At 51.9% G+C, this 922,746-nt stretch carries 823 protein-coding genes, 3 tRNA genes, 1 other RNA gene, 18 pseudogenes and 3 riboswitches (2 of these 848 running past the window's edge); of the genes and pseudogenes, 365 read left to right on the plus strand and 480 right to left on the minus strand.

What is annotated here, in order from left to right:
* The 3 genes from GN111_RS22740 to GN111_RS22750 form a co-directional block, all read right to left on the minus strand.
* Positions 1 to 57, minus strand: partial view of a long-chain-fatty-acid--CoA ligase gene (locus tag GN111_RS22740; RefSeq protein WP_155305951.1) — the 5' end (the start) only. 1,554 nt of this gene lie to the left of the window's left edge; the window shows 57 of its 1,611 coding nt (coding positions 1–57); the start codon lies at positions 55 to 57; the stop codon falls past the left edge of the window.
* 366 nt (positions 58 to 423) lie between these two features.
* Entirely contained in the window at positions 424 to 1,086 is a 663-nt protein-coding gene (locus GN111_RS22745) for a response regulator transcription factor (RefSeq protein ID WP_155305952.1), read from the minus strand.
* A gap of 4 nt (positions 1,087 to 1,090) precedes the next feature.
* A complete protein-coding gene (locus GN111_RS22750; protein ID WP_155305953.1) occupies positions 1,091 to 3,289 on the minus strand; it encodes a cache domain-containing protein in 2,199 nt (732 codons plus the stop codon).
* 369 nt (positions 3,290 to 3,658) lie between these two features.
* Here GN111_RS22750 and GN111_RS22755 point away from each other — a divergent pair, with 369 nt between their 5' ends.
* Positions 3,659 to 3,919: a tetratricopeptide repeat protein gene (locus GN111_RS22755; RefSeq protein ID WP_155305954.1), complete on the plus strand. Its 261-nt coding sequence runs from the start codon at positions 3,659 to 3,661 to the stop codon at positions 3,917 to 3,919.
* 174 nt (positions 3,920 to 4,093) lie between these two features.
* On the opposite strand, the gene lipA is transcribed toward GN111_RS22755, so the two are convergent.
* The 8 genes from lipA to GN111_RS22795 form a co-directional block, all read right to left on the minus strand.
* Entirely contained in the window at positions 4,094 to 5,065 is a 972-nt protein-coding gene (gene lipA, locus GN111_RS22760; RefSeq protein ID WP_155305955.1) for a lipoyl synthase, read from the minus strand.
* On the minus strand, positions 5,040 to 5,738 hold the full coding sequence (lipB, locus tag GN111_RS22765) for a lipoyl(octanoyl) transferase LipB (RefSeq protein WP_155305956.1): 699 nt from the start codon (positions 5,736 to 5,738) through the stop codon (positions 5,040 to 5,042). Before lipB ends, lipA begins: the two co-directional genes overlap by 26 nt.
* Before the next feature lie 270 nt (positions 5,739 to 6,008).
* On the minus strand, positions 6,009 to 7,475 hold the full coding sequence (gene gcvPB, locus GN111_RS22770; protein WP_155305957.1) for an aminomethyl-transferring glycine dehydrogenase subunit GcvPB: 1,467 nt from the start codon (positions 7,473 to 7,475) through the stop codon (positions 6,009 to 6,011).
* Complete coding sequence (gene gcvPA / locus GN111_RS22775; protein WP_155305958.1) at positions 7,472 to 8,806, minus strand: aminomethyl-transferring glycine dehydrogenase subunit GcvPA; 1,335 nt, start codon at positions 8,804 to 8,806, stop codon at positions 7,472 to 7,474. Before gcvPA ends, gcvPB begins: the two co-directional genes overlap by 4 nt.
* A gap of 5 nt (positions 8,807 to 8,811) precedes the next feature.
* Positions 8,812 to 9,210, minus strand: coding sequence for a glycine cleavage system protein GcvH (gene gcvH, locus GN111_RS22780; protein ID WP_155305959.1), 399 nt, complete (start codon positions 9,208 to 9,210; stop codon positions 8,812 to 8,814).
* A gap of 44 nt (positions 9,211 to 9,254) precedes the next feature.
* Positions 9,255 to 10,535, minus strand: a complete 1,281-nt coding sequence (locus GN111_RS22785) for an aminomethyltransferase family protein (RefSeq protein ID WP_155305960.1) — start codon at positions 10,533 to 10,535, stop codon at positions 9,255 to 9,257.
* 25 nt (positions 10,536 to 10,560) lie between these two features.
* Positions 10,561 to 11,004, minus strand: coding sequence for an Lrp/AsnC family transcriptional regulator (locus GN111_RS22790; protein WP_155305961.1), 444 nt, complete (start codon positions 11,002 to 11,004; stop codon positions 10,561 to 10,563).
* A gap of 314 nt (positions 11,005 to 11,318) precedes the next feature.
* Complete coding sequence (locus GN111_RS22795; RefSeq protein ID WP_155305962.1) at positions 11,319 to 12,164, minus strand: EamA family transporter; 846 nt, start codon at positions 12,162 to 12,164, stop codon at positions 11,319 to 11,321.
* A gap of 201 nt (positions 12,165 to 12,365) precedes the next feature.
* Here GN111_RS22795 and GN111_RS22800 point away from each other — a divergent pair, with 201 nt between their 5' ends.
* Both GN111_RS22800 and GN111_RS22805 read left to right on the plus strand, forming a co-directional pair.
* On the plus strand, positions 12,366 to 13,193 hold the full coding sequence (locus tag GN111_RS22800) for a motility protein A (protein ID WP_155305963.1): 828 nt from the start codon (positions 12,366 to 12,368) through the stop codon (positions 13,191 to 13,193).
* A 98-nt stretch (positions 13,194 to 13,291) separates the two neighbouring features.
* Positions 13,292 to 14,044, plus strand: coding sequence for an OmpA/MotB family protein (locus GN111_RS22805; RefSeq protein ID WP_170302419.1), 753 nt, complete (start codon positions 13,292 to 13,294; stop codon positions 14,042 to 14,044).
* 13 nt (positions 14,045 to 14,057) lie between these two features.
* Here the strand turns inward: GN111_RS22805 and GN111_RS22810 are convergent, their stop codons facing one another.
* Complete coding sequence (locus GN111_RS22810) at positions 14,058 to 14,519, minus strand: DUF4124 domain-containing protein (protein WP_155305965.1); 462 nt, start codon at positions 14,517 to 14,519, stop codon at positions 14,058 to 14,060.
* 385 nt (positions 14,520 to 14,904) lie between these two features.
* On the opposite strand from GN111_RS22810, the gene ftsH reads away from it, so the two are divergent.
* The 5 genes from ftsH (at position 14,905) to GN111_RS22835 (ending at position 19,572) form a co-directional block, all read left to right on the plus strand.
* Positions 14,905 to 16,722, plus strand: coding sequence for an ATP-dependent zinc metalloprotease FtsH (gene ftsH / locus GN111_RS22815; protein ID WP_155305966.1), 1,818 nt, complete (start codon positions 14,905 to 14,907; stop codon positions 16,720 to 16,722).
* Between the two features lie 17 nt (positions 16,723 to 16,739).
* Positions 16,740 to 18,176 carry a cardiolipin synthase gene (cls, locus tag GN111_RS22820; protein ID WP_155305967.1) on the plus strand — a complete coding sequence of 479 codons (1,437 nt, stop codon included), beginning with the start codon at positions 16,740 to 16,742 and terminating at the stop codon, positions 18,174 to 18,176.
* 57 nt (positions 18,177 to 18,233) lie between these two features.
* Positions 18,234 to 18,575, plus strand: coding sequence for a DsrE family protein (locus GN111_RS22825; protein ID WP_155305968.1), 342 nt, complete (start codon positions 18,234 to 18,236; stop codon positions 18,573 to 18,575).
* Between the two features lie 26 nt (positions 18,576 to 18,601).
* Positions 18,602 to 19,105 (plus strand): P-loop nucleotide/nucleoside kinase family protein, encoded by a 504-nt coding sequence (locus tag GN111_RS22830; RefSeq protein WP_155305969.1) that lies wholly within the window; start codon positions 18,602 to 18,604, stop codon positions 19,103 to 19,105.
* Positions 19,106 to 19,371: 266 nt separating this feature from the next.
* Positions 19,372 to 19,572 (plus strand): hypothetical protein, encoded by a 201-nt coding sequence (locus tag GN111_RS22835; protein ID WP_155305970.1) that lies wholly within the window; start codon positions 19,372 to 19,374, stop codon positions 19,570 to 19,572.
* A 22-nt stretch (positions 19,573 to 19,594) separates the two neighbouring features.
* On the opposite strand, the gene GN111_RS22840 is transcribed toward GN111_RS22835, so the two are convergent.
* Together GN111_RS22840 and GN111_RS22845 are read right to left on the minus strand one after the other, a co-directional pair.
* Entirely contained in the window at positions 19,595 to 20,575 is a 981-nt protein-coding gene (locus GN111_RS22840; RefSeq protein ID WP_155305971.1) for a patatin-like phospholipase family protein, read from the minus strand.
* Between the two features lie 6 nt (positions 20,576 to 20,581).
* Entirely contained in the window at positions 20,582 to 21,133 is a 552-nt protein-coding gene (locus GN111_RS22845; protein ID WP_155305972.1) for a DJ-1 family glyoxalase III, read from the minus strand.
* A 186-nt stretch (positions 21,134 to 21,319) separates the two neighbouring features.
* Between GN111_RS22845 and GN111_RS22850 the strand changes: the two genes are divergently transcribed.
* From GN111_RS22850 to GN111_RS22875, 6 genes are all read left to right on the plus strand, one after another.
* Complete coding sequence (locus tag GN111_RS22850) at positions 21,320 to 21,841, plus strand: hypothetical protein (RefSeq protein WP_155305973.1); 522 nt, start codon at positions 21,320 to 21,322, stop codon at positions 21,839 to 21,841.
* Positions 21,819 to 22,409 (plus strand): MerR family transcriptional regulator, encoded by a 591-nt coding sequence (locus GN111_RS22855; RefSeq protein ID WP_155305974.1) that lies wholly within the window; start codon positions 21,819 to 21,821, stop codon positions 22,407 to 22,409. Before GN111_RS22850 ends, GN111_RS22855 begins: the two co-directional genes overlap by 23 nt.
* 59 nt (positions 22,410 to 22,468) lie before the next feature.
* Complete coding sequence (locus GN111_RS22860) at positions 22,469 to 23,074, plus strand: LysE family translocator (RefSeq protein WP_231715536.1); 606 nt, start codon at positions 22,469 to 22,471, stop codon at positions 23,072 to 23,074.
* 294 nt (positions 23,075 to 23,368) lie between these two features.
* Positions 23,369 to 23,836: a CBS domain-containing protein gene (locus tag GN111_RS22865; protein ID WP_155305976.1), complete on the plus strand. Its 468-nt coding sequence runs from the start codon at positions 23,369 to 23,371 to the stop codon at positions 23,834 to 23,836.
* Positions 23,837 to 24,233: 397 nt separating this feature from the next.
* Entirely contained in the window at positions 24,234 to 27,581 is a 3,348-nt protein-coding gene (locus GN111_RS22870; RefSeq protein WP_155305977.1) for an adenylate/guanylate cyclase domain-containing protein, read from the plus strand.
* A 23-nt stretch (positions 27,582 to 27,604) separates the two neighbouring features.
* Complete coding sequence (locus tag GN111_RS22875) at positions 27,605 to 28,690, plus strand: class I SAM-dependent methyltransferase (RefSeq protein ID WP_155305978.1); 1,086 nt, start codon at positions 27,605 to 27,607, stop codon at positions 28,688 to 28,690.
* 55 nt (positions 28,691 to 28,745) lie between these two features.
* Here GN111_RS22875 and GN111_RS22880 read toward each other — a convergent pair whose 3' ends face one another.
* The 8 genes from GN111_RS22880 to GN111_RS22915 all read right to left on the minus strand — a co-directional run bounded on the left by GN111_RS22880 (position 28,746) and on the right by GN111_RS22915 (position 35,017).
* Positions 28,746 to 29,204, minus strand: coding sequence for a hypothetical protein (locus GN111_RS22880; protein ID WP_155305979.1), 459 nt, complete (start codon positions 29,202 to 29,204; stop codon positions 28,746 to 28,748).
* 33 nt (positions 29,205 to 29,237) lie between these two features.
* Entirely contained in the window at positions 29,238 to 29,696 is a 459-nt protein-coding gene (locus GN111_RS22885) for a tellurite resistance TerB family protein (protein ID WP_155305980.1), read from the minus strand.
* A 308-nt stretch (positions 29,697 to 30,004) separates the two neighbouring features.
* Positions 30,005 to 30,355, minus strand: coding sequence for a DVU0259 family response regulator domain-containing protein (gene divK, locus GN111_RS22890; protein ID WP_155305981.1), 351 nt, complete (start codon positions 30,353 to 30,355; stop codon positions 30,005 to 30,007).
* Between the two features lie 52 nt (positions 30,356 to 30,407).
* Positions 30,408 to 30,788, minus strand: coding sequence for an acidic tetraheme cytochrome c3 TmcA (tmcA, locus tag GN111_RS22895; protein WP_155305982.1), 381 nt, complete (start codon positions 30,786 to 30,788; stop codon positions 30,408 to 30,410).
* Between the two features lie 18 nt (positions 30,789 to 30,806).
* Positions 30,807 to 32,141 carry an electron transfer complex ferredoxin TmcB gene (gene tmcB, locus GN111_RS22900; RefSeq protein ID WP_155305983.1) on the minus strand — a complete coding sequence of 445 codons (1,335 nt, stop codon included), beginning with the start codon at positions 32,139 to 32,141 and terminating at the stop codon, positions 30,807 to 30,809.
* Between the two features lie 48 nt (positions 32,142 to 32,189).
* Entirely contained in the window at positions 32,190 to 32,849 is a 660-nt protein-coding gene (tmcC, locus tag GN111_RS22905) for a TmcC family electron transfer complex membrane anchor subunit (protein WP_155305984.1), read from the minus strand.
* Between the two features lie 9 nt (positions 32,850 to 32,858).
* Positions 32,859 to 34,124: an electron transfer complex subunit TmcD gene (tmcD, locus tag GN111_RS22910; RefSeq protein WP_155305985.1), complete on the minus strand. Its 1,266-nt coding sequence runs from the start codon at positions 34,122 to 34,124 to the stop codon at positions 32,859 to 32,861.
* A 164-nt stretch (positions 34,125 to 34,288) separates the two neighbouring features.
* Positions 34,289 to 35,017 (minus strand): response regulator, encoded by a 729-nt coding sequence (locus GN111_RS22915; RefSeq protein ID WP_155305986.1) that lies wholly within the window; start codon positions 35,015 to 35,017, stop codon positions 34,289 to 34,291.
* 279 nt (positions 35,018 to 35,296) lie between these two features.
* Between GN111_RS22915 and GN111_RS22920 the strand changes: the two genes are divergently transcribed.
* The 4 genes from GN111_RS22920 to GN111_RS22935 all read left to right on the plus strand — a co-directional run bounded on the left by GN111_RS22920 (position 35,297) and on the right by GN111_RS22935 (position 43,712).
* Positions 35,297 to 38,596: an AfsR/SARP family transcriptional regulator gene (locus tag GN111_RS22920; RefSeq protein ID WP_155305987.1), complete on the plus strand. Its 3,300-nt coding sequence runs from the start codon at positions 35,297 to 35,299 to the stop codon at positions 38,594 to 38,596.
* Between the two features lie 283 nt (positions 38,597 to 38,879).
* On the plus strand, positions 38,880 to 41,969 hold the full coding sequence (fdnG, locus tag GN111_RS22925; RefSeq protein ID WP_155305988.1) for a formate dehydrogenase-N subunit alpha: 3,090 nt from the start codon (positions 38,880 to 38,882) through the stop codon (positions 41,967 to 41,969).
* Positions 41,970 to 41,984: 15 nt separating this feature from the next.
* Entirely contained in the window at positions 41,985 to 42,704 is a 720-nt protein-coding gene (locus tag GN111_RS22930; protein ID WP_155305989.1) for a 4Fe-4S dicluster domain-containing protein, read from the plus strand.
* Positions 42,705 to 42,833: 129 nt separating this feature from the next.
* On the plus strand, positions 42,834 to 43,712 hold the full coding sequence (locus GN111_RS22935) for a formate dehydrogenase accessory protein FdhE (protein WP_155305990.1): 879 nt from the start codon (positions 42,834 to 42,836) through the stop codon (positions 43,710 to 43,712).
* Between the two features lie 68 nt (positions 43,713 to 43,780).
* Here the strand turns inward: GN111_RS22935 and GN111_RS22940 are convergent, their stop codons facing one another.
* Positions 43,781 to 45,214: a sigma-54 interaction domain-containing protein gene (locus tag GN111_RS22940; RefSeq protein WP_331457730.1), complete on the minus strand. Its 1,434-nt coding sequence runs from the start codon at positions 45,212 to 45,214 to the stop codon at positions 43,781 to 43,783.
* Positions 45,215 to 45,450: 236 nt separating this feature from the next.
* On the opposite strand from GN111_RS22940, the gene GN111_RS22945 reads away from it, so the two are divergent.
* The 7 genes from GN111_RS22945 (at position 45,451) to GN111_RS22975 (ending at position 51,126) form a co-directional block, all read left to right on the plus strand.
* Complete coding sequence (locus GN111_RS22945) at positions 45,451 to 45,783, plus strand: c-type cytochrome (protein WP_155305991.1); 333 nt, start codon at positions 45,451 to 45,453, stop codon at positions 45,781 to 45,783.
* A gap of 49 nt (positions 45,784 to 45,832) precedes the next feature.
* On the plus strand, positions 45,833 to 46,930 hold the full coding sequence (locus tag GN111_RS22950; protein WP_155305992.1) for an MBL fold metallo-hydrolase: 1,098 nt from the start codon (positions 45,833 to 45,835) through the stop codon (positions 46,928 to 46,930).
* 100 nt (positions 46,931 to 47,030) lie between these two features.
* Positions 47,031 to 48,254 (plus strand): hypothetical protein, encoded by a 1,224-nt coding sequence (locus tag GN111_RS22955; RefSeq protein WP_155305993.1) that lies wholly within the window; start codon positions 47,031 to 47,033, stop codon positions 48,252 to 48,254.
* A gap of 12 nt (positions 48,255 to 48,266) precedes the next feature.
* Positions 48,267 to 48,539: a hypothetical protein gene (locus GN111_RS22960; protein ID WP_155305994.1), complete on the plus strand. Its 273-nt coding sequence runs from the start codon at positions 48,267 to 48,269 to the stop codon at positions 48,537 to 48,539.
* A gap of 40 nt (positions 48,540 to 48,579) precedes the next feature.
* Positions 48,580 to 49,485: a hypothetical protein gene (locus tag GN111_RS22965; RefSeq protein ID WP_155305995.1), complete on the plus strand. Its 906-nt coding sequence runs from the start codon at positions 48,580 to 48,582 to the stop codon at positions 49,483 to 49,485.
* Between the two features lie 69 nt (positions 49,486 to 49,554).
* Positions 49,555 to 49,911: a NifB/NifX family molybdenum-iron cluster-binding protein gene (locus GN111_RS22970; protein WP_155305996.1), complete on the plus strand. Its 357-nt coding sequence runs from the start codon at positions 49,555 to 49,557 to the stop codon at positions 49,909 to 49,911.
* Between the two features lie 489 nt (positions 49,912 to 50,400).
* Positions 50,401 to 51,126 (plus strand): substrate-binding periplasmic protein, encoded by a 726-nt coding sequence (locus GN111_RS22975; RefSeq protein WP_170302420.1) that lies wholly within the window; start codon positions 50,401 to 50,403, stop codon positions 51,124 to 51,126.
* Here the strand turns inward: GN111_RS22975 and GN111_RS22980 are convergent.
* The 6 genes from GN111_RS22980 to GN111_RS23005 all read right to left on the minus strand — a co-directional run bounded on the left by GN111_RS22980 (position 51,012) and on the right by GN111_RS23005 (position 57,030).
* On the minus strand, positions 51,012 to 51,593 hold the full coding sequence (locus tag GN111_RS22980) for a hypothetical protein (protein WP_155305998.1): 582 nt from the start codon (positions 51,591 to 51,593) through the stop codon (positions 51,012 to 51,014). The genes GN111_RS22975 and GN111_RS22980 overlap by 115 nt on opposite strands.
* 435 nt (positions 51,594 to 52,028) lie before the next feature.
* The gene (locus tag GN111_RS22985; protein WP_155305999.1) at positions 52,029 to 52,346 is read right to left on the minus strand and encodes a carboxymuconolactone decarboxylase family protein; all 318 of its coding nucleotides are present in this window, start codon (positions 52,344 to 52,346) and stop codon (positions 52,029 to 52,031) included.
* Positions 52,347 to 52,376: 30 nt separating this feature from the next.
* The gene (locus tag GN111_RS22990; protein ID WP_155306000.1) at positions 52,377 to 54,215 is read right to left on the minus strand and encodes an ATP-binding protein; all 1,839 of its coding nucleotides are present in this window, start codon (positions 54,213 to 54,215) and stop codon (positions 52,377 to 52,379) included.
* A gap of 87 nt (positions 54,216 to 54,302) precedes the next feature.
* Positions 54,303 to 55,505, minus strand: coding sequence for an ABC transporter substrate-binding protein (locus tag GN111_RS22995; protein WP_155306001.1), 1,203 nt, complete (start codon positions 55,503 to 55,505; stop codon positions 54,303 to 54,305).
* A gap of 39 nt (positions 55,506 to 55,544) precedes the next feature.
* The gene (locus GN111_RS23000) at positions 55,545 to 56,615 is read right to left on the minus strand and encodes a sodium/calcium exchanger protein (protein ID WP_197740404.1); all 1,071 of its coding nucleotides are present in this window, start codon (positions 56,613 to 56,615) and stop codon (positions 55,545 to 55,547) included.
* Positions 56,608 to 57,030, minus strand: a complete 423-nt coding sequence (locus GN111_RS23005; RefSeq protein ID WP_155306002.1) for a hypothetical protein — start codon at positions 57,028 to 57,030, stop codon at positions 56,608 to 56,610. Before GN111_RS23005 ends, GN111_RS23000 begins: the two co-directional genes overlap by 8 nt.
* 250 nt (positions 57,031 to 57,280) lie before the next feature.
* Between GN111_RS23005 and GN111_RS23010 the strand changes: the two genes are divergently transcribed.
* A complete protein-coding gene (locus GN111_RS23010; RefSeq protein ID WP_155306003.1) occupies positions 57,281 to 60,907 on the plus strand; it encodes a DUF3683 domain-containing protein in 3,627 nt (1,208 codons plus the stop codon).
* A 15-nt stretch (positions 60,908 to 60,922) separates the two neighbouring features.
* Positions 60,923 to 61,657: an acyl-[acyl-carrier-protein] thioesterase gene (locus GN111_RS23015; RefSeq protein WP_155306004.1), complete on the plus strand. Its 735-nt coding sequence runs from the start codon at positions 60,923 to 60,925 to the stop codon at positions 61,655 to 61,657.
* Positions 61,658 to 61,666: 9 nt separating this feature from the next.
* On the opposite strand, the gene GN111_RS23020 is transcribed toward GN111_RS23015, so the two are convergent.
* The 4 genes from GN111_RS23020 to GN111_RS23035 form a co-directional block, all read right to left on the minus strand.
* The gene (locus GN111_RS23020; protein WP_155306005.1) at positions 61,667 to 62,443 is read right to left on the minus strand and encodes a hypothetical protein; all 777 of its coding nucleotides are present in this window, start codon (positions 62,441 to 62,443) and stop codon (positions 61,667 to 61,669) included.
* 88 nt (positions 62,444 to 62,531) lie between these two features.
* On the minus strand, positions 62,532 to 63,005 hold the full coding sequence (locus tag GN111_RS23025; RefSeq protein ID WP_155306006.1) for an EVE domain-containing protein: 474 nt from the start codon (positions 63,003 to 63,005) through the stop codon (positions 62,532 to 62,534).
* Positions 63,006 to 63,019: 14 nt separating this feature from the next.
* Entirely contained in the window at positions 63,020 to 63,790 is a 771-nt protein-coding gene (locus tag GN111_RS23030; protein WP_155306007.1) for a substrate-binding periplasmic protein, read from the minus strand.
* 14 nt (positions 63,791 to 63,804) lie between these two features.
* On the minus strand, positions 63,805 to 66,435 hold the full coding sequence (locus GN111_RS23035) for a PocR ligand-binding domain-containing protein (RefSeq protein WP_155306008.1): 2,631 nt from the start codon (positions 66,433 to 66,435) through the stop codon (positions 63,805 to 63,807).
* A gap of 299 nt (positions 66,436 to 66,734) precedes the next feature.
* Here GN111_RS23035 and GN111_RS23040 point away from each other — a divergent pair, with 299 nt between their 5' ends.
* Positions 66,735 to 68,009: an amidohydrolase family protein gene (locus GN111_RS23040; protein ID WP_155306009.1), complete on the plus strand. Its 1,275-nt coding sequence runs from the start codon at positions 66,735 to 66,737 to the stop codon at positions 68,007 to 68,009.
* A 9-nt stretch (positions 68,010 to 68,018) separates the two neighbouring features.
* On the opposite strand, the gene GN111_RS23045 is transcribed toward GN111_RS23040, so the two are convergent.
* The 4 genes from GN111_RS23045 to GN111_RS23060 all read right to left on the minus strand — a co-directional run bounded on the left by GN111_RS23045 (position 68,019) and on the right by GN111_RS23060 (position 70,341).
* A complete protein-coding gene (locus GN111_RS23045) occupies positions 68,019 to 68,993 on the minus strand; it encodes an NAD(P)-dependent alcohol dehydrogenase (protein WP_155306010.1) in 975 nt (324 codons plus the stop codon).
* 205 nt (positions 68,994 to 69,198) lie between these two features.
* Positions 69,199 to 69,564, minus strand: coding sequence for a cupin domain-containing protein (locus GN111_RS23050; protein ID WP_197740405.1), 366 nt, complete (start codon positions 69,562 to 69,564; stop codon positions 69,199 to 69,201).
* 19 nt (positions 69,565 to 69,583) lie between these two features.
* A complete protein-coding gene (locus GN111_RS23055; protein WP_155306012.1) occupies positions 69,584 to 70,117 on the minus strand; it encodes a hypothetical protein in 534 nt (177 codons plus the stop codon).
* A 32-nt stretch (positions 70,118 to 70,149) separates the two neighbouring features.
* Positions 70,150 to 70,341, minus strand: a complete 192-nt coding sequence (locus tag GN111_RS23060) for a hypothetical protein (protein WP_155306013.1) — start codon at positions 70,339 to 70,341, stop codon at positions 70,150 to 70,152.
* 172 nt (positions 70,342 to 70,513) lie between these two features.
* Between GN111_RS23060 and GN111_RS23065 the strand changes: the two genes are divergently transcribed.
* The gene (locus GN111_RS23065) at positions 70,514 to 71,392 is read left to right on the plus strand and encodes a LysR family transcriptional regulator (RefSeq protein WP_170302421.1); all 879 of its coding nucleotides are present in this window, start codon (positions 70,514 to 70,516) and stop codon (positions 71,390 to 71,392) included.
* A gap of 19 nt (positions 71,393 to 71,411) precedes the next feature.
* Here GN111_RS23065 and GN111_RS23070 read toward each other — a convergent pair whose 3' ends face one another.
* On the minus strand, positions 71,412 to 72,230 hold the full coding sequence (locus GN111_RS23070) for a hypothetical protein (RefSeq protein WP_155306015.1): 819 nt from the start codon (positions 72,228 to 72,230) through the stop codon (positions 71,412 to 71,414).
* A gap of 313 nt (positions 72,231 to 72,543) precedes the next feature.
* On the opposite strand from GN111_RS23070, the gene ubiG reads away from it, so the two are divergent.
* Both ubiG and ubiE read left to right on the plus strand, forming a co-directional pair.
* Positions 72,544 to 73,257 (plus strand): bifunctional 2-polyprenyl-6-hydroxyphenol methylase/3-demethylubiquinol 3-O-methyltransferase UbiG, encoded by a 714-nt coding sequence (gene ubiG / locus GN111_RS23075; RefSeq protein ID WP_155306016.1) that lies wholly within the window; start codon positions 72,544 to 72,546, stop codon positions 73,255 to 73,257.
* Positions 73,258 to 73,286: 29 nt separating this feature from the next.
* Positions 73,287 to 74,099 (plus strand): bifunctional demethylmenaquinone methyltransferase/2-methoxy-6-polyprenyl-1,4-benzoquinol methylase UbiE, encoded by an 813-nt coding sequence (gene ubiE, locus GN111_RS23080; protein ID WP_155306017.1) that lies wholly within the window; start codon positions 73,287 to 73,289, stop codon positions 74,097 to 74,099.
* Between the two features lie 11 nt (positions 74,100 to 74,110).
* On the opposite strand, the gene GN111_RS23085 is transcribed toward ubiE, so the two are convergent.
* Both GN111_RS23085 and GN111_RS23090 read right to left on the minus strand, forming a co-directional pair.
* Positions 74,111 to 74,932, minus strand: a complete 822-nt coding sequence (locus GN111_RS23085; protein WP_155306018.1) for a substrate-binding periplasmic protein — start codon at positions 74,930 to 74,932, stop codon at positions 74,111 to 74,113.
* Positions 74,933 to 75,039: 107 nt separating this feature from the next.
* Complete coding sequence (locus GN111_RS23090) at positions 75,040 to 75,972, minus strand: UbiA family prenyltransferase (protein ID WP_155306019.1); 933 nt, start codon at positions 75,970 to 75,972, stop codon at positions 75,040 to 75,042.
* Positions 75,973 to 76,196: 224 nt separating this feature from the next.
* Positions 76,197 to 76,295, plus strand: a riboswitch (SAM riboswitch).
* Positions 76,296 to 76,387: 92 nt separating this feature from the next.
* On the opposite strand from GN111_RS23090, the gene GN111_RS23095 reads away from it, so the two are divergent.
* Genes GN111_RS23095 through metW form a run of 3 tightly spaced genes read left to right on the plus strand, consistent with a single transcriptional unit; the run spans position 76,388 to position 79,492 of the window.
* A complete protein-coding gene (locus tag GN111_RS23095) occupies positions 76,388 to 77,686 on the plus strand; it encodes an O-acetylhomoserine aminocarboxypropyltransferase/cysteine synthase family protein (protein ID WP_155306020.1) in 1,299 nt (432 codons plus the stop codon).
* A gap of 22 nt (positions 77,687 to 77,708) precedes the next feature.
* Positions 77,709 to 78,848, plus strand: a complete 1,140-nt coding sequence (gene metX, locus GN111_RS23100) for a homoserine O-acetyltransferase MetX (protein ID WP_155306021.1) — start codon at positions 77,709 to 77,711, stop codon at positions 78,846 to 78,848.
* Positions 78,845 to 79,492 carry a methionine biosynthesis protein MetW gene (metW, locus tag GN111_RS23105; RefSeq protein ID WP_155306022.1) on the plus strand — a complete coding sequence of 216 codons (648 nt, stop codon included), beginning with the start codon at positions 78,845 to 78,847 and terminating at the stop codon, positions 79,490 to 79,492. The genes metX and metW overlap by 4 nt, the downstream gene beginning before the upstream one ends.
* A 90-nt stretch (positions 79,493 to 79,582) precedes the next feature.
* Here metW and GN111_RS23110 read toward each other — a convergent pair whose 3' ends face one another.
* Genes GN111_RS23110 through GN111_RS23120 form a run of 3 tightly spaced genes read right to left on the minus strand, consistent with a single transcriptional unit; the run spans position 79,583 to position 81,612 of the window.
* Positions 79,583 to 80,266, minus strand: a complete 684-nt coding sequence (locus tag GN111_RS23110) for an amino acid ABC transporter permease (protein WP_155306023.1) — start codon at positions 80,264 to 80,266, stop codon at positions 79,583 to 79,585.
* A 9-nt stretch (positions 80,267 to 80,275) separates the two neighbouring features.
* On the minus strand, positions 80,276 to 81,061 hold the full coding sequence (locus GN111_RS23115) for an ABC transporter substrate-binding protein (protein WP_155306024.1): 786 nt from the start codon (positions 81,059 to 81,061) through the stop codon (positions 80,276 to 80,278).
* A gap of 14 nt (positions 81,062 to 81,075) precedes the next feature.
* A complete protein-coding gene (locus tag GN111_RS23120) occupies positions 81,076 to 81,612 on the minus strand; it encodes a CD3072 family TudS-related putative desulfidase (RefSeq protein WP_155306025.1) in 537 nt (178 codons plus the stop codon).
* Positions 81,613 to 82,019: 407 nt separating this feature from the next.
* On the opposite strand from GN111_RS23120, the gene GN111_RS23125 reads away from it, so the two are divergent.
* The gene (locus GN111_RS23125; protein ID WP_155306026.1) at positions 82,020 to 82,793 is read left to right on the plus strand and encodes a substrate-binding periplasmic protein; all 774 of its coding nucleotides are present in this window, start codon (positions 82,020 to 82,022) and stop codon (positions 82,791 to 82,793) included.
* A 27-nt stretch (positions 82,794 to 82,820) separates the two neighbouring features.
* Here GN111_RS23125 and GN111_RS23130 read toward each other — a convergent pair whose 3' ends face one another.
* The gene (locus tag GN111_RS23130; RefSeq protein WP_155306027.1) at positions 82,821 to 83,708 is read right to left on the minus strand and encodes a hypothetical protein; all 888 of its coding nucleotides are present in this window, start codon (positions 83,706 to 83,708) and stop codon (positions 82,821 to 82,823) included.
* Between the two features lie 111 nt (positions 83,709 to 83,819).
* Positions 83,820 to 83,987: a hypothetical protein gene (locus tag GN111_RS23135; protein ID WP_155306028.1), complete on the minus strand. Its 168-nt coding sequence runs from the start codon at positions 83,985 to 83,987 to the stop codon at positions 83,820 to 83,822.
* Positions 83,988 to 84,195: 208 nt separating this feature from the next.
* Here GN111_RS23135 and GN111_RS23140 point away from each other — a divergent pair, with 208 nt between their 5' ends.
* A complete protein-coding gene (locus tag GN111_RS23140) occupies positions 84,196 to 85,047 on the plus strand; it encodes a substrate-binding periplasmic protein (protein ID WP_155306029.1) in 852 nt (283 codons plus the stop codon).
* Between the two features lie 282 nt (positions 85,048 to 85,329).
* Here GN111_RS23140 and GN111_RS23145 read toward each other — a convergent pair whose 3' ends face one another.
* The 18 genes from GN111_RS23145 to GN111_RS23220 all read right to left on the minus strand — a co-directional run bounded on the left by GN111_RS23145 (position 85,330) and on the right by GN111_RS23220 (position 104,687).
* The gene (locus GN111_RS23145; RefSeq protein WP_155306030.1) at positions 85,330 to 87,030 is read right to left on the minus strand and encodes an FAD-dependent oxidoreductase; all 1,701 of its coding nucleotides are present in this window, start codon (positions 87,028 to 87,030) and stop codon (positions 85,330 to 85,332) included.
* A 178-nt stretch (positions 87,031 to 87,208) separates the two neighbouring features.
* Entirely contained in the window at positions 87,209 to 89,692 is a 2,484-nt protein-coding gene (locus GN111_RS23150) for a heavy metal translocating P-type ATPase (protein WP_155306031.1), read from the minus strand.
* Between the two features lie 12 nt (positions 89,693 to 89,704).
* Entirely contained in the window at positions 89,705 to 90,220 is a 516-nt protein-coding gene (locus GN111_RS23155) for a c-type cytochrome (RefSeq protein ID WP_170302422.1), read from the minus strand.
* Positions 90,220 to 90,444, minus strand: a complete 225-nt coding sequence (locus GN111_RS33405) for a hypothetical protein (protein WP_170302423.1) — start codon at positions 90,442 to 90,444, stop codon at positions 90,220 to 90,222. The genes GN111_RS23155 and GN111_RS33405 overlap by 1 nt, the downstream gene beginning before the upstream one ends.
* 1 nt (position 90,445) lies before the next feature.
* The gene (locus GN111_RS23160; RefSeq protein ID WP_155306033.1) at positions 90,446 to 90,721 is read right to left on the minus strand and encodes a cbb3-type cytochrome c oxidase N-terminal domain-containing protein; all 276 of its coding nucleotides are present in this window, start codon (positions 90,719 to 90,721) and stop codon (positions 90,446 to 90,448) included.
* Positions 90,722 to 90,858: 137 nt separating this feature from the next.
* On the minus strand, positions 90,859 to 91,119 hold the full coding sequence (locus GN111_RS23165; RefSeq protein WP_155306034.1) for a hypothetical protein: 261 nt from the start codon (positions 91,117 to 91,119) through the stop codon (positions 90,859 to 90,861).
* Between the two features lie 106 nt (positions 91,120 to 91,225).
* Complete coding sequence (locus tag GN111_RS23170; protein ID WP_155306035.1) at positions 91,226 to 92,161, minus strand: cbb3-type cytochrome c oxidase subunit II; 936 nt, start codon at positions 92,159 to 92,161, stop codon at positions 91,226 to 91,228.
* A complete protein-coding gene (locus GN111_RS23175) occupies positions 92,158 to 93,528 on the minus strand; it encodes a cbb3-type cytochrome c oxidase subunit I (protein WP_231715537.1) in 1,371 nt (456 codons plus the stop codon). The genes GN111_RS23170 and GN111_RS23175 overlap by 4 nt, the downstream gene beginning before the upstream one ends.
* A gap of 189 nt (positions 93,529 to 93,717) precedes the next feature.
* Positions 93,718 to 94,347, minus strand: a complete 630-nt coding sequence (locus GN111_RS23180; protein ID WP_231715538.1) for a cytochrome c3 family protein — start codon at positions 94,345 to 94,347, stop codon at positions 93,718 to 93,720.
* 119 nt (positions 94,348 to 94,466) lie between these two features.
* A complete protein-coding gene (locus tag GN111_RS23185) occupies positions 94,467 to 95,672 on the minus strand; it encodes a hypothetical protein (RefSeq protein ID WP_155306036.1) in 1,206 nt (401 codons plus the stop codon).
* Positions 95,673 to 95,677: 5 nt separating this feature from the next.
* Positions 95,678 to 96,190 (minus strand): DUF3341 domain-containing protein, encoded by a 513-nt coding sequence (locus GN111_RS23190; RefSeq protein WP_155306037.1) that lies wholly within the window; start codon positions 96,188 to 96,190, stop codon positions 95,678 to 95,680.
* A complete protein-coding gene (gene nrfD / locus GN111_RS23195; protein ID WP_155306038.1) occupies positions 96,180 to 97,499 on the minus strand; it encodes an NrfD/PsrC family molybdoenzyme membrane anchor subunit in 1,320 nt (439 codons plus the stop codon). The genes GN111_RS23190 and nrfD overlap by 11 nt, the downstream gene beginning before the upstream one ends.
* Before the next feature lie 216 nt (positions 97,500 to 97,715).
* Positions 97,716 to 100,661 (minus strand): 4Fe-4S dicluster domain-containing protein, encoded by a 2,946-nt coding sequence (locus GN111_RS23200; protein ID WP_155306039.1) that lies wholly within the window; start codon positions 100,659 to 100,661, stop codon positions 97,716 to 97,718.
* Positions 100,662 to 100,972: 311 nt separating this feature from the next.
* The gene (locus GN111_RS23205) at positions 100,973 to 102,007 is read right to left on the minus strand and encodes a hypothetical protein (protein WP_155306040.1); all 1,035 of its coding nucleotides are present in this window, start codon (positions 102,005 to 102,007) and stop codon (positions 100,973 to 100,975) included.
* A complete protein-coding gene (locus GN111_RS33410) occupies positions 102,004 to 102,699 on the minus strand; it encodes an ATP-binding cassette domain-containing protein (protein ID WP_170302424.1) in 696 nt (231 codons plus the stop codon). Before GN111_RS33410 ends, GN111_RS23205 begins: the two co-directional genes overlap by 4 nt.
* Positions 102,690 to 103,847, minus strand: coding sequence for an ABC transporter permease family protein (locus GN111_RS33415; RefSeq protein ID WP_170302425.1), 1,158 nt, complete (start codon positions 103,845 to 103,847; stop codon positions 102,690 to 102,692). Before GN111_RS33415 ends, GN111_RS33410 begins: the two co-directional genes overlap by 10 nt.
* Complete coding sequence (locus GN111_RS23215; RefSeq protein ID WP_155306042.1) at positions 103,844 to 104,131, minus strand: hypothetical protein; 288 nt, start codon at positions 104,129 to 104,131, stop codon at positions 103,844 to 103,846. The genes GN111_RS33415 and GN111_RS23215 overlap by 4 nt, the downstream gene beginning before the upstream one ends.
* 1 nt (position 104,132) lies before the next feature.
* Entirely contained in the window at positions 104,133 to 104,687 is a 555-nt protein-coding gene (locus GN111_RS23220; protein ID WP_170302426.1) for a nitrous oxide reductase accessory protein NosL, read from the minus strand.
* A gap of 149 nt (positions 104,688 to 104,836) precedes the next feature.
* Here GN111_RS23220 and GN111_RS23225 point away from each other — a divergent pair, with 149 nt between their 5' ends.
* From GN111_RS23225 to GN111_RS23235, 3 genes are all read left to right on the plus strand, one after another.
* Positions 104,837 to 105,532, plus strand: coding sequence for a sulfite exporter TauE/SafE family protein (locus GN111_RS23225; RefSeq protein WP_170302427.1), 696 nt, complete (start codon positions 104,837 to 104,839; stop codon positions 105,530 to 105,532).
* A 112-nt stretch (positions 105,533 to 105,644) separates the two neighbouring features.
* Entirely contained in the window at positions 105,645 to 106,811 is a 1,167-nt protein-coding gene (gene ercA / locus GN111_RS23230) for an alcohol dehydrogenase-like regulatory protein ErcA (protein ID WP_155306045.1), read from the plus strand.
* 57 nt (positions 106,812 to 106,868) lie between these two features.
* On the plus strand, positions 106,869 to 108,884 hold the full coding sequence (locus GN111_RS23235; RefSeq protein ID WP_155306046.1) for a hybrid sensor histidine kinase/response regulator: 2,016 nt from the start codon (positions 106,869 to 106,871) through the stop codon (positions 108,882 to 108,884).
* A gap of 4 nt (positions 108,885 to 108,888) precedes the next feature.
* Here GN111_RS23235 and GN111_RS23240 read toward each other — a convergent pair whose 3' ends face one another.
* The 3 genes from GN111_RS23240 to GN111_RS23250 form a co-directional block, all read right to left on the minus strand.
* The gene (locus tag GN111_RS23240) at positions 108,889 to 109,734 is read right to left on the minus strand and encodes a sugar phosphate isomerase/epimerase family protein (RefSeq protein ID WP_155306047.1); all 846 of its coding nucleotides are present in this window, start codon (positions 109,732 to 109,734) and stop codon (positions 108,889 to 108,891) included.
* 72 nt (positions 109,735 to 109,806) lie between these two features.
* Positions 109,807 to 110,991 (minus strand): inositol-3-phosphate synthase, encoded by a 1,185-nt coding sequence (locus GN111_RS23245; protein ID WP_155306048.1) that lies wholly within the window; start codon positions 110,989 to 110,991, stop codon positions 109,807 to 109,809.
* 49 nt (positions 110,992 to 111,040) lie between these two features.
* Complete coding sequence (locus GN111_RS23250; protein ID WP_155306049.1) at positions 111,041 to 111,502, minus strand: ferritin-like domain-containing protein; 462 nt, start codon at positions 111,500 to 111,502, stop codon at positions 111,041 to 111,043.
* A 375-nt stretch (positions 111,503 to 111,877) separates the two neighbouring features.
* Between GN111_RS23250 and GN111_RS23255 the strand changes: the two genes are divergently transcribed.
* Entirely contained in the window at positions 111,878 to 112,429 is a 552-nt protein-coding gene (locus GN111_RS23255) for a CBS domain-containing protein (protein ID WP_155306050.1), read from the plus strand.
* Positions 112,430 to 112,478: 49 nt separating this feature from the next.
* Here the strand turns inward: GN111_RS23255 and GN111_RS23260 are convergent, their stop codons facing one another.
* The 5 genes from GN111_RS23260 to GN111_RS23280 form a co-directional block, all read right to left on the minus strand.
* Positions 112,479 to 113,054 (minus strand): 2-oxoacid:acceptor oxidoreductase family protein, encoded by a 576-nt coding sequence (locus GN111_RS23260; RefSeq protein WP_155306051.1) that lies wholly within the window; start codon positions 113,052 to 113,054, stop codon positions 112,479 to 112,481.
* Positions 113,054 to 114,880 (minus strand): thiamine pyrophosphate-dependent enzyme, encoded by a 1,827-nt coding sequence (locus tag GN111_RS23265; RefSeq protein ID WP_155306052.1) that lies wholly within the window; start codon positions 114,878 to 114,880, stop codon positions 113,054 to 113,056. The genes GN111_RS23260 and GN111_RS23265 overlap by 1 nt, the downstream gene beginning before the upstream one ends.
* Before the next feature lie 106 nt (positions 114,881 to 114,986).
* On the minus strand, positions 114,987 to 115,631 hold the full coding sequence (locus tag GN111_RS23270) for a PAS domain-containing protein (RefSeq protein ID WP_155306053.1): 645 nt from the start codon (positions 115,629 to 115,631) through the stop codon (positions 114,987 to 114,989).
* A 121-nt stretch (positions 115,632 to 115,752) separates the two neighbouring features.
* Positions 115,753 to 118,911, minus strand: a complete 3,159-nt coding sequence (locus GN111_RS23275) for a PAS domain S-box protein (protein ID WP_155306054.1) — start codon at positions 118,909 to 118,911, stop codon at positions 115,753 to 115,755.
* A 137-nt stretch (positions 118,912 to 119,048) separates the two neighbouring features.
* Positions 119,049 to 123,008 carry a PAS domain S-box protein gene (locus GN111_RS23280; RefSeq protein WP_155306055.1) on the minus strand — a complete coding sequence of 1,320 codons (3,960 nt, stop codon included), beginning with the start codon at positions 123,006 to 123,008 and terminating at the stop codon, positions 119,049 to 119,051.
* Positions 123,009 to 123,302: 294 nt separating this feature from the next.
* Between GN111_RS23280 and GN111_RS23285 the strand changes: the two genes are divergently transcribed.
* The 5 genes from GN111_RS23285 to GN111_RS23305 all read left to right on the plus strand — a co-directional run bounded on the left by GN111_RS23285 (position 123,303) and on the right by GN111_RS23305 (position 129,664).
* Complete coding sequence (locus tag GN111_RS23285) at positions 123,303 to 124,169, plus strand: branched-chain amino acid ABC transporter permease (RefSeq protein WP_155306056.1); 867 nt, start codon at positions 123,303 to 123,305, stop codon at positions 124,167 to 124,169.
* Positions 124,170 to 124,380: 211 nt separating this feature from the next.
* A complete protein-coding gene (locus GN111_RS23290) occupies positions 124,381 to 125,373 on the plus strand; it encodes a branched-chain amino acid ABC transporter permease (protein WP_197740406.1) in 993 nt (330 codons plus the stop codon).
* A gap of 138 nt (positions 125,374 to 125,511) precedes the next feature.
* Positions 125,512 to 126,276 (plus strand): ABC transporter ATP-binding protein, encoded by a 765-nt coding sequence (locus GN111_RS23295; RefSeq protein WP_155306057.1) that lies wholly within the window; start codon positions 125,512 to 125,514, stop codon positions 126,274 to 126,276.
* A gap of 1 nt (position 126,277) precedes the next feature.
* Positions 126,278 to 128,383 carry an ATP-binding cassette domain-containing protein gene (locus GN111_RS33975; RefSeq protein WP_155306058.1) on the plus strand — a complete coding sequence of 702 codons (2,106 nt, stop codon included), beginning with the start codon at positions 126,278 to 126,280 and terminating at the stop codon, positions 128,381 to 128,383.
* A 108-nt stretch (positions 128,384 to 128,491) separates the two neighbouring features.
* The gene (locus tag GN111_RS23305) at positions 128,492 to 129,664 is read left to right on the plus strand and encodes an ABC transporter substrate-binding protein (RefSeq protein WP_155306059.1); all 1,173 of its coding nucleotides are present in this window, start codon (positions 128,492 to 128,494) and stop codon (positions 129,662 to 129,664) included.
* 373 nt (positions 129,665 to 130,037) lie between these two features.
* Here the strand turns inward: GN111_RS23305 and GN111_RS23310 are convergent, their stop codons facing one another.
* Together GN111_RS23310 and GN111_RS23315 are read right to left on the minus strand one after the other, a co-directional pair.
* Complete coding sequence (locus tag GN111_RS23310) at positions 130,038 to 130,529, minus strand: DUF3795 domain-containing protein (RefSeq protein WP_155306060.1); 492 nt, start codon at positions 130,527 to 130,529, stop codon at positions 130,038 to 130,040.
* Between the two features lie 167 nt (positions 130,530 to 130,696).
* The gene (locus tag GN111_RS23315; protein WP_155306061.1) at positions 130,697 to 131,566 is read right to left on the minus strand and encodes an RNA polymerase sigma factor; all 870 of its coding nucleotides are present in this window, start codon (positions 131,564 to 131,566) and stop codon (positions 130,697 to 130,699) included.
* 656 nt (positions 131,567 to 132,222) lie between these two features.
* Here GN111_RS23315 and rsgA point away from each other — a divergent pair.
* Entirely contained in the window at positions 132,223 to 133,317 is a 1,095-nt protein-coding gene (rsgA, locus tag GN111_RS23320) for a ribosome small subunit-dependent GTPase A (RefSeq protein WP_155306062.1), read from the plus strand.
* A 113-nt stretch (positions 133,318 to 133,430) separates the two neighbouring features.
* Here the strand turns inward: rsgA and GN111_RS23325 are convergent, their stop codons facing one another.
* The 4 genes from GN111_RS23325 to GN111_RS23340 all read right to left on the minus strand — a co-directional run bounded on the left by GN111_RS23325 (position 133,431) and on the right by GN111_RS23340 (position 137,875).
* A complete protein-coding gene (locus GN111_RS23325) occupies positions 133,431 to 134,771 on the minus strand; it encodes an L-lactate MFS transporter (RefSeq protein WP_155306063.1) in 1,341 nt (446 codons plus the stop codon).
* 522 nt (positions 134,772 to 135,293) lie between these two features.
* On the minus strand, positions 135,294 to 136,184 hold the full coding sequence (locus GN111_RS23330; RefSeq protein WP_155306064.1) for an amino acid ABC transporter permease: 891 nt from the start codon (positions 136,182 to 136,184) through the stop codon (positions 135,294 to 135,296).
* A complete protein-coding gene (locus GN111_RS23335) occupies positions 136,181 to 137,005 on the minus strand; it encodes a transporter substrate-binding domain-containing protein (RefSeq protein WP_155306065.1) in 825 nt (274 codons plus the stop codon). Before GN111_RS23335 ends, GN111_RS23330 begins: the two co-directional genes overlap by 4 nt.
* Positions 137,006 to 137,047: 42 nt before the next feature.
* On the minus strand, positions 137,048 to 137,875 hold the full coding sequence (locus GN111_RS23340; protein ID WP_231715539.1) for an amino acid ABC transporter permease: 828 nt from the start codon (positions 137,873 to 137,875) through the stop codon (positions 137,048 to 137,050).
* Positions 137,876 to 138,397: 522 nt separating this feature from the next.
* On the opposite strand from GN111_RS23340, the gene GN111_RS23345 reads away from it, so the two are divergent.
* A complete protein-coding gene (locus GN111_RS23345; protein WP_155306066.1) occupies positions 138,398 to 138,757 on the plus strand; it encodes a DVU0772 family protein in 360 nt (119 codons plus the stop codon).
* 251 nt (positions 138,758 to 139,008) lie between these two features.
* Here GN111_RS23345 and GN111_RS23350 read toward each other — a convergent pair whose 3' ends face one another.
* Positions 139,009 to 139,212 carry a YgaP family membrane protein gene (locus GN111_RS23350; RefSeq protein ID WP_155306067.1) on the minus strand — a complete coding sequence of 68 codons (204 nt, stop codon included), beginning with the start codon at positions 139,210 to 139,212 and terminating at the stop codon, positions 139,009 to 139,011.
* A 296-nt stretch (positions 139,213 to 139,508) separates the two neighbouring features.
* Here GN111_RS23350 and GN111_RS23355 point away from each other — a divergent pair, with 296 nt between their 5' ends.
* Positions 139,509 to 139,970, plus strand: a complete 462-nt coding sequence (locus tag GN111_RS23355; protein ID WP_155306068.1) for a ferritin-like domain-containing protein — start codon at positions 139,509 to 139,511, stop codon at positions 139,968 to 139,970.
* Positions 139,971 to 139,999: 29 nt separating this feature from the next.
* Positions 140,000 to 140,494 (plus strand): universal stress protein, encoded by a 495-nt coding sequence (locus tag GN111_RS23360; RefSeq protein ID WP_155306069.1) that lies wholly within the window; start codon positions 140,000 to 140,002, stop codon positions 140,492 to 140,494.
* Between the two features lie 166 nt (positions 140,495 to 140,660).
* On the opposite strand, the gene GN111_RS23365 is transcribed toward GN111_RS23360, so the two are convergent.
* Entirely contained in the window at positions 140,661 to 140,822 is a 162-nt protein-coding gene (locus tag GN111_RS23365; protein WP_155306070.1) for a hypothetical protein, read from the minus strand.
* A gap of 293 nt (positions 140,823 to 141,115) precedes the next feature.
* Here GN111_RS23365 and GN111_RS23370 point away from each other — a divergent pair, with 293 nt between their 5' ends.
* Positions 141,116 to 142,366, plus strand: coding sequence for an ATP-binding protein (locus tag GN111_RS23370; RefSeq protein ID WP_155306071.1), 1,251 nt, complete (start codon positions 141,116 to 141,118; stop codon positions 142,364 to 142,366).
* A 178-nt stretch (positions 142,367 to 142,544) separates the two neighbouring features.
* Here GN111_RS23370 and GN111_RS23375 read toward each other — a convergent pair whose 3' ends face one another.
* The 7 genes from GN111_RS23375 to GN111_RS23405 form a co-directional block, all read right to left on the minus strand.
* Complete coding sequence (locus GN111_RS23375) at positions 142,545 to 143,477, minus strand: aminoglycoside phosphotransferase family protein (RefSeq protein ID WP_170302429.1); 933 nt, start codon at positions 143,475 to 143,477, stop codon at positions 142,545 to 142,547.
* Entirely contained in the window at positions 143,474 to 143,947 is a 474-nt protein-coding gene (gene bcp, locus GN111_RS23380) for a thioredoxin-dependent thiol peroxidase (RefSeq protein WP_155306073.1), read from the minus strand. The genes GN111_RS23375 and bcp overlap by 4 nt, the downstream gene beginning before the upstream one ends.
* A gap of 9 nt (positions 143,948 to 143,956) precedes the next feature.
* Complete coding sequence (locus GN111_RS23385) at positions 143,957 to 144,502, minus strand: acyl-CoA thioesterase (protein ID WP_155306074.1); 546 nt, start codon at positions 144,500 to 144,502, stop codon at positions 143,957 to 143,959.
* Entirely contained in the window at positions 144,499 to 146,109 is a 1,611-nt protein-coding gene (locus tag GN111_RS23390; protein ID WP_155306075.1) for an FAD-dependent oxidoreductase, read from the minus strand. Before GN111_RS23390 ends, GN111_RS23385 begins: the two co-directional genes overlap by 4 nt.
* Before the next feature lie 162 nt (positions 146,110 to 146,271).
* Entirely contained in the window at positions 146,272 to 146,964 is a 693-nt protein-coding gene (locus tag GN111_RS34245; RefSeq protein WP_155306076.1) for a rubredoxin-like domain-containing protein, read from the minus strand.
* Between the two features lie 40 nt (positions 146,965 to 147,004).
* Positions 147,005 to 148,186: a citrate/2-methylcitrate synthase gene (locus tag GN111_RS23400; RefSeq protein WP_155306077.1), complete on the minus strand. Its 1,182-nt coding sequence runs from the start codon at positions 148,184 to 148,186 to the stop codon at positions 147,005 to 147,007.
* Between the two features lie 375 nt (positions 148,187 to 148,561).
* Positions 148,562 to 148,957: a Fur family transcriptional regulator gene (locus GN111_RS23405; RefSeq protein ID WP_155306078.1), complete on the minus strand. Its 396-nt coding sequence runs from the start codon at positions 148,955 to 148,957 to the stop codon at positions 148,562 to 148,564.
* Between the two features lie 439 nt (positions 148,958 to 149,396).
* Between GN111_RS23405 and GN111_RS23410 the strand changes: the two genes are divergently transcribed.
* The 6 genes from GN111_RS23410 (at position 149,397) to nqrF (ending at position 155,574) form a co-directional block, all read left to right on the plus strand.
* Positions 149,397 to 150,740 (plus strand): 4Fe-4S dicluster domain-containing protein, encoded by a 1,344-nt coding sequence (locus GN111_RS23410; RefSeq protein ID WP_155306079.1) that lies wholly within the window; start codon positions 149,397 to 149,399, stop codon positions 150,738 to 150,740.
* Between the two features lie 6 nt (positions 150,741 to 150,746).
* Positions 150,747 to 151,940, plus strand: coding sequence for an NADH:ubiquinone reductase (Na(+)-transporting) subunit B (locus tag GN111_RS23415; protein WP_155306080.1), 1,194 nt, complete (start codon positions 150,747 to 150,749; stop codon positions 151,938 to 151,940).
* The gene (locus GN111_RS23420) at positions 151,933 to 152,643 is read left to right on the plus strand and encodes an FMN-binding protein (protein ID WP_155306081.1); all 711 of its coding nucleotides are present in this window, start codon (positions 151,933 to 151,935) and stop codon (positions 152,641 to 152,643) included. Before GN111_RS23415 ends, GN111_RS23420 begins: the two co-directional genes overlap by 8 nt.
* Before the next feature lie 37 nt (positions 152,644 to 152,680).
* Complete coding sequence (locus tag GN111_RS23425; RefSeq protein ID WP_155306082.1) at positions 152,681 to 153,298, plus strand: NADH:ubiquinone reductase (Na(+)-transporting) subunit D; 618 nt, start codon at positions 152,681 to 152,683, stop codon at positions 153,296 to 153,298.
* A 379-nt stretch (positions 153,299 to 153,677) separates the two neighbouring features.
* Positions 153,678 to 154,286: an NADH:ubiquinone reductase (Na(+)-transporting) subunit E gene (gene nqrE, locus GN111_RS23430; RefSeq protein ID WP_155306083.1), complete on the plus strand. Its 609-nt coding sequence runs from the start codon at positions 153,678 to 153,680 to the stop codon at positions 154,284 to 154,286.
* 61 nt (positions 154,287 to 154,347) lie between these two features.
* A complete protein-coding gene (gene nqrF, locus GN111_RS23435) occupies positions 154,348 to 155,574 on the plus strand; it encodes an NADH:ubiquinone reductase (Na(+)-transporting) subunit F (protein ID WP_155306084.1) in 1,227 nt (408 codons plus the stop codon).
* Positions 155,575 to 155,596: 22 nt separating this feature from the next.
* On the opposite strand, the gene GN111_RS23440 is transcribed toward nqrF, so the two are convergent.
* Genes GN111_RS23440 through GN111_RS23460 form a run of 5 tightly spaced genes read right to left on the minus strand, consistent with a single transcriptional unit; the run spans position 155,597 to position 160,298 of the window.
* Positions 155,597 to 156,376 (minus strand): hypothetical protein, encoded by a 780-nt coding sequence (locus GN111_RS23440; RefSeq protein WP_155306085.1) that lies wholly within the window; start codon positions 156,374 to 156,376, stop codon positions 155,597 to 155,599.
* Between the two features lie 2 nt (positions 156,377 to 156,378).
* Complete coding sequence (locus tag GN111_RS23445; RefSeq protein WP_155306086.1) at positions 156,379 to 157,389, minus strand: transketolase family protein; 1,011 nt, start codon at positions 157,387 to 157,389, stop codon at positions 156,379 to 156,381.
* Between the two features lie 27 nt (positions 157,390 to 157,416).
* Positions 157,417 to 158,259, minus strand: coding sequence for a transketolase (locus GN111_RS23450; RefSeq protein ID WP_155306087.1), 843 nt, complete (start codon positions 158,257 to 158,259; stop codon positions 157,417 to 157,419).
* 15 nt (positions 158,260 to 158,274) lie between these two features.
* Positions 158,275 to 159,525: an aminotransferase class III-fold pyridoxal phosphate-dependent enzyme gene (locus GN111_RS23455; protein ID WP_155306088.1), complete on the minus strand. Its 1,251-nt coding sequence runs from the start codon at positions 159,523 to 159,525 to the stop codon at positions 158,275 to 158,277.
* A gap of 11 nt (positions 159,526 to 159,536) precedes the next feature.
* Positions 159,537 to 160,298, minus strand: coding sequence for a hypothetical protein (locus GN111_RS23460; RefSeq protein ID WP_155306089.1), 762 nt, complete (start codon positions 160,296 to 160,298; stop codon positions 159,537 to 159,539).
* A gap of 234 nt (positions 160,299 to 160,532) precedes the next feature.
* Between GN111_RS23460 and GN111_RS23465 the strand changes: the two genes are divergently transcribed.
* Positions 160,533 to 161,195: a TetR/AcrR family transcriptional regulator gene (locus tag GN111_RS23465; protein ID WP_155306090.1), complete on the plus strand. Its 663-nt coding sequence runs from the start codon at positions 160,533 to 160,535 to the stop codon at positions 161,193 to 161,195.
* A 3-nt stretch (positions 161,196 to 161,198) separates the two neighbouring features.
* On the opposite strand, the gene GN111_RS23470 is transcribed toward GN111_RS23465, so the two are convergent.
* Together GN111_RS23470 and GN111_RS23475 are read right to left on the minus strand one after the other, a co-directional pair.
* Positions 161,199 to 161,531, minus strand: coding sequence for a ferredoxin-thioredoxin reductase catalytic domain-containing protein (locus tag GN111_RS23470; RefSeq protein ID WP_155306091.1), 333 nt, complete (start codon positions 161,529 to 161,531; stop codon positions 161,199 to 161,201).
* Entirely contained in the window at positions 161,531 to 161,785 is a 255-nt protein-coding gene (locus tag GN111_RS23475) for a glutaredoxin family protein (RefSeq protein ID WP_155306092.1), read from the minus strand. Before GN111_RS23475 ends, GN111_RS23470 begins: the two co-directional genes overlap by 1 nt.
* Before the next feature lie 246 nt (positions 161,786 to 162,031).
* Between GN111_RS23475 and GN111_RS23480 the strand changes: the two genes are divergently transcribed.
* Entirely contained in the window at positions 162,032 to 162,232 is a 201-nt protein-coding gene (locus GN111_RS23480) for a hypothetical protein (RefSeq protein WP_155306093.1), read from the plus strand.
* Positions 162,204 to 164,165: an anaerobic carbon-monoxide dehydrogenase catalytic subunit gene (gene cooS, locus GN111_RS23485; RefSeq protein WP_155306094.1), complete on the plus strand. Its 1,962-nt coding sequence runs from the start codon at positions 162,204 to 162,206 to the stop codon at positions 164,163 to 164,165. Before GN111_RS23480 ends, cooS begins: the two co-directional genes overlap by 29 nt.
* 83 nt (positions 164,166 to 164,248) lie before the next feature.
* Here the strand turns inward: cooS and GN111_RS23490 are convergent, their stop codons facing one another.
* Positions 164,249 to 165,598 (minus strand): sigma-54 interaction domain-containing protein, encoded by a 1,350-nt coding sequence (locus GN111_RS23490; RefSeq protein WP_155306095.1) that lies wholly within the window; start codon positions 165,596 to 165,598, stop codon positions 164,249 to 164,251.
* Positions 165,599 to 166,139: 541 nt separating this feature from the next.
* Between GN111_RS23490 and GN111_RS23495 the strand changes: the two genes are divergently transcribed.
* The 5 genes from GN111_RS23495 to GN111_RS23515 all read left to right on the plus strand — a co-directional run bounded on the left by GN111_RS23495 (position 166,140) and on the right by GN111_RS23515 (position 174,087).
* Positions 166,140 to 170,594 carry an FAD-dependent oxidoreductase gene (locus tag GN111_RS23495; RefSeq protein ID WP_155306096.1) on the plus strand — a complete coding sequence of 1,485 codons (4,455 nt, stop codon included), beginning with the start codon at positions 166,140 to 166,142 and terminating at the stop codon, positions 170,592 to 170,594.
* Positions 170,595 to 170,766: 172 nt separating this feature from the next.
* Positions 170,767 to 171,204, plus strand: coding sequence for a hydrogenase iron-sulfur subunit (locus GN111_RS23500; RefSeq protein ID WP_155306097.1), 438 nt, complete (start codon positions 170,767 to 170,769; stop codon positions 171,202 to 171,204).
* 1 nt (position 171,205) lies between these two features.
* Positions 171,206 to 172,153, plus strand: a complete 948-nt coding sequence (locus GN111_RS23505) for a 4Fe-4S dicluster domain-containing protein (protein WP_155306098.1) — start codon at positions 171,206 to 171,208, stop codon at positions 172,151 to 172,153.
* Positions 172,154 to 172,165: 12 nt separating this feature from the next.
* On the plus strand, positions 172,166 to 173,230 hold the full coding sequence (locus GN111_RS23510; RefSeq protein WP_155306099.1) for a 4Fe-4S dicluster domain-containing protein: 1,065 nt from the start codon (positions 172,166 to 172,168) through the stop codon (positions 173,228 to 173,230).
* An 11-nt stretch (positions 173,231 to 173,241) separates the two neighbouring features.
* Positions 173,242 to 174,087, plus strand: a complete 846-nt coding sequence (locus GN111_RS23515) for an FAD/NAD(P)-binding protein (RefSeq protein WP_155306100.1) — start codon at positions 173,242 to 173,244, stop codon at positions 174,085 to 174,087.
* Here GN111_RS23515 and GN111_RS23520 read toward each other — a convergent pair whose 3' ends face one another.
* Entirely contained in the window at positions 174,088 to 175,155 is a 1,068-nt protein-coding gene (locus GN111_RS23520; RefSeq protein WP_231715540.1) for a molybdopterin-binding protein, read from the minus strand.
* A 34-nt stretch (positions 175,156 to 175,189) separates the two neighbouring features.
* Positions 175,190 to 175,804, minus strand: coding sequence for an FmdE family protein (locus tag GN111_RS23525; protein WP_155306101.1), 615 nt, complete (start codon positions 175,802 to 175,804; stop codon positions 175,190 to 175,192).
* Between the two features lie 367 nt (positions 175,805 to 176,171).
* Between GN111_RS23525 and resB (GN111_RS23530) the strand changes: the two genes are divergently transcribed.
* The 3 genes from resB (GN111_RS23530) (at position 176,172) to ahbA (ending at position 179,067) form a co-directional block, all read left to right on the plus strand.
* Positions 176,172 to 177,593 carry a cytochrome c biogenesis protein ResB gene (gene resB, locus GN111_RS23530; RefSeq protein WP_170302430.1) on the plus strand — a complete coding sequence of 474 codons (1,422 nt, stop codon included), beginning with the start codon at positions 176,172 to 176,174 and terminating at the stop codon, positions 177,591 to 177,593.
* A gap of 48 nt (positions 177,594 to 177,641) precedes the next feature.
* Positions 177,642 to 178,481 carry a c-type cytochrome biogenesis protein CcsB gene (ccsB, locus tag GN111_RS23535; RefSeq protein ID WP_155306103.1) on the plus strand — a complete coding sequence of 280 codons (840 nt, stop codon included), beginning with the start codon at positions 177,642 to 177,644 and terminating at the stop codon, positions 178,479 to 178,481.
* A gap of 127 nt (positions 178,482 to 178,608) precedes the next feature.
* Positions 178,609 to 179,067 carry a siroheme decarboxylase subunit alpha gene (gene ahbA, locus GN111_RS23540; protein WP_231715541.1) on the plus strand — a complete coding sequence of 153 codons (459 nt, stop codon included), beginning with the start codon at positions 178,609 to 178,611 and terminating at the stop codon, positions 179,065 to 179,067.
* Positions 179,068 to 179,115: 48 nt separating this feature from the next.
* Here the strand turns inward: ahbA and GN111_RS23545 are convergent, their stop codons facing one another.
* Both GN111_RS23545 and sfsA read right to left on the minus strand, forming a co-directional pair.
* Positions 179,116 to 179,526, minus strand: coding sequence for a response regulator (locus GN111_RS23545; protein ID WP_155306104.1), 411 nt, complete (start codon positions 179,524 to 179,526; stop codon positions 179,116 to 179,118).
* Positions 179,527 to 179,644: 118 nt separating this feature from the next.
* A complete protein-coding gene (gene sfsA, locus GN111_RS23550; protein ID WP_155306105.1) occupies positions 179,645 to 180,376 on the minus strand; it encodes a DNA/RNA nuclease SfsA in 732 nt (243 codons plus the stop codon).
* A 407-nt stretch (positions 180,377 to 180,783) separates the two neighbouring features.
* Here sfsA and GN111_RS23555 point away from each other — a divergent pair, with 407 nt between their 5' ends.
* Positions 180,784 to 182,478 carry an acyl-CoA dehydrogenase family protein gene (locus tag GN111_RS23555; RefSeq protein ID WP_231715542.1) on the plus strand — a complete coding sequence of 565 codons (1,695 nt, stop codon included), beginning with the start codon at positions 180,784 to 180,786 and terminating at the stop codon, positions 182,476 to 182,478.
* Positions 182,479 to 182,580: 102 nt separating this feature from the next.
* Here the strand turns inward: GN111_RS23555 and GN111_RS23560 are convergent, their stop codons facing one another.
* Positions 182,581 to 182,994, minus strand: a complete 414-nt coding sequence (locus tag GN111_RS23560) for a YkgJ family cysteine cluster protein (protein ID WP_155306106.1) — start codon at positions 182,992 to 182,994, stop codon at positions 182,581 to 182,583.
* A 126-nt stretch (positions 182,995 to 183,120) separates the two neighbouring features.
* On the minus strand, positions 183,121 to 183,663 hold the full coding sequence (locus tag GN111_RS23565; RefSeq protein ID WP_155306107.1) for a Spy/CpxP family protein refolding chaperone: 543 nt from the start codon (positions 183,661 to 183,663) through the stop codon (positions 183,121 to 183,123).
* Between the two features lie 349 nt (positions 183,664 to 184,012).
* On the opposite strand from GN111_RS23565, the gene GN111_RS23570 reads away from it, so the two are divergent.
* The 7 genes from GN111_RS23570 to nadA all read left to right on the plus strand — a co-directional run bounded on the left by GN111_RS23570 (position 184,013) and on the right by nadA (position 192,560).
* Entirely contained in the window at positions 184,013 to 185,755 is a 1,743-nt protein-coding gene (locus GN111_RS23570) for an ATP-binding protein (protein WP_155306108.1), read from the plus strand.
* Complete coding sequence (locus GN111_RS23575; RefSeq protein WP_155306109.1) at positions 185,755 to 187,116, plus strand: sigma-54-dependent transcriptional regulator; 1,362 nt, start codon at positions 185,755 to 185,757, stop codon at positions 187,114 to 187,116. The genes GN111_RS23570 and GN111_RS23575 overlap by 1 nt, the downstream gene beginning before the upstream one ends.
* A gap of 301 nt (positions 187,117 to 187,417) precedes the next feature.
* Positions 187,418 to 189,493, plus strand: coding sequence for a response regulator (locus tag GN111_RS23580; protein ID WP_155306110.1), 2,076 nt, complete (start codon positions 187,418 to 187,420; stop codon positions 189,491 to 189,493).
* On the plus strand, positions 189,490 to 189,807 hold the full coding sequence (locus GN111_RS23585; protein WP_155306111.1) for an Hpt domain-containing protein: 318 nt from the start codon (positions 189,490 to 189,492) through the stop codon (positions 189,805 to 189,807). Before GN111_RS23580 ends, GN111_RS23585 begins: the two co-directional genes overlap by 4 nt.
* Before the next feature lie 78 nt (positions 189,808 to 189,885).
* Positions 189,886 to 190,803 carry a hypothetical protein gene (locus tag GN111_RS23590; protein ID WP_155306112.1) on the plus strand — a complete coding sequence of 306 codons (918 nt, stop codon included), beginning with the start codon at positions 189,886 to 189,888 and terminating at the stop codon, positions 190,801 to 190,803.
* Positions 190,804 to 190,958: 155 nt separating this feature from the next.
* A complete protein-coding gene (lolA, locus tag GN111_RS23595) occupies positions 190,959 to 191,651 on the plus strand; it encodes an outer membrane lipoprotein periplasmic chaperone LolA (RefSeq protein WP_170302431.1) in 693 nt (230 codons plus the stop codon).
* A gap of 12 nt (positions 191,652 to 191,663) precedes the next feature.
* Complete coding sequence (nadA, locus tag GN111_RS23600) at positions 191,664 to 192,560, plus strand: quinolinate synthase NadA (protein WP_155306114.1); 897 nt, start codon at positions 191,664 to 191,666, stop codon at positions 192,558 to 192,560.
* Between the two features lie 110 nt (positions 192,561 to 192,670).
* On the opposite strand, the gene GN111_RS23605 is transcribed toward nadA, so the two are convergent.
* The 3 genes from GN111_RS23605 to radA all read right to left on the minus strand — a co-directional run bounded on the left by GN111_RS23605 (position 192,671) and on the right by radA (position 195,608).
* Positions 192,671 to 193,414, minus strand: a complete 744-nt coding sequence (locus tag GN111_RS23605) for a YebC/PmpR family DNA-binding transcriptional regulator (RefSeq protein WP_155306115.1) — start codon at positions 193,412 to 193,414, stop codon at positions 192,671 to 192,673.
* Between the two features lie 122 nt (positions 193,415 to 193,536).
* The gene (locus GN111_RS23610) at positions 193,537 to 194,139 is read right to left on the minus strand and encodes an RlmE family RNA methyltransferase (RefSeq protein ID WP_155306116.1); all 603 of its coding nucleotides are present in this window, start codon (positions 194,137 to 194,139) and stop codon (positions 193,537 to 193,539) included.
* A 104-nt stretch (positions 194,140 to 194,243) separates the two neighbouring features.
* Positions 194,244 to 195,608 (minus strand): DNA repair protein RadA, encoded by a 1,365-nt coding sequence (radA, locus tag GN111_RS23615; RefSeq protein WP_155306117.1) that lies wholly within the window; start codon positions 195,606 to 195,608, stop codon positions 194,244 to 194,246.
* 28 nt (positions 195,609 to 195,636) lie between these two features.
* On the opposite strand from radA, the gene GN111_RS23620 reads away from it, so the two are divergent.
* From GN111_RS23620 to GN111_RS23635, 4 genes are all read left to right on the plus strand, one after another.
* The gene (locus GN111_RS23620) at positions 195,637 to 196,425 is read left to right on the plus strand and encodes a histidinol-phosphatase (protein ID WP_155306118.1); all 789 of its coding nucleotides are present in this window, start codon (positions 195,637 to 195,639) and stop codon (positions 196,423 to 196,425) included.
* 107 nt (positions 196,426 to 196,532) lie between these two features.
* Entirely contained in the window at positions 196,533 to 197,435 is a 903-nt protein-coding gene (locus tag GN111_RS23625; protein WP_155306119.1) for a lytic murein transglycosylase, read from the plus strand.
* 6 nt (positions 197,436 to 197,441) lie between these two features.
* Entirely contained in the window at positions 197,442 to 197,660 is a 219-nt protein-coding gene (locus tag GN111_RS23630; RefSeq protein ID WP_155306120.1) for a PLD nuclease N-terminal domain-containing protein, read from the plus strand.
* Positions 197,661 to 198,048: 388 nt separating this feature from the next.
* Positions 198,049 to 198,124 (plus strand) — tRNA-Glu (locus tag GN111_RS23635).
* Positions 198,125 to 198,438: 314 nt separating this feature from the next.
* Here the strand turns inward: GN111_RS23635 and GN111_RS23640 are convergent.
* Complete coding sequence (locus GN111_RS23640) at positions 198,439 to 199,542, minus strand: tyrosine-type recombinase/integrase (protein ID WP_155306121.1); 1,104 nt, start codon at positions 199,540 to 199,542, stop codon at positions 198,439 to 198,441.
* A gap of 678 nt (positions 199,543 to 200,220) precedes the next feature.
* Here GN111_RS23640 and GN111_RS23645 point away from each other — a divergent pair.
* Complete coding sequence (locus GN111_RS23645; RefSeq protein ID WP_155306122.1) at positions 200,221 to 200,790, plus strand: helix-turn-helix domain-containing protein; 570 nt, start codon at positions 200,221 to 200,223, stop codon at positions 200,788 to 200,790.
* 59 nt (positions 200,791 to 200,849) lie between these two features.
* Positions 200,850 to 201,125 (plus strand): HU family DNA-binding protein, encoded by a 276-nt coding sequence (locus tag GN111_RS23650; protein ID WP_155306123.1) that lies wholly within the window; start codon positions 200,850 to 200,852, stop codon positions 201,123 to 201,125.
* Between the two features lie 53 nt (positions 201,126 to 201,178).
* On the opposite strand, the gene GN111_RS23655 is transcribed toward GN111_RS23650, so the two are convergent.
* The 5 genes and pseudogenes from GN111_RS23655 to GN111_RS34490 all read right to left on the minus strand — a co-directional run bounded on the left by GN111_RS23655 (position 201,179) and on the right by GN111_RS34490 (position 206,417).
* A complete protein-coding gene (locus tag GN111_RS23655) occupies positions 201,179 to 202,132 on the minus strand; it encodes a tyrosine-type recombinase/integrase (protein ID WP_155306124.1) in 954 nt (317 codons plus the stop codon).
* Between the two features lie 1,230 nt (positions 202,133 to 203,362).
* Positions 203,363 to 203,638 (minus strand): annotated as a pseudogene (locus GN111_RS34485) (metallophosphoesterase family protein); the annotation flags it as partial.
* A 65-nt stretch (positions 203,639 to 203,703) separates the two neighbouring features.
* Complete coding sequence (locus tag GN111_RS23665) at positions 203,704 to 205,680, minus strand: bifunctional serine/threonine-protein kinase/formylglycine-generating enzyme family protein (protein ID WP_155306125.1); 1,977 nt, start codon at positions 205,678 to 205,680, stop codon at positions 203,704 to 203,706.
* 54 nt (positions 205,681 to 205,734) lie between these two features.
* Positions 205,735 to 206,097 (minus strand): hypothetical protein, encoded by a 363-nt coding sequence (locus GN111_RS23670; RefSeq protein ID WP_155306126.1) that lies wholly within the window; start codon positions 206,095 to 206,097, stop codon positions 205,735 to 205,737.
* A gap of 50 nt (positions 206,098 to 206,147) precedes the next feature.
* Positions 206,148 to 206,417 carry an SHOCT domain-containing protein gene (locus GN111_RS34490; RefSeq protein ID WP_353740190.1) on the minus strand — a complete coding sequence of 90 codons (270 nt, stop codon included), beginning with the start codon at positions 206,415 to 206,417 and terminating at the stop codon, positions 206,148 to 206,150.
* Between the two features lie 313 nt (positions 206,418 to 206,730).
* On the opposite strand from GN111_RS34490, the gene GN111_RS23680 reads away from it, so the two are divergent.
* From GN111_RS23680 to GN111_RS23720, 9 genes and pseudogenes are all read left to right on the plus strand, one after another.
* Positions 206,731 to 208,512: an ATP-binding protein gene (locus GN111_RS23680; RefSeq protein WP_155306128.1), complete on the plus strand. Its 1,782-nt coding sequence runs from the start codon at positions 206,731 to 206,733 to the stop codon at positions 208,510 to 208,512.
* Between the two features lie 10 nt (positions 208,513 to 208,522).
* On the plus strand, positions 208,523 to 209,899 hold the full coding sequence (locus GN111_RS23685) for a sigma-54-dependent transcriptional regulator (RefSeq protein ID WP_155306129.1): 1,377 nt from the start codon (positions 208,523 to 208,525) through the stop codon (positions 209,897 to 209,899).
* Positions 209,900 to 210,258: 359 nt separating this feature from the next.
* A complete protein-coding gene (locus GN111_RS23690; protein ID WP_155306130.1) occupies positions 210,259 to 210,750 on the plus strand; it encodes a periplasmic heavy metal sensor in 492 nt (163 codons plus the stop codon).
* 115 nt (positions 210,751 to 210,865) lie between these two features.
* On the plus strand, positions 210,866 to 211,141 hold the full coding sequence (locus GN111_RS23695; RefSeq protein ID WP_155306131.1) for a hypothetical protein: 276 nt from the start codon (positions 210,866 to 210,868) through the stop codon (positions 211,139 to 211,141).
* 49 nt (positions 211,142 to 211,190) lie between these two features.
* Positions 211,191 to 211,556 carry an SHOCT domain-containing protein gene (locus tag GN111_RS33690; RefSeq protein ID WP_197740407.1) on the plus strand — a complete coding sequence of 122 codons (366 nt, stop codon included), beginning with the start codon at positions 211,191 to 211,193 and terminating at the stop codon, positions 211,554 to 211,556.
* A 20-nt stretch (positions 211,557 to 211,576) separates the two neighbouring features.
* Positions 211,577 to 213,193 (plus strand): multicopper oxidase family protein, encoded by a 1,617-nt coding sequence (locus tag GN111_RS23705; RefSeq protein WP_155306132.1) that lies wholly within the window; start codon positions 211,577 to 211,579, stop codon positions 213,191 to 213,193.
* A gap of 135 nt (positions 213,194 to 213,328) precedes the next feature.
* A pseudogene (locus GN111_RS34680) lies at positions 213,329 to 214,135 on the plus strand (IS1595 family transposase).
* A 165-nt stretch (positions 214,136 to 214,300) separates the two neighbouring features.
* The gene (locus GN111_RS34685) at positions 214,301 to 214,390 is read left to right on the plus strand and encodes an IS1634 family transposase N-terminal domain-related protein (RefSeq protein ID WP_492207409.1); all 90 of its coding nucleotides are present in this window, start codon (positions 214,301 to 214,303) and stop codon (positions 214,388 to 214,390) included.
* 17 nt (positions 214,391 to 214,407) lie between these two features.
* On the plus strand, positions 214,408 to 215,937 hold the full coding sequence (locus tag GN111_RS23720) for an IS1634 family transposase (RefSeq protein ID WP_435050921.1): 1,530 nt from the start codon (positions 214,408 to 214,410) through the stop codon (positions 215,935 to 215,937).
* A 526-nt stretch (positions 215,938 to 216,463) separates the two neighbouring features.
* Here GN111_RS23720 and GN111_RS23725 read toward each other — a convergent pair.
* The 10 genes from GN111_RS23725 to GN111_RS23790 form a co-directional block, all read right to left on the minus strand.
* Positions 216,464 to 217,066: a DJ-1/PfpI family protein gene (locus GN111_RS23725; RefSeq protein ID WP_155306135.1), complete on the minus strand. Its 603-nt coding sequence runs from the start codon at positions 217,064 to 217,066 to the stop codon at positions 216,464 to 216,466.
* Positions 217,067 to 217,089: 23 nt separating this feature from the next.
* Complete coding sequence (locus GN111_RS34615) at positions 217,090 to 218,466, minus strand: arsenite methyltransferase/DUF2284 domain selenoprotein (protein WP_272482928.1); 1,377 nt, start codon at positions 218,464 to 218,466, stop codon at positions 217,090 to 217,092.
* Positions 218,467 to 218,478: 12 nt separating this feature from the next.
* Entirely contained in the window at positions 218,479 to 218,835 is a 357-nt protein-coding gene (locus GN111_RS23745; RefSeq protein ID WP_197740409.1) for an SHOCT domain-containing protein, read from the minus strand.
* Between the two features lie 72 nt (positions 218,836 to 218,907).
* Complete coding sequence (tsoA, locus tag GN111_RS34295; RefSeq protein WP_337833580.1) at positions 218,908 to 219,357, minus strand: LULAXC motif selenoprotein TsoA; 450 nt, start codon at positions 219,355 to 219,357, stop codon at positions 218,908 to 218,910.
* Between the two features lie 23 nt (positions 219,358 to 219,380).
* The gene (tsoR, locus tag GN111_RS23760) at positions 219,381 to 219,725 is read right to left on the minus strand and encodes an ArsR/SmtB-type metalloregulator TsoR (RefSeq protein WP_197740410.1); all 345 of its coding nucleotides are present in this window, start codon (positions 219,723 to 219,725) and stop codon (positions 219,381 to 219,383) included.
* A 513-nt stretch (positions 219,726 to 220,238) separates the two neighbouring features.
* Complete coding sequence (locus GN111_RS23765; RefSeq protein ID WP_170302433.1) at positions 220,239 to 220,598, minus strand: carboxymuconolactone decarboxylase family protein; 360 nt, start codon at positions 220,596 to 220,598, stop codon at positions 220,239 to 220,241.
* Between the two features lie 348 nt (positions 220,599 to 220,946).
* Positions 220,947 to 221,282, minus strand: a complete 336-nt coding sequence (locus GN111_RS23775) for a mercuric transporter MerT family protein (RefSeq protein WP_155306142.1) — start codon at positions 221,280 to 221,282, stop codon at positions 220,947 to 220,949.
* A complete protein-coding gene (locus GN111_RS33995; protein ID WP_331457732.1) occupies positions 221,279 to 221,476 on the minus strand; it encodes a mercury resistance system transport protein MerF in 198 nt (65 codons plus the stop codon). The genes GN111_RS23775 and GN111_RS33995 overlap by 4 nt, the downstream gene beginning before the upstream one ends.
* Before the next feature lie 129 nt (positions 221,477 to 221,605).
* Positions 221,606 to 221,875 (minus strand): thioredoxin family protein, encoded by a 270-nt coding sequence (locus GN111_RS23785; protein ID WP_155306143.1) that lies wholly within the window; start codon positions 221,873 to 221,875, stop codon positions 221,606 to 221,608.
* 13 nt (positions 221,876 to 221,888) lie between these two features.
* Positions 221,889 to 222,287 carry a MerR family transcriptional regulator gene (locus tag GN111_RS23790; RefSeq protein ID WP_155306144.1) on the minus strand — a complete coding sequence of 133 codons (399 nt, stop codon included), beginning with the start codon at positions 222,285 to 222,287 and terminating at the stop codon, positions 221,889 to 221,891.
* A gap of 325 nt (positions 222,288 to 222,612) precedes the next feature.
* On the opposite strand from GN111_RS23790, the gene GN111_RS23795 reads away from it, so the two are divergent.
* Positions 222,613 to 222,999 (plus strand): multicopper oxidase domain-containing protein, encoded by a 387-nt coding sequence (locus tag GN111_RS23795; RefSeq protein ID WP_231715544.1) that lies wholly within the window; start codon positions 222,613 to 222,615, stop codon positions 222,997 to 222,999.
* Between the two features lie 33 nt (positions 223,000 to 223,032).
* Here the strand turns inward: GN111_RS23795 and GN111_RS23800 are convergent, their stop codons facing one another.
* The 4 genes from GN111_RS23800 to GN111_RS23815 form a co-directional block, all read right to left on the minus strand.
* Positions 223,033 to 223,848: a ZIP family metal transporter gene (locus GN111_RS23800; RefSeq protein WP_197740411.1), complete on the minus strand. Its 816-nt coding sequence runs from the start codon at positions 223,846 to 223,848 to the stop codon at positions 223,033 to 223,035.
* A 105-nt stretch (positions 223,849 to 223,953) separates the two neighbouring features.
* A complete protein-coding gene (locus GN111_RS23805; protein ID WP_155306145.1) occupies positions 223,954 to 224,571 on the minus strand; it encodes a methyltransferase family protein in 618 nt (205 codons plus the stop codon).
* Positions 224,572 to 224,588: 17 nt separating this feature from the next.
* Complete coding sequence (locus GN111_RS23810; protein ID WP_155306146.1) at positions 224,589 to 226,739, minus strand: heavy metal translocating P-type ATPase; 2,151 nt, start codon at positions 226,737 to 226,739, stop codon at positions 224,589 to 224,591.
* Between the two features lie 21 nt (positions 226,740 to 226,760).
* Positions 226,761 to 227,144 carry an ArsR/SmtB family transcription factor gene (locus tag GN111_RS23815; protein ID WP_231715545.1) on the minus strand — a complete coding sequence of 128 codons (384 nt, stop codon included), beginning with the start codon at positions 227,142 to 227,144 and terminating at the stop codon, positions 226,761 to 226,763.
* Positions 227,145 to 227,349: 205 nt separating this feature from the next.
* Between GN111_RS23815 and GN111_RS23820 the strand changes: the two genes are divergently transcribed.
* From GN111_RS23820 to GN111_RS33695, 17 genes are all read left to right on the plus strand, one after another.
* Positions 227,350 to 227,877: a hypothetical protein gene (locus GN111_RS23820; protein WP_155306147.1), complete on the plus strand. Its 528-nt coding sequence runs from the start codon at positions 227,350 to 227,352 to the stop codon at positions 227,875 to 227,877.
* A gap of 187 nt (positions 227,878 to 228,064) precedes the next feature.
* The gene (locus GN111_RS23825) at positions 228,065 to 228,661 is read left to right on the plus strand and encodes a tetratricopeptide repeat protein (protein ID WP_170302434.1); all 597 of its coding nucleotides are present in this window, start codon (positions 228,065 to 228,067) and stop codon (positions 228,659 to 228,661) included.
* A 25-nt stretch (positions 228,662 to 228,686) separates the two neighbouring features.
* On the plus strand, positions 228,687 to 230,048 hold the full coding sequence (resB, locus tag GN111_RS23830; protein WP_170302435.1) for a cytochrome c biogenesis protein ResB: 1,362 nt from the start codon (positions 228,687 to 228,689) through the stop codon (positions 230,046 to 230,048).
* 9 nt (positions 230,049 to 230,057) lie between these two features.
* Positions 230,058 to 230,900 carry a c-type cytochrome biogenesis protein CcsB gene (ccsB, locus tag GN111_RS23835; RefSeq protein WP_155306150.1) on the plus strand — a complete coding sequence of 281 codons (843 nt, stop codon included), beginning with the start codon at positions 230,058 to 230,060 and terminating at the stop codon, positions 230,898 to 230,900.
* Positions 230,901 to 230,961: 61 nt separating this feature from the next.
* The gene (locus tag GN111_RS23840) at positions 230,962 to 231,534 is read left to right on the plus strand and encodes a TlpA disulfide reductase family protein (protein WP_155306151.1); all 573 of its coding nucleotides are present in this window, start codon (positions 230,962 to 230,964) and stop codon (positions 231,532 to 231,534) included.
* 72 nt (positions 231,535 to 231,606) lie between these two features.
* Positions 231,607 to 232,044: a disulfide bond formation protein B gene (locus GN111_RS23845; RefSeq protein WP_155306152.1), complete on the plus strand. Its 438-nt coding sequence runs from the start codon at positions 231,607 to 231,609 to the stop codon at positions 232,042 to 232,044.
* Positions 232,041 to 232,691 carry a DsbA family protein gene (locus GN111_RS23850; protein ID WP_155306153.1) on the plus strand — a complete coding sequence of 217 codons (651 nt, stop codon included), beginning with the start codon at positions 232,041 to 232,043 and terminating at the stop codon, positions 232,689 to 232,691. Before GN111_RS23845 ends, GN111_RS23850 begins: the two co-directional genes overlap by 4 nt.
* Positions 232,692 to 232,693: 2 nt before the next feature.
* A complete protein-coding gene (locus GN111_RS23855) occupies positions 232,694 to 233,422 on the plus strand; it encodes a cytochrome c biogenesis CcdA family protein (protein WP_155306154.1) in 729 nt (242 codons plus the stop codon).
* 761 nt (positions 233,423 to 234,183) lie between these two features.
* On the plus strand, positions 234,184 to 234,678 hold the full coding sequence (locus tag GN111_RS23860; protein WP_155306155.1) for a periplasmic heavy metal sensor: 495 nt from the start codon (positions 234,184 to 234,186) through the stop codon (positions 234,676 to 234,678).
* 75 nt (positions 234,679 to 234,753) lie between these two features.
* A complete protein-coding gene (locus GN111_RS23865) occupies positions 234,754 to 235,110 on the plus strand; it encodes an SHOCT domain-containing protein (RefSeq protein ID WP_155306156.1) in 357 nt (118 codons plus the stop codon).
* A gap of 36 nt (positions 235,111 to 235,146) precedes the next feature.
* Complete coding sequence (locus tag GN111_RS23870) at positions 235,147 to 235,395, plus strand: YHS domain-containing protein (protein WP_155306157.1); 249 nt, start codon at positions 235,147 to 235,149, stop codon at positions 235,393 to 235,395.
* A 309-nt stretch (positions 235,396 to 235,704) separates the two neighbouring features.
* Entirely contained in the window at positions 235,705 to 236,484 is a 780-nt protein-coding gene (locus GN111_RS23875; protein ID WP_155306158.1) for a PP2C family protein-serine/threonine phosphatase, read from the plus strand.
* Between the two features lie 103 nt (positions 236,485 to 236,587).
* Positions 236,588 to 236,920, plus strand: a complete 333-nt coding sequence (locus GN111_RS23880; protein WP_155306159.1) for a hypothetical protein — start codon at positions 236,588 to 236,590, stop codon at positions 236,918 to 236,920.
* 206 nt (positions 236,921 to 237,126) lie between these two features.
* Positions 237,127 to 239,580, plus strand: coding sequence for a heavy metal translocating P-type ATPase (locus GN111_RS23885; RefSeq protein ID WP_155306160.1), 2,454 nt, complete (start codon positions 237,127 to 237,129; stop codon positions 239,578 to 239,580).
* A 136-nt stretch (positions 239,581 to 239,716) separates the two neighbouring features.
* Positions 239,717 to 241,585: a copper resistance system multicopper oxidase gene (locus tag GN111_RS23890; protein WP_197740412.1), complete on the plus strand. Its 1,869-nt coding sequence runs from the start codon at positions 239,717 to 239,719 to the stop codon at positions 241,583 to 241,585.
* Positions 241,572 to 242,486 (plus strand): copper resistance protein B, encoded by a 915-nt coding sequence (locus tag GN111_RS23895; protein WP_155306161.1) that lies wholly within the window; start codon positions 241,572 to 241,574, stop codon positions 242,484 to 242,486. Before GN111_RS23890 ends, GN111_RS23895 begins: the two co-directional genes overlap by 14 nt.
* A gap of 214 nt (positions 242,487 to 242,700) precedes the next feature.
* Positions 242,701 to 243,018: a hypothetical protein gene (locus GN111_RS33695; protein ID WP_197740413.1), complete on the plus strand. Its 318-nt coding sequence runs from the start codon at positions 242,701 to 242,703 to the stop codon at positions 243,016 to 243,018.
* A gap of 630 nt (positions 243,019 to 243,648) precedes the next feature.
* Here GN111_RS33695 and GN111_RS23905 read toward each other — a convergent pair.
* The 4 genes from GN111_RS23905 to GN111_RS23920 form a co-directional block, all read right to left on the minus strand.
* The gene (locus GN111_RS23905) at positions 243,649 to 244,800 is read right to left on the minus strand and encodes an ABC transporter substrate-binding protein (RefSeq protein ID WP_155306162.1); all 1,152 of its coding nucleotides are present in this window, start codon (positions 244,798 to 244,800) and stop codon (positions 243,649 to 243,651) included.
* Positions 244,801 to 244,803: 3 nt separating this feature from the next.
* A complete protein-coding gene (locus GN111_RS23910) occupies positions 244,804 to 246,693 on the minus strand; it encodes a bifunctional serine/threonine-protein kinase/formylglycine-generating enzyme family protein (RefSeq protein ID WP_155306163.1) in 1,890 nt (629 codons plus the stop codon).
* A gap of 23 nt (positions 246,694 to 246,716) precedes the next feature.
* Positions 246,717 to 247,484, minus strand: coding sequence for a Stp1/IreP family PP2C-type Ser/Thr phosphatase (locus GN111_RS23915; protein ID WP_155306164.1), 768 nt, complete (start codon positions 247,482 to 247,484; stop codon positions 246,717 to 246,719).
* 262 nt (positions 247,485 to 247,746) lie between these two features.
* A complete protein-coding gene (locus GN111_RS23920) occupies positions 247,747 to 247,965 on the minus strand; it encodes a hypothetical protein (RefSeq protein ID WP_155306165.1) in 219 nt (72 codons plus the stop codon).
* A 529-nt stretch (positions 247,966 to 248,494) separates the two neighbouring features.
* Here GN111_RS23920 and GN111_RS23925 point away from each other — a divergent pair.
* From GN111_RS23925 to GN111_RS23940, 3 genes are all read left to right on the plus strand, one after another.
* Positions 248,495 to 248,872: a hypothetical protein gene (locus GN111_RS23925; RefSeq protein ID WP_155306166.1), complete on the plus strand. Its 378-nt coding sequence runs from the start codon at positions 248,495 to 248,497 to the stop codon at positions 248,870 to 248,872.
* 442 nt (positions 248,873 to 249,314) lie between these two features.
* Positions 249,315 to 249,986, plus strand: a complete 672-nt coding sequence (locus tag GN111_RS23935) for a class I SAM-dependent methyltransferase (protein ID WP_155306167.1) — start codon at positions 249,315 to 249,317, stop codon at positions 249,984 to 249,986.
* A gap of 123 nt (positions 249,987 to 250,109) precedes the next feature.
* On the plus strand, positions 250,110 to 250,697 hold the full coding sequence (locus GN111_RS23940) for a hypothetical protein (RefSeq protein ID WP_155306168.1): 588 nt from the start codon (positions 250,110 to 250,112) through the stop codon (positions 250,695 to 250,697).
* Positions 250,698 to 250,873: 176 nt separating this feature from the next.
* Here the strand turns inward: GN111_RS23940 and GN111_RS23945 are convergent, their stop codons facing one another.
* From GN111_RS23945 to GN111_RS23955, 3 genes are all read right to left on the minus strand, one after another.
* Complete coding sequence (locus tag GN111_RS23945) at positions 250,874 to 251,221, minus strand: hypothetical protein (protein WP_155306169.1); 348 nt, start codon at positions 251,219 to 251,221, stop codon at positions 250,874 to 250,876.
* A 122-nt stretch (positions 251,222 to 251,343) separates the two neighbouring features.
* Positions 251,344 to 251,814 (minus strand): hypothetical protein, encoded by a 471-nt coding sequence (locus GN111_RS23950; protein WP_155306170.1) that lies wholly within the window; start codon positions 251,812 to 251,814, stop codon positions 251,344 to 251,346.
* Positions 251,807 to 252,262 (minus strand): PilZ domain-containing protein, encoded by a 456-nt coding sequence (locus GN111_RS23955; protein WP_155306171.1) that lies wholly within the window; start codon positions 252,260 to 252,262, stop codon positions 251,807 to 251,809. The genes GN111_RS23950 and GN111_RS23955 overlap by 8 nt, the downstream gene beginning before the upstream one ends.
* 440 nt (positions 252,263 to 252,702) lie before the next feature.
* Here GN111_RS23955 and GN111_RS23960 point away from each other — a divergent pair, with 440 nt between their 5' ends.
* The 9 genes from GN111_RS23960 (at position 252,703) to GN111_RS24000 (ending at position 265,743) form a co-directional block, all read left to right on the plus strand.
* Complete coding sequence (locus tag GN111_RS23960) at positions 252,703 to 254,016, plus strand: hypothetical protein (protein ID WP_155306172.1); 1,314 nt, start codon at positions 252,703 to 252,705, stop codon at positions 254,014 to 254,016.
* 595 nt (positions 254,017 to 254,611) lie between these two features.
* On the plus strand, positions 254,612 to 255,811 hold the full coding sequence (locus GN111_RS23965; RefSeq protein WP_155306173.1) for a porin: 1,200 nt from the start codon (positions 254,612 to 254,614) through the stop codon (positions 255,809 to 255,811).
* 120 nt (positions 255,812 to 255,931) lie between these two features.
* Positions 255,932 to 256,489: a hypothetical protein gene (locus tag GN111_RS23970; RefSeq protein WP_155306174.1), complete on the plus strand. Its 558-nt coding sequence runs from the start codon at positions 255,932 to 255,934 to the stop codon at positions 256,487 to 256,489.
* 613 nt (positions 256,490 to 257,102) lie between these two features.
* A complete protein-coding gene (locus GN111_RS23975) occupies positions 257,103 to 257,561 on the plus strand; it encodes a hypothetical protein (protein ID WP_155306175.1) in 459 nt (152 codons plus the stop codon).
* 154 nt (positions 257,562 to 257,715) lie between these two features.
* The gene (locus GN111_RS23980; protein ID WP_155306176.1) at positions 257,716 to 258,726 is read left to right on the plus strand and encodes an ATP-grasp domain-containing protein; all 1,011 of its coding nucleotides are present in this window, start codon (positions 257,716 to 257,718) and stop codon (positions 258,724 to 258,726) included.
* 265 nt (positions 258,727 to 258,991) lie between these two features.
* On the plus strand, positions 258,992 to 260,977 hold the full coding sequence (locus GN111_RS23985; protein WP_155306177.1) for a B12-binding domain-containing radical SAM protein: 1,986 nt from the start codon (positions 258,992 to 258,994) through the stop codon (positions 260,975 to 260,977).
* A gap of 247 nt (positions 260,978 to 261,224) precedes the next feature.
* Complete coding sequence (locus GN111_RS23990; protein WP_155306178.1) at positions 261,225 to 262,196, plus strand: formylglycine-generating enzyme family protein; 972 nt, start codon at positions 261,225 to 261,227, stop codon at positions 262,194 to 262,196.
* A 106-nt stretch (positions 262,197 to 262,302) separates the two neighbouring features.
* Positions 262,303 to 265,506, plus strand: a complete 3,204-nt coding sequence (locus GN111_RS23995; RefSeq protein WP_155306179.1) for an Npt1/Npt2 family nucleotide transporter — start codon at positions 262,303 to 262,305, stop codon at positions 265,504 to 265,506.
* 96 nt (positions 265,507 to 265,602) lie between these two features.
* Positions 265,603 to 265,743, plus strand: a complete 141-nt coding sequence (locus GN111_RS24000; RefSeq protein WP_155306180.1) for a hypothetical protein — start codon at positions 265,603 to 265,605, stop codon at positions 265,741 to 265,743.
* Between the two features lie 269 nt (positions 265,744 to 266,012).
* On the opposite strand, the gene GN111_RS24005 is transcribed toward GN111_RS24000, so the two are convergent.
* The 7 genes from GN111_RS24005 to GN111_RS24035 form a co-directional block, all read right to left on the minus strand.
* Positions 266,013 to 266,417: a hypothetical protein gene (locus GN111_RS24005; protein WP_155306181.1), complete on the minus strand. Its 405-nt coding sequence runs from the start codon at positions 266,415 to 266,417 to the stop codon at positions 266,013 to 266,015.
* 509 nt (positions 266,418 to 266,926) lie between these two features.
* Positions 266,927 to 267,406, minus strand: a complete 480-nt coding sequence (locus tag GN111_RS24010; RefSeq protein WP_155306182.1) for a hypothetical protein — start codon at positions 267,404 to 267,406, stop codon at positions 266,927 to 266,929.
* 473 nt (positions 267,407 to 267,879) lie between these two features.
* Positions 267,880 to 269,493 (minus strand): HD domain-containing phosphohydrolase, encoded by a 1,614-nt coding sequence (locus tag GN111_RS24015; RefSeq protein WP_155306183.1) that lies wholly within the window; start codon positions 269,491 to 269,493, stop codon positions 267,880 to 267,882.
* Positions 269,494 to 269,564: 71 nt separating this feature from the next.
* Positions 269,565 to 270,920, minus strand: a complete 1,356-nt coding sequence (locus tag GN111_RS24020) for a sigma-54-dependent transcriptional regulator (RefSeq protein ID WP_155306184.1) — start codon at positions 270,918 to 270,920, stop codon at positions 269,565 to 269,567.
* 48 nt (positions 270,921 to 270,968) lie between these two features.
* The gene (locus tag GN111_RS24025; protein WP_155306185.1) at positions 270,969 to 272,684 is read right to left on the minus strand and encodes a two-component system sensor histidine kinase NtrB; all 1,716 of its coding nucleotides are present in this window, start codon (positions 272,682 to 272,684) and stop codon (positions 270,969 to 270,971) included.
* Positions 272,685 to 272,745: 61 nt separating this feature from the next.
* A complete protein-coding gene (locus GN111_RS24030; protein ID WP_155306186.1) occupies positions 272,746 to 273,363 on the minus strand; it encodes an Aq_1264-related membrane protein in 618 nt (205 codons plus the stop codon).
* Between the two features lie 12 nt (positions 273,364 to 273,375).
* Positions 273,376 to 273,744 carry a DUF6488 family protein gene (locus GN111_RS24035; RefSeq protein WP_155306187.1) on the minus strand — a complete coding sequence of 123 codons (369 nt, stop codon included), beginning with the start codon at positions 273,742 to 273,744 and terminating at the stop codon, positions 273,376 to 273,378.
* An 892-nt stretch (positions 273,745 to 274,636) separates the two neighbouring features.
* On the opposite strand from GN111_RS24035, the gene GN111_RS24040 reads away from it, so the two are divergent.
* The 6 genes from GN111_RS24040 (at position 274,637) to GN111_RS24065 (ending at position 283,942) form a co-directional block, all read left to right on the plus strand.
* Complete coding sequence (locus GN111_RS24040; protein WP_231715546.1) at positions 274,637 to 276,046, plus strand: TolC family protein; 1,410 nt, start codon at positions 274,637 to 274,639, stop codon at positions 276,044 to 276,046.
* The gene (locus GN111_RS24045; RefSeq protein WP_155306188.1) at positions 276,043 to 277,581 is read left to right on the plus strand and encodes a TolC family protein; all 1,539 of its coding nucleotides are present in this window, start codon (positions 276,043 to 276,045) and stop codon (positions 277,579 to 277,581) included. The genes GN111_RS24040 and GN111_RS24045 overlap by 4 nt, the downstream gene beginning before the upstream one ends.
* 20 nt (positions 277,582 to 277,601) lie before the next feature.
* A complete protein-coding gene (locus tag GN111_RS24050) occupies positions 277,602 to 279,053 on the plus strand; it encodes an efflux RND transporter periplasmic adaptor subunit (RefSeq protein WP_155306189.1) in 1,452 nt (483 codons plus the stop codon).
* Positions 279,050 to 282,184 (plus strand): efflux RND transporter permease subunit, encoded by a 3,135-nt coding sequence (locus GN111_RS24055; protein WP_155306190.1) that lies wholly within the window; start codon positions 279,050 to 279,052, stop codon positions 282,182 to 282,184. Before GN111_RS24050 ends, GN111_RS24055 begins: the two co-directional genes overlap by 4 nt.
* 45 nt (positions 282,185 to 282,229) lie before the next feature.
* Positions 282,230 to 282,739 (plus strand): hypothetical protein, encoded by a 510-nt coding sequence (locus GN111_RS24060; protein ID WP_155306191.1) that lies wholly within the window; start codon positions 282,230 to 282,232, stop codon positions 282,737 to 282,739.
* A 132-nt stretch (positions 282,740 to 282,871) separates the two neighbouring features.
* Positions 282,872 to 283,942, plus strand: coding sequence for an adenylate/guanylate cyclase domain-containing protein (locus GN111_RS24065; protein ID WP_155306192.1), 1,071 nt, complete (start codon positions 282,872 to 282,874; stop codon positions 283,940 to 283,942).
* On the opposite strand, the gene GN111_RS24070 is transcribed toward GN111_RS24065, so the two are convergent.
* Positions 283,939 to 284,487 carry a hypothetical protein gene (locus GN111_RS24070; protein ID WP_155306193.1) on the minus strand — a complete coding sequence of 183 codons (549 nt, stop codon included), beginning with the start codon at positions 284,485 to 284,487 and terminating at the stop codon, positions 283,939 to 283,941. The genes GN111_RS24065 and GN111_RS24070 overlap by 4 nt on opposite strands.
* Before the next feature lie 1,281 nt (positions 284,488 to 285,768).
* On the opposite strand from GN111_RS24070, the pseudogene GN111_RS34620 reads away from it, so the two are divergent.
* The 8 genes and pseudogenes from GN111_RS34620 to GN111_RS33705 form a co-directional block, all read left to right on the plus strand.
* A pseudogene (locus GN111_RS34620) lies at positions 285,769 to 286,118 on the plus strand (IS1634 family transposase); the annotation flags it as partial.
* Positions 286,119 to 286,402: 284 nt separating this feature from the next.
* Positions 286,403 to 286,963 carry a recombinase family protein gene (locus GN111_RS24075; RefSeq protein WP_155306194.1) on the plus strand — a complete coding sequence of 187 codons (561 nt, stop codon included), beginning with the start codon at positions 286,403 to 286,405 and terminating at the stop codon, positions 286,961 to 286,963.
* A 257-nt stretch (positions 286,964 to 287,220) separates the two neighbouring features.
* Complete coding sequence (locus GN111_RS24080) at positions 287,221 to 292,419, plus strand: DEAD/DEAH box helicase (protein ID WP_155306195.1); 5,199 nt, start codon at positions 287,221 to 287,223, stop codon at positions 292,417 to 292,419.
* The gene (locus GN111_RS24085; protein WP_155306196.1) at positions 292,416 to 295,268 is read left to right on the plus strand and encodes a DUF8741 domain-containing protein; all 2,853 of its coding nucleotides are present in this window, start codon (positions 292,416 to 292,418) and stop codon (positions 295,266 to 295,268) included. The genes GN111_RS24080 and GN111_RS24085 overlap by 4 nt, the downstream gene beginning before the upstream one ends.
* On the plus strand, positions 295,265 to 300,253 hold the full coding sequence (locus GN111_RS24090) for an Eco57I restriction-modification methylase domain-containing protein (RefSeq protein ID WP_155306197.1): 4,989 nt from the start codon (positions 295,265 to 295,267) through the stop codon (positions 300,251 to 300,253). Before GN111_RS24085 ends, GN111_RS24090 begins: the two co-directional genes overlap by 4 nt.
* Before the next feature lie 20 nt (positions 300,254 to 300,273).
* Positions 300,274 to 302,271, plus strand: coding sequence for a coiled-coil domain-containing protein (locus GN111_RS24095; protein ID WP_155306198.1), 1,998 nt, complete (start codon positions 300,274 to 300,276; stop codon positions 302,269 to 302,271).
* A 94-nt stretch (positions 302,272 to 302,365) separates the two neighbouring features.
* A complete protein-coding gene (locus GN111_RS33700) occupies positions 302,366 to 302,797 on the plus strand; it encodes a hypothetical protein (protein ID WP_197740414.1) in 432 nt (143 codons plus the stop codon).
* A 6-nt stretch (positions 302,798 to 302,803) separates the two neighbouring features.
* Positions 302,804 to 303,076 carry a hypothetical protein gene (locus tag GN111_RS33705; protein WP_197740415.1) on the plus strand — a complete coding sequence of 91 codons (273 nt, stop codon included), beginning with the start codon at positions 302,804 to 302,806 and terminating at the stop codon, positions 303,074 to 303,076.
* Positions 303,077 to 303,230: 154 nt separating this feature from the next.
* Here the strand turns inward: GN111_RS33705 and GN111_RS24105 are convergent, their stop codons facing one another.
* From GN111_RS24105 to GN111_RS24130, 6 genes are all read right to left on the minus strand, one after another.
* Positions 303,231 to 303,416 carry a hypothetical protein gene (locus tag GN111_RS24105; protein WP_155306199.1) on the minus strand — a complete coding sequence of 62 codons (186 nt, stop codon included), beginning with the start codon at positions 303,414 to 303,416 and terminating at the stop codon, positions 303,231 to 303,233.
* A 132-nt stretch (positions 303,417 to 303,548) separates the two neighbouring features.
* The gene (locus GN111_RS24110; protein ID WP_155306200.1) at positions 303,549 to 305,117 is read right to left on the minus strand and encodes a hypothetical protein; all 1,569 of its coding nucleotides are present in this window, start codon (positions 305,115 to 305,117) and stop codon (positions 303,549 to 303,551) included.
* Positions 305,118 to 305,432: 315 nt separating this feature from the next.
* Positions 305,433 to 306,173 carry an IS21-like element helper ATPase IstB gene (gene istB / locus GN111_RS24115; protein WP_197740416.1) on the minus strand — a complete coding sequence of 247 codons (741 nt, stop codon included), beginning with the start codon at positions 306,171 to 306,173 and terminating at the stop codon, positions 305,433 to 305,435.
* Positions 306,173 to 307,639, minus strand: a complete 1,467-nt coding sequence (istA, locus tag GN111_RS24120) for an IS21 family transposase (protein ID WP_155306201.1) — start codon at positions 307,637 to 307,639, stop codon at positions 306,173 to 306,175. The genes istB (GN111_RS24115) and istA (GN111_RS24120) overlap by 1 nt, the downstream gene beginning before the upstream one ends.
* Positions 307,636 to 308,019, minus strand: coding sequence for a helix-turn-helix domain-containing protein (locus GN111_RS24125; protein ID WP_155306202.1), 384 nt, complete (start codon positions 308,017 to 308,019; stop codon positions 307,636 to 307,638). Before GN111_RS24125 ends, istA (GN111_RS24120) begins: the two co-directional genes overlap by 4 nt.
* A gap of 77 nt (positions 308,020 to 308,096) precedes the next feature.
* Positions 308,097 to 308,528, minus strand: a complete 432-nt coding sequence (locus GN111_RS24130; RefSeq protein WP_155306203.1) for a hypothetical protein — start codon at positions 308,526 to 308,528, stop codon at positions 308,097 to 308,099.
* 289 nt (positions 308,529 to 308,817) lie between these two features.
* On the opposite strand from GN111_RS24130, the gene GN111_RS24135 reads away from it, so the two are divergent.
* Positions 308,818 to 309,201 (plus strand): helix-turn-helix domain-containing protein, encoded by a 384-nt coding sequence (locus GN111_RS24135; RefSeq protein ID WP_155306204.1) that lies wholly within the window; start codon positions 308,818 to 308,820, stop codon positions 309,199 to 309,201.
* Positions 309,202 to 309,400: 199 nt separating this feature from the next.
* Entirely contained in the window at positions 309,401 to 309,988 is a 588-nt protein-coding gene (locus GN111_RS24140) for an integrase core domain-containing protein (RefSeq protein ID WP_231715547.1), read from the plus strand.
* Positions 309,989 to 310,173: 185 nt separating this feature from the next.
* Here GN111_RS24140 and GN111_RS34495 read toward each other — a convergent pair whose 3' ends face one another.
* The 4 genes from GN111_RS34495 to GN111_RS33710 form a co-directional block, all read right to left on the minus strand.
* Positions 310,174 to 310,527 (minus strand): ubiquitination-like system serine protease family protein, encoded by a 354-nt coding sequence (locus tag GN111_RS34495; protein ID WP_353740191.1) that lies wholly within the window; start codon positions 310,525 to 310,527, stop codon positions 310,174 to 310,176.
* Between the two features lie 20 nt (positions 310,528 to 310,547).
* Positions 310,548 to 311,717, minus strand: a complete 1,170-nt coding sequence (locus GN111_RS24145) for an IS4 family transposase (RefSeq protein ID WP_155306206.1) — start codon at positions 311,715 to 311,717, stop codon at positions 310,548 to 310,550.
* Between the two features lie 142 nt (positions 311,718 to 311,859).
* Positions 311,860 to 313,263 (minus strand): ThiF family adenylyltransferase, encoded by a 1,404-nt coding sequence (locus GN111_RS24150; protein ID WP_155306207.1) that lies wholly within the window; start codon positions 313,261 to 313,263, stop codon positions 311,860 to 311,862.
* 6 nt (positions 313,264 to 313,269) lie between these two features.
* Positions 313,270 to 313,998, minus strand: coding sequence for a multiubiquitin domain-containing protein (locus GN111_RS33710; RefSeq protein WP_197740417.1), 729 nt, complete (start codon positions 313,996 to 313,998; stop codon positions 313,270 to 313,272).
* Positions 313,999 to 314,402: 404 nt separating this feature from the next.
* Here GN111_RS33710 and GN111_RS24160 point away from each other — a divergent pair, with 404 nt between their 5' ends.
* Both GN111_RS24160 and GN111_RS24165 read left to right on the plus strand, forming a co-directional pair.
* Entirely contained in the window at positions 314,403 to 314,780 is a 378-nt protein-coding gene (locus GN111_RS24160; RefSeq protein ID WP_155306208.1) for a helix-turn-helix domain-containing protein, read from the plus strand.
* Entirely contained in the window at positions 314,764 to 315,684 is a 921-nt protein-coding gene (locus tag GN111_RS24165; RefSeq protein ID WP_155306209.1) for an ImmA/IrrE family metallo-endopeptidase, read from the plus strand. Before GN111_RS24160 ends, GN111_RS24165 begins: the two co-directional genes overlap by 17 nt.
* 159 nt (positions 315,685 to 315,843) lie before the next feature.
* On the opposite strand, the gene GN111_RS24170 is transcribed toward GN111_RS24165, so the two are convergent.
* Entirely contained in the window at positions 315,844 to 317,163 is a 1,320-nt protein-coding gene (locus GN111_RS24170) for an IS1380 family transposase (RefSeq protein WP_170302436.1), read from the minus strand.
* Between the two features lie 306 nt (positions 317,164 to 317,469).
* Here GN111_RS24170 and GN111_RS24175 point away from each other — a divergent pair, with 306 nt between their 5' ends.
* Positions 317,470 to 317,976, plus strand: coding sequence for an ORF6N domain-containing protein (locus GN111_RS24175; protein ID WP_155306211.1), 507 nt, complete (start codon positions 317,470 to 317,472; stop codon positions 317,974 to 317,976).
* Positions 317,977 to 318,110: 134 nt separating this feature from the next.
* Here the strand turns inward: GN111_RS24175 and GN111_RS24180 are convergent, their stop codons facing one another.
* The 6 genes from GN111_RS24180 to GN111_RS24205 form a co-directional block, all read right to left on the minus strand.
* Positions 318,111 to 319,217 (minus strand): vWA domain-containing protein, encoded by a 1,107-nt coding sequence (locus tag GN111_RS24180; protein ID WP_155306212.1) that lies wholly within the window; start codon positions 319,215 to 319,217, stop codon positions 318,111 to 318,113.
* Positions 319,210 to 320,061 carry a hypothetical protein gene (locus GN111_RS24185; RefSeq protein ID WP_155306213.1) on the minus strand — a complete coding sequence of 284 codons (852 nt, stop codon included), beginning with the start codon at positions 320,059 to 320,061 and terminating at the stop codon, positions 319,210 to 319,212. Before GN111_RS24185 ends, GN111_RS24180 begins: the two co-directional genes overlap by 8 nt.
* A gap of 18 nt (positions 320,062 to 320,079) precedes the next feature.
* Complete coding sequence (locus GN111_RS24190) at positions 320,080 to 321,063, minus strand: AAA family ATPase (RefSeq protein ID WP_155306214.1); 984 nt, start codon at positions 321,061 to 321,063, stop codon at positions 320,080 to 320,082.
* A gap of 109 nt (positions 321,064 to 321,172) precedes the next feature.
* Positions 321,173 to 321,691: a JAB domain-containing protein gene (locus GN111_RS24195; protein ID WP_155306215.1), complete on the minus strand. Its 519-nt coding sequence runs from the start codon at positions 321,689 to 321,691 to the stop codon at positions 321,173 to 321,175.
* 109 nt (positions 321,692 to 321,800) lie between these two features.
* Positions 321,801 to 322,616 (minus strand): DNA-primase RepB domain-containing protein, encoded by an 816-nt coding sequence (locus GN111_RS24200; protein ID WP_231715811.1) that lies wholly within the window; start codon positions 322,614 to 322,616, stop codon positions 321,801 to 321,803.
* Between the two features lie 34 nt (positions 322,617 to 322,650).
* Complete coding sequence (locus GN111_RS24205; RefSeq protein ID WP_155306217.1) at positions 322,651 to 323,355, minus strand: single-stranded DNA-binding protein; 705 nt, start codon at positions 323,353 to 323,355, stop codon at positions 322,651 to 322,653.
* Positions 323,356 to 324,391: 1,036 nt separating this feature from the next.
* Between GN111_RS24205 and GN111_RS24210 the strand changes: the two genes are divergently transcribed.
* Together GN111_RS24210 and GN111_RS24215 are read left to right on the plus strand one after the other, a co-directional pair.
* Entirely contained in the window at positions 324,392 to 324,625 is a 234-nt protein-coding gene (locus GN111_RS24210) for a type II toxin-antitoxin system RelE family toxin (RefSeq protein WP_231715548.1), read from the plus strand.
* Positions 324,603 to 324,941: a helix-turn-helix domain-containing protein gene (locus GN111_RS24215; protein ID WP_155306219.1), complete on the plus strand. Its 339-nt coding sequence runs from the start codon at positions 324,603 to 324,605 to the stop codon at positions 324,939 to 324,941. Before GN111_RS24210 ends, GN111_RS24215 begins: the two co-directional genes overlap by 23 nt.
* Before the next feature lie 41 nt (positions 324,942 to 324,982).
* Here GN111_RS24215 and GN111_RS24220 read toward each other — a convergent pair whose 3' ends face one another.
* From GN111_RS24220 to GN111_RS24365, 30 genes are all read right to left on the minus strand, one after another.
* Positions 324,983 to 325,933, minus strand: a complete 951-nt coding sequence (locus GN111_RS24220) for a ParB/RepB/Spo0J family partition protein (protein ID WP_170302438.1) — start codon at positions 325,931 to 325,933, stop codon at positions 324,983 to 324,985.
* Entirely contained in the window at positions 325,926 to 326,684 is a 759-nt protein-coding gene (locus GN111_RS24225) for a ParA family protein (protein WP_155306221.1), read from the minus strand. Before GN111_RS24225 ends, GN111_RS24220 begins: the two co-directional genes overlap by 8 nt.
* A 68-nt stretch (positions 326,685 to 326,752) precedes the next feature.
* Positions 326,753 to 328,084 carry a type IV secretory system conjugative DNA transfer family protein gene (locus tag GN111_RS24230; RefSeq protein ID WP_155306222.1) on the minus strand — a complete coding sequence of 444 codons (1,332 nt, stop codon included), beginning with the start codon at positions 328,082 to 328,084 and terminating at the stop codon, positions 326,753 to 326,755.
* Positions 328,084 to 328,815, minus strand: a complete 732-nt coding sequence (locus GN111_RS24235) for a hypothetical protein (RefSeq protein ID WP_155306223.1) — start codon at positions 328,813 to 328,815, stop codon at positions 328,084 to 328,086. The genes GN111_RS24230 and GN111_RS24235 overlap by 1 nt, the downstream gene beginning before the upstream one ends.
* A 37-nt stretch (positions 328,816 to 328,852) precedes the next feature.
* The gene (locus tag GN111_RS24240) at positions 328,853 to 329,110 is read right to left on the minus strand and encodes a hypothetical protein (RefSeq protein WP_155306224.1); all 258 of its coding nucleotides are present in this window, start codon (positions 329,108 to 329,110) and stop codon (positions 328,853 to 328,855) included.
* On the minus strand, positions 329,107 to 329,718 hold the full coding sequence (locus GN111_RS24245; RefSeq protein WP_155306225.1) for a hypothetical protein: 612 nt from the start codon (positions 329,716 to 329,718) through the stop codon (positions 329,107 to 329,109). The genes GN111_RS24240 and GN111_RS24245 overlap by 4 nt, the downstream gene beginning before the upstream one ends.
* Before the next feature lie 14 nt (positions 329,719 to 329,732).
* Positions 329,733 to 330,104: a hypothetical protein gene (locus tag GN111_RS24250; RefSeq protein WP_155306226.1), complete on the minus strand. Its 372-nt coding sequence runs from the start codon at positions 330,102 to 330,104 to the stop codon at positions 329,733 to 329,735.
* Between the two features lie 16 nt (positions 330,105 to 330,120).
* Positions 330,121 to 330,834 (minus strand): hypothetical protein, encoded by a 714-nt coding sequence (locus GN111_RS24255; RefSeq protein WP_155306227.1) that lies wholly within the window; start codon positions 330,832 to 330,834, stop codon positions 330,121 to 330,123.
* Between the two features lie 45 nt (positions 330,835 to 330,879).
* Entirely contained in the window at positions 330,880 to 331,296 is a 417-nt protein-coding gene (locus GN111_RS24260) for a hypothetical protein (RefSeq protein ID WP_155306228.1), read from the minus strand.
* A gap of 16 nt (positions 331,297 to 331,312) precedes the next feature.
* Entirely contained in the window at positions 331,313 to 331,555 is a 243-nt protein-coding gene (locus tag GN111_RS24265) for a hypothetical protein (protein ID WP_170302439.1), read from the minus strand.
* On the minus strand, positions 331,545 to 331,787 hold the full coding sequence (locus GN111_RS24270; RefSeq protein ID WP_155306230.1) for a hypothetical protein: 243 nt from the start codon (positions 331,785 to 331,787) through the stop codon (positions 331,545 to 331,547). The genes GN111_RS24265 and GN111_RS24270 overlap by 11 nt, the downstream gene beginning before the upstream one ends.
* 53 nt (positions 331,788 to 331,840) lie before the next feature.
* On the minus strand, positions 331,841 to 334,999 hold the full coding sequence (locus GN111_RS24275) for a conjugal transfer protein TraG N-terminal domain-containing protein (RefSeq protein WP_155306231.1): 3,159 nt from the start codon (positions 334,997 to 334,999) through the stop codon (positions 331,841 to 331,843).
* Positions 334,996 to 336,411 (minus strand): conjugal transfer protein TraH, encoded by a 1,416-nt coding sequence (locus GN111_RS24280; protein WP_155306232.1) that lies wholly within the window; start codon positions 336,409 to 336,411, stop codon positions 334,996 to 334,998. Before GN111_RS24280 ends, GN111_RS24275 begins: the two co-directional genes overlap by 4 nt.
* A 13-nt stretch (positions 336,412 to 336,424) precedes the next feature.
* Positions 336,425 to 337,213, minus strand: coding sequence for a conjugal transfer protein TraF (gene traF, locus GN111_RS24285; protein WP_170302440.1), 789 nt, complete (start codon positions 337,211 to 337,213; stop codon positions 336,425 to 336,427).
* A gap of 7 nt (positions 337,214 to 337,220) precedes the next feature.
* Entirely contained in the window at positions 337,221 to 337,685 is a 465-nt protein-coding gene (locus GN111_RS24290) for a S26 family signal peptidase (RefSeq protein ID WP_155306234.1), read from the minus strand.
* Positions 337,682 to 338,362, minus strand: a complete 681-nt coding sequence (locus tag GN111_RS24295; protein WP_170302441.1) for a TrbC family F-type conjugative pilus assembly protein — start codon at positions 338,360 to 338,362, stop codon at positions 337,682 to 337,684. Before GN111_RS24295 ends, GN111_RS24290 begins: the two co-directional genes overlap by 4 nt.
* 37 nt (positions 338,363 to 338,399) lie before the next feature.
* A complete protein-coding gene (locus tag GN111_RS24300) occupies positions 338,400 to 339,263 on the minus strand; it encodes a TraU family protein (RefSeq protein ID WP_155306236.1) in 864 nt (287 codons plus the stop codon).
* A 46-nt stretch (positions 339,264 to 339,309) separates the two neighbouring features.
* Positions 339,310 to 339,897 (minus strand): hypothetical protein, encoded by a 588-nt coding sequence (locus tag GN111_RS24305; protein WP_155306237.1) that lies wholly within the window; start codon positions 339,895 to 339,897, stop codon positions 339,310 to 339,312.
* Positions 339,857 to 342,352 carry a TraC family protein gene (locus GN111_RS24310; RefSeq protein ID WP_155306238.1) on the minus strand — a complete coding sequence of 832 codons (2,496 nt, stop codon included), beginning with the start codon at positions 342,350 to 342,352 and terminating at the stop codon, positions 339,857 to 339,859. Before GN111_RS24310 ends, GN111_RS24305 begins: the two co-directional genes overlap by 41 nt.
* Before the next feature lie 5 nt (positions 342,353 to 342,357).
* Positions 342,358 to 342,810 carry a TraV family lipoprotein gene (locus GN111_RS24315; protein ID WP_155306239.1) on the minus strand — a complete coding sequence of 151 codons (453 nt, stop codon included), beginning with the start codon at positions 342,808 to 342,810 and terminating at the stop codon, positions 342,358 to 342,360.
* Entirely contained in the window at positions 342,811 to 344,082 is a 1,272-nt protein-coding gene (locus GN111_RS24320; RefSeq protein ID WP_170302442.1) for a TraB/VirB10 family protein, read from the minus strand.
* A 9-nt stretch (positions 344,083 to 344,091) separates the two neighbouring features.
* A complete protein-coding gene (locus GN111_RS24325; RefSeq protein ID WP_155306241.1) occupies positions 344,092 to 344,886 on the minus strand; it encodes a TraK domain-containing protein in 795 nt (264 codons plus the stop codon).
* On the minus strand, positions 344,876 to 345,436 hold the full coding sequence (locus GN111_RS24330; RefSeq protein WP_155306242.1) for a TraE/TraK family type IV conjugative transfer system protein: 561 nt from the start codon (positions 345,434 to 345,436) through the stop codon (positions 344,876 to 344,878). Before GN111_RS24330 ends, GN111_RS24325 begins: the two co-directional genes overlap by 11 nt.
* Positions 345,433 to 345,705, minus strand: a complete 273-nt coding sequence (traL, locus tag GN111_RS24335) for a type IV conjugative transfer system protein TraL (protein WP_155306243.1) — start codon at positions 345,703 to 345,705, stop codon at positions 345,433 to 345,435. The genes GN111_RS24330 and traL overlap by 4 nt, the downstream gene beginning before the upstream one ends.
* 26 nt (positions 345,706 to 345,731) lie before the next feature.
* Positions 345,732 to 346,082 (minus strand): hypothetical protein, encoded by a 351-nt coding sequence (locus GN111_RS24340; protein ID WP_155306244.1) that lies wholly within the window; start codon positions 346,080 to 346,082, stop codon positions 345,732 to 345,734.
* Between the two features lie 27 nt (positions 346,083 to 346,109).
* Positions 346,110 to 346,262: a hypothetical protein gene (locus GN111_RS24345; protein ID WP_155306245.1), complete on the minus strand. Its 153-nt coding sequence runs from the start codon at positions 346,260 to 346,262 to the stop codon at positions 346,110 to 346,112.
* Positions 346,259 to 347,686 (minus strand): cell envelope integrity TolA family protein, encoded by a 1,428-nt coding sequence (locus tag GN111_RS24350; protein WP_155306246.1) that lies wholly within the window; start codon positions 347,684 to 347,686, stop codon positions 346,259 to 346,261. Before GN111_RS24350 ends, GN111_RS24345 begins: the two co-directional genes overlap by 4 nt.
* 791 nt (positions 347,687 to 348,477) lie before the next feature.
* Complete coding sequence (locus tag GN111_RS24355) at positions 348,478 to 348,894, minus strand: ester cyclase (protein ID WP_197740419.1); 417 nt, start codon at positions 348,892 to 348,894, stop codon at positions 348,478 to 348,480.
* Between the two features lie 104 nt (positions 348,895 to 348,998).
* Complete coding sequence (locus GN111_RS24360) at positions 348,999 to 349,493, minus strand: anthrone oxygenase family protein (RefSeq protein ID WP_155306247.1); 495 nt, start codon at positions 349,491 to 349,493, stop codon at positions 348,999 to 349,001.
* A 224-nt stretch (positions 349,494 to 349,717) separates the two neighbouring features.
* Positions 349,718 to 350,215: a hypothetical protein gene (locus GN111_RS24365; RefSeq protein WP_155306248.1), complete on the minus strand. Its 498-nt coding sequence runs from the start codon at positions 350,213 to 350,215 to the stop codon at positions 349,718 to 349,720.
* A 108-nt stretch (positions 350,216 to 350,323) separates the two neighbouring features.
* A riboswitch (TPP riboswitch) is annotated at positions 350,324 to 350,416 on the plus strand.
* Between the two features lie 241 nt (positions 350,417 to 350,657).
* Between GN111_RS24365 and GN111_RS24370 the strand changes: the two genes are divergently transcribed.
* Together GN111_RS24370 and GN111_RS24375 are read left to right on the plus strand one after the other, a co-directional pair.
* Positions 350,658 to 351,443 carry an enoyl-CoA hydratase gene (locus GN111_RS24370; RefSeq protein WP_155306249.1) on the plus strand — a complete coding sequence of 262 codons (786 nt, stop codon included), beginning with the start codon at positions 350,658 to 350,660 and terminating at the stop codon, positions 351,441 to 351,443.
* Positions 351,444 to 351,538: 95 nt separating this feature from the next.
* A complete protein-coding gene (locus tag GN111_RS24375) occupies positions 351,539 to 352,012 on the plus strand; it encodes a PaaI family thioesterase (RefSeq protein WP_155306250.1) in 474 nt (157 codons plus the stop codon).
* A 30-nt stretch (positions 352,013 to 352,042) separates the two neighbouring features.
* Here the strand turns inward: GN111_RS24375 and GN111_RS24380 are convergent, their stop codons facing one another.
* Both GN111_RS24380 and GN111_RS24385 read right to left on the minus strand, forming a co-directional pair.
* Complete coding sequence (locus tag GN111_RS24380) at positions 352,043 to 352,432, minus strand: hypothetical protein (protein WP_155306251.1); 390 nt, start codon at positions 352,430 to 352,432, stop codon at positions 352,043 to 352,045.
* A 335-nt stretch (positions 352,433 to 352,767) separates the two neighbouring features.
* Positions 352,768 to 353,337 carry a hypothetical protein gene (locus GN111_RS24385; protein WP_155306252.1) on the minus strand — a complete coding sequence of 190 codons (570 nt, stop codon included), beginning with the start codon at positions 353,335 to 353,337 and terminating at the stop codon, positions 352,768 to 352,770.
* 218 nt (positions 353,338 to 353,555) lie between these two features.
* Here GN111_RS24385 and GN111_RS24390 point away from each other — a divergent pair, with 218 nt between their 5' ends.
* The 6 genes from GN111_RS24390 to GN111_RS24415 all read left to right on the plus strand — a co-directional run bounded on the left by GN111_RS24390 (position 353,556) and on the right by GN111_RS24415 (position 358,774).
* Complete coding sequence (locus tag GN111_RS24390) at positions 353,556 to 354,362, plus strand: DUF169 domain-containing protein (protein WP_155306253.1); 807 nt, start codon at positions 353,556 to 353,558, stop codon at positions 354,360 to 354,362.
* A 98-nt stretch (positions 354,363 to 354,460) separates the two neighbouring features.
* Positions 354,461 to 354,931, plus strand: coding sequence for a PaaI family thioesterase (locus GN111_RS24395; protein ID WP_231715549.1), 471 nt, complete (start codon positions 354,461 to 354,463; stop codon positions 354,929 to 354,931).
* 264 nt (positions 354,932 to 355,195) lie between these two features.
* A complete protein-coding gene (locus GN111_RS24400) occupies positions 355,196 to 355,906 on the plus strand; it encodes a substrate-binding periplasmic protein (protein WP_170302443.1) in 711 nt (236 codons plus the stop codon).
* A 70-nt stretch (positions 355,907 to 355,976) separates the two neighbouring features.
* The gene (locus GN111_RS24405; RefSeq protein ID WP_155306255.1) at positions 355,977 to 356,468 is read left to right on the plus strand and encodes a GFA family protein; all 492 of its coding nucleotides are present in this window, start codon (positions 355,977 to 355,979) and stop codon (positions 356,466 to 356,468) included.
* A gap of 51 nt (positions 356,469 to 356,519) precedes the next feature.
* Positions 356,520 to 357,452, plus strand: coding sequence for a PAS domain-containing protein (locus GN111_RS24410; protein ID WP_155306256.1), 933 nt, complete (start codon positions 356,520 to 356,522; stop codon positions 357,450 to 357,452).
* Positions 357,453 to 357,592: 140 nt separating this feature from the next.
* Entirely contained in the window at positions 357,593 to 358,774 is a 1,182-nt protein-coding gene (locus tag GN111_RS24415; RefSeq protein WP_155306257.1) for a class-III pyridoxal-phosphate-dependent aminotransferase, read from the plus strand.
* A gap of 18 nt (positions 358,775 to 358,792) precedes the next feature.
* Here the strand turns inward: GN111_RS24415 and GN111_RS24420 are convergent, their stop codons facing one another.
* The gene (locus tag GN111_RS24420) at positions 358,793 to 360,088 is read right to left on the minus strand and encodes an N-acetylmuramoyl-L-alanine amidase (protein WP_155306258.1); all 1,296 of its coding nucleotides are present in this window, start codon (positions 360,086 to 360,088) and stop codon (positions 358,793 to 358,795) included.
* A 373-nt stretch (positions 360,089 to 360,461) separates the two neighbouring features.
* Positions 360,462 to 360,551, plus strand: a riboswitch (cyclic di-GMP riboswitch).
* 61 nt (positions 360,552 to 360,612) lie between these two features.
* Between GN111_RS24420 and GN111_RS24425 the strand changes: the two genes are divergently transcribed.
* From GN111_RS24425 to GN111_RS24470, 10 genes are all read left to right on the plus strand, one after another.
* Entirely contained in the window at positions 360,613 to 362,511 is a 1,899-nt protein-coding gene (locus GN111_RS24425; protein ID WP_155306259.1) for a fibronectin type III domain-containing protein, read from the plus strand.
* Between the two features lie 263 nt (positions 362,512 to 362,774).
* Complete coding sequence (locus tag GN111_RS24430) at positions 362,775 to 363,362, plus strand: TetR/AcrR family transcriptional regulator (RefSeq protein ID WP_331457675.1); 588 nt, start codon at positions 362,775 to 362,777, stop codon at positions 363,360 to 363,362.
* Positions 363,363 to 363,415: 53 nt separating this feature from the next.
* Positions 363,416 to 364,570, plus strand: a complete 1,155-nt coding sequence (locus tag GN111_RS24435) for an acyl-CoA dehydrogenase family protein (RefSeq protein ID WP_155306261.1) — start codon at positions 363,416 to 363,418, stop codon at positions 364,568 to 364,570.
* Between the two features lie 222 nt (positions 364,571 to 364,792).
* Complete coding sequence (icmF, locus tag GN111_RS24440; RefSeq protein WP_155306262.1) at positions 364,793 to 368,080, plus strand: fused isobutyryl-CoA mutase/GTPase IcmF; 3,288 nt, start codon at positions 364,793 to 364,795, stop codon at positions 368,078 to 368,080.
* A gap of 19 nt (positions 368,081 to 368,099) precedes the next feature.
* A complete protein-coding gene (locus GN111_RS24445; RefSeq protein ID WP_155306263.1) occupies positions 368,100 to 369,275 on the plus strand; it encodes an acetyl-CoA C-acetyltransferase in 1,176 nt (391 codons plus the stop codon).
* Positions 369,276 to 369,365: 90 nt separating this feature from the next.
* Positions 369,366 to 370,214, plus strand: a complete 849-nt coding sequence (locus tag GN111_RS24450; protein WP_155306264.1) for a 3-hydroxybutyryl-CoA dehydrogenase — start codon at positions 369,366 to 369,368, stop codon at positions 370,212 to 370,214.
* A 21-nt stretch (positions 370,215 to 370,235) separates the two neighbouring features.
* Positions 370,236 to 370,787, plus strand: a complete 552-nt coding sequence (locus GN111_RS24455) for a helix-turn-helix domain-containing protein (protein ID WP_155306265.1) — start codon at positions 370,236 to 370,238, stop codon at positions 370,785 to 370,787.
* Positions 370,788 to 370,798: 11 nt separating this feature from the next.
* On the plus strand, positions 370,799 to 371,956 hold the full coding sequence (locus GN111_RS24460) for an acyl-CoA dehydrogenase (RefSeq protein WP_155306266.1): 1,158 nt from the start codon (positions 370,799 to 370,801) through the stop codon (positions 371,954 to 371,956).
* An 11-nt stretch (positions 371,957 to 371,967) separates the two neighbouring features.
* Entirely contained in the window at positions 371,968 to 372,471 is a 504-nt protein-coding gene (locus GN111_RS24465) for an amino acid-binding protein (RefSeq protein ID WP_155306267.1), read from the plus strand.
* 286 nt (positions 372,472 to 372,757) lie between these two features.
* Positions 372,758 to 372,970, plus strand: a complete 213-nt coding sequence (locus tag GN111_RS24470; RefSeq protein ID WP_155306268.1) for a hypothetical protein — start codon at positions 372,758 to 372,760, stop codon at positions 372,968 to 372,970.
* Positions 372,971 to 373,087: 117 nt separating this feature from the next.
* Here GN111_RS24470 and acs read toward each other — a convergent pair whose 3' ends face one another.
* From acs to GN111_RS24485, 3 genes are all read right to left on the minus strand, one after another.
* Positions 373,088 to 375,073 carry an acetate--CoA ligase gene (gene acs, locus GN111_RS24475; RefSeq protein ID WP_176603301.1) on the minus strand — a complete coding sequence of 662 codons (1,986 nt, stop codon included), beginning with the start codon at positions 375,071 to 375,073 and terminating at the stop codon, positions 373,088 to 373,090.
* Between the two features lie 481 nt (positions 375,074 to 375,554).
* Positions 375,555 to 375,758 (minus strand): DUF6485 family protein, encoded by a 204-nt coding sequence (locus GN111_RS24480; RefSeq protein ID WP_155306269.1) that lies wholly within the window; start codon positions 375,756 to 375,758, stop codon positions 375,555 to 375,557.
* A gap of 1 nt (position 375,759) precedes the next feature.
* Complete coding sequence (locus GN111_RS24485) at positions 375,760 to 376,341, minus strand: HD domain-containing protein (RefSeq protein ID WP_331457676.1); 582 nt, start codon at positions 376,339 to 376,341, stop codon at positions 375,760 to 375,762.
* 246 nt (positions 376,342 to 376,587) lie between these two features.
* Between GN111_RS24485 and GN111_RS24490 the strand changes: the two genes are divergently transcribed.
* From GN111_RS24490 to GN111_RS24505, 4 genes are all read left to right on the plus strand, one after another.
* Positions 376,588 to 378,108 carry a hypothetical protein gene (locus tag GN111_RS24490; RefSeq protein ID WP_155306270.1) on the plus strand — a complete coding sequence of 507 codons (1,521 nt, stop codon included), beginning with the start codon at positions 376,588 to 376,590 and terminating at the stop codon, positions 378,106 to 378,108.
* 112 nt (positions 378,109 to 378,220) lie between these two features.
* The gene (surE, locus tag GN111_RS24495; RefSeq protein WP_155306271.1) at positions 378,221 to 378,904 is read left to right on the plus strand and encodes a 5'/3'-nucleotidase SurE; all 684 of its coding nucleotides are present in this window, start codon (positions 378,221 to 378,223) and stop codon (positions 378,902 to 378,904) included.
* Positions 378,905 to 378,908: 4 nt separating this feature from the next.
* On the plus strand, positions 378,909 to 379,466 hold the full coding sequence (locus GN111_RS24500) for an NUDIX hydrolase (protein WP_155306272.1): 558 nt from the start codon (positions 378,909 to 378,911) through the stop codon (positions 379,464 to 379,466).
* Positions 379,467 to 379,594: 128 nt separating this feature from the next.
* The gene (locus GN111_RS24505) at positions 379,595 to 382,042 is read left to right on the plus strand and encodes a FapA family protein (RefSeq protein ID WP_155306273.1); all 2,448 of its coding nucleotides are present in this window, start codon (positions 379,595 to 379,597) and stop codon (positions 382,040 to 382,042) included.
* A 208-nt stretch (positions 382,043 to 382,250) separates the two neighbouring features.
* Here GN111_RS24505 and GN111_RS24510 read toward each other — a convergent pair whose 3' ends face one another.
* Positions 382,251 to 383,414: a 4Fe-4S binding protein gene (locus GN111_RS24510; RefSeq protein WP_170302444.1), complete on the minus strand. Its 1,164-nt coding sequence runs from the start codon at positions 383,412 to 383,414 to the stop codon at positions 382,251 to 382,253.
* A gap of 476 nt (positions 383,415 to 383,890) precedes the next feature.
* Between GN111_RS24510 and GN111_RS24515 the strand changes: the two genes are divergently transcribed.
* A complete protein-coding gene (locus GN111_RS24515; RefSeq protein WP_170302445.1) occupies positions 383,891 to 385,225 on the plus strand; it encodes a pentapeptide repeat-containing protein in 1,335 nt (444 codons plus the stop codon).
* A gap of 61 nt (positions 385,226 to 385,286) precedes the next feature.
* Complete coding sequence (locus GN111_RS24520) at positions 385,287 to 385,763, plus strand: hypothetical protein (protein WP_155306276.1); 477 nt, start codon at positions 385,287 to 385,289, stop codon at positions 385,761 to 385,763.
* Positions 385,764 to 385,833: 70 nt separating this feature from the next.
* Here GN111_RS24520 and GN111_RS24525 read toward each other — a convergent pair whose 3' ends face one another.
* The 23 genes from GN111_RS24525 to GN111_RS24630 form a co-directional block, all read right to left on the minus strand.
* Entirely contained in the window at positions 385,834 to 389,103 is a 3,270-nt protein-coding gene (locus tag GN111_RS24525) for an efflux RND transporter permease subunit (RefSeq protein ID WP_155306277.1), read from the minus strand.
* Positions 389,100 to 390,242 (minus strand): efflux RND transporter periplasmic adaptor subunit, encoded by a 1,143-nt coding sequence (locus GN111_RS24530; protein WP_170302446.1) that lies wholly within the window; start codon positions 390,240 to 390,242, stop codon positions 389,100 to 389,102. The genes GN111_RS24525 and GN111_RS24530 overlap by 4 nt, the downstream gene beginning before the upstream one ends.
* A gap of 339 nt (positions 390,243 to 390,581) precedes the next feature.
* Entirely contained in the window at positions 390,582 to 392,042 is a 1,461-nt protein-coding gene (locus GN111_RS24535; RefSeq protein ID WP_155306279.1) for a TolC family protein, read from the minus strand.
* 74 nt (positions 392,043 to 392,116) lie between these two features.
* On the minus strand, positions 392,117 to 392,812 hold the full coding sequence (locus GN111_RS24540; RefSeq protein ID WP_155306280.1) for a DVU0298 family protein: 696 nt from the start codon (positions 392,810 to 392,812) through the stop codon (positions 392,117 to 392,119).
* Positions 392,813 to 392,959: 147 nt separating this feature from the next.
* The gene (locus GN111_RS24545) at positions 392,960 to 393,307 is read right to left on the minus strand and encodes a DsrE family protein (protein WP_155306281.1); all 348 of its coding nucleotides are present in this window, start codon (positions 393,305 to 393,307) and stop codon (positions 392,960 to 392,962) included.
* Positions 393,304 to 393,501, minus strand: a complete 198-nt coding sequence (locus GN111_RS24550) for a ferredoxin (protein ID WP_155306282.1) — start codon at positions 393,499 to 393,501, stop codon at positions 393,304 to 393,306. Before GN111_RS24550 ends, GN111_RS24545 begins: the two co-directional genes overlap by 4 nt.
* A gap of 5 nt (positions 393,502 to 393,506) precedes the next feature.
* A complete protein-coding gene (locus GN111_RS24555) occupies positions 393,507 to 394,697 on the minus strand; it encodes an FprA family A-type flavoprotein (protein WP_155306283.1) in 1,191 nt (396 codons plus the stop codon).
* A gap of 110 nt (positions 394,698 to 394,807) precedes the next feature.
* Positions 394,808 to 394,969, minus strand: a complete 162-nt coding sequence (gene rd / locus GN111_RS24560) for a rubredoxin (RefSeq protein WP_155306284.1) — start codon at positions 394,967 to 394,969, stop codon at positions 394,808 to 394,810.
* Between the two features lie 103 nt (positions 394,970 to 395,072).
* Entirely contained in the window at positions 395,073 to 395,252 is a 180-nt protein-coding gene (locus tag GN111_RS24565) for a rubredoxin (RefSeq protein WP_155306285.1), read from the minus strand.
* 21 nt (positions 395,253 to 395,273) lie between these two features.
* The gene (locus GN111_RS24570) at positions 395,274 to 396,248 is read right to left on the minus strand and encodes a flavodoxin family protein (protein ID WP_170302447.1); all 975 of its coding nucleotides are present in this window, start codon (positions 396,246 to 396,248) and stop codon (positions 395,274 to 395,276) included.
* Positions 396,249 to 396,250: 2 nt separating this feature from the next.
* Complete coding sequence (locus tag GN111_RS24575) at positions 396,251 to 396,601, minus strand: cytochrome c3 family protein (RefSeq protein ID WP_170302448.1); 351 nt, start codon at positions 396,599 to 396,601, stop codon at positions 396,251 to 396,253.
* 85 nt (positions 396,602 to 396,686) lie between these two features.
* Complete coding sequence (cydB, locus tag GN111_RS24580) at positions 396,687 to 397,715, minus strand: cytochrome d ubiquinol oxidase subunit II (RefSeq protein WP_155306288.1); 1,029 nt, start codon at positions 397,713 to 397,715, stop codon at positions 396,687 to 396,689.
* Between the two features lie 47 nt (positions 397,716 to 397,762).
* Positions 397,763 to 399,079, minus strand: a complete 1,317-nt coding sequence (locus tag GN111_RS24585) for a cytochrome ubiquinol oxidase subunit I (RefSeq protein WP_155306289.1) — start codon at positions 399,077 to 399,079, stop codon at positions 397,763 to 397,765.
* Between the two features lie 202 nt (positions 399,080 to 399,281).
* On the minus strand, positions 399,282 to 399,467 hold the full coding sequence (locus tag GN111_RS24590) for a hypothetical protein (RefSeq protein ID WP_155306290.1): 186 nt from the start codon (positions 399,465 to 399,467) through the stop codon (positions 399,282 to 399,284).
* 73 nt (positions 399,468 to 399,540) lie between these two features.
* Complete coding sequence (locus tag GN111_RS24595) at positions 399,541 to 399,975, minus strand: flavodoxin domain-containing protein (protein ID WP_155306291.1); 435 nt, start codon at positions 399,973 to 399,975, stop codon at positions 399,541 to 399,543.
* 17 nt (positions 399,976 to 399,992) lie between these two features.
* Positions 399,993 to 400,148: a rubredoxin-like domain-containing protein gene (locus GN111_RS33420; RefSeq protein ID WP_170302449.1), complete on the minus strand. Its 156-nt coding sequence runs from the start codon at positions 400,146 to 400,148 to the stop codon at positions 399,993 to 399,995.
* Positions 400,149 to 400,314: 166 nt separating this feature from the next.
* Complete coding sequence (locus GN111_RS24600; RefSeq protein WP_155306292.1) at positions 400,315 to 400,689, minus strand: desulfoferrodoxin; 375 nt, start codon at positions 400,687 to 400,689, stop codon at positions 400,315 to 400,317.
* A 57-nt stretch (positions 400,690 to 400,746) separates the two neighbouring features.
* Positions 400,747 to 401,322 carry a rubrerythrin gene (gene rbr / locus GN111_RS24605; protein WP_155306293.1) on the minus strand — a complete coding sequence of 192 codons (576 nt, stop codon included), beginning with the start codon at positions 401,320 to 401,322 and terminating at the stop codon, positions 400,747 to 400,749.
* A gap of 66 nt (positions 401,323 to 401,388) precedes the next feature.
* The gene (locus GN111_RS24610) at positions 401,389 to 401,598 is read right to left on the minus strand and encodes a hypothetical protein (protein WP_155306294.1); all 210 of its coding nucleotides are present in this window, start codon (positions 401,596 to 401,598) and stop codon (positions 401,389 to 401,391) included.
* Between the two features lie 344 nt (positions 401,599 to 401,942).
* Positions 401,943 to 402,566: a peroxiredoxin gene (locus tag GN111_RS24615; RefSeq protein ID WP_231715550.1), complete on the minus strand. Its 624-nt coding sequence runs from the start codon at positions 402,564 to 402,566 to the stop codon at positions 401,943 to 401,945.
* Positions 402,563 to 403,138: a TlpA family protein disulfide reductase gene (locus GN111_RS24620; RefSeq protein ID WP_155306295.1), complete on the minus strand. Its 576-nt coding sequence runs from the start codon at positions 403,136 to 403,138 to the stop codon at positions 402,563 to 402,565. The genes GN111_RS24615 and GN111_RS24620 overlap by 4 nt, the downstream gene beginning before the upstream one ends.
* Positions 403,139 to 403,201: 63 nt before the next feature.
* Positions 403,202 to 403,675 (minus strand): ferritin-like domain-containing protein, encoded by a 474-nt coding sequence (locus GN111_RS24625; protein WP_155306296.1) that lies wholly within the window; start codon positions 403,673 to 403,675, stop codon positions 403,202 to 403,204.
* 121 nt (positions 403,676 to 403,796) lie between these two features.
* Positions 403,797 to 404,012 (minus strand): hypothetical protein, encoded by a 216-nt coding sequence (locus tag GN111_RS24630; protein ID WP_155306297.1) that lies wholly within the window; start codon positions 404,010 to 404,012, stop codon positions 403,797 to 403,799.
* A 478-nt stretch (positions 404,013 to 404,490) separates the two neighbouring features.
* Between GN111_RS24630 and tpx the strand changes: the two genes are divergently transcribed.
* The 8 genes from tpx (at position 404,491) to GN111_RS24670 (ending at position 411,304) form a co-directional block, all read left to right on the plus strand.
* Positions 404,491 to 405,090: a thiol peroxidase gene (tpx, locus tag GN111_RS24635; protein WP_155306298.1), complete on the plus strand. Its 600-nt coding sequence runs from the start codon at positions 404,491 to 404,493 to the stop codon at positions 405,088 to 405,090.
* Between the two features lie 191 nt (positions 405,091 to 405,281).
* Positions 405,282 to 405,875 (plus strand): VOC family protein, encoded by a 594-nt coding sequence (locus GN111_RS24640; RefSeq protein ID WP_155306299.1) that lies wholly within the window; start codon positions 405,282 to 405,284, stop codon positions 405,873 to 405,875.
* Between the two features lie 43 nt (positions 405,876 to 405,918).
* The gene (gene trxA, locus GN111_RS24645; protein ID WP_155306300.1) at positions 405,919 to 406,374 is read left to right on the plus strand and encodes a thioredoxin; all 456 of its coding nucleotides are present in this window, start codon (positions 405,919 to 405,921) and stop codon (positions 406,372 to 406,374) included.
* Positions 406,375 to 406,427: 53 nt separating this feature from the next.
* Positions 406,428 to 407,333, plus strand: coding sequence for a TIGR01777 family oxidoreductase (locus GN111_RS24650; RefSeq protein WP_155306301.1), 906 nt, complete (start codon positions 406,428 to 406,430; stop codon positions 407,331 to 407,333).
* A complete protein-coding gene (locus tag GN111_RS24655; RefSeq protein ID WP_155306302.1) occupies positions 407,330 to 408,856 on the plus strand; it encodes a SagB/ThcOx family dehydrogenase in 1,527 nt (508 codons plus the stop codon). The genes GN111_RS24650 and GN111_RS24655 overlap by 4 nt, the downstream gene beginning before the upstream one ends.
* Positions 408,857 to 408,912: 56 nt before the next feature.
* Entirely contained in the window at positions 408,913 to 409,854 is a 942-nt protein-coding gene (locus GN111_RS24660; RefSeq protein WP_155306303.1) for a ribose-phosphate diphosphokinase, read from the plus strand.
* A gap of 246 nt (positions 409,855 to 410,100) precedes the next feature.
* On the plus strand, positions 410,101 to 410,760 hold the full coding sequence (locus GN111_RS24665) for an MBL fold metallo-hydrolase (protein WP_197740420.1): 660 nt from the start codon (positions 410,101 to 410,103) through the stop codon (positions 410,758 to 410,760).
* Positions 410,761 to 410,770: 10 nt separating this feature from the next.
* Positions 410,771 to 411,304, plus strand: a complete 534-nt coding sequence (locus GN111_RS24670) for a PIN domain-containing protein (protein WP_155306305.1) — start codon at positions 410,771 to 410,773, stop codon at positions 411,302 to 411,304.
* A 15-nt stretch (positions 411,305 to 411,319) separates the two neighbouring features.
* Here the strand turns inward: GN111_RS24670 and GN111_RS24675 are convergent, their stop codons facing one another.
* A complete protein-coding gene (locus tag GN111_RS24675; RefSeq protein ID WP_155306306.1) occupies positions 411,320 to 411,496 on the minus strand; it encodes a hypothetical protein in 177 nt (58 codons plus the stop codon).
* Between the two features lie 127 nt (positions 411,497 to 411,623).
* Here GN111_RS24675 and GN111_RS24680 point away from each other — a divergent pair, with 127 nt between their 5' ends.
* The 5 genes from GN111_RS24680 (at position 411,624) to amrS (ending at position 417,762) form a co-directional block, all read left to right on the plus strand.
* Positions 411,624 to 411,827, plus strand: coding sequence for a hypothetical protein (locus GN111_RS24680; protein WP_155306307.1), 204 nt, complete (start codon positions 411,624 to 411,626; stop codon positions 411,825 to 411,827).
* 136 nt (positions 411,828 to 411,963) lie between these two features.
* The gene (locus tag GN111_RS24685) at positions 411,964 to 413,007 is read left to right on the plus strand and encodes a zinc-dependent alcohol dehydrogenase family protein (RefSeq protein ID WP_231715551.1); all 1,044 of its coding nucleotides are present in this window, start codon (positions 411,964 to 411,966) and stop codon (positions 413,005 to 413,007) included.
* 22 nt (positions 413,008 to 413,029) lie between these two features.
* On the plus strand, positions 413,030 to 414,520 hold the full coding sequence (gene amrB / locus GN111_RS24690) for an AmmeMemoRadiSam system protein B (protein WP_231715812.1): 1,491 nt from the start codon (positions 413,030 to 413,032) through the stop codon (positions 414,518 to 414,520).
* On the plus strand, positions 414,489 to 416,603 hold the full coding sequence (locus GN111_RS24695) for a spermine/spermidine synthase domain-containing protein (RefSeq protein ID WP_155306309.1): 2,115 nt from the start codon (positions 414,489 to 414,491) through the stop codon (positions 416,601 to 416,603). The genes amrB and GN111_RS24695 overlap by 32 nt, the downstream gene beginning before the upstream one ends.
* Entirely contained in the window at positions 416,590 to 417,762 is a 1,173-nt protein-coding gene (gene amrS, locus GN111_RS24700) for an AmmeMemoRadiSam system radical SAM enzyme (RefSeq protein ID WP_155306310.1), read from the plus strand. The genes GN111_RS24695 and amrS overlap by 14 nt, the downstream gene beginning before the upstream one ends.
* Positions 417,763 to 417,789: 27 nt before the next feature.
* Here the strand turns inward: amrS and GN111_RS24705 are convergent, their stop codons facing one another.
* From GN111_RS24705 to GN111_RS24740, 8 genes are all read right to left on the minus strand, one after another.
* Entirely contained in the window at positions 417,790 to 419,712 is a 1,923-nt protein-coding gene (locus GN111_RS24705) for a response regulator (RefSeq protein ID WP_155306311.1), read from the minus strand.
* Positions 419,713 to 419,751: 39 nt separating this feature from the next.
* Positions 419,752 to 421,899 carry an HDOD domain-containing protein gene (locus GN111_RS24710; RefSeq protein ID WP_155306312.1) on the minus strand — a complete coding sequence of 716 codons (2,148 nt, stop codon included), beginning with the start codon at positions 421,897 to 421,899 and terminating at the stop codon, positions 419,752 to 419,754.
* A gap of 421 nt (positions 421,900 to 422,320) precedes the next feature.
* The gene (locus GN111_RS24715) at positions 422,321 to 422,590 is read right to left on the minus strand and encodes an anti-sigma factor family protein (protein WP_155306313.1); all 270 of its coding nucleotides are present in this window, start codon (positions 422,588 to 422,590) and stop codon (positions 422,321 to 422,323) included.
* The gene (locus GN111_RS24720) at positions 422,577 to 423,188 is read right to left on the minus strand and encodes an RNA polymerase sigma factor (RefSeq protein ID WP_155306314.1); all 612 of its coding nucleotides are present in this window, start codon (positions 423,186 to 423,188) and stop codon (positions 422,577 to 422,579) included. The genes GN111_RS24715 and GN111_RS24720 overlap by 14 nt, the downstream gene beginning before the upstream one ends.
* Before the next feature lie 379 nt (positions 423,189 to 423,567).
* Positions 423,568 to 424,944, minus strand: coding sequence for a sigma-54-dependent transcriptional regulator (locus GN111_RS24725; RefSeq protein WP_155306315.1), 1,377 nt, complete (start codon positions 424,942 to 424,944; stop codon positions 423,568 to 423,570).
* A 12-nt stretch (positions 424,945 to 424,956) separates the two neighbouring features.
* Positions 424,957 to 425,661 carry a hypothetical protein gene (locus GN111_RS24730; protein ID WP_155306316.1) on the minus strand — a complete coding sequence of 235 codons (705 nt, stop codon included), beginning with the start codon at positions 425,659 to 425,661 and terminating at the stop codon, positions 424,957 to 424,959.
* Positions 425,662 to 425,809: 148 nt separating this feature from the next.
* Positions 425,810 to 427,279, minus strand: a complete 1,470-nt coding sequence (locus GN111_RS24735) for a sensor histidine kinase (protein ID WP_155306317.1) — start codon at positions 427,277 to 427,279, stop codon at positions 425,810 to 425,812.
* Between the two features lie 241 nt (positions 427,280 to 427,520).
* A complete protein-coding gene (locus tag GN111_RS24740) occupies positions 427,521 to 427,850 on the minus strand; it encodes a hypothetical protein (protein WP_155306318.1) in 330 nt (109 codons plus the stop codon).
* Positions 427,851 to 428,146: 296 nt separating this feature from the next.
* On the opposite strand from GN111_RS24740, the gene GN111_RS24745 reads away from it, so the two are divergent.
* Entirely contained in the window at positions 428,147 to 429,409 is a 1,263-nt protein-coding gene (locus GN111_RS24745; RefSeq protein ID WP_155306319.1) for a fibronectin type III domain-containing protein, read from the plus strand.
* A gap of 7 nt (positions 429,410 to 429,416) precedes the next feature.
* Here the strand turns inward: GN111_RS24745 and mobB are convergent, their stop codons facing one another.
* Positions 429,417 to 429,941: a molybdopterin-guanine dinucleotide biosynthesis protein B gene (gene mobB, locus GN111_RS24750; protein ID WP_155306320.1), complete on the minus strand. Its 525-nt coding sequence runs from the start codon at positions 429,939 to 429,941 to the stop codon at positions 429,417 to 429,419.
* Between the two features lie 288 nt (positions 429,942 to 430,229).
* Here mobB and GN111_RS24755 point away from each other — a divergent pair, with 288 nt between their 5' ends.
* Positions 430,230 to 430,616 (plus strand): response regulator, encoded by a 387-nt coding sequence (locus GN111_RS24755; protein WP_170302450.1) that lies wholly within the window; start codon positions 430,230 to 430,232, stop codon positions 430,614 to 430,616.
* Here the strand turns inward: GN111_RS24755 and GN111_RS24760 are convergent.
* Positions 430,531 to 432,144, minus strand: coding sequence for a hypothetical protein (locus tag GN111_RS24760; protein WP_155306322.1), 1,614 nt, complete (start codon positions 432,142 to 432,144; stop codon positions 430,531 to 430,533). The genes GN111_RS24755 and GN111_RS24760 overlap by 86 nt on opposite strands.
* 289 nt (positions 432,145 to 432,433) lie before the next feature.
* On the opposite strand from GN111_RS24760, the gene GN111_RS24765 reads away from it, so the two are divergent.
* On the plus strand, positions 432,434 to 440,206 hold the full coding sequence (locus GN111_RS24765) for a type I polyketide synthase (protein WP_155306323.1): 7,773 nt from the start codon (positions 432,434 to 432,436) through the stop codon (positions 440,204 to 440,206).
* 3 nt (positions 440,207 to 440,209) lie between these two features.
* On the opposite strand, the gene ade is transcribed toward GN111_RS24765, so the two are convergent.
* Genes ade through GN111_RS24785 form a run of 4 tightly spaced genes read right to left on the minus strand, consistent with a single transcriptional unit; the run spans position 440,210 to position 445,374 of the window.
* Complete coding sequence (gene ade / locus GN111_RS24770; protein ID WP_155306324.1) at positions 440,210 to 441,919, minus strand: adenine deaminase; 1,710 nt, start codon at positions 441,917 to 441,919, stop codon at positions 440,210 to 440,212.
* Positions 441,910 to 443,223 carry an amidohydrolase gene (locus tag GN111_RS24775; RefSeq protein ID WP_155306325.1) on the minus strand — a complete coding sequence of 438 codons (1,314 nt, stop codon included), beginning with the start codon at positions 443,221 to 443,223 and terminating at the stop codon, positions 441,910 to 441,912. The genes ade and GN111_RS24775 overlap by 10 nt, the downstream gene beginning before the upstream one ends.
* A gap of 1 nt (position 443,224) precedes the next feature.
* Positions 443,225 to 444,538: an amidohydrolase gene (locus GN111_RS24780; protein WP_155306326.1), complete on the minus strand. Its 1,314-nt coding sequence runs from the start codon at positions 444,536 to 444,538 to the stop codon at positions 443,225 to 443,227.
* Positions 444,535 to 445,374, minus strand: a complete 840-nt coding sequence (locus GN111_RS24785) for a purine-nucleoside phosphorylase (protein ID WP_155306327.1) — start codon at positions 445,372 to 445,374, stop codon at positions 444,535 to 444,537. Before GN111_RS24785 ends, GN111_RS24780 begins: the two co-directional genes overlap by 4 nt.
* A gap of 232 nt (positions 445,375 to 445,606) precedes the next feature.
* Here GN111_RS24785 and GN111_RS24790 point away from each other — a divergent pair, with 232 nt between their 5' ends.
* The 10 genes from GN111_RS24790 to GN111_RS24835 all read left to right on the plus strand — a co-directional run bounded on the left by GN111_RS24790 (position 445,607) and on the right by GN111_RS24835 (position 453,348).
* Entirely contained in the window at positions 445,607 to 445,960 is a 354-nt protein-coding gene (locus GN111_RS24790) for a DRTGG domain-containing protein (RefSeq protein ID WP_155306328.1), read from the plus strand.
* Positions 445,961 to 446,040: 80 nt separating this feature from the next.
* Positions 446,041 to 446,178 carry a hypothetical protein gene (locus GN111_RS24795; RefSeq protein WP_155306329.1) on the plus strand — a complete coding sequence of 46 codons (138 nt, stop codon included), beginning with the start codon at positions 446,041 to 446,043 and terminating at the stop codon, positions 446,176 to 446,178.
* Between the two features lie 55 nt (positions 446,179 to 446,233).
* Positions 446,234 to 448,288, plus strand: coding sequence for a (Fe-S)-binding protein (locus GN111_RS24800; protein WP_155306330.1), 2,055 nt, complete (start codon positions 446,234 to 446,236; stop codon positions 448,286 to 448,288).
* 44 nt (positions 448,289 to 448,332) lie between these two features.
* A complete protein-coding gene (locus GN111_RS24805; protein WP_155306331.1) occupies positions 448,333 to 448,821 on the plus strand; it encodes a SoxR reducing system RseC family protein in 489 nt (162 codons plus the stop codon).
* The gene (locus GN111_RS24810; RefSeq protein ID WP_155306332.1) at positions 448,822 to 449,301 is read left to right on the plus strand and encodes a PilZ domain-containing protein; all 480 of its coding nucleotides are present in this window, start codon (positions 448,822 to 448,824) and stop codon (positions 449,299 to 449,301) included. It abuts the gene before it with no gap.
* Positions 449,302 to 449,399: 98 nt separating this feature from the next.
* The gene (locus GN111_RS24815) at positions 449,400 to 450,377 is read left to right on the plus strand and encodes an iron transporter (RefSeq protein ID WP_155306333.1); all 978 of its coding nucleotides are present in this window, start codon (positions 449,400 to 449,402) and stop codon (positions 450,375 to 450,377) included.
* Positions 450,374 to 451,261, plus strand: a complete 888-nt coding sequence (locus GN111_RS24820) for a DUF3108 domain-containing protein (RefSeq protein WP_155306334.1) — start codon at positions 450,374 to 450,376, stop codon at positions 451,259 to 451,261. Before GN111_RS24815 ends, GN111_RS24820 begins: the two co-directional genes overlap by 4 nt.
* A 25-nt stretch (positions 451,262 to 451,286) precedes the next feature.
* The gene (locus GN111_RS24825; protein ID WP_155306335.1) at positions 451,287 to 451,931 is read left to right on the plus strand and encodes a lactate utilization protein; all 645 of its coding nucleotides are present in this window, start codon (positions 451,287 to 451,289) and stop codon (positions 451,929 to 451,931) included.
* 26 nt (positions 451,932 to 451,957) lie between these two features.
* On the plus strand, positions 451,958 to 452,965 hold the full coding sequence (locus tag GN111_RS24830) for a peptidylprolyl isomerase (protein WP_269433793.1): 1,008 nt from the start codon (positions 451,958 to 451,960) through the stop codon (positions 452,963 to 452,965).
* Positions 452,966 to 453,144: 179 nt separating this feature from the next.
* Positions 453,145 to 453,348 (plus strand): cold-shock protein, encoded by a 204-nt coding sequence (locus GN111_RS24835; protein WP_155306337.1) that lies wholly within the window; start codon positions 453,145 to 453,147, stop codon positions 453,346 to 453,348.
* Positions 453,349 to 453,603: 255 nt separating this feature from the next.
* On the opposite strand, the gene GN111_RS24840 is transcribed toward GN111_RS24835, so the two are convergent.
* A complete protein-coding gene (locus GN111_RS24840) occupies positions 453,604 to 454,482 on the minus strand; it encodes a diacylglycerol/lipid kinase family protein (RefSeq protein ID WP_155306338.1) in 879 nt (292 codons plus the stop codon).
* A gap of 312 nt (positions 454,483 to 454,794) precedes the next feature.
* Here GN111_RS24840 and GN111_RS24845 point away from each other — a divergent pair, with 312 nt between their 5' ends.
* On the plus strand, positions 454,795 to 457,821 hold the full coding sequence (locus GN111_RS24845; protein ID WP_155306339.1) for a polysaccharide deacetylase family protein: 3,027 nt from the start codon (positions 454,795 to 454,797) through the stop codon (positions 457,819 to 457,821).
* Here the strand turns inward: GN111_RS24845 and GN111_RS24850 are convergent.
* The 6 genes from GN111_RS24850 to GN111_RS24875 all read right to left on the minus strand — a co-directional run bounded on the left by GN111_RS24850 (position 457,816) and on the right by GN111_RS24875 (position 463,016).
* Entirely contained in the window at positions 457,816 to 458,139 is a 324-nt protein-coding gene (locus GN111_RS24850) for an IS1/IS1595 family N-terminal zinc-binding domain-containing protein (protein WP_155306340.1), read from the minus strand. The genes GN111_RS24845 and GN111_RS24850 overlap by 6 nt on opposite strands.
* 113 nt (positions 458,140 to 458,252) lie before the next feature.
* A complete protein-coding gene (locus tag GN111_RS24855) occupies positions 458,253 to 459,038 on the minus strand; it encodes an ABC transporter permease (RefSeq protein ID WP_155306341.1) in 786 nt (261 codons plus the stop codon).
* On the minus strand, positions 459,035 to 459,904 hold the full coding sequence (locus tag GN111_RS24860; RefSeq protein WP_155306342.1) for an ABC transporter permease: 870 nt from the start codon (positions 459,902 to 459,904) through the stop codon (positions 459,035 to 459,037). Before GN111_RS24860 ends, GN111_RS24855 begins: the two co-directional genes overlap by 4 nt.
* Positions 459,888 to 461,111 (minus strand): ABC transporter substrate-binding protein, encoded by a 1,224-nt coding sequence (locus GN111_RS24865; protein ID WP_155306343.1) that lies wholly within the window; start codon positions 461,109 to 461,111, stop codon positions 459,888 to 459,890. Before GN111_RS24865 ends, GN111_RS24860 begins: the two co-directional genes overlap by 17 nt.
* A gap of 10 nt (positions 461,112 to 461,121) precedes the next feature.
* A complete protein-coding gene (locus GN111_RS24870; protein WP_155306344.1) occupies positions 461,122 to 462,066 on the minus strand; it encodes an ABC transporter ATP-binding protein in 945 nt (314 codons plus the stop codon).
* A complete protein-coding gene (locus GN111_RS24875) occupies positions 462,042 to 463,016 on the minus strand; it encodes a phosphotransferase (RefSeq protein ID WP_155306345.1) in 975 nt (324 codons plus the stop codon). The genes GN111_RS24870 and GN111_RS24875 overlap by 25 nt, the downstream gene beginning before the upstream one ends.
* Positions 463,017 to 463,364: 348 nt before the next feature.
* On the opposite strand from GN111_RS24875, the gene GN111_RS24880 reads away from it, so the two are divergent.
* From GN111_RS24880 to GN111_RS24905, 6 genes are all read left to right on the plus strand, one after another.
* Positions 463,365 to 465,140, plus strand: a complete 1,776-nt coding sequence (locus tag GN111_RS24880; protein ID WP_155306346.1) for an AMP-dependent synthetase/ligase — start codon at positions 463,365 to 463,367, stop codon at positions 465,138 to 465,140.
* Positions 465,141 to 465,497: 357 nt separating this feature from the next.
* Complete coding sequence (locus GN111_RS24885; protein WP_170302451.1) at positions 465,498 to 466,781, plus strand: LssY C-terminal domain-containing protein; 1,284 nt, start codon at positions 465,498 to 465,500, stop codon at positions 466,779 to 466,781.
* Positions 466,782 to 466,811: 30 nt separating this feature from the next.
* Positions 466,812 to 467,795 (plus strand): TAXI family TRAP transporter solute-binding subunit, encoded by a 984-nt coding sequence (locus GN111_RS24890; protein WP_197740421.1) that lies wholly within the window; start codon positions 466,812 to 466,814, stop codon positions 467,793 to 467,795.
* 149 nt (positions 467,796 to 467,944) lie between these two features.
* Positions 467,945 to 469,414: a phospholipase D-like domain-containing protein gene (locus tag GN111_RS24895; protein WP_170302452.1), complete on the plus strand. Its 1,470-nt coding sequence runs from the start codon at positions 467,945 to 467,947 to the stop codon at positions 469,412 to 469,414.
* Positions 469,398 to 470,453 (plus strand): lipase family protein, encoded by a 1,056-nt coding sequence (locus GN111_RS24900; RefSeq protein WP_155306349.1) that lies wholly within the window; start codon positions 469,398 to 469,400, stop codon positions 470,451 to 470,453. The genes GN111_RS24895 and GN111_RS24900 overlap by 17 nt, the downstream gene beginning before the upstream one ends.
* Before the next feature lie 2 nt (positions 470,454 to 470,455).
* Positions 470,456 to 471,901 carry a DUF362 domain-containing protein gene (locus GN111_RS24905; protein ID WP_155306350.1) on the plus strand — a complete coding sequence of 482 codons (1,446 nt, stop codon included), beginning with the start codon at positions 470,456 to 470,458 and terminating at the stop codon, positions 471,899 to 471,901.
* Between the two features lie 58 nt (positions 471,902 to 471,959).
* On the opposite strand, the gene GN111_RS24910 is transcribed toward GN111_RS24905, so the two are convergent.
* The 4 genes from GN111_RS24910 to GN111_RS24930 all read right to left on the minus strand — a co-directional run bounded on the left by GN111_RS24910 (position 471,960) and on the right by GN111_RS24930 (position 476,237).
* Entirely contained in the window at positions 471,960 to 473,063 is a 1,104-nt protein-coding gene (locus GN111_RS24910; RefSeq protein ID WP_170302453.1) for a GGDEF domain-containing protein, read from the minus strand.
* Positions 473,064 to 473,485: 422 nt separating this feature from the next.
* Complete coding sequence (locus GN111_RS24915; RefSeq protein WP_155306352.1) at positions 473,486 to 474,430, minus strand: DUF6268 family outer membrane beta-barrel protein; 945 nt, start codon at positions 474,428 to 474,430, stop codon at positions 473,486 to 473,488.
* A 373-nt stretch (positions 474,431 to 474,803) separates the two neighbouring features.
* Positions 474,804 to 475,412, minus strand: coding sequence for a DUF3786 domain-containing protein (locus GN111_RS24925; protein WP_155306354.1), 609 nt, complete (start codon positions 475,410 to 475,412; stop codon positions 474,804 to 474,806).
* Positions 475,413 to 475,427: 15 nt separating this feature from the next.
* On the minus strand, positions 475,428 to 476,237 hold the full coding sequence (locus tag GN111_RS24930; protein WP_155306355.1) for a DUF3786 domain-containing protein: 810 nt from the start codon (positions 476,235 to 476,237) through the stop codon (positions 475,428 to 475,430).
* 304 nt (positions 476,238 to 476,541) lie between these two features.
* Between GN111_RS24930 and GN111_RS24935 the strand changes: the two genes are divergently transcribed.
* Together GN111_RS24935 and GN111_RS24940 are read left to right on the plus strand one after the other, a co-directional pair.
* Entirely contained in the window at positions 476,542 to 477,483 is a 942-nt protein-coding gene (locus GN111_RS24935; protein WP_170302454.1) for a LuxR C-terminal-related transcriptional regulator, read from the plus strand.
* A gap of 318 nt (positions 477,484 to 477,801) precedes the next feature.
* Positions 477,802 to 478,104 (plus strand): hypothetical protein, encoded by a 303-nt coding sequence (locus GN111_RS24940; RefSeq protein ID WP_155306357.1) that lies wholly within the window; start codon positions 477,802 to 477,804, stop codon positions 478,102 to 478,104.
* 145 nt (positions 478,105 to 478,249) lie between these two features.
* On the opposite strand, the gene GN111_RS24945 is transcribed toward GN111_RS24940, so the two are convergent.
* The 47 genes from GN111_RS24945 to GN111_RS25175 all read right to left on the minus strand — a co-directional run bounded on the left by GN111_RS24945 (position 478,250) and on the right by GN111_RS25175 (position 540,291).
* On the minus strand, positions 478,250 to 479,908 hold the full coding sequence (locus tag GN111_RS24945) for a fibronectin type III domain-containing protein (RefSeq protein WP_155306358.1): 1,659 nt from the start codon (positions 479,906 to 479,908) through the stop codon (positions 478,250 to 478,252).
* A gap of 527 nt (positions 479,909 to 480,435) precedes the next feature.
* Positions 480,436 to 481,560, minus strand: coding sequence for a non-hydrolyzing UDP-N-acetylglucosamine 2-epimerase (gene wecB, locus GN111_RS24950; RefSeq protein ID WP_155306359.1), 1,125 nt, complete (start codon positions 481,558 to 481,560; stop codon positions 480,436 to 480,438).
* 239 nt (positions 481,561 to 481,799) lie between these two features.
* Positions 481,800 to 482,843: a GDP-L-fucose synthase family protein gene (locus GN111_RS24955; RefSeq protein ID WP_155306360.1), complete on the minus strand. Its 1,044-nt coding sequence runs from the start codon at positions 482,841 to 482,843 to the stop codon at positions 481,800 to 481,802.
* Entirely contained in the window at positions 482,836 to 483,927 is a 1,092-nt protein-coding gene (gmd, locus tag GN111_RS24960) for a GDP-mannose 4,6-dehydratase (protein WP_155306361.1), read from the minus strand. The genes GN111_RS24955 and gmd overlap by 8 nt, the downstream gene beginning before the upstream one ends.
* Before the next feature lie 75 nt (positions 483,928 to 484,002).
* Positions 484,003 to 485,001 (minus strand): hypothetical protein, encoded by a 999-nt coding sequence (locus GN111_RS24965; protein WP_155306362.1) that lies wholly within the window; start codon positions 484,999 to 485,001, stop codon positions 484,003 to 484,005.
* 483 nt (positions 485,002 to 485,484) lie between these two features.
* Positions 485,485 to 486,750, minus strand: a complete 1,266-nt coding sequence (locus GN111_RS24970; RefSeq protein WP_155306363.1) for a polysaccharide biosynthesis tyrosine autokinase — start codon at positions 486,748 to 486,750, stop codon at positions 485,485 to 485,487.
* 29 nt (positions 486,751 to 486,779) lie between these two features.
* A complete protein-coding gene (locus GN111_RS24975; protein WP_155306364.1) occupies positions 486,780 to 488,552 on the minus strand; it encodes a hypothetical protein in 1,773 nt (590 codons plus the stop codon).
* Positions 488,553 to 488,773: 221 nt separating this feature from the next.
* Positions 488,774 to 489,328 carry a polysaccharide biosynthesis/export family protein gene (locus GN111_RS24980; RefSeq protein WP_155306365.1) on the minus strand — a complete coding sequence of 185 codons (555 nt, stop codon included), beginning with the start codon at positions 489,326 to 489,328 and terminating at the stop codon, positions 488,774 to 488,776.
* A 71-nt stretch (positions 489,329 to 489,399) separates the two neighbouring features.
* Positions 489,400 to 491,037, minus strand: coding sequence for a glycosyltransferase family 4 protein (locus tag GN111_RS24985; RefSeq protein ID WP_155306366.1), 1,638 nt, complete (start codon positions 491,035 to 491,037; stop codon positions 489,400 to 489,402).
* Between the two features lie 394 nt (positions 491,038 to 491,431).
* Positions 491,432 to 492,184: a WecB/TagA/CpsF family glycosyltransferase gene (locus tag GN111_RS24990; RefSeq protein ID WP_492207413.1), complete on the minus strand. Its 753-nt coding sequence runs from the start codon at positions 492,182 to 492,184 to the stop codon at positions 491,432 to 491,434.
* Between the two features lie 5 nt (positions 492,185 to 492,189).
* On the minus strand, positions 492,190 to 493,932 hold the full coding sequence (locus tag GN111_RS24995; protein WP_155306368.1) for a heparinase II/III family protein: 1,743 nt from the start codon (positions 493,930 to 493,932) through the stop codon (positions 492,190 to 492,192).
* 94 nt (positions 493,933 to 494,026) lie between these two features.
* A complete protein-coding gene (locus tag GN111_RS25000) occupies positions 494,027 to 496,774 on the minus strand; it encodes a golvesin C-terminal-like domain-containing protein (protein WP_170302455.1) in 2,748 nt (915 codons plus the stop codon).
* 164 nt (positions 496,775 to 496,938) lie between these two features.
* Complete coding sequence (locus GN111_RS25005) at positions 496,939 to 497,748, minus strand: hypothetical protein (RefSeq protein WP_155306370.1); 810 nt, start codon at positions 497,746 to 497,748, stop codon at positions 496,939 to 496,941.
* Positions 497,749 to 497,750: 2 nt separating this feature from the next.
* Complete coding sequence (locus GN111_RS25010; protein ID WP_155306371.1) at positions 497,751 to 498,863, minus strand: sugar-transfer associated ATP-grasp domain-containing protein; 1,113 nt, start codon at positions 498,861 to 498,863, stop codon at positions 497,751 to 497,753.
* Positions 498,864 to 498,924: 61 nt separating this feature from the next.
* Positions 498,925 to 499,542 (minus strand): GNAT family N-acetyltransferase, encoded by a 618-nt coding sequence (locus GN111_RS25015; RefSeq protein ID WP_155306372.1) that lies wholly within the window; start codon positions 499,540 to 499,542, stop codon positions 498,925 to 498,927.
* 277 nt (positions 499,543 to 499,819) lie between these two features.
* Complete coding sequence (locus tag GN111_RS25020) at positions 499,820 to 501,004, minus strand: sugar-transfer associated ATP-grasp domain-containing protein (protein ID WP_170302456.1); 1,185 nt, start codon at positions 501,002 to 501,004, stop codon at positions 499,820 to 499,822.
* A 552-nt stretch (positions 501,005 to 501,556) separates the two neighbouring features.
* Complete coding sequence (locus GN111_RS25025; RefSeq protein WP_155306374.1) at positions 501,557 to 503,038, minus strand: polysaccharide deacetylase family protein; 1,482 nt, start codon at positions 503,036 to 503,038, stop codon at positions 501,557 to 501,559.
* Positions 503,035 to 504,336, minus strand: coding sequence for a CapA family protein (locus GN111_RS25030; RefSeq protein ID WP_155306375.1), 1,302 nt, complete (start codon positions 504,334 to 504,336; stop codon positions 503,035 to 503,037). Before GN111_RS25030 ends, GN111_RS25025 begins: the two co-directional genes overlap by 4 nt.
* A gap of 90 nt (positions 504,337 to 504,426) precedes the next feature.
* Positions 504,427 to 506,646: a Gfo/Idh/MocA family oxidoreductase gene (locus GN111_RS25035; protein WP_155306376.1), complete on the minus strand. Its 2,220-nt coding sequence runs from the start codon at positions 506,644 to 506,646 to the stop codon at positions 504,427 to 504,429.
* A gap of 92 nt (positions 506,647 to 506,738) precedes the next feature.
* Positions 506,739 to 507,683 carry an NAD-dependent epimerase/dehydratase family protein gene (locus tag GN111_RS25040; protein WP_155306377.1) on the minus strand — a complete coding sequence of 315 codons (945 nt, stop codon included), beginning with the start codon at positions 507,681 to 507,683 and terminating at the stop codon, positions 506,739 to 506,741.
* Position 507,684: 1 nt separating this feature from the next.
* Positions 507,685 to 508,401, minus strand: coding sequence for a sugar phosphate nucleotidyltransferase (locus GN111_RS25045; protein ID WP_155306378.1), 717 nt, complete (start codon positions 508,399 to 508,401; stop codon positions 507,685 to 507,687).
* Between the two features lie 209 nt (positions 508,402 to 508,610).
* The gene (locus GN111_RS25050; protein ID WP_155306379.1) at positions 508,611 to 509,603 is read right to left on the minus strand and encodes a GDP-mannose 4,6-dehydratase; all 993 of its coding nucleotides are present in this window, start codon (positions 509,601 to 509,603) and stop codon (positions 508,611 to 508,613) included.
* Positions 509,604 to 509,605: 2 nt separating this feature from the next.
* A complete protein-coding gene (locus GN111_RS25055; RefSeq protein WP_155306380.1) occupies positions 509,606 to 510,709 on the minus strand; it encodes a glycosyltransferase family 4 protein in 1,104 nt (367 codons plus the stop codon).
* A 35-nt stretch (positions 510,710 to 510,744) separates the two neighbouring features.
* Complete coding sequence (locus GN111_RS25060; protein ID WP_155306381.1) at positions 510,745 to 511,590, minus strand: sulfotransferase family protein; 846 nt, start codon at positions 511,588 to 511,590, stop codon at positions 510,745 to 510,747.
* 76 nt (positions 511,591 to 511,666) lie between these two features.
* Complete coding sequence (locus GN111_RS25065) at positions 511,667 to 513,091, minus strand: phenylacetate--CoA ligase family protein (RefSeq protein ID WP_155306382.1); 1,425 nt, start codon at positions 513,089 to 513,091, stop codon at positions 511,667 to 511,669.
* Positions 513,092 to 513,385: 294 nt separating this feature from the next.
* The gene (locus GN111_RS25070) at positions 513,386 to 515,317 is read right to left on the minus strand and encodes a hypothetical protein (protein ID WP_155306383.1); all 1,932 of its coding nucleotides are present in this window, start codon (positions 515,315 to 515,317) and stop codon (positions 513,386 to 513,388) included.
* Positions 515,318 to 515,816: 499 nt separating this feature from the next.
* Entirely contained in the window at positions 515,817 to 517,016 is a 1,200-nt protein-coding gene (locus GN111_RS25075) for an O-antigen ligase family protein (RefSeq protein WP_155306384.1), read from the minus strand.
* Positions 517,017 to 517,113: 97 nt separating this feature from the next.
* Positions 517,114 to 518,082, minus strand: a complete 969-nt coding sequence (locus GN111_RS25080) for a glycosyltransferase (protein ID WP_155306385.1) — start codon at positions 518,080 to 518,082, stop codon at positions 517,114 to 517,116.
* A 60-nt stretch (positions 518,083 to 518,142) separates the two neighbouring features.
* Positions 518,143 to 519,057, minus strand: coding sequence for a glycosyltransferase family 2 protein (locus tag GN111_RS25085; RefSeq protein ID WP_155306386.1), 915 nt, complete (start codon positions 519,055 to 519,057; stop codon positions 518,143 to 518,145).
* A gap of 89 nt (positions 519,058 to 519,146) precedes the next feature.
* Positions 519,147 to 520,055: a glycosyltransferase family 2 protein gene (locus tag GN111_RS25090; RefSeq protein ID WP_170302457.1), complete on the minus strand. Its 909-nt coding sequence runs from the start codon at positions 520,053 to 520,055 to the stop codon at positions 519,147 to 519,149.
* The gene (locus GN111_RS25095) at positions 520,042 to 521,283 is read right to left on the minus strand and encodes a glycosyltransferase (protein WP_155306388.1); all 1,242 of its coding nucleotides are present in this window, start codon (positions 521,281 to 521,283) and stop codon (positions 520,042 to 520,044) included. Before GN111_RS25095 ends, GN111_RS25090 begins: the two co-directional genes overlap by 14 nt.
* A gap of 113 nt (positions 521,284 to 521,396) precedes the next feature.
* Positions 521,397 to 522,353: a glycosyltransferase family 2 protein gene (locus GN111_RS25100; protein WP_170302458.1), complete on the minus strand. Its 957-nt coding sequence runs from the start codon at positions 522,351 to 522,353 to the stop codon at positions 521,397 to 521,399.
* Between the two features lie 39 nt (positions 522,354 to 522,392).
* On the minus strand, positions 522,393 to 523,334 hold the full coding sequence (locus tag GN111_RS25105; RefSeq protein WP_155306390.1) for a glycosyltransferase family 2 protein: 942 nt from the start codon (positions 523,332 to 523,334) through the stop codon (positions 522,393 to 522,395).
* A 59-nt stretch (positions 523,335 to 523,393) separates the two neighbouring features.
* Positions 523,394 to 524,029, minus strand: a complete 636-nt coding sequence (locus GN111_RS25110; protein ID WP_155306391.1) for a 4Fe-4S dicluster domain-containing protein — start codon at positions 524,027 to 524,029, stop codon at positions 523,394 to 523,396.
* A gap of 48 nt (positions 524,030 to 524,077) precedes the next feature.
* Positions 524,078 to 525,721, minus strand: coding sequence for a GMC oxidoreductase (locus GN111_RS25115; RefSeq protein ID WP_155306392.1), 1,644 nt, complete (start codon positions 525,719 to 525,721; stop codon positions 524,078 to 524,080).
* A gap of 126 nt (positions 525,722 to 525,847) precedes the next feature.
* Positions 525,848 to 526,576, minus strand: a complete 729-nt coding sequence (locus tag GN111_RS25120) for an acyltransferase (RefSeq protein ID WP_197740422.1) — start codon at positions 526,574 to 526,576, stop codon at positions 525,848 to 525,850.
* 49 nt (positions 526,577 to 526,625) lie between these two features.
* A complete protein-coding gene (locus tag GN111_RS25125) occupies positions 526,626 to 527,510 on the minus strand; it encodes a dimethyl sulfoxide reductase anchor subunit (protein WP_155306393.1) in 885 nt (294 codons plus the stop codon).
* A gap of 194 nt (positions 527,511 to 527,704) precedes the next feature.
* Complete coding sequence (locus tag GN111_RS25130; protein WP_155306394.1) at positions 527,705 to 529,288, minus strand: hypothetical protein; 1,584 nt, start codon at positions 529,286 to 529,288, stop codon at positions 527,705 to 527,707.
* 392 nt (positions 529,289 to 529,680) lie between these two features.
* Positions 529,681 to 531,039, minus strand: a complete 1,359-nt coding sequence (locus GN111_RS25135) for an ABC transporter ATP-binding protein (protein ID WP_231715553.1) — start codon at positions 531,037 to 531,039, stop codon at positions 529,681 to 529,683.
* Positions 531,040 to 531,111: 72 nt separating this feature from the next.
* Complete coding sequence (locus GN111_RS25140) at positions 531,112 to 531,999, minus strand: ABC transporter permease (protein WP_231715554.1); 888 nt, start codon at positions 531,997 to 531,999, stop codon at positions 531,112 to 531,114.
* A 153-nt stretch (positions 532,000 to 532,152) separates the two neighbouring features.
* Positions 532,153 to 533,433, minus strand: coding sequence for an NAD(P)H-dependent oxidoreductase (locus tag GN111_RS25145; RefSeq protein ID WP_155306396.1), 1,281 nt, complete (start codon positions 533,431 to 533,433; stop codon positions 532,153 to 532,155).
* Entirely contained in the window at positions 533,430 to 534,275 is an 846-nt protein-coding gene (locus tag GN111_RS25150) for a nucleotidyltransferase family protein (protein ID WP_155306397.1), read from the minus strand. Before GN111_RS25150 ends, GN111_RS25145 begins: the two co-directional genes overlap by 4 nt.
* A gap of 29 nt (positions 534,276 to 534,304) precedes the next feature.
* Complete coding sequence (rfbC, locus tag GN111_RS25155) at positions 534,305 to 534,838, minus strand: dTDP-4-dehydrorhamnose 3,5-epimerase (protein ID WP_155306398.1); 534 nt, start codon at positions 534,836 to 534,838, stop codon at positions 534,305 to 534,307.
* Entirely contained in the window at positions 534,835 to 536,184 is a 1,350-nt protein-coding gene (locus GN111_RS25160; RefSeq protein ID WP_155306399.1) for a UDP-glucose dehydrogenase family protein, read from the minus strand. The genes rfbC and GN111_RS25160 overlap by 4 nt, the downstream gene beginning before the upstream one ends.
* On the minus strand, positions 536,184 to 537,302 hold the full coding sequence (locus GN111_RS25165; RefSeq protein ID WP_155306400.1) for an NAD-dependent epimerase/dehydratase family protein: 1,119 nt from the start codon (positions 537,300 to 537,302) through the stop codon (positions 536,184 to 536,186). Before GN111_RS25165 ends, GN111_RS25160 begins: the two co-directional genes overlap by 1 nt.
* Before the next feature lie 54 nt (positions 537,303 to 537,356).
* Complete coding sequence (gene rfbF, locus GN111_RS25170) at positions 537,357 to 538,208, minus strand: glucose-1-phosphate cytidylyltransferase (protein ID WP_269433794.1); 852 nt, start codon at positions 538,206 to 538,208, stop codon at positions 537,357 to 537,359.
* Between the two features lie 505 nt (positions 538,209 to 538,713).
* Positions 538,714 to 540,291, minus strand: a complete 1,578-nt coding sequence (locus GN111_RS25175; protein WP_170302459.1) for a LamG domain-containing protein — start codon at positions 540,289 to 540,291, stop codon at positions 538,714 to 538,716.
* Between the two features lie 823 nt (positions 540,292 to 541,114).
* Here GN111_RS25175 and GN111_RS25180 point away from each other — a divergent pair.
* Positions 541,115 to 542,701, plus strand: a complete 1,587-nt coding sequence (locus GN111_RS25180) for a GDSL-type esterase/lipase family protein (protein WP_170302460.1) — start codon at positions 541,115 to 541,117, stop codon at positions 542,699 to 542,701.
* 398 nt (positions 542,702 to 543,099) lie between these two features.
* Here GN111_RS25180 and GN111_RS25185 read toward each other — a convergent pair whose 3' ends face one another.
* The 3 genes from GN111_RS25185 to GN111_RS25195 form a co-directional block, all read right to left on the minus strand.
* Positions 543,100 to 543,804: a HEAT repeat domain-containing protein gene (locus GN111_RS25185; protein ID WP_155306403.1), complete on the minus strand. Its 705-nt coding sequence runs from the start codon at positions 543,802 to 543,804 to the stop codon at positions 543,100 to 543,102.
* A gap of 139 nt (positions 543,805 to 543,943) precedes the next feature.
* Positions 543,944 to 548,353, minus strand: a complete 4,410-nt coding sequence (locus tag GN111_RS25190) for a golvesin C-terminal-like domain-containing protein (RefSeq protein ID WP_155306404.1) — start codon at positions 548,351 to 548,353, stop codon at positions 543,944 to 543,946.
* Between the two features lie 1,368 nt (positions 548,354 to 549,721).
* A complete protein-coding gene (locus tag GN111_RS25195) occupies positions 549,722 to 551,386 on the minus strand; it encodes an AAA family ATPase (protein WP_170302462.1) in 1,665 nt (554 codons plus the stop codon).
* A 1,403-nt stretch (positions 551,387 to 552,789) separates the two neighbouring features.
* Here GN111_RS25195 and GN111_RS25200 point away from each other — a divergent pair.
* The 4 genes from GN111_RS25200 (at position 552,790) to GN111_RS25215 (ending at position 557,645) form a co-directional block, all read left to right on the plus strand.
* The gene (locus GN111_RS25200; RefSeq protein ID WP_155306406.1) at positions 552,790 to 553,680 is read left to right on the plus strand and encodes a carbohydrate deacetylase; all 891 of its coding nucleotides are present in this window, start codon (positions 552,790 to 552,792) and stop codon (positions 553,678 to 553,680) included.
* A 12-nt stretch (positions 553,681 to 553,692) separates the two neighbouring features.
* Positions 553,693 to 554,697, plus strand: a complete 1,005-nt coding sequence (locus GN111_RS25205) for a glycosyltransferase family 2 protein (RefSeq protein ID WP_155306407.1) — start codon at positions 553,693 to 553,695, stop codon at positions 554,695 to 554,697.
* 19 nt (positions 554,698 to 554,716) lie between these two features.
* Positions 554,717 to 555,817 carry a lysylphosphatidylglycerol synthase transmembrane domain-containing protein gene (locus GN111_RS25210; protein ID WP_155306408.1) on the plus strand — a complete coding sequence of 367 codons (1,101 nt, stop codon included), beginning with the start codon at positions 554,717 to 554,719 and terminating at the stop codon, positions 555,815 to 555,817.
* Positions 555,818 to 556,007: 190 nt separating this feature from the next.
* Positions 556,008 to 557,645: a hypothetical protein gene (locus GN111_RS25215; RefSeq protein ID WP_155306409.1), complete on the plus strand. Its 1,638-nt coding sequence runs from the start codon at positions 556,008 to 556,010 to the stop codon at positions 557,643 to 557,645.
* A 379-nt stretch (positions 557,646 to 558,024) separates the two neighbouring features.
* On the opposite strand, the gene GN111_RS25220 is transcribed toward GN111_RS25215, so the two are convergent.
* The 4 genes from GN111_RS25220 to GN111_RS25235 form a co-directional block, all read right to left on the minus strand.
* Positions 558,025 to 558,591 carry a hypothetical protein gene (locus tag GN111_RS25220; protein WP_155306410.1) on the minus strand — a complete coding sequence of 189 codons (567 nt, stop codon included), beginning with the start codon at positions 558,589 to 558,591 and terminating at the stop codon, positions 558,025 to 558,027.
* A 945-nt stretch (positions 558,592 to 559,536) separates the two neighbouring features.
* Positions 559,537 to 560,163 (minus strand): recombinase family protein, encoded by a 627-nt coding sequence (locus tag GN111_RS25225; RefSeq protein WP_197740423.1) that lies wholly within the window; start codon positions 560,161 to 560,163, stop codon positions 559,537 to 559,539.
* A gap of 155 nt (positions 560,164 to 560,318) precedes the next feature.
* Positions 560,319 to 560,519, minus strand: coding sequence for a hypothetical protein (locus GN111_RS25230; protein WP_155306411.1), 201 nt, complete (start codon positions 560,517 to 560,519; stop codon positions 560,319 to 560,321).
* Positions 560,520 to 560,653: 134 nt separating this feature from the next.
* Entirely contained in the window at positions 560,654 to 560,809 is a 156-nt protein-coding gene (locus GN111_RS25235; RefSeq protein ID WP_155306412.1) for a hypothetical protein, read from the minus strand.
* 373 nt (positions 560,810 to 561,182) lie between these two features.
* Here GN111_RS25235 and GN111_RS25240 point away from each other — a divergent pair, with 373 nt between their 5' ends.
* The 5 genes from GN111_RS25240 to GN111_RS25260 all read left to right on the plus strand — a co-directional run bounded on the left by GN111_RS25240 (position 561,183) and on the right by GN111_RS25260 (position 567,072).
* Positions 561,183 to 561,884 carry a hypothetical protein gene (locus GN111_RS25240; protein WP_155306413.1) on the plus strand — a complete coding sequence of 234 codons (702 nt, stop codon included), beginning with the start codon at positions 561,183 to 561,185 and terminating at the stop codon, positions 561,882 to 561,884.
* A gap of 139 nt (positions 561,885 to 562,023) precedes the next feature.
* Positions 562,024 to 562,938: a hypothetical protein gene (locus GN111_RS25245; RefSeq protein ID WP_155306414.1), complete on the plus strand. Its 915-nt coding sequence runs from the start codon at positions 562,024 to 562,026 to the stop codon at positions 562,936 to 562,938.
* Positions 562,939 to 563,204: 266 nt separating this feature from the next.
* Entirely contained in the window at positions 563,205 to 564,356 is a 1,152-nt protein-coding gene (locus tag GN111_RS25250) for a hypothetical protein (RefSeq protein ID WP_155306415.1), read from the plus strand.
* A gap of 983 nt (positions 564,357 to 565,339) precedes the next feature.
* A complete protein-coding gene (locus GN111_RS25255; RefSeq protein WP_155306416.1) occupies positions 565,340 to 565,567 on the plus strand; it encodes an HTH domain-containing protein in 228 nt (75 codons plus the stop codon).
* 305 nt (positions 565,568 to 565,872) lie between these two features.
* Positions 565,873 to 567,072: a site-specific integrase gene (locus tag GN111_RS25260; protein ID WP_170302463.1), complete on the plus strand. Its 1,200-nt coding sequence runs from the start codon at positions 565,873 to 565,875 to the stop codon at positions 567,070 to 567,072.
* A 759-nt stretch (positions 567,073 to 567,831) separates the two neighbouring features.
* On the opposite strand, the gene GN111_RS25265 is transcribed toward GN111_RS25260, so the two are convergent.
* The 62 genes from GN111_RS25265 to GN111_RS33565 all read right to left on the minus strand — a co-directional run bounded on the left by GN111_RS25265 (position 567,832) and on the right by GN111_RS33565 (position 635,617).
* On the minus strand, positions 567,832 to 569,526 hold the full coding sequence (locus tag GN111_RS25265) for an ABC1 kinase family protein (protein WP_231715555.1): 1,695 nt from the start codon (positions 569,524 to 569,526) through the stop codon (positions 567,832 to 567,834).
* Between the two features lie 43 nt (positions 569,527 to 569,569).
* Positions 569,570 to 570,574 carry a lipid A deacylase LpxR family protein gene (locus tag GN111_RS25270; RefSeq protein WP_155306418.1) on the minus strand — a complete coding sequence of 335 codons (1,005 nt, stop codon included), beginning with the start codon at positions 570,572 to 570,574 and terminating at the stop codon, positions 569,570 to 569,572.
* Between the two features lie 105 nt (positions 570,575 to 570,679).
* Positions 570,680 to 571,666: a DUF6781 family protein gene (locus tag GN111_RS25275; RefSeq protein ID WP_155306419.1), complete on the minus strand. Its 987-nt coding sequence runs from the start codon at positions 571,664 to 571,666 to the stop codon at positions 570,680 to 570,682.
* 195 nt (positions 571,667 to 571,861) lie between these two features.
* Positions 571,862 to 576,373: an acyl-CoA dehydratase activase gene (locus tag GN111_RS25280; RefSeq protein WP_155306420.1), complete on the minus strand. Its 4,512-nt coding sequence runs from the start codon at positions 576,371 to 576,373 to the stop codon at positions 571,862 to 571,864.
* Positions 576,370 to 577,398: a putative ABC transporter permease gene (locus GN111_RS25285; RefSeq protein WP_155306421.1), complete on the minus strand. Its 1,029-nt coding sequence runs from the start codon at positions 577,396 to 577,398 to the stop codon at positions 576,370 to 576,372. The genes GN111_RS25280 and GN111_RS25285 overlap by 4 nt, the downstream gene beginning before the upstream one ends.
* Positions 577,395 to 580,469 (minus strand): efflux RND transporter permease subunit, encoded by a 3,075-nt coding sequence (locus GN111_RS25290; protein WP_155306422.1) that lies wholly within the window; start codon positions 580,467 to 580,469, stop codon positions 577,395 to 577,397. The genes GN111_RS25285 and GN111_RS25290 overlap by 4 nt, the downstream gene beginning before the upstream one ends.
* The gene (locus GN111_RS25295; protein WP_155306423.1) at positions 580,466 to 580,960 is read right to left on the minus strand and encodes a hypothetical protein; all 495 of its coding nucleotides are present in this window, start codon (positions 580,958 to 580,960) and stop codon (positions 580,466 to 580,468) included. The genes GN111_RS25290 and GN111_RS25295 overlap by 4 nt, the downstream gene beginning before the upstream one ends.
* Positions 580,950 to 581,957 (minus strand): patatin-like phospholipase family protein, encoded by a 1,008-nt coding sequence (locus GN111_RS25300; RefSeq protein ID WP_155306424.1) that lies wholly within the window; start codon positions 581,955 to 581,957, stop codon positions 580,950 to 580,952. Before GN111_RS25300 ends, GN111_RS25295 begins: the two co-directional genes overlap by 11 nt.
* Positions 581,944 to 583,161: an efflux RND transporter periplasmic adaptor subunit gene (locus GN111_RS25305; RefSeq protein WP_155306425.1), complete on the minus strand. Its 1,218-nt coding sequence runs from the start codon at positions 583,159 to 583,161 to the stop codon at positions 581,944 to 581,946. Before GN111_RS25305 ends, GN111_RS25300 begins: the two co-directional genes overlap by 14 nt.
* On the minus strand, positions 583,158 to 584,633 hold the full coding sequence (locus GN111_RS25310) for a TolC family protein (protein WP_155306426.1): 1,476 nt from the start codon (positions 584,631 to 584,633) through the stop codon (positions 583,158 to 583,160). Before GN111_RS25310 ends, GN111_RS25305 begins: the two co-directional genes overlap by 4 nt.
* Positions 584,630 to 585,250, minus strand: coding sequence for a TetR/AcrR family transcriptional regulator (locus GN111_RS25315; RefSeq protein ID WP_155306427.1), 621 nt, complete (start codon positions 585,248 to 585,250; stop codon positions 584,630 to 584,632). The genes GN111_RS25310 and GN111_RS25315 overlap by 4 nt, the downstream gene beginning before the upstream one ends.
* A gap of 184 nt (positions 585,251 to 585,434) precedes the next feature.
* Positions 585,435 to 585,716, minus strand: a complete 282-nt coding sequence (locus GN111_RS25320) for a hypothetical protein (RefSeq protein WP_176603302.1) — start codon at positions 585,714 to 585,716, stop codon at positions 585,435 to 585,437.
* Between the two features lie 80 nt (positions 585,717 to 585,796).
* On the minus strand, positions 585,797 to 586,495 hold the full coding sequence (locus tag GN111_RS25325) for an acetate--CoA ligase family protein (RefSeq protein WP_155306428.1): 699 nt from the start codon (positions 586,493 to 586,495) through the stop codon (positions 585,797 to 585,799).
* A gap of 96 nt (positions 586,496 to 586,591) precedes the next feature.
* Positions 586,592 to 587,665 (minus strand): butyrate kinase, encoded by a 1,074-nt coding sequence (gene buk / locus GN111_RS25330; RefSeq protein WP_170302464.1) that lies wholly within the window; start codon positions 587,663 to 587,665, stop codon positions 586,592 to 586,594.
* Between the two features lie 11 nt (positions 587,666 to 587,676).
* A complete protein-coding gene (locus GN111_RS25335; protein ID WP_155306430.1) occupies positions 587,677 to 588,522 on the minus strand; it encodes a phosphate acyltransferase in 846 nt (281 codons plus the stop codon).
* A gap of 20 nt (positions 588,523 to 588,542) precedes the next feature.
* Positions 588,543 to 589,442, minus strand: coding sequence for a phosphate acyltransferase (locus tag GN111_RS25340; RefSeq protein WP_155306431.1), 900 nt, complete (start codon positions 589,440 to 589,442; stop codon positions 588,543 to 588,545).
* 54 nt (positions 589,443 to 589,496) lie between these two features.
* Entirely contained in the window at positions 589,497 to 590,885 is a 1,389-nt protein-coding gene (locus GN111_RS25345) for an acetate--CoA ligase family protein (RefSeq protein WP_155306432.1), read from the minus strand.
* 39 nt (positions 590,886 to 590,924) lie between these two features.
* Entirely contained in the window at positions 590,925 to 592,304 is a 1,380-nt protein-coding gene (locus GN111_RS25350; protein WP_155306433.1) for a CoA-binding protein, read from the minus strand.
* Positions 592,301 to 593,077 carry an IclR family transcriptional regulator gene (locus tag GN111_RS25355; protein WP_155306434.1) on the minus strand — a complete coding sequence of 259 codons (777 nt, stop codon included), beginning with the start codon at positions 593,075 to 593,077 and terminating at the stop codon, positions 592,301 to 592,303. The genes GN111_RS25350 and GN111_RS25355 overlap by 4 nt, the downstream gene beginning before the upstream one ends.
* Positions 593,078 to 593,427: 350 nt before the next feature.
* Positions 593,428 to 594,540, minus strand: a complete 1,113-nt coding sequence (locus tag GN111_RS25360) for a DEAD/DEAH box helicase (protein ID WP_155306435.1) — start codon at positions 594,538 to 594,540, stop codon at positions 593,428 to 593,430.
* 172 nt (positions 594,541 to 594,712) lie between these two features.
* Positions 594,713 to 594,937 carry a methylation-associated defense system helix-turn-helix domain-containing protein MAD1 gene (gene mads1 / locus GN111_RS25365; RefSeq protein WP_435050922.1) on the minus strand — a complete coding sequence of 75 codons (225 nt, stop codon included), beginning with the start codon at positions 594,935 to 594,937 and terminating at the stop codon, positions 594,713 to 594,715.
* A gap of 195 nt (positions 594,938 to 595,132) precedes the next feature.
* Positions 595,133 to 595,693, minus strand: a complete 561-nt coding sequence (locus GN111_RS25370) for a gamma-glutamylcyclotransferase family protein (protein ID WP_155306436.1) — start codon at positions 595,691 to 595,693, stop codon at positions 595,133 to 595,135.
* On the minus strand, positions 595,690 to 596,472 hold the full coding sequence (locus GN111_RS25375; protein ID WP_155306437.1) for a class II glutamine amidotransferase: 783 nt from the start codon (positions 596,470 to 596,472) through the stop codon (positions 595,690 to 595,692). The genes GN111_RS25370 and GN111_RS25375 overlap by 4 nt, the downstream gene beginning before the upstream one ends.
* Complete coding sequence (locus GN111_RS33715; protein ID WP_197740424.1) at positions 596,472 to 596,975, minus strand: DUF5049 domain-containing protein; 504 nt, start codon at positions 596,973 to 596,975, stop codon at positions 596,472 to 596,474. The genes GN111_RS25375 and GN111_RS33715 overlap by 1 nt, the downstream gene beginning before the upstream one ends.
* Complete coding sequence (locus tag GN111_RS25385; protein ID WP_155306438.1) at positions 596,972 to 597,970, minus strand: amidoligase family protein; 999 nt, start codon at positions 597,968 to 597,970, stop codon at positions 596,972 to 596,974. Before GN111_RS25385 ends, GN111_RS33715 begins: the two co-directional genes overlap by 4 nt.
* Before the next feature lie 235 nt (positions 597,971 to 598,205).
* Complete coding sequence (locus GN111_RS25390; RefSeq protein WP_155306439.1) at positions 598,206 to 598,472, minus strand: VrlD; 267 nt, start codon at positions 598,470 to 598,472, stop codon at positions 598,206 to 598,208.
* A 13-nt stretch (positions 598,473 to 598,485) separates the two neighbouring features.
* On the minus strand, positions 598,486 to 602,079 hold the full coding sequence (locus GN111_RS25395) for a DUF4815 domain-containing protein (RefSeq protein ID WP_155306440.1): 3,594 nt from the start codon (positions 602,077 to 602,079) through the stop codon (positions 598,486 to 598,488).
* Between the two features lie 11 nt (positions 602,080 to 602,090).
* A complete protein-coding gene (locus GN111_RS25400; protein WP_155306441.1) occupies positions 602,091 to 602,624 on the minus strand; it encodes a BW3TFN family phage tail fiber component in 534 nt (177 codons plus the stop codon).
* A gap of 13 nt (positions 602,625 to 602,637) precedes the next feature.
* On the minus strand, positions 602,638 to 602,970 hold the full coding sequence (locus tag GN111_RS25405) for a hypothetical protein (RefSeq protein ID WP_155306442.1): 333 nt from the start codon (positions 602,968 to 602,970) through the stop codon (positions 602,638 to 602,640).
* 10 nt (positions 602,971 to 602,980) lie between these two features.
* Entirely contained in the window at positions 602,981 to 603,574 is a 594-nt protein-coding gene (locus GN111_RS25410) for a hypothetical protein (RefSeq protein WP_155306443.1), read from the minus strand.
* A 9-nt stretch (positions 603,575 to 603,583) separates the two neighbouring features.
* Positions 603,584 to 605,155: a phage tail protein gene (locus tag GN111_RS25415; RefSeq protein ID WP_155306444.1), complete on the minus strand. Its 1,572-nt coding sequence runs from the start codon at positions 605,153 to 605,155 to the stop codon at positions 603,584 to 603,586.
* The gene (locus tag GN111_RS25420; protein ID WP_197740425.1) at positions 605,155 to 606,603 is read right to left on the minus strand and encodes a baseplate J/gp47 family protein; all 1,449 of its coding nucleotides are present in this window, start codon (positions 606,601 to 606,603) and stop codon (positions 605,155 to 605,157) included. Before GN111_RS25420 ends, GN111_RS25415 begins: the two co-directional genes overlap by 1 nt.
* Before the next feature lie 60 nt (positions 606,604 to 606,663).
* The gene (locus GN111_RS25425) at positions 606,664 to 607,581 is read right to left on the minus strand and encodes a GPW/gp25 family protein (protein WP_155306445.1); all 918 of its coding nucleotides are present in this window, start codon (positions 607,579 to 607,581) and stop codon (positions 606,664 to 606,666) included.
* Positions 607,581 to 608,438, minus strand: coding sequence for a hypothetical protein (locus GN111_RS25430; RefSeq protein ID WP_155306446.1), 858 nt, complete (start codon positions 608,436 to 608,438; stop codon positions 607,581 to 607,583). Before GN111_RS25430 ends, GN111_RS25425 begins: the two co-directional genes overlap by 1 nt.
* A 108-nt stretch (positions 608,439 to 608,546) precedes the next feature.
* Positions 608,547 to 608,849, minus strand: a complete 303-nt coding sequence (locus GN111_RS25435) for a hypothetical protein (RefSeq protein ID WP_155306447.1) — start codon at positions 608,847 to 608,849, stop codon at positions 608,547 to 608,549.
* Positions 608,850 to 608,859: 10 nt separating this feature from the next.
* Positions 608,860 to 609,126, minus strand: a complete 267-nt coding sequence (locus GN111_RS25440) for a PAAR domain-containing protein (protein ID WP_155306448.1) — start codon at positions 609,124 to 609,126, stop codon at positions 608,860 to 608,862.
* A gap of 2 nt (positions 609,127 to 609,128) precedes the next feature.
* Complete coding sequence (locus tag GN111_RS25445; protein ID WP_155306449.1) at positions 609,129 to 609,503, minus strand: hypothetical protein; 375 nt, start codon at positions 609,501 to 609,503, stop codon at positions 609,129 to 609,131.
* A complete protein-coding gene (locus GN111_RS25450; protein WP_155306450.1) occupies positions 609,496 to 610,263 on the minus strand; it encodes a glycosyltransferase in 768 nt (255 codons plus the stop codon). The genes GN111_RS25445 and GN111_RS25450 overlap by 8 nt, the downstream gene beginning before the upstream one ends.
* An 11-nt stretch (positions 610,264 to 610,274) precedes the next feature.
* On the minus strand, positions 610,275 to 611,324 hold the full coding sequence (locus tag GN111_RS25455) for a phage baseplate assembly protein V (RefSeq protein WP_155306451.1): 1,050 nt from the start codon (positions 611,322 to 611,324) through the stop codon (positions 610,275 to 610,277).
* A gap of 15 nt (positions 611,325 to 611,339) precedes the next feature.
* Complete coding sequence (locus GN111_RS25460; protein ID WP_155306452.1) at positions 611,340 to 611,666, minus strand: hypothetical protein; 327 nt, start codon at positions 611,664 to 611,666, stop codon at positions 611,340 to 611,342.
* The gene (locus tag GN111_RS25465) at positions 611,653 to 612,084 is read right to left on the minus strand and encodes a YcbK family protein (protein WP_155306453.1); all 432 of its coding nucleotides are present in this window, start codon (positions 612,082 to 612,084) and stop codon (positions 611,653 to 611,655) included. Before GN111_RS25465 ends, GN111_RS25460 begins: the two co-directional genes overlap by 14 nt.
* Positions 612,085 to 612,097: 13 nt before the next feature.
* Positions 612,098 to 613,363 carry a phage late control D family protein gene (locus tag GN111_RS25470; protein ID WP_155306454.1) on the minus strand — a complete coding sequence of 422 codons (1,266 nt, stop codon included), beginning with the start codon at positions 613,361 to 613,363 and terminating at the stop codon, positions 612,098 to 612,100.
* A 99-nt stretch (positions 613,364 to 613,462) separates the two neighbouring features.
* Positions 613,463 to 613,753 (minus strand): LysM peptidoglycan-binding domain-containing protein, encoded by a 291-nt coding sequence (locus GN111_RS25475; RefSeq protein WP_155306455.1) that lies wholly within the window; start codon positions 613,751 to 613,753, stop codon positions 613,463 to 613,465.
* Positions 613,750 to 614,220 (minus strand): CIS tube protein, encoded by a 471-nt coding sequence (locus tag GN111_RS25480; RefSeq protein ID WP_155306456.1) that lies wholly within the window; start codon positions 614,218 to 614,220, stop codon positions 613,750 to 613,752. Before GN111_RS25480 ends, GN111_RS25475 begins: the two co-directional genes overlap by 4 nt.
* A 2-nt stretch (positions 614,221 to 614,222) precedes the next feature.
* Positions 614,223 to 614,534 (minus strand): DUF7768 domain-containing protein, encoded by a 312-nt coding sequence (locus tag GN111_RS25485; protein WP_155306457.1) that lies wholly within the window; start codon positions 614,532 to 614,534, stop codon positions 614,223 to 614,225.
* A 7-nt stretch (positions 614,535 to 614,541) separates the two neighbouring features.
* Entirely contained in the window at positions 614,542 to 615,594 is a 1,053-nt protein-coding gene (locus GN111_RS25490) for a phage tail protein (RefSeq protein ID WP_155306458.1), read from the minus strand.
* A gap of 16 nt (positions 615,595 to 615,610) precedes the next feature.
* The gene (locus tag GN111_RS25495; RefSeq protein ID WP_155306459.1) at positions 615,611 to 616,072 is read right to left on the minus strand and encodes a phage tail protein; all 462 of its coding nucleotides are present in this window, start codon (positions 616,070 to 616,072) and stop codon (positions 615,611 to 615,613) included.
* 11 nt (positions 616,073 to 616,083) lie between these two features.
* Positions 616,084 to 617,940 (minus strand): phage tail sheath C-terminal domain-containing protein, encoded by a 1,857-nt coding sequence (locus GN111_RS25500; protein ID WP_155306460.1) that lies wholly within the window; start codon positions 617,938 to 617,940, stop codon positions 616,084 to 616,086.
* 3 nt (positions 617,941 to 617,943) lie between these two features.
* Entirely contained in the window at positions 617,944 to 618,222 is a 279-nt protein-coding gene (locus tag GN111_RS25505; RefSeq protein WP_155306461.1) for a hypothetical protein, read from the minus strand.
* A gap of 16 nt (positions 618,223 to 618,238) precedes the next feature.
* Positions 618,239 to 618,787: a hypothetical protein gene (locus tag GN111_RS25510; RefSeq protein ID WP_155306462.1), complete on the minus strand. Its 549-nt coding sequence runs from the start codon at positions 618,785 to 618,787 to the stop codon at positions 618,239 to 618,241.
* Between the two features lie 71 nt (positions 618,788 to 618,858).
* Entirely contained in the window at positions 618,859 to 619,344 is a 486-nt protein-coding gene (locus GN111_RS25515; protein ID WP_155306463.1) for a phage virion morphogenesis protein, read from the minus strand.
* Positions 619,334 to 619,696, minus strand: a complete 363-nt coding sequence (locus GN111_RS25520) for a hypothetical protein (RefSeq protein WP_155306464.1) — start codon at positions 619,694 to 619,696, stop codon at positions 619,334 to 619,336. The genes GN111_RS25515 and GN111_RS25520 overlap by 11 nt, the downstream gene beginning before the upstream one ends.
* Positions 619,693 to 620,145, minus strand: a complete 453-nt coding sequence (locus GN111_RS25525) for a hypothetical protein (RefSeq protein ID WP_155306465.1) — start codon at positions 620,143 to 620,145, stop codon at positions 619,693 to 619,695. The genes GN111_RS25520 and GN111_RS25525 overlap by 4 nt, the downstream gene beginning before the upstream one ends.
* Positions 620,132 to 620,503: a hypothetical protein gene (locus tag GN111_RS25530; protein ID WP_155306466.1), complete on the minus strand. Its 372-nt coding sequence runs from the start codon at positions 620,501 to 620,503 to the stop codon at positions 620,132 to 620,134. Before GN111_RS25530 ends, GN111_RS25525 begins: the two co-directional genes overlap by 14 nt.
* Positions 620,504 to 620,519: 16 nt before the next feature.
* The gene (locus GN111_RS25535) at positions 620,520 to 621,383 is read right to left on the minus strand and encodes an HK97-fold major capsid protein (RefSeq protein WP_155306467.1); all 864 of its coding nucleotides are present in this window, start codon (positions 621,381 to 621,383) and stop codon (positions 620,520 to 620,522) included.
* A gap of 19 nt (positions 621,384 to 621,402) precedes the next feature.
* Positions 621,403 to 621,765 (minus strand): hypothetical protein, encoded by a 363-nt coding sequence (locus tag GN111_RS25540; RefSeq protein WP_155306468.1) that lies wholly within the window; start codon positions 621,763 to 621,765, stop codon positions 621,403 to 621,405.
* A 15-nt stretch (positions 621,766 to 621,780) separates the two neighbouring features.
* On the minus strand, positions 621,781 to 625,635 hold the full coding sequence (locus GN111_RS25545; RefSeq protein WP_155306469.1) for a DNA adenine methylase: 3,855 nt from the start codon (positions 625,633 to 625,635) through the stop codon (positions 621,781 to 621,783).
* 115 nt (positions 625,636 to 625,750) lie between these two features.
* Positions 625,751 to 626,095 carry a hypothetical protein gene (locus GN111_RS25550; RefSeq protein ID WP_155306470.1) on the minus strand — a complete coding sequence of 115 codons (345 nt, stop codon included), beginning with the start codon at positions 626,093 to 626,095 and terminating at the stop codon, positions 625,751 to 625,753.
* Positions 626,092 to 626,562 carry a hypothetical protein gene (locus GN111_RS25555; RefSeq protein ID WP_155306471.1) on the minus strand — a complete coding sequence of 157 codons (471 nt, stop codon included), beginning with the start codon at positions 626,560 to 626,562 and terminating at the stop codon, positions 626,092 to 626,094. The genes GN111_RS25550 and GN111_RS25555 overlap by 4 nt, the downstream gene beginning before the upstream one ends.
* Before the next feature lie 2 nt (positions 626,563 to 626,564).
* Positions 626,565 to 631,121 carry a phage minor head protein gene (locus GN111_RS25560; protein ID WP_155306472.1) on the minus strand — a complete coding sequence of 1,519 codons (4,557 nt, stop codon included), beginning with the start codon at positions 631,119 to 631,121 and terminating at the stop codon, positions 626,565 to 626,567.
* Positions 631,118 to 632,734 (minus strand): hypothetical protein, encoded by a 1,617-nt coding sequence (locus GN111_RS25565; protein ID WP_231715557.1) that lies wholly within the window; start codon positions 632,732 to 632,734, stop codon positions 631,118 to 631,120. The genes GN111_RS25560 and GN111_RS25565 overlap by 4 nt, the downstream gene beginning before the upstream one ends.
* A 126-nt stretch (positions 632,735 to 632,860) precedes the next feature.
* Positions 632,861 to 635,617 carry an LAGLIDADG family homing endonuclease gene (locus GN111_RS33565; RefSeq protein ID WP_155306473.1) on the minus strand — a complete coding sequence of 919 codons (2,757 nt, stop codon included), beginning with the start codon at positions 635,615 to 635,617 and terminating at the stop codon, positions 632,861 to 632,863.
* A gap of 271 nt (positions 635,618 to 635,888) precedes the next feature.
* On the opposite strand from GN111_RS33565, the gene GN111_RS25575 reads away from it, so the two are divergent.
* From GN111_RS25575 to GN111_RS25585, 3 genes are read left to right on the plus strand one after another with little or no spacing between them, the layout of a single operon-like run.
* Entirely contained in the window at positions 635,889 to 636,080 is a 192-nt protein-coding gene (locus GN111_RS25575; RefSeq protein WP_155306474.1) for a hypothetical protein, read from the plus strand.
* Positions 636,081 to 636,110: 30 nt separating this feature from the next.
* Positions 636,111 to 636,515: a hypothetical protein gene (locus GN111_RS25580; protein ID WP_155306475.1), complete on the plus strand. Its 405-nt coding sequence runs from the start codon at positions 636,111 to 636,113 to the stop codon at positions 636,513 to 636,515.
* On the plus strand, positions 636,469 to 637,410 hold the full coding sequence (locus tag GN111_RS25585; protein ID WP_155306476.1) for a tyrosine-type recombinase/integrase: 942 nt from the start codon (positions 636,469 to 636,471) through the stop codon (positions 637,408 to 637,410). The genes GN111_RS25580 and GN111_RS25585 overlap by 47 nt, the downstream gene beginning before the upstream one ends.
* Before the next feature lie 82 nt (positions 637,411 to 637,492).
* Here GN111_RS25585 and GN111_RS25590 read toward each other — a convergent pair whose 3' ends face one another.
* The 8 genes from GN111_RS25590 to GN111_RS25625 all read right to left on the minus strand — a co-directional run bounded on the left by GN111_RS25590 (position 637,493) and on the right by GN111_RS25625 (position 642,189).
* Positions 637,493 to 637,771, minus strand: coding sequence for a hypothetical protein (locus GN111_RS25590; protein ID WP_155306477.1), 279 nt, complete (start codon positions 637,769 to 637,771; stop codon positions 637,493 to 637,495).
* 51 nt (positions 637,772 to 637,822) lie between these two features.
* Complete coding sequence (locus tag GN111_RS25595) at positions 637,823 to 638,152, minus strand: hypothetical protein (RefSeq protein WP_231715558.1); 330 nt, start codon at positions 638,150 to 638,152, stop codon at positions 637,823 to 637,825.
* 10 nt (positions 638,153 to 638,162) lie between these two features.
* Positions 638,163 to 638,540: a sigma factor gene (locus tag GN111_RS25600; protein WP_155306478.1), complete on the minus strand. Its 378-nt coding sequence runs from the start codon at positions 638,538 to 638,540 to the stop codon at positions 638,163 to 638,165.
* Positions 638,541 to 638,715: 175 nt separating this feature from the next.
* Positions 638,716 to 639,048 carry a hypothetical protein gene (locus GN111_RS25605; protein WP_155306479.1) on the minus strand — a complete coding sequence of 111 codons (333 nt, stop codon included), beginning with the start codon at positions 639,046 to 639,048 and terminating at the stop codon, positions 638,716 to 638,718.
* A gap of 334 nt (positions 639,049 to 639,382) precedes the next feature.
* Positions 639,383 to 639,805, minus strand: a complete 423-nt coding sequence (locus GN111_RS25610) for a hypothetical protein (RefSeq protein ID WP_155306480.1) — start codon at positions 639,803 to 639,805, stop codon at positions 639,383 to 639,385.
* Positions 639,802 to 641,388: a recombinase family protein gene (locus tag GN111_RS25615; RefSeq protein WP_155306481.1), complete on the minus strand. Its 1,587-nt coding sequence runs from the start codon at positions 641,386 to 641,388 to the stop codon at positions 639,802 to 639,804. The genes GN111_RS25610 and GN111_RS25615 overlap by 4 nt, the downstream gene beginning before the upstream one ends.
* Positions 641,378 to 641,905, minus strand: a complete 528-nt coding sequence (locus GN111_RS25620) for a DUF2924 domain-containing protein (protein WP_155306482.1) — start codon at positions 641,903 to 641,905, stop codon at positions 641,378 to 641,380. Before GN111_RS25620 ends, GN111_RS25615 begins: the two co-directional genes overlap by 11 nt.
* Positions 641,906 to 641,967: 62 nt before the next feature.
* Positions 641,968 to 642,189 carry a hypothetical protein gene (locus GN111_RS25625; RefSeq protein WP_155306483.1) on the minus strand — a complete coding sequence of 74 codons (222 nt, stop codon included), beginning with the start codon at positions 642,187 to 642,189 and terminating at the stop codon, positions 641,968 to 641,970.
* Between the two features lie 303 nt (positions 642,190 to 642,492).
* On the opposite strand from GN111_RS25625, the gene lexA reads away from it, so the two are divergent.
* The 13 genes from lexA (at position 642,493) to GN111_RS25690 (ending at position 661,218) form a co-directional block, all read left to right on the plus strand.
* A complete protein-coding gene (gene lexA / locus GN111_RS25630) occupies positions 642,493 to 643,116 on the plus strand; it encodes a transcriptional repressor LexA (RefSeq protein ID WP_155306484.1) in 624 nt (207 codons plus the stop codon).
* Positions 643,117 to 643,163: 47 nt separating this feature from the next.
* The gene (locus GN111_RS25635; RefSeq protein ID WP_155306485.1) at positions 643,164 to 644,330 is read left to right on the plus strand and encodes a hypothetical protein; all 1,167 of its coding nucleotides are present in this window, start codon (positions 643,164 to 643,166) and stop codon (positions 644,328 to 644,330) included.
* A gap of 19 nt (positions 644,331 to 644,349) precedes the next feature.
* Positions 644,350 to 645,426, plus strand: a complete 1,077-nt coding sequence (locus GN111_RS25640) for a hypothetical protein (RefSeq protein WP_155306486.1) — start codon at positions 644,350 to 644,352, stop codon at positions 645,424 to 645,426.
* Between the two features lie 698 nt (positions 645,427 to 646,124).
* Complete coding sequence (locus tag GN111_RS25645) at positions 646,125 to 647,501, plus strand: hypothetical protein (RefSeq protein ID WP_155306487.1); 1,377 nt, start codon at positions 646,125 to 646,127, stop codon at positions 647,499 to 647,501.
* A gap of 271 nt (positions 647,502 to 647,772) precedes the next feature.
* On the plus strand, positions 647,773 to 648,492 hold the full coding sequence (locus GN111_RS25650) for a DUF5131 family protein (protein ID WP_155306488.1): 720 nt from the start codon (positions 647,773 to 647,775) through the stop codon (positions 648,490 to 648,492).
* Positions 648,493 to 648,548: 56 nt separating this feature from the next.
* Complete coding sequence (locus GN111_RS25655; protein ID WP_155306489.1) at positions 648,549 to 649,850, plus strand: hypothetical protein; 1,302 nt, start codon at positions 648,549 to 648,551, stop codon at positions 649,848 to 649,850.
* Complete coding sequence (locus GN111_RS25660; protein WP_155306490.1) at positions 649,841 to 651,016, plus strand: hypothetical protein; 1,176 nt, start codon at positions 649,841 to 649,843, stop codon at positions 651,014 to 651,016. Before GN111_RS25655 ends, GN111_RS25660 begins: the two co-directional genes overlap by 10 nt.
* 964 nt (positions 651,017 to 651,980) lie before the next feature.
* Positions 651,981 to 652,976 carry a hypothetical protein gene (locus GN111_RS25665; RefSeq protein WP_155306491.1) on the plus strand — a complete coding sequence of 332 codons (996 nt, stop codon included), beginning with the start codon at positions 651,981 to 651,983 and terminating at the stop codon, positions 652,974 to 652,976.
* 132 nt (positions 652,977 to 653,108) lie between these two features.
* Positions 653,109 to 655,013, plus strand: a complete 1,905-nt coding sequence (locus GN111_RS25670) for a UvrD-helicase domain-containing protein (protein WP_155306492.1) — start codon at positions 653,109 to 653,111, stop codon at positions 655,011 to 655,013.
* A 100-nt stretch (positions 655,014 to 655,113) separates the two neighbouring features.
* Positions 655,114 to 655,368 (plus strand): helix-turn-helix domain-containing protein, encoded by a 255-nt coding sequence (locus GN111_RS25675; RefSeq protein WP_435050923.1) that lies wholly within the window; start codon positions 655,114 to 655,116, stop codon positions 655,366 to 655,368.
* A gap of 129 nt (positions 655,369 to 655,497) precedes the next feature.
* Complete coding sequence (locus tag GN111_RS25680) at positions 655,498 to 657,738, plus strand: tellurite resistance TerB family protein (RefSeq protein WP_155306493.1); 2,241 nt, start codon at positions 655,498 to 655,500, stop codon at positions 657,736 to 657,738.
* The gene (locus tag GN111_RS25685; RefSeq protein ID WP_155306494.1) at positions 657,725 to 659,044 is read left to right on the plus strand and encodes an ATP-binding protein; all 1,320 of its coding nucleotides are present in this window, start codon (positions 657,725 to 657,727) and stop codon (positions 659,042 to 659,044) included. Before GN111_RS25680 ends, GN111_RS25685 begins: the two co-directional genes overlap by 14 nt.
* Before the next feature lie 8 nt (positions 659,045 to 659,052).
* Complete coding sequence (locus GN111_RS25690; RefSeq protein WP_155306495.1) at positions 659,053 to 661,218, plus strand: DEAD/DEAH box helicase; 2,166 nt, start codon at positions 659,053 to 659,055, stop codon at positions 661,216 to 661,218.
* Positions 661,219 to 661,242: 24 nt separating this feature from the next.
* On the opposite strand, the pseudogene GN111_RS34500 reads toward GN111_RS25690, so the two are convergent.
* The 4 genes and pseudogenes from GN111_RS34500 to GN111_RS25710 all read right to left on the minus strand — a co-directional run.
* Positions 661,243 to 661,446 (minus strand): annotated as a pseudogene (locus GN111_RS34500) (TIR domain-containing protein); the annotation flags it as partial.
* A 25-nt stretch (positions 661,447 to 661,471) separates the two neighbouring features.
* Entirely contained in the window at positions 661,472 to 661,915 is a 444-nt protein-coding gene (locus GN111_RS25700; RefSeq protein ID WP_155306496.1) for a TIR domain-containing protein, read from the minus strand.
* A gap of 97 nt (positions 661,916 to 662,012) precedes the next feature.
* A complete protein-coding gene (locus tag GN111_RS25705) occupies positions 662,013 to 663,176 on the minus strand; it encodes a helix-turn-helix domain-containing protein (protein WP_155306497.1) in 1,164 nt (387 codons plus the stop codon).
* Positions 663,173 to 663,838, minus strand: a complete 666-nt coding sequence (locus GN111_RS25710; protein WP_155306498.1) for a hypothetical protein — start codon at positions 663,836 to 663,838, stop codon at positions 663,173 to 663,175. The genes GN111_RS25705 and GN111_RS25710 overlap by 4 nt, the downstream gene beginning before the upstream one ends.
* A 325-nt stretch (positions 663,839 to 664,163) precedes the next feature.
* Here GN111_RS25710 and GN111_RS25715 point away from each other — a divergent pair, with 325 nt between their 5' ends.
* The 7 genes from GN111_RS25715 (at position 664,164) to GN111_RS25745 (ending at position 668,396) form a co-directional block, all read left to right on the plus strand.
* On the plus strand, positions 664,164 to 665,111 hold the full coding sequence (locus GN111_RS25715; RefSeq protein WP_155306499.1) for a hypothetical protein: 948 nt from the start codon (positions 664,164 to 664,166) through the stop codon (positions 665,109 to 665,111).
* Positions 665,112 to 665,227: 116 nt separating this feature from the next.
* Positions 665,228 to 665,938: a tyrosine-type recombinase/integrase gene (locus GN111_RS25720; protein WP_155306500.1), complete on the plus strand. Its 711-nt coding sequence runs from the start codon at positions 665,228 to 665,230 to the stop codon at positions 665,936 to 665,938.
* Between the two features lie 121 nt (positions 665,939 to 666,059).
* Positions 666,060 to 666,257: a hypothetical protein gene (locus GN111_RS25725; RefSeq protein ID WP_155306501.1), complete on the plus strand. Its 198-nt coding sequence runs from the start codon at positions 666,060 to 666,062 to the stop codon at positions 666,255 to 666,257.
* Positions 666,258 to 666,389: 132 nt separating this feature from the next.
* The gene (locus GN111_RS25730) at positions 666,390 to 666,779 is read left to right on the plus strand and encodes a hypothetical protein (RefSeq protein WP_155306502.1); all 390 of its coding nucleotides are present in this window, start codon (positions 666,390 to 666,392) and stop codon (positions 666,777 to 666,779) included.
* On the plus strand, positions 666,776 to 666,976 hold the full coding sequence (locus GN111_RS25735) for a DUF4314 domain-containing protein (protein WP_155306503.1): 201 nt from the start codon (positions 666,776 to 666,778) through the stop codon (positions 666,974 to 666,976). The genes GN111_RS25730 and GN111_RS25735 overlap by 4 nt, the downstream gene beginning before the upstream one ends.
* Before the next feature lie 498 nt (positions 666,977 to 667,474).
* Complete coding sequence (locus GN111_RS25740) at positions 667,475 to 668,053, plus strand: zincin-like metallopeptidase domain-containing protein (protein ID WP_231715559.1); 579 nt, start codon at positions 667,475 to 667,477, stop codon at positions 668,051 to 668,053.
* A gap of 1 nt (position 668,054) precedes the next feature.
* Positions 668,055 to 668,396, plus strand: coding sequence for a DUF2958 domain-containing protein (locus tag GN111_RS25745; RefSeq protein WP_155306505.1), 342 nt, complete (start codon positions 668,055 to 668,057; stop codon positions 668,394 to 668,396).
* Positions 668,397 to 668,460: 64 nt separating this feature from the next.
* On the opposite strand, the gene GN111_RS25750 is transcribed toward GN111_RS25745, so the two are convergent.
* Positions 668,461 to 668,625, minus strand: a complete 165-nt coding sequence (locus tag GN111_RS25750; RefSeq protein WP_155306506.1) for a hypothetical protein — start codon at positions 668,623 to 668,625, stop codon at positions 668,461 to 668,463.
* Between the two features lie 136 nt (positions 668,626 to 668,761).
* Between GN111_RS25750 and GN111_RS25755 the strand changes: the two genes are divergently transcribed.
* The 4 genes and pseudogenes from GN111_RS25755 (at position 668,762) to GN111_RS34635 (ending at position 670,038) form a co-directional block, all read left to right on the plus strand.
* Positions 668,762 to 669,064, plus strand: a complete 303-nt coding sequence (locus GN111_RS25755; RefSeq protein WP_155306507.1) for a hypothetical protein — start codon at positions 668,762 to 668,764, stop codon at positions 669,062 to 669,064.
* Positions 669,065 to 669,144: 80 nt separating this feature from the next.
* A pseudogene (locus GN111_RS34625) lies at positions 669,145 to 669,330 on the plus strand (transposase family protein); the annotation flags it as partial.
* Positions 669,331 to 669,366: 36 nt separating this feature from the next.
* Complete coding sequence (locus GN111_RS34630) at positions 669,367 to 669,657, plus strand: IS1595 family transposase (RefSeq protein WP_435050936.1); 291 nt, start codon at positions 669,367 to 669,369, stop codon at positions 669,655 to 669,657.
* A gap of 15 nt (positions 669,658 to 669,672) precedes the next feature.
* Positions 669,673 to 670,038, plus strand: a complete 366-nt coding sequence (locus tag GN111_RS34635) for a transposase (protein WP_155306509.1) — start codon at positions 669,673 to 669,675, stop codon at positions 670,036 to 670,038.
* A 171-nt stretch (positions 670,039 to 670,209) separates the two neighbouring features.
* Here the strand turns inward: GN111_RS34635 and GN111_RS25770 are convergent, their stop codons facing one another.
* Complete coding sequence (locus GN111_RS25770; RefSeq protein WP_170302465.1) at positions 670,210 to 671,529, minus strand: IS1380 family transposase; 1,320 nt, start codon at positions 671,527 to 671,529, stop codon at positions 670,210 to 670,212.
* A gap of 634 nt (positions 671,530 to 672,163) precedes the next feature.
* On the opposite strand from GN111_RS25770, the gene GN111_RS34005 reads away from it, so the two are divergent.
* The 4 genes and pseudogenes from GN111_RS34005 to GN111_RS25785 form a co-directional block, all read left to right on the plus strand.
* Positions 672,164 to 672,295 (plus strand): CpXC domain-containing protein, encoded by a 132-nt coding sequence (locus tag GN111_RS34005; RefSeq protein ID WP_231715560.1) that lies wholly within the window; start codon positions 672,164 to 672,166, stop codon positions 672,293 to 672,295.
* Between the two features lie 173 nt (positions 672,296 to 672,468).
* On the plus strand, positions 672,469 to 674,034 hold the full coding sequence (gene istA, locus GN111_RS25775; protein WP_155306511.1) for an IS21 family transposase: 1,566 nt from the start codon (positions 672,469 to 672,471) through the stop codon (positions 674,032 to 674,034).
* The gene (gene istB, locus GN111_RS25780; protein ID WP_155306512.1) at positions 674,028 to 674,786 is read left to right on the plus strand and encodes an IS21-like element helper ATPase IstB; all 759 of its coding nucleotides are present in this window, start codon (positions 674,028 to 674,030) and stop codon (positions 674,784 to 674,786) included. The genes istA (GN111_RS25775) and istB (GN111_RS25780) overlap by 7 nt, the downstream gene beginning before the upstream one ends.
* A gap of 123 nt (positions 674,787 to 674,909) precedes the next feature.
* Positions 674,910 to 675,287: pseudogene (locus GN111_RS25785) on the plus strand (transposase); the annotation flags it as partial.
* A 40-nt stretch (positions 675,288 to 675,327) separates the two neighbouring features.
* Here GN111_RS25785 and GN111_RS25790 read toward each other — a convergent pair.
* The 5 genes from GN111_RS25790 to GN111_RS25810 form a co-directional block, all read right to left on the minus strand.
* On the minus strand, positions 675,328 to 676,248 hold the full coding sequence (locus tag GN111_RS25790) for an IS1595 family transposase (RefSeq protein ID WP_155306514.1): 921 nt from the start codon (positions 676,246 to 676,248) through the stop codon (positions 675,328 to 675,330).
* A gap of 89 nt (positions 676,249 to 676,337) precedes the next feature.
* Positions 676,338 to 676,643 carry a hypothetical protein gene (locus GN111_RS25795; RefSeq protein WP_155306515.1) on the minus strand — a complete coding sequence of 102 codons (306 nt, stop codon included), beginning with the start codon at positions 676,641 to 676,643 and terminating at the stop codon, positions 676,338 to 676,340.
* A gap of 23 nt (positions 676,644 to 676,666) precedes the next feature.
* The gene (locus GN111_RS25800) at positions 676,667 to 677,143 is read right to left on the minus strand and encodes a helix-turn-helix transcriptional regulator (RefSeq protein WP_155306516.1); all 477 of its coding nucleotides are present in this window, start codon (positions 677,141 to 677,143) and stop codon (positions 676,667 to 676,669) included.
* Between the two features lie 359 nt (positions 677,144 to 677,502).
* Positions 677,503 to 678,141 carry a TetR/AcrR family transcriptional regulator gene (locus GN111_RS25805; protein WP_155306517.1) on the minus strand — a complete coding sequence of 213 codons (639 nt, stop codon included), beginning with the start codon at positions 678,139 to 678,141 and terminating at the stop codon, positions 677,503 to 677,505.
* A gap of 105 nt (positions 678,142 to 678,246) precedes the next feature.
* The gene (locus GN111_RS25810; RefSeq protein ID WP_155306518.1) at positions 678,247 to 679,413 is read right to left on the minus strand and encodes an MFS transporter; all 1,167 of its coding nucleotides are present in this window, start codon (positions 679,411 to 679,413) and stop codon (positions 678,247 to 678,249) included.
* Between GN111_RS25810 and GN111_RS33450 the strand changes: the two genes are divergently transcribed.
* On the plus strand, positions 679,309 to 679,530 hold the full coding sequence (locus GN111_RS33450; protein WP_170302053.1) for a hypothetical protein: 222 nt from the start codon (positions 679,309 to 679,311) through the stop codon (positions 679,528 to 679,530). The two genes, GN111_RS25810 and GN111_RS33450, sit on opposite strands and share 105 nt — an antisense overlap.
* A gap of 31 nt (positions 679,531 to 679,561) precedes the next feature.
* On the opposite strand, the gene panC (GN111_RS25815) is transcribed toward GN111_RS33450, so the two are convergent.
* From panC (GN111_RS25815) to GN111_RS25835, 5 genes and pseudogenes are all read right to left on the minus strand, one after another.
* Positions 679,562 to 680,440 (minus strand): pantoate--beta-alanine ligase, encoded by an 879-nt coding sequence (gene panC / locus GN111_RS25815; RefSeq protein WP_155306519.1) that lies wholly within the window; start codon positions 680,438 to 680,440, stop codon positions 679,562 to 679,564.
* Entirely contained in the window at positions 680,385 to 681,371 is a 987-nt protein-coding gene (locus tag GN111_RS25820) for a ketopantoate reductase family protein (RefSeq protein ID WP_155306520.1), read from the minus strand. The genes panC (GN111_RS25815) and GN111_RS25820 overlap by 56 nt, the downstream gene beginning before the upstream one ends.
* 11 nt (positions 681,372 to 681,382) lie before the next feature.
* Positions 681,383 to 681,907: a universal stress protein gene (locus GN111_RS25825; protein WP_155306521.1), complete on the minus strand. Its 525-nt coding sequence runs from the start codon at positions 681,905 to 681,907 to the stop codon at positions 681,383 to 681,385.
* 42 nt (positions 681,908 to 681,949) lie between these two features.
* Positions 681,950 to 682,576 (minus strand): annotated as a pseudogene (locus GN111_RS25830) (electron transfer flavoprotein subunit alpha/FixB family protein); the annotation flags it as partial.
* 132 nt (positions 682,577 to 682,708) lie between these two features.
* Complete coding sequence (locus tag GN111_RS25835) at positions 682,709 to 685,867, minus strand: sigma 54-interacting transcriptional regulator (protein ID WP_155306522.1); 3,159 nt, start codon at positions 685,865 to 685,867, stop codon at positions 682,709 to 682,711.
* 418 nt (positions 685,868 to 686,285) lie between these two features.
* Here GN111_RS25835 and GN111_RS25840 point away from each other — a divergent pair, with 418 nt between their 5' ends.
* The 19 genes and pseudogenes from GN111_RS25840 (at position 686,286) to GN111_RS25930 (ending at position 706,727) form a co-directional block, all read left to right on the plus strand.
* Positions 686,286 to 687,053: an acyl-CoA dehydratase activase gene (locus GN111_RS25840; protein ID WP_170302466.1), complete on the plus strand. Its 768-nt coding sequence runs from the start codon at positions 686,286 to 686,288 to the stop codon at positions 687,051 to 687,053.
* 15 nt (positions 687,054 to 687,068) lie between these two features.
* Positions 687,069 to 688,013: an acyl-CoA dehydratase activase gene (locus tag GN111_RS25845; protein ID WP_155306524.1), complete on the plus strand. Its 945-nt coding sequence runs from the start codon at positions 687,069 to 687,071 to the stop codon at positions 688,011 to 688,013.
* An 8-nt stretch (positions 688,014 to 688,021) separates the two neighbouring features.
* On the plus strand, positions 688,022 to 688,360 hold the full coding sequence (locus GN111_RS34505; RefSeq protein WP_353740208.1) for a 4Fe-4S dicluster domain-containing protein: 339 nt from the start codon (positions 688,022 to 688,024) through the stop codon (positions 688,358 to 688,360).
* A gap of 20 nt (positions 688,361 to 688,380) precedes the next feature.
* On the plus strand, positions 688,381 to 690,876 hold the full coding sequence (locus GN111_RS25855) for an FAD-dependent oxidoreductase (RefSeq protein WP_170302467.1): 2,496 nt from the start codon (positions 688,381 to 688,383) through the stop codon (positions 690,874 to 690,876).
* Positions 690,877 to 690,909: 33 nt separating this feature from the next.
* Positions 690,910 to 692,052, plus strand: coding sequence for a 2-hydroxyacyl-CoA dehydratase (locus GN111_RS25860; protein ID WP_197740426.1), 1,143 nt, complete (start codon positions 690,910 to 690,912; stop codon positions 692,050 to 692,052).
* Between the two features lie 23 nt (positions 692,053 to 692,075).
* Positions 692,076 to 693,428: a 2-hydroxyacyl-CoA dehydratase subunit D gene (locus GN111_RS25865; protein ID WP_155306527.1), complete on the plus strand. Its 1,353-nt coding sequence runs from the start codon at positions 692,076 to 692,078 to the stop codon at positions 693,426 to 693,428.
* Positions 693,429 to 693,451: 23 nt separating this feature from the next.
* Positions 693,452 to 694,561, plus strand: coding sequence for a 6-hydroxycyclohex-1-ene-1-carbonyl-CoA dehydrogenase (had, locus tag GN111_RS25870; protein WP_155306528.1), 1,110 nt, complete (start codon positions 693,452 to 693,454; stop codon positions 694,559 to 694,561).
* A 21-nt stretch (positions 694,562 to 694,582) separates the two neighbouring features.
* Complete coding sequence (oah, locus tag GN111_RS25875; RefSeq protein WP_155306529.1) at positions 694,583 to 695,716, plus strand: 6-oxocyclohex-1-ene-1-carbonyl-CoA hydratase; 1,134 nt, start codon at positions 694,583 to 694,585, stop codon at positions 695,714 to 695,716.
* 112 nt (positions 695,717 to 695,828) lie between these two features.
* Positions 695,829 to 696,611 carry an enoyl-CoA hydratase/isomerase family protein gene (locus tag GN111_RS25880; RefSeq protein ID WP_170302468.1) on the plus strand — a complete coding sequence of 261 codons (783 nt, stop codon included), beginning with the start codon at positions 695,829 to 695,831 and terminating at the stop codon, positions 696,609 to 696,611.
* Positions 696,612 to 696,647: 36 nt separating this feature from the next.
* Positions 696,648 to 697,397 (plus strand): SDR family NAD(P)-dependent oxidoreductase, encoded by a 750-nt coding sequence (locus tag GN111_RS25885; protein WP_155306531.1) that lies wholly within the window; start codon positions 696,648 to 696,650, stop codon positions 697,395 to 697,397.
* Between the two features lie 104 nt (positions 697,398 to 697,501).
* Positions 697,502 to 698,692, plus strand: a complete 1,191-nt coding sequence (locus GN111_RS25890; RefSeq protein WP_155306532.1) for a thiolase family protein — start codon at positions 697,502 to 697,504, stop codon at positions 698,690 to 698,692.
* Positions 698,693 to 698,919: 227 nt separating this feature from the next.
* On the plus strand, positions 698,920 to 700,452 hold the full coding sequence (locus GN111_RS25895; RefSeq protein ID WP_155306533.1) for a class I adenylate-forming enzyme family protein: 1,533 nt from the start codon (positions 698,920 to 698,922) through the stop codon (positions 700,450 to 700,452).
* 240 nt (positions 700,453 to 700,692) lie between these two features.
* Entirely contained in the window at positions 700,693 to 700,872 is a 180-nt protein-coding gene (locus GN111_RS25900; protein WP_155306534.1) for a hypothetical protein, read from the plus strand.
* A gap of 38 nt (positions 700,873 to 700,910) precedes the next feature.
* Complete coding sequence (locus GN111_RS25905) at positions 700,911 to 702,146, plus strand: FAS1-like dehydratase domain-containing protein (protein ID WP_155306535.1); 1,236 nt, start codon at positions 700,911 to 700,913, stop codon at positions 702,144 to 702,146.
* A 177-nt stretch (positions 702,147 to 702,323) separates the two neighbouring features.
* Positions 702,324 to 703,129 (plus strand): annotated as a pseudogene (locus GN111_RS25910) (IS5 family transposase).
* A 75-nt stretch (positions 703,130 to 703,204) separates the two neighbouring features.
* Positions 703,205 to 703,629, plus strand: a pseudogene (gene tnpA, locus GN111_RS25915) (IS200/IS605 family transposase).
* A 109-nt stretch (positions 703,630 to 703,738) separates the two neighbouring features.
* Entirely contained in the window at positions 703,739 to 705,289 is a 1,551-nt protein-coding gene (locus GN111_RS25920; protein WP_155306536.1) for an acetate--CoA ligase, read from the plus strand.
* Between the two features lie 23 nt (positions 705,290 to 705,312).
* Positions 705,313 to 705,771, plus strand: a complete 459-nt coding sequence (locus tag GN111_RS25925) for a GNAT family N-acetyltransferase (protein WP_155306537.1) — start codon at positions 705,313 to 705,315, stop codon at positions 705,769 to 705,771.
* 164 nt (positions 705,772 to 705,935) lie between these two features.
* Entirely contained in the window at positions 705,936 to 706,727 is a 792-nt protein-coding gene (locus GN111_RS25930; RefSeq protein ID WP_155306538.1) for an enoyl-CoA hydratase/isomerase family protein, read from the plus strand.
* A 151-nt stretch (positions 706,728 to 706,878) separates the two neighbouring features.
* On the opposite strand, the pseudogene tnpA (GN111_RS34510) reads toward GN111_RS25930, so the two are convergent.
* A pseudogene (gene tnpA, locus GN111_RS34510) lies at positions 706,879 to 707,313 on the minus strand (IS200/IS605 family transposase).
* 166 nt (positions 707,314 to 707,479) lie between these two features.
* Positions 707,480 to 708,679 (minus strand): IS4 family transposase, encoded by a 1,200-nt coding sequence (locus GN111_RS25940; RefSeq protein WP_155306539.1) that lies wholly within the window; start codon positions 708,677 to 708,679, stop codon positions 707,480 to 707,482.
* 373 nt (positions 708,680 to 709,052) lie between these two features.
* Between GN111_RS25940 and GN111_RS34010 the strand changes: the two genes are divergently transcribed.
* From GN111_RS34010 to GN111_RS26000, 12 genes are all read left to right on the plus strand, one after another.
* Positions 709,053 to 709,658, plus strand: coding sequence for a hypothetical protein (locus GN111_RS34010; RefSeq protein WP_231715561.1), 606 nt, complete (start codon positions 709,053 to 709,055; stop codon positions 709,656 to 709,658).
* Positions 709,659 to 709,693: 35 nt separating this feature from the next.
* The gene (locus GN111_RS25950) at positions 709,694 to 710,347 is read left to right on the plus strand and encodes a flavodoxin family protein (RefSeq protein WP_155306540.1); all 654 of its coding nucleotides are present in this window, start codon (positions 709,694 to 709,696) and stop codon (positions 710,345 to 710,347) included.
* Positions 710,319 to 711,191 (plus strand): SDR family NAD(P)-dependent oxidoreductase, encoded by an 873-nt coding sequence (locus GN111_RS25955; protein WP_155306541.1) that lies wholly within the window; start codon positions 710,319 to 710,321, stop codon positions 711,189 to 711,191. The genes GN111_RS25950 and GN111_RS25955 overlap by 29 nt, the downstream gene beginning before the upstream one ends.
* Before the next feature lie 10 nt (positions 711,192 to 711,201).
* On the plus strand, positions 711,202 to 712,059 hold the full coding sequence (locus GN111_RS25960; RefSeq protein WP_155306542.1) for an amidohydrolase family protein: 858 nt from the start codon (positions 711,202 to 711,204) through the stop codon (positions 712,057 to 712,059).
* Between the two features lie 89 nt (positions 712,060 to 712,148).
* On the plus strand, positions 712,149 to 712,913 hold the full coding sequence (locus tag GN111_RS25965; protein WP_155306543.1) for an enoyl-CoA hydratase/isomerase family protein: 765 nt from the start codon (positions 712,149 to 712,151) through the stop codon (positions 712,911 to 712,913).
* A 3-nt stretch (positions 712,914 to 712,916) separates the two neighbouring features.
* Positions 712,917 to 713,813 (plus strand): amidohydrolase family protein, encoded by an 897-nt coding sequence (locus GN111_RS25970; RefSeq protein ID WP_155306544.1) that lies wholly within the window; start codon positions 712,917 to 712,919, stop codon positions 713,811 to 713,813.
* Between the two features lie 43 nt (positions 713,814 to 713,856).
* A complete protein-coding gene (locus tag GN111_RS25975; protein WP_155306545.1) occupies positions 713,857 to 714,459 on the plus strand; it encodes a cysteine hydrolase family protein in 603 nt (200 codons plus the stop codon).
* Between the two features lie 62 nt (positions 714,460 to 714,521).
* Positions 714,522 to 715,382 (plus strand): 3-hydroxyacyl-CoA dehydrogenase NAD-binding domain-containing protein, encoded by an 861-nt coding sequence (locus tag GN111_RS25980; RefSeq protein WP_155306546.1) that lies wholly within the window; start codon positions 714,522 to 714,524, stop codon positions 715,380 to 715,382.
* A gap of 59 nt (positions 715,383 to 715,441) precedes the next feature.
* Positions 715,442 to 716,977, plus strand: a complete 1,536-nt coding sequence (locus GN111_RS25985) for a class I adenylate-forming enzyme family protein (protein WP_155306547.1) — start codon at positions 715,442 to 715,444, stop codon at positions 716,975 to 716,977.
* Positions 716,978 to 717,190: 213 nt separating this feature from the next.
* Positions 717,191 to 718,147, plus strand: a complete 957-nt coding sequence (locus GN111_RS25990; protein ID WP_170302469.1) for an IS1595 family transposase — start codon at positions 717,191 to 717,193, stop codon at positions 718,145 to 718,147.
* A gap of 61 nt (positions 718,148 to 718,208) precedes the next feature.
* Entirely contained in the window at positions 718,209 to 719,477 is a 1,269-nt protein-coding gene (locus GN111_RS25995; protein ID WP_155306549.1) for a thiolase C-terminal domain-containing protein, read from the plus strand.
* 119 nt (positions 719,478 to 719,596) lie between these two features.
* Positions 719,597 to 720,517 (plus strand): IS1595 family transposase, encoded by a 921-nt coding sequence (locus GN111_RS26000; protein WP_155306514.1) that lies wholly within the window; start codon positions 719,597 to 719,599, stop codon positions 720,515 to 720,517.
* Between the two features lie 40 nt (positions 720,518 to 720,557).
* Here the strand turns inward: GN111_RS26000 and GN111_RS26005 are convergent.
* From GN111_RS26005 to GN111_RS26025, 5 genes and pseudogenes are all read right to left on the minus strand, one after another.
* A pseudogene (locus GN111_RS26005) lies at positions 720,558 to 720,935 on the minus strand (transposase); the annotation flags it as partial.
* Positions 720,936 to 721,058: 123 nt separating this feature from the next.
* Positions 721,059 to 721,817, minus strand: a complete 759-nt coding sequence (gene istB, locus GN111_RS26010) for an IS21-like element helper ATPase IstB (protein ID WP_155306512.1) — start codon at positions 721,815 to 721,817, stop codon at positions 721,059 to 721,061.
* Entirely contained in the window at positions 721,811 to 723,376 is a 1,566-nt protein-coding gene (istA, locus tag GN111_RS26015; RefSeq protein WP_155306511.1) for an IS21 family transposase, read from the minus strand. The genes istB (GN111_RS26010) and istA (GN111_RS26015) overlap by 7 nt, the downstream gene beginning before the upstream one ends.
* A gap of 127 nt (positions 723,377 to 723,503) precedes the next feature.
* Positions 723,504 to 724,034, minus strand: coding sequence for an IS3 family transposase (locus GN111_RS26020; protein ID WP_155306550.1), 531 nt, complete (start codon positions 724,032 to 724,034; stop codon positions 723,504 to 723,506).
* A 20-nt stretch (positions 724,035 to 724,054) separates the two neighbouring features.
* Positions 724,055 to 724,405 carry a transposase gene (locus GN111_RS26025; protein ID WP_155306551.1) on the minus strand — a complete coding sequence of 117 codons (351 nt, stop codon included), beginning with the start codon at positions 724,403 to 724,405 and terminating at the stop codon, positions 724,055 to 724,057.
* 82 nt (positions 724,406 to 724,487) lie between these two features.
* Between GN111_RS26025 and GN111_RS26030 the strand changes: the two genes are divergently transcribed.
* A complete protein-coding gene (locus GN111_RS26030) occupies positions 724,488 to 725,687 on the plus strand; it encodes an IS4 family transposase (RefSeq protein ID WP_155306539.1) in 1,200 nt (399 codons plus the stop codon).
* A gap of 325 nt (positions 725,688 to 726,012) precedes the next feature.
* Here the strand turns inward: GN111_RS26030 and GN111_RS26035 are convergent, their stop codons facing one another.
* From GN111_RS26035 to GN111_RS26075, 9 genes are all read right to left on the minus strand, one after another.
* Positions 726,013 to 727,383, minus strand: coding sequence for an MmgE/PrpD family protein (locus GN111_RS26035; RefSeq protein ID WP_231715562.1), 1,371 nt, complete (start codon positions 727,381 to 727,383; stop codon positions 726,013 to 726,015).
* Positions 727,384 to 727,481: 98 nt separating this feature from the next.
* The gene (locus tag GN111_RS26040) at positions 727,482 to 727,943 is read right to left on the minus strand and encodes a cyclic nucleotide-binding domain-containing protein (RefSeq protein WP_155306552.1); all 462 of its coding nucleotides are present in this window, start codon (positions 727,941 to 727,943) and stop codon (positions 727,482 to 727,484) included.
* Between the two features lie 61 nt (positions 727,944 to 728,004).
* Positions 728,005 to 728,577, minus strand: coding sequence for a DUF4125 family protein (locus GN111_RS26045; protein WP_155306553.1), 573 nt, complete (start codon positions 728,575 to 728,577; stop codon positions 728,005 to 728,007).
* A 1-nt stretch (position 728,578) separates the two neighbouring features.
* Positions 728,579 to 730,297 carry a vWA domain-containing protein gene (locus tag GN111_RS26050; protein ID WP_155306554.1) on the minus strand — a complete coding sequence of 573 codons (1,719 nt, stop codon included), beginning with the start codon at positions 730,295 to 730,297 and terminating at the stop codon, positions 728,579 to 728,581.
* A 3-nt stretch (positions 730,298 to 730,300) separates the two neighbouring features.
* Entirely contained in the window at positions 730,301 to 731,188 is an 888-nt protein-coding gene (locus tag GN111_RS26055) for an AAA family ATPase (protein WP_155306555.1), read from the minus strand.
* Positions 731,189 to 731,365: 177 nt separating this feature from the next.
* On the minus strand, positions 731,366 to 731,593 hold the full coding sequence (locus GN111_RS26060) for a benzylsuccinate synthase beta subunit family protein (RefSeq protein WP_170302470.1): 228 nt from the start codon (positions 731,591 to 731,593) through the stop codon (positions 731,366 to 731,368).
* Positions 731,594 to 731,728: 135 nt separating this feature from the next.
* On the minus strand, positions 731,729 to 734,308 hold the full coding sequence (locus GN111_RS26065; protein ID WP_155306556.1) for a pyruvate formate lyase family protein: 2,580 nt from the start codon (positions 734,306 to 734,308) through the stop codon (positions 731,729 to 731,731).
* 98 nt (positions 734,309 to 734,406) lie between these two features.
* Positions 734,407 to 734,640 carry a benzylsuccinate synthase gamma subunit family protein gene (locus GN111_RS26070; RefSeq protein ID WP_331457682.1) on the minus strand — a complete coding sequence of 78 codons (234 nt, stop codon included), beginning with the start codon at positions 734,638 to 734,640 and terminating at the stop codon, positions 734,407 to 734,409.
* 44 nt (positions 734,641 to 734,684) lie between these two features.
* Positions 734,685 to 735,674 (minus strand): glycyl-radical enzyme activating protein, encoded by a 990-nt coding sequence (locus GN111_RS26075; protein ID WP_155306557.1) that lies wholly within the window; start codon positions 735,672 to 735,674, stop codon positions 734,685 to 734,687.
* Positions 735,675 to 736,143: 469 nt separating this feature from the next.
* Here GN111_RS26075 and GN111_RS26080 point away from each other — a divergent pair, with 469 nt between their 5' ends.
* The 10 genes from GN111_RS26080 to GN111_RS26125 all read left to right on the plus strand — a co-directional run bounded on the left by GN111_RS26080 (position 736,144) and on the right by GN111_RS26125 (position 745,034).
* Positions 736,144 to 737,397: a TetR/AcrR family transcriptional regulator gene (locus GN111_RS26080; protein ID WP_155306558.1), complete on the plus strand. Its 1,254-nt coding sequence runs from the start codon at positions 736,144 to 736,146 to the stop codon at positions 737,395 to 737,397.
* Positions 737,398 to 737,490: 93 nt separating this feature from the next.
* Positions 737,491 to 738,024, plus strand: a complete 534-nt coding sequence (locus GN111_RS26085; protein WP_155306559.1) for a hypothetical protein — start codon at positions 737,491 to 737,493, stop codon at positions 738,022 to 738,024.
* Positions 738,025 to 738,036: 12 nt separating this feature from the next.
* The gene (locus tag GN111_RS26090; RefSeq protein ID WP_155306560.1) at positions 738,037 to 738,309 is read left to right on the plus strand and encodes a MoaD/ThiS family protein; all 273 of its coding nucleotides are present in this window, start codon (positions 738,037 to 738,039) and stop codon (positions 738,307 to 738,309) included.
* 7 nt (positions 738,310 to 738,316) lie between these two features.
* Positions 738,317 to 739,081, plus strand: coding sequence for a HesA/MoeB/ThiF family protein (locus tag GN111_RS26095; protein ID WP_197740427.1), 765 nt, complete (start codon positions 738,317 to 738,319; stop codon positions 739,079 to 739,081).
* A 388-nt stretch (positions 739,082 to 739,469) separates the two neighbouring features.
* Complete coding sequence (gene tnpA, locus GN111_RS26100; protein ID WP_155306561.1) at positions 739,470 to 739,796, plus strand: IS66 family insertion sequence element accessory protein TnpA; 327 nt, start codon at positions 739,470 to 739,472, stop codon at positions 739,794 to 739,796.
* Positions 739,793 to 740,140 (plus strand): IS66 family insertion sequence element accessory protein TnpB, encoded by a 348-nt coding sequence (gene tnpB, locus GN111_RS26105; protein WP_155306562.1) that lies wholly within the window; start codon positions 739,793 to 739,795, stop codon positions 740,138 to 740,140. Before tnpA (GN111_RS26100) ends, tnpB (GN111_RS26105) begins: the two co-directional genes overlap by 4 nt.
* 62 nt (positions 740,141 to 740,202) lie before the next feature.
* Positions 740,203 to 741,762: an IS66 family transposase gene (gene tnpC / locus GN111_RS26110; protein ID WP_155306563.1), complete on the plus strand. Its 1,560-nt coding sequence runs from the start codon at positions 740,203 to 740,205 to the stop codon at positions 741,760 to 741,762.
* A gap of 412 nt (positions 741,763 to 742,174) precedes the next feature.
* Positions 742,175 to 742,834 carry a benzoylsuccinyl-CoA thiolase subunit BbsA gene (bbsA, locus tag GN111_RS26115; RefSeq protein ID WP_231715563.1) on the plus strand — a complete coding sequence of 220 codons (660 nt, stop codon included), beginning with the start codon at positions 742,175 to 742,177 and terminating at the stop codon, positions 742,832 to 742,834.
* A gap of 126 nt (positions 742,835 to 742,960) precedes the next feature.
* Positions 742,961 to 744,130, plus strand: coding sequence for a benzoylsuccinyl-CoA thiolase subunit BbsB (bbsB, locus tag GN111_RS26120; protein ID WP_155306564.1), 1,170 nt, complete (start codon positions 742,961 to 742,963; stop codon positions 744,128 to 744,130).
* A gap of 154 nt (positions 744,131 to 744,284) precedes the next feature.
* Positions 744,285 to 745,034: an SDR family NAD(P)-dependent oxidoreductase gene (locus GN111_RS26125; RefSeq protein ID WP_155306565.1), complete on the plus strand. Its 750-nt coding sequence runs from the start codon at positions 744,285 to 744,287 to the stop codon at positions 745,032 to 745,034.
* A 64-nt stretch (positions 745,035 to 745,098) separates the two neighbouring features.
* Here the strand turns inward: GN111_RS26125 and GN111_RS26130 are convergent, their stop codons facing one another.
* Positions 745,099 to 746,055, minus strand: coding sequence for an IS1595 family transposase (locus GN111_RS26130; RefSeq protein WP_170302469.1), 957 nt, complete (start codon positions 746,053 to 746,055; stop codon positions 745,099 to 745,101).
* 137 nt (positions 746,056 to 746,192) lie between these two features.
* Here GN111_RS26130 and GN111_RS26135 point away from each other — a divergent pair, with 137 nt between their 5' ends.
* From GN111_RS26135 to GN111_RS26170, 8 genes are all read left to right on the plus strand, one after another.
* Positions 746,193 to 746,939 (plus strand): SDR family NAD(P)-dependent oxidoreductase, encoded by a 747-nt coding sequence (locus tag GN111_RS26135; protein ID WP_155306567.1) that lies wholly within the window; start codon positions 746,193 to 746,195, stop codon positions 746,937 to 746,939.
* 24 nt (positions 746,940 to 746,963) lie between these two features.
* Complete coding sequence (locus GN111_RS26140) at positions 746,964 to 748,202, plus strand: CaiB/BaiF CoA transferase family protein (RefSeq protein ID WP_155306568.1); 1,239 nt, start codon at positions 746,964 to 746,966, stop codon at positions 748,200 to 748,202.
* Entirely contained in the window at positions 748,186 to 749,415 is a 1,230-nt protein-coding gene (locus GN111_RS26145; RefSeq protein WP_155306569.1) for a CaiB/BaiF CoA transferase family protein, read from the plus strand. The genes GN111_RS26140 and GN111_RS26145 overlap by 17 nt, the downstream gene beginning before the upstream one ends.
* Before the next feature lie 104 nt (positions 749,416 to 749,519).
* On the plus strand, positions 749,520 to 750,749 hold the full coding sequence (locus GN111_RS26150; protein ID WP_155306570.1) for an acyl-CoA dehydrogenase family protein: 1,230 nt from the start codon (positions 749,520 to 749,522) through the stop codon (positions 750,747 to 750,749).
* Positions 750,750 to 750,887: 138 nt separating this feature from the next.
* Positions 750,888 to 751,658, plus strand: a complete 771-nt coding sequence (locus GN111_RS26155; protein ID WP_155306571.1) for an enoyl-CoA hydratase/isomerase family protein — start codon at positions 750,888 to 750,890, stop codon at positions 751,656 to 751,658.
* A gap of 93 nt (positions 751,659 to 751,751) precedes the next feature.
* Complete coding sequence (locus GN111_RS26160) at positions 751,752 to 752,510, plus strand: electron transfer flavoprotein subunit beta/FixA family protein (protein ID WP_155306572.1); 759 nt, start codon at positions 751,752 to 751,754, stop codon at positions 752,508 to 752,510.
* Complete coding sequence (locus tag GN111_RS26165; RefSeq protein ID WP_155306573.1) at positions 752,507 to 753,394, plus strand: electron transfer flavoprotein subunit alpha/FixB family protein; 888 nt, start codon at positions 752,507 to 752,509, stop codon at positions 753,392 to 753,394. Before GN111_RS26160 ends, GN111_RS26165 begins: the two co-directional genes overlap by 4 nt.
* Positions 753,395 to 755,356: a (Fe-S)-binding protein gene (locus GN111_RS26170; protein WP_155306574.1), complete on the plus strand. Its 1,962-nt coding sequence runs from the start codon at positions 753,395 to 753,397 to the stop codon at positions 755,354 to 755,356. It begins immediately after the preceding gene.
* A 349-nt stretch (positions 755,357 to 755,705) separates the two neighbouring features.
* Here the strand turns inward: GN111_RS26170 and GN111_RS26175 are convergent, their stop codons facing one another.
* Positions 755,706 to 757,076 (minus strand): IS701 family transposase, encoded by a 1,371-nt coding sequence (locus GN111_RS26175; protein WP_155306575.1) that lies wholly within the window; start codon positions 757,074 to 757,076, stop codon positions 755,706 to 755,708.
* A gap of 146 nt (positions 757,077 to 757,222) precedes the next feature.
* Between GN111_RS26175 and GN111_RS26180 the strand changes: the two genes are divergently transcribed.
* The 11 genes and pseudogenes from GN111_RS26180 to GN111_RS33455 all read left to right on the plus strand — a co-directional run.
* Positions 757,223 to 758,536: an OmpP1/FadL family transporter gene (locus GN111_RS26180; RefSeq protein ID WP_155306576.1), complete on the plus strand. Its 1,314-nt coding sequence runs from the start codon at positions 757,223 to 757,225 to the stop codon at positions 758,534 to 758,536.
* A gap of 263 nt (positions 758,537 to 758,799) precedes the next feature.
* The gene (locus GN111_RS26185; RefSeq protein WP_155306577.1) at positions 758,800 to 759,846 is read left to right on the plus strand and encodes a TRAP transporter substrate-binding protein; all 1,047 of its coding nucleotides are present in this window, start codon (positions 758,800 to 758,802) and stop codon (positions 759,844 to 759,846) included.
* 140 nt (positions 759,847 to 759,986) lie between these two features.
* Positions 759,987 to 761,876, plus strand: a complete 1,890-nt coding sequence (locus GN111_RS26190; protein ID WP_155306578.1) for a TRAP transporter large permease — start codon at positions 759,987 to 759,989, stop codon at positions 761,874 to 761,876.
* Between the two features lie 76 nt (positions 761,877 to 761,952).
* The gene (locus tag GN111_RS26195) at positions 761,953 to 762,987 is read left to right on the plus strand and encodes an IS630 family transposase (protein WP_155306579.1); all 1,035 of its coding nucleotides are present in this window, start codon (positions 761,953 to 761,955) and stop codon (positions 762,985 to 762,987) included.
* Between the two features lie 158 nt (positions 762,988 to 763,145).
* On the plus strand, positions 763,146 to 763,802 hold the full coding sequence (gene elbB, locus GN111_RS26200) for an isoprenoid biosynthesis glyoxalase ElbB (RefSeq protein WP_155306580.1): 657 nt from the start codon (positions 763,146 to 763,148) through the stop codon (positions 763,800 to 763,802).
* Between the two features lie 522 nt (positions 763,803 to 764,324).
* Complete coding sequence (locus GN111_RS26205; RefSeq protein ID WP_155306581.1) at positions 764,325 to 764,774, plus strand: Crp/Fnr family transcriptional regulator; 450 nt, start codon at positions 764,325 to 764,327, stop codon at positions 764,772 to 764,774.
* Between the two features lie 151 nt (positions 764,775 to 764,925).
* Positions 764,926 to 766,086, plus strand: a complete 1,161-nt coding sequence (locus GN111_RS26210; RefSeq protein ID WP_170302471.1) for an IS4 family transposase — start codon at positions 764,926 to 764,928, stop codon at positions 766,084 to 766,086.
* Between the two features lie 58 nt (positions 766,087 to 766,144).
* Positions 766,145 to 767,914, plus strand: a complete 1,770-nt coding sequence (locus GN111_RS26215) for a histidine kinase (RefSeq protein WP_155306583.1) — start codon at positions 766,145 to 766,147, stop codon at positions 767,912 to 767,914.
* A complete protein-coding gene (locus tag GN111_RS26220; RefSeq protein WP_155306584.1) occupies positions 767,889 to 768,410 on the plus strand; it encodes a DNA-binding transcriptional response regulator in 522 nt (173 codons plus the stop codon). The genes GN111_RS26215 and GN111_RS26220 overlap by 26 nt, the downstream gene beginning before the upstream one ends.
* 227 nt (positions 768,411 to 768,637) lie before the next feature.
* Positions 768,638 to 769,708 (plus strand): annotated as a pseudogene (locus GN111_RS34015) (ISL3 family transposase); the annotation flags it as partial.
* Positions 769,709 to 769,778: 70 nt separating this feature from the next.
* Positions 769,779 to 769,913, plus strand: a pseudogene (locus tag GN111_RS33455) (IS4 family transposase); the annotation flags it as partial.
* A gap of 149 nt (positions 769,914 to 770,062) precedes the next feature.
* Here GN111_RS33455 and GN111_RS26230 read toward each other — a convergent pair.
* The gene (locus GN111_RS26230) at positions 770,063 to 771,031 is read right to left on the minus strand and encodes an IS110 family RNA-guided transposase (protein WP_155306586.1); all 969 of its coding nucleotides are present in this window, start codon (positions 771,029 to 771,031) and stop codon (positions 770,063 to 770,065) included.
* A gap of 270 nt (positions 771,032 to 771,301) precedes the next feature.
* Between GN111_RS26230 and GN111_RS26235 the strand changes: the two genes are divergently transcribed.
* On the plus strand, positions 771,302 to 772,375 hold the full coding sequence (locus GN111_RS26235) for an IS5 family transposase (RefSeq protein WP_155306587.1): 1,074 nt from the start codon (positions 771,302 to 771,304) through the stop codon (positions 772,373 to 772,375).
* Between the two features lie 168 nt (positions 772,376 to 772,543).
* Here the strand turns inward: GN111_RS26235 and GN111_RS26240 are convergent.
* A pseudogene (locus GN111_RS26240) lies at positions 772,544 to 772,831 on the minus strand (transposase); the annotation flags it as partial.
* Positions 772,832 to 773,060: 229 nt separating this feature from the next.
* Entirely contained in the window at positions 773,061 to 774,377 is a 1,317-nt protein-coding gene (locus tag GN111_RS26245) for an IS4 family transposase (RefSeq protein WP_231715564.1), read from the minus strand.
* Between the two features lie 449 nt (positions 774,378 to 774,826).
* Here GN111_RS26245 and GN111_RS26250 point away from each other — a divergent pair.
* From GN111_RS26250 to GN111_RS26270, 5 genes and pseudogenes are all read left to right on the plus strand, one after another.
* A pseudogene (locus tag GN111_RS26250) lies at positions 774,827 to 775,611 on the plus strand (IS5 family transposase).
* Between the two features lie 40 nt (positions 775,612 to 775,651).
* Positions 775,652 to 775,840 (plus strand): hypothetical protein, encoded by a 189-nt coding sequence (locus GN111_RS26255; RefSeq protein ID WP_155306590.1) that lies wholly within the window; start codon positions 775,652 to 775,654, stop codon positions 775,838 to 775,840.
* Positions 775,841 to 776,199: 359 nt separating this feature from the next.
* On the plus strand, positions 776,200 to 776,430 hold the full coding sequence (locus GN111_RS26260) for a hypothetical protein (RefSeq protein ID WP_155306591.1): 231 nt from the start codon (positions 776,200 to 776,202) through the stop codon (positions 776,428 to 776,430).
* Entirely contained in the window at positions 776,387 to 776,677 is a 291-nt protein-coding gene (locus GN111_RS26265) for a helix-turn-helix transcriptional regulator (RefSeq protein ID WP_231715565.1), read from the plus strand. The genes GN111_RS26260 and GN111_RS26265 overlap by 44 nt, the downstream gene beginning before the upstream one ends.
* 23 nt (positions 776,678 to 776,700) lie before the next feature.
* Positions 776,701 to 777,222 carry a universal stress protein gene (locus GN111_RS26270; protein WP_155306593.1) on the plus strand — a complete coding sequence of 174 codons (522 nt, stop codon included), beginning with the start codon at positions 776,701 to 776,703 and terminating at the stop codon, positions 777,220 to 777,222.
* A gap of 26 nt (positions 777,223 to 777,248) precedes the next feature.
* Here GN111_RS26270 and GN111_RS26275 read toward each other — a convergent pair.
* Positions 777,249 to 777,336, minus strand: a tRNA-Leu gene (locus GN111_RS26275).
* 364 nt (positions 777,337 to 777,700) lie between these two features.
* Here GN111_RS26275 and GN111_RS26280 point away from each other — a divergent pair.
* From GN111_RS26280 to GN111_RS26355, 16 genes are all read left to right on the plus strand, one after another.
* A complete protein-coding gene (locus tag GN111_RS26280; RefSeq protein WP_155306594.1) occupies positions 777,701 to 777,943 on the plus strand; it encodes a hypothetical protein in 243 nt (80 codons plus the stop codon).
* Between the two features lie 96 nt (positions 777,944 to 778,039).
* Positions 778,040 to 779,968 carry a hybrid sensor histidine kinase/response regulator gene (locus tag GN111_RS26285; RefSeq protein WP_170302473.1) on the plus strand — a complete coding sequence of 643 codons (1,929 nt, stop codon included), beginning with the start codon at positions 778,040 to 778,042 and terminating at the stop codon, positions 779,966 to 779,968.
* Between the two features lie 136 nt (positions 779,969 to 780,104).
* Positions 780,105 to 780,380, plus strand: coding sequence for an HU family DNA-binding protein (locus tag GN111_RS26290; RefSeq protein WP_155306596.1), 276 nt, complete (start codon positions 780,105 to 780,107; stop codon positions 780,378 to 780,380).
* Positions 780,381 to 780,477: 97 nt separating this feature from the next.
* Complete coding sequence (locus GN111_RS26295; protein WP_155306597.1) at positions 780,478 to 781,062, plus strand: cysteine hydrolase family protein; 585 nt, start codon at positions 780,478 to 780,480, stop codon at positions 781,060 to 781,062.
* A gap of 123 nt (positions 781,063 to 781,185) precedes the next feature.
* A complete protein-coding gene (locus tag GN111_RS26300; protein ID WP_155306598.1) occupies positions 781,186 to 782,031 on the plus strand; it encodes an alpha/beta fold hydrolase in 846 nt (281 codons plus the stop codon).
* 357 nt (positions 782,032 to 782,388) lie between these two features.
* Complete coding sequence (locus GN111_RS26305; protein WP_155306599.1) at positions 782,389 to 783,099, plus strand: hypothetical protein; 711 nt, start codon at positions 782,389 to 782,391, stop codon at positions 783,097 to 783,099.
* A gap of 446 nt (positions 783,100 to 783,545) precedes the next feature.
* On the plus strand, positions 783,546 to 783,767 hold the full coding sequence (locus GN111_RS26310) for a hypothetical protein (RefSeq protein WP_155306600.1): 222 nt from the start codon (positions 783,546 to 783,548) through the stop codon (positions 783,765 to 783,767).
* Between the two features lie 311 nt (positions 783,768 to 784,078).
* Positions 784,079 to 785,077: an NAD(P)H-dependent flavin oxidoreductase gene (locus GN111_RS26315; protein ID WP_155306601.1), complete on the plus strand. Its 999-nt coding sequence runs from the start codon at positions 784,079 to 784,081 to the stop codon at positions 785,075 to 785,077.
* An 80-nt stretch (positions 785,078 to 785,157) separates the two neighbouring features.
* Positions 785,158 to 785,937, plus strand: coding sequence for a pantoate--beta-alanine ligase (gene panC, locus GN111_RS26320; protein ID WP_155306602.1), 780 nt, complete (start codon positions 785,158 to 785,160; stop codon positions 785,935 to 785,937).
* A 53-nt stretch (positions 785,938 to 785,990) separates the two neighbouring features.
* On the plus strand, positions 785,991 to 786,350 hold the full coding sequence (panD, locus tag GN111_RS26325; RefSeq protein ID WP_155306603.1) for an aspartate 1-decarboxylase: 360 nt from the start codon (positions 785,991 to 785,993) through the stop codon (positions 786,348 to 786,350).
* Positions 786,351 to 786,415: 65 nt separating this feature from the next.
* Positions 786,416 to 787,327 carry a ketopantoate reductase family protein gene (locus GN111_RS26330; RefSeq protein ID WP_155306604.1) on the plus strand — a complete coding sequence of 304 codons (912 nt, stop codon included), beginning with the start codon at positions 786,416 to 786,418 and terminating at the stop codon, positions 787,325 to 787,327.
* A 155-nt stretch (positions 787,328 to 787,482) separates the two neighbouring features.
* Positions 787,483 to 788,349: a 3-methyl-2-oxobutanoate hydroxymethyltransferase gene (gene panB / locus GN111_RS26335; protein WP_155306605.1), complete on the plus strand. Its 867-nt coding sequence runs from the start codon at positions 787,483 to 787,485 to the stop codon at positions 788,347 to 788,349.
* A gap of 131 nt (positions 788,350 to 788,480) precedes the next feature.
* Positions 788,481 to 789,155 carry a hypothetical protein gene (locus GN111_RS26340; protein ID WP_155306606.1) on the plus strand — a complete coding sequence of 225 codons (675 nt, stop codon included), beginning with the start codon at positions 788,481 to 788,483 and terminating at the stop codon, positions 789,153 to 789,155.
* 101 nt (positions 789,156 to 789,256) lie between these two features.
* Positions 789,257 to 789,568, plus strand: a complete 312-nt coding sequence (locus GN111_RS34020) for a 4Fe-4S dicluster domain-containing protein (protein WP_269433861.1) — start codon at positions 789,257 to 789,259, stop codon at positions 789,566 to 789,568.
* A gap of 72 nt (positions 789,569 to 789,640) precedes the next feature.
* Positions 789,641 to 790,084: a cytochrome c3 family protein gene (locus GN111_RS26350; protein ID WP_155306608.1), complete on the plus strand. Its 444-nt coding sequence runs from the start codon at positions 789,641 to 789,643 to the stop codon at positions 790,082 to 790,084.
* A gap of 42 nt (positions 790,085 to 790,126) precedes the next feature.
* Positions 790,127 to 790,789, plus strand: a complete 663-nt coding sequence (locus GN111_RS26355; protein WP_155306609.1) for a methylenetetrahydrofolate reductase C-terminal domain-containing protein — start codon at positions 790,127 to 790,129, stop codon at positions 790,787 to 790,789.
* 126 nt (positions 790,790 to 790,915) lie between these two features.
* Here the strand turns inward: GN111_RS26355 and GN111_RS26360 are convergent.
* Positions 790,916 to 790,988, minus strand: a tRNA-Ile gene (locus GN111_RS26360).
* Positions 790,989 to 791,411: 423 nt separating this feature from the next.
* Between GN111_RS26360 and GN111_RS26365 the strand changes: the two genes are divergently transcribed.
* From GN111_RS26365 to GN111_RS26385, 5 genes and pseudogenes are all read left to right on the plus strand, one after another.
* Positions 791,412 to 791,744, plus strand: a complete 333-nt coding sequence (locus tag GN111_RS26365) for a hypothetical protein (protein WP_155306610.1) — start codon at positions 791,412 to 791,414, stop codon at positions 791,742 to 791,744.
* A gap of 229 nt (positions 791,745 to 791,973) precedes the next feature.
* Complete coding sequence (gene tnpA / locus GN111_RS26370; protein ID WP_155306561.1) at positions 791,974 to 792,300, plus strand: IS66 family insertion sequence element accessory protein TnpA; 327 nt, start codon at positions 791,974 to 791,976, stop codon at positions 792,298 to 792,300.
* On the plus strand, positions 792,297 to 792,644 hold the full coding sequence (gene tnpB / locus GN111_RS26375; RefSeq protein ID WP_155306562.1) for an IS66 family insertion sequence element accessory protein TnpB: 348 nt from the start codon (positions 792,297 to 792,299) through the stop codon (positions 792,642 to 792,644). The genes tnpA (GN111_RS26370) and tnpB (GN111_RS26375) overlap by 4 nt, the downstream gene beginning before the upstream one ends.
* 62 nt (positions 792,645 to 792,706) lie before the next feature.
* A complete protein-coding gene (tnpC, locus tag GN111_RS26380) occupies positions 792,707 to 794,266 on the plus strand; it encodes an IS66 family transposase (protein WP_155306563.1) in 1,560 nt (519 codons plus the stop codon).
* A gap of 24 nt (positions 794,267 to 794,290) precedes the next feature.
* Positions 794,291 to 794,503 (plus strand): annotated as a pseudogene (locus GN111_RS26385) (integration host factor subunit alpha); the annotation flags it as partial.
* A 30-nt stretch (positions 794,504 to 794,533) separates the two neighbouring features.
* On the opposite strand, the gene GN111_RS26390 reads toward GN111_RS26385, so the two are convergent.
* The 11 genes and pseudogenes from GN111_RS26390 to GN111_RS26440 all read right to left on the minus strand — a co-directional run bounded on the left by GN111_RS26390 (position 794,534) and on the right by GN111_RS26440 (position 804,569).
* The gene (locus GN111_RS26390) at positions 794,534 to 794,773 is read right to left on the minus strand and encodes a hypothetical protein (RefSeq protein WP_155306612.1); all 240 of its coding nucleotides are present in this window, start codon (positions 794,771 to 794,773) and stop codon (positions 794,534 to 794,536) included.
* A 127-nt stretch (positions 794,774 to 794,900) separates the two neighbouring features.
* Positions 794,901 to 795,659, minus strand: a complete 759-nt coding sequence (istB, locus tag GN111_RS26395; protein WP_155306512.1) for an IS21-like element helper ATPase IstB — start codon at positions 795,657 to 795,659, stop codon at positions 794,901 to 794,903.
* On the minus strand, positions 795,653 to 797,218 hold the full coding sequence (gene istA, locus GN111_RS26400) for an IS21 family transposase (protein ID WP_155306511.1): 1,566 nt from the start codon (positions 797,216 to 797,218) through the stop codon (positions 795,653 to 795,655). The genes istB (GN111_RS26395) and istA (GN111_RS26400) overlap by 7 nt, the downstream gene beginning before the upstream one ends.
* A 241-nt stretch (positions 797,219 to 797,459) precedes the next feature.
* On the minus strand, positions 797,460 to 797,936 hold the full coding sequence (locus GN111_RS26405) for a GNAT family N-acetyltransferase (RefSeq protein ID WP_155306613.1): 477 nt from the start codon (positions 797,934 to 797,936) through the stop codon (positions 797,460 to 797,462).
* A 302-nt stretch (positions 797,937 to 798,238) separates the two neighbouring features.
* Entirely contained in the window at positions 798,239 to 798,529 is a 291-nt protein-coding gene (locus GN111_RS26410; protein WP_155306614.1) for an isoamylase early set domain-containing protein, read from the minus strand.
* 420 nt (positions 798,530 to 798,949) lie between these two features.
* Positions 798,950 to 799,153, minus strand: a complete 204-nt coding sequence (merB, locus tag GN111_RS34515; protein ID WP_170302474.1) for an organomercurial lyase — start codon at positions 799,151 to 799,153, stop codon at positions 798,950 to 798,952.
* 32 nt (positions 799,154 to 799,185) lie between these two features.
* Positions 799,186 to 800,217: a hypothetical protein gene (locus GN111_RS26420; RefSeq protein ID WP_197740429.1), complete on the minus strand. Its 1,032-nt coding sequence runs from the start codon at positions 800,215 to 800,217 to the stop codon at positions 799,186 to 799,188.
* Complete coding sequence (locus GN111_RS26425; RefSeq protein WP_170302475.1) at positions 800,214 to 801,467, minus strand: hypothetical protein; 1,254 nt, start codon at positions 801,465 to 801,467, stop codon at positions 800,214 to 800,216. Before GN111_RS26425 ends, GN111_RS26420 begins: the two co-directional genes overlap by 4 nt.
* A gap of 97 nt (positions 801,468 to 801,564) precedes the next feature.
* A pseudogene (locus tag GN111_RS26430) lies at positions 801,565 to 802,300 on the minus strand (IS5 family transposase).
* Positions 802,301 to 802,417: 117 nt separating this feature from the next.
* Positions 802,418 to 803,626, minus strand: a complete 1,209-nt coding sequence (locus GN111_RS26435; RefSeq protein ID WP_155306615.1) for a hypothetical protein — start codon at positions 803,624 to 803,626, stop codon at positions 802,418 to 802,420.
* A 79-nt stretch (positions 803,627 to 803,705) separates the two neighbouring features.
* Complete coding sequence (locus GN111_RS26440; RefSeq protein ID WP_155306616.1) at positions 803,706 to 804,569, minus strand: serine/threonine protein kinase; 864 nt, start codon at positions 804,567 to 804,569, stop codon at positions 803,706 to 803,708.
* A gap of 980 nt (positions 804,570 to 805,549) precedes the next feature.
* Here GN111_RS26440 and GN111_RS26445 point away from each other — a divergent pair.
* The 4 genes from GN111_RS26445 (at position 805,550) to GN111_RS26460 (ending at position 810,681) form a co-directional block, all read left to right on the plus strand.
* Positions 805,550 to 806,089, plus strand: coding sequence for a hypothetical protein (locus tag GN111_RS26445; protein ID WP_155306617.1), 540 nt, complete (start codon positions 805,550 to 805,552; stop codon positions 806,087 to 806,089).
* Positions 806,090 to 807,055: 966 nt separating this feature from the next.
* On the plus strand, positions 807,056 to 808,219 hold the full coding sequence (locus GN111_RS26450) for a hypothetical protein (protein ID WP_155306618.1): 1,164 nt from the start codon (positions 807,056 to 807,058) through the stop codon (positions 808,217 to 808,219).
* A gap of 849 nt (positions 808,220 to 809,068) precedes the next feature.
* Positions 809,069 to 809,368 carry a MerR family transcriptional regulator gene (locus GN111_RS26455; protein WP_155306619.1) on the plus strand — a complete coding sequence of 100 codons (300 nt, stop codon included), beginning with the start codon at positions 809,069 to 809,071 and terminating at the stop codon, positions 809,366 to 809,368.
* A 77-nt stretch (positions 809,369 to 809,445) separates the two neighbouring features.
* On the plus strand, positions 809,446 to 810,681 hold the full coding sequence (locus GN111_RS26460) for a tyrosine-type recombinase/integrase (RefSeq protein WP_155306620.1): 1,236 nt from the start codon (positions 809,446 to 809,448) through the stop codon (positions 810,679 to 810,681).
* A gap of 98 nt (positions 810,682 to 810,779) precedes the next feature.
* Here the strand turns inward: GN111_RS26460 and ssrA are convergent.
* The 21 genes from ssrA to ppdK form a co-directional block, all read right to left on the minus strand.
* Positions 810,780 to 811,132: a transfer-messenger RNA gene (ssrA, locus tag GN111_RS26465) on the minus strand.
* Between the two features lie 445 nt (positions 811,133 to 811,577).
* Positions 811,578 to 812,300, minus strand: a complete 723-nt coding sequence (locus GN111_RS26470) for an ABC transporter ATP-binding protein (protein ID WP_155306621.1) — start codon at positions 812,298 to 812,300, stop codon at positions 811,578 to 811,580.
* Complete coding sequence (gene livM, locus GN111_RS26475; protein WP_155306622.1) at positions 812,301 to 813,530, minus strand: high-affinity branched-chain amino acid ABC transporter permease LivM; 1,230 nt, start codon at positions 813,528 to 813,530, stop codon at positions 812,301 to 812,303.
* Positions 813,514 to 814,425 carry a branched-chain amino acid ABC transporter permease gene (locus GN111_RS26480; protein WP_155306623.1) on the minus strand — a complete coding sequence of 304 codons (912 nt, stop codon included), beginning with the start codon at positions 814,423 to 814,425 and terminating at the stop codon, positions 813,514 to 813,516. The genes livM and GN111_RS26480 overlap by 17 nt, the downstream gene beginning before the upstream one ends.
* Positions 814,426 to 814,533: 108 nt before the next feature.
* Positions 814,534 to 815,670 (minus strand): branched-chain amino acid ABC transporter substrate-binding protein, encoded by a 1,137-nt coding sequence (locus GN111_RS26485; protein WP_155306624.1) that lies wholly within the window; start codon positions 815,668 to 815,670, stop codon positions 814,534 to 814,536.
* A 28-nt stretch (positions 815,671 to 815,698) separates the two neighbouring features.
* Positions 815,699 to 816,463, minus strand: coding sequence for an ABC transporter ATP-binding protein (locus GN111_RS26490; protein ID WP_155306625.1), 765 nt, complete (start codon positions 816,461 to 816,463; stop codon positions 815,699 to 815,701).
* Positions 816,464 to 816,534: 71 nt separating this feature from the next.
* Positions 816,535 to 817,269 carry a FadR/GntR family transcriptional regulator gene (locus GN111_RS26495; RefSeq protein WP_155306626.1) on the minus strand — a complete coding sequence of 245 codons (735 nt, stop codon included), beginning with the start codon at positions 817,267 to 817,269 and terminating at the stop codon, positions 816,535 to 816,537.
* 736 nt (positions 817,270 to 818,005) lie between these two features.
* A complete protein-coding gene (gene ald / locus GN111_RS26500; RefSeq protein WP_155306627.1) occupies positions 818,006 to 819,121 on the minus strand; it encodes an alanine dehydrogenase in 1,116 nt (371 codons plus the stop codon).
* A gap of 405 nt (positions 819,122 to 819,526) precedes the next feature.
* Positions 819,527 to 820,465 (minus strand): SDR family oxidoreductase, encoded by a 939-nt coding sequence (locus GN111_RS26505; RefSeq protein WP_170302476.1) that lies wholly within the window; start codon positions 820,463 to 820,465, stop codon positions 819,527 to 819,529.
* A 137-nt stretch (positions 820,466 to 820,602) separates the two neighbouring features.
* Positions 820,603 to 821,394: an SDR family oxidoreductase gene (locus GN111_RS26510; protein WP_155306629.1), complete on the minus strand. Its 792-nt coding sequence runs from the start codon at positions 821,392 to 821,394 to the stop codon at positions 820,603 to 820,605.
* Positions 821,391 to 822,626 (minus strand): thiolase family protein, encoded by a 1,236-nt coding sequence (locus tag GN111_RS26515; protein ID WP_155306630.1) that lies wholly within the window; start codon positions 822,624 to 822,626, stop codon positions 821,391 to 821,393. Before GN111_RS26515 ends, GN111_RS26510 begins: the two co-directional genes overlap by 4 nt.
* 20 nt (positions 822,627 to 822,646) lie before the next feature.
* Positions 822,647 to 823,870: an acyl-CoA dehydrogenase family protein gene (locus GN111_RS26520; protein ID WP_155306631.1), complete on the minus strand. Its 1,224-nt coding sequence runs from the start codon at positions 823,868 to 823,870 to the stop codon at positions 822,647 to 822,649.
* Between the two features lie 9 nt (positions 823,871 to 823,879).
* On the minus strand, positions 823,880 to 825,484 hold the full coding sequence (locus GN111_RS26525; RefSeq protein ID WP_155306632.1) for an AMP-binding protein: 1,605 nt from the start codon (positions 825,482 to 825,484) through the stop codon (positions 823,880 to 823,882).
* A 5-nt stretch (positions 825,485 to 825,489) separates the two neighbouring features.
* Positions 825,490 to 826,140, minus strand: a complete 651-nt coding sequence (locus GN111_RS26530; RefSeq protein ID WP_155306633.1) for a DUF2148 domain-containing protein — start codon at positions 826,138 to 826,140, stop codon at positions 825,490 to 825,492.
* 14 nt (positions 826,141 to 826,154) lie between these two features.
* Positions 826,155 to 826,826, minus strand: coding sequence for a DUF2148 domain-containing protein (locus tag GN111_RS26535; protein ID WP_155306634.1), 672 nt, complete (start codon positions 826,824 to 826,826; stop codon positions 826,155 to 826,157).
* 186 nt (positions 826,827 to 827,012) lie between these two features.
* The gene (locus GN111_RS26540; protein WP_155306635.1) at positions 827,013 to 827,417 is read right to left on the minus strand and encodes an SCP2 sterol-binding domain-containing protein; all 405 of its coding nucleotides are present in this window, start codon (positions 827,415 to 827,417) and stop codon (positions 827,013 to 827,015) included.
* A gap of 33 nt (positions 827,418 to 827,450) precedes the next feature.
* Entirely contained in the window at positions 827,451 to 828,074 is a 624-nt protein-coding gene (locus GN111_RS26545) for a TetR/AcrR family transcriptional regulator (protein WP_155306636.1), read from the minus strand.
* A 381-nt stretch (positions 828,075 to 828,455) separates the two neighbouring features.
* The gene (locus tag GN111_RS26550) at positions 828,456 to 829,064 is read right to left on the minus strand and encodes a hypothetical protein (protein ID WP_155306637.1); all 609 of its coding nucleotides are present in this window, start codon (positions 829,062 to 829,064) and stop codon (positions 828,456 to 828,458) included.
* 9 nt (positions 829,065 to 829,073) lie between these two features.
* A complete protein-coding gene (locus tag GN111_RS26555) occupies positions 829,074 to 829,865 on the minus strand; it encodes a substrate-binding domain-containing protein (RefSeq protein WP_155306638.1) in 792 nt (263 codons plus the stop codon).
* A gap of 90 nt (positions 829,866 to 829,955) precedes the next feature.
* On the minus strand, positions 829,956 to 834,038 hold the full coding sequence (locus tag GN111_RS26560; RefSeq protein WP_155306639.1) for a hypothetical protein: 4,083 nt from the start codon (positions 834,036 to 834,038) through the stop codon (positions 829,956 to 829,958).
* On the minus strand, positions 834,038 to 836,758 hold the full coding sequence (gene ppdK / locus GN111_RS26565) for a pyruvate, phosphate dikinase (protein WP_155306640.1): 2,721 nt from the start codon (positions 836,756 to 836,758) through the stop codon (positions 834,038 to 834,040). The genes GN111_RS26560 and ppdK overlap by 1 nt, the downstream gene beginning before the upstream one ends.
* 1,180 nt (positions 836,759 to 837,938) lie before the next feature.
* On the opposite strand from ppdK, the gene htpG reads away from it, so the two are divergent.
* A complete protein-coding gene (gene htpG, locus GN111_RS26570) occupies positions 837,939 to 839,873 on the plus strand; it encodes a molecular chaperone HtpG (protein ID WP_155306641.1) in 1,935 nt (644 codons plus the stop codon).
* A gap of 55 nt (positions 839,874 to 839,928) precedes the next feature.
* Here the strand turns inward: htpG and GN111_RS26575 are convergent, their stop codons facing one another.
* Positions 839,929 to 840,141, minus strand: coding sequence for a dodecin family protein (locus GN111_RS26575; RefSeq protein WP_155306642.1), 213 nt, complete (start codon positions 840,139 to 840,141; stop codon positions 839,929 to 839,931).
* 342 nt (positions 840,142 to 840,483) lie between these two features.
* Here GN111_RS26575 and GN111_RS26580 point away from each other — a divergent pair, with 342 nt between their 5' ends.
* Together GN111_RS26580 and GN111_RS26585 are read left to right on the plus strand one after the other, a co-directional pair.
* Positions 840,484 to 841,437 carry a sensor histidine kinase gene (locus GN111_RS26580; RefSeq protein WP_155306643.1) on the plus strand — a complete coding sequence of 318 codons (954 nt, stop codon included), beginning with the start codon at positions 840,484 to 840,486 and terminating at the stop codon, positions 841,435 to 841,437.
* A 48-nt stretch (positions 841,438 to 841,485) separates the two neighbouring features.
* Positions 841,486 to 842,205, plus strand: a complete 720-nt coding sequence (locus GN111_RS26585) for a response regulator transcription factor (RefSeq protein ID WP_155306644.1) — start codon at positions 841,486 to 841,488, stop codon at positions 842,203 to 842,205.
* Between the two features lie 102 nt (positions 842,206 to 842,307).
* Here GN111_RS26585 and GN111_RS26590 read toward each other — a convergent pair whose 3' ends face one another.
* Positions 842,308 to 842,724: a hypothetical protein gene (locus tag GN111_RS26590; RefSeq protein WP_155306645.1), complete on the minus strand. Its 417-nt coding sequence runs from the start codon at positions 842,722 to 842,724 to the stop codon at positions 842,308 to 842,310.
* Between the two features lie 298 nt (positions 842,725 to 843,022).
* Positions 843,023 to 843,436 (minus strand): hypothetical protein, encoded by a 414-nt coding sequence (locus tag GN111_RS26595; protein WP_155306646.1) that lies wholly within the window; start codon positions 843,434 to 843,436, stop codon positions 843,023 to 843,025.
* A 168-nt stretch (positions 843,437 to 843,604) separates the two neighbouring features.
* On the opposite strand from GN111_RS26595, the gene GN111_RS26600 reads away from it, so the two are divergent.
* Positions 843,605 to 844,213 carry a TetR/AcrR family transcriptional regulator gene (locus tag GN111_RS26600; RefSeq protein ID WP_170302477.1) on the plus strand — a complete coding sequence of 203 codons (609 nt, stop codon included), beginning with the start codon at positions 843,605 to 843,607 and terminating at the stop codon, positions 844,211 to 844,213.
* Between the two features lie 44 nt (positions 844,214 to 844,257).
* Here GN111_RS26600 and GN111_RS26605 read toward each other — a convergent pair whose 3' ends face one another.
* The 6 genes from GN111_RS26605 to GN111_RS26630 form a co-directional block, all read right to left on the minus strand.
* Positions 844,258 to 845,145, minus strand: coding sequence for a DMT family transporter (locus GN111_RS26605; protein WP_231715566.1), 888 nt, complete (start codon positions 845,143 to 845,145; stop codon positions 844,258 to 844,260).
* A gap of 70 nt (positions 845,146 to 845,215) precedes the next feature.
* On the minus strand, positions 845,216 to 846,964 hold the full coding sequence (locus tag GN111_RS26610; RefSeq protein WP_155306648.1) for a DUF6178 family protein: 1,749 nt from the start codon (positions 846,962 to 846,964) through the stop codon (positions 845,216 to 845,218).
* 135 nt (positions 846,965 to 847,099) lie between these two features.
* A complete protein-coding gene (locus GN111_RS26615) occupies positions 847,100 to 848,314 on the minus strand; it encodes an AmpG family muropeptide MFS transporter (protein ID WP_155306649.1) in 1,215 nt (404 codons plus the stop codon).
* Between the two features lie 124 nt (positions 848,315 to 848,438).
* Entirely contained in the window at positions 848,439 to 850,400 is a 1,962-nt protein-coding gene (locus GN111_RS26620; RefSeq protein WP_155306650.1) for a phosphoenolpyruvate carboxykinase (GTP), read from the minus strand.
* A gap of 45 nt (positions 850,401 to 850,445) precedes the next feature.
* Entirely contained in the window at positions 850,446 to 851,108 is a 663-nt protein-coding gene (locus GN111_RS26625) for an XTP/dITP diphosphatase (RefSeq protein ID WP_155306651.1), read from the minus strand.
* Positions 851,109 to 851,246: 138 nt separating this feature from the next.
* Positions 851,247 to 852,224 carry a quinone oxidoreductase family protein gene (locus GN111_RS26630; protein ID WP_155306652.1) on the minus strand — a complete coding sequence of 326 codons (978 nt, stop codon included), beginning with the start codon at positions 852,222 to 852,224 and terminating at the stop codon, positions 851,247 to 851,249.
* Positions 852,225 to 852,510: 286 nt separating this feature from the next.
* On the opposite strand from GN111_RS26630, the gene GN111_RS26635 reads away from it, so the two are divergent.
* Positions 852,511 to 854,388 (plus strand): ATP-binding protein, encoded by a 1,878-nt coding sequence (locus tag GN111_RS26635; RefSeq protein ID WP_155306653.1) that lies wholly within the window; start codon positions 852,511 to 852,513, stop codon positions 854,386 to 854,388.
* Here the strand turns inward: GN111_RS26635 and GN111_RS26640 are convergent.
* The 3 genes from GN111_RS26640 to GN111_RS26650 form a co-directional block, all read right to left on the minus strand.
* Entirely contained in the window at positions 854,354 to 855,961 is a 1,608-nt protein-coding gene (locus GN111_RS26640; RefSeq protein ID WP_155306654.1) for a B12-binding domain-containing radical SAM protein, read from the minus strand. The genes GN111_RS26635 and GN111_RS26640 overlap by 35 nt on opposite strands.
* Before the next feature lie 12 nt (positions 855,962 to 855,973).
* Positions 855,974 to 856,732 (minus strand): HD domain-containing protein, encoded by a 759-nt coding sequence (locus GN111_RS26645; protein ID WP_155306655.1) that lies wholly within the window; start codon positions 856,730 to 856,732, stop codon positions 855,974 to 855,976.
* Positions 856,733 to 856,874: 142 nt separating this feature from the next.
* Positions 856,875 to 857,372 carry a hypothetical protein gene (locus GN111_RS26650; RefSeq protein ID WP_155306656.1) on the minus strand — a complete coding sequence of 166 codons (498 nt, stop codon included), beginning with the start codon at positions 857,370 to 857,372 and terminating at the stop codon, positions 856,875 to 856,877.
* Positions 857,373 to 857,899: 527 nt separating this feature from the next.
* Here GN111_RS26650 and GN111_RS26655 point away from each other — a divergent pair.
* From GN111_RS26655 to GN111_RS26665, 3 genes are all read left to right on the plus strand, one after another.
* Positions 857,900 to 859,579, plus strand: a complete 1,680-nt coding sequence (locus tag GN111_RS26655; RefSeq protein ID WP_155306657.1) for an electron transfer flavoprotein-ubiquinone oxidoreductase — start codon at positions 857,900 to 857,902, stop codon at positions 859,577 to 859,579.
* Positions 859,580 to 859,598: 19 nt separating this feature from the next.
* The gene (locus tag GN111_RS26660; protein WP_269433862.1) at positions 859,599 to 860,804 is read left to right on the plus strand and encodes an NAD(P)/FAD-dependent oxidoreductase; all 1,206 of its coding nucleotides are present in this window, start codon (positions 859,599 to 859,601) and stop codon (positions 860,802 to 860,804) included.
* 207 nt (positions 860,805 to 861,011) lie between these two features.
* Positions 861,012 to 862,343, plus strand: a complete 1,332-nt coding sequence (locus GN111_RS26665) for an aminotransferase class I/II-fold pyridoxal phosphate-dependent enzyme (RefSeq protein ID WP_155306659.1) — start codon at positions 861,012 to 861,014, stop codon at positions 862,341 to 862,343.
* Between the two features lie 15 nt (positions 862,344 to 862,358).
* Here GN111_RS26665 and GN111_RS26670 read toward each other — a convergent pair whose 3' ends face one another.
* From GN111_RS26670 to GN111_RS26705, 8 genes are all read right to left on the minus strand, one after another.
* On the minus strand, positions 862,359 to 863,447 hold the full coding sequence (locus GN111_RS26670) for a GGDEF domain-containing protein (RefSeq protein ID WP_155306660.1): 1,089 nt from the start codon (positions 863,445 to 863,447) through the stop codon (positions 862,359 to 862,361).
* Between the two features lie 124 nt (positions 863,448 to 863,571).
* On the minus strand, positions 863,572 to 864,615 hold the full coding sequence (locus GN111_RS26675) for an ABC transporter ATP-binding protein (RefSeq protein ID WP_155306661.1): 1,044 nt from the start codon (positions 864,613 to 864,615) through the stop codon (positions 863,572 to 863,574).
* Positions 864,612 to 865,601, minus strand: a complete 990-nt coding sequence (locus tag GN111_RS26680) for an ABC transporter ATP-binding protein (RefSeq protein WP_155306662.1) — start codon at positions 865,599 to 865,601, stop codon at positions 864,612 to 864,614. The genes GN111_RS26675 and GN111_RS26680 overlap by 4 nt, the downstream gene beginning before the upstream one ends.
* Positions 865,602 to 865,612: 11 nt before the next feature.
* Positions 865,613 to 866,533 (minus strand): ABC transporter permease, encoded by a 921-nt coding sequence (locus GN111_RS26685; protein ID WP_155306663.1) that lies wholly within the window; start codon positions 866,531 to 866,533, stop codon positions 865,613 to 865,615.
* Positions 866,530 to 867,504, minus strand: coding sequence for an ABC transporter permease (locus tag GN111_RS26690; protein WP_155306664.1), 975 nt, complete (start codon positions 867,502 to 867,504; stop codon positions 866,530 to 866,532). The genes GN111_RS26685 and GN111_RS26690 overlap by 4 nt, the downstream gene beginning before the upstream one ends.
* 180 nt (positions 867,505 to 867,684) lie before the next feature.
* Positions 867,685 to 869,238, minus strand: a complete 1,554-nt coding sequence (locus GN111_RS26695; RefSeq protein ID WP_155306665.1) for an ABC transporter substrate-binding protein — start codon at positions 869,236 to 869,238, stop codon at positions 867,685 to 867,687.
* A 353-nt stretch (positions 869,239 to 869,591) separates the two neighbouring features.
* Positions 869,592 to 869,936 (minus strand): hypothetical protein, encoded by a 345-nt coding sequence (locus GN111_RS26700; protein WP_155306666.1) that lies wholly within the window; start codon positions 869,934 to 869,936, stop codon positions 869,592 to 869,594.
* A gap of 24 nt (positions 869,937 to 869,960) precedes the next feature.
* Positions 869,961 to 870,809 carry an HDOD domain-containing protein gene (locus GN111_RS26705; RefSeq protein ID WP_170302478.1) on the minus strand — a complete coding sequence of 283 codons (849 nt, stop codon included), beginning with the start codon at positions 870,807 to 870,809 and terminating at the stop codon, positions 869,961 to 869,963.
* Between the two features lie 317 nt (positions 870,810 to 871,126).
* On the opposite strand from GN111_RS26705, the gene GN111_RS26710 reads away from it, so the two are divergent.
* Both GN111_RS26710 and GN111_RS26715 read left to right on the plus strand, forming a co-directional pair.
* Complete coding sequence (locus GN111_RS26710; protein ID WP_155306668.1) at positions 871,127 to 871,414, plus strand: hypothetical protein; 288 nt, start codon at positions 871,127 to 871,129, stop codon at positions 871,412 to 871,414.
* A gap of 709 nt (positions 871,415 to 872,123) precedes the next feature.
* Entirely contained in the window at positions 872,124 to 872,885 is a 762-nt protein-coding gene (locus GN111_RS26715; RefSeq protein WP_155306669.1) for a TSUP family transporter, read from the plus strand.
* Here the strand turns inward: GN111_RS26715 and GN111_RS26720 are convergent.
* On the minus strand, positions 872,879 to 873,901 hold the full coding sequence (locus GN111_RS26720) for a tRNA dihydrouridine synthase (RefSeq protein WP_197740430.1): 1,023 nt from the start codon (positions 873,899 to 873,901) through the stop codon (positions 872,879 to 872,881). The genes GN111_RS26715 and GN111_RS26720 overlap by 7 nt on opposite strands.
* A 22-nt stretch (positions 873,902 to 873,923) precedes the next feature.
* Entirely contained in the window at positions 873,924 to 874,727 is an 804-nt protein-coding gene (gene fdhD, locus GN111_RS26725) for a formate dehydrogenase accessory sulfurtransferase FdhD (protein ID WP_231715567.1), read from the minus strand.
* 196 nt (positions 874,728 to 874,923) lie between these two features.
* Here fdhD and rplU point away from each other — a divergent pair, with 196 nt between their 5' ends.
* The 8 genes from rplU (at position 874,924) to gpmI (ending at position 881,844) form a co-directional block, all read left to right on the plus strand.
* A complete protein-coding gene (gene rplU / locus GN111_RS26730) occupies positions 874,924 to 875,235 on the plus strand; it encodes a 50S ribosomal protein L21 (RefSeq protein WP_155306671.1) in 312 nt (103 codons plus the stop codon).
* A 56-nt stretch (positions 875,236 to 875,291) separates the two neighbouring features.
* The gene (rpmA, locus tag GN111_RS26735) at positions 875,292 to 875,546 is read left to right on the plus strand and encodes a 50S ribosomal protein L27 (RefSeq protein ID WP_155306672.1); all 255 of its coding nucleotides are present in this window, start codon (positions 875,292 to 875,294) and stop codon (positions 875,544 to 875,546) included.
* On the plus strand, positions 875,543 to 876,565 hold the full coding sequence (gene obgE / locus GN111_RS26740) for a GTPase ObgE (RefSeq protein WP_155306673.1): 1,023 nt from the start codon (positions 875,543 to 875,545) through the stop codon (positions 876,563 to 876,565). Before rpmA ends, obgE begins: the two co-directional genes overlap by 4 nt.
* Positions 876,537 to 877,682, plus strand: a complete 1,146-nt coding sequence (gene proB, locus GN111_RS26745) for a glutamate 5-kinase (protein WP_155306674.1) — start codon at positions 876,537 to 876,539, stop codon at positions 877,680 to 877,682. Before obgE ends, proB begins: the two co-directional genes overlap by 29 nt.
* Positions 877,683 to 877,692: 10 nt before the next feature.
* The gene (locus GN111_RS26750) at positions 877,693 to 878,949 is read left to right on the plus strand and encodes a glutamate-5-semialdehyde dehydrogenase (RefSeq protein ID WP_155306675.1); all 1,257 of its coding nucleotides are present in this window, start codon (positions 877,693 to 877,695) and stop codon (positions 878,947 to 878,949) included.
* A 187-nt stretch (positions 878,950 to 879,136) separates the two neighbouring features.
* Positions 879,137 to 879,802: a nicotinate-nucleotide adenylyltransferase gene (gene nadD / locus GN111_RS26755; RefSeq protein WP_155306676.1), complete on the plus strand. Its 666-nt coding sequence runs from the start codon at positions 879,137 to 879,139 to the stop codon at positions 879,800 to 879,802.
* The gene (gene rsfS / locus GN111_RS26760) at positions 879,799 to 880,218 is read left to right on the plus strand and encodes a ribosome silencing factor (RefSeq protein ID WP_155306677.1); all 420 of its coding nucleotides are present in this window, start codon (positions 879,799 to 879,801) and stop codon (positions 880,216 to 880,218) included. Before nadD ends, rsfS begins: the two co-directional genes overlap by 4 nt.
* A gap of 81 nt (positions 880,219 to 880,299) precedes the next feature.
* Positions 880,300 to 881,844 (plus strand): 2,3-bisphosphoglycerate-independent phosphoglycerate mutase, encoded by a 1,545-nt coding sequence (gene gpmI, locus GN111_RS26765; RefSeq protein WP_155306678.1) that lies wholly within the window; start codon positions 880,300 to 880,302, stop codon positions 881,842 to 881,844.
* Between the two features lie 66 nt (positions 881,845 to 881,910).
* Here the strand turns inward: gpmI and GN111_RS26770 are convergent, their stop codons facing one another.
* Positions 881,911 to 882,444 carry a glycine cleavage system transcriptional repressor gene (locus GN111_RS26770; RefSeq protein ID WP_155306679.1) on the minus strand — a complete coding sequence of 178 codons (534 nt, stop codon included), beginning with the start codon at positions 882,442 to 882,444 and terminating at the stop codon, positions 881,911 to 881,913.
* A 95-nt stretch (positions 882,445 to 882,539) separates the two neighbouring features.
* Here GN111_RS26770 and GN111_RS26775 point away from each other — a divergent pair, with 95 nt between their 5' ends.
* On the plus strand, positions 882,540 to 883,034 hold the full coding sequence (locus tag GN111_RS26775; RefSeq protein ID WP_155306680.1) for a regulatory protein RecX: 495 nt from the start codon (positions 882,540 to 882,542) through the stop codon (positions 883,032 to 883,034).
* A gap of 13 nt (positions 883,035 to 883,047) precedes the next feature.
* On the opposite strand, the gene GN111_RS26780 is transcribed toward GN111_RS26775, so the two are convergent.
* The 10 genes and pseudogenes from GN111_RS26780 to GN111_RS26825 form a co-directional block, all read right to left on the minus strand.
* Positions 883,048 to 883,920: a hypothetical protein gene (locus GN111_RS26780; RefSeq protein ID WP_155306681.1), complete on the minus strand. Its 873-nt coding sequence runs from the start codon at positions 883,918 to 883,920 to the stop codon at positions 883,048 to 883,050.
* 7 nt (positions 883,921 to 883,927) lie between these two features.
* A pseudogene (locus GN111_RS26785) lies at positions 883,928 to 884,512 on the minus strand (DsbA family oxidoreductase); the annotation flags it as partial.
* Positions 884,513 to 884,655: 143 nt separating this feature from the next.
* Entirely contained in the window at positions 884,656 to 885,753 is a 1,098-nt protein-coding gene (locus GN111_RS26790) for a tyrosine-type recombinase/integrase (RefSeq protein ID WP_155306683.1), read from the minus strand.
* A gap of 605 nt (positions 885,754 to 886,358) precedes the next feature.
* A complete protein-coding gene (locus GN111_RS26795) occupies positions 886,359 to 887,033 on the minus strand; it encodes a hypothetical protein (RefSeq protein WP_155306684.1) in 675 nt (224 codons plus the stop codon).
* Positions 887,034 to 887,119: 86 nt separating this feature from the next.
* Positions 887,120 to 887,434 carry an HIRAN domain-containing protein gene (locus GN111_RS26800; protein ID WP_155306685.1) on the minus strand — a complete coding sequence of 105 codons (315 nt, stop codon included), beginning with the start codon at positions 887,432 to 887,434 and terminating at the stop codon, positions 887,120 to 887,122.
* Positions 887,435 to 887,828: 394 nt separating this feature from the next.
* Complete coding sequence (locus GN111_RS26805; RefSeq protein WP_155306686.1) at positions 887,829 to 888,059, minus strand: hypothetical protein; 231 nt, start codon at positions 888,057 to 888,059, stop codon at positions 887,829 to 887,831.
* 39 nt (positions 888,060 to 888,098) lie between these two features.
* Entirely contained in the window at positions 888,099 to 888,575 is a 477-nt protein-coding gene (locus GN111_RS26810) for a hypothetical protein (RefSeq protein WP_155306687.1), read from the minus strand.
* Between the two features lie 3 nt (positions 888,576 to 888,578).
* Positions 888,579 to 888,767, minus strand: a complete 189-nt coding sequence (locus GN111_RS26815) for a hypothetical protein (protein ID WP_155306688.1) — start codon at positions 888,765 to 888,767, stop codon at positions 888,579 to 888,581.
* A gap of 286 nt (positions 888,768 to 889,053) precedes the next feature.
* Entirely contained in the window at positions 889,054 to 889,860 is an 807-nt protein-coding gene (locus GN111_RS26820) for a zincin-like metallopeptidase domain-containing protein (protein ID WP_155306689.1), read from the minus strand.
* A gap of 127 nt (positions 889,861 to 889,987) precedes the next feature.
* Positions 889,988 to 890,275 (minus strand): hypothetical protein, encoded by a 288-nt coding sequence (locus tag GN111_RS26825; RefSeq protein WP_155306690.1) that lies wholly within the window; start codon positions 890,273 to 890,275, stop codon positions 889,988 to 889,990.
* 316 nt (positions 890,276 to 890,591) lie between these two features.
* Between GN111_RS26825 and GN111_RS26830 the strand changes: the two genes are divergently transcribed.
* Genes GN111_RS26830 through GN111_RS26840 form a run of 3 tightly spaced genes read left to right on the plus strand, consistent with a single transcriptional unit; the run spans position 890,592 to position 891,852 of the window.
* Complete coding sequence (locus GN111_RS26830) at positions 890,592 to 891,269, plus strand: hypothetical protein (RefSeq protein ID WP_155306691.1); 678 nt, start codon at positions 890,592 to 890,594, stop codon at positions 891,267 to 891,269.
* Positions 891,270 to 891,281: 12 nt separating this feature from the next.
* Positions 891,282 to 891,536, plus strand: a complete 255-nt coding sequence (locus GN111_RS26835) for a DUF4258 domain-containing protein (protein WP_155306692.1) — start codon at positions 891,282 to 891,284, stop codon at positions 891,534 to 891,536.
* A gap of 10 nt (positions 891,537 to 891,546) precedes the next feature.
* Entirely contained in the window at positions 891,547 to 891,852 is a 306-nt protein-coding gene (locus GN111_RS26840; RefSeq protein ID WP_155306693.1) for a winged helix-turn-helix domain-containing protein, read from the plus strand.
* Positions 891,853 to 892,169: 317 nt separating this feature from the next.
* Here the strand turns inward: GN111_RS26840 and GN111_RS26845 are convergent, their stop codons facing one another.
* From GN111_RS26845 to GN111_RS26860, 4 genes are all read right to left on the minus strand, one after another.
* On the minus strand, positions 892,170 to 893,672 hold the full coding sequence (locus GN111_RS26845) for a hypothetical protein (RefSeq protein WP_155306694.1): 1,503 nt from the start codon (positions 893,670 to 893,672) through the stop codon (positions 892,170 to 892,172).
* Between the two features lie 732 nt (positions 893,673 to 894,404).
* On the minus strand, positions 894,405 to 894,842 hold the full coding sequence (locus tag GN111_RS26850; RefSeq protein WP_197740431.1) for a methylglyoxal synthase: 438 nt from the start codon (positions 894,840 to 894,842) through the stop codon (positions 894,405 to 894,407).
* A 72-nt stretch (positions 894,843 to 894,914) separates the two neighbouring features.
* Positions 894,915 to 895,826 carry a proline dehydrogenase family protein gene (locus tag GN111_RS26855; RefSeq protein ID WP_155306696.1) on the minus strand — a complete coding sequence of 304 codons (912 nt, stop codon included), beginning with the start codon at positions 895,824 to 895,826 and terminating at the stop codon, positions 894,915 to 894,917.
* Between the two features lie 6 nt (positions 895,827 to 895,832).
* Positions 895,833 to 897,095: a GAF and HD-GYP domain-containing protein gene (locus tag GN111_RS26860; protein ID WP_155306697.1), complete on the minus strand. Its 1,263-nt coding sequence runs from the start codon at positions 897,093 to 897,095 to the stop codon at positions 895,833 to 895,835.
* A 278-nt stretch (positions 897,096 to 897,373) separates the two neighbouring features.
* Here GN111_RS26860 and GN111_RS26865 point away from each other — a divergent pair, with 278 nt between their 5' ends.
* The 6 genes from GN111_RS26865 (at position 897,374) to GN111_RS26890 (ending at position 902,967) form a co-directional block, all read left to right on the plus strand.
* Complete coding sequence (locus GN111_RS26865) at positions 897,374 to 898,312, plus strand: substrate-binding domain-containing protein (RefSeq protein ID WP_155306698.1); 939 nt, start codon at positions 897,374 to 897,376, stop codon at positions 898,310 to 898,312.
* A gap of 180 nt (positions 898,313 to 898,492) precedes the next feature.
* Entirely contained in the window at positions 898,493 to 899,329 is an 837-nt protein-coding gene (locus GN111_RS26870; protein WP_155306699.1) for an ABC transporter substrate-binding protein, read from the plus strand.
* On the plus strand, positions 899,330 to 900,016 hold the full coding sequence (locus tag GN111_RS26875) for an ABC transporter permease (protein ID WP_155306700.1): 687 nt from the start codon (positions 899,330 to 899,332) through the stop codon (positions 900,014 to 900,016).
* Position 900,017: 1 nt separating this feature from the next.
* Complete coding sequence (locus GN111_RS26880) at positions 900,018 to 901,073, plus strand: ATP-binding cassette domain-containing protein (protein WP_155306701.1); 1,056 nt, start codon at positions 900,018 to 900,020, stop codon at positions 901,071 to 901,073.
* A gap of 22 nt (positions 901,074 to 901,095) precedes the next feature.
* Entirely contained in the window at positions 901,096 to 902,013 is a 918-nt protein-coding gene (locus GN111_RS26885; protein ID WP_155306702.1) for a DMT family transporter, read from the plus strand.
* 186 nt (positions 902,014 to 902,199) lie between these two features.
* A complete protein-coding gene (locus GN111_RS26890) occupies positions 902,200 to 902,967 on the plus strand; it encodes an SH3 domain-containing protein (RefSeq protein ID WP_170302479.1) in 768 nt (255 codons plus the stop codon).
* On the opposite strand, the gene GN111_RS26895 is transcribed toward GN111_RS26890, so the two are convergent.
* From GN111_RS26895 to gdhA, 4 genes are all read right to left on the minus strand, one after another.
* Positions 902,954 to 904,639 carry a sensor domain-containing diguanylate cyclase gene (locus tag GN111_RS26895; protein ID WP_170302480.1) on the minus strand — a complete coding sequence of 562 codons (1,686 nt, stop codon included), beginning with the start codon at positions 904,637 to 904,639 and terminating at the stop codon, positions 902,954 to 902,956. The two genes, GN111_RS26890 and GN111_RS26895, sit on opposite strands and share 14 nt — an antisense overlap.
* Positions 904,640 to 904,874: 235 nt before the next feature.
* Positions 904,875 to 907,700 carry an outer membrane protein assembly factor BamA gene (gene bamA / locus GN111_RS26900; RefSeq protein ID WP_155306705.1) on the minus strand — a complete coding sequence of 942 codons (2,826 nt, stop codon included), beginning with the start codon at positions 907,698 to 907,700 and terminating at the stop codon, positions 904,875 to 904,877.
* Between the two features lie 8 nt (positions 907,701 to 907,708).
* The gene (locus GN111_RS26905; protein WP_155306706.1) at positions 907,709 to 911,926 is read right to left on the minus strand and encodes a translocation/assembly module TamB domain-containing protein; all 4,218 of its coding nucleotides are present in this window, start codon (positions 911,924 to 911,926) and stop codon (positions 907,709 to 907,711) included.
* Positions 911,927 to 911,994: 68 nt separating this feature from the next.
* Positions 911,995 to 913,344 (minus strand): NADP-specific glutamate dehydrogenase, encoded by a 1,350-nt coding sequence (gene gdhA, locus GN111_RS26910; protein WP_155306707.1) that lies wholly within the window; start codon positions 913,342 to 913,344, stop codon positions 911,995 to 911,997.
* 269 nt (positions 913,345 to 913,613) lie between these two features.
* Here gdhA and flgM point away from each other — a divergent pair, with 269 nt between their 5' ends.
* Entirely contained in the window at positions 913,614 to 913,934 is a 321-nt protein-coding gene (gene flgM, locus GN111_RS26915; protein WP_155306708.1) for a flagellar biosynthesis anti-sigma factor FlgM, read from the plus strand.
* Between the two features lie 73 nt (positions 913,935 to 914,007).
* Here flgM and GN111_RS26920 read toward each other — a convergent pair whose 3' ends face one another.
* From GN111_RS26920 to GN111_RS26930, 3 genes are all read right to left on the minus strand, one after another.
* Positions 914,008 to 916,944, minus strand: a complete 2,937-nt coding sequence (locus GN111_RS26920) for a PAS domain S-box protein (protein ID WP_155306709.1) — start codon at positions 916,942 to 916,944, stop codon at positions 914,008 to 914,010.
* A 136-nt stretch (positions 916,945 to 917,080) separates the two neighbouring features.
* Positions 917,081 to 920,056: an insulinase family protein gene (locus GN111_RS26925; RefSeq protein WP_155306710.1), complete on the minus strand. Its 2,976-nt coding sequence runs from the start codon at positions 920,054 to 920,056 to the stop codon at positions 917,081 to 917,083.
* 42 nt (positions 920,057 to 920,098) lie between these two features.
* Positions 920,099 to 920,467 (minus strand): hypothetical protein, encoded by a 369-nt coding sequence (locus GN111_RS26930; protein ID WP_231715568.1) that lies wholly within the window; start codon positions 920,465 to 920,467, stop codon positions 920,099 to 920,101.
* Between the two features lie 399 nt (positions 920,468 to 920,866).
* Between GN111_RS26930 and GN111_RS26935 the strand changes: the two genes are divergently transcribed.
* Both GN111_RS26935 and hypD read left to right on the plus strand, forming a co-directional pair.
* Positions 920,867 to 921,652: a glycyl-radical enzyme activating protein gene (locus GN111_RS26935; protein ID WP_155306711.1), complete on the plus strand. Its 786-nt coding sequence runs from the start codon at positions 920,867 to 920,869 to the stop codon at positions 921,650 to 921,652.
* 3 nt (positions 921,653 to 921,655) lie between these two features.
* A protein-coding gene (hypD, locus tag GN111_RS26940) for a trans-4-hydroxy-L-proline dehydratase (protein WP_155306712.1) crosses the window boundary here: on the plus strand, positions 921,656 to 922,746 show its beginning. The gene runs 1,273 nt beyond the window's last position; the window shows 1,091 of its 2,364 coding nt (coding positions 1–1,091); its start codon is at positions 921,656 to 921,658; the stop codon falls past the right edge of the window.

A 922,746-nucleotide genomic window follows, 5' to 3' on the forward strand; every position in this document is an offset into this window, starting at 1 on the left:
GCGCAGCAGGAATTTTACCGGGCTGAGAACATCGTAGTTGACGGAGGATTCACTCATGGCTTCTTTCCTTTTCTTGAGATGAATGAACTAAATAAATGAGGGATTAAGAGATGAATGATATTTATGCGCAGGGGCGAGAGAAAACAATCGGGTGAGAACGGATTTTGATATTGCCACCGATCTGAAGGGATCTAATCTTTTAACCTACAGGAAAATAGGTCCGGAAAAACAATAATTGGAAAAAGGCAGCATCCGGGGGGACAGCGGCGAATTCGTTCGTGTCCGTTCAGAAATAGTCAAATTGGTTTGAGATCAAGGCTTTCGAAAAATTTTTCCGGAGGTATATGGGTTGATATTCCGAGGGAAAATTTTTCGTATAACGCAGATATCGGACTAATTGGGCATTTATGGATGGACACGATGTTATTTTGACGTTTTTTGCAGCCAATAAACGGCAACCTTGACCAGTTCGGTGTAATGCTTGAGATTGAGCTTCTCTTTGATCCGTTCCCGGTAGGTGCCGATGGTCTTGATGCTCAGTTTCATGCGGCTGGCGATCTCGCGGGTCGACATGCCTTCGCCGATGTAGCGAAAGACTTCAAGCTCCCTTCCGGTCAACTGGTCCAGGGGCGAGGTGTCGACCGGAGCGTTGGGGGACATCAAGCGTTGAAACACTTTTTCCTTGACCTTGTCGCTGGCGTAAAGTTTGCCGTCGAGCACCTGGTGAATGGCCTCCACTGCAACGGGAATGGCTTCCTGCTTCATCAGATAGCCCCGTGCACCGGCCAGAAGCGCCCGCTCGGCGTAAAGCGATTCGTCGTACATGGACACCACCAGTACGGGCAACCCCTGGAACCGGCTGCTGATATCCTGGATCAGATCGATGCCGCTGCTTTCTTTGAGGGAAATGTCGGCAATGACCAGGTCGGGTTGAAGCGCTTTAATGGCGCGGATCGCTTTTTTGTGGGTATCCTCGCTGCCGCAGACCACCAGGTCCTCGGCCTTGTTGATCAGTTCGCTCATCCCCAGGCAAAAAATCGGGTGATCGTCGACAATGAGAATTTTTTTTCGCCGTTCGGTCGCCATGTACTTATAGTCCTTCGCTGACAAAGGGCGCTGTTTTCAAAAAAACGTCAATGGCAGTGCCCGTTTCGCTATTGCTGTCGATGCGAAACGTTGCCTGAATAATTTTGGCACGGTACTGCATGATTTGCAAACCGATTCCACCCGATTTCATCTCTTTGGGCAACCCTTTGCCATTGTCGACCACTTTCAGGTGGATGCGGCCATCCTCCCTGAGCAGATGAATCTCGATCCGGTCGGCTTCCGCGTGTTTGACCGCATTTTGAATGGCTTCCTGAGCGATGTAGTAGAGATGGGTGGCCACGGTATTGTCCGCCACGACGACCTGATCGTCGCCCTTGAACCTGCAGTCAGTGGCAAAGACCGCTTCGGTTTGCCGGGCGACGTCTTCCAGAGCGGCGTTCAGTCCGTGTGCAACCAGATGAACCGGGCAAAGCCCCCGGGAAAGGGTGCGGGCCTTTTCGGTGGCCGATTCCATCAGATCGACCACCTTCTGGGCCAGGGGAACATCCGGTGAAGCACATTCGCGGAGGTTTTCGGCCAGTACGGTGTTCAACCCATGAATCCCGATCAAATGCGGGCATAGATCGTCGTGCAGGTCCTGGCCGATGCGGCGTCGGACCTGGTCGCCGATGTCCATCACCTGCTGCTGGAGTTGCTGGGACAGGGTGACGTCCCTGAGGATGATGACGCTTCCTTCCAGTTCCCCCCTGCGATTTCGGAAGGTGGCCCCGCTGATGCTGACATCCACGATGCGCCCGCTTTTGTTGTAGCGCCGTGTGGGGACGCTGGACAGGGTCTCGCCGGCGATCATGGTGGCGATCATGCGATGGGTTTCCTCCCAGTTTTCCTCGGGGACAAAGTGGTCCATTTTATGACCGAGGCAGGATTCCAGGGGCCATCCAAAAATTTTCGTGAAGGCCGGATTAAAGTAGGTAACCAGGCCCTGCATGTCATAGACGACAATGGGGTCGGGAGCAGCCTCCATGACGGACCGGTAGCGCGCTTCGCTCTCTTTTAACGCCTCTTCGACCTGGCGCCGCTGGTCCATCTGTTTTTCCAGGTCGTTGCGGTAGGCTTCGATGCGGTCCGCAAAGCGATTGTAGTAAAGGGCCAACTGGCCCATCTCGTCTTCGGACGCGGGAACCATGCGCGAAGAAAAATCCCCCGTCATCATGAGATTGAAATGGTGAATCAGGTTTTTCAACGGCCGGGTGATGGAACTGCTGATCTTAAACGAGATGGGAAGCAGCAGCAGAAAGGTCAACACCGCCGTTGCCAGGATCATGCTGCGGATCGTCCGCAAGGGGGCGTAAAATTCGTCCAGATAGCTGCAGGCCCCCACGATCCAGTCAAATTCGGGAATATGGTCGAACATGACCAGCTTGTACCTGGCTTTACTTTCGTCGGGATTCTTCCACGGATAGCTTATTTTTCCGGATTTCTCGTGCTGCATTTGAACCAGGTACTGGTTGGGCAGATCGTCGCTTTCCAGTATGTTGACCCCCTGGATTTTGGGATGGATGATGGCCTTGCCGTTTCCATCGATGACAAAGGAATATCCGGTTTCTCCAAAACGCATTTCCAGAACGCTTTTCTCGAAATCTTCCACATTGACCAGGCTCATGAACTCGCTGCGGTAGCTGGAGACCGAAACGATCCAATCCCAGGGTTCGAAATAAAGCATATACAGGGCCTTGGGCCTGGCGTCGGACTCGCCCGGATTTTTCCAGTCATACTCCACATACCCCTTTTTCCTGGCCATCTGGGTCCTGACGAAGGCAAAATCGGCAACATTGGCCGAAAGAAGCTCCTGTCGGGGATGAAGGGTCACATTCCCGGCACTGTCGAGGCAGTAGATATATCCCGAGTCCCCGATCTTCTGGGCCAGCAAAAGGGGGGTGACGGTTTCCTTGGCCTGGCTTTCGGAAAGGTTCCCTTTTTGCTGCAGGTCGTAATAGTGCCGGATGATATCGATGTTTTTCTCGGCCACGGCCCGCAGATGATTCTTGATCGAAACGGAAACGGACGTGCGCACAAGATTCTGGATGGAGCGGGTCGTATTGTTCAACTCGTTTTCCAGGCTGACCGTCAATTGATTGCGAACGAAGAAATAGATGAAAGCGCTGCCCATGGAGATGGAAAGAATCAGGACCAGGCTGTAACCGAACAGCAATTTGTGCCGAATGCGGATTTTTTTAAACATGGCGGTCTTGTCTCTTTTATAAGCGGGTATACGGAAGTTATCCCGATACGATGGTGGTTTTGGATAGCACGCCACCCTCGGGCACTCAATTGGTTTTTTTCGGAAGGGGCGTGCGTGCGAAGAGACGGAAAAATAGAGGAAAGGCGGAAAATCAAGTGGTATATAGAACCTGTCATTGCTTTGCCCAGACCAGGCTGAATGCTGGATCCGGCTAACCGGCATGGACGAATCGATCCGTTTGACAAACCGGCAACCCCGGTGAGCGGCCGCCCTCTTTTTTGTTCAGCAGTCTCTGTAAATACCGACCTTTGAGACGGGATTTGTAAGGCTATCCGCCTTAATCCAGTTACACCTATAACTTACCTAAATATGTTAGCATGGGCCTATTTTCATAATGAACAGTATGAAGAAGCGATACCGCTATGGAATAAGATTATAGAGCTTAATCCCGATTATCTCTTTGCGTATCAAATGTCAGGTGATGAGATCAAAGCACGTGAATCTGTTGTTGAAATTTTAAGGATTAAACCAGCTTACTCTATGGAATGGGTAAAAAAATTGACTATTAAAAATGACGAACGTAAAAAGCGCATAGTTGAGGCATATCGCAAGGCTGGAATCCCGGAGTAGCAACTGTAAAAAGCTCCCATTAATGCAGGGTTTGCAATTCTAAAACCTGTTATACCTCCAACGATCCTGCGATAATCCTTAAGATCGCCGAACGCCTCCGTTTTGGGCATGTTCCCGCGCAATTACGATTTTCTATGGTCTTCAGCCTTAATGGATAGCGGCAAGGGGACGGGGTTATGGCTGCTTGTCGGAGTACATCTCTCCGGCGTGGTAGGAACTTCTCACGAAAGGGCCAGAGGCGACTTTGTCGAAGCCGATTTCCAGGGCGACCCGGCGCCAGCGGTCGAAGGCTTCCGGCGGTACAAACTCGACCACGGGCAGATGGTTTGCGGTGGGTTGCAGGTACTGGCCGATGGTCAGCATGCGGCAGCCGGTGGCGTGAATGTCGGCGATGGCCTGCCGGACCTCGTCCTCCGATTCGCCCAAACCCAGCATAATGCCGGACTTGGCCGGGATGGCCGAATCGATCTGTTTGACGCGGGCCAGCAGATCCAGGGAACGGCGGTAGTCGGCTTCAGGGCGAACCGTCGGGTAAAGGCGCGCGACGGTTTCCATGTTGTGGTTGAGCACCTCTGGGCGGGCGGCCATGACGGTTTCCAGGGCCTTCCGGTCACCCTGAAAATCCGGAATGAGAACTTCCACCTGAACGCCGGTGATCTTTTCCTTCAGGGCGCGGATGGTGGCGGAAAAATGAGCGGCCCCACCGTCCGGCAGGTCGTCCCGGGTCACCGAGGTAACGACCACGTAGCGCAGCTTCATGTCGGCGGCGGCTTGGGCCACTCGCCGGGGTTCGTCGGGGTCCAGGGGGCCCGGTTGGCCGCCGTCGATGTTGCAGAAGCGGCAGTTGCGGGTGCAGGTGCCCCCCATGATCAGAAAGGTGGCCGTGTGGGCGGAGAAGCATTCGAACTGGTTGGGGCAGTTGGCCTCCTGACACACGGTGTGAAGCCGGCCCTTGTCGATCATGGACCGGATGCGCTCGTACGCCGGGCCCGATGGAAGTTTTCTTCTCAGCCAGGCAGGCTTGCCGGTGCGGATGGATGTGGGTTTTGGGTTTGTTGAGTTCATTGAGTTTTGGGTTTGTTGCGTTTGTCGGGTTGAATGGTTTTCCGCTGCCGACTTTCTACATCTTGAATGCGATCTTCCCATACAATTGTTCTGCGGGCAGGGTTGTCAATGAAATTCCGAAAACGACCGACAGGTGCCGGGCCATTTCCCCGCATGCCTCCTCCATGGGAACGGGGCCGCCCATGTGGCGTTCGAAAGAGGTCATGCGCACCCGGTCGAGGCCGCAGGGATTGATCCAATCGAAGGGTTCCATGTCCGTGTTGACGTTCAGGGCCAGGCCATGGAAGCTGACGCCCCGGCGGACGGTGATGCCGATGCTGCCCAGTTTGTTGCCGCCCAGCCAGACACCGCGGTTGGCCGGATCGGTACCGGCAGGGATATCCCAGTGGGCGGCGGTGCGGATCATGGCCTGCTCCAGGCCGGAAACAAAGTCCACCACCTTGATGCGCCGGCGCTTGATGTCGATGATGGGGTAAACCACCAATTGGCCGGGTCCGTGGTAGGTGATGTTGCCGCCCCGGTCGGTGGGCATCACGGCCACCTTTTTCTCCGAGAGAAAATCGTCCGAGACGCACAGGTTTTCCCGGCCGCCGCGCCGGCCCAGAGTAAACACCCGGGGGTGTTCCAGGCACAGAATTACGTCGGCCTCCAACCGGCCGGAATTTTTTGATTCGACGACGGCCAGTTGGAGGTCGAGGGCCTTCTGGTACTTGGTTTCCGGCAGTTCGACCCACCAGCAGGGGATTTCTCGCATCTCTTTTTTCTCAGGTGAATTGGGCACCGTTCAACATTGATAAACTCGTAAAATTTACCAGATGCGTCATGCCGGACTTGATCCGGTATCCAGAACCCATTGAGATTACTGGACTCCGGCCTACGCCGGAAGGACGAAAAGATGAGGCTTTCGATTTTTTAAGAGACTGTCAACCTTACCTTAGATACTTCCCGGCAATCGCGGGAGCGGCTTCCAGCCGCGATTCGTGCCGGCCCATTTTTTCGCGGCAAGATGCCGCTATTACGTACGTCAACCCTGCAGGCAAGGATGTCTGGCCGCCGCCGTCTCGTCCAGACGACGCACCTTGGGAAACTGGGGCGATTCGTGCAGACATTCGGGGCACGTCCTGGCTTCCTCGGCGATCTGCTTCAGGGCTTCGATGAACAGGTCAAGCGTCTCCTTGGATTCGGATTCGGTAGGCTCGATCATGATAGCCCCGCTGACCACCAGCGGGAAGTAGATCGTGGGCGGATGAAATCCATGGTCCATAAGCCGCTTGGCAATGTCCAGGGTGGCCACGTGGTATTCCTGTTGGTGCTTGTCGGTGAAGACGCACTCGTGCATACAGGGCCGGTCGTAGGGCAGATGATAATGCCCTTTGAGGCTTTCCTTGATATAATTGGCGTTGAGCACCGCGTACTGGCTGACCTGCTTGAGCTGCCTGCCCAGACTGAGGATATAGCTGTAGGCCCGAACCAGGATGCCGAAGTTGCCGTGAAAGGCATGCACCTTGCCCACGGAAAGCGGGCAGTCCTCATCGAGACGATAGCGATCACCGTCTTTTACCACCCGCGGAACGGGGAGAAACGGCTCCAGTTCCTCGGTTACGCACACCGGGCCGGCACCCGGACCGCCGCCGCCGTGGGGAGTGGAAAAGGTTTTGTGCAGGTTCAGGTGCAACACATCCACTCCGATGTCGCCGACATCCACAATTCCCATGATGGCATTCATGTTGGCCCCGTCGCCGTAAACCAGTCCGCCCTTTGCGTGGACGATGTCGGCAACCTGGCGGATATTGCTTTCGAAGAGCCCCAGGGTGTTGGGATTGGTGATCATGATGCCGGCGGTCTCTTCATCCATCAGATCGGCCACCGTTTCAGGCAGCAGAACGCCGTCCGGTCCGGATTGGACCGCAACGGGCTTGAAACCGCACAGGGCCGCACTGGCCGGATTGGTGCCGTGGGCAGTGTCCGGGATGAGAACTTTGCTGCGCGGCTTGCCTTTGTTTTTATGATAGGCGGCGAAAATCAGCATGCCGGTCAGCTCTCCGTGGGAGCCTGCGGCCGGCTGCAGGGTCACGGCCGGCAGTCCGGTGATTTCTCCCAGAAAATGCTGCAGGTCGAACATGAGGGTCAGGGCGCCCTGGGAGAGGCTTTCCGGCAGCAACGGATGGGCGCCGGCAAATCCGGGAATGGCTGCCTGGCGCTCGTTGGTTTTGGGGTTGTATTTCATGGTGCAGGAGCCCAGCGGGTACATGCCGCTGTCCACACCGAAGTTCCATTGGGAGAGTTTGGTGAAGTGCCGGATCACGTCGGGCTCGGACAGGTCCGGGAAATCGGGGCCGTCGCCCACCAGTTTTTCGTCCAGCGGGGCCTTTTCCACGTCGCGGCGGGGCAGGGAGATTCCCGTGCGGCCCGGGGAGCCTTTCTCCCAGAGCAGGGGTTCGTTGAAAATCAGGCCGGTGGTTCCCATCTTATCTTTTATTTGGTCTTTCATCGGGTCACCTCCTTTACCAGGGCATCCAGGTCCTCTTTGGACAGCGTTTCGGTGACGCACATGAGCCAGCAGTCGGCCAGCTCCGGGTAGTAGGGCGCCAGGTTCAAACCGGCAACGATCTTCTTTTCCAGCAGGGCCTGCCAGGTATCGGCAAACCCATCGGGAAAACGGACCACGAATTCGTTGAAGGTCGGCGCACTGAACGGCGAGGCGCATCCGGCGTCGGCCAGGGCGGCTTTGAGATACTCGGCCCGGTCGCGGTTTAGATTCGAAAGTTCACGAATGCCCGTACCGCCCAGGGCCGCCATGTACATGGTGGCAGCGGTGGCGCACAGGCCCTGATTGGAACAGATATTGGACGTGGCTTTTTCCCGACGGATATGCTGCTCGCGGGTGGCCAGGGTCAGCACGAAGCCGGTCTTGCCGTCCTTGTCCGTGGTTTTTCCGATGAGCCGGCCCGGCATGGTGCGCACATATTTCTGGCGGGCGGCGAACATGCCCAAACCGGGGCCGCCGAAGCTTTGGGGAATGCCCAAGCTCTGGCCTTCGCCGCAGGCGATGTCTGCTCCGCAGGCTCCGGGACTCTTGAGCAGTCCGTAGGCCAAGGGTTCGCTGAATGCCACCACGAAGAGGGTTTTCGGGTCGGCGTGGATGGTCTGGCCGGCCGCTTCCAGATCCTCGATACAGCCGAAGAAGTTGGGACTTTGCAGGGCCACACCGGCCAATTCGCCCAGATCGGACAGGCCGGAGAAATCGGTCAGGCCGTCAGCGCCGACGGGCAGTTCGATCACTTCAAAATCCGTGGGCGCAAAATAGGTCTCGACCACCTTGCGGTACAGGGGGTGCACGGCCCGGGAAACGGCCACCCGCTTGCGGCGGGAGGCCCGGATCGTCATCAGCAGGGCTTCGGCCAGTCCCGAAGCCCCGTCGTACATGGAGGCGTTGGCCACCTCCATGCCCAGCAGCCGGCAGACCAGGGTCTGGTATTCGTAGATGGTCTGCAGGGTCCCCTGGCTGATTTCCGGCTGGTAGGGTGTATAGGCGGTGAAGATCTCGCCCCGGAGCAGCAACTGGCGGGTGGTCTCAGGAATGTAATGATTGTAGCTGCCGGCCCCGAGAAATACCTTATAGGCCGAAGAGGCCCCCATGCCGGCGGCCAGGCGGTCCATGTGCCCGTTGAGTTCCCATTCGGTCAAGGGGTCGGGCAGGTTCATTTCGTCCTTCCGGCGGCAGTCGTCGGGAATGCTGGAAAAAAGCGCCTCCAGATCCGCCGCGCCCGCCACCTGGAGCATCTGTTGAATGTCTTCCTGGGTGTGGGGCAGGTATCGCATGGTTGCTATCCTTTCAACATTTCGAGGTAGTCGGCCTTGGGTTTGAGGGCGTCGAATTCGCCCGCATCGCTGGCCTCGATTTCGATCATCCAGCCGCCGTCGTAAGGATCGTTGTTGACCCGCTCGGGTTCGTCGGCCAGGCTTTCGTTGACGGCCGTTACCTTACCGCCCATGGGCATGTACAGCTCGGATACGGCCTTGACCGACTCCACGGTGCCGAATTCCGCGCCTTTGTCGAAGGTGCTGCCGACCTCGGGCAACTCGACGAAGACGATGTCGCCCAACTGGTCCTGGGCGTAATCGGAAATGCCGATGCGGACGGTATCGCCATCGGGTTTGGCCCACTCGTGGTCATCGGTGTAGCGAACGTTATCCGGCAGTTTCAATTCGCTGATCGCTTTCATTGATTTCCTCCCTGGTATCGTTGTTGCGATTCAAAGCGCGGCAATTACCGCGACAATAACATTTCTGAAAATGGTTTACGGGCGGTGCGGTCGGGGCGTACATCGTCCGTGATGGTGACGGTAATTTTGCGGCGGCTGTCGGCCAGATCCACATGTTCGCCCGGGGACAATTTCCGATCGACTTTCACAAAGCCGCAGCACAGCCCCCGGGCCTTGAAGGCCTCCGGCCGGTCCGGACTGGCAACGCTGAAAATCCTGCCATCGGCACGTCCGATGCCCATGTCCGTTGCGCAGGTAAGTACGGTGCCGATGCTGCGGCCGTCGGCATCAAGTACGCGGGATTCTTCGCCGGCCGTTATTTTGCGCAAATCCTTTCCCACGAAGGCTTGGGTGAAGAGGACTTCGGCGGGATTTTCCAGGGCGGGCCTACCGATGAAATCCTTGGTGAACCCGGTCTGGTCGGCCGTAAAAGGCAGGGCAAAGGGCCAGGGGTGGTTGATGAACGGCCAGTGGCCGATGTCCTGATGGGAAAGGGGCAGCACGGCGCCGGCCCGCAGGCTGTCCCTTGCGGCCAGACCGCAGGGTTTGATGCCGTAGGCATAACCGGCGGCAAGCAGGTTTTCCCACAGACTTTCGATTTTATCCGGCGCCAGAAAAATTTCAAAGCCGAACTCTCCGGTATAGCCGGTGCGGGACAGCAGGATTGGTGTGCCGTCGTTTAAACGAACGGCATCGGCCACAGGAGAGGCCGGGTCGAAATGTCCCTTGAAGGAAAAGTAAGGCATGCCGGTAAATACGGCATCCGGATCGGCAAGCAGCGGGGCGAGAATTCTGGCCGCCGCCGGTCCCTGGATGTCCATTTTTCCCAATCGGTCCGTCAGGTCGACCACTACCGCGTGCCGGCCGCCCCGGTTCTTCTCAAGGTGGTCGGCAATGGCCCCGCCCATGCCGGCATTGACCACCACGAAATAGCTTTCCGCCGCCATGAAAAAAACGATGGCGTCATCGATGCTGTGGCCTTTTTCGTCCAGAAAGGCGCCGTAGACGGCGCGCCCCGGCCACAGCGGCTTTCTGGACGGTCCCATACAGGCGTTAAGGTCATTGGTAAAGCAGTGCTGCAGCAGGTCTGATGCATCCGGTCCGGTGACCGTAACGGCCGCCATATGGCTGGTATCGAACATGCCGGCCGCGGTGAGGACGGCCAGATGTTCGTCCTTCACTGACGCGTACCACAGGGGCATGTCGTAGCCGCCGAAATCGGCCATGTTGGCGCCCTGCTTTTTATGCCAACTGTTGAGGGGGGTGGTTTTGATGGTGGTTGGCATGATGCCTCCTAATCAATGCGGTATCTCAAAATATATACGGAACCTTCAAGTTGTAGCTTTTATAAACCACGAACGTTTCCACGGACTGCACGCCGTCCAGCTTGGAAACCTCTTCGGTATAAAATTCCAGGAGTCCGAAGCCTTCTTTGAGCAGGACCACCAGGATCAGGTCGAAGCGCCCGGTGACCACGCTGACCGATACCACCCCGCGAATCTGGCTGAACTCGGCGCCTTTTTTTACCAGATCCATGGTGCTCAGTTTGACGCCTACCATCACAACCCGGTGCCGGGGAACGGTTTCCGGGTCCACCAGGCCGACGATTTCCAGCACGCCCTCCTCTTCGAGCTTGCTGACCCGCGACCGGACCGTATTTTCGGAAACGCCGAGTTCATCGGCGATGATTTTGTAGGACTTCCGCCCTTCGCGCAGATGGCGGACAATGGAAACATTAAGATCGTCAATTTTCATCGGTAGCCTTTCGATCGAGCCTTATCTTTTGTTCTAATTGTATATGTGGAATCTGTCAAACAAAATTTATAAAACCGATGAAAACATCAAAAATATTTTAAAAAAGCGATGGAAAAATAAATTAGCTCGTTTGTGAAGAACCAAATACGATGGTCTCGTAAAAAGTACCAAATTCGTCATGCCGGACTTGATCCGGCATCCAGAACACATTGAAATAACTGGATTCCGGCCTGCGCCGGAATGACATCAATGGGCCAATTCGACTTCTAAGGAAGTGGTATCTATTGAGGGCATTTTTTTCGTTTGAGCGGCTTTTAAATCGCAATCAGAATCAATGCCCCGCCTGCGGCTGCCACCCCGATCCATTGCTGGCGGCCAAGCCGCTCGTGGAACACCAGCCAGGCCAGCATTACGGTAGCGGCCGGATAGAGCGAAGCCAGAATGGCGGCGATGTCCAGGCGGCCGACGTGGGCGGCCATGGCAAAGGCGGCATTGCCGGTCGTGTCCAGGATGCCTGCCAGGGCAATGGCGGTGAATTGGCCCCGGAACGGTTTGGTCAACTGCCGGCGGGCAGCCAACAGGACGAACATCGTCCCGATGGCCGCCGCACGGGCGGTCACCAGGGGCCACAAGATGGCCTGGCTGCTGGCATGATCCAGGAAGATGAAGAACAGGCCGAATCCCAGGCCTGCCAAAAGAGACAATTGCAGTTCTCTGCGTTCGATTTTTAAATGGCCTCCCGGAGAAGAAAGCAGCCATACCGCTGCCATGGCAATGGCAAATCCGATGATTCTCGGCAGCCCGGGAAAGCCTTCTACCAGAATTGAAAAAGACAACGGAATCAGGGCGGTCACTACTGCGGACAGGGGCGCCACCAGGCCCATGCGTCCCAGGGCCAGCCCTTTATACAGGAAGATCAATCCCAGCACGCCGAAAACACCGGCCAGACAGCCGGATAAAAGATGGGCAGCCGGCGGCAGGCTGCGGGAAAAAAGCATCGCCAGGACGAACAGGAGGGTGCCGCCGATCAACTGGGAAAAGAACACCACGGTGAGAGCGCTGCCCCGCCGGGAGGCCAACCCGCCGGCAAAATCCCCGGCTCCCCAGGCCAGGGCGCTGGCCAGCCCGCAGACGATGGACATGGATTCGGCAGCGATCATTTTTTCTCTTTTCGGCTTCCCGTTTTTTTGACGCATAAAATTCAGACCGGAAATTATTACCAACCCGGCAATTTTTTCTCAAGCGGACAGACATTCGAAAAGCAAAAAAATCAACAATTGCGCTGATTTTCTCTTTGAATGGGAATGGCATAAAATCTGCTTAACCGTGAACGTGAAATCACCAAGCGGAGGGAAGCAGACATGTTCAAAGGTTCCATTTTGTGGGCGGGAATCATGGTTTTCGGTATTGTTGCCGGTGACGCCATCGGCGATATTCCCGTGCTGGTTAACCTGAAGAGTGCGGTTCTGGTTCTTGTGGGAACCCTTATCGGAGGCTTGCTTTCGGCACCCGTCAACACGGTTGGAGGCTTCATTCACAATATATCCGCCAGCCTGAAAAGAAAACCGTCGGATCCGGAGGAATTGATCCGACAGATTGCCTCTCTGGGCCGCCTGCGACGGACGATGGGCATCCGGGAATTGAGCGTTCGTTATGAGGCCGTGGAAAATCCCTTTTTACGCCAGGGGTTGCTGCAGGTTCTCGATCAACGCAATCGGCAGCAGGTCGAAGAGGGCATGGAAAAAAAGATTTCTCTCTATCTGTCCGGACTGCAATCCCACCTTGCGGTGATCCAGTATTTTGTCAAACTTGCGCCGGTCTTCGGGTTTGTCGGCACCATTATCGGGCTGATCAATGTCTTGAATCATATGGGGGACGCCTCGCAGATCGGCTATGGCATGGCGATTTCGCTGCTGACAACGTTTTACGGGCTACTTCTGGCCAACTTCCTTTTCGCACCCCTGGCCGGAAAACTGGCCGTCCATATCCAGCGGGAAACCGTGACGTTGAATATCGTCATCGAAGGCGTGATGGCCATTTTCGACGAGTGCGCCTCGCTGGAAATCACCCACAGGCTGCTTTCCTATGTCGAAGCCGGGAACTCTTCCGGGATGCGGGAAGATACGGTAGGAACGCGCCCGTGGCAAAAATGGTTTGCCGCAACAAAGCAAAGCGGCATCGCCAGGTAGTGTAGATCCAGAAACAGGCAGCCATGATGATTCCGAATCGACATCATTCAACCTGGCGGGTATCCAAAACGCCGAATTGGAGGCGCAGGGGAAAACTGTTGCGTGCCGGTCAGGGCATGACCGTGGAAACGGATTCTTTTTTGTGGAGCCTGGCTGATCTGATGACGCTCATGCTCATCTTTTTCATCATGCTTTATGCCAACGCCGTTCAGCGTCCAACGCAGGCGGTCGTACAATCCGCGGCAACCGGAACCGCCGAAAGCGAAGCAAAGCCCGCAACCGATGATCGCATGGATGGGGTTTTTTCGGAAAACAGCGCTGAAATGGCGGTCCAGAAGGTTGACGGAATCAACGTGCAGCCGATTGAAGCTTCTGAGCAAAAGGCGCCCCGGGTCGAAAAGCATTCGCCGGACGAAGACCTGAACCATCGATTGATCGATGACCTGGCGGATCGTTTCACAGAGGATTTTTACGTTCGGTGGGAGGATCGACAGCCGGTGTTCGTGCTGGGTGAGCGGATTACCTTCAATGTCGGCCAGGCGGGACTGCTGGATGAGGCAAGGGGAACGCTGAGACGGGTGGCCCGGCTGATTTCCCGGATGAGCGTTTGTCAGGTCGTGATCACCGGCCATACCGACGACCTGCCGATTCATACCAAGGCGTTCCCCTCCAATTGGGAGCTGTCTGCCGGTCGCGCGGCCAGTGTGGCCAGGGCGCTGATCGAAAGCGGTGTGTCTCCCCGCCAACTGGTCATCCAGGGGCAATCCCAGTTCAAGCCACTCGTAAACAATACGAACGACACAGATCGGCGCACCAATCGGCGGGTGGAAATTTCCCTGATCTCCGGTTGAAAAAGGGGCCGGACTATTTCAACTGGTCGATTTTCTCCTGAAGCTGCCGGATCAGATTGTCCTTCATTCCTTGGGTAAAATTCGGACCCAAAGCTCTGTTGCGGACGGCTTCGATCTCTTTTTCCAGACGGTCCCGCTGCTCGGCGATCCGGCGATCCTTTTCCTCTTGCTGCTGCTGCTGGCGTTCTTCTTCCTGGCGGGCCTTTTTTTGAGCCTGCTGGTCAAAGTGCCGATCCGCCTCCTCGCTGGCCTCTTCCACCATGCGGTCATATTCCTGTCGTTTCTGGTCGGCGCCTGCCTGATCGTACTGTACCTCTTCGATGGTCTGGACCTTATCGATGCCTTCAGGCGGCTGCTCGTTGGAATAGTGCTTGACGCCATCAGCGTCCGTCCATGTATAGATCGTTCCGGCCGGGACCGTATTGCTAACCAACAGTAAACAAGCGGTCAGGGCGATAAGGGATATCCAGCGCATACGCACCTCCTGATGCGGACCAGCGGGGTTGTCTCCATCAGTCGCTATGGCTGCGACCGCAGAGGAGAAAAATCATCGATTCGTACTTAACGTACGGAAAATACCTGTAAAATATATAATTATTTTCGCGCAAGTCAACCCATAAGTCGTTCCCGAACCTCTCCGAAGGGTGTGGGGTCGAGTTTCGTTGCACATCAAGGGAGTCCTATGCTAAATAAAAATACTTGTGCCGATTTTTTGTTCCCAAACCGGGTGCAATGCTCCCCGTACCAACCGCAACGTTTCAACTTCCGGTGTGTATTGGTTTCTTCGGCCGATGGTCGGAAAGCAGACCGCCTGTTTTGCGGATGGCTGTTGTTTCCCATAAAGACAAAGAGAGCTGACCATGGAAAAAAAACATCAGTTTAACCTCTCCTACATCCTGATGGCCATCCTGGGAGTACTGATCCTGCAAAATTTGCTCATGGGGCAGTTCAGACCCCGGGTCATTCCTTACAGCGAGTTTGTGCAGGCGGTTATGGATGATCGGGTCAAGGAGGTTTCAATCGGTTCGACGGCCATTCACGGTAAAATGAAGGATGCCGGCGGTGATGAATTTCTTTTTAAAACCGTCCGGGTGGACAACGATCTGTCCACAAAACTCTCCGAACACAATGTTAAATACTCCGGTCAGGTGGAGAACACGTTTTTTCAGACTCTTTTTTCATGGCTGATTCCCATTTCCATTTTTTATTTCATCTGGTTTTTCCTCATGCGTCGCATGCAGGCGGGGGCTGCCGGCATGATGACGCTTGGAAAGAACAAGGCCAAGCTGGTTGGCGAACACGATATCGAAACGCGGTTTGCGGATGTGGCAGGTGCCGATGAGGCCAAGGAGGAACTCCAGGAGGTTGTCAGTTTTCTCACCGAACCGGAGCGCTACCAGAATCTGGGCGGCCGGATGCCGAAAGGTATTTTGCTGGTGGGCCCGCCGGGAACCGGCAAGACGTTGCTGGCCCGGGCTGTGGCCGGCGAGGCCGGTGCACCGTTTTTTTCCATCAGCGGCTCCGATTTTGTGGAGATGTTTGTGGGAATGGGGGCCGCCCGAGTACGCGACCTGTTCACCCAGGCCCGGGAAAAAGCGCCCTGCATCATTTTCATCGACGAGTTGGATGCATTGGGCAAAGCCCGGGGCGCAGGCATGGTTGCTGGACACGACGAGCGCGAGCAGACATTGAACCAGTTGCTGGTGGAAATGGACGGATTTGATTCCAGAAAAGGCGTGGTCATCATGGGAGCAACCAACCGTCCGGAGGTGCTGGATCCTGCGCTGCTGCGCTCCGGTCGATTCGACCGGCAGGTTTTGGTGGACCGCCCCGATGTAAATGGGCGCAAAGCGATTTTAGAGATTCATGCCAAAAACATCAAGCTGGCCGCGGATGCGGACCTGGAGGTGATTGCCCAGAAAACACCCGGATTTTCCGGCGCGGATCTGGCCAACGTGGTGAATGAAGCGGCGCTGCTGGCAGCCCGCAGGCACAAGGATGCCGTGGGACTGGCCGAATTGGACGAGGCGGTGGACCGTCTCATCGGCGGGCTGGAAAAGAAGAACCGGGTGATCAATCCCAAGGAAAAAAAGATCGTGGCCTACCACGAAGTGGGCCACGCCCTGGTGGCCGCACTGACGCCGGGATGCGATGCCGTGCACAAAATTTCCATTATTCCAAGGGGTCTGGCGGCGCTGGGATACACCCAGCAGCGGCCCACCGAGGATCGCTACCTGATGAGCCAAAAAGAGCTGGAGGCTAAGATCGACGTGCTTTTAGGGGGACGGGTGGCGGAAAAGATTATGTTTCAGGATGTGACCACCGGCGCCCACAATGACCTCCAGCGGGCCACCGATATTGCCAGGGCCATGGTTTCCGAATACGGCATGGGCGAGACGCTGGGACTTTCCACCTATCCGCGCAACCAGGGGCCGGGCTTTCTTGGGCAGTCCGCATTCGGCGCAACACGGGAATACAGTGAAAAAACCGCTGCCCACCTGGACGAAGAGGTCCGTCAGATCCTCGATCAACGGGAAAACCGGGTCACCGAACTGATCATGAATAAAAAAGAAACCCTCATTGCGGTGGCCACGCGCCTGCTGGAAAAAGAAGTCCTCATGGAGGACGAGTTTATGGCCATGGTCGATGCTGGTATGAATGAAGACAGCGGCGAATAAGTGCGGGAGATGGTAACGTGCATTCCATACAGTTGGTGATCGATTACTGGGTGCTTCTGGTGCCCTTGCTGCTGCACGGCCTGGGCATCCTGTTCATATTCGACGTTCTCATGCACGGCCGAACCAGCCAGGGCACCATCGCCTGGGTGATGGCACTATTCTTTTTTCCTTACCTGGCTGTCTTTCTCTACATGATGTTCGGCGCCCGACGCATTGAGGATTACACGGCCGCCCATCAACACGGGACCACGGATATTCATCAACTTGGCAAGCAACTGCGTCAGGATAAAAAACTGCGGGAACTCATGGTACGGGAGACGCCGCAGATCGACGTGCTCAGCGACATTTACCAGCTGCCCGTCATGAAAGGCAACCGCTGCACGATTCTGGTCAATGGGCCGGCCACCTTCGAATCCATTCTCCAGGGGATTGCCGAGGCGCGCCATTACATCCTGATTCAGTTTTTCATCGTACACGCCGATGGTATCGGAAACCGCCTCAAGGATGCCCTGATCGAGCGGGCCAGGGCTGGTGTCCGGGTCTATTTTCTCTATGACCGAGTCGGTTCCGTCCGCCTGGCCCGGGCCTATACGAATGCATTGAGAGCGGCAGGCGTGCACATCGGCGTTTTCCGGGTGGGGCGCGGATGGCTCAACCGGTTCCGGATCAATTTCCGCAACCATCGCAAGATCGTGGTGGTGGATGGAGAAAAAAGCTGGGTCGGGGGGCACAATGTCGGCGACATGTACCTGGGAAAAAGCCGACGCTTTTCGGGTTGGCGGGATACGCACGTGAAGATGGCCGGCCCGGTTACTCTCGGTGTGCAGCTTTCCTTTGTGGAGGATTGGCACTGGGCCTGCGGTCGGCTGCCGGAAGTGTCCTGGGAACCGCCGCCTACGTTTGGCAGCGAACCGGTCCTGTGTATTCCCACCGGCCCCGGCGATATGGTGGAAAGCTGTTCGTTGATGATGGTGCAGGCCATCAATGCCGCCACCCGGCGCTGCTGGATGATCAGCCCCTATTTCGTACCCGATGTGGCGGTAATCAAGGCCTTGCAGCTGGCCGCCATGCGGGGGGTGGATGTACGCATTCTCATCCCCGCCAATCCGGACAAGCGAGTAGTATGGTGGGCGGCGCACAGCTACCTGTTCGAGGTGGCTGTAGCCGGTGTGCGCATGTACACCTACCGTGAAGGGTTCTTGCACCAGAAGGTATTTCTTGTCGACGACTGCCTGGCTGGCATCGGCACGGCCAATTTGGACAATCGTTCCCTGCGCATCAACTTCGAGATCACCATGACCTTTACCGATGCCGATTTTATCCGTCGGGTGGAAGCCATGTGCCTGGATGACTTTGCCCTGTCCGACCCCTTGACCACCGATGATGTTTACCGCCGTTCGCTGGCGTTTCGGTTGGCCATCCGTTCGGCGCGATTGTTCTCGCCCATTTTGTAGCCGCGATATCGTCGAAAATAACGAAAACGGCGAAAGAACGCCACAGGGAGAAAATAAATGGAAAAAGATCACCTTTATGTGCTCTGGACAAACGACAATCCCATAACGGCTGAGAAGATGGTATTCATGTACACCATCAATTCTCTTGCCCAAGGCTGGTGGGAAAAGGTTACGCTGATCGTCTGGGGAGCCACCCCGAAACTGGTTGCCGAGGACGCTGCGATGCAGGCCAAGATCAAGGAAGCGCAACAGGCCGGTGTGCATGTAACGGCCTGCAAGGCCTGTGCGGACCAACTCGGTGTGACGCAAACTCTTCTAGATTTGCAGATCGAAGTCAAATACTGGGGCCAGCCGTTGACCGATCTGTTGAAGAATAATGAGCGGCTTTTAACCATATGAAAAACGTTGAGAAAAAAGAGGCGTAGATGCCCCGGGCCATCATCGTCTGCGGAAGTCCCGGCTCCGGAAAGACCACCTACGGGAAACGATTGGCAGCGGCATCAGGGGCGGTCTTTTTAGATATCGATACCGCAACCGAGCGACTGGTCCGACTGAGCTTGCGGCAATCGGGCGGCGACCCCGACGACAGGGACAGCACCGCTTTCAAGCAGACATACAGGGACCCGATCTACGAGCAACTGTTCGATATTGCCTGCGACAACCTGCCGTTCAACAGCGTCGTGATCACGGGGCCTTTCACCCGCGAACTTCAGGATGCCGATTGGCCCCGAAAAGTCTCCCGACGGCTCGGCGTGCCGGCTGAAATCCACTATGTCTTCTGCCGACCGGAGGTGAGAAAAAAGCGCCTGCTGGCACGGGCCAACGCCAGGGATCGGTCGAAACTGGAGAACTGGAACAGCTACCTGAAATATTACGCAGACGAAGCACCCCCGTGCTTCGATCATGTTTTCGTAGAGGGCGATGGGTAGATCCCGGCATGGATCCACGGGTGTCATCCCGTCACATCTTTCCTGTCCCCCGATAGTACAACCATTTTGGTAAGGATTTTCCAGATTGTGGAATCTGTTTCATACCTTTTTTTCCGTGCTTATCCGTTGCCGAATCTATTTCTCCTTGATTTCATAGTGGATTTTAGCATTTTTGCCATCAGGCACGTGTTTTGCTCTCTTTTTTTGCGGAACACGAAAAATTTGACCCATATGAAACCAATAACCGATTACTGATAGGCCATACCATGATTGATCGAATCGAGACGCACCCGACAGCGGAGGGATACAACAACATCAATCTGCGCAGCGGCAAGGATCGGCGCAAAGGATACAGCGTGATTGACCCGGACATGGACCGGCGCAAAAGGGAACGGCGCAAAAACGACAAGCCGTCCGGAGGCCAGGAATCCGCATGGAGTTTCTTGAAGGATTCGGCATTCCGGTAGTGGGCCCGCGACGGAACTTGCTTTACTCCTCTATCGGCTTTCGGATGGGCATTTCCAACAGGGCCCTGATATCTTCCAACTTCTCCTTGACCCCGATATATCCCTCTTCGATGGCCAGCTCCACTTGGTCGAAATCCATCATTTTCAGCGCACCGAGACGCGGCTGAATGAGGACGTCCGGCGGGTCTACGGCCAGGTTGATACGGGTGATGCGCTCCTGCATGATGTTGATGGAGGTCATGACCGTATCGATAATGTAAGGCATATCCTCCTCCCGCCCAAGCAGTTCGTTGACCTTGGCTTTGAAGCTGGCCTCTGCCGTCTCGTAGTAGTCGGTTAGTTTGGTGAGCAGTTCGCTTTTGGCTTCAGCATCTTCAGGCACCGTCATTTCGGCTTCCTCCACTACAGGCTTGCGCATCCGCCGGGAAGTGATTCCGCTGTTCAGGTCAACGGCGATGACCACATCGGCCTCGGTGGCCCGCGCCGGACCCACCGGCACAGGATCCACCACCCCGCCGTCAACCAGCCAGCGGCCCTTGACACGGGCCGGCGCAAAAAGACCCGGTACGCTCATGGTGGCCCGCAATGCGGGCAGCAATTGGCCGGATCGCAGCACCACCTTTTCTCCGTGATGCAGGTCGGTTGCCACCATCGACATCGGGATGTTCAATTGAGAAAAGTCCTTCACGTCGGTGTGCATGGAGAAAAGTTCGGCCACTTTTTTGGCGCCGTCCAGCAGCCCCGAGCGGGGAAAGACGACATCAAAGTAGGAAAAGACTTTTTTGCCGTTCATGCGCAGCACGAAGTCCTTGAGGCTGCCCAGACTGCCGCTGGCGTATATGGCGCCCACGTAAGAACCTACGCTGCACCCCGAGATGAAATCGATGGGAATATCCTCTTCTTCCAATGCTTCGATGGCACCGATGTGAGCCCATCCACGGGAAGATCCGCTTCCCAGAACCAGGGCCACTGTTTTGCGCCTCCGTTGGCTTTTTGTTTTCATAGGAGTTTAAATAGCCAGGGATCCGGCCACCTCGTCGCGTTTTTCCTTGCTGTAAAGCCTTTCCACCAGCGCCAGTGCGAACATTACGGCGGTTCCCGCCCCCCGGCTGGTAAGGCAGTTGCCGTCCATCACCACGGGTTCGTCGATTCGCGTCTTGTCGGACAAGCCGCCTGTGAATCCCGGATGGCAGGTGGCCTGATGACCGGCCAATAGCCCATGGTGCTCCAGAACGATGGCCGGGCTGGCGCATATCGCCCCATAGAGGCGCTCCTTTTCCCGCTGGCGAATCAATATCTGTTTCAGCAGGTCGGAATCGCGCAGGTTCTGGGCGCCGGGAATACCGCCGGGCAGCACCACCAGGTCGTAATCCTTTTCCAAACACGCCTCGATCAGGTCGTCAGCGACGATGACCACTTCACGAGATGCCGTGATCTGTCGATTGCCGCTTACCGAAGCCATGGTAACGGCCGCGCCGGCCCGGCGAAGCACGTCGATAATGGCAACGGCTTCCAACTCTTCGGTGCCGTCGGCGACGGGCACCAGTACGCTTTTTTCCATAACTTTGTCTCCTTGTTTGGTTAGAGGGGGCAACGAGGGGTTTTTCGAATATACACCAGCAGCGGCCGCTTGGAAAGGGTCCCAAAAAATTCGCGAAACGGGAATTCAGCGCTTGACCCGTCTACGGCTTCACAGTTTATGCAGGTGGACAGAAGCCAAATGACCCATCACCAAGGAGATGCAACGATGAACGACTTTGCCGCCGAACGGATTGTCAAAAGCTACACCATGCACCTTTGCGCCCCACCTGCCGAGGTATTTCCGCTACTGTGCCCTGTGCGCGAATACGAGTGGATCGAACCCTGGTCCTGTGATATGGTTTTTTCGATCGGCGGCATGGCCGAGAACAACGCCGTTTTTACCACCGATTTCGAGACCCAGGGCGGCGCGGAAATTTGGGTGGTGTGCCGCTACGAAAAGGACCGGGCCATCGAATTCATCCGGGTCACCCCGGGGCTGAAGGTCAACCGGCTGGATATATCCCTGGCTGCCGCAAATAACGCCACCCGGTCGATCTGGACCAATACGTTCACCGGACTGAGCGAAGCCGGCAACCAGTGGATCCGGAACCTTACGGAAGAGGCTTTTGAACTGGAAAAATCCGCTGTCGAAAAGATGCTCAATCACTATCTGAAAACCGGGGCCATGCTCAAGATGGCCGACCTGAATATCGAAACCCGATACTATGGCCAAGACAGCCGCCATTGAGCCGGTCTACCGCATATCTCAACTGGGCCGTCTGCACGGATTGTCCCGCAGTACCCTGCTTCACTATGACCGCATCGGACTGCTGCGGCCGTCGCAGCGCAACCGTGCCAACTACCGGGTATACAGCGCAGCCGACCGCCGGCGGCTGGCGCAGATCTGCCGTTACCGCAGCGCAGGACTCTCCTTGCAGGAGATCAAGTCCATTCTGGCAGCACCTCGGCACAAAACTGTGCAGGCCCTGGAGCGCAGGCTGGAAGCCCTGAACCGGGAGATCAAGGCCCTGCGCACCCAGCAGCGGGTGATCGTTGACCTGCTCAAGGACCGTTCGCTACTGGCCGGGACCCGTATGCTGGACAAAGCGCGTTGGGTGGCGGTGCTGCGCGACGGCGGTCTGGACGAGGCGGCCATGGGGCAATGGCATGTGGCCTTCGAACGCATGTCTCCCGAGGCCCACCAGGATTTTCTGGAGTCGTTGGGGATGAGCGCCCCTGAAATCAAAGAGATCCGATCATGGTCCGCCGGAAAAATCTTTGACATCTGCCAAAAAAACGAGTTTCCAGATGGCTGAAACTATTCTGGAAATGTGATTTTAATTCGCATGCCGGGAGGGCATAAACGATGTTCAGTATGGAATTTCTGACAACATCCTTGATCGTGGTTCTCGTTCCGGGGACCGGGGTGATCTACACGGTGTCCAATGGTCTTTTCTCGGGTTGGAAAGCCAGCGTCGCCGCCGCCATCGGCTGCACGGCCGGTATCCTGCCTCACCTGTCGGCCAGCATCCTCGGGCTTTCGGCCATTTTGCACACCAGCGCGATCCTGTATCAGGGAATCAAATACGCGGGCGCGGTCTATCTGCTTTATCTGGCCTGGAACATGTGGCGCGAGACCGGTTCGTTAACACTGGACGCATCCGGGTTGAAAACCGGATGGTGGCCGATTGTCAAAAGGGGATTTCTGATCAACATCCTGAACCCCAAGCTGTCCATTTTCTTCCTGGCGTTCCTGCCGCTTTTCGTCCCGCCCGGCACGGCGTCGCCAACCGTTCAAATGATTTTTTTGAGCATCATGTTCATGGCCATGACCCTGATTATCTTTGTCCTGTACGGAATCTTCGCCAATGGGGTCCGCAAGTATGTTGCCCACTCGCCGAGACTGATTGGCCGGCTGCAGCGCACCTTTGCAGCAACGTTTGCAGTGCTGGGCGTTAAGCTTGCCATGACGGATCAATAGGTAGTGTACATCCGGAAATGGCCATGCCGATCTTACCCTTGGCCGATATCTTTGTTGCTCGAAAAAAGCGCCTTGGAATATCGACCCGATGCACCCGACACCTGCGGATGCATTTTTCATTCTCCTTTCGCGGTTGGTTCCCAACGTTGCCGTTGTTGACAGCTATCGTTTGCAAGCCTACTTTACCCGAAAGGCATCTTTCGACAGCTGACTTCCTGCCAGACAAAATCCCGTGCCGTCGGGGGATGCACCGGTGGCGGCGATGACAACCCATTTCCAAAACGCAGGTGACGTATGAAAACAGCCCATGACATGATTCAGGAAAAAGGAAGGGATCTCCTCTGTGTTCCGGAGGGGGCCACGATTCGGGAGGCCTTGGAGAAGATGAACGCCGGCAAGGTGGGGGCGATTCTGGTTACCCGGAAAGAGAAGCCGGTGGGTATCTGGACGGAACGGGATCTGCTGCATAATATTCTCGATGAGACCTTCGACCCCGGACGTTCCCGAATCGAGGCCTTCATGACCCGCGAACTCATTCTGGCACCGCACACGGATACGGTCTATAACCTGATGGACAAGTTCCTCGGGCGGCGGGTCCGCCATCTGCTTATCGAAAAAGATGGGGAAATCATCGGCATGGTTTCCGCGGGCGATGTGATGAAGGCGTCCATTCAGGAAAAAGACAGCGAACTCAAGCAGTTGAACTCCATGGTAGGTTGGGACTACTATGAGAACTGGTGCTGGAGGCCCGAATCGAAATAACGACCCCGAAAATGGCCGATAGGAGCGGCTTCCCACCGCAACGCGTCCTTCTGCATCGCGGGTGGGAAAGCGCCTTGTCCGCCCGAATTCAATACCACAATTTTTATAGGAGGCTTTGGACGGCCGGGGGGGACTGACCAGCGCTTCGCCCTCCAGCACCTTGACACCCTTCTGATTCGTGCAGATGGTCTTCAGCCGGATTCTTTTTTTCTCATCCAGCTTTTCAATTACTTCCACCGTTCAAGATTCGTTTACCGTCAAATCAACCGAATTGCAACGGGCCGACCGAACGCCATTCGCGTGCGGGTCCAATGAGGGTTTGACTTGCATCGGCGTGTCGGGTATCAGTTGATTCATTCCCGCAACCAACGATTTTTTCAGGAAAGAGCTGCCATCGATGATCTGTCCCAAGTGCCACCGTGAGGCCGGCAGACAGGCTTTATCCTGCAGCAACTGTGGCTCGGTGCTGGTGCCGATGAAAGTATGCCCCCATTGCCGGAATTCGAACCCACCGGAGAGTCGATACTGCGATCAGTGCGGCACGCCGCTGAAGGACGATCCCACCAAGGAAGTCGAGAAGCTCAAAAGCGAACGCAAGCATGTTACCGTCCTGTTTTCGGACATCAACCGGTATCGGGAGATCGTCAACCGGGTCGATCCGGAAGAGATCCGGGAGGTCACCCGCCAGCTTTTCGAAGAGACGGTAAAAATTATCGCCCGTTACGACGGCCATGTCGACCGCATTTTATGGGACGGCGTCCTGGCCGTTTTCGGTATGCCGCATGCGCATGAAGACGATGCTATCCGGGCCGTCCGGGCGGCCATGGAGATCCATCGAATGGTTGCACAATTAGAGAGCCGTCTCACCGACCGGATCGGCGTTGCATTGGCCATGCGCTCCGGCGTTGCCACCGGTCTGGTGGTTACCGGATCCGCGGAAGAGCGAACCGGCCGGCACGGCATCACCGGTGAAACCGTGAACCTGGCCGCCCGCATCCGGGACATGGCCCGCCCGGGCGAGGTCCTGGTGGAAAGCAGCGTTTATTCGGCCGCCGCTGGCTTTTTCCGTTTTGCCCCGCGTAAACCGGTGTCGGTTAAAGGACGAACCCTTCCGGTGCTGGTGCATAGCGTGCAATCGTTGATTTCCCGGCCGGACAAGGTGCGGCGTATCCATGGGCTGAAGGCCAGGCTGGTGGGCAGAGAGCGGGAACTGAAGACAATGGAGGACGCCGCGCTCCGGCTGCAGCGCAGAGAAGGCACGGTCATCACCATATGCGGGGATGCGGGCACCGGCAAAAGCCGTTTGATCGCGGACTTCAAACGCTCCTATTGTGCACGCGACATCCGCTGGCTGGATGGCTACGCCTATGCTTACAACGGCGGTGTTCCGTACTACCCGTTTATCGACATGCTTTCGCGACTTTTCGATATCAGCGATGTCGATGGACAGGCCATTATCGAGGCCAAGCTCCGTACCGGCATCGGTCCGCTGCTGGACGACCTGGAAGCGGTCGTTCCCTTTCTGGCCGGCTTGTATGCCATTTCTCCTTCCGAAGCCCTGCAGGCCGGTCCCGAAGTTTATAAAGCCCAGCTTCAAAATGCCTTCATCGCTTTGTTTTCGGCGCTGGCCCGCCAGGGGCCGACCATTGTCTGCATCGAGGATCTGCATTGGGCGGATCCGTCCTCCCTGGCCCTGCTGCGGTTTATTCTCAGGGAATCTGGGCTGCCCATCTTGTTTGTCATCAGCCACCGGCCGATCCTCGATTTTCTTGGAGATCGTCACGGCCAGCGGTTGTCCTACGAACACAAAAGCATACTGCTCAAAGACCTGGATGCCCCTTCGTCAAGGGAAATGGTGCGCTCTTTGATGAACACACGGACCATACCGGCGGCATTCGAGCGGTATATTTTCTCACGTGTGGAAGGCAATCCTTTCTACCTGGAAGAGGTCGTCAACTCCCTGCTTGACAACCGCTGCCTCAAACGGATCGACGGAGGTTGGCATTTCGACGAGACCTTCGATATTTCAGATATCTCTTCCACCATCAACGGCATTATCCACGGTCGCCTGGATCGGCTGGGGGGCGAGGCCAAGACCTTATTGCAGGAGGCATCGGTCATCGGCCGGGTGTTCCGGATCGACCTGCTGAAACGAATCACCGCTTTCCCCCAAGCCTGTTCCGGCTGCATCGCCGCCATCGAACGCATGAACCTTATTCATCGGATACCGGAGCATAAAGAACCGACATACGGTTTCAAACATGCCATTGTCCAGGAAGTGGTATACAAGAGCTTGCTGAAAAAGGATCGGCGCATTATCCATGGGAAGATCGCCATCACACTGGAATCCCGGTTCCAGGGCCGCCAGGACAGCATTCCCGAGCTTTTGGCGCTTCACTACGCAAACAGCGATCAGTCGCAAAAAGCGGCGGAATATCTGATCCTTTCCGGAGAGAAGAGCCTCAAAAAATACTCGGTGGAAGAATCTCACCGCTACTATGAAAAAGCATATCGGCTGTTGAGCCGAATCGAATCGCCCTCTGCCGACGAGCAGGCCATGCTCATCGATCTGATTGTCAAATGGTACTTTACCTTTAACAAACAGGGCCTGTTTCGTGAGATGCTGGACCTGTTGCGCACTCACGAATCCGATGTTCGAGCCTTCGGCGATGCCAGAAGAACGGGCATGTACGAGGTCTGTCTGGGATGGGCGCTGCAGCGCAGGGAATTGTTGATCGAATCCTACGACTATCTGACACGGGCTCTGGCCGCCGGCTGGAAACTCGGAGACGATTCGCTGATCGCCTACAGCAGCGCCTGCCTGTGCTGGACGTGTGCCGACTTGGGGCGCATGGAGGAAGCCGTGGCGTTCGGGCATCAGGCGGCCGAAATTGCCCGGCGGATCGAAACCGACCATGAGTTAACCCGGTTTAATTTGACCGGTATGGGGGTGGCGTTTATTCACGGCGGGAACCTTGCCGCCTGCTGGAAGACCGGCGAACAATTGCTCGAGTTCGGTGACGCTGTGGGAGATGTGCGAACCTTTTCCGAGGGCTACCTGCTGATGGGCAATGTCCGGATGGCAGCAGCAGATTTCGTACAGGCGGAGTTTTACCTCAAAAAGGCCATCGAGGTTGCCGTCGATCCCATTTATAGCCTCAATGCCCGTTTCTGCCTCAGTTACGTCTATTTTTCCCAGGGTAATGCGGCCCTTGCCGCCCAGACCCTCGAAACCGTCATCGACGCCACCAGAAAATCCGGCTATGAATTTGTCGGCACATCGGCCACGGCCTTTTACGGCATCGTCTCGGCCGCTATGGGCGACATGGAAAAGGGCATCTCCCTGGTCTGCGAACAGATCCGCAAACAACGCAAACGGGGCAAACGCAACCACGATATGATTTTTACGTACATGCTGGGCCGGTTCTACCTGGATCTGGCTCGGAAAAAGGTGCCGTTGGGAATCCGGTGCGCCGTGAAAAATGCCCGGTTTCTATTGCGCTCCCTGCCGGCGGCTTCCAGACTGGCCGAACGGTATTTGCGGGAGGCCATCGACATCGGTACCCGGATCGATGCCCGTATCCGACTGGCCCAGGCGCATTTGGATCTCGGGCGGCTCTATATGCACAAAAAACGTTTCGGCGATGCCCGGTCCCATATTGAACAAAGCATCTCCCTGTTCGACCGCTGCGACGCCCCTATCCTGCTTGCCGAAGCTCAGGCGTTGCTGGGCAGCCTTTCCTGACAGCTACACGAAAAGGAACAGTAATGACGGAAGAAGTAAAATCATTTCAGGAAAAGATGATCGCCATTCTCAATTATGGCTCGTTGAACCTGGCCATTGGGCTGGGGTATCGTGTCGGCCTTTTCGACGTCATGGATGCCGAAAATCGGCCCCGCACCGCGGCCGAAATCGCCGCCGCGGCGAACCTGGCGCCCCGCTATGTCAGGGAATGGCTGGGGGTGATGGTGTGTGGGGACATCGTGGAATTGGTTCCCGGCGACGACGGCCAGCCCTGCTTCCTGTTGCCCGAAGCCCATGGAGATCTTCTGGCCCGCCGAGCCGGTAATGGCAATCTAGGCGTTTACACCCAGGAAATTCCACTGCTGACCGCCAGCGCCATGGAGCCGGTCGTTCAGGGATTTTTCAGCGGCGAAGGGGTTTCCTACAGCCACTATCCCGAATTCCATGATTTCATGGCACAATTGGGGGATGCCAAGCATCGCCAGGTGCTGGTCGATGTTTTTTTGCCGTCGGTTGACGATGGGTGCCTGGTGCGGGCGCTGCAACGGGGCATTGATGTATGCGATCTGGGATGTGCACAGGGTGTGGCCACGATCATCATGGCCCAGGCCTTTCCAGCCAGCCGGTTTACCGGAATCGACATCAGCACCGAGGCTCTCGATACCGCCCGATCCGATGCCCGTGAGCAGGGCCTGGACAACATCCGCTTCGAACGCAGAGATGCGGCCGAACTGCGCCGTCCCAACACCCTGTCGGGCCGGTTCGATTACGTCACGGCCTTCGATGCCATTCACGACCAGACCCGCCCTATGGAAGCGCTTCAGGGCGTTGTCGAGCTGTTGAAGGACGACGGCGCCTTTTCCATGATCGACATCGCCGCGGAAAGTGAAATCGAAGGCAATCGCGACCATCCCATGGGGGCCTTTTTGTACACGGTCAGCCTGATGCACTGCATGCCCGTAGGGCTTCTGGATGGCGGGGCCGGTCTGGGCATGATGTGGGGGCGACAGCTGGCCGAACGGATGCTGCGACAAGCGGGATTCAGCCGGGTGGCCGTCGCACCGATCCCCAACGATCCTTTCAATCTGCACTTTTTCTGCAGAAAATAACTTTGATGAACGCGTGAAAAGTCGCTTTTCCGACCGACTCGTAAAAAAAGCTCGTCTACTCCGAACGAAATTTTCGATATCCCACATCGTCATAGTACTTGAGCTTTACCGGTTTCTTGGACTCATGGGATTCGATGGCATCCGCCAAAGGGTCGTCATCGAGTCCCTCGCTAGCGGATTCGGTCGCTTCCCGTGACTCCATCACCCTGAACTCTTTCGAATGAATCAAAGAGAGGCTGCCAGGGGCTTTCGGTGCATGCAGTAGGTAGGGTTCCGCAAGCGTGGTCATGTCCGACTCGTTGCCGTTTTTATCGATTGCCGTCACTCCGAACAGGATCGGACGATCCGGCAGGGCAACATCATCAGGCAGGTCGATTTCCGTGGCATTGCCAACGTCGATGAATTCGGAATCGTAGCCGATATTCGTGCCTTCCGACCAATACAGTCTATATCCGGTAACCGTGTCGGAATCCGAATCGTTCCAGGACAATTTGAGTTTGCGGATTTTTGCCATTTGAGGTCGCTCCCCTGTCAGATGGTTAAGTGGTTATCCATGCAAGACCTTGAGCTTGGCGTCGATGAGCTGTTTGTGCGACAGACGAAGCAGTTTGGAGAGTTTGTTCATCAGGTAGTGCTCATGGCTGTCCATTTTCCCGTCCAGAAAGACAATTCGCCACAGGCGTTCGATCAGTTTTTCTTTTTGCGGAACGCTATAATGATCGTTGATGACACGGGCAAACTGCCATAAATCGACGCTCTCCTCCAGTTCCCGGTCCGCTTCCTTGATCAGGGCATCGGCATGGTCTCGGGAGAGACCGTATTTTTCCGTCAGCAAAGAGAGTACCTGCTGCATTTCCTCTTGAGTGAAGGTTTCATCGATGCGGCCCATTTCCAGGAACAGGGCGCAAACCGCTATCATGGCTGCCTGCTCCTCGTCCTGAGCGGCCGGGTTGCCGTTGCTGTTGGTGGTGATGTTGCCGATCAGCTGTTTGAAAAGATTGATCATGATATCCTTCTATGGCGGGTGAAAAGATTGTTCGTTCAAACCATGCGTTTCCCCGTCCTCTTTATTGGTTTTTGAACATAAAAACAAGATGGCACCCTGACATTGAAAGGCATTCAGCCTGCTGTTTTTTGGCTTTTGATGGGGTGTACAGGGGTATCTCTGGTCTGGTCGGGAAATCGATAGGAAAGCCATGTTGCCAGGCCTAAAGTGGAAAAACGTAAAGCGCCAGAGACGAAGAAATGGCACGCAAGAATATTGGAACCGGTCTCTATGGGCAGGAATCGGAAACGGTTGCTGAACTAAATCCGCTATCCGATCGTATTTTTCACGATCCCTACCAGTTTTTCCGGATCGAAGGGCTTTTTGACGAAGGCGATGGCGTCCTTGATGGCGTGGTCGCCATCGATGCCGCTGACGACGATGACCGGTATGTCGCGCAGTTCCTTGTCCTTGCGCAGTTTGCGATAGAAGCGGGGGCCCCACTCGCCGGGCATCTGCAAATCCAGAGTGATGAGGTCGGGTTTTTCCTGCTTGACCACGTCGAGGCCTTCCATGGTGCTGGAAGCGGAGCAGGTTTCATAGCCGTTGTCGCTGAAAACGGCTTCCAGATATTTTACCACGATGGGGTCGTCGTCGATGATAAGAATTTTTTTAGGCATGGATACCGTCCCCCCTTTTATTGGCTATCGTTGTACTTCAGGAGCGTTTATACTATCTTTTGTGGCATTCTCCGCATAGTACCGGCCCCTTCCCCTCCGCCTGATGGCACCCCTTGCAATTGGCGTGAAAGGCGTTCATCAGCGACGGCTGGCCGTCTCCTCCCTCCAGGCTGTGACAGTCCGAACAACTGGAGTCCTCCGAAGACTCGTCTTCCACGAGTTCACCGTCCTCGTAGACGTGGTGGCAAGTGGCGCAGTCGTCGATGCCGGCAATTTCGTTGTGTTCGTCGTGGACGAAAACCGAGGGTGTTCGCTGGGGATTGTCGAAGACCGAATTGTCTACGGCGGTCATGTCTTCCTGTGCCCATGTCGCGGTAATGGCCAGAACGCTTGCAATCAGAAGCGGCAGGGTGATCCGGGTGACGTTTCTCATTTCTCCTCCTGGCCTTGCTTACTCGGGTTTTTCCATGACTTCATAAATGATGTCCCCGAAAAACTTGATATCCAATCCAATTTCGTAGTGATGAACGATGTCTTCCAGCCCGCTGTGGCAGTTGTGGCAGGGCGCCACTAAGACCTCGGCACCTTTGGTTTTGGCTTCGAAGAGCTGTTCGGCCTTGACCCGGTTGCCTTCGATTCTTGTCATCTTGAACGGCGGGCCGGTGTTGATTACTCCCCCGCCGGCGCAGCAGCAGTAATTGTGTTCGCGATTGGGAATCATTTCGATCACGGTTTCGCACAGAGCATGGGCCACATAACGGGCCTTTTCATGCAAACCGCCGCCGCGCACGACGTTGCAGGGGTCGTGCAACGTAATGGGTTGCTGGTATTTTTTGGCGATCTTGATGCGGCCTTCTTTGATCAGGTCATAATACAACTCGATTGCATGGACGATGGTGAAAGGCGGCGTGGCCCATCCCAGCCAGCGGTTGCCCACATCGTAAACCGAGCGAAAGGCATGGCCGCATTCCCCCATGACGATCTTTTTGACTTTAAGCCGTTCGGCCGTTTCGAAGTGGGCTCGCTTGATCCGGCCCATGATTTCGTTGTCTCCGGTGAACATGGCCATGTCGCTGTTGTCCCAACCCACCGAGGCCGGCATGGTCCAGTTGAGGCCGGCCACATGAAGGATCACCGCGGCTTGGTAGATCAACTGGGCCTGGAACTTGGGCTCCGGGGCGATGACGCTGTACATGATGTCGGCACCCTCCTTTTCTAAGGGGATGCGCAGATCGGGAATTTCGGCCTGAGCCTCTTCTTCCTGCCATTGCAGGGTGTCCGGCCATTCGTCGCCCTTGACCCACATCTGGTTCATGGTCACGGAATGGCTGTGGGCCGTGTCCTGAATATACAGCGGGGTGACGCCCAATCGGTGAATGATCCGCCGCACCACGAGCATGAGGTAGGCGATGTCGATACCGAAAGGGCAGTACTGGGCGCAGCGTTTGCACAGGTTGCACTGGGTGTGGGCGATGATGGCCGCCTGCCGGATGAATTCCGGGCTTACCCGACCCTTTTTCTTGAGCATTTCCCAGATGGTCTGCTTGACCTTGCCCACTGGGGAGTAGTGCGGGTCGTTGTCGTGGGAAAGGTAATAGTGGCAGGCTTCCGAGCACAGACCGCAGTGGATGCAGGTGTCCACGTAGGTTTTCAACCGGGCTCCGGTTTCCGTGTCGATGACGCTGTTGATGACTTCCTGGATCTTCTCTTCGGTGAGCCGGGATATGCCGACATCGATCCCATCGTCGACGACTTCGTTTGCTTCTTTTTTTGACGGTTCCGCCATATCGAGAACTCCTTTTACGCTGACCGCTGGTTCAAAGGGGTAAATCGGCTACCAGTCCCGTGCGTGTCTCACACCCCCGAACTCCGATCCCATGTACGCCCGGGTAAAGGGCGAGAAGAGCATGTGGCTGAGCCGGGTGAAGGGAATGGCCGCCAGCATGATATCCCCGGCCAGAACGTGCAGACCCATCATCAGTGGATAATTGAACCACTGGTGATAGGCGATGAATCCGGTAACGAAAGGGGCCGCCACGATGGCCAGGATTACGTAATCCGATGCCGTGGTGACAAATTTGACTTCAGGCTGCGTGATTCTCCGGATCAGAAAGTAAACGCCCCCCAGGATGACGATCACGGTCATCCAATCGGCCACGGCGTCGGGAAGGGACCACCAGCTGATGCCGAAGGCTTCGTCCCAGAGCACCGCATGGGAGAGCAGAAACAGGGGAACGGCGAACAGGCAGATGTGGAAGGCAAAGGTCACCACGGTGAGTACGGGCTGGCGCCGCCAGTTTACCGTTGCAAAGGGGATGATCCAGTGGAAAATGGAGCGCAGGCTGTAGCGCCAGCTCATGTAGGTGAAGATGAATCTTTCCTTTTGGGCCACCAGCCTCAACATGCTGACGATTCGGTAAATGCTGCCGCCGAAAAAGAGCAGGAAGGCCACCCATGCCAGCGGACCGCTCACGAAGTTGTAGAAGCTATGCATGACAATCTCCTAACCGGTGATATCCGTAGCCGGCACGATACGCCGGACGTAATCGCTGCCTTCGATGGTGCGCAGCATCAGATGGGTCCCGTCGGGGCTGAATACCGGCTCCCATGCGCCGTCGCAGGCGGTTGACCAGACGCTGCCGTTTACCGTGTATGTATACTTGCCGTCTTTTTCAACCTTGGCCGCCACCATTTGGCCGTCAGGGCTGAATACCGGTTTCCAGGCCATGTCCCAGGTATCCTTCCAGGGGATGCCGTCCACCACCACTCGGAAAGTTTCGTCGTCCTTGGCCAAGGCGGCGATGCGGCGGTTGTCGGGACTGAACACGACATCGGTGACCAGTTTGGTGAAGGTGGCCGGCCAGGGCTCGCCGTCCACGGCCACGGTCCAGCGTCCGTAGGAAGGCGCTACGACTGCGGCCAAGCGGCTGGCATCGGGGCTGAACTGCTGGTGCCAGGCCTGGACAAAAGAGCGGTCCCACAGCGGTTTCCCGTTTTCGGCCAGCGTCCACAGCCCTTTTTCCCGCACCGGAGCCACCACAGCTCCGCTGACCGGGTTGAACACCGGCTCCCAGACCGTCGAGTAGCACGTTTCCCACGGTATGCCGTCCACGGCAATGGTGTACTCCTGCAGGTTGAGCCGCACCTCGGCGGCCAGATGAAGGCCGTCCTGGCTGATGGCCAGATTCCAGACGTTGACGAAGCGGGCGTCCCAGGCCTGGCCGTCCAGGGCGGCGGAAAAGCTGCCTTCCTGGAACTTGTGGATTTCGCCCGAATCCACATCTTCCACTTGAACGGCGCCGGCGGTGTGCTTCCCGTCCGGGCTGAGGGCGAAATAGGTCATGTTGGCGTACATCTGTTCCCATGGCGTCCCGTCGAGAACCATGGCGTACTGCATGTCCTGCTGGACGGCGGCGGCGATATGGGCGCCGTCGGCGCTGAACCGGGGCTCCCAGATGTAGCCGAACTTGTTTTCCCAGGCCGTGCCGTCGACGGCCATGGTCCACTCACCCATTTCGGAAACGATGGCGGCGAGGCGTCCGTCCGGCGAGAAGCGCAGGTGCCAGATCTTATCGAATACCGTTTCTCCCCAGGGCTGGCCATTGACGCAGACATTGAACTCGCCTTCGTCCAGATTGACGATATTGGCAACCCTTTCGCCGTCCGGGCTGACGTAGGGCTCCTCGACCCATTGGTAGTTTTCTTTCCAGGAATCCAGAGGAATCTTTTTTTCCCCGGGTTCCCAATCCCATTTGCGGGAATCAACCATGATGCCTCCTCGTAGCCACGCGGATGCTCAGATGCGTTAATGGTTTCATTCGATTGAGGTTGTTCAGGATATTAGCAAAAGTCGATCTTAATACTGATTGCATTTCGAATTCGCAAGGGGATTTTGGTCTTTTGTTTCGAAACCACGGTCTAAAAACCCGTGAATCAGCAATCGTTGCAAACATCGGCATCGGTCGCGATATCGATGCACGGAGCGATGCGCGTAATTCCAAGCATGTCAAAGATGGTCCTAAAATTTTCCGAAAGCCCGGCGATGCGAACCTCTTTTCCTGCGGACCGGATGTTCGACAGCAGGCGGGTGAGCATGGCGATACCCGTACCATTCACCGCCGAATGGTGGTCAAAACGGATTTCCACGGCTTTGCATTCCGAACCCAATACATGATCGAAGCAGGCTGTGAGGGTTTCTTTGTGGCGGCCGGAAAGGGTGTCGCGGATGAAGATGGTTCCCGTCTCCGACGATAGGTCCGCTTCTACAGGCGCTTTATCGGCCCTGTCATTGGCCAGCCGGGCCTCGGCCCTTTTGAGGGCGGCGTCCAGGGCATTGCGGCCGATGGGTTTGTTGATGAAATCGGTGGCCTCCAGGTTCAGGGCCTGGACCACATGGTCCATGTCGCCATGGCCGGTAATCACGATCACTTCGGTCTGCGGCGCCTCTTTTTTAATCTCTTTGAGCACCGAGAAACCATCCATCCCGGGCATTTTAAGGTCGGTGAAAACGATTCCCGGCCGATGGTCGCGCGCCAGTTGGAGCCCGGTTTCCCCGTTTTCGGCGGTGAGAACGGCGTATCCGTAGGCATTGAGAAACAGGCGGAACATGGTCAACGTAGCGGCTTCATCGTCAATGACCAGAACCGTTTGCCGTGCGTTCATGGGACATTTTCCCCATTAGGATTTTGAACGGATGGTGTCGCCTGCTCGTTTTTGAACGGCCACGGCCTGTTCCCATACAGGCCCCGTCAGGCTCATCGCTGCTTTCAACCACTTTGAATCATGATACCTAAAACCGGAACATTTGCAACGATTTCCTTGCCATTGCGTTTGCACGGTCATCTTGCTGTGGTATACATAATATTCTAAGGAAAGTGCGATCCTTTTGTTATGTTGCCCGGTGTTTCCCTTTGACACCTCAATGATCGATGGGTTGGCAAAATGGTCGATGTCCGTACCACAGCCAAAACCACCCTGCCGGATCTGACAAGGGCCATCTTTCGCCAGCGGCTGATCCAGCGCATAACCGCGGCAAACAGCGCCCGCGTGATCCTGATTACCGGCCAGGCCGCCCAGGGGAAAACCACTCTGGCCGCGGGACTGGCCCGCCAGCCCGGTCCCGCCTGCGCCTGGATGCACCTTGATGCCTCGGACCGGGACCCGATGAATCTTTTTCGTCTGCTGGCCCATGCCCTGGCAACATCCCTGGCGGAAACGGATGTTTCGGCCTTTTTGAAAAATCCGGCTATCTCTTTCGGGTCCAAAACTGGATCCGGGAGGATTGCCGAAATGGCCGGTGCACTTCTGGAAGAAATAACCGCCAGGGGACCGGTACGTGTCGTCATGGACGGAATCGATGCGCTTGGCGGCAATGCGGACAGTTTGGCGATTGTGGAACGGGTTCTCGATGCCGTCGCCCCGCCCGGCTGCCTGATCCTGGTGTCGCGGGAAACGTTACCGCTGAAGCTGGAATCCATGCGCATCCGCCGGGAACTTTTCGAACTGACCAACGACGATCTGGCCTTTTCTCCCGAGGAGATCCACCGTTTCTTTCTTGATTTGTATGGGCTGCGGCTGGAAGATTCCCAACTGACGAGAATCAGCCAGCTCACGGATGGTTGGGCCGGCGGTCTGGTGCTGGTGTGGGAGGCTTTGCGCCACATTTCCGAAAACCAGCGCGGGGCATTTATTGAAAACGGCCTGCCCGAGGCCCTGCGGGGAGAACGGCTGAACTATTTTTCCGAAGCGGTTTTTTCGGGGCTGAATGCGGCCACCCGGGCGTTTCTGATCCGTTCGGCCATTTTCGACACCATCGATTCACGCATCGCGCTTCGATGTCTACAGGAACAACCTGCGGAAGATGCGGCCGCTATTTTAAACGGCCTGGTGCGGCAAAACCTTTTCATCCAACAGCTTTATGATCCCAAAACCGGCTGGGGATATCGCTACAACCAGCTTTTCCGCGACTTTCTGCTCGACAAATTCCACCATACCATAGACAGCCAGACCCAGCGGACGTTTTTGGTCCGGGCGGCAAATCTGGCCTGGGATGAAGGCAACTTCGAAGAGGCCATCCGCTTTTTTTTGAAAGCCGGTGCTTTTGACAAGGCGGCGGCGGGGATCAAAAAAATAGCCATGGGGCTGTCGGCCCAGGGCCGTTTTGCCGACCTGTCCGGGTGGATTGAAATCCTGCCCGATCGCATGGTTGATGACGATACCTGGCTGGTTTTCTACAAGGCCATGGGGCAGCGCATCAGCGGCGGGCGCAAAAACATTGACGCCTTTTCGAGCGCCTACCATCGCTTCAAGGAAGAAGGGGAACGCAGGGGGCAGCTTCTGTCCCTGGCTTATCTAATCGAAGCTGCCGTTTTTCTCGGCCACCCGACCGCCGACCTGAAACGCTGGCTGAAAGCGGCCTGGACCCTGCTGGAAACGGTAAGCGGCAACCGTTACTACCCCTTCGCCAAAACCGTGTTGTGGACGCAGGTGGCCTTCGGCTCACTTTCCGTGGCCGGGGATCTTCAAAAGGGCCTGTCCGCCTGCCGCAACGCGTTGCTGCTGGCCAACACCATCGGCGATGACACCCTGACGGTGAATGCCACCATCATCCATGTTTTCGGTCTGGCACTTACCGGCGAGTTCGCTGCCGCGGAAAAAGAACTCGCCGCCATCGACCGGTTGGTGGGGGCGGCCTACCCGGAGTATCGGGCCCTGAAAAATGTTGTGCATATGGACCTGGCTTTGTCCCAAGGGGATCTGGCCGGTGCCCAGCGCCTGCTGGACATCAACCAAGAAGATATCGACACGTTCGGCCTGCTCTTCCTTTATCCGATTCACGTGGATCTGTCCGGCCAGCTTCAGATTCATCAACGGCGTTTCGATGACCTGGCACAGACCACCCGCCATCTCCAGGATGTGGCTACGCTGGCAGCCAATCCTTTTTACCATGGACTGGCCCAGCGCCTTCGGTCCCTGAACGCCTACCACCAGGGCCGATTTGAATTGGCTCACAAATGGGCGCAAAAGGCGGCCCGAAAAATTGATCGAAGTCTCGGGGACAGCGTCCATCTGTTTCGCTGCCGTCTGATCGAAGGCATGGCAGCCTATCATCTCGACGACCCGGCAGATGCGCGCAGGGCGCTGGAATCGGCCCGGGAATTATTCAGTCGTGTTTCAAGCAACCTCTCCCTGGTCGAGGCCTGTCTAGGCCTGTCCCTGGTTGAACGGGCACAGGGCAATACGGCGGAAGCGGACCGTCTGCTGGAGTCCGCCCTGACCATGGCGGCCTCACGGGGGTACCGGACCCTGCCGATTCTGGCGGCCCCCGACATTTTGGCCGCGTGTTCGCCGGCCCATGGGAACGAACGCCCGGAATTGGCCCGCATGGCCCGCTTGCTGACGGAGACCCTGCCCGCCGAAAAGACAACGCCGCCTCGGCCAGCAGAAACGGTGGATACGGTCGAGGCAGCCGGAGCGCAGATCCACATCCACACCCTGGGCCGGTTCGAAGTTCGCCGCGAAAACGATGACGTGATTTCCGATGGTCAATGGGGTGGAAATCGCCAGAAGCTGATGCTCAAGGCCATTGTCGTCAACGGCTGCCGGGAGATTCCCAAAGATATCCTCATGGATGCTATCTGGCCGGACAGCGGCACCGATGCCGCCCTCGGGCGCTTCAAGGTCACCCTTCACCGGTTGCGCAAAATCCTGGAGCCCGATATGAACGGCCGCAAGGGCGCGTCCTGCATTTCCCTGAAAGATAATCGGGTCAGCCTGGACAGCGAGCGCTGCCGGGTAGACGTTAACGATTTTCTGGCCGCATGCGACGAGGTCCGCCAGGTCAAACAGGAAGACGATGACGGCCGGAGCCTGTCGGCCTGCCAGCGGGCCATTGAAATTTACGGCGGCGATTTTCTTCCCGAAGAGCCCTATTTGAGCTGGGCCGAAATGAAGCGCTCGGCGTTGCGGGATCAGTACCTCGGGGTTTTGATGGAAATGGCAATACTTTTCGAGCGCAAAAACGATCTTGAACAGGCGGTGAACTGCTGCCGAAGGGCGATCCAGACCGATCCCTTGGCCGAACACTTTCACCAGCGGCTGATGCGGCTGTTGCGGCGCCAGGGACTGAATAGTGCCGTTGTCAAAGTCTATCGGGATTTGACGGCCAAACTCGCCGTCGAACTGGACACCATGCCCGACCCCGCCACGACCCGGATTTATGAGGATATGATAAAAAAATAGGCTGCAGGTTGAAGTCGGACAGATGAATTCCTAAATTTTTTAATTCTCAATCCCATCAATTCTTTTTCTGTAACTCCCACTGTATCCCCATTGTAACCCTGCCCATGGTAACCATTATCCACGCGGGGCCAGTTTTCAAGGCCGCCGTGTTTCCAATTTTCAGGGTGTTCGGGTCTTCATCTGCTGAGTCGGCACCTCCGGGTGGGGACCCGAACAATCCATTTCATGCGGATTCTTTCCAATCATAAGATTTTATAACCGGTTACAGAAAAGGAGAAGGATTATGGATGTCAACCGCAGGCAGTTTATCCAGATCACCGGCGCCGGTGCGGCCGGCCTGGCCGTGGGCGGGCTGGGCTTCGACCTGAAACCGGTCAGGGCCCATGCCGGTATGCTGAAAACCAAGTACGCCAAGGAAACCACCACGATCTGCTGCTATTGTGCGGTGGGCTGCGGGGCCATCGTGCACACCAGCAAACGGGGCGACGGACGGGTGATCAATATCGAAGGCGATCCCGGCCATGTCATCAACCGCGGGGCACTGTGCTCCAAGGGCGCGTCCTTGAAGCAACTGGCCGAGAACGAAAAACGGCTGACCGAGCCCATGTACCGGGCACCCTATTCGGATAAATGGCAGTCGGTATCCTGGGAATGGGCTCTGGAGAAAATCGCCCATCGCGTCAAGGAGACCCGCGACGCAAATTTCACCTTCAAAAACGACAAAGGCCAGGTCGTCAACCGCACCACGGCCATCGCCTCGGTGGGCAGCGCGGCCATGGACAATGAAGAGTGCTGGGTCTACCAGGCCCTCATGCGATCCCTGGGACTGGTGTATATCGAACATCAGGCACGCATCTGACACAGCGCCACAGTTGCGGCTCTGGCAGAGTCGTTCGGACGCGGTGCGATGACCAACCACTGGATCGATCTCAAGAACAGCGACTGCATCCTGATCATGGGGAGCAACGCTGCCGAAAACCACCCGGTCTCGTTCAAGTATGTTACCGAGGCCATGGAAAAGGGGGCCACCCTCATCAATGTGGATCCCCGCTTCACAAGGACCTCCGCCAAGGCGGACATCTATACCGCGTTGCGCTCGGGGACCGATATCGCCTTTCTCGGAGGCATGATCAAATACATCCTGGACAACGATCTCTACAACCAGGAGTATGTCTCCCTTTACACCAATGCGCCGTTTATCGTCGGCAAGAAATACGGTTTCAAGGACGGCCTTTTCTCGGGCTACGAGAAAACGCCCAAAGGCCCGGCCATGGGGAAGTATGACAAAAGCCAGTGGGCCTTCGAGATGGACAGCAACGGCGTACCCAAGATGGACCGCTCGCTGAAGCACAGACGCAGCGTTTTTCAACTGCTGAAAAAGCATTTCAGCCGCTACGATCTGAAAACCGTATCGATGGTGACGGGAACCTCCGAAGCCGACCTGAAGAAGGTGTACAGCACCTATAGCGCCACCGGAAAACGGGGCCAGGCCGGAACCATCATGTACGCCATGGGTTGGACCCAGCACACCGTCGGCACCCAGAACATCCGCACCATGGCCATGATCCAGCTGCTGCTGGGCAACATGGGCGTGGCCGGCGGTGGCGTCAACGCCCTGCGCGGCGAATCCAACGTCCAGGGCTCCACGGATCACTGCCTGCTGTGGCATATCTGGCCCGGCTATCTGAAGACCGCCAGGGCTTCCAACACCACGCTGGCGGCCTATAACGAAAAGTGGACGCCGATCAGCAAGGACCCCCTGTCTGCCAACTGGTGGCAGAACTATCCCAAGTACAGTGTTTCCCTGCTGAAATCCTACTTTGGCAAGGCGGCCGGATCGGCCAACGAATTCGGCTATTCGTGGCTGCCCAAAGTGGACGACGGAGTGGCCTACTCCTGGTTCGATCTGTTCGACGCCATGTACAAAGAGAAGATCAAGGGTTTTTTCGCCTGGGGCCAGAACCCGGCCTGCAGCGGGGCCAACTCCAACAAGACCCGCGAGGCCATGGCCAACCTGGACTGGATGGTCAACGTCAACCTTTTCGACAACGAGACCGGTTCGTTCTGGCGGGGGCCGGGAATGGATCCGGGCGCCGTCAAAACCGAAGTGTTCATGCTTCCGGCCTGTGTCTCCGTGGAGAAGGAAGGGTCGATTACCAACAGCGGCCGCTGGATGCAGTGGCGCTACCAGGGCCCCAAGCCACTGGGCAACAGCCGGCCGGACGGAGACATCATCCTGGAACTCGGAGAGAAAATCAAGGAGGTGTACAAGTCCGGCGGAGTTTTTCCCGAGCCGATTCTCAATCTTAAATGGGATTATGCCACCGAAGGCGCCTACGATCCCCACAAGGTGGCCAAGGAGATCAACGGCTATTTTGTCCAGGATGTCACCATCAAGGACAAAATCTACAAAAAGGGCACCCTGGTGCCCAGCTTCGCTTTTCTCCAGGACGACGGGTCCACCTCTTCGGGCAACTGGCTGTACTGCAACAGCTACACCGAAAAAGGCAACATGGCCGCCCGCCGCGGCCAAGAGGACGCGGTCAACAAGATCGGCCTGTATCCCGAATTCGCCTGGTGCTGGCCGGTCAACCGGCGCATCATCTACAACCGGGCTTCGGTGGATGCCAAGGGCATTCCCTGGGACCGCAAGGACTGGGTGATCTACTTCAAGGGAGAAGAGCAGGGCGGCAAGTACGTTTCACGCAAATGGCTGGGGGACGTGCCCGACGGCGGCTGGTATCCGATGCAGAATCCGGACGGCTCCTGGCGCAAAGACACCAAGTACCCCTTTATCATGCGCAAGCACGGCCATGCCCAGATCTTCGGACCGGGGCTGAATGACGGCCCCTTCCCAGAGCATTACGAACCCCTGGAATGCCCCATCGAGAAAAATTACTTCAGCTCCCAGATGGTCAATCCAACCGCGGCGGTCTATTCTTCCGAGGCCGATACCCATTTCACCTGCGATCCGCGCTTTCCCTATGTGGGGACCACCTACCGGGTGTCGGAACACTGGCAGACGGGTCTGATGACACGTCCCCAGGAATGGCTCATGGAACTGCAGCCTCAGATGTTCGTGGAGATGAGCGAAGAGCTGGCCAGGCTCAAGGGCATCCGCGGCGGCGAACGGGTCCTTGTAAAATCGGCTCGCGGTCAGGTGGAGTGCAGCGCCATCGTCACCAAACGCTTCAAGCCGTTTATCATCGGCGGGCTGACAATCCACCAGGTGGGCGTCCCCTGGCATTACGGATGGCGCTGGCCAGCCAGCGGTAAGGAGGAGAGCGCCAACCTGCTGACCCCGTCGGCCGGGGATGCCAACACCCGTATTCCGGAAACCAAGGCCTTCATGGTCAATGTGGTCAAAGCCTAAAAGGAGGGAATCGGCATGAGCTACTCATTTTTCATTGACACTGAACGGTGCACCGCATGCCGGGCCTGTCAGGTGGCCTGCAAGCAGTGGCATGACCTGCCCGCCGAAAAGACCCAGAACTGGGGCACCTTCCAGAACCCGCCGGACCTCTCTTTTATGACCTACAAGCTGGTCCGCATGAAGGAAGAGGTGATCGACGGCAAGCTGCGATGGCTTTTTCTGCCCGAACAGTGCAGGCACTGCATCGAACCCCCGTGCCTGGAAACCGCGGACGACCCACAGGCCATTTACAAGGATGAGAAAACCGGCGCGGTGATTTTTACGGCCAATACCAAAAATCTGGATGCGAACGAGATCATCGAGTCCTGTCCATACAATATTCCGCGCAAGGCCGCCGACGGCACCCTGGCCAAGTGCGACATGTGCAACGACCGGGTGACCAACGGCCTTTTGCCGGCCTGCGTGCAGACCTGCCCGACCGGTGCCATGAATTTCGGTGAGCGGGAGGATATGCTTTCCCTGGCCGACCAGCGGTTGGCGCAGGTTAGAAAAAAGTATTCCAAGGCCCAACTGGTGGATTCGGACGATGTCAACGTGATTTACCTGATCACGGCAGCCCCGTCCGATTATCATCGGAATCTGATGGCCGCCGCCGGCGTCCACGGGTTTACGCGCCAGATGGCCCTGAAAAAAATGATGCGGCCGTTTGGCCGGGCGATACGCCAGTTGGCATAGCTTCAACGCCAAGAAGGAAAAAGAAGGGAAGGAGAGGTTCTTCACTTGTGGGGCCTCTCCTTTCTTTGTTATATTTCCGTGAATTAATAAAGCACTTCACCGCGGAATAACATAGAAAGGAACCCTCCAATGACCCATACGCCATTGTGGGATGAATCTGCCGTAGAAAAAGCCGTGGCCCAAATGACGGCCAAACGCCCTGCCTATGCTTCCATACTGGGTTTTTACGGTCCGGTTTTCATTGCACAGATCAAAGCGGGTGCGCACGTTTCTCCTGCCGCCATTGCAGTGGATGAGTCCATCCTGAAGATAAAAATCAAGGAAGGGTTTTCACTGATTGCCCCGGCGGACTTCACGATTGACCTTCCCGCAGCCGAAAAACTGTTGGCGGATATCTGCAGCATTGCCGCAGTATCGGGCGAGAAACTGTCGGGGGCCGGCAAGGAACTGGCCCTGGCCATGGCAGAGCGAGAATCATTGGAGGATCTATTTCATGATGTGCTGGACAACAAGGGCCGCCTGGATGCCATGGCCGGAAAAAGCAATGTCCCGGCGGACATGCTCTCCCTGCTGCTCTACCTCTCTATAAAGCCCAGCATCGAGTCCGGCTCCCGGCAACTGGCGGCGTTTTTGGAAGAGAATGCCGACGGTCATGGGAACTGCCCGATTTGCGGCAGTGCTCCGATCATCGGTGAGCTGGATGCCGACGGCCGGCTATGGGTCCACTGCAGCCTGTGCGGTCATCGCTGGTCGATCGAGCGCATGGTTTGTCTGTTTTGCGGCAACCGGGACAGCGCCTCCCTGGAATACCTGTACAGCGAGAATGAACCCGAGTACCGCGTGTACCTGTGCAATGAATGCCGGCATTATCTGAAAGTCGTGGATACCCGCAAACTGGCGCGCGTTTTTTACCCTCCCCTGGAGCAGGTGGTTTCCCTGCATCTGGATCTGATGGCTTCCGAGAAGGGGTTTACGCATGTTTTGGGAGCCGGAACGGCAATGGCGTAAACGATAGAAACGATTGCCGATAAAAATGGTGTATGCGGTTTTGTGTCGCCGATCAGGTGATTTCTATTTTACGAAACGTTAAAACGGATTATTTTGCGTCGCAATGTATTTTTATGAATGCCGAGTTCTCTGGCTGTTTTGCTTTTGTTCCATTGGTTTCGCTCCAATGCTTGGGTGATGGCTTCTTTTTCGATATCCTTAAGCACCCGACTTGGAGGGTCTTTAATTTTTTTGTCTAAAGGCAAAAACCTTTCTGGCAAGTGCTCTCGGCGGATGAGCTTTTCACGGCACATGACAAAAGCATGCTCGATGGCATTTTCGAGCTCTCTCACATTTCCCTGCCAATCGTATAACATCAGCAAGGCCAATGCCTCCTGTGATACGCCCAAGATCTCTTTCCCATTGAGAACATTGAAGCGCTCAATGAAATGATCGATCAGTGATGGGATATCTTCTTTGCGGTTCCGTAGCGGTGGCAGCACCAGCCGGACAATGTTGATGCGATAATACAGATCTTCCCGGAAGTTCCCATTTTGTACCATTTGATACAGGTTGTGGTGAGTGGCGGCAATAACCCTGGCATTGGTGCGAACCGGTTCGACAGAACCCAGGGGTTCGTATACTTTTTGTTCCAGTACACGAAGCAATTTGGCCTGAACAGCCAAAGAGATGTCGCCGATTTCATCCAATAAAATCGTTCCCTTATGAGCCTGGTCGAAGCGACCGGGCTTGTCTTTTTTCGCGTCCGTAAAGGCACCGACCTTATATCCGAACAATTCGGACTCAAACAGGTTGTCCGGCAATGCACTGCAGTTCACAGCCACAAAAGGGCCTTTTGCCTGGAAGCTGCTATTATGAATCGCCCGTGCAACAAGCTCTTTTCCGGTGCCGCTTTCTCCCTCGATCAAGACCGTGCTCCTGCTCTGGGCGATCTGGGGGAGAATGGCGAAAATTTTCTGCATTTGCTTGTTTTTACTAATGATGTCTTCAAATGTATGCTGCTTTTGGAGTTCTTTATGGAGTGTATTGATGTCGGATAAATCTCGGAAGGACATCACACCGCCGATGATCCTGTTTTCCGCATTTCTTAAAATGCCGGTCGTCATGTTAATGGGAATTTGTTTCTGGTCTGCACGGATAATGTAAATTGGACGGTTAGGAACGGTTTTTCGGTCTTCCATGACCTGTTTCAGGGTGCATTGATCTTCGCACATGCTGCTTCGCAGCACCTCGAAACATTTGCGCCCGATCGCCTCTTCATTGCTGATCCCTGTGATCCTTTCGGCTGCTTTGTTGAAAGACGTCACTCGCCAGTTCAAATCAACCGTATAGACACCATCGGCAATGGAATCCAGAATGCTTCGATACAATCTGGGAAAGGGTTTGTCCAACTCGAACATACTGTTGCGTCCTTTCCGCTGATGGTTTGCAGACAGGTGCAAATTGGTACCCACCGCACATAAAATGGCTGCATTTTGTTCTACTTTCGCCTTAATAATCACAGAAGGCAAATATCTGTCAAATAATAAATTAGCTTTATTATATTAGAATAATTAAAAAAAATATAAAATTCATATAAATTGGAATGCATTTTGCCCCATTGGTCCTGTCGAATAGGGCTATCATTAAATTTCACACCATTTTTCACCCCCGAACATTTCGTCTTAAAAAGCTGCAAGCGGGTTCCCACGTAAGATTCCTTGCAGCCCAAACAGGGAAAAGAAAAGAGGAGGGCTTTATGAAGAAAAGGCATGTGGGTTGGTGGCGGGTATCTACCTTTTTTATTTGTGCGCTTTTTTTGCTGGGGGGACTTTGCATCATGGCGAATCAGAGCATGGCAAAAAACAAGTCCGTTGCCCATAAGGCGGCGTTCGCCCTTTATGCAAAAAAATGCCTTGGCTGCCACGACTCGGTCGCCGACCCCGAAAAACCGGGTCGTACGCGCGATGACTGGCACCTTGTGGTCAACGTCATGCACAAATACGGCATGGACCTGACAGCAGATGAAGCGGATATGATTGTCGACCTGCTTTACGATCTAAGGCAGGGAATGGAAAGAGAAGCTGGATAAATAAAATAGTCCACAGATATCGATTATTCTTACTTAAAAAGGAGAACTCATGAAACGAAGGACTTTTCTTAAATCAATGGCGGCCACCGGGATAGCCTCTTCCATGACAGGGGCTGTGATTCCAAGCAGTGCTGAAGCAGCCAAAAAGCTGGATATCGGTGAAATCAAGGGACTTAAAATCGATGTGCTGACGGAAACGAGCTGGTTCGACAACGATGTTTTCAAAAAAGATATCATGGATTACGGCGGGGCCATGACCAACCAATACACGATTCCCTGGAAATGGGACAATGCCGGTGGGTATGCGGTTTTGATTACGGTCACCACGCTCGAAGGCCAGGAACGCAAATTCATGATGGACTTCGGTTGGAACAATGAGTGGATGGATTATATCTACGAAGAAAAAAGCGATGTCGCTTCCTTGATCAGCAAAGATGAAATCGAATTCTGGGTTCTGTCTCACTGGCATCTGGATCATTATTGGGGCGTCGAATCCACGTTGAAACGCAAACAGGATATCACTTTGTATGCGCCGGCAACCTACTACCCCGAAGATATGGCGCTGCTCAAGGACAAGGCCCATCACAAAGCGAAGAACAAAGAAACCGGCCAGATGGATCATATCTGCAAGAACGATTACCCCCATACGGGAAAACTGGTTCTGTGCGATCCCAAAGGTGAAAACGGGGAAGGGATTTATCGAATGATGCCCGGCGTGGCGGTTCGAAATTTCGATGTGCCGATTCTTTTGAGGGTTCGGGGTGAAAACGTTCTCTATTTCAACGTAAAAGACAAAGGCGTGGTTACGGTAACCGGCTGCTGCCATCCCGGAATTCTTTCACTGTTTTCCTATGCGAGAAGGAACTTCCAGGGATATAAACCCTATGGCTGTTATGGCGGACTGCACATCAGTCTGTTTGAGACCTGGGATCCCAAATTTGACGATATCATCAAAGGCGTAAAGTCCTTCAAGATTCAAAAGCTCGGCTGCAACCACTGCACCGGCTGGATATGGGCTGAAAAGGCGGCCGCATCAGGCGTTCCGGTAGTTAAAGGGACGGATAAATATAAATCCTACAAGAAATTTTCAACGGTGGCCAAGGCCAGCAATGTTTTCCTCACCAATGGGGATACTGTCACGTTTTGATCATTCGCTCTGCCTTTAGGGTCAATGTGGTGAATGGAAGGAAAGGGGATGTCCTGTCCCAAGGCTCCCCTTTTTCCCCTAAAAGCGTAAGGAGGCTTGTATGACCGAGGAGAGTTCGGATTTCAAATTCAACTATTTTTTCGGACTGGTTAATCTTGTTGCCGTGTTTTTGATCGTCTGGTTCCTCTGGTATATTTTTATGAATCCAAATACGGTCATGAAATTGTATACGCCCATGTATGGCTTTTCGTTGATCGTGGTATTTTTATCGGGCATTATTCTCATGGCAAAAGTTCTCAAATGGCCTGCATGGTATAATCGACTATTCCAGAAAGACAAGCCGATCACCAAAGGAATCCTGTTGACGATCATCGCTTTTTTATTAATGATCGGGTTGAATTACATCGTTTTCTGGGGCTTTATCGGAAAATTCGGTATCGCCTATTTCAGTCCGGATTCCATTGTGGCTTCCGGCGGTATCGGGGCAGAGCCCTTTGTGGCGCGGGAAAACGCCTCCACGGCCATTGTCTACTTTTTTACAGCATTTCTTTGGATGGCGCTGTTCTGGGATCTTGGTTTCGGGCGCTGGCCCTGGCAGAATGACACTTATGGCGTACAGGCATGGTCCAAGTTGTTTGCGATCCTTTTTTTTGTAGTACTTTTCTATATTCTCCTTTTCCATTCCCATGTCTGCTATCTTTTTTATCCCGCGCAGGATAAAGCTGCCGTGACTCCCTGGTGGGAGGAATTAGCCGGCACCGGCAGCGCCTTTTTCAGCCTGGGGCTCATTCTCTGTACGCTTGTTTGGATCGTCTTTTCCGACCTCTTGTGGGAGGGCAAACCCTGGAATCGGTATGAAGTGGACGGCGAAAGCACCTTCGGCAAAGGGTTTGTCGTATTTTTCAGCACCCTGACCTTCGGCATTATCCTGATATTTATTCTACTGATGATTTTTAATTATGTGTGGATGGAGCCGTTCGTGGGCGGTCAGTATACGGATGGCCCGGACTGGCGATATATCCACGCCGGTGAAATTGCCGGTTTTTTTATTTTAGCGGCATTTATCTGGAAAAACTATTTTAACAATTTTCCCAACCTTGACAGCCTGTGGCTGCGAGCTCTGATCCGAAGTATCATCGCTGTTGTCTTAGGATTGCTCATTTACTGGTTTTACTATTCACCGCTGGCCACCTTTTTTCTGGCCAAAGTGGAAGGTTTTGCCCAACCGGGGGATACTCCGTTGGTTTGGGCATTGCTGTTTTTAAGTATCATTTTGGTACAGAGCGAATTCTTTGATGGATGGCCGTTAAAAAGAAAGAAATAGACAGGACGAACCATGGCGGATAGCAGCAGACGGCGGTTTCTGAGCGATTATTTTCTGCATCAGGCGGGTCGATGTTTGCAGGGATTTGAAGACGGCTTGGAAGAAGCGCGACAGAAAGCCGAGTTCGACCAATTCTTCGATTCCTATGAATCGAGCTATGCCCTGACACTGGCGTATCCGGATGATATCCTGCTTGAAACCGCCAGAAAGTACGATATTGAAACAGAAGGCCGTCCGAAAAAAGATATCGTGAAGGAACTTTTTATTAAAAAAGGGGGATTTTAACATCGAACTCGAAAGCTTTTTCAGAAGCCGGATCGAAGGGATGCTGATTGTTTCGTCCTGGAGCGAGCAATTCAGGGCCGATGTCGGTCTAAAGGGTTTCAGCCAGGTATGGGGAGGCCCGCCTGCGTGGTACATCTGGCTGGCAGATGCCCCCGGTGTTTATCATTTAGCGCTTATAGATACCGAAGAAGAGAAACACAAAGGTAAGGCTTTCAGTAAAGCCGTTTTTGCCGTCAAATGTTATCCGTATCCTGATAACGCGTGTTATTCATCGTTTTCTTTCATTGAGCAAAAACTTATTCAAAGCAGCTTTTTCGATGAAACACATACACCGGTTTTCGAGTGCAAAGAAAAAATCCCTTCGGATCTTTTTAATATAGCGATGCTTGAAATTACTATGGATGACGAGGCAAATATGGCCAGCTTCTGTGTTGAAACGCTGGACATCCTTCGAAGCCGCTATGCTTCCAAAACAGATCAAATCTTTCCAGTCCTGGATATTGCCCGAAAGTTTGTCGTGGACGAGATCGATCGGGATATTCCGGGATTGGAAATCGCTTACCCCTTGTTTGACTGTTTAATGTGCCTGTATGCCAATGCCGGCAAACAGGCACCTGTTCAGGTTCAATGTTCCAAAACACCTGGTTTTGAAGTCGTTATCGAACGTGGCAAAGTGAGTGCCAAGCCGAACAAGGCCATCAACGGTTACAGGTTGACCGTCCTTTATGCTGCAGCTGATTGTCATGAGCAGATAAATACTGAACCCATGCAGATCGATATAGAAGAATGCGGAGAATCGCCTTTCTACAGGCGAATATTCGCCTGTGGTCATTTTCATGATGAAGAAGTGGATGGAAACCTGCCGATAACCATCAACAAGAATTGGTGGTCCCTTGCGCACAGGCACTATGTTTCTGAATTAGCCTCGTCATGCGGTTGTCACTGATAAAAGTAACTTTATGAATAGCGATGCAAATACAAAGGCTATTTGCGCTAAGAATAAAGAATCTTTAAAATGACAAAGATTGCCATCCCGACATTTCGGAAGCGGGTATCACCGGTATTTGATACATGCAAGCATATGCTGGTGATCAATTGTAAAAATGGATCTGAAGTCGGTCGCGAAAGTATCTTCCTCGACAATATGACCTTGAACGAAAGGTGTCGTATTATCGAAAATTTGGGAGTTACCGTTATTATTTGTGGTGGTATCAGTGAGGCTTTCGGGAAAATTCTCAAGTGCGTCAAGATCGAATTGACCAATGGAATAGCCGGTGAGGTTGAGGACGTGCTATCGGCGTATTTGGATGGCTGCCTGGATACTCCGAAATTCTACATGCCGGGTTTTAACCCAAACGGCGAGCGGAAGTAAACGCTTTCTCAATATCAACGATGCCTTACGGTAAAGCTCTGGATCTGACAACCAAGCTCAAACGGATTGATAATGCTGGCTCAACCGTCGCGCCGGCAAACATGATTTTACGTCCATTCGACATCGCGCTTCAAGTGCGTTTGCATCTGCAACGATACCCAATTTGCTCAAGTCCTGCGTCTTTCCTCAAGAGACCGTGCCTCCCTGGAATACCTGTACAGTGATAATGAACACGAGTACCGCGTGTAGCTGGAATCGTTTTGCCTAAAATTGAACGGATTCTATTTTTTTAGCCTTGGCGTATCGAACAAGGATTGGTTGAATTAACGATATATTATGTGGTAGCTTAAAACATTCGTTTGCTTCCAACTCTCTATTATGCCCCAACTTGACGCTATTGATAGTGGAGATTGTTGCAAACAAAGTGAAGGACAGCATAAATGCCGATGTGCTGGCTTAGGTGAACTTTATTCAGCTTATGTGTCTAAGATGCGAGTGATCTTAATTTTTCTATTATTGCTTCCCACGCTCGTTTTGGCTGAAGAACCAATGCGTTTTGTGTATTATGACGATTATCGACCGCGTTCATGGAGTGAAAATGGCACAGTCCGTGGCATCCTTGTTGATATTGTAGATGAGGCCGTTGGAAAACGATTGGGCATTCCAGTTTCCCATCTTGGATATCCATGGAAGCGTGCTCAAGAAATGGTAAAAACTGGTCTGGCCGATGCGTTTGTTACCCTGCCAACTCAAGAGCGGCGCAGCTACACGGTGGTTGGAAATGAACCAATCATCGTATTTACACTTAAACTTGCTACTCGGCGAAATCATCCAAGGATTAGCGAAATAGAACAAATAGCGACCATTGAGCAACTCAAAGATTATAAGGTTGTTGACTATCTCGGAGATGGATGGGCCCAGCAGCATTTAAAAAATATGAATGTCCATTGGCTGTCGGATATCGATAGTATCTTCCCTTTCTTAATTCAAGGTCGAGCTGATGTTGTTATTTTATCCAACCGGACCATTTTTGAAATGCACCGCCAAGGCTACGACCCTCTAATTAAAATTTTGCCTAATAATTTGTCTTCAGTATCTTTTTATTTGTGCGTAAGTAAACATTCGTCATACAAAGACGAGTGGTCCCGCCTTAATCCCTTGATTTCTCGCCAGGTTGTGCCAAAGGCCCCTGGACGTTCATGGACTTCAATATAATAATCCCAGCTCTCGGACTTGGCGGTTTCCCACTCCTGATAAGTGATATGCCCCACCGAGGTGGAAAAACGAAACCGCTGCCCCTGTGAAGTCCGACCTTTTAGGAAATAGTTCCAGTATCCCGGCTTTGAACCGGCATCTTCGTACTCTTTGCCTTTGGCTGTCACATAGTATTTTTTCACTGCCGGGCTGTGCCAGTCCAGCATGCCGTTGCCCATAAAGTAGAAACCGGTCAGCAAAAAAAATCCTCCCAATGCCAGCATGATGCTTTGAAAAATATCACCTGTCCACAGAACGCCCAGCAGCGCGCTCAGAATCAATGCGCTGAAAACCACCAGCCAGTGGTCCGCTATCATGGTTGCGGGGTTAAAGGGGGATGTGGGGCAGAAATGCACGAAACAGAAAATGCCGAAGGCGCACATGCCTGCGGTCAGACCGGAAACTATAAAAGGATTTTTACGTTTCATGGGCAAATCAACTTCCGTTATGGTACTTATCTATGAATGATTTATTGATAGGTGTATTCATCGCATCTCACGGCCCGATAAGCGGAACGCAGCACCGCTTATCCTAGTTTAGACGGCCTAATAGCCGCTTTATAGTACGACCATTTTGCAGACCTAATCGGGTTAGAAGCCCAATTGGCCTTCTAATCCAATCATATACCGGATTAGGAGCCGAATTGGGCTTCTAATTATTTGGCTATTGGGAAAAGTTACTTAAAGATCGGGTCGCCTATCTCAACCACTTGTAATTAAATAAAAAATGTCGCGAATCATGACCTGAAAGGGTGCTATATTGCGATTTTCAGAGCTAAAAATCGAATTATAGGCCCAGTTTTATCGCGAAGCAGCGGTTCTAATACCCAGCTACTTGCGGCGGTGTAGTTCATTGAAATGAAATCAGCTTTTCGTTTCTGCCAACACTTCCTGCACCCAGCTCAAAGCCGCAATTGTGTTGGGAAAACCGGTGGTGGTCATCGCCAGAAGAATGGCATGTTCTACTTCTTCAACCACTGCGCCAGCGGCCATGGCTTTGCGGGTATTAGACATCACGCCCCCACGCGAGTTTGCACCCGCAGCGATGCCCAGTTTGATCAGGTCCTGGGTTTTCTCGTCCAGGGGGCCCGCCTCCCTGGTCGCTTTGCCGAGCTGTTTGAAATGGTTGAAGACTTCAGGGAACCGTTCCTGGAATTGCTGGTAGACTTTTGGAAGATACATATTGTCTCCTTTCATTTTTCTCATAATCTGTTACCCTGCGGCCGGAAAAGTGAGAACGAAGGCGGTGCCGCCATGGATGCCGCTGCCGATCCGGATGGTGCCGCCGTAATCCTCGACGATCTCATTGGTGATGGACAGCCCCAGCCCCATGCCTTCGCCCATCTGCTTGGTGGTAAAAAAAGCTTCGAAGATCCGATCCTTGACCGTATCCGAAATGCCCACTCCAGTATCGGATACGGTCAGGCGAACATGCCTGTTGTCCTGTCCGCTGGAGATGCGGATGCAATGATCGAGGTCTTCGTCTCCGCTTTCCTGCCGCTGAACGATCGCATCGCGTGCGTTGGTGAGCAGGTTGAAAATCACCTGCTCCAGGCGATTGTTGTGGGCCATCACCGGCGCGATCCCTTCCGAAAGCTCAAGGTCCAGGCGAATGTTCTGCAGGGTCAACTGCCGGCCGATGATCTCTATAACGCTCCGTACACAGTCGTTAATCTGCACCTGGTTTTTACTGAAATCCGATTTGCGTCCGAAATCCCGCAGCCGCTGAATGATGGCCACGGCCCGATCCACCTGTCCGCTGATTTCCGCCACCACGTGTAACAGATCTGCCTGGGGAATCTTTTTTCCGGACTGGGCCATGAATTCCAGAAATTCGCTGCCCATTTTTATGGCGTTGAGGGGTTGGTTGACCTCGTGAGCGATGCCCGCGGACATCTCCCCCAGGGTGGTCATTTTGCTGGCCTGAATCAGTTGGCTGTCTTTTTCGACCATTTCGCTGATGTCCGTGGTGGCCACAATCAGGGCATCAACGGATTCGTAACGGGCCGGGATGGCATGCACGTTGACGTGGATGGGGCTGCCGTCCTTTTTCGCATATTGTACCTTGGAAATGGCCACCTCTTCGTTTTTCCCGCCAAAGCACTGCTGCCCCGAATCGTCAATGGGGCCCAAGTCCGAAAAGGGCCGTCCGATAAGTTCTTCCCGCGAGTAGCCGAACACGGCCTCGGCCCTGGGATTGGCATCCAGTATGCGATGCCGGTTCTGATCCAGAGCGAAAATGGGGTTGGGGCCGCTGTTGAAGAGGGACCGGTATTTGGCCTCTGACTCCTGCAGGCGAACCTGGGATTCTTTGATCCGCTGGGCCATGTTCATGAAGGAACTGGCCAACTGGCGAACCTCGTCTTCACCGCTCATGCGGTTTTCCAATGGCACGGAAAAATTGAAATTCCCCCGGCTGATTTCATCGGAAACCCGGGTAAGCTGCGAAATCGGGCGGGTGATGTAGCGCGCCAGGCCGTGGCTGATGACGAAAAAAATGATGGTTACCGTGGAAACAAACCCCAAAAAGGTGGTGCGCAGTTTTCCGATCAACTGATCGATATGGTTTTTATCCACCCCCAGGTGAACGTTTCCGATCCGGTAGATTCCCTCCAGCACCGGGATGGCCACGTCATAAACGGAGCTGCCCGTCATCTTCAGCAAGCGGATGGCGTGGGGCTGATCGGGAGGCAGGGGGTTGGCATCGATCAGGCCCTGGGGAAAAGGACGGGTGAAGGTGTGGGCCAGCACACGGTCCTTTTTATCCTGAATGTAGACATAGACGATAAGAAGCTTACGTTCGCCCAGGCGGGCGTCGAACAGGAGGCTGGTGAGCTGTGGAATGTCTTCCGTAAGAATAGGACCCCGACAACTTTCGGCGATGCTCTGGCCGATTCCCAGCCCCCGCCGTTTGAGTTCGGATGTCAGGCTGGAGATAAGCACCCATCGGGTAAAAAGGGCGATCAGCACGCTGATGAGAAGAATCACCAATGTGATGGAGAAGAAGATTTTGTTCTTCAAAGAGGAGCGTTTAATCTTTTCCAGTGGCATAGGGCTCCAGGTGAATTGACCGCTCTTTTTCGATGTTTTGGTCAACGACGTTCAAACCGGTCAGTGCCGGGGCTATGAACGAAACACTCAGTCTTCCAGCAGTACGAACCGCCCTCCCTCTATCTTTGTAAAATAAACCCGCTCCAGGCCCTGATGGTCCTGGGGACTGAAGGAAAGCGGATTGGCGATGCCCAAATCGTAATCTCGAATCGACTCGATGGCCCGGACAAAGGATTCCCGGTCCAATTGCCGGCCGGCACGCCTCAGCCCTTCCACCAGCACGCGGGCGTTGATATACCCTTCGAGGCCGACGAAGTTGGGGCGGTCTTCCGGATAGTAGGCCGCCAGAAGCTTGACGTATTCTTCGGCCCCCCAAAGCGGTTTGTCTTCTCCGATGGTTTCGGGAGGAGGCACCACCTGAGAGACAATAACGCCTTCCCCTTTTTTGCCCAGCAGGCGGGCCAGTGCATCCGCTCCCACGAAAGAGACATTGTAAAACACCGGATCATAGCCGCCTTCCCTGGCCATGCGGATAAACTTGGCGCAGGGTTCGTAGGTGCCGATCATTACCACGGAACGCGCCCCGCTGGCGCGGATACGATCCAGACCGGCTTCCACATCCAGGGTTCCCCGGACATAACTGCCATTGGCAACCGGCACCAGACCGTGCGCCTTCAATGCCAGTTCGGTACCGCGCAATCCGTCGAATCCATAGGCGTCGTACTGGTAGAAAACGGCGATCTCCCTGATGTGCAGGCGTTCGACCAGGTAGCGGACAGCGGCGGCGGTTTCCTGGTAGTAAGACGCCCTGACATTGATCAAATAGGGATTCAACGGTTCCCGCAGGGCATTCGCGCCGGTGAACATCCCCACCAGGGGGATGCGGGCCTCTTCGATCAGAGGAAGTACCCTTACGGTGGTGGGGGTGCCCACATAACAAAAAAGGGCAAAGACGCGGTCTTCGATGAGCAGGCGCTGGGTGTTCACCAGGCAGTGGGGCGGATCGTAGCCGTCGTCGTAGGCCACGACCCGGATGCGGCGGCCGTTGACGCCGCCGGCGCCATTGATGTGCCGCAGATAAGCCATGGCTCCGTGCAGGGTCTGGGTGCCCAGATATCCGGCGTGCCCTCCCATGGCCAGCGATGACCCAATCAAAATTTCGTCATCGGTGATGCCGGTTTGCAGATCGGCCGTCAACTGATCCCTGCCGGCGTCCTGGCAGGCGCCAAGAAGCAGAACAGCGGTCAGGGCAATCCATAAAATGATGAATTGGGTCTGGTTGTTTTTCATTGGAACGGCAGCGCAGATTTTAGACTTCCTGCGATATGTTTATCCCATGAATCCGGTGTACAGGAACACCCCATAGGCAATGGTCAGCAATGCCCCCATGAACCGGGGAAGCCGGCCGATAATGGCGACGAAAAATAGATGCAGCAGTCCGGCCCCGAGAATCACCAGGATGCCCAGAACCATTCGGTCCGGTACCTGGATGACGGAAAAGAGGGCAAAAAGGCCGATGCACATGGGGATGCAGATATGGCCGTCTCCCACTTGGGAGCTGTAAACAATATCCGCCCGTCGGGCCCAGGCATAGTACATCGCCAGAACCGCGTTGGGCAGCACCATGAGGCAGCCGCTGAGAATGCCCAGCTGATCGTAGAGAATAAAGCCGGGACCCAGGGCCATGACCCAAACCACCAGCCGGTCGATGCCGGAAAGCACACCGGCCCCGAGAACCACCACCAGCAGGACGTCCACGAAGACAGTCCACGGCAGCGAGCGCCGCTGGTGGATGTTGTATTTGAGAACGTCGAATACGTGCAGGACCTGCCAGAAGAGAAAAAGGCCCACCAGCACCAGACCGTCGCCGAAATCCAGGCGGCCGTCACGCCCCAATGCCCACAGGGCGCCGGTAAAAAAAAACAGGGCCACGAGGGTGAGCATCAAAGAAAGGGTGTTAAGCTGCTGGAGTTTGGATGCGGAAGGGCGCACATTGCGCACAGACCGGTTCGTCGCGATGTTCAGGCCCCAGATCAGGGCCGGCAGCCCGATGAGCAGGGTCAGGTTGGTGACGTTGTTGACGATGCAGTTCTCGACGATGACCGCGCCGCTGCCGCCCTGGCGGCCCAGGGAAAAGGCAAACACCAGGTTGGGGAATCCGGAGGCATAGGGCATGACCAGCGTGCCCAGGACAGTGCCTTCGAGGCCCTTGCGCTCTAAAACGTTGAGGCGGTAGACCATGAGCATGGAGCAGGCCAGAAACAGGATCAGCGAAAACCAGGGGTCCAGCGACGAAAGAAACTGCCATAGACCGTCCAGCCGCGTAAGAACCGCCTTCAGATTGGCCGACACCGAGTTGAGGATACCCATAAGGGAGTCGAGAAATCCGTCGTTATTCATCAGTGTGCCCGGCTACCAAATCCTTCCATCGCTCATCCAGCGCTTTCAACTCGCCGACGAGAACTTCAAGGGTGTCCACATCGGTGCGGGGAATGTCCAATCTTTCCGCATAGGTATAGATTTTCTGCTTTTCGGGCAGAGTGAAGTTGCCGTCCATGGAGGCGATCATGATAGCATCTTTGAGAACGCGCATGGCGGTCAGGCGGGAGACTTTATGGGTGCCGATGTCAAAATTCGGGTCCGTTTCCCGGAGGACCTTTTCGTAGTTGACGCCCATCTGGATGGCCTGTTTGCGGATAAAACGGTACTCCGGCGGGCCGTTTTCCTTGTCAGCCCGGGCAATGGCGATCAGCATTTTCACGTAGGTTTCGCGGTCGAATGAAGCGGAGCTTTTTTCCTGACTTTCGCCTGACATGCCTTTCCTCCCCCTGCCGATTCCGGCTGAATGATGCTGAACGAACAGGATCGATCAAGCAATGTGATGGCTATGAACGAAGTTAACCGTTTTCTATAACACATTCTGCCCATCGTTGCATAAAAAACATTTTAAAATTATTATACTCATTTGAAATGATTGATGAATAAAGCCATCAGACCGCAGCGGTTGCCAATTGCGCCGAATTGTGATTTGAAAACCGCTTTCCCGTGAGACAGAAAGAGTGCCCATGGCAGCAAGCGACATCCGGAAAATTCCGTACAATTACACCAGCGCCGACGACAGTCAGATCGTGCGTCTGATCATCGGGGACCGTGGATACCGGCGCCTGCAGAAAAGCCGGCTGCTCAAAGGCAGCGGTCCGGCCCTGCACCCCCTGATGCGTTTTTTCGGCGACATGTTCATGCTGCGGCGCAATCCCTTCGTACGCAACGAGTTGATCGTTTCCCCCCGACGCCATCGACGGTTTTTCGAGGCCGCAGCCCTGGATCTGGAAATGGCGGCCGCTGCCGTGCCCGATCAATCTGACGGGCATCCCGAAGGATCGGCGGTGCTGGAGGACTGCCGCCGCTGCCTGGAAGCGACCGACACCGACATCCGGCAGATTGGCAACCGCCAGCGGCGGATTCACAAACGCCTGGCCGTTTTGATCGGCAAGGACAACATTTTCACCGACCCGTTCACACTCAATGCCCATGTGACCGACGCCACCAACTGGCGCCTGCACCTGCCGCTGGCCGTGGTGCGCCCCACCCGTGAAGATCAGATCCCTGAATTGATCCGGGGATTGGCTGCCGAGGGCTTCAAGGTTATCCCCAGGGGCGGGGGTACCGGATTGACCGGCGGCAGCGTACCCCTGGACAACGGATGCGTGATCGTCAACACTGAAGGGCTCAACCGCATCCACGGCATCGAAACCGTTGAAATGGGGACCGCGGAGGGGCGGCAGGCGGTTCCCGTCATTCACCTGGAGGCCGGGGTGATCACCCAGGCGGCCATGACCGCCGCCAAGGCACAGGGCCTGGTCTTTGCCACCGATCCCACCAGCGCCTGGGCCTGCACCATCGGGGGCAACATTGCCGAAAATGCCGGCGGCAAGACCGCCGTGCTCTGGGGCACGGCCATCGACAACCTGCTCTCTTTTTCCATTGCCATGCCCGACGGCCGGCTTTACACGGTCCGGCGGAGCGCCCACAGCCTGCGCCGCATCCGGCCCGAAGACCGCATCGATTTCGATGTGCTGGACGATGCCGGCGCCACCGTGCGCAAGATCTCCCTGGACGGACTTCAGATCCGGCAGGCCGGTCTGGGCAAGGACATCACCAACAAGGCCCTTTCCGGGTTGCCCGGCATCCAGAAAGAGGGCACCGACGGCATCATCACGTCGGCGCGCTTCATTCTCCACCGGGCTTACAAAGCGAAGGCCACCTGCTGCCTGGAGTTTTTCGGCGCGGACATGGACGAGGCCAGCCGGGCCATCGCCGCCATCTGCGAGGCGTTTGCCAACCGGGGAGAAGAGACCCTCATGGCCCTGGAGCATTTCGACGATGCCTACGTGCGGGCCATCGGTTACAAGGTCAAGGCCCCCCGCCAGGATCTGCCCAAGGCGGTGCTGCTCATGGACATGGTGGGGCACGATCGCGCCCAGATTGAACGGGGGCTGGTGCGACTCAAGCAATTGATGTCGCTCTACCCCAACACGCATCTCTTTGTGGCCGATTCCGAGAGCGAGGCCGAGCGCTTCTGGCGGGACCGTAAACGGCTGGGGGCCATCGCCCGCCGGACCCGGTCGTTCAAGCTCAACGAAGATATCGTGCTGCCCATCGATGCCCTGGCCGAGTTCGCCCAGTTCGCCGACGACGTCAACGCCGAAGAGCAGCGCCGCAACCAGAAGGACCTGGTTTTTCGCCTGGGCGCCCATCTGGAAACGGCCCAGCCCCTGGAAGATCCCGAGTGGCTGGCCGCCAAACGTCCCGCCGCCAAGGAATTGTTCATGGCTGCCTTGGAGCGTCTCCGGCTGGCCGGCAAGCACCACCTCCAGGAGGAAACCCACATCCGGCGGCTCAAGGAAGATCTGGCCGAACTGTTCAGCGGCTACGTCAAGATCAACAGCGAAATCGAGGAGATCTATGCGGATACGCGTTCGCGCCTGATCGTCATCGCCACCCACATGCACGCCGGGGACGGAAATATTCACGTCAACGTTCCGGTGTTTTCCAATGACCGGGAGATGATGATCCGGGCCGCCGAAACCGCCGATGCGGTCATGGCCAAGGCGGTGGAACTGGACGGGGTTGTCAGCGGGGAGCATGGCATTGGGTTCACCAAGTTCAAGTACCTAGATCCGGACCGCCTCGAGGAACTGGCCCGCTATCGAGAGCAGGTGGACCCGGACGGAATCATGAATCCGGGCAAGCTCAGCGATCCGCAGGCGCCGGGTTTGGTCTTCGCGCCCTCGTTCAACCTGCTGGAACTGGAGGCCGGCATCCTGCGCCATGCCGAGCTGGAGGCCCTGGCCGAGAAAATTTCCGGCTGTGTGCGCTGCGGCCGCTGCAAGACCCCCTGCTGCGTGTTTCATCCTCAGAAAAATCTGTTTTACCACCCGCGCAACAAGAACCTGGCCGTGGTGGCCCTTATCGAAGCGATCCTTTACGAGACCCAGCGCTTCCGCTCCACCGGACTCAACGCTTTAAAATATCTGGGCCAGGTGGCCGACCACTGCACCATTTGCCACAAATGCCAGCCGCCCTGCCCGGTGGACATCGACAGCGGTGAAGTCGCGATTCTGGAGCGCAAGATCCTCGCCGCCCGCCGCTATTGCAAGACCAAAGCGGCCACCAGCATGGCGTTGACCTACCTGGACAGCCGTTCGCCGGTGTTCAACGCCGTGGTGCGGCCCACGGCCCTGTGGGCGGGCAGCCGGCTTCAGCGGACCGGCGCCTGGATGCTCCGGCATCTGCCGGGTGCAGGAACGCCGCGGCCGGCAGATCCGCTGGCGCTGCTGCGAACGCCCATGCCGCAGGTGCCTTCCGGAACGCTTTTCGATCGCCTGCCGGCCTGCGGCAGGAATCAGGCGGTGATCGTCGAACCGTCCGGCGACATCCGGCGCACGGTTTTCTATTTTCCCGGCTGCGGTTCCGAACGCCTCTATTCACGGGTGGCCCTGGCCTCCATCCATGTTATGCTGTCCACGGGCGCCCGTGTGATTCTGCCGCCGCCGTTTCTGTGCTGCGGCTTTCCGGCGCGGGTCAACGCCAAAACCGATCTGCATCGCCGCCAGGCCATGCGCACGGCGGTGATTCTGAACCAGATCCGTGAGCGGCTGGGCCACCTGCGTTTCGATGCCCTGGCCGTCAGCTGCGGCACCTGCATGGAATCCCTGGTCGATATGCAGGCCCCCGCCATATTCGGCTGTTCGATTGTCGATGTCAGCCGGCTGGCCGTGGATCACGGCCTTACGGTCGAAATTCCGGGGCCCCGGATGTATCATGCGCCCTGCCACGATTCTCTGGAAGGGGAGGGAGAAGTCTTACTGGGCCGCCTGGGAAGCCCGGTTGTCGCCGTGCCCCACTGCTGCGGCGAGGCCGGCACCCTGGCCTTGAGCCGGCCCGATATTGCCGCGGCCATGCGGGCGCGTAAACAGGATGCGCTGCTAAATGCGATGGGCGAGTCGGTGGACGTGGAGAAGATCGTCCTCACCAACTGCCCCTCCTGCCTGTCCGGTCTCGGTCGGCAGGAAACCCTGGGAATCCGGGTCCGGCACCTGGCAGAGGAGTTGGCCGAGGGGCTGGACGGGGAGAAATGGTTCGAGGAAACGCTTGCGTGGCGCAAACGGGCGCGGGCCCTCGACTTTTAAGACAATGAGGATTGCATGAAAATCGAGCAGACATCCATTGTGGAATACGAAGAAGTGGACACCGATTTTCGCATGAAGCTGCCGGCGCTGTTCCAGCGGCTCCAGCGGGCGGCCCTGAACCATTCGGATTCGGTGGGCCTGGATACGCAGACCATGGTCGCCGCCGGTGCGGTCTGGATCCTGAACAGGATACGGGTTAAGATCCAGCGGATGCCCGGATACCGGGAACCGCTCACCGTGAGGACCTGGCACAAGGGATCGGCCGGATTCCGGGCCGGCAGGGATTTTTTCGTTCTGTGCGGGGACGAGCAGGTTGCCGCCGCTGCCAGTCAATGGCTCTACTACGATATCGGCCGCAAGCGTATTGCCAAGATTCCGGAGCGGGTATCGGCACCCTACACCGATGAACGGGACGAAGCGCTGGAACCCGGTGCCATCGATTTTGCCGTGGACAAGACCTTCGAACCCGAAGAGACGCTGGCCCTGACCACCCGTGAGGGGGATTACGACCCCAACGGCCATGTGAACAATACGGTTTACCTGGATTACCTGGACACCCTGATCAAACGTTCGGGCATTGCCGGCGGCAGCATCGGAGAAGTAGGCATCCAGTACCTGAAGGAGATCGACCGTCATGTCCAGGCCATTCAGGGCGGGCTGGTAAAGGACAACGATGTGATCCATTTCCGGTTTTTTCAGCAGGAGACGGTCTTTGCCGCCGGTTTTGTCCGCACGAAGGATGCGCTGTGAAATAAAAGGTTAGATTTCTTTTGGATCATCGAAGCCCGGTCGTTTAACGGCTCTTGCATTTGGGAAGCCGAGTTCAGTTCTTTTTCTCAGATCCTTCAGGTGCAATATTTTTTGAATTACTTCTTTTCTTTGTTCAGGAAAGTTGTTCAATAGTATATGCCAAGCCGCCATCGATTTTTCTATGCCGATTAGCGCAACTTTGGCCGATCCATCGGAATCATCAGGAAGATCGTCTTCTTTTGTGACGATATCCTCGCATTGATTTTCGCTGGCCCTCTTAATCTTGACACCAATCTGAAACAGGTACCATTTGATTACTTCAATGGAGTCTTTTATATTCGCAAATTCTTTTTCAGGATTTTCTTCCGAAGAAAGAAGACGGATTCGCGTCATTTGATCTTGTGTCCGATGCAGCAGATCCTTGTTGGACTGGAGCCACCTCCGCGCCGAAACGGCGTATTCCTCTGCCAGATGGAATAACATATTCGATATTCGATTTTCACTTTGTTTTGATACTAAATTTTTCTGATTTTCATTTTCGAACGAATTTAAATCGATACCTTTTTGCAGCGCTAACTCGGCAATCATTTCCATTGTGTCTCGAAACAACCCGGACAGCTTTTCCCAGAATTCTTTATTCCGAATATCGATCTCTTCGAGATTGCCGAACGTCTCTTCCGTCAAGGCGCAATTCAAGCACCTGGAAGTAAATTGGCAGCGTTCACACCAACGATCACAGTAATTGTAAATACCTCGAATATACTTCGGATCCTTGGCTTGTTTCAATAGAATTTCCTTTTTCATTATGGATGGGTGTCGTATTCACCGCGAGAGGTATTCGTCCGATGCGAGTACTGCCACAGGTGAAATCGACCTACCGCTCCGGCCGATCCTCAAGGGACAGAATGAAGTCCCACTCGTTTTTGGACACAGGCATGATTGAAAGCCGGTTGCCCTTGCGCACCAGGGGCATGTTTTCAAGCGATGCATGGTCCTTGATTTCGGCCAGGGAGATAACCCGCCTGGTGTGCCGCAGGTATTTGATGTCCACCATGTACCAGCGCGGGTTGTTTGGATCGCTTTTTTCATCGAAATACTTGCTGTCGGGTTCGAAGGCGGTATGGTCCGGGTAGCCTTCGCGCACCACTTCCATCAATCCGACAATCCCCGGCACTTTGCAGTTGGAGTGATAAAAAAAGGCACGGTCGCCGACCTTCATCGTATCGCGCATCATGTTGCGGGCCTGGTAATTGCGCACGCCGTCCCAGTGTTCCGTCCGGTTTGGCATCGATTTCAGATCATCGATGCTGAATGCCGAAGGCTCGGATTTCATCAGCCAATAGTTCATATGCCTCTCCATAATCATTTAGAAGAATACTTCTCAAAATACGCTTTCTTTATTTTGTCGACAATCCCAGTTTCCAATAACTGCCCATGAATTCGATTGAATTCGGCGAACCGGGACGCCAGCGGAGATTTTTTACTCACCGTGATATAAGACTCGTTATGACTTGCCGGACACCTGTAAGACGTCTCTTCAAACGCCCCCTGCAACCCCATTTCGGAAATGATATAATTTAAAGGCTCTTTGTATCCGATGACACCGTCAATGCGTTCCGCATTCAGCAGGTTTAGAAGCTTGTTGTATGTATGCCAGGGGACTTTTTTCAGCTTTGTGTCATTGTCAAAGCGGTTAAAGTAAACGGCTCCTCGCTCGTAACCGATTGTGTAATTGTAAAGGTCCTCATAGGTTCTGACAGCACGTCCTTTCCCTTTTTTGAAATAGAAAACAATAGGAAAATCGGTAAGAAAAGGCTTATCACAGTAGAGCATATATTTTTCTCTGTCCGGCTTTTTTACCGCATTGGTCAGGACGTCGACGGTACCTACTTCCATGCTTTTCAGGCAGCGCTTCCATGGGCATCTGTATAAAGAAACATCGAGATTCATTCTTCCGGCGATTTCCTTTACCACATCGACATCGACTCCGCTTATCCAGTCGTCCTTTTCCGCAGCAATGACATAAGGCGGATAATGATAAATGGACAGTTTCAGTTCTTCTGCCCTCAGGTCAAAAGGCTGAATGACGAAAACAGTAAATAAGAAAACGGCTGCAAACAGACTTTTTCTCATTATTTCCCCATGCTCTATTCGCTTGTTATCGCCTCGCTGACTTTCTGAGCCAGTTCACGCGTGGAAAAGGGCTTCTGGATAAAATTCACGCCCTCATCCAACACACCGCGATGGGCGATCACATTGGCGGTGTAGCCGGACATGAAGAGGTATTTGATGTCGGGGTAAAGCTTTTTAAGGCGTTCGGCCAGTTCCCGTCCGTTCAGCTCGGGCATAGCCACATCGGTGACGACCAACTCGATATCGCCGGTGTGCGCCTCGGCCAACTGCAGCGCTTTCTTGGGACTGTCCGCCGGGAGAACCGAATAACCGAGGGTTTTCAGCATTTTTTCAGCCAGCGTCAAAATCAGCGGTTCGTCCTCTACGATGAGCACTACTTCCCCGCTGCCGCGGGGAATCGTCTCAGCTTCCCGTTTTATATCCTCAACTGCCTCTCCCATATAGCTCGGCAGGTAGATCCGAAACGTGGTCCCTTGGCCCGGTTCACTGTAAACGTTGATAAAACCGTTGTTCTGTTTGACGATCCCGTAGACCGTGGAGAGCCCCAATCCGGTGCCTTGCCGAGACCCTTTGGTGGTGAAAAACGGTTCGAAAATTTTGTCCTGGGTCTCCTTGTCCATGCCGCAGCCGTCGTCGCTGACCGCCAGCATGATATACTCCCCGGGAAGAAATCCCCGGTGCTGCCTGCAATACGCTTCGTCCAGGATCTGCGTGCCCGTTTCGATGACGATTTTGCCCACATTCTCGATTGCATCACGGGCGTTTACACAAAGATTGGTCAGCAACTGGTCGACCTGGGAGGCGTCCAGCTTGACGGGCAAGAGATTTCCTTCCGACTGCCAGATCAGATCGATATCTTCTCCCAGAAGGCGGCGCAGCATTTTCAGCATACCCTCCAGGGTCTTGTTCAGATCGAGCACTTTGGGGGTGACGGTCTGCTTACGGGCGAAGGCCAAAAGCTGCCGGGTGAGATCGGCCGAACGGCTGGCTGCCTTGCGGATTTCCTTCAGGCTCCTGAAAAGCGGTTGGGTCTCGTCCAGTTTTGCCAACTCCAGCTCGGTATAGCCGAGGATCACACTGAGCATGTTGTTGAAGTCATGGGCCACCCCTCCGGCCAATCGGCCCACGGATTCCATCTTCTGAGCCTGCAGGAGCTGCGCTTCGGTCTGTTTCACCTGGGTGACATCCCGGAGAAAGACGACGATTCCGGCGCGGTTGCCCGTATCGTCGTCGTAACAGGAAGAACTGAGCAGGACATCCAGTATGCGGCCGTCCTTGGTAGACCGGCGAGTTTCCATGCTGAAAACGGGCTCGCCACCGAGCACCTGTCTGATGCCGGCTGTCGATCTTTCCCTTTCTTCTTCGGGAACGAAGGGGATGCGCCGACCCTTGACGTCTTGCATGGTAAACCCGAAGGTACTTGTAAACGCCGGGTTGACATAAATCGCCTGGCCGTCGAGGTTGTATATCACCAGAGGCATGGGAACGGATTTAAGCAGGGATTCGTATAGCCGCGTCCGTTTCAGGGATTCCTGGTAAAGCGACTGATATCTCACGCGGGAGCGCTGCAGCCTTGTTTCGGCTTTTTTTCGGTCGGTGGTGTCGCGGCCGATCCCCAGCACCCCTATGAGTCGGCCGTCGCTGCGGTACATGGGAGTCTTGATGGTTTCGAGAATTTCGCGATGGCCATCGCTGGCGAAAATAAACTCGCTTTCATTCCGGATCGGGCCTCCTTTTTCAAGGACCTGCCGATCCTCCTTGCGATAAAGTTCAGCTTTTTTTTTACTGAGAAAGTCGTAATCTGTTTTGCCGACGATGTCCTTTTCCCTGGCCCCGAAATGCGCTTCGAAGCGCGGGTTGCAGGAAAGATAGACGCTCTGGGGATCTTTCAACCAGATCAGGTCGGGAAGGGTCCGGATCAAGGTCTGCAGGCGAGCCTCGCTCTCTTTCAGGGCCTCTTCCGTCTGCTTGAGGTCGGCGATGAACCGGACCTGTTGAATGTTCTGATAGGCGATGGCAGACAACTGGTTGGCCAGGGTGAAGAGCATCCGGGCAATATTTGTGAACGTCTCGACGGACATGGACGGCACCTCCCGGAAAGCCTCGATCACGGTCGCCTCGTCGATCTCGATCTCACGCGCGTACCTGCGCATATTCTCCTCGGTTTGTGTTTCGTCGCGAACCTGCCCGATGAGCCAGTTGGCAATGTGTCTTCCGCTGATCGAGATGCCGGCACCCGCATCCCAGAGACCGCCGCTCATGCAGGGCTGGATGATCGGTCCGTCGGAACTCAGCTTGCCGAGAGCCGCATCGGATTTGCAGCAGTTGGCAAACCCCTTGTCCGTTTTGCGAATAATTTTTTCGCATAGCCTGCAAAAATTGCTCGGCCGAGTGATCGGGCTGCCATCCACCCGGGTGATAATCGAAGCTACGCCGGTGGCCCTGGCAAATTCATCCTGGAGGCGCTGGATATCCTCCATATCGAACAGGTCTTCCAGTTCGAGCCCCTCGGCATTGTCACGGGGCTGGGTCAGCGCAAGGATCCGCCGATTCAGGGCCTTTTCTGTGCGATCTTTTTCGGCCAGGGAGTTCTCCAGTTCCCGGACCTGTTGGAGCAAAGCTTCGTACGTTGGTTTTCCGGCCATGATGATTCGGTCTCCTCCAGGTGCGCTATACCTGATATTATTGGAAACTGATCGTAAACAGAGCGTCGAGAACTGCCAGGATGTGCATGAGGACTGCAACGTCAGGAAAGTGCATTAGTGTAAAAAGTTAAGATGAAAAGCCATTTGTGTCAACACGTCCGGCTTGATCTCCTTTTTTCTTGGCAACCCGAACGACAACCGGTAAGATTGCCGGAAAAAGGGGCCAGGCCGCCGATGCCGGATGTTGGCTACCCCCATTTTTTGACTTTTAATCCCCCAGCTTCGCTAATATATCGTAAATGCCATACCTTAAGACCAGCCGCAGACGTTTTCTCAAAACGGTGGGTAACAGCGCCGTTGCATTTCCTTTTCTTCTGAATGCAGGCTTGCTTTCGGGGTGCGGCAAGCGGTCATCGCGTACCGGCGTCATGGTCCGACACCCTGTCTATCTCCTCAAAAATGGATCGGTTTTTCTGAACGGAAGCTTCGAAAAAGCGGACCTGGTCGTAGAAAACGGCCTCATTACAAAGATTGGAAAGGAGAAGGGTGGTTCCGGGGTTGCGGACGCCAAGGTCATCGACTGTTCGCGTTTTTTCATATCGCCGGGATGGATTGACTTTCACTGCCACCTGGGCGGCATCGGCGTCGATTTCGATCTTTTGGGCCCCGAAATGGGCATTACGGCGATGGTGGAAGCGGGAACATATGGTCCCGAAACATTTGACGCGTTCATGAACCGGTTCTGCAAGCACGCCAAGATCCCGGTTTATGTTTTTCTCAATGTCAGGAAAAACGGCATCCAAATTAAAAACATTTTCTTTAAAAGCAAGCCCGGCATAGAGGATGTCGATGGCGCACGTCGTCTCATCGATCAACATCCAGATGTCATCAAGGGATTGAAAGTACGTCTGGATTCAATGAACGCGCCGGACGAGAATCCGGCTTATCTGGCGGATGTGACGGCGAAACTGGGGAGAGAACGGCAACTGCCGGTGATGTACCATCTTGGCAATCCGAAACCGTCGATCACCGATTTTCTGAAAATGTCCAAACCCGGAGACATCATCACCCATTGTTTCAGAAAAAGTAATAATTCCGTTGTCGATGCCTCCGGAAATATGAGGGGCGAAGCCCTTCACGCAAAAGCCGAAGGAATCCTTTTCGATGTCGGTCATGGCGTGGGAAGTTTTGAATTCGACTCCGCAAAAAGGGCGTTCGACCGGGATTTCATGGATTTCACGATCAGTTCGGACTTGTGGCTGCTGCCCTCCTGGTTCAAAAGCCGAACCTTGGCCAATGTCGCTTCGAAATTTTTCGCCCTGGGATTGAGCCTCGAAGAGGTGACCTCGCGAATTTCCTCCCGGCCAAGGCGGCTGCTGACGGTAGAATCTGAAATACAAATCGGAAGGCCCATGGATTTGACGATTTTTTCCATTGCCGACGGCACGTTTGAATACGTCGATACCGGTGGCCATGCATTGACCTGCGGCAGACGAATCCTTCCTGAATATACCATCGTCGGGGGCAATCTGATCCGGGCGGGGGATCGTGACAGAAGGTTGTTTATGTCCTGATTTTAAGACTCAAGGAAACATCGTGATGACGACGTTTCCCTTTTTGCGGCCGGTATCGACGTAGCGGTGCGCATCGACGATCTGTTCCAGGGGGTATTGCCGGTCGATCACCGGCTTGAATTCTCCAGCCTCGGCCAACCCCGCGAGGAAATGCAGATCTTCTCCGCTCCCGCTTGCCGCGCCGGCAATGATTCGCCGACTACCGGTCATAGCCGCCCTTGGGATCTGAAGCATGTCCGGTAATCCGCCTACAATCAGAAGCAGGCGGCCGCCTTCCTTCAGTGAACCCCTGCTCCGGGAGAAACCGGCCGTACCGGCAGTATCGACGATAACGTCATAGGTGTCATCCGTTTTCGTGAAATCCTCCCGAGTATAGTCGATTATCCGTTCGACGCCCAGAGATTTCACCAGCGCCACGTTGGCGGTGCTGCACACCCCGGTTACCTCTGTACCGAAATGCCTGGCAAGCTGCACCGCAGCGATGCCCACGCTGCCGGAAGCGCCGTTTACCAGCACTTTTTCTCCACGTTTCAGCGATGCTTTTTTCAAAAAATACAAGGCGGCCGTCCCGCCAAAGGGGATCGCCGCAGCTTGGTCCCAGGTCAGGTTGGATGGCTTGGCAGCGATGGCCTGGTCCGCCCGCATACATTTGTATTGAGCATGGGCCGCCATTTCAGCGCCGCATAGGGCGAACACGGCATCGTCCGGTTTGAATCGATTCACGTCTTTTCCAATCGCTTCGATCCTGCCGGCCAATTCCATGCCGAGAATTTTCCTCCTCGGCCGCATCAGTCCGAAAGCCAGGCGCGATATGAGCCGAAACCCGGCCGGCACGTCCATGCTGCGCAACCGCCGATCCCCGGATGTCACTGTCGTCGCCTTCACCTTGATGAGAACCTCGTTGCCCTTGGGTACCGGTATGGCAACTTCCTTGATTTCGAGAACATCCGGCGGACCGTATCTTTCGTAGACAACTGCTTTCATATTTCGCCTGCTACTCCAGGGAGAGAATGTCTTTTCCAAACAACTTCGCACAATCCCGGTCAGCATATCGACTTGTCAGGATTGCAGCCTGATCGGGCAACAATACCAAAACAACCGTGTTGTGCAATTGTTTTTAGGTGATCGGCTTGCGCCTTTGTGTCAATGCCGAATCATGACCTGGTCCCAAGCGGTTCCGTTTTATGGACTAGATCCATTCTACGTCGCTATCCGTCATTTCTCCGCCCGCATGCCCGGTGTTGACTGTCTTAGCAGGTTCGATGAGAAGGATTTTGCACTCGCTTTGGCTGGCAGGTTTGTGTTCGACGCCTTTGGAGATGACGACCATTTCTCCCTTTTCAAGATGCAGGGTTTTGTTCCGAAGATGAATTTGCAGGCTGCCGTCGATGAACATGAAGACTTCATCGGTCTCCGGATGCTTGTGCCAGATGAATTCTCTTTTCATACGCACCAGCTTAAAATCGACCTCGTTCATTCGGGCGATGCGTTTATACTTGTGAAGCTCGTCGATTTTGCTGAGTTTGTCCTTGATGTTGACCACCGAGATACTCACGTTACGCCTCCTATTGTTTTCATGCGTTTGCTTTCTTGCCCAACACGCCCGTAGCGACGGCCACGCCCTGCCCATTGAGAGGCAGCCGGCCGACGATGACGCTGACGAAACCGGCTGAAACCAGAAGACTGTCGATCCGTTCCGAGTCGACCTGCCGGTTGTAAAAGTTTTCGGAAGCGATCCCCAACACCAGCCGGCCGCCCGGTCGCAGGCTGTGTCGCAGGTTTGCCAGGAACCGAACCGGATTGTCCCGCAGGAAACCACCCACAGCCCAGAGAATGGCGTCGATACAGGCATCTTTTTTACGCCGCAATTTTCGTCCCCAACCGGCACCGGAGGCCGTCGAGATTGTCCGGATAAGGGCACCTCTGGCGGATAACGCCTCTTCCACAAAGGCACGCTCGCCATCCAGGCACGCCACCGCATCGCCTGCGCCAATGCCGGCAATGTTGAGGATGCGATTGTAAAAGTCGCTGGTGCGGACCGCCGGGAGGCAAGGGCCCTGCGTTCCGGAAGTTTTGTCGCGGTCCGGGTCAATGGCTGCAGGATTCATGATGATATTCCTTTCCTTTCATTTGGCGCTCGCTAATTCAGCTGCCCGATGGCCAGGCCGGCAGCGATGGATGCCACAACCCAGAACAGGGCTTTGATCGAAACGGGCCCCACATGCTGATAAGACCGGATGATAGGAACCGGCGTGCATTTTTCGCAGGACATTTGCAGGGAATGCTCCGGTCGGAAGAGGTCGGCTATCATTGATAGCTTTCTGGTGCCCATGATGGTCCTCCTTGTCCTGGCTTTACTCGGGTCGATGATGGGAACGTAAAGCGGAGGCAGGCAAAAATCCAATCGTAAGAATGGATAAGGGCCTTCACAAAAGCTGATTGACAGGGACTTCTCCGATCGCTAAAGTCCAATTTCTTTCCCCACCCGAGCGATGTCGATTGCCATGGAACTCTATCAGTTGAAAACATTCGTTACCGTAGCCGAAGAGGGTCACTTGGCCTGTGCGGCCCAGCGGTTGAACACAAGCCAGCCGGCTGTCAGCGCCCACATCAATAACCTGGAGGAGGAGCTGGGTTTGAGTCTGTTTACGCGCACGCCCAAGGGCATGCGCCTGGCCGAGGAAGGCGCCGTAGTGAAAGCCCAGGCCGTCGAGGCGCTCTCCATGATCGACACCATTCGCGATCAGGCGGGGGCGCTCAAGGAGGAGATCTCCGGCACGCTGCGGTTGGGGCTGCACATCGATCCGCGCTACCTGCGCATCGACCGGCTGCTTTCCCACCTGCAGCGCACCCATAGCCGTCTGGATATCCACCTGCTCCAGCGCTGGACCTGGCAGCAGTTCGACGACCTTGCCAGGGGCCGCATCGATGCCGGATTCGTTTACAGAGATCCGCCGCACAAAAAGATCGCGGCCCTTTTGCTCAAGCGCTGCAACATCCGCGTGGTAGGGCTGGCCGCCTGGGAGGATCGCCTGCGCGGTGCCGACTGGTCGCAGATGTCAGCCATGCCGTGGGTTTGGACGCCGCCCAACTGCGCCTTCTGCGCCATTGCCGAAGAGGCCTTCGCGAAGCACAACCTCAAACCGGTCAAGGTGACCATTGCCGACCAGGAGCCGGTGGTGGCCGTTCTTGTGGCTTCGGGTATCGGCCTTGCCATCATGATCGAAGAGGAAGCCCTGTATTACCGGGATGCCGGGAAGATGGCCGTCTGGGATGAGGTGGTCGGCAGCATCGATTTGAACTTCGTTTACAACCGCAAGCGGGAAAAAGAGGCCATGGTCTGTGCGGCCATCGAAAGCGTCCGGAAGGTCTGGGAAAACTGATTTATCCGATTGAGGATGTTTAGGGAGTGCTTTTTTTCACGATAATTTTTCTTACGGATGAGCAGCTTTTTTCGCTGATACCCCCTTCTTCGGCGGCAGATAGAAAGTCTTGCCAGGCCTCGGAGGAATCCTTTTTCAAAGCCGCTTCCAGTGCCGGAATCCATTCCGGCGGTTGTGCAGCATTGTTTCTGTTTGCCTCCCCCACCAGATACGGGAAGGTATGATACGGTGCTTTTTCGGTGATTTGATAGGTAACCTGATATACGTGTTCCTCATCGCTTTCCGATAGAATATTCAGCCTGTATTCCACCTGGCCGCCTGATCTGCTTTTGGTAAGCCAGCCATTGTACCGGCCTACGCCTTTGTAAGCGGCAACGATGTCAGGTCCGTCGATTTCCTTCATGATCAAGGCGACAACCTTTCCCATTTCCTCTTCGCCTCTTTCAGCGCAGCAGGTGATCTCTTCGGGTGTGGATTCGTAGGCGAGCATCATCAATTCTGAAAATCGGACAGCGCCCCCATACATGGCTTTGGTCGCGGCAATCCCTTCCGCCGTGGTGATCATTTCAGGCTCTCCGATATCCGAAACGGCAAATACGTCCTCAAACGCGTCATTTTTATTGGCAAGCAGGCTGATTCGGATATCATCGGCCGCGGCCAGATGAAGGAGGTATCGGCCATCTGAATCTTTAAAGAGGAACACATGCTCAAACGCTGCAGGGGGCAGGATGACATCGATTCCGTTCCAGGTGAATACCCAGAAATTGTTATCATGGGATACTTCGGGCCTTTCGGTAAAGGTGACATTTAGAAAGTCCGCTGAAAGGTGTTCCTGCATAAAGGTTTCGCAAGGAATTCCATCGCGGAATGTATAATGGGTTTTGCATTGGGAATGCAGCTCCGTTGAATTTGAACAGGAAACGCATAGCGTGAGAAGAAGACAGGAGATGAGAATGATGCCTTTGTTCATCGATGTCACCTTAACGGTTTTATGATACGGATATATCCTTTGCGTAACCCGGTTGGGCATCGACGGTCAAGGCCCTTCCAAAAATCCAAATGCGGTAACCCTGTTGAAACGGCGCATCGACCTTGATCCGCAACCTTCGATCTGATATTCCATTTCGATTCGGAAGGCGAAGCCAAAAACCATGAATCGAAACGACAATATCGACGCCGGCGAAATCGCCCGTTTTTCGGCCATGGCCGACATCTGGTGGGATCGCAACGGCGAGTTCAAAGCACTGCACGACATCAATCCCGTGCGCCTGGCCTATGTGTGCGATCGCGTCGATCTCAACGGCAAACAGGTGCTGGACGTGGGCTGCGGCGGCGGGCTGCTTTCCGAGGGCCTGGCCGCCGCCGGAGGCCGGGTGACCGGCATCGACATGGTCGAGGCTTCCCTGATGCTGGCCCGGGCGCATACGCGGGCAGGCGGTCTACCTATCGACTACCGGCAGACCACGGCTGAAAGTTTGGCGGAAGAAGAGCCGGGCCGCTACGATGTGGTCGTCTGCATGGAACTGATAGAACATGTGCCCCGGCCGGCATCCATTCTCGACGCCTGCGGCCGGCTGGTAAAATCCGGCGGGGACGTTTTTTTCGCGACGGTCAACCGAACCTGGCTTTCCTGGCTGCTGGTGATCGTGGCTGCCGAGCATGTCATGGGCATTGTGAGAAAAGGCACCCATGCATACAGAAAATTGGTCAGGCCAGAAGAGTTGAAACAATGGGGACAGGCGGCCGGTTTGCATTTCGAAAATATTTCCGGGCTGCGCTATATCCCTTTGGGAGGATATGCGGCGCTGTGCCGCAGCACGATGATGAATTATCTGATGCATTTCAAAAAAAGGACAACACCGTAAAAAATCCAAATCAACCGGAAGGGACGGAAATGGCTTTTTGGCAAAACCCGAACTGGTTCGACGATAAAAAACGCAAAGAACAGTTGGACGATCACATTCGCGCCACCGGCAAGGCCCGTTTCGGCATCCGCGAGTTCGACGAAGAGAAGAAAGCTGACGCCGTGAGGGTGCATTTCGATCGGGTGGCACCCAAATACGACTTTATGAACTCCCTTCTCAGTTTCGGCATTCAACATGCCTGGAAACGGTCGGCCGTACGCATGCTCGGCGTAAAAAAGGGAGACAGGGTGCTGGATGTGTGCGGCGGCACCGGCGACCTGGCAATGCTGGCTGCCCGGCGCACCGGATCCGTCGGCCAGGTGACCATTTACGACATCAACTACGCCATGATCGCGGCCGGCCGCCACAAGATCGATCCCCGGCCGGCATACCGCCACATCGGCTACGTCCAAGGGGATGCCGAGCGGATCGCCTTTCCCGACAACAGCTTCGACTGTGCCATGGTGGGCTTCGGTATTCGCAATTTGACCCATCTGAAACAGGGTTTTTCCGAGATGGTCCGGGTACTCAAGCCCGGTGGGCGCTTTCTCTGCCTGGAGTTCTCACGACCCACAAATCCATTGTTTCGCGGCCTGTACGACTTTTACTCCTTCAACATCATGCCGGCGCTGGGGCAGCTGCTGGTGGGTTCGGCCGAATCCTACGCCTGTTTGCCGGAAACCATCCGCATGTTTCCCTTACCCGACGAACTGGCAGACATGCTGACCGGCTTGGGGCTGCGCGACGTGCGCTGGAAATCGATGACCAATGGGATCAGTGTGGCCCACGTGGGGGTGAAATGAGTTGGCTGCTTTTACTTCAGCCACTTGTCGATAATTTCTTGTAGGGTTCCCGCAAGGGTTTCTTTTTCGATGGCTCTGTTGAAGGCCTCAACGATTTTCGGATCTACGGATTTTTTGCTGAACACAAAGTAAATCCGATCCGAGTAAATCGTCATGGGATGTATTTCCACCTTTTGGGTGTCGCCCAGGGACCGCAAGGTGGCTGCGGCGACATACGTATCTGAGAGAACCCCGTCGATTCGTTTGAGAATCAGTTTTCTGAAATTGGCGTCGCCGGCCTCGATTTCTTCGATATGCTCCAGAAAGCGTGCCTTGCCTTTGAGCGATTCATACAAGGGCCCATAATAGTAGCTGGCCTGAACGCCTATAACAAAAGGCGATTCGATCAGGTCGGCCAATGATGTCAGCTGCATGGCCCCGGTTTCTCCCCTGCGGACATACAACCGCACGGTTTCCAATCGGTAGGGTCTGGAGTAGAAAAGGAATTTTGCGCGCTTGGCTGTATAGGAAATCCCGGCGGCAACCTGGACGCTGCCCCGCTTCAGGTGCTCCATGTGGCGCTCCCAGGGCAGTTTTCGGAATTTCATGCGGTAGCCCGCACTGGCCGCAACGGCCTCGAGGAGTTCGACATCGAGCCCCGTGAGACGGTTGTCCGCGTTCAGGTACTGATAAGGCGGCCACGGCTCCCATGCGGTGGTGAGGGTCGGAAAATCCTGCGCCGCTGCCCCCATGGCCGGTAGAAGCACAAGCCCAACGGCAAACGCTGCTGCCAGGCGTTTTTTCCCCTGTATAAGAAGCCTGGCAAAAAAATGGATTGGCGATTTTTTTGTCATCGTGATTTCGACCGAATGTGTCCACTTTATGAACGGTCACCAACTAATACAGCACAGCGAGCGCTGTATGGCAACCTTTGACGGATGCGTAAAAAGACCAATATCTGTTATAGAATCAGAAGGCGCACCACAACGACCGCAAGTATGCTCAAGGGAAAGTGGCTGGCCCTGTTGAACAGATTCATGGCCTGGATGCGGTCGCTGGCATCCACCAACCGCATGGCGGGCAGCAGCAAAAGCCAGATGCCCAGGCCGGCGACGGCCAGCAGGTGGATCGTGCCGGAAACCAGCGGTGATACCCACAGGAGCAGAAAGGTCAGGAAAAAGGCCGCCACCAGGCAGGCCAGGGCCAACAGACCGGCCCGCTTGAGCCCCAGTTTTACGGGAATGGTTTTCGCATTGAACCGGCGGTCTTCTTCGATGTCGGTCCAGTCGGCGGGGATGTTCTGGCCGCCGATCTCCCAGAAAAAGATCCAGAGGAAAAGGATGATGATAAAAGCAATGGAGGGTTGCGGATCGACAGCGTACACGGCGGCGATGGAACCCAGGGTCTTGACGATGCCGTTGACCAGCGCCCTGAAGGGCGTCACCCGCCACAGCAGGCAGTAGACAACTTCCAGCAGACCGCCGACTAGGAAGATGGCAAGGCACACCGGATTGAGCAGCCAGGCGCCGATCATGGCCACCAGAGACCACCCCCCGGCCCACAGAAGGCCCTCAGGCAGGCTCAGCACGCCCTTGGCCAGCGGGTGGCGCACCAGTACCCCGTCGAGATAGTCTTCGCCGTCTTCGTACCCCCCGGTACGGACCTTTTCCCTGTCCGTGTGATAGTCAACCAGATCATTGAGGGCGTAAACGGCCGTGTAGCCGGCAAAAACGGTGATCATCCCCAGCAGGATCGTGGTCGGCGAGGGAAAATGTCCCAGGCATAAAAGGGCGGCCAGCATTGGCGTGGCGATATCGATTACCCCGTGGGGCGTGCGGGACAGCGCGAGAAAGAGTTTTAGACGCGGATGGGTCAGGATGGTTTGTAAGGTCATGAGATCGGTGTTGCCGGCATAAAGGGGCCGTTGTCTTGGGGGTTGATGGTTTGGTACGATTAGGATCGTTGCAACTTGTCAGAATCGCGGCAATTTGTCAATTTATAGCAGGATGCTGTCTTTGGCGCCTTGGATTGGACTCCGGCCTGCACGTAAACTTAGCAGAGAAAAAAACGTTTCAGCTTGACAAGCGATAGCATCAGCCTTACCTCTTTTTGAAAATTGATTCATGTGGAGTGGCGTGAGGGAACTGGCCCGTTGACCGCCCGGCAACCTGACCACAAGGTGCCAAATCCAGCCCATCCCTTTGGGAAACATGAGGTCGTGCAGCGGCAACCGGCCGAGAATCCTCTCTCCCTTACAAGGTGAGAGGTTTTTTATTTTGCTGCCGGCCAACGATGAAAGGAGTACAGCCATGAATGATAAATATAACGGTTTTGCAACCAAAGCCGTCCACTGGGGACACACCCCGGACCAGGACACCCGGTCCCGAGCCGTACCGCTTTACCAGACCACCTCTTACACCTTCGACAATACCACCCACGCGGCCGATCTGTTCGGCTTGCGACAATCCGGCAACATCTATACCCGCATCATGAATCCCACCACCGATGTCCTGGAGCAGCGCCTGGCCGCCCTGGAAGGCGGTGCGGCGGCCCTGGCCACGGCTTCCGGGCAGGCTGCCGAAACCCTGACCATCCTGACCCTTGCCAAGGCCGGCGATGAAATCGTGGCTTCCACGGACCTGTACGGCGGGACAGTCAGTCTCTTCAGCCATACGCTGGCCCGGCTCGGCATCACCGTGCGTTTTGTGGCCCCCAACGACATGGACGCCTGGGAGGCGGTGATTACGGATAAAACCAAAGCCTTCTTCGTCGAGAGCATCGGCAACCCCAAACTGGACATCATCGATATCGAAAAGATTGCTGCAGTCGGCAACCGCCACGGGATTCCCCTGGTGGTGGACAACACCGTCACCACGCCTTTCCTGCTCAACCCCATCGCCCACGGCGCCGCCATCGTGGTCCATTCGGCCACCAAGTTCATCGGCGGACACGGGACCTCCATCGGCGGCATCATCGTCGATTCCGGCACGTTCGACTGGAGCGGTTCGGGACGCTTTGCCGACTTCCTGGAGCCCGATCCGTCCTATCACGGACTCAAATTCCACGAGACCTTTGGAAACCTCGCCTTCATTCTGCGTGCCCGCGTACTGGGACTGCGGGACATGGGGGCGGCCATGAGCCCCTTCAACGCCTGGCTGTTTCTCCAGGGGCTGGAAACCCTGGCCCTGCGCATGCAGCGGCACAGCGAAAATGGCCTGGCCGTGGCACGGTTTCTGGAAAACCATTCCTGCGTGGCCTGGGTGCGCTATCCGGGCCTCGAATCGTCGACCACCTTCAATCTCAAAGAGAAATACCTGCCCCAGGGCCAGGGCGCCATGGTGGGATTCGGCATCCGGGGCGGGCGGCAGGCCGCCGTCAAATTCATCGAAAGCTGCAAGCTGTTCAGCCACCTGGCCAATATCGGGGATGCCAAGAGCCTGGTGATTCATCCGGCCTCCACCACCCACGAACAGCTCAGTGAGGACGAGCAGCGTGCCGCCGGGGTGACGCCGGATTTCATCCGGCTGAGCGTGGGCATCGAGGATATCGAGGATATCCTGGCCGATCTGGACCAGGCCCTGGAGACCGGCGTGGCCTGTACGTCCTGACGGCAGAGGGGAGAGGACACGGATGGAGAGACAATCGGTCGGGCAAGTCACCCCGGAAGTTTTTGTCTTCGGCAGCCGGGAAAAGCCGCTGGAACTGGAGTCGGGCTATACCCTGGGGCCTGTCGAGATCGCCTACGAGACCTACGGCCAGCCCAACGAGGATCGCAGCAACGCCATTCTGATCTGCCACGCCCTTTCCGGCGACCACCACGCCGCCGGCGTTCACAGCCCCCATGACCGCTACACGGGTTGGTGGGACGGCATGATCGGGCCGGGCAAGGCCTTCGATACCGAACGCTTCTGGGTGATTTGCTCCAATATCATCGGCGGGTGCCGAGGGTCCACCGGACCGGGCAGCATCAATCCGGAAACCGGTGCGCCCTACGGCCTGGATTTTCCCGTGGTAACCATCGGTGACATGGTGGCGGCCCAGAAGCGGCTGATCGACCACCTGGGCATCACCCGGCTCTACGGTGTTGCCGGCGGCTCCATGGGGGGCTTTCAGGTGCTGGAGTGGAGCCTGCGTTATCCTGAAATGGTGCGGTCGGCCATCTGCATCGCTTCGGCGGCGCGGCTGTCCACCCAGGCGATTGCCTTCAATGCCGTGGGGCGCAGCGCCATCACCCGTGATCCGGAGTGGCAGGGCGGCAAATACAACGACAAGGGGCCGGAAAAGGGGCTGGCCATCGCCCGCATGGTGGGCCACATCACCTACCTGTCCGAACTGCTGCTGGATGAGAAGTTCGGCCGGCGCCTGCAGTCGGCCAACCGCCTCAGCTACAACTTTTCCACCGAGTTTGCCATCGAATCCTACCTGGATCACCAGGGCAGCGCCTTTACCAAGCGCTTCGACGCCAACAGCTACCTGTACATTACCAAGGCCATGGACTATTTCGACATTGCCCGCACATACGGCCCCCTGAAAGATGCCTTTGCCGATGCCCGGGCACGCTATCTGTTCGTCTCCTACTCCACGGACTGGCTGTTTCCAACGGACCAGAGCCGGGAAATCGTGCGGGCCCTGCTTTCCCGTGGCAAGGATGTCTCTTTTATCGATATCGAATCCCCCCATGGGCACGATGCCTTTTTGCTGGAAGAGGAGAAACTGACCCGCATCGTTTCCGGATTTCTCACCGGCGTGAGCGAGGAGGTGCCCCCATGACATCCCAATACGTGGACCGGCTCAGCCGCACCGACCGGGATATGATCCTGACCCTGGTACCCGAAGGGGCGCGGGTACTGGATCTGGGCTGCGGAGACTGCAGCCTGCTCAATCAACTGGTGCGTGAAAAGCAGATTCGGGGTACGGGGCTGGACATCGACGGCATGCAACTGTTCAACGGCCTGGCCTCCGGCTTGAACGTCTACCAGGGCAACCTGGACGACGGCCTGTCCGATTTTCCCGACCAGTCCTACGACTACGTAATTCTCAACCAGACCCTGCAGGTGGTCAAGCATCCCATGCTGGTTCTCGAAGAGGTCCTGCGAATCGGGCGCTATGGCATTCTGGGATTTCCCAATTTCGCCCAGTGGCAGCTTCGCCGGGGTTTGTTCTTCGGCGGTCGGGCGCCCAAGTCGCCGGCCCTGCCCTTCGAATGGTACGACACCCCCAATATCCGGGTGCTCTCCATCCAGGATTTCTTCGATTATTGCCGAAGAGAGAAGATTGCCATCGTTCACCAGCGCTACCTCATGGGCGGTCGCTGGGTGAAGCGGCTTTACTGGAAGCGGGCCGTCAACCTGCTGGCCCATATCGGGCTGTTCGTGATCACGCGCAGCGGCAGCGATGCATCGACAGCCCCATGAAGAATGCCCCATACCTTTGAATCCACGGTCAATGCCACGTGATTCCTTGAATTGTTAATTGAATCCCTCTAAAAAAGATTCAATTTTCTCCTACCCGTTTCGTTGTTCGGCGGAAACCCGGCCGCTGACGTGAAACACCCTTTCCAGACGGCGGGACAGCAGGGAGACGCTGAAGGTCATGACGAAATAGATGACGGCTACGGCGGTATAGATTTCAAAGGGCCGGAAAGTTCTCGAATAGACCATCTGGCCGCAGCGGGTCAGTTCGTTGATGGCCAGCACGGAAACCAGGGAGGTCTCCTTGAGCTGGGCGGAAAAGGCGTTCATCAGCGGTGGGATGGCCACGCGCATGGCCTGGGGGAGAATCACGTGAACCATGGCCTGAACCGGTGACAGTCCTAAGGAGAGCGCAGCTTCGCGCTGCCCGCTTTCGACACTGTACAGTGCGCCCCGGACGATCTCCGAAATGTAAGCGCCCCCGCACAACCCAACCCCCACGTAGGCGGCAACCAGGTTGTCCATGGTGATGCCTGCCACGGGCAGGGCGTAGTAGATGAAAAAGAGCTGAATCAGAAGCGGCGTCCCCCGGAAGACCTCAACATAGGGGGTGAACAGCCACCTGCGCAGACCGGGGCGGGAACGGGCGATCCCCACGACGGCCCCAATGACAAGGGCCAGGATAAAGGAGATCGCCGTTATTTTAAGCGTAATGGCCGCACCGGCAAGCAGTTCCCGGTGGTTGTCGAAGATGATCGACAATTGGAAATCGTTCATTGATGTCTTTTAATCCAGGCGAATCCAGGTGTTATAAATCTTGTCGTAGGTGCCGTCGGCCTTGATCTCCGCCAGAGCGCCGTTGATCTTCTCGGTCAGTGCGTCGGCATCTTTAGGCAGCGCCATGACGATGGGCGTAGCGTTGAGCGGTTCGCCCACGATTTTGAACGAAGGGTCTTTCTTGATCTGAACGATGGCATAGGCAATACCGCAAACCACGGCGTCGATGCGCTTGAATTTGAGGTCCAGCAACGCTTCGGTGGTGTAGTTGTACTTTTTGATGTTGCCCACCAGGTCGGCCATGCCGTCCAAGACACGCTCGCTGCTGGTCGCAACCTGGGCGCCGACGGTCTTTCCTGCAAGATTCGCCTTGGATTGAATCCTGGTATCGTCCTTGTGCACTACGATCACCTCGGTCAGGTCGATATACACATCGCTGAAATTGACGTTTTTCTTCCTTGCCGTGGTCTCCCCCATGCAGGTGATCAGCATGTCGTAGTCGCCCTTATTCATTCCGGCGATCAGTCCCTGCCACTCGCCGTCCTTGAACACGATGTCGATCCCCAGTTTTTTGCCGATGGCATTGCCCAGTTCCACGTCGAAGCCCTCGAACTGACCTTTTTCGTTTTTGAATTCAAAGGGAGGGTACTGGGCGCAGAAACCCACGACCAGCGATTTTTTGGCTTCAACAGACTGCCATGAATTGTCGGCGGCCGAGACCTGGACGGCCATGGAAGCCAGAACGACGGCCGAGGTTGCCCATACCACCATTTTGCGAAATAAGCGCTGTTTCATTTTTTCTCCTCCTTTTAAGTTTCTGTCCTCATTTCTCCGGGATTTTTCTCGTCTATGGCCATAAAGGTCGTAGTGATGTTCTTTTCCGCGAGCATCTGCTTAAGCTCTTTCATGAACACACCCGTACCCGCTGACAAGTGAACGCCGCCGATCTGCTCCTCAACCGGTTCCGAAGCGCCGATCACTCCTCCGTTATATCCCATGGGCGTCTGATGGATTCCGCAGTTCGGGCTGCCGTCGGCGCCCACGACCCCGATAATCTCGCAACCCGATGCGCAATAGGTTTCCACTTGATCCAGAACCGGGGTGAGAATATGGCGGCAATGGCGCCTGAAGTGAGGGTGATCGTATTGCTCCTTGCTCATCCCCCAGCGGTTGATACCCAGATAGGAAGATTCGGGGCAGGGCAGCTGAACGATTCCCACTCCCTGCCGGAGATAAGGCTCCAAAGCGTCCATCAGGACACCCGGATAAGTGGCCAGCGGGCGAACCTTGGCGTTGGCATTCAGCAGGCAGTGGCACAGGATAAGGATCTTCCGACTTCGTTTCAAAACATCCTCCTTTGGCTGATATGATGGTTGGCAAAACAATACACCATCAGCGCAAAGCATCCGGTATTAAACTAAAAAGGTTTCCGAACGCAGACGCGGTTATATGGATCTGTAGATTGACGAATGACGACGTTTCCGATGCTCAGCCAACCTGGCCGGTAAGGGCGTGTTTCTCTCAGTGCGATGGAAATTGGTTGGGCATGCAATCTCCGGGGAAAAGAATGAGGTTAGGAGAAATCATAAGAACAGGAAACAGTCAAACAGGAAATTTCTATAACATTTCGTCGATACAATAGAAAATTACAATGAGAAGCGGACTGACGCTGAAGAGGAAGCTTGCTATTGAGCGTTCTCTATTTTAAATAGAACATATACACAAAAAGGGGGGGGCTGAAAGGGTCGCATCGGTGCAAGAATTTTACGATAAGCTGAAAGTCATTTTTGGATTGGGGCAAATCCTGATCCTGGCTTTCGTCAGTACTTGTGTGGCCTTTGCCGAAGAAAATAAAATTTCGACAATTGATATTGTTACGCCAGTCTGGGAGGGCATAACCAATAGAGACGGGACAGGATTGTATTTTGAGTTGCTGCAAATGGTATACGAGCCGGTTGGAATCGAGGTTAAAATCGAGTTTGTCCCCTGGGCACGAGCCGTTAAAAGGGTGGATTCGAAAAGCAGCGATGCCATGTTGGGCTCATACAATACCGTCGATGCCCTTTTTGCAAAATATCCATTGGATACTGAATACACAGCCGTTGTCTACAAAGCGGACTCTTTGGAGAAATGGAAGGGGGTAAATACTATTGAAAACAAGGCGGTTGTCTGGGTAAGGGGCTACAATTATCATAAATACCTACCCGTGAAAGTAAATTATCATGAAGTCAACAGAAGCGAGCAAGGCTGGAAGATGCTGGTTTTGGGTCGAGTCGATTTTTTTATGAATTCCCTGAGTGCAATCAACAGGTACGTCAATCGGAACAAGATCGATTTGACTGATTTTCGGATAAAGATCGTGTTGGTAAAAAATTTGTTCGTTCGATTTGCAAAGACTGAAAAGTCGAAAAAACTTATTGAGATTTATGATAGCCGAATGAAGGAATTGGTAGAAAAAGATTCACTCAGAAAACTGTACGAAAAATGGAATGCCTTTTATCCTGACTTTCAATCGATAGAAAAGTAGAAAAATAGCCCTCCCTTCAGTGATGGGTCACACCGTGTTTTCGATTCGGCTCCAGAACTCCGCCTCTTTGGCCTTTACGGCCTTCCACCGGACAGGATCAAAAAAGTTTTTGTACAGTTCGCTTTGCTTGTCGACCGGCTGACCGGCAATTTTGTTTTCGATGAGAGCAAGGGCTTCGATGGATTTGTCGCACACGGGGTACCCTTTTTCATCCAGGAGGATGGACCCGTCGAAATCGACCGGCGAGATATTGTTGATATCCACAAGGCGGATTTCGCCGGATGCGGTTGCGATTAGATTGCCCGCCCCGGCCAGGTCGGGTATGGTCGCAGCCTCGACGATCATGCGTTTGATTCGCGTTACGAACTCGGCGCCGTTTTGCCGCACGGTCCAAATCCATCGGTTCCTGGGCGGGGCATCCCCATCGGCAGATCCTGCCGCGCCATCGTAAAGCGCCGGCAGCAGATCGGACTGATCGAGGATCGTCCACGGGTCCACAATGCCGCCGGCCACATATTCCTGAAAACCACACAGCAAGAGATCCCTGCCTTGCGGTCCCTGATAGTCCACGATGCACTCTACGGAGGTGGCCATGAAATCGGGGGCCAGGTAGCGCTCGACGGTTTTCACCCGCCCGATTTCCTTCAGGGCATCGTCGAGGGTGCGCAGCCGCGAACGGAAGATGCGCAGCATGCGCCGGGGCCGGGCCATGGGAAACCGGCGCATCCCGTCGGCGGAGATGGTTCCGTTCCGTTCGGTTTCTACGTCCCGTGGAGCGAGAATTTCCATGATGTGGGAACGCAGACCCTGCCGGAAATGCTTTCTGAACACATAGGGTGCCGCAGGATTGATGAAGTTCAGGCCCAGGACCTCGTCATGGCCGATGGATGGTTGGTCTCGTATGTCGGTGGGCATCGTTCGACATTTCCTTTCGGTTCGTTTGAGTACCATAGCGAATCCTGCGCATGGAGGCAAAATAGAAAACCACCCCCGGCAATTTGTCGGCGGTGGTTTTTTGTGGTCGGTTTACAGTTTTTCAGGGTTGCAGAGATTCTGGTCGCGTACCGCGCTCCTGCCGCAGTTTTTGCAAAAATGCGCGGCCGGTTGAATCAGTTTTTTAAAAGCCTCGGTTTCAGATTCGATATAACCCTCCTCCTGAAGTGCGCAGAGCGTTTTTTCGGTTGCTGTTTCCATGGGGGATTCCTTTCTTATATGCACCCAGCGATTCTGCTGAGTTTGAAGGGTTCACTTTATGATTTGTATCCACCTTAATTTTATAGTAGGTAGGATTTTAACATTCTCAAGGCACCATTCCCAAAAGATGCCGATTTTTAAAGGAAACAGATAGTTATTTAAAAACATAATCGCAGGTTTAGACCAACCGCGGTAAAACGGAGGTGCCATGCAGACACCCAAATGCCTGGCCAGCCGAAATCCGTCTCCCCGATCAAATTGTACTTCAGCGACCCACCCGGCTAAGCTGTTTTTTCTTTCGAACCTCTTTTTTATAGTCCTTTTTCTGTGGCTGCCGGGTCCCGCTGCCGGGGCCGATTATATCGATATCGTTACCCCGCAGTGGGACGGGCAGACCAACGCCGACGGTACCGGCCTTTTTTTCGAGATTGTCAGACGGGTCTATTCTCCCGAAGGCATTGCGATGAAATACCGGTTCGTTCCCTGGAAGCGGGCCCAGAAAATGGTCAGCGGCAAAAAAGCGGACGCCATGCTCTGCGTCTGGTGCGAACATGCCAGAGAGGAAGGGCAGCGTATCCCCCGCTGGCCTTTTTTTGTGGAATATACCGCTGTGGTTTTCAAAAAAGATCGGATCGCATCCTGGGCCGGGTTGAAAACCCTGGACGGCAAAAGCGCCGTCTGGCTCCGCGGCTATGACTACCATACCTTTAACCATTTCAAGCCCATCCATTTTTCGCAGTGGACGGAAGTGGACGATTATGCGCGGGCGTGGCTGCTGCTGAAAAGCGGGCATTACGACGTATACATCGACGCTCTCATCGATCTCGAACATTATATCGCGGAGCAATCCGTGGACATGAAGCCCTACCAGTTGGAGATCCTCTGGGGCGAGAATGCCTATGTGGCGTTCGCCCCCAATGAAAAATCCGTTCGGCTGATACGCATTTTCGACCAGCGCATCCTGGAATTGGCTGCATCCGGAGAATTGAAGGCAATCTACGATAAATGGGGGGTGCGCTATCCGCAGGAGGCCTGGGAGCCAGGAAAGAAACGATTATGATTTTGCATCGAAAGCGGATGTAGCATTAAAAATTGGACCCAGGATCAAAAAGGGCCCGGGCTTCAACTCCGGTTGTATTCGGAAAAGTTGAAACCCGGGCCGCACACGTGAATTAATGACGGTCTCGTAAAAAGTTGCAGCGTCGTCATGCCGGACTTGATCCGGCATCCAGAAACCATTGAGATCACTGGATTCCGGCCTGCGCCGGAATGACGAAAAAATGAGAATTTCGACTTTTTACGGTTTCATCAATTGATGGCAAAAAAGGTTTTTCAGGACGTCTTACAAATCCAGCCCGCACTCCTTCAAGGTAACGATCCCGCCTTGGACGCTGACCGGATTCTCCACGCCCAACTCCCTGAGGTTCAACTGGGCCTCGTAGGAGCGCACCCCGGTGTTGCACAGCAGGATCAGATCCTTGTCCCGGGGAACTTCCCCGAAACGCTGCCGCAGTTCGTCCTGGGGGATATTGATCCATCGCTCGGGGTATTTCTCGGCAAAGGCCTCGCCATCCTGGCGGGCGCGGCAGTCGAGAATCATGAGATCGCCGTTTCCCTGGGACCATTTCTGTGCGAAACCCTCGGCGTCGATGGGCTGAAAACGCCCGTCCAGCATGTTTTCGGCCGCATTGGCAAGGGCGTTGAGAGCATCCATGGCCGAGGAGAAGGGGGGCGAATAGGCCAGCTCCACGTTGCTGAGCCGATCGATGGTGGGGTGGTCCTCCAGTATGGCGGCCACCGCGTTGATCCGTCCGACCACGGCATCGCCGTCCTTGCCGAACCCCTGAACGCCGAGTATGCGCCGTGAATGGCGATCCACGACCAGTTCCAGGTGCAGCATGGATTTTTTCGGATAAAAATGGGCCCGGTCGAGTTGAGCTGCCTGAACGCTGACGGCGTCGTAACCGGCCTTGCGCGCGCTCTCGATGCTCAGTCCGGCGCCGGCCAGGGCGGCATCGAAGGTTTTGACTGCGAAGGCGCCCACGGCCCCCTTGAACAGGGCTTTTCCACCGGCCAGGTTGGTGCCGATCACCCGGCCCTGGCGGTTGGCCATGGAGCCTAAGGGAAAGTAGCCCGGCTGGTCGGTTACCAGGTTGCGGATCTCCGCACAGTCGCCGCCGGCATAGATTGCGGGGTCGGATGTTCGCAGATGCTCGTCCACCGCAATGGCGCCCGTGGGGCCGATGGTCAGGCCGGCGTCCCGGGCCAGTTCCATATTGGGGGTAACGCCTACGGCCATGACCACCAGATCGGCATCCAGCCGGCGTTTATCCGTCACCACGGTCTTTACGGAATCGGCTCCTTCCAGGGCCTGGACCTGTTCGCCGAGATAGAAGCGAACTCCGTTTTTTTCCATCTCGCGCTGGGCCATGCGGGCGAACATGGAACTCACGAATCCCGGCATGATCTGACGGGTATACTCGACGATGGAGGTTTCCACCTCCCACATGTCAGCCAGGGCCTCGGCCATTTCCAGCCCGATGAATCCTCCGCCGATGACGACTGCGCGCTCGACCTTGCCGTTGGTCACCAGTTCCTTGATGGCCTGGGCGTCGTTGAGGTTGGACGCCGTGTGCACCATGGGCAGGTCTGCGCCGGGGATGGGCAGGCGCCGGGGGCGGCTTCCCGTTCCCAGGACCAACTGGTCGTAGGGCAGAGCATCGGTGGAGCCATCTTCCCGAAGGATATGGATCTGCCGGTTTTCCCGGTCGATGCGCTCGACGCGGGTTCGGGTGAGCACTTCTATGTCCTTGCAATTTTTGAAAAAGGCTTCGTCGCGCAGCATGTGAAAGCTGGTTTTGCGCAGATCGTTCACATCGCTGACATCGCCGGAAACGTAAAAGGGAATGCCGCACCCGCCGTAGGAGACAAAGCGATCCTGATCGATGATCGTAACGCGGGAGCCGGGTTCCAGCCGTTTAAACCGGCAGGCAGCTTTGGATCCAAGGGCCACACCGCCGACGATGATTACGTTTTGAGCCATTTCAACCTCTCTTGTGAATCGTTTTTTTCAATACCATTTTTCTTCAGGATAATTGCCGTTTTTACGTCATTGTTTCGTCTGTCATGCAATATTTCGGCATAAACCGTTATAAAATGATCTTTTTAAAGGCGTTGTCAAGACCCATTTGCCCGCAGCAGCGCCATTGCCGGGTGTGTTCTCAGGGATCGGATCCATCGCGTCGAACCAGCAGCAGGGTGTTGCCGATGACGGTGAGGCTGGAAAGCAGCATGGCCGTGGCAGCCACCAGGGGCGTGAGCAGGCCGCTCATGGCAACGGGGATGCTGATCAGGTTATAGATCCAGGCGCACCATAGGTTTTGGGCGACTTTTGCGTTGACCTGGTGGGAGAGGGGGAAAAAATCAAGCAGTTGGGCGGGGTCGCCGCGCATGAGGGTAACGTGGGCGGCCTCTTTGGCCAGTCCGAGACCCGATTGAACCGCCACCGCCAGGTGGGAGCGGGCCATGGCCGCGGCATCGTTGACGCCGTCGCCCACCATGGCCACCTGCTGCCCGCTGTCGATGAGCGCTTTGACGTAGTCCGCTTTGTCCGCCGGCATCAATCCGCCCCTGGCATGGGGCATATCGACAAAGCAGGCCACCTCCCGTGTGGCGGCATCCCCGTCACCGGAAATCAAATGAAGGTCAGCGATTTTGTGTTTCAGGTCCGCGACCAGGGCCGGCACTGACGGCCGCACCGCGTCACCGAAGAAGAGGATGGCTGCCGGACGGCCGTCGATGCTGAAAAAGACCCTCGACGTGGGCGCCCCTTGGGCCAGTTCGTCGGAGATGTCGTCGGGGATGTTTTCGGGAAAAGCGTCTTTCCAGGCGAATGCCCGGGTGCCGATGCACAGGACTTTTTCGCCGGTACGACCCTGTACCCCCTCCGGAAAGATCGCCGTATCGACAACGGCTGCCGGTTCGATGCCTTTTTTTTGGGCATCTGCTTTTATGGCTCGGGCGATTTCGTGGTCGTAGTTCTGCTCCAGGCCGGCGGCCAGGGAAACGATGGCCTCTTCTTCGCACCCCGGCCGGCATCGGATGCCGCTGGCCTGCCAGCGTCCTCGGGTCAGAGTCCCGGTTTTGTCGAAGACGATGCTGTCAATGGTACCGGCCCGTTCGAAGGCCTCGATCTCGCGAACCAGGATGCCTTTGCGGCCCGCCAGGGAGATACCGGCCAGGCGCGCCATGGGTATGGCCACGCCCAAGGCGCAGGGACAGGAGATGACCATTACGGTCACGGCCCGCACCATCGCCTGTTCGGCGGGCATGCCGACAGCCAGGCAGGCCAGTCCCGTCGAGCAGGCCAGGCCCACGACAATGGGAACGAACCACCGGAGCATGCGGTCCGTGCGGCCTTCGAAGCGGCTTTTCTGTTCCAGGCTGCGGGACATGATGGCAATCATGCGGCCCAGTACGGTATCCGTTCCCACCGTTTCAGCGGTTGCCACGATCCGGCCTGCTATGACCCGGGTGCCGCTTTTTACGGTGTCTCCCTCTGAAACCCGGACCGGTCGGGGTTCGCCGGTGAGGGAAGACTCGTCCAGTTCCGCTTTGCCGGATTCCACTCTTCCGTCCGCCGGAAGAATTTCATCGTCCTCCACAGCAAAGCGATCTCCGTCCGAAAGCTGTCCGATGGCCACATATTTTCCTTGGGGCCAGGCGTCGGCGATCAGGCGCACTTTGGCTGGCTGCAGGGCAAAAAAAGCGTCCAGGTCGCGGCGGACGCGACCGCGGGCCTGCTGTTCCAGGAATTTTCCCAAAAGAACCAGGGTAATGAGCATACAGGCCGTGTCGAAGTAGAGGTGAATGCTTCCGCTCAGCCAGTTGATTAGACTGTAAACGAAGGCGCAGCCGGCTGCCAGTCCCACCAGGGTTTCCATTCCCGGCGACCGATGAATCAGGCCGAACCAGGCTTTTCGCAGCATGGGGCCGCCGCCGTAGACAAACACCACCAGCGCCATGGCCACGATGGGAAAAGAGATTTTGGATACGGCATCGGCGGGCAGGTCGGTAAAGAAACCGGCATACAGGGCCCAGGAGAGCATCATGACATTGGCGGACAGCAGGCCGGTAACGATCAGGCGGGTCAATTCCCTGCGCAAACCGGTGCGGTCGGCATCCGTCGAACCGGCTTCGCGACTCTGGTATCCCAGACGGCTCAGAGCCCGGTGAATCTGGTCCGGCGCCACCCGGTCGGGGCGGTAGCGGCAGTGCAGGCGATCCGTGGAAAAGTGGCAGTGGGCCTCCTCTACGCCGTCCAATCCGGCCACCGTTTTTTCGATCACCCAGGCGCAGGCCGTGCACCACATGCCCTCAACGGTCAGGTTGAATGCCAGGGTTTCTGTACCGTTTTGTTCGTCGCGGCCGCTATCTGCAGCGGTGGACGGCGTCGAAGGCTTCTCCCGGTGGATGCGCTTCAGATCCTCTTCGTCAGCCGGTATCACCCCGGCTGCCACGCACTGCCGGTAAAGGTCGGACTCTTTGAACCGGGCGGGATCGTTGATTTCGGCGGATTCCAGCAGCATGGTGTAAACCATGCTGCAGCCCTGGCAGCAGAATTTCAGGGGGCGGCCTTGGATGGTTTGGTGAACCGTTGCGTATCGCAGAGGGAGACCGCAGAGATCACAGTTGGCAGGCGTCATGGAAATTGGGTATCATCTTTCCCCGAGGCTTTTGACATAGGCGATGACGTTCCAGCGGTCTTCCACGGCCACGGTGGTGGCCAGGGCCGGTTGACGCCCGTCGGGGATGCCGAAGCTGATCTCCTTGAACAGTGCGCCGGCAGGCATGGTTTGGACCTTGGCGCTGCGCAGGTCGCCGGGCGGGGGTGCAAAGCTCTGGCCCACGGTACCGTAGCCGTCAAAGTTTTTTCCGTGGCAGTGGATACAGTAACGGGCGTAGGCGGTTTGGCCGGCCCGGATGGCAGCCGGTTCGGTAAGTGCAAAAGGTGCGGCCAGGTCCCCGGCGTCGACAGCGTGATAGAGGGCTTCTCCGCCGTGAACGGGCACACTGCCGGGTGCCATCACCGGAATGGGATTCTCATGGGGCTTGACGGCCGGGGTTTGCCACATGCGGCCGACCGACATGAACTCGTCGTAGCCGGTGAGTACGCCCCAGGCAACCAGCAGTACCGTTGCTGCAATCAATCCGACGGACAGGATGCGAACCATTATTCTCCTCCGGCTCCCCTGACGTGCTGCTGATGGGGCAGCCGTTGATAGACCGCATAGGGCGACGAAGCCGGCACGTCCTTCACCGGCCGGTAGGCCCAGGTGGGCTGGCCCATATCCGAAACCACATAAAAGGATAGAAAGCCTTTGAACAGGATGATGCCCAGCATGACGCCGAGCCATATCCAGGTTCTAAGCGATGATTCTTGATGGTGGTCGTTCATTTCAGATTTTCACTCCCAAGAGGCCATGCATGACGATGTAGAAAAAGCCCCAAATAAAGGTTCCAGCAACGATCAGCATCATGATCAGCGGAAAGGGGGCGTTGCGCTCCTCGATGCCGTCGGCATAGTGGCCGGTGATGGTGTTTTTGCGCGTCTCGCTGTCCTTGCTGCGCAGGTGAGCATAGGCCAGCCCAACGCCGAACACCACCATGAAGATCAGGGTGGGAAACAGCCAGGCCATGGTGTGCTGAAAGTTGAGCAGTTCGAAAAATCGCATGATGGCTACCTTATCCTTGACGATTGCGTAAAAAGCCTGAGACCTCCTGCTAAACAACAGACGGGACAAGAAGGCTTGCGAGTCCCAAGGGATTAAGCGTAACGCGGATATCGGGTTCTTTACGCAATCGTCACCTCTTATTTGCTGAAATAAAGCGCATAGGCCAGTACCGCCGCCGTAGCACTGAGTCCGCCCACCGCCAGCAGAAAAAGACCATAGATTTCAAGCCGGTGGATCCGGGTGGTCTTCACCGGTGGTTGATCCTCATTGTCCCGCAGAGGCAGAAAGCGGGCCCGCTGCTGCTCGCTGAACTGGCCGGTTTTAAAGGCCCAGTAGAACACGACCAGGCTGAGGATTATGCCGATGGCGATATAGGCGATGAAGTAGGGGTAGTACATGATTAGGCCTTTAGGCTATAGTGGTTTAGGTGTATAGTCTTTAGAGTCAAATTTTTTTTCCTACAGTCTAAACCGCTTCAGCCTAAGCCCCTGGCGCGCATGCGCCTTACGGCTCATACGCCGCATCGATTCCCTTCGGTGCCATATTGGCGTCGCTGTCATTGATAAAATAAACGGCCACGTAGTTGCCCACATCCCAGATTTTCTCCGACTCCAGTTCCCGCTTGAAGTACGGCATGGCCGTGCCGGTGATGCCGTTCATGATCTGGTAGTAGAGAATGCCGCCGCTGATCTCCCGGTTTTTCAGAATCGTGAAGTTGAGCGGCGGAGGATAGATATACGGCTGGGCCGGCCCCATGCCGTCGCCCACCGGGCCGTGGCATCCCAGGCAGAAATCCTGGTAGATCTTGTGGCCCCGTGCCAGTCCCGCCTCGGTGGTGGGATAGGGATTGGGCAGGTCGCGCCATCCCTGGGGCACGTGTTCGTTGATCCAGGCCACATTGGCATCCGGCCCGGCTTCGTAGGCCGTAATGGCCTCCGCTTTCCATTTGTGCTGGCGCTGCATGCGCCGGTCGGCATCCTTCATGCCAAGGCCCTGGACGTAGCGGATGAGGTGGCCCATGTTCTCATCGCCCAGGAATTTGAACGCCGGCATGATGGACAGCGGGCGCGTATACCTCGGGTTCGTAAAATGGGCCACATGCCAGTCGTCGGGGTGCTCGCCGCCGTCCTGGGAAAGATCCGGTCCGGTGCGCTGGGAACCCAGCAGGATGGGGTAGTCCGCCACGTAGTCACCGGCCTGGGCGATGCGCTCAGCCCCCAGGCCCCAGTCGATGGTGCGGATGGATTGGCTGTGACAGTAGACGCAGCCGTTGGCGATATACAATTTCCGGCCGGCCGCCTCCTCGTCGGACCGCTGGCGGAAGATTTCCGATGGCGTTGTGCGGCTGGTATGCACATAGGGCAGCAGGATTACCACAAAGACGATGGCGGCCAGAATCAGCAAAGAGCCGGTAACCACGGCAAGGGGAGTCATTTTCATGATGACGCTCCGGTTTTTCCGAACAGGGTGCGGACGATGTTGTAAAATCCCAGCACCGCACTGGAGAAAATCATCAGGCCCAGGCCGGCGCGGACCACATAGTAGATGTGGATTTCGGGCAGCACCCGATAGACCGTTTCGCCGTTCAGCCAGGCATGGCCCTGAATCAGACCGGCGATGGTCAGGACGATGGTGAAACCAACCATGCCGATGAGGACCATCCAGTATTGAAAATCGGCCAGAAACCGGCTGAACAGCGGCTTGCCGGAGAGTTTCGGTACGGTGTAGTACAGCCCGCCCAGTGCGATCATACCGGCGAATCCCAGCACACCGAGATGGGCGTGGGCCACGACCCAGTTGTTGAAGTGGGTCACGCGCTGGACATCGGGCAGGGCCATGAGCGACCCCTGGATGCTGACGAAAAAATACATGATGGTGCCGGTAAAGACGAATTTTGCGCCGATGTCGGCGTGAATCTCGCCCAGGCGGCCCTTGGCCGTGTACCAGATGTTGATCAGAAAGGCCATGACCGGGATCACCATGGCCACGCTGTCCACAATGGCCACCACCTTGAGCCAGGTGGGTACCGGTACCTGCAGCAGGTGATGGGTGCCGATGTGGGTGTAGACCACGATCAGGGCCCAGAATCCAAGCAGGGATAGGGTGTGGCTGTAAAGTGGCGCCCGGCAGGCCCGGGGAATCACGTAATAGGCCACGGCTGCGGAAAGGGGCGTCAGCAGCAGCCCGAAGACGTTGTGCCCGTAAAACCACAGCAAAATGGCGTCGGGGATGCCCACCAGCGCGCCGCTGTCCGGCCGCCAGATCACGTTGCCCAGGGCGAAGGTGCAGGCCGTCAGGATGACGCCGGCCAGCACATACCACACCGAGACATACAGAATCGGCTCCTGGCGGTTTTTGACGGTCATGATGAAGTTATAGAAAACCAGGCCGAAGGCGGCCACCACCATAATGTCGAGATACCAGATCAGTTCGGCATATTCGCGGCCCTGGGTGAAGCCGGCGGCCAGGCTGGCCACCGCTCCGACAAGGGCGATGTTCCAGGCGACGACGGTAAAGACGCCCAGCCGTTCGCTGAACAGGCGGGTTCGCAGCAGCCGGGGAACCAGATAGAAGGCCGCCGAGAGCAGTCCCGGGGTAACGAAGCCGAACAGCACCAGGTTGACGTGGGTGGGGCGAACGCGGCCGAAGACGATGCCGCCCATGTTTTCGGTCAGGTCCGGCGCCACGAGTTCCGTTGCCCCGAGAAGCCCGTAAAAGGTGGCCACCATCATCCAGAAGGCGGATGTCAGGGCAAACCCCTTGGCGGTGGTGTAGCTGGATTCAAGGGTTTGGGGTTCAGCGGACAATGATCGCTCCTTGGGGTTTGTTTGCTGATATTTTTTGCTTAAACAATCCTGGTATCATTTTCGTGTGAATGTACTGAAATCAGACGTCAGAAGACAGAATTCAGAAATTCATCAGTGTCGCTTCGCTCCGTCTTCAGAATCCAGACCTCCGGCCTCTGACCTCTGTCCTCCGTCCTCCGACTTCCGGCATCAGCTATGGCATGCCAGCCAGCAGCCCAGGTTGACCTTCCTTTCCCGGTGGCATTCGATGCAAAAGCCCATCTTGAAGCGTTTGCCTTTGAGGCGGTCCATATCCCGGACTTCTCCGTGGCAGGACTCGCAGGCGACCTCTTTTTTGATGTGCCGCTGGTGATTGAACAGCACATGCTCTGCCAGTTCGTATACTTTCACCCACGGCGTGGGGGTGTCGCTGTTAAAGTAGTCGTGCTCTTTCTGGATTTCCGGGTGGTTGGCGATGATGTAGTTGTGGCAGTGCAGGCACTTTTCCACTGGTGGCAGGCCCGGATGAATGGAACGCCCCACATAGGGGTGGCAGTAGTAGCATTCGATGGCCTTGTGGCCGGCATGCAGCCGATGGCTGAAGGGAATGGGCTGGGCTGCCCCGATGCGCGTGGCCGGCGAGGCGTAAAAGAAGAATAAAAATCCCAGTACCAGGACGCCACAAATGGCCATCCATGCCACGGGGCCGCGGTTACTCCATATCCGTATCAGGGTTTCACCGAAGGCGGTAAAAAAGCGCATGGGCCGCCCCCGGGTACCGATGAGAATCACGATTACCGTGAGGGTAAGCAGCGAAAAGGAGGTAATCAGAATTTCCATTATAAACGCTCAGGGTGATAGAGGTTTAAGCTGAAGGCTGAAAGGGTGCCGCCTGACGCCGTTCTTCTGCCGCATACGTTCATCATTTTCGTTTGGAATCGCATTTTCACTGGTTGTTCTTAAACATCTTCCGTCTTCAGTCCATTCGCCTCGATTAACTCCGGAAACTGCTTGAAATAGCCGGTAACGGCCGCGGCCAGCAAACCGAAAAATCCCACGGCCACGGCAATTTCCACCCACCCCAAAGGCAGGTGGTGGATGTGGTGGTTGAAGGCCGGGCCGAGCAGCAGATAGTGTTCCAGCCAGATCCCCGCCATGACGGCCAGGCAGATAACGACCATGGCCCGGGGTATCATTTTGATCCTGCGGTTGATCAGGATCAGAAATGGTGCGACGAAACAGCCGATGAAGATGGTCCAGGCCAGTTTGTCCCAGGGTGCGGCCATGGTGCGTTCGATGATGTAGGCGGTCTCCTCGGGAATGTTGCCGTACCAGATGACTACGAACTGGGCGTAGAAAAAGTCGGCCCACACCAGGCAGAAGGCGAAAAAGAGTTTGCCGATGTCGTGGAACTGGTTCTCCTCGACGTGATAGCCGTTGTTTTCGCTCATATGCAGCAGGGCGCTGAGGACGATCAGTGCTCCGAAGCCGATATAGATGGCTTTGACGAAGCTGTAGGCGCCGAAGAGGGTCGAAAACCAGTGCGGATCGGCGGCCATCACCAGGTCGTAGCCCACCAGGGAGAGCACAAGGGCAAAGGCCAGCAGATAGAGGATGCCGAAGACGGTGGCGCGGGCGGCCATACGCTCCTCGTCCGGCGGCCGGCGGTCCCAGCGGGCCTGCAGTCGGCGTCCCACAGGCCCGGAGGCGCCGAGATCTTTAAGGGTAAAATAGAGCCGATGGTAAAGAAAGGCCAGGCCAAAGCCATACAGCAGAATCAGCCCGGCCAGGTCCCGGCCGAACAGAAAGGGAACGTTGAGCCAGACCTCCTTGCCGTGCAGGTCCTCGTGCAGCCAGGGGAAAACGTGCTGCTGGCCGAGAAAGAGGATGACGAACAGGGCCAGCGAAATGGGGAAAAAGGCGGCGAAGGATTCGGCCACGTTGGCCAGAGGCGCACTCCAGCGGGCTTTGACCGTGTGCATGAGGGCCGAGAAGAGCACTGCGCCCTGAGCAATGGCCGAGAAGAAGAGGAAATTCAGCAGATAGGCCTGCCAGGCCCGGGCCGGATTGCCGATCAAAGCGACGGTGATGAAAATCAGGGCCCCGATGGCGGCCAGGCCATAGAAGATTTTCATCAGCTGCGGTGGTTTTTTTATGTTTGCCATGGTTTTCATTCGTCCGCGGTTTTTATTTCCGCACCGTTTTCTTCAAAAAAGCGGGTCAGTTTTTCCTTCTCGCCGATGGGGCAGCGGGCCAGCACCCCGAAGCAATCCCCGGTAAAGCGCTCGTCATAGAGCGGTTGGGTATCGAAGCGGGGCAGACGGGCCTGGGAGATCAGCCCCAGGACATTTCCGAAGACGGCGAACAGGATGGTGAATTCGAATCCCACGATGAAAAAAGGCACCAGCGCCACGACCGGTTTGCCGCTGACGATCAGCGACCAGCGGGTGGCGGTAAAAGCGGCCAGGGAAAACCCGGCGAAAAACCCGACGATGCCGCCGACCAGGGTAAACCAGCCCACCTTGCTCTTGGGCGGCTGAAGGGCATCCTCAATCTCATGGCTGGGGATGGGGCTGTGCACCCGCTCGATGGCCCAGGAGGTCTCCCGCAGCCGGTCGATGGCGTCGGCGGCGCCGCGCTGGCTGGAAAAGACCCCCATGATGGAAATGGTATCAGCCGTCATGGGACCCTCCTTCGTGCAGGGTTTCTTTCATCTCGGTCATGGAGACCGACGGCAGATGTTTGACGAAGAGCACGAACAGGAAAAAGAAGAGGCAGAAGCTGCCGACCATGATGCCGTATTCAACCCAGGTCGGGGCGTAAAGCCCCCAGGCGTGGGGCAGAAAATCATGGGCCACCGACCCGATGATGATCACGAAGCGTTCGTACCACATGCCCACGTTAACCAGCAGGGAGATGACGAAAAGTACCCGGATGTTGGTGCGCACTTTTTTAAAAAACAGCAGCAGCGGAATGAGGACGTTGCACGAGACCATGATCCAGTATTCCAGGGCATAGTCGCCAAAGGCCCGCCAGCGAAAGGATTCTATCTCCACGGGGTTGTGGCTGTACCAGGCGATGAAGATTTCGGTGGCATAGGCGAATCCCACAATGAGACCGGTGAAGATAATGGTTTTGGCTACACTTTCCAGGACCCGGTCGGTGATAATGGCTTCGTATTTGAAGATGATGCGCAAGGGGATCATCAGGGTCACCACCATGGCCAGGCCCGAATGTATGGCCCCGGCCACGAAATACGGCGCAAAAATGGTGGTGTGCCATCCGGGAACCACACTCAGGGCGAAATCCCAGGAAACCACGCTGTGCACCGAGATGACCAGGGGGGTGGCCAGAGCGGCGAAAAAGAGGTAGCCGCGGGCGTAGTGGCGCCAGATTTCATACTCTCCGGTCCACCCCAGCGAAATCACGGTAAAGATCTTGCGGCGCACCCCCACGGCGCGGTCGCGGATGGTGGCCAGATCGGGCAGCATGCCGGTATACCAGAACAGGCTGCTGACCGTCAGGTAGGTGGAAATGGCCACCACGTCGAACATCAGCGGCGACTGGAAGTTGGGCCACAGGGTCCGCTGGTTGGGGATCGGCAGCATGTAGTAGACCATCCAGACCCTTCCAAGATGGATGAAGGGATAGAGTCCGGCTGTGCACACGGCGAAAACGGTCATGGTTTCGGCGGCCCGGGCGATGGGATTGCGCCACGGCGCCCGGAACAGGTGCAGGATGGCGGAGATCAGGGTGCCGGAATGGGCGATTCCCACCCAGAAAACGAAGTTGATCAGATAGGTGCCCCAGTGCACCGGATTGTTCTGACCGGCGACACCGATGCCCACCAGGATCTGGTAGAGCCAGCATCCGGCTCCCATGAGCACTCCGGCGAAGAGCAGGGTCACGGTGACCCAGTAGCTGCGCGGCGGCGGGTCCAGCGTATCGAGTACGGTATTATCGATGGTTTGATAGGTGAGTGTTTGCTCCATCGGATCCTTTGTCCTATTCCGGATGAATCGGAATAAACAAATCACAAGCACCAAATTTCAAATAAATTCCAAATTCCAATATCCAAATCGCAAACAGAACCGGACCTGTGGTTTGGAATTTTTTTATTGGGATTTATTTGTGATTTGTATTTTGGTTATTGTGATTTCTCCTCCAATATCATGACCTGCAAACGAGTCGTGCACCAATTATTTAATTTAAACGGTTTGGGTCACCTTCTTCAAATAAATCACCGCCGGTTTGGTGTTGAGATAACCCATCACCTGATAGGCTCGCGGATCCTTGATCAGCTGGCTCACCCGGCTGTTTTTGTCCATCAGGCTGCCGAAGGTCAACGCGCCGGTGGGGCAGGTCTGGGCGCAGGCCGGCACCACCTCACCATCGCGGATGGGTCGCTTTTCGTTCTTGGCCGTGTTGTGCGCTTTTTTGATACGCTGGATGCAGAAAGAGCATTTTTCCATGACACCCTTGCTGCGCACGGTGACGTTGGGGTTGAGCTGCATGTTCAGCGGTTTGGGCCACTGCCAGTCGAACCAGTTGAAACGTCGCACCTTATATGGGCAGTTCTGGGCACAGAAGCGTGTACCGATGCAGCGGTTGTAAATCTGGTTGTTGAGCCCTTCTTTGGAGTGATGGGGCGCATAGACCGGGCAGACCGCCTCGCAGGGGGCGTTGTCGCAGTGCTGACACATCATGGGAAGAAAGGTCATGCGGGCCATGTCGTCCGGATCGTGGTAGCGCTGGATCTGCAGCCAGGCCATCTCGCGACCCTCCAGGATGCGCTGCTCACCGACAATGCCGATGTTGTTTTCGGCGTAGCAGGCCGCCACGCAGGCCGTGCAGCCAATGCAGCGGTCCATGTCCACGACCATGGCCCAGCGGTAGCCGTCGTGGTCGTGGGGCGGGTAGAGATCGCGCTTGGGATCGTAGCCTTCTGGGGTCGGCGGCGTCAGGGGAAAGGTGTCCATGGTCAGCCCTTCCTTGCCGTGGCCGCTTTTGTGTCCGATCTGCTCGACGGCCACGGTGGGGACGATTTTGCGGTGATACGCCACCCGGCTGCCCGATGTGGTGGCCAGTTGAACGGCCCGGCCGGTTTTCTGCATGTTCTTCAGCGCGGCAACGAATGACGGGGCGCCGGTGTCGGCATGGGTCGATGGATCCAGGAGGGACAGCGGGTTTGTGCCCTGGCCGCTGGCCCAGCGTCCGTAATCGGTGTGCCCCTGTCCGGCGGGCACGACGACAGTGCCCGGAAACACCCCCTCGTAGGCATAAGCCGGCACCTCGATTTCGCCGTTTGCGGTTTTCAGGAGAAGGACTTCTCCTTCCCGAACCCCGGAAGCGTTCAACGTGTCCGGGTGGACCAGGGCCGTGGTCTGCCACGGAATCTGGGTCAGGGTGTCCGGCGTTTCGATCAGCCAGGGCCGGTTGGCGCCGCGGCCGTCGAAAAAACGGATCGATGGCGGTGCCAGCAGTGTCGGCGCTTCTTTCGGCGCCGGCAGGGATTCCAGGCTGCGTTTGAGCGCTGCCGTGGCCCTGAGGTTGATTCGGGGGGAGCTGCCTTTTGGGCTTGTTTCGGGAAAGCGGCCGCCTTTCTGGATGGTTTGCAGCCAGTCGGTGGAACTGCTGCTGCCCAGTTTTTCCAGCACCACCCGGGTGACCCATTCCTGATAGCTGGCGGCCGGGCGCTGGTCCTCGGGAAGCAGACCGATCATCAGGTCTCCCAGTGCCGGGGCCTGGGTAATTTTGCCCATGGCCGGCTGCAAGGTGGCCAGGGTGGCGGTGTTGCCTTCATACATATCCCAGGTTTCCAGGGCCAGTTGAACGGGCACGACGAGATCGGCATGGGCGGTTGTCTCGTCCATGAAATTGGCAAAGGCCACAACGAAACGGTCTCTGGCTTTCAGTGTATTGGCGATGCGCTCGCCGCCGGGAATGGAGAAGACGGGATTGACGTTGTTGAGAAATACCAGCTCAACGGACCGGTCGTCCATGCCATCGAAGGCACCAAGAACCGCCGCTCGCGAATCGGCGATTTCCACCCGGTGGCGGTTTTCGAAATCGAACAGGGAAAGATCGGGGTCCAGCACCCGATTCAACAGCAGTGCAGCCAGCTCTGCGGCCACGGCTGAACCGTTTTCGCCGGTATTGCCGGTCCCCAATACGAGGGGACGGCGGGCGGCGAGAAGTCGCCGGGTGATGACGGCCTGATCCTCGGTGGAGACGCCGGACATGAGGGCCACCGTTTCCGGGGTGTAATCCTCAATCATATCCTTGAGCAATTTGCCAAGATTGCCGCCGACCTTGGGCCTGTCTTCCGCGGCCATCACCGATCGGATTTGTCCCATGATCACCACCGCTTCGGTGCCCGGGCGACAGCCGATCCAGCGGTCGGCATTGGCCCCGGTGAGGGACTGAAAGGGGCTTACCTGAATGAACAGACCCTTGGTGCCGTTGCTCAGCAGGTGCATGGCCTTGAATTTGCGGGCGTATTCCACCGGCGACAGCCAGGTTTCCAGGAAATCGGCGCCAAAACCCAGCAGCAGATCGGCCCGGTCCATGTTCAGGCCGGGCAGTATTGGGCTGCCAAAAAGCTGCTGGCAGGCGAATTTGAGCGATTCGTAGGCCAGGGGTTCGAAGACCACCGGGTCCGGGCCGCCAAAGTGATCCATGACACGGGCAAACAGGTCCAACTGGGTCTGCCCCACGGTCTCGGTGATCAGGGCCACCCGTTCTTTTCCGTGATCGGCCGCGGTTTCGGCCTTTTTCCGGATCAGGTTGCCGGCTTCGTAAAAGGAGAGCGTCTGCCAGCCGTCCGGCGTTTTCAGGCAGGGTTGCTGCAGACGGTCGGGATTGTAAATTCCCTGCAGTGCTGCCTGTCCCCGGATGCAAAGGGCGCCGCGATTGGTCGGATGCAGCGGATTTCCCTCCAGCTTGATGACCCGTCCTTCCCGGTTTTTGGCCAGCACTCCGCATCCTGCCGGGCACTCTCGGCAGGTCGAGGCATACCAGGCTGCCTCGCCGGTGACCATGTCCTCGGTGGCCTGGACCATTGTAAAGAGATTGCTTTCCGATTTGGAAGAACAGCCGGCGGCAAAGGCGACGCTGCCCATGGATGCAATTTTGAGAAAGGTTCTGCGGTTCATACAGGTTGCCTGTCAATGCCGGGGTTTCCATGCCGGTGACATGGATCGGTCGGTTCAGCGGTTCGTCGTACAGTCGATGGACGGGCAAAAATCTGAGAAAATCTCGCGTCGCCTTGGCGGTACGATGGTGGAGCAAAGGGGGACCAGCAGACGCGAATTGTGGTAAATGAAATCAACGATAGCAAAAGGCCAAAGGGGTGTCAATTGCCGAATACGGCAAAAACAATATAAGCATATGATTAATAATGGGATATAGCTATCAGGGGGTGGGGTGGGCACCCGGATCCTATCCGGTTTGGCGCCAGGCGATTTTAAAAAGGGTTGGTCATCCAGACGCCGGTTCGCAGACGCCAGACCAGAGCCGGCCCGGCCGTCAGGGTCGTGAAAAGGATGATGGCAGCCAAAAGCTGCCATGCTGAATGATGAATGCGTTTGACCGCCGGCTTTGACAGGATCGGGTGGCGGCTGCGGACGCGGTCGGCGGTCCACAAAGAGATCGAGGAGAGAACGACGACCGCAATGCAGCCGAAAATGAGAAATCCGGCCCCGTAGTAATCCGAAAGGAAGAGGCACCAGGGGCAGGGGTGGGAAAGCACCTGGTAATAGTACACCGACCAGAAATGTTTGATACAGATCGATGCCGCAGGGGCCCAGAGTATCATGATCGCGGCCGGCAGGATGCCCGACCCGTGTTCGGGGAGGTGAATTCTTCGGACTGCCAGGATCAGCAAACTGACGGATCCTGCCAGGTGCCCCCAAAAGGAGGCCGCCAGGAGTCGTCCGGTGACGGCCGCTGCCGATGTTTCCTCGAGTACTTGATCGTAAACCGCCGCACAGCAGCTTACCGGCGGGGTCGATTCGACTTGCATCAGGGCCAGCCAGGAATAGATAAAGGCTGCAAGGAGAAACGGTGCGGCGGTGAGCCAGATACGAGCGGCCTGCCACGTCAATCCTCCCATGGGATCAAAGCGGTTCAACCGCTCCAGCACCCACCAGGCGTAAAGGATGACCAGGGCCAGACCCCAGAAAATCAAAGCTCGGCTGCCGTAGCTCCCCATGGCCTGCAAGACGCCGGTGCCGCACATGGCGCCGGGGACCACCCGGTGCCAGGCCACGGCAATGCCGATCAGACCCAGCAAGGCCGCTGACGCCAGACAGGCCAATGCTCCCCTGGCCAGCAGGGCGGCGACTTCAGCGTCGCGTTCCCTGAGGAGCTGGCGGCTGTCGGTACGATTCGGTTGCCAGTCGAGAAAAACATTGACTGATCGAAGGGCAGCCAGCCCGTAAATCAAAAGTCCGGTGAAGGCCGCCGACCAGAAGGCCCACGTCAGCGGATGCCAGATCACGTCGGATTTCCCCGAGTCAGGCGGCCGGATGCCAGGTGGTAGCGCAGATGAAAGGCGACGGATGTCTTTAGCCGCGGATCCTGGGAACAGACCACCGTGACGGCGCCGGCATCGGCGGCAGCCCGCAGTTGTGCGATTATTTGCCGGGCATGATCATCGTCCTGAAAGGCCGTGGGCTCGTCGGCCAGGATGAAGCGGGGCTCTCCGCTCAGGGCCCGGGCCACGGCCAAACGCTGGCGCTGGCCGCCGGAAAGCTCCCTGGCTGGGAACCGGCCTAAGTCGGCCAGGTCGTTCTCTACGAGTCGTTTTTGAATTTGCGCTTGCATGCGGGACCAGGAAATTTTTCTGGGGATCAGGGGGAGAAGAAGATTTTCCGCGGCACTGATATCCGGGACCAGGGCCAGATGCTGGAAAACGATGCCCACATTGCGTCTCCACGGGTCGCGATGGTTTGCCGGCCAGCGGGAGATGGGCTGGCCGTCGGCATGAATTTCTCCGCCGGTGGGGCGCAGCAGTCCGCCCAGAAGGTTCAGCAGCGTGCTTTTGCCAGCGCCGGTTTCACCGGTGACCAGGGTGAGTGTGCCGGGGGCGAACCGAGCGTCCACCGATTCCAGGACAGGCCTTTTTGCGCTGCAACGCCCCGGCCAGTGAAAGCCGAGCCGGTGGCAGACGAATCCGGGGATCAGTTCCATGGGTCGGCCATCAGCAGGTGCCAGGGTTCGTTGGCCACCTGTTTGACGGTGGCCAGAAATACTGCCGCCAGGTAAGGGATGATTACCAAAGCGGAGATTTCCAGCAGGGCGATCAGCGCGCCGGAACGGCTGAGGACCAGGGCGGGCAGGTGCTGGCCGCCGGTGAGCCACCACGCGGCGATGCCGGCGGCCGGCGGGTAGAATACCACCGAGTAGGCCGATGCCAGCCCGGCCGCCAATGCGGGCGTCCCGAGCAGAGCGGCCTGGAAGATTTGCAGCCGCACCAGATCGCCGGTTGTCCATCCGAGGGACTTGAGCAGACCCCAGTGGGCCTGCCGGCTGCTGCCGGTTGCGGCGGTACCGGCAACGATCCATACCAGTGCGAGGATGGCCGGCACACAGGCTACCACGGAGATGCCGCCCCTATGCACCGCTCGCTGGTGGTGCCGAAGGACACCGTCGCTGCGTCCGGTGATGTGGACCGGCCAGGGAAAGGCATCGGCCAGATCCGCCTGGATGGCAGGTTCTTCCTCTTCGTGGAAGAGACTGACGGCCAGATCGCTGGCCTCACCCGGTAACAGGCCCAGCAGCCGCCGGGCATCGTTCGGCGCCATCCAGACCAGGTCATGGGTGGCCAGACAGGTTTGGGCGGGAAAGGTGCCGACAATGGTCAATTGCAGGCGCTCCTGGCCGACGAGAATCAGGCGCCCGTCCTGAAGCGTCTCGACCACACCCCGGCCTACCACTGCCTGACCGCTGACGGGAGGCGTCAACCCTTGCAGGATGGTTTCGGGAATCACCCCCGGCGAGGCTACCACCGTCACCGGTCCCCGGGGCCCTGTTGCGACACCCCACAGCCGGGGGGTGGGGGTCAGGGCGCCGGGGACGGATGCCGCTGCTGCCACGGCTGTCTCAGCAGGCATGGGCGCCCAGCCGCCGGCATTGATGCGTCGGACGATCAGGTCCGGCGCCTGGACCATGAGCTGGTTCCAGGTGGTCTCCATTGCCTGACTGAACAGCAGTGCTACGGCGATCAGGAAGCTCACGCTGGCCAAGCAGGCCGATACGAGAAGTCCCCGGCCGGGGCGGCGCAGAATGTCCCGCGCGGCCCAGACGAGCAGAGGGTATTCCTTGAGACCAGATTTCATCGCGTGGTCTCCACACCGACGGTGTAGCGTAAATCGATTCCCGGATGCAAGGTTTCCGGGTGGCGCAGCGGCGTACCGGCACTCCAGAGGGCTGGCGCAGAAAGGGCCAGGGACATCATCCATCGGCTCGCTTCGGTAGCCCCCTTATCCTTCCGGATCAGCAGATCGGCAGCAATGGAAAAAGCGATCAGCGCCACAACGGAAAAGGCAATCGCCACCAGAAGGCCGGCTCCCTTGCAAGGTGCCGGCACATCCGTTCTATTTTGGATGAAAGCGGATTTCATGCTACTGTTCCGGCAGTTCTCTATGACTGATTTTCCGCCACAGCGCGTCGTCGATCTGGTTAAAACGAAATATGGTTTGGCCGCCATGACGTTTTGTAAAGGCGTCCAACTGACCGGCATCGCCCAAGGCGATGATGGCCGGCCCCATGGGGCCCACCACATCGGAGCCGGAAATCCAGGTGGCCTTGCGGGCGTCGATGGGTTTGCCGGAGAAGTAGTCCAGGACCATCAGGCGGTCAATGGCCGCTTTTTCTTTCCCTAAATAGGCCTTCGGCCGCAGCCATGCGCGCAGCAGACAGCCGTTGCTGCAAAAATAATAGGTCTCTCCGCTTTTCAGCGTAATGGCGGCGGCCGACCGGGGCCGCCGGGCGGGAAACATGGCGCAGACCGGGCAGCGGTCGGACGCGCTGAGGTTCAGTGACCCTTCGGAAGCTAAGGGGCGCAATGCCGGTGCCGGCCCGCTTTCAGCGCCGTATATCGTGGCGGCGGTCAGCATCAGTGCGAGTATTGAGAAAATGGCCGTCATCATGCGATCAGGTCGCAGAGAAAAGGGCAAACCGAACCTCCTTTGGGGCGACTTGTGAAAATCGTTTGGGTCGAGCAGCCAGAAGAGAATGTCAATTTAGATGGTTTTATGCCAAACTGCAAGGGAGACGTGACAAAGACAAGTCCAAGACTTCGTTTTACATTTTCGGGAAAGGATCCATGCCGATATCATCGACTGAACTGACGGCCCTGTTCATGCTGGGGCTTTTGGGCACCGGCCATTGCATCGGCATGTGCGGCCCGTTGATTGTGGCGCTGCCCGGACAGGCTGGACGCTTTTCGGCCCACCTGGCCTACCATGCCGGCCGACTGATCACCTACACCCTGATTGGCGCCCTGATGGGGGGCTTGGGCAGCGGCTTGATTCGTCTGGCTTCGGTACTTGGCAGGGACCCCATGGTCTGGATGGCCAGGACGCAGATGGGAATCGGCCTTCTGGCGGGACTTTTCCTTTTGTTTTTCGGTCTCTCCCGGCTGGGTTTCGTTGCCGAGCCCAACTGGCTGGCGGTGGCCAACCCTGCCGCTATGCCCGGTTGGCGGGGCCTGATGGGCCGGGTTGCCGACCGGCGCAGCAACGGGGATCTTTTTCTCATGGGATTGATCCTGGGGGGGCTGCCCTGCGGTCTTTCCTATGCCGCATTCGCCAAGTCCCTGTCCGCCGGGGGAACGTTGGCCGGAGCGGCGATGGCCCTGGTTTTCGGTCTCGGCACCCTGCCGGGCCTTCTGGCTGTCGGTGCCGGGGCCGCAGCTCTTTTAAGGCGTTATCGACGGCAGGCCGACCTGCTGGCCGGACTCATCATGATAGGCATGGCAGCCTTGCTGCTGGTAAACGTGATCACGGCCTTCGGCAAATGAAAATCATTTGTTGAAGCCCTCCAATTTTTTATGATACTTTAATTACAATGTTTTTTTGTAGCCTGCTGCCAGCCGTTTGAAAATTGGAACGTTTGCCACAGGAGCCGATTGTATGGATTCGTCTACGCTTCTGAACCTGAGAAAATTCCTGGTGCCGGAAATCGTCTACGGCCCCGGTGCGCTCGGGCTGGCTGGCCGTCATGTTGCGAATTTCGGTGCGACCCAGGTGCTGATCGTAACCGATCCGGGAGTCGTCGCTGCCGGGTGGACGGGAAAAGTTGAGGCCAGCCTGAAGGAAGCCGGCATTGCTTACCGGGTTTTCAGTGGGGTTTCGTCCAATCCCAAGGATCATGAGGTCATGGCGGGGGCAGAGATCTGCCGCCGCCAGAGCTGCGATCTGATTCTGGCCGTGGGGGGTGGAAGCCCCATGGACTGCGCCAAGGGGATCGGCGTCATGGTGGGCAATCCAGGCCATGTCGTCGATTTCGAAGGTGTGGATGCCGTCCCCAGTCCGGGCCCGCCCCTGATCTTCATCCCCACGACAGCGGGATCGTCGGCCGATGTTTCCCAGTTCGCCATCATCACCGACACGAAACGGGGAGGCAAGATTGCCATCATCAGCAAGATGGTGATTCCCGATATCGCCCTGGTCGATCCCGAAACCACGCTGACCATGCCGGCGGATCTGACGGCCGCCACCGGAATGGATGCCTTGTGCCACGCCTTTGAGGCCTATGTATCTACGGCCGCCTCGCCGCTAACCGACATGGCCGCCAGGCAGGCCGTCCGGTTGGTCTTCGATAATCTGGGAGGAGCTTACCGGGAACCGGCCAACATGATGTTCAGGGAGAACATGATGATGGCCAGCCTCATGGCCGGTCTGGCCTTTTCCAATGCCAGCCTGGGACTGGTCCATGCCATGGCCCACAGTTTGGGCGGAGTAAAGGATTTAAACCATGGAGAGTGCAATGCGCTCTTATTGGAAAAGGTGGTGCGCTTCAATTTTCCAGCCGCAGCCGATAAATACATTCAGCTTGCCGGGGCCATGGGGTTGGTAGCCAGCGATCAGCAACCCGAAAAAGCCGTCGCGGCGATTGTGGATCGGATTGCCTCTTTGCGCAGCAGCCTGGGGATCACGCAACGGCTTCTGGATATGGGTGTGGCTTCAACCGAATTGCCCCAACTGGCCGGGTTCGCATTTCATGATCCCTGCCTGGCGACCAACCCGCGCCAGGCCCGACCCGATGAGATCGCCTCGATTTATCGAGAAATCTATTAAACCCGAACGAAGCTTCGAGAACAAAACCAAAGTTCTCGGCAGCCGGCTCAAACGATCATGTGCAAATCCGACCAGACGGCTAAATCCAAACAGGCCCGTGAGAAATTTCTAGGCCTGAGCCTGGAATCCACCCGCAAGAGCTACTACCCCCAGCTACAGGCCCAATTGTCCGCCCTGCGTGAAAATGAACGGCGGTTGCGCCTTTTGACCGACAACCTGCCGGCCCGTATTTCTTACGTCGATGCAGATCGGCGGTTCCAGTTTGTGAACCGCGAATATGAACGGGTCTTGGGACTCAGCCGAAACGCCATTGTCGGCCGCCATCTGCGTGATGTCCTGGGAGAAGACCACTACGGCAAGATAGAGAAACAGGTCCATAACGTACTGGCGGGAAATCATGTCCGTTTCGAGGTAATGCTGTCCGAAAAGGACAAAGGTACCATCTGGCTTGAGGCCAACTATGTACCCTATTTGGCAGAAGATGGCATAGTGCTCGGCTTTTACGGTCTTACCCATGACCTGACCGAACGCAAACGGGCGGAGAACGCGCTGCGGGAAAGCGAGGCCAAAAACAGAGAATTGGTTCAGCACGCGCCTGCCGGCATCTGCGAGTTCGACCTCGAGAAGCGAGGTTTTACCAGCGTGAACGAGGTCATGTGCAAGTATACCGGCTACAGCGAAGATGAATTTTTATCCCTCGATCCCAACATACTGCTGACCGATGAGAGTAAAAGCACCCTTGATCGGATGATCGCAGACGTGTTGGCGGGTGACCGCCGCCCGGCTCCCGCCGAATTTTCGTTCCGATGCAAAGACGGCCGAATCATCCGTGTCCTGGTCCATGCCCGGTTTTTTTTCGAAGGCGCCCTTCCCAAGCGGGCCATGGCGGTGGCCCATGACGTGACGGCCCTCCGGGAAGCCGAGGAGGCTAGAAAGCAACTGGAAGCCACGCTTCAGCGGACCCAGAAACTGGAATCTCTGGGAACCCTGGCCGGTGGGATCGCCCACGATTTCAACAACCTCCTCATGGGCATCCAGGGCAATGCCTCCCTGGCCCTGATGGAAAACGATCCGGGATCTTCGGACCACAAACATCTGAAAAACATCGAAACCTACGTCCAGCGGGGCGTCGGTCTGACCCGCCAGTTGCTGGGATTGACCAGGGGCGGTAAATACGAAGTCAAACCAACCGATTTGAAAAAGCTGATCGCCAACGGTGCGGATATGTTCGGGCGCACAAAAAAGGAGATTCAGATCGAACTGGCCGTGGAGGAGGATTTGTGGTCGGCGGAAGTGGATCGCGGGCAAATCGATCAGGTTCTGCTCAACCTGTACATCAACGCTTCGCATGCGATGCCAAGGGGCGGGCGTTTGACCATCGGTGCTCGCAACGTGCGCCTTGCGGAAGACGTTGCGGCCGCTTACGGCATCCAACCGGGCAGGTACGTCCGTGTTTCCGTGACGGATACGGGCACGGGCATCGATCCTGCGGTCCGCAAGAAGATTTTCGATCCTTTTTTTACCACCAAAGAAGTCGGCAAGGGCAGCGGGCTCGGATTGGCGTCCGCCTTCGGCATCCTCAAGAACCATAACGGCGCCATCGATGTTGACAGCGAACCGGCTTGCGGCAGCACATTCTTCTTCTATCTTCCCATTTCACAGAAAAGCGCCCGAAAAGAAACCAAACGGTACGAAACGCTGGCTTCGGGGCATGGGACCGTACTGCTGGTTGACGACGAATCCATGGTGCTGGATGTGGGCGAAAAACTGCTCAAAAAGATCGGCTACACGGTCCTCACCGCTAGTTCGGGAGAGTCCGCCCTGGACATTTATGCACAAAACGCGGATCGGATCGACCTGGTGATTCTGGATATAATCATGCCGCAGATGGACGGCGGCGAAGTCTTCGATCGATTGAAAACCATCAATCCCGATGTCGCGGTGCTGCTGGCCAGCGGATACAGCATCGACGGCCAGGCCGAGAGTATTATGGCCCGGGGTTGTCGTTCCTTTATCCAAAAACCCTTTACGATCGTCGAGTTGTCCAAACGGTTGCGGGAGGTGCTTGGCTAATCGGCTAGGATGTCAACCCCGACTCCTGCATCATGGGCAGCAGGTGCGCCAGGCTTTCCCGGCCGGCTTCCTCGGGACGGTCGGTATAGGGGTAAAGTTCCAGGCTCATGTCGTGGCTGTATCCCAGCCGCTGCATGGCGTCGAAAACCGATGGAAAATCGATGGCGCCCAAGCCGGCGATGAGGTGATTGTGTTCGCGGGTAGGGGCGATGTCCTCGATGTGAATGTGGCCCACCCAGGGAAAGAGTTCTTCGAAGGCGGCCGCCGGATCTTCGCCGGCACAGAAAAAGTGGCCGATGTCGAAGTTGACGCCGACAACGGAGGACTGGATGGCTGCCACGAAAGGTTTGATCTCCGAGGTGCGTTCCATGAGCAGGTCCGGCTCGGGTTCGACGAGCAGCCGGACGCCCAGTTCCTCGGCCCTGGGAATGACCTGATCCATGCCCCGGTGAAACAGGCGCAAGGCTTCCTGCCGGGTCATGCCGGCGGGCAGGGGACCGCCCGGCGGGATCGAGATATTGCCGCATCCGATAAATGCGGCGATATCCAGGCAGGCCAGGGTGTGGTCCACGCGGATATTCCGGCGGTCTTCCTCCGGTTCGATCCAGGAAGGCAGATAGGTGTCGCCCACGGCAAAAAGGGTGAAGCTGTTCAGGTTCGTGGGTTTCAGCCCGTTTTTCTCAAGGTTGGCCTTGACCGTTTTCAATCTCTCGTCGTCATACTCCGGGGGATAGAGATGGGGCTGGTCGCACATGATCTCGACGCCCTTGAAACCCAGCCGGGCGATGCGGTCGAATGAATCCAGCAGCGAGAATTTCACGAAGGCGTTGGTGCTGTAACCAAAAACCATTCAAACATCCTTTCTATTCGGCGTATTCTATACGCCTTGTAATGCAAAGACATATAGCGAAATGAAAAATGGTTAACCCTTAACGGCTCCGTTGATGCGTGTTTCGATGCGGATCTCCAGATTTTTCAGGGCCGCCAACTGCTCTTCGAAGGTTAACGGGACGTTGCCCCCCACCGGTTTTTTAAAATAAAAGCCCAGGTCGGAAACCGGACCGCCGATTCCTGCCGCTTGCAGGGCCGCCGCCCAGCGGGCCAGATCCAGGGCCATGGGGGCGGCCAGGATGGAGTCCCGGCCCTGGAGGTTGAGGCGCAGGCTCATGGGCAGGCCAAAGATGCCGGCGATGTCGATGACGTCCCAGGCTTCCTTGGCATCGCCTCGGGGCGGGTAGTAGTCGATGTGCACCTTATGGGTGGACCGTCCGTGACGTTCGCCCACCGGATACCCGAGAATGTCGTCCAGAAGACGGGTTTTGTTGTTCAGCTTGCCGCAGGCGTTGTCCGGGTCCATCAGGTTGAGACCGTCGGCGTTGCCCAGAATGTTGAGGCTGTACCAGCCGTCCACATAAAGTCCACGCGCCTTGAGAGCCGAGGCCAGCACCACCTTGAAATAGGTCTGGCCGGTCTTGCCGTCGCGTCCGGCGATGGGCACGCTCTTCTCGTTGGCCAGGCTGCAGATGACCGGCAGTTCCACGGAGTTGGGGGTGAAGTTGACCACGGGGATGCCGACGTCGATGGCGGCAGCGACATAGGCCAGATCCGGAAGGACGGCTTCGGCGTCTTCGGCCAAGAGGGCTTTCAGGTCCGGGTAGCGGTCCGGCTCGGCCACGTCGCAGGCCGCCGGCAGCAGGTTGATCAATACCGGTCGGCTTTCCGGAAAACGGTTGCGGCAGCGGCCGATATCGTCGCCAATTTGCTTTGCCTGGTCACCGATGGATCCTTTGGCGGCCGGAGCGGTGAAGACGGTCATCTCTTCCAGACGGTCCACGTGGGGCCGATATACGTCCTCGGGCAGCACACCGTGGCGGGAAATGGCATCGGAGACGGTTTCGTCTGAACAATCCCATCCGGCCATGGCTACCGACGGAACGTCGCCCATAAAGGCGAACCTGTTGCCGGTGGTAAGCCCCGGTAGGATCAGTTGCGGGTCGTTTTGCATGGCCGCGATGGAGGCGGCCAGGGTGCTGCCGATTGCGCCTTTGGCTCCTGCCACCAGCAGCAGCAATTCGGGATGCGTTTCCAGCTTTCTTACCATGGACATCAATATTCCTTATTCCGTAAGCGTTTCAAAAACCAACATTGAATGCAACTCAGGGAGAAGAGAGCAGTGCCTTGAACTGGGCGATGTGCTTTTTCTCCTCGGCAACAATCTGGTCCAGATTTGCGGCGATGGTCGGGTCGTCGACGAAGGTCCTGAGGATGTTGTAAAAGGCGATGGTGTCCTCTTCGAAGCCGATGAAGGTGCGGATCATTTCGTCGGGGTTGGCGATGGCCTCGAAATCCACCTCCTGCAGGGAAAAGGCCTGCTCCCGGACCACGTCTTCGGCCAGGGCTTTGCTCATTTCCGCCAGCAGGTGGTCGTCCTCGCCCTTGGAAAGTCGATCTCTCAATTCGGCGAACCAGCGGCCATGGTGCCGCTCTTCCCGGGCGATCCATTCCAGCAGCGATTTCAGATCCTCATTTTCCGTATGCCCGCGGGCATCCCGGTAGGTTTTCTCACCGTTGCTTTCCAGCCGGATGGCGATATCGAGGATATCCTGGGCGGTAAACATGGGCGCTCCCAATCGTATAAAGTCAACATCAATGTTCAGACCGGGACAGGTGTAATAGATTCCCGGCTAAGGATCAACCCAGTTTTGACGGTTCCGAAAAAAGTTAAGAATGTCATCTATACATCTTTCCGGCAGAGTTGCCGGGCGCAACACTATCCATTTATTTCAATTTTAATACGTGACCGCAACCGGGGGTTGCAGCCTTTCAAATGTATTCAGCTATTCACGTTTCGATCAATTCCGGTGTGTTGGAATTCACCCTGGACAAAAACGTCATCGCTTCGTTATTGTTATAGTAATAAAATACTATTTAACAGTACCAGCGACAAAAGTATATGAGAGACCCCCACCTCAAACACAAGGAGTGACGACAACATGGAAAAAATGAAAGTGCTGGACCTCATGGTCACGAAGGATCGATTCCCAAAGATATCCGACGACACAACTTTTTTCGATGCGCTTGTCACCCTGGAAAAGGCACAGGAAAAATATCTGGCCGGGAAAGCCGAGCAGAGAATTCTGCTTGTCGAAGATGAGCACGGAAAGATTGTCTCCAAAATATCACCCATCGATCTGATGCGGGGGCTTGAAAAACAGTACGAGCAGATCAACCTGGGTGAAATTATACGGCGGTCCGGACTTACCTATATCTGGACGGCCATGCAGAAAGACTACCGGCTGTGGGAAGACCCGTTCAACGATCTTTGCCGCAAAGCCATCGAGGTAAAAATACGAAACTTCATCAAGGCACCGGGTGAAGGCCAGATTGTCGGAGCTGAAGATGCTCTTGCCAAATGCTTCCACCTTTTTGTTATGAACCGCCACGACTCGCTTTTCGTTGTCGAGGACGATGAAATTATCGGCCTGCTGCGGTTTTCGGATGTGTACAAAAAGGTTTCGAAGATTATGAAGGCCTGCGCCTTATAATTCGTTTTTATCAATCGGCTGGCGGCTGAATCGCAGACCCATAAAGAATCTATGCTGTTCCAGCGACGGCCGATGCGCCCGCCTCGAGGGCCCGGATAGCGTTCTGTAGCAGTTGGACCTTCCCCTTGAGTCGGGTTTTCAAAACTGCAGCGACATCGTCCACATCGCAGTGCAGCCAGCCCTTAACAAAATTCGTTTCGGATATCCGGCGGAGCGTGAACCCCAGCATCAGCAGGTTCAGGGTTTTGGGGTCGTCCATCTGCCGGGCCAACCGGTCCGCGTCGAGAAAAAAGAGTCGTCCGGTTGCCGCAGCCTCCATGGGTGCGGGGCTGTTGACAGTCGCCCAGCCGTTTTTTTTGAGGTAGCCTCCATGTTGGGAGAGGTTTTCGGCTTTCAGGGCGATGAGACCGTCGGCCTGGCCGGGATTGATCAGCGGGCTGCTGAATTCCCCTACCTTGAGATGGGAGATCACCGTGCCGCCGCGCTGGGCCATGCCGTGGGTTTCGGAAGTAAACACCGGCAGCCCCTTGGCGATGGCCGCCTCGGCCAGCAGGCGGGTGACAAACAGCACCCCCTGGCCGCCCACGCCGCTGATGACAATCTGGTTTCGGGGTTTGTCTTTCATTATTTTTCTTTCTTCTCCACGATGGCTCCCTTGGGACAGACGTTCAGGCAGACCCCGCATCCGATGCACACCAGCGGGTCCACCTGGGTGCGACCGCCGTCGTCCACCGCGATCAGTCCCGGACACTCGAAGTGCTGGTGGCAGTATCCGCAGCCGTCGCAATCCTCGGTCACCTCGATTTGGACGGGTTCTGGAGTTTTGCCCTGGCGCACCAGGTCGAGGATGCAGGGATGGCGGGCGATGACAACGGCCGGTCCCGTGTCACGGCTGTAGGCCACCGCCTTTTTAAGGGTCGCTATGAAGGTTTGGGTGTCGTAGGGATCTCCGGTTTCGAGAAACCCCACCCCACAGCCCCGCACGATGGCTTCCAGGTCCACTTTCGCCAAGTCTTCGCCGGTGATGCCTTTTCCTGTGGCCGGTGTGGGCTGGCTGCCGGTCATGGCTGTGGTGCGGTTGTCCAGGATGGCCAGCACGAAACCGACGTTCTGAACCACGGCATCGATCAGGGCCGGCACACCGGCGTGGAAAAAGGTGGAGTCGCCGATGGTCGCCACGACATCGGGCCGTTTTTCGGCGCCTTCATAGGCGTGGAAAAAACCGGCAGCCTGGCTGACGGCCGCACCCATGCAAAGTACTGTGTCCACGGCTTTGAGGTTCAGCCCCAGGGTGTAGCAACCGATGTCACTGGTGTAGATGCCCCGCGGGGCCGCTTTCTTGATCGCATAGAAACTGGCCCGGTGGGGACATCCGGCGCACAGTGTCGGCCGCCGTCCGGGCACCAGGGGCATCTCGGGAATATTGACGCCGACGCCGGCAAAGTTGGCCAGCAACGCTTCGGCTTTTTCGGGCAGCAGTTCGCCGACCCGCGGAACCACGGCGTTCAATTTGCCCTGGACGCGTCCACGGTCGGCCAGCTGCATCTCGATGATTCCGGTGGTTTCTTCCAACACCAGGATCTTATCGTAGGTGTTCAACAGGTGCTCGATAAAAGGGGTGTGCAGGGGAAAGGGTTGCAGCACCTGGTAGAACGGCAGCCGGTCCCACAGGCCGAGGTTTTTGAGCGCCTCGGCCGTATATGCCGCGGCGACGCCCGAGGCGACCACGGCCTGGGGTGCATCGGCGTTGGGGTTGTGAAACAGGGGCGCGGTATCCGGGTGTTTGGCGATACGGGCCAGCTTTTCTTCCAACTCCCGATGAAGCTGGAAACGGAATTTGGGGGTTGCCGCCCAGCGCAGTGGATCTTTTTTGAAATCGGGTTTCGATTCCAGTGGAAGAATTTCACCCGGGCGCACATCCTGCCTGGAGTGGCACACCCTGGTGGTGGGGCGCAGCATCACCGGAGTCTTGAAGGCCTCGGAAAGGCCATAGGCCAGGGCGACCATATCTTTGGCCTGGCGGGGGGAATCCGGGTCCAATACGGGGATTTTGGCCATCATGGCCATCATTCGGCTGTCCTGCTCCGTTTGGGACGAGTGGGGGCCGGGATCGTCAGCGCTGACGATCACGAATCCGCCCGCCGAGCCCATGTACGCTGCGCTCATCAGCGGATCCGAGGCCACGTTGAGGCCTACCTGTTTCATGCTCACCGCCGTTCGCAGACCGGCCTGGCAGCCGGCATAGGCGATTTCGAAGGCCACCTTTTCGTTCACGGCCCACTGGATGTGCATCCGTCTGTCTAAGCTACGGGCGGTTTTTGCCACCGCAGCCAGAATTTCCGAAGAGGGGGTGCCCGGATAGGCCGTGGCCATGGCACACCCGTTTTCGATCAATCCGCGGGCAATGGCTTCGTTGCCCATCATCAGCTCTTTTGCGACTGCCTGTTGCATGCTTTCCTCATCTGAACATCAAGATAGATTATCCCGTTGCTCATACACGGTAATGGGACAATTGTCGAGTGCCGGCTGTTTTCGGAAGGGTCGATGCCGGGGGGGGTCAAGTCTGGTTTTTAAGATCGGGGTAATAAATATCTTTGCAGGGCGGGCAGATGGTATGGGTGAAATTCGTATCGGTATGCGCTCTGACGTATTCATCCAGGGGCCACCATTGATTATCTTCGTCCCGGATTCGCCGGCAGCCACTGCAGATCGGCAACAGCTTGCGCAGCTCTTTTATCTCCTTCAACAATTCCTCTTTTTCCGCCAAAGCCTTGGCCAATTCTTGATTCTGATTTTCCAGTTCCAGTTCGGCGTTCTTTCGATTTGAAATATCGCGGGTAACGCCAACGATTTTGGGCGGGCCGTCAGGCTCTTCGACTTGTTTGACCCTGACTTCGGCCCAGCAGGTCTCGCCGTTTTTTTTGTTCAGTTCCAGTTCCATCGAATGGGAGGTCTGTGTGCCATCCTGATCCGCCGCTTTGATATCGGCGATCATAGCGACGGCGCGTCGAGCGGATCCCGGTGTCAGGCGTTCCAGGATCGAGGTGCCGATGGTTTCGTCGGCTCCGAATCCACTGATTCTGGAAATGGAGGGTGTGATGTACTCGAACTTTAAGCTTACGGGATCGATTAGCCAGACGGCATCCACCAGGTTTTCGGTAATCAGGCGATGCGTTCGTTCCAGTTCTTTGATTTGTCTTATTAGGAATCGATACCCCGCGGCTTGCCGCGGGGTATTTCACTTTCCAGCGGCAATAGATGATGGGTCAGAGAAACAGACCGCCTATGATAAGTTTCGCTGCCATGGCGATGGCAACTCATTTTCATCCGTCCAGCACGTCCCGGATCTTGACCGCCAGATCCTTCAGCGAAAACGGCTTCTGGATGAAGTTTACCCCTTCATCCAGTACGCCGCGATGGGCGATGACATCGGCGGTGTAGCCGGACATGAACAGGTGCTTCAATCCCGGTCGGATCTCCAGCAGCCGGTTGGCCAGTTCTCGTCCGTTCATTTCTGGCATGACCACATCGGTAATGAACAGCTGGATATCGGTGCTTTCGCCTTCGATTATTCGGAGGGCCTCATTGGGGGTTGCCGCTATGAGTACATTGTATTCCAGCCGCTGAAGCATCATTCGTCCCATTTCCCGCATGGTCGGATCGTCTTCCACCATGAGGATCGTCTCACCCTGGCTGTGGGGGATTGTTGCCTCGGCAGCTGTCTTTTCATCTTCCACGCTTGCAGCCTGCCGGGGAAGGTAAAGATCAAAGGTCGTGCCGATGCCGGGTTCGCTGGAAAGCTGGATGAATCCATCGCTCTGTTTGACGATGCCGTAAACCGTAGCCAGTCCCAGACCCGTTCCCTGGCCGACGCCTTTGGTGGTATAAAACGGTTCAAAGACGTGCATCTGGGTTTCCCGATCCATGCCGCGGCCGTTGTCATTTACGGAGAGCCGCACATAATCTCCCGGCAGGCAATCGGCATATGCGCTGCAGGAGTTTTCATCGAAGGATACGGTTTCGGTCTGTATGGTTATTTTGCCGACATCGGCAATGGCATCCCGTGCATTGACGCACAGGTTGGCCAGGATTTGATCCATATGGGAGGGGTCCATTTTAACGCTGCATTGGCCGGTCGATGGGTTCCAGGTCAACTCGATGTTTTCGCCGATGAGCCGGCGCAGCATTTTGAGCGTCCCCTCCACCGAGGTATTAAGGTCGAAAACTACCGGCTCTACGGTCTGCTTGCGGGCGAAGGCCAGAAGCTGACGGGTGAGATTGGCCGAGCGCTGGGCAGCGTCGAGGATCTTACTGAAACTTTTACGAATGGGATCAGAGGCATCCAGCGTTTGCATGGCCAGTTCGGAATAGCCAATGATGGCCCCCAGCATGTTGTTGAAATCGTGAGCCACCCCGCCGGCCAGAACACCTACCGCCTCCAGCTTCTGGGACTGGTTCAACTGCTCTTCCAGCTTGCGGCGCTCCTCTTCCAAACGCTTTCGGTCCGTTATATCCTGCATGGCGAAGATCAGATAGTCTTCGTCCGATATGCTGATTACTCTTGCAGAGTAAATGCCGGTGCGCACCGCTCCGTCCTTGCACCGGAAACGAATTTCACGATGGGACACTTCTTTTTGGTCTTTCAGATCCTTGACCATGCGCATTCGTTCCGAAGGATCGAACCAGAATTGAATGTCGACAGATGTGCGCCCGATGACCTCGTCTCTTTTCCAGCCGGTGGTCTCCTCGAAGCCGATATTTACATCGGCGAAAAGGCCATCCTCCAGGCGGGTGATCGTGATGAAATCCGGCGCCATCATAAAAACTTTGGAGAATTTTTCTTCGGACAGGCGCAGCATCTCTTCGGCTCTTTTGCGCTCGGTGATGTCCACCGCGATCTCCAGCCGCACGTCGCGGCCATCCGGCCAGCGAATGATTTGATCGACGATGGCGACATCCGAGTCCATCGTGGGGTTGTGGTATTCCCACCGGTGGGCCTGCCCATTGTTGTTGAGAATGATGTCGTTGGTGCAGAAATCACACGGATGGTCAAGGCCCTGGAGCGCTTCGTAGCATTGCTTTCCAGTCGGATCACTGCCGAGCAGTTCACGCAGACGGCGGTTGGCGAAGATGATTTTGTTGGTAACCGGATCGGAAACATAGATGAACTCATCGATGCTGTTGAAAACGGAGAGCAACTGTTGCCGTTCAAAATCGATGGACGCTTCCTCGCGCTTGCGTTCCGAGATATCCCGGAAATCCCATACGCGTCCGATTTCCTTTCCGTTGATGACCATTGGGGTGGTATGGCACTCGAAAACCCGTCCGTCTTTAAAGGGAATTTCGTACATGTCCTGGATCCCGCTGTGATAGAGCCGGTCGACGACCTCCTGGAAGCCGGTCGGGTTCGCCAATTGGTCTCGAACAAATTCTCTCAAGGTGGCATCGTCATCGGTTTCCCTGAGTTCGGGTGGCACCCGCCACATCCGGTAGAACTGCCGGTTGGCCTGGATGACCTTCAAATCGTTGTTGACGACCAGGATGCCGTCGGTGGTTGAATCAAAGGTTGCCCGCAGCAGCTCCATGCTTTCCTGAAGGGCCGTTTCCTTCTGACGCCGTTCGGTGATATCCACGGTCATGGATAGAATCTGCCTGCGCCCCTCTAGTTCCAGCAATACGGCCGAGTAGATGATATGGGCGGGTGTTCCGTCACTCTTAAGGACCGTAGCTTCGAGATTTTTCAAGGAGCCTTGTTTCGCAAGCGTCTTAAGGAGGGCTTCAACCTCTTCATCCGTGATGAGGGTGTAATCCTTCGGCCGGATAGTGCCCAACTGCTCTTTTGTGAGGCCCCGACTCTCGAGATACGCCTGGTTGGCGTCAATAATGGTCCCATCCTCGAAGCTGTTGATGGCAATTGCATAGGGGGCGTGGTCGAAAATGGCACGGAATTTGGCTTCGCTCTGGGCTGTCTTGCCTTGGTCCTCCTTTATGGACTGGATATTTACATCCAAGCCGGTGATTCTCGTCGGAAAGCCCTCTTCATCCCATTCGACGGCTTTGCTTTTTGAAAGCACCCAGCACCAGGTTCCGTCCGCCTGCCGGATGCGGAGTTCCGCCTCATACATCCCTTTTTCATCTTTGCGGATATAGTCTTCGAAAAAACAGATGACGTTCGGTCGGTCTTCCGGATGCACGAGAAGCAGGTGTTCGTCGAGGGGGACGATTTTTTCCTGTGGGGGATAGCCGAGCATGGCATACCATTGCGCACTCAGATAAATTGTTGTTTTTTCCGGATGGGATTCCCAGATTCCCGCCTGGGTGGCCTCGGTGGCCAATTGCAGCAGCTCGGTCTGATGGGTTACTTTCCGTTGGATTTTTTCCAGACTGGCTACTTTTTCGCTGAGCCTGCGTTTGAGCAGAAAATTGACGCACGCCAACGTCAGCAAAAAGATCGTGCCCAGGATAGTGATAAATATCATCATGCAGAGCACCCCGTTTCCATGTGGCACCTGATTCGGTTTAATATTATAGCGATTTTGTCTTCCATGCTGATGCTGAAAGAATCAAAGCGGGTACGTTTGAGCGGACTGCCCGGGAGGCGCTTCCCTGCCATGGCCGCTTATTCCGATCCATCCAGCACTTCCCGGATTTTGAAGGCCAGATCCTTCAGCGAAAACGGCTTCTGGATGAAGTTGACCCCTTCATCCAGCACGCCGCGGTGGGCGATGACGTCGGCGGTGTAGCCGGACATGAACAGGTGCTTCATTCCCGGCCGGACCTCCAGCAGCAGGTCGGCCAGTTCGCGGCCGTTCATTTCGGGCATGACCACGTCGGTGACGAACAGATGAATGTCGCTGCCATCTTTCTCGACCATCCGGATGGCTTCGCCCGGAGTTGCCGCTGGAAGGACGTTGTATCCCAGACGCTGGAGCATCATCAGCCCCATTTCCCGCATGGTCATGTCGTCTTCCACCATGAGGACCGTTTCGCCCCGGCTGCGTGGTATTGTCTCACCGGTGGCGTCGCTGCCTGCGATTTCAGCCTTGGCGGACTGCCGGGGCAGGTAAATATCGAAGGTCGTGCCGATGCCGGGCTCGCTGGTTAGCTGGATGAAGCCCTCGTTCTGCTTGACGATACCGTAGACCGTGGCCATGCCCAAGCCCGTGCCCTGGCCGATTCCCTTGGTGGTGAAAAAGGGTTCGAAAATATGGTCCTGGGTTTCCCGGTCCATGCCGCAGCCGTCGTCGCTGACGGAAAGCCGCACATATTCTCCCGGCAGGCAGTCGGCAAAGGCCATGCAGGAGTCCTCGTCAAACATGGCGGTGCCGGTTTTTATGGTGACCTTGCCGACCTCTTCGATGGCATCCCGGGCGTTGACGCACAGGTTGGCCAGGATCTGATCCAGTTGGGAGGGATCCATGCGTACAGTGCATTGCCCGGTGGCGGGCATCCAGGCCAGTTCGATGTTTTCACCGATGATCCGGCGCAGCATCTTGAGGATGCCTTCGATAGCTTCGTTGAGATCGAGTACCACCGGTTCGACGGTCTGTTTGCGGGCGAAGGCCAGAAGCTGGCGGGTGAGATTGGCCGAACGCTGGCCGGCGTCGAGGATCTTATGGAAATGTTTGCGCACGGGATCGGAAGAATCCAGCGTTTGCATGGCCAGTTCGGCATAGCCAATGATGGCCCCCAGCATGTTGTTGAAATCATGGGCCACCCCACCGGCCAGAACGCCGATGGCCTCCAGCTTCTGCGATTGCTGCAACTGGGCTTCCAGTTTGCGGCGCTCTGCTTCCAGACGTCTGCTTCGGGTAGTATCCTGAAGGACGAAAATCAACGTCAATTCATCGGATATGCGGATCATGCGTGCGGAATAAATGCCCGTCCGCCTGGTGCCGTCTTTGCGGAGAAATTCCATTTCACGATCCAGGACATCCCGGCCGGCCACCAGTTCTGCCACCATGTCCGCCCGGGCCGAGGGATCGGCCCAGAAATGGATGTCGGTCGATGTCCGCCCGATCACCTCATCTCTTTTCCAGCCGGTGGTCTCTTCGAAGCCGATATTGACATCGATGATTTTTCCATCTTTCAAGCGTGTGATGGCGATGACATCCGGCGCCATGGTAAAAATCTTGGAGAATTTCTCCTCGGACAGGCGTATCCTCTCTTCGAACCGCTTGCGGTTGGTGATGTCCCGGGCAATACCCAGCACGCCGATAATGTTGCCCTGGTCGTCAACCATCGGAGTTTTTATGGTTTCCACGAGTTCGCGGTGGCCATCGTCGGCAAAGGTATGCTCTTCCTCATTCACGCAGGCTTCGCCCGCCGCCATGGCAGTTTGGTCTTTTTCCCTGAAGAAATCAGCCAGTTCCCGGTCCAGGAAATCGTAGTCGGTTTTGCCGACAATGTCGGCCTCCTCGACTCCAAATAATCGTTCGAGTCGCTTGTTGCAGAACAGAAAAACACCCTGGGGATCTTTAAGCCAGACCAGGTCAGGCAGAGTGTCGATGAGCGTTCGCAGGCGTGCTTCGCTGGCCTGCAGCGCTTCCTTGACCTTGCGGTGCGTGGTGGTGTTCAGACATGTTCCGCAGACACGCAGCGGTTTGCCGTCCGGACTCCGCTCGATCACGCGGCCCTTGGCGAGCACCCAGATATCGTGTCCCGCCTCATGCCGCAACCGGTGTTCGATTTCGTAAAAATCTGTCCGGCCTTTCAGGTGCAGGTCCATTGCCTGAAGTGCCGCAGGTCGGTCCTCGGGTGGAATCAACGCTTTCCAGTTTTCGAGAAGCGGTGCGATTTCGTCCAACCGGTATCCCATCATATTTGCCCAACTTTCGTTGACGATCATCTTGTCCGATGGAATATGCCAGTCCCAGGTGCCCAGATCGGCGCCGTGCAGGGCCAGTTCCATACGATTTTTGGTGTCGACCAAGTCGCGGGTCCGTTCGTCGATCAGCAGTTCGAGCTGCTCCCTTTTATTATGGACAACGCCGAACCAGCCTGCCAGCAGAAAGGTGAGCACCAAACCGGCTATGGCAACCGGCCAGGCCGGGTAGACAGGATAGAGGTCGAAAAAGCCGGTGGCTGCCCGGGCGGTGACCAAAAAGGCCTTGCCGAAAACGAAGATGGGGTATTTTACGGTGAACCGGATATCCGCAAGGCTGTCGTGTTCCCCGGACACGGCGATGGGTTGGATGGTCGTCTGCGAAAAGCCGATCGCCAGTTCCAGGAACATTGTCTGGGTTGGGTTTGCGCTTTTCAGAAGAGCGGCCGGTTGAAGATCGGCCAGCGCGAACCCACGCAGGCGCGAGGCATCGCCGTGGGCAAAGACAGGACGAAAGACTTGAACGACGGCCGGGTGGTCCGGCTTCATCGGATTGCCGATGGGAACGGTACAGGTGGTCAGACCGCTGCGTGCGGCCGTTTCCAGAGCCCTTCTTCGCAACGGATCGGAAGACAGATCGAATCCCAGGGTGTTTCGCTTTTCTTCCGCGGGAGCTGTAAGGACGATGGGGCAGTAGCTGCCGGTACGCTCCGGAACGGGGATACGTTTTCTTTTCTCGTCCCACTGCCAGATCGTAAATTTCGGAAGCTCCTCGGCCCGGATTTTTTTCTCCATGGGCTGCCGGTCCAAAGCCGGCACCCATTGAGCCCAGGACCAGGCCTGGATCACAGGATTGTTCACCAGATAATCGGTATAATTGTCGAACTCTCCGGGATTCACGTGCTCGCTGGCTTCGAAAAAACGCGCCAATGCTTCCAGTTCGATATGATGAAGGGTGTGCAGGATCATCGTGATGGCAGCGGTTTTCTCCTGGGCCAGTTGCCGAAAGGCATGTTGACGGGTGTGCAGGGTAACTGTCCGGATGGTCCAGGATGCTGCCAGGCTCAGGAAAAATCCGGCGAGAACGATCACCAGCAGCATTTCCTGGTATGGCTGTCGGTGGAAGGCCAGGCCTGCGGAAAAGGAGCGGCGGTTGATCAAGCAGGCGCCGACGACCCACAGTGCTATCGTTACCAGGGTGAGGAGGGCCGGCGGCAGCGCAGTTTGCGCCAGCTTCCGCTGCCAGTCGCGGGCAGCAAAATCCATCCCCAGGACCGCAACCATATCGCCAGAGTCGGGGTCGATCAAAGGCACCAGTGCGCTGATCCACGTCCCCCATCGGTCGCTGGCAGGACCTGTGGCCAGGGCCCTCTTCTCTTTAAAAACCTTCAAGTCTTCGTCGGATATCTCTTCATAAAGTTGTCCGGCCGGGGATTCGTCTTTAGAGCCGGGTGGTTCGCTGTCCACAAAGAAGAAGACGGCGCCATTTTCCCGGCGCCCCAGCAAGTAAATGAATTTGCAGTCTGTGATGGTTTTCCCGGTAAAGGCCAGCTGTTCCTTGAGCTGGAGATAGTCGGCGGCGGTCAGATCGGCATCGGAGCCTGAAAGCGACAGGATTCGTCGGACATCCACTGCTTGAGCCACGAGTTGGGCCTGGTAAAGCAGGTCTCCGCGCATTAAGCGGTCCGATTGCCGGATCGTCCACCAGGTGAAAAGAAAACCTCCCAGAAGAATACCGACGAGAGCACCGATCATGGTACGACTCGTCCATGCACGCCTGACGGTCGGTTTGTTTTCATTCGTAGGCACAGGCTTCCTCTGTCGTGAATGCCGATTCAATATTCGCAATAAATATCAACCTGTCTCAATGGTATTGTTTCGGCGAAACGCACTAAAACACAAGTAAAAAAAGAAGCACTTGCTGCACTGCAAACCGGGTTGGCGGACAGAATCTTTAGAGCGTCTTTGGATTTATGGTCTTGACCTGAGCTTGCGGCTGGCATAGTCTGAGCCTCTTTAAAATCAATTTTGTTTCTATTCGGAGGAACATTGTACGGTTTCCAGGACCTGTTGCAGTTCACGTTTGCGGGGATTACCAGCGGCGCGATTTACGCCCTGATCGCCCTGGGTTTCTGCGTGGTGCACAACACCATCGGGATCGTTAACTTCGCCCAGGTGGATTTCGTTTCCCTGGGCGGCATGTTCCTGTTCAGCGGCTTGTTCTGGAGCGGTCTGCCCATGGTGGCAGCCCTGCCGTGCGCTGTGGCGGCCGTCACGGTGGTGGGCATCGTCGTGGAGCGGCTCGGGGTCCGGCCGTCGCGCTCCCAGAATCATCTGGTGCTGATTTTTTTGACCATTGGCATTTCCATCATTTTGCGCGGCGGCATGAAGCTGATCTGGGGCAAAAACCGCATGGCCGTTCCGTCGCTGGCGGGTGATGAACCCCTGCGCATTGCCGGAGCCGCGATTTTGCCCCAGGCGGTGGCCATCCTGGTGATTACCGCTGTCGCCATCGGCCTGCTGGTGTTTTTCTTTCACGGCACCCGGTTGGGGCTGGCCATGCGCGCCGTGGCCTCCAACCCGACCGCGGCGTCGGTGGTGGGGCTTTCTGTGGGCCGCGTCAAGGCGGCCAGCTTCGCCTTGGCCGGCGGATTGGGCGGTCTGGCCGGCGTGCTGGTGACTCCCATCACCACCTTGAGCTACGACGTGGGCGTCCTGCTGGGGCTCAAGGGTTTTGCCGCCGCCATTTTAGGGGGCTTCGGCTCGTTTCCCGGCGCCGTGATCGGAGGCGTGATGCTGGGCCTGCTGGAATCGCTGTCGGCGGGATACTGGAGCAGTGCGTATAAGGATGTGGCGGCGTTTGTGGTGTTGTTGCTTGTTTTGTTTGTCAGGCCGAAGGGATTGTTGGGAAAATGACGGTGATCAGCCAGAGCAGGCATCTTATGGCCCGGGCCGGCGTTCTCACTCGGTCGAAATCCTCAACGTAGCGCTGCTACGCCTGCGGTTTCAACCTCGCTGCGGCCTTGTCCTGAACCATAAGCTACCTACTCTGGTTGATCACCTGAAAGAAAAAATTAGAAGCCAGAATAGACCAGACTGGAATTGATCGGCGCTCTGTTGAACAGCCATGCTGACAACTAAAGACAACATCTTCTATTTCATCTACCTTCACCGAACCGGGCTGACGGTGACCGCCCTGTCCGCAGTCCTGCTGGTCTGGCCGCTGATCGAAAGCAATCCTTACAACCTGGGGCTGTCCAACCTGATCGCCATTTATACCATGGTGGTGCTGGGCCTGAATTTGTTCATCGGGTATGCAGGACAGATCAGCCTGGGGCATGCCGCCTTTTTTGCCATCGGCGCCTACGGGACGGCCATCGGCACCACCACCCTGGGCGGGCCGGCTTGGCCGGTGATGGCGGCCGTGGCCTTGATTGCCGCAATCGTCGCCCTGGCCGTGGGCCTGCCGGCGCTCAAACTCAGCGGCCATTACCTGGCCATGGCCACGCTGGGCTTCAATATCGTTATATACACCATCCTGGTTCAGTGGGACACCGTCACCGGCGGCCCCAGCGGTTTTTCCGGCATTCCCTACCTGTCCATCGGGTCGGTGATTTTCGACAACGAAATCTATTTTCACTATCTGGTGTGGAGTTTTGCCGTGCTGGCCCTGCTGCTGTGTCTCAACCTGGTGCGCAGCGGTGTGGGGCGGGGTCTGGCGGCCCTGGCCGAAGATGAGACCGCGGCATCGGCACTGGGGGTGGACATTCGTAGGGCCAAGGTGAAAGTGTTCGTTCTTTCGGCGGTATTGGCTTCTGTCGCTGGCAGCCTGTTCGCACACTGCTATGCTTTCGTCAGCCCGGATTCTTTCAACATCTTTGTCTCCGTGGACTTTGTGATCATGGTGGTGGTGGGTGGCATGGGCTCCATCTGGGGCACTTTATTCGGTACGGCCCTGATTACCCTGCTGCCCGAATGGATTGAGGCTTTGGAAGCATTCAAAGACGTCATTCACGGCCTGATTCTGGTGGTCATCCTGCTGTTTCTGCCCCAGGGACTGGTGACCGGCATTGTGGATGCGGTGCGGACCAAGATTGCATTGAGGCGCAATCATGCTTGACGGATTCGTAAGAAGCCCGATATCCGCCCCTCGTCACTGCGGAGTATTTTCATATACGCCTTGTTCCTCGGGGCTCGCAAGCCTTGATCTCGGGCTTCCTACGAATCCGCTGGAAGCGCCAATGGTTTTGCAAATACAATGCTTTTACTGAAAAATGTAAGCAAATGGTTCGGCGGCCTGCCGGCCCTGCAGGATGTCTCCTTCGGCGTTCCGCGGGGGCGGATCACGGCACTGATCGGCCCCAACGGTGCCGGCAAGTCGACCCTGATCAACTGCATCAGCGGCGTGGACACGACCGCAAGCGGCCAGATCCTGTTGGAAACCCGCCCCATCGAGCGGCTGCCGGCCCACGGCATCGCCGATTTGGGGGTGGCCCGCACCTTTCAGAACCTGAAGCTGTTCGCCCGTCTTTCCGTGCTGGACAATGTCCTGACCGGTCTTACGGTAGCGGCCGAGCGTTCTTTTTTCCGTTCCATGCTGCGGCTGCCGGCCCTGCGCACCCAGGAGCGGCAACTGCGGCTGAAGGCGTTGGAGGCGCTGGATGATTTCGGCCTGGCCGAAAAGGCCAACTGGCCGGCAGGGGCCCTTTCCTACGGTGAGAAGAAGCGGGTGGAGATGGCGCGCGCCTTCGTCGGTGATCCCAGGCTGGTGCTGCTGGATGAACCGGTGGCCGGATTGAACGCCGATGAGACGGCACGTATCGCCCGCCACATCCGCCAGAAGCGCGGCGCAGGTCACACAATGCTGTTGGTGGAACACGACATGGAACTGGTGATGGATGTGGCCGACCAGGTCGTGGTGCTGGACAGCGGCCGCTGCATCGCCGGCGGAAGCCCCGAGGCGGTGCGCAGCAACCCGTTGGTGCTGGATGCCTACCTGGGGCGCATGGAGGCGACGGCGTAAGATGAGTGCACCTCACTTGCTGGCCATCGAGAATTTAACGGCCCACTACGGTGCGGCCCAGGCCCTGTTCGGGGTGGATTTGACCGTCGATGCGGGTCAGACGGTGGCCTTGGTGGGTGCCAACGGCGCCGGCAAGACCACTTTGCTCAAATGCATTATGGGCCTGATGCGCGCCTCGAATGGCCGGGTACTATTAGATGGCCAAAAAGTCACCGGCTCCTCGCCGGCCAAAATGGTGCGCAGCGGGCTGGCCCTGACGCCTGAAGGACGCGAAGTCTTTCCCGATCTGAGTGTGGCCGAAAACCTGGAGCTGGGCGCGGTGGCCCTGAAAGCCGGCCGCCGGGAAGTTGTCCGACGCATGGAAGCGGTGTATGAGCGTTTCGGCCGACTGGCAGAACGCCGGGAACAGCCGGCGGGAACCCTGTCCGGCGGCGAGCAGCAGATGCTGGCAATGGGACGCGCCCTGATGGCCAAACCGCGGCTGCTGCTGCTGGACGAACCCAGTCTGGGTCTGGCCCCTTTGATCACCGATGAGATTTTTACCATTATTCACCAGTTGGCCCGATCCGGAGTCACCATCCTGCTGGTGGAGCAGAATGCCGCCCGCGCGCTTTCGGCTTCCCACAAGGCCTTCCTGATGGCCGGCGGACGTATCGTCCAGCAGGGCAACAGCGACGATCTGCTGGTGGATCCCCGGTTGCGCGCCGCCTTTTTAGGCGCTGCCAGCCATGAAAAACCCGAGGCCAGCCGGCTGGGTGCCGCCGGCCTGACCAACATCCGTTTGGAGAAACCCGACATGCATCAAAAAAGTTTTATGCCTGCCTTTACCGATGAACAGGCCCTGGCCGAACACCAGCTCAAGGGGCTGCAGTGGACGGTCCGCCACGCCTTCGAAGGCTCCGCTTTTTACCGGGAGCGTCTGGAGGCGGCTGACGTTTCGCCGGAATCCATTCAGCGTCTGGAGGATATCACCCGACTGCCCTTCACCACCGCCGACGACCTGCGCGAATTCTATCCCTTTCCCCTGCGGTCGGTGCCCTTCGAGCAGATCGTGCGCATTCACGCCAGTTCGGGAACTACCGGCAAGCGCAAGATCATCGGCTACACCCAGAAAGACCTGGACGACTGGATTCACTTCTTCGCCCGCTGCTATGAGATGGCCGGCGTGACGCCCCTGGACCGGGTGCAGATTGCCGTGGGATACGGGATCTGGACGGCCGGCATGGGCTTCCAGCTCGGCTGCGAGAAGATCGGCGCCATGGCCGTTCCCGTGGGGCCAGGCAATGTGGACATGCACCTGCAGTTCATGCAGGATGTCCGCTCCACGGTATTTTGCAGCACGGCCTCCATGGCCCTGTTGATGGCCGAAGAGATCCAACGCCGGGGCATCGCCGACAAGATCAGCATCAATAAAATCATCTACGGCTCCGAGCGCAGTTCGCGCTCCATGCGCCGCAAGATTTCCGAATTGTTTGGCGGGGCCGAGCTGTTCGACATCACCGGTCTGACCGAATTGTACGGCCCAGGTACCGGCATCGAATGCCCGGACCACGACTGCATCCACTACTGGGGCGATTACTACATTCTGGAGATCATCGATCCGGTGACCCTGCAGCCGGTGCCAAATGGCGAATGGGGCGAGATGGTGGTGACCACGTTGTGCAAGGAGGCGGCCCCGCTGATCCGCTATAGAACACGGGACATCACCCGTATGATTCCCGGCCCCTGTACCTGCGGATCGCTTCTGCCCCGCCACTCGCGCATCAAGGGGCGCAGCGACGACACGATCAAATTCAGGGGAGTCAACATCTACCCTTCCACCATCGACACCATCCTGTCGGCCATTCCCGGCCTGGGCTCCGAATACCAGATCCACCTGACCCGCGACGAGGATTCCGGCAAGGATTTCATGAAGCTGAAGATCGAACGGGGCGAGGGCGTGGACGCCGGCCGCACCGCCGAGCTGGTTCACGAGATCGGCTACCAGGTCAAAAAGCAACTGCTTGTGTCCATCCAGGCGGAATTGGTGGACTATGGGGCGCTGCCGCGCACGGAGCGCAAGAGTCAGCGGGTGTTTGACAGTAGAATTACAGACGAAATCGTCTGATGCCGGCTTATGTTGTTACTATTGATAGAAATATCCTTGTTAAAATCCTTATTTTTGTATAGTCTCTCCTGAACGTAACTAACCGGATCGAAGGAAGGAGAGGATGAGATGAATAAGGTTCAAAAGCTTTTAGTATCGGCTGCATTGTTGGCTTTGACGTTGTCCGGAGGAAATGTTTTTGCCGAGGATACCATCAAGATCGGCGCCTTTTTTGACCTGTCCGGCCCGGCGGCCTTCATCGGTACACCCACCAAGCTGGTGGCCGACATGGTGGTGGACAAGATCAACAAAGAGGGCGGGGTCAATGGGAAAGAGATCGAACTGGTTATCGGCGACACCGAGGGCGACCCTGCCAAGGCGGTCAACATTGCCAAGAAGTTCATATACAAGGACAAGGTGGCGGCCATCATCGGCCCCACGCGCACCGGCACCGGCATGGCGGTGAAGAAGATCATCCATGGCGGCAAGATCCCGGCTTTCATGACCGTGGGCGGCGATCCGGTGATCATGGGCGGTGAAAAACTGGGTCCCTTCGACTGGGTGTTCAAGTCTCCCCAGCGTTCGTCGGTGGCGGTCAAGCGCCTGTACATGTATCTCAAGGAAAAGGGCCTCAACAAGATCGCTCTGCTGACCGCATCCGACGGGTTCGGGAAGGACGGCAGCCGCTGGCTGACCAAGCTGGCACCTGAATATGGGCTGACCATTGTAGCCCAGGAAGCTTTCGGCCCCAGGGACACGGACATGACCGCCCAACTGACCAACGCCAAGAACGCCAATCCTTCGGCCCTGGTGGTGTGGACCATCGGTCCGGCCGGTTCCATCGTCTCCAAGAACAAGGCGCAGCTTGGCATCGACCTGCCCCTGTTTCAGTGCCACGGCCTGCCCGATCCCAAGTACATCGAGCTGGCCGGCAAGGCCTCTGAGGGCGACCGCATGCCGGCCACCAAGCTGATGGTTGTCGATGCCCTGCCCGACAGCGATCCCCAGAAGCCGGTCATCCAGGAGTTCGTCAGGCTCTACACCGACAAATACCATTTCGATAAGCAGTTTCCCATCAACACCCACTCCGGCTATGCCTGGGACGCGATCATGATCGTGGCCAACGCCATGAAAAAAGCCGGGACAGACGCGGACGCCCTGCGGGCAGCCATCGAGACGACCAAGGGGTACGTCGGGGTCTCCGGCGTTTACAACCTTACGCCCGAGGACCACAACGGCCTGGATGTGGATTCGATGGTGATCGTGCAGGTGAAGGACGGAAAGTTTGTCATGGCCCAGTAGAACAAATTTCAACAAGCGTCTAAGTGCCCATGGCGGCGTTACGCAAAGGAGACAAATGCTCACATACTACATGTATGCTCCGCTTTATCGCCTTTGCAAGCCTTGCCATGAACCCTGATCCACTTGTTGAGATCCGTTCTGGTAGCGTTCACCAGAAATGGCCAATTTGCTCGATATCGGCGTTGCGCGAAAAATTAGCTGCTCGAAATATCAACTATATGCCTCTGGGCTAACCCAAGCTAAAACGGGTCGTGCGCCTTGATCTCGAACAAATTTGCCGATTTCTGGAAGAACGTCAGGAAAACAATGATTGAATTCGTTGGGGCGGTCCTTGGGGACCGCCCTTCCTTATCGCGTCTCTCCCTGAGCACCCCTAATCCAAATCCAATTCCGCCTTACATCGGTTGCATCGCATCGCCCCTCGGAACACCGTATTGCCGCAGTCGGGGCAGTGATAGCGGGCCTCTTCGTCTTCGACCCACTTCCCGGTGCCGTGTTCGCGCCGGTAGGGAACCGAGCGTAAGATAACCTTCTTGCCCACGGTCATGGGAAAATTCTCGATGTGCGCACAGGGAAAGTCGTCGCAATGGTGGCAGCCGGAGATTCCCTTCTCTTGTGTACAGTTGCGGATGTCGCACTGCTGGCAGTGCATGAACAGGCAGCCGGAAAGACAGCCGTCGCATCGGATGTCTTCGGTGGAAAGATTTTCGCTGTTGGGCAGGGCGCCTTTTCCGGCCACACCGCCTTTGTACAGATTCAACAGCCTTTGCTTCAACTTCCTATTGTCGTCCCGATGGGCGATGTGGATGGCGCAGACGCCACAGTATAGGCCGCAAGGGGATAGGTAATCGGGGTTGACGTTCATCGTTTTCTCCTTTCGGTGCCATACAATTCGTTTGGGGAAACATATGAATGGCAGACCCACAAAATCGAAATCGATATCGAAATCGAGAAACAACTCGGTGATGGATTGTTCAATACCGATTCGGATTTCGATTTCGAAGCGGCGATGTTTTCAATGTCAAAGGCTCGCTAATAATGGCCGGCTCCGATTTGAAGATCTGCAAGAATCCGGTAGCGGCGATCATCGTATACCTTTTTTACCATGGAGACAAAGTCGGGCGATGATGCTGCGACGGATCGATACAGGGTGGTCAATTGGCCGAGTTCATCCATTTCCCGGAGGTAATCCCCGAGGCGGACCGGTTCTTCCTTTGTGCCTGGGGTTTCGTTGAACATGGGCTTGTCCGGGTGGATCCATCCCGATTTTACATAGACGGGCAGGATGTAGCCGCAGCGACAGCGGTTGGCATCGCCGATTATCCCGCAGTTGTTGATCAGAAATCCCTGGATACGCGTTCGGGCCCGGGACAGTCGCTGGCGATAGGCGGCCGGTGAGATATCCAGTATCTGAGACCCTTCCTGGCTGTCGACGCCGATCACCACGCCCAGGATGAACGCCAGGCGGTGGGAGCGATTCAGGGCGCTGAGGATTGCATGGATGCAGATTGCCCGGGTCTCTGCCTCAAGGTAGGGTTCCGGTGCTTCCAGCGGCCTGGCAAGCCAGCCCCGGGCTTCATGGCGGTCCAGAATGCCGTCCAGGTCCTCGATGGAAGCCATTTTCTTTTCCGCAAACGTTTTGCGGACCGTCAGGAGTTTGTTGACCGCGATGCGCAGCACCCAGGCACGAAAGGAGCCTTCGAAGCGGTAGGTCCGCAGATTGGTGATTACCCGGATGATGATCTCCTGGGCCGCGTCCTCGGCGTCCTGCCGGTTGAGCAGCATTCGCAGGGAGAGCGAATAAACCGGCTGCTGGATTCGGCGGACGAGTTCCTCCAGGGCATCCCGGGAGCCCTGGACGGCAGATTTCACCAAGTCATCCGTCTGTTTGTCCGTTTTCATCCCTGCCTTCCTGGAGAGTAGTGTAGTCTGGACGATGCCTGTTGTACACCATTACAGCGATTTTTAGCGTTCTGATAATAATGACCGATGATTTTGCCGTTTGTGACAAAAATTTTGATTTTTGTCGGTCATGCGGACTTCTTTTTTGGGCATTTCTATAAACTTCTTGACTACAGCCGATTGTTTTTAGTACTCGCAGCCATCCAGATCGTCATCTTGCAAGGAGTTTTTTTTGCGTAACCAACCAGCGGATATTGTGCCATCGTTGCCGACGAGTAAACGACGCTAACGGCGGCTGATTGAAAATATCGTTCGTACTGAATCAGATCGTTTTCTTTTGGTCTGTTCCACGGCAGATTTCTGCCTGAACCCCACCGTTACTGTTGTTTTCCCTGTCTGCAACCCATCATACCTTGACAGGCTCGTAAAAAGTCACCCGACATGCCATTCCAGTGGCGGCCTTTAGGGGCGAAAAATTTTTCGCCCTTACCCCGACTTGAGCAGAATGATGCCAATATGCCGATTTTGGCTTTTTACGAAGCCGTCACACACTGAACTGTCAATGATTTTTACCATCGGCTCCGGACGTCCCGTAAGGGCGTCATGCGCCGAGGCACACAAAAAAACTGAATCGGTATACGGAGTATTAACCAGTGATGACACAGAAACGAGAAAAAAATATCTACCAAAATCTTTCAGCTTTGGGATGGACTTCCTTCTTTCAGGATCAATTGGAAAACAGGCATTCGGATCGGGTGGCGACGGCGCGGGTTGTCGGGGTCCGAAAAAACAGTTTTGCTATCAGCGATGGACAAACAGAATGGCTTGCCACGGCAGCAGGAAAACTCCAGCAGGCCAACCGTCGCTACCCAGTTGTTGGAGACTGGGTGCTGGTGACCGATACGGTCATTCATGAAGTGCTGGAGCGGAAAAATAGGTTGACCCGCGGGGCCGCGGGCGGACATGGGAAATTGGAAGCGGTGCCGACGCGGCAACAGGTGATTGCCGCCAACCTCGACACCGTTTTTATCGTTTGCGGTCTGGATCGGGACTACAACCTGCGCCGCATCGAACGCTACCTGACCCTGGTCTATAACTGCGACCTGACGCCGGCCATCATTCTTACTAAGGCCGACCTGCAGCCGGACCCGGAAGCATTCGTCCAGGAAGTGGAAACGATCGCTTTCGGGGTGCCGGTCCATCTGGTTTCCGCCAGGGACGCCACCGGTCTGGTCCGACTGGAAGAAACCATTGCACCCGGCCGGACGATCACCATGATCGGCTCATCTGGGGCCGGGAAATCCACGCTGTTGAACCGGCTCTACGGAAAGTCCGTCCAGGCCACCAATGCGACAAGCGAAAAGGTAGGGAAGGGGACACATACGACCACCAGCCGGGACCTGATCGTGATGCCACAGGGCGGCATGATCATCGACAACCCCGGCATCCGGGAGATTTCTTTCTGGGATGCTGACAAGGGGGTCGAAAGCGCGTTCCCGGAAATCGAACGTCTTGCCGCCGGCTGCCGATTCTCCGACTGCAACCATGCCCACGAACCCGGATGCCGGGTCCTGCAGGCGGTCGCCAACGGAGAGATTGCTCAAGAGCGGCTGGACAGCTACCACAAGATGAATCGCGAATTGACCTACCTGGCCGAAAGGCAGCACAAGAGTGCCGACCGGATGGAAAAGGAGCGCTGGAAGGATGTGGCGCTGAAAATAAAATCCATGAAAAAGAACATGAAAAAATGAACCCACAAAAAAGCCGGGACCCGCGTCCCGGCTTTTTCAAGGATTGTGTATGGCGATCCGGTCTTTGTATCCCATTTACGAACAGAGATATTTCTGGACCGATTCTCCCGGTATTAGTCGACCGCCTTTTCGGTGACCATGGCTTTGGCCACGACGGGAGCCTTTTCCTCGGCATGCTTGGGCCGGTTGGTCAGATAGGCGATGACCACGCCCAGCATCAGCAGACCGGCCGACATGTAAAAGGCCCAGCGCAGGCTGCCGGTCAGATCCTCGATGGTGCCGCCCAGACTGGTCATGAAGAATCCCAGGCCCCAGCCCAGAAATACCAGGCCGTAATTGAATCCGAGGTACTTGGATCCGTAAAAATCGGCGGTGAAGGAGGGCATCAGGGAAAGCCCGCCGCCGTACTGCCAGTAGGCGACCCCGACCACCATGAACAGTAGAACGATATTCTGTTCAGCGATCACATAGGGCAGGATGAACATGCAGCCCGCGGAAATGGCGCAATTCAGGCAGTAGGCGTTTACTCGGCCGATCTTATCGGAATAAAAGCCGGTTCCCACCCGTCCCGAGGCATTGATCAACCCGCCGAAGGAGACGAGGATCCAGGCATTGGCCGCGAAAAAAGGCACATCGGCGGCCGCTTTTTTCAACAGCCCGGCGGCGTTGGCGATAATCAACAGTCCGGATTGGGTGGAAATGGTAAACATGAGGACCAGGGCGTAAAACTGCCAGGATTTGAAAATTTCCTTGGGAGTCCAGTCGTGTTTGGTGCTGTCCTGATTGGCGGCTGAATTGGCGTTGGCCGGCATGGGCGGCACATAATCTTTGGGGGGGGTGAAGAGGAGCTGGCCGCACAAAATGGTGACAACGGCGAAAATCAGGCCCAATGCGAAAAAGCTTCCGCTGATGCCGTAATGGTCGATGAAGTACTGGCCCAGCCCGCCGATGTAGATAGCGGCGCCGCCGTATCCGGCGACCACTGCACCGGCGATCAATCCACGTTTATGGGGGCCGAACCACTTCAGGGCCGCCGGTGTGGGCGCCGCGTACCCCAATCCCATACCGGTGCCGCCAAGGATGCCGAAGCCGATAATCAGCCCCAGTTGGCTTTTCATCAAGGCGGCGACAACGCAGCCCAGGGCCAGAAAGAGACCGCCGGCGGTCGCCCCGACCTTGGGGCCGAATCGATCCTGGATCCGCCCGCCGGGGATCATGAGCACGGCAAAAAGGATGACGCAGATGGCAAAGGGGGTGGCTGCCTGGGCGTTGGTGAGATAGGTCCAGCCCGCATTGGCGCCGGTCATGACTTCACCGGCCCGGTCTACGTCGACCAATGCCTTTTTCCATATGCTCCATGCATACAGGATGCCCAGGCACAGGTTGATGGTGGTTCCGGCAAACGTCGTGATCCATCCCTTCAGGGGAACTTTTGCTGCTGGCTGTACCGACATTCTTCCTCCCTTTTTTTTGCAAAATGAATAGTATTCATCGAACTAAATCTTTCATTTTGCTGGTTGAGAATATTAAAATAAATGGAATTCAGTAAATGGGATCATCAATAAGCGTGCCACAATAGATAAAATACTCCCACAAGGGGGGCTTAAAGCGGATTTTCAGTTGGGGAATTCCGATAAATGAGGTGTTTATTCAAATTGTTATCGGTTTGATTGGAGACAGCAGGAAATTAGGTCGAAGGGGCTTTTATAGCGATTTTCCAAAGTCAGGGGATAAGAAATGCGGCCCGAAAATCACAAACAATGTTGTGAAAAAGGCTCGATTTTTTTTATAACTGATTGATATCGAATTTAATCCAGGTAGATCACAACTCCGGTTGATCCAACAAATAAAGTTGTAGTTGTTTGCATGGCGCGATCAAGCGATTTCCGAGGATGGGGTCTCTGTTCGGGGGCAGTTTTTCTGTTGTACGGCCATGGGTGCTGGAAAAGCTTTTTAAGACGTCACTACCATTGGAATTAGGCCGGTCGGGCTTCCCTCTTGAGGTGCAGTTCGAACCGTTCCACCAGCAGGGAGCAGGCAAGGCAAAGGATGAAATAGATAGCCAGAATAGTGATCCAGACTTCGAAGGTGAGAAAGGTTGCGGCCATCAGTTCCATGCCCTGGAAGGTCAGCTCCTGGATGGAGATGACCGAGACGATGGCCGAATCCTTGATGGTGGAGATGAACTGACCGGCCAGGGGCGGCATCACCCGCCGCAGGGCCTGCGGGAAGATCACATGACGCAGCTGCTGGGCGCGGGTGAACCCCAATCCGGAAGACGCTTCCCACTGGCCTTTGTCGATGGATTGAATGCCGGCGCGGATAATTTCGGTAATATAGGCGCCTTCATATACGGCCAGGGCCACGGCTCCGGAAATGAAAACGGGGATTCTCGCTGGCTCGGCCATGATCAGGCTCAGGATGCCGGACAACGGGCCGCCGTCCATAAGCACGACCTGATTGATACCCAACGCAGGCAGAAGCCGGTCGCCGACGAAATAATAGAAAATAAAGATCCACACCAATACCGGAATGTTGCGGATTACCTCCACGTATCCGCTGCCCAGCATCCGTCGGTAGCGGCTGCAACTGGTGCGGAAAAGCCCCATGATTGTTCCAATGATCAGGGCCAGAACTGTGGCCCAGAAACTGAGCCGCAGGGTGACCAGTACGCCTTGGAGGATCAGGCCGGGAACCCATTTGCCGGTGTTTTCATCCACCCGCAGCAGGTATTGGGGGATGGCCTGCCAGTTCCAGTGGTACTGGGCCTTTTGGGCGGCGAGGTAAAGCAGGCCTGCCGCCACGGCCCCGATCCCGGAAAGCAGGACCAGGTCCGTGGCGGTGATTTTGCCTTTTTTTGCGATCACTGGATCTGCGATTCCCAATCCCTGGTTTCAAACCAGTAGGTCTTGCGTTCCTTGAGCCAGCCTTCGGCGGCCACATAGCCGATCCAGTTGTTGAAAAAATTCAATGTGTCCACGTCGCCCTTGCGCACGGCGAATCCGATCGGCTCTCGGGTAAACGTGCCCTTGAACGGCATAAATAGCTTGTCCGGGTTCTTGATGGCCTGGAACGCCGGCGTCGGTGCGGAACCGACCACGGCATGCACACGGCCGTTGATGACCTCCTGATACGCCTGGGCCTCGTCGTCGAACATACGAATCTCGGCCTTGGGCAGGTATTTCTTGGTGGCGGTGACAGCAGTGGAACCCAGCCGGGCAGCGATGACCACACCGGGTTTGTTGTAGTCCTCGAGGGATGTCATGCCGGCCGCCATTTTCTTGCTGGCCACCATGGACATTCCAGTGTAATCGTAGGGATCGGTGAAATTGACCTTGAGATTCCGGCTGGGCAAGATGCCCATGCCACCGATGATCACATCGAATTTTCCGGTGAGCAGGGCCGGAATGATACCGGACCATTTGGTGGGAACGAATTCGACCTTGACCCCCATGTCCTCGGCCAGGCGGGTCGCCACATCGATCTCGAATCCGATGAGCTTGCCGGTCTTGTCTTTCATTGCCCAGGGAACGAAGGTGGACATACCCACGCGTAACACGCCACGTTGGATCACCTGTTCCACAACGCTGTCGTTGCTGCTGGCGGCCATGGTTCCGGTGGCGCCAATCAGACTGAACGTCAGAATCGCCATAATTACCAAATGGGTTGTTCGTGTCGCAGCTTTCATAAATCCACTCCTTTCTTTTTTCTCTTTTCCCACGTTTCGGAATTAGTATTTGGCCAGCGCCATCCGTTTCTCCATGGCCTGGGTCACCAGGGACAGCGAGAAGGTCAACAGCAGGTAGATGGCCGCAATGGTAAACCATAGTTCGAACACCAGGTAGGTTTCGGCAATGATCTCCTGGCCTTTCATGGTCAGGTCATAGATCGCGATGGTGCTGACCAGGGCCGAATCCTTGATCAAGGACACCGCCTGGCTGATCAGCGGCGGCGTCATGTGGCGCAGGGCCTGGGGCAATACGACGTGGCGGTAGATATGCCAGGGACTCAGCCCGATGCTTTGAGCGGCCTCCCACTGCCCCCGGGGAACAGCCATGATCCCGGCCCGAATAATTTCAGAGGCATAGGCCCCTTCGAACAAACTTAAAGCCAACACCGCCGAGGCAAAACGCGAAAGCCCCACCAGCGGCGAAAAAACGAAATAGATGAAAAACAATTGCACCAGCAGCGGCGTGTTGCGAATCGATTCGAGATAGATCCGGGCGATGGCGCGGGCAGTAAAGGATGCGGACAGGCGGCCGATGGCGGTAACCACGCCGAAAAGGCTGGAAAATACCAAAGACACAGCCGATACCTTCAGGGTTATAACGAGGCCTTTCAGCAGGGGGCCGGCCAGAAAATGACCCTCGGAAAAGGTAAATAAATAGCGCGGTACCCGATACCACTGCCAGTTATAGCCCAGCCCGGCGCCGCCGGCATAAACGAACCAGATCAGGAGTCCGGCAGTGGCAATGGCGCCAAGCCAGTCACGTAGAAGGCTTTTCCAGCCGGTTCGGGCGTCGTCGCCAGAAAGTGGGATGTCACACGCATTCATCATGAGAAATCAAATGGTGTCGTCGTGCCGGGCAAACGGCAACCCGCCAAAGCATTATGTTTGCAGCAACCTTTTATTGAATTTCAGTTTTGCGTCAATCCGATAAAAGCCGGGCACAGTTTTACGATTGTAGGCTTACGAAACAGCTATCTACAGATTACATGCCAGATCATTACCGATATGAAATCGGTATATGTAAACATGCACCATTTCGCGAAAAATGCAAGGTCTGCCGGTTTTGGGTTTAACCGAAAGGTGAGAACCATCGCCACCGCATCTTGCAGAATTCGTTTCAATAATTATCGTTGAGAGAGACACAAGTGTATCGTTTGTTGCAAGGCGGACACATTGCCATTCTCCCTCTGGAAGCGATGCTGCACGCAAGCGATGCCCGGATCATGCGCAGCCGCAAGGCTATATAGTCTCAGTTGCCGTTTTGGCACGGTTTTGGCTATTTTGACATGTAATGCTCAAGAGGCATTGCAACTTGTTTTGAACGAGATGAAAAAATTCTGGAGGTTTGAAATGATGAACCTTGACGAAATCAAAGACAACAGGGATCTGGTCAATGCCATCGACTGGGAAATGACTCCTGAAGAGGCGGTCCGGCTCTATCTGGAGTGGGGCAACAACTGGGCTCGGGGAAATTATGTTATCCGATCCAAGGATGACGTGTCCCATTACTTCGTGGTCAATACATGGAAAGACGAACCGGTGATCTATTTTATCCGCCGCAACAGCGAAGAAGCCGTGGAACTGGCCAAAATTCCGCTGCCCGCCGCTCTTAGAAAGCGTTTTTTGCATTCCGGGGGACGTCACAAAGGGGTCTGGGCGCCGGATGGCGAGGTCAAGGACTGGCTCAAGAAGAAACTCGAAGTCCATTGACCCGGCTGCACCGGGTATCTTCCCTCGAACGGATCGTTTGCGTCCCTGCCGCCCCGGTTTACGGCGGCGGAAGAGTAGATGCGTCGCACCCGTTCACGGGGTTGAAATGCCCAATGTGCTGCAACTGCCTGACCACTAAGCGTTCAAAGGGTGCCGCAGATGTGAGGCGCCGGGCACGCAGACGTTTTGGTCAACCTTCAACCGCCCGGGAACAAAGCAGATGCAGCACCCTGTGAACGCTTACGCTGCGTTTAATCGAAGGCTTTTCCCGGTTTGACCCCCAGAGGTTTGAGAATTTTAACCAGCGGGCAGAACCCCGTGAAACTGGACTGCAAAAGGTTGGCACCCACGAAGGCGGTAAACCACAACCAGTAAGGGGAGTGAAATTGAGCCAATATGAGAGAGATCAGTATCATAGATCCGGCAAAGCCAAGAACGATTCGGTCGATGTTCATTTTACAATCCTCCGTATATAAACAATTTTCAAGATTACGTCGTCATTGACCGTTAAGAGATTCCCAACGGCCGGAGTGTTACATTTTTTTTAAAATTTCCGCAGCCGGGCGATTCCCCCGATGATTCACCGCAACCTTTACATCGAAAAAAACAAATGGCAAGTCCGCCGTTTTTTTAGTATGCTCAATGATGCCTGTGCAGTGGTTCGGAAATAGCTCCACCGGCGTCGCCCCACACGACTCAGTCCGTTCGTCGTCGTATCATCGATTATCAATTTGCCTATCAGGGAGGTACCATGAATTTCAATTCCTTCGAAGAGATCCTCGACTTTGCCATTGAACGGGAAAAACAGGCGGTCAATTTTTACCAGAAACTGGTGGATGCGGAGACCTTTCCTGCTTCCAAACAGACCCTGGCCGAATTTGTGGAAGAGGAGAAAAAGCACCAGACGTTGCTCGAGGAATTCAAAAAGGGCAATCGCTCCATTGTGGAGTACGACTGGAAATGGATCCCGGATATCAAGCGCAGCGACTATCTCGTGGATATGAAGTACGAGCCGGGTATGGATTTCGCCGAAATTCTTCGGCTGGCCATGAAGCGCGAGGAAAAGGCCCTGCGTCTGTACAATGCCCTGGCCACCAAAACCGATGATGCCGACTGTATCAAGCTCTTCAAGCTGCTTGCCCAGGAAGAGGCCAAACACAAACAGACCTTCGAGACCCTCTATGACGATCATATGGCTAAACTGGGAGACTGATTCGGTGCAACCCTTATAAAGGAGGCGCTATGCTGCCGCAAATCAAGAATATCCTGTATGCCACCGACTTGTCGGAAAATGCGCGCTATGCTTACAAATATGCCGCCAGCATAGCCCAGCAGTACAACGCGCGAATTACCATTCTGCACGTCATCGAACATTTGACCACGGAAACGTTTCTGCAGATTCATGGCTTTGTCGGCGAAGAGAAGTGGAATCAGCTCCAGGAGGAAAAACGCGAGGATTTTGTTACGCGCATCCAGGGGCGCCTGGCCAATTTCTGCGACGAGATCAACAGCGAAGTGGATGCCTGCACCTTTCAGGTGGATAAAATTCTCGTAAAGGACGGCATCGCCGCCGATGAAATACTCCAGCAGGCCGACCTCAACGGCGCCGATCTGATTATCATGGGTACCAGGGGTTACGGCATGTTCAAGGACGCCCTCATGGGGGGCACGGCCCGCCGGGTGGTGAGAAGGAGTATTATTCCGGTGATGGTGGTGCGCCTGCCGGAAGAGGAGTGACGTTATCCTAAGATTGACAGAATCGTAAAAAGACACAACGGCGTCATGCCGGACTTGATCCGGTATCCAGGACTTATTGAAAAGACTGGATAGCGCTAAAGCTTCACTCCGTGCGCCGGCCTTCGCCGGAATGGCGAAGAAATGGAATTTTTCACTTTTTACGGAATCATAGCAAGCACAGTGAGTACAATTCCGGCCCGCGATCCAACAGGAGCGACATATAGTCGGCCTCCAATTGGATCATGGGCCGGTCGTTTTTGCGCATCCATTCGCTGAGCCAGGCAAAGCGGATCGCCAGCATCAGCAGGTTGCCGACATGAACCAGCAATGACGATTCGGGCGACAGGCTCCTGTGTCGAATCGTTTTTCAGATAAGCAGCGAAGAAGTCTCAGAAGGATGTGTGCCAGGCCATGCTATCTCCAGGAGTTGATCCGGTTACACAGAGATATATCAGCCTTTTGGGGGCTATTGCCTTTTGACCGGAAACCGCAAACAGATGTTTTGGAGTTAATTGGTTTTTCAATTGGACGAAGGAAGGATTACAATTAGACGGTAAAATATTTTCAATTAGACGAGATAAAATTTGCAATCAGACGAAAAATGATTTACAAATAGCCGCTATGCAAGAAGCAATTTTATATCCCCGTTATCTCCGCCCGCGTATTGTTGAGGCGTTGGCAGACTCGCCGGTGATCCTGCTCCACGGCCCCCGGCAATGCGGCAAGACAACCTTGGCCCGGCTGGTGGGGGATGAGGCGGGGTTTGCCTATTTCACTTTTGACGATGACGTGCAGCGGGCGGCGGCCCAAGCCGATCCGGTTGGCTATGTGGCTGATCTGCCGCGGCGGGCAGTGCTGGACGAGGTCCAACGGGTTCCGGAACTGTTTACCTCCCTGAAAAAGGCGGTGGATTCCCGGCGGGAACCCGGCCGGTTTATTCTGACTGGGTCGGCAAATGTTCTGCTGTTACCGAAATTGGCGGATTCGTTGGCCGGTCGGATGGAAATCCTGCGGTTGCATCCATTGTCTCAAGCGGAACTTGCTGGCGAGGCATCCGGTTTTTTGTCAATGCTGTTCAAAACCGGTTTCAAGTCGGAAAAATCGGGACGGCGCCTGGGCATGGCCCTGGCGGAGCGGGTGGCGGCCGGAGGGTATCCCGCCGCTCTCGCACGCGCCAAAGCCCGGCGGCGTATGGCATGGTATCGGGATTATGCGGAAACGTTGATTCAGCGCGATATCCTTGACCTGGCCCGTATCAGCGCGCTGGATGCCCTGCCGCGGCTATTGACGCTGGTTGCGGGGCAGACAGCATGCCTGATGAACGTATCCGAACTCGCCGCCCCTTTTCAATTGAGTCGGCCGACCATTCGCGAATATATGACGCTGCTGTCGCGAATCTTTTTGCTGGAAGAGCTGTCGTCCTGGCATAGCAATCGGATGAAGCGCCTGGTCAAGACGCCGAAGCTGCATATGGGAGATACCGGTCTATCCTGTACGCTACTGGGGATGGATGCCGAGTCGTTGTGGAAAGATCGTGTTGTCTATGGAAAGCTCTTGGAAACGTTTATCTATCAGGAGTTGAGGCGGCAGGCGAGTTGGGAAGAGGAGACGTTTGCCTTCAGCCATTTTCGCGACAAGGATAAAGTCGAAGTGGATATCATTCTGGAATCCGGCGGTAAAGTTGCCGGTGTTGAAGTCAAGGCCGCTTCGACTGTGACCAGCGATGATTTCAAGGGATTGCGCAAGCTTCAGAATGCCGTTCAAACACGGTTCACCGAAGGCGTTGTACTTTATGACGGTGATGCTGTCGCGGGTTTTGGCGATCATTTGTATGCCGTGCCGATATCCAGTCTCTGGAAGGCTAGGCGATAGACTGCACAACTCGCTCGCATGCTCAGCGTGGTAGCGTATATGGCTTTCTTCTGACTGGGTGTGGCCTCTATCTCTATAGCGTGGTGGCTATGCAAACAGGCATGGCCGGCAATATAGTCGAAACTGTCAAGGCTACCGATGCAAGAATTTGCCTGAAATCATTCCTTAAATGTAACGGCTAAAGAGATAATTCATCCAGCAGAATCGACATATAGTCGGCCTCCAATTGGATCATGGGCCGGTCGTTTTTGCGCATCCATTCGCTGAGCCAGGCAAAGCGGGTCGCCAAGATCAAGTCCGGCAGGGTCTTCCAACTCTCCTCTGTATAAATTCCAGAATCGCGCAACCTGCAGACAAGCCGGGATACAAATGGTCCCGATAAACTACAGGGATCTTCCATTCCCAGACAGCCGATCAAATTGGCCGTATCGTAGGCTTCGGTCTTGATCCCGCAAAACTCCCAATCGATGACGGCCCGGATCGTTCGCCGCCCCCAGATGATGTTCAACGGATGATAGTCTCCGTGGCAAAAGCCGAGGGGCAGCTTGTCCATCGTCGGGAACAGCTTTCGTTCGAGGTGATCCAGAAAGGGACGATAGTGCGTCGCGGTTACCGGGTCGTTTTTGGACAGCACTGCAAACAGATCCCGGATGTAGCCGGACAGCGAGAAAACCGGTGGAGACGGAACCAGGCGTTGCTGCGAAAGGATTCCGTTCAGCCGGATGAGAAAGTCCGCCGCCGCGTCTCCCCGCCATTTCTCCATGGCATAGGCAGGCCGGTCCAGATCGATGCCCAACACGTAGGGGCATAGCTGCCACAGGCCATGGCTGATCAGGGGGATCGTTTCGCCGTTGATATCCGGCAAGTAAGGCGCGATGGGAGTCAGGCCGAAAGCGTCGAGCTGCTGCAGGGTGCTGAGGATGCGTCGTTTGCGGTCATACACCCGGGATGCGATTTTTTCCAGCACGTACAGCCGGCCGTCTCTGTTTTCGACAACACACCGCCAACTGGTGCGTTCGGGACTGCCGGCCAGTGGCAGGTCTTCCCGCCAGCGGACCAGTTCAAGACCCCATTGGCGGGAGATGTTTGCCAGCAGATTCAAGGCATTCAAAGGAGGCTGCAAAGGGCCTGATGCACCGTTTCGGCGTGCGCCTTGACTTTGACCTTTTCCCAGATCTGTTGGATGATGCCGTCCGGATCGATGAGGAAGGTGGTCCGAACGATGCCCATATACTCGCGTCCGGCCATCTTTTTTTTCTGCCAGACGCCGTAGGCCTCCAGCGCACGGTGCCCGGGGTCGCTGAGCAGTGTGACGGTAAGGTCGTGCTTGGCGGCGAATTTGGCGTGGGAGGCTTCGGAATCGCCGCTGATGCCGATCACAGCAGCATCTTTGGCCTTGAAAGCGGGCAGCAGGGCGCTGAAATCCTTGGCTTCGGTCGTGCATCCCGAAGTGTTGTCACGCGGATAGAAGTACAGCGCCACCCACTTTCCTCGAAAATCTGCAAGGGACACGGAATTGCCGTCTTTGTCGTTGAGGGTGAAGTCCGGCGCCGGATCACCTGAGGATAGTATCTTGGTCATTTTTTTAATTCACTCCGTCGATTGTCCGCAATCATCCGGTCCATTTCGGCAGGATTTCTCGTGGGTTTTTTCCGTCAGGCGCACCCTCCGTCTGTCGCTGGCCTGACGGTTGCGGCGGCGGTCCTCATCGGTTTCCAGTACCAGAGGCGGTACAGACCGGGGCCGAAAGTTCTCGTCCAGGGCCACGAAGGTCAGGTAGGCTGATGCCGTATGCCGGATTTCTCCGGTTCTAAGGTCCTCGGTCTCTACTCGTACGCCGACTTCCATGGAGGTAGTGCCCACCAGGTTCATACTGGCCTTGAGGCTGAGCAGGTTGCCGATGAAAGCCGGGTTGTGGAAGTCAAGGCGGTCAATGGAGGCGGTCACCACGTTGCATCGGGTATGCCGCAGGGCAACCACCCCGGCGGCATCGTCGATATGCTTCATAACGACGCCGCCGTGGACGATGCCGGCCGGATTGGCGTCCTGGGGCTGCATCATGATGGACATAGTCACCCGACTGTAGGCCGCCGTTTTGGCGCCCGGGGGCTTGTCGGGCGGCGGTTTGGCGGTCATTTCTTTTTCCAGTAGGGATTGATGATGTCTTCGAAAACGGCCAGGGCCGCTTCCGAACCGTAACCCGCCGCAGTGACGATCTGTTTGGTTCCCCCGCCGACATCCCCGGCCACATAAAATCCGGGAATGTTGGTGCGGAAGTTCTCATGTTTGATGAAGCCTTCTTCGGTCAGCTCCAGGCCCACCTTTTGGGCCAGATCGACGGCCGGGTCGTAGCCGATGGCCAGAAATACGCCGTCAGCCGGCTGCGACGCGGTCACACCGGTCTTGTTGTCCAGCAGGACCACCTCGGTTACGCGGTTCTCACCGATAATTTCCTTGACTTCGGTGTTGTAGAGGATCGGGATGTTATTGGACAAAAGCTGATTGACCAGCACTTCCTGGGCCTTGAGGCGGTCACGGCGGTGGACCAGCGTGACCTGCACCCCCATGTTGTGCAGGTGCAGTGCTTCTGTCACGGCGCTGTTGCCGCCGCCCACCATGAAAACGCGTTTGCCTCTATAGAGCGGACCGTCGCAGGTGGCACAGTAGCTGACGCCGCGGCCGGAAAAGCGCGCTTCGCCCGGAACGCCCAAGTTGCGATGAGTTGCGCCGGTGGCCAGAAGCACGGCCTTGGTTTTGAACTTGCGGCGTGACGTCTGAACGACGATGGGTTCGCCCGGCGCGATGTCCACCACCTCTTCTCCGGGAAAGATCTGCACGTATTCAAGAGCATGGGTCACCATAATATCCACCAGGGTCTTGCCGCCGACTTCCTTCATGCCCGGGTAGTTCTCCACGATCGGTGTCAAGGCCACCTGTCCGCCAAGCACCCCTTTTTCCACCACCACGGAGTCGAGGCCGCTGCGGGCGGCGTAAATACCGGCGGTGAGGCCGGCCGGTCCGCCGCCGACGATGACCAACTGACATTCCACTTCTTCCGCGTCGCTTTCAGGGATGAAAACCGTCTGCTGCTCCATTTTGTCGACGGAAGCCATAAACAGCTCTTCGGTCTGGGCCCCTAAAGCGGTCAGCACGTCATTGGCAAAGGTCTGGGGGACCGAATGGGCACCGTACTGGTCGGCCAGTTCGGCGTTGGCCTGAATGTCGATGATTTCAAGGGAAATCGTGTCGGGCTTGGCAACGGCGGCCTTGAGAGCGTTTAAGGCCTGCTGCGGGCAATAGGGGCACGATGCGCTGACGAAAACCTTCAAATGCCGGGGTTGGTCGATTTTTTTCAGTACCCCCATGGCGGATTCGTTGAGATCGCTTTTTCCGGTGCCGATGCGCAGCAGGGCTTCCAGAAAAATGCGCCCCTCTTCACCCATGGGCGCCCCCAGCCAGCGAATATTGTAGCGATCCGGGTCAAACACCAGGGTTGGAGAGTCGTCGATGCCCATCTTCCGTGCCATCTCATGGCCGAGGTCATATTCCCGCAAAACAATTTTATCGGTCAGTTGCCGAAAAAAGCGCAGGGCCTGCCGGGCGGCGTCGTTGAAAACTTCGTTTTTCCCGCCACGGGTGAACAGGAAAATGGGGACCTCGTGCTTCAGGCCACTGAGAATTCGTGACAGTTCCATCTGCGCCTGCCGCATTTGCGCATCATCCATCTGATCGGCTTGATTCATGTTCTCTTTCTCCTATCCGATGTTCATTCAGAAATAGGCAAATTTGGTCGAGATCGAGGCGCACGAAAAATTTTACCGCAGGCATATTGCAGGCATATTCCGAGGATAAAATTTTTCGCGCAACAAAGATATCGGGCAAATTGGCCATTTCTGGATGGACATCTAATCTCTGAACACCAACTTACCGCCATACCACCCGGCAGTACCAGCTGCTGCCAGCATGATAAGATTGATTGCGAAAAAGGCAACCCGCGAGGTCTGGGGTGTGGTAACCACCTGCGGGTTTACCAGCAGCCAGATGAACAGAAACCAGGCGGTGACGGTGACGACGATGCCACAGGCGATCTTGACGATGAATACGTCCGTGACGGCTCCGTTGAAACGGTTTTGCCAATCCACCCATCCGGAGAACAGCACCAGCGGCATGGACAGGGCCACGACGCCCAGGTTGTAGGTGGCCGCCCTGGCCATTCCATGGAGTCCGAAGATCGCCGACAGGAAAATGAACAGGACGCAGACCGGCAGCAGTCCATTGGGGATGTGCACGCTGATGGGATGACCGTGGAACCGGGTCATGGTTTCAAACAGCCGGCGATAGCGCGAATCCTTGAACGGAGAGGTGGGTTCAGGCTCTTCGGGTTGGGCCGCTTTGGGAGGCTCGGCTGTTTTGGCAGGTTCCGGCTCCGGTGAAGGCTCAGCTTCCGGCTTTGGCGCTGCCGCAGGTTCCGGTTTCGGGGATTCGGGTTCCGTGACCTCGACAAACCGACTTTTGGGGGCTCCGCAAACCGGACATTTGTCCGGGGGTTCATCTCCTGTGTGGATGTAGCCGCAAACCGTACATTTCCATTTTTTCATTTCTCTTGTCGTTCCTCAAGTTGGTGGGTGAATTGAAGGATTATCGCTTGTCCAGCGGCACGAAGGCGCATTCGTCCGGTCCGCAGTAATCGCCAATATAGTCTGATTCCGGCCGGTACAGGGCCGGTTTGGCTGCCGCCCCGCCGTACTGCTCCTCGATGACGTGGGCGGTCCATCCGGCGATGCGCGAAATGGCGAAGATGGGCGTGAAAAGATCCACCGCAATACCCATGTAGTAGTACAAAGAGGCGCTGTAAAAATCGACATTGACGAAAATATCCTTGCCTTTTCTCTCCTTGAAGGCAGCTTTTCCCTTGACTTCCAAGGCCTTGGAGAGATCGTACCAGCGGGTGTCTCCGGCGCGTTTTCCCAATGCCTGGGACATGGGGGCCAGGATATGGGCTCGGGGGTCGTCCACCTGGTAGACGGCATGGCCTAGCCCCATGATGACCCCACCGGTGTCAAGGATGTTGGCGACATAATCGTCCACCTTGTCCACATCGCCGATTTCCAGCAGCATCTGCATCACGCGGGTATTGGCCCCGCCGTGTAGCGGACCGGAAAGGGAGCCGACGCCGGCAGCCACGGCCGCGTACATGTGGGCCTTGGTGGAGGCGACTTCGCGGGCGGCGAAAGTGGACGCGTTGAAAGAGTGTTCGGCGTGCAGCACCAGGCAGGCATCGAAAAAGCCGGCCAGTTCGTCGTCGGGTACCTCGCCATTGAGCATGTAGAGAAAATTGGCGGCCTGGCTCAGTTCGGGGTCCGGGGCGATCGGCGCCTTGCCGTTGCGAATCCGGTCCCAGGCGGCCACGATGGTGGCGAACTTGGCCGTCAGTCTCACGGCCATGCGGCCGGCGCCTTCTATGCTGGTGTCGCGGATGTCGGGATCGTAAGCGGCCAGCATGGGGACCGCGGCCTGAAGAACGTCCATGGGCAGGGCATCTTTGGGCATGGCCTGCATGGCGGCAATAATTTGCTCCGGCACCTCCCGCTGTTCGGCAATCTGCTGTTGGAAAGCCTTCAACTGGTCTCTGTCGGGAAGCTTTTCGAACAGGAGCAGATAGACCACCTCTTCGAAGGAGGTATTTCCGGCCAGGTCCTTGGCCAGATATCCCCGATAGACCAGTTTTCCCTCGGCACCGTTGACATCGCTGATTTTGGTACTGGCGATGGTCACCCCTCTTAATCCTGTGTTGAGAACCGTTTGGCAGGTATCGTCCATGGGTCACCTCTTTTGTTATGGGTGGAGAAGGAATGGGTTTCGCGGAACCGGGCCGGTTGTCTGCCGGGATCCGATCAAGATCGAATTCAATCCGATTCGCTCAATTCGGACTCAATGAATCTAACGAATCTTCCATAATTCAATTCGCATGCCAAGAGGAAATGGTGCGGCATCGGCGGCCCTCCGCCTAGCGGGACTGACGGCAACCATTCCCGTTGAAGTCGGGTTTTCTTCGATCTGACAGCTATAGGCAAGAATTTTAGCGGCCGCAGGCAGGCGAAACCAATCCGGTTTGTCTCGGGTTTAACTTGATACAGGACTGTATCGCAATACAACCATTTGGAATGAATAGGATATTAAATGTCCGTCGCCGGGTTAGCCGGCTTCCTGCCGCGCGCCGTGAAGCCTGGAGCATTGCGGGCAAAGCCCGGTGAATTCAAGATTGTGCCCGATAATCTCGTAGACAGTGGTTCCGTAAAGATCGTCCTCGATCTGGTTGAGCGGCGCAATGGGAGCATCGTCGACCCGGCCGCACTCGACACAGCGGATGTGGTAGTGCTTGTTGGGGACACCGTCATAGCGCTTCGTGCTTCCGGAAAGCTCCAGCCGCTGAATTTCTCCCAATTCGCAGAGCACCTCCAGGTTCCGATAGACGGTGCCCAAGCTGATTTTCGGCAGCCGTTTGCGGACCCGTCGGTAGATTTCGTCGGCCGCCGGGTGATCGTTGACCCTTCGAAGCTCTTCCAGAATGACCCGCCGCTGAGGGGTCATTCTCATTTTCTTAACACATGCCACACCCTTGATCTCCATATATAGTATGATCTTTTCCTAAGCCGAAAGCGAGACGATGTCAAGAGGCGGGGCGCTGCGCAGCGTCCCGCCATACGCTTCAGGCGCCCAATTCACGGCTTGCGGATCCAATGAAAACATGGCAGAATAGCATTTTAAGATCCCGCCCGATATCGCGGATAATTTCAGCTTTGACCATCTATAAAGGTCCGTTAACCGAATCCGGGTAAAGGTGGGGTTGCGACCCGCATCCCCCGATCCAGAAAGAGAGGCGAGTCAGTAGGAACACCCGCCCTTACGGTATGATTGTTGCAGAGTTTTGAGCATCGCTGGCGGTTTCTTCCGAACGATGCCGCCGCTGCGACCTGGTCGGTACCATTTCCAATTTCGCACCATTGTGTGCCACAACCAAGGCTAAGGGATGAAGACCATACACCTGAAAAAGGGGTTTTCCTTGCGCATTGCGGGCAAGCCCGGGCGTGAGCTGCGGCAGCTTGAACAGCCGCGTCAAGTAGGATTGGTTCCCGAGCGAATTCCTTTCATCAAGCCCCGTCTGCTGGTGGAAGAGGGAAGCCCGGTGGCTGTCGGCACCCCTCTTTTCGAAGACAAACGAGACACACGCATCCGTTTTCCCTCTCCCGGCGGCGGACGGGTAACGCGCATCGCTTTCGGCCCGCGGCGGGTCATTCAAAAGATTGTCATCGACCTGGACGAAAGCGAGGAATTCGCGACCGTGGACATTCCGGCGCAGGACCAATTGGACGCTGCACCGCGGCAGGCCCTGGTTGATTGCCTGCTTGACGGCGGCATGTGGCCTTTTCTGCGGGCATTGCCGTTCATGGATATTGCCGATCCCGATGTCACACCGCCGGCGATTCTGGTTCGCCTGGGGGACGACGAACCTTTTGCACCGGATCCGGCGATCTATCTCGATGGCCGCAACGATCTGTTCGCTGTCGGCATCAAGGTGCTCGGCCGGCTCTGCGACCGGGTCGTGGTCAACCTGGCCGGAGACGAAGCCCTCGGTAAATCGCTGCCCGGCGGAGTCGAGATCCAGTGCTTTACCGGTCCCTACCCTTCGGGAAATGCCTGTGTCCAATTGTATCATACCAAAACCGGGCCGGAGCTGAACCGCGCCTGGGTCATCGACGGGCAGGACGTCGTCCTGCTGGGGGAATTTATCCGCACCGGACGCTTTCCCGTCGGGCGGATCATGACCGTGGGGGGCAGCCTGGCTGCCGATCCTGGTCATGTTGAGACTCGGGCGGGGGTGCCGCTGGGACACCTTGGCCACCATGCGTTGGCGGGAGAAGCAGTCGCCCGTTATGTTGCCGGAGGCGTCTTCACCGGTTTTGCCGGCGATGTCGACAGCTTCATGGGGATTTACCAGAATGCCCTGAATCTGATCGACGACGGCAACCGGGAAGAGCTTCTGGCTTTCATCCGGCCGGGTTTCGGCAAGCCCAGCTACTCTACGGCTTTTTTGTCCTCTTTTCACCGCCAGCCCTTTCCCATGGACTGCGGCCAGCACGGCGAAGTGCGGGCCTGTGTCAATTGCGGCACCTGCGCCAAAATCTGCCCGGTGGACATCCTGCCCCAGTTTACCATGAAATGCCTTGTGGCGGATGAGGTGGAAGAGGCCTTGGCCCACGGCTTGCTGGACTGCGCCGAATGCGGCCTGTGCACCTATGCCTGCCCGTCCAAGATCGAACTGCGTGAGGTTTTTCGCACGGCCAAAGCCCAATATTACAAGGAGATAGCCTGATTTCCGATGAAAGCGCTTAAACGCCTGTTCGATACCACCCGGCCCCATTTCGAGAGCGGCGGTCGACTGGAAAAACTTCATCCCCTTTTCGATGCCATCGAAACGGTCGCCTTCGCACCTGCCCTGCCCACGGCGAAGGACGCCCATGTGCGGGACAGCCTGGACCTCAAACGGTTCATGACCTTTGTTATCATTGCCCTGCTGCCGCCGTTTTTCTATGGTATCTATAATTCCGGCTATCAAGCGGCAGCGGCCTCGGGTCTGGATGCAGGTTTTGTTTCATCCATGCTGCGCGGCGCCTGGATCGTGCTGCCCATGCTGATTGTCTCTTACGCCGTGGGGCTGTTCTGGGAAATTCTCTTTGCATCGGTGCGCGGGCACAAGATCAGTGAGGGGTTTCTAGTGACGGGGCTGCTTTTCCCCATGACCCTGCCGCCCACGATGCCGTTGTGGCAGGTAGCCGTGGGCATCTCCTTCGGTGTGGTGATCGGAAAGGAGATCTTTGGCGGGACGGGCCGCAATATCCTCAACCCGGCGCTGACCGGCAGGGCCTTTCTCTTTTTCGCCTATCCGGTCAACATGTCTGGCGATCGGGTCTGGACGGCCGTGGTGCAGACCGGCCAGCAGGCCGTGGATGCGGTCACGGCGGCGACGCCCTTGGCCCTGGCGCCTCTGGCCGCCTCCGGTGAAAGCGTCGCCCGGATTTTTTCCGAGGCGGGCTACACCTTCCAGCGGCTTTTCATCGGAAACATCCCGGGCAGCGTGGGCGAGACTTCGACCCTGATGATTCTTCTGGGAGCAGCGTTTCTGGTGATCACCGGGGTGGCCAACTACCGGATCATGCTCGGCGGCGTCATCGGTGTGCTGGCCGTGGCCTACCCCGGCTACCTGATCCACCTGTCTTCCGGCGGCGAGGCGGCCCGTATGTTCTCCATACATCCCGCCTGGCATCTGGTCATGGGAAGTTTCGCCTTCGGCATCGTCTACATGGCCACGGACCCGGTCTCCGCGCCGGGCATGAACCTTTCCCGATGGATCTACGGCATTCTCATCGGCGCGCTTACCGTGATGATCCGTGTGTTTAACCCGGCGTACCCGGAAGGGGTGATGCTGGCCATCCTTTTTATGAACATATTCGCTCCGTTGATTGACCATTTCATCATCAAGGCGCGGCTGAGTAAACGGGTGCCCAATGTCTGATCAACTCAAATCCATTGCCTTTACCGCCGTTGTCGCCCTGGTGTGCAGCCTGATGCTCACCGCTGCCGCTTCGGGCCTCAAAGAACGCAAATTGCGCAATGTCGCAGTGGATCGACAAAAGAACATCCTCAAATCGGTGGGGCTCGTCGATCCCAACGAAAAAGTGGCCGTCAATCGGATCGAACAGCTCTACAAGGAGAACATCCGCTGCTATACCCTGGACGGAACCGGACGAATTGTGGAGGGTCATTCCAAGGAAGGCGGGCTGCCGGTATGCTTCTACGTTAAAGAGGGAGATCCTGCGGCCTATATCCTTCCGGTGGATTCCCGCGGGCTGTGGGGTAAAATCCACGGGTACCTGGCCATCGAAAACGACGGCAAAACCGTGGCCGGATTTTCCGTTTACAGCCACAACGAAACACCGGGACTGGGAGGAGAAATCGAAAAACCCTGGTTCCAGAAAAATTTTATCGGCAAAAAAATCGTGGACGCGTCGGGAAACTTTGCCCCCGTGCGCATTGCCAAGGGCAAGGCTGCCGAGGTGGTTGCGCCGGACAAGCTGCCCAATGTGGTGGACGGCATTTCCGGGGCCACGCTGACCGGCAAGTATTTATCCGGCGGGCTGAAGGATCTGCTTCAGGAATACGAGGTTCTTTCCAAGCAGTTTCGGGCCGGTGCGGTGACCCTGCCGGCGGGCAGTTGACGGCCATTTTTCCGATTATTAAACGAGGACGCTCGACATGAAGTTTACGCATTCTCCAACGTTCAAGGCATTTTCCGAACCGTTGGCCAAGAACAACCCGGTTTTCATTCAAAGCCTGGGCATCTGTTCGGCCCTGGCCGTAACGGTGCAACTGAAAACCGCCATTGTCATGGCCCTTGCCATGACGTCGGTCACCGCCTTTTCCAGCCTGACCATCTCCGCCATGCGCAATGTGATCCCGAGAAACGTGCGCATGATTGTTGAGTTGTCGGTGATCGCCTCACTGGTCATCCTCGCCGACGAGTTGTTGCGGGCCTATTTATACGACATCAGCAAGCAGCTTTCCGTTTTTGTGGGGCTGATCATCACCAATTGCATCGTCATGGGGCGGGCTGAGACGTATGCCCTGGGAAATCCCCCGTTGCGGTCGTTCATGGACGGTCTGGGCAATGGCGCCGGCTACGGCATGGTGCTGATTACCGTGGCCTTTATCCGCGAACTGCTCGGGGCCGGAAGAATCTTAGGGTTTCCCGTGGTTCCCCAATTTTTTTATAACCACGGTTACATGAATATGGGGTTCATGCAACTGGCTCCGGCGGCGTTTATTATCATTGGGTTGCTGGTGTGGCTGCAAAAGACCCTAATGAAAAATTAGGTGTCCATCCACAAACGGCATCTTTCGGCCCAGGCCGGCGTTCTCTCTCGGCTGAAATCCTCAACGTAGCGCTGCTACGCCTGCGGTTTCAACCTCGCTGCGGCCTTGGCCTGAGCCGAAATCTACCATTTGTGAATGGACACCGACTGAATCAATCTTGACATACTTGTAATAAGTGTCAGGCTCGTCATGCCGGACTTGATCCGGCATCCAGAAGAAATTGAAATCATTGGATTCCGGCTTTAGCCGGAATGACGCAAGCCTTTTTGTCCCGTCTGATGTTTAGCGGGAGATCTCGAACTTCATACAAAGCCGTCCTTGGAAGTTCAATGATAGCGATTACCATAAAACGGCCGATGACGGCCGGGAAGTAAAACGTATGGAAAACCTGATCGGTCTGTTTCTCAATTCGGTGTTTGTGGGCAACATCCTGCTCTCTTACTTCCTGGGGATGTGCTCTTTTGTAGCGGTGTCCAAGAACATGGATACGGCAATCGGGCTGGGCTTCGCCGTGGTGTTCGTGCTTTCCATCACCGCGCCGGTGAACTGGCTCGTGTTTCAGTATTTGCTGTCGCCCGGCGCGCTGCGGTGGGCCGGCCTGGAGGGCGTCGATCTGAGTTTTTTGAAATTCATCACTTTCATTGCCGTGATCGCTGCCATCGTCCAGATGGTGGAAATGGTGATCGACCGCTATTCTCCCGGACTCTATATGGCATTGGGCGTGTTTCTGCCGCTGATCGCGGTCAACTGCGCCATCTTGGGCGCATCCCTGTTCATGGTTGAGCGCAGCTATACTTTTGTCGAAACGGTGGTCTTCGGTTTCGGGTCCGGGGTGGGCTGGCTCATGGCCATTGTTTCCATGGCCGCCATCCGGGTCAAGATGCGCTACGCCAATGTTCCCCGGGGTCTGGACGGCTTCGGCATCATCATGATCGTGACCGGCCTGATGGCCATGGGTTTTATGTTGTTTTCGGGCATCACGTTATAGCCTGTTTGAAAAGCCTGTCTGATCCAGACTTTTCAAATCGGCTATAAAAAAGGAGCTTGCGTTGATCTATCTCATAGCAACTGCCGTTTTTCTCTCGGTGATCATGATTCTCGTCGGGCTGCTGCTCTTGGTGGAGGGCAAGGTCGTTCAGAAGGGAACCAACCATGTCGTCATCAATAACGACGAGGAGAAGAGCATTGACGCACCGTCGGGCAAGACTCTCCTGTCGGCCTTGTCGGCCAACGGCATTTTCCTCCCGTCCGGCTGCGGGGGCGGCGGGTCCTGCGGCATGTGCAAGTGCAAGGTGACGGAGGGTTCCCGCGGACCGCTGCCGACCGAACTGGCGCACTTGTCCCGCAAGGAAAGAAAAGAAGATATCCGCCTGGCCTGTCAGATGAAGGTTAAGGAGGATCTGAAGATCCGTATTCCGGACGACATCCTTTCCGTCAAGAAATACTCGGCCACGGTGGTTTCCAATGAGAACGTGGCGACCTTCATCAAGGATCTTATCCTGGAACTGGACGACGGCGAGCAGTTGGATTTCACCGCCGGCGCCTATATCCAGATCGATATCCCCGAATATGAAATTCCCTTCGAGCTTTTACGGGTTCGGGTGGCCGAGCGCTACCGGCCCGATTGGGACCGGTTCAACCTTTGGGGACTGAGGGGCAGAAATCTGGCACCGGTTTTTCGGGCCTACTCGCTGGCCAACCCACCGGCGGAGCCTGCTCGGCTGCGCTTCACCGTTCGTATAGCCACTCCTCCTCCGGGCACCGAGGGACTGCCGCCGGGCACCGGTTCCACCTATATTTTCAGCCTCAAACCCGGAGACAAGGTGACGCTCAGCGGTCCGTTCGGCGAATTTGCCATTAAAGAGAGCGACCGGGAGATGTGCTTTGTGGGCGGCGGCGCCGGCATGGCGCCTTTGCGCAGCCAGATTCTGGATCAGTTGTTGCGGGTCAAGACGGATCGGAAGATGACCTTCTGGTACGGGGCGCGCTCCAAGCTGGAGCTTTTTTTCGAACAAGAGTTTAAGGAACTGGCGGAGAAATATCCCAACTTTTCCTACTACGCGGCCCTGTCCAATCCCATGCCCGAGGACAACTGGGAAGGCATGACCGGCTACATTCACCAGCAGCTTCACGACCATTATCTGTCCGACCACGAGGACCCGACCGAGATCGAGTACTACCTGTGCGGCCCGCCCATGATGGTACAGGCCATTGAAGACATGCTGGACAATCTGGGAGTGGAGCCGGAGATGATCGCCTACGACAAGTTTTCCTGATTAACCGGCCATGCGTTCTCGCCTAAGTGATCAGGTCCTGAATCCGCACCATGAAGTCGCCCATGTTGCCGGCGTACTCCGGCGAACCGTCGATGGTCAGCAACCCCTGACGCACGGCATCCACCATGCCCACTTGGTTCATGACGATGGGGTAGGCGCCCTCCACACCGTTGAAACGCATGTGCACGAAGGGACGGCGGCGTTTGTAAGTCCCCCGGCCGGCTTTGGAACGTCCGGCCTTGACGCGCACGTAGGCGGCAATGTCTTCATCCACCGTAATCTGGTAGATCCGTTCGGGCTGGCGGGAGGTCCACTTGACCATTTCCGGATCGCCGCCCTTGTTGTATTGGCTCAGGGCCGTGGTGATCATGTAAAAGGTCATCTTGACTTTCAGGCGGCGTTTGGCCGGATCCTTGGGGTCGGCTTCGGGCATGAGAATTTTCAGGCCCATGAGCAGTCCCACCACCTTGAGCAGCAGGCCCAGCCGCCACCATCCCCGGATTTTCGGTACCACCGGCTTGCCGGCGAAAAAGGCGTTCATCTTGGCCAGGCTGCCGAAGGCGAAGGTGATGTCCGCATCGTTGCAGGCGTCAAAGCCGATGGTAAAGTCGCCCCGGTCAAAGGCAATCCAGGCTTGGGCCGGATCGCCGTCCCCGTTGTCCGGCGCCGTAAAGGCCACCCGGGCGGTGACGCCGGCAAAACGGGCCTTTGTTTTCGGGTCTTCATTCAGCAGCACCTTCATTACCGGCAGCACTGCGCGCAGAAATACGCGCGCGGCCATCTGGTCTCGATCGACGGTCATAGCTACACCTCGTCTTCCCAGTCGTCATCTTCCTCGAAATCCCGCCCCATGACCTCGCGTACTTTTTCGACGATGCCGTCGGTGTCGAGTTTGTAGTGGCTGTAGAGATCTTCGGGATAGCCCACCTCGCAGAAGCAGTCTGGAATGCCCACCTTCTCGAAGGCGCAGCCCTTGCCGCTGGCGGCGATGACGTCGGCCACGGCGCTGCCCAGCCCCCCGTGAACGTTGTGATCCTCGAAGGTGATCAGGCGGCGGGTATCGGTCACCGCGGACAAGATGGCCGCCTCGTCAATGGGCTTGATGGTGTGCATGTTGATGACCCGCACGCTCAAATCGTCGTTGGCCTGGAGGAATTTGGCCGCCTCCACGGCCTGCAGCACGGCAATGCCGCAGCAGATCAGGGTGACGTCCGTGCCGGGATGCAGCTCAACGGATTTTCCGATGGCGAACCCATAGTCTTCGCTTTCGTAAAACGGCGGCTCGAATCCGCGACCAATGCGGATGTAAACCGGGCCCGGCCAGTCGATGGCTGCCCGCACGGCATTGGCGGTTTCGATGCCGTCGGCCGGTACGATGACCGTCATGTTGGCGAAACTGCGCATGATGGACAGATCTTCGGTGCAGTGATGGGTGGTCCCTGCCTGACCGAAGGAAGATCCCCCGTGGGTGGCGATGATTTTGCAGTTCAGATTCTGGTAACAGATATCGGTGCGCACCTGTTCGCAGGCCCGCATGGCGGTAAAGGCCGCCATGGTTGATACTACGGGCGTCAGGCCGGATTTGGCCATGCCGGCGGCCACGCCGAAAAGGTTCTGCTCGGCGATGCCGACGTTGAAAAAGCGCTCGGGAAATTTCTTGCCGAAACGGCCGATTTTGGTCGAGTTGGCCATGTCGGCGCTCAGGGCGACAATCTCGGGGTGTTGTTCGCCCAACTGGCAGAGCACCTCGCCGTAAATCTCCGCCTGGGTCATGGTGTCCGCGTCGTAGACGGTCCAGGTCAATCCTTCACTCATTGCGTTTTCTCCCGACTGCCATAAAGGTTAATCGTGGCCGGCCATGCGGTCGACGGAATCCTTGGCGCGGGCGATCAGATCGGTGTCCAACCCCCCGTAATGCCAGCGCACGTCATTTTCCATGAAGTCGACGCCCTTGCCCTTGATCGTGTTGGCGATGACGATCACCGGCTTTTCGGTTGCGGCCAGGGCCGCGTCGATCGATTCCGTCAGTTGGCCGAAGCTGTGGCCGTCCACCTCGCGGACATCGAAACCGAAGGCCCGCCATTTATCGGCAAAGGGTTCCAGGGACATCACCTCCTCGGTCTGGCCGTCGATCATCAGGCGGTTGCGGTCCACGAAGGTGATCAGGTTGGTGGTCTTGAAATGGCCGGCGGCCATGGCCGCCTCCCAGACCGAGCCTTCGTTGCACTCCCCGTCGCCCAGGATGCAGAAGGTTTTCCAGTCCTGCTTTTGGACCCGGGCGCCTAAGGCCAGCCCCACGGCCATGGGCAGGCCATGGCCCAGAGAGCCGGTGGAAACGTCCACCCCGCGCACCTTGGCGGAGTCCAGGTGCATGCCGAAGGGGGATTTGAATTTGTTGAAATCCTTCAGCAGGTCGAATTCGAAGTAGCCTTTGTCCGCCAGCATGGCGGCATAGCCGACGCCGCCGTGCCCCTTGCTGACCACGATGCGGTCCCTCTCGGGCGCTTCCGGTTGGGACGGGTCCAGCCGGGCGACCTTGAAATAGAGCAGGGTGAGCATTTCCACCATGCTCATTGCGCCGCCGATGTGAGCGCCTCCGGACCAGCCGGTGATGTCGATGATGTCTTTGCGGATTTTCTTCGCTTTTTCTTCCAGGAACCGGATTTCCTGTTCGGTGATGGGCATGGTGTTCTCCTCAATTTAAAAGCGGTCGCCATATATTTTTTTTACGGCCTTGAAGGCGTCGTCCACGATATCCAGGGTTCGTTGGATATCGTCATCGGTATGGGCCGTTGAGACAAACCAGTTGTGATGGGATGTAAAATAGGCTCCCCGCCGGGTGCATTCGGCGCACCACTGCTGGTGAAGCATCAGGGAGGGGTCGTTGGTAATGCGCAAGTAGGGCATGGACGGCGCGCCGGTCACCTTGAGATCGAAACCGTAAGTCTTGGCGATGTCCACCATGGCGGTCAGCAGCTTGTCGCCGGTTTCCAGCATGATCCGGGGAGCATTCATGGCCTTCATCAGTTTGAGGTTGGCCAGGGCCGCGGCCATGGGCACGGCGGAAAACCAGTAGCTGCCGGTGTAAAAAACCCGTGCCGTCACATCCTTGAGGGCGGCACTGCCCACCAGGGCGGAGATCGGGTATCCGTTGGCCAGGGCCTTGCAGAAACAGATCAGGTCGGGCTTGAACCCAAAATACTCGCAGGACCCGCCCATGTCCAGGCGGAATCCGTGGCGGATGTCGTCGATGATAAGGACGATGCCATGTTTGCGGCACAGGGCTTCCACTTTGTTCCAGAAGCCCTCGGCGGGCATCTCGCTGTCGGCGAAGGTCGGCACGTGGTAGGGCGTGGCGATAAGCCCGGCAATGTCGTCGCCGTGCCGATCGACCACGGCTTCCAGGGCGGCGAAATCGTTCCAGTCCACGCGAAGGATATTCTCATGGTCCTGGTCCATCACCCCGTGATGACCCGGGGCCTGCATCCAGGCAGCCACGCCGTGGTAGCCGCCCTTGAACATCACGATCTTGCTGCGGCCGGTGGCATCGCGGGCGATCATGGTGGCGTAATTGGTGATGTCCCCCCCGTTCTTGGCGAAAAAGGCCCAGTCGGCCGTCGGGATCAGGTCCACCAGGTATTCGGCCAACTCGACCATCACGGGCGCTGCGCTGGTGGTGCAGTTGCCCCGCTTCAACTGGTCGAGGGCGGCTGCGTCCACCTCGGGGTTGTTGTAGCCGGTGACCATGGGACCGTAACCGCACATGTAATCGATGAATTCGTTGCCGTCGATATCAAAGAATCGGGCGTCTTTGGCCTTGGCGGTGAAAAAGGGGTAATGCTCGGGCGGGATCAGGGGTGCGGGACTGAAGTGGCCGTAAATGCCGCAGGGCATGACCCGGGAGGCCCGCTGGAACAGCGCCTGGGATTCTGGATAGCTGTAGGTCTGCATGCGATTTCTCCCTAGGAAAGGTAGTGGGGCACCCGGTCGAGGACGGTGCCCAGGGCATCGATCATCGGGATCTGCCCGCGGATGCGAACGCGGCCGTCGGTGATGGCCGCATAGGTATCCAGGTGACTGTTGAGAAAGTCATGGGCGATGGCCATGCTGCCCAGTTGGATGAGGGCATGGGGGGCATCGACGCCGGATTTCAAAACGTCGATGCGTCCGTGATCGAAGGATAGCGTAACTTCCGGTCCGTCCGGTAAAATGGCCAGGCTGATGGCACCGTCGGGGATGGAAGGAGCGATGAGCCGACCGACCTTGTCGTAAAGGAGTAGCTCCCGGGCCGCGTAAGCCGCCGTGTACAGCGTCATGCGGGTGTTCAACGCCAGAACGTCGGGGTCGCGCAATTGCTCTTCGCCGGCTTTCAGGATCGCTTCCAGCCGGTCGGTCAGTTTCGGAAACTCTTTTGAAAGGAAGCCCAACCGGGTAAAGCCCTTGACGGGAATCGGATTGGCCTTGCCGTCCATCATGCGGTTCAGATGGTCGGGCGAGGTGAAAAAAAGTTTGACGTTGGGCTTTGCATGATTGCCTCGATTCACGGTGCATCGCCCCCGGTCAAAAGCAACACACGCTGTCGGGCCGTTGCGCGCAAGGAACTGGATGCGGATGTCCCAGTTTTTCGACAGACGGGCGGATTCGGGGTCGTGAGCGACCAGTTCTTCGAGATTCGGCAGTACGGCATGCAAGTTCAGGCAGGCTTTTACGTAAGCGGCATCCATAACGACCTCTTTAGGTGCGACAGGATTAGAAGGGTGATGAGTGACTGCTCACTCACTTGACCTTTTTAAGGGTAAGCCGCTAACTTGTCAAGGTTTTTTTAAAGGGAGCGGATTTATTCGTAAGAATCTTTTGTTGACTTGCCGAAGGTGAGCGGGTAGTCACCATTCCCATGGCGTCCTTTGCTCGACGGGGCGTTCTTACCAGTGGTTGTCACAGGGGCCGGGGCATCGAAGATGGAAACCTATCACAAGTCAGTGTTCACGCGCATTCCCGAAGAAAAGCAGCGGCGAATTCTGGATGCTGGCATATCCGAATTTGCCGCCAGGGGGTTCCCCGGTGCCAACATCAACGTCATCGCCCGCAAGGCCGGCATCAGCATCGGTTCCATGTACAAGTATTTCGGCTCCAAGGAGGACCTGTTTCTGACGATCATCGAGCAGGCCCATGGGTTGCTGGCCAGTGCCCTGGAGGAGATCGACGGGTCGTCCGGCGACATTTTCGAGAAGATCGAGAAGATGGTGCGGGCCGCCCAGAACTATGCCAGGCAATATCCGGAGCTGCATCAGATCTACCTGGACATGACTTCCGAGGGGCTCTCGCATTTGTCCAGAAAATTATCGGGCAAAATGGAAACCGTATCGGTGAATTTTTACGAAAGGATGATCCGGGAGGCCATGGCGCAGGGTCTAATCGACAGTCGGCAAAATCCTCGCTGGATCGCCCTGTTTATCGACAACCTGATTCTTATGCTTCAGTACTCCTACACGTCCGATTACTTCAAGGAGCGCATGAAAATTTTTCTCGGACCGAACGCCCTGGACGACGATGAGAAGATGGCTGCCAGTCTGCTGCAATTTATTCACGGCGCCCTTAAAGGGGAGGGTTCGTTGAAGTAGCCTTCAAAAACCCATCTTTTCGGGGGGCCTGCGTTCAGGCACGTACTGCTTTTCGATTTTCCCCTCGTTCCACTCCTTGGAAACGTAAAGGTTGCAGTAGCAGGAACCGAATTCGGCCACATCGGGTTCCCGGTAGACGCAGGGGCAGATAATATCGCGGTCCTTCTCCCGGTCTTCAGCGGCCAGGCGGCAAGGGCAGGCCATATAGCCATAGCGGTCCTTGTTGATCAGCAGTGCATCCAACAGTTCCATGACCCGCTCGTGGTCGTTGGAGAAATAATACCCCTTCGGCTCATGGATTTTTCTCAGTTTCTCGTACAGCTCACTGGTATCCATTACAGTCCCAGCGCCTCCTTGATTTTATCTTCTTTATAGCCCACGACGACCGTATCCCCGATAACCACGGTGGGAAACGAACACCTCGGGTTGAATTTTTTAACATCTTCCAATATCGCTTTGCGTTCTTCCCCTTCCAGCAGGTCGACATCCACAAAATCGTAATGAACGGTGCATTCGTCCAGAAGCCGTTTGGTTGCCTTGCAGTGGCTGCAGGTGCTCAGGGAGAATATTTTTACGGGTTTGTCAGACATGTTACCATCCTTTCCGTAGATATGAGGCGTAGAGAACCAGTATCAGCGCCCATTGGGTCAAAAGTGGTCGGCAAGACCTCTACATTAAAGATCCACCGGGGATCGGTCAAGGGAAAACCGTTTCCCCCGACTATAAATGCGAATTTAGCGAATCATTCCTGTATGTTTTGTATACGGATAATATTTTTTCGATAAAAACGGTCAAGAATTTGAATCGGGTCTTGACAGGCAGGAATAATTTAATTAATGAAAATAGTAATTATTCCTGATAAGAATAAAGAGGCACCGATTCGGACAACCCTGCCCGATCAGGATTTTAGAAAGATTGAAGCCATTACATCCAGGCGAGGCAATATCTCTCATCGTCAACAGCCTATCGCCGAAAACCTAAAGTTAACCTTTCCACGAAGGAGGGAACATGGTCGAGAAAGCCAAAAAAGAGCTTAACATCAAGGATATCACGATTTGTGACGCCACGCAGCAGATGCTCGCCAAAGCGCGCCGCGAAGGTGTGGAGACCGCGTTCGATCGTGCGGCGAACATGAAAGCCTGCCCCATCGGTGCCGATTCGGCCTGCTGCAAGCACTGCGCAATGGGGCCGTGCCGACTCAATGCCAAGGATCCATATGGAAAGGTCGGTGTTTGCGGCGCCACCATTGATACTATCCAGGCCCGTAATTTTGCCCGCATGGTGGCATCCGGTGCCGCTGCCCACACTGACCACGGCATGGCTATGGTGGATCTGTTCCGCGAGGTGGTCAACGGTCACATCAAAGAATACCGGATCAAGGATGTCAACAAACTGGTCCAGGTGGCCGAGTCCATCGGAATCGAAACCGAGGATCGTTCGGTAAAGGAAATCGCCACCGATTTGTATAAGGAATTGGAGCGAACCTACACCCAGGTGGAAGGCGAGATTCCCTTTGCCAAACGTGTTCCGGAAAAAACCCTGGAGGTGTGGCGCAAAATGGGAATCGTTCCCCGCGGTGCCATGCGTGAGATCATGGAATTGATGCATCGCACGCACATTGGTGTGGATCAGCATTACGAAAACATCACCAAGCAGAGCAGCCGCACTGCGCTGGCCGATGGCTGGGGTGGCTCCATGGTGGCCACCGAAATTTCTGACATCCTTTTCGGCACCCCCACCCCGATTGCGGTGGATGTGAACATGGGCGTGCTCAAAGAAGACCAGGTCAACGTGATCGTCCACGGTCACGAGCCCAACATGTTCGAATCCATGCTGGTCTCCGTCAACGAGCCTTCCCTGGTCCAGGCGGCCAAGGATGCCGGTGCCCAGGGAATCAACCTGGTGGGCATGTGCTGTTCCGGCGCCGAAATGATGTCCCGCCACGGCGTACCCCATGCCGGCAACTTCATGTCCACCGAGGCGATTCTCGTCACCGGTGCCGTGGATGCCATGTGCGTGGACATCCAGTGTATCAAGCAGGGCCTGGTCAGTGTGGCCGACTGCTACAAAACACCGTTGATCACCACCAATACGCGCGCCCATATCGAAGGCGCCACGCATATCGAATTCGACGATCACGAACCTCAGAAATGTACCGACGAAGTGGTGATCAAGGCGATCCAGCGCTTCAAAAACCGAACCGCAGCTATCGAGATTCCCGATATCCGCAACACCGGAATCCACGGCTTTTCCCATGAGTATATCAACTACATGCTGGGCGGTTCCTTCCGGGCATCCTACGCACCGTTGAACGACAACATCATCAACGGCCGCATCCGCGGTGTGGCCGGTGTCGTCGGCTGCACCAATCCGAGGATCAAACAGGATTGGGCGCATGTGGAACTGGTCAAGGAACTGATCAAGAAAGATGTGCTCGTGCTGCAGACCGGTTGTTCCCAGATTTCCCTGGCCAAAGAGGGTTTTCTGACGCCGGAAGCGGCCTACCTGGCTGGTCCGGGTCTGAAGGAGGTCTGTGAAACTGTCGGGATGCCTCCGGTGCTTGGATTAGGCTCCTGTGTGGACAACAGCCGTATCCTCATCGCCGCTTCTGAAATGGTGCGGGTGGGCGGATTGGGCAACAGCATCGCAGACCTGCCGGCAGCGGGTGCAGCCCCGGAATGGATGAGCGAGAAGGCCATCTCCATCGGCCAGTATTTCGTCGCTTCCGGTGTGTATACGGTCTTCGGAACCACTTTTCCCATCGTCGAAGAGACCAAGTTCCACAAGCTGCTTTTCGACGGACTGGAGCAGCAGGGATTGGGCAAGTGGGGATTCAGTGCCGATCCGTACGAAATGGCCCGCATGATGGTTGACCACATCGACAAGAAACGAAAAGCCCTGGGCATCGACAAGTCCCGAGAGCGTGTGCTCATGGATATGTCCGACCGGCGTGACATCGAAGCCGCCTGATCGGCGCAGCAATCAAGCGAACAATAACGAAAGGGGCTCGATATCGAGCCCCTTTTTTCGTCTCCAAACAAGTCCCGCTAAATTTAATCTTCCTTCATTAATTCAGGATGGTCGCCCAAAAACCGGTATAAGGTGGCCCGGCCGACGCCCAGAACTTTGGATGCCTTGGCCTTGTTGCCCCCGGTCTTTTTCAGGGCGGCTTTGACCGATTCGACATCGAGTTTTCGCGAGGGACCTCGTTTGGGTTTTTCAATGCAAACGTCCCTCAATTCCAGCGGCAGGTCCTCCGGCTGGATAATTTTTCCCCTGCAGCGAACGATGGCGAATTGAACAGCATTTTGCAGTTCGCGTACGTTGCCCGGCCATGCGTAGTCCATGAGGCTGTTAAGGGCCTCCCGGGAGATGCGTACCGGCCGCTGTCCTTTGATTTTGGGGGCTTTAGATAGAAAGTGATCCACCAGCAGGGGAATATCGGACTTGCGCTCCCGGATCGGAGGGATGTGGATGGGAATGACGTTGAGGCGGTAAAACAGGTCTTCCCGAAAGCTGCCCTTCTGGACCTCTTTTTTAAGGTCTTTGTTGGTTGCACTGATTACGCGAACATTTACGGAGACGGTTTTTTCCCCGCCCACTTTTTCAAAGGTGCCTTCCTGAAGGAAACGCAGAAGTTTTACCTGCAGCATTTTGGGCAGTTCGGCGATTTCATCCAGAAAAATAGTGCCGTTGTTCGCAAGCTCGAAACGGCCTTTTTTGTCCCGGATGGCGCCCGAAAAAGCGCCTTTGACATGCCCGAAAAGTTCGCTTTCAATGAGACCTTCAGGGAGAGCGCCGCAGTTGATTGGGACGAAGGGGTGTCCGCCGCGCAGACTCTCGCTGTGGATGGCATTGGCCACCAGTTCCTTGCCGGTGCCGGTTTCGCCGGAGATGTGAACCGGATAATCGTAGCCGGAAACGTCCTTGATCTGGCGGAACACTTCGACCATTTTATCGTCGCAGCCGATGATGTTGGAAAACCCGGTCATTTCCTTGGTTTTGAGCTGCAATTCGAAAAGATCGGTAACGTCCCTGAACGTGGCCAGCACGCCGATCTGGCGGTCGTCGCTGTCGCGCATCATGGTCGCGGTCATTTCGATCCGCCGGATCTCACCGTCGCGTGTTGAGATGTTGACAGGATACTCGGCCGTGTCGAGAAAAAGGGGCGGACCGTCACAAAAAGAGCAACGACTGCCGCAAAACGGGCTTCCGAAGGCCTCGTGGCAATCCTTGCCGAGAACTTCCTCCCGGCGATATCCGGTAACTTTTTCAGCGGTTCGATTGAAATAGAAGATGCGGCGCTCCAGATCGTGGGCGATAATGCCTTCCTTCAAATTGTCCAGAATCCGCTCCAAATTTTTATGGATGGAAAAAATATTGTCTATGGTCGGGGTGCTCATACTCGCTCTGCGCTTGATTTAAATTCGGAACTGTCTGGAATTGAGATGGAATTTATCCACGATCAGGAAACAGGCGCAGAATAGCACCAATGCTTAAAATGTTCAACCATTCCGGTTTCTATCGACAAAGTTGATTGGTCGACTGCAGAGTCCTATAGATAAATACAATTAAAGATCGATCCGAGATAGAAAATTAAACTTTGACATTTGTTTGCGTGCCAATTAGTGAGTATATTCTTATTTTAAACTCATCAAAAGTAATCGTTGTATGCTCTCCTTATATCGCCACATAGGCTTTACCTGAGAGATTCGGAATTGGCTGCCCGTGCTGGCAGGCCGGCGGTAAAGCGATTGGTGGCGGCACATAGAAAGCTTCCTTTCTTTTTGCCCCTGTAACGACCGTCCCAAGAGGTTTTTTGAGCAATCTCCGCGAGAGGTGCGTTGCCCCATTTGTTCGGCAGTCTCGCACATCTGCGGGTAAAGATACGATAGGCTCTGCCTTACAATGCAGATTCTAAGTTGCGACAGGGAGAAAATAAGCATGAAAGAAAATGTGAATGGTTCCGTTTTGATCGTTGGCGGAGGAATTGCAGGCATGCAAAGCGCCCTGGATCTGGCAAACTCCGGCTACTATGTCTACCTCCTTGAAAAATCCCCGGCCATCGGCGGGGTGATGGCCCAACTGGACAAGACCTTCCCCACCAACGATTGCGCCATGTGCATTATGAGTCCGATTCTGGTGGAAGTCGGCCGGCATGTGAACATTGAACTCATCACCTATGCGGATCTGGAACGGGTCGATGGTAATCCGGGTAATTTTCATGTCACCATCAATAAACGGGCTGCGTACATCGATGCCGACTTGTGCACCGGCTGCGGGGAATGTTCACAGAACTGCCCGGTTTCCCTGCCCGACGAGTACAACCTGAGCCTCATTGACCGCAAGGCCACCTACAAACAGTATGCCCAGGCCATTCCCATCAATTATACCATCCAGAAAGTCGACAAGGCGCCCTGCCGTCTGGCCTGTCCGGCGGGGATCAACGTCCAGGGCTACGTGCAGATGGTGGGTCAGGGCAAATACGAAGAGGCCCTTTCCATCATCATGGAAGACCTGCCCCTGCCCGGCGTGCTGGGCCGCATCTGTCCCCATGGCTGCGAGGACGCCTGCCGCCGCTGCGAGGTGGACCAGCCCGTGGCCATCCGCGACCTGAAGCGCCTGGCCGCCGACCAGTTCGATGCCCGCAATATCGAGATCCCCATGGCGGAAAAGCGCGACGAGCGCGTGGCCATCATCGGCAGCGGCCCGGCCGGACTTTCCGCGGCCTATCAGCTGGCCCGCCGGGGCATCATGAGTACGATCTACGAAGCCCTGCCCAAGGCCGGCGGCATGCTGCGGGTGGGCATCCCGGATCACCGCCTGCCGCCCGAGGTGCTGGACCGGGACATCGAGATCATCACCAACCTGGGCGTGGAGATCAAAACCGATACCCCGCTGGGCGGGGACCTGACCGTGGACAGCCTGTTCGACCAGGGGTTCAAGGCGGTCTATCTGGCCCTGGGCGCCCACAAGGGCATCACCCTGGGCGTACCCGGCGAACAGGCCGATGGCGTGCGCCAGGGCGTGGACTTTCTGCGGGAGGTCAACCTCACCGGCAAGGCTCCGGTGGGCAAGCACGTGGCCATCGTCGGCGGCGGCAACGTGGCCATCGACGTGGCCCGCTCGGCGGTGCGCCTGGGTGCCGAGACGGTCCAGATCGTCTACCGCCGGACCCGTGCCGAAATGCCGGCCTGGGAAGAAGAGATCCAGGCCGCCGAGACCGAAGGCGTCTCTTTGACCTACCTGGCCGCGCCCCAGGAGATCCTGGTCACGGACGGCAAGGTTTCCGGCATGCGCTGCATCCGCATGGAGCTGGGCGAACCGGACTCTTCCGGCCGCCGGCGTCCCGTGCCGGTGCCGGGCAGCGAATACGATCTTGAGATCGACCAGCTGATTCCGGCCATCGGTCAGCGTCCGGACCTGTCTTGCATCGACGAGGTCGATGGGCTGGAGTTCACCCGCTGGAGCACCACCGAAGTGGATCCCATCACTTACGCCACCGGCCGCGAAGGCGTCTTTGCCGGCGGCGATCTGCAGACCGGTCCCTGGGTGGCCATCGGGGCCATTGCCGCGGGCAAGGAGGCGGCCGAATCCATCGTGCGCTACCTGGACGGGGCCGACATGGCCGCGGGCCGGGAGCCCATCGAGCGGGAAGACCCGGTCTACCGTCCGGTGCCCGAAGGCGAGCCAGCCAAGGCCCGCGCCAGGGTCCGCGAGCTTGAACCCGAAGCCCGCCGGGGCAACTTCGACGAAGTGGAGCTGGGCCTGGACGAGGAAGCCGGCAAGGCCGAAGCCCAGCGCTGCCTGAACTGCGGCTACTGCTGCGAATGCTACCAGTGCGTGGAGGCCTGCGGGGCCGGGGCCGTCACCCTGGAAACCCACCAGATGAAGGATCGCAAGATCGCCTTGGATGTGGGTTCGGTGATCCTCTCCCCCGGTTTCACGCCCTATAATCCGTCCGGGCTCGATTTCTACGCCTACGACAAAAACCCCAATGTGATGACTTCCATCGAGTTTGAGCGCATTCTGGGCGCCTCCGGACCCACCACCGGCCATCTGGTGCGCCTGTCCGACCACAAGGAGCCCAAGAAGATCGCCTGGCTGCAATGCGTGGGATCGCGGGACCAGAATCGCTGCGACAATGCCTACTGCTCGTCGGTCTGCTGCATGTACGCCATAAAAGAGGCCGTCATCGCCAAGGAACACTCGGCCCAGCCCCTGGACTGCGCCATTTTCTACATGGACATGCGCACCCACGGCAAGGACTTCGAGCGGGCCTACAACGACGCCAAGGGGAAGCACGGCATCCGCTTCGTCCGCAGCCGGGTGCACACCGTGGATACCGTACCGGGAACGCAGGATGTCCTGGTGCGCTACGTGCTCGAAGATGGCCAAACGGTTCAAGAGCAGTTCGACATGTTGATCCTCTCGGTGGGCCTGGAAATATCCCGGGACCTGGTCGATCTGGCCGAGAGGCTCGAGATTTCACTCACGCCCGGTAAATTCTGCGCCACCTCCAGCTTCTCGCCGGTGGCCACATCGAAGCCCGGCGTCTTTGTCTGCGGCGCCTTCCAGGGGCCGCGAGACATCCCCCAGTCGGTGGTCGATGCCAGTGCCGCTGCGGTGGCGGCAGGAGAACTGCTCAGCGACGCCAAGTTCACCCTTACCAAAACCAAAGAAACGGTTCCCCAGATCAACGTGGCCGGGGAACGGCCGCGGGTAGGCGTGTTCGTCTGCCATTGCGGCATCAACATCGGCGGCATCGTGGATGTGCCTGCGGTTCGGGACTACGCGGCCACGCTGCCCTACGTGGAATACGTGGCCGACAACCTTTACACCTGCTCCCAGGACACCCAGGACATCATGACCGAGATCATCGCCGAGAAAAAACTCAACCGGGTCGTGGTGGCCGCCTGCACCCCCAAAACTCACGAACCGCTCTTTCAGGAAACCCTGATCAACGCGGGTCTCAACAAATACCTGTTCGAGTTCGTCAACATCCGCAACCACGACTCCTGGGTGCATCGCAACAATCCGGATCTGGCCACGGCCAAGGCCAACGATCTGGTTCGCATGGCCATTGCCAAGGTGGCCCTGATGGAACCGTTGGAAGAGGCCGAGTTGACCATCGGACAGTCGGCCATGGTCATCGGCGGCGGCATTTCCGGTATGGCCGCGGCCCTGAGTCTGGCCAATCAAGGTTATGAAACCCATCTCGTGGAGCAGACCGACCGGCTCGGCGGACAGGCCCTGAATCTCTTCCGCACCGCCGACGGAGAAGACATCGGCGCCCGACTGCGCCAGATGGTGGCCGACGTGGAGCAGAACAATAACATTCGTGTGCATTATGATTCGACCCTGAGCCAGGTGGACGGTTTTGTCGGCAGCTTCGTTTCCACCTTGAACGCCAAAGACGCTGAGACCTCCGTCGATCACGGAGTCACCGTCATCGCCACCGGCGCGCAGGCCCTGGTTCCCAATGAATACGGCTACGGCAGCAGTTCGAAAATTCTCACCAGCTTGGAACTGGATCGCCGGTTCATCGAAAAAGATTCGGCTCTCGATGCCATGGGCACGGCGGTTTTCATCCAGTGTGTAGGATCGCGGGAGACGGAGCGGCCCTACTGCAGCCGGGTCTGCTGCACCCATTCCATCGACAATGCCCTGCTGCTCAAACAGCGCAATCCGAAAATGAACGTGTTTATCCTCTACCGCGACATCCGCACCTATGGCGAGCGGGAGTACTTGTACAAGGAGGCGCGTGAGAAGGGGATCATTTTCATTCGCTATCAGGTCGATGACAAGCCGCAAGTCAAGGTGGACAGGGATACGGTCAGCGTGACGGTGAAGGATCATGTGCTCGGCCGTCCCATTGAAATCGAGACCGACTTGTTGACCCTGGCAACGGCCATCGTCCCCCCCAACAACGAAGCCCTGGCCCAGTTTTTCAAGATTCCGGTCAATGACGACGGCTTTTTCGTGGAGAAGCACGCCAAGCTGGGGCCATCGGACTTTGCCACCGACGGGGTGTTCCTCTGCGGGCTGGCCCACTATCCCAAACCCATCGACGAGGCCATTGCCCAGGGCAAGGCCGCGGCTTCTCGGGCCACGACGCTGTTGGCCCAAAAATCAATCAATACCAGCGGTCAGGTTGCCAAGACCGATCCGATGCTGTGCAGCGCCTGCGGGGTGTGCGTGTCCATCTGCCCCTATTCGGCGCCTTCGTTTATCGATGCCGAGGCGCGCATGCATGCGGGTAAGGCCCAGATCAATCCCGTGCTTTGCAAGGGCTGCGGCCTGTGCGTGGCCGCTTGCCGGTCCGGGGCCATTCATTTGAAGGGCTTCGACAATGACCAGATCTTTGCGCAGATATTCGAGCTTAACCAAGCGGTATAGTGCCCATCCAGAAACGGACAATTTGCCCGATATCGGCGTTGCCCAAAAAATTTTATCCTCGGAATATCGACTATATGCCTCCGGTAAAATTTTTCGGGCGCCTTGATCTCGACCAAATTTACCTGTTTCTGGAAGCGCACCAAAAACACGTATTTCAATTTGGAGAAAGACTATGAATGTTGATTCTTGGGAACCCAAAATTGTGAGTTTTTTCTGTAACTGGTGTACCTATGGTGCCGCCGACCTGGCCGGCGTGAGCCGCTTCCAGCATCCCCCCAACACGCGGGTGATCCGGGTGCCATGCTCGGGGCGCGTCAGCCCCAAATTCATTCTGGCCGCGTTCATGAACGGTGCCGACGGGGTGTGGGTGTCCGGGTGCCATCCTGGAGACTGTCACTACATCGAAGGAAATTTATACGCCCGACGCCGGTTCACCCTTTTAAAGAACCAGATGGAATATATGGGTCTGGAACCCGGCCGGCTGCACTTCTCATGGATATCGTCGGCCGAAGCCTCGAAGTACATTGAAGTCATTACCGAGGTGATCGACGCGGTCCGCGCCCTGGGCCCGAACACCCGATTTGTCAAACCACAGGCGAAGGTAGCGTAACATGTTAGGATACAGCGAAAAAATGAGGGAGATTGCCGGTCGCCTTCTCAGCGAGTGCAGTGTGGAGATGGTCATCGGATTTCGCAAAGGGACGATGCCGATGATGAACGAGCCGTGCTTCGTGACCCGGGAGGAAGACGTTTCCTCCCTGATCTGGGACAGCAACTGCGGCATCAACCTGGCGAACTACCTGACCAACCGCAAGGAGAAGATCGCGGTCTTCGCCAAGGGCTGCGATTCGCGCAACATCGTCAACCACATCGTCGAGAACAAGATCGGGCGCGATCAGCTGCACATCGTCGGCGTGCCCTGCACGGGCATGATCGACAGGCGCAGGATCGCTTCCCTGGTGGAGGGTGAGATCCTGGAGGTCTCCGAGACCGACACCACGGTCAAGGTCAAAACCGCGGCCGCAGAGAGCCTGTTCGACAAGGCCGAGGTGCTGCAGCAAAACTGTGCGTTGTGCATCCACCGCAATCCGGTGATCCATGACGAAATGGTGGCCGATCCGGTCGAAGAGCAAAAGGACATCGACCGCTACGCGGACATCCGCAAGATCGAGGAGATGGACGCCGCGGACAAGTGGCAGTTTTTCGAGGACCTGTTGTCCCCGTGCATTCGCTGCTACGCCTGCCGCAATGCCTGTCCGTTGTGCTACTGTCCCACCTGTTTCGTGGACGAGTCCAAGCCCCAGTGGGTGGGCAAGGGCCAGGACCCCATCGACGTGCGCACCTTCCATTTTCTGCGGGCCTATCACTGCGCCGGCCGCTGCACCGACTGCGGGGCCTGCCAGCGGGCCTGTCCGGTAGGCATCGACATGCGGATTTTGACCCGCAAACTGGAAAAAGACTGCCAGGAGCAGTTCGGCTGGGAAGCCGGTCTCTCTCTGGAACAGCGTCCGGCCCTGGATGTTTATCAGCCCAATGACCCCGGGGCTTTTATCAAATAAAGGATGAACGCTATGACGCTCGTTGCAATCGACAAAAAGAACTGGGCCGAGGGATTGACGGCGGCGGCCGACAGCTACCGGCTGTTCGGGCCGGTCAAGGAAAAGGACTGCCACCAGTTCAAGGCCTTGGAAAAAGGGCAGGCCCCGGATCTGGACATGGTCAACACCCGCCTGTCGCCCAAAGAACTGTTGTTTCCCCAGTCCGAGGTGATGCTCGAATACTCCCTGGACGAAAGCCGGGACGACCACCACATCATGAAGGAGGCGGCCAAGGATTATTCGCCCAGGGCCGTGGTGGGCATCCGGCCCTGCGACGCCAAGGCCGTTCAACTGGTGAAACTGAACTTCGACACCCCGGACGTCAAGGACCCTTACTGGCTGCGGGCCTTCGAGGCGACCACCTTCATCGGCATGGCCTGCGACGCGCCGCTGTCCACCTGCTTTTGCACCAGCACCGGCTGCGGACCTTATAACGCGGAGGGTCTGGACATTCTCGTGGCAGCCCACGACGACGGCTACCTGGCCAAAATATTCACCGAAAAAGGCCAGGCCTTTGCCGATGCGGCCGGCTGGAACCAGGCCACGCCCGAGGCGGCGGATGCCTTCATGGCGGCCAAGCAGGCCGCCGAGGCCAAAATCGTCTCCTCGGTGCCGACCGACAAGCTGGCCGATACGGATCTGCTGGCCCTGCACGGAGCGCCGTTCTGGGACGATCTGGCCTTTGCCTGCCTGAACTGCGGGACCTGTACCTTCACCTGCCCCACCTGCTGGTGCTTCGACATCCAGGACGAGGTGCACGGTACGTCCGGCGTGCGCACGAAGAACTGGGACAGCTGCATGTTCCCCATATTCACCGTGCATACCACCGGCCACAATCCGAGGGACACCAAAACCCAGCGCGTGCGCCAGCGGTTCATGCACAAGCTCAAGTACTTCGTGGACAAGTACCAGGCCGGTATCATGTGCGTGGGCTGCGGCCGGTGTGTGCGCCAGTGCCCGGTCAACATCGACATCCGCCGGGTGTGCGAAAAGATGAACAGTTTTGCGCCGGCAGACGCCTGCGTTGCGCAGAGCTAGGGAGATAAACAATGCAAAATCCATATTTACCCTATCCGGTCCGCATCGACGACATCACGGTCGAGGCCGAAGACAAGAGCCTGAAGACCTTCAAGTTCGTCTTTCTCAACGACGGTGACGAGGAAAAATACGCATACAAGGCCGGCCAGTTCGGCGAACTCTCCATTCCCGGCAAGGGCGAGATCCCCATCGGCATCGCCTCGTCCCCGGTGGAAAAGGGGTTCGTCAAGTTCACCGTCAACCGCGCCGGGGTGGTCACCACCCACCTGCACAACATGAAGGTCGGAGACATCATGGGCCTGCGGGGGCCTCTGGGCAACTGGTATCCCTGGGAACTTCTGGAGGGCAAGAACATCCTCATCGTGGGCGGCGGGTTCGCCTTCACCACCTTGCGTTCGTCCATCGTCTACATGCTGGACCCGGCCAACCGGCCCAGGTTCGGCAACATCGACGTGGTCTACGGGGCCAGATCTCCGGGCATGCTTTTGTACAAGGACGAACTGGTGGAGTGGGAAAAGCGCGATGACATCAACATGCACATCACCGTGGATGCCACCGACGATCCGGACTGGAAATACAACGTGGGGTTCGTGCCGCCGATCACCGAGCAGAAAGCGCCCTCGGGCGGAGACGACACCTATGCCATCGTCTGCGGCCCGCCGATCATGATCAAATTCACCCAGCCGGTACTGGAAAAGCTTGGCTACGCCCACGACCACATCATCATGAGCCTGGAAAACCGGATGAAATGCGGGTTCGGGATGTGCGGCCGCTGCGGCATCGGCAAGGAACTGGTCTGCAAGGACGGACCGGTCTTCACCCTGGATCAGATCAACAAGACCCCCCGGGAATATTGATCAGCAGGCTTTGCCCATAGGACAGGCCGGATACCGGCACACCTTACAGTTCAGACAAAAGCCGCCCACGGCCAGACGTGCCAAATCCCGCTCGTCGAGCCGTTCGCCGGCCAGCAGGCGGGGCAGCACCAAGTCGAAGATGGTGGTTTCGTGGTAGATGCCGCAGGCAGGTATCCCGACGATGGGCATGTCCCCGATGTAGGCCAACTGGAACATGGCGCCGGGCAGCACCGCTGATCCGTAATACAAGGTGTCCACGCCGGCCTCCCGGATACCGTGACGGGTCACGTCGTCGGGATCCACCGACATGCCGCCGGTGGTAACGATCATGTCCGTGTCGGCTTTTGAAAACTGGCGAACGGTAGCGGCGATGCGTTCAGCGTCATCGGGCAGGATTACGGTTTCCAGGAGGGATGCGCCAAAGGCGGTCAATTTTTTTTTGACGATGGCTTCGAAGCGGTCTTCGATCAGTCCGTCATAGACCTCGCTGCCGGTGATGAGCAACCTGATTTTTTTGCGGTGATAGGTTTTGATGCTGAAAATTGGGGCCTGATCCTGGGCTATCGCCACGGCCCGGTTAAGGGCTTCACGTTCGATCACCAGGGGAATGGCCCGGGTTCCGGCCACCTTCTGACCGCGGGTGACCGGCACGTTGTTGTGCATGGCGGCGCACATGACATCCGGAACCAGATTGAACTCCACCAAACCCCGGGTATTGACTTTGAGCAGTCCATCGTAAGCTGCCGTGAGCTGCAGCTTCCCTTCTTTGGGATCATTGCCGAAACTGACCCCGGGTCCGGCCAGTGCCGCGGCCAGTTCCATCACCGCGTCATCCTCATGGACCTGCCCCTCTTTCAAATCGAGAACATACAGGTGGCGTTTGCCCAGCCGCATGAGATGGCAGACATCCTGTTCCTGAACCTGATGCCCCCGTCGAAAAGAGGGCCCTTTGAATTCGCCGGGGCGGATCTCGGTAATGTCGTGGGCCAGGCGTGTTCCAATCGCTTCTTCGATTTTAATTTTGGTCATGCCGCCATTTGGTTGAGGGGCGTCCTGGGATTTGTACATGGAGTTTTCCTTCCATCGATAGGAATGTTGCGCTTCAGGCGATTTTCCGGCGTTCTTCGTCTTCCAGTTCCTGGTAGAACGATCCGTAGGCACAGGACCGGCAGAGCACCCGGTCGTTGAGCAGGACTTCCTTTTTGTCCCTGACCATGGCGCCGCAGGCTTCGCAGTGGACTTTGAACCGCGAGGGGCCCGGCATGTCGTGGATGGGCACGTTTACCCGGACCGGGGTCACCTTGAACAGAACCTCGTCAGGCATTTTGATGTAGCCTTCGATCTGCTGCTGGCGTTTATCGGTGCAGCCCGAAGAAGTGTACACATGGGCCAGATCACGGGACGTTTCGGTGGAGACAATGCGAAACGCAACGCCGGTTTCCAGGTTGACGAAGGTGGCGGCCATGATCCCGTTGTCGATGAATTTCAGGGATCGCCGGCCCAGCTTGACGCCGGTGACATAAGCGATGGCATCCGTGGCGCAGCGGTCGATCTCCACGTAGACAATCAGTTTTTTGATCTGGGGCAGCTCACGGGGATTGTCCAGGCCGATGAGCCGGCAGCCCAGCATGGCCATGCGTACGCCCACCACCTGACCGGGGCACAGGTGCCCGTGGGCCTCGGCCGAACCTTGCAGGAGGGTATTGAAATCATCCATAATGCTTTACCTGACATATATGTTAGATTGAGCATAACAACCGGCCGTAAAAACGCCGTTTCCCCGGATGGGATCGGCGGTAGCCGGCAACGTGGTCGATACTGAACCTCTTATAGCACATCATTTTATAACTGCAAGGGGAAATTGGCGAGGCGGGAACAGGCGCCGGCGATCCGGAACGGGGAAGATTTAGAACATATTCTCGCTCAGAAAAAATGGCCTTTTGTAAACGTCCATTTTCTGGTTAAATAGCCTCCTGGCTGGATTTCAGGGCTTGTCATCAAGCCAGGTGTCCTTATTTTTAGGATTCGACCCAACACCCGGCAGACAAAAGCGAACAGCGCTGCCGGTGGATAAGGAGCTGTTATTGAAAAACGCGAATCCCCTCTGGAAATTTTTCTGTTCTGTCAAACTGACTGTAGTTCTGCTGCTGTCGCTGGCATTCACGTCCGTCATCGGCACCGTCATCCCCCAGAATGAAAGTCCGGATGTTTACCTGCAAGCTTACGGTGCCTTCCGCTACCAGTTGCTGAGTGCCCTTGGCATTTTCGATATGTATCATTCCTGGTGGTTTCAGGGCTTGCTGCTCCTGTTGACCGTCAATATCGTGGTTTGTTCTATCGATCGGTTGCAGGGAAGCTGGAAGGTCATTTTCAACCGTAATCCGCGGGTGAATCCTCAGCGCTTCAGCAAGCGCTCCGATGCTCGCAGCTTTACTGACAAGCGCGATGTCGACGAACTGGTCAAGGCCTACGAGCCGGTGATCGCCCGCCGATTCGGATATTGCCGGGTCACCCGCGCCGACGGCGGCGCCGCGATTTACGGGGAAAAGGGGCGCCTGTCCCGTCTGGGCGTCTATATCGTTCATCTGAGCGTGATTTTTCTGCTCGTCGGCGGCCTGGTAGGCTCCTTTTTCGGCTTTGAAGGGTTTGTCAACATTCCCGAAGGAGAGGCCACGGATACCATTCGCCTGCGAAACACCGGTGCGATCCATCGCCTCGATTTTCAGATCCGTTGCGACGACTTCAATCTGGAACTATACGAAAATGGCGCGCCCAAGGAGTATCGCTCCTCCCTGTCTATCGTCGAAGGGGGCCGGGCGGTCAAACAGAAAGATATTGTCGTCAACGATCCCATTCGCTACCGGGGGATCAATATATTTCAGTCCAGTTACGGCAAGCTGCCGCCTGAGCACATGGCCCGCGAGAAGACTTCGCCTTCAGGACCCGAGGAGACCTACACACTGAGTTTTACCAGCCGGTCTTCGGGTATGCAGTATACCCAAAAGGCAAAGGTGGGAGAGCCCGTGGAGATCCCCGAGGGGCTGGGGCGCTTCGTCATCATGGCTTACGAATCCACGGCATCGTTTCGCGGGATGGATGTGGGCGAGGCCCTGAAGGGAATTCTCACGCCGCCCGAAGGGGAGCCGGTTGAAGTTCTGCTGCCCTTGAAATTCGGCAATTTCGACAAAATGCGCGGCGGCGAGATCATCATTGCCGTGGAAAACCAGGACCGGGAAAAATTTACGCCCCAGTCATCGGAAACACGCTACTACACCGGCCTTCAGGTGACTCGCGATCCCGGTGTATGGCTGGTCTATTCCGGGTTTATCCTCATGATTGCCGGCTGTTTCGTAACCTTCTATCTCTCCCACCAGCAGGTTTGCCTGGTCATCGAGCCGCTGCGCCAGAGCAGTCGGGTGATCCTTGCCGGCATCGCCAACCGCAACAAGCTGGCCATGAAAAACAGCATTGAGAAGATGTTCGCCGACATGACCGAGCGGCAATAGAGTCCAATGCGATGACGCTTTGACAAAAAAAGGAGCAGGACAACGCCCATGAGCAGTTCTCAGTTACTCTCCATATCCACTTTTGTTTTTGGCCTGGCGGCGGTGTTTTACCTGGCCGCCCTGATTTTCAGAAAACCGCGCTGGACCCGGCCTGCGCGCTGGATCGTGGCTGCGGCGGTGGTGGTGACCACCGTGGGGATTATCCTGCGTTGGATAGAATCCTACCAGTTGGGCATTGGACACGCCCCCTTGTCCAACCTTTATGAATCCCTGGTGTTTTTTTCCTGGACGGCGGGAGTCATCTACCTGTTTGTAGAGTTCAAATACAAAAATGCGCTGATCGGCGCCTTTGCCACCCCCATCGCTTTTCTGGCCATGGCCTACGCCTCTTTGTCGCCCAATATCAGCGACAGGATCCAGCCCCTGGTTCCGGCCCTGAAAAGCAATTGGCTGATCGCCCATGTAGTCACCTGCTTTTTCGGCTATGCCGCCTTTGCCATCGCCTTCGGCATGAGTATCATGTATCTGATGAAGGCCCGAAACCCCCAGCGCACCGAAGGAATCGTCGGGCACCTTCCTAAACTGGATGTCCTGGACGAGCTTACCCACCGCATGGTGCTGTTCGGTTTTCTTTTTCTCACCGTCGGCATCATCACCGGTTCGGTATGGGCCAATTCCGCCTGGGGCAGCTACTGGTCGTGGGACCCCAAGGAGACCTGGTCTCTTATTACCTGGTTTGTCTACGCCGGCCTGTTGCATGCCCGCCTGATGCGCGGCTGGCAGGGAAGGCAGATCGCCTACCTGTCCATTTTGGGATTTGCCGCGGTGCTTTTTACTTATTTCGGGGTGAACTTGTTGCCGGGGTTGCACAGCTACGGGAAGGTATGATTGTCCGGCGTCAATTTTTAACGATCCAATCAAGGGCACGGCGCGCCGTGCCCTTACGTAAACCACCGGCGCTGTTTAAAAGGAAAATAGGGAATAGAATGCGAACCAAGGAAAGGTCGCTGCCGCCATGAGTACACAGATGGACAAACTGGACAAAACGATTTTGAATCGCATTCAAACGCGCTTCCCGCTGACATCCAAACCGTTTGCGGTCATCGCCGAAGAGTTGGGCACCACGGAGGCGGAGGTACTCAAGCGGGTGTCCCGCCTAAAGGAAAGCGGAATTATCCGCAGGATCGGTGGAAATTTCGTGCCCGGCAAGGTAGGGTTTGTCAGCACCCTGTGTGCCGCCCGGGTACCGGAAAAGGATGTCGAGGCCTTTGCCCGTGCGGTGAACGCGTTTCCCGGGGTGACCCACAATTATCTGCGGGAAAATTCGTTTAACGTCTGGTTCACCTTCATTGCCCCTTCCATGGAGGTGATCCGGGAGAATCTGGTTCGTATTGCCCGCAAAACGGGGGTCAGCAGAATTTTAAACCTGCCGGCGACACGGGTATTCAAGATCAAGGCGAAGTTCGACCTATAAAAGACGACTTTTCAAAAGCAATCACCTTTAAGGATGAACACCGATTCGTCAGGCATTTTTTTTGAGAATACTCTGGATGGTGGATGAAAGTTCGGCTACCTGGTAGGGTTTTTGGATGAAGGCGGTTGTCGGACCGTCTTCGAATTGCGCGGACACCTGCTCGGCGGAGAGGCCGCTGGAGATGATGATCGGCAAACCGGGAGCCAGGTCGCGAAGCCTGCTGAAGGTCTCTTTGCCGTCCATCCCAGGCATGGTCAGGTCCAGCACCACACATCCGATGGCATCTTGATGGTGATCGAATTTTTCCAGGGCCTCCTCACCGCTTTCCGCCGTGACGACCTCGTGTCCCAGTCGCTGGAGAATCGCCTTGCCCACCTCCAGCACCATCTGCTCATCGTCGACCAGAAGCACCGTTTGGCTGTCGGTTTGCTGTGATTGGCTGCTTGCATCGGTATTCATGGTTGTTCCCTCGAATGCTTTGCGTAGTTTTCGATTACCATTAAAATATTTATATTAGTTTATGTAACAAAGAAATTCAAATCTATTTTTATTAGCGCTCCCGTAGAACGAAACCCAATCAAGAAAACTCGCAGGGCACACGACTTCTCAGCCGGATGCCGGTAAGATCGATGCAAACATCGTAGACCAGGACTTCTACGCCATTTTGCATGGCCTGGCGCAGTTTTTTACCGTATTCGGCATCGATATCGTCGGCAGGGGCGAATGTGCGGGCATCCATGCGCTGAATCAGAAAAAACATGGCGCAGCGAAATCCGGCGGCCACCAGTTCCTGCAGTTCCAAAAGGTGTTTTTGTCCCCGCACCGTCACAGCATCGGGAAAGGTGGCCACCGCTTCGTTCACCAGCGTGCAGTTTTTCACCTCCACATAGCAGGGCCGGCGGTTCGAGGAATCCAGCCGAATGTCGATGCGCGAGTGTTCGCCCACTTTCACTTCGCGTTTGAGCGCTTCGTACCCAGCCAGTTCCGCCACGTCTCCCGACGCGATGGCATGGGCGGTGAGCCGGTTGGGGATCTGGGTGTTGACCCCCACCAGCGAATCGGGCATGTGGATCAGCTCCCAGGTATAGGCGAGTTTGCGCTTGGGGTTGTCGTGATGGGAAAGGAATACCGGTCGCCCCGGCTCACAGCAGGCCTTCATGCTGCCCGAATTGGGACAGTGGGCGGTCACGATCTCCCCGGTTTCCAGGCGGACATCGGCCAGAAAACGTTTGTAGCGCCGGACCAGCGTTCCACGGATCAGCTGGGGCCATGCAATAATTCCTTTGGCGTCAATTTCACCTCTCGCCATTGTTCCTCCAGTGCTGTTGTGATCGATGCCGCTGGAAAATAGCACCTAAAGCAGGCGATTGTCGAGCTTGCCGCAGATTCAAGGCAGCCGCCGTGGCGCTATCGTGGGCTATGCGCCGTGGCGGCTGACGCCGAAGATGCGGCCAACGGTACAATCAGATCGGTAATCCCGGAGGTTTTCGCCTTTTGAGAGAAAAAAACCTCGAATAACACCATGAAATAATGGCTTTCCTCTGTTTCTCGAAAAAAGCGAAACGCCTGCTTAGGTAACAGAAGATGAAGCGTTTGAACAGGAATCCATTGACAGACCCGATTTGGATAGGATAGGGACGATGTTAACGTTGACAACATAGCCGGTGGCCCGTCGGGGAAGCATTGACGGCCAAAAACGTTATAAGGAGGGCAATCATGCTGTTCAATCCGAAACAGGCATCCTTCGACCACCTGGATGAACGGTCCAGGGAAATCATGCAGAAAACCATCGACTTTTTCGAAACCAAGGGAAAGCGAAAGCTCAAGGAAGACGACCACGAACGGGTCTGGTACGACGATTTTTTGCAGTTCGTCAAGAAGGAAAAGATTTTTTCCGATCTGCTGACGCCTACCGCTTATGGTAAAGAGAACTGCCGGTGGGATACCTTCCGCAACATGGATTTCAATGAGATCCTGGGCTTTTACAGCCTTTCCTACTGGTACACCTGGCAGGTGACCATTTTGGGACTGGGCCCCATCTGGATGGGCGACAACGAGGCGGTCAAAAACAAAACTGCCAGGCTGCTGGAAGAGGGCGGCATCTTCGCTTTCGGTCTTTCGGAGAAAACGCACGGGGCCGATCTGTACGCCAGCGATATGGCCCTGACGCCCATGGGCGACGGCCAGTACCGGGCCGACGGCGGCAAATATTACATCGGCAACGGCAACAAGGCGGCCCTGGTCTCTACGTTCGCCAAAAATTCCGAAACCGACGAATATGTCTTTTTCGTGGTGGATTCCCAGCATGAGAATTACGAATGCGTCCAGAACGTGGTCAATTCCCAGATGTACGTCTCCGAATACGCTCTGCAAGGCTATCCCATTACCGATGGCGACATCCTCACTACGGGCAGCCGGGCTTGGGATTCGTCTTTGAACACCATCAATGTCGGCAAGTACAACCTGGGATGGGCCTCCATCGGGATCTGCACCCACGCCTTTTACGAAGCCATTGACCACGCCGCCGGCCGCTACCTGTTCAAACATTACGTGACCGATTTCCCCCATATCCGTCAATTGTTCGTGGATGCCTATGCCCGGCTGTGCGCCATGCGGATGTTCGCCACGCGGGCGGCTGATTACATGCGCAGCGCCTCGGCCGAGGACCGGCGTTATCTGCTTTACAACCCCATGGTGAAGATGAAGGTGACCACCCAGGGCGAGGAGGTGATCAACCTGCTTTGGGACGTGATTGCAGCCAAAGGATTCGAAAAGGACACCTATTTCGAGATGGCGGCCCGGGACATCCGCGCCCTGCCCAAGCTGGAAGGTACGGTGCATGTCAATATGGCCCTGATCATCAAGTTCATGGCCAACTACTTTTTCAATCCCGGTCAGTTCCCGGAGATCGGAAAAGTCGATGCCGCCGTCAACGACGATTTCCTGTTCAACCAGGGCCCCACCCGCGGGTTGGGCCAAATTCAATTCCACGATTATAACATTGCTTACAAGAGCCTGGACCTTCCCAACATCGGCGTATTTCGGGAGCAGATCGCCCTGCTGGTTGAACTGCTGATGACGGCCGCCCCGGACAAGGAGCAGGCCAAGGACATCGATTTTCTGCTCAATTTGGGAGAGTTGTTCACCCTTGTAGCCTATGGCCAGTTGCTCATCGAAAAGGCGGGTATCGAAAAGGTGGGCGACGATCTGATGGACCAGATTTTCGATTTCATGGTGCGGGATTTCTCCAAGTTTGCCCTGCAGCTTTACAGCAAGACCAGCAGCACAGCCAAGCAGATGGAGATCTGTATGCGCATGATCAAGAAACCGGTGGCCAACCCGCAGCGCTTCAACCGCATTTGGGAGGAGCAGGTATATGCCCTTAAAGGGGTCTACCGGATGAACGACTAAAGTTCAAGCGTGGCACAAAGGCAGGGTAGGGGTGAAAAATTTTTCGCCCCTGCGAACCCAATGGGTTGCCGCTTAGCCAATGAATGGACCGGCCGCTGTCGTTTACTTGCCTTCCAGAATATCCAGAATCTCACATTTCTTATACAAGTACCCTTTGCCGATCCCCGGGCAATCTCTGCGGATGGAATCCCAGCGGGTTTGGGAACGCAGGATGGCGGTCCAGAAAGGGAAGGTGCGGCATTGCCGGGGCCGCACCGGGTAGATCCGGCAGCCTTCATCGTAAAAAAGGCAGCGGCCGTCGCCATCCTCCCGGATGCTGTGTCCGTTTTCCCAGGGGTACAAAAAGGTGTCGATGGCTTCCTGAACCGGCAGGCCTAAGAAATCGGCAATAGCCTTTGCCTCCTCATCGGTGACCCGGATGACACCGGGCGCACCGGTACAGCAGGCGCCGCAGCGCTGGCATTGAAAACGGATCCCGGAATCGAAAAAATAGCGATGCTGATCCAGTTCGTTCATCGATAATGAATCTCCGTCAGCAAGGGAGACAAACCATAGCAGCTCGATGGCCTCAGCGCCAATAAAAAGAAAGCGCCGGGCGGTTGCCGCCCGGCGCTTTGCATCTATTGGTTCCGTTGACCCGGTTTAATTGTCGGTCTGGTTATGGGGACAGTCTGCGGGACCGTCTCCCATTCCCATCCCGCGGCCCTTGCCGAAGTGGTGCCCGGATCCGCGATGCCCATTGCCCCAGCCCTTTCCGAAAAAGCCGCGGCCGGCATCGGGATCGATTTTACGAACGTTCACAATGTGGTCCAGCCGCTTCAAGTCAAGATCGGCCTGCATTTTGGAGATTTCTTTTTGCAGTCCCTTGGCTGCGTTGATATCCAACTCGCTTTTGGCGATTTCCGATCTCAAGGCCAACCGCTTGGCGCGAAGATCCTGACGGGCCTTTTGGGTACCTTCGAAAAATGCTTTCCGCTCGGCGTCCAATTGTTCGCGCTGTTCGGGGGTCAGATTGGGGTTCCGGTCCGCATACCGGCAACCACCATCACGATACTGCTGTCCGTATTCTCCTCCGCGCTGGCCATCCTGACGGTATCCTTTGCCTGCAATGGCGGTGCTTCCCATGGTAATCACGGCAACGGCGGCCAGACCTGCGATAACGGCTTTGGATTTAATGGTTCTCATGGTGAACTCCTTTCGTTTGGTGATATGAGGTTATTGAACCGCTTGTTTTCTCTTTCGACAGCCTGTATGAGCAAGGCCGATGCCAAATTCGATTGCCATTGGGTCAAAAAAATCGTAACTTATTCAATCCAAAGGTGATAATAACGATGGTGCCGGGTTTGCCGAACGTGAACATCTTGGTGCCGGTCGAACCGGGCGGGTAGAAGGGACCCACTGTGGGCGCCAGGACCGGGTAAAAAAGTGCCACTTTTCTTCAGCCGCCGGATCACCGGACCGATATCGGCGGCCGCCGGCCGGGCCGCTGCCGGGAAATCGTTTTTTTGGCAGCATTTTTGTATATTATTTCAAAATGATGAAAGACAAAGCATCCTATAGACCGTTTCTATCCGGCTTTTCGCCCTGGATCGTGCTGGGCGCTCTTGCGGTCCTTTTGCCCGTTGTGGCCATGATGACGATAGAGACCCTCAATCGTCAGAAACGTCAGAGCACGCAGCTTTTAATGGAAAAGGGGGCCGCCCTGATCCGTTCATTCGAGGCCGGAACGCGCATGGGCATGCATGGCGGCCATGGCCGCGACTTCAAGCTGCAGCGCCTTTTGGCCGAGACCGCCGCCCAACCCGACATCGCCTATCTGTTGGTGGTCCGTACCGACGGCGTGGTTATCGCCCACAGCCAGATAGACAAGGTGGGCTCCAGCTACGGTTCCGACTTGGATCTGCCAGCCATTCATGCTTCCGCCGCGCTGAGGTCGCGACAGGGCGTTTCGGAGGATGGCAGCGGGGTGTTCGAAGTGTTCGGCCGGTTCGCTCCCTTGGCCAGACCGCCGGTATGGATGCGGCGCAGCCACAGGATGGGACGTGGGGAGATGATCACCGATCTGCCGACCCCGCCGGAAATGGTCATTTTCGTGGGGCTTCGCACCGATTCGGTGGATGCGGCCCGCGCCGCCGACACCCGGCACACCATCGTAATGGCCGCCGTGCTGCTTCTGGCGGGATGCGCCGGAGTGCTCCTGCTTTTGCTGGCCCAGAACTATCGCTCGGCGCGGACATCCCTGGTGCGGGTGCAGGCTTTTTCGGACAACCTGGTGACCCGGATGCCCATCGGCCTGGTGGCCCTGGACCGGGACAACCGGGTGACTGCCGTCAATTCGGTGGCCCGGGCCACCCTGGGGCTGGATGCGGACGAGGCTGTCGGCCAGCCCGCGGACAGGGTGATTCCGGCGGAATTGCTGAATCCCCTCGACGATACCGACGAGCCGGTGCAACGGGAGGTGGTCTGCCCGGTGGCTGACGGCCGTCAGATTCCCCTGGACGTGAATGCCGCCACCCTGACCGATGACAGCGGCGAACGTTTCGGCAGAGTCATCCTTTTCAAGGACCTCAGCGAGATCCGCACCCTGCGCCTGGAATTGGAAAAAAACAGGCGTCTGGCGTCGGTGGGCCGCCTGGCCGCCGGCGTGGCCCACGAAATCCGCAATCCCTTGAGTTCGATCAAGGGCTTTGCCACCTATTTCAAGGAGAAATACCGGCAGGAGGAAAAGGATCAGGAGATTGCCGCCATTATGATCCAGGAGGTGGACCGCCTGAACCGGGTGGTGGGTCAGCTTTTGGAATTCGCGCGCCCGCTTCGGCTTGTTTGCCAGTCGGTGGCCGTAAAACCGCTTCTCGAAGACGCCATCCAACTGGTGGCGCAGCAGAGCAAAGAAGCCAATGTAGAGTTGATACCGAATCTCTCCGATGCGACCCTTCATGCGACCATGGACGCTGACAAGATGCGACAGGTGGTCCTTAACCTGCTGCTCAACGCCCTGGATGCGATGCCGGAGGGCGGAACCCTGCACGTCAGCGCGGCGGGTGTCGGGAAAAACGGCTTGCAGCTCACCGTCGCCGACACGGGCAAGGGCATCGACCCCGATGATCGGCCCCATATTTTCGAACCCTACTTTTCCACCAAGAAGACCGGTACCGGGCTGGGGCTGGCCATCGTTCACAACATCGTCAAGGCCCACAACGGAGAAATCCGGGTAAAGAGCCGTTCCGGGGAAGGAACCACGGTTTCCATCACCCTGCCGGAGAACATGGAGGCATAATGACCAGACCGTATCGGGTGATGGTCGTGGATGACGACAGCGCCCATCGCACCATGCTGCATACCCTGGTGGGAGGCTGGGGATACGAGATTATAGAGGCCGATGACGGAGAATCCGCCGTTGCCGCCGTGGGCGACCAGGCCGTGGACCTGGTCCTGATGGATATCCACATGGTACGGGTATCCGGAATCGAGGCCCTGGAGAGGATCAAGAGCATCAACCCGGCCATTCCCATCGTCTTGATGACAGCTTACGCGTCCATCGAGATGGCAGTGGATGCCCTCAAAAAAGGGGCTTACGACTACCTGACCAAACCACTGGACTTCGAAAAGCTGAAACTGACCATGGATCGGGCGTTGGAGCACATCCGCCTCAAAAATGAGAATCGTGCGCTCAAAGAGCGGCTGGAGGGAGAATTCCAGTCGTCGGACATCATCGGCAGCAGCCCGTTAATGATGCGCCTGATGGCCACGTCGGCGCAGGTGGCCGCCTCCGAGGCCACGGTGATGATCACCGGCGAATCGGGAACCGGAAAGGAGCTGGTTGCCGCGGCCATCCACCACAACAGCCCCAGAAAAGAGGGTCCCTTTGTCAAGGTCAATTGTGCCGCCATTACCGAGACATTGCTGGAATCCGAGCTTTTCGGCCATGAAAAGGGCGCCTTTACCGGGGCGGAACGCCGCAGGGAGGGCCGGTTCGTTCAGGCCAACGGCGGCAGCCTGTTTCTGGATGAAGTCGGCGAGATGCCCGTTGCTATGCAGGTGAAACTGCTTCGGGTGCTCCAGGAGCGGGAACTGACCCGGGTGGGCGGCGAGCAGGTGCTGCCCGTGGATGTCCGGCTGATCGTGGCCACCAACCGGAACCTGGCCCAAATGGTCGAGGACGGCGAATTTCGGGGAGACCTTTTCTACCGCCTGAATGTCGTCGAACTCAAAACGCCGCCCTTGCGGGAGCGCCGGGAAGACATACCCCTACTGGCCACCCATTTTCTCAAACGTTTTGCAGAAAAAAACCGCAAGAAAGTCGATCGTTTCGCCCCTCGGGCCATGGACATGCTGATTCGGCATACCTGGCCCGGAAACGTACGCGAATTGATGAACACCATCGAGCGCGCGGTGGTGCTGGCCGCGTCGGACTGTCTCGTAGAAGAGGATTTTGCCATGTTGGCCCCCGCTTCGGAGTCGATCGACAGGATTGCCAGCAGCGCGTTCCCGGCCGATGTGCCCCTGGAGCAGATTGAGCGCGAGGCCATCGTCAGCACCCTGGCGTCGGCCGGAGGGAACAAGAGCGAAGCGGCCCGGCGTCTGGGCATCACCCGCAAGACATTGCGGGAAAAACTCAAACGCTACGATTTGAGTTAACCTGCCGATACAGCCCTATCGATTTTTACCGAATTTATTGCCGGCAGGAAACGCCTTCCTTTCTAACCTTCCGATATCCATATTAATACAAAATCTTTTGAGGCCGCACCCTCGATCCGGCAAAATTAAAGTCAAGGGGGGTGGCGGCCGATATAGAGTCAAACGCTTAAGACGGAATTTCAGTGGATTGGAGTTGTGATGGATTCGGGGCGGACCACTTTCTTGCGACGGTTCGCCCAATTTTTTCGATAGACAACAATTGCCCCTTATCGGGCGATGCGCAAATAGATGAGAACGCCCTATGCCCAGTGCTGCAACCATCCTTGAACTGGTAAAGAAAAACAAGGCTCTGGAGGACGAGAACAAGCGCTACCGCCAGGCACGCGAAGAGAGCCAGGACAGCGAAGAGCGCTTCCGGGTGATTTCAGAAACGATCCATATCGGCGTCTTCGAGATCGACGAGCAGGGCAGCTGCCTGTATACCAATACCAGCTTTCAGGAGATTTTCGGCATCAGCCTGGTGGACAGCCTGACCCGAGATTGGCGCGAGTTTTTGCACGAAGAGGATAAGGAGGCCGTATCCGGACGATGGGAACATGCCATCACGGAAATGGATACCTTTTCCATGGACTGCCGCATCGTCCGTCCGGACGGCGACCGCCGATGGGTCCATGTGCATTCGCAGCCGGTATTTTCCGATGCAGGAAGTCGGTATACCGGAACCGTGGAAGACATTACCGAGCGTAAAACGGCCGAGGAGGAGTTTAAAAAGGCCAAGGAGGCGGCCGAGAGTGCCAACATGGCCAAGAGCCAGTTTCTGGCCAACATGAGCCACGAGATCCGGACCCCCATGAACGGGGTGATCGGCTTTACCGATCTGCTCATGGACACCGAGCTTGACGACATTCAAATCGATTATACGCAGACGATCAAACGCAGCGGTACGGCGCTGCTTTCCCTGATTAACGACATCCTCGATTTTTCCAAAATCGAATCCGGCGAGCTGGATTTCGAGGAGATCGAATTCGATCCCGAACTGCTGGCTTACGACGTCTGTGACCTGGTCCGGCCGAAAATTGGTAAACAGCCGGTTGAACTGCTATGCCGGATTGACGACAACATCCCTGCCATGGTCAATGGCGATCCGCTGCGTTTCCGCCAGGTCATCACCAACCTGCTGGGCAATGCGCCCAAATTCACCGAATCCGGCGAAATCGAGCTGTCCATGGACCTGGACGAAGAGACCGATGAAGCCGTCAAGCTGCACGCCACGATCCGGGACACGGGTATCGGCATCCCCGAAAACAAGCAGGCCACGATTTTCGAACCTTTTCAGCAGGCCGATGGCTCCACGACCCGCAAATATGGAGGCACCGGCCTGGGCCTTTCCATTTGCAAGCAGATCTCCAACCTTATGGGGGGCGACGTCTGGGTGGAAAGTACTCCTGGCGTGGGCAGTCGCTTTCATTTTACCGCCTGGCTTAAAAAAGGTGACGAAACCGAGTCCCGATGGATGGCGCCGGTATCGCTCAAGCAAAAGCGCGTCCTGGTGGTGGACGACAATGTCGCCAATGCGAAAATTCTCAAACAGATTCTGGAGGTGGCCGGCATGCAGGCGGTCTGTGTGCACCGGGGAGACGAAGTACTGCCGGCGCTGCATGCCGCCCTGGAGGAAAAGGTGTCTTTCGACCTTTGTATTTCCGATATTCTCATGCCGGACACCGACGGCTTCAAGGTTGCCGCCGAGATCCGGTCTTCGGATGCCCCTTTCTCTGCGCTGCCCCTGATCGCGCTTTCCAGTTCCCTGGAGCGTGATGCCCAGAAATGCGAAAAGGCGGGGTTCAACGGCTTTTTGAGCAAGCCGGCCCGGCGCGAGAAACTATTGCAGATGGTGGGGCGGGTGCTGGGGGACAAGGACAAGCCCGCCCGATCGTCATCCGATAAAAAGGGCAAGAAAATTCATACCCAGTATTCCGTACGGGAAGACCTCAAGCATTCGGTGCGTATTCTTTTGGCGGAAGACAACCTGGTCAACCAGAAATTGGCCAAACTGATGCTGGGCAAGGCCGGGTATCAGGTGGAGGTGGCCAATAACGGGATCGAGGCAGTGGAGAAATATTCCGCCGATCCGGACGCTTTCGATCTGATTTTCATGGATGTCCAGATGCCGGAAATGGATGGTAAGGAAGCCACCCAGACCATCCGCCAGAAAGGCTTCGAAGACGTGCCCATTATCGCCATGACCGCCCACGCCATGAAAGGCGACCGGGAGATGTGCCTGGAAGTGGGCATGAACGACTATATCACCAAACCTATCAAACGCGAGGCGGTATTCGCCATTATCGAAAAGAATATATTCAACAAGGAGGCGGCATGAATTTCCAAGAGTTGGCAGAAGAACTCGGTCTGGAAGAAGAAGATTACCGCGAATTGATCGAGCTTTTCATGGAAACGGGTCAGGCCGATTTGAGCCAGTTGAAAACCGCTCTGGATGCCGGGGATGCCGAAACAGTGTCCAGAAGGGCGCATACCTTGTGCGGGTCCTCCGGCAATATGAGACTCATGAAACTGCACGAAACGGCCAAGAGGATCGAACTGGCCGCCGATGACGGTCGGCTGGACAACTTGTCCGACGACCTGAACGCCCTTGAGGAGGGCTTCGCAAATATCGCTCGGAGTCTCCAGGGCTGACCGGTGACCGTTTTTTTCTGATATTCCGGCCACAAATCAACCTCGACAAGCCTTCCGGTCCGGTGTTAGGGTGCGACCATGACACCCGCATTGGCCCCATCGCAGCAAGCTCTGTTCTCACGGATCGTCGATGCCCTGAAAAAGGGAGGGGCTCTTAACGACGAGATCCTGGATTATGTCGACGCCGCGCTGTTCACTCCTGAACCCGACCGCCTCAGCGCCTTTCTCGCCGATGACGAAGACAGCGAACGGGACACGCTGCTGGACCTGATCTTTTATCCGGATCGAATGGTTCAGATCGACCTGGAGCCGATTCTGGCGTCCGGACGGTATTCGGCCGAAGACGAACGGACGATCCTGGAAAGCCTGCTGGCCATCACCATCGAACCCTTCATCCGATTACCCGATGGCAGACTGCTGACCCGCATCCAGTTGCCGGACTTCATCAGAACCCGTTATCTGGAGCGGCTGAATATCACCTGGCAGTTGCCTGCCGGACTGGCTGCGGCCATCGACAAAGGGGTGTCGGCGGTCATGGGGCCGGTGGTTCGCGTACGGCTCAGAAATGCCGGAATGCAGTTTTCGGCCGGCCAGGTGACGTTTCTGTGCCGATTCTTCGAACGCATGGACGACAGCCATCCCGATTATCCGGCCTGCCTGGATCTGGCCCTTGCGCTGCTGGACAAGAAGGGATCGGCAGCCATGGTGTACGACCTGCTGGTGGATTACAAGCGGGTCTGCTTTCGCGCGATGGAGCAGGCCCGGCGTTTTACGGCCCTGTTGCGCCGATCCAACATGGAAACCCTCATGCTTCAGGGCTTTCAGCCGCCCCGCGAGTCGCCGGAAGTGCTGCTGCACCGCATGGGTCTGATCGACCGGATCTGTTTTTCCGTGTTCGGCAGAACTGAGCCCATGGCACCGGCCATGGAAGAGCCCCCGCGCCAGGGACCGGATCTGGACGATCCTGCGGCGGCCGTTCAGTGGCTGCTGCGTTGATCCCCGTATTTACAAACCGCATGAAATAAGATACGCAGATCGGCACCGCTTCACCGGGATCGGTATGCCTATTATGAAAGGACCGGAAACGGCCATTCAGTCTAAACCGGAGAGCGGTTTCCAGTGGATTCATGGCAGGTATGAGAGAGGAAATCATGAAGAGCTTTAAAAGCGATGGACGATTGATCATGGTGACGGTCGCGGCTGCGTTGCTGCTGATCGCATGCGGCCTGGCGGTTCCCGGATGGGCGTCTGCTGCCGACGAGGCCGTGATCGATAAGATCCTTGCCGGCGTGGAAAAGCGCTACAATGTGCCCGGTTTTACAGCGGATTTCGACCAGGAGTCCATATTAAAGGCCATGGAGGTCACCGACACGGCTGCCGGCCGCCTGATGGTCCGCCAGCCGGGCAAGATGCGCTGGGAGTACCTGGTTCCCGATCCCCAGACCATTATCACCGACGGCAACGACCTGTGGGTCTATCGTCCCGAGGAAAACCAGGTCCTGGTGGGCAAAGCCCCCGCGCTGTTCGGAGAAGGCAAGGGCGCCGGATTTCTTTCCAACATCAAGATGGTCCGCGAATCGTTCCAGATCTCGCTGATGCCGGATGCGGCGCCCGGACAATACCGCCTCAAACTGGTACCCAATCGCTCCACGGTGGACCTCATGGAGGTGGAACTGAATCTTGACCGGAAGACCTTCAATCTGGTTGAAATCGCCACCTTCAATGTTTACGGCGACGAAACCCGAATCCGGTTGAGCAACATTGATTTCAGTGATCCGCCTGATGAGAAGCTTTTCCGGTTTGAGGTGCCGGAGGGGGCGGAAGTGCTGCAAATGAACCCCTGAAGGAAATGACCGATGCAAGATGCCATTAGAAAAATGCTTAAAGAGCGCAACGCCGTCATGCTGGCCCACAACTACCAACCTCCCGAGATTCAGGATCTGGCCGACATGTGCGGCGATTCCCTGGAGTTGAGCATCCGGGCGGCCGACACGGATGCCGAGGTGATCGTCTTCTGCGGCGTCCATTTCATGGCCGAAAGCGCCTCGATTCTCTCTCCGGACAAAACCGTGCTGCTGCCGCGCAGCGAAGCCGGCTGCCCCATGGCCGACATGATCACCGCCGAAGCATTGCAGGCCCGAAAGCGGGAACTGCCCGACATGCCCGTGGTGACCTACGTGAACTCCCCGGCCACCGTCAAGGCCCTGTCCACGATCTGCTGCACATCGGCCAACGCCCTCGAGGTGGTCGAAAGCCTGGACGCCGACGAACTGCTCATGACGCCGGACCGCAACCTGGCCCGCAACACCGCCAAACGCACCGACAAGAAGATTCACCTGTGGGACGGCTGCTGCCCCATTCATGATCGGCTGACTGCGGCGGATGTCGAGGCCGTCCGGAAGGCCCATCCCGATGCCGTGTTCATGGCCCATCCCGAATGCCGGCCCGAAGTGATAGAGATGGCCGACGCCGCCTTGAGCACGTCGGGGATGATCCGTTTTGCCGGTGAGTCCGATGCAACCGAATTCATCGTGGGAACCGAGGTGGGGTTGATCTACCCGCTGGCGCAAAAATATCCCGGCAAGACCTTTTACCCGGCCTCGGACAAGATGATCTGCCCGGACATGAAGGTGATCACCCCCAAGGACATTCTCACCTGCCTTCAAGAGATGTCCGGCCAGGTCAAGGTCCCCGAGGAGATTCGTGTTCCGGCCCTGGCGGCGGTGGAGAGAATGATCGCGTTGTCGCGTTAATATAGCATTCAAGATCATAAAAAAAGCCGGCATCCGCGCAAGTGCGGGAGCCGGCTTTTTTGTTCTTCGATCGGATGGCCCGATTTACCCCAACATTGCAACTATGGGGTTTACGCGGCATCCACCATATCTTCGGGAATGTCCGCGTTGGTGTAGACTTTCTGGACGTCGTCGCAGTCGTCCATGGCATCCATGAGCTTGAGCATGCGTTCGGCATCCTTGCCTTCCAGGGGGCTCATGTTCTGCGGCAGCATGGTTACCTCGGCGTCGCTGAAGGGGATCTCGGCACCTTCCAAAGCCTCCTTGACCGCGTCGAAATCCTCCGGTGCGGTAATGACTTCGAAACTGTCGTCTTCCTCGCGCACATCCTCGGCCCCGGCTTCCAGGGCGATCTCCATGAGTTTCTCTTCGTCCACGGCGGCCTTGTCCACATTGAAGTAGCCTTTTTTGTCGAACATCCAGGCCACGCAGCCGTTCTCCCCCATGTTGCCGCCGTATTTGTTGAAGATGTGGCGGATTTCGGCCACGGCGCGGTTCTTGTTGTCGGTCAACGATTCCACCAGGATGGCGGCGCCGCCAGGGCCGTAGCCCTCGTAGGAACTCTCCTCGTAGTTGACCCCGTCCAACTCGCCCGTGCCTTTTTTGATGGCCCGCTCGATGTTGTCTTTGGGCATGTTTTCCGCCTTGGCCGCGGCCACGGCGGTCCGCAGGCGTGGATTGGCGTCAATGTCGCCGCCGCCGGTGCGGGCGGCCACGGTGATTTCCTTGATCAGTTTGGTGAAAATCTTCCCGCGCTTGGCGTCCTGGGCGCCTTTCTTGTGTTTGATGGTTGACCATTTGCTATGTCCGGACATGTGTTTCTCCTCTTCGTCGCGAAGGCTTTCTAAAAAGCCCGATATCTGCGAACCGCCTTATTTTTCGGTATTCGCAAGTCTTTTTATTGTCCCGTATTTTGTCCAGCGGGAGATCTCGGTTCTCACCGCTTTTGCAGGCCGATGATAAATACTTCCCGGCTTGTCTTGCGCGTGCTTTTGGGGCGTAGCGCGTTCTGTCGCTGAAAGCGGCTTTTGACCGCCTCGGTAAATGTCTTGGTGTCCCCGCTCTGAAAAATCTTGCATACGAAATGGCCGCCGGGCACCAGGTGATTTTCGGCGATATAAAGGGCCATTTCGCACAAACCCAGGGAGCGGGCCTGATCCACGTGCCGGTTGCCTGTCGTGGCCGGCGCCATGTCGCTGAGGACCGCATCGAAACGGGCCTGTCCCAGTTCGGCCAGGTGTCCCTCCAGGTTGGCCACATCGCCGGTAATTACGGTCACGGTTTCCGGCAATTGGATGGTGACCGGCGTCAGGTCGATGCCGACCACCAGGCCCCCTGGGCCGACCTGCCGGGCGGCGAACTGCAGCCACGATCCCGGTGCGCAGCCCAGATCCAGGACGCGCGCGCCCCGGCTGAGGATGCTGTACTTTTTCTGGATCTCCTGAAGCTTGTAGACCGAGCGGGCCGCGAAATTTTCTTTTTTGGCCTGACGGGTGTAGTGATCCGCCCAGGTATTCTTCTTGCGACTGGTTTGCTTCATATCTTTTCGCCCTGTTCAAGTCAAGACCAACCGCGTCCGGATGAAGGGCAATCGTCAATATTATGAACGTGTTGGCATGAACGGGGTTTTGGTCCCGTCGGGATTCAGAACAGCAGTTCGACCGCCGCACCAACCGTTTCCACGCCTTCCAGGGTTACCGGGTCGGATTGGCGCAGCCGCGCCAGGCTGCCGGCCGGGCCCACGATGCGGGTAAAGCCCATTTTCCGGGCTTCGGAGATTCGGATGTCCACATTGCCCACGGCGCGTACCTCGCCGGCCAGGCCGACTTCGCCGATCACCAGGGTGTCCTTGCGGATGGGCCTGTCCAAAAAACTGGAGGCGATGGCCGACACGATGCCCATGTCCACGGCAGGCTCCATAATCTTCACCCCGCCGGCCACGTTCATGAAGATGTCGTGTCCCATCAGGTGCATGCCCAGTTGTTTTTCCATTACGGCCACCAGCAGGGCCACCCGGTTGGGGTCCAGACCCAGGATGGTTCGCCGGGGGGTGCCCAGGCTGGTGCTCGACGCCAGGGCCTGCAGCTCTACCAGGATGGGCCGGGTGCCTTCCATGCTGGCGGTGACCACGGACCCGGCGGCGTTTTCGGGCCGTTCGGACAAAAAGACCGCCGAAGGATTGACCACCTGCTGCAGTCCGATCTCCTTCATTTCGAAGACGCCGATTTCGTTGGTGGAGCCGAAACGGTTTTTCACCGCCCGCAGGATGCGAAACACGTGGTTTCGGTCGCCCTCGAAGTAGAGCACCGTGTCGACCATGTGCTCCAGCAGCCGCGGTCCGGCGATGGCGCCCTCCTTGGTCACGTGGCCAACCAGAAAGGTGGGGATGCCCGTGCGTTTGGCCATGAGCATCAGCCGCATGGTGGATTCGCGCACCTGGCTGACGCTGCCCGGGGCCGAGGTGATTTCCGGACTGAACACGGTCTGGATCGAATCCACCACCAGCACATCCGGTTTTTCGTTTTCCACCATGGTCATGACGGCGTCGATGTCGATCTCCGACACCACCAGCAGATTGGGCGACACGGTCTTAAGGCGGCGGCTGCGCAGACGAAGCTGGCGGACCGATTCCTCTCCGGACACGTAAAGGACCTTGCGCCCGGTGTCGGCAATGCCGTGCAGGGCCTGGAGCATCAGGGTGGACTTTCCGATGCCGGGGTCGCCGCCGATGAGGACCAGGGTACCGTCAACCAGTCCGCCGCCCAGCACCCTGTCGAATTCGGCGATGCCGGTTGACTGGCGCTGTTCGTCGACGAGTTCGACGGCGTCGATGGGCACCGGGCGGTTGCCCTTGGCCGCCATGGTTTGCTTGCCGGCCTTCGCCGGCCGTCGAACCTCTTCGGCAAAGCTGTCCCAGGCGCCGCATTCGGTGCAGCGGCCCATCCATTTGGGAGATTCGTAGCCGCAGGCCTGGCAGACGAAAAGAGTTTTTGAGATTTTACGTGGCATAGGTGGTGATCGTGTTTATGTTTTAAAAATGATTGATTACCACGTCCATACAAGCCTTTGCAACCACGCCACAGGCACCATGGAAGAATACGTCCAGGCCGCGGTGGAAAAGAAATTAAAGACCCTGTGCTTTCTCGACCACCTGACCTTCCAGAAGGCCGGACGCCACAACGCCATGGACCCCCGGCAGGTGCCCGGGTATGTCGATGAGGCACGTCGGCTGCGCCGGACTTACCGGGACCGTATCGATGTCCGCGTAGGACTGGAGGTCGATTTTTCACCCCGTTACGTGGATCGCAGCATCGAAACCGTTGACGCCCTGGACCTGGACGTGGTGGGTGGTTCCGTGCATTTTCTGGACGGCGAGGATGTGGTCAGCCGGCGCTCGGCGTGGTTCCGTGGAGAACTGGATTCCGACTGGGTTTACCAGGCCTATCTGGCGACCCTGGAATCTATGCTGGATTATGATTACTTCGATGTGGTATGTCACATGGATCTGCCGAAAAAATACGGCATTCGTCCGTCATCGCCCGCGATGGAAGGCTTTGTGAGGGTGCTGGAAAAGATCCGGCAAAAAGACCGGGTCGTGGAACTGAATACCAGCGGCTTTCACTGCCCGATTGAAGAAGCCTTTCCGTCGCCGGAGCTGCTCGGCCAGTGCGCCCGGCTGGGCATCCCCGTGACATTCGGCTCCGACGCCCACGCCCCCGAAACGGTGGGTAGGGATTTCGAGCGCGCCCGGGATTTGCTCAAAGCCGCCGGCTATCGGCATCTGACGGAATTTCGCCATCGTCGGCGGGAAACCCTGGCCATCTGAAGCGATCCGCAGCAAATGGCCGAAACGATGGGACTCGATGGTGCGGCAGCCGGGGTACAAGGGTTTTCAACTTTCAATCCACATCCGCTTACAGGAGACGTTGTTTCATGCTTGACGATCGACTGCGGCCTGCCCGGGAACGATTCAAACGCCATTGCCCGATATTCCTGCTTGTCCTGCTGACCGTGCTCGCCGTTTTGACGATCCCGGCGGCAGCGGAAGATTCTTCCTCTCCATTTCAGCCCCTTGTGAAGCGGTTGGTTGCCGACGGTTTCGACAGCCAGCGCATGGAAGCCGTATTCAGCAGCCCGGAGGTCTCCTTTGCAAAGCGCGGGGTCAGCGCCTATTTCATGCACAACGAGGCCAAGCTGAACTACAAGCAGTTTACCCGCACATGGAATATCAATTCGGCAAAAAAATACATGCAGGCGCACCAGCAATGGCTGGATGCCGCCGAAAAGACTTACGGGGTGGACAAGGAAGTCATTACCGCCATTATCCTCGTGGAGACCAAACTGGGCACGTATACAGGAAAAAGCTCCGTGATCAACATCCTGGCCACCCTCTCCGCCATGGCCGACGATGATCCACGCCAGGTCATCTGGGACAACCTGCCCGACAATGACCGGCGCATGTCGCGCCAACAGTTCGAAAAAAAGGCCGACCGCAAGTCCAGTTGGGCTTACCGGGAACTCAAGGCCTTTTTGACCTACACGGAAGAACAGGGCATGGATCCCACGACCATCAGAGGCTCTTATGCCGGGGCCATGGGGATTTCCCAGTTCATGCCCAGCAACATCGGCCGGTACGCCCAGGACGGTGACGCCGACGGAAAGATAGACCTTTTCGTGCATGCCGACGCCATTTCCAGCATCGCCAGTTACCTGAAGCACTACGGCTGGAAGCCGGGCATCTCGCGGGAGAAGGCCTTCAAGGTGGTTTACCATTACAACCACAGCAAGTATTACGTGAACACCATCCTCGACATCGCGGACAAATTGAAAGGCTGATCCACCATGAGCACCGGCATGATCATTGTGCTGACCGGCGTTGCATTCTTCCTGCTGACCTGCGTGGCGATTTTAGACATCGCCCGCAAGGATTTCGGTTCCATCGAGATGAAAGCCCTGTGGGCCTTTATCGTGGCCCTGGTGCCCTTCATCGGCGTCCTTGTCTACATCTTCATCGGCCGCACCAAGGGCCGACTCCCTGATGCCGACGCTGCGGCAGAGTGAGGCTCAACGGGTGCGGTTGATACAACTAAAGTAGGCGTTTCGCCTTTTTCGAAAAATAGACGAACTGCATGATTTCAGCAGTTTATTTTCAGTTCTCCGTCTCAAAAGGCGAAACCCTCCGGGATCGCCGATCACACCGTATCTTCGGCGTTAGCCAACTATAGCGCCGCGGCGGCTGCCCTGAATCTGCGGCAAGCTCGACAACCGCCTACTCTAGTTAAGTCGGCACATCGGTGTCATTCCCGTGAAGACGGGACTCCATGGGTTTCTCCGTTTTATCCGCCCTGCAAGGTACAGACGCCTGAATGACCGGCATTTCTGCGGAACACCATTAAATATCATTGACAAAAGGTGGCCTATTCTATATTGAACCTCTGTTTTTCCATATGGTCCCATCGTCTAGTGGTTTAGGACGCCGGCCTCTCACGCCGGTAACGCGGGTTCGAATCCCGCTGGGATCACCAAATAAAAACAAGGAGTTATAATTTGGAAAATGAAAACTTAACTCCTGGACATAAATTGTGGACATAAAATCGCTCTCAGAATTCATTTCTTGAGAGCGATTTCTTTGTTCTGAGGTCATCATTTTGATCCTCCTTCCCAAGTAATTGGAATGTCTTTTAACCGGTTCTTCGACCACCCACCTTGAAACATGTCGATTACCAATACCACCGTGGATCCATGATGAAACCTGCTTTTAGCGCCATTTTCAACATTTAACCCAACTGACCTCATCCATTTGTCCTTTGGACACCATTTGTGGACATAAAAAACACCATCAATGTAGTGAAGGTTCATCGTCTCCGGATGGGTTGAATGACATTTGAAGCGATTTCCTGATGGTCTCAAGTCCGAGGGATTTGAGGTACCGCTCAGTGGTCCGTGGGCTCTGATGCCGGAGAAGCTGTTGGATATGGCCGAGGTAAACATTTCTCCGCCACAGCCGGGATGCAAACAGGTGACGGATCGAATGAAACCCAAATGTTTTTACCCCGGCCTTCTTGCAGTGCTTCTCCATGAAATGCTGCCGTTTTTGAAATGGCTTCCCAAAATAATCGTCGCAAAACGCGGTCTTTGACAAACAGACGAATACATGTTCCTGGTCAATCCCCGCTATCGCTTTTCGCTCTTCGGACCACGCCGTCAGTTCCTGGCAGAGTTGTTGGGTCATGGGGACCCAATCCCCCTCCAAACCGCCGTCTCGCTTGCGGGTTTGCAAGTAAACCTGTTCCCGAATAAAATCGACCTCTGACCATTTCAAACTGAACAGCTCGTTCCGACGCGCACCGAGATGGAAAAAAGCCAGCAGCATCACTTGATCCTGCCTTTCGCAAGTGTGGTACACTTTCCAAAAATTTTCTTCAGGGGGAACATAACGCACTGTTTTTTTCTCCTTGAATCGCTCGCATGTTAAAAAGAGATTGGGCATATAAGGCCACCCCTCGATGTTGCGTTCCCCCCAGCGCCAGGCGGCGCCTAAATTCTTCCGTGCCTTGTTGGCCGCGTGGCCGCTGATCTTTTTGGATAGGTGCCGGAGAAATCCTCGGACTGCATTCCGCTTAATTTCTTCAACCGGAGTTTCCATGGCATAACCGCTATGTTTTATGAAGCGGGAAAAGGCTTTTCTTTTTTCGTCGTAGGTTTTTTGCGAATAGCGGGCTTGGACCTCATCGAGATATTCATCGATCCATACGATGATCGACAAACATCTTGTGGCGATCGATTCCTGTTCGAGACGCTTTCTGGTTTCGAGTTCCCACTGCATGGCGGCGCGTTTGGACGCCATGCTGGTGTCCGGAAACAGTTTGGCCCTTTTGACGCCATTGACCATGATCTGGCTTAGGAAGCGCCGCTTGCCCCGCTTCTCGATGATCGTAGCCATTTTCAAATACCCTTTTGATCGATTTTTCAAAAAACCGATATCGATTGGGTGACACCTCAATGCCTCCCCACCTGTTCGCGTACCGATTGACCGTACGGGGATCGACGCGCAAAAGCTGGGCAAGCTCTTTTGCGGTTAGCGATCGGCCGAATTCCTGTTCGAGTTCGTCGAGGACATCCATTTTTTTGTTTCCCAAGTTGTGGTTATTCAATTCATATGGAAAACAGTTTAATTTGGGCAATACATTTCGGTCATTACTACGAGCCTGGTTATTTGGTGCCCGTCAGATTCCGGATGACCGGATGGATCCACACCAAGGGAAGCCTGAATGGCGTAAGGCTTCAATGTTCGTCCGCCCGACTTCAAAGCTATTCCTATTTGATTTCATAATGTTCTTGATGTAATTGAATACTAAACCCATCAATAGGGAGCATCCATAAAAGCATCTGGTCTCTGAGGTCACATAGTGTATTGGGTTGCGCACAATAATTACATTATATATTAAATCATGGTTCCTGTTGCTGCCACCTTCGGCTTTGTCAGTGATTTATCATTTTAATCGAATGATTATAGGAGCTTCAGTTCAGAAAAATCAGCGGGAGTTAGGCGTTTGAATGGTGTCTTAATTTAAAAATACATAAATAAAGAATTTTTTGTCAAGATAAAAATTCAGTTAATATGAAAAAAATAAACGTCGACATCAATTTTAAAAAAGTTCTTCGTCGTATCGAAAAGGAAATGGAGGGCTATTCCAGAACGGCATGGGCTGAAAAGGTTGGTGTAAAAATCAATGTCGTATCCAATATTCATAGTGCCAACGCAAAGCAAAACCCTTCTCTAAATTACATATTAGCTGTATCTGTGGCCACCCGCAAACCGATGGACTATTTTTTATGGGGCCAGGCATCTTACCAACCGTCCGATCTTCCGGATATGATGGTAAAAGAGGCTGTAAGAACATATCCGGTTGCCCTAGATAATGACATCCCCATGATTCCGGACCCTGAAATGGGCAAGCGGGTTCGCTATTGGCGCGAGGATATGGGGCTAAGCATCGCGGAGGTTTCAAATCGGACGGAACTGCCCATTAATCTTATCGAAAGTATCGAAAACGGCCATCACACAAGGACGGATGTAATGGTTAAGCTGGCCGATGTATTGCGGTGTTCCATCGATTTTCTATTGGGATGCGGTGGCGCCTCTGTTGTCCACCAGAGGCGAATCGAAAAACGTAGTAAAAACCGGTAACACATTGGTTATAAGGCAAGATTTTTGATAATCAGACATTAAAAAATAGCGAGTATATATTGAACAAGCAAGAGTTGATTATGCAGCTTCGCCAAAAGGCTGAAGTTTCCAAATATGAAGCCAAAGCTGTTGTGGATTCGTTTTTTGACATAGTGGCCGATGCTTTGTCCCGGGATGAGCGGGTGGAAATACGCGGACTGTGTTCATTTTTTGTTAAGAAGTACAAAGGGTATACGGGGCGTAACCCGAAAACAGGTCAGAAGGTGAAAATCAAACCGAAAAAGCTACCTTTCTTCAAGTGCAGCAAGGAATTGAAGGAAAGGGTTGATCAATAAAAAAGCCCGAGGCCTCGAAGACCCCGGGCTTTAGAATCTGGATTAATCCCGTGCTATATCGCTCCTAAATATTGACTGACCACATCGTCTCGATCCGGACCGTGGCCCAATTCCGCTTTGATGATTTGTCGGGCATCCTGGTTGAGTTCACGCCATGTTGGTCCTGCTATATTTTTCGCGTTTTGCCGAAACTCTGTTTTGGTTTCAAATTTACACGGTGCCTTGAATCCAGTAATTGATTCATAACGATCCTGGGCGTAGGCATGGCGACAACCGTGGCTGGATGCGCCACAAGCTCTTTTACTTATTCCTTTTCCGCGGATGATCCGATAATATTTCTGAATCCATTGCCTTTCGCTTTGGTTATTGGGGATAAGATTATTTTTTCCTGAAATTTTCCGAGCATATTGGATCGCAGCCATACCTTCGACCGTTACTTCATGAATGATCCGTTCCCGTCCCCCTTTGGTTCCGTGTTGGATAAATACCCGCCTGTCATCCATCAAAGCTTGGTGGGCATTGAATTTACATCCTTCTTCTGCCCTTAATCCCAAATACCGTTCCAATTGCAGCTGAGCGGCTATTCTTCGGTCATCGGTATTGGAGCTGTCCTTCAGTTCGGAGACTACCCGTTGGAACACTTCCTGGGGTAATGATTTATCCCGATTATCAACGAACACGCGGTTCTCGATACCGAATACGTCGTTAGTCGGAGCGATACGGTCGTTGCCGTACATCCGGCAAACGGTACGCACCCCGGACAGATATTCTTTAACGGTGGCCACCTGCAATCCTTCCTCTTTCCATTTATTTACGGCTTCCTGAACATGTTTATTGGTGATATTTTTCCAGCGTTTGACCCCATAGCCCAACTCCCGGATCGTATCGACAAATCGACGGGCTTCTTTAATGTGATTATGACGGGTTTTGGCTGATCCAAATCTGCTTTTCTGGATAATGCGAATTGCCTGCATCACCAACGTATCGGTGCGGGTTGAGTTGCTCATAATCAAACCACCTCCCTTCGGTAAACTTATGTAGCGATGGATTAATCTGAATTTCAAATTAATCGGAAGGTTAGGTTAATGCGATTTTACCCGTCATCGCCACAGGCGGCGCTCCGCAGAACGGATAAAGGGTAAGGATAATCGCTTTATTTGAACGCTGATGAAAATCAGCGGTTACAAAGGGTAGGATGTTGGCAGGCTTTATTTCCCTCTCTTTTCCCCCCGTGTGTCATAAAAATTTAGCCTGTCAGTCGCTAATTTGTTTTTATTTGGAGATTTCAGGAAATATCAATTGGAAGGGATTAGTGATAATTGGCAAAATATCAATTTGTTAGATGATGACACATACTCGCCGGCAATACCATTTAGTCGACCGTCTGTTTTTTTTGACCTGCCTAAAAAACAGACGGTCGGGCCGGCGCGCTGTCTATTTATAGTTTGTAATAAATTAGCGCTATGGTATCAGCACTGATTCGTTGTCGTTGCCATTATTAATTCTTAAAAACGATTATAACCGGTTAGTTGGCCCAAGAACTGAACCAGTCCAACTCGCGACTGGCGTCTCAGCCATTGTAAGAAATCCGTAGTTGACATCAATGATGTAGTCTAAAACCATTTTTTCCAAGTTCATATTCTGAATTGGGAGGACGAAATAGATCGGGGGAGGGTCTTACTGATGAAATATTTTTATGGGTTGGATGATATGGATAAATCACCGTCGCCGGTGAACAGACCTACTATCTGGCTTGGCCGTTGCAGATCTTTTATCCCACAATGTTTGGCTTAAGCCGTTGTGCGGGGAGTGGCCGATTCGTGAGCACCGATCCATACAAAGATTGATTGGATCTAAAAGTAGGATTGTTCAGGTTAAAAACCTGTCATCCTGATGTCCGATCCGAGGCAGAGAGAACAATGAAATGAGATTTCATTGAGCAAATAAGTGCCTATATTTTAGATTAAAACTGAAAAGAGTCAAGTAAAAAAAATGACACACTGGGGTGAATAACAGGTCCCGGATTACGTCCAGGAATACCTGGAGTGTTATAACCACCTGGTAGTTGGTAGTTACTGCCAACAGCCGTATCAGGAGATCCAAAAAAAAGGAGGGGCTGAAGGCTAAGAATTGTTTGCTGTACCGTGCTCGCCGAATTAATCTGCAGCAGGTGTCACGAATATTGGAATCTTCCAAGATAATGTTTGGATATATGAAACATAGAAAAATATTAATAACTACAGAGATAGCAGCATATGGAGCTCGGACAACCGTGTATTATGAATCGGATACTCCAATGAAGCAGGCCATAAGCTTACAGCACCTCGCATGAAACTCTGCCGGTAGGTTTTTTCCAATATTGCCTGTTCATGGTTTCCAAGGATATTAATGATGTTTCGTTTTTCGATCAGATTTAGAACCTCTTCTGGTTCAGGACCATATCCAATGCTATCTCCCAAGTTAACAATGCGGTCTATTTCAGAATGATCAATATCCCTTAAAACCTCCTCGAAAGCTTCAAGATTTCAATGAATATCTGACATCACCGCTATTCTCATCAGGCACCGCCTCATATAATTTATTTTTCGGTTGAATCGCTTTTAACAGTTCTGAATCCTACCTCTTCAAAACCTTCCCAAGGGAATCGAGATAAAATTGGTGGAGGGGAGTTATTGCCATTGTTATGTTGCTCTAAGGTTCCCATGACGACAAAAAGATTATCTTGTAGTTTGTCTTTCGAGATACTGGATAAAGTTCGAAGTCCCCATTCTCCGATTCCCTTGTTTAGGGCACGGAGGTCGAATTTATTTTGTTTAAAGAATGCCGCTGACGGGGGTTCTTTCGAAGTGTGGATTTCGGTTTTTGAGTTGTTATTTTCGAGTTGACCGTCTTGATCCATGCTTATATTTTTCTCGGACCAATCACTTCCCATCATGCTGTTCATCATACCTTTCATGTTCGTCGAATCAGAATTGTTAGTGGTGCCTTTCAATTCAGCTGGCTGGATGGTGGCCCCCTTTGTAGCCGCATATAGCCACTCCACTTCGGTCGGCAATCGTCTGTCAAAAAAACTGGCAAAAGCAGATGCGCCATATCCAGTCACACGCAGCGCCGGACTCGAAGCATAGGCAGGGTCACTCACATGAAATTCTTTTCTTCCGTATACAATCGGCTCATAGCCTTCATGCACTTCGCCAAGAAGATACCAGTTCGCACCATCACCTTTTACAACTCCGTTTTCCAGGTTGATTCTTGACAAATTATGGTTCAGAAAATCAACAAACTGTTGATTGGTTACCAGAAATTCATCCATGTAAAAAGAAACTATCTCAACCGACTGTCCCGAGACCGTTTCTAATGTTGTCGGCAATGCCAGCCTGCCTTCAGGTATCAGGCGTTGTTTCCCGACGTGTTCCGTTATTTCAGAATTGTTCGCAGGATTTGCTGTGAGCCCATTGCGACTGTTTGTAGATTGAACAACCTTTTCATGTTGTAGATTGCCCGGAGGCAGGTTTGGTTCGCCAAGCAGGTGCCAGAGGGTCATTAGAATTACTGAAAGGGTTGCTGTAATAATGCCTGCCCAAATCCACTTGGGATTGGAAAAAGACTTGCCGTTTTGTTGTTTTTCGGCACTCTGAGTTTGTTGGGCAACATTTTCATCACGTATTAGTTCAATAAGCTGATCATGCAGATCCCTTACAGACTTGGTTCTTTTTAAACGGTTTTCCTCAGTAGATTCAGAAATAATACGATCCAGCCGCTTAAAAAAAGGCGATTCCGCTTCAGAAAGGTTGACACTTTTAAACGGGGTGGTTCCCGTCGTTATTTTACCATCAACAGTTTCAAACAATATCTTCCCAAGAGAATAGACGTCGGCTCTTTGATCCGCTCTTTTAAAGTCAAAAAAATGTTCAGGGGACATATAGTGAGGCGAGCCTTTCACATCTATGGATTGGGTTATCGGTTTTAACCTGTGTGATCGAGACAGTCCAAAATCTGCTATCTTCGGAGTTCGGTTATCCATTAAAATATTTTCTGGCTTTAGATCACGATGTATAATTCCAATACTATGCAAGGCTTCGACACCTGATAGGACCGGCAAAAAAAATTCCTCAATCCAGTCCTTGAGGGTATCGGTTTCAGGATAAAAACCCTCCTCAGACATAGTTGCGCGTAAAGATCCGCCCGGTATATACTCCATGGCAATATATTCAACCGGTGTATCCACACCGCACTTATTTATCGAAATGGAATCGTGATCAAAAACCTGCAAAACGTTTGGATTACGGATTTGCGCCATGGATTGCACTTCGCGCTTAAACCGTTGAACTAAGGTCCCAGCCTCTTCATCTCCTTCGTCAATCGAATCAAGCCACTCCCTTGAAATGACCTTGATGGCGACATCACGATTAAGATTAGTCTGATGGGCTCGATAAACCTCGCCCATGCCGCCTTTATCGATAAACTCAAGGATAACCCATTTTTGGTTTAGTACGTCGCCTACCTTCAACGTATTGTTGCAGGATGTCGTCATATTTTTAGCCGTTTGCACCATTGGATTAATTCTCGTTTCTTGAATAAGTTGGCTATTCGATAGAATCACAAGAACTTAGGACATAGACCTGGCGGTAGCTTTTCGGCTAAGGGATCGTATCATTCCGTTCTGCTTATCTACCATAAGTGTGTGGATGATACTCCCGTTAGCCTCGCTCACATGGGCTATATAGTAACGACCCGTATTCTCAAGATCAGTGATACCGTATTCGTCAATATCATTTTGATCGATACGTCGCTTAATAATCTCAGTTGCAGTGGCTGATCCCATACCATCAAAAAAGCTTGGTTCAACCATTTCCTCTTCAAGATTTTCATCCAGATTTGTTGATCTGAGTTTGTTGACAACGTTTCCATCATTATTCAATTTGTTTTTAACTATTATGCTAAAATCTTTAAAAACATTAAATAGCTTCATGGCAACTCCTTGTGGTGGACTTTTGGTTATATTTCAGTTTTATTGGCCAGCTATAAGAGGACCTGTTTCATCTTGTTAAACTCTTCGTTATTTATTTCGCCTTTCGCATAGCGCATTTTTAATATCTCCAATGAATCGTTCCTGTCGGTGGTTACTGATTCTTTTGAGTAGTCGTTTTTTCTGCTTATTGTTTTGATGAAGAAAATTATTGCGAATATAATTAAACTCCAGAATATTAAGGAAATAATTCCACGAGAGAACAGGAACCCTATGAACGGTATATTGCCGTAATAACTGCAGCCCCACATTTTTAACCTCATTCTTTTTCAATATTTTTTGGATATTCTAAAATGTCTCAAACCAATTAAGCGTAATACTGAGCAACTTCTGTGCCGCGTATCAATACAATCCATATCATTAAGGAATCATTAATAAATACTGGCATGCTTATTGTTAATTCTACAGAATATAGGCTTGCAACAGCTATAAGTGGGGTTATTTTACCCATGCAGGCGTATTTTCAGACAGCAACTGTTTACAAATTACCCAGTCTCCCCTAAGGTTTCCTTTAACGGAGGTTACCAGGTTGAAACTTGAACCGACTTTCAAACTGATCAAATAGGTGATGTTTAGATGAATAAGAGCAGCGAAAACCGTTTTGGGCACAACCTACACGCTTCACCCTGGATAATTGTTGGTTCAGTCGTGATTTTGCTAATCACTGTTGTTGTGCTGGCAGTGCAGAACCACAACCGCGAAAAACAGTACATGTCTCGTATTTTGAACGAGAAAGGCGCTGCTCTTATCAAAGCGATAGAGGCAGGAACTCGAACAGGGATGATGGGAATGATGTGGGGAGGGAAGCAAATTCAAACCCTAATCGAAGAGACTGCTCTCCTGCAAGATGTCCTTTATATAACGATAACAGACATCCATGGCCTTGTTCTGGCCAGCAGCCGAAGCGCATCAATTGGCACTCAATTGAGAGATAGCCCTTCCTTAGAGGGGATTGACCCATCTGATAAAGTCAACTGGAGGATTATAAGCCTCGATAATCAGCGGCGCTCATTTGAAGTATACAGAAACTTCAGACCCATTTCTAACCGCGATGACTGGATGAACAATCGCATGCGCCAAATGATGGGCAGGCATGGCATGATGATGGGAACAGATAACGACTGGTGTTTCCCGTCAGGAAAAACCGACGATGAGAACGTCATACTGATCGGTTTAGATCCCGAACCTTTTGAGGATGCACGCAAAGAGGATGTTCGCAACACGGTTATAATCTCAGGGGTACTGGTTGTATTGGGACTGGCCGGTTTCATTTCTATGTTCTGGATGCAAAGCTACCGTTCAACCAAAAAATCACTCCAGGATACCAGTGCAATTGCTGATGAAGTCGTCAGAAGTCTTCCGGTAGGCCTGATAGCCACAGATAGAGACGGGAGGGTCGCCTTCTACAACAGCACTGCTGAGCGGATCACCGGGCTTAATTTGTTTGACGCACGTGGAAAAGATCCAGAAACCATTCTGCCAAGCTATTTTTGTGGATTAAAAAAGATGTTGGATCAAGGTGAATCCATTTTCGAAAAAGAGATGGAATGTGAATTTGTTAAAGATACGATCGTCCCAGTCAGTGTTAGTGCATCAAAAATTATCAATGAAGAAGGGCAATTTGTCGGCCAGGTCCTTATCCTTCGAGACCTTGGCGAAGTCCGTCGCCTGCAGGATGAAGTTCGTCGAAAAGAAAAACTGGCGGCAATCGGGGGCCTTGCTGCAGGTGTCGCTCATGAAATCAGAAATCCGTTAAGTTCAATTAAAGGCATCGCATCCTATTTTAAGAATAAGTTTGATGAAGACAGTGGTGATAAAGAGATGGCTGGTGTTATGATTGAGGAAGTGGACCGCATGAACCGGGTCATCAGCGAATTGCTGGAGTTTGCCAGACCGACAGATTTAAACCTTAAAAGATCGGATGTGAATTCATTAATTGAGCATTCGGTACGGCTTATAGAAAAAGAAGCTCATACGAAGGATATTTCGATTAAATTGTATTTAACCAAACAGCCTTTAACAACCGAAATTGATTCGGATCGATTTTCTCAATGCCTTCTGAATTTGTATTTAAACGCTCTTCAGGCGATGGAGAAAGGTGGTCAGCTAAGTATTAAAAATTCCTTGTCCGATGATAGCCTCATAGTCATTGAAATTGGAGATACCGGATCAGGAATTGAGGCTCAAAATATGCACAAAATATTTGATCCTTATTATACCACGAAAACCAAAGGCACCGGTTTAGGGCTGGCGATAGTCCACAAAATAATCGAAGCCCACAACGGGAGTGTAAAGGTTCGTAGTGCTCCTGATCAAGGTACTACCTTTACAATCAGCATTCCAGCAAAGAAGCTTTGATGAGGGATATATGAGCAACGAAAAGCTATTTCACATATTGGTGGTCGAAGATGATCGCAGCCATTTGAAGACTCTGAAAACAATTATTACAAGCTGGGGCTACAAAACCACTGAGGTAGATGATGGAACGAAGGCGGTTCAGCATGTTAGAGAGCGCCCCTATGATCTTATCTTGATGGATATTCGAATGGCTGAAATGAGCGGAATAGAAGCTTTAAAACAAATCAAAGAATACAATCCAGCCATTCCGATACTTATCATGACCGCTTATTCATCGGTCGATTCAGCAGTTGAAGCCCTAAAAGCCGGAGCATACGATTATTTGACCAAGCCGCTTGATTTTGATGTGTTGAAGCTGACCCTTGAACGGGCATTGGAGCATACCAGTCTCAAAGTAGAAAATAGAGATCTGAAAGACAAACTGAGCGCTGATTACGATTTAAAAAATATCGTCGGAAAAAGCAAGGCGATGAAAGATTTGGTTGATATGCTGGCGATGATCGCACCCTCTGAAGCCACTGCGTTAATTACTGGGGAAAGCGGAACGGGCAAGGAGCTGATCGCCAAGTCGATCCATCACAACAGCAGCCGAAAGAATCATCCGCTGGTGGTTGTAAACTGTGCAGCGCTGACTGAAACGCTGCTGGAATCTGAACTCTTTGGTCATGAAAAAGGGTCATTCACAGGAGCCGATAAACGTCGTGAAGGACGGTTTATGCAAGCCAATAAGGGGACAATTTTCCTGGATGAGATCGGAGAAACTTCAGCAATGATGCAGGCTAAACTGCTGCGTGTCATTCAGGAAAGAGAGATTCAAAGAGTGGGTGGCGATGAAACCTTAAACGTGGATGTGCGTATATTAGCCGCAACCAACAAGAACCTGGGAGAAGAAGTCGCCAAGGAAAGATTCAGAGAAGATCTGTATTATCGCCTGAATGTTGTTACGCTGGATGTGCCACCCCTCAGGGAGCGGCAAGATGACATCCCTTTGCTTGCGCAGCATTTTCTAAAAAAATATGCTAAAAAAAACCGCAAGAGGGTTAAGGTATTTTCCCCGTTGGCGATGGATATGCTTTTAAAATATGAGTGGCCAGGAAACGTCAGGGAACTCGAAAACACAGTTGAGCGAGCCGTGATTTTGTTAACCGGTGATAACATCACAGAAAAAGAGCTGGCTTCAAATATCACCGAACCCTATTCAAAGGTTAGTGATTGGGTTGAACGGCCGAAGCCTGTTGCAGCTAACCGTCCCTTGGAAGACATTGAAAAAGAGGCGATACTTGCCACCCTTGAAGCGACTGGTGGCAATAAAAGTGAAACCGCACGGAGGTTAAAGATCAATCGGAAAACCCTTCACAACAAACTGAAAGAGTACGGTGTCGATTGATCTCTACCAACTGGTTGAAAGATTTTGTTTAAAAGCTATTCCTGCCCACTACCCCCTGATCCAATTCCATTTCCTATCATTTTTCTGGCTGGTTATTTATACCCCACTATCAAATAATATCCGCCTGAAGGTGTGTAAAAACACCACAGATTCAATGATAGGCTATCGACCGTACTGATCGCCTAAGCAACATACTTTTTTCCATAATACTCATATTTACGTATAGTTATGTATGTACAAGATTGCTTCGACCAAAGTCTGGCATAGCCATTGCTCTATCATGTTTTTAACATTGCGGGGTTTTAAAAAAAGCTATTTTTAAAACCAAACGAAAATCAACTAATTTTACGGAGGCACAAATGAAAAAGAAAACAAAAGGAATCATCGTATTAACGGTTGTGGCGATCTTTGGCTTTACTACCCTGGCGTTTGCCGGTTGGGGTAATGGCTGCAATTACGGAATGCGGCGAGGCAATAACAGTGCAAATTGGAATCACGGGGATGGATCTATGCATGGCCAAGGCCAATATTACGGCAATCTTTCTGAACAGGAAATAGCCAAAATAGAGAAACAGCGTAATGAATTTTTTAAGGCCACTGAGAATAACCGGCAAATGCTTTACGAAAAAGAGCTGGCATTGAGAAGCGAGCTGGCAAAGGAAAACCCTGACACCAGCAAGGCTTCCAATTTGCAGAGTGAAATTTCCAAGCTTCAAAGTGATTTGGATCAAACACGACTGGATTATCAAATCCAGGCCAGAAAATCAGTACCAAACTATGGACGTGGCGATAGCGGATACGGCCATATGATGGGCAACGGTCCTCGTGGTGACAGATATTGCATGTGGTAGGCTCAAAAGCCGTATTGAAAACACTTGTGATGGGGCGGTGCTCACCGCCCCACTCATTTAAAATGAATTCTTGGACTACCTAAAAAGACCAATAGATCAGAAGAAAGGTGCTCCGATGAAAATCGAATCTTTGAAAAAGGCTGTAAGACCAATCTTGATTGTTGCAGTTGTTGGTATTGCTTTAACAGCATTGGCAGGTTGTGGCATAGGCCATGGTCCTTACCGACATGGTTACGATGGGCAAAAGTACTATAATAATGCAGACCATTACAGAAGCGGCTATAGTGACTCGGGCCACGATTTTACTTCGCGAAAATACAATCAAAACCACAGAGGCAACGGTTACATGATGGGATATGGCCCTGGTCGAAGTGGATATTGTGGGTGGTAAGTTATCAGCCTTATTTCGGTATTTCGACAAATCGATTGGGAAGTGTAACATGACTTACAAAAACGGGCTTCAAAAGGGGTTTACGTGGTCATTGGCCATATTGATCCTAAGCAACATTTACTTAAGTCCTGCATTGGCCCAATCCGGCAGGTACAGTAACTGGCACATGGGTCGATGGATGATGGGCGATTGGGGTATGGGAAGGTTCGGTATGATATTAATGATTATTTTTTGGGGTCTAATTATCGTAGGGATAGTTTCTTTTGTTAAATGGTTGATTCAAACCAAGGGCAGCAGAGGCGGTTCTATTGTCAGCAATGGTTCCAAGCCAATGGATATTTTGAAGGAACGCTATGCCAAAGGTGAAATAGCCCATGATGAATTCGAATCGATGAAAAAAGATATACTCCAATAGCTCACACATGGTGATCTTCAATGAAAAAACGAAGCAAGGAATTCTGGACTTACTGCGAGAATGATAGAAGGCAATTCCTGAAACTGGCCGGTTACGGAACGCTGGGCTTGATAACAGGTGGGTTCTGGCCTCTATCAGATTATTCAGCTGCAGCGCAAAGCCCAAAGACGCTTGCAGACACAGAATTTCTCCCGGACTTAGATATTTCCCTTACGGCTCGACCGAGTGAAGTTGCCATCTTTCCTGGAGACCCCACTCAAATTTGGCAGTACCAAGCGGTTGTGCATAGGGGCAATAAAAACCGAGTGGTTGAAATTCCACGCAGCTATCTTGGCCCGACCATAAGAGTGCGTCAGGGGGAGAAAATACGAATTCGTTTTAAAAACCTATTACCTGAAGAGTCGATTGTGCATTGGCATGGCCTGCATGTCCCTGCGATTATGGACGGGCATCCGCGCTATGTAATTCCGCAAGGGCAATCCTACCTATACGAATTCGAGGTCAATAACAGAGCCGGTACGTACTGGTACCACCCTCACCCCCACGGAAGAACCGGCCCACAGGTTTATCGAGGTCTGGCAGGTCTTTTTATAGTGTCCGATGAAGAAGAGCGAGCCGTGGGATTGCCAGACGATGAATATGATGTGCCTCTGGTACTACAGGACCGAACGTTTGGCACAGACAATCAGCTCATATACACCTCTGGCCATAGGATGGAACAGATGGCTGGTTTTTTGGGTGATATGATAATGGTCAATGGATTACCTGATTTTACCTTGCCGGTATCGACCTGTGCGTATCGATTACGCCTGTTAAATGGCTCCAATTCGCGAATATATAAACTGGCGTGGAAAGATGGTCGCCCCCTTACCATCATCGGCACAGATGGTGGATTGTTGGAAAGACCAGTCCGCCGTCAGTATGTGTTTTTAAGCCCTGGGGAAAGGATAGAGCTCTGGACCGATTTTTATGATAGCCAAGTCGGATATGAGACATCCCTGATAAGCCTTCCTTTCGACACCGGAGGCATGGGGGGCAGACGAATGGGACGTGGAATGATGATGGGTGGAATGGGTCAGAATCAAAACCTTCCAAACGGTGCTGGTTTTTCTGTATTCAACATTAAAGTTACGCAGCGTGTGGAAAAAGACCAACCGCTTCCGGAGCAGCTTTCTGAAATTAGCCCCCTTCAGCAAGATGAAGCCGTTAATTTTCTTAATCCCAGGCAATTTTTTCTCACGATGCAGCATATGCAATGGTCGATCAATGGTCGGGTATTTCAGATGGAAGAGGTAGCAGATGACGAGATTGTTCAATTAGGTTCGAAGGAGATTTGGGAATTTCACAATACTGGGGGTGGAATGATGAACATGATGAATATGCCACATCCCATTCATCTCCATGGTAAGCAGTTTCGAGTTATTGAACGAAGTGGTGTCATGCATGAAGGCTATGTGGACGAAGGTTGGAAAGACACTGTCTTGATTATGCCCGGCGAGCGAATCAGATTCTTAGTCGAATTTGATGATTACCCAGGCTTGTTTTTGTACCATTGTCACAACTTGGAGCATGAGGATATGGGGATGATGCGTAATTATTTTGTAAGGGACACCATCAGTTCTGATCGGCACATTTAAAATGTGCGCAAAAAACACAAAAATTTGAATTCATTTATGCGGTTCTCTATGAAACTCCAGTGAGTTCAGGTGTGACCGGATCTGTCACACCGCTGAGTTATGATGGCCTCACAACCAACCAAAAAGGAGGCCGCCATGACAGACTTTACCATTACCGAGGATTTTCCAAGATCCGAAATCGAATTCGATGCCCGTTTCTCCAATCCGGGTGCCTGTTACCAGTACCTGTTTCAGCTCAAGTGGCCCGATGGCTTTGTGTGCAAAAGATGCAGTTGCCAACAGTACTGGCTAAGTTCAAGGAACCTTTATATCTGTACCCAGTGTGAACACCAGCATTCTCTGACGGCCGGAACGATTATGGACAGTTCCAAAAAGCCGGTCACCTACTGGTTCAAAGCCATGTGGTGGTTCACCACCCGTAAATCAGGCATCAGTGCCACGAACCTGAAGGAACTGCTGGGCTTTGGCAGTTACGGCACCGCCTGGACCTGGCTTCAAAAGCTCCGGCGTTGCACTGTGCGTCATGAGCGTGAAAAGCTGTCCGGCCGCGTCGAGGTCGATGAGTTCTTCATCGGTGGTCAACGTTCTGGCAAGCGAGGTCGAGGGGCCGAAGGAAAAACCATCGTAGCGGTTGCCGTTGAGCGCTGAGACATAGAAAAGCGAATGGGTCGCATTCGTTTGCATGTCGCCCTGGACTGCTCCGGGTACTCTCTGGAAACCTTCGTTCTCGACAATATCGAGCCCGGCGCAACCATTGCTACAGATGACTGGCAAAGCTACAACATCATTGATAAAGAACAGTTTGGACGCGAAATTACCAAACAAAGCAAGACCAAAAACTATGACAAGCTCTATGGTGCTCATTTGGTGACGACCCTGCTCAAGCGATTGATCCGAGGAACGTATCAGGGCCGATTCGAACCGAGATACCTCCAGACTTAAGTTGAACAGTTGGTGAGCCTATTGGCCTCATAACCGATTGAATTTATTATATGCGACTCCAGAAAATCGCAAAAAGGTAGTGCCACAGAATATGCACATAGTTATTGTCAATATTGATCTTTGATAATAAAATGGGGGTGTCTTCAAACAAACGGAGGCCTTCCCATGTTCGCGCGTGTCAAAAAGTCCGGCAAGTACCAATATCTGCAGATCGTTGAAAACCGAAAAGAGAAGGGCCGTGTAAAGCAGGCGTAATTGCCACCGTCGGCCGCATGGATCAGCTTCAGGATAAAGGCCGTATCGAGACGTTGATCCGCTCGCTTTCCAGGTTTTCTGAAAAAGCGTTGCTGATTCTTTCCGGCCAGAGCGATGTCAGCGCTCATGCCATGACCATCGGGCCGGCCCTTGTCTTCGATCGCCTGTGGAAAGAAAGCGGAATTCAGGATTGTATCAACGAACTTCTTAAAGGGCGTAAGTTCGAGTTCGATGTGGAGCGGGCGATCTTCTTGACCGTCCTGCACCGGTTGATGGTATCCGGCTCGGATCGATTCTGTGAAAAATGGCAGCGCGATCATTTGATTCCCGGCACAGAGACGCTTGCTCTGCATCATCTTTATCGGGCCATGACTTTCTTGGGTGAAGTCGTTCCCGAGGAGCATGCGGCAGGCAAATTTGGCCCTCGCCGAAACAAAGATCTGATCGAAGAGATGCTCTTTTACAAAAACCGCGATCTCTTCTCGAATCTGGATCTGGTCTTTTTCGATACGACCTCGATCTACTTCCAGGGCCAGGGGGGCGAGCACTTCGGTCGTAGAGGCTTTAGCAAGGATCACAGACCGGATCTTTTCCAAATGGTCGTTGGGGCGGTTCTCGATGAAACCGGTCGTCCCATCTGCTGCGAGATGTGGCCAGGTAACACGACGGATGTCACTACCTTGCTGCCTGAGTTGGAGCGGTTGCAAAGCCGCTTTAGCGTCGGCGAATGTTGTATCGTTGCCGACCGTGGAATGATCAGCGCGGGTACCCTTGAAAAGCTTGATGAGGACGAAACGCCCTACATCCTTGGCACCCGCATGCGTAAGGTCAAAAGGATCAATACCAAGATTCTCACCCGCGCAGGACGCTACAGCGAAGTTTATCCGGAAAGCGCCGATCGGCGAAAGCCAGCCCCACTGAAGGTAAAGGAAGTGATTCATGAGGGCACCCGGTATATCGTCTGCTTAAATGAGCGCCAGGCACGAAAAGATGCCGCCGACCGAGAGGCTATTCTCGAATCGTTGAAGCGCAAGTTGAAACAAGGGGCAACCTCTTTAGTCGGCAATCGAGGCTACCGAAGGTATCTCAAGGTCGCCAAAGACAGTACCCGAATCGACCCGGCAAAGGTAAAAGCCGATGCGCGTTTTGACGGCAAGTGGGTCTTGACGACCAACACGAAACTGCCTGCCGACAAGGTAGCTCTCAAGTACAAGGAACTGTGGCGCGTGGAGCGCGTGTTTAGGGATATGAAGTCCCTATTGGAAACCAGACCTGTTTATCATCAAAAGGATGAAAATATTGCCGGCCATGTCTTCTGCAGCTTTCTGGCACTTGTGCTTCGAAAAGAACTCGATCAGCGTCTGGCTGATAACAAACACCGGTTTGAGTGGTCCGACATCAAGCAGGATCTGAAAGCGCTCAAGCAGGTCGAGATTGAAGAAAACGGCAAATGCTTTGCCATTCGAACCGAATGCAAGGGTGTTTGTGGCAAGGTCTTTCAATCAGTTCGAGTGGCGCTTCCGCCCACTATCAAAGCAGTCGCTTAACCGCACATCCTCAGGAAAGGTAGTGCCAAGACCAATTTGCATAACTGTATTATGCTGAAATTAAATAAGATCCAAAAATCAACTGTTCAAAATAAGCCAGAATTACCTGGACGAGTATGTCTTTCGATTCAATCGTCGCAAATCCAAGAGCATCGGAAAAAAGTTCATGCGCATCGTTCAGCAGGCGCTAAAAACGCCCGGGATAACCTGGCCAGAGATTCCCTGGGATCTGGACCCGCTATCCGAGTATTTTGCGACAACTGGAGCTTCATAGAGAACCGCATTCATTTAATATAAATGGACGGTGGATGTATGAGTTATTATCTTAACACCAGAGTCGCGGGCACTTTTGAAGATGTTGTTCAAAAATCCACATGGAGACTCAAGAAAAAGGGGTTTGGGGTCCTCACGGAATTTTAACTAAATTCCATTTACACTGAAGCTCTGCCAAGCTTCTTAAAAAACATTTTTACGCCAAGACATCGTATAAAAAAAGCATCGATTCTTAACGACCATTCACGCTTTCTTACTTATATACCATGTACTTTTTTACTTCATTTGCGACAGAAGAACCCATTAAGCATTCCATCAATAAGAATGCAACCTCAAGTGACGAACCGGGTCCTTTGCAGGAAATGATTCGATTATCTATTACAATATTTTCTTCTTGCGTGATGACACCATTGGTTTTTAATCGGCTGAAATTATAATGATTTTTGCTGTACGGGTATGTAGTGGCTTTTTTCCCTTCAAGAAGCCCGGCGTCTGCAATAGGCAAAACCCCAACGCACATTGTTGCGATAAAACCGCAGTTTTGATGAATATTGCGAGCCAGTTCATGAATTCGAGGATCGTAAGCTTCATCAAAGCCATGACTATGGAATCCACCCGGTAACACCAATGCTTTGTAATCTGAAGGATAAATTTCATTAAATTGGATATCCGGAGCTATCTTGATACCGTATCGTCCCGTTACCGTTGGATGAAAACCGGTTGTTATAACCTTAGTATCAGGGATATGATCCCTGTATTGAGTCCATCCAAAGACATCAATTACGCTAACCGCCTCAAGATCTTCGAATCCCTGGGCCAAAAAAAGTAAAATGTCCATAGAATCACTTATGGTCATTTTTCCTAACAGTGCCTATACAGTTACTCAATTAATACCAAAGCAAAAAAATTCCATCGCCCGTACGTCTCTTTTTGTGTGTCAATATCAAACCCATTATTTCTGGCTGTTCGGAAGACGTCAATACCACAAGCTTCCATCATGGGTCTTACTTTATTTTTTGCTTCCTCAGGTTTTTGAAGGTCGCACGGACCTTCATCTTCGCCAGAGGGTCAGGTAGCACCTGAATTAGCTTCGCCGCCAGCACCTGAGGGCAGAGCTGTAAGCGCAAAGGCTTTATAAAAGCCCATTTTGTAGGCTTCGCCCTCAAGCCTAACAGCAATATCCGTCAGGGCTTTCCCTTTTGGCCCTTTCAACAATATTGCTTTAGTGAACTCGCTTAAGACCTCTTTTGTTTCATTTGCACCGGGAGCAAATGGCGGGTGAAATCCATCTTTGTTGTAAAAGGGACATCCATATAGGCACTTCCACCGAACCCATTTTTCGACAATTACTGTTCTGGTGTCGATAATCTTTGCCTCTTCACACCCAATGGCATGAGCTCTTTCAAGTACCCTATCTATAGCGGGCGGTGATTTTTTTCCCATAGGAGGCACCTTTCTATCGCTGTGCACAGTATTGGCTACCGGTTTTATAAGTTTTGTTGATAATGCAGGTTTTTCTGCGCGGAACAAGGTTCCCTTGGTTTTTGGGGTACTATTAAATCCTGTGTCACCAATGAGTTCACACTTCTGAAAACCAACTTTTTCCAATAAAGCCAGGAAATCCTTTCCCGGTATGGCTCCACCCTCTCATTGGAACCAACTATCTATTCTGGCTTTCAGGTCTTTTTCCAACTGGCCAACCATAATTTGATCTGCGATCATCAGCCGTCCGCCAGGTTTCAACACCCGCAGAGCCTCTTTTAAAGTGGCGGTCTTATCGGGAATCAGGTTGATTGCCCCGTTGGAAACCACAACATCGAAGCTGTTGTCTTCAAAAGGCAGCTTCTCGCCGGAGGACTTTTTAAAGGTAACGTTTTTAAGATCCGTTAGATTAAGATTTTTTTCTGCCCGTTCCAACATCTCTGCAGTCAGGTCGATTCCAACTGCTGTCCCCGTGGGTCCTGTCATCATAGCGGCTATCAAAGTGTCTACACCGGCTCCACAGCCAATGTCCAGCACCGCCTCACCATTGTTTATTGGCCCAATGGAAAAAGGATTGCCCACTCCGCAATATGAGGCTGCCACAGAGCTCGGTAGCGCCTGTATCAGCACGGGGTTATATTTTAAGGCCTCAAGCCCATTCTTGCCCGTAGGGTATTTGAAAAGCCCTTCAGGGTCTTTGGCGACTTTCGTATATTTTCCTTGAATACCAGCTTCAATCCGATCTTTGTCTTTCTTAGAAATCTGAGTTTCCAATTTCCCACCTCTTTAACTTGTTAGGTCTATTCTTATCTGCTCAAATTCCTTCCTATTGATTTCACCTATTGCATATCGTTCTTTGACGATATCAAGGGCACTATAACTGCCCAGGATTACGTCCTTCTCGCCTTTTGAGGCCGGTATCAACCGTTTGATGAGGAAGACCAAGCCCACGATAAGCAACCCCCAAAAAATTATCATGAAAACCATACCAAACCATCCTATACCCCAGCCGCCCATCATCCAAGGGCCTGGGCACCAGCTGCTATAGTTACTCCCATCCTGTGCAATAACTTTATCCAGTCCCAAGAGGAATAACACTGGGCTTAGCAGCAAAGTCCATTTTGTATGTATACGTGATCCCATATTATTTCCCTTCGTTCATTCGCAAGCAGAGCGATCCAATTGGTATTTATTTTTTGATGCCCGAAAAACCACTTAAATACGCCCCTCTCTTTTTAGTTTGGTAATGATAAAATCCGCTCCGGATCTGGATAAACCAGTTTTTTCGGCAATGGAAACATGATCATCGGAACCACTTTTCTTGATGGAGGAAATGACTTCGTTTTCAATTTCATCCAACCAGTCTTCAAACAAAACCAGGATTTCTGGATTGGTGACAGCCTGCAGTTGTTTCGATTGGGCTACCTTATTCATCAAATTCTGGCACATTTTCGTTGGATCGACACCTTCGTCCATGCATGTAGCCAGTCACAAATGAACGAGATCAGCGGCATTCCTTTTCCCGGCGTCACCGGTGAGAGCGTACACAAATTTGAGCCGTGATTGTTCGCTGGCCTGTGAAAATATTTTTTTAACGGTGGTTGCCAAAACCTCCATTGCGTTTTCCAGGTCCATTTGATCAATCAGCTGTTCAATTTCTTTCATATATTTATCGCCTCCCATGAAATCTAAAAACCATTTCGATTGGTAATTAGGTCTTTAGCCAGTCCACTCATTTTTTCAACGATTCCAACTATGCGGTTGTCGGCCATCTTATAAAAAACGAAAGGACCGTTTCTTTCAACAGTGACCAATAATGTCCGCCTCAGTTCTTTAAGGTGATGAGAAACCAGTGGCTGAGACAGCTCAAGCTCCTCGACAATCGCAGACACCGATTTTTGGCCTTCACTGATCGAGAGCAAAATCCGCAGCCGATTTTCATCACTCAAACATTTCGCAAGAAAAGCAGACGCCTGGAGATCTATCGGGTGGCTTGTAGTGCAACTCTTTTTTGCAGCGATCGCTTTATTCAAATTGCAGCTCTCCTATCGCCTTCAGTTTCTATAATGCAAAGATTTGTAAATCAGCATATAAATATATATTTATATATTGATTGCCAAGATGTCAAGCTCGATTTTTAGTAGAAAATATAACGGGTTGGATCAGCGGGGCATTTGAACAGAAACCTTCGATTTCAACTTTTAGTCCATATATTTACCAAACTATTCGAGGTTTTGTGCAAAGAATCCATAATATCATTTGATTTATTTTCAGTTATCATTTTGGGCACCTTTCGAGGATCATATTATCAGCCAATCACGTTTAATACTGGTTTGCCTTTTAATTTAACCACCACCTGGTGGACATCGCCTAAGCATCACTTCCCTTTGGGATTTTTCGTTGCACACTGGCAACTCCCAACCTTTTTCTCCATCTGGATTTTTTCCATTATCGTTGACTTACCATTCTCCATGTAATCCTTTTGGATATCGTCTTCGGAGTATCCGAAACAGTAACAGATTAAATCACCCACAATTTCATTCCTTTCAATTTTCATGCTCATCATGGCAGCATATATCAGCCTCAACCTTGATGCCTGCGTCCAGATCGCTATAGGTTTTTAAAGCGAGCATGGCCCATTGTTCACCTGGGCAGCCCGATTCGGTGATTGCCACATTTAAAAATTCAACGAGTTCATTTTTTATAGCTCCTGTATCATAAGCCATTTTCGTGTAGCCTTTAATGCATGGTTCACATTTAGTGGCAACAACAATGGACAGCGCTGCCAAAATCTTGTATTTGGCAGGCACCGCTTCATCTTTAAAGGTTTCCGAACGCATCCTTACAAGACCACCGGTTACTTTAGGACTCAATCTTCGTAATTCATCGTACATATTGCCAGTCATGGCATGGTCTCCTCTTCGGCATTTATTTATTACGCTCATTTGATGGATCGTTTCTCAACTACTTTCCCTTTGTAGGGTCCGGTTTTTGAAACCGCATTTATTAAAGCCTGGTCCTCAAACGTTTCATCAACGATCAACCATGCTTTGCCTTTTTCATAAGAAATCTCAACGTTTTTAACCCCCTCTGTCGCCGACAGAGATTTTCTAATGGCGAGCGGTCAAAGCTTACAATTCATGCCTACGATTTCCATAATAATCTGCTGGTCAGCGTTAACACTGACAGAGACGATCAAGGTAAAAATGGCGAATGTAAATATTTTCAATAATTGTCTCATGGTCATTTGCGCTCTATTGATACAGATGGATGAGCAGACTTTGAAAAGATGCAGAAAAAATGATGGCTACGGCACCAACCCAGAGTATCCAGCGGGCCATTTTTCTGGTTTTAATATCCTCTGCACATTTGCACTCAGACTTCTTAAGATACAATTTCCAGAACGAAAAGCCGAACAGTAATAGAGCTGATGCGAGAAGATAAGGACGCATCGACTCCATATAGGACAGGCCACCTAAGAAACTGGCTGATGTCCCAAATACGATGAAGATCGCAGGACCGATGCAACAAGAGGCTGCTAAAAACGAAGCGAATATAGTTCCAAAACTTGACAGGTTTTCAATTTTCATTTCTTCGCACCGTGGTATTTTGAGCCAATATTATCAACATAGCGACACTTCGATTGTTTTTGGGCCGCCTTGCGCCATCGCAGGTAGGATAGAATGGCTAATACAATCATGATGCCCAAGGCAGGCAACAGCGCCAAATCAAGATATGGCGTTAATGCACTTAACCCTACGGCACCCATTAGCATCACCAGAATCGGTGTAAAACATCACAATGCGACCAGTACAGTCCCAGACAGGGCCGCAAACAGGCTCTTTTTTGATGCATTAGATGAAGTCTTATCCATTCGTACCGCCCCGATTTCCGTAATGATAGATGATCAGGGCTACGATAAGGGTACGCCCAAACCGGCAGCTTTAAGAACCTCGATATCCGGACCGCACCCTGAACAGCATTCGGCAAGTTGCCCGTCAATGACAATTGCAGGTACCGACTCGACACCAAGACGCTTGGCTCGATCAGCCACATTCGGATCGTTCATATCAAGGATAGTCACTTCACAAGATGGGCAGGCATTATCCTGTATGGTACTAATCGCCTCCTGGCAAACAGGGCACCCAGCACTATATATCTCGATATTGCGTTTTGCACTCATATGATTATCTCCTTTATTGGTAGAGTTCCTCCAAGATCGGGCATTTGCCAATTGGACCACCACCGGTGCATTTTTTTTCCAGGCGGGTAAGCGCATCACGAATTTGGATCAATTCATTTATTTTCTTTTCAACGGTGGCCAGTTTTTCAGTCACCCTCAATTTCATATCCGCACAGGTAGATTGCTGTGTCATTCGTAATTCCAGAATGTCTTGTATTTCATTGAGGGAAAACCCAAGTGATTGACATCGCTTAATAAATTCTGTGCGTCTAACCGCTTCTGTTGAGTACTGCCTATGTCCGCTTTTGTTCCGAGGTGGAACTGCTATGAGCCCTCTACGCTCATAGTAGCGAATCGTTTCGATGTTCACTTTGGCTTGCTTAGCAAGTTCACCAATTGAGATTCTTTCCATTTTTGCCTCCTACAAACAATAAGACCTGTACCTTGGTACAGGTCAAGGGGGCAATTGAATCTTTTTCACTTTTTCTTAAAATAATCCCACTTGATCACTCAAGAATACCCAGCAGCTTATTGGCCTATCATACCGATTCGGGATGCTTTGCTGGTGTTGTAATATAGATGGGCGGTTACTGGTTTTTCCATATTCAACATTAAAGTTACGCAGCGTTGGAAAAAACCAACCGCTTCCAAAGAAGCTTTCTGAAATTAGCCCCCTTCAGCAAGATGAAGCCGTTAATTTTCTTAATCCCAGGCAATTTTTTCTCACGATGCAGCATATGCAATGGTCGATCAATGGTCGGGTATTTCAGATGGAAGAGGTAGCAGATGACGAGATTGTTCAATTAGGTTCGAAGGAGATTTGGGAATTTCACAATACTGGGGGTGGAATGATGAACATGATGAATATGCCACATCCCATTCATCTCCATGGTAAGCAGTTTCGAGTTATTGAACGAAGTGGTGTCATGCATGAAGGCTATGTGGACGAAGGTTGGAAAGACACTGTCTTGATTATGCCCGGCGAGCGGATCAGATTCTTAGTCGAATTTGATGATTACCCAGGCTTGTTTTTGTACCATTGTCACAACTTGGAGCATGAGGATATGGGGATGATGCGTAATTATTTTGTAAGGGACACCGATAGCACTGGACAACGCATTTAAAATGCACGTACGAAGATAATGAGTGTTATAATATTACCCAAGAGCCACATCCAAGGTCATCATTACCGCAAAACCTAACATCGCGCCGATGGTGGCCACGTCAGAATGTTTTTCAAGCTGGGATTCTGGAATCAACTCTTCGACCACCACATAAATCATCGCGCCCGCCGCAAAAGCAAGTGCATATGGAAGGATCGGTCGCATGTATATGACGGCGACGGCTCCCAACACACCAGCCATCGGCTCCACCACGCCGGATAATTGGCCGTACCAGAAGCTTTTCAATCTTGAGAAACCTTCTCGGCGGAGAGGGACAGATACCGCCGTTCCTTCGGGAAAATTTTGAATCCCTATTCCTAAGGCCAATGCGATTGCACCACCCAGCGTGGCCGATGGTAGGTCGGCCGCCAGTGCACCGAACGCGACTCCCACAGCAAGACCCTCAGGAATATTGTGAATCGTGATTGCCAAAACCAACAGAACGCTCCTCCGCCAGCTGGTGCTGATCCCTTCGGCTTCTTCCGTTGGAAATCCCGGATGCAGATGAGGAAGGAGTTTGTCAACGATCCAAAGAAAAGCGCCACCTAAAAGAAAACCGGAGGTAGCAGGGACCCAGGCAGGCAAACTTGACTCTTCAGCCATTTCGATCGCAGGGGCAAGCAAAGACCAATATGATGCTGCTATCATAACACCTGCAGCAAATCCAAGCATTGCATCTAAAACTTTTCGATTGATGGTTTTAAAAAAGAAAACCAGCCCCGAACCCAGCGCAGTCATGAACCAGGTAAACAACGTCGCAATAAAAGCCTGGAGAACCGGACTCAAGCCTAAAAAGAAATCTATATTCATATAAAGTTCTCCAATTTTTGACCTGTTAGGAAAAAAAGACAACTAAATCATCAAATATTGTTTCACTCCAATAGCGTCATATCTTACCTGTCCCAATGTATCAATTCAGTACAAATAGGGGAAATATCTTTTTGTGGTTTTCAGATAGTCAATATACGCTTGACCATGGGTTTCCATGAGATGTTCTTCTTCTATTCTTACTTGAAATTCAATCGATATATAGAACGTCACTACCCATAATAGGATGAGAGTATTATGAATAATCATCAGAGTTCCCAAACATATCAAGAAAAGTCCACTATAAGTTGGGTTGCGAATTTTTTTAAAAACACCAGTGGTGATCAATTCGGTCCTTTTTCTATCAATACCAACCCGCCACGATCTGCCCATCTCCTTCTGTGCTCTCCAGCATAGCAAAAGTCCGAAAATGCCAATTGCATATCCACTAAGATATAAATATTTGTGTTTTATAGTAAATAGTACGCCATTTTCGAAATGCCCGTTGAAACCTGTTATTTGAAGAAAAATCAACAATCCGATGAACAATGACAGCAATCGAGATAATTTGGCGAATAGTTTTTGTGAGGGGCGTTCGTCACGATATATTACATCTGGATCAGTACTGCTATCGATCAGCATAATCATCCTTTTTTGCCACCATAGATAAAGGTATCCGAGAAACAAGGTGAGCACTAATAGACCTTCAACTTGCCCTACGTTCATATTAACCACCACCCTGACTAAATTCGATCCTGTTCTGATGGATCGATTTTTCTAATAATTCTTGTTGAGTTGACGACCGCTAACAATGCAGTACCCATATCTGCGAAGACAGCTTCCCACATTGTTGCCAAACCCATGGCTCCAAATATAATAAAGATTCCTTTAACAAAAAATGCCAGCATAATATTTTGCCAGACAATATTTCGCGTCTGTTTGGCAATGGATACAGCTTCTGCCATTTTCATTGGGGAATCGTCCATCAAAACGACATCCGCCGTTTCAACAGCTGCATCGCTTCCGAGCGCACCCATTGCCACGCCAACATCAGCACGAGCAAGTACGGGCGCATCATTGACTCCATCCCCAACAAAAGCAATTTTCCCGTCCTTCGCCGTATGTTCGATTATCTTCTCAAACATACTTACCTTATCTTCAGGAAGGAGTCCTGCATGATAGCTGTCGATTCCTAAACTATTTGCTACAGAACTGGCGGCGCAAGCATTATCCCCGGTCAACATTGATAGATGCCTAATGCCTTGCTGTTTGAGTAATACAAGTGCTTTTTTCGCGTCCGGCTTAATTTCATCTCCAATTAATATGTAGCCTGCGTACACGTCATCGATTACAATGTGAGCTACAGTGTCGCTGAATTCGCATTTGGGGTGCTCAATTGACTCAAGGTGTAAGATACTATCGTTACCCACCAAAACTGAATGATCCTTATAGCGGGCCTTGACGCCTTGACCGGAGATCTCTGTGTGGCTAAGAACTTCGGCAGGGTTCAATTTATGTTCACTTTTGTTAAATTCATCTACAATGGAAACAGCAATGGGGTGATTCGAATGCAGTTCCGCTGCGGCTGCAAATTCAAGCAATTGATCTTTTGAAAAACCGTTCAAATTTACAATTTCTTTTACCTTAAAAGACCCTTTGGTTAACGTCCCGGTTTTGTCGAACACTACTGTTTTCACGGCAGCTAATGCATCAATAAAGTTTGATCCTTTTACAAGGATACCATTGCGTGAAGCTTTTCCAATCCCTCCGAAATAGCCCAATGGGATGCTCACGACCAGTGCGCATGGGCAGGAAATTACCAATAACACAAGTGCACGGTAGATCCAGGTCTCGAAAGAGGCCTCAGTTAGTATGGGCGGAATAAAAGCGATGCCCGCTGCAATCAACACTACAGCTGGGGTATAATAACGGGCAAATGTTGTCATGAACTTTTCGGTTTTTGCTTTTCGGGCTGTGGCGTTTTCGACAAGATCCATTATCCTGGAGATTGAGGATTCGCTAAAAGGGCGGGAAACTCGAACTGTTAACGCACCGCTTTTATTAATTTGTCCGGCCAATACAGTATCTCCGGGTTTTGCATTGGCTGGCACAAATTCTCCGGTTATCGCAGAGGAGTCTAATTGAGAGGTTCCGGCAATTATTTCGCCATCCAGCGGGACCTTTTCGCCTGGCTTAATAAGTATGAATTCACCAACCTCCACAGATTCCGGGGCGACCTCTTTGTATCCATCAGAGGTTTTTATGTTGGCTTTATCTGGTTTTGCTGCCAATAGTGCTCTAACTGAACGGCGTGATCTGGAAACGGCCAAATCCTGAAGCAGTTCACCAACTTTATAGAAAATCATGACTCCCACTGCTTCTGAATATGCATGAATTGCTATGGCACCGCCAGTGGCGATCACCATCAGCACATTTTCATCGAATAGCATCCCTCTGCGGATCGTCCTCATAGCGCCGAGCAGAACATTCCACCCAGCAATTAGATAGGCTGTAACTACGATGGTTATTTCTAATATTGATATTGGGTGAAGATGAAACCAGTCTTCAAAAACCAAATGCACGATGAACAAGACTGCAGCGACTATCAGAAATGCAAGCTCTTTTTTAAACTTTGTTTTTTCGTTTTCCTCATCATGATCATATTGGGCAGTTTTTTTGGATTTGGGTATTAACTCCACTTCAGGCTCAATTTTGTGGACTTCTTCTATAATTTGCGAAATGTCCTTCGCTTTCACATGAAGGGTAAGGCTGGCGAAGTCGAGCACGGCATCGTTGACCCCACTGACGGCTTTAAGCCCATTTTCAATTTTTGCCGCACACGCGGCGCAATCGAGGTTTTTTACACTATATTTTTCTGTCTGTAGTTGTCCCATTATTTATATCTTTCAAGGGTGTTATGGCTCTTGCGTATGTTCCATCCCCAAATTTAATAATTCACGGATGTGTTCATCTTCCAGGCTGTAATATACGATCTTTCCATCACGCCGGGCTTTTACAATTCGTGACTGCTTTAAATTCTTTAGTTGATGAGAAACTGCTGGTTGTTTCATCTTTAACAGCGCACAAAGGTCACACACACACATTTCGGATTCGCTCAAGGCCCATAAGATCCCAAGCCTAGTGCTGTCTCCGAAAAGCTTGAACAGATCAGAGAGTTCATAGAGTGCTACGGGATCAGGCATTTTTCGTTTTACCGACTTAACGATTTCACCATGAATTCCCTTTGTCATGCAGGTTTCAACTGTTGTAAGCTTTGGTTTTTGCTGAACCGAGGTCATGATGTTGCCTCTCTTTGATGATTTGTATCAATATATGTACATATAATAATATATACATGCGTTGTCAAGGCCTTCTTGGTTCCCACTTTCGCTGGAACCGCACGTTGTCAAATGGGGTAACCACCCGTAATAAATTCAATAAAATTGTGTATCAAAGAAAAGGTTGAACATAATAATTGGAGCGCAAGATACTATTGGAACATGAGTGGCTATATGGGATTCTGCGGTTGACAGTGATGTCACAATGTGGGATATGGCGTGCGAAGGGCAAATAGATACAATGAAAAAAGTTATTCTAAAATTCATTTACACAAGTTTGGCCATGGTGGGTGCATTTGTCGCACTGCACAGTTTGGTTGCCGCACAACAGGCATGCTGTGTCAAAATTGACAATGCTTATCTTTCTGCATCAAATCGATTTTCAGTGAATCCTAATAGCCGTGAAGTTTGCCTACCTTCGCCGTCCCACCACTATAAAAGCAGTTCAGACCTGCAAAGTAGTAAGAATGATTTAGGGGGGGGAACAACCTGCTGCGAGTCCAAGGATTGTGCGGCATCTGGCCAATCTACTTATATAGGAGCGTCTTTTTCCTACGACACGGATTTTTTTAACGAAGCAGCATTCGATGAAGATGTAAAAAATACCACCCTAACCACCTATCGACTCAATGATCTACAGACAAGTCCGGTAACTGCACCGATCTATATCCTAACGCAATCAATTCTCTGTTGATTCTCCATCACTAAGGCAAGCCAATAACGATGCTGCCATTGTTGCTTAATCGCAACCGTGGCATCAGACATATGACTCGCCTTCGTTTTTATCCCAGTCTTCACACATTAATGCATCTCCTGCAATCCTATCAGAGTGGACGATCACTTGCTGGTAGTAGCGACCAATTATGTTTGTGCGGTGTACTATGAAAAATCAGGGCGCTGTCCAATCTAAAAAAATCGGACAACGGAAAACGATAATTATAGCAGGAGCAATGTTCGTTCTTGGATTCTTTACAGGTATATGTGTGGCTGTTTATCAAACCGGAAACTTTTCGACTACCATTTCAAAGCCTGCAAACACGGACAATGACAATAGGCAACGGGCTGAAACTCTAAATCAGAAAGTGGGAGATAATCCCGGCAATACCAGTGCGTGGATTCAATTGGGCCATACTTATTTCGACATGAATGAATATGATCAGGCTATTGCCGCATATGAAAAAGCGCTTGAGCAAAACCCTAACAATGCTGACGTATTAACAGACTTGGGGATCATGTATCGCCGAAGCGGTCAACCCAGAGAGGCAATAAAAAAATTTGATATGGCCATTGCCATAAACTCGAACCATGAAACTGCAAGATTCAACAAGGGAATCGTGCTGATGCACGATTTGGGTGACCGTGAGGGGGCAATACAGGCGTGGGTAGAGTTGCTGGAGATCAATCCGGTCGCTATGGCTGGCAATAATCAAAGTGTGGACCAGATGATCAAGCATTACAAAGACGGTCATGACCGATAAAATTCTAAATGAGGAAGTTCATTTAATGAAAACTGCTGACCAGTCCAAGCGGATGCTTGACGCGCTTTGGGATTTTTTTGCGTCCGTGAAGCTTACCGTTGTGATCCTTACCCTTTTAGCGGCGACTTCAGTGCTTGGAACCTTTATTCCCCAGAAAGCAGATCCATCATTTTATATTCGGGCCTACGGTGAATTCGCCTATCGTTTGATGCAAGTCTTCGACATCTTAGACATGTATTATTCCTGGTGGTTCCAGACCCTCATCGGAATATTGGCGATTAACATAACGGTATGTACGATTAAACGATGGCCTGCGATCTGGAAAATTGTCTCGTCGAAAAATCTTCGGGTAGAATCGATCAAGAAAAAAAGACCGATTGGGGAATTTTCCGATTCACGCAATCCGGATAAGTTGTTGCCGCTCTACAAAGCTTACATTGGGAAAAAATACAGACGAGTAGAAATAAGCGCGGAGAAGCCTGGCATGACGATCATCGCTGAAAAAGGACGCTGGACAAGGCTTGGCGTTCCGGCTGTGCATTTAAGCATTGTCATCATCTTAGCCGGTGCGCTGATTGGATCGTTTTTGGGTTTCGATGGGTTCGTCAACATACCAGAGGGAGAAAGTGCCAGCTACATCCGATTGCGTAACAGCGATGCAACTTTGCCATTGGGTTTTGAAGTCCGATGCGAAGATTTCGATGTCAGCTTTTACGATTCCGGTTCTCCCAAAGAGTTTCGATCAAGCCTGACCATTTTGGAAAATGGAGAGAAAGTAGCTGAGAAGGATATTATTGTAAATGACCCATTGCGATACAAAGGGGTTAATTTCTTTCAATCCAGTTACGGCCAAACACCTCCACAGAAAGTCCAGATTAGGTTCACATCATCAAATTCAGACGAAAGCCAGCAACACAGTCTTTCTATGGGACAAACTGTGGGCCTGCCTGATGAAACAGGACAGTTCACTTTTTTAAGGTACACTGGAAACTACAGTTTCCGTGGCAAGATGATAGGTGAGGCAATTGTGGGAATTCTGGAAAAACCTGAAAAAGAACCAGAAGAAGTTGCTTTGCCGCTTCGTTTTCCAACCTTTGATAAGATGCGTAAAGACGCTTGGTTCATATCTGTCGATGGGTATGAAGATGCATATTACACCGGCCTGCAGGTAACCAAAGACCCTGGCGTTCCCATCGTGTATTTCGGTTTTGTTCTGTTAATTGTCGGTTGCTGGATAGCATTTTTCATGTCTCATCAAAAGATCGTTGTTGACTTGCAGCCGAGCACCAACAGCAGCCGTGTCAGCGTATACGGTGCCACCAATCGAAACCGGGTCGGATTTGAAATGGCGAGTCATCAATTTAGCGAAGAACTCAGCAAATTATAGGAATTTATCATGAATAGCTCCCTCGTATTGTCGATCACTACCTTCGTGTATGGCCTTGCAGCGACCCTTTATCTCGTTGCGTGGATCTTCCACAAACCTCATTTAAACCGGTGGGCAACCTGGGGCGCATCTGCAGGCGTAATCGGAAACGCCGCTGGCTTTGTAATGAGATGGATGGAATCCTATACGATGGGCATAGGCCGGATACCGCTTTCCAATCTCTATGAGTCACTGGTATTCTTCGCTTTAATGATTGCCGTTATTTATCTGGTGATAGAACGAAAATATCGTCATCAGACTATCGGCGTATTCGCCATGCCCCTTGCATTTCTATCGATCGCCTATGCATCGTTATCGCCGAACATCAGCGATCGTATCCAACCCTTATTACCGGCATTGAAAAGCAACTGGCTGACGGTTCATGTTGTCACTTGTTTCATTGGCTATGCAGCCTTTGCCATCGCCTTCGGCCTCGCTCTAATGTATTTGGCCAAAAAGAACGACCAGGCGCCTGTTGGCACATTGCGTTCAAGACTTCCCAAGCAACGCCTTTTAGATGAACTCACTCACCAAATGGTTCTGTTCGGATTCCTCTTTTTGACCGCCGGAATCATATCGGGTGCAGTTTGGGCAAATTCTGCATGGGGTCGCTATTGGGGCTGGGACCCGAAAGAGACCTGGTCCCTGATAACCTGGTTCGTTTATGCAACGTTATTGCATGCAAGGCTGATGAGAGGCTGGCGCGGCAAACGAATTGCCGTCTTTTCGATGATCGGTTTTGCTGCCGTATTGTTTACCTATTTTGGCGTCAATTACTTGCCGGGCCTTCACAGCTATGGATCGGCAGGGTGATTGGCAAATGTTGATTGTGTGTATCAATTATTTAGGTCCGAGATTCTGAGGCTAAAATGACATGAGTGAAAATTCAGAGCATGGTACGGGGATAAAATTCCAGAATGTAATTCTACTTGGATTGATCGTGGCAGGTATTGGTATCGTTATTATGCTGCAATCCAAAGATACTTTGTTCAACCCTACCTCCACACCGTTGCTAAAGAAAGGCACTCCTGCGCCGGATTTTACTTTGCCCGGCCTTGACGGAGAAATGGTCCGTCTGGCTGACCGGAAAGGCAAGGTGGTCTTTCTCAATATCTGGGCCACCTGGTGCCCGCCCTGTGTGCAGGAGATGCCCTCCATGGAAAAGCTATACCAGCAGCTCAAGGGTGAGGACTTCGAGATTCTGGCGGTCAGCATCGACAAGAAAGGCGCCGAAGCCGTACTCCCTTTCATGAAGAAGCACAACCTGAGCTTCACCGCTCTGATCGACGCCAAGGAATCAATGAAATATAAATATCAAACCACGGGCGTGCCAGAAACCTTCATCATCGACAAGAACGGGATTATTGTCGAAAAAGTGATCGGTGCCAGGGACTGGGCGACACCCGATGCTATTGGTTTTTTGCGGAATTTAATTCAGAGAAATTAACGAAAAAAAATCTGCTCTGAAGAATGACCGGATCAATTCCGAATCACGCTACCTAATATAAAAGAGAGTCATATGCCTCAAAAAGATCAAACGTCCAATGCGAACTGGACGATCATTTTCATATGCTGGTTGATCGCTGCGATCTCATCACTGGGCAGCCTGTTCTTCAGTGAAGTCATGGAGTTTGCACCCTGTGCCTTGTGCTGGTATCAGCGCATCTTCATGTTCCCGTTGGTGCTTGTATTCCTGAGCGGATTGTTCCCTCTGGATCAAAAGGTCTTCAAGTATGCACTGCCGATATCGACGGTGGGCTGGGCCTTCGCTTTCTATCACTTCCTAGTCTACTCCGGGTTTATCCCAGAGCGACTGCAGCCCTGCGGTGAGGGTGTACCATGTTCGGAGACCTATATCGATTTGTTCGGATTCTTGACAATCCCAATGCTGTCGCTGTTGTCGTTCACGGCGATTATCGTACTGTTGTTTGTCTATAAAAGGAGGCTTGCCATATGAAAAAACAGTATGTTGTTATAATTTCGAGCGTTTTACTTGTGCTTTTATTTGTTGTCGGCGTCCAGATTTACAAAGGACAGCAAAATAAAAAATACGGATTTTTGGCCGCTAACAATGCATCCCTTTTTGTCCGGGAGCATTCGCCGACTTTAGGAAGCGACGACGCCAAGGTCTACCTGATCAAATTTACCGATCCGGCCTGCGAAACCTGCAGTGCGTTCCATCCTTACGTCAAAAAGCTGATGGACGCCCATCCAGGTAAGATCAAGCTGGTCATTCGCTACAACCCTCTGCATGAAGGCGCGGATTACCCCGTCAAGATACTGGAGGCGGCACGGAAACAGGGCAAATTCTGGGAGACAATAGATATCCTATACCGCACCCAAGGACACTGGACCAGCCATCACACAGTCCAACCCCAGAAACTTTGGCGCATACTGCCCATGGCCGGGATAGATGTTGAAAAGATCAAAAAGGATATGAACGATCCGGCCATAGAGAAACTGATCAAGCAGGACCTGGCCGATGCAGAGGCACTCGGGGTCAACAAAACGCCGGGATTCTTTGTCAACGGCAAACCACTGACCAGTTTTGGCCGCAGCCAATTAAGGCAACTGGTGGAATCTGAAATCAAGGAAAATTATTAACCATGCAACCGGAATTATCATTGCTAATTGTATTTTCGGCAGGGCTTTTGTCATTTCTGTCTCCATGTGTGCTTCCGATTATCCCTGGATATATCGCATTTGTGTCCGGTCTCTCTATTGACGACATGACCGGCCATGGTTCTACAGATAAAAATATGGCTCCAGCCATGCTTAACTCCCTAATGTTCGTGCTTGGTTTTTCTGCTGTCTTCGTAGTGTTGGGAGCATCTGCGACATGGTTGGGCGGATTTTTAATCCAAAGGCTTCCGCTACTAGTAAATCTCGCTGGTGTTGTTATTATAATTTTTGGACTTCAGCAGATCGGTCTGTTCAGATTTGGTTTTTTGCTGACGACAAAGCAAATTGACCTGCCAGCAGAAAAGCTGGGTTCTTTTAAAGCGCCATTGCTCGGAGCAGCCTTTGCCTTCGGGTGGACGCCTTGTGTTGGGCCGATACTTGCCGCCATATTGACCTACGCGGCCACCATGGATACGGTGGGAAAAGGAGTAGGGCTGTTGATTGTATATTCTGCCGGTCTGGGGATTCCTTTTTTGTTAACCACCGTGGCTATGAAAGGATTTTTCAGGATTTTTTCTAAAATCAAAAAGTATATGGGTCTTATCCAAAAGATTAGCGGTTCGATATTGGTGCTTTTAGGAATACTGATGATAACCGGCAAGTTGACTTTAATAACTTCTAAATTGGGGTTTCTAAACACGCTGGCCTGGTAGCCTAATTTCCGTCCACCTGGTGGTAGACTCCCGTATTGCTGAATTCAATTTATGAGGCATTGTAAACAATCCTCTTCGGCAAATTTTATTGCGCTCATTTGATGGATCGTTTCTCAACTGCTCTCCCTTTGTAGGGTCCTACTTTTGACACGACAGGACGTATGGCCCCATAGAATTTTGGGCAAACCTTCAAAAAATTACTTTTGTCCTTTTTAATCACCCAACATTACCCTTGATCAGTGCAATAATTCTTGATCGGATAATAGATCACCGGAAACAATTGATATAGTGCATCTTCACTAAATTCCGCAGCCTAACTGGCCCTGATCATTGGCCCCATTTCTGAACTATATAACCAATGCACCACCGATCTCCCTGAAGATTTCTTGAAGCAAGAGTTAATCAGTCCGTCCCAAAAATATCACGCCAAAACTCCTAAACAACAAGCTTAAGAGGTGTAATATTGGCTAATCAGAGGTAAGCTTCTGACCTGATCTATCCTTGTGCGTTGTTTTTTCACACATATCTTTCGCAGACGAGGTTGAACTGTTTAATTTTTACCCGGTTATTGCCTGACGGACTTGTCACATTTCTCCACACCACCCTCCTGAATGCAATAAAAGTTAGTAATTTATGACATTTATAAAAATTATAAAACATTTTTTGCAGCTGGCACATGCTTTGCCCTTATTCAGGTCATCAATACAGTTCCGCGCTTAGCGGATCATAAAAGCTCATTCAAGAGAGAAAGGAGAAATTTCATGAAGATCAACAAGAATTTCATTTTCGGATTGGTAGCTGTTTCGATTTTTGGAATTGCGGCTGTCGCCTTTGCTCACGGTGGTCGGGGATACAGATCGCATATGGGCAATTACGAAAACCACATGATGGGTCCCGGCTACGGCGTTCACATGATGAGATTGGATGCCTATGAGGGATCTTATCGTCGCGGTTATGGCGCCTGGGGCGATCTGTCCGACGAAGACGCGGCCCGGCTAAGTGCATCCCGAGAAAAATTCTACAAATATACGCGGGAACTGCGCGATCGAATCGAAGAGAATGAGATTGCCCTTCGCAAGGAATGGGACCAGGTCGATCCAGATCAGGACAAGATCTTCGATCTGCAGAAGGAAATCTCCTCCGTGCGTGGTGACTTAGACGAGCAGGCCCTGGCCCACCAGTTCGAAGTCCGCAAGCTGCTGCCGGCAAACTACCGGGGAACCGGATATGATTATAGTCGTGGATATTGCTGGTAATTTGGACGGCTGCTCTGGGGCGGCTAAATCTAACCGTCCCGTAAAATAACGGTTTTACATGCTGAGGAGGCTAATGTGAGAAGACAAACCGTTACCCTGCTGAACTTGGGCATCTCCATCGCACTGATTGCAGGTACCATCTGGTTTCTGGTCAACCATCAAAACAGCTTCGGCTTTGGCAATGCACACTGGATCATGCCGCATCACATGACGATAGGAGGCGGTGGCATGGGGATCATCATGACTTTTTTCTGGATTTCCGTGATCGCCGCTATCGCCATAGTCGTTTCCAGTCTCGTTACCGGAAGGCGGTCCGAGGGAAGTCAAAAAAACAAAAAACCATTCGATGTCTTGGAGATATTAAAGAACCGTTACTACCGGGGTGAAATCGACTATGCACCATATCAGACCATGAAACGGGAGCTGGAGTAGCCTTAACATTCCTCAATTCACAAAGGCAGGTGTCTAATGACAACTCAAACACAACTCACTACAATTATCGATCCGGTTTGCGGGATGTCGTTGGACCCGGCAACGGCGGCAGCCAAAACGTGCCACAACGGTGTTGAGGTGTATTTTTGTGCGCAAAGATGCAAGCAAGCCTTCGACACCCATCCCCAAAAGTATGCCGGAACCAAGAAAAAGAAGGGACTCTGGAAACGCTATCTTGACCGGCTGAACAAAGCCACCGGAGGACGGCCTCCGGCATGTCACTAAGAATCCGACAGTAAAATTTACAAGAATGATTCAGCAGCATCGATTGAGGTAAAATTTTTGCTGACCGAATTGGTTTTGTCGTTAAATCAGAGCCCAACAGCTATATCCAATTGGCAAACGATTGCAAAGGAGCTAATGGCGGATTCCAATCGACATCAATTGTTGCCGAAGCCATCTGTCAAGCATCGGGATGGAATGACATGTCTCTAATCGCTTTGATGCTAAAGCTGTTGATACGGACCACTACGAGGGCCGTTAAGCAGAAAGCTGGGATGCCAAGTCATAAAGGCGTATTCTGCGGTGGTTAATATGACTGCCCACCCCCACAATCAGGCATTAAATCCCAACTTTTTATCCATTGAATGTGGAGTATGCACGCATATCGGGAGGAGGCCACAGAATCAAGACAAGACGCTCACTGTATGCAAAGCGTGGGGACGTCTATTTGCTGTCGCAGACGGAATGGGCGGCCATCCGGGCGGGGAACTCGCTAGCCAATTGGCCTGTGAATACCTCAAAGAATATTTTACCAATAAGCGCATAGTAGATAAGAAAAAGCCTTATTCGTACCGTAATCGTCTGGTCGATGCGATTATCCGTGTCGATCGGTACATCCGGTTACACGGACGACGTCATAAAGCCATGACGGATATGGGAACCACGCTTTCCTGCCTCCTGATTGACGGTACCCACAGCATTATCGCCCACGTCGGCGACAGTCGAATCTACCGGCACAGGAATGGACGTCTAAGCCAACTGACCACCGATCACACCTTTGTCCAGGACATGATCTTCGAGGGGGAAGTGGATCCTTCGCAGGCTTACCGGCATCCTCTCCGTCACTTGCTTACACGTGTCGTGGGGACCGAGGAAGTTTTAGAATTCGTCGATTCACGCATTGACGATATTAAACTTGGAGACCAATTTTTACTGTGCACCGATGGATTGACTGGTTCGTTGAATGAAGACTCAATTATCGAGGCAATGAAAGAACAGTCAACTGCGGCTGACACGGCAGCTCGATTGGTTAAAATCGCGCTGCGAAATGGCGCCCGCGACAATATTACGGCAATCGTTGTCACATGTTGACGTATTAGCCGCCACTAACCGGACATCAAGCAATGAATGCAACCATGGCTTCAACACAATCATCCCAGCAAATGATTTACACCCTAAAATAGGAGTTCGTATCATGAATCTCAAAAAACAGATTCTCAAGTTTTTCCAAACAACCTATGCTGACATATTGCCTTCCGATGATTCAGACGCAACTAAGGCATCTAAAGCCCATGATCCGCGTCATGAGGTTGTTCAAGAAATGTTCGACGGGATGAGCACTGGTACGGCGCGAATAATAATAGAAAAGCAAATCAGCCAAGAAATCCGGGAAAAATTCAAAATCGACCAGGTCGAAAACCAGGGCAGATATTATCTGGCCAGAATAGTGCGTCATGACGGCTCCACCATTCAACGACTGTTGGTGGATAAACAGACGGGAAATATTCGTATGGTAGGAATGGCATAGTAATGGTGATCTCTTAGATAAATAGGTACTACACTTGATTTTTTAAATGTTTTTTCGAATGTATCCTTATTTATTTAAGGCTCCTAAAAATATCAATCTGATCGACAGACCAAAACACTATTTCCACGAAAAAATAGCCATCCATTGATTGCAGACATGAAAATTGGCGTTAAATTACCAACTATATGAAGCGCCGGGAGGAAACAATGGAACAAACGGACGAAGCTGTTGCAGTTGAAGAGAAGGTAACCGATCCGGTTTGTGGTATGAGCACCAAATCGCCTGACGAGTACATCCCCCACGATCACGAGGGAACAACTTTTTATTTTTGTAGTGACCACTGCCTGGAAAAGTTCAAGGCGGAGCCGGATGGTTATCTGTCTTCTAAGGCAGAGAGCAAACGTAGAGCTTCGGAAGCGGTTAGCGCAAAGGGTGCCGTCTACACCTGCCCCATGCATCCGGAAATCCGCCAGAACGGCCCAGGAGACTGCCCCAAGTGTGGTATGGCGTTAGAGCCAGACACACCCGCCATCCAATCAGAAAAGGTGCAATACACGTGTCCGATGCATCCGGAGGTAGTTCAGGATGAGCCTGGGGAATGCCCTAAGTGCGGCATGTCCCTGGAACCGAAAACCATGGCGACTGACGAGGAAGAGAGCCATGAATACCGGTTCATGCGCAACCGCTTCTGGTTTTCGGCGGCACTTTCGCTGCCGGTGATGATCATCGCCATGAGGGATTTCTTTGGTCTGGGCAATTTGGAGCAGGTCTTCGGAAGCGTTTTCCTACACTGGGCAGAATTCGCGTTGGCCACGCCGGTGGTGTTGTGGGCAGGATGGGTATTTTACGTGCGGGCCTGGAAGTCAGTCGTTTCCTGGAATCTGAACATGTTTACCCTCATCGGTCTGGGTACCGCCGTAGCCTATGTATACAGCGTCGTGGCGGTAATGTTTCCTGATATTTTCCCTGGTGCTTTCAGGGCGGATGACGGCACAGTGGGGGTCTATTTCGAGGCATCAGCGGTGATCGTCACCCTGGTGTTGCTCGGCCAGATGCTCGAACAAAGGGCGCGCAGCCGCACTGGCGCCGCCATCAAGGCGTTGCTCGGGCTGGCGCCCAAGACCGCACGGCGCATTGAGGAAGACGGTACAGAAAAGGACGTGCCCTTGGACGAAATCCGGGTAGATGACCGGCTGAGGGTACGGCCTGGTGAGAAAGTACCGGTGGACGGCACGGTGATCGAGGGTAAAAGCAACGTAGATGAGTCGATGATCACGGGAGAACCGATACCCATCGAAAAAAAAGAGGGCGATTCGGTGATCGGGGCCACGGTCAACGATAAAGGGGCACTGGTCATCCGGGCGGAGAAGGTCGGTACGGACACCGTATTGTCCCAGATCGTCAAGATGGTGGCCGAGGCCCAACGGAGCCGGGCCCCCATTCAGAAAATAGCCGATGTCGTCGCCGCCTATTTCGTTCCGGCGGTCATCGGCATTGCGGTCGTCTCCTTTCTGGTGTGGTCGTGGGTTGGACCGAAACCCAGCGTGGCCTACGCCCTTATAGCGGCCGTGTCGGTGCTGATCATCGCCTGCCCTTGTGCATTGGGTCTTGCCACCCCCATGTCGATCATGGTGGCAACCGGAAAAGGTGCCATGTTGGGTGTCCTGTTTAAAAACGCCGAGGCCATCGAGACGATGCGCATGGTTGACACCCTTGTGGTAGACAAAACCGGGACCCTTACCGAGGGCAAGCCGAAGCTGACAAACGTCATCGCCGCCGACGGGTGGAACGAAAAAGATCTACTCGCTTATGCCGGCGGTCTGGAACGCAGCAGCGAGCATCCGCTGGCCGCCGCCATCGTCTCCGGTGCCGAGGAACGTGGGGTGGATTTGAAAAAGGCGGAAGATTTCGCATCCCACACCGGTAAAGGGGTTTCCGGAATGATAGACGCAAAAAAAGTGCTGCTGGGAAATCGAAGACTGCTCGAGGAATTCGAAGTTGTTCCCGACAACTTGGACGACGAGGTCCGGAAACTGCGCGATGAAGGTAAGACAGCCATGTTCGTGGCCATCGATGGTGAGGCTGCGGGGATCGTCAGCGTGTCCGACCCAATCAAGGAAACGACCTCCGAAGCCATGGAAAAGCTCCACGAGGAAGGCATCCGTATCGTTATGCTCACCGGTGACAGTGAGGTCACTGCGGCTGCTGTTGCCAAGAAGCTGGGGATCGACGACGTTGTCGCCGAAGTAATGCCCGAAGACAAGGCCAATGCCGTCAAACGTCTCCAGGATCAAGGTAACATCGTCGCCATGGCCGGCGACGGGATCAATGACGCTCCAGCATTGGCGCAGGCCCAGGTCGGCATCGCCATGGGGACTGGCACTGATGTGGCCATGGAGAGCGCGAGCGTAACGCTGGTCAAAGGAGATCTTCGGGGAATTGTCAGAGCCATAAAGCTTTCCAAGGCTACTATGCGTAACATCAAACAAAACCTGTTTTTCGCGTTTTTCTATAATGCACTCGGTGTTCCCATCGCCGCAGGGGTCCTCTATCCGTTTTTTGGTTTGTTGCTATCGCCGATGATTGCCGCAGCGGCTATGAGTCTGAGTTCGGTATCCGTGGTGGGCAATGCCCTTCGACTGAGGCGGGTTAAGCTGTAGCGATGCGAATATACAAGCAAACTTTCTATCTATTTCGGTGTTGCATTTAAATTGGTTGATCGCTGATTTCAGTGGACTGCAAGCTTTCCAGCCGCTGAATCAGGCTGTTATTCACTCCATGCAAAAGGAGATTAAATTGAAATATTATCCCGGAAATCATCCGCTGGGCACCATGACACGGCGCCGATTTCTCACGACGACGGGTTCGGCTGCCCTGACCGGCTACTTGTCTTTGATTGGACCGGCTTGGGCCGCACGTCCCGGGATCGAGAAGGCAGGCCAGTTCGGTGAGTTGGACGCTACCGCAGCCGGCGGCATCGACCTCTATATCGAAAACCGCGAGGTGCTTGTGGGAGGTCGCCCCGGCCGCGGTATCGCCATCAACGGCTCAATCCCCGGCCCGGTTATTCGCATGCAGGAGGGCAAGAACGCGCTGATCCGCGTTCACAATCGCCTGTCGGAATCGACCTCGATCCATTGGCACGGCATCCTGCTCCCGTTTACCATGGATGGGGTGCCGGGCATCAGCTTCGCCGGAATTCCTCCAGGCGAAACCTTCACCTACCGCTACCGCGTCCGCCAGAACGGCACATACTGGTATCATAGCCACTCAGGCATGCAGGAGCAGCTCGGGCATTACGGCCAACTCATCCTCGAACCGGCTGAACCCGATCCGGTCGACTACGACGTGGAGCATTCGATCATCCTGTCCGACTGGACGTTCGAGAATCCTCATCGCGTGCTGTGGAAGCTCAAGACCATGGAGGGCTATTACAACTTCCAGCGCCCGACCCTGGCCAACCTCGACGACCAGATGAGCGCGATCGGCATGTCGCTGACCGAGGCAGTCGGCAAACGATTGGCGTGGGATCGAATGCGCATGGACCCGACCGACATCGCCGACGTCACGGGAGCGACATACACTTACCTGATGAATGGCAAGGCGGCGCACGAGAACCCGACATTTGTTGCCAGAGCCGGCCAAAAGGTGCGACTTCGAATCGTCAATGCCTCGGCACTGACCTTCTATGACTTCCGGATTCCCGGCTTGCCGATGACGGTTGTGCAGGCCGACGGGCAGAACGTCAAGCCGGTGGAGACCGACGAGCTTCGCATCGGCGTGGCCGAGACATACGACGTGGTGGTAACGCCGCCGGATGATCGGGCGTACACGCTTTTCGCTGAGACGATGGACCGCAGCGGGTATGCAAGAGGCACGCTGGCGCCACGCGAGGGAATGTCTGCCGCCGTGCCGATGCAGCGACACCGGCCCATGCTGACGATGGCCGACATGGGCATGATGATGCACGGGGGTATGCAGAGCATGCAAGACAACGGAAAGGGCGGAATGGATCACGACATGTCGATGCCTGACGAGCACAACATGGCCGACAAGCCGCACCATGCGACCATCGGCAGCGAACTGCCCACCGAAAATCTGCCCGATCGCATCGCGCACGGTTCGGACCATCATGGCCCGGCCAGTATTACCATGGCCCAGACGGCCTACCGGCGAATCGACTACCCCGGCGCGGGGCTCGGAGACGACGGCTGGCGGGTTCTGACTTACAGCCAGTTGCGTGCTCTGGATCGGCCGTACGGCCGGCGGCCGCCCACCCGCCAATTCGACCTGCACCTTACCGGCAACATGCACAAATACATCTGGGGGTTCGACGGTAAGAAATGGTCCGAGTCGGACATGATCAGTTTTCAGTATGGCGAACGTCTGCGGATTAACATGATCAACGACACGATGATGAGCCATCCGATTCACCTACACGGTATGTGGATGGACCTCTACGCAGGCGGCACGCTGGATGACAATCCCCGCAAGCATACGGTCAATGTCCAGCCATCTGAATTGCTGACCGTGGACATCACCGTTGATGCGCCGGGTCAGTGGGCGTTTCACTGCCATATACTCTACCATATGGAAGCGGGCATGTTCCGTACCGTTGCTGTGGTCCGCTCGCTGAAAGGAGGCCCCATCGATGTCGACGCTTAAACTTCAAAGCATACTTGTGGCGACCATCATCGCACTGAACGTACCGTCTTTTGCCCAGGAAGAATCGAACCTGCCGATCGCCGCGAATCGCCCGATGCACCAGGAATCGGCCGCGCAACACGAAAGTCAGCCTTCGCCGTTCCCGGGAGGCGAAGCGCCGCCGCTGCCAGAAGGTATGACACTGGACGAGGTACTTGACTACTCGGCCAGCCCGCCGCCGGATGATTTTCCCGAACCCGTCCCCGATGATCAGTTGTATGTCTTCACGCTTTTTGAACAGTTGGAGTATCGCCTATCCGCCGACGGTACACCCGACCAGCTCGGCTGGAAGGCGCAGGGATGGATCGGCGGCGACTTCAACAAGTTCTGGTGGAAAAACGAGGGTGAGGCTATCTTCGAGGGACCTGATGAAGGCGAGACCGAAACCGACCTGCTATACGCCCGCCTGATCTCGCCGTTTTGGAACTTTCAAATCGGGGCGCAGTACGCGAACGGTTGGAACCCGAATGATTATGAAGATCGCTGGTCCGGCGTGATCGGTCTTCAGGGGCTGGCACCCTACAAGTTCGAGCTGGACAACTCACTATACATCTCCGAGGACGGTGATGTGACGTTTGAACTCGAAGCCGAGTACGACCTGCGCCTTACCCAGCGGCTGGTGCTTCAGCCCCGCACTGAACTTGGCTTCGCGTTTCAGGACATCTCGGAGCGAAATCTTGGAGCAGGTATGACCGATGTCAATCTCGATATGCGACTGCGCTATGAAATCAAGCGCCAACTGGCTCCCTACATCGGCCTCCGATACCGGTTTCTTGTCGGCGAAACCGACAACATCGCCAAGTCTACCGGAGCAGACACCGAGCAGCTGTTCTTTGTGACAGGGATTCGCTTCGCCTTTTGAGTACAATGGGTGTGGGATAAGCGATAAAACTCGAATGCTCAAAACGCATTCGGCAACCGGGCGCAGATCGTTCTAAGATTATCGGAATATATCACTTATAATTCTCGCGAGATAGTATTCTTCGACATGGCGTGGGTTGCCTGAAAGAAAAACCGGAGACTGAAAATCATGAATCTTTTCCTGCAATCATGGGTCGATGCGGCCTGGACGAGCGTTGGCTTCTTCTGGATGGCCCTCTGGGCTATCGGCCTTCTTCACCTTCATTGGCTCGATGGGCAACATCCTTTTGGCAGCGCTTTTATATGATCGCGGCGTTATTTTCGCTGGCGTGATGGCGTTCATTTTCTCTGATCTGGTTGTGTTGCCGGTGCTAAGGATAAACGCCGAATATTATGGCTGGAAGATGGCACTGTACATCATGGGACTGCTGCTGTCGTGTTTGGTGTTCACCTCGCTGCTGATGCACTATGGCTTCCAACTCTGGGGCCTATTGCCCGACAGTAGCAGGGGAAAAGCGATCACTGACAAATAGTTTTTCAAACTGAACTACGGTTTGGTGCTCAATATACCTTTCATCGTTTCGAGCGCAGTGCTCGGTTGGCTCTGGTGGCGTCAACAAGCGGGGAATGACCACCATCACAGCGACGCGGAAGCGTCGTTGACCGACCGGATTCTTCAGGCCCTCTCCGTACTCGCCGCTATTTGGCTGGCAGGCGGTCTTGTCGTTAAAGCTATCGGCCTATATAGTGGTTAGGGCGGTTTCTGACGAATGCGAGCATGGTTATGGGAATTGGATCGACCTCTATTCTTTGATGGCCTCGTAAAAAGTCCCGGATGTGTCATTTCCGCGAGGTGGGAATCTATAACTATTCGAATTTTCAGGATTCCCGTTTTCTCGGGAATGAAAAAATGCCTGAGATTTAGACATTTTACGAGTTCATTATCCTTTAACAGGTAACGATTTTCGACTTTGAAAATAATAATATTATCATGGCAATATGAAAATGGTAAGCGTATTCGGAGTCATTTGATACCGCCATGTTACAGATCGGATCGTTGTGTTTTTATCTGAATTTAGGATTATCTTCACAGTTCAATCCCCTTGGATGGTTTGCTAAAAACGATCATGCCAGCCAAAAAAACCCCAGTACCCGTTCAAACACTATTTATAAACCTCATCAGTGGCTTGCATTATCTCTTCAGCGGGAGCGTATCCAATCATCTTGGCCGTTTTCATGTTTATAGCTAGTCTTAACGGATCATTGAAAACCAGTGGTAGATCACCTGGAGAAGCTCCATTGAAAATGTTAGCGATTATTTTAGCATAAAAAAGGCCCACAGGTTGATAGACGGTTTCTGAATTTCCCATAAGCACTCCATTTTGGACAGCCATTGATATCGATTGGGAAAAACTGGGAACTTTATTTTCTATAATAGGTTCTAATATCTTTTGCAGGCTTCTTTCAGTCAAACCGCGATGTTCGGTTAAATACACTGCGTCAACTTTTGGAGCTAACTCTTTATAGCACTCTATAGCGGTTTTTTCTGCATACCCTATAGGAACTTGAACCGACGGTGCATAACATGAAACGATAGTAAAATTTCGATCCGCAGCAACTTTCTCAATTTGTTCAATCCCTGCATAGTTTCTACCTGATGAAGAATATTTATCAAACACAATTCCCAACCGTTTGAATCTGAAAATATTATGGAATTTTCGGACTTGCCGTTCATAACGATTTGGGTCAACACGCGCATGAATGTGATCGAATCCTGATTCATCACTGCTTTTAATGATTCCCGAAAGCACAGGATTCCTCGCAGCGACGACTACTGTGGGTACTGAATGCTCGTAGTTGGCTAGATCTTTTCCAGCCCACGTACCCATAGCGATCATCAAATCAATGTCCTGTATCTGGTTAAGTCGTTGGATGACCTTTTTTTTAGTCTCTAATCTTAGATTGCTTTTATCCCAATTACTGGACCAGTATGCGTCAGCTACAAATTCTATATAAGGACTTTCAACATTTCTTGATATCCAGCGCCACAATTTTTCAGTGTCTGTGTTATTGTCAAGGTCGGGAAATTGAATTTCATTTAACCAACCAAGCTCAATTAGTCCTTGTATTAAGGCTATCAGAGTTTTGGGATAACCGGAAAAAGGACCGCCTTCGAAATAGCCAATACGCCACTTTTTTCCATTGTTGGTTAGAGGTTGAGTATTAAATTTGTCATTACTTAATAAACAAGCTGACAATAATAAAATTATCATAGTACCAAAAAGGAGTCCAAATAAAGTATATTTTTTTACCATGGCCTACTCCTGAGAAGTCTTAACGTTTTCAATTGGTAATACAGTTCGAAATCCAACATTGCTGAATGCTTCCCAAGCCTCACGATGAATGGGAGGAAGTATTGATTCGTGATCTTTTAAATTTGCCTGATATTTTCCACCAAGTAATAAATACTGGATCTCCCATAATTTTTCTTTTGTAGGTGACTCCAAGTTTCTAAATCCCCATTCACCGACACTGTTATTTAAGCCTCTGATTCCAAGCGCGTTTGCTTCAAAAAGAATAACCGGTGTAGGAATTGGAAAAAGGAGCTGCGCAACCTCGGCGTCCTTTCCTTCTGGTTCTTCTATCGGTTCAGCTCCTTGTTGGACCGCATACAACCACTCCACATCGGTGGGCAACCGTTTACCATAATAATGGGCATAGGCAGTTGCGCCATATGCTGTCACTCGAAGAACTGCGCACGAGGCATGCCCGGAGTGAGTGATTTGAAATTGACCATTGTGAAAAACAATCGGTTCATAGCCCTCCTGCACTTCCCCAAGCATCAGCCAGATCTCACCATCTCCCTCAACAACGTTCTTATCAACTCGGATTCTTGAAATCTCATGATTTAAAAACTCAACGTACTGGTGGTTAGTGACCTGCGTTTCGTCAATGTAAAAGGCCTTTACGCGGACTTTTTTTTCAGCCTCCTTTCGAAAAGCCTCCGGCAGGATGATTTCTCCTCCAGGGACAAATTTCAGGGTCATTTCGTCTTTAGACTGAATCGATGCGGGAAGAGGTGACTGCAGAGGGATTTGGCGCTGAAAAGATTCCAGATTCTCTGGCCTCACCTCTTCATGAATGAACAGAGGGGCAGGTTTTGAATCCGGCCTCAACCGCCAGGAATCACCCAGCCATTGCCAGAACGGAACAGAAATCACGGCAGTGATCAAAATCAATGCACCTATCCAAATAAAGCCACGTTTGTGCAAAACGAAAAATGATTTATTTGACCTTAAACGATAGATATTGGGCACTTTTTTCTGTGTTGGACCAATGGCCTCTACTAGGGCGCTCTCCAACTCTTCCAAAGAATCTAAACGCAAATCTAATTTTTCAGCCGTCGCGGAACGAATAATCCGATCAAGTCTTTTAAAAAACGGAGTTTCTGGGTTATCGAGGCCGGCGCTTTTAAAGGGCAATGTTTCTTGGGTTATCTTTCCTGTGACTGCCTCAAAAAGTATTTTTCCAAGCGCGTAAATGTCAGCTCTTCCGTCCGCTCTTTTAAAATCAAAAAAATGCTCCGGCGACATATAGGCAGGCGTGCCTTTTACATCCATTGATTGGGTAACGGGTTTTAACCGGCAGGATCGCACCAGACCGAAATCAGCAATCTTGGGTGTATCTCCATCCATCAGGACATTTTCAGGTTTTAGATCACGGTGGATGATTTTCTGTTCGTGCAGCGCTTGAATACCTTTTAATGTCGGCAAAAAATGTTTTCGAAGCCACTCCTTGGTGAGATTCTCTTCGGGATAAAACCCTTCTTCTGACATAGTGTCCCGCAAAATTCCTCCGGGAACATATTCCATGGCAATATACTCAATTTCGATCTCTTGGCGATCCTTTTGTTTTAACGACACGGATCCATAGTCGAATATTTGAACCACATTAGGGTGCCGCAGTTGCGCCATGGCTTGAACTTCGCGCCGAAACCGTCCCAGACCCGTTTCGCGTTCATCGTCATTATCATCGCAGGACTCCAACCATTCCCGGGAGATGACCTTTATGGCAACATCACGCTTTAAATTTAATTGATGGGCACGGTAAACCTCTCCCATTCCTCCTCGGGCAATAAACTCGAGAACGACCCATTTGTCGTTGAGAACAGTACCGATTTCGAGGGTGATATTTGTTGGATTATCCATTATTTTTATATTCTAAAGTTGTTCTACACTTTCACAACAATTACCGTCACATTATCTTTACCACCGTTTTTAATCGCAGATTCCAGCAGTTGGTCACAAACTGCCTGCGCATTAGAAGGCGCAATCAGAATTTTTAACATGTCATCATCGGCTAACATGTCGTACATTCCGTCACTGCAAAGCAAGAAAAGGTCACCCGGCTGGAGCTTTTCAATCCGTGTATCGACTTCATCAATATTGGAACCCAGAACCTGAGTCAGGATGTGTCGAGCGGGGTGCTTGACAGCATCCTCCGGCGTGATCTCCCCTTCTTCTACTAAAAACTGAGCCATGGTATGATCTACTGTTAGCTGCTCTAGGTGCCCTTGCCGCAACCGGTAGATCCGGCTATCGCCGACGTGGGCGATCAGTGCTTTTCCTTTTATTAGCACAAGCACTGACAGCGTGGTTCCCATTCCCTCAAATATTTGGTTACGTTCGCTGGCTCTCAAAATTTGGTTGTTCGCGAAACGAATCGTCCTTATCAGGTGATGAAGCCTGGATTGGTGAAAATCCAATCCAAGGCTCGGACTTTGTTTTTTCTTGTAATATTCTGACAACCCCTCGCAGACCATCTTGCTGGCGACTTCACCAAAGGCGTGTCCCCCCATGCCATCAGCGACCGCGAAGAGCATCCCGTAATCCTGGACGTTTTGGCCGTTGGTTACTATCAGATACGTGTCCTCATTGTTTTTACGCTTAAGACCGATATCTGTTTTAGCACATATTTTTATTTTGTTATGGGATTCCATTTTGTGGCGGTATTATTGGATGCTTTGTTTTTTAAAGGGCGATGAGGCAGAGAAAAGATGCCGAAAAACCGGGGGGGTATTCATTTCCCCAAATACCGTTTTGCTTATCACCAAACTTTTCTGACGAAAAGTGTTGTGAACTCTCTTCGATATATTTTATTTAGTAATAATTACAATAACATAATAACAATAATTGAACAAGTCAATACTTACGGTGCATTATCGGTCCGATCGCGCACTTCTGGCTGCAGAGCAAAAGCGGTTAAAAAAATTTAACAGCTTCCGAATAGGCAATTCTGTTGGCAACTCGATCAGTGTGCTGCCATAAGTCGTTTGGCTTAATAATATTTTTGACCCAACGCAGCAACCAGCTTGCCAAAGAAATGTCTGGGCTTTTCTCTTGCCTTTGTTTTGCATTTAACTTGAGATCATTGTTAAATTCAAAATTGTGAAACATAGAGACAGAAAGTACGTCATTCATTGAGTTTATTTCCAGTGATCGTGACATCTTCTACCCCTTTTCTGCATTATTATGATTTGTATGAATCTAATCAATCATTGTTGGTATGTTAAAAATGCATCATTAATGCCAAACAAGGATTCATTCACCAATGAAACGTTATTGCCCATCTATTCAGGTAGGTTTCTTAAAGTAAAAAATGCCAAATCATAAAAAAGGTTGCACGATGTGAAAATATCAACCAATCTACGGATATCTATGGAAGCAATACAGCGCAAATAATTCACTCCTTGAAGCAGAAAATTGGTCTAACCTTTCCTGAAATAATTTTTTAACATTAAATTTCAGATCAAATTACTTCTAATTGGTAATAGTTATTGAGATGAAAATTGTATCTGGTGTCAAGGTTGGAGTTGTGGCCTGAGATTTGCTCTTGATTGACTTAGCACCGTTAGGTTTGAGCTTTCACTTGGAAGCCGAGGTCAAAATGAAGATTGATTTGAGAACCTTTTTTTCAAATTAATAAAACTTCTGGAAAGGAAAGCGAATCATGAAAAGAATTAAAACTTCAATAATCGTAATTGGCGTTGTGAGCGGTTGCCTGATTCTCGCTGTAATCGGCTATGCAGGGATGGGCGGCGGTAATCATGGATCTACTGATCGCTTCGACGGCAGGTATGGCGATAATCATGGCAATGGATCTTACCATGACAGCAATTACAACGATCACCATTGGGACTACGATAACTATCAGGGATATAGCCGCTCAAACCGTCACAGAAACAGGCCACCTTATGAACACCATAACAACGAGATAATGGATCACGAAATGAATATTGGGAATGGCATTGATCGGTACCCTGGTAACGGTATACTGCATCGCAAAGGATCAGTACGCGAGCGTTATAACCATACGAGAATTGATTAATAATTCTCTTTCCGTTCAGACATCTTGTTGATCATGATTCAAGTAAATTGATGTCTGGGGCATACGCTGAGATAGAGAGAGTCGCCGGTGTGATGATTGCTTACCCTGAGACGACGATTACCATAGAGGTTACACGGACGCCAACGGTGCGGCAGAATATAACTATAAATTGTCTGAAAGGAGAGCGGTGACCGTAAAAAAATGCGTTGGTAAACGCTGGAATTGATCCGAAGCGGATCAAGACGGTCGGGTTTGGCGAGTCAATGCTGATTTCATCTATCTATCCATGCACGAAATCGGCGTGTGAATATCGTGATTAATCCCTTTCAGCAGGGGTAAGAGGTTTGGCCAATCCAAAGTAGGCATGTAAATAATTGCTACGCATGGAATTGTTAACTGACGTGTCGGACGGCTTTTACATATAATTGCGGGACCAATCGATATGAAAGATGTGATAAAAAAGTGGTATGAAAAAAATGTATTTCCAAACTTGGAAACATTGGCAACGAGAAATCTTCAAAGAGAACGGCGACGGTTGTTGGCCCAGGCACAAGGTCACCTGATGGAAATTGGTGCGGGTGCCGGCCAAAATGCTGTCTATCTGCCACCAGCAGTTAAACGTTATGTTGCTCTTGAACCATCAATACCATTTATTAAACGATTGCGAAATAATCCTGCACGCAGAAACGGTGATTTTGATTACCTGGTGCTTCAGGGCAAAGCAGAGGCGATTCCCCATCCCTCTGATATATTTGATACCGTCGTGAGTTTCCTGGTCCTTTGTTCGGTAATCGACCCAGTGGCGTCGTTAAGTGAGATATTCCGGATTTTGAAGCCAGGCGGACGCTTTCTTTTTTTTGAACACGTCCTGGCGGAGCGTCCTGAAACCTTTCGAAAACAACAATTTTTCAACCCCTTGTGGAAACACATTGCATGTGGCTGCGAATTGGTGCGCAACACACCCCGGGCCATTGAGTCAGCCGGGTTTGAATACCAACGATTTAACCGTTATCGTTCCTCCCACATGGGTTTGTCCATAACTGCTCAGGTAATTGAAGGTATGGCCATTAAGCCTTTCCATTTTAAAAAAATGTTTCTCGAGGTTGCCTGCTGAAAAAAGTTGTCTCGTAAGGGCAGCGTCCCAAACTCTTAACTCGTCTGTTTTTTTGGATTTACTCTGAGGGTACGGATAGAGAAAGCAACACCAAACGTTAATCGGGATATAGGCTTATCAAAAATGGAGAACCCAATTAAAAACAGCAAGCTTCATCAATTTTTGATCGCGACTACAGTTTTTGTGGTTGGTGGCAGCGCAGTCCATTTGTTCGTTATGATTATTGATTACCTCCTTATGCCTTCCTTCTCCCACATGGATTTGCGATCAGATTTTTTCGGTAGTGTGATGGCGTTAGCCATGTTGCCGATGGCAATAACATATGGTACCTGTCTCCTGGGTGTTTATTTTTTCTGGCGAAAAGCAAAAAATGCGTTGGCGCTTGCTTATAAAAAAGAAGCTCTACGAAGAGAGGCTGAAGAAGTTGTTCAAACCATGCAACGGCTCACCGGTATTTTGGCGGAACATTTGTCGAGTCATAATGCAGAAATCCTGCATTGGGTGGAGAACCGTGTACAAAAAACAGGAGCTGCTCCCCCAAGTATCGAACGATCCAGTCATAAAATTGCAGAAGCAATGAAAGCCTTGACCGAGGTCTCATTCGTTTCGCCTTATGTAGGAAAGCAGCCACTGACGGTCTGTGAGTTCGAAACAGCTTTTCAAAAAAAGTTGAAAAATCAATCCTTCACATCTGGCTGCGAAGACTTTTAGACAGTTGGACATGTGAGACTTCGATAGAACTTTTAATGCTGCCCGACCTGTCACGATCGGACAGGGTGTAGAGCCTATCGAAGAAATTTGCCATCCTATTGGCGTTTCGGATTATGATGTTGAAGCAGGTATTGATTTTTTGGAGTCCAGCTTTAATTGAGGCCGTCATGGATTGGCTATTTGGTTGGTTTCCGGGAAAGGAATCGTACCATACCATTCTGCTTATCCACCAGCAGTGAATGGCTGATGCAGCCATTAGCTTCACTCACTCTGGCTATGTAGTATCGTCCCGTATTCTTAAGCTCATCTATGCCGTATTCATTAATGATATTCTCGTCGATGCGTTCCTTGACAATCTCAGTTGCCGTGACCAACCCCATACCACCAAAGAAGGTCTCTTTAGAATTTTCCCCATCAAAAGGATTTTCCGAACCGGATAGCCGATGCTGGTTGCCATTATTGTTATGATTGAATCTGTTTTTAACTGCTAGGCTAAAATCCTTTAGGACATTTAATAATTTCATGGCACATCCTCAATATTGACTTTTTGGTTTTTCGGGTGGCGATAATATGAGATGATGCTTTCAAGGGTGATCTTCGTCTTGGTAACGACGTCTTCTATCTTATATTCTGGCAAACCTATCTATCAGGCCACAAAGGGGTAAGGTATCAAGCCATTAAAGTGACTCGACCGGATATCTCGCACCTTGAAACATTGATAAATAACGGCCGGGGTGCTTACCACATCGTAAACCATATCAAAACCACTTTCTACGGCAACAGCCTTACAGGCTTCATTGGCGTTATTTATCCCAAAAACAAAGGCTGGCCGTTTTTCCTTCAGAACAATACCTAAGGCGATCCCACTAATTTCGTCGATGAGCAGGTCTGTGATAAGAATGGTGTAGTGTGCTGACGAAGTGATTTGTTTTAAGGCGTCGAAACTCGAAGTAGTATAATATACTGAACCCACCCTCAGCGATAGAACATTAGTAATGTACTGCCCCATTACTCTGTTCTTGGTTATCACCAGCGCACATTGCTCTAAATTGACGCACGCTGGCACAATGTTGGTGCGGCCGTCTATGCAGATTGATTGCTTGCAGGGTTTACGCATTGCAGGCCTCCGTATTGCAAATTTTCCCTTCCAGCAATTGATGAAACAGCGCCTCTTTGTGACCGTCTGCAAGCGGCAGGTCGAATTTGATGGCTACTCCGATGGCTGCCGCCCTGGCGATACTGGCGGTGGTTTTGAAAATACCCCCACCAAATAAAGTCAAAACGAAAACCAGCTTTTGTCCGACGGGAAAACGGTTACGGGTGTTAATAAGTGCGCCGGACAAGCTGAGGTTACAGACAAAATCCCTGTAGACCCGATTTTCGATTACATAATCGGCAACCAGAAAACATGTGCGTCGACTGTAACGATGCGGATCCTGCATGACAGATTTCCGCAAGCGGTTTTTCTTCGATGAGGGGCTAATATTTCCGGGCGCGACAGCATGGGTAACCCGTTTTGCCTGAGAGATTTTGTCAGATCCTGTATTTAGCTTTCGGGCTGTCATTAACACTCCCTCCTTTTATTAGTCGATTAAATACATTGAAGCAAAAAAGATACCAGCGATGATTAAATCACAATAGTCATATTTTTCACCACTTAAGAAATAGTGGAATGCAGGCTGGTGCAAAAAACCTACGCGGTAAGATGCCCTATCGACTCCCCGTACTGTGAAATTTCTACACGACATCTGAACGAAACACGCGAAAAGCGATTGGTTCGAAGGGAACCGCCAAAATGCTTTAAAGTTCTCTAACCATTCAAATTCAATAGTAATCGCCTACTGTCACTCATTATTTAGATTGCTACCACCGCTTGGTACCATCGAATTAGTGCTTTTATGGCACATCCATTGCTCAATGTAGTTTCAGACGTCGACCTGGTGATAGACAGATAAATAACCAAAGCCATCTAATAACCATCAACAAGCACCGGAGGATAATCGAAATGATACTTCTAGAGGGAAAGAAGCATCAGAGCAATAACAACAGGAAAAATGTAGCAATAAGTGCGGTGAAAAATTATTGCAGTAGTTTGTTGTGGGTGTCACTTGTACTGACCATGACAACAGTACTTGTAACCGGTTGTGGCGGAGGGAGTGGCCACACGGATGCTGGCATGGGGACTGGAACGGGATCAGGCTTGGTATCGGGGACTTTTCTCGACAGCGCAGTAGAGGGCCTGCATTATCAAACCGCAACCCAATCCGGATTTACCGATATGAACGGTACCTTCTTTTATAATCAAGGCGAAACCATTCGCTTTTTTATGGGCGATGTTATGCTTGGTGAAGCGCCGGCAGACCAATATATGACACCGGTAGATCTAGTGCCCGATGCTATCGACGAAATGCATCCCATGGTCACCAATATGAGCCGCTTGCTGCAAACTGCCGATGAAGACGGAGATCCTTCCAACGGCATCTTTATCCCGGCAGCCGTTGATCAAGCAATGATGGGCAGCAGCCTTTCGTTTGACATGCCGATTGAAGATTTTGCCAATCACGCAGATGTTGTCATGTTCATGGACGCATTGGATACGATAGGTGGAGGCTATGCAGGTCGTACGATGACCGCGGCGGAAGATGCCCAGGCTCACATGCGCAGCACCCTTGCTGATATGATGCGGATGATGGGTGGTAGGCGTTCGGTTAACACTGGTGTTTTTCTGGACAGTGCGGTGGAAGGACTTTCCTATGAAACCGCCACTCAGTCCGGCGTTACGGACATGGATGGTACATTTTCCTACATGGACGGTGAATACGTTCGATTTTACATGGCGGATGTCTTGCTCGGCGAGGCCCCGGCCGAATCATTTATGACTCCGTTGAATCTGGTTCCGGGCGCGTTAGATGAAACCCACCCGACAGTGACTAACATCAGCAGATTTTTACAGACCATGGATATTGACGCCGATCCTTCCAACGGTATTTTTATCCCTGGAACCGTGATTACCGAAATGCAGGGTCGTCATATCGATTTTAATATGTCCCCAGACGCCTTTGGAATTGACGCAGAGGTGAGCATGCTGATGGACACCCTCGGTGCCATGGATCCAGCTTATGCTGGACGGATGATGGTCTCCACTGATGCTGCGCAAACACATATGGGCAATACGTTGGACGGGATGCCTGGTGACAATGGCGACACAATGAACAGTGGCAACGCAGGCAACGGCATGCCTGGAGGAAATGGCAATGTCTCTAATGGTGGTGGCATGATGAACGGCGGCAATTTCTCGAACGAGGGCAGCATGATGTAACTAACGTTCCCGGCCGATGGTCGGCAATATATATCTCCCCTGCTGGCGGTTGACAGCACATATCTTCCTTTACTGTCAGGCAATCAGCACAATCCACAAGATGCTGGGCCTGGGTTTGAACCCTGGCCCAGGGCATCATTGTAACCACTATAAAAAATATTGACACAGAGTGGTATATTTTGCAATGTTTAGTAAGCGTTTTCATTATCTCATACTATATCTACATCCCCGCGAATTATGTAATCAGCAGAATTTTGAATGCCATTGTAAGCGAGAAGAAACTACGCGCCAACGCATAAATATTTCACACTTGAAATTGTTCCTTTGAGAAATTTAATAAAAAGGTTGCTACCTTTTTAAGTTCCTCGCAAAAATGGATGATTGACAGAACCATCCAAAAAGAACGCAGGTACCTGCATACTGAATTGTTGCTTAAATCGTAATTCAATCCAAACTGTTATCCATTTTCCATTTTGGTCGATTATTCTTCCAATCGCATGACTAATCTTAAACCCAACTAAATCCGTCCGTCGAAAGGAGGTTATTGCTGACGGAAAATATCGAAAAATCTATAATCAATCAAAAGGAGGATCCGATGAAAAGAAGACGATTCATTATCATTTTGATATTGATTCTTGTTCCAACCATTTCCTTTGCAGGAGTAAAAATGAAAATTGGAGACGAAACCGAAATCGATCTTGGCTTCAGGCTTCAGACCCAGTTTATTTCATGGGACAATAAGGGCGGTACTACGGGTGACAGCGAACAATTATTTAATGTCCGCAGGGCGCGTTTGCGTCTTGGTGGCAAGGTCACCAAATGGATGAATTTTTTTCTGCAGACTGAAAAGGGCGGAGGTGCGGATGGATCAGGCTATGATATGCGGTTGATCGATGCCTTCGTCACTTTGAATTTGCATCCGTTGGCCCATATTTATATGGGTGAAAACATGGCGCCGGCTGGTCGGCAACACACAACCTCTTCCGGTGCGCTCATGGCTATCGACCGTCCCGGCATCACCAACTACAACCTGACCTGGGGCCTCAACGGGCGGTTCGGTTTCAACAACGCCAGCCTGACGGATGGCAACCTAGCCTTGTCCAACGACGAGTCTGTCCGCGACAACGGCGCCACGTTGTTCGGATCTTCATCTGTTGCTGAAATGTTTCACTTCAAATATTATTTTGGCGTATATGATGGTATCCAAGCCTCAGGAGAGGATAAAGAACGATACACTGCTCGATTGCAAGTTAACTTGTTTGATGCCGAACCGGGCTATTACAATTCATCGACATATTTAGGTAAAAAGCGTACGGTCGGACTAGGAGTTTCCTATGATACGCAGGACGACATTGCCACTGATGCCGTGCAGGGAGCTACCGGTTATACATGGTATTCTGTTGATGTTTTCGCTGATTTGCCCTTAGGGCCGGGTGCGGCAACCCTTGAGGCCGCATACAGCGATCTGGATTTGGACGATGCTACCCAGCTTAATGATGGTACAGGTTCCCAGAATGCCCTGGAAACCCAGGGTAACGGCTGGTATGCTCAGGCTGGTTATTATTTTGAAAGTCTAAAGCTGCAGCCATGGGTAGGATATGAGAAATGGGAGTCCGATGCGGCTGACGGTACTGGTGGCTGGGACGGTTGGAAGGCCGGCTTGACCTATTTCTTTGATGGTCACAACGCCAATATCAAAGCGGGATACGAAAGCGTAAAAACAGAACAGCCGATTGGCGGTTCGAATGAAGACACTATCAACTCCTTCATAGTTGGTTTTTATATTACCTATTAAACGGCGTACTCCATGGTAATGTCGGTGCCGGGAGCGTTTCAACGCCTCAGCACCGGCATCACTTGATTCTGGTGACACGAAGCCTAATATATGTGCTGACGATTTGAAAGGAGTTTTACAATGATCATTTCTTGTACAAGCGATCATCGACTCTTCTTTTGGAGCCTGCTTTTGTCCTTTTTTATTTTCTTTGGTGATGTGAGTGATCGCATTACCGTACAGGCGGCTGAAGAAGTGACTCTATCTGATAAAAAAGTGAATGTTGCGGATTTGATAGAACAGTTATACATTGAGATTATCGAGCAAGTGGACCAGAAAAAATTACCGAAGAAACGTCGTTCCAGGGCCGAAATGTTGAAGCGATCTTATGAAAAACGGCAAATTCAACTTGCCGCAGATTTGGAAATTCTAAAAATCGACGCCTTGGCCGCATCGGATGACAAGATCGAGATTATAGAAAAACTTATTAATACCGCTATTAACAAAGAACGGGTGACGTTTGAATATCTAATTAATTTGCAAATACTGCGCAATCCATCCGCCAAATTTGAACCGATAACCGTTACACATCTGCCTCCATCAACATTCGATCAACCACATGTAAATAATAGCGGAGACAAATCGGAATTTACTATCAAATGGGTTCCTGATGATGTTAATTCCGGGGTACATGATTAGCCGATTATTTGATAGCTTTTAATAAAGATGTGGCCCAAAATGCCTTGAGAATATCATGATTTAAGAGCAAATGTTTTCTTTCGCGCATCGGCCATGAAAATCTCAAGTCTCACTATTCTTCCAACATGATTTCCATCCAAGCAACCTATTTTAACTATGCAAGACTCAAAACCTTTCTTCGCTGAAATCTACAAATAATGCTGTTGATGAACTTTCGGAATCTGTTCACTGTTCCTGTGGAAGTTGAGGCAAGTGCGATGTGTCCAAGACACTTGCTTTTCGAAGGCACCGGTAACGTCGGTACGGATATCGAAGAGAAAGCGATGGACGGCCTGTTTCTAATCCGTGATTAATCTAACATCACGAGCCGGTCCTTCTTTTTTTGGCCAAGTGTGTAAAAAAGATTCACTTGTGCTGACGGTCTGCAATTATACTGTGTAACTATTTCGCCCTTCATTTTATATGCTGGTTGTAAATCCAGAAAATCTACTAATGTAATCAGTAATACGTTTATAAACGGATAGTTACTTGTAGGAAACCAACTTGGCATCTACCTTGCTGTCACTATTGGTAGGATTACTGACATGGTTCATTCTTAATGGAGGGACGAAAAATGAAAAAATATAACTCTATATTATTCAATATGTTTCTAATCAGTTTTGTATTCTTTTTTACTGATGCCGTTGCTGAACAGCGGATGATCACCTTCGAAATGGGAGAAAGTGGCCAAACCGTATCTTTCCCCATGTCTCAGGAAGAAATAGCTTATGCAGATAGTGTGACTGCTTATTCAAATTCGTTTAAAAAAGCGGATGACACTATGGGGAAAGACTGGGTTAATAGAATAGAATTGCCAGAAAGCGGACAATTTGTTGAATTTCCAATGACAGAAGAGGAGATCCAAGAAGCGAAAGAAAAGGCGGCAAAAGAAAAGTCTAATATCAATCGTCGAAAATTGAATGAACCTAACGTTCGCGGGAGCAAAGCTGAAATTGTTGAAATGGCCGATGGGTACACAATTGTATTTTACGATGATAAACCTGCTAAATGGGGTTATTATCCAATTCAATAGCCTGAGCTTCTATTAGTAGACGGACGGTCCAATCAAACCATTTAAAGAAACGATTCATTCAATTTTTTTAAAATGATTCTATGTGATCATACTAAATTTAATAAAAAACAAAATAAAACTTTCAACAGGTCGAAAGCAAAGGTCAGGCTTCACTATGAAAATTGCATACTTGATGGATCCACTGGTAAAGATACAGCCTGAAAACGAGACCACCAGTCACCTGATGTATGAGTGCAATGAGCGGGGACACACGGTCTTTTTTCTGGAACCCCATGACGTATACATCCGCAAGGATCAGGTAGTCGCCCGTATGCGTAACATAACGGTAAAACCGGGTCTCGGAATGACTAAATACTGGCAGGCGATCATCCGTTGCACCAGGCAGGACAACCTTATTTTCGAAGCCATCACTGATCTCGATGCCTTGTTTTTACGCAGCAATCCCCCACTCAATTACCAGACAATGGAGTTCTTGCAGACCGTCAATAATCACGTTTTTATCCTGAATAACACCACAGGTCAGATTTTAGGTAACAGCAAGCTTTACATCCTCAACTTTCCTGAAATAATTCCTGAAACCCATGTGTCCAGGGACCCCACCCGTCTGCGCAAAATTATCGATGATTTCGGTGGGGCCATGGTTGTTAAGCCCCTGCAGCGTTTCGGAGGTGAAGGGGTGATCAAGGTAAGCACCCGCGACCGGATGAACCTGAACTCGCTTATCCACTACTACGTGCGTGCCTATGAATCATATGCCCGCCGTGAACCCATCATGGTTCAAGAATACATCAAAAGCGTCAAGCAAGAAGGTGACATCCGCATAATGCTTCTCAACGGTGAAATCCTCGGCGCCATGCGCCGCAAACCCAAAAAAGGGGACTTTCGTACCAATGTGCATGCCGGCGGGGAGGTGTTCGCTCACCGGGTGACAGCGCGTGAAATGCGGATCTGTGAGGTTATCAAGGACAAACTGATCGCCGATGGACTTTATTTTGTAGGTATTGACATCATTGACGGCAAGCTGGTTGAGGTCAACTGTGTCAGTCCCGGCGGTATCCCCAGGATCAACCAGTTGAACAATGACCGCCTCGAGCATAAAGTCATCGATTTCATCGAGCACCGCATCGACGCCGTCACCCACTTTTCCCACAGGAATGAGGCCTGAGCATGAGATCTTTAATAAGGTATTGTATGAACAATACTTGTTTAGTTTAAATTTAAACTTAGAACACTATTTAAACCTATTCAACATTTTTGATTAATGCTTAATTAAGTGGGGTTAGATTAACTTGGTCGGAAACCACAATTATTAAAGGTTCTTTCGTGGCTGATCATACATTTTTTATGCGCAATATTTACACAATTGTTTTTTGACAAAAAATGAACATTAAATAGAGCAAATGGCATATCGATTGCCGTAAATGTAAAGCATGAAGAAACTTGATACAATCATAATATTTCCTCCTCCAATGGATAGAATATCCCGTGTTTATCCAGCGCCCCATTTTTTATCTTCATACATGAGTAGGAATGGCTTTTCTGCTGAACCATTAGATTTAAATATTATTGCACTCAGCAGGCTCACAAGTAAATATTTTATAGATGAAAAACTTAAGCTGTGTGAACATACAAAAAAGAGGTTAGAAAACGTAGGTATTGATTCCAGGTTGAAAAAAGATCAATACTTTTCCTGTTTAAGGTCGATTGGAAGGCTTAAGTACGGCAATCAGATGGAATTTAATAATTGTCGAATAAAGAATTTGATGGAGATGGAGATATCCGGAATACGTTATACAAGGATATATATTGATATATTTCGAGAAGTATTTGGCGTCTTCTATAAAAATAAAATACCGGCTCTGAATGACATCGAAACCTATTTTAAAAATCATGAAGCACGTATATTGAAGGATTTATTAAAGGATCAAATACAAAAAAAAATAATTGACAGAGGTGTCCCGATTGTAGGTTTTTCTATCCCATTTGCGCAGCAGTTTATTCCAGCCCTGATACTGGCTTATGAAATCAAAAATAAAATGCATGATGTTCATATTTGTTTTGGTGGTCCAGTTATAACCTTGCTTTCTGATCAATATCTGAAAGACTTAATTAGAACATCACCTATTGACTCCTGTGTTAAATATGATGGGGAAATACCTTTACTTAAATTGTTAAATTTTATATTACACGGTAAACCGATTGATGAACCAAATTGCTTTCTATCCAATAAATCATCTGTGTTAACTCCAATCGTATTTAAGTCATTTCGCGTAAGAACAGCGTCTCAGCGCCATAAGCACAATAGATTACAAAAGAAAAATATTAAACAATTACCAATGGAAACACCAATACCAATTGCGCAGTCAACAGGTTGCTATTGGGGGCAATGTTCATTTTGTGACTATATTAATCTCCATGTTGACAAAGTATATCGGTCTAGGCCAGTTAAAGATATTATAGACGATATCAAGTACTATATAGATATGGGTTTTTCAAACTTTCGTATGTTGGCAGAAGCAATCCCTCCGCGGCACGCAAACGAAATTGCAAACAACTTGACAACTAATAATATTGATATTAAATGGCATTCTTTTTTGAGAGTGGATAACGGTTTTTCAATTAATATGTTAGAAGCAATGAATAAAAGTGGTTTCAGCTGCACTGTAGGAATGGAACATTCAAATAATTGTGCTTTGAAAATCCTCAACAAAGGATACAATCAAAAAATTATCAGGAAATTCTTTGAAAAAATTCGCATAGCATCTCTATCGGAAAATCATTTGAATATTATAGTTGGAATGCCCGGCATAACGTATGCGCAAGAAATGGAAACCTTAGAGTTCTGCAAGGAATATACAGATATTTTCAATCAATTCAAATGTAGCATTTTCACTTTAACCAATACATCTGAAATGGGTAAAAACCCACAAAAATATGGTATAATAATAAATGAAGATGGTAAAGCAAACAAATTTAATTCTCATGGGCGAATATCGTCAATCAATTTTTATGACCCAAATGGAATGACAAGTGAGGAAAAGCATGAAATTCTTAAACTCTATGAACAATTGAATCAGGAATTACGATCTCAAATACGTTTTAATGGATATCGTAATCTAATTCTAACTGCTCGGACCGGTGCTTATTTGGAAGACATATACTTTATTTTCGATAGACTATCGTTACAACAAATGGTCAATTTAAATACTAACAATAACGATGGCTATTTCGTCGTTAATATGTCTGCGTCACGACGTCACCAAGTCATTATAGATAAAAAATTGTCTGATATGATAAATATCTTTAAAGACAAGAAATTTAACTTCAAGGATATCATTGAATTTACGACCGATGAAAATATTGCACTGCAATACCTAAAAGAAATGGTCAATGGATCTTTGGTTAATGTTGTTTAGGAACAATATACTATTATGTTTTAACTCAATAACATAAAAATGGGAACGGCACATTCAAACTGTAACATTTAGAAGAATTTTTCAACATATTATTCTCGATACGGAAAAACAGTCTTGTGAAGTTAGGCACTCAATAAAAGTCTATTATATAATATACTTTTGGGTGCCAGCATCTATTTATTTTTGAGATGCAACCATTAAAAATTTAAGACAGTGTATGTTATAATAACAATATATAGGATAAACGATGCAGATTTACCATGTTATTCCAATATCAATAAGACAGGACTTGATGGTTAAACCCCAATGTATAGCTGTGAGCTTAAAAACCTTCCTGTCGGGATTTATCATTACGATGATCGGCTCCTTAAAAACAAATATTAAAGGGCTTTTTTTAGTCTGTTTGTTTTTGATCAGTACGCTGCCGGCAATTGCGTCCGAAAAGATGGAAATCAGGGTTGTGAACACTATCGGTATGGAGTTTGTCCTCATTCCTCCCGGTGCATTTGTCATGGGCAGCCCTGCTGAGGAAGCACATCGAGACGTCTCAGAACTTCAGCATCCAGTGACTATCAGTCGTCCGTTTTATATGCAGACCTCCGAGGTCACAGTTGAACAGTGGCAGACAGTAATGGGTAAGCGGTTCATTGGTCGAAAAAAGGGGACAGGAGATATGCCGGTGGTCAAGGTTTCCTGGCATGATTGTATTAAATTTATAGATAAACTTAATCAGATCACGGGTGATCGTTATATGCTGCCGACCGAAGCGCAATGGGAGTACGCTGCCCGGGCGGGTGCTGCAACAGCTTATTTTTGGGGGGACCAGATTGAGTGTTCCCAAGCTATGTTTGCTAACAACCCCAAGAAATATGATCATTGTGTCTCCGCTAACGTCGTTGCAGGGCTGGAACCCGGGCAACCGGCGCCCGTGAAGAGCTATCTGCCCAATGCATGGGGGCTATACGACATGCACGGGAATGTGTGGGAGTGGTGCGTGGATCTTTTCAGCCGCTATCATGCTTCCCCGGTCGTCGACCCTCGCGAAACTCACTCTGGGCATCATCGGGTGCGCCGCGGAGGCAGTTGGTTCGGACCGGGCTATTCAATCCGCAGTGCCAACCGCGCCCACGGCCACCCCATGAGCCGGTTACAAAACACTGGTTTTCGACTCGTGATGGTCCCCCCTGGCCTGCCAGAGAAAGCCGATCAGTCCCCATAACCTGGCTTCAGCCCCATGAGCATATTTTGTTTTTGCCATGCTCACCCCGGGCACAAGGCGCTGAAAGGGATTACACACATTGGCAATTCATGGAACAATAGGCCGCTTGTTTAACATCTACGATGAGGAGATTGACCTACTCCTCTGGACGGTTGCCTTGCTGTTCCTGGTTCGCAGTTCCGGGATTTTCCTGAACAACTACGCTGAAACAGCCTTCCTGAAACGTTATGGTGTCGAGTACATGCCCCTCGTGAACATGGTCAACGCGGTGTTGACCTTCTTTGTTATGGGGGCCATGACCGGGTTCATGACCCGTCTGCCCGGCGCCAGGCTCATGGCTCGGCTTTTCAATTTTTGCGGACTGTCTGTCGCTGGGATTTGGGCGGTTATTCCCTTTGGGATTGATCTGGTATATCCTGCTCTGTTCATGCTCAAATCCCAGTACGAGGTCCTCTTAGCGCTGCTGTTCTGGAACCTGGCCAACGATCTATTCAACACGCGACAGTCCAAGCGGCTCTTCCCGCTGATCACCGCAGGCGGGGTTATCGGACAAATCTTGAGTAGTTTTGCAACCCCTGTGGTGGCGCGCTGGCTAAACTTGGACAACCTGCTTTTGGTATACATGGGTACCGTTTTGATCGGAGCCTGGGTCGTACACGCCATGGGACGACGTTTCCCCACGCTGCTGTTCCAACAAACCACAGCGAGTGAAAAACACACACACCGCTCCCTAATCGAGGAATTTAAAACGGTTCTACCACTGTTGAAATCTTCAGTTTTGGTGAAAATATTAGTGGTAGTCGCCTTCATGGCCAACGTGGTGATTCCTATAATGAACTACCAGTTCAACTATGCTGTAAATGAACAGTTTGCCACAGAAGCAAGTTTGATCGAATTTTTCGGCTATTTTAGGGGTGTGCTGAACATTGTCAGTCTAGTGATCCTGCTCTTCATGGGTAAACTCTATGACCGATTCGGGTTGCCAGTGGCCCTGATGTTCCACCCCTTCAACTATCTGCTGGTGTTTTTTGCCTTCCTTTTTCGGTTTGATGCCGTTGCAGCCATGTATGCTCGCATGTCCGCCAACATCATCCGTACCACCATTAATATCCCGGCTATGGCGGTAGTGACTGGCCTGTTCCCGGAATCCTACCGGGCCATGATCCGGCCTTTTCTGCGGGGTACGGTTGTTCGTATCGGCCTGTTTTTAGGATCCGGCTTCATTTTACTTTCGAGTGACCTGTTCCACCCGCGCTACCTTTCCCTGGTGGCGATGCCCTTTGTCCTCGCCTGGGTTGTCGCTATCTATATCCTCAAGCGCCAATATGCCGGAATCCTATTAGGCCTGGTTTCCGATAACAGAATCGATTTCCGCTCCCTGGATGCCAGTGAACTGAGCCAGGTGTTTCGGGATAAACAAATTCAAGAAAACTTTGTCCAGCGATTCCATCAAGCATCGGGAGAAAACCGCCTATGGCACGGCCGACTACTACGATCCATCTCAATCCCGAATTTTGACACCCACCTCATCGCGACCTTACGCGAAGAGCAAGACATGCAAACCCGTATTGGACTTATCGAACTGCTCTCCAATCAGGCGGGGCCGGTGGCTGTTGAGGTGTTCAACGAACTGATTGAGACAGGGGAGCCTGATCTGGCCGTGGCTTTGATCGAGGCCGGCCACCGAATTTCACCTAAAACGTTTGCCCCTTTTAACCGGCGCATTTTCGAATCGTCTCTTCCCATTGAAATCAAGGCCCGTGCAGTAGGCTCTCTCTACACCTTGGAACAGGCCCGGTTCGGCCCGCTTATCGAGACTTGGTTGGTATCTGAAGATGCCGGCACATGCAGCGCGGGTGTCATCGCTGCCGGGGTATGCCGGGATATGCGTTTTGCTGAGCAGCTGAAGACGCTATTGAGGAGCCGCGATGATGATGCCATGTTGCTTCTGATCTTGAACAGTCTCCGCTCCATCCATGTGAGCGGACTCAATCCCCTATTGGTGCATCGGTTATGGGACCCCGATCCGCGGATGCGGCGTGCCGTGCTAGAGGTTTACCTGATCGAAGATGAGGCCTCCCTGAAAAACGTGATTGCGCTACTGGGGGATGATTCTGAGGATATCGTCAAGGTTGCCCGTGAAAAAATTAAGTCCGCTGACTACCAGAACAATCTGCGGTTGATAAAATCTCTATCACTGCCACAGAAAAAGGTGAGAGAATCCCTTTTTGACCTGCTGAAGGATATGGCCATCAAAGATTTGGACGTCTATCGCTTTGTCCAGCTTCAAGCCCGGACCTGCTATCAACTGACCGCTCAGGCCAAGGGGATCAGGCAGCTCTCCGATGAAGCCCTGAATGAGTTGTTGGCTCTCCATCTGGACGAACGGGTCTGGTTTACCCTTCAGACGACCATACGGGTGCTGGCGACACAAGACCGTTCAGGCCAGATGAACCAGCTTGCACAAGGCATCTTCTCTACCGATCAACGCCAGCGGGCGAACAGCCTTGAGGCGATGGATGACATTCTGGATAAAAGCATCGTCCGTTATCTAATGCCTTTGTTGGAACACACCGATCCAGCCGAACGTATAGCTGCCGGCAGGCGGCTATTCCCCGACGATGTGGAGGAACAATCTAAGCTGGCTCTTTTTGAGAGCCTGCTGAAGAGTAGAAACTGGGTGACTTTGGCGCTGACGCTCACCATGATGCGAAAACTAAAGATCTCACCGAAAACTGCTACCCGAATTGAGATCTTGGCTGGGGATTCCAACCCACATGTGGCGCTGCTGGCCAGACAGTTAATGGGAAAGAGGTCTGACCACCGATCCGGAGAGGAGAATGAAATGGAAACGACAGGTTCGATTCCACTGACTGATAAGATCATGCACCTTAAAGGGATTGAAATTTTCGCCGATCTGTCTGTCAACGAGTTGGCCAGCTTGGCCACGGTAACCAAAGAGGTGACCGTTGACGCAGGTAGGCAGGTGTTCATGGAAGGTGAACGGGGTGACACGCTTTATCTGGTGTTGGAAGGTGATGTAGCCGTGATCAAAGGCCGTAAACTGGAAAAAGAGATCGAACTGGACAGTATTGGTGCCGGAGACTACTTCGGTGAAATGGCTTTGTTCGGTGATGATCGCAGGTCGGCAACCATCCGGACAAAAAAGAAGTCCCGGTTTTTGACTCTGCACAAAGTGGAACTCCAGGATATTGTACGCGAATATCCCCAGATCGCGATGCATGTATGCCGAATTCTCAGTATACGAATACGACATCTACATAGTAAGATCGTCGATCAAATCTGTTAATCCTGAAAATATGATCGTGTTAGAAAGATCCTATTGAAATCGCGCTGTTTCCTCAGTTTCAACATGATTTCATTCGTCCCTAATGCTTTCTGTTTTTTGACGAGCTCTCCTCGGCTAAACCGACTGGTTCCTGATGCCGACCGCTGGCATCAGCCGCAGACCACACCGCAGCCGGTGGATGCCGTGGTGGTCAACATCCGCGATCCCGACCTGTTGTGCCTCTCCGGCTGCGTCTAGAAACCGAAAAGGAAATCATCGATTAATTTTATAATTCAGTATGCTTTATTGACTTAAAGACAGAAACCCGGTTGATTACAGCAATGTAAATGAAGGCAGGATGAAAGCAGGCCAACTGATGAAAATGCTGTTAGAAGCCAAAGGCGATATACCTATAAAGCCCAGTTCACCAAAGATAAAGGCCCGAAGAATACGCCTCGCGCAACTGCAGGCCTTCATGCAATCGATAAAATTGATTATCTGGGACCAGTCATTTTGAACAACTGCGATCATGGACAGATAAAAGTAAATCCAGCAATCTGGTTTGCGCTGTTGTTGGCCACCAATTTGTTTAAATCGCAAAATTCACTGGTTGACATGGATCCGGTACCGATATCCACCGTGCTTTTATTCGTTAATACTAGTTTATGGTTTTGCTCCACTGCCCTGGCTACCATCACTTGCCGGATAGCTTGAACATCAGCCCAGTTGAATTCGGCGACCCGTACTTCTCTGGGCCTTTCCGTGGCTATAGAAGCAGGTGGTTGATAATCTCCACTGACCATTTGCTTCAGGGTGTCAAACTCGGATTGATCCATCCTTCCCAAACCAATATCCACGCTTCCTGCCATGGCGACTCCCGCCACCATCATGATTGCCATCGTGGTTGCTACTATATGAAATGAGCTATTCATGGTAACCCTCCTTTGTTAGCAGTTAATAGAAGCTCTTGAAAAAATCCGCTTTGACTGGGCGCCTTCTATGTATTCTCTTTTACTTTAAATAGAGCATTAAATATGCCAACACAGGAAAGTATTTACTTATTCTTCTTTAAGCTGCCAAAATTATGGCTCTATGTTCATAGTTTAGGATTCATAACTACAACAAAACGATAAAACAATCCTGTGAAAAATCCTCTCGGTATAGCCAGCAATCACTGGGATATAGTGAGTAATTTTTTCACATCTATTCTCGCATTCCACCATACCGTCCTCCTCTTTAATTCAAACCCTACCTACGACATCTTAAACAGCAGATAACATGAGCTCCTGGCTGTTTCGTGAAGAAAGGCGTCAAGTGTCCTTTGGCGACCAAACATAGGAAGAGGTTTGCTACGGCTTGCTTCATCCTAATGCTGAGGCAACCTGGTGCCTTTTTCTTTTTAAACAGTCTTTCGATTTATCCAACCCATCAGACTGTCCAGTCAACGGGGCCCACCTCCGCGGTTTTCTGGATTTCTATACAGCACTTCCACCGTCCGGTTTTGCTGATCAACACTCACGCTGTATTGGTTGACGGTGGAAAACCAGACGCCGATAATATTTCCGTCAGGGTCTAAAATGTTGTAACCAGCGGGATAGTAACGGTAATTACCGTATATGTTCCCGGCCATCTTCCTGAGTTGTTTTGGTTCCGGTTCAAAAGGGACCCAATATCGCGATGGAACCGCGTATCTACGATCAATACCGATAATAGCATAAGGCCTGGTATTCCTGCCCGCATAGAAATACTGGTAATCGGGTTGGTAATCACCTTGACGAAAAGCCAGACCCACTTCGGCATTCTTTTCGAACCGGCCATAATTTTTCGTACATCCGGCAACCACCACCATCAATGCGGCGATAATAATCAACCCGGCAACGCGGGAATTGATATTTAAACTGTTGGGTTTAGAAATTGACATGATGACCTCCTTTGTCATAAGGACGAACTACCATCTGACCGCAATAAATAGGCACTAAGGTTAGCATGTACTTTGCTCTATTTATGGTGAAAAATACCAACCTCCTTTGCGTTAGAGTTCGGGTTCAGAATATTGGAGAGCAATTAATGTACCATTAGAAAAGTCAGATTTATTATGCACACTTATTTAGCCTTCATGGATATAATCACCTAAGGATTTTAATACCTTTTGGAACATTCTATATTGAAACGATATTTTGTTGAATATATTGGATTGATTTTTTAAAGCAATTCAACAATTACTGCAAAATAAGTTCGCACCTATGGTGGCTACAATCGCAACTTGACGTGCAGTTATTGAGCGATGGGCCAAAGTACTTAGGACGGATTATAAGAAAGTTTTGATAGGGTTTCGTTAAAGCAGAAGGATAAATATAGGACGGTTACATATTCGGCATTTGGATTAGGACTTCGTTAAATCCAACTTAATCCATTTTGCGTATTCTTATAATCATTATATAAAAGTTTTGAAAACATTTTTTCGATGGTTAAAAAAGCGTTCACAATATCTGGATCAAAATGTTTGCCACTCTCAGATTTTATTTTATTTATCACTTCAATGTGGCTAAGTGATTGTTTGTAAGGCCTTTCAGACCTAAGTGCATCATATACATCGGCGAGAGCGAAAATTCGTGCTTCCAACGGTATATTTTCCCCTTTCAAGCCTTCAGGATACCCTGTTCCATCGAATCTTTCATGATGAAATGCGGCTATATTTTTGGCCATGATGATAAATGGCTGGTGTATTCCATATTGATCAATAATGTCTTGAAGCACTTTGCCCCCTATTAACGGGTGTTGACGCATTTCTTGAATCTCTTCGTAGTCCAGTTTGCCCGCTTTCAATAAAATTGAATCTTGAATTCCAACCTTTCCGATATCGTGTAAGGGTGCCGTTTCATAAATATTCTCTATAAACTCTTTGCTAATTATGTTTGCATATTTATTACTTTTCTTAAGCTGTTTTGCCAATTGCATGGCAAAGGTCTTTGTGCGCAATAGATGTGCTCCGGTCTGTGGGTCTCTTGAGTCAGTCAACTCCACTAACGAAGTGACAATTGCCATTTGTGCACGGTTTCTTTCGTTGAGTCGTCTAATGTCAATGTTACTGAGAACTATTACCAGCCCAATAAAAATGATAAACAGCATTGCAGACAACCATATCAGTCGCTGGAGCGCTGTCTTTAGTCCGATGTGGTGGTGGTAGAGTCCAATAACCAATTGTCGTCCGGAAAACAGGTTTACTGTTGAGTAATGAATGGTTTCCGTATCCGAAACCACAAGCTTTCCTTCTTGAGTGTCGAGATGGTAGCCTTGCGTCTTTGCCGTTAACGACCCATCGGCTCGTAATGAAAGGACCATACCCGATTTGGTCTGAACAAACATGTTTTTGGGTAAAATCTGAAAAAGTTTGGAAACATCAACTGTTACAATTAGAAGGCCTCTTTGCTTTCCATTATTATCAAATAGTGAAGAAACAATACGAATCACAGCAGATGCGGAATCTTCAACGGTGCCGTGGTCCACATTCAAATCGATCAGCGATATGTAGATATGATCTTTACGGTATATGGCTTCTTGAAAAAAGTTTTTACGTTCTTCGTTATTCAGGTTTTCTGGGGCAACTGTAAGAGGTTTGCCGTCCGGTTTGGTATCGATTCTGAAAACTTCCCGACTGTCGGCGTCGAGAATGCGAATCTGATAGATCTCTTCAGATGCTCTGGAAAAATTATGGATTAATCCTTGAACCTCGGTTTGGTACCGCTCGGATTTAAAGTCGCTGTTGGCAAAATTTCGGACACTGGTCATATCACGTATGAAGAACAGGTGGTGCTTGAAATTGGCGAAAAAGGACTGGACGATTATCTTACCAACATCTAGCTCAAGAGACGCGGTTTCATGTCGCCACCGGCTTTCCCTATCATAGATTCGACTGACACCAAGATAAAGCACAACTGAAAAAAAAATAGCGATCAAAAGTACTATTGCGAAAAAGACCTTGTTTTGTCGCAAAATATTTTTGATCACACCTACAATCCTCCATATTCTTTTTTTAGGCAGAGTTAAAAAAATCTGGGGGCCTTAGACTCCTGTTAGAGTCAAGTTATTCCATAATCCTTAAGCTTTAATTGAAGCGTTCTTCGGCTTATACCCAATGTCTTGGCGGCATGTGTTCGATTACCATTGTGTTCCTCCAATGTCCTTAATATCATTTCTTTTTCAACATCTTTTAGGGACCTTCCAGGAGTTAGGTCAACAGGCTCTGTTACCTTATCTAAATCTTCACCTCTCAGTGTTGCGGGGAGGTCTGTCGATTTTATTGTATTGCTACGTGTCATAATAACCGATCGTTCAATGATATTTTCCAGTTCGCGAACGTTTCCCGGCCAATCATGTCGCATTAATAAATCCATAGCCATGGGAGTGAATCCAGAAATTTGGCGTTTGTTTTTCTTGGTGTATTTTGCCAAAAAATAATTAGATAGAGGAAGGATATCGTCACTTCTTTCTCGCAATGGCGGTACTTTCAATTCAACGACATTCAATCGGTAAAAAAGATCTTCACGAAAGTTACCTTCTTCGACCTCTTTTTTTAGCACTCGGTTGGTGGCAGCGATGATTCTGGTGTCGACTTTAATTGATGAGGTGCCGCCGACTGGTTCAAACTCTTGCTCCTGAATTACTCTTAGAATTTTCGCTTGTGTCGGTGGCGCCATTTCGGCAATTTCATCAAGAAATATCGATCCTTTATCGGCCAATTTGAAGCGCCCCATTTTTTTACCGATAGCACCTGTGAAAGCACCTTTTTCATGTCCGAAGAGTTCGCTTTCAAGCAGAGTGTCCGGAAGTGCAGCGCAATTGATTTTAATAAACGGTTTATCTTTTCGGTAGCTGTTTTGATGAATTGCATTCGCAATAAGTTCCTTGCCGGTTCCACTTTCACCCAAAATCAAAACATTGGCATCCGATGGTGCCACCATACTAATCGATTCAAGAAGACGTTTCATCGGTTTACTTCTACCGATGATGCCAGCGATGTCAAATTTTTCGCCAAGTCTTTCCTTAAGCAAAGCGTTTTCTTCAGTTATTTGTTGGCTGGTCAATGCTTTATCAATTGATATCTTTAGGATGTCTATATCGATTGGTTTAGTGATATAATCAATAGCACCCGATTTCATGGCTTTTACAGCAGAATCAACAGATCCGTATGCTGTCATGATTATAATAGGTAGTTGAGGGCTGATTTTTAGGATTTGTTGTAGAGCTTTGATACCATCAATCCTTTTCATTCGGACATCCATCAGGATCAGATTAAAAAACTGATTTCCGACCAATTCAATGGCTTCATCTCCATCTTCCGCTTGAATGACGTTATACCCCTCTGCGGACAATACTGTGTCAAGCATTGCTCGGTGAGGCGTTTCATCGTCGACGATTAAAATATTTGGTTTCATAGTGCGACCACGCCTTTTCTCCCAATGACTTGATCGGTGATTAAATTATCACCCTTTTTGGACAATCGGGATTTCTATTGATATATTGCACCCTGTATTCTTACCATGAGGTGGACTGATGATATGTATAGATCCCTCATGGCTTTCTATAATCTTATGAACGATCGGTAAACCCAATCCGGTACCATTTTCATGCGTTGTAAAATACGGATCAAAAATTCTTCCTTTAGCATCGTCACTGATTCCGGGGCCATCATCTTCAACTGACACCAATATGTGTGTGCCATTCTTAATCAAATTTGTGGTGACTGTTAATCTTCCATCCAAGCCTGTGGCTTGTATGGCGTTAAGAAGAATATTCAGGAGTGCTTGAGTAATTTGCCCTTCATCCATCGAAATTTCAGGCAAGTCTGGTTTAAAATCAGTATCAATGACAATTTTCTGAGCCTTTGCGTCAGCCTCAACGAGGCGAAGTGTATGGGTTATGAGCAGGTTTATATCTGCTGGTTGGAAGTCAGGTTCCATCGGGTTGGAAAAGCAAATCAAATCAGATACGACATTATTAATTCTATCAATTTCCTTAATGACAATATCAGAGCACTTCTTCTCGGAGCTTTCCGAATCAAAGCCCCGACCTAAATATTGCGTAAAACCACGAATGGAGCTTAACGGGTTTCTGATCTCATGAGCGACGCCGGCAGCCAGCTCACCAACGGCGGCCAGTTTTTCTGAGCGCCTAACCAGTTCCTCCAGTTTTTTTATTTCACTGAGGTCCCTAATTTGTATAACGGCTCCGCCCAAGCTGCCGGTTTCCTTGGTTAGCGGTGTCACGCTTATTGACAGTGGTCTTGATCTTGACTCGCCACAAACAAAGTTGATCTCCTTATCTAAAACGGTGATGCCGTTAGACAGTGTCTGATCGACTCCAATGAATGTAAAGTCCAGAACCTCTTCCAAACGCACGTCTTTGATATCTTTCCTGTCGATTTCCAACAGTTTTAATGCTCTCTCGTTGTACGCAGTGATATTTAGCTTATTATCGATACTGACAATACCAGAAGAGAGGCTCGAAATTACCTGGCTGGTGTAGTCTTGGGTCTGTCTTAACGTCTTTTCTACGAGATAATAATTTTGAATAATGAATGTAAAAAAAATGGCAGCTGACCCGAGGGCGATGACGATTCCAGCCATCATCATGGCATGGTGGCTGTCGGATTCTTTGGCTATTTGCAGGTAATCCATTTTTAAACCCAGAACAATGCGTTCTCCGACGTGATCCGATCGATTTGTGCTGCCCATCATCATATGGTGGCCGGTAACAGCTGAAGCTGTAAATTGTTTTGACAGTTCGTAGATTTTTTCACCATTTTCCAGCTTTCGAATCTTTGCATGGAGCTGAGCGTTATCAAATGATTCGGGGGGAAGCCCCATTATGCTGTAATCCTCAGGATTGGAATGATGAGAAATTCGTCCGCGCTTGTCGACCATATAGATATAGGCGATGTCTTTATTGCTACCGACCTCATTAATCAGGCTCTTGATAGAATCTTCCTGCCACATATGCATTGCCATGCCTGCTCTGGCACCTGCCTCTACCGCATCAAGAATGGCGACTCCCTGGCGATGAAGGAAATCTATCGCCACCGAAGCTTGTCGGTCCAGGTTTCGATAGGTGGAGATGCCCATAAGAACCAGCAGAATGATTACGATGGCCAATATCGATAGGGCTGGAACGTAAAGTTGTTTTTTAAGCACATGAATCATTATTGATAAGCTCCCATCTCACCAGAAAAGGAAGTTGATTATACGCTGTTTTTAACAGGTCTTAATGCTTGGGTTTGAGCCACATCTCCCAGATCGCCCGAAGGGAGACGTAGGCGAATATCCCGGCAAACAATCCCCCGCCGGGCACATGCAGCCAGAAAAAGGCGGGTGATACAAAGGCTTTCAGCCACATGGCCAGGATATCGACCAGCACCCCGATAAAAGGTAGCACTACCAGCCAGGTGCGCAGGGCCGAACCAACATCCAGCCAAATGGTGATGGCTCCCACAAAGATGAAGATCATGCTCATGCCGAAAAGGTGAATGTGAGTCCACTTCAGGGTCCAGACAAATTGTTCCTGCTGGTAGAACGGTTTGACTGTTTTCTTTTCAACGGTTGACAGGTCAGCAAATAAGTCGCCCCGGTCAAGCTTAGATGTGGCCGGGGCGCTGTGATCCATACCTGCTTGGCCGTCCCTTGCCTGAGACGCAGTGTCGTCATTGCCGGCTTGAGAAAAAAAAGTGGGAATGATGTCATGGACGACGATCTGACCCAGTGCCCCCAGCATGCCGATGGCCAGAACCATAATAATACAGGTGGCCAGAGCTTTGGCGGGGATGGGCATCAGTGCCAGCGTTATCCTTCTGCGGGGGTGGTGGTCGGTTAGAGTTGAGTCCATGTGTGCATCTCCTTATTTTCCCGTGAAATTCGATCCCGAATATTCCCCACGGTGATCGAAATAAAAATAAAGGCTCTCCGGGTCGCCGCCTGTCCGTTTAAACTGAACCACGGTTTCGCGGCTGGTTTCATCCCCGCGTGCTGATATATGGATTGATACCAGGTCGGTTTCCCAGTCTTCCGGCAGTTTACCGGAGACGATCAGGCGATCATAAAGCTGTGTCGCCTTCTGAACAGCTTGAAATGCGGTGAAGGCTTCTTCGCCATGGGTTTTTCCACCGTGGCTATTAGCGATTTCTGTCCCTGAGACAATTACCCCTAAGGTTATCAATGCAATGGTTATCACGAACCATATATGGCGACGAGTTGTATATGAGTTCATTGTACCCTCCGAATTTTAGAGTTAAGATCTTCATGAGCCACATTATCTTCAATATCCGTACCATGTGCAAATACGATAGTCGTGATTACAGTTTAACGATGAATGATTTTGGACATTCTTGTCAGCAGTCCTACCTTCAATCTAAGGTACCAAACAATGCCGCCAGCTGGTCTATGTTCAGCCAGAACGCTTGTAGCGTGCGATGGCAATAAATTAATGATGAACTATTACAAAATGTTGGCAGAATTGGCAGAAAGTGATTGCCAAGAAAGCAATCAAAATGTCTTCACCATTTAAGGCATTGACCGTACAAGAAACATTGATCTATAAAAAAAAGTACCAGTCGTGCGTTACGCGTACCCTCTTTTTCATGCGCTTGATTCGTACTGGGAAAAATATGCGCAGTTCGTTTGGTTCATGGATCTGGATATCAAGATCCTATTCCTTCTTGATGAAAAGCGCATAGTCCATGACGATAGAGTGGAAAATTATTCTGTTACTATTTGTACCTTCCTGTAATAATACGGGTTTTGTAAAATCAAAAAACTGAATGTATTCGTAACTTCTATCGATTTTCTTTCCTGTTCAGGGGGGCTCTATCTTTATTTATCTCTCAAGGCCTCGTTCATAACATATTGATTTAGAACTAGCTAACTTGCTGCAAAAACTATGTATTTCAAGTTGATGAAAAGTTATTGCGCACTTTTGTCTTTGGACCCGGTAAAGTGAGTTGTTTTTACGCACTTTTTTTAAACCTTATTGGGCCAACCTATTTTATTTTAATTATAACAGTAGGATATTCTTTTGGCATGGTAATTGATATCTTCAAACCATGTAAATCGGCGCGTCCCATGAAATGGTACCGCCTATTAATCAACGTCAGGAGATCAGAATGAAATATCCATTTCCCCGAATGCGCGTCAAGGCTGCTATTATGCCATTGCTTTGGATGCCGTGCAGGATTGCCCTTACCCTGATCCTGGGAGTCGCTTTTTATCTAGTCCCAAATGCCAGCGCCAGCGATCCTGACATTCAGCCCACCGGCGATAGCCAGGATTTACCCGAGAGTATCCGCCTTGCCGACCTGATCGAGCATGCTTATGCTCACAACCCGTCGATTCAACAGGCTCGGGAGGCGTGGCGGGAGACCGTGGAACAGTACCGAATCACAACCGGTTATCCGGACCCCCAGCTGATGGTCACCTGGTTTCCAGAGCCCATCGAGACACGCCTGGGCCCCCAAGACTGGAACGCCCAGATTTCCCAGCAGATCCCTTTTCCTGGCAAGCTGTCAAAGGCCGGTGAACTGGTGGCTGCCGACGCCCGCATCGCCCGACTCAAGCTGGACAAAACAATCAAGGAAACACTTATGACGGTCCAGGAATCCTATTATGAACTGTGGTATATCCGGCAAGCTAAGACGGTTACCAAGCATAACACCCGCCTGCTAAACCATCTTCGAAAACTCGCCGAGACCGCCCATGCCGACAGCCGGACCACGCTTACGGACGTGGTTAAGGCCCAGTCCCAGACCGGTCAGCTGCAATACGACACCCTCCTATTGGAGGAACTGGAACAGACCGAAATCACCCGTCTGAACGGCCTTTTGAACCGTCTTCCCGAGTCAACGGTGGGTATCCTTGCCCCCCCGGTCTTCCGGCCTATCACGACTGATCTGGAGACCATCTACCAGCTGGCTGAATCTAACCAGGAAGATATCCTGATGGCCCAGGTGGGAGTAGATAAAGGCGACACAAAAGTGTCGTTGGCGCGTTTCCAGAACCTGCCGGATTTCAAGGTAGGGCTCTTTTACGCCGGCATCGGTGAGCCTGATGTGCCTGTCCAACCCCGGGATGCCGGACGGGATGCTATCGGTATTCAGGCAGGTATTTCCATTCCCTTGTGGTTCGGCAAGAACAACAGCCGTGTGGATAAGGCTATGGCGGAAAAATCAAAGGCTAGAGCGGAAAAGGAGGTGCGTGTTAACGATGTCCGAACCAAAATTCGCACCCTCTATTTCAAAGCCCGCAATGCCGAGCGTATCGTAACCCTTTATGAGACTGACCTTGTTCCCCAGGCCGCCCGATCCATGGAAATCGCTGAGGTCTGGTATCGGGAGGGGGAGTCGTCATTTACTGATTTTATCGAAACCCAGTCGGTCTGGTACAATTTTCAGCTTGCCCTGGCCCGAGCCAAGGCAGACTACGGCATCAACCTGGCGCGGCTTGAAAGACTGGCGGGGAAGCGTCTGAACGATGACGCGGCGGTTTCGGTAGAACCTGCCGGAAAGGAGCAGCAATGAAGAAGACCTTGTCGCTTATAATTACTGGTGTAGCACTGATCGGGACAATCGGTCCGGCACTGGGCGGATACAGAGATCTGAAGCGCGACATGGAGGCCTATGCACCACCGGCCATGCTCCATCAACCGGAAATGTCGGAAGCTATTGCCGATAGTGAGCCGGATGCTTTTGATGTCGAAACAAAAACCATCGAAGATGCTCGGCGCCGTTGGGAAAAAATCGTAGACAGCAAAGTGGTCCCCACTGGTGATATCGTTATCTCCCCGGAAATATTCGATGCAGCCTCCGATGATGCGCAAACCCTTGCCATGCTCCGCCCCCGGTTATCCCTCCAGACGACTATGGCCCTGATCGTGTTGCGCAACCCGTCAATTAAAGGTGCGAAGGACCGCTTACAAGCTGCCTTGGAAGGCTTTGACCAGGTTGCTCAACTGGACGAAATCTTGCGGCAGTACTCGGCATTCACGGAAAGCGTGATGGCCGGGGTGGGGCCCATGCGAGGTCTCGACAACATCCAGATGAAATTTCCATTTCCAGGTGTGACCGCTTTGAAAGGGCAAGTGGCGGAATTGAATGTGGAAGCCGAAAAGCAGGCATTTGATCTGGTCCAGCGTGATATCTTGGCCCAGGGCAGCAAGGCCTACTGGAATCTGCTTTACACCCATCAGGCGCTTCGGATTACCCGCGAAATGCTTGATCGGTTGAACCAACTGGAATCGGTGGCCACTACTCGTTACGGTGCCGGAAAAACCAGTTACCAGGATGTGATCAAGATCCGTATTGGCCGTGAGAAGTTGGAGGAACAGGTCAGAACCTTGAATGAGCAGCGGATCAATCTGGAAACTGAACTGTTGTCCCTGATGGACCTTGAACCTAAAAATTCTATCGGTTGGCCCGACACCTTTACTCCTGACACATCGCCGCTCAAATTGGATGCACTTTATCCCCTGGCACTAGAAAACCGCCAGGAGCTGAATCGCATGCGGGCCATGGTGGGCAGGATGGAACGCATGATAGAGATGGCCGAGACAATGATTCAACCGGCTTTTACCCAGAACTATTCGCTCTACACGGACGAAGCCGTTCTCCAATCGGGTAGCGCCGGGATGAAGCCGACCTTTGCCACCACGGTCTCGCCAACCCGGGCCGCAGGACTGCCTAAAAATGCCTGGTTTGGCGCCGAAGACACATACCTTCGCGAAACCCGCCGAAAGTTAGATGCTCTGCGGGCTGATCTTGACGATGCCGAGGCACGCACCCGTCTTATGGTACGGAAAAGCTGGTTCGATCTGGACCGAGCCATACGGGAACGGGCACTGTACAATGACCGGTTGCTGGAACTGTCCCAGACATCCCTGGATGTGTCCACCCGTGCGTATGAATCCGGCAATATCTCCTTTGCCGATGTCATCACTTCCTATACTGATTGGCTGGATGTGAGCCTGGCCAGTCGACGACGGAATAGTGATGTCGGCGTCACACGAGCAGAATTGGTACGCTGGGTGGGTGTCCCCTTACCCTGGCCCAAGGGATAAACCAGAAAGGACAACGTCTCATGTATTCAAAACCAATCATCATCGCCTTTACCGCAGCGGTTATCAGTGTTGCACTGAACATACCGGCGGAATTGATTCAGGACAGGATAACTCTTTCAACCTTATTGGGGCCGGCTACCGCTTATGCTGAAGAAGCGCTCAAAGCTGGCATGGTGGACCCCAAGACCGGCAAGAAGATCAAATACTGGGCAGCGCCCATGGACCCCACCTACATCCGCAACGAGCCGGGCAAATCGCCCATGGGTATGGACCTGGTGCCGGTGTACGAGGAAGAAGGAGAGGGAAAGGAACCCAGCTCCACCATTCGCATCGATCCTGTGACCGAGCAGAATATGGGTGTGCGACTGGGTCGGGTGCAGAAGAAAGCCTTCTCGAAATCGATCCGCACCTTCGGCACCATCACCTACGACGAAACCGGACTTTATTCGGTGAATACCAAATTCAACGGCTGGATCGAAACGCTCTACGTAGATTTTGTGGGCGAGCGAGTGAAAGAAGGGCAGCCGCTGTTCGACATCTACAGTCCCGATCTACTCACTGCCCAACAGGAATACCTCATCGCCGTTCAACAGCGAAAAGGACTAAATGGAAAGCGGGGAAGGGACGCCACCAAGGGAACCGACCGGTTTCTGGATGCTTCGCGTACCCGCCTGGCCTACTGGGATTTCACCGACGAACAGATCGCCCAGTTGGAAACCGCCGATGAAATCCAGAAAACAATCACGATTTTCTCACCGGCCTCGGGTGTGGTCGTCAAGAAAACCGCCTTGGAGGGCCACTACGTCAAAGCCGGTGAACATCAATATGAAATCGCCGACCTGTCCACCGTGTGGGTGGATGTAGACATATATGAATACGAATTGCCCTGGGTTCGCAAAGGCATGCCTGCTGAAATGGACCTGGCCTACATTCCCGGTAAACGATACCTGGGTGAAGTGCTCTTCATCTACCCCTTCCTGGATCCGAAGACCCGGACGGCCCGGCTAAGGCTTTCATTCCCCAATCCTGGAGACGAACTCAAGCCGGGGATGTACGCCAATGTCTATCTACAGAGCGTCCTGCCCGGCAAGCGGCTGGTGGTACCCCAGGAGGCGGTGATCGACAGCGGCGTGAAAAAGCGGGTGTTTGTTTCTCGTGGCAAGGGAAAATTTGAACCCAGGGAAGTAATCATTGGTGCAGAAGGAAACGATTATGAATTCGAAGTCATCGACGGCTTGGTCGAAGGTGAGGAGGTTGTCCTTTCAGGCCAATTCATGTTGGATTCGGAAAGCCGCTTGAAGGAGGCCATCGCAAAGATGCTCGAGGTTCGTAGCCCAGAAGCAGACAGTAGCGACGATCTGGATATGGACAGCATGACCATGGAGGAGGACGACCTGGACATGAAAGACCTGACCATGGATTCAGACGGTCCAGCAGAAACGCAAGGCCAGGAAAAGGAAACCAAGCCATGATTGCAAATATCATCGAACTGTCCATCAAAAACAAGTTCCTGGTGATCCTGGCGACCTTGTTCGTCATTGCCGCCGGAATATATGCCATCGCCCGCACACCCCTGGATGCGATTCCCGACCTGTCCGACGTTCAAGTGATTATTTTCACTGAATACCCCGGCCAGGCTCCGCAGGTGGTAGAAGACCAGGTTACCTATCCGCTAACCACAGCCATGCTGTCGGTGCCGTTTGCCAAAGTGGTTCGGGGGTATTCCTTTTTCGGTCTTTCTTTCGTCTACATTATTTTCGATGACGGTACCGATCTTTACTGGGCTCGCAGTCGCGTGCTGGAGTACCTGAACTTTGTGGCCGGCCGCCTGCCCCAGGGTGTTACGCCCTCTTTGGGCCCAGATGCCACCGGTGTGGGCTGGGTTTACGAGTACACCCTTGAGAGCGACCGCCACGACCTGGCCCAGCTGCGTTCCATCCAGGACTGGTTCCTGCGCTACGAACTGGCCAGCGTGCCGGGTGTGTCTGAGGTGGCGTCCATCGGTGGATATGTCAAGCAGTATCAGGTGGTCGTGGACCCCAATAAGCTGCGGGCCTACAACATCCCCATCCAGAAGATCCGCATGGCCATCCAACGCAGCAACAACGACGTGGGCGGCCGGCTGGTGGAGATGGGCGAGACCGAGTTCATGGTGCGGGGGTTGGGCTATATAAAGAGCATCGAGGATCTGAACAGCGTGCCGCTAGGCGTGAATGACAGGGGCATCCCCATCCTGTTGCGCAACGTGGCCACGGTGAGGATCGGACCGGAGCTGCGGCGGGGTATCGCCGACTACAACGGGCAGGGAGAAGTGGTGGGCGGTGTGGTCATCATGCGCTATGGGGAAAACGCCCTGCAGGTGATCGACAACGTCAAAAAGCGCCTGGAAGAACTCAAGTCCGGCCTGCCCGAAGGGGTAAGGGTCAAAGCGGTATACGACCGGTCAGGGCTTATCCTGCGTGCCGTTGACAACCTGAAGACCACGCTGATCGAGGAAAGCATCATCGTGGCAATCGTGTGCATCGTTTTTCTCTTTCACTTCCGCAGTGCCCTGGTGGGTATCTTCACCCTTCCAGTGGGAGTGTTCATCAGTTTTATCATCATGCACGCCCAGGGTATCAACGCCAACATCATGAGCCTGGGCGGCATCGCCATCGCCATCGGCGCCATGGTCGACGGTGCCATCGTCATGATCGAAAATGCCCACAAGCACATCGAGCACGACGGCGGTAAAAAGCCCCACTGGGAGCTGATCACCGACGCCGCCAAGGAGGTGGGGCCGGCCCTGTTTTTCTCCCTGTTGATCATCGCCGTGAGCTTTCTGCCGGTGTTCACCCTCGAAGCCCAGGAAGGACGGATGTTCAAACCTCTAGCCTACACTAAAACATATTCCATGATGGGTGCTGCGCTATTGGCAATTACCATTGTGCCGATTCTCATGGGCTACCTGATCCGCGGAAAGATCAAGCCCGAAAACGAAAACCCGGTGAACCGGTTTCTCATCTGGATCTATCATCCCATTATCAAGGTGGTGCTCAAGAAAAAAGCCATTGTGCTGGTTGCCGCAGTGATCGTCCTGGCCCTCACATGGATTCCGATCAAACGTATGGGGTCCGAATTCATGCCGCCCCTGAACGAGGGTGACCTGCTGTACATGCCCACAACCTTGCCGGGCATCTCCATCACCAAGGCCAAAGAACTGCTCCAGCAGACCGACCGGATCATCGCCTCTTTTCCGGAGGTACACCATACGTTCGGCAAAATCGGGCGGGCGGAAACGGCCACCGATCCGGCACCCTTGAGCATGATTGAAACCACCATCATGCTTCGACCCGAATCCGAATGGCGGGATGGCATGACCATCGAGAAACTGGTGGATGAACTGGACAAGGCCATTCAGTTTCCCGGCCTGACCAACGCCTGGACCATGCCGATCAAGACCCGCACCGACATGCTTTCCACCGGCATCAAGACGCCGGTGGGGATCAAGATCATGGGTGAAGACCTCCAGGTGCTTTCCGATATCGGTGAAAAGGTGGAAGCCGTCATCCGGGAAGTCCCGGGAACGCTGAGCGTCTATGCGGAACGGGTAACCGGGGGAAATTTTCTCGATTATGAAATCAGGAGAGAAGATGCGGCTCGCTACGGCCTCACCGTAGGCGATGTTCAGGACATCATCATGACCGCCGTGGGTGGGATGAACATCACCCAGACCGTGGAAGGACTGGAACGCTATCCCGTAAATCTGCGCTACGGTAGTGAACTGCGCGACACGCCGGAGAAACTGCGCCGGATCCTAGTCCCAACCCCCACCGGCGCCCAGGTGCCCATCGCCCAGCTGGCAGACATCCGCATCGTCAAGGGACCTCCGGTGATCAAGAGCGAGAATGCCCGCAATAACGCTTGGGTCTACGTGGACCTGCGGGGAATCGACGTGGGCACCTATGTCCAGGTGGCCCAGAAAATCCTTCAGGAAAAAATCGATTTGCCGCCGGGCTACAGCCTGGTGTGGAGCGGACAGTACGAATACATGGTTCGGGCCCAGAAGCGATTGATGATCGTGGTCCCGGTGACCCTGCTGGTAATCTTTCTGCTACTATACTTTAATTTCAAAAATATGGCTGAAAGCATGCTGGTGATGCTCAGTGTGCCCTTTTCCCTGACCGGCGGGTTCTGGTTGATGTATCTGCTGGGATACAACATGAGTGTGGCCGTGGGCGTGGGGTTTATCGCCCTGGCCGGCGTGGCTGCCGAAACCGGGGTGGTCATGCTGATCTATCTGGATATCTCCTACCGCAAGTTCAAGGAGAAATACGGAGACCGGTTCAACCGGCGCCATCTCAATGAGGCTATTGAAGAGGGTGCAGCCCTGCGAGTTCGACCCAAGATGATGACCGTGGTGGCCATCATGGCGGGTCTGGCCCCGATCATGTGGAGCCACGGATCCGGTTCCGAGGTGATGAAGCGCATCGCCGCGCCCATGATCGGCGGTATGGTCAGTGCGACCATACTCACTTTGGTCGTGGTGCCCGTCATCTATGGGATCTGGAAGGGGTGGCGGCTGACCGAAGGTGATAAAACATCAACGGAAAAATCAACTTAACCGCCGCTAATACTGCGGCATCAATTCAACCCTGGAGGATTTATCATGAAAAAGCGGACAATTCTTATTTTGGCAGTTATTTTCGCCCTGCTCACGGTTCCGGCCATGGCCATGCAGGGACATGACAGCAGTGGAACTTCCGATGGACACGACATGAAATCCACTGACAATATGGACCACGGTTCCCAAGGCACGCAGATGGATCAATCGAGCATGGGTGGCACGTTCAAACATCATGATATGAAGGACGGCATGAACGCGGATTTTCAGGTGATGAGTTTGGCAAGTATGAACATGGCCTCGGACAAGGGCGAAACCCATCACATCATGGTCAATCTGTCCCAAGCAGACGGCGGGGCTCCCATTAAAGACGCCGTGGGTAAAATCAAAGTGGTGGGGCCTGACGGCAAGGAGCAGATTAGTTCGCTAAAGAACTACAACGGAATTTTAGCCGGCAACTTCACTTTCAAGGAACCGGGCAAATACGGAGTGATCTGCCTGCTTAAAAATGGGGATAAAAAACCGGTGTTCAAGTTCTGGTACCATCATATGTAACCAATAGCAGTCCGGCATCGGAGAACCATCGGCATGAATAGCGCAGGCGGCGGCTCTCCGATGTCGCGCTCACAATCATTCCCTGGGACCGCATTTGGCCATGTTGCGTTAAAAATATAAGGGCAGGCTAAGATGGATCATGCCGACAAAATAAAGATAGCGATCATTTTTTTTCTTTTGGCAGTGGTGACTGTGGTCCACCACATGCCGATCGCCGGCTTTTTTGGCGCGCACATTTTTCACCGGGAGATGTTTTTTTTTCCCATCGTCCTTGCCGGACTGTGGTTTGGCCTCAAGACCGCACTTACTACTTCTGTTGTGGTGAGTTTTGTTTATGCTCATTATTTTATCCAAAAAACCGACATCAAGACCATATCAGCTTCGCTAGTTGGACTTCAAGTGGTTGGTTTTAACCTCATGGCGCTGCTCACTGGCTGGATGGTGGACCGCCAGCGGCGTCAGCAGCGGGAACGTGATTTTCTCAATGACACCTTCGGAAAATATGTCTCCAGGCAGGTACGTGATGAAATTCTGGCTGGACGCGTGTCCCTGAAAGGAGAACTCAAAGAGGTAACAGTGTTGTTTGCCGATCTTAGAGACTTTACCCGACTGGTTGAAACAATCCCCCCGCGTGAGGTGGTTACGATCATCAACACTTACTTCGAAGCCATGTCCGGGGCGATTGTATCCAACCATGGCCTTGTACTCCAATTTATCGGTGACGAGATCGAAGCTGTCTTCGGGGCGCCAGTCGCACTTAATAACCATCAGCAGTACGCGATTGATGCAGCCCTGGAGATGAGAACGCGCCTATCCCAAGTCAATTTGAGTTTATCAAACCAGGGATTTCCCCCGCTTCGGCACGGAATTGGCCTTCACACTGGCAAGGTCGTGGCGGCTAACATTGGCAGCACCCAGCGGCTATCTTATGCTATGGTTGGCGAGACAGTGAATATCGCCTCAAGGATTCAGGACCTAAACAAGGACTTTGATACCGACATCCTATTCAGCGAGGCGGTTCGTCAGGGTCTTAGCCGGGAGAACATAAAGATGAATTCGCTCGCGCCGGTTGCCGTCAAGGGTGTCCGCGAGCAACTTCATTTGTACAGCCTCGATAAACAGCCTATGGGAAAAAGGGCAGGTAATGATAATGATAATGGACGTGATTATACGTACTACCATCGCTCCGATTCGAGTGGTTAAGAGTAAATCTCATCAGATTGCAATTGCATAGCACCAGAGTCCTGTTGAAAAGGTTTCTGATGGAAAACATAATTTAATAAGTAATTATTGCCGTATATTTTTAGTTGTACGAATAATGAAAAATGAGAGATGTTTTTAAGACGCTCATCTTTAGCATAAATAACTTCGCCCTTCGGTTTTAGCCTCCACTGCCTTTTTGCTCTTCTTGATCCGGACGGGTAAGATTTAATAGCCGGATTTTTAAACATAATCATTTCAAATTTTGAATTAGGCAATATTAACTTAGCTTTAGTAGTCTTAGCGCGAACAATTTTTACAGGTTGATTGTTAGCGTCAAAAAAATCGATTAATATAATGCCGGCATTCTTATCATATTCCATAATTGAATTGTATTTATCCCCATTAATGTAGATGGATTGTGACGTTATTGATTCTTTTGGGACGGGTTGCAGCGGCATACTATCAAGTGGAATGCCTTTGGTACACGCCGACAAAATAATAGCCATAAATACAATGTATAGTTTCAAATAAATATTAGGTTTCATAACGCCTCCGAAATACATAAATTTGCATTACTATCAGTCCTTATTTTTCTTTCTTAAACCTTTCCTCTGCCCTTTACATTTTCAGTCGATATATTTCATCCCTATCCCAAATTGGATAGTGTTTTCGTGCGATAATCTTTGGGACCATTTAACCTTCGCCAAACAGATGGACCGCGGCTGTTCTCTGTCGGCCATGGATTGCTGTGTGGGGGAGTAACTGACGATTCGCACAACAAGGATAGTATCGGATTTGAAATTTTGAGATGTTTCGATATATAATCCTTCACTTGAATAATTACACATGACGCCATCCGATACTCGAACGGCAGCGTCGCTAGTGTATGGTTGGCACTTGACGGTCGCCATAGTTTGATTGCGCGAATACGCGCGTCTTGCCTTTTCTTTGGTTGCGATGTCTTCCATTTCTTCACCATTGGCCAGAATTTTTATGATGAACCTGGTTTAATCAGTTGCCGTGATCAGGTTGGGCATCAACATGGTCGCTGTTGGCAGGAGTATCTGAATAGGGCGAAGAACATCGGAGTTGGAATTATTATGATTAACCTGAGACTATTTTATTCATCAGCTTAGAATAGACCGAAGTAAAGTATACCAAAACTTGGATAATACAAACCAAACATGCTCAGAGACGATCCATACGGATAACCGTACCAGTGAGCAAAAGAATTTGATCCAGAAGCTATAACAAGGGTAATGGCCAATATCGGTATTAAGATGGTTTTAATTTTATTCATTTGTTGACTCCTTTGTTAGCGGTTAACAACGATTTGAAATAGTCCGTTTTGACTTGATTCTTTCTAAAACTTCTCTATTATTTTTAATTGAGCAATGTATGTGCCAAGACAGAGATATGCTTGTGTAAGACAGACATAATAGGCTGAAAATATACCTTATTAATTAATTGTGGTGACCTAAGCAAATTAAGCGATGATATAAAGCTGATAAATATTTTATCACTTAATCAGCAGTATCTTTTTAACAAGCGAATAATAATTTCACATCTATTTCAGACTTTTTTGTTTGCGCTACTCCCAAACCAACGGATAATATATAATATTTTTCGTACATTTGAGGCGGTGGCCTCGATATGGTTAAATAGCCGTTGCAAAACAAATCGTTTAAGCTGGGAAGGAAGACACTATGTCAGAAAGAATACCGCAAACGCTTTGCAAAGTATCATACCAATACATCCCGAATAAGCACTTGATCCAAACGTTTTGCTGGCTTTCTATTTTCTTGTGCAGAACCGGACATGCCGATCAGGTGGCGCTGAAGTACAAAGAACTGTGGCGAGTAGAGAAAGTCTTCCGGGACGTCAAGTCGTTACTTACGACCCGTCCGATCTTCCACCAGAAAGACCGGACGATCCGAGGCCATGTCTTTTGCAGCTTCCTGGACTGGTCCTTCGCAAAAAGCTTGATCGGCGTCTGTCGAAAACGGGCCACCGTTTTGAGTGAGCCGAGATCAAGCAGGACTTGAAATCCCTGCAACAGGTAACCATTGAAGAGGATGGCAGGCGCCTTCCCATCAGGAGCCAAAGCAAGGGCGTATGCGGTAAGATCTTCCAGGCAGTTGGCGTGGCAATGCCGCCGACGATACAGGACGCTTAAGCCGCGTCTGAAATTTCAAAAGGTAGTGCCAAGAACAATATTGCATCCTGTTACATATTGAAATGACGCAATATTTAAAAAACGACTGTTAAACTTGAGTTTAAATTATCACTCTAAAAGCCACGGTCTCAATAAACGACCGTTTAATGAGACCAGAAACCCACAATCAAATATATTGCGTTTTCCCAGCCAAAAAAGTATCATTCCGCAGTCTCTTTTTCTAAGTTTCATTATTTCCAAAAACACGACATTTTTTGAGACCACCGCGGTCTGTTGGAGAAGCCATGGGCAGAATGATAGGCTACGCTAGGGTCAGCACCCCAGATCAGTCTCTGGATCTTCAGATTGACGACTTGAAAGCCGCCGGCTGCAAAAAAATATTCACAGACAAGATAAGCGGAGCCAGAGCTGAACGCCCAGGGCTTGATGGTTGCATTAAAACGCTGAGGGGAGGGGATACCTTAATGGTGTGGCGTTTGGATCGTTTGGGGCGATCCATGCCGCATCTTGTGACTGTTGTGACCGAACTCAGGGATAAAAAGATAGGCTTCATATCCCTGCGAGACGGTGTGATAGACACCACAACAGCTTCTGGTGAGCTGATTTTCAACATCTTTGCCGCACTCGCCCAGTTCGACCGAGAATTGATCAGGGAAAGAACGCGGGCAGGTCTAAAAGCAGCCAGGGCCAGAGGTCGAAGCGGCGGCCGGAAGCCAGTGGCCAGGGAGGATCCACGTGTCATTGCGGCTAAAAAGATGCATGCGGACATGGACCTGAGCATTTCTGAGATCTGTAAAACACTAAAAATATCCAAAGCAACGCTATATCGCTATATTAAGATGTGATAAGAGTTATCTTAAAAAAAACAAATACGCCATTGTGTTTGATTGGCATAGAACATAGTTGCTTAAAGAACTGTACGAACATGTAGAGTAGCAACGTTGAAAGATAGTTGCGCTGGATCTTATTGTTATGGTGGAGATTTGGCGCTTATGGTAATGCCGAAGAGTACAATGGCCCTTGCAAAACACATGGTTAAGATTGTCGGTCATCTGAAATAACAACCTATGGATAAGAATGAGTATAATTAAGGGGGACCATCATGGACGTGTTCGGGTTGCGTGACCGTCTCATTGAAGATTACTCTGATTTTGTAAAAGGCTTCATCCATATCCTTGACGCGCGCATATCCCAACAGGTTGAAGAGGAACTGAATACCGGGCTTTTGTGGCCGGACCCCTTGATCCAACTCAATCCATCGTTTGAACTCGGGGAAACGGTTGACGAATTGGTGAAAGACGGAATCCTTCACGAGATTTGTTCCAAGATCTTCCGCAAGGGTAAAAGCGATACAGGGATTGACCGAGATGGAGTGTCCCTGTGGCTTCACAAACACCAAGCCGAGGCCACAAAGGTTGCATCCAAAGGCCACAACTATGTTCTGACAACAGGTACAGGTTCCGGCAAAAGCCTGGCCTATATTATTCCCATCGTAAACCACATCCTGAATAATGGCCCAGGTCGGGGAATCCAAGCGATTATCGTCTATCCCATGAATGCCTTGGCAAACAGCCAGGAGGGGGAGCTGAGAAAATTTCTCTGCCACGGTTTTCCAGATGGAAAAGGGCCTGTCTCATTTGCACGTTATACCGGTCAGGAATCTGATGAACGGAAACAGGAAATTATTTCAAGCCCGCCGGATATTCTATTAACAAACTACGTTATGCTTGAACTTCTTCTGACTCGAAATCAGGAAAAACCTTTGATCGAAGGAGGCAAACATCTTCGTTTTCTGGTTTTTGATGAGTTACATACATATAGAGGGCGGCAAGGGGCCGATGTCTCCATGCTGGTTCGCAGGACCAAGGATGCCTTTGCCTCCAAGAAAATACAATGTGTTGGTACATCTGCAACTTTATCAACGAGTGGAACCTATGCCCAACAAATGAAAGAAGTTGCGAAAGTTGCATCAACAATTTTCGGAGATGAAGTGCAGTCTGAACATGTAATAGGAGAAACTTTAAGACGCGCCACAAAAGAAGAAAATGATTCTGATGCGGAGTTCCTCAATAGATTGCGGCAGAGGTTGGAAGATAATGAAATTGAACCTCCTTGTGATTACAATGGATACGTTGTTGATGCCTTGTCATCTTGGATAGAAACTGTCTTTGGTATAGCGCACGAAACAGAATCGGGCCGTCTTGTAAGGGCAAAACCATTAAGTATCACAGGGGAAAAAGGTGCAGCGAGAACCCTATCCGAACTTACCGGTGTGCCGGAGGTTAGGTGTATTCAGGCCATACAAAAGCAACTCCTGGCAAGTTATTATTGTGAACCAAATCCCGATACTGGCTTCCCGGTTTTTGCTTTCCGACTACACCAATTCATTAGTCGCGGCGATACTATCTACGCCTCCCTGGAGTCAGAAGATGATCGCCACCTTACTTTTCAGGCCCAGCAGTTTGTCCCTGGCGACAGAGGGAAAATCCTTTTGCCACTCGTTTTTTGCCGGGAATGTGGCCAAGAATACTATTGCGTCAGGAAAGAACGAGACCAGGAAACTCACGTCTCGATTTACACCTCCCGGGAACTTTCCGACCGTTTGAACGATGAAAATACTGAACCCGGATTCTTGTTTACCAGTTCGACGGACCCATGGCCGGAAGGGGGTGAACAACTCCTGGAAAGGCTTCCTGATGACTGGATTGAAGATCATAGGGGTATCCGCAGGGTAAAACCATCACGAAGGAAGAACCTACCTGATTCGATACGTGTTTCCACCAAAGGCGAGGAAAGCGAAAAGGGGATTGATATGCAATACCTTCCCGCGCCTTTTCGATTTTGCCTCAAGTGCGGTGTGGCCTATAACTTCAGGCAGACTTCAGACTTCGGAAAACTCGCCTCTTTGGGTACGGAAGGTCGAAGCACCGCTACCACGATCCTGAGCCTTGCATCGACAAGATACCTTCAAAAAGATGAATCCCTTGATCCCAGAGCCAGAAAACTGCTCAGTTTCACGGACAACCGACAGGACGCTTCACTCCAGGCGGGTCATTTTAACGACTTTGTGGAAGTTGGTCTTCTGCGGTCAGCCCTGCATAAGGCTGTGAAGGGGGCTGGAGCTTCGGGGCTTAACCATGACACTTTGGTTCAAATGGTCTTCAATGCTCTCGATTTGCCAAAGACCCTATATGCATCCGACCCTGATGTCCGTTTCCGCGCATTGGAGGACACTGAAAAGGCACTTCGCCAAGTAATCGGCTACCGCCTGTATCGGGATCTGAAAAGAGGATGGCGAATTACGGCCCCCAATTTGGAGCAGTGCGGTCTCCTAGTCATTGACTATCTTTCCCTTGATGATGTTTGCCACGCCGAAGACGTTTGGGAAGACTGTCATCCGGTTTTGCAAAATGCTGAGCCAGACGTTCGCAAGAAGGTTGCAAAGACACTTCTCGATTTCATGAGACGGGAACTGGCCATCAAAGTCACCTACCTGGATCCGGAAACCCATGAAAGAATCAAACTACAAAGCTCCCAAAGGCTCCGCGCCCCTTGGGCGATAGATGATACCGAAAAGATGGAGACATCCTCCATCCTTTACCCACGTCCCAAACGCCAAGGCCAAGATTACAGTGGAAACGTATTTTTATCCCCACGCGGCGGTTTTGGCCAATATCTTGGCCGCCCAAATACTTTTGGACAGGGCCATCCCCTATCCTTGGATGATAAACAAGAGATTTGCCGAGACCTTTTGGAGGCCCTCCGCGTAGCAGGCCTGGCCGAAGTCGTTTCGGAACCAAGTGACACGGATGACGTGCCCGGTTACCAGTTACCGGCTGCTGGATTGGTCTGGCTCCCTGGAGACGCCAGCACGCCCTTTCATGATCCTATTCGGGTTCCCAGAGTTTCTGAAACAGGTGGAAGAACCAACCCCTTTTTCATACGGTATTATGAACAGATCGCTAACGATGGAAAGGGTATGGAGGCCAGAGAACACACGGCCCAGGTCCGCTATGAAGACCGGATTGATCGGGAGGAAAGGTTCCGCAAAGGCCATCTGCCTATTCTGTATTGTTCGCCCACCATGGAACTTGGTGTGGACATCGCGGAATTGAACTGTGTGAACATGCGAAACGTTCCACCCACTCCGGCAAATTACGCGCAGAGAAGCGGCAGAGCGGGCAGGAGTGGGCAACCGGCCCTGGTTTTTTCGTATTGTTCCACTTTCCGTCCCCATGACCAATATTTTTTCAAGCGGCCTCACTTGATGGTGGCCGGTTCCGTTACCCCTCCACGGTTGGACCTTGCCAACGAAGACCTCATCAAAACCCATGTCCATGCCGTTTGGTTGGCAGAGGCAGGAATCCACTTGGGTACATCTTTGAAAGACGTTCTGGACCTTTCAGGTGAAAATCCGAGCCTCGCTCTTCAAGACCATGTGAGGGATGACATCGCCGCAATATCCCCTCGGGAACGAGCGGTGAAAAGAGCCAAGGACGTTCTGTCGGATATTGAAGATTGGTTGAGGGAAACTGATTGGTTCAGCGATCAATGGATTTCGGAAGTCATCAGTCAAGTGGGCACTGAATTTGAAAGGGCCTGTGAAAGGTGGCGTGGATTGTACCGTGCTGCGGCCCGTCAAGTGGATGCAATGCACCGAATCGTCAATGACCACCACAAATCCCATGATGAAAAGGAAAAAGCCAAACGACTCCGGGCCGAGGCTGAAGCCCAACTGGACCTTTTGACGGAATCCCAAAACGTGGTCGCCTCCGACTTCTACAGCTACCGGTACTTTGCAAGTGAGGGTTTTCTGCCAGGCTATAATTTCCCACGTTTACCACTGTCCGCGTTCATCCCCGGTCGCAGAAGACAAAAGGGTGTGGATGAATTTCTTTCCAGACCGCGTTTCTTGGCCATTGCCGAGTTCGGTCCACGTGCCATCGTTTATCACGAGGGGTCACGGTTCAGAATCAACAAAGTCATTCTTCCGGTGGAGGACCGTGGTGACGGAGAGGACATCGTTACCAACGCGGCCAAGCAATGTGAGACCTGCGGCTATCTGCATCCTATTCACTCGGGGGATGGTCCTGATTTATGTGAACGATGTGGACAGCCTTTATCCATACCTTTAAGGAATCTGTTCCGTCTGCAAAACGTGGCTACCAAGAGAGTGGAGAGGATCAATTCCGATGAGGAAGAAAGACTTCGCCTCGGCTACGAAATCAAAACGGGCATCCGTTTTTCACGCAAGAGCGGAGGACTTTCATGTAAAACCGCATCTGTTAAGGATGGAGAAAATGTCATAGCCACTTTGGTATATGGGCACTCTTCAACTCTTTGGAGGATCAACCTTGGATGGACCCGGCGCGCTAACAAGGATCAGCATGGGTTTGTTCTGGATACCGAGAGGGGATATTGGGCAACCAACCAGCAGGATGCCGATGATGCAGAAGACCCCTTGTCCAAAAGAAAACGGCGTGTGGTCCCCTTTGTTGAGGATACGAAAAACGCGCTCCTGTTTGAGCCTGTCCAAGATTGGGATGACACGGTAATGGCCTCCCTCCAAGCGGCTCTTAAGAATGCGATCCAGATTGAATATCAACTGGAGGATTCAGAACTTGCGGCAGAACCTCTTCCCGGAAGGGACTCACGGCATTGCCTTCTGTTCTATGAGGCCGCAGAGGGTGGAGCGGGTGTTTTACGACTTTTGTTGGAAGATGCTACCGCCTTCAATCGTGTTGCAAGACAGGCTCTTTCTCTTTGCCATTTCGATCCGGATACCGGTGAAGACTTGAGACGCCCCCCGGAAGGGAAGGAAGACTGCGAAGCGGCTTGCTACGACTGCCTTCTTTCCTATTTTAACCAGGGCGACCACGCCATTTTGGACCGCAAGGCCATCCGCGATTTCCTTTTGCGGTTCAGGGATGCAAAGGTGGACCTATCTCCTGCGGTGCCTCCCCGTGCCATTCACTTGGAGTTGTTGAGAAATCAATGCCAATCTGGTCTGGAGAAAAACTGGCTTCAATTCCTGGAGGAGGCGGGATACAATCTGCCATCAAAGGCGCAGTTATTTCTTGAGAAATGCAAAACTCGCCCGGATTTCCTATACGATGACAAAATGGTGGCCATCTACGTGGATGGACCGCACCACGAATACCCGGAAAGGAAAGATCGGGACGCCCAGCAGATGGACTGCCTTGCCGATGTTCTGACCTACCAGGTCATTCGTTTCGGTCACCGGGATGATTGGGAACAAATTATCGCAAGACACCCGCATATATTCGGAAGAAGATTATGAGCTACGCCGTAGGCTCCCTTGTGCAAGTCAGAGGCCGGGAATGGGTGGTTCTCCCGGAATCAAAGGATGACCTCCTGGTTCTTCGCCCGCTTGGAGGATTGGACGAAGAGGTCACCGGCATTCTTCCCTCCTTGGAGGAAATCCAGCCGGCTCATTTTGATCTCCCCAATCCCGAAGATGTGGGCGATCATCGTTCCTGCCGCATCTTGAGAGACGCTGTTCGGCTATCCACCCGTGCCAGTGCGGGACCATTCCGCTCATTTGGTCGTATCGCGTTTTCCCCCCGTCCCTACCAGTTAGTTCCTTTGTTGATGGCATTGAAGCTGGACCCGATCCGGATGCTCATCGCCGATGACGTTGGCGTGGGCAAGACCATCGAGGCCTTAATGGTGGCCAGGGAACTTCTTGATCGCGGGGAAATCCAACGCACGGCTATCCTATGCCCTCCGCATTTAGCCGAACAGTGGCAGGGAGAATTGGCATCCAAGTTCCAGATTGAAGCCGAACTGGTTTTGTCTAGCACGGTACGACAACTGGAACGTCGGTGCCGTGTTGGCCAATCCCTCTTTGATCTTTACCCTCATGTGGTCGTTTCCATGGATTTTGTTAAAAGCGACCGCCGTCGGGATGAGTTCGTCAACAAGTGCCCGGAAATGGTGATCGTGGATGAGGCCCACACTTGCGCCTACGGATACGAAGGCCATGGGGGTCGCCACCAGCGCCATCAAATGGTGAAAAGCCTGTGTGCCAACCTATCACGCCATATGATTTTCGTTACTGCCACCCCGCACAGTGGAAAGGAAGAACCTTTCCGAGCACTGTTAGGCTTTCTGGATCCAGGATACGCACATTTCCCTTCAGATTTGACCGGACCCGCCAATGAATCTCATCGAAGAAAACTGGCACGTCATTTTGTCCAACGAAGAAGGGCAGACATTCGCCACTTCATGCAGACGGAGACCCCTTTCCCGAAACGCCTGGAAAGGGAGGATACGTACAAACTCTCCGAAAATTACCGCAAGCTTATCGAAAAAGTGCTCAAGTACACCCAGGAAATCGTCCGAGAGGCTGCGGGAGGCAAATTTCAACAAAGGGTGCGATGGTGGGGTGCGCTGGCGCTATTACGTTCTGTAGCGTCCAGCCCTGCGGCGGCAATTTCAACCCTCCGGAAAAGAACGGCCACACAAGACGCCGCAACGCTGGAGGAAGTAGACGAAATAGGAAGAAAGACGGTTCTGGATTTGGGAGTGGAAGATCAGACCGAGGGCGTGGACCTTGTACCCGGTTCCGATACATCTAATGACTCAGAAGAAAGCCAATCCGAAGAAAAGGCGAATCACAAACGTCTCCTTGCCATGGCGCGGGATGCGGAAAAGCTCATGGGCAAGTCGGATGTAAAACTATTACAGGTTACAAAAGTCGTGAAGGGTCTGCTGGATGAAGGCTTTTCCCCCATTGTTTTTTGTCGGTTTATCCCCACCGCCGACTACGTTGCTGAGGCATTACAATCAACTATTGGCAAGGATGTGAAAATCATTTCAGTCACCGGACTCATGCCACCTGCGGATCGGGAAGAGCGTGTCTCTGCGCTTTCCACCCATCCAAAACGTGTCCTTGTGGCCACGGATTGCCTCAGTGAAGGCATCAACTTACAGGAATGGTTCGACGCGGTCATCCACTACGATCTTTCTTGGAGTCCCACACGTCACGAACAACGGGAGGGCCGGGTGGACCGATACGGTCAACCATCGGACGAGGTCCGCGTCATCACTTACTATGGTCTGGACAACCCCATTGATGGCATCGTCCTGGAAGCCCTGCTCCGCAAACACAAGAAAATCCGAAGTTCCCTTGGTATTTCTGTTCCTGTGCCCGTGGATTCGGACGCGGTCTTGGAGGCGATCTTCGAGGGCCTGTTAATGAGGGAAAAGCCGGGTCATAAACAAATGAGTCTTTTCGATGAATTAACAGCTCCCATGGCCTCCAAAAAAGCAGAACTGGAAGACCAATGGGAAGACGCCGCCGAAAAGGAAAAACGATCCAGGACCATCTTTGCCCAAGAAACGATCAAGGCGGAAGAGGTGGCCCTCGAATTGGCCATCGTGGAAAAAGCCATCGGTTCCGGCCAGAACCTTGAGGAGTTCGTCAAGGAATCCCTTCATTCTCTTGGAGCCGTGGTTTCCCAAAAAAGCAGACACGTTGAGTTTCATCTTTCAGAGACCCCACGGGCCTTACGGGACGCCATGGGGGTGATGGAAAAACTCAAAGCTCGGTTTGACCGGACCGGTTCCAATGGCGTCATTCAACTGACAAGGACGCATCCCATAGCCGAGGGCCTTGCCAATTTCGTCATGGATACGGCCCTGGACTCCAAGGTCACCGGTATCGCCAAAAGAGCCGGTGCCATCCGAACTCGTGCCGTTTCCCAAAGGACAGTGCTTTTCCTTGTGCGGTATCGTTACGACATCATCACCACCAGGAGCCGCGCCACATCCAGTCAGCTTGTGGAAGAATGCACCCTCATGGCGTTCTCCGGCAGTGGAAATTCCATCAAATGGCTTAGCGAGGACGAATGCTCAGCCCTCTTGGGAATCCGGCCGGACGAAAACATTGTTCCTGAACAGGCATCCTTTTTTGTGCAAAGGGTCGTGGACGTTTTTGATTCCTTTAGTCCCCATTTAGAAGAGGAAGGCCGGAAAAGGGCCGGGTTCCTCTTGGAAAGCCACAAACGAGTAAGAGACGCAGCCAAAATCAAAGGTCTGGCCTACAAAGTAGAACCCAAACTACCTCCGGATGTCCTGGGCATCTATGTGTACCTACCGCAAGCAGGCGCAGGAGGTGCCCAATGAAGAAGCATGGGGCATTTTCCACGGTCACTACGGAAGGCGGTTTGTTGCCGTCAGGTCTTTTAAAAGCGGTCACATCCGGCCAGGGAGATCTTGCTGGAACAAAGCCCACCGATTACCATCTGGGGGACGGGGAACGCATCAACGAAGCCGTCAGCCGTTCCTACAGCCGCCTTGCCAATGCCTGGAAAGGGTTCCAAAAGGGATTGGGAGCGTTGCCTGAAAGTGACCCTGCCACCACACAAACTCGCGAACGCTGGCTTTTGATCCTGTTTCAGGAATTGGGTTACGGACGCCTGATGACTTCTTCCGCCTCCGAGATAGAAGGCAAATCCTATCCCCTTTCTCATTTCTGGCACAAAAGCCCCATCCACCTGGTTGGGGCGCGGGTGAACATGGACCGGCGCACCGCGAAAGTTGCCGGAGCCGCCCGCACAAGCCCCCATAGCCTTGTTCAGGAGTTTTTAAACCGAAGCGAGGAACACCTTTGGGGTTTTGTTTCAAATGGATTTACCCTGCGCATACTTCGCGACAACGCTTCCATGACACGGCAATCCTACGTAGAGTTCGATCTTGCCGCCATGATGGAAGGCGAGGTTTATGCCGATTTCGCCCTATTGTGGATGCTTTGCCACCAAAGCCGGGTGGAGGCGGTAAATGTCCACGAATGTTGGCTGGAGCAATGGGCCAAACAGGCGCAGGATCAGGGTTCCCGCGTTCTAGAAAAACTGCGGGAGGGCGTGGAAAGCGCCATTTCCTGTTTGGGTTCGGGATTTTTGGCCCACCCGGCAAACGGGAAACTAAAAGATTCTTTGCGTTCCGGCCACCTCTCTACTCAGGACTATTACCGCCAGCTTCTTCGTTTGGTGTATCGGTTCTTGTTTCTCTTTGTTGCCGAGGACCGCAATCTCCTCCTTTCCCCCAAGGCGGAAAACGCGACACGGGAAATCTACGAACGGTTCTATTCCATGTCCCGCCTTCGCAACATGGCCGGGAAAAGAAAGGGCACTCGCCACGCAGACCTGTATGAGGGGGTGAAACAGGTCATGGGAAAATTGGCGGACGATGCCGGTTGCCCAGAATTGGGTTTGGCCTGTCTTGGTGGGTTCCTTTGGTCGGAAGAAAGTATCCCGGACCTTTTTCTGTCCCACATCATGAATCAGGATCTCTTGGACTCTGTCCGCGCTCTCGCGTTTTTTGTGGACGCCAACGTCCTGATGCCCGTGGATTATAAAAACCTGGGTTCCGAGGAATTGGGCAGCATCTACGAATCCCTGTTGGAACTCCATGCTGAGGCCAACGCGGATTCTGCCACGTTTGTCCTGCAAACGGCCGGGGGCAACGAACGAAAGACCACGGGGTCATACTATACCCATCCCAGCCTGGTTCAATGCCTGTTGGATTCCGCACTGGAACCCGTTATCGCGGAGGCGATCAAGAGACCAAACCCAGAAGAGGCAATACTGTCCCTAAAAATCTGTGATCCGGCCTGTGGTAGCGGTCATTTTTTGGTTGCCGCCAGTCATCGCATTGCCAAAAAGCTGGCCATGATCCGCACCGAGGATGAGGAACCGGCTCCTGAACAGATTCAGACCGCGCTTCGGGATGTGATCGGCCGATGCATATACGGCGTGGACATTAACCCCATGGCCGTGGAGTTGTGTAAGGTCAGTTTGTGGATGGAAGCCTTGGAGCCGGGTAAACCCCTGTCCTTTCTGGATCACCGCATTTTATGCGGCAATAGTCTGCTGGGGGCGACACCGGCCCTTATCAAGGAAGGGATACCGGATGCGGCTTTCAAACCCATCGAGGGCGATGACAAGGACTTCTGCAAGGCTTTCAAGAAAGAAAACAAAGACGAACGCACAGGCCAAAAAAGCCTGTTTGGTCCGGGAGGAAAAGCGTGGTACGGGCTGGGCGACTGCCATGTGGTCATGGCCCATGTGGACACCATCGAAGACAGTACACCCAAAGGTATTCATGAAAAAGAGGAACAATACAGACGGTGTGTGACATCGGAAGGTTTTCAACATGCAAAATTGGTGGCAGATGCCTGGTGTGCGGCCTTCGTATGGAAAAAGAAGGCACGCCCGAACTTGCCCGAACCAATCACTCATGAGTTGTTCAAGGAATTGGAGAACAACCCTCAGGTTCTGCCGGAGCCCATGGCACGGGAAACCTATCGCCTTGCCGGGGAATACGCCTTTTTCCATTGGCACTTGGCTTTCCCGGAAGTGTTCTCAATCCCCGAGATGGATGAAAAACCGGAAAACGATCAAACCGGGTGGTCCGGCGGGTTTGATTGTGTATTGGGAAATCCGCCATGGGAAAGGATCAAGCTTCAGGAAAAAGAGTGGTTCGCCACCCGCGATCCTGATATTGCCAATGCATCCAACGCGGCAGCACGTCGGAAAAAAATCAACAGACTTATAGAAAATGACCCTGACATGTACGCAGCCTTCACTGATGCCCGGAGAAGGGCGGAGGGGGAAAGCAAATTGGTCCGGGACACTGGATTGTTTCCCCTTTGTGGGCGAGGGGATGTAAACACTTATTCAATTTTTTCTGAACTCAAGAGAGGTTTACTGAATCCTTTTGGCCGTGTGGGTTGTATCGTTCCATCGGGTATTGCTACCGACGACACGACCAAATTCTTTTTCCAAAGCCTGATGGATACCAGTTCACTCATGAGTCTTTACAGCTTTGAGAATGAAGAGTTTATTTTTCCATCCGTTCACCACGCGACTAAATTTTGTCTTCTTACGATGGGTTCCCCTGGATTGAGATTGCAACGCGCCATGGACTTTGTGTTTTTCGCTCGACAAGTCAAACAACTCGACGAAAAGGAACGCCACTTCACGCTTACTGCCAACGATATTGCCATTCTGAATCCCAACACGCGCACTTGCCCCATTTTTAAATACAAGCAAGATGCTGAGTTGACCAAGTATATTTATGGCCGTGTTCCCGTTTTGCTTAAAGAAATAACGAAAAAAGAACCCGAGGAGAATCCATGGGGCATTAAATTCGCAACAATGTTTCATATGGCCAATGATTCAGGACTGTTCCGGACAAAAGAGCAGTTGGAGTTGGAAGGCTATAACCTGATTGGGAACATCTTTAGACAGGAAAAGCATATTTATTTACCCCTCTATGAGGGGAAGATGTTTTGGCATTTCGATCATCGTTTTGGAACCTATGAAGGTCAGACCCAGGCGCAGGCCAATCAAGGGAAACTGCCTGAGCTTAGCGCAGAACAGCACCTGAACCCGGAATTTTTTTCTATACCGCGATACTGGGTGGCAGAGGAACACGTTAAAGCGCGGGTACCAAAGCGCCCGGAATTGCTTGCCTCTGCTCTGGACCTGCCGGAGGAAGGGCGTGAGGAGGCCGTAAAAAAAGCGTTTTGCTACTGGGCTGCCGGATATTGGAAAAAGGCGGGAGATGAGGAACAGGCTAAGAAACTCCTTGAAGTTGCCATTCATCCGTCAATTTCAGATAGCCAAATCGATATACTCAATAAATGGCTTTTAGACATGAAGTGCGAGAGGATGCAGGAGCGCTTCCCGTTGACGCATGTCGACGTGGATCGTATGACTGATTCCTCGTACGACCTTTTCCCGCTTGCCGAGGAACTATTGGACAGATTCTCGCCCAAATGTTTTGTTGCTTTCCGGGATGTTACGAGTGCTGTGGTGCTGCGCACAGCAGTTTTCAGTATCGTGCCCTTTGTCGCCGTAGGCCATACTGCCCCATTGGTGTTTTTTGACAACATAAAAGTGAAAAATTTTTCAAATTTTCTCGCTTGTATGAACTCCCTGGTGTTGGACTATTGCGCACGGCAAAGCGTCGGAGGTAGTCATCTTACCTATTCCTATTTAAAACAGTTGCCTGTCCCTGTTCCTAATGTGTTCGATGAGATTTGTCCTTGGGACACCAAGACCTCCATTGGGGATTGGTGTTTTCAGCGAGTAACCGAATTGACCTTCACAGCATGGGATTCCGAACCGTTTTCAATGGATGGGGACTACTTTCAGCCCCCATTCTGTTGGGATAACGACCGAAGGTTCATAATCCGAGCTGAACTCGATGCTGCTTTATTCTATCTCTACCTCGGTGGTGAAGAGAGATGGAGCCAGGATGGGTCTAATAAACTACTGGTTACATTCCCAACCCCACGCCATGCAGTGGAGTATATTTTGAACACATTTCGCATTTTGAGAGAGCGAGACGAAAAAGCTCATGGATACTTTCGAACTAAGGACACCATCCTTGAGATCTATGATGAGATGGCCTTGGTTATGGTCGCTAATCAGGCCACTATTTCTGAGGGTCGGGAGCCCAACGCATTGTATCAAACACGCATAGATCCGCCTCCAGGTCCACTATTCGATCAAAATGGTGACTTCGTCCCTATGGAGCAATGGGACCAGAACAGTTGGCCGCCCCACATTCATCGGCCAAGGGGTTGGCAGGATAAAACCAAACCGATTCCGGTTACAGTGCCATACAAGGAAGACCCGCAAGTTTTTCCATGGAAGGGCCGGGAACAATTTATCCAAGATTTGATTCCCCATCTGGTCAATGAGCAGCCTGGCTTACTCTTTGAAACCTATCGAACTATTGCTTTTCTGGCAACCTGGCCGGGAAAACTTCGTGACATTCTCTCGGAAGGTACGGCAATCAAATTTGGCGCATTGTCCCGACAAACCCTGAATGCGTGCACCTTCCCTGATTCCCATCATTTTCGTCCCTGGCAAATCCGAAATAGTCTGGAAGAAAGGAAACGATATGTCACTATTGATCCGCAATCCGGAGCCGCCACCGTTCCTGATAATATAGAACTTCCAGAACTGCCGATAAATATAAAACCCCTGGTCCCATTTGTTCTCATTGCAGCCATAGAACTGGACAGAATGAAACAAGATGCTACCGAAAAGGTAAAGTTGGATACTATCAAAGCCTTTGAATCATCCTTCGCGGCGTGACGACACAGGAGGGAGGAAAGTTGGAAATTCAAGCAGCACGCGAAAAACCACGCCTCTGGATTGAACGTCTAATAATTTTCGCCGATACAACAGATCCTGTTGTTCTTCGGGAAATCTCCTTTACCCAGGGCCTAAATGTAATTTGGGGGATAGCTCAACAGGTGATAGGTGACGAGGACATTCCGGGTATTCTCACCGGCCATTCCGTTGGAAAGACGCTTCTGTGCCGACTTATCCGTTATTGCCTTGGTGAGCATGCTTTTGGCCGCAAAGATACCATGGAGGCTATCCGCCATGCCTTTCCAAGAGGGGCAGTTGGTGCAACCATCCATATTGATGATGTACCGTGGTCCGTGGTGCGCTCGATTGGCATATCTGAAGATTCATCCGCTTCTTCCGTTTTGGCTCTTGAGGAACTGATTGTCAAACCGCAGACGGAATATCCCTATTCCGGTTTCAGAAAGGGTCTGGACAAAGCGTTCTTGACATCCCTTCCATCTCCCAAACCGCCGGAAGACAAGGAACCATATCTTTGGGACCACATCCTCGCCTGGCTCACCCGGGATCAGGAAACCCGTTACCAGAACCTTTGGCAATGGCGTTCCGGGCGCAGTGACTCCCAAACACCAACTTTTACGAGACGAAAACAAAATGCTTTGTTTTTGATCAGAATGGTATTGGGTATTGCGGACGAACGGGAAAGCAAACTCATCGAGGAAATCGAAAATCTGAAACTTGCTATTAAGGAGAAGGAATCGCGCCAAAAGGAATTGAGCCAGGAACCGGAAAACCGTATCCGATATGCTGAACATGCCCTGCTTGACCTGATAGGACCGCCAGAAAAGTGGATGGATAATGGTGAAGGGCTATTTGGGTTTTCAACAAGAGTGGAATCTTTCAAGGTTTCCCGTACTAAAGAGTTGGAGAGGCTTAAACATAAACGTCACTTACTGGATAAATCCCTTACCGAAAACAAATCTGTTGTCCGGCAGATGGAACGTGAAATCAAGAAAATTGTCGCAGCCATCCAAGGCATTGAAGAGTCCCGAGAACAACCCGATGAAAAAGACGAAATGCGGCAAAAACTTGAATCCGCCTGGGAGATTGAGTGTACATACGGAAACATTGAGTTCAAGAAGTGCTCCCATTATCGTGCTTATTTGGGTGAATTGCGCGGAAAATGGATAGCGCTTGAAAAGGTACGCAGGGAAAAACGCGTTCAATTGACCACCGATGAAGAGAACCAAGCAATCGAACAGATGGTGATAGATGAAACCCGGAATCGCGAAACTCTTGAACGTCGTCGATCGGAAATTCGGCGATTAGAAATCCAGATTCAGAATGTGGAAAAGGAAATCGAACGGGCGACATTGAACTTGAAACTCGCCGAATATCACATTGCCCAAAGACGGGAGGCGCAGGATCTCAAGGACGGGAAAAGAGAGGACTCGGAACTGAAAGCCATAGCCGGTCAGTTGAAAAAAGACAGGCAGAATTTAAGGGCATTGGAAACTTCTCTCGGGAGCGCACAAATTAAACAGTACCATCGGGTCATGGATCTGAAACAGCTTTACGACAAGGTCCTGAAATCCATTTTATCTGAAAACTACACCGGGGAAATTCTACTACCTCCGAAAGATGATTTGGCATTTGTTATTCGGGAAACCGTTGGTAACATGACAGGAGAGGCGGTGGAGAGCCTCGCCCTCGTTCTTGCAGACGTGACGGCAATGCTTTGGGCCGTTGAAGGAAACGGCCACCATCCATGTTTCCTGTTGCACGACAGTCCCCGGGAAGCGGACCTCGACCGGCACATCTACAGCCGGTTCCTATGCCGCGTTCATGAGATTTCAAAGGGCTTAGGCGGGCGTCAGGCGCCCTTTCAGTACATTCTAACCACCACCACCGTTCCGCCACTGCCATTGCGGAAGGACGAAACCATCCGCTTAGAATTGGAGGCACACCCCGAGGACAGATTGCTTTTCAAACGGTTCTTGCGGAAACCGGAAATGTTTTAATCATGACAAAGTATAATCGGGTTGGCCAATTAGAAGGGGTGCCCATTAAAGGGTTTGTCACCCCACGACACCACAACGCAGACCACTACATACAATGCGTGGAAGGGCACCCGATGCCTCTCTTGGGCTTTATGAAACTGACTGCAAATGGCTGACCCAGGTCTATGAATCTGTAAAGCCACCGAGTGGTAACGGCAATCTGCTCTGGCACGCTCTCGGGGCCAAAACAATAGAGTTGGTCCACGAAAATGTTCATCTTGAGGCTGTACGTGATGACCTGGATACCCTGGTGATGGATGCTGATGTGCTCGAAGGGTTACTTGGTGCGAAGGACCCTATCAGAAAGTCCAAGGAGGTTGAGATAAAGCTTATTGCCCGGTTGCGCAAGCACAAGGATAATCCGATATTCGTCACTCTGGGCGAACGGCTGGAAAAACTTAAGGAGAAGCATGAGCAGGGACTGTTGCACAGTCTCGACTTTCTAAAGGAGCCGCTGACCCTCGCCAAGGAGGTCGTCCATGCTTAGAAACAAGTGGACCCTGTTGATGCGCAAGCCAAAGCCAAGGCGGCTCTTTCGGAGCTGCTATCAGAGGTTAAGAATGGTAAGACTCCCATAGCTATTGAGCGAATCGTAAATGATATTGACAAGAATGTTCGGCTTGCCCGCTTCCCAGGCTGGCAAAACACCAGGGCCAGAGAACGTGAGGTCCAGAAAGCTTTGCGCAAGGTGGTCTATGTGAAATACAAGATTAAGAATCAGGATCTGTTCGACAAGGCATATGGGTACATTGTGCAGTACTATTAGGATGGAGGTACGGGACCAATTCTAGCAAAATTACGCGCCTGGGCCTTGAGCCTAATGATGGGGGCACATTTATTTAGGGCCATCAAACTATCTGGAAACAAATAACTATTGCCGTAGCTTTATGTTTCCTGGCCCCTATTATTTGGAATATAAACTAGATATCAAAAGTTGCGGTCAACATTTCGTTATCAACCAAAAGCGCCTTTTTCAATTCGCTGATGGCTGAAGACGAGCTCTCTTTGGCACTTTCCAGTTCTTTTTGGCCGTTTGGGGTACAGGCCCAATCGATAATTTCTCGTGACCAATCAACTTTTTTAGGGGTTTGTGTTTTCTTGGTCATCTTTAGTGCCTTTCGCCGTATAAACATTATAATAAAAACATAACCTTGCAATAACGCTATCGGCTATTTCAAAAAAAAATTTTACCGCAAGGGCAGCACATTAGCAATTATGCTAAAAATATCAAGTAAAAATTATATTTTTTGGTTAGAGAACCATTCTAAGATTCTCAAAAACATCGGATCCTTAAGCACTGCTGGTAAATCATCTTGACGAGATAAATCAATTAATGTTTCGAAAAAATCTTCATCATAACCAACAGCATTAAACAATAGTGGGCTTTGTTCCAAGTCGGTGGCATCGAATAAGAGATCTATTACATATTGTCCTTTACAAAAAGCGGTTGCTCTCCAAATAAATCGTGGCATGCTTTGCATAAGAACTTGCAGTCGGAGTTTATTTCTCCATTTTTTGGAAGAGAGCATTCCGGATTTAACTTCATTAACCGTTGTAAGGTATATATCCCATACGAGCCTTTCCTTGAATGGTAGCACTTTGTTCAGTCTAAATGTTTCGATTATACGGTCAAAGTGAGTAATGGTTTCCTGAATGGTTTGAAATGTAATGCGGATCTTGTTGTAAACGGGAATAAGCAAAATGGTTGGTATTGCTCTGATTCTATCCAGTTTTCTGTCGCTACCTCCCCAAGATGAAAGAATTGTTTTGACAGCATTTCCATTATCCATCTTTATCGTATCATAATTCAGTACCATTCGAGAAAAGGGGCCGACCTGATCGTCGTGCGAATATACTTTATCAATCCGGGACGCGATTGATAAAAAACCAGTTCGCCCATAAGGAATAGGCGCCGGTTCGCCTAAACTAAATCCAGTGATGGCAACTGCATGAAGGCCCAAAGGCATAGGTTCTTTGCCTGATTTGTCCATCAATAAAAATCCAAATAACATCGGAATCTTACATTTTAGATAAGCATAGGTGGCGGCCTTTAATAATTCCTGATCTTCTACTTTAATAAGGTAGGGTTCAAGCCCTATGGCGCGAATCGCTTGAGCCATTTGTGCAGAGGACAGCCCAGGATTCGGGAAAAAACGAGATTCCAGCGGTAGTGAGGAACAAGCTGCCTCGGATATTTCGACCGGAGATAATATTTTATGCTGAAACAAACGGCCAGTGCTGTTAAATACAGACCATAGAGAACTGGTCGCACATGCAGCAACAACATTATCCTGCTCTTGATAAGCAAGCGAGTTAACCGTGAGCTTTATCCCAAATAAATTGGCTTCATACTCTCTTAGCGGAGGGAATTGTCTTCTATCCTTATCGCTTGGGTATGTCTTGATACAGGTCCTGCCAATGATTGTTTTTGGCAGTGGTTTCAAGACTATAAACCCGAGATAAGCCTTTTGTAAGATCTCTTCCTTCAGGTTAGAATTCCCGCCGTTTAGAAAACCATCAAATTCTTCTTTCGAGAATGAAATATCAAAAAAATGTAGCCGGGCGCATTTCCGACTATATCGCTTAAAACACTTCACATAATAAAATGAAAAATCTTCAAGAAAATCATGGTCAATATAATCATACTCGACAATGATCGTTGATGCTCTAAGTACCCTAAAATACTCCTGAAAATAGAACGTGTGTGATTTAGAATCGATATATGCTTCTGAGACCGAATCAGCTTCAGCTATTATTTGTTTAAATATTTGAGTGCTATATTCATGAATTCGGTATGCAGGATTCATTCAACCAATCTCGGCATGTCACCAATAATTACCTGATATTATAATATTTGCTATGATTGTGCAATACAAAATTCTGTACAGGCCTAATTGTTGAATTATGGGGGCCGAATTTAGATCGATGGAACTGACTGTATAGGATTAAAGCCTAGATGATGGATGCCAAGACATCGATTACCCAAAAATGTTATCAGCGGTTTAAAAACCAGCCAAAATCATCGTTTTAAAACCAACCACGCATATCAATAGCCGCAGGTATTCATCTCAGGTTCCGTAAAAAAGGCGGAACACTGCCAGATCATCTTCGATTTTTTGAGTTTACGGATTATTCGGCTTTGTCCTCTTTCGATAGCTGGGTCCCTCCAAGATAAAGATCTGCGAGTTGTAGACAAGTCGGTCAGCAATGGCTGTGGCAACAGTGGTGGAATCAAATATTTTTCCCCAGTCGGCAAACGGCAAGTTGGTCGTAATGGCGGTGGACTTGGCTTCGTGCCGTTGGCTGATTACCTGGAAGAAAAGATTCGAGCCCTGTTTGCCCAGTCCAAGATAACCGATCTCGTCGATAACCAGCAGTTCCGGTGATTGATAGTAGTGGAGTTTTTTCAAAAGGGAGTGGTCAGCATCGGCTGCAATCAAGTGATTGATCATGTCCATGGCGGTGGTGAAAAGGACTTTTACACCGGCCTGGGTGGCAGCATAGGCGGCAGCTTTGGCCAGAAAGCTTTTTCCGACACCGGGATTGCCAATCAAAATGATATCCATCTTCTCTTTCAAAAACACCAGGGACATCAGATTAAGGATGCGGGTCTTCTGTTTTTTCCGGGAACTGTGGTGGTTAAAGTCAAATTGATCGATGGTGAGTTTTTCGTTCAATTTGGACTGACGGTAACAAAGCGCGATGCGGTTTTGCCTGCGGGTCTCGATTTCCAGGTCGAACAGATGGGCGATGGTCTTTGAAAATGGCCAGTTGTTGCTTTCGGCGGTCTCTACGATGGGAGGCAATTGATCGGCAATGGTTTTCAGACGTAATGTTTTTGCCTTTTCGCAAATTTCTTCCATTATTTTTTCTCCCTTTTAAGCGCATGTGCATCGTATTCTGCCAGAGACGGCTGGTTTAGGCGGATGCGGTTTAACTGCTCATTTTTCAGCCGTACCGGAGGCTGATCGTTTTTCGGAGCCATTTCCTGATGAACAATGTTTTCGACATAGTCAGCCCCCAAGGCCTTATGAGCCATGGATTTGTTGAGTGCATAGACCAGGGCCTCGGCTCCGTATTTGTCTTTCAGGACAAGCAGTCGTTTGACTTGTTTTGCAATCGGCTGTCCGGCGTCCAGCAGGCCGTTTATATAATCGACGGCAATGGTTCCCAATGACATCAATGCCGCTACCTGGCGGTCATGCCATAATTTCTTGCGGAGTTTTTTGACCTGCTGCCGATGGGAAGGCGTTTCGATCCGCTGTTTCCGCTGCCAACATCGTGGATGGACAGCGATGCGTTTGTCGTTCAGATACAATGAAACAAAGGCGGTATCTGCTTTTACCACCACCGTTTTTCCGATGGCCCAGGGCGGGGCAGTATAGGTGTTACCATCGAATCGAACGGCAAAGTCTTTGTGCACCAAAAGCGATTGCGTTTGTCGTGTGTCCGGTAAACGTTGTGGCAGTGATCGCAACTGTACTTTTTCAAACCGATCCACGGGTCGTTGCCCCATTGTCTGATGGGTGCGAACGTTGGCGACGGTGTTCAGCCAGTCAAGGGCCTGGTGCTGAACATCGTCCAGATCGACAAAGGATCGCAGCGGCATGAAATTGCGACGCAGATATTTTACGCCCGATTCCACTTTTCCCTTTTCATAGGGAGATCCCGGACTGCAGGCGATCGGTTCGATGGCAAAACGGCATAAGAAATCCAGGAAGGTGTCGTTGAACCGAACCACCGATCCCAGCCGTTCGACAACGGCTGTGGCCATATTATCGATTACCAGTTGTTTCGGGCAGCCGCCAAACCAGGTAAATGCTTCGAGCAGACAGCTGTGCAGACAATACTGCTTTTGACTGTGCGTAAACCGAACGAACAGCATACGGCTGAAGGCTTCGATGACGACCAGGGCATACAGTTTACGCCGGGTGTCACCATATTCCAATGAGCCGAAGTGGCCCCAATCGACCTGCATCTGCTCACCGGGAGCGGACTCGAAACGGGTATAGGCAATCCGTTGTTTTCGTTTTCCCCTCAATTGGCGCAAGTAATCGCGAACGATGGTGATTTTGCCGGTAAAACTTTCCAATTGCTGCAATACGACCGGGGCACTGACTGTGGGGTCTTTGTCCACAAGCGCTTTGATCTGGCCCCGATATGGATCGAGTTTGGAGATTCGGTTCGGTCGTTTTTGAACGACTTTGGGATTGCTTACATATTTTTTCACCGACCCCCTGTCGATGCGAAGGTGACGGGCGACCTTTCTGTCCGACCAGCCCAGGTGCTTCAATCGGTGGATTTCGAAAATGGTCCGCTTGTCGATCATGAGGCCACCTCTTTAAACATGTTTTGGGCAATCTGATCTAAAGGATGTGGCTGCTGGTGGTTTGATTTTTTCGGGGGTTGAGGTAGTGCGAGTACCTGAAAAAGAGTTCCGTCAAAAGCGATCAGCTCTTTTTTGATCAACGCGCACCGGGCCTCGACATACTGATCCAGGCTCATTTCCAAAAGTGTGCAAATCTTGTCGTAGCTGTAAAAGGAAAGACCAAAGCGGTCTGCCGCAAGGATCAGAAAGAAATAGAGCAGCAACTGATCGGGAGAAAGATCGTTGACGAAGCCGCCGGTGAGAAAACGATGGGGGATAAATGCAAAGCCGCCGTCAATACGCCGGATGCGTTCTTTGTCGATAATCTTTTTTTTGATCATGGCCGCCTCCTGGTTATCGGTTTTACAACCTGCGTACCATGATCGATTCGGTGCTGTCCTCAAGTCCATCTTTGCAATCACTGCCAGGTATCCGTAATCGTGAAGATATTGACTTTTGTCGCGTCCATCTTTGCAATCAACGGAACCAGCCAAAATTGTCCAACTGGCTGAAAATCCATATTGATCCTCGCGTCCATCTTTGCAATCGGGTTGTCATTGGATTTTTTATTAGCTGATCTGCGGCGGTTGCGGATCGTCTGAAGCATCCGGTTTCTTTCGGCTTTTTCCGGATTTTTGTCTCTGTATGTTTTCCAGTAACCTGGGATTTTAGCAGCCCATTTTTGGTTGCTGAGTTTTTGTGCGGTTCGATAGTCCGGATCGGTCTTCATTTTGATTCGTTGCCAACTGGCTTTCCTGGCTTTCTGGCATTCGGGGCGGCTACAGCAATATTGCTTCTTATTTCGTGGAATAAACATCGTCGCGCAATGGAAACACGGCACCGGCTCCATAGCTCCTCTCCTGGCTGGAAGTCCTTTTTGAACTGGCGAATTAGAGGAACTATATGGAATTTTTAGAAATTGAGGGAATCAAATAACAAATGGCGGATTGGTTCCGATGATTTTGGCGGGAATTAAAGTCGGTGGAATTGGAGGGGAATTAAATCGGCGGTCACAACCCAAAAATGCCGAGACATCGGTTACCTTAAGGCTCAATTGTGCCAGGAGATCGATTACCCTGCCACTTCAACCTATATTTTGATACCCTGTATCGATAACAAATTCGATAGGAGGGTAACAAATGGAACAGAACCTCAGGAAACAGGCCATTTATCGGTATCTGAAAGGAGAATCACCCAAATCAATATACACCGATCTCCATCGTTCAAAGAACTGGTTTTTTAAATGGCTAAAACGCTATCAAACAGGCGATAGTAATTGGTACAAAGGACGGTCTAGAGCACCCAAACGAATGCCAACAGCCATCGGTGAACTCGAAAAGCAACGGATTATTTCAGTAAGGTCGCAACTTGAATCACAAAAATTTGCTCAAATAGGCGCATCTGCTATCAAGTGGGAACTGAGCAAATCCGGTTTTGATTTTCCGTCTGATCGGACAATCAATCGCGTCTTAAAGCGTGAAGGACTGATTAAAAAAAAGCACGTACGTTCCCAAAGGCGTTGAGTACCCGTATTTTAGAGAGCCGCTTGGCGTTAACAACATTCATCAGGCCGATCTTGTCGGCCCACGATACATAAAAGGTGACGGCAAATTTTATTCGTTCAATGTGATGGATGTATTTTCCCATCAAGTATACATCGAATCACAGCGCAGCAAACAGGATCAGAAAGTTGCCAATAGTCTATTGCGGTGCTGGAAGGCCATGGGACTCCCCGATTACCTGCAGATGGACAACGAGCTGAGTTTTCGCGGCAGCAACAAGTACCCCAGGTCCTTTGGCCTGGTTATTCGGCTTTGTCTTCATTTTGGCGTCCAGCCGGTGTTTATTCCAATTGGCGAACCATGGCGCAATGGAGTGGTTGAAAAGTTCAACGATACATACAACAAGAAATTTTTCCGCCGTCAGTGGTTTGCCAGTTACACCACATTGAAACGGCAGAGTAAAAACTTTCAGCGGTTTCACAACAAGCATCATCGATACAGCTGTTTGAAAGGAAAAACGCCCCATGAAGTGTTGAAGGTCTCGAATCACAATCCTTCAACGATCGGGGCAAATACCAAATTGCCCCAGTTAGATTCAATTGCCGATGGGAACATCATCTTGATCCGTTTCATTCGAAGCAATCGATTACTTGATATTTTCGGCGAAAAGTTCCTGGTTTCCAAAGATCTGGTATATTCTTATGTGAAGGCGATAATCGTGACCAAAATTCATCGAATGCAATTGTATCTTGGTGACGAGCTGATTGATGCATTTGATTACCATTTGCCGGTGATATCTCGGCAATGAATCCGCAAAAAAGCATCCTGGTCTCCGACGAGCATTTTGAGGGCCCATTCTCGCCCAGGATGATTTTTTGCTACCGCTGTACCTGAGAATACCTATATAGCGTTTGCTGCCAGAGTAATCGATGTCTTGGTCTTTTTCACCGTTAGACTTGGGTCATCGATGTCCTGGCATTTGACACCTAGAACCTATCCTTTGTGCCGAATGATGCAACCATTTCTTAGCCAAAAATGGGTTTTGCATCCAACCTTTCGCCAAACAGAGGGAAAGAGACTCACACTGTTATCATGGTGAACTGTAACACTCCACTTGGGCTTTTGGTCGGGCATCAATCCCATGTAAAGGATATGACCGCAATCGCAAGGGCACATCATCGCCGCGAACCATAAATAATCGCCTTCGCCTACAAGGTAAAGTTTGTTTGTATCAAGCTTATTAGGCAATTCTTCAACCCTGATCGCGGTGAGGCGAGCTCTGCGGCAAGTGACCCATCTCCAAAAGCGCTTAAAATAGCGCCATAATGTTCTCCATGCACTATTCATTCATTCTCATTAGTGTCCGGTTAAGAATCAAATAAATTCAGTTGGATATGACCGGAAGCAAATTTGTTATTGTAATTACTTCCTGTCATTGCCCATGAAATAAGGGTTTTTTCAAAAATAGTAATACTCAGGACCTGTAAAATTGTGTAGAGGCTCTGTTCAAGCTTCAAGCGCTTCTTCATGATGGCAACCAGCACGTAGACTGAGATAGCGATCCAAATCTGCGTTTTAACGGCAGGCTCAGAAATGCCAAAAAATTTCTTGATCCTTAGATGCTGTTTGATCCATTTGAAGAACAGTTCCACTTGCCATCGGCACTTGTACAAGTCTGCAACGGTTCGGGCCTCCAATTCAAAATGGTTGGTCAAAAACGTCAGGCGCTTTTCGGTTTCAAGGTCATAGTACTTGATCCGCCTCAGTTTACCCGGATAAGCATTTGCCGAATTTATTCTGACGGGTCGTACCGTCTGGTCACAGATGACGCCAGTGGACTTATCGACCGGTGCCGAGTACAAACGACGTAGTTGCGTGTTGGATTTGCTTCTTAGAATGAAGAAGGATAATCCACGGTGCAGCCTATAAAGCCTTTCGAAATCGAGATAGGCGCGGTCCATCACATAAATTGATCCAGGTTCCGGGAACAGCTCATCAAGAATGTTGACATCATGAACCTTGGCATCGGTGATGGATACAAAAGAGGGGATATTGCCCCTCAGATCAAGCAGCGTATGGACCTTTATCCCACTTTTCGTTGATCGAAACCGCGCCCACGGGAATACCGAACGGCAAAGGTCAATCGTTGATGCGTCCAGAGCGTAAACGGTTTCATCAAGTTGGAGACCAAAGTCATCATCAGCATAGAGTTTTCTGGCTTGACCGATCAGTACCTGTGCAAAGTCACAGTAGATACGCCAATCCCGCTTTTCGTTGGCATCGGCAAGGGTGCTTTTGGCAACCTTATTCTGAATGCCGATGTGATGAAGTTTGTTATGCATGGCCCGTAAACATAGTACCGTATCGCGAAGGATCTCACGATAGGTCAACTGAGCGAAGGCCATACAAAGGAACTGTTCATAGCATGTCAAAGAACGGATTCGGTAGTTGCCGCCGTAACGGTTAACGCATGTACGAAAACTCTTTTTGGGTAGAAAATCTAACAGCTGAGAAAAAACAATTCGCCCCTGATGCATCGCCGTTTCCCTTCGTTAAAATGTGCTGTGAAGGGATCTATAGAGCAATTTTAGCAAATTCAAAAGGTTGCCCATAGAAAGTTGGCGATTTTCGTTTTTATTTCAAAGATCTATAACGTTTTATGACGATCTAAACCGGACACTAATGATTCATTCTGTCTTCTTCCGAGCTAAGTGACGGCATACCTAAAAGCGGAATTATATCACCGCGACCAACCCACTTATTCAATGTAGCGCAAGGTTGTCCATCAGGTTCGTTGAAAAACGTTCCGGCATGCAATCCAATTCGGTTCACCGAAAAGGCCGAATTCGGGTCATCACGAAAAGGGTGTATACGAGCTAATAATTCGTTGACCCCGAGGGATGCAAAAAGCATGTTTACCGAAATAACGGCGGGCTTTTCCTCATCAACCCCTTCGATATACCCGGCCTTGAGCTGTTCCTTGTAAGCGATAGGATCCGCGCGCTTCATCGATGCGGCGCGTAGCTGTTCATGGGTATAGACCCCCCTGCTAAGAAGGCTCGATCCACCTGGTTGAAGGTAGTGAACGCTTCCGCAAATCTGGTCAATGCCGCCAGCTCCGTCTGCGGCAAGTTTTACACCAATATCAAAGTAGGGGATAAGATAAGCTGTTGATAGTTTATTCAGCAGGTGTCTTCCGTCAATGCCGTCCATGCAGCCAAACAAAACATCGCATTCCGATAGAGCCTTAACGGCATGGAAGCTGTAAAGGTCGTCGGCAATGGTTCTTACTTGAGTGCCGAAACGCATTTCGTCGACACTGCGGGCAAGGACATTGGCTTTGTATTCTTTGTTCAAGGCATCAGCCATGGTTGCTTGAGGAATCCGATTGAGGTTCTTAATTTCGATCCGCTCAGGATCAACGAGAACAAGATTGCCGACGCAATTCCTTGCGAGTTGTTCCACCACGAGACTACCGGTGCCAGAGCATCCGACGACACCAATCTTCAAAGCTTTCAGCAATTGATACGTCCCCTGGCCAAAGGCCTGCGCAACCCGGATACCATATTCATCCAAATGGGTGAGCTTTTTCCTTGAAAACCAGAATTTAAGATCATCGCCTACAAATTTTATGCATGCAATGGGCTGGAAATCATTATCGTCAGATAGGGTTCTACCCTTCATACTTCCATCTCGAAACATAATTACGCTTGCATGGAGAGCCATGTTGTCAGTCCAATCGCGGGCATAAGCGAAAAAATCCTTGTCGGACCTATCATCAACACGCGAAAAGGTATCAAAGCCATTCGGATGGCTGTGGATCTTGACAACCGAAAAATCCTTTATTGTTGCACGATCGAGGATTTCGGGTATTTTTTCGGTACGCCATCTGATGTAATCCGGCCCACGTTCACAAAACTCGTAGGGTATAGGCAGGACTTCATGAACGAGCAGACCATGAGAATCGACACCTTGTCGGCGACCACACAGGGCAAACGCGATCGCCTCCAAACCATCGTCAGGGAAGAGATGGGTCCGAAGCTGCTCGTGATGGCTTTGCGTCAATGATAAAGCTATATTCATAGTTAGTTAGACCTTTTTGAGCTCTTGCACAAGCCATTCTCCAACCAAGGCAATGTGAGTTGAAAGGTCGTCGATTCCGATTCGCCAGGGATTAGATGGAGTTCGATGCCTAGACCATTGTTGCCAGGTTTTTCCGTCAAAATTTTGATTGGAGATGGCCTTAATTGGTTTCCCATTCTTGCGTGACAGATGGGGGTAAAAATATACCATGTCGATTTGTGTATCAGGGTAGGTACTGCCGAGGCGAACATGCAGGTCGACACTTTTTATATTATATCCGTCGGGGATGCGGCTATATCCATAGATAACGACAAACTGGTTTTTCCCTTCGGCAACAGTTTCCCATGGAAGGTCCAATGCATCGAGAAATTCAATATCCTCTTCCGGGAGATCAAAGTGGTAACGAGGGGATGAGGTTGCAGCAGCCGGCATGGCTCCTTCTGTCTGGTCAAGCGGCAAGGTCATGAATCGTTCGACACCCGGGGTCCGGAAATCGACCACCGCATCGAGTTCAATTTTTACTGGTTGCCCTCCTTGCAGCTTCTGGTATAGCGCGAAACGTTCAACAGGTTTTTTTCCGGCCAATTCTAAAAGAGCGCGGCCCGTTATTTCGGGAACATTTACAACATAGTGATCCTTATCAATTCGTATGCGATATTTTACGGCGTGGGGTATTTTTCTACCTTCTTTTGCATGCTGCTCGATGTCAACAATATCATTGCATATTTCGTTCATGGTGCGATCTCCTGATTTACATTGATGTTTGGGCTCGCCATAAGGCGGGCCCAGATTTATTACTTTTCTTTTCGAACGCCTTTGAATGGTTTGTCATCAGCTTTTTGATCGATGAATCGACCGCTATCTGTGTCGCGTTTCGTCCACTTGTCGTTTTTCGGGTTATAGACCTGAGAACGGTCTCTTACGGCGCCTTTCCGGTGGCCATCACCAGTGGGAGGGTTAGTTGCCATTTTGCTTTAGCTCCTTTCGTTATGTTGTAGGAAAAATCAAATACCAACTTTGGTGCTAATCATAATGAGCATTGCAAAGTTTGTCAAGCACATATTTAGATTTGCTTGACATTATTAGCACGTGTGGTATTGTTATAATATCGCTTGAATTAGTCTTAAGGAGGTGAAATTATGACAGATAAAGAAAAAAAGGAGGGCGAAAGAAACCTGCTGGCTCAATACCTATCTGATATCAGAGCGTCCAAAGGATTAAAACTGCGCGAGGTTGAAGAGGCCACAGACAGAGAAGTCTCGAATGCATATTTAAGCCAGCTTGAGAATGGTAAGATCAAAAAGCCTTCCCCGAACATTTTGTACACCCTATCTACAGTTTATGATGTTAGTTATGAAAGCTTAATGGAAAAGGCGGGCTACATAGTTCCAGCCGGTAAAGGGAAAAAAGTTCCAAAGCGGGCAATCAGTGACCTTACTTCAGAGGAAGAGAAAGCGCTTCTTGAGTATTTGGCTTTCTACAGAACCAGAAAGAGGGGAAATGTTAAAAAAGGATGACTGCACCCTGTCGCATTCTGTTTATGAGAAGATCAGGAGAGAAGCGAAGCGCATTTTAATTGAATCCAACGCTATTGGTCGTTTCCCAACACCAGTAGCGGACATTATGGATGTCGCAAAAGTTGAGGTCGTAGATGACAATATTTTGGATGAGGGCTTTTTATCAAAAATAAGAAAAAAAGCCGGAAGGGCACTGAAAAAAGCGATATCTGTGACGCTGGGGGTGCTTGATGTGAAAGGCCGTTTTGTGTTCGTCGATAAGACTGTTCATGCGGTGAGACAGACATTTATCAAGATTCACGAAGCAGGCCATTTCATAATGGCTTGGCAGCGAAAATTGTATTCAATTGTAGAGGATTGCGAAAAGACCATCTCCACTGAAATTGAAGATCATTTCGATAGAGAAGCAAACGTGTTTACATCTGAAGTCTTGTTTCAGCTAGATACCTTTTCAGAGGAAGCTGAAAATCATGGATTTGGGATTCAGGTGCCTATCCGGTTGAGCAAAAAATATGGGGCATCCATTTACGCATCGATCCGGAGATATGTTTCTAAAAATTGGAGAGCATGCGCAGTTCTTGTGCTTGATCCTCCAGAGTTAATGGCTGGATGCGGGTTCAAAGCCGGACTTAGAAGAGTCGTTTATTCCGACAAATTCATTGAAGTGTTTGGCAAGATTAATTGGCCGGAACAGTATACGCCGGATGATGAAATCGGTTCAATGGTACCTGTCGGGGGACGAAGAATGTCAGCACCCAGGGAAATAGGGCTTAAAAACGACAATGGGGAATTATGCGAATGTATTGCAGAGGCATTTACGCAGACATATCAGGTTTTTATATTGATTCATGCAGTTAAAACACTTAAACCCGGATATTGCATCTGCGTTCTGACAGTAAGTTAAAAGACCAGTTTTAGGTTTTACAGACTCGATTTATAATCACGGTCGACGTTTCTTTGTTTCAGCAGCGGATAGAGCCGCAAGTTTAGAAGGAAAAAGCAGCCAGTCCTGTCAATTTGAACGCACCTCACCAGCGGTTGTTCGATCTGCGGTTGATTATCTCTACTGCAGGGCGGCCATCGCCCGGTAAAAGATCAATCGCATGGGGTGATCCCGTCGGATCTTGATCTGCCACTGACGGCTGCGGTAAAGCACATTGGCCGGCAGATGCAGCAATAATAAACCCAGGCGTTTGATCCGGGCCGTGCGCAAGGCCTTGGGCAGCGTCAGGCGACGGATGCAGTTGAGCAGGTTGTAGGCGATCAGGCCGGTCAAAAAGAGCGCATCGTTGGCCCAAAAGCCTTTGGTGCGGATGCCCGTGGCGGCAAAGTCGTTTTTCAACTCCTCGATGATCTGTTCCACCACGGTGCCGCGATTGTAAAGCCGCCAGATGTTTTCGGCATTGAGATGCAGGTTGGTGACCACGACTTCGTAGCGGCCCTCCATCATCTCGAACAGCGGCAGCTGCGGTGACTGTTCTTCCGCCGGCAGGTATCTCTCGATCACGGCCATGCGGCGGGGATGCGACCAGCCGTCCAGCTGGCAACGCATGTTGGCGGCAAAGTGACCGTTGCCGATGGCCCGCCACTTCTTGATCTTTGAGATCTTGCCGACCACGTTGGCGGTCAGCTTGACCTTGGCCACGTAGCCGGCCCCAAACTGTTCGATGGTGTCGAGCACCTTGCCGGCGGTCAAGCCCTTGTCCAAGCGAAAAACGGTCTGATCCATCGGATGGCTGCTTTCAGCCGCTATCTTGTGGATAAAGTCGTCCAGGCCATGACCGGAAGCACATGATCCGGGCCGCAGATAACCGTCGACCACTGAACGGGCCTTAACGTCTACGGCCAGCAGCGGATGGTAGGAATCGCGTCCGGGCTTATGGGGGTTGTAACCGCGGTCAGCACCCTCGATCTGTTGGCCGAATACACTGGCTACCGTGGAATCGATGGCCACCAACCGCATTCCGGGCTGGGCGACCTGATCACTCAAGCCGGTGACGATACCCTCAAGGCCCAGGTTGTGAAGCCAGCGCAGGTCGCCCAAGCGCCGTCCGAAGGTGGCTGGATGGGCAATCGCATCCCATTCAAACAGGGCTTTCAGGGCGGGATCGTCCAGTAACGCCGTATCGCTGACCGCTTCACCGCCAAGCAAACGAAGGGTGATCAATTGTTCGAGCACATGGCGCATTTGATGATGTCTGCATTCATCCAGCTCAGCGGTAAGGTGTTTCAAATCTTCTCGCACGCGGAAATAATCGAGTGCGCGGGAAACCACTGCCATACCGCCGTAGGAAGTGACGTTTTTGCCGGTAAACGAAAGATGGGCTTTTCCTTGCTTGATGACTTTACGCGGACGGCCTTTCTTGCTATTTTGTTTTCGCACCCTTTTGATGATTCCTTTCTCGTGGATTGGCCACGCTTAAGACTCCAGAATCATTATTAAAGGGTGCTTTCTTTTGGGTCAACCGTTTTCTCAGATGCAATATCCGGGTTAAAAGCACAAGAATGTTTTTATAGAATCCATAGATGAAATATTCCTCGAACCAGGAATTTAAAACTTTCTTTAAGCGCTTGCCCTAATGGATACTTTGGCTGACTCTACTGATACTGTTTGGACTGTTGTAAAAAAACCTTAGCGTAACTTTTCATTCCATTAATGGCCCACACCCCAGTTAAAAGGACTTTAACTGTGAGTCAGCTTGTTGAGGTTAATGATATCACTCAGCGGATCTACACTGTTCGTGGCGTAAAAGTCATGCTGGATCGGGATTTAGCTGATCTATATGGAGTTGAGACCAAAAGATTGAAAGAGCAGGTCAGAAGGAACATCGATCGGTTCCCGAAAGATTTTATGTTTGAGCTGTCCAATCTAGAGTTTAGAAACTTGAGGTCGCAAATTGCGACCTCAAGTTGGGGTGGCCCTCGATATGTTCCAATGGCCTTTACCGAGCAAGGGGTCGCCATGCTCTCAAGCGTTCTTCATAGTAAAAAAGCGATTCAAATCAACGTACAGATCATGCGGGCTTTCGTGCAACTTCGCCACCTGGTCTTAGACCATGCTGAACTTAAGCGTGAAGTAGCGGCGCTGCGCAGCCAGACTGAAGAACGGTTTGAGGTGGTTTTCACAGTTCTGGATAAACTGATGTCCGATGATAATGAATCAAAAAATAAGATTGGCTTTGTCAAAAAAGACTAATTGAATCAGATCGATACAAACTTGAGGTCGCAATTTGCGATCTCAAATAAAAAAGCCCCCGGTCCCGGGAGATCCGGAGCCGAGGGCGTTTAATATCGAACTTATTGTCCTTAATTAATAAAATGTTTGTCTGGTCAGTATTCAGCAACGGTCAGACATTCCCCAAACGGAGGAGTTGTCCCTCCCATACCCAACTTCGCCCACAATACCGGATAACCGGGATCATCGGGAAATCGGGTTCCTGCCAGGTCGGTTAGATAAACCAAATATGCGGGGCGCAGTCCCTTTTCATCAACCCATTCGAAGGGCGGTCGAAAATTCGTCCCCCCGCCGCCGATGGGATGGATCTTTATCGGCATATCGTGTCGACAAAAAGTCTCCACGCTCTTAACCCGGGTGTCGCAGTAAACCACCTTGACATTGGTTTCCACGGCTTCCACGATGGCCGTTATTTCGGATGCGAACTGTGCCACTTGCCGATCTCCTATAGATCCGGAAGTATCCACCGCGATAACCCCCTCTCCGATGGCCATGGAAGCCAGGGCCGGCAGATAGAGTCCCAGGTGGACATATCTTCGATTGGGCGGCGTCCATGAATAATCGTTGGACGTAACCTGCTGCATGAATCGCCTGAGAACCTCTCGCCAATCGACCCGGGGACGGGTGATCGTTTGCACCAAACGCTCCAGTCCGCCCGGCATATTCCCCATGGCCTTGGCCTGGGTGTAGGCTTGGGCAACCATTACCTTGACCTCTTGCAGGGCTTGAGCCATTTCCGCAGGAGTTGCCTTTTTACCGTCCTTGCCCGGATAGTCCCGGACCTCCCCGAATTCATCCGGACCGTTGGACTTAACTTTTACTTCCGGCAGTCGTTTGTAAATCGCTTCCGCTGACTGGTCTGTGCCCATGCCGCCCAGCACTCCCGCAGGTAAGACAAATCCGCTCTCTTTTAAAATGTCATTGATCGCGTAATCACAGGCAGCGTTCCAATTGCCGAACTCTCGAGCGCCTCGCCTTAAATGATGAGCCAGGGCCACATGCATCACCTCGTGGGCAAACAATCCCTTGATTTGGTCGGTACTGAGGCTGTTTACAAAGTCCGGGTTATAGGCAATGACAATCCCGTTGGTATAAGCGGTTTGACAATCCGGATCGGCAACCAGTCCCATGCGCAAGGCCAGGCTACCGAAAAAGGGATGATCGAGGGTCACGGCGATCCGTGCCTTGTTCATTTTATCCATGTCCGATGTATCCTTTCATGGTTTCCAGAATGGCCGACGCATCGGTGGCCACCTGGGAGCGTTTTTTCAGGTTGGTACGCAACTCATCCGGTTCAAAGCGGCAGAGCTTATCCTCGACTTGATGGCGCATATCTTCCAGTTCCTTGGAGTCGCTGAGGTTCAGTCTGGGAAGGAGCGCACACAACTCACACAGGTTGTTCACCAGGGAATTGCGAAACACCGCATCAGCCTGGTGGAGCTTGTCAGCCATGTGTTTGACGCTCTGGTAGAGCCGGTTCCACACATCCCGCATGGCCTCCTCAAAGGCTGACCGGTTGCGCTCCTGTATCCGCTTTCGGATTTGATCGATCTCTTCCGCCTGGAGGGTTACGCGAAAATCCGCTGCCGAGGGCAGGGGATCTATGAACACCTCAAGGCCATATTTGTTTTCGATTTGTGCACCATCAGGGTAATCTCCGCGGTTGAACATGCTATTTAAACGTACCCGGGCATCTTCAACCAGGTCCTTGTAGTCGGCAATGAACCGCGCTACGGCTTCCTCGAAGCTGGCCTTCAACCTCCTCATCTCGCTGGTATAGGGCAGATAGTTCTTCGACAGCAGGATTCTGGATCCATCGTCGCCCCAGGGCAGGGTGTTTTCATAGTGAAAACTACGGGCCGCATTGGCTGTTTTGGAGACTGTTTTAATGGCATCTTCAGCTACCAGCCGCTTGTTGAAACTCCCCGAATTTGTAGCGTTGTAAGCCTTCTCAATCTTGTGGGTTACCTGTTTGTCCTGCTTCCTGGCGCCCCATTGTTTGATGTGCAGGCGCACCAGCATAGCTTTTTGTGTAATCTCTGTCATTTTTCCTCTCCCCCCTTTTTAAATCAGCACGTCCTGATGATTGGCCGACCATTCGATAAACGCCCGCGTGTTTTGAACCTCGGGTGCGTAATGAATCGCATCGCGAACCAGCAGAACTGAAAATTCCGCCGGCAGCCGCAGGGCATACGCAATCAGACGCCCGAAGTTATTGTCGCTGGCCTTTTTTGCCAGGGCGCCACACAAGGCATAGAGGGCGGCCGGATCTTCAGGCACGATTGCCCCGGATGGATTTATCAAGACAGCATCCGGGCTTGGCAGGGACCGAAAAATCCGCAGAAAACCAAGCATTTCGATGGCCGCCCCTTCACCGACGGTGCCGGCTAAAAGATCGTATTCCACATCCGAGGAGGGGTTTTGCCCCAATACATTGGAGACAAACTCCCAGGACCTGGGGCTTGGAAAGGCTTTTTCGTCCGCCCGGCCTTCGAACTGATGCAGCAGTTCCGGACGGAATCTTATAAATGCGATGACTTCGTTCTTTATCCCACGCCTCAATGCCCAGGCGGTCCAGTCTTCGACGTCAGCATCAAAATTGATATGGACGAACCGGTTGGCCAGGGCGGAAGGCATCCGGTGGGTGACGGCACGATCACTTTCCCGATTCCCGGCTGCAATGACAGCCCAGCCTTCAGGCAATATGTACTCACCGATGCGCCGGTCAAGGACGAGCTGATAGCAGGCCGCCTGTACTAAGGGCGGTGCTGCGTTCAGTTCGTCCAAAAAGAGCACACCCTTTCCATCTTGGGGCAGGAAATCGGGTGTGGCCCAATGAGCGCGATGATCGCCGTTGATGTGGGGCAGGCCTCTCAGGTCCACGGGATCGAGCAGAACGGCGCGGACATCGGTGCAATCTACCTCAAGTTCTCTTGTTATCTGTTGAACAACCTGTGATTTGCCGACCCCGGGAGGACCCCACAGAAAGACGGGTTGCCGGCACTTGATGAGGATTTTTAAACTGGTCTGTACGTTGGATGGTTTCATTGATGACCTCCCTTTGGGCAGCCGCAAAGGTTCCTGTTGGGAGGACACCCCCCGTCGGGGAACCTATACGGCTTCCCCTGATTGAGGGTTTGATTGGGACTTGGCTGATTTACAATCTTGAAATTTGATCCATTACGCCACGCACTTTGTGTTTCGTGTCTTCGATTATTTTTTCATCTGCAAACGATTGATACGCATCCGAATCCATGTCCACGATGAGATGATCCAGAATCTGCACATCGAACAGGTGTGCGGAAGCCATGATCATGAGGGTGATCAATTTATCTTCCACGGAGGGCGATGGATCTCCCGACGGGTGATTGTGGCCGAGGATCAAGGCCTTGCAGGGCATGTTCAGCGCGGCTTTAATGATTTCCCGGGGTTGTACCATGCATTGGGCAAGGCTCCCTGTAGATACCAGATTGGCGCCGATGGGTTTGAGTTTGGTATTCAGCATCACCACAACGAAATTTTCACGATCCGTTTGCCCGAGTTCCCTGATTACTTTTTTGATCAGCTTGGAACTCGAGGCACTGTTGTTGATTGAGTCGCCACCCAGGAAAAGGATCTCCTGTTCCTTCACCATGTGCAGTTTATACGCGTAAAATCGATATTCTTTCCTATTCATGGGGCACCTCCCTATTTTTGACCGTAAAGGTCTCTCGCATCAGGGAGGACAACCCCTATCGGGAAACCTTTACGGCTTCCCCGAATTGGGGATGCAATTCATGTGTCAGTTAGTCGTTAATAATCTCCACGGCTTTTCTGATCGTCCTTTTAAGGTAAGCGGTTTGGCGCCGTTCACCTTTGTGATGGGTCCAATCTTCCCGTTCATTTAATAATCGCTCGGTAATTATCTCCGGGTCCACGCCCTGCCGCAGCAAAGCGAGGACATAGGCAAAATCGGTGGCCGAGTCGTCCCCGCGCTCGTAATCGCAGCGCTGGACGTGTTTACCCGACCGATTATGCTTTTTAATACATACCTTCGCAATTTGTAGACATACCGGTTTCTTTGGAAGGGTTATTGTAGGTACTTGGGCAACTTTTTGCCAATCCACCCAGATGAGGCGGGAGAGGGGATAGTGTCCATCCTGTTCGTATTTGTTCTTGCGGTTCCGGAACCCCGGACAGCGGCCCCAGCGTGAATTTGGGTCACAAGCGGTATCGGAGTTGAAATATCTGATCCAATACCTTTTCTCCGGATTGCTGATACTGCGGCCGGCCTTGACCCAGACCTGAAAGTTGCCCGGGCTGGTTTCGACCACCAGGCGTCCGGGCTTAAAGCGGTCCTGCTCTTTTTGGTACTTCAACCTATCTTCCGGGATGTCATCTAAAAGTAGAAAGCGCCGCTCATCTTCAGGCTTCATAAAAATATGATACCCTCTGGCATTCATTGCCCTTAGATACCCAATTTTATTGCTTGAAGGTGTAAGCGACCACAGCCCATTATCCGGATTCATGACACCGATCTTCCAAAAGCCAAAATATCGACCAAGTTTTTTAAATATCCGCTCCATCGATACCCCCATAAAAAAGTAGAGCCCCTGGATCACGCGGCTCAATTCATATGTGATCCAGGGGCGCTGGTTAAAACGGAATATCGTTATCCGCATAATCATAGGACGCGGACTCGGGATACTCCGCCATTTCCTGTTTCTTGGGTTTGGCGTCAAGCGCTCGCCACTTGTGCGCGACAACGCCCGTGGCATAACGGGTTTGACCCTCCTTGTCATATTTTCTTGTTCGCACTTTCCCTTCCACATAGACCAGACGGCCTTTGCTCAATATTTTGGCCGCATTGTCGGATAAACCGTTAAATGTGGCAACGCTGATCCATTGGGTGGTCTCTTCGCCTTTGAAATATTCGTTACATGCCAGGGAAAAGTGGGTAATCCCTTCTCTGGGTGTCAGAGGATCCTGGCCGAGGCGACCGATCAGGGTCATTTCGTTTTGGTCAAATTCCTTGTACCTTTGTTTTTCTCCTTCGCCCAGGATCCCAAGCCGTTTGGCCCGGATCTCGAAATAATAGCGGATCTCGTCTTCCTTTTTATAGCTGCCGGTGTTGGCCGATCCTTGAACAAAAACGAGCGCGCCCTTGGCAACGCCTTTCATCTGTTCGGCAACCGGCCCGAAAGCAGCCACATTCACCCACTCAGTGCGCTCATTCAATTCGTTGTCTTTGCTTTTCCATGTCTCCTTTACCGCCAATTGAAATCGACACGCGGTTTGCTCACCGCCATTTAGAAAATTGGCCTCTTTTCCCAACCGTCCGATGATGATTGCTTTGTTCATGCGATGCTCCTTTCGTTTAGCGGGAACAAAAAACACCTGTAGCGCCAAGGTGCGCTCAAGTGCTTTGGTCCCTTGTTAATGGATGTCTATTGAAAAGTTATGGATGAATTGTGTGGGGGTGTGGGGTGTGGGTATGACATTGTCGCCGGCAAACAGTTCCGCTTCTTGGCTTGGCCGTTGCAGAGCGTGTTCTCCCAAGGTTTGGCTGATGCCGTCTGGGGTGTGGCGACTAGTGGTTCGTGGACACCGATCCGTTCAAGGAATGAATGGATCTGAGGTAAGGATTGTTCAGGGTAGAAACCTGTCATCCCGAGGTTCGCGAGAAGGCGAAGGGAACAATGAAAAGACTTTTCATTGAGCAGATAATTACTAAAATTCTATAGAAAAAATAAAAAGTCGTCAAGTAAAATTTTACTTCCCGATGTAGCATGCATGAACCAGGATTTGGGCTTTCATATTTAAGTTCTGGATCTCATATCTTGACCATATATCATAGGCTCAGCTCCACCCTGAAATCTGTCGCCTTCACCACAGGCCTTACCGCCCCTTTTTCGCGGAGCAGATCCACAATGCCATAGTTCGAAAGCGTTTTTAGTGTTCTTGAAAGGCTGGATTTTTTTTCAACCGGATATCTGATATCATTTCAAGGTCTGATAGGGAATTCGGATGGCGATCCCGGATGATCCTTAAAAGCTGCTGGTATTGCCCACTTAAAATTTGACCAAGGGATTCCATGGACTCAAACCATACTTTGGGTTAATCTTTTCGGGACTTGTCAGCCGGCGCTTAACAGCGCCTGCAACCCGGATGATAAGCGCACGAAGGCTCCTGATAAGCGCACGAAAGCTCCTGATGAGTCTTGGAAATATTTCACTGTTTTTGGTGGCCACCGCGCCTATCAGGAAAGTTCAGACGTCTGAACCATGTGCCTGGCCTCAACTGACAACCTGCTATTCAACAACAATTTATAAGAAATATATTGAAAAGCTTATATTTATAACTTATGTTGGATCATATGAAGCAGATCCAATGGAGAATGAAAGCGCTGCGCCAACTTCGTAAGATCAAGAACAAACGGCAGCAGGCGAAAATCTATGACGCCGTCGATGGCTTGAAGGATTTTCCCAACTGCCCGAATGTAAAAAAACTAAAGAATCGTTCAGAGTATCGTCTTAGGATTGGTTCCTGGCGAGTGCTGTTCACAGAAACATTGGAAATCATCAGCATTGAAGAGGTTAGGAAACGCAATGAGCGCACATACTCCGAATAGTGTCCAAATTATTGAAAAAGACGGTCATCCTATGTTTGCGGTGATCCCCTATGAGGATTACCTGGATCTTTTGCCGAAAGATGAAAGGGCGACTGTTCCCCATGAGGTAGTGGGCCTGGTGGTCAAAGAGGGAATGAACCTGGTCAAAGCATGGCGGAAATACCTGGGCCTTACCCAAGCAGAAGTTTCCCGCCGGGCCGGAATCTCCCAAGCAGCCCTATCTCAGATGGAGCGGACCGATAACAAACTTCAAAATGCAACTCTGGAGAAACTGGCCCGGGCAATTGGCCTATCCATAGATCAGCTCACAGACTGATTCTTTCGTTCTCATTGGCACACACCTCCTTCTCTGGCAGCTCACCGGCGGGTTCCTTCTCGCTTGCCCGAGATCTGATTGACCGCATCCATTAAAGCCGCCCGGACCATTTTGGTCTTGTTTTCGAGGGGATGCTTCTCCAAAAACTGTACCGACACGGTAAACCGTCCCTGCTTTGATGTCCACGTCCACTGGCTGAAAGTCTCATTTTTAGCTGGTTGTGTACCCGGTTTATTCCGGTTTGTATTAAAAGAGTTCGAATCGATATTTTTATCCGAATGTTGGACCCCAACCGGTTTGGTCTGATTGCGGATATCCCGAACGGTCTTATTCCCATCGGAAGCCATCTTTAAGATTTCAATCTGCTTTTCAGGCTCCGTTTCCCGGGAGGCTTGGATTTGAACCTCTTTGGAAAGTTCAGACGTCTGAACCTTTTTCTTGGCCTCATCGGAGAGCCGCTCCAGGCCCAGGACCTGACTGACATAGCTTTTTGACTTATTGATCAGTTTTGCGATGTCGTGTTGGGTGAACCCGTAGGTCTGAATCAATATCCGAATGGCTGCGGCCTCTTCCAGGGGCGGGATATCTTCCCGTTGGATGTTGGCAATAAACTGCATGAGAAAGCGGGTCTTGTCATCGGGTTGTTTGATGATACAGGGAAGCGTGTCGAGACCGGCGATCTTGGCGGCCCGATAGCGCCGCTCTCCACTAATGATCAGGAAACAATCCTCATTTTCAGAATATTGGACCGTTATCGGATCGATGATCCCGCCGATCTGTCGGATGGACCGGGCAAGGGACTCAAGGGTTTCCTGAACAAATGTTTTTCTGGGTTGATTCGGGTCCGGCTGGATACGCTGGATCTCAATCAACCTTGCCGCCCGGATCGGGCGGGTATCTGCCCGGTCGCCCCTCTTTGTAGCTGTATCCAAGGTCGGAGGGACCAGGAAGCTGGATCGATCCCGGGCATTTTGGGAAAAGTCTTTAGCCATACATGACCTTCCTGCCAAGCTGGCGAAACGCCTCGGCATGCTCGCTTTTGGGATAAAGCATGGTAACGGGTTTTCCCAAAGTGACGGCTTCCGCATACACAACGGCGTCTTTCAGCACCTGGTCAAACACCCGCTTGCCCAGGTGGTTTTGGATCATGGCCTTGAAATCCTGTTCGATACGTCGGCGGCCATCGTATCTGTTGATCAGGTAACCCAAAATCTCCAGCCGGGGATTGGCCCGCTTTTTCACCTTGTGGATCAAGGCGTGGACATACCCCGTGCCTTTGACACTGTAATCCTGGGCCTCCAAAGGGATGATTAGACCGTCAACGGCCGTTAATACCGACCATGTGGCCATCCCTAAATTGGGAGGAGAATCAATAATGACTACATCGTATTGACCATTGATTTCATCAAGCTTGTCGGCCAGATAATAGTGAGCGTCCCGCTCGGATTGAAGCTCGCTTTCCAGTTTGGCCAGACTCAAATTGGAAGGAACGATTTTGATGTTGGCATATTGGGTCCGATGAACGGCCGCTTCGATGGATACCCCATCATCCCGGATTACATCCGTGACCACCAACGGCAGGTTGTGGATATCCGGCAAAAAGGAGGAACTTAAGGATCCTTGCTGATCCATGTCCACTAAGAGCACTTTCAGATCCATCTCGGCCAGGGCTCCGGCCAGACATAGGGTGATGGTGGTTTTGCCCACACCGCCCTTATTGTTGCAGATACCGATCTTTTTCATGGAAGATTCCTTTTTATAGCGTTTCCCAGGCTATTTTCAAAAAAAAGATTATCGAAGGGGTGCCCTGTTTAAACCGCCTTGGAGATAATGTCGGGGTACTCCACCTTTAACCTGGACGGTTTGACCAGTTCGGTTTTTCCCTTGTAGCGACCATTGATTCCAAAAAGATAGAAGATGCGTTTTCTCAAATTGAGTACATCTTCCGGACGCACCGCGGCTTCCTCGGCACAGCGCATAGTGATGCCGCCGCCCAGTTGAAGAAAGGGGTCGTATTTCTTGCGGGTGCCCGACGATTCACTCACATATCTGGCTGTCTGGGGATCGTTGACCCGCATAAAGATCTTGGTGTTCAGGTTGTCCAGAATCTTGCGGGCCATCTGCTCACCGATGGCTGCAGTGATATCGGCCAGCGATTGGGTAAATACATTTACCATTGCGCCGGCGCCGCCGGCCTTGTTGAACAGGTCTTCGATGCCGATGTAGCAGGCATTGGAAAACTCATCGATGTAGATGGCCAACGGGGGGTCGATCTTTTGACCAGAAGCAAAGCGCCGGCCGATGAAGCTTTGAATCATGGAGATCAGGATCCGGGCCATCATGTCGCTGACCTTGCCGGACAGCATACTGCCGGTTTGAACCACCAGGATGACCCGTTGGCCGTTTTCCAGGCGCTTGACGAAGCGATTGGATCTGGCCCGACCGATAATCCGGCCCATATTGCCGATGGACAGAGCGGTAAGGACCGTGCGCAAAGACGATGTCACTTTGCCGAAAAATTCTTCCCGGGCCTGCAGGATCTTATTGGCAATATGGACGATCTCCCTGGCGCCGGGATCTTCGATTTTTGATAGGGTAGCCGTCAAATCCTCGATCTCCTGGGCTCCGCAGCGCCTGCCGATCTCCGCGAAGTTGATGGACAGGTCGGGCGTCGCTTTCTCTTTCAAGGCCAGCAAGCCCAGGACGATCACGAGGGTGGTTTCATAAGCCACATTGTGAAAATAGGCGTCCTTGGCCTGAACTCCGGAGACCACATGATTGACGATCTCTTCCGGGCTGAAATAGTAGGCCAATGGGTTGATGGTGGCAGAAAAGTCAGGATAGATGGGATTGATCAGGCATAACTCATTGGCTCTTTCGTTATCGTAAGCGGTCTGTACGATTTTGGAGAACAGCTCCAGGTCGCCTTTGGGGTCGACCACCACCACGCTATAGCCCTTGGCGATGTCCTGGGTCACCATGTGTTCAATCATTTTGGATTTGCCGATGCGGGTGGTACCGAAGCACCCGATGTGTCCGATCCGGTCCGTGTCGGGGATCTCGATCCTGCGGATGGGCCCCTTGAGATCGTTAAGGAGAACGCCCCGTCCGATTGTGGTGGCAGGCTTGCGTAACCAGAACATTATTCCATCCAAAAGCGTTCGGCATGTTTGCGCTGGTAGCCGCGATAGAGGGAAACCAGCCAAATGGTTAAAAAAGGGGTCGCCACCGCCCCGGTGAAAATGGCCAGAATCCGAAAAGCGGTGATCAGAAGGTGCTCTTTCATATTGACGATGGTCATGAAAACGCCGCTGCCAAAACCATGATGGATTTTAGCCAAGGCGCTTCCCAGCCCATGAGCGATGACCGCGTTGTAATTGTGAAGGGCGATCAGCAAGACGAAAATAATGATCGCCTTGATGATCAGGCTGAACATGCGCCCCACCAACAGTGCGTCAACGGCACGTTTGGTTATTCTGCCGATCCGGTAGCGGCTCAGATAGGAACAGAGCGCCACTGCAATGATGATGGGCAAGAGGTTTAGCATCCAAAGGAAGGTGCGGGACCGGGCCAGGGGGAAGCGAAGCGCGACCGACTCCATGAGATAGTCGCTGTGCATGAGCGGCATGATGATGGCCAGCAGGAGGGCAAACACCATGCCTTCGACAAAGCCGTTGCCAAAACCGATACTGAAAAAGTTCAGTTCCCCGCGAATGGTGAGAAAATCCTGGGGAATTTCATAATCCGATCTCTCCATGACGGCAAATTGTTGAATCTGTGCAATGGCGTCGATGATATTCTTGAAATAGGTGCGCGTGCCTGCATCGCTGCTACTTGAAATGGGAATCGCGTTGACGGTTTCGTCTTTCGTCATTTTGCAACCCAAGGCATCCAGGGCAGGGGAGGGGAAATCAATAGGGCCAGTAGTCCACCACCCACTGTTTTAATAAAGGGATCGCCACGGTGACGGTAATCACGATAAAGGCGATGATGAGATTGCGGTCCATGACAGCAAAGATCATCCCCGCGAAAAAAAGAACGCCCGTGAACCATAGTGTCGGGTCAAACCCTGGATACCGCCGTCTGATCTCCATTTGAAAATAGAACCCGGCCACCAGAAATAAAAGAACGACGAGGCTGGTTACGGTCTTTAAAATATACGCGGTCATGGTCTATGCGCTTTGATAGACTTTAAACTTTTCAGGCGGCGCCCGGTTTCATCGACGGGGCGGTTTCTGCCCGAATCTTCGGTTTCTGGATAAAGGTGCGAGTAGAGGTAGGTCTTCGTGGGCAACCCCGCATCGAACCGCATCGCATACTTGCCGCTCTCCAGCCCGCGGTCCGATTCGAAAAATTCGATCACGGCCCGGGGGTCCAAGAGTTCGAGGTTTTTTACCCTGCGTTGACCGTTTAATGCCTCAGCAACGGTGTCAAGGGTGTAGTATGCCCTTCCATTGTATTGGAAAGCCGTGGTGCGACCGGCTTTTAAATGGGTTTTCAGGGTGGCCAATAGGCCTTTTTCATCAAACCACGGATCGTTACGATTTAACGGACGATTCGCCGTAGGGTCTAAATTGGGACTTGTTCCCCTATGTTTGGAAGCAACCGCTCCTGGGAATTTGCTGTTTCGTAGCCCTTTTTGTGCATCATCCCCAGCGTTGCCGTCGACGGCGACAACGTCATTGGTATCACGCCACAAAGGCGCCAGATCCGCGATGGGTATGGTGCGGATACCCGAGGGATGCAGCTTCTTTTTCCTTGAGAAAAATCCAAACATGTCGTGGTTATTCTTTATGATGCCGTTTGGGGTGGACTATCCAGCGACGCTTGATTTTGATTCTTCTTGATGGATTTGTAGGTACGTGATTGGCGATAGTCGATACCCACCTTGGAGCCGATGAATTTCAGGTGATCTTCGAGGCTGAAGATGATTTTATAGTACTCATCCATATAACCGGTGAAGTCTTCGATATTGATTGAGCGCATCAACTCGTCCCTGAGCCTGCTGATGATAATGTCCCCCTGGCGGGTGATGTCGGCCATCATGTAGGTGTCCGAGGTGTTGGCCATGATGACCCGGGATCGGGGGTGTTTGGCCATTTCGATAAAAAAATCTCTTCCCCTTGCCGGTGCGCCGTTGTCACCTTTTTTTGTCTCAGTCATCGTGTGCTCCTTTTTTTCAAGGATAAAATTGCAAATACTCTCCTGCCAGGGGTTGGCGAATCTCTTTGGAAAGAAACAAACCCCACCGATAGCTGGGGGCCGTGGTCCGAATCCACGATTTGACACCCGGCAGGCGCCGATAGCAGCGGAATTTGTACTTGGGAAATTTACTCGATAGCACATATTCCGGAAGCGTTTTGGATCTGCGCGAAAGATGAATTCGGACATTTTCCCCTTCCATTCTGACCCGTTTAATATGGAATAAATGGGTTGCGCCGAGGGTATAGTGTTCCTTTTTTATTCCATCCCTATGGTTCAGTATGCCTGTTCCGCCTTTCAAGCTGATCTTGAAATGGGTTTGGGACATTTCGGTGATCGTTCCGGGCACGATTTTGCGCTCACGGGGTTTCCATTTGAGATAAGATGCCAGCGCTTCCTGCTCAGCCATTAGACGTTCTAAAATGGGCCGGGCCAGTTGTTTGATTTGGGGCGGCAATTGCTCCAACGGGATTGAGAGGGGGATATCTTTCGAACCATTGGGCTCAGCATGGCCATTGAACCGCGCGATCCATTTTTTATGAGCAATGGGGTCGAAAAGGACGCAAACGCTATGGGTATCCAGATTAACGATGCAATCCCTTACCTGAAAATACTCGATCACGGCTGTTTCAATGGCTTGATGCGCCGCGCGTTCCTCAATTTCGTTCAGATGGATTGATAGCTGCTGCATATGATCGACAACCTGTCTGTTCCGGGTAATCCGGAAAGGGTTCACCTATCGAGCCAAAACTATCGGTTCATCGTATGCACCACACTCCTCGGCGTATAATTGGCCGCTAATGGCATTCTCGCCGTCGAATTCGCCATTGATACTCAAAAAAACATAGCGTTGTTGATTGTCGTCATAGCCGCTGCATAGAATCTCAACATTGCTGCTAAAATGAACGGTAGTACCGGAATCACTCGTAAAGCAGTCGTCGCTTGTATCCCAGGCTGCGGCATAGGTGTTTCCCCGACCGCTGATGGTGATGGTATGCGTGACGCCATTGGCTGATCCGATCCAGGTGCCCGCCAACGGACCGCCTTTTTCCTCAACTGAAGATCCTGAATCCGAAGAGCCCGATGATCCTCCGCAACCGGCCAGGCCAAGCAGACAGCACACAGTCACGACAATCATCAGGTTTTTTAACATTGGTATCAGCACCTTGTTAAAAACTATCAAAATAGACCTTCAAGCGCTCGATATAGCGGATGACATCCTTTTTTACCGGATCGCTTAACGCGGTCAGGGGCTTGCCCGAGCGGTAGCAGGCGATGGCTTCGATCAGCTGGGGCGGAATACCATAGGTTTGGCCGGCACGTTCAAAGCAGAATGGAAAGGCGTTTTTAGGGCACATTACCGCTAAAATAAGCAAAACCATTGTGACCATATGAAGGCTCTTAATCCCCATCGCCATAGCGGTCTTTGTGGAAAATATTACTTTTTAGAGAGGAATATCCTGGATTAATGATTGGATCATCATCAAATTCCCTTTCCATATCCAACGTAGAAGGAAGTTCAGCTTTGTCTTTTTTCTTTTCACTCTTCGGTTTGTAGCGAATAGATAACAACCGATAAATGCCACCCAGAATGAAGAGTGCTCCGAAAAGGATCATTATTAAAAAATATGTTTCGTCACTCATTGCAGGCCTCCAAATCGATCTATTGTGTTGTTTCCCTTTTCTTACCCCATGTGTCACATGCCCACATCATCCCAATCCTTAAGACGTTCTTGCATGTTTTTTTTGTTCTTATCAAAATCTTTAAGCCCGTTTCGCATTTTATCCGCCGTATCCTGGGCCATGTCCTTGATGTGATTTTGACTATACTCATTGATGGCTGATTTCATGTATCTGTAGTTATTGGCTGTCATGGATCTGATTTCATTTTGTAGTGCTTCTCTGGCGGCTTCATTGGTCGTTGCATTAGCGGTTACATCCATGAGGCGCTGGGTAATCACGTTTTGGGATAACTCGGTTAAATCTCGTTTGGAGAAGGATACACCGGTGTTACCGGAAGCACCTATGCCTTTACTGATCCCCCCACTGACGGAACCGCCCCATGATGAAGCCACCTGATCAAGATAGTTCTGATTGGCAGATACAAAATTGGAAGAAACGGCCTTGGCAATCTGCGGGACCACTTCGGCGCGTTGGGATGCCTCTGTCAGATCGATGCCCCTGATCATCGTATCGATTCCCTGACTCAACCGGGAAAGCACATAGGGTGACCCAAACCCGTTGAACCGCTCACCCAATGTCATGCGGTCCATCGTGTGGCCATCGGAAGATCCCAGCGTAACGGGCGTGCCGTCGGACATGAACCCCTCGGCCTGCTGGTAAACCCCAGACTGCCCGTAAACCCGGCCCGAGGTCATGGTTACGGGTTCCCCCGAGGATGGGTTGGTCAAGAAGTAGGGACTGTCGGGCGTGATGGGGCGCTCAAAGTATTGGCCGATCTCGTGATAGCCGGCACCGGACGATACATTGATGTTGGATGGCACCACATCGCCGCTTTCCGGATTGTAAGCCATTTTAAAACTCACTTGGGAACCCTGGAGCATTTCCGGTGAAAAATGGTGCCCGTGGGCGCCAAAATAAGTTGCCAGGGCGCTGGCTTCATCGGCGTCCGGAGATACGTCCATACGGGCGGCGGTCTGAATGTGGCCTTTAAGATCGGGGTTATCGTTCATCCGATTGAGCAGATCACGGTTTGCAGGGCTGACGGAGCCTTTTTGGAGAATATCCCTGGCCGCGACATTGGCCACGATGGAATGGGCGCTGTGGCGGGCGCTATCGGTGTAGGCGGTCTGGTAGACGCCCTGGGGGCCCAGATCGCGGTTGGCATCCAATGTACCCCGCTGCTGGGTGCCCTGAATAGTGCCAACCTGGGCTTGCCGGTCATTGAGATTGCCACCTTCACCCAAAGCTCTGAGAGCGGCATCTCTTTTTGTCATTTCCGTACTGGTCCGGTCGTAATGTTGCTCCATACCGAGGCTTTCGGCTCTTTCGGCGGATGACAAGCCGCTGGCCACCTGATTTTCCTGCATCAGGTCCCTGGCGTCCTGTCCCTGCATGCCTTTGATCCCGGCCTGCTTGTTGACGGCAGTGTATCTGGCCGAGCCATCCAGCGTGCGGTTGGTCATCTCCCGGCCTTGGTGAGTTGCAGCCCCCGGGAACGATCCCCCGCTGTCGGCAATCAGTTGCCCGCCGCCCGCGACGTTGCCGGCATAGGCGAGACTCGAAAGCCGCACCATCTCGTGATAGCCTTGGTTGCGATGGGTCTCCAATGGGATCGGCGCTTTGGCGTAGGACTCCAAGGTGTTGGCCTGTTGGGAGGGATCATTAACCTGGGTTGCCGCCGCTATACCAAGATGACCAAATTGCATCGTATTGGCAAAGTGGGCCAGGGCGGCCCCGCCGAACTTGGCGATCACCCCGGAGATCACCCCGGCCAGGATCATGGTGGCGGCGCGGGTTTTGCCGAACATCAGCATGGATCGGTGACTTTGGTTTTCAATCATGCCGATGGATTTGAAACTCAGCCCGTTGCGCCTGATTTCATCGAAGAAGTTGACAGTATGGTCCATGGCATAACTGTGGATCAGGGCATCGCACACCTCCCAGGCCGTCAGGAAACAGAAAAAGCCGATGATCAGCCCCCCCACGCGACCCAAAAGGGGGGTTGGCAATAATATGACCAAAAACGGCACCAACCCCAAATAGATCGCGGTCATCACCTCTTTGATCAGCGGCAGCCAGCGATCCGTTGAGATGGCTTCACCGGTCAGCGCAGTGCCGATTTTGTAATCCCCCAGAGTGCCGATATCGGCGCTTAAGGCTGCGTTCCAGAGTTCCCGGGCGATCAGGATATTGCGGGTCACCTCAGAAGGGGCCACATCGCCTTCGGTGATGTAGGATAAAAATTCCGTGGTACGCTCGATACAGCGTTCGATCTGATCCTGGCCAACCATCCCCTCGCTGTTGTGATAGCCGGCCTCGGTACACTTGGTGCGCCAGAAGTTCATGTTCTCTGCGGAGATGTCGGTGATGCCGTTCAAGTCGCCCACGATCAGATCATAGGCCTCGGCGCAGCTTACCGTGGCTCCGGTTCTGAACTCATCGCTGAAATAGACCGTAAAGACCGACGGGTTTTGCGCCGCTGCCAAAAGCTCGGTTAGATCTGAACTGGTGGCGAACAGATTGACGTTCAGTTCGCTTTCCGGCCGCAGGATCTCAAAAGTGACGCAATCCTCACAAAAGCGCCGCAAAGAGGCGTTTAGATAGCGTCCATTGCCGGTGTCGCTGGAGATGTCGACCTGCCCGTTATAGATCTGGCGCAGGATATTATAGACATCCCCGTTGGCGTTCTCCCGGTAGTCGTAAACCCCGGGCGCCGCGGATGTCCATATAATGTCGGTCATGGTACGGGTAAAACTGTTTTGCATGCCGGCTAAAAGGACCACCCCTTCGGGGACCTCGGCCACCTCCTGGTGGATATTCAGCAGTTCGTCATAGACCACCATGGTGGTTGTGGGTCGGAGCAGGGCGATGTAAACAATGCACCCGGCCAGTATGGTAAAGGCCATATAAATGAATCCCAACACGCTGCCGTTGCGAAAAAAGCCGATGGCGCCCCAGGCCAGCCAGAAGGTCAGGGCTACTACCAGAAACGCCACAAAGAGCCCCTCATAGGAGTTGTCCGAGAAACTGAGGGCAATCCGGCTCAAGGCATTGTGAATCGAATGAAACCCCCCATAGGTCACATACTCCCTAAACGAGTCCGGAACCTGGGCCATGGCATATCCCGGCTCGATTAAAACCAGCAGGGGGAGTAGCTTCAAGGGATGTTTCATGGTTGAATCCCCGATCGGTCAAAGGACGTTTGGGCCAGCCGGTCGCTTCGGGCCTGGACCAGACGTTCTTGCTCCAGATCGTTGGTGATACGCTGCATGGCAACGGCATAGGCCCCGTCGAGATAGCTGTACATGCTGTCCAGCCGGCCCAGGATCGCTTCAACATAGCTGGCCGGCTGTTCAACCAGTTGTTGGAGACAATTGCCGGCGGCATCCGGCCCCAACTGGTTCTGGGCGATGCGCATGGCGTCGTGATAAAGATTATAGGTGTTGAACAAAAGCGACTTGCTCATGTAGTAGGCGTAAGAGAGGGCACATACATAGGCCATCCGACCCGAGATCTCTTCCACGTTATCCAGATTGCCCACAGCCTTGATGTCGTTGAGCACCAGCATATAGACCGGTGAGGGCATAATTTCGATAAACGCCCGGGCCGGTTCGGAAAGCTCCGCTTTGGTGCCAATGGCCGTGATAATCTCACGAATCATGGCAAACGACCAATTATAGAGAGATTCATAGTTGACTCCGCCGATACGAATATAGTCCAAATGCGCACACTCGCTTTCGGCGTTACGGGTGATCAGATCCCCATAAATCAGCGCATCCACATCCCCCGGATCGTTATAGCACGGCCCCACCATGAAATAGCGACCATCTTCGATAACCACATCCCCGACAAATGCTGACATGATCCGGGTTTGGGATTCGGGAATGTCGTTCTCTCTGGCAACGTTGGCCAACAGCGAGCCGTTTCTGAAAAAGACCCGCCGCATCGCTTCCGGACAACCGGCGGTCATGGCGCCAACGGTAACCCCGGTTTCTCCTCTGACCTGGTCGGTGTTGGCCCTGCTGTATTCATCCTGAGAGCTTTGATAGAACCCGTTGATACCGCTTTCGACCAGGAATTTCTGGAGGGCCTCGGACTGATCTTCGCCCGAGGAGGTGCTTTTCAAATAGGTTGCAACACCCTTGGCGGCCTTGCAATCGTCGAGTTGCAGCTGGTTGAGCCGATCCACCAGGGCTTCCAGGGACTTCATCGATTTTTGGATCGGCTCGGAAAGTACCGACATGGCAATGTCGTAGACAAAGGTGGCCATCCCCCCCTCAACGATGCGTTCCAGCTTTTCCATCAGATACTCCGCCTCCAGGTAGGAAACACTTCCCAGGAACATATCGATGCCGCCGCACCCGGCACGAAAGCGCGGTGGGGCGTAGTTGACCAGATAATCCTTTTCGTTGCGATAGCGAAGGGACAAGCTGCCGGCCGAGGCATAGCCCCGTTTCTGGCTTTCGAACATATTGGGTCCGCTGGTCGTCGCTTGTTGAATCCAGTTGTCGATCCAGTCGTCGGCAAACGCTACACCGGACGTCATGAGGACAATGGTGATGGTAAGCAACAATCGCTTGTGCATGAAAACCCCCTGGCTAATTTGCGGCCTCAAAAAAATCCATGTGGTAGAATTGTTGCGGATCGGCGCGGCCTTCCATCAGGCGTACCAGCTGGTAAATCCGTTTATTCAGCTGATCCAGCGCGATGACACCCGAGGAGATGATTTGAGATTCTTGGGTGGCGCGAGATACCAGAAGCAGGGTCGGCGTCATCTCAACCTTAAATTTTGCAGCCAGCGCCGGGTTCTGGCCGATATCGATCCGCCGTACGGCCCAGCGGTTCAAATATTCGAAATGGGCCAATATCTCATCCTGGGCCTCACAATGCCCGCACCCCGCTTGATTGAAGGCAATGATGGCATATCGATCCCTGAAGTTCTCTAAACTGGCTTGTATATCTTTGCTGCGTTGCTGGAGATAGGCGCTGCGGCCGGGCTGTGAATAGGGATACCGGGATTCACCGGTCAAACGGGGATTCTGCATGGCCACATAGCCGGCGACATTGGCCATCATGCGGCTCTTTTTTTTGGCCACGTCGGTGGCCTCTAAAAACCTCAGCACATTTTTTTCGGTGGGGCGGTGCACCGCGTGTTTGAGCCGCGCGTCGATCACTACCTCAAACCGGTCCGGATGCAGGTCGAACAGATCCTCATAGCTGTAATTGTCCGGTGATGCATCCCCTTCGGGTTGTATCATAACGGGTTGATCTGTAACCGTTGGATCTTGATCCCGGGGCGCCTGCCAAATCGGATCGTCGTACCAGAAATAGCCCCGTTTGCGATCCTCCCAGAAGGTGTCCCCTGCCAATGCCGATGATGCCAGCATCAACAGGTTAAAAAAGAGGAAGCAGCACCGTTTCGATATCGGCAATCTGTTTGAACCCGAAATACCGTGAATCATAACTGTTATCCCTATCCCCAACCAGAAAAACCATGCCCGGAGGCACCGTTCCGCTGAATTGAAATGGCGCTATGTTTTTTCCTGTCTTGCACTGACCCAAATACTCACCATTGCAGTAGTATTTAATGCCCTCACTGACCAACCGATCTCCTGGCAGACACCCAACACGTTTGACGATGCTGCATGGTGCACAACCAATCTTTTGTTCGTATAGCGGGAGACGCACATAATCTCCCTTTTGCGGTGTCTTGCCATGAATCTCCCAAAACAGATGGTACTTGACGCTATGGGTTTTGGTGATGGTCAGGCGTCTTGGTATGGCCATGCCGATCAGCAGCGAGATGCCAAGCATCACCAGACACCATAAAATGTTGGTGTTCAGCTTCGAATACTTCAATTGTGGGCAACCCGATTGGCGGCAATTTTAAATTCATGCTGGCCCGACTCTTCGTAAAAAAGGGTCAATGCTTCTTTTAAAGGCACCGCGCCATACACAAGCAGCCAGTTGTTATTCGTATGGGTCGTGTCGGGATCAAAGACCACCGCCGGCACCTGAGTTACTGCGTAGCGCTGAAAGAGGCGGTCGCTGATGATAATCTTGGCTTTGACCACGCAATCGTCGGCCATACAGTCCGGGTCCTTTCTTAAAAATGAGCCCAAAAAGTTGCTGGGAAAATACCTGAACACGAAGCAAAGGTTTTCTTTTCCAAGGGATTCGATGCCGGCGGCATAGGCTTTGAGCGTATCCAGGGGAACCGAGCGGGACACGAAAATGAAAATCCTCGACTCGGCTCCGAACAGCGCGTCGTGATCGTTGCTCTCGGTTCTTCCGGATTCAACGGTTTCACTCAACATCCTTCCGTAAAGGGCATCGATGGTAGCCTTTTTTTCTGCGACCTTTTGCCTTACCCGTCGATTCAACTCTTCTTCGATCCTTTCGGCGAATTGTTTGGCCCGTTCATAATGGGGACTTTTCCCGATGTCCTTGGCGATTTTTTCAACATCCTGTGCGTTTGCCTGGGGGGTTAGCCATACTATTAATGAAACTGATATCACCCCATTGATAAATCTCATGGCAGCCCGTTTCATGGTTAATATTTTCAATTATATGTCAGCTGGCACAGCAAATACGCAACCTCCAGAGCAGCCAGGCGAAGTTGTCGCCTCCTTGGCCGATATTGTTCAGGTTGCCACTCCACAGTAAGGGGGCCAGGCCGATGGGAATTTTTGCCGATCGCTCGGTCGGCCTTAGCGGTTGCAGCCTGAAATAGCTTTTTATCCAGATAGGCATCGGTATCGCGTAGCAGGTTGTTGAAGCCGCGTCCATCAGGTAACCACGGCGGCCCATATGGGCGATGGTCCGCGCCGCTAAGCCGGCATTACCTGTCGTGTATTCATCCTGGTTCATGTGACCGTTCATGTTAAAGAGCATCCCCCAGGCGCCCATACACCAGTAAAGCGCATCGACAGGAGCGCCAAACTGTGCGGTTGCGGCATCGACCATGCATGTCTCCACCAGTGACAGGTTCGCGAACATATCCGCTTCGGGCCACCACATGGAGCTATGGATATCCTGCCATTCGTCGTCACTCTCGGATATATATTCCATCCCGGTATCGGAGTATTCCCAGCACAAATCGTCAAACTCATCGATTATCGCATCCAGTATGGGGTGCGTAAGATAATGTACTTGTGCGAAAACAGTCGCATCTTCGGTATTGGAATGATCGGAATGGGTGCCGCTCAGCTGCAATTGTTCCAGCGCATCGATCACGACGGAGGAGTCGCTCAACAAAAAGGAGCTGGAATCGGTTGGCGAGCAATATGGGTCCTTGACTGTCTCGATGATCCGATGAGGCTCCCAGAATGCGACTAGCGCGCCGGTTCTGCAATAGTACTCGCTGTAACAACATTGACAGACCCCGAGTACCTGAAATTCAAAGTCAAACCCGCCCGGGTTCCATTCGCGTTCCACTCACGTCGCGCCCACCAGGGAGGGAATCATGAAGATCAACACCCAACTAATTGACAGGTATGGTTGTAACCGCAAGGACCGCTCCTTTCTGCTTAACGATGGCGGGGATGCTGGTGATGCGATAGCGCTCGGCCACCTGGGGATGCAAGCGATAGACTTTCCGTTTGAACCGTTGGGATACGGCGGTCTTGTCTCCTCGGGTAATCACGATCCGGGTCATGGGATCGGCGGCATCTTCAAGGTTATCGGCCCAGTCCACCTGCTTTGCATCGCTCCCGTCGATGACGACCATGGTGCGAAAACGGCGATGCTCCAGAGGGTTGAAGCGATACCCCTTGAAATAGAGCACCTTGCCTTCGGCGTCGGTAATGTCCCGGGGCACCGTATAGCTCAGATCCAGATGTTGTTCCGTTTCAGCCAATGAAACCGGCAGAGATAAAGGGGCAAACGTATGGGAACGGCGCTTTTGGTCGGGCTCCTGACGCTGCCTAACGCTCGTTTCAACGATCGGGTACACCGGCCCCGCCTGGCCCAGGTTCTTGGCCTGGGCAGGGGCCAGCGCGCCTATCAGGCACCCGGCCAACAGGCCGATCCTAATAGCCCCTTTGATCGGCCAGTTTTTGAATCGCTTCATGATATGGGTATCCTTGTCTTAAAAGCGCATCGATGCGGGCATTGTCCTGGGGATCGGAAGTAAACGCATAATAGGTCACCGGATCGAGTGAGAGCCGTGCCACGCCCGAGCCATTTGGCGTCTCCATTAAAAACTCGGAGTATTTGGGTTTGACCAGGCGTACCGAATTTAAAATCGATCCCATGAATTCGCCGTATTCGATGATCTTCTCCCCGATGGCCTGGGGGTAATCCCTGGATTGCAGGTAAAATTTATAGGCCGAGTTGGAGTTGATCACCCGGCCCACCTTGCCAAAATTGGCGATGTCCAAGGGCGATTGCAGCACCGTGATGAACGATCCGTAATATTTGCGGGCCAGGCGATAGCCGGCCTCGATCACCATGGCGATGAAACTGTCTTTACTGACCCATTGAGCGGTCTCTTCAAAGACAATCACCCGTGGCCGCTGGCGGTCGGAGAGATAGAGATTCTGGGTGATGTAGTGGATAATCTGCATGCAGACCACCCGGAACAGAGAATCCATATCCTTGAGGGAATCGACTTCCAGGACCACGAATTCGTCGTTGCGGATATCCAGGGTGGCCGGCCCTGCGAACCACTTGCCATAGGGACCCTTGGTGGTGAAGTCTTTCAGATTGAAGCCCAGTTCAGCGGCAACGGAGTCGATATCCTTGATCCTGCCAAGGTCGATTTCGGATTCCATCTGTTTTGATACTTCAGTGAAGCGATTCAAGAACCGGTAAATGGTATCGATACCGGTGTCGTTGCCCTCCACCTCCCAGGCGGCCCGCGCCGTGTTTTTCAAAATGGTCATCTTGGTTTCGGTGGGCATTTGCCCGGTGGCCGAGTAGCACATTTGATAGAGGATCGCCGAAAGGGAGTCGATGGATTCGTCGATACGCCGGATATGCGTGAAGGGGTTGAGGGACACATTGGAATTTTCGGTAAACTCGATGAAATTGCCGCCCAGGATTTTGGTCAGCTTTTCGTAGCTGCGGCCCAGATCGAAGATCCGGATCAAGCCTCCATTGGAATAGATCTCCTTTAACAGATAGTTCATCAGGTAGGATTTGCCCGCCCCGGTGGTGGCGGCCACCACCGCGTTGTTGTTGGTCGATCCTTCATTGAACATTCCGTAGGAGACCACCTGACCTTTGCGGCCCAGGAAAAGGGCCGTGGGCTGCCCGGAACCGGTAAAATCGCCCTGGATAGGCAAAAGCCGCAAGGCGGTTTCAGCGGGCATGATTTTGTCGCGATCCATGAAATCGACGTTGGTGCTGATGTTGTAAAGACCCAGGGGCATTGAGGCGATCAACAGCGGCGTTAAAATCCCCATATCCTCCTGGAGCACGAACCCGCCCCCCTGGGAATGCCAGATCCGACTGATCTGGGCGCAGTTGTTATCGACTTCCTCTTTTGAACGGCCGACATTCCAGATGATGGGGGTGACCCGCACAAACAAATTGCCGCTGATCAATTCCTTGGCTGCCCAGCGATACTCGGCCTCCCGCTCGTTCTCTTTCTGGCCGCGCACGCCCCTTTTTTCCTGGCGCATCATCAATTCGGTTTTGGAGCGGATGCGCCTGGACAGCTCGCCGAAGACAACATTGACCGTGACCCAAAACGGGCAGGTAATCTGGTTGGTATCGTCATTGGCCCCCATGATACCGCCCATGATGCGGTTCATGACAAGGGGTTCGATCTCACCGATGGGCCACCCCTTGACGGTCTGGGCTTTCAGGTATTTGGAATCGGATCCACCTGCAATTTCCACATGGGTGAATTTGGCATCGATCACGCCGGCGCGGATGATTTGTTTGCGAATCTCCAGATCGGGATCGTAATGGACCGCCTGGCTGTTGGACCGGCTATTGAGCATCTTGGATAGAAGGCCAATAAGGCCGTCAGGATCGAGGGGGAGGGGGTTCAAACCGGACCCCTTGAGGGCTTCGGCCACCGACAGGGCGGCAAATTCAAACTTGTCGCTCAGTTCACCGCCCGGCGGGAATTTGAGGCTCACCAACAGGCGGAAATTGCGCACGGGGATGTTGTTGGTGCTCTTTAATCCGAACTCGGCATCGGATAGGTGGCAGAGCATGTTGTCGGTGAGGGTGTCCAAAAAGGGATTATGGCGGGTTTTAAGGGCCTGGTAATGGGCGAAAAGGCTCTTGCAATCCGGATCGGCGTACATCATGAACTGCAGGACGCTTCCATAAGGAATCCCGCTATGGATACAACCCTTGAGGGTATCAAAGACATCCGTCCCGGCGTAAACCAACGGGGTGCACTCCCACACATAGCCGAATGTGTCGTCGACACTATGGTAGGCTTTGCTATGGCTGTCCCAGGCCTGGTAGGGCAGGTACACCGAAAGTTTATCCCGATCCACCAGGCGTCTGAAACGCTGGGCGTTCAGGGCGTCGCCCACGCCCAATATTTTATCCAGTAGCAGCATGGTTATTACTCGATGATGTTTAAGATCCAGCGGGGTTTGTCGCTTTCGAAAAATACATAGCGATGGCTGTAAAAGCGATCCTCGCGGTCATATCCTAAAATCAGGACCCGCATGAGCTTGGCGGATATTCGCACAGGCGTTATGGGCTGTTTCACCAGCCCGGCGATCTCCTGATAGAGTTCCTGTTTGTAAACCGAATCACCTTCTATCGGGATAGGGGCGTTCTCATTCGTTTGGGGTCGATCCTTGATGAGGGGCGAATCGTGCCGGGGATCAATTTTTTGGATTTCGCTATTTTTTGGATCGGCCTTGGATCGCCGGTAGGCCGTCTCCATGGAGACGCAATCGCCATTATAGGGATCCGGGCAGTCGCTGGAGGCATCATAGGGATTGAGGATCTGACACCCTGCAAGGGGCAGGATCGAGATTAGAAGCATCGATAACCATTTGGTTTTCATTTATCCTTCAAGCTCCACTTTTGAGGTTTCCTGTTTCCTGATGGCGATGTCCACCCCTTCGCTGATCACGATGGTGATGTTTTTGGTGGGGTGTACTTCGATGACCGGCAGGGATTGTTCGGCCAGCTTAAGGTAGAACTTTTGAAGATCCTCGGCCACATTGACAATGCCCTGGCCGATACCGGCCTTGGCCAGGGTATCCGGATCGGTGTTTTTGAACTGGCTGCTACGCACCCCGGTATTGGCGCCGTAGGTAAACTCCTGTTGACCCAGGGTCATGGCGTCGCCCAAGCCTTCTAAAAATCCGGCGATGGCCACCCGGGCGATCTGTTGGCCGAACTTGGCAAAAACATGACCCTTCATACCCTCTTTGCCGTCGGTATCGACCACAAACCCCTTGATTGCTTGGTCGATGACCGTGCCCCCTTTCTGGTTGATGCAGGATAAGGACAGCAGGCGGGCGTGAACCCGTTCGTCGGCCAGGCTGCCGTACCCTTCGGCCACCACGAAACAGCCCTTGGTGTTGCTTTTGACGTTGTTGGGCAGAACCGCCAGGTTGTTGACCCGGATCAGCATGGGGATGGGGTTGTTTTTTCCTACATCCGTGGCCGGTGCGGTGACCCCATTGAGCAGGTTGGCCTCCATGAAGGAGGGCGGCAGATGGACTCTGATATCTTCGCTTTCCTGCAAATCGCCCTGGGTTGCATGGGGGTTTTCAAAAACCGCAATCTGTTTGATGGGCTGATCTTGCTCGGTGAGATTCGAGCGTCCCCGCCGCGGGCTGCGCTCCTTGATGAGGTTTTTTTTAGGTTGGGGAACGTCATTGAATTGAAACTTATCGATCACAGGCAGCGGCGCTGTCAGGGATAGTTTTTGGGTGGGAATTCTTCTGATCGATTTTGGGTCGGCGGGTTTATCCGGGAAATTGTTTGGTACCGTATTTTTGCCACTGTAACGTCCTGTTTTTTCGACCTCCTGGATTTTCTGGGAGAGCATGTCCCGCATCTCCTTTTTAAAATCGACCAGTTCCTGGCGCAGGCCTTCGACATCGGCCCGGGTTTTGTTGTAGATCGTCTTCTCGAAGGTCCGTTCGTCGAACTGCAAGGTGTTTTGTTTGATATCGGTGCGGGTTTTTATGCGGTTATCTTTGTTTTTGGTGAATTGATAGGCGCTCATCACCAGGATGACTGCCGCCACGCCGATGACTGCCTTGACGATCCGGCTCTTGTCTTTGCTTTTTAAATTCCTGAACCACGCTTTGAGTTGATTCATTGGATTCATTCAATTGTGTGAGTGTTCGACGATAAATAGGCGCAGGTATTGACCCGGACGCAACACTGCCTTGCCGTCCACAAACTGTTTCAAATCCTTGCCCAGGGCGATGGCCGTTGGTTTGCGGGTCAGCTTCGGAACCAGAAAGGCGCTTTCATCCACCTTCATCTCGGCAAGGCCCGAGAAAGGCGCGATGCTGACCCGGTATTCGTTTAGCGCCAGGGGCACCCCATCGATGCTGACTGTTCGCCGCAAGGTTATCCGTAGATGTTTGATCGCCTCTATTTCCTGGTGGCTTGGGGTCACGTTAAAGTTGTCGCCAATGGTGTCGGCAAAAGCGTTGCGGATCAAATCAACGGCAGCCGTTTCAGGGTCTAGTCTGGCAAACTTGACCTGATTGTCCTTGGCCTTGCGGCTTTGTGAATCCAAATGGATGACCCTGGCCTTGAGACCCTTTTTAGGGATGATCTCCAGTGAAAAAACGTCACCACTTTGGGTAATGATGTAAACCACCCCCTGTTTGGCTTTCCTGCCGAGGGTGACAAAAGCATTGTTTCCCTGGTACTCCACTTCCAGGCTGAGCGCTTGGGGTGCGTTGATTTTTTGGATTGGCTCGCTGCTGTGGATGCGGTTTATGGCTTCCGGGGCCAGTTCGATCAACGTCAGCTTTTCCGATACCCGGTAATTGTCTGGGTCTTCGGAAGCCTTTGTTGTCTGGGTTGGTTGAGATGCCTGGGACAGGATCGGGAAAAGCAGAACGACCAGCCCTGCGACAACCCATTTGGATAGTGGTTTACGCGCCATTTTTTTGTGACACTCCTGTTACCCTGAAGGTTCCTTCATCGATGTCGTATTCGATGAAGTGGTGCTCGATTGCACTTTCGATGCGCACGTCATCGGCATGCTTGGACCGCAGGCCGACAAGTTCGATTCGGTTGGTGCTGCCCAATTTTTTGATGGTGTGGATGTGAAAGGAGGAACTGACCCGCAGGCGGATCACCTCTTCGATGATTTTATTCAGGCCGGTGCGCATGGAACTGAAAACGCCCGGCGAGGTCAGTTTAAGAAAATCGGAAAAGTTTTGTTCAACATTGCTGGGGGTATAATCCAAAATCAGCTTAATCGCGTATCGACCCATCATCTTGAGGTACTCATCGTCGGCGTCGTTGCCTCGGATCGCGATTTTATGATCCACCATCGGCGGCAATATAACCACCTTCTGGTTGTTCATTGCGCGGTAAGCCACGATGGCGTTGAAAAGGGTGATGGCTGTCAGCAGAATCAGACAAAACTTGAGCAGGGCGTTTTCGGCCATGGCATTGGCCAGTTTATCGCCGTAAATTTTAAGTTTCATTCCACAAACCTGTTGGCAAAGAATTCTGGATAGTGGGCGAATTTATAAAAGCCGCTGAAATAGGCGACATGCCGGATAAAGCCCCTGGGAAAATTGCGGTTCAGCCAGACGAATGCGGCCACCATGGATAGGTTCAGCAACAGCACCATCCATTGAAAGCGAAAGATGGCGCAAAAATAGAAAGACAGAAGCACGATAATAAATTCGTCACTTTGCAGCCCGACAAACCTTACCTGTTCGTTCAAATAGCGTGGTATTCGATATCTCATTGGGTGTCCTTAATAGAGCAACGTCGTTAAAACAGACCGGTGACCGTAAAGGTTTCGATATCCGTAATGGTTATCCCCAAGGAGATGACGACCTCTTCGATGAAGATGATCAGCCCGGCGCAGATGGCGCAAACGATGGTGCCGAAAACGTTGCTGCGCACCGCCCAGAAAATGGCGTAGAGGATCAACCCGGCGGCGATGACAAAACCGATGGCGCCAGTCAAGATGTCGTTCATGAAAAGATCGTAGACGCTGAAGGCGAAGCTTCCTTCGGCCGGGGCCTCGAAAGCAAAGGCCGGGGCTGGGCAAAGCCCGATGATCAAACCCCCGAGGATCAAAACATAGACAACGACACTCATTTTGCTGATGGTTTGCATGATCGACTCCTTCCTTGGTGGTGCTGTTTATGGGATTTTCTTGCAATCGACGATGGTACTGCCTTGAAATTCTCTTGGCTCGGCGACTTTTGGCGGGTCAACTCTTCTGACGGGAGTTGCCTCCCCGCAGCAGCCGAACAACAAAGCGGCAATGACAATCTTGCAAAAAAGCCGTTTCATGTGGTTTCCTCGGCCCTGTCGATCTTTAACAGGCCGTGACTGTGGATGATGATGGTTTTTAAGATGCGTTGGGCCTCTGTCTTGACCCGCTCCTTCCGCAGGCTGGCCAGCGGTGTTTTAAGGGGGTACCTTTGCTGGATTTCTCTGAGCACCTGGTTATCGACCGCCCGCTGGAATCCGGGATGATTTTCTCCCAATAGACCACCGATGGCGGCGCGCACAGACGCTTTGGCGACCTCAAAGAGCGAATCGCGTTCATGACCCGGCAGGGTGGATAGCTTCTCCTTTGCCGCCGCCAACATCTGACCTTGCTGCCCTTTGAGCTCGGGGGTTTTTTGCTCGGCTTCGGCCCAGGCTTCTGATTCGATACGGCCAAGTTCCGAAGGTGTAAGGCGCTCAAGCGCTTCCTGAAATTTTTGATCGATCTGCCGATCCCGCTTTTCGATGTCGGCCAGGCGCTGTTGTTCGGTGCGTCTATCCTCAAGCTCTTTTTCCCTTTGTCGGCGCTGCCGAATGAGCTGTTCGGTTTGGGCGGCCTGCTGAATCTTCAGGTTCTCGGTTCCCCAGCCGTTTTCAAGCGAGCGCCTTAAGAATGCCGGAAACCCGCCATCCTTGGTCGAATGGGCGGCGGCATAGCCGAGTTCGGTTATGACATAAGGCTCGCCGTGGGATTGCAGGTACGTTTCGAGGTTTGCCAACACGTCTTTATGATCTTGGTAGATTTCGGGGATGCCGGATCGGATGGGTTCCGGAATACAATTTTCCAAAGTAACAGCCGCCGCCTCGCATGCTGTTGTGGTGGTTGTTGTATTCTCTGTAGAATTCTTTGTAGTAATCTTTGTATACGTCCCCCCATTTTTTGGGGGGAGGTCCCCTGACTTTTTAGGGGGAGGTCCCCCATTTTTTTGGGGGGATATCCCCTCACTTTTTACTGGGATATCCCCCAACTTTTTAGGGGGATATCCCCTATCTTTTTGGGGGGATCTGATTTTATTGGATATTTTGACGATATTGTCGAAAATTGGCTCGATATACATCACGTTGGTGATCGCAAGGCCGCTCCCGGTTTTGATATGACGAAACTCGCGGGTGATCAGGTCCTGGTTGCATAAATTATCGATGGCGTTCTTGATCTGGTTTTTGGAAAAGCCGAAGATGTCGGCATATTCCTGGTAGGTCTTCTGGAGTTTGTCGGCTTGGAATTTTTGTTGAATGCCGATCACATCGCCGGTGTGCTCATCACGCGTCATCATCGGCGTGTACCAATAGACGATATCCGACAAAATGATGATGGCCACCACATCAGGTTTGCCGGAGTCGGTTAATATGTTACGAAACCAACTGATGGGGGTGATGTTACCGGTCAGCCGACAATTTAACATCTGCTGACAAACGGGATTGATTGGGGTTGGGTTTTCACTCATGGGAATCTCCTCCGTGCGGACATAAACGCGGACATAAAGTGCCCATGAGCTTAAGGCTTTGAAGTCAGATGTTGCGTTGCATGATACGGTACTTTCAGTATGTTACAGTATGGATAAGGGTACAGGGACGCGCCTCTCACGCCGGTAACCCGGGTTCGAATCCCGGTGGGATCACCAATAATAAAAACGGGGACTTAGATGAAATTCTATGTCCCTTTTTTATTGGGTAAAATTCTTGTTCCCCACATTATACCCCACAATGAGCAAGTAAATGGGTGAAAAACGACGAATCGAGAAAATAGTCTCTGGGTGGGATTTGCCGGGATTCGGTGGGAATTGGTGGGACGTTAGCCGATTTAGTCTTTATGGCCGGTTTAACGAATGGGTAGAAATCAACCAACCTATACCTGGATACAAGGCGCCGGAGATAAGCGAATCAAAAGCATACAGATTATGGTCTGAAAGCCCATTTTGCATTCCCAACGCGTGCCTCAAAATAGGCCATTTTTGACATCATTTTATCTTGGACGGCAACCGTTTGCAAAATTTTCAAGCAATGACAGCAAGGCAAGCTTCATCCGTCAAACCCCTCACGGCATTTTAGAAGGGTTGAGCCAAGCAACATCGGCCAAAAAAACATGGTAGCCAGTTCGAACATCACCGAATGGCAAAGTTGGGAGACGAAGGGGTAATCTGCAGTTTGGAGGAACGTCCCGCATCAGCGGCGCGGCATTGCCGCGTCCGACTGTATGCGCTTGTTAGGCAGGTGCTCTCGACCAATAGAGCTTGCCTCACGGGGGAAGCGAAACAACGCCCAACTGGGTGAGTATGGCCAGCTGATCAAGAACTTCCCACTCTTCCACGATTCTACCTTCCTCGAAACGGCTGCGAACCACTCCGTGGGCTCGCATTTCCTTGCCGGTCGGCGCAATTCCCATTAGTGGGCCTTCGTGCGTGCCGGTGAGAGTGAAGAAGATCACCGCCGTGTCGTTCGCCACGACCAACTCGTCGATGGCCATTCGCAAATCCGGGAAGGCGGTACGGTAGCGGGCCAGGAAACCCTTGAGCGCTTCCGTGCCGTGCAGTTCTTCGTCCGGGCTCCGATAGACGTAGTTCGGATCAGCGATCTCGTCCACCACGTCGAAGTTGCCTTGGTTAATCACCTCGGAAACGAACCGAAGCATATTATCTTCGATAGTTTGAGACACGATTTCCTCCTACTGGATCCATCCGCCAGTGCCAAGGTTTATGGGGTCTGTGCGACTGCGTTTCAATTTGGATCATACGTGACGCCATCCCCTGCCGCTACCCTCTAAAGTCTGAGTAACAGTATCAGGAGCAATATGGACACCAGGCTCGCCAAGACCGTCCTGGTCACATTCGAACGGTTCCAACGCGATTCGAACTCTCGGCGAGCCGCGTTCTGGGCCCTCTCATCCATGTCGGAAATCGTGAGAGTCTGAATCATATTATTCAACGGAATGTTGATGATGGCCGTCGGTAGCTGAACGCCGAGCAGGTAAACGAGTACCGCTGCGATGACGAGAGACCGCCCGACTCCATCCAATTGCCCGAAGCCAAGAGCGGCCGAAGCAAGAAGCGCGACAACCGAACCAATCCAGACCAGAATAAAAACCGGCTGGCTTCTCTGGATCACGCGGTCCATTACCTGGAACGCTCTTAGAAACTCGCCGTCACCGAGGCTCCGTATACCCGGCATCACAACCACGGCGAAAGCAAATACAAACCCGGCCACCAAAGTGCATAGTAAGGTCGCTATAAATAGCGCGATCTGAAAGGTCTCCATTAGCTCATCCTCGCATTTTCTACCGTGCTTCTCCAATTGGGCGCCCACGGACACTATCGCCAAGCCGCTTGAAAAAGGTTTGCTCGTAGAATCTCTCAGCTGCCTAACATTTGTTGCTCACCGCAATACGATGAGTACCCCAGGTTATCCGCTGTCATCTGTTCCAACTGGCCGCGCAATATCGTCCCCCGGGGATAATTAAGATGTGGCCGTAAGCTTTGTTCTCATTCATTCTGAAATTGAAATAGGTTAATGTATCGTGGCGTTATTCTCTCTAAGGAAAATTTCTTTTCATCAATGAAGAAGCCTTTTCTGGCTTCCGATTTGCTGAATCGTTGCGTGTAGGTGACACCGGTATCCAAGCTCTGAATTTTAATATCCAAACGAAAATTATCGGAGCCTACCATCCCCTGGTACACTATTTCCAATCCGTCAATGATCAATGGTTGATTCAACGGCATGATGATCCGATTTCCAGTCTTTTTTGCCGGCCAGGGCCATGGTTTTCCACCGAACCTTCCGGGATCTTGCATCGCCCCTTCATAATCGTATTCCCAACCCCAATTGAAACCAGGTGAGGCGCTTCTGTATTCATTTGGAATCGCATCCGATAGCAGCCATACACGCACAAACAAAAAGATTCCTGCCATCAAAACAGAGAAAAGGACTGCTAACTCGAAAGGGCGAATCGTATTCATTTTCAATATCCATTGTTCTAACATTCATTGCTCGAATGTAATTCCCAATTTTGTGTGTGCAAGTTATGACAAGTGGGAGGTCACTCATTTCTCCTTTTTGCTTGACACGAAGCCCCCCGACAATTAAATCAATCCGTCAAGCAGGGGTGGTCAAAATGGCCTGAGATGATACCCTTTGAACCTGACCTGGATAACACCGGCATAGGGAACTGGAGCAAGCTATTCTTATCTCAACGTCGATTCCTACCGGAATCGACGTTTTTTTTGCCTTTCCGCCTTTGCATTTGGCCCTTCAGCCTGTTTTTAAACATTCTTTCAACTATTTTTCCCCAAATGAGGATCGGGATGTTAAACGAAGTCACCATCAACAGAGGCATTATCAATGCGTATTCAAAGAAATTGAGCGATGCGCTCGAACTCGAGAATAAATAGGGGGTCACCCATTAAAAGGAAAGGGAACCGATTGATGACTGATACGGATTACACAGAAATCACCTTTGACCGCGAGGATGCCGTCGGTATTCTGACCCTGAACAATGCTGGCAAGGTCAACGCGCTCTCCAGGCAGATGATCGGAGAGATCCTCGACCTGTTGGACCGCGTAATCGTTGATGAGACCCTGAAGGTGTTGATCCTCAAAGCGGCGGGAAAACACTTTTGCGCCGGTCACTACCTGGCCGAAATGGTCGACACCGGCGTAAAGGAATACAAATTCATCTTCGACCAGTGCACCCGCATGATGATGCGCATTCACGAAATTCCCCAGGTGGTCATCGCTCAGGTTCAGGGCATCGCCACGGCCGCCGGATGCCAGTTGGCCGCCTGGTGCGATCTGGTGGTGGCCGAGGAGGGCGCACGATTCTCCACCCCGGGGGTCAAGATCGGTCTTTTCTGCACGACGCCCATGGTGGCCATTACCCGCGCCATCGGACGCAAAGCCGCCATGGAGATGCTCGTCACCGGTCGGGAGTTCCCGGCCGCCGAGGCCAAAAACATCGGCCTGGTCAACCGTGTCGTTCCACTGGAAAAGTTGGAAGAGACTACACGCGAACTGGCCTACCAGATCTCAGAGGCCAGTGGCTTCGCTCTATCCATCGGCAAACAGGGGCTCTATGCCCAGGCTGACATGAGTGATGCACAGGCCCTGCACTATGCCAAACACACCATCGTGATGAACAACATGGCCGAAGACGCCCAAAACGGTATTAAGGCGTTTCTGGAAAAACGAACGCCGGAATGGAAGAATCGATGATCCATCGGGCCATTACCGAAAAGTATACAGAGGCTGAATCATTCCCCTTGATGGATCCCGAAATCCTGATTGTCTGAAAAGAGGAGTCGAGTGCTATGAGCGCGTTTCCCGATAATGTTCTGGAACTGATCAATGCAAACCTCGGTGGATTCAATAACTCGTTGGGACTTCATTTTACGAAAGCTGCCGAGGACGAATATGTAGCTGAAATCGAGGTTGCCGACCATCACCTTCAACCCTATGGCCTGGTACATGGCGGCGTTTATGCCAGTATGGTCGAGACATTGTGTTCCACCGGTGCGGCTTTGACCGTCTGGGGAGAGAATAAAAACACGGTCGGTCTGGAAAACAACACCTCATTTCTCAGGGCTGTTCGCGGCGGCCGACTGCGTTGCACGGCCAGGCCGATGGTGCTTGGGAAGCGGTCACACGTCTGGGAAGCCAGCATTCACGATGATCAGGACCGCCTGGTGGCCTCGGGTCGGGTCCGCCTGATGGTCCTGGAACCCGGGGCAGCCGTTGCTGGAAGGGAGGTCGGCCTGCAGGGACAAAACGGTTCCGAAGAATGATTTTGGACGTGCGACCCTCAAATTTTTACTTCAAGCGATTTCCTCGGAGAGCCATTCAACGGCATGCTCAAACTCGGTAAAAAACTTGTACGGAACATTTTTTATGGTCATGCATGCTTCAAATTGTTTCGCGATGGAAACACGGTCCGCGTCATTGGGAATCAGGTTTGCTATTTTGTTTTTAAATGATGGCGCAAATTGAACGAATTCCATAACAATCTTCATCAAATCGTCTATCATTACCCTATCGGTCGGAATCGTCGTCTCTCTGAGATCAATCAGAATATTATGGTCGGCATGAAAATTGGCTGCTACTGAAAGCTCCCGTACCAATTGAATCGACCTTTCGGAATCGATCTCTCCTGACGCGTTCTTCCGAATAAAATCTTTCATGGAATATATTTTTATTCTTGAATCCAAAATTATTATCCTCTGTTAACGGCCTGAGTCACTTTTATTGCCGGTGTGCCGTTGAGCAAAAATAAAGTACGGTAAATGGCTATGTGCTGCACACGGCATGTCTTTTTAAAGAGTGCGGCACGCCACCATACCCTTTGTTTTAAAGCTCATCAAGTCCCAAACCAAAACCAATTGAGGTGAAGGGTATCGAGGTATGTCAATCCCGACGTCCGGATGACGGTATTGGGAAAAAGGCGACACGAGGTCGCCTTATGATTACAGGCAGTCTTGTGGTTTCGGAGACGGAAAAAAGCGAATACCGGGACAAGCAGAGTAGATGCTATGGACCCGGAGCGTTACAGTATATTCATGGAGCGCATCGTTCGGAAGGTGTTGCGCATAACATCCTCCTTGAACTGATAGGCGTTTCCGTTGACCAGGATTTCCGGCTGATTTTCGGACTGGTCAAAATTCTCGTCGATGGTGAACGCAATCGATTCGACCTTGCCGCCCGCAAACGCCAGATCGAATTCGAAGACCATTTGGAAATCATTGGCGCCCTTTTTGATGCTGCCCTCGAATTGGTAATTGATCTGCCCGTTGATCGTATTCCCTGAAGCGGCGTCGACAAAATCATAGAACGAGCAGATACCTTCAAAGGTGAGGTAACGCGCCTCGGTATCCAAAGACACCGTCACATCCTGGGTGATCGTCTCGTCGGCATTGGCGTCATATAGATCGGCGGTATTGCTGTAACGAAACTGGTCGGCATCCAACTTCTCGGAAAAGGGTACCGTCATCATTCCTTTGACAGCGGCGTCGATTGCATTTTTGACGTCTTCATCGGACGGACCGAAAAGACCGCTGCAGTTCACGGTGGCAGAAATCACAAATCCAGCTAAAACAACCGCAATTAAACGTTTCATGTTCATTCCTCATTTCTCCGATGATAGCTGTTGAAGTGCGTCGGCGGCTTTTAATGATTGAAATGGAACCTGAATCTCTTACGAAAACCCACTGTGTCCATAACCCGAACGGAGAAAGCCTACATGGAATCTATCGGTTATGGGGTGACAACCTTGAGAAAATTCGGTACAAAATTGACTATCGACTCTTGATGAGGGGATAAACATAGGAGGACAAAATGGATTCAAAAATCGCAGCGGCAATCGATCTGAAGTATCGTCCTGTGGCCGTGATACGAGCCGACCAAAAGCCGGAAAAGGCCATGCAGTTTAAAAAAGGCAAGTGGGGTTGCGTGATGTTCATGTTCGCCAATGCGGCCAGGGGCAAAACCGCAGCATTCGATGCCGGAACCTACGGCTGCTGGGGCGGTGGCGTGGGGCTTGGATTCGGCAACACATACCTGGATTTTCCGGGCGGTGTGGATTGCTTTGCCCACTTTCTTTCATCCGGCAACAGGCAATGGGAAACGGGCCGGAAGGTGGCCATCGGCGTCGAGCAGAATGCCGGAAAGGAATTCGCCGAAAATTTCCTCGAAGGCGAGCGATATGTGAAGAACCCAGACCTGGTAAAGCAGTGGATTGACGAACTTCCCATTAAAGAAGCCGAGTCCCGGTACGTGCTCTTCAAACCGCTCGATGAAATCAATCCGGATCGGGAAACACCGGCTACGGTTGTTTTGGTCGCCAATGCGGACCAGATTTCAGCCCTGGTGATCCTGGCCAATTACGCCCGGCAGGGAATGGAAAACGTGATTATTCCCTGGGCGGCGGGCTGCCAGACCATCGGTTTGCTGCCCTTTCGGGAAGGTCAATCAAAAAAGCCCCGGGCTGTGGTGGGCCTCACGGACATCTCGGCCAGAAAATACGTCCGCAAACTTCTCGGCGCGGAATACCTTTCCTTCGCCATGCCCTGGCCCCTCTTTCTGGAAATGGAAGCGAACGTGGAAGGCAGCTTCCTTGAGCGGCCGCCCTGGACCAGCCTGTAAATATTTTTCGAGCCAGTGTGTAGAATCAGGTGCCGGGAATGTCGTTACTGGTGCCTGCTATGCGTTCTTGTTTATCCGTACGTCAAGGAGACATGTTGATGAAGGTCAATCCGGCTTATGTTGAAGCATTGAAAGCGCTGGTGAAGAAAAGCCCCTATCCCAGTCATATGCGTATGGTACTGGATCATATCGAAATCGACAGGGCAGAGGTCATTATCGATCTGGGAACGTGCCATTTGCAGCCCTACGGTATCGTTCATGGCGGGGTGGTGGCTACGATCATCGATACGGCCACTTTCTGGGCCGGCTTTCTCAGGCTGCCGGAGGATGTCGGGCTCGTCAATGTGGATTTGAAACTGAACTACCTTCAACAGGTGGTCGATGGAAAAATAAGGGCGAAAGGCTCCTGCATGCGTCACGGACGGTCGCTCAGCTATACGGAGGCCAGCGTTTTCGATGAGGATGAAAACCTGATCGCCCATGGTACCTCCACGCTCATGTCACTGCCGGGGAAATCGCTGAATTTGGGTCTCAAGAAATTTCTGGAAACGGGCGATAAGGAAGATTGAAACCGCGTATCCTTGGCATCCAAGCATTTTTTGTTGGACGCTGATTTTGATGGCTTTGTAAAAAGTGTCAGGCGAGTCATGCCGGACTTGATCCGGCATCCAGAAGATATTGAAAAGACAGGATAGCGCTGAAGCTTCACTTCGTGCCCGGTCTACGCCGGAATGACGCCAAACTGGCATTTTGACTTTTTACGAAACCATCAATTTTTATCGGATTTCCGGCAAGCGCGGCAAACGTTCAACCGATACGGGCATGAGAGCACGATGAAGCTGATCCTGCATATAAGTTTTCTGCTATTGCTGATTATGAACAGTCCGGTTTGGGCTCATGGCGGAAAAACACTGACTTTTGCAATATCCGATGCGGCCACTGAGGTCGTTCAGGCCTACCATCAATTTTGTCGGCAAGCGTACCATGAGATCGGATATGAAGTTGAACTGAAAGAATATCCGATAAAGCGAAGCCTTGTACAAGCGGATCTTGAACAAATCGACGGCATTCTTATCTCTACCGAGTCCATTTTAAAAAAGTATAATAACTTGCAAGTGGTTCCGGTGGAGCTGGCCCGGGTTGACCTCGTCGTCTATTCGATTACCAAAGATTTCGCGGTGGATGGGCCTTCAAGCTTGCAGCCATACAAGATCGGACTCATGCGGGGTTATCTTCAATCGCATGCCCTTACGGAGGGAATGGCGCGACAGACCGTCGATAGTTATAAGGCATTGTTCAGTTTGCTAAAAATCGGACGGGTGGATGTTGTCATCGCATTAAAAAGAGAAACGGAACGGTTTCTGGCGGCCAACCCCAAGTTCAGTGAAGTAAAGGCGCTGTCTCCGCCTCTTTTTTCAGTCCCCATGTACAATTTTCTGAATAAAAGGCATCACGAATTGATCCCCAGGATTGTGCCGGTAATGCAACGTCTGATAGATGACAAGGTCCTCGAACGACTTTATGAACCCTATCGGACCGACTGATCCACGCCTCTTACGCCTTCCTGATCTGTGCGGTAAAGGCTTAAAATAAACTGCAGAAAGCGGGTTGACGATGAAAAGGGAATTCGGTCCCGATTATGCTGTTATTGACGATCCCGACTTCGTACCCAAGTATCGTGCGCGGTGCCATTGCGGTGCCGTTCAATATGAGGTGTGTGCGGATCCGGTGGACGCCAAACTCTGCCACTGCCTGAACTGCCAGAAATTACACGGCGCGCCGATGCAGTGGGCGGCCATTTTCCATAAACGCGATGTCCGAATGATTGCCGGGATCGAGCACCTGAGGTTTTTCAACAGTGAATACCAAAGGCATGAGCGGATCCTGCCGTGCAAGGTAAGCTGCGGCCACTGCGGGACGCTGATCGCCGATGAAGGCCGCAGAATGTGGCTCGCTTTTCCTTCCCTTTTCGACTTCGGTTCTGCTGCCAACGTCCCGCCTGCATTCAGGCCCACCTGCCACATTTTCTACGGCCTGCGGGTGATCGACATGAACGACGATTTGCCCAAGTGGTCCGGTCATAAGAATCACTCGGTCCGTTTGTAGTTGGTTGGCGGGTACGGATGGAGTTTTCGCCCACTTTCGGGAGCCAAAAAGATGAAAATAAATCAATGCAACGCTTCTACATCGAAAACAAACGATCCTCCCCCGATTTCCGACAATCCCTTAAGGATCTTATGTTACGTTGCCGTTACAATTTTTATCGTAGAATTTGTTCTTATGGTTCTGCTGGATTATATGCCTTCGATCCCTCATTATCAGGAGGCGTTCATCGATGCATTTGTTTTGACGATGCTTGTTTTCCCGACGCTATACATTTTTGTTGTAAAACCGTTGACCCAAAATATCTCCATGCGAGAACGCCTGGAAAAGGAGAATATCCGACTGGTTGCCGATCTTAAAAAAGCAATAGCACAACTCCAGCTCTCCGAAAAAAAATTGAAGGGGTATTTCGATCACGCAACAGATTCCATATTTATTATCGATCCCGATACGGATCGCATTTTGGACTGCAATATTGTCGCTTATGAAAAGCTTGGTTACAGCAAGGAAGAAATGCTTCAATTGACAGTAGGCGATTTGAATAAAAAGGTACAACTGAACGAACGGAAAAAGCTCTTCGAACGGCAGATATCAGGGGAGAACATCTGCTTCGAAACCTGTCATACGAGAAAAGATGGGTCCGATTTTCCTGTCGAGGTAACCTCAGCAATGCTGGTCGACGAAGGAAAAAAGGTACTGCAATCCATTGTGAGGGATATCAGTGAAAGACGTGAAAGAGAAGAAGAAAGGGAGCAACTGATTGCCGAACTTAAAAATGCTCTCGATGAAATAAAGACATTGCGGGGGATACTGCCGATATGCTCTTTCTGTAAGAAAATCAGGAACGATAAAGGATACTGGGAACAAGTCGAAGTGTATATCAGTAAAAATTCATCAGCGGATATCAGCCATAGCATTTGTCCGGAATGTTTAAAAAAGGAGTATCCCGAATTCAGCCAGGATGTCCTCTCGAAGATTTCCACGTAATCCCTTGCCTCCTCGTTCAAGCCATTGTAAATCTTGCAGCAGGCTCATTGCACGAGCGCTGCGATTAAAAACGTCTACTCGCCAGTTCATGAACAGGAAATAAAAACGCGTTGGGAATTGAACCAGAAAGGGAGAAATCAATGGACTGCCTGTTCCGATACCCCGGTTACGAACTGCCCCTGAGAGATATAGTACGAGCGGAAAATTGCTGCCTCTACGATGCCGACGGCAATCGCTATGTGGACCTGGAGTCGGGCGTCTGGTGCACGGCCATCGGACATGGCCACCCACGGGTCCTGAAGCTGATGAACGAGCAGGCCGGCCGGATTGCCCATACCGGCTTTTCCTATACCAGCCGGATTGTCGACGATGCGGCCCATACGATCTTGGCCCTGCATAGTTTTGAAAACGGCAAATGCGTGTTTCTCTCTTCGGGCAGCGAAGCCGTCGAGTACGGTGTTCGCCTGGCGCAGGCAATCAATCGCCGTCCGACGATGCTGACCATGGCGGACTCCTATTTCGGCGCATACGGCGCTGCCAGTGTAAGGCCTGCGGAAACGTGGTTCTGTTTCGACTGGATGGCGTGCGAAAATTGCGCTTCCGGCGGAGATTGCAGCGATTCATGTGAACGTTGGGCAGCCATTCCCTTTGACCGGATCGGTGGCTTTCTTTTCGAACCGGGCAGCTCGTCGGGACTGGTTCGTTTTCCGCCCGAAAAACTGATTCGCAGCATTGCCGCGGCTATTACGGCCCTCGATGGACTGATCATGGTCAATGAAGTGACCACCGGTGTGGGGCGCACCGGCAAATGGTTCGGATACCAGCATTACGGCATCCAGCCTGACATCGTGGCCATGGGCAAAGGCATCGGCAACGGCTACCCGGTCAGCGTGACAGCCGTTTCCAGGCAGGCATCCGAACGGGTGGCTTCCAGCGACTTTAAATATGCCCAGTCTCATCAGAACGATCCTTTGGGGGCCGCCATCGCCCTGGAAGTGGTACGAACCATCGGTGAAGAAGACCTTGTCGAACGCGGGAAGGAAATGGGGGCGATCCTATTCGATGGCCTCCAAACCATCCAAGCACGAACAAATTCGATCCGGTCCATCCGCGGCCGCGGCTTGATGCAGGCCGTCGATCTTGAAGACAATGATAATTTTGACGTCACCCGGGAGGTTCAACAGGAGCTGGTCCGTAAGGGATACATTCTGGCTCGTCGGCCGGGGGTGAATACATTGAGGATCGATCCCAGTCTCACCATCGAGAAGTCGGATATTGAAAACTTTCTGGCTGTGTTGGAAAAGCTTCTGGTTAAATTTTAAAATGCGCGATGACAGCCATCACAACGCTGCAGGCAGAAAGATGAGCGTTCCGGCCTGCAGTCGGCTGAAGTCTTCGATTTTGTTGCCGCCGAGAAGCCGCTTGGAGGGCAGGTAGTAGATGGTTTTGGGATCCTTGTAGCCGGCTCCGGCGATGCGATAGGCCGACCGCTTTTTGTCTACTGCAAACGGACCCTTGTAGCCGATAATCAGCCGGGTCTTGACCGGCAAGTCGTCCCAGTCGGATATCATCGTTCCGTTCTTGATGCCACCTGTGGGTAAAAAATAGATGGTCGTCCGATGATTGTACGATTTCCCCGCCAGGGACCACGCCGTTATCCCGCCGGCGATGGTTTTTACCGGGCCGTCGCTTTTCAGGCTTTCCATACTGCCGGTCTGGTTGAGCAGTACAACCGTTTTGGCCGGTATCCGATCCCAACCGATCCTTTTCCCGATTTGATCCCCGGAGAAAAGACGCCCGTCCGGGAATTGATACACCGTCTCGCGGCTGTCGAAATCCTCTCCGGCGATCAACCAGGCAGTGTTGCTTTTTGAGATGACGTTGCTTTCCTCGACTGCGGCAACCCTGGTATGGCGACCATAGAACACGTCCGCCAACTGGGCGTCCGCGACAATCCGGCCGGCGCGCACATCGGGATCATGGCTCCAGGTCGGCCCCAGTTGCGCCTTGGCACGGATAAAATTCCTGGCGCAGCGTTTCCTGCCGCGATGGTCCCTTTTATGCCAGCGGTTGGGCCGTCCATAGGCGATCTGGCTGTGGGTCAGAACGGCCTTGTCGTCCAGATGGTACACATCCTGCAGAATGTCGATCAAAAGGCCGACCGCTCGATACTGTTTGTCGGTCAACGGCGCATAGTGATAGCCCACCAGTTCGATGCCAATGGAGACGCGGCTCAGATCGGTCTGGCCATTCCACATGCTGCGCCCGGCATGATCGGCGATCCAGCGCTTGTCCATAATCCGATAGGTTCGGCCGTCGCGGGCGATGACATAGTGGGTGTGGCCGCCGTGGGTGCGCCGTCCGTTGCGAAAGCATTTGCCTTTGGAAACGACCCTCAAGGTAAGATCGCGCCCCAGTTCAGACGTGTGGACGATAATGTAGTCGGTGCGCTTGCGTTCTATTTTCTTGTAATCGGGATTGAGCCGGGCGCGATGGTCGATAATGGACCGCTGAAAGCTGGCACGCTCAGTGCGGGAAAAAGCGGTTGCGGGGCACGGCGACGCCAAAAAAAAGGCCAGGATAAAAAGAGCCGCCAGCATCCCCCGTTTTTTGAGTGTAACCTGTAAATCTACCATGGTAGGGCCTCTATACGAACCGGTCGGGCAAGCTGTCAACCGGAGATTGGCTTGCCCGCCATTTCAATCCGACCGATCCCGCCGCAATCGCCTCTTCCGCATAAGCCGTCATAGGCCTTTTCGATCTTACCGTTCACATTACTGCACATTTTATTCGGGGTGATTTGTGCATTTTTAAACACGTTTACGAAGGAAGGCCGCCGGTCCAGGGGGCAGGGGCGTGCGTATGGAATGAATCGAAACCATTAGATAGAAAAACATTTTTGAAAACAGTGGGATACCGACCTCAACGCCCTGGCGGTGATGGAAAACATCAGGGCGCAAAAATATGGCACGGGTCGTGCTTAAAAAGAAGGCAACGCTTTTTGAAATAGCTTGACAAAGGCAAACCACCCGAAAGGGTGCGACGCAAAGCCAACGGCCTCACCCCCTGGAATCAGGGAAAGGCGGCAGGGCTGCCGAGCGAACACAGCATCTTCCGAATCCGCTGCTGGTCGCACGGAAAAATACACGGGAGATGCAACATGAAAGCAACCTTACGATCCACCTTCACGATCCTGTTTCGTACCATCGCGACTTTACTTTTCAGTGCGACGTTGGCGCTGGGCGCCAACGTCACCCTGCAGTGGGACGCCAACGACCCCGAACCCGAAGGCTACCGGGTCTTCGCACGGGAAAGCGGCGCCAGCTACAATTACGCCAACCCCATCTGGGAAAGCGATGCGGCCAGCGAGACCACCTGCACCCTGATCGGCCTGACCGAAGGCACGACCTACTATTTTGTGGTTCGGGCCTATGAAGGCGATCTGGAAAGCGCCGACTCCGAAGAAGTGAGCTACACGCCGGCCGCCGCTGCGGTTAACCAGGCACCGGTGGCCGAAGCCGGCGGCAGCCAGAGCGTCTACGAAGAAGCGGCCATAACCCTGGACGGCTCGGCTTCCAGCGACGCCGACGGCAGCATCGCGAGCTACCTGTGGGCGCAGACCGGCGGAACCGCGGTTGCGCTGAGCGGTGCCGCAACGGTCCAGGCTTCCTTTACCGCCCCCATCGTCGACCTTGCCGGAGAAACCCTGACCTTCAGCCTGACGGTAACCGACGACGAAGGCGAAAGCGACACGGATACCGTCACGGTCAGCGTACTCAAGTCCTCGAGCACCGACGTGGACGGCGACAACGTACCCGACGTGCTGGACCTTTTCCCCAACGATCCTGCGGAATGGGCCGACAATGACGGCGACGGCATCGGCGACAACGCCGATACCGACGACGACAACGACGGCATGAGCGACACCTGGGAAGAAAATTACGGCCTGGATCCGCTGACCGACGACGCCGATCTGGATGCCGACGGCGACGGCGTGACCAACCTGGACGAGTACAGCGCGGACAGCGATCCGACAACCGTGCCGGGCAACACCGCACCCGATGCACCGACCATCGAAGAGGTCTCTCCGGCCGAAACGGTTTCGCTGACCCCGGTACTGGTGACCGCGGCCTACTTCGATGCCGACAACGACGCCCACTTCAAATCCCAGTGGCAGATCAGCACGGACAGCGATTTCGCCACCCTGATCCTGGACAAGACCAGCAAGGTTCAGTTGACCGCCTACGAAGTCGGCAAGATGGTGCTGGATGTCGATACGGTCTACTACTGGCGGGTGCGCTTCATCGATACGGACAACGGCGTCTCCGAGTGGTCCGAGACCGCCACCTTCACCACCATTGCCCCGGAGACGGCCGGCGATGCGGACCTCGACGGCATCCCCGACAGCCAGGAAGTGGATGCCGCCGCGGACGTCAATGAAGACGGCGTGGCCGACAGCCTGGAAGGCGACATCATGAGCCTCAATACGGTGGAAGGCCAGACCATGGTGGGTGTGGAACCGTCCTCCGACGGGATCACCCTGGTTTCGGTGGAATCCATCGCTTCCGATACGATCTCCGACCCGTCGGTGAAGATGGGTTTCGGGCTGATCGGATTCCGGTTGTACCTGGCCGACGGCGTGACCACGGCCACGGTGAAGATCTCCTTTAACACCCGCGTGCCCGCCGATGCCCAGCTGTACAAGTACACCGAGGAAAACGGCTGGCAGGTATACGCCAATGCCGTGTTCGCGGCCAACCGCAAATCGGTGACCCTGTTGCTGGAAGACGGTGGCGCGGGCGATGAGGACGGTGTGGTCAACGGCGTGATCGTGGACCCCTCGGGGATTTCCTATACGACTGAATCCACCGAATCCGACAGCGCGGCCCTGTCCACGGGCGCCTCCTCCTCCGGCAGCGGCGGCGGCGGCTGTTTCATCGGCACCGCAACCGGCCCCAACACGGTTTCCGGACCCGCTGCATGGATGAGTATGATCCTGCTGGGAATGGGGTTTGCCCTTGCTGCCACCGTGAAGGCTGCGAAGGCCGACCTTAAGTAAACTTCAATCCAGTCGGTCCCGGTCTCTCCCGTCCGGCGTCACCGGCTACTCTAACCACCCCCTGCTGCCATAGCAGCAGGGGGTGGTTTTTTTTGCATTGACAAACCGACCGGTCTGATTTAAAAGAAGAAAAAATGACTGAGCGTTCGCTCGGATTTCATGTCAAAACGAATCATATCTTTTTTTAAAACAGAATGTTGAATGCAAAGCAACAAATCGCCGATCATCGGGTAATTCCGACACAGGTAAAAAATAAGGCCTTGGTGGCCCAACGCCGAAGGCAGATCGTGGATGCGTCGGTCAACCTGTTCATCGAAAAGGGATTCCACAAGACCACCACCCGTCAGATCGCCAAAGCCTCCGGCATTTCCATCGGCTCTCTCTACGAATACATTGCCACCAAGGAGGACGTGCTCTATCTGGTGTGCGATGCCATCCATGCCGAGATCGAGCGTGGTGTGGCCGATGCGTTGAAGCGGGCCAGAAACGGCAGAAATCCCCTGGCAGAGGTGATTCGTGAATACTTCATGGTTTGTCACCGCATGAACGACCATATTCTGCTGATCTACCAGGAAACCCAATCGCTGCCCAACAAATATCAGCGCGCGGTGCTGGAAAATGAAATCCGTATCACCGGTATTTTTACCGGTGTGCTGGCCGGGCTGATCGAATCCGGCGACCTGCCGCGCATATCCCCGCGGCAACTGGACCTGGTGGCCCATAACATTTCGGTGCTGGGGCACATGTGGACGTTCCGGCGCTGGTTTCTGGCCAACCATTACAGCATCGACGAGTATATCGATTTCCAGACCCGCAGCATCCTGGGCATGTGCCGGGAGAATGCGGGGTAGATAAGGATACGGAATGGACAGAACCCATTATTTATCAATTCAGGAGGGATCGAATGGATTTTGAACTGAACAAAACCCAGAAGGACATTCAAAAAGCGGTCAGGGATTTCGTTAAAGGTGAATTCGATAAGGAGTTGGCCTACGAACTGGAAAAGAAGCACGAGTTTCCGCGTAAAATCTGGAAGAAAGCCTGCGACCTGGGCCTCATCGGTGTGCATTATCCCGAAGAGTATTCCGGCCAGAGTCTCGGTTCGCTTGAAGATATCCTGGTGGTCGAAGAGCTGTGCCGGGGGGATTCCACCATCGGCAGCGCCATCGCCCTTTCCTCTTTCGCCTCCGAAATCATCATGCATTACGGCACTGACGAACAGAAAAAGAAATACCTGCCGGCCGTGGCCGAAGGGGAGATGCTTTCCGCCGGCGCCTTCACCGAGCCGGACCACGGATCGGATATTACCTATATGAACACTACTGCCGTAAAAGACGGCGACGAGTGGGTGGTCAATGGGGGCAAAACCTTCATCACCAACGGCGGGCTGGCCGGTTTTTACAATGTATTGTGCCAGACCGATCCTGATGCAAAACCCGGTTACCGCGGCCAGAGCCTGATCCTGGTCGAAGCCGACCGAGAGGGCCTATCCACTTCCGATGTCGGTGACAAAATGGGCATCCGGATGATGGCCACCGCCGAAGTGACCTTCAAGGACGTTCGGGTTCCCTTGAAAAATCTCATCGGCGAGGAGGGCAAGGGCTTTTATCACGTGCTGCATTTCTTCGACGAAAGCCGCATTCAGATTGCCGCCCAGGCCCTGGGAACGGCTCAGGGGGCATACGACCGGGCCCTGGCCTACGTCAAGCAGCGTGAGCAGTTCGGCAAGAAAATCGCCCAGTTCCAGGTGACCCAGCACAAACTGGCCGACATGGCCACCAAGATCGAACTGGCCCGCCTGATTACATATAAGGCCGCCTGGAATTTCGATCAGGGGCGCATCGATCCCAAGCTGACCTCGATGGCCAAGATGTACGCGGCCCGCACCGCCGTGGAGGTCGCCGACGAGGCCATCCAGCTTCTGGGCGGCTACGGGTACATGACCGAATACGAAGTGGAACGATTTTATCGCGATGCCAAGATCACCGAGATTTACGAAGGCACCAAGGAAATCCAGAAAAATACCATTGCCAGTGCGTTGATTGGCAAATTGAAGTAAAAACGACAGCTCCCCGGAAGGCATCTTTTCCCTCAACATCAGCCGAAGCCTTCCGGGGACAACCCCAACATCAGTTTCGTTGATGCTGCGACCTGAGCATTACGACCGCTACCACAGCATCTTTCCCGATATGTTCGCCGGTTAATCACCGACCCGGGACGAACAGGGGGAAGCCACCCGCTTGGCGGCCGCCAACATCCAGGACCAGCCACAGGAGGACGCATGAACGACGACATCCAGATCTACCATCCCAAGAACAATGTGAGAATCGTAACGGCAACTTCCCTTTTCGACGGGCACGATGCCTCGATCAATATCTTCAGACGCATTTTGCAAAGTTCCGGCGCCGAAGTGATCCATCTGGGGCACAACCGTTCCGTCAAAGAGGTGGTCGATGCCGCCATCGAAGAGGACGCCCAGGGCATTGCCATCTCGAGCTACCAGGGCGGCCATATGGAATTTTTCACCTACATGGTGGATCTGCTCAAGGAGGGCGGCGCCGACCACATCAAGGTTTTCGGAGGCGGCGGAGGTGTCATCGTTCCGGAGGAGATCAAGGAACTGGAGGCCTACGGGGTGGCCAAGATCTACTCGCCCGAGGACGGTGCCCGCATGGGGTTGCAGGGCATCATCAACCATATGATCGAGTCGATGGACTACTCCCGGGCCGATCAGGCTTCCATGGACCTGACGGACCTGGCCCCGGACAACAAGCTGCGGGTGGCCAACATGATCACGGCCCTGGAGCAGGCCAAAGCCAAGGAAAACGGTCACCTGGCCAAATTCCGCCAGGAGCTGCAAGCCAAAATCGGCGACCGGGTCGTACCCGTTCTGGGCATCACCGGCACCGGCGGCGCCGGCAAGTCCTCTTTGACTGACGAACTGATTCTGCGCATGCTGCACGACCTCAAGGATATCCGCATCGCCATCATCAGTGCCGATCCCTCGCGGCGCAAGACCGGCGGGGCCCTGCTGGGCGACCGCATCCGCATGAACGCCATCGGCAGCCCCCGGGTGTATATGCGGTCCATCGCCACCCGCAGATCCCATACGGAAATTCCCGAAGCCCTGGGCGAGGTGCTGGATGTGGTCAAAGCGGCCGGCTACGATCTGGTGATCGCCGAAACCGCAGGCATCGGGCAGGGGGATTCTCACATTATCGATCTGGTGGACGTCTCCATGTACGTCATGACCAGCGACTTCGGCGCTGCTTCCCAGTTGGAGAAGATCGACATGCTGGATTTCGCCGATCTGGTGGTGGTCAATAAATATGAGAAGCGCGGCGGCGAGGATGCCGTCCGCGATGTTCGCAAGCAGGTCCAGCGCAATCGAAATGCCTTCGATAAAATCCCGGACGATATGCCGGTTTTCGGGACCATCGCATCCAAGTTCAACGACGACGGGGTCACCGCCCTGTACCACGCCCTGCTGGATACCATCAAAGAGAAAAGCGGGGTCGGATTCGAATCCAGCCTGCCCCGCGTGGATACCAAGCAGTCCACCTCCAAGACCATTATCATTCCGCCGGAGCGCACCCGCTACCTGGCCGAGATTGCCGATACGATTCGGCAGTACCACCGTGAGACCAGCGAACAGGCCGATGCCATTCGGCGGGTCTGGCACCTGGAAGAGAGCGCCAATGCCTTGACCGAAGGCGAACTTCAAGGCGATGCGGCCGTTTTGCTGGACCGCCTTAAAAAGGAAATCGTCAAGGCCCGCGAGGAACTGGACGCCGAAACCGAGAAGCTGGTCAACGACTGGAAAGAGACCAAAGCGGCCTATGCCGGCGACGAACTGGTCTACACTGTTCGGGGCAATGAAATTCGGGTGCCCCTGACCACCGAGTCGCTTTCCCGCCAGAAAATACCCAAAATTTCCCTGCCGCGTTTCGAGGACCCCGGCGAGATTTACACCTGGTTGAGAAGAGAGAATCTTCCGGGATACTTTCCTTACACCGCGGGCGTATTTCCCATGAAGCGGGTGGGCGAAGATCCCACGCGCATGTTTGCCGGCGAAGGGGACCCGGCGCGCACCAACCGCCGCTTCAAGATGCTTTCGGCCAACAGCGAGGCCAAGCGGCTTTCCACGGCGTTCGACTCGGTGACCCTATACGGCTACGATCCGGACCGGCGCCCCGACATCTACGGCAAGGTGGGCAACTCCGGGGTGAGCGTCTGCACCCTGGACGATGTCAAGGTGCTGTACGGTGGTTTCGAACTCTGCGCCCCCAGCACCTCGGTCTCCATGACCATCAACGGACCGGCGCCCATCATGCTGGCCATGTTCCTCAACACGGCCATCGACCAGCAGGTGGACAAAACCGCCGCGGAAAAAGGAAAGCAGCCCTCTGCTGAAGAATATGAGCACATCAAGACCAAAGTTTTGGAGAACGTGCGCGGCACTGTTCAGGCCGACATTCTCAAAGAGGACCAGGGACAGAACACCTGCATTTTTTCCATCGACTTCGCCCTGAAGATGATGGGGGATATCCAGGAGTACTTTATCGAAAAGAACGTGCGCAACTTCTATTCAGTCTCGATCTCCGGATACCATATTGCCGAGGCCGGGGCCAATCCCATCAGCCAGTTGGCCTTTACCCTGGCCAACGGCTTTACCTACCTGGAATACTACCTCTCCCGCGGCATGCCGCTGGACAGCTTTGCGCCCAACTTGTCCTTCTTCTTCTCAAATGGTATGGACCCCGAATATACGGTCATCGGCCGGGTGGCCCGCCGCATCTGGTCCATCGCCCTTCGGGAAAAGTACGGCGCTTCGGTGCGCAGCCAGATGCTCAAGTACCATATCCAGACCTCCGGCCGCAGCCTGCACAGCCAGGATATCCAGTTCAACGATATCCGCACGACCCTGCAGGCCCTGTGCGCCATTTACGACAACGCCCAGAGTCTTCACACCAACGCCTTCGACGAGGCCATCACCACACCCACGGAGGAGTCGGTGCGGCGTGCGCTGGCGATCCAATTGATTATCAACCGAGAGTGGGGGCTGGCCAAAAACGAAAATCCCTACCAGGGCAGCTTCATCGTCGACGATCTGACCGATCTGGTGGAAGAAGCCGTGCTCATGGAATACGACCGGATTACCGCCCGCGGCGGTGTGCTGGGCGCCATGGAAACCGGCTACCAGCGCAGCAAGATCCAGGAAGAGTCCATCTACTACGAAATACTCAAACATTCCGGAAAGTATCCCATCGTGGGCGTCAACACATTCCGCGATCCACACGCCGACGGTGACGACATGCTGGAAGGCATCTCCTGTATCGACCTGGCCCGGGCCACGACAGAGGAAAAGGAGTCCCAACTCACCCGTTTGAAAGACTTCCAGGCCCGCAACGCGGACAAGGCGCCCGAGGCATTGGAGCGGCTGCAGAAAGTGGCCCTGTCCGGCGACAACATCTTCGCCGAACTGATGGAGACCGTTAAAACGTGCAGCCTGGGGCAGATTACCGGGGCGTTGTATGATGTGGGTGGGCAATATCGGAGGAATATGTAACAGAAACAGGAGAGATTATATGAAAGAAGCAGTGATTGTCAGCGCCGTGCGCACGCCGTTGGGCAGTTTCAATGGTTCTCTGGCCGGCATCGGAGCGACCGATCTGGGCGCTATCGTCATTGAGGAGGCCATCCGACGGGCCGGTATCGAAAAAAACAAGGTCGATGAAGTCCTCATGGGCCAGGTACTGCCCTGCGGCTACGGTCAAAACCCGGCCAAACAGGCGGCCGTGAAAGCCGGCATGCCCTGGGAGGCGGAATGCATCACGGTCAACAAGGTGTGCGGATCGGCCCTGAAAACCGTCATGCTGGCGGCCCAGGCCATCCAGTTGGGGGATGCCGAAGTGGCGGTGGCCGGCGGTATGGAAAACATGAGTATGGCGCCTTACTATCTGGAAAAGGCCCGCTTCGGCTATCGCATGGGACCCGGCCAACTCCAGGATTCCATGATTCACGACGGGCTGTGGGACATCGTCAACGACTTCCACATGGGCATCTCCAACGAGCTGTGCTCTGAACGCTACGATGTCAGCCGGGAAGATCAGGACCGCTACGCCGCTGAATCCTACCAAAGGGCCCTCGAAGCCATTGAAAGCGGTCGCTTCGACGATCAGATCGTTCCGGTTTCTATTCCCCAGCGCAAGGGCGATCCCAAGATTTTTGGTAGAGACGAATGTCCCCGACCGACTTCTTACGAAGCTCTGGCCAAGATGAAACCGGCATTTAAAAAAGACGGCTTTGGCACTGCCGGCAATGCTTCCATTATCAGCGACGGTGCTGCGGCGGTGGTGGTCATGTCGCGGGAAAAGGCCGAGTCGCTGGGCTGCACGATTATGGCGACCATCGGCGCCCAGGCCTCCTATGGCATCGATATGAAATACGTGCTGGTGGCGCCCATCAGGGCGATTCCCAAGTGCCTGAAGAAAGAGGGCCTCGGCATCGATGATGTGGATCTGTTCGAAGTCAACGAGGCCTTTTCCGGATCGACCGTCTCCGTCATGAAGGAACTGAATCTGTCGGCGGACAAAACCAATGTGAACGGAGGCAGCGTGGCCTTGGGCCATCCCATCGGGGCCAGCGGATGCCGGGTGCTGGTGACCCTGCTTTATGAGATGATTCGGCAGGATAAGCAGACCGGCCTGGCGTCATTGTGTCTGGGCGGGGGGGAGGCGGTGGCTATGGTAGTCAAACGATAGCCGCATCCATCCAGAGACGGCATCTTGCGGCCTATATCGGCGTTCTCGTCAGATTAACAGTTAAACAGCTAAACAACAAGGAGTGAGGAAATGGAAATCAATACCTTTGGCGTTATCGGAGCCGGGCAGATGGGCAACGGCATCGCCCAAGTGGCGGCCACCGGAGGCCTCAACGTCATCATGAGCGACATCAAGATCGAATTTGCCGAAAAAGGGCTGGCCAATATCACCAAAATTCTCACCAAGAATGTGGACAAGGGCAAGATCAGCACCGAGGACAAGGATGCTATCCTTGGCCGCATCAAGATCACCGCCGATCTCAAAGACATGGCCGATGCCGATTTCGTGGTCGAAGCGGCCACGGAAAACGAGACGCTCAAGTTCAAGGTTTTCCAGGATCTGGACGAAATTTGCCGGCCGGGCGTTATCCTGGCGACCAACACCTCTTCGATTCCCATTGGCCGGATCGCCGCCCAGACCGGCAGGCCCGAAAAGGTCATTGGCATGCATTTTATGAATCCGGTGCCGGTGATGAAACTGGTGGAGGTGATCCGCGGTCTGGCCACCTCCGACGAAACTTACCAGACCACCTGGGATCTGTCGCTCAAGTTCGGCAAGACTCCGGCCCTGGCCAATGACTTCCCCGGATTTATCGCCAACCGCATCCTTTTGCCCATGATCAACGAGGCTGTCTTCGCTCTCTACCATGGCGTAGGGACGCGCGAGGACATCGACACCGTGATGAAGCTGGGCATGAACCACCCCATGGGACCGTTGGCCCTGGCGGATCTGATTGGCCTGGACACCTGCCTGGCTATCATGGAGACGCTGTACAACGGATTCAAGGACTCCAAATACCGCCCCTGTCCACTGCTGAGAAAGTATGTGGAAGCCGGCTGGCTGGGCCGCAAAACCGGACGGGGATTTTACGAATATTAACCGTTTTGACAAGGAGCTGTCATGCCCCGAAAAAAAAGCACCCGGCTTACCCCCGTGGGCAAGAAAATTAAAAAAGCCCGGACCGAAAAGAAAATGAGCTACGAGTCGTTGGCCAACGACACCGGCTTTTCCGTCGATTTCCTCAAGAACGTGGAAACCGGCAAGGTCACGCCGCCGGTGGGCTCCCTGCTGCAAATCTCCCGGGCGCTGGAAATCGATTCCGGCGACCTGCTCAAGGAAGAAGAAGACCGCATGCAGGACCGCATCAAAGCCTACACCAAGCGAACGGCCAGCTACGCCTACACGACCCTGACACCGGGAGCCGAGAACAAGCATCTCAAGGCCTTCAAGGTCGAAATCGACGCCAAGAAAGACCACGAAGGCGTCAGCTACAACCATGAGGGGGAAGAGTTTGTCTACGTGCTTCAGGGCAATATCGAAGTGGTGGTGGGCGAACATGTGAATGCTCTCGGACCGGGCGATTCCCTGCATTTCAACTCCGGCATCCAGCATCTTTTGAGAAATACCGGCGATGCGGATGCGGAGCTGATTGTGGTGATTTACAACCCTTAAAGGAAACAACCATGTCATTCAAGCTGACCGACGAACAACTGATGATCCAGTCGATGGTTCGCGAGTTCTCCCGCAAGGTCGTCGCCGAGACCGCAGCGGAGCGGGACAAAACCAAGGAATTTCCCGCCGACAATCTCAAGAAGATGGCGGAACTGGGGCTGTTGGGGATGATGGTGCCTTTTGATTACGAAGGCTCGGATTCGGACACGGTTGGCTACGTACTGGCCCTTTCCGAAATCGCTTACTCCTGTGCGTCCACGGCGGTGGTCATGTCCGTACACAACTCCATCGTTTGCGAAAGCATCCTGAATTTCGGCACGGAAGATCAGAAGCAGCACTACCTCAAGGATCTGGCCATGGGCAAGTACATCGGGGCCTTCGCCCTGACCGAGCCCGAGGCCGGCTCGGATCCGGTCAGCCAGCAGACGACGGCGGTGAAAGACGGGGATCATTACATCATCAACGGTACCAAACGCTTCATTACCACCGGCAAGAACAGCGGGCTGGTCATTGTTACGGCCAAAACCGATCCGGAGGCCCGCCACAAGGGTATCAGCACGTTCATTGTCACCCGGGACAATCCCGGCCTGGTCGTTGGCAATACAGAGGACAAAATGGGTCTGCGCGCTTCGGATACCACCGACCTGCATCTCGAAGATTGCCGAGTGCCGGCAGCGGACATGCTCGGCAAGGAAGGCGAAGGCTTCAAGATCGTGATGAAGGGGCTCGACGGCGGGCGCATCGGCATCGCCGCCCAAAGTCTGGGGGTGGCCCAGGCGGCCTTCGACGCGGCCGTCAAATATGCCAAACAACGCGATCAATTCGGCCAGAAGATATCCAAGTTCCAGGGTTTGCGCTGGATCATCGCCGACATGGCCACGGAAATCGAAGCGGCCCGTCAGTTGACCCTTTCCGCCGCCGCCATGAAGGACAGCAAAAAACGCTTCACCACCCAGGCGTCCATGGCCAAACTCTACGCCTCGGAAATGGTCAACCGGGTTACCGCCAAGGCCTTGCAGATGCACGGCGGCTATGGTTTTACCAAGGACTATCCGGTGGAGCGCTTTTACCGGGACGCGAGGGTGTTCACCATTTACGAAGGCACTTCAGAAATCCAGCGGGTGGTGATTTCCAACAATATATTAAAAGACAAGCGGACGACAAAATAAGGAGGAAAACCATGGTCAGAACGGAAATCTCCCTGTTCCTGAAAAACGAGCCCGGTGAGCTGGGAAAGCTGGCCACCATGATGGGCGAGGCCGGCATCAATATCGATGCATTGACCATCCAGGACGCTTCGGCCTATGTGCTGGAACTGTTCAAGGCCCGTGGAAAATCCCTCAAGCGCATCGCATCGGCCGCCAGCTACAACTCCATGCGCAAGGACTCGGCCCAGTTCGCTTTGATCCGGCTGCTGGCAGAGGACGGCAAAACCAACGCCGCCATCGATCTGCTCTCCCAGCACGATTACACCTTTGACATCCTGCCGGTCATTGCCGTGCAATTGGACAACAAGCCCGGCGAACTGGCCCGGCTTGCGTCCCGCTTCGGCGAGGCCGGCGTCAACATCAATTACGTTTACGGTTCCGTAGCCGGGCCGGATGCCAAATGCCTGTTCGTCTTCTGTCCCGAGGACATCGATCTCGCATCCAAGATTTTTGCCGAGACCGGTGCCGATCAATAGCCGCCGGTAGACCGTTTTCGTAAGTGCGTAAAGCTAAACTTTTCTTACCTTGGCGGCGCAGGAAGACCTTCTTGCGCCGCTTCGTCTGTCGCTGCCTTTCGTCTGGGAAGCATGCCATCTTTTAGGGCCGTGCCTGAAAACGGTTTTGCCTGATGGGCAGGTTTGTCCCCCCAATTACCGGCCTCAATCCTACCATTGAACACTTCTCGTTCGTTGCTATTCTTTTCCTTAAGAGATACGGAGAAACAACAACCTGTTATCAGTGCAGAATATTGGAGGGATTGATATGAACAAACAAGATTGTGTGAACGAAAAGTGGTCAAGTCGAACCATGGGGTTAATCGTTTTGCCGCTGGCCTTGGCTCTTGGCTCTATCGGGTTTCTAATTCTTCCCGTGGTGGGGATTTTTTTCGCCGTGCCCCTCTTCATTCTCTCATTTTTCTTCCTTGCCGCCCCGGACAGCAAGGTATGCCGTCTGATCCTGAGAAAAGGTTCCTGACGATTCCTGAATGTCAATCAATATAAAGGGCCACGCGGATCATCCACGTGGCCCTTTTTTCTTTAATTCCTCTTAATCTAACGGTTCAACGGTCATTCGCGGAAACGCCCGCCAGCATCAATTGGGTCTTTGCAGCACCATGGCGCCCTCGATGGCAAGATCCACGGTTCCCGGATCGGCCAGCGTGGAAGTGTCGCCCATAGCCTTTTTGTTGAAATCGCCGGCGGCGACCTTTTTAAGGATCCTCCGCATGATTTTTCCGGAACGCGTTTTGGGCAGAAAATCGAGCCACTGCAACATTTCCGGTGTGGCGATGGGACCGATCTCCTTGCGGACGTGGGCCACCAACTCTTTTTTGAGTTCCTCGGTTTTCTCGACGCCTGAATTAAGCGTCACGAATGCGTAGATGGACTGCCCTTTGACCGGATGCGGATATCCCACCACCGCCGATTCGGCGACAGAGGGATGGGAAACCAATGCCGATTCGACCTCGGCGGTGCCCATGCGGTGACCGGACACATTGATTACGTCGTCCACCCGACCGGTGATCTGATAATAGCCGTCCTTGTCTCTCCGACAGCCATCGCCGGTTGTATAGACGCCTTCGAACTGCGTGAAATAGGTCTCAAAGAATCGCACAGGGTTCTTGTACACGCCGCGCATCTGGCCCGGCCAGGACCGTTTGATGATCAGATTGCCCTGGCACTCGCCCTCCAGTTCTTTCCCGCTGTCGTCCACGATGGCCGGCTCAACGCCAAAAAAGGGAACCGTAGCCTGGGCCGGTTTGATATCGATCGCTCCGGGCAGTGGTGTGATCAATATGCCACCGGTCTCCGTCTGCCACCAGGTATCGACAATGGGACATTCGCCGCGGCCGATGGTCTGGTAGTACCAATTCCACGCCTCGGGATTCAGCGGTTCGCCAACGGAGCCCAGCAGGCGGATCGAAGAGATGTCATGCTTCTTGACCCAGGAATCGCCTTCTTTGGCCAACGCCCGGATGGCCGTCGGCGCGGTGTAGAAGATGTTGATCTTGTACTTCTCGACGATGGCCCAGAAGCGCCCGAAGTCCGGATAGTTGGGCACCCCTTCGAACATGACGGACGTGGCGCCGTTGCACAGCGGGCCGTATACGATGTAGGAATGGCCGGTCACCCAGCCAATGTCGGCCGTGCACCAGTAGATGTCGCCGTCGTGGTAGTCGAAGATCAGTTTGTGAGTGTAGGAGACGTAGGTCAGATAACCGCCGGTGGTGTGCATGACACCTTTGGGTTTTCCGGTGGAGCCCGAGGTATAGAGAATGAAAAGCGGGTCTTCGGCGTCCATCTCCTCCGGCGGACAATCGGCATCCACCTTGGCGAGTTCTTCATGGTACCATTTGTCGGTTTCCCCGTTCCAGTCCACCTGGACCTTGTCGCCGACGCGATTGACCACCAGATGGGTATGAATGGAGGGGCAGGACTGGATCGCCTGGTCCGCGTTGGCCTTCTGGGGGATGGCCTTGGCGCCCCGGAAGGTGCCGTCGCAGGAGACCACCAGAACGCTTCCGCTGTCCTGAATGCGGCTGGCCAGTGCGTCGGCGGAGAAACCGCCGAAAACTACGGCGTGAATAGCTCCGATGCGCGAGCAGGCCATAATGCCGATGGCCAGTTCGGGGATCATCGGCAGGTAGAAGGTGACCACGTCACCTTTTTTTATACCGTTGCTTTTCAGTATATTGGCGAATTTGCAGACCTCTGCATGCAGTTCCTTGTAGGTAAATTGCCTGCTCTCGCCGGGATCGTTGCCCTCCCAGATGAGAGCCACCTGATCGCCGCGGGTGTCAAGATGCCGGTCCAGGCAATTGTAGGAAACGTTGAGTTTGGCGTTGGTGAACCACCGAATATACAAATCGTCGGCAGTGGCGCCGTAGTTGAAATCCGCAACCTTATCCCATTTTTTAAACCAGGTCACCTGCTCGTCGGCGACCTTGCCCCAGAATTCATCGGGATCATCGATGGATTTTTGCCACATTTTTTTGTACTGGTCATAGCTGTTGATGTACGCTTTTTTCCTGAAGTCCTCGGGAACCGGATAAATCTCTTTGAGCTTCACATCTGTCATAAAAACCTCCGAATAGGTGCATAAGATTGATAAAATGGGCAATAAGATGCCGAATTATACCGAACGAACGCCGCGCAACCGGTTTGCCGTTGCGATGGCAGAGTCGCCGCGTTCGTAAAAATGAACGATATTTATAAATTTAATTTAAATAAATATACTAATCGAAAAACTACAAATTATATGCCAATAATAATTTATATTGTTATTGGAGTTCAGTTTTTAGGGAGGGTATATAAATAACGAATAAATACAGGTGGTAATAATCTGAGAAGCGGAAAAAGCAAAAATCTGGCAGAAATCGGAAGGGTTAGACGGCCATTGTCATTACAACTTATATTGTAGTGACAATGGTCTTACAATCGGAAATAAGCTGTATGTTAACTCGTGCAGAGAGATCTACAACCCAGGTTGTATCCACAACCTTTGAAGTGCGTAATCCGGTAGATCGAATATCGGCAACGGATCGGTGTGACAATCAGGGTTATACCCGTCCTTCTTTTACCAGTCTGGCAAAATGCTCATAACTGCGGTCATAGGTACGTTCGGCATCGTCGGGAAAGACGCAGGCCGGCAACTGACGCATTTTTGCATGGTAGCTGATACACTCGCAGCAGATACCTTTGCGGGAACAGGGCTCGTAAGAGCAGTTGCAGTGGTTTAGATTTTTCTCTTTGTTGCATTCCATATCAGGGGGTTCCTTTCAGACCGATTTCATCGGCTACTTCGCGCATGCCCATGATGGTGTCGGTGATCAGTTCGCCCAGTTCCACACCCAGCATGTCGGCCCCCCGCTGAATGATGGAGCGGTCCACCTTGGCGGCGAAGCGCTTGTCCTTCCATTTTTTCTTCACCGATTTGGCCTTCATGTCCATGACGCTCTTGCTGGGCCGCACCAGGGCGGATGTGGCCACCAGGCCGGTGAGTTCGTCAATGGCGAAAAGCACTTTTTCCATGGTGGTTTCCGGCTTGACGTCGGTGCAGATACCATAGCCGTGGCTGATGACCGCCCGGATCAAATCTTCCGGCCAGTTGTTCTCACGCAAAATTTCTTCGGTCTTTTTGCAATGCTGGTCGGGAAACTGTTCATAGTCCAGGTCGTGAATCAGACCCACCACACCCCAGACATCTTCTTCCTCGCCGTGTTTGCGGGCCATGTAGCGCATGACCCCTTCCACTGCAAAAGCATGTTTGATCAGGCTTTCGCTCTGGTTATAGGTTTTCAGAAGGGCCAGTGTCTCCTCCCGGGTAGGCGTTGGTTGGCTCATCATCTTCTCCTGACAATCCTGTTGTGGTTTGAGGGGGTATTGGCAACTTCATAAAAAGACGATTTTCGGACAGCGTCGTAAAAAGACCGAGATCAAGGCTTGCGAATCCCGAGGAATGAGGCGTACAAATAGGTACGCTGCAGTGACGAGGGACGAAGCGTAACGCAGATATCGGGTTTTTTACGGCGCTGTCACTATTTTCGTTTAGCATATGGCCGAACAGGCAACAAGAGCTTTGGTGAAGATCCAATGGTCCGGGGAAGATTCCGAAATGAGGCGGATCGGCTGATCGCAGCTGTCCGGGAACTCAACATTCGCTGGGCCAGACGGGCACTGTCCCTCTGGCGTGGTGATCGACCCGCAACGAATCCCGAGGACATTTACGACGGATTCGAACAGATCCTCACCCGCGATACGATTTTTCAAACGTCGGAAATCCGGGATGCCGACGCCCGCACCCGGATTCGCCACGGGCTCATCGACCACTACCTGCAGCGCAAACTGATGCCTCACGAAACGGAAATGCAGGCCTGGAGCCGGGGCGCCGCAGCCCACGTGGACGGCGAGAAGATCTATTTCGGTGAAGTGATCCCCTGGTGCCAGAAGTCCAGCACCCTGGCCCAACGCCAGAAGCTCCAACAGGAAACCGGACCGCTGTGCAAGCTCCTCAAACCCTTTGCCGTAAACTACTGGCATGTCCTGCTGGACAACCTGACCGAAGAATTGGGGTTTGACAACTACATCGACTATTGCAGCGCCAAAAAGGGCATCGATTACCACCGCCTCTACCGTCTGGCCGGACAGCTCCTCGATCAGACGCACGATTTTTACAAAGATGCCATGGAAGCCTGGAGCCGCGACCGCTTCGATTTGCCCCTGGAGAACCTCAGTCGTTTCGATGCCATTTATCTGTTGAGCCTGAGCCAATGGGACCGGCTCTGTCCGATTGCTTCTCCAGAAGAGACCCTGATCTTTTTTCAGCGATGGAACATGGACCTATCCGGATATCCCGGCCTTCATCTGGACATTCGCCCTGCGGCAGGCAAGAGCGCTCAAGCCATCACCGTCATGGTAACCATTCCCGACGAAGTGTATATCCTCATGCGGCCCGAGGGCGGGTGGATTGACGTGGAAACGCTCTGGCACGAACTGGGACACGGATTGTCGGCCGTTTATACCGATCCGGTGCTGAGTGCGGTCAGCCGCGAACTGGCCACGGCTTTCAACCTTTCCGAGACGTACGCCTTTTTCCTGCAGCGTATGGCCCTGTCCAAGCCAGTGTTGACTTCGGTCATGGGGCTGCCGGAAACCACCGTCGAAACCATCGGCTACTACCGGCAATTGAAGGACCTTTCCGTTTTTCGCCGCTACGCAGCCAAGTTCAGGTGTGAATACGAAATGTTCGCCAACGGAAACATTGAAGACGGGCGTCCATACGCCGACGCCATGGCTCGCCATACCGGTTTTTACCACCAGCCGGAGAGCCACCTGTTCGACCTGGTACCCGAATTTTACTGTGCGGACTACCTGCTGGGGTGGCTGGGCGAAGCGGTGCTGAACGACTATTGTGTCGACCGTTTCGGGGAAAACGGGTGTCTGCAACCCGATATGGCCGAGTGGTTGAAAGCAGCGCTCTGGCGGCAGGGAAACGTTGCCGACATCCATGCCTTCTTCGCCCAAAACGGCATTGGCGAGTTGACCGCCGGTCCCCTTCTTCGCCGGTGGCAAAGATTTTCGGCCATCTCCCCTCCCGAGAACGTTGAATCATAGCCGAACGACCAGTGGTATTGGATCAGGTCTTAAGCCGGGGTTGCATTCTGGCTTCGGACTGGTATGATCCGGACTTTGCTGGCAACCATCGATATTCGGATCGGATTTTACAATGAAGATTGTCGTGACCAATGATGACGGTTATGATCATCCCGGCCTGTCGGCGCTGGTGGAAGTGGCAGCCCACTTTGGGGATGTCACCGTTGTTGCCCCGGCGACATCACAATCCTACGGGGGACACCAGGTGACCGTGCGCGAACCGATTCTCGTCGATCAGCCGTCGGAAAACATCTATGTCGTTCATGCCACGCCGGCGGATTGCAGTCGCCTGTCCATTAAAGCGCTTGTTCCGGATGTCGACTGGATCATGGCAGGCATCAACCCGGGGGCCAACCTGGGCAGTGACGTTTATCAGTCGGGTACCGTGGCGGCCGCCCGGGAAGCCGCCATCCTTGGTGTCCGTGCCGTTGCCGTTTCCCAGTACATTGCCGCCGGATGCAGCGTCGATTGGACGGCCGCCCGGGCCCAGTTGATCCGGTGCCTGCCTGCTCTGCTTACCCCACCCCTGGCGCCGGGCCATTTTTTGAGCGTCAATCTTCCCAGCCCCATTCGGGCAGAGGACAGCCTGCCCCACCATTTCTGTCCGCTGGACAAACATCCCCACAGATATCGATACGTCGAGGATCGCGGAAGATACCGCTATGAGGGTGTCATCCATGACCGTCCCCGCGCGCCGGGCAGCGATGTGGATGTCTGCTTCGGCGGCGCCATCTCGGTGAGCCTTTTGGAGATATGACCTTATGAACTACTGTTCCCAGTGCGGTGGTCCGGTTGCCTTGACCGTTCCCCCCGATGATGACCGCCCGCGCTATGTATGCCCTGCCTGTGGCACCGTTCACTACCAGAACCCAAAACTCGTGGTGGGGTGTATCCCCATTTGGGAGGAGCGCATCCTCATGTGTAGACGGAATATCGAGCCGCGAAAGGGGTTCTGGACCCTGCCGGCCGGTTTTCTGGAGAACGACGAGACCGTGGCTGCCGGTGCCCGGCGGGAAACCTTCGAAGAAACCGGCTCCCGGGTCACCGATCTGGCCCCCTATCTGATGGTGGACATCGTTTATATTCACCAGATTTATATGATGTACCGCTGCCGTCTGCAGGCGCCTGATTTTCATCCCACCCGGGAGAGTTCGGAAGTGAAGCTTGTGGCCGAAGCCGAGATCCCCTGGGATGAAATCGCCTTCCCGGTGATCGAGAAGACGCTGCATCACTATCTGCTAGATTGGTCCACCGGCCGCTTTTCCTTCCGGACGGACCGGATTGACGCCCCTCCGAAAAGTCTACAGCAAAAGCGTTGATTATAGGCTTGTCTTGTTTGTCTCTGCATAGAATGTTCTTAATTATTTCAAGAACCTGACGATATTGAAATAAGATGGGGAACAGGATCGACCATCGGATGCAGACCGGATGCGTTACAGGATAGCCGATGAAAACCTCCGAAGATATCGATCGGTTGAAAGAAAAGATCAAAACACTCGAGGATGCCCTCGAAAAGGGGCATCGCAGCAAGCCTTTCAAGACGATCTTCTCAGGAAAACCTTCTGACAGAAGCGACTGTGGCGTCAGTATTTCTCTGCTGTCAAAGCTGATCAACAGTTCCGTCGACGGCATCATTGCCGCTGACAAGACGGGCCGCCTGTTGATTTTCAATGACGCCGCTTCCGATATTTTTGGCCATGGTGTCGAGGAGGCGCTGTCCGCTTTAAACATCAGGGACCTTTACCTTGAAGGCGGCGCTTACGAAGTGATGGCCAAACTTCGGTCCGACGGATACGGCGGTTCCGGGAAACTGGCCGATTATCTGGTAAACGTGGTCAACAAAGACGGCACGCTCGTTCCGGTCCGGATGAATGCTTCCATCGTTTTTGAAAAGGAGATTGAGATCGCGACGATCGGGTATCTGCGCGATCTTCGAAGCTGTCTCGATGCCGGTGACGGGTTGTTGTCTTCCCTATTACCCTGTGAAGATTCCGATTCGGACGTTTCTCTGTCGGCGTACCTGTCCAAACTGGGCCGACAGCTGCATCTATATGACCAGCAGTTTTGTGTCGGTGCCATCAAGAATGAACTCGTCACCGTCGCCCAGGTGAAGCAGGCATTGCGCAAACAATCCGAAATAATGGACAAAACGAAGGTTCATGTTCCCATTGGACGAATCATGATTCAGTTGGGGATCATGACGGAGGCCCAGCGCGATGCCATCATCAACATGTATCGCATGGAGACCCGGCGGCAGGCATCCCACCGCCAATCGCAGGCAGACTCGCCGTCATCTGTAAATTCGAGCGACGAACAGGATATTGAAGAAATCGTGACCCTGAAGGTCTCCGACGATCGCCTGGAAGCGACTGTGCGAATCGATGCAAAGAACGCAAACAGTATTGTATTGAAAGAGCTACTTGCCTTCATTGAGGCCCAAGGCATCGGTTTCGGCCTGATCGCGGAGAGTGAAATCCAGGCATTTCTCAACTCGGGGACGATACCTTCACGGGATTTTGCCATTGCCCGGGGGACGCCGCCTGTTTCCGAGAAACCGCCAGAGGTTCGCTTTTATTTTTCCACCACACCGCTGGGTGTCGGCACCACCCGCGAGGATGGCTCCATCGATTGGAAAAACCGGGGTAGACTACCCCAGGCCAGACCCGGCGAGGTGCTGGCTGAAATCACCCCGAGTCGGCCCGGTACCAGCGGAATGGATGTTTTCGGCAACGAAATTGTGCCGCCAACGGAAAAATCGGCCCTCCCCAAATGCGGCAAAGGCGTGGCGCTGTCCGAGGAAGGCGACCAGTACATGGCCAGGATCAACGGGATGGTCTTTTTTTCGGACAACAAATTGTCCCTGGTGGAGGCGCTCGTGGTCGAGGGAGATGTGGGCCTGGAAACCGGCCACATCGATTTCGACGGTCACGTGGAAGTCGGCGGCTCGATTCATAAAGGCTATCGTGTAAACTGCAAGAGCCTGCGGGTGGACGATATCCATGAAGCCGAGATCACGGTTGCCGGCGATATGGTTGTCACTGGAGGGATTTATGAATCAACCGTCAAGTGCAAGGGCAGCCTCCAGGTTCCCCAGATTCGCAAATCGCAGATCCGGGTGGGAGGCGACCTGGTGGTGCAAAAAGAGATCATGGAATCGACTATCGAATCCAGCGGTCGATGTCTGATCGAAGACGGCACGATCATTTTTTCCCGGATCAGCGCCAGGGACGGGGTTGTTGCCGGCAACCTCGGCCGGAAAGGCTCCAAACCGAGCATCCTTTTCGTAGGAATCGATCAGCGGGCCAAGCGGCAGATCCGATATACGAAAAACAACCTGGAACTCCAGAAAAAGGAACTGGACCTGCTTTCAAGGGAAGTCGAGGATTTGGAGGAAACCCTCCAGTCCATGGATATCGAAAAAACCGAGCTTTCGAAAACGCTGTCGCTTCATGTCGATAGAATCGAAGCCATGGAGAATCAGCTCGGGATGCTGGAATCGGGCAGCCGGGAATCCGACGCCCATAAAATACGCCGGGTCATCGACAACCTGAATTCGGAAAAGGAACGAATCGAAGCCCATTTTCAATCCATCGAAAACGACATGGAAAAATTGTCCTCACGTGTTTTTCAGAAACACGAGGAAATCGAAAACGGGAAGAAGGAAATCATCCTTTTGGAGGAAAGCTTGGCGGAACTCATTGCCCATAAGGCCACGCATCAGCAAGGCGCCGTTGTGAAGGTCAGCGGCAGCGTATATTCCGGTACAACCGTCACAGGACCCCACGCATCACTAACCATTGGTGACGATTTGGCCAGCCTGGTCATCCATGGGACAAAACAGATCGATGCGGATGGCAACGAACGGTTCGTGATGCAGATGCAGGGTCTGGAGTAGGGGCGCCGCAGTCAGGGGGTAAGCGTTCACAGGGTACCGTATCTGCTTTGTTACCGGGCACCTGAAGGTTGACCAAACCGTCTGCGTGCCCGGCGCCTCACATCAGCGGCACCCTGTAAACGCTTACTGATCAGGCAGTTGTGGCACACTGGGCATTCTAACCTCGTGAACGTGTGCGTCAGGGGCAACGGCCGCTTGAAATCGACCGCTAACCGTTGCGCAGTCGCGGGGGCATGATAAAGACCCTGCGCAAGCCCTCCTTGAGGGAGATGGCCTCTTCAGGACAGAAGCGGGCGCAGACCCCGCAGCCGAGACAGGAATTTTCTTCCCGGCGCGCTACCCCGTCATCATCGAGCGCGATGGCATCCGTGGGGCACCACGATACGCAGGTGCCACAGCCGGTGCAGGCTTCGGTATCGATCAAGGAAAGATAGCAGGTGGAATTGATCATTGGCAGGGTCCCGTCCCGCCAGAGACGCAAGGTGTCGCAACAGTCCTTGCAGCAGTTGCAGATGCTGGTTTCCGGGCTGTCTTCCCGTGATCCCGGGTGAAAGGCTTTATGGATCAGGCCGGCATTTTCCGCCTCTTTCATGATCTGCAGGGCTTCCTCACGGGTGACTTTTTTGGCAAAGCCCTGGGCGCTGGTATGCCGCGCAGACTTTCCGAAAGAAAAACAATTCCAGACTGGCGCATCCGTTTCGCACGGTTCTCCCAGAAGACTCCTCCGCTGACGGCAGAAGCAATGTCCCACGGCGATATCGTCGAATTTATCGATGATCGCTTCGACGGTCTGGCTGGGAAGAATTGTTTCCTCGGCGGAACCCAGGGATTTTTCGACCGGAACGATGCAAATCTTTTTGCCATCGGCTGTGCTGCCGCCCGGAACGGTGCGGTCGACCGAAGGCGCGGCCTTGAACAAAGGGACCAGAGCATCGTAATGATGCTGGGTCTGATCCCTGAGTTCGGACAGCAGCGTTTCGAACAGGACGGCAAGCTCCTTTTCCTCATCGCTGCCGGTCAGCGGTCCCATGAAGCGGTACTCCATCAGGCCGACCATCATCAACGGCAGGAGCCGGTAGATCATAAGCCCGCTGGAACTGGGCTGGTTGAACACGAGCCCTTTTTGGGCCAGGCTTTCGGTCAGACGGGTGATTTTTTCTTCCGGCAGTCCACTGGATTCGATCAGTTGATCCAGGGTTTGAGACGGTTTTTCACGAAAGGCGTAAACCAGGTCCAGTTCTCCCTCCGCATCGCCCACAACGCGCTGGATGATGGCAACAGCGGTTTCGGTAACCGGGAACTGGACCATTCCCTGCCGACAGATCACTTCGGCGGCTCGTTTCACTTTTTCCGGCAAGAGCGTTGAGGTCATAGATCTTTTTCCTTTCGGTGCAGGTTGCGAAGATAGCCCGGAACTCCGATATTTGATTACCCTATCCGAATCCAATGAACATCGCAACCCGTTGCATGCCGACCGGTTCTGACAATCTTTGTCAATCCGGGGGACAAAAACCGTCCCGGTATGGTGATCCGGATCGCCCAACCTGACGGCCCGGCAGAGGTGAACATTGATAAATCCTTTACGGGCAAGCGGTTTCATGGATTAAGCCGGATCTGGCACAAAGATGGCATTGTCCCTGTGAAAATGGATAGTTGGGCGGCGATTGAGAATTACCCATGCGGCCCGGCCGAAAATTCGAATTCGGTTTTTGTATTTGATATCGGTCCTGTTGGCAGGTACTATAAAGTCGGTCCACGGTGCCAGTTCAAACAAGTGGCACAATTTTGGCCATGGCTTGCGAGACCATTGATCCATTGCTGTCAATCCATAATGCAAAGGGAAGCGTCATGGTTTTCGGGAAAAATCGGAGAAAGTGGCTGCTTATTGTCGGATTTATGTTGCCGTTGCTCTTTACGTTCGGATGCATGCATGGCGAGGAAACGGAAACGGAAGAGTCCGAGGGCTCATCGAAACCGTTGAGCATTTTCATTTTGAGTCCGCTCAATGAGGACACTTACCTGCAAGGCGAGCAGATCCGTTTCGCTGCCGATGTCGGCGATGAAGGCCTGAATGGTCAACAGGTCGTGTGGACATCCAATCTGAACGGTGAAATCGGTAATACCCGGGATTTCACATACAGCGAATTGTCTCCGGGCATGCATACCATCAAGGCAACCCTCAAAGACGACAAGGGGCACGACGCCTCCCATTCCCTTATTGTGATCGTCGACAAGTTCACCTGGGCTGCATATTATAGAAAGCATTTCGATCTTAACCCGAGGATCGGTAACGAGCCCATGGACAGCAAAGACGTGGACCGGATCCTTAGAACAACCAAGAACTTCGACAGGAAAAACTTGAGCGGTCTGGATCTTTCCGGCAAAACATTTGCCGGCGTCTCCTTTGTGGACGCATTCATGGTTCACACCAATTTTTCCAATGCCAGGTTTAAAGATGTGAATCTGAGAAATGCAACCATCGAACATGCCAACATGTCCCATTGCGAGTTTAAAGATGTCGAATTCACAGGTGTTGCGTTCAACAACGTCGATCTGCAGGGTGTCGATTTCTCCAGGATGTACCTGAGAGAATTCGCATTCAACAACGCCAACCTGTCCGATTGCAATTTTCTCCAGACAGATCTGTCCTATGCTGAAATGACGAACGCTGTGCTCAAAGGCGCCAATCTGGAGCAGGCTGTATTGATCCAGGCCAAACTGGCCAATTCGGATCTTTCCAACGTTAACATTCGGGGAACCAAGCTGCTGGACACCGACCTGCGCAATGCCAACCTTTCCGGGGCATCCATCAAAAACGTCACCCTTGTCGATTGTGATGTTCGCGGTGTGAACTTGAATACAGCGACGTTGACCGACGTAAACATGAACAACGCCAATCTGACAGGGGCACGATTGTCGAAGCTGAATTTCAATAAGGTGGTTTTATACGGCAGCAATTTCTCGGATTGCGATCTGACCGGATCCGATTTGTCCAACCTCAACCTCGTGGATTCCAATTTCTCCAATGCGATTTTGAAATCCGCCGATTTGAGTGGCGCTAATCTCAAGCGGGTCAATTTTAAAAATGCCGACCTCGATGGGGCGATTTTATCCGGCGCCGACCTTGAGGATGCGATTTATGTGGATATGGCCAGGAATCTGGATACGGTCGTGGGATTCTAACATTGACGGCTTCGTAATAATTTCAACAATATGGGTAGGAGCCGGAGAAAAGGGCAATCTGATGGCTAAGATTCGAAAGTGCAAATTGTGCTGGGAGGCTTCGGCCTCCGAGAATGTCGTCGGCTACAAGCTGTACTGGTCCAGAGGGACCGAGGTCGGCTACGACTCCAAATATATAAAGATCGGCAATGCAACTGAAATCATTCTTCCCGATGACGTCATTTTTTCGGATGACCCCGTGATGTTCGGTGTGACGGCCGTTGATCGGGACGGCAACGAATCTGATATGGTTACCATCGACCAGCCCTACCGAATGCAGGTTCCGGAAGCGCCGACGGGGCTGTTGGTCGAGCCTTCGGATGAGTTCACGCTGTTTCAGACCGGTCAGCCTAAAAATGAGAAGCTGCAGCTCGTCGATTCGAAAAACCAGGATTCCGGCGAAGAGGATCCCCTGGCGGAGGCCATTGAAAATGGCGGCGCCGTTCAGGTGGCCAAGCTGGAATCCCTTGGCGACAGCGAGAATGACCGGCCGATGTAGACGCTACTGTAATCGGCCCTGCTTTTCCCATCCCGTTCACAATTCCGTCGCCTGCCGCGTGCAGACACGCCTATTGTTCTTCCGCTGGTTCAGCATCCTTCCCTTTGGCGGTCGGCCCGTGTCCATGGGCAAATTCCCAGCGCTTGTCCAGAAAATAGAGGATGGGCACCGTCATGCGTGAAAAGAGCAGCGATGCCACTTCTCCGGCCATCAGGGATATGGCCAGTCCCTGAAAAATGGGATCGAAAAGGATCACCGAAGCACCCACCACAACGGCGGCGGCCGTAAGCATCATGGGGCGGAAGCGCACCGCTCCGGCATCGATGACGGCCTGGTCCAGCGGAGCTCCTTCCGACAGGCGCAGTTCGATGAAGTCCACAAGGATGATGGAATTTCTCACGACGATGCCGGCGCCGGCAATAAAGCCGATCATTGATGTGGCCGTGAAAAACGCTCCCATGGCCCAATGGGCCGGTAAAATACCGATCAATGAAAAGGGGATGGCGGCCATGATGACCAGCGGTGTGGAAAAAGACTGGAACCATCCCACCACCAGTACGAAGATCAGCACCAGCACAACGGCAAAGGCGATCCCCAGATCCCTGAATACTTCGTAGGTAATGTGCCACTCGCCGTCCCATTTCATGGCAAAGCGCTGATCGCTTTCGGGCAGCGCCGCCGTGTGCTGGGCGATGCGGTATCCTTCTGGCAGCGTGAGGGCGTCGATTTTCTTGCGCATTTCCAGGATGGCGTAAACCGGGCTCTCCTTGGCGCCGGCGACATCGGCGATCACATAAACCACGGGCATGAGATTTTTATGGTAGATGCTGCGGTCCACCGGCGTTTCCCGGACAGTGACCAGGTCGGACAGGGCCACCAATCGGCCGTCGGCCGCGCTCACGTTGATGGCCTTGAGCTGGTCCAGGCTGGCCCGCTGGGCCAAGGGCGGCTGCAGCACAATGGCCACATCCTCTTTTTCCTGCGATTGGTGCAGCAGCCCGGCTTGGGAGCCGGAAAGCGCGGTCTGCAGGGTCTGGGTGATGTGGGCCACGCTGATGCCGTGAAGGGCCGCCTTTTCCTGGTCCACGGTGATCTGGTAGCGGGGCTGGTCTTCCTCCATGTACCAGTCCACGTCGACGACTCCTTCGGTCTGCTCGAAGATGTCACGGATTTGTTTGGCCAGCTCGCGCTGGCGCTGGTAGTCGGGGCCGTACACCTCGGCCACCAGGGTTGAAAGAACCGGCGGTCCGGGAGGCACTTCGGCCACTTTCAGCCGGGCGCCGTAGCGCTCGGCAATGGCCTGCAGCGGTGGGCGTACGCGTTTGGCGATGTCGTGGCTCTGCTGCTTGCGATGATGTTTGCCGGCCAGATTCACCTGGATGTCGGCCAGGTTGGGCGAACGCCGCAGGTAGTAATGGCGCACCAGGCCGTTGAAATTGAAGGGACCTGCGGTGCCCACATGGATCTGGTAATCCACGACTTCGTTGACCGTAGCCAGATAGTCACTCATTTCGAAAGCGGCCGCCGCCGTGTCTTCGAGGGTGGCATAGTCAGGCATGTCCAGAATCACCTGGAACTCGCTTTTGTTGTCAAACGGAAGCATTTTGACCTTAACCAATCCCACGCCCACCATGGCGCAGGCGCCCAACAGCAATACGGCGACTCCGATGAGAAAGGACCAGCGCCAGCGCGGATTGTGCAGCAGATGGTCCATGACGTTGCGGTACAACCGCGTGGCCCAATCCTCGGAGGCGTGGTCGCCATGCCCGCCGCCGTGGCCATTGCGTTTCAGCAGGCGGTAGGCGGCCCAAGGGGTGACGATGAAGGCCACGATAAGCGAGAACACCATGGCCGCCGACGCCCCCACCGGTATGGGACGCATGTAGGGCCCCATCAGTCCACCGACAAAGGCCATGGGCAAAATGGCGGCAATGACCGTTAAGGTGGCCAAAATCGTGGGGTTGCCGACTTCGTCCACGGCTTCCACGGCGACCCGGGTGCGCGGGCGATCCTTGTTTTCCGGCAGGCGGAGGTGGCGGACGATGTTCTCCACCACCACGATGGCGTCATCGACCAAAATACCGATGGAAAAAATCAGGGCGAACAGGGTGATGCGGTTGAGCGTATAGCCGTACAGGTAGAAGATGGCCATGGTCAGCGCCAGCGTTACCGGTATGGCAAACGCCACCACACCGGATTCGCGATGGCCCAGCGTGAACCAGATAAGGATGGTCACCGAGACGATGGCGATCATCATGTGCAGCAGCAGTTCGTCGCTCTTCTCCTTGGCGGTTTCCCCGTAGTGGCGGGTAACCGTGACGTGGATGTTATCCGGAATGACCTTGCCCTTGAGAGTCTCTACGCGCTCCAGCACCTTTTCCGCGACGCTGATGGCGTTGGTGCCCTTGCGTTTGGCCAGCGTCAGGGTGACCGCCGGATAGGGGGCCTTGGCTGCCTCGGTTGAGGAAATGCCTTTTTCTCCTGCCGCCGGTCCGGTGCCGAAAAAGACATAGTTGTCCGGCAGCGGCGGGCCATCGGAAATGGTGGCTACATCTCCCAGATAGACCGGGCGCCCCTGGTGGGCCGCCACCACCACGTTCCTGACATCTTCGGGCGTCTGCAAAAATCCGCCGATATGAACGATGATCTGGCCTTCGGGTGAAGGATAGCTGCCGGCGTCGGCCGCCTGGTTGGCGGCAAATACCAGACGGGAAACGGCCACCGGGTCGAGGCCGTATCCGGCCATGCGGACTGGATCCAACTGGACCTCCACGCGCCGGCTTTCTCCACCGATGAGTGAGGTGATGGAGACATTGGGTTCCCGCTTGACCTGATCCTCGACTTCCGCCGCCACCCGGCGCAGCAGATAGGGCTCGACTTCATTGCTCCAGAGCGTCAATGCCAGGATGGGCACATCGTTGATGTATCGCGGTTTGACCAGGGGAGGGGTGATGCAGCAGGGAATGCGGTCCATGTTGGCCATGAGCTTGGACTGCAGCCGCACGATGGCCTCTTCCTCGTTCTGGCCGACATAGAAGCGTACGATGGCCATGGCCATGCCTGGCATGCTGGTGGTGTAGATGTATTCCACACCGGGGATCTCCCATAACAGCTTCTCCATGGGCCGGGTTACCCGCTGTTCCACCTCGGCGGCATCGGAACCGGGCATCTGTACGAAGATGTCGATCATGGGTACGACGATCTGGGGCTCCTCCTCCCTGGGCAGGGCCACCACGGCGGCCATGCCGAGCAAAACCGAGGCCACAATGATCAACGGGGTCAGCTTGGACTGGATGAAATATCCGGCGATTTTTCCGGCAGGACCATATGCATTGCTCATTTTTCAGGCTCCACGGCGGATCCATTGGTCAATTCTGGTGTGGGAGCGGCTATCAGCCGGGTGCCGTCCTTGATTCCCGAGATGACTTCGACCTGGTCCCCGTAGGTCCGGCCGGTTCGGATCAGCCGGAATCGGGCAGTGTTCTTTTCATCTACGATGAAGACACCGGTCAACTGCCCTTCCCGAACCACGGCGGCATCCGGAATGCGGATGGACTGCTGCTGCCCGATGGTCAGGGATACCCGTGCGAACATGCCCGATCGCAGGGCCTCGACACCGGAGACGCCCACCTGGACGATGAAGCTCCGGCTGCCCTGATCGGCCGATGGAACGATCACGTCTACCGTGCCGGCGATTGACGCGCTGCCGGCCGCTGGAATCCGGACCTCCACCGGCTGGCCTGTGCGGACCGACTGGATGTATGTTTCGGGAACCACCAGGTCCACCCGGAAGCCCCCCTCACGCTCCAGCGTCAACAAAGGGGTGCCCGGTGCGGCCAGCGCACCCGAATCGGCCAGTTTGGCGGTTACCCTGCCGTCAAAAGGAGCCAGGACACGGGCATCTTTGCGGGCCACGGCCGCGGCGTCCACTGCGGCCTGTGCCTGTTTGATCCGATATCGGGCTGCTTCCACCATGGCCTGGGCCTGCTTGAGGGCAGCCTGGGCCTGCTTGTATTGAGCCTCGACGGTTTCGAACGCTTCCTGGGTGATGGCGTGGCCTTCCAGCATGGTACGGTTGCGTTCGTAAGACAATCGCGCCCGCTGGGCACCCGCTTCGGCCGCCGTCTGCGCCGACAAGGCGCCAGCTTCGGCTTTCTGCGCTTCGGACAGGGCTGCCCGGGCCTGATTAAGCTGAGCGGCGACCTGACGCTCGTCCAGTACCACCAGAAGATCGCCCTGCTTCACCGCGTCGCCTTCCTTGACATTGAAGGACTGGATCACGCCCATCAGTTTGCTGGAAACTGTGGCCGACAGCCGGGCTTTCACCGTGCCCACGGCGTCGTAGAAAACGGGTTGAACCTTTTCCTGCACTTGTATTACCGGTACCGAAACGGCAGGGCCGGCCGGCCGCACCGTATTGCCCGGCTCGATTTTCTCCGAGCAGCCGATGGTCAGGATCAGCAGGATGATAGCGAACATGCCCGCGAATCCGAATTTCGCCAATTCGGTTCTCTGGATCAAAAAATGTTCACGAACTCGTGGATTGGTTGACGGTTTCAACGGTTGGATCCTTTTCTGTTTGGGCGTTGATGTTGCTGTTCCACCATTGAACGAAAAACGCATTGGAGGCTTAACTGTCGCCCGAAGGCTTCTGCGCACTTTCCTGGCCGCGGCTGCCGGTAAGTGTTCACAGGGTACCGCATCTGCTTTGTTCCCGGGCACTTGAAGGTTGACCAAACCGTCTGCGTGCCCGGCGCCTCACATCTGCGGCACCCTGTAAACGTTTACTGATCAGGCAGTTTTCGCACATTGGACATTTCAACCCTGTGAACGGGTACGGCTGCCGGTCCATTGACCGATGGCCCGGGCGATCTGAGCCCGGGCTTTTTCACGGTCGAAATAGGCGGTGGTTTTGCGCATCCGTGCCCGGCTGTAAGCCAGCTCCGCTTCCAGGTAGCGGGTGATGTCGGCCGAACCCCCTTCATATTGACGCTTGACCAGTGCGTACGTCTCTTTGGCCGTTTCGACATTGGACGTGGCTACATTCAGGCGCTGCCGGGTTTCTTCGAGGTTGATATAAGCCTTCTTAACGTCGAATTTGACGGCCAGCAGAGTCTTGCGGTCGGCGGCCATGGCTTCCTGCAGGCGCGAGAGCGCTTCGGCACGGTCGCTTCGGGTGGCGAATCCGTCGAAAATGTTCCAGTTCAGGTAAAGGCCCGCGGTCCAGTTATCCCGCTCGCTGCTGTAGCGCATTTCGGGATCATCGACGTAATAGCGGGTCATAAAATCCAGTTGGGGCAGGTAGCCGGCCCGGGCTGCATCCACGGCCATTTTCGACTGGCGCAGCTTCTGGCGAACACTGTCCAGCTCGGGCCGGTGAACCAGGGCGTAATCCAAAGCGGCGAAAGGATCCTCGGGGATATCGATGGCGTACTCCTCAGCGTCGGCAATACCGAAAGGCACTTCGGGCTCGACCCCCAGAATTTCCGCCAGGGCCGCCTTGGCCAGGCGCTCCCGGTTACGGCTCTGAACGAGAATTTCCTCGGTTTCGGCCATGCGTACCTCAAGAGAGAGAAGATCGGTCTTCAAGGCGCCGCCCGACTGAAACCGGACCTGCATGATGCGCAACTGAGAGCGGGTCGTCTCCACCGATTCTTGGGCTACCCGGGTGAAGTTGGCTGCGGCGAGAATATCGTAATAGGCACCGATGGCCGCGGCCATAACCTGGTTCTCTATGCTGTCCCGATCGATTTGAGAAATCGTCACCCCGGTTTCGGCCATTTCCCGGCCGAGTCGGTCTTTGCCTCCGCTGTACAGGTTGATGCCGGCGGAAACGCCGCTTTCAAAATTCTCAAACCATCCCGGATCGTTGAAGTTGGCATCCGGCGGCAGTTTGCGCTGGTCGATGGCCTTGAACAGATAGGCCGAAGGGGCGTCGCCCTGCATGTATTCGGTGTAGACCTTTACCTGGGGGTAAAAGGGTGCCGCCGATTTATTCAACAGAGCGCGGGCGCGTTCGATGCGGGCAAGGGCCATGAGAAGATCGGGGTTGTTGGCCCTGGCGATGTCCAATACGTCCTTAAGGGTCAGGCTGCTGTTGACGGCACAGGTCCCGGACGCATCTGCCGCCTGCGATGGAGTCAGATTGCAGGCCAGATCGGCATATTCGGTTTTGATGGTATCGTACCGATAGGCATTTTCGGAGCTGCAGCCGACCTGAAACGTGGCGATCCAAAAGACAATGCCGGCCAATAGCGATGAAACCGGGATTTTAGCCATTCCCTCCTCCTCGATGTTTCTCCTGATGCGACGATTTCGCGGTCATTCATTTAGAGACACGGTTGGACCCGGGGTTACGGATCGGCTTCAGATTGTCGGGGATGAAATGCCAATGCCTCTGCGGCCAGTTCGGCCACCGTCGTCGGCGTCATCCTCATTTGCCGGAAAATGCGCAGCGGTGCGTTGTCAGCAAGGCGACGTTCGATCAGCGAACGGACACGCGTTTCCAGAATGGGCCCGGTGGCCCAGATGGCCGTTCCTCGAAGGTAAGGGTCGGGGGCTTCATAGAAGGCCGGTAAAAAGGAACACGCCGATTTGGCCAACAGCGGCCGGGCATGGGCCAGGCGACCCACTCCCCACAAGGACCCGCGCTGCAGCAATTCGTGTTCGAGAAAATTGCCGTTAGGATCGATATAGGAGATCAGGATGCCGGAAAACTCTTTTGCCAGGCGGTCGTGAAGGGCGGTAATTTCTCCCATGGCCTCCGGAGATCCCCAGCCGATTCCGCCGGACTCGTCGTTCAGGTTCCACATGAGCCGGCGCATCACTACGCGCGCCGACTCTAATGAAGTGTCGGCCAGATGGCTCACCACAACGCCCATGGCCGCCACGGCCCGCCAGCGCAGCCGCTCGTCTCCCGAATAAAAAAAAGAGAAGAGCGGATTGACGGCCTGACGACCGGGAAGCTGCAAGAGGACTTCGAGTGTTGTTTCGAAATTCTCCTCCAGCAAAAGTTGTCGGATCGTTGCTTTGCGTCCACGATTTCCCATGCTCGCGCCTATTCTGTAAAAGAACGACGGGTTTATCCATGGACTTTCATGTGCGAAAAAACCGGATGTGAAAAGCGGCTTCCAGAATCGACTCCATGGGATAATCGCGGCTGGAAGCCACTCCCTGCGTTTAATGAGCCGGCTGAATCAAAAGGAAATGACCTCAAACCCCTGTTCGATGTAGCCGGACATGGACGGATGGCCGGACATGTCATCAAGCAGGGTCAGGTTTTGTTTAACGGCCTCGTCCACCGTTCCCATCTTATGGGCACATCCCTTACAGACACCATCGACTATCTTTTCGGCCTTGGCTTTCTCCCAAAGCTTGTGAAGGGGGTTGGTCGTTTCGGCCAGTTTGGGCAGCAGCGCTGTGGCCGCCCCTTCCACAATGATGCGGCCTTCCATGCCCTTGGCCTTCATATCCAGGCCATTGAGCAGAACATGGATGAAACAGACCGGGTCGCCGTTGAAAACGAAAAGCGCTATTTTTTTCATGTGTCCCTCTCTTCCCAATCGATGCAATCTTCCGGGCAGTATTTGATTGCTTCGTTGACTTCCGTTTCGGGATAGGCTTCCAATTCGATGACCTCGATGAAGCCGGCGTCGTTCTGCTGAAACACCTCGGGGCAGACTTCCACACAGCCCATGCAGAGCGTGCAGGCGCCGATATCGACAACGGGTACCTTCATCGGGTCTATTCCTTCTCGATCACGGCTTCGCCGATTTTTTTACCGTAGGCCACGCAATCCTCGATGCCGGCCTTTTCAGGGACATACTGCAATCGGGGGCCGCCTTCGACCATGGCGAATTTCATGGCTTCCAGTTCCGCGGCCACCAGTTTCACCGCCTCACCGCTCCAGCCGTAGGAGCCGAAGGCACCGCCGATCTTGTTTGCCGGCTTGAGTCCCTTCATGTAGGTGAGCACGTCGGCCACCGTGGGAAACATCTGATTGTTAAGGGTAGGAGAGCCCACCACCACAGCCGCCGCATCGAGGGTATCGGTCATGATATCGCTGCGGTGGGAACTGCGGATATGAATGGGCTTGGCCTTGACGCCGGTGGACGAGATGCCCTCGGCTACGGCGTTGGCCATGGTCTCGGTGCTTTTCCACATGGTGTCATAGACCACGATGGCCTTTTTATCCGTTTCCTGCCGGCTCCATTTAAAATAGGCATCGATGATCTTGGCGGGATCCTTGCGCCAGATCATGCCGTGGTCGGGACAGATCATATCGATCTGGATTCCGGCATTCACAACTTTTTCCAGTAGTTTCAGGATGCGCGGCGCATACAGCAAAAGGATGTTGGCGTAATATTTTTTGGCCTGGACCATAAGTTCCGGGCCGGCCTGATCGTCGAATTTCTCAAACCCCGCATAATGCTGGCCGAACCCGTCGCTCGAAAAAAGGATTCGATCCTCTTTCAGGTAGGAGAACATGCTGTCCGGCCAATGAATCATGCGGGTTTCGATAAAGGTCAGGGTCCGCTTTCCCAAAGAGAGTTCTTCTCCGTCCTTTACAGGACGGTAGTCCCAGGCGTTGGGAAAATGGCTGGCCAGGTTTTTGGCCCCCATTTTTGAACAATAAAGCGGTTTTCCCTCACCGATCCTGTGCATGATGCGCGGAAGCGCCCCGGAATGATCCATTTCGGTGTGGTTGCTCACCACAAGATCGATCTTTTTGGGATCAATCACCTGGGAGATGTTGTCGATCAGCTGGTCGGCGAAAGGTGCTTTCACTGTATCGATCAGAGCGACCTTTTCGTCGATGATCAGAAAGGCGTTGTAACTGGTTCCCTTGTCCGTGGAATATCCGTGAAAATCCCTGATGTTCCAGTCGAATACGCCGACATCGTAGATTCCTTCTGCAATTTTTGTCGGTTTCATGTCCTTCTTCCTATGACGGTTGTGCACTTGTCCTTAATCGAAATGCCCTTTTCCCATACAGCGAAAAAAGGGCATCCGGAAATTCGATTGTTTCGCTTGGTTTGTGAATGTTACTCTTCTTTTTCGAAGTCGTCTTTGCTCGCACCGCAAACCGGGCATTCCCAATCCTCGGGGACATCTTCCCATTTGGTGCCGGGTGCAACGCCATTATCGGGATCGCCCGCTTCGGGATCGTAAACGTAGCCGCAGAGCGTACAAACATACTTGTCCATTGTTACCTCCGTGATGATATGCGTTAATAAAGGGAATAACCAACCCTACCATGAAGGGGCGGGGCTGTCTAACCGAAATTATCTTTCTGGCTTGTGAAACCATCTACCCCAAGGGTTTGAACAACTTTTTGCCGGCACCGCAGATGGGGCATTTCCAATCGTCGGGCAGATCTTCGAAAGACGTCCCCTTTGGGATCTTGCCTTTGCGATCTCCCTTGTCCGGATTGTAAATATACCCGCAGTTGACCGTCTGACACTGATACATTTCATGGGGCTCAGCCATTTTTTTCTCCTTGGTTTAAAGTCATCGAATTCGTTTCGTCAGTTGATCGAGGTTTGCGTGAATCTGCAAATGAAGCGCTTTGATACTTTGGTCGTCGTTTGGCAGCGGTGCCGGCAAGGACCAGTGCAGGTTTTCGACATCGGGGTGCGGATCTTCTTCGGGACCGTCGCCGATCACCACCACGAGGTCGGGCGCAAGACCGAAGAAGGCCTCTTCCGGGGATTGTGGCCGGCGATACCCAAGGTCCAACCCCGTTTCCTGAACGCATCGAACCATCGCTTCATCCAGGGCGGCGGTTTTCTCCATCCCCGCAAAATCGGTGCGAATGTGATCGGAAAAACGCTGTTGGGCCATGGCCGCAGCCATGGGGGCGCGACAGGCCCCGCGGGGTGAAACGAAAAGAATTCTGGTGCGTTCGACCAGCGGAATGACTGTTTTTTCGATGGCCGTTTCGATGTCCGCCGTCCAATTTTCTCGCTTGCGGATGGCTCCCTTGGCTTCGATGCCCCGGTAGGTGATCGCATGCTCCATTCGGGCGTCGATGGCATCGAAAAAGTATTTGGCTGTCAGATGGATGCCGTCGAACAGCTGACGGCCCCGGGAGGCGGCCACACTGAAAAGCAGCCCCTTGCGTTCCGATGCCAGTGGATCCTTGACTTTGAGGACATATTTTCGGGACCAGAGCGTCTGGCAGCGATCGATGAGAACTTTAAGCTGCGCCGAGATGCCATAGAAATAGACCGGACTGGCGGCGACCACAAGGTCCGCCCGTCGGATCAAGCCGTAAATTTCCATGGCCATGGGGTCGTCGGTAATGACGCAGGTGCCCTTTTTTTCACAGTAGCCGCAGCCACGGCACGGTACGATTCCGGCTTTTGCCGCCTGTATGTTTTTTACCGCCGCCCCCGCCCCGGCGGCCCTGTCCAGGAACGCCGAGAGAAAGGTGTCGGTATTGCCTCCCTTGCGCGGGCTGCCCTGAAGTCCCAGTACAAACATGGTTACCTTACGTGGCAGGTGCTGCAGGTTACCGGACCATGGGGCTTGCCGGCCTTTTTGTCCGCCTTGTGGCATTTGATGCACTGCAGGTTCATTACCTGCTTGGACTTGAGCGTCCCTTTTTCCTTCATTTTGCGCATGGCATCGACTTCCTGGGGAAAGACGCTATGGCAGATGTTGCAGTCCTTGAGCCTCGCCTGGTGATGGGCGTGGGGAAAGGGGACCTTGCCCCGGCTTCCGCCGAAGATCGTAATGTTATCGGCACCCTGTTTGGCGGCGAGCGTTGCCGCCGGCAGGGCCAGGACAAACAGCAGGGCACAGGCAATGGATGCGATGAGGGCACTGCGTTTCATGGATTGCTCCCTTTTATGAATTCGAACCGTGAACATGCCATCTCAGAGTATCCGCCGGCTCCTGCAGTGGGGCCGACGGAAAACGTCAATACATTTCCTCGTGGGCCAAATCGCCGTCGGTCACCTTGACGCTGAAAAGTTTATACGCCCAGACCTGGTAGGCCAGCACGACCGGAATGAAGAGCAGCACCACGATGAGCATGATCTTCAGTGTCAAGGGGCTGGACGAAGCATTATACGCCGTCAGGCTGTATTCTGAATCCAGGCTGGAGGGAAACAGGTTGGGAAACAACCCGATGACGCCGAAAAAGGTGCAGGCAACGATGGTGGCGGCGGAGGCGGCCCAGGCGATGAAAAAGGCTTTTTTCATGAGGAAGTACCTGATGCCCACAAGGGCGGAAACGGCGATCAGAGGCACCAGGAACAATGCCGGAGTGGCCAGGTAGTTGTTGTACAGCGGCGTGAAGATGTAGGTCGCCACCAGAAAAACGACGGCTACGCCGGTGAGCACGGGCCACAATTTCCCGGCCAGGCTGCCGGCCCTTTCGGACAGGTCTCCGTCGGCGCGGATGGCCAGCCAGAGAGCGCCGTGGACCAGGAAAAGACAGAGAAACAGAACGCCGCCCAGCAAGCCGTAAGGATTGAGCAGGGTCAGCAGGGTTCCCTGGTAAACGCCTTCTCCATCGATGGGGATCCCCTGGAAAATGTTGGCAAAGGCCACGCCGAACAGCAGAGCCGGCAGAAAACTGCCCACGAAAATGCAGATGTCCCACACCTTTTTCCAGGCGGGGTTGTCCACTTTGTTTCGAAATTCGAAGGAGACGCCGCGCAGGATCAAAGCGAAGAGGATCAGCATCAGCGCCGAGTAAAGGGAGGAGAACATCACCGCGTAAACCAATGGAAAAGCGGCAAAGGTGACGCCTCCGGCGGTGACGAGCCAGACCTCGTTTCCGTCCCACAGCGGTCCCATGGCGTGGATCATCATGTGCTTGTCACGCTCCGATTTGCCCAGGAACGGGTACAAGGTGCCGATTCCCAGGTCGAAACCGTCGGTCATGAAAAAGACTGCCCAGAGAAGACCCCAGAGAAAAAACCATGCGGATTGTAATAGCATTTATAACTCCCGTGTTATGTCAATGGTTGTCATCGAATAAAACGATATCAGGCGTCATCGGCTGCCGGTTGAGGGCCTTTTCTGGCAAAATTGGCAATCAGGTAGAACCCGGCAATTCCGAGCAGGCCATAAACCAGGATAAATCCGGCCAGAGTGGTCATGACTTGCGATGCGGCGACCGGCGAAGCGGCTTCGGCGGTCTTGAGCAGGCCGTAAACGATCCACGGCTGGCGGCCGACTTCGGCCAGTACCCATCCCATTTCATTGGCAATGTAGGGCAAAGGTATGGCAAACAGCATGATCCAGAGATACCAGCGGGATTCAACCAATCGTTTTCTGAGGACGAAACCAACGATGGTGAGCAGTGGGAAAAGGGTTCCCAAAGCGACCATGGTACGGAAGGAGACGAAGGTCAACAGCACCGGCGGACGTTCGTCTTTGGGGATGTCCTTCAGGCCGGTTACCGTTGCATTGAAATCGTGATGCCCGAGAAAACTCAATACGCCGGGTATGCTGCCGATTTCGATCCTGTTGCGTTCATTGGCTTCGTCCGGAATGGCAAAAAGGACAATGGGGGCCTGGGACTGGGTTTCCCAATGGGATTCCATGGCGGCCAGTTTGGACGGCTGGGTCTCGGTCACATGCACGGCGTGCAGGTCGCCGGTGATGACGACCACGATGGATGCGATCAATCCCACAACGAGGCCGATGTTGAAGGAGCGGGTGAAAAATTCGATGTGCTGCTTTTTCAAAAGGTGCCAGGCACTGATGCCCATGATGAAAAATGCGCTGAGGATAAAGGCCGAGGGAATGGTATGGACGATCTCGAGCAAACCGAATTTATTGGTCACCACGGCCAGAAAGTCGGTCAGTTCCGCACGGCCGTCCCGGATGGTGTAGCCAACAGGATGCTGCATCCAGCCATTGGCCAGAAGAATCCAGATCGCCGAGACGTTGCCGGCCGCGGCGACCAGCCACATCACCGTGGCGTGGGCCTTCTTGGACAGTTTTTTCCAGCCGAAGATCCAGATGCCGATAAAGGTCGATTCAAGGAAAAAGGCCAGGGAGGCCTCGATGGCCAGCAGCGATCCGAAAATGTCGCCGACATAGGCCGAATAGCGGGACCAGTTGGTACCGAACTGAAATTCCAGGGTGATGCCGGTGACCACGCCCAGGGCAAAGTTAATCAGAAACAATTTCCCCCAGAACTTCGTCATGCGCAGATAAGTTTCGTCATTGGTTTTCACATAACGGGTCTCCATGTATGCAACCATTACCGACAACCCCAAAGTAAGGGGGACGAACAGGAAGTGAAACATGGTAGCGGCGGCAAATTGGAGCCTGGATAACATGACAACGTCCATACAAAATCCTCCTTGAACAGGCACGTACAGCCCGCCCATCCTCAAGCGGGCTGCCGTCAAAAGCGTTCATGCGCAAAGGTCTGCCGATTTATCCCGCACCTATCCGGTAATCGCCGGTATCCTCAAAACGTCGCATCCCGTGATTTAAAGGGGTTCGGAGATCGGGTCGAACAAACGCCGGCAGACGCAATCCGTTGCCGATTCAGACGCCCGCCTCATATGTACAGGTATTGAAATCGATCTCCTTGCCGCATTTTGCGCAGGTGTGGGTCTTGTCGAATTCGTCGGAGAAAATCTCTTTGCTCTCACCGCATTCGGGACATTTGCAGGTAAAGGATTTCAGGTTCTTGAAATTCTCATAGCCGGGGCAGTGTTGGGGAGTTGACATGTTAGCCTCCTTTTGTATTCAATTCATTGACGTTGGAAAGATATGGGGATTTCAATTTTCGAACAGGCACCGATCAAGCAAACTTCTCAGCAATTTCACGACCGTAATCTTGCGCCATTTTCATGCCGCCGCCCAGACCGGCTGCTTTGAGCCTCAATGGCGCAGTGACCATGTTCATCTGGTAGATGTTCTTCATGGTATCGAAAATCCGGTCCGGGGCCTCGCCGCTCCAGCCGAATGCGCCGAATGCGCCTCCGACCTTGCCGTTCAACTCGGCTTTCTCGGCCATGAAAAGCAGCGTCTTCATGCCTTGAACCATCTCGCCGTGATATGTTGGAGAGCCCAGTACCACGGCATCGAACCCCTTCAGGTCGTCCTCCTTTTTCACATCGGTAACCTTCTTGACTTCCGCTTCATGGCCGGAGAATCGAATGCCCTCGGCAATGAGATTGGCGATTTTTTCGGTTTCACCGGTGCGTGTCGCATACACGATGAGTGCTTTTGCCATTTTCTTTTCCTTTTCTCTTATTTTATGCGCGGGTCTTTGCCCTCATATTCACAATCGGGGGTGTAACAGGTGTTGTCCAGAAATTCGCATTTTTCCTTACAGGAAGGGCATTTTTCCGGTGGCTGGTCCGCCACCAGTTCATAGCCGCAATTGCCGCATTTCCAGTTCGCCATGGGGAACCTCCTTGGTGGTTGTTGGTCATGTGGCCGGTGGCCGCCAACGAGGAGAAGTTGGCGGACACGGGTCACATGCAGTCCGGGCCGGTTGCCCGGACTGAAAGTGATGGTAGGCGGTCGGCAGGCGACCAACCGCCTCTTCTGACGTGCTTAAAGCGTGCTTCTATGCTTTCCACAAGCCATGCAGATTGCAGTACTCCCTAGCGGAGACCGATGCCGCATCGGTCATGAAAACCGCCTCGGGTGTCTGCCCCGGTTCGAGAAACTGAAAATACGATTTGCCGTCGGCGATCAGTTCGATCCACTGAATGTAATGCTTTTCTTCCATGGGATGGGGCACGCCGCCAACCTTGACCTTGTATCCGCCGTCGATTTTCTCGATAACCGGTACGTGTTTTTCCTTGGCTGCATCGACCGTGTTTTCGGTCAGTTTCTTCATCGGCTGCCCACAGCACACCAATTCTCCGGCACCGCCATTCAGGACTTCAACGATATTTCCGCAAACATCGCATTTATAAACTTCATACCTTTCCGCCATTTTTTTCTCCTTTTTCGTTTTTGTTGCTAAAAAAAGAACGCCTTTGTCCCTCTTTGGCTACCAGTTCTCGCCCAGCAGTTCGAAATGGGCCTGGGGATGGGCGCAGGCCGGGCATACCTCGGGCGCCTCGGTGCCTTCGTGCAGGTACCCGCAGTTGCGGCAGCGCCAGGTCACGCTTTCATCGCGCTTGAACACCCGACTGGCCTCGATGTTGGCCTTCAGGTCCAGGTAGCGCTTCTCGTGCTGCTTCTCGGCTACGGCGATAGCCTCGAAGATGTAAGCGATGTGATCGAATCCCTCCTCCCGGGCGATCTTGGCGAACCCCGGATACATGGTGGTCCATTCGTAATTCTCGCCGCCGGCCGCCTCTGCCAGATTCTCCGTGGTGGTGCCGATCACTCCGGCCGGAAAAGCGCCGGTGATTTCCACTTCGCCCCCTTCCAGCAGCTTGAACAGCCGCTTGGCGTGCTCCTTCTCCTGGTTGGCGGTCTCTTCGAAAATGTCCGCGATCTGAACGAAGCCCTCTTTTTTGGCTTGCTTGGAAAAGTAGGTGTAGCGGTTCCGCGCCTGGGATTCTCCGCTGAATGCCGTCAAAATGTTCTTTTCCGTCTGCGTTCCCTTGATACTTGCCACTTGAATTCCTCCTTTGAACGGTTTTAATAAGGTTTGTGTTTTCCAATACGATTGCACTGCTTTTTCTCAGCAGTGGTTGTCCCACCAACCTTTGGCGATATGCTTGAGCTTTTCCGCTTCGGCAATCTGCTTGATTTTATAACCGGAGTCGCGAAGCATGCCGTACAAGATACCGCAACCGGTGTCTTCGCGCTCGTCGTCGCCTTTATCGGCAAGCTGAATCATGCGTTCGGCCAGCAAAATGGCCTTCTCGAGATTGTGGTCACACGGTTTCACGAATTGACATTCCCCGAAGAGATCCGATACCGGCCGTTGGGTTACGAACCGGCTGAAATGCCAATAGCTAAATCAAGATGTATGCCAATATCCAGCGGTCAGATATAAAGTGGTATAACAACTTGAAAAAATAATTTAATTTTTCCTGTTCGGCCAAAGAGCACCTGCATTCTCCTATGCCGAACTGTTTTTCCGGTTGGATCGCAAACCCTGCATTTCCGCACGTCTCGCCGCGAAATCCGAAAACCTGAGTGTCTGAAAGGGTCTCACATTTTATGTGATACAAAGATGTCTCGCAAGACATCGGAGGTAAAACAGTTTTTCCCTAACGGCAGTCCGGGAATCTACTTGGCTCCAGTGGAATGGATCGTCTTGAGTGCTTCCACGATAGCCCCCAGATCGGGGCGTCGGTTGATGTCGGAAACCAGGATGAACCGAATAATTCCCGCTTTGTCGATGATGAACAAGGCCCGCTCCGCGGTTCCGTCGGTGCGAAGCACGCCGTACCTCCGGGCCGTCTCTCCATGGGGCCAGAAATCGGACAGCACGGGGAACCAGAGATCTCCCATCTGGCGGGTCCAGGCGAACAGTGTGGGCAGGTTGTCCACCGTGATGCCCAGCACGATGGCATCGTACTGTTCGAACAGGTCTCTGGCAATGTTGTAACCGGGCCATTGGTCGGAGCAGACCGGCGTCCAGGCCGCCGGTACGAAAGAGAGAATTACGTTGCGGCGCCCCAGGTAATCCTTGATGGAGACGGTTCCATTTTTAAGGGACGGCAGGGAAAAAACGGGCGCCGGGTCACCGATCTTGACGGTCAGTTCGCTGTCCACCGGTTTCAGGTGACCGGGGTCGTACAGCATGCCCTCCATGGCCGGGTTCGCGCCCAGACAGGGGCCACACAGAACCATGACCGATATCAGGGCCGCGGCAATGGCCAAAACCAGACATCGTCTGTGGCCTTTCATGGGGCACTGTCCCTGGCCAGGTCGTTCAGACGGGCCATGAAGGTTTCCAGCGATCCCATGCTGCCGGATCCTGTCCATAGGATGCGACCGTTGTCGTTGGGACCCAGGGCGGCGACGATGAAAAACGGAGTGCGAACTTCGCCGATGGCCTTGTGGACGGTAAAATCTTCATCGGGGAACAGTGGGAACAAAATCGAATAGTGTTTGCGAAAATGGTTGATTTCAAATGTGGAGTTGCCGACGCCGATGCCGATCATCTTGACCCGGTCCCGCAAGGGCTCGGAATCCTGAATGGCCTGATAGAGCCGATTGACGGCCGGCGCCTCCCGCTGGCAATGGGGGCAGTACATGCTGAAAATTTCAATGACCAGTATTTTTCCGGCAATGGCGGTTGCCGAAAAAGCTTCGCCGGGGGGTAAGCCGAGGTATTCACGCGTTTCAGCCGATTCGGGCGTGGGCAGGCGCAGGTCAACCAACCGGTCGCCAATGGCTGGCATTTTCCCAGCCGATGCAACAGCGGATACCGCCAGAAAGGATAAAGCGACCAGCCACCACGGAGAGCGGATTTTCATGGACCACCTCCAATCCAGGCGACTGCTTGCCACTGCCGTAGATTCGAAAAACGGATACGCGGACTACTTGGTGGCGATCAGACGCCGGCTGAGAAGATTGATGTGCGACATTTCTTCCTTGATTATGTTGTCCAAGTGAGACTGGCCCAGTTCACCGGGCACCAGGTCCTTCATCCCCAGATAGAAAACGATCGAGTCCTTTTCAGCCAAAATGGCTGCCTTGAGAATTGCCTGCATGGACGTCGTGTCGATCTCCTTTTCGAAGAAAACGCGGGTATCCGCCAGTGCTTTGAGGTATTGTGCGGCTTCACCTGCGGGATCGAAAACCGTCGCGGTCTTTTCCGTTTCGGAAAGCTTTTTTCTCATGGCCGAAAAGGTTTTCTCATGATCGTCTTCCATGGCCGCCAGATCCAGTAGGAACTGCTTGGCGTCCGGGTCGGCAACGTCGTTGGCCGCCTGCCGGTAAAAAAGGGCACCGTTTCTTTCGATCTGTTCGGCCATTTCAAATACATCGTCCGCATTGAAATCGTAGCTCATGGTTGAATTTGCCTTTCTTTTCTGCTGGCGGGGTTCATCACAAAAGGGTTGTCGTCTATTGGTATTTGCCCACTTCGCCGTCCTGCTGTCAACCCAAAAACGTAAAGGCGCGTTTGTCGCTTCACCCGTTTTTCTCGTTCAAGCGGCATTCGTCGTCCCACTCGGGGCAGGCGCTTTTTCGATCAGCTTGGAATTTGAGCATGCATTCACCGCATTCCAATTCTATATTGGGTGTATCTCCATGTTTTTCCAACAGTTCTTCTTTGGACATGACCTGGGCGAAACTGCACCCGCACTGGGGGCAGGCGGATTGGATTCGGTAGCGTTTTTTCGTCATGTGGGGATCTCCTTTCGTTGGTTGGTTTTCATTGTTGTAATCATTTAAAGCAAAAAAGCAATACCGATGCCACAGATGCGTGGATGTGTGGCTCAAGATGGCATGGTTATTGACATGTTCCATATTATGTTTAGCGTGACGGTACTACGATTGACTGCGGGGCAACCCCAGTGTTGCAAAAGCCGGAGGGCGACAGAGGCAAGGCGCCAAGGGTGATGCTGTAGTTGGCTACCGCGATCCCTTGGCAACGCCGGATATGGTGGCCTCCGGCTTTCCCGAAGGGGAAAAAAGATAAAGAAAAATTCGCTCCAACCTGGAATGCACCGGTGGTGATTCCAAAAATGATAGCCGGATGCGTCTCATGGAAGGTAACCATGGCAGTTGCGATTTTTCTCAATCTTTTTTATGCAATATTGGGGTCAAGGTTCCGTAGACACGCCTTTATACGAAAATTTGTTACCCCATCAAGGAGGACCCCATGGCTGAAACCGCTTTTAAAGGAACGCCTGTTCCGTTGGCCGGCGAAATCCCCCAACCCGGTGCCGTGGCGCCGGATTTCCGTCTGGTCGGCAAAGATTTGTCCGACGTTGCGTTAAAGGACTATTCTGGAAAAACTGTTGTACTCAATATTTTCCCGAGTATCGATACAGAGGTCTGTGCCATGTCCGTGAGAAAATTCAACGCCGAGATCGCAAATTTCGACAATGCCGTCGTCATATGCGTGTCGGCCGATCTGCCTTTTGCCCATGGCCGTTTTTGCGGTGCCGAAGGGCTGGACCACGTGATCACCGCATCGACGTTCCGCAGTCCCGATTTCGGTGAGGCATACGGTCTGCGCATAGCCGAAGGACCGCTGGCCGGTCTGATGGCCCGGGCTGTTCTTGTAATCGACGGGAAGGGCAAGGTGGTCTACTCGCAGTTGGTGCCCGAAATCTCCCAGGAGCCGGATTACAAAGCAGCCCTGGCCTGTTTGTCAAACGAAGAGGTCTTGCAGGCCTGCACGGCCAGCTTCACTGCGGAACATTCACGGCCGCTGGACGAAGACGGTCCCTGCGATGATGGCCGGGCCGGTGGCTGAAGAACTGTGCCCGTCCAGAAATGGCCAAGCCAATCTTACCCTTGGCCGATATCTTTGTTGCGCGAAAAATTTTATCCTCGGAATATCAACCATATGCCTGTGGTTAAATTTTTCGTGCGCCTCCATCTCGACCAAATTTGCCTATTTCTGGATGGGCACTATACAGTGCATGCATGCCGGGAGGTAGGAAAATGCCCCGCTACACTGGAATCAACCACCTCGCCATGGTTACCGGAGACATGGACGCCACCATCCGCTTCTGGAGGGACCTTCTGGGGATGCGTCTGGTGGCCGGGCTGGGCAGCAAGGGTTACCGGCACTATTTCCTGGAGATTTCCGAGCATGACATGATTGCGTTCTTCGAATGGCCGGGCGCTGAGGCCGTTACCGAAAAAGACCACGGGGTGCCGGTAAAGGGCCCTGTCGTCTTCGATCATGTTTCCGTTGGCGTTGTCGACGACCAGGACCTGTGGGAAATCAAAGATCGACTGGAAGCTGCCGATTTTTGGGTGTCCGAGACCATCGATCATGGTTTCATTCACTCCATCTACGCCTTCGATCCCAATGGCATTCCCATCGAATTCAGTGCACCTTGCCCCGATGTCGATGTGCGTCGCCATCCCCAGATGCATGATCGTCATCCGGCGAAAACCGCTTTGGAAGGCGCTGAACCCCTGCCGGGAAAATGGCCGGCCGTTGTCCGCCGCACCCCAACAGACGAGCGGATGCTTTATCCCGGGGAAGGGGAGGTGTTTGCCGATGACGGGAAGGGATCGGGTGGATGAACGCCATGCCGGATCCCATCATGATCCCGAACAAGGAGGGACAATGACCGATGCACGCGTATTGATCAAATGCCGCAAGTGTGGTGCCCGGAATCGTATTCCCGTCACGCGGCTCAACGACGGTCCCCGCTGCGGCCGTTGCAAGACCCCGTTTCCATCCATCGCGACCCCCAGTCGGCCGGTCGTAGTGTCCGACCGCACCTTTGCCGATGAGGTGCTGGCCAGCCCCTTACCCGTGTTGCTGGACTGCTGGGCCGCCTGGTGCGCGCCTTGCGGCGCCATGGCACCGGTTTTAGACGAGCTGGCCAGAAGCTACACGGGCAGGCTGAAAGTGGGCAAACTCAATGTGGACCAGAACCCGGTCACTGCCAGCCGTTATAATGTCATGAGCCTGCCGACGCTGTTGTTTTTCCGGGACGGCAAAGTGGTGGACACGGCTGCCGGCGCCCTGCCCAAACCGGAGGTCGAGCGATACCTCTATCGCTTTCTGGCCGGGTAGGGTACAATCTGAATTATCTTCCAAGCGTTTGTCGATGAACCGAGGAGGCCGCCATGAAGTTTGTCGTCACCGGAGCATCGGGGTTTGTGGGAAGAGCCTTGTCCCGTTTTTTACTGGAACAGGGTCATACGGTGACCGGGCTGGGCACATCCCCCGTTTCCGGGATGACGCCGCACGCCGGATTTACCTGGATCAGCGCGGATACCACCCGTGCCGGAAAGTGGCAGGAGGCGGTCGCCGATGCCGATGGAGTAGTCAACCTGGCCGGACGCACCATCTTCAAGCGCTGGACCCGCGCCTACAAGCGCCAGATTGTCGACAGCCGCCTGAAGACCACCGGCCATCTGGTCAGCGCCATGGCCGGCGAAAACAAAATCCTCCTCAGCACCTCCGCCGTCGGGTACTATGGCAGCCGGGGAGAAGAACGCCTCGACGAACAGGCAAAGGCGGGAGACGATTTTCTGGCCCGTCTGTCCATGGACTGGGAAAAGGCGGCACTGGCGGCAGAGAAGAAAGGCGTCCGGGTTGCCATCATGCGTTTCGGCGTGGTGCTGGGCGCTGGCGGGGGTGCGCTGGCCCAGATGGTGCCGGCATTTCGATCCTTTGCCGGCGGGCCCTTGGGCAATGGGCGCCAGTGGTTCTCCTGGATCCACACGGCCGATCTGCTGAGCGCAGTCCAGTTTCTAATCGGGAACCAGAATTCTCAAGGGGTATATAACTTCTGCGCGCCGGGGGTGGTTCGGCAAAAGACGTTTGCAAGGGCCCTGGGAAAAGTGCTGGGGCGACCGGCTTTGGTGCCGGCGCCTTCCATCGCCCTGCGAGTGATGATGGGTGAGATGGCCGATATGCTGCTTGCCAGCCAGCGGGTCGTTCCCCAACGCCTTATAGACGAGGGCTTTACCTTCCGGTTTCCGGATGTGGACCGCGCACTGGCCGATTTGCTGAAGGCATCGCCATGAACGACTCAGCTTCAACGGCCCTCGGCTACCACCGGGCAACCAGCTACCAGCGCTACCAAATCTCACCCCATGCCCTGGACTGGGCCAACCAGCCGTCCCTGGTCAAGAACTACCCCGGGCTGCCCCGCGTCCCCTTGCCCCGGGACCTCGATCTGCCGCGGATCGATTATTTCACCCGGGCCTGCCGCCCCGGGTCCGAAAGCCATACTTCCGATGTTGCGCCGGATCTTAAACAGATCGCCGCGGCCCTGCAATTGAGCCACGGGGTAACCGCCCGTGCGGTGCATTCCGGCCAGCCCTTCTACTACCGCAGCGTGGCCTCGGCCGGAGCCCTGTATCCGTTTGAACTCTACCTTACCGCCCACGGGATCGACGGTCTGGATGCGGGGCTGTACTACTACGATCCTCTTGCCTTCTCCCTGACCGTACTTCGCAGGCAACCGTTGCCGGCGATACCCCGCGTGGATCGGGCGGTTGCGGCCACTTTTTATGTCACCGGCATTTTTTTTCGCAGCGCCTGGAAATACCGTGGGCGCGCGTACCGGTATGTTGTGCTGGATGCCGGCCATCTGCTGGAGAACCTGCGTTTGGCCCTTGGCGCCTTGAACCAACGCTTTTCCATTCATCTCGATTTCGATGACGAGCAGACAGCGAACCTGCTGGGGCTGGATTCCGAGCTTGAGGTTTGCCTGGCCTGCATTCATCTGCACATCGACACCGACAAAGGCACGGATACCGCCAACTCTATTGAATTGGAACCGCTGAGCGCCGACATCCGACAGGCATCCCAGGTGTCCGGCCGGGAGGTGGCCTATCCGGAGATACTAAACATCCATCGGGCCGGAAGCGGAAGCGGAGGCGGCGGGTCGGCCGAAGCTTCTTCTCTGATGGTGGCGACCCATGGTAATCCGTTGGCCAGGATCGATCTGGATTCGTCGACCCTTCCGATAGCAGCAGACTACACGCAGGTATTGGGACGGCGCCGCTCCCGCCGCAACTTTATTCCCGCAAGCGTTTCCCGTGAGAACTTCATGACCTTTGTGGAAACCATGGCACAAAGCATGGGGTCCCGATCCGGCATGCCGGCAGCCTGCCGGTCGGCGCTGACCGCCGGTATTCTGGCGGGAGAGAACATGCCCTTGCCGCCCGGTTTCTACTTGCTCGATCCGGAAAAGCGCCAATTGGAGCAAAGGATCGCAGGATCGCTCATCGAAGCCATGGCGGCGGCCTGTCTGGATCAGATGTGGCTCAAACATGCCGGCCTGCATCTGCTGTTTTTGACCGACCTGACATATTTGGACGAAATTTGGGGGGCCCGCGGTTATCGCTACGCCATGATCGAAGCCGGAAGCCTTGGCCAGCAGGCCTACCTTGCGGCTACGGCTCTCGGGTGGGGTGCCTGCGGCATCGGCGCCATTTACGACCGGGAGGCCGCAGACCTTCTCGGCCTGACGGAAAGTGGGGCCCTGGTGTATCTGGTTGGCCTCGGACCCGTTAAAACGAGTGCTGGCAAAACGCGTTGACAGCGGCGGCCGATCCGGTCATCCTGCGGTCCATCCAACAAAGGAGAACTCGATTCATGGCCATCGATCTTAAAATCTTCTCCGGCAGCGCCAATCCCAAGCTGGCCTCGGCGATCTGCAGTCATCTGGGCATCGGCCTCAGCCGCCTGAAGGTGTCGCGTTTTTCCAATGACAACCTGTTTGTACAGATTCAGGAGAACGTTCGGGAAAAGGATGTATTCGTTGTCCAGCCCTTCATCGCCCCGGTGGGCGACACCATCTTAGAGCTGTTCATCATCCTGGACGCCCTTAAAAGTGCCTCTGCCCGGCGCATTACCGCGGTAATCCCCTATTATTCCTATGCCCGCTCCGACAAAAAAGACGCCCCGCGGATCTCCATTGCCGGCCGGCTCATGGCCGACCTGATCCAGACGGCCGGCGCCGACCGGGTGCTGACCATGGATCTGCACTCCGACGCGGTGCACGGATTTTTCAGCATTCCGGTGGACCACCTCACGGCCATTCCTTACTTTGTGAATCATTTCCGAGAGCGGCTGGATCTGGACAAGGCCGTCGTGGTGGCCACGGATGCCGGCGGCGCCAAACGGGCCGGCCGGTTTGCCAGCCGCATCCACCTGCCCATGGCCATCATCGACAAACGGCGTGTGGCCGATACCGAGGTGGAGCAGGGGTTGGTCGTGGGCGATGTCAAGGGACGCGACGCCATCATTTTCGAAGACGAAATTTCCACCGGCGGCACCCTGGTCGCATCGGTGGCAACCCTTGCCGCCGCCGGTGCAAGGCGCATCTATGCTGGCGCCACCCACGGCGTGCTGTGCGGTCCGGCCATCGACCGCCTGGTCGACAGTGCCATCGAATCCGTGGCCGTGACCGATACGGTGCACCTGCCAGAGGACAAACGGGTGGATAAATTCGTCACCCTCTCCGTGGCGCCGCTGTTTGCTGAGGCCATCCGGCGCATTCACACTGGCGAAAGCGTAGGGGCGTTGTTCGATTAGCGCCGACGGCTCCGTAAAAATCCCGATATCGGCGTTACGCGTATCCCTCGTCATTACGGAGTACGCCAAATACGCCTTCATCCCTCGGGATGGAACATAAATGTTCGCCGTGAGGATGAAGTGCTGTTCGCTCGCTTACGCTTGCTATCTCGGCCCGCAAGCCTTGATCTCGGGCTTTTTACGCAACCGTCCGAAACCCGACTTTACGAGTTTGTCACAACATCAATGAGAAAAGGTGGTACGCTTTTGGAAATCACCAGTGAGATTTGGCAGGTGGGCGGCCCCGGCCTGACTTCGCCGGAGGATGCGGCCGTTTACCTGATGCGTTTCGACGGCCAGGCTGCCATCGTGGATGCCGGATGCGGCGGTCACGGTGACCTTCTGGCCGCCAACATCGAAGCCTGCGGGGTCGCTCCCGATCAGGTGCGCTGCCTGCTGCTGACCCACTGCCATTTCGACCACGTCGGCGGCGCCGAGGACCTGAGAATCCGTTACGGCTGCGAAATCGTCGTCCACGAGCTGGACGCACCCGCCCTTGAAGCGGGAGACAGCCGGAGAACGGCGGCCAACTGGTACGGTCGTTCCATGAAACCGTTGAATCCGGATGTCCTTCTTTCCGGGACCGGCCGGCAGATCCGGCTGGGAGATCGGCCGGTGGAGGCGATTCATACGCCGGGGCACACGCCGGGCTCCGTGGTCTATGTGGTGGAATCGGACGGGATGCGGGTTCTTTTCGGGCAGGACGTGCACGGCCCCCTGCACGCCGACTTCGGCTCCGACGCCGCAGATTACCGCCGGTCGCTGAAGGAAATGGCGGATCTTGCTGCGGATATTCTCTGCGAGGGCCACTATGGAATTATCAAGGGCGCCGATAAGGTGCGCGCCTTCATCCGGTCGTTCCTCTGAGGCGGTCAAATTGGACGGCCCCCTTGCCATGATCGATGCATCCTCGGCCATTCTGTTGACCAAGGCCGGGATCATGGACGCCTGCTGCCAGGTGTTCCGAATCAAAATGACCCGGCGGGTTTTCGAGGAGGTCACCGTCATGGACCGTCCGGGCGAACGCCGACTGCGCGCCCTGGCAGGAAAGGCATCGGGGTTTGTCGTCGTGGAAGATCCAACCGGTCCCTTTCCCGACCAGGCGGGGGCGGACCTGCAGCGGCTTCACCAGGGAGAGCGCGACACCCTGCACCATTTTTTAAATGGCACGGTCCGTTTCGTGATTCTAGACGACGGCAAAGGGGTACAGGTATGCCGCCGGCAAGGGATTCCCCATATCAACGCCCTGTTGTGCCCTAAAATCTTGTATTATTGCGAATGGTTGCCAGATGCGCGGCAGGTCCGATCCTTGTTTGATCGGATCGCCGGTCTGGGTCGCTATTCAAAAGATGTTCTGGCGTGGGCCCGGCAATGCCGACGTTCGGATCTAGAATTTTTCCTGAACCGGTAAAAAATGGGGAAACGGCTATGCCTGGATATCGATGGTCTGGCCCAAACCATTTGCGGCAAGCATCTGGGCGATTTCCTGCTGGCTTTCGGCCAGTTCGCGCAAAAGGGCCATCTGAGTTTCCATGACGGTCTGTAGCTGCTGTGAAGCCGAGGCCATAGCCATGGTGGATGCGGGGGTGGCAGAGACGTTCATTGTTTTTGCTCCTTGAACCGGTTTAATGTCGATATCGGCAAAAAACGGTGCACCTTGAGCCTTTTTTGTCTTCTGAGGTTAAGTAACTTCCGGTAATGCCGATAGAACTAAGTAAGGAGGTGCAGTCATGGATATCGTCATGATCGGCAGCGCTTCGGTGAAAAACCAGGACCTGCGAAAGCCGGTGGTCCGGGTGGCGTCCAGAAAAAACGGAGTCTTCGAACGACGCCGCAATCGTGAGGACCGCCGCAAAAGTGTCCGCGACGGCGTGGTGGTCAGCCTCTCTTACCGCAACGACCGCCGGGTCAATCCGGACCGTAGACGCTCCTGATACCTGCGCATGATCGCCTCGATTCGCCCGCCCGCCGGCATTTTTAAAACGGCAGCGGTGGCGTTCTTTCCCGCCCTGTGGTATTATTCCCGTAGTTTTCCCCAATTGATTTTTCTCCAGCCCGGGAGTCGTATTTATGGATCGAATGACCGCCATGCTGCTTGAGCGCGTCCATGATCTGAGGCATACCGACGCGCCTTTGGTCTGCCGGCAGGTGCCCGTCCCGCGGCCCGGTGAACATGAAATCCTGATTCGCGTGACCGCCTGCGGCGTGTGCCACACCGAATTGGACGAAATCGAGGGACAGACGCCTCCGCCCAAATTCCCCGTTGTCCCCGGCCATGAGGTGGTGGGGCGGGTGGCCGGCATGGCAGAAGGTGCCCGGCGATTTTCCGGCGGTCAGCGGGTCGGGGTGGCCTGGATCAACCGCGCCTGTGGCCGCTGCAGTTTCTGCCGGGAGGGTTTAGAGAACCTTTGCCCTGAATTTGCCGCCACCGGCAGGGATGCCCATGGCGGGTATGCCCAGTATATGACGGTGCACGAGGACTTTGCCTTCCCGATTCCCGATTGTTTTTCCGATGTCCAGGCAGCTCCGTTGTTCTGCGCCGGTGCCATCGGATACCGCTCCATGTCCCTTTGCAACCTGCGCGACGGGCAGCGCCTCGGCCTAACCGGTTTCGGCGCCTCGGCTCACCTCGTGCTCAAGATGGTCCGCCACCAGTTTCCCCATGCAGCGGTTTATGTTTTTGCCCGCAGTCCGGGCGAACGCGAGTTTGCACGCTCCCTGGGTGCGGTCTGGGCCGGAGACACGAAAGAGAGTGCCCCGCATCCACTGGACTGCATCATCGACACCACTCCGGCCTGGACACCGGTGGTCGAGGGGCTGAGAAACCTGGCTCCGGGCGGGCGGCTGGTCATCAACGCCATTCGCAAGGAGGCCGCCGATCAGAAGGCGTTGCTGAACCTGGATTATTCGACCCATCTCTGGCAGGAGAAAGAGATCAAGAGCGTCGCCAATGTCGCCCGGTCGGACGTCTCCCGTTTTCTCGAACTGGCGAAACGGATTCCCATCATCCCGGAGGTGGAGACCTTCGATCTCACGGAAGCCAACCTGGCCCTCATGGAACTGAAGAAGAGAAAAATCCGCGGGGCCAAAGTATTGTTAGTGGATTCGGTCTGAAAGAGATGGCCGTGTGTCCGCCATGCGTTTTCTGATACTCTTCTCGACGATTTTTTTTCTGTTTCACGATGCATTGTGCCCGACGGGCATCGGCCAAGCGGCGGTGCGCGAGCCCGCCTGGGCCGGCCGGTTCTATCCAGAAAACCGTGAGGATCTGGCGCGTCTGATCGATACCCTCATCCGCCAGGCCGATCAGAAGAGCGAGGTTTGCGATGCCGGCCGCGACCTCCGGGCCCTGATTATGCCCCATGCCGGTTATGTGTACTCGGGCATCACCGCGGCCCACGCCGCGCGGGTCATCCGGCGCGACGGCTTTACCCGTGTCCTGCTGCTGGGGCCCGACCACCGGGTGGGGTTCAACTATGCCTCGGTTACGGCGGCCTCCCAATGGCGCACGCCCTTGGGTACGGTCCCCATCGGCAACATCGGTCCCATTGTCAACAAGCGCCCGGAATGGTTTGACTGCGTGGCGGCTTCGGATCGTAGCGAGCACTGCCTGGAAGTGGTCCTGCCTTTTCTGCAGACCCGCCTGTCGCAATTCGAACTGATTCCCCTGGTGCTGGGACCCTGCGACACAGAGGGGGTGGCCCGGGTGCTGGCCGGACTGGTCGAGGATTCACACACGCTGATGGTGGTCAGCGCCGACCTGTCCCATTACCTGTCCTATGACGCGGCCGTCAAGCGGGATAAAGAGACGCTGGATCGGATTATCGCCCTGGACCCAAACTGGCTTGACGATCAGAAGAACCGCACCTGCGGGCGCTACCCGGTGGGGGTGCTGCTGGCCCTGGCCCGCAGCCGACACTGGCGGCCGGTGCTTTTGCACTACAACAACAGCGGCGATACCGCCGGCGACAAAGACGCCGTCGTGGGATACGGCGCCGTAGCCTTTTATGGAGGAGAGCCCATGCAACCTTCAAGCGACGTTTCTCAAACGCTGTCCCCGGAGAAGGGATCGGCCCTGGTGGCACTGGCCCGCCGTACCCTGGCCGGTCATTACGGTGAGAACTTCCCCCCGGACGAGGTCCGACAACTGGATGCGCAGTTGGCCGACCCGGCACTGCAGACCCGGTGCGGCACTTTCGTTACCCTGAAGATCGACAACCAGCTCCGCGGCTGCATCGGCAGCCTCGCGGCCACGGCACCCATGGTGGACGGGGTGCGGGATAATGCCCTGAATGCCGCCTTTCACGATCCCCGCTTCCCGCCATTGAAAAAAAAGGAGCTGGATGCAGTGCAGATCGAGGTGAGCGTTCTGACCGAACCGGTCGAGCTGGAATACACCGATGCCGATGACCTGTTGGCCAAACTCAAGCCCGGCGTTGACGGCGTAATCATCAAAAGAGGCTATGCCAGCGCCACCTTTTTACCCCAGGTCTGGGAACAGTTGCCCCGGCCGGAATCCTTTCTTTCCCACCTGTGCATGAAGGCCGGGATGCCGTCCGACCAGTGGCGGGAAGGGGACCTGACGGTGCTGGTCTATGGGGTCCAATATTTTGAAGAAGAGAAGTGACGGCGGCGTCGAGCGAGTCGTCGTCGCCACCGGCATTGCCTCCGTGGCGGTGCAGTTGGTGTTTGTGCGCGAATATCTGGCGCAGTTCGAGGGCAATGAAATCGTCATTGCCCTGATTTTTTTCTGTTGGCTGGTGTTGGGCGGCATCGGCACCGCCGCGGCAAAAGGTTTGGGGGTTCGGATGGTGCCGCCGTCGGGAGCCACCCTGGGCCGGCTTTCGTGCCTGCTGGCCATCTTTTCCGTCTTGCAGATCATTGCCGTCCGCTGGTTGCGCGACCTGATTTTTATCCATGGTGCGTCGGTGGGCTTTTCCGCCACGCTGGGATACGTCGCGGTCACCATCGCGCCCTATGCCCTGCTGGTAGGCTTCGTCCTGCCATACAGCATGATGGTGGCCCGGCTCCGAACGCCCGACTATCCCGGCAATCGTGTCTACCTGGCCGACAATGCCGGCGATGTAGCCGGAGCGGCTTTATTCTCTTTTGTCCTGGTGTACTGGTTGACGCCCTTTCAGGTGCTGCTGGTCGTTCACCTGCCGCTGTTGGTATCCCTTGTTAAGCTATCGTCATCGCACCCGCGTCGAACGCTGGCCGCCGGTATCCTGGCCTTCATCGTTCTGGCGGCCGGGGCCGTCTGGGAAGACCGCTTGCTGCCTCTCCGGGAAGGCCGGCGAATCGAATATGCCGAAAGCCGCTACGGCCGTCTGGAGGTCGTCGAATCGGGCGGACAGATCTCCTTTTTCAGTGACGGCGCACCGGTCCTTTACTCCCATGATTCGGCGCTGGCCGAAGAGTGCGTTCATTTCCCGTTAAGCCAGGTCGATCACCCGAAACGGGTGCTGTTGGTTTCCATGGTCGGGGGGATGCTGGAAGAAGTCGCCAAGTATCGTCCCGATCAGGTGGATTATGTGGAACTGGACCCGCTGGCGGCTCGCATGCAGCGCCGTTTTGGCCTGCTGCCGGTTATGGACGGCCTGACCGTCATTGCCAAAGACGGGCGGGCTTATCTGACCGAGACCTCCCTTCGATACGATGCCATCCTGATCAATCTGCCCGAGCCGGAAACCTATCAAGTCAACCGTTTCTTCACCGCCGAATTTTTCGAACTGGCCAAAACCCGTCTCGTTCCGGGAGGTGTATTGAGCTTCGCCATCGAGGGGGTTGAGGATTACATTTCGACCACTCGGCAGCACAAGCTTTCCTCGCTGGCCAACACGGCCGGAGCCTGTTTTGTCCATGTTACCCTTTTGCCGGGACACCGGCTGTTCTTCTTGTGTCGGGACCGGCCGGTTCGCACCGATATTCCGCTTCTACTGGAAACCAAAGGGATCGATACCCGCTACATCCGGCGATATTTCAGCGGCGATCTGACCGAGCAGCGAATCCGCCGGGTCAATGCGGCCGTGGAGCCCGGCATCCCACAGAACCTGGATCTGTCCCCCCGGTTGATGCGGCTGGCATTTCTCGGCTGGTTTCAGCGCCACGGGGAGTCGCCGCTCTGGTTCGCCCTTCTGCTGGCGGCGGCGGCCCTTTTCTACGCATCGCGATTGTCGCGGCCCCAATGGGTATTGCTGACCACCGGCTGCGTCGGCATCGGCGCTGAAATGCTGGCCATTTTTGCTTTTCAGGCCCTTTATGGTTATATTTATCTGCGGATCGGCGCTCTGGTTACCGTTTTTCTGGCAGGCATGTTTCCCGGCGCCTGGATCGGCGGGCGGCTGACCGTTAAGCGGCGCCGGGCCCTGATGGCCGGCGACCTGATGCTGTGCACGCTGCTGCTTCTGTTTTTCGTGCTGATGCAGCTACAATCCCTTGGTAGTGCTGCCTGGGTCTTGTATTTTTTTGGCCTGGCGGTTTCTTTTTTTTGCGGCTTCCAGTTCCCATTGGCCCTGGCCCTGTCCGGAGACGACACTGCTGCGGCATCGCGAAGCTTCTCGGCGGATCTGGTGGGCGCCGCCATGGGGGTTCTGGTGGTGAGTCTGGCACTGATTCCCTTTTTCGGCATCTTAGGGACCAGCCTCTGCCTGGCGGCCATGAAGTTCGTCAGCGCGATGGTGGCGGGAACGATTCATGAAAACGGTTAATCGCAGACAATTCATACTGGCCACCGCCGCCGGTTTCTGCACAACGGCCGTGGGCGGGGTGGGATGGCCGTTTTTCGGTTCAAGCGACCATGAGACGGACATCCGGGGAACGATTTTTAAAGGCGACGCCCCCGACAGCCTGTGGAAATGGTCCAAATCCGCTTATTATTTCAAACGGTTGGAAAACGATGCGGTGCTGTGTACCTTGTGCCCCAATCGCTGCCGGTTGTCGCCCGGCGACCGTAGCGTCTGCCGCAGTCGGGTGAATCTGGACGGCACCCTTTTCAGCCTGGCTTACGGCAATGCCTGTTCGGCCAACGTGGACCCCATCGAGAAAAAACCGCTCTACCATTTTCTGCCGGCCAGCCGGGCCTTCTCCATTGCCGCCGCCGGGTGTAATTTCCGCTGCCTCAATTGCCAGAATTGGGAGATTTCCCAACGCCGCCCGGAAGACGTCCGCCACATGGAGCTGTTTCCCGAGGCCGTGGTCCAGGCGGCCGTTGAAAGCCGCTGCCAAAGCATCGCCTATACCTACAGCGAACCGACCACCTTTTACGAGTACATGTTCGATACGGCCCGCATCGCCAAGGACAGGGGCCTTTACAATTGCTGGATTTCAAACGGCTACATCAACCCGGAGCCGCTCAGCGCCCTGTGCCGGGTCGTCGATGCGGCCAATGTGAATCTCAAGTCGATCAGCGATGACATTTATCGGCGGCTCAACGGGGGGCGCCTGCGACCGATCCAGGAGACATTTCTCACCCTGCACCGGGAAAAGGTACATTTCGAGATGACCCACCTGGTGGTTCCCGGCTACGGCGATCACCCGGACATGATCCGGCGCATGTGCGCCTGGATTCTGGAAGGCCTGGGGCCGGACCATCCCCTTCATTTTTTACGGTTCTTTCCCCGTTATCGGCTGGATCGCCTGGCTCCCACGCCGGTGGACACCCTGATCCGGTTCCGCGAACTGGCCATGGCCGAAGGAATCCATTACGTTTACCTGGGCAATGTGCCGGGGCACGAAGGCAACCACACCTTTTGCCACAACTGCAGGAAAATGCTGGTGGAGCGGCAGGGCTACCACATCGCCCGCCAACGGATCGCGGCGGGCCGCTGCCCTTACTGCAACACCCCGATCCCCGGCGTCTGGTCGTAAGCGTTCACAAGTTTGGAAATGCTTGGGCTAATGCAGCGGTCTTGTGGCGTGGGTGTGGATAAAGTTGTCGAGCCGCTCCATCTGGAGCAGGGTTAGATTTTCGAAACACACACTGCGCCGGGCCGGCTGCTCCGCTTCGGCCATGGCGATGCCGCTTTTGGCGGGAATATCGGATACGATACGGCACTGGATGTCGTTGAGGAGAATTTCGCCGTCTGGCGTCATAATGGCCAGTTGGTCGGAAGGACTGGTGGCGGTCGATTCCATTTCGTGGGAGTAGGCCAGCCCGGACCGGCCGATATCTACGATGCTGCAGCGGGCATAGGGGTTGGCTTTGGAAATGACGAAGCTTCCCGGAGAAGCCAGAAATCGCGGGTTCTTGCGGCGTTCGGTGGAATCGGGCGTCAGCACGCTGCGGATAGTTTCCGCCAACTGCTGCATGCCCACCGGTTTCATGACCAGGGACTGGATTCCCATCGATTGGGCGTTTTTCTCACTGACCTGCTCGTTGAAGCCGGTGCACAGAATTACGGGAAGATTTTTGCGGACCGCCTTTACCGCCCGGGTCAGTTCGAGGCCGTTCATGCCCGGCATGGTCATGTCCGTGATCATCAGGTCATAGGTCCGGGGCTGCGAGCGAAAGCCGTCGAGGGCCGTGCTGCTGTCCGTATAGGCACTGACCGTGTACCCCAACTGCTCGAGCACCTGCTGCATCATGTCGACGAGCATCTCCTCGTCGTCGACGAGCAGGATGTGTTCGCCGCCGCCCGGCAGTTGCTGTCCGAGGTCGGCGGGTTCTTCGTCGACGACCGTATCCACGGCCGGTAGGTAGATGTGAAACTCCGTATACTGGCCGGGTTTGCTGAAGGCCCTGATGGCGCCACCGCTCGACTTGACGATGCCGTGAACCACAGACAGCCCCATTCCCGTACCTTTTCCGGTTTCCTTGGTTGTAAAATAGGGATCGAAAATGCGTTCGATAATATTTTTTTTGATACCGTGGCCGGTGTCGGCGATGATCAGCCTGGCATAGCTGCCCGGGGCCAGGCCTTCGATACCGGCGGTGCCGTCCATCAGCACAGGTTCCAGTCGAATGGTCAACACGCCGCCGGTTGCCATGGCATGGGCCGCATTGGTGCACAGGTTGAGCATGACCTGGTGAATCTGGGTGGCGTCCGCAACGGTCGTTAGTTCGGCGGTACTGATGTCCGTTTCGATGGCAATATTGGTGGGCAGGGAAGCGCGCATCAGTTTGAGCGATTCGCCGACCACATGGTTGAGATGCAGCGGCTTTCGTCCGGATTCTTCCTTGCGGCTGAAGCTGAGCAACTGCTGAATCATTTCCCGGGCCCGCAAGCTGGCGGTGAGAATCCGTTCCAGATTCTGGCAGGCCCCCTCCTTTTTGGAAATGGTCGCCAGGGCCAGTTCCGTATTTCCCAGGATAATGCTCAACACATTGTTGAAGTCGTGGGCGATGCCTCCGGCCAATGTGCCGATGGCCTCCATTTTCTGGGACTGGCGAAGCTGGTTTTCCAGTTGTCGTTTTTCCGCCTGGATGTTCGTGTGATCGCGTCTCATCTGAAGCTGGTTCAACGCATTTTCCACGCGAATGAGCAGTTCTTCAGGTTCGAACGGTTTCCTCAGGTAATCGTTGGCACCCGAGCGGATGGCCTTGACGGCCGAATCGATAGAGGCCTCGCCGGTAACGATGATGAAACCGGCATCGCAGCACTCCCGATCGACGGCCTCGATCACCTCAAAGCCGGTCATGCCGGGCATCATGACATCCAGTATCACCAGGTCGGGCAATTCGGCATGAATGAGGGTCAGTGCATGGCGGGGGTCGTTGGTACTCGACGCATCATATCCGGATGCGCTCAACAGCTCCTTTATACTTGCGGTCATCCGCGGTTCGTCGTCGCAGATCAGTATTCGCGGACGGTTTTCCATGAAATGCTCTCCGTTGACTGGTTCCGGTATTCAGGCGTTTCAGGCGTCATTGCCGGCTTCAGGAATTTCCATGTGAAAACAGGCTCCCCGACCCGGTACGCTCTCGCACAGCAAAAAGCCGTTGAGATCCGCCATCGCCTCTCGAACAATGGCCAATCCCAGGCCGTCGTGACCGTTTTTAGACGTCACATGGGGTTGGAATAGTTCATTTTGAATTTCTTCGTCAATACCCGGGCCATCGTCGCAGACGCTGATTTTGAACCAACTTTTCTCGGACGAACGGTCTTTGTGGTGGGGCCTGCCGCGAATTATTCGCGTTTTGACGGTAATGGTGCCACCGTCCGGCATGGCCTCCATCGCATTTTTCAGCAGATTGATCAATGCCTGTTTCAGACGGTCCCGATCCGTGTCAATTTCCGGAAGACGCGGGTCCAGGTCCTGATCGAACCGGAGGGTTGTTTCACCGGCCAGACCATTGCGAAGCATATTCAAAATATCCTTGATTTCGGCATTGACGTCAACGCCTTTCATCTGCCCGGGCATTCCCTCCGGTGGTGCTGTCAGGGAGCGAACGAGCGTGGCCAACCGGTTGATCTCTTCGTCGATAATTCGGATTCCATCGGCCACGGCCTCTTTTTCATCGGTGCGCCGGGCCAGGACTTTGAGGTAATTCTTGATGATACTCAAAGGATTGTTGATTTCGTGAACGATTTTCCGGGTTCTGGAGGAAGGCCGTTCGTCGCCGCCCATCGATCGGGCCTTGGACCGGTCGGACTGACGTTCATATCGGGTCAGGGCATTGTCCACGGCGTCAACGATTGCATTGAGCAGTGTTGTCTGTTTTTGGATCCAGGGCCATTCGGCGTCGTCGATTCCCAATAGCAGACAGGCCCTTGGGCCGCCGGACAACAGCGGTATGCACAAAAAACCCTCTTTTCCCATAACGTTGATGAGCTGCCGATCAATGATCGTCAGCAGTCCCGGTTGGGTCTGTGAAAAAGAATCCACTGCTTTCGCGCCGGCATGGCAGACCACCGGCAGGCAGTCAGCCGCGGACAAGGGGATTTGCATTTGTTCGATGGCTGCCGAAGAAACGACTCCCACGGCCATGCTTTCGGCCAGACAATTCCTCCCGGCGTTATGGTTGAAGATTACCAGGGTTTCGATTCCAAAAAAAACGCTTAAGCTTTGCCGCAATACTCGTAGGATGGTGTTGTGATCGCCGGCTTGGAGCAGTTCTCCGTAAACGCCGGATAACAGCGTGCGGATGCGCAGGGGCTGGGTCAGGAAAGCCGGGTCATCATGGAAGGGCCGGTCGTCAGGCAGTGCCTCAGACGCCGCTCCGAGTTCGTCCCGCATTTCCCGAGTCTGCTTTTGGGCTGCACGTGCAAGCCGGTCCAGTTGCCCGGCATCGAGATCCAGCAGATCCGCAGCGGCCTGAAGGTTTTCTGGTGCTGGAGACGGTTCGGCCGCAAGGCGTTTGGCGGCCCAGACGATTTGAACCAGGGGGAAGGCCTGGTGGACATCGACCGCAGCCGCTGTGTGATAAGCGACGGCATCCGCAGTGAACCATAAAGGGGTATGCTTGCGGATCAGGTCGGCGCCGATCCGGTCATGGGCCGACCCGACAACCCGGGTCTCGGCTTCGAGCAGCGTAAGGGCCTGTACTGAATCGGCCAGCATCGGCGCACAGGCCGCCGGCGTCCGGGCAAACAGGGCCAGCTTGCCGATATCGAGGAGCAGGCCGGCAGCATAGGCCTCCTCCACCGGTTGATAATCCAGGGCCAGGGCCAGATCCTTGGCCAGCAGGGCGGTGGTCAATGCGTTCCGCCACAACCATTCAAGCGCCAGTCCCCGCTGGCGGTGGATGTCGTCGATGGCTTCGGTCAGGGCCTGGCTGATGATGAAATCGACGCCAGCCATTCCGATCCGGTCAACCGCCGCTTCGATGCCCGTGGACTGCACCCGTGCGTCGGCCGGTTCCATGGCACACTGGAGTCGCAGAGCCATGAAGCTCAAGGCGGGGTCCATGCCGATCAGGCGTGATAATTCAGGCAACTGCGCTGACAGATTGTGCCGGCAGTCAATCAGCTTTTCCAATAGATAGGAAAAAACGGGAAGTCGTACCCTGCCAGTGAATTCAGATGAGATGTGCACAGCGGCAGCCAGTTCCATTGGAGTTTTCATCGGTTCAGCAGGAAAGTAGGCTCTGAATGTATGGTGAATCTCCGGATTTGTCAACGAGAACAATGAGATCGCACCGTTTCTCGCTCGACGGTGGCCTCATGTCCGAACTGATGCGAATTTCGCGTCTATCGCCCATACTGGAATGCCCCTTTTTTCCTGGTGGATACCGGTGGATAGAGCAAGGCCGGTGCCAACGGCAAAGGTGGACTGGAGGATAGCGGTCGCAATTATAAAATATTAATAATATCTTTTGGTTAAAATTATATGAGGGGTGCCTGTGGTCGAATTGCACCCCTGAAAGATAAAGCCCTTTGCCGGTAAAACTGTGGTTTAGGATTCATAAGAAGAAGCAGGCGTGTGAAAAACTTTACATAAATAACACGGGCCTTGAGAACGACGGTTGCCGGGGCCGGGAATCTTCCTACCCAGAATGTTTCTCGGTAAGGTTGGAAATGGCGTCTTTCAGTTTTCGGTGAAATGTTTCCGGCACGTTTCGGTGATCGAGGTGTTTGCAGAGTTCTATGGTCTGTTTCAGGGTCCCCATGCACACCTGGCAGGGTTTGCAGTCCTGGATGTGGGCCTCGATATCCTTGCAGGTCGGAGCATCCAGTTCCCTGTCGATATACTCGGAAAGCTTTTCGAAAAGGGCCAGACAATTGCCATGGGGTTGGTGGGAATCACTCCGTTTCATAATAAGCTTTCAATGCATCTCTTAGAAAAAGTCTGGCGCGGTGAAGGCGCACTTTGATGTTGGCCGGCGTCAAACCCAGGATTTCAGCCGTCTCCTGGGTGTTGAAACCCTCGACATCACGCAGGACCACGACCAGTCGATATTTTTCGGGCAGATCCAACAGCGCCTGCTGGATGACCCCGCCGAGTTCTTCATTGAGCAACCGGTCCAGGGGTTGGGATGCCCAGCGGGGCAGTTCCGTGGCTATTTCCGACTCGTCGCTCGGTAAAAATTCGTCTATGGACAGTTCCCTGTCCGGGGCGAATTTGGACCGGCGCTTTTTTTTCAGACAGGCGCTGGTGGCGACCCGGTAAAGCCAATTCTTGAATTTGGTTTCGTATCGAAAGCCTTTCAGGTATTTGAATACGTTCAAGAAGGTATCTTGAACCATATCTTCGGTGTCACTGCGGTTGTCGCACATCCGCATCCCGAAATTGTAGAGGCTTTTTTCGTAACGCTCGACCAGTTGATAAAAAAGATCCTGACGACCCGCGTTGATCGCCTGGATCAGTTGGATGTCCTTATCGTTCCTTTTGGTCTTCTCCAACGTTTTTGACATCGTTCTGCTTGCTTGTCACCTGACAGGCATTCCGCATTCATGTGGAGATGCCCAGTTTCGGCAGGATATAGGCCTGGAGCAGGATCCATACCCCCACCACTGCCAGCAGGGTTAGTATTTCCTTCATTTCGATTCCTTTCATATGTGTTTAACGGCATGATGTCCAACGCTTTTTTGAAAGGCGACCCGGATGCTTTTCGGCCGGATCCGGTTCGGATTTACCCATATCGAGACGAACGACCGACGATTGGTTACACGGTTGTCCGAAGAGATGCTTTCTTGCCGACCGAGAAAAAGGGCTGCCTGACGCAGTCGTCGGCAGAAGGGTGCGGCAACGCACCGGTGGGCCGGCAGGAGTTGCGTCCGGAAGGAAGGGGGATCAGTGCCTGGCCTTGATGCTGCCGGCGTCGATGCCGTATTTCTTGATCTTGTAATGGATGGCCCGGCGGCTGATGCCCAATACCTCCGCCGCTTCTTTTTGAACGCCGCCGGTTTGCTCTAGTGCCCTGAGGATGGTGTTTTTTTCGCTGGCCTCCAATGAAAGGCAGCTTTCGTCAGGTTGGGGACCGCACTCGTCTTTTTCGATGCCGGCCATGTGAAAATCGTCGGGACGAAGAACATTGTCCTTGCACAGGACGATGCCGCCCTCGATGGCGTTTTTGAGTTCGCGGACATTACCGGGCCAGGTGTGGGCGCAGAGCCAGTCCATGGTTTCTTCCGTGACGGTTACCGATTCCTGGTTGTGCTGCTGGCAGAATTGACGGGTAAAGTGCTCGACCAAAAGGGGGATGTCCGCTTTTCTTTCCCGTAGCGGGGGAATCGTCAACGTAACCACCCGCAGGCGGAAAAACAGGTCTTCACGAAACTGACCGTTTTTGATGGCCTCCCCCAGATCGGCATTGGTGGCCGCAATGATCCGGCAGTCCACGGGCGTCCCTTTTAGCCCGCCGATCCTTCTAATGGTTCGATCCTCGATGAAACGGAGCAGCCGGATCTGCATTTCGTGGGAGATATTGCCGATTTCGTCTAGAAAGAGGGTGCCCGTATCGGCCGTTTCGATGAGTCCTTTCTTGTCGCTCACGGCATGGGTAAAGGACCCTTTGACGTGACCAAACAGTTCGCTTTCCAGCAGCCCGGCCGGGGTGGCTCCGCAGTCGACCACGACAAACGGTTTATGCCGGCGGGGACCCAACTGGTGAATCTGCTTGGCAACGCGCTCTTTGCCCACGCCGCTTTCCCCGAGGATAAGGACGTTAACGCTGCTTTGGGCGACTTTACGAACCAGGCCTTGCAGATTTTTCATGGCCGGGCTTTTGACCGCGTCCTTGATTGTCTCCTCAGTTGCCGGTTCTGTCTGTCCCGCCGCTGTTGCTCCCTGGAATTCCTGCAGCATTTGACGGATTTTTTCGGTCAGGGCCTTGCCGTCAAAGGGCTTCTCGACGTAATCGACAGCCCCGGACTTGACGGCTTTAACCGCGTCGGGGACGTTGGCATAAGCGGTCAGAAAGATCACCGGAAGGCCCGGCTGCGTCCGAATAATTTCCGACAACAGCTCCATGCCGTCCATTTCGGGCATCTTTACATCAGATACGACAAGATCGATTCGGCGGGTTTTGAGGATTTGAAGGGCCTTGCGTCCGCCGTCCGCCTTGTAAACCGTTAGACCGCAGGAGGAGAGACGGGCATCCAGCACCTCCAGAACATTACGATCGTCATCGACGACGAGAACCGATTGTGAGGAAGAGGAATTATTCATAATATCATGGTATCATTCGCCGGAGGTTGATATCTCCGATTTTTTCTTTTGAATACTCTGGTCGATGGCTTCCAGTGCCTTGATTTTTTCTTTCAGAGAACGGTTCTCGGCCAGAATTTTGGCGATTTTTAGCTGCAATTTGTCTGCCCGTTTGGCTTTTTTTCTCAGTTCGGCCATTTCGGCCTCAAGGCGATCCTCTTCATTTTGCGGTTGGTCCGCCTTTTCTTGCATAGTTGGCGTTTTTGTGCCGGTGGCCGCCTCCGGCGGCTCCGCTGACGAATCGACCTCCACCTCGCCGGATGATGCTTGGGACGCCAGGCGAACGACCAACGGATCGAGCAGGGCCTGGCTCCAGGTCGCATCGGCATCCGCCGTCGAATCGGCAAACGCATGCCACATGCCGATGGCAACGGAAAATTCGGCTGGCGTGTCGGCCAGCAGAAGGCAACAGCAGATTTCTCCCAGCCACGCCCGGCGCTCGATTTTTTCGTTTTTACGGTCCGATTTTATGGTTCGGAATCGGGCCAGCGCCTTTTCGAAATCGCCCTGGTCGTATATTTCCAGGGCTGCGTCCAGGGCTTCGTAATCCTTCTTGAAGCGTTGACGACTCATTTTGTCGTCTAAATTCTGAAAAATGGACGCGCAGCCGGTAAACAGGGCCATCAGGGTCATTAAACCGATCATCCGGCGGCAGGTTGGGTTCAAAAAAGCGATCATGCGATAGTTGTCCTTGGATCTCAATTCATCTTGAAAATCGCAGGCCAGGGTTCGGCCTCGATCCTGATTTTTTGGAAACCGTTCTAATCGGCATCGCTCGACAATTCAAGAAAATTCAACGTTCGACCTTGTCGTCCGCCAATAATTGTCAGTGGCCGGGAGCACTGGGCAAGGTAAATCCAAAAGTGCTCCCTTTGCCTACCTGGCTGTTGACCCACACCGTCCCATGGTGCGATTCGACGATGTTTTTGACGATGCTCAATCCCAGCCCCACTCCTTCCAGCCGTTCGCGCTCCCGCTGTCCCCGGTAGTATTTGTTGAACAGAAAGGCTTGATCCTCTTCCAGAATGCCCGGTCCGTTGTCCTTGACGAAAAAAGAGAGCCTGTTTCTCGACCGGTGCTGGCGAACGCCGACAGTGACCCGTGTGTCGGCACCGGAGAATTTGACGGCGTTGGACAGGTAGTTCAGCAGCGCCTGCTGGAGTTGCTTGTGGTCACCGACAATGGGAGGCAATTGGGGGGGGACCTGAACAAACAATTCGATTTTTTTTGACTCGGCGGCCAGTTTGATGCTGTTGGTGCATTCGGTGATCAGGCTATGGGGATCGATGGGTTCCAGTTTCATGTTGAGCAGACCGGGTTCCAGCCTGGAGGCCTGCATCAGGTGGCTCAGCAGGTCGCTGATGCGGCTGATTTCCGAACCGGCGATCTCAAGAAATTTTTGTTGTCTTTTGTTGATGGGGCCCATGACCTTTTCCTGGATCATATTGACCGACTCGCGAATGGACGTCAGCGGCGTACGGATTTCGTGGCTGAGCATGGAGATGAAATCCGAGCGCATGCGCTCTTCTTTACGCAGGCGATGGGCCATTTCGTTGAAGGCGTGGGCCAGTTCGCTGAATTCGTCCTGTCCGCGAACCTCCATCGGTTGACTCAGTCTGTCCGAAGAGAGCTCCCGGATTCCGTCCATAAGTTCACGCAAAGGGCGGATCATGGAGTAGGCAAGGTAAAAGATCCCCAGCAACCCCACCAGGCTGGAGACAGCCAGGCCGATCAGGCCGTTTTTGGCGGAAAGGCGACCCCTGCGGTTCAATTCCCGGGTGGCCTGCTCGATTTCCTCTTCGTTTTTGAGCCGTTCGGCGGAAATGATGCCGATCCATTCGTTGACTTTCACTTCGGGGATCAAGAACTTGTCGATGACGTCTGGCTCCCTGGCATCGCCTGCAAGATAAGCGGAGACCTTGGTCGCATTGGGGTAGGTCGCATACGCCTCACTGATGTCCCGCCAGCCCTCGGCGATGTCGTGGCCCCCGGTGGTCAATTGGACCACCATGGAAAGGTTTTCCTCGAAGCTTTTTTGGGCCTCGTTGAAAAATACCAGATAATCGTCTTTTTTGAGCAACTGATATTTCTGCCTGTTTTCTTCCATGCTGAGCAGGGCTTCGGTCATTTTTTTCGTGGCCGAGGCAATGGCATAGTTTTTCGCCACGATGGACCCGGAAAGCCCCACCACCTGCTGCACATTGATGTACATCACCAGTATGGTGCCATAAAAAATGGCGATAATGACCAGAAACCAGATCAGCAATTTTCCGGTTATGCCGAGATGAAATCGCATGGTTGGTTGGGCCTTTCCGAAATGTACGTATGTTCACCCGTGTTCGTCCATATTCAGGGCGGACAGCAGTGTGGGTTTCCGTTAGCACAACTGGACGACGCAAATCAAACCATGCCGGCAAGACGCGCAAATTTCGTAACCAAGTGTGCAAATTTCGTAACCGGAAGGCTTTATTGGCATCAAATTTTGGATCATTGGGTTCGCAGGCGGGACTTTAAAATCGTGGCATGGGCATTGCTTTTTATGTAGGTTTAAGATAAACGCGTACCAATACGTTTGGTGCCGCTTCCGTTGCTGCTTTCATATTATGAGGTTGGCCATGAAAATGGAAAAATGGCGTCACCACGCAAGCACCGCCCCCAAAGACCGGCGATTTCTTTCCGAGCGACGCCGGTTCTCTTACGCGGGTTTCATTCCCGAACGAAGATCCGGTAAAGATCGCAGGGCCGCCGAGCCGCAGGTATACGGCCGCGAGACTGTTGCGACGCAGATCCTTTATGAAAGATGGGTTGACTGCCCATAGCGAAGTCCACTTATTCATAAAACCGATGGCATTCGATTGCCGCTGCATCCCGGCTCGCGGTGTTGCTCGGCGCACAAATAGGTGTTGGCTATTCACGCTTCTCGCGCCTTGCGATCCATAGCGCAGCAACAATCTCGGTACGTCATCGTATTTATGAACAGGTGTACTTAGACATCTTTATGAACAGGTGTACTTAGACATCCATTCCGTCCGACTCCCGATGGATGAATTTTTATTCCCGGCTTGAATGTTACCCTGCGTTAATCGAAGCAGGGGGTGTTTTCCCGATCGCGATTCCTGACCCGAATTGAGGTTCCGACAGATCACGGAGTAGCCTACCCCGAATGAAACGACCTCGGATTCCAAGCTGTCAGACGACACCGGTTTCACCATGGGCCGCCGCCATTTTCCTGGCGGGCCTAGTGATTCTGTTCCCCGCTTTTTCCCACGCATCCCGGCAGGTGACCCTGGCCTGGGATGCCAATGATTCGAAACCGGAAGGATATCGGGTCTTTTCCCGGCAGTCTGGCGAGGCCTACAATTATGACCATCCGATATGGGAAGGTACGGCAACCACCTGCACCCTGATCGGCTTGGACGATTTCACTGACTACGCCTTTGTCGTGCGTGCCTATGACGGCAATTTGGAAAGCGCCGATTCCAACGAAGTGAGACTTCCCAGTCTGGTCGCCGAGCCCGAGCAGCCGGAGGCGACGTCCTCACAAGACGATGCCGAGGACCTTTTCCTGACCCCCGTTCTTCAAACCGCCGCCTTCAGTTCGGCGGATTCCAACGACACCCACTTGCAGACCCGGTGGATCCTCACCCGAGAGTCGGACGGGGTGTGTATTATGGATTTGACCAGCACCAGCGATCTTACCGAACTGGACGTGCCCGTGCTGATGCTCGAAGATAATACCACCTATTCGTGGACGGTCCGACACACCAGTGCCAAGGGCTCCGTTTCAGATTGGTCTACGCCCAGCCGGTTTACCACCGGTACGAGTGCGTTGGATGGCGACGGCAACGGCATCCCCGACGAACAGGAAGTGGAGACGACCATCGATTTGGATGACAACGGGGTGGCCGATGCCGAACAGGAGGACCTTCGGTGCGTTTATGTCGTGGACAGCGCCGGTCAGGTTGCCGTCAGCGCACCTTCCGGAAGCGGGGTGTCCCGGATTACAGCCATGGAGGCCACCGACCTGGATACCATCGGTTCCGTCGATCGGATGCCCTATGACCTGCCCCTGGGATTGGTCAGCTTCCGACTGGAGTTGGAGCATACAGGGGGCATCGCCCGGATCCGGATCTATTTTTCCGATCCGGCACCCCAGAGTGCCCGATGGATCAAATACGACACCATCAACGGTTGGCAGGATTACTCGGTCCACGCAACGTTTGCCGATGACGGCCTCTTTGTCGATCTGGAAATTCAGGATGGCGGGTTCGGAGATGTTGACGGTGTGGAAAACGGCATCATCATCGACCCTTCCGGATACGGCATCGCCAACGACAGCGAGGCTTGCTCGCTGACCGACGCGCAATCGTCATCCGGTGGGGGCGGTGGCGGATGCTTCATTTCCAACACGCTGTGGGCCCACTGAGACATGCTTAGTTCCTGAAATGTGCCGCTTTGCCGCTGGATTTGTCGATGGAGAGAAATACGGAAACGATAAATTCGGCGATGGCCTCGATGTCGTCCAGCCCGAACCGGGGCAGTTCCACGTCAAAGGGGGTGTCGGAAACCATGGCGATCAATGTATCGTCCTTAAGGCAGGCGGGGCGACGATGGCACTGGGACCTGAAAATTTCAATTTTCGGCGCACGGTCCTTTTTAAACCCTTCCGTTATCAGAAGGTCCACGTCTTCAAAATAGGGTGCCAGGTTGTCCAGGGACTCGCCGGGAGAATCCTTGATCATGGCGATCTGACCGGGTGAGGCGATCATGACGGCATCGGCTCCGGCTTGCCGGTGGCGGTAACTGTCCTTGCCTTTGTGATCGATATCGAAGCCGTGATGGGCGTGTTTGACAACGCCGACGCGGTATCCCCGGCGTTTCAATTCGGGGATCAGTTTTTCGATCAGCGTGGTTTTGCCGGAATCCGACTTGCCCACGATGGAGAGAACAGGTGGCAAAGCAGCCTCCTTTGGCCCTTGGCGGTACGCATGAAAATGGGTTGGGCGGTTGCAAACGAGCCCAAACTAAGTCGGGCGACAAGGGATGTCAAGGCGGTCGGATCGTGATCGCAGGACCGCCGGATCGGCTTGACCGGCGATCCGGATCGGGATACTAATCGTTTCCGTTAATGGAGCTATGGGGGCGGTCCGGGAATTTGCCCGGCTTCGCCAGTATTCCCGTTGTCCGATAAAGAGCGAATTTCAAACCCATCGAGGTGTACGATCATACCGAACGTTCAGATTGTCGTGGTCGAAGACGACCCGCTGGTGAGGGATTTCGTAGTGGATGCTTTCGAGTTCAGCATCAACCGCAAGATTCACACCTTTGACAGCGGGTTTGCGGCCTGGCAGTACATTCAATCCGGTTCTCCCGTTCACATTGTATTTGCGGACATCCATGTGCCCGAAATGGATGGGATTGAATTGACCGCCCGGATCAAGGCGGTGGCCCCTGAAACCGTCTGTATCCTGGCATCGGGCAATCCAACGGATGCATCCCGGGCGGAGAGTGCCGGTGCCGATGCATTTTTGCTCAAGCCTTACGGCATCAGCGACCTTTTTGCCCTGATTCAGACATTTGTGGCAGACGGCGACGACAGGCCAGGGCAAAGTCCTCCGGATAATGGCCGTTGATCCACCGCAATTGGGCTTCGCTGAAGGCGCCGGGAGATTGGGGCAGCCTGGGCAAAAAAGCGACCAGCAAGCGCTGATCGTCGCTGCCGCCGGCGATGGATTTGGAATATTCGATGCTGGTGATCATTCGGGCTCCCAAGGCTCCCAGTACGCGGACGGCGGCAAAGATGGCCCGGTCCAGGGATCGGCGCATTAAAGCGTCCGCCTCGACGATATTGCCCACCGGCAGTTTGGGCATCAGATTCAGTTCCCACTGGGATGTCTGGGCTTTGGGAACGAAAACCAAGACCCGTTCGTCCTCGAATACCACCAGGCTGCGCTCGGCCTTTTGGTTTCCATCCATTCGTCGGTTTCCCATGATCGCCTTTTCGTAGCACTCGAAGAACCCTTTGCCCGTCTCGCGCCGAAACACCTCAACCCAGTCCCTCACCAGATCACCGCAGGCATAGGCCGGCAGGCTGCCCTGCCCATCGGCCAAAGAGACCCGGCCGGGAATCAGGGCATACTGCTGGTGAATCTGCTGGTGGGAGGCGTGCAGGCGATATCCGCTGGGGGCGTAGTCGAAGCCGAAATTCCAGCCCCACAGTGTTCGGTCGAAATCCATTGTATCCGATTTTTCTATCCGAGAGAGAATTTTTTGCCGGAGCGCCTCCAGAGCCTGCTCGTCCAGGGAATGCCCAACCGATTCGAGCGGTTCGCCCAAATGGCCGGCCAGGCGGGCATAGCTGCGCTGATAATAAAGGTGGCGCATGGCGGCCATGTCCTGAAGGGTCAGATCCTGCAGACGGTACCGTACGGCATCGTCGGCCATGTTGGCGGCGTAGTGGCCCCAGGGAATGTAGGAGTTGCGCCGCAGGTACTCGAATACGTGGCTTTGGGCGTCGGACCACTCCCCCACGATTTCGCTGGCTCCCTGGGCTCCGGGGCGCAGCACCATGACCTGTTTGAAATTGTCGGGAAGATACGGGTTGTTGGCGACGGCTTCAAAGAGGGCTTCGTCGGCGAGGTCGGCCTTGATTTTTCCGTCGGCCCGTTTGACGAAGGGCAATCCCCAGGGCCGGCCGCTGATTTTTTCCAGGCACAGGTCGCAGGACACATGGGCCAGGCAGCACAGGTCCCGGCTATCGGTCGAGGTTGTCGCCAGGGCCAGTTGAAGGGGGCGGGGAAGGCTCCGGATGGCGCTGGCTGCCGAGGCGTCGTCGGGATAGGCGTCGGAAAAGGAGATTTCAGGCGCCGGGGGCAGCCGAATCGACTCGGGATCTGCGGCCCGGCTGTCGGCCCAGGGCTTGCCGATATAGGTTGTCCCCCGGAAAGAAAAGGCGTTGGGAACTTCGAAAATTGCGTCCGCAGCCGGTTCCCGTACCGGCCCTTCGGGGAAGTTGAAGGTATTGCGGTGGCGGGTGCCGTCGGGGAAAAGACCCAGATCGGCCACCGCGGCCGCCGGTCGGAAATTGTCGGTCGTGAAGTGGGGGCGGTGGATACCGTAAACGAACCGCCCCGCCGGAGAAACACAGGTGCGCAGTTCCATGATGCGTTCCTTTGGGCTGTAAATGGTAAAAAAGAACCACCGGCGTCGACAAATGTGTACCGATGGCGGAGCGCTGATAGTGCTTTTTATGGCACATCCCGCTTTTTTTTGCGAGTTCGGAAAGCCGGGCACAGGCCGATATCCTCCATTTGTATAACGATATCTACCGGTTCTGAGAAAGTGGCATGGAAATTTCATTGATGATGTTCTATTCCATTCGTTTGTCAATCAACGTTCCACGCATTTTCGATCCGCTGAAAGATCGTTTTGATGGGAAAGGAAGGCAAACATGGATCGTCCTGCATCATCAGCACCCATCGCCGTCATCGGACTGGCCTGCCACTATCCGGACGCCGAAAATCCCATACAATTGTGGGAAAACATCCTGGCCTGCCGGCGGCAGTTCCGAAGGTTTCCGGACTGCCGCCTGCCCCTTGCGGACTACTACGATTCCGATAAAAAAGCGCCCGATAAAACCTACGGGCGCCAGGCCGCGGTCATCGACGGTTTTGATTTCGACTGGGCGGAAAGACGCATTCCGCTTTCGACCGTTCAAACAACGGATATCGTCCATTGGCTGGCCCTGGAAACCGGCCTGCAGGCCGTCGCCGATGCCGGATACACCAAAGATCGTCTCCCCGGCCGACGGACCGGCGTCATTGTCGGCAACACCCTCACCGGCGAGCAGACCCGGGCCAACACCATGCGGCTGCGCTGGCCCTTTGTACGCCGGACCCTGCATGCCGCCGCCAAGGCACAAGGCATGGAGGACAGCCAGCTCGAACCGCTCACCCGAATCCTGAAAGAGCGCTATACCTCTGTTTTTCCGCCGGTGGACGAGGACACGCTCGCCGGCGGGCTTTCCAATACCATTGCTGGACGGATCTGCAACCACCTCGACCTGATGGGGGGCGGCTTCACCATCGACGGGGCCTGCTCCTCATCTCTGCTGGCTGCGGCCCATGCCGCATCACGTCTCGCGGACGGGGACCTGGATCTGGCCATCGTGGGCGGGGTGGACATCAGCCTGGATCCCTTCGAGTTGATCGGCTTTGCCAAAACCGGCGCCCTGACCGACGATGACATGACGGTCTACGACCGCGGCGGTAAGGGTTTCATTCCCGGCGAGGGCTGTGGTTTCATGGTGCTCAAGCCACTGGATGCCGCCCGCCGGGACGGCGACCGCGTGTATGCGGTGATTCACGGCTGGGGCATCTCGTCCGACGGGGGTGGTTCCGGTATCACCGCGCCCAACGCCGCCGGCCAGGCCCTGGCCCTGGAGCGGGCCTACCGGAACGCTCCCCATGGCATCCAGGATCTGGATTTCATCGAGGGCCACGGAACCGGCACCACGGTCGGCGACCGCACGGAGCTGGAGGCCATCGCCAGGTCCATGGGCCGGCAGCCGGTGTCCCGGGGACAGCTGCGTCCCTGCGGCATCACCTCTCTAAAATCCATTATCGGCCACACCAAGGCCGCTTCCGGCATCGGCGGACTGATCAAGGCCGTCATGGCCGTCAATCGCCGGGTCATCCCTCCCACCGCGGCCTGCAGAAATCCCCACCAGGCCTTTGATTCCGCCGCCCGCAGGCTGTATCCCGTGCGTCTGGGCCGGCAGGAACCCAGGGACAGGCAATTGACTGCCGGCGTCTCCTCCATGGGTTTCGGCGGCATCAACTGCCACATCACACTGGTTTCCGGGGACGCGCCGGACAGGCTGCTGGAGCCCGCCCTGGACGAGGGAGCGCTGATGGCCCACGCCCAGGAAACCGAACTTTTCGTAATGGGGGCCGACAACAAAGCAGCCCTGCTGGAAACCCTTGCCGAAGTCGTGCGCATCGCAAACGGCATCAGCATGGCTGAAATGGCCGACCTTTCCGCCGAGCTGACCCAGTGGGTGCCGTCGAATGCCAGCCTGAGAGCGGCAATCGTGGCTGGTCATCCGGATGATTTGGTCCAGCGCCTGAATCGTCTGGAAACGGCATTGCTGGAGACCGATGAGTCGTCGCCGGCCGATCTTGGTGGATTGGATCAACCCGACATCCGCTTGGGAGCGCACTGCGGGGCGTTTCGCATCGGCTTTTTGTTACCCGGCCAGGGATCTCAGCAGTTCAACATGGCCCGCACCCTGGTGCAGCGGTTTTCCTGGGCCCAAGAGCTGGTGGACCGCGCGGATCGGATTACCCGCGAAAGGACCGGCATTCCGGTGAGCCGGCTGATTTACCGGGATACCGACCGGGCGCCCGACCCCGAAGAGAGGGATCGCTGGTTCCGCGCCCTTTCCCGAACCGAAAACGCCCAACCGGCCCTCTGCCTCGCATCCCTGCTGTGGCTGGAATATCTGCGGCGTCTCGGCATCCGGCCGGCTGCTGTCGGCGGGCACAGCCTGGGAGAGTTGAGCGCCTGCTTTGCCGGCGGGCTGTTCGACGGTTCGACCCTGCTGGATTTCGCCGCCCGTCGCGGCCGTATCATGTCCCTGTCCAATACCGTGCCGGGTGCCATGATGGGCCTGCGCTGCGATGAAGCTGCGGCCCGGGAGATGATGGCGAAGATAGACGGCTACATTGCGGTGGCCAATCTCAACAGCCCCCGGCAGACCGTCCTTTCCGGCGAGACAGCGGCCATTGAAGATATGCTGAAAATTGCCCGGAAAAACGGTGTCGACGCCCGCATGCTGCCGGTTGCCAGCGCCTTTCACAGCCGCCTGTGCGAGGATGCCGCCCGGCGGGTGGGAGAGATGGCCCTGCTGGACACGGCCAGTCCGGAGGCGGCCTGCCCGATTTTCTCCAGCGTCGACGGTGAGATTTTAAAGCCGGAAGGGCCGCTGCGGGACCATTTCTCCCGACAGATTCGATCCCGGGTCAACTTCATGGCCATGGTGCGCAACATGGCCGGCCGCTGTAATCTGATGATCGAAGTGGGCCCCGGGCGGGTGCTGACCGGACTGGTAAACGACATCATCGGGCAATCGTCCGTGGCATGTCTCCCGGTGGAAAGCTCGCCCGGAAACGCAACGGATCTGAATCGCGTCCTGGCGGTCCTCTTTGCCAACGGTGTTCCCGTTTCCTGGGAAGGGCTGTTCGAAAACCGCCTGATCCGGCCATTCGTCCCGGCAGCGGAAAAGTCGTTTGTGGCCAACCCCTGCGAATCCCTGCCCCGAAGCGATGGCCCGGACGGGGACGTTGACAGTCCGGCCTCCGGCAAACTGCCGGCTGTTCTGGCCGAAGCCTTCGCCGGTGTGCCGGAGGCGCTGGTCAGCCGGTATCTCGCGTCCCGCGGCGAATTTCTGAACCGTGTTGTGCAGGCCGACCTTTCCTTCTGGGATCCGGATGCCCGCCCGGTCGCCGCCGATGACCGGCAGCAGCCGGAGACCGGGGCGTTGGGAGAAAAGCGCGTGCAGGAGGCGCTGTATGATCTGGTCACGGAGGCGACGGGCTTTTCCCCTGAAAGCCTGTCCCGGGAATCCCGTCTGCTGAACGATCTGAATCTGGACTCCATCAAGGCCGGCGACCTGATCGCCCGGTTTGCCAAAACCTGCGGCATCGCCTTTCCCGATCCGGCCCTGCTGGCCAACGCCGCCCTGGGCGAATTGATCGATGCCGCCGCGCGTTTGAACGAATCCGCTATTGAAGCAACACCCGCTCCGCCGGAGACCCTGGAGAAGCTGATCGATCAGGCCGGACGGATCACCGGCTTTCCCGATGCTGCCCTCGACCCGGACCTGCCGGTGGAAAGGGAACTTCACGTCGATGCGGACAAGCTCGAAATGCTGGTCCGGCGCACGGCCCGGGCGTTGGGAATCCAGGCCCAATTGGATATCGACCCTTTGCGTTCCCGAAGCCTGAATCAGATCGCCGCAATTTTAGACCGGCTGCGAAACGAACAGCAAGGCACCGGAGACGTCCGGGTGCCCTCCCCCGGCCCGCCCACCTGGGTGCGCAACTTCAGCATGGACCTGGTCAAAACCCCTTACCCCAGATTTCCCGATGCCTGGCGGCGGCGGTCGGAAGATGACTGGCAGAAGGCCCATGTCCTGATCCTGCACGCTGAAGATACCGGCGAACTGGCCGAATTGCTCGGTCAGCACCTCTTCCAGCGGGGCGCGACAATCCACCGGGCGGCTTTTGATGCCGAGACGACCGACGCGCAGGTCAAAGATCCCGCTTTTTCCCACCTCCTGGCCCTGCTGCCCAAAGAGGCGCGGGGAGAAGGGGACCGCGGCGCTTTTCTTAAACGGATGATCAAGATGCGCGCCAGCATCGTCGCCCCGCCGCCGGCCGCCGAGGCGCCCCGGCGCCGGACCACGGTGGCCTACATCCAGTTCGGCGGGGGCGTTTTCGGACGCGATCCGCGGTTCGCCCATCCGGAACGATGCGCTGCCGTGGCCCTGGCCGCCAGCCTGCACCTGGAGCGCAGCGACCTGCGCGTTCGGGTGGTGGACTTCAACCCGGCGCTGTCGGTAGAGGTCATCACCTGGGAAACGGTCGCCGAGTTGACTACTTCGGACAGTTTTGCGGCGGTGGGCTACGATCTGGACCGCACCCGTCGGACCTTTTTGCCGCGTCTGATCGATCCGTTGGCGTTCAACCCACGCAGCCCTCAATGGTCGCCGGAGGACGTCATCCTAGTCACCGGAGGCGCCAAAGGCATTACGGCGGCCTGCGCCCTGGCCGTGGCGCGGAAGACCGGGGCGCGCATGGCCCTGGTGGGGCGCACGGCGCATCCGGATGAATCCGACGCGACATCCGCCTCTCAAGAAATCCGCACCCAATTGGAACGGTTTGCCGCAAACCGGTTGACCGCCGACTATTTTTCCTGCGACATGGTAGACCGCAAGGCCGTGAACCGGCTTTTGGCGGCAGTAGAAGCGCGCCTGGGCCCGGTCACGGGCATCATCCACGGCGCCGGGCTCAACCGGCCGCGGCTCACCGGCCAGGTTAATCCTCAACAGGCCTACGACGAAACTGCCCCCAAGGTTCTGGGATTGCTGCACCTGCTGGACGCGCTTGCAGACAGGCCTCCCAAATTGATCGTGGGCATGGGGTCGATCATCGGCCTTACCGGCATGCCCGGCAACGGCTGGTACGGCTTTTCCAACGAGGCGATGGACATTGTCCTGCGCGGTTTTACGGCCGATCACCCCGAGACCCAAACGGTAAATGTGGCTTTCAGCATCTGGAGGGACGAAGGCATGGGAGCCCGCATGGGCAGCGTGGACCTGCTGCGGGAAAAAGGCATCGACGCCATTCCCACCGACGAGGGCATCGACCGTTTCCTGCGCCTTTTCACCCATGACCCAGGCAGCCGCCAGGTGGTCGTGACCGCCCGCCTGGGAGGGCTGGACACCTGGCATCGGGATCCCGTCGAGTTGCCGGAAAATCTGCGATTTCTCGAAAAGCAAGTCCATCTGACGCCCGAGGTGGAAGCGGTGTTCGCGGCGCATCTGACCCTGGACAGCGACCCCTACCTGCACGATCATAATTTCCAGGGTTCCTACCTGCTTCCCACGGTTTTCGGGCTGGAGGCAATGACCCAGGCGGCGATGTTTCTGATCGGCAAAAAGGCGTTTTCCCGATTGCAGATCCGGGACGTCCGGATGCTGCGGCCCATCACCGTGGATCCGCAGACCGGGGCCGATATCGTCATCCGCGCCGTCGTGGACGAATCCAATGCCGACGGCGTGACCCGGGTCCGGGCCGGCATCGTCAAGGAGGGAACCGGCGTCCAATCGGATTCTTTCTCGGCCACCCTGGTTTTCGATCCGGAATCGGCCGCGGATGCGGAAATTGTCGCATTTCCCGACACCCTTTTGCCCCTGGTTCCCGAGACCGATCTGTACCGCCCCACGCTTCTTTTCCAGGGACCGCGCTTCCAGGGCATCCAAGCCATCCGGGAGATCCGGCAAAACGATGAGAAGACAGGAACGGCCCTGTTCTCCTCGCAGCCAACCCCGCCTGAAGCGCGCTCGACGGCAGCCTTTGGAGAAGAAAAGGCCTTGAGCCTGTGCCTGGGCGATGCGTTTTTCACCGACACCTTGCTGCAGAGCGCCGCGCTGCTGGTCCCGCAGGACACCAGCCTGCCGGTATCCATCGACCGCCTGGATCTGTACGAAGAATTTTTCGAAGCCACGACGCCGGCCAGGGTCCGCGTGGACCTGATGGGCCGGGAGGAGAGCGATCTGATCTACCGGGTAGCCGCCGTGGGCGAAGACGGCGCCGTGCGGGCCGTGCTGGACGGCTATCGGTTGAGAATTCTCAAGCACCACGAGGACTATCCCACCGTAACGGACTTGGTCGCTCCCGAGCAGCGCGACCGCCAGTTGATCCGCGACATTATGGAAACGGCCTGCCGGCAATTGATGGTGGACGCCCCGGTTGTGGATGCGGCCTGCATTCTGGGCCTGCACGACATGCCGAAAACCCGGCGGCGCGAGTCCCAGCAGCCTTTGCTGAGAAGGGCCCTGGCCCACGCCCGGAAGGCCTACGATATCGAGGCGGAAGCCTCCGCAGTGAACTGGCTGGAAAACGGCAAACCCGTTGTTGCGGGGCTGGATTCCCGTGAACTGGACGTTTCGCTGACCCACGAAGACCGGGTCTGCCTGTGTGCCCTGGGCCCCGGTCCGGTGGGATGCGACCTGGCTACCATTACCCCCCGCTCCCGGGAAGGCTGGCGCGGACTGCTGGGTGCGGGGCGCATGGCCCTTTTCGATCTTCTCATGGAAAAAGGCGAATCTCCGGACAGCGCCGGAACACGCGTCTGGGCCGCCATGGAAACCCTGGTCAAGGCCGGCGGCGATGTGGGCGCCGGTCTGCGGTTGGCCAAAAAAGCCGACGATGCCCTGCTTCTGGCCGGCAGCGACAGCGACGGGAATCCGATTCAAATTCTCACCATAGCCCTTCGGCTGACCTGGGGTGGACCGCGGATTCTGGCCGTCTCCGTCACAGACAAGGCCGTGGCGCGGGTGCCCGAGCATCTGCTGACGGCCGACTATCCCGGATACGAACCGTTGTACGACACCCGGTCTTTTGAAATGATCGAAGGCGGCCCCCAGGGGCAGCTCGTGTTCGTCCAGCGGCTGCCGGTCACCTTTCAGCCCAGCGCCAATCTGAGCCGCACCATCTACTTCTCCAACTACATCAAATGGATGGGCCATACCCGCGAGGCCTCGGCCTGGCCGGTGCTGGCCGAAATGTCCGACCAGTTTGCCAGCGGGCGCTGGGGAGGCGTGACCAATTATGGGCACCTGAAGATACTGGGAGAGGGCGGCACCAGCGACCGGATCGAAGTTCTCATGTGGGTCTCGGACAACAGCGGTCCGGAGAACTCCACCATGACCCTGTCCTACGACTTTCGCAAAATGCTTCCCGGCGTCGGCTTCGAGCGGTTGGCCTTCTGCCGGCTGCAGACCACCTGGGTGGAGATCCTGGGCCCCGGCGTGGCCAAAGTGGCCCCCTATCCGGCCTATTACGGCCAGTTCATCGAAGACATGTGCCCGCGCTTCGACGCACCGGACGTCCCCGAGCCTCTGCCCGAGACCCTGGGGCATTTGTTCGACGATGGCGACGATCCCGTGATTTACCTGGCGCCGGGCGGGCCGGTGGTCAGGCCCATCGTCCGTGAACAGATCTTCGAAACCACCCTGGCCCAGGCCAACCTGGTAGGCAATATCTATTATGCCAATTATTACGAATGGCAGGGGCAGATCCGGGACCGCTTTTTTTACGAACAGATTCCCGAGTATTTTCAGGGCATCGGCGAGAAGGGCGAACTGCTGGCCCTGGAAAGCCGGGTGGACCACCTGCGCGAGGCCATGCCCTTCGACCGCATTTTACTCACCCTGGCGATCAGGGAACTGCGCGCCTGCTCGGTGACCTTCCATGTGGATTATTTTCGCCTGGAGCCGGACAACAGCCGGGTCAAGATCGCCTACGGCATGCACCGGGCGGCCTGGACCCGGCGCGACGAAACGGGCCGACCCGCGGCCCGTCCCTTTCCCGACCAGTTGCGAAAAGCCTTCGAGGCGCACATCCAACGGTCGGGAAATGACTGGAAAAACGTGTAAGGGTCAGACAAACAGCGGTACGATTTCAAACCGGGTGACGTCCACCAACCCCTGATCGGTAAGCTTCAGGTCGGGGATCACCGGCAGGGCCAGAAAGCCCAGGGTCATGAAGGGGTCGGAGAGGCGACAGCCCAGTTCTCCGGCGGCGGCGATGGCGGCATCCATCCGTTGCCGAACGGTGGCCACCGGCTGGTCGGACATGAGGCCGGCTACGGGCAGGGGCAGGGTGGCCAGGGTTTTGCTGTCGCAGGTCACGGCGAAACCGCCTTTCATCTCCACCACGGCGGCCACGGCCGCCCGCATGTCCGTATCGTCGGTTCCGGCAACGATGATGTTGTGGGAATCGTGGGCCACGCTTGAGGCGATGGCACCCTTTTTGAGCCCCAGCCCGGCGACGAACGCTTTGCCGGTGCGGGCCTCGCCCGTATATCGGTCCACCACGGCCATCTTGATCACATCGTTGGCCACATCCGCCACGGCCAGACCGTTTTCCGTCTTTACTTCTTTGATCTCGCAGCGGGTGACCACCTGATCGGCGATGGCCCGGATCACGCGCATGCGCCCTCCTTCTGCCGGTATGGAAAAATCCAGAAGACTTGCATCCAGGTTCATGGACGGCGGCACGTTCACCGCTTCGGGCCGCTGCACCGTCGGGTGCATTTCGCCCTTTTCGGCCACGCATCGGCCCCGGTGAAACACTATTTCGGCGCGGATGTCGGCAAGGTTGGAAAAAACCACCAGATTGGCCTTGCGGCCCGGAGCGATGGCCCCGGCATCGGCGATGCCGAAATAGTCGGCCGGGTTGAGGGTGCCCATGCAGATGGCCCTCACCGGGTCCAGGCCTTTGGCCACGGCCTTGCGAACGATGTCGTCCACGTGGCCGTGGGCCAGCAGATCCTGGGGATGGCGGTCATCGGTGCACCACATCATGCGGCGCCAGGTATGCTCGCCGATGACGGGAAACAGGGCCTCCAGATTGCGGGCGCAGGTGCCTTCGCGCACCATGATGTGCATGCCCAGCTCCAGTTTTTCCAGGGCCTCTTCGGCGCGGGTGCATTCGTGGTCCGAAGCGATGCCGGCGGCCGTGTAGGCATGCAACTGCGATCCGCCGACGCCCGGGGCGTGGCCGTCCATGGCCCGGCGGCGGCTGCGGGCCAGGTCCAGCTTGGCCAATACGTCCGCATCGCCGAAAATGACGCCGGGGTAGTTCATCATCTCGGCCAGGGCCACGATGCGCGGGTGATCGAAAAAGAGTCCCAGATCGCCGGCCTCGAGCCGGGCGCCGGCGGTTTCCATATCGGTCGCCGGCACGCAGGAGGGCAGGGCGAACAGGCAGTCCATGGGCTGGCCCTCGGCGGACCGTAGCATGTATTCGATGCCCGCCGCGCCCAGCACATTGGCGATCTCGTGGGGATCGGCCACCACCGTGGTGGTGCCGCAGGGTGCCACTGCCCGGGCGAATTCGCTGATGCAGGCCATGGAACTTTCGATGTGCACGTGGGCGTCGATGAATCCGGGGGCCAGATAGCGCCCTTCCAGGTCGACGATTTCGGCAGCCTCGTGATCGCCGAACCCGACGATCGTGCCATCTTTTATTGCGACGCTGCCTTGGACGATGCGCCCGGAAAAGACGTTGATGATTCTGGCGCCGGTCAGCAGCAGGTCGGCCGGCGCATCGCCGCGGGCGGTGGCGATGATGGTTTTCAGATCCATGGTTTTCGAATCTCCTGTGCAATGTTGTTGACCCGATCCATGATTTTGCGAATGTCCATGGTCAACAGCCGGCGGTCCTGAACCAGCGGTTGGCCGGATACGAAGACATGGCGAACATCTCTGCCGCCGGCCGCGTACACGATATGGGATTCGGGATGATACATGGGCGTCAGGTGCGGTGTTCGGGTGTCCAGGACAACGACGTCGGCCTGTTTGCCGATTTCCAGAGAGCCGATGCTGTCGTACAGACCGATGGCCCGGGCGCCGTCGATGGTTCCCATTTTCAGCACGTCCAGGGCGCCCAACACCGTGGGGTCGCCGCTGGCCGCCTTGTGAAGCTTGGCGGCGGTGGCCATTTCGCCGAACAGATCCAGATCGTTGTTGCTGGCGCAGCCGTCGGTGCCCAGGCCCACCGGGATTCTCGCCGCACGCATGGCGGGCACCGGTGCGATTCCGGAGGCCAGCTTCATGTTGCTTTCCGGGCAGTGGACCACGGCGCATCCCCGGTCGCCCGCAATGGCGATGTCCCGGTCGTCCACCCAGACGCAGTGGGCCATGAGGGTGCGACGGTCGAGCAGGCCCAGGCTGTCCAGGTGGGCCACCGGGCTGAGTCCCTTTTCCTTAATTGAGCGCTCCCGCTCCTGGCGGGTCTCGGCCACGTGCACTTGGAAGAGCAGGCCCATTTCATCGGCAGCGGCCTTGGCCGCTTTCAGGGTGGCGTCGCTGCAGGTGTATGGCGCATGACAGAAGATGGACGGGATGATTCGGGGGCTTTCGGACAGCCAGTGCTTTGCGTATGCCTCGGCGTGGTCGATATTTTTTTTGGGGTCCGGCACACCGGGGGCCGGAAAATCGATCACGCCCTGGGCCAGCACGGCCCGCATGCCGGTTTCGGAAACGGCCCGAGCCACCTCGTTTTCGAGAAAATAGCCTCCGCAGCAGCAGGTGGTGCCCGAGAGCAGCATTTCGGCGCAGGCCAGCAGGGTGCCCCAGCGGACGGTATCCGGGCGGATGAAGCGGGCTTCGGCCGGGAAGATGTGGTCGTTGAGCCACTCGGCCAGGGGCAGGTCGTCGGCCAGCCCCCGAAACAGCGTCATGGGCAGATGGGTGTGAGTGTTGACCAGGCCGGGCATGACGATACCGCCGGCAGCATCCACGGATTGCGGCACACCGGCAGGCGGCGCAACGGATTCGATGGCCCCGATGCATCCGTTGCGGATGCCGATCCATCCGGACGGAATGATCCGCATGCGCGCATCCATGGTCACCAGGGTGCCGTTGTGGATGACCGTATCGAATTCCATGCTAACCGTTCCGGATCTCGTTGGCGATCTGGCGGGCGTCGGCCATGGTTTTTTCCAGGTCCAGGTGCAGCAGCCGGCGGTCTTTCATCAGCACCCGGCCGTTGACGATGGTGGCGGTGACATCGCTGCCCCCCACGGCGTAGACCAGATGGGATTCGGGCCGATACATGGGCGTCAGGTGGGGTCTGTTCGTATCGATGACGATGATGTCGGCTTTCTTCCCGCTTTCCAGGCTGCCCGTAATCCGGTCCAGTCCCAGGGCGCGCGCCCCGTCGATGGTGGCCATGTGCAGCACGGTGGCGGCATCCATCACCGTGGGATCCAGGCTGCTGGCCTTGTGCAGCTTGGCCGCCATGTCCATCTCGGCGAACAGGTCGAGGTTGTTGTTGCTGGAACAGCCGTCCGTGCCCAGCCCGGTGCATATCCCACGGCGGATCAGCTCCGCCACCGGAGCGATGCCCGAAGCCAGCTTCATGTTGCTTTCCGGATTGTGGGAGACCTTGACGTCGTGTTCGGCCAGAAGGTCCATGTCTTCGTCGCTGAGCACCACGCAATGGCAGGCCAGCAGGTTCGGGGCCAGCACTCCCAGCTCGGCCAGGTGCCCCACCGGTGTGGCGCCGTATTTTTGCCGGACGTCTTCGACTTCTTTTCGGGTCTCGGAAAGATGAATAACCAGAGGAACTCGATTATCCCGTGCGATGTTGGCGGCCTCGGTCAACAGGTCCGGCGCACACAGGTACGGGGAGTGCGGTTCCACGGCGACGCTGACCAGGGGATCGTCTTTCCATGTGTCGATCAGGAGGCGGGTGCAGTCGAACCCCTTTTCGATCGGGCCGTAATTGGGCGACGGGAAATCGTAGAGCACCTCCCCCACCACGGCGCGCATGCCGGCTGCGGCGGCGGCGCGGGCCGCGGCCCCTTCGAACAGGTACATGTCGCAAAAGCAGGTGATGCCGGACAGAATCATTTCCGCGCAGCCCAACAGGGTACCGGCATGGACCTTGTCCGCGTCCAGCAGGGCTTCGGCCGGGAAGATGTGGTCGTTGAGCCACTCGGCCAGGGGCAGATCGTCGGCCAATCCGCGGAACAGGGTCATGGCCGCGTGGGTGTGGGTGTTGACCAGGCCAGGCATGACGATGCCCCCGCACGCGTCGATGGTTTCTCTGGCCGGTGTCGCCCCCAGCTTGTCGGCCGGACCGATTGCCGCAATGGCATCGCCAATAATGGTTACGGCGCCATTTTCGAAGATGCGGTTTTGTGCGTCCATGGTGATGACCAGGCCGTTGGTGATCAGCAGGTCCGCTGTGGGGGTCATGGGGCCGCTCCGGTCGGGATCCGGGCGACTACCGAACGGATCAGACGGCGAAGGGCGGGGGCGTTTTTTTCGGCCACATCGATGATCGCCTCCAGCTTGGCCGGTGCCGGCCGGTCCGGATCATTGATGTTGGTGATGGTGGACAGGGCCAGCACCCGCAGGCCGGCATGTACGGCGGCGATGGTTTCCATCACCGTGGAAAAACCGACGGCATCGGCGCCGATGGTTTTCAGATAGCGGATTTCCGCCGGCGTTTCCAGCGACGGCCCTTTCAGGCCGGCATAGACGCCGCTTTGCAAGGTGATGCCCAAGCTCTCGGCACTTTGCCGGCAAAGGCGCATCAGGTCCTTGTCGTACGCCGCCGTCATATCGGGAAACCGAGGGCCCCAGTCTTTTTCGTTGGGCCCGATGAGGGGATTTTCGCCGGTGAGGTTGATGTGGTCGCGGATGACCATCAGGTCTCCTTCGTGAAAGGCGGCGTTCATGCCGCCGGCGGCATTGGAAAGGATCAGGCTGCGCACCCCCAGGGTCTGCATGACCCGGATGGGAAAGGTGACCTGTCCGGGCGTGTATCCCTCGTACAGGTGGAAGCGCCCCTGCATGACCATGACCGGCCGGCCGTCGAGGATGCCGGTCTGCAGCCGCCCCGAATGACTCGCCACGGTGGAGATGGGAAAATGGGGGATGGTTTCGTACGGTAATGTCATCGTGTTGTCCAGGGGGCCGACGGCATCAGCCATGCCGGTTCCGGTGACGACGGCGATTTCCGGGTGTCGGGCCATCTTCTCCTGGAGAAATGCGGCCGCTTCGAGAACGGTTTTTCGGGTTGGGGCCAAGGCTGCCTCCGAAGGTTGTTTGGCGACGGGTTGATCGGGGCCGTCCAAAGCGGCTTAAGCGGTTCGCGAGTCCGTTCGAACGTCTGGTTTATAAAACAGCCGCGGCGGCGGCGTCAAGCGTTGACAACAGCGAGCCAAAGTCTATCAGAGCGTTGACATTTTCATATAATTATGAAATGTTGCCACGCGGTCACAGATCTATTCGACAACCTTTTTGACAAACGAAATGACCATGAAAATACAAGAAATCCAGGATATCCTCAAAGGCAGGATGCTATGCGGCGATGATCAGATGGACGCAGTCATCGTAGCAGGCGGCGCTGCCGACCTCATGGACGATGTGTTGGCGGCTGCGGCCAAAGGATGTGCCTTGCTGACGGGTGTTACCACGGACCATGTGATTCGGACGGCCAAAATCGTCGGTGTGGGCGCCATTGTCATCGTCAGGGGCAAAAACCCTCCCACGGAATTTGTGGAGATGGCCAAATCCTTCGAGATCCCGCTGATGGTGACCGATTATTCGCTTTTCGTGGCTTGCGGCCGGCTTTACATGAACGGCATCAGGGGACTTGACGGTTCCTGGTAAAGCGTGCCGGAAACCGTAAATGGCCAATCCGACCGCGCAGGACCTGAAGCATATCGGAAGCGCAGAAGGATCGACCGGCCTTGAGGGACCAAACCTACCTGTTGCTTTGCGGTGATACCGTTTGTTTTACCGCCGGTTCCATCCGGGTCAAGGATGCCCTGCCGGACACCATAAACGAAAAGGGGTTGCGCGAAAAGATTCATCGCAACAAGGGATGAAGGAAAATACAGATATCGGGCTTGATAAGAAACCGTTTTTTACAGGAGCGTTGACATGACTATAGCGATTCTATTGATGGGCGGATTGGGACTCGTGGTGGGGGTCGGCCTGGCCATAGCTTCCAAGGTTTTTTATGTGTACGTGGATCCCAAAATCGTCGCCATCGATGACGTGCTGCCCGGAGCCAACTGCGGTGGCTGCGGTTTTCCAGGGTGCAGCGCCAATGCCGAAGCCATCGTGGCGGGCAAATCCTCGCCCAGTTCCTGTGTGGCGGCCGGAGACGAGACGGCATTGGCCATCGCCGCTATCCTCGGCGTGTCCGTGGAGGCCAAGGAACCGGACATCGCCCTGCCCGGTTGCACCTATGGCGTGGCCGACGCGCAGACAAAATACAGCTACGACGGATTGAACGACTGCCGCGCCGCCGCCCTGCTCTCCGGTGGCATGAAGGTCTGCAATATCGGTTGCCTGGGGTTGGGCACCTGTGCCGCTGCCTGTCCCTTCGGTGCCATCGTCATGGGCCCCGAGGGCCTGCCTGTGGTGGACGAGGTCAAATGCACCGGCTGCGGTACCTGCGAGCGGGTCTGCCCCAAACACATTATCACCCTTTCGTCCGTTACCCGCAGAATTTTAAAAGAGTACACCACCGAAGACTGTACCACCCCCTGCCAGCGCGCCTGCCCGGCGGGCATCAATATCAGCCGTTACATCGAACAGATCGTTGACGGCGATTACCAGGGATCAGTCCAGACCATCAAGGAGCGCAACCCCTTTCCCACGGTGATCGGCCGAATTTGCCCCCGACCCTGCGAAAACGACTGCCGGCGCCAATATGTGGACGAGCCGGTGGCCATCAACTTTTTAAAGCGCTTTGTCGCCGATTATGAACGTACCCAGAACGAGCGCGTCCAGCCGTTCAAGGCACCGGACACCGGTCGCCGCATTGCCGTGGTCGGCGGCGGGGTCGAGGGTCTTTCCGCCGCCTTCTTTGCTGCGCGCCTGGGACACGCCGCCGTGGTTTATGAAGCTACCGACCGTCTGGGGGGTCTGCTCAACAGCGCCATTGCCAAATACCGGCTACCCGAAGAGATCCTCAAATGGGATATCGACGGCATCCTGGAGATGGGCGTCGAAGCAAAGACCGGCCAGATGCTGGGCCGCGACGCGAGTGTTTCCGGGTTGCTGGATGAGGGTTACGAAGCGGTTTTCCTGGCATCCGGCGGATGGGACAGCCGTTTGTCCCGGGGTGCCGAAAAAGAAGTCGAGATGCCGATACCAGGCTGTTTTCTGCTGCTGGATCTGCTGCGTTCCGGACGGGACGGGCATTCGACAGTCACCTGTGAAGGCGAAACGGTAATCCTCGGCGGTGAAACGCTGGCCGCACAGGTTCTTGAAAAAGCACGGGAAGCCGGTGCCGAGCGGCTGACCTTCATCTTCAGAAAAGCGCCGGATGCGGCCACGGCAGCCGCGTTGAGCGAAGCCGGTGCCCGGGTGCTTACCGGCGTCGGCGTTACCCGCCTTTTCGGGCAGGGAGAGGCGCTCACGGGGATTGAGATTCGGGACGAAGCCGACGAACAAATCCAGATGCTGAACGCCCGGACCCTGGTTCTTTCCGCTGGCCGCTTTCCCGAACTGGTATTCGCCCGGCCCGCCGGAGAAGAAGAAACGGACACTCCTTCGGGAGCCTGGGTCGCGACACCGCCGTACAAGCAGCCTGCCAATGCCGAGGAATTCGGGCTGTTCGCCAAGGGCGACATCCTGACTGATTTCAGCGGTGCCATCAAGGCCATCGCCGCCGGACGGCGAGCCGCTGCAACGATTCACATGCTGATTTACGATATCTCCCTGGATTTGCCTGAAAACGTCATTCAAGCGGATACGGCCATTCAGAATGTGGATCATGTGGAGGAGGTTGCCGCCAGCCCGCGTCAGATCATGCCCCTGGCCGACAGCCGGGAACTGACCCGGAAAATGGAACTGGAGAAAGGGTTCGACACGGCCGCTGCCAAAGCGGAAGCTGCCCGATGCCTGCGCTGCGGACTGATTTGCTACCAGAATGCTGAAAAGCTGCAGCCGCTGGAACAGATCCGTGACGCGGTCAATGCCTGACCGTACCGAAAATTTACCATAAATGACCCGTCGATAAAGAGATTATGGCCACTGAAGAAGGAATCGTATTTAAACTGGGAGAAGCCGGGCCGGCAACTGCGTGGGTCAAGACCACCCGTTCCAGCGCCTGCGAAGGTTGTTCCTCCAGAGACGCCTGCCACGCCGAAGGCGGTGGAAAAGAGATGGAGGTGGAGGCCATCAACACGGCCAGGGCCCGGGTAGGCGACCGGATTGTGCTGAATATCAAGACTTCCTCCCTGCTGAAAGCCACCTTTCTGCTCTACGTGTTTCCGATTCTGGCCATGATTGCCGGAGCCCTGCTCGGGCAGACCGTGGCCGGTATGCGGGGATCCGATCCGTCGGGATTGTCCGCCCTGTTCGGTTTTCTTTTTTTCGGGCTCGCATTTATTACCATTCGCATCGTGGGCCGGTTTCTCTCCAAAGACGCCAGTTACAAGCCTGAAATCATCAAGATCCGAGGAGCACGACCTCCATCGGCCGATGCTCCGGTACAGTCCGGGAGCGTTTCGTAAGTGAGCGATCAGACCGTTTTCATATCCAGCCGCAACACGGCTACCTTCCGCTGCCCGCAGTGCGGCCAGGCCAAGACCGCGGATGTGAGCCAGTACGCAACGTTCGGCAAGAAAGTAACGGTCACCTGCACCTGCGGCTGCGGCCACCGCTTCCGCTGCCGGCTGGAAAATCGCCGTCAATACCGCAAAGGCGTCGATCTTCCGGGCCGATTCACCCTGCTGGGAGAAGACGGGACAAAGGATACCGGCCTGGTCAGGGTGGTGGATCTTTCCGCCACCGGTCTTCAAATGCAGTTAACCGTTGCGCGCTCTTTTACCGTCGGGGCTGAATTGATCGTTGAATTTCGCCTGGACGACCGCAAACGGACGCCCATGAGGAAACGCGTCATTGTCCGGAATATCAGGGGACAATCCGTGGGTGCCTCTTTTCACCCCAACGAACTGGACGATCCTGCCCTGGGATTCTATCTGCTGCCCTGAATGTCCACCCCATGTTATATGTGCCTTGCCCTTGAATCTGTGATATAAACAATCTTTTAAAAACCGGCCGATAAAGGCCGTCGCTCGGGAGTATCGTCATGCCATCGTTTCCGATTCCAGCAGGAGTAAGCCTGCGACGGGGTGCCGCCAAAGGATGGCGGGGGTTCGTCTGGATGCTCAAAATCATCCTGCCGGTTTCCCTGTTGACGTTTCTGTTGGATTTCTTCGGTTGCCTGGCCCACCTGGACGGGCTGCTGGAGCCGCTCATGGGGGCCATTCATCTGCCGGCCATGGCAGCGCTGCCGCTGCTGGTTGGCCTGTTGACCGGCATTTACGGCGGGATTGCGGCCATGACCGTCCTGCCTTTTACCGTGCAGCAGATGACCCTGATGGCGGTGTTTCTGCTGATTGCCCACAGCTTGATCCAGGAAGGTCTGGTGCAGCACCATTCCGGCTGCCCCATGTGGATGGCCACGGCCAACCGTCTGGCGGCGGCAGTTTTGACGGTATTTGCCATCGGTTGGCTCCTGGGTCCGGAGACCGCCCGGGAAACGGCCGGCATGTCGCCGGCAGCAACAAAGATCGCTTTCTGGCCGGCGCTTCAAACCTGGGGCGCAGACATGGCCGAGTTGTGTTTGAAGATGCTGCTGATCATCGTTGTGCTGATGATGGGTATGGAACTGGCAAAGCAGTATCGCCTGATCGAAAAGGTGGTGCGGCTGATCAAACCGTTTTTGGGACTGCTGGGCCTGGACCGACAGGTGGGCATGCTGTGGTTGACGGCCGCGTTTCTGGGGATTACCTACGGCGGCGCGCTGATCGTGGAAGAGGTTCGGGAGGGAAAATTGCCTTCGGATCGGTTGAAAACACTGCATGTCTCCATCGGCATCAATCACGCCATGCTGGAAGACCCGGCCGTTTTCATTCCCCTGGGCATTCACCCCTTTTGGCTTTGGGTCCCGCGGCTGGTTGTGGCGGTGATGTTTGCCCATACCTACCGGCTTTGGTTGTGGTTGCGGGCACGCCGCCGCATGCTGACTGGCAATGCCATTTCCGCGGGAAGCCTGAAGCCATGAACGGCAGCGCTCGGAAGCCGCCCGTCCGGCGACAGCATGGCGAGGCCGGAAGCAAACGGGCCCTGAATCGCCTGATCCCGGGCAAGCGGATTTTCTTTTTATTCGTTGCGGCCTTTTTGCTTGCCGCGGGTTCCGCCCATGCTGAAGACGACCGCCCGACAAATCTCACCGCTTTTCAGCCCGGTGAACGGTTGACCTTTGCACTCAAATGGACCATTGTTCCCGCCGGCACGGCCGTTCTGGAGGTGCTGCCCGGGGAACATATGGCCGGCCTGGACGCCTTCCACTTTGTGCTCACCGCCCGGTCCAATGCGTTTGTAGACGCTTTTTACACGGTGCGGGACCGCGTCGATGCATGGGCTGACGCCGCCATGCAACGGTCCCTTCTGTACCGAAAAAAACAGCGTGAGGGCAGTACACGAAGGGATATCACCGTTTCATTCGACTGGGACGCGATGACGGCGCAGTATGTCAACGGGAACGACGTCCGTGAACCGATCGCCATCACGGAAGGCAGTTTCGATCCCCTGTCCATTTTCTACTGGTCCCGGTTCGCGCCGCTGGCCGTTGGTGGTCGATTGCAGCGTCCGGTGACGGACGGCAAGAAACACGTTCTGGGGATTGCCCATGTCGTCCGGCGGGAGAGCATCCGGGTCCCCGCCGGAAGGTTCGACACCTTTCTCCTCGAGCCGGATTTGCGGCACGTCGGGGGTGTTTTCGAAAAAAGCCCCGACGCCAAGCTGCAATTGTGGGTGACTGCGGACCGGCGCCGGCTGCCGGTAAAATTGAAAAGCAAAGTGGTTGTCGGCAGCTTTACGGGTGAGTTGACGGGTATGATCGGGACAGTGACGCCGGCGGAGCCCGAGTTGTCGACAAGGCCTTGAAGACCGTCTTTTCAGGAGGGTTAAAATGGAATCCGATTATCGAAGCTGGTTGTGGGATAAATGGGCCGAGCGCTGTGTGAAGAACCTGATCAAGAACGAATTCGACGCCCGGTTCGTACCGGACGCTTCGGCCGCCGCCACCGTAATCATGGAGCTGGCGGCGCCCTTCGAATCCTTCGGCTTCGGCGGTTCCGACACGACGCGGAGTCTGGGAATTATTGAAAAGCTCAAGGCTGCTGGAAAGACCGTTCACGACCACTGGCAGGCCGACTTGAGCAAAGAAGAGGATCTGTCCATCCGTTTGGCCCAGGGACGCTGCGACTGTTTTCTATGCAGTGCCAACGCCATTTCCGCCACCGGCGAAATCGTCAATGTGGACGGCATCGGAAACCGCACCAATGCCATGACGTTCGGCACGCAGAAAGTGGTCATCGTCGCCGGGATGAACAAGGTGACTCCGGATCTGGACAGCGCCCTGAAGCGGGTGCGCGACGTGGCCGCGCCCATGCGGGCCAAAAGTTTGAACATGAAAACTCCCTGCGCCGAAAGCGGTCGCTGTTCGGACTGCCGGGTGCCCCAGCGCATCTGCCGCATCACCGCCATCCTGCACCGCAAGCCGATGCTGACCGACATCAGCGTCGTTTTGATCGGCCAGTCTCTGGGGTTCTGATACCCCTTCAACCGTGACGTGTCCACGTGGACACGATTAAGGAGAAAACAATGATCTTTTTGACCAGAAGCCTGTCCGTTTTCGCCGTTGCCCTGGCGTTGCTTTTTTCGGCTCTTCCGGCAACCGCCGCCGAGGCGCAGCCGCAGGTCGGGCAGATCGCCCGGGTCAACGACCAGATGCTGATGCGCCAGGACCTGGACCGGGAGATGAAGCTGGTATCGTTGCGGTTGGCCCGCCAGGGACAGCCGGTGAGTGCGGCCCAATTGAAGCAATATGAAGCCAACATCCGTGAAACTTTGATCAACCGCACCTTGCTCCTGCAGCAGGCCAGATCCGCGGGGGTGGATGTCAAGGAGAGCCTCGTAACCAAGGCCTTAAGCGAGTTCAAGGCAGCATTCGATGGCGAGATGGGCTATGCCCGGGCTCTTGCCGATATGGGATTTTCCGAGGAGAGCCTCAAGAATCAGATCCGGGACGGACTGGCCGTCAAAGCTCTGATCGACGACAAGGTGACCCGGCATATCTCCCTTTCGGATCGCCAGGTCCGCGCTTTCTACGACGACAATCCCAGCCTGTTCCGCCGGCCGGAGCAGGTGAGGGCCTCGCACATCCTGATCAAGGTCCCCGAAAATGCCGACCCGGCAAAGAAAGACGAAGCCTTGGCCGCCATTCAGGCGCTGAAAGCCCGCATCGAAAACGGTGAGGACTTCGCCGTTTTGGCTATGGAGAACTCCGACTGCCCCAGCAAGGCCAAGGGGGGAGACTTGGGCTTTTTCGGCCGGGAACAAATGGTCAAGCCCTTTTCCGATGCCGCTTTTGCCTTGCAACCGGGCCAGATGAGCGACGTGGTCGAGACCCGTTTTGGTTATCATTTGATTCGGGTGACCGAGCGTCAGGAGGAGCAGACCTTGCCTTTCAACGATGTCAAGGAGGCCATCGCCAGCCGCCTGCGCCAGGAGCAGGAGGGGAAAAAGATCGACGCCTACATTGAGAAATTGAAGGAACATGCGGATATTAAACGATTTCCTTTGTAGGTTTTTCCTTGACAAGGAGTAATTCATTGTCTAATGATTTTTTTTGGATGATAATTTGGCCAACGCAAATCCTGATCCGACATCTTCTGAGGCGCCAGTTCCAAGTGCCGGAGTATCGTCTGTAAAGGCAAAAGGGGGGAGTACTGGTAAGGAACCAAGAGGGAGAGGAGGTCAGGGTTTTGGCTAACGGAACAGTAAAATGGTTCAATGACAAAAAGGGGTATGGATTTATCAACGAAAACGAAGGTCGGGACATTTTTGTCCATTTTTCAGCCATAGACATGCCGGGATTCAAGACGCTGTCTGAGGGCGATGTGGTCATGTTCGATGTCGAAGAGAGCGACCGCGGCCCCGAGGCCAAGAATGTGAGAAAAACGACCTGAGTTAAGAAACGACGAATTTCAAACCGGGACGCCCAGGCAAGCATCGCTTGGGCGTCCCGGTTTTTTTGGAAAGGCCGTTGCTTGCCCGCCTCCTTCTAAGTGCCCATCCAGAAATAGGCAAATTGGGTCGAGATCGAGGCGCACGAAAAATTTTACCGCAGTCATATGGTTAATATTTCGAGGATAAAATTTTTCGCGCAACAAAGATATCGGCCAAGGGTAAGATTGGCTTGGCCATTTCTGGATGGGCACTTCTTAATATTTCAGCCGGATGGCTCCCGCCAGCACCGAAAACGTGAACCGGTTGGCCGACCACCCCACATCCCCGTCAATCTGCAAAGTCAACGGCGCGTTCAATTTTACGGTTACCGTTTTGCCGCGGCGATAGTCGCCGCAGCGGTTGCCGACGGTAAATCCAGTGAGCAGGCCGCCCACGATTCCCGGCAGGCCGGAGGCGAGCGTGAGGGTATGCAGATGACCGTCACTCCAACAGGCCCGGGGAACGGCCTGCAACCCCATACCGAAAAATGGCTGCTTGACGACCATGAAACTGGTCAGCCTCCTGACGCGCCGGCTGGCGTCATCCACAGTAATCCAGGCGCCGGTGGGTCGATAGTCCTGAAAATACGCCCTCAGACCGGCCCGGATGTGGGCGCTCAGCCCCCCATAGCCCCGCCGCCTATATTGCTCGTATCGACGAATCTGTGCGCCGTCGATACCCAGCGATACCATAAATCCTTTTTTTCTCCCGCCGCAGTCGATCAGATCGCAGGAATGCATGCGTCCTGCGCGGATCCTGGCTGCGATCGCTTCCGTTCCTCCCCGGTACCCCAGGGCATAGGTGAGGGCGTTGCCCGTGCCGAAAGGCAAAAAGGCCATTGCCGTGGATGGGGTTTCGACGGCATTGATGGCCAGAGAGAAGGTTCCGTCTCCACCCGCCACGACGAGCACGTCACAGCGTTCGGCCTGCTCGCGGGCGCACTGGGAAAATGCCTCGGCCGAAGCGGTATCCAGTCCGTGAATGTCGGCGCGCAGCAGGTCGGCAGCCTTTTTGAGAAGGGCGTAGCGTCGGCTCATGGAAAGATTCCCGGAAGCCGGGTTGGCGAGGATGGCGTAGCGCGGCATCGATTTCATGGCGGGTCCCCATCTTTCATTAAACACCTACAAAAACAGACGTTTTGAGTTGATCCGATGCATTGGCATTGTTAGCATAATGTTAGCGTTTCGTTAGAAACGGGTTGGCATGTCAGGACAACCGATGACTATCGACTTTTGGCAGTCTCGCAAAAAGTCACCAGACTTGTCATTCCCGAGGCGGGAATCCTCAATGATCGTACGGGTGAAAAATTTTTCGCCCCTACCCCGCCTTTTTGGGAATCCATCAATTTTTCAATTGGTTGTATTCTCGTCCGTTTTCCCAATTTTTACAACCGCTGGATCGAAACCATGAGCAAGCGTCGCACAGCATTGAAAAAAATCCTCTGGATCGGACTGATCGCCGTTGTCATGACGATGGTGTGGCTGCCGAGAGCGCTTGAACACACCCCTTCAGCCGCTGTGCCGCACTACAAGGTCCATATTGCCTTTGGTTTCCACGTCAATTTGTACCACTCTTTTCGCGGGGATACCAACGACGAAAACGGATTCGGACAGGATATCGACGTTATCCGGCACACCATCCGCGAATTGGACCGCTTCAACCGCAGCGGCGTCCCGGTCAAGGCCGTATGGGATTTCGACAATCTTTTCTCCCTTCAGGAGATTCTGCCCGTTCACGCACCGGATATCATTCCCGATGTGCGGCGGCGCATTGCGGAAGGCCGCGATGAAGCCATTTTAATGTCCTACGACAATGGCCTGGCATCGGCCATGAACAACGAGGAATTCATGGCCTCCGTGCAGCGGGCCGTTACCAACGAAAAGGGCAGCGGCATCGAAGACCTTTTCGGCACGGTGGCCCCCATCGTCCGCCCCCAGGAGATGATGACCACCCCCGGCCATTTCGAGCGCTATCGGGAATTGGGAATCGAGTACGTCTCCCTTTATTACAGCGCCACCCCTTTCGATGCTTTCCGAATGTTTTCCCGAACGTTGACGCCCACGGAGGCCCATAATCCCATCGCGTATCGCAATCCGGCAACCGGGGAACGAATCGGCATCATCCCGTCCTATCATGCCGGCGACCTCGTGGAGCATGTCAGCCTGCGCAATTGGGTGCAGGAGTTGCACGATCTCCAGCAGGAGGGAAAAATCGACCGGGATGTGCTTATTTTCATCAACTTCGATGCGGACGCCGAATTCTGGACCGGCAAACCGCTGCCCTGGCACCTGCGCTGGCTGCCCAACACCGGCGGCATCGCCCAACTGGTCGAATCGGTGGCCGACCTGGATTGGGTGCGCTTCACCAACCTGACAGACTATCTGGCGGACCACCCGCCGGTTGGGACCGTCTACTTTGGCCAGGACACGGCCGACGGCAGCTTCAACGGGTACGATTCCTGGGCGGAAAAGGCCTATGCCTCTGACTACTGGACCCGCATCGTGCGCAACCGCCGGGCTCACCGGATGGCCCGCAAGGCCTGTGCGCTGTCGCCGGACGAGGGCTTACCGGCAAGGCGTCAGAACCTGTTGCAAGCGTCCTTCGATCTCCGGCTGCGCGCCCTGTCGACGACCAATTTCGGTCTGGCGACACCATTTCTGGCCAAAGAACGGGAATCGGCCATGGCGGCCCTGCTCAACCGTCTGGACGACTACAGCGAGAAAATCGAAGCCTTCATCGCCCAACATTCGGCGACGATGGTTGCCCGAACCCCTCCACCCCGTCAGGCTTCGAATACCGGTAGCCTGGTGGATGCTTTCGTGGTTCTGAACGACACGCCCGACGATGTCCGGACCGGCGACCGCAACCTGGCCGTTACCCTGCCCGACAATGCTGCCGGGACCAGCCGGTATGCCCTGATCGACGCGAAGGGCCATTCGATTCCCGCTGCCGTTGTCGAACAGCGGTCATCGGAGTGCGGCACATCGTTGACCCTGCGGGTATTCAAAGACCACGAGATGCCCGACGGCGTCTATTTCCTCTGCCAGCGGGAGGATCGATCCCGCGATGCGGATAAGACCCGCGGACAGGTGTTTGCCGACGCAACCCACCTGAACAACGAATTCATTGACGTCCATCTCGATGCCAACGGGCACCCGATCCGGGTTGTCAAGGAGGGGGACGCTCAATTGGGCGCGGGCAGCCTGATTCCATACATCGTCTACCGGGGAAAGCGCATCACCCCCGAACGGTTGACCGTAACCGTGGAAAAGCCGGGTGATGACGGCGTGGCAGTCGTAAGGCTCCACGGCCCCTGGGCAGGTCCGCCAGGGGTGACCCGTGCCCCGGGATGGGTGGATACCCGCTTGCGCCTGATCGCCGGAGTGCCTTATCTGTTTGTCGAAGGCACAGTGCGTTATCCGGATACCTGGCGAAACCAGGTGATACACGCAGATAGGCCGGTACTTGCACGCAAGATCGACGACGGCTGGCAGGAAGTCGCTCCGGTGGAATTACGGTATTTACAACGGGCCAGCAGAATACATCCTTTTTTCATCCACAAGCGCAACTATCTGGGAAAAGAAGGCGCCTATGCCGTCGATTACTACAAGTATTCGTCGAAAAACCGCAATGTGGCCAGCATCAACAACCACATCACTGCCGAATATGCCGCCGTGACGACATCCGGAAACGGTATGGCCGTGGCCATGAATCCGAACGTAAGCGCCAATTTTGCCTATTGCCCCTTCAAAATGGACTATCGCCCGCAAACCAGAGAATTTGCCATCCGCGCCAATCCCTTCGGCACCTACCATGGCAGCCAGATCGTTCCGCCCACGCGGGGCAATCGACAGGGATATGAAGCCGTTTTGTTGTCCGCGCCGCAACTGCACAGCGCCGGCCCGACCTATAACGGCCGCCTGGAGCGATTCGAGCTGATGGTGGCCTTTTTTGCCGGGGATGCTGTCCCGGACGATGTCAAGGCTGATCTGGTTGCCTTTGCCCGGCCGCCGATGGCCAGCGCAACCTTTGCCGCAAAGGCGCCAAAACCGTCACGGGAAAATTCGCTGCCGCCGGCCGGGTTTCTGGCCCTGCCCTATCGCGATGGTATGCTGCTGCAATGGGATGCGGATGACGATCCCGGCACCCAGTATCGAATCCGCTGCCGGAACGTTACAAAACGGGAAGAACGGGCATTCGTCTCGGCGGGCCATTCGCTTTTACTCGACCGCTCCGCGCTGGATGTCGCCGGTCACGATTTCATCTTGACCATCGAAGCCCTGCGAGGCGACGGCAGCGGGACGAAGCGGTCAAGACCGATCCGTTTTGGCTTCAGGCCGGCGGTTGCCCCCGATATGGCCATTCCGCTGGATTTCAAGGCGAAGCTGTTGTGGGCCAATGTCAATGCATGGATCCGGTGGCATCTGCTATGACAGGTATGGTGGCTTTGCGTCGCTGAACGATGCGGGCTGGCTGGATTTTTCGGGTTTATCGATCCTCAGATAGGTCCGGCATTGTGGATAGTTGCTGCACCGGTACCGGGTGAAGCCCCTTTTTTGCATGTAGCGGTGCATCGGCTGGTTGCAGACCGGGCAGTTCGGCCTGACTGCATCGTTTTTCCGCGGACCGTCGACAATGAACTGGCGGTTGCAGATCATGCAGATTCGCCGCTTCTTGCCGTTGATGGTGCGTCCATAGCGATAGGTCGCACTCGAACCGCATGCCGGGCATATTGTGGCTTGCTCTTCCATCACACCTGCCTTCGGGGATCGATCCTTCTTTCCCTTGTGAAACCAAATTAGGCACGATGTGTTAGTTCTCCTTTAGCGTCGGATTAGATCCCTGTTTGAAATCAGGTGCGCTTTCAAAGCAGGCCTTTTTTGCGGTAGACGTATGCCAGAAGGGTATCCACGATCAGGAACAGGACAACGGGCAGCAGCAGGAAAATCAGCGTCAGGATGGCGGCCAGGGATCGGTTGGAAGAGGAGAGCAAGGGAAAGAGGGTTCCGGTAAAGGAAGCTACGCTGCCGCCGCCGATCAGAAAGACGAGAAAATACTCCGAAAAGGCAACTAGGAACACCACGCTGCCGCCGGCGACCGCTGCCGGCATCAGCAGCGGCAGCTCCACCCGCCAAAGTGTCATCAGCGGGCCGGCACCCAGATTCCGGGCACAGATCCGGTATTTTTCGCCCATGGTCTGAAAGCCCGCGACCAGTGCCCGGAACATGTACGGGTAGCTGAACATGGCCAGCACCAGGACCACCCCGATCAGGGTTTCGGCCAGGGCCAGCTTGATGAACACAAAGTGCAGGCCCATGGCAAAGGTCATGGGCGGCACCAGGGCCGGAGTCAGGAGCAGGCCCTCCAAAAGCGCCTTGCTCCGAAATTCGGTTCGGGCGAAAACAGCCGCCGGAAAAAGGCACATGGACAGGGTCACCAGAACGGTCAGCAGGGAGAAGAGAAAAGAGTTCCCCAAAGAGAAGAGAATCCGGTGTTGGTGCCGCAGGAAATAGGAGACGCCCGTAAGGGAGAAGGTCTGCGGCCAGACATCGGGAAACCGCCATCCGGGCGCCAGGGCGATCAGCAGCAGAACGATCACGGGTAGAACGAAAAGCAGGATCAGAACCAGCATCGTGGCGGCATGTTTCATAATTTGCGCACCCCGTTTTCCAGGCGGCGGACGGCCTTGGAATAGACGACGATAAAAAGGACCGCAAAGGCGAACATGAGGGTCAGGATCGCCATGGCCTCCGGCCGGCGGATCAGGTCGTGTTTGAAGTACAGGTTGTACACGTGAATGCTCAGCATGCCGGGACGGCTTTCGCTAAGGATGTAGGGGATGTCGAAGGCGCCGAAGCTGTAGAGAAAAAGGATGATGAAGGCCGTGTGTAAGGCGGGGGCCAGGCGGGGCAGGACAATGGCGAAAAAGATCCGTGTCCCCGAGGCGCCGAGCATGGCGGCGGTCTGGATCTGCCGGATGTCGAAACGGGCCAGCAGGGCCATTACCAGAAGCATGGCAAAGGGGGCGCCTTTGAGGCTATAGGCCAGGATCATGCCCATTCCCCAGCCGGAATATAGCACGTTGGGAAATTCCTGCATGGAACCGATCAGGCCCAGGGCATGGAAAACTGATGCCAGGATGCCCGACCGGCTCCAGAACACCAGCACCACGAAGGCCACGGCAATGTGGGGCAAAATCAGGGGGATTTTGTAGATCAGGGCTGCGCCGGCAAGCCTGCGGGGCAGTTGCCAGACCCGATAAGCCAGAAGGGTTCCCGCGGTGACGGCCATTGCCGACGAGGCCGCCGCCACCCACAGGGAAAAGCCGAAGGAGGCAAAAAACGAAGGGTCGCCCAGGATGCGGGCATAGGCGTCCAGAAGGTTGCCTGCGTAGGGCAGGGGTGTGAGAACGCCCAGGGACTGGCAGACAGTGAGAAAGACACCCCCGCAGAACAGCACCAGGTACGGCAGGAGCAGGGGGCTGAGCCTGGCCAGCAGGTTAGTTGTCCAGGACATGGGTCTTCCAGCCCTGCTCCAGCGCCTCCAGGTACGCCGATGGAATCTCGGGAACCGCCACCGGGTCCAGTTGGTCCGATCCCAGGGTGGCCGGCCCCAGGTCCACGGATTGAAACTGGTTGCGCTGCGCCGGTGTCAGCCGGTCCGGATCAAGGGCGGGAAAGTCTCCCCAGTTTTCCGGGTCGTATTTGGATAACTGGGCATCCACGGAAATGAGAAAATTGGCCAGCACCATGGCCCCGGCCTTGTTGGGGCTGTTGAAGGGAATGGCCGTAAAGTGGGTGTTGTAGATGGAACCGTCCTTTAAAACGAAGGTTCGCACCGTCTCCGGGTAGCTGCCTTCGAGAATTTTGTTCTGGGCGTGGGGCGGGTGGTAGGACATGCCGAAGGCCACTTCTCCCCTGGAAAAGAGCGTGTCCAGCACGGCGCTGTCCTTGGGATAGGTGCGTCCTTTCTGCCACAAAAACGGTTCGATATCGTTGAGCCAGTTCCAGAGAAGCGGGGCCTTGCGGGCAAAAAGATCCGGGTTCCATCCGGCCAGATACTGTTCATGACCGCCGGTGACGGCGCAGAACACCTGGCGGATAAAAGCGGAGCCGGTGAAATCCGGCGGTTGGGGGTAGGTGAACCGGCCGGGGTTGGCCTTGACCCAGGCCTTCAAGGCGGCCATGGTCTGCGGCGGGGTGTCGATGCGGGCCGTGTCGGTTTCGAAAACGAACTGCGCCCGGCCATACGGTGCCTCGTAACCGTCCACCGGATAGCCGAAATCATAAGCCACGCTTTTCGGGTCCACATAACGCTGCACGTTGGGCAGGTTCGCGGCAAAGGGGCCGAAGAGAAGACCGGCTTCTTTGGCATTTTTGAAGTTCTCTCCGTTGATCCAGAGCAGGTCGATGGTGCCGGTGCGTTTGCCGGCGGCTTTCTCGTTGAGCAATTTGTTCACGAAGACCCCGGCGTCCATGGGAACCCGCACGAGATCGATGCCCCAGCGTTTTTTCATCTCGCCGGCCACATAGCTGTCCACCCAGTCATTGACATGGGCCCAGCCGCCGAACATGTACCAGCGTACCTGGCTGCCGCGGGCCTGCTCCTCAATTTGGTCAAAGGGCATATCCAGCAGGGCGGCGTCTGCCGGTTGCGCCAGTCCCTTTGAAGGCAGGGTCAATATGGCCCCCAGGGCTGCGAGAAGAACGAGTTTTCGGATCATGGTCTCTCCTTTAGTAAGGTTTGAGTCGCAGTGCCACCCGCTGGCCGGGCGTAAACTGGTCGGCCTGGCTGTACACCGTATAGGCATTGTCCTGAATCGTTACGGTATAGGCGGTGTAGTGGCCGGCAAAGGTTTTCTCGGCGATGCGCCCGGGCCCTTGGGCATCTGCGGTTATGGTCAGATTTTCGGGCCGGGCCAGATGCGCATCGGTTTCGGATTCAGGCACCCGGAATATCGGAAAAAGGTTTCTCGGGATCGCGTTCACCGGACCTAAAAAACGGGCCACCTGTGGGGAGACGGAGTTGAAATAGACCGCCTTGGGCGTGTCGAACTGGCGCAGCCGGCCGTCGAGAAGAACGCCGATGCGGTCGGACATGGAAAAGGCTTCTTCCAGGTCGTGGGTCACGCTGATGGTGGGAATTCCGAAGGCCTGCTGGGTGCGGCGGATGAAGCGGGCGGTTTCCATCTTCAGGTTGCGGTCCAGGTTGGCAAAGGGCTCGTCCAGCAAAAGGACCGCCGGGTTGACGATCATGGCCCGGGCGATGGCCACCCGCTGCTGCTGACCGGCGGAGAGCTGGGCGGGGTAGTGGTCCCCTTTGTCGGCGATCTGGAAATAGTCCAGCATGCGGTCCACCTGCCGGTCGATTTTGTCTTTGCCCATTCGCTGGGCCTGCAGCCCGAAGCCGATGTTCTCGCGGACCGTCATGGACGGAAAGAGGACATAATCCTGGAACACGATGATCACCGGGTGGTGCTGCGTCGGCGGATCGGAGAAGTGAACCGTGCCGGTATCGGCGGTTTCCAGCCCGGCAATGATCTTGAGCAGGGTCGTCTTGCCCACCCCGGAAGGTCCGACGATGGATACCAGTTCATGGGGCCCGACATCGAAGCCGATGTCTTCCAGAACGGTTTTACTCCGGTATTGTTTGGTTATGTGACGGACTTTAAGATCCATGGGATATCGGCCAGGTACTGTTCGATTTTCGCGAATGTGTCCGCATTCTGCAGGGGTCGGTCGGTCCGCGTATACTCGTACCAGGCCATGAAGCACCAGGACAGAGCCCGCAGCAGGATGGTCTTTTCCATCACCGTTGTTTTAAGGACCAGTTCATCGAAGTCCAAATCCGGGCAGGCGTCCCGATGATAGGCCCGGAGGAATCGGTTTTTCTCCGCGGGCGTCAATACCGTGTCGCTTTTCCACAAGGTGGTGGTGGGAACCAGAAAGTGGCCCAGATCCTGATAGCGGCAGGATTCCACGGCCTTTTCCCAGTCCACGAGAAAGTCTCCTTCATCGCCGATGATGAAGTTGCCGGAATTGACCTCGGTATTGACCAGGCAGCGGGCTTCGTCGGCAAACAGGCTGCGGGTGCGGTCGGCCAGTTCGAGGACGCTCCGGTGATAGGCCCGTATTTGCCGACCCTCGCTTTCCAGGGGATGGTGGGCGAATCGGTCGAGCAGTCCTTTGCTTTCCCGGGCGATATCCATTACCGGATCGGCCTGGACCACCAGCCCCTTTGGTACGGGCACCGTGTGGACGCGGGCGAAGATGCGGGCGGCGCGCTCCAGGTCCCGTTCATAGATCAGGGGATCGCCCGGCAGGTAGTTCATGAGCAGGGCGCCGCCGCCCAGCGGTTCGGGGTCGGGATGGCAGGCGATGGGCCGGGGGGTCACGCCGGATGCGTCCAGGGCCTGGAGTACCTTGTACTCGTAGGCGATCTGATCCCCGCCCAGACCCAACTGGCTGCCGTGGTTGATGCGCAGGACGAAACGGCCGGCTTCGCTTTCCACCAGATAGTTGGCATTGTATTCTCCGGCGGCCAGAAAGGAAACCGACAGCGGTTCTTCGATCCATCCAACGGTCGCGAGAAATGTCCGTATCCGTGACAGTTCCTTTGGATCTGCCATGACGTCACCTGTTTCCTGTCGATATAAAGGAATCACCCTCCTTCTGCCTGTAACGTTGTATAACATTTTCCTGGAGTGCAGTAAATTTCGTTGGAAATTTGAGACACCGGTCGCCCATGCCGGAAGGCCCTTTTATTGGGGATTGACACGCATTGCGCGCAAACCGTATATATTTAAAAATAAGTATGGCCGGTTGGCCCGCCCCTCCTTTTTTGAACCACTTTTAAACAAAATTTATTCTTGTCTTTTTATAGACGGACTGCGCATCGGGCGCATCAGGCAGCGTTCTTTTCATTCAATGACGAGGCCTTCGCTTTGAACCCGGCTTCAATTTTCAGTGAGGTGACGATGAAACAGACAGTTATGGAGCGTTTCGAGAAAACGGTTGCCGCCCACGGAGATCGACCCGCGTTGAAGCATAAACGCAACGGCCGGTGGGAGACGATTACCTGGAATGACTATCAGACCGGAGTGCTGACCACAGCCAAGGCGTTCATGGCCCTGGGCCTGGAGGCCGGCAAGGCGGTCAATATCCTGGCGAACAACTGCCCGCAGTGGTTTATCGGCGATCTGGCGGCCATTTTTGCCGGCGCCGTGCCCGGCGGCATCTACACGACCAGTTCCCCGGAACAGTGCCTGTATATCGCCCAACACAGCGAAGCCAATATTGTCGTGGTGGAAGATGGGGCACAGTTGAAAAAATTCGAAGGATTGTGGCCCGATCTTCCCGATTTGAAAGCCATCGTGATGATGAACGGCTCCGATGACGACCCGCGGGTCTATGCCTGGGGCGATCTGCCCGAGCTGGCTTCCGGAGTGACCGATGCGGCTCTGAAGGAGCGGATGGATGCCCAGTCTCCCGATTCCTGCTGTACATTGATCTATACGTCCGGTACCACCGGCAATCCCAAAGGCGTCATGATCACCCACGACAATATCGTGTGGACGGCTCGAAAGGTGGTGGAGACCGTTGACGGAGACTACCGCGACCAGGTGATCAGCTACCTTCCTTTAAGCCATATTGCCGAACAGATGGTCAGTCTGGTCGTCCCGATGACGATGGGATGCACCGCCTGGTTTGCCGAAAGCCTGGACCAGTTGGGCGACAACCTGCAGGAGGTCCGGCCGAGCATATTTCTCGGGGTGCCGCGGGTCTGGGAAAAGATCCAGGCCAAAGTGGCGGCGGCCGGGGCCGACAACCCGCCGCTCAAAAAGAAAATCGCCGCCTGGGCCCGCAGGCAGGGACTGGCCGGCGGCTACGCCCACCAGAACGGTCAACCCCGGCCGCGGCTGTATCCCCTTGCGGACAAACTCGTGTTTTCCAAGGTCCGCCAGCGGTTGGGGCTGGATCGTTGCCGCATCTTTTTTTCCACCGCCGCTCCCATCGCCGAGGATACCCTCGAGTTTTTCATGAGCCTGGGGATAACGATTACCGAGATATACGGCATGAGCGAGTGCACCGGCCCCACCACGATCTCTTTGCCGCAGACCGGGCGCTATCGCACCGGCTGGGCCGGGCCGCCCATGACCGGGACGGAGCTTCGTCTTGGGGAGTACGACGAAATCCTGATGCGCGGCCGCCACGTGTTCAAGGGGTACTACAAGAACGAGGCGGCCACCCGCGATACGATCGACGAAGAGAGCTGGCTTCACTCCGGGGATGTGGGCCGTATCGACGACAAGGGCTTTTTGAAAGTCACCGACCGCCTGAAAGAACTGATCATCACAGCAGGGGGAGAAAACATTCCTCCCCAGGTCCTGGAAAGCAAGCTCAAGGCGATTCCGATCATCAACCAGGTGGTGGTTATCGGCGACCGGCGCAAGTATGTATCGGCGCTGCTGACCCTGGATCCGGCCAAAGTGGCGCTGGCGGCGGAAGAGGCCGGCAGCCGGGCCACCGATATCGACGGGGCCGTTTCCTGCGAGCGGTTCAAGGCCTATTTGCAGGTGCGGGTGGATGCGGTCAACGCCACCCTGCCCCGATCCTGGACGATCAAACGATTCGTCGTTCTGCCCAAAGACTTGTCCATCGAAAACGGTGAACTGACGCCGACCATGAAGCTCAAACGCCGGGTGATCAAAGCCAATTATGCGGGGGAAATCGAGGGTATGTATGCCGAATGAACACTGATATGTATGCCTGTCCATCCATACAGCCGGAAAATTCACCGATTCCATCAATGCCCGACGTTTGTCTCCGATGCCAGAACTTGAATCTTGACAATACCGAATTCAAAACAATCTTGTCTGATAGTCTGATCCCAATTCACCTTTTTTAAGGCATTCATCCAGGCCCTCACGGATGGCTGCATCGTGTCCGGGACCTTCAACTGCCTGCTGGGTCAGGTGGCATCCGACAGTACCGAAGGACTGTCGGCCGGCAACATACTGCCAGGAAAGACAAGATCGATGATGACCACAGGCTATCCAACCAGGCCGCCAGCGGTTTTCGATATCGCAATTCTTGTGTTGAGGAGGGGCTTGACCATCCTTATGTTTTTAGGGCTGTTTGCCGGCTGTGCCACGCTGCCGTCGCCCTCTTCCTATGAACCGGCTTCGATCAACGCGATCCGGTTTCGCGACCGGGCGCTGTCGAAGGCCGACGAAGACATCAGGGTGACGGTAGCCGTACCAACCGCCGATGAAGCTCGTGCCTTGTTCGGCGCCGATCTGTTTGGCAGGGAGGTGCAGCCCGTGTGGGTCAAGGTCGAAAATCACAGCACCCGGACCTATTATCTGCTCAGTGCGGCTACGGATCCGAACTATTTCTCACCCCTGGAGACGGTTTATTCGCTCCGGGGTGGTCTGTTCGGCATTTACCGGGATGAAATGGAGCACCATTTCCGGTCGATGAACTTCCGAAATCCAATATCGCCCAATACGGCGGTATCGGGGTTCATTTTTACGAACCTCGACGAAGGTGAAAAGATCGTTCAGATCGATCTGATTGCCGCCGAACAGATCAAGCTCTTCACCTTTTTCATCCAGATCCCCGGCATGCGCGTCGACTATCGCATGGTGGATTTCAACAGTCTCTATCCGCCCGAGATGATTCGTGATGTCGATCAGGATGCACTCAAGGCGGAACTGGAGGAAATGCCCTGCTGTACAACAAATCAGGAGGGCAGCAAGCTCGGCGACCCCATGAATCTCGTCATCATCGGTGATTTTAAAGACGTTGTCGCCGCCTTTGCCAGACGGGGATGGCTGCCGGCCGAGGAAACCTACGCCACGGCGGTCTGGAAAACAATCAAGTCGTTTTTTTTCGGGTCACGCTATCGGTATTCGCCGGTGAGTCCGCTTCACTTTTTTGGAAGACGCCAGGATTTCGCCCGCCAGAAACCGCGGCACAACATCCACGAACGCAACCATCTGCGGTTATGGCACAGCCCCTGGCGCTTTCAGGGGAAGCCGGTTTTCGTCGGCCAGATCAGCCGTGACATCGGCGTCCGGTTTACGTCGAAGGCATGGCCGCCCGTCACTCACAAGATCGACCCCGATGTCGACGAAGCGCGCTTTGCACTCATCGAGGACCTGATCTATTCGCAAATGCTCGCTCACGTCGGTTTCGCGAAAGGGGTAGGCTGGGCCAGACCATCCAAACCCAGGTTCAATTTGACCGGCGATCCCTATTTTACCGACGGTTATCGCGCCGTGCTGATCCTCGATCGCGGTCCCATCGCGTTGGATCAGATCAAATATCTCGACTGGGAAGCGCCCAGGACCTTTCAGCTCGGTGACGCCAATGCATCATCCCGGAATTGAATGTCCGGCAGTGAGGCGGTAATGAAAAAAATGCCAACATGGCCGCTTGTCGTCGGTACACTGGTGTGCATGCTTTTCAGTACTGGCGGCACCTCTCTTCGCGCCGAAGAGGTTTTCGTATCCATCGGCGGCGGGGATCCGTCCGGCGTCTATTTCCCTACCGGCTTGGCCATGGCCAGGATGCTCAATGCCAAGCGCCACGATTACGGCATCCGGGCCACGGTGGAAGAAACCGATGGCGCGACCTTCAACATGAATGCGATCCTGGCCGGTTATATGGATTTCGGCATGACCCAGTCCGACAAACTCTATCAGGCGGTCAATGGCCTGGCCGAGTGGGCGGACAAAGGCCCCCAGAATGAATTGCGGGCCGTGTTCAGCCTCCACCACGAAGCGCTCACCCTGGTGGCTGCGGTGGATGCCGGCATTCATGACATGGACGATCTGAAGGGCAAGACGGTCAGTATCGGCAATCCGGGTTCCAGCCGGCACTGGACGGTTACGGAGGCTTTGACGGCCTTTGGCCTGGATTCAAACCGGGACTTCAATGCCATTGAAGTCATGGCCTCCGATGCACCGGCTCTGATGCAGGACAACCGCATCGACGCCTATTTTTATACGGTCGGGCACCCCAGCGAGACCATCCGCCAAACCCTGTCCGGGGCGCGCGAAGCCCGCCTTATCCCGATCGCCGGCTCTGCCATCGACCGGCTGATTGCCGCGAACCCATTTTACAGCAAGGCGACGATCCCGGTCATGCAACTTTATCCGGACGCGGCCCGTCAGGCAGATGTGGATACCTTCGGCGTCATTGCCACCTTGTGCACGTCTGCCAGGGTGCCTGCGGATTGGGTCTATGCGCTCACCAAAGAAGTCGTTGGCAATCTCGAGTTCTTTCGCCAACAGCATCCGGCCCTTTATCGGTTAAGCCGCGAAGGTATGCTCGATGGGCTGAACGCCCCCCTGCATCCCGGTGCGCTCCGATACTACAAGGAAACCGGGTTGATCGATTAGCTGCCGCATTTTACCTGATTGGGATTTTTATGATAAGATATCAAATACCTTTGATCGGTTTCTGCGTTTTCGCACTGCTGCTGAGCTGTGCGCCGAAGGGGAGGCCACCCAGGGACCATGATCATGGTGCGATACCATCGATGCCTCCCATGGCATCCATCACCAAAGACCACCGACCAGTCCCGGTTTTCGGTCCATCGAGTGAATATGCCGGCAGCCCGCTGGACGAGGTGGGGCATACCAGTTTTTACGGCGTCCATGAAGACCCGTCGAACCGGATCGCCCTGCTGAATAACGGCGATCAGTCCTTTGCCGCTCGCGTGCAACTGCTTGAAAGGGCAACGACGTCCATCCGCATCCAGGCGCTGGTATTTTGGGCCGACGAATCGGGACTGTTTATTGCCGAGATCCTGAAACGAAAAAAGGCAGCCGGTGTCGACGTCCGTGTGATCGTCGATGCGGCCTCGAATCTGGGGCTGCAGACCCAGTGGATGTATTTCGATTTGAAGCAGCACGGCATCGAGGTTCAGGGATACGAGTCGCTGTACCTGGAGTGGATCAACGAAATGCCCGTCCCGTTCCTCTCCCCGTCAAAAGATCCCGAGGCGCCGAACCACCGCTATCACGAAAAAATGTGGATCGTGGATGGAGAAACCGAGCATGCCATCGCCGTTGTCGGCGGGTTGAACATCGCCAACGCCTACTTTCGGGTGGACCCTTCGGATCCCGATCAGAACTGGCGGGATCAGGATATCGTCGTCAAAGGGGGCATCGTTTCAGACATGGTGACGGCCTTCGACCGCAATTTCGATCACTTTGTCGCCATCAAACAAAGTCGGGGAGGGCTCAACACCGATCTGTACTGGCAGTCGACACGGAAATTCCTGGACGAGGTCGGCAAGCTGAGAATTTCATATACGACCGATCCGGAACGGGTCGAACGGGTCAAGCGCATGGCCCGGGTCAAACCCGACCTGGCCTTTGTACCTGTACGCAGCCGGTTTTTTCATAACCGGCCCCGACTGGGCGAATCATACATCCGGCAGGCCTATGAAAAGCTCTTCGACCATGCCAGACAGGAGATTATCGTCTGCAACGCCTACTTCATCCCTTCGGCCGGGTTTATCGAAACGATCAGGAAAGCGGCGGCGCGAGGGGTTCGTGTGACGATTCTGACCAACAGCCCCGAAACCAACGATCTGCCGGAGATGACCATGGTCGGACGCAGTTACTATAAAGCCATCCTGGCAATCAACGAGGAGATGCCAGCCCGGCAAGCCGGCGGCAGCGTGCAGATTTGGGAATGGCAGGGCCGGCGGTACGACCGCGACCGGCAAACCGAGGGTACCATTCATGCGAAATACGCCGTCTTCGACCGGCGTTATGCCCTGGTGGGATCCTACAACCTGGACCCCCGCAGCGAAAAGCTCAACAGTGAGACCGCCGTGGTTTTCGAAAGCGTCAGATTGTCCACCGAATTGGCCCGCCTTTTTTATCTGCACGATCTGGCTTACAGCCGGCCGATCACCCCGGAGGATGCCGCTGAATTCAACGATCCCAGCGATGCGTTTTACAAATTGAGAAAAGAGTTCGGAGGCCTATTTGAACCGCTGCTTTAGCTTACAACACTTCTCGGCAGCGCTGCTTTTTGCCGTGGGAATCTCGTTTTTCGGGCTGCCGGCCCGGGGCTCCGAAACCGCTGCGGTCTGCACAAAAGCGATTCCCGAGATCACTTTCAGCAACTTCTCACCTCCTTTCAAGGATTACGACTATTTTCAGAATCGCCGAACCTTTCCTTTTGCCTTCAATGCTACGTCGTTCAGCCTGCTCAATGCATGGTGGCTGGCCGAAGCGTCCATGCTGGTCTATGCGGATGAAACCTATGTTCGCCGACGCTTTGCAAGGGCCGGGTTGTTCCATCTCCGATTTTTCAACCGTTCCAGCACCCAGTGCTTTGTCGCTTCCAACGACCGGTTTGCGATCATCGCCTTTCGCGGCAGCGAGATATGGAAGCGGGGCGAACCGTTCGATCCACGCCGGATATTCGCCGATTTTACGACCGATATCGATTTGCAGCGGACCGAATGGTATCGTGGGGGCAGGGTTCATCGTGGCTTCAAGACGGCCCTTGATTTGGTCTGGGATGAACTGAAATCAGAAGTCGAAACACTTCAGGCCCGGGGCTTGAAACTATGGATTACCGGGCACAGTCTGGGTGCGGCCCTGGCCGTCCTTGCCGGTGATCGGCTGCCGGATGTTCAAGGCGTGTATACCTTCGGATCGCCCAGGGTGGGCGATGATCAATTTCAGGCGGTGTTCAGGCCCAGAACATACAGGATTGTCAACTACCGTGACATCGTTACCCGCGTACCGCCGAAAGGGTTGTTCCGTCACGTCGGCGAACGGATCTCCATCGATGCACAAGGACGGGTGCTTTATCATTGCAACACCTTTGAAAACCAACCGGACCCCATTTTGACGGATGATACCGAAATCGATGAGCCGTGCCGGGAGCACACGGCAAGCCATGCGACGAACCTGATCCCGCGTTCCATCCGCGACCACGTACCCCTGCTTTATGCGATCTACCTCTGGAATGAGTTGGCGGTACGCCGAGACGTAACGGGCAATTCATTTACAAAACCGATGAGGAGGTGAAAATGGAGACCAGGCACAAGGTATTGATCATGCGGTGCGATGGATATGACCCCGATGTCATCGGCGGGATCATAAAAGAGGGAATGGAAGAACTCGGTGTGGTGCCCACCGGAAAGGTTCTGTTGAAACCGAATGTGGTCATTGCCCATCCGCAGCTGTTTCCCCACGCTTTCACACGAAAGGAATTTTTGGATGGCGCCATATGGGCGTCGAAGGCCAGAGCTGAAAATGCCAGGGAAATCGCCGTGGGAGAACGTTGCGGCATCACGCTGCCCACACGTTGGGCGTTCAAGAATGCGGGCTACCCGGAAGTATTGAAGAAGCATCGAACCAAGGCCTACTATTTCGATGAAGTGAAGCAGGTTCCTGTGAATTTGAAAAGCGGAGCTGCGCTGAGAAACACCATGTTTTTTCCCAAGCCCATCGCAGAAACGGATTTTTTGATCAATCTGCCCAAGTTCAAGGCCCACCCGTGGTGCCGCCTGACGCTGAGTCTGAAAAATTTTATCGGCATTCAGGACGACCGACACCGGCTGGTCGATCACAACGTTTTCCTCGAACATAAAATTGCAGACCTGCAGGAGGCGGTTCAACCCAAATTCATCGCCATTGACGCCATCACCGCCGGACAGAAAATGATGCTGACACCGACGCCTTTCCACATGGGCGCCATTGTTATGGGCACCAATTCATGTGCGGTGGATACCGTGGGCTGCCATATGGTTCACGTCGATCCCGAAGATCTGATCCATCTCAAACACGCTTCGACCAGGGGGCTCGGCCCCATGAATATCGATGAAATCGAAGTTTCCGGCGATTTCCCGTTGGAAGAAGTCCGCGAGCGAACGACGAATTTCGAGTTCTGCCTGGAGACCATCGACAAGTATTTTTCCGACGGAACGAATTTGCGATGCACGGTGGGAAAGTTTCCCGAAAAACATTCTTCCGACTATTGCTGGGGAGGGTGCCCGGGCGCCTTGCAGGAGGCGATGCACCTGTTCGATGCCTTTCATCCGGAGGCAAGGCAGACAATAAAGAAGGTCCATTATGTTGTCGGCAGAGTCCAAGGCCCTATTGCATTCGAAAAGGATGAGAAAATCCTGTTCGCCGGGAACTGCACCAGCTGGAAAGGGGAGATCAACGGCAAGGAAGTGACGATAAATAGCAGCTACAAACCCCCGCGCGCGGTTGACGAAAGAAAAACCAAAACCAACGACATGCTGGTAAAGACTCTGGCAACCCTATGGAGCTGTTTTCGACAGAGAAAATCGGATTACGTTCACGCCAAAGGATGTCCCGTGTCCGTCGGCGATCATGTTCACTATCTTTCGATGCTCGGCAAATTGAAAAACGTCAATTTCGATCCCAGGATCGTTGTTTCGTTGAATATCGATTACTGGAAAATGAGATTTTATCGGGCGGTCAATCGCTGGTTGACGGATGAATAAAGGGTGAACAGAGGATGTTGCAAAAATTCGTTGGTTGGAGAAAGACAGTCCGCTAACATTAGATGTCGGTCTCCGCTTGAATACAATTTCCTCCTCTACCTTTTGCTGCATACAAAGCCTGGTCAGCGCGGGATAGAACCGTTTCGATTTTTTCTTTGTTCCGGAATTGCGCCACACCACCGGATACGGTTACCGTCAAGTCCGATGCCACATCAATGAACCGGAGCGCTTCAATGGCCCTGCGGATTCGATTGGCCGCTATGGTTGCGCGTTTAAGGTTGACGCCATTGGCCAGGAGGACAAATTCTTCTCCTCCAAAACGGGCAAACAGGTCAGAATCGCGCAGTTGTGACTGAACCTCGGATGAAAAACGTTTGAGTACGACATCGCCGACGTGGTGGCCCATCCTGTCATTGATGCTTTTGAAGCGGTCCAAGTCGAAAAAGCAAACACAAAAACCGTTGCCGCCACGATCGGCGACCGCCTTTTGCCTTCTAAGCATATGCATCATATGTCGTCTGTTGGTTAAACCGGTAAGCTCGTCCGTAATGGCCATATGTTCTATTTTTTCAATTGCCGTTGCGAGCTCTGCATTGCGCTGGTACAATTTTCTTCTAAGCAGGCTTATCTGATTGCTCACAAAAGAGAATGCAACGATAACCAAAACAAAAACAAGAGCGACGACGTATTCATCTTCAATCTTAAATTGGCTTGGGTATAGCTGACAAAGCGTGAAAATGACGGCAATATATCCCAAGATCATTACCGCTGCCGTGGCCCTGTATTGATTGGGGGTCATGCTGAACGCCCCGTATAAAAGGATGATGGGAAAATACATCAACATGAGGGCGCGGAAATGATCCATAAAAAAAACGGTGATCAACAGCGTAAAGATAGACCAATTTACCATCTCCCGGGTCATGCTGGGATCCGATAAGCGCCGATTGACGCCCAGGCGAATCAATACTGGAATCGTCAGGTGACCCACCCACAAAAAAATCATCAAGAAAGCGAATTCCTGGAACTCGAGCCTGAACCCCCCTGAAAAAAACAAAATAACGGATACCAGCGATTGACTCGCGCCCCCTCCCAGGGCCTGGAGCGCCCGCTTCATGCGGATCCGCTGTTTCACGTCATCTTTTGGAATCAGCTTGTCGAACAATACCATTTCTCCAAAACAAATTTGTTCTCATTAATTCGGTCCAGGAAACCGGGTCCTCCGGGCCAGGTCAGAGGTAATTGGCTCCGCCGTAATCGTCGTGTAGGAATCCAGCATTCAGAATAAGGCTTTCGCCTTCGGCTCATTCGATTTTTTCCAAAAGACGGAGCGAAGCGACATCAAAATCCTTCTGGCTCCTGAATTCTGTCTTCTGACGCCTATTGTTTCTATTGATTGCAGCCATACCCCTGCCAGGGGGAACCCAAAACCGGGGCCTCCGGGTCCGGATATTTGCCCAGGTTTAAATCGAATATCGGTGAGAACTCTTTTCAACTTTAGACAGATCCTAAAATAGAAACTGAATTTTGCACGAACCATAAGCATTCATATGCAATGAATCGGCATGTCGATATCGGCTTGTATTACTAAAATCGTCCTTTCAAGGTTATGCCGACAAACGGCGCCGTGTCCGTTCCGGTTTCACCCAGATCGTTGCCGTCTTCATCGTCAATGCTGATTTTGCCATCTATACACGCCCCGCCGTTGATGTCGAGCCGATAGCTCTCGCCAAGCCGCCAACCGATGCGCAGGAAGGCCGCCCAGAACTCCACTTCTCCGATGCCGTCGGGCACGGCATTGCTGTCATCCAGACGAAAGCGGTAGGATCGAAACGCCCCTCCCACGCCCAGTTCCAAACGGTCGGTCGGGGTGTAAACCAGTTCCAGGCCGGCCGGACCGGCTATGCCGGCGCGGAAAGGATTGCTAACTTTGAAGCGGTCGTCGATCTTCCAGTCGATGGCCAGGAAAGGAAAGGCCTCCCATTCATCCAGCCGATTGAATACCCCGGCGCCAACGCCGATCTTCAGGTTCGGCCCAACCGCATGCATTGCCGAAATAACCGCCCCGTAAGAAAGGGATTCATCGGTTTCGGCCCCGGACGCACCGGCAAACTCCACGCTGGGGATAACCATCAGGCGCCATTGGTTGGCAGTGGTGTAGGCAATGGGCAGGCTGATACCCGGCCGGACAATCTCGTCCCACAGGTCGATCCCGGCCAGACCGTCGATTCCGGAGAAATCCCAGCGTTCGTAGTCGAAGCTCAATCCCAGGCCGACCGCCCATTGCCGGTTGACAATCCGGGTCACGTCAAACCGAAAAAAATGGCGCTCGACATCGAATTCGCCACCGCTGTCCAGGTCGGTTTCGAACTGGTAGACAGGGGTATAGGAAAATGAAAAAGCGTATTTCGGAGGCGCCGGTCTGGCGGAACCGGCATCACCGGACTGGGCATGGGCGGAAGCAGTCATTGCCATGGCGGTGAGGATCGTCGATAGTCCCAATAGCACAAAAATCTGGCGAGGGCAGCGCATTTATTCCTCCTGAGGCTGTGATGGGAAGTGCTCACCGAATCGTTCCGGTAAGGCAATTGGCCCATTACATTGCATGAAAAGCCCACGTTGTCACCAGATTTATGGGTTCTGTTGCGTCTTGCTGCGTACCTCTATATTTTTTTAACGACGGGCAGAGTTTACCCCGCCTTCCAAGCACACCGTCAGGATGGGCGCGAAGGGGAAACACGTGGCTGGGCCGGTTCGAATCCTCGGACCTGCAATCCTCTGCAATCACCGTCCTGACGCGAGCAGGATCCCTTTGCCGTGTTGAAGACAATGGATTGCTTAATGAATCCGTTCATTGGAATTTTTTGGTCGGCGGCCATTCTTTTCTTTTTTTGGCGGTTTAGGATCACTTTTGAAGCCGGTGCGCAAGGATCCCGCCGATCATGGCCAGGCATTCCATATCCAGATAACCGGCCGCGTTTTTGCGCAGCAGCACGGTGCACTGGGCCGGGAAGTCCTCGTCGGCATCGTGAAAAATGAGAACGATCGGCACCCGGTGCAGGGCCTGGAATTCATAGGCCAGGTGGCAGGACACGTCCGTATCGAACGGTCGGCCGCCCAATGCCAGGCACGCCGCTTCAAGCTTGTCCAGGCGACCTGAAAAGGCCCTGGCAATGGGGATTTCAACCGTGTTTTTGAAGCCGCCAACATACGGTGCGGCATCCTTGAAGTCCTTGTAGGTAACCAGGGTGTGATCCGTTTGGGGCGTGTCCGGGCAAAGCAGCAGGTATTTGCAGACCAGTACGCTGGCTGCATGGCTGGGGGGCTCGTTGTTTTCATTGAAGATTCCGTCCTGGGTAACGGTGATGCTTTGATTGAACAGGGGAACCGTGAAACCATCTTGGGTTGCATCGATCCCCAATGTGTCGCTTAAACAGGCTCTGTCTTCCAGGGCCGCTACCTGCTGCAAATAATCCGCGATGATTTTATCGAAAACCGGTGCGCGTTCTGTCATTTTTTCCTCCGTTCGTTATGCACTTACCCCATGGCGTAACGCCAGTTTCTCAAACATCCGCGTAATGCCAGCACCCAGGGCATACAGGCCGTCGATGCCCAGATTCTCCTCGGCGGTGGCGTCAAAAAACAGATTCAGATTGGATTTCATACCGTCCTCCGCATGCCAGTAGCAGACCAGCAGCGGGATCAGGGGCAGGGGATAGAGCACCAGGGCAACGTCCGATTGAAACTGGTTTCCGGCGGGTTGGCCGTTGAACAGGTCCACCAGATCGCTGAAAAGCTCTGGGTAGGCATCGGCCACTTTTTTCATGGGTTTTTCGCAGCGCTGGCCGAACAACCGATACCAATCCCCGCCGCTGGGCAGTTCGCGCAGCGGCACCCATTTTCCCGTGACAGGTACGCCCTTGCAGCAAAGGATATAATTCAGGACCGGGGCCGTTACCCAGGGGTTGGCATGGATGTCCGTATACACCGTTCCGGCGTCATCCACGCCGAAGTCCTTGCCCATTACCTTTAGAACGAGCTTTTTACCGTCATATACCGCGCCGATGCGACTGGCTGCATCGCTGAAATCGACCTGGCTCAACCGGGCCTTTAATTCAGCGAGTTGATTTTCGGTTTCCTGCGCATTGTTGGCTCGTTTCTGGGTCTGACTTTCATACTGATCGGCAATTTCCGGGGGAAGCTGGGGGCAGTCGGACAGCGGCCGCCGGCCACCGAATACGGCGGCGGCAAAGGCCATGCACGTTTTTTCGTTGCATTTCCGGCAATTGGATTTTTCAAGCAGTTTGAATACATCCATGAGCGTCTTGAACTGGGACATGGGGACCTCCTTGGGTTGCATTGATCGATGCTGGCGAGCATACAAAAGAAAGGGGGACGTGAAATCCCCCATTTGGGCGATCAAGTGCTTTTTTGGGGGGATTTTTATCGTCAACCTTGTCAGGCAAGCGATAAACTATCAGACATGTCATTCCCGCGAAGGTGGGAATCCATTCATCTCCATTCGTTGTGAATGTTGTCGGGCCTTGATCCAGCATCCAATAGATGCCCGTATCGCTCCCAAAAGCCTTTACATTTCAAGGAGGGAAAGATAGGAAAAATGAATAATGGAAGCGTGTCACCCCATGGACGACAGCATAATTCACACCAATACCCTCGCGAATCACGATTTCTCGACGGCCTACGCAACCCTGGCGCTCTTTTCATCCGGCCCGTTGGCGGGACAAAGTGCAGCGGTGGATTGTCTGGCCCTTGGTGCGCGTTTCGAGTTGGACTGCGAGTTGGCGCCCCTGTTTCCCTATATCAACGCCGTGGCCGACAGTGCCCAGTACTATGAGAAGCCGGTTTACATCAAATTTTTGCTTGCGGACCGGCTGTGTGCCTTTTATTCCACCGAAGGCGCCTTTACGCCGGTGCGGGATCTGGCCGAGGCCATGGACTTTTTGCCGACGCTTCTGGATTTTATCCGGGATGTAAGCAGGCGCCGCCCGCAGATTGTCCCCAACAATAAAAAATACAATCCGACCTCGGCCGTGGACATCTACCGGCTATTGCCAGGTTCCAACTGCCGGGAATGCGGTTTTGCCACCTGCCTGGCTTTTGCCGCGGCGCTTTCCCGCGGGCGCACCTCCATGGCCAAGTGCCCCCATATGGCCGATCCTTTAGAAGAGAAAGCCACATACCCGGTTTACGACAGCAAGGGCAATCTCCTCCGTACCGTCTCGCTGGATATCGACACCTCCGGCCTGCGCACCAAAATCAGCCAGAAGGATGCTCGTATCCAGAGCCTCGAGACGCAGCTTTCGGATTTTGAGAAACGCCGGCGGGCGAATATCGCTTCGGCCAATGCCGAACTGCCGATGCCTCTTACCCGGAGGGAGATCCAGGTTCTGCGCCGCATTGCCAGCGGATTCACCAACAGGGAAATCTCCAGTCAGCTCAACATTTCTCACCACACCGTAAAGAGCCATGTGATTCACATCTTCAATAAAATCGGAGTCAACGACCGCGCCCAGGCGTCTGCCTGGGGGGCCATGCATGGGTTGATCGACCTGCTTGAAAATTAGGGCAAGCTAAGCATTTTGGAATGAATGCCCGTTAAAATAACGGACTTTTATGTTGCCCATACGCGTTTTCCCGTTTCTTTTCGAAAATTATTCATATGTGTGGAAATGTAAGTTCACCAATTATGTATTTTAGGTAATACTATGAAAAGTTTTTCCTAAAAATACATACTTTTTTTCATATTTCTGCCGATTCCGATATCGATCAAAATATAAATATTTGTATTTATTAGTTTTATAGGCTATCGTCATTTTTACTTTTTTGGCACATAATTTGATAGCTTATACATAAATGGTAAGTGAGATAGAAAAAATCTTATAATGCATCAGTTAGGCAACTTTGCTTTCACCTATTTTTATAAAGAAATGTTGGGCATGAAAAAAATAAAAACAACATTTTCTTTTTTTGTACCGCTTCTGTTTCTCTCTGTGTTGCTAGCATGGCCGCTATCCAGCGAAATTAGCCTTGAAGCGTCAACGCTGTCGATGATCAACGGGGAGCACACGAGTGTTGACCTTGAAAAAGGAACTTTTGGAAATCTCCACGAGTCTGCAAGGGTGGTTGTTCTTCTCGCAGGAACCGGAATTATTGGATTAGCATGCATCAACCGGAATAAAAAGTAAAACTCCAGCTACCATTAGGTAAATCAGCGACCTGTTGATTCGATCTTGTCGAATGAATCAAAAACCCGATATCTGAACTCTCAGATATCGGGTTTTTGATTTATTCAAATCTTTTTTAAGGTCCTTTTACGCTCTCCTTCACATACTAATTCCCGTAAACAACTATATAGTTACTCCGAGTTTCAGAAGATGACCCGGATCCATAGTTGCCGCCTAAGCTGACACATTCACCGGCATTAAACATTTTACGGTAAAGCTTCATATACGGCTGCGAACTCAACGAAGTCGTGATTTTATAGTCGGAGCGAAATTCCCAATCGCTTAACCAATTAGGTGCCGAAGAGGATCTGCTGTCATATACTACATACACCCAATAACTGACAGGAGTGGTAAAACGAATATAATCACTGGCTGAATTGTTATAGCGTTCATCGTTGGGCGTTTGAATGATTGTACGCCCCAGCATCCAGTCTGGAACGCCTCCCGTGATGAAATAATCCCGGTCTGTGTAAAGATAGGCTCCAACAGCCACCTCGGATTCTGCAAATTTGGATTCTAACTCACAGCCGGAGGTGGTCGTCATTCCACCAACGCTGTTGCTGTAAAAAACGAGGTAATTGCTAACCGTATCCCCCGAAAAGCCGGCTGCTTTGTTGCCGCCAAGGTTGACGATTTCGCCTTTGGAATAATTGCAGCAATAGATCTTTAATGACGGCTGCGTAGATAGAGATGTTTTAATAACGTCACCGGTATCGACAAAATCGCTCATCCAATTCGGCAGGCTGGTTGCACGGCTGTCGTAGGCGACATATACCGTTCCATCGTAAGGCATGGTAAACGTCAGATAGCCACTGGCATCGGTGCTGTTTCTATCGTCGTTTGGCGTTATGGTCGCTTCCATGCCGTCATAGGAAGACGGCACATCCGTCAGTTGATAGCTCCTGTCCGTGTAGTATTCGATGCCGCTGGTAAGCGTAGTTTCCGCAAACTGTGAGCTTAAAACACCATCTATAGTGGTCGTCGTTCCACCAACGCTGTTGCTGTAAAAAACGAGGTAATTGCTAACCGTATCCCCCGAAAAGCCGGCTGCTTTGTTGCCGCCAAGGTTGACGATTTCGCCTTTGGAATAATTGCAGCAATAGATCTTTAATGACGGCTGCGTAGATAGAGATGTTTTAATAACGTCACCGGTATCGACAAAATCGCTCATCCAATTCGGCAGGCTGGTTGCACGGCTGTCGTAGGCGACATATACCGTTCCATCGTAAGGCATGGTAAACGTCAGATAGCCACTGGCATCGGTGCTGTTTCTATCGTCGTTTGGCGTTATGATCGCTTCCATGCCGTCATAGGAAGACGGCACATCCGTCAGTTGATAGCTCCTGTCCGTGTAGTATTCGATGCCGCTGGTAAGCGTAGTTTCTACAAACTTCGAGCTTAAAACACCGGAACTGGTTGACGAACCAGTGCTGTTCGAAACGGAGGGATCATAGTGGACCTCATTGGAATTGGAACTTACGAGGCTACCATCGAAAGCCCGCACAACGAAATAGTATTCGGTCTGATCCTGGAGATTGTCTATGGTGCAGGTTGCCGTGGTTCCTTGCCAAATGGGCTGGCTGTAATTGTAAGCTTGACCACTTTCCCGTGCGTACAAAAGGTAACCATCCGGTGAACCACTGACAGCGTCCCAGCGAAGTGTCACGCTGGCCGCCAGGACCGCGGTGGTTGCCATTAGAATTAGGGCGGTAAACAGGGTGGAAACGATAAGGGTAGTCTTGTAGAGCGTATGTTTTACGTTCATGATCTTGGGCAACTCTCCTGGTCAATTTTTAAGCCAGATAACGTGCCATCCCAATGCTGTCGGGGGGAATCCCTCAACTACAAAGCAATAGGTTTGCCAGGTTGCCAAAGATCATTGTTATTGGACTTTAACGGTTTGTTTTTTTAGAAAAAAAATTATTCAACGATCAACAAGATCAATCTGGAAACAAGCCGTACGGGAAAAGTTTTTGATCTAAGTGTGCAAAGATCGTAACCAACGTCAAACGCGTATGGCCCGATTAGATTTGGGTATGATTCGGTGTGGTAAAGGAGATTGTTGGTAGCGTCAAAAATCTTGTGCACATTTGGGAACGGTGTCCTCCACCGCTGCTGGTGATATAAATCTTAATGTGCAAATCGGGGGGGGGCGGCAGGAGTAATGCCGGAAAGCTTGGGCGATGCAGGTGAAAATTAGCTAAAATTATAAATAGATATGTATGGAATCGGGGCGCGATAGAGGGATGGGCAAGGGATGATGTCTTTTGGTGTAAATTGACAATCCGTTATTCAATTGGAAGGCATTGCGATGCGAATGGCTTTCACGATGCGCTGGGCGGTGCATCCGTCCCACCGCTCGGGCACGTGGTAGGATTTGGCGGCTCCGGCAAGAATGCGGTCAATTCGAGGCTCCAGGCTTTCCATGGTACACAATTGATTGGTGCCTTGATCGACTGTTATCGGCCGCTCCGTATTGGGGCGCATGGTTAAACAAGGAATACCCAGATAGGTGGTTTCTTCCTGTATCCCGCCTGAATCGGTAATGACAAACTGGCAGTTGAACACGAGATTCATGAAACGGACATAGTTCATGGGTTCCGTCAGGACCATCTTTTCTGCATGTTGCAGCCCATCCAGCAGACCGAAGGCAACGAGATTCTTTCGGGTACGCGGATGAACCGGAAATACCAGCGGGGTCCGCTCGGAAACGGCGATCAGCAGCCGGCACAATGCCGCCAGAATATCAGGGGAATCCACATTCGCCGGTCGGTGCAAGGTAATCAACCCATACCGGTTGGGAGACAACCCCAAATCGGAAAAGGCGCCGGATCCCGTGATCTTTTGCCGCATCATTTCAAGTGAATCGATCATGATGTTGCCGACGTTCTCGATCTTTTGGCGGGGAACGCCTTCCTTAAGAAGGTTTTCCGTAGCATCCGGTGAAGGGGTCCACAAGATGTCGGCCAAGGCGTCGGTGACCAGCCGATTGATTTCTTCGGGCATGGTCCGATCGTTCGAGCGCAAACCGGCTTCCAGATGAGCCACCACTGGCCGACGGGAACCCTCCGGCAGGTCTGTGTAGACAACCTTGCTGGCTGCGATGGTGCAGGCCATGGTCGAATTGACATCCCCCACAACAACGACAAGTCGCGGCTTTTCCTTGAGAAGAATCTTCTCATAGGCAATCATAACATTGCCCGTCTGCTCGGCATGGCTCCCGCTGCCGATTCCCAGATGGATGTGTGGATCGGGCAGCCCCAGATCTTTGAAAAAGGCATCCGACATGTTGATGTCGTAATGCTGGCCGGTGTGAACGATAACCGGCCGGGCCCATTCTGCCTGATTCAGGGCATGGTACAGGGGGGCGATTTTCATGAAATTGGGCCGGGCCGCTGCGATCAGATGAATAATCATGGTTGTTGGACGATTGCCTCCCTATTGGCATCCTGCGATCATGTCAATAAGCAAATGCCTGTATACATCTTCTATTTGATTGCGGCGTCATCCAGACGCTTTTTAATATTCATCATCGACAGCGTCCTCCCTTCGCTTATTTTTTTGCGAACTTGCTGCATCATATTAACAGGTTTTCCGGTAGCATTGAACACTAAACACGCCTGCCTTAAGCCAAGAGAAAAGAGGCATCGTGGGTGCTAAACCCCGAACTCACCGACATGGTCTATAAACCACCGGTACGTCATCCGCACACCGTCTTGCAAACCGATGGTGGCCCGCCATCCCAATTGGGACGATCGCGTCACATCCAACAGCTTTTGTGGGGTGCCGTCCGGCCTGGATGCGTCGAAACCCAGTTTGCCCTCGAAACCGACCACACCCTGGATTACCTCGGCCAATTCTTTAATCGTGTGATCTTTGCCGCATCCCAAGTTGACAAAGCAGGGACGCGGGTAGCTGAAAAAGTGATCCGAGGCGGTCCGATCATCGAGATTCATGATGAAAACGCACGCATCCGCCATGTCATCGACGTGTAAAAATTCCCGTCGCGGAGATCCGGTCCCCCAAATAACGACCTCTGGCTTGCCATCCCGTTTGGCTTCGTGGAATTTTCGGATCAATGCCGGAAGAACGTGTGAGGTCTCGAGATCGAAGTTGTCATTGGCACCGTACAGGTTGGTCGGCATCACCGCCATGAATCGAGTGCCATATTGGCGGTTGTAGGCCTCGCACATCTTGATACCTGCAATTTTGGCAATGGCGTAGGGCTCGTTGGTGGGCTCCAGGAGGCCTGTCAACAAATGTTCCTCAGCCATGGGCTGCGGTGCCTGCTTGGGATAAATGCAAGAGGAGCCTAAAAACAGCAAACGCCTGACCTGCTGTCCATAAGCAGCGTGGATGACATTGGTTTGGATGGCCAGGTTTTCGTAGATGAACGGGGCTGGATAGGTGTCGTTGGCAAAGATGCCTCCTACTTTTGCCGCTGCCATGAACACGTATTCCGGCTGCTCTTCCCGGAACAAAGCGTTCACCGTGGCCTGATCGGTGAGGTCGGCCTGAACCAGTTGCAGGGTCGTTTTTTGCGGTTCGTTTTCAACCGGCCGGAAGATCCGAGCATCGGGTTGTCGAGAATGGTAGCTGCCGACAATTCGCGAATATCCCAGTTCAAGCAACCGGCGAACAATGGCGCTGCCCACCATTCCTCCCGCACCGGCAACAAAAATTTTCGCGTCTCTATTCATTGCGATTGTTCACCCGGAAACCGGCCCGCTGGACAAGTTCATCGCGCTTGGCTTCTTCGAGGTCGACCTTGACCATTTCGTGGACCAGTTCGCTGAATGAGGTTTTGGGCGACCACCCCAATTTCTCATTGGCCTTTGTCGGGTCTCCGAGCAGAGTTTGCACCTCCGTGGGTCGGAAATAGCTCGGATCCACGGCAACGATGGTTTTACCGTTGGCCATGTTGAGACCGCGTTCGTTCACCCCCTCCCCTTTCCATTGGATGGCGAGGCCTAGTTCCTTGGCCGCCTGGGAGATGAATTCACGAACCGAATGCTGCTCACCGGTAGCGATCACGAAGTCATCCGGCGCCTCCTGTTGGAGCATGAGCCACTGCATCTCCACATAATCCCTGGCATGCCCCCAGTCGCGAAGCGCATCGAGGTTGCCGATGTACAGGCACTCCTGAAGCCCGAGATAAATACGCGACAGGGCCCGGGTGATCTTGCGGGTGACGAAGGTCTCACCGCGGATGGGCGATTCGTGGTTGAACAGGATGCCGTTGCAGGCATAGATGTTGTAGGCCTCGCGATAATTCACCGTGATCCAATACGCGTAGAGTTTGGCGCAGGCATAAGGGGATCTCGGATAAAAGGGCGTCTTTTCGGTTTGAGGGGTTTCCTGTACCTTGCCGTAAAGCTCAGACGTGGAGGCCTGATAAAAGCGGGTCTTGTTTTCGAGTCCGAGCAGGCGGATGCCTTCCAGGATCCGCATGGCGCCCAGCGCGTCCACATCTGCCGTATACTCGGGGGTTTCAAAAGAGACCTGGACATGGCTCTGGGCAGCCAGGTTGTAAACCTCGTCCGGCTGTACCTGCTGCAGCACCCGAATGAGGTTGGTGGCATCGGTCAGATCCCCGTAATGAAGAATCATCCGTCGATCTGTTTGATGGGGGTCCTCATACAGATGGTCGATCCGATCGGTATTGAACAACGACGCCCTGCGCTTGATACCGTGAATTTCATATCCTTTTGCCAGCAGAAACTCTGCTAGGTAGGCGCCGTCCTGCCCGGTAATGCCGGTAATTAAGGCAATTTTTTTTGACATGAATCCTCAAAAGAGATCGGTCTAAAAAAGGAGTAGATCTGCAGATGGCATTTTTTGAACTTTTAGAGGGTCGGCTTAAAACAATGTCGTCCAACTGTAGCTGAACTGAAGCCAGAATACATTGCGCTCCCGGGTAATGTCGCGTTCGCCATCGTCCCCGGACTCCACATTGTTCTGGTAGCGGTAACTTAGCGAAACTCTTAAATTGCGCATGACATCGTAAGTCAGATTGGGCTCAAGCCAGTAGTAACGTGAATCATTGACATCGGATTGTCGATCCAGCAGTTTGTAGCTGAAAACCAGCCTGGCGTTGATTCCTGCCCGAAACCGTTCGGTCAGCAACTGACGGTAAGAAAAATAAAAATTGTCCACGTTGATATCGTCACCTTGCGATGTCGTTCGCAGATCGTGAAAATAACGGAAAAGTGTGGTCGACGTTTCCCCATCGAAGCTCAGATCGATCCGCGCCCGTGCGCCCCAACTATCGTCGTCACTGCCATCCTCATCGGTAACTTCGGCATAGCGTGCGCCAATTGATGCAAAGCTATAAGATACGGTGCTCCAGTCTCTATGCCAGCCGATGTCCATGGAATATGAATCCACCTCGTTGAAATCGTTCTTACGATAGTAGTAGGAGGGTCCGATGGATATTCGGTCCACTTCGGTCTTCAAACGGTGAACATAATACAGGTTGCCCCTGTGATTGTAATAATCGGAAAAGTCATCGTCATCGTAGGATGCATCCTGGTAGCGGTACCCAACTGAGAGCCCAGAGACTGTCGTCAAATCGTAATCGACATCCCCGCCAGCTTCCAGAAAATTACGTTGGACTCTTTCGATGACGCGTCCGGTCTCCTGAAGATAGGTGTTCAGCGTCGTATCGTCATAGTATTTCAAATCGATATCAGCTTTCCATCGTTCCTTGAAACGGCGGTCACCGGACAATTCATAATATTGATTTGTCCGGTTTAGATCGCTTTCATCCAGATAGGTCAGGATATCCCAATCCGCACTCAAGGTAACGGAGGATAGCAAGGTTTCATAATCCAGATCCACGCTCGGGCTGACCGTCAAGATGGAGGAATCGACCTTTTCATCTTCCGTATATAATATGTTGTCATCATAAGCAGCACCCACCGAGACATTTGGTTTCAGCGCCGTCTCTGCAGCTTGAATTGAAGACGTCAATAAACTTATGAAACCTATGCAAACGGTGATCGAGGTAAAAATTAGACATTTTATCATGCGCCTATTAATTAATGTATCTTGACTAAGGCGTTTGATCCAGCTTAGACCTTCAAACACATTGGAGGCCGGTGTAAAGCGGTTTTTACGTTGTCGGCAACGTGGCCTTGTGAATCCATTCTTCATTGATAAATGCCCTTCATTGATTTGGTTTTATGGGTCGCTGTCCAAAAATGAGAAAGTGTCAATCATGGTTGGTATTGGATTTCGTGTTGCTAACTCCCATTTGTATCTATCCGATTCGATGTTGACGAGCAAGTTTCTGATATCGGGAACCTCATGCATCACACCAACTAGTGGAAGTTAGTCCTATCATGAATACTTTTTTCGCCTATTAGCTTTATTTTTGTTCAACACAGTTCCCAATATGTTGACCTCCTTGAGACGGAGCATCATTTTTTTGATTTCATCAACGGGTGTCCGCTCTGACTCAATCACAGGAATCACACCATCGACATAACGCACCAAGATCATGGCGTCAGGATAGGGTAGAAGCGCTGGTCCATCGACGATTACGACTCGATCGGCGGGGTAGCGGCTCTTGATCTCCTGCATCATAAGCTCCATCCGTCCCGAGTTGAGCAGTTCTGGCGAATTGTCCACCGGAACGACGCCGCCGGGTATCAAGGTCAGTTTATCGATCCCCGGGTTGATCAAGATATCGGAAATGTCAACATTACCCTCAAGATAATCCGTTAGACCGTGTTCCACCTTCAGGGAAAAAAAATTGGTTGAAAATGAGGAATGCTGTTTGGTGGGTTTGCGGATGTCGGCATCGATGATCAACACGGTTCGATCGAATTCTTTTGCGATGCTTATCCCCAGATTGATGCTGGTGAAGGTTTTACCCTCGTAAGGGTTTGCACTGGTGATCAGGATACTGTTGCCTCCAATAGCCTTGAGCTTGCGCAGTACTTGGGTTCGAAGAATTTTAATCTGATCGGTGATTTCGAAATCGTCGAAGACGGAAAAGACCCTGTTATTTTTGAGTAATTCAGGGGCCATGACCTGAACTTTGGTTTTCGAATAGCTGACTTTCACCTTTTTGTTCGATGGAGGGACGTCCGCCGGTGATGTCGAGGGGTTGCTACGGTGCAACGCAGGTTCTTGAGCACTGATTTGTTGCGATGGTGTTCCCTTAGATGGGTCCTGCTCCAACGGAGAAGGATTATCTGCGTATGCCTGGTAATGAACAGCTGTGGGAGCGGGGATTTGCGATTCCACAGATGGTTGAGGTGCTTCCACTGATGGTCGGGCATCTTGCGATAGTAAATGCGGCGACGGTTTGGGATCAGGTTTAGCAGCAATAGGTTCCTCCACTACGGTTGAGGCGGAGGGTGCTACGGAAGCCGATTCCAATGGATCAGAAACAGGTTTTTTATTGGAGTGGTCGGATACCATATGAACCTGGTGTTGCATATCGGAGCCCCGTTGCTTGCCGGTCATTTCAGCCGAACTGAGCGTCGATTTGCTTGAAGGTTTTCGACTTAACCGGGTGTAATCCTGATTGGTTCGCGTCACCGGTTTATCGGTATGCTTTTTTTCTTCCTTCTTTAACGCTTTGGAAAATTTACCCATATTGATGTCCACATATCCATTCGAATAGATTATGAATTCTTGGCTTCTTTTTCGATAGGCACACCAATCTCAACCAACCGTTCTTCAAACTTGGCCCACAAATCGCCAATCGGCATGACAAACCAATTCAGCACTAACGATGCCAATAAAATCCCCATCAATACAGTCCCCATCATCATCAAGCGCCTGTATCTTCGCAACCGCTTTTGAACCGGCGTATCGAAATAGGAAAGGGTGGCCAGCACCGGAACACCTGAAATGGTTTCTAATTCATCGGTCGCTTTAACCGAAGAATCCAAACCTTCACTCAGGGCTACCAGCAAGGTTCCACATCCGATCCCCAGGACGAATCCCATTAAGATAATCAACAGGCGGTTGGGTTCGGACGGTTTGTGTGGCAGAACAGCCGGGTAATCAATGCTGAATTGTGCCCCCTGCTCGGAAATATCCATTTCCTGGGCAATCCGTGCCGAGTGAAGTTTATTGGAAACTTCGTTGAACTTTTTTTTGGCATTTTCATAGTCCAGGGTCAGTGAATTGTACTCCTCGTCGATAAATGGTGCTGCCTCCAACCTTTTCTGATATTCTTCCAGCTTGGCCATTGTTTTTCGACGTTCATCACGCAAGGCTTGGATCTCCGACTGGGCAACGATAATCTGCGCTTTGATATTCATATAGCCTGGATTATCGGAATTTTCGTCCGCCTCATCAATTGCTTCAGTACCGGTCCTCTGCTTGGCAATCTGCTGCTTGAGCAGGCTGGCCTCTCGCTGTAATCGGACCAAATCCGGATGCTTGTCACCATATTTTGATTTCACCTCGGCAATCTTTTTTTCTACGACTTTGAGCCGGTTAACCTGTTCGATAGAGGTGTCGTTTTCTCCAACCTGAGATTCCAGTTTTGCGATTTCACTTTTCAGCTGAATTATATCCGGATGCTTGTCAGATAGATTGGCCTGCATGCGGATCAGTTGAAGTCGGAGATATTTGAGGCGGTTGTTGGGGTTGCTTGCAACCTTACCGGTTTCGGTGACAATTGGCACCATGGGATCAATGTTTGCAATCTGGCTTTTCAAATAGACGATCTTTTCCTGCAACGTACGAATTCGCGTATCGATATTGTCCACGTCCTGCCCAAGGCGGAATACCGCCTGCTGAAAAATGCTCATTGATCCGGGAAGCTGGTCAATATTGGCCGCCTTGAACCGACTAACCTTTTCCTCGTTGAGTTTCACACGACGGCGAAGGTCTTCCAGTTCTCTTTCGAGAAACATGGTCGTGGTACTCGCCTGCATCTCGCGGACTTTCTGGTCTTCCTGTACGAAAAGATCTGCAAGGATATCGGCAACTACTTTGGCCTTTTCGGGATTCTTGTTGGCATAGGTCAGGGTGAAGGCAATTGTTGCCTGGCCTCGACCACCAGAGCGCTTGTCTAGTAAACGCACATTGATAGTCTTGAGTTCAATGTTGCCACGCATTTCAGCGACCATCTCGCCATCGGATTCAAGCTCCGGATAGAGATTCTGAGCCTTGATAATTTCCAGCAGCTTAGGGTAGCTTAGAATTTTCCGTTCGAGGTTTTCGAGCCGTTCACTGATATAACTGGTTATGGTCGACTGCACATATTCTTCTGGAATCTGTTGATCTTTGACTGAGATCATCACCTCTGACCGGTAGACGGAAGGCAGGACGAAGGCGGTAACTGTGCATACGAGGAAAATCGCTGTAAAAGTTATAAAGAACAGTTTCTTGCGGCGCCGGATTATCCCTCGAATATCTAAATTTTCAAGTTCTACAGGCATATGGGTTTCCTTTGAAGCTTTTCCAGTTCACTTTTTGCCATACATTGGCATGAAAAAAACACGTCAACCATTTTCACGTCAACCATTTTATGGTTAGTCGGTTGAAGAATGGGAAAAGCCTTTATTAAAAATTTTCATAAATGGTTTTGGTTAACAAATTCCGTAGAGTACAGAGGGCATGATCAACTTCTCGTGGAAGGATCGTTTTTCTGCTGAATCTCTTAAGGCACGACCAGGATGTCACCCCGTTGCATCAGCACATCCTGTTCCAGATTGTTGCCCTTCAGAACCTCCTTGTAGTCAAATGGAATTTTTTCTACCTTACCATTGTTGTTGCGGAGTATATGAATATCACGTTCGGCGGCAAAGGGTGTCAACCCTTTGGCCATGGCAAGCAGATGCATGACCCGGGTTTCCATAGTGATTGCAAAGGTCCCTGGATTTTTTACCTGACCAATTACATAGGCATTCAAGCTATTGATACTCTTAATAATTACTGTGACCACCGCATCTGGAACATACTCAGCCAACTTTTTCTTGATAGCCACCCGTATTTCAGGCACAGACATGTTGTTCACGTTAACATCACCAATCAAGGGAAACGAAAGGATACCGTCCGGGGGGACGATCAACTCACGACTAAGCGATTCATCTTTCCAAACGGAAATCTCAAGCACATCCCCAGGCCCCACAAAATAGGCAGCTGCATGCACCGCAGTGCATAAAGCCAGTGTAATCATTGCGACAAGCAAAGCAGTAAGTATCTGTTTTTGCATGTAATCCTCCAGGAAGAACATGTGTCAACAAAGGGGAGTCAGTGTTAAACAAGAACCAATGAGCCCTTGGCTTAAATCATCCCGAACAAACCTTTGGCACAAAAAATAAGGATCGCTGCTGATATGGTGACATGCATTGATTTTGTGCGTAGTTCTCCGACCAACACCTCGTAACTATAGTACAATATGACGGTTTTTACCGCAACCAAGCCCATCAGATATCCCTCTATAGGGACATCGGGCAGATTGGAGATGAAAATGATCACAAAGATCACCAGAAAATCCAATGTCGAGCTTTTGAATCCATTGGACCGTCGGGTCAGTTTCATGGTCATATACACCGAGGCCAGCATTATCAGGTAAAACGAGTTGTAGATAACAATGAACAAATGGTTGATATTCGCGTTTAGATTCAGGTCACACCTGAAGATCATAAAGGGCGTGAATAGGTAGAGCGCAATCCTGGAAATTCTATTCAATATGCTTTTATCTAAAAAACAAGCCAGAATCAATAGTACTAAAAAACCGGATAGGATGAGTGGAAACAGACGGCTGTCGGAGGGTTGAAACACGGCGTTGAAGATCAGCAACGACGGCACGCCGAACTTGACGATACTGAAGGTGACCTTGATGATCTGCCCGCGGTCCTTCAAGGGCTTCAATCGCTGCTTCAACGACGTAAGAAACCAATCTCGATTAATCCGGTAATCCGCCTTTTCGAATCCTCTCAAAATACCCAGGATCATGCACGCAAAAAGGAAGTAAGCGCCGAGGAGTATTCGGTCGTTTAATCCGTGATAAACGATGGCAAAGATGATCAATAGTGATTGAACCAAATAGATCGTCACCACGGCTTCGGTATGGTAAAGGCCAATGCTCATGAGTTTATGATGGAAATGGTTTCTGTCCGCGGCAAAGGGGGATCGCCCTTGTATGATCCGTTGAACCATCACGGCCAGGGTATCTAGCACGGGAATCCCAAAAATAATCAGAGGCAGAATGACGCTGATCCTTGATGATTGCTGAGCCAGCTTGAGGGAAAGGACCACTGTTATAAAGCCAAGCATTTGACTGCCGGCGTCACCCATGAAAAGCTGCGCAGGATAGGAGTTGAACTTCAGGAATCCGAGGACGCTCCCTCCGACGGCGATGGCGATCATCACCAACACCCAGTTTTGTTCGCTCACGCCAAGATACCCAATGCACAGCAAAATGAGCAAGGAAATACCGCCGGCCAAACCATCCAACCCATCGGACAGGTTGGTAGCGTTGGTGATCCCCACGATGACAAAAATGGTCAGCGGTATGGACGCCCAGTCTGGTAAAAGCGATCCGGGGAGCCACAATCCACCCAAATCGTTAATCTTGGTGCCGCCGACCAGCGTGACCACCAAGCCTGCCATGGTCTGGCCCAGAAGTTTAACACGGGGTTTCAGGTCTTTTATATCATCAGCTATGCCGAAAATAACAATGATCAAGGCTCCAATCATCAGTCCTTTGACAAACTGGGTTTTGGGAGCCCACAATATAATCGGTACACTTGCGCCAACCATCATTGCCAGCCCCCCGCACTTGGGCATTATCTGATCGTGAATCTTTCGCCCGCCTGGCTTGTCCGTGGCCTGTAGCCTGACAGCCAGTTCCCGGGAATGGGGCATCACGACAATGGTGACGATAATTGATACCAGCAAGGTAGTTAAAAATAACATTGAACCCCAAACATGTAAATCATTGCAGATGCAGACGGCATTCGACGATCATGGTGGTGTTGTCGTTTTCAGTATCACCCGATGATCGAGACACATTTAATCACAAATTTACAGCAAGTTAAATGCCAAGTTAAAATTTAATTTGGAAATCGATACTTTAATTAATAATAATAATAGAATGTTATCCTATATTTGGATCCAATTCAACCGCTAACCGCATCGTCTGAAAATCGGTGCGAACAATTAATTTATGAATTATTTTCCATAATTTTAGAAAGCGTTATGGAGTATATTGCAGAAGCTCAGTTCGATATCGTTCCCGCTAAACCTATTGTCAACGTTTCGCCTGCAGCTTTACAACTGCAACCACATGGCTTGAGGTCGATATGGATCTTTAATCCTTCATCATAAGGACCATGGTCAAGATTACCCGCAAGGCAAAAACCGGCAGAACGCGTTGTCGGCGAATCCTTTTGGGATCCTTCAACAGGCGATAGAGCCACTCCAGGTGAAAACGCATCCAGATATCGGGAGCGCGTTTTACGCTTCCCGTGATTGCATCCAGAGTCCCTCCGATTCCTTGGCAAACCTTGACCGATGTCAACTCGTCAGCATGGTTGGCAAACCATTTTTCCTGTCTAGGAGAGCCTAGGGCCAAAAAAAGGATGCTGGCCTTCGAGTCATTGATACGTCTGATTAGTTGAGGCATCTGAGTGTCTTGCACATAACCGTCGGATCGGCCGGCGATACACAGACCCGGAAATCGGGTTCGAAGTCTGTCAACTGCCGCCTTGTTCACGGATTCGCGAGCCCCGTAAAGGAAAATGGACTTTTCCTCCTCCACCGCCAGTCGACAGATATCCTGCATGAATTCTACCCCCGGGACACGCTGCAACACCGCCCCGTGCAGCAACCTGGCCGCAACAACGATGCCGATACCGTCTGGAATCAACAGATCCGCAGATTGGAAGGCTTTCCACAGTTCAGGATCCCGGGGAACGGAAAAGTTCTTCTCAGGATTGGCGGCAAAAATGGAACACGGTCGGTCGCCCTGCAGGAAGTCTCGCACGCGTTGGATGGATTGGGATCGATCCACAGGGTCCACCCATATATCAAGAATGTTCAAACGATCCGACAATCGAACCACCCTTTCTATCTGAACCAATTTCTAACCCAAGGTGCACGGGTGCAGATAATGGTTGTGAAAACAACACTATTAGCATTTCCCATTCTGGTGCAGGACAATGTATATGTTGGTTCCTTATGCCCGTATCTGGAAGAGAACCATCCCAAAATCGGATCTTGTTGTCCACGAATCAATTGAAAATTTGCCTCACGAAGATTCATGTAGATCTTTTCCCCCCCGTGATCGACGATCCACCCACCTGCTTCGGCAGACACTTCCGCCTGGGGATGCAGATGAAAATTGATCTGAAAACAGTGGATTCCCTTACCGATAAATCTATCCTTAATCAGAAACGTTTCCCCGCCCACCACCAGAACCGAACGACGATGCCTTACAGGATCCGATAATCGAGCGTATCCGTTATGTTCCGCATCATAAAAAAGGTTACCGCCTGGTTCATGGCAAGCCGTCAACCGCACCTTATAGGGACGGCTCCATATAAAACCCGTTTCTTGAACAGCCTGATCCTGATTATCGATATTGACAGTGTTATGCGCCCTCGTGCTCTTAAAGTACCTACGCCATTTAGGAACACCATTATATCGGTAAGTCCCAGTATCCACGATCAACGGCCACCCATTTTTGGATAAAGTGATGGATAATGCATCGGCATGACCATGGTTGCAAAACGGCGCCATACCCAAAGGGCCGTGGTCAAAGGTGAACATTAACCGACTATCGTTGATGACACTATATCCGGATGCGGGAAAGGTGATCCGCTCCCCACTGGAAATAGTCGATGCATTCCGGCGGGGAGCGACCCCCGGCGCCACGGCAGCACCGTCATCGCTGTCACCAATGCCAGGAAATGTCCCGTTCATATCCAGAAACGTACTCATAAAACTTTCTGCTTTTAACAGCTTTGGTTGCCAATGGGACAAGTTGGCTAAGCTGTTTTTATGCACAAAGTCCATCACCAACCAATACAGATCTAAAACAAACCGGTGGTAACCGAGCGACTGTTCTGCAGGTCCGCCGTCTTCAAGTATCTGGTGCTCAATTTCAGATTGAAGGATTCTTATCCCAGTATCTAACCAACTGCGGCCGGTACGCTCAAGACGGTACATCGAACCTGCAAATACCAAACCCACTGCTTCCGTGATCGTATGGTTGCCGAGCGAGGAGTAAAGCGACAACCCATTGGCCACCATCCTGGCGTGAAGGTTGATAGTCTGGAGTATACGATCACGGTCTCGGGAACGCAGGTATTTAAGTTGCTTGAGGGCATAAAACAGTACAGGAATACGTAAGGCGCACTCCATAGAGGACCGGTAGTTATCTCCGTGGGGAAAGGGATTGTCCTTTATCCATGAGAGAATTAGTGCTTTAGCTGCATCCCCGCTCAACCTACCTCTGGCTGTTGCTGAACGATAACTTTCCCAAGCGAAAAATGTCGATACCAGTTGCAACCGGGCTGGCTCCCAACGCAATCGGATATCAGATTTTAACGCACCCGAGTCTGGTGGAAACCCATTTTTAAAATTAGCTGACGCATTCGTGAATTCCGGGAGCAGGTCCGGCATTTTAAGATTATCGACACGCGCGCATTCAACAGCAAATCTGTTAAACTGCCGTCCGTCCAGGATATAAAGAATTTTCAGATGCAGTCTCGCACATAATTGCCATATACGATGTAACAATTCAATGGTCGATGAATGACGCAGTCGAAGCAAATAAAAGCGCAGGTTGAATGCCATGACTGCTTTCATGATGTTGTCAGTCCAATGAACAGGTAAGGAATTGAAATAAGAACCAGCACGTTATCCGTTGTATAGCCAAAATAATACCCAGGATAAGCTCCAATTAAAATTCTCTAACAAACTTGACTGCATCTGCGCAGGTACTTGACGGTCCCGGCTGAGCAATAAGTGTAATGTTGTAACTCTCCCCTGCATTGAAGGGATAGGAACCGAGGCTGTTCCACATGCCACCGTTTATCGACTGGTTAATGAATAGGCTATCTGTCCCGCCTGAATAGTCGACGGAGACAGGTATCATAGTGTTCCTCGAAGGGTACTCAGTCCACCACATGGAAAATTGGTATGTTCCTGAAACCGAGGGGGTGAAAGTCCATGTATAGGTCGTATTATCTCTGCTATAAAGTGAATTAGCCGCCCGATCATTGGGATCATATGGATCGGCACCTCCTGAAACATACCAGGCACCGGTTGAAAAAGTCCCGGCATCACCATTGTCGATAATGATTGTTTCGGCGGTAACATCGACCGTAAAACGCTGTTCATCCATACCAAGTGAGTTTGTAGCCTGAACGATTACGGAATGGTTGCCCTTTTGCCCTGATGTCGGCACCCAGGACACTACACCTGTGCTCTGCCCGATCGTCATTCCGCTTGGTGCCGAGATCAGTTGAAATGTTGGTGAGGGTTCACCCAATGCTCCCATGCGGTATGTATATTCAGAATCAACTATGCTTGTAAGGATTGGCGTCGTATAAATAAAAGGTCCAAACGTGCCGCAAATCGGCAGTAATCCTATTACTTCATCCATCCACGGGCCTGACATCTTGGCATATCCCTGATTATTAGGATGCCAGGTATCCCACATGTCCGTTGCGTAGTTTAAAACGTTTTCTTGGTCGACCAAAACAAGCTTGTCACCCGCCGCTATTCTGGACTCTGCCATGACTTGAAGATTTTCGTTAAAAGTTGTCGTTTCTTGGTGATACGGCTGGCGGTTGATTATACGTGCCAAAATGACCGCCACATCTCGGCCTGTTTCTGATTCGAACATATCTATTTCATCAAGAACATCCTCTACATAGATAGGATTAGTCGTAAACCCATTGGTACCTATATGAAGCAAAATGATTTCAGCAGGATTTTCCACCAGCCATGCGTATACATTTTCGGCGACTGATGAAGCCGTTATGCCACCGATGCCCTGGTGATTGAGGTCACTCAAACCTGAGGCAAATAAGCCGTCTGTTTGGTTGCCGACAAAATCAATAAAATAACCATCACCAGCCAATTGTTGATAAAGTTCTCCACGATAACCTATCATCTGTTGCGAAGTGGTTGACTCTCCATAACCAAGCGTAATTGAATCCCCGAGGGGCATAATTGCAACAGGACTGGCACAATCTCGAACGACAATGAGAGCTGTGTCATCTTTGGACCAAGTCCCTTTATTATCCTGAACCCTAAAAAATATCGTATGTATACCAGGTGTTAAAGAATTCGTACTAAACGTCTCTTGATCACTGATTATCCCGTCAATATCAGATTCCCATGCATAAGATGCCACGGTACCATCACTATCTATGCCGGTTCCCATGAAAGTGATCTCTTCTTGTGGAACAGTGCTGATAGGAGTTATGGCTTCTATCACCGAAACCGGCGGAAGATTGATGTCACCTCCAACATAATTAAATTTAACTGCATCTGCGCATGTGCTCGAAGGGCCTGGTTGAGATGTGATGGTGATATCGTAGCTCTTTCCGGCAGTAAAGTAGTAGGTGCCAAGTAAATTCCATCTGCCGCCATTAGCTTGCTGGTTTATGATCAAGCTATCAGTCCCATAATCATGGACTATCGTTAAGGGTATGCTGTCGCTTCGAGAACTCCATTCCGTCCACCACATTGAGAAAGTATGATTTCCACTGACCGATGGAGTAAACGTCCATTTGTAGATTGAGCCGTCTCTGCTCCAGAGAGAGGTCGCTTCAGGATCCTCTGGATCCCATGAGTTTAGCGCTCCGGATATCCTCCAGATACCGGTAAAAGAGGTTCCTGGGTCACCGTTGTCGATAACCCACTCATTAACGCTTTCCTGGACGACTAAAGTTTGGCTGACCGGCTCAGATGGTTCGCCATCGTCATCGTATACAATCAAATTTATCTGGTGTGAACCTGCTGAGAGGGGGATATCGGTTGTGAAATTTGCAGTAGTCCCAAGATGTCCGTCTATATTGGAGTACCAGTTGTACTGACTGATGGATCCATCAAGATCTTCACCATGCCCGCTAAACCTAACCAAGTCGGACGGCGCTGCTGGATTAGGGCTTATGGAATCGATCACTGCCATGGGCTTGATGTTGTAATTGGGTACGAAGGTCAATTTAATAGCATCAGCACAGGTGCTAGACGGACCAGGTTGGGACGTGATAGTAATATTATATTCGGTTCCTGCTTCAAACGGGTAGGTATTTAAAAGATTCCATTGCCCTCCATTTTGTCCTTGGTTTATATAGATACGATCTGTATTGCCCCAATACTCTATATCGACTGGGATGTGGTCACTTCTAGATGGCCATTCAGTCCACCACATCTCCAAATCATGATATCCAGAATCTTCCGGTGTAAATGTCCAAGTGTATGTGGTCCCGTTCCTGCTCCACAAGGAATTGGCGCCGGGGTCGTTCGGATCCCATGGATCCGTACCGGATGAATTCGACCAATTTCCACTGAATGAGGTTTCAGGATCGCCGTTGTCAATGATATCAGCAGCAATGGAATGAGATGCGGGGAACACCAACCATTGAACCAAAAAAAATACGATTATCGAAATGACTAAGAGTGTATAATTTTTCATTTCACCACCCCGTTTTAATTTACTGAATCGGGAAAAGAAGTGGATAGACATTTAATAAAAATATCCACCCACAGGCACAAAAGCAACAATTTTGGCCAAACGACTTTTGCTGGATGTTATATTGAATGGCTGCAGCGAATGGGACCGAGTTTTACGAATCGAGATCATCCACTTGTAGGTTCAGAGAGAAATCGAACAAGGAATTCTTCTAAATCAATTTCTCCGAGCCCCAAGATGTACATTAGTGCCCCAGTGTCGGATATATCCAAACGCTCTTCGGGTTTGTAATAATTAAAAGCGGCCTTCCATGCTTTTCCATAAACCGGATGTTCCATGGCCGCTTTGGAGAATTGATCAATTCCGCCCTCACGGTTTAAATATTCATTACCATCCCGAATTTTAATATAATATGTGTATTTCCGGGTAAATGCAAGGGCAGCCTCAGTGGTATACCTCTCGTTCCAAACACTATGCTGGATGACATGTATCTGTTGGACGGTGTCCAGGGATGGCGCGCGTTCCTTTATCCGTTTTAACACGGTGGCTGTTAGGTCGGACTGCCCGCCTTCTTTGACCCATACGTGACCACCATTGGCCAGTACCCGATACCATCGATCGGTCAAGCTCGCAAATGCCATTTCACGATTGGAATGGGCCGATAACCATCCGCCGGTCTCCTTCCAAACGGCATCCATGACACTGTTGGAATCAGTGTTGAATTGATCTGCATTTTTACCATAAGCGCCGGAAACCACAACAACATGATCTTTAATCCAATCAATTCCGAACATAGATTGCAAAATGGTTCTATCGGCGGCAGTACTTTGTCCATCGTCTTTGTCAGGCGCATGGTCATAATGCAATGAGATCAAATCAGTAGACGGATTAAACGATCTTATTCTAAAAGCATTGAACACCACTATGATTGCTAACAGCGTAATGCCGATAACAGAAAAACCGAATAGGATACGCATTCCTACTTTTTAATCTCCGCAAGAATCATTTCAATGTCACCGAATTTTGGGGGATCAAACCAGGTATTGCCCTCGATCACGACCGGTCCTTTTTCGGCTACCGCAATATCCCAGCCAATCGCCTGAATAGGTGAAAATCTGTGGGCGGCATTGATTGCCGTTTGGCAGACATCTTCCCAATGAGGAATTGAAAACTGGTTGAGCTGAAAACCGGATTCAGGATGTTTCTCTAAAATTTCAATACCATGGGGCTTTGAAGATAGATAAATGGTCTCTTCAAGCGAACCACTATTGATGTTAATCTTAGAAAGCAAGTTGCCAGTTCTGCCATAATTTTGATTGTCAACAATATTCGCACCGACAATCAACTTAAGATACGCATATACGATATGACAAGTTCCATCTTTTCTGATGTTTGTAATTACTCTCGCCGTCTGCAGATATTCAGATTGGCTTAATATATTGAAGTCTTGGTGATTGCGAATCCTTTCCTGAATAACAAAGGTATTATATTCTGGGTCGGTCCTGATTTTACGATAAATGCTTTCGGCGTTGCTGCTAGTATTTTTTTCATCGGTGAAGAGGTCAGCATTTCGCTTGTAGATTTTTATGCCTTTTCCATAAACACCTCTTGAAGGTTTCAAAACAAATTCGTCGGGAATGTCATTGATAATGAATCGATTCCATTCATCTATATTTGTGATCTGTGATCCCTTATATGACCAGCCAGGTAAATTGTTGAACACAATGCCAAAAAGTTTAGGAATCGGTATCTTACATTCAGTACAGATTCTATAGAAGATACCTTTTTCTTCTGTGAGCGGTGCCCATGAAACAGGATTTATCTTCCGTTGTATAACGCTCATTTTTTTCCGACTGACATATGTTGGATTATTCTTCTCCGTAATGTTTTTATATAAAAATCCATAGTGATAGGATTCTTCTGGAGTATAACCTTCACTGACATAGAGTTTAATTAGTTTATAAAACAAGCGCAATGAGTCACCATCAAACCTCCTTTTGGGTCGATATGAGTAATGTATCAATCTAATAAAAAAACGTGTCATCCTCCAGGGAATAGTGACAAATTTAGGAATATAGTTTAATGGTTTCATAAAATTTCCGTAGTAACAATTGTGATACTATTTCGTTATTTGAAAAGTATTAATTACCAAATTATTCGAAGTCTAAGCTTGTAAACAGCATACCGCTATCTTCTCTTATAATCATACGCCCTTCATTATAAGCGAGTTTAATCGGAGCAATATTCCGGTAATTGATCTTACTATCCAGTCTCTTAATACCCTTTTTCTTAAGTATCTGATTCCGATAATCATATAGCGCTTTTCCAATTCCCTGTTTTCGGTAACTATCTTTTACGGCAACATACAATACCTTCGCGATTAGTGGAGAGGAGTCCTTCCATGAACGATCTAACTTTTTTTGGGTTAAAAATCTGTCAATTTCTTGATTTGGTTTTAGGTTGTTTCTATTCTTGTCAATTTTTATTTTTTGAATTAGTTTAACAAATATCATTTCAAAAAATAAAGGGATATTCTTTAAAAAGAAAGTCTTCCAAAATATTTTCCAGTTGATTATAGTAATCGAAAATCCGACAATTCTATTTTTATTTGTGGCGACAATGAAGATAGCATCCTTGGAGGAAAGTGCATATCTGCAAAATGCTTTGTGTGCTCTCCTGCCTCTAAGACCGGCGATGGGTGTTTTCGCTTCTCCAAGGAATTCAACAGCTTCATCATAATCAAGTTTGTTTATAAGTCTATAGACAGTCATTTTAATAATTTTAAATTAGCTCTTTGCGATCCATCGACAAAAAGGATTATTAAGGCATCAGAAATAACTTTACTATAAAAGCTTGAAATTTTGAAAAAAAATATTGGATAGCGGAGAAGCCCTAATATTGCTTTTTGTATCCTATAGTGAAAGTTTAGAATCTATTGTATAGAGAAATTTAGACAGATACTATAGGGATTTATCTTTGCACTAAATCACTACCTCCTATTGATAATTTTCAAATAAACTATGTTGTCATTAAGTAAATCAATTTATTCTAGTGAAATGATATGCCATTTTGATAAAAAATTTTTTTATTCTTATCCGTAAGAAGGCCGCCGTTGGCAGCCTGCATTCCTGTTGTCGCCCAAAATTTATTTGCTTCAATAATTACGGGGCCTTTATCACTGATACCAATATCCCATCCAACTGATTTGACATGATTGAAAACTTTTTGTGCTTGTATGGTTATTGTTTTTACCTGTTCCCAACAGGGTAACTGAAAATCTTTAAATTTGATTTTTGTAATCGGATGTTCATATAGAAGCTTACCGTCTTTAATCATCTTTTTTCTTCTCTTTTCCTCGAATTGTCTTTTAATTGACATATACCCTGAATTATAGGGAATATCACTACCTTCAAACTTTACAAAATATTTTACCAAGCCGAATTCTTTCAATTTTCCAGTCTCTATATTAATCCCTATCACAATGCCGCCCATAGTGAAATTGTCAACAGGAAGATCTGAAGCGCTTGTTCTCAGAATAGCCCCAAGAATTTCCACATTTTCGTTGGTTGTTAAAAGTGTAATCAAGCGTATTGTGTTTACACAAAAAGGGTTAATTTCATTCATCTTACTATGCTGCAATATCGCATTCTCAACAACATATTCATCTTTTACGTTGATTTTAATGGAGTCAGTTCCATTTATTTTATTGTAGTCTATGAAGTGGATTCCTGCACCATAAGCACCAAATCTAGGTTTCAATACGATCTTTTGTATAGAGTTTTCCTTCATAAGTTTTAAAAGTTCTTGTGACCGTCGGAAACTCATAGAATTTCCGTATAGTCCCCATTGTTTGGGTACTGGAAGATCATGATGTTTGCAAATCAAGTTAAAAAAATATTTGTCATCGAGCAAAAAACCGTTGTTTCCAACTAATTTTTTCAATTTTGCAGACGTAATTGGTTCATCTCTATCACCAATAAATTTCTTGAATTCATTCTTATTCTTAACATCAAAGCCATACAAATAATAATTTGTCGGATATATTTTTAAAACAAAAAATATATATAGATAGTCGAAAATTTTTGTCACCAATCTTTTGTTATTAATTCCTTTAAAATCATAATAGCTTTTATTGTTAAATCCTTTAAAAAGTTTACTCAATCTTCTATAATGAGAAATATAAGTATAAAATATTAATAATGTATCGATGAGATGCCACAATGCTCTGTTCATTGGTCTCGTGTTTAACAAATTCATTTCGCCCCTGCTAAACAAAAAGATTAATAATTGCTTTGATTTTAATAGATCTTGTTCAATTAATTTCTTATGTAGAAAAAATGTAAGCGTTCAGAGGATAAGTATGTATAAATAATGTCAAGAAAATACTGGTAATAGATCTTCGAAAACAGGAAATAACACATTATCTGACGAAAAATGGGAACATCGGTTTTGTATTTAAACGATAAGTTTTTCTCAGGGATAATAGCCGCTATAACAGATTTCCATTTTAGCTTTGGGTACTCTAATGCCCTATGGCAGATTGCGGTAACAGCTTTGACGTGAGTTGCCTATAGAGTTCAAAAATGAGCCTTTTGAGTGCATAAAAAGCACTCTACTATAGTTAAAAACAAAGTTATTAATTTAGTAATAAAAAGATTTGAAGTATATCGAATTTTCTCATAATTTACGTGGCGTTATAAAAAAAATATAGGGTCAAATTTCCCTGTGAATACTTGTCAATATTTTAGATCAAGTATTTAGAATCCGGCAAGCGATACATAGTTACTATTTATAATTGTTTCTATAGAAAGTTATTGCCCTATGAAATATCAAATTATATTTTTCTAAATAATTTGGTGCCTCATTATTGGGGATGAACAATTTGTCATCGGTAACAATAATCAGACTATCATCGCTAAAATCATACTCAAATTTTACAAAGCCTTTACCATTTGCGAACAATCTTTTTCCTTTGCTGGTCAAGATGCTTTTGTCTTTGTATTCAGGCAGTGAAAAATTAGAAATTCTTCTGCCATTCAAATGAAAAAATATTGCACTTTCGAAATAAATTTTATCAACTGCATTTTCTTTTAAGTTATTTTTTTTCGTCAGGAATACGCCATCTCCAGGTAGAATTTTACTAATAACGATTTCGCCTTCATTATTAGCGTAATATTCTTCTCCACTTGATCCATAGAGAGTCTCATTGGGTGAAGCTATTAAAGTGACACCTTTTACTGTATGTGTGTTAAGATTGATGATCAAAAGATCATCATTATTTCTAAGAATTTTTACCTTCTTCATCATTAACAAACGATCCAAAATTATCGAAACAGGAACAAACCAACCATCTTTTTGTGCTGCCACTATATCTATACTTTTTTTAACTTTATCATTCAATTTCCCGGATTTGGAAAACCCTGGATATCCAAAGTGAGTGTAAACGATAGTTGTTCCTCTTTGTTTTACAAGTTTATCAATGTTCTCTTTATTCAATAAACTTGTAAAACCATTGACTCCATTACCATCGGAAAACGAAAACCAATAATTTACAAAAGGTTTGGCTTTATCATGATATGGCATGCTTGGATTGAAGGCCAAAGTGTTTATGTTTTGTGTTCCGAACAATCGAACATATTGCGATTTTTCCTTGATAATATCTCCCCAGTAATAGTCGCTTGATGGTATCTCACCGGAATAAGGCAGTTTTGCTTTTGATAAAAGCAGCTTGAGCATCAACTGTAAAAACTTATCCGGAACTACTTTGGCGCCCCAATATAGATTCTCAAGGTTTTCCCTGTGGTTTATATAGATTTTAGGATATTTACCAAAATAGTTTTTAAACTTCTCGTAACCACGGATTGTAGTATCTCTTTGATCATTTCCTGCCGATGGGCCATGGGAAGCAATTTCAAATCCCTTTTTTTCTAATTTTTGCATATAATTTAAATATGCTTCTCTTTCGCAGGTATCTCCTGGTGAGTAGTCTGTGAGCTTGTCTGGGATTCCATTGGTTCGGGTTGCTTTAAAAACCCAAACTGCCACCGTCGTTTTTAAACCAACAGCATCCAAATAATCATATACAGGTTTAATTTTCTCTAAAGTATTGGCGTCCGGATCATCAGTAATTGTAAATGCAAAATTTTTTCCATCCGGATAGGGGCTTAAAGAATATTCATTTTTTTTGTCATTTTGTATATAGATAAACCAAATTAGTATAAAGAAAACAGAAATAAAACATATAAAAAAAATCTTTTGCAATTTCATTGAACAACAGCCTTTTTATTGCGACTCTTTAAAATGAAAAAAATGGATAAAAATACAAAAGTAAAAATACCGATAATGAAAATTCTATACTTTCCCCAAAATAATTTTATCGCTTTATACAAATATTTTAACTTAAAATGTCTTTCTATCGCTAATATAGGATTTTTCTTGAAATCTTTAAGAAACATTATAAATCTTCCTTTTAATTTTGAATATAAACTAACCGAATCATAATAATCTTCTGATGACAGGCTGTAAAGCCGATTTATTTTATCATTACACCCAGACAAAACTTCCCCTTTAGGAATAGTCAAAATTCCTGAATGTGAAACTATAGGGTATATCCTTGCATTTATAATTTTTTCTTTTGTTAATTCAATTTCCAGCATAAAGCTTTTCGCAAATTGCAAATTTTTATTTTCAGAATTTAACCGATCAAATAAAAAATTTCCTAAACTGTATGCAGCAACTTTATCTTCAATTACATCTACTCTTTGAATTACATGGGGGCCCGATCCTACTACAACTGACGCGCCAGCATCTAATATTTTTTTCGCTAGTTTCTCCTCTGATGGGCTGGGAACCGAAATGCCGAGTTCACCCCAGTGCATCATAACCAGAATATGATCCACAACATCTTCATACTTTTCTATTTGGGCCAATATTTTTTTTTCTTCCAGTTCGCCAACTTTAAATTTAGCAGGCATTTCCGCATTCATGTGATATCGTGCATATCCCAGCAAACCAATTTTAATTCCTTTGGCTTCATATATTTGAAAGTTTTCATTGATCCCGAAAGTTGCGATTTTATTTTTTTGAAATATTTTTATGCTCTCTTTTACACCACAAACACCACCATCAAATTGAAAATGATTATTTGCCAAATTAACTGCATCAATCTGTATATTCGTTAATACATTCACCCAAGATGTTTTGGCTACACCGGTCGTGAGTTTACAGCCTGCTTTGTCGTCAAGAAATGTCATTTCCAGGTTCCCCAAAAAGAGATCTCTTGATTTCAGCCAGCTAAGAACTTTCGTATCCTCTTCGTCATTAATACTTTTGAGTATATTATTTACCGTATTTATATTTGTGAATCGTATGTCACCTACTGTAACTAACGAAACCGTTGGAGAATCATTTTTAGGACTGATGTTTTTTAATAATGAAAAATATGGCATTCCATAATTATTCATTTCCGTCGCAAAAAAATCTGTTTCTATTGCTCCTGAAGGGGCTAAATGCGCAAACACAGAGGCAACCAAAAAAATAAAAGCGATAGTAAATCTCGTTCTCATAAAGTTTCGTTCCTTCTGCCTGCCCGCAACCTGGTTTGATAATGAAAATTATAAAAACACATAAGCAAATAATAAACTAGTATCACTGTATCATCTGAACTGAATTTTTAACCCAGTCCGAAGCGATGCTACAATTTTTATGGTCGTTAAGGTCGCACTGTAGATTTCCTGGAGGGAGATCGGAGCAGCAGAACCTTCCAGAACACTTTTGATAAATGCGTCTACCTGCTTCTTTTGTCCCTTGTCTTGAGCGATTAGCTTTTTTATTGTTTTTTTTCCTTTTGAATAGACCTCTATCGACTTGAAATCTTCTATCACAGCGACCGATCCAAAACCGTATATTTCGACTCTTTCCTTTGGGAGGCTCTTGTCGCCATTGGATAGATAGGCAATCGTACCAATGGATCCATTGCGGTAGGTTAAGCTTACAGTCACGACGTCATCCAAATTTTTAGGATCCTTCATGGCGGTTGCATAGACTGTTTCTGGAAGGGATCCATTCAGATAGGTTAGATAATCAACGAAATGACAGACTTCCCCAACAATTCTTCCACCGCCGATATCAGGATCCTGAATCCAGGAATCCCTCGGAATCTGACCTGCATTAATCCGATAGGTCATTGCTAACGGACCATTGGGGAAAACGATTTTCAATTGTTCGGTCAATGCTGAGAAACGCCTGTTGAAGCCAACCATTAAAAGTGGCTTGCCAGTTGTTTCCGTTGATTCGGTTGCATTGGATTGATTTGTTTTTTTCTTGACTGAATTGCTACCCTCAACATGAGTGCCAACAAATTCAAAAATGTCATTGAGCTCATTTTCATTGAGGCAAAGAGGTTTCTCGACAAACACATTTTTTCCGTTTTTGAGCGCTTCGATCACGAATTTTGCGTGGGAATCATGGCGTGTAGCGATAAAGACAGTATTGATGTCATCGTCAGCGAAAAGCTCATTTTTATTTGATGTGCAGAATTCAAACCCGAAACGTTCGGCTACGGAACGAGATGACGACCCGCTTGTAGTAAGCACACCTTTTAGTTTCACTGAGGATTGTTTGGGGATATTCGGAAGCAAGTTTCCTTGGGCATAGGATCCTGCACCGAAAAAAGCGATGTTTACCGAAGATGGTGTCCGATCGGAGGCGGGCACCATTAAGATCTTAGATTGATTTGGATTATCGGCTTTTAACGTATCATAGGCGATGAGGATGCCAATGAAAGGCTCTGATTTTTCTATCATCATATCGTAAGCATGCGGTGCATCCTCAAGCTTGAAGGTGTGGGTGGTCAGGTAGTTTACATCGATCTTTTTTCTATGCAGCAAAGATTGAAATTCCTGCATGTTTCGCTTTTCCGTCCACCGTACATAAGCAGGCGGATAGTCTTGTCCTTTGTCTTCGTAAGCCGGGTCGTATCTACCCGGCCCATAGGAACAGGACATCTTGACTTGCAGTTCTTTCTTGTAAAAGTGAGGTTCTCTTTCGAAGCCTGTGGGCACGGCTCCTACAACCACGACAGTTCCTCGTTTGCGGCAGATTGCCCCTGCAAAGTTGATGGGATCTAACGAAGTCGACGCTGCCGTGATGATTACCGCATCGCATCCCAGACCTTTGGTAAAATGCTCAATCTGGCCTTCGATGCCTGTTTCATCACGACGCATCGCAAGTTCAGCACAATGTTTGGATGCAAGATCCACCATGGCTGAATCGATATCGATACCGATGACGCGAACGCCGGATGCTTTCAGAAGCAGACTGGTCAACTGGCCTAACAGGCCTAACCCGACGACCGCACAGGTTTCACCAAGCCTCAAGTCGGCTTGGCGCACACCCTGCATGGCGATGGCGCCCACCGTATTGTAGGCAGCAGACTTAAAATCCGCGTCAGGTTCAAGTTTTACACACAAATTCATCGGTACGCTGACATATTCGGCGTGGGAAGCGGTGAGCCCGCCACAAGCAACACGATCACCAATTGAGAAACCGATTGCCCCTGGTCCGATATCCACAACCTCTCCGGCACAGGAGTAGCCAAGTGGAGAATAAGAATCGAGCTTTTTCATCACAGCCCTGTAGGTCTGCACGAGTCCCTGTGATTTCAGGGTTTGAAGTACCTGTCTTACTTGCTCAGGACGCTCCTTTGCTTTTCCGATATAGCCTTTCCTGGCAGTCTTCACGGTGCTTCTCTCAGTTCCGGCGCTGATCAACGAAAAAAAATTTCGAACCATTACCTGTTTGGGGCTGACGATAGGCAACGGTGTTTCCGTAATCTTCAAATCACCTGTTTTTAGCTTCTGAGTCAGTTGTTGCATGATTTTATGGTCTTTATTCTTCGAAGGTCGGTTAGCAGCAATAAAATAGCAATCATTCAGTTTAAGAGATTCATAGCACTGTTGTCCACAGATCAGCTATCGGCGTTCAATTGCTCCCACATATCGTAAAGTGACTGCCTTAAACTGATTCCTGGGTGCCAGTCGGTATGTTTTTTTATTTTGCTACAATCGGCATATATGCGCATGATATCCGATGCCCTTGCCCGATCCGCGTCCACCTCTATTTCCGGTTCGAGCCCGGTATGATCAATCAACATCTGAATAACATTCTTGATTGCGATCTCGCGTTCTCCGGCAATATTATACGCTTCCCCGGGCTGGCCTTTTAAGGCAAGATGAAAAAACGCGGACGCGACGTCACGAATATCGATGAAATCACGCGTCGGCAACAAGTTCCCGGTTCTTATTTTTGCTGCCGAACCATTTTTGATCTCCCTGAATTGATGGACAAACGTCATTGGAACCATTGCACGGCTCTGACCGGGACCTGACAGGTTAAATATTCGGGCTCGAATAATCTGCATCCCTTCTCCTCGGCAATACGATTCAGCCAACATGTCCTGGGCGGCCTTGCTCATTCCATATGGCCCGATGGGTCTGAGTGTTTGCGTCTCAACGACCGGTAATTCTTCAGGTCGGATCCAGCCATAGGCTGCCGCAGAACCGGCCTGGATTACCTTTGGCCGTGTCTTGAGTCTGGCCACGGCATTGTACACCGTATCAGTGATAAATAGATTGGCCGTAATGTGCGCCGCCAAGGTTCCTGGTCCAACCAGCCCTGCAAGATGAAAGAGATGTGTTGGTGAAAATTCCTGCAAAATGTCAAAAACCGTATCTTGGTCAGCCAGGTCCACAGATTTATAGGACCAAGTAACCCCTTCAGGCACCGTTCTCTCCAGATCAACGCCTAAGATCTGCATGTCGAGACGCTGATAGCGCAGGTAATCAATCAGGTGCCTCCCGACAAATCCCAATGCACCGGTAACAAGCACGCGGTAAGGCATTTCTTTTCTCAATTTATTGTTTCCGGCCCTCAAATTTATCCTTCATCGCAGGGTATTCTCGTCCGGCTTTTTCATAATCGTCCGGTCTTCCGATATCCAACCAATATCCGTCAAAGGGATATGCCTGAATATTTTCATGATTGCCAATCATATCCAACATTAATTGATCGAAGCCGTATGCCTGGTTATCGGGTACATATTGTAAAATTCTTTTAGAGAAGGCGTAAATCCCCATACTGACACTGTAATGATGGGTCGGTTTTTCTGTAAAACTATCGATTTTCTTTGTGGTCGCATCGTAGCGCAAAACGCCGAAATCAATTTTAACGTCTCTTTCATAAGTGGCAATGGTTGCCATCGCTCTGTTCTCTATATGTTTCTGAAAAAATCGCTCGAAGTCGAAATCAGTAAGAATATCGCCATTCATAACTAGAAAATTGTCGGGAAGGGTTTCGATCAATTTTAGCGGGCCGATCGTTCCCAGTGGTTTGTCTTCGAAGGAGTACTCGATTTGAAGGCCGTATCGTTCACCGTTGCCAAAGTAAGCCATAATAAGCTGTGCAAGATGATTAACAGCCAGCGTGACACGGGTGAATCCATATGATACCAGTTGGTTGAGCACTATTTCCATGATTGCTTTCTCGCCAACGGGTACAATCGGCTTTGGGATTACTGTGGTATACGGTTTAAGTCTTGTACCCAATCCACCTGCCAGGATAATTGCTTCCATGAACGGATCCTCCATCATTATTTTAAAACCAGAATTGAACAATCGGGAGCTTGGTAAAGATACGAGAAAGAAAGGTGACGATGTCCGACTATTTAGTGTCCGTCCAGAAATGTATTGAAATCTGAAGGCCAGAAAGGTACTCACATTTACTGCTACAATAAAAAAAAGTTTGCAAGAATGTCGGATGATTCCATGTCTGTCAACATTTTTTACACGGTATAGTTGTCTCCGACATAGAGGTCCCGGTGCGCTTTGATGAATTGAAAGGTTTTTTTAAGGCCCTCATCTAAAGTTACTTTTGGGGCCCATCCAACTACCGTTTTCGCTTTTTTATTGTCGCAGATGAGCTTGTAGACCTCACTTTTTTCGGGACGGAGCCTCTCCTCGCTGGATACAACGCTAACGCCAGGGTTTACCAAATCAATTAGTTTTTGAGCTAAAGCACCGATGCTGATTGTCTTGCCGTTTCCAATATTGATGGTCTCTCCGACTGTGTCGGAATTCTCAGCAATTTTTATGAAACCATCCACGGTATCTTCGACAAACGTCAGATCTCGACAAGGGGTTAGCGCCCCGAGGAAGATCGTCTCTTTTTTAAGAAGGAGCTGTTTGATAATTGTTGGTATAACTGCTCGATCAGACTGACGTGGCCCATAGGTGTTGAACGGACGAATTGTCGACACGGGAACATCGAAACTCCGATAATAGCTCTCGGCCAGCTTGTCAGCACTTATCTTGCTGGCGCTGTATGGAGATTGGCCCTGCAATGGATGGGATTCATCGATGGGTTCGTATAAAGCCGTGCCGTAACATTCGCTGGTGGATGTGGTTACCATCTTGGACACACTGAATTCTCTTACCGCCTCCAGAACATTTAACGTGCCTTTGATATTGGTGTTTACATAGCTGCCGGGAGCGACATAACTGTATGGTATGCCAATCAGTGCCGCTAGATGAAAAACGCAATCACACCCCCTGACGGCATTTCGTACCATCCCTTCGTCGGTGATGTCGCCCCAGATAATTTCCATGTTTTCAAGTAACCGTTGACTTAAAAATGACAGGTTGCCTAAATCGTTACGGCTGTTGTATCGCACAAACGCTTTTACATCGGCACCTTGGTTGATCAGGGCTTCCACAAGGTGGCTACCGATAAAACCTGCAGCACCTGTAATCAAAACTTTCTTCTTGGACAGCTTCATAATTAATCACCTGCGATTAAGGTATTGTATAGTTGGAGAATCAGTTCAGCGTTGTTTGGCGCCCCTCCCACTTTTGGCACAACAAAAAGTTTATCAATGCGCTTCAAGGCCTTGCGAACAGTATGTTCAAAGTCGTTCATATTTCGTGACTTGAAAAGCACACACTCCACGGGACGGGTTACACAATCACTAGCAATAACCGGTGTTCCCACATGAAGTGCTTCACGAATGGAAACGGCATCCCCGTCTGTATTCGTCGGTCTGCAGAAAAGGTCGCAGTCGCGATACAGTCCGACAACGTCATCAAGCTGTTCGATAATGAAATTGATATGATCGCCAACCAAGGCTTTCGCATGATTAATAGTCTGTTGAACCAACTTCTCCGATTCAGCCCCGTTAATGCTTAAGACAAGCCCGATGTTAGGGAAATCAGGCATTAATCTTTCAGTCAGTTCTATCAACATGTCAATTCCATAAACATCTTCAGCATTGTATTTCTGACCAATCCATCCAGTGGCACAAAGAACCGGAAAATGTGATTGTATGAATTTAGACAAGTAAGCAGGTGGTTCTTTTATGTCCTCGACCAATGGTGGGATATATGCTGGAATCATAAATATTTTTTTTTTTGATAGGCCAATTTTATTTATGCAGTCATTTTTTATATTTTCATTACAGGCAATAATGGCGTCCATTTGATTTAAAATCCAGAACGTTATCCATTTTTTTATTAAACTTTTTTCGATAGAAAGGTTAATACTGCGACCTTGAATGCTGATTACGTATTTACCAGATCGAAACATCGCCATGATACCAAATACGACTCGTGCTAAAAAATTTGGCGTGTGTAAATGAAAAATCTTTGATCTTTCAAATAAAAAAAGTTTAACTATAAAAAACAGCTTTCTATTCTTAACGCTGATAATCCGATTGCTGCAACTGCTATCTGAAGTACCGTTGTATAAGGTGTAATCGTATTGTGATTGATCAAGGTAGCGGGTGAGTCTTTGCAAATGTATACTGATTCCGCCATATGGCGGGGGAAAAGGTCCTACCAGTGTAATGCTTCTTGATATTTTTTGCATGATTTGGATAAGTGATTTCAAGATTTTGAACTACGTGAAAAACGAATTTATGATAGTCAATTTAAATCCCATTCATCATAGGATTTATATGTCATTTCTTTTAACTCTTCGGTCCACATTTTTAACGTATCTACGCATATATTTCTTGAAAATCGGATGTCTTCGTGAAACCATTTGGATTCAAAATCAAAATCGATTTTTTTTGGAGCAAATTTTTTAATGGATTTTCGAATGTTGTACGGTAAAATTTTTCTATACGGAAAATTTTCAGCTATAGAATGGAGCTTTCCCAAAAAAGTAAACTTATCTATCGTTTCGATCTTTTTAGGGCTAGCATGGTATACTTTTTTAATATTCGCAATTTGATATTTCGCAACTCCCAACCAATAAAACAAATCATTGCAAAACTTTTGAGGATCTGACACCATCGCTTCGAATGTGCCGATAAAAACATTCTCAAACAGATTAATATAGGGTTGAATTTGATACGAGTAATGACTATTTGACATATAATCGCCAGTCAAAATCACATCCGATAATTTATTTTTCTCGCCTTCCTTCCTAACCATATGCTTATATTGGCTGACAATTCTATCAAAGGGATTCCTCATGATATAAATAATCCTTGAGTCAGGATTAAACTTATGGATACGCTCTGCCACACCCGGACGATAAGGAAGCTTTGAATACTCAGTTGAACCCTCACCAATAAATTTTTCATTTTTTACTTCTTTAAATAGTTCAATGTATTCCAAATTTCCTTTCGACCATAGTTCTTCACGTGAAAAATGCATTGGCTCTTTGACTGGAGACATGAAAATTTCAGGGTGAGATCCAAGATACTCATATAGAGATGACGTTCCGGATTTCATCGCACCAATTATAAACAGATTTGGTTTCAATTATTCACCCAGCATTTATCAAATTGTGTAACTGATTCTTCCCAGAAAAATTTATACATAGAATAGTAGAAAAATATTATGAAAAAATATTTTGTTTAAAATATAAAAATTTACCACTTTGCGTTCGATGAATTTTCTCAACGAAATCAATTTTTAATTCAAATCTTGTATAAATATTTTTAAACCCGCTCATAATCAATTCTATATCAGATTTAGTAAATTTTTCCTTTGGTTCGATTTTCAATATCACTTTCCCGGCGACATTCTGGATGTATTGGTATGCCATAATTTTGTGCTTCATTGGCCACAATGGTACGTCAGCATAAATAAATGTTATTATACTGCCGCTTTTATCTATGAAAAAATCCTGCTTTCTTCCCAATACCTTCTTGATCAATTTATGGTTGCGGCCACATTCACATTTATTTTTTTCTGGAATAGCATAGTCCATCGTACGGTATCTGATAAGCGGCGTGATATCATTGCAAAAGCTCGTCCCTACGATTTCGAAAACATTGTCGTTGCCATTATTGATCACTTCTTCTTCATTTTTAATAAATTCGACATAACTGTATTCGGGAAAAACATGGTAGTTATCGGAAACTTCACAAACCCCCGCCAGCGCGGCAAGTTCGGAAAGACCGTACCAGTGGTAAACTCTGCACTCAAAAACTTCCTGAAATAGCTCTAATTGCCAATCATGAATTGTTTCGGAACTCGCTAATATGCCTTTAAGTCCAGGAAAAGGCTCGACACTGTTTCTTTTCATATACTGAGCGAGAATGATCAGACTCGATGGATAAACATGTAAGTACTTGGGTTTAAAACTATTTATTTTAGTAATATAATGTCGCAAATTGTCATCAATCATGTGATATGAAGACAATATAAGACTGTTTTTAATTGGATCGAAATATGATGGTGCTTTATCATTAGTATTTTTTATTACATCTCCTCGAAGAACGACAGTCCGATCCCCCGAAGAATATCCATATCTTTTCCACTGTGTCATTATAAAGGCATTTTCCATTGACCTGGAAACACCTTTTTCATAGTAAAGGGATAAAGGGGCTCCGCTAGAACCACCTGTGGTTACGAGTATCGCATTAGACTTTGAATAATTTTTTGCTAACAGGTTGGATAAATTATTTCTTACGATTTCCTTCGTTAGATAGGGGATTTTTTTAAAATCATAGAAGTTTTGTATGTCTTTCAATGACAGTGCGTGTTCATCAAAAAGAGATTTATAGTAAGGAACGTTTTGGTAAGCATGGTGCAGTAGTCGTTCTGTCTCTCTCCATTGGTAATCCTCAATTTCAGCATCGGACCACCATTGGGATTTTTCCAAAAGCGAAAGGTAGTAACTATAGGTTTTCCCATATCGCAAGCGGGCAGGTACAAGGCCATATAAGTGACCAATGACAGATTTTATAAACTGAGGACTACTGTTGTATATCGATTTAAAATTTCCATATAGTTGGTCTTCAACAGAGAAAGACATGTAGTGGGTCCTCAATTTCGATCATGGTTTATTAGGCGGATCATATTCAACGGATTGATACCGAATTGAGAAAGTGCACAAGGAGGCAGTTTTCGTAATTTTGATAAAAAGTCGTAAAGGAAAAAGATAAAGATAGGGGCAAGTTTGATAATAGAGACCAACCTGATTTCAAATTTTGGGATATCTGAAATCAGGTTGGTTTTTTAAAAATGAAGGCTATCAAAATGGATGCGTTTAACAAAGCAGTAGGAAGAATATACAAATAAAAAATGCTTGTTTAGGATAGCAAAGTTGTTAGGGAACTGCTTCAACCTTGACACCTTTCACCTTACCCAAAGAATCTTGACTTTCAACAAATGCATAGGCACCCCTGTTCCAACCCAAGCTATTTTGACTGACCTCATCGATAATGATTTTGTCGGGGTCGGTTGTGCTAAATATGGTCTGGGGTCCAAGAGAAAAGTCCCAAGGAATTGGATATGACTGCCCTTGTATTTCTAATGTAATAATATTACCGGTACCCATTTTTTCTCCAGTACCTATCAATGTCGTGCTATTTTCTGTTAATCGAAAGTCCATTTCATTCAGGTTTTTTAAATGTGGGTTTCCTATGGAATTGGATTTTCCATCAGCAGAAATATTTGAAGATGAGCCCCAGTTAACCTGTGTAGAATTGTCAGAGTCATCTCTATATTCTATAATGATATTTTTGAGTGATGAATCGTATGCGTGATTGAAATCGTTTACAAAATTATCAGCAGTTGATCTTAACTTCATTGCCAATTTATAAGTGTCATTCGGTCTCGGATCAATTATGAGGTTGTTTCTGTATACGTGTGTGTTATACTGATAACCTTTTAAGGTCATGCCTATTCCACTTGACGATGTAAATAAATTAGTCCCGGCATAACCAAAACCTAAATCCGTTTGTCGTGTACCAATTTTATAGAATGTGTTGTTGAAAACGTAAACATTATTTATGCTATCATTATTGCCAGCATACCCCCCTGTATACACAGCAGTTCCCTGTGTTTTCGATACAATATTCGAAAAAATATAGATATCGTTGACATCCTTACCATCACGCCAAAGATACTTTGCAGTTCCGCTATCAGGGCAACCGTCTTTATTGCTTGAATAACCTAGAGTCGGCCCAAAAGCACTGCTGCAATCGTGGATATTATTACCGTAAGCATAAAGTCCTGCCCAGTTGCCACTGCATGTGAAAGCTGGAGAGGAATCACCCCAGGATTTATCATCACCGTGCGAATTCCAAATGTGGTTAAAACGAATAATATAGGGTCCATGAACTTCGCAGGGGTTTAAATCACCTTTCATAGCGATTGGTGGCCGGTGATGATCGGCATTAAAAGAATGAAGAATGTTGTACTCGACAAGAACATTTTTAATATTATTCCCATACAAACCGGTCATACCCCACCACGTCTTGGTACTGTACCCGATATTGTAGCTAAAAATAATATCCGACGTATGATCCAAATGCGCAAAAGCATCTGTGTTATAGTATGAATCTAAATAGCCGACATTAACAAAACTATTACCCATTCCCGGGGCTCCACCAATGGTAATATTCTTCGGCGGTGGCCAGGCCCATTCATCATAAGTGTATTTTCCTCCACGCACACCGGATCCATTAAGATCGTGAAATCTGTTCCTAGTAATGGTTAAATTTTGAACGTTGCCACCGTAAAAAATTCCGGTAACAGTCTGAGTTATATCATTATTATCTATTGTAATGTTAGTTGACGGGTTTTCATTCGTACCCTTAATATAAATTCCATTGTGCGTCTCTGAAGTACCTGTTATATAGCCGCAGTCGATGTGAAAATTCTTTATAGTAAGAAAATTTTTGCCATCGATTCTGATTAGCCCTCGGCCCCAGTCGCCATCATAACCCAATGTAGCGTCCGCCCCGTCGATAGTGATTATTTTACCTGCCGTTCCACTACCTTTTAGATAAATGATACTCTTGAACGTTCCTGAAAAATAAACCGTATCCCCTGGATCGATAGTGTCATTATTATCCGAGTCAGTCCAATTATTTGAGTTATTAAAATCATTAATGCTCCAGGCGTTGGAAAGAGTTTTTCCATCTCTGGAGCCACTACCTTCCGGGGTCACAAAATAGCTACTTTGTGCACCGAAGGATATGGATGTGCTAATTATAACGGAAAGAAAAATTATAAACTTGGTAAGGCACTTCACGAGAAAACCCCCTTAACTTATCAGGACAGATACCCGTCCGGCAGTCCTCAGATTGAATCAAAATGGCAAATCGTAATGCTGACTAAATGTACTTTTTATATCGGTTTAAAATATTGATCGCTTTAAATCTTTTTTGCTGAGCGCTCTGTCGAGAAGCTCAGCAAAAATAATGCCATTTCGAGTTATCCGTGCCTTAAAATATATCAAGAAAAACAATGGATAAAATTATCAAATTTTTCGAATGGTTATAAACTTCATGTCACAAAATAGATTTGCTTCCTAAACAGATGGTGTCGAAAAAGCAGAAAATTGATGAAAAATTTGAAAAAATTGGGCAATTTTAGATCTCCTGCGCAAAAATCAGAGGATACTATTTTGATTTGACATACACTTTTATGCACAAAGTTAGTGGCGATCAAGCAGTGTCATGAAACTACATCGGTGCCGAATTTTGCTGTGATGAATAGCTAATGATATATAACATATTGTAATTATAATCTCATTGGACTTGTATTTCTTTCGATTGAATGAGATGGAACCCATAACCAAAAATTAACCAGAATAGCTGCCCAGCTTCAATTCGAAAAACATAGCCATTGGTTACCATGGATGTACAAATTGATGCTGCGATTGCAGATAAGAAGATAATTTTTACAAAATAAGTTCCTTGTGTGAGAAAGATTTCGTAGAGTAGAAGAATATTTGTAAAAATATAAACCAGAAGGCCAAAAACGCCAAGCATCATCAGTAAAGAGATGAAATCGTTGTGGGAAGACCACACCTCCTTTTCTCCACCAATAACCCTTTTTGATTCAGTTCCAAGACCGAAACCAAGCATTTTTTTGTATAGCGGGCTGTCTGTAAACAACTTGAGATTGTGGCTCCAAAGTTTAATACGTCCGCTGCTGGCAGTGTCCAGATTACGTTGCCGATCCCATGTGTCTGCCTTCCAGAAAATTGATTGAACCGTTGATGAGAATAAAATTCCAAATCCAACAATCAAGATAACTAATATAAAAAAGTATTTTCTGCGCCAAAAGAACAAGAGAGTCGACCAAAATAACAATAAAGTAAGAATCCCACTCCTTACATACGTATTCCAAAGTGTGTAGACGGACAGAAAAAACAGGATATGAACGAGATTTTGATAGATGATTTTTACATTTTTTTTATAAGTAAGAAATAAAGCGTAAATAAATGAAAATATAACCATTGAGTGAGCAGCAGTATGTGAGCCGACATACAAACCGGTTTGCCTTAAGACGCCGCTGCCATAAACATGATGTGAAGGCGACAGTTTCAATAACATAAAAATAGCACTGCCAACAATTGGTATTGTGAAACCAATAATTAACGCATTATTAATTGTTATGGCATCGTTTTTATCACGTGTAAAAGTTCTTGCAGCGAAATATCCAAAATAGGGTAAAATCAGTTCAGGCAGAGCAGTAGGATTAGAGCCCCATAATAAACTTGAAGTGGCATAAAGGCAAAAAACAACAATGACTACCCCCAATACATCCCATTTTATTTTCGAAAAACAAAGAAATAGTAATAGCAGGAAGATATATGAAAAACCTACTGGAATTAATTTATGAAGCGGCAGTGGGGTTCGGCCTTCTAAAATGGATACGATTGGACGAGAGAAGGCTGAAAGAAGTAAAATAAAAAAGCTGATAGATAGTAAGTTAAATCTCATTGAATGAAAATATATTAAAAAGGCTAAAATTAAGTATTATGAATAATTCGATCGCTATATAGATGTCTAACTTATTAACAATAATGATCTTAATACATTAATAACGAGCTATGAGCCTAAAAGGAATTTTATACAATTTAATGCTATTATAAATTTGAACAACTAGTTGCTGTGGAAAAATTGACAGTATGAGTAAAGGCAAAACAATCAATTGAGTTTTAATACGTAGGGAGTGCCTTAAATGTAACCTCGCCATTTCAGGTTGAAAATTATTCCATAGATATTTCTTAGCTAAAAAAATATGGTAAGTGGATAATTCCATATCTTGGTTTCTATTTGATAAAATTGATCTTAAAAAATCCTCATCTTCGTCGGAAATCGTATTCTTATAGATAGCGTTTTTAATGATTTCAAAAAATTTACTGTCGAGTTTCTTTCTTAAGCTGTTGGCGGAAGGTACAATCCTATATTGTATTAATGGTTCTTCGATATTATGAAAATTACCGAATTTGGCCATGCGGTTAAATAGAACCGTATCTTGTGCTTTAACCATTTTATTGCAATATTTTCCGGCTTTTAGAAATGCATCTTTTTTAAACATAACTGAGGGGTGAATAAATGGTGTGTTGGGCAAATTCTTTTTAATTTCGTTATTGTAAATTTTTTTGGCCGTTGTAAAAACGTAATTGCCGCTGTAATCAATATTTATGGCATTGCTCCCGACTGCAATGACATCAGGATTGTCAACCATAAATTCATACTGCCGTTGTAATCGATTCGGTAGAGAAATGTCATCCGCATCCATTCGAGCAATGAGATTCGTTTTCGATTTTTCTATCCCATTGTTCAACGCCCTTGCTAATCCCGTATTCCCCTGATCAATAATTAAAATACGTGGATCAGTGTAAGATTCAAGGATCTTCCTGCTTCTGTCTGTAGAACCATCATTTACGATGATAAATTCAAAATCAGAAAATGTCTGTCCAAGTATACTATCGATTGCATCGCTGAGATATTTTTCAGTATTATATACAGACATTACAACACTAATTTTAACAGTGTCCATTTACGATCCTTGAACTTTATAGGCTTAATCATACAGCTGAAATACATACCGATAAGTTTTTTACTCAATCGCAGATGACTTATAGGCGTGCCGTATTCGTTGGTAATTATTTTTCCCCCAAAAGGAAGCAAACAAGTGAAAAAATGATATTTTGTTGAATGGATAAATGACAATTCCTTTTAGCAAGTTTTTTCGACCTTGTTTCATCTTTCCCATTTGGCAGTATTGCGCTCCAAGGCATATATGCATAAGGCTCCAGCTTCTTTTTTTGGTCTTTAATAAATCCGAATATCGTCGCAAAATGACTTCTCTTCCGATTGTCTGTCCGGATAGATTTTCACTAAGGTGCTCGTATCCATGATGAAATTTTTTGGTTAATGGCTCATCAATATATTCAAAATCCCAATTCATTGCCAACCTGATAAAAAGATCCCTATCTTCCATATACCGCATGTTTTCATCGAACATCCCTATTTTATCAATACAAACTTTACGTATGATCAATGTGCTTGTCTGTATCGGATTCTTTATCATTAATTGGGAAAGAAGGCTCCCTCTCAATTTTTTAACCTTAGTTTCATTTAAAATAACATTTCCGGTTTTTCTTTCAATAATTAATGGCCTAGAATAAATTCCACAAACGTCAGGTTTTGCTAAATCTAGAATTCTTATTTGTTTTTCCAATTTATCGGGAAACCACTCATCGTCATCATCAAGAAATGCAATATATTTTCCGGTAGCGTTTTTCATTCCAAAATTCCTGGCTATGGAAGGTCCATTTTTTCCAGTATTTTGAAGATAATTTATTCTTTTATCGTTGAAACGTTTTATGACATTCGTTGTATGGTCGGTAGAATGGTCGTCGATAATAATTAATTCAAAATCTCTGAATGTTTGATTGAGAACGCTATGGACAGCTGATTGTAAGAGGTCCGCTCTATTGTGTGTCGGCAGAATAACACTTACTTTTCTCATCTATTCGATTCCCTGCTTTTATCTATTCAAAATATTGATTGTTAAAAGAATAGAAAGTCTCGAAGTCTTAAATTTAAACTAGTTGCTAATCACCAATTGGTTTTGTATAAGTTTTTTAACCGAAAATAATATTCAGGACTGAAAAGAGAAGCAAAAAACTGAAAATAGGCAATCTTAATAAAAGGGTAAACACATATTGATTTAAAAATATAGATCCGACCCTTCTTCATATTGTTTGTCTGACAATAGTGTACACCGAGGCTAAGTAAATATCTGCTCCATCGTTTCCTATCTTGCCTAAACAATTTTGGATATCTTTTAAAAAGTTTTTCCTTTCCTACAATTTGACCTTCTAAATTTTTACTAAGCTGATCAGTGCTATGCACATAATAATTTATTAAGGGCGATGGTAAATATTCGAATTTCCATTTTTTGGCTAATTTTATCCATAAGTCCAAGTCTTCCATGTAATGGATTGATTCATCAAATCTACCGACTTTTTCAAGGCAGGTTTTTTTAACCATAATTGTCGATGTATAAATTGGGCTTTTAATCACCAGTTGCCTGAGTAGGTTTTGTTTTGGATTAACGAAAATGGGGTTTCTTTTGATCAATTGGCCTGATTTCTTGTCCATATAATTGACATTAGTAAATACACCGCATACAGTCCCGGACGATTTGCGGAGAATATCGACCTGGTGCTGAAGTTTATCAGGCAACCATTCGTCATCGTCATCTAAAAATGCGACATACTCACCGTGAGCATGAGAGATGCCATTATTGCGGTTGCCACCCGGTCCTTTCGAACCTTTATTGGTAATATATCGTATTTTAGAATTATTTAATGAAATAACGACCTGTCTGGTGTCATCGGTTGAACCATCATCTGAAATGATCAATTCGAAATTTTGATAAGTTTGACGTAGAACACTTTTGATAGCAGGTAACAAATGCTCGACTCGGTTATAGGTAGGAATAATTACACTAACTTTTGGCATATAAAAGCTCATCGCTTATCAGGTCTTTTATTTTTGTTATGACAGCATTCCTATTATATTTCCTTGATATCAAGGATCTGGCAGACTGGCCGATTTCTTCACAACGATTTTTCTCTGTTAATAATTCTATACACGCAGAGGCGAATGGTTCTGGATAATTTCGAATTAAAATCTGCTCATTATCCTTCAAATCGATACCTTCGGCTCCGACCTCAGTGGCTACAATCGGCTTGCCGTACGAGGCTGCTTCCAATATCTTAATCCTTGTTCCACTGCCCGACAAAACCGGAACACAGACAACTCTTGTATTTTCGTACAATTCGGTTAGATTTTCAACAAATCCGACAAATTCCACACCAGGAACGTTCTTTTTATACATGGAAATTCTTTCCGGTGATGAACCGGCAATTATCAAGTTGGCAGATGGCAATTTTTTTCGAATGAGTGGCCATATCTTCTGGATAAGAAATTCGGCAGCCTGAACGTTGGGCCGGTGCTTATAGGTCCCTAAAAAAAGCAGACTCGGACTGGAGGGAATTTTTTGAACCGGGGGTATTTCAACGGCATTCGGGATGTTTAAGATCCCATCATGTTTCCATATGGTTTGCAGGTATCGTTGGTCTTCTTCTGAACAAACGAATGTACGCTTGGCCATTTTTATTGCTCTGTATTCACTAATACAGATTGCTGGAACCAATAATAAATTTAGCAGTTTTGACAAAAAGCCTTTAGAGTGTCGCAATCCTCGCAAAAAGGCGATATGTTCTATGTCATCCAAATCAAAAAAAATTGGAGGTAGCTTTTGTTTGGTTTTGAGCAGTGGGCACATAGAGACCAGGCGATGTACAACAACTGCATCCGGTTGTTTCTTCAAACACCTTTCAAATGCCATAACTTGCTCAATACCAGAGGTACTCTGATAGAACGGCAGGTTGTGCAATGATAAAATTGATTTTACTGTTCTCTTGATCCTTGACCTAACATCTTTTGCTTTTAAATATTTGCACAAATATAGTTTGATCGAAACGTTGAAATGATTTGAAAATTCTTTCTCCAATCTGAGTATTTCATTTTTAGAAACACATATATTTTCAGGCACATAATACAATAGATCGATATCTGCGATATTCTTGATTGCATCCAAAAGGGTATTGAAACGTTTGAATACACCATGAACATCTGTTGTTAAATTTTCAGGAAAATATCTCGAAACTAAAAGAAATCTCATGGTCAAAGATATTGAATATTGCGAATGATTTGGATGGTGAAATTTAAATATTAAACAAAGTTCAGTTATAAATAGCGATGGATGGAATCATCCCGAGAGATGCGAATATATAATTAATGTAACAAACATTTTCTATTATTAAAAAGTAGCTTTGCCGCCAACCGTGCAAACCTTGATTTTAAAGATATATCAGGTGAGTTGGGCCAATAATAATAAGGAAAATATTTTCCGACAAAAACAATTGCAACGGCTTTTTTAATCGGATTTTTTATTTTTCTTGCAAATTGATGGATTGAAACTCGGGTAAACAACTTCATTCCTTTCTGATAAATTTCTTTGCGATTCAGGGTATCCTGTAAATAGATCATGTCCAGTGCAATTCGAAAATCTTCACTCCAGCTAAGCACATTTGCATAATTTGTTCTTTGGCCGACATGTTTTCTAAAGCTTGATTTGATGTCTATAATATTCATAATAGGATTATTATTGGACAGTTTTATTATCGCAAATCCGTCTTCAAAAAGATTGTTTTTAGATTTAAAACCACCGATTTTTTTTAGAGCTTTGGTATTAAATAGCGTGCTACATAAATAAAATGATGTCTTCCAACTAACCCATGCTGCAAACATTTCTATAGGGTCATTAGTATAAACCTCGTTTGGTTCTTCCTGTATGATGTTGTCGTTTTTGTCAATAATCCTTGTGCCTGTACGGATAAACGCATATTTAGTTGAATAATCTGCCTCTTTCATACAAGTTGAAACAAAGTCGGAATCGATAAGATCATCATCATGCAACAAAAGAAAATAGTTACCATTTGCCTTTTCTAAACAAAAATTATAGTTCCGATTCGGGCCTATATTGGAATCCTGACGAAAATAGAGAATACGTTCATCCTGGAAACCGGTAACGATTTCCTTTGTATGGTCATTAGAGCAATTATCAGACACAATTATTTCAATATTTGAATAGTCTTGGTTGCATGCACACGAAATTGCGTTGGAAAGCGTACTATTTGCCCTATTGTATGTTGGAATGCCGATGGTAACAAGAGGGATTTTATTGTCCATGGATTTAGCCTTTTTATAATTAATTTTCATGATTGATTTTTAAGAACAATTTTTAAAAAATACGTCGATGTATTGCTTTAGCATTCCCACTAACTTATATGTTTCCAACTCATTTTTAAAAGACGGTTCGGTATAATATTTTATATTTTTAACCGGCGCTGAAATTCCAATTGGAAAAACGAGTCTTTTAAGTAATCCGAAAATTTTTATAATGTAGTCGCGTTTATTGTCCTGGTCGTAAATTGAACTGAATATCACATCAGATCTTCCTTGCCAATAATAACGTCTGATCAACCATGATTTATTAACACGATTTTTAGGAATCCTATGAAAAACAACGGCCTTGGGCGCATAATAAACAGTAAATCCTGCCTTGTTTACACGATAAAATATTTCTACTTCTTCATTTGATGCTAGGCAGTTTTTTATCCTTCCTAATTCTGGATTAAAGTCACCTATATTTTCAAAAACGCTCTTTCGAAAAGCCATATTGAGGCCATACGGGTGTTCAGGAAAAACCATCACTTTTTCTTTTTCACCGGAATTGGTTGAACCATAAACGTTAAAAATACTTTGGTTCATCCATTCTGGTTTCGCCGCCTCAAATTGGGGTATTGATTTTCCGCCAACGCATGATACTTCGGGATGTTCATCGAATATCTTTAAAAGCGCTTTAACCCAGTTCCTGTCAAAATAGATATCATCATCAGCAAACGCGATGATATCTTTTGATGCCTCCAATATACCTCTATTTCTAGCACTTGACAGGCCTGCTTTTTTTTCACAGAAGTAATTAACATTTTCGCTGCAGGAAGATTGGAAACTATCAACGATTTCAGATGTATCATCCGTTGATCCGTTATCCACAACGATAAGTTCGATATCTAAACCTGATTTTTCAACTTCGCGCCAACTATTCAGTGTTTCTGCGAGAACATTGGCACGGTTATATGAGCAGATAATCACTGAAATTGAATGCATAACCAAAATTCCAAATATTAGGTAGACGTTGGCAAAACGCCAATTTATTTTCTCAGAGATCAGTCTATAAGATAAAATACGGAAGGGAAGGTTTCAATTCCTGTGGATAAACGGAACGTTTTTCTTCCGCTCATAAGGCGAGATACACTGCTCTCCGGATCATCAATATCTCCGAAAGAAAGAGCCCCGCCACTGCAGGTTGCTACACAAAGTGGTGTTGCGTCGACGTCAAGACCAGGAATCAAGCCTTTTTCACAACCTGTGTCGATCCTGTCTGCACAGAAATTACATTTGGTGCAAACCCCTTCGCGCGATTCATGCTTCTGGTTGGAAGTAGGGCGGTCTATCGCTGATTGGAAATTATGCTGATATCGATAAATGGTCCTTGCATCGTAGGGGCATGCCAACACACAGTATCCGCAGCCAATACACTTTTCATAGTCGATATCTACGATGCCATCTTGTCTTTGAAAAGTTGCACCGGTAGGGCAAACTGATTTGCATGGAGGTTTCTCGCAGTGCATGCAGCTTCGTGTAAGAGTAAAACGTTTCCTGCTTTCGGGCAATGGTTTCGTTAAGGCGGCATGCTTGCGCCACATGCCTTCCGGGATATTGTTGCCTTGACTGCAAGCGACAATGCAGGCCTTGCATCCGATACATGAATTTAAATCGATAACCATTGCCCAGTGCGTCATCTTGGATTGTAAATCCTGTTCCTGATCATTGCTGTGTGTCGGCGGGAACTATTCATACAATATCGCCTTGATATGATCCGCCAGCCGCAAAACCAATGCAATCGTCGTAAGCACCGGATTGGCATAACCGCTTGTCGGGAAAACAGATGCTCCGCCGATATACAGATTGGCTATGCCATGAACTCGACAATCCGGATCGACGACCCCCTGGGAGGGACTTGAATGCATCCTTGTGGTGCCCATATGATGCCACCCGCCATGAATCCCTTTTGGTACCGCATTTCTCTGCGTTTCAATCAGCAAATGCCCTAAGCCGGACTTTTGCAGTACACGATCTAAAATTTCTTGGGCCCGCGTCATGGTATAGGTGTCCAACTCGGTGAGCTGCCAATCCAGCTTGATTCTCAATTGGCCCAATGCATCCTTCTCATCATCCAAAGAAACTCGACTTTGTGGATTCGGCGCTTGCTCCATCATGGGGTTCAACCGGTAGACCGTAATCTGCCTGGCACGGTCGAAAATATTCTTGTAGTGACTTGCGGTTGTTCGATAAATAAATTGGAGAATTGATTTAGGGTCGGCTGATAGCTTGCCAAAATGACGGATTATTTCCGCAAACGGGGCCTTTTTTTTCAGGTTGTTTTTAATCTCTATGCATGCAGCGACACCCGGCTTATCATATCCCATGAAATTTCTATAGCTGAGATCATAGTCCGGATGAATGGATGTAACCCAATTGAGGAGCTTTTCATTTCTTAGTGTATGTTCGCTTAACGCAATTTTTCCCATGACCGCGGTTTGGTGCTTTTTGAAAATCCCGTACAGCGCTGTTGCATTGGACACCTTGATATTTTCAGGGAAAAAAGCACTGCACCATAAATGAGGGTGCTCCATAAAATAACGGCCTACCAGATCGTTACCATTACCCAGTCCTGTGGATTGAATTTTATTCGACAGCAGCAGCAGGCGTGGTACTTCCAGGCCACCCATAGCCAGAATGTATATTTTAGCTGCTATTGAGAATCTGTTCCCATTCAGGCATTTAACCTTAATCCGTCTGACTTCATTCGCTTGTTCATTGGTTTCAATTTCTACAGCGTTGCCATGTAAAAATGTCCGTATATTGTCTGCCTTTTTAACCGCATCTGCATAATCCTTGAAAAAAACATTACGATCGCCAAACTGAAAAATCGTCGTGTTGATCCGATCGTCTTTGAATTTCAGTTCATCGCGGATGCCCGGATCAATCCAATTTTGCGGTTCATAGCGATATGGGCCAATTCGGCAAACCTGTTGGGCCCGTTTATAATAGGGGTCCAAATAGTTTTTATTGAAAGGCCAGCCACTATGCGGCACCCAATCCCTCACTTCAAAATCGATTGGGTCCATGGGCCTTAACCTTACCCCCATACCGCGATCAGGCAGGTTTATGATCCAAAAATGACTTGTACCGCCTAAAAACCGAGCTCGGGCGCTATCCAACGAATAATATGGTAGGCCCACATTTTTGCCCCAGTTCAACGACTGAGTCGCCTTATCGGCTTTCTCTCCCCCACTCTCCAAAATGCAGAGATCGACTTTGGTACCGATAAACTCCTGGGCAACCGTAAGCCCTGCTACGCCGGCGCCAACAATGCAGACATCTGCCCTAATCAGCTTGTTCTCTTCTATCGTCCTGGAATCTATAAACATTCAGGAATCGTTGCTCTTATAAAACCCGCAGCTTGTGTTTAAAATGCGCTTTCTCTGCTCCCATGAGACAAAATCCTATAAGAAATATCAGCCCGGCATGGAACAGCTTCAGAACGCCGCCTGGCTTTATGCTTTAAATTTGTCTGCCAAATCATTTCTCATTTTTATAGCTTTTGCAGGAGTCCCCGCGGCGATGGCGTTCTCCGGGATATTTTGGGTCACAATTGATCCCGCCGCAATAACAGCGCCATCTCCAATTTCTACACCGCCTAAAACAATCACACCGACGCCCAGCCACGCCTCGCGGCCAATGGTAATGGGGCCTTTGGATTCAAGAGGCTGCTCCATAATCGGCCGGCCGGGAGCTATGCCGTGATCGTATGGATACAAGGCACAATTCGGTGCGATCATGGTACCGCTGCCAATCCGAATGGAGGAAACATAGGCATTCAGTTGACAGCGTGGATGGATACTGACCTCATCTTCAAGGAGGATGCTGCCACCATGCGCTGTTTCCAAAATGGTATGTCTGAATATATTAACCTGGCTGCCCAATTCAACAGGCCCACCGCCTGAATTTTCAAATATGATCGCGTGCTCACCGATGAACACGTTCGGCCCCATTTTCAATTTGGAATGATAAATAGTGGCGTTAGGTTCAATAAAACCGTGAGCATTCATTCTGGCCAGGTAGACCCTTGCCTTGTGCGGCGGCGCAAACCAGGAGGCCAATCGGGATGCTGTCCTTCCGACCGCAGTCGGGCCAGCATAGTGCATCCAGAAACGGATCCAGCGCTTTGAGAATGCGTGATAAATTCGGTTGTGGTCTTTAGTGTTCCAGGATTGAAAGTCCATATTTTAATTGCCCCTTGCATCCGCCCCACAAAGGCAACCGGATTTCGCTCTAATCTGTGTCCGCCTGGAAAACAATAGGGCGATAATAACCAGCGGCCAGAATGATGCCAATCTTCTGGCAAACGCTTCCAAAAAACAGCAGTCCCCCTGATATTAGGTATAGACCCTGCGAGAGAAGGGCAAACCTGTCGGAACCAATTGACAAAAAAAGTAGAAGCATGAAGCAAAGGGGCACAATGTGCCCCAATCCACCGATTAGCAGCAATGCAAAGGGCCGCCTAAGAAAGTCTACCGATTTTCTGAACTCTTCCCTACACTGCCCAAAGAGGTAAAAGCCCCAAAGCAGAAGATTACAAAAAGAAAAAACAATGAAAAACAGTGTTGGAATCTTGGCCGTTGCTGAATCGGCATGGGTGTTGATTAACACCAGTCCATTAGCAGCTATCATGCCCGATGTAACAAAAAGTATTGGGATCAGCCTTTCGTTCCAGGCGCTTACTGCGACGGCACCGAACACCATGAACCCTTGACTGAGCAGCAGGATTAAGGCTGCCGTCCCTCCTGCTGCAGTAATCCATTTGAGCGGGTAAAAATAGCTGATCAAGGCAAAAATAATGAAGTTTACACCGGCAAAACTCTCGATCGACATCCACGAAGAACCCATGTTGCTGAATAAACGGTATGCCCTCGCCGGCCTACCGGCTTCCATGGATAGAAAAAAAAAGCCGCTGCAGACAATGATTGCTGCCAGTAACTGGAATGGAATGATCTGCACTTCGACCGGCCATTTACCGCCGAAAACCGGAAAGAGCGCGCCGAACAGATATACGCCGGCACCTGCACCACCCAACGTCAGGTTGACAACTGCCGGCCATTTCCATGTCCGTTGCCGAGAAGACTGTAAGATTTTCAAAAAGGACAATTCGACGTCCATTGTGCAGGGACCAACCAACGGGTCGATAAAATAGCTATTATTTTTAAAAGTTAGGGATTATTGGCTATCCGGTTTAACGAATAACTTTGGTGGGGTGGGTGAGGGGGCGGGTCTTTTAGACAAGCCCCCTAATTTTTTAAGCGTACCACTCTGGCAAGATGGAACCGAAAATGGTCTGAAAATGCCGGTGAACGCTACTTCCCATATACAACGGCGTAGTTGCTGCGGTATTCGGAAGATGAGCCCGGTCCGTAATTGCCGCCCAAATTGACGCACTGGCCAGCATCAAACATTTTTCGGTACAGCTTCATTGACGGCTGTGTGCTCAAAGAGGTTTGGATATCACCGTATCTCGTATATCGTTCCCATCCATTCAACCAATCCGGTACCGAAGCGGACCTGCTGTCAAAAAGGACATATACCCACCATGATACCGGCGTAGTGAATTTTATATATCCACTGGCTGAGTTGTCATACTTTTCATCGTTGGGCGTTTGAATCAGCGTTCGACCCAGCATCCAATCCGGAATGCCACCCGTGATTGTATAGCTGCGGTCAGTATAGTACGAGACCCCAACTATCATCGAGGTCGTGTTAAAATCGCCGTCCAGTGTGCAAGTGACCGGACTGCTGGTTCCGTTGCCGTAAAAGACAATGTAATTACTGACAACGCTACCGGTAAAACCTGGTGCCTTGTTGGCCCCGAAATTAATGATATCCCCAGCATCATAGTCTTTGCTATATATTTTCAAAGACGGCTGTGTCGACAAGGATGTCAGAATCGTATCCCCCGTATCCAGAAAATCGTTCAGCCAGGTGGGTACACTAATGGCCCGACTGTCATAGGCCACATATACTGTTCCGTCATACGGCATGGTAAAACTTAAATAATCGCTGGAATCAGTGCGGTTCCGATCGTCGTTCGGAGTGATTATCGTTTCCATCCCCTCGTACCAGGTAGGTACGTTGGTTAGCTGATAGTCCCTATCCGTGTAATACTCAACACCCGTAATGAGTGTGGTTTCAGCAAACCTTGAATCAAGCTCGCCGGGGGGCGTCGTAGAGGTGTCATCTCCGGTTGTCCGTGCGCTTTCATCCGGTCCGATGCCCGATGGGAAATAGGAGCTATCCTTGGTCAATATAAATCGGTCCAATTCGAAGCCATCTTCCCGCATGGCGACCATGATTGTGTGCTCGCCCGCAGAAAGATCCAGGTAAAGTGCGTTATAGATGCCACAGTGTTCGGCATCGGTACGGCGATTGCCGGACCACTGCCAGAGGTTCCAGTCCCCGCACCATTGCGCCGAACTGCCTGAAGTCGGCCATTGGCCGTCGTATCCAAAGTGAACGCCGTTGTCTTCTGTACCGGTCCAGATCGATCTAGCGCGAATATAGTAGCGCCCGGCCGAGTTTATCTTGACCGGATAGTTCATACGGGGGGCATTATTCCCGGTTGCGAAAAAATTGACGTTTTCCTGCAAGGGATCCTCATGGGTCACACGGGTATCAGGCAGGGCTTCAACATATTTCCCATTTCCGGCACCTGAGGTGTGGGCGCCGTCGGGATCAGGCGTGGGCGACGACGATCTGGGAAAAATATACCAGTCCCGAACGCCGGTGTTCGCTTTGGACTCGTAATTTTCCGCTTCTATGACAACTCGCCCATCGACTTCCACGAATGGATCAGCGGCAAAAGCATTCAAACCGGAAAACAAGAAGAGTGCCATTATACTCAGCAGCAGCGTGTTCCGAGCATGTGGCAGAGATAAGCTTCCCATTGAAACTCCTTTCTGAAAAATCGGCTGCAGATAGCCTGTGAAATGTTGTTCTGTGGATGCCAACGGAACCAACCGGGATAGCATCAGCAATTGCATAAACCCAAAGAAAAATTCAAACTGTATTCGCAATTCCAATGCCAAATCATAATCGATTTGGCATAAATCTTAACTATTCGTTTATAAAACACAATTATCTGAAATTGATCTCCGTTTTGATCGATGAAAAACATAGTGGGAAAAAATGGTAACCAGTCAGTGCAAAAATGGTAACCAACTCATTGGCAAAATTATCGAGAGAGCTTTGAAAACCGGTTTATAAACTTCATGTTAGGTGTTTGCAGGACATGCCTATATCAATATTTTATTTCCGTCAATGATTGCTTTTTCGGTACTCAAATACCGTCAGCCACCGGTGGATCAGGAGCCGGTTTATATTGGGTCGTCCATTTTAGCATCGGCCTTACGATTCCCGGAAAACTCCTGGCATAATCACCTCGAGCGGAATCGCCCTCCATGCTATCGACCACTTGAAAGGCAATTGCAGATTTTTCCATGAATTGGACGTTATCCGGATTCAGCGTCAATAGGTTGCAATTTACAAAAATCATCCCTTCTGCAAGCATGTTTCCGGGGATATGAACGATGCTGATGAACCGTCCCTGGGGGCGGGGCTTACGCCGCCAGTCGGGGTCAAGATCCACGGCCGTAAAAATACGCAACCCCTCCTCGTTGTTGAAGGCAAATATCGGCAGCAGCACGAAGCCGTCTTTAAACACATCGTATGCCATTTCCACTGTAACTGGTTGCCGGATGTCGATATAGTCCGTGACCCTGCCGTCGCTTGCTTTTATTCTTGCGGATCTTAGACGGGCAACATTGCCACCGGGTGCTTTTTCCTGGTCCGACCACTCTCGAGCAGCCATCGTACCATATCCCGATGTCAGGTAGTGACTGACCACCTGATCTGGAGAACCGTCCTTTACGATCTTGCCCTCTTCAAGCAACATGACCCGGTTGCACAATCTCGTGACTGCAGCCATGTCATGGGAGACGAAAACGACGGTGCGGCCCCTTCCGCCGACATCTTCCATCTTGCTCAAACACTTTTTCTGGAAATCTGCATCCCCAACAGCAAGGACTTCATCGATGATCAGAATGTCCGGTTCCAGATGAGCTGCTACCGAAAATGCCAGTCGTACTTTCATTCCACTGGAATAGCGTTTAACCGGTGTATCAATAAATTTTTCTATCCCTGAAAAAGCGACGATCTCATCAAATTTACGATCGACCTCCGCTTTTTTCATTCCCAATATCGTACCATTCAGATAAACATTTTCCCTTCCGGTCAATTCATTGTGGAAACCGGTACCGACTTCCAAAAGGCTTGAGATCCTCCCTCGAACCCTGGCACGGCCGCGAGTTGGATGGGTAATTCTGCACAAGATCTTTAACAGGGTCGATTTGCCCGCGCCGTTGCGGCCGATAAAACCGACGACCTCACCTTTTTTAACCTCAAACGAAAGATCCTTCACCGCCCATAAAATGTCGGAATCCGTTTTGTCCGGTTGTTCACTGGCGGACACTTCGGCTTCCTTGAAATGGTAGAGGGCGCGGTACCTTTTAAAATTTTTGATGGGACTTTTAACGAATCCAAAAAGGGTTTGCGCAAGATTGTCCCTGATCTCGTTTCTACTTCCGATTCTGTATATTTTGCTTATTTTTTCTACTTTAATGGATAGATCCTGATCCAAAATCTGGGTCCCCTTGAGCATTTGATAAGCCGATTCAACTAAAAAATGGTTAGGTTGCCACTGCCGGACGAGTTAAATAACGTCTACAAACACTTTCTCCATATGCGTAAAATAAAGCGCGCCGCTGATCAGCAAGACCGTAGCTGTAATCAATCCTGGCCAAATGAAAGCCCAAGGCATTGGCACTCCCAATAAACAGGCCCTGAAACCCTCGATGGTACCCACAATTGGATTCAGGGAATACAAAAGGCGCCATTGATTGGGGATGTTTGAAGCAGAATAAACAATCGGTGCCGTATACATAAGGATTCGGGTCACGAAACTCATGGCATATTTTACATCCCGATAGCGGATTGCCATTGCCGACAGCCAGAAACCTACACCTGCGGCGATACAGGCCATATGTAAAATAAAAAGCGGGAGCATCAGCAGGTTCCATGTGGGAACAATTTTGTAATAAACCAGTGCAAATAGGACTATGACAAGGGAAATAAAAAAATCGACCATCTTGGACAAGACAGCCGTTAGCGGAAATATCAATCGGGGAAAATATACCTTCCCGAGAATATGCTGCCCGATCACCAAGCTCTGGCTGGATTGTACCATGGCTTGCGACATATATGTCCATGGGATAATCGCGACAGTCGAAAAAAGAAAATAGGGGATTCCATCTGTATTTATTTTAGCAACCTTACCGAAAACAATGGTAAATACGATTATTTGTGTCATTGGCTGAATGATGGCCCAAAGAAAACCCAGAATGGTCTGGGCATACAAAACTTTTATATCCCGCCAAATAAGGAAGAGAAGAAGATCGCGGTACTCACGAAGTTCTTTGAAATTGACGAGACCCCACCCTGATTTGGGTTCAATCGTGGTTATGATTTCATCACCCATATTCATGGTGTTTTGATTATTCAATTGGCGCGCCACGTTTACCAATTCCTTGGTGATTTTCATTTTAAACTTTTAGATTTCTGTAATTTACAGGATTTATAGACACAAACTTCAAAAAGAGAACAAGGTTGTGAGAAAACTGAGAGAAAAGTTGCTTAACGGTATGCATACATTTCTCTGAAAACCAAAAAAGGCGAATACTCCGGCATCTAAAAGTTATTGAAAATACAGATTTTGTTCATCCCTCAGTTTGTCGCAGAGCCGGCCTTTCGGCAAGATAACGTTATCATATGTGACTGGCTGATCGATTGGAATATCCGTTGACAAACGGCATCCCTCGCTGAGCCCCATGGGCAATAGATTCTCCTTTTGGCTAACCTCTACATTTTCGAGCATCCCATAGCAGGTAAACCCGCCGATGCCGTCGAGCATGTCACCGGCCTTGAGGTTTCGTTTTGCCACCGTAATGACATCGCACACTGGGCCTGACACAGGTGCAATGGCCGCGTCATGAAACAAAACCGCTCTAGCCACTGTCAGGGGCACCTCAAGATGAGGAAGATGATAGGGAACGTAAAACGGATAGATGGGGCCAGCGCCCATTTTAAAATACTTCATATAATTGCGCCGCTCCGGATGATCGTTATGGCCCAATACAAACACACCTGGTCCGGGTTCGGCACCGATGATGTAATCCACCAGACCGCCGCCCATCAATTGGTCGAGAGGAAAAAGATCAACAGCCTCATTGACATGTTTGCAGCGCGGTCCGTACATTCCTCGTTTTCCGGCTTTAAAGCCCGTGGCGTTGGCTACCACCGCATTCTCCATGGAAATTTTGGTTCCGTCGGCAAACGATGTGGCCATTTCCGGAGAGAGCCCGTGGGCCTCGGCGAATCCTTTCTGGGTTTCCGGCGTCCGGTAATAATCCTGCAGCCCTTTGATGTTACCAACCAATACCGGATCGTAACCGATTGATTTGACAAATCGATAGAGATTCATCATTACGCCGGGCTGATCACCATCGGCGTTAGTGACGACAACGCCGGCCCTGTCGGCGTAGACTTTGAGAATCGGCCCTACGGTCGCATCCAGTTCCGCATTCATCAGGATCATGTGTTTTTTGTTTTTAATCCCGTTCAAAGCCACATGCGCGCTATACTCCACATGTCCGGTCGCTTCGATTATCGCCTCGATACCCTCCGCCTCACAAAGCAGGTGTGGATCGTCGGTGACGGCATAAACACCTTTTAAGACGGCTTCGTTGAGCTGTGAGACATTTTCCACGGTTTGCACCGAGCCAACGCCTGCTTCACGGTAAGCCCGTTCAGCCGCCGAAAGGGTCCGGTTGGCAATCGCCGCCACCGTCATCCCCGGAAGGTAGCGTTCGATTTGCAAGGTGATGCCGCGTCCGATATACCCGGCGCCCACCAGCCCGACCTTAATCGGGTTATTGTTATCGTGTCTTTTTCTCAAGGCGGTGTCGACGATAATCATCGCTTCTCCTTTTCGGCAGTTATTTGCGTCATCGCTGCAACAAGGCTTTCCGGTGTACCGATATCAATATAGCGGCCCTCGTCAAAAATCACGCTGGCCACGTTCAGGCCCGAATCCAAGGCCGTCTGGATAACATTGCCGACATAATACTCACGGCGGCGGCCCTTGGGGACGGCGTTGTATTCTTCTGCCACCAAGGGTTCGGCGTCATCCAGTGCACGTTGCATAAACCTTGTAAACGTCGGCGACCAAACGGCAATAATCCATGTAAAGGTCAATGTCGTTGCCGCCGGTTTTATGTCAATCCCTTGAATACCGCCATTGCGGTCGAGGCGGACCATATCCATCTTCGACGGGTCCGATGCCCGGTACAATCCCATAACCAGATCGGCGCCGGAGGCACTTTGCTTTTCAAGCAGACGGGAAAATGCGTTCACCGGTGTAAAGCGAATATCGGGAAACCCGAACAAAACAGTCGCATCACGAACAAAGGGAAAGGCCTGCCTAAGACTGAATGGTGCACCATAGGGGCAATCGGTAACCACATAGGCTAGATCAGCGCCTGTCAACCGGCCCGGGCCAAAATAGGCTGGGATGTCCCATTTCTCGCGATTAATCACGATAAAGGCTTTACCGGCGCCGGCCCTGACCATGCTTTCCAGCAAATACTGACTGATCGCTTTGGGGCGGAGGGCATCTTCCCCCTGGCCTGTCCCCAGTGCCTGCAGTCCAACCGGAAGCAGTTCTTTGCTGCAAGGCAGCGGCTGGATGCGGCTGGCTTTCCCTGCCGCGGGCAACAGACCGATTAATTCGTTCCTCAGCGCGCCTCTAATCTTAACCATTGACCGTCGAAGTGGTAAACATAAATGGATCAATCAGTGAAATCCGGCCATTGCCGGTCTTTATCTGACAGAAGAACCCCATCCACGATGGGCCAAACGATGTTGAATCGGGGATCGTTCCATCTTACCCCTTTTTCCGCCTCGGGAGTATAAAATTGCGACACCATATAAGCCACTTCGGAATCGTCTTGCAAAGTTTGATATCCGTGGGCAAGGCCTTCGGGAAAATAAAGCATGCGGCCGTTATCTTCCGTCAGTTCAACGCCGAACCACCGGCAGTAGCTTGGCGACGCCGGCCTCAAGTCAACGACGGCGTCGAAAATGGCGCCCCGGATACAGCGCACCAGCTTGGCTTCTCCATGGGGGGCGGCCTGGTAGTGCATTCCCCGCAAGGTCCCTTTGTGGTGACTCAGTGCCGTATTGGCCTGTACCAGTGATGTAGAAAGTCCATGGGTTTCAAACTCCCGTCTGCAGAAGGTCCGGGCAAAGTAACCCCGAGGGTCCTGGATTTTTTCAAGTTTTATAACGACCACGCCCGCAATCTCGGTTTTTTCAAACTTCATAATGATCGCTCTCCCATCCCGATTCCCTCGTAACGGTCAAAATCCTTTTTATCGAGCATCCTTCTGCCGTCAATGACCAATGGCTGGGGATGCATGGCCTGGACCAAACGGGGCAGGCGCTTGAAGGCGTCCCATCGGGTAAGAATCGCCACCGCACTGGAATCGGCAAGTGCGTCTTCCAAAGTTTCGGCGTATGTGATGGCGTCGCCAAACAGTTTTTTTGCCTCATTTCTAGCCACCGGATCGAATGCATGGATCCTTGCGCCTTGCTCAACGAGTGTGTGAATGACCGGTATGGCCGGCGATTCGCGCATGTCGTCCGTTTCAGGCTTGAATGCCAGGCCAAGGATGGCAACGGAAACACCTTGCAGACTATGAAAGTGTTTTTTTAACATTGCAATAATCTGTCCGGGTTGCTCACGATTGATCCGGATTACTGCATCGAGAAGACTCATCGACTCTCCCAACGATTGTCCATAGGCGATGAGAGCCTTGACATCTTTAGGGAAACAGCTGCCGCCAAAGCCGCATCCGGCCTCGATAAACGTGGTGATGGCGGGTACGATCCGGCGCCCGTTTTCCCCTATCGGGCTCAGCCGTTTGTCCAAATGAACGCCCTTCATCACTTCAGCGACGTCTACTTCCCCGGATTTTTTACATAAGTTACCGATTTCATTAGAAAAAGATATCAGCGTCGCCAGCAGCGAATTGGCAGTGTATTTGATCATTTCAGCCGTTCGGGAATTGGTAGATAGGATATTCGCCGATGTGAACGGCTCGTAAAGCTGCCGCATTACACCATGGCTGCGTGAATCACATGCTCCCAGAACGATGCGGTCGGGTCTCATGAAATCGGCCACCGCATCCCCTTCGCGCAAAAACTCCGGATTCATCCCAACTCCGAAATCCGCGCCTGCTTTTTTTCCCGAGGCGTTCTCCAGTGCGGGTGTCACAACGGAATCGGTCGTTCCTGGTATTACCGTGCTCTTCACCACCACAACATGGTACGCCGATTTGGTTTTTAGCGCGTCGCCGATCATTTCAGCCGCTTGCCGAACAAAAGACAGGTCGATGGCCCGGCCGTCAAAGGGTGTTCCTACGGCTATCATGGAAAGTTCGGTTTCATGCACCGCTCGTTCCAGATCGGTGGTGGCAGTCAGGCGGGTGCCCAAATTTTTTTGTAGCAACTCGTCAAGGCCCTGCTCATATATCGGTGAATCGCCTCTGTTGATTTGATCGACTTTTGCTGTGTCCACATCCACGCAGATCACCGTATGCCCAAGTTCCGCCAGGCAAACGCCGGAAACCAACCCCACGTATCCCGTACCGACGACCGATATCTTCACTAGGCCTCCTCTGCATTCTGATTGTCCCGATACCACAACAGCGAGCGACGCAGGCCCTCGTCAATCCCGGTTTGCGGACAGTACCCCAATTCATCCATCGCCTTGTCGATTCTCGGACAGCGCCGGTTGGGATTGTCCACCAGGTAGGTTTTCTCCTCGCTGGTACGGGTGATGACGGATCCCTTGTATCCCCACATGGCTGCTGCCTGGGCTGCCATCCTGCGGGCCAATTCCGCCATGGATATCTCGGGAGTTTCCGTACCGATATTGTATGCCTGGCCGCTGCAGCCGTTGATCAGCACCTTATAGTAGCCGACGACTGCATCGGCGACATAACAGAAGGTTCTTGTTGGCTTCCCGTCGGACAGCATGACGATATCCTCATTCCGGAAGATATTTCGGGCAAAATCGGGAATCACCCGGCGATCGGTAATTTTCAAACCCGGTCCGTAATTGTTGAATGGGCGCGCGATTCTAATCGGCAAATCATATTGTCGGGCAAAGTTCACACATAGGGTTTCCCCGTAACGTTTGGATTCGTCGTAACACGCGCGTGGTCCGGTAAAGGAAACATTGCCATTGTAATTTTCCGAAGTGGGTATCTGGTCGGGTGCCGGATCGCCGTAGACCTCGCTGCTCGAGTAGAACAGGAACCCTTCCGGTACATGCCTTCCCCCCTGGCGCTGATGTTTTACATATTCTAAAAGGTGGCGCAGGCCGTTGACATTGGCGTCCATCGTCTCAATGGGGTATTGGCGGTAGAATGTCGGCGAGGCAATCGAAGCGGCATGAATGATAAAGGCAAAGTCATCGGGCAAATCATTCGGCAATGGCCGGGCGATATTGTGGGTGCGCAACGTAATACCCGATTGTGCTTCCAGGCGCGCCAGCCATTCAGGCAATCCCCGTATCAGATTGTCCAGTATGGTTAGACCGATCTTATGGGTGGGACGAAATTCTCGATTCCAAAAATCGATCACCTGGACAAGATAATACCCTAAAAATCCTGCTCCTCCGGTGATTAATAGCTTTTTCCCGCCCATGGTGCCCAGGTCTTTTTCAAGCTGCTTGCACATCGAGGCCAGATCCTGTTCGACAATACGCTTCCCGTTTTCCATATGCTCACTTGTAGTTAGGGGTTGATCGATTTATGGGTCGGCACAAATAGGACCTTACCAGGCCTTCCACGGAGCTCGGCCGGCCTGCCAGAGATCTTCAAGTACATTCTTATCCCGCAAGGTGTCCATGGGATGCCAGAAACCGTAATGGCGATAGGCAGCAAGCATGCCTTCACGGGCCAGATGTTCCATCGGCTCTCGTTCCCACACCGTGGCATCCCCATCGATATAATCCATTACTTCGGGACCAAGCACAAAAAAGCCGCCATTGATCCAGGCCCCGTCACCTTGCGGTTTTTCTTTGAATGACGTAATGATGTGTTCGTCTTTGTTCAAACTGAATGCACCGAACCGTCCGGGAGGTTTCACGGCAGTAAGCGTGGCCAACACCTTCCGGCTTTGATGGAACTGGATCAACTTGTCGATATTCACGTCGCTCACCCCATCGCCGTAGGTCAGGCAGAATGTCTCGTCCCCGACATATTCCCGCACCCGCTTCAGCCTGCCGCCGGTCATGGTGGACTCCCCCGTGTCGACCAGCGTTATCTTCCAGGGTTCCGTTCCGTTCTGATGTACCTTGACGTCGTTATTGCGCAGGTCGAATGTAATATCTGACATATGAAGGGTGTAGGTCGCAAAATACTCCTTGATCATGTATCCTTTGTAACCCAAACAGATGATAAATTCATTGATTCCATGGGCAGAATAAATCTTCATGATATGCCAGAGCATCGGTTTGTCACCAATTTCCACCATCGGCTTGGGTCTGACACCCGTCTCCTCGGACAAGCGCGTTCCAAAGCCCCCGGCCAGGATAACTGCTTTCATGGCATCCCTCTTAACTTTGAATTTACGTTCAATTGAATATAGCTCCGCTTTCTCAGTTACAGGAAAAGACTGATTCACTTGCGGGTTTCGCCCCACTGCGGGAATCACCCCATGCATAGCATCAACAGTTAAAAAGCAAATTATCGAATCGTCAACACGAAATAATCATGGATTGTGATAATGCTCCCATGTCCCGACAACTGTCAATGGATCTCACATGGTTATCGGCAAGTCGGCAGAGAGCATGAGATCCGATTTGGCACGGCATCAGGCAACCCAACCGAATGCCATGTTATGCAATTGTCATGCAAGCTTTTCAATAATTAAAAATCCCGTGATTCCAGGATGTAAGATGGATGCCGCGCAGGATGCTCGCACCTGAAGGGCATTCTCTGATAGAGAGAATGAAAAAGTTTCCACACTGCCGCCGTATTCAATCGGAATCAAACCAGGACTACGAAGATTTATTGGCAAGTATCTGGTGATAACAATCCAAACTTAGCCCGGAGTAAAGAAGAAGGGTGGGGGCATTTTTTAAACCCCCACCCGTTTTTTAAAATCCGTTTCTTTTTTGAGCTCTCATTTAGAACATGCTGCTAATAAAGCAGCCGCCGCCGCCGCCACCGCCGCCGCCGCCACTGCTGCTGTCGTCATCATCATCATCATTTATAGGATTGGCTGTTTCGATGCCATCGCCCTGCAATCCAGCGTCGTAGTGATCCTCGATCTCGCTTTGGGGCAGCGCCCGCCCGTACACGGCCACCTCGTCCAGCAGCCCGTCAAAATAATAGTCGCCCTGGTCGAGCCAGCCGATGTTCAGCTCCGATGCCCCCGAACCAAATCCCCTGGTGAAGGCCGGTGTATTGTCCGAATCCTGCAGAGCTCCGTCTACGTAAAGCAGGTTGTTGTTGCCGTCCCTAACGGCCACCACGTGGTGCCAGGTACCGTCGGTTAGATCGTCCGAGCCTCTTATATCGAGCGCCGCGCCGGTGCCGTCCTTCAACTGGAAAACGGCCTGGCCGGATGTATCCATGCCGACCCACAACTGCATGCCCGTTCCCTGGTTTGAATCCCAGCGGCCGATAAAAACCTGGTTGTCACCGGGAACAGCAATGTCGCCAACCGTGCTGACCCAAACTTCAATGGAGAAATCGTCGGTGTTAGCCCAGTTGATGGCGCTGTAGGCCGGCACATCGATTCCCTTGTCGGTGTTGAAATCTTGAGCGCCATCGACGGTCCCCGTGGCAGGGGTGGGATCGGGATTGCCATCACCGTCATGGCCCCCAAAGCTGTCCACATAGGTCGAACCGCCCGCCTCGTCAAGCTTCCACAGCGAGATCGTGTCCTCCGGATAGGGCGCATCGCTGGGCGCATCGCTGCCCGCGCAGTAGTCGTCACCCTGCAGAAACCCGGCGTCGTAGTGATCCTCGATCTCGCTTTGGGGCAGCGCCCGGTCGTACACGGCCACTTCATCCAGCAGTCCGGCAAAATGATAAAACGGGGTCCGGTTGAGCCAACCGATGTTCATCTCCGCGCTCCCCGAGTCGAAGCCCTTGGTAAATGCCGGTGTATTGTCCGAATCCTCAAGGGTGCCGTCTACGTAAAGCAGGTTGTTGCTGCCGTCCCTAACGGCCACCACGTGGTGCCAGGTGCCGTCGGTAAGGTCGACACCAGCCGCATTGGTCACCGTAGTCGTGTCGCCGCTGCCGTCCTGCAGATAGAAGGCGGCGTTGCCACTTGTATTGATGCCGATCCACCATTGCAAGTTCTCGGTGGAATCGTACCGGCCGACAAAAACCTGGTTAGCGGCGGGAGCAGCAATGTCTCCATCAGTCCTGACCCACACTTCGATGGAGAAGCTGTCTTCAACGGCCCAGTTAAAGCTGCTGCTGGCCGGCACGTCGATCCCGGTTTCGCTGCCTCCCGCGTTGTCGAAAAGCTTCGCATTGCCAACGACGCCAGCAGCATCCGCCGGCGCGAGCTTGCCCGTAGCCACCGCACCATCGCGCCCGCCGATGAAATCCGCATAAGGGGCTGCGCTTTCGTTGAGCTTCCAGTAGCCGGTGATGTTATCCGGACAGGCGGCGAAAGTGGCGTCGGCCACGACAAGAAACCATCCTGCAAAAACCATTACGGCTAAACCAAACACAAACTTTCTCATTTTCATTTTCCTCATTTCCTCTCCCTTTCGATAAGCGTCATTCCACACTTTTTTATTATCACTCAGCCCTTCAACCACTCCTGACTGCTAAGATCAAACGATGTCTGCCAAAATCGGTTACCGTGGAGCTTTCCGGAAACATTTTCCAAGCGAAAGCGACTTTAAGCTCTTAGCTAGCAATGGTTATGCCATACAAATTCGAAGAGGACAAGCCGATCCTTGCGGGCCTTGCCAAGCGGGCTTTTTGGCCGGACAGGATGCTGGTGGAATAGGGAGGGTCGATAGGGAAGTCTATCCTTCTGACCAGGCAGTGCATAGGTATTTGGTTACCAAACTACCCATGGGGTAGGAAATAATTTTCTCATATTTCCAAATCACGCCAAATCACGCCATGGTGTGAACTGCCAAAACCTCCTGAAACCCTTGATGAATGCAGGATTTCTTGGACGCTCGGGGGATGCTTGTCTATGGCATTTTGTTTGCATAGAGAGATTGCTTGATATATAAGGGTCGTCACTCACGACGTTGCGGTAGACGGGAAACCGCCGAATTCGGGTGCCCATAGCTGTAAAGCAACCACAGCATGGTTAGCATTTGCGACATCGTTGTCAAATTATAATGGTCATTTCGAGTAACAGAAACCGATAACGGCGAAGCGACAAATCCGATAGAATAATCCGGAAAAACGAAAACACTGCCCGGGTTTACACAAGGGTGATTTTGAACATCAGCGGCTTTGACGGGGGCCGGCGTATCAGCTAACCACAATGTGGATGACGGCCCGACGATTCCGGCGTCGCGCTTCGTTTAAGGAGACATGAAATTGAATTATAGAAATAGGCTTGTATTCGCCATAGCCTGTTTGGCGGCGGTGCTTATCCTGGCTGGGTGCGGAGGTGGCGGTGACGGCGATGTAAGCTCCGCTTCATCGCCGACCTACCCGGCGCCGGCCGTTGTTTATGCGGATGCCTTTCCCGACGACGCCGCATTCAATGCCCACTGGGCAACTGAAGATCCTACCGGCGGCAACGCAAGCTGGGCGGTGGTCGGCGGAGAACTGAGCCAGACCGGCCATCTGGAGGACAATGACCTGAGGGACCTTACCTTTGATGGATTGTCCTCCTATCATCTGGGCACTTACGCTTACCTGGTCGATCCATCCATAAGCGGCTCCTACCGCTTCAGCGTGAGTGTCCTGCCGAAAGACAACAACGCCGTCGACAAGACCGAGGGTAACGACGTGGGCATCCTCTTCGGATATGAGGATGACGACAACTATTACCGCATATCCATGAATGCCCGGTATGGCTTTACCCGCTTCGAGAAGCGTAGCGGCGGCAATTTCGAAACCATTGCGGTCAACGCTCGGGGCTATGTGGACGAGAACTGGGTCAGCATGGCCGCCGAGATCAGCGGCGACACAATTGTGGTCTGGATCAACGGCCAGCCGATTTTCGCCTGGGTGGATTCCGCTGTACTTTCAGGTACGGTGGCTCTCTACTGCCAGGACCGTTGCCGTTTCGACAACGTCCGCATCACCGAAAACCCCCGGCAACCCACCGTGGCCATCGCCTCCCCACTTGCTTATTCCGTCACCCCGAACAATTCTTTTCAGGCCAAGGCTGTTGTGCTCAGCAAACCCAGCGGCAGCAGCGTTGCCTTCAGCCTGGATGACGGCAGTGAGATTTCTGCCACCGCCTCGGGTGGCTACTATTTGGCCAATTTTAACGGGGTGGCAGATGGCGAGCATGAGGTTACGGCGGTTTTACGATACGCCGACGGCACCCGGGCCGACATCGATGTCAACGCAACCGTGGGCACCGGCGGCGACTACTACGTAAGCGTGGGGGACAGCATTACCAACGGCAAGTATGACGAAGATCCATCCAACAACGATTCAGCGGACGGACGGATCGTGTCCATTCAGGGCTACCAGGCCCCCCTGGTCGATGCATTGGGGACCCAGACTCGACCGGTGATCGTATTCAACGAGGGCATCGCCGGCGAAGATTCTACGGAGATGGAAACCCGAATCGTCTCCATCTTGGAGCGCCACCCCGGAGCCAATCAGGTGCTGATGCTGATTGGCACCAACGATTCCTACGGGGGCGGGTTACCTTCCGCTACCTTCGCGGACAATGTTGACGATACGGCCGACCTAATCGTGGACGCTGGCAAACAAGTCTGGCTGGCTGAAATCCTGCCCACGAGAGACGATGATGCCCGGAACGCTACTATCCAGCAGTACAATGTTGAGATTCAGACGATCGCCGGCACGGTTGCCGACGTTTTTCTCGGTCCGGATTTATACACCAATTTTAACAGCCCGAGCTATTATACGGACAATCTTCACCCCAACGACACGGGGTACGGCGTCATCGCCGACCAATGGTATGACAAACTGCATTAAAAATGAAGGGGGCCGGCGTTGCCGGCTCCCTGATCTTTTCCCGACCCGGCTTCCATGGGCGTCAGTTACCGACGTCCGATAGATCGACGCCAAATCCCAATAGTAATATCTTTGCTGCGATAAACCACACCGGCGCTTCAAAGAAGGCCCCACCGGTGCGCGCGGGATCGCTTTAAAATCACTCTGGCACCTGTCTGCAGGGCTCCCTCTGAACACCTTCACCCATGGCGTGACGCCCGCAGCATAGGGCTCAGCTTCGATGGCCCTGTGGGAAGTTGAATGGATGCATACATTCAACTTTCGTAGCAGAGGGAATCCGAATTTAGCGGAGGATTACTGATTTCCATGGATGCGGGAAAGACGTGTCCGGCGACTGCGGATTGATCAATTGCCGGCGGTCAGGACGCCATCATGGCCTTGAGCATGCCAATGTATCGATCCCGGGTCTTCAGCCGATGGTACCGGCCGAGCATACGCGGCACCGACCTGACCTGATAATGCAAAACGATCTGATTGTAGGCCAGATCGCAGACGCGCATGGGATCCCCGGACGCGTTTGCCTCAGACGCCGTGTCCTCGTAGAAATCCCGGTCTTCGAGCGCCTCGACCAGCAGCCGCCTGATGCGGGGGTCTCCTGAAATATCTCCGCAGACGCGCACCACATTGGCCCTGGTGATCGCATCGCCGCGGCGATAGCATTCCAGCAGCGGTGTGACAGCCTCTTCGTCAAAGGTTGCGATCACCTTCCCCACCACATAGAAAAGCTTTCCCCGGCTGACCACCGAACCGTCCGCCAGGATCTGGTTTATGGGCTGTCGCAGGGCGCCCAGGGAATGCACGACCGCCTGCTTCCGCCGATGTCCGAACCCTTGGTGAATGGCCTGGTCAAGCAGTTGCGCATCGCTGAGGATCTCGATATGCGTAAGGTATTCCAATGCCTGTGAAGGCGGGAGACTTTCGACGCGGCGGATGAGGCTGCTTTTCTGCACGGCGGCGCGAGCGCCCGCACTATGCCGGATTGCCTCGCCCGCGGAGACAAAATTTGCCTGAAAGCCAAGGTAAACAACAATCATGCAGCCCAGGGCTGCCTTGAATACTGCCATGTTGCATCTCTACGACGGGTAAACTTGCCAAGACCCCCCGCACCTATGTTTTTTTATCAGCGTCGAATACCCCGCACAGGTTGCTGCGGGGTATTCGACCACAATCCAATGGTTTTTACCGGTTTCGGCAACGTGGTGCCTAATCCAGGGGCTGATCGCCGGGCGGTTTGTCAAAATAGTAGTAATCGAAAATCGGATCGATGGCCTGAAGATCCTGCCATATCTGATGATCGGATTTTCCTTCCAGATATGATCGCATGTAAATCAGCAGGGGCAGATCCTGGGTGGTATTGGTGTTGAGGGAGTAAAACATCGTCCCCCGTTGAAACGTTTCTGTAAAGTAATGGCCGCTGTCGCACCCCACATACAGAAGACGGCTGTACTTGAAGTCGGCCGGATCGATATCCAGTTCCTTGACAAACAGCAAGGTCTTTCTTCGGTAGTGGGCTTTCGGATAATCGACGTTGTCGATAGCCTTGTCAAAAATATTGACCCGAATGAAGTCCGGTTTGACCTCCGTACTCGTTGTCGTTCCATCCGCATCGGTCACCGTGAGCGCCACGGTGAAAATTCCCTGCGTTGTGTATGTATGCGTCGGCTCCTGTTCATCGCTGGTCGTACCGTCGCCGAAATCCCAGTGCCAGGCAACAATATTGCCGGAGCTCATGTCATCGAAACGCGCCTCGAAGGGCACGGATCCTTCCTGGTACCACGAGGACCGGAATTCGGCCCTGAGAATGGGGTCGGGATCTTCGTTCTCGCCGACGACGATATAGTTCGTCTTGGTAACCGTGTCGCTGCCCAGCGGGCCGGAGACACTGAAGGTGACCGTGTAGACCCCCGGTTCATCGTAAAAATGGGAAATATACGTCCGGGTGCTGTTGAAGGTACCGTCGCCGAAATCCCAAAGAATTTCGCTGTCTTCTCCCAGTATCTGAGCACTAAAAGTTACTTCCAGAGGAGCCACGCCGCTTCTAACTCGGGCACTGAAGTCGGCGGAAAGCACCTCCGGCGGGGCATCTGCATGCTCAATCCGGATGGCATCACCGACTACGGTCCCTGTTGCGGTGTCATCCGTCAGCATAACGAAATGCTCACCGGCATCGAAATAATATTCATCTCCCAGCTGTGTCCACTGCCAGCCATCGTTTCTCTGGTTAATCCGAACGGTGGTGTTCTCCTCGGCAAGCGTGTCGGGATTGTTATAATAAATGGTATAGGGGGCATCGGTGCTTCTTCCGCTTGACGGCGACCACCATGCATACAACCGGTAGAAGCCTGCAGTGGGAATATCGAATATCCACTTAACCTGATTGTCACCCTGCCCACGTGGTGCGTAGAGATAGTTTTCCAGATAATACCCGCTGAACTTTTGAGACTGCGTCCAATCGCCGACCACTTCTACCGATGGCTTCCACGGCTCCGGATTGGTAATGAAATATTGCTGCTCATCGGGGATGGTCGGATCCGGCTCGATGCCATCAGGAGAATACCAGGCCGGACCTCCCCAATCGGAGAACCGTTCGATCGGAGCATGCCGGCTATTTTCGATTTTGTAGTGGGTGGAATCCCCGGGGACTTGGTAGGTGATATAATAATTGTAGGCCGGGTCGCCGTTGGGATCGTCAAAATCGTAGGGCATGATGCCGCTGGTCCCGTCCTGGAAGTTTGGCCACCAGTAGGGGTAGGCTTGGCTGGTCCTCATTCCCCTTATGTTGACATGGACCCATTTCGATGAATAGTTGAAAATGCGATCATCATCGATATAACGGATATCATTGATTTCCTGTCTGAGTTGTTCTTGCTGCGTCGCAAACAAGCCGCCCAGACCGTAGTTGGAGTGCCCAAAATAGAGCACGTGCGCGTCTTCAGTCGTCAGAGCCTGTCTCATCTCTTCGATCGAATTGCCCATCCGGATTTCGACATTTCTGTTTCTCGACGGTATGTAGTATGTCCAAAGGCTGTTGTCCTCAACTTCGACCGCTCCCATGGTTTCCAGCCACCAGGCTACGTCCTCCCTGGCGTCAATGGATGCATACCCGGGAAAAATAAACATCTGTTCGTTCGAAAGTGGTGGCGGCGGTGGCGCCGCCGTCAATTTTACTGCATCGGCACAGGTGGTAGTCGGATAGGACTGAGCGGTAATGGTTATCTCGTAGTTGACGCCCGAGTCGAATCTATACGTTCCCAGCCCATTCCATTGGCTGGCATTTTGCTGCTGGTTGACATTAAAAATCGTTGTGCCGTCCGCGTGTTCTATGGTTACGGGAGCGCTGGTCGTTCGCGATGGATACGTTGTCCACCACATGGAAACCTTATAATACCCGGAAGCAGCAGGTGTAAAATTCCAGGTATAGGTGCTGCCGTCACGGCTCCACAGCGAATCGCTGCCGTAGCTGCCTGTTGCCGATGAAATGGACCATCCACCCGAATTGGTCGTTTCAGGGTCGCCATTGTCGATGATGACGGAAATCTCCGACTCGAAATAGGCCTCAATGGTATGATCCGTCGTGACGTCCGGAAAGGTGTAGGCGTCAACTGCCCCCACGGACGAACCGTCGACCAGAACGTCGTCAATCGCAAAGCCGGTGTTGGGGGTGATCGTGAACGCCTGTTCGCCCCCCTCGAAGACGGTCACCGTCCCTGAAGGATCGATGCTGCCGTTGGCTCCGGATGTCGCCGTTATCGTGTGGCTCGGAACCGCGGCGAAGGATGCCTCGATAGTATGGTCCGCCGTGACGTCCGGAAAGGTGTAGGTGTTAACCGCCCCCACGGACGAACCGTCGACCAGAACGTCGTCAATCGCGAAGCCGGTGTTGGGGGTGATCGTGAACGCCTGTTCGCCCCCCTCGAAGACGGTCACCGTCCCTGAAGGATCGATGCTGCCGTTGGCTCCGGATGTCGCCGTTATCGTGTGGCTCGGAACCGCGGCGAAGGATGCCTCGATAGTATGGTCCGCCGTGACGTCCGGAAAGGTGTAGGCGTTAACCGCCCCCACGGACGAACCGTCGACCAGAACGTCGTCAATCGCGAAGCCGGTGTTGGGGGTGATCGTGAACGCCTGTTCGCCCCCCTCGAAGACGGTCACCGTCCCTGAAGGATCGATGCTGCCGTTGGCTCCGGATGTCGCCGTTATCGTGTGGCTCGGAACCGCGGCGAAGGATGCCTCGATAGTATGGTCTGCCGTGACGTCCGGAAAGGTGTAGGCGTTAACCGCCCCCACGGACGAACCGTCGACCAGAACGTCGTCAATCGCGAAGCCGGTGTTGGGGGTGATCGTGAACGCCTGTTCGCCCTCCTCGAAGACGGTCACCGTCCCTGAAGGATCGATGCTGCCGTTGGCTCCGGATGTCGCCGTTATCGTGTGGCTCGGAATCGATGCATAGGCCAAACGGACTGCATCGGCACAGGTACTCGCCGGACCGGGCTGGGAAGTAATGGTGATGTCATAACTGGCCCCCTGGATAAAGTGATAAAGGCCAAGGATGTTCCACTTGCCCCCGCCTTCTTGTTGATTAATAAAAATGGTATCTGTGCCGCCGGAAAATGCGATGGCCACCGGAATGTTCTGGCTTCTCGAAGCATATTGTGTCCACCACATGGATAACTCATAAGTCCCTGTAAAAGAGGGGGTAAACGTCCAGGTATAGGTGCTGCCATCCCGGCTCCACAGGGAGGTTGCCGAAGGATCGTCTGGATCCCAGGGATCGATTCCTCCGGATGTTTGCCAGGACCCTGTATAACTTGTATTTGGGTCACCGTTATTAATGATTTCTTCGACCGTGTCCTGAACGACTAATGTCTCAGAAACTGTTGCTGATGATGCCATTTCATTGTCAAACACTGTAAAGTAAATAGTGTGTGTGCCGGCTGATAGAGGCGAAGATTGGGTAAAAGATGCTGCAGTACTCAAAAGCCCATCAATGCTGGATTCCCACCTGAACTCCTCTATACTGCCGTCTAAATCAATCCCATGTCCACTGAATGTCACCTCACCATTGCTTAGCGAAGGATTTGGAGAAATAGAATCAATTGTTGCTATGGGAGAAGCATTGAATTCTGGTCGATATACAAGTTGGATAGCATCCGCATTAGTACTAGAAGGGCCAGGCTGGGAAATTATGGTCAAATCATATGTTTCACCACCCTCGAAGGGAAAACTTGCCAGCAGGTTCCACTGGCCACCGTTTTGCTGTTGGTTAATATAGATTGTATCAGTTCCACCCCACCTGTTTATGCGTACAGGTATATTTTCGCTTCTTGAAGGCCACTCCGTCCACCACATATATAAATCATAGCTACCTGACTCAGTGGGCGTGAAAGACCATGTGTAAGTGCTACCATCCCTACTCCACAACGAAGTGGCTGAAGGATCATTAGTATCCCAGGGATTGACACCTCCGGATACTCCCCAATTCCCAGTATAAGAGGTTCCTAAATCACCATTGTCGATAATAACATCTGCAAAAACTGTGATAAAATGCCCTGAAATTAAGCTTAAAGTCCCTACACAAATTAAAAGAATGAATTTTCGAAATGTTGGAATCATTTATAGCACCTCTTTTTTTTTAATGTAGGATGGCTTTTTAAGAAAGCGTATCTCAAAAATGACGTAACAGGATGATAATGCATCAAAGCTCCAAAATGCTGATGACGCTATCAGCATGATTTTCCCAGCGAGCAGGCAGTGTTCCGAAATTGCAAAGCCAGGAGAACAAATCTTCCACTTTTCATCTGTGCCGCTATTGTTTCAGTGCACGGAAATCCAGGATTCATGATTTCTCCGGTTTGATTTATGTGGAGCAACCATTTCGATCCCATGAAGCGCACGAAGGCGGCTTTCTAATGGATCGCTGTCCTATGCTTCATCGCCAATCAAGCCCCCTGATGCTTTTTTACAGGGGTAAAGCTGCCTCCGACGAAACTTTACCTTATGCCGATGCCACCTCCCTTGGGAAGGTCCTCAACCAGTTCGGTCGGGATCTGTCGGGCCCCCTGCCGGACCCAAGCCTGGAACCAGCGACTGCAGGTTTTATAAGGGGGATAGCGTGGCGACAGATTTTTTAATGGCGATTACTTACGCAGAACCCCAAGGGATCCGTGCATATCCCTTGGGTTTCATTGAGTACGGCCACTGCCGTCATGTTTTCAGTGAGGAGATGGAATAAAGAGCTCTAACCGGAACAATTGCTCGTTTATGAGTTCCATCCCCAGTATATGATATATTTTCGAGCATTTATTGAGATTTATTAAACTCTCAATGAATTTAACGAAACAAATCTCAAATATGCTGTTTAAGCGTAGGTTCAATTAATTTCTGTTTTTGGAGGGTAAACAGCAAGAAAAATGCCATTCTATTTTCTGCATTAGATCTTTGATATCATGATATAAAATCTATTTTGGTGTACGATGCTTAGTATTTAATGAGAAAATAATTCCACATATTTATTACATTTTTTCCTTTTATAGGAAATTAATTTCGCTGAAAAAGCCGTTAGCCGACCGTGCTTACTGCGAACCCTAATCGATTCTGGCGGTCGTTGCAGTAAGATTGGCAATTTCAGAGCAATGCAACGTTTTGTAAGGTAACTGAAATTTTGGACTGTGCAGAATTATCAGAGAAAACTGCAACTCCCTAACATAAATTGAAGTGGATTTCGTATTCGCAGTTTAGGTCAAATAATGTTTAACTTTTCCCCATGTTTATTTTCTCAATGAAACATCAAGAAGAGTTGAAATCTATTGTAGTCATCTATCTTCAATGGCAATACTGCGTCAAACATCAATTCGCTCCTTCCTAAATAGTTGATCCTGAAAGCCCTTAGATATCAAAGAGCAGGTTTTAGGAAAAGTTCACCGCCCCCCATATATTTATTCTTTGGGCACATCAACGGATGAACGCTATAATCGGGGAATGTTAAGATGCAGGTGTTAAAAATTCGATGACCACCTTGCGACGCTGACCATCGTAAGGAACTGTTGTGCCGTCCGGGCCGTCCGGATCCGGGCCAACCGCGATAGTCGTAATGCTGTCGGCGGGAACACCTTTGCCGACCAAATAGGTTTTCACCATGTCCGCTCTGAACTCGGCTAATTTAAGGTTGTAGGTCCTTACGCCGGAACGGTCGGTGTAGCCACGCAGAATCAAAGCGGTCGACGGCTTTTGAGCAATATAGCGGGCAATCAACTCGAGCAGGTAGTAATCTTCATTGTCCAAGGTATTGGAATTGAAACCAAACTTAACTTCCGGGTATTCGCCAAACAATTTCTTGATATCGGCGAGAGAAAGCTGCGTTTTTGCGTCGGTGGAGCGAAGGGGTGCCACTGCAGCGATGGACGACGTCGTCGGTGCTTGGTCAGGTTCGGTGACCTTTGATTGATCGGCGGTTGATGTGTCACTCGAACCTTTTGATCCACTTTGATCTGAATTAGCTTGATTACTTTGGCCGACTAAAGGGATGGTATTCTGTGCGTGATTTTTTATTTGTGTTGCGGATTGCGCTTTGGGCAGCGCTGTGGCTGCTTCCGTTGGCTGGACAGACCGCTTTGATCCATTGATGTTCGCACTTTCCTGCCGGTTTCGAAACAAGGTCGCCTCCAACCCGATTAAGAGCGCCAAAATGATGCCCACCACCAGGATCGCTGATTTGTTAAACTTCGGTTTGCCATCAATGGCTTTGTCCGTTGTTTGCGATTTCGGTGACGATGGTCCTGGTTGACCCGCCGCCGGTCTCTTTCCGGATTCGGGTATAGCCTGGTTTTGTACGCCTACTATTCCTCCGGAAATCTTTAATTCTGTGGCACACTCCGCGACGATTGCACTGCCAATCTGCCGTTTCTCTCGAACATAGCCGGTCAGCAGTGCCTGGTTACAGATGATATTGATCAATCGAGGATACCCTTTGGAGAATTGATAAATTTCGTTCATGGCATCCGGAGTAAAAATCGGCTCTCTGGATCCCGCCACTTTCAGACGATAACGGATGTAATCGCCGATTTCCGATTCATTCAACTTGGATATGTCGTAGCTAACCGTAATGCGTTGGCGTATTGCGCGATTGCGCGGTCTGAGGATGATGTCGTTGAACTCGATCTGGCCGACAAAGAAAATATTGATCAGCTTGGTGGTGGCGGTTTCAATGTTGGAGAGCAGTCGCACCTCTTCAAGCATACTCTGGGTGAGATTCTGGCTTTCATCGATGATCAGGAGGGCTTGTTTGTTATAATTCTGCAACTCAAGCAAATATTTCTTCATGAAGATCAGAAATTGTCCTTTGCTTCTGAACGTTCGGTCCAAGTTGAAGGCATCGGCAACGTAGTTGAAAAAATCCAGCTTGGCCAGTCCAGGATCTGTAACCAGGGCGACGCGCACATCATCGTCCAAGTCATGGATCAGTGCGTTGAGCAGCGTTGTTTTCCCGGTACCGACGTCGCCGGTGAGCAGCAGGAACCCGCTATTGTCCCGAATCGCATATTTCAGAACAGCCAGCGCTTCCTCGTGTTTTTCTCCTAACCAGAGAAAACGCGGGTCCGTGCTAATCTGAAATGGCTTCAACTGCAGTTGATAAAAGTCAAGATACATGATTGATGCTCTATCTAAGATAATATTTGACCGATGGCCCATGCGTAGCAACCATGTTGCTTCATCGGAGGGCTAAAGATATGGTCAAAGTTGGTTAAAAAAGGCAAGTTCTTTATTTTGGGTCAGTTTGCGCCCGATCATCAAGACGGTAGCCCGGTTTTTCGGGAGTCTCCTGAAATAAAGTTTACCTTTGTATGCAAAGATAACTGCAAAGCAATTTATATGCCAAATATTTTTAAGGGAGATGGAGAGCTATAATATTCATTTGGAATACTGCTTTTGGGGTATGTTTGCCAATGGCTTTAATATTTAATGTCCATGACTTAAGGCTGAAAAATGGTATCTACACTTTGTAGCATTACTTCATTTGATCCAATGCTTTTTGTGTTGATTCAAGTCCTTGCGTTTTTCCTGACGTATAGTCAGGAATGTCTAAGTACGGTATGTCAACAACCCGAAACCATTCGAGAGCTAATATTATAATTATAGTCAATAGGGTATAGCCTATGAATTTTCCCATTTGCTGTAATCCTCAAAAATGTTAAATTTAAGTACACTTTACTATTTAAAATCGTAATAATTGTTTTAGCTTCAACCAATCATTTTTGTCAAATTGCTGAATCGATGGCTCTCCTATAGAGCTTTTTTCCATTTTAGGCCGACCTGCTTCTTCGCCGGAGCCATCCATGACGTTGATGTGGATGCTGGAATCTCCGGTGTGACCGTATTTAACAATGAAGCCATCGATGCAGCTACGATGAGGGTGGTTGCCTGAACGCCTAAATTTTAAAACACTTTGTTGGCCAACTTAAGACAACACTCGCCTGTATCGATTTGAAACGGTTTTTTTAAGGAAATGTGAACTGACATGTCGATGAAAAATAAACATACACAGCTCAGCTAAACAGGTGATTAACACCGACCGCTGAGCTCGGTAGAGATTGAAATAAGTCTGAATTTATAAAAATTATCAACCATTTCGTTTTCTCTTATACTATAAAAATATGGTAATATTTTTTCACGCTTTACATAATTCATGTGAAAAAAAATAAATAGATTTATCCTCTCTAAATACATTTCTATATAAGTTATTATTTTGTAGCTGTTAATAAATCATTGATCCGATTTAGGAATAAATGGAAATCGTATTCACTGTATTTTTGATTGGTTATGGCTTGCTATTTGCATATTAAGAGTATTGTTTCAGATGCAAATTGGCGGGTGATTGAGACACTTCAAAGTACCGCTTAGACTTTAGGTCGATTACCTGTCTAATTTGGGGCTGTCAAAACAATAGAAAAGTAGGAATATTTTCTAACCTCAATTTCTTTAGCGTCTCTAAAATGTAACTGGTTTTTTATCTTAAAAAATCTTATATGGGTGCCCAATATTTATTGTAGCAAATGATGGTAAACAGCAACATTGCACAACCAATTTTTCTAATTGTTAATGCAGATGATTACGGTTATTTTGAATGTGTTAGCAAGGGCGTGATTGAATGCGCAAAACGAAAAATAATCAGCGCTACCGGATTGGTTGCAAACGGACCAAATTTCACAAATGCTGTTAAATGGTTGGAGGACATCCCAGAGCTTGATGTTGGTGTTCATTTAAATATCACTTATGGCGCCCCCCTTACTTTAAGTATGAAAAAATGCCTGCGTAGCTGCGGCGGTGTTTTCAAATCGGCCATGATTACTGCCGCCATGATTTACAGCAAGAGGATCAATGTCGCAATCATTGAAGAGGAATGGCGTGCACAGATACAAAGATGCATTCGTGCTGGAATAGCGATTAAATTTGTTAATTCACATGAACACATTCATATGCTACCAGTTCTATATGATCGATTGAAGAGCATAGTTGCTGCTTTCGATATCCCCTATGTAAGGTACACTCAGCCCGAATGGACGATTTCTTTCGATCTGAATAGCCATTTTCGTAACATAGTTCTCAATACCATGGTGATGTTTAAAGATAAGGAACAAGTAAAAAATTCTATAGCGCTTATCGGCACGGGTTTGAGCTGTAAATTAAATATCAAATATATTGAGGCATGCTTGAAAAGAATGAGGCCAGGCCGCGTGTATGAATTAATGTGTCATCCGGGCTACCATGACTCAAGCGAAATCAAAGATAGAAGAATCGCCCGTTACCATTCATGGGAAAACGAGTTTCGGCTTTTGATTAGCCCTTCAATGAAACGTTTGCTGAAGGATTTTAACGTAAAGTTAATATCATATAATGATCTTGCGAATGGTCGGATAAAAGAATCGATGTTATTAGAAAATTGATTATTCAAAAGCATGGAAGCCATTGAAAAGAATCAATCGTCTTTGAGTGTAAGTGATATGAGCATAATGGATAGGCCATTGGTCAGTATCGTCTTGCCTGCTTTTAACGAAAAAGAGACCATCGCTATTATGGTCGATTCTTTGATTGTGGAATTGCGGAAGGCAGCGTTCAACTTTGAGATAATCATTGTCGATGACGGTAGTACAGACGATACCTTTGAAGTTTCAAAGAAACTTTCAAGCCGGTACCCTTTTGTCAAAGCCATTCGGTTTAGCCGGAATTTTGGTAAGGAGGCGGCTCTGTTGGTGGGATTAAAGGCCGCTAGCGGGGAAGCCATCGTAAGTATGGATTCAGATTTGCAGCACCCACCAGCCATAATCCATGAGCTTTTTAAAAAATGGCAGGAAGGCTACAAGGTTATACATGCGGTAAAAGAAAACCGAGACGCCGATTCAATCCTCCAAAGGGGCAGGGCATCTGTTTTTAATTTAATATTTAATTGGCTGGGTGGAATTAATCTTTGTAATTCATCGGATTTTATGTTGATCGATCGCTGTGCAGCCAACGTTATTGTTAAGACGATAGGCGAAAAAGAACGCTTTCATCGTGGTTTGGCACATTGGATTGGTTTCAATCAGACAACCATTCCCTTCCGCGTACAAAAGCGCCATGATGGGAGCAAAAGCCGCTTCAAGTTTAAGGCTTTGGTCAAACTGGCTTTGGTCGGCATTATTTCCTTTACCAGCGTTCCGCTTCACCTAATCTCCATATCAGGCTTAATGGTCTTGGTTGTTGGACTGGTAATCGCGTTGGATGCGATCGCGTCTTGGGCACATGGCACTACGTTTTCCGGTTACGCAACGCTCATTATGGTCATGCTGATTATTGGCGGGTTTACCATATTCAGTCTGGGGATTATTGGTGAGTACATCGCCAAGATCTACGAAGAGGTTAAGAACCGTCCCGTTTACATCATTGAATCGACTGTTGGAGTGGAACAACGATGGAATCTTTAATGAACCTTTAAGGTACCATATGATTAGTCGCGATTTATTTCCATTTGCCTTAAGCATGATCATTTCCGGAATCGCTTTTTATTACGCGTTTCATAGTGTGCCACTGGCTTCATTGGTAGCGTACTATAGAGAAATTAATATGCTCAGTGTTTTTGGTGCTTCTTTTGTTGTGGCAGTAAGTGTTTTCGTTAGAGCGCTGCGTTGGAAATATATTACTCATCCTCATAGCCGGCTTACATTTTTTAATGCTTATCACCCGCTGGTAATCGGACTGTTGGCAAACTGCGTATTGCCAGCACGGGTAGGAGAATTGGTAAGACCTTTCTGGCATAAAGCCAAAAATGAAGCTTCATTTTCTGGATGTCTGGCTTCTTTGGCTGTTGAGCGTTTTTTTGATATTTTGACATTGCTTGGTTTTTTGGCAGCTACGTTTATCTTCGTAGATTTTGGAGCCGCTGTTCCGGTCATTTATAGGAATATAGAACTGTCCGAATCGCTTCTTTGGCATTTGGCAGCAATACTGTTTTTGGTAAGTATTTTTCTTTTAGCCGGATTTCTTTTGCTTGGTATTAAGACCGTAGAACATTTCCTTAAAAGGTTAATTTCGAGAATTTCTCTTTTTATAACCAAACGAATGCCTATGATAGGAACTTATGCAGGTGACCAGGGAAGCACACTTCTGACACGACTTATTGATCGAGCTACTGAGGGATTTTCAATTGTTCGCAGCGTTACCGATTCTTTGATTTGTATTGGATTGAGTATCTTATATTGGCTATTATGGACGGCTGGATATTATCTTCTCTCTCGCGGCAGCTCATCCATTAATTTAACGTTTATAGAGGCCACCATATCAATGGTTGTGATATGTTTTTTTATCTCACTACCCTCAATCCCTGGATACTGGGGGCTATGGGAAGCCGGTGGTATTTTCTCATTGTCCTTGTTTGGATTTTCGCCGGATCAAGCAGCCGGTATCACTTTGGCCAACCATGTTATCCAAATGCTCCCGATTTGTCTGGCTGGTATTATTTCCGTCTGGGTGACAGGATTTAATCTTTCGAGAATTCGGTCGTTTGCCATCTCGTCCTGTTCTAAGGAACCTCGATCACAGGTTTAATTGTTTTGAAAAGCTAACAATAAAATACATCTGAAAAACACCTGGTGCGCCGTCATAGGGTATCGAAAGCATGATATATTCATACAACCACCGGACAGCGACATACAGAGACAGCTTCATGTTGTCTTCCAGATTTCGCCTATTTTTCTGTTATTCCACTGTCCTTGTGGTGAATTGGTTTTGCAATTACATGCTGTTCAAAGATTTTGGGTTGTATATTGACGACTACTATCGAATTACAAAAATTTTGATATCGATTCGAGAGGGCGTTGTTGAAATACTTACGACAATTTTCTCTTCACCAGTTAATGTGAGACCCCTTCATGGCGCGTTTATTTATGCGCTGTCGTATGCAGGTTTTAGCTTTGGTGGCTTAGGTGGTATCTATATTATAGGTTTTGTTATTTTATCAATCAATGCAATCCTTTGTTTCGTGTTGATTAATACCCTTGCGAAAAATGAATTAACCTCGCTGATTGGCTCATTGGCGTTTGTCCTTTATCCGGCGTCAACCACAAAAATATGGATTACAGCAGCATTAGGGATACAGCCCGCAATCACTTTAGTTTTGCTTGCCTTCGTCTTTTATCTTAAGGAAATGCAATGGCTTTCCTACCTATTTGTTGTGATCTCATTATTTTGCTACGAGACTGTATATTGGGTTTTTTTTGCCGCACCGCTATTTTTCTATCCATGGAATCGAAGTATACAAAATAAAGTGCTGAAGCATGGAATTATTATGGCCTGCATATTTGCCGCCTTTTTCATTTTTAAGATAGTCGGTTCGGATCCGCGTTTACAAGATAGCAGTGTAAGTAATCTGCTTTTGAAAAGCATCGAACACTTAGTGGAGGGCCCCTTTTATAACCTTCGTGGACAGTTGTTTTTCCTCGTGAAGACTGCCACCATCATAAACACAAGTGACATTATTTTTCTAATAATTGTTAGCATGGCGATTACGTTGGTGATATCGATTGTCGGGTCACGTAAAGAAAACGATAATAGGGACCTGCATTTAATCCGCAATGGCACCCTCGTTGCGTCTGGTAACCCACTTTTTAAAGGAAACATGGGTAATTATAAATTGACGCTAATTGGCATGGTAATGCTCATTTTGGCATATCCACTGACACTTAATGGCAGTGTGCAAACAGTTTATGGCATGGAATCAAGATTTCACTTATCCGCATCGATAGGTACCGCTTTTATCTATGCCGGCGTCTGTGCTCGTATTCTGAGTTTTTTTGATAATCTTAAAAAAGGAACGATAGGACGCTTTCTGCTTTCTATAATGGCATCGTTATTACTTCTCAACGGCATTCAAATTCAGAAAGACTATCGAGATGCCTATTGTGTTCAAAGACGTTTCTGGCAAGATTTTTTGAATTCTTACCATAATTTTCGGGAAGATACTCTTATATTTTTCGAGACCCAAGCTGTAAAACGTTTTAGAAGTATTCCCACTTTTGATTGGTCATCAGCATATATCTTGGAAAATATCTATACGTTTCCTGAAAACTGGGAAAGGAAACCCAGGGTTTATGTCGTCAACAAGCCTGGTTTGTCCAAAATTTTGAATACAATGGATGAAATTACACTGTCTGATTTGGATAAAATGCAATTCATCAATGTCGTTATCTCATCGGATTTCGGAAGAATAATTGATAAAAAAAACAGCTTTATTGTCTATTACGATAGCGTACCACCGAATCGCTTGATAAGTAGAACGACCAACGACTTTGGGAATCGAACTGATAAAATAAATAGCGGTGATCTAAATCATTATTCAAAGGGTGTGTTGTACAAGTTGCTGCTAAAAGATATTTGACACCCAACCTTTCAGCGCTGATTACATCTATGAACGGGTAACCAGTGTCAGCTCTTCAACCGATCAATAAGTTCTATAATTGAAATCCAGAATGGGCACAAAAATTTCTTTTTCCTCTAAATGCAACTCCTTCCTGATCGTAGAAGGTCTATGATGGCGAAAAAGTTGAACCATCATTTGTTTAAAAGGGGCGACACCCATTATTTCCAGGCATCCGTGAACGGGCACTCCGATAAAAAATCGCTTGGCAGGGACATCGGACAGGCAAGAGTGCTGCGAGATCAGCTACTGAATGAAATCCACTGGGGGCACCTCGATATTAAAAGCGACCGCCTGGTGGTTGGAGAAGTTGGTAAAAGGTGGATCAAAACCCAGGAACTCAAACTCCATTCGTTCGCGGCTTTGATGCTGTCATCCGGAGAATCTGTTGGGTGGGTTCAGTCGATGATGGGGGCGCGCGAGCTTGAGGATGATTCAGGAACACTATTTTCGATTCATCCCCAATTTGACCCATGAAGACGGGAGTGCGTTTGCGAAGAAGTTTGAACGCTGTCATAGACTGCCAGCTCTTCGGCGGGCTTCTCCATTTTACCCAAAGTAACTCCTTGCCAGCTTCCATTACTTTGTCGGTGGCTTCTTTCACCAGGTCCTCGTCCGCCTTGTCCTCTGGAATGTTGACCGTTTCACACTTCAACAACGCGGAAATGGCCTTGGCCACTTTTACAGCGGTTTCAGCGATTGATTTACCGACACGAACATCCTTCTTGGCGAACTCCAACTGAACAGATTGAACGCCGGCGAGATCGCCACCGGTAATCTTGAAATACTGGTTCATGTTGGTGGGACTGGCACCGCGATACTTTTTTGCTTGTCCGTGCGTTGTTTTGGTGGAAAGGTCATTATCGCAGAGCAGTTTGACGAACTGTTTTGCTTTTTCGGCGTCCATTGATTCGCCATTGCCTTTACCCTGGCCATAGCCAACCAAGCATTTGGCGTCACCATAGGACCTTTTCTGTGCCTCTTTCGCAAGATTTTCATCTTTGATGCCGTGAATCCAAAAAACGTGAGTATTACCCGGATCGGTGATGCTGGTGGTGATGTTTTCGATAAAAGTGGGATGTGCCTTTGCGTGGGCAATGTAGTTTAGGTCGGCAAGCCGTTCATCAATGTTTGGTTCACCGTAATTGCCATCCTTACCTTTCTCGGGCTTCTTGAAGGCTTCGTTGATGATGGCATGACAACCAAGTTTTTTCTGGATGGCTATCGCTGTACCTCTTTGAACTCCAAAGCGTATTGAGATTGCGACCGGATCGCTCGTTTTACTGTTGCTTTAGATTCTGACCTGTTGAGATATCCAAGTAGCGCAGCCATATCCTCGTCGCTTGCTCGTGAACCAATGATTACCTCGGCAACAGCGTCTGTACCAAAGATATAGCTCCTTCCTACGTATCTGCGAAATATTAATCGATACTCGTCTTCATGCTTCCAATGCACTGATTTAGTATACAAAGTGGTTTCCATTTGATCGCGTTGCATATCTGTCACCCCGCCATTGCCAATATCAATGCAAATCTCAGGTGGCCTCATGCTGTAATCGACCTTATGTAGCATCAACAACATATTTTGGCGTAGCAATGAACTCTGGTGCTGGGCTATAGTTGCCGACTTAAGTCCAACGCATAAAGGGAAATTCGGGCCAGTTTTCCTGTTTTAGTATCAATCTTCATTTCCAGAACTATCCAATATTTCAGGAAAAATCAATGAAATTCGATCTTTAACCAGGGTTGGTAATTACCGAGAGTGCGGTGCTTTTAGTGGAAGGATAACTTCCGGATAACACGGTGGTTATTTGAAAAAGACGTCCTCAAACATCTAATTATCATAGTTCAGTTCAGGTGTATGGGCTGGAGTCTATTTTGTTTTTATTTAACCAGTTATAGAGATTTGGCAACGTTGTTCCGTATTTTTTCGCCACATACGATTTGGTCGAGCCGTTTTTGAGCAACGCTACAATTTCCTCATGGTATTCATCGAGTTTCGATTTTCCTGGACCTGACGGCCGCCCCAACTTCATACCGCTTGCCCTGCGCGCCCTCAACGCCTCCCTGGTACGTTTGCTGATGAGGTCACGCTCTATCTCGGCGGCAATCGAAAATGCCATTGCCATGACTTTGGATTGAAGACTCCCGTCTAACTCCCATCCGCCTTTAACGGAATAAATGCAAACCTCCTTTTGATTCAATACGGACAGCATCTCCATTATTTCGAGCATGGACCTACCCAGGCGTGACAGTTCCGGCACTATAATTCTATCACCGCTATCCAGCATATCGATCACATCTTTAATTTTCCGATCCTTCCAGCACTTCCTTCCGCTGACCTTCTCCTCTACCCACTCAACCTTTCCAAAGTCCTTATCATTTGCCAGATCAAGGATTTCATGCTTGTTCTTTTCAAGATCCTGATCGACAGTCGATACCCTCAAGTAACCAATCGTCTTGATATTTTTCTTACCCACAAATTGCACTCCTTCGGAATTTAGATGAAAACCATCTATAATAACATTATATTTATAATTTTATAAAAAGTTATTCAATGGTTTTCATTTTGTGTTTTTGATAGGTATATACGGTCGTTAACGTTTTATAATCGATGGCGATCCTTGTTGCAGTATTATTCAACATCAACATATTCCATAGTCACACAGAGCAGATGATCATAGTCGCCCGATGTTGCTTCGCTAAGATAGCGGTCAATATATTCTTTATCAGCTCCACCTAGCCATAGAGCTTTCTTCACTCGTCCCAAGATTGAAAAAGCATTCCCGTCTTGATCGATCAATTTCACGTTCGGTTTTGTTGCTGGTGCTATCATTTGTACACCTCCAGTTAAATTATGATTACTTGCATATTCCAGATATGGTTTTTATGAATGGTTCATTATGATTCCGACTTTCTCGCACGGGTTAGGTTCCGCCTAAACCGATCCTACGAGGTTAGGCGGTATCATCATTGGTGCGCCCTGCCTAAACAAATGAACGCTCCAAGCATCAAGATGACGGCCGCCCAAATGATCGGCTGCGGAAGGATTGAAATTACGTAAGCGATGCCTATGACAGCTAAAATGATTGCTGCGATAATGATTACCGGTTTGAACAATTCCATTCATGCCTCCTTATGTTGGGGATATGATTCGATACAATGTCTTATCAGTAATTTATATATATAGCGGTCAGTGATTAAATGGATTGCACGAAGGTGAGATGAAAATTTCGGTAAGTGAAAGCAGAAATGCTTTTTGAAATGAAAAATGGGTGCCGCCTGGAACACGGTGCCTGGAGCACTAACGAAGGATCTGTGTGGGTGTGAAACGGGAACTGCAGAACTAAAGGGGCAACGGTGTTTGCACTGTTTTTGTGGTTGGATCATACATGGATTTCAACAAAATTTTTAAGCTTATTCTATAAACGTTTTCAAAGGTTACAAATTTCATGATATACAGATCTATATACTAACCGGTTAGATTTGGAGAATAGCTATGGATGCCACAGAAAGTCATGTCTTCGATCATTTGGCCCATAGAGGATATGTTGATGTTATTTTTGAACCAGATGGAAATATCCCACCAGATTTTTTAGTTGATGGAGTCATTGCTATCGAAGTTCGGCGTTTGAATAAAAATTATTTTAATGAGAATGGTGTGAAAGGGCTCGAAGAAGTCTCTATCCCATTGGTAAAGAAAATCAATACACTTCTTGATAATCTTGGCGTACCAATCAATGATGAAAGCTGGTTTGTTGACTTTTGTTTTAGTCGCCCAGTCAGACATTGGAAAAATTTAGAGCCAGAGTTGCGTCAAGCGCTGGAAGAGTTTAAGTCATCACCGGCTAAACAGAATGCAGTATTCCGAACACCAGGATTCAAACTTAAAATTTTTAGGGCGAGCAAAATACATTCGACAATGTTTGTTATGGGGGGCTTTATCGATGGCGATGCTAATGGTTGGGAGCTTCCTGATATGCAAATGAACGTCAATTTTTGCGTGGATGAAAAATCAAAAAAAGTTGAAAAATATCAGCATAAATACCAACAGTGGTGGCTTATGCTTGTTAATCGTATTGTCCATGGTCTTTCCAAGTCAGATCAAGACAAGTTGCGCAAGCTCGTATCGATTGAACATGCATGGGACAAGATAATTATCATCGATCCTCAGGACCATAAAAAATGGTTCGAAATCTAACCAACTTCTACACCTTGCATAGAAAGTTTTCTGTTACGCCAAAGATTGGCCCGGTGCCATTGGGCCGATAGGGAAGAAAATAATGATTGGAAAGATAAATTTCTTTTGAGTTTTAATCATATATAAAGGAGGTGTGTTGATGTTTAATAAAATGTTTTCCGCATTGTTTTTAAGCATCATTTCGGTATCTGTTTTATATCCAAATATACTATATGCTTCAAATGACGATAAAGAATTCAAAATTGCTCAATCTTTTGGATTTAGTGAAATTGAATCTCTTGATTCCATAAAACATACTTTTAAAGAAGGCGGGTTAGAGAAATTAAAAAGAACACTTTTTTATGTAAACGATCATGGTTCTGCTAACTATCGAATAAGTCAAAAAGTCGATAAATATCTGATTTATACTATTACAAATTCATATGAAAGTTTTGTTTCTTTGCCAATGATAGCTATACTACCTTTAAAAGGCGAATATATTCAAAAGGGAATTTTTATTCCGGGTGAATACTATAAGGTATTAGACATAATTGAATTTAAAAAAGCAGATGGTTTCCCAATAACTTTGCCTCTACTTGAACGAGTAATGAGTAAAGAACAATTAATAGGATATGGAACACCGCCCAATGACACAGACTGCAGAAAAAGAATAATTGGTGCATGGTCAAAAGGTTGGTATAAAAATTCAGACGAACTATATATTTATATAAATGTTTATAAACCAAATGGAATCTATGAAGAAATAAAGTATAGTATAAATATTGATTCTAAAATTTGGGAAAAGTCATTAGGGAATGGGACTTGGGAACTTCAAGATCATATCCTACAATTTGCAGAGAAGCATTCCGGAAAGTGGCAAAAATTATCAAAAAAGGATAATTGGATAACTGTGCAATCCAATATTGAGGGCTCATCAAGTAGCGGAGGATGTAGAATTATACAGCTCACAGACAATATCTTGACTGCAACACAGGGACGAGAAGAAACATATCTTCGATTGAAAGACCATAGTTTAAATGAAGCAAAAAAACTTTATAATAGATTACCTAATTAAATTATCAATATCAATCTGACCTATCGGAAGTGCATTCGCGGCATCCCAATGTATCGTTGCCCTTATGAAAATTCTGGATGATACCGATAGAATTACAGAATAAAATATACACAAAAGGCGGGAATACCGCATCGAGAATCAAGCGCAGATTCTCAATATGTGCACCTCACTTTGGTTGCGGGTCAGGATCAGGTTTTCCCAACCATAACACCCTGGTCTTGACCCTGCATCCTTGGGGAATGTAATTTGTTATGGGGGATGTATAAATGTCAAACCAATCCAACCGCAGGATTATCACAAATCGCCAGTTGAATTTTACGCTGTGTCCGGTGGACACTTACAATAAAAAAGAAATGCCCTATAGTTTGCCTAACTATTCCATCGATGGGACATGGAACCAGCACCAATCAATAATTTTAGATGTACTATTGGATAGACTTTATAACGATAAATATTCAAAACTTGGAAGCTTACCGAGAAGCTGGCGATCCCAAAAAGTGTTGGACGTAATTTCTGAATTTGATGAAGGAGCGATAAATCCGGAAAATTTGGAATACATTTCTCAACCACCATTTGAAGCATATAAAAAGTCATTAGATAAAGATACAATTGAGAATTATAGATATTCATTTCAGGGATCAATGGGAAATGAATTTAATGCAAATGAATTTGAAAAATATCTAAAAAAATTTAGTGGCTATAGATCGTTTAAGGAGGATATGGAAGAAAGAACGAGGCGACTATATGTAGATGAGGGCGTCGCATTTATCACATCAAATCTTTTTAGAGATTATCCTGTTTTAAAAAAATATCGCTATAACTTATACGACTATGTCAAAAGAATTAGCGAAGTTAAGTTTAAAATGAACTACAAAGTGAAATTCATAGATGTTGAACCTGGAATGAATGAAAAGACAAAAAGATACTCACGTGGGAACATTACTGACATATACTATAATATGATGGATAGTGAGCAAATTTTTACAGCTGAATTTGATAAAGATGCCTTTGCAATATACCTCAAATCCCCATTGGGGAAAATGGTTCTTCACAATACGTTGATATTGGATACCGATTGGATTACTGAAAGTGCACTTAAATTAACTAAAAACGCCTACTTTATATATAAACGATTCGTTCTTAACAGAGTTGCTGGAGGACATAAAGCAGAAGAAATACGCTTGTGGTTTAGCGATATTAAATCGTTTCTTGATATTCACTGGGATAACAACAGTGGTGTTCATAAATCTATCGACAAAGCGTTTAAAGAAATGCTGGCAAAAGGGCTTGCTGATGGTTATAGCTGGAATAATGATCATATTGGACAAAGACAATATGTATTGACTTTTGAGCATCAAAAAAAGGGGGTTGAAAAACAGCAGGATAATGGCGATAAATTGCTAAAAGTGCCGACATAAGTAGATCACTTTTTAAAACGCATATAAATTTTATAAAAACGCATAAAATTATTGAATAAACGCATATATATTTCAAATATTCGCATATAAATATAGTTATAACCAACAAAAATTATTATGAAAAAATGCTTATAAATGTTATAAACATTTAAATAGAGTTTGACAACTCTCTTTTCTGTAAAAACCTTTTCAGGGAACGCCTCGCAAGCGGGCGTCCCTTACAAGGTTCGCTGAGGCGATATTCCAAGATGTCGGTTCAAGACTAATCTAAAGGGTATCGGCCGGTAATCGTTCAAGACACGCCCTTTTACCATCGACTATATCACCAGCAAATGCCCTTTTCAAATTTTCGAGTAATTCCTCCCAGGACATACCTTCAAACTAAAGAGAATTAGCTGCTATTTACCAGAACATTCAACCGGCAATAAACTTCATCTATTTCCATGTTTCAACTGCGGAGGTAATGGACTTTGGATGTGCCGTTAATGTTTGTTGATATCACCGGCGATTAGCAATTCCAAACGCTCGATGATAAGCTCCCGGACATACCCATCTTATGGGCAGATCATAGTTGAAACCATTTCATAGTTATTCAATGAATCATGTCCTTAACCTTCTGGCAATTTTCAAATTACCCATCAAGCTCCCTTTGGTATTCCCTTTCAAACTCCACGCCAGTATAGTCGACCAGCATAGTATCCAAATCAGTGTCCATCATCGCTTCCATACGGTTCAGTTAGCGGGCCAGTATACTGTGGGTGCGGGCGACCATTTTACCTCATCATGCTTGACAAGCCCGGTGAACGGACATATATAAGGTAGCACATAACAGTTAGCGTAGCTTCGGCACGCAAGACTCGCGCATCCCCAGCATTAAGCGGTTATTTGGGACTATCAAGCGTGAGCATCCGGGAAATGGTGTACGGGTGTTCCTTGGAGTTTCAAATTAACCGTTTTTTTTGTTTTAAAGAAAGGAATGTACAATGAGAAAAATGTTGGGAACGCAAGATTATGTCACGATCGCAAGGGAATGGTCCAGCAAGAGCATCGAGCAGCTGGCAGATGAACTCGGAGTATCGCAAAATACTATCAGGAAGGCAGCACAAAAACTGCGTGAGAAGGATCCTTCGAAGTGCGCGAAGGCAAAGAGAAGAACCCGTGATGACATCGCGGAAGAAGCAATTCGCATACTGAATGGTCAAGCCGCTTAACACCATGCCGGGAACACCCACCCCACCTTTGGCAATGGCGATCCTCCCGGACAAGTTCCGGGGGGATCATAAAAATCAACGATAGCAGGGTCCAGAACCACGGATTATCTTACGGCCGCCGCCCGCGACGGCTACCCCCTAATTACCTTCCACCGAAACAGTTCACGGCCACACACGGCCACCTTATTAGATTGAGTTACTCTGACCCGGAAGGGTAACAGAGGAACGTGAGAAAAAGTAGAAACATTGACAGTAGTAAAAAGTCCTATACAATTGCACCAATGCACAATATGTGGGGGCGATGTATGAAGGGACGTATTTACTCAATGCAAAAATGCCCTCTTTGCGGTGGCATTTTTTATCACGATGAGAATCGGGCCGGGCTGTTTTGTAAACAGCACCCCCAAATAGCAGCAAATAGCAAGTTTGTAGTGCGCTTTGGAAGATCGATTACAAAGCGATTTCGTGAGTATCATGAAGCGGAACGTTTTCTCACAGGATTACGTTTCGAGAATGACAAAGGCACCTTCGACGTTCGCGACTACCGTAAAGATAATCCGCTCGGGTTCAAAAACCTTGCAAACAAATGGATTGAACAGAAGAAGCGAACGAAGATCAAGAAGAAAACTGTTCAATCGTATGAGAATTTTTTGAATAGAGCTATTGATGTCTGGGGGCAGGGCAATGTCAAAACAATAGGCACCGGTGAGGTCGAAGATTTTTTAATGGCCGATCACAGGGACAAAAGAACCAATGAGAAGATATCCGACAAGACACGCCACAACATGAAATCCTGCCTACACCAATTCCTTAAGTGGGTTGCTCGAAGGGAAAAAGGGTTTGAGTTGCCTGAATTCCCGGAGATTGCATTTGAGTTAGGATGGCGTAACACGGTGAGCATCGGAGTGCAGCAGGCGATCATTGAAGAGGTAAAACGAATATCATTCAAGATTGAACCAAAGATATGGTTAGGAATTAAACTGCTTGCTACATACATTAAAATCCGTCCAGGTGAAATGCGTAATGTGAAGGAAAGGGATATCAACCTGGAATCTGGAGTCATCCATATTCGTCATCCGAAAGAGGGGTCACGAAAGCAAGGCAAATTTGCTATTTTGGACGGCGAGGACATTGAATTGATCAAAAGCTTCCCCAGGTCGATTGATCCAGATTTGTATTTCTTCCGTCATATGGCCACCAGATCGGGTGTCAAAGTGGGGGAACAGTTTGGCCCCAAATACTTCAAAAAATTTTGGGATAAAGCATGTGATAATCTCGGTGTCAAAGGGGTTGACCTATACGGCGGAACAAAGCACTCGACAGCAACCGCTTTGGGTGAGTTTATGACTCCGGAGGAGATCAAACGCGGTGGAACCGGCTCTGCCACTAACAAGGCGTTCGAGAGGTATTTCCAGCCCCGTAGAAGGGAGTCCGTAAAGGTGGTGTCCACGATCAAAGATTTGCAGAAAAAGAGGGCCGGGAAAGTTGTCAAAATGCAGAAATAAAAAATGTTGTTCAGGTGAACAACATCTGAACAACATTTCGAACAATGTAAAATCTTACAACTTATTGTTTTTACATTGTAATAATGGTGGAGGGCTCGCCGCCTTCCGGAAATCCAGTCCCCCCAGTGCCAACACACCAAAAGCCCTTTATTTACAATGCGTTGAGAGCCTCCGAATCACGTTCTCCGCATCCCTACGCGGGAAATGTTTTTCTCCACATTTTCTCCAAACAGAGAATGGACATGGGTTCGATTCCCGTTTGCATCAAATGCGGTGATATCGTAATTCAGGTCCTCAAAATCAACCGCACAATCAGATCTCCATTCCCGCGTGTAAGCCTATTCAGAACCGTTCTCTTTCACTCACAATTAACTGAAAGCTTTCAATATTAATGGGTTATCAAAGAATAGGTCGTTTCCTGTGGGTGGGGGGAATGAGGTTGAAGACCATTTTGTGGTCTCGTCCCTCCAGCTTGCACAGGACCAGAATGGACTTGTCCGCACGGTATACACACAGGCAAGGAGGACCTTTTTTGTTGTCCAATATGAATATTGAGTGCATCCATCTCCACCCTATAATCCTTTAACATCGGTTAAAGACGACTATAATTGATCGGGGCACCGTGACATTCTTTTCACTAAAGAAGGTTCAGGCTATTCTTTTCATATATTAACGTCCTGAAACTTATTCCAAAAAACTCAGTTGTTATCTTCGTTGACGCCACCAGCTTATTTGGGCTTCAAGATGATTTTACATCCTCTACATCCTCCCGCTTCTCATGATCGATATCAGCAACCAGAAGCCCATGGCGCCTGCAACCATGAAGCCGATCAGGCCGATAACGGGGATTTCATTCCATTTTGGTGGAACTCCCGAAAGAACAATAAGGCCCGAGCCGATCACCAGGGATGCCAGGACAACGGCAAAGGAAAGCCGGTTGCTGATCCGGTCATTGGCGGCGATCATCGGTTCCAGTCCACGATGTTCAAACTCCATTTTGACCTTGCCCTGTCTTACCAATTTGAGAATTGTTCGAACCTCTCCTGGGATATCCTTTAAAAGGTAGAAAAGATCGGTCCCGGAATCGACCATGTCTTTTCCGATTCGTCGGGGGTGGATACGGTTTAACTGAATGCGTTTCATGAATGGAGCGGCCTGTTCGATAACATCCAAATTTGGATCAAGCGCCCGGCCGAGTCCTTCCACCGTACTCAGTGCCTTGATCATCAAAAACAGATCGGGCGGGATACCCAGACGATGTTTTTTCGCCATCTCCAGAAGCTGGTGCAACAGCGGTCCCAGTTCCACATCCTTTAGTGGACGGTAGCAATGTTGATCCATAAACTCGGCCGTATCTCTTTGAAAGGCAGGATAATCCGGTCCCTCCTCCGAAAGAGTGAGCCTTAGCAGGGCTTTTGCTGCCTCTCTCTCATCCCGATGGACGATACTCATGATCAGATCGGCGAAGCGTTCCCGCGTTTCCAGATCAAGTCGTCCCATCATGCCGAAGTCTATATAGCAGATGACATTGTCCGGAAGGACAAAGATGTTGCCCGGATGGGGATCGGCATGAAAAAAACCATGGACAAAGATCTGCTTCATGATCAAGATGAGGCCTTGTCGGGCAATTTTGCTCCGGTCAAGCCCCTCTTTTTCCAACCGGTCAATATCGGAAGCCTTAACACCTCTTATATGTTCCATGGTTAGAACCCGTGATGTCGTTGCTTCGCGATAGACCTGCGGCACATAAACCGCAGGCTCATCCTCAAACTGCCTGGCAAATCGCTCCGTGTGCGCCGCTTCCAGAGTATAGTCCAGTTCCTTCTCCAGCGTATGGGCAAATTCTTCCACTACCCTGGTGGGGCGCTGTATATCCCATCCTTCCAGGTGACGCTCCATCAAGCCCGCCAGGTGCGTCATGATCTCCAGGTCCACTTCGATAGTACGTTGGATGCCTGGCCTCTGAATCTTGACGACAACATTTTTTCCATCAGGCATTCTCGCTTGGTGAACCTGACCGATAGAGGCGGCCGCAAGAGGTTTTTTATCAAAACTGGAAAAAAGCTGATCAATCGGTTTTTGGAGTTCCTCTTTGACAACTGCGTCCACCTCCGGGAATGGAAACGGCGGCACTTCATTCTGAAGCTTGGAAAGCTCTTGCATAAACTCAACCGGCAACAGGTCGGGTCGGGTGGAGAGAATCTGGCCCATCTTGAGGAAAGTGGGCCCCAGTTCTTCCAAGACCATCCTTACCCGAACAGCGCGGGGGAGCGTCTCGATTTTCTCCCGGCGTCTACGGGAAATCATCTGTAATCCAATTTCCAGATACTGTTCGATCTTAAGCGCGTCAATCAGGTCTCCAAAACCATACTTAAAAAGCACGGTAAGGATTTGGCGATAACGCTGCATGTGGCGGTAGGTACGCCCAACACTTCCGATTTTAAAAAAGGTCAAATTACTTTTCTCCTTCCTACGACCAATTTGAGAAAATCAAAACTCAGTATGTAAAAGAAAGGGTAATGGAGCCGAAAACCTGATCGTCTTCTTGTCCTTCAAACGCTTTTGTCCGCAAAACGTGGGTGTAGCAAAGCTTAAAGCGCTGAATGATCAATCCGACGCCTGCTCCAATATCAGCCACAAAACGTTTTTTATCAACGCTGTGGCTGTCGGTAAAGGTGTTGCCGTCCAGAAAAATGTTATGCAGCATGGCACGCCCGGCGACCATACCAAACACATACAGTCCGAAGCCATGATCACTTTTGACGCGCGGGTCCTGTGCACTCAGAGGGGCATTGGAATCGCCGGCTGGTCGGATTAGAGAGGTCCCGAAATCCCTGGTGATATTCCATCCCAGCCGGGCTTCCATTCCGGCATTGGCATAGGTGTAAACATTGCCCAGTGCGCCGCCCAGATGAGGAATGACATCAAAACCAAGTTTCCCGATATCCCTAGCATACAGAAAGCGCCATTTTCGTTCGTATATGACGGCAAGTCCAGGTTCGTCTTTGATTTGATTGTCCCAGCCATTCGGGCATTGATCCCCTCTCCATTCATGAACCCATTTTTGCGTCTGTTCGGCAAAAGATGCGGGACCTACCATGCCGATCTGTATCTCCATCGAATCCAGGCGACGCTCATTTTTACTGTGCAGGCCGATGCCGAAGTAGGTCCATCCCGCATATGGGCGGTCATCTTCAATCAGATCTTCAGCCTCAAGATCCCCAGGTGTATACATGTTCTGTCCGATGGAGATGACGACATTGCGTTGCAGCCCCGGCTCATTGATGAAAGGCAGCCTGCCTATGAGCGGCAAGCTCCAGCCCGGCAGCCTGCCACTCTCTGCATAACCGGTCAAGTCGGGTGAAATCCAGGACAGCTTTATACCGTTGGTGTAGCTCTGGTCGGTATCCGCAAACAGATCGTTTTCAAAATAAAAGCTGAATGTCCGTGAATTTTCCGCGGCGTCACACGGTATACCCCCAAAAACAAGTGCAATGCTCATTGGCCATACCAAATATTTGAATGCAGTTCGTTTCACAGTTTCAGCTGCCACAAGCCCTTGATCTTCTATCGCTTTTTCTTGCCATGAAAATGCTTGGTCGAGTCGCTACTGGTTGTCCTTTTCTTTTTGAAGGGCGTCTTTTGCTCCCTCCCACATCCCCGAGATGGCCCCCTTTGCAACTTCTGCGGATCTTTTCCCAAGCGCTATCGCCTCTTCGGCCATGGCGCGGGCTAGTTTGTCGGCGGTGTTCACGCTCGTTTTGACGGCTTCTTTTCCAGCTTTCTTCAGTCTTCCGGCGACTTTTTCCGCTGCGTGGCCGCTTTTTTCTCTTAGCACGGAAGTCGTTCTTTCAGTTTGTTCCACCAGATCGACCAATACTGTCTTTGCTGTTTCTCCGGAGCGTTTTGCCACCCTGCCGGCAGACTCCAGGAAAAGCTCCTCGATTGCTTCAAGGTCTTCCTTTGTCCGGGCAAGATCATCGTGGACAAATTCCTTAGTTTTGTCTCCAATAGACTCTACCGTTGACGCGATTCCCTTTTGGGCCCCTTCAAAGGCACCATGGGCAACATCCTTGACCTCTTGACCCACTTCCTCCGCGGCCTCCACTGCGCCGGACATGACCTTTTCGGCAATTTTCTTCACCCGGTCAGCGGTGAACCGGCTCTCTTTAAATGCCCTTTCCGTGGCATCCTTGGCAATCTGAGTCACGGTCTCTCTCACATTCTCGCCGGTTTCGATGGCCTGTTTGACCGCCTCCTTGACCGTCTCCCTGGTCAAACCTAATATTTCCGTACTATTCAGTTTGATGTCGGTCGCAACCGATTCGATCTGAGTTCGGATCTCTTCTGAAAATGTTTCGCCAGCGTCTTTTGTTCCCTGGAGGGCATCTTTGACAGATTGTGCCAGTTCGGCTTTTTCCGTTTCAAGTTTCGCTTCAAGTTCACGTATCTTTTTTCTGACAACATCGATAGCCTGATCCTTATGGACACGAACACCATCTACAGCTCCTTCCAGAGCAGCCTTGATATTCTCCGCGACATCTGTGTCGGCAGCCCTTAGTCCTTCCACGGCGGCGGACAGGGCATCGGCCACGATGGGCCGGATTTCTTCAGCGCCACCTTTGGCTTCCGACACGGCATCGGCCACCGCCTTTCTGATGATTTCATGAATCTTTTTCGATGTAATCTTTCCTGTCTCTTTAGCAATCTTTACTTCTTCACCAATACGGTCCTTCATTTTATTTTCCGACATGGTTTGTGCCTCCTTAAAATTTGATGATGTTGATGGTTACAAGCTGATTCTTCGCCTTACTTTGCGCGCTTTTTCCCACAATCTCAGACCGGACACCCATGCCCTCCATTTTTCAACCTCCAGTGATGCGTAATTGTTGAACATATTCAGTTCTTGCGCCCATACACTGGGAATGGTAAATTGTCGAATTATTTCCGGCCCGACCAACCTCCCCGCCTCGCGGTCCACCTCTTCCCGTGCGGCTGTCACCATAAAATGGAGGCGGTTCATCACGTTGACCTCGCTTGCCCCTGCATCCATGTCCAGTGAAAGTAGATTCAGATGAGGAAACATATCCCTGAGTTTGTTTTCCATGCCCCGCCCGGTGATGTGGTTGGCAATGCAGCCGAAGGGCTGGAGACAGACGATGTTGCCGATCCCTTCATTGAGCATGGCGATCATTTCAGCCGTAAGAAGCCATCCTTCGCCGAACTGATTGGCCAAACTGACTACCTCGCCGGTTATCGCTGCCAGTTTTCTTAGGTCATGAGCCTTTCTGTAAAAACGAAATTCCTGCATAATCCGCTCGATTTGGCCGACATGGTAATTTGAGTATATCTCCAGCAGTCTGTATTTGATACGATCCGCCAAAGAACGTTTAAAAAAGGCCTTTTGGTCGTAGGTCTCATTGATAAAGCGCTGGGCGAAAAAATTCTGTATAGGAGGAAGAACCACTTCCACCCCCTGGCCGGACAGCCAGTCGATGATATTTCCGTTGGAGAAGAAGTTATATTTAACGAAGATTTCTCCAACGACTCCGACTCTTGGGACAGTCTTGTCGTTGATCTCAACCCGGTTGAAGTCCGCCACGGCCTTTTTCAGAAGATTGAGAAGATAATAATAATCTGCATTCTCGATGCCTGTCTCCATTTCAAAGAGATATTTTTCATGCAGGTTCTTGGATGTCCCGGGCACCTTTTCCCTGACCATTATTGATAAATACATCCTGGCCAGGGGATCGGCGAAAATAATTCCCAAGCCCATCCGTTTTATCAGCCCCATTTTATCTATTTTAAACCACGGTTGTGCATTGATTTCCTCATTGGATATAGCGATTATCGGAACCTCATCTAGGCTGGCGGCGGCCAGTCCTTTTCTGATAAGCGACACGTAGGAGGATGCCCGGCATTGACCGCCGGTCTGGGTCATGACTACTGCGGTTTTTTCAGGATCGTACTTGCCTGATTGAAATGCCTTGATAATGTCGCCGGCTACCAGGACAGAGGGGTAGCACATATCGTTGTTGACGGTTTTAAGCCCCCATTCAACCGACCCCCTATCCTGGGGCGGAAGAACTTCAACCCGGTGACCGAAGGGCCTGAAAGCCGACGGGACCAGCGGTGAATAGAAGGGTGAAAAATAGGGGGCAATCAGGGTTCTCTTTCCGGCCCTGCCCACAACCGCCCGGCCCGTTTGCATTGTGCCGCCCCCTGCGTCCCTCGTTTTGCCGTTCTTTCCCTTCACCGCTTCCAGCATGGAGCGCAGTCTGATCCTGACGGCGCCCAGGTTGGCGATTTCATCCATTTTGATCAAGGTATGAATTTTCCCACCATGGCGCAGGATTTCTTTGACCTCATCGGCCGAAATCGCATCCGGCCCACAGCCGAAAGAGGTCAACTGAACCATTTGGGCATTCGCCGTGTTCGTTACCCACCTTGCCGCTGCGTACAGCCTGTTGGCATAGCTCCACTGGGTCAGGACATTGACATCTTCCAGAAAGACGGTATCTGCATTCAGGGTAAGCACGGTTTCACTGACGACGTCCACGCCGAGTTCCGTCAATACATCCGGAACACCGTGGTTGACAAGCGGGTCTGCATGGTAGGGTCGGCCGCAGAGGACAACGGTTGTCCGTCCCTCGGCCTCCGACCTGGCTATCAACGCTTCTGCCATGGACCTGAGTACCGTCTTGTAATTTGTTTGCGCCTTGACGCCCTTTTCAACACCTTCTGATATCGTGCGGTAATTGATTCCAAACCGCCTGAAGAACAGATAAAGCTGATCTTTCAGCAAACCGAAATCCTTAAAGCTGACAGGTGGATTGTCCAGGGGGATTTTGAATGTTTTCTCTGGATTGACAGCACTCTTCAATAGATCGGGATATCCGGTAACCACCGGGCAATTATAACTGTTTAAAGCATCTGCGTATTCTTCTTCCTCATAGACGACGGTCGGATAGAACAGCCTGTCGATGTTTTTCCCGGCAAGATCGAAAATATGCCCATGGGCAAGTTTGGCGGGGAAACAGATGTTTTCCGACATGACAGTGGAAGACCCCTTTTCATATAATTTGAAATTGGACTCGGACGAGAGAACCACCCTGAAGCCGCATGTGGTCAAAAAGGCGCACCAAAAGGGAAAGTTTTCATACATGTTCAGACAGCGGGGGATACCGTAGGTGAAAATCGGCTCGCCTTCGGGTTCCGTGTTTCGCTCAAACAGGAGCCTTATCTGATCATCAATCAGGTTCCTTCCTTTGCGTTGCACATCCGGATTGTTGCTGAAGCGCCGCTCGCATCGGTTCCCTGTATAAAAATGGTTTCCGTTGCTGAAAGTCAGTTTCAAAACCCTGCACTGGTTTTCACATCCCCGGCAGCGGATTTCCTTTTTTGAAAAACCACTTCCCATCACCAATTTCTCAAAAACCAGGTCGTCGGTCTCCCGTACCGGCCGATCCGGACCTTTCAGCGCTTCTTGCTGCGGAGCAACGGCCGCCACAACATGCGCACGATGATTTGAAAGGGCTGTCAGGGCCGCACCGTAGGCTCCCATCAGCTCGGAAATATCCGGTCTCATAACCTCCTTGTTCAGAAGCACCTCCAAGGCGCGTAATACGGCTGGATTTCGAAATGTTCCGCCCTGAACTACGATTTTGTTCCCCAGGACATCGACGTCCTTCAGCTTCAGCACTTTGTACAGAGCATTTTTGATAACCGAATACGCCAAACCTGCCGAAATGTCGCCGACCGTCGCCCCTTCCCGAAAGGCCTGCTTCACTTTGGAGTTCATGAAGATGGTGCAGCGGGTTCCCAGATCAAAAGGTGATTCGCTATCGCATGCAATCTCTGCGAATTCCTGGACACTATACCCTAGCGAACGGGCAAACGTCTCAATAAAGGAACCACATCCCGATGAGCAGGCCTCATTGATCTGAATTTCAGCCACGGCGTTGTCATGAATATAGATCGCCTTCATGTCCTGCCCGCCGATATCCAGAATAAAGGATACATCCGGCTCAAAGCGCCGCGCCGCCCGGTAATGCGCCATGGTCTCAACCAGGCCGTCGTCCAGCCCGAAGGCGGTTCTTATGAGACTTTCACCATAGCCGGTGGCCGCCGTTCTGACGATCCGCGGGTGAAATCCGGCGGAAACAAACTTTTTTCTGAATTCGGCCAGTCCCTTTTTTACCGCCTGGATGGGATCGCCGTTGTTGGAGCCGTAATAGCCCAGAACCAGTTTGCCTTTCTCATCGACAAGGACGATCTTGGTGGTGGTTGACCCCGAATCCACACCTAAAAAAAGACCTTTTCCTTTTGCCTCAGGCAGGTCAATCCTGGGAACCAGATTTCGCTCATGCCTTTTTTGCCATATTTCAAATTCGCAATTGCTTGCAAACAGGGGGGGCAGCCTTTTGGTGCCGCTGTTGGTTACACGGCTGACGCCTCTCTCGGACATGGATAAAAAATTGCTGATCCGGCCCCGACATGGTTTGCCATTGCGCACCATGGCCGCTCCCATGGCGGGAAGCAGTTCCGGATGATCCGGAATGACCAGGTCATCCGGATGCTCAATATTGAGCAGATTTGCAAAGGCTTTCCGCAGGATTGGATAAAATGTCAGCGGCCCGCCTCCGATCAGTATTTTTCTTTCCATATCCCGTCCACGGGACAAGGCGGTGATCACCTGAAGGGCGACCGAATGAAATATGGAAGCCGCCACATCTTCCCTGGATACATGGCGGCTCAGCAGGGCCTGGATGTCGGTTTTGGCGAAAACGCCGCACCGCGACGCAATCGGATAAATATTCGTGGCTTTTCCGGCCAGAACGTTCAGTCCCGCTACATCAACACCCAGGAGAACCGCCATTTGATCGATAAAAGCACCGGTCCCGCCGGCGCAACTTCCGTTCATCCGGATATCGGGGCGGCCACTGCTGTCAAAGAATATTATTTTGGAGTCTTCTCCGCCGATTTCGATAAATGTCCTGGCTTCGGGGAAAAACTTTTCGATGACGTGCGCGGAGGCCACCACTTCCTGCACGAACGGCAGGCCGAAGAATTCGGCCGCACCCATCCCCGCCGATCCGGTAACCGCCAAAGCAAGCTCCACGTCGCCAAGTTTCTCAAGGGCGTCATTAAAAATACGCCGTGTTGTTCCAACGGTTTTTCCCTGATGACGACAGTAGCGGGAAAATACCATGCCGCCCTCTTTATCCAGGATGACCGCCTTGGCTGTAGTTGAACCGATATCGATCCCGGCAAAATAGAGACTTTCTGCATGGTTCTTCATCTTTTTTCGTCTCCCGGTTCCGGATGAACGCAAAGGGCGGCCGCCTTTGCGGGTTTGTCTTGTTTCTTCATGCTCAGATAGTCCCTTGCAGAGCAAAAGGTATCCACCAGAGAAACCACCAGCGATTCCATATGGCGCGGCGGTATAACAGTAAGCGGCCACATGTGTTTTTTAATAATATCCGCTTCTTTTTCGGTAAGGCGGGTGATGCTGCGGGCGTTCTCAAGAGCGATAGTATGGTGCCGGAAACCGTGCAACCTGGGTCCGTCATGCAGCCAGTCATAATAGAAAAGATCGTGCAGCAACGCACCCCGGATAATCGCCCGGGTGTCTAGGGAAAGTCTTTTTCCCCAGCGAAAGCTCAGGCAGGCCACCTCCTCCACATGATCCAATCGGGTTTTCCCCCTGTGATGGTTATACTGCGCCAGTTTTGCAACCTCCGGCAGATCGAGAAGCGGCCTTGCCGTGTTGACGAATTCCGTCTCCATCAGAGTTTTCTCTTCCGGCGTCAGGCGGAGGAAACGCTCGGCTGCAACCGCCAGGAAATCCATCGACATGATTGAGATCGTTGCTCCGGCCACTATCCACTTGAAGACCGGTGAAAGCAGGACGAGCATGCTTTGATAGGGGGGCAAAACGGCATATTCAAAAGCGAAGGCCAGCAGTATCCAGTACAGGGAGAATTTTAGACAGATGTGCCCCCTATAATTAAATCTTTGGTCCGAATAGTCCCACAGACGGATCTGGAAAAAGTATTGAGCAACCAATCCGGAGCCGAATTCGAGTCCGGTTGTGATTATGAAATAAGCGAAGGCCTTGGTTCCCCAATTGGATTCCTGCAGCAATGAAACCGCTGTCATAAGCATCACTGCGCCGGCACCGTAAAGGATGAGATACGGCCCCTTCAAGAGGCCGGGATTGACGAACCGTTTGTCACGCACGGAACGATAGGAGACCTCCAGCATCCATCCAAGAATGGAAAAAAAGGAGAAAGAAAAGAAGAAGTTTACAACATCGGCCGTCATTTTGCTCTACTCCGGTGAACCAGCGAATACATTAGCGGCACCAGAATCAATGTCACAAGGCCGCTGATCGACAGTCCCCCAATGACCGTGATGCCCAGTGCATTCCATATTTCAGAGCCTTCCCCTCTGGAAAGGGCTAATGGGACCATGCCGAATATGGTGGTCAAACTCGTCATGAGCACCGGCCTCAGGCGTGTTTTTCCTCCCGTGACCACCGCTTCGTTTAGCGTCATCCCACCTACTCTCAGTTGCTTGGTATAATCCACGAGCACAATGGCGTTCTTTACAACAATGCCCATGAGCATGATTACCCCGATGAAGCTCATCAGGTTGAGCGGAGTGGCCGTGGCAACGAAGGCCCATATCACTCCGGCGAAGGCGAAAGGAACCGAAAACATGATGATGAATGGATCAACGAAATCCTCGAACTCCCCTGCCATGACCATGTAGACAAGGACTATTCCCAGAATCAAAAGGAGGGTCAGGTCGCGGAACGCTTTTCGCTGTTCCTCCACCTCCCCGCCCCATTCGATGGAAACGCCGGGAGGCAGGTCAAGAGAGGCCATCTTTTCTCGAACATCCCGTACCACATCCCCCAGAACCCTGCCCTGGACGCCCGCCTGAACCTTTGTGACGCGGGTCCTGTTTTTCCGGTCGATCTCAACAGGCCCAAAGGTTTCACGAACAGACGCGACGTTTCGGAGCTTAATGGTCTGACCGGTCAGGGTGGTGATGGGGGTTTCCCCGATTTCACGAATCGTTTTCCGCTGGTCCTTTTTCAGTCGCAACTCGATGTCGAAGTCGTCACCCGCCTCCCGGAACTTCGTATCATCGAATCCATAGTAGTTGGTCCTCAATGCGTCGGCGACAAGCGCCACATTCAATCCCAGGGATGCCGCCTTATCCCGGTCAAGACAAATCCGCACTTCCGGCCGTGGTCTCTTTCTGCTGACAGAGACATCCACTGCGCCGGGTGTGGTTTCCACGATGCGCTGGATCTTTGCGGCGGCTTTGTCGGTCGTCTCGATATCATGGCCCAGAATATCGATGCTGATAGGCCGGCCCCCTCCCAGGAACGCCTTTTGGATGGCGCTTACGGCGCTTGCGGAAAACTTCTCAACGCCCGGCAGTTTTATGACCTGCTCACGAAGCTCCGAAGCGATCTCCTTGGCATGGCGACTCCGTTCTTTTTTATCAATGAGACGCCCTCCGATGCGACCGATGCCGGTTCCCTCTTCAAAACCGAGGGCTGTTAAAAAACCTTTCTTGGTCTGACCTGCCAGGGCATAGGAGGCTTCCATTTCCGGAATGGCGTTCACCGCGTTGAGCATTTCTTCCGTGGTTCCGGCCGTGACCTCCACTCGGGTGCCCTGCGCCATCTCCAAGACCACCTCCACTTCCCCGGAATCCACTTCGGGAAAAAATTCCGTACCGACCAAAGGAATCAGTGCCAGACTGCCGATAAATACAATAACTATAAGTGAAAGCAAAATGTTACGGTGCCTTAGTCCCCATCCCAGGACGTGAGAATAACCGGCTTCGATTTCATTCAGCAAACGCTCGCTCCATACAAATACCGGATTGAGCTTTCTTTGGTCCCGTGAACGGAGCAAACGGGAAGCAGCCATGGGGGTCAACGTCAATGAAATGAAAAGCGAGGCCAGAATCGTAATCAAGATTATGAACGCCAACTGACCAAAGATGATGCCGGCGATCCCTTTCACTAAGAGAAGAGGGGCGAAGACAGCTACAATGGTCAATGTTGATGCAGCTACCGCCATACCCACTTCCGATGTTCCCTCCACGGCGGCCAACCGCGGAGGCTTGCCATCGTCCACATGCCGTACGATGTTTTCAAGTACGACGATGGCGTCGTCCACCACCATTCCCACGGCAATGGCAAGACTCATCAGGGAAATGACGTTGATGGTATAATTCATGACGAAAAGGCCGATAAAGGCGATGATAATCGAAAAAGGAATTGCCATTGAGACGACCAGGCTGGTGCGAAACCGCCGAAGAAACAGGAAACAGACGACAATGACCAAAAGACCTCCGACGACGGCGGCTTCGGTCAAACTATTGATCATCGCATAAATGTGATCGGAGTTATCCAGAATCCCGTGGATTTCGATATCCGCCGGCACTTCGGTCTTCAGTGTCTTGAGGCGATCTTTTATGGCTTCGATCACGTTGACGGTGTTGGTCCCGGACTGCTTCTGAATAATCAAGGCAATCGCAGGAAGCTTGCCGGAACGCGCCCACTCCTGCGGCTCCTCAAAGGCATCGGTGACCGTGGCCACATCTCTGAGCCGCACAAGCGCGTCGCCGTTGCTTCCGATCACCGTATTTGCGATTTCCGCTGCATCCCGATAGCGCCCCGCCACTCTGATTTGGAGTTCATTCCTCCCGATCTTGACGGTGCCCACCGGAAGGTTCAGGTTTTCAGCGGCGAGAACATTTCTGATCTGCTGGACGGAAATGTGATAAGCATCTATTGCTTCGCGGTCGAAATGCACATTGATCTGTCTTTCCTGACCGCCGATATAGACGACAGCGCCCACGCCGGGCACACGCTTCAACGGATCGGCGATTTGCTTGTCCACAATTCTGTAAAGATCGGGACTGCTTTCTTCCGCCGTCACTGTCATGACGAGCACCGGCACCATGGAACTGCTGAACTTGAAGATAAAGGGGTCTTCCGCTCCATCGGCAAGGTCCGGCTTGGCAAGATCGATCTTCTCCCGGATATCGTTGACCGCAACATCCAGGTCGGTGCCCCAGTTGAATATGCAATTGACGATGGCGATGTTGTCTTTTGACTTTGACTCCAGCCGGTCGAGATTCGGTGTGGTTGAAAGCTGGTCTTCCAGGTACTTGGTCACCTCCGACTCAACATCCGTGGCGGAAGCCCCCGGATAGAGTGTGATGACACTCACGGCCGGAGGTTCAATATCCGGTAACAAGTCGAGGTTGAGCCTGAAAAAAGCCACGCAACCCAGCAATGTAATGGCAGCGAAAACCATAACGGTCGTGACCGGCCTGCGGACGGATATCTCCGGTAATTTCATTTCTGTTCCCCTTGCTTGTCGTCACCGTCAGCTTCAAAAAAGTCGACTTCCGTCTTAAGGTCCCGAAGGCATTTGCTTTGCTCGTGCGAACATATCCTGGCCCAGGCAATAACGCTGATCCAACCTGCTGCGACAAGAGAAAGGATAGCGGCGGTTTTTCCATGAAAATGGGTTGTGATGGCCCAGATTGCCAGTGCCCCAGATGTGATTCCAACAGTCAGCCAGACGAATAGATGGCAAGTGCACGGATCACGATCAGGGACCGGAGGAGAGAACCAAATCCGTTCCCCGATCTCAGTCCGTTCGAATTCTGCGTCATCAAGGTTTGTTTCAATTATCCTGTTCTTGAACTTGACAACGACAATCTTCCTTTCGGGCCGTCCACTGAATGATTCCATTCTTTTTTTCTCGATCACTTCTCCTTTGACCCTCAGAGAACGCAGACGATCAACGAGGCGTTTTTCTTGTAACTGACAAATATTAATTCCCATCTTCCGTCCTCCCCGGTAAAAAACCTCCTGGTAAATCTCTTTTGGCAGCACATTTCCATCTTTCTTTGAGCTGCGCCATGGCTTCTCGGTATCCCTCGGCAATGGCCTCCTCGGCCCGATGGAATTCGAGAAAACGAATATCCCCCAGCTTTGGCCGAATCAGCAGATCGGGCGGATCGGTTGCCAATCTTGTCGCGGTGATCTGCACTTCCATAATATTGATTGCAGTCGTCAACACATCAAAAATATTTGGCACGGGGTCCCTTTGCAGCCACTGGCGCACTTGCGATAACGCGGGCGAATCGAATTCGCTGAGCCTGTTGGTCAGAGCCTGCGCGATTCTCCATTTTGCGGGCTGGGGCTGATCAACCGCAGCTTTTAATGAAGGAGCAACCGGGTCGATGCTGCCTGCACTCCTTTTGTCGACGATGTCATGGTTCAAATCAACAGCGATGACGTAATCCGCTCCCATTTCCCTGACAGCGCTCACCGGCACGGGGTTGACCAGCCCCCCATCCACCAGAAAGCCGCCGTTTTTCCTGACCGGCGTGAAAATGCCCGGAACCGAGATGCTCGCGCGGATTGCCTCTATGAGGTCCCCTTTGTTCAACACGACCTCACGACCCGTGGCCAAGTCGGTGGCAACCGCGCAATAGCGGAGAGGTAATTCTTCAATGTTCATTTCTCGAACATGAGAACGAAAGAAATCGCTGATCTTCTTTCCATCAATGAGTCCCGACCTCGGAAAAGTTACATCCAGGAAGGAAACAATCTGTTTCCAGTCGAGCTGACGGGCAAAATCTTCCAGCACATCCATTTTGCCAAGGGCACATGCGGCCCCTACCAACGAACCAATGCTGGTGCCGGCGACGTACCTGATTTCTTTTCCTGCCTCAGCTATTGCCCGTAGTACACCGATATGAGACCATCCCCGTGCGGAGCCGCTACCCAGAGCCAGGCCAATATTTTTCGGAAAACCTGAGTTATCGTCCGACATGTTCACCGCCGTTCTTCTTGAAAAGTTGTCCCCCAGAGTTATCCGTCCCATTCTTGTTCAAAATATCTTGCACGCTTACCTCCATGCCTGACTGCAAACGCCCCGCTCCGCTGGTAACCACTTTGTTGTTCTCCACCAGGCCGTCCATCACTTCGGCATATTGGTCATCCATGGCACTAATTTCGACCGTTCGCTTATGGGCCTTATTTTCTTCCACCACAAAAACGTAATAGGTGCCGCTGCCGGGGAGGCGTTGCAAGGCTTCACGGGGAACGGCAAGGGACCTTCTTTTCTCTGCCGAAAGCTTCACCCTGGCATACATTCCGTCCACCAACTTCCCGGACGGATTCGGCACCTCGATTCTCATGCGGAAAGTACGCGTCTTTCGGTCCACCAATGGATTGACAACGGTTACTTTCCCTGAATACTCATGTCCCGGGAAGGCGTCTGTCGTGATCAGCGCAACAGTTCCAACGACAATCCGGCCAATGTCTGCTTCCGGCAAATCGACATCCAGGTTCAGAGATGTTTGGTCCACGATTAGCAGAAGTCGGCCGCCGGGAGCGACCGCCTGACCGATTTCCACATTTCTCTCCACGACAGTGCCGCCGATAGGCGATCGGATATCTGCATCCTTGAGATGTTCCAGCGCTGTCTCCAAGGCGGCCTTTGCTTGGTCCCTCTGTGCTCTGGCGTAGAACACCGCTTCCTTGGCGCTTTTAAAGGCCGCTTCTGATGCATCAAAGCGACTTTGCGGAATCACTTTTTCCTTCAGCAGTTCGATTGCGCGGCGGTATTCTTTCTCGGCCTGTTCAAACTGGGCTTCAGCCTGCGGAACTGCTGCTTCCGCTGCTGCTAGCGCCGCCCGGGCCTGCTTGACGCCGAGATCATAGTTTGTTCTGTCCAGTTTTATAATGACCTCACCGGCATTGACGCGCTCACCGATATCAACCAGAACCCGGCTCACCGTTCCTGCCACCTTGGGGCTTAGCGGACTCATTTCTCGGGCTTTCAAGGTGCCGACGGCGCTGATTTCATCAGCGAATTCGTGCGGGACAACAGATGCGATTGTGACAGGCAACGCCTTGCTCGCCGTGTTCGGATCTTCATCTTTTTGCCATTGCTTCCTGGAAACTTGGACAGCCAAGAACGCAATAACAGCAGCCGCAATAGCAATGGATATATAGACTCCTCTTCGTCTCATTCGGCAGACTCCTTTTCCTTGATATCAGGCGGCTCTATCACCATTACGCCCACCGCTCGATGAAGGGCGGCAAGGGCAACGTTGTAATCAAAAAGAGCCTGCGTGTGATTCGCTTCAGCTCGACTTAAGGCCGTACGGACGTCCAGCACATCGGTATTTGTGCCTTCTCCTGCCCGGTAGCTGGCTCTTGCCAGGCGGTAAGCCTCCCTGGCTGTCTTCAGTGCACTCTCAGCCGCATCGATATTCTTTTCTGCTTTTCCGAGGTCCAGGAAGGCTTGGCGCACTTCAAGACGAATGCGATCTGTCGTTTTATCTCGCTGGATTTTTACCTGAGCCCGTTGCGATCCCGCCTCTCTGACCTTGGCAGCGGTTTTCCCCCAATTCCAGAGGGGAAGCTGTGCCCCTATTCCAACCGTCCAGTGGTCACCGCCTTCCAGATCCCGAAAATCGCCTTCCATATATTCGTAACGCCCTTCCAGGGCAATGGTAGGCAGGTATTCCCCCCTGGCCGCTTTAAGCGCCTGTTCCGCAGCTGCCATTTTGGAATCCATTGCAGACAGTTCGGGACGTTGCGAAAGGGCCAACTCGGTGAGAGACGAAAGATCCGCCCCCGGCCCGGGCGACCGCACCAAGGCTTCCGTCAAACGGACTGATTCTTCAAGGGGCATGCTTAGCAAGTTCTTAAGTGCAGAATATGCCAGGTCGACGGCGTTGTCAGCGCCATTCAGATCTTTGCGGGCATTGGCAAGTTCCGTTCGGGTGCGAAGCAGGTCAATTTCCGGATTCGCCCCTTTCTCCACCAGAATCGCCACGTCATGTTCATGCACCTCAAGAAGATCGACGGCCTCCACGGCAACACCTTGAAACGCTTCGGCCAACTGTGCGGTCCGATAAGCGCGTGTAACCTGGAAAACGACTTCCTCTTCAACAGCCCTGTTCTCTTGAGCTTGAGCGTCTCGTGAATACTGGGATGCCTTGCGCGCCGCATTCAATCGCCCTCCCGTGAAAATGGGCTGCCGGATGACGAGCCCCGCCTTGTATTGATCACGATCCATGAAGGTCAATGATTGCGGCCCCATTGCAAAACTCAACTCCTCGTCCAGTCGTGTATAGGAAGCCTCCGCCCCCAAAAATGGGAGCATAGCCGATCTGGCCTGAGTTATCTTTGTATCGGCTTGAGTCAGGGCTTCCCGTGTAAGGCGGATATCGTAATTCTGTTGCAACGCTATTTTCAGGCAATCGCTTAACGACAGGTGTATATTGCCATCTTTTTCGAGCTTGCGAAGCGCCTCAACGGGAGCAGAAGGACGGTTGCCTGCTATTTCCGGCGATTGTTCGGCGATTGCATCGGAATGGCCGTGCAACGGCTCGGCGGCAGCGCTAATAGAAACACAACCCGCTGTCAGCAGCAATCCACCTCCCACCAGAAGCATAACCATGGTGCGAGCTGTTATCCTTAAGGCTTTTTTCATTCGGCCATCACCCCTTTGAGAAACATGTCCCTGATCACCGGGGCATTCGCCTCGTATGAATGCTGTTCCGGATCTTCCAGCCAACAGAAGAGAAAAGCGTTGGTGAGCCCCTCCAGGGCCACGGCCATATAGTAGGGGCTCAGATCGCGAAGCACGTTTTTGCGAATACCTTTTTCCAGTGTCGAAGCCAGTTGCTCTACCAGTTCGTCATAAAGCTTGCGAATGTCCTGATCGAGACCAGCCTTGATGTTGAAACTCGCCCCCCGCGTTTCAGCAAAATAGAGCCGCAACGTGGCAACGTCATCGGCAAAGATACCCGCTTTAGCGGAAATGTAGTCTTTGAGAATAGTCAGTACGTCACCTTCCCTCGAAAGGACTCCGCTCAGGGTATGATGATATTCCGCTGCCTTTTCCATCATGAGGGCCTTGTAGAGGTGCTCCTTGTTCTTGAAGAATTTGTAAAGCGTTCCGATGGCAAACTCTGCTCTTTTTGCAATCTCGTGCATGGATACGTTGTGGTATCCTTTCTTCGAGAAAAGCTCGAGTGCAGCGGCAAGCATCTGCCGACGATGTCTGCGTTTTTCTCTTTCCCGACGTGGGAGCTTCTCATCTTGCATTACTCGACCTCCATATGCTTGGGCGGTATCAGATACTGCTAAAAATCAGCAAATTCTATAATATGACATCTGCTTCAGATTATAGAACAAGATGTTCCCGTGTCAAGCAGAAATGTAAAAAATATCTCATATTTTCCTATGGAATAGAACCTCGGGCAGAGATAATGTGCGGCATGGGTTTCTATTAGGGTATACGGTTCTTGACCAGCTTCGCCCACATCTTGCGCTGGCGGTGCCAATGGGCGACGGCGGTGATGGGGCGGACATCCCTCTCACGGATTGGATCACGGCCTTTGACCGTGCGGGGCAGAAACAGGAGCGCTTCCTGAATGTCGGGGGCCAGGTTGAGCAGGTTCATGATCTGCGTGATCCTGGCCCGCGTCACGTAACCGAGTCGCGCCAGATCCGCATAATCACGCACTTCACCGCTGCCCACCAGCCCGTTGTAGCGAATCGCCAGAGCCATCAGGCGCGAGATGCGGGGTAGGGACCGAGTCTTCGATGAAATAGAGGTTAACCGAGCGTATCGGAAACGGTATCGGGATTTCAATTCTGATGACGGGGCCCATCAGCTTTCACGCCCCCCAACACAACCAGGGCATCCACCGCAACAGGTTTGTTCCCGAAGATGATGACCGGGTTGATATCTATCTCTTTCACTGATTCATTTTCAAGGCCGATCTGACCCATTTTAATCAGAATATCGGAAAGCATGTCGAGATCTGCCGCCTCCATACCACGCACCGCCTCCAGGATCTTATGCCCTTTTATGTCCTTCATCATCTCTAAGGCATCCCTCTTTTCCAGAGGGGCCACGCGAAACGATATATCCTTCAGGATTTCCGTAAAAATCCCCCCCAGCCCGAACATGACGCACGGACCGAACTGGGGATCACGGCTAAGCCCGATGACCAGCTCCCGATGACCTTTCACCATCTCCTGCACCAGAACACTCGTACCGGTCCCCATCCGAGCACAGATCTCATCAAAGGCTGAAACGGCCTCTTCCTTGCTCCGTAAATCCAATTTGATCAAACCTTTTTCCGTCTTGTGAGCGATATCCGATGAACATCCCTTCAAAACAAGCGGATAGCCGATTTCCCGGGTTGCATCTATGAGACCCTTCAGATCTTTTACCAATAACTCCTTCGTAACGGGTATCCCATAGGCAGATAGCACCTGTTTAGATTCGTATTCTGAAAGAGTGCTTTGTCCTTCCTCTAAGGCCTTTTCTATAATCTTCATTGGTTCTTCCTCCACATAGGGAACAAACCACGGGCACTCTCCACAGGGTCATTGAAAATGGAAATGCCCGGTGCATCCATTCCTTGTAATGCCTTCTCATTTATTCACATAAATATTGACGCTCTCTCCGCCCGGAGACATGATTCTGAGTCCGGCATGCGCCAGGCTCTCTAATTCATCTTCCCCGGGGAAGATCAGGAACTGCCCCAAGAAACGAACCCTGTTCCGTATCTCGGTTACAACCGTTCTTGCGCGGCAAAGGTTGCCGGTCAACACAACGGCATGTATTCGTCCATCGAGCACTGCGGCCATGGAACATATGTCCTTGCTGATTTGATATCCCATAGCCTTTAACACCACCAAAGCCTCTTCATCGCCATTGTCAGCGCGCCGTTCAATGGCGGCGATGTCATGGGTACCGAGGTAAGAGTGGACGCCCCCCTGCCCAAACAGCCTCCGTCCCAGTTCCTCCTGAGTCAATTGTCCTGAAAAACACAGTTTCAAAACTCCCTGAAGAGGCAATCCCCCTGTGCGCTGCGGGGTAAAGGGGCCTTCATCGAGTCCGTGTGTTCCATCGATAATGCGGCCCTTTTCGTGGGCCCCGATTGTAATCCCGCCTCCGAGATGGGCCACGATAAAATTTCCTTGTTCGTAAGGAACACCCAGTTCTCGTGCAGCCTTTCGGCCTGCCGACTTCTGGCTCAATACATGAAATGCCGCTCCCCGCTCCATGCCTTTAAGGCCTGAAAAGCGGGCCAACTGAATCAACTCATCCGACACCGGCGAGTCATAGATGATTGCCTTTGTCCCGTATCTATCGGCAATGGATGAGGCAATGCATGGACCGATATTGCAAGGATGCCATCCATAGTCCCCTGAACGAAGGTCACGAAGCATGGCATCATTAACGTAGTACGCGCCACCTTGGACCGGCCGGGTCAGACCTCCACGGCTCACCACCAGGCTTAGGCCGTCAAGTTCCTTGAGCCACCCATGCAAGACGCTTGTCACGACCTCGTCATGGAACTTAAGCCATTCGTCATAACTATGGAGGCGGGACAACCTTTCAGGAGCATGCTCTACGCTTTCCCTGAGAAGGGCATCATGATCGAGGAAAAGCGCCAGTTTGGTGGAGGTTGAACCGATATCGATGACCAGTATTTTGGACATGAAGTGGGCCTTTAAAGCAAGCACCCCAGGGCCAGGTTGACCAGCCATGATTCAGGGGGCTCCAGGATGGAACGTACTACCAGGGGGACCTTAGCGCCTGCCAGAACTCCAGCGATTGGGCATCGGCCCACCCAGCCTAGGAATTGCACTGTCAGGTTGGCCGACTCCAGATCAGGGAAAAGGTAGATATCCACATCCCCGGGAACCGGGCTGTTGATCCCTTTGTGCCTGGCCGCGGATGTGGATTCGGCGTTGTCCATGGCCAAAGGACCTTCAATGACGGCATCACCGAACTGGCCACGTTCCGACATCTTGGAGAGAAGCGCGGCGTCCAGTGTGGAAGGGAGCGCCGGATTAACCAATTCAAGAGCAGAAAGCGCAGCGATTTTAGGTCGCTGAATGCCGAGGGCCTTGGCCACCCGGATGGCATTTTCCACAATGGCGATCTTTTCCCTGAACCCGGGTTGATTGTTGATCAACGTATCGGTCAAGAGCGTCAGCTGGCCGTCTTTGGGGGCAATCATAATGCTCACATAACTCAACATATGCCCATGATTATAGTCCGTTTTCTTATCGGCAATCAGGGAGAAAAACCCGGCATCCAAGGGACCTGTATCCAGCAGAAATCCTGGCTCTTCGGCCTGTGCCAGGCTCAGGGCCTCCTGCCTTGCTTCCCGGATATCGGCAGAGGGACAGAGAACCTTGATTTCGGAGGCCATGCCGGTGAAGGCACTGCCGCATGCAAGCGGTTCAACCCATCCCCTTTCGCGGGCCTTGAGAACAGAGCTCACGGCAACGGGGTCCAGCTGGCCGGAGATGTATAGCTTCTTCCTCCCCTTTTGGCATGCGGCATTCATTATTTTTCCAAAATCGCCGCTCACGCCGCTCCTCCACTGGCTGACGCGGCCAGGACCAGACCAAAGGCCAGATTGGTCATGCGCGTCTCATATCGATCTGAACGGGAAGGAGTCAGCATAAAGATCCCGCCACCTACGGTTACACATTGACGAATGCCCATAATCAGGTGGTCAATGGTCTTGACCAAAATGTTTCCCGTGTCGATATTGGGAACAATCAATATGTCAGGAAATCCTCCATCTTGCACTGTTCCGTCTCGGAAGACGTCGTAAAGATTGTTGGCGCTCAGTATTTCACATTCGCCAAGCCCACCTTCCAACGCTGATTGTCTGATCGCAATACCGTCTTTGATAGAACCAGGCGGATCGCCGTGGACGGGCGAAACTGCGAAGACCATCACGCGGGGCCGTTTGCAGCCTAGCCGTTGCAAGACGCTTACGGCGTTGGCCAGTATCCTTTCCTTCAATTTGAGATCAGGAAGGATGTTCACCCCTGGATCGGTAATGACGAAGATCTTGTCAATGCCCGTGACCTCGTGAAAACAGAGCGTGCAGGGCACCTGGTCCGGCGTCAATTGTCTTGTGGTACGGATCAATGCCCTGTACAGATAGGTCGTCAGGATATTGCCTTTGACGACAAAGGCCAGTTTGCCGGTTTTTACCATATCTATACAGAGGTCAGCAGCCTCTTGTGGGTCTTCTTGATCAATAATTTCCATGTTCTCGATCGGAAGGTCGATCTCATTGGCTACAGACTCGATGCGCTGACGATTGCCAACCAGCACGGGTTCTATCAAACCCTCCTTTGCCCCATCTCTTGCGGCCCGCATCACATCGGGGTCATCGGGAAAGAGCACGGCCACTTTACGAGGACCGATTTCTTTTGCCTTGGCCACTATTTCTTTGAAGTTGCGATACATCGGCTCCCCTTTTTTGTAGACTTCACCGGCGGCTCCTCACTTTAATGTAAATATTCAAGGCGCAGGATGCATAGATCGCGATCGAACTGCCATCGTTCTTGCGGCCCAAGCCGCTTCCTCAGGGAGCAAGAAAACTGGGATACCATTCTCCTCAAGCACCTTTCTACGGTTCTCGTATTCATGGTTCGGCCGGTCAACGGCAATCCAATAAACAATAATAGGTTTGCCGACCTTTTTCCTGATTTCAATGAACTTGTCATCGGGCGGTGGAAAATACTTATGGATAGGAAATACGGCGATAATAATATCAATATTCACATCCATGGCCAGGGCCTCTGCCACGCGACCGTAGAATCCGGCCTCAAAACCGGTTGTTGTCAGGTCAAGGGGATTCTTATAGACCACTGAATTGGCATTCTTCATGATACGCCGGATAGTTCTATCGGTATCCTGGCTAAACTGGGGCAACAGGCAATCCCATTCCATAAGAAGATCGAAAACAATGATGCTCCCCCCTCCGGAAGGGGTCACCATACCGATTCTTTCACCTTTGGGTTCCCCCGCAACCGCCAAACCCTTGCAGGCGCAGACCAGTTCTGCAACTGAGTCCACTTGAATCACACCAGCTTGTTTCAAAACACCTCTATAAATACCTTGCGATCCAGACAAACTGCCTGTGTGGCTGAGGGTCAGCCGGTCTGCGCTGTCAGCACGCCCCGCCTTGTAAAGAACAACCGGTTTGCGGGGAATCACCCTTGCCAAGGAGGAAACCAATTGATCCCCTCTTTCCGTCCCCTCCATATAGATACCGATAACGTCCACGGTTTTATCCTGGCCCAAGTAAAGGATCAGATCGCCAAAATCCAGATTTGAGCGGTTCCCCACACCTATCCACAAACCGATAGGCATATGTTCCTCAAGGGCCTTGTAATAAATGCCTCCGCCCACACCTCCACTCTGGGTCATAACAGCAACATTTCCTTTCTGAACCCTGAAAGGGAAAAAGGTGGCATTAAGGGAAATATTCCCGTTAATAAATCCCGGAGTGTTCGGACCAAGCACACTTAAGCCTGTTCGGTCGGCGATCTCGTTCAGGGCGGCCTCTAACTTTCGCCCATCCTCTCCCACCTCCCTGAAATTAGCTGCATAGGCCACCATGGCTTTGCTCCGTGATCGAGAGCATTCCTCAGCGACGTCCACCGTTGCGCTGGCTCCCACCGCGCTCAACACGAGATCAACCGGTTTTCCAACAGAGCTGAGGGAGGGATAAGCTTTTCGCCCCAGAACTGTCATGTATTTCTGGTTAATGGGAAATATCTCACCCGGAAATCCAAACCGGATCAGATTCTCCGTAATGGTGTATCCCAATTTACCATTGTCCTCTGACGCACCTACTACAGCGATGCTTTGAGGGTTAAACATGGCTTGCAAGTTGTTTCCCATACCTAAAGCCCCTGACCGTGCTTGCCTCCCTTGGAGCAATTACACGGCTTTCCCTTTCGAGTAATCCCGTAACAAACCCAAGCCACGAACACTCTCCACAGGGGCATTGAAAACGGGAAAGACGTTTGTTCTCTTGAAATCCTTGATGTATTTTCTCTCTGCGAGAAAACTGAGCGCTATGGGTTTGTTGAACTCCTGCGACATCCTCTTGATGAAACTCAAGATCTGCTCAGGGGTACCGATCCCGTCTCCAAAGATCTTGGCTATCTCAGGCTCATACATGAAGGATAAGACCACGCCGTCTATATTATCCAATGCCAGACAGCGATTGAGGATGAATGCCAGGGCCTTGATGTCGTGAACATCTCCGAAATCCATAGGGTTGGACATGCGGATGACCCCTGCCCGCCTGAACCCCTCAATTTGGTCCATGAGCTCACGGGGCAGTGGGGGACATTCAAAGCCGTATCGCTCACACGCATCTCCCAGTATCACGGCAAACCCCCCTGACATGGAGATGACCGCCAATCGGTTCCCCCTGAGGGGAGGGAGCTGAAGCGCCCTGGCGGCCACAGTCATCTGATGAATGTCTTCCACCCGCACGATCCCCGCCTGCCGGAGGGCGCAGTCTGCGATCCGGTCGTCATTCGACAGGGCCGCCGTGTGGGAGTAAGCGATTTTAGATGCGGTTTTACTGACGTTAGACTTGAAAATGACAATCGGTTTTCTGGATGTTTTGGCCAGCCTTGTAAGCTCTCTTCCGTCCTCAATGCTTTCAAGGTACATATGAATCTGTTCCGTATCCTCGTCATGGATGAGATAGTTTAGAAAATCAATCTCATTCAAGTCCAATTTATTGCCCATGCTGATAATTTTTGAAAAACCCACGTGTTGTTCGGAAAAACAATAGGCACACTGGGTGGTTACCCCCCCGCTCTGCACGATCAGGCCCACAGGTCCTTTCTTGAACCTCCCAACCTGCATCGGGTTGAATGGCGTGCAAAGGCCAGATTCGGGGCATATAACGCCGATGCAGTTAGGGCCGATAAATCGAATGCCATATCGCCCGGCGACACCGACCAGATCGCTTTCCGCCGGGTTGTCCTGATCGTCGAACTCCCTGAACCCCCCCGTGGAAATGACGGCGTGGTGAATTCCCTTTTGCCCACACATCTCAAGCGTCTCTGCCACAAACTTGGCAGGGACCAGGATCACCGCCAAATCGATCCCTTGAGGCAAGGACCGGGGATCGGTTATGATCCTTTGGCCGTGCACCTCGCCCGGTTCTCTGCCCACCGGATAAATCTTGCCTGTAAAGCCCAACTCCAGGGAGTTGGAGATAATGTTTTTTCCCAGATTTCTTGAATTGGCCGCCACACCAAAAACAGCAAACTCGGCAGGGTGGAAAAATTTTTTCATCTTGGTCTACCTATCCCGGCTGAAATCCGTTCGGCCGTTTCAGTAACCTGCCTGGCCAGATCCTCTTCTTGCTCAATTCCAAAATTGAAAATGGTCGCGGCAATCCCGACGCAGCCCGCCAGACGGTGTGCATGATCATGGATGGGCGCCACGATCCTCCGAACCCCATCTCGCAACTCCTGATCCTCAACTGCATAGCCTTTTTTCTTGATTCGCCGGATTTCCTCTTCAAGTACCCTCGGTTCCGTTATAGTGTTCTTCGTCATGGGAGGAAGGCCGATGGCCGCAAGCACCTTATGTCTTTTTTCAGGCGCCATATTGGCCAGGTAAATCTTTCCTGCGGCCACCGCGTGGAAATAGGGATACGCACTCCCTATCCGGCTATAAAGGCGGATACCCTCTGATCCCTCAACCTGTTCAATCAAGACAAGCTGATCCCTGTCCAGCGTGGAGAGTTCCACAGTCATGCGGGTTTTCTCGGCCAATTCCCGCATCAATGGCCGTCCGACAGAACGGAGCCTGACTTTCTCCTGAAGCCTGTCCCCAAGATAGATGAACCTCATTCCGTGGCGGTAAAAGCCCCTCTGATCTGTCCTGTCCAAAACGCCTCTGTCACACAGAGTGTTCAATATCCTGATCAGGGACTGTTTTGGGATGTCGAGTCTTGTAAGTATTTCCGAGAGGGGCATCGGATTTTCGCTACTTGCCAAAAGTTCGATGACGTCAAGGGCCCGATCTACGGCGGGTGCGTGGTTGGAGTTCTTACCTGCCATGAAATAGTACCCTATATGACTCTGTTGAAATCATATATGGTACGGTAACAATGCTCCGGTCCTTATGTCAAGCAAAAAATGTAAAGTGAGGACCTCGATGTCCGGTAGGTCTGGGGCACTTGATGCGAGAGCCGACACGACGCTTAACAGCTTCAAAACTCAGATAGCCCTTCAGTCCTTCGCCCCTTTGTCCTGCACGATCGTCCCCTCTCTAATGCAAGTCAGCAAAAGGCTTTTCACTTTTTCGACACGAGTCTTCAGCGGCTCTACAGATTCCTTTCGGGACCAAAACCACATAAAATCTTTCAGGATAGTCTCTAAAAGCCCGGCCAAATAAACGGGGTCGGCCCTCATGAGGCAAGGCGACGCTGAAGGACAGTGAGAGCAAAGCCGATTGTGCCCCTTCGTCTATCGTTTGCGAGTTGTTCGGCTCTATTGAACTCCTCGCGAACGTCTGTGACACGCTGATAAAGATCGGCCTCTCCATCGGAGAGTTCGTATTCGGCGGTGTAGGCTTTCCTTTCTGGAAACAGCGGACGACCATCGAACTTCAACAGGTCCTCCTTGATCATTCGACTCATCAGGTCGGATGCATTTATCGAATGAACACCATCCCGGAATTTTCCCTCAAATCGGTCGCCATCAACCAGAGCCATGAATAGTTGAAAATCTTCTTCCTTACCATTGTGCGGAGTGGCAGTTAAAAGCAGAAAATGCCTCGTCAGAGTGGGGAGTAGTTGTCCCAACTTGTAGCGTTTGGTTCGGCGAATCTCACCTCCCCAGAATGAGGTACTCATCTTATGGGCTTCGTCACAGACCACGACATCCCAATCAGTGGTCTTGAGTTTTTCTTGTGCATCCTCGTTGTGAGTGAGTTTATCGAGGCGGCAAATCGAGAGAGGATTCTCTGTGAACCAGTTCCCGGTCCGTGCCGCCTCATACTTGTCGTTCGTCATGATCTCGAAGGGCAAATGGAATCGTCGGCAAAGCTCGTCTTGCCATTGCTCGACTAAATTGTCCGGACAGACAATCAAACACCGTTGCAGGTCGCCGCGAGCGATCAGTTCTTTAATCAAAAGCCCTGTCATAATGGTTTTACCAGCGCCAAGATCATCTGCGAGCAGAAACCTAAGCGGCTGACGTGGTAACATCGATTCGCACACGGCTGTGATCTGATGTGGCAACGGATCGACAAGCGATGTATGCACTGCCAAGAGTGGATCAAAAAGGTACGCAAGGCGGAAGCGTTGCGCCTCGGATACAAGACGCAACAAATCCGCATTACCGTCAAAGCTCCAGGGTTTGCCGGATTCCAAGATTTCGAGATCGACTTCGCGATCCCTGTAGATCAGTTCGTTTGCCAGCTTTCCTTTGCTGTCCTTGTATGTGAGTTCTATGGCAACAGAGCCGATCCATGACACATCAACAACGGTGATAAACTTTTTCCTTCGGAAAACCCTCAGTGTTTGGTGAAGTGCATTCCGAAGGAAAAATTATTGAGAGGGCGGTGCTGTCAAATCTTCTGATGACCTGGCTGAGACCAGTGTCAAGTAATCTTCGTCCAGCGACAGATAAACCCATCAGGCATGATGCCTTTGACAGTCACTCCGCGTTTTAGCTCTTCGAGTCGGGCCATTATGTCTCTCGTTTCCTATTCTTAAAGGTCTCGTTAGCTGTTTCGGGCTCGTTTGCACCGCCGGTTCTCACCCATTCGTCGATCTCTTCTTTTCTAAACTTCCAGAGTCGGCCTATCTTGTGCCCCGGCAGATTTCTTTCGCTTATCCACCTGTAAACGGTATCCCGCTTGATACCGAGATAAACCGCAATCTCATCTACGGAGAGCCATCGATCTTCCATCATTGTCTCCACTCATTCCGAGCGTTATTGCCAATCTTCAAGACGGCCTCGAGTTGTTAGTTGATGGAACGGTCTGCACGGTTCGGCATACAATGCCCCATCCAGACAAACCAGCATAAACAAGGATAAAATATATCAGACGAACGCCCATTGTCAAGCCGTTTCTCCCAGTGTGATCCGTGTTTGTCCGACTTAGGCCTACTGAGTCTTGGGGGACCAGATGGAACGTCCGGTGAGGCTGGCTCGGTTTAATACGGAATTCACCCCAACATACAACCAACTCGGCAACGCCATGCCGTGCTCAATACATACCGGCACGAGGACCCGTCTGTAGAGGCTGGAGCCGCCCGGACGGAAGCCCTCCAGGCGGTCGATGGCGGGCAGGCGGGACTCAGGATCGTTGAAGGTGAGAAGCTCCCCGTACACGCGGCCCCAGTCGCCCGCTGTGGCGCTTTGCTGAGCCGGTTCGGGGTATGGGGCCGGCTGTTCGGAAAACCGCGCCTGTGTGGCCACGTCGGCCAAAGCGTCCGAGGTGCCATGGGCGAGGACATCCCCGTCCGGGACCTGCAGGACGGGAATGCCTGAGTGCATTTCATAAAGGCGGCCGCGGACCACGGCTTCCCGGATATCCAGAACGCCCCGGCAAAAACGGTCATGATTCCAGAAACCGCGCTTCAGGGTTCCGTAGACGAAGAGTCTCAGCATCCACTGAGTGTTCTCCTTCAGGGGTTCATCGGGGTTCACTGCATGCTCTGTCATGGTGCTTTCCCCCTCTTTTCCTGGACGATGAACTCGAGAGACTCCCTCGAGAACTCCGTGAGAACCGCGTGCCTGAACACAATCATGCTCATGGCGGGAACAGACAGCTCCCGCCAGCCGCGCTCATCGGCCAGGACCGCGTCCAGGAAGGCCGGATCGGAGGCGTAGAGCACCGCCCGATGCTTTCGGTGGGTGCGGAGCCTGAGCGGTTTGTTCCCCTTGAGGACGAGGATGGTTTCAGGATCGAGCCGGGACGCGAGCACCGCTGTCATCTGGCCCCGGCAGCGCCGAAGCCGTTCTTTGAACCACTCGACATCCATCCGACCGCTCCGTGCAGCCCTGGCCGCCAGGCGGAAGAGCAGCTCGCTGTCCACTTCGGCGAAGCGCCTCAGTTTGAAACGGCGAAACAGGTAATCGGCGTTGTAGATGGTGCCGTTGTGGGTGCCGATGACGTCCCCGGCCCGGATCGGGTGGTTGTTGCGATTGACCCGTTCATCCCCTCGTGTCCGCCAACGTGTGTGGCCGAGCAGAACCGTTGTCCGGTTGTCGATGCCGGCAAGGACCTCGTGGAATGCCTTGTCGGTAACGAACTGACCGGCGGAAACCGGCCTCTTGAAGAGGCGGTGCTCGCCGTCCCGATTGAGCCAGGCCACCCCGGTTGCGTGGGGCCCCCGGCTTTCGCTCAAGACCAGCAGCCGGGTGAACAGCCAGGCGAGATGTTCCCGTTCCTCGACCCGTCGCCGTTTCTTGCCCAATATGACACCAGCCAGCCCGCACATCAGGACTTCCCTCCGTCCGGTTCCACCACGAAGCCCCGGAAGACACCCTCGGCGTATTCCTTGGGGTGGGCTTCGATCCATCCCCCAGCTTCGCTGAAGTCGAGTTCCCGGGCGATCCGGGTCACCTCGGGGCGGTCGAGCATGTTGGTGAGACCCGAGAGTCGCACCGCGTCGATGCCCTGCCATACGACGGCGGGGACGGGTATCCGCATGGGCGCGTCATCTTCGAGGACATCCGCCAGGCCGTGATCGATCAAGGCGGCGAGGAGGGAGTCGGCCTTCTCCTCGGGGCTGTCGCCTTTGACCATCAGGTCGATGCCCGCGAGCATCTTGGCGTTGCGCAGGAGCATGTCGATGTAGTCCTCGAAACTCACCTGGTCGGAAAACAGGGCCGCCCCCTTCATGGCCCGGACGATTTCAAGGGAGGTCTTCCCGGTGAACACCTCGCCTTCGCCCTCAAGGGGTTTCCCGGCGAGGTCGGTGTTCTTGATCAGCACTCTCACGGCGCACCTCCTTCATCCGTCTCCGCGGTGCCGTTCCCTGAAAACGCCGGAGGCCGGGTTTGCGGCCCGGCCTCCGTGGGGAATTCCGCCTCGACGGCGGTTTGTGTTTCTGGTTTCGGTCTGCCTCGTTTGAACGCCGAGTCCCCCGGAAGCCCCGCGAGCAGGTGCTTGCGCGCGGTCTTGAACTCGTCGCCGATGAGTCCCAGGTGGAGCAGAAAAACCCTGAAGTCGTAGCGGGCGCTCTGAGGATCGAACCTGCGCTTGCGGCTCGATGCCGCGCGTCCGTTCAGGGCTTTGGCGGCCACGGCCAGAACCAGCTGGATATAGGCCCGCACCTTACCGGCGTGAAGCGTTCCCTCGAACCAGCGGAACTCGACGGTCCCCCGGTACCAGACGTTGTGCAGGTTCACACCGTGATAGCGGGATGAGTCGAAATGCTGGGGTCGGCGGTTGTGATAGCCGTACCAGATGCGGTTGAGCTGCTCCTTGGTCTTGGGCCGTCGGCGCTCGATCTTTCTGATCAGGTCTTCGCTCACCGGCTTGCTGTAGTTCCGCTGCCGGGTCTCGTTGACGCCCAGAGCGTTGAGGATGAGCGGCTCCTGCTTGTAGATGATCTTGGCCAGGTTGCCCAAGGTGCGGCCGTCGAATGCGATGGCGTCCACATGAATATGGATGCCGCATCGCTGGTCGATTTTGGCCCCGCAGCGGCGCACCGCCCGGATCACTTCCTGAAGGGTCGGGATGTCGGCGTAGGCAAGTACCGGGCTCACCACCTCGGCCCTCAGGTGGCCGGGAACATTGATGAGCGATCCGTCGGCGACGACCTTCCAGGTCCGGCCCTGTTCATCGGTGATCTCCCAGGGGTCGAAACCGGCCGGGCTCCCAACGTGGCGGACCTCGCCGCCCACCACCGACTGGACGGCGCGGGCCACACGCTCGCGTGTCCGTTTGACGGTCTCGATCTCGATTCCGAAGTTGATTTGGCGTAAGTCCATGGATTCTCCTTGCTGTTCGTAAGCCCTTGTATCGCAAGGGTTTCTGCGTTGTGTTCACACACATACAGGCTTCTTTCCGAACAGAAAGCAAGGCGAATTCGACGGACATGCCGAAGATAAGCCATTGATATTCAATGACTTATGTACACGGAGCCGTAACCGGCGGAAACATCGGGATTTATAGGCTTTCCTGCAAAACGGGGTGGCTGGGACCACTTCGAAAAAAGAACACCGATCAGGTACTCTCAGTGTGATCCAAGCCCGAGTCCATCAGCTTTCGGTTGATACGCCGGGCTTCGGCTTCTTCTCTGTGAATGCGCGCCATGATTTTCGAGAAGGCCTCCGCCTCGTTCAGCGGCAAACCGAGTTCCTCCTCGATCCGCCTGAGCCTGGCGTCCAGGTTCTCGAGCATGCGCAGGGTGTGATCCCGCAGCACGCCCTCGCGTTTTTCCTGCGGAGAGGGAATAAACTCGGTCAGTCCGCCTTGTTGTCTTACGATCATGGGTTTTCCTCCATCAACTCAGGGTGGCCCCGAGGGTGTGAATCCGCGGGTAGACCAGGTTGTTGCCGGTCATCTCCGCTTTGTAGCGGACCTCGGTTCCGGTGGGGTCGGCGAACGTCCGGGTGAGCGTGTACTCGGTCCATTCCTGGTCGACCTCGCGTGTCGTTTCAATGGACATGGGCTCCCAGGTCGCGCCGCCGTCGTTGGAGGTGAACCAGTTCAGGGAGGTCCCGCTGGGGATGTTCATCTGCGTATAGACCTTGGTGGATTCCACTCCCTGGGTCAGCTCGTTCTCGCGGGAGATGTAAGCCCCGGTCGTGTTGTTCAGATGCCCGATCAGGTTCACGTCCTTGTAGTTCAATGCCGGTGAGTCGTTAATCGCGGTGCTTTCAAACAGTGCCCGCAGCAACACATCGTTTGCGATGTTCGGTAGGTTTTCCTCCTCCGCGGGCACGATAGCGTCCCAGGTGGTTCCACCGTCCGTGGAATATTCCCAGACGATGCCGGTTCCCTCCGGGATGGCCGAGTATTCATCGAGATTGAGCTCGCTGAACTGCGCGCCGGTGACGGGCTGGAATCGAACTTCGCCGGACGGCTGGAAATCGTATCCGTAAATCTTTACTGTGAGATCGGAACCGTTAAGCGGGGTCCAGGTCTCGGCGTTTGAGCTTTCCAGGAGCACACCCTGGGCATAGGTCTGCCGGGTGATGACGCCGTTTTGCCCCATCTGCCCAAGCGTGGCGATGCGCACCCGATAATTGGTGCTGTTGGTGAGCAGCACGACGGCGTAGCTGGTGTTCGCCTCGGCGTAGAAGGGATCGTCGAAGGTGATCTTGGTTTCGCCACTCAGGTTGATCTCATCGGATGAGACCACCTTTTCGGCCAGCACCACTTCGTTGGGCAGACCGGTGGTTACCCCGCGGATCTGAACCGTCACCGGGATGGACGCGTCCTTTTGAGTGAAATGAGCGCCCACGGCCGAGACGACGCGGTTCTGCGTGAAACTGAAGGTCTGCGCCAGCGGATCGCGCCTGCGCCATCTCCATCTCCAACGCCACACGGTCCGAACAACCGGCACACGGATGATGCGCGGCGGCACTTGCTGGACGATGGTCTGCCGCTGGACGATGGTGCGGTTCACCACGATGCGCTGGATGCGGGTGATCACCAGCGGGTCGTTGACCTGCAGGTTGGTCTGGGCCGAATAGGTGCCGTCGGTTACTTCGACGATCCGGTCGCCGTTGCGGACATTGGTTGGGATAACAAAGGATGCACTCACCCGTCCGGCAGAGTCAGCCGTGATGTTGGAGGCGACCACCTGACCGTCGCAGCGTACCGTGACCCCGGTGGCACTGGGCGTGAAATTGGAGCCGACCACGGCGATACCGGTCTGTCCTCGGCGTCCGATATTCGGTGTGATCTCCACCGCTGCATCGGGCTTCTCAAAGACCGCGTAAGGGTTGATATTCTTCTCCTCGGACCAGTCGGCCTGTTCGATCAGGACCTCCTCCGTGCCGGGAAGCAGCACCAGGCTTCCTTTGAACAGCGCGTCACTTGCGCCCAGGTCGACTTCGAGCAGGTTGGGTGTGGAAACACGATCCGGCCCCACAAATTGACTCACACCGTCAATCCTGGCGCTCCATTCGCTGTGATAAACATCGGACTGGGCGTCATTGGAAAAATCGTCCGAGTAGACGCCTTTCTTGGTTTGCGCGTCCCGGTTCTGCAGCTCGTTGTTCATCTGGAACTGTGCGTCGTTGTATTTGAGGTCCTCCACGTCATCGATGATCTCGTGAATCTGGTCCATGGTGATGCGGGTCAGCCCGAAATTGATAATGCTCATCTCAACCGAGTTGGGCGGGCAGTCGACGCTGCAAAGCCCCAGTGTGCCCTCGGGCACAACCGGCAGTTTGGGGAAATCAGCCGGCGCGCCTTCCAGTCGTTTAATCTCACTGGTCGTGGCGTAGATAATGTCCTTGCGGCCCAGAAAGTAGTCGTAATCGACGCTGCAGTTTGAGCCGTCCACAGGGTCGTCGCCGAGCCCGGTTCGGCCGAAATTGACCAGGCTTAAGTTGCCAAGGGCTATCTGCACCGGTGACATGGTCAGACCGCTGGTATTGGATGCGGGTGGGTTGCCGCCGACGATCTCGTCCACGCCGTCATCCATATAGGTGGTGACCCCGGAAGCGACCTCTTTGAGAAGCTGAAAATCGGCCCGGTCGGTATTCTGTGAACCTCGGTAGACGCGATAGCCGGTGGCTCCGTTGACCGGCAACCAGGACAGCTTGTTGATTTCACCGGCCAGGGTATCGCGGGAAACGACCTTGGCAGGGTCATATTCGGTCTCGCCGGAAGCGTCCAGGACGGTGACTTGGTAGAAGTGTTCCCCAGCCCCAGGATGCCCCGATTCACCGAACCAACCACCGTCTACATAATCCGTTCCTTTGATCATCTGCTTGGTATAGGTCCAGCGCACTGTGTAGGTAGTGCCGATGGCCGGTTCGCTGCCCGTTCCGAGCCAGTCCACATAATTTCCGGACTGCTGCCAGTCCACGCCTTCCTGAAATACGGTCGCGCCCTGGCTCACCTCGAGAATATCCACCACCGGATTCGGTGCGAGCAGGTCTTCACCGCCTCCCACCGAGCCGCGAGTGATATTGGAGACAATCTCAACAATGGCCTCGACCTGGGAGCTTTCTTTCAATGGCGTGCTGTTGAGCGCATAGCGCCGGGTGCCGACGTTGTAGGTCTTCTGCTCGCCGCGCACCGATTTGGTGGCGACCGATTTGGGAACCATCGTGGTTGTCGGCAAGTCTTTCTGCAGGCGAAATCCCTGGATATAGGCCCGACCGGCGTTGGTGATCACCTCGACGTTATCGCTATCGCTGTCGCCGATAAAGCTGTCCAACCCATTGACCAGATAGCTGCCGGCTTGGTCAAAGGTTCGTTCAGCCAGGTTCTGGAGCAGCGAATTCAGTCCCTCCGCCGCAGCGAAGGAAAGCTGATCCTCAGTGATGGAAGAGACCGTGATGCGACTGCCGGGAATCGTCCCCAGGAGATCCCGGAGGTACATGTTGGACTTTTCCTGGACCGTGGCGGTGACATCGCCGGTTTCCCGGTCGAACTTGTAGATGGGGACGACTTTGCGCTCGAGAACGTTATTGGGCAGCGTCTCACCGCTCGTGTCATGGTCTTTCAGCGTCAGAACCCATTTTTCACGCTCGGCGGTGGGCTCGCCCGTGGCCGGATTGATGAGCGCCGCATCCTGGTTGTAACCGTAGTTGTATTTGAGCAGCTCGACGTAAACATAGTCCACGCCCGATGTCTTGGCGGGATCATAGGTCAGCACCGTGCCGGGGACCTGCTCGATGTATCCTTCGACGTAGACGAAGCCTTCGGCCACGGTCAGCACGTTGTCGGTGACCGACACCCCGAGCCCGCTGATGACCGCCCCCTCCTTGAAGAGCATGTCGGCGATCTTTTTGCGCTCGAGGTTGATGATCTCCTGCTGCTCGTTCAGTTCCGAGTCGAGCAGGTCGCGGTCCTGGTGGTAGCGGATCTGCTTATAGTTTTTTGTCGGGTCGAATGTATCGCGCGAGATGGACATGGTTGTTCCTCCTAAATTTTGATGACCCCGACCAACTCCACCCGCGTATCGGAAGTCTTGTTGAAGTCGGGGATGTTTTTCACTTCGTACAGGTACCCGGACGTGAGCACCTCGCCGCTCGGATTGGTGTCCGGGTGGTAAACACCATTCGCCGCGTAATCCGATTGAAGCCCATCGATATAGGCCACATCACCACCGAAGAATCCGTACTCCCGGATGGTGATGCCGTTGGCCTCGCTTTCCTCGAAACGGAAAAACACACCGATGGTCTGGGTCTCCTCGGCGGTCTCGATGTAATGGATACCGTTGACGACGAGCGTTCCTTCCGGGTCTTCTTTTAGAAAGGTACGTTTGTAGTGTTTCTTTCTCGCTCGTTCGGTTTTAAGCGCCGTCTGGTCGATATCCGGCGCGGGCGGGTTGAGCGGGTCGATAAATGTGGCGTCGCCGTCGCCGATGGCGCAATGAGTGATCCCGTCGATGGGTTCCCCCATCAGCAGCCTCGCGGTGAGGATGCGGCCGGTCTTGACTATCAGTCCCAATGACATGTGATTTCCTCCTTCAGGTCTGTATCTCGTGGCTTTCGTTGATCAGTATTGCGAAAACCGTTTGTCGGGCATCCGGGCTGTGCTCCATCGGATGAACCACGTTCTGTTTTGTGTTCATGATCCGGTCGAGTGCACTGAAAACTATCTGCCGGGTGTCTCCACGGATGCCGAGCGAATGATGAACAGGAACAACGATGTCGGCGCTGAAAGCCAACGGCTGTTGAACCACGAGAACCAAATCCGCATGGTTTTGTGCGGCGTGAGTGATTCGCTGCCCGGCATCAACATTCATGCCCACCATCCCCGATACGGCGATCTGAATATCTGTTTCCACGCTGATCGACATATTGGCCTTCCTACAGGATCGGGTTCTCCGTTCCGGTGATCCGCAGCTTCAAGTCCGTCTTGTTCTGGATCGCCGTTCCCGGCGGCACGATGCAGCGCCTCCATAGCGAGACGGTGACGTTGTGCGGCTTGTCGCCCAGGTTGAGCGGTGCGCCGGGAGTGGCTGTATCCAGTTCCGCCTGGGTCAGCGCCAGCGCATACCAGTCCGATTCGTCTCCACCCACGGTATCGACCGGTTCAATTACCAGTCCCGTGTAGTCGTATCCGGAGTAGACCGCGGCTCCGGCGTCATGCGCGGCGGGAGCTGTTCCCCCGTAACCGCGCTCCACACTGAGCGTGGTGGTCCCAGCGCCGCTCAAAACACGCATTTGTTCGCTGTCGATGATGATGACTTCACCGTCGGCGAAGCGGAGCTCATTCAGCTGCAGCGAGGTCTCGCCCGAAGCCAGCGCAACAGCCAGCGTTGTCTGCTCGTTGGCGAGGAAAAGTTCTTTGTCTTTTGATTCGCCGTCGGTCCCGTTGTAGGTGTCGTCATCGGGGTTCGAGAGGTCGCCCTCGGATACCTGCTGGACCAGGGTGATGTCTTCATATAAGTGAATCGCCATAAAATCCTCCTATGCCGCTGGCCATTGCGTGACGGTGTACTGATTGGCCGCCGCGTCGATTCCGGCCTGGACTTCCGCGTGGTCATCCTTTTGCCGGAAGCGCCAGCGCAACGACGGCTTGGAGATGCGGAAACCGGCGGCGTTCAACGGCATGAGTCCCAACCGCATCGGCCGGGTACGGTCCACTGAAAGGCGGAGTCCCGTGTGGTTGAGCCTGCGGCTATTAAGAAGCAGCGTCTCTGCGCGTCGGCGGCAGGGAATGCCTGTATCCACGGTCAGCTCGAACGATGCCCGAGCCGCGGTGATGTATGCGTCGGTGATTTCAGTTGAGTTCAGGGTCCGGCTGTTCAATGAAAAACCGGGCCGACGGGCACGCCAGCGATCCACCACGTCCCAGGCTCCAGAGACCTCCGACCAGTCCGCGTCGGCGTAGGCTGTGATGAAGAGATGCCTTCCCACGGCGGCACCGGAGACCTTGTCCCGGCGGCCGATCCTGGAATGTCCGACCCGGAACCACTGTGACAGGCGGGAACGTCTGCCGTATCGATGGGTGCGGCGGTCGCCGGTGACTTCTGAAGCCGGTTGGTCGGCCTCGGACAGCAGGTCCTTCTGCCTGAATTTGATTCTGCAGGCGGTCGTGGAGCGGTTGAGACGGGAACGGTTCAGGTCTTGGCCGGCGAGCCTGATGAAGGCGTCGACCGGTGGTTGCGACGGTTTGGTGTCGATCTCGCAACAAAACGAGGCCCGGCGTTCGCTGACCCACAGATTGGGCAGCCGCTCATCGTTGAGGTTTCCAGTATTCAGCCGGAATCGCGGTGTGCGTCCGTGCCAGCGGGAGATGCATACCGCGGCGTGTTCCACGTCCTGCATCAGCGTGGTGCCGTCGGTGATCCGCCACCAGCCCCAGGTCTTGTTTTTGCGCGTCAGGTGATAATCGGTGTTCAGCGCGTTTCGGCTGATGACGAAGGTCTCGTGCAGGTGCCCGAGGCAGACCCGCTCCACCACTTTCTTGATGACCGCCTGAAAATCTGATTCCATGGACAGGAGCGAATAGAGCCACTGGAGGAAAAAGACCTTGGTTCCGGCGGGATGGTGAAAGACCAGGCCGGGACGGATTCCCTGGACGATGTTGTCGCTATCGATGCGGTAAACGCCCAGGCTGTAGATCAATCCGGGCAGCTTGGCCTGTCCCACAATGGACCTGCGGTTGAGGCGTAGCGCCTTGCGGAAGGTCTCGTCGATCCGCCCCTGCCACCCCAGGTCGGTAAGCGAGCGGCCGATGGCCGGGATGGTCGCCTTGCGCCGGTAGATTTCTATGGCCTCGCGGATCAGCCGTCGTTGCCTCCCGGCGTCGGAAAGCGGATCGAAACGGTGCCCTACAATTTCACCGAGGAAAGGAAGAAATCGATCTTCGCACCGGTCGATATCGAAGATTTCGGGGAACCGGTCGGCCAGAATCTTGAGTTCGTCTAATGTCACGGCGGGAACCTTGAGGAAGGTTTTCAGGTCCCCGGTCTCGTCACGTTCCCGATAGAGGGGCGGAAGAAGATCTATGAGTTTCTTCTCAAAATAGGACGACATCAGGATGCCCTCCTGACGTCGATGTTCAATTGGCCGAGGACGGCGATCTCACCGGGCCGGATATCGATGTCCTGCTGCGGGGCGTACATCTGCACGTGGCTTACGCCTCGCACGCCGTCAAGCGCGGACACCAGGTCCGAGAACCGCACCGGCATACCGAAAGCCATCTGTTCGAAGGCGAAAAGCTCCTCAAGCGCCTGTTCTGTTCGGCTTCGGATAAGGTCAAGATCTTCACCCACATAGGCGTATACCTCGGCATCAACATTCACGGGGCGATATGCCGGATCGAAGAGATTGATCTCGATGGTGATGACCTTGCGCGATTCGAGGAAAGCGGAAAGATCTTGCTTGAGAAGCGCCGAGGGCGGACCGCCTCCATCGGGGGCGACCGCCATATTGACCTGGTAGTAGCGGATGTTCTTGCAGTCATTGACGTCGAGGACCTGGGCCTTGGCCACGCCGGGAAATCCTTCGGCCAGCGCCTGGTAGTCGTCCTTGGTGACGGCCTTCCACAGGGACCGGACTTCAGCCGGAGCCTGCTTGCGGGCATGTTCCAGAGATTCCCTGTCTGCGCCGTTGGTCGCCGGAACCGGGTTGGTGACGGTCAAGGCGACCTGTTCGCTGTCCAGGTAAACTGGACTCAGCAGCTCCGAGACCAGGTCCGATCCAAGGTTTCCATCAGCCCCCAGAGTTTCGAGGTATTCGACGGTGATTTCGGCACCGACGGGAGGTACGCGACCACGCAACCCATCGCCGAAAAAAATGCGAGTACGGTCCAGACTGTCGGTGTCGATTTGGAAATGCCGGGAGTCGTCGCCACTTTCCTGGAAGTGAAGAACTTCTGTCCAATCCTGGTTCTGGATGGTGATCCGAATCGTCCCTTGGGCGATGTTCGTTCCAGAAATAGGAAACGATTGATTCGGTCGACCGGTAGACGTCAACCTCTCGATCTTGCCTTCTCCCTGACGCGCGCCCGCCTCGACCTTTGTCTGTCCCTTCGGGATCGTCGCCTCCGCCGCCGTTGTGAATACGATGTCGCCTTCTTCCAGGCGGGCTTTGCACGCCGTTCCTTTCGGAAGGATCAGATCCGCGTCGAGGGGCGCGGCCAGGGAGAAACGCAAGGAGGTTGAAGCAGCCACCGGTCCATCGAGCCGGTAGCTGACCAGCTTGCAGAGATTGATGACGTTCTGTCGTTGACGGGAGGTGGGCAGAAATGCCTCGGCCGCTTGCGCGTCGAGGTAGTAGGCCAGCATATCGCCGACGCCGCAGAAGAGATCAAGCAGCACCACACCCAGGTCGGAATAATTGAAATCGGTCCAACGGTCGGTGAGCTGAGGGATCTTCGCCAACAGTTCCTGGCGGATCGAATCGTAATCTTTGTTTATGTATCCGATACTTGCGCGACCCATGCCGTCTCCGTTTTTCAGCAGTCCGGCGGGAGAACTCAATATGCCCGCCACACCGATTACTTACCGGAGCCTCCTGGGTTCTGTCGGAAGCGGAAAGGATCAGAACGGGCCGCGCAACCGCCAGACAGGATTGGGTTGACCGGACGTGTTGTTCAAGTAATGGGATTCCTTTTTCCCCTCGAAATAGAACAGACCGATCCGTCCCGCCTCGGCCGTTGTGAACCAATGGATGGTGCCTGCGGCATTATCCTCGGCCTGGCTCTGCGTCTCGTAGCCTTTGCCGTTCGCAGGCAAATATAGAGCGTTCTCTGCTTGAGGAGCGTTGATCTCCGGAGCACCGTGAAACACGGCATAATGGCCGTGTTTGTCATCCGGATCGCTCACGATCCACTTGCCGTTACGGTCCTGAAAGGCACCTTCCATATAGGCGATTTCGTATTCCCCAGCGGACCAAACTAATGAATCGTCCGGATCGGGACTCATGTCGCCGGCATCGAACCACAGAAGGTTGAACAGGGATCGGACGTCCGGAGACAGGCGGACGCTTCGCACCTGCGGAGGCTCGAGCACCGGTTCGGGCCTCTGATATCCGGGTGCCGGAATGTCCGGGCCCTCCCGGTAAAAGGGGTAGACCAGATTTCCTTCCACCTGACTCTGAATGACCCGGTACGAGATACGAACCGGCAGGAGATTGCGGTCGATGTTCTGCGGCGAGTCGTCAAAGGAGACGTCGGTGATAACGACCCGTTTTTCCCACCGCTTGACCGCGTCGATCACGTAATGGCGGATCAGCCCTTTCAATACCTCGTCGTTGGCTTCGAACACCAGGTCTTTGAGGCGGGAGCCGAATTCCGGGCGCATGAACCGTTCGCCCGGGCGCGTGCCGAGAATCTGGATGATGCTTTCGTGAATGTGTTCGTGTTCCCTGGATGTGGCCGAGGAGATCTGGGCTCCGCCCGAGCGTCGCTGGAAACGGAAAGGGAACTTCAGACCTATGCCGAGAAAGTCCAGGCTCATCAGTCGCACTCCTCGCAGATGATCGTGGACTGATCGTCTTCGCCATTGTCCCCGCCGGCATCAATGCCGTCAGGAAAGCGGATGACAATGTCGAGACCGTTCTCCATGGATAGATGGATCGTTCCGTCCGCCTCGATGATTCCCTTATGACCGCTCTCCTGCGTCGAGAACCCTTTGGCTCCGCCGGGAACCAGACGTACCGTCACCTTTTCTCCGACACCTTCTATGCGGGTGATGCTCAGGACATCCACGGTGCCGACCGGGTTGCCGATCAAGGCCGTCCGATCCCCGTGCGAGACATCCAGGCGATAACCATCCGGCAGCTCGACCCGATAGCGGTCTTCCGACGTTTGCACAGGATCGATATCCAGCGGCAACCCTTCAATACCCGCGGCCTCGTGGGTGGCGCGGACCGCTTCCGGTTTCAAGGTCAGTTCCCGGCCGTCCGGCAGGGTCGCGATCCCGCCTCTGGCGGGCTCAAGTTCAGTGGCTGCGCCGTCTATGCCGATTGCGGTAAGGACCCCCGTGGGACTCACACGGACCATTACGCCGTCGGCAAGGGTGAAAAGCCTGCCGCCGTCCGGGAGTTCACGCACCGAAGTGCTGGCGGGCATCGCCAGGAAGGGGTGGAAATCCGGCGGTTGCGGTTGCTCCACGTTCTGCATGTATTGCTGGGCGCTCTCCGCATGGGCATCCAGCACCGTCTGCGCCTCGGCGCGCAAGGCTTCCGAGGCCTGGTGACTCTGCAGAAGGATGTCCTTGATCTCAACCAGATTGTCTTTGATCTGCAGGAGATAGGGTTCTGCTTCGTCGCCGGTCACACCGAGGCCGATGGTCAATAACCGCGCCAGCGTCATGATTTCATAGTGGGACAGCGACGAGCTGGTCTGCTCTATGATCGGCCCGCCTTCCTCGCCGTACCCTGAACCTTCTTCTTCGCTCATGACCATCTTGGACGTATCCTCCTATTCCGGTAGGCCATAGCCCCCGCCTTCTTCCTCGATCACTTCAATCTCAACGTAACGAACACTGTCTCGCGACGGAGAATCGTAAACCATGATGATCGTTGCACCCGTGCGCCAACCGAGTTTGACGCGCCCTTCCCAATCGACCCAGGCGATGCTGGAATCGACGGTCTCGTACTGCAACTCTCCCCTTGGCGCGCCGCGAATCGAAAGGGGAATCGACATTTCGCCCCAGTTGCGCGTCACCTTGATCTTCTTGGGAAACACATCCCAATAATGAAATCCCATATCTTCGTAATCCATCCGTCGAACCTCAGTTGTCGTCCGTATCCAGACTACCGGTCGCTATCACCGCGCCGCAGGCGGTGATGTCACCGACCCGCGCGTTGGGCATTCCTTCTGTGACCGTATCCAGGCTGCCGGTAACGATAGGCGTCACGCCGTGGCCCGGTATGGGACAGGCGTGCAGATCACCCAGTCGTGCGGCGGGCATCCCGTTGACCACGGTTTTCATCGCGCCGGTGATGATCACACCGCCGTGACTGGAAATATCGCCGAGTCTGGCTTGCGGTCTGGCCATGATCACTTCCCCGTCAACACGCGAATCAAAAAGCCGACCACGCCGCCAACGGCTCCGCTGATGGCGAGCACCAAGCCGACCACTTTCCACATGGTCTCGACGCCCATCTTTTGATTAAGCCCGGTTTGCAGATTTTTGATGTCGTCGCTGTGCCGCCGCAGGTCGCTTTGGATGTTGCGCACCACGAGATCGACGTTTTCCTTGTCCGATTTTTTCTCGATCTCACGCTCGATCTTTTCCAACCGCGCCTGGATTTCCCGGCGGTGGTCCTCGAGGATGGCCCTGAACTCGGCCCGCCACGAGTCGAAAGTGCGGGCCAAAAGGCGCTCGCTCTGTTCCCAATTGCACGGCACTTGGTCATTATCGTGTTCACTCATCGAGGTTTCTCCTTCTCAACGAAAAGCGTTCTCGAATCTGAAGATCGACCTCGAAGCGGTCCGCCAGCCCCCTGCGCTTCAATGCATTGGAGATGGCTTCCCGAGACCAGTGGACTTGGTCCAGACGCATCTCATGGGAAATGGACCGAAGGTGGACCCGGTATTGATAGAGCGGTTTTTGAATGTGGCGGATTTCCGTGATCTCAGACAGACGCAGACACAGGTCGTAGTCTTCGGCGCACCTTAAATCCTCATTGATGCCGCCGACCTGTTCGAAAACCGAGCGGCGTAAGAGCCGAAAATGGAAAGTCATGAAATCGAGAAGCAGCCGGTCCTTGCTGTAGGGAATGCGGCACCGTCGCCCGCGCCCCTTGATTTGCCCAGCGGCGTCAATGAGCTGGTAATCTGTATAGACCATCCCCACCGACGGATGACCGTCCAGGACCGCGACCGTTTCTTCCAAGGCTGTGGGAGACAGGAGGTCGTCGCTGTCCACCCAGCACAGGTAGTTCCCGATGGTATCCGCCACGGCGGCCTTCAAGGATTTAACGGCCCCCCGGTGATCGCATGCGGCGACACGGATGCGCCTGTCCTTCTTCGCGAATTCGATGGCGATTTGGGCGGTCTTGTCGGTGGAGCCGTCATCCCAGACCAACAGATCGAAGTCCTTATACGTCTGAGCAAGCACACTTTCGATGGCTTGGCCGATATATCGTTCCCGGTTGTAGCCCCTGATTATTACCGACACGGATGGATACATAAGATTTTCCCTCATGTGTTGATCAATACCTTGTTGCTGGAGCGGACGATGATGTTGCCCATAACGCCGTCCATGAGGATGACGCTGCCGGATTTGTCGGTAGCCTGTATTCGTTCCCGCCCCGCGGCTGCGTTCATGACCACCACCTGGCCGGCCTTGTCGGTCAGCTGGATCTTTTCTGCGCCGCTGGTGGAATCGATAAGAATCTCCTGGGTGCCGCAAAGCCCCCAGATGTGAACCTTTTCCCGCCCCTTGGTGGTGTCGATCAAAATCTTCTGCCAGCGCGCCCGGGTCTTGTCGCAGGATTGGATATGGATTTTCTCCTTATCCTTCCATGCTTCCCAGCGCATGAACTGACGGCAGAGGTCGGTGATTTCGATACGGCCTTGCTGGTCCTTAATGTCGGCGGCGATGTCCAGTTGGTCACCTTGCTCGGCGTCCTTGGCCCCCCGTCTTCGGGAGTTGCCGGTTTGAACATCCCGCTTTACCCGGCAATCCATGTGAAGGATCTGCCCGGCGCGGTCGATGATCTTCAGGAATTCCTCTTCATCCCGGTCGTCAAAAACGATGGTGTGGCCGGTCTCGGTTTTGAGCAGTACCTTACGGCGTGGGCAGTAATAGGGCGGATGGCCGTGGTATTTCTTATGTTCGAGGTTGTCGTGGCTGTCGGGTTTGTGTTCGACTTTATCCTCACAGTCACGGCAGGTGGGATCGCTGCAGACGCGTTTCGACTCCTCCGGCTGTTCACCAGGGTTGCTCTTTGCCAGCCACACGCCCGACCAGATGGGGAACTGGACCTTGCCGCCTTCGAATTCCGCCCATACTGATGCGCCTTCTTCGGGAACAAGAAACACGCCGATGTCCTCGTTTCCGCCGTAGGGAAAGCAGGGCGATGCCCAGTCCGACCAGTTCTCCTTGCCGGTACCGAGCACCGCCGGCACTTCCAAACGGCAGCGCCCGAGACGTTCGGGGTCGTTGTTATCGCGCACGAAGCCCCGGTATTTGCCATACCAGCGGTTCTTGTAACGCTCCTCATGTTGTCGGTCCTGGGTCTCGATCACAGACAATCCTCCCGCTTATTTCAGTGGCAGAACGCCGCGCAGGACCTCCCGCACCACACGGGTCGCAAGTCCATCAGTCTTCTTTTTCGGATCGGCCTTGGTCACCGCGTGACGAAGGGCATCCTTGGCCGCACTCTGGAGATTGATTTCCTTGGCCGCGACACCGCTCTTGACTTCTTTTGCTCCCATTCGCTCAATGACACCGATAACCGCATCCAACGCCGCGGCCTTGGCCCGGCCCCACGAAGTCAGTTTGATAATCGCCAGAAGCGTCGCGAGCAGGGTTCCGATGAGCTCCTTGTGGTCCAGAATAAAGGTCAGAATCTGTTCAAGCTGTTGCATGGTCGTTTCCTCCTGTGTTTTTCAGCGCTTTTGCAAGCGCAACGTATTTCCCGTCGAGCTGTCCCCAGCGGGCTCGTCCGTCTCGCACATCCACATGAATAAATCCCTTGTCCGGGTAGACGCCGATTCCGCCGTTGCGAAAGGCCTCAACATCTTCGGCCAAACGGTACATCTCAGCGGGAGGCATTCCTCTCACCGCGATGTCCGCCGCGGTTCCGAGCAGATGCTGGCTTCGTGTGGCTCCACCTATTGTCCGATTGTGTTCCGGGCAGCGATAACCGCTGGTGACTCGAACCGGCAGACCTGCGAGATCGCGCAGCTCCTGCAGCGCATCCACCAGTCGCTGGTTGATCTCCGTCCGTCCGCAGCAACGACATGCGAATTCATGCCGGGAAAAGTTTTTGCTTAGATCTCCCATATGCTTCACCTCCTTACCCTCTCCGCCCACTATCCGCGTCGATGGTCACCATCTGAGGCGGTTCTTCCTGCGGTGTCAGCGGCGCTTCCTGATCGTTTTGCTTGCCCTTGGCCTCAATCGACTTGTCGCCGGCTCCTTTGCCCAGGGCGTTTTTCTTGAGTTTGAGTTCGCACTGATATCCACCATCACCGATGGTGTGGCGGATCGAATGGCAGTAATAGATTCCGGAGAACTTTTGACCGACGCCTTTAACTTCCACGTTCTGTTTTGCCCGCAGCGTGGGAATGCCGATGGTGACGGCGACGGCCTCGACCTGGCGAAGCTCAGCTTCTTTGAACTTGCCTTCGGCCAGGTCCTGGGCGGGTTCCTGACGCGGCTCTTCGTGGAAGCCTTCGGACCGTTCGAAGCTGGGAACAATTTGTCCCGACTCCTGCTCCTTGAAGGCTCCCTCACCGGTATTTCCGTCGACCAGGTAGGTCCGCTTGCCGAGAGACGTGCGCTCCGGCGTGGTCTCGTTGTTGGCGGTATGTTCCACGGGCTCTTTCTTGCGTGGATCGACGCCGGTGGTCTTGGTCTCCGTTCCGGCTCCTTTTGCCCCCTGTGATTGGGTGGACGGGCGGAAGGAACGGAGCACGCCCTTACGGTCGGTGAAGTATTCAAGGACCGCGGCGGGCTTTTTCTCCAGCTCGCGGGGATGAAAGTGCAGTTCGTCGTCCTGGATGTAAAAGGCGTAGCCTGTAACTCCGTCGCCATCCCGTTCTCGGGCTTTGATTGCGAGTTCTTTGAGAAACTGGGCGTCGGAGATGTTGCTTTGCGCGACCCGCAGATGTTGTCCCTTGGTGGGCTTCACCACCGACGTCAGTCCGTTGGCGGAGCTAATCTCCTCGGCGATTTCGGAATAGAGGATGCCCGGAGCGGGCTTTTTCCAAACCTTCTGGTTCTCTTTGCCAGCCAGTTTGAAACCCTTGTCATAGGCCTTGATGCGAATGGTTGGATCGCCGCTCTCGGGAAAGTCATAATCGATGTCCTTGATGACCGCCTTTTTGCGCGGGGAGAGGTTGTCGACATAACCGAAGCGGGCGACGATCTCGTTGCCCTCCTGAAACAAGGGATCATCCACGAACTGCAGGTTGCGGTTCGTAACCGACAACTCCAGGACATCGAGTTCCTCCTCGTTGTCCTCGAAGACGAACGAGGTGATCTCCTGTGTAATATCCGCAGATAATGTCTGTCCCTCGATCTGAATCAGGAACGTCGGTTTGAATGTATCGAGATCCATGCGCCTAACTCCGGTTGCACCGCCGGCATGGCGGTCTTCACCGGATACTTACCGGAGCGTGGGGAAAGTTGTCGGCGCGAATGAGATGAAAGGCTTGAGTCAGCTCAGCAAGCGCATCAGAACATGTTCAACGGATGGAATTCGAAGCACGGTGCCGGGCTCGATCTCCAGGGGGAAGAAGATGTCGTTGTAATCGCAGATGATCCACCACAGATCGGCCCGGTCCAGGTAGCGGTGGGCCAGCAGATCCAGTCTGTCGCCCTCGACCACCGTGTGGAAGCGATCATCGGGACGGGGAGTTGTATCGACGCGCGGCCGGACCCCCAGAAACTCATCACCATGATCCGTGTAAAGGATGCCCGCGGCATAGCGGGAACGACGTCCGATCATCCGCGCACCTCCGAATAATCCACCGACTCGTCGATGTATTCCTCAAGTACCATGTCGACTTCGGCATGCTGGGGCAGGAGGTTTTCGCGGTCAAATAGATGAAAGAAGCGAGCCTTGACTTGCCTGACCACGCAGAGCACACCGGGGTAGAGATCACCGAACATGAACAGCACACGGTGCGGCGCGTTCTTGAGCATCGTTCCTGCGTGCTCCGGGTAGAGGAGCGAGCGCAGCCAGTCCACCGATTCCTTGACCGGTCCCTTGAAGAACAGCAATTTGAAGCCGATCTTGCGCGGTTCGCCCGCCACGTACTGGTAGCGGGGATGACTCATCCCCGGTATCTTGATGGCGGCGTAAGCCGTGCTCTTGTCGTCCAGGATGTCGTTGGGGTTGTATTGGAAATCCAGGTAATCACCCGTATCCACATCCACGATGTATGCTGTGATCTCTTTCTGGTCCCAGGCCACGGTCAGAACTCCTCGATCTCGACCACGGCCTTGCCCAGACGAAGGGCGTGGTCCATTTCTCTGCGCATGCCGCTGGAAACCCCGTCTCCGATATAGGCCCAGACCTCGTCACAGGTTTTCATGAAAATCAGTCCACAGGAGATACCGATCTCCCGCTCCGACGCCTTTTCATCGTCAAGGAAGCGGGTGAACAGAAAATGGGGTGCGAACGGCGCGCAGCCTTGTTCCACAGCCTTACGGCACAAGCGTTCGGCGACAGTTACATTGCGGGTGACATCTCCCGCATATCGACTGCAAATAAATATTTTCTTCATGCTATCCTCACAGCGTTTCGTAATTTTTGATTTTGCGCTCACGCAGATCGCGATAGACCGATTGGGCAACCTGACGTCCATCGAGCAAGGTGGTGACCGACACGTCGATGGGCCGTTCCGCGAGCGCGTCGAATTTGCTCAGGATGGCCTCCAATACCGGCAGGATGTTTTCGCCGGTGGACGACTGGGCAAAACCGTTATTTTCTGCTCCAAGCACACCTCTGGTCTCGCCGAGAAGACGCGATTGTTCAGGAGGCGCTGTCTCTGATCTCGTTTCCATGATCGCCGGCTCGGTCCCGAAGAGAGGCGTTCCCGCCGAAGGGATTTCACCAGCTACAACCGGCGTAAGCGCCAGTGTCCCGGCCAGCACCGACGGCGCGGCTACCTGTCCCAACATATCGTTCATGAAACCGAAGGCTCCCGCGATTGCCTTTGCGGGAACCGTCGCGGCCTTGGCGATCCCTCCGGCCAGAGCCTCCAGGAGTGCTGATCCGCTACGGGTCAGATTAGCCAGAGGGCCTTCCTTGGCGTCGGAAAACGGCAACAGATCGCGAACAAAAGACAGGGCCGACTTGGCCGCCCGGTACGGTGCGGTGACCGCCGATTTGATCCCTTCTCCCACTGTTGTGAGAATAGCTTTCCCGCTTTCAAACGCGGTGCCTGCCAGGTTGGATACAGTGGATGTCACGGAATCCCACGCTCCCGAGGCGGCGTTCTTTACCTTTTCCCAGGCGGAGGAGGCGACTGAAGCCAGTCCCTCGAACGGCGCTTTGATCCACTCCCAGGCGCTTTGCGACATTGATCTGAGACCTTCCCAGGCCATGGATGCGGCGTTGGTGATGTGACTCCACGCACTTGAAGCCGCGTCGGCGATCCAGGTAAAGGGTGCGCTCACGAAGGACCACGCAGACTGAGCAAAATTGCCGATCCCGTTCCTGAGCACCTGGTTTACAGCGTCACCGTTTCGGATGAGCCTTTGATTGGTAAGCAGTTCTTCCTCGGCTCCGGTCATTTCCCTAAGCTCGACTTCAGTCCCGCTTGGCAGTTCAAATATGTGCATGGCTTATCTCCTTGAATCAGGTCCAGTACTGGTAACTGATGGTGAGTTTTTCGATGGTGTTGTCCGTGTTCGCGCCCTCGAGTTCGTCGTATTCCAGGACCTTGACCCATGCGCCGTGCAGGGTCCAACGCCGGGTTTCGTTTCCGGCGCGGTCGTAACGGACGATGTCGATGTCGCGCATATAGTCGTTGGGCAATCCGCCCACCACGGCGTTGACATCCACCTGTTTCTTGGTCCATTCCCGCGCGGCCTCATCGGAACCATCCTGCAGGATGCCTTTTTCAAGGGTGATGTCCTCGAACTTCACCCGCCCGGCGACCTTCTGATCGAACATCGAACCGGCCGGTGCAAAGGCCACTTCCTCGAATTCGGTCTTGGGCTCCTGGCCTTTCTTGAAGAGCGCCACATCGAAACCGTTGACCTCGATGGCGAACTGCCAGTTCTGATACAGGCTCTTGGGCATATTTCCGCTACGCATGGGCTACCTCCTTACGCTGTCTTGAAGATTTCTTTGAAATCGGCCCCGGTGGCGGTGAGCACGAAGTTGAGTTCGATGAATTCAGCCGTCTTCGTGGGTTTGACGAAGATGCGGGCCACCAGCTCGTTGCGGTCGATGACCGCCGGGGTGTTGGTTTCCTCGTCGCACTGGACCGCAAAGTCGTAGAACCCGCCATTGTCCTTGATGTCCTGTAGAAAGGGATTGATCAGCCTGATCAGGGCCCGCCAGGTCTGCGGATTATTGGGTTCGAAGACCACGAAACGAGAGGATTCGGCGATGGCCTCCTCGATATACATCATCAGCCGCCGGACGTTTACGCGATCCAGGGCGGATGGTTGACTCTGCAAGGTTTTCTGTCCCCAGATGTTGATTCCGGTGTCGGGGAAAGAAGCAATCACGTTGACACCCTCGGGGTAGATCACGTCCCTTTCACCCCGGCTGGCCTTGTAGCCAAGCGACAGGGCGTTGAAGATTCGTCCACGATCGATGCCGGCGGGGGCGTACCAGACATAGGTTTTCTGGTCGCTTCGCGCGTAACATCCGCCCACGGCCCCGGAGGGTGGAATCAGCTTTTTCTTGCCGGTAACCGGGTCGCTGATCTCAAGCCATGGGTAGTAGAGGGCCGCGTAGGACGAGTTGAATGCCGCGTGCGAATACATGCCCTGGCCTTTGCGGAAATTGACTGTTTCCAGTGGTTCAAGATGGATGGGCGCTTCAGCGACGAGCATCAGGTCTTTGCGGTTTTCGGCATAGGTGATTCCGGCATGAATCACGTTGGCAGTGGTTACGCCGGGAGCCATAAGCATGTTCAGGGCGTCGATCTCGTCAAAGGCGTAGAATCCGGTGTGCTGAGAGGGGTCTCCGATGTAATCGATGTCATTCAAATCGACCAGCCCGTCGCCGCCGCCGGACAAACTGAATCCGCCGGTCGCAGGTCGATCATCCGGTGTGCCGGACAGGGGTCCGAGATCCTCGACGCTGATGAACTCGGAGCGTTCGTTGATGGCCAGTTCCACATGATTAGACGCTGATTCATCCATGGACAGGTCTTTGAAAACTTCGACGACCTCGTCCTTATATCGAATGACGAGATTAAATCCCGTGGCAGGGTCGAGTGTGCCGTCCTCAATTTGAACGCTGAGACGATCACCCCAGACGCCTTCGTTAACCGCGAGCGCGCGGAGGGTATCCTGGGCGTCCTGTCCGCCTGCAAGGTTCGCGGACGCAGCCGGTTGCACGATGCCCGTATCCTCAGTGGTTGCTTGAACCAGGGCGTCCGCCTCCGATTTTGCGGCAATTGCCGCAACGACCTGGTCCGCGGTGGCGGCCGGATCGCCGGCGCTGTCCGTAGCCAGATTGACGGTGATTGCCTGACCTGTAACGTCCACGGAAAGTGGTGTGTCGGTTCCCGAAGCGACGAGTTCTATAGAGATACCGTTTCCATCGGCACCAGCCTGCCGCGCAAGCCAGGTGATGCGATCCGTCCCGGCGGTCCCGGTTTCCAGCATCGCGGTCACAGCTCGCCGGTCCTTCAGCGTCACCGAGGATTTCACGGCGGTGAGGCTGCTCTTGTCGGTGGGGTCTGTCAGGTGGGCGATCCGGTTCACATAGAGAACCGACCCGCCGTTATCGAAGAAGGCCCTTGCGGCATAGGCCAGATAACCGGCCTGCAGGTAGGAGCCGAACTTATTGATGAACTGTTCCCAACTGGTGACCAGCACGGGTTTGTTGATCGGGCCTCGTTCGGCCACGCCCACCATGCCGCAGGATGATGTGGAAATCTGTTTGACGTAATAACTGAAATCGATCTCGCGCGTGTAAACGCCCGGGGAAAGATAGGTGGCCATGATTTACCTCCGTTTCGTGCGCCGGGACACCTGCGTTCCATCGCCCTTTGGTTTTGTCTTGGACTTTTTCGCGGGAGACTTGCCCGTTTTCGCTGAGGCTTCCGGCGGTTTTGCCGTCTTGGTCAATGAAATCAGACCCCGCTTTGCCGCGACTTCGATTTCAGGTGACAGCTGTTCATTGCCTATTGATTTGCGCTCACGCGGGCTCAGATGCAGTCCTTGCCCATCGCCCGCGAGGTGAAACGTGAGCGGTTGGAAAAGTAGATTTTTGATTTCAATCATTTTGGTTTCTCCTCGTTTATGGTGTGTAGAGACGGTCCTCTTCAACACCGTCACGGAATTCGAACTTGCGGTCCTTGATGAGCGGACCGACTTCAACGGCCCCGTCATACACGGGGCAATCCTCAATACGGCAACGACCGGAACTCTGGCGAAGATCTGAAAGGTTCACTCTGCGCAAACCGCCCAGGGCGGTAAGTTCAGTGAGGTTGAGCGATCCGCGGTCTTCCACGGCCAAAACCGGATGTCGCTGATAGAAACGGGCGACTTTCTCCTGGAGATCAAGCAGCTCGCCTTCATGAGCGGCGGTGACGACGACATCGAAGTCGAGGTGATAAAGACGGGGATAGCGGCATTCTTCATAGCTCAGGTTTGGGACATCTTTTTCCACCATGCGGGCCTGGGTTCGCCGTTCGCCGTTTTCGATCAGCGTTGGTCCCTGCAAAATCAGGCTCGGGACATTGGGTACCTCGAACACATCGTCCGCAGCCACGAGTACCGCATCCGGGTCGATCTCGGCCTTTACCAGGCGAATAAAGCTTTCAACAACTGTTCGAACGGTTTCCAACGATGCACCTCCGGTTATCCGGTTTCTTCTGGCTGTTACCTACCGGAACCTGTGCGGAAGTGTCGGGGTCGTCAGAGAACAGAGCGGATGGCGGCGCGATAGTTCTCGATAATCCGCTTGCGGTATTTCTGCATGGTGGGATGGAGAAACGGTCTGGGCGGGATGACGATGACCGCGCCGTTCGGGTGCTGAATCGTGGCTCCGTATTCCATTACCGCCCCGATATTGACCATGTCCTCACCGTCCTTGTTGACGGTGCCTCGCAGGAGTCCGACAAAGGCACGGTCGGCCATGATATTTTGGGTGATGGCGTTGACCAGGAAACCGGTATCGATCAGGGCTTTGCTGGAGCCCTTGCGCTTGATAGTGCTTTCGGTGAGTTTGGCGAATGGTTTTCCGCCGGGAGCCTGGCTGCGGATGCCGCGTTTAATCTCCCGGACAAGCAGGATGGCGTTCTTGATGGTAGCTTGACGAAGCGCCAGGGCCAGCCGGGCACCGGGGGCATCGGCTAATTTCGCCCGGGCCTTGTGCCAGTCTCCGAATCGCTTAACTCCCATGGAGACGAACCAATTTGAGAACCTTGTGTGTCACTACACCGAACAAGCGTTCATTCTCAATGGTCTGAACACGAAACTCATCCGTACCGCTTCGGATGTGGTCTTCCGGCCGGATATCCATGTCCGGTAAAACGCAGGCGACGGCGTCGATTCTATTGCTCAGGTCTTCCGGTGGTGTCTCCACAAACTCCAGAGGGAACGGCCCGACTTCTTCGTATGTCGCGTCATCCGAACCGTAAAGCCGTTCACCGGGTTGGCTTCGAAGCAGGACCGCCTCTTGTCCCGATGCCAGAATCAAGTCCCGTACATCTTCCGCCGCCGAGGTCTTCTCGTTGTCGGTCAGCAGATTCACAAGTCGCCTCCCTGCTCGTAAATGATCGGCTTCATATCTGAAGGCGAAATGATGTAGTCCTCGGGACTCGCCGCGGCTCCCGGCTTGATTTCGCTCAGGCGCTGCTTGTAAAGAGCCTTGAGGTCCTCCTCGAGTTTCGCCCAATGCTCGGGCTGCTTGGTCTTGTCGACCCGCTTGTCGCCGCTGGAAAACGAAAAAGTGTTCGCCGTGGTCGCGCGCATGACCTGGCAGGCGTGTATCTGCCCGAGCAGCAGAAGCAGCTCGCGCGTTTCGCCTTCGGGGTCCGGTACGACCTCGTCACCTGCAACGGATAGCGAGATCTCCAGATCACGAGCCAAGCGGTAGACGCCCTTATGGATGCACCGCTGAAGTACATCGTCCGCGAAAAGAGCGCTTTCCGGATCGGCCAGATCGATGCGAAGCGTGAGAACGAGGTCAGCTATCGCCACCTTCCACCTCCACCAAGCGCTTCTTCAGCGCATCGATAACCGTGCGTCGTTTTTCATTGGCGAGATGGGATTTGAGCCTGGTGGTGTCGTTTTCACCACCGACCTTGGAGATGGCCTCGGCCGCCGGGAGTTTTGACCAGTCAAGGCCCGTCTCGCCATCTGTTTCTTCCTTGGGTTTGACGTTCGTGTCCGCGGGCGGATCTTCGTCTTTTCCCGGCCTGGCGAGCAGACCGGCCGAGACCGCTCGCTCCATGTGAGGTGTCAACTCCTCGACTTCCAGCACATGTCCCGGTTCAAGCCGAAGCCCGGCGTCGGCGATGATCAGGATTCCCGGTCGGACGTTTTTGACTTTGAACATAATCTTAGCCCCTCCATCAGCCGAGAATCTTGATTTTTGCCATGATATCCGGACGCGTGATGCCTTGGCCCAACTCGGACCATACCAGCCAACCGGTCTTGAAACGGGTCTTCTGCTCAATGGCCTCGGTCTTGATGTTTTCGCGCACCGGCATCTTGCCGACTTCCTCATCAGGAATCAGGAGAACCTCGTCCAGGGACTGTGCCGCAGTGAGCAGGATACCGCCGGTGCCGTAGTTCTTGATGACACCCTTGGCGCGCAGCTCGGCTTTGGTCTGGGGGTCGAGATTCCAACTGCGAAGGTCGTTGAACCGCCGGCCTCGCATGACGATGTACTTCACCGACATCTCCATGTCCTCGATAATGGAGATCGCCTCGTTGAGTGCCTCCTCGGTCAAGGTCGTGCCGGTCACTTCCACCGTGTTGGCCGCCGGAACCGCGGACGAGATCACGGTAATGCTCCGTTTATCGATCTCTTTGCGGATTTCATCGGCCGCTGATGTCTGAATATCCATCAGGGTGCCGATGTTGCCGTTCTTGAGCACCGAAACATCGACCATTGGCGCGGAGTGGATGCGGTGGGTTGGGAACTCCACTTCATCCTTTCCCATCTCCTGTTCCTGGGCCTCGCCCTCGTTGCTGATCCAGTAGGCCTTGACCTTCGGTTTTTTCTGGTACAGCGGCCGCTCTCCCTTCGGAAGGGTATGGCGGGTAAGCAGGAGAGACGAAATCTCCTTGCGCTTGATCTCCTGTTCAATGGGTGCGGCGATGGCGGCTGCCAAAGCGCGCATCCCTTCCGGAGACTCCAGCGCCTCGGACATGAGGCGGGCCATGGTCTCCATATATTCCTGGCTGTGTACGTTCACTTGAGTCTTCTCCATTTTAGGTCTCCTCCTGTAATCAGATGATGAGCCGGAACTTCAGCGTTCCTCCGGAGACGGAGACGGCCCGCGCGATAACCTCTTCACCGGCTTGAACACCCGAGGTGAGGACGCCGGTGGCCGAAACCTTCAGATCGTCGCCCGGATTGACGGTGCCCTCGAAGGCATCGGTCTCGTACACGCCGCCCATGCAGTAAATGCCGGGCATCTCTCCGTTCTTGTAGTCTTTGATCAAAATGCCGAAGGACTTGATGGTCGGATCGGTGTTCACGGCGAACAGATCGTCACCGACGATCCTCACCACCTGACCCAGTTGGCCGTCCCCCTGCATGTAGCCGTCGCCGTAAGCGAGGCCGCGATGGTTTGGGTTGATGTAAGGCATGATCTTTCCTCCCTATTAATTGGTTTGAACCGGTTCGCCGGTCGTCAGGCCCACGCGTTGGTTATAAGCGGCCATGAAGCCGCTCTTGAGCTTGTCTTCGAGACTTTTCTTCCCGTCGTCCACGTCCCTGGGTCGAACACCCGCGTCGCTGCGCATCGGCTGATCGTCTCTCTCGTCATCCGCTTTCGCTTGCTTTTTACCGGCGTTGTTTTCGGGTTTGTTCCCGCCGTCTTTGGCCTTCTCGGCGTCAGCCTTGATCATCCGATCAAAGGCGTCCTCGGTTGCGCTGAAGGCATCGTCGGAAAGCCCGGCCAGCCGGGTTAACTCGTTCGTACGATCTTCGTCGCTATCGAAGGTGATGCCGTGCTTTTCCACTTTGCTCAGGAGTTTTTGGGCCCTTGCACGGTTGGCCGCGGCTTTTTGTTCCGCTTCCATCTCTTCCACCTGCTTCTGCAGGGTGAGCACCTGTTGCTTGAGCTCCTTGTTCTCCTTTTCCAGCTCCTTGATTCGAGCCTTATCGTCGGTGGTGCCACCACCGCCGTCTTCAGTCTTCTTGGCGGCTTCGACCGCCTCGTCTTTCGCTTTTTGTTTCTCGTCCATCGTCGGACCTCCTTCGTTAAGAGTTTCGGAAACCTCGCCCCGTTCAGAGGCAACCTGGGTAATGCGTGCGTTTTCATCAGCGCCCTTGCGGTCAAGAAGGCCGAGGCCGGTGAATGTCACACCGTGAAGAATCTCAAAGACGGGTTTTCCCTGAAATGCGCCGCCTTTGTGCTTGCGCAGGTGAATGCAGTAGTCGTTTTTCGATTGCACCCGCTTGCCGCAGATGGAGCACTCACCCTCTTCGTAATCGCATTCCATCGAGACCTGGGTGATGATTCCCTTCCGGATCAGTTTGTGCGCCAGTTGCGAATGTGGGCTGTCCGAGACAAAGAGTTCACCCGCACACTCGATTCGGCCGCCGTTTTCGTCTTCGATGAAGTCGGCCGACACGATGCCGCCGACGATGTCCGTGAATTCCTGGGAATGTTTGAGATCGATCTTCTTGTTGACGGCTGTGGTGTAACGGGCCGCCAGTTCATCAGAGGTGAAATGGTCACCGTTTTTGTTGGTCCCGGCGCGACAGAGAACAAAGGTAAACTGCGGATCACCGGTTTCCTTCACGACATCCAGCGCTTCCGCGCTGAGGACCGTCGGCACTGACGCATTTATCTCCACCGGAAAGGAGGTATGGCAGGCCGCGGTGGAGAATGAGCCAGATGAACGAGGTGTGCTGCGTGGTTTGGATGAGACAAACAGCAGCTCCCGTGCATGCTTTCCTTCCTGGCCGATATCCTTGGCAATGTTGTAATCCACCTCCATACCGCGCACGCGAACCAGACCATAGTGCTCGGATAGAATCTCTCGGATTTCCGCTTCACGAGGAAAGGCCCTGTCGCGGTATGACAGGAGGACTGTTCCATACTTGCCACGGGCGTCTGCGGCCAGCGTCTCCATCATGGAGCGGATGGATTCCTTGGTGTACCTGGTGCGAGACGGGAAATTCTTGCGTGGGTTGGAATGAATCTTCTTGTCCGCCCAGCGGGTCATCAAACCTTCGATGAAATGAAGGGAATCCTCGTAATCGTTGCTGCCGAATTCGGTCACGTAAGGCGGATCGAGATACAGGACATCCGAACCATAGCGCCGGACCGCTTCGGTCGCGTCCAGGTTGAACGCCTTACACTCTTTGCCGTTGTCAAACACCAGATTGTTGAGCTGGCGGACGGTACGTTTGAATGACTCGATAAATTTCGACAGCGGGGGATTGGAAAGCTGGGACTGTTCCAGGCTCGCCTCGGATTCCAGGTCGGCTTTGCGATGCATCTTCGAGCGGGAAAACTGCCCGAAGGCGCTCTTGGATTTCACGGTACTCCCGAGTGCGGCGAGAGCCAGGTCTTTCTTATATCCGTGAAGCTTTTGGATATTGGCCCACACCTGGTCGAGCCAACGGAGCACCGGCTTGGTATAGTAATAGCCGTAGAATTGATCGATTATGAAGGTTCCGGCGTCCGGGTTTGGGGCCAGTAGCCTCTCCACATCTCCGTCGGTCAGCTTCTCGCCGGAATTTTCAACCACCGCCCTGGCTATGTGATAAGGGAACCGCAACAGATCGTTGGCGACAACCTTCATTCCCTTGCGTTTGAAGTGGTAAGCCACGTTCGCTCCGCCGGAAAATGCATCGAGAAAACTCTCAGCGCCCTTGGGGAGCTGGTTTTCAATCCAGCCGAGCATCAGGTATTTGCTGCCCATAAAGCCGGTGACGCGAACGGTGTCGGCCTTACCCGCCTGGCAAGACAGCAGGTCAAGGGAATCACCGAGTGGCGCGTCGGCCAAAGCGCAAAGGTTTTCTTCCATACGCAGAACGGCCTCGGTCGCGGCGGATGCTTCGTGTTCCTTGATCCACTCCTTGGCTTTTTCAATCGTCCAACCGTCCGGGTTGCGCTCGGTTTTACGAACGAACCGGTAGGCCTGGAGAACCATCGAGCGGGGATTGTCGTCTTCAGGGACGAATTCCTTTTTGAGTCTGCCGATGATGATGGAGACTCCGTCGACGCCCTCGATCGACTTGCGTCGGAAACTGTCGGGATCGAATTGCTTCGGGTCCTTGGCGCGGTAGCGAATCTCGCTTTCGGTCTCTTCCCAGACTGCCTGTGATTTGATGTTTTCAGCGGCGGTATCCGCTTTTGCGGACCGACCTTTCCTGTGTTTGCAGATGAAAAGCCGCTCTTTGGCGTGGGAAGCGTCACCGTGGCGCGAGGTGATGGAATAGTGGTGATCGCGGGAACGCATAGCCGGCTCGAAACCGTGAGTTGTTATGATTCCCCGCATCTCCCGCTCGTTGGGATACGCGTGGTCCCGGTACGAAATCAGCCAGTTTGGGATGTGTTGGGCGTTGCCGAGGAAAGTCTCGAAGAACTCCTTGGCGTTGGTTCGGGAAACGGTTTGATGGTCCGTCTTGTAGTGCTTGGTCTTTGAACCCTCGACCAGGGTCAACCCGTCCCAATACGTCATCAGCCCTTCCACGAAGTGGTAGGACTTCTCGTAATTGGTGGTCGAGAACTCGGTGGCGTAGGGTGGATCGAAGTAGGCCAGGTCAACACGCACCTCGGACAACAGCCCATTCACATCCTTCCGGTAGGCTTTGCATTCTTTGCCGTTGTCGAAAACCAGGGCGTTGATGCGGACCACATTCTTGCGGAACCGCTCCTTGAACTCTTCCGGGGTGTCTTCGCGTTTTCCATAACGGGTGGACGACGAGAAGTGGCCGAATCCGCCTTTGCCGGACATGCAGGTCTTGCCGAGGGCGAACAGGGCCAAATCCTTCTTGAAGCCCGAGAGCTTGTCGACGTTGGCCCGGATGGTGTCGATCAGACCATGGACGCCCTTGGCGAAAAAGATCCCTTTGAAATTGTCGCGGATAAAGGAACCCGCCTTGGCGTTGTCTGCCAGGAGGGCCTCCAGATCCTCGTCGGTGAGACGGACATTGCGGTTTTCAACGATGGCCCGAGCCGCGTGATAACAGTAATGAAGCCGGTCATTGGCCAGGACCCGCAGACCCTTGGTCTTATACATATAGGCCACGACAGCGGAACCTGAAAACGCGTCCAGGACGGAGCTCACACCTTCCGGCGTGTGTTTCCAGATCCAGTCAACCAGCTTCTGCTTCGAGCCGATGTAATTGGTGATGTATTTTGGCCGTTCGGCCGGTGACGCCTCATCTGTGACAGCCTCCTTGGCCTGGGCTTCAAGGGTTTCGAAGTCCAGATCAAGAGCGGCATCAGTCTCCAGCAGAAACGCCAGCCGGTCACGGTCGGTGGCAAAAAGCTCCATTCGTATCTCCGGTCATATCGCGACAATCTTCAGCTCTCCGCCCCGCGGAGCGGGTGCAGGAAAGCCCTGTCGCTGGATACCTACCGGAGGCTGTCTGAAAGTGTCGGGATGGTGATCAGGGGATTCGGTCTGAAACGATTCGGTCGAGGATGGCAGTGGCGCATATTGACAGGGAAAGATACTTTTCCGTCTCTTTCACCGGTCCGCGCATACCGCGATAAGGGGAAAGCGTGGATTGGAGGTAGGCCAGGAAATCCTCGGGCAGTGTTCTGACGTCGTTTTCCACCAGACGATTGATGATCCAGTCGGCTTCCTCGCGGGCCTCGGTGTTCCCGGGCAGGAACTCGACCACAAGATCAATGCCGGTTCCGAATCCCTGGACCCAGACGCCGATCGGCTTATAGAGGGGCTTGCGGATACGGTCGTGCAGGACGTACTCGATCATGTAACGCAGCTTCATTCCCATTCCTCCGCGATTCGTACGTGCTCGGTCAGGATTTCGGCGTCAATCCGCTCGAACCGATCCCGGTTTCCCATCTTGTATCGACGCCATTGTTTCCAATCAGAGGCCAGAGCCGGTTCTTGGTCCGGGAAGATCAACTCGATGTGATATATACGCATGCGGTCATCCACGAGATCGAGCAGATAGGTGTCCTTCTGGGACCAGCCGACTATCTTAACGGTGTGCGCGTGCTGAAAGCCTTCGTCGTAGCCGACCGCCTTGAAGAGGAGCCAGAAGTCTATCCGCTTGATTTCACCCTTGGCGTCAAAGTGCGGTGCCACACGGATTACCGTGTAATCGTCGATGAGCCCCAGACGAACCGTCTCCCGACCGGGCTCTATCAAACTCAGCCAGGAACCACCTTTGTCGAACGGTTCGAAGAGTGCCTGTAGGCGGCCCTTTTCTTTATCGATGAATTCTTTCATGTTTACCTCACCAGAATAATGTCCTCGACCTTTCGTCCGTCGGGCAGCTTTGAGATCTTGCGTTTCAAGAATGCCTCCATCAGACGCTTTTTCTCGCGATCACTTCCCACAACGACCACGTCGATGTTGTCGAGAAAGGTGACTGAATACTTGAAAATGGTTTCGTTGCTGCTCCGCCCGGCAAACTTTTTCCAATCAGCCGGCGTGCTCCCGCGATGGTTTGAAACGTATTCGTCGCGCACCCGCCCGAAGGCATCATGGTCGTAGCTGATGGCGTCCATTCGTCGTAACATACGCTTCTTGAAATACAACCCCACGTCCGGAGACCGACTTGTCGTGGGTAGTTTTTTGATGCGGGCGAAAAAGTAACTGGCACCACCGGTATCCATATCCGCCGTCGGCGACATGCCGCCGACAGGGATGCCTGCGCGGAGTTTTTCCACCGTGCTCACCATGGCCCCGTTGTTATCCAATACAGTCTCGATGAAAGAAGGCAGGTCCTCACCATTGGTCAGTCGGTGGTACAGGCCGTAGCCCTTCATCTGCTTTTCAAGATCATCGTCCGACAAATCGAAACGGTACTGATGACGATATCCGCCACGTTTCGCGGCATCCTTGAAGGCGAACTGGTGCTCACCCGGTGGATCATATCCTTGCATCCGGGTCAGATCCTTCACGCCGAGACGCCGCTCCCAGAAACCGCGCATTTCTCGAATACGTTCCTCCTTACTCGCCGCCCGACGGTCAAGCTCCTTGACCACGGCCTTGTATGCGGGATCACCATCCACCTTGGTCAGATAGGCTTGTTTGTGGAGATAAAGCAACTCCGCGTCCTGTGGCGTGGCGGTTCCAGCTTTAAGCCCGATGGATTCCATATTGTCAAAGGCTCGTTCAAGGCCTTTTGTGTCGGGCCGATCCGGCAGGATCAGTTCGAACTCGCCTCGTTGTGCGTAAAGATTTTTCTCTGACCATGGACGGTAGACGGCGCGCACTCCGTCGCCGAAGTCGACTTCGTATTGCTCGCCGGCCTTGATCGAACGTCCACCAAACAGGGTCGAGTTGTCCACGGTTTCATCCAGCACGTGGAGCTCACCTTTTCTTAATTCCCTTCTGGGTTGGAGTACCTTCGTGCGCCGCACGGTAAACGGGACATTCTTTTGCTTCCTCTTGCGGGTCGCACGTTTTTTCAGATAGGTCTCGAAGCGCCCGTCGATTGTGCTTTTCTCGCCAACGGCCTGCTGAACCTTTTCGACCCAGGCGATATAGGTCTGCGCCATCTCCCGCACGTCCGGATCGTCCGCCTTGCTCAATCGCCTGAGGGCTTTCAGGTGTTCTGTGGTCTTTTTGATGGTCGTCTGGTTGTACTTGTGGTCCTGGGCGTGATGGTTGATGGTCTTCACCGCGGCCAGGATATCGTTTGCGAAGAGATCATCAGGGAGCGGTTCGCCTACACGGGCGGCGGCTGTATCGACACCGGCCTTGCGAATGGCCGCAAGTAGATTCTCCTCTGCCTCGGGACGGACCTTCATCTTGACCACGGTCCGCTGCCGACCCTTAAAAGTTTCGACGAAAATCAAAGCGTTCTGGTCCTCGATATCGCCCTCGTCGAATGGAAGCACCTTTCCTTGCCAACCCAGAGAGCGCACATCTTCCAACAGCGCCTCTTCAGCCACTCCCAGCTTTCTTTTGGGCACCGCTTCGAGAACGTCATCAAAGCGGAAATCCTTCCGACCAAGAATATGTCCGTAGAACGATTCGAAATCACGACGCAGGTTTTGCTTGCGAGCAAGTGCCGTTTCATAAAACGCCTGTTTGCGACTCGCGTCACCACCGAATCGGCCTTCCGCATAAGGACGCAAGATGGCCAGATAATCATCGTCGGGAATCTTCTCGACCTCACGGATGTAACGTAGCGTCACCGAGGGGTCGATCTCGGTTTTCCCTTCTTTGACCGCACGGAAGAGGGTGTTGTAGAACGGCTCCTGCTCACCATAGCGGGCGTTGGGATGGTAATCGATAGAGAGACGATCCTCTCCCAGGTGTTTGAAGAGCTGTCCCTTGTCGATGCCATAGATTTTGCCGTCGCTGCCGCGTAAAAACTGCTTGGCATGACCGTCGTGATTGGCTATCAGCCAGTCGAGGACGTGCTCCCGCTGGATTTGCTCGATTTCGAGCGTGGTGAGACCAGTCGGGTCTATTCCGGCGAAGTCAAGCTGAGCTTTGAGATCGGTCCGCCATTTCTGGATGGAACCTAAACGTCCGTTCAGGCGGATGGTGCGGACCTCGACGGCGTCCGGATCGATGAGCCGTCCTATTTTGTACGCCGCTTCCTCCCCATGGGCGATGAAGTCGTCGCTGGCATGCTCCACAGGCTTGAAGAGCCATCGCTCGCCCTTTTCGTCGGTCCAGAATTCCTTGCTGTGCGCGCCGCCGACCTGCGCCTTGCCTGCATGCTTGAAGCTTTCCGGCTTGCCTTTGTCGACCCATACAGCGTCGGCATCTTCAAACTCAACACCCTTTTTGGTGAAAACGGTTGGCGTCGCTTCCGGTGCCGGAGGCTGCTTAGATGGCTTGGCCTTGACGATCTTTTTCTTGCCGCCGTGTTTCGCTGACCAGGCTGCGTGTTTTGTCTCAATTCCGGCCTTGGCTGCCTGCACCTTTGCCGGATCGGTCTCGGTAAAAATGGTAACCAGCTCGTCCTTGTTGGCCCACTGCCAGTGCTTGACCTTGGTCTCCTTGGCCAGTGTCTTGAGGTCGCCCACCTTCATGGATGCGACCTGATCCTGGAAGAGCTTCTTTTTGAACGCGAGCTCCTTGGCGCGAGATGCCAGCAGCTCCTGGGGCAATTCCGCGCCCCCGGTAATAGCCTTTTCAGCTTCCTTCACCGCGGATAGGAAATCGGCGTACCCCGAAGGTGTGTCGGGCACCACCACCTTGGCGGCCGCCTGATCAAGAGATTCTTTCGCTTTTTTGAGCGCCTCTTTCTTGGCGGCTTCGACCGCTTCCTGCTTGGCCTTTTCGGCCATTTCCTCGCCGGCGGTTTTTTGTAGAGCCTCGATGAGTTGTTGCTTATTCTTGAGTGGGCCGATGTGGTGCTTCTTCTTGGCCGCGATGAGGGCCTGGCCCTTCAATCCGGAGTGGTCGATGCCGGGCTCCAATTCATCAAGCAGTTCGATCACGTCCTGTTTGGTCATGTTCAAAGAGACGCCCTTGGTCTTGGCCATCTCCTTTAGCTCGGCGACGGTCAGGTCCTGCATGCCACCCGACGCCGGGACTTTTTTCAATTGTTCCGCCAACTGCTGGGCTTGTTTTAGCGCCGCCTGTTTTTCGGCCAGGAGCTTGACCAGGTCATCCTTGGTGCGTAGCAGGCCGATCTTGTGTTCCTTCAGCTTCGCCTTCAGTGCGGCTCCGGTGAGATCCGAATGGTCGAAGCCCGGCTCGACTTGATCGAGCAGTTTGATGAAGTCGGCCTTGGTGCGGGCGATGGAGACACCGTTCTGCTTCGACAGGGTCTGAAGCTGTTTCACGGTGAGGGTGTTCAGGTCCGCGACCTCCCCGCTCTCGAAAGCGGCCTTTAGCTTGGTGTCCTCCTTAAATTTCGCCTTTGCTTGTTTTTCGATGGCCTGGGGAGGGAGGATGCAGGCATCAGGTTCAGCCGCAGCCTTCGCCCCAAGCTCACCACCGCAAATCACCAGGGGCCAAGCCACCACGCTGGTGCAGCGACAGTTGGGATGGGCGGGCTGACGGGGAAACCGGCCTGTATCAAAAACCTTTCCGTCCAGCGGGCCACAGATCGGGCAGACCCGTTCATCCTCCATGGTCATCCACTCGAGCTTGCGGACGCCGACCTGGTTGTGGAACTTGATCCGGCCCTGGTTATGAGCCCGCAGCACCTCGGTGCGTGCGATTACCTCCATGCGGTACTGGGCCTTGCTGAACACTTTGGAACCCGCGTGGCGGAAGGATTCCGGGTCCTTTACAACACGCCCGAGATCGCGGGCGATGTCTTCGACGCCTTTGCCGGTGGCGATGCCGTTCATCACGGTCCGCTTGATACCGTCAGCCAATTCTCGGTGGACGTCTCCGGCGAGCACCATGTTGTAGTTGGTCATGAAGTCGAGAGCGTCGGTATCGACGATGGTGAACACGCGGGTGGCGAGCTTGTCGATGCCTTCGGGAGTCAAGTCACGGTAAAACGGCAGTTGCGCCGCAGCGAATTCATCGATGCCGCGGTAGATGCCTTGACGGAAGGAGACTTTCGAAGTCTTTCGGAAGAGCAGTGTTTGGTCGCGGTGAAGTCGGGATGTGGCCTCACGGATATCGGCCTGGAGTTTCTTGAGTCCTTCGACAGCGGCCAGCTTGTTGTCGGGAAGCGAGCCGAGGCTTTTATACCGGAGGATGGCGCGGCGGACCTCGTCTTCGGCGTCGTTAAGCATGGCGGTCAACTCAGCGACCGTTTGCTCCGTGTACAGGTTTCTTGCCCGCACGCTTTGTTCCGTGGCCCGCCGGATGGCCTCGGCCTGAGAGACGGGTTTTTTCGCCGCGAGCGTATCAATCATTTCTCGCACTCCCGGCAAGCCGTGTTCTTCTCCGGCACCTCACCTTTCTGCTCGGATGGGATTTCCGAAGGAATGGTCTTGGCGTCGAAGAAGCGGCACACCGGAGTGTCGAAAGTGGTTTCGTTTCGCTGGACTCGGCAGTGGTTACGTTCGTCATCGAAATGCGCGCAGTCGTCACAGACGGCATTCCCTCTGTCGCCTCGGGCGAACGGTCCGGCCCAGGACGCCTCCGTGCGGCTTCCGGTGGGATTCTTTGCCGGATCGAGACCGAGCATCTCCTGTGCGGTTTCAACACTCATGATCCCGGCCATGACCATGTCGGCGATGGGCTTGACCTGTTTTTCATCCAGCAGGTCCACCGAGCGTTTCTCGGTTTCGCGGTTGGCCGATTCGATGTCGGGATCGAGGTCCATCTTGAGTTGGAGACTGGATCGACTGATGAGTTTGCGGTCGTAGAGCTCGATGAGCAGGCGCTTGAAATCCACCGCATCCGAGAGATCAAGGTCGTTGAACAGGAACTGGAGTGTTTTGTCCTGGTAACCTTTAAGCTCCGCCCAGTCGTCGAAGATCCAGGAAAGAATGTTCCGCGCGGCCTGTTTGATCTCCCGGATCATCACGAGCATCTTTTGGAGACTGACCGAGGCGGTGGCGAAATTCGGACCGTCACCGGTGACCAAAGAACGCGAGAGCCCCAGGGCCACGACAATATCCTCCTTCACCTCCTTGACCTTGTCTTCGACGTTGAGGACTTGGCCCTCGGTGCCGTGAGTTTCGATCGTGACATAGAAAGGCACGACCAATCCGCTTTTAAGGTCCATCTTGTTGACCATGTTGCGGACCTGTTCCAGCATCTTCTGGTCGGGCATGACCATCTTCTGGCCGAAAGCGCCGCCGACCTTGAGCAGGCGGAACGGCGTGGCCCAACGTTTTGCGATGGCCTGTTCAGCCCGTCGATAGTCGCGCAGCAATTCAATGGACTGGAAAGCGGGCAGCACCTGCGAGTTGCCCCGAGATGAAAAGGATGGTGCGTCCCATTTCAGATGGAGCACCTGGTCGACCGGCAGTTCCAGGCCTTCACCGATTCCGGGATTCTCGTCAGGATATTGGCGGGCTTCCACCATCTGTCCCTGGGCATACTTGACCTTCACGGAAACCGGATTGACGCATATGGCCTCTTCCAGGTCCTTGCCGTCCTTGGTGTAGCGCTTGAATCCGACGGCGTCGCCTTTGACAAGCAGTTGAAGAATCATGTCCTTGACGAACGCGGAGATGTTCAGGCGGTCGGCGAGGGAACCGGCATCACTTTTCACGTCCTCGTCGTCGCTGGTGATTTTAATTTCATCGCCGACAGCGAAGGTACGCCATGAGTTGACGCAATTTTTGACGAGCGGCTCTTCGATGTAATACTCCCAGGCTTTGCGCGCCCGTTCCTCCCAGGTTGCGGGTATGGCCTCAATTGCGCTTACCTTGCTGAAGACCGAAGGGTCCAGGGCCGCCGCCGTAGCCAGCGGTGCGATGACCAATCCATCGGTTGACGGATGGGTCGCGGGTCCGTTGCCATCAGCGGTAGTGGCGGTTTCATCTGAAGTTGTGCGCTCGTTTTGTCTCTCCACTAGTGTCCTCGCGTTTTCTTGGCCTGTGGGCGCGACATCTGCGCCGTAGGGCGAGATGAAGCTCGTCCTGGGGTTATCTACCGGAGGCGGGAAAGAAACGTCGGTTGGGCGGGATATAATGTCGGTTCAGATAAACACCGGGTCCGTCAGGATGGGTACCAGAGAAACGGTCTCCTCCCCGACCTGATCGAGGTTGGCCTGTTCCCGGGCCAGCAGCGCACAGCGTACTGCGTCGATAATGTGGTCGTTGCCCTTGGAATAGATAACCCGGCCGTCACGCAACGTGTAGGTGTGGGTGGTAAATTGGTCCTCCAATTCCAGATCCTCCGCCGGCAAGACGATCTGCCGACGCTGGAGCGCTCCGTTGATGAGGCTGGTCATGAACTCCTTGGTCCGCTTTCTTATCTCTTTTCCATCGCGCACGGCCAGGGTTGTCATCCCTCCGAAATCGTAGCCGCGCAATCGGCCTTCCAACAGGAGGTCTTTGTATTTGTCCAGGGTGTGAAGCTCCTGCACCACGGCCAGACCGTTGCCGCCGTTGTCCACTCCGATGCCCGTGGCGGTGTAATATCGGTCCAGTAGCGCGATGGTCTGGGCGATGTGCGGGTAGGCCACGTGTTTCATATGAACACGCAGGACGAGTTTAATGATTCTGCGCTCGCCCAGTTCCAGCTCCTGGAACACGACGAGTTCGGTCGGATCGTTGGTATAGCCAAGGTCGCCGCCGATCCAGAACACGCCTGTCTGGGGTACAAGGTTGAGTTGCGCCTCCAGCCGGTCGTGCGATTCTTCTTCGGTATCGCAACCACTCAGCTCTTCACCCGTGACAACCACTTTCTGATATTCCAGAAGTTCCTGGCGGCAGAAATTCAGATATTCAATGTTGAAGGCCGCATACGACGGCTTGCCGTGTTCGCCGGCCACTTCATGCTGCCACCCGGCGCTGTCCCGGCCACCATAAAACTCCAACAGTTCCGCTTCACGTTCCTCAGACCATATTGGGTTGAGCCAGGAGGGCCAGCGAAACACCTTAAACTGCGTCGAGGTGGTCAGACGATAGTATGTGCTGTTCCGCATCCCGTTCGGTGTGGAATAGATTCGCAGCTTACCTCCGGATTTCAAACACTGGCGCAGCGCCTTCCATGCCCGCTCCGTGAGCCAGGCCCCTTCGTCCACCCAGACGCGTTCGACGTGAAGCGAGCGGAAAGCGTCGCCGTATGCTCCGGCCGGGCGAAAATAGAGAATCGCGCCGTTGGTGAATTCGAGCCGGAAGTATGGTTTACGGTGGATCTTGGGCTTGCCGTATTTGGTCAGAGCGATGCTGGCCATGAGATCCGGATTGGCCTCCAGTTGAAACTCGATCTCCTCGGCAATGCTGTCGAGATGCCCCTGGTGCGGTGCGGCGATCAATCCCTGGCCGCCGCGGGTGGTAAAGGCGAAGTGGAGCGCATCGGTAGAGAGCACGATGCTGTTGTGAACGATAATGTCGTTGGCCACGAAATTGTGGTATTCCGGGACGGACAGGTCGAAGGTTGGTTGCTGTCCGGCAAATTCAATTTCAGATACCTGGTCCCAATGGATGTCAGCAGCGGCCATTTCAAACAGCTCGTTGTCCATAGTATTTTCGGCGTATGCTAAAACCGTGGCTCGCATGGGTGAGTAACTATTCAGCCGGATACGTCGGTTTGGAGATCCGGTTATCTGCACAGTGGAAACCCCGCCTTTCTTCAACCTGTTAATACGTGGAGCCACAAGCCCGGCGGGGATACGGTCATGCGCATTCATTGGATTGCCTGGCTGCTGCAAGGCGAATTCTTCAAGACACGCCCCTTTGATTCCTGTCATTCCGATGTTTCGTATGAAGCGATCCATATGGGACCAGGACCGAATTTCCACGTTCCAATAAGGTTTGCCTCCTACATCCCTCGATCTGAGCGAAGAAACGATTCCAAACCTCAGGAGAAGGTGCTTGATGCCCTCGGCCAACTCAAATGAAGCAGAACAGTAACCAATCTCAGACGATCCCTGCCGGGCGTTATGGTACCAGCCATCACAGGCAAATAGTCGCGACAAAAAAAGGGAGATCTGCCGAAGTGAAGAGGAAAAAACAATTGTCGGAATTTTCTTCTGGGCACTTGTTTTTCCCATCAGGCCATGCCTTTTCAGCCACCTGATGCATTGATTCTTCACTCCGGTCTGGCAGGTCGAAACCCTGTATCGATACCTTCCCGACGGCACAACGAACAACTCCGGAAATACCGCTTCGGCGCTGGCCCTGAACTCGTCAACCAAAACAGGATCTTCCTTGGTGAAGACTGCCGCACCATAACCAATCCCGCCGTCTGCAATGAAAAACGCCAGCAGTTTCAACTCATCATCGTTGATGCTGTCATTTTCCTCCACCTGAGTATGAATCCGGGAAGGAACAGCAATCCAATGGCCAGGTTCAAGAACACCAAGCGTCTTCCAGCCCTTATCGGTAAGGAAAGGGTGGTTTGAAGTCGCGACGACCGTTCTCCCCAGCTTTGTCGTCAATCGCCAACATGATTTTTCTCCGTTTGAAAGAATCCGGTAGGAAGAACTGATGTGTAATTTCTGATCAGGCCCCAAAACTGATATGTCCCGCCCAGAGGTCAACATATCCAACCTAATGCGTTCTCCAGTGGAACAGTCGGTAACCAGTGTTTCACCGCTCAAGCACTTGCCGACGTCACGTCCATCCAGGTGGATAATGTTCTTGTCCGGGCAAAGCAGGTCCTCCACCTGGTGCGGCCAGTATGTTCTTCGGCTACCGTCGCGATTGCCCAGGTATGCCTGACCCCAGAGCACGGGATCGGCCAGAGTCTGAGCCAGCTTGCGGTCCTTGGCGGATATCCGCGCCATCAGGTCAACCTATCCATAAAAAAAGCCCACGGTACCGTTTCAGCTAATATGGCCAAGGAAGCTGCTAAAATCGCAACTACGATGACCCGCAATATAAGCTCCAATTCCTTTTTCACGAATGCCGTCCTCGCACTGTAAATATTTGTACATTCTTTAAGTAACCTGTGAATACGCCTTGACTTCCTTCGCACACGAAGCCTGTATGTGGATGTGTAATAACATTGAAAATCAATGTGTTATAGAAATTTACAAACAATAACGGAGACAAGCCATGCACCGCAGGACCAGCAATAAAGACGCCCAGAAGGCATATCGAAAAAAACAGGAAGAGATCACAAACCTGATGGTCAACATCCAGAGAAAGCTGAGACGGCATGCCGGGGAATCCGTTCATTGGGGTCACGTTGGCGACCTTGGTCATGTTGAAGAGCTGCTTGGCCAGATCGATGAGTTCCTTGGATAAATCAACATCAACAAAAAAGGAGGCACTATTATGATGGAATCTACACTGCATGAGGCCGCGGAGGCCTACATCGAACATCTGAGGTCCCAGGGTAAGACAGAGCGTACGCTTTATACCTACAACAAGGATCTCCAACAGATCGAAGCCTTCTTCGGTGCTGAGCGAAAGCTCACCAGCATCCTCGTTCCCCACGTTGGGAAATTCTTCAAATCCGATGCGCTCCTGAAAATGCCAAACGGAAAGGAACGGGCCAAGCCCACGGTGGATAAGACCAAGCGCGTGCTGCGCATGTTTCTTATCTGGGCCAAAGAGACCGGTCGCATCGATAAACTGCCTCTGCCCAAGGGAACTCGCATGGGCCGGAGCGTAAAGAAAGGAGACAAGAATAATGACGAACACAGCCGACAGTCCGCTCCGACTCCTGCCCAGGCCTGAGCCTTTCGAGCAGGCGGTGGAAGCCTTCAGTAGAAAGCTCGCCGCCGAAGGGCGCTCGCCGAACACAATCAGCGCATACCTGCGAGACCTGAAATGCTTCGCCGGGGTGCTGATAGCCAGGCATCCCGGAGTGACCATCAGCCAGGTAACGCCAGGCATGATGGACGATGCGCTGACGGCACCGGCGGTTTTGCGCACCGTTTCAAGCACTCCTCGCTCACCGGCTTCACTCCACCGCTTTAAAGCGGCGGTCAGGTCCTTCTTCACCTGGCTGGAGGAGACCGGCCAAGCCTCGGAGAATCCCGCCAGGTTAGTAAGGCTGGGCAGGCTTCCACGCAATCCGCCGGTTTTTCTCACGGAAGCGGAAAAACGCCGCTTGCTCAAGGAACTCCGCGGCCGCTCAAACGTGATAGCTCGACGGGACCGGGTCATTATCGAGCTGTTCCTCGGCACCGGTATCCGGCTGCAGGAGCTTGTCGACCTGGACATCGATGACGTTGACCTTGACACTAAGCATTTGCACGTCCGCGCTAAGGGCGATGTTCCACAGGTGAAATTCTTGAAGTCCAAGATTCGCTCCCTCTTACGCGGTTACCTGAAAGAACGCCGCCATCAGGGCGATGGGGAATGCCAGGCGCTGTTCCTCTCCAACCGCGGGACACGCCTTTCTCCGGGGCAGGTGGCCAACCGTGTCAAACACTGGCTGACCAAGGCCGGCATCGATAAGGGCATTAGCCCGCACGGGCTGCGGCATACTTTCGCCACCCACCTGTATGCGGCCACCTCCGATCTGCTCGTGGTCAAGCGCGCGCTCGGACACCAGGACATTTCGACCACCGAGATCTACACTCACCTGGTGGACAATGCCTTGGAGGAAGCCATCGAACGGCTTTGAGCCGCAAAGAGGTCCGGGAGCCATGCGGTCCTTCGGGGCCGCATTACTGTTCGGGGCGATGAAACCTATTCCAACAGTCATCTCACAGTCCTCCTGCATGAACACATTCCTGATGATGAATCGCCTGCCTTCCTTGCGATGGATCGGTGGAGAAAGAATGATTGACGAATATTTCCTCCGAGTGCGCTTTAATGGATAGGACCAGATCCGCCACTTGCTCAGCAAGTACATCTTGGTCCTTCACGCCACCGTCCAGGCGGAAGACTCTCCAGTCGATCCGTGAAAGTGGCGGGTGTTTGGCCGCTGAATAATTGGAAAGAATAAGGGTTATCCTCAATTCCACAGCCGGCGGTCGCTGCAAGTCCCCGTGTTTCCGGGGTCGTCTTTTCCTGGGGCCTGGTGTTATCCTCAATCATTTTTGCGTTTTCTTTTTCTTGGTTGATTTTTTGGCCGGTTCCTTTTGTGACTCGGCCAGTGTTTCCAGCAAGGTGGTGGCCCATTCAGCCGGAGAGGTCTTAGGCCCTTTGGGATCTTCACCCTCACGGGCGATCTTGGTCGTCTTGAGGTCCTTCATGTGGCAACGAATCATACGGTCCAGACTTTCGGCGGCCTGGGTGTTGCCTTCTATCTGGGCGCGCACCAGCTTGACCGAGTAGACACCCACCAACTCCACCTGAAGAAAGTCGCTGGACTTGTTGAACTGGAAGTCCTGGTGCAGGCGCTCGATGATCATATCGAACATTTGCTTTTCATCAGGGGTCAGGCATTTGCTGGCGAAGATAGTCGTCCTGATTGATGGTGTCTATCCGCTCGACAGAACCGCCTTCTTCGTTTTCAAAGCGGTCGTTCAATGAACAGGAGCAAAGTCGGTAATCCCGCATCCCGGCTTTTTGTGCCTCGATGATCGTGGCGACCTTGTGTTCGACCACCCGGGCGATGAACGTGTTGCGCTGGGCACGTTCGGGTTTGAACTTCGGTAAGCGGCGGAGCAGGTCGAAGACCATCTCCTGCTCCAAGTCCTGGCGGTCCGATTCGGTGAACCCAACCCGTCCAACCAGTTGTCTTGCCTTGTACTTAATGATCCGGACGGCATAGTCGTCTATGCCCTGATAGCGATTTTCGTAACCCATTTGAGCCTCCTCGGGGCCGAGGAGGAGCTCGTGTGGGTGCCGACATTCGCCGGGAGAGACGCTTTACCTGTGACTTGCGGAGGTGTTGCGAGTTCGCCGGTTCTGGCGACACCCACAACGACCTCCGCTCTGCGGCCAGTCTGTTGTCTGGTGACCTTGTTTTTGGTTTCGAGCCCTATGCCCGAACCGTTTTTTTTACACTCATTCGGAAGGGGAGCCCGTGCTTGACATCCAGGCTCAACACCGTTCCGTTCCCCAGGTAGTCGAGCTGCGCGAAAAGCTGGGTGGCCTGGGATTTCAAGGCGAAGTCTTCGACCGATACCTCTTGTCTCGGGCCGTTTTCTCCACCAAACTTGATCTCACGAACCACTTGCGGAGGCGGATCAAAACTCGGTTCACCGTCGCGCACGGTCAGCTCTTCGATCCGCCCGAAATTGATTTCCTGCATCAGCTCCAAAAGGCGTCTCCGCCCTGGAGACAGCGATGCCTTTGTTGCCACTTTGGTCATGCCGAACCTCCTCTGCTGAAGACCTCCCGGAAGACAGGTCCGGCATGCTTTGTCCGGGTGAGGTCATGAACGTTTTTCTGTTCACCAGACCTGTCACCCTTCTTTGGCGAAATTTCGTTGGGACTCTCGATGGAGGCAGACTGAAGAATGGGAAGGCTGGCTAATTACTCAGGAAAACAGGGGGATAAGGGAATTAGAGGAGGGAAATTTTTCTTAACTTTTTTTGCCACCCCCCGGTGAAATTTCGTTGGCTTCGTTGATTTCACCGGGATCGGGCACAAAAAAAGCCGCCCGCGAAGGTCGGCTCATGTGTCAGTTTAATATTTGGTTTCGTTCAGGCTGAAGTGAAGCGGAACATGGCCCGTTGCTCATCCCAGTCCGTGGGGAAGGTTTTGGTCAATTTGGCAAGCGACAGACCGGCCGGCTCCTCACCGTTGAGGATTGCCTCAACGATGTCGGGGGCGAGTGTGGACAGCTTCAGGATGCGGGCCACATAGGAGTTGTCCACATCCAGGTTCATCGCGAGATCACTAATGGATTTTACTTCACCGCTCTCGATCACCTCTGCCCAGGATGACGCCCGGGCCAGGGCCTGCACGATGGCGGTCTGTACGGGTCCCGGACTGTCGGGAATATCGCCGTCAAGGGACTTGGGAGCGATAATGACCTTCCGTCCGCGCATCCGGCGGATCAACATTGGAATATGGATATGCAGATTGCCGTTCTCGGTAACAGTGATGGTCGGTTGTATGTTCATTTAACGTTCCTCCGTTCCTTGACTTCACACGCCAGTCCGGTCAGCTCGGTGATAAGGCTCGTCAAGCCGTTGGTTTTCAGTTCCATATCGATGCCGGTTTCCCTGATTTTTACACTCTCTACCAGCAATCGCACAAGCCGGTTACGCTCCAAGGGAAACAGGTCCTCCCAGAAAATCTCGATGCTCTCGAAAGCTTCCGACACATCCCGTTCCGTTACCTGATCGCTTTCGAACACCCGCAATCCGGCCGACACGTTTGCCAGATGTCGGGTCAGGGTTACCGCGCGCTGGTTGATCGTGGCCAGTTTTTCCTCCCGATCGGGTTCGTTTCCATCCGGCGACATCAATTCAAGTGCCCGTTTGCGGACCAGTGTAAGATCTTCTTCAAGTTGCTCTTTCTGTTTCGTCAGCCTGTCCCGTTCGGCTTCTTCCATCTCCTTGGCCGCGAAGTAGGTTTTGGCCACCAGCGTCGGAGTTCGGAATACAGCGCCCAGTTGTTCGAGCACAGCCTTCTCGATATCCCCTGCGGGGACCCGTTTCAACGGACAGCGGCTGACAGCCCGCTTGACGTCCTTCTCGCAGATGTAGTAGGTGTAGCGCCGTTCGCCTTTTTGGGTGTAGGTCGGTCCCATCGAGCAGTCACAATGACCGCAACGAATCACTCCCTGCAGCGGTGAGATCATCTTGCTCCGGGCTTTGGTTTGCTTGGCCCTGGTATTTTCAGATAGAATCGACTGGACCTTGTCCCACAATTCCTTGTCGACGATGGCCTGATGCTCTCCGGGATAGCTATTCCCTTTGTGGACCACTTCGCCGTTGTAGATCCGGTTACCAAGTAAACGGTAGATGTGACCGGTATTCCATTCGGTCCCTTTCCGTTCTTTTCCTTTCTTCGTGGTCCATGACTTGGTTTTGTATCCCTGTTCATTGAGCTCTTGGGCCAGCTTTCTGGCCGATGCCAGCTGTGTGAATCGCCGGAAGATGTGCTGAACCAGGGGTGCTTCGTCCGCGTTGGTCAGCAGCTTCTTGTTTTCCCGATCCACGTCGTATCCGAGTATGGCCGGGCCGCCGCAGTATTTGCCCCGCCGCTTCGCCGCCGCCACCTTATCCCTGATACGCTCGGCGATGACCTCACGCTCGTATTGCGCAAAGGTTATCAGGATGCCGAGAAACATCCGGCCTGTCGGGTCGGTGGTGTTGAAGTGCTCGGTAACCGAGACGAAATTGATACCCTTCTCATTGAACAGATCTACCATTTTCATGAAGTCGAGCAACGAACGTGAAAGGCGGTCGATTTTGTAAACCACGATTACATCCACTTTCCCGTCGTCCACGTCATCGAGGAGCCGCTTTAGCGCCGGACGTTCCATGTTGCCGCCGGAGAATCCACCATCGTCATAGCGGTCCGGCAACCCCTGCCAACCCTGCATTCGTTGGCTTTCGATATACGATTCTGAAGCCTCCCGCTGGGCGTCCAGCGAATTGAATTCCTGCTCCAGGCCCTCCTCATGACTTTTGCGGGTATAGATGGCGCAGCGCAGCGGCTTATTCCTGGTGGATGTTGTGTTGGTGTTATCGAGCATTCTTGCCACCTCCGTTCTTTTTGCCATAACTTTTTTTCAGGCCGAAAAAGACCTTCCCGTTCCAGCGGGTGCCGGTGATTTCCCGAGCCACCGCGCTGAGTGACCGAAAAATCCGGCCGTCGTATTCAAAGCCCTTTTCCAGTGCGGTGACCTCGTATCGACGGTCATTCCAGACCCGCACGAACCGTGTTCCCGGCAGGATGTTTTCATTGGATTTGCGCTCCTCGGATACCTTGCCCTCGACCGTGGCCACCGCATCATCCAGGGCGATTTGCCGCAGACGTGTCTTGGCTGTTTCCGACAGGCCACCGTAAAAGAGCTCCTGGATGCGATAGGCCAGGCGCTTGATGAGGAACTGCTTTTTGTAGCGGGGCGGGTCGCTGCCATAGAGGTCGATCCATTTCTCGCGAAGTTCCTCCAGCGTCAGAGTCTGGAGGGTTGCCAGTTGCCGCAGGACGGAATTCCGGGTCCTTTCATCATTTCCCCCGTTGCGGGCTGTTTCTTGTAAGTCATTCATATACAACTCCTTATCTAAGGTTTCGGACGCGTTTGTTATGAATGAATGCTCGTTTCCCGCAACTAATCAAGTCCTTCTCCGGTTGTTCCGGAAGATTCTTCGATATCCTCCAAGTTATTACTGGAAATTGCTTTGCGGACCTTTGAGCGCAATACGGCAACCGCCAGAATTGAGGCGATGACATCCAGCCTGTTGCCAGGCGAAAGTCTCTTTGGATCAGGCTGTACACCTGCTTCGAAAGGTATGGGGCTGGTAGTTTCAAAGGATATATCGGCATCCAACATTGGTTCCTCCGGCGAATGTGACCGGGTTGTCGGTGTGGATGCCGGAATACCGTCATGCGGTTGGGATGCGTGGTTGCCGGCACCCACAACCGCCTGAGCTCTGCTCCCGGTCAGCTGTCTGGTTTCTAACTGCTCGTCCGGGCGCGATGCCCGGCTCTGTCAGTGGTTACATACCGAGAGCCTTCCCCGACTGTCGGAAATCCGGTTCTATGAGACTTCTTGACCTGATAGGCATCAGGGTGTATGTTAATGTTTTATGCGGCCCAATGGGCCTTTTCCTCTTTCTGAAAAACGGAACGAGCCATGGGCAAGAGTAAAACGGGTAAAATCACACCGCTTCAGCGGGACACCCTTAATGAGATATGTCGCTACGTGGATGCGAAGGGCTATCCGCCGACGGTGAAGGAACTGAGCGTAATTTTCGGCATCAGCCATTCAAGCGTGCATGAGCGCATTAACCAACTTGTTCGAAAGGGATACTTAAAGCGTGAAGGCGGCAGGGCACGCGGCCTGACCGTGGCCAAACGGCCAAAGGATATGGCTGCCGACCTGGTGGCGGTGGCCGTCGTCAGGACAATCTCAGCGAATGAGCCCGTCCTGGCCAAGGAGAACATCATCGGCGAAGTTCTGGTCGACGCCGCCACTGTCAAATCCGGAGAATTTTTCGCGCTCCGCGTTTCCGGTGACAGCATGACGGGGGCAGGGATAAACGACGGCGACCTGATTATTGTGAGACGTCAGCAGCTTGCGGAAAACGGAGACATCGTCGTGGCTGTGCTGAATGGAGAAACCACCGTGAAACGGTTGAGGCTTGAGGATAGACGAATCGAACTCGTTCCGGAGAATCCAGGTCTGGCACCGGTTAAAGTCAGGCCGAAGGATGATTTGCGGATAATGGGTAAAGTTGTGGGCCGGAAACATAAATGAGAGCGCCCTATGAAGGAAGACTGACAAACTTAAGGTAGGAGACGACAATGGCAACTTTCAATCTGCGCCGCTTTTCGAAGCCGGGAATGCTCCGGAGAATTGATCCGGAGCACCTGATCGCATTTCTTGAACCCCATGCGGACTATTTTTCAGATCGCGGTGTGGAGTTGCCATCGACTGATAACGGAGACGAGCTGGACTACAAAGCGCTGAGCCAGGCTCTACTCAATCCGAATGCGTCCACCCCGGATGACCTGGCCGAGGCTTTATATTACGTGAACGAGATGTCCACTCAGGAAGGATTCGATTCCCTCCAGGAGGCCATTGCCGATACTGACTTGGACGTGGTGATCGGCGAGAACGCCGCCCACGCCGATCTGGCGATCCAGGTTTGGATGCAGGACCGAGAACTCGTGGAACGTCTTCACGCCGAACAATTCCTCTTCAGACCTCGTTCATTTGAATATTTTAGAACCAACAACGGTTCCGTCCCGGAATTTAAAATACCTCCAGCCGAAACGATACGGGCGGTGGAGGCCGAGTTGGACGAATGGTTCGCTAAAAAGCGCCGGGGTAAGCATTCAAAGGTCTATGTGTTTCCCAAAGAGGATTACACGTGGTTTCTGGTGCGCCACGGCAAACCTTATGCCCGTGAGTCCGTGATCGAGGCCGGTGAGTCCTCTGCGCAGTATTTCCGTCCGGAAAAGTTCGATGTCATCGTGTATAACCCGGTCCATGGTGAAATTCGGATGAACGCCGAAACCAAGGGCGAAAAGGAGCTCTATCGCACCAAGTTCGGCAAGTATTTCTTTGGTGATAGTGAGTTTTTCAACGGCAAGAGCAAATTCACACTCGAACCGCTAAGGGAGATCGGCGAAGATTCCATCCTTTGCGATGACATCGACGGTATGGAATGGGTGCGTCTCAAGGAATATCAAATATACCACGGCGGAACCCAGAAAGATGTGGAGATCAGGAAGGCCGAGGATATCTTCGCTTCTCTACGCCAGCGGGAACGGTCGATGCCTCGAAGCGGCACCATTAGCAAGGCCAGCTTCCTCATCAAGTTCAAAGACTCCAAGAATGCCAGAACGGTGAAACTTAGTTCAGCCAACCGGGCGCAGTTCAAGCGGGACGATGACGCTGAAATCATTGAACAGTGGATGACCAACAGGGGGTTTATTGTCATGAATTCGGAGGGTGGCGGTGACTGAGTGTTTGCTCTGGCAATACATGGAAGATCTGCCCGGGCAGTCAGCTCCCCTGGTCGAGTGGCACCAGCATCTTGACGGGTGGCCGGGGTTTCATAGTTTTCAAAGCCGCTATCTCAAATTGACCCGGAATCATGCAACGGCCGTGGATTGCGCGACGCAATGCGGTCTGGGGTGCCCGCGTAAGGTGGTGACGCACGCCCCCAACGACATCGTGGCCGTCTGTCCGGAGCGGGAGGAAAAGCCATACCCACTCAAGCGGCAGGACACGCTCATCTATTCTGTGAATCGACCAGCCCTGCACAAGGATATCTGTTCAGCGTTGGGAATCGATCACCGCGAAAGCAAGGTTGACGGCTGCCGGCACACCTGGTGTATAGGCGATTACATACCAGCTGCTGGCTATGTTTTTCCGGTTTTTATCTCGTTTCAAAAGGAGTCAGATGAAATTGTTGAGGTTGTTCGTACTCTCTGTTTGAATCAGTCAAATTCATTCGCTTTGATCATTTCCACACGACGCTCTTTTACTCCGGAAGCTGAAAATATGTTGAATCGGCACGGATCGCTCTTGCTTACCTTGGGTGAAGAATTGCTCTTTTCAAACAAAGGCAAGCTCCAGGCTGTGCGCCAGGTATCGGATGTCTTTGCTATATTTCAAGTGGATACTCCTTCGCTCACGCCTACGAAAAAATTTGCTACGCCAAGAGGAACGAAATGGTCTGACATTCAAATCCGTTTCCTGGAAAGCCCGACGGTTTATATGAAAAAGCAGAATATTTATGTAAGCACTTCGATTAGAGTAACCGTTGGAAATGTTGACAGGGTCATAAGTTGTGAAGAAGCTGGGATGGCCCGGAAAGACAACAAGATGCCCAAAGACCAATGGATTCTCCTTTATGGTTTTGCCAAGCAAAAAGGGCGGTTGGACTGGAGTAGCGACCATCCACCAGAGCAGGTTGTTAAACAAAAACAGGGACTCTCTAAATCCTTAAAACGATTCTTCGATCTTGACGGAAGTCCAATTGATGATTGGGATAAAGAAGAGCAGTGTTATCGCTGTCGCTTTCGAATCCTGCCCGAAAGTGATGAAAATTATTGATGTTCCCTGCCTGGAAATCCATATTAATCCCACTTCTCAAGTCCTGCGAGGGACTTTTGGTTCGAAAATTCGGGTGCTTTATCACACCACAGGCCGTGTTTTCATAACTCCCCAAACAGGCCGATTGACTTAAGTTATTGATATAAAAAAGATTGACTAATCGGACGAGCTTCAGACTTCGTCCTGAGAAAACAGAGAATCCGGGTCGAGCAGAGAATGAAAGGCTAAAGAATGATGAAAATGTGTCGGCTGGAGAGAGGTCTGGCGTCGATGTGAAAACCGCCCAAACCCTTTGAAAACAAGGGGAAATAAAAAACCCGTCACCCAGGAGTTTGACCCCAGAGAGACGGGTTGTCTTTTTCAAAATGGTGGAGGCGGCGGGAGTCGAATCCGCGGTAGAGATTTTGCTGTCCGTCTAAAAAACGTATAAATCCAAGTAATTATTAAATAACATTTCAACTTTCTGTCTGACCAAAGCCCGTATAAGTTCATCGAAGTCCAGCGAAATTCAGCCAATTTGGTGAAAGTTTGGTGAAAGTAGCTGGATTTGTAACGCAAACTTTTACCTGACAAAATAGTCTAAATTCAAGGCTCACCCTTATGGGGTGGGCCTTTTTTATGGCCAAATTCAGAAATCTATACCTGGTCGAATTGGACCCACAGCAGTCCAAATATAAAAATAAAAATTGGAGGGAACAATGGAACCACTGTTAATCGACCTTACAAAAACACAGCGTGACCTATTTGAATATCAACCGGACCATCACCACAAAGACTCCAACAATTTTCAGATAACACATGCAAAGCTATTGCACCCAGCCATCGATTTTAAACCGGAAGGCATGGTCATCGGCTTTAGTATTTTGGTCGAAGGTGAGGACGGAGCGGAAGAACGAAATATTCACATAGTTTGCGATGACCAAGGATTTCGGATGGAAGCAACCAATCATGTTCTTTTCCTTGGTAAACAGAAATATCTCTTGAAAGACACTATTTCGCCGCCCTTAGTTAACGACAGATGGGTTTTGGAAAAAATGGTGAGCAATTTAAGCAGTCCTGCTTATCCAAGCGATATTTTCGAAACAATCAAATTGACCATCCAACGATACGCCGATCTACAAGATGACGGGCACTACGGGTTAATTGCGGTCTGGGCTATATCCTCCTATTTCACGCACCTCTTCCCGGCATTCCCATTTCTGCTATTTTTCGGCCCGAAGGAGTCGGGTAAATCAAAAGTATTGGAAATTATAAACTTAATGGCCTTCAATCCGGTCAAAGTCAAAACTATTTCCGAAGCCGCTTTATGCGACACTACAGACGGCTTGCGAGGTACGGTGCTGATCGACCAGGCAGAAGCGCTACCATTTAATATGGTCGGCTTGCTCGCTGATTCATACAAAAAGGCGGGAGCCAAGCGGCGTATCATCGGGCACAGGGATGGAAAGCGAGTAATCAGGGAATATTCGGGATATGGCCCGAAGGCGTTTGCGACTACGAAAGCATTGGATCCAGATTTAAAGGATCGCTGCTGCCAAATCCTTATGCAGAGGTCGGTCAAGCCTCTGCCTGATATTTTTGGGTATGAGCCGGAGTGGGCGGCAATTCGGGACATGTGCTACCGTTTTCTTCTTCTAAAATGGCACGACGTTCAGTCAGCGTACATGCAAATACCCTTTACCGGCAACCGCAAGGGTGAGCTGTGGAGGCCATTAGAATCCATTTTGCGTGTCCTCAAGGTCCCCCAACGGGAATTTGAATACATCAAGCGCGCATTTGAACAAGGTACCGAAAAAACAAAAGATCGGCTATCGGATGTCGAGGAAGCACTATTTGATGTGCTCCTGGACCAGGCTCGGCATAACCAAAAATTCGAGATGACCACACACGACCTTGTTGATAAACTAAAAATGCAACTTGATAGAAGGGAATGCCCGACACCACAAGGTCTGGGCAATCTAATCGCGATATATAATCTGGCCGATGACAAGAAAAAACGGACGCGGCAAAAATTGGTCCATTATCTTTTCAGCGCCGACAGAGTGAAAGATCTTGCCAGCCGATACCTTGATTAAAAAGATAGACGGCAACGGTGGAATCAGGAAAATCAAATGGAACCACTTATACCATGCTGATGGTTCCACCTTAACGCTCTGTAATATTAAACTTTAATTACAATGTGGAACATGTGGAATGGGTTGTAGGCAGCATACCCAATTTCGCAAACAAGGAGGTGATGCCAATGTAGAAAAGTAAAACGGAAAAAGTGCTCTGTCTTTCGGGTGGCCAATCCAGTTACGGGGATTGGCTTTTTTGTTTTTAAGGCATTACCACAGGAGGTCGAAAATGGCAGAAAATTGCAAAATTGAATGGACGGATCGTTCCTGGAATCTGGTAACGGGATGCAGCAAGATTAGTCCTGGTTGCATGCATTGCTATGCCAAACCAATGGCACACAGGCTTCAGGGCATAGGGTTGGAAAAATATCGAAATGGATTTGAGGTCACCACCCATGAACACATGCTAGTGAAACCTACCGAATGGCGCAAGCCAAGGATGATTTTCGTCAATTCCATGGGTGATCTGTTTCATCGATCTGTTCCCGATACCTTTATTAAAAAGGTGTTTGAAGTGCCTCAGCAAGCGCCACAGCATGTGTATCAGTTCTTAACGAAAAGATCACAGCGACTGGCAGATCTGTCTTTACAGTTGCCATGGCCGGAAAATGTCTGGATGGGGGTTAGTGTGGAGACTGCCGACTATCTTTTCAGGGTCGATCATCTACTTGAAACCCCGGCTCACGTCAAATTCATCTCTTTTGAACCGCTGTTGGGACCGATCCCGGATCATGATTTGACCGGTATTGACTGGGTGATCGTGGGTGGTGAATCCGGACCAGGTGCAAGGCCAATGAGAAAGGAGTGGGTCATCGACATTCGAGATCGATGCCTGGATCTTGATGTCGCATTCTTTTTCAAACAGTGGGGTGGTGTGAAGAAGAAGCAGAGCGGAAGATTGCTGGAAGGGCACACCTGGAACCAAATGCCTGAAGCAAAGTTTGCATAAATCAATACTGGGTTAACAGCAAAAAGGCCGATCCCGAAAAGGGGAGGCCTTTTTTAATGTCAAAAGCAGGGGGATACAAAATGATTACCGCCAAATTAGAATCAAGTTTTACACCGTCAAATTTGAATAAGGAGACTGCCGCCGGCTTTGCAGCGTTGGATCAAAAGTTTGTTCAAGTTCCCAAGGAAACCAAAGAAGAGCTGTTCGTCAAGGAACTTAAAATTGATTATTCCGGCGAGCAAGATATGCGTGAAATTAAAATTTCCGATATTTTCACTCCGCCGGCATTCATACGAAACAATTACAATAATCCGTTTGAAGACCTGGAAGCCTTGGATAATCCGGAGCCGGTAAAAGTCGTTATTGCCGATGATGTGAAAGGATTTTTCATCATAAGTGGTCAAAGGCGACTGGAATTTCAAAAATCAAATAAACAAAAAAAGATAAGGGCAATAATCGTTGGCAAGGTGGTGTGTCGGTCACAAATTGCAATGGCGCGTGCGTTGAATATGACCCGGTTTATAAGGTCAGCAAACACACTGGAGTTGGTTGCCGGCCTTTTAGGCCTTTATGAAATTATCATTGATGATTTTGGAAAGGAGGCATTTTTTTCCCATGGAGGCAGCCGCAAGGGTGAGAACAAAGGGGAAAAGCTAAGCCTCAGTCAATACATATCGAATATATTGGGATTAAAGAAATCGACTGTGACCGCCCTGATGAATTTCGGACACCATGTTGGCCCCTATGGCTTGGCCGGGTTGGGTTACCATGGGGATGTACAGAATTTGTCGATCAGAACCATCAATCAAATTAATGCCAAGCTTAAAGCCGATAATTTGTCCAAAAAGCTCAGTGAAATGTTTCACTCATTGCAAGGCGCTAAAGCCACTGAGACTGAAAGGATAAAAGCTTGCGGTAACCTAGCTCACCAAATCATCATTGATCAAATCGCGGCTCTCGCAGAAAACGACATTAACGACGAGGAGGATGAAACGTTTGAACAGATTGATCTTGATCCATCTGACTACAATTTGCCCCCAAAACGTGACAAAAAGGATTCAGCTCAAGAGGCTGAAGGTGGAAGTCCTGATGGTGATGCCGAGGATCGTTCAGCGGAAAAAGGCGATGATGAAAATATGGATTCTAACTTTGAAGATGAGGTTAAGAAAACATTAAAGTTTCTTAAAAAATTTAAATATCTGTTGCCGCAATTCGAGAGTGCGCTTCGAGGTATCAATCAAATGGAAAAAACATTCCAAGACAAATTGGGTAAAGAGTTACAAAAGTTCAACACCGATGCCGAGAATATGATTTCTTTTATAAAAAGAAGGATTACGGACATAAAACTATGTGGTTAGTAGCCAACCAACTGACTCGAAATATGGATCGCCCCAATGAAATTCTCAAGATCCATGGATGCGGAGGGAAAGATAAAATGAGATTGATTTATACACCTGCTTTAAGCAGTAATTATTTAATCATTTTCAGCTACATTCATCACTGTTTCATCAATATAGTTAGATCGAAACCTTCTGACAGTATGCTCAAGGGATTGGAGATTTATCCCTATTTGTTAAGTGATAGTGGTGGATTCCAGATTTATAAAAGCATCCTTAAGATATTCAACGGTGAAAGATATGAAGAGGTAGATGTAATACCGGGTGTTGGTATCCACAGACGTAATGGCGTTCTTGTTATTGATCCGATAGATCTTTGTGAAAAATACGGAACCCTAAATATCAAATGCGGGTTCACTCTTGATTTTCCAATAGTTTTTGGGTCACCAGATGAATACGAAGATCACCTCATTAAATCCTACGAGTGCGCTGAAATAATGTTTGATTGCCGTGACGATTTTTGTCCGGATACCAAACTTTTTATACCACTTCATTTTTCAAGCAAGGATCAATTGCATCGTTATTATTATAAAATGTCAACGCTTACTCCTGACGGTTACGCTTTTCCTGTGCGGGATGATACAAGCTGGGAATATCTTATGAAGATAGCTTATGTGCTCAGCTTCCTTCATCACAGGGGGGTGCGTTTTGTTCACATGCTTGGCAGCTGCAAGCTCGAAATAATCGTTATCGCTGCTGCAGCCATAGCGCTTGAAATGTTTGAGCGGATAACGTTCGATTCCAGCACATGGGATACTGCCCGCCATAAACCGCCTAAATACCTTCAGCCAAACACCCTAAAACAGCAAGACATTCGTAACCTAACCGTTTTCAGGCCAATGCTTCCAAAATCGTTAAGCCAACAATTGAGAGGGTATGAAAAATATTTGCCAAGATCATATTTTTATAAATTGGTTTTGCTGAACAATGTTCTCAATGTTAACCGCTTAACACGAAAGATTGTAGAACTTTCCGGAGATATCGAGCAGCTAAAGTGGTTTGTCAAAATCAATGCAGATTACAAACTACTGAGTGAAATGTTGATACATGCCATTGAATTTTTGCAGGTAGCCGCAGTTAAGGACTACAAGTATATTGAAAGAAATTTCGGCTACATTTGGTATTGATGAAGAGTCTAACGGGTTTATTAGGCCGTGGACAGCTTTAGCGGTCTGCATGGCGGTCCGGATGCGGCGCTTTCCCTCGGCGGCCACTTCCTCTTCGTGCAGATAGCCAAGGAAGAACGGGTATGAGTCATGGATCGCCTCGGATTGCGAGATAATGGTATTAAGTGCCACGGCGGCCCAGGACAGCTTGAACAGGCTTAGATTATCCTGTAGGCGGTCATTAATCAGCTGTTCCATGACACTCATCCAGTGGTCAGGCGCTCATAGCCGGTCAGCGGCTAATACATCACCGGAGGGAAAAAACTCTTACTGGTCGATCCCCGGGTGGCAGCCCCTTATCGGCTGAGCCTTATCGCGCTTGAGTTGCTTGTATAAGAGGCGCTAGCCTACCAGGTGGTGGAGAACGATTATGCGCACACCCACGGACGTGTAAGCTACCGTTGATTGCTTAAAAGAAAGTTTGTCATGCTTGTGAGATAAAAATGTAAAACAACTTTAAGCAAAAATATGAACTACACTCGAAGATACATTAATATAACTAATGAAACCTATATGTTGTACATCATTAAGATAGCTGGGAGGTTGTTTTAGGTTCCTAATTTTTAATCATATTATATTGTAAAAATATAAATAACAGTGAATTGAATTCATGCCTGTGTCATTGGATGAACAGCTCGAAAGGTCACAACAGGGCATAGCACTGGTTATTTTCAGATTTTATTGGCCTATAGCAGTGAAAAACACACTTAAGGATGCTCAAAAGCAAGGAATTTCGTCTTATTTATTATATTATATTAATACAGTAGATAAATACAAATTTTAGAGAGTACATTTTCCATCATATTACGTGATATCTTGCTATCGTTCATTCCATCCTCTTTGTTTTTACATTAGCAAAGATCCGTATCCATAAAGTATACCGTCTATAGAGTAAATATTCGTATATTATCGGAAGGAGTTGTACATGAAGAAAATCAGTAAAGTAAGCGTTTCCATAGATCATATTACGTTAAGCAGTGATGATCGTAGCATGATAACTTTAGATTCAACCATCTTAAAGAAATACAAATATGGTGGAAGAAAGCGAACGTATCAGGAAGGTCCAGAGCCAATGGCAAAAACCTATGAGTTTTTCCATGAGTTCAAGCATAAGAAGACTGGCAACAAACTGCATATTTTTATCGATAGATTTAATAAAGATAACTACAAAACTCTCTACCTCCCGAATCTAACCCTTAAATTCTTTTCGTCGTGGGACCATAATCTGTCATATGCTGAGGTGGTCCGGGTCAATAATCTGTTTACCGATAAATATAATGTCGGATTTGCAGTATCTGAGTTTCATGTAGCTGTGGACTTATACTTCAAAGGCAAGAAGAATCCTATTAAACAGCTGGCCGGTCTAATCAAATCCGGCCGGAAAATCGGTATGAAGCCGTCGGCAAGATATCCACATACCTATTATTCTCACTCTGAAGCAAGCATCTATTTCATGAGTGCATATGACAAAACACATCAGCTCAAAGCGGAAAAAGCCTTTCAATTATCGGGGAAAAGTTTGAAGGATCTGGACAGATATCAGGTAGCCAGACTGGAGTCTCGATTCAATAACACTGCTTTAGGGCTGGTGCCATCTGTAGAAGAATTAGCGTCCAAGGATTTTAGCTATATTTATCCACAGTACCTTAAGATATTGCGTCCTGATCGTGACAAACTGGCCCGGCGTGGTTTCCACCCCAAGGAATACAAAGGTAAGGATTTAGTCGATTTGCGGAGCATGTTGCGGGAGGAGGGCATTGTTAACAACTTTATTTATTATTTGAAAGATTACAAGCGACTGTCCCGACCAATCCGGACTGCGTTAAAAGTTTACCGGTGGGAACGACATCCGGATAAATATCCACTATCCAGGCCTTCGGTGAGAATAAAGCCCCAAAAAGTTCAATTCATCCGGCATTAACTTCATCCAAATCTGGCTCAGTTATCCATCAATAAAGTTCCTTAGTAGTTTGCTGGTAACCAAGGCGACCTGGAACAAGTGAGCCTATCCGGATAGCTGTTTCTAAATATCCATAAAAGGGGGATTTACCATATGAAGAAAGAAAAATTAGCATTCCGAGCGAAACCTACAAAAGAACAACTACGGGTCATTGAATGCGAAGATCCGGTAATTTCACTTAGGGGGTATCATGGCACAGGCAAGACTAAGACGGCGGCCGAGTTTGCGATCCATCGACTACAAGCTGATAGAAAGTGCCGAGTGTTGGTTGTAACTTTGACAAAGAGGGCTGCGGCTAATTTTGCTGACCGGCTCTATGGAACTCCAGATTGGGAACCATATTTTAATCGCCGAGTACGTGTGGGAACCTTTCATAGTTTCGCACAATCTTACGTCCGGAAATTCGCAAGTCGTATTGGATTTACCTCATTATTCTCACTCGATAACGACATCAATAGTAAAGTTCTCAACGATATAGTAAAAGATAAGAATATCGACTTCAGTGAGAATCCTGCAAAAGACCTTAATGATTTGTATAAGATGCACGTGAGATCGGCAAAAGGTATAAAATCAACAGTTCAACAACACATTAAAAAGCGTAAAGATCAAAAAGGTGTAATCAAGATTCTAAAAAGAATGCGCAGGCAGAAAAAGAAAATGAATGTCATGGAACATGATGACACACTATATTACTTCCGGCGGCTTTTGAAGGAAGAGGCCAGGGTCGTTAATGCCGTTCTCCGTGATTTTTCTTACATGGTTGTTGATGAATTTCAAGACACCACTAATGTCCAATGGCAAACTATGAAAATACTAATCCGGACGGGAATGCGGTTTTTAGGTGCGGGCGATCCGTTTCAGACACTCTTTCGGTATACAGGCGCAAGTTTGAATCGGTTTAATGAGTTCGAATCCATAAATGGGTGCAGGAAATTCGAGCTAACTGAAAACCACCGGACTACTAAACATATCGTAGCCCTTGCTAATGCCGTCTTATCGCAACATTCACCAAACAACAAAAATAAGATCTGGAGCAATAAAGATGGGCCAAAACCTCAGGTCTTATTGAATCCGAATATGGGGTTCCTGTGTAAGGCAATAATTGAAAAAATCCGACTTCATATTCAAGATGACGGCCTGTCTTTGAACGATATGTTGGTGACATTCCGGAATGACTCCATCACCAACTACTTTAGAAAAATGCTGAATAAGATGAAGTTGCCTTACGTATACCATTCCAAGACCGCTATCGATATCCCTGAAGTCGTTGCAGTGGTAACATCGATCTTAGAAGCTAGTTTGGACAATGGTAATAAAGCACACTGGAAAAAGGTTTTGCCATATTTGAGTGGTATCGGAGTCCAAAAAACTGAAAAGATACTGAAAATGCTTGCTGGTAATAAATACCGGTATCAGGGATTGAGAACAATTTCCGAAGAAATGGACATGGTTGATCTGGGAAAATTATACAAACTATTTCTTAGAGTAAACCTATCGAAGGACAAACCCCTTAGATCAGTCAAAATGATGCTGAATTTTCTAAAAGGTTTGAAAAAAAGAATGCCAGGTATAGAGATTCACTTTAAGCAATTGATTATGACGGCTGAAAAATCAATTGACACAGCTGATCTCATCGATAACCTCAAACAGCATTCATTTGGCCAATACTATATCCCGAAGAGGCATCAGAGAACTGATAATTTCCTAACGCTTGGTAATGTCCACCAGATTAAGGGGCAGGAGTTCAAGGTTGTCTTTATCCTTGGATCCTACGATACTTTTTTTGAAACTCACAATAGTTTCGAGAATGAAGATTCGATCACCGATGAACTATTAATAATGCACACTGCGATAACGAGAAGCCGAAGATATCTTTATATACTATTGCCAATGACGCACTTTGATTGGGCTGGGAAAAGACATCCCATAAATTCTTCAATTTTTATAAGAAATTGTGCTTCTGAACTATGCGAAACGCTTAGTGTAGAACCTGATTGAAAACGGTTATAATCGGGTGAAATCGGCTTAAACTTGTTGACATATACTTATAATTTCTCCAGAATATTAAAAATATTGTCTTTGGTATGGAATGAGCCTCTTGTCAGATACAGGTCCTTTCCCAACTGGAACTGGAAAGATCAATCAAAATAGAATGAACACTATGGAAGACCGCTGGCTATCAATCAAAGAAATTTGCAAACACCTTGGTGTAAGCAGTGATACCGTTTACAAATGGATTGATAAGTTTGGAATGCCCGCTCATCGTATGGGGCGTCTATGGAAATTCAATAAGAAGGAAGTGGACGATTGGGTTAAGGCTGGTGGCGCAACCTATGAAAATACCGTATCATAACAATAAGTAGAAAGGATCAAAAGGCAGCTGGGTCTGCTCTGACCAATTTCTCAGCCACCTTTTACGTATCAGCAAATATTTTATCATGGGTTGGTATGAACGACGCTGTACCGATAAAAAGGGGTCGCCATGAAAATTATCATTGGCCTGATTATTCTGTACGTGATCTATAGGGCACTCAAAGGATCTTCTAAGACCAAGAAGCCTACGCAGTCCAACGAAGTTACTTTGCGTGTAGAAGTTTCAGGTCCAGGCAGCTACAGAGATAGTTATGATCGATCCGACAAACCCAGTGGACCGCCTGCCGATTGGTACCCACTCAATAGCAAGGTACGCGTAAAAGGCTACGATATTCCTGGTGGATTAATTTATGTAGGAACTAATCTTTCCGATTACGATGGGTATCAAAACGATGCCTGTTTGATCAATCCGAAGCTGCCAATAAAACCAGCTGAGCCATGGGAAGCTGGCGATGAAATGGGCTATTGGCCTTATTATGGCCATATCCCTGCCAAATGCCGTGGTGCATATCTGAAATGGCTTGCGGGTGGGCGTATTGAGCCCGAGACATACATCGGTTATGTTTTTCTATTTTTTTACGGGCTTGAACGACGACTGATCGTTGATGGAACCAATGGATCGGTTTCATCCCAGGAGCGATCGGAGATCATTGACGAAGTTCAGCGGCTATTGAAAAATTATGGCCGCAATCGCTCCTTTCGTGGATATGCCAACAACCTTCTTGCAATGGAATGGGCCCTGTTTCAAAATGAAAAACCAACTCCTTCTTACATAGACTTTGACGATCGTTACTGCACCGAGCCATTCCAATTGGTACTGGCGAAAAACGTCGCTGCCGGAAACTCCATCCCGGCAGATATGGCGCTCAACTGGTTTCGACTCAATCCGAATGTGAATCTTAAAACACCTGCACGCCGCTGCGCCAAAGAATTTCGGAATTTGTTTGCCAGAAGGTATTACCAGAAATTTGGAGATGGCATTATTGTCAAACCTAATAAAACCCGTCTCAGGATCGATTATCGGGCCGCGAGCCCATCCATCAGAAGTGACAGTAAACTCAAGGTTCCAGACTTGCCCGATCCATTCATTTTGACCGGTCCAATTAAAAAGATTGGGACCATCATTGATGAATGCACTCAGGAATTAGAATCCTACAGCCGTTTTCTGGGCAGGAAAGGTAGTGACCCAAAATCGTTGGCCGCGCTATCGTTAATTCCCAAAGAGTTGATCAGCCAAACCTCCGGAGCAAAAATCATCAATGAACGCTTAGCAAAAATCTGCAACGGTGGCATAGGCTTCCTCCCAGTGGCCACCTTGTACAAAACGATAGGTCAAAAGGTACCGCCCAAACTTTTAAAGAAGGACCTGGAAAGTCTTGCCTCGTTTGTCGAAAATATGGGATTTGGCATCGCTCCTGATATTCGTTATCACAACATGAAATTTTCCCTTGACGGAAATATTGCTGTGTTCCCGAAAGGACATGGCATTGATTTCAATCCGACAAAGGAATTTAGAACTGTCGGTACCATCCTTCGCCTTGGCGCGATGGTCAGCCAAATTGACCAGGATGCAGCTCCGGAGGAAGAAGCCACACTTCAGAGTCTTGTTCAAGATAATCGTGAATTGACCAACATCGAAAAAGAGTCTCTCCTCGCTTTTCTGCATTGGTCAATGCGAACCCCCCAAAATGCAGCGGGTCTCAAAGCCCGGTTATCAGGGGTAAGTGAAAACCAGAATACGGCAATAAGCCATATCCTCGTATCTGTGGCTCATGCTGATGGTGAAATAAAGCCTGAGGAGATCAAACAGCTTGAAAAGCTCTACACCACACTGGGGTTGAACAAAGAACAGGTAACCGGGGATATTCATGCGCTTGCCGCTGAGAGCGGGCCCGTCACCGTAGGTCTTAAAGATACGGATACATCGTTTGCCATTCCGCAACCCGCAAGGCCCGTTGGAACTGCTCGCGGGTTCATCCTGAATGAAGAACTCATACGCATCCGTAAAGAAGAGACCAAGCAGGTCAAAAGCGTTCTTGAGGATATATTCGCGGACCAGGAGGATGACGAATCCGACTCGATTCCAGAAGGTGCAATGGTTTCAAACAACCCGTTAGCCTCACTGGACGAAGCTCATCAAAATCTGTTTAACCATTTGGTGTCCCAAGAATCCTGGGAACGTGAAGCTTTTCAGGCGACCTGCAAAAGATTGGGGCTGATGGTTGATGGGGCGATGGAAGTCCTCAACGAATGGGCTTTTGAAAACGCGAATGCACCGCTTATCGATGATGGCGAACCAATCTATGTTGATGTTAGTCTCGCAAAGGAGATTGTAGATGTCCAACAATAAACCACGGCTGCGCCCAAGAGAGCGAGATGCCATCATTCAATCATTACGAGCAGGGGTTACCCCCCGGACAGGTTTACAGCACATCCAGGTTGGGCGCGTAAAGGAAGTCGAAGCGCTCATAAAGGATATCGAGCGTATCATGGATGGTGGATCTTCCTTTCGTCTTACCATTGGGGAATTTGGGTCAGGGAAAAGCTTCTTCATGCAATTGATCCGCATAATTGCCCTTGAAAAAGGGCTGGTGACTATACATGCGGACCTTGCGCCGGATAGAAGACTTCATGCCACTGGTGGCCAGGCCAGAAATTTATATGCCGAATTGATGCGTAACCTTTCTACGCGTACAAAGCCAGATGGCAATGCACTTACCAGCGTGGTTGAGCGTTTCATCACCGAAGCTCGTAAGAAGGCCAAAGCATCCGGACACAAGGTCAACGTGGTCATTGAAAAACGTCTCAACCATTTAACTGAGCTTGTCGGAGGCTACGATTTTTCGAAGGTAATTGCATCATATTGGCAAGGGCATAAGGAAGAGGATGAACAGCTAAAAATTGATGCCGTACGTTGGCTTAGAGGGGAATTTTCGACTAAGACGGATGCCCGCAATGCATTGGGTGTTCGATCAATTGTCACGGATGCCAGTGTTTATGATCACTTGAAGTTGCTTAGCCTGTTTGTACGGCAGGCAGGATATGGTGGATTGTTGGTCATCTTGGATGAGATGGTGAATATCTATAAGCTTTCCAGCAAACAAGCCCGTGTATCCAACTACGAACAGATCCTTCGCATACTGAATGATTGCCTTCAGGGTAGTGCTGAATACATAGGCTTTTTATTCGGAGGGACACCGGAGTTTTTGCTTGATCCGAGAAAAGGTCTTTACAGCTATGAAGCCCTTCAATCACGATTGGCAGAAAATGCCTTCGCAAAATCGGCGGGTGTCATCGATTATACGTCTCCCACGTTGCATCTGGCGAGTCTGCTGCCGGAAGAGCTGTATGTATTGTTGGGCAATTTGCGACACGTTTATGCCTCCGGTGATCCGGAACAGTACCTGGTTCCCGATGAAGCCCTTGTCGCCTTCTTGAAACATTGCTCCCAAAAAATCGGCGATGCATACTTTCGAACCCCTCGGAATACCATTAAAGCCTTTGTCGATTTGCTTGCCGTCCTTGATCAGAGCGACTCTTTGAAGTGGGACCAATTGATTGATAATGTTGAGATTGACAAGGAGGTTAATACCGATATGCCGATGGTCGCTACAGAAAGTGCTGAAGAGGATGAATTGGCGACGTTTCGGCTTTAGATGGAATTATGAGCGATTCGGCAAATTTTGAAAAGTTGCATAAGGGCGTCAAGCGTTGGATATGGAATCAGAAATGGGCGTCACTACGGGATATTCAAGAAGAGGCCATTGTTCCGATTTTAAACGCAGACAGTGATGTCATCATCAGCGCTTCAACTGCAGCCGGAAAAACCGAAGCCGCCTTTCTCCCGGCATGTTCAAAGATTGTTGATCAAAATCCTGACGGTATCGGAATTTTATATATCAGTCCGCTCAAAGCATTGATTAACGATCAATATCGAAGACTTCAGGGGCTTTGTGATATTCTGGATATTTCTGTCACTCCATGGCACGGCGATGTATCCCGATCCCTTAAATTGAAACAGCAGCGAAATCCAAACGGAATCCTGCTGATTACCCCCGAATCACTCGAATCACTGTTGTTGAACCAGGGAAGTTGGACATTAAAGGCGTTTAGCAACCTATGCTACATTATCATTGATGAATTCCATGAATTTATAGGTTCGGAACGAGGGTGCCAGTTGCAGTCACTGATGCATCGCCTTGAATTCCTTCTTCAGAAAACTATTCCGCGAATCGCTCTGAGTGCGACACTTGGCGATATGGAACAGGTAGCGGACTACCTGAGGCCAAATCATAAAATTCCATTCAAGATCATAGAATCCACAGCTTCGCATTCCGATTTGAAAATTCAGCTTAGGGGATATCTGTCGCCTCATGAACAAAATGAAGAGGTTCCCTCATCTTTTGAAAAAATCACCAATGATCTATATTCGATTTTGCGTGGGAAGTCACATTTGGTCTTTGCCAATAGCAGAGCCAGGACTGAAGACATAGCGGTGACCCTTTCCGATTTATGTGAGAAAAGTTTCGTACCCAACGAGTTTTTCCCTCATCACGGAAGCCTCTCAAAAGAGATCCGAGAAAGCCTGGAGGCCCGTCTTCAAAAAGAAAGCTTGCCTACAACTGCTGTTTGCACGCTAACGTTAGAATTGGGCATTGATATAGGAAAGGTGACCTCGATTGCCCAGGTAACGGCCCCGCACTCAGTAGCCAGTTTAAGGCAGCGTCTGGGGCGTTCCGGACGGCGAGGCGAACCGTCGATCCTAAGATTATTTATTCCTGAACAGGAAATCACAAAAAGCAGCCATCTTCTTGACAGGTTGCGTGTACACACTGTCCAGTGCATAGCAATGATCAATTTACTGCTAAAAAAATGGTATGAACCCGCACCAACAAATCAATATCACTTATCTACCCTGGTGCAGCAAACCCTGTCGCTGATTGGTCAGTATGGCGGTGTACATGCCACACAATTATGGGCTCTTTTATGTGAATCCGGTCCATTTTCATCAATAGATCAGCCGCTATACGTCGCATTTTTACGTGCTTTAGGCGAAAAAGATCTGATAACTCAAGCCAGCGATGGACAACTGATTTTAGGCGCTAAAGGAGAAAGACTGGTAGGGCATTATTCCTTCTATACGGCTTTTAAAACACCCGAGGAATACAGACTCGAATATCATGGGAAAATATTGGGGTCTGTCCCCATTGATAAGCCCTTAGTTGAAAGTCAACAAATCGTCTTTGCCGGAAAACGGTGGGAAGTTAAAAGCATCGATCACGAAGGGAAATTGATAATACTGAAAAAAGCTAAGGGCGGGAGCCCTCCAACATTTAGCGGAGATGGTTTATTTGTTCACGATATTGTCAGACAAGAAATGAGGCGAGTCTACCATAATCGGTCGATTCCAATTTATCTTGACGAAGAAGCCAAATCGATCGTTTACGAAGGTTTTGAGTATTACCATGCATTAAATCTTGATGATATCCAGGTTTTTCAATCTGGTAAAACTGTATTTATAGCTCCATGGCTTGGTGATCAAATAACAAATACCATCACGATTCTACTTAAATTGAATGGACTATTGGCAAGTTGCTTCGGTGGGTTCATTGAAATTACAAATAGCACTACTGACGAGGTTCATGACGTGATTCGCAATATTATTGAATCGCCAAAGCTGACAGCTACTGAAATAGCTAACTATATTCCAGATACAATCTTGGAAAAGCACGACTACTTTCTGCCTAAGGCGATAAGGGATATTGGTTATGGGGCTCGTTCTTTCAATATTGATGGTGCATATAGTTGTCTTAATGACATTGCCAAATAATATCCTATAAATGTTCATATTATCATTTATCCATTTCTCTATTGATGGTTTTCCTTTCCATCTAATTTCTTCCCATGCATTGGCTGAAATTGGCTTATTGTCCTCAAGTGCGCCTATATTTCTGATCTGCTGCACTCGCATAACATCGTTATCAAAATGGAAACTGTAAAAGACTTGTCTTTTTGGTATGGCTAATTCTCCAACAATCCTTGGCAATTTATGAAACACTGTTTTTAAGTTGATGCATAGCAGTTCATTTTCCTGCTAAGATTGCAGCTTCTTCAATCCATTTGGCAAAGCTTTCCTTTGTAGTGTACTTGTATGCTTTATATCCTTTTGCCTTAATTTGTGATGGTATAGCACCTGGAGATCCAGTTTGGCCGTGCTGATCTTTGAGATGGTGAATTTGAACAGCAACAAGGCCGTTACCACGGGATAGGGATTGATCAATTTCGTAATTGATATACTTACGATTAGCAGTTCCATAAGTAACAAAAACAACAGTAACAGATGTGTTTAAGAGGGCTTTATCAATCATATCCTTTATGGCTTTATCCCCCTTTTTTTTAGCTTCCTCCCATAAAGATGCGTCTTGAAATCCTGCTGCCGCTGTTCCTATTACGTTCGTCATACTTCTGATTTGGTTTACTTTCCACACATGTTTGTAATGAAAACTAAAGAAACATCTTCTTGCCATTTTCTTTCCTTTCCTAGTTTATGGTAAAAGTAAAATTCATTACGCAAAGTAAATAACCAACTCTAAATTTGACCTATTTAAAGAAATAGATTTTAAATCAAATCGAATGCTTCATTTTTCGAAACCTTACAATTGTTGCAGAATCAGCATCTATCCTGCGATCAATCTTGTTCAGCGTTTCCATGGGGACGCACTGACACAAAATATCCCTTAAGTCGTTGATATAAATCGAGAGCTTGTCTGCGAGTTCATCGAGAGTGATCTGGTCTTTCAGGAGTTCCAACGCCTGCGTGACCATCACGGGTTTTTCCTTTTCCCATTCATCGCCTTCATCTTTACGCATACCCGCGTTTGATAATTGGATCATTGCCCGTCGATGAGTTGATGTGGAAATCCGGCCCAATTCTTTTGCACGGTACAACAAGGCCTGGATCGACAATTTCCACCTGTCTTTTAGTCTGGCGAATGCGGCATAGCTCCAACTCCTGGGGCATTCCTCCAAAAAACTTTCTTTAGGAGCCAGGAATGCGCCAGCAAATCTGTTGGCCTGTCTCTCCGCCATGGCGTCACCAGTGACGAGGTCTTCATGCATTGCAAGATGACCAAGCTCGTGGCTTACATCAAACCTTATCCGACTAGCGCTCTTCTGGTAAGACACGAACATACAGGGTTGATTCCCGCGCCACGTGGAATAGGCGTCAACCTTTTCAACGGCATCATGAAGTGGCAGGACCAGAATACCTTTGCTTTCAAGTAATTTTACAATATTCGGTATCGGACCAAGACCCATCTTCCAATGCCTACGTAGGTCTATAGCGATATTTTCGATATGGTCATCGGATTCAGACGAAACCTGGAAGTTGGAGATCTGTTCTTCTGGAAAGATCACACCCTTTGATCCGAGGATTTCAATAAGGTCGATCCAAAGATCCCCTTTTCGCGCACTTTGCCGCCTCATTGCCTGAGAGGTAGATCGTAATGACCGGAAATGGCATGTGGACATATCGATTGATTTCGAAGACACTGATCTTTCAATGAAAAATGAAGGCGGTACCTTTAACGAGAATGATATACTGATGAATGTTTCCAGATCCGGGCTTATAAGTCCCCGCTCTATCTGTGATATTGCACTCGGTGTCTTTTTGATGCTTTTTGCCAGCTCCTTTTTGGTGAGGCCTCTCCATTCCCTCGCAAACGTAATTCTATTCGGATCAAGACGATCCAAAGCGAACTGTGGCGAATCACCCTTACTAATGGTCATTTGTCACCTTTACTTTCTAAGCCTTTTAGATTTGTTCTGGATTTATCGAGTTTTACTGGCACTTCAACGATCTCCTCTTCAGGTACAAACCCAGGCATATCCGCGATGTGGATGACATCAGCGGTTGATGCTTGTGCTCCGTCCACCAGAAAGATCGGGGCTTTTCTCACCCATTTATACTTACTGGAGTCCACCTCCAACGGCATGATCTCGCCCAGAAATACCTCTTTCAATCCTCTGTGAACATCGACATCAATCGCTATGACGATATTGTCTTTTTCCACTGGTGCGTACCACTCATCGTTAAATAGGCTCATTTGAATGTGATTTGCTGCGGATTTTACGGATTTTGCGCCACTCGGAAGCCTGGACTGGCTGTTGATGCGATGGTGCCGTAGAACGTATGAACCGAGTCTGAGCTTATATTCGTTGCCTTTGCCCGATACTTCGAAAGGACATTCATCAATCTCTTCAGCAATAGTTCTGAAACGGTTCCATGTGTTCCTCCAGAACTGGGTTCCAAAAGTCCACATGTCGTTGAAGGCAGTGTCCATCAAATAGCAATTCATACAGATTTCAGCGGCTTGATGAATTTGGGGGAGAAGGTGTTCTTGAACGTGAGGAACAAGATCTTGGAGGGATTCGATGTCGGGAGTTTTCATTTGTTCTCCAGTTTAATAATTAATTAACGATCAAACTTTCACATTCATATTTCATTATATGAATAATTGCAACATAAAAATAAAGTAAAAGGCGCTTTTTCACAATCGTGTGAATAAAATTTGGATTATAGCCTAAATACGCGGGATCTTCGAACTTGCCGTGCTTTTAGTCAAGATTACCCCAAATTCACCTTTTTCGTCTGCCTAATAGTCCCGATAGTGTTATTTTATTATATTTACAGTATGTTATCCTATTTACACACTATCCTAAAATTGGTATAATATTATAAAAAACAGTTAGTTACGCAAACTTTTGGTGTGTAAAATGAAGCTGAATAATTCATTCTGGAGACATTTGGAACTCGACCTACAAGAAATCAAGCTGGCCTATCTGAATTGGGCTATAGGGTATGCAAGGGAACCGAAGCCGGAACATAGACATCTGTTTCTTTGGGATCATCAGGAAGACTTCTGTATAATCAATTCACGATACGGACGGTCATTTTCGATCAGCCCCTTCGGTATTGGGGTTCGCGGAGTACCAAGAATTAAACCGAAGGAGATTCCACGAGGATTAGATGAAATCGATATAGCACTCAAAGCTCGGTTAACAACAAGCACCGGACACCTCCGAACCGCTATCGCTAATGCTCTCGAAACCGGAAACCTGGATAATGCTCGTCAGATGGTCCTCAATTTTTTCTGGCTCAAACTCGGTGCCCATGAATTTCTTTTTGATCGGATGCAGCTTGAATACGGTGAACTTGGAAAAGTCAGGAAAGGCCGGTGGGGTCTTGACGAGTCCGAAGGGTCACATACACTCACCGGTCTTAGAAACCGAATCGTAAATACTGTCCGCTTCGGCGAGACTCTTGAAAATGGGTACATTCAAAATCTCAATAAAAAGCTTCCGGGTTTTAGTAAAGGCACCCTGAGTACCTTCTTGTCATCGGCGTTCAGTTGGAACCGGTACGGATTATGTGCATTCGATTGCGGTCCCGTTCTTTGGAGCAAGAGAGGCTTCGTCCATTTCAACCAGGTGAAGCAACGCATGAATCAAATTGGATGGCCATATCACGGTTCACCGAGTCAGGTATTGCGGCCACTTTACAATATTGCTTTGAATTACCGCAGGCCGCCCATTCGCCGACGAGGAGATCCCGACGAAGGTTACAGTTTGAAATCGTTGCGCCGTCGCGCTTGTCAAATTTACGAAATCATCGACAATTTGTTGAATGAAATTAACCGGATACGGAAGGAAGAAATAGGCTGAATACTTCAGATATTGTATATTATCTGAAAGATATTAGCAGTTTAGCCGGAGATTCACCGTGGTAAAGTACAATATCACTTATGTAAACCTTAGTATTTCCAACACAGGAGGTGGCCATGAGACAGTTCAATCGAAAATGGACCTTGGACAGGGAGAAGTTTCTGTCCGAAGCCGAAGTCAAGAAACTTCGGCGTACAATTGAAGACAAGGCTTTGGCCGACCTGCAAAAGGGGCGAACGACCTGGCCCCGTTTCTGGATGGCGATTGACCTGGGGGCAAGCGCGGGGCTGCGGGTCTCAGAAATTGCCAACCTGAAGGTCGACAACCTTTATCTCAACATTCGTGAGCCTCGTATACGGGTAACCGGCAAGGGTAACCGAACACGGGACGTTTTTATTTCTCGGGATCTCATGAAACATCTTTTGGGATTTCTGGAATGGAAGCGGACCATGGAGGAACCCATGGACAAGAATGATTTCCTGTTGGTATCCAGTCACGGGAGATCCTATTCAACCAGAGCCCTGCAGTATGCGTTCAAAGTCGCAATCGTTGAATCGGGGCTGCCAATTTATTACTCCATCCATTCTCTCAGACACAGCTACGGCACCTATCTGTATCAGCGCACAAAGGACCTGCGGTTGGTTCAAAAGCAGCTGGGGCATTCATCCATTGCCACGACCACCATTTATGCGGATGTCACCGTTGAGCAGACCCTGGAAGCCGTTAACGGGCTTTTCGAAGAAGACGACCATGACCAAGACCCCGATAATAATGAAAGCGATACCGCCCCGCCTTCCGATCAACCCACCAAGCCTGATCCAAAATAATCCCATCTGAAAAACTGATTAACAGCATCGATTAGGCGGTCGATTTCGTCATTGATCGTGAGGGCCATTGGTGCGCCCTGAATTTGAAACCATAACCAATAGCAGGGAAAGGAGATCCACCATGTATTCACCGAAAGTCAAAGAAGACCTGATTCCGATTCTGTACCGGCTGGCCCGGCAGGAACAAAAGCCAATGACGGCATTGGTGGATGAGATGCTGCGATCGGAAATTGCGCAACGCAATGGACACTTCAAACCATCAAGCGATGGAACGGTTTCGAAAGGTGTAAAAAAAACAGCTGACGCTGGAGGATCTTAAGAGCTTTCTGGCCGGAAAATATATCGTTCTGGACTGCGGCCATCGGTATTGCCTGCATCCGTTCAGTAATACTTTCGTGATGACGGCCAACGGCAAGACCTACTGCCATAACTGTTACGATTAGGAGGAAAAATGACACTAAAAACTAAATGCCGCCGGCACTGGCAATCATTAGGAATTTCGAACACGGAACGGCTCAAGGATTTCATTGCCGCTCTTTTCGTTAACCATGAGCATCAGAAAGATGTGCTGATCGAAATCTATAAACTGGCGCTTCCGGAATGGGACCGGATTTCGAAAATCAAGGGTTATCCGGAGATCGGCAATGAAATGTGGTCCTACATCTGCCAGTTGTTCCAGAAATTTGACCGCGACCATCATCCCGATTGCATGCCAGGTGGCGCATGGATGAACACCGGCTTTTCCGTTAACAAGGATCTTGGTGACTGGGAAGTTAGTTTCGGTAACTGCCAGGTTGATTACACCCAACCGATTCCAATCCAAACGGAGGTGAGTATATGAAAGATCAACTTGAAGGCAAGCGAATCGAACTGATGTCAACAAGTGACCCGTACACCAATCTCAGACCCGGCGATAGGGGAACCGTAGACGTTGTAGACGATACGGGGACGATTCATGTGAATTGGGATAACGGTTCAACACTCGGACTAATCCCTGGTGAGGATAGGTTTCGGATTATTGATGACAGGTCAAAATAACCAGACACAGAAAACGACAAATTGTCGTTTTCCCAAACTCAGACAAACATCAAGGGCAATATTGCCCAAAACCCCTTCAAAGGGCGTTTCGTGTAAAATTGTACTGCCGGGACCCGTTTTTACAACATGGGGTTGAAAACATACCTAAAAGAGGGGGTTTTGCCTGTTTTTCGGGGTCTTTTTTGCCCTATTTTACTGATTTTAAGGGATTTTAAATAATCTGAAGACCGACATCCCACCGATCAATCCAACCATTTAAACAATCAGCTGAATCACAATTTAAGGAGGTGTTCCATGGCGGCGTCAATCCATGAGACCGTTAGCGGCATTATTGCGTCCTTTGAACAGGGGAATATACCGGAGGCCATCGCGTATTCGGTATTTCCCATTGCCGACATTCCATCTGCCAAGTGGTCATTGCTCAACCGGACCGTCATGTTTCTTTCGGGAACGCAGGATGCACGCGGCTTTAGGCAGTGGAAACAGGTTGGCCGATACGTGAAGAAAGGAGCCAGGTCATTTCGAATATTGGTTCCGTCTTTCGTAAAAAGCGAGAACGAGGAAAATGGCGAAGTTGAAAATTATCTACGGGGATTCATGTGTCGGCCGGTTTTTAGATTGGAGGATACTGATGGTGAGGCACTGGATTACGAGATGTTGGAACTGCCGGACTTTCCGTTGATTGAGCGGGCGGAGGAATGGGGCATCTCAGTCAAGGCGATTCCAGGCAATTACCGCTATTACGGGTATTACATTCCAGGACGCAAGGAGATCGCTCTTGCCACAACGGAAGAGGGCGTCTTTTTCCATGAACTTGCCCACGCGGCCCACGAACAAATTAAAGGAGCACTAAAACCGGGGCAGGATTCTTTACAGGAAATCATTGCGGAACTGTCGGCGCAGGTTCTTTGCCGAATGGTCGGGAAACGGAACCGTGACACAACCGGTAACTCATATCGATACATCGGACGCTACGCGGAGAAAATCAAACTCACTCCCCAAGCGGCCTGCCTGAAGGTCATGTCTGAAACCGAAAAAGTCCTAAACCTGATTCTAAAACCGAAAGGAGTTGAATAAAATGTGGAATACGCCAACTAAAGATAGGCTTTCTAAAATACCGAGGCTTTACGAAACTGAAAGCATCCCCCTCAAGGATAAGCTCATCCACCTGCACTTTTTCATTGGTGGGTGTGACTGGTATGTCGCGGAATACGACAGCGATGATTTGTTTTGGGGCTACGCCATCCTGAATGGCGATCACGAAATGGCGGAGTGGGGCTATTTCAGCTTCGGTGAACTGCGTGATCTTTCAGTCTGTGGCATCGAGGTGAATTGTGAACTGGAAGAGTATTTTCCAGTCAAGAAGGCTTCGGGTATCGAGAATATCTGTAAAGGGAATGGCTGGAATGAAAGGGGGTGATCAGGCTCACCAACCCAACTGCATGTCAGTGAGTTGAGTGGGAAGGACGGGGCGCGAAAAATGGTCATCCTTTCTTTTTCGGTTTTAAAAGGTTGCGTGCGATCAATGCTTCTTCTATCAGCTTTCTTGTAACCCAAGCAACGGTTCTTTCATCTGATTCAGCAAGAGAACGTATGATTTGATCCATCTCAGAGTCTACTCTTAGCGTTAACACAATATCTTTTTTCATTATTTTCTCAATTGATCTGCTTTTAATAAAAGGTTCAGAGTGTATTGTATTCATTGTAAACTTTGAGCAGGGTAGAGTGAAAAATTGTGTCTCAAATTCTTTTAGGAAAAAATTATATTAGAAAGGAGATTTCAAAATGGACGAAGCAGTAAAACCTAAATGGTATGATAATAAGCCTGTGATTATATTGTTCTTGATCATCTTTTTCCCGCTCGGTCTATATAATTTATGGAAAAGTACTGTCTTTTCAGTGAGAGGTAAGACAGTTCTAAGTATGGTGATTGCAGTTTTAATAATTACATTTTATCATATGGAATCAACTAACAATAATCATAGCTCGACGTTAAATATATCAGCTGAATCTCAACCACATAAGTCAGTAATTCAAGCATCATTAGATGATTTCAAATCTGAAATACCACTTTCCGGTTCTCTATGAAACTCCAGTAAGCCTGTTGTGACCGTATCTGTCACACGGTTGCGTTATGATGGCCTCACAACCAACAAAAGGAGGCCGCCATGACAAACTTTTCCATTACTGAGGACTTTCCAAGATCCGAGATCGAATTTGATCAACGTTTTTCAAATCCGGATGCCTGTTACGAGTATCTGTTCCAACAAAAGTGGCCCGATGGTTTTGTGTGTAGAAAATGCGGCCACAAACGGTTTTGGCTGAGTTCGAGGAACCTATATATTTGCACCCAGTGCGAACACCAGCATTCCTTAACGGCCGGTACGATTATGGACAGCTCTAAAAGCCCGATCACTTACTGGTTCAAAGCCATGTGGTGGTTCACTACCCGCAAATCCGGTGTCAATGCGGTAAATCTAAAGGAATTGTTGGGCTTTGGCAGTTATGGAACCGCCTGGACATGGCTTCAAAAACTCCGGCGATGTACGATCCGCCACGAGCGGGAAAAGCTGTCCGGACGCGTCGAGGTCGATGAGTTCTTCATCGGCGGTCAACGTTCCGGCAAGCGAGGCCGTGGGGCCGAAGGCAAAACCATCGTAGCGATTGCCGTCGAGCGCTGAGACCTTGAAAAGCGAATGGGTCGCATTCGCCTGCATGTCGCCCTGGATTGTTCCGGTTTTTCTTTGGAAACCTTTATTCTCGACAACATCGAGCCTGGCTCAACCATTGCCACAGATGACTGGCAAAGCTACAACACCATTGATAAAGAACAGTTCCGTCGCGAAACTACCAACCAAAACAAGAGCAAGAACTACGATAAGCTATACGGTGCTCATTTGGTGACGACCTTGATAAAGCGATTGATCAGAGGAACGTACCAGGGTCGATTCGAACCGAAATACCTTCAGAATTACCTGGATGAGTATGTCTTTCGATTCAATCGCCGCAAATCAAAGAGCATCGGTAAAAAGTTCATCCCAGATCTTGCATTTGAGATTTAAAAGTCGGGTAAAAGTCGCTTTTTAGGTTCAACACTCGGTTCCGATTATGGTGACTGAGGTTTATCTTCCCCGGACTAGAAATAAATGGTCGCTTAGTAGCAAAAACGAAGCATATTCCGACAAATTGAACGCACTTCGCCATCCGTTTTTCAGCAATGTCGCGGTTCTTTCTTATTGCAGGGTTGCCATTGCCCGGTAAAAGATCAATCGCATGGGGTGATCGCGGCGGATCTTGATCCACAACTGCCGACTGCCCCGGATCACATTGGCCGGCAGATGCAACAGCAACAAACCGATCCTTTTTATCCGGGCCGTCTTCAAGCTCTTGGGCAGCGTCAGGCGGCGGATGCAGTTGAGCAGGTTATAGGCGATCAATCCGGTCAGAAAGAGCGCATCGTTGGCCCAGAAGCTGTTGGTACGAACACCCGTGGCCGCAAAATCGTTTTTCAGTTCATCAATAACCTGCTCGACCACGGTGCCGCGGTTATAAAGGCGCCAGATATTCTCGGCATTGAGATGCAGGTTGGTCACGACGACTTCATAACGACCGTCCATCATCTCGAACAGGGGCAGCTGAGCTGGTTGCTCTTCGGCAGGCAGATTTCTCTCAATCACCGCCATGCGTCGGGGGCGTTCCCATCCGTCGAGCTGGCAGTAGATGTTGGCGGCAAAGTGGCCTTTGCCAAAGGCCCGCCAATTTTTGATCTTTGAAATCATTCCGACCACGTTGGCGGTGAGCTTAACCTTGGCCACATAACCGGCGTTAAACCCTTCGATGGTGTCCAGCACCGCTCCAGCAGTCAGGCCTTTATCCAGGCGGAAAACGGTCTGATCCACCGGATGCTTGCTTTCGGCGATCAGTTTGCGGATGAAGTCGTCCAGGCCATGACCGGAAGCACACGATCCAGGCCGCAGGTAGCCATCCACAACCGATCGGGTAGCGACATCTACCGCCAGAATCGGATGATACGAATCGCGTCCCGGCTTGTGGGGATTATAACCGCGCTCGGCACCTTCGATCTGTTCGCCGAACACGGTGGCGACCGTGGAATCGATGGCCACCAGGCGCGGGCCGGTCTTGGCCACGCGGTCACTCAACCCGGTGACGATGCGTTCAAGGCCCAGATTATGAATCCAGCGCATTTTTCCCAGGCGACGCCCGAAGGTGGACGGATGTGCAATCGTATCCCAGTCAAACAACGCACCCAGGGCGGGATCGTTGAGCAGTGCGGTGTCGCTGACGGCATCACCACCGAGCATCCGCAAAGTGATCAATTGTTCCAGCAGACGATTCATTTTGTGATGCTTGTCAGCGTCCAGATCGGTGGTGAACTTTTTAAGATCGTTACCAACATTAAAATAATCGAGTGCACGGGAAACGAGAGCCATGCCTGCATGGGAAGTGACGGCTTTACCGGTGAACGAAAGGCTGGCTTTTCCTTGTCGAATGACTTTACGCGGACGGCCTTTCTTGCTATTTTGTTTTCGCACCCTTTTGATGATTCCTTTCTCGTGGATTGGCCACGCTTAAGATCCCAGAATCATTATTAAAGGGTGCACTTTTTTAGGTCAACACTTTTCTCAAATGCAATATCTGGGTTGAATTTGAAAAACGTTTCAATACCGAGCAGACCTGCCGTGACTATCGCGCAGGAAACATGATTTCGATATTTTAGGTAGGACCTCTTTAACCGATTTTTTATTTTCGTAATGAAGTTTGTTGAACAAATTCACTTATCGATTAATTCTTTTCTGGTCAGCGAGGGCTGTTTCTGGTGTCTCGATACAAAATCAACGGACCCTTTACCTATCGCCATTGTAATTGATATAAACGGTGTTTCCGTCATTTTTGATTTAGAACCTGCGAAAACTCAGCATGATATCAAACTCGCACGTAATGGGAATGTCTCGTGAAATTGCATCCATCAGAAAATTGTAACCGCTGGCAAAAATCGGTCTCTTAGAAATTCAGTGGAATTGCCATTTACCTCCATTCCACCCAATCCTCCCTAAGCCCCTGTGGTCCATACCGCTGCAGGGGCTTCCTTTTTCCTGAAATGATCATATGACAATGCCATCCTCTTTCCCCGCCCGCAAAAACATCTGCAGATAAGGCGGGCAATCCATGACGACGATCGAAACAGAAAACATCGAATGCCCTTCATGCAAGGTCGAGCAGCATGTGGACGTATACCAGGCCATCAATGCCATGGAGAACTCGGAACTGGTCCAATGTGCGTATTCCGCCGCATTGTGACCACTCATTCCGCTGCAAACTGTCCATCGATTCCGCTGGATTGTGACCACCCATTCCGGAACATTGTGACCACCGATTCCGCTTCATTGTGACCACCTTCATCGGGTGAGCCGACGCTGGATCAATCGAACTTTTTTCGGTAATCCTTCCCATTTCTATTTTGGGGAGGATCAATGGCAAAGGACCGATTATCCATGCGAAAACTCAAAGAAGTGCTCAGGCTCAAATTCGACCACCAGCTGACTAACCGCAATATCGCCAAAAGCTGCGCCATCTCCCACGTCACTGTGGGAAAGTACCTGGAGATGGCCAGGCAGGCCGGGATCACCTGGCCGCTTCCCGATGACATCGATGACGCCCGTCTTGAACAACGCCTTTATGCCAACGCCCCCCAGGCGGCATCTGACAAGTCGGTCATGCCGCCCATGCATTACCTGTTCAAGGAACTCAAAAAGAAGCACGTCACCTTGCAGCTGCTGTGGTACGAATACAAACAGAACAACCCCGACGGATACCAGTACAGCTATTTTTGCGAACTGTATCAAAAGTGGCGCAAGCAATTGGATGTCAGCCTGCGCCAGGAGCATCGCGCCGGGGAAAAGGCTTTCATCGATTATGCCGGTCAGACGGTTCCCATCTATAACCCGGATGCCGGCAAGGTTGATTTGGAAGCCCAGGTTTTCATCGCCACCCTGGGGGCCAGCAACTACAGTTATGCCGAAGCCACGGCTTCCCAGAAACTGCCCGACTGGATCAAATCCCACATCCGCGCCCTGGAGTTCTTCGGCGGGGTTCCCCAGATCCTGGTGCCCGACAACCTGAAAAGCGGCGTCACCCACCCGTGCCGCTACGAACCCGACGTCAATCCCACCTACCTGGACCTGGCCCGGCACTATGGCATCACGGTCATTCCGGCAAGGCCCGGAAAACCCAAAGACAAGGCCAAGGTGGAGTCGTCGGTATTGATCGTCGAACGCTGGATACTGGCGGCATTGAGGAACCACCGTTTCTTCTCATTGGCAGAACTCAATCAGGCGATAAGTGAGAAGTTGATTATATTCAATCAGCGCCCCTTGCAGAAAATGAAAGTCTCCCGGGAGCACCTTTTCGAAACCATCGACCGTCCGGCGCTGGCCGCGTTGCCTGTCCACCCCTACGAGTTCGCCCAATGGAAAAAAGCGACCGTCAATATCGATTATCACGTGGAGATGGACCGGCACTATTACAGCGTGCCTTACCAGCTGCGGGGCAAGAAACTCGACGTGAGCATGACTGCCACCACCATCGCGATCTTCCATAAAAACCGCCGGGTCGCCAGTCATGCCAGAAGCCACCGCAAATACGGTCACACCACCCTTGCCGAACACATGCCCAAGGCCCACCAGCGACACCTGCAGTGGACCCCTTCACGGATTATCCATTGGGCGGGGAAGACCGGCCCATGCACCCAGCGCGTGGTCACGGAGATTATGGAGCGTAAACAGCATCCGGAACAGGGCTTTCGATCTTGTCTGGGGGTGATGCGCCTGGGCAAACGCTATACCCCCCAGCGCCTTGAAAAGGCCTGTGAACGGGCGGTGGCCATCGGCGCCTATACGTTTAAAAATGTCGAATCGATCCTGAAGAACGGGCTTGACCGGCAGCCGCTGACAACACCAGGAAATCGGCGCCCGGCTGCCGTCCATCCCAATATCAGAGGACCTCATTATTACCGGCAGAAGGAGGACCGCTCATGCTGACGCAACAGACGCTGGACAAGCTGCACGATATGAAGCTGGCCGCCATGGCCAACGCCTTTACCGAGCAGTTGGGGCAGCCGGACCTGAATGAACTGAGTTTTGAAGACCGCTTCGCCATGCTGGTGGACCGGCAATGGACCTTTAAAGAGGACCGGCGCATGACCCGGCTGCTAAGAACTGCCAGGCTCCGGGACAGCGCCTGCATCGAGAATATCGACTTCAAGACGCCCCGCGCCCTGGACAAATCCCTGGTGGTCAGGCTCTCCGGCAGCGACTGGATCAAGAAAGCCCAGAACGCGATCGTCCTCGGGCCCACCGGTGTCGGCAAAACCTATCTGGCCTGTGCTATCGCCAACAGCACCTGCCGCAACGGCTTTGCCTCCATGTACAAGCGGGCACCGCGACTTTACCAGGAAGTTGCCATTGCCCGGGCCGATGGCTCCTATCCGAAACTGATGAACAAGTTGTCAAAGGTCAAGGTCCTGATCATCGACGATTTTTGTATCGCCCCGATGACCGACCCGGAACGTCGGGATCTTTTAGAGGTGCTGGAGGATCGCCAGTCGATCTCCTCCACCATCATCGCCACCCAGGTTCCCGTCGAAAACTGGATCGAGCATATCGGCGATCCCACCCTGGCCGATGCCATTTTGGACCGCCTCGTTCACAACGCCCACAAGATAAATTTGAAAGGAGAATCCATGCGAAAAATCCGCTCGTCCTTGACGAAATCCGCCAAGTCTGGAAGGTAGGGAAAACCGGCGTCGCTTCGCTCCGATGAGGTGGACAGTTTGCAGCGGAACAACTGGTCACAATAAAGCGGAACGGGTGGTCACTTTCCTCCGGAATGACTGGTCAGTTTGAGCGGAATACGCACCATGGAAACTGACTTTTGTGTTGAGGCGTTAGAAGAGGCGATCCGCCGCTACGGGACCCCGGAAATTTTCAACACCGACCAGGGCTCCCAGTTTACCAGTGAGGATTTTACCGGCGTACTCAAGGAGCATGGCATTGCCATCAGTATGGACGGCAGAGGTCGTGCCCAGGACAACATCTTCATCGAAAGACTATGGTGGACGCTGAAGTACAACTATATCTACCTCCGCTCTTTTAACAACGGTGCCGATCTTCGGAAGGGGCTGCGCGGCTGGTTCTCTTTTTACAACCGGGAGCGATTCCACCAGACACTTGACAACCTAACCCCGGATGAGGTTTATTATGGTCTACCTTATCCATTCGCGGAGGCGGCCTGATGCCTCCCTTAACGAATCGGCTCAGAGCTTATCCAATACGTCAGGTTGTCCAACCTTTAGGGTCCATCGCCGAGGTTATCTGTTGAGCCATTCGCATGAACTTTTTCCCAATGTTACGGGATGTTCGACGGTTAAACCTAAACACATATTCGTCCAAATAACTCTGAAGATGTTCGGGTCCGAACCGGCCCTGGAAAGTACCAAGGATTAATCGTTTTACTAAGGATGCCACCAAATGAACACCCGGCAAGACGCTGTCCTTGTCTGAGGTTCGGGATGCCACAATCGGATGGTGCGTGTAGCTGCTGTCATCAAGGAAGTTGTAGCCTTTCCAACCATCGGTGATCGTTGTGCTGCCAGGGTCAACGTTGGTGGATACGAATTGATCTAAAACATCGCCGGAGCAATCCGGCACCACTTGCAATCGGATACGGCCAAGTTTTTTGCCCTTTTTCTCAACCGCCGCAACCACGATGGTTTTGCCATCGGCACCGCGGCCACGTTTGCCGGGCTTTTGACCGCCGATAACGAATTCGTCAACTTCAACAGTGCCTGAAAGTCGTTCACGGCCCTGTCGTATCGTACAACGCCTGAGTTTGTGCAGCCAGGACCAAGCAGTCTGATAGCTTCCCAAACCCAGCAGGTCCTTTAGATTGATAGCGTTAACCCCGGATTTTCGGGTTGTAAACCACCACATAGCTTTGAACCAGTAGGTCAATGGTTTTTTGGTTCCATGCATCACGGTACCGGCTGTCAGCGAATGGGGCGATTCGCAGCGAGTGCATATGTATAAACCCTTTGCACTGATCCAGTATTCTTTATGCCCGCACTTTGGGCAGTTGAAACCATCTGGCCATTTCATATCGATCAGGTAGTCTCGGCAAGCTTGTTCGGTACTAAACCGTTTGTCAAATTCGACCTGGCTGCAGGGGAAGTCTTCGTCGATGAAAAAATCTGTCATAATTGGCCTCCTTTGGTTATGGATGAGGCCAGTATAACTTGAGCCTGTGACAGATGCGGTCACAGGTGGTCTAATAAAAGTAAAAATCATCACTTTAGTTTTATGGATAACCAGGTAAGAGTTTTTACGGGTTCATCAATTTTGATCGTGTCTTCTTTTGATATTGATCCATCAATAGGAATTATATCATTATTCAAGTAAGTTTCATTTAACCTTTTTTCGCCGATCAATTCTTTAACACGATCGATCATTCCATTGGAATTATCTTCAAGTTGATACATCAAGACCAACGATGCGTTGTACGGGATAGCAATAAAAACCGCCGTTTCAAATGCGGACACAAAACTCTTTGACAGCTTTGTCGCAATTAGTATCTCTTTTATCGGTTGATACATAAACACCTGTCTAAATGATTTTTTTAGTTCTGCAGAGAGTTAAGGTAGCTGAACAGGTTTTCTTTTCTTTTATTCAGTCCCAGTTTGATTCGGATATTATTCCGATGGAAAGAAATTGTCGCAATGGATACGTTCAGCAAGTCAGCAATTTCCTTGCTTCGCTTTCCCTGTTTGACCAGTTCTATGATGTACATTTCGGTTGGCGTAAAGCCATGTTCCGATAATGCTTTAAAATCGTTATCTAAAGATACGATCTTTTCCAGGTTGTTTTTAATTAAAGTCAGATAGGTTTGTGCAATAGAACTCAGCGGAACGGTTGTCATCCTTTCTATAAAAGGAAACACATTTTTTTTGATATCGGCGGATATCGTTCGGCAAAAATCGGCTTTTTCTTTTTCTCGGCGTTCCAGCAAGACTTCAAGCGTCGTGCTGATTCTGTCTATCTGGATCTCCTGCTCCCTGATTTTCTCTTCCAGGCTTGTCGCTGCTTCCTTGGTCATCTTCCGGTCCGCTGAATCGTCGCCAATGTTCGTAAAGGATAACCAGTTGTTAGTGAAATAAGGTTATTACATCCATCTTTGCACTGCAAAATTCTATATCCAGTCAAAATCCTTAGATGGTTCAAGGGTAATTGAAAAGATAGAGGACTGGGCACGCCATCTCGCCGTTTAAAAGATGGTGGGCCCAGCCCTCGGCGGGAGATGGAGGAGGTGCCAGGATGGCTTTTCCCGCAACATCATATTTTCTTTTCCTTGCCAACAGACCGACAAACCACCATATAAAGTAGCAATACCGATCCATACGGTTTGGTAACCAAGTTCAACATCGCCAGTGCCAATATATGTTTGTCTTCCAGGCATCAATTTTGCGCTGCTTGCAGGCCTTTGATAAAGATGTCAAAGGCCAGGCTAAAGTTTTCACGGACAAAATCCTCGCTGCCATTGATGACCTTTTTAACTTCTTCTCTTAAAACTACCCCTGAAAAGGTACCCCAGAGAATGTCAGCCAGGGCGATAGGATGGTAATCGATTAAAGCGCCTTCTTTCATACTTCCGTTTAGGATCTGCACTATTTTACCGAGAATATTCCTGGCCAGGTCCTTGATTTCTGCCAGCAGCTCAAGGGAGATATGATGCAAGGTTTCGCTGGACTGAAGGTTAAACATGTTGATAAGAATCGGAGCGTCAAAATCGTAAACATCCAGCAGGGCATTATTAAGACTCTCCAATCTCTCATCGGAGGAGGTGTTCGCCTCTTTGTTTACGTGCTCCAGCCGAATCAACAGATACTGCAGTATCCGTATGGAAAGCGAGGCGTACAGCTCTTCTTTATTTTTGAAATAAAGATAAAGGGTTCCGGCGCTCAATTCTGCCTCTCTGGCGATATCCTCCATCGTTGCACAGCTGTACCCTTTTTCTAAAATCATCCGCCTGGCCGCAATCATAATCTGCTGACGCCGCCTGTCTTTTTCTCGCTCTCTTCGCTGTGGGATTCCCATGAACGCCTCAATTTACAAATTTTTAAAAATCATTCCATCAACAACTGTCAGGAAGACACCATTATTCACATCCGTCAAGGGGACCTCCCAGGACGTTTGAAAAATCTAACCGGCATTGCTTGGGCCAGCGAATGAAAATGCATAACTCACCACGGCCACCAGACCCAGGCTGGCGATTGAAAGGTACAGCCAGTTGAAATTAGAAAACGCAAGGACGAAGGTTCCGATCATGGGTCCCATGGCATTGCCCGCAAATCGGCCTGAGTTTAAAAAACCTAATACCCGTCCATCCATATCCGAGGAAAAGGAAGAGAAAACCAACGGCATGATAGCGGCAATCATTGCCGTCTGAAGCATGCGAATCGCAACGAAACTCGTAATGCCAGGGCATACCGACAGCAATACTTGCATAATCGTTCCCAGGATGCCGACCTTAATGATCAATCTGTGAATTTTGACCCTTGCGGCCAATCTGCACAATAAAAAGGTCCCGGTTATGGCTGTTGCCGTATACAACATAACAACCAGCCCGGCCGATTTTATAGCCATGCTTTCATTCATATGAAATCCCCGAAATACGTTCGGCAGGACACTGGGCAAAAACATTAGCTGGACGGTGGCGGAAAAACAAAGTCCCCACGCGATAAGAGTCTTTTGGTTGATCGCAGGTCTTTTCATGCCGGTAGGGACTCTTAATTCACTGGGGAACTCCTTCACATAGAAAAAACAAAATATCAGGGTGATGAAGACGAGCGCAGACGCAGTTATAAAGGCGCCCCGGTAGCCCAACGTCGTGGCGGCCAGCGCGCCTATCGGGGGGCCGATCAACTGTCCGAGTGTCATAGCGTTCTGGAATAAGCCGATATCCCTTGAAACCCATTCGCTGGAAGAGGACGAAGAGACAATGATCAGCCCGACTGTAGAAATGCCGCCCAGTATCCCCTGAACAATGCTAAGCATAAGTAGAACAGGAAGGCTCGAAACAAAACCCATCAACAGGATGACAACCGAATGGGATAACAATCCTCTAATAAAAAGAACTTTGGGACTGGTACGGGAGGTTAAAGATCCCCAATAGGTAGAGACAACAGCTGCAACAAAGCTTGGTGCCCCCATGATAAGCCCCACCCATATCAGTGTTTTTTGAGGGGAAGGAGGTCCGATATCGTGGATAAAAAAAGGAAGGAATACCATAACGAAATTAAAAGAAAAGGCTATCCCGAACTGGGAGAGAGAGATGAAGAGAACGTTGGGATAGTTTCTTTGGTTCATATCAATAACGTTGATGATTTACAGATAGTTATTTCATGGGGCTGGAGTGCCCTAGACTTGGTAGTTTTTGTGGTCGTGGCACCGAACGCTTTAATTTCGATAACCACTGTCCGATGAAATTTGTCCTTCTGCGACATTCGATAAATGGTCATTCTATTGTTTCGTTCAACAGTTGTCCCGTGTACCAGTTCCCATTTCGAAGCAGGAAATTGTCGATCAGACAGGTTTTGCCTATATGGACTGCCATCGAAAACAAGGCATCCTGGTTGACACGATCCAATTCGATGAGGGTGTCGGGATGGGCGACAGAAACGTATTCCCGTCGCGTTAACGGTTCGGCGTCAATCTCCTTGATGATGACCGCTCGTAATTGACCGGCCTTGCGCCCACCGGATTCATAGGCCTGCCGGCCTGCTATTAGTGCCCGGTAGAGCACCGCTGCCGCTTTGCGCTGTTCGGGGGTCAGATAAACATTCCGGCTGGACATGGCCAGGCCATCTGATTCGCGGATCAGCGGGCAAGCCACAATGTCGATGGGAAAGTTCAGGTCCCGTACCATGCGTTGGATGACCACGGCTTGCTGGGCATCCTTTTGTCCGAAATAGGCTCTTTGCGGTTGCACGGCATTAAACAGCTTGGCAACCACCGTGGCTACTCCGCGGAAGTGCCCCGGCCTACGGGCACCCTCCAACGGTTTCGAAACCTTATCGACCTCGATCCAGGTCTGATAATCAGGGGGATACATCGTTTCTGGCGCTGGCGTCCATACCAGGTCGACGCCGGAAGTTTCCAGAAGGGCCAGGTCTTTTTCCAGATCACGCGGGTAGTCCGATAGATCCTCTTGTGGTCCGAACTGGGTCGGGTTGATGAAAATGCTGACCACCACCGAAGCACATTCCGAGCGAGCACGCCTCACCAGCGAAAGATGACCCGGGTGTAAAAAACCCATCGTCGGGACGAGTCCGACCGGTTCACAAAGTGGTTGGCGGGCGGCTCGCAGTTCTTCCAACGCTTTTACAGTTTGCATAGTTGCACTTGCGGGTTGACTTTCTTTTGACGATTGATTTTACCAAGTACAACAGGATCCGGTTAATTGGCACTGGTACGCCGACTTTCCTGGCAGCTCTTATGACCTCGCCATTGATGGCATCGACCTCGGTCGGAGCGCCACGCAACACATCCTGCAGCATGGATGAACGATTCTGCGCTGTTCGCTGGGCGACCCCTTCAACGGCTTCAACGACATCCTCAAAAGGCAATTGAATACCGTAAGCTAAGGCAACGGCCTCCACTTCGCGGGCAGTCATGGCCATTAGCTTGCGTGTCGATTGCTGACATACCAACTCACCGTTGGCCACTCGCCAGATCACACTTAACGGGTTGATGGCGGCATTGATCGCAAGTTTGCCCCAGATCAAAGGCTCCATCGAAGTGGCAGTTTCTACAACGAATCCCGACTTCTTGAAACGTTCGCGAAATGGTTCAAGCCGATCACTGGCGACAAATGATATGGCCCCTTCTCCCCCGGCCCTTACCCGTCCGGGTGCGACCAAGGTAGCACCGGTGGTGGTCACGCCCGTGAAAACCCGGTCTGCTCCCAGGATGGCTGACAGTTTCTGATGGTTCCCCAATCCGTTTTGAAGACTCAGGGCTACCCCTTGCGGATGCAAAAAGCTTCGTAATTGTTTCGCGGCCCGTTCGGTCTGCCAGGATTTGACCAGTACCAACGCAAGCATCACCTCATCACAGTCTCTGGGATCCGTTACGATCTTGACTGGGTAATTTGAGGACCTTCTTTGTTGATCAACAAGCATGACCCCCTTGGACCGGATTGCGGCAATCCCTTGGGTCCATGTTCCCGTCATGCTGACAGGAATACTCGCATTTGACAATCTGGCGGCAAAGAAACTGGCCAGCGCACCGGTACCAATAATTAGCATCTGCTGTATGGATGACATTCAGAAAAACGCTACGTGTTGTCCGGCATGGGAACCAACAGTACCGGCTTTTTACTACGTCTCAAAACCTTCCTGCAGACACCACCGACAATAAACCGTTCCATCATGTTTCGTGAAACATAAGCCATGACAATCATTCCGCAGCCTTTGCTTTCCGATTGGGATATGATCTCCTCGACAACGTTCCCGGATTGAACGACGATCTCTACTTGCTTGTCTATATCAGAAACTGGTTGCTCATCAATTTGACCGGTTAGGCCACTGAGTGCAAGCCTGATCATCTTGTTTTCCGACATCTTCCCTATAAGAACTTCCTGGGTGCTCTTTCTATGTTGGCTGTTAATTTCTTCCCATCTTTCTTCACCAAGCATATTAATTATTTCTTCTTCAGCATTACGTGGGACATCTTCAATTACATGCAAGATCACCAGTCCTGCTCTATAACGAGCGGCAATATCGGCCGCGTATTTAAATGCGTAACGTGCGTTCTCAGTAAGATCTGTCGCAAAAAGCACTTTTTTCATTTCCGGAATCATGGTTCAATCTCCTTATTCATATCCATCGATAGGAATCTAATTTTATATTTGTTGAATTGCCTCGGTCAGTTCGGGCAGGAATTCAAGGATGTCGGCCTCAATGCCCACGTCGGCCACCTGAAAGATGGGGGCTTTGACATTCTTGTTGATGGCCACGATGAACGGCGAGCCCTTGATGCCGCCAAGGTGCTGGAAGCTGCCGCTGATGCCGCAGGCCATGTATACCTTGGGCTTGACCGTCTGCCCGGATGTGCCCACCTGACGGGATTTCTCCAGCCACTTGGCATCCACGATGGGTCGGGAGCAGGAAACCACGGCGCCCATGGCATCGGCCAGTTCCTGGGCAATCTCGATGTTCTCTTCGTCCTCGATGCCCCGGCCGATGGAGACCAGCACGTCAGACTTGGTGATGTCCACGTCGCCCACTTCGGCTTCCACCACTTCCAGGAAGGTCCGCCTGGCGGTCAGATCGCCGCAATCCGCGGATTTATTTTCAACACTGCCCCCCGCTGATTTACTTTCATCGGGGGCAAAAGCCCCGGGACGCAGGTTAATCACCGCGCCGCCGGAAGTGTCGGCAGTCACATGGGTGCTGACCATGCCGCTGTACTCCTGGCGGATCACCTTCAGCAGCCCGCCATCCACCCCCTCGATATCCACCACATCGGCACCTTCGCGGAGGTGGCGCGCACCACATGGGTTCGTCACGCTTTTGTTTGCCCGGCATGGCGGGTAAACCCAGCCTGCGGTAAGAAGGCGTCACCCCGACCAGGGGGAAGACAATCCGAATTGCAAGGGTGATTAACGGTGCCGAAAAATCCTCAATTTTTTCATTCGGTATTCAAGTGTAGAGGGTTTTAGCCCTAAAATATTTGCGGCACCTTTTGGGCCTCTAATTCTCCATTTTGTATGATCCAGTACCAGGATAATATGCCGCCGAGAGATTTCATCGAGTGGCAGTAACTCCTTCAGTTTTTGATTCTTTCCAGTGTCGTCTGAAATTTTTTCGAGATCCGGGATTGAAATTTCCTCTTTGTCCGAAAGTATCAAAGATCTTTCAATAACATGTTCCAATTCCCTAATGTTTCCGGGCCATGAGTACTGCATAAGTTTTTTTAATTCATGTTGAGGTATTGTTGTTATTTTTTTTTGATGTTTTATGTTGTATTTTTTTAAAAAATAGTGAGCAAGAATGGGAATATCCATTTGCCTCTGTCTAAGAGGTGGAATTTCAATCGGGAATGTATTAATGCGATAGAACAAATCCGAACGGAAAGACCCCTTTGCTACCATGTTATCTAAATTCCGATTCGTAGCTGCGATCAATTGAAAATCGGATTTAATGGTTCGGGTGCCACCGACTCGCTCAAATTCACCCTCTTGTAGAACTCGGAGTATTTTAACTTGAGAATCTAGTGGAAGATCACCTATTTCATCCAAAAATATTGTACCATTATGCGCCATTTCAAAACGACCGATTCTCGTCTTATCAGCGCCTGTAAATGCACCTTTTTCATAGCCGAACAATTCGCTTGGTAGAAGATTTGCGGATAAAGCAGAGATATTAACAGCAATAAAAGGGTTGCTGGCTCTACGACTGCTATGATGAATGGCATGTGCAACCAATTCTTTGCCTACGCCGGTTTCTCCATATATTAGCACTGTAGCATCAGAATTGGAGACTTTTTTTATTTTGTGAATAACACTTTTAATGGCTTTACTGTTACCTACTATTTGAGGAAAAGCTTTATTGAAAGTGTTTTCGTTCGAAGTATATTGTATATCCTCCTCTCCTAAATTAAATCTGGCTGGATATAAATTTCTATGAGAGGAAAACGTCTTTAATTTAAGAGCTACCTGTGCTGCTATTGAGGACATTATTACTAAATCTTTACGGGAGAATATTCCCTCCAAGAGGCGATTGTCGACGTATATTAACCCGATGGTTTCACCATGTATCACTAAAGGAATACAGGCAAGAGAGCTCAAAAAAAAATCAGTTGCATCTGATTTAATATCATTTGTAAATTCATCAGGCTTGTTAACTACTATAGGTTGTTTTTTGTCGAGTGTGGATAGTACTATTGTTTGTAATGGTGAATGCTCAAAATGATTAAGTTCTTCAGGACTAAAGTTTCGTGCTGCAGCAATTTGTATATGATAGTCTGTATTTTTATCTCCTTTCAGAAATACAGCAGCTCTTTCAGCTCCAAACATATTCGTCAAAACGTTGACAACTTTACCTAAATAACCATCGATGTTTTGGAAGGAATCAACCGCATCGCTGAGTTCGGTGACCCCTTTTAACATACGATTTTCCAATTCCTGATCTTTGATGAGAAACAGTAATTCTGTTGGGAAGAGATTTTTATCTATTTCAAAAAATGTCAAAAACGCTTTGTTCGCAAAAAGTTTGCCTTTATTAAGGCTCTTACTGCTGATATAAAGCTTTGCCAATTGTACCTGCGTCCTTGCCAATTCAATATTCGCTCCGGCCTTTTTTAAAAGTTCCTGACTATCTCTTAAAAGTGATTCTATCTTTCTAAGATCAGGGTCAGATATCAACTTCTCCATGGCTTCATACCGTAACGCTGTTCCTTTCATGTATATATCAGGCCATTTTTTTAATCTCTCAATCTCGGAAGAAAATGAATATCCGGGTAACGGTTCCTCTCTTGCATTATGCAAAGATAATAAAATTTCCAGAATCCATGGTGAGGGATAATGGGTTACACCAATTTTTTCGGCATAGGACAATCCCAATTTTAGTACTTTTTTCGCTCTGCTTAATTTTCCTTTTGAGTACAATACAAATGCTTGACACGGCATGGCCATCCAAATTGCTGTATAGCTGTTAAGTCTTTTACCGATTGAAAGCGCCCTGTCAATATGGGGTATGGCTTCATCAATATGTCGTATTTCCAGTAAAATAAGTGCGATAATCGCTTCTGAAAAAGCTTCTGCTTTAAGATCTTTTTTAGAAAGCGCCTGATCTTTTAAGACCTCAGCTAACCCCAACCCCCGTGCAATACGACCACTAATTCCATAGCAATAAGACAACATAAGGTAAGTCCAGAGATCCTGAATCTTAGGTGAAATATCTTCTATGTTTTCTATAGTTTCTTCGTATGCTTGGATTGCATCATTAATTTTTCCCTCCCAGAAAAGAGATAAAGCAGAAACTTTGGACATTGACTTGATCAGGGACTGGTCTGAGATATTTTCCGCTATACTCCATCCAATTTTATAATGTTTTACTGCTCTTGTATGCAATCCTTTGGATTGATAGAGGCGTCCAATACTTACTTCAAGCGTAGCAACTGCCTTTTGGTTTTTGAGTTTCTTAGCTATTGGCAGTGTACTTTCTATTAGGGGGATAAGTTCGTCCGGTGGGAAAATATTGACAGCAACATGTGAATAGGAAATTACGGAGTCTACAAGCATAAGGTCATCCAAAGGTGCATGCCCGGATGCAGAAAGAAGACCGTCTATGATTTCTTTATATAAGGATATTGCGGAATCGGATTTTCCGGTAGAAGCTATAAGATCTGCCGCTCTCTTTTTATCGTATAGCCGGTTGTTGTGGCTATAAAGCTTTAGATATAATTCGGCCAATAAAAGGGGCTTTTTATCATCTTTGGGCAACTCCTTTTCCAAATATTCAATAATTTTATTCAAGTAAAGCCCTTTTATGTCTTTTTTCATGGAGCCAAGAATAGCATCTGAAAGCCTTACCGATGAAAATGCATAGGAGCCCTTCCCCGCGGTTTTGTCTTTATGAATAAAATCCTTGTCTATCATTTCATCCAAGATTTCCAGAAACATGGAAGGCCTTATGCTGCTGAGATCAAGAATATGGTCCAAATTGAAGCAGGCTCCCATAAATGCGGAGATTTGTAGGGCTTCCTTGGCATCTTTTGTAAGTTTACTAAAATATTTCAGTATTTCCTTCGTCATCATTTGAGAGCCTGCATCCTTTTCTAAGGTGGTAGATAGTTCTATCTTATCATAAAATTTGTAATTGGAAAACAACTACACACATTTGGGCATCGATAAACACAAATAATTGGGGAAACACAAAATATGGTGTTTTTTTGTTTTGTCTGTTAGAGAACAAAATTTGTAATTATTCATAAAAACAGCAACATGAGTAGTTGGCATAGATGCTGCATAGTCTATCGGGAAAGCTGCACCGTCTATCGGGAAAAATGCTCATGGAGAATGGAGGTGCATCCCGATCCAAACCGAAGCCGTCAGAGTAATAAAACAAAATCCATAGCAGTGCAACTCACTGAAAACAAAAAATATCTAAGCATTATTGTGGTTAATATGGCATTAAATGTACCCCATAAAACAAACCCAAAATATTCAGGAGGAAATGATGTTAACTGCAGGCATAGACATTGGAGGAAAGAATATAAAGGTTCTATTGCTTGATGGAAGAAATATCATAGCAAGGAAGGTTGCGGAAGGCGGGTTTCAACAGACCGAGGTGGCTGAGAATCTAATTGAAGAAGCCGCAAAAAGTGCCAAAATCAAGAAGAAACAGATTGAACGAATCGGTGTTACCGGTAGCGGGATGAAATATGCCCCTCCTCATGATGCCGAGATAACAGAAATCGGTGCGGCCGCAAAAGGAGGCTCGTTCTATATGCCTTCCGCCTGCACGGTCATTGACTCGGGAGCAGAGGATTCTCGTGGAATTAGGGTTGAAAACGGTCTGGCAAAGGATTTTGTTACTAATGACAAGTGCGCCGCAGGTGCCGGAGCCTTTACTGAGTCCATGGCGAGAGCAATTGAGGTTAGCCTGGATGACTTTGGTAAAATTTCACTCACTTCAACTGATTCGGTACCGATAAACGCTCAATGCGCCGTATTCGCCGAGTCCGAGGTCGTATCCCTCATTAACTCAAAAACAGCCAAAGAAGATATCGCCAAGGCCGTCAATGATGCCTTGGCCGAGAGGGTTGTTGCCATGGTTAAGAGAATAGGAGTTAAAAAAGATATTCTGATCGTGGGGGGTCTTGCAAGGAATGTCGGATACGTGGATGGACTGAAGCGCGGTTTCGGTACGGAGGTATTCGTTGCGGATGAACCTGAATATATCGGAGCACTGGGCGCTGCCTTGGCAGCTTCCGAAAAATAAGGAGGAGACTCAAACATGACTGCAGGAAAAACTGAAACCGTCAAGGGCAAGGGTGAGAAAAAGGAGTTGTGGAGATGGAGTGAATCCAGGTGGACCAATCCGGACATCGACTGGAAAAAAGGAGAAATCGTTTCCGCAGGCATAGATATAGGGTCGGTGAGTACGCAGTGCGTTATTATGGTTGATGGCGAACTATATGCTTACGCCAGCCTGAGGAGCGGATCTTCCAGTGATGTCAGCGCAGAGCGAGGCTCGGTAAAAGCTCTGGAGGGCACCGGGATGACAATTCAGGACTGGGATTATTGTGTGGGCACCGGATACGGACGGGTGAATATCCCGATGTCTAAGAGGGCGATAACGGAGATTGCGTGCCATGGCCGGGGAGCAAACTGGATGTACGGGCCCAGTATTCGAACCATACTTGATATGGGCGGCCAGGACTGCAAGGTCATCCGGATTGATGAAAAAGGCAAATTATTAAATTTTGTCATGAATGACAAATGTGCGGCAGGCGCCGGTCGCGGTATGGAAGTTTTCGCTGATTTTGTCGGCGTTCCCGTTACCGAAGTCGGAGAACGTTCTTTTGATGTTGACGAAGAGCCGGATCCGGTCTCCAGTACGTGCACCATATTTGCGAAATCGGAAGCCGCGGGGCTTTTAAAAGAGGGCTGGGATGTCAATAAGGTTCTAGCGGCATACAGTTCCGCAACAGCACACCGGGTGGTTGAACTCATGGACAGGGTAGGGTTGGAGGAAAAACTGGCAATTACAGGCGGCATTTCAAAAAACCGGGGGGTTTCAGACAGGATCGCCAAATATTGCGGAATGGAATTCGTTCCCAAAATTTGGCACAATTCCGAATACGAGAAGAAACAAATTCCTTTTGATACCCAAACCGCAGGCGCTATTGGTGCGGCACTTTTTGCGAAGGCACTGGCGGAAAAGGAAAAGGGTAAATAAAGACGATGATGGCAAATTGGGGGTACCAGGACGGATCCGGTAAATATTTCATCACAATCGACACGGATAAATGCGATGGATGTGGTGCGTGTGTAGAGGCTTGTCCTCAGGGTGTCCTTGAAGTGGGAGAAGATCCGGCAGACCCCCTACGGGATGAGCCTGTCGCTTTTGCCGGCGAAGAGCAGCGTAAGAAGTTGAAGTTTGCCTGTTCTCCGTGCAAGACATATCTGACGTCCGTGGATGGAGCTGAAAGTAGCATGCCGACGCCTGAACTGTTGGCTGAAGAAAGACAAAAGCTTCCCTGTGTGGCGGTGTGTGACAAAGCCGCCATTACACATTCATGGTAAGTATGATGCAGGAAAATATAATGCCAGTTAGATTGACAATTGACGGGGTGGTTATAGAAGCAGCGGATGGAACAACTATTCTTGAAGCAGCAGAGAGCGCTGGTATCTACATCCCGGCGCTCTGCAGTCATCCCGCAATTCCACCATTTGGAGATGGGATCCCGTCTGAGATGGTTTTCCGGGGAAATCACGCCATTCACGGGTTGGCGGAGAAGTATCAAGGTTGCGGAATTTGTTCGGTTGAGGTCGAGGAGGATGGTATCACGACCGCATGCAATACACCGGTACTGGCGGGAATGGCTGTTCATACAAAAACAGAAGAAATTACAGAGCTACGTCAAAATATTATAAGCGAAATATTATCAAAACATCCCCATGCGTGTTTGTTATGTCCGCAGCATGAGGGATGTGATTTAAAACAGTGTATCAGCAATGTGCCTGAAGAAGAACGATGTTGTCAGAACTTCAATGTTTGTGAATTAAAAAAGATCGCATCCTATGTCGGGATCAAGGATGATATCCCTCGTTTTAAACCGCAAGGTCTGTCTGTAGTCGAAGACGACCCCTTATTCGTCAGAGATTACAATTTATGCATTGATTGCGGGCGATGCGTTAGAATCTGCAATGATGTTCGGGGGATTGGCTCACTCGGATTTACTACGGTTGATGGAAAAGCCGTTGTCGGTACAAGAGGGCCTACCCTCAAGGAATCGGGTTGCAGGTTTTGTGGCGCCTGTGTAGAAGTTTGTCCGACAGGCGCTTTAACGGACAAGGGAGTTGTTCGGGCGAATCGAGAAAAATGGCTTGTTCCTTGTAGAAACAGATGCCCGGCCGGTGTGGATGTGCCAGAATATGTCAGGCTGATTCATGAGGGAAAATTTTCCGATGCGGCGGCAGTGGTGTACGAAAAGGTTCCTTTCGCAGCAACCTTGGGACGGGTTTGTTTCCATCCCTGCGAGGAGGTCTGCAGGCGTGGGGAAATAGATGACGCGGTCAGTATTAGGGAACTCAAGCGTTTTGCACTGGAACATGACACCGGATTTTGGAAAGATAAAGTAAAAATCTTGCCACCCACTGGCAAAAAGACGGCTGTTATCGGTTCAGGGCCCGCAGGTTTGACTTGTGGGTACTATCTGGCCCAATTGGGGCATTCGGCTGTCGTTTATGAGGCAATGCCAAAACCCGGGGGGATGATGAGGTACGGTATTCCGGAGTACCGTCTCCCACGTGAGGTTCTTGATAAGGAAATTGAAGCAATACGGGAAGCCGGTGTCAATATCCTGGTGGATAGACGGATAGAATCCCTCGAAAAAATGTTCGACGATGGCTTTGATGCCGTTTTCATCGCCATAGGGATGCAGGAAGGGTTGAAACTGGGAATTAAGGGAGAAAATCTCCATGAAGTGGTGGACGGAATATCATTTCTCAGAGATGTAAACCTTGGAAAGAATATTGAGCTGGGTGAAAAAGTCGCTGTTATCGGCGGCGGAAATGTCGCCATGGACGCTTCCAGGACCGCTCTTCGTTTTGGTGCAAAAGAGGTAAGCATCCTTTACCGTCGGAGTTATGAGGAGATGCCGGCCTATAATGAAGAGATAGAACAAGCGATGGCGGAAGGTGTTAATATTGAATACCTTGTAATACCGGTCAATGTTTCAGAAAGCAATGGGAAAATAACTCTTGAATGTCAGCGTATGGAACTTGCGGAAATTGATGAAAGTGGAAGAAAACGCCCTGTCCCAGCAAAAGGGAGTGAATTCAGCCTGGAATTAGACAACATGCTGGTGGCTATTGGACAAAGAGCGGAAATTCCGAATGGCTTACGTTCCATAACCGGCAAAAATGGTAACCTGATCGTGAATACCGATACTCTTGCCACTTCCATAAACGGTGTCTTTGCAGGTGGGGATATAGTGAGCGGAGCGTCGACGGTGATTGATGCCATTGCAATAGGGAAGAAGGCAGCTCGATCCATCGATCAATTCCTGGGCGGTGATGGGGTGATTGAAAGGAAATTCGTTGAGAGAGCGAAACCGGAGTTCGGTTCGAACGGAATAAATGGACTAAATCTGTCACGGCAAATGCCTATCAAGAAGGCGGCAATTGATGACAATTGCGGTTTTAATGCGATGTCGGGTTGCTATACCGAAAAACAGGCAATTGAGGAGGCAACACGTTGCTTGCGGTGTGATCTTCGATTCGCGTTATCTATTCCCAGCATGCCGCCGGAGAAGTGGATTGAGATAAATGAGAAGAATATGCAAACAATTCCAAATACGGAAGGTGTTTTACAGCTGTTCGACGGAGATAAAAACTTACTCTGCATTAAGGGTACAATGAATCTGGCCATGGAGCTTGAAGATCTGTCGGGACGGTTGGAAAAAGCAAGCTATCTTATCTGGGAAGAGGAAACCATGTATAGCAAAAGGGAAAGCGAGCTGCTGCAGCAGTACATGCAAAATCATGGAGGATTGCCAGAGGGAAATACCACGGAGCTGGATGACGATCTTTACTAAATCTAAACCAGGGTAAAAGGAGTTGAATACAAAATGGGAGCCATTGAAAAGTTTCAGGAGATTTATGAAAACAGAGGCGATTATATAAGGGGTTGGAAAGAAAAAAATCCCGATGGGAAGGTCATCGGCTGTTTCTGCACCTATGTGCCGGAAGAGATCGCTTATGCCGGGGGGGTGCTGACAACGCGACTTTTAGGGAGTCACGAAATCGAGGATGCCACAGCGCCTCATATATTCGGCATGTTTTGTCCTTTCTGCCGTGATGTTTTGGCACAGGGACTCAAAGGACGAGCGAATTACCTGGATGGGATCTGTGATGCCAATTGCTGTATGCATCTGCTTCAGGCGTTTGAGGCATGGGCTCTCAATGTAAAACCGGAACCGAAGGTGTTCCGCGTGGATATGCCATGCCAGGTTCAAAACCCCCATGCCATCCAATTCCTAACGGGGGAAGCGGAATGTTTCAAAAAGGATATCGAGGAATGGATGGGGAAAAAGATAACGAATGACGATCTTGATCGTGCAATAGATGTGTTTAACGAAAACCGGCGGTTGATGAAGCAGATATATGAATTGAGAAAAGCCGACAACCCGCCTATCACCGGTCTCGAGTGTATGTACATGGTGGTGTCGGGGCAGCTGATGGACAAAAAGGACCACAACGTATTGCTGAAGGAAGCGCTGAAGGAACTGAAAAACCGCAAGTTGGACAGGGATCCTGGCACTCGATTGATGATTATCGGGAGCGAAAACGACGATGTAGAGTTTATTTCAATGCTGGAGAGCGGCATGACGTTGCCGTCAACCGTTGTAATCGATGAAATGTGCACAGGCACGCGAGCCTTTTGGGAAGAAGTGATTCCTAAAGAGAACCGCATGGAGGCGATTGCTGAAAGGTACATCAATCGAACACCGTGCCCGGCAAAAGACTTTCCCAATCGCATCCGGTTTCAAAGGGCCTTGAAATTTGCCAAAGAGTGGAATGTAGAGGGTGTGCTCACGCTGCAGCAAAAATTCTGCGACCCCCATGAGCTGGATATACCTTCTTTGAGAAAGTTTTTTGAAGAGAACGGTTTAAAGACCTATTTTCTCGAGCTCGACGTAACCGTTCCGGTGGGCCAGTTTTCAACCCGGGTTGAGGCATTTATAGAGTCACTTATGTTAGACATTATATAAAAGCTTACTTTAGGAGATGTAAAATGACCGGAATAAAAAAATACCCTACAAAACAGTTTGATTGTTGGGGTCTGGCAAAAGAATTGCGGATGGATATCTATCGAAAACTCGGGCAAAAGGCGACTGGTGAGAAGGATTGGTTGGTTGTCAGCGGCGGTACCGAGGGCCTGATCGGACTTCCCGCGGGATTGGGGGAGGATTACGTCCCTTTTGGCGGAGAACCTTATGGCGCATCAACAGGGGCTTTGGGAAAATCCGTCGAAATGATGGGATATTGCGAGAAGAAAGGGTATGCCAGGGATTTATGCGGATATTGCCGCAATTATCTGGGTTCCACTTTCGGCGATAGTTATACTTTCGGCGGAAAATATCCCCATCCGGATCTGTATTTTCAGCTTCATTTCTGCGACACCCACGGGAAATGGTATCAACCGGCGGCTGAATTTACAGACAAACCTTATTTTGTCATCGATATCGGCGCCATGTACCGATGGCCGAAATGGAATGAGAGCGAAGAAAGAAAAAAGTATAAATTCGACTACCTACTGAAGCAAATGCATGATTCCATCGATTGGATGACCGAAAAAACCGGCAGGGAATACAATGATGAGCTGCTTGGCGATGCTGTTTACAATGAAATTATGTGTACTTCAAAATGGGCCAAGTGCTGCGAGCTCAATAAGAACATTCCCGCCCCCATGGACGAGAAATCCATGTTTGCCTTCTACGTGATCCATGTGCTGAGAAGACATACCAAGGAAGCCCTCCAATTCTTTGATATTCTTTATGATGAACTTACGGATCGGATTGATAAGGGAATTGCAGGGGTCGAATATGAAAGATTCCGAATGATCCACAACAGTCAGCCTCCCTGGCATTCTCTGGATATATTCAGATACATGGAGAAGTTCGGGGTGGCTTGCGTGGGCAGTCAGTATGATTTCATGCTGTCCGGGGGTTGGGATTACTATTATGACGAAAAGGATGTGCCACACATTAAAGCGGCGGAACCGCCTTCCGACCTTAAAGAACAGATCAAAACCAGAGATGGTGCCCTGAGGGCTTTGACAGCATGGCTTCTTGATTATGGTATCCAGGGGAGAAGCTTTCGTTTTCCGATGATAGAAAGAAGAAATATCGATTCTGTCATAGCAAGGGATTGGAATTGCCAGGGTGCCATGATGCATCTTAACCGCGGATGCGAAGGATGGGCGGTTGGCCAGCTGGAAGTGCGCAGGTGTCTTGTTGAAAACGGCTTTCCCGTTCTCTCTTATGAAGGAAACGTTGCCGATCCACGTGAATTCGACAGGGGTAAAACCTATGCCAGGATTGATTCGTTTATGGAAGCGAATCAACTCAAGAAACTCGTGGATTAGTACAACATAGAGGAAATATAAAAATGGTGGACATACCAAAAGAGATCAAAACATGGCAAATGGTAACGCCGTACGGCAAGAATGGTAAAACAGGGGAAATTCTAACCGGAAAGATTGAAAAAACCACCATTCCCGTTCCCGATTTAAAGGAAGGGGAAGTTTTGGTGGAAATCGCCGGGTGTGGCGTCTGCCATACGGACCTAGGTTTTTTTTACGATAGCGTACCAACCGTTAACAAACCTCCCCTAACGCTTGGTCATGAAATAAGTGGCAAGGTTGTTTCGGGAGACAGCAAATGGGTAGGCAAGGAAGTAATTATCCCGGCCGCTATGCCGTGTTGGAATTGCGCATTATGCAAAACAGGAAGGGGAAATCGCTGCCTGGCACAAAAGATGCCGGGAAACAGCATGGGAATATATGGCGGTTTTTCATCTCATATACCCGTTCCTTCCACTGATCTCTGTGAGGTCAAAGAAAGGGGAAAGACACCCTTATCATGTCTCGCGGTGATAGCCGATGCGGCCGTGACACCCTATCAGGCAGCCAAAAGAGCAAATCTTCAACCTGGTGACAACGTCATCGTCATTGGCTGCACGGGAGGTGTCGGACAGTATCAACTTCAGGAAGTAAAAGCCCTCGGTGCCAAAACGGTTATCGGAATAGATATAAACAGTGAACGATTGCAAAAATCCCTAAATTACGGTGCAGATTTTATCATAAACTCAATGGGCAAGAGCCCCAAAGAAGTGACAGGGGAATTTAAAGATATCTGTAGGAGTACTGGCCTTGTGAGTTATGGTTGGAAAATATTTGAGGTCAGTGGTTCAAAACCCGGCCAAGAGATTGGCCTATCTTTATTGGGATTTACAGGGAAATTGATTATCGTAGGATTCAATACGGCAAAAGTGGAGTATTCCATAAGCAGACTAATGGCATTTGATGCGGAAATCATCGGCACCTGGGGTTCTTTTCCCGGATATTATCCCATTGTCATGGATATGGCTCTTTCCGGTAGAATTAACATAGATAATTTTGTCGAAACACGTCCCATGAGCAGCATTGTTGAGACATTCGATGAAATCCACCATACCGGTTCGCCCGAAAAACGCATCGTATTAATACCGGATTTTTAAATTAATATAAAGGAGAAAGCCATGCCGCTTAATTTTCTAGAGAGGGACAACAAGCTAAAGAACCATAATTTATTCGGCGATGAGCATTTCGGCTCCAGCCCGCCCTGCACCATGTACGAAAAAAAGGCTCTTATCGATCCGGACGGGAATGAAGTTGATGGGTTGCACACTGCATGGATTACGCTAAACAACCCTGAACAGTATGGATCCTACACAACGGATATGATCAAGGGCGTCATCGCAGGGATGCACAAGGCGTCCATGAGCAGGGATGTGGTAGCTACGATTTTTACCGGAACGGGAGACAGGGCTTTTTGCACAGGCGGAAATGTGAAGGAATATGCCGAATATTATACCAAACGGCCTAAGGAATATGCGGACTATGTGGATCTGTTTTCCGGTATGGTGGACGCCATTCTTAAATGCCGGACACCGGTGATCTGCCGCTCCAACGGAATGCGGATCGCGGGAGGGCAGGAGATCGGGCAGGCATGTGATTTAACCGTAGCGGCCGATACCGCTAACTTCGGTCAAGCCGGAACCCGTCACGGATCTGTTCCCGACGGCGGTTCAACTGATTTTTTGCCTTGGAATCTGAGCATGGAACAGGCAATGTGGAACTGCATTTCCAATGAACAATGGAGCGCCTATAAGATGGAAAGGCTGGGCCTGATTACCAAAGCAGTTCCCATTAAAAAAGATTCTGGTGGAAACTGGGTTCCGAATCCTTTCGTAATCACGGACACCTATGCAAAAGATGGACAGATTGTATACGGCGAATTTAAAAACGGGAAAGAGGCTGGCGAAGCAAAGGCGCTGTTTAAAACACTTACCACGGATTTCAGCTGGCTTGATGATTATATCAATAAAATGGTTTGGACCTTGGCCAACCTGTTTCCGTTGTGTCTGATGAAAAGCGTGGAGACGATCCGTATAAAAAAACGATTTTTCTGGGATGCCAATAAAATTTCAGGCATTTACGGATTGGGAGCCAATATGAACGCTGAGGCGTATCTGGGATTTAACGCCTTTAACAGTCAGAAAGTTACAGGATCGGATGTAATAGATTTTCTTGAACTTCGCCGCCAGTATGCCAAGGGGCATATTTTTGACGACGAACTGGCTGAAATGGTGTTTTATCCCCCGAAAAAATAAAAATATCAACATCAAGGGTAAGTGAATACCTATTGGTTATGGGATTGAAAGTGGATGCTAAACTTACCCGATGGATATTATGCGCCGAAATGAGCTCAAGCAGAGAGGTGACATGAATTTTGAGACTATTTCATTAATTAGAGAGGATAAGATAGGGATTATCACCATTGACCGTCCAGATCGGTATAATGCTTTGGACCTGCAAACCGAAATCGAAATCGGATCAGCTATGGATGAGCTGGATGATGAGAGCATAAAGGGTGTAATGATAACCGGTGAGGGGGAGAAGGCCTTTTCAGCCGGGGCCGATATTGTTCCTTATCTAGAGATGAATCTCGTTAAATCCATTCCATACATGAAGAAATTGAAAGAGGTCTTGTGGAAAATCGAGAATTTTAATAAGCCCGTGTTGGCCGCAATTAATGGTTTCTGTTTGGGAGGCGGTCTCGAGTTGGCGCTGGCGTGCCATTTCAGAATTGCTTCCGATAAATCCGTCTTTGGATTTCCTGAAATCGATGTGGGTGTCTTCCCTGGAAATGGCGGAAGCCAAAGGCTTGCCAGATTGATAGGTAAGGGAAGGGCTTTATGGTATGTAGCCACCGGGGATCAAATAAAGGCTGAAGATGCGCTTGCACTGGGTATTGTTCACAAAATTGTTCCCCGTGCTACTCTCTTGGACAGTTGCAAAGATTTCTTATTGAATAATCTATTCAAAAAACCTCCCATCGCTCTTTATGCCGCCATTACCTCCATTAATAAAGGGGTAGAGATGGACCTAGATTCCGCATGCCAGTTGGATTTGGATTTGGCCTCGTTATGCATGGGAACGGAAGATTTTAAAGAGGGCGTAAAAGCATTCGTGGAGAAACGGAAGCCTAAGTTTAAAGGCGTTTGACTAAGATAATGTTCTATGGGGACAAGGTAGGCAAATATGAGACTTAAAGATAAGAAGGCTATAATTACCGGAGCGGGAAGAGGTATCGGCAGAGCTATTGCCATTGCCTTCGCCAAAGAAGGCGCCGACGTAGCAATTAATTATCACAGCAATGACAAGGCCGCGAGGGAAGTGGTGAAAAAAATATCAGAGATGGGGCGGAAGGCCATTGCCGTGAAAACGGATGTAAGCGACTACCGGGACGTTCATGCCATGGTCGATAGAACTGTTAATGAACTCGGCGGTGTGGATATCTTGGTAAACAATGCCGGTATTTCCCAGCCTGCGATGCTTTTAAAGATGACTGAAAAATCCTGGGATAAGATTATCAGCATACACTTGAAGGGCACGTTTAATTGTACTCAGGCCGCTGCAAAGTATATGAAAGAAAAAAAATACGGCAAAATCATTAATGTGATATCTACGGCCGGCGTATTTGGTACTGTGGGGCAGATCAATTATGCATCCGCCAAAGCCGGTGTCATCGGGTTTACTAAATCTGCTTCCAGGGAATTGGGGAGATACGCAATTAATGTTAATGCAATTTGTCCCGGTGTTACGGCCACAGAGATGACCAACAAGGTGAGAAGCGATGAGAAACTAAAACAAATCTATCTTTCAAGGATTCAACTGGCGCGATTTGGGGAACCTGAGGAAGTTGCAGCCGCTATTCTGTTTCTTGCATCCGATGATGCCAGCTATGTTACCGGTCAGGTGCTGTCGGTAGATGGCGGATATATCGGATAGTTTCCAGATATGCGCGAAATGGCAGCAGTGGTTAGGCAAAAAGCGGCCCGGATGGGCGAAGATGGTTCTCGAGTATGGAATATATAAACGAGGAAGGGGGTGTAATGAAAATAAGTGATATTGTATGCATAAGTGCATGCCGGACGGCAATGGGAAGATTCGGAGGCAAATTAAAAGATCTGAACGTTCGGGAATTGGGAACAATAGCCATGTCAGGGGCTTTAGAGCGTGTCGGAATTAAAGGCGATATCATCGATGAGGTAATAGCGGGACATTGCCGTCAGGCGGGCAATGGCCCCAACCCCGCGAAAATTTCATCGGTTCTGGCGGGTATCCCCCAGGAAGTTCATGCCGTGACGATTAATTGTGCATGCCCGTCCGGCCTGAAAGCAGGAATCCTGGGTGCTCAAAGCATTCTCCTAAAAGAAAGGGATACCGTAATGGTTGCGGGTATGGAGAGTATGAGCACTATCCCCTATTTGTTGAAGAATGGCAGATGGAATGGATTCAGAATGGGAGATCAGGTACTGCTGGACGGGTGGAACGATACCCGGGATGTTGTCTGCGATATGATGATGGGCGAAACCGCGGAAAATCTGGTGGAAAAATATAATATTTCAAGAGAGGAACAAGATGAATTCGCATTGAACAGCCATAAAAAAGCCGCCAGGGCTTCCGATGAAGGGTGGTTCGATGATGAAATCGTGCCCATAACGATTCCGGGGAGCAAAAAGAAGCCTGAAGAAATTTTCGTTAAGGACGAACCCATACGAGGCGATACGACTTTGGAAAAAATGGCAAAACTGCCGGCTGTTTTCAAAAAGGGCGGATCGGTGACAGCCGGAAATTCATGCGGGTTAAGTGACGGCGCCAGCGCCATGATTCTGATGACAAGGGAAAAGGCGGAATCATTGGGACTGAAACCGTTGTTTTCATTAACAGGCTATTCTTCGATCGGTGTTGAGAACGCCTATATGGGAGATGGGCCATCGATTGCCATACCGGAGGCCCTGTCGAAAGCCGGTTTGAAACTTGACGATATGGATCTTATTGAAGTTAATGAAGCCTTTGCCAGTCAGATTATTGCGAATGAGAGGGTGTTGTCCTGGGATCGTTCAAAACTGAATATCCATGGGGGTGCGATTGCTTTGGGACATCCGACGGGAGAAAGCGGTGTGAGAATTTTGGTGACCCTTTACCATGCGTTAAAGCGGGTTGGAAAAGAACTTGGTGTAGCGAGCATATGCGGAGGCACGGGCGTTGCATGCGCTATGGTAATTAAGAGGGAAAAATAGAAAAATAAATTTTATGATTGAAAGGATGTGCTGAATAAGTGACATTCCCATTTCGTGTGGTTTAGATTTAAAGCATCTTTCATGAAAGTTCCTCCTTTGTGAATTTGAGCGGTTCACTTTAGGAGGAACTTCCATTTATTCCCGTAAATGTCAAACTTTGATGAGTCGCCCGGCATAGCCGGGGGTTTTCCTTGGAGAAATAAAAAAGAAAGGGGGTATATTATAGCATGCATTTAAAAACAGCTTTATATTTAGCCATACAAAGACACCCAGACCAAAAAGCCGTAATAGAGGGGGATAAAGAATATACATATACTCAGTGGGGAGAAAGAATATACAGGATAGCCAATTCATTGAGGCGAATTGGTGTTAAAAAGGGAGATAAGATAGCAATTGCATTAAAAAATCACGAACAGACAGTTACGGCAATGATGGCAATTCAGATCATTGGTGGAATTGCCGTGATGTGTAACCCCAAAAGCATTTCAGACCGGATTAAATATTTTTTAAAAAATTCAGATGCAAAAGGAATTATTTTCGAAAAAGATACAGCCAAAGTTGCAAGTAGCGCTTTAAAAAATTCTCCAAAATGCCGCCTCCATATCAGTATCGATACGGATGATTTAACTATAGACAATACGATTCTTTTTGAGAAGTTGGTAGAAGACGGTAATTCTGAAGAACCAGAAAGTCAGGTAAAAGAAGATGACGTAGGTATTATCATATATACTTCAGGTACTACCGGGGAACCAAAAGGAGTGCCGATTACGCATAAGATGACTTTTCATAGAGCAATAGCTAATGCAATAAGCGCAGGGATTAATAAAGAAGATAATCATAAAGTTATAGGGCTTATGCCGCTATTTCACACAATAGGAATTCATGGTTCCTTTATATTTTCTATACTTTATGACGGAACATATTTTCCCGTCGCTGATTTTATTCCAGACGATGTCATCTCTTTGATTAAAAAGGAAAAAATTACTCACGTATTTGCATCACCAACGCATTATCATATGATTTTAAGTTCGGAAAAATGGGAAAAAGAATCAGGGGAATGTATTAAGTATGCCATGTATGCAGGCGCGCCGATGGAAACATCATTAATAGAAAAATGTTGCAAAGAAATTACAGAAAATTTAGTTCATATTTATGGAAGTTCTGAAATGTATCTTATGGGATGTCTTCAAAATTGCAAAAAATATCCAGGGGCAATAAAGAAAACACTATTTCAGAATATAAGAGTTATTAAGTTTATGGGAAATCCTGAAGATACTGTTAAGTATGGTGAAGAGGGTGAGGTAATTGCTGATCTTAGATCTCCAGAGGCTTTTTCAGGATATCTTAATTATAAAAAAACAAAAACTGAGAAAGCTTGTAAGAATGGATGGTTTTACACCGGGGATATAGCAAGATTGGAACGTGGACCGCTAATATACGTTAGTGGGAGATCTGATGATATGATTATTTCTGGTGCGGAAAATATTCATCCAGCAGAGGTAGAAGATGTCCTGCTAATGCATCCGGATGTTTCAGAGGCGGCCGTCATAGGGGTACCGGATGAACGATGGGGTGAGATTGTAATGGCATTTATTGTTTCACCAAAGGATTCATTAAAAGTTGAGGAACTTGATGAGTTTTTTAAAAAGAATCAAAAGATAGAAAATTGGAAACGACCCAAAAAATATAGGTTCGTTCAAACACTCCCAAAGAATGAAAGCGGAAAATTGCAACGGTTTATACTGAGAGAAATGAAATAGTAAATAGAGCCAATTTCAAAACGTTTTGTTAAATGTTAATTCAACAAGCGATGAGGAACAATAGTCTTTCAAACAGGCTATTTAAAATATGGGCCTATCCGGATTTCCCAAAGACCCTAATGCACAGAAAGTATAGGACAAACAAAAAAATAATAAAACTGGTTGATAGGGCTTAGCCGATGCCCGATTGTAAGGCAAATGGCGTAGGCCTCCATTACAAATAGAAAAAAGGAGAATATCATGGATCCGGAAGTTAAATGTGCCTGGTGTGCGGAGATAACGACACCCGTATTAAAAGTTGAAAAAAAACAGGCAGGCGTTGTCAAGGAGAGAAGGTGCGGTAATTGTGGTAAAATTCTGGCTGCATATCTCGATGATGAGGGCGATTTTATTAAAGGCATTCGAAAGTTTGAAAATTAAATAACAAGCGGATTTATTAATATTTATTGGAGGGGCATATGGCGGAACAAATCAAGCAGGAAGAGCAGATAGCGCAGTTGGCAGAGGCGACATTGACCGATGAATGGGTCACGGAGTGGGAAGATCGAATTGGGCTGGATCTTCGGGTTGGAAATACGTTTAATAGCAATGCCTCATACGAGGCCATCAGAAATTTTGCAAACGGTATTGGGGATTCAAACCCACTTTATAGAAATGAGCAATATGCCGGGAATACAAAATACGGAGCCTTGACGGCGTCTCCCAGTTGGGTCGCCAGCGTATTTCCGCACTGGGTCTTGCAAGGCCTCCCAGGCGTTCATGCCGATCATTCAGCATCGGATTGGGAGTTTTTGAGGCCGGTATACATCAATGACCGGATCACCCCAAAGTGTAAATTCGTGGGATTCGACACAAAAACCAGCAAATTTGCCGGAAAAACCGTGTTTGAATATCAAAAATTTGAGTACTGGAATCAGAGAGATGAACTTGTTTCTCAAGGATATAACCTGCTTGTAAGGTATGAGCGGCAGACAGCAAAAAAACAGACATCCGAGGGAAAGGGAAAATATGATCATATTCAGTTGCCGCACCCCTGGACGCCGGAGGAACAAGAAAAAGTAGATCAGGACTGCCTGGCGGAGGAAATACGAGGTTCAAAGACACGTTACTGGGAAGATGTGAACGTCGGTGACCAACTCAAACCGGTCGTAAAAGGGGTATTCGGGCTAACCGATATGATCGCTTATTGTGTGGGCGCGGCCCCTGTCCAGCTAGCCGCGCACGGCACTCAGTTGCGAACCTACAAAAGCCATCCTGCATGGGCTTTTCGTGACCCGCTCCTTGGCTCATGGGAACCGGTTTATGGGGTACATTATCTGGTGTCGGCGGCAAAGGGCGTGGGTGCAGCCTATGCCTATGACGTCGGTGTTCAGAGGAACTGCTGGATGGTGAATTTATTTACCAACTGGATGGGGGATGAGGGCTGGTTGAAGTCCTGTTCTTCCCAGTACCGTCAGTTTGTTTATCTTTCCGATTCAGTATGGTTTAAGGGAAAGGTAACCAAAAAGTACGAAGATGAAAGCGGTGAGTACTGTGTCGATATCGAAGCTCACGGAGTCAATCAGAGGGGTGATGACACGATTCCTACAACTGCAACCGTTATTCTTCCATCGAAAGAGCATGGAACATCCCCCGTTGAAAAAAGACTGCCCGATAAAGAATACCGGGGAACCGGAAAAGGAGTGTTTTTCTAATTCGAAGGAATAAACCACTGGCATGCCAGTGGTATGAACAATGGCTATGCCATTGATTAGAAGCCATTTCAAAACCTAATCAATTGTGGTCGATTTAATACCAGCAACAATATACAGTATGTTAACAATCTAGACTTTCATAGTGTTTTTGTGTATTAAGCTATTGGAGGTGATACAATGGCCGAATACACTCGATTCATAAATGATGAGCAATGGAAACTGTTGAAACCACTGCTCCCAAAGCCCAAAACTAATCCAAAAGGAGGACAGCCCGCAATAGACAACCGGCAAGTCCTGGAAGGCATATTATGGGTTCTGCGTACCGGGGCCAGATGGCAAGATCTACCGGATCGATATCCAAGCCCGACCACATGTTGGAGGCGACTGCGTCTATGGGAAGACCAGGGCGTGTGGCTGGACGTATGGCGTAAATTCTTGTCCATGCTGGATTCAGATGGGTTGCTGGACTGGGAAGAAGCCTTTATCGACGGCAGCTTCGCACCAGCAAAAAAGGGGGCGCTTGTGTCGGAAAAACCAAAAAAGGAAAAGGAACGAAGTGGATGGTGGTGGTCGACGGCCAAGGTATTCTTCTGGGAAGCATCCTTGCCTCGGCATCCCCGGCGGAAGTAAAGTTGGCTGAAAAAACCCTTGATACAATCAACGTTCCTCGGGCTGGTCGAGGCCGACCGAAAAAGCGCCCCAAAAGGCTTATCGCCGATAAAGGGTATGACAGTGATCCGCTTCGAAAACGGCTTAAACGCTTGTAGATTGATATGATTGTGCCACATAGACGCAATCGAACGAAGAACAAAAAGCAAGATGGTAGAAAGCTGAGAAGATACCGAAAACGTTGGAAAGTGGAGCGCACGTTCGCATGGCTCGGTAATTTTAGACGCTTGGTGGTCAGATATGAGCGCCATATTAAGATGTATCAAGCTTTCTTTCACCTTGCCTGCCTTATGATTGTGTTAAACAGGTTTTGAAATGGCTTCTAGTGACGAGAAAAAAGAAATCTCCTACAATGAGAGCGCCAACTACTCAGTGAAGGAGATTTCAAGATGGAACGTTTCCATAGGTTATCACATTCAATTTGGGATTTTAAGTATCATATCGTTTGGATTCCGAAATACCGTCGTAAAGAGCTATATGGAAAAAAGAGACGGATAGTGGTCAACACAATCAAACAATGGGCTCGAATCAAGGGGATAGAGATCATCGAAGGCCAAGCGATGCCGGATCATATTCACCTTTGCCTTTCGATCCCACCCAAATATTCAGTGGCCCACACCATTGGTCTTTTGAAAGGCAAGAGTGCATCGGAAGTGATGAGTTTTGGGAGCAAAACAGCCGAATGGTAAGGGGCCGGACATTTTGGGCACGCGGTTTCTGTTTTAGCACAGTAGGTCTTGATGAAGAAAAGATACGGGAATATATCAGAAATCAAGAACATATGGATAAACTCGGCGAGGAACCAGAACTTTAAATTAAGCTGAAAGAGTGGTTGGTATGAGACCCCCCTTTCAGGGGGTCTCACGATACCACCAGTTTACTGGTGGTATTCATTTATATTAAATTCAAAGGAAACTGTTAAAATGCGGCTAGAATATAAAACGTTTGAAGACGCAAAGAATAAATTCAAATGGAGTGAAAGGTGGGAGGTTTTTGATAAGGATCGGTCAAATTTAAATATAGCCTATGAATGCGTGGACCGGCATATCAAGGATAAAACTGCAATAAGGTTGAAGAATAGCGATGGTTCGATAGAGTCATATACGTTTAGTGAGCTCTCAGACTTGACGTCGAAGTTTGCAAATATGTTAGGAAGGCAAGGTGTAAATGCAGGGGACAGGGTTGGTATTGTTCTGAATCCTTCCATTGAGTATTATGTCAGCTTTTTTGGAACCCTGAAGAGAGGTGCAGTGGCCGTACCATGTTATTCTCTTCTCGGTCCGGAAGGACTGGGATACAGGCTTGGAGACTCGAATGCCAAAATCGCTATAATAAGCAGGGACAGGGCAGGCGTCATACCATCAGGGTTGGTATCAACAGTGATTCACTCCGAAGAATTGATAGAAACGATTCAAAAAGAAAAAGCTGTATACGAACCCAGGACATCTGCCGATACACTGGCATTGATACAGTTTTCCAGCGGTACTACCGGCCAACCCAAGCAGGTACTTTACAATCATTCTGCAATGTCGGTGGCAGCCGTATTTACGAGGTTTTGGCTGGGGCTGAAAGAAGGTGACCGCTATATCTGCACCTCTTCACCGGCATGGGGCCATGGCATATGGTATGGAACGGTAGGCCCTTTAATATACGGAAATGGAATTGGGGCCTTTTCGGGAAAATTCAATCCTGAAATGCTGCTGGAGGCCTTTGAGCAGTTTGAGGTTACGGTGACTTCAAACATTCCCAGAGTATATAAGATGATAATGGAGTGCGATAAAATCGACAATTACGATTTGAAGCTCAGAAGGCTCACTTATACCGGAGACGGAATAGAAAAAGAGGTGGTAACCTATTTCCAGAAGAAATTGGGTTTATATATTGGAAGTACATATGGAAATACTGAATCTGGGCCTATAGTTCTTGATTATGCTTTCGATGACTGGAAACCAAGATTGGGAAGTGCTGGAAAAGCAATCTTGGGAGTGAAGATCGGCATACTCGACGAAGATGGAAACCTCTTGCCGGCGGGAAAAATCGGTCAGGCGGCCGTATGGAGAAAGAATGAATGGAACGGAATCGGTGATTACGGATATCTCGATGAAGATGACTACTTCTGGCCAAAGGGAAGGAGTGATGATGTGATCAAGTCGTCAGGGTATCGGATCGGTCCTTTTGAGATTGAAAACGTACTTGAAAAGCATAAGGCGGTTGAAAGATCGGCCGTAATAGGAAGCCCCGATAAAGAACGCGGAGAGATAGTCAAGGCATTCATCGTAGCTGTCCCTAACGTCGATAAAACAGAAGAGTTAAAAAAAGACATACAGGAGTTCGTAAAGAGCGTATTAAGCTTCCACGAATATCCAAAAGAGATAGAATTCGTCGATGATCTACCTCAAACACCTGACGGCAAATTGAAAAGAAAAGCCCTAAAAGCATTGGAATATGAAAGAAAAGGCAAAAAACTGAAGTAGATCGTAAATGGGGAGGTTGCAGAATGGGTACTATAGATTTAAAAAAACTTAAAATACGGTCGCTGAAAGAAGGTGATGTGGGTAGCGTCGTTAAAATCGATGCAGAAGTACTAGGGCAGGAACGGACTGAATTTTATCAAAGAAAGTGTAAAGGTGCGACTGACAGTTCGGACCAATTGGTAACATCTTTGGTGGCAGAATACGAAGGACAAATCATTGGCTTTGTCATGGGTAATTTATACTTGGGAGAGTATGGCATACCGGAGAAAACGGCTTCCTTGGATACGATAGGGGTGAGTCCTGATTACCAGAAAAAGGGAATCGGTTCAGAGCTGATAAAAACGTACATTGAAAAATTAAGAAAAGCAGGGGTAGAGAAAATTTATGGAATGATTGAATGGAACGATTGGAGCATGTTTATGTTATTTGAAAAGTGCGGGTTTGTTCCTTCGAGAACGATTAATTTAGAGCTTAAGGTCTAAAAGTCGGTGACAATGCCGAATGTTTCGGAGGGAGCGATCCTAACCGCCATCTGTACCGCCGAGGGAGAAAGGCAGCCCCGCAGGGGCGGAGGGCGGACGATGCCAATCAGGTGGACGCCGCCTTCGGTAAGTTTGGCGAGTATATCCTATCAAAGAGGAAGCTTATGAGTTATGAAAACATTATTTTAGACGTATCCGAAGGCATCGGTACTATCACATTCAATCGACCCAAGGCGTTGAACGCCCTCAACCAAGCGCTGCTGAAAGAGTTTTCGGATGCACTCGATGCCGTTTCCCGGGATGAGGAGATTCGCGTTCTGGTTCTGACCGGGGCCGGAGAGAAAGCCTTCGTGGCCGGTGCGGACATCACAGACCTGGCGACCTTCAACGCACTCTCCGCCCGCTATTTTTCGGGAACCGGCCACGGTGTTATCGGGAAGCTTCAGGAACTGGCAATTCCCGTGGTCGCGGCCGTCAACGGTTTTGCCCTGGGCGGCGGCAGCGAGATCGCCCTCGCCTGTGATTTTATCTATGCCTCGGAAACCGCCACGCTGGGGCTGCCGGAAATCACGCTGGGTATCATTCCCGGTTTCGGGGGGACCCAGCGCCTGCCCAGACTAATCGGCAGGAACATGGCCAAGGAGCTTATATTTACGGGCCGGATGATCACCGCCGAGGAGGCCATGACGATCGGCATGGTGAACCGCGTATGCCCCCCCGAGGCATTGATGGGGGAGGTTATGGAAACGGCGCGGAAGATGGCTTCAATGGGCAAGGTCGCCCTGAGGGCCGCCAAGATGGCAGTCGGGAGGGGGCTTGACGTGAGCCTGGCCAATGGTTGCGCCCTGGAGATCGATGCGTTTTCGCTCTGCTTTGCCAGTGAAGACGCCGGAGAGGGCACCACGGCTTTCCTCGAGAAACGCAAGGCCGTATTCAAGGCTCCTCTGAACAGGTAAGCCGGGGTGGTGGTAGCGAACCGCACCGGAAGGATCGCCTGCCGCATCCGCAGAGGTCTGTGCTTATCGAAGCTTATCGGTTTGAGATCAGTGAAAAACTGAAAACTACCGGCTGGAAGCCGGTAGGTTCAAAAGTCGGCTGAAAGCCCGACTAGGGGTCTTTAACTTTGAATTCTTCATCTTCTTTTGCAAGATCTTGGGATTCTATGTACTCCATAATCATTTCATCGGTAATATTACCGGAACTTGCTACAAAAAAGCCACGCGCCCACAGATGCCGACCCCAACACCGGCGCTTCAAATGGCTGTATTCCTATAACAATTTCCTCGAACTCTTTCCTTTGATGCGCTGCATCATCTGACTGGAGGATATATGCGCAGGACACGAAACAAACAGATGCACATGTTCTTTCCCTATGTGCCCTCTTATTATCTCAACTTCCAATTCGGCGCATATATCTCTCACGATCTGCCGAAGCCGCAAGGCAACCTCGCCCCGAAGCAACTGCTTCCTGTACTTCGTGATCCAGACCAAATGATATTTGATGTCGAATCGGGTATGAGCGGTGCGCCTGTAGTGTTCCATACCCCTTTCTTACTAAAGTTGTCGCCTGAAGGCGAGGGATTTAATATCCCAAAACGAGACTATTAATTTGATAAATTGAACCACTGCTGTCCAAAATAATCCGGAAATCCGGAATCGCTCTTTGACATTTCAACCGTTTAGTATTTGAAAACCGTCAAATTCAGAATCAGGTTCCCATTCTCAGTTGATGCTGTCCAAGACCTTTGAAGGGAAGTAGATTTTGGACAGACTCGGGCCTTATCGGAAAAACATCGAAGGGGTGATCAATCCAGCCCCATAAATCCCGGTAAGTAAACAGATTCCAGCGGAGAAAGGCCACCAGGTTCGACAGCGACCAGCCGAATTTGGCCTTGAAGCTGAGATACTTGATCAGCAGCATGGCGATCAATGCTGTCCAAATCTGGATGAACAGCGCATTCTCAGTGGTCCCGACAAAGGTTTTCACTTTCAGATTCTGCTTGAGGGCCTTGAAAAACAGTTCGATCTGCCAGCGGTCTTTGTAGATGGCCGATATGGTTGTGGCGCCCAAATCCATGTGGTTGGTCAAAAGGATGATCTCCCGATTCTGCTCCTTGTCCCAGACCACCACCTTACGCAGGAGGTGCGGGCATCTTTTCTGGGCATAGTAGCCGTTGAACCGGATCAGTTCATCGGCAAGAATATTGCGGTTGTAGGGCACACTGCGTGTCTCGACGACGGTGTAATCGGCGTTGTCCTTTAAGCGGGTAACGAAAAAGATCTGGTTTTCCGTCCAGTAGGCAAACAGCTGGTAGTCATTGTACCCCCGGTCCATGGCCACGATGGAGTAAGGGGACAGCGGGACCTGGCGGGCGATGGTGACATCGTGCTTCTTACCGTTGGAAATGTACGCGTATGTGGGCAGATATCCATCATGATCCAACAGCAGATGGAGTTTCACGGCACCTTTGGTACGGCGAAACTTGGCCCACGGAAACAAGGACAGGCACAGCGAGATGGTGGAACTGTCCAGCGACAGGAGCTTGTTTTTGAAACGGAAGCGATGTTTGCCCGGCCCCGCCATCTTGCAGGTGTCAAGGGTCTGGTAAAACAGGTCGCGGTACAACTGCCAGGGGCGATGGGCATTGGCATAGGATAAGGTGGATTTGTTGGGAGCCTTTTTGACGCCCAAGTGACGGAGTTTTCCCAGGCAGCAGGACAGCCCGCCGCAGATTTCGCGTAAACTCTTAGCTTGGGCAAGTTGGCAGAAAAGCATGGCTACGAAATGATCCCAGCTGCTGAAGCCTTTGGCATACCGCTCGGCTTGATGACGATAAACCAGGTTGAAAAATTGTCCGCGATGAAACAAAGCCACCAGTTGACTGAACAGACTTGCCTGTCGTACCATCGGTCTGCCTCCTTGTTTTGGCTAACGGTTTTTTGTCGCGATTAAACCATGCCTCACAAGGGGGCTTTTTTTCAAGTGCTCAGTGAACTACTTCCGCTTAGAACTTATTTTGGACAAGAGTGAAATTGAACTATACCCATCGCCTGTGAAATTCGTCCGAAGAGAGAGGAGAGAACTAATCTAATACTGAATGCTGTTCATAAATTAGAAAAGAGAAAAGAAAAACATATGTGGCCACGACGGTTGGCGGTGGCTGTATTCTGGGTGCCGATGTTTCAAGAGACGCTGATGAACAAGCGTTAACGGATGCATATCAGACCTACAAGAATGAAGCCCGGAATTTAAATCCGGCCATTCACCTGAGACCGTGAATATGGATGGCTGGAAAGCTACCCGAAAGGCCTGGAAATCGCTTTTCCCAGCGGTGGTTATCATTTGTTGTTTTTTACATGTGTTCATCAAAATTCGTGACCGTGCCAAAAAGAAATACCGGGATATCTACGAGAATGTCGTCGCCTCCAAACTATGGGATTGTTACCGTGCCAAAAGCAAGGGATCGTTTGGTCAAAGAATAAGAAGACTGATCGAATGGTGCGAAAGCAACGATGCACCATCCGTAATCATCGGCCCCTTAACGAAACTACGGAAAAACATTGCTTCCTACCGGGTGGCCCATGACCATCCGAAAGCCCATCGAACCAGTAATATGGTCGATCGGTTAATGCAACGGATGGATCGCCACCTGTATAGTACCCAATATTTTCATGGATCAGCGGATTCAGCCCAGTTGAGTATTCGAGGTTGGACTCTGATCAACAACTTTGCTCCGTTCAATCCTCGAACCGCAAATGTCTTCAATGGATTGAAAAGCCCGGCTGAACGGTTAAACCAATTCAGATATCACGATAACTGGCTGCAAAATTTGTACGTTTCGGCTTCTTTGGGTGGGTACCGGAGCCCTCCCCAAAATCCGATATAATCAGAATAAAAATTATATCTCGAATTAGGTGCTATATGGAAATTAAAATACTTGGAATCTCGGGCAGCCCGGTAGCAGATGGAAATGCTGAGGTATTTTTAAACAATATCCTTGATTTTGCGGAAAAGTATGACGTGCCGTTCGATGTGCGAACGGAGGCTGTTTATCTATCAACGTATGAAGTTGAAGATTGTATCCATTGCAACTTCTGCCTTACTAAGCAAATACCGGGAAAATACTGTTCGATTAATGATGAGATGCAGGAAATTTACGAAAAAGTTGCACATGCGGATATCATTTTATTGTTAAGTCCTGTTTATTTCATGCGCACCAGCGGCAGGATGGCCGCTTTTATTGACAGGCTAAGGGTCTTTATTTTCGGAAATATTACGGGCGGAATGCTGAAAAACAAAATAGGAGTGAGCGCAGCGGTTGCCTGGTTGAGGAACGGCGGATTTGAAACAACACACATGTCGCATCATTTTGCATTTCTGACCCTTGAAATGATACCGGCCAGCGCGCACAACTGCATCAGCCCCATGGGAGCCTCTGCTTATTCGAGTCCTGATGGAACCGGAATGTTCGATAAAAAAATACGGCTGGGAGTTGAGCATGATACGGCCGGGCTGGAATCCGGGAGAATGATTATGAAGCGCGCCATTGAACTTTCCTGCTTGGTTAAAAAATAAGATAAGAAATAGGAAAGAAAAGTCTGGAAAGCAACTGAAAGAGAGATGGGGAATGGAATTAAATTTAGCAGGGAAGGTCGCCGTAATTACGGGAGGTTCTTCAGGTATCGGTAGAGAGATAAGCCTCAGCTTTGCAACGGAGGGCGTACACATCGCAATTATAGCCAATGATCAACATAAGGGCGATAAAGTAGTAACTGAATGTAGAAACCGGGGTGTTGACGCTGTTTTTATTGGGTGTGACGTATCTGACGAAAGCAGTTTGCAAGCCGCGGTTAACGATGCAATATTGGAAAAGTTCGGAAAAATCGATATCTTGATTAACAGCGCAGCTCCATATGTCAGGACAGGAGGTCAAATTAATACTATTCTTGAACAAAAACCTGAGATTTCAGAAAGGTTCATTGATGTAATATTGAAAGGGGCCATCCACTCTACGCGTACAGTGCTACCATTCATGATGAGTCAATCTTGGGGCAGAATTATTTACATTGGATCGGATGTCGGAAGGACCGGGGATAGCCATCAACCGGTATATGCCGCTTCCAAGGCTGGGGTTGTAGGACTCATGAAATCGATTGCACAATTTGCGGGACCCCATAATATCATGGTTAATTGTGTAAGTCCGGCCCTTACCCTGACTGAGGAGGATGAGGAGCTTCTTGTAAAAAATTATGGATGGGGAACGGAAGAAGGAAAGAAAAAGCTGACCGGAGCTTATCCCACCCGAAAACTGGCTGTTGCCGAAGACATTGCCAACATGGTGGTTTTTCTCTGCTCGGATCGTGCTTCCGACCTGACCGGTCAAGTTATCAGCGTTAACGGCGGATTCTGTATGATGTGATAAGGGGGGGATGATGATTATAGACGCTCACACACATATCATGCCCCAACGCAGGCTTAATGGGCTATCTTATTGGCTTGGAAAGGTATTTGCTGATCACCCCATGGCCGGCCAGTGTTTTACAGAGGATACGATTGTTGAGGATCTATCTCGTAAAGGTACTGATTACATATTTAATTACGTTTTTTCGTTAAGAGAAAGCGAAACAGAGGAGTTAAATCTCTTCAATAAGTATTTGAGCGAAAAGTTTGCTTCCGTTATTCCCTTTGGTTGCATACATGCTGAAAATAGGAATATACAAGCGATCATTGATTTATGCATTAAAACATTTGGCTTTAGGGGATTCAAACTGCATCCATACGTTCAGGGATTTTCTCCTGATGATGAAAGGTTATTTCCAGCGTATGAAAGAATGGAGGAGCTCGGTGTGATGGTGAATATTCACACCGGATTCGATGAGTATTATCCCCAAAAGGAAAAAACCATTACCCTTTCCATGATCGAAGGTCTGATCTGCAGATTTCCCTCACTTGATTTCATTTTATCCCATATGTTTTACCCGAGACTGGATGAAGCCGTATACTTGGTGGAAAATTTTAATAACGTGATTTTGGATACGACCAATGTATTTTCCGCAATTATCCAGGATGAAGAAAAAGGTTTAACGATGGATAAGGAAAGGGAACTCCTTTCAGGAGCTTTGAAAAAATGGAGCCAACGGATGGTGTTCGGTACTGATTATCCTGCAGGAATGAGCACCCTTGACGGTATTTACAGAGATCTATGTGCATTCGGTTTAAGCAAGAATGTGAAACAGGATATATTGTGCAGTACGGCCGAAAACCTTGTCAAAGGAAAAAACGTTTGACAAGGAATAATGCAATCTGAACAAAAAAGGCAAAGATGTTGGCTTGAATAATCGGCATATTATAAAAAGCTGGACAAAGGAGAGTAAATATGGATCATCAGTATATACGGGCAGGCCTGGATGACGGAATCGCTACAATCATACTTCACCGCAAACCACTAAATGTCCTAAATATTGCCATGATGGAAGAGATAAATGTGGCTTTGAAAGCGTTCATGGAAAGTAAGGTCAAACTCTTAGTTTTCAGGGCGGAGGGAAAGGCCTTCAGCGCCGGTGTGGAAGTCTCGGAGCATATGGGGGGGCAGGCTGAAAGGATGATTGAGGTTTTCCATGGCATGTTTCGGCTCATGGATAAGCTGAGTGTGCCATCTATTGCCGTTATAAACGGTATGGCTTTGGGTGGCGGGTGCGAGTTGGCGATTTATTGCGATATGGCCATTGCTTCTGAAAAGGCCACGATTGGTCAACCCGAAATTCAAGTCGGCGTCTTTCCGCCTATTGCCGCTCTGGTTATGCCGCATATCATGGGCAGGAAAAAGGCAATGGAGTTGTTGCTGTCAGGTGATATTATATCTGCGCGGGAGGCAATGGAACTGGGGCTGATAAACAAAGTTGTGGATCATAAAGAGCTGGAAGCTGAAGCTGCGGCCTTTATAAAGAAATTTGCGAAAAACAGCGGTATCGTTCTCAAATTTACCCGCTCAGCACTTATGGAAAGAACCATCGAAAAACAAGGGAAAGATTTGGTATCCATCGAAGATATATATTTCAACAAACTAATGAAAACCCACGACGCAAATGAGGGCCTCCGGGCTTTCATCGACAAAAGAAAGCCGAAGTGGGAAGACAAATAAAAAATGATGATTTATGACGCTCACATTCATTTTCTCTTTAAATGCGCTTCCTCTAAACTGAAATGTAAATTCGCATACCTAAATGAAATAGGTGTCGGGGGTTTTGATGCTTTGATCATTCCCGAATATCCTGCCGTACTAAAGACCGTTCGTCACATGGTCCCTGAAATCTATCATAAGGAGGTGGATCTGGAAATCCTTCACAGACAGAAGGACAGTATCCATATATTAAAAAAAGAAAAGGGTACTGCGATCGTACCATTTCTAGATGCCCGGTATATTGAAACGGATATTGAGAGAAAGTTCAGGATGTATCATGAACAGGGTTTCAGGGGGCTGAAGTTGCTATATGTCCCGGAAGAAGACAAGGTGTCGAAATTCGGCGGTATGGAAAATGCCTTCGGAAGATCCCTTGCCCAATCGGAAAAGGTCACCTCAATGCTTGTCGATTGCGCCTCTTATTATGGTATGCCGGTTTTAATGCATGTTGATTTAAGACGGTATGCTGAATTCACTGAGAACCTGCTGAAAAACCATCCTCGAACTAGTTTTAATATCGCCCATTTTGGTTTTTCCAGGAGGAAAATCGCTCCATTGCTGGATCGGTATCCGAATTGCTACACCGATATGGCTTCGCTGGTGCCTTATATCAAAAAACAACCATCGGCATACCTGGATTTTGTAAAACACTACCGGGAGCGGATTCTCTACGGCAGCGATGGTTTAATCGGCCGTCCTGAAATCATTCTAAAGACATCAAGATTTGTTATCGGCTGGTTGAATGGCATGGGAATATCTGGAAAAATATTTTATGAAAATTATATGGATTACCATAAAAAGAACACTGAACCATATCCAGTTGCGGCTCGCTCACCATTAAAGGGGAAAAAGTCCAATTAAGTCATTTGATGAACAGGATAGTGATATGTGAAAAGGAATGGGTATGAATGATCCAGGAAATGAAAAACCGGCGCTTTTAATTATCGACATGGTTAAAGATACATTTAAGGAAGCTGGAAAGCTTCCCATAACCCCGTTGGCAGAACGGCTCATCTATCCTATTAACCGACTTATCGGTGGCTTCCGGGTAAATAACTGGCCCATTGTTTTTTCCACGGATGCATTCAATGAAGATGATTTTATTTTTAAGGCGAAAATGAAGCCCCATTCGTTGGCAGGAACAAAAGGGGCGGAAGTGATTGATGAATTGGATCGTAAGGAAGATGATCTTTGGTTGCCAAAGCCGCGGTTTTCCGCTTTTTTTAAAACCGGGCTTGAACATTGGCTTCGTGATAGGGAGGTGACACTCTGTGCGGTCACCGGCATTGCAACCAATTTTTGCATATTGACGACCGCTCTTGACGCGGTTTGCCATGATTTTAAAACTGCTCTTGTAGAAGACTGCACCGCCGCTTCATCGGAAAAAATTCATCGCCGAACATTGGATAACTATCGCAGAAACCCGATATATCCTTTATTAAGAGTAACTGCATCCAAAGAACTGATGCGGGAATTAACCGGGAAAGGCGAGATTGAGTATGGATAACCTTGTCCCTGACGGGATAAGATATTTTTTAAGGTCATAGCTTATGAAAGGAGTCGGATGTTATGGAGATCAAAAATGTATGTATACTTGGTAGCGGGCTGATGGGAAGCGGAATTGCGCAGGTTTGCGCACAGGCCGGTTATTCCGTTGCCTTATATGATATTGAACAGCGATTTATTGATAATGGATTGAAAATTATCAATAAAAACTTAACCCGAAATGTGGAAAAGGGTAAGCTGTCCCAAAGTGAAGTCGATGATATTTTGGGCCGGATTGCTCCGACATTGGAATTAAAAGCTGCCGCCGGCAATGCGGATATCGTCGTTGAGGTGGTAATTGAAGTTATGGATGTTAAAAAAAAACTGTTTGTCGAACTCGACAACATTGTTCCGGGTCATTGCCTCTTTTTTACCAATACATCCGGTTTAAGTATCACTGAACTGGCTGCCATGACCCAAAGGCCTGATCGTTTTATCGGTACACATTTCTTTAATCCTGTTCCGGTTATGCGGCTTTTAGAGATCATCAAAGGCTACGAAACTTCAGATGAAACCCTAGAAATAGCCATGGAATGGGGCAAAAAGATCGGCAAGGAAGCGATAGTTGTAAACGAGGCTCCCGCTTTTGCGGTTAACCGCCTGCTATGCGTCATGCTGAATGAAGCGTTTTTTGCACTGGATGAGGGCGTTGCCACCGCTGAGGATATCGATAAGGGTATGAGTCTGGGTTGCAACCATCCAATCGGACCGTTGGGATTATCCGATCTTATCGGATTGGATACGTTACTCCATATTATGGAAGGGCTCAACAAAGAAATAGGTGATAAATACAGGCCGGCACCTCTTCTTAAGAAACTGGTAAGGGCGGGCCGTTTCGGCAGAAAGAGCGGGAAGGGTGTCTATGAGTATTCAAAGAAACAATGAAAAATCATGTGTATCCCGTGTATTGATTTCAATACGCTATTTCGTTATGAGGATCGAAAATGAAATGGAGCGTCGGCAAGATTATTAGCAAGTGGGCAATGCTGGCCCCTGAGCGTATTGCCCTCATATATGAAGGCACACCCATAACTTACCGTGCTTTGAACCGTGACGTAAACAAGGTTGCGCGTTTTTTCAAGAACAAAGGTCTTAAAAAGGGGGATCGCGTTGCGGTTGATCTGTTCAATTGCCCTGAATTTCTGGCCTGTTATTTTGCTGCGGCAAAGCTTGGGCTAATATTTGTTCCACTGAATTATCGACTTGTGCCGCGCGAACTGGAATACCAGATAAATAGGTGCGGTACGCGTCTACTTGTATTTCATGATAACGTCTTGCAGCACATTGAAAAGATCCGCTCTTCAGTATGTGTGGAAGATGATAAATTTATTTTCCTGAAAACCAACAATATTGAGCGCTCTGATTGTCCCGGCTGGGCCAATGACTATCACGACTGCATACAGAACCGTTCGGTTGCCGAACCAATACTTGAAGAGCCTGTAGATCTGGATGACCCACTTTTGATTCTTTATACATCCGGTGTTACCGGTAATCCAAAAGGGGCGGTAATATCTCATTGCCAAACATATTTTAAAAACTTTCAGATTATTAATTATACGGATATGAGACAGGATGATATGTTTCTATTCCAGTCTCCGCTTTGCCATTCAGCAGGCCTTTGCGCAGCAGCCACGCCCTGTTTTTGCCGGGGTGCTACTCTTCTAATGAGGATGAAATTTGATCCCGTGATTTTTTGCCGGGATATTGAAAAATACAGGGCGACAATAGTGTTCGGATTTACTACGATGTTCAGGTTTATACTTCAGGCGAAGATACTTGATAAAGTCGGTGTGAGCAGTGTCCGAATGCTGTTCGGCGGGGGTGAAAAAACATCCCTGAACATTCTGAAGGCATTCGAGCGAAAGGGACTCTACCTGCAGAGTGGATATGGCCAGACGGAAAATTCCGGCATGGTATTAAGACCACGGGAGTTGCTAAACCGAAAGCCGGATTCATGCGGGCTCCCCAATTTTTTCAGTGAAGTATGGGTACAAGGCCGAAATGGGAAGGAACTTCCCCCCGGGGAAGTTGGTGAATTAGTGGCCACAGGCCCGAATGTGATGAGCGGCTACTGGGATGCTCCCGAGGAGACAGAGAAAGCGATTGTTGACGGGGTGCTTTACACGGGCGATTTGGGATATAAGGATGAAGAGGGTTTCATCTACATTGTCGACCGTGCAAAAGATATGTACCGGAGTGGTGCGGAAAACGTCTACCCGGCGGAAGTTGAAAGCGTTTTATCCGATCACCCAAAGATTGAAAAGGTTGCGATTATCGGGGTTGCGGATGAGACATGGGGGGAGACGGGAAAGGCGTTCATTGTGTGTAATAAAGGTGAAACCATTACAAAGGAAGAAGTTGTCGAGTTTCTTTCCGGGAAGGTTGCCAAGTACAAAATACCCAGGCATATTGAACATATAGACGCGCTTCCTACAACACTAACCGGGAAAATTATAAAAAAGCGGTTAAAACAAATGTGATTGTGTGGAGTGCTATGGGAGAATGAGGAATCAACTTATAAAGACCATAGCGGAATGGTCAAGAAATCGAAAAGGCTTGGTTTTTGCATATTCAATTACCTGGTTATCCATAAAACTAAAGTGATGATTTTTACTTTTATTAGACCACCTGTGACCGCATCTGTCACAGGCTCAAGTTATACTGGCCTCATCCATAACCAAAGGAGGCCAATTATGACAGATTTTTTCATCGACGAAGACTTCCCCTGCAGCCAGGTCGAATTTGACAAACGGTTTAGTACCGAACAAGCTTGCCGAGACTACCTGATCGATATGAAATGGCCAGATGGTTTCAACTGCCCAAAGTGCGGGCATAAAGAATACTGGATCAGTGCAAAGGGTTTATACATATGCACTCGCTGCGAATCGCCCCATTCGCTGACAGCCGGTACCGTGATGCATGGAACCAAAAAACCATTGACCTACTGGTTCAAAGCTATGTGGTGGTTTACAACCCGAAAATCCGGGGTTAACGCTATCAATCTAAAGGACCTGCTGGGTTTGGGAAGCTATCAGACTGCTTGGTCCTGGCTGCACAAACTCAGGCGTTGTACGATACGACAGGGCCGTGAACGACTTTCAGGCACTGTTGAAGTTGACGAATTCGTTATCGGCGGTCAAAAGCCCGGCAAACGTGGCCGCGGTGCCGATGGCAAAACCATCGTGGTTGCGGCGGTTGAGAAAAAGGGCAAAAAACTTGGCCGTATCCGATTGCAAGTGGTGCCGGATTGCTCCGGCGATGTTTTAGATCAATTCGTATCCACCAACGTTGACCCTGGCAGCACAACGATCACCGATGGTTGGAAAGGCTACAACTTCCTTGATGACAGCAGCTACACGCACCATCCGATTGTGGCATCCCGAACCTCAGACAAGGACAGCGTCTTGCCGGGTGTTCATTTGGTGGCATCCTTAGTAAAACGATTAATCCTTGGTACTTTCCAGGGCCGGTTCGGACCCGAACATCTTCAGAGTTATTTGGACGAATATGTGTTTAGGTTTAACCGTCGAACATCCCGTAACATTGGGAAAAAGTTCATGCGAATGGCTCAACAGATAACCTCTTCGACCAAATCAACTTACAAACAAATCAGAGGCGGTACTACTCAATATTTTCTCTTGGCCAATTAAAACTTTGTCACTTTAGCTTTATGGATAACCAGGTTCAATTTTTTAAAGGAAAGGCGGTGTAATGAGTAAGGTAAGTATAATCGGTGTTTATAACACGAAGTTTGGTGCTTTTGTCAAAAAAGATAGAGAAACTGGTGAAATTACAGACACCAAATCATACTATGAACTTATCATAGAGTCGGGCGAGGGAGCCCTAAGGGATGCAGGCCTGGAGCCGAGAGATATAGACGGAATTTGGATCGGCTCCTGTTCACCGTCACTGTTTATAAATCAGGAGCACGTTGCACCTCTTGGAATAGAAATTGCCCCCGATGAATTCAGAATGATACCCACAACAAGGACGGAAGGCGCGTGCGCATCCTCTTCCATTGCATTGTACAATGCTATTTACGGGATTGAGTCAGGAAGATTCAATAAGGTTCTTGTCATCGGTGTTGAAAAGATGAATCTTTTAAGCACAAAAGAGATGACCCGCACCCTCGCATGCTCTTCGCACTGGCCGACGGAGGGGAGTCTTGGCGTTACATTTCCAGGACTGTTTGCAGAATATGCAAAAGGGTATCGTGAATATTATAGATTGACCGAGGAAGAAATGCAGAGGATGTTTGCATATATTTCAGCGCTTTGCTACAAAAACGCATTAAAGAATCCCCTTGCTCACTTCGGTAAGGGAAGTCCGCCCGACAAACTCGGGCTGACAAGCCCTGATGCTATTTTAACTCTTCCCGATGAAGGGAAAGGAAGCAACCCGATGATTGCGCCTCCACTTAGACTTCATGACTGCTCTCTTGTTACGGACGGAGCTGCTGCACTTGTGCTTACCACAACAGAAGAAGCCAAATCGGTGAGCAGCAGAGTGGTCGAAATTTCGGGCGTGGGCCAGGCCACCGAGAGGCTTGCCGAAAATGTAAGGCCAAATATGCATGAACTGATGGCTGCAAAAAAGGCGGTTAAAGATTCTTTTAGTGAAGCAGGAATAACCATTCAAGATGTCGATTTGGCGGAAGTTCATGATTGTTTTACCATAAACCAGATACTGTGCACAGAAGCGTTAGGCCTTTCGGAAGACGGCAGAGGGGGATGGGACTATATTGAAGGAAAATATACCGTAGAAGATGAATGCCCCGTAAACCTTTCAGGAGGGCTTAAAGCCAAAGGCCATCCAGTGGGTGCAACCGGCGCTTCCATGCATGCCCTTGTTTATAAACAGCTTGTCGGTGAACCCATCGGCCTGTCCCCCCAAAAAGGAGTTCCTGAAATCGGAGTGGTTTTAAATGTCGGAGGATCGGCTGTGACAAATTGTGCCACCACTCTTAAAAGGATTAAATAGTTAACCTGGTTATCCATAAAACTAAAGTGATGATTTTTACTTTTATTAGACCACCTGTGACCGCATCTGTCACAGGCTCAAGTTATACTGGCCTCATCCATAACCAAAGGAGGCCAATTATGACAGATTTTTTCATCGACGAAGACTTCCCCTGCAGCCAGGTCGAATTTGACAAACGGTTTAGTACCGAACAAGCTTGCCGAGACTACCTGATCGATATGAAATGGCCAGATGGTTTCAACTGCCCAAAGTGCGGGCATAAAGAATACTGGATCAGTGCAAAGGGTTTATACATATGCACTCGCTGCGAATCGCCCCATTCGCTGACAGCCGGTACCGTGATGCATGGAACCAAAAAACCATTGACCTACTGGTTCAAAGCTATGTGGTGGTTTACAACCCGAAAATCCGGGGTTAACGCTATCAATCTAAAGGACCTGCTGGGTTTGGGAAGCTATCAGACTGCTTGGTCCTGGCTGCACAAACTCAGGCGTTGTACGATACGACAGGGCCGTGAACGACTTTCAGGCACTGTTGAAGTTGACGAATTCGTTATCGGCGGTCAAAAGCCCGGCAAACGTGGCCGCGGTGCCGATGGCAAAACCATCGTGGTTGCGGCGGTTGAGAAAAAGGGCAAAAAACTTGGCCGTATCCGATTGCAAGTGGTGCCGGATTGCTCCGGCGATGTTTTAGATCAATTCGTATCCACCAACGTTGACCCTGGCAGCACAACGATCACCGATGGTTGGAAAGGCTACAACTTCCTTGATGACAGCAGCTACACGCACCATCCGATTGTGGCATCCCGAACCTCAGACAAGGACAGCGTCTTGCCGGGTGTTCATTTGGTGGCATCCTTAGTAAAACGATTAATCCTTGGTACTTTCCAGGGCCGGTTCGGACCCGAACATCTTCAGAGTTATTTGGACGAATATGTGTTTAGGTTTAACCGTCGAACATCCCGTAACATTGGGAAAAAGTTCATGCGAATGGCTCAACAGATAACCTCGGCGATGGACCCTAAAGGTTGGACAACCTGACGTATTGGATAAGCTCTGAGCCGATTCGTTAAGGGAGGCATCAGGCCGCCTCCGCGAATGGATAAGGTAGACCATAATAAACCTCATCCGGGGTTAGGTTGTCAAGTGTCTGGTGGAATCGCTCCCGGTTGTAAAAAGAGAACCAGCCGCGCAGCCCCTTCCGAAGATCGGCACCGTTGTTAAAAGAGCGGAGGTAGATATAGTTGTACTTCAGCGTCCACCATAGTCTTTCGATGAAGATGTTGTCCTGGGCACGACCTCTGCCGTCCATACTGATGGCAATGCCATGCTCCTTGAGTACGCCGGTAAAATCCTCACTGGTAAACTGGGAGCCCTGGTCGGTGTTGAAAATTTCCGGGGTCCCGTAGCGGCGGATCGCCTCTTCTAACGCCTCAACACAAAAGTCAGTTTCCATGGTGCGTATTCCGCTCAAACTGACCAGTCATTCCGGAGGAAAGTGACCACCCGTTCCGCTTTATTGTGACCAGTTGTTCCGCTGCAAACTGTCCACCTCATCGGAGCGAAGCGACGCCGGTTTTCCCTACCTTCCAGACTTGGCGGATTTCGTCAAGGACGAGCGGATTTTTCGCATGGATTCTCCTTTCAAATTTATCTTGTGGGCGTTGTGAACGAGGCGGTCCAAAATGGCATCGGCCAGGGTGGGATCGCCGATATGCTCGATCCAGTTTTCGACGGGAACCTGGGTGGCGATGATGGTGGAGGAGATCGACTGGCGATCCTCCAGCACCTCTAAAAGATCCCGACGTTCCGGGTCGGTCATCGGGGCGATACAAAAATCGTCGATGATCAGGACCTTGACCTTTGACAACTTGTTCATCAGTTTCGGATAGGAGCCATCGGCCCGGGCAATGGCAACTTCCTGGTAAAGTCGCGGTGCCCGCTTGTACATGGAGGCAAAGCCGTTGCGGCAGGTGCTGTTGGCGATAGCACAGGCCAGATAGGTTTTGCCGACACCGGTGGGCCCGAGGACGATCGCGTTCTGGGCTTTCTTGATCCAGTCGCTGCCGGAGAGCCTGACCACCAGGGATTTGTCCAGGGCGCGGGGCGTCTTGAAGTCGATATTCTCGATGCAGGCGCTGTCCCGGAGCCTGGCAGTTCTTAGCAGCCGGGTCATGCGCCGGTCCTCTTTAAAGGTCCATTGCCGGTCCACCAGCATGGCGAAGCGGTCTTCAAAACTCAGTTCATTCAGGTCCGGCTGCCCCAACTGCTCGGTAAAGGCGTTGGCCATGGCGGCCAGCTTCATATCGTGCAGCTTGTCCAGCGTCTGTTGCGTCAGCATGAGCGGTCCTCCTTCTGCCGGTAATAATGAGGTCCTCTGATATTGGGATGGACGGCAGCCGGGCGCCGATTTCCTGGTGTTGTCAGCGGCTGCCGGTCAAGCCCGTTCTTCAGGATCGATTCGACATTTTTAAACGTATAGGCGCCGATGGCCACCGCCCGTTCACAGGCCTTTTCAAGGCGCTGGGGGGTATAGCGTTTGCCCAGGCGCATCACCCCCAGACAAGATCGAAAGCCCTGTTCCGGATGCTGTTTACGCTCCATAATCTCCGTGACCACGCGCTGGGTGCATGGGCCGGTCTTCCCCGCCCAATGGATAATCCGTGAAGGGGTCCACTGCAGGTGTCGCTGGTGGGCCTTGGGCATGTGTTCGGCAAGGGTGGTGTGACCGTATTTGCGGTGGCTTCTGGCATGACTGGCGACCCGGCGGTTTTTATGGAAGATCGCGATGGTGGTGGCAGTCATGCTCACGTCGAGTTTCTTGCCCCGCAGCTGGTAAGGCACGCTGTAATAGTGCCGGTCCATCTCCACGTGATAATCGATATTGACGGTCGCTTTTTTCCATTGGGCGAACTCGTAGGGGTGGACAGGCAACGCGGCCAGCGCCGGACGGTCGATGGTTTCGAAAAGGTGCTCCCGGGAGACTTTCATTTTCTGCAAGGGGCGCTGATTGAATATAATCAACTTCTCACTTATCGCCTGATTGAGTTCTGCCAATGAGAAGAAACGGTGGTTCCTCAATGCCGCCAGTATCCAGCGTTCGACGATCAATACCGACGACTCCACCTTGGCCTTGTCTTTGGGTTTTCCGGGCCTTGCCGGAATGACCGTGATGCCATAGTGCCGGGCCAGGTCCAGGTAGGTGGGATTGACGTCGGGTTCGTAGCGGCACGGGTGGGTGACGCCGCTTTTCAGGTTGTCGGGCACCAGGATCTGGGGAACCCCGCCGAAGAACTCCAGGGCGCGGATGTGGGATTTGATCCAGTCGGGCAGTTTCTGGGAAGCCGTGGCTTCGGCATAACTGTAGTTGCTGGCCCCCAGGGTGGCGATGAAAACCTGGGCTTCCAAATCAACCTTGCCGGCATCCGGGTTATAGATGGGAACCGTCTGACCGGCATAATCGATGAAAGCCTTTTCCCCGGCGCGATGCTCCTGGCGCAGGCTGACATCCAATTGCTTGCGCCACTTTTGATACAGTTCGCAAAAATAGCTGTACTGGTATCCGTCGGGGTTGTTCTGTTTGTATTCGTACCACAGCAGCTGCAAGGTGACGTGCTTCTTTTTGAGTTCCTTGAACAGGTAATGCATGGGCGGCATGACCGACTTGTCAGATGCCGCCTGGGGGGCGTTGGCATAAAGGCGTTGTTCAAGACGGGCGTCATCGATGTCATCGGGAAGCGGCCAGGTGATCCCGGCCTGCCTGGCCATCTCCAGGTACTTTCCCACAGTGACGTGGGAGATGGCGCAGCTTTTGGCGATATTGCGGTTAGTCAGCTGGTGGTCGAATTTGAGCCTGAGCACTTCTTTGAGTTTTCGCATGGATAATCGGTCCTTTGCCATTGATCCTCCCCAAAATAGAAATGGGAAGGATTACCGAAAAAAGTTCGATTGATCCAGCGTCGGCTCACCCGATGAAGGTGGTCACAATGAAGCGGAATCGGTGGTCACAATGTTCCGGAATGGGTGGTCACAATCCAGCGGAATCGATGGACAGTTTGCAGCGGAATGAGTGGTCACAATGCGGCGGAATACGCACCATGGTGTTGGACAGCCGCCAGGAAAGCACCTTGCGGCTGTGCCAATCCATGATGGCGACCAGGTACATGAACCCACGGTTCATGGGGATATAGGTCAAATCTGTACACCACACCTGGTTCGGTCGTTCGATGGTCAGGTTCCTTAACAGGTATGGGTATACCTTATGCTCCGGATGCGGCCGGCTGGTTTTAGGCCGGGGATAAATAGCCTCCAGGCCCATCAGTCGCATCAGCCGTTGAACATGTTTTCGGTTGATTTTATAGCCCAGCCTGCGCAGATGGTTTCTCATCGACCGTGAGCCCCAGGTGGGCGTCTTCAGGTACTGTTCGTCGATGAGCCGCATCAACTCCAGGTCCTTAGCCTTAATCGGCTTGGGCCTGTAGTAATGCGAGGATCGTTGGATATTCAGCAGCCGACACTGCCTGGCAATGCTCAGGTTCGGCGCCTTGGGGTCCACCATCTGCTTCCGCTGCTTGCTGCTTAAAGACTGAGCTTTTTGGACAAAAAATCGTTTTCGACTTTCAGCTGTCCGATCTGCCGGAATAAATTATCAACCTGGGCTTCATTTTGTTTTCGTGACTTATGGCCTTTGTCGAAAATGTCAGGAGCGCTGTCAATCAGGGCCCGCCTCCAGTTGTTGATCATCGTTGGATGAATCCCAAACCGGGCAGCCAGTTCAGCAATAGGTTCATTGTTTTGCAGGGCCGCTAAGGCCACCTTGGCTTTGAACTGTGGAGAATAATTTCTGCGCTTCGTGCTCATGATCAGCTCCTTTAAATTTTGGCTGACTCCACTCTTGTCCAAAATAAGTTCTAAGCGGAAGTAGTTCACTGAGCACTTGAAAAAAAGCCCCCTTGTGAGGCATGGTTTAATCGCGACAAAAAACCGTTAGCCAAAACAAGGAGGCAGACCGATGGTACGACAGGCAAGTCTGTTCAGTCAACTGGTGGCTTTGTTTCATCGCGGACAATTTTTCAACCTGGTTTATCGTCATCAAGCCGAGCGGTATGCCAAAGGCTTCAGCAGCTGGGATCATTTCGTAGCCATGCTTTTCTGCCAACTTGCCCAAGCTAAGAGTTTACGCGAAATCTGCGGCGGGCTGTCCTGCTGCCTGGGAAAACTCCGTCACTTGGGCGTCAAAAAGGCTCCCAACAAATCCACCTTATCCTATGCCAATGCCCATCGCCCCTGGCAGTTGTACCGCGACCTGTTTTACCAGACCCTTGACACCTGCAAGATGGCGGGGCCGGGCAAACATCGCTTCCGTTTCAAAAACAAGCTCCTGTCGCTGGACAGTTCCACCATCTCGCTGTGCCTGTCCTTGTTTCCGTGGGCCAAGTTTCGCCGTACCAAAGGTGCCGTGAAACTCCATCTGCTGTTGGATCATGATGGATATCTGCCCACATACGCGTACATTTCCAACGGTAAGAAGCACGATGTCACCATCGCCCGCCAGGTCCCGCTGTCCCCTTACTCCATCGTGGCCATGGACCGGGGGTACAATGACTACCAGCTGTTTGCCTACTGGACGGAAAACCAGATCTTTTTCGTTACCCGCTTAAAGGACAACGCCGATTACACCGTCGTCGAGACACGCAGTGTGCCCTACAACCGCAATATTCTTGCCGATGAACTGATCCGGTTCAACGGCTACTATGCCCAGAAAAGATGCCCGCACCTCCTGCGTAAGGTGGTGGTCTGGGACAAGGAGCAGAATCGGGAGATCATCCTTTTGACCAACCACATGGATTTGGGCGCCACAACCATATCGGCCATCTACAAAGACCGCTGGCAGATCGAACTGTTTTTCAAGGCCCTCAAGCAGAATCTGAAAGTGAAAACCTTTGTCGGGACCACTGAGAATGCGCTGTTCATCCAGATTTGGACAGCATTGATCGCCATGCTGCTGATCAAGTATCTCAGCTTCAAGGCCAAATTCGGCTGGTCGCTGTCGAACCTGGTGGCCTTTCTCCGCTGGAATCTGTTTACTTACCGGGATTTATGGGGCTGGATTGATCACCCCTTCGATGTTTTTCCGATAAGGCCCGAGTCTGTCCAAAATCTACTTCCCTTCAAAGGTCTTGGACAGCATCAACTGAGAATGGGAACCTGATTCTGAATTTGACGGTTTTCAAATACTAAACGGTTGAAATGTCAAAGAGCGATTCCGGATTTCCGGATTATTTTGGACAGCAGTGGGCTGACTCAGAGCTTATCATACTGTCCAGTTTTTTGGGACCACCGCCCTCTTCGACCAAATCAACTTACAAACAAATCAGAGGCGGTACTACTCAATATTTTCTCTTGGCCAATTAAAACTTTGTCACTTTAGCTTTATGGATAACCAGGATAGATAAAATTCGGATGATATTCATGGGGCGATGGCAATGAACAACGGACATTTACAACTCGTGGGGAATATCCGGAACGTCTGGTTTTCATTTTAACGGATTGGCACATAACTCCATGAGTTCGCTGATTTCAGCCAGATCTTCAAGACCTTTAATTGCATAAAATATCTGTCTGGTGTTATCCCTTGACAGAACCGGATAGACCAATCCCTTGAATTTGTTTTTCATTTCCCCAAATGTCATGGGGTTTTCCGGAGACCCCTTGGGAACAGGTATCAATCTTTCAAAATTTCTGCCATCTGTTGCGGTGACTGTCACCTTTGTTTCAAAAAGTTTGAAATCGGGATTCAATTTTGTTTCAACCTTTTTTCTGAAATCGCATAACTGCGGATCATTCAATTTTTCCTCAGTAAACATATGCTGGCCAGCGGAACCGAAAATAAAGGCAAGGGCCGCACAGTGGTAAATGCTGAATTTCGCCTCCAATGGGCGTTTAGGTTCCCGGTTGTCTATCACGCTTAAGGGGAGTTCCCCGAGTTCGATCTCTATTTTATGAACGTCATCGGCGGTTAAGCGCTCCTTTTCTTTTATCTCTTTTATCGCTTCAATGGTGGAATGCGTAGCCAGGGCCGAGGCATAACGCTTGAAGGCCACATTGACAATCAGATAATCTGTGCCCAGGCCATACAGCAACTTGTTTTTGTCCGAATCCGGAGCAAAAACATGCGCAAATCCATACCGTCCTTCCAAAATCAAATCGGAACTGTCAAATCCCCTTTTTGCCAGGCAGGCCGCCATTACCCCGTCCATTGCGGCTTTTCCCGCGTGAAAGGGCTTGCACATCGTACCAAAGACCTGGCGCAATCCCGCAATCTGTGTGCCGGCAATTCCAACGGCATTTACGATTTCAGAAAAGTTCAGCTTCAGAAGTTTTGCAGCAGCCGCTGCCGCACCGAAACGACCGATGGTTGCCGTCGCATGCCAACCGCGTTGATAGTGTGATAACCCGGCAGCCGCGCCTATCCTCGCTGCGATTTCAAACCCGACCGCAAAGGCGGCAATAACATCTTTCCCGCTTGCTGCTGCATATTCTCCGGCAGCCATTACTGCGGGTGCGATGCAAACACTCGGATGGATTGAGGATCCGGTAAGCGTATCGTCAAAATCGAGTGCGTGTGACATGGAACCGTTGATCAGAGCGGCAAGCACAATATTTGTTCTGACTTGTCTGCCGATAATCGTTGCCTGTTCTTCTCCTCCCATTTCGCGGATAAAGTCGTAAAGAATCGTACTTATCTCTTCGGTCGACCCGCCCAATGTGACGCCCAACCAATCGAAAATACAAAACTTGACATACCTGATAACCTGGGGGGAAAGTTCGGAAAAAGATGTGTTGAAAATGAATCTTGAAAGTTGTCTCGATAGGGTGGTATCCATATTTGGGTGGTTCATGGCCATCCGATCCTCATCCCTTATTGAAACCAACGCTCAATGCAAGGCGTCTTTTGTTCGCCGTTGCGGGAGACAACGGGCTTTCCCGCAAGGCGCCATCCTCGTTATTGATCGGAGGACGGGTGTGTCACCGGATATGTTAACTTCCGGAGCCGTTTGATCGCGTTCTGAGCGATATTTCTCATGGCGTAAAATCCCATTTCGAAATCGCTGTAAAACAACTGATTCAGGGCATCGGTCGGTATGCGGACCAGCTTTAATGGTGTCAATGCCTTTGCCTCGGCCTGATATTTCCTTCGGGGGACGTTCATCAGCGCGGAGTAGCCGATGATCTCGCCGGGCCCGATGATTTCAGATTTAGCCCTGTTACCGGTGATGCCAGGTACTTCCAGGCTGACCATGCCTTCCATAATGACAAAGAGGTGAGAAGCTGTGCTTTTCTTTATCGTCACAGATTCTCCCGCATTGTACTCTTTGAATTCAGCTATGGATGATATTTTTTCGCGCATCGTAGAAGAAAAATCGCCAAAAATATCTATCTGGTTTAAAAAATCCGTTTCGATCATTTTAAGGTCCTTTATTATCGGCAATCAAGGGATCGGACAGCGGGGGTAACCCTTTTTCTCTTTATCGAATCTTCTGAAAATTGTTTTCAGCTTGGGCAAGATCGCTGTACCCACCCTTTTTCATCAATTCTAAGAGTGATTCCAAAGACAGATTTCGTCTTTTTTTCCATGCCTGTTTTACATGCCGGTAGTAGAGTTCTATTGTGTTGTTGCTGTAAGTTTCGAGTTCGCACTTCAGATAAACGGCGAAGTAGCTCCCGTCTTTGGAAGGGTCCATACTGCGCCCCAAACGGCTATATACAGCCGGATACAGATTTCGAATTTCCTCCTGCCATTCTGTTTCGATGAGGACAATTTCATCTATTAAAGGATTTAAATTCAAAGGCGGGATTAAATCGTCCATCCGAGTATACTTTAGGGTAAGAAGGTTGCGGCCTTTTGCAAAAGCAATTTTCAAATCCTTCAGGTAGGATCGCAGCATCCGGACCGACCATGTCTCAAAAATACTACTCCGGATCTTTTGGAATTTATCCGGTGATGTCTGACAGGAAGCGGGTGTGGCACTTTTCACCTTTTGGAACATGGCCCATTCAATTTCCAATATCTTGTTTATGGTATCTCCGGATTCACCCATATCAATTCCACCGGGCATGATTGAGCAGGGACCTGAAGAAATGCGGCAGGTGGTGAACATTATCGACAAACTGGACCAACTTTCCGTATTCCTTCCTTAACGAACGCTTATCATCGGGACCGCATCCGATGCCTATCGTCAGGAGGTGAATCTTTTTTCTGATGCAGAATTTCAGTGCTTCGTTCACACCGCAACCCCAATTGGATGCACCATCGGTGATATGGATAATAAGTGGTTTCTTACGGGTTTTTTTTAATCTGGTCCCTGTAGCGATAATGGCTTCCCCTGAGGCTGTTTTCCCATGAGGCAAAACCGTATAAAACCTGCCGTCCGTGTAAAGTTCGGTAAGCAGGCATCGGTCCCGGACTTCGTTGTAGGCGAATATCCGGGCATTTTTATTAAATGTTTTAGCTACCGAAAATAACGTCTGGTGTATTGTTTCAGTTTGATCCCATTTTGTCGGCTCAGCCATGGAGCCTGACGCGTCCACCAATAATACGATATCGTTTGCTAGTTCAAATTGATTTTTTTTAAGCTGAAATACCGTACCGGTTGTTGCGGCCCTGTAGAGTTTTCTGCGGTCGATTTTGCCGGCCTTCAATCCCCGATTGTGAATTGTTTTCCTCTGGGCAGCGGTTTTGATAATCATCTTTAGGCGTTGAAGGAGTTTTTTGTCTACTTTATCCCTTGCCTGCAGAACAATATCGCTGCCCTCAACGGTTACAACCTCGTCGGTCTTTTTTACGTTCGACCGGACGGTTTCCGTGAAATCCGAATTTTTTTTCCTAATCGCCTTTTCGATCAGATCCTGAAAACTATGAATGACGCTGTTGGCCTCCTGCCCATTGTCATCGGCGTCGCACTCCTCAATATCCTGCCGGGATTCAGGAGACTGGCGAAGCATATCCGCACGATCCATGGGCCAGAAACGGATCATTTCGAACAAATTCGGCCAAATCGATGCATAGAGATCCAGGCGGAATTGCCCGCGCTCGGTGACACCGTTGATTTTGGGGCAGTCTTTTATAAGCCGGTCAGCAATGGAGTTCAACAAGTTCAGGGGTTCTTTGTAAAAGGTTTCAAGTGACACTCCCCGGATCGAAGCTCCAACGGACGTGTCTTTATATTCATCCCTATATTTTGTTCCGCTTCTATCGGCTGCGATCGCCCACCATATGTAGAGAAGCTCGACAAGTGTCGGCGGCTGCCAGAATTCTTTGGATTTTTCGGATATTTCCCATTCCCGCGCTTTTTCGGCATAGCGCCCCAGCACGCTCCGGTTCGCGATGGCATCTACATACACTTTTTCGCAGGTATCGAAAAACAGATCGAAAAACTCGATCTTTGCATGTGTAGTCGATTCCTGAAACCGCAATCCTGCCAACTGCTTGAATCTCTCACTCCATTCGGTTTTTATATAAGCGCTCCGGACGGCTTGGCCCACTATAATGTCGGTTTTATAAGCGGGCAGGGGGTATCTGCCTAAGATAGGTCCGGCATCAATTCCGATCCCATCCTCATAATTCATACCGGCCCAATAGATATTGCCTACGTTCGGTCCGATATAGGAAGCAATCTTTCTTATGGCTACCAGTACTTTTGCAAGTTCGAGCGCCTCAACGGGGGATTTGTCCCTTCTCCAGAAAGAGGAATACCCGCCCTCCCGTGCAAATCGGAATCTATCTATAACGTCCCTTATATCTGAACAAGTTGGGGCCATGATCTATTTGCCTTGCTGTTTTTCCGAAACCATTTTTTTTGTAAAGCGTAAGTAATCGAAAGTGTCTTCCGACAAATAGCCTTTTCCCAAATGTAGGGCAAGAAGGATCGATTCGAGCATTTCCGGATTGGTCTGGAGGCTTGCCGCAACCGCCTGTCTCAAACTTGCTCCAGCGGCTACCATTTCCCCGATCATCAGGGACGTTCGGGTCGATACTTCCAGCTGGAATTCCGAGTTGCTTCTCAACACGTTGACGACATCAATGATTTTGTCGGCCTGGTTTTCGGTTATGTCCGTCTTGCGAAGTAAAACTTCCCTTTCGACGTCATTGGGGATATAATCCATAAGGATGATGTAAAAACGGTCCCGCAGCGCCGGATCGAGCAATTCTGTTCCGACAAATTCCTCTCCTTCATTGAGTGTTGCAAAAAAGACAACACCCTCGGCCACCTCTAAAAGACCCAGCTCATCCATGTATACTTGCCTGTCATCCGACAGGATGGAAAAGAGCATATTGAGCGCTTTAGGATGTTCCGGCCTGTTAATTTCCTCTAAATGGATCACACAATTGGGGGTTTGCAGTGCTTGGGGAAAGAGAAATTGTTTATATTCCGTTTCTCCTTCCCGCAAAACATATTCACCAAAAAGCTGTCCCGGCTCGGAAAGAATACCAACCTGAAACGTGCCCAACGGTTTGTTGAAGGCAGCGGCATATTGTTTCACAAGAGACGATTTGCCGCAGCCCTGTCTTCCTGTTACCAGAACATTGACAGGATGTTTTTTGGAAATTTGGTGGATTTTTTTCAGAATATCCAATGTTTCATTATTGATGTAAAAAAACGGATCTTCATTTGGAACTGCCAGGTGGGTGATATTTGATTTCATGTTCATTGTTTCAACCATAGATAGAAGGGAAATAATTGCCGTAAACCGGGGGAAACCCTGCACGGTGTCCTTCGGAACGGATAGTGTGGTCCCTGGCGGCTCATAGCCGCCAGGGACAGGAATGTAATCGCGGTGCGGGAGGCATCGAGATTATGATAATGATACAGATACGAGTGGAATCAGTTACACATGATCACGGAAACTGAGTTCACCTTCATCATATTTCGGACAGGTCATATTATAACGGTCGTTTATCATTCGTTGCCAAATGGCGCCTTCATTGGTACGTGATACCGTGCATTGCCCCCTTGAGGGGTCGGTTGGATTGGCTATCTGCCATTTACATTTTACACACGGCTTTTTTGTTCCCTCTTCCAGACGCATTGCGATAGGGGATTTTGGGAATTCCATAAACGATCTCTCCTTTCTTTCGGCCTACAGCCGATTTGAACCTGCAGCCGTGTGCCGCGTCGCCCATCTTAGCTCCGGTTCTTTTGCATGGGTTGCCGTCCGGCTGCGAGCAAACGGCTGCTGTTTTTATACGGGTTAATTATCGGCAAATTCAACACCCAATTCGTCAAAGTCGTAGGGGCCGAAGGTCTGCTCGTTTCGGGCGATGATTGTATTTTGACCGTAGGTGGAAACATCCACAAACCGTGCGCTGAAACCAGCGACCCGTACGATCAGATCTCCGTGTTTTTCAGGCTCTTTCTGCGCGGCTCTCATTTCTTCCGTACTGACGCAATTGAACTGGACATGATCACACTTCAGATCGCACCATGTTTTCATGTAGGCATGCCAGATATCGAAACCATGTGTACTTCTCATCAACGGAACCGATAGACGCTGATTGAGCAAGTTAAACTTTTGGGTTTCTGAATCAACTTTGGATACGGACTTGATAACCGCAGTGGGTCCCTTTGTATCCGTGCCCGCCATGGGTGAAATACCGCCGTCATCGCATGCCTCGCCGCCGTATCTTCCGTCGGGCGTCGGGCCGGTGCGGGCACCGATGAACAGATAGGCGCCAACGGCCTGGCCGCCCGGCATGGGATGGGCACCGGAATAGTTGGTGATTTCTTTGAATTTTCCGGCGAAAATCTCCTCGTATACCCGTTTTACTATTTCATCCGCATAATCATCGTCATTGCCCCATTTCGGCGCATCCTTGAAGTCTTTATGCATCTCCTCATAACCTTCCCAGTTTGCGTGCAGGGCTTCGATCAATTCGTCCATGGTGTATTTCTTGTCGTCATAGATCAATTTTTTGCATGCGATGAGAGAGTTGCAGGCAACGATATTGGTCATGCAGTTGTGCCAGGGATTGGCGAGTTCGCTCAAGACCATGGCATCGACGCCCTTTTCCATACACCCGTCATCAAGGCTGGATACGAAAGGCAACTGGCAGTAATGGCCCTGAAAATGGCGGGTGACGTCCTTGGCTCTCCATACCAGATCCGAGCAATAACCAAACTGAGTTTTAAACGCCTCAAAAAGTTCTTCAAAAGTCTGAAACTCTCTCGGGTCTCCCGTTTTGGGTCCCAGCTGCATGTCCGAATGTGACCAGTCATACCCGTCGCTGAGCGTAATCTCAAACATCTTGGCGGGCAACAGGGATCCGCCGCCCTCGGTTCTGGCCTTTTGGGTCTTTCTGCGCCCGACATGTCCCGGAGACATGCAGAGCTGGAGGGCCCAGTCCCTGGCTTCCTCCAGAGTGGCACCGAAATTTTTCTGAAGTTGCTCTATGGCAATTTCATCGTTCTTTATGGACGGATAGCCCAGTCCGTCCCGCACGCATTCAAACACCTTCCGCTTGGTTTTTTCCCTGCCGATTTTGTTCCACCGAAATCCTATGGAAGGTTCCGTCGTACGGATGTTTTTGGCGGCATCCAAGATTGCGTCGGTCATGTCGTTGCATCCATCCGTGCCATCAACATTCACCCCACCGAGGGTCAGAATGAAAAGGTCGTTCGACCCCGGAAAGGCCTCTCTGTAAGCCCGGTTTTTACCGCAACCATGCTCGGAGACCTTCAACCTTTCACACTCAACGAGTTCAACCGCATCTTCGTATGTCATGGGTTGGAAGGATTTGTCGATCACACTCGTTTTGTAATAGGGGTACAGGAGCTTATCCTCTTTATGGGCGTATCCGCTGGCATAATTTTCCAGTGAATGGCTTATCAGGTAGGTAAACCATTTTGCCTGCATGGCGTCTCTCAATCCTTTCGCCGGTTCAGCGGGCATACGGTGGCAGATGCCGGCGATCTCAATCAGTTCTTCTTGACGCTTGGGATCGGTCTCAAAATTCTCGGCTACGATCTTACAGAGCCGACCGTGCCTTCTGGCCCATGAGATCACAGCCTTGTCTGCGATGATCATTGCGTCCCAATTGTCGATTTTTTCCATTAGTGGAAGCCGTTGTGGCGCGTTCCAGGCGGGCGACTGCATTTCATTCATTGCATTTTGCTTGTTTTGTTCCGCAATTTCAATTCGTTTGAGCAAGCCGTCTTCGAGAACGGTCTCGTAAGGCGGGCATACGCTGTTGTAGGCATTGGCGAAAGCCGGCGGTTCCATGGTGGTAAATTGGTACATCTGCAACAACTCTTCCTGGGTAAAATAGCGTTGACCCAACGCCTGAATGCTGTGGTCTTTCCAATATTCGTTGTATTCAATGGCTTCTTCCTTTTCTTCGGGACAGTTTCGGCTTTGGATATAATCCGCTACGGTCATGTATGATGTCTCGGGATACAGCGGGATTTTATCCGGATGCTCCGCGTTGAAGCCGACAATGAATTCATCCTCTTGAAGCACCAGTGTGCACTTGTTCAGAAGGTTTGCCAGCGCATGCGCCCTACGGATTGCGTTGGGCATCCCCACGGTTTGCTTGTGGGACTCGGTAAAGTAGCGCATCCGTTCAATACCAGCTTTAAGATTCGGATCGACAAATTCACCGGCGGCTGTATGTTTGAAGCGGCACCGAGCCTTTAATCGCTTCGTCCTCTCAGTGCTGGGCCGACTGAGCGTTTCGCACAACTCTTCCGTAGGAACGTTTAGTTCTTCCGGATATTCGGGCGGGAATTCAATTACTTTCCCCTTGTATTCAATTGCTTCTGCAACTCTTGCCATGGTATGTGCCTCCTTTTGGTTATTCGGGATATCAGTATTAAACTAAGGTGTTGGAAAGCCAAACTTCAAGGCTTCTCTCCAGCCTGACGATTGATCCATTATCCTCTTTGTGAATAGCTTTTGCACGCCTCGCCGGCCCCATACACAGGTTTTGAAAGCCAAAACTTCCCCTTTTCGTCTTTGTGTTCAGTAACGCAGTCACCCTTATCGGGCTCATAATCGTCGGCATCATTCGGAACAGCAAAAAATTGGGAACATTTTTTACACGTAGCCATAATTTCCTCCTCTAATTTAAATACGGTTTGGTAAATAATTGATCGGAATTCACGCATTTTAAGATGCCTCCCGTGTGATACGGCGGCATTCGATTAAGAATTTAGAGCACCACCTCCTTTTTAAATGATTTTTTATGTCCATCACCACCGATACCGACCAATCCGCCAACAGTAAGATTTGGAACTCCCGTTTTCTTTAAGCTGTTGATCAGAGGCCACAGATCCTTCCCGGGAATTTGCCCAATATCCTTAAATTTGTAGGTATCATAACTATTAAGAGCCGAATATTTCGCTTCTCCATATACATGATAGGGCAGAACATCTATTCCTGTGAGATTTTTTGCAAACTTTCCCAGATATGATACGTAAGCCTCAAAATCTTCCGTGGAATTGTTAAACCCTGGAATGATCGGCAAGTGGATTCGGATGTTTGCGTTGGATTTTATTAGGGTTTCAATGTTTTGCAAGATAGGTTTCAGCTGCCATCCGAGGACGTCTTTATGTTTTTGGGGATTCAGTGATTTGATGTCCACAAGAAATAAATCGACATACGGCAACAGCGGTTCGATTTTTTCCCATTTCTGAAAGCAGCTTGTTTCGAGGCCGACGTGGATCTTTTCAGCCTTTAACCGCTTTGTTATTTCAAGGGTGAACTCCGGAAAAAGCAATGGGTCGCCACCACTGAGGGTAACTCCGCCCCCGCTGTTTTTAAAAAAAGGCAAATCGGCCGCGGCTTCCTTGATAATTGCATCCATCGGCAGGTCTTTCCCGACCGTGACTCTGGCACCGGGTATACATGCGTCAACACATTTAAGGCATCTGTTACATTTAGACCGGTCAAGTTTCAAGACAGGTTCATTCTGAGGACCGGTTATCATGACCGATGCCCCTGTCGGGCACACCTCGACGCACCGGCCACAGCTAACGCACTTGTCGGCATAGAAATAAAACTCTTTTTCGCGATTCTGGGTTTCCGGGTTGTGGCACCACGGACAGTGCAACGGACAACCCTTGACGAATATCGTAGTCCGGATGCCCGGGCCATCTTGCAGGGAGAATCGTTGAATTTCCGTTATGAGGGGAGTTTGCATGGAAATCACCGTGACGAGACAATCCTGAAGACTATATGAGGCCACATAAACCAATAAAACTGAATTATATTCTAGTCCTATAAGGCTGGCGCTGTCAAGCAAAATTTTGTTGAAATAAATTGACCAATTTAAATGAAATTCGTTCAATTTATAGTGATTAACTGGAATGTAATTTAGTAACCATAGAATATATTGCAATAACAGTATATTAGTGTAGCTCCTTGTTTTTCCTGTGGGTTGGGTCGTTCAAAATCAATAGAGAGGCAATGAACATTGCAGGCCATAATCCCCCTGTGAGTCATAAAAAAACCGCTCGAAGCCGGCAATGGTTTCTATAGAATTATATTAAGATAAGGACGGGAATATAAAAAAAATCAAGTCAATGCGTTGACATATTTAGGTCCGCTTGGGTATATTCAAACAAAAAGGGTATTACAATCAGCAACAGAGCGCGGACAGGAGAAGCTAAATGACTGATAATGGGAAGCGGGAAAAAATACTATTGGCTGCAAGAGAAATACTGACGGCAAAAGGCCTTAAGGACTCGACTATTTCTGAGATAGCCAGGGAAGCGGGGGTCGTTGACTCCCTTATATATCATTATTTCAAAAATAAGGAAGATTTGCTTTTTTATACAGTCGAGCGGGAGTTTGAAGCCGTCAATAGGGAGCTAAGCTTCCAATTTAAGGGGATCATAGGTCCTGTCTCAAAACTGGGTAAAATGATATGGTTCCATCTTTCCCTGAATGATGAGCACGATCAAAAAGTCCGAATTCTGAAGAATTTGCTGTTTGAGAGCCGGTCATACAAGAATTTTTACAATCACGAAGGCTATCAGTCGCTTAGAAGATATATAAAGGTATTGGTTAATATTATCAGGCAAGGCATCGAGGAGGGCTTTTTTGAGGAAAATTTAAATATTACGGTCGTAAGGGACATGATATTTGGATTACTGGATGAGGAATCCATTAGTTGTATCGGATGTGGAGATGTAGAAAAAACATTACCTGATTTTGACGATATCATGAAACTGGTTCTCAGCATGATTGTCCGAATTCCGAAAATACCGGTAAGAGTCAGCAATAAACGTCATAAGGCTCGGTCCATTCTGTATGCTTCCAAGGATGTTTTTGCGAAAAAGGGCTTCAACAGTTCCACTGTAGGAGAAATTGCCAGTCTTTCCGACGTATCAGAGGGCACGATTTACGAATATTACAAGAATAAAGATGATCTTCTTTTCAGTATTTCGGAATATTTCATCAAGAACCAATACATGGATTTCGAGGACCTATTTAAAAAGGATGATCCGCTATTGAGATTTAAATGCTTCACGGGATATTATTTTTATTCATTTCTCCAGGACCCCCAGTTTCTAACAATTTATCTTCGTGATATAAGACTAAACAAAAAATTTCTCTCTGATTATTATTACAAAAATTTCAGATCCCACGTTAACTACCTGGAAAAAATTTTGGATGACGGCAAATCGAGAGGTCATTTTAAACCGGAAATCAACAATAGAATTTTTATAAACCTTTTTATCGGAGCATTTACTCATATCGCGATGAGATGGTTGAATCTGGGCCGAACGGGTGCTATTGAAATGTTCGTTGAGCTGAACCAGCTGACGACGCTTCTTACCCGTGCGCTTACTGCCGAGAGCCAGCCGTTAAAAATGGGAGATAGATTGATAAATAATCAGGAGGAGATGCTTGCTCAATAGGCTCCCATTAAGAATCAAATAATTTCAGTTGAATATATCCGATATCAATCCTGATAAACACATATTGGAAAATCTTAACGGAGGGTTGTGCAGGTGATTATTGACGAATTGGCTTCATGGTATGTTTTTATTTTCTGTAAGGAATATTTTGATCGTCCAGCAGACCCAGGATCCTATATTATGTATAATAATAAGAGGCTTACAAATAAGGAGTATCTTGAGCACTGGGGTAAGTGGGTATTTCTCGTTCATACGGAAAATGTTAGGGAAATGGCTGATAAGCTCGATCCCTATGTGGAGAATAAGTCGATTCCGTGTATCAAATATGACCGTAAACCACAGAAGTTTTTCAGGCTAGAGGAATGCGTTTTTTGTGTTTATTGCGATGACAGGCAAAGAGATGAAGTGTGGAAAATTATTGAGAGTCAAGGTGTAAAAGGCCGAGCCTGGACGTATGAACGCGAAGTGATCAGTAAATGGATGCCGGGTGGATTGAACATGGAGCGTTGGCTGAAATATCATAATACTTCAGGAGAAGAAGCAGAAAAGATCAGAAAGGATGCCCGAATGAGGCTTGGACAATTTTATAACAATCCGGATGACCCCTGTATGGGGTGGGCACAGTAAGGGGATCGATAAATGGCTATCGTCTTGTTTGCAGGTGAATTGCGCAAGCTTGTAAATGGCCGGGATGAAGTGAGGATTTCAGCCGGTGATATCCAAGCTTGTATTAATATTTTGGCAAAAACTTATCCCCGTGTAAAAAAAACGGTTTATGACAAAAACGGCGAATTATCCGACTCGATCAATATCTATATCAATGGTGATAATATCCGCGGACTTAACGGCATTTCGTCTACATTAAGGGAAACGGATGAAGTAAATATTATGTCCGGTTTTGCCGCTGGATGAGGATGTCGTGATTACCAAGTCCGAAAGAAGAAGATATGATCGGCAGATCAGGCTCTCCGGTTTTGGCATCGGGGGGCAGGAAAAACTTAAGCAGTCCATTATGTTAATTGCCGGGGCCGGTGGGCTGGGTTCCCCTATGGCAATGTATTTGGCGTCTGCGGGTGTGGGTACTATCCGGATTGTCGATGATGATCATATCAAATTAAGCAATTTAAACAGACAGCTTCTTTATACCATTGATGATATCGGAAAGAATAAGGCGGACACCGCAAAAGAAAAGCTCGTCACAATGAATCGCAGCATTCGAATTGAAGCTGTAAATGCAACGATTTCGAGTCATAATATTCGACAATTGGTTGAGCAATGTGAGCTTATTTTGGATGCAACGGACAATTTTCGTGCCAGATATATATTAAATGAGGCTGCGATAAAAACGAAGATTCCTTTTATATATGGCGGCATCTACGGTTTCGAAGGCGCTCTGACGACAATCATCCCGGGGAAGACCCCCTGCCTAAGGTGTATTTTTAAAAATCATCGGTTATCTCCAGAGACCCCTCCCGTGCTTGGCGTCGTGCCTGGAGCGATTGGCTGTCTCCAGGCGCTGGAGGCAATTAAATATGCAACAGGAATTGGGAGACTATTAACAAACCGGTTATTGATATTTAACGGTATCAGTATGAAATTTAGCGAGTTAAGACTAAAACGCGATCCTGACTGTTCTGATTGTTCCGGAATGACATCATCAGCCGAGGATGCAGCCCTTGGGTAAAAAGGGCTGATGGTCATCGGGTGCTGCTTTCGATCACTCCAAAAGGACCCGGATCAAAATGACTCCAATGTATCACTGGTGTCCAAGCGCATCGGAAGCCGCGTGAAAATATGCGTGCCGGCACTAGTGATCGGACGGATGGCCGAACGCTCCTTCGATATGCCGTGGCACCGGCACCGAATTCACCGCAGACTGGACAGCCTTCAGGTCAGAAAGTTTTTCATTTCAATCCGTGTGTGCATTTGCGCAACGAGATCACGGTTGAAACTCGCAACATAAATAGATATTACGCCTAATCTGTGGCTGATTAGTAAGTGTCCATTTAACCCCATCTTCACAAAACCGGAAAGGCGTGGCAATATGCTCCTTCAGGAAAGGAGGAGAACACATGCCGGAAGACTACCATCTATTCGATTCCCATCAAAGGCGCAGCTTTTGGGAAAGCCATGTTGAACAATGGCAGAATAGCGACCATAGCCAAGCCGCCTATTGTCGCAGTCACAATCTCAAAGCCCACCAGTTTTATCATTGGAGACGGCGGATTTTGGCCCCGCAAAACGAGGTGTCTTTTTTGCCGGTAACGCTATCCGGAACCCTGGCACAAAATCATCCAACGGTTCGTATCCGAACGCCCAACGGCTTCACCATTGAAATTGACAACCGACACGGGTTTAACGAAATTAACCAACTCGTGGCCATGGTTGCTGCTTTATGATGTTGCCGCACAATCCCAAGCAAGTCTTTCTGGCCGTGGGCAGCACCGACATGCGTAAGTCGATCAACGGTCTGTCAGTGCTGGTGGAGCAGGCCATGGACCTGAACGCCTTTGCCGGGGATCTGTTCGTTTTCTGCAATCGGCGGCGCAACATGATAAAAATTTTGTACTGGGATAAAAACGGATTTGCGCTCTGGCACAAACGACTGGAGAAGCATCGATTCCACTGGCCCACGAGCACCGAACAGGTCGTTTCTTTAGGAGCGAAAGAGCTTGGATGGCTTCTCGCCGGACTGGATTATTCGCACGCTCATGAGCATTTAAGCTACCGTTTTGCCAGCTGAAATTTCGACCTAAAATGAAAAATAATATATACAAATCCAGCATGTTATGATATACAACGGGCATGGTTTTGGAATCGAATCAACTGCCCGATGACACTGAATCACTCAAGCAGATAATTACTTCTCAGCAGCAACAGATCGACCATTTGCAGGAGATGCTGCGTCTGCTCCAGAACGAAATCTTTGGCCGCAAAAGCGAAGTTCGCCCGGCGGTTAATCCCAATCAGCTGCAGTTGTTCACGCCCCCTGAACCGGTCGAGCCGGTTCATACCGATGAACCCATAGCGATCAAAGGACATACCCGCAAAAAACGGGGGCGCAAGCCGCTGCCTGAGGATCTTCCCCGGGTTGAGGTTGTCCACGACCTGCCTGAAGAAGAGAAGCAGTGTGCATGTGGGGCAACGCTGAGCCGCATCGGTGAAGAGACCTGCGAAAAGCTCGATTACGTTCCGGCCAGGGTTCAGGTGATCCGTCACATCCGCTTCAAGTACGCGTGTAAACGCTGCGAAGGCGTTGAGGATGATGGCCCCACGGTCAAAATTGCCCCGGTGCCGGTGCAGTTGATCCCCAAAAGCATGGCCACTGAAGGGCTGCTGGCCCACATCGCCGTTTCCAAGTTTGCCGATGCTTTGCCATTGTACCGCCAGCAAAAGATATTCAACCGGTTGGGGGTTGAGTTGTCACGGGCGACGCTGGCCAACTGGATGATCCAGGCCGCAATGTGTTGCCGGCCGGTCATCGACTTGCTGCAACAGGAGATCCGCAGCGGGCCATTGATCAATATCGACGAAAGTCCATTGCAGGTGCTCAAGGAACCGGGCCGCAGCAACACCACCAAGTCGTTCATGTGGGTGTTTTGCGGCGGGCCGCTATCCAGGCCGGTGGTTTTGTATCAATACCATCCCACGCGCAGTGGACAATTGGCGCTGGGACTTCTGGATGGCTACCAGGGTTATATCCAAAGCGACGGCTATAGCGGTTATGACCATCTGACCGGGAAACCGGGCATTGCCCATTTGGGTTGTCTGGTGCACGTACGGCGCAAGTTTGTGGAGGTAGTCAAGGTCCGCAAAAAGGCCCGCGGCAAGCAGGCGGCAACCAGAGGCCTGGCCGACGAAGCACTGGATTATATCGGTGCGTTGTACCATATCGAAAAGCAGGCCAGTCAAAACGAGTTGTCATTCGAGCAGATCCGGAATCTGCGGCAGCAAGAGGCCAAACCGATACTGGATCGATTCAAAACCTGGCTGGAGGTCCATCATCCCCAAGTTCCCCCGAAGAGCCTGCTCGGCAAGGCGATTCAATACGCCTTGAATCAATGGGATAAATTGGTGGTTTACCTTGAGGCCGGGTTTTTAAAGCCGGACAACAATGTGGCCGAAAATGCCATCCGCCCGTTTGTATTAGGCCGCAAGAACTGGTTGTTTGCCGGAGCCCCCGACGGAGCCGAAGCCAGCGCGACGTTCTTCAGCCTGATCGAAACCGCCAAGGCCAATGGTCTGGAACCTTATGCCTATCTTCGCTACCTATTTGAGAAACTTCCCCTGGCTCATAGCGAACCGGACATTCTCGAACTTCTTCCCAACCGAGTCGGTCAACTCGTCATTGATGCCGCCAGATAGGGAGCGGTTGAGTAGACGCTTACGCTGATTAGCCTCAAAAATCCCCCTAAAGAATAGCCCAAATCTGCCGGCGCACGTTGTCATTTCGTGATTGAAATGCCCGTATAGCAAGGGCTCGCTCGATTTTGCGCACTTACAAACCGAAAACCCAAAACATACAAGGTAAAAAAGTATTGACAAATCGGCTCCATTAAAGAATAGTGCTCAGAAAAGTGCAAAATCATAATAATATTAAGGTCTGTATTTGTTTTTATGGCACACATGGGAATTATATAAAACAAGTAAATCAATGGGATATTAAGTACAATGGAATTATTCATGGTGCTGATATAGAATAATATCAACGAATATAGATGTAAAAATAAATATTTTGCAATTGCAGTTTGTTGAGTAAGGTACAGACAGAAAATCGATGGGGTCTGTTTGTGCCGAAAAGTTCGTCGCTGAAGATTTTACCCCGGTATTGGGCCCAATGATGATGACGGTGCCCGGTAATGAAAATATAAGAGGTGTTTTTTTACCTGGACATGGGAATGGTTTTAGATCAATCGATCCATCGCTGATAAGGCGGGATTCCAGAAAAATAGTGCCGGGGTTTGGAAAACAAGAAACCAAATTGTTAAAGGAGCGAAAAATGGCAAAAACCCAAAAGAAAAAAGAAAAAGAGCCTGATATTACTTTTTTCCACGATGACCTCTTACATGCACCTGCAGATGGTTCAGAGGCATTCCTGAAAGGGTGGAAATGCAAAAAATGCGGCCAATTAGATTTTCCGAAACTAACGCCTTGCCCAAACTGCTGGGGCAGCGAATTTGAAATGGTTCCTTTGAGCCGAACCGGCACGCTATATAGCTGTACTGACATTTATATCGGAGCGCCGGGTATGAAAACTCCCTATATTTTCGGATATATAGACCTTCCAGAGAACCTGAGGATTTTTGCGCAACTTGAAGGTGAGGTGGATACCTTTAAATGCAACGAGACAGTTGAACTGACAACAGGTACGATAGGAATCAACAATGATGGCCTTCCTATTACCAGTTACAAGTTTAAAAAGGTGTCGCAGCAATAGGGGGGATTACCGATCGAATAAGCTGAGTTACTTTAATTATATCGGCTAATGTGGTTGACAATTCTGAACCGGTGAAAATGGACATACACATATAACATGGACACATTATATTAAGGAGCCTTCAAAATGAGGTTAGACCGTGAAGTATATATAGCAGGTGTTGGTGAAACCACTTTCGGTAGACACAAGGTGGATTTCGATGTTTTAGGTCGGCAGGCCGCTCTTCAGGCCATTCAGGCCTCAAATATCGATTCGCCTGATGTTATTCAAAGCGCGTTTGTGGGTAATGCAACAAACGGTCTTTGTACCGGACAGCGGGTTTTTAAGGATCTCGGCATGTGTGGGAACATGCCTATCATCAATGTAGAGAGTGCATGTTCAGCGGGTGCCATGGCGATTTACTGTGCGATCAAAGATGTCGCAACGGGCATGACCGACATTTCAATTGGTGTGGGGGCTGAAAATCACAGCCTTCACCGGGACACCGGCGCAGCTTTTGCGCCGGATATGACGGATATTGAAGCACGCCATGGTGCGGTCATGACTGGAAAATATTCTTTGAGGGCCAATCGATTCTTGTACGAGACCGGGGCAACGATAGAGGACCTCGCGATGGTTACTGTTAAAAACAGAAAACATGCCACCAACAACCCCAATGCATGGTTCAAGGGAAAAATATCGGTTGAAGAGATTGTTAACTCAAGAATGATTGCATATCCTCTTACCCTGCATCAATGTTGTGCCATTTCTGACGGTGCTGGAGCCGCAGTCGTGTGCTCAAAGGAAATGATTAAGAAATTAAAGATTAATAAACCGATAAAGGTTGCAGGCGCTGCCCTATGTTCAGGTCCCTATCATAACCGGCCAAGGGACATTGTAGCGGATGATATCACGGAAATGACCTCCGACCTACTTTATGAAGAATCAGGAATCGGACCGGAAGAAGTTGACATTCTCGAACTGCACGATGCATTTACCATCGCTGAAATACTTTATTACGAGTGCATGAGATTGTGCAAAAAAGGCGATGCACTGAAATTCCTGCGTGATGGTCAATCCACCTATGGCGGGCAGTGCGTTGTTAGTCCCCGCGGGGGGATGCTTTCTTACGGCCATCCCATCGGAGCATCCGGCGCTGCTCAAATAGCCGCAAACGTGAAACAAATCAGAGGCGAGTGCGGGGGGTATCAGGTAGATCCGATACCGAAAGTGGCAATGTCGCATGTTACCGGCGGTGGACTTGCAGGTACCGAGCACGCTGCGTGTACAATGCATATGCTGGTTAAAGGATGGTAAAAAAATACTCACGTTTCCACCGGAATTGGTCATCGATAAACAATATTGGCAGTATCTCTTTCCCTAAACTTTATCACGGGATGCGTGCCATGTCGGCCAGTCGTGTCGGGTTAATGAGGTAAACGGCAGAATCACTAAATGTAAGGGGGTAATTATGGAAACAGTATCCAGCAGAGTGGCGCTGGTCACCGGTGGTACGAATGAGATCGGTGCGGCTATCGGTTTAAGATTGGGAATGGGTGGCGCAAAAGTTGCGATTACCGATATTGACAAGGGCAAGGTGGATGAGGTGGTATCACGGATTCAAGATGCTGGCGCAGATGCGATGGGGCGGGTAGCCAACCCCACAAAACCTGAAGAAGTCAACAGAACAGTCAATGATGTTATGGAAAAATTCGGCAAGGTCGATATCCTTGTCAACAATATAAATGTTCAGGAAGGTGGTACGATTTCGGAAATTTCTGATGAGCAGTGGCATAACTGCCTTAAAACGAACCTGGACCCCCTGTTTTTCTTTTGCCGCTATGTCGTACCACAGATGCGGAAGAACAAATTTGGACGGGTTATCAATGTGGGGGACCTTATTTATCTTGGATGGCCCGGGAATTCAAGTTACTGTGCATCAAAATCGGCTGTTTTCGGATTCACCCGTTCTCTGGCCCTTGAATTGGCAAAAGAGTCGATTACCGCAAACTTCGTTGTCAAGGGAGATGTTTCGGGCTCGGATTTGACTGAAGAGGAAACTGCGAAGGTGGCCGCAGGCCTGCCGGTACAAAAAATCGGAAGTCCTGAAGACATTGCCCAAGCTGTGGGATTCTTTGCCTCGAATGATTCGGGATATGTAACAGGGCAAACGCTTTTTGTCTGCGGGGGTAAGAGCCTCTATTCTTCCATGTCGGTCTAGTAAGTGGGCTTTTGATAGGGTTAAAATAATACCTGGTTATCCATAAAGCTAAAGTGACAAAGTTTTAATTGGCCAAGAGAAAATATTGAGTAGTACCGCCTCTGATTTGTTTGTAAGTTGATTTGGTCGAAGAGGTTATCTGTTGAGCCATTCGCATGAACTTTTTCCCAATGTTACGGGATGTTCGACGGTTAAACCTAAACACATATTCGTCCAAATAACTCTGAAGATGTTCGGGTCCGAACCGGCCCTGGAAAGTACCAAGGATTAATCGTTTTACTAAGGATGCCACCAAATGAACACCCGGCAAGACGCTGTCCTTGTCTGAGGTTCGGGATGCCACAATCGGATGGTGCGTGTAGCTGCTGTCATCAAGGAAGTTGTAGCCTTTCCAACCATCGGTGATCGTTGTGCTGCCAGGGTCAACGTTGGTGGATACGAATTGATCTAAAACATCGCCGGAGCAATCCGGCACCACTTGCAATCGGATACGGCCAAGTTTTTTGCCCTTTTTCTCAACCGCCGCAACCACGATGGTTTTGCCATCGGCACCGCGGCCACGTTTGCCGGGCTTTTGACCGCCGATAACGAATTCGTCAACTTCAACAGTGCCTGAAAGTCGTTCACGGCCCTGTCGTATCGTACAACGCCTGAGTTTGTGCAGCCAGGACCAAGCAGTCTGATAGCTTCCCAAACCCAGCAGGTCCTTTAGATTGATAGCGTTAACCCCGGATTTTCGGGTTGTAAACCACCACATAGCTTTGAACCAGTAGGTCAATGGTTTTTTGGTTCCATGCATCACGGTACCGGCTGTCAGCGAATGGGGCGATTCGCAGCGAGTGCATATGTATAAACCCTTTGCACTGATCCAGTATTCTTTATGCCCGCACTTTGGGCAGTTGAAACCATCTGGCCATTTCATATCGATCAGGTAGTCTCGGCAAGCTTGTTCGGTACTAAACCGTTTGTCAAATTCGACCTGGCTGCAGGGGAAGTCTTCGTCGATGAAAAAATCTGTCATAATTGGCCTCCTTTGGTTATGGATGAGGCCAGTATAACTTGAGCCTGTGACAGATGCGGTCACAGGTGGTCTAATAAAAGTAAAAATCATCACTTTAGTTTTATGGATAACCAGGAAATAATATATGGAGGTGTAATATGGGAATAAAAAATAGAGTTGCCCTAATAACCGGGTCGGCAAGCGGAATGGGAAAGCAGACGGCTCTGAGAATGGCGGAACAGGGGGCCAAAATCGTAATAAATGATGTCGTAGCTGAAAAAGTTGAGGAGACGGTTGAAGAATTCAACAAAGCCGGTTTTGAGGTTCTCGGACAAGTAGCCGATATTTGCAATAAAGAGGCGGTCGAAAAGATGGTTAAAACCGCAGTTGATACTTTTGGGGGTATCGATATTCTGGTTAATAATGCCGGACTTGAAAAAGCCGGTCTTTTACGAAAGTTGAGTGAGGCCGATTGGGATATTACAATTAACGTAAACCTGAAAGGTGCTTTTTTGTGCAGCCAGGCTGTTCATTCTTCCATGATCGAAAAGAAACACGGTCGTATCATCAATATTGCTTCCCGAGCATGGCTTGGCGGACCGGGACAGGCTCCTTATTCTTCTGCAAAAGCCGGAATGGTAGGATTAACAAGAACCCTCGGCATTGAACTGGGCAGGAAGGGTATTACGGCAAACTGTATTGCACCAGGATTGATTCATACCCCCATGTGGGATGAAGCACCGGAAAAGCTAAAGAAAACGCTATTGGCAAAACAGCCTACCGGAACATTGGGTGAAGTTGATGACATTGCCAATGCTGTGATGTTCTTTGCAGATGATGATACGGATTTCATTACAGGTCAGGTGCTGTACATTTGTGGAGGAAGAAGTCTATACGCAGGATGAACTCATTTTAAGGAGATCATAACTATGGAAACAGACGGGTCTTTATCGAACTTGAAGATAATCGATTTCACAGGGGAATTAGGACCATATGCAGCAAAACTATATGCCGGTCTTGGAGCCGATGTCATTCATCTTGAGCAGATAACCGGAGATCCCCTAAGAAATATCGGGCCTTTTTATAAAAACATTCCTAACCGGGAGGGAAGTCTTCAGTTCCTTTATTACAACGCCGGCAAAAGGGGAGTGGTCCTTGATCTTAACAATTCAGCAGGAAGAGAGATCTTTATCGAGCTATGCAAAACAGCTGATCTTTTAATAGAAAGCACAACACCAGGCTATCTTGCGGGGATGGGCCTCTCTTATGATCACCTTAGCGGTGTAAATCCCAAATTGGTTCATACATCGATAACACCTTTCGGTCAATTTGGCCCCTATGCCGAATACCCAGGATCTGATTTGACCTGTTCGGCTCTGGGAGGGTTTTTGTATTTAGCCGGCGTCGATAACGATAAACCGGTCAGAGCCCCCGACAACCAAGCGTATAGAATGGCCGAAGCATATGCCGCCGTGGGAAGTTCAATCGCTCTGCTTGCCGCAAAGAAGACCGGAATTGGCCAGTTCGTTGATGTGTCATGCATGGAGTCTGCGGCAATGGCCCTTGAAAATGCAGCACAATACTGGGATCTTGAGGGCGTAATTCGAAGGGGCCGCGGAAAAGAGTCGGGGGCTGGAACGATTCACCCATGCAAAGACGGCTTCATTGTCATTGTTGCAATTATGGGTAGCAATAAAGTGATGTGGGATCCTTTCGTAAAGTGGATGGAGGATGAGGGGGTCGAAGATTGGAAAGTGCTTGCTGATGACAAGTGGATCGATCCGGGATATAGGCAAACGGATGAAGGATATGAAACGTTTTGCCGTATTTTCGAAAATTATACGATGAAACACGATAAATTGTATCTATATGAACAGGGCCAGGCCCATAGGGTCGCAGTCTCCCCGGTAAGCAACGGCAAAGATCTCCTTGAAAACCCTCAGCTCAGATATAACAACTTCTGGCAGACCCTGCATCATGACAATCTTGACGGAGACATTACCTATGCCGGTGCACCATATGAGCTTGAGAAGATAAATTGGCGATTGGGGAATCCGGCCCCGGCATTTGGTCAGCACACAACCGAAATTATTGAGGAACTCGGATATAGTGAAAATGAAATAAAGGCCTTTGCGAAGGGGGGGATAGTCCATGTTGCCGAATCTTAAAAAGACGCTCGAGGGAATCGTTGTTTGTGATTTTTCATGGGTGGGTGCAGGCCCGATAACTACAAATATCCTGGGTCAGTGCGGTGCGGAAATTATCAAAATCGAGAGTAAAAAGAGACCGGACATATTGAGGAAGGGAGGACCTTTTAAGGATGGTATTAACGAGGGGCTGGAGCGTAGCGGATATTTTGCGAACCGGAATCCCAATAAAAAATGCATTTCATTGAATATGACCCAGCCAAGAGCCCGTGACGTTGCCGTCCGGTTGATAAAAAAGAGTGATATTATTATCAATAATTTTCGTGTAGGCCAGATGGAAAAATGGAAACTGGGATGGGAGGATGTGCAAAAAATTAATCCGAAAATTATTTATGTAACCATGAGTCTCCAGGGAACCGCAGGACCACATAAAGCATATATGGGATACGGAGTGAATCTCAACGCTTTGTGCGGGTTGACCGAAAGGGCATGTTTTCCCGGGGAAAGGCCCTTTGGTACGGGTACGAATTATACGGATCATGTCATGGTGCCCGGCCACACGCTTTTCGGTATCATGGCGGCCCTCCTTCAGCGGGAAGAAACAGGAAAGGGACAGACAGTGGCTGTTTCACAGCTTCAATCAGCTATCAGTATGAAACCGTCGGACGCCTTAACCTTCGCGGCAAATGGCGAGATGTTAGGCCCCCTGGGATACGGTGATCCAGATGCGGCGCCGCACGGTGTATATACGGCCATTGGTTACCGGAGTTGGATCGCAATCGCCGTTTTCTCTGAAAAGCAATGGCAGGCCCTTAAAACCGTGATGGGCAATCCGGCTTGGGCGGAAAATGATAAATTCAGCACGTTTGCGAACCGCAAAGAAAATGAAAATGAATTGAATGAGAATATTCAGCAGTGGACCAAAAGCCGCTATGCCGACCTTATGATGGATAAACTGCTTCAAAAGGGAGTTTGCGCTGGTATTGTCAACGATGCACGGGGTGCCATTGAAGATAACCATCTAAGATCACGTGATTTCTGGGCATATCTCGATCATCCTGTCGTGGGGAGTACGCTTTACAACCGGGGGCCGATGATTTTTTCCAAAATGCCTCTGGAAATGAAGTCTGCGGCACCGGTTCTCGGTCAGGATACCGAGCAAGTTTTAATGGAACTGTTGGGATATTCGGAGAAAGAAGTGAATCAACTTAAAGAGGAAGATGTATTAACATGAACATCGCGTATAATCATATATCGTGATGTTAAAAAAGAATAATGCCAGTTTTTCTATGGGGAAGTGCATTACCAATTGCCGACTTTTAAACATGGAGGGAAAGAATGGATTTCAGTATATCTGAAGAATATATGATGCTAAAAGAGTCAATGCGTGGGTTTGTAAAAAGGGAGATGATGCCTCTGGAGAAGACCTTACTTGAGCGCCAATTGGCTCTATGGACGGAGCCCGGCCCTTTGATTCCCGAAAAGGATCATGAAAGACTGATGAAAATATCAAAAGATCTTGGTTTCTGGGGCCTCGAGGTAGAAGAGAAGTTCGGCGGTCAAGGACTGGGAATGCTAGCGAAGACCCTGGTAGTAGAGGAAATGTCAAAATGCCTGGTCGGATTTTCACATCACGCATTTACCCTACCTCCGGATGCACCAAACCTGTACTATTTGAATGACTGCTGTACTGAAAGCCAACGGGAAAAATATTTTGCGCCCTACTGCAATGCAGAAATTGAATCGGCCATGGCAGTGACGGAACCGGATGCCGGTTCTGATGTTAGCGGCCTTAAGACAAAAGCGGTGAGGAAAGGTGATAAATGGATTCTCAACGGAGCGAAAACTTTCATTAGCAAGTGTGATTATCCGGAAGTTTTTTTTATCGTGATTGCGGTTACCGATCCCGAGGCGTCCACAAAGGATAGATTTACGGCCTTTCTTGTCGATAGAGAACACCCGGGGGTAAGAATAGGAAGGGAGGTCCCGGTTATCGGTGCAATGCCTGTCTGGGATTTCTTTCTTGAAGATGTTGAACTCAGTGACGATGCCGTCCTCGGAGAGGTGGGAAAAGCGTTTATTCCCTTACAAAATCGTTTTGGGGTTCGTAGAATTGAGTTGGCGTCCCATTGTACCGGAATGGCTGAAAGACTAATTCAGATGATGATTGACCAGGCCAACAACCGAACAACCTTCGGCAAGCCCTTGGCCAGCCGCCAGACAATTCAGAACTGGATTGCAGATTCAACGCTTGACCTGGAGTCTGTTCGATGGCTGCTTTATTACGCAGCATGGAAGTCCGATCAGGGGTATAAGGATTTAAGAATAGAGGGCGCAAGTGTGAAAGTAGCCGCAACGGAAATGCTGACCCGCGTTGCAGATAGGGCCATACAGGCACATGGCGGTATCGGCGTTACACAAGAATTGGGCATTGAATATGTTTCCAGAATGGTGAGGATTTGGAGGATACTGGAAGGCCCATCCGAAATTCACAGATGGCTGGTTGCAAGACAGTTGCTCAGGCAAAAACAGACTTATGATCCCTTCATATTGGAAAAGGAAGACTGAAGATTTAAGATCTCGATATTGGTTATCCGACTGTCCAGCTATGTAACAACTGTGATTTTCAGATAGCCTCTGATTCCAAATATAGAAATTGGCTAAGGGCATCGCTTAGCGGAATTTGAAGTGATAGGGAGGATAGAGATGGGGGTTGAATTTAAAAAAGAAGATCATGTAGCTTACATTACCTTAAATAGACCGAAAGCTATGAATTCTTTGGACCCGGAATCGTATGACCGATTGATTAATATCTGGAATGAAGTCAAAACAGATCCTGATATCCGTGTTTCCGTTTTGACTGGAACCGGTGAAAAAGCGTTCTCTACAGGTACGGATATGAAAAAAACTCCGCCTCCGAAAGAATGTATGGCGGCAAGCTATCTAAGAGACGGACAACCGCTGATTCCCCATATGAAAATGTGGAAGCCTATCATTGCGGCTATTAACGGTTTTGCGATCGGTGGCGGGCTTGAAATGGCGCTGGCGTGTGATATAAGGATTGCGAGCTCTAATGCCAAATTTGCTTTAACGGAATCGAAGGTAGCGAGCCTGGCGGGATTAAATGGCACCCAGTGTTTACCACGTGCCATTCCGCAAGCGATCGCAATGAAAATGATATTGACCGGCGAGATGATTGATGCCCAGGAAGCATACAGGATCGGCCTGATAAGCGATGTCGTGGAGCCGGACGAGTTGATGAACTTGGCCAAGCAATACGCAGAAAAGATCGCAGTCAATGCGCCATTGAGCGTCAAGGCCGCTAAACAGGCGGTGATGATGGGGCTGGATATGCCCCTGGATCATGGGATTGCGTATGCGCATCTTTTGTGGGGTATCCTGCGGGATACCGAAGATCGGAAAGAAGGGTTTCGAGCTTTTTCAGAAAAACGGGCCCCCGAATACAAGGGGATATAGCCGGAATTATACTCTGATTGCTTGAAACATTCTATGGGTGCCCGAGACGGATCGGTTGAAACGTTCCATCCGTCCCGAAACAGGAGGTTTGCAATGCATATTGTGGTATTAGCAAAAGTCGTGCCGGATTACGAAGTCCCAGCCAGCGATTTTGAACTGGCAGATAGCCGAGCACATAAGCGCTACAAGCGGATGATGGGGTTATACGACGAGAACGCAATCGAATCGGGCGTGCAATTAAAAGAGAAGTATTCCTCAACTCTTACGATTGTATCTTATGGAAATAAAGACGATATCCCGGTTCTTAGAAAAGCCGTGGCCATGGGATGCGACAAACTTCTTTTAGTTACGGGAAGTTCTGATGACGCTTCGGTTATCGCGGCAAATCTCAAAATGGCTCTGGACAGTTTGGGAGATGTGGATTTGGTGCTGGCAGGGCAGCAATCGGCAGATATGGACAGAGGGCTTGTCCATGGAATGTTGGCAGAAAAGTTGGGGTTTGTCTTTATTCCTCAGATTGCCGGTATTGAGTATCTGGATGGCCAATGGAAAGTGACCCAAAACACGGAAACCGGTATTCGCGAGCTGGAATGTAGGGAAAAGGCCGTATTGTCGATTACAAGTGTTCCGGAAAATGTTCCCCGAATTCCGGCAGTCAGATCAATTTTTGCGGCGAAAAAGAAGGCAGTGGATATACTTCCGGCAATAGAGGATAAAGCGATGCCAGTCGATGAAGTTTCGGTAGAAATTCCCAAAATGGAATCTGTATGTGAATTCCTGCCGGCCGAAGATGACATAGCAGAAACTGCTAAAATTTTGTTGAGAAGGTTGAGGGAGGAGCGGTATATATGAAAACATTGATTATTGAAATGATTGAGCCGAAAAGGCTTGGCGAGCTGGTGACAGTGAGCAGGGAATTTTGTGAGAAACCGGATATTGTTGCCGTGGGATCCGGACAAATTCCCGGATCCTTTGCCAAGGCATACCAGGTCGAGGATACCGTTGCTTCGAATCTGATTTCAGATCTTGCTTCATTGATACTGAAGGAGGGCTATGAAATTATCTTATTAAGCGCCTCAACCCTTGGCTCCGGAATTGCGGCCCCGCTTTCCATTAAACTTTCAGCACCGGTGGTTTCAGAAGTCATCGGAATCAAGCCGGAGCTTGTTGTTGAAAGACCTTTGTATGGCGGAAAAGCGGTTGCAACTTATAAACTCAAAAAAATGCCTGCCGTATTGACCATCCGGCGGAAATATTTTGAAGCGGCTGATCTGCAGGGTTTCACTGAATCGAAGCTGCTGGGCTCGGATGGGAAAAAAGTCGAACTAATCACCGAGAGAGAGGAAAAGGCGGAGGGGATACCTCTTGAGGATGCGGAAGTTATTGTATCCGGCGGCAGGGGGATTGGTGGCGCGGAAAATTTCCCTATACTTCAGACCCTGGCCGATTTGTTTAATGGCGCGGTTGGTGCATCGAGAGGCGCCGTTGACGAGGGGTGGGCGAAGCCGACCCAGCAGGTTGGACAAACGGGGAAAATTGTAGCTCCGGGGGTTTATTTCGCCGTGGGTATATCTGGAGCCAGCCAGCATCTGGCCGGAATCGCAAATGCCAAATGCGTTGTCGCAATCAATAAAGATGAAGAGGCCAATATTTTCAAGCGCGCGAGATTCGGCGTTGTCAGCGATTATAAAAAAATCGTCCCTGTGTTGATTGAAACGCTGAAAGAGGAAGGTTAAATGGAGCGGATACCTTATTGGAACATTAATTTTGGTATTCTTATTGACGTATTAGCCGTGCCGGTGGTCGTCATTTTTGTTTACGGCATCTATAAACATTGGATACGCATCCGCCAGGGCAAGGTCAGGGTAAATCCGGAATTGTCAAACACGGCTGGGAAAATTGGCCCGGTTTACGTTCATGCACTACTTACAAAAGGTATCCTGGGGACCAAGATCTACAAAAAAATCTATACCGGGGTTGCCCACGGTGGGCTATTTTGGGGAATGTGCATCCTGTTTTTGGGGACCGTTCTGGTATTTTTTAACGTGCTATTCGGATTGCCTGTTTTTCGTGGTGAATTTAACCGCTGGTTCATGTCGTTTGCGTTGGATTTTTCAGGATGCGCTGTTTTGGGCGGCATTGTTTTTTTCCTGGTCAGAAGACTGATATTTCCTCCTGAATGGTTGACCGAACCAAAGTCCCGAAGCGGGTTTGTACCGGCCGTCGTTCTACTTGGACTGGTGATCATTTCGGGTTTCCTGGTTGAAGGCGCAAGAATTGCCTGCAACGGCCCTGACCCAGGCTCATTCATCGGCAACTACCTGTCGGCGATGTTTGGTAAGACCGATGGATGGCTTTTGCACCGTTATGCGTGGTGGACACACGGGATTCTTGCTTTGGGCTTTCTGGCATATATCCCATACTCCCCATTGGTGCATATCTTGCTGGTGCCCGTTAATGCAGCGTTGGCCAATCCGATGCCAGGCACAAAAATGGGCGTGATCGATTTTTCCTCTTTTGAGGACGAAGAAAGTGAGGAGATACCCTCGCTGGGAGCCTCCAAATTAACCGATCTCAGCCGTAAACGATTACTCGACTATTCAACGTGCCTGTGGTGTGGGCGATGTCATGAGGTCTGTCCCGCGGCCGGGACAGGTAAACCATTGTCACCCAAGGGTGTAATCGTTACGCTTGCGGAGTTTCTGCAAGAATGTAAAGAGGAGGAAGATTCTCTAATCGATTCAGTAACCAGTGACGCACTCTTTTGTTGCACAACTTGTGCCGCCTGCATGGAGGCATGTCCTGCCTTGATAAATCAGCCGAAAACGATTCTGAAGCTCAGGCAAAATTTAGTTATGGAACGCTCCGAGATTCCCGAACTGATGGGCAAAGCCAACAACAGCCTTGAACTCAGGGGCCACCCGTTTTTCGGAACCGGTGCCGGTCCTAAAGATTGGTGCAAAGACCTTGAAGTTCCGATTTTTGAAAAGGGAAAGACCGACTATTTGCTGTGGATAGGATGTTCTGTCACCTATGAAGAACGCACTCAGCAGATTGCCAGGGCAATGGTAAGGATATTAACGGCCGGAGGCATTTCCTTTGGAATCCTCGAAGAAAATCGTTGTACGGGGGATCCAGCCAAGCAGATGGGCAACGAATTCCTGTTTACCGAACTAGCCCAACAGAACATTGAAGATTTCTCCACTCTGGGAATTGAAAAGATTATAACCATGTGCCCCCATTGTTTTAACAGCTTTAAGCGTCATTATCCTGCATTAGGCGGGAATTACGAAATTTCTCCGCATTCAGTGTTTGTAAAAAAGCTCATTGCAATGGGTAAGCTGCACCTTAACAGAGAATCAAAAACAATATGTTATCATGACCCCTGTTATCTCGGAAGGCGTAACAGCATATTCGACGATCCTCGGGATGTTATCAACTCAATGGGCGAGATTGTGGAAATGCCCCGTAATCGAAGCGAAAGTTTTTGCTGCGGTGGCGGTGGCGGAAACTACTGGGCTGAAGAAGTCGGCACTAGAATTAACCAGGTGAGAGCTAAGGAGGCCCTTGATACGGGGGCTGACTTAATCGCAACATCTTGTCCGTTTTGTCTTCTCATGCTGACCGATGGTATGAAAAAATTCACTGAAGACCAAAAGGTATTTGATATTGCTGAACTAGTTGATCTACGGCTTTAAAAGAGCCGATTATAACGGATTTAGGGGACCCCCCATAAAAACTACGATTGCCTGATTTTTGGGCTTTCCCTATCCGGCCGAAACGATGATCAAGGCCGAATTACGACTTTCTATTTAACAGTCTTGGTTGTCAGCTTTATAAATTTGACGGACCAAGAATAAGGTAAAGAGTTTTAAGTTGGCGCCGGCAATAGATTCCACCATTCACCGATCTTCATCCGGGAACCGTTTTTTGAGTTGATCGATGTTCATTTTGTCGCCTCCTTGATAACAGCTGCCTGGGGCAGATTCGGTCACTAAGTGGCCTTAATCTTGGTTATAGGTCCGAAATTAATTTGACTTCGTAACGTTATCCCGTAGCCGATGCACCCCGCGCCAAAGCCACACGCGTACGGGATTCGATCGCGGCCTGCCGACGGCGATGGCGTTGTCCCATTTGGCGCAAAACTTCTTCTCTGGTAACGTCTCGGCGTGGGAGAAATCGTGACAAGAGTTCTTCGATGTCAGCACACGAGAGTAGCGGGAGATTTTCCTGGTGGCGTATTCGTTCCGACAGCATAAAAAGCATTGCCGTCATCACTATAGCCATATGATGATGCCAAGCCGACCATTTGCGGACCTGATAATCCGCCATACCGCACTCACTCTTGCCGTCTTCAAAGGCACGTTCCACCCAGTAGCGCTGCTGAAGCTGCATCCACGCCAGCCTCGCCAAATCTGTCGATTCGGGAGCATTCGTCAACGAAATCTTTACTTCCGGCCGTTTGGCGAGCGTCTGTGTGGCAACCAAAGACCACTTGGCGGCTGTGGCCGATTTGCCGTCCCACACATAAACCGGAACGCGCAAGACGCGAACTTTCAGAGGACCCCGCGTGGTACGACGTACTTTAAGTGTCGGCTGGGAGGCCAACTCGAAACGCTTGACAACATCCTTGACCTCTACAGGCTTGGCATCGCTCCGATAACGCTTGAACTTGGGGCCGCGGTTGCTCTTGCGCTCAGGAATATAAGGATGCGGGTCTTGAAGATAAACGCGAAGGTCCGAATGAAGATCGACCACAAATTGCTGTCCCATCCGATCCAAGGCAAGACAGAAGGAGGGAGTCTTGCCATATCCGGCATCGGCGCCGACCCAACCAAAGCGCCGCTCCATAGCTATAGCATGCTCGACGATCATCAACGCCTGCTGCTCTTTGGTGAGAAACACGCGATCAACCTCAGGAATCCCGGCTTTCTTGCAACGCTCCGGATCCTGTGTCCACTGCTTGGGAAGGTAGAGGCGAACATCTATAGGAGCAACAAACCGCCCGTTGGCCAAAGCGCCGAAGACAGCCACTTGGCCGTTATCGACTTTGCCCAACCGCCCCAGCCATTGACGGGCAACCCCCACCGAGCGGCTACCCTGCTTGGCAAAGGCGCTTTCGTCGATCAGAAGCGCCGCGGACTTCTTATCGCCCAAATGTGCATCGACCTCGCTGCCAACCTGATCAATAACTGCACGGGCATCCCACTTCGAGTGCGTCAAGAATTGTTGCAGGTTGCGCGAATTGGATCCCGGGACCACTTCCTCCATACGGTCCATGTTCTTACGGACACCGGCCTGCATCAGTCCGCAGGCGTATTGGCGCGCTTTGTCGGAGACATCGTGACGGTAGGATTTGAAATGGTGACTAAAACTTTTCACAAATTTCACAAAACGCCCGGCGACACGGACAAGCAATTCTGTCTCGTGGGCTTCATCAGATTTCCTCCTGGGTTGCTTTCATGGAGATAACCATATGATATTAAAGAAGAAAATTCAAGAATTATCTTTACAAAGTCAAATTAATAAGTTTCATTTGTCACGCAAAACGCAGAGGGGGAGCAATGAGAAAAAAGATGAAAATGTCAGGAATGGAGTTTTTCATTGTGTTCTGTATTGTGTTGTGTTCATTTTCCGGAATCCAAAATGCCGATGCATTCATAGATTTCACGCGGCCAATAGGATTTAACGCGGATGCGATGGCACGGGGAGGCACTTCCATTGCCAACGGAGAAGATCCCAGTAATATGAATTTCAATCCCGCTATAATCTCAGAAACTGAGAAAAACAGTCTGGATGTTAACCTCTTTGCGATCTTTCCCAATTTTGATTACACGTACAACGGTACGGGTAATCAAAGAGTTACCTCAACAGATAAGGACAGGATTCTTTTAGCCCCTGGGGTAAGCTATTCTCATAAATCTGAAAATTCAAGGATATCTTATGGTTTGTCATTCGCTGCGATGGACGCACTTGCAACGGATTACTCAGTATGGTCAAAAAACTTCGGTTCAACAAACGGTTCGTCTGAGCTTCTTCATTTGAGATTGGGGCCTACGATTGCCTACGATATAACTTCCAGTCTTTCGGTCGGCGTTCGTCTGGGCATTGATTATGCCACCCTTGACATGCGTTTTCCCTTGGGAGGCGTGTATGTTGATTTGGGGAAGGCGGATGGGTGGGGATTGTCCGGCGCAGTTGGTCTGCTTTATAAACCATTCGAGACTTTAAGTGCGGGGTTGTATTACGAAAGTCCAACTTTCTTAGCAGATTTAGAGACTAAATCTGCCGATGGATATATCAAGATGGGAGCTACTGATATTCAGCAACAGGATGTCAAAGTGAATGACCTTCAATTCCCGCAAAATGTAGGCCTTGGCTTGGCTTACCAGCCGGTTTCTTTTCTAAGGCTGTCATGTGATATCAAGTATATCAACTGGAACAGCAAATGGGATGAGCTGGAACTTGAATTCAGCAAGATGCCGCAATCACTGAAAGTTCCTGTTAACGTGGATGATCAGTTAACGTTCGGGGTAGGCGCCGAATATTTTATTTCCGAAAAATTTAAAGCCTCATTAGGTTATCATTACAACGACAATGCTATGGATGATAATTTTTTGAATCCTTATGTTCCTACAGAGGTCGATCATACTCTCACTGCCGGTTTGTCTGTGAAACCGGTTGAATATTTGAAAATTGGATTTGCATATATGTACGCCTTAGTTGATAGCAGTGAGTCAAATGTTATTCATGGGTACGATGCATCGCTTGAACAGCAACTTGGGTTGCCGTCCGGAGCCCTAAACAGTGAACTAAGTAACGCAAAACTCGAAAATGATGCTCAGGCTGTCATGTTTTCATTAACCATAAACTGGTAGGGCCGCATGGGAATCTTGTCATTTCAATCGATGGAAGTACAACAGACTTAAATACTGATGAACTCGTAAAAAGTCACTAAAATGCGTTTTTGCAATTTGCCACTCAATAAATTCAATATGTTGCAGCGGTGAAAACCGGAAATTCTGACTTTTTACGAGACCGTCAAATATTGGAGCAAGCTACAATTGATAAGGATGTCTCTGAATCACATATTTTAACCGGGTCCATTTTTTTGGAGCCACTGCCGGAAGGAGAGAAAAGAATGAAAAAATTTTTACTCAGACAAAACTATTGGTTTCCCCTCATTGTTCTTAGCGCGGTATTGCTGCTTAACTATCCGGTCCGATCAGAGGCCGACCAGAAAATTAAATTAAGCCTGTCAAGTAATCTGTCACCCGGCAGTTGTTTGGAGCTGGCAGCCGATAAATTCAAGGAACTCGTAGAGAAAAAGAGCAATGGCAACATCACTGTTGTCCGATACCCCTCCGGTGAACTGTATGACTCAAAGAGCGAAATTGAGGCGATCGTGAACGGCAGCGTTGACATGGCAATTATGCATGTCGCCTATGTTGGCGCAAGATCGCCGGAACTTGAATTTATCAGTTCATTTGGAGCACAGGGATGCTGGAATGATAACGAACACTTTTATCGATTTCTAGATATGCCTGAGGTGCGTAAAATTGCGGACGAACAGTTTAGAACCAAATTAAACGCCAAATTGCTATCGCCAATTTCATACGGCGTCGGGATTGTCGGTAGCAAAAAAGCGATTCGCAATGTTTCTGACTTTAAGAATTTTAAAATGAGGGCAAGTGGAACCGCACAATCGGTTATGTACAAAGCCCTTGGTGCCATACCTGTTGAGCTAAGCATAAAAGAGGTTTTTATGGCACTTCAGAGAGGGACTATCGATGGAGCAGCCACAGGTCCGGGAAGGTTTTATTTTTCGAAATGGTATGAGGCAAGTCCATATATGATTCGAGACTACAGCAGCCCCTATCTTCAATTTTGGCATGCGATAAACCTAAATAAATGGAAAAAATTGACACCTGAAAACCAGAAAACCATCGCAGAGACCGCAGAAGAAGTCTCGCAGTGGGCACGGATCTATGCCATTGATGAAACGGAAACAGTATATCGGAAATTTAAAGACGGGCTTATAAAAGAATTGATTTTTTTCTCTGATGAAGAGAGGGCCAGGTTAAGAGAGATTGTTTCCCCGGTAATGCACGATTGGACAATTAAGAGATGCGGACACGAAATGGGTGAAAAATTGTGGGGATATATGATCCAGGCTCGGAATAAATGATACCGTTTTGTCATGATGACCTTCATTAACGAGGGAATATCTTCAACTGATCCCGTGAAAATCGTTACTTGACCGGCCAGCTTTTTTCGGCCGAAGCAAATTGCCTTCAACAACAGCAGATATATTTATAATGGAAAAAAATGGAACCATTCAATTCAAAATATCAATCTAAAGCCGTTAATATTATTGACCTATTTTCACTTGGCTTCGGCACCGTTGCCGGTGCGGCAATTTTCTTTGTTAGCATTGCCGCCACTTATGAAGTTTTCATGCGAAAGTGTTTCGATAAACCGACGGTGTGGGTGTTTGAAGCTTCGCTCTTTGTCATGATGTGGTTCGTGCTTTTGGCAGCTTCTTATGCGGTAAGGGAAAGAAGGCAAATCGTTGCCGATATCCTTATCTCAAGGTTGCCCGAATCTTGCAGCCTGGCATTAGGCATCGCGGCCAACGTCCTTGCTTTGGTATTTGCCGGTATCGTAGGGTACTACGGATCCCATACCTGTGTGGCGGCCTATCAGGGGAACATCACCAGCATCGGACTGTTACAATACCCAAAATGGATTTTATATTTTGTTTTTCCGTTGACTATGGGCATGCTGTTTTTACAGGTGTTTCGTAACATTTTACCTGATATCAAACTGCTGGCAGCCCTGAAAAAGGATTTGGGTGCGCAAGCGATATCCATTGTAACTGTGCTATTCGGTTTTGTAGCCGGCATAGCAATTGGTGTATATTTTATATATGTCGCACCTGTTACAGGTATTATTATCCTGGCCCTTTGTTTTATATTCGGTGGCGTTCCCGTCGGATTTGCATTAGGCATGACAGGCATAATAGGTATGTTTGCCAATTTTGGCGAATTCCAAAGTTTAACCATGGTACCTATTATTATCGAAAAGACGTTGCATAACTTTATACTGCTGGCTGTTCCGTTGTTTATCATGGGTGGCGTGATTTTATCAAAGTGTGGTATCGGAGAACGGATTTACGATATGGCCAGTAAGTGGAGTGGTTCGTTCCCGGGAGGGCTGTCAATCGCAACTATTATGGCGTGTGCGCTGGTTTCAGCAATGGTCGGTGTTAGCACGGCTGTAGCCGGCGCCATTGGATTGATCGCCATCCCTCAACTACTCGCTAACAAGTACACAAAAGAACTATCCTATGGAAGTGTCGCTGGTGGCGCACTTGGCGTTCTTATACCCCCTAGTGCAGGGTTGATCGTTTATGGTTTTTTAACCAATACATCAGTGGCTACCCTATTTGCCGCTGCATTCGTTCCTGCAGCCATACTGGTCGGTTTTTTTTGCATTTATGTTTTTTTTTCAAGCATCCTTACCGGAAGTTATCAGAAGGTATCTTTTACAATTAAGCAAAAGATTACCGCGACTCAAAATGCATCTCTCGGCATATTGGCTCCCGGCATAGTCTTGGGGGGTATTTATACCGGTATTTTTACCCCTACGGAGGCCGCTGCCGTTTTCGTTGTATATAGTATGCTCACGGCAATTATTTACAGACAAATCAGCTGGGAAAAATTTATTGATATTCTAAAAGAGAGCGCATTGTTGGGATCTTCAATCATGATGATTATGATCGGCGCTATGATTTTAGCCCATCTGGTCGCACACTTGAGGATTCCAAGACAACTTGCCGAATGGATTGTTACATCAGGATTTTCCCATACGATAGTGATTGCATGTCTATTATTAATGTATGTCTTTCTGGGGATGTTTTTAGATGGCCTTGCTATTACAGTGCTCACCATTCCGGTGATCTATCCGTTAATGCCCGTTTTGGGAATCGATGTTATTGTATTCGGAGTTGTTCTAATGGTATTTGTCGAAATGGCACTGATTACACCGCCGGTTGGCCTAAACCTTTTTATGGTCCAGGCCATTACAAAAGATGATCTTTGGACAGTTGCAAAAGGTAATTTACCTTTTGCCCTAATGATGTTCATAGTTGCAGTGATATTGCTTTTTTATCCCGGCATATCACTCTGGCTTCCTGAAATACTTTCCACGGGATAAGGCTGGGGATTCATATCATATTAACCCGGCAAATAAATACTCCAAATTAGATTTAAACTGTGCTATGTAGTTCCCTATGGAAAAAATCGATGCACGAAAGCTTAGCACAGAGGCCCAGCAGCAACTCCGGAATCAGGCGATAAGACTTAAAAAAGCCGGAAGAACGTACAAGGAAATTGCCGAGATTACCGGGGTTCATGGAACGACCGCCTGCAAATGCTACCAAGCCTATCTTAGAGGCGGCAAGCCAGCTGTGACGATCAAAAAACGCGGCCGCCCAAAGGGAAGCTGCCGTACACTGACACAAGAGCAAGAAAAAGAACTGCAAAAAGCAATACGGGACAAATGCCCGGATCAATTGAAGCTTGCTTTTGCACTGTGGACCCGCATCGCGGTTCAACAGCTCATCAAGCAGTTGTGGTCCATGGACATGCCAATTCGGACCGTCGGCGAGTACTTGAATAGATGGGGTTTTACGCCTCAAAAGCCTTTGAAAAAAGCTTACCAACAAAATTCCAAGGCTGTTAAAGCCTGGCTGGATAATGAATATCCGGAAATTGCCGAGCGAGCAAAAAAAGAAGGCGCGGAAATTCATTGGGGCGATGAGACCGGGTTGTGTAACGATAGCTACCATGGGCGAAGTTATGCTCCCCGTGGAGAGACTCCCGAAATCAAGCTTCATCCACGATGCGAACGAGTCAATCTGATTTCTTCGATCACCAATCAGGGAAAAGTACGCTTCATGGTTTATAAAAACAAAATGAATTCCCAAACGATGATCAAGTTTATGGATCGGCTGATTAAAGGTGCCGACAAGAAGATCTTCCTGATTGTTGACAACCTGAAGGTCCATCACAGCTACATCGTTAGAGACTGGTTGAAAGAACATGAAGGCGAGATTGAGATTTTCTTTTTGCCCTCCTATTCGCCGGAGTTGAATCCCGATGAATACCTGAACTGTGATCTGAAAGCGGGCGTTCATTCAGGAATACCTGCAAGAACGAAAAATCAGTTAACGAAAAAAGCAATTTCGCACTTGAGAAAGCTCCAAAAACTGCCTGGACGGGTTAGCAAATACTTCAAGCATCCAAAGATCGCTTATGCTGCATAATATTTATCTATTTAATTGCCGGGTTAATAGTAGACTAAGCGTTTAGGGAAAGGCACAAAGACACCGGTTTGCTTAAAACTATTCAATGTTACGGCCTGGTAGAATACGCATAAGCAGAAATGACTCAAAAAATAAAATGAGAGACAATGGAGGTGTTTATGAAGAAGAAAGTGGGAGTTTTGTTGTCTGGTTGCGGCGTATTCGATGGATCTGAAATCCATGAAGCGGTTTTGACACTTCTTTTTTTAAATCGGCGGGGAGTCGAAATCGTGTGTATGGCTCCTGATATTACGCAAATGCACGTGATTAATCACTTAACACAGGAAGAGCTAAAGGAGACGCGCAACGTATTGGCTGAATCTGCCCGAATTGCTCGGGGGGAGATAAAGAGCCTGAGCGATGTGAATAGCAGCGATCTGGATGCGTTGATCATACCCGGCGGATTCGGGGCTGCCAAGAATTTAAGTGAATTCGCGTTTAAAGGACCTGAGGGTTCTGTAAACCCCGATGTTAAACGGTTGCTTGATGAGATGTTATCCGATGGAAAACCTATTGGTGCTCTTTGTATTGCGCCGGCCACCGTTGGGATGGCCTTGAAAGATCGGCATCCGAAGCTAACGGTAGGCATTCATGAGGAGACGATACAGGCATTGGAATCAATGGGGGTGAAGCATGAAATTTGTTCGGTAGCTGAGGTTGCCGTTGACGAAAAGAACCGTATCGTGACAACTCCGGCCTATATGATTGGACCCGAGATAAAAGATGTCGCTCAAGGAATAGAAAAACTTGTTGACAAAATTATTTCGTTGATGTAGACTATAATAGGATATTATTACCTATCATAAATTTAGGTATTGCTGGCTTAACTCTGCCGTCCTTAAATAAGCACTTACTCAAATTGAGTAAGGCCGTCAAATGGGGCCGACTCGACGAACTACTCGGAAAAATTTTATTGCTCCGATAGCGGACGTCCCGGTATTGGTATCACTATTGACGGTTTCACTCCACTGACTCAAATAAACACAAAATTTCAACGACGAGAGATGTTGTATTAACATAGGTTGAAAACCCCTTACTGGCAATACCTGATTGGAATGAAGTACTTCTGGCTTGAACTGCCTATTAACCTGCCTCAAGAAAAGTTGCTCATTGCGATACCGGATAAGAACAGTAACCAATAGAGTTTGTTGAACGATAATAGTAGCGCTGCAACCTATTGTAAACATATAAAAATATATAGATATTAGGCAAACGATAACCACGATCAGGACTTGAGTTTTATGGCTTCAAATAAATATTGAGGGTTTTCCTATTAGGTATAGAATGGAGGTGATTGTATGATCGATAAAAGCATTCTAAAGCCTATTCGGTTTTTTGAAGAATTGTCTGATCTTATGCTTGAGAGCATCTCATCTATTTCAGAATTGAGAATATATAGCAGCAATACATACCTGAATAGAAGGAGAAGGTCAGCAGATTACCTGTACGTTATTCTAGAAGGTGAAGTGGTTTTGGAAATAGAAAGCCTGACAGGCAATATTGTCCCTATAGAAACGATCGGAGCTGGTGAAGTAATAGGGATCTCATCGCTGATTGAACCTGAAAAAAGCGAATATCTTAGTGATGCTAAGACACTGGTTCCAACTAAGGCCTTGCGTATCCGGAGTGACCAACTGTTTGTTCTCTTTTATCAGAACTTTGAGCTGGGATTTCTGATTATGAAAAAGATCGCCTACATTACCAGACTCAGGTTGACCCAAAGAACGCATCCGATACCAAAAATTTAAAAAATTCATGCATTTTGAGTCAGTAAAATCCGGTTAGGGAATTGCATGAAATAAATAAAAAATCAGTAGGTTAAACGTAATTTTTTGCTTGACATAGGGTCGCCAATATGGGCGGCGATTTTGTATATCCTTTTATATCATGAGGTTATACATGCCGCGCACATTCGACCCTTTCCAGAAACCCAATATCTTGGAGTTTTTCTCCTTTTTTCAACCAGCGGTTGAGGCAACGTCACGGATGCCAGTTCTTGACTCCAAAGGAAACCGGCCATTGCAGATGACTTTTGAGGAACATCTGCGCGCGCTGGTTTACTTTCATCTTGAAGAACACCATTCCGCTCGACATCTGCTGCAAGTTCTCGAAGAAGATGATTTTGCACGAAGTGCCATCGCACCGGAAAACGGAATCAAAAAGAGCAGCTTCTCAGAGGCCACCAACAGCCGGGGGCTTGAACAGTTCATGTATGTCTATCAAGACCTGCAAGCCCAGGCATCTGCGATTTTACCCAAGCAAAATCCCGAACTCGGAGATCTGGTGGGTATCGACGGTTCCCTAATCGATGCGACCTTATCCATGCACTGGGCCGACTATCGTAAAAAATCCAAGAAAGCCAAAGTGCATGTCGGTTTTGACCTGAACCAGGCCATCCCCAGAAAGATTTATCTTACCGATGGCAACGGGGCTGAAAGACCTTTCGTCAGCTTGATCCTGTCCGATGGTCAAACCGGCGTGATGGACCGGGGTTACCAAAGCCATAAACGTTTTGACCAATGGCAGCAGGATGGGAAACGGTTCATGTGCCGGATTAAAGCCGGCACCAAGAAGACGATCATTAAGCAAAACCCCATTGATCCTGATAGCATTGTCTTTTTTGATGCCATTGTTGTTCTGGGCACCACAGAAATCAACCAAACCCAAAGCCCGTTGCGCCTGGTTGGTTACGCAGTGGATCGTGTTAAATATTGGATCGCTACGAATCGTTATGATTTGACTGGCGAGCAAATTGCCGCTGCCTATAAGCTCCGTTGGGATATCGAAAACTTTTTTGCTTGGTGGAAAAGGCATCTGAAAGTGTATCATCTAATCGCCAGAAGTGAGCATGGCTTGATGGTGCAAATTCTGGCAGGCCTGATCACCTATTTGTTGCTGGCGATTTATTGTCATCAACACTTTAACGAGCGTGTTTCCATCAAAAGAGTCCGCCAATTGCGTATAAAAATCCAAAATGAATTACGCGCTGGCGGTTTTTACAAACCACCTGATTCAAATTTGAAAGAACAAGAACTACAAACCGTTAATGCAAGTACTTAACCGGATTTTACTGATTTTGAGTAGTTTTTTATGGGGCTATATCCGGATTGTAGTGATTATGGAAAAAGTTATAAAAAGAAAAAGACTGAAAGTTGACCACCTTTTTGAGACAATTGCCTCTCGTGCAATTTCCGGAGATGAGTCGGCTGTAGAATTTATTCTACATGAGATGCTAACCTTGTTGGTGGAGGGAATCGGAGCCGACATCGGCCAGATAAACCTATTACCAAGAACAGGACCGGTGGAGAAACTCTATATTATAAAAGATCAAAAGCCATGGTTGCGGGAAGGGATGGGCCTGCATCCGTTCGATCCCCATAGCGGGTTTACAGGCATGGTAATTACATCCGGGAAATCCATTCTTGTCAAGGATATCTGGTCAAAAAACTATGAAGGCGGCCCGAACCCTTTCTTGCAGATTATCAAGCATATGAATGAGGATTATGTAAAAGAAATAAAAAAAACGGTGGAGAGCATTATTATTATACCGATTAAAAGAGGTCGTGATACCTTTTGCACAATTGAATTAAGCCGGTACAGAAACAAAGATGCGTATAATCAAGCTGAAAAAGAACTGGCTGATGATTTTGCTCAAAAATATGGTCCCTTGGTTATTGACTATATTATCGACATAAAAAACAGAATTGCCATTAATACTGCCCATAAAAAATTAGTCAATCTTTCCCGGTTCATTGCTACAGATACGAAAATTAATTTCAGAGACGCGATAGGCGCTTATCAAAAGCTTTCTTCTGCTGATATCGGTTATGGATTTTTTAAGGCAGGAGGAATGCGCACGCCAAATATTCGACTGGTTTCATGGTTCGATGACGAAGTCATGGAAGTGTTCCTTCAGGATTTCGTTCCTTCTTCTGATAGTGTCTTAACAGATTGCAACGATATTACATATCCACTGGATGGTAAAAAAAATGATTACCGCTTAAATAGATTTCGAGATAGAATTGCAGCTTTTCCCGGACTGAAAAAAAAGGAGAAAGATTTTATTATTAGATGCAATGACCATATAAACTCTTATGTAATTTATCCCTTCCACATGCTTAGTCAGGATCTAGGCGCTATCGTTCTTGGATCCAGAAGACCTAACTTTCAACCCTTCCTTCACCTGCAACCATTTTTAATGTTGTACAATTCTCTGTTTAAATCTTTTTTGTTAAACGAGCGGATGGCCTGTCATCTTTCCGGTATCAGTCAGCAGATACATAACCCGGGATTTTATTGTTTGGCATCGTTGAAGGGCGCCCTGCTAAAGAAATTTCCTCATGTTTATAGTGACTCTGAGGTATCTAAAACCCTTAAAGGCCTGGAACTGTTACTCTCCGATCTCCATGAACAAGGGCTGATTCTGAAAAGAAGAAAAAAAAACATTCAGTTAATAAAATGGCTTAAAGCCTTTATTTGTCAGATAAGGGCGAATAATCCGCATCTGATCATAAATGTAGAAATTGAAAAACCAGACCTGGAAAGCATTAAGGTAGAAGGATCTTATGAACAGCTTGAAAGTATCTTTGAGAATCTTTTTACCAATAGTATTCGAGCGATAATGGTTCGGCAGGAAGATGATGACAGCGTCATTGGGGAAATCAATATCAATTTAAAAATAAGGGGACAAACATTCATTGTTTCATTTCAAGATAATGGATTGCCATATAAAACAGTTTCCGGCAGAGGCTGGCCACAGATTTTAAGTATTGTGGAAGAACTGGGAGGGAAAGTTCAAAAAAAAGCTGATCCATATATGGTTCAATTGACATTCAATATTAATAAAAAGGGGGGAGAATCAAATGAGAATAAAAGTATTGTTTTTTGACGACATTTTTAGTGATCTTTTCAGAGAGAAGCATTCGGCTGAAGAGGTGGCATGGGACGATAGCTGGATAGACTCGATATCTACAGCACTTGATGAGTCAACCCAAAGGATTGGTGTTAATTTCGACATTGTTAAAAGCGGTGAAATCGATGCATGGGAATCGTTAATTAAAAATGAGGCTCCGGACATTCTCTTGCTTGATCTTTTTTGGGTAGAGCAGGCACAGCAGAAATACAATGATCGCAATCGTGCAATAGATATCAGTTTGGATGCCTTGCAGAAAATTCGCAAATCGTTTCCGACGCTACCAGTTGTTTGCTATACAATAAAACCTGATTACGAAACAATGGAAAGAGCGTTTAATTTGGGCGCCACATTTTTTTTAGAAAAGGTTCCGATTGCAATTCCAGAGGTTCACAGTTCGTTAAAGTATATTTTTATTTATTTGATAAGGCAAATGCAAAAAGAAAATCTTATATTGGATTCTGATTTTTAACTGAAAAAGGACTCCTCATCAGAGATGAGTGCAGGCGGTTGACGTTATAAGACAAAAAAGAATGAGTCCTTTCAAGTGATTATGGTTTTTGTTGGCCAAAACATAACCAAATCCGCTTGGAGGAAGAACTCATGCTTATCAAAACTATACTCAAGGAAACGATCCCCTTACAAGGGTTTAAAATTGATTCAATCACCAAAACCGAAAACACTTTCAACGTCCAACTGATGCCTGATCAACGATATAGGCCGCTTTGCGGGAAATGCCAATCACCAGGGCGCTTTCGCGATATCAGGCCACAGAGGCATTTCAAGCATGTACCCCTGTGGAATATCGCTGTTGAACTGGCCTACCATCCACGCCGCGTCACTTGCAAGCAGTGTGATGGCATTTATGTGGAGCATTTACCCTGGGTTGCTGGTAAACGACGAATGACGACCGCCTATGCCTGCTTTTTAGCCACATGGGCCAGGTTCTTGCCTTGGAAACAGGTCGCCGAGTTGTTTCATTGCTCTTGGGGAACGGTTTGTTCCGCCGTTCACCACGTCGTTGGCTATGGCATCCAACAAAGAAACCTATCCGACTTATCCGTCATCGGCATCGATGAAATCTCGCGTAAAAGAGGGCATCATTATCTGACCAACGTCTATGACTTGGAGTCCGGCACTTTGATTTGGAGCGCTCCGGGCCGTAGCAAGGAAACCTTGGTTGCCTTTTTCGAACTTCTGGGTGAACAAGGATGTCAACGTTTGAAAGGCATCTGCTGCGATATGTGGCGTCCCTATATCGATGTTGTTCATCAGTATGCCCCTCAGGCCGCTCTTGTCTTCGACAAATTCCATATCATCCGCCATCTGATGGATGCCGTGGACCAGGTTCGCCGCGATGAAATCCGGGAAAAAGGCAAACCACACAAAGAACTGGTAAAACATACCCGGTATATCTGGCTGAAAAACCCATGGAACCTGACAGATCAGCAACAAGGCCGATTGTCGTCACTTGAGAAACTGAATTTGAAAATCAATCGTGCTTACCTGCTTAAAGAAGCCTTTCGACACCTTTGGAGCTATAAAACCATTGGATGGGCAGCCCGATTCCTGAAAAAATGGTTCTGGTTGGCCACTCATTCCCGACTTAAACCCTTGCGCGATTTTGCCTGGATGCTCAGGCGCCATGAGCAAGGTCTATTGAACTATTTCAAGCTACGAATCGATAACGGCATGGTTGAAGGTTTAAACAACAAGGCAAAGGTGGTCAGCCACAGGGCTTATGGCTACAGATCTTCTCATATGTACATTACAGCCTTATATCACTGCTTGGAGACCTTCAAATGCCACAACTTTTGCACCGTTTTGTGTGACGAACCTTTACGGTACATCCGAGAATGCGGTGAAAACTCAAATTTGGATCGCAATATCTGTTTACGTGTTGGTTGCCATTATCAAGAAGCAGCTCAAGATCGGGTTGAGCCTCTACACAATTTTACAGCTTTTGAGTTTGACTCAGTAATTTCCGGTTAAGTTTTTGCACCAACATTTTGTAACTTTTGCTCTTTTTCATATTGCTGGTGCTCGGCACCCATTGGCCAGCGACGCAGTTCGTTTTCAATCTGGGTGCGCAACTGTCTCACCCGGCGGATTGATACTTTTTCCTTAGCAGCAACTGTGTTTTAGCGATTCATCCAGATGCGCATTCCATTCGGTGTTGCTTCTAACCATGGAATTTAGGGTAACAATCATTTTTCGCATACAGGCGGTAATTGCAACTTTAGGTTTTTTACCGGCATCAACCAATCTCCGATAAAATGTGCGTATTGCAGGGTTACAACGAATGGCTGAAATGGTTGCCATATACAATTGCGATCGAACTGTGGCACGGCCACCCCAGACCATACGAGGGCCTCGGCGGAACCCGCTGTCCCGATTAAACGGCGCTACGCCAACCAGCGCGGCGATCTCTTTGTTGCTCACACTTCCCAACTCTGGGCAACAGGCAATCAATGTGGAGGCGGTGCCGATGCCGATACCAGGCGTCGTTATCAGCAAGGCCGCCGTCTTTTTAAAAATGTGGCTTTGGTCCAATGTCTTTTTGATTTGGCTGTCCACTGCGTTGAGTCGTTTTTGCAAATAGGTGATGTGGGCCTTGATATCCTTTGAGACGTCTTTGACCAATGCTTGCTGGAGTCGGTTTTTCTCCTGAGAAATCATTTTGGTGATTTGACGCCGGCGCGAGATCTGATCAGCGAGATGTTGCCGCGATTCATCTTTGATCGGACGAACATCCGGTTTTATCGCGGCACCATAACGGGCCAGCATCCGGGCATCGATCGCGTCGGTTTTAGCCAACTGCCCAACTGCTTTGGTGAAATTGCGCACATGCCGGGGGTTGACAACGACAATGGGCAGATCTCCATGCGCCAGATTCATAGATAGGATGCGTTCCAATCCGCCGGTGGCTTCGGCAACAATCAGCGTTGGCTGAAGTTTTTGGAACTCTTCGACCAAGGATAAGATGTTGGGTTCATTGTGTTCGATACGGCGCAGGGTGCCATTTTCACCCACGGCAATATCCAGGTGAGTTTTGCTGATATCAATACCAATAATGAGGTTTTCCCGATTCATAAAGGGCCTCCTTTCTCCCGGCCTTGTGATGCGGGCTTTGTCTTGCCCAAATAACTGTTCGGGGTTGAGGTTGGGTCATGGCGACCCGTGCTGCTAAACGGGTTATCGCACCCTGGGCTGTATCGGTCTGCCATGACCTTTCGGGATACTCCATTATAAATCATTTTCATTATACAAGCCTGTTGAAAAACTCTAATTTCTCTTGAGAAATTCTACTGATCAGTTATACTGCCAATATCATAAAAACCATTGGATTCATGAAGGATTGTGATGAGAGGCAGCCAAAAAAGACAAGACTCGTTATTCAGTTACATTTCCTTGGAACAGCGGGTCCCGAGTAATCATCCATTGCGTGCTATTCGAAAAATGGTCGACCGGGCATTGGAACAGATGCATGACACATTTGCCGATCTGTATTCCCATACCGGGCGACCCTCCATTCCGCCGGAATACCTGCTGCGGGCCTCCTTGCTGCAGGTATTTTACACAATCCGCAGTGAACGGCTGCTGATGGAACAACTCGACTATAACCTTTTGTATCGGTGGTTTGTCGGCCTGTCCATGGATGACAGTGTCTGGGACCATTCCGTATTTTCAAAAAACCGGGATCGGCTGCTCAACACCGGAACCGTTGCCGTATTCTTCAGTTCCATCCGCGATCAGGCCAAGCAAAAAGGGTTGATCAGCGATGAACACTTCACGGTCGACGGGACCTTGCTGGAAGCCTGGGCATCCATGAAAAGCTTCCGACCGAGAGATGACGACAACTCCAATGATGGCCCGGGCCGCAACCCGATTGTGGATTTTACAGATCAGAAACGAACCAACGATACCCATGCATCCACGACCGATCCGGGTGCCCGGTTATACAAAAAGGGCCAAGGACAGCAGGCCAAGCTGTGTTACATGGGCCATGCGTTGATGGAGAACCGTAATGGTCTGGTGATCGATACCCGCGTGACAGCCGCCAACGGGACGGCGGAACGTGAAGCTGCGGTAGACATGATCAAGGATGTTCCGGGCAACCATCGCATCACCGTGGGCGCCGACAAGGGATACGACACCGCCGATTTTGTGACCCAGTGTCGCTGGTGGAACGCCACCGCCCATGTTGCCCGGAAGAGACGGGGTTCCGACATTGACGGACGAACCACCCGTCATGAGGGATATCGCATCAGCCTGAAAGTTCGCAAACGGGTGGAGGAGGTCTTCGGCTGGCTTAAAACTATCGGATGCCTGGGTAAACTGCCTCACCGGGGCCGTGAACGTGTTGATGCGGTCTTCACTCTGGCGACCACCGCTTACAACCTGATCCGGATACGGAACCTGACCGCCACGAGCTAAAGCAGCTGATCAATGACGCGCGTTTCCCTGGGAAATGGCCTGAGAACGGGCCAAACCATTGCAGCAAACAACAGGATTACCCAAACAACGACTCGATGCCTTTTGTCAAAGAACGATTCCACCTCAATAAGGGTGGCGAAACGACTTATTCGCTACAGTTTTTCAACAGCCTGTTAGATACTGCCAGTAGGGGTTTTCTACCCACCCGGAAACGACATCGTCGTCACTGAGGTTGTATGAGAACTTCAGGTAGTGCAACGATACCATCAACCGGGTGCTGACGCCTGGCCGACCGTTGTCCGGGCAGTAGGTTTGTCCGAACACCTCGTCCATGCGATCCCAATTGACCACTTTGGCTAGTTTTACTAGCCCATGTCCGGGATCGATGATTTTTGTGAGCTTAGGTCGGAACAGATCCCTTTGCCTGTTTTTGTGTGCAGATCGCTTGGGTTTCATGGCTGAAATTTGCAAGAAAAGAGTGGGTAAAGGATTGTAATCTTGCAAATAACATAGCACAAAATAGGTAATATTTCTCATGTTTTCTGTTGGATAAATGCTTTTTCAGGACCGACTAGAAAAGCCCATAGGAAGGATCAGCTAATGAGGATCAAAAGCAGTTCAGACTATTTTGAGAGTTTAAAAAATAAGCCAATCCTGTTATTTATTACAAAGCAATGTCATTAACTTAACCGATCGGCTTGTATTGCGGAAAATATCTTCGCGGTTTCGCTTTGTGCTTGCGCGGATATTTTCTTCCCGGCCTGATCGGTTCCACGGTTCTTTGAAAAATATATTGCAGATCTGCTATCAACCGTTTGATCAACCTGTTGGCATCCAGAAAAAGCAAAGCGATCACGCCTTTGCTTTTTGAAAGCGCCTGGGTGAAATTGATCTGGTATCGGTGCTTTGTATGGACAATCTCATCGCCCATCCGGTCCTGTACGGGAAAAGCCATCATCCAGACCAGGTTTTTGGCGAAAACCTTGGCGTGAAAATCTTGATACACAGACAGCGCCGATTGTCCGGAAAAGTTTTCCAGTTCAATACGGCATTTGATGATTTTGTAATCTTCTTCCACCGGCCATCTTTTGTGGTAAAGATCGCTGAACCGTTCGATGGGATATTCTTTCGTGTCAATCAGCGAGGTGATTAAAACGGCAACCTTTCCATCGTTTTTAATGCGGATCAGGCGGAGTTTCAAAGGCGTCGTGTCCAGCCCCATTTGCCTGCATTGGGCAATCGAAGTAGAATGCACAGGTACGGTAACGATCTTTTCAGATAGCCCGGAACGGAAAAACTTGCGAACGACTTTCCATTTCGTGCAAGACACCCGGGCGCAGAAGTTGGCCTCCATGGAAAGGATCAGGTTGAAAAGCCACCAGGCCGGATAGCCCCTGTCAAGCAGGATCAGATCGTTGGGCATCACGTTTAGAAGGTGTTGCGCCGCCAGTTCACGCTCACCGATACGTTTGGGCTTGATAAGGGCATCGACAGTCATCTTGTTGAGGACATCGAAAAGCTGAGACACTCGTGCCATAGGAGATGGCGCACCCTGGCGAACTTTCCAGACACCAAAGTGCCTGGCGACATCATCCGCCATTGGCAATTTTGTTGTGGAACCGTCAATGGCCAACAACCGGAGGCCGAACCACAATTTGGGACGAAAGTGCTTTTCAAAATAGGTGATCAGCTGTAGATTCAACTCGATAAAGACTTCGAACTTCAGTTTCATTCGTGCCTTTGACAAGGCCGCCTTCGATACGACCCGTTTGGCAACATCGAAACGGAATATCGTTTTGAAGAATTTATCCAGTTCATCCTGGTATGAACCTTTGACCAGGTTGATGAGAAAAACGATCAAGACATGAAACGGTAGTTTTCTATTACGGGTAAAGTCGTTCTTGTTTTTTCTGTGGCGGGCGATGAAGTCAGGCGAGGAGACAATTTCTCGTACAAATTCAATTGTTTTGGCACATGCATTGAAAATCAGGTTTCGTGCCAACTTTTCCAAAACTCTCGCTAAATTTCGACATGGTATTCTCCTTTCGATTATATAACCTGCTGTTATTATTGAAAGTGAGTATACCATGTCGATTCACCCAAAACAAGTTATTTTGCAATATATTTGATATGTTATAGCGTTTTACTACTTCTTAAGTTAATGACATTGTATTACAAAGGGAAACGGATACGGATACTGCAGTATCTGTTGAGCCGACTGGAGCACGTAAGCAAAGAGGCGAACACCTCCTCCGAAGAGAAATTGGAAAGCCTCAAAAATGCCCTGCTATATGTATACGATTTTGACGCGACGGTTCTTATTAGAAGCCATTTCAAAACCTAATCAATTGTGGTCGATTTAACACCAGCAACAATATATAGTATATACAGTATGTTAACAATCTAGACTTTCATAGTGTTTTTGTGTATTAAGCTATTGGAGGTGATACAATGGCCGAATACACTCGATTCATAAATGATGAGCAATGGAAACTGTTGAAACCACTGCTCCCAAAGCCCAAAACTAATCCAAAAGGAGGACAGCCCGCAATAGACAACCGGCAAGTCCTGGAAGGCATATTATGGGTTCTGCGCACCGGCGGTCCCTGGAAAGATTTGCCCCAACGGTATCCGCCATACCAGACATGCCATCGGCGGTTCCAGCAATGGGTCAAGCAAGGGGTATTCCGGCGCATCGCCCAAGAGCTGGTCGAAGACCTGAGTGAACGCGGTAAAATTGATATCCGAGAAGCGTTCATAGACGGTAGCTTCGCACCGGCAAAAAAAGGGGTCTTGCTGTCGGCAAGACAAAACGCGGCAAAGGCACCAAGATCATGGCAATTGCAGACGCTTCTGGTCTTCCTGTCGCCGCTCATGTGGAAAGCGCTTCGCCCCATGAGGTAAAACTTGTCGAGGATACGATAGACAGCAGCTTTACTCAGTATGCCCCTGATAAGCTGATTGGTGATAAGGCGTACGACAGCGATCCACTTGACGATCGACTCCTTGAGGATCGAGGTGTCGAAATGATCGCACCCCATCGCAAAGGACGCAAAAAACCGAACACCCAGGACGGCAGGAAACTGAGACGGTATCGGCGCAGATGGAAGGTAGAGCGCCTGTTTGCCTGGCTTCAAAACTTCAGGCGGTTGATTGTCCGGTACGAATACCATGTCGATAATTTCCTGGCCATGGTTCAACTTGGATGCATTAAAATACTACTTCGGTTTTTTTGAGATGGCTTCTAGTAAAATAGAGGGAATTATGAAGGGAAGCATGAAAGAAGACACTTTAGCCGACTACCATCCTATCGCCCTGGCCGACATTCTCTGGGGTATCTTTTCAGGGGTAGTTTTAAGAGAAGAAGTTAAAAAGGTCATCAATGGCAGCGAGGGTTTTGTCAATGGAGACTTTGACATGGCCTTTGACATCTTTATCAGAGGCCTGCAAGCAGCGCAAAATTGATGCCTGGAAGACAAACATATATCGGCACTGGTGATGTTGAACTTGGCGACCAAACCGTATGGATCTTTATTGGCACTTTATATGGTGGTTTGTCGGTCTGTTGGCTAGGAAAAGAAAATATGATGTTGCGGGAAAAGCCATCCTGGCACCTCCTCCATCTCCCGCCGAGGGCTGGGCCCACCATCTTTTAAACGGCGAGATGGCGTGCCCAGTCCTCTATCTTTTCAATTACCCTTGAACCATCTAAGGATTTTGACTGGATATAGAATTTTGCAGTGCAAAGATGGATGTAATAACCTTATTTCACTAACAACTGGTTATCCTTTACGAACACTGCCGACGATTCAGCGGACCGGAAGATGACGAAGGAAGCAGGGACAAGCCTGGATGAGAAAGTCAGGGAGCAGGAGATCCAGATAGACAGAATCAGCACGACGCTTGAAGTCTTGCTGGAACGCCGAGAAAAAGAAAAAGCCGATTTTTGCCGAACGATATCCGCCGATATCAAAAAAAAATGTGTTTCCTTTTCTGGAAAGGATGACAACCGTGCCGCTGAGTTCTATTGCACAAACCTATCTGACTTTAATTAAAAACAACCTGGAAAAGATCGTATCTTCCACTACCGATTTTAAAGCATTATCGGCACATGGCTTTACCCCAACCGAAATGCACATCATAGAACTGATCAAACAGGGAAAGCGAAGCAAGGAAATTGCAGACTTGCTGAACGTATCCATTGCGACAATTTCTTTCCATCGGAATAATATCCGAATCAAACTGGGACTGAATAAAAGAAAAGAAAACCTGTTCAGCTACCTTAACTCTCTGCAGAACTAAAAAAATCATTTAGACAGGTGTTTATGTATCAACCGATAAAAGAGATACTAATTGCGACAAAGCTGTCAAAGAGTTTTGTGTCCGCATTTGAAACGGCGGTTTTTATTGCTATCCCGTACAACGCATCGTTGGTCTTGATGTATCAACTTGAAGATAATTCCAATGGAATGATCGATCGTGTTAAAGAATTGATCGGCGAAAAAAGGTTAAATGAAACTTACTTGAATAATGATATAATTCCTATTGATGGATCAATATCAAAAGAAGACACGATCAAAATTATTCAGTCAGCTCTTAAACATTTTGTTGAGGATTCCGGGATCGATGACAGGTGCAGTTGTACTGTCAGAAAAATCGTTGTGGTTGAAGGTGAGTTTATTGAACAGATCGTTAATCAGGCAACGAAAAACAAGTCGGACCTCATTGTCATTGACGTTCCGGATGAGTTTTTATCCCAAGGATATTTAGGGCAGACCGTAGCATCGGTAATGAATGAAACGCATATACCGATAATGCTCATCCCTAAAAATGGTTTTCCAGGATAGAAAAAGGAAGAAGTCTTATATTTGTTTGGTGCCCGGGGCCGGAATCGAACCGGCACGATACTTGGTATCGAGGGATTTTAAGTCCCTTGCGTCTACCTGTTCCGCCACCCGGGCAATGGTAGGATGCAAGAAAAAAGTGTCGATAGAAAGGATAGACTATCTTGTTAGCTAAACTTCATTAATATGTCAAGCAGGATGAATGATCAGATATGAATATAAATAATTTGTTATTCAATCTTTTACGATCAATACTACGGTCTATACAAAGCACAAAAACATCGTAATAAATTTATTTGTAAATTGAAAATTTTCATACTGGTTTATCAAAAAATCAATGGGAATATGTCAACTTAAAAGGATAATATCTGCTAAAAAGAATTCAACTTTACCCACATTTTACGATTTAAAGTGACGGCTTTTTGATGGCATGCACAGTGAATAATGAAAAAACCAAATTCGCTATCGAGGAGAGACAGATTTGAAAAACAACAATAAACAGGACAAGGTGGTCGAAATTTTAACCGCTAAATCCGAAGAATTGATCGAGCAACATCCGCATTTGAAAAAGCTGCAATCCGAGGTTGACCGGCTGTTGTCAAACGCCCCGGATGAACAGACGCGTCAGGAGATTCTGGATATCATGTTTCAAACCGGTAGAAATGATCTGCATGCGCAAATAGATCATTTAAATGGATTGTTAGACGCGCTCAACACCAAATGACTATCTTTTCAGGCATAAAGCCATGATAATGAAACAAGTCGGATGTTCAGTCGTGTCATGAGAAGCCTATTACATTATAAACCCATGGGACCCGCAATGGCCAGATCCCCGGCAATCCTGATCGTCGACGACGAGCTTCGCTTGTGTGCCAGCCTGGAGGCGCTGCTTCAAGGCAGGAACTACCAGGTCTCATCGGCGAACTGCGGCCAGGATGCTTTAACCTTGCTAAAAGCCACCGCATTCGACCTGGTCATCCTGGACGTTCATTTGCCGGATATGCTGGGGCACGAAATCCTAAGCCGCATCAAGATCCAAAGCCCCGACACCCTGGTTATTTTCATCACCGGGGATACCGATCTAGATTCGGCATTGTCGGCATTGCGCTGCGGCGCCTACGACTATATCCGCAAGCCTTTCGAACCCGATGAACTCATCAAGACCGTTGAAAACGCCCTGGCCCAGGGACAGCTTCGTCAGGAAAAGGAAATCATCGACCAACAGCTAAGGCTGTCCGAAGCAAGATACCGGTACCTGGTGGAGAACATTCCCGACATCATCTACACCCTGGACAAAGATGGCAAGTTTACGTTTTTAAGCGAGAGCGTGGAACCGCTGTTGGGGTTCACGGTCGATGAACTGATCGGCAAGCACTATGCGACGATCGTGGCAGAAGCCGACCGGAAGAAAGCGCACTGGTTTTTTAACGAGCGGCGTTCGGGCGAGCGCACCACGCCCGGGCTTGAACTGCGCTTGCAGGCGTCAGAAAAAGATCGGCTTGTGAATGTCGAACTCAAATCCATGGGGATCTACGAATCGGTCCCGCCCGATGGCAAGAAACAGCTCGTCGGCACCCACGGGGTAATCCGCGACATCCATGAAAGGAAGCGACTGCAGACCCAGCTTCACAGTGCCCAGCGCATGGATGCCCTGGGTACGCTCGCCGGTGGCATCGCCCACGATTTTAACAATCTGCTGATGGGCATCCAGGGCCGGTCGTCATTGATGGCCATGGATCTGGACGGCGACCATCCCCATGGGGAACATCTGAGCGCCATCGACGACTATATCCACAGCGCCAGGGTGTTGACCAACCAGTTGCTGGGCTTTGCCAGGGGCGGCAAGTACGAGGTCAAGCCCACCAACATCAACGAACTGGTACAAACCACGGCCACGATGTTCGGTCGCACCAAAAAAGAGATCGCCATCCAAATTGATCCCCAGGAGGATGATATCGTGGTGGAAGCGGATCGGCGGCAAATCGAACAGGTGTTGATCAATCTGTTCGTGAACGCCTGGCAGGCCATGCCCGATGGCGGGACATTGCACCTGAGCACCAAAATTGTCACCCCGGACGAAGAGTTCTGCAACGCCTACCGGCTGGAACCGGGAACCTACGCCCGCATAAAGGTGACCGATACCGGGGTCGGCATTGATACCAAAAACCTGTCTCGTATCTTCGATTCGTTCTTTACGACCAGGGAAAGAAACCGGGGAACAGGGCTGGGACTGGCCTCGGCTTTTGGGATCGTCAAAAATCATGGCGGAGCGATCACGGTTTGCAGCGAAATCGGGCAGGGCACGACATTTACGGTCTATCTGCCGGCGTCGGACAAAGCGGCGGTTCAACGCGTATCGGCCAGAAAAGAGGTTGTCAGCGGCACGGGTACGATTCTGTTGGTCGATGACGAGCGCATGATTCTTGATGTCGGGCAGCAGCTTCTGGAACGGCTGGGATATCGGGTGGTAACCGCCAATAGTGGAAAGCAGGCCATCGATGCCGTTCAACAGATGGGTTCAACGATCGATCTGGTCCTTCTGGACATGGTCATGCCGGGCATGGGCGGGGGAGACGTATTCGATCATATCCGTGAGATTGTACCGGAGATCAGGGTGATCCTGTCCAGCGGGTACACCATCGATGGCCAGGCGCGAGAAATCATCCAGAGAGGCTGCAACGGATTTATCCAGAAACCGTTTGTCCTTTCGGAGTTGTCCCAAAAGATACGCCAGCTATTGAATCCGTGAGGAAAGCTCAAAACGCTTCCCGGAATTATGGTTGGCCCAGGACCTTGCCGGCGAGTCGGACGGCTCATACCGGCCTATCCGGCGGTAGCGGTATTTTTTTTACTGTTCGGGGGGCTTGCCCAGGGATAGTGAGCGTATGAATAAGATAGGGCTAATCCAGGCATTGCGAGAGGCCAGCGGGCTGCCTAAAACCGATGTCGAAAAGGTGGTCAACCTATTTTTCGATACCCTCGCCAAGGCCCTGGCCAATGGCGAACGCGTCGAAATCCGCGGATTTTTCACCCTGCACGTAAAAGCGTACAAGGCCTTCATCGGACGTAATCCAAAAACCGGTAAAAAGGTGAAGATCGCATCGAAAAAACTGCCTGTTTTCAAGGCCGGGAAAGCGTTGAAGGAAGAAATGAATCCTTGAACCCTGGCAAATTTAAACGGCGGTTAACTCATGGTTAAAAAAAACGCATGAAAGCAACATTGATAGAATAGGTTAACGATTTCAAAGGAGGTTAACAATGGTGCAAAGAAAATCAGAAAAGCCGGCCCTTTTAGTGATCGACATGGTAAAGGACAATTTCGATGAAACCAGAAATTTGCCGATTACACCGCTTGCCAAGGCGGTGATACCCGCCATCAATCGAATGTCAGATTCATTTAGACAACACAATTGGCCAGTGGTCTTTCCTACGGACGCTTTCCATGAGGATGACTTTTTTTTCACCGAACGTATGCACCCTCATTCTTTGGCGGGAACTCCCGGGGCCGAGATCGTAACCGATTTAACCTATCTGCCGACAGACTATTGGATGCCAAAACCCGGCATGTCGGCATTTTTTAAAACGGAGTTGGAGACCTGGCTCTCCAATCGGCAGATAACCCTTTGTGCGTTGGCTGGTATCGCGACCAATTTTTGCGTACTGACATCGGCCATGGACGCATTGAGTCACAATTTTAAGGTTGTCATTCTGGAGGATTGCTGCGCAGCTGCTACCGAGGTGATACATCAAAAAACACTTTCCCTATATCGAAAGCCCCCACTTTTTCCTCTGCTTCGGGTAATGCCATCGACAGATTTTTTATCTGGGTTGAAAATCAGATAACACAAAAAACATGGTCAAAAAAAAGACCGGGGATTCTCCAAATGAAAATGGTTCTTTTTACCCAATTAAGACGATTTAAAGACGGGGAACGTTCAGTCTTTATCGAATCAAAGGGAGACCCAAATGACAGTCAAGTTTAACGTCTGTGAAGGACTCAAGTTGGCCGCCGACGTAAAAGGCGCATGGACCGGCCATCCTGTCCTGTTGCTTCACGGGGGCGGTCAGACCCGGAATGCCTGGAAAGGTACGGGGAGGGTTCTTGCCTACGAGGGATTCTTCAGCGTGGCCGTTGACCTGAGGGGGCATGGGGAGAGCGATTGGTCGCCGGAGGCCAATTATACCCTGGATGCCTATGCCGCCGACATAGCGGCCATTGTCCGCGCGTTGGGTCGCAAGGTGGCCATTGTCGGCGCGTCTCTTGGCGGGTTGGCGTCTCTCCACACGATTGGTAAATCACCGGATCTTGAGTGCAGCGCCCTCGTGCTCGTTGACGTCGCCCCCAAGACTCGAGCAACGGGGCGCCATCGCATCAAAGAATTCATGCGTGCCAACCCCGGCGGGTTCGCGTCTGTTGCGGAAGCTGCGGATTCGGTATCCCAGTATCTTCCGCACCGGCCCCGGCCTTCCGATCTTTCGGGATTGACCAAAAACCTGCGTCTGAAAAAAGACGGCCGATATTATTGGCACTGGGACCCACGGTTATTCGATGGGGGGCTCACGGATTCGATAAACGAGGCCCGTGAAGGTTTAGAACTGTCTGCAGCCACAACTTCCGTCCCGTTGCTCCTGGTACGCGGTACCAATAGTGAGATCGTATCCGAGGAGGATGCGGCAGCATTCAGATCAGTGGCGCCCCAGGCTGAATACGTTGAGGTTCCCAGCGCGCATCACATGGTGGCAGGGGACAATAACGATATTTTCTCCCGAATCGTTGTCCAGTTCCTTAATCAACATATTGATCGCATTTAATCATGCGATTGCGAGTCTATTACCCATGACACGCTTGCCTGTAAATAAAAGCCAATCTAATCAAAGTTGGATTTCATCAGGCGGGTAAGAAGGAAAAATGAATTGAAAATCTGATCGCACAGACAAACAAAAAAATAAAATACAGTCATTTGAAATCGATTTGCGTTAAGCGACATTTGACCTGCAGAGTTGCATTCCATGCCCAAGAAATCATACATCCACGCCATCTCCCAGAACATGTTAACCATGCCGATGGAGACAAGATACCATCGGTTTAAGAAGGCAATGGTCCTGGTCAACTACGTGTTCACTACGTTGTTGCATGTTCCCGACGGGTATTGCCGGTGCCCCGATTGCATGGCGGTAAGGGCGGTTCATCCATATCATGAGAAGGAATTAAGTCGAAATTTTATAAAGCATCCTGAAGGTGATGTCTTTCTATTTTCCTATTGTGCCACATGCAGAGGTGTTGGGTATATCAGCTGCAAGCAGGCGATTAACCATGTTAAGGGCGGAAAGTATACCGGAGAATATCTGGTATTGCCATGTATAACCGCCGAGTTTTCAATTGATGAAATCGGTTCTATCATGTTCTATCTGGTGTTCAATCGCCATTCATATTTAGGGCTTGATTTAGCATTAAAATACGCTGCAGTTAATAAACTGCAGAAAAAAATAGCAAGCGATTTTATCGCTTATTTTAATCACTATAAATTGGACAGAGATAGACGGAATAATTTCATCAAATATAACCTCAAAGAATTACGTGCCATCCTAAAAAAAAGAATCAACACGGGATCGAATACTAATCGATATGATTGTATTCGATGTAACGGTGATCCGTTTGACATCATGCATGAATCGGCCTTGGACACGATCGTATTGACGATTTGCGGAAATTGTCGGGGCACCGGGGTTGAGCCTGACAAAGACTCCGTAACGAAGAAGGAAAAATATATAGTATCGGTTGAGAACCCTGACTATACCGACAAGGAGAGAATGGTCGATAGTTTATTAAACAATGCGTATGTGTATCGTCGATTATTAACTTTGAGCTTGATCGGATAGTATCGACGAAGAAAATAAGGTTATACGGATAACGAATAAAATGGTCAATATTAAATGTATTAATGGAACATTCATCCCTGGTTACTGCCATGATATTCATTGGTTTATTCAACTGTAAATGAATTACGAGTAATTGATAGGAGAAGAACGTGATACGCTCTGAAGACGATAAACTAAATGAGAAAAAGATCCTCTGGGAATGTTGGGGATACCCTATCGGAGGCACTGATTTCCCTTTAACCGGTTTGTTAAGAAACCCGATCGCATACTATTTGAAAATCTGCACAGGCTGGCTAAACCTGATGTCGTTCCACGCAGATGACCGTCGTTAAATAATATGGGCAACACGGTTGTCGCCGATGGATTCGGTGGGGCTTTTTCATATTCTATCCTGCTCTTGCGGTATAGACTACTTTTGACGTTTGCCATTGATGATAGAGGTTATCATGAGCAAGTCGGAAACCATATTCAAAGCGATGATCTTGTTGAATGAACATGCGACTTTGTTACCCGGAACCTATGAATACCAAGCACTTTCTGATCAGATATCTTTACTTATTGATGAACTGGGGCAGAAAAAGGCATTGGAACAAGTGAGGAGAGACAAAGCACTGCTATTGCAATGGCTTGACAAACACCGCCATTGGAATGCTGTTGAACAAATATGAAAACCTTATTTGGTACCTGAGTAATAGCTTTCGGAAGATCAATGAGATGCGGAGATGGCGATTAAGGCGCAAGCAATTCCCGATATACCCGTACGATGCCTGCAATGTGGCCTGAGGTTCAAGCCATCAGAAAATAATGGTGCCTGTTGCCCAAATTGCCGGCTATCGGAGATCCTATTAAAAGACGATAGGTCTGCATCTGACAGGATAGAACTTTCCAATGAGGTCAATAAAAGAGAATAACCCATCGCTTCCAAAATAAAAACAGCTTTGCCACTTGCCGACCATAATAGTGAAAGGAGAACGCATTGATGACTAATCGCGTATGTGAACTTTTGGAGATAAAATATCCTATCATCCAGGCACCCATGAATTGGGTCAGCGGTGCCGAGCTGGTCGCGGCGGTGTCCAATGCCGGTGGACTTGGCACCCTTGGACCCAATTGCGGCGCCAAGGAGATTACCTCGGATGTCGATTTAACCGGTGAACGAATGCGTGCTCAGATAAAGAAGGTCAGGCAGCTCTCCAAGGCTCCCTTTGCCGTGAATGTTGTTGTCGGTGTGGGAGAGGATATGAAATACTCGAAGAAAATCGTCGAGGTAATCATTGAAGAATCGGTACCGGCGGCCATTGTTTCTGTCGGTCGTCCGGAAATTTATACCGATACACTTAAAGCCGCCGGGATTAAAGTCCTTCACGCGATCTCCACACCTCGACACGGCCAGAAAGCCGAAGCCGCCGGAGTGGACGCGGTCATTTGCGAAGGATATGAAGCCGGTGGCCACAAAGGGTTTACGGAACTGACAACACTGACATTGACGCCCATGGTTGCCGATAGCGTTGATGTTCCCGTGATTGCCGGCGGTGGTATCGGCGATGCACGTGGTGTCCTTGCGATCATGGCACTGGGGGCCGACGGCGTTTACATGGGGACGCGCTTCATGGTTACGCGTGAGTCCGAGAGCCACGCCCATGTCAGGCAGGCCATTGTTGAAAAGAACGATGTGTGCACCGTTTCGTTGCCCAAGGATTATATGATCGCCAGGGATCTGATCAACGACTTCACCAAGGAATATCTGAGGATGAAGCAGGCCGGCGCAAGCAGTGGTGACCTGAAAAACTTTCTGAATGAGCATTCCCAATACTATTCTCAGCACCTTGGCAGGGCCGAGGATGCGGAAATCTGCTGTGGCCAGGTCGCCGGGATGATTCATGGTGAGAAAGGCGCAGGGGAAGTGGTCAAAGAAATTGCAGAAATAATCAACGAAAAATTCGAGGCCTTACGACAACGGTTGAGTGTCTTCCTATGAATGCATCTACTGGCGCCGCCCCCGCTACCTGGAACACAACCTCATGAATGGTTATTTTAATCAGGAATGGAACAAGTTAAATGAAAATCCTTAATAGTATCAGCGCCTGGCAGAAATGGCGCAACGCGATACCTCCAACGCAAAGCGTTGGTCTTGTCCCTACCATGGGAGCCCTTCATGCGGGACACCAGTCATTAATCCGCCGCTGCCGACAGGAAAATGATATCTGCACCATCAGCCTGTTCGTTAACCCCACCCAATTCAATGACCAGGAAGATCTGGCCAACTATCCGAACACCTTTGAAGCGGACCGGAAGCTGTGTGAAGATGAAGGGGTGGATGCCATTTTCTTCCCCGACTACAACGAACTATATCCTGACGACTATCGTTATCGCGTTTCGGAAAGTGAAGTCAGCCGCCTGCTTTGCGGCGCCCACCGCCCCGGGCACTTCGATGGAGTGCTCAGCGTGGTCATGAAGCTGTTGAACCTGGCACGACCGGATCGTGCCTACTTTGGCGAGAAGGATTGGCAGCAACTCCAGTTGGTCAAGGGGATGGTGGAAGCTTTTTTCATGCCCGTGACCATTGTGGGTTGCCCCACGGTTCGCGATACGGACCAACTGGCCCTGAGTTCGCGCAATTTCCGCCTATCCCAAGTCGATCGCCAAAAAGCCGCCGGATTTCCCAGGATCCTGTCTACCCAGGCGCCGGCCGAACAGGTGGCCCGTCTGCTTGAAGCGGATGGGTTTGCGGTGGACTATGTCCAGGATTTTAAAGGCCGGCGCTGCGCGGCGATTCATTGCGGCGAGGTGAGGCTGATCGACAATCTGCCTTTATACGAAAAAGGCGAACACATTTAGTGCCATGAGGATTATCGTTGATATATAAAATGGAATCATAGCGGATGGTTACCATGCAGATTGCGATGCTCAAATCCAAACTTCACCGGGCCACGGTCACAGGGTCCGACCTGAATTACGAAGGTTCGATCTCCATCGACAGCGAACTCATCGATGCCGCACGCCTCCGGGTAAATGAAAAGGTTGACGTATACAACTGCAATACCGGCGCCCGTTTTTCGACCTATGTGATACCTGGCACCAGCGGCCAGATCTGCCTCAACGGCGCCGCCGCCCGCTTGGTCCAATCCGGCGACCATGTCATCATCGTCAGTTACGCCCTTGTCGATGAATCCGAGGCCGATGAGCACCGACCCGTTGTGTTGATCTTGAATCCCGAGAACCGAATCAAGGATCGCACGGATGGACTCTGACAGACAGGTCTTTCGATCGCCAGCTTGGTCATATCTTAACATCCAGAAATAATTGAAGAGCAACGATGAAAATTGCCATGATCGGGGCCGGCGCCATGGGCAGCCTTTTCGGCGCGCTGCTGGCCGAAGCGGGAGAAACCGTTACACTACTCGACATCAGGAAGGATCATGTGGATTCGATCAACGCCAACGGCCTGATCATCGAAGATGGCTATCAACGCCGTACGGTGAAAATAACAGCGACAACGGATCCGGATCAAATCGGTATTGTGGACCTGTCATTTGTATTCGTTAAGTCTACCCATACCGCCGATGTTGTCCGAACAGCTGCTGAACTGTCCGGAAGCGAGGGCTGGGTGCTGACTCTGCAAAATGGTATGGGAAATATTGAGACACTCTCCGAGAGAATTGATCCATTGCGGATCATCGCCGGTACGACTTCCCACGGTGCCACATTATTGGCGCCGGGGAAAATTCGTCATGCCGGAATCGGAGAAACGGTGATTGGCCCCTGGGAAAAAACAATCATGTTCGGTGCTAAAATTATTGCCGAGCGATTCAATCAGGCCGGCATTATCACCCGGACGGTTGCCGATGTTCAAAGTATGTTGTGGTCCAAGCTGTTTATCAATGTAGGGATTAATGCCATCACCGCCCTGACCGGCATTAGCAACGGGCAGTTACTGGATCTTGAACAGACCCGTCAGATCTCACGTGAGGCGGTCTACGAAGCCGTGTCGGTCGCTCGCGCCATGGGCATCACTATCCAAGAAGATCCGGTGGAGAAGACGTTCCTGGCAGCAACAGCTACTGCGCATAATCGTTCATCCATGGGCCAGGATGTGGATAAACGAAGGCCAACTGAAATTCACGCAATCAATGGATTTATCGTACGCATGGCCCAACAATTAGGTGTTCAAGTCCCGGTCAACCGTACCCTGACATCACTCATAGAGACCCTTGAGGCCCACTACTGATACGACCAGCCGAAAATTAATAATGGCAATACATGCGGTCATTAACAGGGCGTATGAAACTATCGTGTCTTAGAATATGCAACTCACCCACGGAATGTCAGGCTAAAAGGCATGGGCCTCTATGCCATTATGGTCACCATTTTAGGAGGTAATCGATGACTGTTTCCAAAGTAGGTATTTTGGATATCCTGCAAGCCAAGAAAGAAAGCCGCAAATTGATCATGGTCACTGCCTATGACTACCCTTTCGGACTGATGGCCGACGAGGCCGGGGTCGACATGGTTCTCGTTGGGGATTCTCTGGGAATGGTGGTGCTTGGATTAGACAGCACTGTCCAGGTAACGTTGGAAATGATGATCCATCACATCAAAGCAGTGGTACGCGGCTGCAAACGGCCGGTGGTCGTGGGCGACATGCCCTTTATGACTTACAACACCGGTATTCGGGATGCTATCATCAATGCCGGTCGATTGATGAAAGAGGGCGGCTGCGATGCGGTCAAATTAGAAGGCGGGTCGAATTTTGCTCCGGTGGTGGAGGCAATCGTCAAAGCAGGAATCCCCGTTCAGGGACACGTCGGTCTAACCCCCCAGACCGCCGGAGCCCTGGGCGGCTTCAAGATGCAGGGCAAAGACGCTGCAGCTGCTCGGAAGATCATTGACGACGCCAAGGCTTTGGCAACAGCCGGAGCTTTTTCCATAGTTGTCGAAGCGGTACCCGCACCGCTGGGTCGGCTCATCGCCGAATCGGTGGCCGTGCCGGTGATTGGCATCGGCGCCGGCGTGGACGTGGATGGACAGGTGCTGGTCACCCATGACATGGTAGGCCTCTTCGATCGCTTCGTACCCAAGTTCGTCAAGCAGTATACAAGCATTCGTCCCACGATCATCGAAGCTATCAAAACATACGGGGATGAGGTCCGTTCCTCGGAATTTCCAACCTCTTACCATAGTTTTGGTATGTCTGACGATGCACTGGAAGAACTAAAAAGCAGTTATTGCGGAGTTAGGCGAACCAAATAATGGATAGCTAAACAAACTGAAAATAAGCGCCTGAGCAAAGAAAAGTTGTTTTCGGTTGTCGAGGTCGCCGGAGCCGTGGGCCAGGAAATCAACGATCAGCTACAGGTGGTGTTATTCGGTACAGGATAATTATGTATAATTTGGTTCGTGGGCCTCTATTTTGGTTATCCATCGCTGTATTCATCGGTGGAACGATATATCAGGGAGTTAGATTCTTTTTGCTTAGTAAGAAAGTATCGCCTCCTTATCGGATAGCATTATTGAACCTTGCTAATGGACCGAGGCACCAATCCTTTTTTGGTCGTATTGGTCATTTTCTAAAAATGGGTCAGTATACGGTGCTTGGTGTTCATCCGGTAACGATTATCGTCAGTTTGATTTATCACCTATGCTTGGTGTTCACTCCACTATTCCTGATGGGTCACAACGAGCTGATCAATTTTTCCTTGGGAATGAGCCTGCCTGCCCTAAACGAGAACACCTCCGACATTCTCACGGTTGTCGTATTACTCTGTGCCTCATATTTTTTGACGCGCCGAATCGTATTTAAAAAGCTTCGTTCAATCAGTTCGTTGACAGACTATACAGTCCTCGCGTTGGCAACGATGCCGTTTCTAACCGGCTATCTGGCGTATCATCAGATTTTTAATTATCGCACGATGATGCTATTTCATATAATTTCAGGAGAATTGATGCTTGCCGCGATTCCATTCACGAAGATGGTGCATTTGATCTTTTTCGTATTCAATCGGTTTTTTGTGATCAACGAACACACTTTGGGCCAAGGAAGCCGTGTCTGGTCTTGAAGAGTAACTGTTTAGCTACGGAATTTTCTATGAGAGAAAACGCACTAAATGCCATAGATACAGGTATGATAAAGGCAATCCTTGAAACAGAGAAGCCTAAAATGAAGCTTTGGCTCAAGATATGCGTTCGCTGCAGCTTGTGTGCAGAAAGCTGCTTCTTATACATGACCCGAGGCAAGGATCCCATCTACATGCCGTCGCACAAATTCATCCACACCATAGGCGTTTTATACAGGAAGAAAGGAGAGGTTGATCGGCAGTGTCTGCAAGAGATCGGGGATATCGTCTGGAATCGGTGCGTTCTGTGTACACGATGTTACTGCCCGTTTGGTATCGATATTCCGGATATGATCGCATTGGGGCGTAAAATATGCCGAACACAAAATATCTATCGAAGATATGATGAAGAATGAACCCGTTCGAAATAGAAGTCAGGACAGGAAGATCATTGTTAACTCTTTTCAATAGGAAGTTCCTATCAAAAAATGACTCTGAAGAGAATGATTGCCAATATAAACAATGGCTTTTATATCGTAATGCTTTGTGGTCTAATATCGCTGCTTGCATCGTCAATTGTTTTCGGCCAAGAGGATGATTTGCTCTTAAACAATACCGATGCTTATCCAATTGTTCAACGCGCTTCGGTTTATTTCCCCCACGACCTTCACACGGACAGCTTCGATTGTTTATACTGTCATCACGATTATTTAGATGGTCAAAACAATCTTGATACGGATGAGTTATATGAGGGAAACTCTGCTATCCGGTGCAGGGCTTGTCATGACAAGGGATTAAAGAATGAATTGAAGCGTGCCTATCACAAGCAGTGTTTAGGATGCCACCGGGAAAGCCGTATTAAAGGGGTCCCGTCCGGACCTGAACTGTGTGGTGAGTGCCATATCAAAAAAAACCAATCGATACCGCATTAGGGTGAAATGTAGGGATTGTCGATCAATAAAGGGAATTTTTCAATGATTAAGGCCCAACAAAAACCGATTCAGGAAATTCTCGACATCATCAAACCGTATGGGCGTATATTAAATTTAGGATGCGGTGGTTGTGTTTCCGTCTGCTTGGCCGGCGGCCAGAAAGAATCCCAAATCCTGAGTAAGGAACTCGCCCGACGATTGAAAATGGAAAAGCTCAGTGGTCGAGTCGACTGTTATACGTTGGAACGGCAATGCAATATGAAGTATTTCGATGAACTTGATGGCATGATCGAGAGATATGATTGCCTGATTTCCATGGCCTGCGGAGCCGGCACACAGTTGTTGGCCGAGCGTTTCCCAAAAACCCCTGTCTTCCCTGCTGTAGACACTGTATCAATCGGTGTCGACAGGGCAATAGGCGTCTATGAGGAAAGGTGTCGCGCTTGCGGTGAATGCGTTATCGGTTATACCGGTGGTATCTGTCCGGTTACCCGATGTGCCAAAGGCTTGTTTAACGGACCCTGCGGAGGCACCAACAAAGGCAAATGTGAAGTCAGCCAGGAAATTCCTTGTGCATGGATGGATATTTACCACCGCCTGAAAGAACAGAATCGGCTGGACGACATCCAAAAAATCAGGCCTCCCATGGCTTGGCGTAACCAGATTCAAAGGACTACCGTCCAGCCACCTATGAATCTATATTAGCACCTTCCTTAAGTGTGGATAAAATTTCCATCGGCTATGGAATTAAAGGCATGGCCCGAGATATCCTACAAAGGGGTGCGGCGGATTTATCCAGAAGCCCTTCAATTTATCAAGGCTATAAAAAAGTGGGCCCACCTGGGATCGAACCAGGGACCGACCGGTTATGAGCCGGTGGCTCTGCCAACTGAGCTATGGGCCCGGATAGTCGGACCAGTCGCGAATGGATTAAAGTTTTGGTTTTTATGAAGCTATTTGCTGTATTTCCTTCGCAGCTGAATATCTATTTGGTGTGATCAATTCTATCAGGTAATTTCACAACATCCACAGAACCGGTTCTTATGAGCGTTATGTGATTGTTCACTTCTTCTAAAGCGCTCATATGTAAATGTCAATAACTTCTCACTATGAAAGGTTGCTTCCGCTGCCCAAAGTTTCAAGGGCACTATCAAAATATCCATGATCTTTGACGACACAATTTTCGATGATAGAATTGGCATTGGATAGGATATTCGCTGTCACCGGTTTGAATCTTGTTTTCATATCATGATTGAATTTTCCTTGATTTTTATTGGATATGCGGATGATATAAAAAACATTTTCAATTTAACAAAGGAGCTAAGTGATGCCAGCGAAAAAAAACGTCGATCACGCCAAATTGATTAAAATGGTCCAAAGCGGAGCCCATCAATCCGAAATTATGAAAGCGTTCAAGTTTAACACGGCGGCCCAGTTCAAAACGCATTATCTGAACGCCCTGATAGAAACGGGTAAGGCCCCGGAGATCAAGACCGGTAGGACGTCCTCACAAACATCAGCCGTCAAAGAGGTATTTGTTGGCAAGGGAGGGAGTGTAATCATTTCTAAAGACCTCGTCCAGACGATGGGGTTTGCCGAGGGAGATAAATTCAACGTTCGAAAAACCAAAGCGGGCATATCGCTAAAAAAGATATCCTGATTATTCTTTACGTACCTTGAGTTATTTGTCTATCTGGATCAAACCTTCATAGGATCACGGTCATCAATGGCACTCATCAAACAGTCGATCGTCGAGAAGGTACAAGCTCAAACAGATTTACCCAATGACCGGTCAGTTGAGGTGGTGGAAAGTAAGTGTCCATTTAACCCCATCTTCACAAAACCGGAAAGGCGTGGCAATATGCTCCTTCAGGAAAGGAGGAGAACACATGCCGGAAGACTACCATCTATTCGATTCCCATCAAAGGCGCAGCTTTTGGGAAAGCCATGTTGAACAATGGCAGAATAGCGACCATAGCCAAGCCGCCTATTGTCGCAGTCACAATCTCAAAGCCCACCAGTTTTATCATTGGAGACGGCGGATTTTGGCCCCGCAAAACGAGGTGTCTTTTTTGCCGGTAACGCTATCCGGAACCCTGGCACAAAATCATCCAACGGTTCGTATCCGAACGCCCAACGGCTTCACCATTGAAATTGACAACCGACACGGGTTTAACGAAATTAACCAACTCGTGGCCATGGTTGCTGCTTTATGATGTTGCCGCACAATCCCAAGCAAGTCTTTCTGGCCGTGGGCAGCACCGACATGCGTAAGTCGATCAACGGTCTGTCAGTGCTGGTGGAGCAGGCCATGGACCTGAACGCCTTTGCCGGGGATCTGTTCGTTTTCTGCAATCGGCGGCGCAACATGATAAAAATTTTGTACTGGGATAAAAACGGATTTGCGCTCTGGCACAAACGACTGGAGAAGCATCGATTCCACTGGCCCACGAGCACCGAACAGGTCGTTTCTTTAGGAGCGAAAGAGCTTGGATGGCTTCTCGCCGGACTGGATTATTCGCACGCTCATGAGCATTTAAGCTACCGTTTTGCCAGCTGAAATTTCGACCTAAAATGAAAAATAATATATACAAATCCAGCATGTTATGATATACAACGGGCATGGTTTTGGAATCGAATCAACTGCCCGATGACACTGAATCACTCAAGCAGATAATTACTTCTCAGCAGCAACAGATCGACCATTTGCAGGAGATGCTGCGTCTGCTCCAGAACGAAATCTTTGGCCGCAAAAGCGAAGTTCGCCCGGCGGTTAATCCCAATCAGCTGCAGTTGTTCACGCCCCCTGAACCGGTCGAGCCGGTTCATACCGATGAACCCATAGCGATCAAAGGACATACCCGCAAAAAACGGGGGCGCAAGCCGCTGCCTGAGGATCTTCCCCGGGTTGAGGTTGTCCACGACCTGCCTGAAGAAGAGAAGCAGTGTGCATGTGGGGCAACGCTGAGCCGCATCGGTGAAGAGACCTGCGAAAAGCTCGATTACGTTCCGGCCAGGGTTCAGGTGATCCGTCACATCCGCTTCAAGTACGCGTGTAAACGCTGCGAAGGCGTTGAGGATGATGGCCCCACGGTCAAAATTGCCCCGGTGCCGGTGCAGTTGATCCCCAAAAGCATGGCCACTGAAGGGCTGCTGGCCCACATCGCCGTTTCCAAGTTTGCCGATGCTTTGCCATTGTACCGCCAGCAAAAGATATTCAACCGGTTGGGGGTTGAGTTGTCACGGGCGACGCTGGCCAACTGGATGATCCAGGCCGCAATGTGTTGCCGGCCGGTCATCGACTTGCTGCAACAGGAGATCCGCAGCGGGCCATTGATCAATATCGACGAAAGTCCATTGCAGGTGCTCAAGGAACCGGGCCGCAGCAACACCACCAAGTCGTTCATGTGGGTGTTTTGCGGCGGGCCGCTATCCAGGCCGGTGGTTTTGTATCAATACCATCCCACGCGCAGTGGACAATTGGCGCTGGGACTTCTGGATGGCTACCAGGGTTATATCCAAAGCGACGGCTATAGCGGTTATGACCATCTGACCGGGAAACCGGGCATTGCCCATTTGGGTTGTCTGGTGCACGTACGGCGCAAGTTTGTGGAGGTAGTCAAGGTCCGCAAAAAGGCCCGCGGCAAGCAGGCGGCAACCAGAGGCCTGGCCGACGAAGCACTGGATTATATCGGTGCGTTGTACCATATCGAAAAGCAGGCCAGTCAAAACGAGTTGTCATTCGAGCAGATCCGGAATCTGCGGCAGCAAGAGGCCAAACCGATACTGGATCGATTCAAAACCTGGCTGGAGGTCCATCATCCCCAAGTTCCCCCGAAGAGCCTGCTCGGCAAGGCGATTCAATACGCCTTGAATCAATGGGATAAATTGGTGGTTTACCTTGAGGCCGGGTTTTTAAAGCCGGACAACAATGTGGCCGAAAATGCCATCCGCCCGTTTGTATTAGGCCGCAAGAACTGGTTGTTTGCCGGAGCCCCCGACGGAGCCGAAGCCAGCGCGACGTTCTTCAGCCTGATCGAAACCGCCAAGGCCAATGGTCTGGAACCTTATGCCTATCTTCGCTACCTATTTGAGAAACTTCCCCTGGCTCATAGCGAACCGGACATTCTCGAACTTCTTCCCAACCGAGTCGGTCAACTCGTCATTGATGCCGCCAGATAGGGAGCGGTTGAGTAGACGCTTACGGTGGAAACACTGCTTGAGATTATCAAATCCACGCTGGAATCGGGCGATGATGTGCTGGTTTCTGGATTCGGCAAGTTTTGTGTCAAGCATAAGTGGGCGCGTAAGGGGAGAAATCCAGCGACGGGTGAATCTGCAATCCTTCCAGCAAGACGCGTGGTGACATTTAAATGCTCCGGCCAGTTGCGGGCAAAGGTGAATGGCTCAAAGAGTTAACACTCTCGGATTCTAATGGTCCAATGCCAGCTACTTACTTTTTTTCCTGAGAATTGTTTTCGGGGGGCGTTTTTTGGCCTTTAGAAAGAGATCTGTTCCGTCCTTAACCACGGTAAAAAGGGCTGTTTTGTCCAAATCCATTGCATCGACCAACTTCTTCGGAATAATGAGACTGCCGCGGCTGTTAATGCCGACCTCATTATTTGTTTTCCTCTTCTTGCGTTTAATATTTACCGCCGAAACCTTGTCCAAAGCCACCAGTGCGTTCAAGTATGCGTATTCCGCTCAAACTGACCAGTCATTCCGGAGGAAAGTGACCACCCGTTCCGCTTTATTGTGACCAGTTGTTCCGCTGCAAACTGTCCACCTCATCGGAGCGAAGCGACGCCGGTTTTCCCTACCTTCCAGACTTGGCGGATTTCGTCAAGGACGAGCGGATTTTTCGCATGGATTCTCCTTTCAAATTTATCTTGTGGGCGTTGTGAACGAGGCGGTCCAAAATGGCATCGGCCAGGGTGGGATCGCCGATATGCTCGATCCAGTTTTCGACGGGAACCTGGGTGGCGATGATGGTGGAGGAGATCGACTGGCGATCCTCCAGCACCTCTAAAAGATCCCGACGTTCCGGGTCGGTCATCGGGGCGATACAAAAATCGTCGATGATCAGGACCTTGACCTTTGACAACTTGTTCATCAGTTTCGGATAGGAGCCATCGGCCCGGGCAATGGCAACTTCCTGGTAAAGTCGCGGTGCCCGCTTGTACATGGAGGCAAAGCCGTTGCGGCAGGTGCTGTTGGCGATAGCACAGGCCAGATAGGTTTTGCCGACACCGGTGGGCCCGAGGACGATCGCGTTCTGGGCTTTCTTGATCCAGTCGCTGCCGGAGAGCCTGACCACCAGGGATTTGTCCAGGGCGCGGGGCGTCTTGAAGTCGATATTCTCGATGCAGGCGCTGTCCCGGAGCCTGGCAGTTCTTAGCAGCCGGGTCATGCGCCGGTCCTCTTTAAAGGTCCATTGCCGGTCCACCAGCATGGCGAAGCGGTCTTCAAAACTCAGTTCATTCAGGTCCGGCTGCCCCAACTGCTCGGTAAAGGCGTTGGCCATGGCGGCCAGCTTCATATCGTGCAGCTTGTCCAGCGTCTGTTGCGTCAGCATGAGCGGTCCTCCTTCTGCCGGTAATAATGAGGTCCTCTGATATTGGGATGGACGGCAGCCGGGCGCCGATTTCCTGGTGTTGTCAGCGGCTGCCGGTCAAGCCCGTTCTTCAGGATCGATTCGACATTTTTAAACGTATAGGCGCCGATGGCCACCGCCCGTTCACAGGCCTTTTCAAGGCGCTGGGGGGTATAGCGTTTGCCCAGGCGCATCACCCCCAGACAAGATCGAAAGCCCTGTTCCGGATGCTGTTTACGCTCCATAATCTCCGTGACCACGCGCTGGGTGCATGGGCCGGTCTTCCCCGCCCAATGGATAATCCGTGAAGGGGTCCACTGCAGGTGTCGCTGGTGGGCCTTGGGCATGTGTTCGGCAAGGGTGGTGTGACCGTATTTGCGGTGGCTTCTGGCATGACTGGCGACCCGGCGGTTTTTATGGAAGATCGCGATGGTGGTGGCAGTCATGCTCACGTCGAGTTTCTTGCCCCGCAGCTGGTAAGGCACGCTGTAATAGTGCCGGTCCATCTCCACGTGATAATCGATATTGACGGTCGCTTTTTTCCATTGGGCGAACTCGTAGGGGTGGACAGGCAACGCGGCCAGCGCCGGACGGTCGATGGTTTCGAAAAGGTGCTCCCGGGAGACTTTCATTTTCTGCAAGGGGCGCTGATTGAATATAATCAACTTCTCACTTATCGCCTGATTGAGTTCTGCCAATGAGAAGAAACGGTGGTTCCTCAATGCCGCCAGTATCCAGCGTTCGACGATCAATACCGACGACTCCACCTTGGCCTTGTCTTTGGGTTTTCCGGGCCTTGCCGGAATGACCGTGATGCCATAGTGCCGGGCCAGGTCCAGGTAGGTGGGATTGACGTCGGGTTCGTAGCGGCACGGGTGGGTGACGCCGCTTTTCAGGTTGTCGGGCACCAGGATCTGGGGAACCCCGCCGAAGAACTCCAGGGCGCGGATGTGGGATTTGATCCAGTCGGGCAGTTTCTGGGAAGCCGTGGCTTCGGCATAACTGTAGTTGCTGGCCCCCAGGGTGGCGATGAAAACCTGGGCTTCCAAATCAACCTTGCCGGCATCCGGGTTATAGATGGGAACCGTCTGACCGGCATAATCGATGAAAGCCTTTTCCCCGGCGCGATGCTCCTGGCGCAGGCTGACATCCAATTGCTTGCGCCACTTTTGATACAGTTCGCAAAAATAGCTGTACTGGTATCCGTCGGGGTTGTTCTGTTTGTATTCGTACCACAGCAGCTGCAAGGTGACGTGCTTCTTTTTGAGTTCCTTGAACAGGTAATGCATGGGCGGCATGACCGACTTGTCAGATGCCGCCTGGGGGGCGTTGGCATAAAGGCGTTGTTCAAGACGGGCGTCATCGATGTCATCGGGAAGCGGCCAGGTGATCCCGGCCTGCCTGGCCATCTCCAGGTACTTTCCCACAGTGACGTGGGAGATGGCGCAGCTTTTGGCGATATTGCGGTTAGTCAGCTGGTGGTCGAATTTGAGCCTGAGCACTTCTTTGAGTTTTCGCATGGATAATCGGTCCTTTGCCATTGATCCTCCCCAAAATAGAAATGGGAAGGATTACCGAAAAAAGTTCGATTGATCCAGCGTCGGCTCACCCGATGAAGGTGGTCACAATGAAGCGGAATCGGTGGTCACAATGTTCCGGAATGGGTGGTCACAATCCAGCGGAATCGATGGACAGTTTGCAGCGGAATGAGTGGTCACAATGCGGCGGAATACGCATTGTATTTTCTTCCTTTAAAATATTATATGGTTAGATTCTGTAAGACTACTTTGAGGCAGGCTTTTGATAAATGATGAAGCCATACCCCAAATTGGGGTCTATGTTGGTTTTTAAGCTCACAGTGAAACCGTTGTGTTCATAGAATCTATGGTTCCGTTTTGAATAATCTGGAGTTTCAAGCAGCCAAGGTGATCTATCTGGATACATTTTCATCACACCATTCAGAAACTCGCTACCTATTCCTTTTCCGATAAAATTGCTGCGAAGGAAGATCCCATAAAGTTCGTAATGAGATGGATGCTTTTTGACGATGCAGCCACCGATAATATTACCGTGAAAAACACATTTAAAGTAATCATGCTTCCTAATCCATCGAACATGTTCTTCGAGTTGATCGTGGCCAGGGGGACCACCTGGTAGTGCATTTTCTGGCTTATACCTTTCGTCATCAAGGAAAGCAGATATTGCCGCTGACCGTAGTACTTCAATATCAGAGTCTAATACCTTTTGTATCTCAATCATATCGTGTTGAATTTAAAACCGTCTCAGTTGGATTTGCCATCCGCTCCTGTAAATCCGCGTTAAGTCCTGAAAACCTCTATCATGTCCCGATGATCCAGGCCGTCGAACGGGCCTTTGAATGCCTGCCTAGGATGCTTGATAGGGTAAAGGTCCGTGAATCATGCCAGTACCGAACCAAGTTTTCGTGTTGTATTTTCTACCGCAGCAAGGACCAACAATCCCATGGAAAAAGGTGACACGCAACAGTTGTTTTTCGAAATGGGTGCATAATGGACTGCTAAAATCAGAATATGTTTTCCGAGTTAAACAATCAGGCTTACAATACTGTTGTACGTTCCAAAACAGTTCGGACATGTTTGTTCATTGGCGGGATCTACCATCCAATAGCCGTCGACCATGAACTTGTATTCGTATTTCCCTGTCGGAAGTGCGAGTTGTTTTCGCCACTTTCCGTTCCCAACGTTTTTCATTGGATGTGCCCCGACATTCCAGTCATTAAAATTGCCTACCAAGTGAACTTCTTTTGCCTCGATATCTTCTAATGTAAACGTAATCTTCCGCCTTTTATTCTTCTGTTTGTTCGTTTTATCCATGATTCTCCTCCTCGTTATAGAAAATCTGGGTTCAATGCACAAATGGCAATCCCTAAAAGTCAAATTCCGGATTCTGACAATTTATGGGTCTTTGGTAACCATAGGAGTAAAAATAGATATCCTAAATTTTTACAGCAAGCGACATGCCAAACTGGCAAACCCTCAAATGAATCGATAACTGGCTAAAATCGTATATTTATATCATCAATCCGTGGCAATATTAATCAGAGATTACATTCTTCGGGTGTCAGTATTTTTTACAGAATGGTTAAATTGATGTCATTTACGGCAAGAGAACCCATGAAAAAGAAAGAGTTTGTCCATATGGTGAAGTAGGATGATGCGTCAGACTATCTAAATGTCTCATTATGGATCAGGGGCATTCAGGTTCACGAGCATCATCAATATGGATGATGACCGCTAATACACCTGCACCACCTTCTTCGGTGTTACAGTGAGACGGATGGCGATCTCTTTTCCCGCCGCAGGGCAAGAAGACGCTACGATTACAGTCTGCTTGAGCAACACCGGCAGAAACAAGCTATTCCAGACACACCAGGTCCATAAGGTATGATCGTTTATCACGAACTGATGGGTTTGCCTGGTCAGGCGTTTTTTTTGCACAGGTCCTGTGGAATGATGAATTGGGGCCGCTTTTAGTTTAAGACCTTCTTTCTGTCAATTCCAAGGAAATCGCATAGTACGCCTATGATGCCTTGAGTGTTCGAGGATAGTTTTGACGGAATGGGAACAACAGGGGCGAAGGCGGCTGTCTCGAATTCTATGGCCGCAGAGAACAGAGATCCATGTACTGACCCTTTTGAGAAGAACTCAGCAAGGGCCTCGGCGGGTATCTGCTCCGCTTGCCTGTTCAACTCGTCAACCACTGCTTTTCCAGTACTGGGGGCGATCCCGGCCACCTCTGTCAAACCAGCAGCAAGTCGAGTTAGCCGTGTAGCATATGCTTTTCCAGAATCGCCATATCTGAAACCTTCACATAGCAACTGGAATCGATGCCTATTATCCAAAGCAGAATAATCCTTGAGCACGAAATCCATGGCAATCGCAAACATTGAAATAATTGCATAGGCAAGTCGTAAGAGTGTTGGCTCAGAATTGTTACGCGATGAGAGTTGCTCCAAAAAAAACTGTATATCATTTATGTACGCATTGCATCCGTCAAACCGAAGGTCTGTAAGTACTCGAGATTTTGCCTCTTCGTACCGACCTTTCCAATCACCACCAATTTTGCCGAGGGAGGCATGGTCAGCTTTTGTGAGAAATTCCTCTTCTGAAATTCTTTCAATTTGGATTTTAGCACTGCCTTGTAGACGAGCCAAGAATGAACCATCCAAAACGCCAACCTTATGAGTCAAACCGAATTCTCGGACATCCGCGCGAGAATCTGTCGTCGCAACGATACAATTATCCATACCAAGTGTATCCTTTAGACCTCTAACCCAGAAAATCCTTTCTAGGGCTTGTGGTGTTTTCTTGTTCTTTACATCAACATTTGTCCTTTGTCTTGCGAGTGCCGATGTTTTCGCGTAGAGCCAGAGGTCAACGTCGGTTACGTCAAACGAGTGATAGCGGAACTTCACTCCTCGTAAAACGAAATATCCAAGATTCAGAAAGTAACGACGTAGGCTTTCCTCCATCGCCGCTCCTTTGTTGGTTTTTCTTGTCATCTCTTTAATCCCCCTGTTCTAAGTTCAGTCAGCAGATTACCGACTCCCCTTTTTAATGGATCGGTTATATTCTTCCTAATGATTACACGGTTCGATTCTGGTCCTGTATAATGATTTACTGCAGCGCTCGGTAATTGAGTGATAGCCTCAGACGTTGCGTCACCTTCTTGAATGACCGCAAGCGCAAGCCGCCCAACGTCACGTTTCAGTAGCCGCATGATAAACATTGAGCCAGAACTTGGTTTAACCTCAACAACACCACGCGATTCCAAGGCTTGATAGTCATGGCCTATGGCAGTAGCAGGCCCAACCCATGACCCAGCGATAAGTTTGTTCATAAGGGCGGAAATCATTTGAATCCGACCACGTCCAAAAGCACTTATTGTCATACCGTAGGTAAGCGAACTGACAAGGGCTTTAGATAGATCAAATGCGTCATCGGCGATGGTTGATGTAAATTTGGAGAACGCAGCAGGGCGAGTAACGAAGAAATGACTTCCAGATTCATTACCGATTTTGTTCACGTCGTACAATCCGATGGATTGAAGTTTGTTAAAAAGTTGTCTGGTTACGACCGTGTGAGCCTGCTTCAATGTAATACAACCTTGTTTGGCAAGAATGTCATTTAGCTCACGGAATCGCTGAGTTTCGGTAGTCCCCATTGTTTGTATGACGGTGTTGATCTTGTGAATTTCATCGGCTCTGAACAAATTGCCGTTGAAAACTAAGCGCTCGCCTCGACTATCATTCTCGGCATCAAAAAAGCCTATGCATTCTCCCTTCATAACCAAGTCTTTTGCGTCTGATGTTTTAAGCCCGAAGGTATCACTAGTAAACTGAACTAAGTCATTTTCAGAAACCGGACTTTCCGAGACATTTTCAGAGATATCAATAACCGCATTTTCCACAGAATCGGGCGAGCCTTCTTGAAAAATAGTAGATGTGTGATCGAGCACAGAGTGAGTACTTAGTCCAAGGACTTCTACTGTGTCCAACCCTTGTTGTATAAGTTTTTGCCTTTCTAATTCTGCAAGGACGGCCGGTAGCTCCGAACGCGGGCTGAGACCGTTAGCTTTGGCAAGAGCATCGACCCTTGTTCGCGACATTGTGGCCTGAAAGGATGCTGCAATGCCAGAAAGCATTAGCCCACATTTGCCAGCAAAAGCCAATTGATCAAAGTCTTGAGAAGTCACTACCTGAAGCTTCCGCGTATGATGAATGATCCAAGCGCCTTGAGTTTTTTTATCCATATCCGTATCCCATTGGTATCATCAAAACAGCAAAAATGTTTTCATTAATTTAGAGAGCATCTCAAAAATAACGTAGCAGGATGACAATGCATCCTAGTTACAACATGCCGAGAAAACAATCAGCATGATATTCCCAACGAGTAACCAGTCTTCTGAAATTATGCAGCCAGGAGAACAAGCGTTCCACTTCCCATCTGACCGATAAGGTTTCAATACCAGTCCGTCCTGGGTTTTAGGCTTCTTGCGGTTCGTCTTGTGCGGACCGATAAGCTCGGTTCCATACTGCTGCCGAAGACGTTGGTCCAAGGGATCGCTGTCATAGGCTTTATCGCCAATCAAGCGCTCAGGCGGCGGGCTGACAAACCGACTTTCGATGGTGGCTTCCACCAGCTTCACTTCGTGGGGTGAAGCGCTTTGTATGTCAATGGCGACAGGAAGGCCAAAAGCGTCTGCGATTGCCATGATCTTCGTCCCTTTGCCACGCTTTGTAGGGCCGACACAATGACCCCTTTTTTTGCGGGGGTGAAGCTGCCATCGATAAAGGTTTCTCGAATATCGATGCCCCCGCGCTGGTAAAGATCCTCGCCCAGTTCGGTCAGGATCTGTTTGAACACCCCCTGCCGAACCCAGGTCTGGAACCATCGGTGACAGGTTTGATGTGGGGGATACCGTTGCGGCAGGTCTTTCCAGGGTGCCCCTGTTCGCAGCACCCAAAGGATGCCGTTGAGAACCTCTCTTGGATTTTTCCGAGGACGACCTCTTCCGTCATGTTTGCGTTGAGGGGATGGAATTAAAGGCTCTAACCGGGTCCATTGTTTGTCTGTGAGGTCCATCCCCAGTATATGCTATATTTTTGAGCATATGTCTAGATTTATTTTTGAGGTAGCCTCTATATATCGCTCTCCAACTATGCTTGATAAGGTTGGAAACCGTTAAATAATCAATAAATTTTATGCCAGAGCGCTCCACCGTCGCCTTAGGGTCGGGCCTCTCATGGAGTCAAGAAGAGCTAATGCAGCCCGATTGACGTCAATTGAATCCGAAAAGTCTCTTTGTTGTCCGCGAATCCCCGCTACTACTAAGGTCCCAATAAGGTCTTCGGCTTCGTTAAGCAAAATATCATTTGCAGTACATGTTTCGTCATAACTTTCATGTTGGAGCGCCCGTGTCTGGCCTCGCAGGGCATGTAGGTAGTGCCGGAAGGCAAGCTGTTCAGAGAAGCCGACAGTGGTAGGTTGCGGTCCTTCAAAGAGGTGTTGCACATAGCCTCCATCAAGTTCGGGGGCGGGCGTCATACTCGCGAGGAGATTCTGTCTCTGTGCAACATCTAGAAACGGAATCTTGTATTCTGAAAGCGCTTGCGGGCAGTAATACCACGTTGCACGCTGTCGAATCTCCTCGTCGTAGGAACTGCGAAATTTGTCCGGTGGGAACGAGCGAACGTTCATCCAAGTTCCTGAACAAATGGCGTTCGCTTGAACAACGCTGGCTGATAGCATCTGATGATTACAGTAACCGAGAATCACCTTGGCTCGCAAAAGGCGAAGGCCTGCGACAAGATCGAGAACATTCGCGAGCCAATTGGGATCCCGAACTAGATAATCGCCTTTCGGATGTTCACAGACAATGTAGTATCCATCTGCCCCCCAGCCGGGAGCAGCCTCTAGTAATGATGCGATGTGATCCTGATTTCGGGTCGTGTCAGCGTCGAGCGCGATTGTGGTTAATACAGGTCGACCACTTGCGATTTCCCGCCCAACTTCAAGAACGGCGCGCTCGGTTTCAATCCAAGCGTCATCTACCGCCGTAGCCAGAAGTCCAGGAAGGATAATTTCGTTGGTACCGATAGCGTTGTTCAAGTCTATTAGAGTCCGGAGCAAGTCTTGGAGAGCATCCCCCTGGAAGAAAGCACCTGTCTCATAGTCAGAGGGCCAGTAGCAATGAGAGCAGAGTCTTTCGTGATCCGCGTGCGGAAGATAGAATTGGGGGTCCAGAAGAACCCGGCCACCATCAACGCCAGTTATTTCTGATGACAGAGTATTTAGTTGCTTGTCACTCATATCCCGCGGGCTCAGGACGACAGTGCCGCCACCCCAGGCAGAGATCAGGTGCCGGCAGTGCTGCATCATGCCGTAACCAAACTGTAGATAGAGTTCCATTACGCGCCTCCTTGAATATAGGTGTATCTGCCGTCGCCAGTGATGAGTAAACATGCCCACATGAAGATATAGATCCATTTCATTGAATTCCCTCTTTGTCGCAAATCTCCTTGATCCATTCATAGGCTTCCCTTGCACTTCGTGGACGATGAATGCGGTGTCGCTGTGTAAGGGTTGAAATCAAATCTGAAAATTCGCCAGTCGAAGGAAATGATAATTGCAGACGAGGAAGGTTCCCCTTCTCGACTCTTCGGAGGATTTCGAGTACATCGCGTGCGCCCGCACGAAAGGGGTTGGTACCGGTGGCGCATTCAAAGATGGTGACACCAAGCGCAAATAGATCTGCTCGTCCATCAATCTCCTGCTTGATGTTCCGGCACTGCTCCAGTGGTGCGTAGCCCCAAGTCACGTTCCCAAAAGCATTAGCGGTGGCCGTTAGTGACTCAAGACCAAGGTGCCTGGCTATACCGAAGTCAATAAGCCAGAAATCCCCAACCCGGTCGAGAATTAGGTTTTCCGGCTTCACGTCTCGGTGAACGATATGGACATCCTCAGCAGCGGCGAGAGCCTCAGAAACGTGCAGTGCAAGACGAAGAAGGAGCGGAATGTCGAACGGTCCGTTTGATAGTCGTTCACGTACGGTGGGTCCCTGGATGCGTTGTTCTCTGAACCAGAAGCATGTTCCGATATGAGTGTTGACGGTTCCACAGCCCAGGATTTTGGGGACGCGGGCAGACTGGACCTGCGTGACCGCGATGATCTCGCGCTCGGTGCGCTTTATGTCTGCGTTCGGGTGCATGAGCTTCAAAACCACGTCGCCATCGTGTGGATGCAAGGCGGAGAAAACTTGTTTCTGGCCACCTTGCGAAAGAGGCCGGATGCTCTGGAGATCCGAAAACTGCCTTGCAAGCCAGGTGATCGTTACTTTTGATTTCCCGATCATTTCCCCGACCCCTCATGCCTGGGCAGATCTCCAAGCCCAGTCGTTGAGCATCCATGAAGCATAGGACCGCGGCAGTCGCGTGGATACACTATTCACTTCCCTGACTTTTCCCCTATCGAATGAGCACACTCCTATTCCGTGTCGCTTTGCATCGACAAGCTGTCGCTGGGATGGCAGACGGGGAACAAGCACATAGGACTTGGAAGCGAACCACGTATTCAACAGCGCCTGATTGAGAACCGAAGCCCATTTCCCTACCTTCGCTTCAACAGCGATGATTTTGGTTGCAGCAAACGACCGGCGTAGCGCAAAAGGGGCCCAAGCAGAACCAACTGGCCAAATCATTCCTGCGTTATGGAGGCGACCTATGCTTCCAGCCGCACGCTTTCCAAAATAGGCAACAAGTTTATCCTCTCGTGCCCTCTTGGAATGGTGTAAAAAGTGCATGAGGCGGAGGTCACATGACATGAGGGATCCGCGTTCGGATCGCCAGTCGTGTGTAATTTCCTCTCGCCAAACAACGATAACGAGATCTGGGAATCCTGACTCTAATTGAGGCTCTCGGAATACTGTCGCTCGACAGCCATTAGGGATGCTAAGGGGCATTGCTTGAAGGAACGACTCGACTAAATCTAGCTCGGGACCAGGACGCGTCTTCCGGAAGCGAGCTCCAAGATTATCGATAGCTGAATCGCTTTCAACGAACTGCATGCGGGAATCGCAAGCGATCGATTTCACAACCTATCTCCTATAAACGTGATAAGTCCATTGGGTTCAATAGTCATTCGGTTTCCCAATACATCAAGCTAAACACACCTTTGAGCATTCCTGGCCGTTGATTTTCAGGTAAATTTTCCCCGAAATTTGATTTCCTAAGTGTATTCGGGCAAACTTGCCTTATAATTATTTGAATTTCGTTGCAATTCCAGCCAACACAATTTTTCATAAAAAATCAAGGTAATTCGCCGCAGGACCACGGATTGTTCCAGGCAATCCACCGCCATCCTTGCGGGGAGGAGATCGCCGGCCATTTGTCCCGGCACTTCACCTGGTTCGGACCGCCGCTGTTCATCAAGCGGGACAACGGGGGCAATCTCAACCACTGGGCGGTGAACGACCTGCTGGAAGAGAACATGGTCATCCCCATCAACAGCCCTTTTAATACCCCCAGCTACAACGGGGCCATCGAGCACAGCCAGGGGGAGTTGAAAGGGTGGTTGCGCAAATGGGAAGATACCGCTACATCCAAAAGGGAACTGGCCCTGCAGGTTGATAATGCCGCCCATGCATTGAATCACAGACCCCGGCGTAGCCTGTCCGGGAGAAACGCCTGCCGGTCTTATTTTTGTGCTGACCGGTTGCGATACACCAGACGCCAGCGAAAGGAGGTTTATAACTGGATCCGGGACTTGGCCGTTGACATATCGGCAAGGTCCGGCAAGAATGAAATCTGTCCCACCGCCTGGCGCGTATCGGCCAGGAAATGGATGGAGAAGCACCGGTTGATAATCATCCAATAACCGGAAGAAGTGTTACCCAATTTTTTCCTGAAAAATTGTCATAATTAGCGATGCAGCACACATAACGATGGGTCTATATCCCTGCGATAAGCTTATGTTCTCATTCTCGTTGACAGGTTTTAAATAATCGCGAAGCATTTCCATAGTGAAAAAAATCCTTATTCTTGCTCCGGCTATAGTGGATTTCAGGGTAATTTAGTGAATTATGGTTAGATCGTGAGGCTCATAATCTTCATCCCATAGGAAAAATCATGGTAACCCGGTGAGAACGTGGATTTCTTTAATGTCGGCAAAGGGAAGGGCGTTGATAGTCGGGCTGTGTTGGCTATCTTGAGGGATCTGGTGACAAGATCTGAATATCTCTGGCCACCGCTTAGAGGTAGCTTCCGGTAGCAATTTAATCGCCAGAAAGTGGGGTTTGAAGAGATTTATGTGCCAGGGCACATGGAATCCAACTTGGGATCTGAAATCCATACTAATAGGGGCAAAAATGTGCAAATTTCAGGGTCTTTAGATGCCGTTTTCTGCATTTTTTTGGGGAACCCTAAACCACTGGTTGTTTATATAGCCCACCAATCTTCATGATTCAAATATCGTAATGGGAATAAAGCAGCTTTCATCCATGGGCATTAATGGTACAATTGCGGAATTCGAAATAGCAGACTTTCCCAGATCCATTGCATACTTGATTTTGGCGATGGCGGACATACCGTCATCCGGATGGTTTTAATTGAACCGAACAGCAATATTTTATTCAGGTACGCAAGATGCTCGTGGTTTGTGGCAATGCGAACCAATTGACCGAAAGGCCTATCCGTGTAACGGCTTTTTCAGCACCGACTATGTCTAGTTTAAAATATTGTTGAATATCAGTGGGCAAGGAGGTACTTGTATGGCAAAAAACGCTTCGACCTCTCAATCAATTAGAAATAAAATGCCGTCTAATCTCTAAACGCATGTTTTGAAATGTATTTATATATTTCTAAAAAAGATATAGAGTGTTTAATACCATCATCGGTGCTCCTATTTGAAGATCAGCATGGAAAAACAAGCCTGCCTAACTCCATTCCTATACCGGATATCATAATTAAAAAGTCCAAGGCCTTTAGTGTACCTGAGTTTTTAAAAACCATGGTAGAATCAGTTCGAGAGGCTGACGAGAAGCATCATGTCCGTAGCATGAAAGTCTTTATAACGAAAGAGGCAATTGATTTACAATCGGAAGCAATTGTAAATTCAATTGTAAGCCTATTGAACGAGGATATAAACTTTACCGATTATTGTCTGGCTATACTTTTGAAACCAGACAAACATTTTCTACGCGAATTAATTTTTGTAATCGAGGATAGACAACTTAGGGATGCAGTTCGAAGAAAACTTTCGCGAAAAAAGGATTGGTCAAAGTTCAGGAAACTTACCTTTGTTCTGGATTGTCTTGATTTGGACCTTGATCGCAATGCCATTTGCAAAAGGCATTTTATTCATCAAAGCGCCTATCCGAAATATCTCAAGAACTTTAGTAAAGAATGTGAGCAGGAACTATGCAAGCGGCTGCGGAATATTCAAACCGATCAATATGGAAAAGAGGTGGCAATACTTTTTAGCAAATCTAAAAGGCTTCAAGTTTCGATCGCCGTGTTAAAGAATGCTCACCGAAAAGGTTTTTTCTTGGAGTCATATTCAGCTGATTTTCAATTGTCCCATGTCATCAAAGATCTTGAAAGTTTGGCTGCAGCGCTCGATTATTACGGTCGGCTTTTTCCATACATCACCCACTTAGTTCCAGACAGGAAATTAAATGACTTACATCCAAATAGAAAATCTTCATCAAAAGCACAGCGGTTAAAAGGAAACAATAAACCCGCTCGTTTAACCATATCGGAACTAAAAAAAGAGGTTGGCAATGATTATGCTTATTTATTGAAACTGATTCAGAAGATCCAATTGCTGAAAGGTTCTATATTTCCGATATCGAAACTGCGAGATTTTTGGCCATTCGATTATTGGGACCAAGTTTTTTCAGAAAAAGCGCCTGCTCACGAAATAACTCTCGAAATACTAAGTGATCATTATGACGTCGGCATGGACCGGTTGCGCCAGGTCCTCACCAAATCACCAAGGTGTAAGTAAGAGCCTTCAATAAGTTAAAATTATCCTACGCGTCGACAGCAGCACTCTCCCTAAATCCATTAATCATGGGTGGTACCTCGCCGTTCATTTTTCCACGCATTAGACACGCCGCAGACCCCGATTTAAAAAATACTGTGTAATCTGAGCCTGCGTTACAGACTATTCAACGTCTTTAAAAAGCAAAGTACATCATTCTTTTTCAAATTATATAAGCCTATTGCGCGCTTAATTTTGTAACTGTAGCTTTAGAGCAAAGTTAACCGTTTCTTATGTTGGGATTCGCAAAATCAATAACAAAACGTTGGAATGGATCATTAAAATTAGCCTCACCAATTAAAATTTTGTGTGGTGGGGCATAGATTGGGCATGGGCCGCCGTTTTGGCAATCCGAAAAATCAGTAGGAGAGATCCCATGCTCAAAAATAAATGCAGGTACAGCCATGTACTCAGTATTTAATCGAACCGATGAATTGACTTACATAGTTTCAAAGAAAGATCTCAGAATATTCCAGAATTCTGTTTTCAGGAGAGCGCAAACACAAAAGGATCGTCCGGGAAAGATCCGAAAGCCGGTGCAGGTTGTGATCAACGGTGAATTCTTCATATTCAACAGGAAGCAGTGGAACAAGAGCAGACTATTGGCACTGGATTTCTTGAGATTTTGTGATGGCCTACCTTCTTTATACCGGTGGGAGCGAAAAACGCGGCACAATATACTGAAAAGGCAATCAAAGCTAAGAAATCAACGCATCATCAATGATGCCAATGCTATCGGCGAGTCAAACCCCTTTGAGAGATATTAAATATGGCTTTGCAGCCGGTATGTTCATCGTTTTTTGATATTCACTTATGGACAACCCCAAAAAAACACAACCGCCGTTTGAACTGCTGACAATGGATGAGTACGCAAGACGTCTGCAGGTGGGAAGGACAACCATTTTTGAATGGAAAAGCAGCGGCAAGCTCATTCCCCAGCAGCACTTCATTCAAAAAGGACGGGTGATCCGTTTTATCTGGGAGCTTGAGACCATCAGATCGTTGCACGAAATTGACACCCCCGATTCCGAAGACGTGAAGCCGGCATCTGTCTACACGGCTGAAAAGGGGAACTATTCGTCTATAAAGTCCGCAATAGATCTTAACTATTGAATAATGCAGGATATTCTTGTATACTATTTGTTACGGACCGTCAGACAGGAAGGGGGGATGTGTATAGGGAGATTACAATGGCGACCATTTTAAATTTTGATAAAACCCACTCGATGGCAACCGAAAGGAAATCGGGGGTGCTCAACAAGCCCGGGTCCAAAAAATTATACACGGACCTCAGGTATCACGGGCAACGAATCGTCAAATCGTCCGGATTGGATGATACGCCTGAAAACCGGCAAACGCTTTACGAGTGGGTGGACCGGCAAAAGGAAAAAATTGCCAGCGGAACGTTTGTATTTGCAAAGGCTTTTCCTGGTGCTTCTGCAAAAGAAAAAGCCTTTTATGCACAGCTTGAGGGTCGGGATTACAGTCCGGAACCGGAAAATGTATTGTTTGGGGATTATGTCGCAAACTGGAAAGAAAGATTCATAGGGGATTGCAATTCCGTAACAAAAAAAAGAGATTATGAGCAGATCATCGAATATTGGCTGGTTCCCCATTTTGGTAACCGTACTTTTTTCCAACTAACCGGTGTTGCGCTGAAGGAGTTTATCCAAACCCTGGTTTTTAAGGATGGGAAGAAGCAAGGCCAACCTTTGTCAGGGTCAAGGATCCGCAACATCATGATTCCCTTGCGGACCATCTGGGATGATGCCTGTGAGGAACATCGCTGGAATCTCTCCGACCCCTTTGTTTATTTGAAAAAATACTTGCCCGCTAGGTCAAAAAAACATCCTGAGGTTTTCCGTTTTGACGAATGGGTGCGGGTTATGGATCAAATTGACCCGTATTATGGACCTATCGCCGAAACGATGATTATGACCGGCATGATAGGCTCGGAGATGGCGGGGCTTCGCAAGGAAGATATTCATCAAGATCGTATTGTCATTCAGAACTCCATCGTCAGGAATTTTGAGAAGTCTGATCTTAAGAACGAATATCGAAAACGAAGTCTGCCGATTACCGAAACCCTGCGCAGGCGTCTTGATGCTGTACTCAGCAGGTCGAACGGGGACTATGTGTTTACGATGAAAAGTGGCCGGAATTTTGATGTTGATTCGTTTCGTAAAAACCCCTGGACCTCGGCTTTTGAGAAAGCCGGTATCGCCTACAAAGTGCCATACACCACGCGGCACAGCTTTGCGGCATGGTCTTTGACCATCGGCGTTGATATCGGGCGGTTGGAGAAGTTAATGGGTCATGCCTCAAAACAGATGCTTTACGAAGTCTACGGAAAATACCGAGAGGGTCTTGAGACGGACGCGGGGAAGATTTTGGATTACTTTGGCAAAGATTTTAAAAGGTTATGAGGACCCACCACCCAATCTTTCACCAAAAGCATGGTGAAAGTTATGGTGAAAGTCGCACGGTATAGATGGTTAAGAAGTTGATATTAATGACAAAAAAGTGGTGGAGGCGGCGGGAGTCGAACCCGCGTCCGAAAATATTCCACACAAATCTCTACATGCTTATCCTGATCTCTAAGTATCGCCTCTGCCAGTCTCCATCAGGCAGGGTACTGCAAAGGCTATCCTGCTAAGAGTTCGCCGCTGCTGTAGCAGGCATTCAGCAGTGGCTATCCCACTAGTCGACGCTCTATCCAAGTCCGCGGGAAAAACGAGGTAGAACGGTAGCACTAAGCTGCTACGGCGTAGTTATAATCGTCTGCGATTATGTTTAGGTCCCGCCAGTTTTACGAGTTGACAGGAACTCGGCATGCAATCGGTGCTTCTTTATCCCCGTCGAAGCCGTTTCGCCCCCAATTTGTTAAAGAACAATTTGAATGTATATTAATTCACGGGCAGGGCAATGTCAATTCAAACAGGTCATCGAAACCGGGGGGCCGTATTTGGGAATCTGAAGGTTTGACAAGTGTTTCCAAATTTTTAGCGATCAGTCGTCAGTGATCGGTGAACGGTTGCTGCGCGGGCCGGGGCCATATCCTTTTTGATTCCCCCCTCACCCTGTCCCTCTCCCCCAGGGGGGCGAGGGGACGCACGCCAACACTTACTTCGGACGGCCTGGAAATGAATCCCTGGATCCCGGATCTTCGCTGCGCTGCGTCCGGGATGACGAGACCGGGTAATGCAAAACGCCCCTGAAAGCCCTTCGATAAATGGTTTCAGGGGCGCTGCAAAATTTTTTGGTCGTGGTATCTTTAAACGCAGATATTGGCTGGAATGGGACGTTTTGGAATAGGTCGCGGTTATTCGCCCAGATAAGCCTTCCGAATTTCCGGATTATCCATCAATTTCTTGGCATCATCCTCCAGGGTGATGTTGCCGGTCTCCAGCACGTACCCCCGCGAGGCGGCCTGCAAAGCAAGGTTAGCGTTCTGCTCCACCAGCAGGATGGTCGTGCCGTCTTTTTTGTTGACGTCCGTGATGATATCGAAAATCTGCTGCACGATCAGCGGGGCCAGCCCCAGCGAGGGCTCGTCCAGCAAAAGCATCTTGGGGCGGCCCATCAGGGCCCGGGCGATGGCCAGCATCTGCTGCTCCCCGCCGGAAAGGGTGCCGCCATGCTGTTTATGGCGGTCTTTCAGGATGGGAAACAGATCGTAGACATATTGCCGGTCCTTTTCGATTTCCTGATTGTCCTTGCGGAAAAAGGCCCCCAGGGTCAGGTTCTCGTCCACGCTCAGACGCGGGAAGATGCGCCGGCCTTCGGGAACCTGGCAGAGCCCGGCTTCAGGTAGGGCTTCGGCGGCCGTGCCGTGAATAGCCTTGCCGTTGTACCAGATTTCGCCTTCGTCGATGGGAATGACGCAGCAGGTGGTCATCAGGGTGGTGGATTTGCCGGCACCGTTGGCACCGATAATGGCCACGATTTCCCCCGGGTAGACCTTGAGCGAGATTCCCTTGAGGGCCTTGATGCTGCCGTAGCTGGAATAGACGTTTTTCAGTTCGAGAATCGGTTGATCGGCCATCTATCCCTCCTCCTCTTCGCCCCGTTTGCCCATCCGCTTGGCCGGGATGAGGCCGGCGGGCCTGAACAGCATCATCACCACCATGGACATACCGAAGACCAGCATGCGGTAGGTCTCGAATTCGCGGAAGACTTCGGGCAGCACGATCAGAGCCGCGGCCCCCAGCATAACACCGGGGATGGAGCCCATGCCGCCCAGAACCACCATGCTCAGCACCATGGCCGATTCCAAAAAGGTGAAACTTTCGGGGCTGACAAAACGCATGCGGGCGCAGAAGAAGGCCCCGGCCAGACCGGCGAAAAGTGCGCCCATGGCATATGCCAGCAGCTTGAGCATAAAGGTGTTGACGCCCATCAACTCGGCGGCGGTTTCATCCTCGCGGATGGATTCCCAGGCCCGTCCGATTCTGGAAAAGTTCAGGTTTCTGACGGAAATCATGGTGATGATCGCCAGTGCCAGGGCAATGTAATAGAGGTAATGCAGCTTCTTAAGATAAAACATTTCGAAGGAAAAGCCGCCTTCGAAACTGGGAATCAGGATGCTGGGTGCCTTGACGCCCAACAGGCCATTGGGGCCGTTGGTCAGTTCCATCCAGTTATTGAGCAGGATGCGCACGATTTCCCCGAAGCCCAACGTCACGATGGCCAGGTAGTCGCCGCGCATGCGCAGGGTGGGATAGCCGATGATGCACCCGGCGACCAAGGCCAGGGTGGCCGCGAAAGGCAGGCAGATCCAGAAGGACATCCCGTAGTGCAGGTTCAGCAGGGCGTAGGTGTAAGCCCCCACACCGTAGAAGGCGATGTACCCCAGGTCCAGCATGCCGGCCAGCCCGATGACGATGTTCAATCCCAATCCCAGACAGATGTAAATCAGTACGTTGGTGGCCACATCCTGGGCATAGCGTCCGGTAAATTGCGGGTATGCCAGGGCGACAACCAGCAGAATCCCGAGCCATACCCAGGTGGGAACTTTTTGCGAGGCTTTTGCAAAAAGGGATTGACGAATGTTGCCCAGCGGCGTGCTGACAATTTCCAGACTGCCGCTTTTGTTCATCAGATACAACAGCAGGCAGATGGTGAGGCCAACGGCGATGTATAGCCAGACCTCGAACGTATTGGCAAAGGAGAGGGTCCCGTCGGGGTGAATCCCCATTAGAGGCCATAGAAGGCCCAGCAGCCACAGCAGGCCGATGGTGTAAGGCTTCCAGACTTTTTTAAACTCTTGTATCATCGATATTCTCGCCCATGATTCCAGTCGGTTTGAAGTAGAGCACGGAGATCAGGATAATAAAGGCAAACACATCTTTGTATTGACCGGATATGTAGCCGGCTCCGAAAATCTCCACCATGCCGATGATCAATCCCCCCAGCATAGCTCCGGTGATGTTGCCGATGCCGCCCAGTACGGCTGCGGCAAAGGCCTTGATGCCGGGTAGAAAGCCCATGTCGTAGCGCACAGATCCATAATAAAGGCCCACCATGATGCCGGCGGCGGCAGCCAGGCCGGCGCCGATGGCAAAGGTCAAAGAGATGATCCGATTGGCGCTGATGGAAACCAGGCTGCTCATGATCTTGTCCTGAGCGGTGGCTCGCATGGCCATGCCCACCTTGGTCTTGAACACCAGAAGGTTGAGCACGATCAGCAAAAAAATGGTCAGGCCTACGATCATCATTTGCAGGTAGCTGATGGTGACCATTCCGAAATCAAGACCGCCCTGGAATAGTTCGCTGGGGTAGGCCTTATCGTAGACGCCCTGGGTCAGCATCAGTCCGTTGGAGAGAAAAATGGACATACCCAGGGCCGAGAGCAGGACGGCTAGCCGGGATTGCCTGCGCAGGGGCTTGTAAGCCACCTTTTCGACGCCCATGGCAAGAAAGGCACAATAGACCATGGTGAGTACAAAAGCCCCGGTCAGGCACAAAATGGGGTAGCTTTCCATGTACCCGTTGCCGGCAAAGTAGCTGAGCAGGATTACCCCGACATAACCGCCGGCGGCAAAAAATTCACCGTGGGCGAAGTTGATCAGTTGGATGACGCCGTACACCATGGTGTACCCCAACGCGATCAGGGCATAGAGCCCCCCCAGGGTGATTCCGTTGATCAATTGCTGAATGAAGTATTCCATAGAAATCGCTTTTTACTTGAGCGGAACGTTTGCGTTGAAGCCGGATACGACCCGGCAACGATGACTGCCCTGCCTAAAAAGGCAGGGCAGTCGATTCGGTATCCCTATTTACTTCAACAGGCCCTTTTCAGGAGACCAGTAGGGAACGAACTTATCGCCAACGACTTTATAGGCGATGTAGGACGAGCCGGAGTCTCCGTTGGCCTTAAATTTGACGTGTTTTGCCACGCCGGGGAAGTCCAGCTTCATAATCTCGGCTTTAACTTTGGCTGAATCGGTAGAACCGGCGGCCTTGATAGCCTTGAGCAGCACGGTGGCCGCGTCATAGGCGTAGGTTGCGTAGGCGGCGATGGGGCCGTATTTGGGTACATAACGCTTTTCAAAGGCCTTGTACTCGGGGGTGGTGGTGTCGGTGAAGCCGTAGGTCAGGTAAACGCCATTGGCTGCTTCCTTGGCCACTTCCATATACTTGGGCTGAAATACCGCGTCCTGGGTGACGATCTGAGACTCAAGCCCCATGCGTTTGGCTTGCAGCGTCATCAGGGCGGCAGGAGAAAAGCCCTGGAGAGACATGTAGAAGATGTCCGCATTGGCGGCTTTCGCCTTGGTCAGCACGGCGGAGAAATCCTTGTCGCCCTGGTTGACGTGGTCGTGCTCGACGACCTTGATGCCCAGTTCCTTGGCGGATTTGGAAACGCCGTCTGCCAGCCCCTGGGAATAGGTGGTCTTATCATCCACGATGAAGACGGTTTTGGCTTTCAGCTGATCTTTGAGGAATTGGGCGGCCGCCGGTGCCTGATCGTCGTCACGGCCGCACATGCGGAACATGTAAGGCAGGCCGCGGTCGGTGACTTTTTCGTTGGTGGAGGCGGGGGTGATCATGATGATGTCTTCCTCATCCAGAGTCTCGGAAGAGGGGATGGTGGAAGAAGAGCAGTAGGCGCCGATGACACCGACCACTTCCAGGTTGATCAGCTTGTTGGCGGCGGCCACGGCCTGTTTGGGGTCACAGGCGGTGTCCTGGGGGAACAGTTCGATCTTGTCGTAGCCAGGCATTCCGCCGGCTTCTTCAAAGACTTCGATGGCGGTCAGCACGCCGTTTTTGATGTCGGTACCGTCAGAAGCATAGGGACCGGTGAGCGGGCTCATGGAACCGATTTTCAGGGTTTTCGCGGTTGCCGTTCCCATCAGGAAGGGGACGACCATCAGGCCAAATACCAGTGCAACGAACAGTTTTCTTCTCATTTGATGCTCCTCCTAGTTGTGGTGTTTTTTAACTTGCCGGCTGACCGAGGTAGGCCTCGATCACCTGCGGGTTGGACTGAATTTCTTCGGGCGTTCCTTCGGCGATCTTAACGCCATGGTCAACACATACAATCCGGTTGCACACGCCCATGACCACTTTCATATCGTGCTCAACCAGCAGCACGTCGATGCCCAGTTCGCAAATGCGTGAGATATCCTTCATCAACGCCGAGCTTTCCGAAGGGTTCATGCCGGCGGCCGGTTCGTCGAGCAGGATCACTTTGGGCTGAGAGGCCAGTGCCCTGGCAATCTCCAGGCGGCGCTGCAGTCCGTATGGCAGGTTGGAGGCTACCGTGTCGGCATAGGCATCCACACCCATGAGTTTGAGCGCGTCCAAAGCCCTGTCGCGGATGGACCGCTCTTCCCGGCGCTGGGAGACCGTGCGGAAGATGGCACCCACCACCCCTTTTTTGGAGCGGCAGTGCCGGGCGACCATGGCGTTTTCCACCGCCGTCATGGCCGAAAACAAACGGATGTTCTGGAAGGTTCGGGCCACGCCTTTGGCGAAAATTTCATGGGGGCGTTTGCCCAGAATGCTTTTGCCCTCAAAACGGACATCGCCCTTACTGGCCCTGTAAACGCCGGTGAGCACGTTGAAGACCGTGGTTTTCCCAGCCCCGTTGGGACCGATTAGGCCGACGATTTCTCCGGAGTTGATGGAAAAGCTCAATTCGGACAGGGCCACGAGGCCTCCGAATCGTACCGTGATGTTGTCCAGTTCTAAATGCGCCATAACACCTAACCGTTATTCTTGAATCGTTTTGGACGTTACGACCCGCGAACCTGCCGCAGGTTCAATCTGTATCATTCTTCCTTCTGCCGATCGCGCATTTCCATGTACCCGCTGAACCGCAGAATGTGGTTGCGTGCGATGTCGCCTGCCTTATACGCATCCCCGTCAATTGCCGCAGCCGCCAGATTTTCTAGATCCTGCATGTTTTCCCGCATTACCGGCTCTTCCATAACGAGATATTCGTCATAGTAGCGTCGTATGTTTTCGTGAACCGTCTTGAGAATCGATATATAGATTGGATTGCGGGTTTTACGGGCGAAAAACAAATGCAGATTTTTGTCGGCGGTGAGAAAATCGGGCACGGCTTCGACCCCGCGGGCCACGCATTTGCGGGCGACATCGAGAAGCCGTTGCAACTCCTTTTTGTCCTGTGCCGTCATACGCTGTGTGGCCAGAGCGACCATATCGCCTTCCACCCGCTCGCGGAATTCGGCGATATGCCTCAAGGATACCTGGTGGGAACGGATCAGAAGGTCCAGGCTTTCGGAGACCAGATCCGGGGTGACCGCCTTGACGACGGCGCCGCCGCCCATACCCAGCTTGATTTCGATGAGCCCTTTCTGCTCCAGAACCCGCAAAGCTTCACGCAGGGTGCTGCGGCTGGTTTCCAGCATCTCTTTGAGTTCGCGCTCGGCCGGCAGCCGGTCGCCCACCTTGAGCTGCCCCTGGATAATGGCCTCCTGAATCTGTTCGACCACATCCTGAAATATACGGTTTTGTCTGGCGGCACGAAACAAGGGGGTCATCGCCTGTCAACTCAATATTGTCATGGAAATTCAGTATCGATGTTTCCCTGCAACCATGGGATCGAAATCTGGTTTAGGAATTTTCCGAATGGTCAGACCATTTATAGTAAATGCTTTTAACTGTCAAGCTGAATTTTGTTTCCAAATGGCGTTTATTTTCTATTGTTCTGTCGGTATCGGCCTTGAAGCAGAATACATAGTATTATCAAATGGTGTGCCAGATCGTTCTTGTTTTATGATATTCCATTAAAATCAATTTGTTAAAAATAGTATTCGGAGGGTCGGCATACGAATTTGGCTTTCATTTTTGTCGTTATAGGTCTTGTAATGTTTCAAAATTGTTGTGGTAAAGGCTTACGGATTTGACGGTTGGTGGGGATGGGTCGGGGTCAGTCGGATTTTTTTAAGGCTTTGATCGGACTCAGATGTGAGAAGGGCAGGGCAGTGTGTGTGAAAGATTTTAGGTTTCAGAAGATTTGTGGCGGGTGCGACCGGATCGAAATCGGGATCGAAATCGAAGGCAAAGCCACCCATTCGATCCCGATCCCGATTATTTCAGTCTTGAGCTTTGATGAAATCCCAAAAAATCGAATTTAGTCCATTGATGTCATTCCCGCGCAGGCGGGCGCACGCAGTGAAGCTTTAGCGCTATCCATTGTTTTTAAAAAGTTATAGATTCCCGCCTAAGCGGGAATGACATGTCTGGAGACTTTTTACGAGATTGTCAGCTATACGCTCAATTCAGCAATTCCTCGACGGGCGTATAAATCAACCCGAAGGCCTCAGCCACAGCCTTGTAAGTCACCTTGCCGTCGATGACGTTGGCGCCCTTTTTGATCTCCTCGTTGGCCTGCATGGCCCCCTTCCAGCCCCGGTTGGCAATCTGCAAGGCATAGGGCAAGGTGGCGTTGGTCAGTGCCAGCGTCGAGGTCTTGGCCACCGCTCCGGGCATGTTGGCCACGCAGTAGTGCACCACCCCGTCGATCACGAAGGTGGGATCGTTGTGGGTGGTGGCCTTGGAGGTCTCGAAGCAGCCCCCCTGGTCGATGGCCACGTCCACCAGCACCGAGCCGTTCTTCATGGTCTCGAGCATGTCGCGGGTCACCAGCTTGGGCGCCTTGGCCCCGGGAATCAAAACCGCCCCGATCACCACGTCGGCCTTTTTGACCAGCTTGCGGATCGTCGCCGGGCTGGACATCAGGGTGAAGCAGTTGGCCGGCATCACGTCGCTTAAATAGCGCAGCCGGTCCAGGTTCATGTCCAGCAGGTACACCTTGGCCCCCAGACCGCAGGCCATCTTGGCCGCGTTGACCCCTACCACGCCGCCGCCGATCACCACCACCGTGGCCGGCTCCACGCCGGGCACTCCGCCCAGAAGAATGCCGTGGCCGCCCTGGGTCATCTCCAGGTACTTGGCCCCTTCCTGGATGGCCATGCGCCCGGCCACCTCGCTCATGGGCGTCAGCAGCGGCAGGCTGCCGTCGGCCTTCTGGATGGTCTCGTAGGCAATGCACACGGCCTTGCTATCGATCAACGCCCGGGTCTGGGGCTCGTCGGCGGCCAGGTGCAGGTAGGTGAACACGATCTGCCCCTCCCGGATCAGATCGTACTCCGGCGGCAAAGGCTCTTTGACGTGCATGACCATGTCGGCCGCAGCGTAAATCTCCTTGGGGGTGGCGACCATTTTGGCTCCGGCCCGGGTGTAGGTGTCGTCGGTAAAGCCGCTGCCCGCCCCGGCATTTTTCTCCACCAGTACCTCGTGCCCGCTCTTGACCATCACCTCCACGCCCGCCGGGGTCATGCACACCCGGTTCTCCTCCGACTTGATCTCCTTGAGTATTCCGACAATCATGTTTCCTCCTTTGTTGAGAATGACCTGAGCGTTGGGGCAGTCAGGTTTTCGAGTTATTCCCGGATTCTCAGCAAGATGTCTGCCAATTTTTGGAATTCAGGGAGGCGATTGAATCGTATCCATTTGTTGAAGAAGATGCATGTGGTTAGAATTCATAAAAAAGGAAATAAATCTAATGACTTGATGGTTTATGACCCGATGATGGGAAGGCAGCCAAAAGCGTGCCCGTTGAGCGGGGTTATTCGGTGCTTGGTGCAGCCCGGAGCGATGTGTTGGAATATAAAGTTTCCATTATCGTGTCAATAATGGTTCTATCATCTACATATTACAGTAAATATATTATTATGGAACGATATCTTTCAATGGAATTCTGGATTGCCATTAGATCCGTTAAAACCTTTGGCTTTACCGGGCTTGCCGGGCAAAATCGGCAAACGCCTGCCGACTGTCGTACCGGTACTCGAATCCGGTCTGCCGGATGAATTTTTGCGGATCGGCCACCCACGAATACCGGAAAAGCCCCAAGGCCGGGCTGGGAAAGCGGGTGAGTCCGTGCAGGTGCAGGGTCCAGGCGATTTGATTCAACGGGTAGAGCAGACGGCTGGGCACCCAGACCGGCCGGTTGCCCAGCATAGCAACCATTTCGGCCACTGTGAGGGTTCCCGACCCGGCGATATTGAAAATCCCCGTTGCCTGCCCGGTCAAACAGTGGAGGATGACCTGCTTCAGATCGGTTTCATGGACGAACTGTAGCGGCATGGTTTCTCTGGGCAAAACCACCAGAGGCTTTTTCAGGTGGTCGGCAAGGGGGTTGTTCATATGGGGGCCCACAACAAAGCAGGGCCGCAGCACGGTAACGCCCATCTGTGGGTGGGCTTCGGCAAATCGGCGGGTGATACCTTCGATTTCCCGTTTGTTTTTGGCATAGGTGAAATCTGCATTGCCCCGCAGCGGATCCTTTTCCGTCAGGGGAATGGGGTTGTCCGGATGAAATCCGTAAGCCGTGGCAGAGCTGGTGATCAACAGATGTCGCACACCGGCCCGGGCCGATGCTTCCAGGACATTGCGAGTACCTTCGACGTTGATGCTTTCCATCAAGGCCGTGTCGTGCAGGGGCGGCAGTACATAGGCGGCATGGACGACCGTGTCGATGGCATGGTCAGCCATGATTCGGTCCATGGGATCTCGGACGTCATGACGGTAGAAAATCAGCCGGTCGTCGTTTAGCGACGGCTGTTTCAGATCGGTGCCGACAACGTTTGCGGTATAATCGTCGGCGAGCAGCGCTCTGGCCAAGTTCGTGCCGATGTAGCCTGAGACGCCCGTAATCAGTATATTTTTCAATGACGAATTCCTATAAACCCCGATATCTTCGTTACGCTTCATCCTTCGTCAGTGCGGAGTACTTCCTGTACGCCTCCTTCCTCAGGACTCGCAAGCCTTGATCTCGGGCTTTATAGAAATCCGTCGGAAAAGAGTTTTTATTTGATTTCATTCGCACTGGCGGTTTGAAAATGCAGAAGTTTTACCAGAGGCCGCCGCCCGAAGGGAAAGGCCAGGGTGGCCAGACGCAACAGGCGCATCATCCAGCCCACCTGCCAGTGCCGGCGGCGGCCATGGGCGGCTTTCCAGACGACCTCGGCCACCTGCTCGGCAGAAATGTGCACCCCCAGTCGCGAGACACTGGTCGCCGATACGGCCGCGGCGGTGATCATGGGGGTTTTTACGTAGGGGGCCATAATGTCGCAGACGTGAATGCCCAACGGTTCGAACTCGATGTTGAGGGCGTCGGTCAGCGCACTGCCGGCCGCCTTGGTGGCCGAGTAGACGGCCAGTTCAGGCGTGCCATACAGGGCCGAAGCCGAGGACATGTTGACAATGCGGGACCCAGGGGTGGCCTTGAGAAAGTCGAAGCAGGCGTCGATGCCGTTAAGAACGCCGGTCAGGTTGACATCCACCGTGCGCAGCTTCAGCTCATGGGACATGGCATGATGGCGGCCCATGTAAAGTACCCCGGCGTTGTTGAACAATACGTCCAGCCGGCCGTTGGTATGGCCGGCCATGAACGCGGCCCCTTGGCGGACACTTTCGGGCCGGGTCACGTCCATGGGCCTGCAGCAGGCGCTTTTCGGGCCGATTCGATCGTAAAGATCGGCAAGGGCCGGTTCGTTTACATCGAAGAGTCCGACGAACCAGCCCCTTTGGGCAAAGGCGAGGGCCGTCGCCCTGCCGATGCCCGAGGCCGCACCGGTGATGAAGATGGATTTTTTCATTTCTCGAGAATATGAATACACATGGCGGCTTCCTCCACACCGATATTGCCGCCGCCGTTTTCCGCCAGGCCCAACCGGGCGCCTTCTACCTGGCGCGGGCCGGCCTCGCCGCGCAGCTGGATGCCGATCTCGTAGATCTGGGCCAGCCCGGAAGCGCCGATGGGATGGCCGCGACACTCCAGACCGCCACTGGTATTGACCGGCTGCTTGCCGCCCAGTTTGGTGGCGCCGGTTTCCGCCCAGGGGCCGCCCTCACCCACGGGACAAAAGCCCATGGCCTCGGTCTGGTGCAGTTCGCCGTAAGCCGTGGCGTCGTGGAGTTCGGCCAGACTGATGTCCTTCGGCCCCACACCGGCGGCCTGGTAGGCCTGTCCGGCCAGGCGTTCGCCGATGTCTTCGCCGTCCAGGTCACGATCTGTGCCCGTACTCAGCACCGAGGCACGAATTTTGATCGGTCGAGCGCCGGTCAGTTTTTTAAGGTAGGCCTCGGAACAGACGATGGCTGCCGCGGCTCCGTCGCCTACCGGCGCGCACATGGCCCGGGTGAGGGGATAGGCCACGGGTTTGTCGGCCAGCACCTCTTCCACGCTCATGTCCATCTGGTACTGGGAAAGCGGGTTGAGAGAGCCGTGCCAGTGGTTCTTGGCACAAATCGTGGCCAGCTGCCGTTGGGTGGAACCGAAGCGGCTCATGTGCCAGCGGGCGCCCATGGCGTAGGCGTCCATGAAGATGCTGCGCCCGTCCCCGGGCGGGGTCTGATCGGCCGGGATCTCCAAGGTGAAGCTCTTGTTCACCCGCTCCATCATCTTCAGATGATCCTCGAAGTTGGCGACATCCATGCAGGAAGCGTAGGCGCCCAGAGACAGAGCCTTGTTCTCATGGGTGATCTTCTCGGACCCAAGGGCCAGGGCCACGTCGAACATTCCTGCCCGGATGCCGGTATAGGCCAGATGCAGGGCCGTGGAGGCTCCGGCGCAGGCGTTTTCCACATTGGTTACCGGAATGGCCTCGATGCCCATGGAGCGCAGGATCACCTGGCCGCGGATCGAATGCTGGTTGGCGAACATGCCCCAGAAGGTGTTGGAGAAAAAGGCCGCCTGCAAGTCGCTTTTTTCCAGGCCGGCATCGTCCAGGGCCAGACGGGTGGCTTCATGGGCCATGTCCCGCACGTCCCGGTCGAGATACTTGCCGAAGCGCAGCATGCCGAGGCCGATAATGTATACATCATTCATGGTCATTCCTTCCATTAGGATCAAAGGTGGTGGGCGGCAGTAATCATCAGCGAGTCGTTGGCGCCGTCCTCGATCAAACCCGCCCGGGCATCACGGAAGAACTTCTCCACGGGATACTCCCGGCTGACGCCGCTGCCGCCGAAGATCTGGACGGCATCGTTGGTCACCTCGAAGGCCGTCTGGGTGCAGAAGACCTTGGCGGCGATGGAGTACTGCACCAGCGGCGGCGTGTTGCTGTAGTTATAGATCATGGCGTTTCGGGAGAGGGCGCGGGCCGCTTCGATCTTCATGAACATGGAGAAGAGCTTGTGCTTGATCATCTGGTGCTCGAACAACACTTTGCCCCCCTGGACGCGCTCTTTGGCGTAGGCGAGGGCCTCTTCGTAGGCCGCACGGGCCACGCCCACGAACAGGGCCCCCATGCCGGCGTTGGCCGTGGAGAGGGTTACGTCCAGCATGGCCTCGTAGCTTTCGGGGTCCACCAGCATGAACTCCTCGGGGATGCGCACGTCGTCGAAATAGATTTCTCCCTGATTCAGCGCCCGCTGGCCGAGTTTGTCCAATGGGCGCCCCTTTTTAACGCCGGGCAGGTCCAGGGGGACGACGCAGATGCCCCCGCCGGCCATGCCCATGGACGGATCGATGGTGGGGTATAGCAGGCAGTGGGTCGCGATGGTGCCGTTTGATACCCAGGCGGCCTTTTGCCCGGTAATGACCCACTCATCGCCTTCCTTGCGTGCCAGGGTCTGTCCGCTGATGGCCGGATCGGAGAATTCCGGGGTGAAGGGGGCCAGGGTGTCGGTGCCGTGATCCGGTTCGGTGATCCCCCAGCAGCCGACAAGAGAGCCGTCGTCGCACTGACAGAACGGCTCGATGATCTCTTCGATCATACGATCCGTGGGCACCATGGAGGCAAAGAAGGCCGGGAAACAGGAGACGCCCAAACTCAGGGCGAAATCGACGCTGCCCCAGGCCAGTTCTTCCAGAACGATATGGGTTTCGATGGGTTCGGTGGACAACCCGCCGTAGGAATCCGGCAGGAAAATGGTGTGGTAGCCCAGTTCGTAGCCCTGTTTCAGGGTTTTGCGGAACAAGGGACTGTCGATCATTTCCTGGGGATCGGCGATCTTGTCCAGTTCGAGACTGGCCGGCCGCAGCACCTCTTTGGCGAAGCGATGGGTCTCCTCCTTCATGGTGGCCTGGGCTTTGGTCAGGTCCATATTGAGTTCGGTGTAGTCGGTCATAATCGTCTCCTATGATTGCGTATAGACATTCTCCGCTTCAGGTGAGAACTGCTCTTTGAGCACCCGGTCCAGTGCCTTTTCGGAAATGGTCTTCGGGATGACGTCCACCAGCTGCAAGTAGGTGGGAACGAAGTTGGGCTCCAGGTCCTGCCGGCATTTGTCGAAGATTACCCCCGGATCGATCACAGCATTGTCGAAGGGAGCCAAGGCGGCGACCAGATCGCTTTCCCCCGGAGCCCCGGAAGCGGCCGGAACGCCGTAGACGCAGACTTCGCTGACGTCGGGATGCTCCCCGATCACCCGTTCGATGTGATCGGGCTGAATGAAATCCCCGGCTCGGCGCAGTTCGCTGCCCTTGCGGTGTTTAAAGAAAAACCAGCCCTTTTCGTCTTTGGAAACGATGTCCCCGGTGCGCAGCCAGCCGCCGCGGGTTTTCTCTTCAGAAGCCTGGGCGTTGTCCAGGTAGTCCACCTTGGTGTCGCCCTTCATCATTCGGCAGATCAGTTCTCCGGGCTGGCCGGCGGCTACCTCCCGGTCGTCATCATCCACCACCTTGAACTGCATCATGCCGGGAATGGGCTTGCCGAAGGAACCCACCGGTCCTACATTGGGCGGTTTGTAGGCGAAACCACCCTCCACGGCGCCGTACCACTCCAGGATCTTAACCTGGAACCGGGATTCGAAATCCTGCCAGATGGCGGCGGGAGTGCCGGCGCTGATTACGGTTTTTACCGGGTTGTCCCCGTCATTCTCTTTGACCGGTTCATTGAAAATCCCGGCCATCATGCCGCCAAGCAGAGAAAAGCTGGTGCAGCCGTAGTTGCGGCAGATATCCCAGATGCGGCTTTTGGTGAATCGCGACGAGAAGACCGCCTTGATTCCCGAGCCAATGGCCGGAAACAGGGTTACGGCCTGGGCGTTTCCGTGGGTCAGGGAGAGGCCGGTGTAGAGCACGTCCGAAGGCTTGTATTTCCAGACCAGCTTGGTGACGATGTTGAACATACCGAAGCGGTTGTTGCGGATCATGACGCCTTTGGGGTCGCCGGTGGTACCGGAGGTGTAGATGATCTGCATGGGGTGGCGCACCTCCATGATCTGCTGATCCACCGGCTCCCAGTTATCCTTTCCCAGGGTTTCGTTGACCGTGGGATAGGCGTCGGAGACGGGCAGATCCTGCTCCGGGCGCCAGACCACGAAGACGTTTTTCACGCCCGGTACCTGGTTCAGCACTTCCTCCAGTTGGGGGAGCAGTTCGCCGCTGACGAATACGGCCTTGGCCTTGGCATGGCTGAGTAGAAATCGCAATCGGCTCCCACGGCTGCGCGGATCGATGGGCACCATGACGACGCCGATGACCGGCCCGGCCAGCATGCAATAGGCAAATTCGGCATGGTTGCGCATGAACACGGCGTAGGTGTCGCCCTTCTCCAGGCCGCTTTCCAGCAGCAGGCGGGCAATTTTGTTGGAGTTTTCATAAAGGGATCGGTAAGTCAGTACATCGGCGGCGTTGTCTCCGTTTTCGAAGACCAGGATCTCCCGATCCGGTTTTTCCTCGGCTTTCATCTCGATCAGATGGGAGACGATGGCCTGGTTCAGGTAAGCTTTGTTCGACATAATTCTCAATCCTCCACGGCCCCGATGAAACCCCGGTTGTAAGTGGGGAATTCCTTGGCGAAGATTTCGTCCCAGTAGTCCTTGGTCCAGAACTCGTGCCGGTCGAAGTAAGGATTTTTTCGGGCCGCACTGACCGAGACGCTGACGCAGACATCCACATCGGTGATCACCTCCATGGCCATGGCGGCAAAGGCCAGGGTGGAGAAAACCCGGCAGTGCAGGCCCAGCCGGTGGGCCGTGCTGGCGGCTACGTTGGCGGCAATACCCAGGTTGATGTTTTTGAACAGGCAGGAAGGGCCGTTGGCGGTGAGCGATTCCATCTCCTCGGCGGTGTTCAACTCCTTGCAGGTGCGAAATCCACAGGCTCCGCAATTGTAGTTGAAATCCGAGCGGCGTTTGTCCCCCATGACCAGAAGGGCGCAGGGTTCCTTCATCAACTGCACGAGATGCCGTCCGTCCCGGGCCGCCAGGGGCGACATGTCGCCCAACGAAAAGCAGTACTCGGCAAGCTGCTCCATTTCCTCCCGGCCCACGGAAATGATCTTGACCGTGTTGCGGTCGTTGAACCGGAAACTGTTGTGGGCGGCCAGGGCCATCAGTTCCACGGCGCGGTCCAGCCCTGCCTTGACCATGGTGTCCATTTCGACGATTGCCATATTCTCCTCCCTTGTCAGCTATAGATGGACCGGAATTGGGGCCAGAGCCGGTTGATCATGCGATCGTTCATGGTGCGCTGGTTGATTTCGTCATACTTGAGGGGGATGTCCCTGAAGGGGCTCTTCTCGGTGATGGAGATGGCCACGGCCAGGGCGAAGCCCGTGGCCCTGGGCAACAATCCCATGCGTATGGCCGCTGCGCCCACGGACCAGTAGACGCCGTAGTCGATCCCCAGGTTGCGGGCCTGGGAGACCATGCCGTCCACGGCATAGGCGATGTTTGCGGCTCTGAATGTGCACAAAGGTCCGGTGAAGGCCACCTCCGGGTCGGCGGGCAATTTTTCCTCATCCTTGAGGTACTCGCAGACCAGTTTGCCGCACATGTTGCAGTTGATGTCGGCCGGATCGGTGAGGCTTCTCAGGGAAGTGCCGATCAATACCGCATCGGCATCGCGGAGTATGGCCGCATCGCGCCGGAAAAACCCCCAGCTTTTCTTGATGTCGGCCATCGCCTCCATCTGCTGGCAGATGTCTTCGATGTCGCACTCGTCGTCCACGATGTGAATGGTGCACTCGCCCACCCCGCCCACCCGGGGGGTGGTGGTGCCCGATGCCAGCATCAGGCGGGCGGCAATCCTGACCGCTTCCTTGCGGTCGGTTTCGTACTGTTTGATGCTGCGTTCCATGGGTAGGTTCCTTTCGTAATTGGGAACAGAGGTCGGAAGTCAGAGGTCCGAGGACGGATATCTGAGGTCCGAGGTTGGATATCTGTCCTCCGTCTTCTGTCCTCTGGCTTCTCCTTGGGTATGGTTTTTACCCACTACTCGCTCTGCCGAAACGACATTGGACAAGCCATTTCTTTCCGCACGTACCTATACCGGCAGTCCGTGGGAGTTGGCCCACTCCGGATAGGCTTCATAGGCCGGTTTTAGCAGGGGCAGGAGTTTGAGGATTTTGGGCATGGGGCCTTTGGCCTTGATCAGGCCTTTGGCCAGGGCGATGGGCATGGCGATCTGCTTGAGCCAGAACTTATGGCAGGTGTCGCCGGAAAGGGTCATTTCCACGGTGGTCTTGTTACCGTTGCTTCCCCAGATTACCTCGCCGGTGGTTCCATCGCCGGGGGTGACCCACAACTCGGCGTTGGGATCGGAGATGTTGAACTTGATGGTGATGTCGGCTTGAACGAATTTGGGGCCGAATTCCGGATCGGCCAGCAGTTTTTCGAACAATCCGCCCAGTACGGCCTGCATTTTTTCCTTGGATTCGAATACGGGCATGAATTCTCCTTTCCGGATTTTAGTGGGTCAGCGTTATTTGGAGGATGGTTTATCGCTCATATACGGGGTCAGCAGTCCCTGGATGGCTTTTTGAAAAGAGTCGACGGCCCACTGACGAGAGTGGAACTCCGGAGCCAGGTACCAGCGCGTGGCCACCCCCTGGTAAATGGCTGAGATGGTTCGGGCCGTGTCCACCGGATCCAAATTCGTGAATTGGCCGTTCCGGATGCCTGCTTCCAACGCGCCGCTCAGCAGGCCCACCCAGTTGCCGATCCAGTCGTGAAAGATTTCCCGGTATTCCTTGTCGTGGACGCTGACGGCCATGAAGTCGAAGAGCAGGGGATAGCCGATTTCCATGTCCGGGTCGTTATCATTGTAAAGCCAGTCGAAGGAAAGAATTTGATCCAGTGGATCATCGAACAGTGCCATGGTCTCCCGGCTGCGTTGGAATATCCGGTCGAAGAAGGCGTCGAATACCGCTTTGAACAATTCGTTTTTCGACCGGTAGTAGTGGGCCAGTCCGCCCTTGGAAAGCCCGGCGGCGCTGCAGATATCGTCCATGGTGACGTTGGCGCATCCGCGCCGGGCGATGGTGTGCAGACCCGCCTCGATGATCTGGGCCTTGCGGATGGCTTCCAGTTCGGGGATGGGGGGCATAATCAGGCTCCCTATTCGTGGAACGCAGCGGCCTTCAAAGCGGCTAACGCGCTGGTGTCCATTTTTATTATAAACTGTTGAATAAATAAGTTAGGGAAGTAAACCGACCGGTCGGAATATAAACCGACTGTTTGGTCGATTTGTTTTGCATAGTATGATGAAAAAATGCTGTCAATAAAAATTTTATGTAAAATTTTTAAATGAAAGTCATTCATTTTAAAAAACTGTTTTATCAGTGGCTTGGGTGGTGGAGGAAAAAGGGACGGAAACCGATTTGCGGTCGTTTTGCCGGTAGGGGCTACAATTCAGGTTGCCGCAAAACGAAAGAGTATGGCGGATGAACGGCGGTTTTTGCAGGCAGACACTAGGAGAATAGGCCGTTTATTCAAGAGGAGCAGGTGTCATCCAGACTGCGCCGGCAAAGCGTTTGGCCGTTCCGGTGCGTACAAAAACGTTGACGTACCGGAATGGCTTTTCGGGAAGCGGCGCTTCGGTGCGGATGATGCCGTTGGCGTCGGTGAGGCCGTATTGAAGACGATCGAGCCCGGCATACTGGAGAATGACCTGCTGATCGGCGGCCGGTTGGGAGGATGCACACGCAACCTTGTTGCCGGTGGGGGCGTCATCCAGGGGCGCGCGGGTTTCTGAGTTTTTGACAATGGCGTTGGCCATGACCAAATCGAGAATGCCCAGCCCGAAAAAGCCGATTTCGATGATGGCGGGAAGGACACCATGCAACTGCTTGCGGCTTACCGATTCGCGGGTCGTCATTTCGCGGCAGACCGGCGTCTGGGTCACCACCAGAAAATCGTCTTCCAAATTTCTGTGCACATCGAAGCGAATGTCATCGGTGCCGCTGAGCCTCTTTTCTCCCTCCGCTATGGTTGTGTGCAGCGGGCTGGAGGAAGTGAGAGAACTGGCGCAGCCGGTGGTCAGGAAGCAGATGCAGACCGTAAAAACGATGAGATATCTAAAAAAAGATAGATTCATGGCAGTTTCCTAGTCAATCACGGGGATCATATCGTGGGTCACAATGAAATTCGTCACCCGGTCCGAAAGAGCATAATCGATCAGCGCTCGCGCCGTTTGTTCGGGTTTCCCGCGGGTTACCAGGGAAAAGGTCTGCATGAAGGGGTAATCGGTGTCGGTTACCGATTTGCCGTCAATGGCCAACATCTTGATGTCCGGCGTATCCATAACGGCAACGTGGCCGATGAAGGAAATGGCGCCGGGCATGTAGCGAACCGCCTCGACGGCGGCAGTGGATTTCCAGGTCATAAAATCGTAGCGAATGTCGTTCATGCGCATGGCCAGGCGATGAAAATTTGCGAAGGCCGCTGTTTCCTTGCCTGGTACGATGGCCGTGACGGGCTGGTCCTTTCCGCAAATCTCCTTCCAGTTGTCGATTTCACTATTGAAGATGCGCCGCACTTGATCGCTGGTGAGGGACGCGGCCGAACAGTCTCGGTGGACGATAATGGCGAGAGGGTCCCGGCAGATGGGAATTTCGATCAGCGCGGTCTCGATTTCCTGCCTTCTCAGGGGGCGGGCCGAACCGGCGATCTGGCTGAAGCCATTGAGCAGACGGCTGATGGCCAGGTTCGAGGAGGAAACGTGGGTATGTACAACAATGCCGGAATTGTCGATAAATTCCTGCATTAACGGTTTGCCGAACGCTTCGGCAACCTGGGCCGAGCAACTGAAATTCAGGGTTTCGGCCGCGGTCAACGGGGCGGCGGTCAGCAGATTCAACAGCAGGACGGCAGCCAACAGATAGGGCCATTTTCTCATCGCACTTCTCCTCGGTACCGTGAATGGAGCATGAATTAGTGGGGAAATTATATCAATGTTTATAACGTCAACACCGTCAAAAGGCAACACCTATCCAGCCTGCGGCTTTGCTTCCTTTTCCTCACGTTTTTTCTCCTTTTCAGGGAACTTGATTTTAAGGTGCCAGCGAATAGGCTTCCACAACTGCTGCCGGGAAAAGCATCCCCATCCCCAGCGAAGCCAGGAAACCAGGCTGAACGCCAGCCAGAGTGACCATGCCAGCATGAGCAGGCGGTAGGTCCACAATGGCAGACTGACCACCCAGGGCGACGGCAAGAATCCATCGATACGATCCTGAGTCCAGTGCAGCTGGAGCCGTGTCGAGTGGTTGCCGGCAATCTGCATTTCCGGAATACCCAACAGACCGCGTTCGATGGCGGTGTAAAGACCGATCAGGGCCGCCAGCGTGAGGGCCGCCAGGAGAAGTTGTATGAAGTTGAAGGCCAGGGCCTTGTCCAACGGGCGCATGCGGCAACGGTATCCCAAGGCCAGCAGCCAGCCCACGATCAGCACGGCGACCGGCGAGGGCACCTGGGTAAGCCCCATTCCCAACAGGAGCCAGTGGTGGGTGCGCAGCGGGGCGATATCGGTTTTCCCGAGACCTAAGGCGACCAGAACGACGACAAGGACATAGCTCCAGAACAGCACGGCCGGTCCCAACCTGGGCCCGCCGGCAAACAGGATCCAACGGTTGTCGGGCATCCGAAAGGTCACCGCGGCATTGACGGCCTCGCCACCTGCATTCACCTTAGGGCCTTTAAGGCGTATCAGCGAATCGGTAAGCTGCTGCCACTGGACCTGTACCGCCTGGCTTCCCGGTTGCAGGGGAACGGAAACCAATTGGCCGTCCTGGCGGATGGGCAGGCTTTTTCCGTCGATCCGGACGGCTTGCAGGTTGGCCTGTGCGGGAAGCTCAATCTGATGATGGTCGCCTTTGCTGGATCGCAGGTCGAGGTCCAGAACCGAGCGGGTGAAGCGCTGCCCGGGAGTCATCTCCAGCCGGGCGCTGTCCAGGGTAACCGTCCGGCCGGGAACGGCCGGCGGGCGGGTGATTTCGATGGTTACCTGCTCGCCCGGCCAGGGGTGCCATTGGGGCTGAAAGTTGCGGCCGGCATCCTGATGGTGGACCACCGTCAGCCCGGAAAGCGAGCAGCGCCAGATGGCTGCGGCATCCAAGGTCCAGACTTCGGTCCAGGGAACATCCTTGGGGGCGGCCAGCAGGATGACGGGGGTAACGGGAAGCGTGCCGGAAAAATACTTCTCCACTTCGTCCGGTCCCATGGCAATCTGGGCTGAGCCTTCTTGAACGTGAATTCCCGCCGTTGTGACCGCTTCACCGATGAGCAAAGGCACGGAAAGGACAGTGGGGGTTCCGGCTTTCGTCCGGCGCTGGATGCGGGTGTCCACCTCCCATTGCAGACCCAGGCGCAGGGTGCGGGACACCTGGAAAAAGGGTGGGACCCCGTTTTCGACGGTTGCGCCTTGCGGCTGCGCATCGCTTCGGCTGCGGGTGAGAACAACGCTGGCGTCAACGGTGCCGTCGCTGTGGATTCCCCGGGCCATCCATCCCACGCCGGCATAGGTTCCGGTGTGGGGAGGCAGGGGAAAGGCGATGCGTACTTCATCGGTTCCGGCTGCCGTTCCAATCAGTTTGATCTCATGAACCCCCTTGGGCATCACCGTCCACAAAATTCCCCGCTCGTCCCGGGCCAGGCTTTCAGCCGGGGCACCGTCCAGAACGATCCGCGACGGATTCCAGGCTTTCTGACCGGCGGGCAGGGGAATGGCTGTTTCCGTCAGGGTGTGAACCTGCAAAATCAAGCGGATCTGGTCGGGTGTAGCAGCCAGTTCCAGCCGGCTCACATCGGCGCAATGGGGCAGGCAGACCGGCGGTTCAAGCAGCCGGCGCTGCAATTCGTCGAGAAGGGTTTGCGGTGGAAAGCCGCCGCTTGGACTCTCGGCTCTCAAGTTTAGGGTCGGTGACAGGATCAGGGCGGTGAGCAAAAGTGCGCCCAGGGCGTTGGCCGTCACGGGTGGCAGAGATTTCTTCCAGCGCCGCGGCTCTAAAACCACGACGATAAGTGCCAGGAGCAGGATGGTCCGAATAAACCCCAGCACCAGGTTCATTCCAGGCGAAATTAGCCAGATCCGAATCTGCTGGTTGCGGTCCACCGGCCCGTTCCAGCGCAGCGGTACGCTGTGCCACCGCCAGGTCGGCAGTCCGGGGCCGGTCTGGATAAGGGCATCGGGATCCTTGGCGGTCAATTCCCGGCGGGGCAGTTCGGACGATATCTTGGACGGCAGCGCTCCCGCCGCCGAGCGCATCGTCTGGACGGTGGAACTTTTCAACCGGGCCGGACGGTGTGCTTCGGCCATGCGATCCGTTTCGGTAACTGCCATTCTTTTTGCGCCGATCATCGGCAGACCGATTCCGCCGCTTCGATCCAACTGCGGATAAACCGCCGTCCGAACCTGCTGGACCATGAACGGCACGGCAATGACGACAAGGACGATGACGACGCCCACCCCCCAGAGCCGGACGATCTTTTTGAACCATCCTTGGGGGAGGTACTTGAGCAGTGCTGCAACGACCAGCAGGTGCAGCCATACCAGGCGGGGAGCTCCCGGTTCGTGAAAAATCAGCCCCAGGGTAACCAGAACCAGAATGCCGGTGCGGCGGTCGCGAAGCTTGTAGGCGCTGACGGCGACGATCAGCACCAGAAAAAGATCCAGCAGAGTCCAGCGCTGCAGCCAGGCGTTTGGGGGCACATCGACGCCCGTGGTGGAAAGCAGGGACCATCCCGGGGGAAGGTTCAGCACGCCGCTGACACGGTTGAAATCGTGATCCCAGCCAACCGCGGGCAGGACCGAGGCGGTGCGGGTCATGCGGCTGTCCGCCGCCAGGGAGAGATTCCCGCGGCGCAGTTCTATTCCCGGACGATCTTCGTGCCGGGTGATCAATTGATTCTCTTCGTCCACGGCCACGCGGCCCAACTCCACGGGAGGGTTCATGGCCAGATGCCAGGTCCGGTTCAGGGTTCCGGTAATGCGGTCGTGCAAGGTGAAGCCGGTCCCGTCGAAGTCGAGCCACCAGGTGCGCTGCAATTCCAACTGGTCGGGCGCCGGGTCGGGATCGCCCCGTCGAACCGTTTCGAAATTAAGGCCCCCGCCGGTCTTGATCTGGTAGGCAGGAAGGGTTTTCCATTCGTCGGGCATTTGCGTCCGGGAGGGCTCGACCGTCGGCGCGCCGGTGACATTGACCATGCGCAGATGATTGTAGGCCTTAAAGGACCAGATTTCCGGGCCGTAGTCGCCTTTACCGGTGGACAGTTGCGTTACCGGTCCTTCCATGCGCACGGTCACCCGCAGCTCCCAGCGCCCGGTGCGGGCCTGCACCAGCAAGTCCCTGTTTTCGGCAAGGTGCAGCGGAAGCGGGCTGTCGATCCGCATGACCGCGCCCGCGTCCGGCAGCAGGGCCGCCAGGCGGATCTCCCGGGGAGGACCGGAAACCCGCAGCAGGACCTGTGTAACCATCCGCAGGGGGATATCGTCCTCGATCAGCCGGAAAACCATAGCCGCGTGGGTGCCTTCCCGCCGGGTCGCTCCATTTTTGCCATTGAGCCGCAAACGGCCCTTTTCATCCCATTCCGGCTCTGCGATATCCTTTCCGTCCATCTTCAGCGATACCATGCCCGTTGCCTGTGGTATGGACAGCACCTCGGGAAGCGCATTCCAAACCAGGGCCCCCCGGATGCGATGGTCGCCGGGCTCCAGCCAGATCGCCGGCCGGTCGTTGCGTTCGACCACCGGAAGAATGTTTTTTCCATCAAAGACCGATTCGGGCCAGTGTTCTCCGTCTCCGGGCAGCATGACCCATATCGGTGCGTAGACCTCTACCTGCATGTCAAATGCAGCACCCTGTTCGGCTGCATCCACAGCCAGTCGCGACGGCCACCAGCAGCGCTGGATCGAGCCGTCGTTAAAGTGCGAGGGGCAGGTCTGGGTCTGTTTGTCGTAAAGAACCCACTCCTTCCATGGCGCCAACGGTTCAGGGACATCGTAGGCATTCGAGAAGGGAGTCTGAAAAAGAGTCGTGAACAGCAAAGCAAATGTGAGTGCTTTCAGGTGGGACATTATTTTTTTTCCTTCAACGCCGCATGGGCTGCCGCCAGCCGTGCGATGGGCACCCGAAAAGGAGAGCAGGAGACATAGGTCAATCCCAGTTGATGGCACAAAGCAATGGACTTGGGGTCTCCGCCGTGCTCGCCGCAGATGCCGCACTCCAGACCCGGTTGGGTGCTACGGCCCTTTTTTACCGCCATGTCGATCAACTGCCCCACGCCGTCTCGGTCCAGGGTCGCGAAGGGATTGGCCGGCAGAATGCCGCTTTCCATGTACTCGATGAGAAAACCGGCTTCGGCGTCGTCGCGGGAAATGCCAAAGGTGGTTTGGGTCAGGTCGTTGGTGCCGAATGAGAAAAACTCTGCGTGTCGGGCAATTTCGTCGGCGGTCAACGCCGCCCGCGGCAATTCGATCATGGTACCGAATTTGTAGGCGATTTCGACTCCCTTTTCTTTCATGACGGTTCGGGCCTCGTTCTCCAGCACGGCCCGCTGCCGGATCAGTTCGTTTACGTGGCTGGTGAGCGGAATCATTACCTCGGGATGGACTTCGATGCCCTCCTTGGCCACCCGGCAGGCCGCCTCGAAGATGGCGCGGACCTGCATGGTGGTCAGTTCCGGAATGTAAATGCCCAGCCGCACCCCACGTGTGCCCAGCATGGGGTTGGCCTCCCGCAGGCGCTGGGCCTGCTTGCGCAGCTGCTCTTTTTCACGAATCTCGGTCAGAAGGGTATCGATGGCGGCCATGTCCGGCGCGTGTTTGAGGCGAATCTTCAAGTCAGCCAGTTCGGACATCAACTCCATCAGGTCCGGCAGAAACTCGTGCAGGGGCGGGTCGATGAGGCGGATGATCACCGGCTTTCCGGCCATGACCCGGAAGAGCCCGACGAAGTCCTCCCGTTGAAAGGGCAAAAGCGCCGCCAGGGCTTCCTTGCGCTCAACCGGGTAATCGGCCATGATCATGCGCTGAAAGTGCGGCAGGCGGTCGGTTTCGAAAAACATGTGCTCGGAGCGGCACAGCCCGATGCCTTCGGCACCGTATTCGACCGCCCTTTTCGCGTCGCGGGGGTAGTCGGCATTGGCCCAAACTCCCAGTTTCCTGAATTCATCGGCCCAGGTGAGCAGCTTGATCAGCCAGGGATCCTTGATGTCGGGCACCATGGTTTCCAGTTGCCCTTCGTAGACGATGCCGGCCGTGCCGTCGATGGAGATCCACTCCCCCTCGTGGATGGTCCGGTTGGCGACGGTCATCAGCCGGTTGGTCAGGTCGATGCGGATGGCCGAGGCTCCCACCACCGCCGGCTTGCCGAACTGGCGGGCCACCAGGGCCGCGTGGCTGGTCCGTCCGCCGCGGCTGGTGAGAATGCCCCGTGCGGCCAGCATGCCGTGAACGTCGTCGGGTTTGGTCTCGGGTCGTACCATGATCACCGCCTTGCCCTCATTGTTGGCCCAGGATTCGGCCATGTCGGCATCGAAGGCCACCTGCCCCACCGCTGCACCGGGAGAGACGTTGAGCCCCCGGGTGAGCAGTTTGCCCGCGATGGCGGCGGAGGTGTCGAACTGGGGGTGTAAAAAAAAGTCCACCTGATCCGGGGACACCCGCAGCACGGCCGTTCGGCGATCGATGAGCCCCTCTTCGACCATATCAACGGCGATTCTCACCGCCGCCTGGGCCGTCCGCTTGCCGTCCCGGGTCTGGAGCATCCACAGCTTGCCCTTTTCGATGGTGAACTCCATGTCCTGCATGTCCCGGTAGTGGTCTTCCAGCAACTTGGCAATGCGTTCGAATTCATCGTAAACCGAGGGCATCTCCGTCTTTAATTCGGCCAGATCTCGGGTCATGCGAATGCCGGCGACCACATCCTCGCCCTGGGCGTTGGTCAGGTAGTCGCCTTCCAGCTTCGGTTCTCCGGTGGAGCCGTTGCGGGTCATGGCCACCCCGGTGGCGCAGTCGTCGCCCATGTTACCGAAGACCATGGTGACCACGCTGACGGCCGTACCCAGATCGTGGGAGATGCCTGCAGCCGTGCGGTAATCGACGGCGCGCTTGCCGTTCCAGCTTTTAAAGACAGCTTCAGTGGCTTTTTGAAGCTGCTTGTAAGGGTCTTCCGGAAAGTCATGGGTCGTATGCCGCCGGTAGATCGCCTTGAACTGCTCGGCCACCTGCTGCCAGTTTTCGGCAGTCAGTTCGCTGTCGTTTTCCACCCCGACGGTCCGGCGGGCGGTGGAGATGACCTCTTCGAAGGGTTCGTCGTCGATCCCCATGACTACGCTGCCGAACATCTGAATGAGCCGTCGATAGGCGTCGTAAACGAAACGCGGGTCTTCGGTCTGGTGAATCATAGCCGCTACGGTCTGGTCGTTGAGGCCGATGTTGAGTACCGTGTCCATCATGCCGGGCATGGAAAATTTTGCGCCGGAGCGGCAGGAGAGCAGGAGCGGATTTTCAGAACCGCCAAAGGATTTTCCGGTGCTGGCCTCGATTTGCGCAAGGGCAGCCAGGACCTGGTCCCACAATCCTTCGGGAAGGATGCTGCCCGATGCCAGGTAGGTATTGCAGGCCTCGGTGGATATGGTGAAACCGTCGGGCACCGGCAAGCCGATGCGGACCATTTCGGCAAGGTTGGCCCCCTTGCCGCCCAAAAGACCCCGAACGGCATCCCAGTCTTCGCCCACATGCTTTTTAGCCGCATCCAGTTCGTTGAAGCCAAATACCCATTTTTTCTTTTGCATTGCCACCTCCATGAGTTGCCAGACGAATTTTTCTCCTCCGGCAGGAGAAAAAATGCCAACGGTAAAATTCTGCCCCGGAATCGACGGGTCCGCTTTTCGTCCGCGGGCCTGCCAATAAAGGCAAAGGCGATGAATCCATTCGGGTGATGAGGAAAAGGATAGGGTTCGACGTCTGAACAATCAGCCGATTATTGCCAAAATTGTCGGGTCAGATCGACAGCGTCGAACGGTTTTATCAATTAATGTTTAATTTTAACGTGATGGGACCGATTTTGCAATTTTATTTCGTTAGTTTGACAGCTTCGTAAAAATTTGAACCCTGCACATTGATGGGATCCCCGTCAGGCAAGTGCGAAAAATTTTTCGCCCTTACCACATTTATGGCTTCCCGTGACATGTCCGACGGATTTTTGAGAGCCTGTCAAATTTGTTTAGTGGCCCAAAAAAGACCGTCTCGTAAAAAGTCGAAATTTTCATCTTTTCGTCATTCCGGCGCAAGCCGGAATCCAGCAATTTCAGTTGGTTCTGGATGCCGGATCAAGTCCGGCATGACGAATCTGGTACTTTTTACGGGTTCATCAAAAAAAGGAAACGGTTAATCGGGATGAAGCCGATTAACCGTTAAGGAGGAGAAAAGATGAAAATTATTAGGTTGACGATTTACAAAAGCAAATGGCTTGCCAGAAACAGGAAAAAGCACAGAAAAAAGTTTAACAAAGAATAATCCACTAAATTTACAGATAATATCAGGATGGATGACATGGCATTGGCGGCTGTCGGAACGTGGGAAGTCAGGCGGCTTACCATGGAAAAAGGTTCACAATTATAAACCTGAAACAATTCCATATTGATAAAACTTACTAATATCATAAGGAATTCATGATTATTTACCAAAGTTCAATATTATGAACTTTGGACTACAGCCAACCTTTCTGATTATAACCTATTGAAATAGAAAAGTTTATTTAGTTTCGATTTTTGAACGCACTTTTTCCCGACAGAGCATCGAAAGGCATTCCGTCATGTTTTCCGGGCCGGTATGGCAAGCTGCCGGGAGGTACCGTTTGAACGATCCGACCGCCTTGACAAACGGAAAATCGCCCCCATTATTGTTCATCGTTGAGGTCGAACTAATTATAACCATTGATAAAAGCTTGATGAAGGAGCATTCGGGAAAGCCATGGAAGCCAAGAAGGAAACCCACCAGTTTAAAACCGAAGTCCAGCAGATTCTTAACCTGATTATCAACTCTCTTTATTCCAACAAGGATATTTTTCTGCGTGAACTGATTTCCAACGCATCGGATGCCATCGACAAGGTGCGGTACAAGGCGGAAACCGAGCCGGGCATTTTGGGCGACGATACGGAATTCAAAATCAAGCTATCTCCCGACGGCATTAAACGGACATTCGAAATTTCCGACAACGGTATCGGCATGACCTACGAAGAGGTGCTCGAAAATATCGGCACCATTGCCAAAAGCGGCACGGCCGGCTTTCTGGAGGCCCTGGAGCAGGCCAAGGGGCATGAGACGCTGCTGCCGGAGTTGATTGGCCAGTTCGGGGTAGGCTTTTACAGTGCCTTCATGGTGGCCGACAAGATCACCCTGGTGACCCGCGCCGCCGGAGCTGAAGCCAACCAGGCCGTGAAATGGGAATCCACCGGAGATGGATCCTACACCATCGAAGAGACGGAAAAGGCCCACCGGGGAACCACCATTACCCTGGATCTGAAGAAAAAGGGAAAAGACGACAAGGATTTTACCGATCAGTGGACGGTGCGCGGTATTGTCAAGCAGCACTCCGATTTCGTCAGCTATCCCATTACCATGGAGGTGGAGCGCGACGAACCGCTGCCCGACGAAGAGATCATCAAGGACAAGGACGACAAGCCCATCGGCGCCACCACCCGCAAGGTCATGCGGGAAGAGACGCTAAACTCCATGAAAGCCATCTGGACGCGCAGCCCCAGCGATGTAAAGGACGAAGAGTACGAAGAGTTCTACAAACATCTCAGCCACGACTGGAATCCGCCCATGGAGCGGCTGCACCTCAAGTTCGAAGGCACCACTGAGTACGACGCGCTTTTGTATATCCCTTCCAAGGCGCCTTTCGATCTGTTCACCCCCGAACGCCGCCACGGGATTCATCTCTATTCCAAGCGGGTGTTCATCATGGAGGACTGCAAGGAACTGATGCCCGAATATTTCCGCTTCGTCAAAGGCGTGGTGGATGCATCGGATTTGAACCTGAATGTGAGCCGCGAAATTTTGCAGCAGGACCGTCTGGTGCTCAACATCCGCAAGAACCTGCTCAAGAAGCTTTTCGACAAGCTGGAGAAGATGGATGCCAAGACGTACAATCAGTTTTATGACGAATTCGGCGCCGTTTTGAAGGAGGGCATCCACACCGACCCGTCAAAAAAGGAGAAAATTGCTTCTCTGGCGCGGTACAAAACCACTAAATCAGAAGATGCCTGGGTCTCGCTGGACGACTACGTAAAAAATATGAAGGCCGACCAGAAAGAGATTTACTACATTACCGGCGATAAGCTCTCCGCCCTGCTCAACAGCCCCCATCTGGAGAAGTTGAAAGAGAAAGATTTCGAGGTGCTGCTGATGACCGACCCCGTGGACGAATGGGTGGTGCAGACCTTGACCGAATATGACGGCAAACCGTTGAAAAGCGCCGAGAAGGGCGATCTCGATCTGGATAAGGTGGATGACAGCAAAAAGGAAGCATACAACGCGCTCTTCGGGTTCATCAAAGGCCACCTGGAAGAAAAGATCAAGGAGGTCAAACCCTCTACGCGGCTCAAGGATTCGGTGGCCTGCCTTTCGGGAGACGCCTGGGATATGAGCGCCTACATGGAGAAGCTGCTTAAAGCTTCCGGGCAAAAACCACCCGAAACCAAGCGCGTGCTCGAGTTGAACATGGACCACCCGGTCGTAGAAAAAATCAAGGCGCTGTTCGAAAGCGACCGCGATAATCCCGAACTGAAAAATTACAGCCAGTTGCTGCTGGACATGGCCATTGTCAGCGAAGGCGGCAAACTGGACAACCCCGGCCGCTTCTCCAAGATGGTCGGCGATCTGATGACCCGGGCCATGGAGTAATATCGAGGATCGAAGCCATCAGCCCCCCTCGCTTTTGTGCAAGGGGGGCTGGATTTTATTCCGTTACGTATTTGAACGAGAGGTTTACCCGGGCTCGATAAGCCGTTACCCGACCATCCTCCACCTTCATATCCAGCTTGCTAATTTCCGCCACCCGCAGATCCTTCAGCGATTTAGAAGCGGTCTCGACTGCATTTTTGGCCGCTTCTTCCCAGGACGTCGGGCTGGTTCCCACCAGTTCGATTACTTTATAGACACTGTTACTCATGATGTCCCCCTTTGCGGTTAACGGTCAATAAAACTATCCACCGCGGAAACGACCCATTCATTTCAGCGGATGGTTCCCCTTTGGATCGTATCGAATCCGCAAGCGGCCGGAGATACCGGCAACCTACGGAACAAAGTGCTATCGATCAGCCGTCCCGATCATCGTTTCTAAAAAGAAGGGAATAAAAAAATCCTATTACGGTACTTTCCGGCGGTCAAGAACATTTCCGGTTGTCTTATTTCGATCCGATTGAAATGGGAGAGAAAAACCGCTACAATCGGTTCCCGAAAGCATGCCCCAGTTGCGCGCATCAGGCCGATCCGAAAGGAGCAGTGACCAGCCGTGAAGCAGGTGAAATGGCTTTTTCATCCTATTTTGGTGTTCATTTTTTCCGTCACGGCTCTGGTGGCATCGCTTTTTTTGTACATCTACTGGTACGTGGAAGCCAGCAGCGGGATCCGGACGGCCATGGAACGGTTCAATCTGGAGCCGGACCAGGTGCTGGCCGCCGATACATGGGTGGTGATTCTCGTTTTGTCCATCCTGCTGGGCATCATTTTGCTGGGTATCTTCATCATTTTCGTGTTCAGCCAGAAAACCCTGCAACTGGTCCGCATGCAGAACAATTTCATCAGCAACTTCACCCATGAACTCAAAACGCCGGTGACTTCGCTGCAACTGTATTTGCAGACCTTTTCGATGCACCGGCTGTCGCGGGAGGATCAGCTCAAATATATTGGATACATGCTCGCCGATGTACGGCGACTGACAGGAAATATCAACCGCATGCTGGATCTGGCCAAGCTGGAAAGCAAAAGCTACATCGGCGAATTCGTCGTCTGCGACCTGGTCAAGACGGTGAAACGTTTCCTGGAAGAAAATGCCCATCTGTTCAAGGACTGCCGGCTCGACCTGCGCCATTCCGACGGCAAGGCGGTCTACCAGCGCATCAACCGGCATCTGTTCGAAATGCTGCTGATGAATATTTTGACCAACGCCATCAAATACTGCGCGGACCGGACGCCCGAGGTGGAGATCTCCATCGAGAAAAAGCGTCGCAAAATTCATGTCCGGTTCACGGACAACGGCATGGGGTTCGATCGTAGAGAGGTGAAAAAGATTTTTCGCAAGTTTTACCAGATCGGCCGGTCGGAAAACATGACGGCCAAGGGCAGCGGCCTGGGACTGCATCTGGTGCAAAATATCGCCCGGCTTCATAAAGGCCGGGTACTGGCAGAAAGTCCGGGGCGCGGCAAAGGGTCAACGTTTACGTTGATTTTACCGGCCCTGGAATAGTGCAAGTCCACAAACTGCATCTTAGGGATGTTTTTCGGAGCGGAAATCATGGAATCTAAGAAAAAGCAGATCCTGATCATTGAAGACGATCACCATATTGCCGAAGGTCTCGAACTGAACCTCACCATTCAGGGGTACGAAGTGATGGTTGCCGGCGACGGGGTGGACGGTCTGAACAAGTGGAAGGAGATCGGGCCGGATCTGGTGATCCTGGACATCATGCTGCCGGGCATCGACGGCCTTTCCATCCTTCAAAGCATTCGCCTGGAAGATGAACGGCTGCCCATCCTGATTCTTTCAGCCAAAGGCGATCCGGATGACCGCATCAAAGGGCTCGCCTTCGGTGTGGACGACTATTTGGCCAAACCGTTCAACCTGGAAGAGCTGCTCCTGCGCGTGGAAAGGCTGCTCAAACGCGGTCAGTGGAATCATGAAAACCAGGCGCCGGTTCTATCATCCTTCGACACTTACGCGTTTGGCGAGAACCGCATCGATTTTAAAACCAATACGGCGATCTGCCGCCAGGGGGAGATCTCGCTGACCGAGCAGGAATCCAAGGTGCTCAAGCTGTTCATCGCCAACCGCGGCCAACCGCTCTCCCGCGATCAGTTGCTGCAGATCGGCTGGGGCTACAGCCGTAAAACCAGTACCCGCACCGTGGATAATTTTATCGTCCGCTTCCGCAAATACTTCGAGCCCGACCCCCGCAATCCCATCTATTTCAAAAGCCTTCGCTCGGTCGGATATCTTTTCGATCATCCGGATTAACGAAATAAACAGCCCCCTTGCCTGGACCAGAGGCAAGGGGGCTGATCGGGAGGAGCCATATTCCTCCGATGTTTGAAAAGGTTGGAGTCGGCAGGCTTGCGGTTACCGGTTTAAACAGGCCAGGCCGTCGAAGATCGCCACTTGGGATCCCTCGACCATTCGTTTCAGGGCACAGAATTCGTCGGCAGGCATTTCACCCGTTCCGATATCGACCGTTCGGGCGGCGTCTTTATCGCTGTGGGCCGCATCCCAACCACTGGTTTGACCTGCTACGGCATTTTGCAGCGACTGGAACTCTGCCGGCGTCATTTGAAGTTCACCGTACTGCTCCTTATGAACCGGCGGTGTCATAACATGGTCTCCGGAAACCGTTGCCTGCCCTTGAACCATGGCCTTCAGAGCCGTGAACTCGGAGGCGTCCGTCTGCCCGGTACCAATGTCTACAGGTTGTGCGGCAACATTGCCAATTCCCACCATCAACATGAAAACCATTGCCGTTGCGAAGATTATTTTTTTCATTTTTTTCTCCTTTGGATAGTTGTTTCTAAAATGAATATGACAAAACGTTCATCTTTGAAGGTGAATATATGAACCTTGTTTCATGTTGTCAAGAAAAAATGAACATTATTTCGGATTTTTATTTTTAGGCCGACAGGATGTTATAAAAATGATGAATTTCCAGTAGTTTGAAAAATTCGGGAGGTGAATGGAGGGTGCGAAAAAAGGCCTGAAGGGCACCACGGTGCTTCTTCAGGCCTTGGCAGCCAATACTGTTTTTGGGCATACTCGTCGATGTCAATGAAGCGGCGAATCCGGATTACGGGCAGATGAACTGGAACCCTGCAGCGGCCTGGCCGCCTGTATTGCTGGCCACCAGTTTATTGAGGTCGCAAAACTCATTTGTGCTCATGGCCCCCAAACCGATATCCACCGGGCCGGTATCGGAAGCTGCAGCCGTTGCATTGCGCGGGGTCTCGTCGGCGGTCATCGCCTGTCGGATGTCCTGCACATCGTTCCAGTTGAATTCGGCGACGTTTTTGACAGCGACCTTTTCCTGTTCCTGGGCGCTGTTGGCAGAAAACGGCTGGTCGCCACTGACCATCCGTTTCAGGGTTTCAAATTCAGCGCGATCCATTTGTCCCAATCCGATATCCACGGAACCCGCAGTGGCTATACCGGCCATCATTGCCACAGCGATTGCCATTACAGTTATACGAAATGTATGTTTCATGGCACCCTCCTTTTGGCGAACATTGTTGTGTCACTTTGTGGTACTTCATCATATAATCGGCACGACAGCGGCTATGTCAACCGGAATTCGAACATTTTTTCGCTTTTATTGACGTCCCAACGGGAATTGGGTATGAAATCAGGCAATCAGGCCACAGGAGGTCGCGGAATGTCGGATGTGACGCAAAAGATCAGAATTCCCCAGCAAAAACGCAGCATCGAAACCAAAAACAAGATTATGGTCGCAGCCAAAGAGCAATTTGGCGAACATGGTTTCCATGGCACCAATGCCAAGGAAATAGCGGCGGCGGCCGGGGTTTCCGTGGGAAGCTTCTATTCCTATTTCAAGGACAAGAAGGCGCTGTTCATGGAAATTTTCCGGGAGCATATCGAAGAGAAGGTCGTCCGCATATTAAGCGAACACCGCTTCGATCCCAATGACCGCCGGAAGAGCGTTTACCGGCTGATCAAGGCCATGCTGGAATCCCATGATCCCTACCCGCAGTTTCATCGGGAAGCGCTGGCCATGCGCTATTCCGATCCGGAAGTCGAATCGGTGTCCGCCGAAGTCGACAAGCGCATTCTCCAGCATCTGGAAACGTTTATCGCCCAGTTCGAAGGCAAACTGCGAATTACAGATATCCGAACCGCAGCCCGGATTATCTCGGGATCCGTGGAAGAGATCATCAGCTCGATAACCATATTCGGCCACGACGAGGACGCCGACCGTCTCATCGACGGTTTGGCGGATATGATCCATCGCTACCTGTTTGAATAATGCCCATCCAGATTTCTGGATGGGCATTGAATGATTATGGCTGATCATGTAGCCCCGGCGGCCAGCAGGGCGCCAATAACGGCTAGAAGAATGGCGATCAATCTTGGCAGGGTGACCGGTTCCTTTAGAAAAACGGCCGCCAGTATGAAAGTGAATATGGTCGAAAGCTGGTTAAGGATGGCCGCCACCGACACCAGTGTGTATTTAAAACCCGCCAACCAGGCGATCATGGCCAGGTAGTTGCCCACAATGGAGGCCGGCAGGGCGATTTTCCAGGCCTGCGAGGGCAGCAGCACACTCAGCGTCCGTTTTCTTTCCGGCTGAATCACGGCCAGTACGAGCAGACCGGCTACGCCGGCCAGCAGCCTTACATAACTGGCCCACAGGACGCTGGTGGTCTCCAGCAACGGCTTGACCATAATGATGCTTCCGGCCAGCAGACTGACTGCCAGCGTACCCCAGAAAAGCCCTAAAAGAAAATCCCGTTGTGAGCACTTTGCCGATCCGTCGGAATAGGAACCGGCACCAATGGCCACAATTACCATCGCGGCCCCGGCCATTCCCTTCAGCCCGATCTCTTCGTTGAGGAAAACGGCCGAAAGCAATATGATAAAGGGAAGATAGAGGCAGTCCACCACGGCCCACAGGCCGGCGCCGAGCCGTTTGAGCGCCATGAAAAAAAAGTTGTCGGCCATGGTGATGCCCATGAATCCGGAAAGGCCGAACAAAAGCCATTCCCCGAACGGTCGGTCCGGAAACAGCGGCGTGCCGCTGAACCACAAGGTTGGTATGAGCAGGAGCAGGGTAACGACCCCCTTGAACAGGTTCAGGGCCGTCGGAGAAAGCACCTCGCCGCTTTTTTTGAACATGATGACGGCACTGGCCCAGAAAAGGGCTGCGCTCACCGCACAGATAATGCCGATCATTTGCATTGGGGTACCTGGTGACCTCAATGCAACTTGAGGCCCTTTCGAAAACGCCTTCCGGCCAGCAACGAAAAATTCAGGGTTTCAACAAAAAGAGATGGACGTGCCGCGGATCGAGGTTGCCGGCTCGGACCCGCGCCAGCTCCTGTTCGATCTCGTCGAAAAGCGCTTCGAAGACCCATCCCAACCGGTCAGCCAATTCGGTTGTCGAAAGACCGGATTGCTTTGCGATCCATTGCAAAAATTCGGTTTTACGTTCATCGGCGATTCTGCGGCGATCCTCCTGCGACCGCCAGAGGGTCTCGTAAAATGGCCTGAACCGCGAGACGGGAATGGCAGGGTCCGATGTCCCGGGCGTCACCGGCGGCATCTTCAGGCTTGCCCTGGCCCACTGGGTGAGCAGCATGTTCTTGTAGTCGATGGACCGATGCATGGAGGACGGTGCCAATTCAGGATTCAACTTCCCGAATAGGCTGTCCAGCACCGTTACTTGAGAAAGCCCCAGGCCGGTAGCTTCGATCTCTTCCATGGCGGCAAAATCGCGATAATTGGAGCCGGCCTGGTCCGGATCATAAAACTTGGGCTTGTCGATTAACAAACCCCCCAACTGTCCCAACCACGTCTCCCCCCAGAATGTCAGTTCAAGTTTTCGGTCCCGGCACCAGCTCTCCCGGTACCAGCGGTCGGCCCGCCATTTGAGCTGAAGAGCACAACCAAAACCGGTTCTGAAGATATCGATGAGCATATGCCGCTGAACGAGTTTGGCCGCTTTTTTCTCACGTTCCTGCCGACTGCCGGCCAAAAGCCGTCCCAGTCCGATGCTCAGGTATCCACTGACTTTGGATACAACGGATCGAAGCTGGTCGCGGCCGCGGATTACCGATAGATCGGCAGCGATCACACGGTTGCAGAGGCTGGCCGTCTCGGTCTGAAGCTGTTCAATAATATGTGGCGCCTGTATCTGTTTTAAAGATCGTACAAAAAGGTTGTCCCCCTCGAGAAACGTGGCGGTGATCCGGGGCGCCGGTAATTGTGTTTCGTCTGCCGGCCCCGGGCGGAGGATTTTTTTCCCCCGGGCGGCCAGTTCCTCGGGCTGCAGAGGTTGATAGACACCCACCGCTTCATCGAAAGGCAAAAACCCCTTTTCTCCTAAACGCACATTGCGCAGCCGGAACAACTCCTCTTCAATCTCGCCGGGAAGCAGGCCCATCGCTTCCATGAGCAGGCCCTGGTAGCGGAGATGATCGAATAGAGACAGACGGCGCAGCAGTTGACCCAGCATTTCGTTGCGCAGGCGCTTGAATGCTTCCTCCTGCTGTGTGGCTACGGGGTAGTCCACAAAGCGTACATAAAAGGTGTCGTCATCGCTGAAATAGCCTTCGCCCAAGTCCGAAGGGGATTGATCCGACTCCCGGATGCGAAGTTCGATGTTTCGAAAGAGGTACAACTCGATCCACTCGAGCTTTTCCTCGTAGCACCATTTGACCAGACGGTCCGCATCGGCGGCCAGGAGCAACTGCAGCCAGGCGGTGGTGGTCTGAAAATTCATCCGATCCCGGCTCCAGGCCTCCATATCTACCAGGTATTCCCACTGGCGGTTGGAGGCCAGAGAAAGAAGGGGCAGCGCATTTTCCAAGCCGATATCGTGGATGAGAAAATGAAGGTCTTCTTCCGAAAACGAATGCACGAGGGCAGCCGGTTGGGGATGCTCTAAAATAGCCTGCAGGGCATTTTCCGCAGGCAGCGCCAGCACCCGCTGCCGGGTTTCCGTCAATTGACGGATCCGGTCTGCTGTGGGGATTTTAGGGGGAGGTGTAGCGGTCAAGTTATAGTCACTCCTTGCTTAGTACACCGGTTTTTCGAACAGATGTACTTAGAAAAATTATGGGCTATCATAATCAGAAAACAAGAAAAAACAAGGGACAACAGTTGCCTGGAACGCGGCCGGTGGAAATTCGGTTCACCGGCTCCGGTCGATGGCAAGCAGCAGAAGCAGACCGGGAAGGGCGATCAGGGTGCACAAAACAAAAAAGGGCCACCAGCCCATATGGGCGGCCATATAACCGGTAGGCGCCGAAGCCACCACCCGGGGAATGCCCATTAAGCTGGTCAGCAAAGCGTATTGCGTGGCCGTAAAGCGCTTGTCCGTAATGCTTGCCATATAGCCCGCATAGGCTGCGGTTCCCATACCGCCGCTGAGATTTTCGAAGGCGATCACTGCCGACAGGGCGGCCAGACTCGGACCGACCAACGCCAACAGGGCAAATCCGGCGGTGGAAAGGGCCTGAAGAATACCGAAGATCCAGAGGCTGCGAAAGATGCCCAGGCGAATCATGAGGACGCCGCCCACCAGACTCCCGCCCACAGTGGCCCAGAAGCCGAACAGTTTGACCACGGCTCCGATCTCGGTTTTCGAAAAGCCGATGTCCAGGTAAAAGGGCGTGGTCATGGCGGCGGCCATGGTATCGCCGATTTTATACATCAGGATAAAAGCCAGGATCCAGATGGCTTTGGACCGGCTGAAATACTCCTTCAACGGATCGACCACCGCCTCTTTCAAGGTCCCGGGCGCCCGTTCCACGTGGGGTTCCGGTGTGAGTAAGGTCGTTACAACACCCGGCAGCAAGCACAGCGCCATGATCGAATAAACCATGGAGAAAGGGATATGATCCGCCAGAATCAGGCCGCCCCCCGAAGCCAGGAGCATACCGACCCGGTAGCCGTTGATGTACAGGGACGAACCCATTCCCAGTTCATGGTCCGGCAGGTCTTCACGCCGATAGGCATCCACCACGATATCCTGGGAAGCGCTGAAAAACGTCACGGCCAGGGCCGCCGCGGCCAGCAGTTCAGGATGCCCCAGCGGATCACTGTGTCCCAGGGCAATCAGGGCAACCATCAGGAACAATTGGGCTACCAGCAGCCAGCCGCGCCGCCTGCCGAGAAAGGACAGGGTGAAGCGATCGAACAGCGGCGCCCAGAAAAACTTCAGGCTGTAGGGAAGGCCCACCAGCGTCATGGCGCCGATGGTGGTCAGGTCGACCCCGGCTTCCGTCATCCAGGCCTGGAGCACGGAGAGGGTCAGCAGCAGCGGCAATCCGCAGGAAAAGCCCATCATCAGGGCCACCAGCATGCGGCGGTTGAGGATAGCAGTGGCGATGGGCTGGTGGTTCATGGAAATGGCCTGCCATTTACAGGACGCAGAAAAGGCGGCAGGGAGAACCCCTGCCGCCCGTGCACATTTGCCGAAAAGGGACGAATCGGTTTTGAATCGACGCCAATCGGTTGGATGACAGGAATCATCCTTCCAGCAGTTGATCCGGCGTGACGACGGGGCCGAATCGGTTCTTCAGGTCGATCAGGCCGTCGCGCTGTTCTCCCAGCACGTCGAAAAGAAGTTGCGGAATGTTTTCTTCCTTGCCGTAGGCCGTGGTCTGCAGGTCGTTGCGGGCCAGGATGTTGTCGATGTACAGGGAGAATTGGCGTTCGTAGAGCTCTTTGGGATAGGCCTTGTCGATGAGGGTTTCGAAAAGTGGCTTCAAATCCTCGTAACGCGGAATGAATCCGATGGGCGTATCAATGGCCTCCACATCGCCGTGGGCCCTGCGCTCCAGCCAGCCCAGCCAGGCCTTGACGTCTTTTTTCTCGCCCAGCAGCTTGGTGCCGCTTCCGCCGCGGGCCTCGTGGGTAAGAAAATAATTCAAGCCGGCCATGATCGGTCGTTTGTTCTCGGCGATGGCGGCATTGCCAAAGAAGTCGAACTGCGCTTTCATGTAGTCGCCCAATGCGCCGGGAATAAAAGGCGCATTGGCCCACGGCGCCCGCTTGACGCCCGTGGCTCCAACTTCTGTGGCCGTGGCCGCCGAAACGATGCAGGCGCCAATGACCACGCCGTGGGCGGAATTTTTGGCGACCCACACCGGGGGCATGGTGTCGCTGTCCCGGCCGCTGTATGTAATCACCCGGGTTTCCACGCCTTCCGCGGCTTCGGCCATGTCTGAATAGTTGGCCAGGGCAGATGAGGCGATGGTGCAGCGGGCGTTGGGGTGCGAAATAGGAACCTCCTTGCCACCGGAATCGACCAGCCCCTTTTTCCAGGGGCCATGGAAATTGCGGCCGCGAGTGGGAGGCGTTTCTCCGTTGCCTTTCCAGTGGGGAACGCCGTCTTCGTCGATAAGCACATTGGACCAGATTACCTCGGATCCCGGATTTCTGAGCCGGTCCATCAACATGGGGTCCCCCTCCCGGTTGACATCCTCGACGATGCCGAAGATCCCGCACTCCGGGTTGATGGAGCGCACGCTTTTGTTCCCGTCGATCCACATCTGGGCCAGATCATCGCCCACGAAGTGGTTGCCGGCCATGGCCGTAGTGGTCTTGCCGCAGCCGGAGGGCGCCGCTCCGGCTACCCAGGTCACCCGGCCGTCCGGACCGTCGATACCGGTGATGAACATGTGCTCGGCCAGTTCCAGGCCCTTGCCTTCGTAAACCGCCTTGTCCACGGAAAAGCGGTGGTTGCCCTTTTTCAACAAAAGGGTATTGCCCGCGTAAGTACAGTTAAACGAGTAGGTGGTGCGATGGCTGCGGTCCATGAACACGCGCGCATTGGGCAGGTCTTCGGGACGATTGAGGCCCTCGCTGTGGACGTTGGTGTAAAAATGCCCCAGCCGCTCGACCTCTTTTTCGAAATCGTCGAAGGCATTGCGATAGAGAATTTCGGCGCTGTGCGAGACATAGGCCGAACTGGTAATCTCCAGGGCGGGGTTGGAGGCGGCCGCACCGACCGGTCCGCGAATATACAGGCCCACCACCATGGTAGCCCCGTTCATGATTCCGGCCATTTTTTCGCGAACCACGGTGCGGGCGTCGTCCCTCAAAATCTTGTTGGCCAGACTGCTGATCTTCTCATCCGGATTGGCGATGTAGTAGGTCCGGTCGATAATCCGGCCCTGTTCTTCCTTGAGATCATAATGGATGGTATGCCCGTCCATGGCCAGGACCGCCTCTTCGCCCTTGTTCAGGGCCAGCTGACGGATGAACGCCCGGTCGGCGTCGGTGCCCGTGTTGATGTAAACCCGACCGGGATCGCACATGGCGATGGCGTTGGCGATTTTGATCAAAACTTCCGGGTGGCTCAACCGCCGGATGCGGGCAAGGTGCTCGGCGTCCAGCCGCTGTTCAAACAATGCCTGGGCTTCCTCCACGGTCTGGATTCCGCCCAACTCTTTGACGATGTCAATCCCTTCGTTCTTTTTCAACATGCCGTTTACCCCTTTTCAAATCGTGACCGGTCATCGTGCATGGCTTCATCCCTCGCAGCTTAAGCTCTGACACCCCGCTGCCTGAGGCGACGGCATGTGCCGGTCAATCCATTTAAGAACCTTTTCGAATTCATTTTGAACCTGCTGCAGCGCCTTGCCCCGGTGACTGACCCTGCTTTTTTCAGCCATGGTCAGTTGAGCGAAGGTTTTTTTCAAGGGCGGGAAGAAAAAAACAGGATCGTAGCCGAACCCGTTTTCTCCGGCCGGTGCACGCGCGATAATGCCTTCGCAGCGGTCTTCATACGTCAATGCCGGACCTTCCGGTACGGCGATGGAGATCACGCACTCGAAGGCGGCCGCGCGGTTGGTCTGGTCTTCAAGCACCTTCATCAATTTCTCGCAGCGCTGGGCATCGGATGCGTCGGGGCCGGCCCAGCGGGCGCTATGGACACCCGGCGCACCGTCCAGGGCTTCGACGACCAGTCCCGAATCGTCGGATAGCGCCGGATATCCTAATATTCTGGCGGTGAAGCTGGCTTTTTTGTATGCGTTTTCATCGAAGGTTTCTCCGTCTTCGACGACTTCCGGTATCGGGCCGAAATCATCCAGGTTTTTTATTTCCACCGGGAAGTCTTTGAGAAGATCCCGTATTTCGGCGGTTTTGCCCTTGTTGCGCGTGGCAATGACGAGTGTGCGGTTGGGATTCATAGGACTCCTGTACGAAAACAAAAATATGAAACCTAATTCAACTACCACAAAATTGGTCGGACTTCCAGCAATAATCGTTTCAGGGAACGGCCGAAAGATAGGTACAGAGGCTGATTGTAGCGTCCGTATGGCCTTGAATCAGGGAATCAGTACGCTGCTGCCCCTGGTTTTGCGATGCTCCAGATCCTGTTGCGCCCGAGCGGCATTTTTCAGGGCATACGTCTGCCCGATGGAAATCTCGACCGCACCGCTCGCGACCACTTCGAAAAGATCCCGGGCATGGTCCAGCAGATCTTCCCGCCGGGCCGTGTAGGTCATCAGACTGGGTCGGGTGAGAAAAAGAGACCCCTTGGCGGAAAGGATCCCGATGTCCAGCGGCGGCACGGGGCCCGACGACTGGCCGAAGGTAACCAGGGTTCCCATGGGTCTGAGACAGTCCAGGGATTTCATGAAGGTAGCCTGGCCCACGCTGTCGTAGACCACGTCCACGCCCTGCCCCTGGGTGATGGTTTTCACCTGTTCGGCAAAATCGACCTCGGTATACACGATGGGATGGTGACATCCGTTCTTGCTGGCGATCTCCGCCTTTTCGGCCGATCCCACCGTCCCGATGACTTCAGCGCCCAGATGCCGGGCCCATTGGCAGACGATGGAGCCCACGCCTCCGGCGGCGGCGTGAATCAGAATCCGGTCCCCGGCCTTGACCGGGTAGCATCCGTGGAGCAGGTAGCGGGCCGTCATTCCCCGCAGCATCATGCCGGCGGCCTGCCGGGTGGAAATATCGTCGGGCAGCCGCACCAACCGATGGGCCGGAATACAGCGGACCTGGGCATAGGCACCCGGCGGTACGCCGGCATAGGCCACCCGGTCTCCCGGGTGCAGATCGGTTACCCGATTCCCGACCGCTTCCACAACCCCGGCACCCTCCAGCCCCAACACGGCGGGCAAGGCCGGCAGCGGATAGAGACCGGTGCGGTGATAGATGTCGATAAAATTGAGCCCTACGGCCTCCTGGTTCAGCCGCACTTCTTCCGGGCCGGGCATTCCGGGATCGTGATCTTCCCACTGCATGACTTCCGGCCCCCCGGTTTCGTGAATGATGATCGCTTTGGTCATATCGACCTCCCTGTTGGTGTCAAAGAAAACGTGCCATCCATCGAAGCTACAGCATACAATAATCACGGTTGGCTCGAATCCAACGGATTTCCCGCAACCCGTCCGAATGCTGCCGAACGCCGACGCATAGCAGGCTCCTTTCGATCTGCAAAGATGGCAGCAGTTTCCGCATTGCTTGACAGTCGGCCGTTTTTCGGGATACCCACTATATGGGGATATCGTACCATCCTGGACATCGCCTCCTTTTGTACCGTTTCGATTCGTTGGCAGAAAGGTGCCTTGGATCATGAAACATTCAAAACCGGTTTCCCGGCGAACCCGGCGCACCATTGCGAGGGACCTGACTTTGGGCCTGACCCTGATGACTGCGCTGGTCTTTTCTGCTTTCGGTGCATTCTACCAAGTTTATTACACCAATCGGGAAGCGAAGAACCTGGAAAGCGAAGCAGCGGACATTGCCGATGAGTTCGCCGAAGTACTGGCGCGGCCGCTGTGGAATCTGGACGTGGATACGGTCAAGCAGATTGCCAAGGCGTACTTAAGTTCCGATTTTCTCAGCGCAGTTCGCATCGAGACCAATCTGGAAGCGTACTTCGACACCATACCCGAACAACCGCAAAAGGAGCGCTGGATTCATCTGAAAAGGGATATTGTCAGTGGGGACGAACATATTGGCACCACCGAACTTCTTTTTTCCAGGGAACGCATCCAGGCGATCCAGAAGAGAAGTCTCATATCCATTCTGGCAACCATCTTTTTGGTAACCCTGGTCATCGGACTGGGCACCCACCTGTTAATGAAACGGATGGTGGCCAAACCCCTCGATCGGCTGATTGCCGGCATTCGAACCATTGCAGCCGGGGATTATCAGCTTGCCCTGCCCCTGGAAAAGCAGTCGGATATCAATACAATCATATCCGAAATCAATATCATGGCCCGGGAGATCGACCGCCGGGAGACAGACCTGAAGAAGCTGCGGGAAACGCTGAAAAATATTGTAGACTCCATGCCTTCGGTCCTCGTGGGCGTCGATCCTGAAGGAAGGGTGACCCAGTGGAATCGGGAGGCGCAGAAGCATTCCGGCATCGACGCCGAGCACGCCCTGGGTTGCCATGTGGGCGATGTATATCCTTTTCTGGCCGAAGCCATGGGGTGGGTCAAGCAGGCCATCGCAGAAAGACGCCCTCTTAAGGAAAGCAAGGTAACCACCCGCTCCAAAGGAGACGTCCGCTACTCGGATATAACGGTTTATCCACTGGACAGCGGCAGCACCGGCGGTGCCGTGATCCGGGTGGACGATGTTACCGAGCGGGTGCGGATCGAAGAGATGATGGTCCAATCGGAGAAAATGCTTTCCGTGGGCGGCCTTGCCGCGGGCATGGCCCATGAGATCAACAACCCCCTGGCGGGGATCATGCAGAACATCCAGGTCATGCAGAACCGTCTTTCCAGCGACCTGCCCAAAAACCATGAAGTGGCCGAACGTTGCGGCGTGACCATGCCTGCCATCCAGGCATACATGCAGGGGCGAAGCATGCCGCAGATGATGGCCATGATCATGGAATCGGGAAAGCGAGCCGCCAAGATCGTCGAGAACATGCTCTCCTTTTCCCGTAAGAGCGAGGCCGTCACCACTTCCTGCGACCTTACCCAACTGCTGGATGCCACCGTGGAACTGGCGGAGAACGACTACGACCTGAAAAAGAAGTATGACTTCCGCAAGATCGAGATCGTTCGGGAATACGATTCCAAGGTGCCCAAGGTTTCCTGCGAAGCATCCAAAATTCAGCAGGTATTTCTCAATATTTTATCCAACGGCGCTCAGGCCATGGCGGAGAATCCCGGGCAGACCGCACCCCATTTGGTTTTGCGGGTTAAAATGGACGATGGGCAGGCCTGCGTGGAAATCGAGGACAATGGTCCGGGAATGGATGCCGCCGTGCGCAAACGGATCTTCGAACCTTTTTTTACGACCAAATCCGTTGGTGTGGGAACCGGGCTGGGGCTGTCGGTGTCCTATTTCATTATCACCGAAAACCATGGCGGCACCATGAACGTTTTTTCTACACCGGGAGCCGGCACCCGGTTTGTCATTCATCTGCCCGTCGAAAATACGGCCAACGAAAACCTCACCGAACAAAGCCTTCCACCCACGACCACCTGACCCACCCGGACGTTTCCGTCACTTCAAGATAGTTTTCCGTGACCGCGAATTCGATGGCTGCCCGAATCCGCTGCGCGGGATGATCGAGATCCTCGGTTGCCCGTTGGATCAGTCGCTCGGCCGGCAGTTCTTCGCCGGGCTGGCCGGGATCGTCATCGCTGGCGTCGACCGGCCAAAAGCCGCGGTTTTCGATCAGCCGTTTCATCATCATGTCGTATATGACCACCGTATGTTCCAGCCGGGTCAGGGGCCAAGCCTCTTTCTCGTCGGTCAGTCCCATGGCGCGGCGTCGCCCGATTTTGGCCAGCCAGCGGTCGAATTCTTTTTCGCTTTCGATAACGATGGCGTCCATGGTTTCCGGCGCCACACCGGCCGTGCGAACAACGGCCCGGTTGGCATGATACTCCCGCCAGTCGTCGGACAGAATTTGAAGGTCGTATTTCTCAAGCCGTTCCCGGATATCCGTTCCCGGAAAAGGCGCCAGGATGTGGAATCCGTGGTTGGCACCCATGTTCTGAAGCGTCTCGCCGAAATCGAGGGTTTGGCGCAGAGTCTCCGATGTTTCCCCGGGAAGGCCCAGAATAAATGAAGCGTGGGGCTCGATGCCGCAATCCAGGCAGAGCTGCATGGCTTTTCGGGCCTGCTCCAGCGTAATGCCTTTTTTGATGCGCTTTAGCATTTCCGGGCTGCCGGATTCGATTCCGAAGCTGATTGTCGTGCACCCGGCCCGGCGCATGGCCTCCAGTGTCTGCCTGGCGACCGTATCCACCCGGGCAAAAGAGGTCCAGTTCACCTTCAGCCCGCGTTCCATGATTTCGTTGCACACAGCCAGGCAGTGATCCCGGTTGGCCGTAAACAGGTCGTCAGCCAGATTGATCTGATGGAATCCAAGCCGGCTCAGTGCGGCCATCTCTTCCACAACCCGGACGGGATCCCGGTAGCGCACTTTTGCTCCGACCATTTTGCGGCCCACGCAGAAAATGCATTTGAAGGGACATCCCCTGCTGGTGGTCATGCTGACCGGCATGCCCAGGGCCCGGTAGCGCCCCAGTGGGATGCCGTGGCGGGCCGGTGGCGGGAGTTCGTTCAGGTCGGCCAGCGGCGGCAGATCGGTGGTGACGACGCGGTCTTTTTCGCGAAAGGCGATTCCCGGCACCCGGTTCCAGGGAGAGCGAGCATCGACGGCGTGGGCCAGTGCCACCAGAGACCGTTCGCCTTCTCCGCGCACGACGGCGTCCACCTGGGGAAATGACGCCAGGATATCGGCAGCACAGAAGGTGGCGTGGGGGCCGCCCAATACCGTGGGGATACCCGGGTCCAGGGCCTTGATCCGTTCGAGGACGGTCAACGCATGGTCCACCGTCATGGTTACGGCCGTGGCGCCGGCCAGGTCCGGCTTGAATTCTTCCAGCAGAGAGGAAAGCAAATCGTCGCTGAACGGCGACACCACGCAGTCCAGAACCTTTACCGCCATTCCCGCTGCTTCCAGCGCGCCGGCCAGATAAGCCAGGCCCAGGGGCGGGGAGGGCGTTTCCGAGATGGGGTAGAATGGATTGATCAGCAGGACGCGCAAGAATGAACCCTTTCAGGTGGGATCGACAAAATCGGACAAAATAATCCGGTAGAGTTCTTCGCCGATGGCAATGCCCATGTCGATGAATTGGGGGCCGTACCGACGGCCGGTTTGTGAGCGGAAGGTGGCCCGGATTTTTTTCAACATGGCCATCCCTTTGGGGTAATGATCCATGAAGCGCGAAAGGGGTGGATTCAGATAGTCCACCATGTCCCAGAGGGTATGGTTGAAGTTGTCCGGTCCCCAGCGAAACTTGTCCGCATCGTACAGGCAATCGGAAATCATGCCGGACGGCCGGGGCCTCGATGCATTTAGGGGCGTAAAGGCCTCGTGGTTGCGGATGGCCATGCAGACGAGGTGGACTTCATCGTCGGACAGCGGGTAGCGTTTCAGGATCTCGCCTGCCTTTTGCGCGCCTTTTTCAGCATGGAATTTTTCTTTGCGGCAAATATCGTGCAGCAGACCAGCACACTGGGCCAGTAGTAGATTCCGACGGGCCTGCTCTTCTCCAAGGCCTTTCAGTCGGCTTTCGACGATGGTCAATACGCCGGCATCCAGGGCCACCTTTTCCACATGCCCCATGCCATGGCCGAAATCGTCCTCCAGGCATTGGACCATTTTTCGGCGCAGCCTGACGATGGTGGCATCGGATCGGTAGAAATGCTGCGATGCCTTTACCTCTTCCGGATGATCGATGTAAAAGTCCGGTTGGGGCTGACGGGCCGCAATTTGGCGCGCGATCCGTCTAATTTCCAGATAAACAGGATCCATGGATGGGCTTAAAAGGGGTGAATAACAAACGCCGGTTTCACGATATTGGTGAAACCGGCGATAGACAGATCATCGATTGAAACCAGGACGCCAGAAGGAAAGCCGGCCTTTTCCGGCGGGACCCCAACCGCCAACCTATGGATTAGCCTTCCAGAGACAGGCCATAGGGAGCACCGCAGACCTTCCAGCGGCCATCTTCTTTCGTCAGTTCCAGAGTTTCTTCAAACTCATGCGTCTGGCCGATGCGAAACAATTTGGCCACGTAGGCAAAAACCGGATGAATGCAGGTCCGCCGCAGTCCATGCAGGTGAATGGTGGCGGATTCGTCGTCCTGGCTCAGGGTTTCGGCCTTCACGTGGTAAATCGTCTGCCGCACCATGCCCAGGCCAAATCCCCGTTCACTGGCCTCATCGGCTTTGGCCTGCAGGTACGCGGCTGCAGGCGACATTTCTTCGTCCCCGGCCAGATCGCTGCACAGATACTTTTCCAGGTCGTCGTCCAAAAGAAAGTAAGATTTGGAAAAATCAATGGCCGTTCCCGTGGCTGTCTGCCGGCAATCCGCAAAAACAAACACCACCTGGAAGCACACTGCCAGAATCACGACCAGTATCCACGCCGCATTGTTGCTGCCTTTTGCCATGGTTACGCCTCCTTGCAAATTCATCCCTTGTGCATGCCGGTTTGTCGGCATACTCCGGGTTTTCATGGGCCAAGCCCCTTCCCAAAATCATTGATCGCTCCAGCGAGCAGGGCTTGTTCGGAAAAAGGCTTGAATATTGTAGATTCGGGTAATCGAAAGTTGCAAATACCACGGATCATTCTTTTTAACAAGCCCTATGTGTGTAAGGGAGACGGTTGAATTCTATGGCTTGACAGTTATAAATACTATTGGTATACAAGAAAAATCTATAACGTATACGAACTTGCTTTTTCCGTGCAGTTCCGGAAAAAGCCATTTTGCCGGTAAGGGATTGAATGGCCATGGGCCAATATTTTTACAGTGCTTTGACTTCGCGGCCTGACAGGGGGACTGGCGCCCTTTTCATCGCTTCCCCCTTGTTTTTAACAGAAGATCGGGCTAACTGAGATTCACTGAACGAAATCGCTTCATTTACGGGCTTCTGTTTGCGGAATTCGGACAACCTGATTCAAAGAAGAGGGGGCGCCATGACTACGCACGAAACCATTGACTTCGATGTTCTTTTTGTGGGCGGCGGGCCGGCCAACCTGGCCGGTGCCATCCGGCTGATGCAACTGGCGGCGGAAAAGGGACAGGAACTGGAAGTGGCCGTGATTGACAAGGGGGCTGCCATCGGCTCCCATGCCATCAGCGGAGCGGTGATGAATCCCGTTGCCATTGCCGAGTTGTTTCCGGATTACCTGAAGCAGGGATTTCCGGTGGAGCAAACCGTGCGGGACGACGGATTTTTTTTCCTCACCAAGGGCCGCAGTTTCAAGATGCCGATGGTGCCCCGTCAGATGCACAACAGCGGATTTCCCATCGTCAGCCTCTCCAAGGTATGCCGATGGCTGGGGGGCAAGGCCGAGGAGATGGGGATCAACATTTTCCCCGGATTCGACGGAAAAGAAGTCCTGCTATCCGACGACGGTACGGCGGTGAAAGGCGTGCGGACCGGCGACAAGGGCCTGGACAAGGACGGCAAGGCCAAACCCAATTTCGAACCGGGCATCGACCTTCTATCCAAAGTGACCGTGCTGGGCGAAGGCGCAAGGGGCAGCCTGATGAAGGAACTGGCCGGCAAGCTGCCCATCCGCACCGGCCGCCTGCCCGAGGTGTTCGAAACGGGCATCAAGGAAGTGATTCAACTGCCCGAGGACAATTTTTTTACCCGCAGTGCCTTCAACGACATTCACACCATGGGCTTTCCCTTGGATTTCGATACGCCCGGAGGGGGCTTTGTCTACGAGATGGCCAACAACCGAATTGCCCTGGGGTTTCTGGTTGCACTGGGATATGAAGACCCGGCGCTGGATCTGTACGAGACCTTCATGCGCTTCAAGCGCCACCCCCTGATCCGCAAAATCGTCCGCGGCGGCAAGGTGGTGGAGCAGGGCGCCCGGGCCGTATCCACTGGTGGCTGGTTCACCATGCCGAAGCTGGCAGTGAACGGGGCCCTGTTTACCGGCAACGGCGCGGGCATGCACAGCACACCGGCCATCAAAGGCATTCACCTGGCCATGAAGTCGGGCATGCTGGCCGCCGAAACCATCATGGAAGCCCTGGAATCCGGCAATACCGGCAAATACGCACTGGGCAGCTACGCCACGCGCCTGGAGGATAGCTGGGCCGGCGAGGAGCTTCTGGAAGGGCGCAATTTTGCCCAGGCCCTGGCCAAGAAAGGTCCCATTAAATATATCCATCTGGCGGCCCAGTATTTCACCCAGGGAAAAGGCCTGGTTGATTGCCTGCCATCGGTGGATGACGCCACCACCCTTGGCCCGCTGAAGAAAAAGACAGCTATATCCAATCCGGATGAGGCGGCAGCCGCTGCCGAAAGAGACGATCCGGCCATGGTTGACAAACTCACCGGTGTATACCTCTCCGGCACCCTTCACCGGGAGGATCAGCCCAGCCACATCCGTATTCACGACCAAAAGGTATGCGTGGAAAAATGCTACCCCACCTATGGCTGTCCCTGTACCCGGTTTTGTCCGGGCGACGTCTATGAAATGGAGACCCGCAAGGACGGCAGTGGGATCAAAGGAATCAAACTGAATTTTACCAATTGCCTGCACTGCAAGACCTGCGACATCAAGGATCCGTTTCACAACGTGACCTGGACCTGCCCGGAGGGCGGGGAAGGGCCCAACTACAAACAGGCCTGATTGCTTTCGGGCTACAACCATCGACAGGAGAACCCGTACCATGGACAGCAGTACCGTTTACGATGTCATTATCGTCGGCGGCGGGATTATGGGATCCACGACCGCCTATTACCTGACCAAGAAGGACCCCCAACTGAAAGTGGCCGTCATCGAGCGGGACCTGGCCTATACCCGGGCCTCCACGACCCTGTCCATGGTCAACGCCAGGATTCAGTTCAGCCTGAAACAGAATGTCCAGATTTCCCAGTATGCCTTCGATGTGCTGGAACATTTCGAAGACGAAATGACGGTCAACGACAACCGTCCCAGTATTGCCTACCACCGGGAAGGAAACCTCTTCCTTTACAAAGAGGACGCCGTGCCCGATGCCAAAGCGGCCATGGCCATGCAGCAGGAACTGGGCTGCCAGGTCGCCTGGTGGACCCCCGACGAAGTCAAGCAGCACTATCCGTTGTATGCGCCGGAAGGGGTTGAAGGGATTGTCGGCGCCACTTTCGGTGCCCAGGACGGCCATTTCGATGCCTATGCCGTTCTCATGGCCTATAAAGCCAACGCCAGGGCCCAGGGTGCCAATTACATAGAAGATACAGTAACCGCACTTTTGGCGGACAACGGACAGATCACGGGTTTGAAGACGGAATCGGGAGAAACCTATAACGCTTCCGTGGTGGTCAACTGCGCCGGGGCCTGGTGCACGGACCTGGCGAAAACCGCCGGGGTAAGCCTGCCCGTCGAACCGACTAAGCGTCAGTGCTTCTGTGTGGATCCAGCGGTCAAGTCCGATCGGCCGCTGCCGTTGACCATCCTGCCTTCGGGATTTTACTTCCGTACCGAAACCGGCGGTATGATCCTGATGGGAAAATCCATGGCCGAGGATCCGGTGGGTTATGACTTTACCTGGGATCAGAATCGTTTCATGGAGATCATGTGGCCGGAGTTGGCCGAATTTGTACCGGCTTTCGAGCGGCTCAAGCTGATCCGGGGCTGGGCGGGGCTGTATGCGGTCAACACGCTGGATGGCAACGCCATTCTCGGCCAGTGGCCCGAACTCAAGGGTTTTTATCTGGCCAATGGATTTTCCGGGCACGGATTGCAGCAGGGACCGGCCGTGGGCCGTTATATGAGCGAACTGATTACCGGCGCCACGCCGACCATGGATCTGTCCATTTTCAGCCCCCAGCGTATTCTGGAAGGCAAGCCGCTGGTCGAGGGGGGCATCGTTTAGGCCAAAAGTTGGCCTGAAACGGCATCTTGCTGTCCATATCGTCGTTCTCGTGGTTTTGAAATCCTCGACGTAGCGCTCTACGCCTCCGGTTTCAAAACCCCTGCGGCCTTGATCTGAACAGCAATCTACCATTTCAGGCCAACTTTTAATGGATTGATGGCAATTTTTATTATAGGCCAACGTTGATCATGAGGGGGTTGAGTCACCATGAACATTCCGATTTCCGGCGATATCGTCCGCGAGAAAATCCGTGACAGCAGGCTGGCCTGTGTGGGTCTGGCTTCCATACGTGAACTCAACCGGCTGGTCGGCGAAATCGAGGCGGCGTCCGACACCCGGTTCATTCGCATGGAAATGGGCATCCCTGGGCTGCCGCCGCCGGACATTGCCGTGGAAGGGGAGATCCGCGCCCTGAAAAAGGGCGTGGGGGCCGTCTATCCACCCTTTGACGGCATTCCCGGCCTGAAAACTGAAATTTCCCGGTTCGTCAAACTGTTTCTGGATGTCGATGTGCAGCCGGCCCACTGCCTGCCAACGGTCGGTTCCATGCAGGGATGTTTTCTATCCATGATGATGGCCGGTCGGCGCATCAAAGGGCGGGACACTATTTTGTTTATTGATCCCGGATTTCCCGTAAACAAGAAACAGGCCCAGGTTCTCGGGTTGCCGCGGGAAAGCTTCGATGTCTACGATTTCCGGGGTGATCGGCTGCGGGACAAGCTGGAATCGGTTTTGTCCACCGGTCGCATCGGGGCCCTGATGTACTCCAATCCCAACAATCCCTCCTGGATCTGTTTTACGGAAAAGGAGCTGGGCATCATCGGTGAATTGTGCAGCCGCTACGACGTGATTGCACTGGAGGATCTGGCCTATTTCGGAATGGATTTTCGGCAGGATACCTCCCGGCCGGGAAAGCCGCCGTTTATTCCCACGGTGGCCCGCTACACGGACAATTACATTCTACTCATCTCCAGTTCCAAGTCCTTCAGCCTGGCCGGCCAGCGCATCGGCATGACGGCCATCAGCGACGTGCTGTTCGATTCCACCGGCGACGGCCTGCCCCCATGGTTCGGCAGCGACCGTTTCGGCTACGCCTACATCTTCGGAGGGATGTACGCCTTGAGTTCCGGCGTATGTCACAGCACCCAGTACGGTCTGGCCGAATTGCTGGAGGCGGTCAACGACGGCAGGTACAATTTCGTGGATGCGGTTAAAGAATACGGCCGGCGCGCCCGGACGATGAAACGTCTGTTCACCGAAAACGGCTTTTCCCTGGTTTATGACAAAGATGAGGACCAGCCGCTGGCCGACGGTTTTTACTTCACCGTGGCCTATCCCGGCTACACCGGCGTCGGTCTTGTGGAGGCGCTGCTCTATTACGGCATCAGTGCGATTTCCCTTCAGACCACCGGCAGCAGCCGAACCGAGGGTGTCCGGGCCTGCGTCTCTTTGACCGGAGAGGACCGCTTCAAGGAATTGGAGGAGCGGTTGAAGCGCTTCGATGCCGATGCCAAAAAGGGATTGCGTCCGGTCGATTAAAACGCCCGGTTCCGGTTACGCTGCTTCGTTGCTCGCTGTTTCCACCCGCTTTTTCCCCCTGTTTTTGGCCCGGTAAAGCGCCTGGTCGGCGCGGCTGATCGTTTTTTCCATGTCGCTCCCCGGATCGAATCGGGCCAGCCCGATGCTCAGGGAGATTTGCAGCGAATTGTCCTGAATGTGGAACGGCTGACCGGCAATGGTTTTCAGCAGACGCTCGGCAATCGTGTGCCCTTCCTCGACGCCGGATTCAGGCAGTAAAATCAAAAATTCTTCGCCGCCCCAACGGGCGATTACGTCCTGTTTGCGTAGCGATGCCGTCATTCTGCGGGATATGGCCTGAAGTGCCAGGTCCCCGGCGTCATGGCCATGAAAATCGTTGATGCGTTTGAAGTCATCGATATCCGCCAATAGCAGGCAGAACGGTTTTTGGCTTCTGGCAGACCGGCTGGCTTCGTAGCGCAGCTTTTCCTTCATGTCCCTGCGGTTGGAAAGTCCGGTGAGTTCGTCGGTTTTGGCCGCCTGTTCCAGTTTTTCGCTCAACATCACCAGTTCCTGGTGGGCCAGCTTCCGGGAGTATTCGTAGGTAAAGGCCATGAGGCACACCATGGTCAATGCACCGAGAAAGCGTACTTTGAAAATGTTCGGGTATTGGGCAATCCCTAATGTCGACCATGGTCCGTAGAAGATGAGAAGAATCATTGCCAGCAGGGTAACGATCGTTATCGCACCCTTGCGAAGTCCCTGAAGGTAGGAGGCGAGCAGGGGGACGAAGAATGTCCACAAAGGCCCGGAGCTGTGGGCGCCGCCGAGACAGACCATGTACAGGCAGAACAGCGCCATCATATAAATGACCATGTCGAAATAGCGGCGGTGGTTCCCTGTCAACCGAAGATACGCATAGGAGAAGATCAGGAAAAAAGCGAAAAACAAAAGCGCGATGCCATGGGAAAAGCGTCCGGCGAACAGGAAAAAGATCGCGAAGAGCAGAAATTGGATGACGCCGACGAAACTATAGAGAACCGCGAGTTGGATATTGCGCTCAATATGTTTTCCCAACCGATTGTGCTGGCCGGCCGTCAGCCAGTCGGTTACGGTGGTTTTCAAGGTCGGCAAAGCTTCCTCCGAAATCGGTTCGCCTCAGCCCAGTGTTTTGTAAGAAGATGACGTTCTGCCGATGGGGACCCGTTTTCCTCCGACGTACCCGGTCCATGAAGAGGTTCCGATGGGGCTACAAACGCCCCTCCTCCACGCCGTGACAGGCGACGACAACCCCGTTCTCCACGCTGCGGGTTTTCGGGGGTTCCTCGGCACAGCGCCGGTCCGCATGAACACAGCGGCCGTGAAAGACGCACCCGCTGGGCAGATGGATGGGGGTGGGTACTTCTCCCTTGAGCTTAATGTGATCGCTCTTGCGGTGCCCCAATTTGGGGATCGCCGACAACAGCGCCTGGGTGTATGGGTGCCGGGGATTTTGGAACAGAGTCCTGGCCGGCGAGAGTTCGCACAGGGTGCCCAGATACATGACCGCCACCCGGGTGCTGATGTGCTGCACCACGGAGAGGTCATGGGTGATGAACATATACGTGAGGCCGCGCTGGGTCTGAGCATCCATGAGCAGATTGAGGATCTGGGCCTGGATGGAGACGTCCAGGGCTGAAACGGGTTCGTCGGCAACAATGAACTCGGGGTCCACCATCAGGGCTCGGGCGATGCTGATGCGCTGGCGCTGGCCCCCGGAAAATTCGTGGGGGTAGCGGCCGGCCCATTTGGGGTCCACGCCTACCTGGGACATCACTTCGGCCACCCGTTCTTTCACCTGGTTCGAAGAAATCGACGGATTGTGAAAGACCACCGGCTCTTCCAGGGTCTGCATGACGGTTTTGCGCGGATTGAGCGATGCGTAAGGATCCTGAAAAATCATTTGCATCTTGCGGCGATAGGGCAGCATCTGCTGGGCGTTTTTGTTGTCGATGCGCTCACCGCGGTAGAGAATTTGGCCGCGGTTGGGCGGATAGATGCCCAGCGTGGTCCGGGCCAGGGTGGACTTGCCGCATCCGCTTTCACCCACTACACTGAAGGTTTCTCCGGGGGCGATGGTGAAACTCACATTGTTGACCGCTTTGACCGTGGTGCGATGCCGGGTAAGCCGCCCGTTTTCGAACCGCAACTGATCCAGCAGTCCTCCTGAAATGTCGAAATGTTTGACCAACTGATGCAGGGCCAGCAGTCCTTCTTCGCTGCGTGTCGTTGGATTGGATTCGTGCGTCGTCATAGGCTTGCCTTGCTGGCGTCGGGTTGTACCATATGGCAGGCCACCTTGCAGGCGTCCCCGTCAATGGTGATAAAGGGTGGTTCCTGTTCCCGGCAGATGCGCTGACTCAAGGTACAGCGCGGGTTGAAGGCGCAGCCGGGGGGGATGTCGGTCAACGTCGGCATCATTCCCGGAATCTGATGCAGTTTGGCTCCCGGCTGCAGGCTTCCGGGCAGCGCCTTGATCAATCCTTGCGTATAAGGATGGCGGGGTTCGCGGACGACCTTCTCCGTTGAACCGGATTCTACGATTTTGCCTGCATACATCACGGCGATGGTTTCGGTGACTTGGGAAACAACGCCCAGGTCGTGGGTGATGAGGATCAGTCCGGTACGCTCGGATTCACACAACTGCTGCAGAAGGTCCATGATTTCAGCCTGGATTGTGACGTCTAAAGCCGTGGTGGGCTCGTCGGCAATGATGATCTCCGGATCGGTGAGCAGTGCGATGGCGATGACGATGCGCTGGCGCATGCCTCCGGAAAATTCGTGGGGGTACTGCGCCAGGCGCTTTTCCGGGGAAGGGATCTGCACTTTTTGCAACTTCTCCAGGGCGATGGCCTCGGCTTCGGCCCGGGTGATATGGCGATGGGCCTGCAGGGTTTCAACCATCTGGGTGCCGATGGTCAGCACCGGGTTGAGGGTCATCATGGGATCCTGAAAGATCATGCTGATCTGGTTGCCGCGAATTTCCCGCATGGCCTCGTCGGAGAGGGCCGCCAGATCCCTGCCGTTGAAGATCACCTGCCCGCCCGAGATGAATCCCGGCTTGCTGATCAGGTTGATGACGGCGAATCCGGTCACCGATTTCCCGGCGCCGCTTTCGCCCACCAACCCCATGCGCTGCCCTTTGTGAAGACTGAAGCTGACGCCGTTAATGGCGGTCAGATCCCCGGTTCGCAGGGCGAATTTGACTTCGAGATCCTTGACTTCGAGTAGATGAGACATGAAAACCGTATTCATCCTTTGTACAGTTTGGGGTTCAGTACATCCCGCAGCCAGTCTCCGAGCAGATTGATCACCAGAACCAGCAGCACGAGAAACGCTCCCGGAAACAGGGTGATCCACCAGGAGCCGGAGAAGATGTACTCGAATCCGGATCGGATCAGCGATCCCAGGGAGGGTTTGGTCACCGGCATGCCCAGTCCCAGGAAGGATAGGGCCGCTTCGCTCATGATGGCGTTGGCCACCTGGATGGTGGAGATGACCAGAACGGAGGTCATGGTGTTGGGCAGTACATGGCGGAACATGATTCGCCAGCGGTTCAGCCCGATGACCCGGGCCGCCTCCACATACTCCTTGCTTTTTTCTCCCATGACCGAAGCCCTTACGGTCCGGGCGTAAACCGGCCATTCAGCCAGGCCGATGATCACGATCAACAGCGGAACGGCCAGCTCCTCGTAACGGCCGATTCCGAAGGCCACCTGAAAGATGGCGCTGATGAAAATAGCCACCATGAGGTAGGGAAAGGAGAGCTGGATGTCGGCGATGCGCATGAGTACCGCATCGACTTTTCCGCCGATATACCCGGCCAGCAGGCCCACGACGACGCCCAGCAGTCCTTGCAGGACTACCGCACCGCAGCCGATGAGAATGGAGAGCCGCAGGCCGTAGATCATGGTGCTGAGCAGATCCCGCCCCTGGATGTCCGTCCCCAGCCAGAAGGCTCCTTCGCCCTCCTCCATCCATGCCGGCGGCATTTCGGAATTCATGATGTCGATATTGGTCGGATCGTATGGATTGTAGGGAGAAATCAGCGGCGCCAGCAGGCCTGTGGTTAGCAGAACTGCCAGGACGACGAAACTCAAAACGGCGGTTTTATCCTGCCGGAAGCTGTAAAGCAGATAGGATGCCTTGAATCGTTGCCAGGTTCGGTTCATGTTCTCCCCGCAATCCGGATGGTGGGGTTCACCAGACCATAGATGATATCCACCAGGGTGTTGACGACGACGAAAACGGCGCCTACCACCATCAGGTAGGCGACCAAAAGTGAGATGTCCGAGCGTTCGACCGCTTCCAGGAACATGAATCCCATCCCCTGCCATTGAAAGACGGTTTCGGTGAGAATCGTGAAAGCGAACATGATACCGATCTGAACGCCGAAGACGGTGATGACCGGCAAAAGTGTGTTCTTGAAAGCATGGACGAACCAGATGCGTTTGCGCCGCAGCCCCTTGGCCCAGGCGAACTTGATGTACTCGGTCTCCAGCACTTCCATCATCTCCGACCGGATTAGACGGATGAACAGGGGCAGCATGATGGAGGCCAAAGAAAAACTGGGCAGGATCAGGTGTTTGATGCCGTCGACAGTAAAGAAGCCGCTGTTCCAGCCTCCGATGGCCACAGTTTCCCCGCGGCCGTAGGAGGGCAGCCAGTTCAGTTCCACCGAAAAGATATAGATCAGGACAATGGCGGTGAGAAATACCGGAATCGACACCCCCAGTGTGGAAAACGCCATGGTGAAACGGGAAAATGCGCTGCGTGGATAGATGGCTGAGAAAACGCCGATGGGCAGGGAGATGAAGATGATGATCAGCGCCGCTCCGAAAACCAGTTCCAGGGTAGCCGGCGCTTTGCCGGCAATGACGGCCAGGGCCGGCTTTTTATGGAAAAAGGAGAGGCCCAGATCACCCTGGGCGGCGTTTTTGGCGAATCGCAGGTACTGGGTAAGAAAAGGATCGTTGAGGCCCAGTTTGTCCCGCAGGGCCTCACGTTCGGCCGGTGTGACCCGTTCGCCCACCATGTCCCGGACCGGATCGCCGATTTGGTTTTTGATGGAAAAGCCCACCAGGCTGATGATCAGCATGACGAAAACGGCCTGGGTGACGCGCCGAATAATAAAAGCGACCATAGGTGCGGATCCCGATACAAGAAGTCAGAATTCAGGAGCCAGGAGCCAGAATGAAAAAGGATGCGCCGAAGGCGCGGCCATCTTCTGAATTCTGACTTCTGAATTCTCTGTTGCAGGTTTTGGCGATAGGAAAGCGCCCTCCCCACATTTTCAGAAGGGCGCCTTTCTCTGCCAAGCTGTCTATTTCACCACGATATCGCCGAAGTAGGGGAAATTCATTGTGTTAATGATCGGGGCAACATCCACATTTTTCTTGGCACCGTAGGAGTGGTTCTGCCAGTGAAAGGGGATGAAGGCTGCATCATCGTAAAGGATCTGCTCGATTTTTTGCAGCATCTGGGCCCGTTTGGCCAGGTCGGTTTCGCTCTGGGCAGCCAGGGTCAGCCGATCGACTTCTTCGTTGCAGTAGTTGCCGCTGTTGTACTGTCCGTAGCCGGTCTCCTTGTTGGGGCACATGACCAGAAATTCGGAGAAGTTTCCGGAATCCTCGGTGTCCGAGTGCCAGCCGATCATCTGGATGTCAGCTACCTGGGCGTCGAACTCATCCCAGTACTGGGCCTTGGGCATGGTCTTCAGATTGACTTTGATGTTGATCTTGGCCAGCATGCCCACCACGGCTTCGGCGATCTTCTCGTCGTTGACGTAGCGATTGTTGGGGGCGATCATGGTGCAGGCAAAGCCGTTGGCGAAGCCGGCTTCCTTCATCAAGGCTTTGGCCTTTTTCAGGTCGTAGCGGGGCGTGCAGTTGGGATTGTACCCGGCATAGCCCTTGGGGCTCTGCTGGCCGGCGGGGGTGGCGGTGCCCTTCATGATTTTTTTGACGATGCCCACGTTGTTGATGGCATACGCGATGGCTTGTCGCACCTTTTTAACGCGGAACTCGGGACGGCGCTTCTGGTTGAGTTGGACGGTGATGATGCGACCGCCGGGGTAGGTGAACAGGTTGACTTTGGAATCTCTTTCGATGCGTTTGAAGTCCTGGGGCGGCACCGGAGAGATGAAGTCAACGTCACCGGAGAGCAGGGCCGCCACGCGGGTGGCATCTTCCTTGATGGGGGTCAGGACAATCTGGTCCACGTTGCCCGGAGATGTTTTGTCCCAGTAATCGGCAAAACGGTTGAGAACCAGTTTCACGCCATGTTCCCGTTCAGCAACGGTGTAGGGACCTGCACCGGATTCGTTGGTCAGCGCAAAGGAGGGGCCGATCTTGACAATCGCATCCTTGGGCTGGCCGGCGTCATCATTACCGCTGTAGAAGTCGCTGTCCATGGGGAAGATGTAAGTACACATTCTCAGCAGCAGGGCATAGGGTTTTTTGGTCTTGATGTCGATGGTGTAGTCATCGACAATAGCCGCCTCGGTGAACAACTCGAAAAGACCCTTGAAATCCACGCTTTTTTTCAGCCTCTCCAGGGTAAACTTGACGTCCTTGGCCGTAAAGGTGTTGCCGCTGTGGAACTTGACCCCTTCACGCAGGTAAAAGCGCATGGTCAGATCGTCGATGCGTTCCCAGCGCGTAGCCAGACGCGGTTCGATGGACATGTCCTGGGCATAGCGAACCAGCGGCTCGAACACCCAGTGGGAAAACTGCAGCATACCCCCGGAAAGCTGAACGTGGGGATCCAGGGACACCGGGTCGGCATCCAGGCCTACTTTCAGTGTCGTCGCTCCGGCAAGGCTGCCAAAGCCGAAAAGAACGGCAAGGGTCAGGGTTACTGCGAGTACCTTTTTCATTTCGCTCCTCCTCCTCGTTTGTGAAATCGTGGCCACACCACACCGGTGTCGACCGCTCTGGTTGTTAAAAAGCGACTTTTTACGAGACCATTAGTCGTTAGATTAAATGATATAGCGTTTATCTTCAACCGTCGTGGAGCAATTTGCCGGTCAGAAAAGGGCAACGTTTAAAAAAATGTTAAAGTCAATGGGAAATGGGACGATAACAAATATACAGCGGCACATCGGGGGATTGCCGCTCGAATGTATTACCTCCTCTTCTCATCCACCTCCTTCTGCTTGCGGGGCGGTCCTTTGGATCGCCCCGCACCTTTTGAATGCATCCCTTGGTATCCTCGCGTTGCGATTGCTTTTTAAAGTCCCTCTTTTATGCGCACCAGGGTGTACAACAGATCCAGGGGCTCTCCGGGCCGTTTCGTTTTCATGTCGATGATCACCTTCCAGGAAGAGTTTTCCTCCAGCTTCCACATCATTGCGCGGATTTTGGCCAGGGCACTGTCGGCATCGGCGTCGGTGGCATGAATGGTCTCGGACTCTTGGAAAGAGACATTGTCGTTTTCGTTGGTGCCGGGGCCGAGTCCGACCAGTACGGAGCCTTCCCCGATGTCCACCAGGGCGCGGTTAATGGCGGCGGACAGCCTCGGGGCAATGGGAGAAAGTTCCATGTGAATCAGCTTGGACAGTTCATAGGGGGTCATGGGGTAAAAAAAACTCCTGTGGGTTCACAAAATGGCCAGCAGGCCGTAAATATCATCTTTGCGGGAATAGAATTCGGACATCATTCGGTTCAGATCCGTTTCCGAAAGGCCTAGTTGCTTACAAATCCGGTTGTAATGGGTATCCGGTCCGCAAAACAATTCGCCGTTGATTCCGGAAATTGAGCAAAGGCTGTCGGCCAGGTAGATCATGGCCGTGGTTTCGGAGATGTCGGTTGTCTCGCCGGTGAGGTGGTGCTGTTGAATCGCACGGATCAGGGTTTGGCTGAAGTTCCAGTTGCCGGCGATACGCCCTCCCAGTTCGGCATGATCGAGGCCCAACACCCTTCGTTCCGCTTCGATCAGGTGCAGTCCTTCGGCATTAATGACTTCACGGATCTTGCCGATGGCCGGCGCCATATATCGGTCCAGAACGATGACGCCGATGTCTTTGAGCAGCGCCGCGGTAAAAACAATATTTTTTTCCGATGTTTCTACCTTTTCGGCGATGGCGTTGGCAATCAGGGCGCAGGAGACAGACTGTTTCCACAACCGTCCCTCCTCGAGTCCATAACCCTGGTGGGCGGACTTCATCGGCTTGGTAACGCTGGCCATCAGCACGATTTTAACGACCTGCTTCAGCCCCAGTCGTACCACGGCATCGTGAACCGAGTTCACCTTTTTTTTCAAACCGAAAGCTGCCGAATTGGCTATCTTCAACAGGTTGGCCGTGACCACAGGTTCGTAGAGAATCAGATTGGTGATTTCGGAGACCGGGACCTCGGGGTCCTCCACCAGATCCATCAGTTCATGAACCACCTGGGGAACGGGTTCGATCCGTTCGCTTTCTTTCAGCAGTTGATCCAATGACGGCATGGTTTCTTCCTTGGCTATCGCTCCATTCGGATTTTTTGTTTTCATCTACCTTTTTTCGGTTTCGAGTTCAACCCGGTGGCATCGATTTGCTGTCCGGGGAAGACCATTGATCTTCATTGACAGTTGCAACCCCCCAATCTCCACCCAGGCAATCCCAATTGCAACACCCGTGGACGTTTCTATCCTAAAGATGTATGCTAATGGCGGTTTGAAGCCAAAACCGCTATCGCCTCATCAGGAAGATAAACGACCGGCGCGTTATGAGGCCGCAGGTTACCCTTTGGTGGGATAGTAAAAACGAAAAACGAGTTCGCAGCGTGATCGTCATGCAAGATGAACCGCCAATCATTATCGTAGATGACCGGAAACTGACCCCTATCTCCAGGATCGCCAGAGGGGCCCCAGCCTCCAGGAAGCGTTCGGACGAAACGAGCGTGCCCTTCGGTGTTGTCGATCGGGTGACCATTTCCAAAGCGGCCAGAGAAAAATACCGGGAGTCCCAGTCAACTCCTGCCGAAGGTTTGCCGGCACCGCAGCGATCCTACCCGGAGCAGAAAACGATCACCTACGACGCTGCGGCGAATCTGCCCAAAAAGGGCGAATGACGTCCTGCCTGAAAAATTAGCCTCTTGTCGATGCATCTTCGACACAAGCATCCACCCCATTCACCGGAACATAAAGAAAAATGAAATGCCGACCGTTTCGGACAGGCCGGCGGCAATTATTACTGCATACTGTCTGACAACGGGGCAATATTTTCCAGCAAAATTGAACCCAAGCGTTAAAATAAAAGGGAAATCTTCTATCCGGTGAAGCATGCTACTTAAGTTGGCACCACATATTGTGGCATAGTTGATTTGTCGCCACAACTGGTGTATAAGTCGATAAATGAGTTGGCCATCGTGTACGGTTATTGCATAACCTCTTGCGACATCTGATTCCAATGCGCTGAAAGCACGAATATGGCTGAATCCGCTGCGTTGGTACCGGTACCTTTTTTCCCACCGGTTCGAACCGATACCGGCGCTTTTTACAAATACGAAGACGCATCCACCCCCCCATGGCCAATGCAAGGCGGGGTGAAACTGGATGCCGCTGCGCCATCCCGGGCAACCGGTACAGCTTACGCCCGTGATGGTTCCCTTGTCTTTGACGGACCGGTTGGCACGCGCGTGAACATTTACGTTTGAAAGCAAGATCCTGCCTTTATTGCATTGACCCTGCATTCGTTTTTCGGATATGTAGCCCCCTTTTAAATGTCACCGTAATTTTCGGTGGCTTGAACTGATTATACAGTTTTCCGGGACATCGACAATGGACGTTTTATCGATTTCTGCCTTTTTATGGCTCTGGCTGGCCGGGTTGTTGGCCGGATTCGTGGATGCCATTGCCGGCGGAGGCGGAATCATTTCCCTGCCGGCGCTGCTGGCGACCGGCATGCCGCCCCACCTGGCCCTGGGGACCAACAAGCTCCAGGGTACCTGCGGAAGCCTGACCGCCGCGTTGAATTACAGCCGGAAAGGCCTTGTCAATCTCCGCGAGATTCCCATGGGCGTTTTTTTCACGGCCCTGGGCGCCCTGACCGGCACCGTGACCGTGCAGGTGCTTTCCCCGGACTTTCTTCGAAATATTATCCTCTTTTTGCTGGTGGGCGTATTTTTGTACACGCTGTTCTCCCCGGAATTGGGGAAACTGGATCGACGCCCCATCCTGGCCGCGCCCTTTTTCTTCGGCTGTACCGGTATGACTCTGGGGTTTTACGATGGTTTTTTCGGCCCGGGAACCGGCTCTTTCTGGACCATTGCTCTGGTCGTGCTGCTGGGTTTGAATCTGAAAAAAGCCACCGCCCACACAAAAGTGTTCAATTTTACCAGCAACGTCGTGGCCCTGGCGGCTTTTTTCGCCGGCGGGAATGTCCTCGTTTCTGCAGGGCTGCTGATGGGGGCCGGTCAGATGCTGGGGGCTTTTGTGGGTTCGCGCCTGGTGATCCAGAAAGGAACCGGCTTCGTGCGGGTCTTTTTTCTGGTGGTGGTGGCCGCAACCGTTACAAAATTGGTCTATTCAACTTATTACTGAAAAAAATTCATGTTGGGCCGGGAAACGGTTTCCGGTTCTTGATCGAAAAAGTTTTCCAATTGTGCCCGCATGGATTCCAGATCCGATGCATTGCCCACACGTTTGAAAAAGCTGTGGCCGAATTTGAAGTTGGCACTGAAATACTGGGCAAATTTTTTGTAGCGCCGCAGCGCCCGGTTGGCGTCAAAATGGCGTTCCATCAGGTTCAACAGCCGCAGGGCCGCCTGCCTGAAAACATCCGAGTCCGGCGAATATCGTCCGCTCATCTGGGCCATTAGCCAAGGACGTGCAACGACCATTCTGCCGATGGCCACGCCGTCGCAGCCGGTGGTTTCGAGCATGCGCAGGCAGTCTGCCCCGTCGAACACGTCGCCGTTGCCGAACACCGGGATGGCGACCGCTTCCTTGACCTGCCGGATATAGTCCCAACGGGGCGGGCGGGAGCGACGATCCGGCGCTACCCGGGGGTGGAAGGTGAGGGCATCGGCACCGGCGGAGGCAAAGCGCCGGGCCAGTTCCACGGGAATGGCGGCATCGTCCGTCCAGCCCGTGCGGAATTTGACGAACAGGGGCAGGCTCACGGCCTTGCGAACCGCCTCCACGATGCGCGCCGCCCGGTCCGGGGTTTTCAGAAGGGCCGCGCCGCACTGCTGCTTGCAGATGGCGGCCACCGAACATCCGAAATTCAGATCGACGCCCAACAGCCCGCAATCCTCGATAATCCGAGCCGCTCTTGCCATGGTGGCCGGATCGTCTCCGAAGATCTGCATCACCAGATGATCCCGCTCCTCCTCGCGCCAACAGAAATAGGCCGAACGCCCGCCGACCTCCTGGGGAATGCGCCGGGCGCTGCACATTTCGGAAAAGAGCAGGCCGTAGCCACCGAAACCGGCCAATAGCTCCCGAAACGCGATATGACCCAGAAAGGTCATGGGCGCCAGGGCCAGCCGGTTGCCGATGATGGCTCGACCGATGGTCAAGGGGCGGTTGAGTCGTGAGGCAAGCTCAGTGTTCATTGGCATATCGATATTAATGGATTCAATTTGGCCAGATCAGCCGTTGGGGGGTGCAGTAGATCATGAGGCTGTCGTCCTTTCCCAGCGACGCCAGGGTCATGTTCAGGGCCTCGGCCAGTTGGACGGCCAGTGCCGTGGGGCGGGAAATGGCCAGGACAACGGGAATCCTGGCCCGGGCGGCCTTCTGGACCAGCTCGTAGCTGATGCGTGAAGAGAGGGTCAGCAGTTTGGCCCGGTTCAGTCGATCATCCAGAAAAAGGCGGCCGATGGCCTTGTCCAGGGCGTTGTGCCGGCCCACGTCTTCGGCGGCGGATAGCATTGCGAAATTCCGGTCATAGATGGCGGCGCCATGGGCAGCGCGGGTTTTTACCCGTAGGGGCTGATAGTCGCTCAGCCGCAGCAGGCATTCCAGCGCACGTTTTCCGTCCATGGGCGGTTCGTCGTCAACAGGGGAAAGGGACTGGACCAGATCTTCGACAATGGTTTTACCGCAGATGCCGCAGGAGGTTTGGCTGATGTAGGTTCGCCGGTCGAGATGATCGGCGACATTCAACCGCCGGGTGGCCGTCAGGGTAACGGTAACCACATTGGTGTCCTCCCCGTCGCAAAACGCCAGGCCGGTGATGTCGTCCGGTGTGTCCACGATGCCCTCTGCCAGGCAAAAGCCGGCTACGTGGGCCTTTTCGTCGCCGGGGGTGCGCATCGTTACGGCATAGGGGGCACCTTGAACCCTGATGGAAAGCGGTTCTTCCGCGATCAAATCCATGGTCGCGGCATTTGCGCTTCCGTTGCTGATGACGGCGATGTCTCGTTGTCGGCTGTCCACGGCTTTCCCCTTCCAAAGTTACCTGAAACGCTGTTTTTCTGTGCAGTTACTATAAGGATTGGGGACCGCTTGTCCATCGCTTTTCAACGCCCTGCCGGCAGGGCAGTTTTTGCTTGACAATGCCGCGGGAAAGTTTAATATTTCTTATTTTTTGAAATCAGAGGGAAATATTCGGTTTTCACAGGAGGGCAGAAACATGTACGCAGTGGTTGCCACAGGCGGTAAACAATATAAGGTTGCGGAAGGCGACATCCTCAGGGTGGAAAAGCTTGCCGGTGACATCGGTTCCGAGATCGCTTTCGACAATGTCCTTGTATTTTCCGACGGCGAGAATGTCAAGATCGGTCAGCCCGCCTTAGACGGCGTAACGGTCCACGGCCAGATCGTGGCCCAGGGCAAAAGCAAGAAGATCATTGTTTTCAAATACAAACGCAGAAAACGGTATCGCCGCAAACAGGGTCATCGTCAACCTTTTACGGCGGTCCGCATCGATCGTATCGAAGCCTGATTTTTAGCCAAACCATTTAAAGGGTGCCGCACCCTTTTGTTAATGAGGAGAATAGCATGGCACATAAAAAAGCAGCCGGAAGTTCCAAAAACGGTCGCGACAGCAACGCCCAGCGCCGGGGAATCAAACGCTACGGCGGTCAAGAGGTTCTGGCCGGCAATATTCTGGTCCGCCAGGTGGGAACCAGAATCCATCCGGGCGTCAATGTGGGGATGGGAAAAGATTACACCCTGTTTGCCCTGATCGACGGCGTCGTCACCTATGAACGCAAAGGCCGGGATCGGAAACAGGTCAGCGTTTATGCCGCGTGAAGTTCATCGATGACGTACGCATCACCGTCCAGTCGGGCCACGGTGGTGCCGGATGCGTAAGCCTCCGGCGCGAAAAATACATCCCCAAGGGAGGTCCGGACGGCGGTGACGGGGGACGCGGCGGTGACGTCGTTTTCAAAGCGACCACCAAAAAGCGCACCCTGTACCATCTCCAGTTCAACCGACTGTACAAGGCCAAAAACGGTGCCGGCGGTGAGGGAAACAATCGGGCCGGCAGAAGCGGCGACGATCTGATCATCGAACTGCCCACCGGTACCCTGGTGATCGATGCCGACACCGGAGAGACTTTAAAAGACCTCGTCGAACCCGACGAGGTCTTTGTCGTTGCAAAAGGCGGCCGCGGCGGTTTGGGAAACGCCCGGTTCAAATCCGCCACCAACCGGACCCCCCGTTTTGCCCAGCCGGGAGAACCGGGTCAGACCCTGGACCTGCGCCTGGAATTGAAACTGCTGGCCGAAGTGGGGATCGTCGGATTGCCCAACGCCGGCAAATCGACCCTGGTGGCCAGCATCTCTTCGGCCCGGCCCAAGGTCGCGGACTACCCGTTTACCACCCTGACGCCGAACCTGGGTGTGGTCAAGACCAACCGGCGGGAGCCGTTTATCGTGGCCGACATCCCCGGGTTGATCGAGGGCGCCCATACCGGCACGGGCCTGGGGATCCGTTTTCTGCGCCACGTGGAGCGCACCCGCATCCTGCTGCACCTGGTGGACGTAGCCGCCATGGATCCGGACGACCCGCTCCGGGATTTTACCACCGTCAACCGGGAACTGGATCAGTACAGCCAGGCCCTTGCGCAAAAGCCCCAGATCGTGGTGCTCAACAAAATGGATGTGACCTGGGCCGAGGATGCCGCCGCACTTTTCAAAGAGGCTTACGGCAAGAGAGAACTGCTTGAGATCTCCGCCGCTACCGGTCAAGGCCTCGAACGCCTGATTGCCGTGTTGTGCAACCATTTGGACGAACTCGATGAAAGCGAATCCGAAACCCAAGGCTGACGCCATTCGACGGGCGGTGGTAAAGGTCGGCAGCAATGTGCTGACTGCCGAGGCCGGCCTGAACATCAATGCCATCCAATCCATCAGCAGTCAGATCTGCCGTCTGCTGGATCAGGGAATCCAGATTATCCTGGTTTCTTCCGGGGCCATGGCCTCGGGTATGAAGAAAATGGCCTTTTCCCGGCGGCCCGAGGCCATCCCCAAACGCCAGGCCATTTCCGCCATCGGGCAGGCCGATCTCATCCGGGAGTGGGAAAAGGCCTTTGAGCGTTTCGGGTACAAGGTCGCCCAGATTCTGCTCACCAGCGAGGATCTGGCCAGCCGCAAACGCTACCTCAATGCCCGCAATACCATGAACACCCTGCTTGAATGGCAGGTGGTGCCCATTATCAACGAAAACGACACCGTCATGGTCGAGGAGATCAAGCTGGGCGACAACGACAACCTGGCTGCCATGATTGCACTGTTGCTGGATGCGGATATTTTTTTCAACCTGACCGACATCGACGGCCTGTACGACAAGGACCCCCGGGTTCATGGCGACGCCCGCCTGATTCCACGGGTGGCCACCTACAGCCGGGACATCGAGAAGTTTGCCGGCGACATCCCCGGTGCCCTGGGAACCGGAGGCATGCTCAGCAAGCTCAAGGCAGCCCGCAAAGTCACGTCCTCGGGGATTCCCATGGTGATTGCCCAGGGTTACCGGTCGGACATCCTTATCCGCCTGGCCGCCGGCGAGCCTCAAGGCACCTTTTTTGTACCCCGGGAACGCAAACTCAACCGCAAGAAATGCTGGATCGGATACACGGTGAATCCCCAGGGGTGTTTGCGGGTGGACGCCGGGGCCGCCAGGGCGCTGCTTCGCAACGGCAAAAGCCTGCTGCCCAGCGGCATTGTCGACGTTCAGGGGCAGTTTTCGGTCGGCGCTGCCGTGAGTGTGGTGGATGACCAGGGGCAGATGATCGGCAACGGGCTGGTGAATTACAACGCCAGGGATATCCGCGCCATCATGGGAATCAAGAGCAGTCAGATCAAGGATCGACTGGGGCAGAAAACTTACGACGAGGTGATTCATAGGGACAACCTGGTGATCACCGGTGAAAAAGAGCAGCGCTGAGGAGGGAATCATGACCATCGAGCAGACCATCTTGCAAATGGCCCGGGACGCCAAAAAAGCCGCTTCCGTTCTGGGGCGGTGCGACACGACGCGCAAGAACCGGACCCTCCTGACAATGGCCGACCTGCTGGAACAGCAGGCGGATGTCGTTTTTCGCGAGAACCGCAAAGACCTGGAACGGGCCGAGGCGGCGGGACTTTCCGCGGCCATGGTGGATCGGCTCAGGGTGGATGATAAAACCATTGCCTCCATGGCCGGTGGGCTTCGCGAAGTGGCGGGTTATGATGATCCGGTGGGTACCATGGGGCCGACGCGGATGCGTCCAAACGGGCTGCGCGTGGCCCGTATGCGGATTCCGCTGGGCGTCATCGGTATTATTTACGAATCGCGGCCCAATGTCACCATCGACGCGGCGGGTCTCTGCCTGAAGTCCGGCAATGCCGTGATCCTGCGGGGCGGTTCTGAAGCCATCGCCTCCAACCAGGCCCTTGCCCGAATCATCGCCCAGGCCCTGGAGTCGACCGGCCTGCCGCCCCAGGCGGCCCAGGTGGTGCCCACCGAGGACCGTGCGGCCGTAAATGCCCTGTTGGCCCAGGAGGAATTCGTCGATCTGATCATCCCGCGGGGCGGGGAGGGATTGATCCGGTTTGTGGTGGAGCATTCCAAAATTCCTGTGCTCAAGCACTACAAAGGGGTTTGCCACGTGTTTGTGGACGAATCGGCCGATCTGGAGATGGCCATGGATATTGCTTTTAATGCCAAGGTCCAACGTCCGGGGGTGTGCAATGCCATGGAGACCCTGCTGATTCATCGTCAGGTGGCGGGGGATTTTTTGCCCGCCATGGCCCGGCGATTCGCAGAGGCCGGTGTCGAACTGCGCGGCTGTCCCGACACCTGTGCCCTTTTGCCCGAGGCCAAACCGGCTGAAGAGGCGGACTGGCCGGCGGAATACCTGAACCTGACCCTGGCGGTAAAGGTTGTCGCGGACATGGACGCGGCCATGACTCACATCGACCAATACGGTTCAAACCATACGGAAGCCATCGTCACCAGCCATTATGGACGCGCTCAGCGTTTTCAACGAGAAGTGGATGCCTCGGTGGTACTGGTCAACGCTTCCACCCGGTTCAACGACGGAGGCCAATTGGGCCTGGGCGCGGAAATGGGTATCAGCACTTCCAAGTTGCACGCCTTCGGACCCATGGGGCTGGAGGAGTTGACCACGAAGAAGTTTGTGGTGAGCGGCGAAGGCCAAATCAGAGAATAACGCCGACGGGTCCGTAAAGCGCCCGATATCTTCGTTACGCAAATCCCCCGTCAGTGCGAAGTACCCGATGTACGCCTCCTTCCTCGGGATTTGCAAGCTTTGATCTCGAACCCTTTACGAACCCATCGAAGACACCATTTCTCCATGGTCCAATGCGTTTTTAGACAGGCAAAACCCGGTAGCGGATATGCGTGCAGGACTTTTCGGCGGAACGTTCAATCCGATCCACAAGGGACACCTGATGGTGGCCGAACAGGTGGTCGAACGGTTTTTTCTGGATCGCCTCTACATCATTCCCTGCCGCGAGCCGCCGCACAAATCCCCGGACTACCTGGCTCCGGCGACGGATCGCGTTCGTATGGTCCGGCTGGCTTTGCCCGGCGATTCCCGGTATCGTCTGTCCGAGGTTGAGATCCGCCGCAGCGGACCTTCCTACACCATCGATACGGTGACCCATTTCGCAGCCGCAGTCGTACCCGGCGCCACCCTGTTTCTGGTGATGGGAATGGACGCATTCCTGGAAATCCACACCTGGAAACGCTGGCTTGAATTGTTCGAACGGGTGCAGCTTGTGGTGGTGACCCGTCAGTTGGACGGGGAAAGTGACGCCGATGCCGACCGGTCGATAATGGACGGGTGTATCCGGGCACGATTGCCCGGCGAATATACCTACGACGAAAAAAAAAGCTGCTGGCAAAATGTCCACGGGGCCTGCATCCACCTGCTGGAAACCCTTCCGGTAGCCGTTTCGTCCAGCCAGGTGCGCCGGCGGATCAAGGCGGGGAGACCCATTGCCAACCTTGTGCCTCCGGCCGTGAAGGCCTATATTGAAGAAAAGGAATTGTATCGATGACCCCGACAAACGATGCGGAACTGGACCTATATGTCAAGGCGGCCCTGGGAAAAAAAGCCAGGGATCCGGTTCTGCTGGATGTAAGCCGTCTGACCAGCCTGGCGGATGCGTTTCTCATCTGCCACGGGACCTCCAACCGTCAGGTGAGCGCCATCGCCGACCACATTCGACGGAGCCTGAAGAAACAGGGCATCAAGCCCCTGAGCATCGATGGTGCCAAAGAAGGCCAATGGGTGCTCATGGATTACGGTCATGTGGTGATTCATGTTTTTTATGAAAGCACCCGCAGCTTCTACAACCTGGAAGAACTGTGGTCCGATGCCCGGCGGATACGAACGGAAAGCATGCAGCAGGCGGTGGACGATGGCGGTGGCGATATGGACGACGAGTTGGACGAATCGATATTTATCGATTAGGGCCGTCCTCCAGACGGTGCTCCCGGCGGTGTGATTGGTCGTCGCAGTATTGAATAACCGGTTTTTTTTCGAGGTGAGATTATGACGAATAAAAAAACGCACATGCTGATCATTCTTGACGGCTGGGGCATTGGTGAAAATGAGCCCACCAATGCCGTGCTGGCTGCCGACACCCCTTGCCTGGACCGGCTTGTATCCACCTATCCTTCCACCCAACTTCGATGCTCTGGACAGGATGTGGGACTGCCGGCCGGCATCATGGGCAACAGCGAGGTCGGGCACATGAACCTCGGGGCCGGACGGGTGGTCTATCAGGACCTGGTGCGCATCGACAAGGCCATCGAAGAGGGATCGTTTTTCGAAAACGCCCAACTTTCTTCAGCTATGGAGGGCGTGGCGGCCCGCGGCGGGGCCCTGCATCTCATGGGACTGGTTTCGGACGGCGGTGTGCACAGCCAGCTCACCCATTTGTTCGCTCTTCTTAAAATGGCCCGAAAGAAGGGATTGTCCAAAGTTTTTGTCCACGCCATCCTCGACGGGCGGGACACCCCGCCGGACAGTGGGGCCGGCTATCTATCTCAGCTTCAGGACCGGATCCAGACAATCGGCACCGGTGCGATCGCCACGGTCTGCGGCCGTTTTTTTGCCATGGACCGTGACAAACGCTGGGATCGGGTGGAAAAAGCCTACCGATTGTACACTTCAGGGGATGGGCAACGGGTGTCCGACCCGGTTGCCGCCGTTAAAGACGCATACAGCCGCAAGGAGACCGACGAATTCGTTCAGCCCCTGTCCGTGGTCGACGAAGCCGGTCAGCCGGTGGGGCCCGTCAGGGACGGAGACGGGGTGGTTTTCTTCAATTTCAGGGCGGATCGTGCCCGGGAAATCACCCGGGCGTTTACCGAAAAAGGGTTCGACGGGTTCGCACGGCAGGTCGTGCCGGATCTTGCCGGATACACCACCATGACATTGTACGACGAAACCTTCGACCTTCCAGTGGCTTTCGGTCCGGTTCATCTGGAGATGATTCTGGGCGAAGTGGTCAGTCGTCACGGATTGAAGCAGTTGCGCATCGCCGAAACCGAAAAATACGCCCACGTGACCTACTTTTTCAACGGAGGTGAGGAAACGCCCTTTGAAAACGAGGACCGCTGCCTGATTCCCTCTCCACGGGAGGTGGCCACCTACGATCTCAAACCGGAGATGAGCGCCCCCCAGGTGGCCGACGAGGTGGTTGCCCGGCTGGATTCAAACCAATACGATTTAATCGTACTCAATTTCGCCAACATGGACATGGTGGGGCATACGGGAGTGCTGGAGGCGGCTATCAAGGCCTGCGAAACGGTGGACCGCTGCCTGGAGCGGGTGCTGGAAAAGCTACTTTCCCAAGGCGGTGCGGCCCTGGTGACAGCCGATCACGGCAATTCTGAAAAAATGGCAGGTCCGGACGGCAAACCTTACACGGCCCACACCACCAACCCGGTTCGCCTGCTGCTGGTGGACGACAGTCGCAAAGAGGCCCGCCTGCGGGAAGGGCGCCTGGGCGATATTGCGCCCACTTTAATGGAGATGATGGGGCTGGAACAACCGGAGCAGATGACCGGTCTAAGTCTGCTGCAATCCTGATTCACACGATTCGAGGACCGAGTATTCCGCGCGTTGCTGCGATCCGCATGCTTTTCAGAAAAAGTTTCAGCCGGCGGACAGGGCAATATCGACATTCAACTCGTCGGCTACTTCGACCAGACCTTCTTCCAGAGTAGTCATGGCGGTGCCTTCGGGAATCTGAACCCGAATATCCATCACATACATGGCGGTGCCGCTTTCCGGAGAGGGTTTGACGCTGGACCTGAGGTCCACGATATTGACTCCCTTGAGCGATAGAAATCGGCTGATTTTATAAACGATACCCGAGTGATCCAACCCTTCCACGTGCAGGGATCGGGTGAAAAATCCATTGGTAGGTTTCGCTTCCCGGGGCTCCAAGGGTCGCAGGAAGGCGGAAATGTTTTTCTCCAGTTCCAGGCGGCGGCAGGCTTTGGAAAGGGGGGCGGCAACATCCGCCGACTCGGCGGTAAACAGAAGGATCAGGGTGAATTCTCCGGCCAGCAAGGTCATGGAGGTGTCTTCTAGTTTGCAGCCGTTTTCAAAAAGAATTTCGGTGACATCGGCGGCAATGCCGGGTCGGTCCTTGCCAAAAGCGGTCATGATGAATCGTTGCGTCATGGAATCTCCTGTATGCTGGTTTTATCTACCGTTGGCTATGCCATTTCCCGTTATCCGTCAAGAGATTGTGCCAAGTTAAAAACAGTATAGCGATAATGAACGACGAAAACCGATCCCGACCGGCCGGTGCGAGGAGGTCAACGCAATCCGAAGCCTTGCAAAGTGCCTTTCGCATTCTTGCCCGCCGGGACCACACCACGGGTGAGCTGGCGTTGAAGCTTCGCCGTAAGGGATATGATCGTAAGGCCGTCGATGGCGCGCTTGAACGCTGCCGGGACCTGGGGTACCTGGACGATGCCCGCACCGCCCGGACGATGGCGGACCATCTGGTCACACGGGGATATGGCCCCTTGCGGATTCGCCAGGTATTGGTTCAAAAAGGTCTGGAGGAAACCCTGGTCGAACAGGTCATGGCCGAATGCCAAAGTGAAGACGACCAGGTGCGCGCCGCCCAAAAGGTGTTGGGAAAAAAAACCTCCCGGCTGCATCGGGAAAGTGATCCCTGGAAGCGCCGGCAGATCGCCTACCGGTTTCTGTCCGCGCGGGGGTTTCCCTCAGCCGTCGTGAACCGGGTGATCGACGATATATAACTTTTTGCGGGGGCTACCGGCGCAAGTATGAAAAGTCCGCCTTGGGCCGCCCCACAAAGCAGGAGCGGGTAAATCCGTAGCGTTTGATGATGGCCAGGGCCTGCCGCGCTTCGGTTAAATTGCTGCCGAAATCGAAGAGCCAGTGGCGGCCCTCGACAATTTTCCAGCGGTTATTGATTTTGCTGACCCTAATTTTTACCGGATCGAAGGCCACGCAGTCCTCTCCGGCCATCGGGCCTTCCGGGACCCCGCCTTTGGCCAGCAGATAGGCAAACGATGGATCGAGCCGCCCGACAAAGCAGGAACGGTTCATCCGGTAATGGTTAATGACCTGCAATGCCTTTTGGGCCGCGACCCGGTCGGACCCGAAATCGAACAGCCAATGGCCGCCGTCAACGATCTTCCACCTTCCGTTGATCTGCTCGAGTCCGATCGTCGAAGAATTGAAGGCGATGCAATCCTTTCCCCGTTCCGGTTGTGCCTGCGGCAGGGTCCTTGCGGCGGCCTTAACGGTTTTCTTCCGAACCCATCTGGAGCCTTTGAAGCCGCCGGTGTTTTCCACGGATCGGAGGACGGTGCCCTGATTTTTGACTTCCAGCACCAGCTGCCCGGCTCCGGATGACCGCCCTTTGGGAACGGCGGCCCACTTACCGGTGATGCGGCCATCAAGGATACTGCCGCTGAACACGTTGGCCCAGGCCGGCTGTCCGCTGTAATCGGCTTCGCCGTACCAGTGAAGCTCTCTGCCGATCTGGCGCAGGTAGTAGGTTCCCCCGTCGTTGCAGGACCAACTGCCGGTCAGGTTCGCCCAGGCCGTCGCTATCGGTATCGCCGCCAGGACGATGGCCGTCAGCAGGGTCACTTTCATGCGGCAGCATGTATTCATTTTTACATTACCTCGATTCGTTGTTGCTGGATGACCTTCTGATAACGCCGGCCGATGTGAGCATGGATTCCAGGGCCTCATAGGACAGGGCGCCCACCAGCCGCCGGTCGCCAACCATGAAGGTCGGCACGACGGTGATTTCCATTTCGCGGCAGCGCTGCCAATCCCGGTCCACCGCCTCACGATAGGTGCGCCGATCCAGAACCTTTCGGGCCGCTGCGGGGTCCAGGCCGACGCCCTCGCATATCCGGACCAGGATTTCCGGAAGGGCGATGTTCTCGCCGCGATGAAAATAGGCCAGAAATACGGCCATGTGAAACGCATCGCCCCGCCCCTGGTCCTCGGCCCACTTACCCAGTTCCTGGGCCAGTCGGCTGTTATAGGTCATCTGCCGGTCGCCGAAAGGCAGGTTCAGCTCCCGGGCGACGCGCATCAGGCGGTCCAGTATGGCGGGGATGTCCACCGGCTGCCCGGCGAAAAGGTCCTGCAGGGATCGGCCCTCCTGCGGCGTTTCGGGATGCAGGGGAAATGCCGTCCAGGTGACGGTGATGTCAAAGTTCGCTTCGAGTTGTTCAATACGCCCGGTACTGAAGTAGCACCACGGTCAGATGTAGTCGGAAAAGATTTCTAATGTAATAAAATCATTATGTTGCGTCATCTTTAATCCTTGTCATTTACCTGAAATTTTAGAAAAAAATGGGTTCAAAATAGTTCCCCAATAGTTCCCCAGGAGCCCTATTCGTTCCCCACTTTCAACTTCTTGTCAAGTGCGTTCCTGCGAGCCGACAGGTCTATCTTGGCGTAGTGCCTGACCGATGACAGGTCTTTGTGGGCGGTGGCAAGCTGAACGTCGTGAAGGTTGTATCCGTATTCATTGACCAGTTGGGATGATGATGAATGTTTGGTCCCTTCGTAGAGAGAACACTCAATACCTGCTTTTTTACAATGTCTTATCCACTTGGCATACAGGGCTTGTCTAATGTAATGCTGGCTTTCTCTGGTTGATTTCGGATTGACAAAGAAGAAGGGACTGCCTAACCACCACTCTTGTTTGCGGAGCCAATCAATCCAGGGTTCGTAATCTTTGGCACAAGGGACCAATACTGCTTCACCGGTTTTGGTGGTATTCATAACCTGTCCGTTTACCATAGTGCGATGAACATAAAATACGCCATCTTTGTAATCGGACTTTTGTAGGGCACACGCTTCTGATGGTCTACGTAAGTGATACTTCAGCCAAAATAAAATGGCTTGGTCGTGCTTTGGAAAGGTCCTGATAAATTCCATTTGCTCTGCTTCAGTCAACCACCTTATGTCTCTTGGTTTATCAGCGTAATGATGTGCTTTTGGGAATTCTGGTAATGTATCAATGTAATGATTTGTTTTCGCGTAAATAAGAACCTGCCGAAGCAACTTCATTCGCAGTCGCTTGGTGGTGTTTTTGCCATCCATTTGATTCAAAAATTCAATCAACAATTTATAGTCAATCTCGTGGATACTGATAGGTTTATCTTCAAAGAATGGCTTCAAATGATTTTCAGCGATACTTTCATAACTATCGATTGTGCCTGGTTGAGCGTACGACCTAACGTCAACTAACCACTCATCAATAATTGATGAGACATTGGTCTTCCCTTTCAAGTATCTTTCCAGGTCCAAGACACCACGTTCTTCTTCGGAACGTAGAACGGCTAATAGGCGGTCGGCAAGGTCCTTGCTGGTCAAAGGCAGTCCAAGGTAGTTGTAAATTTTTACTGATTTTTGTCGGTTTTTGTCGTACCAAGAAATGAAGTATTTGTCTCTGTCTTTGCGATAGAGGATTTTTCCCTTCATACATAGTCCTTTCAATTCTAATTTCTTCACGGAGCATAAGTACCCCCTTTATTGTTATGGCAGGCCCTGTGCCGGTCAGTTCCGGTGAACGGCTTTATGCCGTCCGTGGCGTGCCCAGTCGCTCAATGGCGACCTTGTGAAGCCGGAGCATCGCTCCGACTCCTGTTCAGGCCCGAGGTGTTCAGGCCTGATAGTTTTAAGAGATTCCGCTCAATGGGTGTCCGAAATAATCACTCTTGGTGTCCGAAAAACACTGGGCAGGTGTCCGAAAAATGAGTGAAAAAGTAGTAGAAAACCGGACATAGAATAATAAAGAATAATAAGAATAAAAATAATACTATTTGAACGGTTTACTTGTTGATTCTGAAATACGGATTTCTCACAACAAGTATCCCGGTCAATGAGAGTAGTGTACCGCTTGGCTTGATAATGAACTTTTACAAGATGAACTGTAAAATACGCTCGTGTTGCCGGCATACTATGAAGTCCAGTGTTCCGATGTCTACGAATAGAACTGACACAGGAATGAATGATAAGCCCGGCCCGCGTGTATTTTCCTGATAAAGCCAATCTACTATTTCTTTCACATAATCTTGAAGCAGGCATTACACCACCACCGATGGATTCACGGAAACCTTGAATCGGTCCTGGATGAACCAGTGTTCCTTCCTATCCTTGTGAGTTCCGAAAATACAGACAACATAACGCTGGCCATCGAAGGATTCATTCGCGTGGATGATTGCGGTCTTAATAATTCCATCATCTGATAATGTTTTGATGTGGTCTGATACGGTCGATTTACCAATCTTCAATGCCGTGGCCACTACCCGCGTCGGAACACAAGACGCCAGTAATCCCTGCTGGTAATAACGCTGATAAAGATGGTGTGGGTCATTTTTCATTTCCGCCCGGACAATGTAGCGACCAAGCCAAACGTATGTCCTGAACCAACCCTTTTTCATCAGACCATTACGAAATTCTGGATTGTCCAGTACATCGTAAAATAATGGGAAATGCTGGTCGGTTTCGATTTTATGGGTGCTCTTGGCTTTCCCTTTTACCTTCGCCCCAGTTTTTTTCTTATTTGCCCAAATCTTGGCTTTCTGCCGTTCCTTTTCTTTTCTCCAATCCGGGCGACCGAATCTATCAATGTACAAACTATCTGAAATGGGTTCATTACCATCCCAAATTTTATCAGGCATTTCACCATTCCAATACTGTTCTTTTTCCCGCCGATAATACTCTTCAATGGGCACTCTTGGCCCTGTTCTTTGAGTCATACTCCTTCCCCCTTCTTGTTGATTCAGGCGTCTCCTGACGCTCTGGTGCCCCGTAAAAGAAGGATTCGGGGCACTATGGCTATTGATTACTGGGTTTCGACGATACGGACTGTCAAACCGACGTTTTCATAAGGTGCGTATTCATTGATACAGATAAACTCGGCCAGAAAATTCCTGCCAGCATCCATCAACGGTGCGACCTTTTGGGCAACCCGGCTCGGCAAGTAGCCCATTTCATAAATGCCAAACAGGCTGATACGCACAGCGTTGGAGTCGTGTGGATTGTCTGGCTCACGAATAACGGCATATGTGCCGATGTCGGGACATCCCCACTGGCGGATGTTGGACTGGCAGTTGTCGAACGTGACGCCGGCCAACCTTGTGGTCAACGGTTGAAACATAGGTGTTCACCCCCTTTGCCCGCAATTTTTTCGGCGGGCCTGAAAATTATAGAAATACGAAAACACCAATGGATTGACTTATACAGCGTCCGGTGCCTTCAATAACGATTACGATAGAATGGAAAATGATGAGAGAATACGAAATGTCCCGATGATACGGGTAATGTGGGGATACGGGTTGACGTGTATCGTAATTTATCCTATCCGGCATTTTCCTTTCCCACCCTTTTTCAGAACCACCTAAAAGCGGTCAGGTCTCGCAAGGGTGAAACGAAACTCTGCTTATTGATGTTTTGATGTATGGACTTGTATGAGCATATGATAATAACGATTTTCGATTTGTCAAGTATTTGGAAGTAATTTATTCTCATTAGTTCAATTGTAGTGAGAACATTTATTTTTCGTCATTTCTTAACAACTTCAATTCCGGCGTCTCATAAGCCAATGGCGGTCCTTCATCGAAATCTGGGTCTCTATACAGGGACATAATGGACTCGGCCCATTCTATATCACCATCAAAATCTTTCAGCACTTCCTGATATTTGGCGTCGTACTTAACCTGCCTATTCTTCCTGGCAAGTCGCAAGTATCCCAAGCCATAAGTATAAATCTTTCTTATCTTCATAAGTTAATGACTCCATCTGTGAATGGGTTATTAAGTAAATCAATCCCACATCCCGCAGAATCCTTTTTCCAGCGAGAACCGATTACACTTGGGGCAGAGATAGTAGGTCGTGTCAATTCCGCAGATGTATTCCTCCTCTTCAATGTCGTCGCCAAGCAAATCGTCAAGGTCCAACTCATCATCGTCCTCATCTGGATTGTCTGGTTTGGCATCCTTAACAGGCTCTGGATGATTTTCAAGGTCTGGGGCACTGTGAACCGGCCTTCTTTTTATCACTGATTTTCGACGTACTTGCCCAAGGCTTGGGTCGCTGTATAGAACTACATGGATGCCTTTACAACTTGGGCAGTGGAGCAGAACTGCGTTTTCATTGATGCTGACCAACTCCCTACAATCCCGGCAAAGAGCCGGGGCCAAACTAATTCCCTTTTCCCGGTAAATCGGATTCATACCGAAGCCCCACTTTCCATAGGCTTCATAACCGCATTTACATCTGAAATCCGCAAAGGTTCCCATTTTTCAGTCCTCCTTACCGTTTATTATTTTCCAGTAGTCGTCATCTTCATTTTCTATTTCCTTTTGAATACGGTCCTGTTCCTGCCGTTCTCTGCTGATTGATTCAGACAACGGGCCAATTATCATCCAATCCTGCCAGTCGGGACCGTCCCAGAAATCATTTACACCATCGTCTATAAAGTCATCGTACATCCGGCACCTCCTTTTTTCATCTGTTCGATTTCCATCATCACCTTGGCCTTACATTCATGGCAGATGGAATGCGAAATCGGGTCTTTCATATCCTTTGAGGCAAGACATTCTTTTACTCCCATTTCCTTGCTACACCAGGCACACACGATACGATAAATCATTGAAGCCCCCGACATCAAAAAAGGCGTCCAGGGGGCCGTAGAAGCCCAGCAAGACGCCTTTCTTGTTTATTTGATAGGTTGTATTCGTTGAGCCAGAACTTCTCATAGACCGCTTTACACTTGTCTCACGCAACCATTCGGTCGGGAAGCACTAACTCTTCGAGGTTGTTGTAAAGAATCAGGTTCAACACCTTCTCTGTGTCGGCCAGCACTTTCAGGCAGGCAGTATGGACGCTCATTCCCAACTGGGTGGCATACCGTTCGATGTAGCGAAAGTTATTGCCGGTGGTGTCCTCGATGGATTTGCCCACAATCATTGCCAAAGCCGATGCCGATAGTTCAGCCACAATCTCTTGAAGCGGGTCCTGGCCCGGTCGGAGATTGCCCTTCACGATGTGATGACCGGCGTGGGCCAGCTCATGGAAAAAGACGCACTCGTGATTTGTGGCCAGAGAAATTTCCCGCCGGCCGGACGAATATAGGCCGTAGTATCGATAATTGCCTGGAATGGCTTTTACGGAGATGCCCCAATCACGGGCACGGTCCAACAATGGCAGGTCAGGGACTTCGAGGTTTTCGTATTCCAGTGGTTCGCCGTCCGTGTCTTCAACTCGAAACACTGGGGAGACGCCGAAGCCCAACAGTTTGGACTGGTTCTCGCCAAGGTCATCCTCGACGTGCTTGAAATAGGGCACCAGGATGTATAAGGCCTTGGTCCCTTTCTTTACGTAGCGATTGACGCTGTTCCACTGGCGTATGCCACGGGCATCCATTGAGCCCGACAGAAAAACCAATGTGCGGTTCAGCAGGCTCCACCCGGAGCACGGGAGGTCAGGGATTGGAAACATGGAATAGGCGACCGCCTCGGGAATGTCGCCAGATTCAAAGCGTTCGATAATCTTGTTAAGGGTCTCACGGACTTTGGGCTTCATAGGAAGTTCCTTCCCGCCAACGCAAAAGGGCAGTCCTGCTGGATAAGCCGGAAACTGCCCTCTCTTTTGGCTTAATTTGTAGGTTAGGAGATTTTTCCGTACGTACGGAAAACACTTGGATGGTATGCTATTTCCAGCATCTCAACCGGTAATGCTGGTAATATAGGTGTTCGTGGCACGGCTGTTTGGAATCCGAAATTTCGGTAATCCATCCCCGCTGTTCCATTATCCGCTTGGCACGGAAAATGGCGTCTTCGTAGTGGTCGTGTCCATTGATACGGTGCTGGTTCTCAACCAGGTGGGAGTTGTTGATGTTCCGCCACCGACCATCCCCATCACGGATTTTCGGGACGTTCCAGGTGGTGTGGTTGATTGCACGGGCGACAAACTGACAGATTTCAACTGACCTTGGCATTGTGCCTCCTTTCAAACGCAAGAAGGCCCTGGCCAATAAAGACCGGAGCCCTCGGAAATGTATGCCCCATAGGGGGGCGGGTATAAAAAATCAGAGGCGGAATGCCTCTATCTCGCTATACTGGGACCCAGAGACACACACTTTGGTTTAATAGGATTGTATGACTACGATTGAAATTATTTTTAATTCAATATTTTAAGCTTGTTATAAATTTTTTGAGATTTTTTAAGGTGGTTTTAATTTTCCGCTTGACTTTTTTTCGCTTATGCGATTATATACCTATGCTACTTCACGCTAATGCGAAAGGATTTCTTGAATGAAAACAAAATCTAAAAATTTAGACAGACTTCCAAAACACTGGTCCCATCAGCGAAAGTTGTTAAATGAGCTTTTGCTCAATACAGATGCGTATAAGGAAAATGTTAAAAAAGGCCTTCCCTTTTTTACATTAGAGGAACTGAAAGCTTTAAACTCAAAATTCAAAAGTGGAATAACATGGAATGAGATTGATGCCAAGTTGTCACAGAAAGGAATGATTTTTAAAAAGGCAACGTTCAGGAAATATATTCAGGAAAAGAAAATTCCACAAGCTATAGGGTACAGAGCAACAAAAAAAGGTCGTGAGGCTTTTTATCCTTCGTCTACAATTGGGCATATTAACTTTATACAATATATATATCGCATCGCTGATAATGAAATAATCAGTGAAATTTTAGATGCTTTATCCGAAGAAACCATCAATGTTAAAGAGGCCATTGAAGAAAATATCGATAGCGGTAATTTACGTGAATCGGTTTTTTATTATCTACGTGGCATGAGTTTCCCAGATGATGATATTGAAGAAGCAATTGAAGATGTATTACAAGATGACCCAGAATTTAAAGATTTGGTTTTCGTAAAACTCAAAGAGATATATAAAAATTTTAACGATAAATTTAACGAATGGGAGAGTTTACTAACTGATTACGAGATTCCAATATCAAACCAAAAATAATTGAGGATAGCTATGAAAACACAATTTACGGACCATGCGAAAACCCGATTCCAACAAAGGGGTATAAACAGAAGTGTTATCGATTATATATTTCAGTATGGTGATAAAGAACATGCTCCAGGTGGAGCATTTAAAATTTCACTGACGAAACGTAATAAAGCAAGGCTCATTAGTTCTTTAAAAAATGAAATAAAGAAAATTGAACGTTCCAGTGATGTCATTATAGTTCAAAAAAACAACATTATTATAACTGGTTATCATAAATAAGGAGCGAAAAATGTATCCTGCTTATGAAGAAATTCAAAAACCGTTTTTAAAAGAAATAATTAGAAGGGGTGGCAGGACAAGACCTTCAGATAGGAATGAAAATGGATTATCGATGTACGATGCTTTAGCCGATTATTTTAATTTATCGAAAGAAGCTCGTGAAATGACGATTTATGAAAATGGTAAAGCACGGTTTAAATGGCATAATATGGTAAGATGGGTAAGAAATGATTGTAGGAAAAATGGATATCTTGTTTCACCTTCAAGACATGGAATATGGGAAATCTCTGAATACGGCAAAAGAATTTGTAAATAGAATTATGATTTACTGTAGTGTTTTATTATTCGTCCTAACTGTCCATTGTCCATAAACTGTGAACATAAAAATTACAGACGAGCCCAACCATTACTGGCCAGGCTTTCCGTAGGCTTTTCGCCCTGTTTCGGGCTTATTTCAGGCTATTTATTGCTACGGGCGATGTGTTGACCGCCAGACGCAACGGTCCTAAAAGTGTAATCGCCATCCCCCTGTAATCACGCTTATTTTACACTTTTCAGCGTTTTATGACACTTTCGCATTACACTCGTTATTACAGTCGTACGGGTGCCTGTGCCACTCACTTTCAACTGTAATTAGGCCATTGCCTCGGCCATATTATTTTCCGTTTCCTCATTACCTTCATCAGTATCATCGGCCCCACTTTCAACGGCAGATTGTTTTTTTCTTTCTTCAATAAGTTTTGCCATTTTTATCATTCTATTTTCCATTTCCTCTATTGTCATTTGTGACTTTTCAGGTTCTGATAATGCTTTTAGCCATTCATCACACTCTTTACGTTCTCTTTTACGAATGGAAAGTTCGTTGCTCAAACGTTCAATCATACCATCTAATTTTTCTTTTCGGTCTTCGACTTTTTTTATTTTTGGAGCACGTTTTTCAGGTGTTAGTTTTCTAACCTCGTCTATATTTGGTAAAGATTGACCTTTTCCATTGCTCTCTGATTTGGTTTTTAATTTGCTTATTTCTTCTCGCAGTTGCTTAACCGTATAAGATTTTTCAACGGTTGCTTCGATAAGTTTCTTTTTATCTTCGGCATTTTCAACGTATGTCAGATATACTTTATGACTATGGCCCAGTTTTCCGTACGTACGGAAATTATCAAAATCCTTTTCATCGACAGCCAGTTTAACAGAATTATAGAGCCAGGTTTTTGCAGGAGCATAGCCTTCATTATTCAGCCTTTCGAACAGTTCAATTAGAGACCTGTTCTTAAATCGTCTCCCTTCTCTGGCCCAGTCATAATTCCCTGCGTAAAACGTTCCGATGAGATATTGTCCCACTTTCAGCATAGCGTTATTGTCATCTATCAATCCCTTTACGTGGGAGCATGCGGTTTCGACTAAACCATTATCAATTACGGACTCCTGTTCAGGGACAAGCGTAGCATCCAAGAATTGTGCGATGGCATAGGCAATGGCTTGCGATGAAAAATCAATGCTGTCAGCATCACGCACACCTGTAAAAGCGAATTCCAACTGGACGGATTTAACACCTGCAAGGCCAACCTCGGGATTTTTAAAATACTGATTCATGTTGTTGGCACTGGCACCGCGATAATTGCCCGAATTTTCGTTGGTTTCCACGGTAGATATGCCATTCTCTGTGAATAGCCGAACCAATTGATTGGCCTTTTCCGCATCCATCGAATGTCCATTGCCATTGCCCTGGCCGTAGCCAACCAAACACTTGGCATCACCGTAAGCGTATTCCTCTTTTTCCTTGGCAAGATTTTCGTCTTTAATCCCGTGAATCCAAATTACTTGGGTTTTACCAGGTTCATTGATAAAGTTTTTAATTTTTTCCAGATAGTTATGGTGTAATTTCGCTTGTTCCTTATTATTTAAATCTAAAATTTTATCATCTTTACTCGGTTTCTCAATCGTACCATCATCAAGTTCTTTGGGCTTGCGATACACTTGATTGACAATAGCGTGGCAATCGAGTTTCTTCCTGATTTCACGGGTCAATATGCCGGTGTTTTCATCATCGTCTGAATGACCATGCGGTGCGATGAGAATGATATTGGTATTCGTTTTTCCTTCGTGAATTTTGATTTCCAGCAGTTTGTTCGGCATAATAGCCCCCCTTTTGATTAAAATATAGTTGTGAAATCTGGAACTTAAATACAGGAGTAGTGCCATATGCTATATCGCCCAAAACACGCCGAACATTAGAAATTTATGTATAAATACAATATGTTGTATTATTTATAGCGGATGGGTCAGGATATAGTGGTTATACAATGAAAGGATAGAAATGAAGGGCAGTTTATTGGGACGGGGGATTGGGTAGGGTTGGTGGAGTAGGGGGCAGAGCCTTCAGTCCATAGCGGAAGGAAGGCTTCATAGTTCCCCAATTTAGTTCCCCATTCGTTCCCCAAGCCGGGAGTGTGAGTAAAAATTCCCAATGAAATCATTTCATTAGAAGACCACATCAATACGCCCGGTACTGAAGTAGCACCACGGTCAGATGTAGTCGGAGAAGACTTCCAATATCGCATTTTCCACTATTTAACGGCCTTTCTTTCCGGTCTTTCCCAAAAAACTGATAAAAAATCAGGTTTGTTTTTCGTGTCATTTTTTGTGGCTTGATGTCAAGCAATGCATCGAAAAGAGATGCAGTCTCGAAACCTGTTTCGATGCTATGAAATCTCTAACAAGAAGAAAAATGGAAGAATTCTTGATTGAAGATTTTGGGAGGAAATGCCTGCCAAACTGTCTTTCTGCAAGTAGTCGGGATGATGCGGTAAAGTAACAGCTTCGTTGCTCCAGGGGTGGAGCGCCCCATTTTGGGAGCTACAATTAACTTCACTCCAATGGCCGGCGGATATAACCGCTGAAATCCTTGACCACTTGTTCGTAATCGGTGTTGAACCAGGGGCTGGTGATAAAAAAGTCGGCCGTGGCCCGGTTGCAGGCGGTCGGGATGTTGTAAAGCACTGACATGCGCAGCAGGGCCTTGACATCCACGTCGTGGGGCTGGGCCGACATGGGATCCCAGAAAAAGATAAGAAGATCCAGTTCACCTTTGGCGATCATGGCCCCGAGCATCTGATCGCCGCCTAAAGGACCGCTTTTCATCCGGGTGATCGCCAGTCCGCACTGGTCGGCGAGCAGTTTGCCGGTCGTTCCGGTGGCGAATAGCTCATGTTTGGCCAGTGTATCCGCATTCTGGCGGACCCACATCAAAAGGTCCTGCTTGCGCTCGTCGTGCGCCACCAGGGCAATGCGCTTGGTCGCTTTCATTTGTCTATCCCAAATGTTTGTTCTTGATTGCGCCGGTTTTCGAAAATCGCCGGACAGTTGGAAACGGCCGGATTACCGATTCAACAAGAGAGATTTGACGATACTGCTGACGATTTTCGGGTTTTCCTTTAAGCGTCGGGTGGAGTAGCCGAACCAGTGGCGTCCGTAAGGCACATAGACCCGCATGGTATGGCCGGCATCGACGATGCTGCTCCGCAATTCCGGCGTGACCCCGTAAAGCATCTGAAATTCATAGCGGTCCCGGGGCGCCTGGTAGCTTTCGATGAGCTTCAGGGCGCCGTCCACCAAGGCACGATCATGGGTGGCAATTCCCGGATAGATACCCTTTTGCAGCATGAATCCCAGATCTTCGAGGAAGTGGAGATTGATTTCCTCGTGTCGCTGAAAGGCGATGCGCCGCGGTTCTGCGTAGATGCCCTTGCAGAGGCGGAAATTGAGCGGGACGTCCGGGGTGTGCAGGTCCATCAGGCTTTCGAGGTCGCTTCGAGTACGGCGAAGGTAAGCCTGAAGCACCAGCCCCACGTTTTTCGGGAACTCGGCTTTCAGACGGCGGAACAGATCGATCTCCAGATCCACGCATCCGGAGTCTTCCATGTCGATGCGGATGAAATTGTCGTAATCTGCGGCTTTGGCCACGATGTCCCGGATATGGGCATAGCAGACCTCGGCATCGATAAGCAGCCCGAACATGGTGGGCTTTACGGAGTAGTTGCCGTCAATGCCGGCGCCTTGAGCTGTTTCGATCAGGGCCAGATATTCGTCCCTGTTTTTACGGGCTTCATCCAGACTACGGATAAACTCGCCCAGGATGTCAATGGTAGTTTTGATGCCATCGCTATTCAGGGACCGGCAGGCCGACATGGCTGCATCGACGCTCTCTCCGGCAATATAGGACCGGGAAAACAGCCATACGAATCGTTCAGGCAGGAGGGGGATGGTATTGGCGATGAGTCGATTGATCATGGCGCTTCATGCATTGCCGCTTGCCGGATGAAGGTCGTTTTCCTTGAACCTGGCCTGGATGGCGCGGATGAAAGCAATCTGGTTGATAAAAATTTCCACCAGTTCAGGATCGAAATGATTGCCGGCTCCCCGTCTGAGGCTTTCAATGCAGCGGGCTTCGTCCCACGGCTCCTTGTAGCTGCGTTTGGAACTGAGGGCGTCATAGACGTCGGCAATGGCCACGATGCGCCCGAAAAGCGGGATCTCTTCTCCTTTTTTTCCGGGCGCAGGTCTGTTGCCTTTGCTTTCATAGCCGGGCATGGCCTTGCCGGATACGGGATCCACATGACCGGGATATCCGGATCCGTCCCATTTCTCATGGTGGTTCAATGCGATAATGGCGGCCGCTTCATCGTAGTCCGACTGCAGGTTGGAAAAGAGGCGTGCACCGCGAACGGTGTGGCGCTTCATGATTTCAAATTCCTCGAAATTCAGCGGCGCGGGCTTTTTCAGGATCGTATCCGATATGGCCACTTTGCCTACGTCATGGAGCATAGCCCCCATATGCAGGGCATCCCTGGCCTTGTCGATTTCCTTGCGGTCGAGGTTGCGCCGTTTGGCCCACTGTTCGTAAATCTCCAGGGAGAAGCCTGCCACGCGGTTGACGTGGGCCCCGGTTTCCTGGGGGTCGCGCATCTCGGCCATGCGGATCATCCGCAGGATCATTGCGCGGGTCATCTGAGCGCGCTCCAGGGCCACGGAGGCAATCCCGGCAAAATGGAGCATCACTTTTTCGTCGATGCGGCTGAAAGGCTGAATGCGCTTTTCCTGGTCCTGGGCGTTAATGATCTGCAAAATGCCCAGGACCTCTTTCTTGCTGCTCACCAGCGGAATGGTGAGCATGGAGCGAGTGACGTATCCCGAAACTTTATCGTATTTTTTATTGAAGTGATAACTTTTGGTGGGAGGCAGTTTGTAAACGTCCGGGATGTTCAACACCTTTCCCGTGGCTGCGGCAAAGCCGGCGATGCTCATCTCGTCGATAGGAATGGAAAACGTGGAAAAGATCAGCTTTTCTTCATCCGTGAGCCGCTTTTGAAGCGTTTCGTTCTGGGAATGGGCAACATTGAGCCGATTGCCTTCCCGGATGTAGATCGAACCGGCATCGGCATCGACAAACTGGCGGGCCCTCGTCAACACCCGTTCCAGGAGGATGTCCAAGTCGAGTATCCGGTTCAGCTCGATCCCCAGCACCATCAGGGTGTCCAGTTTCTGCTTTTCGCTGAGCATGGCGGTAGTTTTTCCGGGAAAAGAAATTCGCACCCAATCTAACCGGCCGGCGCGTTGCCCGTCAACTCAAAAAAATAATTGATGGTCGACTATGTTCGAGAAGAGAGTGGACTTCCACCGGAAAGGTTGGAATTCGTTCGTATGGGTTTGTTTTTGCCATTTATAGGTGGAAGAACCTTCAAGCGGGTTGACATATACGGTAACGATACCTATTTACTAACACATTCCCAGGGTAGATTCCCGCCCTAACCGTTACCCCGAACAGAAAAGAACATACCATGGCACAGATGCTTTCAACCAAAGAGGTCGCCAAATTTTTGGGAATCAATGAGAAAATGGTCTACACGTTGATTTCCGAAAAGGGACTGCCGGCCTCCAAAGTGACCGGGAAGTGGATCTTTCCCAAGCATCTGGTGGAGCAATGGGTCGAGTCCAACACGGTCAATTACCCCCAGGCACACAAAACGCTGCCCCCCTACGACGGACTGCTCGTCATCTCGGGAAGCAACGATATCCTTCTGGAAAAGACCCTCGCCATTTTCAACAGCCGCTACCCCGGTCATCTGGCCGTTTTCGGCAACCTGGGCTCTGTGGGCGGCATCAACGCCTTGCGCAAGAGCCTTTGTCACATGGCCACCAGTCATCTTCTCCAGGAAAACGGCAGCGATTATAATTTCGATTTCCTGCAGGGTCAATTCGAGCGCATGCCCGTGGTGGTGAATTTCTGCAAACGGGACCAGGGCATTCTTTTGCAGGCCGGCAATCCGGGCAAAATCAAAAGCGTGAAAGATCTGGGCAAGCGGGGTGTCCGGATCGTCAACCGCTCCCTGGCCACCGGCACCCGACTGCTTTTCGACCGCGAACTGAAACGGGCAGGGGTTGCCGGTGAACGCATTACCGGCTACGATAACGAGGTGAACCGACACATGGATGTCGGCCTGGAAATATTGAGCGGCCGAGCCGATGCCGGTCCGGGGATCCGGCCGGTAGCGTCCCTGTTGGGACTCGATTTCTTCCCCTTACGCCAGGAACGCTACGACATGGTGGTGACCCGGGAACGATTTTTCGACCAAGGCGTTCAATATTTTCTCAGCCTGCTGCACGAAAAAGCCTTCATCCAGGCGGCGGAAGAACTGCAAGGCTATGATGTGTCCATAAGTGGCAAAATGATTTTCCCCCATGAGTTGGAGACCGAGGAAGCTGGCCAGCAAGACTGAACCTCGATAGCGACCATCCACAAGCGGCCAATTCCAGAACCTATTTTCCAACGGATCGTTGTACCCAAACACTGTAAACCCGTCACAGGCGACGGGCCATAATTTAAATTTCTTTAACCCGAATACCGAAGTTTGCCTGCAGCCTGTTGCGGAAAAACTTCCAAACTAGAGAGGTATCCTATGAAGAATGCAAAGAAAATATTGGCAAGAACATGTCTGATCGGCGCACTGACCCTTCTGATGGCCCTGCCGGCAATGGCCGCCGACAAAGTGCTGATGATGGCCACCACCACCAGCACCGACAACACCGGGCTGTTGGATTACCTGGCGCCCCATTTCACCAAAGCCACCGGAATCGAACTGAAGTGGACCTCGGTGGGCACCGGCAAAGCCCTCAAACTGGGTGAGAACTGTGATGTGGACGTACTTCTGGTGCACGCTCCGCCGGCCGAAAAGAAGTACGTAGAACAGGGGTTCGGCGTGGACCGTCGGGAGATCATGTACAACGATTTCGTGATTATCGGCGTGGCAGACGATCCGGCCGGCATCCGGGGAAAGAACGTTGTCGATGCGCTGGACGCCATCCGCTCCAAAAAAGCGGTTTTCGCCAGCCGCGGAGACAACTCGGGAACCAACAAAAAAGAGATTTCTCTCTGGAAGGCCGCCGGAGGGGATGTCCCGGAAAAGGAAGCCTGGTACGTTCAGACCGGTCAGGGCATGTTGGCCACCATCAACATCGCCGCTGAGCGCAAGGGCTACACCATGACCGACCGCGGCACCTACATCAAATATGCCGATACCTTGAAAGGCAACCCGCCGTTGAAAGTCCTGGTGGAAGGGGATAAAATTCTTTTGAATCAGTACAGTGTCATGGCGGTCAATCCCAAGCGCTGCACCAGCGCCAAATACGACCTGGCGACGGCCTTTTCCGACTGGCTGGCAGGTGCCCAGGCCCAGGAATTGATCCGAGATTTCAAATTGCTGGGCAAGCCGCTGTTTGTTCCCAACGCAAAATAGATGGACTTTATCCTTGCCGGTTTCATCGAAGCCATCCATCTGCTTTTCGGCGGTGACGGTCAGACCTGGTCGGCGGTCGCCGCTACGCTGAAGGCATCCACCGGGTCCATGGCGACCAGTTTGGTGCTGGGCATCCCTTTGGGATTCGTTCTGGGGTATTTCGATTTCCCGGCTAAACGTCAGGCCCGGCTGCTGGTGGATACGGCCCTGGCCTTGCCAACTGTTTTCATCGGCCTGGTGGTCTATGCCTTTATTTCAAACCGGGGGCCGCTGGGAGAGATGGGGCTGCTTTTTACCCTGCCCGGCATTGCCATCGGCCAGACCATCCTGGCGCTGCCCATCGTTATCGCACTGAGCGCAACGGCCGTGGAGAGTATGGACCGCCATTTGCGGACCCTGCTGGTCTCCCTGGGGGCCGGCCGACGGCAATTGCTTTTCAGCAGCCTGTGGGAGGTGCGCTACGGACTGCTGGCCGCCGGGCTTGCCGCCTACGGCAGGGTGATGACGGAAGTGGGCATTTCCATGATGGTGGGCGGCAACATCAAGTGGCATACCCGCACCATCACCACGGCTATCGCCCTGGAAACCGGCAAGGGAATGTTCGCCACCGGCATTGCCCTGGGTCTGGTGCTTATCGGCATCGCATTTGCCGTTAATGTTTGTCTGTCGTTTTTGAGAAAAAAATAGAATGCCGGATGATCAAGAGGAGTCCCACGCGGTGCCCGATCCCATCTACCGGATTGAAAAACTAATCCACCGTTACAACGGTCAACCGGTCCTGGAGATCGACCGGTTGACGGTCGCGCCTTCTTCCATTCTGGGGCTGGTGGGACCCAACGGCAGCGGGAAAAGCACCCTGCTGAAGCTCATGGCATTTATTTTCCAGCCCACCGAGGGCCGCATCCTGTTCAAAGGGGAACAGGCCTTTCCTTTTGACGAAGCCATCCGCTCCCAGGTGACGCTTTTGACCCAGGAACCCTATCTGATGAAGCGCACGGTGTTCAACAACGTCGCTTACGGGTTGAAAGTCCGCGGCGAAAGAGGAGATTGGCGCCAGCCGGCCCATGATGCCCTGAATCTGGTCGGGCTGGATGCCGAGACTTTTTCCCGGCGGCAATGGGATGAACTGTCCGGCGGCGAGGCCCAACGGGTGGCCCTGGCGGCCCGTCTGGTGTTAAAGCCTTTAGTGCTGCTGTTGGACGAACCTACTGCCAGTGTAGATGCCGCTTCCAGCGAACTGATTCGCAGCGCCTCCCTGCGGGCCCGCAGCGAATGGGGTACCACGTTGGTGATAGCCAGCCACGACCGGCAGTGGCTCCACGATGTTTGTGACGAGGTGATCCACCTGTTCAAGGGGAAACTGGCCGGCAGTGGCAGGAGCAACATGATATTCGGGCCCTGGGCTCGCGAGGATGATGAGGTTTACGGCAAAAGGCTGGACGACGATCAACGGCTTTTGGTATCCGTGCCGCCGAGCGCCGATGCCACTGCCTTTCTTGATCCGGGTGACATCCGGATTCTCGGCGAAAGGGAAACTGTTGACAACTCCACTACAAAAGTTGTCCAAGGAACCGTCATTCGGCTTGCCTTGGAGAAGAGGAGCGGTAATTTGTTCGCCGATGTGCGCATCGGATCATTGATCCTGGTGGTGCGGGTCGCCGAATCCCGGCTGGCAACCATGACCCTGCATCGGGGATGGCCGGTCTCCCTTGCGTATCGCCCTGCAAATATTCGCTGGCGGTAGTTTTTAGGGAGATTCTGCACCGATGCTCAACCGCGACAACCTGTTTACCTGGCCACCGGCTGTCTTTTTCTGGGCGCTGATCTGTGCCCTTTTGTGGGGAAGCGCCTTTCCCCTGGTAAAGACCGGAATCGTTATGCTGTCCATCCAGGACAGCACCGGAGGAAAACTGTACTTTGCGGCTTATCGTTTTCTCCTGGCCGGCCTGATGATATTCGCTGGCGTAAGGCTTTCGGGAAGATCTGTAAGCTTGCCCCGTCCTGGCGATTATGGTGCCATGGCCATAACCGGCCTTTTTCAGACAACCCTGCAGTACACCTTTTTCTATATTGGATTGTCCAACACCACGGGGGTGAAGGCGTCTATTATCATCAGTGCAGGTTCCTTTTTCCTGGCGCTGTGTTCTCACCTGCTGTTCAAGGACGATCCGATCACTTCGCGAAAAAGTATCGGGCTGATATTCGGTTTTCTGGGCATCCTTCTGGTCAACCTGCAGGGGCATGGATTGGATTTCCAAGTAACCTTAACCGGCGAAGGATTCATCCTGCTGGCGGCCATCTCATCCACCCTGGCGCTGGTGGTCGTCAAAAAAGTCTCCGTGCGCGTCTACCCACCGCTCATGTCCGCTTACCAGCTAGTAATCGGCGCACTGATACTGTTCCTGCTGGGGCTGTTTCTGGAACCTCCTTCGATGATGACATTCAGCGGTCCGTCACTGGCGTTGCTGCTCTATCTGAGCTTTCTGTCCGCAGCCGCTTTTTCCATATGGTACCTGCTCATCCGGCACAACCGGCTTTCCAGTATAGCTGCATACCGTTTTCTCATTCCAGTATGCGCCGTACTGCTTTCCGTTGCGCTGCTGGAAGGCGAACACCTCGAGTGGCCGGCCCTGGTGGCACTGGTACTGGTCTGTCTGGGGATCGTACTTACATCGCGTGAATAGGCATCGAGCAAGTAGGTTTGACAGAATCGAGATTTCCTATACGAAAGCTTGACCAATCCATTCGATTCGACTATTTTTTCAATGATGACAATACGTACGGCTATAAGAGAAGAGCCAATGCCTGAACCGCATCCAAAAAATTGGCGTCCATTTTTCCCATGCTTCGTTTTTCTGTGGCTGACCGCAATGACGGCAGGCTGCATCCAACAGCCGGTACAACCCTGTCCCGAGGTTCCGGACTGTCCGACCTGTCCCACGGAAAAAGCCGACCGGTTGGCTGGCGAAAATCGCACGCTTCAAAAAGATCTTGTCTCCAGCCGCTCCGAAATTGAAGATCTGGAACGCAGGGTTGCCGATCTGGAAATTCAGTTGCTGCAAAAAGAGGCCCTGAATATCGAACTGCAGCGTCGCGCCGTTTTACGCCAGCAACGGCTGGACAGCGCCATCACCGAAGTTGTGCGGACCAAGTCCAAACTGCGTACCGTCGAAAGCAAAGCGGAAGCGGCATCCACCATTGCCGAAGCGGAGATCGCGGTCAAATCTCTGCAAAGTCGTATCGATAACGACGAGAATAAGGATCAAATCGAGGTGCTTGAAAAAGCCAAGCGCCTGCTTGGCCAGAGCACCGCTGAATTCAAGGCGCGGAATTTTGGCGGTGCGCTTTACCTGGCCGTGCAGTCGAAAAACCAGGTCGCTTCGGTAGGCGGCCAGTTTCAAGGACGCGATGAAGGCGACAGACTGATCGGTGAGACCGCATTCGCCCATCCCCTGCGGCTAAAGGTGATCAAAAACACCAACCTGCGGACAGGACCGGGACTCAACTACAAGGTGTCCAATACCCTGAAAAGCGGTACAGTGATCGTGGGGCATGGTTATAAAGAGAACTGGATCCGAATCGACACGGAAAATGACCAGACCGGCTGGGTCCATCAATCTCTGGTCACGGCCCGATAACCTGATCGCGCCCGTTGGCCTTGGCCCGATAAAGGGCATCGTCGGCCCGCTTGAGGATCGCTTCCACACTGTTATCGTCATCGTGGCATACCGCCACCCCCACGCTGAGCGTCATTGAGAACTCCTCGCCGTCATTGTTGAATTTGACCCGGCGGATCGTCTGGCGGATGCGCTCGGCCATGTCCATGGCACCATCGATGGCGGTGTTGGGAAGAACGACAACAAACTCCTCACCTCCGTACCGCCCGACATGGTCGCACGCCCGCACCGATTCGACCATCGCCTTGGCAATGCTCCGCAGTACGGAATCGCCGGCAAGATGGCCGTAGGTATCGTTGACGGACTTGAAATGGTCGAGGTCGGCGATCAGCACGGAAAAGGGTGTCCCGTAGCGTTGGGTTCGGATGAACTCCATGTCGAACAGGTCCATCACATGTTTGCGGTTGAATATCCCGGTAAGACTGTCCGTGATTGAAAGCCGATGAAGTTCCCGATTTTTCTCGATCAAGGCCTCGTGGGCCTGCGAGATTTCTTCCCGCCCGCGCCGCAAACTGGCCACCATGTGGTTGAACACTTGGGTCAGGTAGCTCACCTCGCTATTGCCGTGGACGGGGAGATCCACCTCCAGATCGCCCGAGGCGACCTTGCCCGCTTCTCCGCTGAGGCGTTGCAGCGGTTTCACGATGCTATGGCCCAGCAGATAGGCGAACAGGCCCATGGCCATCAGCAGGACGCAAACCAGTACGACGGTCCAGGTTCCCAGCCGCACGATGTCGGCATAGGCCCCCGATTTTTCCATCTCCGCGACCACGGCCCAGTCTGATGACGGGACCATGGCCCCCAACCCCACCACCTTTTGATCGCGGTGGCTGTCGTACTCAACCGGCAACCGGGAAAAATCAACGCCCGCAGCCAGCGTTTTTGCCGCCAGATCGGATCGTGACGATCCGTCAAAGTCCGGGGCAGAAGTGGCGATGAGGGTTCCCCTGGCATCGGTCAGATAGATTTCATCGGTGCTTTTGGAGGCCTTGCGTCTGAGTATGTTTACCAGGGAGGCCAGGTCGGTCTTGGTTGCCAGGATGCCCAGGCGTTTATTGTCGGGGGATTTGATTTCTTCGGCCAGGACAACCACCCGTCGTTTGAGGGTGGGATCCCAATAGGGTGTTCCGATGACCGGTTTCCCCTCTTCCAACTGCTGGAACCATTGATCCGGCAGGTTGACGACGGGAGTTTCGGTACCGCTGCTGACAAGGGACTCTCCGATCATGTTCACCAGGATCAGTTCGCGATAGTCCGTAAATTTCTGGCGGACCGATTGCAGGTAGGCCTTGACCCGGTCCAGGGCGACGAGTCGTTCGATATTGTCCTGCTGTTTCCCCAGTATCCGCTGAAGGTTTTCGGAGACGATATAGGAACTGGAAAAGACCTTCAGATCGTAAAGCCTCGCTTTGAGCCAGAAGTCCACCTCCCCGGCGGTCTGGGTTGTCGTGTTGTAGAGCTCGTTGGCGATTTTGTTGTGGAGAAGTTTCCGGTTCTGGGCATAGGAGAGGGCGCCCAGGGTAAGGGAAGGAATAATCGTGGCCAGCAAGGCAAAAAAGATGATTTTCGTCTTGATGCTTTGCAGTCCGGAAACCTGGATAAAGGAAGTGTTTTGTTGTCCGTCAGTTCCCAAAAACCACCTCATCCCGAAAGGCTGAAGTTTTTATCGTTGGCTGTCAACATGCCGAAAGGGGCACGCTCCATCGATGATGGAAAGGCCGGAAAAAACGGCAGGCAGAATATGACAGTCGGATTTGCCCTTGTCAACCGTGAGATGGCGGCAATCCCGGATTGATTCTGCATCCGGTCGGCAATGAAAAGAGGACCTTGAGAAAAAGGCAAGGGGCGGGGCTCGACTTTTTCGACGGTCAGAAACTATAACCGATGGATACGTGCAGCCGTCCGGCCGACTCACCCTCCTCCCGGTCCAGTTTATATCCGTAGAGCAGTCCCATGGGGCCGATGGGCGTAATGTAGCGCAGGCCGAGGCCGACGGACGATCGCCAGTTGTCCGAACCGAAATCCTCCTGGGTTTCCCTGACGGTGCCGGTATCAAAAAAGGCTGCCAGTTCGAAATTATAACCCAAATTGATGCGCACTTCCAGGCTGCCCACCATGGCCAACTGTCCGCCCAAGGGATCTCCGTCTATATTGAAGCGCAGCAGGTTTTCGTCGTACCCGCGCACGTCCTGGATGCCGCCCAGGAAGAACAACTGGTCGTCGGGGACGTTGCTGGTGTCCGAATAGGAAATGACCTTGCCGAAACGGGCCAGGCCGGCGAAGGTGAGCCGCTCGATAGGCGTCAGGTAATAGCGCGTGTCGAACTGGTAGCGTACGAAATCGTCCAGTTGATTCTGGATTCCCTTGGAAAGGTCCACGCTGAAGGAGGACAAAAGACCCTCTTTCGGCCGCACGAAGTCGTCCCGACTGTCGTAACGGACAAAAGGCGTGGTCACGAAAATGGTGCGTGTGTCTTCCTCGGTCTCATCGGTGGAGGAACGGTCGTCGGCGCTGAACTGGTCCTTTTTTTCCAGACGAAAGGTAAGGGCAGTGGTCAGGTGTTTGCCCCAGTCCTTTCCGAAGGTCAGCGATCCGCCGCTGGTGCGGGTACCAAAGGGTTGGTTGAATTCGGTAAGTTCCTCGTGATAGGCGCCGAAGGTCGCCGCGATATGGGTTCCGAACAGTCGCGGCTCGGTCAGGCGGCTTTCCACCTTGAAGCCGGTTTCGCTGACCTCGCCGCCGGCCCACAGATCCTTGGCCAGCCCGAAAAGGTTGTGGTCGCCAACTTTGGTTTTGCCGTAAAGGCCGCTGTCCGATTCGTAGCCGAGACTGAATTCTGCATAATAGGGCTTAGCCTCCTCGATTTCCACGATCTGAGTGACCGTATCCGCCTTTTCCTTGAGCCCGATGGTACGATAGTTGACATCGTGGAAGATGGACAGGTCCCTCAAACTGCGCTGGCCGTCGTTCAGGGCCTGCAAGGAGAGCAGGGTGCCGGGCTCATGGGCCAGTTCGCGGCGGATGATGTGTTCCTTGGTCCTCAGATTGCCGGAAATGAAAATCTCGCCCAGGGTGACCAGTGGACCGGGATCGACGGTATATTCAACGGTTGCCTGGGTTTTGTCCGCATTGAACGCATCCTTGGCCGCGACCGTCACATAAGGGTGCCCTTTTTCGGAGACCAGGCTGGCGATGGTTTGCTTGTCGGCCTCCAGGGCCGATTGGCGAAACGGCTCCCCAACTTTGTGGGCCAACCGGGGCTTGACGTTTTCTTCGATAAGCCCTTCAACCGAGAGCCCCTTGATAACGACGGATTCCACCAGTGTGCGCGGGCCTTCACTAATTTCCACGTTCACCCTGGCCTGGGTTTTATCCGCGCTGAGATCGACCTTGGCGTTCACGTCCTCTTCCTGAAACCCTTCCCGCATGTAAAGGGTGCGCACCGCGAAAACGTCTTCTTCCAGCGTTTCGGGCACATAGGCGCCATCGTGTAGCAACCCGGGGAGGCGGGTGAGCATCTGTTTTTCGATCTTTTGTTCTTCAATGGAATGGTTGCCGCTGATGTGGACGCTTTCGACTTTTGTTTGCGGACCCTCGTGAATGGCAAATTGCAGCAATGTGGTGGGAATCGGGGCGTCAGGCACCGGGCTTTGTTTCACCTCTACGCGGGCCTCGAGAAATCCATCATCATGATAGCGTTGCTTGATGTTCGATAGGGTTTTTCTGACGCCTCTGTTCCTGCGGTTGCCAATGCTGTAGATGGCCACGTCCTTTTTCAGGGTGAACGTCCAGAATCGATGATGGCCCACAAAGGAAACCTCGTAGCGGGGGCCTTCGTCGATACTGACCATGACATCCACATGGTGTCCGTCCTCGGTTATTGCTGTGCGGTAGGATAGTGCGGCATCGGCAAAGCCTTTGTGCCGATAGTAGGACAGCAGGCTGTCCATGTCTTTCTTCAGCCAATATTTGCTGAATCGACCGGTGGGCCAGAGCGTATTTCGCCAAACGCGCATGTGCAGCTTCAGCATGGCCTTGGATAGCCCCCGGCGGCCTTCGAAGGTCAAATTGCCCAGCCGATAATGGGGGCCTTTGGTGATGTCGACGACGATCACCGCGTTTTCGCCCTCGTCGTGCGGCAGGACCTCGACCGACACTTTAGGGTCGATGTAGCCCGCTTTTTTGTAGCGCTTGACGACAGCCTTTTCCTGCTCGGAAAGATCCTGCTCCGTATAAGGGTCGCCGGGATAGAGGGTCATCTGGTTGAGGATGTCGGCTTCGAAAATGGGTTCGTTGCCGTGGATGCGGATATCCTCGATGGTTTGTTGAGGGGTCAGGGTAACCACCAGAATCTCGCCCTCGGGCGTTGTGCGCGAATCCACATCGATAGCGGTGAACCGGTTGGAAAGCCGCAGGGCGTCGATGGACGTCTGGATGGCGTCCTCGGTGAGGAAATCGCCTGTTTTGATGGCAATCAGCTGGCGGGCCAGGGCCTCGTTGTCGCCTATCCTGTCCGGCGGGGCCTTGACGATGACCTGGATCCCAGCCACGACCATGCCGACGCCAACGGTATCTTTGGTATGAACCGGCTCCAGGGCGTCTTGTGCGGCAGGAGCGGGCAGCGCGTACAGCAGTATCGCGGCTAACGCCGTCCACCACCAAAAAATCAGTATTATACCAGACTTTCGGTCCATTTCCGGTTTCACCTGAATTCGATGCGGAAGGTCAACTCCGATCCGTAAATGCCGTCACTGCCCTGGAAACCGCTGACCAGGATGTTTTCCAGCAGCTTGTATTCGGATATGGCCCGCTGGACGATTTCGCCGTCCTTGGATTCCACGGCGTATTTGACGGTCATGCGGTCGGACAGGTGTTTTCCCACGGTGACCTTTACCCCGTTTTCCTCATCGTCGTCGCCGCTTTCCTCCACTTGCAGGATGTCCACCCCGGTGCGTTTCTTGATATCCTCGCCAAATGTGCTGGCAATCATTCCCGCCATGATCTGTGCGTTGCTGCTCTTGGTGCCACCCTCGCCGTTTCTCAGTTCGCCGCTGGTTCGGCCCAAAAGAATCAGGGAGAGAATATCCGCCTCGGTCTCGGTGGGGTTGGAGGTCATTTTAAGCTCCAGGTTGTCCGGCGGTCCCTTGATGGACAAGGTGATCGTCCAGCTGCGGATCGTGGCTTCGCTGGTGATGTCGATCTCGGCTTCGGTTTTGTAAGGATTGACGAAATCGATCACGCCCCTGGTCACCTCAAAGATCTTTTCCTGGAAGGTGATGGTCCCCTCCTTGACCTGAGCCCGGCCGCTGACAACGGGGCGGGCCAGGGTTCCGCCGAGGTTAAGATCCGGGCTGATTTCGAGATCGGCGAGGTTGTTTTCCACGGTAAGGGGTTTTCGGCTGCCGATGTCGATGTCCAGCTTGACCGTTTTAAAGTAGGGGACGGACAGGGGCGCGGACTCCGGACGAATCTCGCGCTCGCGCGTGGTGGCAAGTTTGAGCAGGCTGATCTTCACGTCCTTGTAGTAAACGCCTTCCAGAATCAGAATTTTTCCGCTGGCCTCGGCGACCCCGTCATGGCCCGTGATGTCGATATCCGAGTTGAGCAAAAGGGAAAGCGTGTCGGGAACTTCCAGAGGAAGGGCCTTGGCCTTGATCCCTATGCTGACATTCGTTGGCGAAAACTTCTCATGGCCGATGGTTCCGTCAATACCGAAGGAGCCGGTGTCCAGGAAACCGCCAATGTCCCGAAACCGGATGGTGTCACCGGAAATCTCGACATGGCCGTTCAAGTCGTGAAGCTTCTGGGACAGACCGGGAATCTCCATGGCGACGGCGTCAAGGTCGATGCGACCATCGATCCCCGGTGCCTGTGCGGTGCCGGATATCCTGCCGTTAATGGCCACGCTGCCGGTGGCGTCTTCCAGGTCGGGAACGAAGGCGCCGGCGGCGGCAATGGGCAGATGCCCGTCGATCCGCATGTTCAGGCTGCCGTTCAGGTTGGCTTCGCCTTTCAGGGAAAGGTCCCCGGTGGTTAACAGACGCATATCGAATTCGGGGATGGAAAGGGTACCGTCTTCCAGGCTCATACGCAGCCGGTCGGCCTCGACCAAGGATATTTCATGTGAAAAAAGATGCAGGGCGTCAATGGCGACGTTCGCCTTGAGATGAGGCGTATCGTGAATGTTGCCGGACGCGCTGATCCGGCCGGAGAGGTTGCCGCTGAGGTTCTCAAGACCTGCAGCCTTGAAATAGGCCGCTGTCTCGGTATGATCGAAAAGAAGATCGGCTTGAAAATTCCCCTGCCGCAAATCGCAGGCCGCATCCAGCCCGAAGCCGACATCGCCCCTGGCCTTGGCCCGCATGTCGCTAAGGCCAAAATCAAGGTGCATATCGTGCATGGCTGCGCCATTGCCGGTGATGTCGGCAAGGGTTAAATTGCCGCTTACCTCCGGGTTTTCGAGGGTCCCCCGAGCCGTGGCCGTGGCGCTCAGCCTGCCGCCGATGGGAGTCTTTTCCTTAAGGGCGTTGATATCGGCAAGATCGATGCCGTCTGCGTTCAGTCGGATGTCCAGGTTACGGTCCATTCCCACCCAGCCGTCCACATCGATGGTACCCGTAGACGCGAGTTGCGCTGCAAGCCGGTCAATCCATAACCTGCCCGGATCAAGACGGCCGTCCAGGGAAAGCGCTTCGAGGGATTGGCCGCCAATCTCGATTTCCTTGCCTTTTAAGGAGATGGTTCCTTTGGGGGCGCTGAGATTTCCAGCGAGCGCCGCCCGCAGGCTGAAATCACCCTTGGCCAGATCAGTGAAGATTTCCGGGTCGAGGTGGTCGGAAGAAAGGTCGACGGTGAACGACGGGTCATCCATGGGCTGGGTGGTGCCGGGGAGAAAGAGCTGCATGTCGCCATGGGCCGAGAGGGTTGAATCCTGATTGGCCAGTTTCAGCCGCTGAACATGAAGTGTGCCATTGTTCCAGATCAGATGGGTGTCAAGGTCGCCGATGGTAATGCCCTGGCGGGCCAGGGAGGTTGCCTTGAGAGTAAGGTCGCCCTGCAGCGCTTTCAAGGGGCCGTTTATGGCCAGCCGTCCATTCAAGGTGCCATCCACGGGCGGCGCCGCAGGCATAAAATCGGCGGCTGAAACAGCGGTGAACGCGAACACCGCTTCGGTGGAGGTATCCGAATCGATCCGAAAGCTGCCGGGTTGGAGGCGCAAACGGCCGCTGCCCTGAATATGGGATTGGTTGTTTTGCAGGGTCAGGGCGGAAAGCTTCAGGTGGCCTTCGGTGTCCATGTCGGCTTCAATGTTCAGATCGCCCAGGGCGTAAGCGCCGGCACTGAGGTCGGCGGCCGACAGGTTCAGCGCCAATTGGGGCCGGTCAAGGGATCCCTGGGCGTGTACGGTGGCGTCGACGGTGCCCCTGGCCGCTTCGACACCGGCAAGGGCCAGAACCGGTGCGAGATCCGTGGCATCGACCTTGAGGTCGGCGAGCAGGTTCTTGGCCTGAATACCCAAACGGCCTGTGCCGATCAGGTTCAATCCTCGGGTAGCGGCGGTCAATTGATCGATGAGCGCCGTTCCCTGTTCCAGGCGCGCCGTCAGGCTCAGGTTGGCATCCATGGGCTGGATTGCCGTATTGGGGGCAGACAGGCGCTTCCCTTTTGCATCGAGTGTCAGCCGGGCAGCCATAGCCGAAAGGTCGATCCCCGTGCCTTCGAGGTGCGCCTTGCCGTCAAGGGCGCCGCCGATTTCAGCCTGTGGTACGACCCACGGCGCCAACTCCGGAATATCGAAATCTAGATCGAGGGTATAAGCAAGGGCATTCAGGTCGGCCGGTGGGGTAAGAAGGTCCGATGGAAATGCATCCTTTAGATTTACCGTCGCGTCAAGGCCGATGGTGCCGCCGGCAAGTTCTAGTGCAGTGTCGCTAATGGTGGCCAGGCGGTCTTCAAGGTTCAGCAACAGCCGCAGCCGATCCACCGGCCTGCCGGCCAGAAGGCCCTTATCCATTTTCAGATCCAGCTTGGCCATAGGGTTGGCCACGGAGCCCTTGAAGGTCAGGCCAGCCTCGATCCTGCCGCTGTAATCGCCTGAACTCGCCAAAACGTTCACGATCTCGGCAAGCTCGCTCTGGATGTCGAGCGACGCGTCAACGAATGGCTGGGTGGTCAGCGCCGTCGCGGAGCCTTGAAGATTTGCCGTGGTGTTGCCGGCGATGATGCGAAGGGTTGTCAGTTCCAAGTGGTCGCCGTCCATCAGTGCCTTGATGGCGAGGTGCGTTTGCGGCAAGCAAAGGGCCGTTGACCCATATTCAATGCGAGGCGCGTCTAACGAGAGTTCGGCCTTTCTTGCACCGAGATTGCCGGCACCGAGAAGGGAAAGGTCGTCCAATTGAACCTTGATACCGCCATCCATCGTTTTAAAAGAGAGGCGGCCACCGGAGAGGTGCAATGCGTCGCAAACGATATTGACGGGCAGGCCGCCGCCTTCCTTCGGAGGCGCCGCTTCGGTTTTTTCGGATTCGGCAACCGCAACCGCGGCCATCAGATTCAGTCCCGCGGCCTTGTCCTGGATCAGATCCGCCCAGGGGGTTTTTAGGTCAATATTCGTGATGCGGACTTCACGGCGCAGGAGCGGCAACCAGCGCAGGGTGACGGAAAAACGGTCAACACCCGCTACCTTCGTTCCCTGCGGATCATATAAGGCAACCCCGGCCAGTTCAAGGCGCGGTGCGATCAGCGAAAGCCGGATCTCCTCAAGGGTCACCGTGCCGGCAATCACCGTGTCGATTCTGGATTGCAGCCAATGACGACCGGACCTGGAACCGATCCAGGCGGACAGGCCGCTAAAAACGATCGCACACCCGACCACAAGGGTCAAAATGACGATCAGGATGGGCTTGCGTATTGATTTCATGACACAAAAAACCGCCTTCGGACAAATGGATCAATCACGAAAGGCGGTATCGGTAAAGTAAGGGGACGCTAAATTACCCCCTGATCCAACATGGCGTCGGCCACTTTGACAAAACCGGCGATATTGGCCCCCACGAGATAATTTCCCGGGTGGCCGTAAGCCTCTGCGGCAGACAGGCAGGTGTCGTGGATGCCTTTCATGATGATTTTAAGCCGCTGCTCCACCTCCTCGCCCAGCCAACTCAGGCGAATGCTGTTCTGGGTCAGTTCCAGACCCGAAACGGCCACGCCGCCCGCGTTGGCCGCCTTGCCTGGGGCATATAGGAGGCCCTTGTCGATGAAAATTTCCTGGGCTTCTTCGGTGCAGGGCATGCTGGCGCCTTCGCAAATCATTTTGACATTGTTGTTGATCAGGCGGTAGGCGTCGGCCTTGTTGATTTCGTTCTGGGTGGCGCAGGGAAAGACGCATTGCACACGGTGACGCCAGAGAGGGTTCTCTTCCTGGGCTGGGTCGGCCGCCGTGAAGCTTGCATGGCTGTATTTTTCGGTATATTCGCCGATGCGCCCCCGACGGATATTTTTCAGGCGCTGGATAAAAGCGAGCTTTTCCGCGTCGATTCCCTCTTCGTCATAAATGTGACCCGACGAATCGGACATGGCGACCACTTTGGCGCCCAGTTCGATCAGTTTGCGGACGGTGGCCTGGGCCACATTGCCGGAACCGGATACCAGGCAGGTTTTGCCCTCCAGCGTATCGTTGCGGCGCGCCATCATCTGGGCGGCAAAATAGACGCAGCCCAGCCCGGCCGCTTCGGGTCGAATCAGGCTGCCGCCCCAGTTCAAGCCCTTACCGGTGAGCACGCCGGCAAATCGATTGTCCAGTTTGCGATACATACCAAACAGATAGCCGATTTCGCGGGATCCTACCCCGATATCTCCCTCAGGGACGTCCGTGTTCGCTCCGATGTGGCGGAACAGTTCAGCCATGAAGCTCTGGCAAAAACGCATGACTTCATCGTTCGACTTTCCCTTGGGATCGAAATCCGAGCCGCCCGCGCCACCGCCCATCGGCAGGGTCGTGAGAGCATTTTTAAAAACGTGTTCGAAGGCCAGGAATTTGAGGATGCTCTGGTTGACGGAAGGATGGAACCGCAGCCCGCCTTTATATGGACCGATGGCGCTGTTCATCTCGATGCGAAAGCCCCGGTTGACCCTGACCCGACCGCCGTCGTCCAGCCATGGAACGCGGAACGTGATGATCCGCTCCGGCTCCACAATCCGCTCCACAATCCCGTGGTGGCGGTATTCGGGGGTCTGGTCCAAGACGGGTTTCACGCTGCTCATCACGTTGCTGACCGCCTGCATGAATTCAATTTCGTTGGCATCCCTGGCCTGGGTTCTTGGGGGAATTTCGGTCATATCGGTCACCTTGGGGAAAATGTCGGGTTTTCAGTGGTCAATGCGCCTCAATTTAAGGTATCGGCAAAAAATCTGCAAATTCTTTTTAATCCTGTTTTGCCAAAAAACCGGGGGCCGTGGAAAGTCGCGATGACAAAATTCCTCGGTCCCGTGGGACGAAGCGTAACGCAGATATATGAATTTTTAATAAATCGTCAAAAAAAACTATTGTTTTCCGGTAAAGCGGCCAATAATATATATACGAGACAGCCAGAAAAGGAGTCACGATCATGAAAATCAATGGAACCGACCTTCAGTCCGTACTCAATGTCTACCAGAGCAACCAGGCTCAGGCAAAACAAACGCAAGCAGAGGATCGTTCCCAGGCGTCGACGGAAACCGTTGTGCAACAGGACCGCCTGGATTTAAGCCAGCAGGGACAGGCTATCGCCGATGCCCAGCGGGCCATCGCAGCCGTTCCGGATGTAAGGGAATCGCTGGTGGAAAAGATCCGCATGGAAGTGGAAAACGGAACCTACAATGTAGACCAGCAGAAGGCCGCCGAGGGCATTTTGAGGGAATCCATGGTCAATCAGGCGGCCATGATGTAGCCGGTTTTACTTAAAAAGGGCGAATCCGGGAAACGGCTTTTGGCCGTTTCCCTTTTTTTTACCCAAATGCAATTCAATCGGGTTCTGCCATCACACTGCAAAGGGTCTCTTTCAAGGCCTTCATTTCGAACGGTTTGTGGATGAACTCGTCCGGAGGGGTGACGTCGGCAAACCGGTCTTCGATCTGCTGGCGGGTATAGCCGCTGACAATAATAACTTTCTGGTCGGGCCGGATTTTTCTGACCTGCTGCATGGTTTCCAGGCCATCCATGCCGGGCATGGTCAAATCCAGCAGAATACAGTCTATGCTCTGGCGGGGCGCCCGATTGAGAATGTCGAGCGCTTCCCGGCCGTTCGAGGCCGTTTCGACCCGGTAGCCGAGGCGCTCGAGGAACCGGACGCCGATCTCCATCACCATGTCCTCGTCGTCCACCAGTAAAACGGTTTTTTCATTGCTGGTGGATTCCTCTTCAACCGGCTTGGTCGTCGTCCGGCTCAAGGAGATCCCCTGAATGGGAAACAGGGCGGTAAACGTCGATCCCTTGCCTCTTTCGCTTTCCACTTTCACTGCTCCCGAATGGGAACGAATGATGCCCATGACCGCCGCCATGCCCAGTCCGCGGCCGGTGAACTTGGTGGAAAAGAAGGGATCGAACACCTTGCCCAGCGTTTCCGGATCCATGCCGCAGCCGGTGTCGGCAACGGATACGTAGGCATACATGCCTTCGGGAAGATCCTCTCTCAGGTAGGTCGTAGACAGGTAGCCGGCATCGCATTGCATGGTCCCGGTAGATATGCGTACAGTTCCTTTTTCCCCTTCCAGCGCTTCAATGGCGTTGGTGATGAATCCGGATATCATCTGGCGCATCTGATCGGTGTCCGCGGCCACCAGTGGCATGGGGTCGGTAAGATTCAGCTCCAGGGTGAGATGGGCCATCTTGGATTCATCCAGCTTTTCCAGTTCCGTCGTGACCAGTTGAGACAGGTCTACCGGGAAGCTCTCTTTCTTCAGTTGGCCCACATAGGTCAGCATCATGCCGCTCAGATCCGCTGCCCGTTGGGAGGCATTGATGGCGCGCTGGATGCTTTTGCCTGCCGGGGCGTCGTCCGGCAGATCCTCTTTGGCGATTTCCAGATTGCCCAGCACCACCATCAGCAGGTTGTTGAAATTATGGGCAATGGAGCCTGCCATGGTGCCCAGACTCTCCATCTTGTTGCCCTGCTGGAGCCTTCTTTCCATTTCCTGTCTTTCCCGTTCAGCCTTTTTGCGCTCCGACAGATCCCGGGAAATACCAAGGACGCCGTTGGGACGGCCGTTAGCGTCGACCATCAAGCCGGCGGTAACCTCCACGGGGACGATGGTTCCATCCTTGTGGTACTCTTCAATTTCTAAAGTCTGACCGTAATTACGGGGGTCAATCTGCCCTGTCCGCACATTCTCGACGGCTTGCCTCAAGACAGCAGCAGTACGATCAAAGGATTCAGGGGTCAGGTACTGGTCAATGGTCATGGCCATCAGTTCGTCGGGGGTAAACCCCATGACCTTTTCCACCGAAGGGCTGACATACGTCATGGTCAGAGAGTCGACATCCAGAACCCAGATGATATCGTTGACGTTTTCGGCCAGCAGGCGGTAGCGCAGTTCGCTTTCCTGGAGGCGCTCATAGGAACGGGCGTTGACGATGCCGGTGGCGATCTGCATTGCGATGCCCATGAGGATGTTGACATCGCTGGTGGTATACTCGCGCTCGGCTTTTTGGGTGTCCACGAAAAGAAGCCCCAGGGGCTCCTGCTTGTAAACCAGGGGAATGCCGACAAGGGCCTCGACGTTGAGCCGTTCCAACAGGGCGATGCTGTTGGGTGCCATTTCGGCTTTTTTCTCCCTGGCATTGTTCAGCACGATCGGGTTGCCGGATCTCAGAATTTTGATAAAAAGATCGGAGGAGTTTTCCAGATCGATGGGGTATTTCAAGCCCTCTAATATTTGCTGCTCAAATCCGGAAAAACCGAAACCGGCAGCATATTGCAGGTACTGGCCCTGGCTGTCGCACAACAGGATCATCCCCCGGCTGAAATCCAGGTTGCGCGCCATGGAATCCAGCACGGTATCCAAAAAGGAATTGACCTCCAGAATGTCGGCACCGGCACGCCCGATCTCGAAGACCAGGCGGGAATTCTGGTAGCGGGTTTCATTTTCCTTGAGCAGTTGACCGGCGGCATCCCCTTGCTCTTTGAGAAAACCGGCCAATTCGCGGCTGTTTTTGGTACTGCCCACCAGAAAAATGGACAGGCCGATGGCGGTCAGGCAGAACATTAGGGCGGTCCAGATGATTGGCGAAACCAGAAACAGGGCCCCGGCGGCGATCAAAAGGGAAATCAGGCTGAAATAGGCGCCCATCCGCTTCCAGACGGCGGATGGCCGCTCTTGCCAGGTTACCTCGTACTCGCAGGCATCGTTGCCTCGATGGATACAGGTCGGATGGGTGACCGTTGCCGGCCGACCGGTGTGGATCTTGCCGATGGCTTCGAAAATGCCGCGGCGGTTTTCGCACTGAAAGGGTTTTTCATGCAGGCCCTGGCGAACGGAAACGGAGATCCGGGCCCGGTTTTTACCGACGATCGTGGTTCGGCTGACATGCCCGCGCGCCCAATTGGGATAGACGCGATCCACGGCTTTGTACATGGTGGCGGGGGTGATGAACTGCAGGCCGTATTGCATCACCGTCCCCGTTGACTTCATCTTCAGAGCGTGCAGGCCGACTTTATATGAAATTTCAGGATCTTTGAGCTTTTCGTCCAGGCAGTGATGGAATTTGTTGATCTGTTCCTGGTTCAGGAAGTGGCCTTCGTCGTTGATGTCGACAAGATCCAGTTTGCAGCAACGCAACAAATCATCGATATCCACGTCCCCCCGGGATCGCAGATAATTGACGTAATTGGCCACAATACTGCTTTTGTATAGCGGCGTCCGGTCGTCGATGACCGGTTGGTCTGTCGTTTTATTTGACATTGTTTGTATAGCGGCTCCCCGAAATTCCGATCATTTCATGCGTGCCTTCGATTATTATCGGCAAGAAAACACGGTTCATGAGGAAAATTGGGCGTCCCGGGCAAGCGAAAAGCAACAACACCGCTGGCGGCAGGGGTTAAACGTTTTGCAGGATGAGCTTTCTTCCCGACAGTTTTTCGTTGGCGGCTTCCAGCAGGCTACGGCTGGAAATCACGGCCACCGCTTTGTTGGATCGGTCTTCCGTAAAATATCTGTTTGCGGTTGCCATTACCGCTTCACGGGTGAGTTGCAGCAGATTCTCCTTGTGTCGAAGGCGGGTTTCGTCGGAAAGGCCGATAATCCGGCGGTAAAAGGCTTTGCGGGCAGCGGGGCCCGGGGGGTCGGGCTTGTCGATTTCCGAGCAGACCTGTAGAATGGCTTCTTTGACATCTTCTTCGGTGAATTTCCCCGAGCGGATAAAATCGGCCACCCGGTCATAGACCTGAAGCGTGCCCGCGATATGGGGATCCCGATACGAAGCGAAACTGAACAGCCCGTCTTCGGCATTGTACAAAGCAAATCCGCCGTAGGCCCCGCCTTTTTCACGGATCTCCCGATGAAGATAAAGGGAACGCAGCATCTTGGCGATGACGGAGAGCGCCGGACTGTCCGCATGGCCCAGGCGCACTGTGGAAAAGGTCTGGGCTACGAAGGAGACGGCCGTGGCGGTGCTCCAGCCTTCCAGGGCAATGCCCGGCGAATCGGCCAGGGCGGGCGGGACGAAGCCCCCCACGCCATTTCCGGGAAGCGCTGCGGTCAGGGTGTTGATCGGATCGACAGCCTTGTCCAGCATTTCTGTCTCGCCCACCAGAGCCAGGGTTGCGTTCTCGCGGCAGAAAAGGGTGTCTCCGACCGATTTCAGGTTGGCCGCCAGTTTTTCGACGCCCTCGCCAGCGGTCTCCTTTTCCAGCCTTTTGATGGTGTGCAGTTGATGGACGCCGCCCCATATCTCCTGAAGTTGATTGGCCGGGGTGAAGCTTCGCGACGCCAGTGAAATGGCCAGGCGGTGGCCGTTGTGGACCACGGCGGCTTCCAGGCCGGCCCGGTATTCCAGAACAAGCTGCCGCAGCCGGGTCAGATCGCGAAAATCGACCTGGGTGGCCAGTTCCTGGATAATGTCGAACATACGATCCTGATTGCGATTGAGGCATTTTCCGGTAAAGGTCACAAAGGGCAGACAGGCGCCGCTGTCATCAAATCGGGTGCGGGCATTGGCGTTGAATCCGATCCCACCGGTTACCCGATCCATGCGGCGGGCCATCTGGGTGTAATCGGAGGCAGCGGTACCCGTTCGGGAGACCGCATAGCAGAAAAACGGCACCAGCGGAAGCAGATCGGGGGCAATGTTTCCGGCCCCCAGACCCCCCGAAAAATAAAAGATGCCGGAGGTCGATTGATCGTAAGCCCACACCGGCGGCGTAAAGCAGCCCGGAACCGGGTCGATCTTCACAACGGCTGGTGGAATGTCCTCGCGCTCCAAGGTAGGCAGGCAGGCGACGTTCTCGCTGGTCTCCTGCAAGGCTTTCAGCGCTGCTGCATCGGCCCGGATTTGCTGAAGATCCGATTCGGCCAGGTTGCTTTGGATCTCGGCCAGTTCCGCGGCCACTCGCCGGTTTTCTTTCTCGGCCATGGTCTGATCGGGTTTCAAGAGGAACCGGACCCGATGCGGGTTGTCCAGAAAATAGGACCGGATTTTCTTTTCTAGAAAGGGGCCTTCGGCCAGCGCCTTCCGCAGACGGTCAAAATCGGCGTCCAACTGCAGGATGCGCTCCGGGTCGCCGCCGTGCATCCAACTGGCCGCAACACCGATCAGCAGTTTGATGCCATAGGGATAGGGGGTATTGGTGACCTCCTTGCGGTGAAACTCGATCTGGTGGATGGCAGACTCCACCAGTTCCGGATCGATGCCGTCACGGGCCAGCTTCTCCAGTTCATTGAAGACGATTGTTTCGATGGTTTCGGTGGCGGATTCGGCAATGTCCTTTAGCCCCACCGAAAACATGGTGTCCCGGTTTTCGGCATCGAAGCCCGTGCCGTCGGAAAGGGCGGTGCCCAACTGGCTGTCCATCAGGGCCTTGCGCAGCGGGGAGGCCGCATTGCCGATGAGGATCTGTTCGATCACCGCCAGAACGAGCACTTCGAAGGTGTCCCGGATGTCGGTCAGCAGCCAGGCTACACAAGCCTGGTACTTCTTGGATGCATTTTCGTCAGGATCCAGGGGGTAGGGATAGACCACGGTTTTCGGCGCCGGCCAGCGGGGTTGGGACGGCACCTCGGTTCCCGGATCGATGCGCGAAAAATGCCGGAGTACGCGGTCTTCGATGAATGCCAGGTGCTCTTTCAGCGACAGATTGCCATAGGTATAAAAAAAGGCGTTGCTCGGATGATAGTGCCGGGCATGGAAGGTTTTGAGCTGTTCATGGGTCAGCGACGGGATCGCCGACGGCTCTCCGCCGGAATTGTTGCTGTAGGTGGTGTCCGGATAGAGGGCGTTGAGCAGGGAGCGGACCAGGACCTGATCCGGCGACGACATGGCCCCTTTCATCTCGTTGTAGACTACGCCCTTGTATTCAAGGTGCATATCGGCGCCTTCCCCCACCACTTCCAGCCGGTGGCCCTCCTGTTTGAAGCTGAGTTCTTCGATTTTGGGGAAAAAGGCCGCATCCAGGTAGACGTCCATCAGGTTGTAGAAATCCTTGCGGTTCTGGGTGGCGAACGGATACATGGTCCAATCCGAGGCGGTGAAGGCGTTCATGAAGGTGGACAGGCTGCGCTTAAGCATGGAGAAGAAAGGGTCCCTCACCGGAAAACGCTTCGAGCCGCAAAGAACGGTGTGTTCCAGGATATGGGCCACGCCGGTAGAGTCCGAAGGCACGGTCTTGAAAGCCACGCCAAAGGTATTTTCCCGGTCCGCATTGCCGATGTGGATGTGCCGGGCGCCGGTGGCTTCATGTTCCAGTTGGTACAGCCAGGAACGGATGTCCGTAAGATAGGCGGTTTTGGCTACCATGTAGCCGCCGATGCGGTCGCCTGCGCCGATACCGGGCTTGTTCTTGTCCAATGGATGGTTCATGAGGCGTTGCCTTGCCCTTTCCTAAGGTTGCTTGTAAGGGAGCTATTCGGCGGCTTTGTAACGGCCGCGGTCGATCCGGGTGATTTTTTCCGTTTTGTTCAGTCGAAAAATGATATTGCGGAGCTTTTTGTCGTCGTAGCCGGTCTGTTCCCGGATTTGCGCGATGCCGATTCCGTCGCGGCTGTTCGTGATGATTTCCAGAACCCGTTCCGTAGCGTTTTGGGGGGCTTTCCCGGCGTTGCGCGAAGCTGTCCGCCGGTTTCCGGTGGGAAGCGTCCGGATGAGTTTTTCCAGGCGGTCGAGCCGCAGGTTGATGTTGTCGATATCCCGTTTGGTGGGAATGTTGTAATTGTGCATGAAAAACTTGACCATGGCATCGAAGCTTACCGGTTTGCCTTTTCTTTTTGTCATCCATACCTCCAAGGCGATCATCGCTGCGGGATGCTGTCATTGAGCCAATTGCCGGTGTTTAAAAATACCAGCGCAATCGCGGCCTTTTTTGAAATTAAGAAATAACACCTGCAAAGTCAATGGACAAGCTCCTGAATGTAGGGTAAAAATTGTATGTTCACCTTTCTTCCATGCTCGCGTGGGAACAGAGAAAACGCGGTCTTCGCAGGGGTACGGCGCGCCGTGCCCCTGCATGGAATTCCCGTTATGTGTGTGAGGTATAAATATACGCGACCTCAGTTTTTTTGGGTCAGGTGGTCTGAAGACCTGAAAACATCTTGCCTTCAGGCGAAAAATCGTTGTAAAAAGGGTTCAAGACCTAATGGCCGCTACAACTGGCAACAGATTCATTCTACGATTATGACCCAAGGCACGATTTTCAAAATTAAACGCTATGCCCTTCACGACGGCCCCGGCATTCGCACCACCGTGTTCTTCAAGGGCTGCCCATTGTCGTGCCGGTGGTGTCACAACCCGGAGGGCATCGATCCCCGGCCCGTTTCCATGGTGAAAGCTTCCCCGGAGGGAGCGGTCCATGAGACCGTTGGCGAGGTCATGGAAGTGGCCGAACTGGTGACCGCCATCGAGAAGGACCAGCTCTTTTACGATGAATCCGGCGGCGGTGTAACCTTTTCCGGTGGCGAGCCTCTGGCCCAACCCCGATTTCTGGAGGCGGTGCTTGACGCCTGCAACCGGCGCGACATCCATGCCGCCCTGGACACCAGCGGCTTCGCACCGGCGGCGGTTTTGGACCGGCTGCTGCCCCGGCTGCAACTGGTACTTTTCGACCTTAAAATCATGGATGCGGATCTGCATCGAAAATACACCGGCGTGTCCAACGAATCGATTATAGAGAACCTGAACCGCATCGACGGCGGTTTGACGCCATGGCGCCTGCGGATTCCGTTGATTCCCGGCATGACCGATACACAAACCAACCTGGAGCAGATTGCCCGGTTCGCCGCCGGGCTCAAATCGATCCAGGGAATCGATCTGCTGCCCTTTCACCGCATCGCCAGCGGAAAATACCGCCGCCTGGGGCTCGCCGATCCCATGGCGGGGATCGACCCGCCCTCCCCGGACCATGTGGCCGCCATCAAAGACCGTTTCGAGTCCACCGGATTCGATGTTTCCATTGGAGGATAAACCATGAACGAACGCATCCATCGTCTGCGATCCCGAAGCCTGAAGGCCGTTCCCAGCCTGTCCGACGAGCGGGCTCGCCTGCTGACCGATTTCTATAAGAGCGGCGTCGCCCGAACGGCGCCGGTGCCCATCCAGCGGGCCATGGCCTTTGCCCACATCATGGAAAACAAAGCCATTTGCATCGACCCCGACGAACTGATCGTGGGCGAACGGGGGCCGGCCCCCAAAGCCACCCCCACCTATCCGGAAGTGTGCGTGCACTCTTTAGAGGATCTGGAGATCATTGCCGGCCGCGAGAAGGTGGCCTTTGCCGTGGACGATTCCGTCCGAGATGTCTACCGCGACGAGATCATCCCTTTTTGGCAGGGACACTCCATTCGGGAAACTCTTTTCGCCCAACTGCCCGAGGAATGGCAGGCTGCCTATCATGCCGGTATCTTTACCGAATTTCAGGAGCAACGATCTCCGGGGCACACGGCCTGTGGCAGCAAGATCTACCACAAGGGCATGTTGGACCTGAAAGCCGAGATCGAGGCGACTATCCAAGCGCTGGATTTTTTTAACGACCCGGAAGCCATGGAGAAAAAGAACCAGCTGGAGGCCATGGCCGTTGCCGCAGACGGTATGATTGCTTTTGCCCGGCGCCATGCCGAGGCATTGGAAAAAATGGCCGAAGACGAGGCGGATGAACAGCGCCGGGCCGAACTGGCGCAAATGGCCGCCATTTGCCGACAGGTGCCGGCCCATGCCCCCAGGACCTTTTGGGAGGCGCTGCAAACCTACTGGTTTGTCCACGTGGGGGTCATCACCGAACTCAACCCCTGGGACGCCTTCAATCCCGGTCGGCTGGACCAGCATCTCTACCCCTTTTATAGAAAGGATCTCGAGAAAGGGCGGCTGACCGAGACGCAGGCCAAAGAACTGTTGTGTGCCTTCTGGATCAAGTTCAACAACCATCCGGCGCCGCCCAAAACCGGCGTGACCGCCAAGGAGAGCAATACTTACGTCGATTTTGCCCTGATCAATGTAGGTGGGGTTACGGCCGGCGGCAACGATGCGGTCAACGAACTGAGCTACCTCATTCTGGATGTGAT

The sequence above is a fragment of the Desulfosarcina widdelii genome (assembly GCF_009688965.1).
Taxonomy (GTDB): Bacteria; Desulfobacterota; Desulfobacteria; order Desulfobacterales; family Desulfosarcinaceae; genus Desulfosarcina; species Desulfosarcina widdelii.

Excerpts from the sequence above, each read along its gene's own strand:
- GN111_RS24190 (WP_155306214.1), bottom strand. The coding sequence starts at position 321,063 with ATGAAACCATCCAACGTACAGACCAGTTTAAAAATCCTCATCAAGTGC.
- GN111_RS23065 (WP_170302421.1), top strand. The coding sequence starts at position 70,514 with ATGGAACTCTATCAGTTGAAAACATTCGTTACCGTAGCCGAAGAGGGT.
- GN111_RS26575 (WP_155306642.1), bottom strand. The coding sequence starts at position 840,141 with ATGAGTAACAGTGTCTATAAAGTAATCGAACTGGTGGGAACCAGCCCG.
- GN111_RS25010 (WP_155306371.1), bottom strand. The coding sequence starts at position 498,863 with ATGAAACCATTAAACTATATTCCTAAATTTGTCACTATTCCCTGGAGG.
- GN111_RS22880 (WP_155305979.1), bottom strand. The coding sequence starts at position 29,204 with ATGGCAAAAATCCGCAAACTCAAATTGTCCTGGAACGATTCGGATTCC.
- GN111_RS24315 (WP_155306239.1), bottom strand. The coding sequence starts at position 342,810 with ATGAAAACCAAATGGTTATCGATGCTTCTAATCTCGATCCTGCCCCTT.
- GN111_RS25930 (WP_155306538.1), top strand. The coding sequence starts at position 705,936 with ATGAGTTATGAAAACATTATTTTAGACGTATCCGAAGGCATCGGTACT.
- GN111_RS22920 (WP_155305987.1), top strand. The coding sequence starts at position 35,297 with ATGGTCGATGTCCGTACCACAGCCAAAACCACCCTGCCGGATCTGACA.
- GN111_RS26515 (WP_155306630.1), bottom strand. The coding sequence starts at position 822,626 with ATGAATGATGTATACATTATCGGCCTCGGCATGCTGCGCTTCGGCAAG.
- GN111_RS24400 (WP_170302443.1), top strand. The coding sequence starts at position 355,196 with ATGAAGCTGATCCTGCATATAAGTTTTCTGCTATTGCTGATTATGAAC.
- rfbC (WP_155306398.1), bottom strand. The coding sequence starts at position 534,838 with ATGAAGTTTGAAAAAACCGAGATTGCGGGCGTGGTCGTTATAAAACTT.
- GN111_RS26495 (WP_155306626.1), bottom strand. The coding sequence starts at position 817,269 with ATGACCCCCTTGTTTCGTGCCGCCAGACAAAACCGTATATTTCAGGAT.
- GN111_RS23250 (WP_155306049.1), bottom strand. The coding sequence starts at position 111,502 with ATGTTTACCGCCCAGGATATCCTCGATATCGCCATCCGGCTGGAAAGC.
- tnpA (WP_155306561.1), top strand. The coding sequence starts at position 739,470 with ATGCCGGAAGACTACCATCTATTCGATTCCCATCAAAGGCGCAGCTTT.
- GN111_RS24485 (WP_331457676.1), bottom strand. The coding sequence starts at position 376,341 with ATGATGAGCCAACCAACGCCTACCCGGGAGGAGACACTGGCCCTTCTG.
- GN111_RS24160 (WP_155306208.1), top strand. The coding sequence starts at position 314,403 with ATGACAGATAAAGAAAAAAAGGAGGGCGAAAGAAACCTGCTGGCTCAA.
- GN111_RS23390 (WP_155306075.1), bottom strand. The coding sequence starts at position 146,109 with ATGAATCAAGCCGATCAGATGGATGATGCGCAAATGCGGCAGGCGCAG.
- GN111_RS23345 (WP_155306066.1), top strand. The coding sequence starts at position 138,398 with ATGATGAACCTTGACGAAATCAAAGACAACAGGGATCTGGTCAATGCC.
- GN111_RS23505 (WP_155306098.1), top strand. The coding sequence starts at position 171,206 with ATGTTAGGATACAGCGAAAAAATGAGGGAGATTGCCGGTCGCCTTCTC.
- GN111_RS24540 (WP_155306280.1), bottom strand. The coding sequence starts at position 392,812 with ATGGGAAATCGTGGACGCAAAGCAACGATCCGACAACTTTTGCTGGAG.
- GN111_RS25890 (WP_155306532.1), top strand. The coding sequence starts at position 697,502 with ATGAAAATAAGTGATATTGTATGCATAAGTGCATGCCGGACGGCAATG.
- GN111_RS26530 (WP_155306633.1), bottom strand. The coding sequence starts at position 826,140 with ATGGCAATCGTCGAAATGGACACCATGGTCAAGGCAGGGCTGGACCGC.
- GN111_RS24575 (WP_170302448.1), bottom strand. The coding sequence starts at position 396,601 with ATGAAACGCAGTGCCCTCATCGCATCCATTGCCTGTGCCCTGCTGTTT.
- GN111_RS24940 (WP_155306357.1), top strand. The coding sequence starts at position 477,802 with ATGCATCAGTTAGGCAACTTTGCTTTCACCTATTTTTATAAAGAAATG.
- GN111_RS24490 (WP_155306270.1), top strand. The coding sequence starts at position 376,588 with ATGGTCCGGGGAAGATTCCGAAATGAGGCGGATCGGCTGATCGCAGCT.
- GN111_RS34630 (WP_435050936.1), top strand. The coding sequence starts at position 669,367 with ATGGACAGCTCTAAAAGCCCGATCACTTACTGGTTCAAAGCCATGTGG.
- GN111_RS25825 (WP_155306521.1), bottom strand. The coding sequence starts at position 681,907 with ATGATTCCGGAAATGAAAAAAGTGCTTTTTGCGACAGATCTTACTGAG.
- GN111_RS26455 (WP_155306619.1), top strand. The coding sequence starts at position 809,069 with ATGGACAACCCCAAAAAAACACAACCGCCGTTTGAACTGCTGACAATG.
- GN111_RS25075 (WP_155306384.1), bottom strand. The coding sequence starts at position 517,016 with ATGAGATTTAACTTACTATCTATCAGCTTTTTTATTTTACTTCTTTCA.
- tnpB (WP_155306562.1), top strand. The coding sequence starts at position 792,297 with ATGATGTTGCCGCACAATCCCAAGCAAGTCTTTCTGGCCGTGGGCAGC.
- GN111_RS25145 (WP_155306396.1), bottom strand. The coding sequence starts at position 533,433 with ATGATTATCGTCGACACCGCCTTGAGAAAAAGACACGATAACAATAAC.
- GN111_RS23340 (WP_231715539.1), bottom strand. The coding sequence starts at position 137,875 with ATGATGAATGCGTGTGACATCCCACTTTCTGGCGACGACGCCCGAACC.
- GN111_RS23585 (WP_155306111.1), top strand. The coding sequence starts at position 189,490 with ATGAATTTCCAAGAGTTGGCAGAAGAACTCGGTCTGGAAGAAGAAGAT.
- GN111_RS23580 (WP_155306110.1), top strand. The coding sequence starts at position 187,418 with ATGCCCAGTGCTGCAACCATCCTTGAACTGGTAAAGAAAAACAAGGCT.
- tmcD (WP_155305985.1), bottom strand. The coding sequence starts at position 34,124 with ATGGTTGATTCCCGCAAATGGGATTGGGAACCCGGGGAAAAAAAGATT.
- GN111_RS23370 (WP_155306071.1), top strand. The coding sequence starts at position 141,116 with ATGCAAGAAGCAATTTTATATCCCCGTTATCTCCGCCCGCGTATTGTT.
- GN111_RS23970 (WP_155306174.1), top strand. The coding sequence starts at position 255,932 with ATGATCATTTCTTGTACAAGCGATCATCGACTCTTCTTTTGGAGCCTG.
- GN111_RS24390 (WP_155306253.1), top strand. The coding sequence starts at position 353,556 with ATGGATTCAAAAATCGCAGCGGCAATCGATCTGAAGTATCGTCCTGTG.
- GN111_RS25685 (WP_155306494.1), top strand. The coding sequence starts at position 657,725 with ATGTCCAACAATAAACCACGGCTGCGCCCAAGAGAGCGAGATGCCATC.
- GN111_RS24205 (WP_155306217.1), bottom strand. The coding sequence starts at position 323,355 with ATGAACAAAGCAATCATCATCGGACGGTTGGGAAAAGAGGCCAATTTT.
- GN111_RS24955 (WP_155306360.1), bottom strand. The coding sequence starts at position 482,843 with ATGAATAGAGACGCGAAAATTTTTGTTGCCGGTGCGGGAGGAATGGTG.
- GN111_RS26420 (WP_197740429.1), bottom strand. The coding sequence starts at position 800,217 with ATGACAAGAAAAACCAACAAAGGAGCGGCGATGGAGGAAAGCCTACGT.
- GN111_RS26305 (WP_155306599.1), top strand. The coding sequence starts at position 782,389 with ATGGCGGTAAGGGCGGTTCATCCATATCATGAGAAGGAATTAAGTCGA.
- GN111_RS34245 (WP_155306076.1), bottom strand. The coding sequence starts at position 146,964 with ATGAAAAAATGGAAATGTACGGTTTGCGGCTACATCCACACAGGAGAT.
- GN111_RS23745 (WP_197740409.1), bottom strand. The coding sequence starts at position 218,835 with ATGGGATCACGTATACATACAAAATGGACTTTGCTGCTAAGCCCAGTG.
- GN111_RS26065 (WP_155306556.1), bottom strand. The coding sequence starts at position 734,308 with ATGGCAAGAGTTGCAGAAGCAATTGAATACAAGGGGAAAGTAATTGAA.
- GN111_RS23240 (WP_155306047.1), bottom strand. The coding sequence starts at position 109,734 with ATGGTTTTTGGTTACAGCACCAACGCCTTCGTGAAATTCTCGCTGCTG.
- GN111_RS23825 (WP_170302434.1), top strand. The coding sequence starts at position 228,065 with ATGAAAAATCAGGGCGCTGTCCAATCTAAAAAAATCGGACAACGGAAA.
- GN111_RS26805 (WP_155306686.1), bottom strand. The coding sequence starts at position 888,059 with ATGAAGATAAGAAAGATTTATACTTATGGCTTGGGATACTTGCGACTT.
- GN111_RS26260 (WP_155306591.1), top strand. The coding sequence starts at position 776,200 with ATGACGAAGGAAGCAGGGACAAGCCTGGATGAGAAAGTCAGGGAGCAG.
- nadA (WP_155306114.1), top strand. The coding sequence starts at position 191,664 with ATGCAAGATGCCATTAGAAAAATGCTTAAAGAGCGCAACGCCGTCATG.
- GN111_RS23475 (WP_155306092.1), bottom strand. The coding sequence starts at position 161,785 with ATGTCTGACAAACCCGTAAAAATATTCTCCCTGAGCACCTGCAGCCAC.
- GN111_RS22955 (WP_155305993.1), top strand. The coding sequence starts at position 47,031 with ATGACCGAGGAGAGTTCGGATTTCAAATTCAACTATTTTTTCGGACTG.
- GN111_RS22960 (WP_155305994.1), top strand. The coding sequence starts at position 48,267 with ATGGCGGATAGCAGCAGACGGCGGTTTCTGAGCGATTATTTTCTGCAT.
- GN111_RS25185 (WP_155306403.1), bottom strand. The coding sequence starts at position 543,804 with ATGGCAGTATTCAAGGCAGCCCTGGGCTGCATGATTGTTGTTTACCTT.
- GN111_RS23570 (WP_155306108.1), top strand. The coding sequence starts at position 184,013 with ATGATGAAAGACAAAGCATCCTATAGACCGTTTCTATCCGGCTTTTCG.
- metX (WP_155306021.1), top strand. The coding sequence starts at position 77,709 with ATGGAGAGACAATCGGTCGGGCAAGTCACCCCGGAAGTTTTTGTCTTC.
- GN111_RS26595 (WP_155306646.1), bottom strand. The coding sequence starts at position 843,436 with ATGAAACATACATTTCGTATAACTGTAATGGCAATCGCTGTGGCAATG.
- oah (WP_155306529.1), top strand. The coding sequence starts at position 694,583 with ATGCCGCTTAATTTTCTAGAGAGGGACAACAAGCTAAAGAACCATAAT.
- GN111_RS24730 (WP_155306316.1), bottom strand. The coding sequence starts at position 425,661 with ATGATCGCTTTTTTGAACCCAACCTGCCGCCGGATGATCGGTTTAATG.
- lolA (WP_170302431.1), top strand. The coding sequence starts at position 190,959 with ATGAAGAGCTTTAAAAGCGATGGACGATTGATCATGGTGACGGTCGCG.
- GN111_RS23465 (WP_155306090.1), top strand. The coding sequence starts at position 160,533 with ATGGAAACCTATCACAAGTCAGTGTTCACGCGCATTCCCGAAGAAAAG.
- GN111_RS23160 (WP_155306033.1), bottom strand. The coding sequence starts at position 90,721 with ATGCGATTTTTCGAACTGCTCAACTTTCAGCACACCATGGCCTGGCTG.
- GN111_RS25885 (WP_155306531.1), top strand. The coding sequence starts at position 696,648 with ATGAGACTTAAAGATAAGAAGGCTATAATTACCGGAGCGGGAAGAGGT.
- GN111_RS34005 (WP_231715560.1), top strand. The coding sequence starts at position 672,164 with ATGACGACGATCGAAACAGAAAACATCGAATGCCCTTCATGCAAGGTC.
- GN111_RS22800 (WP_155305963.1), top strand. The coding sequence starts at position 12,366 with ATGTTCAAAGGTTCCATTTTGTGGGCGGGAATCATGGTTTTCGGTATT.
- GN111_RS25995 (WP_155306549.1), top strand. The coding sequence starts at position 718,209 with ATGAGTAAGGTAAGTATAATCGGTGTTTATAACACGAAGTTTGGTGCT.
- GN111_RS26810 (WP_155306687.1), bottom strand. The coding sequence starts at position 888,575 with ATGGGAACCTTTGCGGATTTCAGATGTAAATGCGGTTATGAAGCCTAT.
- GN111_RS25335 (WP_155306430.1), bottom strand. The coding sequence starts at position 588,522 with ATGAATGCCGCATGCCAAAAGGGGAGGAAGAAGCTATACATCTCCGGC.
- GN111_RS23015 (WP_155306004.1), top strand. The coding sequence starts at position 60,923 with ATGAAAATCGAGCAGACATCCATTGTGGAATACGAAGAAGTGGACACC.
- GN111_RS23010 (WP_155306003.1), top strand. The coding sequence starts at position 57,281 with ATGGCAGCAAGCGACATCCGGAAAATTCCGTACAATTACACCAGCGCC.
- GN111_RS22885 (WP_155305980.1), bottom strand. The coding sequence starts at position 29,696 with ATGATCAATCTTTTCAAACAGCTGATCGGCAACATCACCACCAACAGC.
- GN111_RS26030 (WP_155306539.1), top strand. The coding sequence starts at position 724,488 with ATGGTACGACAGGCAAGTCTGTTCAGTCAACTGGTGGCTTTGTTTCAT.
- GN111_RS24225 (WP_155306221.1), bottom strand. The coding sequence starts at position 326,684 with ATGAAAAAGATCGGTATCTGCAACAATAAGGGCGGTGTGGGCAAAACC.
- GN111_RS24550 (WP_155306282.1), bottom strand. The coding sequence starts at position 393,501 with ATGAAGGTACCCGTTGTCGATATCGGCGCCTGCACGCTCTGCATGGGC.
- GN111_RS24570 (WP_170302447.1), bottom strand. The coding sequence starts at position 396,248 with ATGTTTGTACTGGGACTTCAGGGCAGCCCGCGCAAGGGAGGCAATACC.
- GN111_RS25065 (WP_155306382.1), bottom strand. The coding sequence starts at position 513,091 with ATGTCTTTCTCTGTTGAAGACCAACTATATGGAAATTTTAAATCGATA.
- GN111_RS23765 (WP_170302433.1), bottom strand. The coding sequence starts at position 220,598 with ATGACTGGCAATATGTACGATGAATTACGAAGATTGAGTCCTAAAGTA.
- GN111_RS25855 (WP_170302467.1), top strand. The coding sequence starts at position 688,381 with ATGCCAGTTAGATTGACAATTGACGGGGTGGTTATAGAAGCAGCGGAT.
- ccsB (WP_155306103.1), top strand. The coding sequence starts at position 177,642 with ATGAGCAGTTCTCAGTTACTCTCCATATCCACTTTTGTTTTTGGCCTG.
- GN111_RS23440 (WP_155306085.1), bottom strand. The coding sequence starts at position 156,376 with ATGACCGTCGATCGAGACCAGATGGCCGCGCGCGTATTTCTGCGCGCA.
- GN111_RS24080 (WP_155306195.1), top strand. The coding sequence starts at position 287,221 with ATGGACGTGTTCGGGTTGCGTGACCGTCTCATTGAAGATTACTCTGAT.
- GN111_RS24025 (WP_155306185.1), bottom strand. The coding sequence starts at position 272,684 with ATGATTCATGTGCTTAAAAAACAACTTTACGTTCCAGCCCTATCGATA.
- GN111_RS24515 (WP_170302445.1), top strand. The coding sequence starts at position 383,891 with ATGGTTTTCGGGAAAAATCGGAGAAAGTGGCTGCTTATTGTCGGATTT.
- GN111_RS26470 (WP_155306621.1), bottom strand. The coding sequence starts at position 812,300 with ATGGCCGATCAACCGATTCTCGAACTGAAAAACGTCTATTCCAGCTAC.
- GN111_RS25735 (WP_155306503.1), top strand. The coding sequence starts at position 666,776 with ATGAAAGATCAACTTGAAGGCAAGCGAATCGAACTGATGTCAACAAGT.
- GN111_RS24460 (WP_155306266.1), top strand. The coding sequence starts at position 370,799 with ATGTCATTCAAGCTGACCGACGAACAACTGATGATCCAGTCGATGGTT.
- tmcC (WP_155305984.1), bottom strand. The coding sequence starts at position 32,849 with ATGCATAGCTTCTACAACTTCGTGAGCGGTCCGCTGGCATGGGTGGCC.
- GN111_RS25755 (WP_155306507.1), top strand. The coding sequence starts at position 668,762 with ATGGACGAAGCAGTAAAACCTAAATGGTATGATAATAAGCCTGTGATT.
- GN111_RS25715 (WP_155306499.1), top strand. The coding sequence starts at position 664,164 with ATGAAGCTGAATAATTCATTCTGGAGACATTTGGAACTCGACCTACAA.
- tpx (WP_155306298.1), top strand. The coding sequence starts at position 404,491 with ATGGCTGAAACCGCTTTTAAAGGAACGCCTGTTCCGTTGGCCGGCGAA.
- nqrE (WP_155306083.1), top strand. The coding sequence starts at position 153,678 with ATGGAAAACCTGATCGGTCTGTTTCTCAATTCGGTGTTTGTGGGCAAC.
- ccsB (WP_155306150.1), top strand. The coding sequence starts at position 230,058 with ATGAATAGCTCCCTCGTATTGTCGATCACTACCTTCGTGTATGGCCTT.
- acs (WP_176603301.1), bottom strand. The coding sequence starts at position 375,073 with ATGACAGATGTGAAGCTCAAAGAGATTTATCCGGTTCCCGAGGACTTC.
- GN111_RS24840 (WP_155306338.1), bottom strand. The coding sequence starts at position 454,482 with ATGAAATCGATGCCGCGCTACGCCATCCTCGCCAACCCGGCTTCCGGG.
- traL (WP_155306243.1), bottom strand. The coding sequence starts at position 345,705 with ATGAGATATCGAATACCACGCTATTTGAACGAACAGGTAAGGTTTGTC.
- GN111_RS22825 (WP_155305968.1), top strand. The coding sequence starts at position 18,234 with ATGGAAAAAGATCACCTTTATGTGCTCTGGACAAACGACAATCCCATA.
- GN111_RS25390 (WP_155306439.1), bottom strand. The coding sequence starts at position 598,472 with ATGATCGTAAGACAACAAGGCGGACTGACCGAGTTTATTCCCTCTCCG.
- GN111_RS25105 (WP_155306390.1), bottom strand. The coding sequence starts at position 523,334 with ATGCATTCAATTTCAGTGATTATCTGCTCATATAACCGTGCCAATGTT.
- GN111_RS25230 (WP_155306411.1), bottom strand. The coding sequence starts at position 560,519 with ATGATAGCACCAGCAACAAAACCGAACGTGAAATTGATCGATCAAGAC.
- GN111_RS22865 (WP_155305976.1), top strand. The coding sequence starts at position 23,369 with ATGAAAACAGCCCATGACATGATTCAGGAAAAAGGAAGGGATCTCCTC.
- GN111_RS23945 (WP_155306169.1), bottom strand. The coding sequence starts at position 251,221 with ATGAAATTATTAAATGTCCTAAAGGATTTTAGCCTAGCAGTTAAAAAC.
- GN111_RS23045 (WP_155306010.1), bottom strand. The coding sequence starts at position 68,993 with ATGAAAGCAGTTGTCTACGAAAGATACGGTCCGCCGGATGTTCTCGAA.
- GN111_RS25340 (WP_155306431.1), bottom strand. The coding sequence starts at position 589,442 with ATGTATCGCAACTTCAAAGAAATAGTGGCCAAGGCAAAAGAAATCGGT.
- GN111_RS24600 (WP_155306292.1), bottom strand. The coding sequence starts at position 400,689 with ATGGCGGAAAGGTATGAAGTTTATAAATGCGATGTTTGCGGAAATATC.
- GN111_RS23455 (WP_155306088.1), bottom strand. The coding sequence starts at position 159,525 with ATGCAGACCTACAGCTATCCAGAATCCCAGGCGCTGTTCCAGCGGGCC.
- bcp (WP_155306073.1), bottom strand. The coding sequence starts at position 143,947 with ATGACCAAGATACTATCCTCAGGTGATCCGGCGCCGGACTTCACCCTC.
- GN111_RS26450 (WP_155306618.1), top strand. The coding sequence starts at position 807,056 with ATGTATTTATATATTTCTAAAAAAGATATAGAGTGTTTAATACCATCA.
- GN111_RS25585 (WP_155306476.1), top strand. The coding sequence starts at position 636,469 with ATGACGAACACAGCCGACAGTCCGCTCCGACTCCTGCCCAGGCCTGAG.
- GN111_RS25950 (WP_155306540.1), top strand. The coding sequence starts at position 709,694 with ATGGAAATTAAAATACTTGGAATCTCGGGCAGCCCGGTAGCAGATGGA.
- GN111_RS33410 (WP_170302424.1), bottom strand. The coding sequence starts at position 102,699 with ATGGAACTGATCCCCGGATTCGTCTGCCACCGGCTCGGCTTTCACTGG.
- GN111_RS23445 (WP_155306086.1), bottom strand. The coding sequence starts at position 157,389 with ATGAGTGAAGGATTGACCTGGACCGTCTACGACGCGGACACCATGACC.
- GN111_RS25245 (WP_155306414.1), top strand. The coding sequence starts at position 562,024 with ATGTTTAATAAAATGTTTTCCGCATTGTTTTTAAGCATCATTTCGGTA.
- GN111_RS26875 (WP_155306700.1), top strand. The coding sequence starts at position 899,330 with ATGGACTTTATCCTTGCCGGTTTCATCGAAGCCATCCATCTGCTTTTC.
- GN111_RS24695 (WP_155306309.1), top strand. The coding sequence starts at position 414,489 with ATGGGGTCCAATATTTTGAAGAAGAGAAGTGACGGCGGCGTCGAGCGA.
- GN111_RS24035 (WP_155306187.1), bottom strand. The coding sequence starts at position 273,744 with ATGAACTCATATACAACTCGTCGCCATATATGGTTCGTGATAACCATT.
- GN111_RS24845 (WP_155306339.1), top strand. The coding sequence starts at position 454,795 with ATGAGCAAGCGTCGCACAGCATTGAAAAAAATCCTCTGGATCGGACTG.
- GN111_RS23405 (WP_155306078.1), bottom strand. The coding sequence starts at position 148,957 with ATGACCCCTCAGCGGCGGGTCATTCTGGAAGAGCTTCGAAGGGTCAAC.
- GN111_RS24045 (WP_155306188.1), top strand. The coding sequence starts at position 276,043 with ATGAAGAAGACCTTGTCGCTTATAATTACTGGTGTAGCACTGATCGGG.
- mads1 (WP_435050922.1), bottom strand. The coding sequence starts at position 594,937 with ATGATGGAAGATCGATGGCTCTCCGTAGATGAGATTGCGGTTTATCTC.
- GN111_RS26645 (WP_155306655.1), bottom strand. The coding sequence starts at position 856,732 with ATGGATCCTGTTTATCTGGAAATTAGACGGATCGCGCGCCAAATTGCG.
- GN111_RS26590 (WP_155306645.1), bottom strand. The coding sequence starts at position 842,724 with ATGAAAAAAATAATCTTCGCAACGGCAATGGTTTTCATGTTGATGGTG.
- GN111_RS24370 (WP_155306249.1), top strand. The coding sequence starts at position 350,658 with ATGACTGATACGGATTACACAGAAATCACCTTTGACCGCGAGGATGCC.
- GN111_RS23555 (WP_231715542.1), top strand. The coding sequence starts at position 180,784 with ATGCTGTTCAATCCGAAACAGGCATCCTTCGACCACCTGGATGAACGG.
- GN111_RS24450 (WP_155306264.1), top strand. The coding sequence starts at position 369,366 with ATGGAAATCAATACCTTTGGCGTTATCGGAGCCGGGCAGATGGGCAAC.
- GN111_RS24590 (WP_155306290.1), bottom strand. The coding sequence starts at position 399,467 with ATGTCAACTCCCCAACACTGCCCCGGCTATGAGAATTTCAAGAACCTG.
- GN111_RS24850 (WP_155306340.1), bottom strand. The coding sequence starts at position 458,139 with ATGGAAGAGCAAGCCACAATATGCCCGGCATGCGGTTCGAGTGCGACC.
- GN111_RS25030 (WP_155306375.1), bottom strand. The coding sequence starts at position 504,336 with ATGAGAACGAGATTTACTATCGCTTTTATTTTTTTGGTTGCCTCTGTG.
- GN111_RS26410 (WP_155306614.1), bottom strand. The coding sequence starts at position 798,529 with ATGGATAAAACGAACAAACAGAAGAATAAAAGGCGGAAGATTACGTTT.
- GN111_RS23955 (WP_155306171.1), bottom strand. The coding sequence starts at position 252,262 with ATGACAGCCCGAAAGCTAAATACAGGATCTGACAAAATCTCTCAGGCA.
- GN111_RS25345 (WP_155306432.1), bottom strand. The coding sequence starts at position 590,885 with ATGGGAAACAACTTGCAAGCCATGTTTAACCCTCAAAGCATCGCTGTA.
- GN111_RS26510 (WP_155306629.1), bottom strand. The coding sequence starts at position 821,394 with ATGAAAAAATCCATCTTCATCACCGGTGCGGCCTCGGGCATCGGCAGG.
- GN111_RS33415 (WP_170302425.1), bottom strand. The coding sequence starts at position 103,847 with ATGAAATCTGGTCTCAAGGAATACCCTCTGCTCGTCTGGGCCGCGCGG.
- GN111_RS24075 (WP_155306194.1), top strand. The coding sequence starts at position 286,403 with ATGGGCAGAATGATAGGCTACGCTAGGGTCAGCACCCCAGATCAGTCT.
- GN111_RS26255 (WP_155306590.1), top strand. The coding sequence starts at position 775,652 with ATGAAAGAAGACACTTTAGCCGACTACCATCCTATCGCCCTGGCCGAC.
- ppdK (WP_155306640.1), bottom strand. The coding sequence starts at position 836,758 with ATGCAAAAGAAAAAATGGGTATTTGGCTTCAACGAACTGGATGCGGCT.
- istA (WP_155306511.1), top strand. The coding sequence starts at position 672,469 with ATGGCAAAGGACCGATTATCCATGCGAAAACTCAAAGAAGTGCTCAGG.
- GN111_RS22995 (WP_155306001.1), bottom strand. The coding sequence starts at position 55,505 with ATGAAAAACAACCAGACCCAATTCATCATTTTATGGATTGCCCTGACC.
- GN111_RS23950 (WP_155306170.1), bottom strand. The coding sequence starts at position 251,814 with ATGCGTAAACCCTGCAAGCAATCAATCTGCATAGACGGCCGCACCAAC.
- GN111_RS25725 (WP_155306501.1), top strand. The coding sequence starts at position 666,060 with ATGTATTCACCGAAAGTCAAAGAAGACCTGATTCCGATTCTGTACCGG.
- tmcA (WP_155305982.1), bottom strand. The coding sequence starts at position 30,788 with ATGAGAAACGTCACCCGGATCACCCTGCCGCTTCTGATTGCAAGCGTT.
- GN111_RS22975 (WP_170302420.1), top strand. The coding sequence starts at position 50,401 with ATGCGAGTGATCTTAATTTTTCTATTATTGCTTCCCACGCTCGTTTTG.
- GN111_RS24110 (WP_155306200.1), bottom strand. The coding sequence starts at position 305,117 with ATGAATCCTGCATACCGAATTCATGAATATAGCACTCAAATATTTAAA.
- tnpA (WP_155306561.1), top strand. The coding sequence starts at position 791,974 with ATGCCGGAAGACTACCATCTATTCGATTCCCATCAAAGGCGCAGCTTT.
- GN111_RS26605 (WP_231715566.1), bottom strand. The coding sequence starts at position 845,145 with ATGCAAATGATCGGCATTATCTGTGCGGTGAGCGCAGCCCTTTTCTGG.
- GN111_RS26775 (WP_155306680.1), top strand. The coding sequence starts at position 882,540 with ATGAACGACGAAAACCGATCCCGACCGGCCGGTGCGAGGAGGTCAACG.
- GN111_RS24895 (WP_170302452.1), top strand. The coding sequence starts at position 467,945 with ATGGCATCCATCACCAAAGACCACCGACCAGTCCCGGTTTTCGGTCCA.
- GN111_RS24625 (WP_155306296.1), bottom strand. The coding sequence starts at position 403,675 with ATGAGCTACGATTTCAATGCGGACGATGTATTTGAAATGGCCGAACAG.
- GN111_RS25150 (WP_155306397.1), bottom strand. The coding sequence starts at position 534,275 with ATGGTTAAGATTAGAGGCGCGCTGAGGAACGAATTAATCGGTCTGTTG.
- GN111_RS24145 (WP_155306206.1), bottom strand. The coding sequence starts at position 311,717 with ATGCATCAGGGGCGAATTGTTTTTTCTCAGCTGTTAGATTTTCTACCC.
- GN111_RS26350 (WP_155306608.1), top strand. The coding sequence starts at position 789,641 with ATGACTCTGAAGAGAATGATTGCCAATATAAACAATGGCTTTTATATC.
- GN111_RS24130 (WP_155306203.1), bottom strand. The coding sequence starts at position 308,528 with ATGGAGCCGGTGCCGTGTTTCCATTGCGCGACGATGTTTATTCCACGA.
- GN111_RS24345 (WP_155306245.1), bottom strand. The coding sequence starts at position 346,262 with ATGAAACGGCTTTTTTGCAAGATTGTCATTGCCGCTTTGTTGTTCGGC.
- GN111_RS25550 (WP_155306470.1), bottom strand. The coding sequence starts at position 626,095 with ATGAAGCTGCGTTACATGATCGAGTACGTCCTGCACGACCGTATCCGC.
- GN111_RS26075 (WP_155306557.1), bottom strand. The coding sequence starts at position 735,674 with ATGCAAACTCCCCTCATAACGGAAATTCAACGATTCTCCCTGCAAGAT.
- GN111_RS24615 (WP_231715550.1), bottom strand. The coding sequence starts at position 402,566 with ATGAAAGGCCACAGACGATGTCTGGTTTTGGCCATTGCCGCGGCCCTG.
- GN111_RS24165 (WP_155306209.1), top strand. The coding sequence starts at position 314,764 with ATGTTAAAAAAGGATGACTGCACCCTGTCGCATTCTGTTTATGAGAAG.
- GN111_RS24020 (WP_155306184.1), bottom strand. The coding sequence starts at position 270,920 with ATGAAACCAAATATTTTAATCGTCGACGATGAAACGCCTCACCGAGCA.
- GN111_RS25235 (WP_155306412.1), bottom strand. The coding sequence starts at position 560,809 with ATGGAATTGTTCAAACCGGTAATCATTATCGCAGCAATCATTTTAGCT.
- gmd (WP_155306361.1), bottom strand. The coding sequence starts at position 483,927 with ATGTCAAAAAAAATTGCCTTAATTACCGGCATTACCGGGCAGGACGGC.
- GN111_RS24815 (WP_155306333.1), top strand. The coding sequence starts at position 449,400 with ATGCCATCGTTTCCGATTCCAGCAGGAGTAAGCCTGCGACGGGGTGCC.
- GN111_RS23400 (WP_155306077.1), bottom strand. The coding sequence starts at position 148,186 with ATGGACGATACCTGCCAAACGGTTCTCAACACAGGATTAAGAGGGGTG.
- GN111_RS22840 (WP_155305971.1), bottom strand. The coding sequence starts at position 20,575 with ATGAAAACAAAAAGCCAACGGAGGCGCAAAACAGTGGCCCTGGTTCTG.
- GN111_RS26145 (WP_155306569.1), top strand. The coding sequence starts at position 748,186 with ATGTTGCCGAATCTTAAAAAGACGCTCGAGGGAATCGTTGTTTGTGAT.
- GN111_RS26600 (WP_170302477.1), top strand. The coding sequence starts at position 843,605 with ATGTCGGATGTGACGCAAAAGATCAGAATTCCCCAGCAAAAACGCAGC.
- amrS (WP_155306310.1), top strand. The coding sequence starts at position 416,590 with ATGAAAACGGTTAATCGCAGACAATTCATACTGGCCACCGCCGCCGGT.
- GN111_RS23815 (WP_231715545.1), bottom strand. The coding sequence starts at position 227,144 with ATGACCTCGGTTCAGCAAAAACCAAAGCTTACAACAGTTGAAACCTGC.
- GN111_RS26800 (WP_155306685.1), bottom strand. The coding sequence starts at position 887,434 with ATGTTTCAACCGTTGACCACAAGGTTGGCCGGCGTCACGTTCGACAAC.
- GN111_RS25965 (WP_155306543.1), top strand. The coding sequence starts at position 712,149 with ATGGATCATCAGTATATACGGGCAGGCCTGGATGACGGAATCGCTACA.
- GN111_RS25250 (WP_155306415.1), top strand. The coding sequence starts at position 563,205 with ATGTCAAACCAATCCAACCGCAGGATTATCACAAATCGCCAGTTGAAT.
- rsgA (WP_155306062.1), top strand. The coding sequence starts at position 132,223 with ATGACACAGAAACGAGAAAAAAATATCTACCAAAATCTTTCAGCTTTG.
- GN111_RS25450 (WP_155306450.1), bottom strand. The coding sequence starts at position 610,263 with ATGTATCCATCCGTGTCGGTAATAATCAGGGGCTACAACCGGGAACGA.
- GN111_RS23130 (WP_155306027.1), bottom strand. The coding sequence starts at position 83,708 with ATGCCCACCGACATACGAGACCAACCATCCATCGGCCATGACGAGGTC.
- GN111_RS24150 (WP_155306207.1), bottom strand. The coding sequence starts at position 313,263 with ATGAATATAGCTTTATCATTGACGCAAAGCCATCACGAGCAGCTTCGG.
- GN111_RS25610 (WP_155306480.1), bottom strand. The coding sequence starts at position 639,805 with ATGAACATACAACCGACCATCACTGTTACCGAGAACGGCAATCTGCAT.
- GN111_RS25575 (WP_155306474.1), top strand. The coding sequence starts at position 635,889 with ATGCACCGCAGGACCAGCAATAAAGACGCCCAGAAGGCATATCGAAAA.
- GN111_RS24725 (WP_155306315.1), bottom strand. The coding sequence starts at position 424,944 with ATGAATAATTCCTCTTCCTCACAATCGGTTCTCGTCGTCGATGACGAT.
- GN111_RS24935 (WP_170302454.1), top strand. The coding sequence starts at position 476,542 with ATGGACGACAGCATAATTCACACCAATACCCTCGCGAATCACGATTTC.
- GN111_RS24180 (WP_155306212.1), bottom strand. The coding sequence starts at position 319,217 with ATGGATAAAATGAACAAGGCACGGATCGCCGTGACCCTCGATCATCCC.
- GN111_RS25200 (WP_155306406.1), top strand. The coding sequence starts at position 552,790 with ATGATGGTAAACAGCAACATTGCACAACCAATTTTTCTAATTGTTAAT.
- GN111_RS26405 (WP_155306613.1), bottom strand. The coding sequence starts at position 797,936 with ATGATTGAGATACAAAAGGTATTAGACTCTGATATTGAAGTACTACGG.
- panB (WP_155306605.1), top strand. The coding sequence starts at position 787,483 with ATGACTGTTTCCAAAGTAGGTATTTTGGATATCCTGCAAGCCAAGAAA.
- GN111_RS25835 (WP_155306522.1), bottom strand. The coding sequence starts at position 685,867 with ATGATGACGAAGGAAATACTGAAATATTTTAGTAAACTTACAAAAGAT.
- GN111_RS26750 (WP_155306675.1), top strand. The coding sequence starts at position 877,693 with ATGACCATCGAGCAGACCATCTTGCAAATGGCCCGGGACGCCAAAAAA.
- GN111_RS24975 (WP_155306364.1), bottom strand. The coding sequence starts at position 488,552 with ATGCCTGTAGAACTTGAAAATTTAGATATTCGAGGGATAATCCGGCGC.
- GN111_RS23620 (WP_155306118.1), top strand. The coding sequence starts at position 195,637 with ATGATTGATTACCACGTCCATACAAGCCTTTGCAACCACGCCACAGGC.
- rplU (WP_155306671.1), top strand. The coding sequence starts at position 874,924 with ATGTACGCAGTGGTTGCCACAGGCGGTAAACAATATAAGGTTGCGGAA.
- GN111_RS25805 (WP_155306517.1), bottom strand. The coding sequence starts at position 678,141 with ATGGGAATCCCACAGCGAAGAGAGCGAGAAAAAGACAGGCGGCGTCAG.
- GN111_RS23025 (WP_155306006.1), bottom strand. The coding sequence starts at position 63,005 with ATGAACTATTGGCTGATGAAATCCGAGCCTTCGGCATTCAGCATCGAT.
- ahbA (WP_231715541.1), top strand. The coding sequence starts at position 178,609 with ATGAGTACACAGATGGACAAACTGGACAAAACGATTTTGAATCGCATT.
- GN111_RS24040 (WP_231715546.1), top strand. The coding sequence starts at position 274,637 with ATGAAATATCCATTTCCCCGAATGCGCGTCAAGGCTGCTATTATGCCA.
- GN111_RS22950 (WP_155305992.1), top strand. The coding sequence starts at position 45,833 with ATGAAACGAAGGACTTTTCTTAAATCAATGGCGGCCACCGGGATAGCC.
- GN111_RS23410 (WP_155306079.1), top strand. The coding sequence starts at position 149,397 with ATGAAGACCATACACCTGAAAAAGGGGTTTTCCTTGCGCATTGCGGGC.
- nadD (WP_155306676.1), top strand. The coding sequence starts at position 879,137 with ATGCGTGCAGGACTTTTCGGCGGAACGTTCAATCCGATCCACAAGGGA.
- GN111_RS25730 (WP_155306502.1), top strand. The coding sequence starts at position 666,390 with ATGACACTAAAAACTAAATGCCGCCGGCACTGGCAATCATTAGGAATT.
- GN111_RS26355 (WP_155306609.1), top strand. The coding sequence starts at position 790,127 with ATGATTAAGGCCCAACAAAAACCGATTCAGGAAATTCTCGACATCATC.
- GN111_RS23775 (WP_155306142.1), bottom strand. The coding sequence starts at position 221,282 with ATGAAAATTGAAAACCTGTCAAGTTTTGGAACTATATTCGCTTCGTTT.
- GN111_RS25130 (WP_155306394.1), bottom strand. The coding sequence starts at position 529,288 with ATGGGAAGCTTATCTCTGCCACATGCTCGGAACACGCTGCTGCTGAGT.
- GN111_RS22945 (WP_155305991.1), top strand. The coding sequence starts at position 45,451 with ATGAAGAAAAGGCATGTGGGTTGGTGGCGGGTATCTACCTTTTTTATT.
- GN111_RS23215 (WP_155306042.1), bottom strand. The coding sequence starts at position 104,131 with ATGAAATCCGCTTTCATCCAAAATAGAACGGATGTGCCGGCACCTTGC.
- GN111_RS25110 (WP_155306391.1), bottom strand. The coding sequence starts at position 524,029 with ATGACGCACTGGGCAATGGTTATCGATTTAAATTCATGTATCGGATGC.
- GN111_RS26665 (WP_155306659.1), top strand. The coding sequence starts at position 861,012 with ATGAACATTCCGATTTCCGGCGATATCGTCCGCGAGAAAATCCGTGAC.
- GN111_RS23420 (WP_155306081.1), top strand. The coding sequence starts at position 151,933 with ATGTCTGATCAACTCAAATCCATTGCCTTTACCGCCGTTGTCGCCCTG.
- GN111_RS25535 (WP_155306467.1), bottom strand. The coding sequence starts at position 621,383 with ATGGAGAAGACTCAAGTGAACGTACACAGCCAGGAATATATGGAGACC.
- panC (WP_155306602.1), top strand. The coding sequence starts at position 785,158 with ATGAAAATCCTTAATAGTATCAGCGCCTGGCAGAAATGGCGCAACGCG.
- GN111_RS23265 (WP_155306052.1), bottom strand. The coding sequence starts at position 114,880 with ATGCAACAGGCAGTCGCAAAAGAGCTGATGATGGGCAACGAAGCCATT.
- GN111_RS25980 (WP_155306546.1), top strand. The coding sequence starts at position 714,522 with ATGGAGATCAAAAATGTATGTATACTTGGTAGCGGGCTGATGGGAAGC.
- GN111_RS23885 (WP_155306160.1), top strand. The coding sequence starts at position 237,127 with ATGGAACAAACGGACGAAGCTGTTGCAGTTGAAGAGAAGGTAACCGAT.
- GN111_RS23490 (WP_155306095.1), bottom strand. The coding sequence starts at position 165,598 with ATGAGCACCCCGACCATAGACAATATTTTTTCCATCCATAAAAATTTG.
- gcvPB (WP_155305957.1), bottom strand. The coding sequence starts at position 7,475 with ATGAAAGACCAAATAAAAGATAAGATGGGAACCACCGGCCTGATTTTC.
- GN111_RS26135 (WP_155306567.1), top strand. The coding sequence starts at position 746,193 with ATGGGAATAAAAAATAGAGTTGCCCTAATAACCGGGTCGGCAAGCGGA.
- GN111_RS25260 (WP_170302463.1), top strand. The coding sequence starts at position 565,873 with ATGAAGGGACGTATTTACTCAATGCAAAAATGCCCTCTTTGCGGTGGC.
- GN111_RS24255 (WP_155306227.1), bottom strand. The coding sequence starts at position 330,834 with ATGCAGCAGCTATCAATCCATCTGAACGAAATTGAGGAACGCGCGGCG.
- GN111_RS23895 (WP_155306161.1), top strand. The coding sequence starts at position 241,572 with ATGTCGACGCTTAAACTTCAAAGCATACTTGTGGCGACCATCATCGCA.
- GN111_RS23495 (WP_155306096.1), top strand. The coding sequence starts at position 166,140 with ATGAAAGAAAATGTGAATGGTTCCGTTTTGATCGTTGGCGGAGGAATT.
- GN111_RS22790 (WP_155305961.1), bottom strand. The coding sequence starts at position 11,004 with ATGAAAATTGACGATCTTAATGTTTCCATTGTCCGCCATCTGCGCGAA.
- GN111_RS26615 (WP_155306649.1), bottom strand. The coding sequence starts at position 848,314 with ATGAACCACCAGCCCATCGCCACTGCTATCCTCAACCGCCGCATGCTG.
- GN111_RS22860 (WP_231715536.1), top strand. The coding sequence starts at position 22,469 with ATGGAATTTCTGACAACATCCTTGATCGTGGTTCTCGTTCCGGGGACC.
- GN111_RS26165 (WP_155306573.1), top strand. The coding sequence starts at position 752,507 with ATGAAAACATTGATTATTGAAATGATTGAGCCGAAAAGGCTTGGCGAG.
- GN111_RS25090 (WP_170302457.1), bottom strand. The coding sequence starts at position 520,055 with ATGCCAAAAGTTAGTGTAATTATTCCTACCTATAACCGAGTCGAGCAT.
- GN111_RS26185 (WP_155306577.1), top strand. The coding sequence starts at position 758,800 with ATGAAAAAATTTTTACTCAGACAAAACTATTGGTTTCCCCTCATTGTT.
- GN111_RS34635 (WP_155306509.1), top strand. The coding sequence starts at position 669,673 with ATGGGTCGCATTCGCCTGCATGTCGCCCTGGATTGTTCCGGTTTTTCT.
- GN111_RS24330 (WP_155306242.1), bottom strand. The coding sequence starts at position 345,436 with ATGAAACTTAAAATTTACGGCGATAAACTGGCCAATGCCATGGCCGAA.
- GN111_RS25680 (WP_155306493.1), top strand. The coding sequence starts at position 655,498 with ATGAAAATTATCATTGGCCTGATTATTCTGTACGTGATCTATAGGGCA.
- ubiE (WP_155306017.1), top strand. The coding sequence starts at position 73,287 with ATGGCTTTTTGGCAAAACCCGAACTGGTTCGACGATAAAAAACGCAAA.
- GN111_RS24820 (WP_155306334.1), top strand. The coding sequence starts at position 450,374 with ATGAACGGCAGCGCTCGGAAGCCGCCCGTCCGGCGACAGCATGGCGAG.
- GN111_RS23255 (WP_155306050.1), top strand. The coding sequence starts at position 111,878 with ATGGAAAAAATGAAAGTGCTGGACCTCATGGTCACGAAGGATCGATTC.
- GN111_RS26705 (WP_170302478.1), bottom strand. The coding sequence starts at position 870,809 with ATGCCGTCATTGGATCAACTGCTGAAAGAAAGCGAACGGATCGAACCC.
- GN111_RS25595 (WP_231715558.1), bottom strand. The coding sequence starts at position 638,152 with ATGTTCGATATGATCATCGAGCGCCTGCACCAGGACTTCCAGTTCAAC.
- GN111_RS24860 (WP_155306342.1), bottom strand. The coding sequence starts at position 459,904 with ATGTCCTGGACAACTAACCTGCTGGCCAGGCTCAGCCCCCTGCTCCTG.
- GN111_RS26930 (WP_231715568.1), bottom strand. The coding sequence starts at position 920,467 with ATGACAAAAAGAAAAGGCAAACCGGTAAGCTTCGATGCCATGGTCAAG.
- GN111_RS25000 (WP_170302455.1), bottom strand. The coding sequence starts at position 496,774 with ATGAAAAATTATACACTCTTAGTCATTTCGATAATCGTATTTTTTTTG.
- GN111_RS24745 (WP_155306319.1), top strand. The coding sequence starts at position 428,147 with ATGAAACGACCTCGGATTCCAAGCTGTCAGACGACACCGGTTTCACCA.
- cydB (WP_155306288.1), bottom strand. The coding sequence starts at position 397,715 with ATGCTATTACAATCCGCATGGTTTTTTCTCTGGGGTCTTCTCTGGGCA.
- GN111_RS22830 (WP_155305969.1), top strand. The coding sequence starts at position 18,602 with ATGCCCCGGGCCATCATCGTCTGCGGAAGTCCCGGCTCCGGAAAGACC.
- GN111_RS24685 (WP_231715551.1), top strand. The coding sequence starts at position 411,964 with ATGGATCGAATGACCGCCATGCTGCTTGAGCGCGTCCATGATCTGAGG.
- GN111_RS26855 (WP_155306696.1), bottom strand. The coding sequence starts at position 895,826 with ATGATCAATCGACTCATCGCCAATACCATCCCCCTCCTGCCTGAACGA.
- GN111_RS26070 (WP_331457682.1), bottom strand. The coding sequence starts at position 734,640 with ATGCGTGAATTCCGATCAATTATTTACCAAACCGTATTTAAATTAGAG.
- GN111_RS25920 (WP_155306536.1), top strand. The coding sequence starts at position 703,739 with ATGCGGCTAGAATATAAAACGTTTGAAGACGCAAAGAATAAATTCAAA.
- GN111_RS26650 (WP_155306656.1), bottom strand. The coding sequence starts at position 857,372 with ATGGCAAAAGGCAGCAACAATGCGGCGTGGATACTGGTCGTGATTCTG.
- GN111_RS22850 (WP_155305973.1), top strand. The coding sequence starts at position 21,320 with ATGAACGACTTTGCCGCCGAACGGATTGTCAAAAGCTACACCATGCAC.
- GN111_RS22875 (WP_155305978.1), top strand. The coding sequence starts at position 27,605 with ATGACGGAAGAAGTAAAATCATTTCAGGAAAAGATGATCGCCATTCTC.
- GN111_RS22915 (WP_155305986.1), bottom strand. The coding sequence starts at position 35,017 with ATGAACGCACGGCAAACGGTTCTGGTCATTGACGATGAAGCCGCTACG.
- GN111_RS25540 (WP_155306468.1), bottom strand. The coding sequence starts at position 621,765 with ATGCCTTACATCAACCCAAACCATCGCGGCCTCGCTTACGGCGACGGC.
- GN111_RS23875 (WP_155306158.1), top strand. The coding sequence starts at position 235,705 with ATGACTGCCCACCCCCACAATCAGGCATTAAATCCCAACTTTTTATCC.
- GN111_RS26300 (WP_155306598.1), top strand. The coding sequence starts at position 781,186 with ATGACAGTCAAGTTTAACGTCTGTGAAGGACTCAAGTTGGCCGCCGAC.
- GN111_RS25300 (WP_155306424.1), bottom strand. The coding sequence starts at position 581,957 with ATGTCGGACGATAACTCAGGTTTTCCGAAAAATATTGGCCTGGCTCTG.
- GN111_RS22965 (WP_155305995.1), top strand. The coding sequence starts at position 48,580 with ATGCTGATTGTTTCGTCCTGGAGCGAGCAATTCAGGGCCGATGTCGGT.
- ercA (WP_155306045.1), top strand. The coding sequence starts at position 105,645 with ATGGATTCGTCTACGCTTCTGAACCTGAGAAAATTCCTGGTGCCGGAA.
- GN111_RS23645 (WP_155306122.1), top strand. The coding sequence starts at position 200,221 with ATGAAAAAAATAAACGTCGACATCAATTTTAAAAAAGTTCTTCGTCGT.
- GN111_RS26700 (WP_155306666.1), bottom strand. The coding sequence starts at position 869,936 with ATGACCCCCTATGAACTGTCCAAGCTGATTCACATGGAACTTTCTCCC.
- GN111_RS23905 (WP_155306162.1), bottom strand. The coding sequence starts at position 244,800 with ATGGTAAAAAAATATACTTTATTTGGACTCCTTTTTGGTACTATGATA.
- GN111_RS26795 (WP_155306684.1), bottom strand. The coding sequence starts at position 887,033 with ATGACTCAAAGAACAGGGCCAAGAGTGCCCATTGAAGAGTATTATCGG.
- GN111_RS23310 (WP_155306060.1), bottom strand. The coding sequence starts at position 130,529 with ATGAACGTCAACCCCGATTACCTATCCCCTTGCGGCCTATACTGTGGC.
- GN111_RS23985 (WP_155306177.1), top strand. The coding sequence starts at position 258,992 with ATGAAGAAACTTGATACAATCATAATATTTCCTCCTCCAATGGATAGA.
- GN111_RS24945 (WP_155306358.1), bottom strand. The coding sequence starts at position 479,908 with ATGAACGTAAAACATACGCTCTACAAGACTACCCTTATCGTTTCCACC.
- GN111_RS26270 (WP_155306593.1), top strand. The coding sequence starts at position 776,701 with ATGTATCAACCGATAAAAGAGATACTAATTGCGACAAAGCTGTCAAAG.
- GN111_RS26090 (WP_155306560.1), top strand. The coding sequence starts at position 738,037 with ATGGCTATCGTCTTGTTTGCAGGTGAATTGCGCAAGCTTGTAAATGGC.
- GN111_RS25310 (WP_155306426.1), bottom strand. The coding sequence starts at position 584,633 with ATGAAAAAAGCCTTAAGGATAACAGCTCGCACCATGGTTATGCTTCTG.
- GN111_RS26860 (WP_155306697.1), bottom strand. The coding sequence starts at position 897,095 with ATGCTCAGCGAAAAGCAGAAACTGGACACCCTGATGGTGCTGGGGATC.
- GN111_RS26890 (WP_170302479.1), top strand. The coding sequence starts at position 902,200 with ATGACGGCAGGCTGCATCCAACAGCCGGTACAACCCTGTCCCGAGGTT.
- GN111_RS26340 (WP_155306606.1), top strand. The coding sequence starts at position 788,481 with ATGTATAATTTGGTTCGTGGGCCTCTATTTTGGTTATCCATCGCTGTA.
- GN111_RS25140 (WP_231715554.1), bottom strand. The coding sequence starts at position 531,999 with ATGAAAATCACCAAGGAATTGGTAAACGTGGCGCGCCAATTGAATAAT.
- GN111_RS25545 (WP_155306469.1), bottom strand. The coding sequence starts at position 625,635 with ATGGAGCTTTTTGCCACCGACCGTGACCGGCTGGCGTTTCTGCTGGAG.
- GN111_RS23470 (WP_155306091.1), bottom strand. The coding sequence starts at position 161,531 with ATGGATACCAGTGAGCTGTACGAGAAACTGAGAAAAATCCATGAGCCG.
- GN111_RS25115 (WP_155306392.1), bottom strand. The coding sequence starts at position 525,721 with ATGTTTATAGATTCCAGGACGATAGAAGAGAACAAGCTGATTAGGGCA.
- GN111_RS24520 (WP_155306276.1), top strand. The coding sequence starts at position 385,287 with ATGGCTAAGATTCGAAAGTGCAAATTGTGCTGGGAGGCTTCGGCCTCC.
- GN111_RS25400 (WP_155306441.1), bottom strand. The coding sequence starts at position 602,624 with ATGTCATTGGGACTGATAGTCAAGACCGGCCGCATCCTCACCGCGAGG.
- GN111_RS24470 (WP_155306268.1), top strand. The coding sequence starts at position 372,758 with ATGAACAAACAAGATTGTGTGAACGAAAAGTGGTCAAGTCGAACCATG.
- GN111_RS25705 (WP_155306497.1), bottom strand. The coding sequence starts at position 663,176 with ATGACCATTAGTAAGGGTGATTCGCCACAGTTCGCTTTGGATCGTCTT.
- GN111_RS25465 (WP_155306453.1), bottom strand. The coding sequence starts at position 612,084 with ATGGGAGATCTAAGCAAAAACTTTTCCCGGCATGAATTCGCATGTCGT.
- GN111_RS23110 (WP_155306023.1), bottom strand. The coding sequence starts at position 80,266 with ATGAACGATTTCCAATTGTCGATCATCTTCGACAACCACCGGGAACTG.
- GN111_RS26630 (WP_155306652.1), bottom strand. The coding sequence starts at position 852,224 with ATGACCAAAGCGATCATCATTCACGAAACCGGGGGGCCGGAAGTCATG.
- GN111_RS23800 (WP_197740411.1), bottom strand. The coding sequence starts at position 223,848 with ATGAATATAGATTTCTTTTTAGGCTTGAGTCCGGTTCTCCAGGCTTTT.
- GN111_RS25125 (WP_155306393.1), bottom strand. The coding sequence starts at position 527,510 with ATGGACGTCGAATTGTCCTTTTTGAAAATCTTACAGTCTTCTCGGCAA.
- icmF (WP_155306262.1), top strand. The coding sequence starts at position 364,793 with ATGAACGACGACATCCAGATCTACCATCCCAAGAACAATGTGAGAATC.
- GN111_RS24240 (WP_155306224.1), bottom strand. The coding sequence starts at position 329,110 with ATGACCGCGTATATTTTAAAGACCGTAACCAGCCTCGTCGTTCTTTTA.
- GN111_RS23850 (WP_155306153.1), top strand. The coding sequence starts at position 232,041 with ATGAAAAAACAGTATGTTGTTATAATTTCGAGCGTTTTACTTGTGCTT.
- GN111_RS25670 (WP_155306492.1), top strand. The coding sequence starts at position 653,109 with ATGAAGAAAGAAAAATTAGCATTCCGAGCGAAACCTACAAAAGAACAA.
- GN111_RS25080 (WP_155306385.1), bottom strand. The coding sequence starts at position 518,082 with ATGGACACTGTTAAAATTAGTGTTGTAATGTCTGTATATAATACTGAA.
- GN111_RS24125 (WP_155306202.1), bottom strand. The coding sequence starts at position 308,019 with ATGATCAAAAAAAAGATTATCGACAAAGAACGCATCCGGCGTATTGAC.
- GN111_RS23480 (WP_155306093.1), top strand. The coding sequence starts at position 162,032 with ATGAAAATAGTAATTATTCCTGATAAGAATAAAGAGGCACCGATTCGG.
- GN111_RS23085 (WP_155306018.1), bottom strand. The coding sequence starts at position 74,932 with ATGACAAAAAAATCGCCAATCCATTTTTTTGCCAGGCTTCTTATACAG.
- istB (WP_155306512.1), top strand. The coding sequence starts at position 674,028 with ATGCTGACGCAACAGACGCTGGACAAGCTGCACGATATGAAGCTGGCC.
- istA (WP_155306511.1), bottom strand. The coding sequence starts at position 723,376 with ATGGCAAAGGACCGATTATCCATGCGAAAACTCAAAGAAGTGCTCAGG.
- GN111_RS22970 (WP_155305996.1), top strand. The coding sequence starts at position 49,555 with ATGACAAAGATTGCCATCCCGACATTTCGGAAGCGGGTATCACCGGTA.
- rsfS (WP_155306677.1), top strand. The coding sequence starts at position 879,799 with ATGACCCCGACAAACGATGCGGAACTGGACCTATATGTCAAGGCGGCC.
- GN111_RS25640 (WP_155306486.1), top strand. The coding sequence starts at position 644,350 with ATGGAAGATCTGCCCGGGCAGTCAGCTCCCCTGGTCGAGTGGCACCAG.
- GN111_RS25045 (WP_155306378.1), bottom strand. The coding sequence starts at position 508,401 with ATGGAAGCAATTATCCTGGCAGGTGGATTGGGTACAAGACTTAAACCG.
- GN111_RS25395 (WP_155306440.1), bottom strand. The coding sequence starts at position 602,079 with ATGTCCATCTCGCGCGATACATTCGACCCGACAAAAAACTATAAGCAG.
- panD (WP_155306603.1), top strand. The coding sequence starts at position 785,991 with ATGCAGATTGCGATGCTCAAATCCAAACTTCACCGGGCCACGGTCACA.
- GN111_RS25615 (WP_155306481.1), bottom strand. The coding sequence starts at position 641,388 with ATGCTCGATAACACCAACACAACATCCACCAGGAATAAGCCGCTGCGC.
- GN111_RS26830 (WP_155306691.1), top strand. The coding sequence starts at position 890,592 with ATGAAAACAAAATCTAAAAATTTAGACAGACTTCCAAAACACTGGTCC.
- GN111_RS26550 (WP_155306637.1), bottom strand. The coding sequence starts at position 829,064 with ATGAATCTATCTTTTTTTAGATATCTCATCGTTTTTACGGTCTGCATC.
- GN111_RS24640 (WP_155306299.1), top strand. The coding sequence starts at position 405,282 with ATGCCCCGCTACACTGGAATCAACCACCTCGCCATGGTTACCGGAGAC.
- GN111_RS24215 (WP_155306219.1), top strand. The coding sequence starts at position 324,603 with ATGAGCGCACATACTCCGAATAGTGTCCAAATTATTGAAAAAGACGGT.
- GN111_RS25205 (WP_155306407.1), top strand. The coding sequence starts at position 553,693 with ATGGAAGCCATTGAAAAGAATCAATCGTCTTTGAGTGTAAGTGATATG.
- flgM (WP_155306708.1), top strand. The coding sequence starts at position 913,614 with ATGAAAATCAATGGAACCGACCTTCAGTCCGTACTCAATGTCTACCAG.
- GN111_RS23335 (WP_155306065.1), bottom strand. The coding sequence starts at position 137,005 with ATGAAAGCTGCGACACGAACAACCCATTTGGTAATTATGGCGATTCTG.
- GN111_RS23515 (WP_155306100.1), top strand. The coding sequence starts at position 173,242 with ATGCAAAATCCATATTTACCCTATCCGGTCCGCATCGACGACATCACG.
- GN111_RS22750 (WP_155305953.1), bottom strand. The coding sequence starts at position 3,289 with ATGTTTAAAAAAATCCGCATTCGGCACAAATTGCTGTTCGGTTACAGC.
- GN111_RS25860 (WP_197740426.1), top strand. The coding sequence starts at position 690,910 with ATGGGAGCCATTGAAAAGTTTCAGGAGATTTATGAAAACAGAGGCGAT.
- GN111_RS24865 (WP_155306343.1), bottom strand. The coding sequence starts at position 461,111 with ATGATCCGAAAACTCGTTCTTCTCGCAGCCCTGGGGGCCATATTGACC.
- GN111_RS25190 (WP_155306404.1), bottom strand. The coding sequence starts at position 548,353 with ATGATTCCAACATTTCGAAAATTCATTCTTTTAATTTGTGTAGGGACT.
- GN111_RS24505 (WP_155306273.1), top strand. The coding sequence starts at position 379,595 with ATGAAAACCTCCGAAGATATCGATCGGTTGAAAGAAAAGATCAAAACA.
- GN111_RS25960 (WP_155306542.1), top strand. The coding sequence starts at position 711,202 with ATGATGATTATAGACGCTCACACACATATCATGCCCCAACGCAGGCTT.
- ubiG (WP_155306016.1), top strand. The coding sequence starts at position 72,544 with ATGAATCGAAACGACAATATCGACGCCGGCGAAATCGCCCGTTTTTCG.
- GN111_RS25970 (WP_155306544.1), top strand. The coding sequence starts at position 712,917 with ATGATGATTTATGACGCTCACATTCATTTTCTCTTTAAATGCGCTTCC.
- GN111_RS25745 (WP_155306505.1), top strand. The coding sequence starts at position 668,055 with ATGTGGAATACGCCAACTAAAGATAGGCTTTCTAAAATACCGAGGCTT.
- GN111_RS25500 (WP_155306460.1), bottom strand. The coding sequence starts at position 617,940 with ATGGCCACCTATCTTTCCCCGGGCGTTTACACGCGCGAGATCGATTTC.
- surE (WP_155306271.1), top strand. The coding sequence starts at position 378,221 with ATGAAGATTGTCGTGACCAATGATGACGGTTATGATCATCCCGGCCTG.
- GN111_RS24455 (WP_155306265.1), top strand. The coding sequence starts at position 370,236 with ATGCCCCGAAAAAAAAGCACCCGGCTTACCCCCGTGGGCAAGAAAATT.
- GN111_RS26720 (WP_197740430.1), bottom strand. The coding sequence starts at position 873,901 with ATGAACACTGAGCTTGCCTCACGACTCAACCGCCCCTTGACCATCGGT.
- lipA (WP_155305955.1), bottom strand. The coding sequence starts at position 5,065 with ATGGGAAGATCGCATTCAAGATGTAGAAAGTCGGCAGCGGAAAACCAT.
- GN111_RS25435 (WP_155306447.1), bottom strand. The coding sequence starts at position 608,849 with ATGGATTACGAAGATATGGGATTTCATTATTGGGATGTGTTTCCCAAG.
- GN111_RS26480 (WP_155306623.1), bottom strand. The coding sequence starts at position 814,425 with ATGGAATACTTCATTCAGCAATTGATCAACGGAATCACCCTGGGGGGG.
- GN111_RS23670 (WP_155306126.1), bottom strand. The coding sequence starts at position 206,097 with ATGAAGCTATTTAATGTTTTTAAAGATTTTAGCATAATAGTTAAAAAC.
- GN111_RS26545 (WP_155306636.1), bottom strand. The coding sequence starts at position 828,074 with ATGCCCCCCATCCCCGAACTGGAAGCCATCCGCAAGGCCCAGATCATC.
- GN111_RS26690 (WP_155306664.1), bottom strand. The coding sequence starts at position 867,504 with ATGGTCGCTTTTATTATTCGGCGCGTCACCCAGGCCGTTTTCGTCATG.
- GN111_RS23855 (WP_155306154.1), top strand. The coding sequence starts at position 232,694 with ATGCAACCGGAATTATCATTGCTAATTGTATTTTCGGCAGGGCTTTTG.
- GN111_RS23630 (WP_155306120.1), top strand. The coding sequence starts at position 197,442 with ATGAGCACCGGCATGATCATTGTGCTGACCGGCGTTGCATTCTTCCTG.
- GN111_RS25600 (WP_155306478.1), bottom strand. The coding sequence starts at position 638,540 with ATGGGTTACGAAAATCGCTATCAGGGCATAGACGACTATGCCGTCCGG.
- panC (WP_155306519.1), bottom strand. The coding sequence starts at position 680,440 with ATGCAAACTGTAAAAGCGTTGGAAGAACTGCGAGCCGCCCGCCAACCA.
- GN111_RS25865 (WP_155306527.1), top strand. The coding sequence starts at position 692,076 with ATGACCGGAATAAAAAAATACCCTACAAAACAGTTTGATTGTTGGGGT.
- GN111_RS25975 (WP_155306545.1), top strand. The coding sequence starts at position 713,857 with ATGAATGATCCAGGAAATGAAAAACCGGCGCTTTTAATTATCGACATG.
- GN111_RS26205 (WP_155306581.1), top strand. The coding sequence starts at position 764,325 with ATGATCGATAAAAGCATTCTAAAGCCTATTCGGTTTTTTGAAGAATTG.
- GN111_RS24050 (WP_155306189.1), top strand. The coding sequence starts at position 277,602 with ATGTATTCAAAACCAATCATCATCGCCTTTACCGCAGCGGTTATCAGT.
- GN111_RS24140 (WP_231715547.1), top strand. The coding sequence starts at position 309,401 with ATGGGACTCCCCGATTACCTGCAGATGGACAACGAGCTGAGTTTTCGC.
- GN111_RS24740 (WP_155306318.1), bottom strand. The coding sequence starts at position 427,850 with ATGCAGCGGCAATCGAATGCCATCGGTTTTATGAATAAGTGGACTTCG.
- GN111_RS24070 (WP_155306193.1), bottom strand. The coding sequence starts at position 284,487 with ATGAAACCTAATATTTATTTGAAACTATACATTGTATTTATGGCTATT.
- GN111_RS26935 (WP_155306711.1), top strand. The coding sequence starts at position 920,867 with ATGACCCAAGGCACGATTTTCAAAATTAAACGCTATGCCCTTCACGAC.
- GN111_RS24305 (WP_155306237.1), bottom strand. The coding sequence starts at position 339,897 with ATGAAGCGATTCAAAAACTGGCCGATCAAAGGGGCTATTAGGATCGGC.
- GN111_RS23695 (WP_155306131.1), top strand. The coding sequence starts at position 210,866 with ATGAAAATCGAATCTTTGAAAAAGGCTGTAAGACCAATCTTGATTGTT.
- GN111_RS26850 (WP_197740431.1), bottom strand. The coding sequence starts at position 894,842 with ATGAAAGCGACCAAGCGCATTGCCCTGGTGGCGCACGACGAGCGCAAG.
- GN111_RS23520 (WP_231715540.1), bottom strand. The coding sequence starts at position 175,155 with ATGTACAAATCCCAGGACGCCCCTCAACCAAATGGCGGCATGACCAAA.
- GN111_RS25210 (WP_155306408.1), top strand. The coding sequence starts at position 554,717 with ATGATTAGTCGCGATTTATTTCCATTTGCCTTAAGCATGATCATTTCC.
- tnpB (WP_155306562.1), top strand. The coding sequence starts at position 739,793 with ATGATGTTGCCGCACAATCCCAAGCAAGTCTTTCTGGCCGTGGGCAGC.
- GN111_RS25050 (WP_155306379.1), bottom strand. The coding sequence starts at position 509,603 with ATGAAGCTGTCCAAGAAGAAAGTTTTGATTACAGGTGCTGCAGGTTTT.
- GN111_RS23135 (WP_155306028.1), bottom strand. The coding sequence starts at position 83,987 with ATGGAAACAGCAACCGAAAAAACGCTCTGCGCACTTCAGGAGGAGGGT.
- GN111_RS34505 (WP_353740208.1), top strand. The coding sequence starts at position 688,022 with ATGGCAAATTGGGGGTACCAGGACGGATCCGGTAAATATTTCATCACA.
- GN111_RS24030 (WP_155306186.1), bottom strand. The coding sequence starts at position 273,363 with ATGGACTCAACTCTAACCGACCACCACCCCCGCAGAAGGATAACGCTG.
- GN111_RS24425 (WP_155306259.1), top strand. The coding sequence starts at position 360,613 with ATGAAAGCAACCTTACGATCCACCTTCACGATCCTGTTTCGTACCATC.
- GN111_RS25290 (WP_155306422.1), bottom strand. The coding sequence starts at position 580,469 with ATGAAATTACCGGAGATATCCGTCCGCAGGCCGGTCACGACCGTTATG.
- radA (WP_155306117.1), bottom strand. The coding sequence starts at position 195,608 with ATGCCACGTAAAATCTCAAAAACTCTTTTCGTCTGCCAGGCCTGCGGC.
- GN111_RS24760 (WP_155306322.1), bottom strand. The coding sequence starts at position 432,144 with ATGGAACTGCGCACCTGTGTTTCTCCGGCGGGGCGGTTCGTTTACGGT.
- GN111_RS24825 (WP_155306335.1), top strand. The coding sequence starts at position 451,287 with ATGGAATCCGATTATCGAAGCTGGTTGTGGGATAAATGGGCCGAGCGC.
- GN111_RS25220 (WP_155306410.1), bottom strand. The coding sequence starts at position 558,591 with ATGGACGCCGAAAAAGCAAAACAGTTCGTCAAACTGCTCTGCGATAAT.
- GN111_RS23975 (WP_155306175.1), top strand. The coding sequence starts at position 257,103 with ATGAAAAAATATAACTCTATATTATTCAATATGTTTCTAATCAGTTTT.
- GN111_RS25820 (WP_155306520.1), bottom strand. The coding sequence starts at position 681,371 with ATGTCATCCATACAGCAGATGCTAATTATTGGTACCGGTGCGCTGGCC.
- GN111_RS25750 (WP_155306506.1), bottom strand. The coding sequence starts at position 668,625 with ATGAAAAAAGATATTGTGTTAACGCTAAGAGTAGACTCTGAGATGGAT.
- GN111_RS26040 (WP_155306552.1), bottom strand. The coding sequence starts at position 727,943 with ATGATCGAAACGGATTTTTTAAACCAGATAGATATTTTTGGCGATTTT.
- GN111_RS23795 (WP_231715544.1), top strand. The coding sequence starts at position 222,613 with ATGCAATGGTCGATCAATGGTCGGGTATTTCAGATGGAAGAGGTAGCA.
- GN111_RS26485 (WP_155306624.1), bottom strand. The coding sequence starts at position 815,670 with ATGAGAAGAAAACTGTTCGTTGCACTGGTATTTGGCCTGATGGTCGTC.
- GN111_RS26210 (WP_170302471.1), top strand. The coding sequence starts at position 764,926 with ATGCCGCGCACATTCGACCCTTTCCAGAAACCCAATATCTTGGAGTTT.
- GN111_RS26490 (WP_155306625.1), bottom strand. The coding sequence starts at position 816,463 with ATGGCGCATTTAGAACTGGACAACATCACGGTACGATTCGGAGGCCTC.
- GN111_RS25940 (WP_155306539.1), bottom strand. The coding sequence starts at position 708,679 with ATGGTACGACAGGCAAGTCTGTTCAGTCAACTGGTGGCTTTGTTTCAT.
- GN111_RS26825 (WP_155306690.1), bottom strand. The coding sequence starts at position 890,275 with ATGCCAAGGTCAGTTGAAATCTGTCAGTTTGTCGCCCGTGCAATCAAC.
- GN111_RS26020 (WP_155306550.1), bottom strand. The coding sequence starts at position 724,034 with ATGGTGGACCCCAAGGCGCCGAACCTGAGCATTGCCAGGCAGTGTCGG.
- GN111_RS26310 (WP_155306600.1), top strand. The coding sequence starts at position 783,546 with ATGAGCAAGTCGGAAACCATATTCAAAGCGATGATCTTGTTGAATGAA.
- GN111_RS25295 (WP_155306423.1), bottom strand. The coding sequence starts at position 580,960 with ATGGGAATTAATATTTGTCAGTTACAAGAAAAACGCCTCGTTGATCGT.
- GN111_RS25905 (WP_155306535.1), top strand. The coding sequence starts at position 700,911 with ATGGCGGAACAAATCAAGCAGGAAGAGCAGATAGCGCAGTTGGCAGAG.
- GN111_RS26715 (WP_155306669.1), top strand. The coding sequence starts at position 872,124 with ATGGACGTTTTATCGATTTCTGCCTTTTTATGGCTCTGGCTGGCCGGG.
- GN111_RS26170 (WP_155306574.1), top strand. The coding sequence starts at position 753,395 with ATGGAGCGGATACCTTATTGGAACATTAATTTTGGTATTCTTATTGAC.
- GN111_RS23690 (WP_155306130.1), top strand. The coding sequence starts at position 210,259 with ATGAAAAAGAAAACAAAAGGAATCATCGTATTAACGGTTGTGGCGATC.
- lipB (WP_155305956.1), bottom strand. The coding sequence starts at position 5,738 with ATGCGAGAAATCCCCTGCTGGTGGGTCGAACTGCCGGAAACCAAGTAC.
- GN111_RS24775 (WP_155306325.1), bottom strand. The coding sequence starts at position 443,223 with ATGGAATTCGATACGGTCATCCACAACGGCACCCTGGTGACCATGGAT.
- GN111_RS25385 (WP_155306438.1), bottom strand. The coding sequence starts at position 597,970 with ATGGACTTACGCCAAATCAACTTCGGAATCGAGATCGAGACCGTCAAA.
- GN111_RS25460 (WP_155306452.1), bottom strand. The coding sequence starts at position 611,666 with ATGCAACAGCTTGAACAGATTCTGACCTTTATTCTGGACCACAAGGAG.
- GN111_RS23385 (WP_155306074.1), bottom strand. The coding sequence starts at position 144,502 with ATGACCGCCAAACCGCCGCCCGACAAGCCCCCGGGCGCCAAAACGGCG.
- GN111_RS25470 (WP_155306454.1), bottom strand. The coding sequence starts at position 613,363 with ATGGATCTCGATACATTCAAACCGACGTTCCTGATTCAGATCGAGGGA.
- GN111_RS25635 (WP_155306485.1), top strand. The coding sequence starts at position 643,164 with ATGGCAACTTTCAATCTGCGCCGCTTTTCGAAGCCGGGAATGCTCCGG.
- GN111_RS26230 (WP_155306586.1), bottom strand. The coding sequence starts at position 771,031 with ATGAATCGGGAAAACCTCATTATTGGTATTGATATCAGCAAAACTCAC.
- GN111_RS26050 (WP_155306554.1), bottom strand. The coding sequence starts at position 730,297 with ATGGCCCCAACTTGTTCAGATATAAGGGACGTTATAGATAGATTCCGA.
- divK (WP_155305981.1), bottom strand. The coding sequence starts at position 30,355 with ATGCCTAAAAAAATTCTTATCATCGACGACGACCCCATCGTGGTAAAA.
- GN111_RS23090 (WP_155306019.1), bottom strand. The coding sequence starts at position 75,972 with ATGACCTTACAAACCATCCTGACCCATCCGCGTCTAAAACTCTTTCTC.
- GN111_RS23610 (WP_155306116.1), bottom strand. The coding sequence starts at position 194,139 with ATGAAGCAAACCAGTCGCAAGAAGAATACCTGGGCGGATCACTACACC.
- GN111_RS25370 (WP_155306436.1), bottom strand. The coding sequence starts at position 595,693 with ATGACAGAGCATGCAGTGAACCCCGATGAACCCCTGAAGGAGAACACT.
- GN111_RS23990 (WP_155306178.1), top strand. The coding sequence starts at position 261,225 with ATGCAGATTTACCATGTTATTCCAATATCAATAAGACAGGACTTGATG.
- GN111_RS25195 (WP_170302462.1), bottom strand. The coding sequence starts at position 551,386 with ATGTATCTTGACTTTTATCAACTGCAGTTGAAGCCATTTCAGATTAGC.
- GN111_RS26870 (WP_155306699.1), top strand. The coding sequence starts at position 898,493 with ATGAAGAATGCAAAGAAAATATTGGCAAGAACATGTCTGATCGGCGCA.
- GN111_RS23980 (WP_155306176.1), top strand. The coding sequence starts at position 257,716 with ATGAAAATTGCATACTTGATGGATCCACTGGTAAAGATACAGCCTGAA.
- GN111_RS24385 (WP_155306252.1), bottom strand. The coding sequence starts at position 353,337 with ATGAAACGTTTAATTGCGGTTGTTTTAGCTGGATTTGTGATTTCTGCC.
- istB (WP_155306512.1), bottom strand. The coding sequence starts at position 795,659 with ATGCTGACGCAACAGACGCTGGACAAGCTGCACGATATGAAGCTGGCC.
- GN111_RS24195 (WP_155306215.1), bottom strand. The coding sequence starts at position 321,691 with ATGAATAGGAAAGAATATCGATTTTACGCGTATAAACTGCACATGGTG.
- GN111_RS23880 (WP_155306159.1), top strand. The coding sequence starts at position 236,588 with ATGAATCTCAAAAAACAGATTCTCAAGTTTTTCCAAACAACCTATGCT.
- istA (WP_155306511.1), bottom strand. The coding sequence starts at position 797,218 with ATGGCAAAGGACCGATTATCCATGCGAAAACTCAAAGAAGTGCTCAGG.
- bbsB (WP_155306564.1), top strand. The coding sequence starts at position 742,961 with ATGAGGTTAGACCGTGAAGTATATATAGCAGGTGTTGGTGAAACCACT.
- GN111_RS24595 (WP_155306291.1), bottom strand. The coding sequence starts at position 399,975 with ATGGCAAAAGCACTCATCGTGTATGCGACACGCACCGGTGAAACCGAA.
- GN111_RS23810 (WP_155306146.1), bottom strand. The coding sequence starts at position 226,739 with ATGGGACAACTACAGACAGAAAAATATAGTGTAAAAAACCTCGATTGC.
- GN111_RS25035 (WP_155306376.1), bottom strand. The coding sequence starts at position 506,646 with ATGCAACAACTGACTCAGAAGCTAAAAACAGGTGATTTGAAGATTACG.
- GN111_RS23915 (WP_155306164.1), bottom strand. The coding sequence starts at position 247,484 with ATGGAATCCCATAACAAAATAAAAATATGTGCTAAAACAGATATCGGT.
- GN111_RS26125 (WP_155306565.1), top strand. The coding sequence starts at position 744,285 with ATGGAAACAGTATCCAGCAGAGTGGCGCTGGTCACCGGTGGTACGAAT.
- GN111_RS23565 (WP_155306107.1), bottom strand. The coding sequence starts at position 183,663 with ATGAGAACCATTAAATCCAAAGCCGTTATCGCAGGTCTGGCCGCCGTT.
- GN111_RS25655 (WP_155306489.1), top strand. The coding sequence starts at position 648,549 with ATGTCAAAAGCAGGGGGATACAAAATGATTACCGCCAAATTAGAATCA.
- GN111_RS22745 (WP_155305952.1), bottom strand. The coding sequence starts at position 1,086 with ATGGCGACCGAACGGCGAAAAAAAATTCTCATTGTCGACGATCACCCG.
- GN111_RS33420 (WP_170302449.1), bottom strand. The coding sequence starts at position 400,148 with ATGGCGAACTGGAAATGCGGCAATTGCGGCTATGAACTGGTGGCGGAC.
- amrB (WP_231715812.1), top strand. The coding sequence starts at position 413,030 with ATGCGTTTTCTGATACTCTTCTCGACGATTTTTTTTCTGTTTCACGAT.
- GN111_RS24985 (WP_155306366.1), bottom strand. The coding sequence starts at position 491,037 with ATGTTATTTTTAACTACCTTGCTGGTATCAATTATCGTCACCATTGTC.
- GN111_RS26035 (WP_231715562.1), bottom strand. The coding sequence starts at position 727,383 with ATGGCCATGAACCACCCAAATATGGATACCACCCTATCGAGACAACTT.
- GN111_RS22870 (WP_155305977.1), top strand. The coding sequence starts at position 24,234 with ATGATCTGTCCCAAGTGCCACCGTGAGGCCGGCAGACAGGCTTTATCC.
- GN111_RS25305 (WP_155306425.1), bottom strand. The coding sequence starts at position 583,161 with ATGAGACGAAGAGGAGTCTATATATCCATTGCTATTGCGGCTGCTGTT.
- GN111_RS25325 (WP_155306428.1), bottom strand. The coding sequence starts at position 586,495 with ATGAAGATTATAGAAAAGGCCTTAGAGGAAGGACAAAGCACTCTTTCA.
- GN111_RS24805 (WP_155306331.1), top strand. The coding sequence starts at position 448,333 with ATGGCCACTGAAGAAGGAATCGTATTTAAACTGGGAGAAGCCGGGCCG.
- GN111_RS24545 (WP_155306281.1), bottom strand. The coding sequence starts at position 393,307 with ATGAAAAAAATAGCGCTTTTCGTTTTCAACGGCGACCCGGTCTGTTTC.
- GN111_RS23655 (WP_155306124.1), bottom strand. The coding sequence starts at position 202,132 with ATGAGCAACTCAACCCGCACCGATACGTTGGTGATGCAGGCAATTCGC.
- GN111_RS33975 (WP_155306058.1), top strand. The coding sequence starts at position 126,278 with ATGAGTGCACCTCACTTGCTGGCCATCGAGAATTTAACGGCCCACTAC.
- GN111_RS26130 (WP_170302469.1), bottom strand. The coding sequence starts at position 746,055 with ATGACAGATTTTTTCATCGACGAAGACTTCCCCTGCAGCCAGGTCGAA.
- GN111_RS23325 (WP_155306063.1), bottom strand. The coding sequence starts at position 134,771 with ATGTCGGTACAGCCAGCAGCAAAAGTTCCCCTGAAGGGATGGATCACG.
- GN111_RS22985 (WP_155305999.1), bottom strand. The coding sequence starts at position 52,346 with ATGTATCTTCCAAAAGTCTACCAGCAATTCCAGGAACGGTTCCCTGAA.
- GN111_RS26535 (WP_155306634.1), bottom strand. The coding sequence starts at position 826,826 with ATGGAACGCAGCATCAAACAGTACGAAACCGACCGCAAGGAAGCGGTC.
- GN111_RS23790 (WP_155306144.1), bottom strand. The coding sequence starts at position 222,287 with ATGGAAAGAATCTCAATTGGTGAACTTGCTAAGCAAGCCAAAGTGAAC.
- GN111_RS24325 (WP_155306241.1), bottom strand. The coding sequence starts at position 344,886 with ATGGCGCGTAAACCACTATCCAAATGGGTTGTCGCAGGGCTGGTCGTT.
- GN111_RS23350 (WP_155306067.1), bottom strand. The coding sequence starts at position 139,212 with ATGAACATCGACCGAATCGTTCTTGGCTTTGCCGGATCTATGATACTG.
- GN111_RS24925 (WP_155306354.1), bottom strand. The coding sequence starts at position 475,412 with ATGACAGAACGCGCACCGGTTTTCGATAAAATCATCGCGGATTATTTG.
- GN111_RS24465 (WP_155306267.1), top strand. The coding sequence starts at position 371,968 with ATGGTCAGAACGGAAATCTCCCTGTTCCTGAAAAACGAGCCCGGTGAG.
- GN111_RS26770 (WP_155306679.1), bottom strand. The coding sequence starts at position 882,444 with ATGACGCAACGATTCATCATGACCGCTTTTGGCAAGGACCGACCCGGC.
- GN111_RS25015 (WP_155306372.1), bottom strand. The coding sequence starts at position 499,542 with ATGACTGTCTATAGACTTATAAACAAACTTGATTATGATGAAGCTGTT.
- GN111_RS23280 (WP_155306055.1), bottom strand. The coding sequence starts at position 123,008 with ATGATCGGTGCTCTCGTCGGTATTCTTCTGGGAGGTTTTCTTTTCACC.
- GN111_RS25560 (WP_155306472.1), bottom strand. The coding sequence starts at position 631,121 with ATGATTGATACGCTCGCGGCGAAAAAACCCGTCTCTCAGGCCGAGGCC.
- GN111_RS25280 (WP_155306420.1), bottom strand. The coding sequence starts at position 576,373 with ATGAAGAACCATGCAGAAAGTCTCTATTTTGCCGGGATCGATATCGGT.
- elbB (WP_155306580.1), top strand. The coding sequence starts at position 763,146 with ATGAAGAAGAAAGTGGGAGTTTTGTTGTCTGGTTGCGGCGTATTCGAT.
- GN111_RS24875 (WP_155306345.1), bottom strand. The coding sequence starts at position 463,016 with ATGGCAGATCCAAAGGAACTGTCACGGATACGGACATTTCTCGCGACC.
- GN111_RS26865 (WP_155306698.1), top strand. The coding sequence starts at position 897,374 with ATGGCACAGATGCTTTCAACCAAAGAGGTCGCCAAATTTTTGGGAATC.
- GN111_RS23245 (WP_155306048.1), bottom strand. The coding sequence starts at position 110,991 with ATGTCCATGGTAAGAAAGCTGGAAACGCATCCCGAATTGCTGCTGCTG.
- GN111_RS22930 (WP_155305989.1), top strand. The coding sequence starts at position 41,985 with ATGAGCTACTCATTTTTCATTGACACTGAACGGTGCACCGCATGCCGG.
- GN111_RS34685 (WP_492207409.1), top strand. The coding sequence starts at position 214,301 with ATGTTCGCGCGTGTCAAAAAGTCCGGCAAGTACCAATATCTGCAGATC.
- GN111_RS24705 (WP_155306311.1), bottom strand. The coding sequence starts at position 419,712 with ATGGAAAACCGTCCGCGAATACTGATCTGCGACGACGAACCGCGGATG.
- GN111_RS23185 (WP_155306036.1), bottom strand. The coding sequence starts at position 95,672 with ATGGCAAACATAAAAAAACCACCGCAGCTGATGAAAATCTTCTATGGC.
- GN111_RS24790 (WP_155306328.1), top strand. The coding sequence starts at position 445,607 with ATGAAAATACAAGAAATCCAGGATATCCTCAAAGGCAGGATGCTATGC.
- GN111_RS26925 (WP_155306710.1), bottom strand. The coding sequence starts at position 920,056 with ATGAACCATCCATTGGACAAGAACAAGCCCGGTATCGGCGCAGGCGAC.
- GN111_RS24890 (WP_197740421.1), top strand. The coding sequence starts at position 466,812 with ATGCCAACATGGCCGCTTGTCGTCGGTACACTGGTGTGCATGCTTTTC.
- rpmA (WP_155306672.1), top strand. The coding sequence starts at position 875,292 with ATGGCACATAAAAAAGCAGCCGGAAGTTCCAAAAACGGTCGCGACAGC.
- GN111_RS25165 (WP_155306400.1), bottom strand. The coding sequence starts at position 537,302 with ATGGAAAACGGGAAGCGTATTGTCGAACAGGATCTGGCCTCGATGTGC.
- GN111_RS23315 (WP_155306061.1), bottom strand. The coding sequence starts at position 131,566 with ATGAAAACGGACAAACAGACGGATGACTTGGTGAAATCTGCCGTCCAG.
- GN111_RS26155 (WP_155306571.1), top strand. The coding sequence starts at position 750,888 with ATGGGGGTTGAATTTAAAAAAGAAGATCATGTAGCTTACATTACCTTA.
- GN111_RS24800 (WP_155306330.1), top strand. The coding sequence starts at position 446,234 with ATGACTATAGCGATTCTATTGATGGGCGGATTGGGACTCGTGGTGGGG.
- GN111_RS23590 (WP_155306112.1), top strand. The coding sequence starts at position 189,886 with ATGACACCCGCATTGGCCCCATCGCAGCAAGCTCTGTTCTCACGGATC.
- GN111_RS26520 (WP_155306631.1), bottom strand. The coding sequence starts at position 823,870 with ATGACCGACTACACCGAACTCAATATGGACCTGACCAAAGCCCAGGCC.
- GN111_RS25175 (WP_170302459.1), bottom strand. The coding sequence starts at position 540,291 with ATGAGAAAGTTTGTGTTTGGTTTAGCCGTAATGGTTTTTGCAGGATGG.
- GN111_RS23170 (WP_155306035.1), bottom strand. The coding sequence starts at position 92,161 with ATGAAAATGACTCCCCTTGCCGTGGTTACCGGCTCTTTGCTGATTCTG.
- bbsA (WP_231715563.1), top strand. The coding sequence starts at position 742,175 with ATGGGGTCTGTTTGTGCCGAAAAGTTCGTCGCTGAAGATTTTACCCCG.
- GN111_RS26635 (WP_155306653.1), top strand. The coding sequence starts at position 852,511 with ATGAAACATTCAAAACCGGTTTCCCGGCGAACCCGGCGCACCATTGCG.
- GN111_RS34020 (WP_269433861.1), top strand. The coding sequence starts at position 789,257 with ATGAAGCTTTGGCTCAAGATATGCGTTCGCTGCAGCTTGTGTGCAGAA.
- GN111_RS26080 (WP_155306558.1), top strand. The coding sequence starts at position 736,144 with ATGACTGATAATGGGAAGCGGGAAAAAATACTATTGGCTGCAAGAGAA.
- GN111_RS25355 (WP_155306434.1), bottom strand. The coding sequence starts at position 593,077 with ATGGCAGGTAAGAACTCCAACCACGCACCCGCCGTAGATCGGGCCCTT.
- GN111_RS25810 (WP_155306518.1), bottom strand. The coding sequence starts at position 679,413 with ATGAACCAAAGAAACTATCCCAACGTTCTCTTCATCTCTCTCTCCCAG.
- GN111_RS24780 (WP_155306326.1), bottom strand. The coding sequence starts at position 444,538 with ATGACCCCCACAGCGGACCTGCTGATCACCAACGGCCTGGTCATCACC.
- GN111_RS24415 (WP_155306257.1), top strand. The coding sequence starts at position 357,593 with ATGGACTGCCTGTTCCGATACCCCGGTTACGAACTGCCCCTGAGAGAT.
- GN111_RS24410 (WP_155306256.1), top strand. The coding sequence starts at position 356,520 with ATGAAAATAAATCAATGCAACGCTTCTACATCGAAAACAAACGATCCT.
- GN111_RS24445 (WP_155306263.1), top strand. The coding sequence starts at position 368,100 with ATGAAAGAAGCAGTGATTGTCAGCGCCGTGCGCACGCCGTTGGGCAGT.
- GN111_RS24510 (WP_170302444.1), bottom strand. The coding sequence starts at position 383,414 with ATGACCTCAACGCTCTTGCCGGAAAAAGTGAAACGAGCCGCCGAAGTG.
- GN111_RS26685 (WP_155306663.1), bottom strand. The coding sequence starts at position 866,533 with ATGAACCGAACCTGGCAACGATTCAAGGCATCCTATCTGCTTTACAGC.
- GN111_RS23525 (WP_155306101.1), bottom strand. The coding sequence starts at position 175,804 with ATGGATGATTTCAATACCCTCCTGCAAGGTTCGGCCGAGGCCCACGGG.
- GN111_RS23785 (WP_155306143.1), bottom strand. The coding sequence starts at position 221,875 with ATGAGTGCAAAACGCAATATCGAGATATATAGTGCTGGGTGCCCTGTT.
- GN111_RS26540 (WP_155306635.1), bottom strand. The coding sequence starts at position 827,417 with ATGCCCGTATTCGAATCCAAGGAAAAAATGCAGGCCGTACTGGGCGGA.
- GN111_RS25580 (WP_155306475.1), top strand. The coding sequence starts at position 636,111 with ATGATGGAATCTACACTGCATGAGGCCGCGGAGGCCTACATCGAACAT.
- GN111_RS24765 (WP_155306323.1), top strand. The coding sequence starts at position 432,434 with ATGGATCGTCCTGCATCATCAGCACCCATCGCCGTCATCGGACTGGCC.
- GN111_RS25700 (WP_155306496.1), bottom strand. The coding sequence starts at position 661,915 with ATGGCAAGAAGATGTTTCTTTAGTTTTCATTACAAACATGTGTGGAAA.
- GN111_RS23005 (WP_155306002.1), bottom strand. The coding sequence starts at position 57,030 with ATGTCAGGCGAAAGTCAGGAAAAAAGCTCCGCTTCATTCGACCGCGAA.
- GN111_RS26880 (WP_155306701.1), top strand. The coding sequence starts at position 900,018 with ATGCCGGATGATCAAGAGGAGTCCCACGCGGTGCCCGATCCCATCTAC.
- GN111_RS22845 (WP_155305972.1), bottom strand. The coding sequence starts at position 21,133 with ATGGAAAAAAGCGTACTGGTGCCCGTCGCCGACGGCACCGAAGAGTTG.
- GN111_RS24395 (WP_231715549.1), top strand. The coding sequence starts at position 354,461 with ATGAAGGTCAATCCGGCTTATGTTGAAGCATTGAAAGCGCTGGTGAAG.
- GN111_RS26920 (WP_155306709.1), bottom strand. The coding sequence starts at position 916,944 with ATGTCAAATAAAACGACAGACCAACCGGTCATCGACGACCGGACGCCG.
- GN111_RS24555 (WP_155306283.1), bottom strand. The coding sequence starts at position 394,697 with ATGAAACCGACAAAAATTGCAGAAGGAATCTACGATGTCGGCGTATTC.
- GN111_RS24525 (WP_155306277.1), bottom strand. The coding sequence starts at position 389,103 with ATGAGCAATGCATATGGTCCTGCCGGAAAAATCGCCGGATATTTCATC.
- GN111_RS23295 (WP_155306057.1), top strand. The coding sequence starts at position 125,512 with ATGCTTTTACTGAAAAATGTAAGCAAATGGTTCGGCGGCCTGCCGGCC.
- GN111_RS26905 (WP_155306706.1), bottom strand. The coding sequence starts at position 911,926 with ATGAAATCAATACGCAAGCCCATCCTGATCGTCATTTTGACCCTTGTG.
- GN111_RS25620 (WP_155306482.1), bottom strand. The coding sequence starts at position 641,905 with ATGAATGACTTACAAGAAACAGCCCGCAACGGGGGAAATGATGAAAGG.
- GN111_RS24085 (WP_155306196.1), top strand. The coding sequence starts at position 292,416 with ATGAGCTACGCCGTAGGCTCCCTTGTGCAAGTCAGAGGCCGGGAATGG.
- GN111_RS23450 (WP_155306087.1), bottom strand. The coding sequence starts at position 158,259 with ATGCCCATCACCGAACAGGAAATCCGGTTCCTGGAAGAAAAAGCGAAG.
- GN111_RS25665 (WP_155306491.1), top strand. The coding sequence starts at position 651,981 with ATGAAGAAAATCAGTAAAGTAAGCGTTTCCATAGATCATATTACGTTA.
- trxA (WP_155306300.1), top strand. The coding sequence starts at position 405,919 with ATGACCGATGCACGCGTATTGATCAAATGCCGCAAGTGTGGTGCCCGG.
- GN111_RS24185 (WP_155306213.1), bottom strand. The coding sequence starts at position 320,061 with ATGACAGAGATTACACAAAAAGCTATGCTGGTGCGCCTGCACATCAAA.
- GN111_RS24250 (WP_155306226.1), bottom strand. The coding sequence starts at position 330,104 with ATGACTGAGACAAAAAAAGGTGACAACGGCGCACCGGCAAGGGGAAGA.
- GN111_RS24245 (WP_155306225.1), bottom strand. The coding sequence starts at position 329,718 with ATGTTTGGATTTTTCTCAAGGAAAAAGAAGCTGCATCCCTCGGGTATC.
- istB (WP_155306512.1), bottom strand. The coding sequence starts at position 721,817 with ATGCTGACGCAACAGACGCTGGACAAGCTGCACGATATGAAGCTGGCC.
- istB (WP_197740416.1), bottom strand. The coding sequence starts at position 306,173 with ATGGAAGAAATTTGCGAAAAGGCAAAAACATTACGTCTGAAAACCATT.
- GN111_RS24715 (WP_155306313.1), bottom strand. The coding sequence starts at position 422,590 with ATGAAACGGAGTGATTCCCACCAACCCCATGGCAATTGTCTGGCCCTT.
- GN111_RS23165 (WP_155306034.1), bottom strand. The coding sequence starts at position 91,119 with ATGTACTACCCCTACTTCATCGCCTATATCGCCATCGGCATAATCCTC.
- GN111_RS23910 (WP_155306163.1), bottom strand. The coding sequence starts at position 246,693 with ATGGATAATCCAACAAATATCACCCTCGAAATCGGTACTGTTCTCAAC.
- rd (WP_155306284.1), bottom strand. The coding sequence starts at position 394,969 with ATGGACAAGTATGTTTGTACGCTCTGCGGCTACGTTTACGATCCCGAA.
- GN111_RS25650 (WP_155306488.1), top strand. The coding sequence starts at position 647,773 with ATGGCAGAAAATTGCAAAATTGAATGGACGGATCGTTCCTGGAATCTG.
- livM (WP_155306622.1), bottom strand. The coding sequence starts at position 813,530 with ATGATACAAGAGTTTAAAAAAGTCTGGAAGCCTTACACCATCGGCCTG.
- GN111_RS25020 (WP_170302456.1), bottom strand. The coding sequence starts at position 501,004 with ATGAACAGAGCATTGTGGCATCTCATCGATACATTATTAATATTTTAT.
- GN111_RS23640 (WP_155306121.1), bottom strand. The coding sequence starts at position 199,542 with ATGGCTACGATCATCGAGAAGCGGGGCAAGCGGCGCTTCCTAAGCCAG.
- wecB (WP_155306359.1), bottom strand. The coding sequence starts at position 481,560 with ATGATTATTCATCTGATCGCAGCGGCCCGGCCCAATTTCATGAAAATC.
- GN111_RS26055 (WP_155306555.1), bottom strand. The coding sequence starts at position 731,188 with ATGAACATGAAATCAAATATCACCCACCTGGCAGTTCCAAATGAAGAT.
- GN111_RS26160 (WP_155306572.1), top strand. The coding sequence starts at position 751,752 with ATGCATATTGTGGTATTAGCAAAAGTCGTGCCGGATTACGAAGTCCCA.
- GN111_RS25440 (WP_155306448.1), bottom strand. The coding sequence starts at position 609,126 with ATGGCCAGACCGCAAGCCAGACTCGGCGATATTTCCAGTCACGGCGGT.
- GN111_RS22855 (WP_155305974.1), top strand. The coding sequence starts at position 21,819 with ATGGCCAAGACAGCCGCCATTGAGCCGGTCTACCGCATATCTCAACTG.
- GN111_RS26425 (WP_170302475.1), bottom strand. The coding sequence starts at position 801,467 with ATGGATAAAAAAACTCAAGGCGCTTGGATCATTCATCATACGCGGAAG.
- GN111_RS24105 (WP_155306199.1), bottom strand. The coding sequence starts at position 303,416 with ATGACCAAGAAAACACAAACCCCTAAAAAAGTTGATTGGTCACGAGAA.
- htpG (WP_155306641.1), top strand. The coding sequence starts at position 837,939 with ATGGAAGCCAAGAAGGAAACCCACCAGTTTAAAACCGAAGTCCAGCAG.
- GN111_RS25085 (WP_155306386.1), bottom strand. The coding sequence starts at position 519,057 with ATGAGAAAAGTAAGTGTTATTCTGCCGACACACAATAGAGCGGACCTC.
- GN111_RS23235 (WP_155306046.1), top strand. The coding sequence starts at position 106,869 with ATGTGCAAATCCGACCAGACGGCTAAATCCAAACAGGCCCGTGAGAAA.
- GN111_RS23860 (WP_155306155.1), top strand. The coding sequence starts at position 234,184 with ATGAAGATCAACAAGAATTTCATTTTCGGATTGGTAGCTGTTTCGATT.
- nrfD (WP_155306038.1), bottom strand. The coding sequence starts at position 97,499 with ATGGAGCAAACACTCACCTATCAAACCATCGATAATACCGTACTCGAT.
- GN111_RS26150 (WP_155306570.1), top strand. The coding sequence starts at position 749,520 with ATGGATTTCAGTATATCTGAAGAATATATGATGCTAAAAGAGTCAATG.
- GN111_RS26290 (WP_155306596.1), top strand. The coding sequence starts at position 780,105 with ATGAATAAGATAGGGCTAATCCAGGCATTGCGAGAGGCCAGCGGGCTG.
- GN111_RS22785 (WP_155305960.1), bottom strand. The coding sequence starts at position 10,535 with ATGCCAACCACCATCAAAACCACCCCCCTCAACAGTTGGCATAAAAAG.
- GN111_RS26655 (WP_155306657.1), top strand. The coding sequence starts at position 857,900 with ATGACTACGCACGAAACCATTGACTTCGATGTTCTTTTTGTGGGCGGC.
- GN111_RS24350 (WP_155306246.1), bottom strand. The coding sequence starts at position 347,686 with ATGAGTGAAAACCCAACCCCAATCAATCCCGTTTGTCAGCAGATGTTA.
- GN111_RS25270 (WP_155306418.1), bottom strand. The coding sequence starts at position 570,574 with ATGAGCATTGCACTTGTTTTTGGGGGTATACCGTGTGACGCCGCGGAA.
- GN111_RS23625 (WP_155306119.1), top strand. The coding sequence starts at position 196,533 with ATGCTTGACGATCGACTGCGGCCTGCCCGGGAACGATTCAAACGCCAT.
- GN111_RS25120 (WP_197740422.1), bottom strand. The coding sequence starts at position 526,576 with ATGGACTTTCAATCCTGGAACACTAAAGACCACAACCGAATTTATCAC.
- GN111_RS33710 (WP_197740417.1), bottom strand. The coding sequence starts at position 313,998 with ATGAACGAAATATGCAATGATATTGTTGACATCGAGCAGCATGCAAAA.
- GN111_RS24500 (WP_155306272.1), top strand. The coding sequence starts at position 378,909 with ATGAACTACTGTTCCCAGTGCGGTGGTCCGGTTGCCTTGACCGTTCCC.
- GN111_RS25990 (WP_170302469.1), top strand. The coding sequence starts at position 717,191 with ATGACAGATTTTTTCATCGACGAAGACTTCCCCTGCAGCCAGGTCGAA.
- GN111_RS26840 (WP_155306693.1), top strand. The coding sequence starts at position 891,547 with ATGTATCCTGCTTATGAAGAAATTCAAAAACCGTTTTTAAAAGAAATA.
- GN111_RS23225 (WP_170302427.1), top strand. The coding sequence starts at position 104,837 with ATGCCGATATCATCGACTGAACTGACGGCCCTGTTCATGCTGGGGCTT.
- GN111_RS33700 (WP_197740414.1), top strand. The coding sequence starts at position 302,366 with ATGCGTGGAAGGGCACCCGATGCCTCTCTTGGGCTTTATGAAACTGAC.
- GN111_RS23180 (WP_231715538.1), bottom strand. The coding sequence starts at position 94,347 with ATGGAAATTCTGATTACCTCCTTTTCGCTGCTTACCCTCACGGTAATC.
- cooS (WP_155306094.1), top strand. The coding sequence starts at position 162,204 with ATGGTCGAGAAAGCCAAAAAAGAGCTTAACATCAAGGATATCACGATT.
- proB (WP_155306674.1), top strand. The coding sequence starts at position 876,537 with ATGAAAGCGAATCCGAAACCCAAGGCTGACGCCATTCGACGGGCGGTG.
- ald (WP_155306627.1), bottom strand. The coding sequence starts at position 819,121 with ATGATTGTCGGAATACTCAAGGAGATCAAGTCGGAGGAGAACCGGGTG.
- GN111_RS25095 (WP_155306388.1), bottom strand. The coding sequence starts at position 521,283 with ATGAGATTTCTTTTAGTTTCGAGATATTTTCCTGAAAATTTAACAACA.
- ade (WP_155306324.1), bottom strand. The coding sequence starts at position 441,919 with ATGGATCTGAAAACCATCATCGCCACCGCCCGCGGCGATGCGCCGGCC.
- GN111_RS26525 (WP_155306632.1), bottom strand. The coding sequence starts at position 825,484 with ATGTCGAACAAAGCTTACCTGAACCAGGCCATCGTCTCCCATCTGATC.
- GN111_RS25660 (WP_155306490.1), top strand. The coding sequence starts at position 649,841 with ATGTGGTTAGTAGCCAACCAACTGACTCGAAATATGGATCGCCCCAAT.
- GN111_RS23060 (WP_155306013.1), bottom strand. The coding sequence starts at position 70,341 with ATGGGCACCAGAAAGCTATCAATGATAGCCGACCTCTTCCGACCGGAG.
- traF (WP_170302440.1), bottom strand. The coding sequence starts at position 337,213 with ATGCTGGCATCATCGGCATTGGCAGGGGACACCTTCTGGGAGGATCGC.
- GN111_RS25495 (WP_155306459.1), bottom strand. The coding sequence starts at position 616,072 with ATGCGTAGCGGAAATATGCCCAAGAGCCTGTATCAGAACTGGCAGTTC.
- GN111_RS25505 (WP_155306461.1), bottom strand. The coding sequence starts at position 618,222 with ATGATTGAAATCAAAAATCTACTTTTCCAACCGCTCACGTTTCACCTC.
- GN111_RS33405 (WP_170302423.1), bottom strand. The coding sequence starts at position 90,444 with ATGAACGACCACCATCAAGAATCATCGCTTAGAACCTGGATATGGCTC.
- GN111_RS23845 (WP_155306152.1), top strand. The coding sequence starts at position 231,607 with ATGCCTCAAAAAGATCAAACGTCCAATGCGAACTGGACGATCATTTTC.
- GN111_RS23680 (WP_155306128.1), top strand. The coding sequence starts at position 206,731 with ATGAATAAGAGCAGCGAAAACCGTTTTGGGCACAACCTACACGCTTCA.
- GN111_RS23500 (WP_155306097.1), top strand. The coding sequence starts at position 170,767 with ATGAATGTTGATTCTTGGGAACCCAAAATTGTGAGTTTTTTCTGTAAC.
- GN111_RS23665 (WP_155306125.1), bottom strand. The coding sequence starts at position 205,680 with ATGGTGCAAACGGCTAAAAATATGACGACATCCTGCAACAATACGTTG.
- GN111_RS26695 (WP_155306665.1), bottom strand. The coding sequence starts at position 869,238 with ATGAAAAAGGTACTCGCAGTAACCCTGACCCTTGCCGTTCTTTTCGGC.
- GN111_RS23965 (WP_155306173.1), top strand. The coding sequence starts at position 254,612 with ATGAAAAGAAGACGATTCATTATCATTTTGATATTGATTCTTGTTCCA.
- GN111_RS24265 (WP_170302439.1), bottom strand. The coding sequence starts at position 331,555 with ATGGGGATTAAGAGCCTTCATATGGTCACAATGGTTTTGCTTATTTTA.
- GN111_RS26000 (WP_155306514.1), top strand. The coding sequence starts at position 719,597 with ATGACAGATTTTTTCATCGACGAAGACTTCCCCTGCAGCCAGGTCGAA.
- GN111_RS24275 (WP_155306231.1), bottom strand. The coding sequence starts at position 334,999 with ATGAAACATCCCTTGAAGCTACTCCCCCTGCTGGTTTTAATCGAGCCG.
- GN111_RS23940 (WP_155306168.1), top strand. The coding sequence starts at position 250,110 with ATGGAGAACCCAATTAAAAACAGCAAGCTTCATCAATTTTTGATCGCG.
- GN111_RS24530 (WP_170302446.1), bottom strand. The coding sequence starts at position 390,242 with ATGTTCGCTATCATCCTGCTGATCCTGACCATCGGCTGCTCGGAGAAA.
- GN111_RS23605 (WP_155306115.1), bottom strand. The coding sequence starts at position 193,414 with ATGTCCGGACATAGCAAATGGTCAACCATCAAACACAAGAAAGGCGCC.
- GN111_RS24675 (WP_155306306.1), bottom strand. The coding sequence starts at position 411,496 with ATGAACGTCTCTGCCACCCCCGCATCCACCATGGCTATGGCCTCGGCT.
- GN111_RS23200 (WP_155306039.1), bottom strand. The coding sequence starts at position 100,661 with ATGAACCGCAGAACCTTTCTCAAAATTGCATCCATGGGCAGCGTCGCC.
- GN111_RS24435 (WP_155306261.1), top strand. The coding sequence starts at position 363,416 with ATGGATTTTGAACTGAACAAAACCCAGAAGGACATTCAAAAAGCGGTC.
- GN111_RS26220 (WP_155306584.1), top strand. The coding sequence starts at position 767,889 with ATGAGAATAAAAGTATTGTTTTTTGACGACATTTTTAGTGATCTTTTC.
- GN111_RS23115 (WP_155306024.1), bottom strand. The coding sequence starts at position 81,061 with ATGAAACAGCGCTTATTTCGCAAAATGGTGGTATGGGCAACCTCGGCC.
- GN111_RS25005 (WP_155306370.1), bottom strand. The coding sequence starts at position 497,748 with ATGCGTATCCTATTCGGTTTTTCTGTTATCGGCATTACGCTGTTAGCA.
- GN111_RS24630 (WP_155306297.1), bottom strand. The coding sequence starts at position 404,012 with ATGACGAAAAAACGCTACCGAATCCAATCCGCCTGCCCCCAGTGCGGG.
- GN111_RS23805 (WP_155306145.1), bottom strand. The coding sequence starts at position 224,571 with ATGAACGTAGGGCAAGTTGAAGGTCTATTAGTGCTCACCTTGTTTCTC.
- GN111_RS24295 (WP_170302441.1), bottom strand. The coding sequence starts at position 338,362 with ATGAGATTTATCAATGGGGTGATATCAGTTTCATTAATAGTATGGCTA.
- tnpC (WP_155306563.1), top strand. The coding sequence starts at position 740,203 with ATGGTTTTGGAATCGAATCAACTGCCCGATGACACTGAATCACTCAAG.
- GN111_RS24995 (WP_155306368.1), bottom strand. The coding sequence starts at position 493,932 with ATGAAAGCAGTCATGGCATTCAACCTGCGCTTTTATTTGCTTCGACTG.
- GN111_RS23305 (WP_155306059.1), top strand. The coding sequence starts at position 128,492 with ATGAATAAGGTTCAAAAGCTTTTAGTATCGGCTGCATTGTTGGCTTTG.
- GN111_RS26190 (WP_155306578.1), top strand. The coding sequence starts at position 759,987 with ATGGAACCATTCAATTCAAAATATCAATCTAAAGCCGTTAATATTATT.
- GN111_RS26140 (WP_155306568.1), top strand. The coding sequence starts at position 746,964 with ATGGAAACAGACGGGTCTTTATCGAACTTGAAGATAATCGATTTCACA.
- GN111_RS26620 (WP_155306650.1), bottom strand. The coding sequence starts at position 850,400 with ATGTTGAAAAAGAACGAAGGGATTGACATCGTCAAAGAGTTGGGCGGA.
- GN111_RS26780 (WP_155306681.1), bottom strand. The coding sequence starts at position 883,920 with ATGAATACATGCTGCCGCATGAAAGTGACCCTGCTGACGGCCATCGTC.
- GN111_RS23260 (WP_155306051.1), bottom strand. The coding sequence starts at position 113,054 with ATGAAAGACAAACCCCGAAACCAGATTGTCATCAGCGGCGTGGGCGGC.
- GN111_RS24010 (WP_155306182.1), bottom strand. The coding sequence starts at position 267,406 with ATGTCAATTTCTAAACCCAACAGTTTAAATATCAATTCCCGCGTTGCC.
- GN111_RS24005 (WP_155306181.1), bottom strand. The coding sequence starts at position 266,417 with ATGAATAGCTCATTTCATATAGTAGCAACCACGATGGCAATCATGATG.
- GN111_RS24480 (WP_155306269.1), bottom strand. The coding sequence starts at position 375,758 with ATGGAATGCAACAAAGAGAAAAATCTAAACCACTGCAACTGCTCTTAC.
- GN111_RS23415 (WP_155306080.1), top strand. The coding sequence starts at position 150,747 with ATGAAAGCGCTTAAACGCCTGTTCGATACCACCCGGCCCCATTTCGAG.
- GN111_RS24905 (WP_155306350.1), top strand. The coding sequence starts at position 470,456 with ATGGAGACCAGGCACAAGGTATTGATCATGCGGTGCGATGGATATGAC.
- GN111_RS24375 (WP_155306250.1), top strand. The coding sequence starts at position 351,539 with ATGAGCGCGTTTCCCGATAATGTTCTGGAACTGATCAATGCAAACCTC.
- GN111_RS24565 (WP_155306285.1), bottom strand. The coding sequence starts at position 395,252 with ATGGCTGAGCCCCATGAAATGTATCAGTGTCAGACGGTCAACTGCGGG.
- GN111_RS26820 (WP_155306689.1), bottom strand. The coding sequence starts at position 889,860 with ATGAAGCCCAAAGTCCGTGAGACCCTTAACAAGATTATCGAACGCTTT.
- GN111_RS25605 (WP_155306479.1), bottom strand. The coding sequence starts at position 639,048 with ATGACCAAAGTGGCAACAAAGGCATCGCTGTCTCCAGGGCGGAGACGC.
- gcvH (WP_155305959.1), bottom strand. The coding sequence starts at position 9,210 with ATGAAAGCGATCAGCGAATTGAAACTGCCGGATAACGTTCGCTACACC.
- GN111_RS24710 (WP_155306312.1), bottom strand. The coding sequence starts at position 421,899 with ATGAAAACTCCAATGGAACTGGCTGCCGCTGTGCACATCTCATCTGAA.
- GN111_RS24720 (WP_155306314.1), bottom strand. The coding sequence starts at position 423,188 with ATGTCAAAAACGTTGGAGAAGACCAAAAGGAACGATAAGGACATCCAA.
- GN111_RS26675 (WP_155306661.1), bottom strand. The coding sequence starts at position 864,615 with ATGACGACGCACGAATCCAATCCAACGACACGCAGCGAAGAAGGACTG.
- istA (WP_155306201.1), bottom strand. The coding sequence starts at position 307,639 with ATGATCGACAAGCGGACCATTTTCGAAATCCACCGATTGAAGCACCTG.
- GN111_RS34010 (WP_231715561.1), top strand. The coding sequence starts at position 709,053 with ATGGATGGCTGGAAAGCTACCCGAAAGGCCTGGAAATCGCTTTTCCCA.
- GN111_RS33690 (WP_197740407.1), top strand. The coding sequence starts at position 211,191 with ATGACTTACAAAAACGGGCTTCAAAAGGGGTTTACGTGGTCATTGGCC.
- GN111_RS23960 (WP_155306172.1), top strand. The coding sequence starts at position 252,703 with ATGATACTTCTAGAGGGAAAGAAGCATCAGAGCAATAACAACAGGAAA.
- GN111_RS25445 (WP_155306449.1), bottom strand. The coding sequence starts at position 609,503 with ATGAGTGAACACGATAATGACCAAGTGCCGTGCAATTGGGAACAGAGC.
- GN111_RS26680 (WP_155306662.1), bottom strand. The coding sequence starts at position 865,601 with ATGTCTCATCTACTCGAAGTCAAGGATCTCGAAGTCAAATTCGCCCTG.
- GN111_RS24360 (WP_155306247.1), bottom strand. The coding sequence starts at position 349,493 with ATGGAGACCTTTCAGATCGCGCTATTTATAGCGACCTTACTATGCACT.
- GN111_RS23935 (WP_155306167.1), top strand. The coding sequence starts at position 249,315 with ATGAAAGATGTGATAAAAAAGTGGTATGAAAAAAATGTATTTCCAAAC.
- GN111_RS24210 (WP_231715548.1), top strand. The coding sequence starts at position 324,392 with ATGAAAGCGCTGCGCCAACTTCGTAAGATCAAGAACAAACGGCAGCAG.
- GN111_RS23355 (WP_155306068.1), top strand. The coding sequence starts at position 139,509 with ATGAATTTCAATTCCTTCGAAGAGATCCTCGACTTTGCCATTGAACGG.
- GN111_RS23055 (WP_155306012.1), bottom strand. The coding sequence starts at position 70,117 with ATGAATCCTGCAGCCATTGACCCGGACCGCGACAAAACTTCCGGAACG.
- GN111_RS26845 (WP_155306694.1), bottom strand. The coding sequence starts at position 893,672 with ATGCCGAACAAACTGCTGGAAATCAAAATTCACGAAGGAAAAACGAAT.
- GN111_RS25515 (WP_155306463.1), bottom strand. The coding sequence starts at position 619,344 with ATGGGAGTTAAGCGATTCGGAGACTGGCACAAGGCCCGGGCGAAATTA.
- GN111_RS23150 (WP_155306031.1), bottom strand. The coding sequence starts at position 89,692 with ATGACGCCTGCCAACTGTGATCTCTGCGGTCTCCCTCTGCGATACGCA.
- GN111_RS23040 (WP_155306009.1), top strand. The coding sequence starts at position 66,735 with ATGCCATACCTTAAGACCAGCCGCAGACGTTTTCTCAAAACGGTGGGT.
- GN111_RS23425 (WP_155306082.1), top strand. The coding sequence starts at position 152,681 with ATGAAGTTTACGCATTCTCCAACGTTCAAGGCATTTTCCGAACCGTTG.
- bamA (WP_155306705.1), bottom strand. The coding sequence starts at position 907,700 with ATGGACCGAAAGTCTGGTATAATACTGATTTTTTGGTGGTGGACGGCG.
- GN111_RS24090 (WP_155306197.1), top strand. The coding sequence starts at position 295,265 with ATGAAGAAGCATGGGGCATTTTCCACGGTCACTACGGAAGGCGGTTTG.
- GN111_RS23030 (WP_155306007.1), bottom strand. The coding sequence starts at position 63,790 with ATGAGAAAAAGTCTGTTTGCAGCCGTTTTCTTATTTACTGTTTTCGTC.
- GN111_RS26045 (WP_155306553.1), bottom strand. The coding sequence starts at position 728,577 with ATGGGTGAATCCGGAGATACCATAAACAAGATATTGGAAATTGAATGG.
- GN111_RS34490 (WP_353740190.1), bottom strand. The coding sequence starts at position 206,417 with ATGAGGTTAAAAATGTGGGGCTGCAGTTATTACGGCAATATACCGTTC.
- GN111_RS25320 (WP_176603302.1), bottom strand. The coding sequence starts at position 585,716 with ATGGCTCTGGCGATTCGCTACAACGGGCTGGTGGGCAGCGGTGAAGTG.
- GN111_RS23925 (WP_155306166.1), top strand. The coding sequence starts at position 248,495 with ATGAAAAGAATTAAAACTTCAATAATCGTAATTGGCGTTGTGAGCGGT.
- GN111_RS26790 (WP_155306683.1), bottom strand. The coding sequence starts at position 885,753 with ATGAAGGGAAAAATCCTCTATCGCAAAGACAGAGACAAATACTTCATT.
- GN111_RS23920 (WP_155306165.1), bottom strand. The coding sequence starts at position 247,965 with ATGAATGACGTACTTTCTGTCTCTATGTTTCACAATTTTGAATTTAAC.
- tmcB (WP_155305983.1), bottom strand. The coding sequence starts at position 32,141 with ATGGCGGAACCGTCAAAAAAAGAAGCAAACGAAGTCGTCGACGATGGG.
- GN111_RS25215 (WP_155306409.1), top strand. The coding sequence starts at position 556,008 with ATGCTGTTCAAAGATTTTGGGTTGTATATTGACGACTACTATCGAATT.
- GN111_RS24310 (WP_155306238.1), bottom strand. The coding sequence starts at position 342,352 with ATGCTGCTACTGGATAAAATATTGGGCGTGGGCGACGCCCTGAACGCC.
- GN111_RS23275 (WP_155306054.1), bottom strand. The coding sequence starts at position 118,911 with ATGATGATATTTATCACTATCCTGGGCACGATCTTTTTGCTGACGTTG.
- GN111_RS24880 (WP_155306346.1), top strand. The coding sequence starts at position 463,365 with ATGAAACAGACAGTTATGGAGCGTTTCGAGAAAACGGTTGCCGCCCAC.
- GN111_RS23070 (WP_155306015.1), bottom strand. The coding sequence starts at position 72,230 with ATGCAGGAACACCTTTCAGCGGACTTTCTAAATGTCACCTTTACCGAA.
- GN111_RS23575 (WP_155306109.1), top strand. The coding sequence starts at position 185,755 with ATGACCAGACCGTATCGGGTGATGGTCGTGGATGACGACAGCGCCCAT.
- GN111_RS26885 (WP_155306702.1), top strand. The coding sequence starts at position 901,096 with ATGCTCAACCGCGACAACCTGTTTACCTGGCCACCGGCTGTCTTTTTC.
- GN111_RS24585 (WP_155306289.1), bottom strand. The coding sequence starts at position 399,079 with ATGGACGTTGTCATGTTATCCAGGCTCCAATTTGCCGCCGCTACCATG.
- GN111_RS24260 (WP_155306228.1), bottom strand. The coding sequence starts at position 331,296 with ATGTTAAAAAACCTGATGATTGTCGTGACTGTGTGCTGTCTGCTTGGC.
- GN111_RS23720 (WP_435050921.1), top strand. The coding sequence starts at position 214,408 with ATGGATCAGCTTCAGGATAAAGGCCGTATCGAGACGTTGATCCGCTCG.
- GN111_RS22990 (WP_155306000.1), bottom strand. The coding sequence starts at position 54,215 with ATGCCACTGGAAAAGATTAAACGCTCCTCTTTGAAGAACAAAATCTTC.
- GN111_RS25925 (WP_155306537.1), top strand. The coding sequence starts at position 705,313 with ATGGGTACTATAGATTTAAAAAAACTTAAAATACGGTCGCTGAAAGAA.
- GN111_RS25880 (WP_170302468.1), top strand. The coding sequence starts at position 695,829 with ATGAATTTTGAGACTATTTCATTAATTAGAGAGGATAAGATAGGGATT.
- GN111_RS24280 (WP_155306232.1), bottom strand. The coding sequence starts at position 336,411 with ATGCACAAGCGATTGTTGCTTACCATCACCATTGTCCTCATGACGTCC.
- GN111_RS24060 (WP_155306191.1), top strand. The coding sequence starts at position 282,230 with ATGAAAAAGCGGACAATTCTTATTTTGGCAGTTATTTTCGCCCTGCTC.
- GN111_RS25100 (WP_170302458.1), bottom strand. The coding sequence starts at position 522,353 with ATGGACAATAAAATCCCTCTTGTTACCATCGGCATTCCAACATACAAT.
- GN111_RS23145 (WP_155306030.1), bottom strand. The coding sequence starts at position 87,030 with ATGGCTCAAAACGTAATCATCGTCGGCGGTGTGGCCCTTGGATCCAAA.
- GN111_RS26235 (WP_155306587.1), top strand. The coding sequence starts at position 771,302 with ATGAGAGGCAGCCAAAAAAGACAAGACTCGTTATTCAGTTACATTTCC.
- gcvPA (WP_155305958.1), bottom strand. The coding sequence starts at position 8,806 with ATGCGATACCTGCCCCACACCCAGGAAGACATTCAACAGATGCTCCAG.
- GN111_RS25475 (WP_155306455.1), bottom strand. The coding sequence starts at position 613,753 with ATGATCGGACGTCGTTCCCGCTATGCCGCGGGCATCCTTTACACGGAT.
- GN111_RS24065 (WP_155306192.1), top strand. The coding sequence starts at position 282,872 with ATGGATCATGCCGACAAAATAAAGATAGCGATCATTTTTTTTCTTTTG.
- GN111_RS24135 (WP_155306204.1), top strand. The coding sequence starts at position 308,818 with ATGGAACAGAACCTCAGGAAACAGGCCATTTATCGGTATCTGAAAGGA.
- GN111_RS25625 (WP_155306483.1), bottom strand. The coding sequence starts at position 642,189 with ATGTTGGATGCCGATATATCCTTTGAAACTACCAGCCCCATACCTTTC.
- GN111_RS23685 (WP_155306129.1), top strand. The coding sequence starts at position 208,523 with ATGAGCAACGAAAAGCTATTTCACATATTGGTGGTCGAAGATGATCGC.
- GN111_RS25800 (WP_155306516.1), bottom strand. The coding sequence starts at position 677,143 with ATGACCAAGGAAGCAGCGACAAGCCTGGAAGAGAAAATCAGGGAGCAG.
- GN111_RS25350 (WP_155306433.1), bottom strand. The coding sequence starts at position 592,304 with ATGAAAAAATTTTTCCACCCTGCCGAGTTTGCTGTTTTTGGTGTGGCG.
- GN111_RS25555 (WP_155306471.1), bottom strand. The coding sequence starts at position 626,562 with ATGAAAGAATTCATCGATAAAGAAAAGGGCCGCCTACAGGCACTCTTC.
- resB (WP_170302435.1), top strand. The coding sequence starts at position 228,687 with ATGAAAACTGCTGACCAGTCCAAGCGGATGCTTGACGCGCTTTGGGAT.
- lexA (WP_155306484.1), top strand. The coding sequence starts at position 642,493 with ATGGGCAAGAGTAAAACGGGTAAAATCACACCGCTTCAGCGGGACACC.
- GN111_RS25425 (WP_155306445.1), bottom strand. The coding sequence starts at position 607,581 with ATGAGCCTGGACTTTCTCGGCATAGGTCTGAAGTTCCCTTTCCGTTTC.
- GN111_RS25900 (WP_155306534.1), top strand. The coding sequence starts at position 700,693 with ATGGATCCGGAAGTTAAATGTGCCTGGTGTGCGGAGATAACGACACCC.
- GN111_RS25315 (WP_155306427.1), bottom strand. The coding sequence starts at position 585,250 with ATGCAAGATGAGAAGCTCCCACGTCGGGAAAGAGAAAAACGCAGACAT.
- GN111_RS26560 (WP_155306639.1), bottom strand. The coding sequence starts at position 834,038 with ATGTCCCACCTGAAAGCACTCACATTTGCTTTGCTGTTCACGACTCTT.
- GN111_RS26835 (WP_155306692.1), top strand. The coding sequence starts at position 891,282 with ATGAAAACACAATTTACGGACCATGCGAAAACCCGATTCCAACAAAGG.
- GN111_RS23360 (WP_155306069.1), top strand. The coding sequence starts at position 140,000 with ATGCTGCCGCAAATCAAGAATATCCTGTATGCCACCGACTTGTCGGAA.
- GN111_RS24055 (WP_155306190.1), top strand. The coding sequence starts at position 279,050 with ATGATTGCAAATATCATCGAACTGTCCATCAAAAACAAGTTCCTGGTG.
- GN111_RS24655 (WP_155306302.1), top strand. The coding sequence starts at position 407,330 with ATGAACGACTCAGCTTCAACGGCCCTCGGCTACCACCGGGCAACCAGC.
- GN111_RS25895 (WP_155306533.1), top strand. The coding sequence starts at position 698,920 with ATGCATTTAAAAACAGCTTTATATTTAGCCATACAAAGACACCCAGAC.
- GN111_RS25790 (WP_155306514.1), bottom strand. The coding sequence starts at position 676,248 with ATGACAGATTTTTTCATCGACGAAGACTTCCCCTGCAGCCAGGTCGAA.
- GN111_RS23140 (WP_155306029.1), top strand. The coding sequence starts at position 84,196 with ATGCAGACACCCAAATGCCTGGCCAGCCGAAATCCGTCTCCCCGATCA.
- GN111_RS25840 (WP_170302466.1), top strand. The coding sequence starts at position 686,286 with ATGATGTTAACTGCAGGCATAGACATTGGAGGAAAGAATATAAAGGTT.
- GN111_RS25025 (WP_155306374.1), bottom strand. The coding sequence starts at position 503,038 with ATGAAATTGCAAAAGATTTTTTTTATATGTTTTATTTCTGTTTTCTTT.
- GN111_RS26625 (WP_155306651.1), bottom strand. The coding sequence starts at position 851,108 with ATGAATCCCAACCGCACACTCGTCATTGCCACGCGCAACAAGGGCAAA.
- GN111_RS24420 (WP_155306258.1), bottom strand. The coding sequence starts at position 360,088 with ATGGTAGATTTACAGGTTACACTCAAAAAACGGGGGATGCTGGCGGCT.
- GN111_RS25530 (WP_155306466.1), bottom strand. The coding sequence starts at position 620,503 with ATGTTCAAAGTCAAAAACGTCCGACCGGGAATCCTGATCATCGCCGAC.
- metW (WP_155306022.1), top strand. The coding sequence starts at position 78,845 with ATGACATCCCAATACGTGGACCGGCTCAGCCGCACCGACCGGGATATG.
- GN111_RS33565 (WP_155306473.1), bottom strand. The coding sequence starts at position 635,617 with ATGGCGCGGATATCCGCCAAGGACCGCAAGCTGGCTCAGACTCTGGCC.
- GN111_RS26435 (WP_155306615.1), bottom strand. The coding sequence starts at position 803,626 with ATGGAACTCTATCTACAGTTTGGTTACGGCATGATGCAGCACTGCCGG.
- GN111_RS24535 (WP_155306279.1), bottom strand. The coding sequence starts at position 392,042 with ATGGCTAAAATCCCGGTTTCATCGCTATTGGCCGGCATTGTCTTTTGG.
- GN111_RS24270 (WP_155306230.1), bottom strand. The coding sequence starts at position 331,787 with ATGAGTGACGAAACATATTTTTTAATAATGATCCTTTTCGGAGCACTC.
- GN111_RS24230 (WP_155306222.1), bottom strand. The coding sequence starts at position 328,084 with ATGTTCTGGTTACGCAAGCCTGCCACCACAATCGGACGGGGCGTTCTC.
- GN111_RS24320 (WP_170302442.1), bottom strand. The coding sequence starts at position 344,082 with ATGAATCAACTCAAAGCGTGGTTCAGGAATTTAAAAAGCAAAGACAAG.
- GN111_RS26330 (WP_155306604.1), top strand. The coding sequence starts at position 786,416 with ATGAAAATTGCCATGATCGGGGCCGGCGCCATGGGCAGCCTTTTCGGC.
- GN111_RS23560 (WP_155306106.1), bottom strand. The coding sequence starts at position 182,994 with ATGAACGAACTGGATCAGCATCGCTATTTTTTCGATTCCGGGATCCGT.
- GN111_RS24365 (WP_155306248.1), bottom strand. The coding sequence starts at position 350,215 with ATGTTAGAACAATGGATATTGAAAATGAATACGATTCGCCCTTTCGAG.
- GN111_RS23190 (WP_155306037.1), bottom strand. The coding sequence starts at position 96,190 with ATGACGGCTGATACCATTTCCATCATGGGGGTCTTTTCCAGCCAGCGC.
- GN111_RS26195 (WP_155306579.1), top strand. The coding sequence starts at position 761,953 with ATGGAAAAAATCGATGCACGAAAGCTTAGCACAGAGGCCCAGCAGCAA.
- GN111_RS26285 (WP_170302473.1), top strand. The coding sequence starts at position 778,040 with ATGGCCAGATCCCCGGCAATCCTGATCGTCGACGACGAGCTTCGCTTG.
- GN111_RS25985 (WP_155306547.1), top strand. The coding sequence starts at position 715,442 with ATGAAATGGAGCGTCGGCAAGATTATTAGCAAGTGGGCAATGCTGGCC.
- GN111_RS25285 (WP_155306421.1), bottom strand. The coding sequence starts at position 577,398 with ATGACGGCCGATGTTGTAAACTTCTTCTTTTCTTTCTCCTTTTTTTCC.
- GN111_RS26295 (WP_155306597.1), top strand. The coding sequence starts at position 780,478 with ATGGTGCAAAGAAAATCAGAAAAGCCGGCCCTTTTAGTGATCGACATG.
- GN111_RS24660 (WP_155306303.1), top strand. The coding sequence starts at position 408,913 with ATGGCCATCGATCTTAAAATCTTCTCCGGCAGCGCCAATCCCAAGCTG.
- GN111_RS26555 (WP_155306638.1), bottom strand. The coding sequence starts at position 829,865 with ATGAGAAAATGGCCCTATCTGTTGGCTGCCGTCCTGCTGTTGAATCTG.
- GN111_RS22980 (WP_155305998.1), bottom strand. The coding sequence starts at position 51,593 with ATGAAACGTAAAAATCCTTTTATAGTTTCCGGTCTGACCGCAGGCATG.
- GN111_RS23705 (WP_155306132.1), top strand. The coding sequence starts at position 211,577 with ATGAAAAAACGAAGCAAGGAATTCTGGACTTACTGCGAGAATGATAGA.
- GN111_RS22795 (WP_155305962.1), bottom strand. The coding sequence starts at position 12,164 with ATGATCGCTGCCGAATCCATGTCCATCGTCTGCGGGCTGGCCAGCGCC.
- GN111_RS24650 (WP_155306301.1), top strand. The coding sequence starts at position 406,428 with ATGAAGTTTGTCGTCACCGGAGCATCGGGGTTTGTGGGAAGAGCCTTG.
- GN111_RS25845 (WP_155306524.1), top strand. The coding sequence starts at position 687,069 with ATGACTGCAGGAAAAACTGAAACCGTCAAGGGCAAGGGTGAGAAAAAG.
- had (WP_155306528.1), top strand. The coding sequence starts at position 693,452 with ATGGTGGACATACCAAAAGAGATCAAAACATGGCAAATGGTAACGCCG.
- GN111_RS26215 (WP_155306583.1), top strand. The coding sequence starts at position 766,145 with ATGGAAAAAGTTATAAAAAGAAAAAGACTGAAAGTTGACCACCTTTTT.
- GN111_RS24870 (WP_155306344.1), bottom strand. The coding sequence starts at position 462,066 with ATGGATCTTAAAGTCCGTCACATAACCAAACAATACCGGAGTAAAACC.
- GN111_RS23840 (WP_155306151.1), top strand. The coding sequence starts at position 230,962 with ATGAGTGAAAATTCAGAGCATGGTACGGGGATAAAATTCCAGAATGTA.
- GN111_RS25430 (WP_155306446.1), bottom strand. The coding sequence starts at position 608,438 with ATGACGCTGGCGCGGTTATTGACCATCGGCCTCGGTGTGACCGGCGAC.
- GN111_RS23510 (WP_155306099.1), top strand. The coding sequence starts at position 172,166 with ATGACGCTCGTTGCAATCGACAAAAAGAACTGGGCCGAGGGATTGACG.
- GN111_RS23460 (WP_155306089.1), bottom strand. The coding sequence starts at position 160,298 with ATGGATGCCGCTTACGTAAAAGCCTGCCTGAACTTGCATGCCGTACTG.
- GN111_RS24930 (WP_155306355.1), bottom strand. The coding sequence starts at position 476,237 with ATGTCCCAGTTCAAGACGCTCATGGATGTATTCAAACTGCTTGAAAAA.
- GN111_RS23095 (WP_155306020.1), top strand. The coding sequence starts at position 76,388 with ATGAATGATAAATATAACGGTTTTGCAACCAAAGCCGTCCACTGGGGA.
- GN111_RS24680 (WP_155306307.1), top strand. The coding sequence starts at position 411,624 with ATGGATATCGTCATGATCGGCAGCGCTTCGGTGAAAAACCAGGACCTG.
- gpmI (WP_155306678.1), top strand. The coding sequence starts at position 880,300 with ATGACGAATAAAAAAACGCACATGCTGATCATTCTTGACGGCTGGGGC.
- GN111_RS25375 (WP_155306437.1), bottom strand. The coding sequence starts at position 596,472 with ATGTGCGGGCTGGCTGGTGTCATATTGGGCAAGAAACGGCGACGGGTC.
- GN111_RS25485 (WP_155306457.1), bottom strand. The coding sequence starts at position 614,534 with ATGAAGAAAATATTTATTTGCAGTCGATATGCGGGAGATGTCACCCGC.
- GN111_RS26815 (WP_155306688.1), bottom strand. The coding sequence starts at position 888,767 with ATGTACGATGACTTTATAGACGATGGTGTAAATGATTTCTGGGACGGT.
- GN111_RS24970 (WP_155306363.1), bottom strand. The coding sequence starts at position 486,750 with ATGGGTAAATTTTCCAAAGCGTTAAAGAAGGAAGAAAAAAAGCATACC.
- GN111_RS25415 (WP_155306444.1), bottom strand. The coding sequence starts at position 605,155 with ATGTCGTCCTATTTTGAGAAGAAACTCATAGATCTTCTTCCGCCCCTC.
- GN111_RS25405 (WP_155306442.1), bottom strand. The coding sequence starts at position 602,970 with ATGTCGATCAGCGTGGAAACAGATATTCAGATCGCCGTATCGGGGATG.
- GN111_RS23035 (WP_155306008.1), bottom strand. The coding sequence starts at position 66,435 with ATGGCCGGAAAACCAACGTACGAAGCTTTGCTCCAACAGGTCCGGGAA.
- GN111_RS26315 (WP_155306601.1), top strand. The coding sequence starts at position 784,079 with ATGACTAATCGCGTATGTGAACTTTTGGAGATAAAATATCCTATCATC.
- GN111_RS26180 (WP_155306576.1), top strand. The coding sequence starts at position 757,223 with ATGAGAAAAAAGATGAAAATGTCAGGAATGGAGTTTTTCATTGTGTTC.
- GN111_RS24915 (WP_155306352.1), bottom strand. The coding sequence starts at position 474,430 with ATGCGCTGCCCTCGCCAGATTTTTGTGCTATTGGGACTATCGACGATC.
- GN111_RS24220 (WP_170302438.1), bottom strand. The coding sequence starts at position 325,933 with ATGGCTAAAGACTTTTCCCAAAATGCCCGGGATCGATCCAGCTTCCTG.
- GN111_RS24735 (WP_155306317.1), bottom strand. The coding sequence starts at position 427,279 with ATGCGATTTCATCTCGGCATAACCGGAAAATTGCTGATCTGGTTTCTG.
- GN111_RS26460 (WP_155306620.1), top strand. The coding sequence starts at position 809,446 with ATGGCGACCATTTTAAATTTTGATAAAACCCACTCGATGGCAACCGAA.
- GN111_RS25710 (WP_155306498.1), bottom strand. The coding sequence starts at position 663,838 with ATGAAAACTCCCGACATCGAATCCCTCCAAGATCTTGTTCCTCACGTT.
- GN111_RS23870 (WP_155306157.1), top strand. The coding sequence starts at position 235,147 with ATGACAACTCAAACACAACTCACTACAATTATCGATCCGGTTTGCGGG.
- GN111_RS26585 (WP_155306644.1), top strand. The coding sequence starts at position 841,486 with ATGGAATCTAAGAAAAAGCAGATCCTGATCATTGAAGACGATCACCAT.
- GN111_RS25645 (WP_155306487.1), top strand. The coding sequence starts at position 646,125 with ATGGAACCACTGTTAATCGACCTTACAAAAACACAGCGTGACCTATTT.
- sfsA (WP_155306105.1), bottom strand. The coding sequence starts at position 180,376 with ATGGCGAGAGGTGAAATTGACGCCAAAGGAATTATTGCATGGCCCCAG.
- ftsH (WP_155305966.1), top strand. The coding sequence starts at position 14,905 with ATGGAAAAAAAACATCAGTTTAACCTCTCCTACATCCTGATGGCCATC.
- GN111_RS22835 (WP_155305970.1), top strand. The coding sequence starts at position 19,372 with ATGATTGATCGAATCGAGACGCACCCGACAGCGGAGGGATACAACAAC.
- GN111_RS26365 (WP_155306610.1), top strand. The coding sequence starts at position 791,412 with ATGCCAGCGAAAAAAAACGTCGATCACGCCAAATTGATTAAAATGGTC.
- GN111_RS23155 (WP_170302422.1), bottom strand. The coding sequence starts at position 90,220 with ATGGTTCGCATCCTGTCCGTCGGATTGATTGCAGCAACGGTACTGCTG.
- GN111_RS24980 (WP_155306365.1), bottom strand. The coding sequence starts at position 489,328 with ATGCAAAAACAGATACTTACTGCTTTGCTTGTCGCAATGATTACACTG.
- GN111_RS24340 (WP_155306244.1), bottom strand. The coding sequence starts at position 346,082 with ATGCAAACCATCAGCAAAATGAGTGTCGTTGTCTATGTTTTGATCCTC.
- GN111_RS25410 (WP_155306443.1), bottom strand. The coding sequence starts at position 603,574 with ATGGCGATTCACTTATATGAAGACATCACCCTGGTCCAGCAGGTATCC.
- GN111_RS22935 (WP_155305990.1), top strand. The coding sequence starts at position 42,834 with ATGACCCATACGCCATTGTGGGATGAATCTGCCGTAGAAAAAGCCGTG.
- gdhA (WP_155306707.1), bottom strand. The coding sequence starts at position 913,344 with ATGACCGAAATTCCCCCAAGAACCCAGGCCAGGGATGCCAACGAAATT.
- GN111_RS24620 (WP_155306295.1), bottom strand. The coding sequence starts at position 403,138 with ATGAAAATCCGCTCTCCGTGGTGGCTGGTCGCTTTATCCTTTCTGGCG.
- GN111_RS24235 (WP_155306223.1), bottom strand. The coding sequence starts at position 328,815 with ATGACGAAAGACGAAACCGTCAACGCGATTCCCATTTCAAGTAGCAGC.
- GN111_RS24405 (WP_155306255.1), top strand. The coding sequence starts at position 355,977 with ATGAAAAGGGAATTCGGTCCCGATTATGCTGTTATTGACGATCCCGAC.
- GN111_RS26440 (WP_155306616.1), bottom strand. The coding sequence starts at position 804,569 with ATGATCGGGAAATCAAAAGTAACGATCACCTGGCTTGCAAGGCAGTTT.
- GN111_RS25490 (WP_155306458.1), bottom strand. The coding sequence starts at position 615,594 with ATGCACATATTTGAACTGCCAAGCGGGACTGAAGTCGAGCTTAGGGAA.
- GN111_RS34495 (WP_353740191.1), bottom strand. The coding sequence starts at position 310,527 with ATGAATAGTGCATGGAGAACATTATGGCGCTATTTTAAGCGCTTTTGG.
- GN111_RS23000 (WP_197740404.1), bottom strand. The coding sequence starts at position 56,615 with ATGAATAACGACGGATTTCTCGACTCCCTTATGGGTATCCTCAACTCG.
- buk (WP_170302464.1), bottom strand. The coding sequence starts at position 587,665 with ATGTCCAAAATACTGGTCATCGATATCGGTTCAACCTCCACCAAACTG.
- GN111_RS25795 (WP_155306515.1), bottom strand. The coding sequence starts at position 676,643 with ATGTATCAACCGATAAAAGAGATACTAATTGCGACAAAGCTGTCAAAG.
- GN111_RS24855 (WP_155306341.1), bottom strand. The coding sequence starts at position 459,038 with ATGAAACATGCCGCCACGATGCTGGTTCTGATCCTGCTTTTCGTTCTA.
- GN111_RS22755 (WP_155305954.1), top strand. The coding sequence starts at position 3,659 with ATGTTAGCATGGGCCTATTTTCATAATGAACAGTATGAAGAAGCGATA.
- GN111_RS25720 (WP_155306500.1), top strand. The coding sequence starts at position 665,228 with ATGAGACAGTTCAATCGAAAATGGACCTTGGACAGGGAGAAGTTTCTG.
- GN111_RS23545 (WP_155306104.1), bottom strand. The coding sequence starts at position 179,526 with ATGAATACCGATGCAAGCAGCCAATCACAGCAAACCGACAGCCAAACG.
- GN111_RS23725 (WP_155306135.1), bottom strand. The coding sequence starts at position 217,066 with ATGACCATAAGTGATTCTATGGACATTTTACTTTTTTTGGCCCAGGGA.
- GN111_RS26060 (WP_170302470.1), bottom strand. The coding sequence starts at position 731,593 with ATGGAATTCCCAAAATCCCCTATCGCAATGCGTCTGGAAGAGGGAACA.
- GN111_RS25240 (WP_155306413.1), top strand. The coding sequence starts at position 561,183 with ATGGATGCCACAGAAAGTCATGTCTTCGATCATTTGGCCCATAGAGGA.
- GN111_RS25255 (WP_155306416.1), top strand. The coding sequence starts at position 565,340 with ATGAGAAAAATGTTGGGAACGCAAGATTATGTCACGATCGCAAGGGAA.
- GN111_RS23290 (WP_197740406.1), top strand. The coding sequence starts at position 124,381 with ATGCTGACAACTAAAGACAACATCTTCTATTTCATCTACCTTCACCGA.
- GN111_RS25690 (WP_155306495.1), top strand. The coding sequence starts at position 659,053 with ATGAGCGATTCGGCAAATTTTGAAAAGTTGCATAAGGGCGTCAAGCGT.
- tnpC (WP_155306563.1), top strand. The coding sequence starts at position 792,707 with ATGGTTTTGGAATCGAATCAACTGCCCGATGACACTGAATCACTCAAG.
- GN111_RS22810 (WP_155305965.1), bottom strand. The coding sequence starts at position 14,519 with ATGCGCTGGATATCCCTTATCGCCCTGACCGCTTGTTTACTGTTGGTT.